This window comes from Streptomyces griseoaurantiacus, from assembly GCF_036189845.1.
Lineage (GTDB): Bacteria > Actinomycetota > Actinomycetes > Streptomycetales > Streptomycetaceae > Streptomyces > Streptomyces griseoaurantiacus.
In genome coordinates, this window is the sequence record NZ_CP108326.1 from 1,927,075 (window position 1) to 2,841,977 (window position 914,903).

The 914,903-nt window shown below is 73.1% G+C and carries 750 protein-coding genes, 15 tRNA genes, 2 other RNA genes, 9 pseudogenes and 1 riboswitch (2 of these 777 only partly in view); of the genes and pseudogenes, 361 read left to right on the forward strand and 415 right to left on the reverse strand.

Annotated elements, in window-relative coordinates:
* Both OHB09_RS08700 and OHB09_RS08705 read left to right on the forward strand, forming a co-directional pair.
* Positions 1 to 579, forward strand: partial view of a class I SAM-dependent methyltransferase gene (locus OHB09_RS08700; RefSeq protein WP_328922998.1) — the 3' portion only. 132 nt of this gene lie to the left of the window's left edge; the window shows 579 of its 711 coding nt (coding positions 133-711); its start codon lies beyond the left edge, outside the window; the stop codon is at positions 577 to 579.
* 125 nt (positions 580 to 704) lie between these two features.
* Entirely contained in the window at positions 705 to 1,778 is a 1,074-nt protein-coding gene (locus OHB09_RS08705; RefSeq protein WP_191890270.1) for a S1C family serine protease, read from the forward strand.
* A gap of 42 nt (positions 1,779 to 1,820) precedes the next feature.
* On the opposite strand, the gene OHB09_RS08710 is transcribed toward OHB09_RS08705, so the two are convergent.
* A complete protein-coding gene (locus OHB09_RS08710) occupies positions 1,821 to 2,087 on the reverse strand; it encodes a hypothetical protein (RefSeq protein ID WP_006143674.1) in 267 nt (88 codons plus the stop codon).
* A gap of 125 nt (positions 2,088 to 2,212) precedes the next feature.
* Here OHB09_RS08710 and OHB09_RS08715 point away from each other — a divergent pair, with 125 nt between their 5' ends.
* Positions 2,213 to 3,415 carry a bifunctional adenosylcobinamide kinase/adenosylcobinamide-phosphate guanylyltransferase gene (locus tag OHB09_RS08715; RefSeq protein WP_191890271.1) on the forward strand — a complete coding sequence of 401 codons (1,203 nt, stop codon included), beginning with the start codon at positions 2,213 to 2,215 and terminating at the stop codon, positions 3,413 to 3,415.
* Positions 3,416 to 3,491: 76 nt separating this feature from the next.
* On the opposite strand, the gene cobT is transcribed toward OHB09_RS08715, so the two are convergent.
* A complete protein-coding gene (gene cobT, locus OHB09_RS08720; RefSeq protein ID WP_328921802.1) occupies positions 3,492 to 4,613 on the reverse strand; it encodes a nicotinate-nucleotide--dimethylbenzimidazole phosphoribosyltransferase in 1,122 nt (373 codons plus the stop codon).
* A 150-nt stretch (positions 4,614 to 4,763) separates the two neighbouring features.
* Between cobT and OHB09_RS08725 the strand changes: the two genes are divergently transcribed.
* A complete protein-coding gene (locus OHB09_RS08725) occupies positions 4,764 to 5,846 on the forward strand; it encodes a class I SAM-dependent methyltransferase (protein WP_006143677.1) in 1,083 nt (360 codons plus the stop codon).
* A gap of 60 nt (positions 5,847 to 5,906) precedes the next feature.
* On the forward strand, positions 5,907 to 7,799 hold the full coding sequence (locus OHB09_RS08730; RefSeq protein ID WP_328921803.1) for a phosphatidylglycerol lysyltransferase domain-containing protein: 1,893 nt from the start codon (positions 5,907 to 5,909) through the stop codon (positions 7,797 to 7,799).
* Between the two features lie 56 nt (positions 7,800 to 7,855).
* Here OHB09_RS08730 and OHB09_RS08735 read toward each other — a convergent pair whose 3' ends face one another.
* The gene (locus OHB09_RS08735; RefSeq protein WP_093595975.1) at positions 7,856 to 8,626 is read right to left on the reverse strand and encodes a hypothetical protein; all 771 of its coding nucleotides are present in this window, start codon (positions 8,624 to 8,626) and stop codon (positions 7,856 to 7,858) included.
* Between the two features lie 176 nt (positions 8,627 to 8,802).
* On the opposite strand from OHB09_RS08735, the gene OHB09_RS08740 reads away from it, so the two are divergent.
* The 8 genes from OHB09_RS08740 (at position 8,803) to OHB09_RS08775 (ending at position 20,417) form a co-directional block, all read left to right on the forward strand.
* A complete protein-coding gene (locus OHB09_RS08740; RefSeq protein ID WP_093595978.1) occupies positions 8,803 to 9,588 on the forward strand; it encodes an adenosylcobinamide-GDP ribazoletransferase in 786 nt (261 codons plus the stop codon).
* Between the two features lie 219 nt (positions 9,589 to 9,807).
* Positions 9,808 to 11,346 (forward strand): leucyl aminopeptidase, encoded by a 1,539-nt coding sequence (locus OHB09_RS08745; protein ID WP_234528861.1) that lies wholly within the window; start codon positions 9,808 to 9,810, stop codon positions 11,344 to 11,346.
* Between the two features lie 218 nt (positions 11,347 to 11,564).
* Positions 11,565 to 12,953 (forward strand): dihydrolipoyl dehydrogenase, encoded by a 1,389-nt coding sequence (gene lpdA, locus OHB09_RS08750; protein ID WP_006143682.1) that lies wholly within the window; start codon positions 11,565 to 11,567, stop codon positions 12,951 to 12,953.
* A gap of 57 nt (positions 12,954 to 13,010) precedes the next feature.
* Positions 13,011 to 14,831 (forward strand): 2-oxoglutarate dehydrogenase, E2 component, dihydrolipoamide succinyltransferase, encoded by a 1,821-nt coding sequence (gene sucB, locus OHB09_RS08755; RefSeq protein ID WP_328921804.1) that lies wholly within the window; start codon positions 13,011 to 13,013, stop codon positions 14,829 to 14,831.
* A gap of 245 nt (positions 14,832 to 15,076) precedes the next feature.
* On the forward strand, positions 15,077 to 15,700 hold the full coding sequence (locus OHB09_RS08760; protein ID WP_006143684.1) for a GntR family transcriptional regulator: 624 nt from the start codon (positions 15,077 to 15,079) through the stop codon (positions 15,698 to 15,700).
* Between the two features lie 313 nt (positions 15,701 to 16,013).
* Positions 16,014 to 18,716 carry a pyruvate dehydrogenase (acetyl-transferring), homodimeric type gene (gene aceE, locus OHB09_RS08765; protein ID WP_093595988.1) on the forward strand — a complete coding sequence of 901 codons (2,703 nt, stop codon included), beginning with the start codon at positions 16,014 to 16,016 and terminating at the stop codon, positions 18,714 to 18,716.
* A gap of 136 nt (positions 18,717 to 18,852) precedes the next feature.
* Positions 18,853 to 19,851, forward strand: a complete 999-nt coding sequence (locus tag OHB09_RS08770; protein ID WP_006143687.1) for a helix-turn-helix transcriptional regulator — start codon at positions 18,853 to 18,855, stop codon at positions 19,849 to 19,851.
* Positions 19,852 to 19,898: 47 nt separating this feature from the next.
* Positions 19,899 to 20,417, forward strand: coding sequence for a DUF4240 domain-containing protein (locus OHB09_RS08775; RefSeq protein ID WP_191853217.1), 519 nt, complete (start codon positions 19,899 to 19,901; stop codon positions 20,415 to 20,417).
* Positions 20,418 to 20,436: 19 nt separating this feature from the next.
* Here OHB09_RS08775 and OHB09_RS08780 read toward each other — a convergent pair whose 3' ends face one another.
* A complete protein-coding gene (locus tag OHB09_RS08780) occupies positions 20,437 to 21,180 on the reverse strand; it encodes a peptidoglycan recognition protein family protein (protein ID WP_107405903.1) in 744 nt (247 codons plus the stop codon).
* A 705-nt stretch (positions 21,181 to 21,885) separates the two neighbouring features.
* On the opposite strand from OHB09_RS08780, the gene OHB09_RS08785 reads away from it, so the two are divergent.
* A complete protein-coding gene (locus OHB09_RS08785; RefSeq protein WP_328921805.1) occupies positions 21,886 to 23,070 on the forward strand; it encodes a MarP family serine protease in 1,185 nt (394 codons plus the stop codon).
* A gap of 84 nt (positions 23,071 to 23,154) precedes the next feature.
* Here the strand turns inward: OHB09_RS08785 and OHB09_RS08790 are convergent, their stop codons facing one another.
* A complete protein-coding gene (locus tag OHB09_RS08790; protein WP_040893590.1) occupies positions 23,155 to 23,652 on the reverse strand; it encodes a GNAT family N-acetyltransferase in 498 nt (165 codons plus the stop codon).
* Between the two features lie 95 nt (positions 23,653 to 23,747).
* Here OHB09_RS08790 and OHB09_RS08795 point away from each other — a divergent pair, with 95 nt between their 5' ends.
* Together OHB09_RS08795 and OHB09_RS08800 are read left to right on the forward strand one after the other, a co-directional pair.
* Positions 23,748 to 24,704, forward strand: a complete 957-nt coding sequence (locus OHB09_RS08795; protein WP_167793399.1) for a TIGR01777 family oxidoreductase — start codon at positions 23,748 to 23,750, stop codon at positions 24,702 to 24,704.
* A gap of 428 nt (positions 24,705 to 25,132) precedes the next feature.
* A complete protein-coding gene (locus OHB09_RS08800) occupies positions 25,133 to 26,578 on the forward strand; it encodes an FAD-dependent oxidoreductase (protein WP_328921806.1) in 1,446 nt (481 codons plus the stop codon).
* A 123-nt stretch (positions 26,579 to 26,701) separates the two neighbouring features.
* Here OHB09_RS08800 and OHB09_RS08805 read toward each other — a convergent pair whose 3' ends face one another.
* Positions 26,702 to 28,141, reverse strand: a complete 1,440-nt coding sequence (locus tag OHB09_RS08805) for a hypothetical protein (protein WP_006137891.1) — start codon at positions 28,139 to 28,141, stop codon at positions 26,702 to 26,704.
* A gap of 453 nt (positions 28,142 to 28,594) precedes the next feature.
* Here OHB09_RS08805 and lipB point away from each other — a divergent pair, with 453 nt between their 5' ends.
* The 5 genes and pseudogenes from lipB (at position 28,595) to OHB09_RS08830 (ending at position 32,713) form a co-directional block, all read left to right on the forward strand.
* On the forward strand, positions 28,595 to 29,392 hold the full coding sequence (lipB, locus tag OHB09_RS08810) for a lipoyl(octanoyl) transferase LipB (protein ID WP_319350833.1): 798 nt from the start codon (positions 28,595 to 28,597) through the stop codon (positions 29,390 to 29,392).
* Between the two features lie 130 nt (positions 29,393 to 29,522).
* A complete protein-coding gene (gene lipA, locus OHB09_RS08815; RefSeq protein ID WP_006137889.1) occupies positions 29,523 to 30,488 on the forward strand; it encodes a lipoyl synthase in 966 nt (321 codons plus the stop codon).
* Positions 30,489 to 30,798: 310 nt separating this feature from the next.
* Positions 30,799 to 30,981, forward strand: a pseudogene (locus tag OHB09_RS08820) (SCO2195 family GlnR-regulated protein); the annotation flags it as partial.
* 182 nt (positions 30,982 to 31,163) lie between these two features.
* On the forward strand, positions 31,164 to 31,862 hold the full coding sequence (locus OHB09_RS08825; protein ID WP_093596003.1) for a DUF4191 domain-containing protein: 699 nt from the start codon (positions 31,164 to 31,166) through the stop codon (positions 31,860 to 31,862).
* Between the two features lie 179 nt (positions 31,863 to 32,041).
* Positions 32,042 to 32,713, forward strand: a complete 672-nt coding sequence (locus OHB09_RS08830; RefSeq protein ID WP_319350834.1) for an eCIS core domain-containing protein — start codon at positions 32,042 to 32,044, stop codon at positions 32,711 to 32,713.
* A gap of 46 nt (positions 32,714 to 32,759) precedes the next feature.
* Here OHB09_RS08830 and OHB09_RS08835 read toward each other — a convergent pair whose 3' ends face one another.
* Positions 32,760 to 33,227: an RDD family protein gene (locus OHB09_RS08835; RefSeq protein ID WP_006137885.1), complete on the reverse strand. Its 468-nt coding sequence runs from the start codon at positions 33,225 to 33,227 to the stop codon at positions 32,760 to 32,762.
* A gap of 229 nt (positions 33,228 to 33,456) precedes the next feature.
* Between OHB09_RS08835 and glnA (OHB09_RS08840) the strand changes: the two genes are divergently transcribed.
* The 3 genes from glnA (OHB09_RS08840) to pspAB all read left to right on the forward strand — a co-directional run bounded on the left by glnA (OHB09_RS08840) (position 33,457) and on the right by pspAB (position 36,595).
* Positions 33,457 to 34,866: a type I glutamate--ammonia ligase gene (gene glnA, locus OHB09_RS08840; RefSeq protein WP_006137884.1), complete on the forward strand. Its 1,410-nt coding sequence runs from the start codon at positions 33,457 to 33,459 to the stop codon at positions 34,864 to 34,866.
* Between the two features lie 193 nt (positions 34,867 to 35,059).
* On the forward strand, positions 35,060 to 35,989 hold the full coding sequence (gene htpX, locus OHB09_RS08845; RefSeq protein WP_006137883.1) for a zinc metalloprotease HtpX: 930 nt from the start codon (positions 35,060 to 35,062) through the stop codon (positions 35,987 to 35,989).
* A gap of 6 nt (positions 35,990 to 35,995) precedes the next feature.
* Positions 35,996 to 36,595: a PspA-associated protein PspAB gene (pspAB, locus tag OHB09_RS08850; RefSeq protein ID WP_319350835.1), complete on the forward strand. Its 600-nt coding sequence runs from the start codon at positions 35,996 to 35,998 to the stop codon at positions 36,593 to 36,595.
* Positions 36,596 to 36,665: 70 nt separating this feature from the next.
* Here the strand turns inward: pspAB and OHB09_RS08855 are convergent, their stop codons facing one another.
* Complete coding sequence (locus OHB09_RS08855; RefSeq protein ID WP_006137879.1) at positions 36,666 to 36,980, reverse strand: hypothetical protein; 315 nt, start codon at positions 36,978 to 36,980, stop codon at positions 36,666 to 36,668.
* Between the two features lie 216 nt (positions 36,981 to 37,196).
* Here OHB09_RS08855 and OHB09_RS08860 point away from each other — a divergent pair, with 216 nt between their 5' ends.
* From OHB09_RS08860 to OHB09_RS08885, 6 genes are all read left to right on the forward strand, one after another.
* Positions 37,197 to 37,556 carry an ArsC/Spx/MgsR family protein gene (locus OHB09_RS08860; RefSeq protein WP_040893587.1) on the forward strand — a complete coding sequence of 120 codons (360 nt, stop codon included), beginning with the start codon at positions 37,197 to 37,199 and terminating at the stop codon, positions 37,554 to 37,556.
* 127 nt (positions 37,557 to 37,683) lie between these two features.
* The gene (locus OHB09_RS08865; RefSeq protein ID WP_191852913.1) at positions 37,684 to 38,382 is read left to right on the forward strand and encodes an RlpA-like double-psi beta-barrel domain-containing protein; all 699 of its coding nucleotides are present in this window, start codon (positions 37,684 to 37,686) and stop codon (positions 38,380 to 38,382) included.
* Between the two features lie 228 nt (positions 38,383 to 38,610).
* Positions 38,611 to 39,648: a glutamine synthetase gene (glnII, locus tag OHB09_RS08870; RefSeq protein ID WP_319119552.1), complete on the forward strand. Its 1,038-nt coding sequence runs from the start codon at positions 38,611 to 38,613 to the stop codon at positions 39,646 to 39,648.
* Between the two features lie 402 nt (positions 39,649 to 40,050).
* Positions 40,051 to 40,686: a winged helix-turn-helix domain-containing protein gene (locus tag OHB09_RS08875; protein WP_093596009.1), complete on the forward strand. Its 636-nt coding sequence runs from the start codon at positions 40,051 to 40,053 to the stop codon at positions 40,684 to 40,686.
* 80 nt (positions 40,687 to 40,766) lie between these two features.
* Positions 40,767 to 41,780, forward strand: a complete 1,014-nt coding sequence (locus tag OHB09_RS08880) for an NAD-dependent epimerase/dehydratase family protein (protein ID WP_252306823.1) — start codon at positions 40,767 to 40,769, stop codon at positions 41,778 to 41,780.
* Between the two features lie 185 nt (positions 41,781 to 41,965).
* On the forward strand, positions 41,966 to 43,540 hold the full coding sequence (locus tag OHB09_RS08885) for a DUF1996 domain-containing protein (RefSeq protein WP_191852915.1): 1,575 nt from the start codon (positions 41,966 to 41,968) through the stop codon (positions 43,538 to 43,540).
* A 119-nt stretch (positions 43,541 to 43,659) separates the two neighbouring features.
* Here the strand turns inward: OHB09_RS08885 and OHB09_RS08890 are convergent, their stop codons facing one another.
* Positions 43,660 to 44,079 carry a hypothetical protein gene (locus OHB09_RS08890; RefSeq protein ID WP_006137865.1) on the reverse strand — a complete coding sequence of 140 codons (420 nt, stop codon included), beginning with the start codon at positions 44,077 to 44,079 and terminating at the stop codon, positions 43,660 to 43,662.
* Positions 44,080 to 44,191: 112 nt separating this feature from the next.
* On the opposite strand from OHB09_RS08890, the gene OHB09_RS08895 reads away from it, so the two are divergent.
* A complete protein-coding gene (locus tag OHB09_RS08895; protein WP_328921807.1) occupies positions 44,192 to 47,317 on the forward strand; it encodes an alpha-N-acetylglucosaminidase in 3,126 nt (1,041 codons plus the stop codon).
* Positions 47,318 to 47,460: 143 nt separating this feature from the next.
* Positions 47,461 to 49,374 (forward strand): hypothetical protein, encoded by a 1,914-nt coding sequence (locus OHB09_RS08900; RefSeq protein ID WP_328921808.1) that lies wholly within the window; start codon positions 47,461 to 47,463, stop codon positions 49,372 to 49,374.
* A gap of 90 nt (positions 49,375 to 49,464) precedes the next feature.
* Here the strand turns inward: OHB09_RS08900 and OHB09_RS08905 are convergent, their stop codons facing one another.
* On the reverse strand, positions 49,465 to 49,737 hold the full coding sequence (locus OHB09_RS08905) for a helix-turn-helix transcriptional regulator (protein WP_006137860.1): 273 nt from the start codon (positions 49,735 to 49,737) through the stop codon (positions 49,465 to 49,467).
* 104 nt (positions 49,738 to 49,841) lie between these two features.
* Here OHB09_RS08905 and map (OHB09_RS08910) point away from each other — a divergent pair, with 104 nt between their 5' ends.
* Together map (OHB09_RS08910) and OHB09_RS08915 are read left to right on the forward strand one after the other, a co-directional pair.
* On the forward strand, positions 49,842 to 50,663 hold the full coding sequence (gene map / locus OHB09_RS08910; RefSeq protein WP_319350840.1) for a type I methionyl aminopeptidase: 822 nt from the start codon (positions 49,842 to 49,844) through the stop codon (positions 50,661 to 50,663).
* A gap of 70 nt (positions 50,664 to 50,733) precedes the next feature.
* Positions 50,734 to 51,450 (forward strand): TetR/AcrR family transcriptional regulator, encoded by a 717-nt coding sequence (locus OHB09_RS08915; protein ID WP_191852917.1) that lies wholly within the window; start codon positions 50,734 to 50,736, stop codon positions 51,448 to 51,450.
* A gap of 16 nt (positions 51,451 to 51,466) precedes the next feature.
* Here the strand turns inward: OHB09_RS08915 and OHB09_RS08920 are convergent, their stop codons facing one another.
* The gene (locus OHB09_RS08920) at positions 51,467 to 51,808 is read right to left on the reverse strand and encodes a 5-carboxymethyl-2-hydroxymuconate Delta-isomerase (protein ID WP_006137855.1); all 342 of its coding nucleotides are present in this window, start codon (positions 51,806 to 51,808) and stop codon (positions 51,467 to 51,469) included.
* Positions 51,809 to 51,873: 65 nt separating this feature from the next.
* Positions 51,874 to 57,297, reverse strand: coding sequence for a pullulanase-type alpha-1,6-glucosidase (pulA, locus tag OHB09_RS08925; RefSeq protein ID WP_328921809.1), 5,424 nt, complete (start codon positions 57,295 to 57,297; stop codon positions 51,874 to 51,876).
* Between the two features lie 248 nt (positions 57,298 to 57,545).
* Here pulA and OHB09_RS08930 point away from each other — a divergent pair, with 248 nt between their 5' ends.
* Positions 57,546 to 59,645 carry a carbohydrate-binding module family 20 domain-containing protein gene (locus OHB09_RS08930; protein ID WP_328921810.1) on the forward strand — a complete coding sequence of 700 codons (2,100 nt, stop codon included), beginning with the start codon at positions 57,546 to 57,548 and terminating at the stop codon, positions 59,643 to 59,645.
* 33 nt (positions 59,646 to 59,678) lie between these two features.
* Here OHB09_RS08930 and OHB09_RS08935 read toward each other — a convergent pair whose 3' ends face one another.
* Entirely contained in the window at positions 59,679 to 60,596 is a 918-nt protein-coding gene (locus OHB09_RS08935) for an AraC family transcriptional regulator (RefSeq protein ID WP_006137849.1), read from the reverse strand.
* A 90-nt stretch (positions 60,597 to 60,686) separates the two neighbouring features.
* On the opposite strand from OHB09_RS08935, the gene OHB09_RS08940 reads away from it, so the two are divergent.
* A complete protein-coding gene (locus OHB09_RS08940) occupies positions 60,687 to 61,619 on the forward strand; it encodes an NAD(P)/FAD-dependent oxidoreductase (RefSeq protein ID WP_328729488.1) in 933 nt (310 codons plus the stop codon).
* A gap of 94 nt (positions 61,620 to 61,713) precedes the next feature.
* Here the strand turns inward: OHB09_RS08940 and OHB09_RS08945 are convergent, their stop codons facing one another.
* The 4 genes from OHB09_RS08945 to OHB09_RS08960 all read right to left on the reverse strand — a co-directional run bounded on the left by OHB09_RS08945 (position 61,714) and on the right by OHB09_RS08960 (position 66,890).
* The gene (locus OHB09_RS08945) at positions 61,714 to 63,435 is read right to left on the reverse strand and encodes a glycoside hydrolase family 13 protein (RefSeq protein ID WP_328921811.1); all 1,722 of its coding nucleotides are present in this window, start codon (positions 63,433 to 63,435) and stop codon (positions 61,714 to 61,716) included.
* Between the two features lie 107 nt (positions 63,436 to 63,542).
* Positions 63,543 to 64,454: a sugar ABC transporter permease gene (locus tag OHB09_RS08950; RefSeq protein ID WP_191891139.1), complete on the reverse strand. Its 912-nt coding sequence runs from the start codon at positions 64,452 to 64,454 to the stop codon at positions 63,543 to 63,545.
* A gap of 13 nt (positions 64,455 to 64,467) precedes the next feature.
* The gene (locus OHB09_RS08955) at positions 64,468 to 65,472 is read right to left on the reverse strand and encodes a carbohydrate ABC transporter permease (protein WP_167793731.1); all 1,005 of its coding nucleotides are present in this window, start codon (positions 65,470 to 65,472) and stop codon (positions 64,468 to 64,470) included.
* Between the two features lie 143 nt (positions 65,473 to 65,615).
* A complete protein-coding gene (locus OHB09_RS08960) occupies positions 65,616 to 66,890 on the reverse strand; it encodes an extracellular solute-binding protein (RefSeq protein ID WP_191852924.1) in 1,275 nt (424 codons plus the stop codon).
* Between the two features lie 571 nt (positions 66,891 to 67,461).
* On the opposite strand from OHB09_RS08960, the gene OHB09_RS08965 reads away from it, so the two are divergent.
* Together OHB09_RS08965 and OHB09_RS08970 are read left to right on the forward strand one after the other, a co-directional pair.
* A complete protein-coding gene (locus OHB09_RS08965; RefSeq protein ID WP_328921812.1) occupies positions 67,462 to 68,496 on the forward strand; it encodes a LacI family DNA-binding transcriptional regulator in 1,035 nt (344 codons plus the stop codon).
* Positions 68,497 to 68,621: 125 nt separating this feature from the next.
* Entirely contained in the window at positions 68,622 to 69,563 is a 942-nt protein-coding gene (locus OHB09_RS08970; RefSeq protein WP_191852925.1) for a phosphatase PAP2 family protein, read from the forward strand.
* 45 nt (positions 69,564 to 69,608) lie between these two features.
* Here the strand turns inward: OHB09_RS08970 and OHB09_RS08975 are convergent, their stop codons facing one another.
* From OHB09_RS08975 to OHB09_RS08985, 3 genes are all read right to left on the reverse strand, one after another.
* Positions 69,609 to 72,626 carry a bifunctional [glutamine synthetase] adenylyltransferase/[glutamine synthetase]-adenylyl-L-tyrosine phosphorylase gene (locus tag OHB09_RS08975; RefSeq protein ID WP_093589818.1) on the reverse strand — a complete coding sequence of 1,006 codons (3,018 nt, stop codon included), beginning with the start codon at positions 72,624 to 72,626 and terminating at the stop codon, positions 69,609 to 69,611.
* A 221-nt stretch (positions 72,627 to 72,847) separates the two neighbouring features.
* Positions 72,848 to 73,168 carry a hypothetical protein gene (locus tag OHB09_RS08980; RefSeq protein ID WP_006137834.1) on the reverse strand — a complete coding sequence of 107 codons (321 nt, stop codon included), beginning with the start codon at positions 73,166 to 73,168 and terminating at the stop codon, positions 72,848 to 72,850.
* A gap of 138 nt (positions 73,169 to 73,306) precedes the next feature.
* The gene (locus OHB09_RS08985; protein WP_040893574.1) at positions 73,307 to 73,927 is read right to left on the reverse strand and encodes a TetR/AcrR family transcriptional regulator; all 621 of its coding nucleotides are present in this window, start codon (positions 73,925 to 73,927) and stop codon (positions 73,307 to 73,309) included.
* A 135-nt stretch (positions 73,928 to 74,062) separates the two neighbouring features.
* On the opposite strand from OHB09_RS08985, the gene OHB09_RS08990 reads away from it, so the two are divergent.
* A complete protein-coding gene (locus OHB09_RS08990; protein ID WP_006137832.1) occupies positions 74,063 to 75,211 on the forward strand; it encodes an FAD-dependent oxidoreductase in 1,149 nt (382 codons plus the stop codon).
* Positions 75,212 to 75,250: 39 nt separating this feature from the next.
* Here the strand turns inward: OHB09_RS08990 and OHB09_RS08995 are convergent, their stop codons facing one another.
* Together OHB09_RS08995 and glnA (OHB09_RS09000) are read right to left on the reverse strand one after the other, a co-directional pair.
* Positions 75,251 to 75,889, reverse strand: a complete 639-nt coding sequence (locus tag OHB09_RS08995; RefSeq protein ID WP_328919038.1) for a hypothetical protein — start codon at positions 75,887 to 75,889, stop codon at positions 75,251 to 75,253.
* 302 nt (positions 75,890 to 76,191) lie between these two features.
* Positions 76,192 to 77,553, reverse strand: coding sequence for a type I glutamate--ammonia ligase (glnA, locus tag OHB09_RS09000; protein WP_030379691.1), 1,362 nt, complete (start codon positions 77,551 to 77,553; stop codon positions 76,192 to 76,194).
* Between the two features lie 453 nt (positions 77,554 to 78,006).
* On the opposite strand from glnA (OHB09_RS09000), the gene OHB09_RS09005 reads away from it, so the two are divergent.
* Positions 78,007 to 79,200, forward strand: a complete 1,194-nt coding sequence (locus OHB09_RS09005; protein ID WP_167793347.1) for a globin domain-containing protein — start codon at positions 78,007 to 78,009, stop codon at positions 79,198 to 79,200.
* Positions 79,201 to 79,254: 54 nt separating this feature from the next.
* Here OHB09_RS09005 and OHB09_RS09010 read toward each other — a convergent pair whose 3' ends face one another.
* Positions 79,255 to 79,725 carry an RrF2 family transcriptional regulator gene (locus OHB09_RS09010; protein ID WP_328921813.1) on the reverse strand — a complete coding sequence of 157 codons (471 nt, stop codon included), beginning with the start codon at positions 79,723 to 79,725 and terminating at the stop codon, positions 79,255 to 79,257.
* Positions 79,726 to 80,009: 284 nt separating this feature from the next.
* On the opposite strand from OHB09_RS09010, the gene OHB09_RS09015 reads away from it, so the two are divergent.
* The 3 genes from OHB09_RS09015 (at position 80,010) to OHB09_RS09025 (ending at position 85,549) form a co-directional block, all read left to right on the forward strand.
* Complete coding sequence (locus tag OHB09_RS09015) at positions 80,010 to 81,953, forward strand: S53 family peptidase (RefSeq protein ID WP_328921814.1); 1,944 nt, start codon at positions 80,010 to 80,012, stop codon at positions 81,951 to 81,953.
* A gap of 159 nt (positions 81,954 to 82,112) precedes the next feature.
* Positions 82,113 to 83,696, forward strand: coding sequence for a multicopper oxidase family protein (locus tag OHB09_RS09020; RefSeq protein ID WP_319117759.1), 1,584 nt, complete (start codon positions 82,113 to 82,115; stop codon positions 83,694 to 83,696).
* Between the two features lie 92 nt (positions 83,697 to 83,788).
* Complete coding sequence (locus tag OHB09_RS09025) at positions 83,789 to 85,549, forward strand: NAD+ synthase (RefSeq protein ID WP_328921815.1); 1,761 nt, start codon at positions 83,789 to 83,791, stop codon at positions 85,547 to 85,549.
* 65 nt (positions 85,550 to 85,614) lie between these two features.
* On the opposite strand, the gene OHB09_RS09030 is transcribed toward OHB09_RS09025, so the two are convergent.
* From OHB09_RS09030 to OHB09_RS09040, 3 genes are all read right to left on the reverse strand, one after another.
* Complete coding sequence (locus OHB09_RS09030) at positions 85,615 to 86,655, reverse strand: endonuclease/exonuclease/phosphatase family protein (RefSeq protein ID WP_319117764.1); 1,041 nt, start codon at positions 86,653 to 86,655, stop codon at positions 85,615 to 85,617.
* Between the two features lie 245 nt (positions 86,656 to 86,900).
* On the reverse strand, positions 86,901 to 87,566 hold the full coding sequence (locus tag OHB09_RS09035; RefSeq protein WP_006137790.1) for a TetR/AcrR family transcriptional regulator: 666 nt from the start codon (positions 87,564 to 87,566) through the stop codon (positions 86,901 to 86,903).
* Between the two features lie 83 nt (positions 87,567 to 87,649).
* On the reverse strand, positions 87,650 to 89,245 hold the full coding sequence (locus OHB09_RS09040; RefSeq protein ID WP_093589794.1) for an MFS transporter: 1,596 nt from the start codon (positions 89,243 to 89,245) through the stop codon (positions 87,650 to 87,652).
* Between the two features lie 242 nt (positions 89,246 to 89,487).
* Here OHB09_RS09040 and panB point away from each other — a divergent pair, with 242 nt between their 5' ends.
* The 6 genes from panB (at position 89,488) to OHB09_RS09070 (ending at position 95,482) form a co-directional block, all read left to right on the forward strand.
* Positions 89,488 to 90,387, forward strand: a complete 900-nt coding sequence (panB, locus tag OHB09_RS09045) for a 3-methyl-2-oxobutanoate hydroxymethyltransferase (RefSeq protein WP_191852931.1) — start codon at positions 89,488 to 89,490, stop codon at positions 90,385 to 90,387.
* A gap of 393 nt (positions 90,388 to 90,780) precedes the next feature.
* A complete protein-coding gene (locus OHB09_RS09050; protein WP_006137787.1) occupies positions 90,781 to 92,325 on the forward strand; it encodes a zinc ribbon domain-containing protein in 1,545 nt (514 codons plus the stop codon).
* A gap of 63 nt (positions 92,326 to 92,388) precedes the next feature.
* Positions 92,389 to 92,769: a hypothetical protein gene (locus tag OHB09_RS09055; protein ID WP_006137786.1), complete on the forward strand. Its 381-nt coding sequence runs from the start codon at positions 92,389 to 92,391 to the stop codon at positions 92,767 to 92,769.
* Positions 92,770 to 92,781: 12 nt separating this feature from the next.
* Positions 92,782 to 93,525 carry an RING finger protein gene (locus OHB09_RS09060; protein WP_139062930.1) on the forward strand — a complete coding sequence of 248 codons (744 nt, stop codon included), beginning with the start codon at positions 92,782 to 92,784 and terminating at the stop codon, positions 93,523 to 93,525.
* A 116-nt stretch (positions 93,526 to 93,641) separates the two neighbouring features.
* Entirely contained in the window at positions 93,642 to 94,664 is a 1,023-nt protein-coding gene (locus tag OHB09_RS09065) for an ATP-binding cassette domain-containing protein (protein WP_040893556.1), read from the forward strand.
* Positions 94,661 to 95,482: an ABC transporter permease gene (locus tag OHB09_RS09070; RefSeq protein WP_006137782.1), complete on the forward strand. Its 822-nt coding sequence runs from the start codon at positions 94,661 to 94,663 to the stop codon at positions 95,480 to 95,482. Before OHB09_RS09065 ends, OHB09_RS09070 begins: the two co-directional genes overlap by 4 nt.
* A 13-nt stretch (positions 95,483 to 95,495) precedes the next feature.
* On the opposite strand, the gene OHB09_RS09075 is transcribed toward OHB09_RS09070, so the two are convergent.
* Positions 95,496 to 99,299, reverse strand: a complete 3,804-nt coding sequence (locus tag OHB09_RS09075; protein WP_328921816.1) for an AfsR/SARP family transcriptional regulator — start codon at positions 99,297 to 99,299, stop codon at positions 95,496 to 95,498.
* Positions 99,300 to 99,605: 306 nt separating this feature from the next.
* On the opposite strand from OHB09_RS09075, the gene OHB09_RS09080 reads away from it, so the two are divergent.
* The gene (locus tag OHB09_RS09080; protein WP_006137777.1) at positions 99,606 to 100,403 is read left to right on the forward strand and encodes a site-2 protease family protein; all 798 of its coding nucleotides are present in this window, start codon (positions 99,606 to 99,608) and stop codon (positions 100,401 to 100,403) included.
* Here the strand turns inward: OHB09_RS09080 and OHB09_RS09085 are convergent.
* Positions 100,396 to 100,605, reverse strand: coding sequence for a hypothetical protein (locus OHB09_RS09085; RefSeq protein WP_006137776.1), 210 nt, complete (start codon positions 100,603 to 100,605; stop codon positions 100,396 to 100,398). The two genes, OHB09_RS09080 and OHB09_RS09085, sit on opposite strands and share 8 nt — an antisense overlap.
* Positions 100,606 to 100,761: 156 nt before the next feature.
* Positions 100,762 to 101,523, reverse strand: a complete 762-nt coding sequence (npdG, locus tag OHB09_RS09090) for an NADPH-dependent F420 reductase (protein WP_328921817.1) — start codon at positions 101,521 to 101,523, stop codon at positions 100,762 to 100,764.
* A 66-nt stretch (positions 101,524 to 101,589) separates the two neighbouring features.
* Between npdG and OHB09_RS09095 the strand changes: the two genes are divergently transcribed.
* On the forward strand, positions 101,590 to 102,933 hold the full coding sequence (locus OHB09_RS09095) for an MFS transporter (RefSeq protein WP_397890863.1): 1,344 nt from the start codon (positions 101,590 to 101,592) through the stop codon (positions 102,931 to 102,933).
* A gap of 368 nt (positions 102,934 to 103,301) precedes the next feature.
* Here the strand turns inward: OHB09_RS09095 and OHB09_RS09100 are convergent, their stop codons facing one another.
* Positions 103,302 to 103,550, reverse strand: a complete 249-nt coding sequence (locus OHB09_RS09100; protein WP_006137770.1) for a hypothetical protein — start codon at positions 103,548 to 103,550, stop codon at positions 103,302 to 103,304.
* Between the two features lie 61 nt (positions 103,551 to 103,611).
* Between OHB09_RS09100 and map (OHB09_RS09105) the strand changes: the two genes are divergently transcribed.
* Positions 103,612 to 104,469, forward strand: a complete 858-nt coding sequence (gene map / locus OHB09_RS09105; protein WP_167794735.1) for a type I methionyl aminopeptidase — start codon at positions 103,612 to 103,614, stop codon at positions 104,467 to 104,469.
* A 97-nt stretch (positions 104,470 to 104,566) separates the two neighbouring features.
* Here the strand turns inward: map (OHB09_RS09105) and OHB09_RS09110 are convergent, their stop codons facing one another.
* Complete coding sequence (locus OHB09_RS09110; RefSeq protein ID WP_328921818.1) at positions 104,567 to 105,295, reverse strand: PhzF family phenazine biosynthesis protein; 729 nt, start codon at positions 105,293 to 105,295, stop codon at positions 104,567 to 104,569.
* Positions 105,296 to 105,627: 332 nt separating this feature from the next.
* Between OHB09_RS09110 and efeO the strand changes: the two genes are divergently transcribed.
* From efeO to OHB09_RS09130, 4 genes are all read left to right on the forward strand, one after another.
* The gene (gene efeO, locus OHB09_RS09115; protein WP_234528430.1) at positions 105,628 to 106,767 is read left to right on the forward strand and encodes an iron uptake system protein EfeO; all 1,140 of its coding nucleotides are present in this window, start codon (positions 105,628 to 105,630) and stop codon (positions 106,765 to 106,767) included.
* Between the two features lie 61 nt (positions 106,768 to 106,828).
* Complete coding sequence (gene efeB / locus OHB09_RS09120; RefSeq protein ID WP_328921819.1) at positions 106,829 to 108,202, forward strand: iron uptake transporter deferrochelatase/peroxidase subunit; 1,374 nt, start codon at positions 106,829 to 106,831, stop codon at positions 108,200 to 108,202.
* Between the two features lie 4 nt (positions 108,203 to 108,206).
* Positions 108,207 to 109,079, forward strand: a complete 873-nt coding sequence (efeU, locus tag OHB09_RS09125; RefSeq protein WP_006137763.1) for an iron uptake transporter permease EfeU — start codon at positions 108,207 to 108,209, stop codon at positions 109,077 to 109,079.
* A gap of 25 nt (positions 109,080 to 109,104) precedes the next feature.
* The gene (locus OHB09_RS09130; RefSeq protein WP_319350855.1) at positions 109,105 to 110,034 is read left to right on the forward strand and encodes a hypothetical protein; all 930 of its coding nucleotides are present in this window, start codon (positions 109,105 to 109,107) and stop codon (positions 110,032 to 110,034) included.
* Here the strand turns inward: OHB09_RS09130 and OHB09_RS09135 are convergent.
* The 3 genes from OHB09_RS09135 to OHB09_RS09145 all read right to left on the reverse strand — a co-directional run bounded on the left by OHB09_RS09135 (position 110,012) and on the right by OHB09_RS09145 (position 113,234).
* Positions 110,012 to 110,818 (reverse strand): bifunctional DNA primase/polymerase, encoded by an 807-nt coding sequence (locus tag OHB09_RS09135; RefSeq protein ID WP_093589762.1) that lies wholly within the window; start codon positions 110,816 to 110,818, stop codon positions 110,012 to 110,014. The genes OHB09_RS09130 and OHB09_RS09135 overlap by 23 nt on opposite strands.
* A gap of 127 nt (positions 110,819 to 110,945) precedes the next feature.
* Positions 110,946 to 111,956 (reverse strand): small ribosomal subunit Rsm22 family protein, encoded by a 1,011-nt coding sequence (locus tag OHB09_RS09140; protein ID WP_319117774.1) that lies wholly within the window; start codon positions 111,954 to 111,956, stop codon positions 110,946 to 110,948.
* Positions 111,957 to 112,049: 93 nt separating this feature from the next.
* Positions 112,050 to 113,234: a serine hydrolase domain-containing protein gene (locus OHB09_RS09145; RefSeq protein ID WP_234528432.1), complete on the reverse strand. Its 1,185-nt coding sequence runs from the start codon at positions 113,232 to 113,234 to the stop codon at positions 112,050 to 112,052.
* Positions 113,235 to 113,462: 228 nt separating this feature from the next.
* Here OHB09_RS09145 and OHB09_RS09150 point away from each other — a divergent pair, with 228 nt between their 5' ends.
* A complete protein-coding gene (locus OHB09_RS09150; protein ID WP_006137754.1) occupies positions 113,463 to 114,464 on the forward strand; it encodes a Gfo/Idh/MocA family protein in 1,002 nt (333 codons plus the stop codon).
* A 22-nt stretch (positions 114,465 to 114,486) separates the two neighbouring features.
* Here the strand turns inward: OHB09_RS09150 and OHB09_RS09155 are convergent, their stop codons facing one another.
* Together OHB09_RS09155 and OHB09_RS09160 are read right to left on the reverse strand one after the other, a co-directional pair.
* Entirely contained in the window at positions 114,487 to 116,139 is a 1,653-nt protein-coding gene (locus OHB09_RS09155) for an alkaline phosphatase D family protein (RefSeq protein WP_191852939.1), read from the reverse strand.
* Positions 116,140 to 116,254: 115 nt separating this feature from the next.
* Positions 116,255 to 117,643, reverse strand: coding sequence for a D-alanyl-D-alanine carboxypeptidase family protein (locus OHB09_RS09160; RefSeq protein WP_328921820.1), 1,389 nt, complete (start codon positions 117,641 to 117,643; stop codon positions 116,255 to 116,257).
* 434 nt (positions 117,644 to 118,077) lie between these two features.
* Here OHB09_RS09160 and OHB09_RS09165 point away from each other — a divergent pair, with 434 nt between their 5' ends.
* Positions 118,078 to 118,635, forward strand: coding sequence for a DoxX family membrane protein (locus OHB09_RS09165; RefSeq protein ID WP_040893732.1), 558 nt, complete (start codon positions 118,078 to 118,080; stop codon positions 118,633 to 118,635).
* Between the two features lie 100 nt (positions 118,636 to 118,735).
* Here OHB09_RS09165 and OHB09_RS09170 read toward each other — a convergent pair whose 3' ends face one another.
* Positions 118,736 to 119,143, reverse strand: a complete 408-nt coding sequence (locus OHB09_RS09170) for an ATP-binding protein (RefSeq protein WP_371788974.1) — start codon at positions 119,141 to 119,143, stop codon at positions 118,736 to 118,738.
* Between the two features lie 337 nt (positions 119,144 to 119,480).
* Here OHB09_RS09170 and OHB09_RS09175 point away from each other — a divergent pair, with 337 nt between their 5' ends.
* The 4 genes from OHB09_RS09175 to OHB09_RS09190 all read left to right on the forward strand — a co-directional run bounded on the left by OHB09_RS09175 (position 119,481) and on the right by OHB09_RS09190 (position 122,014).
* Positions 119,481 to 120,362: a helix-turn-helix domain-containing protein gene (locus tag OHB09_RS09175; protein WP_006137747.1), complete on the forward strand. Its 882-nt coding sequence runs from the start codon at positions 119,481 to 119,483 to the stop codon at positions 120,360 to 120,362.
* A 92-nt stretch (positions 120,363 to 120,454) separates the two neighbouring features.
* Positions 120,455 to 120,673, forward strand: coding sequence for a DUF397 domain-containing protein (locus OHB09_RS09180; RefSeq protein ID WP_040893728.1), 219 nt, complete (start codon positions 120,455 to 120,457; stop codon positions 120,671 to 120,673).
* Positions 120,674 to 120,809: 136 nt separating this feature from the next.
* Positions 120,810 to 121,637 (forward strand): SAM-dependent methyltransferase, encoded by an 828-nt coding sequence (locus OHB09_RS09185; protein WP_191852941.1) that lies wholly within the window; start codon positions 120,810 to 120,812, stop codon positions 121,635 to 121,637.
* Positions 121,634 to 122,014 (forward strand): MazG-like family protein, encoded by a 381-nt coding sequence (locus OHB09_RS09190; protein WP_328921821.1) that lies wholly within the window; start codon positions 121,634 to 121,636, stop codon positions 122,012 to 122,014. Before OHB09_RS09185 ends, OHB09_RS09190 begins: the two co-directional genes overlap by 4 nt.
* 98 nt (positions 122,015 to 122,112) lie before the next feature.
* On the opposite strand, the gene OHB09_RS09195 is transcribed toward OHB09_RS09190, so the two are convergent.
* From OHB09_RS09195 to OHB09_RS09205, 3 genes are all read right to left on the reverse strand, one after another.
* On the reverse strand, positions 122,113 to 124,092 hold the full coding sequence (locus OHB09_RS09195; protein ID WP_330437065.1) for an FHA domain-containing protein: 1,980 nt from the start codon (positions 124,090 to 124,092) through the stop codon (positions 122,113 to 122,115).
* A 63-nt stretch (positions 124,093 to 124,155) separates the two neighbouring features.
* Entirely contained in the window at positions 124,156 to 126,381 is a 2,226-nt protein-coding gene (locus tag OHB09_RS33290; protein WP_407077313.1) for a serine/threonine-protein kinase, read from the reverse strand.
* A 256-nt stretch (positions 126,382 to 126,637) separates the two neighbouring features.
* Positions 126,638 to 127,480, reverse strand: coding sequence for a glycosyltransferase family protein (locus tag OHB09_RS09205; RefSeq protein ID WP_319117780.1), 843 nt, complete (start codon positions 127,478 to 127,480; stop codon positions 126,638 to 126,640).
* 257 nt (positions 127,481 to 127,737) lie between these two features.
* On the opposite strand from OHB09_RS09205, the gene OHB09_RS09210 reads away from it, so the two are divergent.
* Together OHB09_RS09210 and OHB09_RS09215 are read left to right on the forward strand one after the other, a co-directional pair.
* A complete protein-coding gene (locus OHB09_RS09210; protein WP_328921822.1) occupies positions 127,738 to 128,943 on the forward strand; it encodes a glycosyltransferase in 1,206 nt (401 codons plus the stop codon).
* A 31-nt stretch (positions 128,944 to 128,974) separates the two neighbouring features.
* Entirely contained in the window at positions 128,975 to 129,421 is a 447-nt protein-coding gene (locus tag OHB09_RS09215) for a cupin domain-containing protein (protein ID WP_328922999.1), read from the forward strand.
* A 135-nt stretch (positions 129,422 to 129,556) separates the two neighbouring features.
* On the opposite strand, the pseudogene OHB09_RS09220 reads toward OHB09_RS09215, so the two are convergent.
* Positions 129,557 to 129,754, reverse strand: a pseudogene (locus tag OHB09_RS09220) (DUF1918 domain-containing protein); the annotation flags it as partial.
* Between the two features lie 231 nt (positions 129,755 to 129,985).
* Here OHB09_RS09220 and OHB09_RS09225 point away from each other — a divergent pair.
* Positions 129,986 to 130,870, forward strand: a complete 885-nt coding sequence (locus OHB09_RS09225; RefSeq protein ID WP_328921823.1) for a universal stress protein — start codon at positions 129,986 to 129,988, stop codon at positions 130,868 to 130,870.
* A gap of 175 nt (positions 130,871 to 131,045) precedes the next feature.
* On the forward strand, positions 131,046 to 132,233 hold the full coding sequence (locus tag OHB09_RS09230; protein ID WP_191852947.1) for a phospholipase D-like domain-containing protein: 1,188 nt from the start codon (positions 131,046 to 131,048) through the stop codon (positions 132,231 to 132,233).
* 227 nt (positions 132,234 to 132,460) lie between these two features.
* On the opposite strand, the gene OHB09_RS09235 is transcribed toward OHB09_RS09230, so the two are convergent.
* Positions 132,461 to 133,480: an aldo/keto reductase gene (locus OHB09_RS09235; RefSeq protein WP_328921824.1), complete on the reverse strand. Its 1,020-nt coding sequence runs from the start codon at positions 133,478 to 133,480 to the stop codon at positions 132,461 to 132,463.
* A gap of 165 nt (positions 133,481 to 133,645) precedes the next feature.
* Between OHB09_RS09235 and OHB09_RS09240 the strand changes: the two genes are divergently transcribed.
* Together OHB09_RS09240 and OHB09_RS09245 are read left to right on the forward strand one after the other, a co-directional pair.
* Positions 133,646 to 134,503, forward strand: coding sequence for a helix-turn-helix domain-containing protein (locus OHB09_RS09240; protein ID WP_191852949.1), 858 nt, complete (start codon positions 133,646 to 133,648; stop codon positions 134,501 to 134,503).
* A gap of 464 nt (positions 134,504 to 134,967) precedes the next feature.
* Complete coding sequence (locus OHB09_RS09245) at positions 134,968 to 136,161, forward strand: serpin family protein (protein ID WP_093589732.1); 1,194 nt, start codon at positions 134,968 to 134,970, stop codon at positions 136,159 to 136,161.
* 66 nt (positions 136,162 to 136,227) lie between these two features.
* On the opposite strand, the gene OHB09_RS09250 is transcribed toward OHB09_RS09245, so the two are convergent.
* On the reverse strand, positions 136,228 to 137,097 hold the full coding sequence (locus tag OHB09_RS09250) for a helix-turn-helix transcriptional regulator (RefSeq protein WP_006137725.1): 870 nt from the start codon (positions 137,095 to 137,097) through the stop codon (positions 136,228 to 136,230).
* A gap of 207 nt (positions 137,098 to 137,304) precedes the next feature.
* Between OHB09_RS09250 and OHB09_RS09255 the strand changes: the two genes are divergently transcribed.
* The 3 genes from OHB09_RS09255 to OHB09_RS09265 all read left to right on the forward strand — a co-directional run bounded on the left by OHB09_RS09255 (position 137,305) and on the right by OHB09_RS09265 (position 141,173).
* Positions 137,305 to 138,003, forward strand: a complete 699-nt coding sequence (locus tag OHB09_RS09255; protein WP_167792957.1) for a type 1 glutamine amidotransferase domain-containing protein — start codon at positions 137,305 to 137,307, stop codon at positions 138,001 to 138,003.
* 258 nt (positions 138,004 to 138,261) lie between these two features.
* Positions 138,262 to 139,767 carry an NAD-dependent succinate-semialdehyde dehydrogenase gene (locus OHB09_RS09260; protein WP_319117784.1) on the forward strand — a complete coding sequence of 502 codons (1,506 nt, stop codon included), beginning with the start codon at positions 138,262 to 138,264 and terminating at the stop codon, positions 139,765 to 139,767.
* A complete protein-coding gene (locus OHB09_RS09265; protein ID WP_328921825.1) occupies positions 139,764 to 141,173 on the forward strand; it encodes a lyase family protein in 1,410 nt (469 codons plus the stop codon). The genes OHB09_RS09260 and OHB09_RS09265 overlap by 4 nt, the downstream gene beginning before the upstream one ends.
* A 98-nt stretch (positions 141,174 to 141,271) precedes the next feature.
* On the opposite strand, the gene OHB09_RS09270 is transcribed toward OHB09_RS09265, so the two are convergent.
* Positions 141,272 to 142,345, reverse strand: a complete 1,074-nt coding sequence (locus tag OHB09_RS09270) for a hypothetical protein (protein WP_328921826.1) — start codon at positions 142,343 to 142,345, stop codon at positions 141,272 to 141,274.
* A gap of 113 nt (positions 142,346 to 142,458) precedes the next feature.
* On the opposite strand from OHB09_RS09270, the gene OHB09_RS09275 reads away from it, so the two are divergent.
* Positions 142,459 to 142,761, forward strand: a complete 303-nt coding sequence (locus OHB09_RS09275) for an ATP-binding protein (protein ID WP_318295095.1) — start codon at positions 142,459 to 142,461, stop codon at positions 142,759 to 142,761.
* A 444-nt stretch (positions 142,762 to 143,205) separates the two neighbouring features.
* Positions 143,206 to 144,426 (forward strand): DMT family transporter, encoded by a 1,221-nt coding sequence (locus OHB09_RS09280; protein WP_234527715.1) that lies wholly within the window; start codon positions 143,206 to 143,208, stop codon positions 144,424 to 144,426.
* A gap of 160 nt (positions 144,427 to 144,586) precedes the next feature.
* Here OHB09_RS09280 and rnpB read toward each other — a convergent pair.
* From rnpB to OHB09_RS09295, 3 genes and pseudogenes are all read right to left on the reverse strand, one after another.
* Positions 144,587 to 144,990, reverse strand: an RNA gene (gene rnpB, locus OHB09_RS09285) — RNase P RNA component class A.
* Between the two features lie 181 nt (positions 144,991 to 145,171).
* Positions 145,172 to 146,024 (reverse strand): annotated as a pseudogene (locus tag OHB09_RS09290) (DMT family transporter); the annotation flags it as partial.
* A 19-nt stretch (positions 146,025 to 146,043) separates the two neighbouring features.
* Complete coding sequence (locus tag OHB09_RS09295; protein ID WP_191852954.1) at positions 146,044 to 146,919, reverse strand: helix-turn-helix domain-containing protein; 876 nt, start codon at positions 146,917 to 146,919, stop codon at positions 146,044 to 146,046.
* Between the two features lie 239 nt (positions 146,920 to 147,158).
* Between OHB09_RS09295 and yaaA the strand changes: the two genes are divergently transcribed.
* Both yaaA and eda read left to right on the forward strand, forming a co-directional pair.
* Positions 147,159 to 147,971, forward strand: coding sequence for a peroxide stress protein YaaA (gene yaaA, locus OHB09_RS09300; RefSeq protein ID WP_006137701.1), 813 nt, complete (start codon positions 147,159 to 147,161; stop codon positions 147,969 to 147,971).
* Positions 147,972 to 148,095: 124 nt separating this feature from the next.
* Complete coding sequence (gene eda, locus OHB09_RS09305; protein ID WP_167793579.1) at positions 148,096 to 148,749, forward strand: bifunctional 4-hydroxy-2-oxoglutarate aldolase/2-dehydro-3-deoxy-phosphogluconate aldolase; 654 nt, start codon at positions 148,096 to 148,098, stop codon at positions 148,747 to 148,749.
* A gap of 25 nt (positions 148,750 to 148,774) precedes the next feature.
* Here the strand turns inward: eda and OHB09_RS09310 are convergent.
* The 3 genes and pseudogenes from OHB09_RS09310 to OHB09_RS09320 all read right to left on the reverse strand — a co-directional run.
* Positions 148,775 to 149,449, reverse strand: a pseudogene (locus OHB09_RS09310) (histidine phosphatase family protein); the annotation flags it as partial.
* Between the two features lie 116 nt (positions 149,450 to 149,565).
* Positions 149,566 to 150,309 carry a zinc ribbon domain-containing protein gene (locus OHB09_RS09315; protein ID WP_078630752.1) on the reverse strand — a complete coding sequence of 248 codons (744 nt, stop codon included), beginning with the start codon at positions 150,307 to 150,309 and terminating at the stop codon, positions 149,566 to 149,568.
* A complete protein-coding gene (locus tag OHB09_RS09320) occupies positions 150,306 to 151,169 on the reverse strand; it encodes a Nif3-like dinuclear metal center hexameric protein (RefSeq protein ID WP_006137694.1) in 864 nt (287 codons plus the stop codon). The genes OHB09_RS09315 and OHB09_RS09320 overlap by 4 nt, the downstream gene beginning before the upstream one ends.
* A 382-nt stretch (positions 151,170 to 151,551) precedes the next feature.
* Between OHB09_RS09320 and OHB09_RS09325 the strand changes: the two genes are divergently transcribed.
* From OHB09_RS09325 to OHB09_RS09335, 3 genes are all read left to right on the forward strand, one after another.
* Complete coding sequence (locus OHB09_RS09325) at positions 151,552 to 152,628, forward strand: ABC transporter permease (RefSeq protein WP_391032457.1); 1,077 nt, start codon at positions 151,552 to 151,554, stop codon at positions 152,626 to 152,628.
* Positions 152,629 to 152,916: 288 nt separating this feature from the next.
* Positions 152,917 to 154,191, forward strand: a complete 1,275-nt coding sequence (locus OHB09_RS09330; protein WP_407077314.1) for a hypothetical protein — start codon at positions 152,917 to 152,919, stop codon at positions 154,189 to 154,191.
* A gap of 47 nt (positions 154,192 to 154,238) precedes the next feature.
* The gene (locus OHB09_RS09335; RefSeq protein WP_006137691.1) at positions 154,239 to 154,403 is read left to right on the forward strand and encodes a hypothetical protein; all 165 of its coding nucleotides are present in this window, start codon (positions 154,239 to 154,241) and stop codon (positions 154,401 to 154,403) included.
* 198 nt (positions 154,404 to 154,601) lie between these two features.
* On the opposite strand, the gene OHB09_RS09340 is transcribed toward OHB09_RS09335, so the two are convergent.
* The gene (locus tag OHB09_RS09340) at positions 154,602 to 155,459 is read right to left on the reverse strand and encodes a MaoC/PaaZ C-terminal domain-containing protein (RefSeq protein WP_328921828.1); all 858 of its coding nucleotides are present in this window, start codon (positions 155,457 to 155,459) and stop codon (positions 154,602 to 154,604) included.
* Positions 155,460 to 155,547: 88 nt separating this feature from the next.
* Here OHB09_RS09340 and OHB09_RS09345 point away from each other — a divergent pair, with 88 nt between their 5' ends.
* Complete coding sequence (locus OHB09_RS09345; RefSeq protein ID WP_234527719.1) at positions 155,548 to 156,972, forward strand: sensor histidine kinase; 1,425 nt, start codon at positions 155,548 to 155,550, stop codon at positions 156,970 to 156,972.
* A 40-nt stretch (positions 156,973 to 157,012) separates the two neighbouring features.
* The gene (locus tag OHB09_RS09350) at positions 157,013 to 157,642 is read left to right on the forward strand and encodes a response regulator transcription factor (RefSeq protein ID WP_093589694.1); all 630 of its coding nucleotides are present in this window, start codon (positions 157,013 to 157,015) and stop codon (positions 157,640 to 157,642) included.
* Positions 157,643 to 157,825: 183 nt separating this feature from the next.
* Here OHB09_RS09350 and OHB09_RS09355 read toward each other — a convergent pair whose 3' ends face one another.
* Positions 157,826 to 159,250 carry an MFS transporter gene (locus OHB09_RS09355; protein WP_319117799.1) on the reverse strand — a complete coding sequence of 475 codons (1,425 nt, stop codon included), beginning with the start codon at positions 159,248 to 159,250 and terminating at the stop codon, positions 157,826 to 157,828.
* 317 nt (positions 159,251 to 159,567) lie between these two features.
* Between OHB09_RS09355 and OHB09_RS09360 the strand changes: the two genes are divergently transcribed.
* The 4 genes from OHB09_RS09360 (at position 159,568) to OHB09_RS09375 (ending at position 164,139) form a co-directional block, all read left to right on the forward strand.
* Complete coding sequence (locus OHB09_RS09360) at positions 159,568 to 161,349, forward strand: MFS transporter (protein ID WP_167793574.1); 1,782 nt, start codon at positions 159,568 to 159,570, stop codon at positions 161,347 to 161,349.
* A 110-nt stretch (positions 161,350 to 161,459) separates the two neighbouring features.
* Positions 161,460 to 162,179, forward strand: a complete 720-nt coding sequence (locus tag OHB09_RS09365; protein WP_006137681.1) for a class I SAM-dependent methyltransferase — start codon at positions 161,460 to 161,462, stop codon at positions 162,177 to 162,179.
* A 10-nt stretch (positions 162,180 to 162,189) separates the two neighbouring features.
* On the forward strand, positions 162,190 to 163,134 hold the full coding sequence (locus OHB09_RS09370) for an N-acetylmuramoyl-L-alanine amidase (RefSeq protein ID WP_328921829.1): 945 nt from the start codon (positions 162,190 to 162,192) through the stop codon (positions 163,132 to 163,134).
* Positions 163,135 to 163,305: 171 nt separating this feature from the next.
* The gene (locus OHB09_RS09375; RefSeq protein ID WP_040893540.1) at positions 163,306 to 164,139 is read left to right on the forward strand and encodes a membrane protein; all 834 of its coding nucleotides are present in this window, start codon (positions 163,306 to 163,308) and stop codon (positions 164,137 to 164,139) included.
* 107 nt (positions 164,140 to 164,246) lie between these two features.
* Here OHB09_RS09375 and OHB09_RS09380 read toward each other — a convergent pair whose 3' ends face one another.
* From OHB09_RS09380 to OHB09_RS09390, 3 genes are all read right to left on the reverse strand, one after another.
* Positions 164,247 to 165,614, reverse strand: a complete 1,368-nt coding sequence (locus tag OHB09_RS09380; protein WP_328921830.1) for a S41 family peptidase — start codon at positions 165,612 to 165,614, stop codon at positions 164,247 to 164,249.
* Positions 165,615 to 165,815: 201 nt separating this feature from the next.
* Positions 165,816 to 166,784, reverse strand: coding sequence for an alpha/beta hydrolase (locus tag OHB09_RS09385; RefSeq protein WP_328921831.1), 969 nt, complete (start codon positions 166,782 to 166,784; stop codon positions 165,816 to 165,818).
* A 108-nt stretch (positions 166,785 to 166,892) separates the two neighbouring features.
* The gene (locus OHB09_RS09390; protein ID WP_328921832.1) at positions 166,893 to 167,210 is read right to left on the reverse strand and encodes a putative quinol monooxygenase; all 318 of its coding nucleotides are present in this window, start codon (positions 167,208 to 167,210) and stop codon (positions 166,893 to 166,895) included.
* Between the two features lie 149 nt (positions 167,211 to 167,359).
* Here OHB09_RS09390 and OHB09_RS09395 point away from each other — a divergent pair, with 149 nt between their 5' ends.
* Entirely contained in the window at positions 167,360 to 168,265 is a 906-nt protein-coding gene (locus tag OHB09_RS09395) for an AraC family transcriptional regulator (protein WP_167794803.1), read from the forward strand.
* Positions 168,266 to 168,374: 109 nt separating this feature from the next.
* Positions 168,375 to 168,668, forward strand: coding sequence for a hypothetical protein (locus tag OHB09_RS09400; protein ID WP_006137678.1), 294 nt, complete (start codon positions 168,375 to 168,377; stop codon positions 168,666 to 168,668).
* A 36-nt stretch (positions 168,669 to 168,704) separates the two neighbouring features.
* Here OHB09_RS09400 and OHB09_RS09405 read toward each other — a convergent pair whose 3' ends face one another.
* Genes OHB09_RS09405 through OHB09_RS09415 form a run of 3 tightly spaced genes read right to left on the reverse strand, consistent with a single transcriptional unit; the run spans position 168,705 to position 171,990 of the window.
* Entirely contained in the window at positions 168,705 to 169,778 is a 1,074-nt protein-coding gene (locus tag OHB09_RS09405; protein ID WP_191852962.1) for a prenyltransferase/squalene oxidase repeat-containing protein, read from the reverse strand.
* Entirely contained in the window at positions 169,775 to 170,566 is a 792-nt protein-coding gene (locus tag OHB09_RS09410; protein WP_191852963.1) for a class I SAM-dependent methyltransferase, read from the reverse strand. Before OHB09_RS09410 ends, OHB09_RS09405 begins: the two co-directional genes overlap by 4 nt.
* Complete coding sequence (locus tag OHB09_RS09415; protein WP_191889987.1) at positions 170,560 to 171,990, reverse strand: glycosyltransferase family 4 protein; 1,431 nt, start codon at positions 171,988 to 171,990, stop codon at positions 170,560 to 170,562. Before OHB09_RS09415 ends, OHB09_RS09410 begins: the two co-directional genes overlap by 7 nt.
* Before the next feature lie 454 nt (positions 171,991 to 172,444).
* Here OHB09_RS09415 and OHB09_RS09420 point away from each other — a divergent pair, with 454 nt between their 5' ends.
* The 6 genes from OHB09_RS09420 (at position 172,445) to OHB09_RS09445 (ending at position 178,775) form a co-directional block, all read left to right on the forward strand.
* Positions 172,445 to 173,659 carry a prenyltransferase/squalene oxidase repeat-containing protein gene (locus OHB09_RS09420; protein ID WP_328921833.1) on the forward strand — a complete coding sequence of 405 codons (1,215 nt, stop codon included), beginning with the start codon at positions 172,445 to 172,447 and terminating at the stop codon, positions 173,657 to 173,659.
* On the forward strand, positions 173,656 to 174,321 hold the full coding sequence (locus OHB09_RS09425) for an SCO2322 family protein (protein ID WP_191852966.1): 666 nt from the start codon (positions 173,656 to 173,658) through the stop codon (positions 174,319 to 174,321). Before OHB09_RS09420 ends, OHB09_RS09425 begins: the two co-directional genes overlap by 4 nt.
* The gene (locus tag OHB09_RS09430) at positions 174,311 to 175,444 is read left to right on the forward strand and encodes an energy-coupling factor transporter transmembrane component T (protein ID WP_328921834.1); all 1,134 of its coding nucleotides are present in this window, start codon (positions 174,311 to 174,313) and stop codon (positions 175,442 to 175,444) included. The genes OHB09_RS09425 and OHB09_RS09430 overlap by 11 nt, the downstream gene beginning before the upstream one ends.
* Positions 175,441 to 177,126, forward strand: a complete 1,686-nt coding sequence (locus OHB09_RS09435) for an ABC transporter ATP-binding protein (RefSeq protein ID WP_191889986.1) — start codon at positions 175,441 to 175,443, stop codon at positions 177,124 to 177,126. Before OHB09_RS09430 ends, OHB09_RS09435 begins: the two co-directional genes overlap by 4 nt.
* Positions 177,123 to 178,058, forward strand: a complete 936-nt coding sequence (locus OHB09_RS09440) for an ECF transporter S component (RefSeq protein ID WP_319117814.1) — start codon at positions 177,123 to 177,125, stop codon at positions 178,056 to 178,058. The genes OHB09_RS09435 and OHB09_RS09440 overlap by 4 nt, the downstream gene beginning before the upstream one ends.
* 309 nt (positions 178,059 to 178,367) lie before the next feature.
* Positions 178,368 to 178,775 (forward strand): aggregation-promoting factor C-terminal-like domain-containing protein, encoded by a 408-nt coding sequence (locus OHB09_RS09445; protein WP_006137668.1) that lies wholly within the window; start codon positions 178,368 to 178,370, stop codon positions 178,773 to 178,775.
* A gap of 39 nt (positions 178,776 to 178,814) precedes the next feature.
* On the opposite strand, the gene OHB09_RS09450 is transcribed toward OHB09_RS09445, so the two are convergent.
* Both OHB09_RS09450 and OHB09_RS09455 read right to left on the reverse strand, forming a co-directional pair.
* On the reverse strand, positions 178,815 to 180,512 hold the full coding sequence (locus tag OHB09_RS09450; RefSeq protein WP_328921835.1) for a glycosyltransferase family 39 protein: 1,698 nt from the start codon (positions 180,510 to 180,512) through the stop codon (positions 178,815 to 178,817).
* 151 nt (positions 180,513 to 180,663) lie between these two features.
* Positions 180,664 to 182,721, reverse strand: a complete 2,058-nt coding sequence (locus OHB09_RS09455; RefSeq protein WP_040893535.1) for a bifunctional glycosyltransferase 87/phosphatase PAP2 family protein — start codon at positions 182,719 to 182,721, stop codon at positions 180,664 to 180,666.
* A gap of 358 nt (positions 182,722 to 183,079) precedes the next feature.
* On the opposite strand from OHB09_RS09455, the gene proP reads away from it, so the two are divergent.
* Complete coding sequence (proP, locus tag OHB09_RS09460; RefSeq protein ID WP_371788972.1) at positions 183,080 to 184,456, forward strand: glycine betaine/L-proline transporter ProP; 1,377 nt, start codon at positions 183,080 to 183,082, stop codon at positions 184,454 to 184,456.
* A gap of 73 nt (positions 184,457 to 184,529) precedes the next feature.
* Here proP and OHB09_RS09465 read toward each other — a convergent pair whose 3' ends face one another.
* A complete protein-coding gene (locus OHB09_RS09465) occupies positions 184,530 to 184,928 on the reverse strand; it encodes an FHA domain-containing protein (protein ID WP_167794009.1) in 399 nt (132 codons plus the stop codon).
* A 134-nt stretch (positions 184,929 to 185,062) separates the two neighbouring features.
* Here OHB09_RS09465 and OHB09_RS09470 point away from each other — a divergent pair, with 134 nt between their 5' ends.
* Positions 185,063 to 185,455, forward strand: coding sequence for a DnaJ family domain-containing protein (locus OHB09_RS09470; RefSeq protein ID WP_234528811.1), 393 nt, complete (start codon positions 185,063 to 185,065; stop codon positions 185,453 to 185,455).
* A gap of 90 nt (positions 185,456 to 185,545) precedes the next feature.
* Here OHB09_RS09470 and OHB09_RS09475 read toward each other — a convergent pair whose 3' ends face one another.
* From OHB09_RS09475 to OHB09_RS09485, 3 genes are all read right to left on the reverse strand, one after another.
* Positions 185,546 to 186,484 (reverse strand): hypothetical protein, encoded by a 939-nt coding sequence (locus tag OHB09_RS09475; protein WP_328921836.1) that lies wholly within the window; start codon positions 186,482 to 186,484, stop codon positions 185,546 to 185,548.
* A 6-nt stretch (positions 186,485 to 186,490) separates the two neighbouring features.
* Positions 186,491 to 187,150, reverse strand: coding sequence for a hypothetical protein (locus OHB09_RS09480; protein ID WP_167794011.1), 660 nt, complete (start codon positions 187,148 to 187,150; stop codon positions 186,491 to 186,493).
* A 178-nt stretch (positions 187,151 to 187,328) separates the two neighbouring features.
* On the reverse strand, positions 187,329 to 189,458 hold the full coding sequence (locus tag OHB09_RS09485; protein ID WP_234528183.1) for an MDR family MFS transporter: 2,130 nt from the start codon (positions 189,456 to 189,458) through the stop codon (positions 187,329 to 187,331).
* 180 nt (positions 189,459 to 189,638) lie between these two features.
* Between OHB09_RS09485 and OHB09_RS09490 the strand changes: the two genes are divergently transcribed.
* Positions 189,639 to 190,790 (forward strand): peptidoglycan-binding domain-containing protein, encoded by a 1,152-nt coding sequence (locus OHB09_RS09490; RefSeq protein ID WP_328921837.1) that lies wholly within the window; start codon positions 189,639 to 189,641, stop codon positions 190,788 to 190,790.
* A gap of 31 nt (positions 190,791 to 190,821) precedes the next feature.
* Here OHB09_RS09490 and OHB09_RS09495 read toward each other — a convergent pair whose 3' ends face one another.
* Together OHB09_RS09495 and OHB09_RS09500 are read right to left on the reverse strand one after the other, a co-directional pair.
* Entirely contained in the window at positions 190,822 to 191,487 is a 666-nt protein-coding gene (locus OHB09_RS09495) for an HAD-IA family hydrolase (protein WP_040893527.1), read from the reverse strand.
* 265 nt (positions 191,488 to 191,752) lie between these two features.
* The gene (locus tag OHB09_RS09500; protein ID WP_006137652.1) at positions 191,753 to 192,334 is read right to left on the reverse strand and encodes a TMEM165/GDT1 family protein; all 582 of its coding nucleotides are present in this window, start codon (positions 192,332 to 192,334) and stop codon (positions 191,753 to 191,755) included.
* Between the two features lie 512 nt (positions 192,335 to 192,846).
* Here OHB09_RS09500 and OHB09_RS09505 point away from each other — a divergent pair.
* The 3 genes from OHB09_RS09505 (at position 192,847) to OHB09_RS09515 (ending at position 195,878) form a co-directional block, all read left to right on the forward strand.
* Complete coding sequence (locus OHB09_RS09505; protein WP_006137651.1) at positions 192,847 to 193,374, forward strand: DUF4232 domain-containing protein; 528 nt, start codon at positions 192,847 to 192,849, stop codon at positions 193,372 to 193,374.
* A 91-nt stretch (positions 193,375 to 193,465) separates the two neighbouring features.
* Positions 193,466 to 195,142 (forward strand): alkaline phosphatase D family protein, encoded by a 1,677-nt coding sequence (locus OHB09_RS09510; RefSeq protein ID WP_328921838.1) that lies wholly within the window; start codon positions 193,466 to 193,468, stop codon positions 195,140 to 195,142.
* A gap of 271 nt (positions 195,143 to 195,413) precedes the next feature.
* Positions 195,414 to 195,878: a DoxX family protein gene (locus tag OHB09_RS09515; protein WP_234528164.1), complete on the forward strand. Its 465-nt coding sequence runs from the start codon at positions 195,414 to 195,416 to the stop codon at positions 195,876 to 195,878.
* A gap of 120 nt (positions 195,879 to 195,998) precedes the next feature.
* Here OHB09_RS09515 and OHB09_RS09520 read toward each other — a convergent pair whose 3' ends face one another.
* Positions 195,999 to 196,442, reverse strand: coding sequence for a hypothetical protein (locus OHB09_RS09520; RefSeq protein ID WP_328921839.1), 444 nt, complete (start codon positions 196,440 to 196,442; stop codon positions 195,999 to 196,001).
* Positions 196,443 to 196,569: 127 nt separating this feature from the next.
* Between OHB09_RS09520 and OHB09_RS09525 the strand changes: the two genes are divergently transcribed.
* The 5 genes from OHB09_RS09525 (at position 196,570) to OHB09_RS09545 (ending at position 200,788) form a co-directional block, all read left to right on the forward strand.
* Complete coding sequence (locus tag OHB09_RS09525; RefSeq protein WP_006137647.1) at positions 196,570 to 197,019, forward strand: MarR family winged helix-turn-helix transcriptional regulator; 450 nt, start codon at positions 196,570 to 196,572, stop codon at positions 197,017 to 197,019.
* Positions 197,016 to 198,473: an MFS transporter gene (locus OHB09_RS09530; RefSeq protein ID WP_328921840.1), complete on the forward strand. Its 1,458-nt coding sequence runs from the start codon at positions 197,016 to 197,018 to the stop codon at positions 198,471 to 198,473. Before OHB09_RS09525 ends, OHB09_RS09530 begins: the two co-directional genes overlap by 4 nt.
* A 79-nt stretch (positions 198,474 to 198,552) precedes the next feature.
* Positions 198,553 to 199,137 (forward strand): hydrolase, encoded by a 585-nt coding sequence (locus OHB09_RS09535; protein ID WP_006137645.1) that lies wholly within the window; start codon positions 198,553 to 198,555, stop codon positions 199,135 to 199,137.
* Between the two features lie 100 nt (positions 199,138 to 199,237).
* Positions 199,238 to 199,477 (forward strand): DUF2277 domain-containing protein, encoded by a 240-nt coding sequence (locus OHB09_RS09540; RefSeq protein ID WP_006137644.1) that lies wholly within the window; start codon positions 199,238 to 199,240, stop codon positions 199,475 to 199,477.
* A 219-nt stretch (positions 199,478 to 199,696) separates the two neighbouring features.
* Positions 199,697 to 200,788 carry an IS630 family transposase gene (locus tag OHB09_RS09545; protein ID WP_191892432.1) on the forward strand — a complete coding sequence of 364 codons (1,092 nt, stop codon included), beginning with the start codon at positions 199,697 to 199,699 and terminating at the stop codon, positions 200,786 to 200,788.
* On the opposite strand, the gene OHB09_RS09550 is transcribed toward OHB09_RS09545, so the two are convergent.
* Entirely contained in the window at positions 200,785 to 201,429 is a 645-nt protein-coding gene (locus tag OHB09_RS09550) for a DedA family protein (protein WP_006137643.1), read from the reverse strand. The two genes, OHB09_RS09545 and OHB09_RS09550, sit on opposite strands and share 4 nt — an antisense overlap.
* 151 nt (positions 201,430 to 201,580) lie before the next feature.
* Positions 201,581 to 202,576 carry a GlxA family transcriptional regulator gene (locus tag OHB09_RS09555; protein ID WP_167794018.1) on the reverse strand — a complete coding sequence of 332 codons (996 nt, stop codon included), beginning with the start codon at positions 202,574 to 202,576 and terminating at the stop codon, positions 201,581 to 201,583.
* Positions 202,577 to 202,693: 117 nt separating this feature from the next.
* On the opposite strand from OHB09_RS09555, the gene OHB09_RS09560 reads away from it, so the two are divergent.
* Positions 202,694 to 203,011 carry a putative quinol monooxygenase gene (locus OHB09_RS09560; protein WP_006137641.1) on the forward strand — a complete coding sequence of 106 codons (318 nt, stop codon included), beginning with the start codon at positions 202,694 to 202,696 and terminating at the stop codon, positions 203,009 to 203,011.
* A gap of 192 nt (positions 203,012 to 203,203) precedes the next feature.
* On the opposite strand, the gene OHB09_RS09565 is transcribed toward OHB09_RS09560, so the two are convergent.
* Positions 203,204 to 203,275 (reverse strand) — tRNA-Val (locus OHB09_RS09565).
* 181 nt (positions 203,276 to 203,456) lie between these two features.
* Here OHB09_RS09565 and OHB09_RS09570 point away from each other — a divergent pair.
* Positions 203,457 to 204,227, forward strand: a complete 771-nt coding sequence (locus OHB09_RS09570; protein ID WP_167795827.1) for a DUF4097 family beta strand repeat-containing protein — start codon at positions 203,457 to 203,459, stop codon at positions 204,225 to 204,227.
* A 183-nt stretch (positions 204,228 to 204,410) separates the two neighbouring features.
* Entirely contained in the window at positions 204,411 to 205,751 is a 1,341-nt protein-coding gene (locus OHB09_RS09575) for a coiled-coil domain-containing protein (protein ID WP_328729414.1), read from the forward strand.
* 69 nt (positions 205,752 to 205,820) lie between these two features.
* Here OHB09_RS09575 and OHB09_RS09580 read toward each other — a convergent pair whose 3' ends face one another.
* The 6 genes from OHB09_RS09580 to OHB09_RS09605 form a co-directional block, all read right to left on the reverse strand.
* Complete coding sequence (locus OHB09_RS09580; RefSeq protein WP_050811046.1) at positions 205,821 to 206,987, reverse strand: amidase domain-containing protein; 1,167 nt, start codon at positions 206,985 to 206,987, stop codon at positions 205,821 to 205,823.
* A 232-nt stretch (positions 206,988 to 207,219) separates the two neighbouring features.
* On the reverse strand, positions 207,220 to 208,497 hold the full coding sequence (locus OHB09_RS09585) for a polysaccharide deacetylase family protein (RefSeq protein ID WP_006137637.1): 1,278 nt from the start codon (positions 208,495 to 208,497) through the stop codon (positions 207,220 to 207,222).
* A 45-nt stretch (positions 208,498 to 208,542) separates the two neighbouring features.
* Entirely contained in the window at positions 208,543 to 210,702 is a 2,160-nt protein-coding gene (locus OHB09_RS09590) for a transglycosylase domain-containing protein (RefSeq protein WP_234528186.1), read from the reverse strand.
* A gap of 877 nt (positions 210,703 to 211,579) precedes the next feature.
* Positions 211,580 to 212,467 carry an HAD family hydrolase gene (locus tag OHB09_RS09595; protein ID WP_319350878.1) on the reverse strand — a complete coding sequence of 296 codons (888 nt, stop codon included), beginning with the start codon at positions 212,465 to 212,467 and terminating at the stop codon, positions 211,580 to 211,582.
* Positions 212,464 to 214,944 carry a phosphoribosyltransferase gene (locus OHB09_RS09600; protein ID WP_319350879.1) on the reverse strand — a complete coding sequence of 827 codons (2,481 nt, stop codon included), beginning with the start codon at positions 214,942 to 214,944 and terminating at the stop codon, positions 212,464 to 212,466. The genes OHB09_RS09595 and OHB09_RS09600 overlap by 4 nt, the downstream gene beginning before the upstream one ends.
* 127 nt (positions 214,945 to 215,071) lie before the next feature.
* Positions 215,072 to 216,238 carry an HpcH/HpaI aldolase/citrate lyase family protein gene (locus OHB09_RS09605; protein ID WP_006137632.1) on the reverse strand — a complete coding sequence of 389 codons (1,167 nt, stop codon included), beginning with the start codon at positions 216,236 to 216,238 and terminating at the stop codon, positions 215,072 to 215,074.
* 220 nt (positions 216,239 to 216,458) lie between these two features.
* Between OHB09_RS09605 and OHB09_RS09610 the strand changes: the two genes are divergently transcribed.
* Positions 216,459 to 217,286 (forward strand): TerD family protein, encoded by an 828-nt coding sequence (locus OHB09_RS09610; protein WP_191852978.1) that lies wholly within the window; start codon positions 216,459 to 216,461, stop codon positions 217,284 to 217,286.
* A gap of 64 nt (positions 217,287 to 217,350) precedes the next feature.
* Here the strand turns inward: OHB09_RS09610 and OHB09_RS09615 are convergent, their stop codons facing one another.
* The 6 genes from OHB09_RS09615 to OHB09_RS09640 all read right to left on the reverse strand — a co-directional run bounded on the left by OHB09_RS09615 (position 217,351) and on the right by OHB09_RS09640 (position 222,014).
* On the reverse strand, positions 217,351 to 218,097 hold the full coding sequence (locus OHB09_RS09615) for a TerD family protein (protein WP_006137629.1): 747 nt from the start codon (positions 218,095 to 218,097) through the stop codon (positions 217,351 to 217,353).
* Between the two features lie 148 nt (positions 218,098 to 218,245).
* Positions 218,246 to 219,385, reverse strand: a complete 1,140-nt coding sequence (locus tag OHB09_RS09620; RefSeq protein ID WP_006137628.1) for a DUF475 domain-containing protein — start codon at positions 219,383 to 219,385, stop codon at positions 218,246 to 218,248.
* A 184-nt stretch (positions 219,386 to 219,569) separates the two neighbouring features.
* Positions 219,570 to 220,148: a TerD family protein gene (locus tag OHB09_RS09625; RefSeq protein WP_006137627.1), complete on the reverse strand. Its 579-nt coding sequence runs from the start codon at positions 220,146 to 220,148 to the stop codon at positions 219,570 to 219,572.
* 116 nt (positions 220,149 to 220,264) lie between these two features.
* Positions 220,265 to 220,840 (reverse strand): TerD family protein, encoded by a 576-nt coding sequence (locus tag OHB09_RS09630; protein ID WP_006137626.1) that lies wholly within the window; start codon positions 220,838 to 220,840, stop codon positions 220,265 to 220,267.
* Positions 220,841 to 220,964: 124 nt separating this feature from the next.
* On the reverse strand, positions 220,965 to 221,423 hold the full coding sequence (locus tag OHB09_RS09635; RefSeq protein ID WP_040893520.1) for a peroxiredoxin: 459 nt from the start codon (positions 221,421 to 221,423) through the stop codon (positions 220,965 to 220,967).
* Between the two features lie 153 nt (positions 221,424 to 221,576).
* A complete protein-coding gene (locus OHB09_RS09640; RefSeq protein ID WP_006137624.1) occupies positions 221,577 to 222,014 on the reverse strand; it encodes a DUF3052 domain-containing protein in 438 nt (145 codons plus the stop codon).
* 449 nt (positions 222,015 to 222,463) lie between these two features.
* On the opposite strand from OHB09_RS09640, the gene aceE (OHB09_RS09645) reads away from it, so the two are divergent.
* Positions 222,464 to 225,247, forward strand: a complete 2,784-nt coding sequence (aceE, locus tag OHB09_RS09645; protein ID WP_191889972.1) for a pyruvate dehydrogenase (acetyl-transferring), homodimeric type — start codon at positions 222,464 to 222,466, stop codon at positions 225,245 to 225,247.
* A gap of 211 nt (positions 225,248 to 225,458) precedes the next feature.
* Positions 225,459 to 227,837, forward strand: a complete 2,379-nt coding sequence (locus OHB09_RS09650; RefSeq protein WP_328921841.1) for an Orn/Lys/Arg family decarboxylase — start codon at positions 225,459 to 225,461, stop codon at positions 227,835 to 227,837.
* 70 nt (positions 227,838 to 227,907) lie between these two features.
* On the opposite strand, the gene OHB09_RS09655 is transcribed toward OHB09_RS09650, so the two are convergent.
* Both OHB09_RS09655 and OHB09_RS09660 read right to left on the reverse strand, forming a co-directional pair.
* The gene (locus OHB09_RS09655; RefSeq protein WP_191852981.1) at positions 227,908 to 228,252 is read right to left on the reverse strand and encodes a small hydrophobic protein; all 345 of its coding nucleotides are present in this window, start codon (positions 228,250 to 228,252) and stop codon (positions 227,908 to 227,910) included.
* Between the two features lie 317 nt (positions 228,253 to 228,569).
* Positions 228,570 to 230,192 (reverse strand): MFS transporter, encoded by a 1,623-nt coding sequence (locus OHB09_RS09660; protein WP_040893515.1) that lies wholly within the window; start codon positions 230,190 to 230,192, stop codon positions 228,570 to 228,572.
* A gap of 116 nt (positions 230,193 to 230,308) precedes the next feature.
* On the opposite strand from OHB09_RS09660, the gene OHB09_RS09665 reads away from it, so the two are divergent.
* The 3 genes from OHB09_RS09665 (at position 230,309) to OHB09_RS09675 (ending at position 233,257) form a co-directional block, all read left to right on the forward strand.
* Complete coding sequence (locus tag OHB09_RS09665) at positions 230,309 to 230,941, forward strand: TetR family transcriptional regulator (RefSeq protein WP_006137617.1); 633 nt, start codon at positions 230,309 to 230,311, stop codon at positions 230,939 to 230,941.
* 159 nt (positions 230,942 to 231,100) lie between these two features.
* Positions 231,101 to 232,321 carry an alpha/beta hydrolase gene (locus OHB09_RS09670; protein WP_006137616.1) on the forward strand — a complete coding sequence of 407 codons (1,221 nt, stop codon included), beginning with the start codon at positions 231,101 to 231,103 and terminating at the stop codon, positions 232,319 to 232,321.
* 66 nt (positions 232,322 to 232,387) lie between these two features.
* On the forward strand, positions 232,388 to 233,257 hold the full coding sequence (locus tag OHB09_RS09675) for a DUF4429 domain-containing protein (RefSeq protein ID WP_245765854.1): 870 nt from the start codon (positions 232,388 to 232,390) through the stop codon (positions 233,255 to 233,257).
* On the opposite strand, the gene OHB09_RS09680 is transcribed toward OHB09_RS09675, so the two are convergent.
* Positions 233,205 to 233,759, reverse strand: coding sequence for a MerR family transcriptional regulator (locus OHB09_RS09680; RefSeq protein ID WP_191852983.1), 555 nt, complete (start codon positions 233,757 to 233,759; stop codon positions 233,205 to 233,207). The genes OHB09_RS09675 and OHB09_RS09680 overlap by 53 nt on opposite strands.
* Positions 233,760 to 233,875: 116 nt before the next feature.
* Here OHB09_RS09680 and OHB09_RS09685 point away from each other — a divergent pair, with 116 nt between their 5' ends.
* The gene (locus OHB09_RS09685) at positions 233,876 to 234,370 is read left to right on the forward strand and encodes a GNAT family N-acetyltransferase (protein ID WP_093589592.1); all 495 of its coding nucleotides are present in this window, start codon (positions 233,876 to 233,878) and stop codon (positions 234,368 to 234,370) included.
* A gap of 87 nt (positions 234,371 to 234,457) precedes the next feature.
* Complete coding sequence (locus OHB09_RS09690; protein WP_328921842.1) at positions 234,458 to 235,303, forward strand: serine hydrolase domain-containing protein; 846 nt, start codon at positions 234,458 to 234,460, stop codon at positions 235,301 to 235,303.
* Positions 235,304 to 235,330: 27 nt separating this feature from the next.
* On the opposite strand, the gene OHB09_RS09695 is transcribed toward OHB09_RS09690, so the two are convergent.
* Positions 235,331 to 235,645: a DMT family transporter gene (locus OHB09_RS09695; protein ID WP_040893675.1), complete on the reverse strand. Its 315-nt coding sequence runs from the start codon at positions 235,643 to 235,645 to the stop codon at positions 235,331 to 235,333.
* Between the two features lie 14 nt (positions 235,646 to 235,659).
* Positions 235,660 to 235,722: riboswitch (guanidine-III (ykkC-III) riboswitch) on the reverse strand.
* Positions 235,723 to 235,760: 38 nt separating this feature from the next.
* Entirely contained in the window at positions 235,761 to 236,783 is a 1,023-nt protein-coding gene (locus OHB09_RS09700) for a DMT family transporter (protein ID WP_328921843.1), read from the reverse strand.
* A gap of 155 nt (positions 236,784 to 236,938) precedes the next feature.
* Here OHB09_RS09700 and OHB09_RS09705 point away from each other — a divergent pair, with 155 nt between their 5' ends.
* Entirely contained in the window at positions 236,939 to 237,391 is a 453-nt protein-coding gene (locus OHB09_RS09705) for an Lrp/AsnC family transcriptional regulator (RefSeq protein WP_167793072.1), read from the forward strand.
* A gap of 27 nt (positions 237,392 to 237,418) precedes the next feature.
* On the opposite strand, the gene OHB09_RS09710 is transcribed toward OHB09_RS09705, so the two are convergent.
* The 10 genes from OHB09_RS09710 to OHB09_RS09755 all read right to left on the reverse strand — a co-directional run bounded on the left by OHB09_RS09710 (position 237,419) and on the right by OHB09_RS09755 (position 246,095).
* Positions 237,419 to 238,531 (reverse strand): histidinol-phosphate transaminase, encoded by a 1,113-nt coding sequence (locus OHB09_RS09710; protein ID WP_006137609.1) that lies wholly within the window; start codon positions 238,529 to 238,531, stop codon positions 237,419 to 237,421.
* A 27-nt stretch (positions 238,532 to 238,558) separates the two neighbouring features.
* On the reverse strand, positions 238,559 to 239,545 hold the full coding sequence (locus tag OHB09_RS09715; RefSeq protein WP_319119214.1) for an ornithine cyclodeaminase family protein: 987 nt from the start codon (positions 239,543 to 239,545) through the stop codon (positions 238,559 to 238,561).
* A gap of 142 nt (positions 239,546 to 239,687) precedes the next feature.
* Positions 239,688 to 240,281, reverse strand: coding sequence for a prephenate dehydratase domain-containing protein (locus OHB09_RS09720; protein ID WP_093589580.1), 594 nt, complete (start codon positions 240,279 to 240,281; stop codon positions 239,688 to 239,690).
* A 50-nt stretch (positions 240,282 to 240,331) separates the two neighbouring features.
* Complete coding sequence (locus OHB09_RS09725; RefSeq protein WP_093589577.1) at positions 240,332 to 241,333, reverse strand: branched-chain amino acid transaminase; 1,002 nt, start codon at positions 241,331 to 241,333, stop codon at positions 240,332 to 240,334.
* On the reverse strand, positions 241,330 to 242,754 hold the full coding sequence (locus tag OHB09_RS09730) for a phenylacetate--CoA ligase family protein (RefSeq protein ID WP_006137605.1): 1,425 nt from the start codon (positions 242,752 to 242,754) through the stop codon (positions 241,330 to 241,332). The genes OHB09_RS09725 and OHB09_RS09730 overlap by 4 nt, the downstream gene beginning before the upstream one ends.
* Before the next feature lie 308 nt (positions 242,755 to 243,062).
* Positions 243,063 to 243,479 (reverse strand): DUF2000 domain-containing protein, encoded by a 417-nt coding sequence (locus tag OHB09_RS09735; protein ID WP_006137604.1) that lies wholly within the window; start codon positions 243,477 to 243,479, stop codon positions 243,063 to 243,065.
* Positions 243,480 to 243,633: 154 nt separating this feature from the next.
* Complete coding sequence (locus OHB09_RS09740; protein WP_006137603.1) at positions 243,634 to 243,927, reverse strand: Dabb family protein; 294 nt, start codon at positions 243,925 to 243,927, stop codon at positions 243,634 to 243,636.
* Positions 243,924 to 244,856 carry a menaquinone biosynthesis protein gene (locus tag OHB09_RS09745; protein ID WP_319119215.1) on the reverse strand — a complete coding sequence of 311 codons (933 nt, stop codon included), beginning with the start codon at positions 244,854 to 244,856 and terminating at the stop codon, positions 243,924 to 243,926. Before OHB09_RS09745 ends, OHB09_RS09740 begins: the two co-directional genes overlap by 4 nt.
* Complete coding sequence (locus tag OHB09_RS09750; RefSeq protein WP_328921844.1) at positions 244,853 to 245,230, reverse strand: chorismate mutase; 378 nt, start codon at positions 245,228 to 245,230, stop codon at positions 244,853 to 244,855. Before OHB09_RS09750 ends, OHB09_RS09745 begins: the two co-directional genes overlap by 4 nt.
* 187 nt (positions 245,231 to 245,417) lie before the next feature.
* On the reverse strand, positions 245,418 to 246,095 hold the full coding sequence (locus OHB09_RS09755) for a pirin family protein (protein WP_319350888.1): 678 nt from the start codon (positions 246,093 to 246,095) through the stop codon (positions 245,418 to 245,420).
* Between the two features lie 135 nt (positions 246,096 to 246,230).
* Between OHB09_RS09755 and OHB09_RS09760 the strand changes: the two genes are divergently transcribed.
* The 5 genes from OHB09_RS09760 (at position 246,231) to fabF (ending at position 251,270) form a co-directional block, all read left to right on the forward strand.
* Positions 246,231 to 247,436: a PucR family transcriptional regulator gene (locus tag OHB09_RS09760; protein ID WP_167793068.1), complete on the forward strand. Its 1,206-nt coding sequence runs from the start codon at positions 246,231 to 246,233 to the stop codon at positions 247,434 to 247,436.
* A gap of 90 nt (positions 247,437 to 247,526) precedes the next feature.
* Complete coding sequence (locus OHB09_RS09765; RefSeq protein WP_006137598.1) at positions 247,527 to 248,474, forward strand: ACP S-malonyltransferase; 948 nt, start codon at positions 247,527 to 247,529, stop codon at positions 248,472 to 248,474.
* Positions 248,475 to 248,485: 11 nt separating this feature from the next.
* Complete coding sequence (locus OHB09_RS09770; protein WP_328921845.1) at positions 248,486 to 249,517, forward strand: ketoacyl-ACP synthase III; 1,032 nt, start codon at positions 248,486 to 248,488, stop codon at positions 249,515 to 249,517.
* 64 nt (positions 249,518 to 249,581) lie between these two features.
* Positions 249,582 to 249,830, forward strand: a complete 249-nt coding sequence (locus tag OHB09_RS09775) for an acyl carrier protein (protein ID WP_006137596.1) — start codon at positions 249,582 to 249,584, stop codon at positions 249,828 to 249,830.
* A 159-nt stretch (positions 249,831 to 249,989) separates the two neighbouring features.
* On the forward strand, positions 249,990 to 251,270 hold the full coding sequence (gene fabF / locus OHB09_RS09780; protein WP_040893501.1) for a beta-ketoacyl-ACP synthase II: 1,281 nt from the start codon (positions 249,990 to 249,992) through the stop codon (positions 251,268 to 251,270).
* Between the two features lie 88 nt (positions 251,271 to 251,358).
* Here fabF and OHB09_RS09785 read toward each other — a convergent pair whose 3' ends face one another.
* Positions 251,359 to 251,853 carry a DUF3145 domain-containing protein gene (locus OHB09_RS09785; RefSeq protein WP_234527284.1) on the reverse strand — a complete coding sequence of 165 codons (495 nt, stop codon included), beginning with the start codon at positions 251,851 to 251,853 and terminating at the stop codon, positions 251,359 to 251,361.
* Between the two features lie 276 nt (positions 251,854 to 252,129).
* Here OHB09_RS09785 and OHB09_RS09790 point away from each other — a divergent pair, with 276 nt between their 5' ends.
* The gene (locus OHB09_RS09790; RefSeq protein WP_006137593.1) at positions 252,130 to 253,044 is read left to right on the forward strand and encodes an SGNH/GDSL hydrolase family protein; all 915 of its coding nucleotides are present in this window, start codon (positions 252,130 to 252,132) and stop codon (positions 253,042 to 253,044) included.
* A gap of 10 nt (positions 253,045 to 253,054) precedes the next feature.
* Positions 253,055 to 254,038, forward strand: a complete 984-nt coding sequence (locus OHB09_RS09795) for an aldose epimerase family protein (RefSeq protein WP_328921846.1) — start codon at positions 253,055 to 253,057, stop codon at positions 254,036 to 254,038.
* Positions 254,039 to 254,145: 107 nt separating this feature from the next.
* Here the strand turns inward: OHB09_RS09795 and OHB09_RS09800 are convergent, their stop codons facing one another.
* On the reverse strand, positions 254,146 to 256,698 hold the full coding sequence (locus tag OHB09_RS09800) for a beta-glucosidase family protein (RefSeq protein ID WP_328923000.1): 2,553 nt from the start codon (positions 256,696 to 256,698) through the stop codon (positions 254,146 to 254,148).
* Positions 256,699 to 256,847: 149 nt separating this feature from the next.
* Between OHB09_RS09800 and OHB09_RS09805 the strand changes: the two are divergent.
* A pseudogene (locus OHB09_RS09805) lies at positions 256,848 to 257,447 on the forward strand (TetR/AcrR family transcriptional regulator); the annotation flags it as partial.
* Positions 257,448 to 257,631: 184 nt separating this feature from the next.
* Here the strand turns inward: OHB09_RS09805 and OHB09_RS09810 are convergent.
* Positions 257,632 to 258,438 (reverse strand): EI24 domain-containing protein, encoded by an 807-nt coding sequence (locus OHB09_RS09810; protein WP_191852993.1) that lies wholly within the window; start codon positions 258,436 to 258,438, stop codon positions 257,632 to 257,634.
* A 79-nt stretch (positions 258,439 to 258,517) separates the two neighbouring features.
* Positions 258,518 to 259,540: an NADP-dependent oxidoreductase gene (locus tag OHB09_RS09815; RefSeq protein ID WP_006137587.1), complete on the reverse strand. Its 1,023-nt coding sequence runs from the start codon at positions 259,538 to 259,540 to the stop codon at positions 258,518 to 258,520.
* A 202-nt stretch (positions 259,541 to 259,742) separates the two neighbouring features.
* On the opposite strand from OHB09_RS09815, the gene OHB09_RS09820 reads away from it, so the two are divergent.
* Positions 259,743 to 260,192 carry a MarR family winged helix-turn-helix transcriptional regulator gene (locus tag OHB09_RS09820; protein ID WP_040893498.1) on the forward strand — a complete coding sequence of 150 codons (450 nt, stop codon included), beginning with the start codon at positions 259,743 to 259,745 and terminating at the stop codon, positions 260,190 to 260,192.
* A gap of 43 nt (positions 260,193 to 260,235) precedes the next feature.
* On the opposite strand, the gene OHB09_RS09825 is transcribed toward OHB09_RS09820, so the two are convergent.
* Positions 260,236 to 261,228 (reverse strand): SCO2400 family protein, encoded by a 993-nt coding sequence (locus OHB09_RS09825; protein ID WP_435843183.1) that lies wholly within the window; start codon positions 261,226 to 261,228, stop codon positions 260,236 to 260,238.
* A 273-nt stretch (positions 261,229 to 261,501) separates the two neighbouring features.
* On the opposite strand from OHB09_RS09825, the gene OHB09_RS09830 reads away from it, so the two are divergent.
* From OHB09_RS09830 to OHB09_RS09865, 8 genes are all read left to right on the forward strand, one after another.
* The gene (locus OHB09_RS09830; RefSeq protein WP_328921847.1) at positions 261,502 to 262,668 is read left to right on the forward strand and encodes a mandelate racemase/muconate lactonizing enzyme family protein; all 1,167 of its coding nucleotides are present in this window, start codon (positions 261,502 to 261,504) and stop codon (positions 262,666 to 262,668) included.
* Positions 262,665 to 263,717: a zinc-dependent alcohol dehydrogenase gene (locus OHB09_RS09835; protein WP_191889961.1), complete on the forward strand. Its 1,053-nt coding sequence runs from the start codon at positions 262,665 to 262,667 to the stop codon at positions 263,715 to 263,717. Before OHB09_RS09830 ends, OHB09_RS09835 begins: the two co-directional genes overlap by 4 nt.
* Before the next feature lie 298 nt (positions 263,718 to 264,015).
* A complete protein-coding gene (locus OHB09_RS09840) occupies positions 264,016 to 264,984 on the forward strand; it encodes a hypothetical protein (protein WP_006137582.1) in 969 nt (322 codons plus the stop codon).
* 149 nt (positions 264,985 to 265,133) lie between these two features.
* Positions 265,134 to 266,246, forward strand: coding sequence for a multiple monosaccharide ABC transporter substrate-binding protein (chvE, locus tag OHB09_RS09845; protein WP_176944904.1), 1,113 nt, complete (start codon positions 265,134 to 265,136; stop codon positions 266,244 to 266,246).
* Between the two features lie 43 nt (positions 266,247 to 266,289).
* Positions 266,290 to 267,849, forward strand: coding sequence for a multiple monosaccharide ABC transporter ATP-binding protein (gene mmsA, locus OHB09_RS09850; RefSeq protein WP_006137580.1), 1,560 nt, complete (start codon positions 266,290 to 266,292; stop codon positions 267,847 to 267,849).
* Positions 267,846 to 269,090 (forward strand): multiple monosaccharide ABC transporter permease, encoded by a 1,245-nt coding sequence (gene mmsB / locus OHB09_RS09855; protein WP_006137579.1) that lies wholly within the window; start codon positions 267,846 to 267,848, stop codon positions 269,088 to 269,090. The genes mmsA and mmsB overlap by 4 nt, the downstream gene beginning before the upstream one ends.
* Before the next feature lie 58 nt (positions 269,091 to 269,148).
* Positions 269,149 to 270,318, forward strand: a complete 1,170-nt coding sequence (locus OHB09_RS09860; RefSeq protein WP_006137578.1) for an aldose epimerase family protein — start codon at positions 269,149 to 269,151, stop codon at positions 270,316 to 270,318.
* A 144-nt stretch (positions 270,319 to 270,462) separates the two neighbouring features.
* Complete coding sequence (locus OHB09_RS09865) at positions 270,463 to 272,208, forward strand: pyridoxal phosphate-dependent aminotransferase (protein ID WP_328921848.1); 1,746 nt, start codon at positions 270,463 to 270,465, stop codon at positions 272,206 to 272,208.
* A gap of 126 nt (positions 272,209 to 272,334) precedes the next feature.
* On the opposite strand, the gene OHB09_RS09870 is transcribed toward OHB09_RS09865, so the two are convergent.
* The 5 genes from OHB09_RS09870 to OHB09_RS09890 all read right to left on the reverse strand — a co-directional run bounded on the left by OHB09_RS09870 (position 272,335) and on the right by OHB09_RS09890 (position 276,215).
* On the reverse strand, positions 272,335 to 273,318 hold the full coding sequence (locus OHB09_RS09870; protein ID WP_093589558.1) for an NADPH:quinone reductase: 984 nt from the start codon (positions 273,316 to 273,318) through the stop codon (positions 272,335 to 272,337).
* A gap of 26 nt (positions 273,319 to 273,344) precedes the next feature.
* A complete protein-coding gene (locus OHB09_RS09875; protein ID WP_328921849.1) occupies positions 273,345 to 273,923 on the reverse strand; it encodes a PadR family transcriptional regulator in 579 nt (192 codons plus the stop codon).
* A 93-nt stretch (positions 273,924 to 274,016) separates the two neighbouring features.
* A complete protein-coding gene (locus tag OHB09_RS09880; protein ID WP_006137574.1) occupies positions 274,017 to 274,475 on the reverse strand; it encodes an RrF2 family transcriptional regulator in 459 nt (152 codons plus the stop codon).
* Between the two features lie 115 nt (positions 274,476 to 274,590).
* A complete protein-coding gene (locus OHB09_RS09885) occupies positions 274,591 to 275,445 on the reverse strand; it encodes an SMP-30/gluconolactonase/LRE family protein (protein ID WP_328921850.1) in 855 nt (284 codons plus the stop codon).
* Positions 275,442 to 276,215, reverse strand: coding sequence for an IclR family transcriptional regulator (locus OHB09_RS09890; RefSeq protein WP_006137571.1), 774 nt, complete (start codon positions 276,213 to 276,215; stop codon positions 275,442 to 275,444). Before OHB09_RS09890 ends, OHB09_RS09885 begins: the two co-directional genes overlap by 4 nt.
* Positions 276,216 to 276,373: 158 nt before the next feature.
* Here OHB09_RS09890 and OHB09_RS09895 point away from each other — a divergent pair, with 158 nt between their 5' ends.
* Positions 276,374 to 276,964: a hypothetical protein gene (locus tag OHB09_RS09895; protein WP_167792763.1), complete on the forward strand. Its 591-nt coding sequence runs from the start codon at positions 276,374 to 276,376 to the stop codon at positions 276,962 to 276,964.
* Positions 276,965 to 277,099: 135 nt separating this feature from the next.
* On the opposite strand, the gene OHB09_RS09900 is transcribed toward OHB09_RS09895, so the two are convergent.
* Positions 277,100 to 277,975 carry an ATP-grasp domain-containing protein gene (locus OHB09_RS09900; RefSeq protein ID WP_191853001.1) on the reverse strand — a complete coding sequence of 292 codons (876 nt, stop codon included), beginning with the start codon at positions 277,973 to 277,975 and terminating at the stop codon, positions 277,100 to 277,102.
* Between the two features lie 275 nt (positions 277,976 to 278,250).
* Here OHB09_RS09900 and OHB09_RS09905 point away from each other — a divergent pair, with 275 nt between their 5' ends.
* From OHB09_RS09905 to OHB09_RS09915, 3 genes are all read left to right on the forward strand, one after another.
* Positions 278,251 to 279,762 (forward strand): acyl-CoA synthetase, encoded by a 1,512-nt coding sequence (locus OHB09_RS09905; protein ID WP_328923001.1) that lies wholly within the window; start codon positions 278,251 to 278,253, stop codon positions 279,760 to 279,762.
* A 152-nt stretch (positions 279,763 to 279,914) separates the two neighbouring features.
* Positions 279,915 to 280,952: a rod shape-determining protein gene (locus OHB09_RS09910; protein WP_006137567.1), complete on the forward strand. Its 1,038-nt coding sequence runs from the start codon at positions 279,915 to 279,917 to the stop codon at positions 280,950 to 280,952.
* Between the two features lie 186 nt (positions 280,953 to 281,138).
* Positions 281,139 to 281,645 carry a hypothetical protein gene (locus OHB09_RS09915; protein ID WP_407077315.1) on the forward strand — a complete coding sequence of 169 codons (507 nt, stop codon included), beginning with the start codon at positions 281,139 to 281,141 and terminating at the stop codon, positions 281,643 to 281,645.
* 23 nt (positions 281,646 to 281,668) lie between these two features.
* Here the strand turns inward: OHB09_RS09915 and OHB09_RS09920 are convergent, their stop codons facing one another.
* From OHB09_RS09920 to OHB09_RS09960, 9 genes are all read right to left on the reverse strand, one after another.
* Complete coding sequence (locus OHB09_RS09920; RefSeq protein WP_006137565.1) at positions 281,669 to 282,562, reverse strand: DUF4231 domain-containing protein; 894 nt, start codon at positions 282,560 to 282,562, stop codon at positions 281,669 to 281,671.
* Between the two features lie 131 nt (positions 282,563 to 282,693).
* The gene (locus tag OHB09_RS09925) at positions 282,694 to 284,580 is read right to left on the reverse strand and encodes an AAC(3) family N-acetyltransferase (RefSeq protein WP_328921852.1); all 1,887 of its coding nucleotides are present in this window, start codon (positions 284,578 to 284,580) and stop codon (positions 282,694 to 282,696) included.
* Complete coding sequence (locus OHB09_RS09930) at positions 284,577 to 285,860, reverse strand: FxsB family cyclophane-forming radical SAM/SPASM peptide maturase (protein ID WP_319351856.1); 1,284 nt, start codon at positions 285,858 to 285,860, stop codon at positions 284,577 to 284,579. Before OHB09_RS09930 ends, OHB09_RS09925 begins: the two co-directional genes overlap by 4 nt.
* A gap of 104 nt (positions 285,861 to 285,964) precedes the next feature.
* Positions 285,965 to 289,984, reverse strand: coding sequence for an FxSxx-COOH system tetratricopeptide repeat protein (fxsT, locus tag OHB09_RS09935; protein WP_328921853.1), 4,020 nt, complete (start codon positions 289,982 to 289,984; stop codon positions 285,965 to 285,967).
* Entirely contained in the window at positions 289,974 to 291,269 is a 1,296-nt protein-coding gene (gene fsxC / locus OHB09_RS09940) for an FxsC protein (RefSeq protein WP_191853004.1), read from the reverse strand. Before fsxC ends, fxsT begins: the two co-directional genes overlap by 11 nt.
* A 176-nt stretch (positions 291,270 to 291,445) precedes the next feature.
* Positions 291,446 to 291,613, reverse strand: a complete 168-nt coding sequence (gene fxsA / locus OHB09_RS09945; RefSeq protein WP_234527654.1) for an FxSxx-COOH cyclophane-containing RiPP peptide — start codon at positions 291,611 to 291,613, stop codon at positions 291,446 to 291,448.
* A 339-nt stretch (positions 291,614 to 291,952) separates the two neighbouring features.
* Positions 291,953 to 292,026 (reverse strand) — tRNA-Ile (locus tag OHB09_RS09950).
* Between the two features lie 280 nt (positions 292,027 to 292,306).
* Positions 292,307 to 292,379 (reverse strand) — tRNA-Asn (locus OHB09_RS09955).
* A 5-nt stretch (positions 292,380 to 292,384) separates the two neighbouring features.
* A tRNA-Asn gene (locus OHB09_RS09960) sits at positions 292,385 to 292,457 on the reverse strand.
* 167 nt (positions 292,458 to 292,624) lie between these two features.
* On the opposite strand from OHB09_RS09960, the gene OHB09_RS09965 reads away from it, so the two are divergent.
* The 4 genes from OHB09_RS09965 to OHB09_RS09980 all read left to right on the forward strand — a co-directional run bounded on the left by OHB09_RS09965 (position 292,625) and on the right by OHB09_RS09980 (position 298,438).
* Entirely contained in the window at positions 292,625 to 292,930 is a 306-nt protein-coding gene (locus OHB09_RS09965) for a YtxH domain-containing protein (protein WP_006137558.1), read from the forward strand.
* 183 nt (positions 292,931 to 293,113) lie between these two features.
* Positions 293,114 to 294,568: a xylulokinase gene (locus tag OHB09_RS09970; protein WP_234527653.1), complete on the forward strand. Its 1,455-nt coding sequence runs from the start codon at positions 293,114 to 293,116 to the stop codon at positions 294,566 to 294,568.
* Between the two features lie 205 nt (positions 294,569 to 294,773).
* Positions 294,774 to 296,507 carry an ABC transporter ATP-binding protein gene (locus OHB09_RS09975; RefSeq protein ID WP_006137556.1) on the forward strand — a complete coding sequence of 578 codons (1,734 nt, stop codon included), beginning with the start codon at positions 294,774 to 294,776 and terminating at the stop codon, positions 296,505 to 296,507.
* Positions 296,507 to 298,438 (forward strand): ABC transporter ATP-binding protein, encoded by a 1,932-nt coding sequence (locus OHB09_RS09980; RefSeq protein ID WP_040893493.1) that lies wholly within the window; start codon positions 296,507 to 296,509, stop codon positions 298,436 to 298,438. The genes OHB09_RS09975 and OHB09_RS09980 overlap by 1 nt, the downstream gene beginning before the upstream one ends.
* A 71-nt stretch (positions 298,439 to 298,509) precedes the next feature.
* On the opposite strand, the gene OHB09_RS09985 is transcribed toward OHB09_RS09980, so the two are convergent.
* Positions 298,510 to 299,763: an RNA polymerase sigma factor gene (locus OHB09_RS09985; RefSeq protein ID WP_309486385.1), complete on the reverse strand. Its 1,254-nt coding sequence runs from the start codon at positions 299,761 to 299,763 to the stop codon at positions 298,510 to 298,512.
* A gap of 166 nt (positions 299,764 to 299,929) precedes the next feature.
* Positions 299,930 to 301,837 carry a DNA primase gene (gene dnaG / locus OHB09_RS09990; RefSeq protein WP_006137552.1) on the reverse strand — a complete coding sequence of 636 codons (1,908 nt, stop codon included), beginning with the start codon at positions 301,835 to 301,837 and terminating at the stop codon, positions 299,930 to 299,932.
* A 257-nt stretch (positions 301,838 to 302,094) separates the two neighbouring features.
* On the opposite strand from dnaG, the gene ctaD reads away from it, so the two are divergent.
* Positions 302,095 to 303,798 carry an aa3-type cytochrome oxidase subunit I gene (gene ctaD / locus OHB09_RS09995; protein WP_167792755.1) on the forward strand — a complete coding sequence of 568 codons (1,704 nt, stop codon included), beginning with the start codon at positions 302,095 to 302,097 and terminating at the stop codon, positions 303,796 to 303,798.
* A gap of 82 nt (positions 303,799 to 303,880) precedes the next feature.
* Here the strand turns inward: ctaD and OHB09_RS10000 are convergent, their stop codons facing one another.
* From OHB09_RS10000 to OHB09_RS10020, 5 genes are all read right to left on the reverse strand, one after another.
* On the reverse strand, positions 303,881 to 305,152 hold the full coding sequence (locus tag OHB09_RS10000) for an NAD(P)/FAD-dependent oxidoreductase (RefSeq protein ID WP_191853006.1): 1,272 nt from the start codon (positions 305,150 to 305,152) through the stop codon (positions 303,881 to 303,883).
* 144 nt (positions 305,153 to 305,296) lie between these two features.
* Positions 305,297 to 306,643, reverse strand: a complete 1,347-nt coding sequence (locus OHB09_RS10005) for a deoxyguanosinetriphosphate triphosphohydrolase (RefSeq protein ID WP_234527649.1) — start codon at positions 306,641 to 306,643, stop codon at positions 305,297 to 305,299.
* A 293-nt stretch (positions 306,644 to 306,936) separates the two neighbouring features.
* On the reverse strand, positions 306,937 to 307,089 hold the full coding sequence (locus OHB09_RS10010) for a hypothetical protein (protein ID WP_328921854.1): 153 nt from the start codon (positions 307,087 to 307,089) through the stop codon (positions 306,937 to 306,939).
* Positions 307,086 to 308,234 (reverse strand): FAD-dependent oxidoreductase, encoded by a 1,149-nt coding sequence (locus OHB09_RS10015; protein ID WP_328921855.1) that lies wholly within the window; start codon positions 308,232 to 308,234, stop codon positions 307,086 to 307,088. Before OHB09_RS10015 ends, OHB09_RS10010 begins: the two co-directional genes overlap by 4 nt.
* 147 nt (positions 308,235 to 308,381) lie before the next feature.
* Entirely contained in the window at positions 308,382 to 309,203 is an 822-nt protein-coding gene (locus tag OHB09_RS10020; protein ID WP_328921856.1) for a sirohydrochlorin chelatase, read from the reverse strand.
* Between the two features lie 565 nt (positions 309,204 to 309,768).
* Between OHB09_RS10020 and OHB09_RS10025 the strand changes: the two genes are divergently transcribed.
* Together OHB09_RS10025 and OHB09_RS10030 are read left to right on the forward strand one after the other, a co-directional pair.
* Positions 309,769 to 310,533 carry a SanA/YdcF family protein gene (locus OHB09_RS10025; protein WP_407077316.1) on the forward strand — a complete coding sequence of 255 codons (765 nt, stop codon included), beginning with the start codon at positions 309,769 to 309,771 and terminating at the stop codon, positions 310,531 to 310,533.
* Positions 310,534 to 310,708: 175 nt separating this feature from the next.
* A complete protein-coding gene (locus tag OHB09_RS10030; protein WP_191853009.1) occupies positions 310,709 to 312,808 on the forward strand; it encodes a molybdopterin oxidoreductase family protein in 2,100 nt (699 codons plus the stop codon).
* Positions 312,809 to 312,875: 67 nt separating this feature from the next.
* Here the strand turns inward: OHB09_RS10030 and OHB09_RS10035 are convergent, their stop codons facing one another.
* Together OHB09_RS10035 and cutA are read right to left on the reverse strand one after the other, a co-directional pair.
* Positions 312,876 to 313,199, reverse strand: a complete 324-nt coding sequence (locus tag OHB09_RS10035) for a hypothetical protein (RefSeq protein WP_191891237.1) — start codon at positions 313,197 to 313,199, stop codon at positions 312,876 to 312,878.
* 71 nt (positions 313,200 to 313,270) lie between these two features.
* On the reverse strand, positions 313,271 to 313,591 hold the full coding sequence (gene cutA, locus OHB09_RS10040; RefSeq protein WP_167792767.1) for a divalent-cation tolerance protein CutA: 321 nt from the start codon (positions 313,589 to 313,591) through the stop codon (positions 313,271 to 313,273).
* A 274-nt stretch (positions 313,592 to 313,865) separates the two neighbouring features.
* Between cutA and OHB09_RS10045 the strand changes: the two genes are divergently transcribed.
* From OHB09_RS10045 to OHB09_RS10055, 3 genes are all read left to right on the forward strand, one after another.
* A complete protein-coding gene (locus OHB09_RS10045; protein WP_328921858.1) occupies positions 313,866 to 315,545 on the forward strand; it encodes a M4 family metallopeptidase in 1,680 nt (559 codons plus the stop codon).
* Between the two features lie 261 nt (positions 315,546 to 315,806).
* Entirely contained in the window at positions 315,807 to 316,331 is a 525-nt protein-coding gene (locus OHB09_RS10050; protein WP_006137538.1) for a hypothetical protein, read from the forward strand.
* A 150-nt stretch (positions 316,332 to 316,481) separates the two neighbouring features.
* Positions 316,482 to 317,105 (forward strand): class F sortase, encoded by a 624-nt coding sequence (locus tag OHB09_RS10055; RefSeq protein ID WP_006137537.1) that lies wholly within the window; start codon positions 316,482 to 316,484, stop codon positions 317,103 to 317,105.
* Positions 317,106 to 317,130: 25 nt separating this feature from the next.
* Here the strand turns inward: OHB09_RS10055 and nirD are convergent, their stop codons facing one another.
* The 5 genes from nirD to OHB09_RS10080 all read right to left on the reverse strand — a co-directional run bounded on the left by nirD (position 317,131) and on the right by OHB09_RS10080 (position 323,545).
* Positions 317,131 to 317,484 carry a nitrite reductase small subunit NirD gene (gene nirD / locus OHB09_RS10060; protein ID WP_006137536.1) on the reverse strand — a complete coding sequence of 118 codons (354 nt, stop codon included), beginning with the start codon at positions 317,482 to 317,484 and terminating at the stop codon, positions 317,131 to 317,133.
* The gene (gene nirB, locus OHB09_RS10065) at positions 317,481 to 320,123 is read right to left on the reverse strand and encodes a nitrite reductase large subunit NirB (RefSeq protein ID WP_328921859.1); all 2,643 of its coding nucleotides are present in this window, start codon (positions 320,121 to 320,123) and stop codon (positions 317,481 to 317,483) included. Before nirB ends, nirD begins: the two co-directional genes overlap by 4 nt.
* Positions 320,123 to 321,439, reverse strand: a complete 1,317-nt coding sequence (locus OHB09_RS10070; RefSeq protein WP_328921860.1) for an NAD(P)/FAD-dependent oxidoreductase — start codon at positions 321,437 to 321,439, stop codon at positions 320,123 to 320,125. Before OHB09_RS10070 ends, nirB begins: the two co-directional genes overlap by 1 nt.
* A gap of 156 nt (positions 321,440 to 321,595) precedes the next feature.
* Complete coding sequence (locus OHB09_RS10075; RefSeq protein ID WP_328921861.1) at positions 321,596 to 322,465, reverse strand: alpha/beta hydrolase; 870 nt, start codon at positions 322,463 to 322,465, stop codon at positions 321,596 to 321,598.
* A 156-nt stretch (positions 322,466 to 322,621) separates the two neighbouring features.
* The gene (locus OHB09_RS10080) at positions 322,622 to 323,545 is read right to left on the reverse strand and encodes an AraC family transcriptional regulator (protein WP_040893482.1); all 924 of its coding nucleotides are present in this window, start codon (positions 323,543 to 323,545) and stop codon (positions 322,622 to 322,624) included.
* A 74-nt stretch (positions 323,546 to 323,619) separates the two neighbouring features.
* Between OHB09_RS10080 and OHB09_RS10085 the strand changes: the two genes are divergently transcribed.
* Positions 323,620 to 324,627, forward strand: a complete 1,008-nt coding sequence (locus tag OHB09_RS10085) for an SDR family NAD(P)-dependent oxidoreductase (protein WP_328921862.1) — start codon at positions 323,620 to 323,622, stop codon at positions 324,625 to 324,627.
* A 256-nt stretch (positions 324,628 to 324,883) separates the two neighbouring features.
* Here OHB09_RS10085 and ppdK read toward each other — a convergent pair whose 3' ends face one another.
* Positions 324,884 to 327,625, reverse strand: a complete 2,742-nt coding sequence (gene ppdK, locus OHB09_RS10090) for a pyruvate, phosphate dikinase (protein ID WP_319351871.1) — start codon at positions 327,623 to 327,625, stop codon at positions 324,884 to 324,886.
* A 947-nt stretch (positions 327,626 to 328,572) separates the two neighbouring features.
* Here ppdK and OHB09_RS10095 point away from each other — a divergent pair.
* Positions 328,573 to 330,321, forward strand: coding sequence for an alkaline phosphatase family protein (locus OHB09_RS10095; protein WP_328921863.1), 1,749 nt, complete (start codon positions 328,573 to 328,575; stop codon positions 330,319 to 330,321).
* Positions 330,322 to 330,477: 156 nt separating this feature from the next.
* Positions 330,478 to 331,011 carry an AAA family ATPase gene (locus OHB09_RS10100; protein WP_328918999.1) on the forward strand — a complete coding sequence of 178 codons (534 nt, stop codon included), beginning with the start codon at positions 330,478 to 330,480 and terminating at the stop codon, positions 331,009 to 331,011.
* A gap of 42 nt (positions 331,012 to 331,053) precedes the next feature.
* On the opposite strand, the gene OHB09_RS10105 is transcribed toward OHB09_RS10100, so the two are convergent.
* Entirely contained in the window at positions 331,054 to 332,508 is a 1,455-nt protein-coding gene (locus OHB09_RS10105; RefSeq protein WP_234527901.1) for an MFS transporter, read from the reverse strand.
* Between the two features lie 122 nt (positions 332,509 to 332,630).
* On the opposite strand from OHB09_RS10105, the gene dusB reads away from it, so the two are divergent.
* Complete coding sequence (gene dusB / locus OHB09_RS10110) at positions 332,631 to 333,773, forward strand: tRNA dihydrouridine synthase DusB (protein ID WP_328921864.1); 1,143 nt, start codon at positions 332,631 to 332,633, stop codon at positions 333,771 to 333,773.
* 60 nt (positions 333,774 to 333,833) lie between these two features.
* Here the strand turns inward: dusB and OHB09_RS10115 are convergent, their stop codons facing one another.
* The 5 genes from OHB09_RS10115 to OHB09_RS10135 form a co-directional block, all read right to left on the reverse strand.
* On the reverse strand, positions 333,834 to 338,528 hold the full coding sequence (locus OHB09_RS10115) for a cation-translocating P-type ATPase (protein WP_328921865.1): 4,695 nt from the start codon (positions 338,526 to 338,528) through the stop codon (positions 333,834 to 333,836).
* A gap of 16 nt (positions 338,529 to 338,544) precedes the next feature.
* Entirely contained in the window at positions 338,545 to 339,198 is a 654-nt protein-coding gene (locus OHB09_RS10120; RefSeq protein ID WP_328729381.1) for a hypothetical protein, read from the reverse strand.
* A gap of 109 nt (positions 339,199 to 339,307) precedes the next feature.
* Complete coding sequence (locus OHB09_RS10125; RefSeq protein WP_167792610.1) at positions 339,308 to 339,754, reverse strand: GlcG/HbpS family heme-binding protein; 447 nt, start codon at positions 339,752 to 339,754, stop codon at positions 339,308 to 339,310.
* Positions 339,755 to 339,816: 62 nt separating this feature from the next.
* Positions 339,817 to 340,137, reverse strand: a complete 321-nt coding sequence (locus tag OHB09_RS10130) for an NIPSNAP family protein (RefSeq protein ID WP_006137522.1) — start codon at positions 340,135 to 340,137, stop codon at positions 339,817 to 339,819.
* A gap of 35 nt (positions 340,138 to 340,172) precedes the next feature.
* Entirely contained in the window at positions 340,173 to 341,138 is a 966-nt protein-coding gene (locus tag OHB09_RS10135; protein WP_328921866.1) for an NADP-dependent oxidoreductase, read from the reverse strand.
* A 130-nt stretch (positions 341,139 to 341,268) separates the two neighbouring features.
* On the opposite strand from OHB09_RS10135, the gene OHB09_RS10140 reads away from it, so the two are divergent.
* Complete coding sequence (locus tag OHB09_RS10140) at positions 341,269 to 342,249, forward strand: GlxA family transcriptional regulator (protein ID WP_191853023.1); 981 nt, start codon at positions 341,269 to 341,271, stop codon at positions 342,247 to 342,249.
* 32 nt (positions 342,250 to 342,281) lie between these two features.
* Positions 342,282 to 342,878, forward strand: a complete 597-nt coding sequence (locus tag OHB09_RS10145) for a TetR/AcrR family transcriptional regulator (RefSeq protein ID WP_328729379.1) — start codon at positions 342,282 to 342,284, stop codon at positions 342,876 to 342,878.
* A 21-nt stretch (positions 342,879 to 342,899) separates the two neighbouring features.
* Here OHB09_RS10145 and OHB09_RS10150 read toward each other — a convergent pair whose 3' ends face one another.
* The gene (locus tag OHB09_RS10150) at positions 342,900 to 343,352 is read right to left on the reverse strand and encodes a VOC family protein (protein ID WP_234527399.1); all 453 of its coding nucleotides are present in this window, start codon (positions 343,350 to 343,352) and stop codon (positions 342,900 to 342,902) included.
* 64 nt (positions 343,353 to 343,416) lie between these two features.
* On the reverse strand, positions 343,417 to 344,859 hold the full coding sequence (locus tag OHB09_RS10155) for an MFS transporter (protein WP_234527400.1): 1,443 nt from the start codon (positions 344,857 to 344,859) through the stop codon (positions 343,417 to 343,419).
* A gap of 101 nt (positions 344,860 to 344,960) precedes the next feature.
* On the opposite strand from OHB09_RS10155, the gene OHB09_RS10160 reads away from it, so the two are divergent.
* The gene (locus tag OHB09_RS10160) at positions 344,961 to 345,857 is read left to right on the forward strand and encodes a helix-turn-helix transcriptional regulator (RefSeq protein ID WP_093589476.1); all 897 of its coding nucleotides are present in this window, start codon (positions 344,961 to 344,963) and stop codon (positions 345,855 to 345,857) included.
* Positions 345,858 to 345,938: 81 nt separating this feature from the next.
* Here the strand turns inward: OHB09_RS10160 and OHB09_RS10165 are convergent, their stop codons facing one another.
* Positions 345,939 to 347,321, reverse strand: coding sequence for a glycine--tRNA ligase (locus OHB09_RS10165; RefSeq protein WP_006137515.1), 1,383 nt, complete (start codon positions 347,319 to 347,321; stop codon positions 345,939 to 345,941).
* A 183-nt stretch (positions 347,322 to 347,504) separates the two neighbouring features.
* Here OHB09_RS10165 and OHB09_RS10170 point away from each other — a divergent pair, with 183 nt between their 5' ends.
* From OHB09_RS10170 to OHB09_RS10185, 4 genes are read left to right on the forward strand one after another with little or no spacing between them, the layout of a single operon-like run.
* The gene (locus OHB09_RS10170) at positions 347,505 to 348,488 is read left to right on the forward strand and encodes a metal ABC transporter substrate-binding protein (protein ID WP_191853024.1); all 984 of its coding nucleotides are present in this window, start codon (positions 347,505 to 347,507) and stop codon (positions 348,486 to 348,488) included.
* A 19-nt stretch (positions 348,489 to 348,507) separates the two neighbouring features.
* A complete protein-coding gene (locus tag OHB09_RS10175) occupies positions 348,508 to 349,371 on the forward strand; it encodes a metal ABC transporter ATP-binding protein (protein WP_234527402.1) in 864 nt (287 codons plus the stop codon).
* Positions 349,371 to 350,357, forward strand: a complete 987-nt coding sequence (locus tag OHB09_RS10180) for a metal ABC transporter permease (protein WP_191891035.1) — start codon at positions 349,371 to 349,373, stop codon at positions 350,355 to 350,357. The genes OHB09_RS10175 and OHB09_RS10180 overlap by 1 nt, the downstream gene beginning before the upstream one ends.
* Positions 350,358 to 350,367: 10 nt before the next feature.
* A complete protein-coding gene (locus tag OHB09_RS10185) occupies positions 350,368 to 350,775 on the forward strand; it encodes a Fur family transcriptional regulator (protein WP_006137511.1) in 408 nt (135 codons plus the stop codon).
* 39 nt (positions 350,776 to 350,814) lie between these two features.
* On the opposite strand, the gene OHB09_RS10190 is transcribed toward OHB09_RS10185, so the two are convergent.
* The 4 genes from OHB09_RS10190 to OHB09_RS10205 form a co-directional block, all read right to left on the reverse strand.
* Positions 350,815 to 351,669: an isoprenyl transferase gene (locus OHB09_RS10190; RefSeq protein ID WP_093589470.1), complete on the reverse strand. Its 855-nt coding sequence runs from the start codon at positions 351,667 to 351,669 to the stop codon at positions 350,815 to 350,817.
* Positions 351,670 to 351,724: 55 nt separating this feature from the next.
* A complete protein-coding gene (gene recO / locus OHB09_RS10195) occupies positions 351,725 to 352,471 on the reverse strand; it encodes a DNA repair protein RecO (protein WP_006137509.1) in 747 nt (248 codons plus the stop codon).
* Between the two features lie 66 nt (positions 352,472 to 352,537).
* Entirely contained in the window at positions 352,538 to 352,753 is a 216-nt protein-coding gene (locus tag OHB09_RS10200) for a hypothetical protein (RefSeq protein ID WP_093589467.1), read from the reverse strand.
* Positions 352,750 to 352,956 (reverse strand): hypothetical protein, encoded by a 207-nt coding sequence (locus OHB09_RS10205; RefSeq protein WP_167792604.1) that lies wholly within the window; start codon positions 352,954 to 352,956, stop codon positions 352,750 to 352,752. Before OHB09_RS10205 ends, OHB09_RS10200 begins: the two co-directional genes overlap by 4 nt.
* A gap of 116 nt (positions 352,957 to 353,072) precedes the next feature.
* On the opposite strand from OHB09_RS10205, the gene OHB09_RS10210 reads away from it, so the two are divergent.
* The 4 genes from OHB09_RS10210 to OHB09_RS10225 all read left to right on the forward strand — a co-directional run bounded on the left by OHB09_RS10210 (position 353,073) and on the right by OHB09_RS10225 (position 354,685).
* Complete coding sequence (locus OHB09_RS10210) at positions 353,073 to 353,537, forward strand: helix-turn-helix domain-containing protein (RefSeq protein WP_328921867.1); 465 nt, start codon at positions 353,073 to 353,075, stop codon at positions 353,535 to 353,537.
* Positions 353,519 to 353,728: a DUF397 domain-containing protein gene (locus tag OHB09_RS10215; RefSeq protein WP_328921868.1), complete on the forward strand. Its 210-nt coding sequence runs from the start codon at positions 353,519 to 353,521 to the stop codon at positions 353,726 to 353,728. Before OHB09_RS10210 ends, OHB09_RS10215 begins: the two co-directional genes overlap by 19 nt.
* 236 nt (positions 353,729 to 353,964) lie before the next feature.
* Positions 353,965 to 354,324 carry a type II toxin-antitoxin system RelE/ParE family toxin gene (locus tag OHB09_RS10220; protein WP_191853028.1) on the forward strand — a complete coding sequence of 120 codons (360 nt, stop codon included), beginning with the start codon at positions 353,965 to 353,967 and terminating at the stop codon, positions 354,322 to 354,324.
* Between the two features lie 10 nt (positions 354,325 to 354,334).
* Positions 354,335 to 354,685, forward strand: coding sequence for a helix-turn-helix domain-containing protein (locus OHB09_RS10225; RefSeq protein WP_191853029.1), 351 nt, complete (start codon positions 354,335 to 354,337; stop codon positions 354,683 to 354,685).
* A gap of 41 nt (positions 354,686 to 354,726) precedes the next feature.
* Here the strand turns inward: OHB09_RS10225 and OHB09_RS10230 are convergent, their stop codons facing one another.
* The 3 genes from OHB09_RS10230 to OHB09_RS10240 all read right to left on the reverse strand — a co-directional run bounded on the left by OHB09_RS10230 (position 354,727) and on the right by OHB09_RS10240 (position 357,951).
* The gene (locus OHB09_RS10230) at positions 354,727 to 355,455 is read right to left on the reverse strand and encodes a TerB family tellurite resistance protein (RefSeq protein WP_374192288.1); all 729 of its coding nucleotides are present in this window, start codon (positions 355,453 to 355,455) and stop codon (positions 354,727 to 354,729) included.
* Between the two features lie 237 nt (positions 355,456 to 355,692).
* Complete coding sequence (leuA, locus tag OHB09_RS10235) at positions 355,693 to 357,414, reverse strand: 2-isopropylmalate synthase (protein WP_167792600.1); 1,722 nt, start codon at positions 357,412 to 357,414, stop codon at positions 355,693 to 355,695.
* Positions 357,415 to 357,705: 291 nt separating this feature from the next.
* The gene (locus tag OHB09_RS10240; RefSeq protein WP_006137497.1) at positions 357,706 to 357,951 is read right to left on the reverse strand and encodes a hypothetical protein; all 246 of its coding nucleotides are present in this window, start codon (positions 357,949 to 357,951) and stop codon (positions 357,706 to 357,708) included.
* Between the two features lie 224 nt (positions 357,952 to 358,175).
* Here OHB09_RS10240 and OHB09_RS10245 point away from each other — a divergent pair, with 224 nt between their 5' ends.
* The 9 genes from OHB09_RS10245 to era all read left to right on the forward strand — a co-directional run bounded on the left by OHB09_RS10245 (position 358,176) and on the right by era (position 365,812).
* A complete protein-coding gene (locus OHB09_RS10245; protein WP_167792599.1) occupies positions 358,176 to 359,246 on the forward strand; it encodes a M4 family metallopeptidase in 1,071 nt (356 codons plus the stop codon).
* Positions 359,247 to 359,267: 21 nt separating this feature from the next.
* Entirely contained in the window at positions 359,268 to 359,534 is a 267-nt protein-coding gene (locus OHB09_RS10250; protein WP_006137494.1) for a protealysin inhibitor emfourin, read from the forward strand.
* On the forward strand, positions 359,531 to 360,925 hold the full coding sequence (locus OHB09_RS10255; RefSeq protein ID WP_309486386.1) for a GH1 family beta-glucosidase: 1,395 nt from the start codon (positions 359,531 to 359,533) through the stop codon (positions 360,923 to 360,925). Before OHB09_RS10250 ends, OHB09_RS10255 begins: the two co-directional genes overlap by 4 nt.
* Positions 360,926 to 361,096: 171 nt before the next feature.
* Positions 361,097 to 362,191: a PhoH family protein gene (locus tag OHB09_RS10260; protein ID WP_328921869.1), complete on the forward strand. Its 1,095-nt coding sequence runs from the start codon at positions 361,097 to 361,099 to the stop codon at positions 362,189 to 362,191.
* Positions 362,192 to 362,206: 15 nt separating this feature from the next.
* Entirely contained in the window at positions 362,207 to 362,704 is a 498-nt protein-coding gene (gene ybeY / locus OHB09_RS10265) for an rRNA maturation RNase YbeY (RefSeq protein ID WP_006137491.1), read from the forward strand.
* Entirely contained in the window at positions 362,701 to 364,008 is a 1,308-nt protein-coding gene (locus OHB09_RS10270) for a hemolysin family protein (protein ID WP_328921870.1), read from the forward strand. The genes ybeY and OHB09_RS10270 overlap by 4 nt, the downstream gene beginning before the upstream one ends.
* Entirely contained in the window at positions 364,005 to 364,364 is a 360-nt protein-coding gene (locus tag OHB09_RS10275) for an MmcQ/YjbR family DNA-binding protein (RefSeq protein ID WP_006137488.1), read from the forward strand. The genes OHB09_RS10270 and OHB09_RS10275 overlap by 4 nt, the downstream gene beginning before the upstream one ends.
* Positions 364,365 to 364,401: 37 nt before the next feature.
* Positions 364,402 to 364,755 (forward strand): cytidine/deoxycytidylate deaminase family protein, encoded by a 354-nt coding sequence (locus OHB09_RS10280; RefSeq protein ID WP_006137486.1) that lies wholly within the window; start codon positions 364,402 to 364,404, stop codon positions 364,753 to 364,755.
* 103 nt (positions 364,756 to 364,858) lie between these two features.
* Entirely contained in the window at positions 364,859 to 365,812 is a 954-nt protein-coding gene (gene era / locus OHB09_RS10285) for a GTPase Era (RefSeq protein WP_006137484.1), read from the forward strand.
* Between the two features lie 87 nt (positions 365,813 to 365,899).
* Here era and OHB09_RS10290 read toward each other — a convergent pair whose 3' ends face one another.
* The 13 genes from OHB09_RS10290 to hrcA all read right to left on the reverse strand — a co-directional run bounded on the left by OHB09_RS10290 (position 365,900) and on the right by hrcA (position 380,874).
* Positions 365,900 to 367,027: a carbohydrate kinase family protein gene (locus tag OHB09_RS10290; RefSeq protein ID WP_006137483.1), complete on the reverse strand. Its 1,128-nt coding sequence runs from the start codon at positions 367,025 to 367,027 to the stop codon at positions 365,900 to 365,902.
* Positions 367,028 to 367,141: 114 nt separating this feature from the next.
* The gene (locus OHB09_RS10295) at positions 367,142 to 368,437 is read right to left on the reverse strand and encodes a glucarate dehydratase family protein (RefSeq protein WP_191853032.1); all 1,296 of its coding nucleotides are present in this window, start codon (positions 368,435 to 368,437) and stop codon (positions 367,142 to 367,144) included.
* The gene (locus OHB09_RS10300) at positions 368,434 to 369,330 is read right to left on the reverse strand and encodes a 5-dehydro-4-deoxyglucarate dehydratase (RefSeq protein WP_252306860.1); all 897 of its coding nucleotides are present in this window, start codon (positions 369,328 to 369,330) and stop codon (positions 368,434 to 368,436) included. Before OHB09_RS10300 ends, OHB09_RS10295 begins: the two co-directional genes overlap by 4 nt.
* 99 nt (positions 369,331 to 369,429) lie before the next feature.
* Entirely contained in the window at positions 369,430 to 370,317 is an 888-nt protein-coding gene (locus tag OHB09_RS10305; RefSeq protein ID WP_319351697.1) for a methyltransferase domain-containing protein, read from the reverse strand.
* A 229-nt stretch (positions 370,318 to 370,546) separates the two neighbouring features.
* Positions 370,547 to 371,251, reverse strand: coding sequence for an NADP-dependent oxidoreductase (locus tag OHB09_RS10310; RefSeq protein WP_328923002.1), 705 nt, complete (start codon positions 371,249 to 371,251; stop codon positions 370,547 to 370,549).
* Between the two features lie 261 nt (positions 371,252 to 371,512).
* Entirely contained in the window at positions 371,513 to 372,418 is a 906-nt protein-coding gene (locus OHB09_RS10315; protein WP_319351699.1) for a ribonuclease Z, read from the reverse strand.
* A gap of 15 nt (positions 372,419 to 372,433) precedes the next feature.
* Complete coding sequence (locus tag OHB09_RS10320; protein WP_006137472.1) at positions 372,434 to 372,787, reverse strand: histidine triad nucleotide-binding protein; 354 nt, start codon at positions 372,785 to 372,787, stop codon at positions 372,434 to 372,436.
* Between the two features lie 92 nt (positions 372,788 to 372,879).
* Entirely contained in the window at positions 372,880 to 376,077 is a 3,198-nt protein-coding gene (locus OHB09_RS10325; RefSeq protein ID WP_191891047.1) for a S41 family peptidase, read from the reverse strand.
* Positions 376,078 to 376,123: 46 nt separating this feature from the next.
* Positions 376,124 to 376,678 (reverse strand): hypothetical protein, encoded by a 555-nt coding sequence (locus tag OHB09_RS10330; protein ID WP_319119260.1) that lies wholly within the window; start codon positions 376,676 to 376,678, stop codon positions 376,124 to 376,126.
* 107 nt (positions 376,679 to 376,785) lie between these two features.
* A complete protein-coding gene (locus OHB09_RS10335) occupies positions 376,786 to 377,535 on the reverse strand; it encodes a 16S rRNA (uracil(1498)-N(3))-methyltransferase (RefSeq protein WP_093589427.1) in 750 nt (249 codons plus the stop codon).
* Complete coding sequence (locus OHB09_RS10340; RefSeq protein WP_191853036.1) at positions 377,532 to 378,614, reverse strand: nitronate monooxygenase; 1,083 nt, start codon at positions 378,612 to 378,614, stop codon at positions 377,532 to 377,534. Before OHB09_RS10340 ends, OHB09_RS10335 begins: the two co-directional genes overlap by 4 nt.
* A gap of 102 nt (positions 378,615 to 378,716) precedes the next feature.
* Complete coding sequence (dnaJ, locus tag OHB09_RS10345; protein ID WP_006137464.1) at positions 378,717 to 379,853, reverse strand: molecular chaperone DnaJ; 1,137 nt, start codon at positions 379,851 to 379,853, stop codon at positions 378,717 to 378,719.
* 1 nt (position 379,854) lies between these two features.
* Positions 379,855 to 380,874: a heat-inducible transcriptional repressor HrcA gene (gene hrcA / locus OHB09_RS10350; RefSeq protein WP_006137463.1), complete on the reverse strand. Its 1,020-nt coding sequence runs from the start codon at positions 380,872 to 380,874 to the stop codon at positions 379,855 to 379,857.
* A 163-nt stretch (positions 380,875 to 381,037) separates the two neighbouring features.
* Between hrcA and OHB09_RS10355 the strand changes: the two genes are divergently transcribed.
* Positions 381,038 to 381,868: an MBL fold metallo-hydrolase gene (locus tag OHB09_RS10355; RefSeq protein WP_328921871.1), complete on the forward strand. Its 831-nt coding sequence runs from the start codon at positions 381,038 to 381,040 to the stop codon at positions 381,866 to 381,868.
* 31 nt (positions 381,869 to 381,899) lie between these two features.
* Entirely contained in the window at positions 381,900 to 382,706 is an 807-nt protein-coding gene (locus OHB09_RS10360) for a DUF3097 domain-containing protein (RefSeq protein ID WP_167792593.1), read from the forward strand.
* A 124-nt stretch (positions 382,707 to 382,830) separates the two neighbouring features.
* Here OHB09_RS10360 and hemW read toward each other — a convergent pair whose 3' ends face one another.
* Both hemW and OHB09_RS10370 read right to left on the reverse strand, forming a co-directional pair.
* A complete protein-coding gene (gene hemW, locus OHB09_RS10365; protein WP_191853037.1) occupies positions 382,831 to 384,063 on the reverse strand; it encodes a radical SAM family heme chaperone HemW in 1,233 nt (410 codons plus the stop codon).
* A 233-nt stretch (positions 384,064 to 384,296) separates the two neighbouring features.
* Positions 384,297 to 387,332, reverse strand: coding sequence for a SpoIIE family protein phosphatase (locus tag OHB09_RS10370; RefSeq protein ID WP_407077358.1), 3,036 nt, complete (start codon positions 387,330 to 387,332; stop codon positions 384,297 to 384,299).
* 338 nt (positions 387,333 to 387,670) lie between these two features.
* Between OHB09_RS10370 and OHB09_RS10375 the strand changes: the two are divergent.
* Positions 387,671 to 391,326: pseudogene (locus OHB09_RS10375) on the forward strand (HAMP domain-containing protein).
* Positions 391,327 to 391,353: 27 nt separating this feature from the next.
* The gene (locus OHB09_RS10380) at positions 391,354 to 391,941 is read left to right on the forward strand and encodes a response regulator (RefSeq protein ID WP_006137450.1); all 588 of its coding nucleotides are present in this window, start codon (positions 391,354 to 391,356) and stop codon (positions 391,939 to 391,941) included.
* Between the two features lie 224 nt (positions 391,942 to 392,165).
* Here the strand turns inward: OHB09_RS10380 and OHB09_RS10385 are convergent, their stop codons facing one another.
* A complete protein-coding gene (locus tag OHB09_RS10385; RefSeq protein WP_191853039.1) occupies positions 392,166 to 394,052 on the reverse strand; it encodes an AMP-dependent synthetase/ligase in 1,887 nt (628 codons plus the stop codon).
* 267 nt (positions 394,053 to 394,319) lie between these two features.
* Positions 394,320 to 396,188, reverse strand: coding sequence for a translation elongation factor 4 (lepA, locus tag OHB09_RS10390; RefSeq protein ID WP_006137446.1), 1,869 nt, complete (start codon positions 396,186 to 396,188; stop codon positions 394,320 to 394,322).
* Between the two features lie 246 nt (positions 396,189 to 396,434).
* On the opposite strand from lepA, the gene rpsT reads away from it, so the two are divergent.
* Positions 396,435 to 396,701 (forward strand): 30S ribosomal protein S20, encoded by a 267-nt coding sequence (rpsT, locus tag OHB09_RS10395; RefSeq protein ID WP_006137445.1) that lies wholly within the window; start codon positions 396,435 to 396,437, stop codon positions 396,699 to 396,701.
* A 409-nt stretch (positions 396,702 to 397,110) separates the two neighbouring features.
* On the opposite strand, the gene holA is transcribed toward rpsT, so the two are convergent.
* The 3 genes from holA to OHB09_RS10410 all read right to left on the reverse strand — a co-directional run bounded on the left by holA (position 397,111) and on the right by OHB09_RS10410 (position 399,474).
* Complete coding sequence (gene holA / locus OHB09_RS10400; protein ID WP_191853040.1) at positions 397,111 to 398,103, reverse strand: DNA polymerase III subunit delta; 993 nt, start codon at positions 398,101 to 398,103, stop codon at positions 397,111 to 397,113.
* 73 nt (positions 398,104 to 398,176) lie between these two features.
* The gene (locus tag OHB09_RS10405; protein ID WP_006137442.1) at positions 398,177 to 398,422 is read right to left on the reverse strand and encodes a hypothetical protein; all 246 of its coding nucleotides are present in this window, start codon (positions 398,420 to 398,422) and stop codon (positions 398,177 to 398,179) included.
* Positions 398,419 to 399,474: a GlxA family transcriptional regulator gene (locus tag OHB09_RS10410; RefSeq protein ID WP_328923003.1), complete on the reverse strand. Its 1,056-nt coding sequence runs from the start codon at positions 399,472 to 399,474 to the stop codon at positions 398,419 to 398,421. The genes OHB09_RS10405 and OHB09_RS10410 overlap by 4 nt, the downstream gene beginning before the upstream one ends.
* 223 nt (positions 399,475 to 399,697) lie before the next feature.
* Here OHB09_RS10410 and OHB09_RS10415 point away from each other — a divergent pair, with 223 nt between their 5' ends.
* Positions 399,698 to 400,717 carry an NADP-dependent oxidoreductase gene (locus OHB09_RS10415; protein WP_328921873.1) on the forward strand — a complete coding sequence of 340 codons (1,020 nt, stop codon included), beginning with the start codon at positions 399,698 to 399,700 and terminating at the stop codon, positions 400,715 to 400,717.
* A gap of 71 nt (positions 400,718 to 400,788) precedes the next feature.
* Here OHB09_RS10415 and OHB09_RS10420 read toward each other — a convergent pair whose 3' ends face one another.
* The 5 genes from OHB09_RS10420 to leuS form a co-directional block, all read right to left on the reverse strand.
* The gene (locus OHB09_RS10420) at positions 400,789 to 403,338 is read right to left on the reverse strand and encodes a ComEC/Rec2 family competence protein (RefSeq protein WP_407077317.1); all 2,550 of its coding nucleotides are present in this window, start codon (positions 403,336 to 403,338) and stop codon (positions 400,789 to 400,791) included.
* A gap of 128 nt (positions 403,339 to 403,466) precedes the next feature.
* Positions 403,467 to 404,396, reverse strand: coding sequence for a ComEA family DNA-binding protein (locus OHB09_RS10425; protein WP_328921874.1), 930 nt, complete (start codon positions 404,394 to 404,396; stop codon positions 403,467 to 403,469).
* Positions 404,397 to 404,996: 600 nt separating this feature from the next.
* On the reverse strand, positions 404,997 to 405,842 hold the full coding sequence (locus OHB09_RS10430; protein ID WP_006137434.1) for a DegV family protein: 846 nt from the start codon (positions 405,840 to 405,842) through the stop codon (positions 404,997 to 404,999).
* Between the two features lie 96 nt (positions 405,843 to 405,938).
* Complete coding sequence (locus tag OHB09_RS10435; RefSeq protein WP_006137433.1) at positions 405,939 to 406,661, reverse strand: hypothetical protein; 723 nt, start codon at positions 406,659 to 406,661, stop codon at positions 405,939 to 405,941.
* 163 nt (positions 406,662 to 406,824) lie between these two features.
* The gene (gene leuS / locus OHB09_RS10440; protein WP_328921875.1) at positions 406,825 to 409,719 is read right to left on the reverse strand and encodes a leucine--tRNA ligase; all 2,895 of its coding nucleotides are present in this window, start codon (positions 409,717 to 409,719) and stop codon (positions 406,825 to 406,827) included.
* Between the two features lie 417 nt (positions 409,720 to 410,136).
* On the opposite strand from leuS, the gene OHB09_RS10445 reads away from it, so the two are divergent.
* Together OHB09_RS10445 and OHB09_RS10450 are read left to right on the forward strand one after the other, a co-directional pair.
* Positions 410,137 to 411,453 carry a cytochrome b/b6 domain-containing protein gene (locus OHB09_RS10445; RefSeq protein ID WP_319351706.1) on the forward strand — a complete coding sequence of 439 codons (1,317 nt, stop codon included), beginning with the start codon at positions 410,137 to 410,139 and terminating at the stop codon, positions 411,451 to 411,453.
* A complete protein-coding gene (locus tag OHB09_RS10450) occupies positions 411,450 to 413,081 on the forward strand; it encodes an NADH-ubiquinone oxidoreductase-F iron-sulfur binding region domain-containing protein (protein ID WP_328921876.1) in 1,632 nt (543 codons plus the stop codon). The genes OHB09_RS10445 and OHB09_RS10450 overlap by 4 nt, the downstream gene beginning before the upstream one ends.
* Before the next feature lie 132 nt (positions 413,082 to 413,213).
* Here the strand turns inward: OHB09_RS10450 and OHB09_RS10455 are convergent.
* The 3 genes from OHB09_RS10455 to OHB09_RS10465 form a co-directional block, all read right to left on the reverse strand.
* A tRNA-Ala gene (locus tag OHB09_RS10455) sits at positions 413,214 to 413,286 on the reverse strand.
* Between the two features lie 136 nt (positions 413,287 to 413,422).
* Positions 413,423 to 413,656 carry a hypothetical protein gene (locus tag OHB09_RS10460; RefSeq protein WP_006137425.1) on the reverse strand — a complete coding sequence of 78 codons (234 nt, stop codon included), beginning with the start codon at positions 413,654 to 413,656 and terminating at the stop codon, positions 413,423 to 413,425.
* A 3-nt stretch (positions 413,657 to 413,659) separates the two neighbouring features.
* Entirely contained in the window at positions 413,660 to 413,833 is a 174-nt protein-coding gene (locus OHB09_RS10465; protein WP_006137422.1) for a hypothetical protein, read from the reverse strand.
* A 296-nt stretch (positions 413,834 to 414,129) separates the two neighbouring features.
* Here OHB09_RS10465 and OHB09_RS10470 point away from each other — a divergent pair, with 296 nt between their 5' ends.
* Positions 414,130 to 415,164 carry a hypothetical protein gene (locus OHB09_RS10470; protein ID WP_328921877.1) on the forward strand — a complete coding sequence of 345 codons (1,035 nt, stop codon included), beginning with the start codon at positions 414,130 to 414,132 and terminating at the stop codon, positions 415,162 to 415,164.
* A gap of 72 nt (positions 415,165 to 415,236) precedes the next feature.
* Here the strand turns inward: OHB09_RS10470 and OHB09_RS10475 are convergent.
* The 7 genes from OHB09_RS10475 to OHB09_RS10505 form a co-directional block, all read right to left on the reverse strand.
* Positions 415,237 to 415,309: transfer RNA gene (locus tag OHB09_RS10475), tRNA-Ala, on the reverse strand.
* 77 nt (positions 415,310 to 415,386) lie between these two features.
* On the reverse strand, positions 415,387 to 416,067 hold the full coding sequence (locus tag OHB09_RS10480; RefSeq protein ID WP_319119484.1) for a histidine phosphatase family protein: 681 nt from the start codon (positions 416,065 to 416,067) through the stop codon (positions 415,387 to 415,389).
* The gene (rsfS, locus tag OHB09_RS10485) at positions 416,064 to 416,510 is read right to left on the reverse strand and encodes a ribosome silencing factor (RefSeq protein WP_319119483.1); all 447 of its coding nucleotides are present in this window, start codon (positions 416,508 to 416,510) and stop codon (positions 416,064 to 416,066) included. Before rsfS ends, OHB09_RS10480 begins: the two co-directional genes overlap by 4 nt.
* A gap of 192 nt (positions 416,511 to 416,702) precedes the next feature.
* Positions 416,703 to 418,520, reverse strand: coding sequence for an LCP family protein (locus tag OHB09_RS10490; RefSeq protein WP_328921878.1), 1,818 nt, complete (start codon positions 418,518 to 418,520; stop codon positions 416,703 to 416,705).
* A 16-nt stretch (positions 418,521 to 418,536) separates the two neighbouring features.
* Positions 418,537 to 419,211 carry a nicotinate-nucleotide adenylyltransferase gene (nadD, locus tag OHB09_RS10495; RefSeq protein WP_006137416.1) on the reverse strand — a complete coding sequence of 225 codons (675 nt, stop codon included), beginning with the start codon at positions 419,209 to 419,211 and terminating at the stop codon, positions 418,537 to 418,539.
* A gap of 91 nt (positions 419,212 to 419,302) precedes the next feature.
* Positions 419,303 to 419,467: a hypothetical protein gene (locus OHB09_RS10500; protein ID WP_006137415.1), complete on the reverse strand. Its 165-nt coding sequence runs from the start codon at positions 419,465 to 419,467 to the stop codon at positions 419,303 to 419,305.
* A gap of 159 nt (positions 419,468 to 419,626) precedes the next feature.
* Positions 419,627 to 419,785, reverse strand: a complete 159-nt coding sequence (locus OHB09_RS10505) for a hypothetical protein (RefSeq protein WP_006137413.1) — start codon at positions 419,783 to 419,785, stop codon at positions 419,627 to 419,629.
* Positions 419,786 to 419,997: 212 nt separating this feature from the next.
* Here OHB09_RS10505 and OHB09_RS10510 point away from each other — a divergent pair, with 212 nt between their 5' ends.
* Positions 419,998 to 421,128: a M48 family metallopeptidase gene (locus OHB09_RS10510; protein ID WP_093589894.1), complete on the forward strand. Its 1,131-nt coding sequence runs from the start codon at positions 419,998 to 420,000 to the stop codon at positions 421,126 to 421,128.
* Between the two features lie 23 nt (positions 421,129 to 421,151).
* Here the strand turns inward: OHB09_RS10510 and OHB09_RS10515 are convergent, their stop codons facing one another.
* The 5 genes from OHB09_RS10515 to proB all read right to left on the reverse strand — a co-directional run bounded on the left by OHB09_RS10515 (position 421,152) and on the right by proB (position 426,405).
* Positions 421,152 to 422,216, reverse strand: coding sequence for an SCO2583 family membrane protein (locus OHB09_RS10515; protein ID WP_328921879.1), 1,065 nt, complete (start codon positions 422,214 to 422,216; stop codon positions 421,152 to 421,154).
* 100 nt (positions 422,217 to 422,316) lie between these two features.
* Entirely contained in the window at positions 422,317 to 422,931 is a 615-nt protein-coding gene (locus OHB09_RS10520) for an SCO2584 family spore wall biosynthesis protein (protein WP_319351709.1), read from the reverse strand.
* 83 nt (positions 422,932 to 423,014) lie between these two features.
* Positions 423,015 to 424,301, reverse strand: coding sequence for a glutamate-5-semialdehyde dehydrogenase (locus OHB09_RS10525; protein WP_040893447.1), 1,287 nt, complete (start codon positions 424,299 to 424,301; stop codon positions 423,015 to 423,017).
* Positions 424,302 to 424,425: 124 nt separating this feature from the next.
* On the reverse strand, positions 424,426 to 424,905 hold the full coding sequence (locus OHB09_RS10530; RefSeq protein ID WP_374111933.1) for a hypothetical protein: 480 nt from the start codon (positions 424,903 to 424,905) through the stop codon (positions 424,426 to 424,428).
* A 360-nt stretch (positions 424,906 to 425,265) separates the two neighbouring features.
* Entirely contained in the window at positions 425,266 to 426,405 is a 1,140-nt protein-coding gene (gene proB / locus OHB09_RS10535) for a glutamate 5-kinase (protein WP_093589382.1), read from the reverse strand.
* A 416-nt stretch (positions 426,406 to 426,821) separates the two neighbouring features.
* On the opposite strand from proB, the gene OHB09_RS10540 reads away from it, so the two are divergent.
* Positions 426,822 to 428,912, forward strand: a complete 2,091-nt coding sequence (locus OHB09_RS10540; RefSeq protein ID WP_006137400.1) for a hypothetical protein — start codon at positions 426,822 to 426,824, stop codon at positions 428,910 to 428,912.
* Between the two features lie 127 nt (positions 428,913 to 429,039).
* Here OHB09_RS10540 and obgE read toward each other — a convergent pair whose 3' ends face one another.
* From obgE to OHB09_RS10575, 7 genes are all read right to left on the reverse strand, one after another.
* On the reverse strand, positions 429,040 to 430,485 hold the full coding sequence (obgE, locus tag OHB09_RS10545) for a GTPase ObgE (protein ID WP_234528556.1): 1,446 nt from the start codon (positions 430,483 to 430,485) through the stop codon (positions 429,040 to 429,042).
* A gap of 178 nt (positions 430,486 to 430,663) precedes the next feature.
* Entirely contained in the window at positions 430,664 to 430,918 is a 255-nt protein-coding gene (gene rpmA / locus OHB09_RS10550; RefSeq protein WP_006137396.1) for a 50S ribosomal protein L27, read from the reverse strand.
* Between the two features lie 14 nt (positions 430,919 to 430,932).
* Positions 430,933 to 431,253 carry a 50S ribosomal protein L21 gene (gene rplU, locus OHB09_RS10555; RefSeq protein WP_004931419.1) on the reverse strand — a complete coding sequence of 107 codons (321 nt, stop codon included), beginning with the start codon at positions 431,251 to 431,253 and terminating at the stop codon, positions 430,933 to 430,935.
* Between the two features lie 250 nt (positions 431,254 to 431,503).
* Positions 431,504 to 435,844 (reverse strand): Rne/Rng family ribonuclease, encoded by a 4,341-nt coding sequence (locus tag OHB09_RS10560; protein WP_328921880.1) that lies wholly within the window; start codon positions 435,842 to 435,844, stop codon positions 431,504 to 431,506.
* Between the two features lie 245 nt (positions 435,845 to 436,089).
* Entirely contained in the window at positions 436,090 to 436,878 is a 789-nt protein-coding gene (locus tag OHB09_RS10565; RefSeq protein WP_006137392.1) for a TIGR03936 family radical SAM-associated protein, read from the reverse strand.
* Positions 436,879 to 436,924: 46 nt separating this feature from the next.
* Positions 436,925 to 438,148, reverse strand: coding sequence for a hypothetical protein (locus tag OHB09_RS10570; RefSeq protein WP_328921881.1), 1,224 nt, complete (start codon positions 438,146 to 438,148; stop codon positions 436,925 to 436,927).
* A gap of 117 nt (positions 438,149 to 438,265) precedes the next feature.
* The gene (locus OHB09_RS10575; protein ID WP_328921882.1) at positions 438,266 to 440,380 is read right to left on the reverse strand and encodes a restriction endonuclease; all 2,115 of its coding nucleotides are present in this window, start codon (positions 440,378 to 440,380) and stop codon (positions 438,266 to 438,268) included.
* Between the two features lie 215 nt (positions 440,381 to 440,595).
* Between OHB09_RS10575 and OHB09_RS10580 the strand changes: the two genes are divergently transcribed.
* On the forward strand, positions 440,596 to 441,339 hold the full coding sequence (locus tag OHB09_RS10580) for a hypothetical protein (RefSeq protein WP_234527291.1): 744 nt from the start codon (positions 440,596 to 440,598) through the stop codon (positions 441,337 to 441,339).
* Between the two features lie 24 nt (positions 441,340 to 441,363).
* Here OHB09_RS10580 and OHB09_RS10585 read toward each other — a convergent pair whose 3' ends face one another.
* The 10 genes from OHB09_RS10585 to OHB09_RS10630 all read right to left on the reverse strand — a co-directional run bounded on the left by OHB09_RS10585 (position 441,364) and on the right by OHB09_RS10630 (position 455,620).
* Positions 441,364 to 443,313, reverse strand: a complete 1,950-nt coding sequence (locus tag OHB09_RS10585) for a TIGR03960 family B12-binding radical SAM protein (RefSeq protein ID WP_093589371.1) — start codon at positions 443,311 to 443,313, stop codon at positions 441,364 to 441,366.
* 156 nt (positions 443,314 to 443,469) lie between these two features.
* Entirely contained in the window at positions 443,470 to 444,669 is a 1,200-nt protein-coding gene (gene rodA / locus OHB09_RS10590; protein WP_006137369.1) for a rod shape-determining protein RodA, read from the reverse strand.
* The gene (mrdA, locus tag OHB09_RS10595) at positions 444,666 to 446,915 is read right to left on the reverse strand and encodes a penicillin-binding protein 2 (protein ID WP_093589368.1); all 2,250 of its coding nucleotides are present in this window, start codon (positions 446,913 to 446,915) and stop codon (positions 444,666 to 444,668) included. The genes rodA and mrdA overlap by 4 nt, the downstream gene beginning before the upstream one ends.
* Positions 446,916 to 447,004: 89 nt before the next feature.
* Positions 447,005 to 447,676, reverse strand: coding sequence for a rod shape-determining protein MreD (mreD, locus tag OHB09_RS10600; RefSeq protein ID WP_006137366.1), 672 nt, complete (start codon positions 447,674 to 447,676; stop codon positions 447,005 to 447,007).
* Between the two features lie 12 nt (positions 447,677 to 447,688).
* Complete coding sequence (gene mreC, locus OHB09_RS10605) at positions 447,689 to 448,747, reverse strand: rod shape-determining protein MreC (protein ID WP_234527306.1); 1,059 nt, start codon at positions 448,745 to 448,747, stop codon at positions 447,689 to 447,691.
* A gap of 222 nt (positions 448,748 to 448,969) precedes the next feature.
* On the reverse strand, positions 448,970 to 449,989 hold the full coding sequence (locus OHB09_RS10610) for a rod shape-determining protein (protein WP_006137364.1): 1,020 nt from the start codon (positions 449,987 to 449,989) through the stop codon (positions 448,970 to 448,972).
* Positions 449,990 to 450,379: 390 nt separating this feature from the next.
* Positions 450,380 to 450,793, reverse strand: coding sequence for a nucleoside-diphosphate kinase (ndk, locus tag OHB09_RS10615; protein ID WP_191853056.1), 414 nt, complete (start codon positions 450,791 to 450,793; stop codon positions 450,380 to 450,382).
* Between the two features lie 213 nt (positions 450,794 to 451,006).
* Positions 451,007 to 451,348, reverse strand: coding sequence for a DUF4233 domain-containing protein (locus OHB09_RS10620; RefSeq protein WP_191853057.1), 342 nt, complete (start codon positions 451,346 to 451,348; stop codon positions 451,007 to 451,009).
* A gap of 5 nt (positions 451,349 to 451,353) precedes the next feature.
* Positions 451,354 to 452,892, reverse strand: a complete 1,539-nt coding sequence (gene folC / locus OHB09_RS10625; RefSeq protein WP_328921883.1) for a bifunctional tetrahydrofolate synthase/dihydrofolate synthase — start codon at positions 452,890 to 452,892, stop codon at positions 451,354 to 451,356.
* A 103-nt stretch (positions 452,893 to 452,995) separates the two neighbouring features.
* Complete coding sequence (locus OHB09_RS10630; RefSeq protein WP_006137358.1) at positions 452,996 to 455,620, reverse strand: valine--tRNA ligase; 2,625 nt, start codon at positions 455,618 to 455,620, stop codon at positions 452,996 to 452,998.
* Positions 455,621 to 455,756: 136 nt separating this feature from the next.
* Between OHB09_RS10630 and OHB09_RS10635 the strand changes: the two genes are divergently transcribed.
* Positions 455,757 to 456,746, forward strand: coding sequence for a hypothetical protein (locus OHB09_RS10635; RefSeq protein WP_234527307.1), 990 nt, complete (start codon positions 455,757 to 455,759; stop codon positions 456,744 to 456,746).
* A 104-nt stretch (positions 456,747 to 456,850) separates the two neighbouring features.
* Here OHB09_RS10635 and clpX read toward each other — a convergent pair whose 3' ends face one another.
* The 5 genes from clpX to OHB09_RS10660 form a co-directional block, all read right to left on the reverse strand.
* Complete coding sequence (clpX, locus tag OHB09_RS10640) at positions 456,851 to 458,137, reverse strand: ATP-dependent Clp protease ATP-binding subunit ClpX (protein ID WP_006137353.1); 1,287 nt, start codon at positions 458,135 to 458,137, stop codon at positions 456,851 to 456,853.
* Positions 458,138 to 458,327: 190 nt separating this feature from the next.
* Complete coding sequence (locus OHB09_RS10645; RefSeq protein ID WP_093589359.1) at positions 458,328 to 459,035, reverse strand: ATP-dependent Clp protease proteolytic subunit; 708 nt, start codon at positions 459,033 to 459,035, stop codon at positions 458,328 to 458,330.
* 104 nt (positions 459,036 to 459,139) lie between these two features.
* Complete coding sequence (locus OHB09_RS10650) at positions 459,140 to 459,760, reverse strand: ATP-dependent Clp protease proteolytic subunit (protein ID WP_006137351.1); 621 nt, start codon at positions 459,758 to 459,760, stop codon at positions 459,140 to 459,142.
* 425 nt (positions 459,761 to 460,185) lie between these two features.
* Positions 460,186 to 461,595: a trigger factor gene (gene tig / locus OHB09_RS10655; RefSeq protein ID WP_328918979.1), complete on the reverse strand. Its 1,410-nt coding sequence runs from the start codon at positions 461,593 to 461,595 to the stop codon at positions 460,186 to 460,188.
* A gap of 232 nt (positions 461,596 to 461,827) precedes the next feature.
* A tRNA-Pro gene (locus tag OHB09_RS10660) sits at positions 461,828 to 461,904 on the reverse strand.
* A gap of 172 nt (positions 461,905 to 462,076) precedes the next feature.
* Between OHB09_RS10660 and OHB09_RS10665 the strand changes: the two genes are divergently transcribed.
* Positions 462,077 to 462,150: transfer RNA gene (locus OHB09_RS10665), tRNA-Gly, on the forward strand.
* Between the two features lie 85 nt (positions 462,151 to 462,235).
* Here the strand turns inward: OHB09_RS10665 and OHB09_RS10670 are convergent.
* Positions 462,236 to 462,430, reverse strand: a complete 195-nt coding sequence (locus tag OHB09_RS10670) for a hypothetical protein (protein ID WP_006137348.1) — start codon at positions 462,428 to 462,430, stop codon at positions 462,236 to 462,238.
* A gap of 680 nt (positions 462,431 to 463,110) precedes the next feature.
* Between OHB09_RS10670 and OHB09_RS10675 the strand changes: the two genes are divergently transcribed.
* Complete coding sequence (locus tag OHB09_RS10675; RefSeq protein ID WP_006137346.1) at positions 463,111 to 464,334, forward strand: acyltransferase family protein; 1,224 nt, start codon at positions 463,111 to 463,113, stop codon at positions 464,332 to 464,334.
* Between the two features lie 73 nt (positions 464,335 to 464,407).
* Here the strand turns inward: OHB09_RS10675 and OHB09_RS10680 are convergent, their stop codons facing one another.
* From OHB09_RS10680 to OHB09_RS10730, 11 genes are all read right to left on the reverse strand, one after another.
* Positions 464,408 to 465,829 carry a DUF6177 family protein gene (locus OHB09_RS10680; protein WP_006137344.1) on the reverse strand — a complete coding sequence of 474 codons (1,422 nt, stop codon included), beginning with the start codon at positions 465,827 to 465,829 and terminating at the stop codon, positions 464,408 to 464,410.
* An 89-nt stretch (positions 465,830 to 465,918) separates the two neighbouring features.
* Positions 465,919 to 469,905 carry a type VII secretion protein EccCa gene (gene eccCa, locus OHB09_RS10685; protein WP_167793697.1) on the reverse strand — a complete coding sequence of 1,329 codons (3,987 nt, stop codon included), beginning with the start codon at positions 469,903 to 469,905 and terminating at the stop codon, positions 465,919 to 465,921.
* 25 nt (positions 469,906 to 469,930) lie between these two features.
* On the reverse strand, positions 469,931 to 471,139 hold the full coding sequence (locus OHB09_RS10690; RefSeq protein WP_093589347.1) for a MinD/ParA family ATP-binding protein: 1,209 nt from the start codon (positions 471,137 to 471,139) through the stop codon (positions 469,931 to 469,933).
* 82 nt (positions 471,140 to 471,221) lie between these two features.
* The gene (gene eccD / locus OHB09_RS10695; RefSeq protein WP_006137340.1) at positions 471,222 to 472,577 is read right to left on the reverse strand and encodes a type VII secretion integral membrane protein EccD; all 1,356 of its coding nucleotides are present in this window, start codon (positions 472,575 to 472,577) and stop codon (positions 471,222 to 471,224) included.
* Positions 472,578 to 472,763: 186 nt separating this feature from the next.
* A complete protein-coding gene (locus OHB09_RS10700; protein WP_006137338.1) occupies positions 472,764 to 473,099 on the reverse strand; it encodes a hypothetical protein in 336 nt (111 codons plus the stop codon).
* A 119-nt stretch (positions 473,100 to 473,218) separates the two neighbouring features.
* A complete protein-coding gene (locus tag OHB09_RS10705; protein WP_328921884.1) occupies positions 473,219 to 473,713 on the reverse strand; it encodes an HD domain-containing protein in 495 nt (164 codons plus the stop codon).
* Between the two features lie 90 nt (positions 473,714 to 473,803).
* Positions 473,804 to 474,205 carry a hypothetical protein gene (locus OHB09_RS10710; protein WP_006137336.1) on the reverse strand — a complete coding sequence of 134 codons (402 nt, stop codon included), beginning with the start codon at positions 474,203 to 474,205 and terminating at the stop codon, positions 473,804 to 473,806.
* A 46-nt stretch (positions 474,206 to 474,251) separates the two neighbouring features.
* Positions 474,252 to 476,657 (reverse strand): ADP-ribosyltransferase, encoded by a 2,406-nt coding sequence (locus tag OHB09_RS10715; protein ID WP_328921885.1) that lies wholly within the window; start codon positions 476,655 to 476,657, stop codon positions 474,252 to 474,254.
* A 60-nt stretch (positions 476,658 to 476,717) separates the two neighbouring features.
* Complete coding sequence (locus tag OHB09_RS10720; protein WP_006137334.1) at positions 476,718 to 477,893, reverse strand: PP2C family protein-serine/threonine phosphatase; 1,176 nt, start codon at positions 477,891 to 477,893, stop codon at positions 476,718 to 476,720.
* A 234-nt stretch (positions 477,894 to 478,127) separates the two neighbouring features.
* Positions 478,128 to 478,940: an Fpg/Nei family DNA glycosylase gene (locus tag OHB09_RS10725; protein WP_234527563.1), complete on the reverse strand. Its 813-nt coding sequence runs from the start codon at positions 478,938 to 478,940 to the stop codon at positions 478,128 to 478,130.
* Between the two features lie 219 nt (positions 478,941 to 479,159).
* On the reverse strand, positions 479,160 to 479,645 hold the full coding sequence (locus tag OHB09_RS10730; protein ID WP_006137329.1) for a ribose-5-phosphate isomerase: 486 nt from the start codon (positions 479,643 to 479,645) through the stop codon (positions 479,160 to 479,162).
* Between the two features lie 321 nt (positions 479,646 to 479,966).
* On the opposite strand from OHB09_RS10730, the gene OHB09_RS10735 reads away from it, so the two are divergent.
* Positions 479,967 to 481,409, forward strand: coding sequence for an amino acid permease (locus OHB09_RS10735; RefSeq protein ID WP_191853066.1), 1,443 nt, complete (start codon positions 479,967 to 479,969; stop codon positions 481,407 to 481,409).
* Between the two features lie 95 nt (positions 481,410 to 481,504).
* Here the strand turns inward: OHB09_RS10735 and OHB09_RS10740 are convergent, their stop codons facing one another.
* The gene (locus tag OHB09_RS10740) at positions 481,505 to 482,080 is read right to left on the reverse strand and encodes a biotin transporter BioY (protein ID WP_006137327.1); all 576 of its coding nucleotides are present in this window, start codon (positions 482,078 to 482,080) and stop codon (positions 481,505 to 481,507) included.
* Positions 482,081 to 482,426: 346 nt separating this feature from the next.
* On the opposite strand from OHB09_RS10740, the gene OHB09_RS10745 reads away from it, so the two are divergent.
* The gene (locus OHB09_RS10745) at positions 482,427 to 483,068 is read left to right on the forward strand and encodes a superoxide dismutase (RefSeq protein WP_234527561.1); all 642 of its coding nucleotides are present in this window, start codon (positions 482,427 to 482,429) and stop codon (positions 483,066 to 483,068) included.
* 276 nt (positions 483,069 to 483,344) lie between these two features.
* Positions 483,345 to 483,569, forward strand: a complete 225-nt coding sequence (locus tag OHB09_RS10750) for a hypothetical protein (protein WP_006137323.1) — start codon at positions 483,345 to 483,347, stop codon at positions 483,567 to 483,569.
* Positions 483,570 to 483,627: 58 nt separating this feature from the next.
* Here the strand turns inward: OHB09_RS10750 and OHB09_RS10755 are convergent, their stop codons facing one another.
* Positions 483,628 to 484,368: a mycothiol-dependent nitroreductase Rv2466c family protein gene (locus OHB09_RS10755; protein WP_213088166.1), complete on the reverse strand. Its 741-nt coding sequence runs from the start codon at positions 484,366 to 484,368 to the stop codon at positions 483,628 to 483,630.
* A 236-nt stretch (positions 484,369 to 484,604) separates the two neighbouring features.
* On the opposite strand from OHB09_RS10755, the gene pepN (OHB09_RS10760) reads away from it, so the two are divergent.
* Both pepN (OHB09_RS10760) and OHB09_RS10765 read left to right on the forward strand, forming a co-directional pair.
* Complete coding sequence (pepN, locus tag OHB09_RS10760) at positions 484,605 to 487,181, forward strand: aminopeptidase N (protein ID WP_328921886.1); 2,577 nt, start codon at positions 484,605 to 484,607, stop codon at positions 487,179 to 487,181.
* Positions 487,182 to 487,443: 262 nt separating this feature from the next.
* A complete protein-coding gene (locus OHB09_RS10765; RefSeq protein ID WP_328921887.1) occupies positions 487,444 to 488,547 on the forward strand; it encodes a hypothetical protein in 1,104 nt (367 codons plus the stop codon).
* Positions 488,548 to 488,645: 98 nt separating this feature from the next.
* Here OHB09_RS10765 and OHB09_RS10770 read toward each other — a convergent pair whose 3' ends face one another.
* Complete coding sequence (locus OHB09_RS10770) at positions 488,646 to 489,104, reverse strand: NUDIX hydrolase (RefSeq protein ID WP_328921888.1); 459 nt, start codon at positions 489,102 to 489,104, stop codon at positions 488,646 to 488,648.
* Positions 489,105 to 489,304: 200 nt separating this feature from the next.
* Between OHB09_RS10770 and OHB09_RS10775 the strand changes: the two genes are divergently transcribed.
* The gene (locus OHB09_RS10775) at positions 489,305 to 492,643 is read left to right on the forward strand and encodes a S8 family serine peptidase (RefSeq protein WP_328921889.1); all 3,339 of its coding nucleotides are present in this window, start codon (positions 489,305 to 489,307) and stop codon (positions 492,641 to 492,643) included.
* 39 nt (positions 492,644 to 492,682) lie between these two features.
* Here the strand turns inward: OHB09_RS10775 and OHB09_RS10780 are convergent, their stop codons facing one another.
* Both OHB09_RS10780 and OHB09_RS10785 read right to left on the reverse strand, forming a co-directional pair.
* Positions 492,683 to 493,246 (reverse strand): TetR/AcrR family transcriptional regulator, encoded by a 564-nt coding sequence (locus OHB09_RS10780; RefSeq protein ID WP_006137314.1) that lies wholly within the window; start codon positions 493,244 to 493,246, stop codon positions 492,683 to 492,685.
* Complete coding sequence (locus OHB09_RS10785; RefSeq protein ID WP_328921890.1) at positions 493,239 to 494,078, reverse strand: alpha/beta fold hydrolase; 840 nt, start codon at positions 494,076 to 494,078, stop codon at positions 493,239 to 493,241. Before OHB09_RS10785 ends, OHB09_RS10780 begins: the two co-directional genes overlap by 8 nt.
* Before the next feature lie 371 nt (positions 494,079 to 494,449).
* Between OHB09_RS10785 and OHB09_RS10790 the strand changes: the two genes are divergently transcribed.
* Both OHB09_RS10790 and pepN (OHB09_RS10795) read left to right on the forward strand, forming a co-directional pair.
* Positions 494,450 to 495,481, forward strand: a complete 1,032-nt coding sequence (locus OHB09_RS10790) for an aspartate-semialdehyde dehydrogenase (protein WP_328921891.1) — start codon at positions 494,450 to 494,452, stop codon at positions 495,479 to 495,481.
* Between the two features lie 232 nt (positions 495,482 to 495,713).
* Positions 495,714 to 498,344, forward strand: coding sequence for an aminopeptidase N (gene pepN, locus OHB09_RS10795; RefSeq protein WP_191891768.1), 2,631 nt, complete (start codon positions 495,714 to 495,716; stop codon positions 498,342 to 498,344).
* On the opposite strand, the gene OHB09_RS10800 is transcribed toward pepN (OHB09_RS10795), so the two are convergent.
* The 5 genes from OHB09_RS10800 to OHB09_RS10820 form a co-directional block, all read right to left on the reverse strand.
* A complete protein-coding gene (locus tag OHB09_RS10800) occupies positions 498,341 to 499,858 on the reverse strand; it encodes an FAD-dependent monooxygenase (protein WP_093589314.1) in 1,518 nt (505 codons plus the stop codon). The genes pepN (OHB09_RS10795) and OHB09_RS10800 overlap by 4 nt on opposite strands.
* Positions 499,859 to 500,108: 250 nt before the next feature.
* A complete protein-coding gene (locus tag OHB09_RS10805) occupies positions 500,109 to 500,339 on the reverse strand; it encodes a hypothetical protein (protein ID WP_006137306.1) in 231 nt (76 codons plus the stop codon).
* An 86-nt stretch (positions 500,340 to 500,425) separates the two neighbouring features.
* Positions 500,426 to 502,549: a 4-alpha-glucanotransferase gene (malQ, locus tag OHB09_RS10810; RefSeq protein WP_328923005.1), complete on the reverse strand. Its 2,124-nt coding sequence runs from the start codon at positions 502,547 to 502,549 to the stop codon at positions 500,426 to 500,428.
* 75 nt (positions 502,550 to 502,624) lie between these two features.
* Positions 502,625 to 502,906 carry a hypothetical protein gene (locus OHB09_RS10815; protein WP_167795060.1) on the reverse strand — a complete coding sequence of 94 codons (282 nt, stop codon included), beginning with the start codon at positions 502,904 to 502,906 and terminating at the stop codon, positions 502,625 to 502,627.
* A gap of 237 nt (positions 502,907 to 503,143) precedes the next feature.
* A complete protein-coding gene (locus OHB09_RS10820) occupies positions 503,144 to 503,680 on the reverse strand; it encodes an HNH endonuclease (protein WP_006137298.1) in 537 nt (178 codons plus the stop codon).
* 369 nt (positions 503,681 to 504,049) lie between these two features.
* Between OHB09_RS10820 and OHB09_RS10825 the strand changes: the two genes are divergently transcribed.
* The 10 genes from OHB09_RS10825 to OHB09_RS10870 all read left to right on the forward strand — a co-directional run bounded on the left by OHB09_RS10825 (position 504,050) and on the right by OHB09_RS10870 (position 519,784).
* On the forward strand, positions 504,050 to 505,138 hold the full coding sequence (locus OHB09_RS10825; protein WP_191853242.1) for a mechanosensitive ion channel family protein: 1,089 nt from the start codon (positions 504,050 to 504,052) through the stop codon (positions 505,136 to 505,138).
* A gap of 93 nt (positions 505,139 to 505,231) precedes the next feature.
* Positions 505,232 to 506,497 (forward strand): 6-phospho-beta-glucosidase, encoded by a 1,266-nt coding sequence (locus OHB09_RS10830; RefSeq protein ID WP_040893413.1) that lies wholly within the window; start codon positions 505,232 to 505,234, stop codon positions 506,495 to 506,497.
* Positions 506,488 to 507,594, forward strand: a complete 1,107-nt coding sequence (locus OHB09_RS10835; protein ID WP_407077318.1) for an N-acetylglucosamine kinase — start codon at positions 506,488 to 506,490, stop codon at positions 507,592 to 507,594. The genes OHB09_RS10830 and OHB09_RS10835 overlap by 10 nt, the downstream gene beginning before the upstream one ends.
* A 148-nt stretch (positions 507,595 to 507,742) precedes the next feature.
* A complete protein-coding gene (locus OHB09_RS10840) occupies positions 507,743 to 509,170 on the forward strand; it encodes a hypothetical protein (RefSeq protein ID WP_407077319.1) in 1,428 nt (475 codons plus the stop codon).
* A 76-nt stretch (positions 509,171 to 509,246) separates the two neighbouring features.
* Entirely contained in the window at positions 509,247 to 510,260 is a 1,014-nt protein-coding gene (locus OHB09_RS10845; protein WP_234527555.1) for a glutamate ABC transporter substrate-binding protein, read from the forward strand.
* A 287-nt stretch (positions 510,261 to 510,547) separates the two neighbouring features.
* A complete protein-coding gene (locus OHB09_RS10850) occupies positions 510,548 to 511,858 on the forward strand; it encodes a hypothetical protein (protein WP_191853078.1) in 1,311 nt (436 codons plus the stop codon).
* On the forward strand, positions 511,855 to 514,803 hold the full coding sequence (locus OHB09_RS10855) for a serine/threonine-protein kinase (protein WP_328921892.1): 2,949 nt from the start codon (positions 511,855 to 511,857) through the stop codon (positions 514,801 to 514,803). Before OHB09_RS10850 ends, OHB09_RS10855 begins: the two co-directional genes overlap by 4 nt.
* A 4-nt stretch (positions 514,804 to 514,807) precedes the next feature.
* Positions 514,808 to 516,244 carry a PP2C family serine/threonine-protein phosphatase gene (locus OHB09_RS10860; protein WP_328921893.1) on the forward strand — a complete coding sequence of 479 codons (1,437 nt, stop codon included), beginning with the start codon at positions 514,808 to 514,810 and terminating at the stop codon, positions 516,242 to 516,244.
* 163 nt (positions 516,245 to 516,407) lie between these two features.
* Positions 516,408 to 517,757: a vWA domain-containing protein gene (locus OHB09_RS10865; RefSeq protein WP_093589302.1), complete on the forward strand. Its 1,350-nt coding sequence runs from the start codon at positions 516,408 to 516,410 to the stop codon at positions 517,755 to 517,757.
* A gap of 134 nt (positions 517,758 to 517,891) precedes the next feature.
* Positions 517,892 to 519,784 carry an FHA domain-containing protein gene (locus tag OHB09_RS10870; RefSeq protein WP_328921894.1) on the forward strand — a complete coding sequence of 631 codons (1,893 nt, stop codon included), beginning with the start codon at positions 517,892 to 517,894 and terminating at the stop codon, positions 519,782 to 519,784.
* Positions 519,785 to 519,860: 76 nt separating this feature from the next.
* Here OHB09_RS10870 and OHB09_RS10875 read toward each other — a convergent pair whose 3' ends face one another.
* Positions 519,861 to 520,823 (reverse strand): methyltransferase domain-containing protein, encoded by a 963-nt coding sequence (locus OHB09_RS10875; protein WP_328921895.1) that lies wholly within the window; start codon positions 520,821 to 520,823, stop codon positions 519,861 to 519,863.
* 125 nt (positions 520,824 to 520,948) lie between these two features.
* Here OHB09_RS10875 and OHB09_RS10880 point away from each other — a divergent pair, with 125 nt between their 5' ends.
* The 4 genes from OHB09_RS10880 to OHB09_RS10895 all read left to right on the forward strand — a co-directional run bounded on the left by OHB09_RS10880 (position 520,949) and on the right by OHB09_RS10895 (position 528,905).
* A complete protein-coding gene (locus OHB09_RS10880; RefSeq protein WP_328921896.1) occupies positions 520,949 to 521,353 on the forward strand; it encodes a globin in 405 nt (134 codons plus the stop codon).
* A 212-nt stretch (positions 521,354 to 521,565) separates the two neighbouring features.
* The gene (locus tag OHB09_RS10885; protein WP_328921897.1) at positions 521,566 to 524,964 is read left to right on the forward strand and encodes an FtsX-like permease family protein; all 3,399 of its coding nucleotides are present in this window, start codon (positions 521,566 to 521,568) and stop codon (positions 524,962 to 524,964) included.
* Between the two features lies 1 nt (position 524,965).
* Positions 524,966 to 527,890: an FtsX-like permease family protein gene (locus OHB09_RS10890; protein ID WP_328921898.1), complete on the forward strand. Its 2,925-nt coding sequence runs from the start codon at positions 524,966 to 524,968 to the stop codon at positions 527,888 to 527,890.
* A 22-nt stretch (positions 527,891 to 527,912) separates the two neighbouring features.
* Positions 527,913 to 528,905 carry an ABC transporter ATP-binding protein gene (locus OHB09_RS10895; protein WP_328921899.1) on the forward strand — a complete coding sequence of 331 codons (993 nt, stop codon included), beginning with the start codon at positions 527,913 to 527,915 and terminating at the stop codon, positions 528,903 to 528,905.
* Positions 528,906 to 529,022: 117 nt separating this feature from the next.
* On the opposite strand, the gene OHB09_RS10900 is transcribed toward OHB09_RS10895, so the two are convergent.
* From OHB09_RS10900 to OHB09_RS10930, 7 genes are all read right to left on the reverse strand, one after another.
* Positions 529,023 to 529,736, reverse strand: coding sequence for a hypothetical protein (locus OHB09_RS10900; RefSeq protein ID WP_191853084.1), 714 nt, complete (start codon positions 529,734 to 529,736; stop codon positions 529,023 to 529,025).
* Complete coding sequence (locus OHB09_RS10905) at positions 529,733 to 530,179, reverse strand: acyl-CoA thioesterase (protein ID WP_093589287.1); 447 nt, start codon at positions 530,177 to 530,179, stop codon at positions 529,733 to 529,735. The genes OHB09_RS10900 and OHB09_RS10905 overlap by 4 nt, the downstream gene beginning before the upstream one ends.
* 6 nt (positions 530,180 to 530,185) lie before the next feature.
* Positions 530,186 to 531,850, reverse strand: coding sequence for an energy-dependent translational throttle protein EttA (gene ettA, locus OHB09_RS10910; RefSeq protein WP_040894122.1), 1,665 nt, complete (start codon positions 531,848 to 531,850; stop codon positions 530,186 to 530,188).
* 185 nt (positions 531,851 to 532,035) lie between these two features.
* Complete coding sequence (locus OHB09_RS10915) at positions 532,036 to 533,514, reverse strand: Cys-Gln thioester bond-forming surface protein (RefSeq protein ID WP_374192295.1); 1,479 nt, start codon at positions 533,512 to 533,514, stop codon at positions 532,036 to 532,038.
* Between the two features lie 251 nt (positions 533,515 to 533,765).
* Positions 533,766 to 534,263: a single-stranded DNA-binding protein gene (locus OHB09_RS10920; RefSeq protein ID WP_093589868.1), complete on the reverse strand. Its 498-nt coding sequence runs from the start codon at positions 534,261 to 534,263 to the stop codon at positions 533,766 to 533,768.
* Between the two features lie 258 nt (positions 534,264 to 534,521).
* Entirely contained in the window at positions 534,522 to 536,969 is a 2,448-nt protein-coding gene (locus OHB09_RS10925; RefSeq protein WP_328921900.1) for a YfjP family GTPase, read from the reverse strand.
* A 5-nt stretch (positions 536,970 to 536,974) separates the two neighbouring features.
* The gene (locus OHB09_RS10930; RefSeq protein ID WP_167794628.1) at positions 536,975 to 538,585 is read right to left on the reverse strand and encodes a dynamin family protein; all 1,611 of its coding nucleotides are present in this window, start codon (positions 538,583 to 538,585) and stop codon (positions 536,975 to 536,977) included.
* Positions 538,586 to 538,904: 319 nt separating this feature from the next.
* Here OHB09_RS10930 and OHB09_RS10935 point away from each other — a divergent pair.
* The 3 genes from OHB09_RS10935 to OHB09_RS10945 all read left to right on the forward strand — a co-directional run bounded on the left by OHB09_RS10935 (position 538,905) and on the right by OHB09_RS10945 (position 540,753).
* Positions 538,905 to 538,980, forward strand: a tRNA-Arg gene (locus OHB09_RS10935).
* A 261-nt stretch (positions 538,981 to 539,241) separates the two neighbouring features.
* The gene (locus tag OHB09_RS10940) at positions 539,242 to 540,207 is read left to right on the forward strand and encodes a D-2-hydroxyacid dehydrogenase family protein (RefSeq protein WP_328921901.1); all 966 of its coding nucleotides are present in this window, start codon (positions 539,242 to 539,244) and stop codon (positions 540,205 to 540,207) included.
* Positions 540,208 to 540,432: 225 nt separating this feature from the next.
* The gene (locus OHB09_RS10945) at positions 540,433 to 540,753 is read left to right on the forward strand and encodes a chaplin (RefSeq protein WP_040895425.1); all 321 of its coding nucleotides are present in this window, start codon (positions 540,433 to 540,435) and stop codon (positions 540,751 to 540,753) included.
* A gap of 111 nt (positions 540,754 to 540,864) precedes the next feature.
* On the opposite strand, the gene OHB09_RS10950 is transcribed toward OHB09_RS10945, so the two are convergent.
* The 6 genes from OHB09_RS10950 to OHB09_RS10975 all read right to left on the reverse strand — a co-directional run bounded on the left by OHB09_RS10950 (position 540,865) and on the right by OHB09_RS10975 (position 545,317).
* Positions 540,865 to 541,734, reverse strand: a complete 870-nt coding sequence (locus tag OHB09_RS10950; RefSeq protein WP_328921902.1) for a tyrosinase family protein — start codon at positions 541,732 to 541,734, stop codon at positions 540,865 to 540,867.
* 182 nt (positions 541,735 to 541,916) lie between these two features.
* Positions 541,917 to 542,528: a tyrosinase family oxidase copper chaperone gene (locus tag OHB09_RS10955; protein WP_328921903.1), complete on the reverse strand. Its 612-nt coding sequence runs from the start codon at positions 542,526 to 542,528 to the stop codon at positions 541,917 to 541,919.
* Between the two features lie 43 nt (positions 542,529 to 542,571).
* Positions 542,572 to 543,093 carry a hypothetical protein gene (locus OHB09_RS10960; RefSeq protein WP_191853088.1) on the reverse strand — a complete coding sequence of 174 codons (522 nt, stop codon included), beginning with the start codon at positions 543,091 to 543,093 and terminating at the stop codon, positions 542,572 to 542,574.
* A gap of 113 nt (positions 543,094 to 543,206) precedes the next feature.
* Positions 543,207 to 543,506 carry a hypothetical protein gene (locus OHB09_RS10965; RefSeq protein WP_006140536.1) on the reverse strand — a complete coding sequence of 100 codons (300 nt, stop codon included), beginning with the start codon at positions 543,504 to 543,506 and terminating at the stop codon, positions 543,207 to 543,209.
* A 411-nt stretch (positions 543,507 to 543,917) separates the two neighbouring features.
* Positions 543,918 to 544,811 carry a hypothetical protein gene (locus OHB09_RS10970; RefSeq protein WP_328921904.1) on the reverse strand — a complete coding sequence of 298 codons (894 nt, stop codon included), beginning with the start codon at positions 544,809 to 544,811 and terminating at the stop codon, positions 543,918 to 543,920.
* 266 nt (positions 544,812 to 545,077) lie between these two features.
* Entirely contained in the window at positions 545,078 to 545,317 is a 240-nt protein-coding gene (locus OHB09_RS10975) for a chaplin (protein WP_006140538.1), read from the reverse strand.
* A 222-nt stretch (positions 545,318 to 545,539) separates the two neighbouring features.
* Here OHB09_RS10975 and OHB09_RS10980 point away from each other — a divergent pair, with 222 nt between their 5' ends.
* The 9 genes from OHB09_RS10980 to OHB09_RS11020 all read left to right on the forward strand — a co-directional run bounded on the left by OHB09_RS10980 (position 545,540) and on the right by OHB09_RS11020 (position 557,076).
* Complete coding sequence (locus tag OHB09_RS10980) at positions 545,540 to 546,793, forward strand: DUF3344 domain-containing protein (RefSeq protein WP_328921905.1); 1,254 nt, start codon at positions 545,540 to 545,542, stop codon at positions 546,791 to 546,793.
* Between the two features lie 40 nt (positions 546,794 to 546,833).
* A complete protein-coding gene (locus OHB09_RS10985) occupies positions 546,834 to 548,315 on the forward strand; it encodes a glycosyltransferase (RefSeq protein WP_405465754.1) in 1,482 nt (493 codons plus the stop codon).
* Positions 548,312 to 549,922 (forward strand): sugar transferase, encoded by a 1,611-nt coding sequence (locus tag OHB09_RS10990; protein ID WP_191891696.1) that lies wholly within the window; start codon positions 548,312 to 548,314, stop codon positions 549,920 to 549,922. The genes OHB09_RS10985 and OHB09_RS10990 overlap by 4 nt, the downstream gene beginning before the upstream one ends.
* 105 nt (positions 549,923 to 550,027) lie before the next feature.
* Positions 550,028 to 551,392 carry an O-antigen ligase family protein gene (locus OHB09_RS10995; protein WP_318295357.1) on the forward strand — a complete coding sequence of 455 codons (1,365 nt, stop codon included), beginning with the start codon at positions 550,028 to 550,030 and terminating at the stop codon, positions 551,390 to 551,392.
* Positions 551,389 to 553,179, forward strand: a complete 1,791-nt coding sequence (locus tag OHB09_RS11000) for a lipid II flippase MurJ (RefSeq protein WP_328921906.1) — start codon at positions 551,389 to 551,391, stop codon at positions 553,177 to 553,179. The genes OHB09_RS10995 and OHB09_RS11000 overlap by 4 nt, the downstream gene beginning before the upstream one ends.
* Positions 553,180 to 553,294: 115 nt before the next feature.
* On the forward strand, positions 553,295 to 553,984 hold the full coding sequence (locus OHB09_RS11005; protein WP_191891704.1) for a polysaccharide deacetylase family protein: 690 nt from the start codon (positions 553,295 to 553,297) through the stop codon (positions 553,982 to 553,984).
* A gap of 4 nt (positions 553,985 to 553,988) precedes the next feature.
* Positions 553,989 to 555,131 carry a glycosyltransferase gene (locus OHB09_RS11010; protein ID WP_328921907.1) on the forward strand — a complete coding sequence of 381 codons (1,143 nt, stop codon included), beginning with the start codon at positions 553,989 to 553,991 and terminating at the stop codon, positions 555,129 to 555,131.
* A complete protein-coding gene (locus OHB09_RS11015) occupies positions 555,128 to 555,787 on the forward strand; it encodes a YveK family protein (protein WP_006140546.1) in 660 nt (219 codons plus the stop codon). Before OHB09_RS11010 ends, OHB09_RS11015 begins: the two co-directional genes overlap by 4 nt.
* A gap of 176 nt (positions 555,788 to 555,963) precedes the next feature.
* Positions 555,964 to 557,076 (forward strand): GNAT family N-acetyltransferase, encoded by a 1,113-nt coding sequence (locus tag OHB09_RS11020; protein ID WP_319351375.1) that lies wholly within the window; start codon positions 555,964 to 555,966, stop codon positions 557,074 to 557,076.
* Between the two features lie 34 nt (positions 557,077 to 557,110).
* On the opposite strand, the gene OHB09_RS11025 is transcribed toward OHB09_RS11020, so the two are convergent.
* Entirely contained in the window at positions 557,111 to 558,454 is a 1,344-nt protein-coding gene (locus OHB09_RS11025) for a glycoside hydrolase family 26 protein (RefSeq protein WP_328921908.1), read from the reverse strand.
* 360 nt (positions 558,455 to 558,814) lie between these two features.
* On the opposite strand from OHB09_RS11025, the gene OHB09_RS11030 reads away from it, so the two are divergent.
* Both OHB09_RS11030 and OHB09_RS11035 read left to right on the forward strand, forming a co-directional pair.
* Positions 558,815 to 560,311: a carboxylate--amine ligase gene (locus OHB09_RS11030; RefSeq protein WP_328921909.1), complete on the forward strand. Its 1,497-nt coding sequence runs from the start codon at positions 558,815 to 558,817 to the stop codon at positions 560,309 to 560,311.
* Positions 560,311 to 561,636: an NAD(P)-binding domain-containing protein gene (locus OHB09_RS11035; RefSeq protein ID WP_191853249.1), complete on the forward strand. Its 1,326-nt coding sequence runs from the start codon at positions 560,311 to 560,313 to the stop codon at positions 561,634 to 561,636. The genes OHB09_RS11030 and OHB09_RS11035 overlap by 1 nt, the downstream gene beginning before the upstream one ends.
* Before the next feature lie 284 nt (positions 561,637 to 561,920).
* On the opposite strand, the gene OHB09_RS11040 is transcribed toward OHB09_RS11035, so the two are convergent.
* The 3 genes from OHB09_RS11040 to OHB09_RS11050 all read right to left on the reverse strand — a co-directional run bounded on the left by OHB09_RS11040 (position 561,921) and on the right by OHB09_RS11050 (position 563,577).
* On the reverse strand, positions 561,921 to 562,472 hold the full coding sequence (locus OHB09_RS11040) for a chaplin (protein WP_040895432.1): 552 nt from the start codon (positions 562,470 to 562,472) through the stop codon (positions 561,921 to 561,923).
* Between the two features lie 107 nt (positions 562,473 to 562,579).
* Complete coding sequence (locus tag OHB09_RS11045; protein WP_006140553.1) at positions 562,580 to 562,837, reverse strand: chaplin; 258 nt, start codon at positions 562,835 to 562,837, stop codon at positions 562,580 to 562,582.
* A 290-nt stretch (positions 562,838 to 563,127) separates the two neighbouring features.
* Positions 563,128 to 563,577 (reverse strand): rodlin, encoded by a 450-nt coding sequence (locus OHB09_RS11050; protein ID WP_006140554.1) that lies wholly within the window; start codon positions 563,575 to 563,577, stop codon positions 563,128 to 563,130.
* Positions 563,578 to 563,827: 250 nt separating this feature from the next.
* Between OHB09_RS11050 and OHB09_RS11055 the strand changes: the two genes are divergently transcribed.
* The gene (locus OHB09_RS11055; RefSeq protein ID WP_006140555.1) at positions 563,828 to 564,223 is read left to right on the forward strand and encodes a rodlin; all 396 of its coding nucleotides are present in this window, start codon (positions 563,828 to 563,830) and stop codon (positions 564,221 to 564,223) included.
* A gap of 67 nt (positions 564,224 to 564,290) precedes the next feature.
* Here the strand turns inward: OHB09_RS11055 and OHB09_RS11060 are convergent, their stop codons facing one another.
* From OHB09_RS11060 to iolB, 4 genes are all read right to left on the reverse strand, one after another.
* Positions 564,291 to 566,222, reverse strand: coding sequence for an AMP-dependent synthetase/ligase (locus tag OHB09_RS11060; RefSeq protein ID WP_328921910.1), 1,932 nt, complete (start codon positions 566,220 to 566,222; stop codon positions 564,291 to 564,293).
* A gap of 130 nt (positions 566,223 to 566,352) precedes the next feature.
* Entirely contained in the window at positions 566,353 to 567,240 is an 888-nt protein-coding gene (locus OHB09_RS11065) for an ABC transporter permease (protein WP_006140557.1), read from the reverse strand.
* On the reverse strand, positions 567,237 to 569,930 hold the full coding sequence (locus OHB09_RS11070) for an alpha/beta fold hydrolase (RefSeq protein WP_328921911.1): 2,694 nt from the start codon (positions 569,928 to 569,930) through the stop codon (positions 567,237 to 567,239). Before OHB09_RS11070 ends, OHB09_RS11065 begins: the two co-directional genes overlap by 4 nt.
* 168 nt (positions 569,931 to 570,098) lie before the next feature.
* The gene (gene iolB / locus OHB09_RS11075; protein WP_319117195.1) at positions 570,099 to 570,935 is read right to left on the reverse strand and encodes a 5-deoxy-glucuronate isomerase; all 837 of its coding nucleotides are present in this window, start codon (positions 570,933 to 570,935) and stop codon (positions 570,099 to 570,101) included.
* A gap of 500 nt (positions 570,936 to 571,435) precedes the next feature.
* On the opposite strand from iolB, the gene OHB09_RS11080 reads away from it, so the two are divergent.
* The 3 genes from OHB09_RS11080 to OHB09_RS11090 all read left to right on the forward strand — a co-directional run bounded on the left by OHB09_RS11080 (position 571,436) and on the right by OHB09_RS11090 (position 574,410).
* Complete coding sequence (locus OHB09_RS11080; protein ID WP_040895516.1) at positions 571,436 to 571,636, forward strand: helix-turn-helix transcriptional regulator; 201 nt, start codon at positions 571,436 to 571,438, stop codon at positions 571,634 to 571,636.
* A 150-nt stretch (positions 571,637 to 571,786) separates the two neighbouring features.
* The gene (locus tag OHB09_RS11085) at positions 571,787 to 572,026 is read left to right on the forward strand and encodes a heavy-metal-associated domain-containing protein (RefSeq protein WP_006140561.1); all 240 of its coding nucleotides are present in this window, start codon (positions 571,787 to 571,789) and stop codon (positions 572,024 to 572,026) included.
* Between the two features lie 20 nt (positions 572,027 to 572,046).
* On the forward strand, positions 572,047 to 574,410 hold the full coding sequence (locus OHB09_RS11090) for a heavy metal translocating P-type ATPase (protein ID WP_319351097.1): 2,364 nt from the start codon (positions 572,047 to 572,049) through the stop codon (positions 574,408 to 574,410).
* Between the two features lie 730 nt (positions 574,411 to 575,140).
* Here the strand turns inward: OHB09_RS11090 and OHB09_RS11095 are convergent.
* The 3 genes from OHB09_RS11095 to OHB09_RS11105 form a co-directional block, all read right to left on the reverse strand.
* A complete protein-coding gene (locus OHB09_RS11095; RefSeq protein ID WP_040895435.1) occupies positions 575,141 to 576,430 on the reverse strand; it encodes a citrate synthase in 1,290 nt (429 codons plus the stop codon).
* A gap of 262 nt (positions 576,431 to 576,692) precedes the next feature.
* A complete protein-coding gene (gene recD2, locus OHB09_RS11100; RefSeq protein WP_328921912.1) occupies positions 576,693 to 578,966 on the reverse strand; it encodes an SF1B family DNA helicase RecD2 in 2,274 nt (757 codons plus the stop codon).
* A 138-nt stretch (positions 578,967 to 579,104) separates the two neighbouring features.
* Positions 579,105 to 579,884, reverse strand: coding sequence for an NAD(P)H-dependent oxidoreductase (locus OHB09_RS11105; protein WP_328921913.1), 780 nt, complete (start codon positions 579,882 to 579,884; stop codon positions 579,105 to 579,107).
* 158 nt (positions 579,885 to 580,042) lie between these two features.
* On the opposite strand from OHB09_RS11105, the gene OHB09_RS11110 reads away from it, so the two are divergent.
* From OHB09_RS11110 to rbsD, 6 genes are all read left to right on the forward strand, one after another.
* Complete coding sequence (locus OHB09_RS11110) at positions 580,043 to 580,891, forward strand: helix-turn-helix transcriptional regulator (protein WP_328921914.1); 849 nt, start codon at positions 580,043 to 580,045, stop codon at positions 580,889 to 580,891.
* 315 nt (positions 580,892 to 581,206) lie between these two features.
* Positions 581,207 to 582,265 carry a LacI family DNA-binding transcriptional regulator gene (locus OHB09_RS11115; protein WP_006140569.1) on the forward strand — a complete coding sequence of 353 codons (1,059 nt, stop codon included), beginning with the start codon at positions 581,207 to 581,209 and terminating at the stop codon, positions 582,263 to 582,265.
* Positions 582,262 to 583,806 carry a sugar ABC transporter ATP-binding protein gene (locus OHB09_RS11120; RefSeq protein WP_319351095.1) on the forward strand — a complete coding sequence of 515 codons (1,545 nt, stop codon included), beginning with the start codon at positions 582,262 to 582,264 and terminating at the stop codon, positions 583,804 to 583,806. The genes OHB09_RS11115 and OHB09_RS11120 overlap by 4 nt, the downstream gene beginning before the upstream one ends.
* Complete coding sequence (locus OHB09_RS11125; protein WP_093589233.1) at positions 583,796 to 585,751, forward strand: ABC transporter permease/substrate-binding protein; 1,956 nt, start codon at positions 583,796 to 583,798, stop codon at positions 585,749 to 585,751. Before OHB09_RS11120 ends, OHB09_RS11125 begins: the two co-directional genes overlap by 11 nt.
* Before the next feature lie 63 nt (positions 585,752 to 585,814).
* On the forward strand, positions 585,815 to 586,720 hold the full coding sequence (locus OHB09_RS11130; RefSeq protein WP_234551738.1) for a ribokinase: 906 nt from the start codon (positions 585,815 to 585,817) through the stop codon (positions 586,718 to 586,720).
* Complete coding sequence (rbsD, locus tag OHB09_RS11135; RefSeq protein WP_093589230.1) at positions 586,717 to 587,118, forward strand: D-ribose pyranase; 402 nt, start codon at positions 586,717 to 586,719, stop codon at positions 587,116 to 587,118. The genes OHB09_RS11130 and rbsD overlap by 4 nt, the downstream gene beginning before the upstream one ends.
* Positions 587,119 to 587,430: 312 nt before the next feature.
* On the opposite strand, the gene OHB09_RS11140 is transcribed toward rbsD, so the two are convergent.
* Positions 587,431 to 588,861 (reverse strand): alkaline phosphatase family protein, encoded by a 1,431-nt coding sequence (locus tag OHB09_RS11140; protein ID WP_006140574.1) that lies wholly within the window; start codon positions 588,859 to 588,861, stop codon positions 587,431 to 587,433.
* Between the two features lie 412 nt (positions 588,862 to 589,273).
* Between OHB09_RS11140 and OHB09_RS11145 the strand changes: the two genes are divergently transcribed.
* Positions 589,274 to 591,145: a glycoside hydrolase family 3 protein gene (locus tag OHB09_RS11145; protein ID WP_234525558.1), complete on the forward strand. Its 1,872-nt coding sequence runs from the start codon at positions 589,274 to 589,276 to the stop codon at positions 591,143 to 591,145.
* Between the two features lie 140 nt (positions 591,146 to 591,285).
* Here the strand turns inward: OHB09_RS11145 and OHB09_RS11150 are convergent, their stop codons facing one another.
* On the reverse strand, positions 591,286 to 592,731 hold the full coding sequence (locus OHB09_RS11150; RefSeq protein ID WP_191890129.1) for a S28 family serine protease: 1,446 nt from the start codon (positions 592,729 to 592,731) through the stop codon (positions 591,286 to 591,288).
* Between the two features lie 84 nt (positions 592,732 to 592,815).
* On the reverse strand, positions 592,816 to 593,205 hold the full coding sequence (locus OHB09_RS11155; RefSeq protein ID WP_006140577.1) for a hypothetical protein: 390 nt from the start codon (positions 593,203 to 593,205) through the stop codon (positions 592,816 to 592,818).
* A 248-nt stretch (positions 593,206 to 593,453) separates the two neighbouring features.
* Between OHB09_RS11155 and OHB09_RS11160 the strand changes: the two genes are divergently transcribed.
* The 5 genes from OHB09_RS11160 to OHB09_RS11180 all read left to right on the forward strand — a co-directional run bounded on the left by OHB09_RS11160 (position 593,454) and on the right by OHB09_RS11180 (position 599,183).
* Entirely contained in the window at positions 593,454 to 594,380 is a 927-nt protein-coding gene (locus tag OHB09_RS11160; protein WP_191890128.1) for a LysR family transcriptional regulator, read from the forward strand.
* 203 nt (positions 594,381 to 594,583) lie between these two features.
* Positions 594,584 to 595,516, forward strand: a complete 933-nt coding sequence (locus OHB09_RS11165; RefSeq protein ID WP_006140580.1) for an NAD-dependent epimerase/dehydratase family protein — start codon at positions 594,584 to 594,586, stop codon at positions 595,514 to 595,516.
* 74 nt (positions 595,517 to 595,590) lie between these two features.
* Positions 595,591 to 596,298 carry a hypothetical protein gene (locus tag OHB09_RS11170; RefSeq protein WP_191890127.1) on the forward strand — a complete coding sequence of 236 codons (708 nt, stop codon included), beginning with the start codon at positions 595,591 to 595,593 and terminating at the stop codon, positions 596,296 to 596,298.
* Between the two features lie 153 nt (positions 596,299 to 596,451).
* A complete protein-coding gene (locus OHB09_RS11175; protein ID WP_319351094.1) occupies positions 596,452 to 598,314 on the forward strand; it encodes a nuclear transport factor 2 family protein in 1,863 nt (620 codons plus the stop codon).
* 239 nt (positions 598,315 to 598,553) lie between these two features.
* Positions 598,554 to 599,183, forward strand: coding sequence for a TetR/AcrR family transcriptional regulator (locus OHB09_RS11180; protein WP_319351104.1), 630 nt, complete (start codon positions 598,554 to 598,556; stop codon positions 599,181 to 599,183).
* A 12-nt stretch (positions 599,184 to 599,195) separates the two neighbouring features.
* Here the strand turns inward: OHB09_RS11180 and OHB09_RS11185 are convergent, their stop codons facing one another.
* Both OHB09_RS11185 and OHB09_RS11190 read right to left on the reverse strand, forming a co-directional pair.
* Entirely contained in the window at positions 599,196 to 602,945 is a 3,750-nt protein-coding gene (locus OHB09_RS11185) for an ABC transporter ATP-binding protein (protein ID WP_328921915.1), read from the reverse strand.
* 114 nt (positions 602,946 to 603,059) lie between these two features.
* Entirely contained in the window at positions 603,060 to 604,016 is a 957-nt protein-coding gene (locus OHB09_RS11190; RefSeq protein WP_191853111.1) for an MBL fold metallo-hydrolase, read from the reverse strand.
* Positions 604,017 to 604,133: 117 nt separating this feature from the next.
* Here OHB09_RS11190 and OHB09_RS11195 point away from each other — a divergent pair, with 117 nt between their 5' ends.
* The gene (locus OHB09_RS11195; RefSeq protein ID WP_328921916.1) at positions 604,134 to 605,120 is read left to right on the forward strand and encodes an AraC family transcriptional regulator; all 987 of its coding nucleotides are present in this window, start codon (positions 604,134 to 604,136) and stop codon (positions 605,118 to 605,120) included.
* A gap of 18 nt (positions 605,121 to 605,138) precedes the next feature.
* Here OHB09_RS11195 and OHB09_RS11200 read toward each other — a convergent pair whose 3' ends face one another.
* Positions 605,139 to 606,200, reverse strand: coding sequence for an esterase-like activity of phytase family protein (locus OHB09_RS11200; RefSeq protein WP_328921917.1), 1,062 nt, complete (start codon positions 606,198 to 606,200; stop codon positions 605,139 to 605,141).
* Positions 606,201 to 606,398: 198 nt separating this feature from the next.
* Between OHB09_RS11200 and OHB09_RS11205 the strand changes: the two genes are divergently transcribed.
* Positions 606,399 to 613,592: a non-ribosomal peptide synthetase gene (locus OHB09_RS11205; RefSeq protein WP_328921918.1), complete on the forward strand. Its 7,194-nt coding sequence runs from the start codon at positions 606,399 to 606,401 to the stop codon at positions 613,590 to 613,592.
* Positions 613,593 to 613,626: 34 nt separating this feature from the next.
* Here OHB09_RS11205 and OHB09_RS11210 read toward each other — a convergent pair whose 3' ends face one another.
* From OHB09_RS11210 to OHB09_RS11220, 3 genes are all read right to left on the reverse strand, one after another.
* Entirely contained in the window at positions 613,627 to 614,679 is a 1,053-nt protein-coding gene (locus OHB09_RS11210) for a hypothetical protein (RefSeq protein ID WP_006140591.1), read from the reverse strand.
* A gap of 66 nt (positions 614,680 to 614,745) precedes the next feature.
* A complete protein-coding gene (locus OHB09_RS11215) occupies positions 614,746 to 615,060 on the reverse strand; it encodes a hypothetical protein (RefSeq protein ID WP_191890119.1) in 315 nt (104 codons plus the stop codon).
* A complete protein-coding gene (locus OHB09_RS11220) occupies positions 615,057 to 615,344 on the reverse strand; it encodes a hypothetical protein (RefSeq protein ID WP_191890143.1) in 288 nt (95 codons plus the stop codon). Before OHB09_RS11220 ends, OHB09_RS11215 begins: the two co-directional genes overlap by 4 nt.
* 170 nt (positions 615,345 to 615,514) lie before the next feature.
* On the opposite strand from OHB09_RS11220, the gene OHB09_RS11225 reads away from it, so the two are divergent.
* Positions 615,515 to 616,309 carry a helix-turn-helix domain-containing protein gene (locus OHB09_RS11225; RefSeq protein ID WP_191853252.1) on the forward strand — a complete coding sequence of 265 codons (795 nt, stop codon included), beginning with the start codon at positions 615,515 to 615,517 and terminating at the stop codon, positions 616,307 to 616,309.
* Complete coding sequence (locus OHB09_RS11230) at positions 616,302 to 616,523, forward strand: DUF397 domain-containing protein (protein WP_191853116.1); 222 nt, start codon at positions 616,302 to 616,304, stop codon at positions 616,521 to 616,523. The genes OHB09_RS11225 and OHB09_RS11230 overlap by 8 nt, the downstream gene beginning before the upstream one ends.
* Before the next feature lie 57 nt (positions 616,524 to 616,580).
* Here the strand turns inward: OHB09_RS11230 and OHB09_RS11235 are convergent, their stop codons facing one another.
* From OHB09_RS11235 to OHB09_RS11260, 6 genes are all read right to left on the reverse strand, one after another.
* Positions 616,581 to 617,279 (reverse strand): Crp/Fnr family transcriptional regulator, encoded by a 699-nt coding sequence (locus OHB09_RS11235; protein ID WP_191853117.1) that lies wholly within the window; start codon positions 617,277 to 617,279, stop codon positions 616,581 to 616,583.
* A 251-nt stretch (positions 617,280 to 617,530) separates the two neighbouring features.
* On the reverse strand, positions 617,531 to 618,235 hold the full coding sequence (locus tag OHB09_RS11240) for an alpha/beta fold hydrolase (RefSeq protein ID WP_191853118.1): 705 nt from the start codon (positions 618,233 to 618,235) through the stop codon (positions 617,531 to 617,533).
* Positions 618,232 to 619,086, reverse strand: coding sequence for a class III extradiol dioxygenase subunit beta (locus OHB09_RS11245; RefSeq protein WP_191853119.1), 855 nt, complete (start codon positions 619,084 to 619,086; stop codon positions 618,232 to 618,234). Before OHB09_RS11245 ends, OHB09_RS11240 begins: the two co-directional genes overlap by 4 nt.
* Positions 619,079 to 619,432 (reverse strand): protocatechuate 3,4-dioxygenase, encoded by a 354-nt coding sequence (locus tag OHB09_RS11250; protein ID WP_191853120.1) that lies wholly within the window; start codon positions 619,430 to 619,432, stop codon positions 619,079 to 619,081. Before OHB09_RS11250 ends, OHB09_RS11245 begins: the two co-directional genes overlap by 8 nt.
* Positions 619,429 to 619,707, reverse strand: a complete 279-nt coding sequence (locus OHB09_RS11255) for a muconolactone Delta-isomerase family protein (RefSeq protein WP_191853121.1) — start codon at positions 619,705 to 619,707, stop codon at positions 619,429 to 619,431. Before OHB09_RS11255 ends, OHB09_RS11250 begins: the two co-directional genes overlap by 4 nt.
* Positions 619,708 to 619,775: 68 nt before the next feature.
* On the reverse strand, positions 619,776 to 621,263 hold the full coding sequence (locus OHB09_RS11260) for an aldehyde dehydrogenase family protein (RefSeq protein WP_191853122.1): 1,488 nt from the start codon (positions 621,261 to 621,263) through the stop codon (positions 619,776 to 619,778).
* Between the two features lie 219 nt (positions 621,264 to 621,482).
* Here OHB09_RS11260 and OHB09_RS11265 point away from each other — a divergent pair, with 219 nt between their 5' ends.
* Both OHB09_RS11265 and OHB09_RS11270 read left to right on the forward strand, forming a co-directional pair.
* A complete protein-coding gene (locus OHB09_RS11265; protein ID WP_191853123.1) occupies positions 621,483 to 622,823 on the forward strand; it encodes an amidohydrolase family protein in 1,341 nt (446 codons plus the stop codon).
* A 58-nt stretch (positions 622,824 to 622,881) separates the two neighbouring features.
* Positions 622,882 to 624,576 (forward strand): CocE/NonD family hydrolase, encoded by a 1,695-nt coding sequence (locus tag OHB09_RS11270; RefSeq protein ID WP_191853124.1) that lies wholly within the window; start codon positions 622,882 to 622,884, stop codon positions 624,574 to 624,576.
* Between the two features lie 80 nt (positions 624,577 to 624,656).
* On the opposite strand, the gene OHB09_RS11275 is transcribed toward OHB09_RS11270, so the two are convergent.
* Together OHB09_RS11275 and OHB09_RS11280 are read right to left on the reverse strand one after the other, a co-directional pair.
* A complete protein-coding gene (locus tag OHB09_RS11275; protein WP_191853125.1) occupies positions 624,657 to 625,226 on the reverse strand; it encodes a dihydrofolate reductase family protein in 570 nt (189 codons plus the stop codon).
* 55 nt (positions 625,227 to 625,281) lie between these two features.
* Positions 625,282 to 626,022 carry an AraC family transcriptional regulator gene (locus tag OHB09_RS11280; RefSeq protein WP_191853126.1) on the reverse strand — a complete coding sequence of 247 codons (741 nt, stop codon included), beginning with the start codon at positions 626,020 to 626,022 and terminating at the stop codon, positions 625,282 to 625,284.
* Between the two features lie 55 nt (positions 626,023 to 626,077).
* Here OHB09_RS11280 and OHB09_RS11285 point away from each other — a divergent pair, with 55 nt between their 5' ends.
* Positions 626,078 to 627,460, forward strand: a complete 1,383-nt coding sequence (locus OHB09_RS11285) for an MFS transporter (protein ID WP_328921919.1) — start codon at positions 626,078 to 626,080, stop codon at positions 627,458 to 627,460.
* Between the two features lie 146 nt (positions 627,461 to 627,606).
* Complete coding sequence (locus OHB09_RS11290; protein ID WP_191853128.1) at positions 627,607 to 628,467, forward strand: endonuclease I family protein; 861 nt, start codon at positions 627,607 to 627,609, stop codon at positions 628,465 to 628,467.
* A gap of 45 nt (positions 628,468 to 628,512) precedes the next feature.
* On the opposite strand, the gene OHB09_RS11295 is transcribed toward OHB09_RS11290, so the two are convergent.
* The 4 genes from OHB09_RS11295 to OHB09_RS11310 form a co-directional block, all read right to left on the reverse strand.
* Positions 628,513 to 629,292, reverse strand: coding sequence for a M48 family metallopeptidase (locus OHB09_RS11295; RefSeq protein WP_328921920.1), 780 nt, complete (start codon positions 629,290 to 629,292; stop codon positions 628,513 to 628,515).
* A gap of 4 nt (positions 629,293 to 629,296) precedes the next feature.
* The gene (locus tag OHB09_RS11300; protein ID WP_328921921.1) at positions 629,297 to 632,893 is read right to left on the reverse strand and encodes a type I restriction endonuclease; all 3,597 of its coding nucleotides are present in this window, start codon (positions 632,891 to 632,893) and stop codon (positions 629,297 to 629,299) included.
* A gap of 154 nt (positions 632,894 to 633,047) precedes the next feature.
* Positions 633,048 to 633,416 carry a hypothetical protein gene (locus OHB09_RS11305; RefSeq protein WP_328921922.1) on the reverse strand — a complete coding sequence of 123 codons (369 nt, stop codon included), beginning with the start codon at positions 633,414 to 633,416 and terminating at the stop codon, positions 633,048 to 633,050.
* The gene (locus tag OHB09_RS11310; RefSeq protein WP_328921923.1) at positions 633,413 to 633,778 is read right to left on the reverse strand and encodes a hypothetical protein; all 366 of its coding nucleotides are present in this window, start codon (positions 633,776 to 633,778) and stop codon (positions 633,413 to 633,415) included. The genes OHB09_RS11305 and OHB09_RS11310 overlap by 4 nt, the downstream gene beginning before the upstream one ends.
* A 194-nt stretch (positions 633,779 to 633,972) precedes the next feature.
* On the opposite strand from OHB09_RS11310, the gene OHB09_RS11315 reads away from it, so the two are divergent.
* On the forward strand, positions 633,973 to 634,767 hold the full coding sequence (locus OHB09_RS11315) for a helix-turn-helix domain-containing protein (protein ID WP_328921924.1): 795 nt from the start codon (positions 633,973 to 633,975) through the stop codon (positions 634,765 to 634,767).
* Entirely contained in the window at positions 634,760 to 634,981 is a 222-nt protein-coding gene (locus tag OHB09_RS11320; RefSeq protein ID WP_328921925.1) for a DUF397 domain-containing protein, read from the forward strand. Before OHB09_RS11315 ends, OHB09_RS11320 begins: the two co-directional genes overlap by 8 nt.
* A 58-nt stretch (positions 634,982 to 635,039) precedes the next feature.
* On the opposite strand, the gene OHB09_RS11325 is transcribed toward OHB09_RS11320, so the two are convergent.
* The 5 genes from OHB09_RS11325 to speB all read right to left on the reverse strand — a co-directional run bounded on the left by OHB09_RS11325 (position 635,040) and on the right by speB (position 641,948).
* On the reverse strand, positions 635,040 to 636,125 hold the full coding sequence (locus OHB09_RS11325) for a restriction endonuclease subunit S (protein WP_328921926.1): 1,086 nt from the start codon (positions 636,123 to 636,125) through the stop codon (positions 635,040 to 635,042).
* Between the two features lie 85 nt (positions 636,126 to 636,210).
* Positions 636,211 to 638,835: a class I SAM-dependent DNA methyltransferase gene (locus OHB09_RS11330; RefSeq protein WP_328921927.1), complete on the reverse strand. Its 2,625-nt coding sequence runs from the start codon at positions 638,833 to 638,835 to the stop codon at positions 636,211 to 636,213.
* A 96-nt stretch (positions 638,836 to 638,931) separates the two neighbouring features.
* Positions 638,932 to 639,612 carry an RloB family protein gene (locus OHB09_RS11335; RefSeq protein WP_328921928.1) on the reverse strand — a complete coding sequence of 227 codons (681 nt, stop codon included), beginning with the start codon at positions 639,610 to 639,612 and terminating at the stop codon, positions 638,932 to 638,934.
* Entirely contained in the window at positions 639,612 to 640,889 is a 1,278-nt protein-coding gene (locus OHB09_RS11340) for an AAA family ATPase (RefSeq protein WP_328921929.1), read from the reverse strand. Before OHB09_RS11340 ends, OHB09_RS11335 begins: the two co-directional genes overlap by 1 nt.
* 90 nt (positions 640,890 to 640,979) lie before the next feature.
* A complete protein-coding gene (speB, locus tag OHB09_RS11345; RefSeq protein WP_006140608.1) occupies positions 640,980 to 641,948 on the reverse strand; it encodes an agmatinase in 969 nt (322 codons plus the stop codon).
* A gap of 337 nt (positions 641,949 to 642,285) precedes the next feature.
* Here speB and OHB09_RS11350 point away from each other — a divergent pair, with 337 nt between their 5' ends.
* Genes OHB09_RS11350 through OHB09_RS11360 form a run of 3 tightly spaced genes read left to right on the forward strand, consistent with a single transcriptional unit; the run spans position 642,286 to position 645,381 of the window.
* Positions 642,286 to 643,443, forward strand: a complete 1,158-nt coding sequence (locus tag OHB09_RS11350) for an acyl-CoA dehydrogenase family protein (protein WP_006140609.1) — start codon at positions 642,286 to 642,288, stop codon at positions 643,441 to 643,443.
* Between the two features lie 52 nt (positions 643,444 to 643,495).
* A complete protein-coding gene (locus OHB09_RS11355) occupies positions 643,496 to 644,377 on the forward strand; it encodes an acyl-CoA thioesterase (protein ID WP_006140610.1) in 882 nt (293 codons plus the stop codon).
* Between the two features lie 5 nt (positions 644,378 to 644,382).
* Positions 644,383 to 645,381, forward strand: coding sequence for a cation diffusion facilitator family transporter (locus tag OHB09_RS11360; protein WP_006140612.1), 999 nt, complete (start codon positions 644,383 to 644,385; stop codon positions 645,379 to 645,381).
* Between the two features lie 55 nt (positions 645,382 to 645,436).
* Here the strand turns inward: OHB09_RS11360 and OHB09_RS11365 are convergent, their stop codons facing one another.
* Both OHB09_RS11365 and OHB09_RS11370 read right to left on the reverse strand, forming a co-directional pair.
* Positions 645,437 to 646,228 (reverse strand): phosphatase, encoded by a 792-nt coding sequence (locus OHB09_RS11365; RefSeq protein WP_093589181.1) that lies wholly within the window; start codon positions 646,226 to 646,228, stop codon positions 645,437 to 645,439.
* Between the two features lie 664 nt (positions 646,229 to 646,892).
* On the reverse strand, positions 646,893 to 647,492 hold the full coding sequence (locus OHB09_RS11370; RefSeq protein ID WP_167795931.1) for an SACE_7040 family transcriptional regulator: 600 nt from the start codon (positions 647,490 to 647,492) through the stop codon (positions 646,893 to 646,895).
* 85 nt (positions 647,493 to 647,577) lie between these two features.
* Here OHB09_RS11370 and OHB09_RS11375 point away from each other — a divergent pair, with 85 nt between their 5' ends.
* The 9 genes from OHB09_RS11375 to OHB09_RS11415 all read left to right on the forward strand — a co-directional run bounded on the left by OHB09_RS11375 (position 647,578) and on the right by OHB09_RS11415 (position 659,775).
* Entirely contained in the window at positions 647,578 to 649,200 is a 1,623-nt protein-coding gene (locus OHB09_RS11375) for a carboxyl transferase domain-containing protein (protein WP_191853129.1), read from the forward strand.
* Between the two features lie 14 nt (positions 649,201 to 649,214).
* The gene (locus OHB09_RS11380; protein WP_191853253.1) at positions 649,215 to 651,164 is read left to right on the forward strand and encodes an acetyl-CoA carboxylase biotin carboxylase subunit; all 1,950 of its coding nucleotides are present in this window, start codon (positions 649,215 to 649,217) and stop codon (positions 651,162 to 651,164) included.
* Positions 651,161 to 652,150 (forward strand): hydroxymethylglutaryl-CoA lyase, encoded by a 990-nt coding sequence (locus OHB09_RS11385; protein ID WP_006140619.1) that lies wholly within the window; start codon positions 651,161 to 651,163, stop codon positions 652,148 to 652,150. Before OHB09_RS11380 ends, OHB09_RS11385 begins: the two co-directional genes overlap by 4 nt.
* A gap of 4 nt (positions 652,151 to 652,154) precedes the next feature.
* On the forward strand, positions 652,155 to 653,315 hold the full coding sequence (locus OHB09_RS11390) for an acyl-CoA dehydrogenase family protein (protein WP_006140620.1): 1,161 nt from the start codon (positions 652,155 to 652,157) through the stop codon (positions 653,313 to 653,315).
* A gap of 202 nt (positions 653,316 to 653,517) precedes the next feature.
* Positions 653,518 to 654,567: an ABC transporter substrate-binding protein gene (locus tag OHB09_RS11395; RefSeq protein WP_093589170.1), complete on the forward strand. Its 1,050-nt coding sequence runs from the start codon at positions 653,518 to 653,520 to the stop codon at positions 654,565 to 654,567.
* A 181-nt stretch (positions 654,568 to 654,748) separates the two neighbouring features.
* Positions 654,749 to 656,191 (forward strand): pyridoxal phosphate-dependent decarboxylase family protein, encoded by a 1,443-nt coding sequence (locus OHB09_RS11400; protein ID WP_191853130.1) that lies wholly within the window; start codon positions 654,749 to 654,751, stop codon positions 656,189 to 656,191.
* A complete protein-coding gene (locus OHB09_RS11405; protein WP_328921930.1) occupies positions 656,175 to 657,458 on the forward strand; it encodes a lysine N(6)-hydroxylase/L-ornithine N(5)-oxygenase family protein in 1,284 nt (427 codons plus the stop codon). The genes OHB09_RS11400 and OHB09_RS11405 overlap by 17 nt, the downstream gene beginning before the upstream one ends.
* On the forward strand, positions 657,455 to 658,009 hold the full coding sequence (locus OHB09_RS11410; RefSeq protein ID WP_006140625.1) for a GNAT family N-acetyltransferase: 555 nt from the start codon (positions 657,455 to 657,457) through the stop codon (positions 658,007 to 658,009). Before OHB09_RS11405 ends, OHB09_RS11410 begins: the two co-directional genes overlap by 4 nt.
* On the forward strand, positions 658,006 to 659,775 hold the full coding sequence (locus OHB09_RS11415) for an IucA/IucC family protein (RefSeq protein WP_328921931.1): 1,770 nt from the start codon (positions 658,006 to 658,008) through the stop codon (positions 659,773 to 659,775). Before OHB09_RS11410 ends, OHB09_RS11415 begins: the two co-directional genes overlap by 4 nt.
* A gap of 94 nt (positions 659,776 to 659,869) precedes the next feature.
* Here OHB09_RS11415 and OHB09_RS11420 read toward each other — a convergent pair whose 3' ends face one another.
* On the reverse strand, positions 659,870 to 660,796 hold the full coding sequence (locus tag OHB09_RS11420) for an amidohydrolase family protein (RefSeq protein ID WP_407077359.1): 927 nt from the start codon (positions 660,794 to 660,796) through the stop codon (positions 659,870 to 659,872).
* A 168-nt stretch (positions 660,797 to 660,964) separates the two neighbouring features.
* Between OHB09_RS11420 and OHB09_RS11425 the strand changes: the two genes are divergently transcribed.
* From OHB09_RS11425 to OHB09_RS11435, 3 genes are all read left to right on the forward strand, one after another.
* Complete coding sequence (locus OHB09_RS11425; protein ID WP_006140629.1) at positions 660,965 to 661,222, forward strand: hypothetical protein; 258 nt, start codon at positions 660,965 to 660,967, stop codon at positions 661,220 to 661,222.
* Between the two features lie 74 nt (positions 661,223 to 661,296).
* Positions 661,297 to 663,114: a glutamine--fructose-6-phosphate transaminase (isomerizing) gene (gene glmS, locus OHB09_RS11430; protein WP_006140630.1), complete on the forward strand. Its 1,818-nt coding sequence runs from the start codon at positions 661,297 to 661,299 to the stop codon at positions 663,112 to 663,114.
* A 113-nt stretch (positions 663,115 to 663,227) separates the two neighbouring features.
* Entirely contained in the window at positions 663,228 to 663,929 is a 702-nt protein-coding gene (locus tag OHB09_RS11435; RefSeq protein WP_234525527.1) for a hypothetical protein, read from the forward strand.
* A 104-nt stretch (positions 663,930 to 664,033) separates the two neighbouring features.
* Here OHB09_RS11435 and OHB09_RS11440 read toward each other — a convergent pair whose 3' ends face one another.
* Together OHB09_RS11440 and OHB09_RS11445 are read right to left on the reverse strand one after the other, a co-directional pair.
* Entirely contained in the window at positions 664,034 to 664,603 is a 570-nt protein-coding gene (locus tag OHB09_RS11440) for a GPR1/FUN34/YaaH family transporter (protein WP_167794864.1), read from the reverse strand.
* Between the two features lie 130 nt (positions 664,604 to 664,733).
* Positions 664,734 to 665,261, reverse strand: a complete 528-nt coding sequence (locus OHB09_RS11445) for a universal stress protein (protein WP_006140632.1) — start codon at positions 665,259 to 665,261, stop codon at positions 664,734 to 664,736.
* A 382-nt stretch (positions 665,262 to 665,643) separates the two neighbouring features.
* Here OHB09_RS11445 and OHB09_RS11450 point away from each other — a divergent pair, with 382 nt between their 5' ends.
* The 4 genes from OHB09_RS11450 (at position 665,644) to OHB09_RS11465 (ending at position 668,715) form a co-directional block, all read left to right on the forward strand.
* Positions 665,644 to 666,099: a hypothetical protein gene (locus OHB09_RS11450; protein ID WP_407077320.1), complete on the forward strand. Its 456-nt coding sequence runs from the start codon at positions 665,644 to 665,646 to the stop codon at positions 666,097 to 666,099.
* Positions 666,100 to 666,486: 387 nt separating this feature from the next.
* Positions 666,487 to 667,770 (forward strand): GlxA family transcriptional regulator, encoded by a 1,284-nt coding sequence (locus OHB09_RS11455; protein WP_093589153.1) that lies wholly within the window; start codon positions 666,487 to 666,489, stop codon positions 667,768 to 667,770.
* Positions 667,771 to 667,912: 142 nt separating this feature from the next.
* On the forward strand, positions 667,913 to 668,515 hold the full coding sequence (gene orn / locus OHB09_RS11460; protein ID WP_006140638.1) for an oligoribonuclease: 603 nt from the start codon (positions 667,913 to 667,915) through the stop codon (positions 668,513 to 668,515).
* A gap of 127 nt (positions 668,516 to 668,642) precedes the next feature.
* Positions 668,643 to 668,715: transfer RNA gene (locus tag OHB09_RS11465), tRNA-His, on the forward strand.
* Positions 668,716 to 668,827: 112 nt separating this feature from the next.
* Here OHB09_RS11465 and OHB09_RS11470 read toward each other — a convergent pair.
* The 5 genes from OHB09_RS11470 to OHB09_RS11490 all read right to left on the reverse strand — a co-directional run bounded on the left by OHB09_RS11470 (position 668,828) and on the right by OHB09_RS11490 (position 675,464).
* Complete coding sequence (locus tag OHB09_RS11470) at positions 668,828 to 669,883, reverse strand: LacI family DNA-binding transcriptional regulator (RefSeq protein ID WP_328921932.1); 1,056 nt, start codon at positions 669,881 to 669,883, stop codon at positions 668,828 to 668,830.
* A gap of 191 nt (positions 669,884 to 670,074) precedes the next feature.
* Positions 670,075 to 671,538, reverse strand: a complete 1,464-nt coding sequence (locus OHB09_RS11475) for a GH1 family beta-glucosidase (RefSeq protein WP_328921933.1) — start codon at positions 671,536 to 671,538, stop codon at positions 670,075 to 670,077.
* A gap of 219 nt (positions 671,539 to 671,757) precedes the next feature.
* Entirely contained in the window at positions 671,758 to 672,681 is a 924-nt protein-coding gene (locus OHB09_RS11480) for a carbohydrate ABC transporter permease (RefSeq protein ID WP_006140642.1), read from the reverse strand.
* A gap of 14 nt (positions 672,682 to 672,695) precedes the next feature.
* Positions 672,696 to 673,694, reverse strand: a complete 999-nt coding sequence (locus OHB09_RS11485; RefSeq protein WP_191890108.1) for a carbohydrate ABC transporter permease — start codon at positions 673,692 to 673,694, stop codon at positions 672,696 to 672,698.
* Between the two features lie 453 nt (positions 673,695 to 674,147).
* On the reverse strand, positions 674,148 to 675,464 hold the full coding sequence (locus tag OHB09_RS11490) for an ABC transporter substrate-binding protein (RefSeq protein ID WP_167793355.1): 1,317 nt from the start codon (positions 675,462 to 675,464) through the stop codon (positions 674,148 to 674,150).
* A gap of 495 nt (positions 675,465 to 675,959) precedes the next feature.
* Here OHB09_RS11490 and OHB09_RS11495 point away from each other — a divergent pair, with 495 nt between their 5' ends.
* Both OHB09_RS11495 and OHB09_RS11500 read left to right on the forward strand, forming a co-directional pair.
* Positions 675,960 to 677,003 (forward strand): LacI family DNA-binding transcriptional regulator, encoded by a 1,044-nt coding sequence (locus OHB09_RS11495; protein ID WP_006140645.1) that lies wholly within the window; start codon positions 675,960 to 675,962, stop codon positions 677,001 to 677,003.
* A gap of 463 nt (positions 677,004 to 677,466) precedes the next feature.
* Positions 677,467 to 678,885, forward strand: a complete 1,419-nt coding sequence (locus OHB09_RS11500; RefSeq protein ID WP_191853137.1) for a GH1 family beta-glucosidase — start codon at positions 677,467 to 677,469, stop codon at positions 678,883 to 678,885.
* Between the two features lie 364 nt (positions 678,886 to 679,249).
* Here OHB09_RS11500 and OHB09_RS11505 read toward each other — a convergent pair whose 3' ends face one another.
* From OHB09_RS11505 to OHB09_RS11515, 3 genes are all read right to left on the reverse strand, one after another.
* Complete coding sequence (locus OHB09_RS11505) at positions 679,250 to 680,725, reverse strand: glycoside hydrolase family 18 protein (protein WP_167793358.1); 1,476 nt, start codon at positions 680,723 to 680,725, stop codon at positions 679,250 to 679,252.
* Positions 680,726 to 681,046: 321 nt separating this feature from the next.
* Positions 681,047 to 682,477 carry a sensor histidine kinase gene (locus OHB09_RS11510; protein ID WP_328921934.1) on the reverse strand — a complete coding sequence of 477 codons (1,431 nt, stop codon included), beginning with the start codon at positions 682,475 to 682,477 and terminating at the stop codon, positions 681,047 to 681,049.
* Positions 682,474 to 683,178 (reverse strand): response regulator transcription factor, encoded by a 705-nt coding sequence (locus tag OHB09_RS11515; protein ID WP_006140649.1) that lies wholly within the window; start codon positions 683,176 to 683,178, stop codon positions 682,474 to 682,476. Before OHB09_RS11515 ends, OHB09_RS11510 begins: the two co-directional genes overlap by 4 nt.
* Before the next feature lie 130 nt (positions 683,179 to 683,308).
* Between OHB09_RS11515 and OHB09_RS11520 the strand changes: the two genes are divergently transcribed.
* The gene (locus tag OHB09_RS11520; RefSeq protein ID WP_167793359.1) at positions 683,309 to 683,881 is read left to right on the forward strand and encodes a hypothetical protein; all 573 of its coding nucleotides are present in this window, start codon (positions 683,309 to 683,311) and stop codon (positions 683,879 to 683,881) included.
* Between the two features lie 48 nt (positions 683,882 to 683,929).
* On the opposite strand, the gene OHB09_RS11525 is transcribed toward OHB09_RS11520, so the two are convergent.
* Positions 683,930 to 684,874: a spermidine synthase gene (locus OHB09_RS11525; protein ID WP_328921935.1), complete on the reverse strand. Its 945-nt coding sequence runs from the start codon at positions 684,872 to 684,874 to the stop codon at positions 683,930 to 683,932.
* Between the two features lie 74 nt (positions 684,875 to 684,948).
* Positions 684,949 to 685,329 carry a hypothetical protein gene (locus tag OHB09_RS11530; RefSeq protein WP_006140653.1) on the reverse strand — a complete coding sequence of 127 codons (381 nt, stop codon included), beginning with the start codon at positions 685,327 to 685,329 and terminating at the stop codon, positions 684,949 to 684,951.
* 353 nt (positions 685,330 to 685,682) lie between these two features.
* On the opposite strand from OHB09_RS11530, the gene OHB09_RS11535 reads away from it, so the two are divergent.
* Positions 685,683 to 687,092, forward strand: coding sequence for a tetratricopeptide repeat protein (locus OHB09_RS11535; RefSeq protein ID WP_328921936.1), 1,410 nt, complete (start codon positions 685,683 to 685,685; stop codon positions 687,090 to 687,092).
* 34 nt (positions 687,093 to 687,126) lie between these two features.
* Here OHB09_RS11535 and OHB09_RS11540 read toward each other — a convergent pair whose 3' ends face one another.
* Positions 687,127 to 687,723 (reverse strand): histidine phosphatase family protein, encoded by a 597-nt coding sequence (locus OHB09_RS11540; protein WP_328918922.1) that lies wholly within the window; start codon positions 687,721 to 687,723, stop codon positions 687,127 to 687,129.
* 249 nt (positions 687,724 to 687,972) lie between these two features.
* Between OHB09_RS11540 and OHB09_RS11545 the strand changes: the two genes are divergently transcribed.
* The 7 genes from OHB09_RS11545 (at position 687,973) to OHB09_RS11575 (ending at position 694,599) form a co-directional block, all read left to right on the forward strand.
* Positions 687,973 to 688,986: a phosphatase PAP2 family protein gene (locus OHB09_RS11545; protein ID WP_167793368.1), complete on the forward strand. Its 1,014-nt coding sequence runs from the start codon at positions 687,973 to 687,975 to the stop codon at positions 688,984 to 688,986.
* The gene (locus tag OHB09_RS11550) at positions 688,937 to 690,100 is read left to right on the forward strand and encodes a hypothetical protein (RefSeq protein WP_191853257.1); all 1,164 of its coding nucleotides are present in this window, start codon (positions 688,937 to 688,939) and stop codon (positions 690,098 to 690,100) included. Before OHB09_RS11545 ends, OHB09_RS11550 begins: the two co-directional genes overlap by 50 nt.
* Before the next feature lie 70 nt (positions 690,101 to 690,170).
* Positions 690,171 to 691,841: a hypothetical protein gene (locus tag OHB09_RS11555; RefSeq protein WP_328921937.1), complete on the forward strand. Its 1,671-nt coding sequence runs from the start codon at positions 690,171 to 690,173 to the stop codon at positions 691,839 to 691,841.
* Positions 691,838 to 693,211, forward strand: coding sequence for an AAA family ATPase (locus OHB09_RS11560; RefSeq protein ID WP_191853140.1), 1,374 nt, complete (start codon positions 691,838 to 691,840; stop codon positions 693,209 to 693,211). Before OHB09_RS11555 ends, OHB09_RS11560 begins: the two co-directional genes overlap by 4 nt.
* A 154-nt stretch (positions 693,212 to 693,365) precedes the next feature.
* Positions 693,366 to 693,731: a hypothetical protein gene (locus OHB09_RS11565; RefSeq protein WP_006140661.1), complete on the forward strand. Its 366-nt coding sequence runs from the start codon at positions 693,366 to 693,368 to the stop codon at positions 693,729 to 693,731.
* Positions 693,732 to 693,896: 165 nt separating this feature from the next.
* Positions 693,897 to 694,535, forward strand: coding sequence for a bifunctional DNA primase/polymerase (locus OHB09_RS11570; RefSeq protein ID WP_371788565.1), 639 nt, complete (start codon positions 693,897 to 693,899; stop codon positions 694,533 to 694,535).
* Positions 694,526 to 694,599 (forward strand) — tRNA-Lys (locus OHB09_RS11575). Before OHB09_RS11570 ends, OHB09_RS11575 begins: the two co-directional genes overlap by 10 nt.
* A 75-nt stretch (positions 694,600 to 694,674) precedes the next feature.
* Here OHB09_RS11575 and OHB09_RS11580 read toward each other — a convergent pair.
* The gene (locus tag OHB09_RS11580) at positions 694,675 to 696,096 is read right to left on the reverse strand and encodes a M6 family metalloprotease domain-containing protein (RefSeq protein ID WP_407077321.1); all 1,422 of its coding nucleotides are present in this window, start codon (positions 696,094 to 696,096) and stop codon (positions 694,675 to 694,677) included.
* Between the two features lie 388 nt (positions 696,097 to 696,484).
* Between OHB09_RS11580 and OHB09_RS11585 the strand changes: the two genes are divergently transcribed.
* Positions 696,485 to 698,488, forward strand: a complete 2,004-nt coding sequence (locus OHB09_RS11585) for a putative bifunctional diguanylate cyclase/phosphodiesterase (RefSeq protein ID WP_328921938.1) — start codon at positions 696,485 to 696,487, stop codon at positions 698,486 to 698,488.
* Between the two features lie 61 nt (positions 698,489 to 698,549).
* Here OHB09_RS11585 and OHB09_RS11590 read toward each other — a convergent pair whose 3' ends face one another.
* Entirely contained in the window at positions 698,550 to 699,686 is a 1,137-nt protein-coding gene (locus OHB09_RS11590) for an LLM class flavin-dependent oxidoreductase (protein ID WP_191890100.1), read from the reverse strand.
* 207 nt (positions 699,687 to 699,893) lie between these two features.
* Positions 699,894 to 700,625, reverse strand: a complete 732-nt coding sequence (locus OHB09_RS11595) for a maleate cis-trans isomerase family protein (RefSeq protein WP_006140666.1) — start codon at positions 700,623 to 700,625, stop codon at positions 699,894 to 699,896.
* 160 nt (positions 700,626 to 700,785) lie between these two features.
* Here OHB09_RS11595 and ehuB point away from each other — a divergent pair, with 160 nt between their 5' ends.
* From ehuB to OHB09_RS11625, 6 genes are all read left to right on the forward strand, one after another.
* Positions 700,786 to 701,691 carry an ectoine/hydroxyectoine ABC transporter substrate-binding protein EhuB gene (gene ehuB, locus OHB09_RS11600; protein ID WP_040895462.1) on the forward strand — a complete coding sequence of 302 codons (906 nt, stop codon included), beginning with the start codon at positions 700,786 to 700,788 and terminating at the stop codon, positions 701,689 to 701,691.
* Positions 701,688 to 702,443 (forward strand): ectoine/hydroxyectoine ABC transporter permease subunit EhuC, encoded by a 756-nt coding sequence (ehuC, locus tag OHB09_RS11605; protein ID WP_191853144.1) that lies wholly within the window; start codon positions 701,688 to 701,690, stop codon positions 702,441 to 702,443. Before ehuB ends, ehuC begins: the two co-directional genes overlap by 4 nt.
* Entirely contained in the window at positions 702,440 to 703,090 is a 651-nt protein-coding gene (gene ehuD / locus OHB09_RS11610; protein ID WP_328921939.1) for an ectoine/hydroxyectoine ABC transporter permease subunit EhuD, read from the forward strand. Before ehuC ends, ehuD begins: the two co-directional genes overlap by 4 nt.
* Positions 703,091 to 703,100: 10 nt before the next feature.
* On the forward strand, positions 703,101 to 703,904 hold the full coding sequence (gene ehuA, locus OHB09_RS11615) for an ectoine/hydroxyectoine ABC transporter ATP-binding protein EhuA (protein WP_006140672.1): 804 nt from the start codon (positions 703,101 to 703,103) through the stop codon (positions 703,902 to 703,904).
* A gap of 258 nt (positions 703,905 to 704,162) precedes the next feature.
* Positions 704,163 to 704,921 carry an IclR family transcriptional regulator gene (locus OHB09_RS11620; RefSeq protein WP_234525504.1) on the forward strand — a complete coding sequence of 253 codons (759 nt, stop codon included), beginning with the start codon at positions 704,163 to 704,165 and terminating at the stop codon, positions 704,919 to 704,921.
* 97 nt (positions 704,922 to 705,018) lie between these two features.
* Positions 705,019 to 705,092, forward strand: a tRNA-Lys gene (locus tag OHB09_RS11625).
* A gap of 54 nt (positions 705,093 to 705,146) precedes the next feature.
* Here the strand turns inward: OHB09_RS11625 and OHB09_RS11630 are convergent.
* Both OHB09_RS11630 and OHB09_RS11635 read right to left on the reverse strand, forming a co-directional pair.
* On the reverse strand, positions 705,147 to 705,572 hold the full coding sequence (locus tag OHB09_RS11630) for a DUF3592 domain-containing protein (RefSeq protein ID WP_191890099.1): 426 nt from the start codon (positions 705,570 to 705,572) through the stop codon (positions 705,147 to 705,149).
* Between the two features lie 120 nt (positions 705,573 to 705,692).
* The gene (locus OHB09_RS11635) at positions 705,693 to 706,571 is read right to left on the reverse strand and encodes an SPFH domain-containing protein (protein ID WP_328921940.1); all 879 of its coding nucleotides are present in this window, start codon (positions 706,569 to 706,571) and stop codon (positions 705,693 to 705,695) included.
* A gap of 266 nt (positions 706,572 to 706,837) precedes the next feature.
* Here OHB09_RS11635 and OHB09_RS11640 point away from each other — a divergent pair.
* Positions 706,838 to 706,911 (forward strand) — tRNA-Lys (locus OHB09_RS11640).
* Positions 706,912 to 707,020: 109 nt separating this feature from the next.
* Here OHB09_RS11640 and OHB09_RS11645 read toward each other — a convergent pair.
* Positions 707,021 to 707,965, reverse strand: coding sequence for an NAD-dependent epimerase/dehydratase family protein (locus OHB09_RS11645; protein ID WP_006140676.1), 945 nt, complete (start codon positions 707,963 to 707,965; stop codon positions 707,021 to 707,023).
* A 184-nt stretch (positions 707,966 to 708,149) separates the two neighbouring features.
* Positions 708,150 to 709,046, reverse strand: coding sequence for an NADP-dependent oxidoreductase (locus tag OHB09_RS11650; protein ID WP_191890097.1), 897 nt, complete (start codon positions 709,044 to 709,046; stop codon positions 708,150 to 708,152).
* Between the two features lie 96 nt (positions 709,047 to 709,142).
* On the opposite strand from OHB09_RS11650, the gene OHB09_RS11655 reads away from it, so the two are divergent.
* The gene (locus OHB09_RS11655) at positions 709,143 to 709,727 is read left to right on the forward strand and encodes a TetR/AcrR family transcriptional regulator (protein WP_328923009.1); all 585 of its coding nucleotides are present in this window, start codon (positions 709,143 to 709,145) and stop codon (positions 709,725 to 709,727) included.
* Positions 709,728 to 709,830: 103 nt separating this feature from the next.
* Here the strand turns inward: OHB09_RS11655 and OHB09_RS11660 are convergent, their stop codons facing one another.
* Entirely contained in the window at positions 709,831 to 710,850 is a 1,020-nt protein-coding gene (locus tag OHB09_RS11660) for an aldo/keto reductase (RefSeq protein ID WP_319351073.1), read from the reverse strand.
* Positions 710,851 to 710,952: 102 nt separating this feature from the next.
* On the opposite strand from OHB09_RS11660, the gene OHB09_RS11665 reads away from it, so the two are divergent.
* Complete coding sequence (locus OHB09_RS11665) at positions 710,953 to 711,939, forward strand: helix-turn-helix domain-containing protein (RefSeq protein WP_328918919.1); 987 nt, start codon at positions 710,953 to 710,955, stop codon at positions 711,937 to 711,939.
* A gap of 207 nt (positions 711,940 to 712,146) precedes the next feature.
* On the opposite strand, the gene OHB09_RS11670 is transcribed toward OHB09_RS11665, so the two are convergent.
* The 3 genes from OHB09_RS11670 to OHB09_RS11680 form a co-directional block, all read right to left on the reverse strand.
* Complete coding sequence (locus OHB09_RS11670) at positions 712,147 to 712,815, reverse strand: class F sortase (protein ID WP_319351071.1); 669 nt, start codon at positions 712,813 to 712,815, stop codon at positions 712,147 to 712,149.
* A 5-nt stretch (positions 712,816 to 712,820) separates the two neighbouring features.
* The gene (locus OHB09_RS11675; protein ID WP_319351070.1) at positions 712,821 to 713,213 is read right to left on the reverse strand and encodes a hypothetical protein; all 393 of its coding nucleotides are present in this window, start codon (positions 713,211 to 713,213) and stop codon (positions 712,821 to 712,823) included.
* Between the two features lie 284 nt (positions 713,214 to 713,497).
* On the reverse strand, positions 713,498 to 714,277 hold the full coding sequence (locus OHB09_RS11680) for an HAD-IIA family hydrolase (RefSeq protein ID WP_006140683.1): 780 nt from the start codon (positions 714,275 to 714,277) through the stop codon (positions 713,498 to 713,500).
* A 146-nt stretch (positions 714,278 to 714,423) separates the two neighbouring features.
* Here OHB09_RS11680 and OHB09_RS11685 point away from each other — a divergent pair, with 146 nt between their 5' ends.
* A complete protein-coding gene (locus tag OHB09_RS11685; RefSeq protein WP_167795884.1) occupies positions 714,424 to 715,521 on the forward strand; it encodes a Gfo/Idh/MocA family oxidoreductase in 1,098 nt (365 codons plus the stop codon).
* On the opposite strand, the gene OHB09_RS11690 is transcribed toward OHB09_RS11685, so the two are convergent.
* From OHB09_RS11690 to OHB09_RS11705, 4 genes are all read right to left on the reverse strand, one after another.
* A complete protein-coding gene (locus OHB09_RS11690; protein WP_191890093.1) occupies positions 715,511 to 716,125 on the reverse strand; it encodes a Uma2 family endonuclease in 615 nt (204 codons plus the stop codon). The genes OHB09_RS11685 and OHB09_RS11690 overlap by 11 nt on opposite strands.
* Positions 716,126 to 716,243: 118 nt before the next feature.
* The gene (locus OHB09_RS11695) at positions 716,244 to 716,990 is read right to left on the reverse strand and encodes a YidC/Oxa1 family membrane protein insertase (RefSeq protein ID WP_191890137.1); all 747 of its coding nucleotides are present in this window, start codon (positions 716,988 to 716,990) and stop codon (positions 716,244 to 716,246) included.
* A 211-nt stretch (positions 716,991 to 717,201) separates the two neighbouring features.
* On the reverse strand, positions 717,202 to 717,519 hold the full coding sequence (locus OHB09_RS11700; protein WP_191890092.1) for a DUF6412 domain-containing protein: 318 nt from the start codon (positions 717,517 to 717,519) through the stop codon (positions 717,202 to 717,204).
* A 43-nt stretch (positions 717,520 to 717,562) separates the two neighbouring features.
* Positions 717,563 to 718,114, reverse strand: a complete 552-nt coding sequence (locus tag OHB09_RS11705) for a winged helix-turn-helix transcriptional regulator (protein ID WP_191890091.1) — start codon at positions 718,112 to 718,114, stop codon at positions 717,563 to 717,565.
* 151 nt (positions 718,115 to 718,265) lie between these two features.
* Here OHB09_RS11705 and OHB09_RS11710 point away from each other — a divergent pair, with 151 nt between their 5' ends.
* A complete protein-coding gene (locus OHB09_RS11710) occupies positions 718,266 to 719,675 on the forward strand; it encodes an MFS transporter (protein WP_093589077.1) in 1,410 nt (469 codons plus the stop codon).
* A gap of 111 nt (positions 719,676 to 719,786) precedes the next feature.
* A complete protein-coding gene (locus OHB09_RS11715) occupies positions 719,787 to 720,803 on the forward strand; it encodes a hypothetical protein (RefSeq protein WP_191853154.1) in 1,017 nt (338 codons plus the stop codon).
* Positions 720,804 to 720,912: 109 nt separating this feature from the next.
* On the opposite strand, the gene OHB09_RS11720 is transcribed toward OHB09_RS11715, so the two are convergent.
* The 3 genes from OHB09_RS11720 to OHB09_RS11730 all read right to left on the reverse strand — a co-directional run bounded on the left by OHB09_RS11720 (position 720,913) and on the right by OHB09_RS11730 (position 722,873).
* Positions 720,913 to 721,404 carry a cupin domain-containing protein gene (locus OHB09_RS11720; RefSeq protein WP_319351068.1) on the reverse strand — a complete coding sequence of 164 codons (492 nt, stop codon included), beginning with the start codon at positions 721,402 to 721,404 and terminating at the stop codon, positions 720,913 to 720,915.
* A gap of 116 nt (positions 721,405 to 721,520) precedes the next feature.
* Positions 721,521 to 722,153, reverse strand: coding sequence for a LysE family transporter (locus OHB09_RS11725; RefSeq protein WP_328729295.1), 633 nt, complete (start codon positions 722,151 to 722,153; stop codon positions 721,521 to 721,523).
* A 171-nt stretch (positions 722,154 to 722,324) separates the two neighbouring features.
* A complete protein-coding gene (locus OHB09_RS11730) occupies positions 722,325 to 722,873 on the reverse strand; it encodes a DUF3291 domain-containing protein (protein ID WP_328921941.1) in 549 nt (182 codons plus the stop codon).
* Positions 722,874 to 723,458: 585 nt separating this feature from the next.
* On the opposite strand from OHB09_RS11730, the gene OHB09_RS11735 reads away from it, so the two are divergent.
* The 3 genes from OHB09_RS11735 to OHB09_RS11745 are packed head-to-tail and all read left to right on the forward strand — an operon-like array spanning position 723,459 to position 726,152.
* A complete protein-coding gene (locus OHB09_RS11735; protein ID WP_328921942.1) occupies positions 723,459 to 723,851 on the forward strand; it encodes a very short patch repair endonuclease in 393 nt (130 codons plus the stop codon).
* A gap of 10 nt (positions 723,852 to 723,861) precedes the next feature.
* Positions 723,862 to 724,860, forward strand: coding sequence for a DNA cytosine methyltransferase (locus OHB09_RS11740; RefSeq protein WP_328921943.1), 999 nt, complete (start codon positions 723,862 to 723,864; stop codon positions 724,858 to 724,860).
* Positions 724,861 to 724,871: 11 nt separating this feature from the next.
* Positions 724,872 to 726,152, forward strand: coding sequence for a DNA cytosine methyltransferase (locus OHB09_RS11745; RefSeq protein ID WP_319117237.1), 1,281 nt, complete (start codon positions 724,872 to 724,874; stop codon positions 726,150 to 726,152).
* Between the two features lie 15 nt (positions 726,153 to 726,167).
* Here the strand turns inward: OHB09_RS11745 and OHB09_RS11750 are convergent, their stop codons facing one another.
* From OHB09_RS11750 to OHB09_RS11760, 3 genes are read right to left on the reverse strand one after another with little or no spacing between them, the layout of a single operon-like run.
* A complete protein-coding gene (locus OHB09_RS11750) occupies positions 726,168 to 727,031 on the reverse strand; it encodes a DUF6339 family protein (protein WP_006140697.1) in 864 nt (287 codons plus the stop codon).
* Positions 727,028 to 728,023, reverse strand: coding sequence for a hypothetical protein (locus OHB09_RS11755; RefSeq protein WP_234527075.1), 996 nt, complete (start codon positions 728,021 to 728,023; stop codon positions 727,028 to 727,030). Before OHB09_RS11755 ends, OHB09_RS11750 begins: the two co-directional genes overlap by 4 nt.
* Before the next feature lie 3 nt (positions 728,024 to 728,026).
* On the reverse strand, positions 728,027 to 730,174 hold the full coding sequence (locus OHB09_RS11760) for a helix-turn-helix transcriptional regulator (protein ID WP_328923010.1): 2,148 nt from the start codon (positions 730,172 to 730,174) through the stop codon (positions 728,027 to 728,029).
* 475 nt (positions 730,175 to 730,649) lie between these two features.
* On the opposite strand from OHB09_RS11760, the gene OHB09_RS11765 reads away from it, so the two are divergent.
* The 5 genes from OHB09_RS11765 (at position 730,650) to drmB (ending at position 742,785) form a co-directional block, all read left to right on the forward strand.
* A complete protein-coding gene (locus tag OHB09_RS11765; protein WP_191853163.1) occupies positions 730,650 to 730,856 on the forward strand; it encodes a hypothetical protein in 207 nt (68 codons plus the stop codon).
* Positions 730,857 to 731,016: 160 nt separating this feature from the next.
* Positions 731,017 to 735,786, forward strand: coding sequence for a DEAD/DEAH box helicase (locus OHB09_RS11775; RefSeq protein WP_406307935.1), 4,770 nt, complete (start codon positions 731,017 to 731,019; stop codon positions 735,784 to 735,786).
* Positions 735,783 to 737,678 carry a UvrD-helicase domain-containing protein gene (locus OHB09_RS11780; protein ID WP_328918913.1) on the forward strand — a complete coding sequence of 632 codons (1,896 nt, stop codon included), beginning with the start codon at positions 735,783 to 735,785 and terminating at the stop codon, positions 737,676 to 737,678. Before OHB09_RS11775 ends, OHB09_RS11780 begins: the two co-directional genes overlap by 4 nt.
* A complete protein-coding gene (locus OHB09_RS11785) occupies positions 737,675 to 740,920 on the forward strand; it encodes a helicase-related protein (protein ID WP_328918912.1) in 3,246 nt (1,081 codons plus the stop codon). The genes OHB09_RS11780 and OHB09_RS11785 overlap by 4 nt, the downstream gene beginning before the upstream one ends.
* Positions 740,917 to 742,785 (forward strand): DUF1998 domain-containing protein, encoded by a 1,869-nt coding sequence (drmB, locus tag OHB09_RS11790; RefSeq protein WP_234527087.1) that lies wholly within the window; start codon positions 740,917 to 740,919, stop codon positions 742,783 to 742,785. The genes OHB09_RS11785 and drmB overlap by 4 nt, the downstream gene beginning before the upstream one ends.
* A 19-nt stretch (positions 742,786 to 742,804) precedes the next feature.
* Here drmB and OHB09_RS11795 read toward each other — a convergent pair whose 3' ends face one another.
* Positions 742,805 to 743,440 carry an ATP-binding protein gene (locus tag OHB09_RS11795; RefSeq protein WP_040895482.1) on the reverse strand — a complete coding sequence of 212 codons (636 nt, stop codon included), beginning with the start codon at positions 743,438 to 743,440 and terminating at the stop codon, positions 742,805 to 742,807.
* Between the two features lie 225 nt (positions 743,441 to 743,665).
* Here OHB09_RS11795 and OHB09_RS11800 point away from each other — a divergent pair, with 225 nt between their 5' ends.
* The 3 genes from OHB09_RS11800 to OHB09_RS11810 are packed head-to-tail and all read left to right on the forward strand — an operon-like array spanning position 743,666 to position 745,076.
* Complete coding sequence (locus OHB09_RS11800) at positions 743,666 to 744,514, forward strand: helix-turn-helix domain-containing protein (protein WP_191853169.1); 849 nt, start codon at positions 743,666 to 743,668, stop codon at positions 744,512 to 744,514.
* On the forward strand, positions 744,511 to 744,726 hold the full coding sequence (locus tag OHB09_RS11805; protein ID WP_191853170.1) for a DUF397 domain-containing protein: 216 nt from the start codon (positions 744,511 to 744,513) through the stop codon (positions 744,724 to 744,726). Before OHB09_RS11800 ends, OHB09_RS11805 begins: the two co-directional genes overlap by 4 nt.
* Positions 744,723 to 745,076 carry a hypothetical protein gene (locus tag OHB09_RS11810; RefSeq protein ID WP_328921944.1) on the forward strand — a complete coding sequence of 118 codons (354 nt, stop codon included), beginning with the start codon at positions 744,723 to 744,725 and terminating at the stop codon, positions 745,074 to 745,076. Before OHB09_RS11805 ends, OHB09_RS11810 begins: the two co-directional genes overlap by 4 nt.
* Before the next feature lie 272 nt (positions 745,077 to 745,348).
* On the opposite strand, the pseudogene OHB09_RS11815 reads toward OHB09_RS11810, so the two are convergent.
* Positions 745,349 to 745,680: pseudogene (locus tag OHB09_RS11815) on the reverse strand (hypothetical protein).
* Between the two features lie 84 nt (positions 745,681 to 745,764).
* On the opposite strand from OHB09_RS11815, the pseudogene OHB09_RS11820 reads away from it, so the two are divergent.
* The 5 genes and pseudogenes from OHB09_RS11820 to OHB09_RS11840 form a co-directional block, all read left to right on the forward strand.
* A pseudogene (locus OHB09_RS11820) lies at positions 745,765 to 745,944 on the forward strand (hypothetical protein); the annotation flags it as partial.
* A 139-nt stretch (positions 745,945 to 746,083) separates the two neighbouring features.
* Positions 746,084 to 746,647, forward strand: a complete 564-nt coding sequence (locus OHB09_RS11825) for an SMI1/KNR4 family protein (RefSeq protein ID WP_191853172.1) — start codon at positions 746,084 to 746,086, stop codon at positions 746,645 to 746,647.
* Positions 746,648 to 746,765: 118 nt separating this feature from the next.
* Positions 746,766 to 747,956, forward strand: coding sequence for a 4-hydroxybenzoate 3-monooxygenase (locus OHB09_RS11830; RefSeq protein ID WP_191853173.1), 1,191 nt, complete (start codon positions 746,766 to 746,768; stop codon positions 747,954 to 747,956).
* A 142-nt stretch (positions 747,957 to 748,098) separates the two neighbouring features.
* Positions 748,099 to 748,956: an NAD-dependent epimerase/dehydratase family protein gene (locus OHB09_RS11835; RefSeq protein WP_191853174.1), complete on the forward strand. Its 858-nt coding sequence runs from the start codon at positions 748,099 to 748,101 to the stop codon at positions 748,954 to 748,956.
* Positions 748,957 to 749,041: 85 nt separating this feature from the next.
* The gene (locus OHB09_RS11840) at positions 749,042 to 749,905 is read left to right on the forward strand and encodes a LysR family transcriptional regulator (RefSeq protein WP_328921945.1); all 864 of its coding nucleotides are present in this window, start codon (positions 749,042 to 749,044) and stop codon (positions 749,903 to 749,905) included.
* A gap of 55 nt (positions 749,906 to 749,960) precedes the next feature.
* On the opposite strand, the gene OHB09_RS11845 is transcribed toward OHB09_RS11840, so the two are convergent.
* Positions 749,961 to 750,731 carry a dienelactone hydrolase family protein gene (locus OHB09_RS11845; protein WP_191891446.1) on the reverse strand — a complete coding sequence of 257 codons (771 nt, stop codon included), beginning with the start codon at positions 750,729 to 750,731 and terminating at the stop codon, positions 749,961 to 749,963.
* A gap of 342 nt (positions 750,732 to 751,073) precedes the next feature.
* Between OHB09_RS11845 and OHB09_RS11850 the strand changes: the two genes are divergently transcribed.
* Positions 751,074 to 751,472, forward strand: coding sequence for a VOC family protein (locus tag OHB09_RS11850; protein WP_006140716.1), 399 nt, complete (start codon positions 751,074 to 751,076; stop codon positions 751,470 to 751,472).
* A 119-nt stretch (positions 751,473 to 751,591) separates the two neighbouring features.
* Here the strand turns inward: OHB09_RS11850 and OHB09_RS11855 are convergent, their stop codons facing one another.
* The gene (locus OHB09_RS11855) at positions 751,592 to 751,987 is read right to left on the reverse strand and encodes a hypothetical protein (protein ID WP_328918908.1); all 396 of its coding nucleotides are present in this window, start codon (positions 751,985 to 751,987) and stop codon (positions 751,592 to 751,594) included.
* A gap of 176 nt (positions 751,988 to 752,163) precedes the next feature.
* Between OHB09_RS11855 and OHB09_RS11860 the strand changes: the two genes are divergently transcribed.
* Positions 752,164 to 753,060, forward strand: coding sequence for a PhzF family phenazine biosynthesis protein (locus OHB09_RS11860; RefSeq protein ID WP_328921946.1), 897 nt, complete (start codon positions 752,164 to 752,166; stop codon positions 753,058 to 753,060).
* 143 nt (positions 753,061 to 753,203) lie between these two features.
* Here the strand turns inward: OHB09_RS11860 and OHB09_RS11865 are convergent, their stop codons facing one another.
* The 4 genes from OHB09_RS11865 to OHB09_RS11880 form a co-directional block, all read right to left on the reverse strand.
* Positions 753,204 to 754,163 (reverse strand): CPBP family intramembrane glutamic endopeptidase, encoded by a 960-nt coding sequence (locus OHB09_RS11865; protein WP_093596545.1) that lies wholly within the window; start codon positions 754,161 to 754,163, stop codon positions 753,204 to 753,206.
* A 160-nt stretch (positions 754,164 to 754,323) separates the two neighbouring features.
* Complete coding sequence (locus OHB09_RS11870; protein WP_318295308.1) at positions 754,324 to 754,788, reverse strand: hypothetical protein; 465 nt, start codon at positions 754,786 to 754,788, stop codon at positions 754,324 to 754,326.
* A 124-nt stretch (positions 754,789 to 754,912) separates the two neighbouring features.
* Positions 754,913 to 755,407: a DUF2267 domain-containing protein gene (locus OHB09_RS11875; protein WP_093596548.1), complete on the reverse strand. Its 495-nt coding sequence runs from the start codon at positions 755,405 to 755,407 to the stop codon at positions 754,913 to 754,915.
* Between the two features lie 139 nt (positions 755,408 to 755,546).
* Positions 755,547 to 755,966: an Hsp20/alpha crystallin family protein gene (locus OHB09_RS11880; RefSeq protein ID WP_006140722.1), complete on the reverse strand. Its 420-nt coding sequence runs from the start codon at positions 755,964 to 755,966 to the stop codon at positions 755,547 to 755,549.
* 216 nt (positions 755,967 to 756,182) lie between these two features.
* Here OHB09_RS11880 and OHB09_RS11885 point away from each other — a divergent pair, with 216 nt between their 5' ends.
* Positions 756,183 to 756,485, forward strand: coding sequence for a hypothetical protein (locus OHB09_RS11885; protein ID WP_006140723.1), 303 nt, complete (start codon positions 756,183 to 756,185; stop codon positions 756,483 to 756,485).
* A 208-nt stretch (positions 756,486 to 756,693) separates the two neighbouring features.
* Here OHB09_RS11885 and OHB09_RS11890 read toward each other — a convergent pair whose 3' ends face one another.
* From OHB09_RS11890 to OHB09_RS11910, 5 genes are all read right to left on the reverse strand, one after another.
* Entirely contained in the window at positions 756,694 to 757,005 is a 312-nt protein-coding gene (locus OHB09_RS11890; protein WP_191891443.1) for an STAS domain-containing protein, read from the reverse strand.
* Between the two features lie 93 nt (positions 757,006 to 757,098).
* A complete protein-coding gene (locus tag OHB09_RS11895) occupies positions 757,099 to 757,347 on the reverse strand; it encodes a hypothetical protein (protein WP_328918907.1) in 249 nt (82 codons plus the stop codon).
* Between the two features lie 710 nt (positions 757,348 to 758,057).
* Positions 758,058 to 759,242: a N(5)-(carboxyethyl)ornithine synthase gene (locus tag OHB09_RS11900; protein ID WP_006140726.1), complete on the reverse strand. Its 1,185-nt coding sequence runs from the start codon at positions 759,240 to 759,242 to the stop codon at positions 758,058 to 758,060.
* 436 nt (positions 759,243 to 759,678) lie between these two features.
* Positions 759,679 to 759,885: a hypothetical protein gene (locus OHB09_RS11905; protein WP_006140727.1), complete on the reverse strand. Its 207-nt coding sequence runs from the start codon at positions 759,883 to 759,885 to the stop codon at positions 759,679 to 759,681.
* Positions 759,886 to 760,481: 596 nt separating this feature from the next.
* A complete protein-coding gene (locus tag OHB09_RS11910; protein WP_006140728.1) occupies positions 760,482 to 761,480 on the reverse strand; it encodes a GlxA family transcriptional regulator in 999 nt (332 codons plus the stop codon).
* 250 nt (positions 761,481 to 761,730) lie between these two features.
* Between OHB09_RS11910 and OHB09_RS11915 the strand changes: the two genes are divergently transcribed.
* A complete protein-coding gene (locus tag OHB09_RS11915) occupies positions 761,731 to 762,387 on the forward strand; it encodes a protease (RefSeq protein WP_328921947.1) in 657 nt (218 codons plus the stop codon).
* A 17-nt stretch (positions 762,388 to 762,404) separates the two neighbouring features.
* On the opposite strand, the gene OHB09_RS11920 is transcribed toward OHB09_RS11915, so the two are convergent.
* From OHB09_RS11920 to OHB09_RS11930, 3 genes are all read right to left on the reverse strand, one after another.
* Positions 762,405 to 762,854 carry a hypothetical protein gene (locus OHB09_RS11920; protein WP_328921948.1) on the reverse strand — a complete coding sequence of 150 codons (450 nt, stop codon included), beginning with the start codon at positions 762,852 to 762,854 and terminating at the stop codon, positions 762,405 to 762,407.
* Positions 762,855 to 762,933: 79 nt separating this feature from the next.
* The gene (locus OHB09_RS11925) at positions 762,934 to 764,430 is read right to left on the reverse strand and encodes an MFS transporter (protein WP_006140731.1); all 1,497 of its coding nucleotides are present in this window, start codon (positions 764,428 to 764,430) and stop codon (positions 762,934 to 762,936) included.
* A gap of 949 nt (positions 764,431 to 765,379) precedes the next feature.
* Entirely contained in the window at positions 765,380 to 766,642 is a 1,263-nt protein-coding gene (locus tag OHB09_RS11930; protein ID WP_371788550.1) for a DUF445 domain-containing protein, read from the reverse strand.
* Positions 766,643 to 767,067: 425 nt separating this feature from the next.
* Between OHB09_RS11930 and OHB09_RS11935 the strand changes: the two genes are divergently transcribed.
* Positions 767,068 to 768,408, forward strand: coding sequence for an SGNH/GDSL hydrolase family protein (locus tag OHB09_RS11935; protein WP_328918901.1), 1,341 nt, complete (start codon positions 767,068 to 767,070; stop codon positions 768,406 to 768,408).
* 99 nt (positions 768,409 to 768,507) lie between these two features.
* On the opposite strand, the gene OHB09_RS11940 is transcribed toward OHB09_RS11935, so the two are convergent.
* The gene (locus OHB09_RS11940) at positions 768,508 to 769,209 is read right to left on the reverse strand and encodes a DUF1707 SHOCT-like domain-containing protein (protein WP_319117257.1); all 702 of its coding nucleotides are present in this window, start codon (positions 769,207 to 769,209) and stop codon (positions 768,508 to 768,510) included.
* Between OHB09_RS11940 and OHB09_RS33295 the strand changes: the two are divergent.
* The 3 genes and pseudogenes from OHB09_RS33295 to OHB09_RS11950 all read left to right on the forward strand — a co-directional run.
* Positions 769,208 to 769,804 (forward strand): annotated as a pseudogene (locus OHB09_RS33295) (hypothetical protein); the annotation flags it as partial. The gene OHB09_RS11940 and the pseudogene OHB09_RS33295 overlap by 2 nt on opposite strands.
* A gap of 118 nt (positions 769,805 to 769,922) precedes the next feature.
* Positions 769,923 to 770,180, forward strand: a complete 258-nt coding sequence (locus OHB09_RS33300) for a DUF5701 family protein (RefSeq protein ID WP_407077322.1) — start codon at positions 769,923 to 769,925, stop codon at positions 770,178 to 770,180.
* Between the two features lie 359 nt (positions 770,181 to 770,539).
* The gene (locus OHB09_RS11950) at positions 770,540 to 774,193 is read left to right on the forward strand and encodes a transglycosylase domain-containing protein (protein WP_328921949.1); all 3,654 of its coding nucleotides are present in this window, start codon (positions 770,540 to 770,542) and stop codon (positions 774,191 to 774,193) included.
* Positions 774,194 to 774,294: 101 nt separating this feature from the next.
* Here OHB09_RS11950 and bcp read toward each other — a convergent pair whose 3' ends face one another.
* Positions 774,295 to 774,762 (reverse strand): thioredoxin-dependent thiol peroxidase, encoded by a 468-nt coding sequence (bcp, locus tag OHB09_RS11955; protein WP_006139439.1) that lies wholly within the window; start codon positions 774,760 to 774,762, stop codon positions 774,295 to 774,297.
* A gap of 196 nt (positions 774,763 to 774,958) precedes the next feature.
* Here bcp and OHB09_RS11960 point away from each other — a divergent pair, with 196 nt between their 5' ends.
* From OHB09_RS11960 to OHB09_RS11980, 5 genes are all read left to right on the forward strand, one after another.
* Positions 774,959 to 775,315, forward strand: coding sequence for a DUF3618 domain-containing protein (locus OHB09_RS11960; protein WP_093596579.1), 357 nt, complete (start codon positions 774,959 to 774,961; stop codon positions 775,313 to 775,315).
* Positions 775,316 to 775,358: 43 nt separating this feature from the next.
* Positions 775,359 to 775,706 (forward strand): GroES family chaperonin, encoded by a 348-nt coding sequence (locus tag OHB09_RS11965; protein WP_167793590.1) that lies wholly within the window; start codon positions 775,359 to 775,361, stop codon positions 775,704 to 775,706.
* A 190-nt stretch (positions 775,707 to 775,896) separates the two neighbouring features.
* Positions 775,897 to 776,541 carry an HNH endonuclease signature motif containing protein gene (locus OHB09_RS11970; RefSeq protein WP_328921950.1) on the forward strand — a complete coding sequence of 215 codons (645 nt, stop codon included), beginning with the start codon at positions 775,897 to 775,899 and terminating at the stop codon, positions 776,539 to 776,541.
* Complete coding sequence (locus OHB09_RS11975) at positions 776,538 to 777,032, forward strand: HNH endonuclease signature motif containing protein (RefSeq protein WP_328921951.1); 495 nt, start codon at positions 776,538 to 776,540, stop codon at positions 777,030 to 777,032. The genes OHB09_RS11970 and OHB09_RS11975 overlap by 4 nt, the downstream gene beginning before the upstream one ends.
* 53 nt (positions 777,033 to 777,085) lie before the next feature.
* Positions 777,086 to 777,160: transfer RNA gene (locus tag OHB09_RS11980), tRNA-Leu, on the forward strand.
* A gap of 52 nt (positions 777,161 to 777,212) precedes the next feature.
* Here OHB09_RS11980 and rdgB read toward each other — a convergent pair.
* Together rdgB and OHB09_RS11990 are read right to left on the reverse strand one after the other, a co-directional pair.
* Positions 777,213 to 777,815 (reverse strand): RdgB/HAM1 family non-canonical purine NTP pyrophosphatase, encoded by a 603-nt coding sequence (gene rdgB, locus OHB09_RS11985; RefSeq protein ID WP_328921952.1) that lies wholly within the window; start codon positions 777,813 to 777,815, stop codon positions 777,213 to 777,215.
* Between the two features lie 34 nt (positions 777,816 to 777,849).
* Positions 777,850 to 778,317 (reverse strand): type II toxin-antitoxin system PemK/MazF family toxin, encoded by a 468-nt coding sequence (locus OHB09_RS11990; RefSeq protein WP_191891434.1) that lies wholly within the window; start codon positions 778,315 to 778,317, stop codon positions 777,850 to 777,852.
* 213 nt (positions 778,318 to 778,530) lie between these two features.
* Between OHB09_RS11990 and OHB09_RS11995 the strand changes: the two genes are divergently transcribed.
* Positions 778,531 to 779,283, forward strand: coding sequence for an MBL fold metallo-hydrolase (locus OHB09_RS11995; protein WP_328921953.1), 753 nt, complete (start codon positions 778,531 to 778,533; stop codon positions 779,281 to 779,283).
* Positions 779,284 to 779,364: 81 nt separating this feature from the next.
* Here OHB09_RS11995 and OHB09_RS12000 read toward each other — a convergent pair whose 3' ends face one another.
* Positions 779,365 to 780,615 (reverse strand): PTS transporter subunit EIIC, encoded by a 1,251-nt coding sequence (locus tag OHB09_RS12000; protein WP_328921954.1) that lies wholly within the window; start codon positions 780,613 to 780,615, stop codon positions 779,365 to 779,367.
* 239 nt (positions 780,616 to 780,854) lie between these two features.
* On the opposite strand from OHB09_RS12000, the gene OHB09_RS12005 reads away from it, so the two are divergent.
* The 3 genes from OHB09_RS12005 (at position 780,855) to OHB09_RS12015 (ending at position 782,391) form a co-directional block, all read left to right on the forward strand.
* The gene (locus tag OHB09_RS12005) at positions 780,855 to 781,109 is read left to right on the forward strand and encodes a PTS glucose/sucrose transporter subunit IIB (RefSeq protein WP_328921955.1); all 255 of its coding nucleotides are present in this window, start codon (positions 780,855 to 780,857) and stop codon (positions 781,107 to 781,109) included.
* Between the two features lie 53 nt (positions 781,110 to 781,162).
* The gene (gene rph, locus OHB09_RS12010; RefSeq protein WP_006139427.1) at positions 781,163 to 781,897 is read left to right on the forward strand and encodes a ribonuclease PH; all 735 of its coding nucleotides are present in this window, start codon (positions 781,163 to 781,165) and stop codon (positions 781,895 to 781,897) included.
* Between the two features lie 101 nt (positions 781,898 to 781,998).
* A complete protein-coding gene (locus OHB09_RS12015) occupies positions 781,999 to 782,391 on the forward strand; it encodes a hypothetical protein (RefSeq protein WP_006139426.1) in 393 nt (130 codons plus the stop codon).
* 87 nt (positions 782,392 to 782,478) lie between these two features.
* Here the strand turns inward: OHB09_RS12015 and OHB09_RS12020 are convergent, their stop codons facing one another.
* From OHB09_RS12020 to clpS, 7 genes are all read right to left on the reverse strand, one after another.
* A complete protein-coding gene (locus OHB09_RS12020; protein ID WP_006139425.1) occupies positions 782,479 to 783,429 on the reverse strand; it encodes a PLP-dependent cysteine synthase family protein in 951 nt (316 codons plus the stop codon).
* Positions 783,430 to 783,445: 16 nt separating this feature from the next.
* Positions 783,446 to 783,724, reverse strand: a complete 279-nt coding sequence (locus OHB09_RS12025; protein ID WP_006139424.1) for a MoaD/ThiS family protein — start codon at positions 783,722 to 783,724, stop codon at positions 783,446 to 783,448.
* A gap of 85 nt (positions 783,725 to 783,809) precedes the next feature.
* Positions 783,810 to 783,905, reverse strand: a complete 96-nt coding sequence (locus tag OHB09_RS12030) for a putative leader peptide (RefSeq protein WP_309486395.1) — start codon at positions 783,903 to 783,905, stop codon at positions 783,810 to 783,812.
* Between the two features lie 167 nt (positions 783,906 to 784,072).
* Positions 784,073 to 784,495, reverse strand: coding sequence for a Mov34/MPN/PAD-1 family protein (locus OHB09_RS12035; protein WP_191853187.1), 423 nt, complete (start codon positions 784,493 to 784,495; stop codon positions 784,073 to 784,075).
* 101 nt (positions 784,496 to 784,596) lie between these two features.
* The gene (locus OHB09_RS12040) at positions 784,597 to 786,075 is read right to left on the reverse strand and encodes an amino acid permease (RefSeq protein WP_006139421.1); all 1,479 of its coding nucleotides are present in this window, start codon (positions 786,073 to 786,075) and stop codon (positions 784,597 to 784,599) included.
* A 319-nt stretch (positions 786,076 to 786,394) separates the two neighbouring features.
* Positions 786,395 to 786,997, reverse strand: coding sequence for a DUF2017 domain-containing protein (locus OHB09_RS12045; RefSeq protein WP_006139420.1), 603 nt, complete (start codon positions 786,995 to 786,997; stop codon positions 786,395 to 786,397).
* 85 nt (positions 786,998 to 787,082) lie between these two features.
* The gene (clpS, locus tag OHB09_RS12050; RefSeq protein ID WP_006139419.1) at positions 787,083 to 787,400 is read right to left on the reverse strand and encodes an ATP-dependent Clp protease adapter ClpS; all 318 of its coding nucleotides are present in this window, start codon (positions 787,398 to 787,400) and stop codon (positions 787,083 to 787,085) included.
* A 122-nt stretch (positions 787,401 to 787,522) separates the two neighbouring features.
* Between clpS and OHB09_RS12055 the strand changes: the two genes are divergently transcribed.
* Complete coding sequence (locus OHB09_RS12055) at positions 787,523 to 788,851, forward strand: nicotinate phosphoribosyltransferase (RefSeq protein WP_040894620.1); 1,329 nt, start codon at positions 787,523 to 787,525, stop codon at positions 788,849 to 788,851.
* 107 nt (positions 788,852 to 788,958) lie between these two features.
* Positions 788,959 to 789,546 carry an isochorismatase family protein gene (locus OHB09_RS12060; RefSeq protein ID WP_167793593.1) on the forward strand — a complete coding sequence of 196 codons (588 nt, stop codon included), beginning with the start codon at positions 788,959 to 788,961 and terminating at the stop codon, positions 789,544 to 789,546.
* A 60-nt stretch (positions 789,547 to 789,606) separates the two neighbouring features.
* On the opposite strand, the gene OHB09_RS12065 is transcribed toward OHB09_RS12060, so the two are convergent.
* Positions 789,607 to 789,945: a hypothetical protein gene (locus tag OHB09_RS12065; RefSeq protein ID WP_006139415.1), complete on the reverse strand. Its 339-nt coding sequence runs from the start codon at positions 789,943 to 789,945 to the stop codon at positions 789,607 to 789,609.
* Positions 789,946 to 790,067: 122 nt separating this feature from the next.
* Complete coding sequence (locus tag OHB09_RS12070; protein ID WP_006139414.1) at positions 790,068 to 792,407, reverse strand: immune inhibitor A domain-containing protein; 2,340 nt, start codon at positions 792,405 to 792,407, stop codon at positions 790,068 to 790,070.
* Between the two features lie 609 nt (positions 792,408 to 793,016).
* Between OHB09_RS12070 and OHB09_RS12075 the strand changes: the two genes are divergently transcribed.
* The gene (locus OHB09_RS12075; protein ID WP_191853190.1) at positions 793,017 to 793,298 is read left to right on the forward strand and encodes a hypothetical protein; all 282 of its coding nucleotides are present in this window, start codon (positions 793,017 to 793,019) and stop codon (positions 793,296 to 793,298) included.
* 51 nt (positions 793,299 to 793,349) lie between these two features.
* On the opposite strand, the gene OHB09_RS12080 is transcribed toward OHB09_RS12075, so the two are convergent.
* A complete protein-coding gene (locus OHB09_RS12080) occupies positions 793,350 to 794,195 on the reverse strand; it encodes an RDD family protein (protein ID WP_191853191.1) in 846 nt (281 codons plus the stop codon).
* A gap of 478 nt (positions 794,196 to 794,673) precedes the next feature.
* Between OHB09_RS12080 and OHB09_RS12085 the strand changes: the two genes are divergently transcribed.
* Positions 794,674 to 795,207 carry a hypothetical protein gene (locus OHB09_RS12085; RefSeq protein WP_143041071.1) on the forward strand — a complete coding sequence of 178 codons (534 nt, stop codon included), beginning with the start codon at positions 794,674 to 794,676 and terminating at the stop codon, positions 795,205 to 795,207.
* 96 nt (positions 795,208 to 795,303) lie between these two features.
* On the opposite strand, the gene OHB09_RS12090 is transcribed toward OHB09_RS12085, so the two are convergent.
* Positions 795,304 to 796,842: an RDD family protein gene (locus OHB09_RS12090; RefSeq protein WP_191853192.1), complete on the reverse strand. Its 1,539-nt coding sequence runs from the start codon at positions 796,840 to 796,842 to the stop codon at positions 795,304 to 795,306.
* A 271-nt stretch (positions 796,843 to 797,113) separates the two neighbouring features.
* Here OHB09_RS12090 and OHB09_RS12095 point away from each other — a divergent pair, with 271 nt between their 5' ends.
* Positions 797,114 to 797,551 carry an SsgA family sporulation/cell division regulator gene (locus tag OHB09_RS12095; RefSeq protein ID WP_006139406.1) on the forward strand — a complete coding sequence of 146 codons (438 nt, stop codon included), beginning with the start codon at positions 797,114 to 797,116 and terminating at the stop codon, positions 797,549 to 797,551.
* A 34-nt stretch (positions 797,552 to 797,585) separates the two neighbouring features.
* Here the strand turns inward: OHB09_RS12095 and OHB09_RS12100 are convergent, their stop codons facing one another.
* Both OHB09_RS12100 and OHB09_RS12105 read right to left on the reverse strand, forming a co-directional pair.
* The gene (locus OHB09_RS12100) at positions 797,586 to 799,007 is read right to left on the reverse strand and encodes an FAD-binding oxidoreductase (protein WP_006139405.1); all 1,422 of its coding nucleotides are present in this window, start codon (positions 799,005 to 799,007) and stop codon (positions 797,586 to 797,588) included.
* A gap of 184 nt (positions 799,008 to 799,191) precedes the next feature.
* Positions 799,192 to 799,665: an Lrp/AsnC family transcriptional regulator gene (locus OHB09_RS12105; protein WP_167795947.1), complete on the reverse strand. Its 474-nt coding sequence runs from the start codon at positions 799,663 to 799,665 to the stop codon at positions 799,192 to 799,194.
* A gap of 124 nt (positions 799,666 to 799,789) precedes the next feature.
* Between OHB09_RS12105 and hppD the strand changes: the two genes are divergently transcribed.
* Positions 799,790 to 800,935 (forward strand): 4-hydroxyphenylpyruvate dioxygenase, encoded by a 1,146-nt coding sequence (gene hppD / locus OHB09_RS12110; protein WP_006139403.1) that lies wholly within the window; start codon positions 799,790 to 799,792, stop codon positions 800,933 to 800,935.
* Positions 800,936 to 800,977: 42 nt separating this feature from the next.
* Here hppD and OHB09_RS12115 read toward each other — a convergent pair whose 3' ends face one another.
* The 6 genes from OHB09_RS12115 to OHB09_RS12140 all read right to left on the reverse strand — a co-directional run bounded on the left by OHB09_RS12115 (position 800,978) and on the right by OHB09_RS12140 (position 806,826).
* Positions 800,978 to 801,769, reverse strand: coding sequence for a S16 family serine protease (locus OHB09_RS12115; RefSeq protein WP_006139402.1), 792 nt, complete (start codon positions 801,767 to 801,769; stop codon positions 800,978 to 800,980).
* Positions 801,770 to 801,857: 88 nt separating this feature from the next.
* Positions 801,858 to 802,499 (reverse strand): IclR family transcriptional regulator, encoded by a 642-nt coding sequence (locus OHB09_RS12120; protein ID WP_006139401.1) that lies wholly within the window; start codon positions 802,497 to 802,499, stop codon positions 801,858 to 801,860.
* 313 nt (positions 802,500 to 802,812) lie between these two features.
* Positions 802,813 to 804,618, reverse strand: a complete 1,806-nt coding sequence (locus OHB09_RS12125; protein ID WP_040894639.1) for a DEAD/DEAH box helicase — start codon at positions 804,616 to 804,618, stop codon at positions 802,813 to 802,815.
* 117 nt (positions 804,619 to 804,735) lie between these two features.
* A complete protein-coding gene (locus OHB09_RS12130) occupies positions 804,736 to 805,116 on the reverse strand; it encodes a type II toxin-antitoxin system death-on-curing family toxin (protein ID WP_006139397.1) in 381 nt (126 codons plus the stop codon).
* Positions 805,113 to 805,313: a ribbon-helix-helix protein, CopG family gene (locus OHB09_RS12135; RefSeq protein ID WP_006139396.1), complete on the reverse strand. Its 201-nt coding sequence runs from the start codon at positions 805,311 to 805,313 to the stop codon at positions 805,113 to 805,115. Before OHB09_RS12135 ends, OHB09_RS12130 begins: the two co-directional genes overlap by 4 nt.
* Before the next feature lie 40 nt (positions 805,314 to 805,353).
* Complete coding sequence (locus OHB09_RS12140) at positions 805,354 to 806,826, reverse strand: MFS transporter (protein WP_328921956.1); 1,473 nt, start codon at positions 806,824 to 806,826, stop codon at positions 805,354 to 805,356.
* 228 nt (positions 806,827 to 807,054) lie between these two features.
* Here OHB09_RS12140 and OHB09_RS12145 point away from each other — a divergent pair.
* Both OHB09_RS12145 and OHB09_RS12150 read left to right on the forward strand, forming a co-directional pair.
* Positions 807,055 to 807,126, forward strand: a tRNA-Cys gene (locus OHB09_RS12145).
* A gap of 324 nt (positions 807,127 to 807,450) precedes the next feature.
* Positions 807,451 to 807,786 (forward strand): hypothetical protein, encoded by a 336-nt coding sequence (locus OHB09_RS12150; RefSeq protein WP_139062964.1) that lies wholly within the window; start codon positions 807,451 to 807,453, stop codon positions 807,784 to 807,786.
* Positions 807,787 to 807,839: 53 nt separating this feature from the next.
* Here the strand turns inward: OHB09_RS12150 and OHB09_RS12155 are convergent, their stop codons facing one another.
* From OHB09_RS12155 to OHB09_RS12185, 7 genes are all read right to left on the reverse strand, one after another.
* Positions 807,840 to 808,406: an SUKH-4 family immunity protein gene (locus tag OHB09_RS12155; protein WP_328921957.1), complete on the reverse strand. Its 567-nt coding sequence runs from the start codon at positions 808,404 to 808,406 to the stop codon at positions 807,840 to 807,842.
* A gap of 197 nt (positions 808,407 to 808,603) precedes the next feature.
* On the reverse strand, positions 808,604 to 810,907 hold the full coding sequence (locus tag OHB09_RS12160) for a xanthine dehydrogenase family protein molybdopterin-binding subunit (protein WP_328921958.1): 2,304 nt from the start codon (positions 810,905 to 810,907) through the stop codon (positions 808,604 to 808,606).
* Positions 810,904 to 812,703 (reverse strand): 2Fe-2S iron-sulfur cluster-binding protein, encoded by a 1,800-nt coding sequence (locus OHB09_RS12165; RefSeq protein ID WP_328921959.1) that lies wholly within the window; start codon positions 812,701 to 812,703, stop codon positions 810,904 to 810,906. The genes OHB09_RS12160 and OHB09_RS12165 overlap by 4 nt, the downstream gene beginning before the upstream one ends.
* On the reverse strand, positions 812,700 to 813,593 hold the full coding sequence (locus OHB09_RS12170; protein WP_040894617.1) for an FAD binding domain-containing protein: 894 nt from the start codon (positions 813,591 to 813,593) through the stop codon (positions 812,700 to 812,702). The genes OHB09_RS12165 and OHB09_RS12170 overlap by 4 nt, the downstream gene beginning before the upstream one ends.
* A gap of 318 nt (positions 813,594 to 813,911) precedes the next feature.
* Positions 813,912 to 815,579 carry a beta-N-acetylhexosaminidase gene (locus tag OHB09_RS12175; protein ID WP_328921960.1) on the reverse strand — a complete coding sequence of 556 codons (1,668 nt, stop codon included), beginning with the start codon at positions 815,577 to 815,579 and terminating at the stop codon, positions 813,912 to 813,914.
* Between the two features lie 122 nt (positions 815,580 to 815,701).
* Entirely contained in the window at positions 815,702 to 815,977 is a 276-nt protein-coding gene (locus OHB09_RS12180) for a DUF3039 domain-containing protein (RefSeq protein WP_040894616.1), read from the reverse strand.
* A gap of 29 nt (positions 815,978 to 816,006) precedes the next feature.
* Positions 816,007 to 816,579, reverse strand: coding sequence for a YqgE/AlgH family protein (locus OHB09_RS12185; protein ID WP_006139385.1), 573 nt, complete (start codon positions 816,577 to 816,579; stop codon positions 816,007 to 816,009).
* Positions 816,580 to 816,882: 303 nt separating this feature from the next.
* Between OHB09_RS12185 and murA the strand changes: the two genes are divergently transcribed.
* Entirely contained in the window at positions 816,883 to 818,229 is a 1,347-nt protein-coding gene (gene murA / locus OHB09_RS12190; RefSeq protein ID WP_191890801.1) for a UDP-N-acetylglucosamine 1-carboxyvinyltransferase, read from the forward strand.
* Between the two features lie 122 nt (positions 818,230 to 818,351).
* On the opposite strand, the gene OHB09_RS12195 is transcribed toward murA, so the two are convergent.
* The 9 genes from OHB09_RS12195 to OHB09_RS12235 all read right to left on the reverse strand — a co-directional run bounded on the left by OHB09_RS12195 (position 818,352) and on the right by OHB09_RS12235 (position 829,393).
* Positions 818,352 to 818,633, reverse strand: coding sequence for an HU family DNA-binding protein (locus OHB09_RS12195; protein WP_006139383.1), 282 nt, complete (start codon positions 818,631 to 818,633; stop codon positions 818,352 to 818,354).
* A gap of 414 nt (positions 818,634 to 819,047) precedes the next feature.
* Positions 819,048 to 820,463 (reverse strand): NAD-dependent malic enzyme, encoded by a 1,416-nt coding sequence (locus OHB09_RS12200; RefSeq protein WP_006139382.1) that lies wholly within the window; start codon positions 820,461 to 820,463, stop codon positions 819,048 to 819,050.
* Between the two features lie 507 nt (positions 820,464 to 820,970).
* Positions 820,971 to 823,271, reverse strand: a complete 2,301-nt coding sequence (locus OHB09_RS12205; protein WP_328921961.1) for a HelD family protein — start codon at positions 823,269 to 823,271, stop codon at positions 820,971 to 820,973.
* Between the two features lie 187 nt (positions 823,272 to 823,458).
* Positions 823,459 to 824,280, reverse strand: a complete 822-nt coding sequence (locus tag OHB09_RS12210; RefSeq protein ID WP_006139380.1) for an anti-sigma factor family protein — start codon at positions 824,278 to 824,280, stop codon at positions 823,459 to 823,461.
* Positions 824,277 to 824,873 carry a sigma-70 family RNA polymerase sigma factor gene (locus tag OHB09_RS12215; protein ID WP_078630833.1) on the reverse strand — a complete coding sequence of 199 codons (597 nt, stop codon included), beginning with the start codon at positions 824,871 to 824,873 and terminating at the stop codon, positions 824,277 to 824,279. Before OHB09_RS12215 ends, OHB09_RS12210 begins: the two co-directional genes overlap by 4 nt.
* A 429-nt stretch (positions 824,874 to 825,302) precedes the next feature.
* A complete protein-coding gene (locus OHB09_RS12220; protein WP_319118819.1) occupies positions 825,303 to 825,905 on the reverse strand; it encodes a CGNR zinc finger domain-containing protein in 603 nt (200 codons plus the stop codon).
* Between the two features lie 148 nt (positions 825,906 to 826,053).
* Positions 826,054 to 827,235 carry a uroporphyrinogen-III synthase gene (locus tag OHB09_RS12225; protein WP_167795100.1) on the reverse strand — a complete coding sequence of 394 codons (1,182 nt, stop codon included), beginning with the start codon at positions 827,233 to 827,235 and terminating at the stop codon, positions 826,054 to 826,056.
* A 126-nt stretch (positions 827,236 to 827,361) separates the two neighbouring features.
* On the reverse strand, positions 827,362 to 828,726 hold the full coding sequence (locus OHB09_RS12230; RefSeq protein ID WP_328729263.1) for an MFS transporter: 1,365 nt from the start codon (positions 828,724 to 828,726) through the stop codon (positions 827,362 to 827,364).
* A 202-nt stretch (positions 828,727 to 828,928) separates the two neighbouring features.
* Positions 828,929 to 829,393 carry an ATP-binding protein gene (locus tag OHB09_RS12235; RefSeq protein ID WP_319118820.1) on the reverse strand — a complete coding sequence of 155 codons (465 nt, stop codon included), beginning with the start codon at positions 829,391 to 829,393 and terminating at the stop codon, positions 828,929 to 828,931.
* A 224-nt stretch (positions 829,394 to 829,617) separates the two neighbouring features.
* Between OHB09_RS12235 and OHB09_RS12240 the strand changes: the two genes are divergently transcribed.
* The 3 genes from OHB09_RS12240 (at position 829,618) to OHB09_RS12250 (ending at position 830,947) form a co-directional block, all read left to right on the forward strand.
* A complete protein-coding gene (locus OHB09_RS12240) occupies positions 829,618 to 830,472 on the forward strand; it encodes a helix-turn-helix domain-containing protein (protein ID WP_040894615.1) in 855 nt (284 codons plus the stop codon).
* 11 nt (positions 830,473 to 830,483) lie between these two features.
* The gene (locus OHB09_RS12245) at positions 830,484 to 830,657 is read left to right on the forward strand and encodes a DUF397 domain-containing protein (RefSeq protein ID WP_167795942.1); all 174 of its coding nucleotides are present in this window, start codon (positions 830,484 to 830,486) and stop codon (positions 830,655 to 830,657) included.
* Positions 830,658 to 830,773: 116 nt separating this feature from the next.
* On the forward strand, positions 830,774 to 830,947 hold the full coding sequence (locus OHB09_RS12250) for a DUF397 domain-containing protein (protein WP_093596638.1): 174 nt from the start codon (positions 830,774 to 830,776) through the stop codon (positions 830,945 to 830,947).
* Here the strand turns inward: OHB09_RS12250 and OHB09_RS12255 are convergent.
* The 5 genes from OHB09_RS12255 to OHB09_RS12275 all read right to left on the reverse strand — a co-directional run bounded on the left by OHB09_RS12255 (position 830,928) and on the right by OHB09_RS12275 (position 839,157).
* The gene (locus tag OHB09_RS12255) at positions 830,928 to 832,103 is read right to left on the reverse strand and encodes a saccharopine dehydrogenase family protein (protein ID WP_328921962.1); all 1,176 of its coding nucleotides are present in this window, start codon (positions 832,101 to 832,103) and stop codon (positions 830,928 to 830,930) included. The genes OHB09_RS12250 and OHB09_RS12255 overlap by 20 nt on opposite strands.
* A 200-nt stretch (positions 832,104 to 832,303) precedes the next feature.
* Positions 832,304 to 833,632, reverse strand: a complete 1,329-nt coding sequence (locus OHB09_RS12260; protein WP_328923012.1) for an acyltransferase family protein — start codon at positions 833,630 to 833,632, stop codon at positions 832,304 to 832,306.
* Positions 833,633 to 833,952: 320 nt separating this feature from the next.
* Positions 833,953 to 836,220 (reverse strand): bifunctional polysaccharide deacetylase/glycosyltransferase family 2 protein, encoded by a 2,268-nt coding sequence (locus OHB09_RS12265; protein WP_328921963.1) that lies wholly within the window; start codon positions 836,218 to 836,220, stop codon positions 833,953 to 833,955.
* On the reverse strand, positions 836,220 to 837,107 hold the full coding sequence (locus OHB09_RS12270; protein ID WP_050811143.1) for a hypothetical protein: 888 nt from the start codon (positions 837,105 to 837,107) through the stop codon (positions 836,220 to 836,222). The genes OHB09_RS12265 and OHB09_RS12270 overlap by 1 nt, the downstream gene beginning before the upstream one ends.
* A 946-nt stretch (positions 837,108 to 838,053) precedes the next feature.
* Complete coding sequence (locus OHB09_RS12275) at positions 838,054 to 839,157, reverse strand: LysR family transcriptional regulator (protein ID WP_328921964.1); 1,104 nt, start codon at positions 839,155 to 839,157, stop codon at positions 838,054 to 838,056.
* Positions 839,158 to 839,276: 119 nt separating this feature from the next.
* Between OHB09_RS12275 and OHB09_RS12280 the strand changes: the two genes are divergently transcribed.
* The gene (locus OHB09_RS12280; RefSeq protein ID WP_328921965.1) at positions 839,277 to 840,719 is read left to right on the forward strand and encodes an MFS transporter; all 1,443 of its coding nucleotides are present in this window, start codon (positions 839,277 to 839,279) and stop codon (positions 840,717 to 840,719) included.
* Between the two features lie 523 nt (positions 840,720 to 841,242).
* Here the strand turns inward: OHB09_RS12280 and OHB09_RS12285 are convergent.
* Positions 841,243 to 842,241: a TIGR01777 family oxidoreductase gene (locus OHB09_RS12285; RefSeq protein ID WP_328921966.1), complete on the reverse strand. Its 999-nt coding sequence runs from the start codon at positions 842,239 to 842,241 to the stop codon at positions 841,243 to 841,245.
* A gap of 256 nt (positions 842,242 to 842,497) precedes the next feature.
* Here OHB09_RS12285 and OHB09_RS12290 point away from each other — a divergent pair, with 256 nt between their 5' ends.
* The 4 genes from OHB09_RS12290 (at position 842,498) to yicI (ending at position 847,930) form a co-directional block, all read left to right on the forward strand.
* Positions 842,498 to 843,805: an ABC transporter substrate-binding protein gene (locus OHB09_RS12290; protein WP_328921967.1), complete on the forward strand. Its 1,308-nt coding sequence runs from the start codon at positions 842,498 to 842,500 to the stop codon at positions 843,803 to 843,805.
* Positions 843,802 to 844,770 carry a carbohydrate ABC transporter permease gene (locus OHB09_RS12295; RefSeq protein WP_328921968.1) on the forward strand — a complete coding sequence of 323 codons (969 nt, stop codon included), beginning with the start codon at positions 843,802 to 843,804 and terminating at the stop codon, positions 844,768 to 844,770. Before OHB09_RS12290 ends, OHB09_RS12295 begins: the two co-directional genes overlap by 4 nt.
* A gap of 125 nt (positions 844,771 to 844,895) precedes the next feature.
* Positions 844,896 to 845,660: a carbohydrate ABC transporter permease gene (locus tag OHB09_RS12300; RefSeq protein ID WP_050811144.1), complete on the forward strand. Its 765-nt coding sequence runs from the start codon at positions 844,896 to 844,898 to the stop codon at positions 845,658 to 845,660.
* Positions 845,661 to 845,671: 11 nt separating this feature from the next.
* Positions 845,672 to 847,930, forward strand: coding sequence for an alpha-xylosidase (gene yicI / locus OHB09_RS12305; RefSeq protein ID WP_328921969.1), 2,259 nt, complete (start codon positions 845,672 to 845,674; stop codon positions 847,928 to 847,930).
* 24 nt (positions 847,931 to 847,954) lie between these two features.
* Here the strand turns inward: yicI and OHB09_RS12310 are convergent, their stop codons facing one another.
* Positions 847,955 to 848,989, reverse strand: coding sequence for a helix-turn-helix transcriptional regulator (locus tag OHB09_RS12310; RefSeq protein WP_328921970.1), 1,035 nt, complete (start codon positions 848,987 to 848,989; stop codon positions 847,955 to 847,957).
* 197 nt (positions 848,990 to 849,186) lie between these two features.
* On the opposite strand from OHB09_RS12310, the gene OHB09_RS12315 reads away from it, so the two are divergent.
* Both OHB09_RS12315 and OHB09_RS12320 read left to right on the forward strand, forming a co-directional pair.
* Positions 849,187 to 850,602, forward strand: coding sequence for an FAD-dependent oxidoreductase (locus OHB09_RS12315; protein ID WP_328921971.1), 1,416 nt, complete (start codon positions 849,187 to 849,189; stop codon positions 850,600 to 850,602).
* Positions 850,599 to 850,973, forward strand: a complete 375-nt coding sequence (locus tag OHB09_RS12320; protein WP_328921972.1) for a nuclear transport factor 2 family protein — start codon at positions 850,599 to 850,601, stop codon at positions 850,971 to 850,973. The genes OHB09_RS12315 and OHB09_RS12320 overlap by 4 nt, the downstream gene beginning before the upstream one ends.
* Before the next feature lie 89 nt (positions 850,974 to 851,062).
* On the opposite strand, the gene OHB09_RS12325 is transcribed toward OHB09_RS12320, so the two are convergent.
* A complete protein-coding gene (locus tag OHB09_RS12325) occupies positions 851,063 to 851,272 on the reverse strand; it encodes a DUF397 domain-containing protein (protein WP_191890814.1) in 210 nt (69 codons plus the stop codon).
* Positions 851,269 to 852,093, reverse strand: coding sequence for a helix-turn-helix domain-containing protein (locus OHB09_RS12330; RefSeq protein ID WP_319351892.1), 825 nt, complete (start codon positions 852,091 to 852,093; stop codon positions 851,269 to 851,271). The genes OHB09_RS12325 and OHB09_RS12330 overlap by 4 nt, the downstream gene beginning before the upstream one ends.
* Before the next feature lie 306 nt (positions 852,094 to 852,399).
* On the opposite strand from OHB09_RS12330, the gene OHB09_RS12335 reads away from it, so the two are divergent.
* Complete coding sequence (locus OHB09_RS12335) at positions 852,400 to 852,675, forward strand: ATP-binding protein (protein WP_328921973.1); 276 nt, start codon at positions 852,400 to 852,402, stop codon at positions 852,673 to 852,675.
* On the opposite strand, the gene OHB09_RS12340 is transcribed toward OHB09_RS12335, so the two are convergent.
* From OHB09_RS12340 to OHB09_RS12350, 3 genes are all read right to left on the reverse strand, one after another.
* Entirely contained in the window at positions 852,672 to 853,085 is a 414-nt protein-coding gene (locus OHB09_RS12340; RefSeq protein WP_191853460.1) for a DUF3592 domain-containing protein, read from the reverse strand. The genes OHB09_RS12335 and OHB09_RS12340 overlap by 4 nt on opposite strands.
* A gap of 179 nt (positions 853,086 to 853,264) precedes the next feature.
* Positions 853,265 to 853,639, reverse strand: a complete 375-nt coding sequence (locus OHB09_RS12345) for a peptidase inhibitor family I36 protein (RefSeq protein WP_006139350.1) — start codon at positions 853,637 to 853,639, stop codon at positions 853,265 to 853,267.
* A gap of 190 nt (positions 853,640 to 853,829) precedes the next feature.
* On the reverse strand, positions 853,830 to 854,198 hold the full coding sequence (locus OHB09_RS12350) for a VOC family protein (protein ID WP_191853462.1): 369 nt from the start codon (positions 854,196 to 854,198) through the stop codon (positions 853,830 to 853,832).
* A 63-nt stretch (positions 854,199 to 854,261) separates the two neighbouring features.
* Between OHB09_RS12350 and OHB09_RS12355 the strand changes: the two genes are divergently transcribed.
* A complete protein-coding gene (locus OHB09_RS12355; RefSeq protein WP_006139348.1) occupies positions 854,262 to 854,720 on the forward strand; it encodes a MarR family winged helix-turn-helix transcriptional regulator in 459 nt (152 codons plus the stop codon).
* A gap of 107 nt (positions 854,721 to 854,827) precedes the next feature.
* On the opposite strand, the gene ssrA is transcribed toward OHB09_RS12355, so the two are convergent.
* The 4 genes from ssrA to OHB09_RS12375 all read right to left on the reverse strand — a co-directional run bounded on the left by ssrA (position 854,828) and on the right by OHB09_RS12375 (position 857,534).
* Positions 854,828 to 855,214: a transfer-messenger RNA gene (gene ssrA / locus OHB09_RS12360) on the reverse strand.
* Between the two features lie 112 nt (positions 855,215 to 855,326).
* The gene (smpB, locus tag OHB09_RS12365; protein WP_176945123.1) at positions 855,327 to 855,875 is read right to left on the reverse strand and encodes an SsrA-binding protein SmpB; all 549 of its coding nucleotides are present in this window, start codon (positions 855,873 to 855,875) and stop codon (positions 855,327 to 855,329) included.
* A gap of 87 nt (positions 855,876 to 855,962) precedes the next feature.
* Positions 855,963 to 857,168, reverse strand: a complete 1,206-nt coding sequence (locus tag OHB09_RS12370) for a S41 family peptidase (protein ID WP_328921974.1) — start codon at positions 857,166 to 857,168, stop codon at positions 855,963 to 855,965.
* Positions 857,169 to 857,372: 204 nt separating this feature from the next.
* Positions 857,373 to 857,534 (reverse strand): Arc family DNA-binding protein, encoded by a 162-nt coding sequence (locus tag OHB09_RS12375; protein ID WP_191853465.1) that lies wholly within the window; start codon positions 857,532 to 857,534, stop codon positions 857,373 to 857,375.
* A 50-nt stretch (positions 857,535 to 857,584) separates the two neighbouring features.
* Here OHB09_RS12375 and OHB09_RS12380 point away from each other — a divergent pair, with 50 nt between their 5' ends.
* On the forward strand, positions 857,585 to 858,802 hold the full coding sequence (locus OHB09_RS12380; RefSeq protein WP_328921975.1) for an RNA-guided endonuclease InsQ/TnpB family protein: 1,218 nt from the start codon (positions 857,585 to 857,587) through the stop codon (positions 858,800 to 858,802).
* A 35-nt stretch (positions 858,803 to 858,837) separates the two neighbouring features.
* Here OHB09_RS12380 and ftsX read toward each other — a convergent pair whose 3' ends face one another.
* Positions 858,838 to 859,755, reverse strand: coding sequence for a permease-like cell division protein FtsX (gene ftsX / locus OHB09_RS12385; RefSeq protein WP_006139345.1), 918 nt, complete (start codon positions 859,753 to 859,755; stop codon positions 858,838 to 858,840).
* 32 nt (positions 859,756 to 859,787) lie between these two features.
* Complete coding sequence (ftsE, locus tag OHB09_RS12390) at positions 859,788 to 860,477, reverse strand: cell division ATP-binding protein FtsE (protein ID WP_006139344.1); 690 nt, start codon at positions 860,475 to 860,477, stop codon at positions 859,788 to 859,790.
* 250 nt (positions 860,478 to 860,727) lie between these two features.
* On the opposite strand from ftsE, the gene OHB09_RS12395 reads away from it, so the two are divergent.
* Positions 860,728 to 860,922 (forward strand): hypothetical protein, encoded by a 195-nt coding sequence (locus tag OHB09_RS12395; protein ID WP_006139343.1) that lies wholly within the window; start codon positions 860,728 to 860,730, stop codon positions 860,920 to 860,922.
* A gap of 140 nt (positions 860,923 to 861,062) precedes the next feature.
* Here OHB09_RS12395 and OHB09_RS12400 read toward each other — a convergent pair whose 3' ends face one another.
* The 4 genes from OHB09_RS12400 to OHB09_RS12415 all read right to left on the reverse strand — a co-directional run bounded on the left by OHB09_RS12400 (position 861,063) and on the right by OHB09_RS12415 (position 866,777).
* Entirely contained in the window at positions 861,063 to 861,920 is an 858-nt protein-coding gene (locus tag OHB09_RS12400) for a hypothetical protein (RefSeq protein WP_328921976.1), read from the reverse strand.
* A gap of 300 nt (positions 861,921 to 862,220) precedes the next feature.
* Positions 862,221 to 863,327, reverse strand: coding sequence for a peptide chain release factor 2 (prfB, locus tag OHB09_RS12405; protein ID WP_006139341.1), 1,107 nt, complete (start codon positions 863,325 to 863,327; stop codon positions 862,221 to 862,223).
* A gap of 117 nt (positions 863,328 to 863,444) precedes the next feature.
* Positions 863,445 to 864,707 (reverse strand): serine/threonine-protein kinase, encoded by a 1,263-nt coding sequence (locus tag OHB09_RS12410; protein WP_006139340.1) that lies wholly within the window; start codon positions 864,705 to 864,707, stop codon positions 863,445 to 863,447.
* 345 nt (positions 864,708 to 865,052) lie between these two features.
* On the reverse strand, positions 865,053 to 866,777 hold the full coding sequence (locus tag OHB09_RS12415; protein WP_328921977.1) for a serine/threonine-protein kinase: 1,725 nt from the start codon (positions 866,775 to 866,777) through the stop codon (positions 865,053 to 865,055).
* 609 nt (positions 866,778 to 867,386) lie between these two features.
* Between OHB09_RS12415 and OHB09_RS12420 the strand changes: the two genes are divergently transcribed.
* The 5 genes from OHB09_RS12420 (at position 867,387) to OHB09_RS12440 (ending at position 878,019) form a co-directional block, all read left to right on the forward strand.
* The gene (locus tag OHB09_RS12420) at positions 867,387 to 871,295 is read left to right on the forward strand and encodes an FHA domain-containing protein (protein ID WP_328923013.1); all 3,909 of its coding nucleotides are present in this window, start codon (positions 867,387 to 867,389) and stop codon (positions 871,293 to 871,295) included.
* Between the two features lie 278 nt (positions 871,296 to 871,573).
* Positions 871,574 to 873,100 (forward strand): ABC transporter substrate-binding protein, encoded by a 1,527-nt coding sequence (locus tag OHB09_RS12425; protein ID WP_328921978.1) that lies wholly within the window; start codon positions 871,574 to 871,576, stop codon positions 873,098 to 873,100.
* A gap of 34 nt (positions 873,101 to 873,134) precedes the next feature.
* Positions 873,135 to 874,490 carry a carbohydrate ABC transporter permease gene (locus OHB09_RS12430; RefSeq protein ID WP_093596716.1) on the forward strand — a complete coding sequence of 452 codons (1,356 nt, stop codon included), beginning with the start codon at positions 873,135 to 873,137 and terminating at the stop codon, positions 874,488 to 874,490.
* An 88-nt stretch (positions 874,491 to 874,578) separates the two neighbouring features.
* The gene (locus OHB09_RS12435) at positions 874,579 to 875,505 is read left to right on the forward strand and encodes a carbohydrate ABC transporter permease (protein WP_191853471.1); all 927 of its coding nucleotides are present in this window, start codon (positions 874,579 to 874,581) and stop codon (positions 875,503 to 875,505) included.
* A 177-nt stretch (positions 875,506 to 875,682) separates the two neighbouring features.
* Positions 875,683 to 878,019: a bifunctional glycosyltransferase/CDP-glycerol:glycerophosphate glycerophosphotransferase gene (locus tag OHB09_RS12440; protein WP_328921979.1), complete on the forward strand. Its 2,337-nt coding sequence runs from the start codon at positions 875,683 to 875,685 to the stop codon at positions 878,017 to 878,019.
* Between the two features lie 76 nt (positions 878,020 to 878,095).
* Here the strand turns inward: OHB09_RS12440 and OHB09_RS12445 are convergent, their stop codons facing one another.
* A complete protein-coding gene (locus OHB09_RS12445) occupies positions 878,096 to 878,509 on the reverse strand; it encodes an organic hydroperoxide resistance protein (RefSeq protein ID WP_006138874.1) in 414 nt (137 codons plus the stop codon).
* Positions 878,510 to 878,624: 115 nt separating this feature from the next.
* On the opposite strand from OHB09_RS12445, the gene OHB09_RS12450 reads away from it, so the two are divergent.
* From OHB09_RS12450 to OHB09_RS12470, 5 genes are all read left to right on the forward strand, one after another.
* The gene (locus OHB09_RS12450; RefSeq protein WP_191853473.1) at positions 878,625 to 879,128 is read left to right on the forward strand and encodes a MarR family winged helix-turn-helix transcriptional regulator; all 504 of its coding nucleotides are present in this window, start codon (positions 878,625 to 878,627) and stop codon (positions 879,126 to 879,128) included.
* Positions 879,129 to 879,336: 208 nt separating this feature from the next.
* Positions 879,337 to 880,623, forward strand: coding sequence for a glycosyltransferase family 87 protein (locus OHB09_RS12455; RefSeq protein WP_006138872.1), 1,287 nt, complete (start codon positions 879,337 to 879,339; stop codon positions 880,621 to 880,623).
* Positions 880,624 to 880,675: 52 nt separating this feature from the next.
* On the forward strand, positions 880,676 to 882,373 hold the full coding sequence (locus tag OHB09_RS12460) for a glycosyltransferase family 2 protein (protein WP_328921980.1): 1,698 nt from the start codon (positions 880,676 to 880,678) through the stop codon (positions 882,371 to 882,373).
* A gap of 113 nt (positions 882,374 to 882,486) precedes the next feature.
* Positions 882,487 to 883,050: an ester cyclase gene (locus OHB09_RS12465; protein ID WP_006138870.1), complete on the forward strand. Its 564-nt coding sequence runs from the start codon at positions 882,487 to 882,489 to the stop codon at positions 883,048 to 883,050.
* A 13-nt stretch (positions 883,051 to 883,063) separates the two neighbouring features.
* Positions 883,064 to 883,861 (forward strand): MBL fold metallo-hydrolase, encoded by a 798-nt coding sequence (locus OHB09_RS12470; RefSeq protein ID WP_191853475.1) that lies wholly within the window; start codon positions 883,064 to 883,066, stop codon positions 883,859 to 883,861.
* 16 nt (positions 883,862 to 883,877) lie between these two features.
* On the opposite strand, the gene OHB09_RS12475 is transcribed toward OHB09_RS12470, so the two are convergent.
* The 4 genes from OHB09_RS12475 to OHB09_RS12490 all read right to left on the reverse strand — a co-directional run bounded on the left by OHB09_RS12475 (position 883,878) and on the right by OHB09_RS12490 (position 889,814).
* Positions 883,878 to 885,572, reverse strand: coding sequence for a glycosyltransferase family 2 protein (locus OHB09_RS12475; RefSeq protein WP_328921981.1), 1,695 nt, complete (start codon positions 885,570 to 885,572; stop codon positions 883,878 to 883,880).
* The gene (locus OHB09_RS12480; protein ID WP_328921982.1) at positions 885,569 to 887,815 is read right to left on the reverse strand and encodes a bifunctional glycosyltransferase/CDP-glycerol:glycerophosphate glycerophosphotransferase; all 2,247 of its coding nucleotides are present in this window, start codon (positions 887,813 to 887,815) and stop codon (positions 885,569 to 885,571) included. The genes OHB09_RS12475 and OHB09_RS12480 overlap by 4 nt, the downstream gene beginning before the upstream one ends.
* Before the next feature lie 108 nt (positions 887,816 to 887,923).
* Entirely contained in the window at positions 887,924 to 888,886 is a 963-nt protein-coding gene (locus OHB09_RS12485; RefSeq protein ID WP_328921983.1) for an ABC transporter ATP-binding protein, read from the reverse strand.
* Positions 888,879 to 889,814: an ABC transporter permease gene (locus OHB09_RS12490; protein ID WP_006138865.1), complete on the reverse strand. Its 936-nt coding sequence runs from the start codon at positions 889,812 to 889,814 to the stop codon at positions 888,879 to 888,881. Before OHB09_RS12490 ends, OHB09_RS12485 begins: the two co-directional genes overlap by 8 nt.
* Before the next feature lie 161 nt (positions 889,815 to 889,975).
* On the opposite strand from OHB09_RS12490, the gene OHB09_RS12495 reads away from it, so the two are divergent.
* Positions 889,976 to 890,698: a TetR/AcrR family transcriptional regulator gene (locus OHB09_RS12495; RefSeq protein WP_407077323.1), complete on the forward strand. Its 723-nt coding sequence runs from the start codon at positions 889,976 to 889,978 to the stop codon at positions 890,696 to 890,698.
* Positions 890,699 to 890,722: 24 nt separating this feature from the next.
* Here OHB09_RS12495 and OHB09_RS12500 read toward each other — a convergent pair whose 3' ends face one another.
* Entirely contained in the window at positions 890,723 to 891,670 is a 948-nt protein-coding gene (locus tag OHB09_RS12500; RefSeq protein WP_328919524.1) for an AraC family transcriptional regulator, read from the reverse strand.
* A gap of 109 nt (positions 891,671 to 891,779) precedes the next feature.
* Between OHB09_RS12500 and OHB09_RS12505 the strand changes: the two genes are divergently transcribed.
* Positions 891,780 to 892,628, forward strand: coding sequence for an alpha/beta fold hydrolase (locus OHB09_RS12505; protein ID WP_234527824.1), 849 nt, complete (start codon positions 891,780 to 891,782; stop codon positions 892,626 to 892,628).
* On the opposite strand, the gene OHB09_RS12510 is transcribed toward OHB09_RS12505, so the two are convergent.
* The 4 genes from OHB09_RS12510 to OHB09_RS12525 form a co-directional block, all read right to left on the reverse strand.
* Positions 892,585 to 894,165, reverse strand: coding sequence for a hypothetical protein (locus OHB09_RS12510; protein ID WP_407077324.1), 1,581 nt, complete (start codon positions 894,163 to 894,165; stop codon positions 892,585 to 892,587). The genes OHB09_RS12505 and OHB09_RS12510 overlap by 44 nt on opposite strands.
* A gap of 198 nt (positions 894,166 to 894,363) precedes the next feature.
* Positions 894,364 to 899,442, reverse strand: coding sequence for an NAD-glutamate dehydrogenase (locus OHB09_RS12515; RefSeq protein WP_006138860.1), 5,079 nt, complete (start codon positions 899,440 to 899,442; stop codon positions 894,364 to 894,366).
* A gap of 730 nt (positions 899,443 to 900,172) precedes the next feature.
* A complete protein-coding gene (locus tag OHB09_RS12520; RefSeq protein ID WP_040894347.1) occupies positions 900,173 to 900,844 on the reverse strand; it encodes an HAD family hydrolase in 672 nt (223 codons plus the stop codon).
* Positions 900,845 to 900,882: 38 nt separating this feature from the next.
* Complete coding sequence (locus tag OHB09_RS12525) at positions 900,883 to 901,398, reverse strand: DUF6912 family protein (RefSeq protein WP_006138858.1); 516 nt, start codon at positions 901,396 to 901,398, stop codon at positions 900,883 to 900,885.
* 311 nt (positions 901,399 to 901,709) lie between these two features.
* Here OHB09_RS12525 and OHB09_RS12530 point away from each other — a divergent pair, with 311 nt between their 5' ends.
* Positions 901,710 to 902,153, forward strand: a complete 444-nt coding sequence (locus OHB09_RS12530; RefSeq protein WP_006138857.1) for an Rv3235 family protein — start codon at positions 901,710 to 901,712, stop codon at positions 902,151 to 902,153.
* Positions 902,154 to 902,357: 204 nt separating this feature from the next.
* On the opposite strand, the gene secA is transcribed toward OHB09_RS12530, so the two are convergent.
* The gene (secA, locus tag OHB09_RS12535; protein WP_093596752.1) at positions 902,358 to 905,225 is read right to left on the reverse strand and encodes a preprotein translocase subunit SecA; all 2,868 of its coding nucleotides are present in this window, start codon (positions 905,223 to 905,225) and stop codon (positions 902,358 to 902,360) included.
* 358 nt (positions 905,226 to 905,583) lie between these two features.
* On the opposite strand from secA, the gene OHB09_RS12540 reads away from it, so the two are divergent.
* Together OHB09_RS12540 and OHB09_RS12545 are read left to right on the forward strand one after the other, a co-directional pair.
* The gene (locus tag OHB09_RS12540; protein WP_328921985.1) at positions 905,584 to 906,177 is read left to right on the forward strand and encodes a GNAT family N-acetyltransferase; all 594 of its coding nucleotides are present in this window, start codon (positions 905,584 to 905,586) and stop codon (positions 906,175 to 906,177) included.
* 45 nt (positions 906,178 to 906,222) lie between these two features.
* The gene (locus OHB09_RS12545) at positions 906,223 to 907,425 is read left to right on the forward strand and encodes a winged helix-turn-helix domain-containing protein (protein ID WP_191853478.1); all 1,203 of its coding nucleotides are present in this window, start codon (positions 906,223 to 906,225) and stop codon (positions 907,423 to 907,425) included.
* A gap of 12 nt (positions 907,426 to 907,437) precedes the next feature.
* Here OHB09_RS12545 and OHB09_RS12550 read toward each other — a convergent pair whose 3' ends face one another.
* The 6 genes from OHB09_RS12550 to mtrA all read right to left on the reverse strand — a co-directional run.
* Positions 907,438 to 908,202, reverse strand: a complete 765-nt coding sequence (locus OHB09_RS12550; protein ID WP_006138852.1) for a response regulator — start codon at positions 908,200 to 908,202, stop codon at positions 907,438 to 907,440.
* Positions 908,203 to 908,442: 240 nt separating this feature from the next.
* Positions 908,443 to 909,135 (reverse strand): ribosome hibernation-promoting factor, HPF/YfiA family, encoded by a 693-nt coding sequence (gene hpf, locus OHB09_RS12555; protein WP_040894345.1) that lies wholly within the window; start codon positions 909,133 to 909,135, stop codon positions 908,443 to 908,445.
* Between the two features lie 312 nt (positions 909,136 to 909,447).
* Positions 909,448 to 910,209 carry a ComF family protein gene (locus OHB09_RS12560; protein WP_328921986.1) on the reverse strand — a complete coding sequence of 254 codons (762 nt, stop codon included), beginning with the start codon at positions 910,207 to 910,209 and terminating at the stop codon, positions 909,448 to 909,450.
* A gap of 342 nt (positions 910,210 to 910,551) precedes the next feature.
* Entirely contained in the window at positions 910,552 to 912,456 is a 1,905-nt protein-coding gene (locus OHB09_RS12565; protein ID WP_381123727.1) for an LpqB family beta-propeller domain-containing protein, read from the reverse strand.
* Between the two features lie 67 nt (positions 912,457 to 912,523).
* A complete protein-coding gene (gene mtrB / locus OHB09_RS12570) occupies positions 912,524 to 914,854 on the reverse strand; it encodes an MtrAB system histidine kinase MtrB (RefSeq protein WP_328918878.1) in 2,331 nt (776 codons plus the stop codon).
* A 1-nt stretch (position 914,855) separates the two neighbouring features.
* A protein-coding gene (gene mtrA, locus OHB09_RS12575; RefSeq protein ID WP_191853481.1) for a two-component system response regulator MtrA crosses the window boundary here: on the reverse strand, positions 914,856 to 914,903 show its 3' portion. The gene runs 642 nt beyond the window's last position; only the last 48 of its 690 coding nucleotides appear in the window; its start codon lies beyond the right edge, outside the window; it ends in the stop codon at positions 914,856 to 914,858.

A 914,903-nucleotide genomic window follows, 5' to 3' on the forward strand; every position in this document is an offset into this window, starting at 1 on the left:
CTCGAGCGTGACGCGCGGATGCTCTCGGCGGCGCACGAGGCGCTGGCCGCCGAGCCGGAGGGCGTCCGCGAGCGGATGCGGATCATCGAGGGCGACGGCCGCGACACCGGGGTGCACTTCCTGCCGGGCAGCTTCGACGTGGTGCTGTGCCACGGGGTGCTGATGTACGTGGAGGAGCCGGATCCGCTGGTGGCGGGGCTGGCCCGGATGCTGGCCCCCGGCGGTCTGCTGTCCCTGCTGGTGCGCAACGGCGACGCGCTCGCGATGCGGCCGGGCCTGTCCGGCGACTGGCGGTCGGCACTGGCCGCCTTCGACACGACGGCTTACACCAACCGCCTCGGTCTGGAGGTGCGCGCCGACCGCCTGGAGGCCCTGACGGCGACGCTCGCCGGGATCGGGGCGCCCTTGTACGCCTGGTACGGCGTGCGGGTTTTCACGGACACCGTGCCGGACGGCACACCGCCCCCGGCGGCCGAGGACGAGCTGTCCGCGCTGCTGGCGGCGGAGGAGCGGGCGGGGCGCACGGACCCCTACCGGCGGGTGGCGGCGCTGCTGCACCTGTGCGGCGTGCGCGGCTGAGCGTGCGCCTGGGCGGCGTGCGCGGCTGAGCGAGGGCGTCGCCTGCTGGGGCGGACGGCCCGGAGCGGGCCCGTTCGGGCGTCCACCGCGGGACGGCACGGGCGGCGGCCCCCAGACTCGGTCCCATGCACGCTTCCCGCAGCCGCGCGCTCGCGGCCGTCACCCTGGTTTCCGCCGTCCTCGGTTCCGCCGTCCTCCTGGGCGGCTGCTCCGGGAACGGCGGCTCGGGCGGGGCGCCCCGTGCCACCGCCTCCCCGGCCGCGCGGCCCATGGCGGCGAACGACCTGCAGAGCGACTACCAGAAGGTCATCAAGGACGTCCTGCCCTCGGTGGTGCAGATCCGGGCGAGCCAGGACCTGGGCTCCGGGGTCGTGTACGACGACAAGGGGCACATCGTCACCAACGCGCACGTGGTCGGCGACGAGAAGACGTTCACCGTGACGACCGCCAACAGCGAGGGCACGTACACCGCGCGGCTCGTGTACGCCTACCCCGAGCAGGACCTCGCCGTCATCAAGCTGGACGAGCTGCCGCAGGGGCTGCGGCCGGCCCGTCTCGGGGACTCCTCGAAGGTCGCCGTCGGGCAGATCGTGCTGGCGATGGGCTCCCCGCTCGGCCTCTCCTCGAGCGTGACCCAGGGCATCGTGTCCGCGACCGGCCGCACCGTCAGCGAGGGCCGCTCGGACGGCGGCACGGGCGCGACCCTGCCGAACATGCTGCAGACCTCGGCGGCGATCAACCCCGGCAACAGCGGGGGCGCGCTCGTCGACCTCGACGGGCGGGTGATCGGCATCCCCACGCTCGCCGCGACCGACCCCGCCCTGGGCGGCAGCGCGGCGCCCGGCATCGGGTTCGCGATCCCCTCGTCCATGGTGAGGACCGTCGCCGGCCAGATCGTGAAGAACGGCAAGGTGACCGACTCCGGCCGGGCGGCGCTCGGCATCACGGCCAGGACCGTGGTCGGCGAGGACTACCGGCCGGCCGGGGTCGCGGTCGTGGACGTCACCGAGGGCGGACCGGCCGACCGGGCGGGGCTCAGGCCCGGCGACGTCATCACCGCCCTGGGCGGCACCCGGGTCACCACCCTCACCTCGCTCGCCGAGGCCCTGGCCGGCAAGGAGCCCGGCGACCGCACCGAGGTGACGTACACCAGGGACGGCGACCGCAGGACGGCCCGGGTGACTTTGGGCGAGCAGTGACGCCGCCGGGGCGGCGGCGCCACCGTCCGGCGCCGGTGCCCCCTACTCCGCGGAGTCCTGCGGCTCCTCCGGGGAGTCCCCGGGCTCCTCGGCCGGCTGCGCCTCCTCGGCGTGCAGGCTCATCGGCCCGTAGATCTGTGTGCCGTCCTCGAAGAGCCGCACCTGGTCGGCGCCGCCCTCGCGCAGCTCCTTGAAGTACTCCCCGATCCAGGACTCGGCATCCCCCTGCGTGGTGAACTCCTCCGGCACGACAGCGGGCTCGACCTCCGCCCCGTCGGCCTTCTCGAACCGCCACGTCCATGCCGCCATGTACGCCTCCAAGGTGTGAGCACACTGCACAGCGGGAGCCGGATCTTGCTCCGGCTCCCGCGGTGAAGCCTAGTCGGGCGCGCAAGATCTGCGGGGACCGGTGGAGACAAGTGAAAATCGGGTGCGTGGAACTGACTCTGCTCGGCACCGGCGCCCCCGCGGGCCTGCCCCGCCCCGACTGCCCCTGCGCGGCCTGCGCGACCTCACTCGGCGCGGAGGCGCGCGCGGCGACCGCGCTGCTCCTCGACGACACGCTGCTCCTCGACCTGACGCCGGGCGCGGCCTTCGCGGCGGCCCGCGCGGGACGCTCCCTGGGCGGCGTGCGGCAGGTGCTGCTCTCGCATCCGCACGACGGGCCGGCGGTGGAGGTCCCGGCGGGGCTGCCGCAGCCGGGGCGGGTGCCGGACGGGCGGGAGCTGGCGCTGCTGACCGGGCACCGGGTGCGGGCGGTGGCGCTGGACGCGCCGGGCACCGGGTACGCGGTGACGGGGCCGGACGGCACCCGGCTGCTGTACCTGCCGCCGGGGGGCGCGCCGGCCGGACTGGAGAACGGGGCTCGCGAGCCGTACGACATGGTCGTCGCCGACGTGCTGGGGCGGCCCGACGCGCTGGCGCGGCTGCGTGCGGTGGGCGCGGTGGGCGCGGCGACGGACGTGCTCGCCGCGCATCTCGACCACGACGTGCCGCCCGGCGCCGAGACCCGGCGGCGGCTCGCGGCGGCGGGCGCGCGGGCGGTGCCGGACGGAACGACGCTGACGGTGGGCGTCTACGAGGACGTGCCCGACGTGCCCCGCCGCACGCTGGTGCTCGGCGGCGCCCGGTCGGGGAAGTCGGTGGAGGCGGAACGGCGCCTGGAGTCCTTCCCCGACGTGCTGTACGTGGCGACCGGTGGCACGCGGGGCGGGGACACCGAGTGGGCGGAGCGGGTCGCCGCGCACCGGGAGCGGCGGCCGGGGTCCTGGCGAACGGTGGAGACGTGCGACCTGGTGCCGCTGCTCGGCGAGCGCGGTGCCCCGCTGCTGATCGACTGCCTGTCGTTGTGGCTGACCGACGCGATGGACGCGGTGGGCGCGTGGGACGACGCGGAATGGTCCGGCGGGGGCGAGAAGGCACTGCGCGCGCGGGTGGGTGAACTCGCGGAGGCGGTGCGGACCACCCGGCGCACGGTGGTCGCCGTGTCCAACGAGGTCGGCTCCGGCATCGTCCCGGCGACGGCCTCGGGCCGCCGCTACCGCGACGAACTGGGCCGTCTGAACGCGGCGGTGGCCGCGGAGTGCGAGACGGTCCTGCTGACCGTCGCCGGCCAGGCACTGACGCTGCGCGGCTGAACGGCGGACCCGCCCCCCTCGGTCGAGGGCGGGCGGGGCCGTGAAGGGGGGCGGGGGAACGGCCCGCCCCCTTCCGTCACTCCGGGTCCGCCGGAGCGGCCGGCTCCAGGGAGTCCGTGGCGTTCGCGGCCTCCGTGACGTCGGTGACGTCCGCCGGGCGTTCCGGGAGTTCGGCCGCCAGGGACGCGGCGGCGCGGACGAGGGGGAGGGCGAGGAGGGCGCCGGTGCCCTCGCCGACCGTCACGCCGTGGTCGAGCAGCGGTTCCAGCGCCATCCGGTCCAGGGCCTTGGCCTGTCCCGGCTCCCCGCTGTTCTGTCCGGCCAGCCACCAGTCGGGGGCCCGGAAGGCGATCCGCTGGCCCACCAGCGCGCACGCGGCCGAGACCATGCCGTCCAGGATGACCGGGGTCTTGCGCACGGCGCACTGGAGCAGGAAGCCCGTCATCGCGGTGAGGTCGGCCCCGCCGACGGTCGCGAGGAGCCGGAGCTGGTCGCCCAGGACCGGCCGGGCCCGCCGCAGTGCGTCCCGGATCGCCGCGCATTTGCGCATCCACGCCAGGTCGTCGATGGCCTGCCCGCCCCGCCCGGTCACGACGGACGCGTCGGTCCCGCACAGCGCGGCGACGAGCACGGCCGCCGCGGTCGTCCCGCCGACGCTGAGGTCGCCGAGGACGATCAGGTCGGTGCCGGCGTCGGCCTCCTCGTCGGCGACCGCCATCCCGGCCCGGAACGCCGCCTCGGCCTCCTCCTCGGTGAGCGCGTCCTCGATGTCGATGCGCCCGCTGCCGCGCCGCACCCGGTGCCGTACGACCTCGGCCGGCAGGGACCCGGGATCGCAGTCCAGGGCCATGTCGATCACGCGGACGGGCACCCCGGCCCCGCGGGCGAGGATCGCCACCGGGCCCGCCCCGTCCAGTACGTCCCGCACCAGCCGCGCGGCGCCGCCCGCGGGGCGGGCCGAGACGCCGAGCGCGGCGATCCCGTGGTCGCCGGCGAACAGCACCGCGCGCGGCCGCTCGATCGCCCGCACCGGCACCGAGGACTGCGCGGCCGCGAGCCACTCGCCCAGCTCGTCGAGGCGGCCCAGGGCCCCGGGGGGCACGAGCCTGCTCTCCCGGTGCGCCTCCGCGTCGCGCCGCACCCCGCCGTCGGGGCGCTCGATCAGGTCGGTGAAGTCGTCGAGATTCAGCGAGCTCATTCGCCGAACAGTACCGGCAGCGGCGGGACCGGCCCGCGCCACGTCGGGGCCACGTCGTTGCACGGGTGATCACGATCCCATACGTTCCGTTTCGCCCGATTGTTCCGCTGTACGGCCTCCCCCGCCCCCACCGCCTCCCCGGAGCCGCCCATGTCCCGCAGCACCTCGCAGGCGATCACCGCGCGGCGGACCGTGTGCCTGGGCGAACTCGCCCGGGGCACCGAGCGGTTCCTCGGCCCCCCGCGAGAGACCTGCCCCTGGTGCGGTTCGGGCCGGCTGCGCACCCGGGTGCGCACACCCGACCTGCCGCGGCACCGCCCCGGCCGCTTCGCCGTCGACGGCTGCCGGGACTGCGGGCACGCCTTCCAGAACCCCCCGCTGTCCCCCGAGGGGCTCGCCTTCCACCACCGCGACCTCGCCGAGAGCCCCCTGGAGGCCGGGGAGTCGACGCCCTGGCCGGGGCTCGCACGGGCGGCGCGGCTGCGGCACCGGGCGGCCGCGCGGGCGATGCTGGCGTACGGCGAACCGGAGAGCTGGCTGGACGTCGGCACCGGATACGGCCACTTCCCGGCGGCGGCGCGGGAGTTCTTCCCGTACACCTCCTTCGACGGGCTGGACGCCACGGAGCGCGTGACCCGGGCGCGGGAGGCGGGCCGGGTGGAGGAGGCGTACCGCGGGCACCTCACCGACCCGCACGTCCTCGCCCGGCTGCGGGGCCGCTACGACGTGGTGAGCATGCTGCACCACCTGCCGCGGGTGCCGGGGCCCCGTGCCGAGCTGCGCGCCGCGCTCGCGGTGCTGCGGCCCGGCGGCCTGCTGCTGCTCGAACTCCCCGATCCCGGCTGCCTGTTCGCCATGCTGCTGGGGCGCTGGTGGGCACCGTACGACCAGCCGCGGCACCTGCATCTGCCGCCGGTGCGCAATCTGACGGCGGAGCTCCGGGCGCGTGGCTGCGAGGTCCTCGCGGTGGACCGGACGCGGCCGCACACCCCCGGCGACCTGGCCGCGGCGCTGGCCCTGGCGGTGTCCCGGGCGGCCCCCGCGCCGGACACGCCGTGGCGTCCGGCCCCGCCCTCGCCCCCGGCGCGCACGGTCCGCGAGGTGCTGCTCGGGGCCGGGGCCCCGCTGATCGCGGCGGGTGCGGCGGTCGAGCACGCGCTGGCGCCCGCGCTGCGCCGCACACGTTTTGCCAACGCATACCGCGTCGTGGCGCAACGCCCCCGGGGAGCGTGACCTCTAGAAGAGAGGGGCACGGGGAATTACCGCCGGGAGAGGCGGATATGATCCGGTTTCATGGCAGATGCCCGAGTCACAGTGGGACCCGATGACCGTCCGGCGCCCCCGCCCCTCCCGGTCTCCCGGCCCGGCCGTCCGGTTCCCCGGCTCCGGTTCCGTCCCGTCTCCCGGCTCCGCACGGCCTGGGGGCGCGGGGGGCCCTGGCGCGGCACCTCGGAGCGGCGGGCGGCACTCGCGCGGCGGGCCGCCGCGTTCGTCGTCTGGTACGTGCGGGCCGTCGCCTGCGTCAACCTGCTGAGCGCCGTCTGGGTCTCCCTCGGCCAGGACGTGCGGCGGCACAACCACGCCGATCTGTTCACCCCGTACCTGCTGACCGCCGGTTTCGCCTCCGGGGTCTTCACCCTGTTCCTCGCGGTGACGCTGCGCCGCCGCAAGCGGGCCGCGTGGATCCTCAACCTGGCGCTCGCCGGGCCCTTCCTGGTGCTGCTCGGCCTCGCCATGACGCTGCCGGAGGTCCGCCGCTCCCCGCAGAACTGGGCCTCCCTGGTGCTCACCGCCGCCTTCGTCGGCGCGCTGCTGGCCGGACGCCGCGAGTTCTACGCCGTGGGGGACCGCGCCAACCCCCGGCTCGCCGCCGCCCTCGCGGCCGGCGGGCTGCTGTGCTGCTCGCTGCTGGCCGCGCTGCTGGTGACGGTCACCAACCAGGCGCCGGACGCGGCCCGTTCGACCTTCCTCGAACGCTGGCAGTACGGCGCCCTGCGGCTGATCTCGGTCGCCGCCGACAACGCCCGCTTCCCCGGGATCGCCACCCCGAACGGGGTGGATGTCGCGATCAACGTGCTCAGCACGGTGCTGCTGCTGGCCGTGGTGCACGCCGCGTTCCGGTCCCGCCGGGCCGTGGACCCGCTCACCGCCGAGGACGAGAAGCGGCTGCGGGAACTGCTGGCGCGGCACGGCGAGCGGGACTCGCTCGGGTACTTCGCGCTGCGCCGGGAGAAGAGCGTGGTGTGGTCGCCGACCGGGAAGGCGGCGGTGGCCTACCGGGTCGTCGGCGGGGTCTCGCTGGCCTCGGGCGATCCGCTCGGGGACCCGGAGGCGTGGCCGGGCGCGATCGTGCCGTGGCTCGCCGAGGCCCGCACGCACGGCTGGATCCCCGCGGTGGTGGGCGCCGGCGAGGAGGCCGGCACCGTGTACGCGCGGCACGGTCTGGACGCGCTGGAGCTGGGCGACGAGGCACTGGTGGAGACCGCCGAGTTCACCCTGGAGGGCCGGGCCATGCGTACCGTCCGCCAGGCGCACAACCGGGTGCGGCGGGCGGGCCACCGGGTGCGGATCCGGCGCCACGAGGAGATCCCGGCCGAGGAGATGGCGTATCTGCTGGAGCGCGCCGACGACTGGCGCGACGGTGCCACCGAGCGCGGTTTCAGCATGGCGCTCGGGCGGCTCGGCGACCCGGCGGACGGGCGGTGCGTGATGGTGGAGTGCGCCGACGCCGAGGGGCGGCTGCGGGCACTGCTGTCGTTCGTGCCCTGGGGGCCGCGCGGGCTCTCCCTGGATCTGATGCGGCGGGCGCGGGACTGCGACAACGGGCTGATCGAGTTCATGGTGATCGAGCTGCTGCGGGCCGCGCCGGGGCTGGGGATCGCGCAGGTCTCCCTCAACTTCGCGATGTTCCGCTCGGTCTTCGAACGCGGGGCGCGCCTCGGCGCGGGGCCGGTGCTGCGGCTGTGGCGTTCGCTGCTGAGCTTCTTCTCCCGCTGGTGGCAGATCGAGTCGCTGTACCGGGCGAACGCGAAGTACCGGCCCATCTGGGAGCCGCGTTTCGTGCTCTTCGAGAAGAGCGCGGACCTGCCCCGGATCGCGGTCGCGGCGGCCCGTGCCGAGGGCTTCCTGGAGGCCCCCGGGCTGCCGAAGTGGCTGCACCGGCGGCATCTGGCCTCCCGCCGCTGAGGCGGGCCCCGCTCCCTGGTGGCCGGGGCGGCTCGCCCCGCCCGGCGGGCGGCGGCTCAGTGGCGGCCGAGGCGCGGGGGCGGCGGGTCCGGCGGGGTGGGGGCGCCGGCGATCCAGTCCTGGAACCGGCGGCGCGGGCCGCTCCACCGCCGGTCGTGCCGGTAGGCGCGCAGCCGGGCGCGGGCCCGGGCGCGCGGGCGGCGGCGGTAGAAGCGGGTGGCCCAGAACGAGCCGGGGCGGGCGAGCCGGACCGCCCCGACGAGCGCGATCAGCGGCACGATCACCCCGAACAGCGCGAGCCGCGTCTTGCCCTTGCTCAGGGCGAGCAGCGAGAACAGGAAGTTGACGGCGACGCTGACGATGACGCCGCCCCGGTCCCGCAGTTCCTGGCCGGTCATGTCGTTGACGCCGAACGGCAGGAACCCGGCGAGGACCAGCCCGACCAGGGCCGCCGTGACGACCACGGCCTCCGTGCTCTTGCGCCCGGCCTCGGTCCAGTAGACGTCGTCCAGGTGCAGGATCAGCGCGAACTCGTCGAGCACCAGGCCCGCGCCGAGGCCGAACATCACCGCGAACGCGCCGGCGCCGAAGCCGTACCGGCCGCTGGCGACGGCGCCGAAGCCACCGAGGACCGTGAGGACCACGCCGGGCACCACGTGGTGGATGTGCACCCCGCCCGCGCTGACGTTGCCGAAGGGCCCCTTGCCGGCCCGGATCATGCGCGTGACGAGGCGGGTGATCAGGAAGGTGAGGACGAAGGCGGCGAGCGCGAGCAGCAGGGGGAGCTTCCCCGGCTCGACGATGTTGCGGTACCACCAGTGCCCCATATGCGTACTTTATGCGTGGGGTGGGTGGCGGCGCCCGGTGCGGGAACCCCGCGCGGACCGGGGCGGGAAGCGCCGCCGTCCCCCGGACGGGTGGCGGCGGGCTCCGGGGCCGTCCCGCGGACGGGTGGCGGTACAGCGGCTGCCGGCCCCGGCCGACCGCCCGGTAACCTGCGCCGGTGTCCACGACCCCGCGCTCGGCCGGCCTCCGCTTCGCCTTCGGCACCCTCACGGTGTTCCCCGTCCGCGTCACCCGGTGGGACCGGGAGGCGGCGCGCGCCGGGATGCTGGCCGCGCCGGTCGCCGGGCTGGCGGTGGGAGCGGCGGCCGGGTTCCTCGGGGCGCTGCTGACCCGGCTCGGTGCCGGCGCACCGCTCGCCGCGGTGGCCGCCGTCGCCGTGACGGCGGCGCTGACCCGGGGCCTGCACCTGGACGGGCTCGCCGACACCGCGGACGGACTCGGCAGCGGCAAGCCCGCCGCCGAGGCCCTGGACATCATGAAGCGCTCGGACATCGGCCCGTTCGGCGTGATCACCCTGCTGCTGGTCCTGCTCGGGCAGGTCGCCGCGCTCGCCCAGGCCTACGGCGCCTCCTGGCAGCGCGGGCTGCTCGCGGCGGCGGTGTCGGCGGCGGCGGCCCGGCTCGCCCTCACCCTGGCCGCGCGGCGGGGTGTGCCGGCGGCCCGCCCGGAGGGTCTCGGCGCGGCGGTCGCCGGGACCGTGCCGCGGAACGCGGCGCTGCTGGTCGCCGCCGCCGTGACCGTCCTGGCCGCGGTGGCCGGGGGCGCGGTGGGCGGGGTGTACGAGGCCGTCCGCGCGGGGCTCGCCGTGCCGCTCGCCCTCGGGGCCGCCGAACCCCTGCTGCGGCACTGCGTGCGCCGCTTCGGCGGGGTGACGGGGGACGTCTTCGGGGCGCTCGCCGAGACGGCGGGGACGGCGGCGCTGGTGGTGCTCTCGCTCGGCTGAGGCGCGTGGCGGGTGCGCGGAAAGTCCTGCCGCAGCACGCGGGAACGGGGCCCCAGGGGTGCGGCCGGTTCCGGCCACGGGTGGCGCGTAGGCTCGGGGGTGGCACATGACCGGGCCGGTCGGGGCCAGTGCGCACCGCGGATTCAGGGTCTGCTCCGGGCGGCAGACCCCCTCCGTTCGGCCACAGGAACACATAGACGGAAGCGAGAATTCACCACCGTGACTGCTCTCACTCTCAGCACCGCCGCCGCGTCCGGCCTCCGCGCCGACGCGCTCGTGGTCGGTGTCGCGAAGGGCGCCGGGGGCCCGGTCGTCGCACCGGGCGCCGAAGCCGTCGACACGGCGTACGACGGCACACTCGCCACCGTGCTCGAAACCCTCGGCGCCTCCGGGGCCGAGGGCGAGGTGACGAAGCTGCCGGCCCCCGCCGGCTTCAAGGCCCCCGTGGTCGTGGCCGTCGGCCTGGGCGCCGAGCCCGAGGAGGACGGCGCGTACTCCGGTGAGGCCCTGCGCCGCGCCGCCGGTACGGCCGCCCGCACGCTGGCCGGCTCCCGCAAGGCCGCCTTCGCGCTGCCGATCGCCGACGCCGCCGACCTGGGCGCCGTCGCCGAGGGCGTGCTGCTCGGCGCGTACGCCTTCGACGCGTACAAGGAGAACGGCCGCGCGGGCAGGAACGCCAAGAACGGCAAGGCCCCCCTCGCCGAGGCCGCCCTGCTCGGCGCCAAGCCCCGCGACAAGGCCCACAAGGCCGCGCTCGCCCGGGCCACCGCCGTCGCCGAGGAGCTCAACCGCGCCCGCGACCTCGTCAACACCCCGCCGAACGACCTCTCGCCGCAGGCGTTCGCCGCGTTCGCGCAGACCGCTGCCAAGGAGCACGGCCTCAAGATCCAGGTGCTCGACGAGAAGGCGCTCGCCAAGGGCGGCTACGGCGGCATCCTCGGCGTCGGCGCCGGCTCCGCGACCCCGCCGCGCCTGGTGAAGCTGTCGTACACCCCCGCCAAGGGCGCCCGGTCGGCCAAACACCTCGCCTTCGTCGGCAAGGGCATCACCTACGACTCGGGCGGCATCTCCCTGAAGCCGGCCGGTCACAACGAGACGATGAAGTGCGACATGGCCGGTGCCGCCGCCGTGTTCGCCGCGGTCGTCGCCGCCGCCCGGCTCGAACTGGAGGTCAACGTCACCGGCTGGCTGGCGCTGGCCGAGAACATGCCCTCCGGCTCCGCCACCCGGCCGGGCGACGTGCTGCGCATGTTCAGCGGCAAGACGGTCGAGGTCCTCAACACCGACGCCGAGGGCCGGCTGGTGCTCGCCGACGCGCTGTGGGCCGCCTCCCAGGAGGAGCCGGACGCGATCGTCGACGTGGCCACGCTGACCGGCGCGATGATGCTGGCGCTCGGCAGCCGCACCTTCGGCGTCATGGGCAACGACGAGGCCTTCCGCACGGCGCTGCACGTGGCGGCCGAGGAGGTCGGCGAGCCGGCCTGGCCGATGCCGCTGCCGGAGCACCTGCGCAAGGGGCTCGACTCCCCCACCGCCGACCTCGCCAACATGGGCGAGCGGATGGGCGGCGGCCTGGTGGCCGGTCTCTTCCTGCGCGAGTTCGTGGGCGAGGGCATCACCTGGGCCCACCTGGACATCGCGGGCCCGGCGTTCAACGAGGGCGCGCCCTTCGGCTACACCCCCAAGGGCGGCACCGGCACCGCGGTGCGCACTCTGGTGCGGCTCGCGGAGCTGACGGCGGCCGGCGACCTCGGCTGAGTCACCCCGGTGGAAGGGGGCCCGCGGTGCGCGGGCCCCCTTCTCAGGTGAGCGTGGGGCGTCTCACTCCCGGCCCCGCGTCTCACCCGGCGGTGACAAGTGCGAAGATGGGGCCTGGCAGGACAGGGCCCCATCCGAGGGCCGAAGAACGAGCGGCCGGACACCAGCCGTCAGCCGGTCACCGACGACCGGTGGCGCACATGCATGGAGGACGTGACGTGGCGAACGACGCCAGCACCGTTTTCGACCTAGTGATCCTCGGCGGTGGTAGCGGTGGGTACGCCGCGGCCCTGCGCGGGGCGCAGCTGGGCCTGGACGTCGCCCTGATCGAGAAGGACAAGGTCGGCGGTACCTGCCTGCACCGGGGTTGCATCCCCACCAAGGCCCTGCTGCACGCGGGCGAGATCGCCGACCAGGCCCGCGAGAGCGAGTCCGTCGGCGTCAAGGCGACCTTCGAGGGCATCGACATCGCGGGTGTCCACAAGTACAAGGACGGGGTCGTCTCCGGTCTGTACAAGGGCCTGCAGGGCCTGGTCGCCTCCCGCAAGGTGACGTACATCGAGGGTGAGGGCCGACTGTCCTCGCCCACCTCGGTGGACGTCGGCGGGCAGCGCATCCAGGGCCGGCACATCCTGCTGGCGACCGGCTCCGTGCCGAAGTCGCTGCCGGGCCTGAACATCGACGGCGACCGGATCATCTCCTCCGACCACGCCCTCGTGCTGGACCGCGTGCCGAAGTCCGCGGTCATCCTGGGCGGCGGCGTCATCGGCGTCGAGTTCGCCTCCGCGTGGAAGTCCTTCGGCGTCGACGTCACGATCGTCGAGGGCCTCAAGCACCTCGTCCCGGTCGAGGACGAGAACTCCTCCAAGCTCCTGGAGCGCGCCTTCCGCAAGCGCGGCATCAAGTTCAACCTGGGCACCTTCTTCCAGAAGGCGGAGTACACCCAGGACGGTGTGAAGGTCACCCTCGCCGACGGCAAGGAGTTCGAGGCGGAGGTCCTCCTCGTCGCCATCGGCCGCGGCCCGGTCTCGCAGGGCCTGGGCTACGAGGAGGCCGGTGTCGCGATGGACCGCGGCTACGTCCTCGTCGACGAGTACATGCGCACCAACGTGCCCACCGTCTCCGCGGTCGGCGACCTGGTCCCGACCCTCCAGCTCGCGCACGTCGGCTTCGCCGAGGGCATCCTGGTGGCGGAGCGGCTGGCCGGCCTGAAGACCGTGCCGATCGACTACGACGGTGTCCCCCGGGTGACGTACTGCCACCCCGAGGTCGCCTCCGTGGGCATCACCGAGGCCAAGGCCAAGGAGATCTACGGTGCGGACAAGGTCGTCGCGCTGAAGTACAACCTGGCCGGCAACGGCCGGAGCAAGATCCTCCAGACCTCGGGCGAGATCAAGCTCGTCCAGGTCAAGGACGGTGCGGTGGTCGGCGTGCACATGGTGGGCGACCGCATGGGTGAGCAGGTCGGCGAGGCGCAGCTGATCTACAACTGGGAGGCGCTGCCGGCCGAGGTCGCCCAGCTCATCCACGCCCACCCGACGCAGAGCGAGGCGCTCGGCGAGGCCCACCTGGCCCTGGCCGGCAAGCCGCTGCACGCCCACGACTGATCCCCCTCGGTCGACGACAACAGACTTCCGCACTTCCGTTAAGGAGCAACCGAAACCATGGCGGTTTCCGTAACCCTTCCGGCGCTCGGTGAGAGCGTCACCGAGGGCACTGTCACCCGCTGGCTGAAGGCCGAGGGCGAGCGCGTCGAGGCCGACGAGCCGCTGCTCGAGGTGTCGACCGACAAGGTCGACACCGAGATCCCCTCGCCCGCCGCGGGTGTGCTGTCCTCCATCAAGGTCGCCGAGGACGAGACGGTCGAGGTCGGCGCCGAGCTGGCCGTCATCGACGACGGCTCCGGCGCCCCGGCGGAGGCCCCGGCGCCCGCCGCCGAGCCCGAGCCGCAGCCTGCCGCGGCCGAGACGGCCGCCCCGGCCGCCCAGACCCCGGCCGCCCCCTCCACCGAGCAGGCCGCGCCCGCCCCGGCGCCGACCCCGGAGGCCACCTCCGGCGGCGGTTCCGCCGAGGGCACCGACGTGGTGCTCCCGGCGCTCGGCGAGTCGGTCACCGAGGGCACGGTGACCCGCTGGCTGAAGGAGGTCGGCGAGTCCGTCGAGGCCGACGAGCCGCTGCTCGAGGTCTCCACCGACAAGGTCGACACCGAGATCCCGGCGCCCGCCTCCGGCGTGCTGCTGGAGATCGTGGTCGGCGAGGACGAGACGGCCGAGGTCGGCGCGAAGCTGGCCGTCATCGGACAGCCGGGTGCCGCCCCGGCGGCGGCTCCGGCCGCCCCCGCCGCACCGGCCCAGCCCGAGCCCACCCCGGCGCCCGAGCCCGTCCCGGCGCAGCCCGCCCCGCAGGCCGCCGCCCCGGCTCCGGCCCCGCAGGCGCCGAGCACCCCGGCTCCGCAGACCCAGGAGACCCCGGCGCCCGCGCCGGCCCCGGCCGCTCCGGCGCCGGCTCCCGCCCCGGCCCCGGCTCCGGCCGCGACCGCCGGTGGCGAGGGCGCCTACGTGACCCCGCTGGTGCGCAAGCTCGCCGCCGAGAACGGCGTCGACCTGGGCTCCGTCAAGGGCACCGGCGTCGGCGGCCGGATCCGCAAGCAGGACGTGCTCGCCGCCGCCGAGGCCGCGAAGGCCGCCGCCGCTGCCCCGGCTCCGGCCGCCGCCGCGTCCGCACCGTCGTCGGCGAAGAAGGCCCCGAAGCTCGAGGTCTCCCCGCTGCGCGGCCAGACCGTGAAGATGCCGCGGATCCGCAAGGTCATCGGCGACAACATGGTCAAGGCCCTGCACGAGCAGGCCCAGCTGTCCTCGGTGGTCGAGGTCGACGTCACCCGGCTGATGCGGCTGCGCGCCCAGGCGAAGGACTCCTTCGCCGCGCGCGAGGGCGTCAAGCTCTCCCCGATGCCGTTCTTCGTCAAGGCGGCGGCCCAGGCGCTGAAGGCCCACCCGGTCATCAACGCCAAGATCAACGAGGCCGAGGGGACCATCACCTACTTCGACTCCGAGAACCTCGGAATCGCGGTGGACTCCGAGAAGGGCCTGATGACCCCGGTCATCAAGCACGCGGGCGACCTCAACATCGCCGGTATCGCCAAGGCCACCGCCGAGCTCGCGGGCAAGGTCCGGGCCAACAAGATCACCCCGGACGAGCTGTCCGGCGCGACCTTCACCATCTCCAACACCGGCTCGCGCGGCGCGCTGTTCGACACGATCATCGTGCCGCCGGGTCAGGTCGCCATCCTCGGCATCGGCGCCACCGTCAAGCGCCCCGCCGTCATCGAGACGGAGGAGGGTACGGTCATCGGCGTCCGCGACATGACGTACCTGACGCTGTCCTACGACCACCGTCTGGTGGACGGCGCCGACGCGGCCCGTTACCTGACCGCGGTCAAGGCGATCCTGGAGGCGGGCGAGTTCGAGGTCGAGCTCGGCCTCTGAGCCCCACGCCAGAAGCGGTGCGCACGGTGCCCCCGTCCGGAACACTCCGGGCGGGGGCACCGTCGTTCCCGGGGCGGCCGCCCGTCCGGGCGGGTCCGGCGACGGCGTGTGCGTCTCGTCTCACCTGCGGGTGAGCGCCCTCGTGCGCCCTTCCGTGCGGCGCGGACGGCCTTATTGTCTAAACGTCAAACGCCCCGGGGGCCGAAGGGCCAGTTCCGGGCCGTCCAGCAACCTACGGAGCCCTCATGACCGCGCCCGTCGTCCACTCGCTGCGCGAACAGATCCGCGAGCACATCGTGGAGGGGATCGTCAGCGGGCGCTGGCAGCCGGGCGAGCGGATCGTGGAGCGGCGCATCGCCACCGAGCTGGAGGTCAGCCAGACCCCGGTGCGGGAGGCGCTGCGGGAGCTGGAGTCGCTGCGGCTGATCGAGTCGGCGCCGAACAAGGGCGTCCGGGTGCGGAACCTGACGGCCGCCGACCTGGAGGAGAGCTACCCCGTGCGGGCCGGCCTGGAGGCGATCGCGGCGGAACTGGCGGCGGAGCGGCTGGCGCTGGACTGCTCGGCGCTGGAGCCGCACGTGTCCGCGCTCTACGAGGCGGACCGGCTGGCGGACGGCACGGCGCAGGTCCGGCACACGGTCGGCTTCCACCGGGAGCTGGTGCGGGCGGCCGGCAACGCGGTGCTGCTGCACACCTGGGAGGGGCTGGGCATCGAGGTGTTCACGGCCCTGTCGATCCGGTGGCTGGGGACGGTGCAGCAGTCCTACGCGGAGGAGCACGAGGAACTGGTCGCCGCGTTCCGCCGCCGCGACCCGAGGATCGCCGACCTGGTCAAGTCCCACGTCCTGGGCTGCGCCCCGCGCGCGTAGGGCGCCTCGGCGGCAGCGGGGCAGCCGTACGCGGGCCGAGCGCACCCCCGCTCACCTGCGTAAACCCCGCCGGAAACCGTCACCCCGTGCCACCCCCGAAGGCACCCCGTGCCGACTTTCTCGGAATCAAGATATTTTGCCCTCAACCCTTTGATCGATCATCGATCAGGGGGTTACAGTCCTCGTTGGGCCACGCGGCGAGACCGCATGGTGTCACAGCACCGAAGCCCACCGCCCTGTCCTGCCAAAGACCAAGGGCACACCCGAACCCTTACCGATGAGGGAACCCCCTTCGACTGAGGAAGGCGGCGACATGACCGACCCCAACGCCATCCAGCCGAGCGCGCTCGACCAGCTCCCCGACCGGGACCCGGAGGAGACCGCCGAGTGGCAGGCCTCCCTGGACGCCGTGGCCGAGGCGGCGGGCCCGCACCGCGCGGCCTATCTGATGCGTCGCACGCTGGAGCGCGCCGAGGGAGCCGGCGTCCCGCTGCCGCAGCTCCTCGAGACGGACTACGTCAACACCATCCCCACCGCCGCCGAGCCCGCGATCGCGGGCGACGAGGCGATGGAGTCCCGCATCACCGCGTGGAACCGCTGGAACGCGGCCGCGATGGTGACCCGGGGCAGCAAGTACGGCGTCGGCGGCCACATCGCCACCTTCGCCTCGGCCGCCTGGCTGTACGAGACCGGCTTCAACCACTTCTTCCACGGCAAGCAGGGTGACGGCTCCGGCGACCAGCTCTACATCCAGGGCCACGCCTCCCCCGGCATCTACGCCCGCGCCTTCCTCGACGGCCGGCTGAGCGAGACGCAGCTCGACAACTTCCGCCGCGAGGCCGGCGGCAACGGCCTGCCCTCCTACCCGCACCCGCGCCGGCTGCCCTGGCTGTGGGAGTTCCCCACCGTCTCCATGGGCCTCGGCCCGATCTCCGCGATCTACCAGGCGCGGTTCAACCGCTACCTGACCAGCCGCGGCATCAAGGACCTGAACGACTCCCACGTCTGGGCCTTCCTCGGCGACGGCGAGATGGACGAGCCGGAGTCCACCACCGCGCTCACTCTCGCCTCCCGCGAGGGCCTGGACAACCTGACCTTCGTCATCAACTGCAACCTGCAGCGGCTCGACGGTCCGGTACGCGCCAACTTCAAGATCGTGCAGGAGCTGGAGGCCCTCTTCCGGGGCGCCGGCTGGAACGTGATCAAGACCCTGTGGGGCACCGCCTGGGACGAGCTGTTCCGGCTGGACACCACGGGCGCGCTGGTCCGCCGGCTGCGCGAGGTACCGGACGCGCAGGTGCAGACGTACCAGACGCGCGACGCGGCCTACATCCGCGAGGACTTCTTCGGCAAGGACCCGGCGCTCGTCGAGATGGCGAAGCTGCTCAGCGACGACAAGATCCTCGAGTGCTTCCATCTCTCGCGCGGCGGCCACGAGGCCCGCAAGGTCTACGCCGCGTACCGGGCGGCCCTCGCCCACAAGGGCGCCCCGACCGTGATCCTGGCCCAGACCGTCAAGGGCCACACCCTCGGCGACGGCTTCGCCTCGAAGAACGCCAACCACCAGATGAAGAAGCTGACGGTGGAGCAGTTCAAGGACATGCGGGACCGTCTTGACCTGCCGATCTCGGACGCGCAGTTCGTCGACGGCGTGGTCCCCTACGGCCACCCCGGCGCCGACTCCCCCGAGGTCCGCTACCTCCAGGAGCGCCGCGCGTCCCTCGGCGGCCCGGCCCCCGCCCGCCGGGCGCACCCGGTCGCGCCGCTGCCGATGCCGGCCGACAAGGCGTTCACCGCGTTCGACAAGGGCTCCGGCTCGCAGTCCGTCGCCACGACGATGGCCTTCGTCCGCCTGGTCAAGGACCTCGTCCGCGACAAGGAGACCGGCAGGCGCTGGGTGCCGATCGTCCCCGACGAGGCCCGCACCTTCGGCATGGAGAGCCTCTTCCCGTCCCTGGGCATCTACTCGCCCAAGGGGCAGACGTACGAGCCGGTCGACCGCGACCAGCTCATGTACTACAAGGAAGCGACGAACGGCCAGATCTTCAACGAGGGGATCACCGAGGCCGGCGCCATGGCCGAGTTCATCGCCGCCTCGACGTCGTACGCGACGCACGGCGAGACGATGATCCCGTTCTACATCTACTACTCGATGTTCGGCTGGCAGCGCACCGGCGACCAGATGTGGCAGCTCGGCGACCAGCTCGGCCGCGGCTTCCTCGTCGGCGCCACCGCCGGCCGGACGACGCTGACGGGCGAGGGCCTGCAGCACGCCGACGGCCACTCGCCGGCGATCGCCGCGACCAACCCGGCGGCCCTGACGTACGACCCGGCCTTCGCCTACGAGCTCGGCGTCATCGTCAAGGACGGTCTGCGCCGCATGTTCGGCGAGGCCGCGCCGGACGAGGACCCGAACGTCTTCTACTACCTGACCGTCTACAACGAGCCGCTGCCGCAGCCCGCGAAGCCCGCCGTGCCGGGGCTCGACGAGGGCATCGTCAAGGGCCTGTACCGCTTCAACACGGCGGAGTCGGCCGGGCTGACCACGGTGGCGAACGCCCCGCGCATCCAGCTCCTCGGCTCGGGCACGGCGATCCACTGGGCGCTGAAGGCGCAGCGGCTGCTCGCCGAGGAGTGGGGCGTCGCGGCGGACGTGTGGTCCGCGACGTCCTGGACGGAGCTGCGGCGCGACGCGATGGACGCGGACGCGGCACTGCTGCGGGGCGAGGAGCGGGTGCCGTACGTGCGGCGGGCGCTGCAGGGGGCGCAGGGTCCCGTGCTGGCGGTCTCCGACTACATGCGGCAGGTCCCCGACCAGATCGCGCAGTGGGTCGAGCAGGACTGGGCCTCGCTGGGCGCGGACGGCTTCGGTCTGTCCGACACCCGTGAGGCGGCCCGCCGTCACTTCGGCGTCGACGCGGAGTCGATCGTCGTCGCGGCGCTGGCGCAGCTCGCCCGCCGGGGCGAGGTCAAGGCCACGGCGGTGAAGGAGGCGCGCGAGCGCTACGGCCTGTAGTCCGGGCGCGGACACCCTCCGCGTTCCGTATACGACCGGGACGGTCCCGCGCCCCCTCATCGAGGGGGCGCGGGACCGTCGTGCTTTCCCGGGGCCGCCATGCCCCCGGGGCGCGTCCGCGCGCCATCATGAAGCCATGCGTGCCGCCAGGCTCATCAGAATGGTGCTGCTTCTGCAGGGCCGCCCCGTCATGACCGCCGCCGAACTCGCCCGCGAGCTGGAGGTGTCCGAGCGCACCGTCGCCCGGGACGCCCAGGCGCTCTCCGAGGCCGGCATCCCCGTGTACGCGGACCGGGGCCGCGCCGGCGGCTACCGTCTCGTGGCCGGCTACCGCACCAGCCTCACCGGGCTCGCCCGCACCGAGGCGGAGGCTCTGTTCCTCTCCGGTCTGCCCGGCGCGCTGCGCGACATGGGCCTCGCCGACGCCGCCTCCGCCGCCCGGCTGAAGGCCTCCGCCGCCCTCCTGCCCTCGCTGAGGGACGCCCCGCGCACGGCGGCCCAGCGCTTCCACCTCGACGCGCCCGCCTGGTTCCACGAACCCCGCACCCCCGCGCTGCTGCCCGCGATCGCCGAGGCGGTCTGGGAGGACCGCCGGATCACCGCCCGCTACCGCAGGGGCCGCGACGACGAGGTCCAGCGGGAGCTGGAGCCGTACGGTCTCGTCCTCAAGGCGGGCGTCTGGTACCTGTGCGCCCGCGTGGCCGCCCCGGACGGCGGGGCGTTCCGCGTGTACCGCCTCGACCGGTTCACGGCCGTGGAGCCCGCCGGGACGAGCGGCGCCGACGAGGGGCGCTTCGTCCGCGAGGAGGGCTTCGACCTGCCGGCCTTCTGGGCCGAGCACGCCGAGGAGTTCGCGCGCTCGATCCTGCGCACCGAGGTCGTGGTGCGCGTCTCCCCCGAGGGCGCCCGGCTGCTGCCCGGCGTCGTGGACCCCGCCTCCGCCCGCCGTGCGCTGGGTGACCCCGCCGGGACGGACCGGGAGGGCCGGGTCACCGTGACCCTGCCGGTGGAGTCGGAGGAGGTCGCCCACGCCCAGCTCAGGGCGCTGGGCCCGGAGGCGGAGGTGCTGGCGCCGGCCTCCCTGCGCCGCCGTATGGCCGCCGACGCCCGCCGGCTCGCGGCGCTCTACGCCTGAGGACCGAGGTGCGCCGAGCCTCCCGAGGGCCGATCCTGGTGGGCGTGATGGACGAGACGGAGTTCTGGGAGCTGGTGGACGTCACCCGCGAGGCCGCGGAGGGTGATCCGGAGGAACAGGCGGATCTGCTGGTGGAGCGGCTCCTCCGGCTCGACCCGGAGGCGGTGCTGGACTTCGCCCGCCATTTCGAGGCCCGCTACAACCGCGCCTACCGCTGGGACCTGTGGGGCGCCGCCTGGCTGCTCCTGGGCGGGGCGAGCGACGACGCGTTCGACTACTTCCGCTGCTGGCTGATCGGCCAGGGTCGCGAGGTCTTCGAGGGCGCCCTGCACGACCCGGACTCGCTCGCCGAGCTCCTGGACGACTTCGACGAGAGCATCGACGGCGACGGGGAGGAGCTCGGCTACGCGGCCGACGAGGCGTACGAGCAGCTCACCGGCACCGTGGCTCCGGACCTCGGGCTGCCGGCCGCGCCCGAGGAGCCGGAGGGCACACCGCTGGACTTCGAGGACGAGGCCGCCCTGGCCCGGCGCTACCCCTCGCTGTGGACCCGCTTCGGGGACTGACGCGGGTGCCGGCGAGGGCTCAGGTGCGGCCCTGGAGGCGCGCCGCGCGTGCCCTTATGGCCTCCAGGCGGGCGGAGAGCGCGGCGCCGGGGCAGCTCGTCTGGTAGCCCGCGTCGTGTCCGGCGACCGCCGGGAGCACCGCGGTGGCACCGGCGGCGTAGCGGCTGCCCCCGTTGCTGGAGACGAGGGCGACCCGGGAGCGCGGGTCGACGTCGGAGAGGCCGAGCTTCCAGGCGGCGAGCGCGGCGATGGCCTCGGTCATCTCCGGCGGCACGGGCGTGCCCGCGGTGAAGGTGCCGATCGCGGCGATGCCGGCGGTGCGGTGGTTGAAGCCCTGGGTGTGGGCGCCGGTGACGGGGCGGTCGACGCCGCCGGCCCGGCCCTCGTAGATGGTGCCGCAGCGGTCGACGAGGAAGTTGTAGCCGATGTCGTCCCACTGCCGGGCCGAGGTCTGGCCCTGGTAGAGGGCGCGGATGATGCGGGGGGCGTCGGCGCAGTCGTAGCCGTTGGGCGAGTCGGTGTGGTGGACGAAGACCGCGACGACCCGGTCGTCGTAGCGCGGCGGCGGCTGGGCGGGCAGGCCCTCCCCGGCCCAGCGGGCGCGCGGCACGATGACCGGGCGGGCGGCGGCGTGCGCGGGGGCGGTCGCCGGGTGCCGGGTGGGGGCGGGGTGCGCGGACCGGGCGCCGGTGGGGGCCGCGCCGACCGCGCAGAAGGCCAGCACCAGCGCGACGGCGGCGCCGGGCAGGCAGCCGAGCAGCAGGACCAGGGCCCGGCGGGTGCGGTGGCGTCCGGTTCCGTTCCGGCGCCGGGCCCGGCGGCGGGGCGTCCAGTGCCCCGGACGGCGCCGCTCGTACCGGCCGTCGAACCCGGCCGCGTGGGAGCCGCCCAGCCGGGTGCCGGGCGCGGGGACGCGCGAACCACCCCGCACGGCGCCGGGTGCGGTGCCCGGGGGGCGGCCCCGCACGGTGCCGGGACCGGTGCCGCCGCCGTGTACCGCGGCGCCCGGTTCGGCGTCGGCCTCGCCGGAGCTCTCCTGCCCCGCACCCGCGGAGCCGGTCCCGCGGGAGCCGCCCCGCGCGGTGCCGCCGCGGCCGGTGTCCCGCACGGCGCCGGGTGTGGCGTCGTGGAGGCCGGACACGGCGTGTCCGGCGCGATGTCTGTGCCTGCCGCGCATCCTCGCCCACAGGCGCCCGCGCGTTCCTCGGACCACACGCATGTTCCTCACCCTGACCCGCCCCCGCCGCCTCCGCGACGCGTGCGCTGCCAGATGTGTGCCGCGCCACCCGGTGGAACCATCGCCCCGTCCCGGAGCGTTTTCCGAGGCGTGCGGGTACCGGTGCCGTTCACAGGGCACTGGTCCTGATCAACGGGCGCGCCCGGCGCGTATGCACCACAGTGCGCCCGGCGCGTACGCACCGGTGCGCCCGGCGCGTGCCGAGCGGCGGCCCGAGAGAAAGGCGGCCCTGTGGACCTGCTCGACGTACTCCTGCTGCTGGTGATCGTGGTCTACGCGGCGTCCGGCTACCGGCGCGGTCTGGTCGCGGGCTGCGTCTCGCTGGCGGGCTTCGCGGCCGGTGCCGTGCTCGGCGTGTGGGTGCTGCCCTGGATCATGGAGCTGGTCACCCGGGGCACCCCCGCGGCCACGCTGACGGCGGTGCTGACGCTGCTCGCGCCGGCCGCGGTGGGGCACGAGCTGGCGGGCCGGCTGGCCCTGCGGCTGCGCGGCGAGCTGGACCGGGGTCCGCTGCGGGTGGCGGACGGCGTCGGCGGGGCGGCCGCCAACACGGTGTCCGTCCTGCTCGTGGCGTGGGTCGCGGCGAGCGTGGTGGGTGCCTCCTCGTCCACGGTGGTCTCCTCCTCGATCCGCGACTCGGCGCTGCTGGGCGCGGTGCAGGACGTCATGCCGGAGACGACCCCCTCGTGGTTCTCCCGGGCCACGACGGCGCTCACCGAGGCGGGCTTCCCGCAGGTGTTCAACCCCTTCGAGAACGAGCCGACGGCGGGCGTCGCCGAGCCCACCGGGGACAACGTGACGCCGCGCGCGAGCGAGGCGGCGAGGCTGAGCACGGTCAAGGTCGAGGGCATCGCGGGCGACCAGGGCCGCGAGGGCAGCGGCTTCGTCTACGCGCCCCGGCACGTGATGACCAACGCCCACGTCGTGGCCGGCATCGACGATCCCTCGGTCCGGGTGGGCGGGGTCGGCACGATGTACGCGGCGCACGTGGTGCTCTTCGACCCGGACCGGGACGTGGCGGTGCTCTACGTGCCGGAGCTGACCGCCCCGGCGCTCCGCTTCGACGACACGGCGGGGCGCGGCGACCCGTCGGTGGTGGCCGGCTATCCGCAGGACGGCGGGCTGAACCTGCGGGCGGCCACGGTCGCGAGCACGATCGAGGCGACGGGCCGGAACATCTACAACACCGGCACGGTCACCCGGCAGGTCTACTCGATCCGCTCCACGGTGCTGCCGGGCAACTCGGGCGGCCCGCTGCTGAGCACCGACGGCCGGGTGTACGGGGTGGTGTTCGCCCGCTCCACCTCCGACGCGCGCACCGGCTACGTGCTCACCGCGAAGGAGGTCGCGGGGGACGCCCGCGAGGCGGCGGACAGGACGGCTCCGGTGGACACGGGCGATCCGGTGGAGTCGTAGCCGACGGCGCCGAACGGCCGCGAAGGGTCCCGAACGGTCGCGAACGGCGTGGGCGGCGTGGGCGGCGTGGGCGGCGCGCGGCCGCTACAGCGTGCGTCCCATGAGGACGTCGTCCACGTACGCGCCGTCGAGCAGGAACTCCTCCGGGAGCACCCCCTCGACCACGAACCCCTCCGACTCGTACAGCCGCCGGGCGGGGGTGTTGTGCCCGAGGACGCGCAGGGTGAGGCGGCGGGCGCCCTGCCGCCTGGCCTCCTCCGCCGCGGCCCGCAGCAGCGCCCGTCCGACCCCGGCGCCGCGCGCCTCCTCGGCGACGACGAACCCGAGGATCTGCCGTACATGCGCGTTGGCCGCCAGCGAGGTCGGGAAGCCGAGCCTGAGGTAGCCGAGCACCCGCCCCTCCCGCTCGGCCACGAGGTGGTCGCCCGGCCCGAACCGCTCGGTGAAGAACGGCTCGTACGGCGGCCGCGGCGGGGGCTGGACGGCGTGCAGCGTGGACCAGGTGGCGCGGTCGAGCCGCCCGAGCGCGTCCTCGTCGGCGGCGGTGGCCCGGCGTATGCGCGGCGGGTGCGGGACTGACATGCCGATCACTGTACGTCGAGGGCGCCGGGGGCCGGTCGGGCGCACGGTCGGCGGTCCCCACGGGCACATGCGCGGATGCGGGGCAGGATGGACGTATGACAGCCGACTCCTCCCCTCCCCCGCCGTCCCCCGGGTCCGCGCTCCCCGCCGGTTCCCGGGTGGCGCTCGCCGGTGCCTCCGGGCTGATCGGATCGGCCCTGGCCCGCTCGCTGGAACGGGACGGCCACACCGTCGTACGACTCGTGCGGCGCCCGCCGCGCGGCCCCGGCGAGGTGCGCTGGGACCCCGCCGGGGGCAGTGTCGACACGGCGGGCCTGGCCGGCTGCGCGGCGGTGGTGAACCTCGCCGCCGCCGGGGTGGGCTCACGGCGCTGGACGGAGAGCTACAAGCGGCTGATCCGGGACAGCAGGGTGCGGGGCACCACGACGCTCGCGCGGGCGGCGGCCGCGCTCGACGAGCCGCCGCGGGTGTTCGTCAACGGCAGCGCGATGGGCTACTACGGCGACACGGGCGACCGCGCGGTGGACGAGACGGCGCCGCCCGGGGAGGGCTTCCTGCCCTCGGTGTGCGTGGAGTGGGAGGCGGCGGCGGACCCGGCGCGGGAGGCCGGCATCCGTACGGTGCTGGCCCGCACCGGACTCGTGGTGGCGCGCGGCGGCGGTGCGTGGGGGCGCCTGTTCCCGCTGTTCCGCGCAGGGCTCGGCGGCCGGATGGGCAGCGGACGGCAGTACTGGAGCTACATCTCCCTGCACGACGAGGTGGCCGCGCTGCGGTTCGCGCTGGACACGGGGTCGCTGTCGGGGCCGGTCAACCTGACCGCGCCGAACCCCCTGACCAACGCGGAGATCACCCGGGCGATGGGGCGGGTGCTGCACCGCCCGGCGCTGGTGCCGACGCCCGAGGCGCTGCTGCGGGTGGCGCTCGGCGAGATGGCGGGCGACATCCTCGTCAGCCAGCGGGTGCTGCCGGCGAAGCTGCTGGACGCGGGTTTCCACTTCGCGTTCCCGGGCATCGAGGAGGCGTTGCGGGCGGCCCTGCGCCCGGCCGACTGATCGGGGACGGTTGACCGGCGGTCGACGGGGGGCCGACGGGCGATCGACGGGTGACGGGCTCCGGGCGACCGACGCGTGGCCGACTCGGGCGGCGAGGGGGCGCGCCGAGGGGGGCGTCCCGCTCCACCGGGGAGCGCCCCCGTGCACCCGTACGAGGTCCCCGTGCCCCCTGACGTGCTTCTTGCCGCCGCCTACCCTCGTGCCGAACTCGCGTATTCCGGGAGCCTGTTGGGGGCATCACGTCCCCAGCAGTCGCGCGACCTCGAGGAGGGCACGTGCTTGAGCCGGTGCACCAGGCGGATGCGCACATCGTCAGCACAGCGAATCCCCCGCACACCCCGTACATCCCGCACACCGCGGATCCCGGGGGTCCCACGGACACCGGAGGTCTCACGAACACCGTGGGTCCCTCCGATCCCGTGCGCCTCATGGATACCGGGGGCAGCACGGACACCGTGGACGTCGTCGTCGTGGGGGCCGGGGTCGCCGGGCTCGCGGCGGCCCGGCATCTGACCGGGGCGGGACTGAGCGTCCTGGTCCTGGAGGCGGCCGGCACCGTCGGCGGCCGCATGACCAGCGAGAAGGTCGACGGCTTCCGCCTCGACCGCAGTGGCCGGCTCCTGTGCACCTCGTATCCGGAGCTGGCCCGCACCCCGGGCCTGGAGACGCTGTCACTGCGCACCTTCTCCCCCGGGGTGCTGCTGCACAGCGAGGGCCGTCACCACCGGGCCGGGGAGTCCTTCCAGCCCACGGCGGGCCGGCGGGGAGCACGCCGGGGCGCCGCCCTGAGCGCGGTACGGGGCACGCGGGGCGCACTCACGGCAGTACGCGCCCTCGCAAGCGCCCCCAGGTCCGCGCGTCCGCAGGCGTCCCACCGCGGCCGTCCGCATCCGGCCGCGCCCGGACCTCTGGGCGGGCCGGCGGACCGGGCCCGGCTGGCCACGGTGCTGGCCCGGCTCGCCGCCACCCCGCCCGAACGGCTGCTCTCGCGGCCGCAGGTGTCCGCCGCGCAGGCTCTGTCGGGCTACGGGGTGCCGCCGGGCGCGGTCGAGGGGTTCCTGCGGCCGCTCCTCGCCGCACTGCTCGGCGACCCGGCGCTGACCTCGTCCAGCCGCTGCGCCGACCTCGCGCTGCACGCCTTCGCGACGGGGCGGCTGTGTCTGCCCGAGGGCGGCGCGGACGCCCTGCCGGAGCTGCTCGCCGCCGGGCTGCCGCCGGGTTCGGTGCGCACGGGGGTACGGGTGACGGCCGTGTCCACGACCTCGGTGACCACGCGGGAGGCGGGCGAGATCGGCTGCCGGGCGGTCGTGCTGGCGACCGGGGCGCGGTCCGCCGCCGCGCTGCTGCCCGGGCTGCGGGTGCCGGCCCATCACGCGGCGACGGTGCTGCACCACACCACCGACGAACCGCCGCTCACCGAACCGGTCCTGCTGCTCGACGCCGACCGGGGCGGGCCGGTGGCACACACGGCGGTGCTCAGCCAGGTGGACCCCGGACGGGCTCCGGCGGGGCGGGCGCTGGTGACCTCGGTGGTGCTGGGGCGTCCCGCGGGCCCGGACGGACCCGGCGGGACCACCGCGCTGGACGCGGAGGTGCGGGCGCATCTCGCCCGGCTGTACCGGACCTCGACGAGCCGGTGGGAGCTGCTGGCGGTGCACCACGACGCGGAGGCGGTGCCGGCGATGAACGTGCCGCACGACGCGCGGCGGCCGGTGCGGGTGCTGTCGGGGCTGTACGTGTGCGGCGACCACCGCGGGGTGAGCGGGCTCCAGGGGGAGCTGCTCTCGGCGCGCAGGGCGGCGCGGGCGGTGCTCGCCGACGCGGGGGTGCGGCGGCCCCTGGCGGCGGGCCGCTCGCTGGAGACGGCGGCGTAGGTCCGGGGCGGTGCCGACGGCGTTCACTCGCCCCCGGCGCCGCCCCTGGGTGCCGTCCCTGGGTGCCGTCCCCGGGTGCCGTCCCCCGGCGGGGCCGGGCCGGGGAGCCGCGCGCCGACCGCGCTACTGCAGGACCCCCACCCGGTCGCGGTAGCCGCGCACGGGGGCCGCGTCCCGGTAGGGCTCCAGGCGGCGTTCGAAGTCGCGGACGTACTCCACCGCCCGCGTGGACCGCATCTCCGAGGCCTGTGCGGCCGCCTCGGCGCCCAGTTGGCAGGCCTGGTCAAGCTCGCCGAGGCCGAGCCGGGCCGAGGCCAGCACCACCCGGCAGAACAGCCTGCTGCGCGCGAAGGCCACGGGCCGCAGTTGCAGCGAGCGCTCCGCGTGCTGCACCGCCGCCCGGTACTGCTGGAGGTCCCGGTGGCAGTGTCCGAACTCGTCGGCGAGCTGGGCCTCGTCGAAGAAGCGGGCCCAGGGCGGGAGTTCGTCCCCCGGCCGGCTCGCCTCCAGGGCCCGCTCGGCCCGCACCAGCGAGGCCGTGCACGCCCGCACCTCCCCCAGCACCCCGTGCCCGCGCGCCTCGACGGCGTGCAGCAGCGCCTGCACGGCGGGCGGCGCGCCGGCGACCGCGCCCTGCTGGGCGACCCGGGCGAGCTGCACGGCCTCCCTGCCGTGCCCGAGGTAGACGGCCTGCCTGCTCATCGAGACCAGGACGTACGCCCCGTACACCCGGTCACCGGCCGCCTGCGCCAGCCGCAGCGCCTGGACGAAGTAGCGCTGGGCGAGGCCGTGCGCGCCGATGTCGTAGGAGGTCCAGCCGGCCAGCCGGGTCAGATCGGCCGCGGCGCCGAACAGGCGGCGCCCGGTCTGCTCCCCGTAGGTGCCGCGCAGCATCGGCTCGACCTCGTGCTCCAGGTAGCGGACGAGGGCCTGGCGGGCGTGGCCGCCGCCGTAGGCGTGGTCGAGGGTGCGGAACAGCTCGCCGACCGAGCGCAGCGCGGCGATGTCGCCGCCGGTGACCCGCTGGCCGGGGCCCCGCTCGGAGTGCCCGCGCTGGCGCGGGACGGCGGGGCGGCCCTGGGCGGGCAGCCGGACGGGGCCGGGCTCGCCGTGGGCGACGCGGTCGTCGGCGCGCCCGATCAGCCAGTCGCGGCTGGGGACGACGAGGCCGGCCGGGGTGAAGGCGATCTTGCGGAGTTCGGCGTGGCTGCCGGAGTCCTTGCGCCACAGCCCGCCGACGATGTCGACGGCCTCCTCCGGCGTCGCGGCGAACTCCAGTCCCGCGTAGACGGGGGCGCAGGCGTCGAGGCCGAGGTCCTGGGCGCTGAGCCTGCGGCCGAGCCGCCGGGTGAAGACCTCGGCGATCAGCGCGGGCGTCGTGCCGCGGGGCTGCTGGCCGCGCAGCCACCGCGTGACGGAGGTCTTGTCGTATCTGAGGTCGAGTCCGTGTTCGAGGCCGAGCTGGTCCACACGACGGGCCAGACCTGCGTTGGAGAACCCCGCTTCTGCGATGAGTGCGGCGAGCTGGCGGTTGGGGGTGCGCTGCGCGGGTCGTTCCGTCATCTGCGGTGCGGTCTCCTGCCTTCCGGTGCCGTCCGGGCCCGCACGTCGTCCGCCGGTCCCCCGTGCACGGGGCACGGGGCGCGGGGGCGGACTGAACGAGCTGCCCGGATCGCCTCTGAGCAGCCGTTTTTGGTGCTCACTTGCTTCGTGCGTCTACTGCCGTCGGCGCGAATGTAGCGGAGAGTGAACGACCGATCGCACACGTCGGCGTCCATTCATCCGATCGTGTGAGGATGCGCCCGACCGGCTGACGGAGCTGGAGCGGGCGGCCGCGCGACAACCCACGTACGCGCCGCATCCGTCTCCGGCGCGCTCCCCGCACGCCCCCCGTCCGGACCCGGCTGGCCCCCGTCGACCCCGTCGACCCCGTCGGCGGGGGTTCCTTTCGCACGGACGTACAGTGGCTTGGGCGCGGCGCACGCGTCCGAGAGCTCACTGAGGGAGGCGCTCGCCGTGGGTGAGGTGCGGTTCGTCCATATGGGGTTCGGCCCGGATGCCGTGGAGTACCAGGAGGCGTGGGACGAGCAGCGCCGGGTGCACGCGGCCCGGTTCGCCGACGAGGTCCCCGACACCGTGCTGCTCCTGGAGCACCCGCCCGTCTACACCGCCGGCCGGCGCACGGAGGAGAGCGAGCGACCGCTCGACGGCACCCCGGTCATCGACGTGGACCGCGGCGGCAAGATCACCTGGCACGGCCCCGGCCAGCTCGTCGGCTACCCGATCCAGAAGCTGCCGCGCCCGGTGGACGTCGTGGCGCACGTGCGGCGTCTGGAGGAGGCGCTGATCCGTACCTGCGCGGAGTTCGGCCTGGAGACGAGCCGGGTCGAGGGGCGCAGCGGGGTGTGGGTGCTCGGCGACCCCGTCGAGCGGCGGCCCGCGCTCGGCGGGCTGTCCCTGGACTTCGATCCGCGGCTGACGGACGAGGAGTTCGACCCGCGGCTCGACGGGCCCGAGTACGCGCCCTCGAACGCGGGGCAGCGCCGGGAGGACCGCAAGGTCGCGGCCATCGGGATCCGGGTCGCCAAGGGCGTCACCATGCACGGCTTCGCACTCAACGTGAATCCCGACGCCACCTGGTTCGACCGGATCATCCCGTGCGGCATCCGTGACGCGGGCGTCGCCTCCCTCGCGGGCGAGCTGGGCCGGGACGTGACCATCGCGGAGGTGCTGCCGGTCGTGGAGCGGCACCTGCGGGAGGTACTGGAGAACGCGGAGTTGAAGCCGCGCGAGATCGAGCGGGCGGCCGTGTGAGCCGTCCCCGCGGAAGCCGCCGTCCCGGGGAATGATCCCCGCAGCCCTGAGGTTTGTCTCAGCGACTGGGCGCAGTAACCACGGGCGTACCCTGGTGTACGCCGAAGAATCGAAGCTACAGGGAGCCGATGTGTCCGCAGTCGCACCCGACGGACGCAAGATGCTGCGCCTGGAGGTCCGCAACAGCCAGACCCCCATCGAGCGCAAGCCCGAGTGGATCAAGACCCGGGCGAAAATGGGCCCCGAGTACACCAAGATGCAGAGCCTCGTGAAGAGCGAGGGGCTGCACACGGTCTGCCAGGAGGCCGGCTGTCCGAACATCTACGAATGCTGGGAGGACCGGGAGGCGACCTTCCTCATCGGTGGCGACCAGTGCACCCGGCGTTGCGACTTCTGCCAGATCGACACCGGCAGGCCCGAGGCGCTGGACCGTGACGAGCCCCGCCGCGTCGGCGAGTCCGTGGTCACCATGGACCTGAACTACGCCACCATCACCGGCGTCGCCCGCGACGACCTGGCGGACGGCGGAGCCTGGCTCTACGCGGAGACGGTCCGTCAGATCCACGCGCAGACCGCCGAGCGGGCCGAGGGCCGCACCAAGGTCGAACTGCTGGCCCCGGACTTCAACGCGGTCCCCGAGCAGCTCGAGGAGGTCTTCTCCTCGCGCCCCGAGGTCTTCGCCCACAACGTCGAGACGGTGCCCCGGATCTTCAAGCGGATCCGCCCCGGCTTCCGTTACGACCGTTCCCTCCAGGTCATCACCGCGGCCCGGGACTACGGCCTGGTGACCAAGTCGAACCTCATCCTCGGCATGGGCGAGACCCGCGAGGAGGTCGTCGACGCGCTGCGGCAGCTCCACGACGCCGGCTGCGAGCTGATCACCATCACGCAGTACCTGCGGCCGAGCGTCCGTCACCACCCGGTGGAGCGCTGGGTCAAGCCGCAGGAGTTCGTGGAGCTGAAGGAGGAGGCCGAGCGCATCGGCTTCTCCGGTGTGATGTCCGGCCCGCTGGTCCGGTCCTCGTACCGCGCCGGCCGGCTGTACCGGATGGCCGTCGAGAAGCGCGGCAGCTACGTCGCCTCGCAGGCGGTCTGACCCGGACCGGCCTTCACCCGAGCGGCGGCACTGGCACCCAGTGCCGCCGCTCGGCGGTTCCCGGGACCGTCCGTCGTGTGAATCGGCGCACAGGGCGCTACCTGCGAGTAGTGGCCGGTTCCGCGCAGACCCCGCGTCCCCGCAGCTAGCGGCCGCGCCGGGGCGGAGAGGGCCGTTTCCGGCGCCGTGTCCAGGCTTCATGTGCGTTTGACCGGTCGGTCACGCCCTGGTAACACCGAAGCGTGACCCTGGGCTCACCACTTGTAGGGCCCCGCCCTGGCCGCCGTTTTCCCGAGGGGGAACCTCCGTCATGCAGGCCGCACCCGTCCGCGCCACCGCCCTTCCGAAGTTCACCGATGCACTCCGTGCCGTCGAGTCGCTGTTGATGAGCGGCGGCCAGCGCACGGCCCGCCGCAACGCCTGGAACTCGGTCCTGGAGGACCGCCGCCGCGCCAAGGACCGCGTCGAGGCGGAGCGCTTCCTCGACGTCACCACCGTCACCACCGTCACCACTGTCACCGCGGTCACTGCCGCCACCGCCGCCCCGCTGCTGACCGGGCTCCGCGCCGACGGGTGACCGCGGCGCCGTAACGATTCGGCGTACGGGGCCGCCCTCCCGCACCACGGTGGAGACTGCCGTCGTGGGCGCCTCCCGGGGCACGTAGACTTCGTGCCATGGCGAGGAAGGAATCCGCGGCGGAGACTGCGAACCCCGGGCGACTGAAGCAGATCGCCCTGACCTACAAGATGACCCGCAGGGCCGACAAGAAGATCGGTCTTGTACTCGCGGCTGTCGGAATCGTCACCCTTGGTGTCTTCCTCGCGATCGGTTTCCTGATCGGTCACCCCATCTATGTCGGCATCTTCGGTCTGCTGATCGCCCTGCTGGCGATGGCGATCGTCTTCGGCCGAAGGGCCGAACGCGCGGCGTTCGGGCAGATGGAGGGCCAGCCGGGAGCGGCGGCGGCCGTGCTCGACAACGTCGGGCGCGGATGGACGACGACACCCGCGGTGGCGATGAACCGCAACCAGGACGTGGTGCACCGCGCGGTCGGCAAGGCCGGCATCGTGCTGGTCGCGGAGGGCAACCCGAACCGGCTGAAGACGCTGCTGGCGGCCGAGAAGAAGAGGATGGCCCGCATCGTGGCGGACGTGCCGGTGCACGACATCATCGTCGGCACGGGCGAGGACCAGGTCGACCTGAAGAAGCTGCGGACGACGATGCTGAAGTACCCGCGGGTCCTCACCGGCCCCCAGGTCACGGCGACGAACGACCGGCTGCGGGCACTGGGCGACCTGATGAGCAACATGCCGCTGCCGAAGGGCCCGATGCCCAAGGGCATGCGCATGCCTCGGGGCGGCCGCATGCGCTGACCGGCGCCCCCGGTCCGGAACCGCAGGGCCCCCGGCGATCCACGGATCGCCGGGGGCCCTTCCGCTGTGCCGCGGCGGCCGGTCTGCCCCCGGAGGTGCCCCCGCGGCCCTGTCGTGAGGAGGCCCGCCGGAGCAGACTGTCCTCCCGACGAGTGGCCACGGTCGAGGTGGGGGCGGTCATGCACACGCAGGACAGCGGCAGGGAGCAGAGCCGCGGGAACGGGCCGGCGGCCCGCCGGCCGGTGCCGCCGCAGCGTCCCGGGTGGGCGGACGACGTCCTCGCCCTCCAGCGCCGGGCCGGCAACGCGGCCGTCTCGCGCGCCCTCGCCGAGGGCAGGCACCGCGAGGGCTCCGGAGGTGGGCGGACCGACGCCTCCGTGCAGCGCGCCGAGGACCTCGAGGACGGCGCGGCGCACCGGCACGGTCCCGACTGCGCGCACGAGGAGGCGCCGGTGCAGCGCCGGGTCTCGCCCGCCGACGCGATCGCGACCCCCGGCAGGCCGCTGCCTCCCCGTATCGTCGCGCGGATGGAGCAGGAGTATCCGATGTCCTTCGGCCACGTCCGCCTCCACGACGGGCCCGTCGCGCAGCGCTCGGCGGCCGACCACGGCGCCGTGGCGTACACCACCGGCTCGCACATCGTCAGCGCCCGGTCGCAGCTCGACGACGAGACCCTCTACCACGAGGGCGGGCACATCTGGCAGCAGGCCATGGGCGAGGTGGCCGGCACCGACGACGGCAGCGGCACGAGGGTCTCCAGCCCGCACGACGCCTTCGAGCTCCAGGCGGCCGAGAACGGCCGCCGCATGGCCCGCGGCGAGCGCCCCGACCTGGAACTCCCCGGCCTCTAGGCCGTACCTCGCCGAGGGCTGCCCGCGATCCCTGGCGGGACGGCCCTCAGGCGCGGACCTCGACCGTGCCGGCCAGGCGGTCGTGGAGGCCGCGGCCGTCGCGGTCCCAGACCAGGGCGGGGATCGCCAGGCACAGCAGGACGGTCCGCAGCGCGGCGCGCCACGGGCTGACCCGTCCGGTCGCCAGCGCGAGCACGCGCAGCCCGAACAGCCGCTTGCCCGGGGTGAAGCCGAGGGTTCCCACGGTCAGCACACCGAGGAGCAGGAAGACGAGCAGCGTCCAGTTGCTCGTGGCCTGCTCGTAGCCGTCGGTGATGAGGCCGTATGCGATCAGCAGGCACAGCGCCCAGTCGACGACGAGGGCGCCGAGGCGCCGTCCGGGCCGGGCGATCGAGCCCGGTCCCTCCTCCGGCAGCCCCAGCTGTTCCCCGCGGTAACCGAAGTCCGCCCCGGCCTCTTCGGCGGCGGCACGGGGCCCGGACAGCCATGATCCGATTGCTTGCCTGTTGTCCACGCGTCCACGGTACTGCGGCCCCTCGGGCGGGCGGACGGCCCCCGTCGCACCGCACGCGAACGCCCGGCACACGTCACAATGGGGGACGAGCTGGTTAACCTCGACGAAACAAATGGGTCACGCCAGAGAAATCACCCCTCCCTAGGGTCGAAACCGGTTGTGCCACCGCACCGGCCGCACGAACGAACTACCACCCCGGCAAGGAACGGCCGGGAGTAGGAGGAGCTGGATGTTCCAGAACGCCGACGAGGCCAAGAAGTTCATCGCGGACGAGGACGTCAAGTTCGTCGATGTCCGCTTCTGCGACCTGCCGGGTGTGATGCAGCACTTCACGATCCCGGCCGAGGCCTTCGACCCGGCCGAGGAGCTCGCGTTCGACGGCTCCTCGATCCGCGGCTTCCAGGCCATCCACGAGTCGGACATGGCACTCCGCGCCGACCTGTCCACCGCGCGCGTCGACCCGTTCCGCCGCGACAAGACGGTCAACATCAACTTCTTCATCCACGACCCGATCACGGGCGAGCAGTACTCCCGCGACCCGCGGAACGTGGCCAAGAAGGCCGAGGCGTACCTCGCCTCCACCGGCATCGCCGACACCGCGTACTTCGGCCCCGAGGCCGAGTTCTACGTGTTCGACAGCGTCCGTTTCCGGACCGCCGAGAACGAGTCCTTCTACCACATCGACTCCGAGGCCGGCGCCTGGAACACCGGTGCGGTCGAGGACAACCGCGGTTACAAGGTGCGTTACAAGGGCGGCTACTTCCCGGTCCCGCCGGTCGACCACTTCGCCGACCTGCGCGCCGAGATCTCCCTCGAGCTGGAGCGCTCCGGTCTGAAGGTGGAGCGCCAGCACCACGAGGTGGGCACCGCCGGCCAGGCCGAGATCAACTACAAGTTCAACACGCTGCTCGCCGCCGCGGACGACCTCCAGCTCTTCAAGTACATCGTGAAGAACGTGGCCTGGCGCAACGGCAAGACCGCGACCTTCATGCCGAAGCCGATCTTCGGCGACAACGGCTCGGGCATGCACATCCACTCCTCGCTCTGGGCCGGCGGCTCCCCGCTGTTCTACGACGAGGCCGGTTACGCGGGCCTGTCGGACACCGCCCGCTACTACATCGGCGGCATCCTCAAGCACGCCCCCTCGCTGCTGGCCTTCACCAACCCCACGGTGAACTCGTACCACCGCCTGGTGCCGGGCTTCGAGGCCCCGGTCAACCTGGTGTACTCGCAGCGCAACCGCTCCGCGGCCATGCGTATCCCGATCACCGGTTCCAACGCCAAGGCCAAGCGCGTCGAGTTCCGCGCCCCGGACTCCTCCGGCAACCCCTACCTCGCCTTCTCGGCGCTGCTCCTCGCGGGCCTGGACGGCATCAAGAACAAGATCGAGCCGGCCGAGCCGATCGACAAGGACCTCTACGAGCTGGCCCCCGAGGAGCACGCGGGCGTCGCGCAGGTCCCGACCTCCCTCGGCGCCGTCCTCGACCGCCTCGAGGCCGACCACGAGTTCCTCCTCCAGGGCGACGTCTTCACGTCCGACCTGATCGAGACGTGGATCGACTTCAAGCGCACCAACGAGATCGCCCCGCTGCAGCTCCGCCCGCACCCGCACGAGTTCGAGCTCTACTTCGACGTGTGAGCACCCCCGGGCGGGTGCGCGCACCCGTTCCGCGGCCTCCGGGGCCGTCGTCCCTCGTGGACGGCGGCCCCGGAGGCCTTTTGCCGTCCCTGGGGGCGTTCGGGGGCCGTGCATGGGCCGCGCGGGCGGGGCCGGGCGCACAATGGAGACCGGGACGAGTCCCCGAGGACGAGGTACCGCGAGGTGATGCGGAATGCGGAGCCGGTTCCAGAGCGATCGGCGGCTGACCGTGCGGATGACGGTCACCATGTTCCTGCTCGGGCTGCTGTACGTGGGCTTCGTGGCGGCGCTCGTCGTCCTGCTGAAGTCGTTGGTGCTGGTCGTCGTGATCGCGGCGGCGGTGCTCGGGGCGCAGTACTGGTTCTCCGACCGGATCGCGCTGTACGCGATGCACGGGAAGATCGTGGAGCGCGAGGAGTATCCGGAGCTGCACGGGGTCGTGGACCGGCTGTGCGCGGTCGCCGACATGCCGAAGCCGCTCGTCGCCGTCTCCAACATGGACATGCCGAACGCCTTCGCGACCGGGCGGAACGCCGATCACGCGGTGGTGTGCGTGACCACCGGGCTGCTGCGCAGGCTGGAACCGGCGGAGCTGGAGGGCGTCCTCGCACACGAGCTCTCGCACGTGGCGCACAGGGACGTCGCCGTGATCACCGTCGCCTCCTTCCTCGGGGTCCTCGCCGGGCTCGTCGTACGGTTCGCCTTCTACTCGCAGTTGTTCGGGGGGCGGGGCCGCCGGGACCAGAACACGCTGGCCGTGCTCGGCATCGTGATGGGCGTCTCGATGGCCGTGTACGCGCTGAGCTTCGTCCTCATCCGCGCGCTCTCCCGCTACCGGGAGCTGGCCGCGGACCGGGCCGCCGCGCTGCTCACCGGGCGGCCCTCGGAGCTGGCCGCCGCGCTGACGAAGGTCGACGGCGACATCGCGCGCATCCCCAGCCAGGACCTGCGCACCGCGCAGGCGTTCAACGCGTTCTACTTCACCCCCGCGTTCGGCAAGGGCGCGGGGCTCGCCCGGCTGTTCTCCACCCATCCGAGTCTGGAGCAGCGGCTGGAGCAGCTGGGGCGGATCTCGGCGGAGCTGGGCGAGGCCGGGACCGGCGGGACCGGAAGGGCGGACTGAGGCGGCGTGGGGCTCTGGGACATCCTGCTCGGGCGGACGAAACCGGTGGCGCCGGACCTCGATCAGCTCTTCGGGCTGCCCTCGGCGGCGGTGACGCTGGAGGCGGGCGCCGGGTTCACTCCGACGGGCGAAGGGGCCGTGTGTTTCGCGACGGTCGAGGGGGCGGCGTTCGAACAGACGCACAGGGAGGTGCGGGCGCTGCTGGACGCGGACGCGGAACGGAGGGACGTGGGGGTGGAGCTGCGGCGGGACGAGTACGGCTACTCCTGGCTGGTCTCGCGGCGTGGGCCGGGTGAGCTGGTCTCGCTGGTCAACGATCTGCACGCGGTCAACAGCGCGATGGAGGCCAACGGCTTCGGGCCGCAGTTGCTGTGCTCGGTGGCCGGGTTCCGTGAGGCGGGGGACGGGGCCGCCGGGACCGCGGGGCGGCGGCTGGGGCTGGTGTACCTGTTCAAGCGGGGGACGTTCTACCCGTTCGCGCCCCTGGGGGGCGGGAGGCGGGACACGGCGCTGGAACTGCGGGTGAAGTCACTGCTGGCGGGGGAGCTGCGGATGGAGGACGACCTGGGACGGTGGTTCCCGGTGTGGGGGGCGCCAGGGCTGTGAGCGGGGTGTGCGGGGGCCTCCCCGGGCCCCTTGCGGAGCGCGGGGAGACCGTTCGGCGCGGGCAGACCGATCAGCGCGTGTAGCGCAGCAGCGCTCGGACCATGTGGCAGGTGCGGGCCGACGGGGCGTGGACGCCGATCAGGTCCGCCGTGCGGCGGATGACCTCGTCGCGCGCCTGGTTCGGGACGTAGATCCCGGAGTCGAGCAGGGCGATCGCCAGACGCATCGCCTTCAGCCGGCGGTTGTGGGTGACGTACCACTCGCGGGGCCGGCCCGCCGGGAGCGGGCGCTTGGTGACGGGGGCGTACGGCAGGTCCAGCGGGATCTGCCGGGCGGCGGTCGACTGGGTGGGCAACGGCGTGGACGTGAGGGTGGCAGCGGGCACGGGCATCCTCCTGTCGCGGTCGGGACACCGTCCGGAACCTCCGGCGACGGCCTCGAACACTGCTTCTATTCTACTGCGCGGCACTGACAGCGCGGGGCGTGAGAGGGCGTCAAAACTGCTGGTCAGAACGGGGGTTGGGGGGTACGGGGGTGGCTCGGGGCCTCCGGGGCGCGTGGGGCCTCCGGGGCGCGCGTGGGCCCCGCTACCGTGGGCCGCATGGAGATCTGGATCAATCCCGCGTGTTCCAAGTGCCGCAGCGCGCTCAGCCTGCTCGACGCCGAGGGCGCCGACTACACCGTCCGCCGCTACCTGGAGGACGTGCCGAGCGAGGACGAGATCCGCGGGGTGCTCGGGCGTCTCGGGCTCGAACCGTGGGACATCACGCGGACCGGTGAGGCGGAGGCCCGGGAACTCGGCGTCAAGGACTGGCCCCGGGAGGCGGGGTCCCGGGACCGCTGGGTGCGGGCCCTGGCGGAGCACCCGAAGCTGATCCAGCGGCCGATCATCACCGCCGAGGACGGCACCGCCGTGGTGGCCCGCGACGAGGACGCCGTGCGCGAGGCGCTCTCCCGCTGATCCGGGCCCCGTACCGCCGGAGCAGTGTGGCGCAGGTCACTCACGTGACGGACGCGACCGGTGAGTAGCTCCTGTTCGGGATCTCGTACATAGCGGCGTACGCTCCCCTACCTCCCAGGAGGCGCGCATGTCGCGCAGGAGAAAGCTCGGCACGAAGAAGAAGATCGCGCTGCTGGCCGGTGCCGCGACGCTGGCCGGCGGCGGGGCCTTCGCCCTCGCGGCCACGTCGAACGCCGCGTCCGTGCAGAACGCGTCGACCTCGACCGTCTGCCAGGGCCTGGCCACCGCACTCGGCAACAACGAGAAGTTCATCGCCGATCAGCGGGCCGCCCCCGACGCCCTGTCGGAGGCGCGGATCGCGAACCGCGAGGCGGTCCTCGCCGAGATCAGGCGCAAGCAGGAGGCGTCCGGCTGCGAGGTCGGGGAGTCGGCTCAGGGCTCCCCGGCCGCTCCCGCCGACCCCCCGGCGCAGTCGCGGCCACCTGCTCAGTCCCAGCCCCCTGCCCAGTCCCAGCCCCCTGCCCAGGGTGGGGGCGCAACCGCCGGGGCCGCCGGCGGCGGGGACGCGGCCGCCGCCGGTGAGCAGGTCTGCAAGGGCTCGACCGTCACGCTGTCCGGCGAGGACGGCGCCCCCGCGGCCTCCAGCAACCAGTTCCCGGCCGGTACGAAGCTGCGGGTGACCAACCTGGACAACGACAAGTCCACCACCGTCGAGGTCACCTCGGTCTCCGGGAGTTGCGCCCTGCTGAACAACGCGGCCTTCGAACAGGTGCGGGAGCCCGGCAAGTTCCTCATCCGCCGGGCGCTCATCGAGAAGGTGGGCTGACCGCACGGGGCCCGGGCCCGATACGCCCGCGGCGGCCGTGACTCCGCACACGGCCGCCGCGGGTAACACGGGGTTCACACATGGGCAATGGACGGGAAACCGCCTGTTGACAGGCTGGAAGCACCACGCGGCGCCCCAGTGCCGCAGCGCCGCGTGACGCACCCGCACCCGCACCGGCCGCGCGGCACCCTCAAAGCCCCGGCCGGGACTTCGTAAGGACGTGGCCCCGTGACCTTCAAGGCTGAGTACATCTGGATCGACGGCACCGAGCCGACCGCCAAGCTCCGTTCCAAGACCAAGATCATGGCTTCCTCGGACACGCGGGACACGGCCGCCGACCTCCCGTACTGGGGCTTCGACGGGTCCTCCACCAACCAGGCCGAGGGCCACGCCTCGGACCGCGTGCTCAAGCCGGTCTTCGTCTGTCCCGACCCGATCCGCGGCGGTGACAACGTCCTGGTGCTGTGCGAGGTGCTCGACACCGACATGACGCCGCACGAGTCCAACACCCGTGCCGCGCTGGCCGAGGTCGCCGAGCGGTTCGCCGCGCAGGAGCCGATCTTCGGCATCGAGCAGGAGTACACCTTCTTCAAGGGCTCCCGCCCGCTCGGCTTCCCCGAGGGCGGTTTCCCGGCCGCGCAGGGCGGCTACTACTGCGGCGTCGGCTCGGACGAGATCTTCGGCCGTGACGTCGTCGAGGCGCACCTGGAGAACTGCCTGAAGGCCGGCCTCGGCATCTCCGGCATCAACGCCGAGGTCATGCCCGGCCAGTGGGAGTTCCAGGTCGGCCCGCTGGCCCCGCTGGAGGTCTCCGACCAGCTCTGGGTGGCCCGCTGGCTGCTCTACCGCACCGCCGAGGACTTCGAGGTCTCCGCCACCCTCGACCCCAAGCCGGTCAAGGGCGACTGGAACGGCGCGGGCGCGCACACCAACTTCTCGACGAAGGCCATGCGCGAGGGGTACGACGCCATCATCACGGCGTGCGAGTCGCTCGGCGAGGGCTCCAAGCCGATGGACCACGTGAAGAACTACGGCGCCGGGATCGACGACCGCCTCACCGGTCTGCACGAGACGGCCCCGTGGAACGAGTACTCCTACGGTGTCTCCGACCGCGGTGCCTCGGTCCGCATCCCCTGGCAGGTCGAGAAGGACCGCAAGGGGTACATCGAGGACCGTCGCCCGAACGCCAACGTCGACCCGTACACGGTGACGCGACTGCTGGTCGACACGTGCTGCACCGCGCTGGAGAAGGCCGGCCAGGTCTGACCGGCCCCCGCCGAACGCGAAGGGGCGCCCGCCGTGACGGCGGGCGCCCCTTCCGCGTGCCCCACCGCCCGTTCCGGGTCCGCACCGGGCGTCCACGCTGTGAGAGGAGGCTCCCCCGGGTGACGGGCATCTGCTTCAATGTGAGCATGGCCGGCATTCAGCAGCGCACCGCGACGGGTCGCCACGACCTGGAGCCGTTCTGGCCTTCCCGTCAGCACCACGACTTCGACCGGGTGTGTTGCCGCGCGACGAACGCGCCGGCCCTCTAACGCCGTACCCCGGTCTTCGGCCGGCGCGACAAGACGCGTTTCCTCGACGCCCCGGCAGCCGGGCCACCCGCCTCCACGCTCCGCGGCCGTCGAGCCTTCCGTCGAACCCCTCGCGCGAAAGAGCTGACGTCTCATGGCGACCACCCGTTCCCTGTCCACCGCCTCCACCGCCTCCGCCTCTCCCGTCACCGGCCCGGCCGCCCGCGGCGCGCGCCACCGGCTGCGTGCCGTCGACCGGGACGAGGTGGTCGAGATCGCCGACTTCCTGCCGCCGGGCGCCACCTGGCTGCCCGCTCCCCCGCACGCCCTCCCGGCGCTGCCTGGCCGGCCGCCGATGGTCGGCTACCTGGTCCTCGTACCGGCCGGGCAGCAGCCGCCGTTCGCGCCCGCCGCGGTGCCCGCCGGGCCGGAGCGCCCGGCCCCCGCCGAGGTCACCGCCGAGGCGCCCGCCCCGGAGCGGGGAGCCGAGTCCGGCGATCCGCTGGTCCGCATCGACCCGGTGCGCCGCACCGCCGAGGTGGACGGACGCCGGCTGGACCTGACCTACCTGGAGTTCGAACTGCTGGCGCACCTCGTCGCGCATCCGCACCGGGTGCACACGCGGGACCAGCTCGTCACCACCGTGTGGGGCTACGGGCACGTGGGCGACGGCCGCACCGTCGACGTCCACGTCGCCAGGCTGCGGCGCAAGCTGGGCGCCGAGCACCGCGCGGCGATCCAGACGGTCCGCCGGGTCGGGTACAAGTACACCCCGCCGACCGGGGCCTGACCGTCCGCGCACCGAAGCGCCGCTCTTCTGTCAGCAGAGCGGCGTTCCCTCCCCCGGCCCCGGCGGGCAGAGTCCTCGGCATGAGACTGCTGATGCTGGGCGGAACGGATTTCGTGGGCAGGGCCGTGGTGGAGGACGCCGTGCGCCGGGGCTGGGAGGTGACCGTCTTCCACCGGGGCCGCAACGCCGTCCCGCGCGGCGCCCGTTCGCTGCTCGGTGACCGCACGGCTCCCGATGGGCTCGCCGCGCTGGCCGAGGGCACCTGGGACGCGGTCGTCGACACCTGGTCGGCGGCGCCGCGCGCCGTGCGGGAGTCGGCGAGGCTGCTGGCCGGGCGGGCCGGCCGCTACGCGTACGTGTCGAGCGTCTCGGTGTACGACCGGCCGCGCCAGGACGGCTTCACCGAGGAGGCCCCGGTCGTGGCGGGCGCCGACCCGGGCGCCGGGCGGACGGACTACGCCCGGGACAAGCGCGGCGGCGAGCTGGCGGCCGTCGAGTCCTTCGGCCCGGACGGGGCGCTGCTGGTGCGGGCCGGGCTGATCCTCGGCCCTCACGAGAACATCGGCCGGCTGCCCTGGTGGCTGCACCGCGTCGCCCGGGGCGGGGACGTACTCGCTCCCGGACCGCGGGAGCTGGCGGTGCGGTACGTGGACGCCCGGGACCTCGCCGCATGGGTGCTCTCGGCCGTCGAGCGGGGGTCGAGCGGCCCGTACAACGTCGCGGGGACGCCCGGCCGGGCCACGATGGGCGAACTGCTGGACGCCTGCGTCCGGGTGACCGGCGGCGCGGCCCGGCTGCGCTGGACCCCGCCCGCCACCATCCTGGCCGCCGGGATCGAACCCTGGACGCAGCTCCCCGTGTGGGTGCCCCGGGGCACCGAACTGGAGACCGCCGTCTACGGCATGGACGTCTCCCGCGCGGTGCGCGAGGGGCTGCGGCACCGGCCGGCGGAGGAGACGGTCGCCGACACCTGGGCGTGGCTGCGCACCCTGGACGGCCCCGCGCCCCTGCGGGCCGACCGGCCGGGAGTGGGGGTGGATCCGGCGGTCGAGGCGAAGGTGCTGGGCACCGCCCCGGGCACCGCCGGAAACTGACCGGTGACCAGGCCGGACGGAATTCCCGGCAATCCCCGACCGGCCCTTCTTTGAACGCCCTTCAAGAATGTGCGGCAAGTTTTTTCCCGTGCCTCTGAACGCCCCACGAGTCCCTCGCGTATGGAATGGAGCCGCTTCACTCCTGTCGGGCGCCTCCGCCCCGCCAAGGAAGTCAGAGGAGTTCCATGGGACGCAACACAAGAAAACGCCGCTCGTCGCTGGCCACCAAGGCCATAGCCGCATCGGCGGCCCTAGCGCTCGGTGGGGGCGGGCTGATCTGGGCGAACTTCTATGCTTCTGCGCACGAGGAGAACTCGGGCCAGAACCGGACCAAGGCCGCCGGAGCACAGATGGCCACGATCTCCTGCCCGGACGTCGGCCAGAAGCTGACCGACGTGCCGGGCGGGGCGAAGGCCAACGTCGACAAGGAGCTGGCGAACCTCGACAAGCAGATCACCGAGGCGTACGCACGCCTGGCCGCCACGCGCCGGGCACAGCAGAACGACGCCAACTTCGCGCAGAACGCGATCTTCGGCCCGCTGAAGGAGAAGCGGTCCGCGGCGCTCGAGCGCATCAGGATCGACTTCAAGCGGGTCGGCGCCACCGCGCCCGACGGACTGGACGCCCTGGCCCCCTGCACCGGAACGCCCGCCGGCCAGACCAACGCGGGCGGCAACGGGGGCGGCCAGAACGGCGGTCAGAACGGCGACCAGAACCAGAACGGCGGTCAGGGCCAGAACGGCGGCCAGGCCGGCGGCGGTCAGGACCAGAACGGCGGCGGTCAGCAGGGCGGCAACGGCGGCCAGGCCGGCAACGGCCCCGTGGCCGCGGACTTCGTCGACATCACCAAGGTCCGGCCGAACGTCTCGAAGAAGGCGAACACCCGCAAGGCCGGCCGGTTCGGCAAGGGCCGGAACAGCACCAAGGGCGCCTCGACCGGCACGTTCTCCGTCAACTGCGGGGTGAACCAGAACAAGAACTACAACACCGACAACGTGATCGTGGCGCCCGGCGTGACCAACGGCGCGCACCACACCCACGACTACGTCGGCAACCAGGACGTCAACGCCTTCTCGAACAACGACACGTTCGCCGCGGCCGGCACGTCCTGCGACAAGAAGGGCGACAAGTCCTCGTACTACTGGCCGGTGATGCGTGTGCAGGACGGCACGCAGGAGTTCGACCAGAACAACGACGGCGGCGGCAAGGAGGGCAACGTCGGCAAGATCCTCACCGCCAAGCAGGCCGAGATCAAGTACGTCGGCAGCCCCACCTCCAAGGTCGTCGGGATGCCGAAGTTCCTGCGCATCATCACCGGTGACGCCAAGGCCTTCACCAACGGCACGGCGAACGCCAACGCGCACTTCTCCTGCACCGGCTTCGAGGACAAGGTCCAGCTGACCGACAAGTACCCGATCTGCCCCAAGGGCAGTGACGTGGTCCGCTCGTTCGCCTTCCAGAGCTGCTGGGACGGCCAGAACACCGACAGCGCCAACCACCGCTCGCACGTCGCCTTCGCGGACGCGAACGGCAACTGCGCGGGCGGGTTCAAGGCCATCCCCCAGCTCACGATGCGCCTCGTCTACAGCGTCCCGACCCCGGTCATCGCGAACGGCCAGGTGAAGAACGCCTACGCGGTCGACGGATTCCCCGAGCAGCTGCACAAGCCGATCAACGACCACGACGACTTCATCAGCGTCATGGACCAGAACCTGATGAACCAGGTCGTGAGTTGCGTCAACACCGGGCGGAAGTGCTAGTGATCCGCTGATTCACCCCCCCCACGGGAAAGCCGGCGGTGGAATTCCACCGCCGGCTTTTCGCCTGTATTCCGAGCGGGACACCCCGGCCCGGCCGGCACCCCGGCCGGGCCGTTCGCTCAGCCCTCGTGGTCCGCGTGCGCCGCGTGGCTGGTGCCCACCTCCAGGGAGCCGCCGAGCGTGCCGCGGAGCGTCCGCACCAGCTTCTGGTCGCCGATGGCGATCCACTTCGCCCCGACGAGGTAGAAGCCGCCGTAGTCCTTGGCCTCGTTGATCCACTCGCGCTGTCCGCGGTCGGTGGCGAAGGTGGCCAGGATGAACTTGCCGTCCTCGTTCTTGCAGACGGCCTGGCGGATCTCGTCCGCGTCGGTCTGGATGTCCGGCGTGCAGTGCGCGTCGGCGGCGATCTCCTCCAGGCTTCCGGTCTTCGTGGCGGGTATCTTCGCCGCCGCGGTCCCGTCCTTGCCCGCCCCGCAGGCGGTCAGCGCCAGCAGGGCCACGGCCGCGCCCGTCGCGAGTCTCGCTGTTGTCAACCTCATGCGTACCTCCGGTCTCTTCGGCCGACGTGAACTCGCCAGCTCCGTGCGCACCGTTGAGCCCGGACGGCCGTCCCATTAGCGTGCCGCACCTGTCGACACAGGGGGCACCCGGATGGACTCATCGAACCTTCCGTCGCGACGTACGGTGCTGGGCACGGCCGGTGCCATCGGCCTCGGAACCGCTGTGGGTACGACGGTTCCGGCCCACGCCGCCGGGAGCCCCGGCGAGGGCCCCGCCTTCGATACGGCTCCCGCGCGCTCCGCGCTCAATCGGCTGCTGCCCGATCACGCCGGACAGTTCCGTCTGACCCCCCTGCGCCCCTCGGGCGGCCGCGAGCGCTTCCGGGTCACCGGCACCACCGGGCGCGTGGAGGTGGCCGGAACCTCCCCCGCGGTGCTGCTCCACGGGGCGCACTGGTACCTGAAGTACGTCTGCGGGGCCCATCTGGCCTGGAACGGCGGCACCCTCGACCTGCCGCGCCGGCTGCCCGCGCCCGCCCGGCCGCTGGAGCGGTCCACCGCGCTCCCCCACCGGTTCGCGCTCAACGACACCAACGACGGCTACACCGCCCCCTACGCCGATTGGCCGTACTGGCAGCACGAGATCGACCTGCTCGCCGCGCACGGCTGCAACCAGGTCATGGTGATCGCCGGGATGGAGGCCGTCTACCACCGGGTCCTGCAGGACTTCGGCTACAGCGACACCGAGGCCCGCGCCTGGCTCCCGGCCCCCTCCCACCAGCCCTGGTGGCTGCTGCAGAACCTGTACGGCTACGGCGGCCCCCTGTCCGCCGAACTCATCGCCCGGCGAGCCGCGCTGGGCCGCCGGATCGCCGACCGGCTGCGCGCGCTGGGCATGCGCCCGGTGCTGCCCGGCTACTACGGGCACGTCCCGAAGGACTTCGCGGACCGCCGCGGCGGCGACGCGCACGTCGTCCCGCAGGGCACGTGGCACGGCTTCGACCGCCCCTCCTGGCTCGACCCCCGCACGGATGCCTTCGCCGAGGTCGCCGCCTCCTTCTACCGCCACCAGGAGGACGTCTTCGGCCCGGCCGACCACTTCAAGATGGACCTGCTGCACGAGGGCGGCACCGCCGGCGACGTCCCCGTGCCGGACGCGGCCCGCGGCGTCGAGAAGGCGCTGCGCGCCGCCCGCCCGGGTGCCACCTGGGTGATCCTCGGCTGGGAGGCCAACCCGCTGCCCGAACTCCTCGACGCCGTCGACAAGAAGCGCATGCTGATCGTCGACGGCGTCTCGGACCGCTACACGAGCGTCACCGACCGGGAGGAGGACTGGGGCGGCACCCCCTACGCCTTCGGCACCATCCCCAACTTCGGCGGCCGCACCACGCTCGGCGCCCGCACCCACATCTGGCGGGAGAAGTTCTTCGCCTGGCGCGACAAGCCCGGCAGCGCGCTGGCCGGCACCGCCTACCTCCCGGAGGCCGCCGACCGCGACCCGGCCGCCTTCGAGCTCTTCTCCGAACTCGCCTGGACGGACGAACCGGTCGACCGCGCACGGTGGTTCACCGGCTACGCCGACTTCCGCTACGGCGGCCGGGACGCCGGGGCCCGCCGCGCCTGGCGGGCGCTCCACGACACCGCCTACCAGCAGCACGCCAACGAGCGCAGCGACCCGCACGACTCCCTGTTCTGCGCCCGCCCCGACCTGGCCGCCACCCGCGCCGCCCGGTACGCGCCCGCCGCCCTCACCTACGACCCGGCCCGGTTCGACGCCGCCCTCTCCGGCCTCCTCGCGGTGGCCGCGCACCGACGGGGCGGCGCGGCCTACCGCTACGACCTGGTCGACGTGGCCCGGCAGGCCCTCGCGCACCGCAGCCGCCAGTACCTGACGCAGCTCAGGGCCGCCTTCGACCGTGAGGACGCCGCCACGTTCAAGGCGCTCGCCACGCAGTGGCTCACGCTGATGCGGCTGTCCGAGGACATCACCGGCACGCACCCCGCCTTCCTGCTCGGCCCCTGGATCGAGGACGCGCGCCGCATGGCGACGAACCCGCGGGAGCGGGCCGAGTTCGAGCGCACCGCCAAGGCACTGGTGACGGTCTGGGGCGACCGGGCCACCTCCGACGCGGGCAACCTGCACGAGTACGGCAACCGCGAATGGCACGGCCTGCTCTCCGACTTCTACCTGCCGCGCTGGCAGAAGTGGCTGGACGCCTGCGAGGACGCGCTGGCCACCGGGACCGCGCCCGCGGCGGTGGACTGGTTCGCGTTCGAGGAACCCTGGACCCGGGAGCGCAAGGACTACCCCCTGCGGCCGGTGGGCGACGCCTACCGGACCGCCGTCCGGGTCCGGGACGCGCTGGCCCGGGCCCCGTACCAGGGGGCACTGGAGGTGAGCGCCGACCCGGTGGCCTTCCCGCCCGGCGGCCACGCCCGCGTCACGGCCGTCTTCCGCAACGTCAACGGGCTGCGCGGCACCGGACGCGTCGACTTCGCGCTCACCGGCCTCGACGCGGCACCCGAGGGCGCCGGATCGCTCCCCGGCGTCCCGGCGGCCGGGAGCGGCACCGTGCGGTGGCGGGCGAACGCCCCCGGCACACCGCTGGAGGAACCCCTGCGGCCGCTGCCGTACTCCCTCGCCGTGACCTACGGACCGCGCGGGGAACGCCGGGTGACCTCCCGCTTCGAGGGCACGCTCTTCGAGGCGGGGCCGCTGGAACAGGGATGGCGTACGTACACGAACAACGGCGCCGTCCTCGGGCAGCTCGACGGGCGGTTCGCGATCGACGGGGGCGGGGCGGACCTCTGGAAAGGCACGGCCGAGTTCGGCACGGCCTACCGCGAGGGCGTGCTGCGGGACGGGGTGGCGGTGACGGTGCGCGTGGACGCGCAGGCGCCCACGGGGGCATGGGCGCGGGCCGGCATCATCGCCCGCGACGCCCTCGCGCGGCCGGGCGCGGGCGGCTTCGTCAACCTGGCGGTGACGCCATCGAACGGGGTCGTGCTGTCCTACGACTCCGACGGGGACGGCACGCTCGACACCTACAAGCGGGTGACGGGGGTGACGGCGCCGGTGCTGCTGCGGCTGACCCGGGCCGGGGGCGCCTTCCGCGGGGAGTTCTCGGTGGACGGGGGGTCCTCCTGGCGGACGGTGGCGACGGTGACCGTGCCGGGTGCCGGGTCCGTGCAGGACGCCGGCCTCTTCATGTCGGCCACCGACGGAGGGAGCGGGGCACGCGGGACGGTGACCTTCTCCGGCTGGCGGCTCACGTAGCCTCTGCCGCCCCCGCGCCCCTGACAGGGGCGCGGGGCTGTGCCGACATGCGGCTCCGCCGCGTGGGCGCGTGTGAGCACCCGCCCGCACGTCCGGGGCCGCGAGCCCGGTGACCTCGCCGCCGTTCGCTCGTTCTGCTGAACGTGCAGTCACAGGATGTCGCCCCCCGCCCCGCCGCCATCGACGTCACCACCGCCGAGGCCGCCCTCGTCGAGCACTACCCCCGCCTCGCCCGCCTCGCGTACCTCACCCTCCCGGCCACCCTCGGCCGCAACCGCCGTGTCCTGACCGCACATTCGCTCGTCCAGCGCGCGCTCCCCCACGGCCGCACCCCCACCCCGCCCGCCGTGATCCCGGCCCAGTCGAAGGGCCGCGAGGGCGACCCCGGTTACGCGCTCGTCCGCACCCGGGTGATCCGCACCGCGCTGGACGCCGCCCGTCCCCTGACCTTCCGTGCCTGGCCCCGGCGGGCCCAGCTCCCGGCGCTGCTCCCCCAGGTCCGCGGCCTGCGGCTGTTCCCGCGCTCCGGCGGCGGTGACGAGGCCGCCCTGGACCAGGCGCTGTCCACGCTGTCCGCCCCGGCCCGCGCGGCGTACGTCCTGCGCGGCCTGGAGCGGCTGCCCGACGAGGTCCTCCGCGAGGTCCTGGCCGCGGCGGGCGTCGCGGACCCGGACGGGGCACTGCGCGAGGCGGCCGCCGTCCCCGCGCAGGAACTGCTGCTCGGCTCCCGCGAGTTCGACCCCTGCACGCTGCACGCCCGTCCCACCGACCTGATGCGCCGCCGCCAGCACACCCGTGCCGCGCTCGCCGCGGCGGCCGCCGCCCTCGTCTGCGGGGCGCTGCTGGTGCTGCCGGGCGGCGGCTGGGGCCCGGACGGCGCCGCCGCCCCGGCGTACGCGCAGAATCCCTCCGCCCGGGCCGCCCTCGATCCCGGGAAGCTGACGAGGGTCGCGCCCACGGCGTGGAGGACCTCGCCGCGCACCGACTTCTCCGTGTGGCCGGCGCGCGGTGACAGGGCCGGGGACACCGCGCTGCTGCGGCGGGCCCTGGCGGTGTGGGCGCGGCCGGGCGAGTCGGTGCAGGTGTCGGCGACGCCGGGGACGCCCTCGGGCGGCCCGGCCGGTCCGCCGCAGTTGCTGTACGCCGGTGAGGTCGACGCCGCCCGGGTGGTCCTGCTGTACGACGGGCTGCGCATCGTGCGCTACGCGGAGCCGGTGTCCGGCACGGAGGGCGCCGCCCTGGACTTCGCCCGGGTCGACGGTGCCGGTCGCGCGGAGGCCGCCGCGGTGGTGCTGGGCCGGGCCGACGGCAACGTCCGCTATCTGACGGCCCCCTGGATCGGGCGGGCCGGGGAGCGGGACCTGCTGAAGCCGACGGCCGGCGTGATGGACCTGCACCGCACGGCGGACGGGACCGTCTCGCCGCTGGCCAGTCCCGCCACCCGGCCCGGGTCCTGCACCTCCTGGAACGTCCTGCAGCTCACCGACCGCTCGGGCGGGACCCGGCTGTTGACGGACCTCGGGGAACTCACCCCCGCGCACCTGACCGTCGGCCGTCCGGCGGCCCCGCGCGAGGCGGCCGGGGCGGCGGCGCTGCGCACCTGGGCCCCGTTCGCCTGCTCGCTGGCCTCGCAGCGCGGGCAGGGCGTGCGGACGGTGAACGCCTGGCAGTACGCGCGCCAGCCACTGCCCGGCGGCAGCGGCGAGGGGGCGTGGGTGTGCACGCGGGCGGAGACCTGGCGGGGCGGGGGTGCCGGAGCGCTGGCACAGTTCCGGGCGCCCTCCTCCGCGTACGGGGCGGTGACCGCGAAGGGGCAGGACAGCCCGGCCTGCGGTCCGAAGGATCCGCACGTACTGGCGGGCGTGCTGTGGAAGTCGGACGCCGGCGCCTGGTACCTGCTGGCGGCCGCGGACCGCGGGGCCGTCTCGATGCGGGCCACCGGTGCGGTGACGGGTGAGGTGGAGGGCCACACCCTGGCGCTGCCCGCGAAGCCGGACGCGAAGCCCGAACTCACGGCGACGCTGGGCGACGGGAGGACGCTGGACCACCTGCGCTGAGACCCTCGTCCCGAACACACCCGTGCGGCCCGTCGACCACTCGACGGGCCGCACGGTCGTACCGACGGGACCCGCCGCGCGGCGGGAGCGTCAGGAGGCTTCGCTGAGCGCGGCGGCCGGGTCGGTGCGCCAGACCTCGGCGAGGTCGGACAGGGGCACGCCGAGCACCTCGCTGAGCCGTACGACGGTCCCGAAGGCGGGGGTCGGCAGCCGGCCGGTCTCGATCTTGCGGAGGGTCTCCGGCGAGATGCCCGCCTCGAGGGCGACTTCGCCCGGGTTGCGTCCCGCCCGGGCGCGGCGCAGCGCGGCTCCGAGGCGTCGGCCCGCCTCGATCTGTTCGGGGGCGAGCGGGTGGCGAACCATGCGCCCATGCTACCCGTCCGGCACCCCGCGCGGTGGGCCGAGCACCACCCTCCGACTGGTATAAATATACCTGTCGGCAGCCGCCCCGGGAATCGAGGAACGCAGTGATCGAGCACAAGACGCCCGCAGACATCGAACGCATGCACGTCACCGGGAGGTTCCTCGGCGAGGTGCTGGCCGAACTGGGCGAGCTCGCCGCGGTGGGGGTCGACCTGCTGGACCTGGAGCACCACGCCCGCCGCCGGATCAAGGAGCGCGGCGCGGAGTCCTGCTACTGGGACTACGCCCCCTCGTTCGGCAAGGGCCCGTTCCGCAACGTGGTGTGCCTCTCGGTCAACGACGCCGTGCTGCACGGGCTGCCGCACCCGTACAAGCTGCGTGACGGTGATCTGCTGACCATGGACATGGCCGTGACGATCGACGGCTGGTCCGCCGACTCGGCGCTCTCCGTCGTCGTCGGCACTCCGGCGCCCGAGGACCTGCGGCTCATCGAGGCCACCGAGGTCGCCCTGGAGGCCGCGATCGAGGTGGCCCGGCCCGGCAACCGGCTCGGGGACGTCTCGGCGGCCATCGGCGCGGTCGCCGCCGAGTACGGCTACCCGGTGAACCTGGAGTTCGGCGGGCACGGCATCGGCCGCACGATGCACGAGGACCCGCACATCCCCAACCAGGGCCGTCCCGGCCGCGGATGGAAGCTGCGCCCCGGGCTCACCCTCGCGATCGAGCCCTGGTTCACCGCCGGCACCGACAAGATCCGCTTCGACGCGGACGGCTGGACGATCCGCTCGGCGGACGGCTCGCGCGCCGCCCATTCCGAGCACACGGTCGCCATCACCGAGTCCGAGCCGCTCGTCCTCACCCGGCGCCCCCGCGAGGACAAGGGGGCGGCGAAGCCCCGGACGTCCTCCTCGGGCACCGGCCACTGAGCCGCGCTCCTACTACCGGCCCACGCGACCGGCCGGATCCGATCGACCACGTGATCGGTAAAGTGTTCGTATGACAACCGGGGCTCGCCGCAGGATGGGTGTAGAGGAGCGGCGGCAGCAGTTGATCGGCGTCGCCCTCGAACTGTTCAGCCGACGCTCCCCCGACGAGGTCTCCATCGACGAGATAGCCTCCGCCGCCGGTATCTCACGACCACTCGTCTATCACTACTTCCCCGGCAAACTCAGCCTGTACGAGGCCGCGTTGACGCGGGCCTCGGCGGATCTGGCCGGGCGTTTCACCGAACCGCACGAGGGCCCGCTGGGCGCCCGGCTGCTGCGCGTGATGCGCCGCTTCTTCGATTTCGTCGAGGACCACGGCCCCGGTTTCTCCGCGCTGATGCGCGGCGGCCCGGCCGTGGGCTCCTCCCGCACGAACGCGCTCGTCGACTCCGTGCGCCAGGCCGCGTATGTCCAGATCCTGTCGCACCTGGGCTTCGACGCGCGCACCGAGAGCCCGCCGGCCCGGCTGGAACTCGTCGTCCGGTCCTGGATCTCGCTGGTCGAGTCGACGGCGCTGATCTGGCTGGAGGGTCGCCGCATCCCGCGCGGTGAGCTGGAGGTGCAGCTCGTGCACGACTTCGCCGCGCTGGCGGCCGTCGGCGCGGCGCACGACGAGGAGATGGGCGACGTGCTGCGCGCCATGGTGAAGGAGGAGCCGGCCGACAGCCCGTTCACCGAGCTCGTCGCCCGGCTGGTCGCCCTGGCCGCGCCGCCGCCCGTCCACTGACCGCCGGGGAGCGCGGTCAGATCTGGAACTGCCGGTAGGAGGCGTCGAGTTCACGGACCTCGGCGGAGGCGTGCAGCGGTTCCGCGCCGCTTCCCAGGTGCGTGCGCAGCAGGTCCAGCACGTTCTCGGTGAGCTTCGCCTTCGTCTCCTCGGTCCGGCCGGGCAGCAGCGCGATCGAGACGTGGAGCACGGCCGGCTCCCCGCCCCCGGCGCTCTCGGTGCGCACGTACCGGGTCTTGCACGCCTCCGGCCGCGCGGCCGCCGTCGCGACGAGTTCCGCCCTCAGCGCCTTGGCCAGGCCCTCCCGGTCGAGGCTGTCCTTCAGTCGGTCCGAGTAGTCGACGGTGACGAGCGGCATGAGGGGCTCCTGGGCGGATGTGGGGCGGGACAGGGGCCCGCGCACGTGGGCGCGGGCCCCTCACCCTAGCGGCGGGTGAACACGGCGACCGTGCGGGCCGGGACGGTGAAGGTGCCGGCCGCCCTGTCGTAGGAGGCGCCCTTCACCACCGCGTCCGCGCCCTTCGCCTGCACCGGGTGCAGCGCGTACCGCGTGCCGGCCGCCGCCCTCACCGTCTGCTCCTGCCGCTGCGGCGTGGCGTTGAAGACCACGACCAGGTCGCCGAGGCGCATGGTGAGCACGCCCGGCGTCTCCCCCTCCCCCGAGAGCGGGAAGGAGAGCCGGTCCTGCACGCGGGCCGCCGTGGACAGGGAGAAGTCCTTCTCCGTCGTGCGGATGCGCAGCAGGTCCCGGTAGGCCGCCGAGGCGCCCTCGATCTGGGCGCAGCCGACCTTCACGGAGGCCAGCAGCGGCTTGGCGTAGGGCCACTTGGACTCGTTGTCGGCGGCCGGGGGCAGCCCCCGCCCGAAGCCGTTGCCCTCGGCGCAGTCCCAGTGGATCGCGTTGAACCAGTCGCCGCTGTCGAAGGAGTTGCGGTCCAGCGACTTGGACCGCAGGCGGTCGGTGCCGGCCTGGGAGAGCGCCGGGCCCTGCGAGAGGGCGGCCGTCGCCATCGCCAGGACCTGCATGCGGGCCCGCTCGGAGGCGGAGGTGTCCTTCGGCAGCTTGTAGGTGAGCGCGTCGAACAGCGACTCGTTGTCGTGCGCGTCGACGTAGGCGAGTGCGTCGCCGGGCGCCTTCGCGTAGCCGGCGGGGGCGCCGTTGTAGTCGACCTGCGCGCCGGTGACCTCCTTGCCGCCGCTGTCGGTGAAGCGGTAGTCCGCCAGGTCGCCGGTGAGGCCGACCTTGAGCAGATCCTGGTAGTGCAGCAGCCGGGCCTTCTGCTCGGCCCGGGTGCCGCCCGCGGCGGAGGAGTTGGGGTCGGTGTACAGGCCGCTGGCGAAGCCCTGCACGCCGGGGTCCTCGTCGAAGGGACCGCCGCCGCGGACGGCGTCCCGGGCGCGGTCGGAGAAGGTGGCGACGCCGGTGCCCGCCATGTTCTTCTGCGTGGCCTGGACGAACCGGGCGTCGTCGGCGACCTCGCCGAAGTTCCAGCCCTCCCCGTAGAGGACGATCTTCTTCCCGTCGACGCCGTCCTTCTCGGGCGTGAGCGCGTCGAGGGCCTTGCGGACGGCGAGGATGTCGGCCTTCGGGTGGTGGCCCATGAGGTCGAAGCGGAACCCGTCGACCTTGTACTGCCTGGCCCAGGTGACGATCGAGTCGACGACCAGCTTGCCCATCATGGCGTTCTCGGGTGCGGTGCCCGCGCAGCAGGTGGAGGTCGCGACCGAGCCGTCGGCGAGCAGCCGCTGGTAGTAGCCGGGGACGATCCGGTCGAGGACGGAGGTGCCGGCCTGTCCGGAGGCGGCGGTGTGGTTGTAGACCACGTCCATGACGACCCGCAGCCCGTCCTGGTTGAGGGCCTGCACCATCCGCCGGAACTGGACGGTCCTGGCCGTGCCCTCCGGGTCGGTGGCGTAGGAGCCCTCGGGGACCGTGTAGTGGTACGGGTCGTAGCCCCAGTTGAAGGCGTCCTTCGCGGCGGTCCTCGCCACGCAGGCCTGCTGCTTGTCGGAGTCGGGCGGGTAGGAGGCGAGGTCGCAGCCGGGTGCGGCCCGGTCGGACTTCCGCTCGGGGACGGTGGCGAGGTCGAAGGCGGGCAGCAGGTGCACGTAGGAGGTGCCGGCCGCGGCGAGGGCACGCAGGTGCCTGGAGCCGGCGCCGCTCTTGTCGGTGAAGGCGAGGTAGGTGCCCCGGTCCTCGGCCGGGACGGTCCGGTCGGCGACGGAGAAGTCGCGGACGTGCAGCTCCTGGATCTGCGCGTCCCGCAGCGGCACCGCCTTCGGCTTCTTCAGCGAGGTCCAGCCGGAGGGGGCGAGCTTCGCGTCGTCGAGGTCGACGACGAGGCTGCGGGCGGAGTCGGTGGTGAGGGCGACGGAGTAGGGGTCGGTGACCTTGTTGGTCACCAGCTGTCCGGACTTCCCGGCGCCGGGCGCCCACACCGTCACGACGTACCGGTACGGCTTGTTCTTCCAGGACGCCGGCCCGGTGACGGACCAGACGCCGGTGGTGTCGTCGCGGTGCATCCGCACGGTACGGCCGTCCAGCTCCAGTGCGACGCTCCGCGCGGTGGGCGCCCACACGGCCAGGGTGGGCCGGCCGTGGTGGAACGTGGGCCCGAGGTCGGCCCCGGTGGCGGCCGGGTAGAGGTCGTCGAGGACACCGGCGGTCTGTACGCCGGTCGCCGCGAGGACCGCGCCGTTCGCGGCCCGCTGGGTGGCGACGAGTTGCCCGCGCAGCGCGCTGCGCACCCGGTCGCGGTCGCGCGGGTCGACGGACCAGGCGGTGTAGTCCCTCAGATGCGGGAACCTCGCCTTCTGGGCGTCGGTGAACGTGGTCTTCGTCAGCCGCAGCCGGCGCTCGTCGTCACTGGTCAGGGCCCCGTCCTGGACGGCGATCGAGCCGTCGTGGGAGGAGAGGAGCTGGGTGGAGGCGGCGCCGTCCGTCCCGTTCCAGGCGACGGTGTTCCGGTCGATCCAGACCGCCTTGGACGTGCTGAGGTCGAGCGCGGCCGCGCCGCCCGCGGGCTGCGGCAACAGGTGTTCCTCCTGGCCGCTCACCAGCCACACCTCGTGGCCGTCGGCGGCGGTGAGGTCGAGCGACTGGTCGGCGGAGAGGTCCTTCTCGTCGCCGTTGTGGAGGATGTAGCCGAGACTGGTGGCACCCGTGGTGAGCGGCACCTCGAAGACAGCGCCATAGCTGTCGGTCTTCACCGGCTTCAGGGGGGTCGACCAGTCGGTGGGGTTCGCGGCGCCGGTCCAGACGTGCAGCCCCCAGCCGTCGTAGTCGCCGTCGGCGCGGTGGTAGTGCAGGACGGCCTTGCTCGTGTCCTGCGCCGGGTGGTCGGGCTTCTGCGTGACGACCTCCGGGTCGCCCTGCTCGATCCAGACCTCGCCCGTCCTGGTGACGTCGATGGAGCGGTCGGCGGCGACGTCCTTGGTGCCGTCCTTGTCGACGACGAGGAAGCCGACGTCCGACGCGCCCGGCTTGAGCTTCACCCAGGCGAAGGCCCCGTACGCGTCGCGCCCGGTGAAGGGGTGCCCGGCGGGCCAGGTGGTCGCCTCGCCGTCGGCCAGGTCGCCCCAGGCGTACAGGTTCCAGTCGGCGTAGTCGCCGTCGGCGCGCTTGTAGTGGACGATCGCGTAGTCGCGGGTGGAGGCGGTGGGGGGCTCCTCGACGGGCGGGGTGCCGGAGGTGGAGGAGGCGGTGGCGCTCGCGGTGCGGCCGGCGGAGTCGACGACGACCGCCTTGTAGCGCAGGGCGGTGCCGGGCTTCACGTCCCTGCCGAGGGTCTGGGTGACCTTGTAGGGGGCGTGGTCGGCGGTCCCGAGGACCCGCCACTTCCCGGTGCCGGTCTGGGCGGCGAAGACGACGCGGTTCAGCTGTCCGCCGTCGACGTCGGCGGTGAGTTCCACGGTGCCGGTGGCTCCGGCCTCCGGGGCCTTGAGGGTGACCTCCGGCCTGGTGGCGGGTTTCCCGAGCGGTGCGGTCGCCTTGAGGACGATCGCGGAGCCGGCCGGGACGGTGACGGTGACCCTGCGGCCGGCATCGGAGGTGGTGCTCGCCCTGGTGCCGTAGATGCCCCGGTAGGTCATGCCGGCGGACCCGGTGGCGAAGGCGGCCTTCCTGTCCTCCCCGGTGTTGTTGAGGGCGACGACGTACTCCTGGCCCGTGCGCGCGTCCGTGCGGGTGAAGGCGTAGACACCGGCCCCGTCGGCCGCGTACCGCTCGGTCTGGACGCCGTCGGTGAGGGCGGGCTCGGCCCTGCGGAGCCTGGAGAGGGCCGCGATCTGCTCGTACAGCGGTGCCTTGGTGTCGTAGGCGTCGCGCGCGTGGGTGCGGGTGGTGCCGATCTCGTCGTCGTCGAGGTAGTCGGCGACCTTCGAGGCGAACATGGTCTGGCGGGCGTCCTTGTCGCCGCCGCTGCCGGTGAAACCCTGCTCGTCGCCGTAGTAGACGACGGGGTTGCCGCGGCTGAGGAACATCAGCTCGTTGGCGAGCCGGTCCTTGGCGAGGAGTTGGGCGTCGGTGGCCTTGGGGTCGTCCTGGTTCAGGAAGTACCCGATGCGCCCCATGTCGTGGTTGCCGAGGAAGGTGACCTGCTCGTAGGCGTTGGCCTTGTCGGTCGTGTACTTGTGGTCCTCGGCGAAGACCTGGGCGAGCTTCCGTGCGCTGCCGCCCTGGGAGGCGTAGGCGCGGGCCGCGTCCTGGAAGGGGAAGTCGAGGGTGGCGTCGAGGCGGCCCTCGGTGACGTAGGGGGCGGTGACGGAGGTGTCGGCGGAGTAGACCTCGCCGAACATGAAGAAGTCCTTGCGGCCGTGGCGGGCCGCGTACGCGTCGAGGGCGGTGGCCCACTGCGTCCAGAACTCCATGTTCACGTGCTTGACGGTGTCGATGCGGAAGCCGTCGACGTCGAAGTCGCGCACCCAGCGTTCGTAGATCCTCTCCATGCCGCTGACGACCTCGGGGCGCTCGGTCCACAGGTCGTCGAGGCCGGAGAAGTCGCCGTAGGTGGCGGACTCGCCGGCGTAGGTGGAGTCACCGCGGTTGTGGTACATCGACGGGTCGTTGAGCCAGGCGGGGACCTTGGCGTGCCGGTCGGCGGGGGCGACGGTGGGGGTGCGCGGGAAGGAACCGGCGTCGACGGCGGGGAACTTCTTCTTCCCGTTCGCGTAGTCGGCGTCGTCGAAGGGCTCGCCGTCCTTGGTGAGGTACGGGAAGGCTCCCTTGGAGAGGTAGTCGTAGGACTTCCCCTCGTGGTCGACGACGTCGGCGGTGTGGTTGGTGATGACGTCGAAGAAGACCTTCATGCCCTTGGCGTGGGCCTTGTCGATGAGGGTCCCGAGGTCCTTGTTGGTGCCGAAGTGCGGGTCGACCGTGGTGAAGTCGGTGATCCAGTACCCGTGGTAGCCGGCCGAGGCGTCCTTGCCGGTGCCCTGCACGGGCCGGTTCTCGAAGATCGGGGCCAGCCAGAGGGCGGTGGTGCCCAGGCCCTTGATGTAGTCGAGCCGCTCGGTCAGGCCCTTGAGGTCGCCGCCCTGGTAGAAGCCCTTGTCGGTGGGGTCGTAGCCGGTGGCGAGCCGGGAACCGGTCAGGCCACCCCGGTCGTTGGCGGTGTCGCCGTTGGCGAAACGGTCCGGCATGACGAAGTAGAACTGCTCGCGGGTCGCGTCGTGGCGCGTGGGCTCGGCGGCGAGCTCGGCGTCGGAGGGCGGCGGGGGCGGGGTCTGGGCCCGTGCGGCGACCGGGCTGAGCAGCGCGGCGGCGAGCGCGGCCGCGGTGAGGGCGGCGATACGGCCGCCCCGTGGGGTGCGGCGCCGGGTCGCCGGCGCCTGCCATCTCGGTCTCACAGGGTGAACTCCTCGCGGGTGCGGCTCGGTTCCTTGGCCCCGCCACGGCGCGGCGACGCTGCCGGGCGCGGCGTGACCGTACCGCCGCCGCAAGGGTTGCAGCAAGAGTCTTGAAACTCGTAGCAAGAATTTTCAACCACAGCCTTGACGTGACCCTCTCAACTCCCGCACGCTCGGCTCGCGTTGAAAAGGCGGACTCCGCGGCTCCCCACCGCAGGAGCCGCCCTCCCCCTTCGACGGAGCCGCACATGACGACCCCACACCGACCCCCCGGCGGGCTGATACGACGCCTGTCCACCGCCGCTGCCGCCGGCGCGCTCGCCCTGGCGGGCGCCGTCGCTCTCCCGGCCGCGCCCGCGCAGGCGGACACCACCGCGAAGAAGGACGTGATCGCCAACCTCTGGGAGTGGAACTGGAAGTCGATCGCCAAGGAGTGCACGGACGTCCTCGGCCCGGCGGGTTACGGCGCGGTGCAGGTGGCCCCGCCCGCCGAGTCCCTGAAACAGCCGGACTCCTACTGGTGGGACGTCTACCAGCCCTATTCCTACAACCTGAACAGCCGCTTCGGGACGGCGGCCGCGTTCTCCTCGATGGTGTCCACCTGTCACACGGCGGGCGTGAAGGTGTACGTGGACGCGGTCGTCAACCACACCGCCGCGCAGACCGGCACCGGCTACAACGGCACGACGATCACCAGCAAGTACGACACCCCCGACTTCGACCCCGGCGACTACCACCACGCCGGCGACGGCTACTGCGACGACGAGGACGGAACGATCGACGACTGGAACAACTTGGCGGAGGTGCAGAACTGCGAACTGCTCGGCCTGCCCGACCTGAAGACCGGCGAGGACGCGGTCCGCACGAAGATCGCGGGCTATCTGAACAAGCTGCTCGCGGCCGGGGTGGACGGCTTCCGCGTGGACGCGGCCAAGCACATCGCAAAGGCCGACCTGGCCGCGATCGAGGCGAAGCTGAACGGCACGTCCTCGGGCGCCGCCCCGTACGTCTTCCAGGAGGTCTACCCCGGCACGACCCCGCAGCCGGCGGACTACTACGCCTCCGGTGACGTCCTGGACTTCACCTATGCGAGCAGGCTGAAGTCGGCGTTCCAGGGCAACGTCTCCGACCTGTCCTCCCTCGGCTCCGGCGGCATCCTGCCCGCCGCGAACGCCGTCGCCTTCGTCACCAACCACGACACCGAGCGCAACGGCCTGCACCTGTCCTACAAGGACGGCGACACCTACCGGCTGGCCAACCTGTTCCAGCTGGCGTGGAAGGGCGCGACGCCGACGGTCTACGCGAGCTGGAAGTGGAACGTCTCCGACGAGGCCCCGCCGAACTCGGGCGGCTTCGTCACCGACACCGACTGCTCGGGCGGCTCCTGGTACTGCCTGGACCGCGATCCGGCCGTCCTCGGCATGGTCGCCTGGCACAACGCCACGGACACGGCCGCCGTCTCGAACTGGCAGAGCAAGTCCTCGGACGTCATCGGCTTCGGCCGCTCCGGGAAGGGCTTCTTCGCCCTCAACAACGGCTCCTCATCGGCGAGTCACACGTTCACCACCGGCATGGCCGACGGCACCTACACCGACGTCGTGAGCGGCGGCTCGACGAAGGTCACGGTCTCCGGCGGCAGCGCCTCGCTGACGATCCCGGCGAAGGGGGCCGTCGCGTTCTACGACGGCTCGTACACCTGCCCGACGACGAGCTGCGAGGGAGGCGGGGACGACGGGGGCGGCGGCAGCTCGGGAACGACGGTCACGGCGACGTTCAATGAGTACGCCTCCACGACGAGCGGCACGAACGTCTACGTCACCGGCTCGACGGACGCGCTGGGCGCCTGGGACCCGTCGAAGGCGGTGAAGCTGTCCTCGTCCGGCTACCCGGTCTGGTCGGCACGGGCCGCGGTCCCCGCGCACACGTCCTTCACGTACAAGTACCTCAAGAAGGACGCCTCGGGGAACGTCACCTGGGAGTCGAACGCCAACCGCTCCGCATCGGCCGGGAGTTCGGCGCTGACCCTGGACAACTCCTGGAACGTGGCGAGCGCGGACGCCACGGACGTGACGTTCAGGGTGACCGCGACGACGAGCCCGGGCACGAACGTCTACGTCGTCGGCTCGCTCCCCTCCCTCGGCAACTGGAACCCGGCGGACGCGATCCCTCTGTCGTCCGCCTCCTACCCGGCCTGGAGCAAGCTGGTCATCGTCCCCAGGAGCACGGCGTTCACGTACAAGTACCTGAAGAAGGACACGTCGGGGAACGTGACGTGGGAGTCCGGCACGAACCGCGCGTTCACGACGGGCTCGTCGAGCGGCTACACGGTCGCGGACACCTGGAAGTAGCGGACGCCGGGGGACCTCTCAGGCCCCCCGGCATCACGCCGGCCGTGTCCCCCCGGCCCGTTCCGCCTGCCGGAAACGCCCCGGTGAGAGGCCGTAGCGGCGGCGGAAGGCGGTGGCGAAGGCGTACTCCGTCGCGTAGCCGGTGCGCCGGGCCGTCGCGGCCAGGGAGGCGTCGCTCTCCCGCAGCAGCCGGGCCGCGCAGCCCAGCCGCCACTCCCTCAGATAGGTCATGGGCGGTGTGCCGACCGCCGCCGTGAAGCGCCGGGTGAACGCCGTGCGGGACATGCCCGCCGTCGCGCCGAGCCGGGAGACGGTCCACTGCTCCCCGGGCCGCTCGTGCATCGCGCGCAGCGCGGCGGCGATCGCCGGGTCGAGGGCGGGATGCCACCCCCGGCGGTCCTCCTCCCCCATGTCCTCCAGCCACTGGCGCAGCACCTGCGTCAGCATCAGGTCGAGGAGTGCCGCCCGGGTCGCGTCCGCGCCCGCCTGGTCCGGTGACGTCTCGTCGAGCAGAGCGACGACCGAAGCCACCGCCGGGAAGCGTGCGGGGTCGGGGGTGAGGACGAGCGGGTCCGGCAGGGCCGCCAGGTACGGGTGCACCTGCCCCCGGTCGAGTCGGTAGGCGCCGCACAGGAACTCGCAGTCGGCGGGGGCGGCGGCCTCGTCCGGCGGGTCCGATCCCAGCACCACCGGAGGGAGTTCACGCAGCTCGCAGGGCGCGTGACCGAGTCCGTGGTCCGCCCCGGCGGTGATGAGGACGACGTCGCCGGGGCGCAGCGCGACGGGGGGCGCGTCCTCGGTGACGAGCCAGGCGCCGCCGCGCAGGATCACATGGAAGCCGCTGCCGGTCAGGCCGGCGTACCGCAGGCCCCAGGGCCCGGACCGCCGGAAGCGGCGGACGGTGCCCCGTCCGACGCGAAGACCCGCGAGGGCCTGGCTGATGACGTCCACCCTTTCGAGTCTAGGCCGGGGCACACACGCGTATCCCCCGCGCACGGCAGGACATGTGCGCGCGCCCCGGCCGCTGGTTCGGTGGAGGGCATGAACGCACGTGACAACACCACGAGGGACTGTGTCGTGATCGGCGCGGGGGCGGCCGGGCTGAGCGCCGCGCTCACCCTGGGGCGGGCCCGGCGCGGCACCCTCGTCGTCGACGCGGGGAGGCAGAGCGACCTCGCGGCCCCGGGCATCGGCGGGCTCCTCGGGCAGGACGGGCGCCCGCCCGCGGAGTTCTACGCCAGGGGGCGCGCGGAGCTGGCGTCCTACCCCTCCGTCGAGCTGTGCCGGGGGGAGGTGGTCTCCGGCGTGCGCGAGGCGGACGGGAGTTTCACGCTGGACCTCGGGGACGGCCGCCGCGAGCGGGCCCGGAGCGTGGTCCTGGCGCCCGGCACGGACTACCGGTACCCCCGGGTGCCCGGCATGGACGAGCGCTGGGGCCGGACGGTCTTCCACTGCCCGTTCTGCCGCGGCTGGGAGGTCCGCGGCCGCACCCTGGGCGTCCTGGCGAGCGGTGCCGTGGGCGTGCACGGGGCGCTGAACCTGCGCGCCTGGAGCGAGCGGGTCACCCTCCTCACCCATGGGCGGGAGTTGTCCGCCCAGGAGCACGAACGGCTGGCGGCCGGCGGCGTCGCGGTGGACGAGCGGCCGCTCGCCGCCCTCGACGGACCGGGCACCGCACTGCGGTCCCTGACCTTCGCCGACGGTGGGGAACTGCCCCTGGACGCACTGCTGGTCAAGACGGTCCTGCACCAGCGCTCCCCGCTGGCCCGCGACCTCGGGGCCTCCCTGACCGAGCCGGACGAGATGCTCAGCGTCGAGGCGATCACCGTGGACCCCATGGGCCGGACCGGGGTCCCGCGCCTGTACGCCGCCGGCGACGCGGCGGCCTCGACCCCGCCCTCGGTGGCGGCCGCCCTGGCCTCCGGTCACCTCGCCGGCGCGACGGCCTCGGTGGAACTCGTCGCGGGCCGCTGACCGTTCACCCGCCCCCCCACTGCTCCACGCGGGCCCGGCGCCCGGCGCCCGCCGAAGCGGGGGCCGGGCGCCGGGGGCGGTGGGTGGGCGGGGGTCAGGCCCGGGTCCACCACACCGTCGTGTCGGCCGGTACCTCGGCCTGCTCGCCGGTGACGCTCACCTCGCCGGTGGCCAGCAGGACGCGGCCGTACGCCGGGACCTTCACCGGCTTGCCCGTCGTGTTGGCCACGCACACGAAGTCGCCGCGGCGGAAGGCGAGGACGCCCTCGGGGGCGTCGAGCCACTCCACCGCGTCGCCGGCGCCGAGGTCCGGCCGGGCGCGGCGTACGGCGAGGGCGGTGCGGTAGAGCTCCAGGGTGGAGCCGGGGGCGCCGGTCTGGGCCTCCACGCTCAGCTCGGCCCAGTCGGAGGGCTGCGGGAGCCAGCTTCCGCCCTCGCCGAAGCCGTAGGACGAGCCCGTGCGGGTCCACGGGATGGGGACCCGGCAGCCGTCGCGGAAGCCGTCCTGGCCGGCGCCGCGGAAGTAGGCCGGGTCCTGGCGGACCTCGTCGGGCAGGTCGGTGACGTCGGGCAGGCCCAGTTCCTCGCCCTGGTAGACGTAGGCGGAGCCGGGGAGCGCCAGCATCAGCAGGGTGGCGGCACGGGCGCGGCGCAGGCCCAGCGCGCGGTCGCCGGGGAGGCGGAGCTGGGTGCCGAGGCCGGGCGGGTTGCCGAAGCGGGTGGTGTGCCGGGTGACGTCGTGGTTGGAGAGCACCCAGGTGGCGGGGGCGCCGACGGGGCGCATGGCGTCCAGCGTGCGGTCGATGACCTCGCGCAGCTCGGCGGCGTCCCAGTGGGTGCTCAGGTACTGGAAGTTGAACGCCTGGTGCAGCTCGTCGGGGCGCACGTAGTGGGCGGTGCGCTCGATGGTGGGGGTCCACGCCTCGGCGACGAAGATGCGGTGGCCCGCGTACTCGTCGAGGACGGTGCGCCACTGTCGGTAGATGGCGTGCACGCCCTCCTGGTCGAAGAAGGGCATGACGTCGTTGCCCAGCAGTTTCACCTGGTCGTGGCTGCCGAGGTCGGGCAGCCCCGGCGCCTTGACCAGGCCGTGGGCGACGTCGATGCGGAAGCCGTCGACGCCCATGTCGAGCCAGAAGCGGAGGATCGAGCGGAACTCGTCGGCGACCGCCGGGTGGTCCCAGTCGAAGTCGGGCTGCTCGGGCGCGAACAGGTGCAGGTACCACTCGCCGGGGCGGCCGTCGGGTTCGGTGACCCGGGTCCAGGCGGGTCCGCCGAAGATGGACTCCCAGTCGTTGGGCGGGAGTTCGCCGTGCTTCCCCTTGCCGGGGCGGAAGTGGTAGCGCTCGCGCAGCGCGGAGCCGGGGCCCTCGGCGAGCGCCCGCTTGAACCACTCGTGCTGGTCGGAGGAGTGGTTGGGGACGATGTCGACGATGACCCGCAGGCCCAGTTCGTGGGCGTCGCGGATCAGCGCGTCGGCGTCGAGGAGGTTGCCGAACATCGGGTCGACTGCGCGGTAGTCGGCCACGTCGTAGCCGGCGTCGGCCTGCGGGGAGGCGTAGAACGGGCTGAGCCACACGGCGTCCACGCCGAGGTCGCGCAGGTACGGCAGCCGGGTGCGGATGCCCTCCAGGTCGCCCATGCCGTCGCCGTCGCTGTCGGCGAAGCTGCGCGGGTACACCTGGTAGATCACCGCGTCCCGCCACCAGTCGGGGCGCTCGGCGGCGGCGCTGGTGACGGCCTCGGGGACGGTGGCCGGGGCGAGGGGGGCCGGGCGCGCGGCCTGGGCGGTTTCGGCGGAGTGCTGCTGGGTCATGGCGTCCTTGGTGCGTCGTGGAGTTCGAGGTGCGGGGCGGGCGTGGCGCGGGAAAGGGTGCCCGGCGGCGGATGGGCCGGGCACCCCTCGTCCTCGCCGGGAGGGCGTCAGCCCTTGGTGCCGCCCGCCGTGAGCCCGGTGACCAGGTTCTTCTGGACCAGGTAGAAGAAGGCCGAGACGGGTATCGCGATCAGCACCGCGGTGGCGGCCATGAGGTTGCGCTGCGCGTCGTGCTCGCTGACGAAGCTCTGCAGGCCGACGGCGAAGGTGTACTTGTCGTCGCTCAGCATGAACGTGGAGGCGAAGGCGACCTCGCCGAAGGCGGTGAGGAAGGAGTAGAACGCGGCGACCGCGAGCCCGGGCCTGGCCAGCGGCAGGATCAGCCGCAGGAAGGTGCCGAAGGGGTTGAGCCCGTCCACGCGGCCGGCCTCGTCGATCTCGAAGGGGATCGTGTCGAAGTAGCCCTTGAGCAGCCAGGCGCAGTACGGGACGGTCGTGGTGCTGTAGATCAGGATGAGCCCGAGGTAGGTGTCGATGAGGCCCAGGTCCGACATGATCTGGTACATCGGCACGATGAGCACGGCGATCGGGAACATCTGGGTCAGGAGCAGCAGCCACATGAACTTCTTGTAGCCGGGGAAGCGCATGCGGGACACCGCGTAGCCGGTGGTGGCGGCGATGACCACTCCGATGACGGTGGTGCCGAGCACCACGACGAGCGTGCTCCTCAGCCAGTCGAAGAAGCCCGTGTGCTGCAGGACGAACGTGTAGTTGTCCAGCGTCATCGTGTGCCAGATGCGGCCCGGGTGCAGGTAGTCGTCCTTGCCGGGGCCGAGCGAGAGGAAGATCAGCCAGGCGACGGGGAAGAACGCGACGAGGCTCGCGGTGATCAGGACGCCGTGGGAGGCGAGGCTCGCCAGCGGCCCGCGTTCGCCGCGCCGGCGGACCCGGCGGCGGGGGGTCTCGGCGGCGGCCCGGCCCGCTACCGGGGCGGAGGTCTCGGCGGTGGTCGTACTCATGGGAGCTCCTGCCTCAGATCGCGAGCTGCTGCTCGTTGCGGTTCAGCCAGCGGCGGTAGAAGGAGGTGAAGACGACGAGGATGGCCAGCAGCAGCATGCCGTAGGAGGCGGACTGCGCGAAGTCGCGCGGCTGCTGTCCGAAGCCCAGCCGGTAGGCCCAGGTGACGAGGATCTGCGCGTCCGGCGCGGTGTTGCCGAACAGCAGGAAGATGATCGCGAACTGGTTGAAGGTCCAGATGATGCCGAGCAGGACGACCGTGGAGCTGACCGACCGCAGCCCGGGCAGGGTGACGTACCGGAACCGCTGCCAGGCGCTCGCGCCGTCCATCTCGGCGGCCTCGTACAGGGTGGTGTCGATGGACTGCAGTCCGCCGAGCAGCGAGAGCATCATGAAGGGCACGCCGCACCAGGTGTTGACCATGATGGCGGCGAACCGCTGCCAGAAGGTGTCCTCCAGCCACAGCGGGGTGGGCAGGTGCACGGCGTCGAGGGCGGCGTTGATGATGCCGCCGTCGGCGAGCATGAAGCGCCAGCCGAACACGGTGACGAAGGTGGGCACGGCCCAGGGCAGCACCAGGACGAGCCGGTAGAAGGTGCGGCCGCGCAGCCTCTGGTTGAGCAGCAGCGCGAGGCCGAGGCCGATGCCGTAGTGCAGGGCGACGCACACGGCCGTCCAGACGACCGTCCACAGGAAGTGCGACCAGAAGCGGTCGTAGGCGGTCGGGCCGAACAGGATGTCCCGGTAGTTGTCGAGGCCGACGAACTTGTAGGTGGCGTCGATGTGGTTGACGCCGATCGTGCGCGCGGTGTTGAGGCTGTTGGCGTCGGTGAGGGTGAGGTAGAGGCCGTACACCAGCGGGTACAGCACGAGCACGCCGAGCACGACCGCCACGGGGGCGATCATCGCGTAGGCGTACCAGTGCTTCTGGTACGCCCGCCGCAGGCGCCCGGTGCGGCCGGGCCGGGGCGCGCGGTCACCGTGGCGCTTGCCGGTCGCGCGGTCGATGGCGACTGTCATGGGTTCGACACCTTCTGGAAGTTCGGCGGTACGACGACGGAGCCGGGCGGCCCGGCGGCCGCCGGGCCGGGGCGAGGGGGCCGGGCGGGCCCGCGGCCGCCGGGTCCCTCACGCGGTGTGCGGGGCCCGGCGGCCGGCGGGACTCACTCGGCGAAGTCGGGAACCAGCTTGGTGAAGGCGAGTTCGGTGTTGCTCAGCCCCTTGTCCAGGGATTCCTTGCCGCCGGCGATCTTGGGCAGTTCGGTGTCGAGCGGCGTCCACAGGGAGCTGTACTCCGGCAGCGCGGGGCGCGGCTGGGCGGCGGACAGCACCTGCTGGTAGCCGGCGATGCCGGGGTCGGCCTTGACCTTGTCGGTGTAGGCGTCCTCGCGGGTGGGCAGCGTGGAGTTCTTCAGGGCGATGGTCTCCTGGGACTTCGCCGAGGTCATGAACTTCACGAACTTCAGCGCGGCCGACTGATGTGCCTTGTCGGAGCCGGCGTAGACGGAGAGGTTGTGGCCGCCGGTCGGGGCGCCCGCCTTGCCGGTGGAGCCGGCCGGGACGGTGGCGATGCCCAGGTTCTCCTTGTCCTTGAAGGCGCTGCCCTTGTAGAAGTTGGTGATCTCCCAGGGGCCCTGGATGATCGCGGCGACCTTGCCGCTGACGAACGCGTCCTGGATGTGGGCGTAGGCGTCGGCGGTGGTGTCGGCCTTGTGCAGGCCCTTGCCGGAGAACAGGCCGAGCCAGGTGCCGTAGCCCTTCTTGGCCGCGGCGGAGTTGACGGTGATCTTCTTGGCGTCGGCGTCGACGGTGTCGGTGCCCTCGCCGTAGAGGAAGGGCTGGCCGTAGTAGCCGGCGGTGGAGCCCCAGTAGCCGTCGACGCCGGCCTTGTCCTTGACCTTGGCCGCGTCGGCCCGCAGCTCGTCCCAGGTGGTGGGGGCCTTGGTGATGCCGGCCTTCTTGAACAGGGCCTTGTTGTAGACGAGCGCGAGGGTGTCGGTGACCAGCGGGACACCGTAGGTCTTGCCCTCGTACTGGGCCTGCTTGATCAGGCTGGACCGGAACTCGGACCTGTCGGCGAGGGCCTCGGTGCCGTCCAGCGGCAGGAGGTAGCTCTTCTTGGCGAAGGCGGGGGTCCAGCCGACCTCGGAGCGCAGGACGTCGGGGGCGCCCTTGGAACCGGCGGCGGTGTCGAACTTGTTCTGCGCCTGGTCGAAGGGGACGTTGACGTACTTGACCTTGATGTTCTTGTTGGCCGCCTCGAACTCCTCGACGAGGGCCTTGTACGTCGGTGCCTCGTTGGTGGCGTTGGAGGTGTCCCACCAGGTCAGGGTGACCGGACCGTCGGCCTTGCCGCTGTCGCTGTCGCTTCCGCCGCAGGCCGTCGCCGCGAGGGCGAGGGACGCCACCAGCGCGGTGGCCGCTATGCCACGCCGCATGAGTTCTCCTTGAGGGTGAGTGCCCGTGTGGGCCGGGGAGACGGTCCCGTCCGCCGTCCCCGTCGCCGACTTGCCGGTGCCGGCCGCGCCGACGGGGGTGTCCCCGCCTCCGGGTCCGTGGCCGGAAGTGGCCTGGCCGAATGCGGTGAGGGCCGCCGGGCGACGTGAACGTAACAGCGATGTAAGCGATGCGAAAGACCTTGCAGCAAAAAAGTGCAAGAACTGATGACAGTTACCCGTCCGTGATGTGTGCCCGGCAGCCGTGCGATAGAGCGCCACCACGGGCGGAGCGGGGCGGAAACCGGGTGGTGGCGCATTGTGCAAGACTCTGCAAGCCCTTGCCGCGAAGGGGTGGGACGGGGGATCATCCCTTGCAGGCGTCCCCTGAAGGCCGCTGAAAGCGTGTCACCCGGCGGGGTGACCCCGGCCCACTCACTCACCCACGCGGACACCTACCCAGAACTCACGAGGGAGCGCGATGACGCAACAGCCCGCCGCGGGCCGGACGCCCGCCCGCACCCGGCGTGCGCCCGGTGCGCGAGGGGCGAGGGGGCCGGTACAGTCGCATCCCGTGACCACACGGCTTTCCGACATCGCAGCGCAGGCGGGAGTCAGCGAGGCGACCGTCAGCCGGGTCCTCAACGGGAAGCCGGGCGTCGCCGCGACCACCCGCCAGTCCGTCCTCGCCGCCCTCGACGTGCTCGGCTACGAGCGTCCGGTCCGGCTGCGGCAGCGCAGCGAGGGCCTGGTGGGGCTGATCACCCCCGAGCTGGAGAACCCCATCTTCCCGGCGCTCGCGCAGGTCATCGGCCAGGCGCTGACCCGGCAGGGCTACACCCCGGTGCTCGCCACGCAGACCCCCGGCGGCTCCACGGAGGACGAGCTGACGGAGATGCTGGTGGACCGCGGGGTCGCCGGCATCATCTACGTCTCAGGACTGCACGCCGACACCACCGCCGACATGCAGCGCTACGAGCGGCTGCGCGCCCAGGGCGTGCCCTTCGTCCTGGTGGACGGCTTCTCCCCGAAGGTGCAGGCGCCCTTCATCTCCCCCGACGACCGGGCGGCCACGGCGCTGGCCGTGACCCACCTGGTCTCCCTCGGCCACACGCGGATCGGACTGGCCCTCGGGCCCAAGCGGTTCGTGCCGGTGCAGCGCAAGATCGAGGGCTTCGTCCGGACGGTGCAGGAGCTGCTCGGTCTGGCCCCGGACGTGATCGAGAAGGAGCTGGTCCAGCACTCCCTCTACACGCTGGAGGGCGGCCAGGCGGCGACCAGCGCGCTGATCGACCGGAACTGCACGGCGGTCGTGTGCGCGAGCGACATGATGGCCCTGGGCGCGATACGGGCGGCCCGGCAGCGGGGGCTGCGGGTCCCGACGGACGTGTCGGTGGTCGGCTTCGACGACTCCCCGCTCATCGCCTTCACCGACCCGCCGCTGACGACGGTCCGCAAGCCGGTCCCCGCGATGGGCCAGGCGGCGGTGCGCACGCTGCTCGAGGAGATCGGCGGCACGCCGGCCCCGCACAGCGAGTTCGTGTTCATGCCGGAGCTGGTGGTGCGCGGGTCCACGGCGTCCGCACCCGGGGACCGCAACCGGGCGTAGTCCATTCGGGTGCTGAGTCCTCCCCGGGGTGGAGAAGCACCCCGGCTCTCCACCCGTGAACGTGCGGGACGGGCCCACCCGGAGGAGGATCCGAGGGAGGACCTCCTCTGACAGACTCTGTGCCCATGGGTGAGACGACCGCGTCCCTGCAGGAAGGCCGCGCGGAGCAGGGCTTCCCGCGCCGGCCTCGGGCCCCGCGTGCGCCTCGTCTGTGGTTCGAGGTGCTGCTGACAGCGGTGAGCTACTGGACCTACTCCCTGATCCGCAACGCGGTGCCGGAGCGTCGCGGGGAGGCGCTGCGGAACACGGACTGGGTGTGGGGGCTGGAGCGGCACCTGGGAATCGCCGTCGAGGACTCGGTCAACCACACGGTCAACTCGGTGACGTGGCTGATCGTCGGCATGAACTACTACTACGCCACGCTGCACTTCCTCGTGACGGTGGGCGTCCTGGCCTGGCTGTACAAGAGCCATCCGGGCCGCTACGGGGCCGCGAGAACGGCCCTGTTCGCGACGACGGGGGTGGCGCTGCTGGGCTACTACCTGTTCCCCCTCGCCCCGCCGCGCCTGATGCCGGGGGGCGGCTTCGTCGACACGGTGGTGGTGCACCGGACGTGGGGGTCGATGGCCTCGGGGGACCTGAAGGACATGTCCAACCAGTACGCGGCCATGCCCTCGATGCACATCGGCTGGGCGCTGTGGTGCGGGCTGACGATCTTCGCCCTGGCGAGACTGCCGTGGGTGCGGATACTGGGCCTGCTGTACCCGGCGGCGACGCTGGTGGTCATCGTCGCCACGGCCAACCACTTCTGGCTGGACGCGGTGGGGGGCGTGCTGTGCCTGGCGCTGGGCTTCGGCGTGGCGGCGGTCTGGTACGGGGCGCGGCCCTACGCGCTGCCGCGCCTGCCGGCGGTCTCCTCCTCCCGCACGGTGCGCTCCGGGCGGGACGCGCCCACGGGGGCACCCGCGGACCCGGAGGCCCCGGTCACGGCGGCCCAGGAGGCGGCGGCCCCGGTCACGGCGGCCGGGACCGAGGAGAGCCATGTGCGCAGCCCCCCGCGCCCCTAGCCCTCGGCCCCCGGCCCCCGGCCCTTGGCCCCTGACCCTCGGGGTTCACGCGTCGTAGAAGAGGCTCTCCGCCACCGCGCGGGCCAGGCGGGTGGTGCGGCGGTAGTCGTCGAGCATGTCGCCGACGTGGCCGGGGCCGTAGCCCAGGTACCGGCCGACCGCCGCCAGCTCCCGGGCGTCGGAGGGGAAGGTGTCCCCGGCCCGGCCCCGCACCAGCATGACCGCGTTGCGCACGCGGGTGGCCAGCACCCATGCCTCGTCCAGCGTCGCCGCGTCCTCCGCCGACAGCAGCCCCGCCTCCCGTGCCGCCTCGAGACCGGCCCGCGTCCGGGTGGTGCGCAGCTCGGGCACCTCGTGGCCGTGCCGCATCTGCATGAGCTGCACCGTCCACTCCACGTCGGACAGCCCGCCCCGGCCCAGCTTGGTGTGCAGGGTCGGATCGGCGCCCCGGGGGAGCCGCTCCACCTCCATCCGCGCCTTGAGCCGCCGGATCTCCCGGATCGCGTCCTCCCCCAGGCCGCCCCGCGGGTAGCGCAGCGGGTCGATCAGCTCCACGAACCGCGCTCCCAGCCCGGTGTCCCCCGCCACCGGCTCGGCCCGCAGCAGCGCCTGCGCCTCCCAGCCCAGCGACCACCGGCGGTAGTAGGCGGCGTACGAGGTCAGCGTGCGCACCAGCGGTCCGGACTTGCCCTCGGGGCGCAGATCCGCGTCGATGAGCAGCGGCGGGTCGGTGCTCGGGAACTGCAGCAGCCGCCGCATCTCGGTGACGACGGCGTTGGCGGCCCGTCCCGCCTCCGTCTCGTCGACGCCCTCGCGCGGCTCGTGCACGAAGAGGACGTCGGCGTCGGAGCCGTAGCCGAGTTCGTGGCCGCCGAAGCGGCCCATGCCGATGATGGCGAACCGGGTGGGCAGGGTGTCGCCCCAGTGTTCGCGGACCACGGCCCGCAGGGTCCCGGCGAGGGTGGCGGCGGTGATGTCGGAGATCGCCCCGCCGACGAGGTCGACCAGTGCGCCCTGGTCGGCCTCGACGGGCGTCTCCTCGGTGCCGTAGGAGCCGACGATGTCGGCGGCGGCGGTGCGGAACAGCTCGCGGCGGCGGACCCCGCGGGCGGCGGTGACCGCCTGTTCGGCGTTCTCGGCGCGCCCCACGGCGGCGATGATCTCCTGTTCGAGCCGCTCGCGGGAGCGCGGGGCGAGCCCGACGCCGTGCCTTCGTCCGCCCCCGTCGCCGAGCAGCGCGACCGCCTCCGGGGCCCGCATCAGCAGGTCGGGGGTCATGCGCCCGGCGGACAGGACGCGGGCGAGGTTCTCCGCGGCGGCGCCCTCGTCGCGCAGCAGCCGCAGGTACCAGGGGGTCTGGCCGAGCGCGTCGGAGACCTTGCGGAAGTTGAGCAGTCCGGCGTCGGGGTCGGCGGAGTCGGCGAACCAGCCGAGGAGCACGGGCAGCAGAGTGCGCTGGATGGCGGCCTTGCGGCTGACGCCGGAGGCGAGCGCCTCCAGGTGGCGCAGGGCGGCGGCGGGGTCGGCGTAGCCGAGGGCGACGAGGCGTTCGCGGGCGGCGCCGGGGCTAAGCCGGGCCTCGCCGGGGGCGAGCTGGGCGACGGCGTCGAGCAGCGGCCGGTAGAACAGCTTCTCGTGCAGCCGCCGTACGACGCCGGCGTGCCGCTTCCACTCGCGGGTGAGGGCGGCGACGGGGTCGGTACGCAGACCGAGCGAGCGGCCCAGGCGCCGCAGGTCGGCCTCGTCCTCGGGGACGAGGTGGGTGCGGCGCAGCCGGTGGAGCTGGATGCGGTGCTCCATGGTGCGCAGGAAGCGGTAGGCGGCGTCGAGCTGCTCGGCGTCGGTGCGGCCGACGTAACCGCCCGCGGCGAGGGCGGCCAGCGCGTCGAGGGTGGTGCGGCTGCGCAGGCTCATGTCGGAGCGGCCGTGCACGAGCTGGAGGAGCTGCACGGCGAACTCGACGTCCCGCAGTCCGCCGGGGGCGAGTTTGAGTTCGCGTTCGAGCTCGGCGGCGGGGATGTTGTCGATCACCCGGCGGCGCATCTTCTGCACGTCGGCGACGAAGTTCTCGCGCTCGGCGGCCTCCCAGACCAGCGGCGAGACGGCGTCCAGGTAGGCCGCGCCGAGTTCGGCGTCGCCGGCGACCGGGCGGGCCTTGAGCAGTGCCTGGAACTCCCAGGTCTTGGCCCACCGCTGGTAGTAGGCGAGGTGGCTGCTCAGGGTGCGGACGAGGGGGCCGTTGCGGCCCTCGGGGCGGAGGTTGGCGTCGACGGGCCAGATGCTGCCCTCGACGGTGGTCTCGGAGCAGATCCGCATCAGGTGCGAGGCGAGCCGGGTGGCGGCCTGCAGTGCCCGGGTCTCCTCGGTGCCCTCGGCGGGGCCGGCCGGTTCGGCGACGAAGATGACGTCGACGTCGGAGACGTAGTTCAGCTCGTGGCCGCCGCACTTTCCCATCGCGATGACGGCGAGCCGGCACAGGGCGGCGTCCTCGGGCGCGGCGGCCTCTGCGAGGGCGAGGGCGGCGCGCAGGGTGGCGGTGGCGAGGTCGGCGAGTTCGGCGGCGGTCTGGGCGAGGTCGGTGGTGCCGCACACGTCGCGCGCGGCGAGCGAGAGCAGGCAGCGGCGGTAGGCGACGCGCAGGGCGACGGGGTCGTCGGCCTCGGCGAGGGCGCGCGCGAACTCGGGGACCCCGGGGTGCAGGTCCCGCGGTTCGTAGGTGACCAGGGCCTGCCAGTCGCCGGGATGCCGGGCGAGGTGGTCGGCGAGGGCGGTGGAGGCGCCGAGGACTCCGAGCAGCCGGTCGCGCAGCGGCTTGGCCGCTATCAGGGTGTCCAGCAGTTCGTGCCGCGCGGTCTCGCCGGGCTGGGCCTCCAGCAGGCGGACGAGTCCGAGCAGGGCGGAGTCGGGGTCGGCGGTGGCGCCGAGGGCCTCCAGGAGGACGGGGTCGGCGCGGACGGCGGCGAGTTCGGGGGCGTCGAGCAGGCGCTCGGAGGCGGACGGATCGGTGAACCCGTGCCGCAGCAGTCGCGTGTAGGTACTGCTCCTGCGCCCCGGCATCGTCATTCCGGCCTCCGGTCGCGTGATCGGGTTCGTCCGGAGGTGAGCCTATCCGCACAGGCCCGGGGCGGCTCCGCGTGATCCCCCGGTGCTCGGGGCGGCCTGCGGTACGGGTGCGCGCGGCGAGGGGCGGCGCGGTCCGTCTCCCGGACCGCGCCGCCCCCGGGGCGTGTCGCGGAAGTCCCGCCCGTCCGGCGACGCCTGGCCCGCACGCTCGCCGTGTCCGCTCAGATGTCGGCGATCTCCCCGGCCCTGCGGCCCATGGACTTGAGCCTCTTCAGCACCCCGTTCTGCCGCCGGTCCCGCTCCGCCCGCTCCGGCGGCACCAGCCGCGCGGCCGCCTTCACGGCGTGGTCGTCCGGGTCGCCGAAGGCGGCGCGCGGGCTCTCCCCCGTCTCCGCGCAGTGCGCCGTGACCTCCTTGACGGCCCGCAGGACGACCTCCCGGTCCACGCCCGGCTGTGTGACCAGCCGCAGCTGGAACCGCGCGAGCCACCTCTCGCGGTCCTTGTCCTCCGGTGTCTCCTTCGACCGGTCCTTCTTCGTCACGTGCTCTCCCGGGTGTTCGGCGGCCGTCCCTCGTGTAGGACGCGGGAGCGGGGAGGCGGGTTGCGGTTCCCGCCTCCGGGCGGACGGCACCGTGCCCGAGGATCGATCCCGCGAAGGGCCGCCCGGGATGGCGCGGGGTCAGCCCGGGGCCTCCTCCGACTCCCAGCCGTGCAGCAGCAGGTCGAAGACCTTCTCCACGCTCGCCCCGGGGTCCTCGCGGCCGCGCGTGAGAGCGGGGACCTCCAGGACGAAGCGGGCGAGGGCCGCGCACGCGAGGTCGTCGGGCTCGCGGCCCAGTTCCCGGGCGAGGGCTCCGCCGAGGGTCTTCGCATGGCGCATCCACATGCGTTCGCCGTACTCCCGCAGCGCCGGCGTGCCGTCGACCAGGGCGAGGTACCGCTCGCCGAGCGGGTCCGTCGCGACCGGGATCCAGGAGCGCAGGGCGTGCGCGCGCAGCGCCTCCATCACGCTCTGCCCCTCGGGCCGGTCCCGGACGCAGTCGCGCAGCCGGGCGTCGATGTCCTCCTCGCGGTCGAAGACCAGCGATTCCTTGCTGGGGAAGTGCGCGAAGAGGGTCGTCGTCGACACGTCCGCCCGCTCGGCGACGTCGCGGACGCTCACGCGCTCGAAGCCGTGCTCCAGGAAGAGTGCGAGGGCCGCGTCGGCGATGGCCCGCCGTGTCGCGGCCTTCTTGCGTTCACGGCGGCCGACGGGGGGCCGTGCCTCGGAGGGTCCGGGGGGTGGGGAGGTGTCCGGCATGCCCTCACCGTAACCCAGACTGAACCAAAGCAGAAACTGAACTGGTTGCACTTTCGTACTCACTTCTGCTTTGGTGGTGGCACCGGCCGGCGCCGAGGGCGCCGAGGCCACCGTGACGACCCCTGGAGCCCCGCCATGACCTCACCCACCCCTGCCCGCGCCCGGATCAGCGTCGTCGGAGCGGGCCCCGGCGGCCTGACCTGCGCCCGCATCCTGCAGCGGCACGGCCTCGACGTGACCGTGTACGACCGCGCCCCGGAGGCGGACTCCCGCAACCAGGGCGGCTCCCTCGACCTGCACGAGGACGACGGCCAGATCGCCCTGCGCGAGGCCGGCCTGCTGGAGGAGTTCTTCGCCCTGGCCCGGCCCGAGAGCCAGGAGATGCGCCAACTCGACTCCTCGGGGCGGCTGCTGGGCCACCACGTGCCCGCCGAGGGCGAGACCGCCGCCCCCGAGATCGACCGCGGCCAGCTCACCGGCCTCCTGCTCCGCTCGCTCACCCCCGGCACGGTCCGGTGGGGCCAGGCGCTCACCGCGGTCGGCGGACCGGCCGAGGGCCCGCGCACCCTGACGTTCGCCGACGGCACGTCCGTCGAGACGGACCTCGTGATCGGCGCGGACGGCGCCTTCTCCCGGGTCCGCGCCGCGGTCTCCCCCGCTGCCCCCGTCCACACCGGCGTCCACTTCCTCGAAGCCTGGTTCGACGACCTGGACACCCGGCACCCCGAACTGTCCGAGCTGGTCGGCAAGGGCAACGCGCACGCCGCCGACGGCGAGCGCTGCCTCTTCGCCCAGCGCAACAGCGGCGGCCACATGCGGGTCTACCTCATCCGCAGGACCCCCGCGGACTGGCTCGCCCGCGCCGGGCTGCGCCCGGAGGACACCGAGGGCATCCGCGCCCACCTGCTGCGCGACTACGACGGCTGGTCTCCGGAGCTGCTGCGGTTGATCACCGACAACGACGGCCCCTACGTCGACCGCCCGATCCTCGCCCTCCCCGTGCCGCACACCTGGGAGCACTCCCCCACCGTGGCCCTCCTCGGGGACGCCGCGCACCTCATGCCGCCGCTCGGCGTCGGCGTCAACCTCGCCATGCTCGACGCCTGTGAGCTGGCCCTCGCCCTCTCCCGCTGCGCCACGGTCGACGACGCGGTGCGCGACTACGAGAAGACGATGCTCCCCCGCTCCACGGAGACGGCCCGCATGCTCGACGGCGGCGCCGAGTCCCTCCTGGAGGCCCCCTCCCCCGAGGACCTGGCCCGCTTCGGCGGCGACCGGAACTGAGGACCGGGAGTCACCGAGGCCGTTTCCCGGCCCGGCGGTTCACGGCCGGCCGGAACCGCCGCCGGGGGCCACGACCGGCTCCGCGGGACGGCCCGCCCCGGAGCCCGGGCGTGCGGCGGACAGTCGCCGGCGATGCCCCCTGCGGCGGAGGCCGGTGACCAGGGCGAGGACGAGGCCGGCGAACAGGCCGACCACCGGGAGGAGCAGGGCCGGGAACAGCCGCCCGCCGAGCGTGAGGAGCCCCCCGGCCTCGCCCAGGGCGTACTGGGACGGCCCTCCGCGCGAGGAGCAGGTGACGCGGTATTCACCCGCCTGCGACACGTCGATCCCGAAGAGCGGGTTCCAGGTCTCCTTGCGGGTGAGGAACACGTCGATCCCGGGATCGGTGAGGGCGGACTCGCCCGGACCGCTGATGTCGCAGGACTGGCGGGACGACGGCCCCCGGTCCCTGATCCAGATCGACTTCCCGTGCGCCGGATCGAGCCGCAGGGTGACGGTGTCGCCCCCGGCGAACCGGTGCCCCGTGTCCACCGCGTCGACGGCGTCCCTGAGTGCGTGCACACCGAGGACCACGCCCAGCGCGGTCGTCACGACGGGGAGCACGGCTGCCGCCACGTACCAGCGGCGGCCGGGCCGCGGTGCGTTCGCCGGTGTCCGCGGCGCCGAAGCAGGCTGCATCGCCACACCGTAGATCACCCACGCCGTCGCCCACCAGGGCCTTTCACCCCTCGACGAAAGCGCCCCGCCCGGCCCCGGCGGTCCCGGGCCGTCCGCGGGGGCACGTCGCACTCGGCGAACCAGAGCCGGCGTTCCGCCGCCTCGACACTGTCCCCGCCGCTGCTGTCGAAGGCGATGGCGGCCTGGGGCGCATGGCGGGGACGGCCCGTGGACGGCCCCGGCGATCATCACGGCGACGGGCCGGGTACGGGGTGATCCCCGTACCCGGCCCGTCGTCGTGTTCCGACCGCCCCGACCGGCGGCTACAGCACCGGCAGGCTCTTCCGCAGCTCGAACGCCGTGACCTCGCTGCGGTACTCCTCCCACTCCTGCTTCTTGTTGCGCAGGAAGAAGTCGAAGACGTGCTCGCCGAGGGTCTCGGCGACGAGGTCGCTGCGCTCCATCAGGTCGAGCGCCTCACCGAGGTTCTGCGGGAGCGGTTCGATGCCGAGGGCGCGGCGTTCGCCGTCGGTGAGGGCCCAGACGTCGTCCTCGGCGCCGGCCGGGAGCTCGTAGCCCTCCTCGATGCCCTTGAGGCCGGCGGCCAGCAGGACGGCGTAGGAGAGGTAGGGGTTGGCGCCGGAGTCCAGGGAGCGGATCTCGACGCGGGCCGAGCCCGTCTTGCCGGGCTTGTACATGGGGACGCGGACCAGGGCGGAGCGGTTGTTGTGGCCCCAGCAGATGTACGAGGGGGCCTCGCCGCCGGCGCCGGCCGTGCGGGCGGCGCCGCCCCAGATGCGCTTGTAGGAGTTGACCCACTGGTTGGAGACGGCCGAGATCTCCGCCGCGTGCCGCAGCAGGCCCGCGATGAAGGAGCGGCCCACCTTGGAGAGCTGGTACTCCGCGCCGGACTCGTAGAACGCGTTCCGGTCGCCCTCGAAGAGGGAGAGGTGGGAGTGCATGCCCGAGCCGGGGTACTCCGAGAACGGCTTCGGCATGAAGGTGGCCTGGAGCCCCTGCTCCAGCGCGACCTGCTTCATGACCAGGCGGAAGGTCATGATGTTGTCGGCCGTGGAGAGCGCGTCGGCGTAGCGCAGGTCGATCTCCTGCTGGCCGGGGGCGCCCTCGTGGTGGGAGAACTCGACCGAGATGCCCATCGACTCCAGCATGGTGATCGCCTGGCGGCGGAAGTCCATGCCGATGGCCTGCGGGGTGTGGTCGAAGTACCCGGAGTTGTCGGCGGGGGTGGGCCGGGTGCCGTCCACCGGCTTGTGCTTGAGCAGGTAGAACTCGATCTCCGGGTGGGTGTAGAAGGTGAAGCCCAGGTCGGAGGCGCGGTTCAGGGCCCGCTTGAGGACGAAGCGCGGGTCGGCGAAGGACGGGGAGCCGTCGGGCATCAGGATGTCGCAGAACATCCGGGCCGTGCCGGGGGCCTCCGCGCGCCAGGGGAGGATCTGGAACGTGGACGGGTCCGGCTTGGCGATCATGTCGGACTCGTAGACCCGGGCGAAGCCCTCGATCGCCGAGCCGTCGAAGCCGATGCCCTCGTCAAAGGCCTGTTCGAGCTCGGCCGGGGCCACGGCGACGGACTTGAGGAAGCCCAGCACGTCCGTGAACCACAGGCGTACGAACCGGATGTCGCGCTCCTCCAAGGTCCGGAGCACGAACTCCTGCTGCTTGTCCATCTTCCGCTTCCCCATCCTTGCTGGTCACGCCGCCGTTCCCGGTGGTGGCGGGACGGGCGGTCGGGCACGTGAGCATCCCACCACACCAGCATTTCATCCGCGTTGCGGACCCCCGGCGGCCCGGCGGCCCTGTTCCGAACGTCACACGTACGGCAGGTGTCCTCACGGGTGCCCTGCTTCGGGGCCATCTTGCCCGCTGAACTGCACTTTCCGTAATGGCCGATCCTCGCCCGTCCCCCATCCTTTTAATTTGCATCTCAGATGCAAGTTTTATTACGGTGCCGGAGGAATACGGCGGAGCCACCACGCTCCACCGCTGCGCCGGTGTTCCACCAGGGCCGCACGGCCCTGAAGGCCGCGCGGCCCTCCCCCGGGCCGTGCGGCTCCCTCCCTCGGGTCCACGGGTCCCCTCCGGGTCCGCGGACCGTCACTCCGTTCCACAGAGGAGTCCCGATGCTCTCCGAGCAGTCCGCAGCCACCGTCCGCGCCACCCTCCCCGCCGTCGGCGCGGCCATCGGCGACATCACCGAGCGCTTCTACGCACGGCTCTTCGCCGCCCACCCGGAGCTGCTGCGCGATCTGTTCAACCGCGGCAACCAGGCCGCCGGCACCCAGAAGCAGGCGCTGGCCGGCTCGATCGCCGCCTTCGCCACGCACCTGGTCGACCACCCCGAGCGGCGCCCCGACCTGATGCTGCGCCGGATAGCCCACAAGCACGCCTCGCTCGGCATCCGCCCGGAGCAGTACCCGGTCGTCCACGAGCACCTGTTCGCCGCGATCGCCGAGGTGCTCGGCGAGGCCGTCACCGAGGAGGTCGCCGCCGCCTGGACCGAGGTCTACTGGCTCATGGCCAACGCCCTCATCGACATCGAGCGGACGCTGTACGCGCGGAGCGAGGAGAGCGCGCTGCGCGAGTGGACCGTCGTCGAGCGGATCGACGAGACCGCGGACGTCGCCACCTTCCGGCTGCGCCCCGCCGACGGCGGACCCGTGCCGCCCTACCGCGCCGGGCAGTACGTCTCGGTCGGCGTGCGGCTCGCGGACGGGGCCCGGCAGATCCGGCAGTACAGCCTGACGGCGGCGCCCGGTTCCCCGGTGCGGCAGTTCGCGGTCAAGCGGGTGCCGGGGGACGCCGCCACGCCGGAGGGCGAGGTCTCGAACCACCTGCACGCGCACGTGCGCGCGGGTGACGTGCTGGAGCTGTCGGCGCCGTACGGCGACCTCGTCCTGGAGGACACCGACGCGCCGCTGCTGCTGGCCTCCGCGGGCATCGGGGTGACCCCGATGATCGCGATGCTGGAGCAGCTCTCGCTCGAGGAGCACACCGGGCGGGTGACCGTGGTGCACGCGGACCGCTCGCCCGCGGCACACGCGCTGCGGGGGGACCACACGGCGTACGCGGCGAAGCTGGCGGACGGGGAGGCCGTGTTCTTCTACGAGGAGGACGCGGAGGGGGCGGGGCGGCCCGGACTGGTCGACCTCGGCGCGGTCGAGGTGGCCCCGGGAACGGTCGCCTACCTGTGCGGGCCGCTGCCGTTCATGCGGGTGGTGCGGGAGCAGCTGCTGGCCAGGGGGGTCGCGCCGGCCGACATCCACTACGAGGTGTTCGGGCCCGACCTGTGGCTCGCCAAGGACGCGGCGGCCTGACACACCCCGGTACGCGCACGAGCCCGCGCCCCTCCGCGGGGTGCGGGCCCCGCTCTACGTCGGGCTCGGCGCGCCCACGCCCGGGAGGCCGAGGAGGAGGGGTCCGGTCGGGGACCCGATCATGTCCTGCACCGTCAGCGGGTCCAGGGAGGCGTAGAACGCCTCCTGGGCGCGTCGCAGGGCGCCCCTCAGCAGGCAGTCGGAGCGCAGCGGGCAGGGCGGGGTGCCGGTGCCGCCGCCCCCGCAGTCGACCACGTCGCTCCCGCCGTCCGCGCCCTCGAAGGCCCGTACGACCCTGCCGACGGAGGCCGTCCGCCCGGCCTCGGTGACCGAGAGCCCGCCGCCCCTGCCCCGGCGGGCCGCGAGCAGTCCCCGGTGCTGGAGTTCGGCGACGACCTTCGCGGCATGCGTGTAGGGCACGTCCATGTCCGCCGCGACCTCGCGGGTCGTGGGGCTGGACTCGCCCGCGACGGCGAGTCTCATCAGGACGCGCAGCGCCAGGTCGGTGGAGCGCAGGAGCCGCATCCCACCAGCGTAAATAATGCGCATCCGGCATTCAACTTTTCCGTCGCCCCGGGCGGCTTCCGGACATCTCCCTCACTCCCCCCGCCCCGCACCTCCACAGGACCCCGCCCGCCAACTCCCCCCAACTCCCGCAAATCCCCTTGTATCACCGGCACTTGGGCTCTTCTTGGCCATTCCATTCCCCTGACATGAACCGATCATCGAAAGAGTGGCCGGGATCGTGCGCTCGCCATGCGACGAGCCACGCGCGACGACATGCGACGAACCGCATCGCAGGGGGTTTTATGAGATCCACTCGCGCCACCGCGCGCGCCGGGCTGAGCCTGGCAGCGACACTGCCGCTGCTCGCCGGGGCCCTGGCACTCGGCACACCCGCGGCCCACGCCGCGGACGGCTCCGGCCGGCACTCACTCGCGGGCACCAAGCCGGTCTGGGCCAAGAGCTCGGCCGACAAGGGCGCCGCCGGCGACAGCTCCAAGGTCTCCGTCCGCGTCTACCTCGCCGGGCGCGACGCCGCCGGCCTCCAGGCGTACGCGCGGGCCGTGTCCGACCCGGATTCCGCCTCGTACGGCAAGTACCTCTCGGCGAAGGAGGCCGACGCCCGCTACGGCGCCACCAAGGCCCAGGTCGAGTCCGTCACCCACTGGCTGAAGTCCGCCGGTCTGACGGTCACCGGCACCACCCGGCACTACCTCTCCGTCACCGGTGACGTGGCCGCCGTCGAGAAGGCCTTCGGCACCCAGCTCCACAACTATGCCAAGGCCGGCAAGACCTACCGCGCCCCGGCCGCCGACGCCACCGTGCCCGCCGCGCTGGACGGCGCCGTCCTCACCGTCACCGGCCTGGACAACGCCCCGCACAAGGCGAGCCACAGCGACACCCTGCCCCCGCCGGACGCGGTGTTCCGCAACTCCGGGCCGTTCTCCTCCTACTACGGCTCGAACACGGCCACCTCGCTGCCGAAGGCGTACGGCCAGAAGATCCCGTACGCGGTCAAGGGCTACACCGGCAAGCAGCTCCGCGCGGCGTACGGGGCGGGCAAGGCGACCGGCAAGGGCGTGACCGTCGCCATCACCGACGCCTACGCCTCCCCGACCATCGCCGCCGACGCGGCCACCTACGCCGGCAAGCACGGCGACGCCTCCTACAAGCGCGGCCAGTTGAACCAGGTGCTGCCGAGCGAGTACACCCGCACCGAGGAGTGCGGGGCGGCCGGCTGGTACGGCGAGGAGACCCTCGACGTCGAGGCCGTGCACGCGGTCGCGCCGAAGGCGGACATCGTCTACGTCGGCGCCGCCTCCTGCTACGACAACGATCTGCTCGACTCGCTCGGCAAGATCGTCGACGGTCACCTGGCCGACATCGTCTCCAACTCCTGGGGCGACATCGAGGCCAACCAGACCCCGGCCCTGGCCGCCGCCTACGACCAGGTCTTCCAGCTCGGAGCCATCGAGGGCATCGGCTTCTACTTCTCCTCCGGCGACAACGGCGACGAGGTCGACAACACCGGGACGAAGCAGGTCGACACCCCGGCCAACTCCGCCTGGGTGACGGCCGTCGGCGGCACCTCGCTGGCCGTCGGCAAGCACGACAAGTACCTGTGGGAGACCGGCTGGGGCACCCGGCGGGCCGCCCTGTCGGACGACGGCCGCAGCTGGGCCGACTTCCCCGGCGCGTTCACCTCGGGCGCGGGCGGCGGCACCAGCCGTACCGTGGCGCAGCCGTACTACCAGCGCGGTGTGGTCCCGAAGTCGCTCGCCAAGGCGAACGGAACGGCCGCTCCGATGCGCACGGTTCCGGACATATCGGCGGTGGGCGATCCCAACACCGGCTTCAAGGTGGGCCAGACCCAGGCCTTCCCCGACGGCTCCTACCGGTACTCCGAGTACCGCATCGGCGGCACCTCGCTGGCCGCTCCGGTGATCGCGGGCGTCCAGGCGCTCGCGCAGCAGGAGCGCGGCGGGCGGGCGATCGGCTTCGCCAACCCGGCGATCTACGACCGCTACGGCTCGAAGGTCTACCACGACGTGGTGGACAGGCCGACCGGCAAGGACCTCGCGGTCGCCCGCGTGGACTTCGCCAACTCCCTCGACGCCTCCGAGGGCCTGATCACCTCGGTGCGCAGCCTCGGCAAGGACAGTTCGCTGAAGGCGGTGCGCGGCTACGACCCGGTGACGGGCGTCGGTTCACCCGCGGGCGGCTACGTGTCCTCGTTCAAGCGGCGCTGAGTCCCCGAAGCCCGCGTCACCAACGGCACAGTCGCCGAGTCACTGACGGCCCCCGTGTCCGCGCCGGTCCGGCGCGGACACGGGGGCCGTGCTCACCCGGCCGGCGCAACCGGCGTTTCGTGCGCCCTCGCACACCTTCGCAAGTAGTGCAATTCGGGCATGCGTATTTCTGCCCCCTCCCGCCGTGCCCTGCTGCGCACCGGTGCCCTCGCGGTCGCCGGGGCCGGTGCCCTCGCCGCCGCCCGCCCGCTGCCCGAGCCGTCCTGCCCCACGCCGGCGGGCGCCCCCGGCACGGCCGCCACCCCGCCCGCCCCGGCCGGGGACGCGAAGTCCCGCGCGGCCACCCGTGCCGTCCGCCTCACCGCCGTCTCCGGCAGGGCCGACCTCGGCGGACGCACCGTCAGCACCTGGACGTACGGCGGCGGTCTGCCCGGGCGGGAGATCCGGGTCACCGCGGGCGAGACGCTCGCCGTCACCCTCGCCAACCACCTGCCGCAGCCGACCACCCTGCACTGGCACGGCCTCGCCGTGCCCAACGCCATGGACGGCGTCCCCGACCTCACCCAGCGCGCGGTCCGGGCGGGCGGCGACTTCGTCTACCGGTTCCCGCTGCCCACCCCGGGCACGTACTGGTACCACTCGCACGCGGGGGTGCAGGCGGACCGCGGCCTGTACGGGGCGCTGATCGTGGAGGACCCGCACGAGCCTCTCGGCTACGACACCGAGTGGGTCGTGGTGCTCGACGACTGGCTGGACGGGGTGGGCGGCCGGAGTCCCGAGGCGACGCTGAGGACCCTGCTCGGCAGCCGGGGCAGCGGCATGAACATGTCCGAGGACGCCGAGGGCGGGGGCGGCACCAGGAACGCCGGCCGCGACACGCCCGGCGCCGCACCCGGTTCCGCCCACCCCGGCGACCGCCCCCACACGGGCCGGAGCGCACTGCTCGACGGGGCGGGCGGCAATGTGACCTACCCCTACCACCTGGTCAACGGGCGCACGGCGGACGCCCCCCGGGTGTTCGCCGCGCGGCCCGGGCAGCGGATCCGGATCCGGCTGATCAACGCGAGCGGCGACACCGCCTTCCGGGTCGCGCTCGGCGGCCACCGGATGACGGTGACGCACACCGACGGCCACCCCGTGCGGCACACCGGGACCGACGCGCTGCTGCTGGCCATGGGTGAGCGCTACGACGTCCTGGTGACCGCGGGGGACGGCGTCTTCCCGCTGACCGCCCTCGCCGAGGGCAAGGGCGGCGCGGCGGCGCGGGCACTGCTGCGCACCGCGAGCGGCGCGGCGCCGAAGGCCTCGGCGCGGCCGAGGGAGCTGGACGGACGGCTGGTGGGCGCCGAGGAGCTGCTGGCCGAGGACGCGGTGGCGCTGGACGACCGGCGGCCGGACCGGACGCTGCGGCTGCGGCTCACCGGGAGCATGAAGAAGTACGACTGGGCCTTCGACGGCAAGCCGTACGACCCCCGGCAGGCCCACGCACTGCGGGCCGGTGAGCGGGTGCGGCTCGAGCTGACCAACGCGACGAAGATGTGGCACCCGGTCCATCTGCACGGCCACGTGTTCGCGCTGACCGGGACGCAGGACGGGCCGGGGGCGCGCAAGGACACGGCGATCGTGCTGCCGGGGCGGACGGTGAGGGCGGACTTCGACGCGGAGAACCCGGGGGTGTGGATGCTGCACTGCCACAACGCGTACCACCAGGAGGCGGGGATGATGACGCTGCTGCGGTACTGAGGCCCCCGCGCGGCGCCTCGCGCGGCTGCCGCGCGGCTCGCGCGCTCCGGGGGCGCGGGCATCGCGTCGGTGTGACGATTACACTGGAGGGCGTGCCTCAACTACGTCTCGCCCTGAATCAGATCGACTCGACCGTCGGCGACCTCTCCGGGAACGTGGAGGCCGTCCTTCGCAGGACCCGGGACTGCGCCGAGCAGGGAGCGCACCTCGTGGCGTTCCCGGAGATGGTGCTCACCGGGTATCCCGTGGAGGATCTCGCCCTGCGTTCCTCCTTCGTCGAGGCCAGCCGTGCCGCCGTGCGCGAGCTGGCCGTCCGGCTGGCCGCCGAGGGCCTGGGCGAGCTGCCCGTCCTCGTCGGCTACCTCGACCGTTCCGAGTCCGCGCAGCCGAAGTACGGCCAGCCGGCCGGTACCCCGCGCAACGCCGCCGCCGTGCTGTACCGCGGAAGGATCGCGCTCCGCTTCGCCAAGCACCACCTGCCGAACTACGGCGTCTTCGACGAGTTCCGCTACTTCGTGCCCGGCGACACCATGCCGGTCCTGCGGCTGCACGGCGTGGACATCGCCCTCGCCATCTGCGAGGACCTGTGGCAGGACGGCGGCCGGGTGCCCGCGGCCCGCTCCGCGAGGGCGGGGCTGCTGCTCTCCGTCAACGCCTCGCCGTACGAGCGCGACAAGGACGACACCCGGCTCGAACTGGTGCGCAAGCGCGCCCAGGAGGCCGGCTGCACCACCGCGTACCTGGCGATGACGGGCGGCCAGGACGAGCTGGTCTTCGACGGCGACACCATCGTCGTGGACCGCGAGGGCGAGGTCGTCTCGCGGGCGCCGCAGTTCCAGGAGTGCGCGGTGCTGCTCGACCTCGACCTGCCCGGCGTCTCCGCGGAGGCGCCGGACGACGGGGCGGTCCTCGACGACGGGCTGCGCGTCGAGCGCCTGGTCGTCTCCGAGGAGCCCCTGCCGGCCTACGAGCCCGAGCTGACCGGCGGGTACGCGGACCGGCTGGAGGACGACGAGGAGATCTACTCCGCGCTCGTCACCGGTCTGCGCGCCTACGCGCGGAAGAACGGTTTCCGCTCGGTGCTGATCGGTCTGTCCGGCGGCATCGACTCGGCCCTGGTGGCCGCGATCGCCTGCGACGCGGTGGGGCCGGAGAACGTCTACGGCGTGTCCATGCCGTCGAAGTACTCCTCGGAGCACTCCAGGGGCGACGCGGCGGAACTCGCGCGGCGCACGGGTCTGAACTTCCGGACGATCTCCATCGCGCCGATGTTCGACGCCTACATGGCGTCCACCGAGCTGACCGGTCTCGCCGAGGAGAACCTCCAGTCGCGGCTGCGCGGCACGCTGCTGATGGCGATCTCCAACCAGGAGGGCCACATCGTGCTGGCCCCGGGCAACAAGTCCGAGCTGGCGGTGGGCTACTCGACGCTGTACGGGGACTCGGTGGGCGCGTACGGGCCGATCAAGGACGTGTACAAGACGACGGTCTTCGAGCTGGCGCGCTGGCGCAACCGGGCGGCGGCGGAGCGCGGCGAGACGCCGCCCATCCCGGAGAACTCGATCTCCAAGCCGCCGAGCGCGGAGCTGCGCCCCGGGCAGGTCGACACGGACTCGCTGCCGGACTACCCCGTCCTGGACGCGATCCTCGCCCGCTACGTGGACCGCGACCAGGGCGCCGACGAGATCGTCGAGGCCGGGTTCGAGCGGGAGCTGGTGGTCAAGACGCTGCGGATGGTGGACACCGCGGAGTACAAGCGGCGGCAGTACCCGCCGGGCACGAAAATCTCGGCGAAGGGCTTCGGCAAGGACCGGCGCCTGCCCATCACCAACGCGTGGCGGGAACGGGGCTGAGGCACCCGGAGGCCGGGAGTCCGCGGCCGGGAGTGCGGCTGAGGGCTCCCGGCCCCGGGCTCCCGCTACTCCCCGGCGAGCTGGAGGCGGGCGGCGATGGGCAGGTGGTCGCTGCCCGTCTTCGGCAGTGTCCAGGACGACACCGGCTTGACGCCCTTGACCATGATCTGGTCGATCCGGGCCATCGGGAACGAGGCCGGCCAGCTGAAGCCGAACCCGCTGCCGACCGCGCCCTGCGTCGAGCGCATCTGCGAGGTGACCGCGGTGAGCGCCCGGTCGTTCATCGTGCCGTTGGCGTCGGCGAGCAGCACGACACGGCTCTGCTTCTCGTGCGCGATGGCCGCGCCCAGCGCGTCCGCGCTGCGGTCGCGCTCGCGGGCGGTGAACCCGGCCCGCAGCTTCACCCGCACCGAGGGCAGGTGGGCGACGTAGACGGCGAGCGGCCCGTCGGGCGTGGTGACGGTGGCCCGCATCGCGCGCTTCCAGCCCAGCCGGATGTCCACCGTCCGTACTCCGCTCATCGGGAACTTGCTCCACAGGCCGACCGTGCCGACCACCGCGTGGTACTTGTACGTCGGTTCCAGCAGGCGTTCGTAGGTGGGCACCGCGGAGGCCTTGAGCTCCTGCAGCGCGAGCACGTCGGCGCCGGCGACGGCGATCTCCCGGGCGGTGCCGGAGGGGTCCGCGTTACTGGCGTTGACGTTGTGCGTGGCGACGGTCAGGTCGGCCTCACCGGCGGCCGCGGTCTTGTCGGAGAGCAGGCCGCCGAAGAGGTTCACCCAGACGACGAGGGGCACGAGCAGGGCGATCAGGGCCGTCGCCGAGCGGCGGACCAGTGCGAGGACGAGCAGCAGGACCGCGGGGACGCCGAGCCAGGGCAGGAAGGTCTCCAGCAGGCTGCCGAGGTTCCCGATCCGGTTGGGGACGCTCTCGTGCAGAGCCATCAGCAGGCCGAGGAGCACCGCGAGGACGGCCAGCACGATGCCCCTGCGCCAGATCCCGCGGTCGGTGCGCAGGTGGTCCCACAGCCGCCGGATCCGGGTGCCCTGACGGCCGTCCCCGTTCCCGTCGTCGCTGCCGGTCTCCGTCATCTGCGCCTGCGCCATACCGTCGCCTCACACCTTGCCCGTGCACTCGTCGTCCCCGTGGAGGAAAACCCTAGGGGATGATCGCTTCCGCACGGCGCCCGCCCGGGCTGCCGTACCTGCACAAGGACGACGAAGGCGGCGTTCGGGGTTCCGAACGTAAGCGGAACGGCCGGGTCTTGTGACGAAATGAGCACATGGGCCCTGCGGGGACCGCGCTCTGACGGTGTGTCGACGCGTGGGCGTGGGGCGAACCGGAAGGACGGTCAGCCGGCGCCGCCCGCGGCGGGGGGCTCCGGCGCGGGCGGGCGCAGGCCCTCCAGGACCGTGTCGACGATGCGTTCCGCGAGGTCCTCGGGGAGGTCGCCGTTCGGGCGCAGGACGGTCCGCAGGAGCATGGGGCCGGTGAGCAGGTCGTTGACGAGCCGCACGTCGATGTCGGCGCGGACCTCGCCCCGCCGCTGGGCCCGCCGGAGCACCTCGAACAGCGCGTCGCGGCGGGGTTCGATGACGGAGGTCTCGTAGGCCGCCCAGATCCGGGGGCTGGACTTCATCTGCGCGTAGACGTTGTGCAGCACCGCCGAGGACCGGCTGGCCAGTCCGCGGCGGCGCATCCACTCCAGCATGACCACCAGGTCGTCCCGGAGGGAGGTGCCGGGCAGTCCCGGCTCGGAGGGCTCCGCGGCGCGCACGACGTCGACGAAGAGCTCCTCCTTCCCGCTCCAGCGGCGGTAGATCGTCGCCTTGCCGACGCCGGCCGTGCGGGCGATCCGCTCGATGGACAGCTCGGCGAGCGGCACCCCGTCCTCCAGGAGCGCGAGGACGCCCTCGATGATGGCGTGCTCCACCGCCTCGCTGCGCGGGCGCCCCCGCGCGGGTGTCACCCGCGCGGGGGTCTCCCGCTGTCCGGCGGTGCTGTCGGCACGGGTCACGTGGTACTCCTTCGTCTCCTGTGCTGCCAGGATCCCCCACTGCCCCCGTCGGCCTTCGCGCCGCCCCCGCGGCCCGGGTCCGGTCAGGACGGCTCGGTGCCGACCAGTTCCGGTTCCTTCTCGCCCTCGGGTTCCTCGCGGGCCTTCCCGGGCAGGAAGAGGCCCGCGACGACGGCGCCGAGCACCGCGACGCCGGCGCCCCACAGGGCGGTGACGTGCATGGCGTGCAGATAGGCGTCGCTGGCCGGGCCGACGAGGGCCTCGCCGCGCGGGCCGAGCGTGCGCGCGACGCCGAGGGTGGCCTCGATGGACTCGCCCGCGGTGTGCCGCAGGGCGGCCGGGACCCCGGTCAGGTGTCCCTCGATGCCGTTGCGGTAGGACGTGGAGAGCACCGAGCCGAGGACCGCGATGCCGAGCGCGCCGCCGACCTGGCGGAAGGTGTTGCTGAGCGCGGAGGCGGAGCCGGCCTTCTCGCGCGGCAGGGCCTGCATGATGACCACGCTGGTGGGGGTCATGATGTGGGCCATGCCGGTGCCCATCAGGAAGAAGATCACTTCGAGGAGCCAGATGGGGGTGTCCGCGTCGAGCAGGGAGAACGCGGCGAGCATCGCGGCCAGGAGCACCAGGCCGCCGGTGGTGGTCACCCTGTTGCCGAAGCGGTCCACCAGCAGCCGGGCCCGCGGGGCGAAGACCATCTGCGCGGCGGCCAGCGGCAGCATCAGCAGGCCCGTCTCCAGCGGCGAGTAGCCGCGCACGCTCTGGGTGTAGAAGACGGAGAAGAAGGTCACCCCCATCAGGGCGAAGAAGACCAGGGTGATGGCCGCCATGGCGGCGGAGAAGACCTTGTTCCTGAAGTAGGTGACGTCGATGGACGGGTGGTCGCTGCGCTTCTCGTACACCACGAAGACGACCAGCACGGCGAGTCCGCCGAGGCTGCTGGCCAGGACCTTCGGGTCGCCGAAGTCGGCGAGCTGGCCGCCCTTGATGATGCCGTAGACGAGCAGCACCAGGCCGACGACGGACAGGACGACGCCGACCGGGTCGAGGCGGCCGGGGCGCGGGTCGCGCGAGTCCGGGACCAGCCAGACCATCAGTCCGATGGCCACGACGACGATCGGCACGTTGACCAGGAAGACCGAGCCCCACCAGAAGTGGTCCAGGAGGAGTCCGCCGGTGATCGGGCCTATGGCGATGGCGAGGCCGACGCCGCCGGCCCAGATGCCGATGGCCTTGGGCTGCTCCTCGCGCTCGAAGACGTTCATGAGCACGGCGAGGGTGGCCGGCATGACGAACGCGGCGCCGAAACCCATGACCGCGCGGAAGACGATGAGCTGGACGGGTGAGCCGGACTCGGCGGCGAGTGCCGAGCCGATGCCGAAGACGGCGAGGCCGGCCAGCAGCACCTTCTTGCGGCCCAGCCGGTCGCCGAGCAGTCCGGCGGTGAAGAGCAGTCCGGCGAAGACGAGGGTGTAGGCGTTGATCGCCCACTCCAGCTCGCTCTGGGTGGCGCCGAGGCCGGTGGGGGCGGGTGTGGAGATGGTCTTGATGGCCACGTTGAGGATCGAGTTGTCGAGCACCACGATCAGCAGGCTCAGCATGAGCACGCCGAGGATGGCCCACCGTCGCCGGTGCACCGACTCCGGGATCCGGCGCTCGACCGGGGCAGTGGGAGTTGTCATGGGTCGAGCGTAGGACGAATTCCGATACGGCACCGTCTCGTATCGAAATTCTTTACGGAGGCATTACGCGGCTCTCGCGGCGGCCGGGGCCCGGACCGGGCCGGCGCGGGACGGACCGGGCCCGGCCCACGTGAGGCGGATCGCCTCGCCGCGCTCTGGTCCGCCGCACCGCGAGGTGCCACCATGGGAATGGTCCGGGGACGCCGTCAGGGCGCCTCGAGATGACAGAAGGAGCCGTTGCGATGACGCAGTTCTCGGCTGCCCAGGAGCAGTCTCCCGCGCCCGGGGCGCGGGGCGCGCTGAAACCTTCCGCCGACAGCAAGGCACTGTACGGGGGGAAGAACACCCGCCGGATCACCGTGCGCGACGTCACCGCCGCCAAGGAGCGCGGCGAGAAGTGGCCCATGCTCACCGCCTACGACGCGATGACCGCGTCCGTGTTCGACGAGGCCGGCATCCCGGTCATGCTCGTCGGCGACTCGGCGGGCAACTGCCACCTCGGGTACGACACCACCGTCCCGGTCACCCTCGACGAGATGACCATGCTCTCGGCCGCCGTCGTGCGCGGCACCCGGCGGGCGCTGATCGTGGCCGACCTGCCCTTCGGCTCCTACCAGGAAGGGCCGGTGCAGGCGCTGCGCTCGGCGACCCGGCTGGTGAAGGAGGCCGGGGTCGGCGCGGTGAAGCTGGAGGGCGGCGAGCGCTCCCACCGCCAGATCGAACTGCTGGTGGAGTCCGGCATCCCGGTGATGGCCCACATCGGCCTGACCCCGCAGTCCGTGAACGCGATGGGCTACCGGGTGCAGGGCCGCGGCGAGGAGGCCGCGCAGCAGTTGCTGCGGGACGCCAAGGCGGTGCAGGACGCGGGGGCCTTCGCGGTGGTCCTCGAACTGGTCCCGGCGGAGCTGGCGGCCGAGGTCACCCGGGTGCTGCACATCCCGACCGTCGGCATCGGGGCGGGCCCCGAGACCGACGCCCAGGTCCTGGTGTGGACGGACATGATGGGCCTGACCTCCGGCCGGGTGCCGAAGTTCGTGAAGCAGTACGCGGAGCTGCGCCGGGTGATGGGTGACGCGGCGAAGGCGTTCGCGGAGGACGTGGTGGGCGGCACCTTCCCCACCGAGGAGCACTCCGTGCACTGAGCCACCGCGCCACCGGGCCCCCGGAACACCGGACCCCCCGCAACACCGCAACACCGGAACACCGGAACACCGGAACACCGGAACACCGGAACACCGGAACACCGAGCCACAGTGGCACCACCGGGCAGCCCGCCGATCTTCCCCCGTCGGCGGGCTGCCCCTTTCGCGCGTTCCGCACGTCTCGTACGTCCGGCCGCCTCCGTCCCGCCTCCCTCACCGGCCCCTCCCGCCCCGTGACACTCCGTCAGGCCGTGGCCTCGACTTGCCCGGTTAACAACCGATTCGGAACGCTCTGACAACGGAGTGGCCTCGATGGCGCCCCGGGCCCACCGCACTCTCCCGTACCGGTGGTGCACTGAGTGCTACGGGACATCCACATTCGGGGGAGCGGCGATGACCCAGACCACGCGGACCACGTGTCACCACTGTTCGGCCGCCACGGTGCCGGGGGCGGACTTCTGCGGGGAGTGCGGGACCGCGCTGACCGCCGGCGCGGGGGCGGCCGGCCCGCGCCCGGCGCGCCCGGCGCGCGGCCTGGCGGTACCCCGCTGGACCGGCGGCCGGGACCTGACCCGGTACATGTGCGCCGCCGTCTTCCTCGACCGGCAGTACGCCACCTCCCTCATCAGGGACGTCGCCGCCGAACCGCACCTCGGCGTGGCCCCGTCCCCGGGCTGCGACGTGCCGGTGGTGCTGCGGTACGCCTACGAGGCCAACGCGCGCCGGCACGCCAGGGACCTGGTGCTGGCCGTCGAGTTCCTGATGCTGTTCGCCGGGCTGCTGTTCGGCAGCGGCCTGACCATCCTGCTCATGTTCCTGCTCGCCTGGCTGACCACGCTGGTGTTCGCCTGCACCACCCACTACGGCGAGCGCCTCCAGCGCTTGCGGCCGGACCGCTTCGACCCCGCGCGGGCCCCCTCGGCTCCCAACAGCTCCGTGGAGCGGCGCCTGCACCGGATCGACGAGTACGCGCACGGCAACCTCACCGTCTACAGCGGCTTCTCCCCGTTCACCGGGTACGGGAGGGAGCTCGACTCCTGGTCGCTGACCTTCGACGTGACCACCTCGGGGCGCGAGGGCGCGACCCCCCGGGAGTTCGACGTCGCGGACCTGTACGCGCACATCGCCCGGCGGGTCGGCGAACTGTCGCTGCCCTGCCTGGAACTGGAGGAGCGGGTCTTCGTGGAGGGGTCCGCGCTGCTGGGCGACTCCCGCTTCCTCCCCGATCCGCTGGACCGTCCCCTGGCCCGGGTCGACGCCGGTCTGCTGGACACGCTGAAGCGGCACCCGGAGGAGACCGCCCGCGCCTATCTCGTCACGCACTCCTCCGGCTGGGGCGGGGAGCTGGTGACCTCGGTGTTCCTGCGCCTCGTGCGCTCGGACTCCAATCTCCTCGTGGAGGCCCAGCCCACCGTGCTGTGCCCGCTCCAGGAGCGGTACCGGACCATCGACACCCTCATGCCGTACCCCTCGCCCCGGGAGTTCTGCGCGATGGTGGCGCAGAACCTCCTCGGCACGCCCTTCGTGCTGCTCGCCTCGCCGGCCCGGGCCGTCAGGGGCTTCTTCCCGGACTTCGGCATCCGGCGCCGCGTGAAGCGCCAGGAGCGGCAGATCACCCGGCTCAAGATGTTCGACTACGGCGCCCGGCAGAGCGTGCGGCAGCTCGCCTCCGCGGTCGACCACCAGCGGTACTTCCAGAAGACCGACTCCGGGATGGCGCTGAAGGCCGTGGAGCGGCGGATCCTGGACGCCCTCGTGGAGTTCGCCGTGGCCCACGACATCGACGCGGGCGATCTGATCAAGCGTCAGGAAACCATCATCAACAACGGCATCATCGCGACCGCCGGGGCGCGGGTCGACTCCAGCGCGGTCGCCTCGGGCGAGAAGTCCCGCATCTCGGCCGTCATGCGGCACATCCCGCGGCCCAGCGTGGACTGACCCGGCGGCGGCGCACGGGGCCGAGGACGACAACGACAACGGACACCAGGGACGGGAAGCGGCATGGACACACACGGCAACAACGGCATCAGCGCCTCGGGCGGCGCCCGGGTCTCCCACGCGGTGGTGGCGAGCGGCAGCAACGCGCGCGTCGACTTCCGCGTCACGGAGGAGAGGGCGCCGGCTGCCGAGGAGCGCCCCCTGACCCCGCGGGAGATCAGCGAGCTGCTGGCCCGGTTCATCGAGGACCTGCGCGCCTCGGAGCACCCCGACCGGGAGGACCTGGCGGAGTTCGCGCAGGACGCGCGCGAGGAACTGGCGGCGCCGGAGCCCCGTACGGGGAAGCTGCGCCGGGTCGCGAGGGCGCTCACCGAGGCGGTGCCCGGCTTCGCGGCGCTCGCCTCGCTGGCGGTCACCATCGAAGAAGCCGTCCGGGGACTGTAGGCGGAGGCGGCCATGCACTTCTGCGTTCGATGCGGCGTGCGCGTCGAGGACCCGACCCGGCCGGACTGCCCGCACTGCGGCGCCCCCCGCACCACCGTGGGACCGGCCCGGGCGGAGGCCCGGGGCTCCCACGTGCGCATCGGCGGCGCCCTGCTGCCGCGCTGGCTGCCCTGGACCCTGGCGGCCGTCCTCGCGGGCGGCGGGGTGGTGCTCGGCGTGTCCGTCGCCCACCAGGACGACACCGCGGTGGCGGGCGGCTCCCCCGGCATGCCGTACCTGCCGGGCTACGACTCGGACGGCACCGCGTCCCCCTCCACCGACGGATACGGCACGCCGGACACGTACGGCGGCGAGGAGTACACCTCCGGGGAGGGCGGCTACGGGACCCCCACTCCGGAGGACACGGAGACGGCCTACGGCACCGATGACACCGACAGCACCGACGAGGGCACCCGGGCGGCGAGCACGGTCGTCACGGACTACTACGACTACCTGAACGCGGGGAACTACTCCGCGGCCTGGAACATGGGCGGCTCGCGCCTCTACAACGGTCCCTACTCCGACTGGGTGGCGGGCTTCGCCTCGACGGCCCACGTCGACGTCACCACCTCCGACGACGGTTCGGGCTCGGGCTCGGGGGTGGTGGCCGTCCAGCTCCGGGCCTCGCAGACCGACGGCACGGTGAAGTCGTTCACGGGCACGTACACCGTCCAGGACGGGCAGATCACCGGCGCCGACATCCAGCAGGTCCCGTAGGGCCTGCCCGAGGAATCCCGTCGTCCACCCGGGTCAGGCGGGGTCCGCGGGCTCTGTCGGCGGCATGTCGGCGCTCTGTCGGCAGGCTGTCGGCGGGGGCTGGCAGCTTGTTCGGCATGACGCGAATCGACAAGAACCCCGACGCCGCCCGGGACGCGGCCGTCACCGTACGGGGGCTGGTGAAGCACTACGGGGAGACGAAGGCCCTCGACGGTGTCGACCTCGACGTGCGCGAGGGCACCGTCCTCGGGGTGCTCGGTCCCAACGGGGCCGGCAAGACCACCCTGGTCCGCTGCCTGTCCACCCTGATCGTGCCGGACTCCGGGCACGCCACCGTCGCCGGCTACGACGTGCTGCGCCAGCCGCGTCAGACGCGGCGGGTGATCGGCCTCACCGGCCAGTACGCCTCGGTCGACGAGAAGCTGTCCGGCTTCGAGAACCTGTACCTGATCGGCCGGCTGCTCGACCTGTCCCGCCGGGAGGCCCGCGCTCGGGCCGACGGTCTGCTGGAGCGGTTCTCCCTCACCGAGGCCGCCAAGCGCCCGGTGGGCACCTACTCCGGCGGCATGCGCCGCCGGCTCGACCTGGCCGCCTCCATGATCGGCAGCCCGGCGGTGCTGTTCCTGGACGAGCCGACCACCGGCCTGGACCCGCGCACCCGCAACGAGGTGTGGACGGAGGTGCGCCGCATGGTCGCCGAGGGTGCGACCGTGCTGCTCACCACCCAGTACATGGAGGAGGCCGAGTACCTGGCCTCCGAGCTGACGGTCGTGGACCGCGGCAAGGTCGTCGCCGGCGGCCGGATCGCCGAGCTGAAGGCGCGGGTCGGTGGCCGCACCCTGCGGATCACCCCGGCGGACCCGCTGGAGCTGCGTCCCACCGCCGCCGCGCTCGACGAGTTCGGGCTCACCGGCCCCGGGAACGCCACCGTCGACGTCGGTTCCGCCAGCGTCCTGGTGCCGGTCCTCAGCGACGAGCAGCTGACCGCCGTGGTCGGCGCGCTCACCGCGCGGGGCATCACGCTCTCCTCCCTCACCACCGAACTGCCCAGTCTGGACGAGGTGTTCCTGTCGCTCACCGGCCACAAGGCCAGTGCCGCGCAGGACGACGTCCCCGCCCGCGAGGAGGTCGCCGTATGAGCGCCGCCATTGCCACCCCGCACGCCGGCGCCCCCGCGAGCGACGCCCGGATCGGGTTGCGCGGGCATCTGCGCCACACCGGCGCGCTGATCCGCCGCAACCTGCTGTGGATCCGGCAGGACCCCGAGTCGATGTTCGACGCGGTGCTGTTCCCGATCGTCTTCTGCCTGCTGTTCGTGTTCGTCTTCGGCGGCGCGATCAGCGGGGCCGACAACCGCCAGGAGTACGTCAACTACCTGGTGCCGGGCCTGATGGCGATGATGGGCATGAACATCGCGCAGGGTGTGGGCACCGGCTTCAACCAGGACTTCCAGACCGGGGTGATGGACCGCTTCCGGTCGCTGCCGATCGGCCGGGCCTCCGTGCTGATCGCCAAGATCGTGGTGGAGATCGGCCGGATGCTCGTGGCCACCGCGATCCTGCTCGCGGTGGGCTTCGCGCTCGGCCTGACCGTGTCCGACGTCCCGGGTCTGTTCGCGGCCGTCGGCCTGTCGATGGTCTTCGGCTTCGGGGTGATGTGGATCTTCCTGACCCTGGGTGTGGTGATGAAGAGCGCCCAGGCCGTCCAAGCGATGGGGTTCCTCGTGCTGATGCCGCTGCAGTTCGGTTCGTCCATCTTCGCCCCGACCAGCACGATGCCGGGCTGGCTCCAGGCGTTCACCGACTACAACCCGCTGTCCTCGCTGGCGGACGCCGCGCGCGGACTGATGAACGGCGGGCCGGTGGCCCACGACATCCTGATCACCGTCGCCTGGTCGGCGGTGCTGACGGCGGTCATGATGCCGATCGCCGTCCGCAAGTACTCCACCAAGGCCTGAGCCGGCGCCGGCGTCACCGGCTCCCCCGGTCCTCCGGTTCTCCCGGTCCCGCCGGTTCTCCCGGTCCCGCCGGTTCTCCCGGTCCGCGTCGTACGAGGGCGGTGGCCTCCTCCAGGGTGAGGCCGCCGCCCTCGGCGTACGCGGCCTCGTACGTGCGCGCGTCGAGCAGTTCCCGCAGCCGCGCCTCGGCCCTCTCCCGGGTCGCGCGTTCCGCGAAGTTGAGCCGGTACCCGGGCGGCTCCTGAGCGTCCGCCGCACCCAGGCAGCGGGCGGCGTCCGCGGTGTCCCCGCCCTCGAGCCCGATCAGCGTGAGCGCGGCCACGACCAGGTACGTCGAGCGCATCTGGGGCGCCATCACCTGGGTGAGCCGGTCCGTGGCGTGCCGGAGGGCCTCGCGCACCTGTGTCCGCGCCTCCTCGTACCGCCCCTCCGTGGTGTCCAGCCAGGCGTACAGGCCGTGGATGAGCCCGCCGAACACCGGGAAGCCCGCGGCCGGGAACTCCTCGCGCAGGCGGTCGAGCTGGGTGCGGGCCTCGACGGTGCGGTCGGTGTGGCCGAGCCAGGTCGCGAGGAACAGCCGGGCGGCGGGCAGCCCCTCGGTCGTCGCGCCGGCGTTCTCCTCGATCACCCGCCGCAGCAGCCGCTCACCCCGTTCGCCCTCGCCGGCCTCCAGCAGGGCGTTGCCGAGCCGGGCCCGCAGGACACCGCCCTGGGCGTGGGCGCCGAGCCGTTCGGCGTACTCGATCGCCGTCCCGTAGTCGGCTGCGGCGCGCGGGTAGTCGCCCATGCGCTCCAGGGACTCGGCGCGGGCGGAGAGCGCCTCGGCGGCGCCCCAGTCGTCCCCGAGGCGGGTGAAGATCCTCAGCGCCTCCTCCGCGTCCCGGGCGGCGTCCCCGGCCCAGTCGGGGCGGTTGGCGAGGATGTTGGCGCGGTTCTCCAGGGCCCGGGCCAGCTCCCACTCCTCGCCCAGCGCACGGCAGGTGTCCACGGCCGCGTCGGTCACCTCGCGGATGCGTTCCACCTCGCCGGTGAGCATCACGGCGAAGAACCACAGGTTGCCCGGCACCCGGCAGACCTGCGGCTGGCCGGGCCGGTAGGTGGCGGCGATGGTGCGCAGCTTGCGCTGGGCCCGTTCGTCCTGCCATGCCTCCATGTCGATGTCCATGCAGGCGAGATGGGCGAGGTGCACCCCGCGCCGGGCCTCCTCCAGGATCCGCGGGGGGAAGGGCGGCGGGGAGCCGACGCAGCGCTCCACGAGGTCGGGGACGGGCCGGGCGGAGCCCTCGAAGGGGTCGGGGAAGAGCTCCATGACGGCGGTGGTCCAGGTCCGCGCCTCGATCCGCAGGTCGCGCATCTGCCAGTACCAGACGAGCGACAGCACCAGGCAGACGGCCTCCTGCTCCTGCCCCGCGTCGACCGCCCGGCGCAGCGCGGCCCGGATGTTCTCGTACTCCTGCTGGAGCCGCCGGGTGGCCGCCCGCTGCTCGCGGCCGCGCAGCAGCGGTTCGGCGGTGCGGGCGAGTTCGCGGTAGTGGACGAGGTGGGCGCGCTCGGTGGCGGCGCGTTCGCCGGACTCGTCGAGCCGTTCGCCCGCGTACTCGGCGACGGTCTCCAGGAGCCGGTAGCGCATCTCGCCGTCACCCGATGCGGAGGGGGCGGCGACGACGAGGGACTTGTCGACGAGGGAGCCGAGCGCGTCGAGCGCGGCCGGGCCGCAGACGGCCTCGGCGGCGGTGAGGTCGCAGCCGCCGGCGAACACGGAAAGCCGGCGCAGGACGCCGCGTTCCTCCTCGTCGAGCAGGTCCCAGGACCAGTCGACGACGGCCCGCAGGGTCTGCTGGCGGGGCAGCACCGTGCGGCTGCCGGAGGTGAGCAGCCGGAAGCGGTCGTCGAGCCGGTCGGCGATCTGGCGCAGCGTCATCATGCGCAGCCGGGCGGCGGCCAGTTCGATGGCGAGGGGAAGCCCGTCGAGCCGCCGGCAGATCTCGGCGGCGGCCTCCGGGTCGTCCTCGGGACGGAAGCCGGGGCGGGCGGCGGCGCCCCGGTCGGCGAGGAGTTCGAGGGCGTACGGCTGCGGCAGGGGCTCCAGGGGGCGCAGTGACTCGCCCGGCACGCCGAGGGGTTCGCGGCTGGTGGCGAGGACGGTCAGGTGCGGGCAGCGGGCGAGGAGTTCCTCGGCGAGGCGGGCGGCGGCGTCGACGACGTGCTCGCAGTTGTCGAGGATGAGCAGCATGCGGCGGCGGGCGCAGTGCTCCACGAGCCGGGTGACGGGGTCGTCGCGGTGCGGGTCGGAGGCGGCGCGCATCTCCTCGGCGCCGGCGCCGCGCAGCACGGTCTCGCGCGCGCCGAGCGCGCTGAGCACGGCCTCGGGCACGGCGTCCGGGTCGCGGACGGGGGCGAGTTCGGCGAGCCACACGCCGTCGGGGAGCGCGTCGGCGACGGCCTCCCCCGCCTCCTGCGACAGCCGCGTCTTGCCGGCCCCACCGGGCCCGAGCAGCGTCACGAGCCGCGCGGCGCCGAGGTCCCGCCGCAGCGCGGCGATGTCCCCCTCACGCCCGACGAACGAGGTGAGCCGCACCCGGAGGTTCCCGGCCGGAGGCGTACGGGCCTCCCGCACGGCGAGACCCCCGCCCGCCGGGGCGGCCGCGCGGGCGGGACTCGCGGGGTCCTCCCGTTGCCCGGGGGCGGCCGCACCGGCGTCGGGGGCCGGGTCGCCCTGCTCGGGGCGGGCCGCCGCACCGTCCTGGCCGACGGACCCCGCAGGGCCGACGGACCCCACAGGGCCGTCCGAACCCGCCGGGCCGAGGCCGGCGAAGTCTTCCCGGCCCCCAGGGGCTGTCCTGCCGCCGGGGCCGGGGCCCGCGGCATCCTCCGCGCGCACGGGACCCGCCGGACCACCGCTGCCCCCCGGGCCGCCGGGCCGGGTCCCGTCCGCCGGGCGGGCCGGGTTCGTGCGGCCGGCCGTGGTGGACGTCCCGGGGAGCCCGGGGCCGGTGGTGCCCCCGGTGCGCGGGGCGGGGCCGGGGGCCGAGGGGTGCACCTCGCGGGTGGGGGCGTCGGCGGGCGCGGGGCCGGGGCCCGTGTCCGGCGGTGGGGACAGGAGTTCCGCGTGCAGGGCGCGGAGTTCGGGGCCCGGGTCGGAGCCGAGGCGGTCGGCGAGGAGGCGGCGGACGGTCTCGTACGCCGCGAGCGCCTCCGCCGGGCGGCCCGCCTCCCGCAGGGCGCGCAGCCGCAGCGCCTGCAGGGGCTCGTCCAGCGGGTGCTCCGCGCTCAGCGCGGTCAGCTCCGGCAGGACGTGCGCCGCCTCGCCGAGCGCGACCGCCGCGGTGAGCCGCGCACGCCGCGCGTCGAGCCGGCGGGCCTCCCAGCGGGCGGACTCCCCCGTGCGGTCCGGCAGGTCGGCGAGGGCCGGGCCCTGCCACAGGGCGAGCGCGTCGTCGAGGACGGCGGCGGCCTTGGCCGCGTCCCCGTCGGCCAGCGCCCGCAGCCCCTCCCCCGTGAGCCTTTCGAAACGGTGCAGGTCGACGTCGTCGGCACCCGCCGCGAGCCGGTAGCCGCCGGCCGCCGACTCCACCGCGTCCGCGCCCAGCGCCCGCCGCAGCCGTCCCACCAGGGCCTGCAGCGCGCCCGGCGCGTCGGCGGGCGGGGCTCCGGTCCACACCTCCTCGACGAGGAACCCTGCGGGCACGGTCCGGCCCGGCCGCAGGGCGAGCACGGTCAGCAGGGCGCGCAGCCGCGCTCCGCCGACCGGGACGGGCGAGCCGTCGGGGCGGAGTGCCTGGGTGGTGCCGAGGATGCGGTAGCGCACGAGGTCCATTGTCCCCGGGGACGCGCTCCGGCCGCCGCCGGGTGCGCGGGCCGCGTCCCCGCCGCCGTCCCCGGCCGGCTCCGCCGTCCTCGTCCGCCCCCGTGCCGTTCCTCGGCCCACCGCGTCCCGCCCCCGTTCTCTGCCCCGCTCGTTTCCCTGCCCGATCCCCCGGCCGTCCCCCGGCCGTTCCCCCCGGGAACCGCCCCCGCCTCCCGGAACGTTCTCCCCACATCGCGGCATCACCTGTACGGTCGTTCCGCCCCCGCACGTTCTCACGCACGAACGTCCCACGACGAGCCCCAGGAGCCCTTGCCCATGAGCACCGCCGCCGCCCGCCGCAGCGAACGGAGGATCAGCCCGGTCTTCCTGGGCATCCTGGCCGTCAGCGCGGTCACCGGATGGGCCACCTGGACCGGGTTCGCCGAGCAGCCGGGCGTGGCCGTCTTCCTGTTCGTGACCTCGGCCTGGATCGTGTCCCTGTGCCTGCACGAGTACGCGCACGCCCGCACCGCCCTGCACAGCGGCGACTTCACCATAGGCGCCAAGGGCTATCTCACGCTCAACCCGCTGAAGTACACGCACGCCCTGCTCAGCATCGTCCTCCCGGTGCTCTTCGTGATCATGGGCGGCATCGGTCTGCCGGGCGGTGCCGTCTTCGTGGAGCGCGGCCACATACGCGGCCGCTGGAAGCACAGCGCGGTCTCGGCGGCGGGACCGCTGGCCAACGTCCTGTTCGCCGTCCTGTGCACGGCCCCGTTCTGGCTGGACGCGCTGGACGGCGTGCCCCGGCCGTTCCGCTACGCGCTGGGGTTCCTCGCGCTGCTGCAGATCACGGCGGCGATCCTCAACCTGCTGCCGGTGCCGGGGCTGGACGGCTACGGCGTGATCGAGCCGTGGCTCTCGTACAACGCCCGGCGCCAGATGGAGCCCTTCGCCCCGTTCGGCCTGCTGTTCGTGTTCGCGGTGCTGTGGATCCCGTCGGTGAACGAAACGTTCTTCGACATGGTGTACGGGCTGCTGAACAGCCTCGGCATCGACAACAACACGACGGCCTGCGGATACGAGCTGTTCCGCTTCTGGCGCGAGAGCGACCCGATCTGCTCCGTCAGCTGACCGAGGGCTGCTCGCGGGCCTCGCGGGCGGCAGCGGCGGCGGCCCGGTCGCGGCGGACGTAGTACCACGTCATGTTCGAGGACAGGCCCACGAGCAGCACCCACACGATCCCGATCAGCACGCTGCCCCGCGCGAACGAGACGACGGCCGCGGCCACGGCGAGGACGCAGACGGCGAGGGTGTAGAGGGCCAGGCGGGGCATGAGGGGCTCCTGTCGGGGGACACGGCGACACTGCGGTACTGCTCGATCGCTGTTCTTCTGGTGGCGGCGGCGGCACGGGTGCCGTCGCCGCCACCAGTGTCCCCCATGCCGCCGGGCCCCCTTCCGCCCCGCCCCTCGCGGCCCGCGCCCGGCCGGTCACACGTCGGTGAGCCGGACCCCCGCGTGCGCCTTGTACCGGCGGTTGACGGAGATCAGGTTGGCGACCAGGGACTCCACCTGGTGCGCGTTGCGCAGCCGCCCGGCGAAGACGCCCCGCATGCCGGGGATGCGGCAGGCCAGCGCCTGGACGGTCTCCACGTCCGCCCGCTCCTCGCCGAGCACCATCACGTCGGTGTCGATCTCCTCGACCTCGGGGTCCGCCAGCAGGACCGCCGAGAGGTGGTGGAAGGCGGCGGTGACGCGCGCCTCGGGCAGCAGGGCGGCGGCCTGCTCGGCGGCGCTGCCCTCCTCGGGCCTGATCGCGTACGCGCCCTTCTTGTCGAAGCCGAGCGGGTTGACGCAGTCGACGACGAGCTTGCCCGCGAGTTCCCCGCGCAGCGAGGCCAGGGTGTCGCCGTGGCCCTCCCACGGCACGGCGACGATCACGAGGTCGCTGCGCCGCGCGCACTCGGCGTTGTCGGCGCCCTCGACGCCGTGGCCGAGTTCCTCGGCGGCGGCCCGGGCCCGGTCGGCGGCGCGGGAGCCGAGGATCACCTTCTGCCCGGCGCGGGCGAGCCGGTAGGCCAGGCCGCGTCCCTGGGGTCCGGTGCCGCCGAGGACGCCGACGACCAGCCCGGAGACGTCGGGCAGGTCCCAGGGGTCCTTGGCGGGAGCCTTCGCGGGGGCCTTCGCGGGGGCCTTCGCGGGGGCCTTCGTCGCGGCGTCGGAAGCGGGGGGTGCGCTGTCGTTGGAGGTCATGAGCCGACTCTATGTGCGCGGTAATTCGGTTGTCGCCCGGCCGCCCCCGGTCGACGATGGCACGTCGTGACCGACGACACCGCCACCGACCCGCCCGCCGCCGCGCCGTCTCCCGACGCGCCCCGGGAAGCGGGGGCTCCGACGCGGGAGGCGTCCCGGTGGCGGGCGCTGCTGCCGGACCTGGCGCCCTGGCGGACCTCCGCGGACTACCGCCGGATGTGGCTGGCGGGCCTGGTCACCAGCTTCGGCAGCTTCCTGACCCTCGTGGCGCTTCCGGTGCAGCTCAAGGAGCTGACCGGTTCGGCCGCGGCCGTCGGCGCGATCGGCGCCGTCGAACTCGTTCCGATGCTGGTGTGCGGGCTGTACGGCGGCGCGCTCGCGGACGCCCTCGACAAGCGGCGGCTGATCCTCGGCACCGAGGCGGGCCTCGGCCTGCTGAGCGCCGTCCTGCTGGTCAACGCGCTGCTCCCGGAGCCGCTGGTGTGGCCGCTGTACGTCGTGGCCGCGCTGTCCTCCGCGCTCGCCGCCGTGCAGCGGCCGGCGCTGGACGCGATCCTGCCGCGGGTCGTGGCGCACGAGCACCTCACGGCGGCCGTCGCGCTGAACAGTCTGCGCTGGACGGTCGGCGGGGTGGCGGCCCCGGCGGTCGCGGGGCTCGTCGTGGCGTACGCGGGGCTCGGCTGGGCGTACACCGCCGACGTGCTGACCTTCGCGGCGTCGGTGGCCCTGGGGTGGGGGCTGGCGGCCGCGCCCGCCGCCCGGGAAGCGGCCCGGCCCTCGCTGCGGGCGATCGCGGAGGGCGCGCGGTACGCCTGGAGCCGCAAGGAGCTGCTGGGCACGTACGCCGTGGACCTCGCGGCCATGTTCCTCGCGATGCCGCTCGCGGTGCTGCCGTTCCTCGCGGACGAGCTGGACGCCCCGTGGTCGCTCGGCCTGCTCTACGCGAGCATGCCGGCCGGTTCGCTGCTCGTGTCGCTGACCAGCGGCTGGACCTCACGGGTGCACCGGCACGGGCGGATGGTGGTGCTCTCGGCGGCCGGCTGGGGACTCGCGGTCGCGGCGGCGGGCGCGAGTCGCGAGGTGTGGCTGGTGCTGCTGTGCCTGACCGTGGCCGGGGCCTGCGACATGATCAGCGGCATCTTCCGCGGCGCCCTGTGGAACCAGACGATCCCGGACGCGCTGCGCGGCCGGCTCGCCGGCATCGAACTGCTCTCGTACTCGGCGGGCCCACAGCTCGGCCAGGTGCGGGCGGGCGGCACGGCGGCGCTGCTCGGGGTGCGGACCGCGGTCTGGTCGGGCGGTCTGGCGTGCGTGGCGGCGGTGGGGGCGCTGGCCCTGTGCCTGCCGGGCCTGCTGCGGTACGACGCCCGCACGAACGAGCACGCGCTGCGACGCCGGGAGGGCGGCTGAGTCCCCGCGCGGTCTCGTGGGGCGCCGGAACCGCACGGCCCGGGGCGCGGGAAACAGCAGGGCCCCGGGCACGTGCGGCGCCGCAACCGCCCGGCTCTCGTGGCCACGGGGAACGGTCCGGCCTCGTGGGGCATGGGAAACCACCTGGTCCCCGTGGGGGCACGGGAAACCGTCCAGCACTCGTACGGCAAGGGACACTGCCCGGCACTCGTACGGCACGGGGAGCCACCCGGCCCCCGCGGGGCACGGGAAACCGCCCAGCACTCGTGGGGCACGGGAAACCGCCCGGCCCTCGTACGGCACGGGGACACCGCCCGGCCCTCGTACGGCACGGGCGCGAGGAGCCGCGCGCCGGCCCGGCGCCGGGTTCAGCCCGCGGCCGCCGGGCCGCCCGGCTCCCCGCCGGAGCCCTCCCCGTCGTGCCACTTGGGGTCCGTCTCCCATTCGAGGTCGCGCTCGCGCGCCCGGTCCATCGCCCCCCGCGCCTCCTCTGGCGTGGCGTAGGGACCGAACCGGTCCTTCGCCGGGCACTCGGGCCCTTCCTCCACCTTCTTGTGCTCCAGGCAGTAGAACCACTCGCCGGGCTTCCCGGCGGTCCGCTTCTTGAACAGGGCCATCGTGTCCGCTCCTTTCCCCACCGCCATCGTCCCCCCAACCTCGCTGGATACACTCCCCGGCATGTCTGGTCAGTCGCTGCTCGTCCCCGGAGAGCTCTCCCCCGCCCGTTCCGTGCCCGGCAACATCCGCCGTCCCGAGTACGTCGGCAAGCCGGCGCCGACGCCGTACACGGGCCCGGAGGTGCAGACCCCCGAGACCGTCGAGGCGATGCGCCGGGCCGGCCGGATCGCGGCCCGCGCGATGGAGGAGGCGGCGAAGCACATCGCGCCCGGGGTGACCACGGACCGGCTCGACGAGGTCGCGCACGCGTACATGTGCGACCACGGGGCCTACCCGTCCACCCTCGGCTACCGCGGATTCCCCAAGTCGCTGTGCACCTCGGTCAACGAGGTCATCTGCCACGGCATCCCCGACTCGACGGTGCTGCGGGACGGCGACATCGTGAACCTGGACGTGACCGCGTACATCGGCGGGGTGCACGGCGACAACAACGCCACCTATCTCGTCGGCGAGGTCGACGAGGAGTCACGGCTGCTGGTGGAGCGGACCCGGGAGTCGCTGAACCGCGCGATCAAGGCGGTCCGGCCGGGACGGCAGCTCAACATCGTCGGCCGGGTCATCGAGTCGTACGCCAGGCGCTTCGGCTACGGCGTCGTACGGGACTTCACGGGCCACGGCATCAACACCTCGTTCCACTCCGGCCTGATCGTCCCGCACTACGACGACCCGCGGGCGACGACGGTGATGCGGCCGGGGATGACGTTCACGATCGAGCCGATGCTGACGCTGGGCACGCACGAGTACGAGATGTGGGACGACGGCTGGACGGTCGTCACCCGGGACCGCAGGCGCACCGCCCAGTTCGAGCACACGCTGGTGGTCACGGAGACGGGCGCGGACATCCTGACCCTGCCCTGACCCGCCGCCCTTCGGCGCACTGCGGCGAAGCACCGCCGCCCTTCGGCGCCCTTCGGCGAAGCAGAGGTCGGGGCCGACGGGGGACCGCGCCGGCCGCTCAGCGTTCCAGGACCACCCGGCCGCCGACCTCGACCCAGCCCTCGGGCTGGGGAGCGGTGAGCAGTTGGGAGCCCCTGCCCTGGGTGATGTTCAGGGCGCGGCCCAGCCGGGCGGTGAGGAGGAGGGCCGCGGCGCCCGTCGCCTCGTCCTCCTCGATCCCCCCGGTGCGGGCACCGGCTCCACCGGAGCGGCCGGCGCCGCGCTCATCGGTACGGCCGCGGAAGGCGCGGGCCCGGACGCGGCCCGCCGCCTCGTCCTCCCAGGCCCAGGCGTAGATCCTCCCCCAGACTCCGTCCGGGGGGACCCCCGTCTCGCTTCGCTCGCCGGGGGACGGAACGGCCAGCGCCTCGACCTCGGCGGCACTCGCGTACTGGCGCAGGGTGCGGGGCGGGACCCACTCGGGGCGGGCCTCGATCCAGGTGAACTCGCCGTCCAGACGGGTGCCGACGACTCCCGCGGGGGTGACCAGTTCGGGGACGTCCAGGAGCCAGGCGGTGCCGACACAGGGGTGGCCGGCGAAGGGAAGGCGCAGGGTGGGGGTGTGGATGTCGATGATCCCGCGCTCGGGGTCGTCGACGAACACGGTCTCGCTGAAGCCGAGTTCGGCCGCGAGGGCCTGGCGCTCCTCGGGTTCGGGGACGGTGGAGCCCTTGCGGACGACGGCGAGTTCGTTGCCGTAGCCGGTGTTCGCTCCGCAGAAGACACGGAGGACGTCGTAGTCGGTCACGGGGGGATTCAACCATCGGGCGGCCCGGTGGGGCGTCCCCGGTTCCCGGCTCCTCGCGGGGCGGCGACCCGGTGCGGCCCGCGTGTGAGGTGCGTCACGGGTGTTTGGCCGACACCAGGGCGTTTGACCCCTGCTTGACCTCTGCTTGGTGGCTCTTTTTGGTTGGCGAGATCTGACCGTGTCCGTACACCCCGTGTGAGAGGTGAATCACGAATCCCCCGGGTATGACTGAGGTAATCCTCAGTTAAGTTAGGGCAGCCTCACCTGGTTGAATCCACGTGGGTGTGCGGCCCCCCCGCTGCCACCCTCTCGTCCTGGAGCCTGGAGCCCTGATGCGAGCCGTCCGCCTCTCCGTCGTCACCGCCGCCGCGACCGCGGCGGCCCTGGCCGCCGTCACGGGCTGCACCCAGAAGAGCGACGCCGATGCCGGCGACGCGATCCAGGTGACCGCCGCCGACTCCACCTGCGACACCTCCGCGACGTCCGTGCCCGCCGGGCAGGTCACCCTGAAGATAGAGAACAAGGGCTCCCGGGCGACCGAGGTCGAGATCCTCTTCCCGGACGACCGGATCGTGTCCGAGAAGGAGAACATCGGGCCGGGCACGAAGTACACGCTGACCGCCGAGGTCAAGGCGGGTTCCTACGAGATCGCCTGCCGGCCCGGCATGAAGGGCCACGGCGTCCGGCAGAAGCTCACCGTGACCGGCGGCGGCAAGGCCGCCGAGCGCGACCCGAAGCTGGACAAGGCCGTCGCCGCCTACCGGGAGTACGCGCAGGAGCAGGCCGACGCCACCCTTCCCGCCGTGAGGACCTTTGTGAAGGCGGTCAAGGACGGCGACCTCGAGGCGGCCAGGAAGGCCTACGCGCCCTCCCGCATCGGCTGGGAGCGCACCGAGCCGGTGGCCGAGTCCTTCGGCGACATCGACCCCAAGGTCGACGTCCGCGCCGACGGCCTGGAGGAGGGCCAGAAGTGGACCGGCTGGCACCGGCTGGAGAAGGCCCTCTGGCAGGACAAGAAGATCGGGGCGACGGAGAAGAGCCTCGCCGACCGGCTCGTCACCGACCTGACCGACTGGCAGAAGCGGGTCGGCAAGGCCGAGATCACCCCGACCTCGATGGCCAACGGCGCCAAGGAACTCCTCGACGAGGTCGCCACCGGCAAGGTCACCGGCGAGGAGGAGCGCTACTCGCACACCGACCTCGTCGACTTCAAGGCCAACGTCGAGGGCGCCCAGAAGTCCTACGAGCTGCTCAAGCCGGTCGCCGAGAAGAACGACGCCGCGCTCACCGCCGAACTGGACAAGCAGTTCGGCGCGCTGGACAAGCTGCTCGACAAGTACCGCCCGAGCAAGGACTCCTACGAGTTCACCTCCTACGACAAGGTCGGCAAGGACGACCGCAAGGAGCTGTCGGACGCGGTCAACGCGCTCGCCGAGCCGCTGTCCAAGCTGGCCGCCGCCGTCGTCAAGTAGGGGCCGTCGAGCGGAGCAGAGCGAACCGGCAGCAGGATCACGGCAGTAGGGACGTACGGGCATGACGGACAGCCCCCGGGACCGCGGGACGGACCCCCGCACACGGACGGACGCGGAGACGGACACCGGGACCGGCGCCGAGACGGACGCGGGGACGGACACCGGGACCGGCGCGGACGCGCGGGCCTCGGCCGCCCCGGGCGCCGCGCCCTCCCGGCGTGCCCTCCTCGGCTGGGGCGGGGCCGGGCTCGCGCTCGGGGCCGCCGTGACCGGCGGTGCCGTGGCCGTGGCCCGTTCCGGGGACGACATGGGCCCGGCGGGTGCCGCGACCGGCGGCGCGGTCGCCTTCCACGGCGCGCACCAGGCGGGCATCGCCACCGCCGTGCAGGACCGGCTGCACTTCGCCGCCTTCGACGTGAAGACCACTGACCGGGCCGCGTTCGTCCAGCTCCTGAAGGACTGGACGGCCGCCGCCCGGCGGATGACGGCCGGCCGGGCGGTCGGCGAGGGCGCCTACGGCGGGCCCGCCGAGGCCCCGCCCGACGACACCGGCGAGGCACTCGGCCTCGATCCGTCCCGGCTGACGCTGACGATCGGCTTCGGCCCCTCCCTCTTCGAGAAGTTCGACCTCGCGGGCCGGCGGCCCGAGGCCCTGGTCGACCTGCCGAAGTTCCCCGGCGACAACCTGGAGAAGTCCCGCACGGGCGGCGACCTGTGCGTGCAGGCCTGCGCGGACGACCCCCAGGTCGCCGTGCACGCGATCCGCAACCTCGCCCGCATCGGCTTCGGCAAGGTCGCCGTCCGCTGGTCCCAGCTCGGCTTCGGCAAGACCTCCTCCACCACCCCGCACGCCCAGACGCCCCGCAACCTCTTCGGGTTCAAGGACGGCACCCGCAACATCGCGGGCACCGAGACCGACCGGCTGAAGAAGCACGTGTGGGTCGGCGAGGGCGACGAGCCCGCGTGGATGAAGGGCGGCTCCTACCTCGTCGCCCGGCGCATCCGCATGAACATCGAGGTCTGGGACCGGACCGCGCTGCAGGAGCAGGAGGACGTCTTCGGCCGCGACAAGGGCGAGGGCGCCCCCGTCGGCAAGGCCAAGGAGCACGACGCGCCGTTCCTGAAGGCGATGAAGCCCGACGCGCACGTCCGCCTCGCGCACCCCGACGCCAACGACGGCATCACCATCCTGCGCCGGGGCTACTCCTTCACCGACGGCACCGACGGCCTCGGCCGGCTCGACGCCGGCCTGTTCTTCCTGGCCTACCAGCGCGACCCCCGCAAGGGTTTCATCCCGCTCCAGCGCAAGCTGTCCGCGTCCGACGCGCTCAACGAGTACATCCAGCACGTGGGTTCGGCGGTCTTCGCGATCCCGCCCGGCGTCCGTGACGCGGACGACTGGTGGGGCCGGGCGCTGTTCTCCGAGGAGGCGTAAGCCCGTGTTCTCCAACTACCTGATCGGTCTGCGCGAAGGGCTGGAGGCCAGCCTCGTCGTCTGCATCCTGATCGCCTACCTGGTCAAGACCGGCCGCCGGGAGGCCCTCAGGCCGATCTGGAGCGGTATCGCCCTCGCGATCGCCCTGGCGCTCGGCTTCGGCTGCGTGCTGGAGTTCGGCTCCCAGGAGCTGACGTTCCAGGCGCAGGAGGCGCTCGGCGGCTCGCTGTCGATCGTCGCGGTGGGCCTGGTGACGTGGATGGTCTTCTGGATGCGGCGCACCGCCCGCCATCTGAAGGCCGAGCTGCACGGCAAGCTGGACGCCGCCCTGGCGATGGGCACCGGCGCGCTGGTCGCCACCGCGTTCCTCGCGGTGGGCCGGGAGGGCCTGGAGACCGCGCTGTTCGTGTGGGCCTCGGTGCACGCGGCCGGGGACGGCAGCCCGCGCCCGCTGATCGGTGTGGCCCTGGGCCTGGCCAGCGCGGTGCTGCTCGGCTGGCTGTTCTACCGGGGCGCGGTACGGATCAACCTCGCCAAGTTCTTCACCTGGACCGGCGGGATGCTCGTCGTGGTCGCCGCGGGCGTCCTCGCGTACGGCGTCCACGACCTGCAGGAGGCCGACCTCCTGCCCGGCCTGACCAGTCTCGCCTTCGACATCAGCGGCACGATCCCGCCGGACAGCTGGTACGGCACCCTGCTCAAGGGCGTGTTCAACTTCCAGCCCGACCCGACGGTGCTGCAGTCGGTGGTGTGGCTGCTGTATCTGGTCCCGGCGCTCGCGCTGTTCCTCGCCCCGGTAGGGTTCGCCTCCGGGAAGGGGAAGGTGAAGGCACCTGATGACCAGGGATCGCGGACCTCGAAGGCTTCGCAGGTTTGACCGGAGCGCGCTGCTCGCGGCGTCGGTGACCGCGCTGTCGTTGACGGCGAGCGGCTGTGTGGTGGTGCACGGGGAGCGCGAGGTGCTCCCGGCCGCCACGAAGGGCGAGGCGGCGAAGGCGCTGACGTCCTTCCTGACCGCCTACAACGCGGCGCAGCGGGCCAACGACCGCGAGCGGGACGCCGGCCGGGTCGACGGTGCGCTGGCCGACATCGACGGCGCCAAGCTGAGGGCGAACCACGAGAACGCCCCGGAGGGCGACCCCTCGTACAAGGCGCTGGAGTTGAGCGACACCACGTACACGGTGCCGAAGAAGGCGGGCTGGCCGCGCTGGTTCCTCGCCGACTCCGCCTCCAACCGCGGCACCAGCCGCTGGCTGCTGGTCTTCACCCGCACCGGTAGGGACGAGCCCTGGCGGGTCTCCTACCTGACGGTCGTCCGCCCCGAGGACGTGCCCGTCCTCAAGAAGGACGGCGAGGGCTTCGCGGAGCCCGTCACGGCCGGTGACCCGGCGCTCTCGGTCGCGCCCGGGAAGCTCGCGCAGGAGTACACGGACTATCTGCGGGACGGCGGCGAGGCGTTCGCGGCCGGTCCCTACACCAACGCGCTGCGGAGCACCCGGAAGAAGAACGCGGCCCGGCCGGGGCTGGCCCGCCAGTACCGGGACGAGGCGCTGTCCGGCGGCGCGTACACCCCGCTGGGGCTGCGCACGAAGGACGGGGCGGCACTGGTGTTCTTCGCGAGCCGGCACTACGAGAAGCAGACGGCCGCCAAGGGGGTCGACCTCACGGTGACGGACCCGGCCATCAAGGCGCTGATGAAGGGCGAGCCGAAGCAGTCCGTGACGCTGGCCTACGTCTCGAACCAGGCCGTCCTCGACCCGGCGAAGTCCGGGGGCGGGGGCGTCAGGTTCCTCGGCCGGGTGGCGGGGCTCACCGGGGCGAAGGGCGAGTAGCCCTCCCGTCGAGGGCGTCGCCGGCCTCGACGGCGGCATCGGCGGCGGTCCCCACGTGGCGGGCGCAGGCGTCGGTGAGCGCCTCCAGCAGGCTCAGCGGGTCCGGCAGCGGGTGCTCGGGGCCGCGCACCCATTCCACGCGTTCCTCCCCCGGCAGCACGGCCGGGGGCACGAGGACGTAGGAGCCGCGGCAGTGCCAGCGCAGTCCGGGGTGTTCGTCCATGGTCTCGGGATGGCAGTCCAGCGCACAGGGCCACCATTCGTCCTCGTCCTCGGGGGTGCCGCGGGTGAGGGTGAAGAACATCATCCGCCCCTCCCCGGTCAGCGGCCCGCCGTCGGTGACGGTCACCGGGCCGACCTCGGCACCGGCCGCGAGCAGCCGCTCCAGCGCCTCCTGCCCGGCCTCGCGCGGCACGTCGAGCACGTCGTGGGTCATGCCGGTGGCGGTGATGAAGTTGGCCTCGGGCTGGTGCCGGGCCCAGCGCTCGACCTGTGCGCGGTCGGTGGTGGACTGGGTCTGCCAGGCCCAGGAGACGGGGTGCCGGGCGGGCGTGGGGCAGCCGACGCGGTCGCAGGAGCAGCCGTAGCCGAGGGGATGCGCGGCGGGGGCCAGCGGGAGTCCGGCGGCGGCCGTGGCGAGCAGCAGGTCCTCCCGCCCGTCGGCAGCGGCGGCGGCCGTGGCGGCCTCGGCGGCCCTGTCACGGGGGCGGCGGCCGGGCAGCCACCGGGACAGCCGGGGGAACCTGCCCTGCCCGCCCGTGCGGCGGTCGAACCCTGCGTTCATCCATCTCCTCACCCGCGGCGGAATGCTCCGGCTTGCTCCATGGTCCCACCATCCGCCGCCTTCGGTGACCGGCGTCCGTTCCGGGCACTTCGTCCGGGGCGGCCGGCGGGGTTCCGCGCGCCGGGTCTCAGTCCTCCGGCGGTGCGGGCGGCCAGGCATCGCCCCAGGCCGCGTCGCGGGCCGCCCGGTACAGCGGGCCGTGGCGCTTGGTGACCGTCTCCCGGCGCAGTTCCTCCCCGGGGTCGCACAGGTCGAGCAGCACCTGGCCTTTTCGGATCTGGGGGCGGCGGACGACGCGGTGCGGGGCCGGGGTCGCCTCCGAGGGCGGAAGGCGGGTGGCGGCGACGTAGGCGAACTTCTCGTCCTCGTAGGGCAGCGAGCCGCCCTTGACCTGGCGGTGCAGCGAGGAGCGGCTGACCCGGGCGGCGAAGTGGCACCAGTCCTGACCTGCCACGATGGGGCAGCGGGCGCTGTGCGGGCAGGGGGCCGCGATGCGCAGTCCGGCGGCGATCAGCCGGTCGCGGGCCTCGAGGATCCGGCCGTAGCCGTCCGGGGTTCCGGGCTCGACGATCACCACGGCGCTCCGCGCGGCGGCCGCCGCGGCGTCGACGACGTGGCCGCGGTCCGCCTCGGTCAGCTCGCCGAGGACGTAGGAGACGGTGACGAGGTCGGTGGCGTCGAGGGCGAGCGCCCGGCCGATCCGCTCGCGCCGCCACTCGGCCCCCTTCAGCGCGGGGTGGGCGGCGGCGATCTCGCGGCCGAGCGCGAGGGCCGGTTCGGCCCAGTCGAGGACGGTGACGGGGCGTTCCCCCGGCCAGGTGGCGGCGGTGGCCCAGGTGGCGGCGCCGGTGCCGCCGCCGAGGTCGGTGTGGGCGGCGGGGGTCCAGTCCGGGGCGGCCTCGGCCAGGGCGCCGAGGGCGGCGCGGACGGCCTCGAAGGTGGCCGGCATCCGGTAGGCGGCGTACGCGACGACGTCGGCGCGGTCTCGGAGGACGGGGGTGTGGGTGGGGGTGCGGCCGCGGTAGCTGGCGATGAGCCGGTCGACGGCGGTGGCGGCGTGCCGGGGCGGGAGCCCGTCGAGGAGGTGCGCGAGGGTGTCGCGGAGGGTCTCTTCGACGGGGGCGGGGGCGGGGTTCACATGCGGAATTGTAGGAAGCGGCCGGGGCTCGGCGGACGGCCGCCCGGGCCCGGGGCGGCGGGGCGGGGCCCGCGGGTTTTACGGGGCTCTCGGTCACAGGGGGCGGAGCGCGCGGTGCAGATGGGTCGCGGCCGTGGCCCGGACGGTGTTGTCGGCGGGGCGCCGGCGCGGGTGCACGGTGTTGGCCAGCAGCACCAGGAACGCCCCCGTGGCCGGGTCCAGCACCAGCGAGGTCCCCGTGAACCCGGTGTGGCCGGCCGCTCCCCGCCCCGCCAGTTCCCCCATGAACCAGGGCTGGTCCACCGCGAAGCCCAGTCCGGGCGCGGCGAGCATCAGTTCCACGAAGTCGGGGCCGAGGATGCGGGCGGGCCCGTAGGAGCCCCCGGCCAGCAGCGTGCGGCAGAAGACCGCGAGGTCCCGCCCGGTCGAGAACATCCCGGCGTGCCCGGCGACGCCCCCGAGCGCCCACGCGTTCTCGTCGTGGACCTCCCCGCGCAGCATCCCCCGGTCGGCCTTCGCCCACGGTCTGCGCTGGTCCTCCGTGGCCGCCGCCCCGGGGCACGGGCCGAAGCCGGTGGCGGTCATGCCGAGCGGGCGGGTGACGCCCTCGTGGATCAGCACGTCGAGCGGACGGCCGGTGAGCCGTTGCAGGAGGTGCTGCAGCAGGAGCATGTTGAGGTCGGAGTAGCGGTGGGTGCCGGGTGGCGCGGAGGGTTCCTCGGCGCGCAGCAGCGCCAGCCGCCCGGCCTCGTCGGCGGCGTCGTACAGCGGGAGTTCGGGGCGCAGCCCGGAGGTGTGGGTGAGGAGCTGCCGCACGGTCAGGCCGTGCGCGGCGGCCCCGGTGAAGTCCGGGAGGTAGGCGCCGACGCGGGCGTCGATGCCGAGGGTGCCGCGTTCGAGCTGCTGGACCGCGGCGACGGCCGTGAACAGCTTGGTGAGCGAGGCGAGGTCGAAGGGGGTGCCGGGGGTGACCGGGACGCGGGCTTCGGGCGGGAGTTCCACGCCGGTGCCGCTCTCCTCCTCGTACCGGGCGTGGCGGACCGCCCAGCCGAGGGCCTCCTCGACGGCGAGGACGGGGCCGCGCCCGGCGACCACCACCGCCCCGGCGGCCCAGCCGCGTTCCACCGCCGCGCGCACGTCACGCACCAGCAGGCGCAGTTCCCCGGGGTCGAGTCCGGCCCGCTCGGGGCTGTCGACACGCAGTCTCGGTGCGCTCAGTGCTCTGTCCCTTCCGCGCCGGCCGGTCCGTTCCCGGGACGGCACAGTGCCACGAAGCACGCCACCGGCACCAGTGCCGCGCCCGCCCGGACGGGGGTGAGGGGCGCCGCCGCCGGGCCGGGCGGTGTGCGCGGGTACCCCCGCGTCCCGGCGTGGGAGCCCTCCCACCTCTCTCGTACCGCCACCCCGCCGCCTATGCTCTCAGCTCGAACGACTGATCGAGGGCGGCGACCGGTGAGTGGACGACCGGGTGGACCGCCCGCTGGGTGGACGGGACGAGGAACGGACATGACGGACGAACGCGTGCGGTGGGGCATTCTGGCGACGGGCGGGATCGCCGCGGCGTTCACGGCGGATCTGGTCGATCTGCCCGACGCCGAGGTCGTCGCGGTGGCCTCGCGCAGGGCGGAGTCGGCGGAGGCGTTCGCGGACCGCTTCGGGATCGGGCGGGCCTACGGCGACTGGGAGTCCCTGGCGCGCGACGAGGACGTGGACGTCGTGTACGTCGCGACCCCGCACGCGGCGCACCGGGCGGCGGCGGGCCTGTGCCTGGAGGCCGGGCGGAACGTGCTGTGCGAGAAGGCGTTCACCCTGAACCTGGGCGAGGCCGAGGAACTGGTCGCGCTGGCCAAGGAGCACGACAGCTTCCTGATGGAGGCCATGTGGATGTACTGCAACCCGCTGGTCCGGCGCATGAAGGCACTGATCGACGACGGCGCGATCGGTGAGGTGCGCACCGTCCAGGCGGACTTCGGTCTCGCCGGGCCCTTCCCGCCCGCGCACCGGCTGCGGGACCCCGCGCAGGGCGGCGGCGCGCTGCTGGACCTCGGCGTCTACCCGGTGTCCTTCGCCCAGCTCCTGCTCGGGGAGCCGTCCGGGATCACCTCGCGGGCGGTGCTCTCCGAGGAGGGCGTCGACCTCCAGACCGGCGCCCTGTTCACCTGGGACAGCGGCGCGCTCGCCTCCGTGCACTGCTCGATCAACGGCGGTACGGCGGTGGTGGCCTCGGTGACCGGCTCCAGGGGCCGCATCGACATCCCCAGCGGCTTCTTCCACCCGGACCGCTTCGTGCTGCACCGGGACGGCCAGGAGCCCGAGGAGTTCACGGCCGACCCGGCCGACGGGCCCCGCAGCAGCTTCCGCCACGAGGCCAGGGAGGTCATGCGGGCCCTGCGCGCCGGGGAGAAGGAGTCCTCCCTGGTCCCGCTGGACGGCACCCTCGCGATCATGCGGACGCTGGACACCATCCGCGAGCAGATCGGCGTGCGGTACCCGGGCGAGGCGGCCTGACGGGGCACAGGGAGCGGGCCCGTCACACCTCTCGGAGTCCCTGGTCCCCCACTTCCGTGACGAAGGAGGCGGCGGTCCTGATCGCCGCCCCCGGCGTGGTCACCGCCGAAACCGTCCTGAAGTCGGCCCGCGCCTGCGACCGCCCCAACTCCACGGTCACGTAACCCCGTCGCCCGTCGTAGAACTTCAGGTGCGGGTTGGCCTGGGTGTACGTCGCCCAGTTGGACGGCTTCTCGGAGCCGTCCTTGCCGCTGGTGACGGAGGTCGCCACGATCTCCGTGCCCAGTGTTTTCGACGAGGGGTCGTCGAAGTCGGCCTTGATGTCGAACGCGTATCCCACGTGCACGTCGCCGGTGAGCACCATCAGGTTGTCGATACCGGCCGCCCCGGCCCCGTCGAGCACCCGCCGCCGGGAGGCCCGGTAGCCGTCCCAGGCGTCCATGGACAGCTTGGCGACGGGGTTGAGGTCGAGCCTGCGCTGGGAGAACGTGACCTGCTGCGGGACCACGTTCCACAGCGCCCGGGAGTTCCGCCAGCCGTCGATCAGCCAGCGTTCCTGGGTGGCGCCGGTGATCGTGCGCGCCGGGTCGTCGGACTCGGGGCCCGGCACGTGCGCGCCGTCGCCGTAGGCCTGGTCGGAGCGGTACTGGCGGGTGTCCAGCACGTCGAACTGGGCGAGCCGGCCCCAGTGCAGGCGGCGGTAGAGCTGGGCGTCGGGGCCGTGCGGGCGCTGGGTGCGGCGCAGCGGTTGGTGCTCCCAGTACGCGCGGTACGCGGCGGCGCGGCGGAGCAGGAACTCCTCCGGCGGGTCCTCGTTCTCGGAGACGCCGTCGGCGTAGTTGTTCTCGGTCTCGTGGTCGTCCCAGGTGACGACGAAGGGGTGCGCGGCGTGTACGGCGCGCAGGTCGGGATCGCTCTTGTAGAGGGCGTACCGCAGCCGGTAGTCCTCCAGGGTGACCGTCTCGCGGTTGAAGAGGTCGGGCAGCACGCGGTCGGTGTACTTCCGGGCTCCGCCGGCGGAGTCGACGGCGTACTCGTAGAGGTAGTCCCCGAGGTGGAAGACCACGTCGACGTCCTCCCGCGCGAGGTGGCCGAGCGCCGTGTAGTAGCCGTCGTGGTAGGCCTGGCAGGAGACGGCGGCGAGCCTCAGCCGGGAGGTCGCGGCGCCGGTGGCGGGCGCGGTGCGGGTGCGGCCGGTGCCGCTGGTCCAGCCCCCGGCGCGGAAGCGGTAGTGGTACTCGCGGCCGGGGTCGAGGTGGGGGACCTCGACGTGCACGGCGTGCCGGAACTCCGGGTGCGCGAGGGCCGTGCCGCGTCTGACGATCCGCCGGAACCGCGCGTCGTGGGCGAGTTCCCAGTGCACGGTGACGCGGGCGAGGGGCAGCCCGCCGTCCGCCTCGAACGGCCTCGGGGCGAGCCGGGTCCACAGCAGGACGGAGGTGGGCAGCGGGTCGCCCGAGGCGACGCCCAGGGTGAACGGATCGTGCGGGATCCTGCGGGCGTCGAGCTCGGTGGCGCTCGCGGCGCCGGTGGCGGGCAGCCCGACCGTGAAGGCGAGCGCGGCCGCCGCCCCGGTCGTGGTGAGGAAGCGTCGGCGCCCCACGTGGCGGGCGGCGGCGCGGAGTTCGGGGGCGTGCTGCGAGGGCTGCGACGACTGCGGGTGTGCGGATGACATCCGGGGCCTCCCCTGACGGTTGCTGACCCCGTCATTGGAGCGGCCCCGGACGGCCTCCGACTGTCATGGACTCAACAGTCACATGACGGGCGGATGAGTTCCGGTCGTCGTCGCGTCAGTTCCCCGGCCGTCCGGAGGCGCCCGGCGTCCGCCCCTCCCCGCCCGCGTCGGCCGGGGACGCCCGGTCGGCGGGACCCGGCTGCGCGGGCAGTGTGGGCGTCATGGGACCGGCGTGCGGGCCGGCCGGTGACCCCGCGGGTGCCGGGGCTGCCGGAGGCGCCGGGACTGCCGCGGGCGCCGGAGGCCCCGGAGGCGTCACGGGACTCGCGGCGGCCGGTGTTCCGGTGAGGGCGGTGCGTCGCCGCCGCCCCCGCAGGGCCAGCGCGCCGCCCGCCAGCAGGGCCATCGCCGCGCCGGCGCCGCCGATCAGGCCCCAGGACGGGCCGTCGCCGGAGGCCGAGGCCGTCCGGGCGCCGGCCGCGCCCTTCGCCCCGGCCGCCTTGTCGGCGGGGACGCGCTTCGCGCCCCCCTCGCTCAGCGGGTCGACCAGCATGCCGACCGGCTTCATCTTGTCCGCGTGGGCGAAGCCCCAGTCGAGCAGCTTGGCGGTCTCCTTGTAGACGCCGTTGCCGCCGGACTCGGGGTGCAGCACGCTGACCAGCAGGGTGCGCCCGTTCCGGGTGGCCGCGCCGGTGAAGGTGTTGCCGGCGTGACTGGTGTAACCGTTCTTGACGCCGATGAGGCCCTCGTACCTCTCCAGGCCCCATGCCCCGGTCAGCAGGCGGTCGGTGTTCTGGATCTGGAAGGTCTTCTTGCCGCCCGCCGGGAAGTCGGCGGTCCTCGTCCCGCAGTAGCGGCGGAAGTCGTCGTTCTTCAGCCCGTGCCGGGCGAACAGGGTCAGGTCGTAGGCGGAGGAGACCTGCCCCTTGTGGTCGAAGCCGTCGGGGCTGCGCACCTGGGTGTCCAGGGCCTGGAGGTCGGCGGCCCTGGCCTGCATCTCCGCCACGGTCTTCGCGATGCCGCCGTTCATGTGGGAGAGCACGTGCACCGCGTCGTTGCCGGAGCGCAGGAAGACGCCGAGCCACAACTGCTCGACGGTGTAGGTGATGTTCTCCTTGATGCCGACGAGGCTGGAGCCCGCCGGCACGTCCGCGATCTCCTCCCGGGTCACCTTGTGCCGGTCGGTGCGGTCGAACTTGCCCAGCACGGTGTCCGCGAACAGCATCTTCAGCGTGGACGCCGGGGCCAGGTGCTTGTGCGCGTTGAAGGCCGCGAGGACCTCTCCGCTCTCGTGGTCGGCGACCAGCCAGGCGCGGGCGGTGAGCTTGGCGGGCACGTCGACACCGCCCCGCACCTGGAGGCCGGGAAGGCCGAGCCGCTCCCCGCCGATGGCGGTGGCGGCGTGTGCGGGAGTGGCGGTGGCCGCGGGTACGGCGGCGGCCAGGGGAACGGCGGCGGCGAGGCCGAGCACCGCACGACGGGTGAGCGGGGAAGTGTCACGCATTCCGGGACCGTACAAAGCCCCGCCCCCCAGGCCCACATCGGGGTCACCAAGCCTCGGCAAAGTCGGCCCCCGGCCGCCTGCCCGCGCCTTCTCCGCCGGCTTCCCCTTCGACGTTCCCATACCCCTCAGGTCCTTCCCCACAGCATGTCTCGCCCCCGGCCGACCGGCCGGGCGAGCGGGCCCCCGGACGATGCCCGGGAGGGAAGACGGCGAGGCGGGCGAAGTCGTTCATCAGGGACGCCGGGGGAATTCCGGCGCGGCCCGCGACGGCTCGGCCCGCACCGGCGTGCGGCACCCGCACGTGCGGCACCGGGGCGGGCCCGGGGCGGGCGTCCGCGCCCCTCACCCGTCCGGCCGCGCGGGACGGGCCGGGCCGGTGCGGGGCGTGGAACGGTGGAGGCGCAAGAGGGACCCTCGCCGTTCCGGGAGTGATCGTGACGCTGTGCGACCGACGTGATGTGGGACTGCTGCTGCTCCGCCTGGGCACCGGAGGGGTGCTCGCGGCGCACGGCGCGCAGAAGCTGTTCGGCTGGTTCGGCGGCCACGGGCTCGAGGGCACCGGGCAGTTCATGGAGTCCGTCGGCTACGCGCCCGGCCGGGCCAGCGCGACGGCGGCCGGGCTCGCCGAGACGGGCGGCGGCACCCTGCTGGCGCTGGGCCTCGCGACCCCGGCGGCGGGTTCGGCCGCGGCCGGGGCGATGGCGGGCGCGGCGGCGGTGCACGCGCCCAACGGCTTCTTCGCCCAGAGCGGCGGCTACGAGTACGCGGCCGCGCTCGGGCTGACGGCGGCGGGGCTCGCGGTGGCGGGCCCCGGCCGGCTCTCCCTGGACCATGTGCTGCGGCACGCGGTGAACCGCAACTGGATGGTGCCGGCCGCGCTCGGCGTGACGGCGGCGGTCACCTGCGCGGTGGTCGGCGCCCGCACCCGGCGGATCCGGGAGCGGGAGCGGGCCGAACGGCTGGGGGACCAGGCACCGCTGTTCGAGGAGTGACCGCGGCGACCGGACCGACCGACGAAGTCGGACCGATCAGCCTGATCGGCTGGTCGGCGCGGCCGGACCCCGTGCGAGGGCTCCGCCCGCGCCCTGCGCCTCACGCCCTGAGGTTCGCCCAGACCGCGTTGCCGCCGGTCAGCCGCGAGCGGCAGATCCCCCACGTCTCGGCGATCTGCTCGACGAGGAACAGCCCCCGGCCGCCCTCGGCCTCGCCGCCCGGCCGGGAGCCCGTCATGTCGCCGCTGCCGCCCCCGTAGCCGTGGTCGTGCACCTCCAGCCGTACGCGGCCCTCCCCCATGAGCCCGACCCCGCACAGGATCCGCGCGCTCAGCGTGTGCCGTACGGCGTTGGTCGCCAGCTCGGAGACGAGCAGTACGGCGTCCTCGCACAGCTCCTGCGGCAGCCGCCATCCGGTCAGCCGCGCGTCCACCGTGCGACGGGCGACTCTGACGCTGGAGCGGTGGGCCGGGAGTTCGAGCCAGTGCGTGCGGTCGGGGTTCGCGATGTCTAAGAGCTCGGGGGACGTGGTCGCGGGGGAGGTGGTCGCGTGGGGGGACACGAGGGTCGCCTTCCGTCGGGCCGGCGGACGCAGTCGGAGCAGGGTGGTCCGGAGGGGCGGGTCGAGCGTCGGGGCGTGAGCGAGTGCGTGACGGAACACCGCCGGGCGGGCGATGCCCGTCGGGCGGCGTCACGCAAGTAACTATGCGCGCGGGTGAGTTCACCCTGCAACCGACTCGCTGATAATTTCACCCAGTCGATGTCGGACAGTCGTTTTCGGTCTGGCGCAATCAGCCAAGTCACTGTCATGCTCGTCCTGTTGACGGCTCCTCAGGAGGTTGGTCGTGAGTGAAACCCGTTCGGGTACGGGCGGTTCGGGCGCGAGCGCGCCCACCGTGCTCCGGATGATCCTCGGCCGGCGGTTGCAGGAGCGACGGCAGGACGCGAACGTCTCCCTGGACACGGCGGCCAAGGCGCTACGCGTGACGTCCCTGACGATCCGCCGGCTGGAGAAGGCGGAGGTCGCGCTCAAGCCGCTGTACGTGGAGAAGCTGCTCGAGACGTACGGGGCCGACCGCCAGGAGATCGACGAGTTCGTCGGCATGGCCGACAAGGCCAACGAACCGGGCTGGTGGCACCCGTACCGGGACGTGCTGCCGAACTGGTTCAGCGCGTACGTGAGCCTGGAGAGCGGGGCGAAGACCCTGCGCACCTACGAGCCGCAGTACGTCACCGGCCTGCTCCAGACCCACGACTACGCCAAGGCCATCCTGCGCGGCGGCTTCCCCAACGACAGCGAGGAGGACCTCGACCGGCGCATAAACCTGCGGCTGCGCCGGCAGAGCCTGCTCGAACGGCCCGACGCCCCCACCCTGTGGGTGGTGCTGGAGGAGGCCGTGCTGCACCGGGTGGTGGGCGGCCCGGAGGTCATGCGGGCCCAGATCGAACGGCTGCTGGAGGTCTCCGAACTGGAGCACGTCAGCGTCGACGTCGTGCCCTTCGCCGCGGGCGCCCACACCGGGGCGTGCGCGCCCTTCACCTACTTCCGGTTCGAGGAACCGGAACTCCCCGACATCGTCTACAGCGAGATCCTGTCCGCCGCCGTGTATTTGGACCAGCGCTCCGACGTGGTGACACACCTCGAGGCGCACAACCGGATGTCCCTTCTGACCTCGTCCGCGGAGAGCAGAGCGCTCCTGAACCAGATGCGCAAGGAATACTCATGAGCACCAGCAAGAGCAGTGCCCGCAGCGTCCGCGGCACGCACGCCGCGCACGGCGCCCACAGCGGTGTCCACACCGGTGCCGTCTACAACGGCATGCCCGCGCTCGACCTCGGCGAACACGGCTGGGAGTCCCCGTGGAGCGGCCCCAACGGCGGCCAGTGCGTGCAGACCAAGCAGCTCTCCGACGGCAGGGTCGCGGTGCGGCAGTCGACCGACCCGGCCGGGCCCGCCCTGATCTACACCCCGCAGGAGATGGCCGCGTTCGTCGCGGGCGTCAAGCGGGGTCTCGCCGACCACCTGGCGGCCGGCTGAGGAACGAATCGCGCGAGCCCCGCACAGGCCGGCCCGCACGACGAGCCCGAGCGCCGCACCACCGAACCACCGCGTCACGGCACCACCGAACCACCGAACCACCGAACCATCGAAAGGGACAGAGGAAAGGGACAGGATGAACACCTCGCACACGGCCCGGGAGATAGACACCAGCCGGCCCCACTCGGCCCGGATGTACGACTACTACCTCGGCGGCAAGGACCACTTCGAGGTCGACAAGAAGGCCGCCGAGGCCGTCGCGGAGGCCTATCCCGGCATCTTCGTGTGCGCCCGCGAGAACCGTGCCTTCATGCACCGCGCCACCCGGGTGCTCGCCCGGGAGCACGGCATCCGCCAGTGGCTGGACATCGGCACCGGCATCCCCACCGAGCCGAACCTGCACCAGGTCGCCCAGTCGGAGATCCCGGAGGCCAGGGTCGTCTACGCCGACAACGACCCGCTGGTGCTGAAGTACGCCGAGCGCCTGATGCGCAGCAGCCCGCAGGGGCGGACCACGTACATCGAGGCGGACGTCAACGACCCCGGGGCGCTCATCGAGTCCGAGGAGCTGGCCGCCGTCCTGGACATGAGCCGGCCGGTCGCGCTGTCGCTCAACGCCCTCATGCACTTCGTGACCGACGCGCAGGACCCGTACGGCATCGTGGAGGGCCTGCTGGCGATACTCCCGGCGGGCAGCGCGCTGGCCCTGAGCCACTGCACCCCGGACTTCGACCCGGAGACGTGGGAGAAGGTCACCGCGATCTACACCGACGCCGGGACGCCGGTGCAGTTCCGTTCCCAGAAGGACGTGGCCCGCTTCTTCGACGGGCTCGACCTCCTCGACCCGGGCATCACCGTCGGCCACCGCTGGCGCCCCGACGCGGGCTCGGGCACCGAACAGGACTCCGAGCCCCCCACCGACGCCCAGGTCAGCCTGTGGACCGGGGTCGGCATCAAGCGATGAGCGGGGAGGGCGCGGCGGACGGCCTCTGGAGGTCCGTCGACGACCTGTGGACGTGGCTGGAGGCCGAGAGCCCGGCCGTGGGCCGCGAGGCCCTGCTCCTGCGGATGCTGAAGCTGTCGGAGGAGGTGGGCGAGGTCGCCGAGGCGGTGATCGGGGCGATCGGCCAGAACCCCCGCAAGGGCGTGACCCACACCTGGGACGACGTCCGCGCGGAGCTGTGCGACGTCGCTCTCACGGCCCTGGTCGCGCTGCGCACGTTGACCCCGGACGCGCGCGGCGCCTTCGAGTCCCACGTCACGGGGGTGGCCCGCCGTTCACTCGGCGGGCCCCCGGCGTCCCGCCCCGAGGCCGTCCGGCCCCGCGAGCGGGATGCCTGACCGCGCGGCCGGACGGGTCCGGGGCCGCGCGGTCCGGGGTCCGGGGCCGTGCGGTCCGGGGTCCTGAGTCCGGGGTCCGGGGTCCTGGGTCCGGCCGTTCAGCCGCGAGGGCCCGCCACCGCTTCCGGCGGGCCCGGCTCGTGGCCGAGCACGCGGGGATCACGGGGGTCGCGGGGCTCGCGGGGCTCGTCGCGCGGGCCGCTGGGGCGGGGGACGTACACCGGGGCGTCGGACTGGTAGAAGAGGTCGATGTCGACCTCCTCGCCGCCGACGATCAGGGTGTCCCAGGCGCCGCTCTCCCGGAGCGTGCGCAGGGTCGAGGGGGCGAGCGCAGAGAGGTGGGCGCGCAGTTCCTCGTCGCCGGGCAGGCCGGGCATCCGGGGCGCGAGCCGCTCGCGGATCGCGGCGATGCGCTCCAGCAGCCCTTCCAGGTCGGACCCGCCCTCCCCCGCACCGGCACGGGCGTCCGGGAGCGGCTCGGTGCTGCGGGCGATGATGTCCTTGATGGCGCGGGTGACGCCCTTGTCGTCGGTGGCGACCATCGCGTTCCAGGCGCGGCTCTTGTGCCGGTACTGGAGCATCGACATCGCGGCCTCGTGCCGGATGAAGTCGGCATCGCGCAGCGGCCGGCCCCGCCAGGCACGGCTGAGCGAGCGGGCCAGTGAAGTGGCGGAGGCGAGACCGCTGTTGAGGCCGCGGCCGGGCCAGAAGTGGATCGCGTTGGCCGCGTCGCCCAGCAGGAAGCCGTAGGTTCCCGGGCCGCTCGCGGTGGCCCGGCGCAGCTGTGCGGTGAACCGGGGGCGCTGCACCATGTCCAGGCGGAAGGAGGTGATGGCGCTCAGGTCCTCCTCCGGCACGCCGAACATCCTCAGCCCCTCCTGGATGCGCTTCCACAGCACGGAGCCGCGCAGCAGCGCGGGCAGGAAGAGGGTGCCGTGAGTGGGGCAGACGAACTCGTTGTCCTCCTGCCGGCTCATCACGCAGGGGCGTGCGGCGACGCAGTCGGCGAACACCTGGCGTTCGGGGTCGATGCCGACGACCGCCTTGGCCTCCTCGCGGGTCAGCCGCATGTTGAGGAAGCCCTCGCCGCGCAGCGAGTTGAGCAGGAAACGGTTCTGGGAGACGGTCAGCAGGACGCTCGTCGGGTCCGGCAGCGGGGACTTGACCCGCAGGCCGAGCACCAGGTCGTGCAGGTGCTCGCCGTCGAGGGAGTAGACGGAGGAGTCGGCGCGGCCGAAGCGGTCGATGTAGTGCTCGCGGGTGCGGGAGCGGCCGCCGTCGCTGATCACCAGGACGTGCTCCTGGGCGGTCCGGGCCTCGTGCTCCTCGACGTCGAGCCGGCGCGGCACCAGCCGGATCGCGGGCTTGCGCGCGGCCAGTTCGAGCAGCCGGTCCTCGATGTAGGCGATCCGGATGTTGCGGGGCGGCCGGCCGGCCACGGAGTCCGGCCCGACGGGCCACATCTCGGAGAACTGTCCCGCCCCGAACAGCGCCTCGCGCATCTCCTCGGTCAGCGCCAGGTACTGCCGGCTCTGGATGGTCACCACCTGCTGGCGGCGGACGTTGCCCTGCGTCTCGTCCTTCCAGACCACCTCGGAGCCCCGGCGGGTCCAGCGGCCGTCGTAGACGGTGAGGGCGACGTTGCCCTCCAGCGCGTCCTCGAGAAGCAGCGCGAAGGCGAGTCCGACCGGTCCCCCGCCGACGACGGTGACCCGCAGCAGGCCGGGGTCGGCCGCGGGGGCGGGCGGCAGGTCGGCCTGGGAGAGGTCCATGACCGTCTCCATCGCCTCCTGCGTCTCGAACCGGAAGGTCTCGTCGCCGATCCGGATCACGTCGCCTGAGGCCAGCACGTGCCGGGTGACGCGCTGCTCGTTGACGTGGGTGCCGTTCCTGCTGTCACGGTCGTGGAGGACGTAGGAGCCGTCCTCCACGACGATCTCGGCGTGCAGCCGGGAGGCCTTGGTGCTGACGATGACCACGTCGTTGTCGCTCTTGCGCCCGAACCGCAGCGGAGCGGTGCCGAGCAGCACGCTCTGCCCGGTGAAGGGACCGGTACGTCCCACGATGACCGACGACACTCAAGACTCCCGGGGAGGCGAAGGGGTGGGGGTGGGGGCCGGGGCGCTCGGGGCGCCCGGCCGTCACTGGCACGTCAGGGTGAACGGCACCGTGTCGGACACCGTCTGCTGCTCCGACTTGATCTCGACACCCATCGCGCTCGACAGCGTCCCCGCCCGCGCGTAAGACGTCACGCTGATCGACTCCTGGTGGGTGCGGGGGCCGCCCGCGGCGAAGGACAGCTTGCGCCAGGCCCGGTCGACCACCGTGCCGCCCGAGGAGACCCAGCGGTAGGTGAACGTCGTGGGCAGCTTCGTGACCTCGAAGGTGGCCGTGAAGGTGGGCGCCTGGCCCTGCGGGGGCGGGCAGCTCCCGGCGTACGTGGTGTGGGCGCCGGTGACGGAGACGGTCGCCGGGGGCGGTGCGGCGGCGCCGTCGTTCTCGACGGCCGCCCCGTCCTGGTCCCCCCCGGCGGCGGTACCGGCCGTGCTCGTGCCCGCCTTGGTGTCCGTGCCTCCCTTGTCGCCCTCGTCGCCGTTGTTGGCCAGGGCGTACCCGAGGCCGCCCGCGAGCACGACGAACGCGGCCGCCGCCGCACCCCACAGGGTCGCCTTCCGCCGCCCGGGCCGCCGCGGAGGGGCCGCGGCGGGCGCCGGGGGCCCACCCTGCGGGCCGTGCGGGGCGGGCAGGGCGTCGGCGGTGACGGTGGGAGCGGCGGACGAGGGCGCCCCGTGCGGGGCGACCGGGGTGGGAGCGGCCGTGGGTGGGGCGGGCGAAGGCGCCTCGTGCGGGGCGGCGGGGGTCTGGGCGCCGGGGGCGGTCGTTGCCGGGGTGTGCGCCGTGGGCGCGGAGGCGGTCGTTGCCGGGGTGTGCGTCGTGGGCGCGGGGGTGACGGCGGACGCGGCGGACGAGGGCGCCTCGTACGGGGCGGCGGGGGCGGCCGGCGCGTCGGTCGTCCCCGGGACGGCGGGACGCGCGAGTGCGGTGCGCGGGTCGGCGGCCCGGGAGGTGCCGGAGGCCGGTCGGCCGGGGGCGGTTTCCGCCGTGCCCCGCGTCCCCGCACCCGTCCCGCCGACGGCCGTGGCCCCGGCGTCCGTCGCGGTGGCGGCAGACGTCAGCCCGGCGTCCGTCGCGGTGGCGGCCGACGTCAGCCCGGCGTCCGTCGCGGTGGCAGCCGAGGTCAGCTCCGCGTCCGTCGCGGTGGCGGCCGACGTCAACCCGGCGTCCGTCGCGGCGGTGGTCTCCGACGTGTCCGTGTGCGCGACGGCGCCACCTGCCTCCGTGCCGCCGACGGTCGCCCCCGGGTCCGTCGCCACGGCGGTCACCCCGGCCTCCGTCGCCGCGGCGGTCATCCCCGTGTCCGCCGCCGCGACGGCGGTCGGGGTCGCGTCCGCCGACGTGTCCCGGCGGGCGGTGACCGGCCGTGTCTCCGGGTCCGTGTCCTCCGTGTCCGCGCCGACCGTGCTCCCGGCCGCCACGAGCCGCAGTTGCTCGGCCACCCGCTCGGCGGTGGTCCGCTCGGCGGGGTCCTTGCGCAGCAGTCCCTCGATGACGGGGGCGAGGGGCCCGGCCCGGTGCGGGGCGGGCGGCTCCTCGTCGACGACGGCCCGCAGCGTGCCGAGGGTGTTCTCGCGCCGGAAGGGCGAGCGGCCCTGGACGGCGGTGTGCAGCAGCACGCCGAGCGACCACAGGTCCGTGGCCGGCCCCGGCGTGCGGCCCAGTGCCTGTTCCGGGGCCAGGTACTCGGGCGAGCCGACGACCTCACCGGTGAGGGTCAGCGCGGTGTCGCCCTGGACCATGGCGATGCCGAAGTCGGTGAGGATCACCCGCTCGTCCTGGCTGAGGAGGACGTTGGCGGGCTTCACGTCCCGGTGCAGCACCCCGGCCTCGTGCGCGGAACGCAGCGCGGCCAGTACCTCCGCGCCGATGCGGGCGGCCTCCCGGGGCGTCAACGCACCTTCGGAGGCGATGAGTTCGCCGAGCGAGCGGCCCCGGACGAACTCCATCACGATCCACGGGCGGCCGGCGTCGGTGACCACGTCGTGCACGGTGATCACGTTGCGGCCGGTGATGCGGGCCGCCGCCCACGCCTCCCGCTCCAGCCGGGTGTACATGCGTTCGACCTTGGCGGCGGGCAGCCCGGCGGGCGCGCGCACCTCCTTGACGGCGACCTCGCGGCGCAGCATCTCGTCGCGGGCGCGCCACACGGTTCCCATGCCGCCCGCGCCGAGCGGGGACAGCAGACGGTAGCGGCCGGCCACCACGCGCTCGTCACTCGCGTCCGGGGACACCGCGTCCTGGTCCTGCATGGGGCGACTCTCCTCGTCTGTCGGGCGTGGACGGGTTCACCGAGCCAGGAGGACCCATCCCGCCCCCACCGCCGAAACGTTCGCCCGCCCTCTCAAGTACACGCAGAACAGGGGCAGTTCGGTTGGCAGCAGTGTAACAACGCGGACACACCTCATACGAACATCTGAGCGGGCGGTACTGCACGGAACGGGCCGGTGACGGAGGGCGCACCCCTCGCCCTCCTCCGCCGGCCCGTTCCGCGGTCCGGTCGGCGCCTCAGCCCGCGACGGTGTTGTAGTTGACGATCTCCTTCACCACGACGGCGGCCGCACCGGCCAGCGGGCTGTCCGCCCCCTTGCGCACCACGTCGGGCAGCCGGTGGGCCTCCTCCTCGGCGACGGCCACCATCCCCCACAGCCCGTTGAAGCCCGCGGGGTCCGAGGGCTTCTCGGCGGCCGCGCCCACCGTCAGGACCTCGTCCCCGCCCTCGCCCTCACCCTCGGGGGGAGCGTCCGACTCCCGGAGGGTCAGCGCGCCCATCTGCCGCAGTGTGTCGGGGTCCCGCTCCCGGGCGGCGACGACGCTCCAGCCCGAGTTCCCCGGCGCCCGCGTCCGCCGCAGCGCGGCGAGGAGGCTGCCGGCGCTGTTCACCCCGTCGACAACGATGTCCGGGAGCACGAGGGCGACCGGCCCCCGGGTGAGCGGAAGGGCGGAGCGGATGGCCCCGTCGAGCCCCGCGTCGAGGGACTCGTCCTGGTAGACGAAGACCATCTGGAAGGTCTCGGCGTAGCGCGCGAGGTACCCGACCGTGTCGAGCTTGTGCGCGCGGAACACGACGACCAGGCGGACGGTGAGTCCGCTCTTGGCGAGTTCGACGGCGGCCTCCAGGCTGCGGTCGAGGACGGTGACCCCGGGGGCCAGGCAGTGCAGTTCCTTGGCGTAGGGGGCGCCGAAACGGGTGGCGTATCCGGCGCAGGGCAGGATGACCGAGACGTCGGGCTCGGGGGCCCGGAAGGCGTCGGGAGCGGGGATCGTCGAGGCGTCGGAGGTAGGGGTCGGCAGGGCGTCGGGGGTCTGGATCGTCGAGGCGTCGGAGGTGGGGACGGACGGACTCTGCATGGAGTGGCCCCTCGGATGGTGTCGACGGTCGGGAACCGTGCGCGCCTCGCCGGGGCAGCGGCGGACCCGGGCCGGTCGGCGCCGCGCCGCCGCACCGACCGCCCCGGAAGGTACGCCGAGGCTCACGGTAGCCACTGGTCGCGGTCCCCGCGAGAGGGCCTCCGCCCCACCCCGGTCATGCAACTCCGGTTGCCCGGCGATCACTTGGGTATCCATGTGCCCCGAGACGACCGGACCCGACCGGAAGAGGGCGCGGAATGCGGGTGCTGCTGTCCACGTACGGAACGCGCGGCGATGTCGAACCGCTGGTGGCACTCGCGGTGCGGCTGCGCGCGCTCGGCGCCGAGGTGCGCATGTGCACCCCGCCGGACGAGGAGTTCGCGCGCCGGCTGAAGGAGCTCGGCATCGAGCAGGTCGCGGTCGGCCCCCCGGTGCGCACCCTGATGCGGGACTCGTCCGTCCCGACGGCGGAGGAACTCTCCCAGGCCCGCGACCGGTTGGTGGACGAGCAGTTCGCCGTTCTACCGGCGGCGGCCGAGGGCTGCGGGATCCTGGTGGCGGCCGGCCTCGGTCAGGTCGCCGCGCGGTCCGTGGCCGAGGCCGCGGGCATCCGCTACGTCCACGTGACCTACGCGGCGGTCAACCTGCCCTCGCCGCACCACGCGCCGCCCCCGCGCCCGGGCTGGCCGGAGCCGGCGGCGGCCGACAACCGGACGTTGTGGGAGCGCGACGCCCGTCTGGTGACCGCGCAGTTCGGCGAGGCGCTGAACCGGCACCGGGTGGCGCTCGGACTGGGCCCGGTGGACAACGTGCGCGACCACGTCCTCACCGCCCGGCCGTGGCTGGCGGCCGACCCGGCCCTCGGACCGTGGCCCGCGGCACCCGGCCTGGAGGTCACGCAGACGGGCCCGTGGATGCTGCCGGACGACCGGCCTCTCCCGCCCGACCTGGTCTCCTTCCTGCGGGCGGGCGCGCCCCCGGTCTACGTCGGCTTCGGCAGCCTGCGCCCGGCGGAGGGTATCGGCGGCAAGGTCATCGAGGCGGTCCGCGCCCGGGGCCACCGTGTCCTCGTCTCGCGCGGCTGGGCCGATCTGGAGCCGATCGACGACGGGGAGGACTGCTTCGCCCTCGGCGAGGTCAGCCACCAGAGCCTGTTTCCGGAGCTGGCCGCCGTCGTCCACCACGGCGGGGCGGGCACGACGCAGACGGCCGCCCGGGCGGGCGTGCCGCAACTGGTGGTGCCGCTCCACCTCTCGGACAACCTGTACTGGGCCGGGCGGGTCGCGGACCTGGGACTCGGCACGACGCTCGACGGCCCGAGCGCGAGCGCGGACTCCCTGTACGCCGCGTTCGGCACGGTGCTGGACCCCGCGACCCGGGCCCGCGCGAGGTCCCTCGCCGAACGGATACGCACCGACGGGGCGGAGACGGCCGCCCGCCTGCTGCTAGCGTCCCGGCATTGAGAACGGCGTGTACGGAGAAGAGGGCAGGCGCGTGGGCGGCGGCACGGGCACGGACGGCGGCACGGGCGACGGCACGGGCACGAACACGGACGACGGCGTGTACGTGGGCAGCGCGGGCAAGGACGCGGCACTGGACCGGGGGTGGCTGCTCGGGCACTTCAGGGAGCCGGGCGACCCCCGCCACAGCGACGCCGTCGAGGTCAAGTGGGGCATCCACCCGCGCGGCGAGCGCCGCGCCCGGTGGGTGGAGGGCGAGGTCCGCACGGCCGTACTGGTCCTGATCAGCGGCCGCTTCCGCATGGAGTTCCCCGGCCGCCACGTGCTCCTGGAGGAGCAGGGCGACTACGTCGTCTGGTGCCGGGGAGTGGACCATTCCTGGGAGGCGGAGGAGGACTCGGTGGTGCTGACGGTGCGGTGGCCCTCCGTACCGGGGTACGCGGTGCCGCCGGAGGTGCCGGAGGCCCCGAGGACGCCGTGAGCGGGCCGGCGCGGGCCCCCTCCCCGGGGCCGCGCCGGTGGTGAGCCCGGCGGGAGGGACCCGCGCGGGCGGCTACACCTCGCGGAGGCGTGGTGCGGCGGGCACCTGGGTCGCCCCGGAGGCCCCCCGCCCGCTCCGTTCCGTGTGCGGGGCGTGCTGGACGTGCGCGTCGGGTCCGGGGAACACGAACGCGACCTCGTCCGTGTCCGACCAGCGCACGTCGTACGGCGGTGTCCCGTCGACGTGGTGGAGCCCCACGATCTCCCCCTCGCGACGGGTCGCCTCGGACCTGTTGCTTTCGACGACGAGCTGGTCACCGAGGTGTGCTCGCATGGTCGTCACCCTCTCTCGCGGATAGTGCGCGGATGAAGCGCGCATGGTGCCGTGTACGGGTGGGCGGGGCGGTCCGGATGCGAGCCGGAGGGGAGCGGGTGATCCTCGAAGGGGGCGACCCGAAGGGGGCGACCCCACGACTCCGGCAGGCCGGCGACATCGGCACCGCACGGGACACCGGACCGTCCATCACCGTCCTCTCCAGCTTCGTACAGGATGGAGGCCGCCGCCATGCAACCTGTCGTCACCGTGGGCCTGGACGGCTCACCCGAGAGTCTCGCCGCCGCCCGCTGGGCCGCCGACGAGGCCGGCCGGCGGGGACTCGCCCTGCGGCTGCTGCACGCGTGGCCCCTGCTGGCACCGGAGCCGGACCCGGCCGCCGCCTCCCCCCACGCGGCCGACCGGAACTACTGGTCGCAGCGCCTGGTGCACACCGCGGAGGCGGAACTGCGGGCCCGCCGTCCCGGTCTGAGCGTCGAGGTGGCCCTGGTGGCGCGGGACGCCCGGGACGCCCTGCTCGACGCCGCCGCGGAGGCCGAGATGCTGGTGCTCGGCTCCCGGGGGCTCGAGGCCGTCGAGAGCTACTTCCTGGGTGAGGTCAGCCTGCCGGTGGTGGCGCGCGCCGTCCGGCCGGTCGTCCTGGTCCGCGCGGCGCCGGGCGGCGGCGAACCCGCCCCGGCCTCCCCCGGAGGCCCCGTGGTCGTGGCCCTGGACCCGCGCACGCCCCGGGACGAGGTGCTCGACTTCGCCTTCCACAGCGCGGCCGCCCGGAGCGTCCCCCTCCTGGCCGTCCACGGCCGCAGCGTGCCGCTCCACGCCCACACGCCCTGGGGCGCGGACCACGGCGTCACCGAGGAGATGACGACGGACGCCCGCACCCGGCTGAACGCGGCCCTGCGCCCCTGGCGCGAGAAGTACCCGCAGGTGGAGGTGGCCGACAGCATCCGCACGACGAGTCCGGCCAAGGTCGTGGTGGAGGCCGCCACGGGCGCGGCGCTCCTGGTCGTCGGCCGCCGCGCGCACCCGCACTCGCTGGGCCCCCGCCTGGGCCACGTGGTCCACGCCGCCCTCCACCACGCCCGCTGCCCGGTCGCCGTCGTCCCGCACCCGGCGTGAGCCGTCCCCGGTTCCGCCTGCTCCCCACGACGGGCCACGGGGCCTCGTCCCGGGCCGGCCGCCGCTTGATGTCCTCCTCGGTGGGCAGGTGAGGAATGCACTCCCCCGCGCCCGAGGACGCGGGGAAGGGGTGCCCCGGACGGACACGACCCTCTCTCGCAGCTAAGGACCCCGCATGACCCTCGCCGAACAGCGTCCCGACGTCGAACGGGACGGTATCCAGCGGCTGCGCCGTCGCCTGGAGCGGCTGATCGGCGTCGCCGCCACCGAAGGGAACGAGCTGGTGGCACTGCGCAATGGCGACGAGATCTTCCCCGCCATGCTGGAGGCGATACGCGGGGCCGAGTACACGATCGACATGATGACCTTCGTGTACTGGCGGGGGCAGATAGCCCGCGACTTCGCCGCCGCCCTCGCGGAGCGGGCCCGCGCCGGGGTGCGGGTGCGGCTGCTGCTGGACGGCTTCGGCGCCAAGGAGATCGAACAGGATCTCCTGGACGAGATGGACGCCGCCGGTGTGCAGGTCGCCTGGTTCCGCAAGCCGCTGCGGCTGTCGCCGCTGAAGCAGAACCACCGCTGCCACCGCAAGGCCCTCATCATCGACGAGCGCACGGCCTTCACCGGGGGCGTCGGCATCGCCGAGGAGTGGTGCGGCGACGCCCGCGACCCGGGCGAGTGGCGCGACACCCATGTGCAGGTGCGCGGCCCGGCCCTGGACGGCATCGCGGCCGCCTTCGCCCAGAACTGGGCCGAGTGCCACGAGGAGCTGTACGACGACCGGGACCGTTTCACCGAGCACGCCCAGCCCGGCACGTCCGTCGTGCAGGTGGTGCGCGGCTCGGCCAGCTTCGGCTGGCAGGACATGCAGACCCTCATCCGCGTCATGCTCACCTCCGCCGAGCACCGCTTCCGCCTGACCACCGCCTACTTCGCCCCGGACACGTACTTCATCGACCTGCTCTGCGCCACGGCCCGGCGCGGAGTGCGGGTGGAGATCCTGCTGCCCGGCCCGCACACCGACCAGCGCGCCTGCCAGTTGGCCGGTCAGCACCACTACGGACGCCTGCTCGACGCGGGCGTCGAGATCAACGAGTACCAGCCGACCATGATGCACGCGAAGATCATCACGGTGGACGGCCTGGCCGCCCTGATCGGCTCCACCAACTTCAACCGGCGTTCCATGGACCACGACGAGGAGGTCATGCTCGCCGTCCTGGACGAGGAGTTCACGGCGGGCCTCGACCGGGACTTCGACGCCGACCTCAAGCGCAGCGCCCCCATCGCCCCGGCCCGCTGGAACCGCCGCGCGATCGGGCAGCGCCTGCGGGAGGCGGCGGTGCGACCGGTGCGGCGGTTCCTGTGAGCGCCGCCGGGCTCTCGCTCGCTCAGCGCTTGGAAGCGAACCGTACGAACCGGCCCCAGCCCTCACGGCCGACGGCGAAGGACGGGCGGGTCGAGCCAGGAGCGCGCCCGGCCCCCGGCCGGGCGGCGGTGAACACCAGGGCACGCCGACCCGCACCCCCCCTGGGCCCGGTCTGAGCCGAGCCCCAGGGAGAGCCCGCTCCGTCGCGCTGCCGCCGCCCCCGCCCCTCAGGCCGCCGACCGGTGCCCGGCGGGACGGCGCCGGAGGGCGGCTTCGAGGAGGGCCGGGGGCCGGTACTCCTGGTCGAGCGGGGTGACGTCGGTGCCGGGCGGGACGATCTCGTCGATGCGGTCGAGGAGGTCCTCGGACAGCTCGACCTCGGCCCCGGCGAGGAGGTCGTCGAGGTGGTCCATGGTGCGCGGGCCGAGGAGCGCGGCGGTGACACCGGGGTGGGCGATGGTGAAGGCCATGGCCAGGTGGGTCAGGGGCAGGCCGGCCTCCTTCGCGAGCGGGACGAGCCGCTCGACGACGTCGATACGGCGCTCGTCGGACAGATGGCGGGAGAACTGGGCGCGCTTGAGGTCGTTCTCGCCGCCCTTGCGTACCCGGCCGGTCAGCAGGCCCTGGCCGAACGGGCCCCACACCATGACGCCCATGCCGTACTCCTGCGCGAGCGGCAGGACTTCGCGCTCGATGCCACGGTTGAGGATCGAGTACGGGGGCTGCTCGGTGCGGAAGCGCTGGAGTCCGGCGCGTTCGGCGGTCCACTGGGCCTGGACGATCATCGAGGCGGGGGTGGTGGAGGAGCCGATGGCGCGCACCTTTCCGGCCCGGACGAGGTCGGTCAGGACGGACAGGGTCTCCTCCAGGTCGGTGTCCGGGTCGGGCCGCTGGAGCTGGTAGACGTCGAGGTGGTCGGTGCCGAGCCGGCGCAGGGAGTTCTCCACGGCCTTGGTGATCCAGCGGCGGGAGGCGCCCTTCTGGTTGGGGCCCTCGCCCATCGGCAGGCCGACCTTGGTGGCGAGGACCACCTCGTCGCGGCGGCCCTTCAGGGCCCTGCCGACGATGTCCTCCGAGTCGGCGTAGCGGTCGGCGGTGTCGATGAGGTTGATCCCGGCGTCGATCGCCTTGTGCATGATCCTGACCGACTCGTCCGGGTCGTTGCCCATCTGGCTGGCGAACATCAGCGTGCCGAGCCCGTAGGGGCTGACCTCGATCCCGGTCCGCCCGAGGGTGCGGTACTTCATGAGTGTGCTCCTTCGGCGCAGGGCGGCGGGTGGGTCCCCGCCGTCACCGGCCCTGGGCCGGTACCTCCACCGTCCACGGAGCCGCGGGCACCAGGCCAGTACCCCCCGCAGCCGGTGGACCCGCAGTACCAGGACGGGACGCGGCCGGTCGGCGATACTCGGGAGATGAGCCGAAGCACGGATCTCGGCCGGGCTCTGCACGCCTGGCGGGACCGCACGAGACCGGCCGAGGTCGGCCTGCCGGACGACGGGGCCCGGCGTGCGCCGGGCCTGCGGCGCGAGGAGCTGGCCCAGCTCGCCGGCCTGTCCGTCGACTACGTCGTGCGGCTCGAACAGGGCAGATCGACGAACCCCTCCCCGCAGGTCCTGTCCGCGCTGACCCGGGCGCTGCGGCTGTCGACGGCGGAGCGCGAGCACCTCTTCGTGCTCGCCGGTCAGGCACCGCCGAGCGCCGGGCAGATCTCCGACCATGTCCCGGCGGGCGTGCAGCGGCTGCTCGACCGGCTGTCCGGGACGCCGCTGAGCGTGTACGACGCCGCCTGGAACCTCATCACGTGGAACCCGCTGTGGGCGGCGCTGTTCGGCGACCCGCCCCCGGCGCGCGGCTTCGGGAGGAACGCGGTGTGGTGGTCCTTCGTGGCGCCGCCCGCCGGATACCCCGAGGCGGTGAGCCGGAGGACGGGCCACCGCGCGGCCTTCGTGTCCGACCTGCGCGCGGCCTCGGCCCGCTATCCGAAGGACGCCGGACTGGCCGCGCTGATCACCGAACTCCGCACCCGGAGCGACGACTTCACGAAGCTGTGGGATTCCGGCGTGGTCGGCGTCCACGAGACCCTCACCAAGACGGTCCGGCATGCGAGCGTCGGCGAACTCACCCTCGACTGCGACATCCTCGCCGCTCTCGGCACCGACCTGCGGATCATGGCCTTCAGCGCGGCCGAGGGCAGCGAGACCGCCGAACGGCTGCGCCTGCTGGACGTCGTCGGCGTCCAGGAATTGACGGGCGCCGGAAAGGACACCTGAGCGGGGCGCCGGTCGCGCGACTCACGGCGCGCGGCCCCGGCCCGGCGCGGGACGGGGCGGGACGGGACGGGACGCGGACCCGGCCCGCCGCGGACCGCGAGGAACCTCGTCGGCCCATGAGGAACCTCGTGAGCGCGGCCGGCCTCCGCCCTCGACCCGGCCCCCTCACCATTCCGGCCCCGCCCGGTAGCAGGGAAACGGCGCGGCGGAGCGGCCGCGATCGACGACGGGGCCAGGGCCGAACCCCCGGACCTCCCGTGCCCTACCGCCCACCGCCGTCGGCGCCCGCACGAACGCCACTGCCCTGTACCGGAGTTCCACCCGGACGAACGGTCCCGCGACACGGCCCGTCAGGACCCGGACGCGCTCCGCCGACGGGCAGGACCACGGCGTCCAATCCTCTCGCCGGTCGGGCGCCTCCGGCTCTACCCTTCGCGAGGACCGGAAGCGACGGAAGGGTGGGCATGGCCAGTCACGACACGGTCAGGGCCGTCAACGGGCTGACCGCGCGGTGGGCCGCGGCCCTGCCCGAGGACGGCACGGTACTCGCCCCTGCCGGGGTGTGGCCGTTGCTCGGCCTTCTCGCCGACGGTGCCGCCGGTCCCGCCCGGCGGGAACTCTCGGACGCACTCGGCATCCCCGCGCAAGACGCCGCGCCGACGGCCCAGAACCTGCTCTCCGTACTCGGGGCGACGCGCGGCCTGAGCACGGCCCTGGGACTGTGGACCCGCGACACCCTGCCCGTCGAACCGGCCTGGCGGGACCGACTGCCCACCGGCGTGCACGGGCGGCTCACCGGCGACCTCGCCGACGACCGGTCACGCCTCGACAGCTGGGCGGCCGAGCGCACCCAGGGGCAGATCGACGGGATGCCGATCGCCGTGAACGGCGAGACGCTGCTGGTGCTCGCCAGTGCCCTGACCCTCCGCACCGACTGGATCCGGCCCTTCACCCCGGGCGGAATGGAGGCCGAGACAGGGCCCTGGTACGGCAGGACCCTGGCCGGGCTGCACCGAACGACCAGTCTGCTGAACCGGGTCGGCGTCGCCGACACGACGGCCGGCCCCCTCACCGAGCTCCAGGTCGTCGGCACCCACGGCGTCGACGTCCACCTGTACCTCGGCACACCCGAGGCAACCCCGGGGCAGGTACTGCCCTCTGCCGTGGGCGTGCTCCACAACCGCCGGGCAGTGGTCCCCGGGGACCGCCTCCCCCTCGGCACTCCGGGCCCCGGGCTGTCCGTGACCCACGTCCCCAGTGTCGACGGCGAACCCGCGCTCCACGTGTCCACCGTGCCGTTCACCGTCGAAGCCCGCCACGACCTGCTCGACCGTCCCGACCTGTTCGGCCTGCGCACGGCGGCCGACGCCTCGCAAGGGCACTTCCCCGGTATCAGCGCCGCACCGCTTGCCGTCCAGGCCGCCGCACAGGTGATGACGGCGACGTTCGGCGCACGCGGCTTCCGCTCCGCGGCCGTCACCGCCTTCGACATGGAGGCCGGCGGCATCCCCCGCCACCCCTACCGGGCCCGCGAGATCAGCGTCTGCTTCGACCGCCCCTTCGGGTTCCTCGCCCTGCACCGCACGTCCCGGCTCGTCCTCAACGCGGGCTGGGTCACCGCCCCCGACCCCTTCGAGGAAACCTCCTGGGACGACTGACCGCACCCCACCACGTGAGCACACCACCGGGAGTGCACACCCCCGGGTGACCCGGGCCCGCGGAGTTCAGGACTCGCTGCGAGGAGTGGTGGGGGTGAGCGTCCAGGAGGTGAGGAGGTCGAGTGCGTGACGGGACGGGGAGCCCGCTTCGGTGCTGTAGAGGAAGACGGCCGCTTCGCTGTCCCCGGGGAGGGTGAAGGTCTCGTACTGCACGGTGAGCTCACCGACGAGCGGGTGGAGCAGTCGCTTGGATCCGTGAGTGCGCTGGTGGACGCGGTGCTGCTGCCACCAGCGGTCGAACTCCGTGCTCTTCTCCCTCAGCTCGGTGACGAGGTCCTGGGTGGCCTGGTCGTCCGGGGTACGGCCGACGTCGAGGCGGAGGTTCTCCACGGCCGAGCGGGCCTGGAGCTCCCAGTCGACGAAGAGGGTGCGGGCCTCCGGAGCGAGGAGGAGCCACCGTGTGTAGTTGCGTCGGGCCGGCGGCATGGCGTCGAAGTCGGTGAACAGCGCCTTGGCCAGCCGGTTGACGCCCAGGACGTCCCCTCGGCGTCCCAGGGCCAGGGCGGGGGTCCCCTCCATCGAGTCCAGCAGTTGGTGGAGGCCGGGGCGCAGGCGTGGGACGGTCGGCGGACGTCGGCGTCGGGGAGCCGCGGTGGTGGCGCCGATGAGGTCGTTGAGGTGGGCACGGCCGGCGGCGTCGAGTTCCAGTGCCTGGGCCAGCGCTTCGACCACCGCGGGTGAGGGCGTGATGTTGCGTCCCTGTTCGAGGCGCGCGTAGTAGTCGGCGGAGACTCCGGCCAGTCGCGCCACCTCCTCGCGTCGCAGACCGGGTACGCGGCGTACGCGGGCGTCCGGCGGCAGTCCGGCGCGCGCCGGGTCGCACTGGGCCCGGGCCCGTCGCAGGAAGTCGGCGAGTTCGCGGTTCGAGGAGGCCATGGATCCAGTGTGGCCGAATCGCCGCGGCCACGGCCGTCTCAACAAGGACTGTCAGTCCTAGGCAGCGCGGAGCCAGGAAGGCCAGGGCCGATGATGGCCGCCTTCGGGCGCCCGGGGCGGCCGACAGTGGAAGGGCCGACGGATCAGCCGATCCGGGAGCCCGGTCCCACGAGTGACCGGCCGACGACGAGAAGCCGAGGAAAAGTCATGAGTCGCATTCTGATCGTCATGTCCGCAGCCGACGTGTGGGAGCGCACCGACGGCTCGAAGTACCCCACGGGCTACTGGGCGGAGGAGCTCGCCGCGCCGCACGAGGCGTTCGTCCGCGCCGGCCACACCGTCGACTTCGCGTCCCCCGGGGGTGTGCTGCAGCCGCTGGACCAGCACAGCGCCGACCCGGCGATCGCCGGTGAGGACTGTGCCCGGCACGTGGCCCACGCGCAGAAGGCGCTCAGCGACTTCGGGCCGCTGCTGAAGCTGGAGGAGGTCTCGGCCTCCGACTACGACGCCGTGGTGCTGCCGGGCGGGCACGGCCCCGTGGTCGACCTCTTCCAGGACGCGCACCTGGGACGACTGCTGATCGAGGCCGACCGCGCCGGGAAGATCGTCGGCGCGGTCTGCCACGGTCCGGCCGCGCTGCTGTCCGCGGTCGACGAGCAGGGCGAGTGGATCTTCGCCGGCCGGCGGATGGCCGCGTTCACCGACGAGGAGGAACGCATGTTCGGCACCGCCGACAACGCTCCGTGGCTGCTGGCGAGCCGCCTGCGCGAGAGGGGCGCCCGGCACGAGCAGGGCGACCCCTACCAGGCCTTCACCGTCCAGGACGCCAACCTCTTCACCGGCCAGAACCCGGCTTCCAGTGCCCCGATGGCCGAAGCCATCAACACCGCGCTGGCAGCGGGCTGACCCACCCCGCCCTCTCGCCCCGGGCCGCCGCCGCACACCCCTCCGGGGCAGCGGCGGCCCGGGGGGCACCTCCTGCCCCACGGGCGGCACCTCCCGTTCTCCGGGCGGCACCTCCTGCTCTCCGGGCGGCACCTCCCGCTCTCCTCCTTCGACGCGATTCCCCCGGCATGCCCCACCACCCCCGGCATGCCCCCTCCTTCGGCATGCCCCACCTCCCCGGGCATGCCTCCCTCCTTCGACGACGGGTGAGTAACCACCATGACGGACCACACGCCACGCCCCTTCGACGTCGATGCCCTGCCGCAGGGGTTGTTGATCGGCGGAAGGTGGCTGCCCGCGACCGGCGGCGCCACGTTCCCCGTGGAGAACCCCGCGACGGGCGAACCGGTGGCCCGGGTCGCCGATGCCGGCACCACGGACGCACTCGACGCCCTCGGCGCGGCTGCCGGAGCGCAGTCGCGGTGGGCCGCGACCTCGCCGGGACGGCGCAGCCGCATCCTGCGCCGCACCCACGACCTGCTTCTGGAGCGCCGTGAGAACTTCGCGGGGCTCATCACCCTGGAGATGGGCAAGTCCCTCGCCGAGGCCCGTGCGGAAGTCGACTACGCGGCCGGATATCTGCGCTGGTTCGCCGAGGAGGCCGTCCGTGTCGACGGGACCTGGAAAGTCAACGAGGACGCCACGGCGCGGGTCCTGGTCATGCGCCAGCCCGTCGGACCGTGCCTGCTGATCACGCCCTGGAACGCGCCTCTGGCGATGCCGGCCCGCAAGATCGCCCCCGCGGTGGCCGCCGGCTGCACAATGGTCCTCAAGCCCGCCCCGCAGACCCCGCTCACCAGCATCGCACTGGCCGCGGTCCTGATCGAGGCCGGTCTGCCCGCCGGCGTCCTGAACCTCGTTCCCACCACCGACGCCGCCGCGGTCTCCGAGGCACTGATGAAGGATTCGCGGCTGCGCAAGATCTCCTTCACCGGCTCCACCGCGGTCGGCCGGCTGCTGCTGGCCCAGGCGTCCGCCAACGTCTTGCGCACCTCGATGGAGCTGGGTGGCAACGCCCCGTTCATCGTGTGCGCCGACGCCGATGTGGAAGCGGCGGTGGACGGCGCCATGACCGCGAAGCTGCGCAACATCGGCGAAGCGTGCATCGCGGCCAACCGCTTCCTCGTTCATGCCGATGTGGCGCGGGAATTCACCGAGCGTCTCGTGGACCGGATGCGCGGCCTGACCCTCGGCGACGGAACGGAACCCGGTACCGACCTCGGCCCGCTGATCGACCGCACCCAGCGCGACCGTGTCGCCCGGCTGGTGGAGGAGACCGTCGCCGGCGGCGCGCGGCTGCACACCGGCGGCAGCACTCCCGACCTGCCCGGCTACTTCTATCCGCCCACGGTGCTCACCGACATCCCCGACGGCGCCCGTATCAGCCGCGAGGAGATCTTCGGCCCCGTCGCCGCCATCCGGACCTTCACCGGCGACGAGGAGGCACTCGCGCTGGCCAACGCCACCGAGTTCGGCCTGGTCGCCTACCTCTACACCCGCGACCTCGGCCGAGCGCTGCGGATGAGCGAAGGGATCGAGAGCGGAATGGTCGGCCTCAACCGCGGCTACGTCTCCGACCCCGGGGCACCCTTCGGCGGCATCAAGCATTCGGGGGCCGGCCGCGAGGGCGGCAACTCCGGCATCGACGAATACCTGGAGCAGAAGTACGTCGCCATCGACACTCCCGCAGACGCCGGTACCCGCGACCCCCAGGACCCGTCATGAACGCGCCTGTCCCGCCGTCGGAACCCTTCTCCCTGACCGGCCGACTCGCGAAGGACCCCGAACAGTGCGCCCTCTTCGGCGAGGACGCGGCCCTCGACGGCTGGCTCGCCGCCGAACGCGCCCTCGCCCGGGCCCAGGCCGAAGCCGGAGTGCTCACCCGCGCGGAGGCGGACGCCATCCGCGACGCGGCACAGTCGCACCACATCGACCGCGAGGAGCTGTGGCGCACTGCCCGCACCGTCGGCTACCCCGTCCTGGGCCTGGTCCGGCAGATCAGCCGCCGGCTCCCGCCGGGACCCGACGGCCGGGTGCACTACGGCGCCACCACGCAGGACATCATGGACACCGGTCTCGCCCTGCAGATGGTCCGCTCCCTGGCCGCGCTCGAACGCCGGATCGCCGAACTCGGTGATGTCCTCGCCGATCGTGTCACCGAGCACGCCTCCACCGTGATGGCGGCCCGCACCCACGGCCAACAGGCCGTCCCCACGACGTTCGGGGCCACCCTGGCCACCCTCCTTGCCCAGTTCGCCCGCCACCGGCAGCGCCTGGCCGAGGCCGCACCGCGCATCGGCGTGATCTCCCTGTCCGGAGCCGGTGGCACCGCGGCCGCGTTCGGCCCCCACGCGGCAGCCGTCAGAAGCGGCATGGCCCGTCTGCTCGGCCTGCGCGACACCGCGACCCCCTGGCACGTGGCCCGCGACGGAGTCGCCGAGTTCGGCTGGCTGTGCTCCTTGCTCACCGCGACCTGCGCGCGCCTGGCCCGCAACATCGTCGATCTCTCCCGGACCGAGATCGCCGAGGTGTTCGAGCCCTACAGCGACCACCGCGGCGCCTCCTCGACCATGCCGCAGAAGGTCAACCCGATCACCTCCGAAAGCATCATCGGGCTGAGCGGCACCACCGGCGCCCTCACCTCCGCGCTGCTCCGCGCCCAGGAAGCGGGCCATGAGCGGGCCGCCGGCGAATGGCACACCGAATGGCGCGTCCTGCCCGAACTCGCCGCGTCCGCCGGAACCGCCCTCACGGAAACGATCGTCCTCCTGCGCGGCCTCCGGGTCGACGCCCGCCGCATGCGCGCCAATCTCGACAGCGACGGCGGCCTCGTCATGGCGGAGTCCCACATGATCACGCTGGCCGGGCCCGTCGGGCGGGAACGCGCCCACGACCTCGTCCACGAGGCCGCGACCCGGACCCGTACCACCGGCACACACCTCACGCTGACACTGCGCGACGTCCTGACCGAACACCACCTCGACACACTCCTGCCCGGCCTTCGCACCCAGCCGGAGGACTACCTCGGGCAGGCGCACCGGACCGCCGAGACCACCGCCCGCCTCTGGCACACCCACACCGCACCGCTCCCCGAACCGCCGACCCCCCTCGCCCGCCTCGCCACCGACTGACCACCCGTCGCCCAACTCACCACCGAATGACCACCCGTCGGGAGGCGACTCCGGCACACCGCGGAGCCGGAGCCGGGCGCTCGCTGGATCAGGCCGGCTCACTGGATCAGGTCGGCGTGCGGATGCTCGGGGGAGGCGGGGCAGACGTAGAGCTGCATGTTGTCGGCGCTGCCCACTTCCACCCTCGTCGGCTGCGCGGGGGACAGACCGGCGCGGTGGGCGGCGGCGTGGGCGGCGGCCCGGTCCTCCCGCGGCGCCCAGCCGCGCGTGCCGCCGTCCCATTCGAAGGAGGCGATGGTCAGCAGCGGGGCCATCCGGGCCTCGCAGACCTGGCAGTACAGGCGGTACGGGTCGGTCCGGCCCCACGGCGGCCGGCCGCCGACCTTCCAGCCGGGGGCCTCGGCCAGGCCGGCGTCGTAGAACTCCGCCGGATACTCCGCGTACGAGTCGTCCAGATCGACACCGGCGGCCTGCCATCTGCTCCGGTCGCCCACCGCCTCCCTCGACTCCGGGCTCAGATCGAGGCTGCCGGGGTACTCGGTGACCACTTCCGGTGCCAGCAGGCACGGTTCGGGCACGTAGCCCGGGTAGTTGGCCTCGGACGGTTCCGGTGGCGTGGCGAGGACGTCGCCGACCGAGGCGGCGGACCGCCAGAACACCGCGGTGGCGGGCTTCCAGTCCGGCTCGTGGTCGTAGGGGCACCAGAGGACCTGGAGCAGATCGGCCCCCGCGGGTGGCCGCAGCAGGGGCACGTCGCGCAGATACAGCTGGGCCACGGGCAGCAGGGGGACCGGGCAGTCCGCGGGCCAGGGCGGGCCGGCGTCGAGTCGCTCCGCGAGCCCGGCGGCCTTCCGCTCCAGGGCCGCTTCCTCCTCGGGCGTGAACGAGGGGCCGTAGGGGTCCTCGTGCCGCCGGGCCCGGGCGTGCCGGTCGAGCCGCACCTCCGCCGGCGACTGGCGGAAGCCGCTGTCGCCGTGCAGGTGCGCTTCCTCGCAGTGCGGCCAGGGCTCCCCGGCCGGCCACAGCAACGGGCCCCCGACCGAGCTGTCCCCGACCGAGGGCGATCCCGGGCGCGGGTGCAGCCGGACGGCGGGGCGCGCCAGCGGAGCCAGTTCGGGGAAGACCGCGGCCACCTCGACGGGCCGCGGCGGAGTCGTCCGTACGTGAACCATGCCGATGATCCTGACACCCGCCACTGACAGTCCCCCGTCGCCCGAGCCGACCCCCTCCTCCGCGCAGGACGGCGTTGGCGGCGAGCTCCGCGACGACGAGTTCGGCGCGTTCCGTGAGGGTCCGCGCCGGAACTCGGCGTACCACCCTCACGGCCCTGCCCCTACGCGGCCTCGTACCCGGACGCTGCTTCCGGCTGACGCTCGCCCTCGACGCCTCCGCCCGCCGGCTCCGCGTCGAGGTCAGCGACGCCCGCGGCGACCTCCGCCCACACCGCCTCCCGGCGGACGCGGACCCGCTCCCCACCGGCGGCCGCGGCCCGACCCTGGTCACCGCCCTGGCCGACCACTGGGACTGCGTCCCCTACCCGCCCCACGGGAAGACCGTCCGGGCGGAACTGCTCGACACCGGTGCGTGAGCACGCCGCCCGGAGAGCGCCTCCGGGGCCCCCTCTCCACCGTCATGACCTCAAGTCCCCTTCCAGAGGCTGCACTTGAGGTTGCAAGGATCTTCCCCGCCGAGTGAACCACGGGCCTGCTTCTCGCATCTGGAGGGGCAACACGGAGGGCCCGCCCTCTCGTCCCGTCGCCACAGGTTCGCTCCGCCGCCCGCCGGCGGCCCGACCGGCGCGGGAGTGCACGAACCTTCGAGAGTCCCTTCCCTGTCCCCCACCCCCTCGTTCCAAGGGCACAGAAAAGACGCACGCAATGGTCGTTATCGCATATATGACCGCCGGCTTCATCTCGACAGGCGACGCAGCCGACCCCGCCCTCCTCGCGCCCCTGCCCTCGGGCAGGGTCGGCGGCCGGGGAGCCCCGTCACCCTCCGCGCGCCGTTCGATCCCGGACGGCGGTACGCGCACGTGAGATCCGCAATCGATCCGCGGACCGCCGCGGTGATGGCGGTCGCCGTGCTCTCCATCTCGGCCACCGCCCCTCTCACCGCCGCCGCCTCCGCCCCGGCCCTCGCCATGGCCTTCTGGCGCAATGCCCTGGGCTTCACCACACTCGGACCGTTCCTGCTGGTACTGCGCCGCCGCGAGGCGGTGCGTGTCGCGCGCGGTGAGCGTGGTCTTCTGCGCCGGGAGCAGTGGCGGCCGCTGGCCTTCGGCTTCCTCGCGGCCACGTCGCTCGCCCTCCATTTCGCGGCCTTCATGACGAGCACGCGGATGACCTCGGTCGCCATGTCCACGGCGCTCGTGGCCACCCAGCCGGTCTGGCAGGCCCTCATCGCCGCGGGCCAGGGCGTCCGGGTCTCCCGCCGCACCTGGGCGGGTCTGACGCTCGCCGTGGTGGGAGCGGTCGCGGCGGCCGGTCTCGACATCAAGTCCGGCGGCACGGCGCTGATGGGCGACCTGCTCGCCCTCGCCGGGGCCGTCGCCCAGGCCGCGTACACCGCTCTGAGCCAGAAGGCGCGCGCGGATGTGAGTACCCCTTTGTTCTCGACGTTCAGCTCGCTGGTCTGCGGGCTGGAACTCCTCGCCATCTGCCTGCTGTCCGGCACACCGCTCACAGGTCTCGACAGATCCACCCAGCTGTCGCTGCTCGGCCTGCTCCTCCTGCCCCAGCTCCTGGGACTCGGCTCGATGAACTTCGCCCTCGGCAGGACATCGGCGACGACGATGAGCGTTCTGCTCCTGCTGGAGACACCGGTGGCCGCGCTCGCCGCGTGGTGGCTGATGGGACAGAGCATCGAGGCTGCGGCCATGCCGGGGCTGCTGCTGATCATCGTCGGTGTCACGGTCGTGGTGACGAGCGGCAACCAGGAGCAGGGCGCGCCACGGCGGAGCAGACACCGCGAGGAGAGCTCGCCGTACCCGGGGTACGCCCCCTACCCACCGCACCTGCCGTCCACGAACGGCGCTCCCACCGCCGGTGAGTGGGAATACAGCCTGCCGGCCCGAGCCCTCGTGGACGACTGGCCGACGCCACCACGACCCCAGCCACCCCGGAACCGTGCCGGCTGGGACCCCAGAGTGGACTGGGCGGGCCTCGACGAGTACGACAGCCCGACGATCACGCTCACCTACCACGGTGCCGGGGCCTTCACCACCATGAGCCTGCGCCGGCCGGGGGCCGGGTGAGGTGACGGCCAGGGCCCGCACAAGGTCCGTTCAGGGCCGGCCGGGCACCGTGGGGTGCGTACGGGGATGCGGGGGTGCGGGACCGTTACGGGGGCGCGGTTCCGTCACCCGCACCCGACCCTGGCTCTGCCCTCGTCAAAGGGACGGGAGCGAGGAGCGGCAGACGAGTCGGGCTGTACGCCGGGTTCTGTTCCGGCGGGTCCTCGCGGGCCCGCCGGCGACGGCCATCCATCTAGGACCGGCGTTGCCGCCGGCCTCGTGCGGTCCACCCGCGGACTCGGGCGGGCAGCCCTCGAACGTCCGCGCAGAGCACTTTTCACAGTGCTCCTTTTGACCTTGCTCCGGGTGGGGTTTACCTAGCTGCCCAGGTCACCCTGGGCACTGGTGGTCTCTTACACCACCGTTTCACCCTTACCGGGGACCGAAATCCCCGGCGGTCTGTTTTCTGTGGCACTGTCCCGCGGGTCACCCCGGGTGGCTGTTGGCCATCACCCTGCCCTGTGGAGCCCGGACGTTCCTCGGGAAGGCCCCGAAGGGTCTTCACGCGGCCGCCCGCCCGGCTCGTCTGCCGTGTGGACCATGGTACCGGGCGATCCGGGGCCTCCGGTCCGTGCCGGACGGCCCCTTCCCGGGAAGCCTCTGGGCAGTTTCGGGAAGCCTCAGGACACCGGGCGGCGGCCGCGTTCCTCCTCCGGTACGAGGCCCCCCGCCGGCAGTGGTTCCGACGTCCCCGGCCGGGCGGCGCGGGGGCCCGCCGTCGCCAGGACCGAGCCGGTGAGGATCAGGGCGAAGGCGGCGAGGACGCCGGCGGTGAGGCGCTCGTCCAGGAAGAGGGCGCCCGCGGCGACGGCGACGGCCGGGTTGACGTAGGTGAAGACCGTGGCGCGGGTGGGCCCGGCCTCCTTGATCAGTTCCAGGAAGACGACGAAGGCCAGTGCCGTGCAGATCGCGCCGAGCCCGGCGAGGGCGGTCAGGACCTGGGCGGACGGCATCGCGTCGGGCCGGCCGGCCACCGCCGCCGGGGCGTACACCACCGCGGCCAGCGCCAGGCAGGGGGCCGTGAGCTGCAGTGTCGGCACGTCCTTGAGGTGGCGGGTGACGATGAGCGGGGCCGTCGCGTAGCCGAGGACCGTGACCGCCACCTCGGCCAGCGAGCGGGTGTCGCCGCCGGTCAGGTGCGGGAGCGTGAGGACGGTGACGCCCGCGAGGCCCAGCAGCAGTCCCGCCAGCCGTCGTGGGCCGAGGTGCTCGGCGCTGCCGAAGAACCTGGCCAGGACGAGGCCGACGATCGGCACGCCCGCGATCAGCAACCCCGCGGTGGAGCTGGAGAGGTGGCGTTCGGCGTCGGTCAGGGTCCACCAGGGGCCGATGATCTCGATGCACGCGAAGGCAAGCATCGGACGCCAGTGGGTGCGGACGACCCGGGGCAGGCCGCCCTGCCGTATCGCGAAGGGGAGCAGGAGCAGGGCGCCGAGCGCGCACCGCGCGCACACCACGAAGGACGGGGACAGGGCGTCCACCGCCACCTTGATCATCAGGTAGGGGATGCCCCAGATCACTCCCATCAGGGAGAAGAGGAACCAGCCGCGTGCAGTCATGCGGCCACTGTGGCCCGGCTCAGCGGCCCGCGTCTTGAACGCTGTTGCGGTACGCCGCCGGGGTCACCCCCAGCACCCTGCGGAACCAGCGGGTGAGGTGGGCCTGGTCGGCGAAACCCACGAGGGAGGCCACCTCGGCGGGTCGCAGCCCGTCCTCCAGCAGGCCCCGGGCCCGCGTCACCCGGTACTGGGCGAGCCAGGCGTAGGGCGGGATGCCGGTGGCGGTGCGGAAGGCGCGCAGGAGCTGGTAGCGGGAGAGGCCGAGTTCGGCGGCGAGGCCGGCCAGAGTGGGCGGGGCGGTGAGCTCGTCGGCCAGCCGGTCCCGCACGGCGCGGGCGAGGCGTTCGGCGCCGGGGACGGTGTCGGCCACCGGGCGGGCCGTGGAGTGCCGGCGGGCCAGCGCGGTGAGCAGCCAGGGCAGCCGGGACTCGACCTCCAGCGGGTCGGGGCAGACGCTCAGCTCGGCGTGGGCGGCGCGCAGCGCCTCGGCCAGCTCGGGGTCGTCGACGAGTCCCTCGCGGAAGTGCGGCGGGTCGGCGCCGACGGTGCCGTCGGCGAGGAGGTCCGGTGCGGCGTACAGGGCCCGGTAGGCGTAGCCGCCGGTCGGGGCGGACGGGCCGCCGGTGTGCATCTCGCCCGGCGCGAGGACGATGACGGAGCCGGGGCCGGTGCGGAGCCGGCCGCCCCGGTAGCCGATGCTCTCCGAGCCGCCGGTGCTGACGCCGATGGTGAACTCCTCGTGCGTGTGCGGGGCGTACTCGTGCCGCTCGAACCGTGCGGTCAGCAGGTCGAGCGCGGGCCCGCCCGGCCCGAGCCGCGCCCGCGTCCACCGCGCCTGCTCCCGCGCGCCCCTCGGTTCCCGCGCGGTGCTCCCGCTCGCTTCCCTTGCGCCCATCGCCCGGCCCTCCCCCGTTCTCCCCCGCTTCCGCCACCAGGATGCAACGCGGGACGGGCGGGTGTGCATCCCCGTCGCCCGGAAGACGGGCGGGAAGGGAGCGGGAACGGTTCCCCTCGATCGTGGCACGGCGGCAGGGTCCCCGTACGCTGGCACGGAGCCGCGGTGCCGTGTGTGCGCTCGGGCGCGCCCGTGCGGGGGCTCAGGTGTGTGCCCGTGTGTGTGAAGGAGAACGATCCGTGCTCGTCCTGTTGCCGCCCTCCGAGGGCAAGGCCGATGCGGGGCGCGGCGCCCCGCTGAAGCCCGAGTCCCTGTCGCTGCCGGGGCTCGCCGAGGCGCGGGCGGCCGTGCTCGACGCGTTGGTGGAGCTGTGCGCCGGGGACGGCGGGGACGCCGCCGGATCCGCCGGGGACACGGAGAAGGCGCGCGAGGTGCTCGGGCTGAGCGAGGGGCTGCGGGGCGAGGTCGTCAAGAACGCCGGGCTGCGTACGGCGGGGACGCGCCCCGCCGGGGAGATCTACACCGGTGTCCTGTACGACGCCCTCGGCCTCGACTCCCTCGACACGGCCGCCAAGCGGCGCGCGGGCCGGTCGCTGCTGATCTTCTCCGGGCTGTGGGGCGCGGTGCGGGTGACCGACCGGATTCCCTCCTACCGCTGCTCGATGGGGGTACGGCTGCCGGGGATCGGGGCGCTGGGCGCGTACTGGCGCGATCCGATGGCCTCGGTGCTGCCCGAGGTGGCCGGGGAGGGTCTCGTGCTCGATCTGCGGTCCTCGGCGTACGCGGCGGCGTGGAAGCCGAAGGGCGCGGTCGCGGAGCGGACGGCGTCCGTGCGGGTGTTGCACGCGCCCACGCGGAAGGTGGTCAGCCATTTCAACAAGGCGACCAAGGGCCGCATCGTGCGGAGTCTGCTGACCGACGGCGCCGCGCCGAAGGACCCCGCCGAGCTGGTGACGGCCCTGCGGGACCTCGGGTACGAGGTGGAGGCGACGGCGCCGGAAAGGAAGGGACGGGGCTGGTCCCTGGACGTGCTGGTGGACCAGGTGCACTGATCGGCCACGACCGGCCGCACCCTGGGGCGGGTCCGCCTCGGGGCCGGGTCCGCCTCAAACGGCACCCATTGCGCTCTGCGCAATGGCCTTTGCGCAGGATGCTCGTGCTGGGCAGGATGAGCGCATGTCCTCCGCCGTGCCGCCGCCCGCCGCCGCCCTGCCCGCCTCCGTTCTCGACCTCGCGCCCGTGCTGCCCGTGGTCGTCGTGGACGACGCCGCCGATGCCGTACCGCTCGCGCGGGCGCTGGTCGCCGGGGGGCTGCCCGCGATCGAGGTGACCCTGCGGACACCGGCCGCGCTCGACGCGATCCGCGCGGTGGCCGAGGCGGTGCCGGACGCGGTGGTCGGCGCCGGGACCGTCCTGACTCCCGCGCAGGTGACGCGGTGTGTGGAGGCGGGGGCGCGGTTCCTGGTCAGCCCGGGCTGGACGGAGACTCTGCTGGCGGCCATGACGGCCTCGGGGGTGCCCTTCCTGCCGGGGGTGTCGACCGCCTCGGAGGTCGTGGCGCTGCTGGAGCGGGGGGTGACGGAGATGAAGTTCTTCCCCGCCGAGGCCGCGGGCGGCACCGCCTATCTGAAGTCTCTCGCCGGACCGCTCCCCGGCGTCCGGTTCTGCCCCACCGGCGGCATCGGCCCCGGCACCGCGCCCGCATACCTCGCCCTCCCCAACGTCGGCTGCGTGGGCGGCAGTTGGATGGTTCCGGCGGATGCGGTGGCGGCCGGTGACTGGGCCCGCGTCGAGCGGCTGGCGCGGGAGGCGGCGGCGCTGCGGCGGTGAGGGCGTCCCGCCCGGGCCGCGCTTCTCAGCGCGTGTCCGGCACGCCCAGGTGCGACGTGTCGTTGAGGAGGCGGACGGAGGCGTTGCCGTCGGCGTAGTACGCCACCTCCGAGAGTGAGGCCGCCGACACTTCCATGCGGAACAGCGCCTCGGGCGGGGCGCCCAGGGCGAGCCGTACGAGGGTCTTGATCGGCGTGACGTGGGAGACCAGCAGCACCGTGCGGCCCGCGTACGCGGCGACGAGCCGGCGCCGGGCCGCGTCCACCCGGCGGGCGACCTCCGCGAAGCTCTCGCCGCCGCCCGAGGGACGGGCCGCGGGGTCGGCGAGCCAGGCCGCCATGTCCTCGGGGTGCCGTGCGCGCACCTCGCCGAACGTGAGCCCCTCCCAGGCACCGAAGTCGGTCTCGCGCAGGCCGGGTTCGACGGTGACGTCCAGGCCGAGCCGCGCGGCCGCCGCGGCGGCGGTCTCGCGGCAGCGGGCCAGCGGGGAGGAGACCACGGCGTCCACCGTGCCGGGGCGGGCGGCCAGCGCGGCCGCCGCCCGCCCGGCCTGCGCGCGGCCGACCGCGGAGAGCGCGGGGTCCTCGCCGCCGCTGCCGGAGAACCGCTTGAGCGGGGTGAGCGGCGTCTCCCCGTGCCGGAGCAGGAGGAGGGCACAGGGGGCGCCGAGGTCGGGGGGCGGCGGGGCCGCGTCGGTCGCCTTGCTCTCCCCCACCGCCGTCGCTCTCCCCCCGGCCGTCCGACGCTCCTACGGGCCGACCACCGGCCGATTACAGGCCGACTGCAGGCCGACTGCAGACTGGACTACGGACCGGCCTACAGACCCGACTCCGCCGTGCGCACCAGGATGCGGCGGCAGTTCTCGCAGCGGACGACCGTGTCGGGCGCCGCCGAGCGGATCTCGTTCAGCTCGGTGATCGCCAGCTCCTGACGGCAGCCCTGGCAGGAGCGCTGGTACAGCTTGGCCGCGCCGATGCCGCCCTGCTGCTCACGCAGCTTCTCGTACAGCTTGAGCAGATCGGCCGGAACGGCGCCGGCGACGACCCCGCGCTCCTTGGTCACCGAGTCCACCTCGGCGTCGATCTCCCCGAACGCGGCGTCACGGCGCGCGGTCGCGTCGTCGATCTTCGACTGGACGGAGGAGACCCGCCCGGTCAGCTCGCCGACCCGCTCCTGTGCGGACTCCCGGCGCTCCATGACCTCCAGGACGACGTCCTCCAGGTCGCCCTGGCGCTTGGCGAGGGAGGTGATCTCGCGCTGGAGGTTCTCCAGGTCCTTGGGCGAGGTGACGGCGCCGGAGTCCAGGCGCTGCTGGTCGCGGGCGGCGCGGGTGCGCACCTGGTCCACGTCCTGCTCGGCCTTGGTCTGCTCGCGGGCGCAGTCGCTCTCCTCGGTCTGCGCGGCGACGAGCAGGTCGCGGAGCTGGGCGAGGTCCTTCGTCAGCGCCTCGATCTCGGCGTGCTCGGGCAGCGACTTCCGCTTGTGCGCCAGTTGCTGGAGACGGACGTCCAGGCCCTGGACGTCGAGGAGGCGGATCTGGTCGGCGGGCGCGGCGTTCAGTTGGGGGCTCCTGCGGTGGTGGTAGGGGTGTGCGAGGTGGATGCCGCGTGGGCGGTCCAGGGGTCGGTGACCGTCTGGGAGACATGGACGCGGAGGTCCCAGCCGTTGCGGTCGGAGACCTCGTCGAGCTGACCGGCGGCCAGCTCGCACCAGGGCCACTCGGTGGCCCAGTGCGCCGCGTCGAGCAGCGCGAGGGGACTGTGGGCGCGGGCCTCGCTCACCGGGTGGTGGCGCAGGTCCGCGGTGAGGAACGCGTCGACGCCGGCCGCCCGGACGTCGTCGAACAGGCTGTCGCCGGAGCCACCGCTGACGGCGACCGTGCGGATGCTCGCCTCCGGGTCGCCGGCGACGCGGATGCCCTGCGCGGTCGCGGGCAGCCGGGCGGCGGCGTGGGCGGCGAACTCGCGGAGGGTGAGCGGGTGGTCGAGCGCGCACACGCGGCCCAGGCCGCGACGGCCGGCGGGGTCGGACGGGTCCGGCACGAGGGGGCGCACGACGCGCAGATCGAGCGCGCCGGCGAGGGCGTCGCTCACACCGGGGTCGGCGGTGTCGGCGTTGGTGTGGGCGACGTGCAGGGCGACGTCGTTCTTGATCAGGGTGTGCACGACGCGGCCCTTGAAGGTGGACGCCGCGACGGTCGTCGTGCCGCGCAGGTAGAGGGGGTGGTGGGTGACGAGAAGGTCGGCGCCGAGGCGGACGGCCTCGTCGGCGATCTCCTGGACCGGGTCCACGGCGAACAGGACGCGGGTGACCTCGCGGTCCGGGTCGCCCACGACCGTGCCGACCGCGTCCCAGGACTCCGCGCGGGCGGCGGGCCAGAGCGCGTCCAGCGCGGCGATGACTTGTGAGAGACGGGGCACGGGCACAGGCTACCTGGGCGCCGGGGCCGAGGCTGTGGGGAGTGGGCTCGCCCGGGGCGGGGAGGGCCCCAGGGTGCGGGGCGGGGAGGTGCGGGGGTGGGGGGGCTCGTGCGTCGGCGGGTGCGGTGGTGTGGGTGGCCGGGCGCGCGCCGTTCCCCGCGCCCCTGAGAGAGGAGCGGCGGCCGCGGGAGGCCCGGACGTCGCGCCCGAGGGCCTTCCCGGACGGGGGTGCTCACGCTGCGGACCTGTCGTGCGTCGGCCATGCTGGACCTCGCCGGCGCGGGCCGGGCGCGGTACGCGGACCGGGACGGCGCATGGCCCGGGACGTGGCGTGGCCCCGGCCGGCGCGGTACGCCGCCGGGAAGCACGAGGCGAGGTTGCCATGGAGAACGGGACCAGCGGTCGGCCGAGTCCTGAGGCGCCGCGGGGGTTCGCGCCGGGCGGGCCGTCCTTCCTGAGGGAGCTGCGGGACGCGGTCACTCCCCGGGCCATGACCCTGCTCCTGGGGGTGCTGGTCCTCGCGCTGGCGTTCGTGGTGTCCTTCGTCGGGGCCTTCCACTCGCCGACCCCCAGGGACATCCCCCTCGCCGTGGTGGCGCCCGAGCCGGCCAGGGCGAAGGTGCTCGCCGAGCTCAACGGCCTGCCGGACAGACCCCTGTCGGCCCGCCCGGCCGCGAGCGAGGCCGAGGCGAGGGCCATGGTCCTGGACCGCCGTGCGGACGGCGCACTGCTGCTGGGCGCTCCTTCGGGCCGGACCGAACTGCTGGTCGCCTCGGCCGGGGGCCCCTCGGCCGTGCAGGCACTTCAGGCGATCTTCGAGAAGGTGGACGGGCGGGAGGCCGTCGAGTTGCGGGACCTGCGGCCGCCGAACCCGGCGGACGGCCGGGGCCTGAGCACCTTCTACCTGGTCCTCGGCGTGATCATCGGCGGTTATCTCGCCTCCGCCGCGCTCGCCGCCTCGTACGGGGCGCGGCCGGCCAACCTGCGCCGGACCCTCGTCCGCCTCGTCGCGCTCGCCGCGCTCTCCGTGGTCGCCGGGCTGGGCGGCACACTCGTCGTCGACACGGTGTTCGACGCCCTGCCCGGGCACTTCGCGGCCCTGTGGGGGATCACCACTCTCGCCACCTTCACCGCGGCCGCCGTGGGGATGGCCTTCCAGGTGCTGTTCGGTCCGGCCGGCGTCGCCGCCTCCGTGCTGGTCTTCGTCATCATCGGGAACCCGAGCGCGGGCGGTGTGTACCCGGCGTCCCTGCTGCCGCCGTTCTGGGCGGCCGTCGGCCAGGCGCTGCCCAACGGGGCGGGCGTGACCCTGGTGCGCAACTACGCGTACTTCGACGGCCATCACACCGCCACCGCCTGGTGGGTGATGTGCGCGTGGGCCGCGGGCGGCGTGCTGGTGAGCTGCCTGGCCTCCTGGGTGCGCGGGAGGCGGACGACGCCCCCTCCCCCACCTCGATAGCCGTCCCCCACGGCCCGCCCCACGGCCGCCCCCACCCCACGCACGACGCACAGCACAAGATCATGACGTTCTCTGGAGAAACCGTTCTTCAGTACCCGTATGTGTGAAAGCGGGGATTCGCCGGGCCATCGAGGAAGCGGGAAAACTAGCGTCGTCGCCGGAGGTGACCGAATGATGACGGCCAGTGCCTCCCCCGGAGTCCGCCCACGCCGGTCCGGGGGATCTTCTTCGCCCACCCCGGAGGCGCCCTCTCCCCCACCACCCCCGGCCGCGACGCCCAGCCCCTGCGTGCTCGCCGCCGACGGTTCCTACGCCGCCCGGCTGACCCTGCGCGGCGGTGCCCGGCACGCCGAGCGCTGGACGCTGGACGGCCCGGAGCCGTACGCCGTCCCGCTCCCCACCGACCGCCCGGAGGAGCCCGGCACGGAGGTGCTGCCGCTGACCGACGGCCGGGTGCTGGTGCACCGGGTCGAGCCCGCGGCCCCCGGCGCCCGGCACCTGTTCTCCCTGCTGTACCCGACCGGCCCCGGCACCGGTGAACTCGCCCTCGGCTCGGTCGAGTGCGCGGACCCGGGCACCGTCCTGCGGCTGCTGCCGCCCTCCCCGGCCGGCACCCGGGCCTACGCCCTCGCCGCAGGTCCTGACTCCACCGCGGTCTGGCTGATCGCGGGCGGCGACTTCGGCCCCGAGCATCTCGCCGAGGTGCCGGGTCACTGCTCGGGCGGGGTGTGGCTGGACACGACCGGCCGCATGCTGGCCCTGGACCGCACCCGGGACGGCCGCACGAAGACCGTGGTCGTGGACCTGGAGCGGGGCGGCGAGATGTCGCCGCTGCTGCAGATCGCGGAGGACAGCGACGACCGGCTGCTGCTCGCCGACGCCGACAGCGGCCTGCTGCTGATCCGCTCCGACGCGCCCTCCCCCGGCCGGGAGCGGCTCGGCTGGGGGGTGCTGGGCAGCACGCTGCCGGTCAGGTTCCCCCAGTGCCTGCGGGTGGAGGGGTGCACGGTGACGCCGTTCGCGATCCAGCCGGGGCAGATCCTGACGCCCGAGGCGTGCGCGGTGGCCCTGCGGGTCGACGGCGCCGGCGGCTCCTGGCTCGGCCTGTGGCGCCCCGCCGAGCGACGGCTCGAGCACGTTCCGGCGCCCGAGGGCTGGCTGCCGGGCACCGGCCGCTGGACCCGCGAGGGAGAGCTGCACCTGCCGTGCGCGACGCCGGCGGCACCCTGCTCGGTGGCCCGTCTGACGGCACCGGTGGCGCGGCCCGCGCCGCCCGTCGCGGAAGCGTCACAGCGCCGTAACTCTTCGTCCTCGGCCGAGGGCGGCGAAGGGCCCTCGCACGACCCGGAATCCGAGGCGCGCGAGGGGGCCGGAACACCCCCGGAGACGACCGCCCCGGCCCCCCGCCCGGTGCCGTTGCAGCAGGCCCCGCTGGGTGTGAAGCGGCCCCCCGAGGCACCTCGACAACCGCCGCGGGAAGGGGAGTCGGCGCCTTCCTCGACAGGCTTGCTGAGGGCTGCCCGCCATGTGGTCCTCGCTGCGGCCGTCACCGACGCCCGATAGGATCACCCGGCTGTAAAAGGATCTTTTCTACGGGGTGAAGACTTCCCATGAACGACATCAGCACCAGCACGCAGCCGCCCGGCGCCGAGAGCGACGAGGCGACGGGACACGGCCGGCACCGGGGTCCGGTCTCCGCGCAGGAGGCGGAGACGCAGCCGCGCGGCCGGCACCGCCGGGAGGGCGCGGAGTCCTCCGGCCGGACGGCCGCCTGACACCGCCCGGCCCCACGCCGGCCGCCGGACACCGGTGACCGGCGGGTGACCGCCTCGGCCCCGCCCGTACGCGCGCAAGCGCTGCGGGCGGGGCCGAGGCGTTTCAGGACGGGGAGTGGAGCGGGTCGGGGATCGGAGTGGGTGACGGGTGACGGGTGACGAGGATCGAAGTGGGTGACGGGTGAAGGGCCGCCGGGATCAGCCGCAGGTGACCGTCGTGTCCGCGAGGACGGGCGCCTCCGCCCGTTCCACCGCGCCCACCGTCACCCGTACCGCGCCCGGCGCGCGCCACATCCGCACGCGCAGGTTCTCGCCCGGGTACGCCACCCCCGCGAACCGTGTCGTGTACGCGCGGACCCGGCTCGTCTCGCCGTCGAGCAGGGTGTCGACGACCGCCTTGAGGACCATGCCGTAGGTGCACAGGCCGTGCAGGACGGGCCGGTCGAACCCGGCGCGCGCGGCGAACCCGGGGTCGGCGTGGAGCGGGTTGAGGTCGCCGGTGAGGCGGTACAGCAACGCCGCGTCCTCGCGCACCGGCCGGTCGACGACCACGTCCGGAGGGCCGGACGGTGGCGCGGGGCGGAGCGAGGGGCCGCGCTCGCCGCCCCAGCCGCCCTCGCCCCGTACGTGGATCAACGCCTCCTCGGTCCACAACGGGCCCCCGGCGTCGGCCACGTCGGTGCGCAGCACGAGCAGGGCGGCACTCCCCTTGTCGTACGCCGCGGTGATCCGCGAGGTGGCGAACGCGCGGCCCTCGGCGGGGAGCGGACGGTGGACGGTGAGGCCCTGGCCGGCGTGCAGGACGTGGGCGAGGTCGACGTCGACGCCGGGGACGGACAGGCCGGCGATCACTCCGGGCTCGCCGCCGCCCGCGACGGTGGCGAAGGCGGGCAGGACGCGCAGCCGGGTCTCCAGGGTGTAGCGCAGCTCGCCGGGGTCGGTGGCGGGGACGCCGGCACCCAGGGCGAGGTGGTAGAGCTGCACGTCCCGGGCGCTCCAGGCGATCTCCCGGGTGCGGGGCGCGGCGGCGAGGGCCCGGGCGGCGTCGAGGGGCATGGGGGCGGCTCCTGGCGTGGGTGCGCGGCGCGGGGCGGGACGCATGTCACGGGCTCACGGGCCACCCGTGAATCTCTCACGGGGACCCGTGACATTTGTCCCGCTCAAGAGCGTACGTCCGACACTGTCGGCGACGGTCCGCCGCCCCTACCGTCGAATCATGACCACTTCCGAGGGCACGAGGACGACAGCGGAGACCGGTGCGGCCCGGCCCGCGTCCGCACCGGTCCGGGGCGGTGCCCCGGGGTGGACGCGGAGCATCTCCTGCCAATGGCGGGCATGGCGGTCGGCCCGCGCGGCCTGGCGGTCGGAGTGGAAGCACACGCGCGCCGTGTACCGGGCCGCCCGCAGGAGCGGACGGCTGCCCGACAACCCCGGGCCGCCGCCCACCGGATTCACCCTGCTGCCCTGGCTGCTGATGGGGATGGGCGCCTTCTCCAACCTGTTCCAGGGGGAGACGCCGAACCCCTGGGTCGGCGCCCTCGGACTGCTGGCCTTCAACTCCTGCTACGTCTACGTGGTCTTCCGCGCCTTCCACACGAAGACGCGCGAGGCGCTCTCCACCCGGCTGGCGCTGGTCGTGATGGGCCTGGTCACCTGCGGTCTGGCCCTCGCCTACGGCGGCACCTGGCTGTCGTTCTTCCCGCTGCTCGGGCTGGCGACGGGAGCGGTGGTGCGGGGTCCGTGGCTCGGGCGCTACGGGCTCGGGCTGACGGCCCTCGCGGGAGTCGTCGCCGGGCTGCGCGGCGGCTGGGACGCCATCGGCGTCGTCTACGGCACGTTCCTGTCGACGATGGTGACGGCCGCGATCCTCTCCCTGTCCGAGGCGGTGCGGCAGTTGCGGGCGGCCCGCGAGGAGCTGGCCCGGCGCGCGGTCGAGGAGGAGCGGCTGCGGTTCTCCCGCGACCTGCACGATCTGCTCGGGCACACGCTGTCGGTGATCGTCGTCAAGTCGGAGGCCGCGCGCCGGCTGGCGGCGCGGGACATGGACGCGGCGCTGGCCCAGGTCACCGACATCGAGGCGGTCGGCAGACAGGCGCTGACCGAGATCCGGGAGGCGGTGACCGGGTATCGCGAGGGAAGTCTCGCCACCGAGCTGGACCGGGCGTCCTCCGCGCTGACCGCGGCCGGCATCGAGCCCGTCGTACGCCGCACGGGGCCGCCGCTGGCACCGGCGAGTGAGGCACTGCTGGGCTGGGTGGTGCGCGAGGCGGTCACCAACGCCGTGCGGCACAGCGGGGCGCGGCGGTGCGAGATCGGCGTCGACGGGTCCTCCTCGGCCGAGCGGATCCGACTGACGGTCACCGACGACGGGAACGGCGGCGAGGGGACGGAGACGTCCTCGACGAGCGGCACCGGTCTGAAGGGGCTGACCGAGCGCCTCGCGCGGGCGGGCGGCTCGCTGCGGGCCGGCCCCTCGCCGCGCGGCGGCTTCACGGTCACCGCCGAACTCCCCCGGGAGACGGAGGACTCGACGGCCCCGGCCGCCGCCACCGCGTCCGGAGGGAGGTGACCGTGCCCCGGCGGGGCGGGCGCTTCCCTATCCTTGAGCCGTGACCGAGACGCCCCGCACCGAGCCCGTCCGTGTGCTGCTCGCCGAGGACCAGGGGATGATGCGCGGCGCGCTCGCCCTGCTGCTCGGCATGGAGGACGACCTCGAGGTGGTCGCCCAGGTCTCGGCGGGGGACGCGATCGTGGAGGCCGCGCTGGCCCACCGGCCCGACGTGGCGCTGCTCGACATCGAACTGCCGGGCATGAGCGGTCTGGACGCGGCGGCGGAGCTGCGGGTGCGGGTCCCCGGGTGCCGGGTGCTGATCCTGACGACGTTCGGGCGGCCGGGCTATCTGCGCCGGGCGATGGAGGCGGGGGCGGCGGGTTTCCTGGTCAAGGACGGGCCGGTGGAGGAACTGGCCGCCGCGGTCCGCCGGGTGCTGGCGGGCGAGCAGGTCGTGGACCCGGCCCTGGCGATGGCGGCGCTGAGCGCGGGGCCCAATCCGCTGACACCGCGCGAGTGCGACGTACTGCGCAGCGCGGCGGACGGCGCGACGGTCGCCGACATCGCCGCCGAGCTGCATCTCTCGGAGTCGACGGTGCGCAACTACCTGTCCTCGGTCATTGGCAAGACGGGCACCCGCAACCGCACGGAAGCCCTCCGGGAGGCCCGCCACCAGGGCTGGCTCTGACCGGTCGCCTGCCGGCCCCGCCGCACCGGTCCCACCGGACCGGTCCCACCGGACCGGCCCCACCGGACCGGCCCCACCGGACCGGCCCCACCGGACCGGCCCCACCGGACAGCCGGTGAAGGGCGGCACAGCGGCCCCCGCCCTCACACGGGTGCCGGTGCCCTCACACGGGTGCCGGTGCCCTCACGCGCTCGCTCCCGCCCGCTTTCTCGGCAGCCACACCGCCATCACCGCCGCCCCGACGAGCAGCACCGCCGCGCTCACCCGGAAGGACAGCGCGTAGCCCTCGGTCAGGGCGGCGCCCGTGGTCCGGTCGCCCGTGCGGCTCGCCGCGATCGTCGACATGACCGCGAGGCCCAGGGAACCGCCCATCGTGCGGGAGGTGTTGACCAGCCCGGAGACCAGGCCGGCGTCCTGCGGAGCGGCGCCCGAGGTGGCCAGGGAGGCCAGCGGGGTGGCCGCCAGGCCCGCGCCCAGCATCATCAGGATCCCCGGCAGCAGGATGGCGGTGACGTACCCGCCGTCCGCCGTCATCGTCGACTGCCAGCCGAAGCCGGCCGCCGCCAGCAGCGCGCCGAGCACCGCCACGTTGCGCGCCCCCAGGGACGGCATCAGCCAGGGCGCCCCCTTCGATCCCAGCAGGACCGCGAGCGAGCTGGGTATGAGAGCGGCCCCGGCCTCCAGCGGGGTGTAGCCGAGCACGTTCTGCGCGTAGAGGGTCATGAAGAACCACATGCAGAACATGGCCGAGCCGCACACGAACATCGCCGCGTTCGCCGAGGCCACCGAGCGCACCCGGAGCAGCGTGAGCGGCATCAGCGGCGCCGTCGTCCGTGCCTCGACCGCCACGAACAGCGCGAGCAGCGCGAGGCCGGCGCCGAGGGCGGTCAGCGCCCCGGGTGCCGTCCAGCCGTCGGCCTCGGTGCGCACGATGCCGTAGGCCAGGGTCGCGAGGCCGGCCGTGGCCAGGAGGGCGCCCGCCACGTCCAGCCGGCGGCCGGCCCCGGCGCGGCTCTCCCGCAGTCCGCGGGCCGCGCAGGCCAGGACGACCGCGCCGACGGGCACGTTGATCAGCAGCACCCAGCGCCAGGACAGCAGGTCCACGAGCACGCCGCCGACGAGCCCGCCGGCCGCGCCGCCGCCCGCCCCGACCGCGGACCAGGTGGCGATCGCCCGCGCCCGGGCGGCGCCCTCCGGGACCGCCGAGGTGACCAGGGTGAGCGTCGAGGGCGCGAGGACCGCCGCGCCCAGGCCCTGCACCGCCCGGGCCAGCAGGAGTTGCCAGCCCTCCTGGGCGAGGCCCCCGGCGAGCGAGGCCAGCGTGAACAGGCCGAGCCCGAGCACGAACATCCGCTTGCGCCCGTAGAGGTCCCCGGCCCGCCCGCCGAGCAGCATGAACCCGGCGAAGGCGATGGCGTAGGCGTTGACCACCCACTGCAGTCCCGGGGCGCTCAGCCCGAGGTCGGCGCGCATGGACGGCAGCGCCACGTTGACCACGGACACGTCCAGGACGACGAGGAACTGCCCGGCGCAGGCGAGCGCGACCACCACCCAGGCGGGCGGGGCGGTCGTGGAGGGGGCACGGGTCTCTGACGCTGCTCGGAGCATGCGGCCATGCTCGCAGCGCGCACTGACAGTCGCATCGGCATTTCGACCGGCGGACAGCCCACTGCTCCACCACCCCACCGGCCCACCTGCCCACCGGCCCACCGCTCCACCTGCCGCACCACCCCACCACCCCACCACCTCTGACGGACGCCGCGATCCTGACGCACCATCAGATCGTCATGGGAACGCAAAGTCGGTCAAGATTTCGTTAGTGGCCCGAAGCATCGGAATAGTTGCCCATGCATACAAGGTTCATTCTGCACGCAAGCACTCTTCCTGATCTTCTCCTGATCTTCCTGGCCTGGAGGCCCCCTTCCATGACGCACTCGTCGACCGACCGGCCCGACCGGCCTTCCGGGGCAGCGACCGGAGGCGCGGTGGTGCCGGTGCTCGCCTTCGCGGGCATCGTCGTCGCGGTGATGCAGACGCTGCTGGTCCCCGTCATCAAGGACCTGCCCGTCCTGCTGGACACCTCCCCCGGCAACGCGACCTGGGTCCTGACCTCCACCCTCCTGTCCGGTGCCGTGGCCACGCCGATCATGGGCCGGCTCGGCGACCTCTACGGCAAGCGCAGGATGCTGCTGTTCAGCCTCGCCGTGATGGTCCTCGGCGCGCTGGTCAGCGGTTTCACCAGCGCCCTCGTGCCGATGATCGTCGGCCGCACCCTCCAGGGCTTCGCGATGGGCGCGATACCGCTGGGCATCGGACTGATGCGCGACATGCTGCCCCGTGAGCGGCTCGGCTCGGCGATGGCCCTGATGAGCTCCTCGATCGGCGTCGGCGGCGGACTCGCGCTGCCCGCCGCCGCGCTCGTCGCCCAGCACGCCGACTGGCACGCCCTGTACTTCGGCTCCGCCGCGCTCGGCGTCCTCTGCATCGTGCTCACCCTCGTCGCCGTGCCGGAGTCCCCGATGCGCGCCAAGGGCACCTTCGACGTGGCGGGCGCGCTCGGCCTGTCCGTGGGCCTCGTGCTGCTCCTGCTGCCGATCACCAAGGGCAGCGACTGGGGCTGGACCGCGGGCCGCACCCTCGGCCTGTTCGCCGCCGCGCTCCTCGTCCTGCTGCTGTGGGGCCTGATGGAGCTGCGGCTGAAGGCGCCGCTGGTCGACCTGCGCACCACGGCCCGCCGCGAGGTGCTGCTCACCAACCTCGTCTCGGTCATGGTCGGTGTGGCCTTCTACGCCGTCTCCCTGGTCCTGCCGCAGTTGCTCCAGCTCCCGAAGTCGACCGGGTACGGCCTCGGGCAGTCCATGGTCGTCGCCGGTCTGTGCGTGGCGCCGCTGGGCCTGACCATGATGCTCACCGCCCCCGTCTACGCCCGGCTGTCCGCCCGCTTCGGCCCGAAGGTCACCCTGATCCTCGGCATGCTGGTCATCGCGGTCGGCTACGGCGCCGGTCTCGGCCTGATGAGCGCGCCCTGGCAGACGGTTCTCACCTCCGTCGTCCTGGGCGCCGGCATCGGTCTGGCCTACTCCTCGCTGCCCGCGCTCATCGTGGGCGCGGTCCCGGCCTCCGAGACGGGTGCCGCCAACGGCCTCAACACGCTGGCGCGCTCCATCGGCACCTCGACCTCCAGCGCGGTCATCGGCATGGTGCTGGCCAACAGCGCCACCCACACCGACGGCGTCGCGCTGCCGACGATGCACGGTTTCCGGGTCTCGTTCCTGATCGCGACCGGCGCGGTCCTGCTCGGCATGGTGCTGGCCCTGTTCCTGCCCGGCCGCCGGCCGGCCACCGCGCCGGTGCTGCTCGCGGACAGCGAGGAGGACGCGGCCCTCAGGCGGGCGCGGGAGCTGCTCGGCGGCGGTTTCCGCGGCCGGGTCCTGGACGCCGCCGGCCTCCCGGTCCCGCGGGCCCGGGTCACCCTGATCGACCGCCACGGCCGCCGGGCGGGCGCGACCCTCACCGGGGCCGACGGCAGCTACGCGCTCGCGGTGCCGGCCGAGGGCCCCTACGTGCTGGCCGCCGGGGCCGCCGGGCACGGCCCGCACGCCTCCCGTGCCACGCACGCGGGCGACGACCGCGCGGTCGACCTCGACCTGGCGCTGCCGCTGCCCGGGGAGGACCGGTCCCTGCCGGGCGAGACCGTCACCGCCTGAGCGACGCCCCCGCACCGCGCCCGCACCCGCGGCACCCCGCACCCCCCGTCGGTCCCCGGCGGGGGGTGCGGCAGCATGGGGCACCCGTGCACCGTCCGAGGGAGGCCCCCATGCCGCCGGCACCGTCGTCCGAGATCCTTGCCGCCTTCGAGGCGGCGAAGGGATTCATGCCCGCCGACGAGGGCCTCGCGCTGTACGCGGCGGCCGTCGAGGCCGGGCGGCTCGGGCTGCCGCTGCTGGAGGTCGGCACCTACTGCGGCCGCTCGACGATCCTCCTCGCCGAGGCCGCCCGTGCCGCCGGGGTCACCGCGCTCACCGTGGACCACCACCGGGGCAGCGAGGAGCAGCAGCCCGGCTGGGAGTACCACGACCCGGAGACGGTCGACCCGGAGGTCGGCCTGATGGACACCCTGCCGACGTTCCGCCGCACCCTGCACCGGGCGGGTCTTGAGGACCACGTCGTCGCCCTCGTCGGCCGCTCCCCGCGGATCGCCGCGCTGTGGAACACCCCGCTCGGCCTGGTCTTCGTCGACGGCGGCCACACCGACGAGCACGCGGGCGCCGACTACGAGGGCTGGGCGCCGCACGTCGCCGAGGGCGGCCTCCTCGTCCTGCACGACGTGTTCCCGGTGGTGGAGGACGAGTTCACCGGGCAGGCCCCGTACCGGGTCTACCTCCGGGCGCTGGACTCGGGGGAGTTCACGGAGGTCTCGGCGACGGGCTCGCTGCGCGTCCTGCGGCGGACCGCCCGGGCGGAAGGGGCGGAGCAGGCCGGGCCGGCCGCGGCCGCGCACCCCGGTTCCCACGACGCCGCCGCCGCGCGCCGATAGGCTCGCCGTCGTGTCGTACCTCGGTCCAGAGTTCGAGCCCGTTCCGCAACGCCGCTCCCGGCGCGGCCCGTTCACCGTGGCGCTCGCCGCGCTGGTGCCGGCCGTGCTGGCGGGCTGGCTGGTCTACGAGGTGGTGGGCGACTCCGGCGGCTCCGGGCCCTCCGCGCAGGCGGCCGGCGCCTCGGGGCACTCCGCCGCCCCGTCCTCACCCCGGGCGAAGGGCGGTGCGGAGGGCGCGGGTTCCCCCTCCGCGAGCGGCCGCACGGACGGCAAGGACCCGGATTCCCTCAGGGGCAAGGTCGTCGTCATCGACCCCGGCCACAACCAGGGCAACTTCAAGCACCCCACCGAGATCAACCGCAGGGTGGACATCGGCACCAACAGCAAGGAGTGCGACACCACCGGCACCGCCACGAACGCCGGTTATCCCGAGGCGCGCTTCACCCTCGACGTCTCCCGCCGGCTGCGGACGCTGCTGGAGGAGCGGGGCGCCACCGTGAAGCTGACCCACGACGGCGACCGGCCCTGGGGGCCGTGTGTGACCGAGCGTGCCGAGATCGGCAACAAGGCGCACGCGGACGCCGCGCTCTCCATCCACGCCGACGGTTCGGCCGTGGGCAACCGCGGCTTCCACGTCATCCTGCCGGACGCGGTGCACTCGGGGACCGCGGACACCCGTGCGATCACCGGTCCCTCGCGCGACCTGGGCGTCGACATCAAGGACGGCTTCGCCCGCGCCACCGGCACGGCTCCCTCGAACTACATAGGCGGCGGTACCGGACTGGACGTACGGAAGGATCTCGGGGGTCTCAATCTGTCAACGGTTCCGAAGGTGTTCATCGAATGCGGCAACATGCGCGATAGCAAGGACGCGGCGTTGCTGACCAGCGCGGCCTGGCGGCAGAAGGCGGCGGAGGGAATGTCTGAGGGAATCGTGAGTTTCCTGCGCGGGTAGCGGCGGTCGCACGGCACCGGGCGGACACACATGTCAGACGGACGATAGTGTCCTCCTACGATGAGGGGCCACCCCCCGCGCTTCACACCGCGGCCGAGAGGCCCTGGGCGACACGGTGACAGCGACGCCTCCCACGATGCCGGTGACGAGACGACTGACGAAGGACCTGAAGTGAATATCCGCTCCCTCACTAGAGGCGACGGCGTGGTGATCGGAGCAGCGGTGTTGCTGTTCATCGCGTCGTTCCTCAACAACTACTCGATCGACGACGCCCCGGACAGCCTCGACATCCCCAGCGCCTGGGGCAACGGGCCGCTCCTGCTGAGCGTCTTCCTCGCCGGCATCATCGGCGCCGCGCTCATCGTCGTCGCCCGGGGGCTGCCGCAGATGCCGAAGGTGCTCGGCCTGGACCTCGGGCAGTTCGGCGTCGGGCTGACGGTGTTCGCCGCGTGGAGCGCGATCGGCAACATCTTCGACCCGGTGGGCGGTCTGGACAACTTCGAGGGGTCCAGGAGCAGCTTCGACGCCGGTGTCGGTCTGATCCTCGGTCTCATCGCCACCCTGGTGATGGCCGCCGCCGCGGTCGCCACCCCGCTGGTTCCGGCGCTGAAGGCCTCCCTGGTCGGCGCCCCGCGTCCGGCCGCCCCGCAGCCCTACGGCGCCCAGCCGCCGGCCGGTTACGGCTACCCGGGCGCCCAGCAGCCCTCCTTCGGCGGGCAGCCGCAGCCGGGGCAGCCGTACGGGCAGCAGCCCCCGGCGCCCCAGCCGGCGCAGGCCTCCCAGCCGCAGGCGCCGCAGCAGGGCGGGGACTTCTCCCCGTTCTGGTTCGCGGTTCCGGTGACGCGCCCGCTGTTCGCGGAGGACAACTCCGGCGGTCAGATCGCCGAACTCGCGCCGGGCACCTGGTACCTGGCGGTCGAGCAGCGCGGTGCCGCGCTGGTGGCGCAGACGCAGGACGGCCGGCGCGGTGTCCTGCAGGACACCAGCGGCATCCAGCGCGGCTGAGGCGGGCTCCCCCGCCCCACCACACGCACCACCCCCGCACCACCGCACGGCCCCTCGCCCTCCGGGCGGGGGGCCGTCGCCGTTCGCCCGCAACTGCCGGGCGCGCGTCAACGGCGAGCTTTCCGCAGGACGTTCAGCGCCCTGTCGAAGGCCGAGTCACTCCTCTCGGCGAACTCCTCCTCGGTGAAGACCGGCTCCTCGAGGTGCGGCGGGATGCCCGTGCCGTCGAAGGTCCTGCCCGACCGGGTCAGGAACTCCTCGTTCGGGAGCCAGGCCGACATGCCGTTGGGGAGCTCGCGCGACATGACGTCCGAGAAGACGCCCTGTGTGGGCTTCCCGATGCGCACCGTCCTGCCGGGCCGGTTCATGAGGGCCTGGGTGAAGGTCTCCCCGGCGCTGAAGGTCGAGCCGCCGGTCAGCACGGCGACCGGCCCGGTGTACCGGGGTCCCCGGGCGGGAGTGACGTACACGGGCCAGGGTCGGGTGTGCCGGGTGGGGTCGGCGGGATCGTTGCGGGCCCGCTTGGAGTAGGCGAGGTAGGAGGTGTCGGTGAGGCGCTCGGCGAGGTGGATCCCCAGGGCGTCGGAGCCGCCGCCGTTGATCCGCAGGTCGATGATCAGGCCCTTCGTGCGCGGGGTGCGCTCCCGGCCGAGGACCGTGTCCAGGGCCCTGTCGAGTTCGGCCGGCTGGGCGGCGTAGGGGGCGGGCTCGTCCGTGTACCCGCCGAAGCCGGAGATCCGCAGGTAGCCCTGCCCGCCGGGGAGGTCCGCGTAGGTGATCCGCCCGTGGGCGAAGTCCTGGACGCTCCGGGCGTGCGCGAGGTCGCGCGCCACGACGAACTTCTTGGCCTCGGCGTCCAGTTCCTCGGTGGGTACTACGGTGCCGGGGCGGACCCGCGCGAAGACGCGATCGCCGTCCTGGACGGCGACGTGGGCGTCGTGGAGCGGTTCGACCATCCCGCCGAGGACGGCGTAGAGCTCGTCCCTCGTCGTCCCGGCGTGAATCCGGGGGCGGTACCGCTCGCGTACGGCGTGCCAGTCGATGCCCTTGGCGGAGAAGAAGGGGTAGTTCTCCTCGAAGGACTGCCAGAAGACGTCGAAGGCGGCGAGCGAACCCGGGGGAGCCGGCCTCGTGCATGCCTCGGGCAGTGCCGGGATCCGGCGCAGTCCCCGGTCGCCGACGGAGCCGTCCGCCCGCAGGGACGCGTGGTCGCGGTTCCCCCGGATGCGCACGGTGAGGACAGTGCCGTCGGGCATGGTGTAGGTGCCGGGGCCGGTCCGCTGTGCGGAATCGCCCTCGAGACAGCTGACGGTGGTGGTCTGGTACTCCCGCAGGGTTCCGTCGCGGAGGGAGAGGACTGTGCCGTAGCCGTCCATACGCCAAATTCCGTCGGTGGTCGGCTGGTGGGCGGAGACGGCCGGCGCGGTCTGGCCGACGAGGGCCAGGGCGGCGGCGGTGGCCATGACGAAGCGCACGCATCCTGCCTTCTGTGTGGGCGACTTGCTCGGGACAGCTCCACGGTCACCGACATGGCGTTGCCCCGGCCATCCGGCTGCCCGGTTGATCCGGGGTGGGGCCGGCCCCCGCTGCCGGCGGCGCCCGGAGCCGATCACGTTCGGGGCACCGGCCGTCGCAGGCCGAGGCCGAGGCGTACGACCGGAACCCGTCCGCTTCACCTATGCGGCGGGGTGGGTGGACAGGAGCCGGGCGAGCCAGTCGGTGCGGGTCCGGCGGGCCGTGGCCGAGAGGTGTGCCTGCGGGTACAGGGCGTCGAATCCGTGGAAGCCGCCTGCCCAGACGTGGAGTTCGGCCTGGCCGCCGGCCGCCCAGATGCGGCTGGCGTAGTCGGTGTCCTCGTCGCGGAAGACTTCGGCGGAGCCGGTGTCGATGTAGGTGGTCGGCAGGCTCGCGAGGTCGTCGGCCAGGGCGGGTGAGACGTACGCGGACACCTCGTCGTCGGTGAGGTCGCCGAGGAGGCAGCGCCATCCGAATTCGTTCATCTCGCGGGTCCAGACGCCGGGCCCGTTCGCGTACTGGAGGCTGGAGGTGGTGGTGTTGCGGTGGTCGAGCATGGGGCCTATCAGGACTTGGGCGGCGATCTCCGGGGTGCCGTGGTCGCGGGCCAGCAGCGTGACGCCGGCGGCGAGGCCGCCGCCCGCGCTGGCGCCCGCCACGATGATCCGGGAGGGGTCGATGCCCAGTTCGGCGGCGTGCTCGGCGATCCAGAGCAGTCCTTGGTAGCAGTCGTCGACCGGGATGGTGCCGGTGGACTCGGGCGCGAGCCGGTAGTCGACGGAGACCACGACGGCGCCGAACTCGTCGAGCCACTCCAGCGGGATGTCGATCTGTGAGAAGCGGTCGCCCATGACCATCCCGCCGCCGTGCATCCAGTAGACGCAGGGTGCGGCAGCGGTGCGGTCGCTGTTCGCGGGGCTGAGGACGGACAAGGGGATGGGGGTGCCGTCCGGGCTCGCGGCGGTGACCTCGCGCCGGTCGACGGCCCGGCCTTCGAGGAGGGGTTCGACGGGCATCGAGGAGAAGGGGCGTACCCGCGCCAGCACTTCCGGGGTGAGCTGGGACATCAGCGGCATGTCGGCCAGCAGTTCACGCAGTTCGGGGTCGAGGGAGGGCCGTTCTGTGGTCATGGTCGTTGCCTCTCGTGGGTGGTGGTGACGGGGCGGGCGGACGAGACGGGGGCCGCCTCGGTGGGCACCGGGGCGGCGGAGGCCCGGGGGCGGGGTGTTGGGCGCGGGTCAGAGGGCGGACTTGCCGCGGACCGGAACGAAGTCCGTGTACTCGGACTCCTTGGCGAGCAGCGGGTCGATCCGCGCCACGATGGCCTGGGCGGCCCTGCCGGCGAAGACGCGGTGGTGGTCCTCCTCGCTGGTCCAGCCTTCGATGACGTGGACGACGTCGGGGTCGGACGCGGAACGGGAGACGAGGTACAGGAGGCAGTACTCGCTCGCGCCGGGGCTGCCCTCGTCCAGTCCGGTCAGCAGCAGGTCGACGAGCCGGTCCCCCATACCGGGCCTGGCGGTCAGGGTGGCTGCGAAGCCGTGGGCGGCAATCATGGATTTCTCCTCTTCCTCTTCGGTATTGGAGTGCGGTGGTTCCATTGAAGCGCGCTGACCCGCGGAAACGTTAGACCGATACTCGCTCGCACTTGCACAATCCTCGCGACTTCGGGAACCCGTGCGCGCAGTGGTGCTGCAATGGACGCATGTACCTCGAAGAACTCCGCACCCTGTTGGCCCGCCATGCGCGGCCCGACTGGACCACCGCCGTCGACGGCGTCCTCATCTCGAAGGTCGACCGCCCCGATCGGCCGGAGCCTTCGATGTCCGGCACGCTCCTGGCGGTCATCGCGCAGGGCGCCAAACGGCTCGCCCTGGGTGAGCGGGTGTTCGAGTACGGGCCCGGGCAGTACTTGGTCGCATCCGTCGATCTGCCTGTCACCGGGCAGTTCACCCAGGCCGGCCCCGGGGAGCCGGCGCTGGGGTTCGGTCTCGTCCTGGAACCGTCCGCCGTCGCCGAGTTGCTGCTCGAGGCCGGGCCCCGGCAAGCCCCCCGGAGCGGCGGGGGCGCACCGTCGGGGATCGCCGTCGCTGACGCTCCGGCCGCGCTGCTGGACGCGGTGGTCCGGCTGCTGCGCCTTCTCGACGAGCCCCGCGACCGGGCCGTACTGGCCCCACTGGTCAAGCGCGAGATCCTGTGGCGTCTGATCACCGGCGAGCAGGGTGCGACGGTGCGCCAGCTCGGCCTGGCCGACAGCAGCCTCAGCCACATCTCACGCGCCGTGCGCTGGATCCGCGAGCACTACGCGCAGCCCTTCCGGGTGGAGGACGTGGCGCGGCAGTCCGGCATGGGCGTCTCCGCCTTCTACCGCAACTTTCAGGCGGTGACCGCCATGAGCCCCATCCAGTTCCAGAAGCAGATCCGGCTCCAGGAGGCCCGACTGCTGCTCGCCACCCACCCCGGAGACGTCACCGGAGTCGGCCACCGCGTCGGCTACGACAACCCCTCGCAGTTCAGCCGGGAGTACCGCCGCCGGTTCGGCGTGCCCCCCAGCCAGGACGCCGCGCGCCTGCGCCGGGGCGTGCGTGCGCCGGGGGCTCTCCTGCCCTGAGCCGGGCGGCCTTCAGCTCCCGGTCCGCTTCTTCGCAACTGCCGGGAGCGCGCGGACGGTTGGGGGGGTGGCCGGGTTTCATACGGCGGGCGGCGGCAATCCGCAAGGTATGTCCCCTCGATATCACCGCAGTGCGAACGGGGCCGGGACGGTCGTCGCGGTCGTCGCCGATGTCATGGCCCTGATACTGGGTCTCTGGATCCTGATGTACCTGTTGGACGCGAATCCGGGCAACGCCCTGGTGCAGTTCGTCCATGACGTGGCCCGCTGGCTGGCCGGCTGGTCGCGTGACCTGTTCACCTTCGACGAGGCGTGGGCGCGGGTCGTGGCCGGATACGGCCTGGCCGCGGTCGTCTACCTGTTCATCGGGCACGCCATCGCCCGCCGCATGCAGCGGCACTGAACCCACCGGGCCCGGACGGCCGTCCGGGCCCGGTGCTCACACCGCGCAGCAGTCGGGGTCGAGCCCCGTCGGCAGGTGCGTGCCGGAGAACACCGTGCACGTCGCCTCGTGGCCGCCCAGCGCGGCGACCGCGAGGAGCAGCGAGCCGGCGGTCCAGGTCGTCAGTTCGCGGGGCCAGATCGTGGCGTCCTCGAACACGTACCCCGTCCAGTACAGGCCGGACTCGGCGTCCCGCAGGTGCTGGATGGACTTCAGGACGTCCAGGGCGCGGTCGGACTCGCCCATCGCCCACAGGGTGAGGGCGAGTTCGGCGGACTCCCCGCCCGTGACCCACGGGTTGGGGACGACGCAGCGCACGCCGAGGCCGGGCACGACGAAGCGGTCCCAGTCCTCCTCGATGCGGTCGGCGGCCTCCGTGCCGGTCAGCGCGCCGCCCAGCACCGGGTAGTACCAGTCCATCGAGTAGCGGGACTTGTCCAGGAACCGCTCCGGGTGCCGGCGGATCGCGTGGCGCAGCGCGCCCACCGCGAGCTCCCAGTCCGGCTGCGGCTCCTCGCGCTGTTCGGCGAGGGCCAGCGCGCAGCGCAGCGCCTGGTGGATGGAGGAGGAGCCGGTGAGCAGCGCGTCGGTGGTGCGGCCGCCGCTGTCCTCGCCCTTCCAGCCGATCTGGCCGCCGGGCTGCTGCAGCGCGAGCACGTACTCGACCGCCGCGAACACCATCGGCCACATGCGGTCCAGGAACGTGTCGTCGCCCGTGGAGAGGTAGTGGTGCCACACGCCGACTGCCGGATAGGCGACGAAGTTGGTCTCCCGGCCGCGGTCGGTGACCCGTGTGCAGTCGCCGTCGGCGTAGGCGGCGTACCAGGAGCCGTCGGGGTTCTGGTGGCGGGCGAGCCACTCGTAGGCGCGCGCGGCGGCCTCGTGCTCGCCCGCGGCGTCCAGCGCCATCGCGGCCTCGGTGTGGTCCCAGGGGTCGAGGTGGTGCCCGCGGAACCAGGGGATCGCGCCGTCCTCGCGCTGGACGGCGAGGATGCCGGCGACGGTCCCGGCGGCCTGCTCGGCGGTGAGGACCCCGGGCAGGACGAGGTGTTCTGTCCGGGGGGTGGTCACGAAGCGCCCGCCGGTTCGTTCGTGTCGAAGCCGGAGCCGGAGCCGGAGCCGGAGCCGGTGGCGGCCTCGGCCGGGAGGTGCGGCTTGGTCGCGTAGGCCACGAAGCTCTTGCCGATGAGCGGGTTGAGCGCGTTCTCGGCGAGCCGGGTGGCGAGCGGCTTCTTCATGATGTCCCACACCAGGAGCTTGTGGTACGCCCGCACCGGCAGCGCCTTGTCGTTGTCGACGCCGAAGGCGCACTTGAGCCACCAGTACGGCGAGTGCAGGGCGTGGGCGTGGTGGCTGCCGTAGGGGCGCAGTCCGGCCTCCCGCATCCTGGCGAGGAGTTCCCCGGCGCGGTAGATGCGGATGTGGCCGCCCTCGACCTCGTGGTAGGCGTCGGACAGCGCCCAGCACACCTTCTCCGGGCCGTAGCGCGGGACGGTGACGGCGATACGGCCGCCGGGCTTGAGCACCCGGACCATCTCGGCGAGGACGCCCTTGTCGTCGGGGATGTGTTCCATCACCTCGGAGATGATGACGACGTCGAAGGACTCGTCGGGGAAGGGCAGCGCCAGCGCGTCGCCCTCCATGGCCGTCGCGGTGGCGCCGGCCGGGGCCTCGCCCTCCTGTTCCATCGCCGCGAACCACTTGGCGACCTCGCGGATCTCCTCGCCGTTGCGGTCCAGCGCGACGACCCGGGCCCCGCGCCGGTAGCACTCGAACGCGTGCCGGCCGGCGCCGCAGCCGAGGTCCAGTACGCGGTCGCCCGGGGCGAGCGGGAACCGGGAGAAGTCGACGGTCAGCACGTGGCCCTGCTTTCGCGGTCGGGGTCGTCGTCGGATGCGGGAACGGTCGCGGGCACCGAGAGCGCCGCGGGCGCCGGGCGGACGGCGACCGGGCGGGCCGCGGGCCGGGCGCCGTGCGCGGCGCGGGCCATCGCCTCGCGGTAGTGGGCCACCGTGCCCTCGGCCGCGCGGGCCCAGGTGAAGTGCCGCAGCACGCGGTCGCGGCCGGCCGCGCCGAGCCTGGCCCGCAGGCTCGCGTCACCGAGGAGGCGGGCCAGCGCGGTGGCGAGGGCGCCGGCGTCGCCGGGCGGTACGGCCAGGCAGGTCTCGCCGTCGGGTCCGGCGACCTCGGGGATCGCCCCTCCGGTGGTGGCCACCAGTGGGGTGCCCGCGGCCATGGCCTCCGCGGCGGGCAGCGAGAACCCCTCGTAGAGCGAGGGCACGCAGGCCACCTCGGCCGAGCGCACCAGGTCGACGAGTTCGGCGTCGGAGATGCCCTTGACGAACTCGACGGCACCCTCGACGCCGTACCGTTCCATCGCCTGCGCCACCGGTCCTTCGGCGGGCCGCTTGCCGACGACGACGAGGTGGGCGCCGGGGTGTTCGGTGCGGACCTTCGCCAGCGCCTCGACGAGGAAGACCAGTCCCTTGAGCGGCACGTCCGCGCTGGAGGTGGTGACGATCCGGCCGGGCACCTCGGCGACGGAGGCGTCGGGGGCGAACAGGTCGGTGTCGGCGCCGATGTGCACGACGTGCACCCGCTCCCGCCGCACGCCGAGGTGGTCGACGATCTCCTGCTGGGAGGAGCCGGAGACGGTCAGTACGGACGGCAGCCGGCGCGCGACCCTCTTCTGCATGCGGGTGAAGCCGTACCAGCGCCGCACCGAGGCCCGGCGCTGCCATCCCTCGGCGGCGTCCAGCTCCAACTGCCGGTCGACGGTGATGGGGTGGTGGATGGTGGTGACCAGCGGGGCGCCGACATCGCCCAGGAGGCCGTAGCCGAGCGTCTGGTTGTCGTGCACGACGTCGAAGTCGCCCCGGCGGGCGCGCAGATGGCGGCGGGCGCGCAGGGAGAAGGTGAGCGGTTCGGGGAAGCCCCCGGTCCACATCGTGCCGACCTCGAGCGCGTCGATCCAGTCCCGGTACTCCCCGCGCTTCGGGGTGCGGAAGGGGTCGGGCTGGCGGTAGAGGTCGAGGCTCGGCAGTTCGGTGAGCGTCGGCCCCCCGCCGCCCTCGACGGGGTCGAGCACGGGGTAGGGCTGGGCGCCGATGACCTCCACGCGGTGGCCCAGGCGGGCGAGTTCGCGCGAGAGGTGGCGGACGTAGACGCCCTGGCCCCCGCAGAACGGGTTGCCCTTGTAGGTGAGGAGCGCGATCCTGAGCGGTCGCCCGGCGTCGGCGGCGGAACCCGGACGGGAACCCGCCTGACTGGCCTCAGCGGTCACTCCGGGCCCCTTCCTGCCTGCTGATCCCGCGACCCTATGCCGGGACGACAATCCGGAACAAGTGCGGGCTTGATCGTTCAACAGCCTCCGAATCTACCGGCAGGTAGCCCCGCTGTGAGCGGTGGAGCAGGTGATTCGCGCCACGGCGGACCGGTGCCGCCGGGCCCCCGCCGAGGGCTCGTCACGGCCCCGTTCGAACGGGCCGGTACAGTGGCCGGGTCGTCATCACGCCCGTACGGGGGAAAGCCGGTGCGAATCCGGCGCTGACCCGCAGCCGTGTACCGGTCCTCCTGGGCCGGTGAGCCGGATTGCCCCGCACCCGCCGTGACCGGCTCAGGTGCGTCGGCCGCTCGCCGTCGCGCGACACCGTCGAGGTCTACGGAGTCGAGCCGCCCGGGAGGCCCCGTCCGCCCCGTGCTGCCCGTCTCCCCACAGGGAGAGGCACCCGCCGATCATGATTGTCCGCCGCTGTGCCGCGGTGCTCGCCGCCGCCGTGATCGGTGCCGGCGCCGCGCCCGCCGTCGCCGCCTCCCCCTCCCCTTCCCCCTCGAAGGCCCTGCCCGCCGGGCTGTTCGGCACCACCGACCCCACCTACGACGGGGTCTGGCGGCAGTCCCTCGCCCTGCTCGCGCAGCACACGGTCGGCGTGGAACCCGCCGCGAAGGCGGTGGACTGGCTGACCGGGCAGCAGTGCGCGAACGGCGCCTTCGCCGCGTTCCGCGCCGAACCGGCGAAGTCCTGCGACGCCAGGACGCAGGTGGACACCAACAGCACCGCCGCCGCCGTGCAGGCGCTCGCCGCCCTCGGCGGGCACCGGGCCGAGGTCGGCAAGGCGGTGGACTGGCTGAAGGACAACCGGAACAAGGACGGCGGCTGGGGCTACTCCCCCGGCGGCGCGAGCGACGCCAACTCGACCTCCGTCGTGATCGGAGCGCTGACCGCGGCAGGCGAGAAGGACCTCGGCCCCTCCTACGACGCCCTGCTCACCTTCTCCCTGCCCTGCGACGGCGAGGGCGCCGGCGCCTTCGCCTTCCAGCCGGACAAGAAGGGGAAGCTCACGGCCAACGCGGACGCGACCGCCGCCGGTGTCCTCGGCGCGCTCGGCCAGGGCCTGGCCGCCGAGGCCGGCCGCAAGAAGTTCAACTCCTGCTCCGACGGCGGCGAACCCACCCCCTCGCGGGCCGCCGCCCACGGCGCCTCCTACCTCGCGGGCGCGATGGCGAAGGACGGCCACCTCGTCTCCGCCCTGCCCGGCTCCACCGACCAGCCGGACTACGGCAACACCGCCGACGCCGTCGTCGCGCTCGCCGCGCAGGGCGGCGCCGCACGGGCCGCGAAGCCGCTGGCCTGGCTGAAGGAGAACTCCGCCGCCTGGGCGAAGCAGAACGGCCCCGGCGCCTACGCCCAGCTCGTCTTCGCCGCCCACGCCACCGGCACCGACCCGCGCCACTTCGGCGGCCAGGACCTCGTCTCCCTCCTCAACGCCACCGGCCCCGCCCCGCAGAAGGCGAACACCGAGAACACCCAGAACACAGGGAAGGCCGACAAGGACGAGAAGAAGGACGAGGGCGGCTTCGGCCTCTACTGGTTCATCGGGGTCTGCCTCGTCGCGGGCATCGGCGCGGGCTTCCTGCTCAGCGGCCGCCGCAAGGCGGGGCAGCGGTCGTGAACCGCCGCCGTCGCGCCGCCGTCCTGCTGCTGTCGGCCTTCCTGCTGCTCACGGCCACCGGGCAGGCCCACGCCGCCGGTTACCGCTACTGGTCCTTCTGGGAGCGCGAGGGCGGCGACTGGACGTACGCCACCCAGGGCCCCTCCCTCGCCCGCCCTTCCGACGGCGACGTGCAGGGCTTCCGCTTCGCGGTGAGCGAGGACTCCGCCCACGCCGTCCGGCCGCGCGGCCGGGCCGACTTCGCGGACATCTGCGCGGACACGCCCGCGCGGAAGGGCACCAAGCGGGTCGCCCTCGTCCTCGACTTCGGCACGGCGGCCGACGCGCCCTCCGGCGAGCGGCCCCCGGACCGGCGCACGGCCTGCGCCCGGGTGGCACCGGACGCGACGGCCTCGGAGGCACTGGCCTCGGTGGCCAAGCCCCTGCGGTACGACAGCAACGCCCTGCTGTGCGCGATCTCCGGCTACCCGGAGAAGGGCTGCGGGGAGCAGATCGCGGCGGGGGGAGAGCGGTCCGCGAAGGGGGCCGGCACCTCCTCCGCCGCCCGTGACGAGGGGGACGGCGACGGGGGCGGCCCCTCGGTGGGGCTGCTGGCCGGCGGCGCACTGGTCCTCGTGCTGGCCGCGGCGGGGGTCTGGCAGGCCAGGCGCCGTGCCCGGTGAACCCGCCGCACGCGGGGCGGAGGGCGGCCTGCATCCCGGCGCGTGGTGGCTGTGGGCGCTCTGTCTGGGCACCGCCGCCACCCGCACCACCAACCCCCTCCTCCTCGGCCTCCTCCTGACGGTCACCGGGTACGTCGTCGCCAGCCACCGCACCTCCTCCCCCTGGTCCCGGTCCTACGCCGTCTTCCTGCGGCTCGGCCTGGCCGTGCTGGTGCTGCGGCTGGCGTTCGCCGTCGTCCTCGGCTCGCCCATCCCCGGCACCCACACCCTTCTCACGCTTCCCGAGGTGCCGCTGCCGCACTGGGCGCAGGGCATCCGGCTGGGCGGCCGGGTGACCGCCGAGGGCGTGCTGTTCGCGCTGTACGACGGGCTGAGGCTGGCCGCGCTCCTGGTGTGCGTCGGTGCCGCCAACGCCCTCGCCAACCCGGCCCGCCTGCTGAAGTCGCTGCCCGGCGCGCTGTACGAGGCCGGGGTCGCGGTCGTCGTGGCGCTCACCTTCGCGCCGCACCTCATCGCGGACGCCCGGCGGCTGCGTGCGGCCCGGCGGCTGCGCGGCCGTCCGGACCAGGGACTGCGCGGGCTGCTGCAGGTCGCGCTGCCGGTCCTGGAGGGCGCCCTGGAGCGTTCGGTGGCGCTGGCCGCCGCGATGGACGCGCGCGGCTACGGCCGCACCGCCGACGTGCCCGCCCCGGTGCGCCGGACGACCGCCGCGCTCACCCTCGGCGGTCTGCTCGGCGTGTGCGCGGGCACGTACGGGCTGCTCACCGCGGAGGGCGGCACCTACGGCCTGCCGGTGCTGCTCGCCGGGGCGGCCGCCGCGCTGGCCGGGTTGTGGCTGGGCGGCAGGCGCTCCCCGCGCACCCGCTACCGCCCCGACACCTGGGGTCCGCGCGCCCTGCTGGTCGCCGGTTCCGGTGCCGCCGTCGCCGTGGCCATGACGCTCGCCGCCTCCGCCGACCCGGCCGCGCTGCACCCCGGTGTGGTCCCGCTCGTCGCGCCCGCGCTCCCGCTGTGGCCGGCGGCGGCCGTCCTCCTCGGCCTGCTGCCGGCCTTCCTCGTACCCGCCGGGTCCGCGGGGCCCGCCGCGCACCCCCTGGACACCGCCAAGGAGCAGCCCTCGTGATCCGCTTCGAGAACGTCTCCGTGACGTACGACGGCGCCGCCGAACCCGCCGTCCGGGGAGTGGACCTCGAGGTCCCCGAGGGCGAACTCGTCCTGTTGGTGGGCCCGTCCGGCGTGGGCAAGTCGACCGTGCTCGGCGCGGTGAGCGGGCTCGTGCCGCACTTCACCGGCGGCACCCTGCGCGGCCGGGTCACGGTCGCCGGGCGCGACACCCGCACCCACAAGCCTCGTGAACTCGCCGACGTCGTCGGCACGGTGGGCCAGGATCCGCTCGCGCACTTCGTCACCGACACCGTCGAGGACGAACTCGCCTACGGCATGGAGTCGCTGGGACTCGCCCCCGAGGTGATGCGACGGCGCGTCGAGGAGACCCTCGACCTGCTCGGTCTCGCCGCGCTGCGGGACCGCCCGATCGCGACGCTGTCCGGCGGGCAGCGGCAGCGGGTCGCGATCGGCTCCGTCCTCACCCCGCACCCGAAGGTGCTGGTCCTGGACGAGCCGACCTCCGCGCTCGACCCGGCCGCCGCCGAGGAGGTTCTCGCCGTCCTCCAGCGGCTGGTGCACGACCTCGGCACGACGGTGCTGCTGGCCGAGCACCGTCTGGAGCGGGTGGTGCAGTACGCCGACCGGGTCGCGCTGCTGCCGTCCCCGGGGGCCGCGCCGGTGCTCGGCACCCCGGCGGAGGTGATGGCGCTGTCCCCGGTGTTCCCGCCGGTGGTGGACTTGGGCAGGCTGGCGGGCTGGTCCCCGCTGCCGCTCACCGTGCGCGACGCGCGGCGCCGGGCCGGAGAGTTGCGCGAGCGGCTCGCCGGGCGGGAACCCGCGCCCGGCGGGCCCCCGCACGCCCCCGTCGAGGCTCCCGCTCCCCGGCCGCGGGTGCCCGTGCGCCGCTTCCTGCGCCGGCGCGGTCCCGCCGTCGCGGAGGCGGGTGGGCCCGCCGCCGAGGTCCGTGGCCTCGGCGTCCGCCGGGACCGGGTGCGGGCGCTGCACGGCGTCGACCTGACCGTCGCGGCCGGCGAGACGATCGCCCTGATGGGCCGCAACGGTGCCGGGAAGTCCACCCTCCTCGGCACGCTCGTGGGGCTCGTCGAGCCGTCCGCGGGCGAGGTGCGGGTCGGCGGGGCGGTCCCGCGCCGCACCCCGCCCCGCGAGCTGGTCCGCCGGGTCGGCCTGGTGCCGCAGGAACCGCGCGACCTGCTGTACGCGGACACGGTCGCCGCCGAGTGCGCCGCCGCCGACCACGACGCCGCCGCCCCGGCCGGCACCTGCCGGGCCCTGGTCTCCGAGCTGCTGCCCGGGGTCACCGACGCCACCCACCCCCGCGACCTCTCCGAGGGGCAGCGGCTCGCGCTCGCGCTCGCCGTGGTGCTGACCGCCCGCCCGCCGCTGCTCCTGCTCGACGAGCCGACCCGGGGCCTGGACTACGCGGCCAAGGCCCGGCTGGTCGCCCTGCTGCGCTCGCTGGCTGCCGAGGGGCACGCGATCGTGCTGGCCACGCACGACGTGGAGCTCGCCGCCGAGCTGGCCCACCGGGTGGTGCTGCTCGCCGAGGGCGAGGTGATCGCCGACGGCGCCACGGCCGAGGTCGTGGTCTCCTCGCCGTCCTTCGCCCCCCAGGTCACCAAGATCCTCGCCCCGCGGCCGTGGCTCACGGTCGCCCAGGTCCGGGAGGCCCTGCGATGAGCGCGGACCCGCGTGCCGGGGGCCGCGCCCGCCGCCCCCGCGCCGTCCGGCTCGGCCCCCGCTCCGTCGCCGCGCTGGTGCTGGTCGGCGCGGTGGGCGTGGCCGCCTTCGGCTGGCCCTTCCTCGCGCCGCCCGAGTCGCAGATCAGCGCCCACGCGCAGGACGCCCCCTGGTTGTTCGCGGGGCTGCTGGTGCTGCTGGTCGCGGTGGTGTCGGCGACGATCTCGGAGTCGGGGCTCGGGCCGAAGGCGGTGGCGATGCTCGGCGTGCTGGCGGCCACCGGCGCCGCGCTGCGCCCGGTCGGCGCGGGCACCGCCGGGATCGAGCCCATGTTCTTCCTGCTGGTGCTGAGCGGCCGGGTTCTCGGCCCCGGCTTCGGCTTCGTCCTCGGCTCGGTCACGATGTTCGCCTCCGCGCTGCTCACCGGCGGGGTCGGCCCCTGGATGCCCTTCCAGATGCTGGCGATGGGCTGGTTCACGATGGGCGCGGGACTGCTGCCGGGGGCGGCGCGGGTTCCCGCGGCGCGCCTCCCTGGGGCCGCCGGGAGACTGCGCGAGCTGGGCGAACCGCTGCTGCTCGCGGTGTACGGCTTCCTCGCGGCCTTCGCCTACGGCACGATCATGAACTTGGCCGGCTGGCCCTTCATGGGCGGTCTCGCCTCGGGCATCGCCTTCAACCCGCACGCGGCGGTCCCGGCCAACCTGGCCCGGTTCCTCGCGTACTGCGTGGCCACCTCGCTCGGCTGGGACCTGGGCCGGGCCGTGGTCACCGCCCTCCTCACCCTCACCCTCGGCCCGGCGGTGCTGCGCGCGCTGCGCCGGGCCACCCGGCGGGCCGCCTTCGAGACGCCCGTCACGTTCGAGGGCCCCGGATCGGTGCCGGAGGGTGGTGCGGCGGACGCCCGGCGTCACGACGAGACGGTTGAGCGGTGAAGCACCCCACATGACCCACGTCACCTACGACCCTGCCTCGTAGCCATCAGGACGTGGCATGGGCACGACATTACAGGCGCTGACCTGCGGTTTGAGAGCCAGGTCACACGACGACCTCTCCACCGGAATGCGACCACCACTAGTAAAAGGGGTGTTTGCGGACGAGTCGCCCGGCCTGTTTCTCTGGAGCAGTCGTCAGGCACCGCCGGGCCCCACCGGCCCCGGCACCCGGCACACACCTGCGCTCCACATCCCACGTGGTGCACCCGTGCCGCCGACGGCCCCACGTCCCCGAAGAAAAGGTTCCTTGTGTCCGTCACCCTGCTCCGCCGCATCGCCTCCCCGAAGAAGGCCCTCACCGGTGTCGCCCTGGCCGCCGCCACCGCCGGCATGGCGATGACCGCCGCCCCGGCCCACGCCGCGACCGGCTCCAGCGCGCAGACGATCGCCCACCAGATGATCCCGGACGCCGCCCAGTACGCCGCGTTCAGCAACATCGTCTCGCACGAGAGCGGCTGGAACGTGACCGCGACCAACGCCTCCTCCGGCGCGTACGGCCTGGTCCAGGCGCTGCCCGGCTCGAAGATGGCGTCCGCCGGTCCCGACTGGAAGACCAACCCGGCCACCCAGATCAAGTGGGGTCTGGACTACATGAACTCCCGCTACGGCAGCCCGGTCGGCGCCTGGAACTTCTGGCAGACCCACCACTGGTACTGACAGGCGGTTCGACGCCCCCGCCGCACCGCGGCACCGGCGTCACCACAGTCCGAAGGCGGCGGCCCCATGATCCCCGGGGCCGCCGCCTTCGCCATGCCCGCGCGCCTCCCGCGTCCCCTCCCCCGCGTCCCCCACGTCCCCCGCTCCCGCCGCTCCCGTCCCCGCGCCCCGGCCGCAGTGCCCCGGTCGCGCGTACACGGTGATCCGGGCACCCCACACCTCGGTGCGCGCGCAGACCCTGAACCGCGCCCCGAGCACCTCGCGCTTGACCGCCTCCACCGGGTAGGGGTCGAGCGGTTCGCCGGGCGGGTCGCCGAGCGCGAGGACCCGGTCGACGGCGTCCAGTCGGCGGCGGACGGTGCCGGCGGGCAGTTCGGTGCCCTGGAGGGTGTGCGAGGCGCGCGGCCCCTGGTCGAGCGCCAGGTCGTCCAGCCGCCGGTGCACCGAGGGCGCCCAGAGCAGCCACTCCCGGCGCCTGCCCGGCAGGAACAGCACGGCGTCGCCGGGACGGGCGGTGCGCTCGACGGCCCGGGCGACCGCGACCACGTCGTCCTTGCGGCTCTCCGGCGCCCGTACGTGCAGCGACCAGGGCACCAGCACGGCCAGGACGACCGCCGCACCCCCCAGCCACCGCGCGGCCGCCCACCCGACGGGTCCCGTCCCCCGCCGGGCGCGGGCCAGCGCCCGGTCGAGGGCCGCCCCGGCGGGCAGCGCCAGCCCGGCCAGCCCGTGCAGCACGTACCGGTCGACGTAGTACGGCCGCACCAGGGAGACCAGGAGCAGGACACCCCCGGGCACGAGGAGCGGCGGCAGTGCCCACGCGCCGAGCACGGAAGGGGGGTACCCCGGCCCGCGTGTCCACCGGACGAGCAGGGCCCCCGCACCGCCCACCAGCCAGAACCCGAGCCACACCTCGGGTCCCGGCCGGCCGAGCCAGCCCAGTTGCTCCGCCGACTGCCCGAGGCTGAGCAGCACCAGCGGCGACACGGCGAGCACCACCGTGCCGGCGGTGAGCCCCCACCGCAGGGCCACCCACCGGGGGACGCGCAGCCACCGCAGGGTGACGGCGTGGGCGAGCAGGACCAGGACGGCGAACTCGTGCAGCCAGCAGGCCAGGGCCAGGACGGCGCCGTAGGCGCACCACCGACGGGCGGCGGCCGGCCGGTCCAGGGCGCGCAGCAGGAAGTGGCCGGACCAGATGACGGCGGCGCAGACCAGGGCGTAGGAGCGGCCCTCCTGCGCGTACTGCTGGACGGCGGGCAGGAGGGCGAACACCGCCCCGGCGAGCGTGCCCGCGCGCCCGCCGGCGAGCCGCGCCCCCGTCGCGCCGACGCCGGCGGCGGCCAGTGCCGCCCCGGCCACGGAGGGCAGCCGGAGGGCCGTGAGGCCGCCGTCCCAGAGCGCGAAGACGGCGTGCAGGAGCAGGTAGTACAGGCCGTGCACGGCGTCGATGCGGCCGAGCAGTTCCCCGAGTGCGCCGAGCGGGCGGTGGGCGACCTCGTAGGTGACCGCCTCGTCGCGCCACATGCTGTGCCGGCGGTCGAGCCCCCACAGTCCGAGCGCCGTCGCGAGCAGGGCCGGCGCGAGGAGCGGTACGAGGGCCGTGCCACGGCGGGGCGCGCGGGCGGGGGCCGGGGCGGGCGCCTGGACCGGCGGGCGCGCGAGGAGGAGGGCACGGGGCCGCGCGAGGTCGGGGTGCGTGGTGATGGTCTCCTCCTGGGCTGCCTCGGGGCGCACGGCCGCTGCTCAGGAGAACGGCAGGTGCGCCCCGCGGCTTGACCGCGCCCGGGCGGTGCGGCCCCGGTCACGGGGCCAGGAGGGGAACCAAAGCGCAGGTCGGAGGGGGTGCGGGCGGCCGGGCGCGGGCCCAGGCGCCCGCGCCGCCGCGTCAACCCCGTGCGGACTCGGGTTCCGGCGCCCGCGGGGGCGAGGGCCGCCCGGCGGCGACGGCGGCCGCCCGCGCGGTGCGGGCGCGCGGCCCCTGGAGCACGTAGGACAGGCCGAGTCCCGCCACGACGACGGCCGCCCCGCCCACCGCGTCCAGCACCCAGTGGTTGCCGGTCCCGATGATCGCGGAGACGGTGAACAGCGGGTGCAGCAGGCCGAGCGCCTTCATCCACCACCGGGGCGCGAGGACCGCGATGACGAGGCCGCACCACAGGGCCCAGCCGAAGTGCAGGGAGGGCATCGCCGCGTACTGGTTGGTGAGGTGGGTGAGCGTGCCGTAGTCCGGCTTGGCGAAGTCCTGTGCGCCGTGCACGGTGTCGATGATGCCGAGGCCCGGCATCAGCCGCGGCGGGGCCAGCGGGTAGAGCCAGAAGCCGACGAGGGCGAGCAGTGTGGCGAAGCCGAGGGAGGTGCGGGCCCAGCGGTAGTCGACCGGGCGGCGCCAGTAGAGGACCCCGAGGACGGCGAGCGGCACCACGAAGTGGAAGGACTCGTAGTAGTAGTCGAAGAAGTGCCGCAGCCAGTCCACCTTGACCACGGCGTGGTTGGCCCAGTGCTCGATGTCGAGGTGCAGGAACCGCTCGGCGGAGAGGATCTGCTCGCCGTGGTGCTCGGCGGTGGCCCGCCCGGCGGAGTTGGAGCCGCCGGTCGCGGCGAGCCGGACCTGGGAGTAGCCGGCGTAGGTGACGCGGATCAGGAGGAGTTCGAGCAGCAGGTTGGGCCGGGTGAGGACCCGGCCGGGGAGCCGCAGCAGCGGCACGTGCCGGAAGCGGGCCGGGACGGGGTCCGCGTACTCGGTGGGCACCGGGTGCGCGTAGTGGGGTGAGGAGCGCGGCAGGAAGGGGACGACGGTGGCGGCGGCGAGCGCGGCGAGCAGCACGAGGTTGTCGCGCAGCGGCAGGAGGGCCGCGATGCTGGGCAGCATCGCCTTCGCGGGCAGCGACATCACCAGGACGACGGCGACGGGCCACATGTACCGGTCGGAGGCGCGCCGCCCGACCCGGCCGACGGCCGCGAGCAGCACCCACAGGAGCTGGTGCTGCCAGGCGGTGGGGGACACGACGACCGCGACGCATCCGGTGACGGCGATCGCGAGCAGGAACTGCCCGTCGCGGGCGTACCGCACGGCGCGGCGCAGTCCGAGGACGGCGACGGCGGCGCCGAGCGCCAGGTAGAGGGCGATCTCCGGCGGGCCGCTCAGGCCGAGGCGGAGCAGAGCGCCGTGCAGGGACTGGTTGGCGATGCCGTCGGCGGCGCCGCCCAGGCCGGCGCCGGCCATGTGGTGCACCCAGTAGGTGGCCGAGTCGTGCGGCATCGCCGCCCAGGCGAGGGCCGTGCACGCGGCGAAGGCGCCGCCGGTCCAGGCGGCGGCGCGGCGGCGGCCGGTCCACCACAGCAGCGGGACGAAGAGCAGCACGGTGGGCTGGAGGGCGGCGGCGAGGCCGATGAGCGCGCCGGCGGCCCGCTGGTCGCGCACGGTGAGGCAGCCGAGCAGGACGAGCAGCACCGGGATGATGCTGGTCTGCCCGAGGTGCAGGGTGTTGCGCACCGGCAGCGAGAGCATGAGCAGGCTGATCGCCACGGGAGCGGCGAGCAGCGAGGTGCGGCGGGACACGGGGCCGGGCAGGGCCCGGGCGGCGCTCACGCCGAGGGCGACGAGGAGCAGCAGGGTGCCGAAGGTCCAGCCCCAGCCGAGCGCCTGTTCGGCGGCGCGGGTGAGCGGTTTGAGGACGAGTCCGGCGAACGGGGTGCCCGTGAACCGCGTGGAGTCGTAGAGGGAGCCGGTGACGTGCAGGACGCCGTCCGGTCCGACCCAGGTCTCCAGGGCGGTCAGCCGGTCCGCCTCGGGGGTGCCGAGGACGGCGAGGACCTGTCGCAGGGCGAGCAGGGCGGCGAGGCCCCACAGCGCGACGCGGGCGATTCTCATTCCGGCTCTGGCCGACTCCTCCGGGTCGCCGAACGCCTCTCCCGCCCGCCCGCCGTGTTCCACGTTCGCCACGCCTCGTCGGCCTCCCGCCCGGTCATCCATGGGTCCGCTCCGCATCACGTTCATGCCCTGCTCTGTACTGAGATGCGGAGAACCCCCTCTTTACCTGACAACCGCTCGCCTTTTGTCCGGATGACGATAGTCCGTGAGGCTCCCTCCGGCCCTCCGGGGCGCGAGAAGGCTCACACCGGGGAACCGGGCGGACGGGTCGAAGCGTCACGGAATCCCCTGGCCGGACGGCATATAGGTGCACTTTGCACCTATTCTGTCACGCCACGTGACCGCGCCCTCACCTCGTACGGTCGATTTTCGGCCTGCTCGACGGAGCGCGGGTCACGTCCCTGTTCCCGTCGAAAGGCAGGCGAGCGGAATCTTGACCGCGATCGCTCCCCCCGTCGTTCCCCGCACCCGTCCGACTCCCCACGACGTCACCGTCACGGACCCGGCGCTCGTCAGGCGCGCGGTCAAGGCCGCCGCCCTGGGCAACGCGATGGAGTGGTTCGACTTCGGCGTCTACAGCTACATCGCGGTGACCCTCGGCAAGGTCTTCTTCCCCGGCGGCAGCGCCACCGCGCAGCTGCTGTCCACCTTCGGCGCCTTCGCGGCGGCGTTCCTGGTCCGCCCGCTGGGCGGCATGGTCTTCGGTCCGCTCGGCGACCGCGTCGGCCGCCAGAAGATCCTCGCCGTCACGATGATCATGATGGCCGCGGGCACCTTCGCCATCGGCCTGATCCCCTCCTACGCCACCCTCGGCGTGGGCGCCCCGCTGCTCCTGCTGGCCGCCCGCCTCGTGCAGGGCTTCTCCACCGGCGGCGAGTACGCGGGCGCCTCCACCTTCATCGCCGAGTACGCGCCCGACCGGCGGCGCGGCTTCTTCGGGAGCTGGCTGGAGTTCGGCACGCTCGCCGGGTACATCGGCGGCGCGGGCCTGGTCACCGTGCTCACCGCGCTCCTCTCCGAGCAGGACCTGCTCTCCTGGGGCTGGCGCGTGCCCTTCCTGATCGCCGGCCCGATGGGCCTGATCGGCCTCTACCTGCGGCTGCGCCTGGAGGAGACCCCGGCGTTCGCGGCGGAGGTCACCAAGGCCGAGCGGAACCGCCCGCGGGTGCCGCTGCGCGAGATGGTCACCGGGCAGTGGCGGACGCTGCTGCTGTGCATGGGCCTGGTGCTGGTCTTCAACGTCACCGACTACATGCTGCTGTCGTACATGCCGAGCTATCTGACCAGCGAGCTGAAGTACGACGAGACGCACGGTCTGCTGGTCGTGCTCGGCGTGATGGCGCTCATGATGATCGTCCAGCCCTTCGCCGGCGCCCTGAGCGACCGCGTCGGCCGCCGCCCCGTCATCGCGGCCGGCTGCGCGGGCTTCCTGTTCCTGTCCGTCCCCGCGCTGCTCCTGATCCGTGAGGGCAGCCTGTTCGCCATCGCGCTCGGCATGGGCGCGCTGGGCCTGCTCCTGGTCTGCTTCACGGCGGCGATGCCGGCGGCGCTGCCCGCGCTGTTCCCGACCCGGGTGCGGTACGGCTCGCTGTCCATCGGGTTCAACGTCTCGGTGTCCCTGTTCGGCGGGACGACCCCGCTGGTGGTGACCGCGCTGATCGGCGCCACCGGCAACGTGATGATGCCCGCCTACTACATGATGGCGGCGGCGGTCGTGGGCGGGGCGGCCGTCTGGTTCATGCGGGAGTCGGCGGGCAGGCCGCTGCCGGGTTCACGCCCCTCGCTGGAACCGCACGAGCTGGGCTGACCCGGCTCCGAAGGGGCGGGCGGGGGGAGCCGCGCGGCACGCCCCGGCACTCCCCCGCGTCCTCCCCGACGGCTCACCGGACCTCGTGGAAGAACCCCACGTTCACGCTCCGCGGGGCGGTCCGGTCCAGCACCACCAGTTCCCCCGAGCCACCGGTCGGCAGCACCGCCGTCCCGCCGTAGGGCAGCGGCTGGGACTGGCCCCCGGCCAGCGTCAGCAGCACCTGGGAGGACGGATCGGGCTGCGAGCCGCGCAGCCAGGTCACCCGCCACGCCCCGTCCTCCCCGTAGAGGAACTCCAGGTGCACACGGGAGATGAACAGCCAGTCGTCGGGCGTCACGAGCCGGCACACGGTCCGGTCGCGCCCCACGCGCAGCACGGATTCGGGACGGCTGGGCGCATCGGCCATGAGCATGCCGGCCGTCGCCCCGGCGTCCGCCCCGGAGACCAGGGCCATGGTGAGTTCGAGCACGTGGTGCGCTCCTTCTGGAGGCGACGGTCGTCGCGTCGGGCACGGAACCGGCACGGGAACCGGGCCCCCGCACCGCCGCCGCATGATAGATCGCGCCATGGTCCGGCTGGGCGGTCTCCCGCACAATGGGCGATATGACTGAGCGCAAACCTCCCGGTATGGGCTTCGAGTCCTTTGTCGAACGGCAGATCCGCGCGGCCGAGGCGCGTGGGGAGTTCGACGACCTGCCCGGCGCGGGCCGGCCCTCCCGCGCGGTCGCCGACACCGCCTACGACGAGATGTGGTGGATCCGGCAGAAGCTCGCCCGGGAGGGCGTGTCCGTGCTGCCGCCGACGCTCGCCCTGCGCAAGGAGGCCGAGGACACCCTGGCGGCGGCGTACGCGGCGCCGACGGAGGCGGTCGTGCGGCGGCTGATCGACGGGGTCAACGTGAGGATCCGCGAGGTCATGTTCAAGCCGCCGCTGGGGCTGAAGCCCTACGACACGGACGCGGTCGTCGCCGAGTGGCGGGCCCGCCGCACGGGTTGAGGACGGCGGGGACCACGCACGGGGCGCGCACGGCGGCGGCCCGGGAGCGCGAGGGCGTCCCGGGCCGCGGAGCACGACCGCCGGTCGTGCTCAGACGTGCAGCAGGCGTTCCGCGAACTCGCGGTAGTCCCGCAGGGCGACGCGGAGCCGCTCGGTGTCGGAGTCGTTGCCGTCACCGGACTGCCAGGCGGCGCGCAGGTCCCGGCGGCGCCGGTTGAGCGCGTCGGCGACCAGGTCGGCCACCTCCTCCAGGACGTGGTCGGCCTCCTCGACGGCGGCCCGGGGCGCGTCGACGAAGCCGCCGACGGCGTGGTGCAGTTGGGCCGAGAACTTCTCGGTGGCCTCGTGCGCCAGCAACGGGCTCCGGGCGCCGTGGGGTCGGCCGCCCTGCTCGTGCGCCGCGTGGTGGGCGCCTGCGCCCCCGGTGAGCGCCTCGTCGCTCGCGCTCCCCGCGCGCCCCCCGATCAGCGAGGAACCGGAGACGGGGCCGTGCGCGGCACCGGGCGTTCCGGTACCGGGACCCGGGGTGCCCGTGCCGGCGGATTCCGTGCCGGTGGCTCCCGGGCCGGCGGAAGCGGGTCCCGCGGTGCCCGCACCCGCGCCACCCGTCTCACGACCGACGCCCGCCTCGCGACCGGCACCCGTCTCACGACCGACGCCCGCCTCCCGACCGAAGGCGGCCGAACCGCCGGGCGCACCGGTGCCGGTACCGGTACCGGTGCTCTCCCCCGCGCCCACCGGCGTGCCCGCACCGGTCGCCGTGCGCGTACCGGCCTCCGTGACCCGGCCCGTACCGGCGCCCGCACCGGTGCCGACGCCCTCGCCCGCGCCCGTCGGCGTGCCGGCGTGCGCACCCGCGCCCGTGCGGCCGACCGTGCCCTCACCGGTCGCCGTGCCCGTGGCCTCGGTCCTGTGCATCGGCGCCGCGGCCGGACCGGCGTCCGGGTCGCCCGCCGCCTCGTGGGCGGCGCGTGCCTCGCGTGCCTCGCGCACGTCGCGGTCCTCGTTGGACGGTGTCACCTCTGCCATCACCCCTCAACTCCCCTTCACATGACGTCGGCCGAGCGCCCAGGCGGGCTGCGTGCCACGCGCCTCGCCGGCGGCGCCGGTCCGCTCCGGTTCGGTACGCGCCGTCCCGTGGCCGTCCTCACCCGTCAACTGCTCGAAGAGGCCACGCGCCTCGACCATGGCCGCGCGCAGTTCCTCCGTGTCGGGACGGCTCTCCGGCGTGCCGTCCGCCGGGGTCCGCGCGGCCTCGTGCAGACGGCGGTAGCCGTGCACGTGGTGCGCGTGGTGGACGGAGAGCGCGTCGATACGGTCCTCGTGGCGGCCCTCGGGGAAGCCGCGCTCGGTGGACAGTTCGGCGATCAGCCGGTCCGCCTCGGCGACCGCCTCGCGCGGCGAGTCGACGAACCGCTCCTGGGCGGCGGCCCAGCGGGCCTCGTAGCCCGCGCGGGCCTCGGGCGCGAGCGGACGCCTCGTCAGCGACCCGTGACGCTCGACGCGTTGGGCCAGCTCGGCCTCGGCCGCCTTGGTGTCCCCGTGGTGACGGGCCACGGTCCGCTCGTACTCGGGGCCGAAGCGCCGCTTCAGCCCGGGACCGCCCTGCGCGCCGCGGGCCCGCAGCAGGAACACGACCGCGGCAAGGACCACGGCCGCCACGATCACGATTGCGATGATCACGCCTGTGGACATGAATGCCTTCCGGTAGACCCGAGGGCCCCGGAACCGGCCGGCTCCGGCGAAACCCTTACTCCCACCGGGTTGCCCGCAACCCCGCCCGCAAACGGCGCACGCTCACGGAGAGGCACGGACGGGGGCATCCCGTACACGCGAACGCCGGTGCCACGCCGAGGGGTTGAGGGCCGCGCGGCTACGCCCGGCCGGCGCGGCGGGCCGCCGTCACGCGTGTCCCCTCATGCGGCCGTTCCGCGTCCGATCCGCACAGTTCCGCGGTCAGGTCCGCCACGAGCCGGTCCAGGTCCGTCGGGCGGTCCGGCCCCCACCAGTCCCCCAGCAGCTCCGCCAGCGACTCCTGCCGTGCGGCGGCCAGCCGCTCCGCGACCGCCGCGCCCCGCTCGGTGAGCACCAGGTCCGGCCCCCGGCGCGCGGCCAGCCCCCGCTCCTCCACCTGCCGCGCCGCGGCCATGATCACGTCCAGCGGGACGGCGCTGCGCTCGGTCAGCACGGCAGGTTCCGTCCAGCCGTACTTCCGGGTGCGCAGCAGCAGCCAGCTCGCCGCGGGCAGCAGGTCGTACCCGGCGCGCGCGGTGATCCGCTCGTAGATCTCCCGCCGCCCGTTGCGGGAGCCGAGCAGCGAGAGCGCGCGGCACACCTCGTCGTAGGAGGAGCGCTGCACCGGGTTGCTGGCGAAGGTCTCGGAGCCGTCGGGCGCGGTCACCGACGCGCGCAGCCGGTCCTCGCGCAGGAACCAGGCGAGGACGAAGGCGACCGCGGCGACGGGTGCCGCGTACAGGAAGACGTCGGTGATGGCGGAGGCGTAGGCGTGCAGGACGGCGGGCCGCAGCGAGGGCGGCAGCCCGCCGATGCCGCGCGGGTCGGCCTGGAGGGCGCCGACGTCCACGCCGCCGGGCAGCCGGCGCCCGGCGAGGACGTCGGCGAGCTTGTCGGCGAGCCCGCTCGCGAAGATCGAGCCGAAGACGGCGACGCCGAAGGAGGCGCCGATGGACCGGAAGAAGGTCGCCCCGGAGGTGGCGACGCCCAGGTCCTCGTAGGCCACCGCGTTCTGCACGATCAGCACGAGGACCTGCATGACGAGGCCGAGGCCCAGGCCGAAGACGAAGAAGAAGGCGCTGGTCGTCGCGGTGGAGGTGTGCTCGTCGAGCTGGTGCAGCAGGAGCAGGCCGAGGGTGGTGACGGCGGTGCCGGCGACGGGGAAGACCTTCCACCGGCCGGTGCGGCTGACGATCTGCCCGGAGACCGTCGAGGACAGCAGCAGTCCGAACACCAGGGGCAGCATGTGCACGCCGGACATGGTCGGGGAGATGCCGCGCACGACCTGGAGGAACGTCGGCAGATAGGTCAGGGCACCGAACATGGCGAAGCCGACGACGAAGCTGATGACGGCGGAGAGGCTGAAGGTGCGGATGCGGAAGAGCCCCATCGGGAGAACGGGTTCGGCGGCCCGGCGTTCGACGGCGACGAACAGGGCGGCCAGCACCACGCCGACCACGAGGAGCCCGATGATCTGCGGGGAGGTCCAGCCCCAGGTGGTGCCGCCGAGCGAGGCGACGAGGACGAGGCAGGTGGCGACGGTGGCGATCAGGAACGTGCCGAGGTAGTCGATGACGTGCTTGGTCGAGCGGCGCGGGATGCGCAGGACGGTGGCGATCACGGCGAGGGCGACGACACCGAGGGGCAGGTTGACGTAGAACACCCAGCGCCAGCTCAGGTGCTGGGTGAACAGTCCGCCGAGCAGCGGCCCGAGCACGCTGGTGGCGCCGAAGACGGCGCCGAACAGTCCCTGGTAGCGACCGCGTTCCCGGGGCGGCACGAGGTCGCCGACGATCGCCATGGACAGCACGATCAGTCCGCCGCCGCCGAGTCCCTGGAGCGCGCGGAAGGCGATGAGCTGGCCCATGTCCTGCGCGGCGCCGCACAGCGCCGAGCCGACGAGGAAGATCACGATGGCCGTCTGGAACAGCCTCTTGCGCCCGTACTGGTCGCCCAGCTTGCCCCACAGCGGGGTCGCGGCGGTGGAGGCGAGGAGGTAGGCGGTGACCACCCAGGAGAGGTGTTCCAGGCCCCCGAGGTCGCTGACGATGGTCGGCAGGGCGGTGGAGACGATCGTCTGGTCGAGGGCGGCGAGGAGCAGGCCGAGCAGCAGCGCGCCGATGGGGACGAGGACGCTCCCACCGGTCCGGGCGGTGCCGCCCTCGGGGCCTGGGCCGGTGCCGCCGGGCGGGGTGAGGGCGCCGCGCGCGCGGTGCCCGTCCTCGTCGTCCGCCGCACCGCCGCCCTTCGGGAGCGCGTCCTCTGCCATGGAGACCTCCCCGGGAGCCTTGGCCCTCGCCGGGCCGGCCTGCCGTCTGCCTTCCTGTTCGGTGTGACCAGTTATGGCATGTTCAGTCCTGCCGGACGGCCGCGGCTTAGGGGGGATCGCCGGAGAAGGTGTGCGGGAGGTCTGCATAATTCCTGGAGTTCGCAGGGAGGGAACCCAGCCGTGAGCGGAACGAACGAACAGGCGTGCCCGGAGTGCGCGGCGCCGCGCGACCCCGAGGGGTCGCCGACGTGCGCGTGCACCCAGCGCACGGCCGAGGCGCTCCGCGACACCCGCACGGCGGAGGCCGCGGCGGCGGAGGACTTCGATCCGCTGCGCATCAGGCCCTACGTGGGCCTGACCCCGAAGAGCGGGACCACCCCCGGCGCGGAGGGCGGGACCGCCGCCGGGCCGGAGGTCGGGACCCCCGCGGGGACGCCGGAGCAGGCCCCCGGCTCCCCCGGGACCGGGACTCCGGAGGGCGGGGCCGCCGAGGGCACCCGGGCGCGGGGGCCCCGTACTGCCGGGAACGGCGTACGGGAGCCGCACGCCGCGCAGGAGGTACCGGAAGGCCCGCGAGACCCTCAGCGCCCCCCGCGGACCCCCGAGGACCCGCAGGCCCCTGAGACGCCTGAGAGCCCTGAGGACGCCGCCTTCGCGGAGACGCGGCCCCTGGACCTCGGTACGACCGTCGGGGGCGGCGACCGGGGCGAGGCTCCCCGTGCCCGCGCGCCCCGCCGCACGGTCGTCCTCGCCGCGGGCGGCGCCGTCGTCGCGGTCCTGACGGCGACCGCGCTCGCCACCGGCCTCTTCAGCTACGGCAAGCCCGAACGCAACGACGCCCTTCCGGACGAGGTCCGCCCGAGCGTCCCGGCAGGCTCGGCCACTCCCACCGCGACCGGACCGGCGGACACCTCCTCCGCGTCGACGACCGGCACGGGCAGCGCCTCCCCGAGCGACACCGCCTCCGCCACGGCGACCGCCTCCGGCGGCCCCACGGCCTCCTCCTCGGCCACCCCCAGCGCCACCCGCACCGCGCGGGACGCGCAGGCGACCTCCGAGGCGACCCGCTCCAAGAAGCCCGCCACCGGCGAGGACCAGCACCAGGACCCGCCGGTGCTGCGGCGGGGCGACGACGGCCCCGAGGTCGAGGAACTCCAGCGCCGGCTCCGGCAGCGGCTGTTCTACCTGGGCACGGTGGACGGCACGTACGACGGCGACGTCGAGACGGCCGTGGCCGCCTACCAGAGCGCGCGGGGCATCACGGACGACCCCCGCGGCGTCTACGGCGAGGCCACCCGCGCCCGCCTGGAGTCGGAGACCGACGAGCCGTAGGGGCGAACCCTTCCGTTCCGGCTGCCCGCCCTCAGCCCAGGTGCAGCCGGACGGTCCCGTCCGCCGTCTTCTCGACCCGGACCTGCCGCAGGTCCCGCACCACCGCGTCGGGCCGGTGCAGTCCCGCCCGCGGGCCGACTCCCACGACCCGCATCCCGGCGGCGCGTCCCGCCGCGACGCCCGCGCCGGAGTCCTCGAAGACCACGCAGTCCTCGGGCGCGACGCCCAGTTCCGCGGCGCCCTTCAGGAAGCCCTCGGGGTCCGGCTTGCTCGCGCCCACGGACTCCGCGGTGATCCGCACCGAGGGCAGCGCGAGGCCCGCCGCCTTCATCCGGGCGGTGGACAGCGGCACGTCCGCCGAGGTCACGAGCGCGTGCGGGACGCCGTTCAGGGCGGCGAGGAAGCCGGTCGCACCGGGCACCTCGACGACGCCCTCGGTGTCGGCGGTCTCCTCGGCCAGCATCCGCGCGTTCTCGGCGAGGTTCTGCTCCATCGGCCGGCCGGGCAGCAGCAGTGCCATGGAGGCGTAGCCCTGGCGGCCGTGCACGACCTTCAGCACCTCGTCGCCGTCCAGTCCGTGCCGGTCGGCCCAGCGCCGCCAGACCCGCTCGACGGCGGCGTCCGAGTTGACGAGGGTGCCGTCCATGTCCAGGAGGAGGGCCCGTGCGGTGAGAACGGTGGTGGCCGTCATCGGCATGCTCCAAATACGGAAGGGGGTGCCCCGGGGAAACAAGGCGGCCCCGCCCGCAGGTCAGGGGGCGCGGGCGGGAACCACTTTGTTTCCTTACGATACAAAAAGGCACCGCTCCTGTGCCACCCACCGTGACCAGCCACAACACGCACGGCGAGCACGTGTCACACGGGGTCACGGCCACCAGGGGCACGGGGCGCGCGGATGCCCCGTACCCCGCGAACTCCCGGTCCATTCCGGCCGGGACCCGTCCGCGCTTCGCGAGGGCCGCTCAGCCCGCGATCGCCTCGTACAGGCTCCACACGCCGAGCCCCAGCATCAGCAGGGCCGCGATCCGCGTGATCAGCGTCAGCGGCACCCTCTTCATCAGCGCCCTGCCGCCCACGATGCCGAGGCCGGCCACCGCCCACAGCGCGAGCACCGCGCCGAGGCCGACGGAGAGCGGGTCGTCGTAGCGGGCCGCGAGGTTGGCGGTCATGATCTGGGTCAGATCGCCGAACTCGGCGACCAGGATGAGCATGAAACCGGCCCCGGCGACCTTCCAGAAGCTCTGGTCCTCGGGCCGGCGGACCTCCTCCTCGCCGTCGTCCTTCTTGAACAGCAGGACGGCCGCACCGCCCAGGAAGAGCACGCCGGTGATCGCCTGCACGAGCTGGTGCGGCAGCAGCGTCAGCACGCTGCCCGCCGCGACCGCGAGCACGACGTGCAGGGTGAAGGCCGCGGCGACGCCCGCGAAGACGTACGAGGCGCGGTAGCGGGTGCCGAGGACGAGGCCGGCCAGGGCGGTCTTGTCCGGCAGCTCGGCCAGGAAGACGACGCCGAAGACGAGCGCCGTCACGGTCAGGCTGATCACAGTTCCTCAATCGGTCGGGGCGCCGCCCACCGAGAGTCCGCACTGCTCACGACACCCCGGCACGGCAGCGCGCATACGCACCCGCGCCGGGCGGCACGGGTGGTGCACTGCTTTGCCGAAGGTCTCGCCGGCCGATCCGCGCCCCCAGGGGGCCGCGGTATCCGCCTCCGGGCGCCGGCTCAGGCTGGCTGAGCAGTATGTCGACGGTCCGGCGAAGGGCTACTCCCCTCCAACGCCGCCCATCGTACGCGACCCCCTGCGCGCCCCGCACACGCCGCGGGGCCGTCCCTGGTGTCCCGGTGCGACCGTCCTCCCGCCCTACCCGTCCCGCCACGCCGTCCCAGGACACGAGCGTTCCCGCAGGTCACGAACCGTTTCACCGTTCCAGCGTCCCGCGATGACCTTGATCGATGGCGAGTGGGACGGATCACGGCACAAGCTTCGTCCTGTCGCCGACGGAGCCCGCCGGACGACGCAGTCCTCACCTTCCTCACGGAGATACGGAGACCACCATGCGTTCCCTGCTCGGCACCCGCGCCGCCCGCCTCACCGTCACCGCACTCGCGGCCCTCGCCCTCACCGGCACCGCCGCCGCCACGGCCGAGGCCGGCACCGCGAAGCAGTCCGCCACCCCCCGGGCCTGCGTCACCAAGGACCTGAAGCTCACCACCAACTTCGAGAGCCAGGCGGGCGGTTACATCCGCGTCGTCGCCAAGGCCCGCGAGGGCGTGACCTGCCGTCTGGACGGCGTGTACCCCTCCGCCTCCTTCGGCTCCAGCGCCTCGACCGCGGTCCACCCCGCCGAGCAGGCCGTCAGCGAGGGCATCACCCTCTCCGGCAACAAGGCCGCCTACGCCGGCATCAACCCCAAGAGCACCGGCGACAACGGCGGCATCGAGTTCGACCGCCTGCACCTCTCGGTCTACGGCGACGAGCTCAACAGCGTCACCCTCAAGCTCTCGGAGAGCGTCACCGTCGACCGGCCCATCGCCACCAACTGGCACGCCCGCTCCGCCGACGCCGTGCCGTTCGCGAACTGACCGCACGCCGCAGCGCGCCGCCACGCCGCGGAACCCGCCCCGGTCCCTCCGTCGTTCCGTACCGTACGGGGCGACGGAGGAGGCTGATCCCATGGTGGAACTGCGGCTGGGGCCGCTGCTGAGGTACGTCGACGGCTCGTCCGCGACCGTCTGGGTCGAGGCGGGCCGTCCCTGCACCGCCGAGGTGCGCTGCGCGGAGGGCGGCGGCGGGAGCGCCGGCACCTTCGAGATCCACGGCCACCACTACGCGCTGGTGCCGGTCACCGGGCTCACCCCGGGCACGTCGACGTCCTACGAGGTGCTGCTCGACGGGGAGCGGGTGTGGCCGCTGCCCGACTCGCCGTTCCCGCCGTCCGTGATCCGTTCCCCGGCCGCGGACGAGACCCTGCGCGTGGCCTTCGGCTCCTGCCGCTGGGCCGCGCCCGCGCTCGGGCAGAAGGACCCCGCCGGCCCGGACGCCCTGGACGCGCTCGCCACCCGCGTCGCCTCCGCCCCCGAGGCCGAACGCCCGGACGTGCTCCTGCTCCTCGGCGACCAGGTGTACGCCGACGAGACCTCCGAGGCGACCCGCGACTGGCTGGCCGGCCGCCGCGACCTCGACGAGGCACCCGGCGCCCAGGTGGCGGACTACGAGGAGTACACCCACCTCTACTACGAGTCCTGGCTCGACCCCGAGGTGCGCTGGCTGCTGTCCACCGTGCCGAGCTGCATGATCTTCGACGACCACGACGTCATCGACGACTGGAACACCAGCGCCTCCTGGCTCACGGAGATGCGCGCCACCGCGTGGTGGCGCGACCGGGTCCTCGGCGGCCTGATGTCGTACTGGGTCCACCAGCACCTGGGCAACCTCTCGCCCGCCGAGCTCGCGAAGGACGAGGTGTACGCGGCCGTCCGGTCCGCCGCGGACGGCACGAAGGTGCTGCGCGAGCACTGCGCCCGCGCCGACGCCGATGCCGCTCACGCCCGCTGGAGCTACCGCCGCGACTTCGGCCGGACCCGGCTGCTGATGGTGGACAGCAGGGCCGCGCGGGTCCTGACCGAGGGCGAGCGGGACATGCTGGGCGCCGGCGAGTGGGAATGGCTGCGCGCCCAGGCACTGGACGCACCGGGCTCCTACGACCACCTGCTGATCGGCACCTCGCTGCCCTGGCTGCTCCCGCACATGATCCACGACCTGGAGTCCTGGGACGCCGCGCTGGCCGACGGCGTGCGGGGCGCGCGCTGGGCGCGGTTCGGGGAGTGGCTGCGCCGGGCGCTGGACCTGGAGCACTGGGCGGCGTTCCCGCCCTCGTTCGACGCGCTGGCCGACCTGATCGCCGAGGCGGGCTCGGGCCCGGACGCGCCCGCGACGATCTGCGTGCTGTCCGGGGACGTCCACCACGCCTACGTCGCCGAGCCGGGCTGGCCGGGGGGCGAGGCGGCTCCCGACGCGCACGTGGTGCAGCTCACCTGCTCGCCCGTCCACAACTCCGTGCCGCTCTCCATCAAGGTCGTCTTCCGGTTCGGCTGGACCCCGCCGGGCCGGGCGATCGGCCGGCTGCTGGCCCGGCACGGCCGCCGCGCCCGGCCCGCCGTCGACTGGCGCCGCACGGGCGGCCCCTGGTTCGGCAACCAGCTGATGACCCTGACGCTCCGGGGCCGCGAGGCCCGCCTGCGGCTCGAACAGGCGGGGCCGCCGCGGAACGCGGAGGGCGAGGGGCAGGGCGGCCGGGGCGGCCTGCTGACGACTGTCGAGGAGACCCGGCTCAGCGGTCCCGGCTCCTGAACCCGCCGAGAGCGGCGAGCCGCACAGAACCGCGCCCCGCACAGCACCGAGAACCGCCGAACCGCGCCAACCGCGCCAACCGCGCCAACCGCGCCAACCGCCGAAATCAAGCCCGAAAAGGCGCCGACAGCAGATGAACATTGGCTGAATGACGATCTGGCAACCGGAATGCGCCACCCCTAATCTGACGTGGCCCGGCCGCTTCCGGGAGACGAAACCGGTGTTTTGAGGAAACCGAAACTTTCGGAACAGCCGAAGGAGTTCTCCCACCATGTCAGGACGTCTCAACAGCGCCCAGCCCTATGTCGTCGGGCTCTTCCGCATCGTGCTCGGCCTGCTCTTCACCTGCCACGGCGCCGCCTCGCTGTTCGGCGTGCTCGGCGGCGCCCAGGGCACCGACGGCGGCACGATCGAGGCCGGCACCTGGCCGGGCTGGTACGCCGCCGTCATCCAGCTCGTGTGCGGCTCGCTGGTACTGCTCGGCCTCGCCACCCGCCCGGCCGCGTTCCTCGCCTCGGGCTCGATGGCCTTCGCCTACTTCCACGTCCACCAGTCGCACGCCCTGTGGCCGATCCAGAACGGCGGCGAGCAGGCGGCCCTGTTCTGCTGGACCTTCCTCCTCCTGGTCTTCACCGGCCCCGGCGCCCTCGCCCTGGACAACGTCCTGCGCCCGAGCCGCACCGTCCGCACGGAAACGGAGGAGGAGGACCGCACGACGGAGCCCGTCACCGTCTGACACCCAGGGCGGCCGCCCGGGAGGCAGGCGTGGCCGCCGGCCGAAGCCACTCCCCCGCACCTCCTCGTCAGGGGTGCGGGGGAGTTCGTGCGTGCGTGCGGCCCGCGTGGACGCGCGCGGCTAGGTCCTCTCCTCGGAACCGGAACCGGAACCGGAACCGGGGCCGGGCTCTGGGTCTGAGTCTGGGCCGGGCTCTGAGCCTGGGTCTGGGCCTGGGCCGGTACCCGGCCCGGACGCCTCGGCCCTGCCGGTGTGCTTGAGCCGCATCCGCGCGTCGACGCGCTCGGCGGCCGCCACCTCCCTCCAGTACCGGTGCGCGGAGACGAACACCGCCAGCTCCCGTTCGCGGCGCCGCAGCTTCTCCACCTCCGCCTGCTCGTTCTCCGTCCACCCGGGTGAGGCCGCGCGTTCGACCCTGCGCCAGCCGTTGTCGTCACGAAAGCCGTCCAGCGGCTCGACCGACCAGGGGAGCCGCTTCAGCAGGGCCAGCAGTTCGGCCCGGATCTGATCCAGCTCCTCCTGACCGGCGAGCAGGTCACTCGGGAAGTCAGGAGTCTCAGCCACCCCGTAATGGTACGCCTGTTCGAATTTACGAAGCGAGCGTTCGAGGTCTCGCGTCGCGGGCGAGCGCGCTCCGAAATTAATCAGCCTGGACTGGACAGTTTCGACTGACGAGTTCTACGGTGGCCGCATGGAGCAGAACCCCGACGGCGTCTCCGACACGGCGGCCCGCGCCGCGCGTGACCTGACCGTCGTCTTCAACCGCTTGCGCCGGCGGCTGCGTTCGGTCGCGGAGGACGAGGACCTCACCCCGCCGCAGGTCTCGGCGCTCACCCTGGTCGGCAAGCACGGCGCGGCCACGGCCAGCGCCCTGGCCTCCGCCGAGGGAGTGCGCCCGCAGTCGATGGCGACCACGCTGGCCGCGCTCGACCGGGCGGGGCTGATCCACCGCAACCCCGACCCCGAGGACGGCCGCCGACAGCTCATCACGCTCACCCCCGCGGGCCGCGAGCGCATCGAGGGCGACCGGCGGGCCCGGCACAGATGGCTTGCCCGCACGCTGGAGGAGCGGTACGACGAGGAGGAACGGCGGACCCTCCTCGACGCCCTCACCCTGCTGGAACGGCTCACCGAGTCATGAGCCCGGCACTCGCCCGCGCACTCAGGGTCCTCCGTCCGGGCGGCGGCGCCGAGGGCGGCGGTGAAGCGCCCTCCGGGCCTGGCGGCAGCCGGGGCGGCGACCCCACCGCCTTCGACCGGCGGCTGATCGCCCCGATGCTCCTCGGCTCGGTCTGCAACCCGATCAACTCCTCGATGATCGCCGTCGCGCTGGTGCCGATCGGTGCCGCCTTCGGCGCCACCCCCTCGCACACCGCCTGGCTGGTCACCGGCCTGTACCTGGCCACCGCCCTGGGCCAGCCCGTGATCGGCCGACTGGTCGACACCTACGGCCCCCGCCGCCTCTACCTCCTCGGCACCGGCACCGTGGGCGCCGCCGGACTGCTAGGCGCCCTCTCCCCCTCCCTCGGGGTGCTGATCGCCGCCCGGGTCCTGCTGGGCTTCGGGACCTCCGCCGCGTATCCGGCCTCCATGCAGCTCATACGGCGGGAGTCGGAGCGCACGGGCAGCGACAGCCCGGCGGGAATCCTCACCGCCCTCTCCGTCGCCAACCAGACCGTGTCCGTGATCGGCCCCGCCCTCGGCGGGCTGCTCATCGGCCTGGGCGGCTGGCGGGCCGTCTTCACCGTCAACGTGCCGCTGTCCGCTGCCTGTCTGGTCCTGGGCGCGCTGTACCTGCCGGCCACCGCGCCCGGCGCGCGCTCCCGGCGGCCCGTCGACCTGCCCGGCATGCTGCTGTTCGCCGCGCTGCTGCTGTCCGCCATGCTGTTCCTGATGAGCCCGCGGGCGGCCCTGTGGTACCTGCCGGTGCTCGCCGCCCTCGCGGCCGCCGGCTTCGCGGCCCGGGAACTGCGGGCGGGCGAGCCGTTCATCGACCTGCGGGTACTCGGCGGCAACCTGCCGCTGCTCGCCACGTACCTCCGCCAGTTCCTCGGCTATCTCACCTCGTACGCCTTCCTCTACGGCTTCACGCAGTGGCTGGAGGAGGGGCGCGGACTGCGCGCCTCCACCGCCGGACTCGTGCTGCTCCCCCTGTCACTGGCCGCGCTCACCGTCTCCGGGCTCACCGGGCGACGCGAGGCGGTGCGGGCCAAGCTCGTGGCCGGCTCAGTGGCGCAGATCGCGGGCTGCCTCGTCCTGCTGGCGTGCGACGCCGGCAGCCCGGTGTGGCTGCTGCTGCTCGGCGGCGTCGTGATGGGCGTGCCGCAGGGCCTGATCGGTCTGGCCAACCAGAGTGCGCTCTACCGGCAGTCCGATGCCGCGCGGATCGGCACCACCGCGGGGCTGCTGCGCACCTGCACCTACCTCGGCGCGCTGGGCTCCTCCGCCGCCGACTCGGCGTTCTTCTCCCACGGCGCCGACACGGCCGGGATGCACGACCTCGCCCTGTTCATGCTCGCGGGGTCGGCCGCGCTCCTCGCGGTGTCCCTGCTCGACCGTTCCCTGCGGACGGTCACCCCCGACAGCCGGAGATGACCGGCGAAGCCGCGGCCCGCCCGGGCCCCGGCGCACACCGAACGATGTATCCACCATGTATCAGGAAGGCCCCTCCCCCATGGCGCTCACCGCCCTCGACCCCGCCACCGCCCTCGTCGTGATCGACCTCCAGGCCGGCATCGTCGGCATGGACACCCGGCCCCACCCCGCCGCCGAGGTCGTCTCCCGCTCCGCACGGCTCGCGGACGCCTTCCGCGCCCGCGACCTGCCGGTCGTCCTGGTCCGCGTCTCCTTCGCGGCCGACGGCGCCGACGCCGTGCCCGGCCGCACCGAGGCGCCCGCACGCGGCGGCGCGCTCCCGGAGGGCTGGGACGTCCTCGTCGACGAAGTCTCCGGCCACCCCGGCGACATCCACATCACCAAGCGCAACTGGGGCGCTTTCCACGGCACCGGCCTCGACGTGCAGCTCCGCCGCCGGGGCGTCACGCAGATCGTGCTGACCGGCATCGCCACCAGCATCGGCGTGGAGTCCACCGCCCGCGCCGCGCACGAGCACGGCTACCACGTCACCCTGGCCACCGACGCCATGGCCGACGCCCACGAGGAGGCCCACCGGAGCAGCGTGGAGCGCATCTTCCCGCGCCTCGGGGAGACGGGCACCACGCAGGAGATCCTGGACCTGCTGGAGAAGACGCACGCCTGACGACGCCGATCGCCGGTACGGGCGGGGAGGGGACGGAGACGGGACCGGCGGACGCCGGAACAGCCGCCCCTCCCCGCCCGTTCGGTGCCAGACTGAACGCATGTGCCGAAGCATCAAGACCCTCCGCCCGCCCGCGCTCCCCGAGCAGGCCACCGAGGAGGAGATCCGGGCGGCCGCGCTCCAGTACGTCCGCAAGGTGTCGGGCTTCCGCGCCCCCGCCGCGCACAACCGCGAGGTCTTCGACCGGGCGGTGGAGACCGTCGCCGCCGCCACGGCGGAACTCCTGTCCGGCCTGGAGGTCCGGGGAGCGCCCCGCGCGGAAGCGGCAACCGGCGTCTAGGGCCTCGTTCGGATCGTTCCGGCGTCGCGGGGTCCGGCACGCGCCTCCGCGGCGTTGTCGTCGGTTGCCGGGGCTCCGCCCTGGCGCCCTCCTCCGCTGTGCGGCCGCACGCACCGGACCCCGCTCGGGTCGGTGCGAAGACGCACCGCGCCTCCCAGCCGGCCTGATCCGGGCGAAAGACCCTAGTGACCTGAGTCGGAGATTCGTCGTTGGTTGAGTATGAGTCGTCCGGGTCCGAAGATTCCACCGTTGTCCGTCACTGATGCCCAGCGGGCTGTGCTGGAGGGCTGGCTGCGTCGTCGTTCGACGGCCCAGGCTCTGGCTCAGCGGTCGCGGATCGTGCTGGAGTGCGCCGAGGGGCACTCGATCATGGAGGTGTCGCGCCGGCTGCGGATCACTCCGGACACGGTCCGCACCTGGCGGCGGCGTTTCCTCGAACGGGGCCTGGACGGCTTGTGCGACGACCCGAGGCCCGGCGTCCCGAGGAAGATCACGGACGCGGACGTCGAACGGGTCATCGTCAAGACACTCGAGGAGACGCCGAAGAACGCGACTCACTGGTCGACGAGATCGATGGCCGCGGCTACGGGCATGTCGCAGTCGACCATCTCGCGGATCTGGCGGGCTTTCGCTCTCGCGCCGCACCGGTCGCAGACGTTCAAGCTCTCCACTGATCCGTTGTTCATCGACAAGGTCCGCGACGTCGTCGGCCTCTACCTCGACCCGCCGGAGAAGGCCCTGGTGCTCTGCGTGGACGAGAAGTCGCAGATCCAGGCCCTGGACCGGTCCCAGCCGGTTCTGCCGATGGTGCCAGGCGTTCCCGAACGCCGCAGCCACGACTACGTCCGCGCGGGCACCACCACCCTCTTCGCCGCACTTGAGGTCGCCACCGGCAAGGTCATCGGCTCCCTGCACCGCCGCCACCGGGCATCGGAGTTCAAGAAATTCCTGACCAAGCTCGACAAGGAAGTCCCTGCCGGTCTCCAGGTCCACTTGATTCTCGACAACTACGCGACCCACAAGACACCCGACATCAAGCGGTGGCTGCTGACCCATCCGCGGTTCCACCTGCACTTCACGCCGACCAGCGCGTCCTGGCTGAACCTGGTCGAGCGGTGGTTCGCCGAACTCACGCAGAAGAAGCTCAAGCGCGGCGTCCACCGCTCGGTTCAGGCCCTTGAACGCGACATCCGAGGCTGGCTCGCCGACTGGAACGAGCACCCAAGACCGTTCGTCTGGACGAAGACCGCCGACGAGATCCTCGACAAAGTCGCCGCATACTGCCGACGAATCTCCGACTCAGGTCACTAGGCGGCGCCGTCCTCCCGGGCCACCGGGCGGCGTACGAGGTAGCCGGCGCCGGCGCCCGCGATGAAGAGTGCCCCGAGGGAGACGCCGGTGGCCAGCCACGTCGTGCCGAGCCACTGCCCGCCGAAGTAGCCGAGCGCCACGCTGTAGGCGGCCCAGGCCACGCCCGCCAGCACCGACCAGGGCAGGAAGTCGCGCACCCGGCGCTGTGCGGCGCCCGCGGCGAGCGAGACCACCGAGCGGCCGGCCGGGGCGAACCGCGCCAGCACCACCAGCGCACCGCCGCCCCGCGCGAGGGCCGCGCCAAGACGTTCCTGCGCACTGGTCAGCTTCCGGGACCGGGCGATCGCCCGGTCCAGCCGCTCACCCCCGCGCCGGCCGACGCGGTACGCGAACAGGTCGCCCACGACCGAGGCGGTGGCCGCGCACAGGGCGAGCACGAGGATGTCCGGCACGTGCTCCACGACGACGTCCCCGGCGACGGCGGTCGCATTGCCCGCGGACCCCGCGGCGGCGGCCGTCGCGGCGGTGATCACCAGGACCCCGCTCGGCAGCAGCGGCACGAACACGTCGAGCAGCACGGACAAGGCCACGGCGGCATAGATCCACGGGCTGCCGACCAGCGGCCCCACACTCTCCAGCACCGAGACTCCCCGTCTACTCCCCCGTGGACACGACCAGCCGCTACGTCGCGGGGGAGCGGCAGGGCGGCCTGTGACAGCCATACAGCGTACGCGGCGGGGGTGACAGCCGGGTCACGGGGGGCACACGGCGTGAACACGGGGCGCGTGGACCCTACCGTGCGGGCCGGCCGTGGGCCGGGGGCCTGCGGAGCAGACCGGGGCTGGTGTCCCGGCGGCTGCGCAGCAGCGTGGTCAGCGTGGTGGCGTTGTGGTAACCGACGCGGCGGGCCACGGCCTCGGTGGACAACTCGGTGGTCCGCAGCAGGTGCACCGCCTGCTCCAGACGGATCTGCTGCGCGAACTGCACGGGCGAGATGCCGAGCGTCCGGTCGCAGGCGCGTTGCAGCGTGCGTTCGCTGCTGCCCAGGGCGCGCGCGGTGTCGGCGATGCTCAGCGGCTGGTCGAGGTGGGCGCGCAGCCGGCGTTCGAAGGCGTCGACCAGTGGGTCCGCGCGCGCCAGATGACTGGGGACGGCGTAGGCGGACTGGGCGGGCCTGGCGTCGATCACCAGGTAGCGGGCGGTGAGTTCCGCCAGGGCCGGGCTGCGCTGCCGGACCAGGGCGAGCGCGAGGTCGAGGTGCGCGAACGCGGCCCCGGCGGTGAGGACGCCCTCGGCCTGCAGGAGCATGTGCGTCTCGTCCAGACGCACCCGCGGGTAGCGGCGCCGGAAGTGGGGTGCCAGCCACCAACTGGTCGTCGCCTCCAGGCCGTCGAGGACGCCGCTCTCGGCGAGCAGGAAGGTCGCGGTGCAGGCGGCGGCCACGGGTACGCCCGCGGCGCGGTGGTGGCGCAGCAGTTCGCGCGCGGGTCGCTGCGCCTCGGCCGCCACCCACTCCAGCAGCGGTCCCGGCTGTTTGTACGTGACGCCGGGCACGACCAGCACGTCCGGCATCCGCCCGGTGCCGGACAGGTCGGCGGGCGTCGTCCGGACGACGAGTCCGCTGCCGGTGCGCACGGAGGCGGCGCGGACACCGACGAGGTCGACCTCCCAGGGCGGTGGCGGCTGCGGCAGTTCGGCCCGCAGTTCGTTGGCCGACTGCAGCACGTCCAGTACGGACGTCAGCCCCGAGTCGAACACGTCGTCGACGACCAGCACCGCTACCTTCATGGCGGGAACGGTAGTGGATCTGTCGTATCTGCCACTGGGGGCCCCGGTCGGTGATCCCTAGGTTGGGAGCACGTCCGGACGACACCACCGCGAACGACACCGAGGAGTCCCTCTCCCATGCACCTCCCGCTCGGCCTGCTGGCCCGCATCGAAGCGAAGCCCGACCACGTCGGGGAAGTTCACGACCTGCTCACCGGCGCCCTGTCCCTGGCGCAGGCGGAGGAGGGGACCGTGGCCTGGTTCGCCTTCCGGCTGGGCCCCACCACGTTCGGCGTCTTCGACGCCTTCGGCACCGACGACGCCCGGCGGGCGCATCTCGAGGGCAGGATCGCCCAGGCCCTCCTCGGTCAGGGGGCCCGCCTCCTGGCCGAGACCCCGGACATCCGCCCGGTGGACATCCTCGCCACCAAGCTCCCGGCCCCCACCCCCGCCTGACCCCCGCCCCGAACCGGTGGGCGGGGACACTCCGTCAGCCGCGCGCTGCGCTGCCCGCAGCGGATCGCGGTCGACGCAGGAGGAACTGGCACGTGGCCGGCACGGCGTCCCCACTCCCGCCGGAAAAGATCAAGGCCCAGGTCCCCGGTCTCATGCCGGTCGACCTGGGCCTTCGTCGTGCTCTCGGGCCGGTGGGCGCGGACGGTTTCGAACCGCCGACATCTGCCTTGTAAGGGCAGCGCTCTACCGCTGAGCTACGCGCCCGGGGTGAGTGGACAGCCTACCCTGCCGCGGGGCCGGGGCGGCAAACCCGTCGTGGGCGGGGGTTATCCCCACCTCGGGGAGGGCAGCGGGCCGGATCGTCGGGGCGGCCGCGGGTCCGTACGGTCGTGGAGCAGTGGAGGAGCGGCCGTACCGTGCGGGCGCCGGCGCTATGGGGGTTGCGGTGGGCAGGACGGCGAATCGGCGGCGTGGGCTGTGGGCGACGGCGGTACTGGGCGGGATCGTGGCGGTGGCGGCGGGGTGCGGTGCGGACGCGGGGGACGACACCTCGCCCGACCACCGGTCCTTCGCGCTGCACGGGCGGACGCTCACCGTGGACTCGGACGACTCCACGCTGGTGCTCGTCCCCGGCGACGGTGACAAGGTGCGCGTGACCCGGTGGTTCAAGGGCAAGGTCGTGCTGGGCGGCGACCCGAAGGTCTCGTGGAAGGTCGACGGCGACCGGCTGGTGCTGCGCACGCACTGCTCGGGTTTCGTCGCGGACTGTTCCGCCAAGCACCGCATCGAGGTGCCGCGGGGCGTGGCGGTCAAGGTGCGCGAGGACGACGGCGGCGTCACCGCGCGTGGTTTCCGCTCGGCGGTCGACATCCGCACGGCCGACGGGACGGTGCGCGTCAGCGATGTCACGGGGCCGCTGTCCCTGCACTCGGACGACGGGTCGGTGCACGCGAGCGGTGTGGGATCGCGCAGGGTGCGCGTGGGCACGAAGGACGGCTCCGTGCACCTGGACATGCGCGCCGTTCCCGACCGGGTCGAGGCCGAGAGCGACGACGGCTCCCTCACGCTGACGCTGCCGCACGCCGCGTACCGGGTGACGGCCACGTCGAAGGACGGCTCCGTGCACGTGTCCGTGCCCCGGGACAAGGGGAGCGCCCACGTGATCGGCGCCCGCACCCAGGACGGCTCGGTGACCGTGCGCCCCGCTGGGGACTGACCGGCACTCCCCCGCCCGCGGGCGGGGTGGTCGTCACGGCGAACCGGATCACCCGTGTGTTCGTCCTCAACCGGTGGGAGAATGAACACCGGGCAGCGGACGACAGTACGGGAGAGGGATGTGCCGGCGACACCGCCAGAGCCGTACACACAGTCGAGACACCATCGGCAGACGTTCGCGCACATGCCCGTCGCGCCCCTTCTCCGCGCTGCCCGCGACACGCTCGCCCTGTTCGCGCTGCCGATGCTCGCCGCACCTCTGCTCGCGGCGGCGTTCACCGGGGGCGGGACCCGCAGGTGGTTCGGCGGGCGCTCGGAGGACGCGCGGGCCGAGGCGCAGGCCGCCAAGGACGCGGCGGCGTCCGCGTTCTACGAGCTGGACACCGCCCAGCGGGACATGCGCATCTCCATCGAGACCATCGCCGCCGTCGACGACTCCCCCGCAGCCCGGCGGGCGCTCTCCGGCTTCGAGGAGTTCGGGCACCGCATAGACGAGGTCAGCGGCCGCTACATCGCCGCCGTCGACGCCTTCGACCTGGACCGGGACGACCTCGAGGCCTCCGCCGCCTCCCGCGCCCGGCGCGACCTCACCGCCGCCAAGGACGAGTTGCAGCGGGTCAAGCAGGAGCTGGATCGTTTCGCCGAGGGCCTCGGCCCGCTGCTCGGCAAGGCGGAGACGCAGCTCGCCCGGCTCGCCCCCGCCGTCGAGCGCGCCCGGCAGGCCCTGCGCGCCGCCGGTCAGGCGCTGGACGCGGTGCGGGGCACGGGGCTGAACGCCGACGATCTCGCCGCCCGGCTGGCCGCTCTCGGCCCCGAGCTGACGAGGCTCAACGAGGGGGCGGGCCGGCACGGTGTCGGGGACACGCTGCAGCGCGCGGAGCGGGTGTCCCGGGAGGCCGGGGCGGTGCGCGCGGAGGCCGAGCGGCTGCCGGAGCGGGCCGCCGAGATCGACAAGCGGCTGGTGTCGCTGCGCACCCGCGCGCAGGCGCTGACCACGCGCGCGAGCCAGGTCGAGCCGGTCCTCAGCGAGCTGCGACGGCGGTTCGTGGCGGCCTGCTGGCAGGACCTGCAGCCGGTGCCGGACATGGCCGCCGAGAACGTGCGGCAGGCGGAGCGGAAGCTGGCGGAGGCGCGGGCGGCCCGGCAGGAGCAGCGCTGGGCGGACGCGACCTCGCGGCTGGCGACGGTGCGGGCGCTGCTGAACGACACGGACGAGGCGGTGTCCGCGGCCGGTGACCGGCTGCGGCGGCTCAACGCCGTGCAGAAGGATCCGCAGGCGGAGATCGAACGGACGCGGTTCGCCGTGCGGGACGCGCAGCGGCTGGCGATGGCGGGCCGGACGACTCCGGAGCCGCGGCACGCGAGGCCGCTGGACGCCGCGGTGGAGCGGCTGGAGCGGGCGGTCGCCGGCCTCGAGGGGCGGCACCCGGACTACTGGCACTTCCTGGTGGAGACGGACGCCGTGCGGCGGGCCGCCGCGGCGGTCGTCGCGGACATCCGCGGGGAGCGGGCCGGCGGGAGCTGAGCCCCGGACGAGCGCCCGCGCGCTTCCCCCGCGCCCTCATGACGAGCGGGGCGCGGGGGAAACGGCCGCTCAGGTGCGGTACGCGTAGTACGCCGCGTTCGGGTACGAGGCGAGGACGCTCGCCACCGAACGGTTGTACGTGTTGGTGGAGTGGTAGGTCAGGTACGGCACACCGTTGACACGCGAGGTGACGATCATGGTGTGGTCCTTGGACCCGTCCTTGTCGAAGTCCACCTGCAGCACGTCGCCGACGTCCATCTGGTAGACGTTGGCGAGGCCCGTGACCCGCTTCGAGGAGAGGGCGAACCACGAGAACTCGTTGACGCCGACGAACGAGTCCGACTGGATGTCGGCGTTGCCGAACCACTTGTGGAAGTCGTACGTGTAGCCCGGCTCGTGCTTCCAGCCGCCGGCCTTGAGGGCCTGGCTGACGAAGTTGGTGCAGTCACCGCCCGCGCCCGCCCCGTTGAAGTTGGGGTAGTCGGGGTTGTAGTTGCTCCAGTACTTCGTGGCGTAGTCCGCCATGGCCTTGTAGTTGTACGTGCCCGAGGTGAGGTTCTTCGGGTTGGCGGCCGGGTTCCGCGTGGTGGCGGAGCGGGTCGCCTCCGGCGGGTTGTCGTCGGTGGCCGTGGTCGGCTCGGGGACGGTCGGCGCGGTGGGCTGGTTGACGGCGACGCCGTCGTCCGTGTCCCGCACCTCGGTCAGCCGCCAGTTGCCGTTCCCGTCGGCCGCGAACGACAGCCTGTGGTGGGCCTGGAAGCCGGTGGTCTTCGGCTCCTTGCCCTTGGCCTCGGCGTACGTCAGCGTCGTGGTCTCGGTGACCTCGGCGGTGGCGCGGTCGCCGTTGACACGAGTCTTGCCCAGCGTGACGCTGGTCTTGCCGCCGCTGTACTGCTCGCCGAGCGAGGCGAGGCGCTTCTTGCGGTCCCGCAGCTGGGAGACCGCGGTGTTCTCGTTGCGCGTGAGCGACTTGGACAGCCGGACGTCGCCGTGGAAGCGGTTCGACAGGGACTTGCGGCCCCGGTACTGCTGCTTGTCACTGGCGACCAGCGCGTCCGTGCGGCCGGTGAAGACCGCGTCGGCCAGGCGCTGGAAGGTCGCCTTCGTCTGCTTGTCCACGGTGGGCTGGTCCACCGTCGAAGCGCCCGCGCTCCAGTTGGGCACCAGGGCGACGCCCGCGACGACCGAGGCGGCCGCCGCGGTGAATATGGTCGCGCGTCGCCGCTTGTGGCTCAATTTCCTTGACTTCACTGAGTTTCCCCTCTGCCCGGCACTGGGACGCCGGGGGCTGGAATGATGCCACGTCCCCTGTATCGCCTGTGAAGGGGGATGCACAAGAGACGTCAGGAAACTTCACAGAACCGATCTGTTCCGGAGATGTCCGAAGCGGCAGAATGATCACCGATCAGCTGATCCTCCGTCACCCCCACCCGGGCGTCCGGCGGGCGGTCGGCTCCGCGGGCGGACGTCACTGCACCACCGTCGACCAGTCCGGCGACTGCCCCGGGTCGAGGCTGCGCAGCCGTTGGAGCGTGGCCGGCTTCTGCACGTCCATCCAGTCGGCGAGCTCCTTGAAGGACACGCACTTGACGCCCTTCTTGGTGCACACGTTCTTGACGACCTGGTCGATGGCCTTCATGTAGATGCCGCCGTTCCAGTCCTCGAAGTGGTTGCCGACGAACAGGGGCGCCCGGCTGCCGTAGTAGACCCGGTTGAAGCCGTCCATGTAGGACTCGACCGTCTGCTGCTGCCACTGGGGGAACTTGGCGGGGTCGCCCTGTGTCTCCCCCTCGGACTGGTTGTAGAGGAAGTTGAAGTCCATGGACAGGCCCTGGAACTTGCCGCTCTCGTACGGGAGCATCTGCAGCGGGAAGTCCCAGATGCCGTTCTTCTTCGTCGGCCAGATCTGGAAGTCGCCCGGGGAGCTGGCATCGTAGCGCCAGCCGTAGTCCTTCATGGCCTTGAGCAGATTGGGCTGGCCCTCCAGGCAGGGGGCGCGGCCGCCGGTGACCTCCTTGCGGAAGTCGAAGGGCAGCGGATCGATGTCCTTGTAACCGGTGTTGGTCTTCCATTTCTCGGCGAACTCGAAGAACTGGTCGATCTCGCTCTTCCACTGCGCCACGCTCCAGTCACCGCCGCCCTTGGCGCCGCAGAAGTGGCCGTTGAAGTGGGTGCCGATCTCGTTGCCGTCCTCGTACGCCTTGCGGAGCTGCTCCAGCGTGGTGCGTATGTGCTCGTCGGTGGGATAGCTGATCTCCGCGCCGCCCCGGTCGTGCATCGGCGGGTCGTACAGGTCCTTCTTGTCCTTCGGCAGCAGGTAGATGCCGGTGAGGAAGAAGGTCATGTGGGCGTTGTACTCCTTGGCCAGCTCCCGGTAGTGCGAGAACAGGTGGTCGCTGCCCTCCAGCGCGCCGTCCCAGGAGAAGACCACGAACTGCGGCGGCTTCTCCCCCTTCTTCAGCGGCACGGCCTTCAACTGGCCCGTCTGCGGGCCGGTGTACGAGGTGGAACCGTCCCCGAGCACCTTCGTCTTCCCGTCCCACTCCGGCTCCTTGGACGCCTTGGCGGAGTTCGCCCCCGTGCCCTCCCTGGCGGAGGCGGCCGGGGCGGCGTCGTCGGAGCGGCTGAGCGTCAGGAAGGCGACGGACAGCGACGCCACGACGAGGAGGAGCGCCATGACCAGGAACCCGGGGCGGGTGTTGCGGCGGGGACGGGCGCGGCGGCGGTGGCCGGAGGTCTGTTTCATACGGTGCACCATCTGGGAGGAGGGGGTGGCGGGTTGACGCGGTCGTCAGCCGAGCGGGGCCATGGCGCGCGACCAGATGCCGTACGGGACGCCGTCGGCGGCGGTGCCGGCGAGCCCCTTCAGCGGCAGTGGTTCGAGGCTCTTGGCCAGGTCCATGCGGTAGACGACCACGGCGGTCGAGATCTCCTTGTCCGTTCCGACGTACCAGGAGGCGGTGTCGTCCTCGGTGGTGCCGGCCTTGCCCGACACCTTGGCCGAGGCGGCGGCCGCGGTGGGATGTGCGAGGTGGAAGGAGTCGGTGAGCGCCTCGGTGACCTGGCCGGCCACGTCGGCGCCCATCGCGCGCCGGACGGCCGGGCGGTCCATCGGCACCGTCGACCCGTTGTGGGTGACACGGCGCACCGAGTACGGCTCGGTGTGCCGGCCCCCGGCGTCGAAGGTGGCGTAGGCGCTGGCCATCCGGATGGCGCTGGGCCGGGAGCTGCCCAGGGACAGGTCGGGCACCTGGGCGCCCATGCTGGAGGAGAGCAGCCCGGCGGCGACCGCGGTGTCCCGCACGTTGTCCAGCCCGGTGTCCATGCCGAGCTGCATGAACGGGGTGTTGACGGAGTGGGCCAGCGCCTTGCCCAGGCTGATCCGCCCCCAGTCCTTCTTCCCGTCGTTGTGCGCGGCCACCTTCTTGCCGCTGCGGTCCCAGTAGGGCCCCTCGGGCGTGGTCACGGGCACCCCGTCGTCGCCGTCGTAGACCGACTCGGGGGTGACGGGGGTGCGCGGTGCGTCGCGCTTCCTGGTGACGCCGTGCTCGAGTCCGGCGGCGTACACGAAGGGCAGGAAGGCGGTGCCCGCAGGGACGGTGGTCGCGTTGGACTCGTTGTAGCCCTGCGTGCGGTGGTCGGGACCGCCGTAGACGGCGATGACGCGTCCGTCGGAGGCGATCGAGGCGGCTCCGTAGTGGGCGGTCCTCTTCGCCTTCGGGTCCTCGTCGAGCGCCTTCTTGCGGGCCTTGGTGACGGTGTCGGTGAGCACCTTCTCCCGCTTCTTGTCGAAGGTGGTGTAGATCTGGAAGCCGCCGAGGTCGAACTCCTTGTCCGTCAGGTGCGCGGACTTCTTGACGTACTGGGCGGCGAGCTGGACGAGGTAGTCGCTCTGCTCACCGGTGTCGTAGAGCGGGTTGCTCTTGAGGGGCTCGGGGAACGTCTTGTACGTGGCGCGCTCGGAGGCCGAGAGCTTGCCGATCTTGACCATGCGGTCGAGGATCCAGTTCCAGCGGTCCACGGCCCGCGCGTGGTTGGTCTGGTTCAGCGTCGGGTCGTACAGGCCGGCGCCCTTGAGCAGACAGGCGAGGAAGGCGGCCTCGCTCGCGTTCAGCTTGCTGACATCCTTGCCGTAGTACGCCTGGGCGGCGCGCTGGATGCCGTAGGTGCCCCGGCCGAACCAGCTCGTGTTCAGGTAACCCTCGAGGATCTTGTCCTTGCTCATCTGGTTGTCGAGCTTGAGGGAGATCATCGCCTCGGTGAACTTGCGGCTCACCGTCTGGTTCTGGTTCAGGTAGACGTTCTTGACGTACTGCTGGGTGATGGTGGAGCCGCCCTCGGTGTCCCCCTTGCCGACGGTGCGCCACAGGGCGCGGGAGATGCCCTTGAGGGAGATGCCGGGGTCGGAGTAGAAGCTCTGGTTCTCGGCGGCGAGGACCGCCCAGCGGACGTCGGCGGGGATGTCGTCCAGCGGCATCGCCTGGCGCTGCACCCAGCCGGTGCGGGCCATCGGCGTGCCGTCGGCCCAGAAGTACACGTTGTCCTGCTGCGTGGCGTACGTGTTGAGGTTCTCCGGTATGTCCGTCGCGGCGTAGGCCACGGCCAGGGTGCCGGTGCCCAGGCCGAAGGCTATGAGGAAGGCGCCGAGCCACTGCCGCCAGGAGGGCAGCCAGCGGCGCCAGTCCGCGCGGCCGGGGCGCGGGTAGACCGGCTTGAAGTGACGCGCGTACGGGGCGAGTCGGGCGCCGAGGGGCGCGAGGGGCGCCAGGAGCCGGGCGACGGCGGAGGGCACCGTGGCACTGGCCTTGGGCTTCGCCTTGCGGCGGGACCCGCGCTGCCGGGGCGCGTCCGGGGACTCCTCGTCGGCCCCGGACCCGGCCTCGGGCTCGGGGGGAGTGAAGACGCGCAGCGCCATCGTCTCGTCCGGCGGCGGGGGCACGCGGAGCGCCATCGTCTCCTCCGGCGAGGGAGGACGGCGCAGGGCCATCGTCTCCTCCGGCGGCGGAGGCACCCGCAGGGCCATGGTCTCGTCGGGCCGCCGGGTGTCGGCGGCGTCCTCGCCCGATTCGCGGTCGGGTTCCTCGCCCTCCTCGCCCCCGTCCCGGTCACGCGCGCGGGAGTCGCGGGCGTTCCCGGTGTTCCCGGCGTTGCGGGCTCCCGGGGAGTCCTCGCGCGAGGCGGCAGGTATCGGGCGCCGCGGACCGACAGGACGGTGAGGACGATCAGGATGTTCGGGGCCTTCGGGGCGTTCCGGGCGCTCGGGGCGTTCCACGTCTTCCGCGCGTTCCAACTCTTCGGTACGTTCCGACCGTTCGGGATGGTTCGGCCACTCGGGTGTGCCGGGGGCCGGGTCTTCGGCCGGGCCCTGTCCGAATCGTTTCGGCGGGGTCGCACGGCGGCCGGGGCGCTCCTCGCCCTCCCCGCTATCCATGGTCGGCTCCGGAACGGGGACGGCCCAGGGGCTGCGGGGCATCGGTTCGATGCCGGGCATGGGTCACGACTGCGTCTCCCTCCGCACTCGGTGTTGCGCGCGCGGGTAGATGCAGCTGCCGCACACAGCGGCTGCGAGCCCCCCTCCCACGACATGCGGCTCATCGCGGCACGCATAAATTATCAGTGACCACTGCGCACTCTTCGTTCAGCGACGAATGAGAAATGGTCAAGAACAGGCGGTGTACGGAGAGTACGCGTCAGGGTGGGGTCTGTGCGACAGGGTTGACCAGGGATTTTCCGGCGGGCGGCCGAGGGACGGCGGTTCACACACGCCCGTGCCCCCAGTGAACGCCGCCCGGCCGCTTCGACGGCGGCGCCCACGGGGCGGGCGGCCCTTACGCCGGGGCCGGCCCTCCGGCGCCGGGCTCCGCCGCCGGCACCGCGCCCAGGAACTCCCGCAGAATGCGCTCGCCCGCGGCCACGCCGCGCTCCGGCAGCGCGGTGACCCCCGGGGCCGTCCAGCCCGCCTCGGCGAGTTCGCCGTGGCCCGGGCGCCAGGCCAGGTCCGCCGCGAGGAGCAGGTCCGCGTCGAGCAGGGAGTCGCCCGCCGCGAGCGTCCGGCCCGCCCCCGCCCGCCGGGCGACCTCCCGCACCGCCGCGCTCTTGGTCAGCGGCTTCGGCACCGCGTACACCTTGCGGCCCTGCAGCGAGACCGTCCAGCCCCGGGGCTCCGCCCACACCGCGAGCTCCTTCACCCAGTCACCGGGCAGGAGTGCACGCTCGACGACCAGGTAGGCGAACAGCTCGTCCGCCGTCCGGTGCTTGAGCAGCCACGCGGGGTCGGCCGCGGCGGCCAGGTGCGCCTGCACCTCGGCGAGCGGCGCGCACTCCTCGTCGAGCCGGGCCCGCACGGCGGCGTGCCACTCCGGGTCGGACACACCGTCGACCAGCAGATGCCCGCCGTTGGCGCACACGGCGAACCGGGGCGCGGGCCCGGGCAGCCGGATGCGCAGGTACTGCTCCCGCGTGCGCGTCGTGGTCGGCACGAAGACCGCCGCCGAGCCCAGCGCGGCGAGCAGCCCGGCCGCCGTCTCCGTGACGTACGACAGGGGGCGGCCCTGATAGACCTCGACGCACAGCAGCCGGGGGGCCTCCCGGTCGGGCACGGTGAGGCCGAGGGCGGCGGCGGAGTAGATGAGGGTGCGGTCGAGGTCGCTGGCGACCACGACGGGGGCGGTGCCTTCCGCCGGGGCGGTCCCTTCCGCGGGGGCGGGGTGCGTCACCGGGTCACCGCCCTGCCGTCGGCGCCGGTCGCACCCCGGGTGTAGCGGGGGTGGATCAGGCCCACGCACGAGTACGGCAGGTCGCCGGCCTCCTCCACCGGCACCCCGCGCTGCGCGGCCAGCAGCCGCACGTGGTCGAGGTCGGCGCCCGCCCCGGCCCGGGCGAGGATCTTCCACGGCACCCGGCGCAGCAGCACCCGGGTGGTCTCGCCGACGCCGGGCTTGACGAGGTTGACGTCGTGGATGCCGTACTCCTCGCTGATGCGTTCCACGGCCGCCCAGCCCTCCCAGGTGGGGGTGCGGTCGGCGGCGAGGAGTTCCTTGGCGCGGGCGCCGGCCTCCTCGGCCACCTCGGCGAACCGGGCGGAGACGGCGTCGAGGAAGGCGGCGGAGACGTCGGCGCCGGCCAGCTCGCGGTAGAACTTGGCGCCGTGGAAGTCGTCCGGACCGACGAGGTCGGCGCGCAGCACCGTGCGCGAGATCAGCCCGGAGACGGTGGAGTTGAGACAGGCGGAGGGGATGAGGAAGTCGTCCCGGGTGCCGTACGTGCGCACGCAGGAGCCGGGGTCGGCCAGCACGGCGATCTCGGGGTCGAAGCCTGCGGCGCCGCCCGCGGCCTCGAAGTCGCGCACGGCGGCGGCGAGTTCGCGGGTGATGGCGCCCTTGCCGGTCCAGCCGTCGACGAAGACGACGTCGGCGGGGTCGTGGTGGGCGGCCAGCCAGCGCAGCGCGTTGGCGTCGATGCCGCGCCCGCGGACGATGGAGACGGCGTAGTGCGGCAGGTCGAGGCCGTGCCGGAACAGGCCCCAGCGGCGCATCAGGACGCCGACGGGCGTTCCGGCCCGGGCGAGCGAGACGAGGACGGGCCGGGGGGAGCGCTCGGCGAGCACCGTCTCGGTGACGACGCCGACGGCGCGGGCGATCCGGGCGGCCGAGGTCGTGAGCGCGGCGTGGAAGAGGGCCTGGTACTCCTCGCTCGGCTGGTACTCCACCGGCAGCGACTCGGCGTAGTGGGCGCCGCCGCTCTGGATGGCCTCCTCGCGCTCCTCGGTGGGGGCCTCCAGCGTCACCTCGGAGAGGTCCTGCAGCAGCCAGCCGACCTCCTCGGGGGCGTACGAGGAGAAGGCGGGGCCGCGCAGCGGCTCGGGCAGCATGGAGGGCCTTTCGACGGGGGGTGCGGGCGGGGGCGTGTACGAGGGGACGACCGCCAGCAGGACGTGCGGGACGTGCGCGGCGAGCCGGGAGGTCAGCCCCCCGGGCGCGTGCAGCGCGGGGGTGTCGCCGGCCGAGTCGACGACGGCGAGGACGGCGTCGAACCCGGCGCCGGCGACGTTGTAGGCGTACCGCTCACCGGGGCCGTCGGCGGGTTCGTCGTGGGCGGGGAAGACGAGGCGGCTGCGTATCGCGTACCCGGGGTCGTCCACGGCGAGCACGGGTGAGCGGGTGGTGGTGGAGTACCGCACCTCGTAGTCCTCGCCGAGCGCCTCCTCCAGCCCGAGCGCGAGCCGCAGCGGTGCGTACATCAGCTCCTCGTTGCCGAGCACGAGCACGCGACGGGCGGCGGCGGGCAGGGCCTCGGCGAGCCGCGCGACCATCCCGGGCAGCGCGGCCTCGAGCCGTTCCCGGTCCCCGGCGGCGAACCCGTGCCGTCCGCCGTCGGGCACCCCCGCCGGCCAGCCGAGCTCGACCCGCGGTACCTCACCGAGGGCGGCCGGACCGGGGCCGGGGGGCTCCGCCCGCGTGGTCCCCTCGTACCGCTCGACCAGGGCCCGGCCCTTCTCCAGCACCCCGTCCGGCAGCAGGACCCTCCCCGAGGCCCCCGCGACGAGGTCGACCCGCGCCCCGATCTCCGCCGCGAACTCCGCGAGACGTCCCGCGTCCTCCTCGGACCGCATGTCCACGAGCGCCACCACCACGTACCGCCGGCGTGGGAACCGCCCGTGCAGCGCGCGCACGGTGTTGAGGACCGTGTTGCCGGTGGAGAACTCGTCGTCGACCAGCACGAGCGGCCCCTCGCCCGCCAGCAGTCCCGGATCGGCGGGCAGCAGCAGATGGGAGGTGGCGTGCGAGTGGGACTCCTCGAAACCCCCCGCCGGCGCGACCCCGGCGACCGGCCGGCGCGTGGAGTGCAGGTACGGGGCGCCCCCGAGCCCGTCCGCGACGCAGTGCCCGAGGCCGGTGGCGGTCTCGGCGTAGCCGAGCACGACGGCCGTCCGCGCCTCCTCCCCCAGCAGCTCCCGCACCCGCCGGCCCAGCGCGTGCCCGTGCCCGTGCACGACGGAGGGGCGCTGGGGCACGTGCTTGCCGAGGACCTGGGACACCAGCAGATGCGCCCGCTTGGGGTTGCGGCGCAGCGCGAGCCCGAGCAGTTCGCCCAGGTTCTCCTCGCCGGCGAGCTCGACCCCGAGCCGCTCGGCCACCCACGCCCCGGACCACACCACGTCGCCCTCGCCGCCTCTGCCGCTGTCGTTACTCATCGTTCCCTTGTCGGTCGTGGGTCGTGGGTGGTCGTGGGTCGTGGGTGGTCGTGGGTCGTGGGCGGTCGTGGGCGGTCCGGGGGGCCGTCGGCTCCGGGGACGTCCTTCCCGGGGGGCCGGCCTCTCCTCAGCCGTGCAGCCCCGCCGCCAGCAGCTCGACGAAGCCCACGTCCTCGCCCGCCACCCCGAAGGCCTCCGCCCGCAGCAGGGTCCGCTCCGCCCAGGCCCGGTGCGGCTTCACCTCGTTCATCTTGTTCGTGTACGCGGACCTGAGCACACCCCCACCGCCGCGTTCCGGCCGCAGGATGTCCTGGGCGTCGCAGTACTCCTCGTGGCTGACGACCGACAAAGCGTGCACGGGCGTCACGTGGGAGGGGTGGATGCAGGTCTTGCCGAGCAGGCCGTTGGCCTGGTCGAGGGAGATCTCGCGCAGCAGTCCGTCCATCCGGTGCTCGAGCAGCGCCTGGCGCAGTTCCACCGCCCGGCCCTCCTGGAAGGGGCTCTGGCGCAGCAGCGGCTTGAACATCCGCTCCTGCACCCGGAAGTACTCCCACACCGGCCCGGTCACGGTGAACCCGGTGCCGTCGGACCGGCCCAGCACGTTGACGACGTCGGCGATGACGGAGGCGACGACCTGGACGTCGTACGCGGTCATGTCGGGGGCGCGGCGCAGCCCGTAGGCGGAGCAGAAGTCGGTCACGCCGAGGCGCAGCGCGAGGACCCGGTCGCGGTACTTGTCGACGGTGCGGAAGATGCCGTCCAGTGCGGCGGCCCGCGTCTCCAGGTGGAGCAGTTCGGGGGACTCCAGCACCGGCATGGCGAACAGCCGCCGTCCACTCGCCGCCTCGGCCTCGGAGAGCCCCTCCAGGAAGGGGATGCCGCGCTCCTCGGTGAACTTGGGCAGGACGAAACCGGACAGCAGCCGGACGGCCGGGCCGAGGCGCCGCGCCAGGTCCGGTATCTGCCCGGGGGTGCGGACCCGGATGAACAGCAGCGGCAGGGCGGCCTCGTCGAGCGCGGCCAGCTCGGCGAACTGGCGGACGAGGTTGGCCTCGGCGTCCACGACCTCGGCGTCGTCGATGGAGTCCTCCAGGCACAGCACCATGGAGACGACCCCGCGCGCGGCCTGCTTGACGACGTCCTCGGCCAGCCGCGGGCGGGTCGCGGGGCTGTAGAGGGTGGCGCCCAGGGCCGCGGAGAGCAGCCGGGCCGGGGAGTCGGCGGTGAACTCGGCGGGCTCCCGGTGGAACAGGTGACGCCGCTGCTCCGGAGCGATGTGCCCGAAATGACGCATAAGACTCCCCCGTGGTGCCGATCGGCCGGAAAACAGGTGGCCGGTAATAGTACGTACGGACGTGTGTCCGCAGTTCCCTCAGGGTGTGAAGTCCCGGTGACCCGGACGTGTCGTGCGTGTCCACACCACCCTGCCGGGTATCCCGTGAACCGGGTGGGCAACCCTCGCCGACCCCTGCCCCGCGTTGTCGTGAGCAGGACCGAGAAGGCAGGATGACCGCATGACGCACGCGATGCTGAAGGGGTCGAACGTCCCGCTGGAGGCCACGGCGGTACGGGCCGTACTGCGCTGGGCGCCCGGGCAGGGCTCCCCCGAGGTGGACGCCTCCGCGCTGCTGCTCGGCCCCGAGGGACGGGTGCGCTCGGACGAGGACTTCGTCTTCTACAACCAGCCCCGGCACCCCTCGGGGGCGGTCCGGCTGCTGGGCAAGAAGCGCGAGCCCGAGGGGATGACCGACTCGATCCAGACGGACCTCGCCGGCGTCGAGGGCGACGTGGGGCGCGTGCTGCTGGTGGCGTCCGCGGACGACGTCCCGTTCGAACAGGTGCAGGCCCTGTGCATCGTGCTGTACGACGCGGGCGCGGCGGGCGCGGAGCCCCTGACGTACTTCGAGATCAAGCCGGAGACCGGACAGGAGACGGCGCTGATCTGCGGGGAGCTGTACCGGCGGGGGGACGCCTGGAAGTTCCGGGCGCTCGGTGAGGGCTACTCGAACGGCCTGAAGGGCCTGGCGAACGACTTCGGCATCTCGGTGGACGATTCCGAGCAGCCGTCCCGGCCGGAGCCGGCCTCGGCGCCGCTGCCGCCCGAGCAACCGCCGGTGGCCGCGCAGCAGACGGCGGGAATGGCGCAGCAGCAGCCGGCCTACGGATATCCGCCGGCGGCACCCACGGAGCCGGTGGCGCAGCCCGCGTACGGCTATCCGCAGCCGCAGACGGCGGGCATGCCGGCGCCCGCCCACGGCCACCCGGTGGCCCCGGCCGCGTCGGCCGCGCCGGATCCCGACTTCCAGTTGCCGCCGCAGGGACCGCAGTTCCTCGGCCGCTGAGGCGCCGGGAGGGCCCCGGGGGGCGCCGGGGGCACCTCCCTGCACGGCCCTGCACTGCCCTGCCCTACATGGCCCCCCGGTCCGCCCGGGACTTGTAGCCGCGGCCCCATTGGAGGCCCCAGCCGAAGAGCCGGTCCAGTTCCGCCTGGAAGCCGTAGACGAACTTCACCTCGCGGCGGACCATCAGCTCGCCCTTCACGTTCTCGATGAGCACCACCGCGCAGGACCGGGCCTGCGGGGCGCGTTCGTCGAGGCCGATCTCGACCCTCGGCCCGTTGCTCGGGTACAGGGTCACCACGGCGTGCGTACGGTCGAACGCCGGCGTCTGGTCGTAGATGTAGACGAAGATCAGCAGTCGTTTGATGTCGTCCCGGTGGTCGAGGTTGACGTAGATGTCCTCGCCGGAGCCCGAGCCGAAGCGGTCGTCCCCGCTCAGCTTCACGTACGGCGGGGCGTTGAGTTCTCCGAAGAAGCCGCCCAGCGGCTGCACCACGCCCTTGGAGCCGTCCGCGAGCTCGTACAGGCAGCCCAGGTCGAGGTCGACGTTCACCATGCTCATGGTGTGCGCCTGCACCACCTCGGGGGTGAACATCCGCAGCGGGTGCCGCAGCAGGCTGCCGCGCTGGGGCGCGCCGATGTCGGAGGTGCGCATCCGCCAGGACAGGTTGACCCGCAGGTGCCCGGTGGCCGCGCCCTGCTTGGTCAGGGAGATCGTGTGGTGCCGCTTGGTCAGTTCGATGGCGTTGCTGGCCGCGCTGCCGGAGTCGAACTGGGCCGCCCGGGCGCCCAGCAGACCGTCGAAGAACCCCATTACCCGCCCCCACGCGTGACACGTTCACCGGACATACAGACGAAGCGTTCCTCACGGGGCGCCGCGTCACACCCCCGCCGCCGTACCGGCGGAAGCACTGGGGGCGGGCCCGGCGCACGGCCGGACCCGCCCCGTGAAGAGCCGCCGGTCAGACGCCGGAGGACACCTCGTCCCTCGTCCCGCTGCCACCGCCCTCGGCGGCGAGGGCCCGGTTGCGGCGGACCGAGGACCAGAAGGACCAGGCGATCAGCACGACGCCGACGAGGCCGGTGATGACCTCGTTGATCTCGTACTGGATGGTGACCAGGAGGATCACGGCCAGGGCGCCGATCGCGTAGTGGGCGCCGTGCTCCAGGTAGACGTAGTCGTCGAGGGTGCCCTGGCGGACCAGGTAGACCGTGAGCGAACGGACGTACATCGCGCCGATGCCCAGGCCCAGCGCCATCATCACGATGTCGTTGGTGATGGCGAAGGCGCCGATCACGCCGTCGAAGGAGAAGGAGGCGTCCAGGACCTCGAGGTAGAGGAACATGAAGAACGCGGCCTGGCCGGCCAGCAGCACCGGCGATTTCTTCCTGCCGGACCGCTCGGCCGCTTCCTCCTCCTCGTGCTCGCGTTCCTCTTGCTCCTCCAGGCGGTCCTCGAAATACCCGGAGAGACCGCCGACGATCATGTAGGTGATCAGACCCGCGATACCGGAGAGCAGGACCGTCTGCCCCTTGTCGACGTGGACACCGCCGTGCTGGTGGGCGTGGGCGGCGACCGTCATGGAGGAGATGAGCAGGGCGATCAGCGCGATGCAGACCGAGAGCATGTCGACCTTGCCGAGCTTGGCCAGCGGCCGCTCCAGCCAGGCGAGCCACTTGATGTCACGGTCCTCGAAGATGAAGTCGAGGAAGATCATCAACAGGAACATGCCACCGAACGCGGCGATCGCCGGGTGCGCGTCCGTGACCAGTTGCTGGTAGCGCTCCTTGTCGGAGAACGCGAGGTCGACCGCGTCCCACGGATTGAGTTTCGCGGTGATCGCGACGATCACGACGGGAAAGACCAGCCGCATGCCGAAGACGGCGATCAGCACGCCGATCGTGAGGAAGATCTTCTGCCAGAAGGCATTCATCTTCTTCAGCACGCCGGCGTTGACGACCGCGTTGTCGAAGGAGAGCGAGATCTCCAGAACGGCCAGGATGGCGACGATCCCGAACCCGGTCCATCCGTCGTAGAAAACGGCCGCCACCAGGCCGAGTGCGGTGATCGCGAACGACCAGCCGAAGGTTTTCAGAAGCACTGGCTACCCAATCGTGACTCGTGATGTGTACGGGTCTCCCCCGCGCCGTACTCGGCTTTACTGAACGTTGACCACGGAGTCTAGAGTGCTCGCCCTCCAGCCGGCCGTGCGGGCTTCGATACGCCCCCGGTGACTCCGGTGTTCCTTGTGCCCTCCGGGAACGGCATCAGGCCCCGCGAACCCCTCAGGAGACGTTGACGCCGAAGTCCAGCGCGATCCCGCGCAGGCCCGAGGCGTAGCCCTGGCCGACGGCGCGGAACTTCCACTCGCCGCCGTACCGGTAGACCTCACCGAAGATCATGGCGGTCTCCGTGGAGGCGTCCTCGCTGAGGTCGTAGCGGGCCAGTTCCTGGCCGTCGGCCTGGTTGACGACCCGGATGAAGGCGTTGCTGACCTGCCCGAAGGTCTGGCCGCGCTCGTCGGCCATGTGGATCGAGACCGGGAAGACGATCTTCTCGCACCGGGCCGGCACCTTGGAGAGGTCGATCAGCAGCGACTCGTCGTCACCCTCGCCCTCACCGGTGAGGTTGTCGCCGGTGTGCTCGACCGAGCCGTCCGGGCTCTTGAGCTGGTTGTAGAACACGAACCACTCGTCGCCCATGACCCGGTTGTCGGCGCCGCACAGCAGGGCGCTGGCGTCCAGGTCGAAGGGGGCCCCGGTGGTCGAGCGCGCGTCCCAGCCGAGCCCGATCATCACCTGGGTGAGGTTCGGTGCCGCCTTGGAGAGGGAGACATTGCCTCCCTTGGCGAGTGTGACGCCCATGATGCTCCTCCCCGATGTGTTGCTTCCTGGATGTACTGCGCGTCCGGCGCCGCACGCAAACGGTGCGACGCCGGACGGTTGTCACTTCGTGCCCCGGGCGTTGACGCCCGTCGGGGTCAGACGTTGACGCCGAAGTCCTGGGCGATGCCGCGCAGGCCCGAGGCGTAGCCCTGGCCGATGGCGCGGAACTTCCACTCCGCCCCGTTGCGGTACAGCTCGCCGAAGACCATCGCGGTCTCGGTGGAGGCGTCCTCGCTCAGGTCGTAGCGGGCGATCTCCTGCTCGCCGGCCTGGTTCACGACGCGGATGAAGGCGTTGCGGACCTGACCGAAGGACTGCTGGCGGTTCTCGGCGTCGTAGATCGAGACCGGGAAGACGATCTTGTCCACGTCGGCGGGGACGGCGGCGAGGTTGATCTTGATCTGCTCGTCGTCACCCTCGCCCTCACCGGTGATGTTGTCACCGGTGTGCTCCACCGAGCCGTCCGGGCTCTTGAGGTTGTTGAAGAAGACGAAGTTCTGGTCGTTGGCGACCTTGCCCTCCGCGTTCAGCAGCAGCGCGCTGGCGTCGAGGTCGAAGTCGGTGCCGGTGGTGGTGCGCACGTCCCACCCCAGACCGACGATGACCGCGGTCAGGCCGGGGGCCTCCTTGGTCAGCGAAACGTTGCCGCCCTTGCTGAGGCTGACTCCCACGGGTCCTCCCATTGTCTTCAGGGGCGGGGAGCCCCGTCATGCGTCGGATGTTTCGGATGTACCGGATCAACGCTTGGATCCTAGTGACGGGTTCCCGCCCCTCGTAGAGGCTGAACCCGATCGGTCACAGGGTGTCGAGCGCCTTGACGTACTCGTCGAGGTCCCGGGCGTCGGGCAGTGCGTTGACCACGGTCCAGCGCACGACGCCCTCCTTGTCGATGACGAAGGTCCCCCGGACGGCGCAGCCCTTGTCCTCGGCGAAGACGCCGTAGGCGCGCGAGGTCTCGCCGTGCGGCCAGAAGTCGGAGAGCAGGGGGTACTCGAAGCCCTCCTGCTCGGCGAAGACCCGCAGGGTGTGGATGGAGTCGTTGGAGACGGCGAGGAGCTGGGTGTCCTCGTTCACGAACTTGGGCAGGTTGTCGCGCAGGGCGCACAGCTCGCCGGTGCAGACGCCGGTGAAGGCGAAGGGGTAGAAGAGCAGCACGACGTTCTTCTCGCCGCGGAAGTCCGAGAGACGGACGGTGGCGCCGTGGTTGTCCTGGAGCGCGAAGTCGGGGGCCTTGTCGCCGACCTGGAGGGCCATGATGTCGCTGCGTCCCTTCGTAGGGCTGTTCGGGGTGTTCTCCACCCTACGCAGCGATCTTCGGGCGGGACCGGGCCCCCCGACACGTGTGCCCCCGGACGCCCTGGGCGTCCGGGGGCACACGCACTGCTCAGTGCGGTGACGACGGCGTGGTCACCTCTTGGACTTGGCCGCCTTCGGCGTCACCAGCCGGCTGCCGCTCCAGTCCTTGCCGACGCTGACGCTCTTGGAGGCCGACAGTCCGGCGGTCGTCGACGCCTCGGAGATCTCGCTGGGCTCGACGTAGCCGTCGCGCCCCGTCTTCGGCGTCAGCAGCAGGATCGAGCCGCCCTCTTCGATGTACGTGGTGGCATCCACCAGCGCATCCGTCAGGTCGCCGTCGTCGTCTCGGAACCACAGCACCACGGCGTCGGCCACGTCGTCGTATTCCTCATCGACGAGGTCCTGGCCGATCACTTCCTGAATGGCCTCGCGGAGCTCCTGGTCGACGTCGTCGTCGAAGCCCAGTTCCTGGACCACCTGCTCGGGCTGGAACCCCAGCCTCGCGGCAGGGTTCGTCCGCTCCTCCGCGTGGTCCGCGGTCGCGCTCACGGGTTGCCTCCTGATCATGTTGCGAAAGATGTCTCGGGGCCTCGCGCGTGCGCGAGGCATTGGCGGTAGTCCACACGGGCGGGACGGATCGCGCAAGTACCCGGCCGTCCGGACCGCCGAAACGGTGACGATCCCGGCGGTGTCGCCGCAACCCCAGCCGCGGAAGAGCGGCCCGGAGTGATGTGCGCCACACCGTTTTGCCCCGTTCACCCGTTTCGGATTCCTTCGAGCCTACGGGACTCGAACGGTTTTGCGTAACGCGTAACACCCCGGGCGTATCGTTGCGATTGGGGTGGTCTCGCCCCGGACCAGGCCCAACAGGGCCGCGCCCGCGCGCCGGTTACCAGTCGGTAAAGATGAAGTTTCCGGATCCGAGGTACACGATGGGGAACGGTGCCCAAGGCGCAGTTGTGCAGCTTCCCACAGCCCCCAGAGAGCGAAGGAACAGCGTGGCTTCCGCATCCGATCGCAATCCGATCATCATTGGCGGCCTTCCCAGTCAGGTTCCCGACTTCGATCCCGAAGAGACCCAGGAGTGGCTCGACTCGCTGGACGCCGCGGTCGACGAGCGCGGCCGTGAGCGCGCCCGCTACCTGATGCTCCGGCTGATCGAGCGCGCCCGCGCCAAGCGTGTGGCCGTGCCCGAGATGCGCAGTACGGACTACGTCAACACCATCCCCACCAAGAGCGAGCCGTTCTTCCCCGGCAACGAGGAGATCGAGCGCAAGATCCTCAACGCCACCCGGTGGAACGCCGCGGTCATGGTCTCCCGGGCCCAGCGCCCCGGCATCGGGGTCGGCGGCCACATCGCCACCTTCGCCTCCTCCGCGTCCCTGTACGACGTGGGCTTCAACCACTTCTTCCGCGGCAAGGATGGGGGCACCTCCCGCTCGAGCGGAGCCGAGAGTGGGGGAGGCAGGGGCGGCGACCAGATCTTCTTCCAGGGGCACGCCTCCCCCGGCATCTACGCCCGCGCCTTCCTGCTGGACCGGCTCAGCGAGGCGCAGCTCGACGGGTTCCGGCAGGAGAAGTCGAAGTACCCCGACGGCCTCTCCTCCTACCCGCACCCGCGGTCCATGCCGGACTTCTGGGAGTTCCCGACCGTGTCGATGGGCCTCGGCCCGCTCGGCGCGATCTTCCAGGCGCGGATGAACCGCTACATGGAGGCGCGCGGCATCGCGGACACCTCCGACTCGCACGTGTGGGCCTTCCTCGGCGACGGCGAGATGGACGAGCCGGAGTCGCTCGGCCAGCTCTCCATCGCCGCCCGCGAGAACCTGGACAACCTGACCTTCGTCGTCAACTGCAACCTCCAGCGGCTCGACGGCCCGGTGCGCGGCAACGGCAAGATCATCCAGGAGCTGGAGTCGGTCTTCCGGGGCGCGGGCTGGAACGTCATCAAGCTGGTCTGGGACCGCTCCTGGGACCCGCTGCTGGCCCAGGACCGCGACGGCGTGCTGGTCAACCGGATGAACACGACACCGGACGGCCAGTTCCAGACGTACGCCACGGAGTCCGGCGCCTACATCCGCGAGCACTTCTTCGGCGACGACCACCGGCTGCGCGCGATGGTCGAGAACATGACCGACGACCAGATCCTGCACCTGGGGCGCGGTGGTCACGACCACCGCAAGATCTACGCGGCCTTCAAGGCGGCCAAGGAGCACAAGGGCCAGCCCACGGTGATCCTCGCCAAGACGATCAAGGGCTGGACGCTGGGCCCGAACTTCGAGGGCCGCAACGCCACGCACCAGATGAAGAAGCTGACGGTCGACGACCTCAAGCGCTTCCGCGACCGCCTGCACCTGCCGATCTCCGACAAGGAGCTGGAGTCCGGCGCGCCGCCGTACTACCACCCGGGCCGGAACTCGGAGGAGATCCAGTACATGCACGACCGCCGCCGGAGCTGCGGCGGCTACGTGCCCACCCGGATCGTGCGCTCCAAGCCGCTCCCGCTGCCCGAGGACAAGACGTACGCGACGGTCAAGAAGGGTTCGGGGCAGCAGTCCATCGCGACGACGATGGCCTTCGTGCGGCTCCTGAAGGACCTCATGCGGGACAAGGAGATCGGCAGGCGGTTCGTGCTGATCGCGCCGGACGAGTACCGCACCTTCGGCATGGACTCGTTCTTCCCGAGCGCAAAGATCTACAACCCGCTCGGTCAGCAGTACGAGTCGGTGGACCGTGAGCTGCTGCTCGCCTACAAGGAGTCGCCCACCGGCCAGATGCTGCACGACGGCATCTCGGAGGCCGGCTGCACGGCCTCGCTGATCGCGGCCGGCTCGGCCTACGCCACCCACGGCGAGCCGCTGATCCCGGTCTACGTCTTCTATTCGATGTTCGGTTTCCAGCGCACCGGCGACCAGTTCTGGCAGATGGCCGACCAGCTCGCGCGCGGTTTCGTCCTGGGCGCGACCGCCGGCCGCACGACCCTGACCGGTGAGGGGCTGCAGCACGCGGACGGCCACTCCCAGCTCCTCGCCTCGGCCAACCCGGCCTGCGTGGCCTACGACCCGGCGTACGGGTACGAGATCGCGCACATCGTGCAGGACGGGCTGCGCCGGATGTACGGCGCCGGTGAGGAGCACCCGCACGGCGAGGACGTCTTCTACTACCTCACCGTCTACAACGAGCCCATCCAGCACCCGGCCGAGCCGGCGGACGTGGACGTCGAGGGCATCCTCAAGGGCGTGCACCGGATCGCGGCGGGCTCGGCGGGCGAGATCCCGGCGCAGATCATGGCCTCGGGCGTCGCGGTGCCGTGGGCGCTGGAGGCGCAGCGGATCCTCGCCGAGGAGTGGAACGTACGGGCGGACGTGTGGTCGGCGACCTCCTGGAACGAGCTGCGGCGCGAGGCGGTGGCGGCCGAGGAGCACAACCTGCTGCATCCGGAGGAGGAGCAGCGGATGCCGTGGGTGACGCGGAGGCTGAGCGGGGCGGAGGGGCCGTTCGTGGCCGTCTCCGACTGGATGCGGTCGGTTCCGGACCAGATCGCGCGCTGGGTGCCGGGGCCGTACACCTCCCTGGGCGCGGACGGCTTCGGCTTCGCGGACACGCGGGGCGCGGCGCGGCGGTTCTTCCACATCGACGCGCAGTCGATCGTCCTGGCGGTCCTGACGGAACTGGCCAAGCAGGGGCGGGTGGACCGTTCGGCGCTGAAGCAGGCCATCGACCGCTACCGGCTCCTCGACGCCTCCGCGGCCGACCCGGGCGTCGCCGGGGGCGACGCGTAGCCCCACCACCGGTCACCGGGCACACCACCGGGCCGCCCGCGCTTCCCGCGCGGGCGGCCCGGCGCGTGTCCGGCGCCGTCCGCCGCGTCAACGGCCGGTCCCCCACCGCCCTTCGAAGGGGTGGTTACGCCGGCCTCCGGCCGCGTGCGCGGGCGGGCCCCGCGAACACTGGCCGGGGGGCGGCGCGGGCCGCCGGAGGGAAGGGGGCGGGATGGCCGACGGCACGGTACTGATGGCGGTGGCGGAGCGTCCGGACGACGGGGGCGCCACCGCCGGGCAGCTCGCGCGCATCGCGGAGGAGCTCCGGGAACGCGGCCTGCGGGTCCGGTGGGCGGCGAGCGCCCCGGACGCCGAGGCGGTGCTCAGGACGGAGGCGGGGCTGGCCGCCGCGATGGTCGCCTGGGACCTCCCGCCCGGCGGCACGGAGGAACCGGGCGGCGCCGCGGTGCTGCGCGGGATCGGCCGCCGCCTCCAGGACCTGCCGGTGTTCCTGGTCATGGCGGACGAGGGGCTGCGCGAGCTGCCGCTGTGGGTCTCGCAGTCCGTGGTGGGCTACGTGTGGCCGCTGGAGGACACCCCGGCCTTCCTCGCGGGGCGGGTCGCCACCGCCGCGCGGGCCTACCAGGAAGCCCTGCTCCCGCCGTTCTTCAAGGCGCTGCGGCGCTTCCAGGACGCGCACGAGTACTCCTGGCACACCCCGGCGCACTCCGGAGGCGTCGCCTTCCTGAAGTCACCGGTGGGCCGGGCCTTCCACGACTACTTCGGGGAACGACTGCTGCGCAGCGACCTGTCGATCTCGGTGGAGGAACTCGGTTCGCTGTTCGAGCACACCGGGCCGATCGGCGAGGCGGAGCGCAACGCCGCGCGGGTCTTCGGCTCCGAGCGCAGCTATTTCGTCCTGCACGGCGACTCCACCTGCAACCGCCTGGTCGGCCACTTCAGCGCGACCCGCGACGAGATCGCCCTGGTGGACCGCAACTGCCACAAGTCGGTCCTGCACGGTCTCGTCGTCTCGGGCGCCCGTCCGGTCTACCTCGTCCCCACCCGCAACGGCTACGGCCTCGCCGGACCGCTGCCGCCCGCCGGCATCGCGGCCGGGGCGGTCGCGGAGCGGATCGCCGCCGGCTCCCTCACGGCGGGCGCGGTGTCCCCGCGCGCCCAGTACGCGGTGTTCACCAACTCCACGTACGACGGCCTGTGTTACGACGCGGTGGCGGTCGCCCGGGCGTTCGCGCCCAGCACGCCCCGGCTCCACTTCGACGAGGCGTGGTTCGCCTACGCCCGCTTCCATCCGCTCTACGCCGGCCGCTACGGCATGTCGGTCGACGAGGAGACCTTCCCCGGGCCCGACCGGCCGACGGTGTTCGCGACCCAGTCCACGCACAAACTGCTTGCGGCGCTGTCGCAGGGCGCCATGGTGCACGTCCGGTCCGCGCCGCGGGCGCCGGTGGGACACGAGCGGTTCAACGAGGCGCTGATGATGCACGGCACGACCTCCCCGCTGTATCCGATGATCGCCTCCCTGGACGTGGCCACGGCCATGATGGACGGCCCCCGGGGACGGTGGCTCCTCGACGAGGCGGTGGCGGAGGCGGTCCGCTTCCGCCAGGAGATGGTGCGGATCGGGCGGCGGATCGAGGCCGCCGGGGACCGGCCGCCCTGGTTCTTCGGGGTGTGGCAGCCGGACGAGGTGACCGATCCGGTGAGCGGGGCACTCCTGCGCTTCGACGAGGCCCCCGCGGAGCTGCTGACGACCGAGCCGTCCTGCTGGCACCTGGCGCCCGGCGCGGACTGGCACGGCTTCCCCGGACTGACGGACGGTTACTGCATGCTCGACCCGATCAAGGTCACCCTGACCTGCCCGGGGCTCGACGCGAGGGGCGCCGTGTCCGAGTGGGGCGTCCCGGCGCGGGTGCTCACCGCCTATCTGGCCACCCGCGGCATCGTCGTGGAGAAGACCGACAGCTACACCACGCTGGTGCTGTTCTCCATGGGCATCACCAAGGGCAAGTGGGGCACGCTGCTGGACGCGCTGATGGACTTCAAGCAGCTGTACGACGAGGGCGCGCCGCTGGACCGGGTGCTTCCCGCGCTGGTCGCCGGGAACCCCGCGCGGTACGCGGGGCTCGGTCTTCGGGACCTGTGCCGGGAGATGCACGAGCATCTGCGCGAGGCACGTCTGGTCGACCTGCTGGACGCGGCCTTCCACCGGCTCCCCGAGCAGGTCGCCCCGCCCCAGCACTGCTACCAGCGCCTCGTGCGGGGCGGCACGGAACGGATCCGGCTGCGGGACGCCTCCGGCAGGGTGGCCGCGGCGATGGTCACGGTCACTCCGCCCGGCATCCCGGTCCTCATGCCGGGCGAGGGCGTCGGGACGCAGGACGGCCCCCTGCTGCGCTATCTGGGCGCGCTGGAGGCCTTCGACCGCCGCTTCCCCGGCTTCGGCAGCGAGACCCACGGGGTCACCCGCGAGGACGGCACCGGGGACTACCTGATCGAGTGTCTGCTCCCGGACGGGCCGCGGGAGTCCGCCGGCCCGGTGGCACCGGCGCAACGGCGGGACGAGGAGGACGCCAGGCCGGTGGGGTGAGCGCCCTGGGCACAGGGCAGGGCCCCCGGCGCGCCGTCGCCGGGGGCCCTCTTTCCCTCTCGCCCGGGGGTCAGAACAGCCCGCCCCCCGGTCCCGCCGCTCCCGCGACCCATACGAGCGCGAGAAGCGTGTCAATGGCGCCCAGTACCAGGGCGACGAGCGCCGGCACCGGACGGGAGCCCGCCCAGCTGCGCCCCATGCCGAGCCAGCCGCAGATCACCGCCACCGGGCCGAGCACGATGCCCAGCACGAAGAATCCGGCGATCGCGCAGACCAGTCCGACGATCCCGAGGGTCGCGCGGTCCGGCCCTCCCCCAAGTTCTCGGCTTCGCTCGAACAGGGGGGACCCCCAGCGGGACCCCATCCGGCCTCGTGAGCGGGGGTGTGCGCGCGAACCGTTTCCGAAGCCCGCCATATCAACTCCCAGAACTTGTCGGTCAGTTCGGGCCTGACATGCGGGTACCCCCGATTCGGCGCACAATCCTCCGCCGCACCGCGGATTCCGGGGCCCGTGCCGCGCGGTCCCCCTCCGACCGCGCGGCACGGGCCCCGGAAGAGCCGCCGCGCGCCCCCCGTTCCACCGGCCGCGCATAGGCCGTACGGAGGACGTGACCCACTGTGACCTGCGGTGTGCCGCGCCGGGAAGGAAACCTCGCCCTCCTCACCCGGACGGGCGAACCGCATGCCGCGGCGGCCGGTCGCACCCTCCCGACCGGCCGCCGTGACCTCACGTCAGATGTGCGCCGCTCCCGCGCCCGCCTCCGCGTTGTCCCCCCGCTTGGTGAGCAGGGCGACCAGCACCGCGACCGCCGCGACACCGGCGGCGACCAGGCAGGCCAGGCTCATGCCGGAGATGAACGTGTCGTGCGCGACCTCGGTGATCCTCGCGGTGACGCCGGCCGGGGTGCCCGGCTGCACGGGCGCGATGCCCTGCTGCACGGCCCCGGAGGCCTGGTCGAGCTGCTCGGGCGTGAGCGGCGGCAACTCGGCCTCGGCCCAGTTGTCGGCGAAGGTGTTGTCGACCTTGGAGGCCATCACGGCCCCCAGGACGGCCGTGCCGAGGCTGCCGCCGATCTGCATCGCGGCCTGCTGGAGTCCGCCGGCCACACCGGACAGCTCCAGCGGGGCGTTGCCGACGATGACCTCGGTGGCGCCGACCATGACCGGCGCGAGCCCGAGGCCGAGCAGCGCGAACCACAGCGACATGACGCCGCTGCCGCTGCCCTCGTCGAGCCGCGACATGCCGAACATGGCGACCGCGGTGCACACCATGCCGCCGGCCAGCGGGATGCGCGGACCGACCTTGGTGATCATCACGCCGGCCAGCGGCGAGCCGACGATCATCATGCCGGTGAGCGGCAGCAGGTGCAGGCCGGCGTCCACCGGGCTCATCCCGTGCACGTTCTGCAGGTAGAAGGTGACGAAGAACAGGCCGCCGAGGAACGCGATGGCCATGAGCACCATCAGCACCACACCCGCCGACAGCGGCACCGAACGGAACATCGCCAGCGGGATCAGCGGCTCGGAGACCTTGGTCTCCCAGAAGGCGAACACGGCGAAGCCGACCACCGAGACGGCGATGAACGTCCAGGTCATGCCGTCGCCCCAGCCCCAGGCCGGGGCCTTGATGAGCGCCCAGACCAGGCAGAACATCGCGGCGGAGAGCAGCACGATGCCGAGGACGTCGAAGGAGCGCGGCGCGTTCTTCGCGCGGTGGTCGGTGAGGATCAGCAGGCCGAGGACGAGCGCGACGGCGCCGACCGGCACGTTGATGAAGAAGACCGACTGCCAGCTCACGTGCTCGACGAGCACACCGCCGAGGATCGGGCCGCCCGCGGTGGAGGCGCCGATGACCATGCCCCAGATGCCGATGGCCATGTTGAGCTTCTCGGCCGGGAAGGTGGCGCGCAGCAGGCCCAGCGCGGCCGGCATCAGCAGCGCGCCGAACAGGCCCTGCAGGACGCGGAAGACGATGACGAAGGCGATGCTGTCGGACAGCCCGATCGCGCCCGAGGCGGCGGCGAAGCCGACCACGCCGATCAGGAACGTCTGCCGGTGCCCGAACCGGTCGCCGAGCTTGCCGGCGGTGATCAGGGAGACCGCCAGGGCGAGGAAGTAGGCGTTGGTGATCCACTGGACGTCGGCCAGGCTGGCGTCGAGGTCCTTGGCGATCGCGGGATTGGCGATGGCCACGATGGTGCCGTCGAGGGCGACCATCATCACGCCGATCGCGACGGATATCAGGGTGAGCCACGGGTGGCCGCGCAGGCCGGTGGTGGCGGGAGCGGAGTCGGACGGCGAGTCCGGGCCGTTGTCGCCGGGCCCCTTCGCGTCGACGGTGGACTGACTGGTCATGACGGCCAGACTAGTGACAGCTACTGACAAACGACAAACCCTTTGAGATGCCGGTCACTGACAAAGCAGTGCCGGATACCCTGGTTCCGGGGGGCGAGGAAAGGACGACGACCGCCATGGACACGGCTACCCGACCCGGGCTGCGCGAACGGAAGAAGCAGCGCACACGGGACGCGCTGCTGCGCCGGGGGCTGGAGCTGTTCACCACCCGGGGGTACGAGCGGACGACCGTGGACGAGATCGCCGAGGCGGTCGACGTCTCCCAGCGGACCTTCTTCCGCTACTTCGCGGGCAAGGAGGACATCGTCTTCTTCGTCCAGGAGATGGTCGAGTCGCAGTACGTCACGGAGATCGCCCGGCGTCCGGCCGAGGAGGCCCCCGTGGAGGTGATGCGGCAGGCGGTGATGTCCTGCTGGGACCGCATCGGGGCCTCGATCGAGCAGCTCGTGCCCGTGGAACTGCACCTGCGGACCTACCAGTTGATCTGGGAGACCCCGGCCCTGCTCGCCATCCACCTGCGCCGGTCGATCGAGTGGGAGGAGAAGATCGCCCGTATCCTCGCCGCCCGCGAGGGCGTCGACCCGGAGACCGACCCCCGCCCCCGGGTCGCGGTCGGACTCTTCGGCGGTGTGATGCGCGTCACCGAACGGACCTGGTCCGCCGGGGGCGACCTCACCGTGGCCGCGATGCGGGACCTCACCACCCGGCACCTGGACGCGATCGCCCCGGCCCTCGCCCGCGGTTGGTGACGGGCGGCGGCGCCACCCCCGCGGGGGGCCACCGCCGGACCGCACGGGAGCTGATACGCGGTCACCGAACGCGTGTATGCCACAGTTTCCCGACAGGAAACGTGAGACGCGTCACTCGGTCGACGCGAGACCGTCCCGTTCTCCTAGTGTGTCCTCCCAGTGACTTCCTTCGACACCTCCCCCCAACTCAACGTCTGGCGTGCGACCCTCGCGCTGGCCGTGGTGTTCGTGATGCTGGCGACCACCGGCTGGACCGCCGTGCGCGGCCACCGGGGCACCACGGCACTGCAGTCCTCGCGCTCCGCCTGGGAGCACGGCCATCTCGCCGGCCACCGGCTGCCGGAGCACGACGCGGCGCCCGCCCGGCTCGCCCGGTTCTTCGCCTCCCTCGACGCCCGCCAGCGCTCCGGACTCGTCCACCGCTATCCGCTCGCCGTGGGCAACATGAACGGGGCGCCGGTCGACCTGCGCTACGCGGCGAACCGGATCGCGCTCACCCGGCAGCGCGCGCTGGAGAAGAGACGGACGCACGACGTCCGGCTCTCGGCCGTGGGCCATCAGGAGGCGCGCCGGCTCATGCACCGCTTCGACGAGCTGCTGCGCCCCGGCCGGCAGATCCTCGCCTTCGACCCCGCGGGCTCGGGCCGGATCGCCGAGGTCTTCGGCGACCTGCGCCGCGCCGACCGGATCTCGCTCGTCGTGCCCGGCGTCGACACCGACCTGCTCACCTTCCAGCGCGAGGACGACCGCGCCTACTCCGCCCCCGTCGGCATGGCGAAGGCGCTGTACTCGGCGGAACGGGCGGCGGACAGCCGGACGCGGACGGCGGTCATCGCCTGGGCCGACTACACCGCGCCCGCCGGCCTCGGCATCGAGGCGGCCACGGCGATGCGCGCGGCGGCCGGCTCACTCCGGCTCACCGCCCTGCTGCGGGCGCTGCCCGGGAACGCGCCCGTCGCGCTGTACTGCCACAGCTACGGCTCGGTGGTGTGCGGGGTGGCCGCCCCCCACCTGCCCGCGCGGGTCTCCGACCTCGCGGTGGCCGGCAGCCCCGGCATGCGTGCCGGGAGCGCCGCGAAGCTGGGCACCTCGGCCCGCGTCTGGGCGATGCGGGACGCCGACGACTGGATCCAGGACGTGCCGAACCTGGAGTTCGGCGGCTTCGGCCACGGCGCCGACCCGGTCTCCGGCGGCTTCGGCGCCCGGGTGCTCTCGGCACGGGGCGCGCGGGGACACGCCGGGTACTTCGTGCCGGGCACCGACAGCCTGCGGAACTTCGCGGGCATCGGCGTAGGGGCGTACGACACGGTGGCGTGCGCCCACGACAACGACGGATGCCGGGCGGGTTTGTCCGGTGCGACGACGGCCGGACGCGCGTAGAGAAGCAGGAATTGCGGTCTGCCCGGGGAGGCGACGGAGGGACGCATGCCGCATACGATGAGCCGCATGGGTGACGTACTGACCGGATTTCACGCCGCTTGGGAATTCGAGTCCGAATCCGTGCGCATCCGCTTCGAACGGGGGATTCGTACGCCGAAGCTGTTCCAGGCGCTCGGCACGCGCGAGGTCCCCGTGGAAGCGATCGCGGGGGTGACACTGACACCGGGCCGGCGCGGCACCGTGGTGCTGAGCGTGGAGCCCAGGCCCGGCGCCGATCCACTGATGGACGCGGCCGCGGGCCAGCTCAAGGAGGGGTGCGACCCCTACCGCCTGGTGCTCCCCGCCGAGCGCGAGACGCTCGCCGAGTACTACGCGGAGGAGATACGGGCCCTGCTCCCGGACGACCCCGGGCAGCGGGCGGCACCGGCCGAGGAGTACCTCGTGGCACCGCCGGAGGGCCCCCGGCACTTCAAGGCGTACGACGGGAAGGCCTCCTTCGACGGCACGACCGTGTCCTTCCGCTGGTCCTGGACGGGCGCCTCCTCCGCGAAGTGGAAGGCGGGCGACCAGCGCTATCCGGTGGGCTCGCTGAGCGGGGTGGAATGGCGCTCCCCGGAGATCCTGGAGGGCCATCTGCGGCTGCTGCCGCGCGGCGAGGCCGGACAGTCGGCCGCCCAGCCGGACCAGGACCCGGCGGCCGTCGTCTTCGGCCTGGGCTACGGCCCGGTGCACGAGTCGCTGCCCTTCGCGGCGGCGGTGCTGGCGGCGGTCCGCAAGGCCGGTCCGGCGCCGGAGCCGGTCCTGGCGGGCGCCGCCCGCCGCGATCCGGCGGACATCGCCGACCGCATCCGCCACCTGGGCGAACTCCACGAGGCGGGCCTCGTCACGGACGAGGAGTTCTCGGCGAAGAAGGCGCAACTGCTGGCGGAGCTGTAGGGGAGGCGCACGGCGTGGCCGCGGGGAGCGGGAGCCCCTGCCCGCTTCCGTTCCGCTCCCCGTAGAACGCCAGCTTGTGGTCGAGGACGGCGAGGGCGTCCCGCAGTTCGTCGACGCGCGCCAGCACGTCCCGCCGCCTCGACTCCAGCAGCGCGTACCGCTCCCCGTAGGTGTGCGCCCCCTCGCGCACCAGTTCGGCGTACCGCACCATGTCGGCCACCGGCATCCCGGTGAGCCGGAGCTTGCCGACGAACCCGAGCCATTCCAGGTCCTTGTTGCTGTACCGCCGCTGCCCGGTGTGGGACCGGTCCACGTGGGGCATCAGCCCGATCCGCTCGTACCAGCGCAGGGTGTGCGCCGAGAGGCCGGTGACGGCGGCGACCTCGCTGATCGTGTACTGGTCCTGCCCGTCGGGCCGCCGGTGCGGAGGAGGCGCCGCGGCACGGCTGTCGGTCGCGGGACCGCCGGGGCGGGTAACACGCGTGGTCTGCGTCACCGTCATGACGCCCACGCTAGAACGTTGGAGTGCGCTCCAGGCAAGTCACCCACGCGGGCCGTGGCGGAACGGCGCGGAAAATCCGGCGACGCGCTCCCACCCGCCCCACTACCGTGCGGCCCATGAGCCTCGTACGCCGTGCCGAACCGGAGGACGCGGAGGAAGTGCTGCGCCTGCGTCAGATCATGCTCGACTCCGTCTTCCCCGCGGGCCCCGCCGGCCCCGGGAAGCCGCCCGCCGACTGGCACGCGGAGTCCCTGCCGACACTGCGCGCCCGGCTGGCCGCCCCCGGCGAGGGCTTCGCCGCGTTCGTCGTGGACCATCCCGTGCCCGAGCGGCCGGGGACACTGGCCGCCCTCGCCGCCGGGACGATGGAGTACCGGATCGGCAGGGCGGGCAATCCGCACGGCCGGGTCGGGCACGTCTTCAGCGTGGCCACCGACCCCGCCGTGCGCCGGCGCGGCTACGCGCGGGCGTGCATGGAGGCGCTGCTGGACTGGTTCCGGGAGACGGGCGCCGCGCAGGTCGACCTGAACGCCTCGGCGGCGGCCGAGCCGCTCTACGCCTCCCTCGGCTTCGTCCGCAAGCCGGACCCGAGCATGCGACTGCACCTCTGAGGCATCGCTCCGGGCGAACCCCCTCCTCTCCGGGGGGGGCGGCCCCTGAGGAACGCCCGGGTGGACGTTCCGCATAACCTCGTACGCATGTCTTCGCACAGCTCTCCGCACAGCTCCTTGCGCAGCCTGACGCTGATCGACACCTGGCCGGTGCCGACGGCCGCGGCGGCCGTCGTCCGCGCGGACGGCACCGTGCTCGGCACGCACGGCCCGGTCGGCCACCGTTTCCCGCTGGCCTCGGTGACCAAGCCGCTCGCGGCGTACGCGGTGCTCGTCGCCTACGAGGAGGGCGCGATCGAGCTGGACGAACCCGCCGGGCCGCCCGGGGCGACCGTCCGCCACCTGCTCGCCCACACCTCCGGCCTGGCCTTCGACGAGCCCCGGACGACCTCCGCGCCCGGGGAGCGCCGGCTCTACTCCAACGCGGGCTTCGAGGCGCTGGGCGACCACGTGGCGAAGGCGGCGGACATGCCGTTCGCCGAGTACGCGCGCCAGGCGGTGCTCGAACCGCTGGGCATGACCTCGACGACGCTGGCCGGCTCCCCCGCCAAGGACGGCGTCTCCACCGTCGCCGATCTCACCCGCTTCGCGGCGGAGCTGCAGTCCCCCCGTCTCCTCGACCCGCGCACGGTGGCGGAGGCGACGACCGTCCAGTACCCCGGCACGAAGGGCGTCCTGCCGGGCTACGGCCATCAGAACCCCAACGACTGGGGCCTGGGCTTCGAGATCCGCGACGGCAAGTCCCCGCACTGGACGGGCGCCTCCTCCTCGCCCCGTACCTTCGGTCACTTCGGCCAGTCCGGCACGTTCCTGTGGGTCGACCCGGCGGCGGGCGCGGCCTGCGTGGCCCTGAGTGACCGCGCCTTCGGGCCGTGGGCCGTCGAGGCGTGGCCCCCGTTCACGGAGGCGGTCGTCACCGAACTGCGCGGCTGACCCCCGCCCGGGGTCCGTCAACGGAGGTCAATGGAGGATCTTCAACCCCGCCACGCATCCCACGATGCCGGCCAGGAGCAGGAGTTTGACCGGGGTGGCGGACTCACCGCCGAAGACCATCGCGTAGCCCGCGGTGAGCACCGCCCCGATCCCCACCCAGACCGCGTACCCGGTGCCCACGGGCACGGTCCGCAGGGCGTAGGCGAGCCCCGTCATGCTCAGCCCGAGCCCGGCGAAGAACACGAGGCTCGGCACCAGTCGGCCGAGCCCCTGCGACTTGTCCAGCGCGGTGGCCCACACCGCCTCCAGCACCCCGGACACCACGAGCACGACCCATGCCACGACGACCACACCCTCCGGCGTCGTCTTGTCCTGACTGGGTACGGCGCGTCTCGTCCAGGAGCCGGTGGGGGCTCTGCCCCCACTGTGGCACACCGCCGCCCCGGGCCGCCGCGGGCTACTCGGCGCCGTCGGCGGGCCGCCGGTCCCCCGGTGCCGCGGTCGCGTGGGCGGGCGGCGCCGGTGCCGCGGCGGGCTCCGGGGACGCCACCGGGGACGAGGGCGCGGCGAGGGGTTCCGGACCCGGCGGGGTGCGGTGGCCGCGTTCCAGCATGCCCAGGGCGACCCCGAGGATGATGACGACGCCGCCCGCCGCCTGGACCAGGCGGATCGACTCATCGTTGATGATCACCGCGCCGGCGACGCCGAAGACCGGGACCAGGTTCAGGATGTTGACGGCGACGCTCGAGGCCATCCTGCGCAGGCCGTAGTTGTAGAGCAGGAAGCCGCCGACCGAGCAGGCCACGGCCAGGTAGACGACGAGCGCGGAGGCGGTCGCGTCCGGCACCCGCCAGTCGCCCGCCTCCAGCAGGGAGGCGAGGAGGAAGCCGGCCGCTCCGGCCAGGGTCTGGTAGTAGGTGACGCTCATCGCGTTCTGGCCGGCGCTCGCCCGCTTGCCGAGCACGTTGTAGCCGGCCCAGGCCAGTCCGCCGAGCAGCAGCAGGATGTCGCCCACCCAGCGTGAGTCGCCGCCGGTCTCGGCGCCGCTGCGGACCACGAGGACGGCGCCGACCGTGGCCAGCAGCACGCCCGTCACCCGCGTCCACGGCATCCGGGCGCGCAGGGCGACCAGTTCGAGCAGCATCGTCATCAGCGGGTAGGTGGCCACGATGAGCGAGGCGTCGGACGCCGTGGACATGTCGACGCCGACGTTCTCCAGGATGAAGTAGACGGTGATGCCGAGGAATCCGCTGACGTAGAGCTGCCGTCGCTGACGGGTGTCGGGCCGGGCCGGGCGCTTGCGGTTCACCCGTATCACCAGGCCCAGGAGTAACGCGGCCAGGGAGAAGCGCAGCGCGCCTATGGTCAGCGGGCCGATGTCGTCCAGCGCCCGTTTGGTCACCGCGTACGAACTGCTCCAGAACAGCGCGGCCGCCACCACCGCGGACACCGCCCCGACGCCGCCGCCTCGCTCACGCATCCGAAGTCGCCCCTCTTCCCCGCCGTCACGCACGCCACCCTCATCCAGGGTCCGCCCGAATGAACATCAGTCGATACCCGAAAAGGCTAACAAGGTAATCGTGATGCTCGGCTACACTCCGAATTATCTTCGGTACCGGGCAGAGTGAGGCGTGCATGGACGAACTAGATTCGGCACTGGTGCGGATGCTGCAGGAGGACGGTCGGCGCACCAACCGGGACATGGCCCAGGCCCTCGGCATCGCCCCCTCGACCTGTCTGGAGCGGATCCGGTCGCTGCGCGAGCGCGGCATCCTGACCGGGTTCCACGCGGAGGCGGACCTCGCCGCGATCGGCCGCGGGCTGCAGGCCGTGATCGCGGTCCGGGTCCGCCCTCCGACGCGCGCGGTGATCGAGGCGTTCCAGACCTTCCTGGAGGGGATGCCCGAGGTGATCTCGCTCTTCGTGCTCACCGGCAACGACGACTTCCTGATCCACGTCGCCGTGCGCGACACCGACCATCTGCACGCGGTGGTCCTGGACAAGCTGACCAAGCGTCCGGAACTGGCCGACGTGCGCACCTCGGTGGTCTACGGGCACATGCGCAAGAAGGTCGTCGGGCCGGCCTGAGACGGCCGGCCCGGGAGCGGGCCGCGGTCACCGGGCCGGCGGCACCGTCTCCTTGGCCGCCGTGAGCAGCAGGTCGTTCGCCTCCGGGGTGCCCACGGTCACCCGCAGGCCCTCGTCCGGGAAGGCCCGCACCAGCAGGCCGCGCCGCTCCCACCCGGCCGCCACCCGCTCCGCGTCCCGACCGGCCGGCAGCCACAGGAAGTTGGTCTCGCTGGGCAGCACCTCCCAGCCCAGTCCGAGCAGCGCCTCGCGGGTGCGCTCCCGCTCCGCGACGATCCGCTCCACCCGCTCCAGGAGTTCGCCCTCCACCTCCAGCGCGGTGAGCGCCGCCTCCTCGGCGAGGCGTCCCACCCCGCACGGCACGGCGCACTTGCGCAGTGCCTCGGCGATCGGGGCCTGGGCGACGGCGTACCCCACGCGCATCCCGGCCAGCCCGTACGCCTTGGAGAAGGTGCGCAGCGTCACGAGGTTGGGCCGCTCGCGGTACAGCGCGACGCCGTCGGCGGCGTCCGGAGACCGGTGGAACTCGAAGTAGGCCTCGTCGAGCACGACCAGGACGTCGCCGGGCACCCGGTCGAGGAAGCGCTCCAGCCGGGCGGCGCCGACGGCGGTGCCGGTGGGGTTGTTGGGCTCGCAGAGCAGGACGGCCCTGGTCCGGGGGCCGATGGCGGCCGCCATGGCGTCCAGGTCGTGCACGCCCCCGGCGAGCGGCACCTCGACCGGGACGGCCCCCGCCATCCGCGTCACGATCGGATACGCCTCGAAGGAGGTCCAGGCGTAGACGACCTCGTCGCCCGGCTCCAGCAGGGCCTGTCCGATCTGCTGGTAGATGCCGACCGAGCCGGGGCCGGTGACGAGGTGGGCGGGCGGCACGTCCAGCCGCCGGGCGAGGGCGTGGGTGAGCCGCTCGGGCTGGATGGTCGGGTAGAGGTGGGCCTCCGTCGCCGCCCGGGCGAGGGTCTCCGCCACGGAGGGCAGCGGCGGGTAGGGGTTCTCGTTGAGGAACAGCCGGTGGGAGGGGCCCTCGGCGGGCGGGGCCGGCGGCTTGGGCACATAGGCCGGGATGCCGGCGAGGACCGGCCGGGGCGCCGGGGCGGCGCCGGGGCCGGTGGGGGTCTGCGCGGTGGTCGTCGGGCTCATGACGAGTCTGCTTCCTTCCGGATCTCTTCAGTCCTGGTTCCAGGCGAGACCGAGGCCCTGGGCGGCGGCCGCCTCGGCGATCGCGAAACCGGACATGATGTCCTGCACCCCGAGTCCGAGCGACTTGTAGACGGTGATCTCCCGCTCCTCGCGACGGCCGGGATGGCGGCCGAGGAGCACCTCTCCCAGCTCGGCCAGGATGTGCTCGGGGCCGACCATCCCGGCGTCCAGGGGTGCCTTCAGGTCGCCGGACTCCGCGAGCGCCGACTGGCGGCTGTCCACGAAGAACGCCGCCCGCGCCACCGCCTCGGCCGACAGCTCGCGGTGGTCGACGAAGGAGGCGCCGGCGGCGTTGACATGGGCGCCCGGGGCGAGGGCCTCGGCCTCGACGAGGGGCTCCCTGGCGGCGGTCGTGGTGCACACGAGGTCGGCCCCGGCCAGGGCGGCGGCGGGCGTGTCCACGACCTCCACCTCGATGCCGGGCTCCTTCGCGGCCCATTCGCGGTAGCTCTCGGCGTGGGCCGGGGTGCGGCTCCACACCCGAACCCGGCGCAGCTCGCGGACCACGGCCATGGCCTCCAGGTGGCTGCGGGCCTGCGCCCCCGAGCCGAGGATCGCCAGGTCGCCGGCCCCGGGCAGGGCCAGCGCGTCGGTGGCCACCGCGGAGACGGCGGCGGTCCGTACGGCGGTCACGGCGCCCGCGTCCATCAGGGCGAGCGGGGCGCCGGTCTCCGGGTCGAAGACCATGACGACCCCGATGTGCAGGTCCAGTCCGCGCGCCGGGTTCTCCGGCTTGAGGACCATGGCCTTGAGCCCGTAGCCGCTGAGTTCCTCACCGGCCACGAAGCCCGGCATGGTGCCGAGCAGCCCGCTGTCGCGCTCCGGTCGCAGGATGGTGCGCAGCGGCTGGTCGACCAGGCCCGAGCTGTAGCGGCGCATGGCCTCGGCCATGACCTCGGTGGCGCGTTCCATGGGGTAGACCAGACGCACCGTGGCGCGGTCGATCAGAAGCATGGCGGGGCTCTTCCTTCCTCGGCGTACGGAATCCCGGCGTGCGGAATCCCGGCGGGCGGAATCCCGGCCGGCGGGGACGTGCGGGGGACGGCCGGGACGGGGAGCGCGGAGGGCGGCCCGCCCCGTCCCGGCCGGGTACGCGTCAGGCCGCCGGGTCGGCCCGGGTGAAGACCGACCACAGCATGCGGATCGGACGCGTCCGGGAGATGAACCGCAGTTCGTGCAGCTTGGCCGCGGGCTGGGTGGTCAGGGCCAGGTCCGTCTCCCGGCGGCGGGCCTGGTCGGCGGCGGCGCTGGTGGAGTTCGCGAAGCGGATCTCCTCCACCGTGTATCCCTCGGGCAGGAGTTCGCCGACGAGGGCGACCGGCGCCGGGTGGGTGGCCACCACCGGCCGCCGCGGAACGGTGTGCCCCGGGGCGGCCGCGAGGCCGTAGTGCGGGGTGTCGAAGAGGAAGGCGCCGACGAGGCGGAGCCCTGGGTCCATGTAGAAGCTGTGCACGCCCGCGTAGGCGTTGGCCACCACGAGATGGCTGACGGCGTCTTCGCGCAGGGCTTCCCCCGCCTGCTCGTAGGTCTCGTACAGCCGGATGTCCGGGGTGGTGTCCCCGCCCCGGGCCCACAGGTATAACGCGGCCTGCTCGCTGCTGGTGCCGGTGGGCCCGAGCGTGCCGACGGACGTGACGGCCGGTCCGTTGGTGAGTGCGGTGTCTATCCAGCCAGGTGCCTCGGTGGTCATGCGATCCTCCCTGGGTACGGTGCCGCTTCGTGCGCGACCGGGGTGGCCGGTCAGGCGTTCAAGGGGTGGAGCCAGTGGGCGTAGCGGGGTTCCCCGCCGCGCACCACGTCCTGGTAGGCGCCCCGCAGGGCGGTGCTGAGCGGGCCGGGCACGCCCTCCCCTACGGGGCGGCCGGCGATCTCGGTGACCGGGACGATCTCGGTGCCGGTGCCGGTCAGGAAGACCTCGTCGGCGCCCATGAGTTCGTCCCGGCCCAGGTCGCGGAAGTCGGTCGGGGTGTCCAGCAGGTCGGCCGCGAGCGTCACCGCGGTGTCGCGGGTGATGCCCTCCAGCAGGTCGGCGGTGACCGGCGGGGTCACCAGCCGTCCGCGGAGGACGGCGAACACGTTGGAGGTGCTGGCCTCGGCGACCTGCCCCCGGCTGTTGAGCAGGATGGCGTCCTCGCACCCGGCCGCACGGGCCTCGTCCACGGCGAGCGCGTTGTTGACGTAGCCGCCGGTGACCTTGGCGCGCACCGGCAGCGCGTCGGAGGAGGGCCTGCGCCAGGAGCTGATGGTGCAGCGGATGCCGGCCGGGTCGGTGTACGAGCCCATCCGGAAGGCGTTCACGGACAGCGCGTCGGAGACACCGGTGAGGCCGACGCCCGGCTTCTGTCCGGGCAGCAGGGCCCGCTTGTAGGCCAGCGGCCGGATGTAGGTGTCCTCCTGCGTGCCGATCCGCCGCAGCAGTTCGGCCGTGAGCGCGCACAGCTCCTCGACGGTGTGCCCGGGGTCGATGCGCAGGGTGCGGCAACTGCGCAGCAGCCGCCGGTAGTGGTCCTCGGCGCGGAAGACCGCGAGACCGCCGCCCCGCTGGGCGTAGGCCCGGATGCCCTCGAAGACGCCCGTGCCGTACTGCAGGGCCTGGGTGGTCACGGGCAGCAGGGCCCGCTCCAGGGGCACGAACTCGCCGTCGTGGTAGGCGAGCGGGGAGACGGCGGGTGAGCCCGCCGCCGGTGTGGCCTGCGGCGCCTTGGTGTCCCGTGCCGGGACGCCGTCCTGGGTGACGGTCACTGGGCCCTCCCGCCGGCGACGGCGAGCGCGGCCGCCCGCTCCTCGTCGGGGGCCGCCAGCCGGCGGTCCTCCACCCGGGCGGCCTTCCAGCTGACCATCGCGCCGGTGGTGGTGACGCTGCCGAGGGGGCCGTACTCGAAGCGCAGCGGCACCCCGAGCCGCTCGTCCACGGCGCGGGCGATCTCCTCCTCGTCGAGGCGCAGGCCGGTTCGGTCCTCGGGGAGTTCCAGCCGCAGGGTCAGCTCGTCGCGGCCGTCCACGGCGTCGATGACGACCTGGTAGTCCAGGTAGCCGCGCGGGTGGGTGAGCACCAGCTCCTCGAGGTCGTAGCCGCTGATGCTCCGGCCGCCGATGGTCAGGGTGTCGCGGGTGCGGCCGAGCACTTCCAGGGTGGGCGCGGGCAGCACCCGGCCCTCGGCGGGCGGGGTGAGCCGGACCAGGTCGCCGGTGCGGTAGCGCACGAGGGGCTTGCTGCCCTGGTAGAGGGAGGTGACGACCAGCTCGCCGGTGCGCACGCCGTCCGCCCCCGGCTCGACGGCCGCCCCGGTGTCGGGGTCGATGACCTCGTACAGGTTGAGCAGCGGGGCCGTGTAGAGGGCTCCGTCGCGGCCTGCCGCCCCCATCACGGAGGCCTCCTGGGAGGCGTACAGCGCGTTGTACACACGGGCGCCCCAGACCTCGCCGATGTTCTCCAGCAGGCTGGGCGAGGCGAGTTCACCGGTGCACATGATGACGTCGAGGCGGAAGTCGCGCCTCGGGTCCAGGCCGGCGGCGCGGGCCTTCTTGGCGAGGGTGAGGGCCATGCCGGGGGTGCTGAACAGTCCGGTGGCACGCAGCTCGCGCAGGGTCTCCAGGGCGCGGTCGAAACCGACCATCGGGGAGTGCGGCCACATCTTGGCCACGGCGTGCCCGAGGTTGCGGCACACCTCGCCGAAGGTGTCGCCGAAGGCGTGCAGCTCGGTCGGGCCGGAGACGCCGATGATCTGCTCGTCGCCGTACTGCCGGAAGATCGTGTCGTAGTACACGGTCAGGGCCGTGTTGTTGTGCAGGGAGTCGGTGTTGTCGCGCGGGCAGGGCGTGCTGCGGCCGGTGGTGCCGGTGGTCTCGTAGAAGATCCACGCCTTGTGCATCGGCAGCGACAGGACGTCGGCGAACTCCTGCCGCAGGTGGTCCTTGGTGGTGAACGGGACGGTGGCGAGCTGCTCGGGCCTCGTCGAGGTGATCGACGCGGGGTCCACGTCCGCCAGGTGGCGGCCGTAGAAGACGGAGTGCTTCTTGACGTACTCCAGCGTGGCGCGGAACGCGTCGAGCTGGTGGGACTCCAGGTCCTGCCCCGTCCACCGGCCGGCCGCGAAGGAACGGTGGCGGTCGCGTATCTCGCGGGCGGTGCGGTCGAGTTCGTCGTCGAAGACTGTGAACATGCCTTCCTCCGGTGATCGTTCGCGTGCGGGTGTGCGGTGGTGCCGCGGGGGCCCGCGAAAGCGGGTGCCGGCCCGTTCGCGGGCAGGGGGTACCGGCCGGCCCGGCCGGCGCCGGTCGTGGTGAGGGTGCGGGGTCACGGGCGGGCCGGAGGGGCCCTCGGGCCGGCGTCCGGGCAGGGGTCACCGGCCCGGACGGGGCGCGGTGGGGCGGGCCCCGGTCGGGCGGTGGCGGGTGTCAGCGGGATGTCAGGGGCGGTGGCGGGGGGGGCGGGCCCCGGTCGTCGGAGGGACGGACGGGGCCCTCCGCGTCAGCGGTACAGCGGCAGGCTTCCGGTGATCTTGTCCACCGCCTTCCTGCTGCCGCAGACCGCCATGCCGATGTAGGGGAGTTCACCGGTGGGGATCTCGGCGGTGCGGCGCGTGTACTCCTCGTACGAGCGCGAGGACTGTGCCACCGAGGTGAAGTCGACGACGAAGACGTCGCTCGCGCCCACCGCCCTCAGCGCCACGCCGCGCAGTTCCTCGGCGTCCGCCTTGAGCACGGGCAGCGGGATCGAGGTGATCCCGGTGTGCAGCCGGCCGTCGGCGTCCTTGACGTCGTCGCCGACGATGCCGTCGGTGAACTTGCCGACGGACAGGGCGAGCGCCGCCACGGTGTTCATCGCCAGTCCCGCGGGAAGGTCCTTGTCGACGACAATGGCACACTTCTCGAATTGGTACCCCACGGGTTCCCCATTCCTTGATCTCAGTTACATGTACCGAAACGCGGACTTATCTCACGGAAAGGCCGCACGTGGGTAACGCGGAACGATTGTCGAGGTAATCAGGGGGACCGACCGGAAGTTCGTCCGGAAGTTCACCCGATGGTCACCCCGGAGGTCATTCCTCGACATCGGCGATCACCCAGTCGCTGATCTCCCGCCAGGCGCTGATGGCCTGCTGGTGGAACGGATGCACCAAATAGCGCTCCACGGCGTCCATGTCGTCCAGCAGGCCGACGACGACGAAATCGTATGCGATCGGCCGGGTGGATTTGTTGCGGCCGACGGTCCATTCCCTGAGTTCCGGCACCTCGCCGCCCACCTTGGCGGCGGTCCGCTCCGCCTCCTGGGCCCTCGGGTCGTCCCAGGAGACACCGGGCTTGAACTTGAACAGCACGTAGTGGCGGATCACGGATGTCCTCCTGGTGCGGTGGGTGGGGGCGGGTCCGCGAGGGGGACCTCGCCGCGGACGGCGGCACGGTGTGCGAACTCGCGCACGGCGGCGAGCTGCCGCGCGCCCAGGGAGTAGTCGAGTACGCGGTAGTAGTCGAGGAGCACGTCCTCGGACAGCGGGCCGCCCGAACCCCGGGCGGACTCGGCTGCCGCGGCACGGGCCACCGCCGCCGGGTGCGCCCGGGCCAGCGCGGCCGCCTCGGCGAGGGCCGCGGAGATCGCCCGCACCCGCTCGGGCCGCTCGCGCGCGACCTCGCGGCGCACCACCCAGACGGCGAAGACCATGGGCAGTCCGGTCCATTCGCGCCAGAGCGCGCCGGTGTCCTGGACGCGCAGCCCGGCCGGCGGCCGGGCGTGCAGCCGCAGCGCCTCGTCGCCTATCAGGACCGCCGCGTCCGCGGTGGCCAGCATCGAGTCGAGGTGCTGCGGCGCCGGGCGGTACTCCGGCCGGACGCCGAGGGCGTCCTCGAGCAGGATGCGGGCCAGCAGCGTCGTGGTCCGGCTGGTCCGCGACAGGGCGACGACGGCCCCGTCGAGTTCCCCGAGCGGGGCCCGGGAGACGAGGTGGCAGGAGCGCACCGGGCCGTCACTGCCGACGGCGAGGCCGCCGGGCAGCAGTTCCCAGGCGTCCGGGTGCCGCAGATAGCGGACGAGGCTGACGGGGCCGGCGTCGAGCCGTCCCGCCAGGAGTTCCTCGGCCAGCCACTCCGGCGGTCCGGAGGCCAGGGCGAACTGTTCGCGGGCGCCGCCGTGCCGCAGTCCCCAGCGCAGCGGGGCACAGTTCAGGAAGGAGATGTCCCCCAGGCGGAACGGGGCGGCAGGGGCGGGGTGGGTGGTGCGGCGGCGGGACGGGGCCGAGCGGCGGGACGCGGCGTGCACCTCTGTCACGTGCCCGGCTCACCGCGCTCGGCGTTCGCGGCCCCGGGGGCCGGCCCGCGACACAGTCTCAGGATGGCGGTCGCCAGCGCGGTGCCCTCGGGACCGAGGCCCTGGCGGTAGCGGTCGATGACGACCATCTCGCGCTTCAGCACGGTGCGCGGGCCGCCCTCGCGGCGGCGGCGCTGCTGGATGCGGGAGGACACGTGGTGACGTTCGTGGATCAGCTGGACGATGCGGGAATCGAGGGAATCGATTTCCCTCCGGTCGAGTTCCTGTCTGTCGACTCCCGCAGGGCCTGTTGCTTGCCTTTCGGCTTCAGTGGCGCTCACCGAACCGGTACCGACGGCTTTCGCCGCTAAGTCTCCGATGCTTTGCTGCGTCACGTACACCCACTCCTTCGATCACCCCGGAAAGGGGGCAACGACGGGCATCAGGTCTCAATAACGCTGCGATTCTATTCACGAGGCCACTCGCGTACACAAGGGACTCAAGGGTGCGTCTTAGAACATGAGACGCAGGCGATCCCCAGCCATGGGAATCCGGCCAACACGCGCATCTTTGCGGCCGCTTTCACGCCATCTCCCAGACCAGGAGTTCCGCCGCCGTCTCCGCCACCGTCTCCCGGTGGATGGGGTCCTCAGGGTTCCCGAGGTCCCCGGCACCGGTGAGGCGGGCCGCGTCGCCCGGGTGCAGGTGCGCGCCGCGCAGGCGGACGTCCCCGCGTACGACGTGGACGTAGACGTGGGGGGCCTCGGGCAGGGCCGTGCGGGCGCCGGGGGCGAGGCGGCGGACGTGGAGCATCGCGCCGGCGGCCGGGAGGGCGTACGGGGTGGAGTCGGCGATGCCGGGGATCACCTCGTAGGAGGGAGTGCCGCCGGGGGTGCGGGGGGCCAGCCACATCTGGACGAAGGTCAGGGGGACGGCGCCGTCGTTGCGTTCGACGTGGCGGACTCCGGCGGCGGCGCTGAGGTGCTGGACGTCCCCGGGGCGGATGACGGTGGCGTGGCCCGCCGAGTCGCGGTGGGTCAGTTCGCCCTCGACGACCCAGGTGACGATCTCGGTGTGGCTGTGCGGGTGCTCGTCGAACCCGGCGCCGGGGGCGAGGCGTTCCTCGTTGCAGGCGATGAGCGGGCCGAAGCGGAGGTTGCCGGGGTCGTAGTGGGGGCCGAAGGAGAAGGCGTGCCGGCTGCTGATCCCGGCGGACGCGTCTCCCCCGGGGTAGCGGGTGCCGGCACGGCGTACGTCCATCACGGTTCAACGGTAGCCCGGCCGGGGGCGGCGGGTGCGGGCCGGGCGCGGCCGGGCCCGCTCCGGGGGCGGCTCCCGCGCGGTGGCGCCACCCCGGCGCCGCGTGCACCCGTCCCGATGAGGCAGTCTTGTTCCGTGCCCGAACCAGAAGCCGGCCCCGCCGGACCCTCCGCCTCCGTCGACCTTTCGCATGCCGCGACGCTGCGGCGGCTGGAGAAGTCCTCCGGGCGGCTCGCCGCGCAGGCGATCGCGCGGATGGACGAGACGCTGCCCTGGTACCGGGCGATGCCCGCCGAGAACCGGTCGTGGATCGGGCTGGTCGCGCAGGCCGGTATCGCCGCGTTCACCGAGTGGTTCCGGCACCCGGAGACCCCGCAGGCGATCTCCACCGACGTGTTCGGCACCGCGCCCCGGGAGCTGACCCGGGCGATCACGCTGCGGCAGACCGTGGAGATGGTGCGGACCACCATCGAGGTCATGGAGTCCGCCATCGACGAGGTGGCGGCCCCCGGTGACGAATCCGTTCTGCGGGAGGCGTTGCTCGTCTACGCCCGCGAGATCGCCTTCGCCACCGCCCAGGTCTACGCCCAGGCCGCGGAGGCGCGCGGCGCCTGGGACGCCCGGCTCGAATCCCTCGTCGTCAACGCCGTGCTGAGCGGGGAGGCCGACGAGGGCGCCGTCAGCCGGGCCGCCGCCCTCGGCTGGAACTCCCCCGACCATGTGTGCGTGGTGCTCGGGACCGCGCCCGACGGGGACTCGGAGCTGACGGTGGAGGCGATCCGGCGGGCCGCCCGGCACGCCAAGGTGCAGGTGCTCACCGGGGTGCTCGGGGACCGGCTGGTGGTGATCGCCGGGGGCAACAACGACCCGCTGCAGGTCGCCAAGTCGCTGATCGGGCCGTTCGCCGCGGGTCCCGTGGTGGCCGGGCCGATCGTGCCCGACCTCCAGGCCGCGACCCGGTCCGCGCAGGCCGCCGCCGCCGGGCTGAAGGCGTGCTCGGCCTGGCAGGACGCCCCGCGTCCGGTGCTCGCCGACGATCTGCTCCCCGAGCGCGCGATGGCCGGAGACCCCTCCGCGCGCGAGCAGTTGGTGGAGGAGATCTACAGACCGCTGGAGCAGGCGGGCTCCGCGCTGCTGGAAACGCTCAGTGTCTATCTGGAACAGGCGTCCAGTCTCGAAGGCGCCGCCCGGATGCTCTTCGTTCACCCCAACACCGTGCGCTACCGGCTCCGACGTGTGACAGACGTCACCGGTTGGTCACCCTCTGATGTACGCTCCGCTTTCACCTTGCGGATCGCGCTGATCCTGGGGCGTCTGGTCGATGGAGATCCCCAGATCTAGGCTTTTTGTCGGGGACCCACAAATCCCCCTGCTGTTCTTCGTCCCTGTCCCCACGGGCGGCCGTGCCCGTCCACAAGAGAGAGTGTGAGAGTGCTCGTACTCGTCGCTCCCGGCCAGGGCGCCCAGACGCCCGGCTTCCTGACCCCCTGGCTCGAACTCCCCGGTGCCGCCGACCGTGTTGCCGCCTGGTCGGACGCCATCGGGCTCGACCTCGTCCACTACGGCACCGAGGCCGACGCGGACGCGATCCGTGACACCGCCGTGGCGCAGCCGCTGCTGGTGGCCGCCGGGCTGCTGTCCGCCTCGGCCCTCGGCGACGTCGCCGTCCTCGCGCCCGGCGCGGTCGCGGGGCACAGCGTCGGTGAGATCACGGCGGCCGTGCTCGCCGGCGTCCTCGACGACACCGCCGCCCTGAAGCTCGTGCGCACCCGGGGTCTGGCCATGGCCGAGGCCGCGGCCGTCACCCCCACCGGGATGTCGGCGCTGCTCGGCGGCGACCCGGAGAGCACGATCCCGCACCTGGAGAAGCTGGGGCTGACCCCGGCCAACGTCAACGGCGCGGGCCAGATCGTCGCCGCCGGAACGTCGGAGCAGTTGGAGGCGCTGGCCGGGGACAAGCCGGAGGGGGTGCGCCGGGTGGTCCCGCTGAAGGTCGCGGGCGCCTTCCACACCCACCACATGGCTCCCGCGGTGGACACGCTGGCCGAGGCCGCGGACGCGCTGACGCCGGCGGACCCGGCCGTCCCGTACGTGTCCAACAAGGACGGCCGTACGGTCGACACCGGTGCCGAGGTGCTGCGGCGGCTGGTCGGCCAGGTGGCCAACCCGGTGCGCTGGGACCTGTGCATGGAGACCTTCCAGGCACTGGGCGCGACCGCGCTCCTCGAGGTGTGCCCCGGCGGCACCCTCACCGGTCTGGCCAAGCGCGCGCTGCCCGGCGTGCGCACGCTGGCGCTGAAGACCCCCGACGACCTCGCCGCCGCCCGTGAGCTCGTCGCCGAGGCGGCGACCCCTGCCGCCGACGCGGCGGGTGCCTGACAAGGAGCCTCATGTCGAAGATCAAGCCCGCCAAGGGTGCCCCGCACGCCCGCATTCTCGGTGTCGGCGGCTACCGCCCCGTCCGCGTGGTGCCCAACGAGGTCATCCTGGAGAAGATCGACTCCTCCGACGAGTGGATCCGCTCCCGGTCCGGCATCGAGACCCGGCACTGGGCGAACGACGAGGAGACCGTCGCCGCCATGTCGATCGAGGCGGCCGGCAAGGCGATCGCGGACGCGGGGATCGCCGCGGAGCAGATCGGCGCGGTCGTCGTCTCCACCGTCTCGCACTTCAGCCAGACCCCGGCCATCGCCACGGAGATCGCGGACAAGCTGGGCACGAACAAGGCCGCCGCGTTCGACATCTCGGCGGGCTGCGCCGGCTTCGGTTACGGGCTCACCCTGGCCAAGGGCATGATCGTGGACGGCTCGGCGGAGTACGCGCTGGTCATCGGCGTGGAGCGGCTGAGTGACCTGACCGACCTGGAGGACCGCTCGACGGCCTTCCTGTTCGGTGACGGTGCCGGCGCGGTCGTCGTCGGTCCCGCGCAGGAGCCGGGCATCGGCCCGACCGTGTGGGGCTCGGAGGGCGACAAGGCCGAGACGATCCGGCAGACCGTACCGTGGAACGAGTTCCACGTCGGCGACGTCTCCCGGCTTCCGCTGGACAGCGCGGGGAACATCAAGTTCCCGGCGATCACCCAGGAGGGCCAGGCGGTGTTCCGCTGGGCCGTGTTCGAGATGGCGAAGGTCGCTCAGCAGGCGCTGGACGCGGCCGGGATCAGCCCGGACGAACTGGACGTCTTCATCCCGCACCAGGCCAATGTGCGGATCATCGACTCGATGGTGAAGACCCTCAAACTGCCGGAGCACGTCACGGTCGCCCGGGACATCCGCACCACCGGCAACACCTCGGCCGCCTCGATCCCGCTCGCGATGGAGCGGCTCCTGGCGGCCGGCGAGGCGAAGAGCGGCGACACCGCGCTCGTCATCGGATTCGGGGCGGGTCTGGTCTACGCCGCCACGGTCGTTACCCTCCCCTAGTGCACCGGCCGGGATCTTCCGGCCCACGCCACACCCTCTGGAAACACACCGAAGGAGCGCCAACATGGCCGCCACGCAGGAAGAGATCGTCGCGGGTCTCGCGGAGATCGTGAACGAGATCGCCGGCATCCCGGTCGAGGACGTCGAGCTGGACAAGTCCTTCACCGACGACCTGGACGTCGACTCGCTGTCCATGGTCGAGGTCGTCGTCGCCGCCGAGGAGCGCTTCGACGTCAAGATCCCCGACGACGACGTCAAGAACCTGAAGACGGTTCGCGACGCCGCCGACTACATCCTCAAGCACCAGGCCTGATCTCGATCCGCCTGGGCCGGGGCCGTCCGGCGGACCGTGCCGGCACCGCCGGCGCCGGCCGTCGCACGAGGTGCGGCACGCCGCCGCACACGGCCCCAGCTGCCCCGCCACCCGGCGGTGGCGCCGCTTCATCCTCGTAACGTTGGAGAAAGAATTCCCGTGAGCTCGACCAATCGCACTGTGGTCGTCACCGGTATCGGCGCAACCACACCGCTGGGTGGCGACGCGACTTCCACCTGGGAGGGCCTGATCGCCGGACGCTCCGGCGTCGGTCCCCTCGAGCAGGACTGGGCCGCCGACCAGGCGGTCCGCATCGCGGCACAGATCGCCGTGGAGCCCTCCGAGATCATCCCGCGGCCGCAGGCCCGCCGTCTGGACCGCTCGGCGCAGTTCGCGCTGATCGCGGCCAAGGAGGCGTGGGCGGACGCCGGGTTCAACGGCAAGGCGGGCGAGCCGGACGGCGAATCGGCCGTCGACCCCGACCGGCTGGGCGCGGTCATCGCCTCCGGCATCGGCGGCGTGACCACCCTGCTCGACCAGTACGACGTGCTGAAGGAGAAGGGCGTACGCCGCGTCTCCCCGCACACCGTGCCGATGCTGATGCCGAACGGCCCCTCCGCCAACGTCGGTCTCACCGTGGGCGCCCGCGCGGGTGTGCACACCCCCGTGTCGGCCTGCGCCTCGGGCGCGGAGGCCATCGGCTACGCCATCGAGATGATCCGCACCGGACGCGCCGACGTGGTCGTCGCCGGGGGTACGGAGGCCGCCGTCCACCCGCTGCCGATCGCCGCGTTCGGCAACATGATGGCGATGTCCAAGAACAACGAGGACCCGCAGGGCGCCTCGCGCCCCTTCGACACCGGCCGGGACGGATTCGTCCTCGGCGAGGGTGCGGGCGTCGTCGTCCTGGAGTCCGCCGAGCACGCCGCCGCGCGCGGTGCCCGCGTCTACGCGGAGGCGGTGGGCCAGGGCATCTCGGCCGACGCCCACGACATCGTGCAGCCCGAGCCGGAGGGGCGGGGCATCTCGCACGCCCTGCAGAACCTGCTGGACCGCACCGACCTGGACCCGGCGGAGATCGTGCACGTCAACGCGCACGCGACCTCGACGCCCGCCGGTGACATCGCGGAACTCAAGGCGCTGCGCAAGGTCTTCGGCGACCACGCCGACCACTTCGCGGTGTCCGGCACCAAGTCGATGACCGGGCACCTGCTGGGCGGTGCCGGCGGTGTCGAGTCGGTCGCGACCGTGCTCGCGCTGTACCACCGGGTGGCGCCGCCCACGATCAACGTGGAGAACCTGGACCCGGAGGCGGAGGCCAACGCGGACATCGTCCGCGGCGAGGCCCGCAAGCTGCCGGTGGACGGCCGTATCGCGGCCCTCAACGACTCCTTCGGCTTCGGCGGCCACAACGTGGTGCTGGCCTTCCGGTCGGTCTGAGCCGAGCACGCGTGACGCGCGGGTCCCCGCGCCCCCTGTGGGGGGTGCGGGGACCCGCGCGTCGTTCGTCGTGCCGGAAGGGCGGGCCTCAGACGACCTGGTGGAGCCAGCGGACGGGGGCGCCCTCCCCGGCGTGGCGGAAGGGCTCCAGCTCGTCGTCCCACGGCTTGCCGAGCAGCTTCGCCACCTCCCCCTCCAGCTCCGTCTCCCCCTGCCGGGCCCGCACCAGGGCCGCGCGCAGCCGGTCCTCGGGGATCAGGATGTCGCCGTGCATGCCGGTGACCGCGTGGAAGATGCCGAGTTCCGGGGTGCAGCTGTAGCGCTCACCCTCCGCGGCCGCGCACGGCTCCGCCGTGACCTCGAAGCGCAGCAACTGCCATCCCCGCAGCGCCGAGGCGAGCTGGGAGGCGGTGCCCGCCTCGCCGCGCCAGGAGAACTCCGAGCGCCAGGTGCCCGGCGAGGCCGGCTGGCGGATCCAGTCCAGGCTCACCCGGGTGCCGAGCACACCCGCGATCGCCCACTCGACGTGCGGGCACAGTGCGCGGGGCGCGGAGTGCACGTACAGGACTCCACGTGTCGTCACCTGAACCTCCGGGCAGAGCGGCGCATCGTGCAACTTGACGGAACGGCCGTGGCAGGGGCAGCCACGTGGCGAGGCTACCGTGCGAGGACGCCGGGAGTGTGACGTACCGTCGGTCCCGGTGCCCGCGAAACCCGAGGTTTCACCCATCGGGACGCGGTACCGACGCAACGTCGGCGCCGTTGTACCCGTCTTCTGCATACGGATCACCGGACGCTCACGTTCACCACACAGGCCACAAATTCGCGATCGGCTTTCGATCAGGAGGGAAACCAGGGGATGGGGAACCAGGGTCCGCGCGACCGGAACCGCCGCGACCGCCGGAGCCGCCGCCTGCTCGCCGCGGGCGCGGTCGCCGCGGCCCTCGCGCTGGGCGTGGCCGGCTGCGACTCCGGCGACGGCACCACCGCGCCGCGCCCCTCCGCCACCAGCCGCGCCCCCCTCTGGGACCGCAGCCCCGACTCGATCGCGGCCGTCGGCGACTCCATCACCCGCGGCTTCGACGCCTGCAACGTGCTCTCCGACTGCCCCACCGTCTCCTGGGCCACCGGCAGCGACACCTCCGTCGACAGCCTCGCCGTGCGCCTCCTCGGCAGGGCCGACGCCGCCGAGCACAGCTGGAACTACGCGGTGACCGGCGCCCGGATGGCCGACGTGCCCGCGCAGATGGCCAGGGCCGCGCGGCGCCGCCCCGAGCTGGTGACGGTGATGGCGGGGGCCAATGACGCCTGCCGGCGCACCGAGAAGCAGATGACGCCGGTGGACGACTTCCGCGCCGAGTTCAAGGACGCGCTGGCCACGCTGCGCACGAAGCTGCCGAGGAGCCAGGTGTACGTGGCGAGCGTGCCCAACCTGAAGCGGCTGTGGGCGCAGGGCCGCACCAGCGCGCTCGGCAAGCAGATCTGGAAGCTGGGGATCTGCCCCTCGATGCTGGGCGACGCCGAATCGCTCGACCCGGCGGCCACCCGGCGCCGCGACACGGTGCAGCGGCGGGTGGAGGCGTACAACAAGGTGCTGAGGGAGGTGTGCGCGAAGGACGCCCGCTGCCGGTTCGACGGCGGCGCGGTGCACGACTACCGCTTCGGGCAGGCCCAGCTCAGCCACTGGGACTGGTTCCACCCCAGCCGCGACGGCCAGGCCCGGCTGGCCGAGATCGCCTACCGCACCATCACGGCGGAGAAGCCCGTGACCTAGCCTTTGTTCCATGACTGAACTTTTCGGCACGCTTCCGGACGGCACCGAGGTGCACCGCTTCACGCTCGAACGGGCCGGGGTACGGGTGCGGGTGCTGTCGTACGGCGGGATCGTGCAGTCCGTCGAGGTCCCGGACCGCGAGGGGCGCACGGCCGACGTGGTGCTGGGCTTCGACTCGCTGGAGGGCTACCTCGACTGCCCCGCGCCGTACTTCGGGGCGCTGGTCGGGCGGTACGCCAACCGCATCGCGGGCGCCCGCTTCACCCTCGACGGGCGGACGTACCGGCTCGCCGCCAACAACGCGCCCAATTCCCTGCACGGGGGCGAGCGCGGCTTCGACAAGCGCGTGTGGGCGGTCGCGGAGCAGGCCGACGGCACCCGGCTCTCGCGGGTCTCGCCGGACGGCGAGGAGGGCTTCCCGGGCCGTCTGGAGGTGTCCGTGACGTACACGCTGGACGCGGACGGCACCCTGCGGATCGGCTACGAGGCGGTGACGGACGCGCCGACCGTGGTGAACCTGACCAACCACACCTACTGGAACCTGGGCGGCGCCGCCCCCGGCACCGGGAGCGCGGCGGGGCACGAGCTGTCCCTCGCCGCCGGGGCGTACACGCCCGTCGACGGGGACCTGATCCCCACGGGGGTGGAGGAGTCCGTCGAGGGGACGCGCTTCGACTTCCGGGCGGCGCGGAAGGTGGGGACCGGGTACGACCACAACCTGGTGCTCGACAAGGGGGTCACGGCCGGGGCGGAGCCGGTGGCCGAGCTGCACGACCCGGCGTCCGGGCGGGTGCTCACGGTGGCCACGACGGAGCCGGGGATGCAGCTCTACACCGGCGATCACCTGCCGGCACCGTTCACGGCCGGGGACGCGGTCGCGCTGGAGACCCAGCACTACCCCGACTCCCCGAACCGCCCGGCCTTCCCCAGCACGCGGCTGGAGCCGGGGCGGACGTACCGCTCGGAGACGGCGTACGGGTTCGCGCTGCGGTAGAGGTCCCGTGCGCACGGCGGATGCGCGACAGGGGGGCGCGGTGAAAGGCGTGAGCCCCGGTCCGGAGGTCAGGTCCCGGACCGGGGCTGCTCGGGGTGGGCCCCGGGTCAGACGGTAATCGCCGTCGCCACGCGGCGGTCCGCGATCGAGCGCCCGGCGGCAATCTCGTACGAACCCTTCACACGCGCCCAGGCGCCCGCCGTCTCGTCCCACACCTCGAAGGCGCGTCCGGGCAGGGTCACCACGGCCTCCGCCGTCTCCCCCGGGCCCGCCTCCACCCCGGCGAACCCGGCCAGCCACCGCAGCGGCCGCTCGGGTCCGGCGGCGGCGTCCGGACCGGCCGGGGAGACGTAGACCTGGACGACCTCGTGTCCCGCCCGCTCGCCGGTGTTGCGCAGGCGTACCCGCACGGTCCTGCCCTCCGTGCCGCGCTCCCCCTCGGCGGGTTCGACGGCTTCGACGGACTCGTACGACCACGTGGTGTAGCCGAGCCCGTGCCCGAAGGGGTACGCGGGCGTCCGACCCGCCTTCTCCCAGGCACGGTATCCGATGAACACCCCTTCAGAATAAGCGAGTTGGCCGTCCACCGGGACCACTTCGGTGACCGGTGCGTCGGCCAGCGCGCCCCAGGTCGTGGGGAGCCTGCCGCCCGGCTCGGCCGCGCCGGTGAGCACCTCGGCCAGCGCGGCGCCGCCCTCCTGGCCGGGGAACCAGCTCAGCAGGACCGCGGCGACCTCGTTCCGCCAGGGCAGTTCCACCGGGGAGCCGGAGTTGACGACGACGACGGTGTTCGGGTTGGCGGCGGCCACCGCGCGGACCAGGTCGTCCTGTCGGCCGGGCAGCCGCAGGTCGGCGCGGTCGAAGCCCTCGGACTCGACGCGGTCGGTGGTGGCGACCACGACGACCGCGGTGTCGGCCTCCCGCGCCGCCGCCGCGGCCTCGGCGATCAGTTCCTCGGGTTCGCGCCGCGGCTCCTGGTGGGCGAGGGCGAAGAGGACCGAGGTGGCGGTCGTGCCCTCGGAGGTCTCGACGGTGTGCGCGAGGGAGACCTCGACGCGCTCGCCGGCCTCCAGCTCCACCCGGGCGTGCGGCTCGGGGGCGCCGAAGAAGGCGGCGAAGGGGTCCTCCTTCGCGGGCCGCTGGACGCCGTCGAAGTACGTCGTGCCGCCGACGGTGAGCGTGAAGGCGCCCAGGCCCTTGATGCCGAAGGTGTGCGTGCCGGACTCGCGGGCGAGGAAGGTGCCGGTCAGTTCGACGCCGCGCAGGTTGGCGTGGGTGACGCCCTCGGGCAGGTCCACGTCCGTCCACTTGACGTCGCCGTTGGGTACGACGGTGCTGCCGAGGACGGTGCCGGCGGCGTCGCGGCAGACCGCGCGCAGGGTGAACCCGCGGTCGGCGATCGAGAGTTCCTCGTTGGGGTCGGCGCCCACGGCGTACGTCACGCTTCCCTCGGGCAGGGCGGCGGTCAGGCCGTCGAGCGGGGAGACGATCCGGTCGGGGAAGACGGTGGCGGAGCCGCCGCCGAGGACGCGGGCGTCGCGGGCGGCGGCGCCGAGGAGGGCGACGGTGGTGCCGGGGCGCAGCGGCAGGGCGGGACCGCTTCCGGCGGTCCCGGTCGTTCCGGTGCCCTCGGTGCTCCCGGTGCTCCCGGTGCTCCCGGCGGGCTCGTTGCGGACGAGGACGAAGGAGCGGCGGGCGATCTCGCGGGCCAGGGCGCGGCCGTCGACGTCCGCGGGCGGTGCGGCGACGACGGGCGCGGCGCCCTCCAGGATGCCGAGGCGGGCGGCGAGGCGCAGCACGTTGCGCACGGCCGAGTCGACCGTGGCCTCCTCCACCCGGCCCTCGCGCACCGCACGGGCGAGGGCCTCGCCGTACACGGTGTCGGGTCCCGGCATGGCGATGTCGAGGCCTCCCCGGACGGCGCGGACGGTGTCACGGGCGGCGCTCCAGTCGGAGACGTTGATGCCGTCGAAGCCCCACTCGCCGCGCAGGACGCCGTTCACGAGCGGGCCGTGCTCGGTCATCGTGGAGCCGTTGACGCTGTTGTAGGCGGTCATGACGCCCCACGGGCGGGCGCCCGCGACGATGGCCTCGAAGGGGGCCAGATACAGCTCGCGCAGGGCACGTTCGCTCACCAGGTTGTCGACGGTGAAGCGCTCGGTCTCGGCGTCGTTGGCCACGAAGTGCTTGACGGTGGTGCCGACGCCGCCGGACTGCACCCCGGCCACGTACCCGGTGCCGATGCGGCCGGTGAGGTACGGGTCCTCGCTGTACGCCTCGAAGTGGCGGCCGCCGAGCGGGGAGCGGTGCAGGTTGACGGTGGGCGCGAGCAGGACGTGGACGCCCTTGCGGCGGGCCTCCTGGGCGAGCAGCACACCGGCGCGGTGGGCGAGTTCCGGGTCCCAGGTGGCGGCGAGGGCGGTCGGGGAGGGCAGGGCCGCGGACGGGTCGTCGGCGGTCCAGCGCACGCCGCGGACGCCGACGGGGCCGTCGGACATCACCAGGGAGGCCAGGCCGATCCCCGGGAGCGCGGGCAGTGTCCAGCGGTCCTGGCCGGCGAGCAGCCGTGCCTTGTCGTCGAGGCCGAGCCGGGCGAGGGCCGCCTCGACGACCCGCTCGCGGGCCAGGTCGCCCGCCTCGTCCGTTACGCCGTCCGGCACCCCGCCCGCCGACCTGTCCGACGCCTCGTCCGTTGTTCCGGCCACGGCCGCACCTCCTCGTTGAAAGCCGCTTCGACGCTCCCATGCTGCACCTGTAACCAGTAGGGCGGTAGTTTTCGTTACCTTCTCGTGATAGTTCGGGGATACCCATACCGTACGGTGGCGCCATGACGAGCAGGGCCGGGAGGACCGGGTCGAGGACCGCCAGGGTCAGGACCGCGGGGCGGCGCGCGGAGATCGTCCGGGCGGCCCTCGAAGTGATCGCCGAACGCGGCTACCGGGGCGCGAGCATGGCCGCGGTGGCGGAGCGGGTGGGGCTGACCCAGCAGGGAGTGCTGCACTACTTCCCGACGAAGGACGCGCTGCTCCTCGCCGTGCTCAAGGAGCGCGACCAGTGGGACGCGGTGCCCGGGGAGCGGTGGCGGCTGGACCTGCTCGGCTCGCTGGTCGAGTACAACGCGACCCGGCCCGGGATCGTCCAGACCTTCTCGGCGCTGCTCGGCGAGAGCGTCACCGAGGGGCATCCCGCGCGGGACTTCTTCACCGGGCGGTACGAGGAGGTCCGCGCGAGCATGGCCTCCGTCCTGCGCGCGGAGTTCGGCGACCGGCTGCCCGGCGGACTGCCCCCGGAGCGGGTGGCACCGCTGCTGGTCGCGGTGATGGACGGGCTGCAGTTCCAGTGGCTGCTCGACCCGGGGGCGGTGGACATGCCGGGGGCGTTCCGGGACTTCGTGGCCCTGCTGGGCGAGCGGCCGGAACCGGCTGAGGCCGTCGCGCACGCCACCCCGGAGGACGTCCCGCGGAACCCGGCGGGGCACGCCAGAGAGGGCACGGGGCCGACGGAGACCGGGGCGGAGGCGGGGGCGCCGGAGACGGGGGCGGCAGAACCAGGGGGACCCGGGGCGGCGGACACCGGGGAGCGCTGAGGCGGGCTCAGAACGCCTGCGTGGCCGCCGCCTCGTGCTCGCCGCCGGTGTCCTCCTCGGGGTCCCGCGTCTCCTCGCCGAGGAGTTCGCGGGCCAGCAGGGTGGCGCCCGCGACCGCGCCCGGCATCAGGAACACCGCGACGAGCGGCACCAGGAAGGCCAGACCCAGCGGGGTTCCGAAGCCCCACACCAGCCTCTTCCGGGAGCGCAGGAGGGCGAGCCGCTCGCGCAGCTGGACGCCCCGGCGCTGGAGGGCCACCGCGGTGAGCTCCTCGGTGAGGAAGAACCCGGTGACGAAGAAGCCGATCACCGGGACGAGGGTCTGCCCGACGAACGGCAGAAACCCGCAGGCGAACAGCAGCACGCCCCACACACCGGCGCGCACGACGATGCGCAGGCCGTCCCGGGCCGAGATCCACAGGTCGCGCGCGAGCGACAGACCGGACTCGGGGGCGGTGCCGTCCGGGGAGACGTCGCGGTCGACCCGCTCGGAGAGGTTCTCGTAGAAGGGCTGGCCGACCAGCAGCGTCACGGCGGTGAAGGTGACGACCGCGAGCAGCAGCGCGAGGGCGAACAGCACGGCGGTCAGGAACCCGCGGAACAGGCCCTGCCAGGGGCTCGACCAGTCGTCCGCGAACGGGGTCGCCCAGGCGACGAAGTCGTCGCCCCACATGGCCAGGGCGACGAGGGCGGCGAGGTAGAGCACCAGGGTGATCAGGCCGGGCAGCAGCCCGAGACCGTACGCCCTGCCGTGCCGGGCCACCCAGCGGTGGCCGCGCAGCAAGTGCCTGAATCCTGCGGTCAGATCGCGCATGGGCTGCACTGTAGTGGGCGGGGGGTGAGGGGGCCGCGCCCCCTCACCCCCTCCGCCCCGGTCCACGCCGGTCCGCGACTCAGAGCTTGACGATCATCTTGCCGGTGTTGGCGCCCTGGAGGACGCCGAGGAAGGCGTCGAGGGTGTTCTCGACGCCCTCGACGACCGTCTCGCGGTACTTGAGCCGGCCCTCGCGGATCCACGCCCCGACCTCCTCCACGAACTGCGGCTGGAGGTCGTAGTGGTCGCCGACGAGGAAGCCCTCGATGCGGCCGCGGGTCTGGATGAGACGGGAGAGGTTGCGCGGGCCGGGGGCGGGCTCGGTGTTGTTGTAGACCGAGATCATGCCGCAGACCGCGATGCGGCCGTCGCGGTTGAGGCGGCCCAGGGCGGCCTCCAGATGGTCGCCGCCGACGTTGTCGAAGTAGACGTCGATGCCGTCGGGGGCGGCCGCGCGGAGCTGCTCGGCCACCGGGGCGCTCTTGTAGTTGAAGGCGGCGTCGAAGCCGTACTCCTCGGTGAGCAGCTTCACCTTCTCGTCGGTGCCGGCGGAGCCGATGACGCGGGAGGCGCCCTTGAGCTTCGCGATCTGGCCCACCTGGCTGCCGACCGCGCCCGCCGCGCCGGACACGAAGACGGCGTCGCCCTCCTTGAAGGAGGCGGTGCGCAGCAGGCCGGCGTAGGCGGTGAGCCCCGTCATGCCGAGCACGCCGAGGTAGGCGGAGAGCGGGGCGGCCTCCGGGTCGACCTTGACGACGTGCTTGGCGTCCGTGACGGCGTACTCGCGCCAGCCGAAGAAGTGCAGCACGTGGTCGCCGACGGCGATGCCCTCGGCGTCGGAGGCGAGCACCTCGCCCACGGCGCCGCCCTGCATGGCCTTGCCGAGCTCGAAGGGGGCGACGTAGGACTTGGCGGCGCTCATGCGGCCCCGCATGTACGGGTCCACCGAGAGGTAGCGGTTGCGGACCAGGACCTGGCCCTCGCCGGGCCGGCCGACCTCCGCCTCGACGAAGGCGAAGTCCTCGGGCTTCGGCCAGCCGACGGGGCGGCTGAGCAGCTGCCATTCGCGGCCGGTGGCGGGGAGCGATGCGTGGTCGGTCATGGGGGTGGCGGCCTCTCCTGGGGTTGCGTGTGCGGTCTTCGCCGGTGATGGTGCTCGGTGACGGGTGACCTCTGACGGGTGACACGTGGCACGCGCCGGCACGCGCCCTCGGCACGGGGTCCGGCCCGATGTGCTTCAGCACCTGAAACAACAATGGTCCTGAATATTTCAGGGTGTCAAGTAACCGGGTACCCTGCTGTCCATGGCTGCACACAAGAGCCCCCGTGTGGACCCGCTGACGCTGGAGGTCGTCGACCTGATCGGCACGGTGGTCGCGCGGTACCACGAGGAGTACGAGGAGGCGGCGGCGGAGCACGCCCTCACCGGGGCCCAGGCACGGCTGCTGAGCCTGCTGTCGCTGGAGCCGCTGCCGATGCGGCGGCTGGCGCGGAAGCTGAAGTGCGAGCCCTCGAACGTGACGGGCATCGTGGACCGGCTGGAGAGCCGGGGTCTGGTGGAACGCCGCCCGGACCCCGCCGACCGCCGGGTGAAGCTCGCGGCGGCCACGGAGGAGGGCCGCCGGGTGGCCCGCGGCCTCCGCGAGTCCCTCCACTTCGCCCGCGCGCCCCTGGCCGCCCTCCCCGAGGAGGACCGCGTCCGCCTGCGCGACCTCCTGCGCCGCATGCTCCCGGAGGAACTCGAGGAGGAGTGAGGGGGGCGACGCGAGGGGCGCGGGCCTCCCGCTGAGCGGTCCCCTACGTGCACCACCACAGGAAGCGGTCACAGGTGTCCGAGGGGGAGGGTTCCTCGGAGGACGGGGGCGGGGGTTCCGGGTTCTCGGACTCGGGGGTGCCCTCCTCGCCGCCGCCGGGGCTGTCCCCGCCCGACGGGTCCGGGGACTCGGCGTGGCCGGTGGCGGACGGTGCGGCGCCGGAGGTCTCGGAGGCGCTCGCCGTCGCGCCCTCCTCGTCCGCCTTCGCGGAGCGCGAGGCGGAGGCGGAGGTGGACCCGGAGGCGCCCGGTGACGCACTCGCCGTGCCCTCGCCGGACGCCGTGGAGCCGGGGGCGCCGGAGTCCTCGTCCCCGTGACCGGGCGAGGAATCGGAGCCGTCGGACTGTTCCTCGCCCGTGGCGGCCGTCTTCGGGGTCGAACCCGGGGATTCGGTGCCGAGTTCGGCGAGGCTCAGGCCGCCGGCCGCGAGGAGGAGGCCGGCGGCGACGAAGAGGACGCGGCGGCGGCGCCTGCGGTGGGAGGCGGCGCGGCGGTCGCGACGGCCGAGGGGCGCTTCGGAGGAGTCCTCGTCGCCCTCGTGTTCCTCGGGGTCCTCCGGGTTCTCGGGGTCCTGGGGATCCTCGGGGCCGCCCTCGTCCCCGCCGCCCCTGCCGTTCCCTCCGCCGCCCCCGGGGGGCTCCGCTCCCTCGCCCCCGCCGGGTTCCCGCGCCGGTTCCGAGGGGAGGGGCGCGCCCGCGCCGTCGTGTGCGCCGCCGGGGGCGTGGTCCTCGCCCGCCGCGCCGGCCGCCGCGAGCGGCGTCCCGCCGTGGGGGCCGGGCTCCCGGCCCGGCGCCGTGTTCGCGGCCGCTTCCCGGTCGTGCGCCGGCGCCGCCGCGGGGCCCGACGGCCCCGTCGGGCCTCCCGGTGCCGCGTGCGGCGCCGGGGCCTCCCCCTCCAGCCACCCCACCGGCGTTCCGCACCCCGGGCATGCCAGGGCTCCATTGAGGTGTCTTCGGCAGGGGGTGCAGTAATTCATGTCGCCGGAAGACTAGGTTCCCCCCACCGCGCTTGCCCAGGGACTGCTGTGAAAGTTGTGTAGGGAAGGGCCGGTCCGCGACCGGTTCGTGACCTGACGCCCCGTCTGCCGCGCCCGTTTCCCGGCCCCTTGGGCGGCGAGCGCGGCATACCGGCGAAATTCCCCCGTCTCTCTCGTGCGCGACCCATTGACACTCCCCCCGCCGCGTCCTTACTGTCACGCCAACATTTCGAACGTGTGACGAGATATCGAACAAACCGAGAGGCAAGAGCCGTGCGCATCACCGGAATCAGCACACACGTGGTCGGGACGCCCTGGCGCAACCTGACCTACGTCCAGGTGCACACCGACGAGGGGATCACCGGCGTCGGCGAGACCCGGATGCTGGGCCACACCGACGCGCTGATCGGATACCTCCGCGAGGCCGAGGCGAACCACATTCTCGGCTCGGACCCGTTCGCTGTCGAGGACCTCGTGCGCCGCATGAAGTACGGCGACTACGGGCGCGCGGGCGAGATCGTGATGTCCGGTATCGCCGTCGTCGAGATGGCCTGCTGGGACATCAAGGGCAAGGCCCTCGGCGTCCCCGTCTGGCAGCTCCTGGGCGGCAGGATGACCGACAGGGTCAAGGCCTACGCCAACGGCTGGTACACCACCGAGCGCACGCCGGAGGCGTACCACAAGGCCGCGCGCGGGGTCATGGAGCGCGGGTACCGGGCGCTGAAGATCGACCCCTTCGGCACCGGCCACTTCGAGCTGGACCAGCGGCAGACGAACTACGCCGTCTCCCTCATCGAGGCCGTGCGGGACGCCATCGGGCCGGACGCCGAGCTGATGCTGGAGATGCACGGCCGCTTCTCCCCCGCCACCGCCGTCCGGCTCGCCAAGGAGATGGCCCCCTTCAAGCCGGCCTGGCTGGAGGAGCCGGTGCCGCCGGAGAACCTGAAGGCGCTGGAGAAGGTCGCCGCCAAGGTGGACCTCCCGGTCGCCACCGGTGAGCGCATCCACGACCGGATCGAGTTCCGCGAGCTGTTCGAGAGCCAGGCCGTCGACATCCTCCAGCCCGACGTCGGCCACATCGGCGGCATCTGGGAGACCCGCAAGCTCGCCGCCACCGCCGAGACCCACTACATGCTCGTGGCCCCGCACAACGTGGGCGGCCCGGTGCTCACCGCGGCCTCCCTCCAGGTCGGCTTCACCTCCCCGAACTTCAAGATCCTTGAGCACTTCAACGACTTCGCGGACGCGGAGATCAAGAAGGTCGTCAAGGGTGCCCCGCAGGTGGACCCGGAGGACGGCTGCTTCCACCTCTCCGACGCCCCCGGCCTCGGCGTCGAGCTGGACGTGGACGCGGCGGCCGAGTTCCCGCAGCAGCAGGCCCGGTTCGACCTGTGGGCCGAGGGCTGGGAGAAGCGCGCGCCGAAGGCGGCCGGTCGATGACTGCCGCCGGCCCGCACGGCACCGCCGCCGGGAGCACCGGCGGCACCGGCAGCGCCGTCGTCGTGGAGGCGCCCGGCGCCCACCGGCTCGTCCCGCACGAGCCGCGGGACCCCGGGCCCGGCGAGGCCCTGGTCGCGGTGCACGCCGTAGGCATCTGCGGCAGCGACCGCGAGGTCTACCAGGGCAACCGGCCCGAGGGGTACGTCCGTTACCCGCTCACCCCGGGCCACGAGTGGTCCGGCACCGTGGCCGCCGTCGGCGCCGGGGTGCCTCGGTCCCTGGTGGGCCGCAAGGTCGTCGGCGAGGGGTTCCGCAACTGCCAGGTCTGCGACCGCTGCCACGCGGGCGAGACCACGCTGTGCACGGCCGGGTACGAGGAGACCGGGTTCACCGAGCCCGGCGCGATGGCCGCCACCCTGACCCTGCCGGCCCGGCTGCTGCACGTCCTGCCCGAGGACGCGGACCTGACGGCCGCCGCCCTGCTCGAACCCGCCGCCTGCGTGGCCGCCGCCGCGCTCAAGGCGGGGGCGCGGCCGGGCGAGCGGGTCGCGGTGGTCGGCACCGGCACGCTCGGCATGTTCGCGGCGCAGTTCCTGCGGGCGGGCTCGCCCGGGGAGCTGCTCGTGGTGGGCACCCGCCGCGACCGCGAGTCCCTGTCCCGGGAGTTCGGCGCCACCGATTTCCGCACCAAGGACGAAGCACTCCCGGACGACTTCGACGTCGTGATCGAGACCGCCGGCTCCGCCGACGCCGCGCGCACCGCCGCCGCCCTGCTGCGGCGCGGCGGGCGGCTGGTGCTGACCGGCATCCCGGCACCCGGCGCCGAGGGGCTCGACCCGACCGACCTCGTCGTACGGCAACTGGAGGTGCACACCGTGTTCGGGGCGCCCCCGGAGGCGTGGGCCCACACGGTCCGGGTCTTCGGAGCGGGCCTGCTGGATCCGCTGCCCCTGGTCAGCCACGAACTGCCGCTGGAGGAATTCCCCCGCGCCATCGAACTGGTGGGGTCCGGGGACCCGAAGGTGGGCAAGGTGCTGTTGCGACCGTAGCTCCCTGAGCCGGCCGCCACCCGTGCGCCGGTACGCGGCGGCCTGACGGCTCCGTACCGGCGCACGGCCCGCAGCCCCGCAGTCCCGCAGTCCCGCAGTCCCGCCCGTGACCCGCCATCCGTCGACCCACCACCCGCCCCGCCCCCGTCGCCCAGCCGTCCCCTCCCTCGCGAACCGCGTCCGACATACCGAACAAGGGCCCGCCCGCACCGGGCCCGCCGCGGTCCCCGGACCTCCGAAGCCCCAGACGCACGCACGTGACGCACATGACGCACATGACGCACATGAAGGACACCTCGTGACCGACGCTTCCCCCACGGCGGCCCGTCGACCCGCCGAGCAGGCACTCGCCGCGCTCGGCCTGGACGCTCCCGCCCTGTCCCCCGCCGACGCCTCGCCGCACGCCTTCCCCGACGGCGGCCGGTGGCGCACCGAGGTGCCCTCCTGCGAGGGCCCGGAGGCGCTCGCCGTGGTCCTGAAGGAGGCGTCCCGGCTCGACGTGCCGATCCACCGGATCAGCCAGGGCAGCGGCGTGTGGATGCTGACGGACGCCGAGATCACCGAGATGGTCGAGGCCACCGCCGAACGTGACATCGAGCTGTGCCTGTTCACCGGGCCGCGCGGCACCTGGGACATCGGGGCCTCGGTGCGCACCGACTCCAACGGCGGCGGCCTGCGGGCCCGGGGGCACGACGCGGTGGCCGGCTGCCTGGAGGACGCCGTACGCGCCACCGAACTCGGCGTGAAGTGCCTCCTGGTGGCCGACGAGGGGGTGCTGTGGACGCTGCACCGGGCACGCGCGCAGGGCATCATCCCGGCCGACACCACGCTCAAGGTCTCCGCGTTGATCGGCCCCGTCAACCCGGCCTCGTTCGCCGTGTACGAGCGCCTCGGCGCGGACTCGGTCAACGTGCCCAGCGATCTGACCCTGGACCACCTCACGGAGATCCGCCGGGTCTCGGGCGCCCCGATGGACATGTACATCGAGGCACCGGACGATCTGGGCGGCTATGTGCGGATGTACGAGGTGGCCGAGCTGATCCGCCGGGGCGCCCCGATCTACCTGAAGTTCGGGCTGTCCAAGGCGCCCGGAATCTACCCCTACGGACACCAGTTGCGGGAGGTCACCCTGGCCACTGCCAAGGAGCGGGTGCGCCGCGGCCGGCTCGCGCTGGACCTGCTCGCCCGGCACGGCGCGGACACCGGCATGGCGGCCCTCGGGTCCCGGATGCCGGGTTCGCTCCGACGCTTCGACACCGGCGCATAACATTCCCGAAAAATCTCTTCTCACAAGGCGACACAGTCGCGCAGAATCCCACACACTCGCCTGGATCCTCCCTCGTACCGTCCTCCGCACAAGTCCCATCGGAGAGCCGGACGGCGCCCCAACTGAGCCTGACGCCAAGGATGTTCATCATGACCACTCGCAGAGCCGCAGTAGCCGCGATCGCCTCGGTCGCCACCCTCGCCCTGACCCTGACCGCCTGCGGCCAGGACAGTGACGGTGGCAGCAAGGAAGGCAAGGACGACGCCAAGGGCGGGACCATCGGCATCGCGATGCCGACCAAGTCCTCCGAGCGCTGGATCTACGACGGCAAGTACGTCGTCAAGGAGATGCAGGCCAAGGGGTACAAGACCAAGCTCGTCTACGGCGAGGACGACCCGGACCAGCAGGTCTCCCAGATCGAGAACCTCATCACCCAGGGCGTCAAGGCCCTGGTGATCGCGGCGATCGACAACAAGTCGCTCAACAACGTGCTCCAGCAGGCCGCCGACGCGGACATCCCGGTCATCTCCTACGACCGCCTGATCCTCGGCACCAAGAACGTCGACTACTACGCCTCCTTCGACAACGAGAAGGTCGGCCGCCTCCAGGGCACCTACATCCTGGACAAGCTGGGCCTCAAGGACGGATCGAAGAAGGGCCCCTTCAACATCGAGCTGTTCGCCGGCTCCAACGACGACAACAACACCCGCTACTTCTTCAAGGGCGCGATGAGCGTGCTCCAGCCGTACATCGACAAGAAGCAGCTCGTCGTCCAGTCCAAGCAGACCGCGCTCAACCAGGTCACCACCCTGCGCTGGGACGGTGGCACCGCGCAGAAGCGCATGGACGACATCCTGACCTCCGCGTACAAGCACCGCCGGGTCGACGCGGTGCTCTCCCCGTACGACGGCATCTCCATCGGCATCCTGTCCGCGCTCAAGTCGGACGACTACGGCTCGAAGGACAAGCCGCTGCCGGTCGTCACCGGCCAGGACGCCGAGGTCGCCTCGGTGAAGTCGATCATCTCCGGCCAGCAGTCCATGTCCATCTACAAGGACTCGCGCAAGCTCGCCAAGGTCACCGCGAACATGGTGGACGACTCGCTGCACGGCAAGAAGGCCGAGGTCAACGACACCAAGTCGTACGACAACGGCGTCAAGGTCGTCCCCGCCTACCTGCTCCAGCCGGTGAGCGTGGACAAGACCAACTACGAGAAGGTCCTGATCGGCGGCGGCTACTACACCGAGGGCGACCTGAACTGACCCGCTCGTCCCCACTGATCCCTACGGATTGAAAGGCACGACCATGGCGGGACCCGTCCTGGAAATGCGCTCGATCGTCAAGACCTTTCCCGGTGTGAAGGCGCTCTCTGACGTCACTCTGACGGTGCGTCAGGGCGAGGTCCACGCCATCTGCGGGGAGAACGGCGCCGGGAAGTCCACCCTCATGAAGGTGCTCTCCGGCGTCCACCCGCACGGAAGCTACGAGGGCGAGATCCTCTTCGAAGGAGAGGTCTGCCACTTCAAGGACATCCGGGCGAGCGAGCAGCGCGGCATCGTCATCATCCACCAGGAACTGGCGCTGGTGCCCTACCTCTCCCTCGCGGAGAACATCTTCCTCGGCAACGAGCACGCCACCCGCGGGCTCATCAGCTGGGGCGAGACGCTCAAGCACGGCACCGAACTGCTGCGCCGCGTCGGTCTGTCGGACCACCCGGACACCCGGGTCGCCGACATCGGCGTGGGCAAGCAGCAGCTCGTGGAGATCGCCAAGGCGCTCTCCAAGAAGGTGAAACTGCTCATCCTGGACGAGCCGACGGCGGCGCTGAACGACGAGGACAGCGGCAAGCTGCTCGACCTCATCCTGGAGCTGAAGAAGCAGGGCATCACCTCGATCATCATCTCCCACAAGCTCAACGAGATCCGCCGGGTCGCCGACTCGGTGACCATCCTGCGCGACGGACGCTCGATCGAGACGCTCGACGTGAAGGCCCCGGAGACCACCGAGGACCGGATCATCAGCGGCATGGTCGGCCGCGACCTCGACCACCGCTTCCCCCCGCGCAGCCCGCACGAGCCGGAGGAGGGCGCCGCGCCGGCCTTCGAGATCCGCGGCTGGACCGTGCACCACCCGATCGACCAGCAGCGCAAGGTCGTCGACGACGTGTCCCTGCACGTGCGCCGCGGGGAGATCGTCGGCATCGCGGGGCTGATGGGCGCCGGCCGCACCGAACTCGCGATGAGCGTCTTCGGCCGCACCTACGGCCGGTACGCGGCGGGTTCGGTGTTCAAGGACGGCAAGGAGATCCGCACCAAGAGCGTCCCCGAGGCGGTCAAGCACGGCATCGCCTACGTCACCGAGGACCGCAAGCACTACGGCCTGAACCTCATCGACACCATCAACCGCAACATCTCCCTCAGCGCCCTGGGGAAGGTCTCCAAGCGCGGTGTGGTGGACGAGCACGAGGAGCGCCAGGTCTCCGAGGGCTTCCGGACGTCGATGAACATCAAGGCACCGACCGTCTTCGAGCCGGTGGGCAAGCTGTCCGGCGGCAACCAGCAGAAGGTCGTCCTCAGCAAGTGGATCTTCGCGGGTCCGGACGTGCTGATCCTGGACGAGCCCACGCGTGGCATCGACGTCGGCGCGAAGTACGAGATCTACACGGTCATCGACCAGTTGGCGGCCCAGGGCAAGGCGGTCGTCTTCATCTCCTCCGAGCTGCCCGAGCTGCTCGGCATGTGCGACCGCATCTACACCATGGCCGCCGGGCGGCTGACCGGCGAGGTCCCGCGCGCGGAGGCCACCCAGGAGGAGCTGATGCGCCGGATGACGAAGGACGAGAAGGACAAAGAGGTAACCCGATGAGCACGGATGTCACCGAGAAGACCCCGGCGCCCGCGCCGCCGGGCAAGGGCGGCGCGGCCGCGGGCGACAGCCTGCTGAAGCTGCTCGTGGACGGCATGCGGCGCAACATGCGCCAGTACGGCATGCTGATCGCGCTCGGCCTGATCGTCGTCCTCTTCGAGGTGTGGACCGACGGCGACCTGCTGCTGCCGCGCAACGTCTCCAACCTGGTGCTGCAGAACAGCTACATCCTGATCCTCGCGATCGGCATGATGCTGGTGATCATCGCCGGTCACATCGACCTGTCGGTCGGTTCGCTGACGGCGTTCGTGGGCGCGGCGGCGGCCGTGCTCATGGTCAGGCACGACGTGCCCTGGCCGCTGGCCGTGGTGCTGTGCCTGCTCCTGGGTGCCGCCGCGGGCTCGCTGCAGGGGTTCTTCATCGCCTATCTCGGCATACCGTCGTTCATCGTCACCCTCGCCGGGATGCTGCTGTTCCGCGGTCTGACCGAGATCGTCCTCAAGGGGCAGACCCTCGGCCCGTTCCCCGAGGGACTGCAGAAGGCCTCCAACGGCTTCCTGCCGGAGGTCGGCCCGGACACCAACTACCACAACCTGACCGTCCTGCTGGGTCTCGTGGTCATCGCCTTCGTGGTGTACCAGGAGGTCCGTGACCGCAGGCGCCAGCTGGAGTTCGACCTCGACGTCCTGCCCACCAAGATGTTCCTGACGAAGCTGGTGGCGCTGATCGCCGCCGTCCTCGTCGTGACGCTGCTGCTCGCCAGCTACAAGGGCGCCCCGGTGGTGTTGATCATCCTCGGTGTGCTGGTGGTGGGCTTCGGCTACCTGATGCGCAACGCGATCATCGGCCGGCACGTCTACGCGATCGGCGGCAACCTGCCGGCGGCGAAGCTGTCGGGCGTGAAGGACAAGAAGGTCGTCTTCCTGGTCTTCCTGAACATGGGCATGCTCGCGGCCCTGGCGGGTCTGGTCTTCGCCGCCCGCTTCAACGCGGCCTCGCCCAAGGCCGGCCTCAACTTCGAGCTGGAGGCCATCGCGGCCTCGTTCATCGGCGGCGCGTCGATGAGCGGCGGCGTGGGCACGGTCCTCGGCGCGATCATCGGTGGTCTCGTCCTGGGCGTGCTGAACAACGGTATGAACCTCGTCGGCATCGGCACCGACTGGCAGCAGGTCATCAAGGGCCTGGTGCTCCTGGCGGCGGTCGGCTTCGACGTGTGGAACAAGCGCAAGTCCGGTTCGTAATCCTCGACTCGGGCCCCGCCACCGCGGCGGGGCCCGCTCTTTTGGCAGGAGCCGCACCATGGACATGAGCAGACGCACCGTCCTGTCGACCGCCGCCGCCGCGGGCCTCACCGCGGCGGCCGCCGGAACCGCCCGCGCCTCGGCCTCGCCGTCGTCCTCGAGAGGCAGGAAGCCCGTGAAGGAGCTCTTCGGCAGGCTCGCCGACGGCACCAAGGTCCACCGCTGGTCGCTGGAGAACGGCACGACCCGGCTGAAGGTCCTCGACTACGGCGGCATCGTCCAGTCCCTGGAGATCCCCGACCGGCACGGCCGGTACACGAACGTCTCCCTGGGCTTCGACAACGTCGCCGACTACGTCGCGGGCAGCCCGTACTTCGGCGCCACCATCGGCCGCTACGGCAACCGCATCGCCAAGGGCCGCTTCACCCTCGACGGCAGGACGTACCAGCTCTCCGTCAACGACGGCGAGAACACCCTGCACGGCGGCGCGAACGGCTTCGACAAGCGGGTGTGGGACGTCGAGCCGTTCACCCGGGGCGCGGACGTGGGTCTGCACATGTACTACACCAGCGTGGACGGCGAGGAGGGCTTCCCGGGCACGCTCAAGGTCCAGGTCACCTACACCCTGAACCGGCACGGCGAGTGGCGTGTCGACTACCTCGCCACCACCGACAGGGCCACCGTCGTCAACCTCACCAACCACACCTACTTCAACCTCGCCGGCGAGGGCAGCGGCTCCGTCTACGACCACGAGCTGACCCTGGCCGCGAGCCGGTACACCCCCACCGACGCGGGTCTCATCCCCACCGGTGAACTCGCGCGCGTGGCCGGCACGCCCTTCGACTTCCGGCGGGCCAAGACGATCGGCCGCGATCTGCGCGAGGGCCACCCCCAGCAGGTCACCGCCAAGGGCTACGACCACAACTGGGTCCTGGACAAGGGCATCACCCGCGAGCCCGAGCACGTGGCCACCCTGCGCGACCCCTCCTCCGGGCGCTTCCTGAAGATCGCCACCGACCAGCCGGGACTGCAGTTCTACTCCGGCAACTTCCTCGACGGCACGCTCGTCGGCACCTCCGGGCGCACCTACCGGCAGGGCGACGCGCTCGCCCTGGAGACCCAGCACTTCCCGGACTCCCCGAACCGGCCCTCGTTCCCCTCGACCGTGCTGCGGCCGGGGCAGACGTACCGCACGACGACGATCCACTCCTTCGGCGCGGGGCGCTGAACGGGGCGAGGTCGACCCTCTACGGGCGTTGAACGTGGACGCCGCCGCATCCGTATGACTGGGCGGCCCGTGCTCCCCCGCACGGGCCGCCCACAACGTGACGGGCCCGCCCGGCCCGCCCCCATACGGAGGTTCGAAGGCTCCATGGCCGACAACGTCACCTCGTTGTTCCGCGGCTCCGCGGCACACAGCCCCTCGATGGCCGCGCTGACGCGCGAGGGCGGCGACGGCGCCAAGCCGGTGGACTTCTGCATCCCCTGCAATCCGTACTTCCCCACCCCCGCCATGTTCGAGGAACTGGCGGGCCGACTGCGGGACATCCTCACGTACTACCCGAGCGGCGCCGACACCATCACCGCCGAGCTGTGCGAGCTGCTCCAACTGCCCCCCGCCTGCGTGGCGATGGGCAACGGTTCCACGGAACTGATCACCTGGATCGACCATCTGCTGGTCTCCGAGTCGCTCGCCGTGCCCGTGCCCACCTTCGGGCGGTGGACCGACCAGCCGATGGAGACGGGCAAGCGGGTCGACATGTTCCCGCTGCAGGAGTCCGGCGGTTTCGCCCTCGACCTCGGCCAGTACTCCGCGTTCCTGCGCAAGCGCGGCTCGCGGGTCGCCGTGATCTGCAATCCGAACAACCCCGACGGCGGGTTCCTGCCCCGGCAGGCGCTGGTGGACTTCATGGACACGATGGCCGACCTCGACCTCATCGTGATCGACGAGTCCTTCCTGGAGTTCGCCGACGTGGAGGGCGACCCGAGCACCGTCCAGGACGCGATACTGCGGCCCAACGTGATCGTGCTGCGCAGCCTCGGCAAGAACTTCGGGCTGCACGGCATCCGCTTCGGCTACCTCGTGGCCAACCCCGCGCTCGCGGGCCGGATCCGCTCGATGCTGCCGAAGTGGAACCTCAACTCCTTCGCCGAGCACGTGGTGTTCATGCTGCGGAAGCACGGCGCCGAGTACGAGGCGAGCCTGCGGCAGGTGCGGCAGGACCGCGTCGACATGGGCCGGCAGCTCGAGCGGCTCCCCGGCCTGACGGTGTACCCCTCGCAGGGCAACTTCCTGTTCGTCCGGCTTCCGCTGGGCGCGGAGGGCACCGTCGTGCGTGACCGGCTGCTCACCGGCCACCACGTCCTTGTGCGCGAGTGCGGCAACAAGATCGGCTCCTCCAGCCGCTTCCTGCGCCTGGTGGTGCGCCCCGAGGTGGACGTGCGCCGGCTGGTGACCGGGATGGAGCAGGTCCTCTACGGCACCGGCACGGACGCGGCGGCTCCGAGGAGCGCGGGCTACAGCTCGGGGACGGCGGCGGTGGACCGCCTGGTGAGCGAGACGAACGGGGCGGGGACACGGGGGCTGGCGGCGCAGGCCTCCGCGATGCCCGCCCCGGCCCCGGCTCCCGCGCCCGCGCCTGCTCCCGCGCCGGCGGCCGCCGCCGTGCCCGGGCTGGGGGCGATGGTGGCCGCGGCGGGGCTGGGCACGCCCCCGGCGCCGGCGCCCGCGGTGCCGGGAGTGGTCTACGGCGGGGCGCCCCCCTCCGTCTCGCCGCCGCCCGCCCCCGCCGCCGTCTCGCCGCCGCCCGCCCCCGCCGCCGTACCGGGACCGCCGCAGGCGCCCGCCCCGCTGCCGGGGCCCGCGCCCGTCGGCGCGCCGCTCGTCGCGCAGGGCTGGGGGCCGGGAACCGGGCTGCCGGGCATGCCCGCCCAGCCGGGCGTCCCCGGGCTCCAGTCCCTCCCCGGCAACGCGGTACCGCCGGTGGAGACCCGCCGGGGCATGCCCGCGGCGGGCGGCCTCACCGCCGCGCAGGTGCGCGGCCGCACCCAGCCCGATCCGCCGCCCGACGCGGCGGCGGCCTGGCCCGTAGCCGGGGCGATGTACCAGGCGGGCTGAGCCCGCCGCCCCACCCGTCCGAGTACGCGGACGCCCGCCCCCGGGACGTGACGGCGAGGCCGCGGGGAGCGCATCCGGCACTCGCGCCCCCGGCGCACGGACACCCCGCCCGAGTGCCCCCTGCCGTCAGGGCCGGGGCAGGTCGACCAGTACCCGTACGCCGCCGCCCGCGTCGACGCGTTCGTGGGCCCGCGCGAGGTCGTGCAGGGCGTAGCGCGCGACGGGGCCGGTGGTGAGGACGCCCGCCGCCGCGGCGGCCGTCAGGTCCCGGGCCGCCTGCCGCCTGGCCTGTTCGGGGAAGTCGTCGCTGCCGAGGAGCCGCAGGGTGACGTTGCCGAACAGCAGGGGCCAGAACGGGATCCCGGTGCGGTCGGCCTCGGTGGCGTAGGCCGCGATCACGGCCCCGTTCGCGAGGACCGCGTTGTCGAGGTCGGCGTTGGCGGACAGCGAGACCTCGACGATCCGGTGGACGCCGCCGGGCGCGAGGGCGCGGATCGCCGCGGCCGGGTCCTCCTCGTCGAGGGCCACGGTGTGGTGAACGACGTCCGGGTCGACGCGGTCCAGATCCGTGCCGCGCCGCACGGTGCCGAGCACCCTCGCGCCGCCCCAGCGGGCGAGCCGCGCGGCCAGGGAGCCGACGCCGCCGAGGACGCCGTGCACCAGGACGGTCCGCCCGTCGACCGGGCCGTCACCGAAGACCGCCCGGTGCGCGGTGATCCCGGGGATGCCGAGGCACGCGCCGAGATCGTCGCCGACGTGGTCCGGCAGCGGCACGGCCTTCCCGGCGGGGACGACGGTGTACTGGGCGGCGGTCCCGAAGGGCCGGTAGGACTGGGCGCCGTACACCCACACCCGCTGCCCGGTCCTCCGGGCGTCCACGCCCTCCCCCACGGCGTCGACGACCCCGGCGGCGTCGCTGTGCGGGACGACGCGGGGGTAGGGCATCGCCGAGCCGAGCCAGCCGCGCCGCTTCTTGGTGTCGCCGGGGTTCACCCCGGACACGCTCACCCGGACCCGCACCTCGCCGGGACCGGGCCGCGGGTCGGGCAGCTCGCCGAGGCGCAGCACGTCGGCGGCGGGTCCCTGTCGGTCGTACCAGGACGCGCGCATGGGTTTCCTCCAGGGGGTTCGGGGGGTCAGTCCGCCGGGCCGTCGGCGCGGTGCTCGGCCGCTGCGGCGCCCGCCCCGTCGAGCACCTCGCGGAGCCAGGCGCGTTCGGCGCGGCTGGTGGCGCGGGCGGTCAGGAGCATGCCGCGCCGGTAGGGGTCGTCGGCCTCCTCGGCGCGCAGCGGACGCCCGCCGGTCCCCTCCTCGTCCTCGTCGGTGGCGAAGAAGCTCGCCGGCTCCTCCAGGAAGGCGAGCCTGCGGCGCAGGACGGCGTGCTGTTCGGCGGTGTCGGGGAGCTGGGAGAGGAAGGCGAGGACGACGAGGAAGCGGGTGAAGTCGGTGATCTCGTGGTCCGCGGGGGTGCGCAGCCGCCGCAGCATCTCCTCCCGCCCGGCCGGGGTCAGGCTCAGCACGTACCGTCCGGCGCCCGCGCCGGGTTCGGGGTGCCGTTCCAGGAGTCCGGCCCTGGCGAGGCGGTTGATCGCCGGGTAGAGGGTCCCGTCGCTGACCGGCCGGACGTACCCGGTGAGCCGGGCGACCCGGCGCCGCAGGGCGTGCCCGCGCAGGGGGCCTTCGGCGAGGAAGCCGAGGAGGGCGAGTTCGAGCATGCTGTCAGCCTGCCAGACGTCACATCGAATCGATGCATACATCGATTCGATGTGACGGGGCACACGTCTCCGGCCCGGCGCACCGCGCGCGGCTCAGGGGTTCTGCCAGGCCGCCGGGTCCTCGGCCAGCCGGCGCACGGGAGCGGGCAGGGCGCCGGCGGCGAGGTCGGCCACCGTGACGCCCTCCAGCACCTCCCGGACGTTGGCCCGCAGCGCGATCCACAGCGGGAGCAGCGGCTCGGCGGGGCCGGTGTACTTGAGCTGGGTCGGGCGCTCCCCGCGGACGGAGACGATGGGGCCGTCCACCGCGCGGATGATGTCGGCGACGGTGATCGCCTCCGCCTCCCGCGCCAGCCGGTAGCCCCCGTTGCCGCCGCGCCTGCTGGCCACGAGGCCGCCCCGGCGCAGATCGCCGAGGATGCCCTCCAGGAACTTGTGCGAGATGTCCTGCACCTCGGCCACGGCCTCGGCCTTCACCGGCCCCCCGCCCTGCCGCACCGCCAGCTCCACCACAGCCCGTACCGCGTAGTCCGCCCGCGCCGAGATCCTCATCCCCCCATTGTGGTCCCGAACGCGCCGCACGAGGACCACCGGCTCCGGAAGGGCGGCCCCGCACCACCCCGCGCCACCCCGCACCGAGGCGGGCGCGGCGGGGAGAGGCCCGGGGTCAGCCCGCGAAGGGTGGGAGGGTCTGGCCCTTGCCCGCGCCCGGGAGGACCATCAGGGAGCCGGCCAGGGGCGGGGCGGGGGACAGTCCGACCCGGGCGGTGGTGATGTACAGGTCCGTCAGCTCCGGGCCGCCGAAGGCGCAGGCGGTGACGCGGGGCACGGGGAGCGGGACCATGCGGTCCAGCTCGCCCGAGGGCGTGTACCGGCGCACCGCCGCCCCGTCCCACAGGGCCACCCACACGCAGCCGTCCGCGTCCACCGTCAGGCCGTCGGGGTAGCCCGCGCCGTCCTCGACGGTCGCCAGCGGGCGCCGGCCCGAGACCCGGCCGGTCGCGGGGTCGTGGTCGAAGACGTCGATGCGGCGGGTCGGGGTGTCGATGTAGTACATGAGCCGTCCGTCGGGGCTCCACCCGGTGCCGTTGCTCACCGTCACGTCGTCCAGGACGACCTCGGCCGCCCCGTCCCCGGTGATCCGGGACAGCGTGCCGCCGCCCGTGGCCTCGTCGTAGCGCATGGTGCCGGCCCACAGCGAGCCGTCGGGGGCGACGGCGGCGTCGTTGCCGCGGCGCCCCGGCACCGGCTCGTGCCGCAGCCACCGGAAGTCCCCGGCGGTGTCCACCAGGCCGATCCCGTCGCGCAGGTTGAGCACGAGCCCGCCGCCGGCGCGCGGCTTGACGGCGCCGACGTGCTGTTCGGTGGTGCGGACCGTGCGGTGCCCGGAGACCGGGTCCAAGGTGTGCACCCGGGAGCGCAGGATGTCGAGCCACAGCAGCCGCCCGGCCGCCGCGTCCCAGGTCGGGCCCTCGCCCAGTTCCGCCTCCGCCCGTACGGCGACTTCCACTTCGTACGTCATGCCACGCTCCGATGACCCAGGTGTTCGGACAGTTCGGCGGCGCCCTTCACGGCGAGCTGTTCCAGCTCGGCGCGGCGCTCCTCGCTCCATCGGATCATGGGCACCGAGATGGAGAGCGCGGCGACCACCCTTCCGGTGCGGTCACGCACCGGGGCGGCCACGCAGGAGACGTCCTCGTTGGACTCCCGGGTCTCCACGGCGATGCCCCGGGTACGGATCTCGTCCAGGGCCTCGCGCAGCGCGGCCGGGTCGGTGATGCTGTTCGCGGTCATCGCGGGCAGCTCGGCCCCGGCCGGGACACGGGCGTCCAGTTCCTCCCGCGGGAGCGAGGCCAGCAGCATCTTGCCGACGGAGGTGCAGTGGGCGGGCAGCCGGCGTCCGGCGGCGGACACCATGCGCACGGCGTGGGTGGAGTCGACCTTGGCGATGTAGATGACGTCGGCACCCTCCAGGATGGCCACGTGCACCGTCTCGTCGCAGGTCTCGGCGACCGCGCGGGCCACCTGCTGGCCCTCGGCGGCGAGATCGAGGTTCTCGGCGTAGCGGCTGCCGAGCTGGTAGGGGCGGACGCCGAGGCGGTAACGTCCCGGCTGCCCGGGGACCGGGACGATGTACTGGCGCGCTGCCAGGGTGGTGACCAGCTCGTGCACGGTGGTGCGCGGGAGCTGGAGCCTGCGCACGATGTCGGGGGCGGAGAGCGAACCGTCGCCGTCCAGGAAGAGCTCCAGTATGTCGAGAGCCCGGGTGACGGCGGGTACGAGGCGTCCCACGGTCCGGCCCCCTCTCTGTAGTGGTGTGCGACCCGGCCGACCCGGCGGTCGCGTTCGAAATCTCAACAGACGATCGGGATGACGAACACAGGCTAGTCAAGGGTCCGGGCCAGCGGCAATGGGCGCGGGGAAGGGGAGCCGCGCGGCACGATGGACGCATGCCGCCCGCGAAGCCCCACCCGCCGACCCCCTTCACTCCCCTGGACTTCCAGCTCGTCCTGCTGCGCCGCATGGCCGATCACAATCCCGACCTCGTCGAGCGCGCCCGGCACGAACTGGGCGTCTCCGTGGCCGAGATGCGGGAGGCCAACCGGCGCTGGCAGGCCTGGACACGGGCGCCGCGCTCGCGCGGGACGGCTGCCCGCTACCGGTCCGTGCTCGGGGCGCCCGAGTCGGTGACCGCGCGCCGGGTCGGTGAGTTGGCCTGCGAGGCGCTGCGCTGGCCGGTGCCGCTCTGGCCCGGCCTGCGCTTCGAGGCGCTGCTCGGGCCGGACGGGGCGGTGTGGAACGCGTGGCTGGTGCGGGCGCCGGGGGCGGCGGCACCGGAGCTGCGGACGCTGGAGGACCTGGTGCCGTGGTCGTGCACGGTCGACGAGGTGGCGCGGGCCTTCACCCCGGCCCGCCCGCTGGAGGGGACGGCCCCGACCCGCTGGGGCCTGGCGTTCACCGCGCCGGACGCGGCGGGAACGCCACGGGAGTGCGCGGCGGAGTTCACCTGGGGGCTGCTGCAGCGGGTCGCGGTGCGGTGAGACGGGGCCGGCGGGAGCGCGGTGCGGGGCCGACTGCGGGGGCGGCTGCGGGGACGGTCCGCCCCACCCTGCCGGCTCCGCGTCCTCAGGCGTCCGGGGCCGCGGGGCCCTCGGACGTCCGGGGCCGCGGGCTACTCAGGCGCCTGCGGCCGCGCGCAGGATCCGCTCGGTCACCACCGGCATCGAATCCGGGTGCAGCCACAGGAACAGGTTCGGTTCCACCAGTTCCAGTTCCATCACGCGCGGCTCCCCCTCGTCCCCGTCGACGAGGTCCACGCGTGCGTACAGCAGCGCGGGATCCCCCGGCACCGCCGCCAGCGCGGCCCGTGCCACCGCCAGCTCCGCCTCCGTCGGCTCCCACCCTTCGAGCCCGGGGTGCGCCACCTTGCGGGCGTCGTAGGGCGTACCCGGGGTGAGCACCGCGCCCTTGCGGCTCGCGTGCACGAATTCTCCGTCGAGGAACAGCAGCGGCCGTTCGCCGGTGACGTCGATGGCCTTCAGGTACGGCTGCACCATCGCGGTCAGCCCCTCCGCGTGCATCCGCTCCAGGTGCCCCACGGCCCGCTCCCGCGCCTCGGGCGTGTAGCGGGCGGCGTACCGGGAGCCCGCCCCGGAGGTCGGCTTGATCACGTACTCCCGGTCCTCGGGCAGCTCCACGGGGTCGCCGGGGGCGAGGTAGCGGGTGGGGACCGTCGGGACGCCGGCGGCGGCCAGCTCCCCCAGGTACCGCTTGTCCGTGTTCCACCGGACGACCGGGGCGGGATTGGCCAGCCGGGTCAGGCGCGCGCACCGCTCGGCCCAGGCGGTGAACTCCGCCACCCGCAGGGTGTAGTCCCAGGTGGAGCGGATGAGGACGAGGTCGAAGGAGGCCCAGTCCACCTCCGGGTCGTCCCAGTGGACCGCCTCGGCCCGCGCCCCGGCCGCGCCGAGCGCCGACAGCAGGAGGGGGAGGTCGCGGTCCTCGGGGTCCTCCGGACCGCGCCGGTAGGTGGCGAGAGCTATGTGGGGCACGGGAGGGACTCCTGACCTCGACGACGGTGGCACGGACGGGCCCCGGCGAGGCTAACAAGCGCCCCGGCCCCGTCTCACCCCCATATAGGGGGCGGCCGGAGGGGCGCACCCGCACGGCGGGGACGACGAGGGCGGAAGTGAACGGAGAAGGGCGGGGAGGGGCGGGCGCGTGCTGGCGGACCCGCGGAGGGCCGCGTAGGTTCCCGTGTCGGGTGGTCGTCCCCGAGCGAGGAGTGTCCCGCGTGTCCCTGTTCCCGATGCTCTCGACGGTCCCGATGCTCACGGCGGTCCCGGCGGTCCCGGCGGTCCCGGCGGTCCCGGAACCGGCCCCGGCCGACCGGCGGCCCGCCCTGCGCTTCGGTGCGCGTGCCCTCTCGTACGGCGAACTGGCCGTCGCCGCACGGTCCCTGGCGGGGCGCCTCCGGGAGGCCGCCGACGGTGGACGGGTGGCGGTGTGGGCGACCCCCGTCCTGGAGACGGCGGTGGCCGTGGTGGCCGCGCTGGAGGCGGGCCTCCCCGTCGTCCCGCTCAACCCCCGCTCGGGGCGCGCAGAACTGGGGCACATCCTGGCGGACAGCGCCCCGGAGCTGATCCTCGCGGCACCGGGGGACGAACTCCCGGAGGCGGTAAGGGGGTTGCGCCGGCTGGACGTCGACCTCGACGACGCCCCGGACGAGAGCCCCGACGAAACCGCGGGTGCCCGTGCCGTACCGGCCGCGGACGTCGGCCCCGAGGACCCCGCCTTCGTCGTCTACACCTCCGGGACCACGGGGCCGCCCAAGGGCGCCGTCCTGCCCCGGCGGGCCGTCACCACCACGCTGGACGCGCTGGCCGAGGCCTGGCAGTGGACCGGGGACGACGTCCTCGTGCACGGCCTGCCGCTCTTCCACGTGCACGGGCTGATCCTCGGCGTCCTCGGCCCGCTGCGGCGCGGCGGCTCCGTGCGCCACCTGGGCCGGTTCTCCCCCGAGGGCGTGGCCCGGGAACTGAACGCCGGGGCCACGATGCTGTTCGGGGTGCCCACGATGTACCACCGCCTCGCCGAGGCACTCCCCGGCGACCCCGGGCTGGCGAAGGCGCTCACCGGAGCCCGGCTGCTGGTCTCCGGGTCCGCCGCGCTGCCCGTGCACGACCACGAGCGGATCGCGGCGGCGACCGGACGGCGGGTCCTGGAGCGGTACGGCATGACCGAGACGCTGATGAACACCGCCGTCCGCGCCGACGGCGAGGCCAGGCCCGGCACCGTCGGACTGCCGCTGCCGGGGGTGGAGCTGCGGCTGGTGGAGGAGGACGGGACGCCGATCGCCGCGTACGACGGGGAGAGCGTCGGCGAGATCCAGGTGCGCGGGCCCAACCTGTTCACCGGCTATCTGCACCGGCCGGACGCCACCGCCGGCGCGTTCACCGCCGACGGCTGGTTCCGCACCGGCGACATGGCGGTCCGGGAGCCGGACGGCTACGTCCGCATCGTGGGCCGCAGGGCCACGGACCTGATCAAGAGCGGCGGCTACAAGATCGGGGCCGGCGAGATCGAGAACGCGCTCCTCGAACACCCGGGAGTGGGCGAGGCGGCGGTCACCGGGGAGCCGGACGAGGACCTCGGCGAGCGGGTGGTCGCCTGGGTGGTGCCGGCGGACCCGGCCTCCCCGCCGGCCGCCGAGGAGCTGTCCGCGCACGTCGCCGAGCGGCTCGCCCCGCACAAGCGGCCCCGAGTCGTCCGCTACCTGACCGCCCTCCCCCGCAACGACATGGGGAAGCTGCTCAAGCGGGAGCTGCGGGTGCCGTAGCCGCGGGCGGGCGGGGGCGGCGTGAAATCACCCGTCCGGGTGCGCCCCGCTCGGCGCAGCTCCGCGCGCGCGGTCGCGGAACCGGTCCCACGATGCGAAGGAGGGGCCGCCGGCCGGAGGCCCCACGGTCCGTGCCTCGGGAGGATGTCGCCGTGACCGCGAGTCTGGAGCAGTTGCGCCGTTGCCACTTCGCCGTCGATCTGGGGGCGGCGAGGACCCGTGTCTATGTGAAGGGGGTCGGGCTGGTCGTCGACCAGCCCAGTGCCGCCGCCGTCAACACGCAGACCGGGGCACTGATCGCGGTCGGGGAGTTCGCCGAGAAGATGACCGGCCGCACGCCCTCGTACATCAGGGTGGTGCGGCCCGTCTCCGGCGGCACGGTCGTCGACATCGAGATGGCCCAGCGGATGCTGCGGCAACTGCTCGGCGAGAAGCTGCGCCGCACCCTGCGCCGCAAGCCCCGGCTGCGGGCGGCAGCCTGCACCCCGCACGACGCCGATCCGCTGGCCCAGCGCGCCACCGTGGAGACGATGGTCGGGCTCGGGGCCCGGCGGGTGGAGCTGGTGGACACCCTCGTCGCGGCGGCCGTCGGCTGCGGGCTGCCCGTGGAGCGCCCCGAGGCGTCCATGATCATGGTGTGCGGGGCGGCCGCCACGCAGATCGCCGTGCTCTCGCTGGGCAACATCGTGACCGCCGAGCGGATCCCGGTGGGCGGCGAGGCCGTGGACCACGCGATCGTGCAGCACCTGCGCCACCAGCACGAGCTGATGCTGCCCAGCCAGTCGGTGCGGCCGCTGCAGGTCGCCCTGTCCGGCAACGGGCTCACCCCGGGCGGCCCCGAGGTCACCGAGATCCACGGCCGGGACGTGGCCACCGGGCTGCCCCGCTCGGTGAAGGTCGACACCGCCGCCGTGCGCAACGCCATCCAGACCCCGCTCACCGCCGTCCTGGACGGCATCGGCAAGGTGCTGCGGGACTGCCCGCCCGACCTGGTCGCCGATCTCGCCGACCGGGGCATCATGATGGTCGGCGGCAGCGCTCTGCTGCCGGGCCTCGACCAGATGCTGCGGCAGGCGACCGGGATGCCGGTGCACATCGCCGAGCGGCCCGACGTGTGCGCGGTGCAGGGCCTGGGCGAGATGCTGGAGGGCCGCATCGAACCCCTGGTCCTCGACCCGCTGGCCGCCTGACCCGCCCCTCCCGCCGCGCCCGGCCCCGCCCGCCGCGTTCCGCCGCCGCTCCCGCCGTCCGCCCCGGCTCCCCGCCTCCCGTCCGCCGTCAACGCGCGGGGGGCGTACGACAGTTGCGGCCGTCGGCGCCGGGGGGTGAGCGATAGGTTCCGGGGGCGGGTGACCGCTAGGGTGAACGTGACAACCATGCCCGCGGAGGTGGTGTCCGTGCCCCGGATCGGAATCACCGGGCACCGCTGCGTACCCACCGAGGTACTGCCCTCGGTGCGCTCGGGCATCCTCGCCGAACTCGCGGAGCTGAGCCTGGAACCGGCCGCGGAGGCGCTCAGCGCGCTGGCCGCCGGGAGCGACCAGCTCTTCGCCCAGCTCGCCCTCGACCACGGCGTCCCGGTGACCGCCGTCATCCCCGGCATGGACTACGAGGCCCACCTCGGCGACGAGGGGGTGCGCGGCAGCTACCGGCGGCTGCTCGCCGCCTGCGCCGACCGGGTCCGGCTGCCGCTGGAGCCCACGCACGAGGAGGCGTACTACGCGGCGGGCCGCTGGATCGTCGACCACGCCGACCGGCTGATCGCGGTGTGGGACGGGCACCCGGCCCGGGGCCTGGGCGGCACCGCCGACGTGGTGGCGTACGCGCGCCGCACCGGCGTGCCCGTGCGGGTGCTGTGGCGGCCGGGCGTCAGCCGCGCCTGAGGGGGCCCGGCGCCGGGCGTGCCTCAGGACCCGAACCGCACCAGCCAGTCCGTGTGCTGCGGACTGCACAGCCGCTCCACGTCCTCGACCGCGTCGGCCCAGCCCTCCTCCGTGACGGTGGTGCCCATCGCCAGGCGCGCGGTGTCCAGATCCTGCTCGATGAGGGCGTGCGCGTACTCCAGCGGGCGGTGTCTGCGCACCTCCTGCCAGGCCACCCCGGCCGCCGCGGCGGCGGAGAACAGGCCGTTGAGGTCCCAGTTGCCGAGCAGCCCGTAGGCCCGCAGTGCCGCCGTGACGAGGGCGAGCAGGGTGAGCGCGGCGGTGGCGGCGGACCAGCGCGAGGAGGCGCGGTGCGCCTGCGCGGACCGCTTGCCGTACCAGACGAGCTGTTCCAGGACCCGTTCGCGGACGTAGTAGTCGCGCCGGGCCTCGAACGGTTTGGCGCGCACGGCGCGCATCTGCGGGGTGATCTGCATGGCGATGCTGACGAGGGCGAGACCGCCGGTGGCGCCCCCGTGGTCCTCCCAGCCGACCTTGCGCAGCTCCCGCAGCCGGTCCGCGAGCCGCTCGGCGAACAGCCCGTCGGGATCGACGACGCCGGTGCGGAAGGCCCCGCCGTGCACCATGTACTGCCAGGCCAGGGACTTGACGACCTCGGCGGCCGCGCGGTGCGCCTGCCAGTGGGCGCGGGCCCGGCGGCGCGCGGTGTACAGGCCGAGGACCGCCGCCAGCGCGTAGCACAGGGCGGCGAGCGTCGCCCAGAACCGGCCCAGCCAGTGCTCGGTGAGCGTGGCGGCGGCGGTGCCCGACAGCAGCACGGTGAGCTGTGTGCGGGTGGCCCGGAGGGCCTCGCTCTGGCGGCTGAGCGCCAGGCGGTCGTTCTCGATGAAGAGCGGCGGCAGCGCCCTCTCGTCCACGTCGACCAACTCCGTTGTCCGGGCCCCCCGTTGCGGCCTCCGTCATCGGACCCACCATGGTCGCTCCCCGGCCGGGACAACACCAGACGTGGTTCGGCCTCAGCGGCCCCGGACGCCCCCGGATCATCCGATCAGGGGACCCCGGCCCCGTGATCGGCCAGCCACACCGCGGCGTGGGCGACGGCCGGGCCGAGGCCGAACAGCCGGCAGTCCGCGGCGCCGACCCGCCCCCGTACGAGGTCGCCGCCGCCCTCCCGGACCGCGTCGGCCTCGTATGCGGCGCCGATGCGGGCGAAGGGCGAGGAGTCGAGGCGGACGTCGGTGTACGTGTACCAGGCACGGCCCCCGGCCCCGTCGCCGACCACGCAGGAGTACGTCTGCCGGGGCCGGCCGGGCAGCCGGTACTCGGCGAGGTGGAAGGCCGTGCACACCTCCCAGCCGACCCCCAGCAGCAGCACCCGCCCGCCGGCCTCCTCCAGACGGGCCAGCGGGGAACGTTCGCCGAGGTGGCAGTCGGGGGCGTGGTGCGCGGTCAGCTCACGGGCGCGGGCGCCGAGGGCGGTGAAGGAGCTCTGCGGGTGGGTGCTCCGCAGCGCGCCGGGCCGCGCCCGCACGGTCTCGGGGAGCACGCCGACCCCGAAGGCCGGGGTGGTGTCCGGGTCGAAGGCGGGGAGCCGCTCCCGCAGCCGGTCCCACTGCTCCTCGGGCACGGCGTAGCCGCGGGTGCCCGGCCAGCGGGAGGGGTCGGAATTGTCGGGGGTCTGGGTGTAGACGACGAGGGTGCCCGCCGGGCCGAGCACGTCGAGGAAGGCGTCCACGACCGTCTCGGCGCCGCCCTCGACGGGTCCCAGGGCGCGCAGCGAGGAGTGCACCAGCACGGTGTCGCCCGCACCGAGCCCGAGGGCCCGCAGCTCGGCGGCGAGCCGGCCCCGGGTGAGCGGGGCGGTCCCGGCCGGCGCCCCGGGGTGCGGGCGGCGCACCGCGCGGCGCAGCTCGGTCACGAACCGCTCGCCCGCGGGGGTGAGTTCCCCGCTGCCGAGCAGGGTGCCGGCGGCCGCGTCGGTGTGGCCGTGCCAGGTCTCGTACTCCCGGCGGGCCCGGGGACCGCCGGTGCCCGCGGCGAGTTCGGCGCGCCAGAAGTCGGTGACGCCCAGGTGCGCGTAGGTGCCCTGGAGGAGTGCGCCGGCCGGGCGGGGGTCGGGGCGCCAGGGGGCGTGGTGGCGGGCGGCGGTGGGCGGGCCGTGCAGTGGCACCAGGTCGAGGAGCGCGCCGAGCTGGACGTGCAGGAACTCGTGGACCAGGCCGAGGGCGAGCAGGACGGGGTCCTCGGGCAGGGAGGCGGCGACGGCCCCGTGGGCGCGCCGGGCGGCGGAACTGACGCCGCCGCCGTCGGGTCCCGGCTCCAGCGGGACGAGGGTCGTCAGGCAGGCGGCGACGGCCTCGGCGTGCCAGGGGTGCCGCCGGACGAGGACGCGCCACGCCTCCTCCAGCGTCCGCGCCCAGCGCTCTCGTTCGGGGCCGGTGAGGGGCGGGGCGAGGGGGTGGCCGTGGGCGTCGCGGAAGGGCCCCCGGTCGGCGAGCCGTACGTCCAGGACCCGGCCCTCGCACACGGTGCGCACCCGGGGCCAGGGGGCGCCCTCGGGGGCGTACGGGGCGCGCACCAGCCGGTCGAACCACGAGGTGTCGACGTCCTCGCCGCGCTCCAGCGCCACGAGGGTGCGGGCGGCGCCCTCGTCGAGGTAGGGCTGGAGCATGACCTCCCGCCAGGCGTCCGGGTCCTCGCGGTTGAGCGCGACGAGCCCGCGGTAGGCCTCCTCGACCCGCTCCCCCGCGGCCTCCCGCAGGGCCCGCACCAGCAGCATCCGCTTGCTGAGCTGCCCGGCGCGCAGCAGGGCGACCCGACGGGCGCCGCCGCGGGCGCGGGCCAGTGCGAGGAAGTCCTCGCGCCCCACGACATGGCGCCCCGGGGCGCTCCCGGGGGCGCCGGTGGCACCGGTGCCGGTTCCCCTGACGCTCATCGGGCGGCCTCCTCCGGCCGGCCCCGGGCACCGAGGAGACCGGCGACGTCCCGTCGCACCCGCTCGGCGATGTGGTCGACGAGCAGTGCGAGGTCCTGGCAGTACACGGACGGCGCCGAGAACGTCGGCTCCTCGCCCGGCCGGTAGCGGTGCGCGTACAGGCCGCCGCCGCAGACCCGGGCGCGGGGGCAGACCCGGCAGACCGGGCCGAGCCCGGCCGTGCCGCGCTGCCGGGCCCGGAACGCGGGGTGCAGGGCGGCCTCGGCGAAGCTGTTCCGGAACACGTCGAGCCCGGTCTCCGGGGCGCCGGGATAGCTGACCTTGAGCGAATCGGCCTGTTCGATCGCCCCGTCGGTCTCGACGACGACGAGGTCGACGGGTGTCAGCCCCACCGCCTCGCTGCGTGCCGTGCCGCCGAGCAGCAGCACCATGATCTCCTCGAACAGCCGGATCCCGGTCTCCCGCCGGGGGGCGCCGTACCAGCGGTCGAACACGGCGCACAGCCAGTCCCCGTAGGGGGTGGGCCCGTACGGGGCCTCCGGCGGCCGGTCGGGCGGCGTCGTCCGCCGCGGGAGCCCCGGCGGCGGGGCCGCCCACGTGGCGTGCGGCAGCAGCAGGTCGAGCCGGGGCGGGGTGTGCGCGAGCAGTGCCTCGTACGTCCCCACGGGGTCGGCCGCCAGGTCGACGACGCACAGCACCCCGGCGTACAGATGCCGGTGCGGGCCGGCCGCGAGCAGGTCAAGGGCGCGGACGGTGGCGGCGTGGCTGCCGCCGCCGTCGGGCCTTCTGCGGTGCCGGTCGTGATCGGCGGCGGTGCCGTCCAGACTCACCCCGACCCGGACGCCGTACCGGTCCAGCACCTCCAGGAGCGCGGGCTCCCGCCCCAGCCGCACCCCGTTGGTCTGCAGCACGAAACGGGGCACGGTGACACCCTCCAGGGCGCCGGTGAGAACGCCGAGCAGCTCCTCGAGGTGCCGGGCCCCGACGAGCAGCGGCTCCCCGCCGTGCAGCACGATCCGCACCTCGGCCGGCCGGTGCTCGCGGGCGTGCGCGGCGATCAGGGCGGCGGTGCGGCGGACGGTCTCCAGCTCCATCCGCCGGGGCCGGCCGCGCCAGCTCTGGTCGGCGGCCTCGTACATGTAGCAGTAGTCGCAGGCCAGGTCGCAGCGGCTGTGGATCTTCAGCAGGAACTGGCGGAAGGGCACGAGGGGCTCGGGGCCGGCGGCGGGGTCGTCGTCCGGGCCGCCGGGCCCGGGGCTCGGGGAGCGGGTGGCGTGCATGGGCATCCGTCGCTCTGGTGGGGCGTCAGTGACGGCGTCACCATACGGGGTCGAACGGCTCCACGGCGCACGGGACTTGCCGCCCGCGGCGCCGGCCGCCCCGCTCAGGTGGTCGGCGGCTCGATGTCCGAGTCCAGCCGGGAGCCGGCGAGCACCGCGCGCGTCGTGGGATGGTCCTCCCCCAGCGTCTCCCGAGCCCGCCGCAGCGCCTCCTCCGCCAGCACGTCCGCCTCCTCGACCCGGCCGACGGCGCGCAGACCGAGCGCGAGGTTGGCGGTGACCCCGATCGTGTCGTAGTGATCGACCCCGAGCACCTCGACGAAGAACTCCCTGGCCCGCGAGTCCAGTTCGACGGCTTCCGCGAGCAACGCACCGTCCCGCGCACCGGCCAGCGCGAGATCGTTGGCATGGTTGACCATGCAGCACAAGGTGTAGGGATGCTTCTCCCCCAGCACCCCCGCCATCCGCTCCCACACCCGCCCCGACATCTCCCGCGCCCGCTCGGTGTGCCCCTCCAGGCGGAGGTAGACGGACAGGTTGTTGGCACAGGCGAGGGAGACGGGGTGCTCGGGCCCGAGATAGGTCTCGTATCGGGACATGGCCCGCTCGACCAGCTCCAGCGCCCGCCCGGTGTCCCCGAGCGCGGCGAGATCCCCGGCGAGATTGCAGGCGGCGGCGAGGGTGTCGGCGTGCTCGGGGCCGTGGGCGGTGACGTAGCGGTTGTGGAGATCCTCGTCCATCTCCTTGGCCTGCTCGTACTGCCCGTCCCTGCGCAGGGCCACGGCGAGGTTCTTGCGGACCCTCAGGGTGTCGCTGTGGTTGTCGCCGAGGGTCTGCGCACACAGTTGCACGGTGGTCTCCAGCAACTCCAGGGCCACCCTCAGGTTGCCGGTCTCCCGCAGGTCACGGGCATAGTTGTCGGCGCGGGACAAGGTGTAGAGGTTTTCGGGTCCATAGGTCTCCAGTTGCTGCCGGTATACCCCGCGGTGCAACCGCAGTGCCTCCTGCCGGTCGCCCGCCAGGTACTCGGACATGCCGAGGTTGTTGGTGTACATGAGCGTGCGGGGGTGGTCGTCGCCGAGAACCCGCCGGGCCGCGGCCAGCGTCTCCCGGTCCAGTTCGCGCGCCTCCTGATAGCGGCCGAGGGCACGCAGGTCGGCACCGAGGTTGCCGGCCACGGCCAGGGTGTGGGCGTACTCGGCGCCGCGGGTGCGCCGGAACCTTTCGAAGGTGTCCTGGTCTATCTCGTAGGACTCCAGCAGCCTGCCCTGCGAGCGCAGCAGATTGCCCTGCTGGGTACGGAGCATGAGGGTCTGGGGATCATCGGCGTGGCCGATGCCACGCGCTCCCCAGGTCTCGAGAGTGGAGGCTGCGAGGTCGAGTCCGGCCGTGAGCAGACTGCGCTTCCAGAGATAACGCACCGAGTCGGTGATCCACTTGCGGACCTCCCGGTCGGGGTTCTTGGCGGCCCGGCACGGCTGCAGATGCGGCAGGAGTTCCGCATACCGCTCCCAGTTTTCCTGTGCGTCCGGGTCGCCGGGAGCGGCCTCGACCAGAGCCGCGTGCACCACGGCACGGATCTGGAATCGGTCCTCCTTGGGGATCTGGTCCCGGATGACCGCCTGCACGAGCCGGTGCACGGTGAGGGTGGCACTCGTCTGGTCGCTCCTGGCCAGGCCGAACCGGTTGATGGCACGCAAGAGCAGCGCGATGGTCATCTCGTCGCGCGGCTCGCCCTCGCCCAGGGTGAGGGCCTCGGTGACGGCCCGCCCGTACAGCACCCGCATGGGGATGGGATCGGGGCCGAAGAAGGCGCAGATCTCCAGCATCTCGGCCGCGGCCGGGTTGATCCGGCGCAGTTCTTCCACGGCGAGGAGCCAGGTGGCCGCGGCGGAACGCGGGTAGTCCCGCTCGGGCAGCCGGGTGTCGTTCAGGACCTTGGTGAGACGGTCGTCGAGCAGGGAGAGGTAGGTGGCCACCGGCATGCTGCCGTCGCTCAGCCAGACGGCGGCCTGGCCGACGGCCAGCGGCATGTCGCCCAGCCGGTCGGCGACCAGCTCGGCCTCGGCGGCCGGCAGCCGGGGGTTGAGCAGGTGGAGCAGTTCCAGACTCTCCCGGCGCCGGAAGACGTCGACGTCGACCAGTCCGGCGCTGTTGACCCAGGTCCGGTCGCGGGAGGTGATCAGAACGTGCCCGCCGGACGGTCCGCCGGGCAGGAACTCCTCCAGCATCTCGGGGCGTCCGGCGTTGTCGAGGATGAGCAGCCATCGCTTGTACGGCCGGCCCTCCCGCAGTGCGCGCAGCACGGCCTCCGCCGTGCCGGCCGTGTCCTCCCCGCCCTCGATCCCCAGCTGGGGAGCGAGGTCGGCGAGCGCGGGGCGTATCAGGTGGGGCTGAGCGGCGGGCACCCACCACACCACGTCGTAGGCCGCCCTGAAGCGGTGGGCGTACTCCTGGGCGATCTGTGTCTTGCCCATCCCGCCCAGTCCGTAGAGGACCTGGGGCACCTGCCGGGATCCGGCGGAGAAGCGGTCGCGCAGTTCCTCGAGGAGCGGTCCGCGCCCGGTGAAGGCCACGTTGCGTGCGGGAACGCGCCACACGGCGGGCGTGGCGGTCGGGAACGGGGGAGGGACAATGCCGGTGACGGCACCGCCGTCAGGAGTACGCGGCGTCGAGGCCGAACCGACGGCCTCCAGCAGCCTGCGCGCCGCGTCCTGCGGGCTCCGGCGGGTCAGATCGGTGCTGAGGCGCTCGTCGAAGAGTCCGTCCCCGGAGCGGGAGCCGTCCATCTCCTGGACCCGGACGGCCACCAGCGCCGGCACCCCGGCCGACTCCCGGCCTGTCACCCGGGCCCACACGTCGGCGGCGCGCGGCTGCTGGACGTAGTCCGGCGAGAGCAGCGCGAGGAGCCGGCCCCGCCGTTCCAGCACTGCGGTCGCCTCGGCCGGGACGCCGTTCATCGGCTCGGCCGTGCCGTGCAGGGACACCTGGTATCCGGCCGCCTGGAGCTGGCCGGCCGCCCACTCCGCCCACATCCGGTCGTTGGGGGCGTAACTGACGTAGAAGCGGGGCGGCACCGCGCGCGGGTCGCGCCGGTACTCGGCGTTGAGCAACCGCCGTTCCTCCGCCGGCTGCGGACGCAGGCCACGCACCCGCCCGTCGGTGATCCATCCGGTGAGCCGTTCGAACGCGGCCAGCAGGGAGCCGGCCTGCAGCGGACGGTCGCCCACGGTGGCCGGTATCTCGGCGTAGGCGTAGTAGGTCTTGTAGGGGATCTCCACCTCTCCCCAGTACTTGTCCCGCTTGCCCTTGTGCAGCCACGAGAGGTAGGGGGCGAACGCGGCCCGCGCGGAGTCCCTGCCCTGCTGGAGGAGCTCCTGCTCGGCGTCCTCGACCCGCATGGGCACCGGCAGGATGCGCACCGGGTGCGGGGCGGACGTCGTCACCGAGGCGGCGACCTCGGCGCAGCCGCCGATGCTCTGCAGGTTCAGCGCGAAGCCGTTCACGAGCATGTCGGGCAGCAGCATGGTGCAGATGCCGGAGGTGTCGCTGACGCCGGTACGGCTGTCGATGAGGACGTAGTCGTACTCGGCCTTCATCTCCTCGCGCAGCGCCTGGAGGAAGGACCCGCCGCCGAGCCGGTTGTAGAAACGGTGCCAGTCGAAGGTGGTGACGGCGGCGGAGTAGGAGGCGCTCTGCCGGCCGGCCGGAAGGAAGTCCAGGCGCCCGCCGGGCGGCAGGGTCAGGTCGAGTCCGGTGGTGTACGGGCGGAGGCGGGCGCACGAGCGCAGCCACTCCTCGCTCTCGATCACCGTGTCCCGACCGGCATCGGGGTCACCGGTGGGCGGGAGCGGGTCTCCCGACCCCATGACCTGCCCCACGTAGGAGGTCATCATGTTCATCAGCCCGTTGCTGCGCCGCAATTCGGAATCGACGAACAACGGCCGCAAGTACCGGTGCAGTCCGGGGGCTTCGAGGTCCCAGTCGACGAGCAGCACCCGCAGGCCGTTACTCGCGAGGATCCAGCCGACGTTGACCAGCGCCATGGTCCGCCCCGTTCCACCCTTGTACGAGTAGAACGTCACTATCCGGCCATTGCGTCGGGTACCGGCCTCAGTCGTCATCGTAGGGATCCTCTACGGAGGGAGGGCGGCCGGGCGGATCGTCCCGGTCGCCGGGCGGGGGCTGGGCGGGAACGTTGAGTCCGGGCATCGGCGGTGCGGGCGGTCCGGAGGGCAGCCGGCGGGGAACGGCGTTCTCCATCAGCCGGCTCTGCGCCACGGTCACCATCTCGGCGAGCCGGTCGTCGAAGTGCTCCTTGTCCACCAGAACCCGGAAGAGCCGGTCGTAGGGATCGTTGCGCCGCATCCAGTTGCGCCGGAAGACCTGGCGCACGTCGTCCCACAGCCCGCCGTCCCCGGACTCGTCGTCCGACGGGTGGAACGGCATCAGGACCCCGGTGACCGGGTGGTTCTGCCGGTCGTAGTCGGACAGCGGCGCGCGGTACGGCGCTTCGCGGGCGGCCCAGGGGTCGACGAGCAGCACGCTGGGCTGGTTCTCCCGCATCGCCTCGTCGAGCTTGCTGGCGAGTGTGTCGTCGACGACCTCGATGCTGGAGGTGTACTCCTCCTCCAGGATCACCCGCTGGGCCCGGTGTGCGACGGTGGGATGGACCGGCGGATGGTAGGGCGTCCAGTCGAGCGGCGAGCGGCCGTAGTACTCGTGCCGCAGTCTGCCGGCGGGGAGGGCGTCGGCGGCCCCCGCCGCCACGAAGAGCCGCACATGACCGGTGCTGCGTCCGGTCGGGGCCATGATCCCCTGGGCCGGAAAGGGACTGCGCACGGCGCCCAGGTCGAGTTCCTTGACCGTGGGCAGCCGGAAGAGTCCGGCGGCGTACTGCACGCGTTTGGCGATGAGCCGGAGCGCCCTGCGGTAGGCGGTGGGGTCACCGCGCATCAGGCTCATGAGCCCCTGCTCCACGTACTCGCGACCCATCTCCGGCTCGAAGAACTGGTAGCGACTGATCACCTCCGGGACCGGGCCGCGCAGTGGGGCCCAGACGAGCGGGATCAGCGCGCGTACGTCGATGTCGGTGCGCTCCCGGTAGTCCTCGACACGAGCCTGGAAGGCCGCCCACTCCTTGCCGCAGTAGAGGCTGTGCACATACGCGGGGGAGCACAGGGCGACCATGGCACGGCAGTGCCCCACCTCCCGGCCGAGCATGCGTTCCCAGTCCGCGCCAAGGGCCAGCCGCTCCACGTCCCGGAAGGGCTTCTGCCTGCTGCAGTCCTCGCCGAGACGGTCCAGCTCGGCCACCAGGTCCTCGTAGAAACGGCTCACGAAGACGTCATCGCGGTCGTCCTGGCGCGCATAGCTGAGAAAGAAGTACGACTCCCTCTCCAAGGGCACCCCCCAACCCCCACCGCCGCCCGCTCGGCCTCCGACGGCTCGCCGGGCCGGGGAAACGTACGCGGCACCTTCATACCCATGCCGCTCACCGCTCTACCCTCACCAGGCGTGCGCCGAAAGGCATTTGAGGACAGAACAGGTGGTGTTCGGTGGGCGTGGGACCGTCGCGGAAGAGTCTAGAGGGACGACTCGAAGGCTGCGTAGGGTTCCGCCGACGGCTCCCGCAACTCCCGTAGCACCGCCGCCAACGCCGTCTCCGGCAGGTCGTCCAGCGCGTCCATGGGCACGTCCGCGACATCCACCAGAACCGAGGCGTACTCGGGTTCGCTCGTGTCCCTCAGCACGTGCGTGCCCTCCCTGCTGACGTGCGCGCACGCGCGTCGTACGGTGCCGCGCCCGGGTCCGGGCAACGGCAGAACTATAGAGGAACGCGACGCACCCTCCGTGCCACTGGATGCGGCTTCTGACGCCATTGTCACAGCGGAGGCGCGTCCCGCACGCCGGGGGCTCCGTCCCCGGGCGAGCGGGGGGCAGGGAGGGGTACGGGGGTGATCGACTCGGTCTGCCGGTCGACGGTGCCGGCCCGCCCGCCGGCCCCGCGGAAGGGACGCTCCCCGAACCTCCACGTACCGGGTCCGGGCGTCCCCTGACGGGGCGCCTCCCCCGTCAGGGACCCGCGTAGGTGGGGCGGGTGGGACTCGAACCCACGGCCGGCGGATTATGAGTCCGCTGCTCTAACCGGCTGAGCTACCGCCCCGTTGCGGCGCGTCGCGTACATGTGTGCGCGCCGTCTGCCGCAGCATAGCCGCTCATACGATCTCCTGCTCCAGGTGGGGCGGGTGCTCGGCGACCTTGCCGCCTTGGGAGACTCCGCGGCGGCCCGGGCGGTTCCCGGAACCGGAACCGGACGTCGGAACGGGCGCGGGAGCGGGTGCCGGGCCGGGGTCCGGGGCGGACATCCGGTCGAGCGGCGGCCCCGGTCGCGCCGGGTCGGGCGGACATGAAAAAGGACCCCTGAAGGGTCCTCGTTCAGCATGCTCCCCCGACTGGACTCGAACCAGTAACCTGCCGGTTAACAGCCGGCTGCTCTGCCAATTGAGCTACGGAGGACCGAGCTCCCCCGACTGGACTCGAACCAGTAACCTGCCGGTTAACAGCCGGCTGCTCTGCCAATTGAGCTACGGAGGAATGCCTCGTCGCATCGAACGTGGCTACCCGGGTAGCCGCCCCGAAGGGCGCGCGCTCGCTGCGACACATACATTAGCGCAAGCAGGGGGGTGCTTCGCCAATCGGTGTCCCCCGCGACCGGCGCCCGCGCAAGGACCGGGACGCAAGAGCAAGGGAAGGTGGCCGTCATGCGCTATCGGCTGACGTTCGTGGTCGGAGTGGCCGTGGGCTACGTACTGGGTACACGGGCCGGACGCGAGCGTTATGAGCAGTTGAGGAAGTCGGCACGGCGAGTGGCGGAGAACCCCGCCGTGCGCAACACCGCCGAGACCGCGGCCCAGCAGGGCCGGGAGTTCGCGGGCAAGGCCTACGACGCGGTGAGCGACCGGGTGGGCGACCGCATGCCCGACTCGGTCAGCCGGCGCGTGCGGACGCTGCGCGAGCACAGCTCGGCCGGATCCGGCCGGGACGACTGGGGTACGAGCAACACATAAGAGGCGCCGCGAGGCGCTTTGGCGGCTCCGGACCTTTCGGGCCCGGGGTGCGTGCGGGAGGGGTGGCCGACGTCACCCCGCCCGCCCGTACCCCGGGCCCGGCCGCGTCCGGGGCGGGGTGCGGGTGCCTCCGGGGGCCGGGGAGCCGCGCGGTGCGCGCCGCGCGTGCGGCACAATTCCGCCATGGGGATAGTCGCCGGGTTGGACAGTTCGCCCGATTTCACTCGCATCGTCGTGTGTGACACGGACACGGGGGCCGTGCTCAGGCAGGGGTACGCGCCGCATCCGCTGGAGCCGCGCGAGGGTGGCGGCCGCCCCTCCGACGTCGATCCGCAGGCCTGGCTGCTCTCCCTCGGCGACGCGGCGAGCGGCGGCCTCCTCGAGGGCGTGCAGGCCATCGGCGTCTCCGCGCAGGCGGGGGCGGTGGTTCCGCTCGACACCCAGGGCGGCACCGTGCGCCCGGCGCTGGTCGGCGGCGACAAGCGGGCGCAGGTGGCGGCCGCCGATCTGATCGACGCGCTCGGCGGACGGCAGGCGTGGGCGCAGTCGGTGGGCTGTGTTCCGGGCGCCGCGCAGCCGGTGACGAAGCTGCGTTGGCTGGCGAAGAGCGAGCCGGAGAACGCGGCGCGCACCGCCGTGCTGCTGCAGGCGCACGACTGGCTGGTGTGGCAGTTGCTGGGCCGGCCGGTGCGCAGGACCACGGACCGGGGTGCCGCCTCGGGCACCGGCTACTGGTCGGCGGCGACCGGCTCGTACCGGCCGGACCTGGTGGAACTCGCGCTGGGCCACCACGCGATGCTGCCCGAGGTGCTCGGCCCCTCGGACGCGGCCGGCCGCACCCCGGAGGGGCTGCTGATCTCGGCGGGGACCGGCGAGACGATGGCCGCCGCCTTCGGTCTGGGCATCGGCCTCGGGGACGCGGTGGTCTCGCTCGGAGCCTCCGGGTCGGTGATGGCCGTGCACCCCGAGGCGCTGGTGGACCCCTCGGGGATGATCACCTCGCTCGCGGACGCCACCGGGATGCATCTGCCGGTGGTCACCACGGCCAACGCCGTGCGGGCGCTGCGGGGCGCCGCCGACCTGCTCGGGGTGCCCGATCTGGAGGCGCTCTCGGAGCTGGCGATGAAGTCGACCCCCGGCTCGCACGGCCTGGTGCTGCTGCCGTACCTGGAGGGCGAGCGCACGCCGAGCCTGCCGCACACGGCGGGCACGCTGGCGGGGCTGCGGCGCGAGTCGATGAAGCCGGAGCACCTGGCGCGGGCGGCCTTCGAGGGGATGCTGTGCGCGCTCGCGGACGCGCTGGACGTGCTGCGCGGGCGGGGGGTGGACGTGCGCCGGGTGTTCCTGCTCGGGGCGGCCGCGGAGCTGCCGGCCGTGCAGGCGGCGGCGCCCTCGCTGTTCGCCGCGCAGGTCGTCGTCCCCCAGCCGGCCGACTACGCGGCGATCGGTTCCGCCCGGCAGGCGGCGTGGGCGCTCGGCGCCTCCCAGGGCACCCTCGACCCCCGTACCCCGCCGGTGTGGCAGGGCGCGGCGGCGCAGGTGCTGGAGGCGGGCGAGGACCTGGCGGTGGGTCAGGCGGTGCGCCAGCAGTACGTGGCGGTGCGCGAACAGACCCATCCCGGGGCGTTCCGGGCATAGTCGAGCGGCGGGACCCGCGACGTTCAGGGGCGTGGAAGCGCTTTTTCCACGGGCGCGGGAGCGCGGGGCGTGCGCCCCGGGGCTGAATCCGTGCACCTACCCGTGCCGCGGTCGGATTAATCGGTTGAGGTAACACGGGTGGAGTGTTCGACGATAGGGGGTGGTGCACCACCGAACCCCGCCGTCGACGAACCGAGAGTCCCGCGTGCTCATACGACTCCTCCGGGCCCATCTCAGGCCCTACCGGAAACCCCTCGCGCTGCTGGTCCTGCTGCAACTGCTGCAGACCTCCGCGACCCTCTACCTGCCCACCCTGAACGCGGACATCATCGACAACGGTGTCGTCAAGGGCGACACCGGCTACATCCTGTCCTTCGGCGCACTCATGATCGGCATCTCGCTGGTCCAGGTCGTCTGCAACGTGGGGGCCGTGTACCTCGGCGCCCGGACGGCCTCCGCGCTCGGCCGGGACGTGCGTGCCGCGATCTTCGACCGGGTGCAGTCGTACTCCGCCCGTGAGCTCGGGCAGTTCGGGGCGCCCTCCCTGATCACCCGCACCACCAACGACGTCCAGCAGGTGCAGATGCTGACGCTGATGACGTTCACGCTGGTGGCCTCGGCGCCGATCATGTGTGTGGGCGGCATCGTGCTGGCGCTCGGGCTGGACGTGCCGCTGTCCGGGGTGCTGGTCGCGGTGGTCCCGCTGCTCGCCATCTGCGTCACGTTCCTGGTACGGCGGCTGCGGCCGCTGTTCCGCAGCATGCAGGTCCGGCTGGACACCGTGAACCGGGTGCTGCGCGAGCAGATCAGCGGCAACCGCGTGATCCGCGCCTTCGTCCGCGACGAGTACGAGAAGGACCGGTTCGCCGGGGCCAACCGCGAGCTGACCGAGGTCGCGCTGGGCACCGGGCGGATCCTGGCGCTGATGTTCCCCATGGTGATGACCGTGGTGAACCTGTCCTCGATCGCCGTGCTCTGGTTCGGCGCGCACCGCATCGACAGCGGCGGCATGCAGATCGGCGACCTGACCGCGTTCCTGGCCTATCTGATGCAGATCGTCATGTCCGTGATGATGGCCACCTTCATGTTCATGATGATGCCGCGCGCGGAGGTCTGCGCCGAGCGCATCCAGGAGGTGCTGGACACCTCCAGCAGCGTGGTGCCGCCCACGGCCCCGGTCCTCGAACTGCGCCGGCACGGCCATCTCGAGCTGCGCGGGGCGGGCTTCCGCTACCCGGGCGCCGAGGAGCCGGTGCTGCGTCACATCGACCTGGTGGCCCGGCCGGGCGAGACCACCGCCGTCATCGGTTCCACCGGCAGCGGCAAGTCGACGCTGCTCGGGCTGGTCCCCCGGCTGTTCGACGCCACCGACGGCGAGGTGCTGGTCAACGGCGTCGACGTGCGGGAGCTCGCGCCGGAGCTGATCGCCAGGACCGTCGGGATGGTGCCGCAGAAGCCGTACCTGTTCGCGGGAACGGTCGCCACCAACCTGCGCTACGGCAACCCGGAGGCGAGCGACGAGGAGCTGTGGCACGCGCTGGAGGTGGCGCAGGCCAAGGAGTTCGTGAGCGCGTTGGAGGGCGGCCTCGACGCTCCGATCGCGCAGGGCGGCACCAATGTGTCGGGCGGTCAGCGCCAGCGCCTGGCGATCGCCCGGACGCTCGTGCAGCGCCCGGAGATCTATCTGTTCGACGACTCCTTCTCGGCGCTCGACTACGCCACCGACGCGGCCCTGCGGGCGGCGCTCGCCCGCGAGACCGCCGAGGCGACCGTGGTGATCGTCGCCCAGCGGGTGGCGACCATTCGCGAGGCGGACCGGATCCTGGTCCTGGACGAGGGCCGGGTCGTCGGCTCCGGACGCCACGGGGAACTGATGGCGGACAACGAGACCTACCGGGAGATCGTGCTCTCCCAGCTCACGGAAGCGGAGGCTGCCTGATGGCGGGGCCCATGGGGCGGATGGCGGCCGGCCGGGGCGCTCCCGACCAGCGATCGATGGACTTCAAGGGGTCCGGCAAACGGCTCCTCGCCCAGTTCCGTCCGGAACGGGGGACGCTGCTGGTGATGCTGGTGTGCGGCGTGCTGAGCGTGGCCCTGTCGGTGCTCGGGCCGAAGATCCTCGGCCGGGCGACGGACCTGGTGTTCGCCGGCATCGTCGGGCGGGAGCTGCCCGCGGGCGCCACCCGGGAGGAGGTGCTGGAGTCGATGCGCGAGCGCGGCGACGGTGCCGTCGCCGACATGCTGTCCGGCACCCGCTTCACACCGGGTGAGGGCATAGACTTCGGCGCGGTGGGCGACGTCCTGCTGCTCGCGCTGGGCACGTTCCTCGTGGCGGGGCTGCTGATGGCGGTGTCGACGCGGCTGTCCAACCGGGCCATCAACCTGACGGTCTCCCGGCTGCGCAGGGACGTGCAGGAGAAGCTGTCGCGGCTGCCGTTGTCGTACTTCGACAAGCGGCAGCGCGGCGAGGTGCTCAGCCGGGCCACCAACGACCTCGACAACATCGGGCAGACGCTGCAGCAGTCGATGGGGCAGCTCGTCAACTCGCTGCTGACCATCGTCGGCGTGCTGGTGATGATGTTCTACGTCTCCTGGATCCTGGCCCTGGTGGCGCTGGTCACCGTGCCGCTGTCGTTCTTCGTCGCGACCCGGGTCGGGAAGCGCTCGCAGCCGCACTTCGTGCAGCAGTGGCGCACGACGGGCAAGCTCAACGCGCACATCGAGGAGATGTACACCGGGCACAACCTCGTGAAGGTCTTCGGCCGGCAGGAGGAATCGGCCCGGGCCTTCGCCGAGCAGAACGAGGAGCTGTACGAGGCCGGGTTCAAGGCGCAGTTCAACAGCGGCATCATGCAGCCGCTGATGATGTTCGTCTCGAACCTGAACTACGTGCTGGTCGCCGTCGTGGGCGGGCTGCGGGTCGCCACGGGCTCGCTGTCCATCGGTGACGTGCAGGCGTTCATCCAGTACTCGCGGCAGTTCTCGATGCCGCTGACGCAGGTCGCCTCGATGGCCAACCTGGTGCAGTCCGGGGTGGCCTCAGCGGAGCGGGTCTTCGAGCTGCTCGACGCGGAGGAGCAGAGCGCGGACGCGCTGCCGGGCGAGAGGCCGAAGGAGCTGCGGGGGCGGGTCGCGCTGGAGCACGTCTCCTTCCGCTACGAGCCCGACAAGCCGCTCATCGAGGACCTCTCGCTGACGGTCGAGCCGGGTCACACGGTCGCCATCGTCGGCCCCACGGGCGCCGGCAAGACCACGCTGGTGAACCTGCTGATGCGGTTCTACGAGGTCACCGGCGGGCGGATCACGCTCGACGGGGTGGACATCGCGCGGATGTCCCGTGAGGACCTGCGCGCGGGCATAGGGATGGTGCTGCAGGACACCTGGCTGTTCGGCGGCACGATCGCGGAGAACATCGCCTACGGCGCCTCCCGCGAAGTGACGCGCGGGGAGATCGAGGAGGCGGCGCGGGCGGCGCACGCGGACCGTTTCGTGCGGACGCTGCCGGACGGGTACGACACGGTCATCGACGACGAGGGCTCGGGGGTGAGCGCGGGCGAGAAGCAGCTCATCACGATCGCGCGGGCCTTCCTCTCCGACCCGGTGATCCTCGTCCTGGACGAGGCCACCTCGTCCGTGGACACCCGCACGGAGGTGCTGATCCAGAAGGCGATGGCGAAGCTCGCCGCCGGGCGGACCTCCTTCGTGATCGCCCACCGGCTGTCCACGATCAGGGACGCGGACACGATCCTGGTGATGGAGAACGGCGCGATCGTCGAGCAGGGCTCCCACGAGGTGCTGCTGGCCACGGGCGGCGCGTACGCCCGTCTGTACCGGGCGCAGTTCGCCCAGGCGGTGGCGGAGGTCGACTGAGGGTCCGAGCCGGGGCCGGCGGGGTGCGGGGGGTTCCCTCGCCCCGCCGGCCCCTTCGCGGTGCGGGCGGGTCACTCCAGATAGCCGCGGAGCTGGTCCGCGTAGGCGTGGTCGCGGAGCTTGTTCAGCGTCTTGGACTCGATCTGGCGGATGCGTTCGCGCGTCACGCCGAAGATGCGGCCTATCTCCTCCAGGGTGCGTGGGCGGCCGTCCGCCAGCCCGTACCGCAGCTGCACCACCTTGCGCTCCCGCTCGCCGAGCGTCGAGAGGACCGCGTCCAGATGCTCCCGCAGCAGCAGGAACGCCGCCGACTCCACGGGGCTGGTCGCGTCGCCGTCCTCGATGAGGTCACCGAGCGCGACGTCCTCCTCCTCGCCCACCGGCGCGTGCAGCGACACCGGCTCCTGGGCCAGCCGCAGCACCTCGCCCACCCGCTCCGGGGACAGGTCGAGCTGGGCGGCGACCTCCTCCGCCGTCGGCTCGTAGCCGCGCTCCTGGAGCATCCGCCGCTGCACCCGCACGACCCGGTTGATCAGCTCGACGACGTGGACCGGCACCCGGATCGTGCGGGCCTGGTCGGCCAGGGCGCGGGACATGGCCTGGCGGATCCACCAGGTCGCGTAGGTGGAGAACTTGTAGCCGCGCGCGTAGTCGAACTTCTCCACGGCCCGGATGAGCCCGAGGTTGCCCTCCTGCACCAGGTCGAGCATGGTCAGCCCGCGGCCGACGTACCGCTTGGCGACGGAGACGACCAGCCGCAGGTTGGCCTCGATCAACCGCCGTTTGGCCATCCGGCCCCGCACGACCAGGGTGTCGAGGTCGAGGGCGAGGCGGCTGTCCAGGTCGGGGGTCGAGCCGAGTTTCTCCTCGGCGAACAGGCCGGCCTCGACGCGGCGGGCGAGTTCGACCTCCTCGGCGGCGGTGAGCAGCGGGATGCGGCCGATCTCGCGCAGGTACTGGCGGAACAGGTCGGAGGAGGGCGAGGAGCCCGAGGCGCCGGAGGCGGCGCGGACCGGCGGCGGCTCCTCGGTGGCCACCGCCTCGGCCGGCTCGACCGCCTCCCCCGGCCCGGGGGGCTCGGCCCCGGCCGCCGGGAGAGGCGGGCCGGGGTCCACCGCGCCGTCCGTGGCGCCGTCTGTCTGCGTGAGGGTCTGCGTCTGCACGGGGGCGACCTCCGGATGAGTCGCTGCGGGGGCGTGCGGCAGCGGTGTGTGCGGGACGGGGTCGACGGCCTCGCCGGCGGCCCTCCCGCGGTCGTGGGGCGGAGGCGCGGGCGTGCGGGATTCCTGGCGTGCGGGCCGGCCGCGCTCCGGGGACTCGGGCACCGCCCCCAGTGTGGGGTACGACACATCCCCGCCACGAGGGGCGTGCGGTGACTTTTTGCGTCCGTCCGGTGACCCGGCGGTTACCCGGCGGGCCGGGCGTGACGGGCGGGGCCTCGCGGACCGGGACGGGCGGGCCCGCGGACGGCGGCCTACGGGCGGGGCGGGCTCACAGGGCCGCCGCGCCGCCCGCGCGCAGGGCCTGGTCGTACTGCTGGAGCACCCACAGTTCGTTCTGCACGGCGCTGAGCTGCGCCGGGTCGCCGTGCGCGGCGAGGCGGGTGAGCTGGCTCTGGATGTCGCGCACCCGCCGCTCGACCGCGCGCCGACGCACGGTGACGAGCTGCTCGCCCGCGTAGTGCTCGTCCACCGTGCGGCGCAGGATCGCCTCGACGGCCAGCTCGGTGACCATCGAGCGGACCGTGTCGTCGGGGGCCGCCTCACGCACCCGGAGCAGGTACTCCTGCGGGTCCCGCACCCCCTGTTCGGCGCCGCCCGCCTCCTGGATCGCCTCGCGGACGGCCGCGTAGGGGGCGGCGGTGAACTCGTCGGTGCCGTACGCGTCGAACGCCGGGGAGACCAGTTCGGGCCGCTGCAGCGCCAGTTTGAGCAGCTCGCGCTCGGTGGCGTAGACGGGATTGCGCAGGTTGAGGGCGGGGCCGCGCGGGACCGGGCGGGAGGGGCCGGGCTCGTGACTCTGCCGCGGGCCCGAACCGGCGGGTGCCGGTCCCCGGCCGCCGCGTTCGCGGGCCCAGCGGGCGATCTGGCCGACGCGGCGGACGACGAACTGGGTGTCGAGGATGCCGAGCAGTCCGGCGAGCTGCACGGCGACCTCGTGCTGGGCGCCGCTGTTCTTGATCCGGGCCACGACGGGGGCGGCCTCGTCCAGGGCGGCGGCCCGGCCGGCCGGGGTGTCCAGGTCGTAGCGGGAGACGATCTGGCGCAGCGCGAACTCGAACAGCGGGGTGCGCGGCTCGGCCAGCTCGGCGACCGCCTCGTCGCCCTTGACCAGGCGCAGGTCGCAGGGGTCCATGCCGTCGGGCGCGATGGCGATGTACGTCTCGGCGGCGAACTTCTGGTCGTCCTCGAAGGCGCGCAGGGCGGCCTTCTGGCCGGCCGCGTCGCCGTCGAAGGTGAAGATCACGCGGGCCGAGCCGTTGTCCATCAGCAGCCGGCGAAGGATCTTGATGTGCTCGGTGCCGAAGGCGGTGCCGCAGGTGGCGATGGCGGTGGTCACCCCGGCGAGGTGGCAGGCCATGACGTCGGTGTAGCCCTCGACGACGACCGCGCGGGAGGACTTGGCGATGTCCTTCTTGGCCAGGTCGATGCCGTAGAGGACCTGGGACTTGCGGTAGAGCGCGGTGTCGGGGGTGTTGAGGTACTTCGGGCCGTTGTCGGCCTCGTAGAGCTTGCGGGCGCCGAAGCCGACGACCTCGCCGCCGATGTCGCGGATCGGCCACATGAGCCGGCCCCGGAAGCGGTCGATGGGGCCCCGGCGGCCCTCCTGGGCGAGCCCGGAGAGGAGGAGTTCCTTGTCGGTGAAGCCCTTGCCGCGCAGGAAGCGGGTGAGGTGGTCCCAGCCCTGGGGGCTGTAGCCGACGCCGAAGTGGACGGCGGCCGTCTGGTCGAAGCCGCGTGCGGCGAGGAAGGCGCGGCCGGTGTCGGCCTCGGGGTGGGTGGCGAGTTGTTCGGCGTACCACTGGGCGGCCAGTTTGTGCGCCTCGACCAGGCGGATGCGTTCGCCGCGCTGGTGGGAGGGGTTGTACCCGCCCTCCTCGTAGCGCAGGGTGATGCCGGCCTGTGCCGCGAGCCGTTCGACCGCCTCGGAGAACGAGAGGTGGTCGATCTTCATCACGAAGGTGAGGGTGTCGCCGCCCTCCTGGCAGCCGAAGCAGTGGAAGAGGCCCTTGCTGGGGCTGACCTGGAACGACGGCGATTTCTCGTCGTGGAAGGGGCACAGTCCCTTGAGGTTGCCGCCGCCGGCGTTGCGCAGCTGGAGGTACTCGGACACCACGGCGTCGATGGGAACCGCGTCCCTGACCGCCTTCACGTCCTCGTCGTTGATCCGTCCTGCCACGCGTGAATTCTACGGTGACCCACCGACACCCGGAGGCCACCCGGGTCGCCGGCCCTCCCGGGAGGTTCCGTGCCCGTCCCCCTTCCGGCGGTAGTGCGGTGCGGTGAAGTCGGGGGCGACGGCACGCCCCGGACCAGCCGGTTCGGCGGGATCACGAACCCGGGGCGGCGTGGCCCGTGCGGGCTCGCGGCCGCCGCGTGCGGCAGTGTGGGCGGGATGCCCCACTCGTGCTGTACGTCCCTGGATGAGGCGGTCCGATGGCAGTAGTGACAGAGCCGGTGACGGGGATCGCTCCCGTGCCCCCGGGGCGGAACCGGGGCCGGGTGATCGTTTCCTGGGTGACGACGACGGACCACAAGAAGATCGGTCACCTGTACCTGATCACCTCGTTCGTGTTCTTCCTGGTCGGCGGGATTCTGGCGCTCGCGGTCCGGGCCGAACTGGCCCGTCCCGGCCTGCAGTTCCTCTCCGACGAGCAGTACAACCAGGCGTTCACGATGCACGGCACGGTCATGCTGCTGCTGTTCGCCACGCCCACGTTCGCCGGTTTCGCCAACGCGATCATGCCCCTGCAGATCGGCTCCCCGGACGTGGCCTTCCCCCGGCTGAACATGTTCTCCTACTGGCTGTTCCTCTTCGGGGCGCTGATCGTCCTGGGCAGTTTCCTGACGCCCGACGGTGCCGCGGACTTCGGCTGGACCGCCTACACCCCCCTCAGCGGCCCCGTCCGGATCAGCCATGTCGGCGCCGACATGTGGATCATGGGTCTTGCGCTGACCGGCTTCGGGACGATCCTGGGCGCGGTCAACTTCATCACGACGATCATCTGCATGCGCGCGCCCGGGATGACGATGTTCCGGATGCCGATCTTCACCTGGAACATCCTGCTGACCAGCGTGCTGGTGCTGCTCGCCTTCCCCGTCCTGGCCGCCGCGTTGCTCGCGCTGGAGGCCGACCGGCGGTTCGGGGCGCGGGTCTTCGCCGCCGAGAACGGCGGGCCGCTGCTGTGGCAGCACCTGTTCTGGTTCTTCGGCCATCCCGAGGTGTACATCCTCGCGCTGCCGTTCTTCGGGGTGATCACCGAGATCCTGCCGGTCTTCTCCCGCAAACCGATCTTCGGCTACATGGGCCTGGTCGGCGCCACGATCGCGATCACCGGACTGTCCGCGACGGTGTGGGCGCACCACATGTTCGCGACGGGGGCGGTGCTGCTGCCGTTCTTCTCCTTCATGACGTATCTGATCGCGGTGCCGACGGGGGTGAAGTTCTTCAACTGGATCGGCACGGTCCTCAAGGGCTCGATCAGCTTCGAGACGCCGATGCTGTGGTCCTTCGGCTTCCTGGTCACCTTCCTGTTCGGCGGGCTGACCGGTGTCATCCTCGGCTCCCCGCCGCTGGACTGGCACGTCACCGACAGCTACTTCGTCGTCGCGCACTTCCACTACGTGCTCTTCGGCACGATCGTGTTCGCGATGTTCGCCGGCTTCCACTTCTGGTGGCCGAAGATGACCGGCACGATGCTCGACGAACGCCTCGGGAAGATCCACTTCTGGACCCTCTTCGTCGGCTTCCACCTCACCTTCCTCATCCAGCACTGGCTGGGCGCCGAGGGCATGCCCCGCCGCTACGCCGACTACCTCGCCGCGGACGGCTTCACCACCCTCAACACCCTGTCCTCGATCGGCGCCTTCCTGCTGGGCCTGTCGACCCTGCCCTTCCTCTACAACGTCTGGAAGACCGCCAAGTACGCCCGCCGCGTCGAGGTCGACGACCCCTGGGGCTTCGGCCGCAGCCTGGAATGGGCCACCTCCTGCCCGCCGCCCCGCCACAACTTCGTCTGCCTGCCGCGCGTCCGCAGCGAGAGCCCCGCGTTCGACCTGCACCACCCCGATGTGTCCCGGCTCGACCAGAAGGAGGTCACCGGGCAGCGGGACGTGCTGGACTCCTCCGGCGAGGGCTGACGGTCCCGGACACGCGAAGAGGGGCACGCCGCGGACGGCGTGCCCCTGTTCCGTACCCGTCCTTCATGCCCGGGGGCGGGTCTCAGTCCCGGCCGGCCAGTTCCCCGAGCGGCACGCGCGGGTCGGCCAGCGCCTCCGTGTCCACGGGGGTGCCGCGCCGGATGAGGTCCTGGATCGGGCCGGTGACGTCCCACACGTTGACGTTCATCCCGGCGAGCACCCTGCCCTCCTTGAGCCAGAAGGCGATGAACTGCCGCTTCCCGGCGTCCCCGCGCAGCACGACCTGGTCGTAGGAGCCGGGCGGGGCCCAGCCGGAGTACTCCATGCCGACGTCGTACTGGTCGGAGAAGAAGTACGGCACCCGGTCGTAGAGGACCTCCTTGCCGAGCATGGCGCGGGCGGCGGCCGGGCCGCCGTTGAGCGCGTTCGCCCAGTGCTCCACGCGCAGCCGGGTGCCGAACAGGGCGTGCGGGAAGGAGGCGACGTCGCCGGCGGCGTGGATGTCGGGGTCGGAGGTGCGCAGCCGTTCGTCGACGGCGATGCCCCCGCCGTGCGCGCGGTCGGCGATCTCCAGGCCGGCCGCCTCGGCGAGCGAGGTGCGGGGCGCGGCGCCGATCGCGGCGAGCACGTCGTGCGCCGGGTGCTCCTCGCCGTCGTCGGTGCGGGCGGCGAGGACCATGCCGTCCTGGCCGACGATCTCGGTGAGCCGGGCCCCGAAGTGGAAGCGGACGCCGTGCTCGCGGTGGAGTTCGGCGTAGACGTTGCCGAGTTCGGGGCCGAGCACGCCGTGCAGCGGGCTCTCGGCGGGTTCGACGACGGTGACCTCGGCGCCGTACTCGCGGGCGGCCGCGGCGACCTCCAGGCCGATCCAGCCGGCCCCGGCGATCACCAGGTGGCCGTTGTCCCGGCCGAGCGCGGTGAGCATGCCCTTGAGCCGTTCGGCGTGGGCGAGCCGGCGCAGGTGGTGCACGCCGGCGAGACCGGTGCCGGGGATGTCCAGGCGGCGCGGTTCGGCGCCGGTGGCCAGGAGCAGCTTGTCGTAGTGGACGACGGTGCCGTCGTCGCCGTAGCGGACGGACTTGGCGGCGCGGTCGATCGCGACGACCGTCTGGCCGAGGTGGAGTTCGACGTCGTTGCGCGCGTACCAGGCGGGCTCGTGGACGAAGACGCTCTCGCGTTCCTCCTTGCCGAGCAGGTAGCCCTTGGACAGCGCGGGGCGCGCGTAGGGGTGGTCGCGCTCGTCACAGATCAGTATCACCCGCCCGGTGAATCCCTCCGCGCGGAGCGCCTCGGCCGCCTTGGCCCCGGCCAGGCCCCCTCCCACGATGACGAACGTCTGATCCGCGTCGACCACTTGATGCCTCCTCGTAAGGATGTCGCCACATGCGAGCCTCCCGCACGTGGCCCGGTGCGGGAAGAGGGGGTGGCGCGATCGGCGCACGCCGGGGCGCCCCGGCGGGACCTTCCCGCCACCTCCTTCCCGTCCGTCGGTGCATGCTCACACCCGCCCGGTGAGCCGCGCGTGCAGGGAGCGCGCGGCGGCGTCGGTGAGCGAGGCGATCTGGTCGACGACGGTCCGCTTGCGGGCCCGGTCGTCGGCCGCCTCCTCGAACAGTGCCCGGAACTGGGGGTCCAGTCCCTCGGGGGCGCGGGTGGTGAGGGCCTCGGCCGTCTCGGCGACGACGATCCGCTGATCGGCGCGGAGCCGCTCCTGCTCGGCGCGCTGCATGACGTACCGGTCCGCGAGCGCCTTGAGGACGGCGCACTCCAGGCGGGTGCCGCGCGGCACGACGAGTTCGGCGGCGTAGCGGGTGAGCCGCCCGGAGCCGTACGCCGCCCTGGTGGCGCCCTCGGCGGCCAGGCAGAAGCGGCCGATGAGCTGGCTGGTGGCGTCCTTGAGGCGGGCCTGGGCGAGCGCGGAGCCGTCGTAGGCGTGCGGCCACCAGTCCTGGGCGAGGAGCCGGTCGAGGGCCTCGGCGAGTTCGGCGGGGTCGGTGTCCGCCGGGACGTACCGGTCGCGGGCGACGGCGAAGATCTCCTGCCGTTCGGGGCCGTCGCTCAGGGCGCGGGGGTCGACGTGCCCCGCGTGCAGGCCGTCCTCGACGTCGTGCACCGAGTAGGCCACGTCGTCGGACCAGTCCATGACCTGGGCCTCGAAGCAGGCGCGGGGGCCGGGAGCGCCCTCGCGGACCCAGTCGAAGACGGGCCGGTCGTCCTCGTACGCCCCGAACTTGGGCGAGGCGGGATCGCCGGGGCGGGCGCCGCGCGGCCAGGGGTACTTGGTGGCGGCGTCCAGGGCGGCGCGGGTGAGGTTCAGGCCAACGGCGACGAGGCCGCCGAGGGCGCCGGTGCCGGGGTCGGGGACGAAGCGCTTGGGTTCGAGACGGGTGAGCAGGCGCAGCGACTGGGCGTTGCCCTCGAAGCCGCCGCAGTCCTCGGCGAACTCGTTGAGCGCCTGTTCGCCGTTGTGCCCGAAGGGCGGGTGCCCCAGGTCGTGGGAGAGGCAGGCGGCCTCGACCAGGTCGGGATCGCAGCCGAGGGCGGCGCCCAGTTCGCGGCCGACCTGGGCGCACTCCAGGGAGTGGGTGAGCCGGGTGCGGGGGCTGGCGTCCCAGACGGAGCCGGTGCTGCCGGGGGTGACGACCTGGGTCTTGCCGGCGAGCCGGCGCAGCGCCGCGGAGTGCAGCACGCGTGCCCGGTCGCGCTGGAAGGCGGTGCGCCCGGGCCGTTTGTCGGGCTCGGGGGCCCAGCGCTCCGCGGCCGCCGCGTCGTACCCGTGGAGCGGGGCGTGCTGCTCGTACGGGCGGCCCGGGACGCCGCCCGGGCCGGGTGCGGTTCCTTCCATGGGTACGACAGTAGACGCCCGTGCCGACAGTCCCCGTGCGGGACGGGGCGGGACGGGGGTGATTCCCGGTCAGGGTGCCGTCGCGGGGACGGCGTTGTCCGGCCGGAGGTGCGCAGGGCCACGTGCGGCAGGACCGTGCGGACGCCGTAGTGGGCGCTCGCCACCTGGTCGACCCGCAGGTCGACGACCCCGCCGGCCAGGGCCAGGGCCCTCCCGCGGTCCGTGCCGAACAGGAGGGACATCCACGACAGCATGGCGTTCAGCGCCTCGGAGGTTGTGGCCTCGTCCTCGCCTCAGGGGGTGCGCGGCAGGAGCGCGGGGAGGGGACCGGAGCCCTCGGGCCGCCACACGTCGGTGGCGAGCGCGGCGCCGTCGCACATCGGCACCGGCACGTCCACGTCCACGTCCACGTCCACGTCCACGTCCACGTCCACGGTGAGCGTCATGCCCCCCGCCCCTCGGAACCGGCGCCCTGCGGCCGCCGGCTGAGCATCCAGTGGCTGAAGGCGGCGTAGTTCCGGGCGAACTCCCGCGGGGTGGGCGCGTGTTCCACCGCCTCGGACAGCCGGGCCACGTGCGTGTACCGCGGGATGCGGTCGGCCTGGTAGGCGGCGAGCGCGGCGGGCACGTCCTGGTCCGCGCCGAGCAGCCGGCCGAGGAGGGCGGCGTCCTCGATGCCCAGCGTCGCACCGGCGGTGATGTGCGGGGACATGGCGTGGGCGGCGTCCCCGGCCAGCGCGACCCGCGCGGAGACCCAGTGGGGCAGCGGCGGCACCAGCATGATCCGGTTGTGCAGGATGCGGTCCTCGGGCGTCGCCGCGATCAGCGCGGACAGCACGCCGGGGCTGCCCGGCTCCTCCAGGTGGACGGCCCGGGTGGCGGCCTGCTCCTTGCGGGTGCCGGTGAGCGGGGGCGAGTCGAACTGGTTGACCAGCCAGTAGACGCTGCCGTCGTACGTGCGGACGTAGCCGCCCCGGCAGCGCTCGCCGCCGAGGATCAGCCGGTCGCCGGGCACGGTGACCTCACCGGGCGGGAGCACCGCGCGCCAGGCGTGGTGGCCGGCGTGCTCCCGGGCCGAGGTGCCCGGCACCAGACGCTCGCGCACGGCCGAGTGGGCGCCGTCCGCGCCGATCAGCAGGTCGGCGTCCACGGTGCCGCCCTCGGACAGCCGGACCGTCACCCGGTCCTCGTGCTCCTCGTAGTCCTCGAAGGCGGTGGCCAGGCGGATGTTCCCGTGCCCGACGGCGTCGGCGAGCAGGTCGTTCAGTTTCGCCCGGTGCACCAGCAGGTACCGGCGGTCCTCGGGGCCGAACTCCGGGCTCTGGAGCAGTTCTCCGGCCGGGTCGTGGAAGCGCATCTCGGTGGGGGCGCCGATCGCGCGGACCTGTTCGCCGAGGCCGAGGTCGTCGAGGACCGCCAGCGCGTTCGCCCACAGCCCGAGGGAGGCGCCGGCGGCGCGGATCTCCGGGGCCCGCTCGCACACCACCACCTCGAAGCCCGCCCGGCGCAGCGCGAGCCCGGTCGTCAGGCCCACGATCCCGGCGCCGATCACCACGGCCCGCCGCGTCGTCGTACGTGTACGGATGTCCATGCGCGCGCTCCCTCTGTCGTTCTCGCGGTCTCGTGATCGACGGTAGGAACGGCGGCCGATTGACACCAGTGCAACGTTGACAGGGAGTCTTTGCGGATGGCGGAATCGGTGGCGGGCGGAATCCGGGGACGGGCGTGACGGCGCAGGTCAGACGGGGAGCAGGGGGCGGGCGCCGGACCCGGCCGGGGTCGCGGTGCGCGCGCGGGCCTCCTCGTGCTCGCGGGCCTCCTCGTAGCGGTGCAGGACGAGGCGGGCCATCGCCGGGTGGGCGCCCAGTGGGGCGGCGGCGATCCAGGGGGCGGCCCCGGCGCTCTCGGCGTGAAAGCGGCCGGGCGCGGTGAAGTACGAGGCGAGGGCGATCCGCCGGCGGCCCCGGGCGGCCAGCGCGCGGACGGCCTCCGGGACGGTGGGCGCGGCGGCGGAGGCGTACGCGGGGACCACGGGCACCCCGAGCCGCTCGGCGAGCAGGGCGGCGGTGCGGCCGGTGTCGGCGGCGGAGTCCGGGTCGCGCGATCCGGCGGCGGCCAGGACGACACCGGCGCGGGCGCGGGCGGCGGCCCCGGGGGCGGGCGGCCAGCCGGCCTCGAGGAGGCGGGCGTGCAGGGCGTCCACGAGGAGGGGGTGCGGGCCGAGGGCGGCGGCCACGAGGGTGCGGGCGGGGGCGGCCGCGGCGGCGGGCGGGATGTCGTGCTTGACGTGGTGGCCGCGGCCGAGGAGGAGCGGTACGAGGACGGCGCTGCCGCCGTCGGCGCTGCCGGGGCTCCCGGCGGTGCCGAGGGCGGCGAGGGTGTCGGGGAGGAGGGGGGCGTTCAACTCGATGTGGCCGAGGCGGACCGGGAGGCCGGGGCGCAGCGCCCGCACCCGGTCGAGGAGGGCGTGGACGGTGGTGAGGGTGCGGGGGTCGCGGCTGCCGTGCGCCACGAGGACGAGGGTGGGCGGGGGCTCGGGCGGGGTGCGGTGCGAGGTCACGTCCGCCAGCGTGACCGGGCCAGGTTTCGCGGCCGTTGCGCGAGGGTCACGGGGGGTGGGGGGAGGACTCACCGGCGGATGCGGGCGGCGGTGAGATCGCCGCCCCGGCCGGGGGCCCCGGTCGCGGGGCGCGGGACCCAACCACGATGCCACCGCCACCCCGCCGGGGGCCCGGCCGCGCGGGCGCGGGGCGCGGGGCGCAGGGCGCGGGACCGAACCGCGAGACCACCGCCACCCCCGCCGAAAGCCCCGGGCGCCGGGCGCGGGGCGCAGGACCGAACCGCGAAACCACCGCCACCCCGCCGGCGCCCCGGCCGCAGGGCGCGGAACCCAACCACGACACCACCGCCACCCCACCGCGGCCCCGGCCGCAGGGCGCGGAACCCAACCACGACACCACCGCCACCCCACCGCGGCCCCGGCCGCAGGGCGCGGAACCCAACCACGACACCACCGCCACCCCACCGCGGCCCCGGCCGCAGGGCCCGGGACCGAACCGCGATGGCGACTTCCGCGTCCTCCCTCACGCACACCCGTACGCGGCCCACCCCGGGAGATCCCGCCCATGCGCCTGCCCCGTCCGCGCGGACGCCGGTTCCTCCGGCCGCCCCGGCCCCTCCGGTCACCGCGCCGGGTTCGGCCGCCCCGGTGGCTCCGGCTGCCCCGCAGCCGCCGCGGCCGGCGCCGCGCGCTCCAGGCGGTCATGGGGCTCTGCGTGCTCGCGCTCTCCCCCGCCGCCTGGCTGTTCACCACCACCGGCGGGCAGTTGCACACCCCGGACACCGTGCCCCGCACCGACGTCGCCGTGGTCTTCGGCGCCGGGCTGTGGGACGGCGAGCCCTCCCCCTACCTCGCCCACCGGCTGGACACCGCCGCCGGGTTGTACCACGCCGGCCGCGTCCGGGTCGTCCTCGTCACCGGGGACAACAGCCGGGACGACTACGACGAGCCCGATGCCATGCGCGCCTACCTGACCGAGCACGGCGTGCCCGGCGACCGCGTCGTCGAGGACTACGCCGGCTTCGACACCTGGGACTCCTGCGTCCGCGCGAGGAAGATCTTCGGCGTGGACCGGGCCGTCCTGATCAGCCAGGGCTTCCACATCCGCCGGGCGGTGGCCCTGTGCCGGGCGGCCGGGGTCGAGTCCTACGGCGTCGCGGCCACGGGCGACGCGCACGACGTGACCTGGTACTACGGCGCCGGCCGCGAGGTGTTCGCGGCGGGCAAGGCGGCGCTGGACGCCCTCTTCGAACCGGACCCGCACTTCCTCGGCCCGCGCGAGCCGGGGGTGGCCCGGGCACTGGCGGCGACGGGGCCGGAGCCCGGCTGACCGGGGTGACGGGGCCGGCCGGGGGCGCTCGCGCGGCCCGCGCCGGTCACCCGGCACACCCCCGCGCCCCGCCCGTGTCCCTCACGCCGCCCCGCGCCCCGCCGGGAGGCCCCCGTGCCGCCGGTGTAACGGCGCACGTCCCGGTGCGTAACACGTGCCGCGCAGGCTGGGCGGCATGCAGACCACCGTCACCCCCACCCACTGCCCCTACTGCGCCCTGCAGTGCGGGATGAACCTGGTCCCGGCGGCCGGCGGCGGCGTCGAGGTGGCCGAGCGCGCCGACTTCCCGGTGAACAGGGGCGCGCTGTGCGGCAAGGGGCGCACGGCACCGGAGGTGCTGTCCTCCGCCGTCCGGCTCACCTCCCCGCTGGTGCGGCGCGAGGGCGAGCTGGTACCCGCCTCCTGGGACGAGGCGCTCGACCGGATCGCGGAGGCGCTCACCCGGGCGCGCACGGCGCACGGGGTGGACTCCGTCGGGGTGTTCGGCGGGGGCGGGCTGACCAACGAGAAGGCGTACGCGCTCGGCAAGTTCGCCCGCGTGGTCCTCGGCACCTCGCAGATCGACTACAACGGACGGTTCTGCATGTCCTCCGCGGCCGCGGCCGGGACCGCCGCCTTCGGGCTCGACCGGGGGCTGCCGTTCCCGCTGGAGGACATCCCGCGGACCGGGTGTGTCATCCTCGTCGGCTCCAACCCGGCCGAGACGATGCCGCCGGCCCTGCGCTACTTCACCGAACTGCGCGAGAACGGCGGCACGCTGATCGTCGTCGACCCTCGCCGCACCCGCACCGCCGAGCAGGCCGACCTGCACCTGGCACCCCGTCCCGGCACCGATCTCGCCCTCGCCCTCGGGCTGCTGCACCTGATCGTCGCCGAGGGCCGCACCGACGAGGAGTACCTGAGGGAGCGGACGAGCGGCTGGGCGGAGGCGCGGGCCGCGGCGATGGCGCACTGGCCGGAGTACGTCGAGCGGATCACCGGCGTGCCCGTGCCCCTGCTGCGGGAGGCGGTGGAGCTGTTCTGCGCCCCCGAGGCCGCGATGGTGCTCACCGCGCGGGGGCCCGAGCAGCAGTCCAAGGGCACGGACACCGTGGGCGCCTGGATCAACCTGTGCCTCGCGACGGGGCGGGCGGGCCGGCCGCTGTCCGGGTACGGCTGCCTGACCGGGCAGGGCAACGGGCAGGGCGGGCGCGAACACGGCCAGAAGGCCGACCAGTTGCCCGGCTACCGCAAGCTGACCGACCCCGCGGCCCGGGAGCACGTGGCACGGGTCTGGGGCGTGGACCCCGACGCGCTGCCGGGTCCCGGGCGCAGCGCCTACGAGCTCCTCGACGCGCTCGGCGGCGACATCCGGGCGCTGCTCCTCATGGGCTCCAACCCGGTCGTCTCGGCACCGCGCGCCGCGCACGTGGAGGAGCGGCTGCGGTCGCTGGACTTCCTCGCGGTGGCGGACGTCGTGCTGTCGGAGACCGCCCGGCTGGCGGACGTGGTGCTCCCGGTGACGCAGTGGGCGGAGGAGACGGGGACGACGACCAACCTGGAGGGCCGGGTCCTGCTGCGCCGGCGCGCGCTGCCCCCGCCCGAGGGGGTCCGCAGCGACCTGGAGGTGCTGCACGGACTGGCCGGACGGCTCGGCGTGGAGAAGGGCTTCCCGACGGACCCGGAGGAGGTGTTCGAGGAACTGCGGCGGGCGAGCGCGGGCGGCCCCGCCGACTACTCCGGGATCAGCTACCGGCGGCTCGCCGAGGAGGGCGGGGTCTTCTGGCCCTGCCCGGCCGAGGGGGCCGAGGGGGAGACTGCGGGCGGGGGCGCGCACCCCGGGACGCCCCGGCTGTTCCTGGACCGGTTCGCCACCGGGGACGGGCGGGCGCGGTTCGCGGCCGTGTCGCACCGGGCGGCAGGGGAGGACACCGACGAGGAGTACCCGGTGCTGCTCACCACCGGACGGGTGCTGGCGCAGTACCAGTCCGGGGCGCAGACCCGCCGGGTGGCGGAGCTGAACGCGGCGGCGCCGGGCCCGTTCGTGGAGATGCACCCGCGGCTGGCGGAGCGGCTCGGGGTGGCGGACGGGCAGGAGGTGGCGGTGGTCTCACGGCGGGGACGGGCGGTGGCGCCCGCGCGGGTGACCTCGGGCATCCGGGTGGACACCGTGTTCATGCCCTTCCACTGGGCGGGCGCGGGCCGGGCCAACGTGCTGACGAATCCGGTGCTCGATCCGGTGTCGCGGATGCCGGAGTTCAAGGTGTGCGCGGTACGGCTGGAGGCCGTGCGCTGAGAGCCCCGCCCCGCCCGCCCCCGCTGCTTCCGACCTCCCCCGTCCCTCTCTTTCGGTCCGCGCGGCCCTAGTTGGGCGTGTTCGGCGTGTTCGCCGGTGTGTGGGTCAGGAAGGACGCGCTCGCCGCGCTGTCCGCGGGCGGGGTGAAGGTGGGCGTGGGGGTGCCGGTCCGCTCGGGGGTGGGGGTCGTGGCCGGACTCGGGGTCGTCGCCGCGGCCGAGGGGGTCGGTGACGTCTGTGCGGCCGAGGGGTCCCGCGAGGTGTCGCCGGCCGGGGCGCCGGGTGCCGGGGGCGCGTCCGGGGCGTCCGGGGAGCAGGCGGCGGTGCCCAGGAGCAGGGCCGCGCCCAGCGCCGCGGCGGCCAGGGCGCGCGGAAGGTGTCGGTGCGTCATGGCCGGGACCCTAGGCGCGGGGGTGCCGGGGAGTGCGGGGGCGCACGGCTCGGTCCCCCGCACGGCGGACCTCACTCCGTCCGGGCGCCGCCGGGTGCCGTCTCCTCCGCGACCCAGCGGAGGTAGTCCGCGCTCCCCCGCACCACCGGGGTCGCGATGATCTCCGGGGTCTCGTAGGGGTGGACGGCGCGCAGGTGGTCCTCCAGTGCCGCGTAGCGTGGCGGGGTCGTCTTGAACAGCACCTGCCATTCAGGGGCGGTCTCCACCGCGTCCTTCCACCGGTAGACGGAGGTCACCGGACCGGAGATCTGGGCGCAGGCCGCCAGTCGCGCCTCCACCGCGCCCCGGGCCAGCTCCCGCGCCCCGGCCTCGCTGTCCGTGGTCGTGAGCACGGTGAGCGCTTCCGGGCCGTCGGCGAAGTCGGCCGCACCCGCCGCCTCCGCCGCCTTCGCCGCTTCCGCGTCAGCCGTTTCCGCCGTTTCCGCCGTTCCCGCCGTCTCGGCATCGGTCATGTCGGGCTCCCTCGGCCGTGCGTGTCCCTGGCGTGCGTCCTCCCCATCATCCCCTCACCTCCCGTCACCTCCTCCCCCCGCGGGCGGTATGGACATGACATGTCATGCGCGCGTAAATCTGAGAGGTCCCCCCTCCCAGCGACCGAGGAGTCCGATGAGCCGTACGAGAGGTACGCGCCCCACGCGCCCCACGCGCCCCACGCGTGCCAGAGGTTCCCGTCCCGCCGCGCTCGGCACCGCCCTCGCCGCCGCGCTGCTCGCCGCCGCCCTCGCCCCCACGACGTCCGCCGCCGCGGACACCCGCCCGAGCAGGGCCACCGCGCTCGAGAACGCCGCCCACGCCCTGGCCGACGGGGCCGCCGGTCTCGGCCCGACCTCGGCCCAGGACACCCGCGTCCGGGACGTCCTCGTCGACCCGGACGGCACCCAGCACGTCCGCTACGACCGCACCTACCGTCACCTCCCCGTCCTCGGCGGCGACTTCGTCGTCCACCTGGACCGGACCGGCGCCTACGAGGGCGCCGACCGGGCCACCGCCCGCACGCCCTCCGTGCCGAGCACCACCCCCGCCGTCGCAGCCCCCAGGGCCGCCGACCTCGCCACCGCCGACCTGCGCGCCGCCCACCGCGGTACCCCGCTCAGCACGGTCAAGGCCCGGCCCGAGCTGGTCGTCGACGCCCTGCACGGCGCGGCCCGGCTGGCCTGGCGCACCCAGGCCGTGGGCCTGGACTCCCTCGGCAACCCGGTCGCCCGCACGGTGCTCACCGACGCCCGCAGCGGAAAGGAGATCGACGCCTGGGACGCCCTGGAGACGGCGGCCGGCGACGGACGCTCGCTCTACAGCGGGACGGTGCCGCTGCAGACCACCCAGTCCGGGTCCTCGTACCAGCTCAAGGACGCGAGCCGCGGCAACACCTACACCGGCGACGCCGAGAACAAGACCGACCTGTGCATCCTCGGCATCTGCCTCAGCCGCGCCCCCGCCACGCTCTTCACCGACACCGACAACCACTGGGGCACCGGCACGGCCGCGGACCGCTCCTCGGCGGCGGTCGACGCGCAGTACGGCACCGACGAGACCTGGGACTACTACAAGGAGGTGCACGGCCGCACCGGTATCGCCGGGGACGGCAAGGGTTCGTACAACCGCGTGCACTACGGCAACAAGTACAACAACGCCTTCTGGGACGACAGCTGCTTCTGCATGACGTACGGCGACGGCGACGGGACGACCTTCGGGCCGCTGGTGGCGCTGGACGTGGCCGGGCACGAGATGTCGCACGGTGTGACCTCGACGACGGCCGGGCTGGCCTACTCCGGCGAGTCGGGCGGGCTGAACGAGGCGACCTCGGACATCTTCGGCACGCTGGTCGAGTGGCACGCCGCCAACTCCTCGGACGGCGGTGACTATCTGATCGGGGAGAAGGTGGTCCGCTCCGGCTTCGGCGAGCCGGCCCTGCGGTACATGGACAGGCCGTCCCGGGACGGCGCCTCCGCCGACTGCTGGAGCTCCTCGGTCGGCAACCTCGACGTCCACTACTCCTCCGGCGTCGCCAACCACTTCGCCTACCTGCTCGCCGAGGGCAGCGGCGCGAAGACCCTGAACGGCGTCTCGTACGCCTCCCCCACCTGCGACGACTCGACGGTGAAGGGCATCGGCCGGGACAAGCTCGGCGCCATCTGGTACCGGGCGCTGACGGTGTACATGACGTCCTCGACGAACTACGCCCGGGCGCGGACCGCGACGCTGAGCGCGGCGGCCGACCTCTACGGCTCGGGCAGCGCCGAGTACGCCGCCGTGGGCGCGGCCTGGCACGCGGTGGCCGTCGGCTGACCGCCGCCGTCACCCGTCTCGCCCCGTCTCCTACGCCCTCCGGGTGGTCCTTCCCGGCGGGTCGGGGGCGGGGCGTTGACCTGCTGGAACGAGGTCGCACCGGTCGCGTGTGCGAGGTACGGAACACCCGTTCTCCGTATTTCTGACGCCACCTCAGGAAGCGGGAGCGGGCGCGGGCCCTTTTGCTCGGAAGGGCAGGGGCACGGCCTACGCAGTGGCACATGAGGGGTGTCGCGGGCCGGGCCCTCACGGAGGAGCACCATGCGCCGCACGGCCCGTCTGCTGACCGGTACCGCGCTCGCCGTCACCGCCGCCGGTCTCGCCGCCGCGCCCGCGTACGGCGGCGAGGGCGCGGGGCGCCTGGAGGTGTACCCCTCCACGGTGATCCCCGGCGACAACGTCTCGGTGAACACCGGCGCGTGCGGCGCGGACGGCGCGGCCACGGGTGACGCGAGCGCCGTGGGCGCCGGGCGCTTCGCGCTCGCGCCGAGCGCCCACGAACACGACGCCATCGGCCAGTTCGAGGTGCCGCCGAGCGCGCAGCCCGGGACGTACGAGATCGTCGCCCGCTGCGAGGAGAACGGCGAGCGGGTCACGGGCGACCTGGTGGTGGCGCTGACCGCCACCCGGGACCACACGGTGCCCCGGGGAAGTGTGAAGACGGGGGTCGGCGGCGGGCTCGGCGCCGACCCCGTACGGACCGCGGCCGGCGTGGCGGCCCTCGCCGTCGCCGCCGCGGGCGGTACCTGGCTCCTGCATCGCCGGGCGAGAGGCGAGGGGATCTGACGGACACCCTCCGCTGTCCGTCCGCCGGTACCGCACGGTCCCCTCCCCCTCCGGCCCCGCCCGCCCCTCGCGGGTCCGGCGGGGGGAGGCGGGCCGCACGGGTCCACGCTCCGCCGTACACGAAGAGGGGGCCGACGGAAGGGGCGCCCCGTGCGCAGAATAGGAAACTCCGCGATAGCGGCCGTGACCCTGCTCGCCCTCGGTTCCGGCACCTGGCTGCTGCACGGCGCCGCCGGAACCCCCGCGCCGCCCCCGCAGCCCTCGGCCGCGCAGGCCGCCACCGGGACCGACCGGCCGGGCGCCGCGGCCCCGGCCCTGCCGCCCTCGCCGCCCGACCGCGTCCGCATCCCGTCGATCCGCGTGAACGCCCCGCTGATGGGGCTGGGCCTGACGAAGTCCGGCAGCCTCGACGTGCCGCCCGCGGACCGGAAGAACCTGGCCGGCTGGTACGAGGCCGGCACCACCCCGGGCGAGCGGGGCACCGCGATCGTCGCCGGGCACGTCGACAACGCCGAGGGGCCCGCCGTCTTCTACGACCTGGGCGCCCTGAAGAAGGGCAGCTCCGTCGAGGTGGACCGGCGCGACGGCACCGTCGCCGAGTTCACGGTGGACGCGGTCGAGGTGTACGAGGCGAAGAACTTCCCCGACGAGAAGGTGTACGGTGCCGCCGCCCGCCCCGAGCTGCGGGTGATCACCTGCGGCGGCGGCTACTCGCGGGCGACCGGCTACCGGGGCAACGTGGTCGTCTTCGCCCACCTGACCGGCAGCCGGTGAGGGCCGGCGGCGCCGGCCCCGCCCGTCAGACCGCCGCCCGCACCTCGTACGCCGGGACGCGCACGCTCTCGTCGTCCAGGCACTGCCCCGATTCCAGGTCGAAGCGCTGCTTGAGGAGCGGGGAGGCGACGTAGGGGCGGCCGGCGTGGGTGCCGGTCAGGCCCCGGGAGAGGACCGCGGCGCCGGTGAACGGGTCGCGGTTGCCGATCGCGTACAGGCGTCCGGACCGGTCCCGGAAGAGGGCGGCCTGGCGGCCGTCGGGGAGCAGGGCGGCCACTCCGCGCCCGGGGGTGAGCGTGCCCAGGTCGCAGACGGTGAGCCAGTCCTCCGCCAGTCTGAGCTGGATCTTCAGGTCGGTCGTCTCGGGGGCCAGGGTCATCGCTGGGCTCCTTCCAGGAACGGGGTCTCCCCTGCTCGGGCGGGGCCGAGGGCTCGGGGAGGGAGGCCGAGGGTGAGCAGGGGCAGGTCGGGCTTGATCTGGTCGCGCTCGGGGACGAAGGCGACGACCGGGTCGGGGGTGTCGGGGGCGTTGACGAAGGACACGAACCGGGCGAGCTTCTCCGGGTCGTCGATGGTGTCGGCCCACTCGTCGCGGTAGTGCGCGACGTGCGCCGCCATCAGGGACTCCAGCTCCGCGCAGATGCCGAGGGAGTCGTGCACGACGACGTCCCGCACGTGGTCGAGGCCGCCGGGGATCCGGTCCAGCCAGACGCTGGTGCGCTCCAGCCGGTCGGCGGTGCGGATGTAGAACATCAGGAACCGGTCGATCAGGCGGATCAGTTCGGCGTCCGAGAGGTCCTGGGCGAGGAGGTCGGCGTGGCGCGGGGTGGCGCCGCCGTTGCCGCCAACGTACAGGTTCCAGCCGTTCGCGGTGGCGATGACGCCGAAGTCCTTGGACTGGGCCTCGGCGCACTCGCGGGCGCAGCCGGAGACGGCGGACTTCAGCTTGTGCGGGGCGCGCAGGCCCCGGTAGCGCAGCTCCAGGTCGATCGCCATGCGGACGGAGTCCTGGACACCGTAGCGGCACCAGGTCTGCCCCACGCAGGACTTCACGGTGCGCAGCGCCTTGCCGTAGGCGTGTCCGGACTCGAAGCCGGCGTCGACCAGGCGGGTCCAGATGAGCGGGAGCTGTTCGACGCGGGCACCGAACAGGTCGATGCGCTGGCCGCCGGTGATCTTCGTGTAGAGGCCGAAGTCGCGGGCGATCTCGCCGATCACGATGAGCTTCTCGGGGCTGATCTCGCCGCCGGGGATGCGCGGGACGACCGAGTAGGAGCCGTTCTTCTGCAGGTTGGCGAGGAAGTGGTCGTTGGTCTCCTGCAGCGCGGCCTGCTCCCCGTCGAGGATGTGGCCGCCGGCGCCTATGGCCGGGGCGAGGGAGGCGATGATCGAGGCGACGGCGGGCTTGCAGATGTCGCAGCCCTCGCCGCCGCGGGCCTCCTCGCGGCCGTACCGGTCCAGCAGATCCTGGTAGGAGTCGATGCGCAGGGCGAGGACGGTCTCGTAGAGCTCCTCGCGGGTCTGCGCGAAGCAGCCGCACAGGCCCTTGTCGACCTCGACGCCGCTCGCCTCCAGCTCGGCCTCGACGATCTGGCCGAGCACCTTGACGCAGCTTCCGCAGCCGGTGCCGGCCCTGGTGCACTTCTTCACCTCGGGCACGGAGGTGCAGGAGTGTGCGGTGACGGCGCCGCGGATGGTGCCCTTGGTGACGTTGTGGCAGGAGCAGATGACGGCCTCGTCGGGCAGCGCGGAGGGCCCGAGCTGGGCGGGGGCTCCCGTGCCGGCCGGCAGGACGAGGGTCTCGGGGGCGAGCGGGGGCACCGAGCCGGTCAGGGCGCGCAGGGTGCCGTAGGCCTCGGCGTCGCCGACGAGGATGCCGCCGAGGAGGGTGCCGTCGCGGCCGATGACGAGCTTCTTGTACAGGCCGGCGCGGGAGTCGGAGTAGACGACGTCGAGGCAGTCCTCGGCGGTGCCGTGGGCGTCGCCGAAGGAGGCGACGTCCACGCCGAGCAGTTTGAGCTTGGTGGAGAGGTCGGCGCCGGTGAACGCGCGCTCCTCGGTCTCGTCGGCGGCGAGGGCCGCGGCGGCCGTCTCGGCCTGCTCGTAGCCGGGCGCGACCAGCCCGTACACCCGTCCGTCGACGGCGAGCGCGCACTCGCCGATGGCGAAGACGTGCGGGTCGGTGACGGTGCGGCACTGGGCGTCGACGCTGATCCCGCCGCGTTCGCCGACGGCCAGTCCGGCCTCGCGGGCGAGCTGGTCGCGGGGGCGGACGCCGGCGCTGAACACGACGAGGTCGGTGTCGAGCGTGGAGCCGTCGGACAGCTTCATGCCGGTGACGGCGCCCGAGTCGCCGGTGAGGACCTCCTGGGTGCCGACACCCGTGTGGACGGACAGCCCCATCTCCTCGATGGTGCGCAGCAGGGCGGCGCCGCCGCCGTCGTCGACCTGGACGGGCATGAGGCGGGGCGCGAACTCCACGACGTGGGTGCTCAGTCCGAGCCCCTTGAGCGCGCCGGCCGCCTCCAGGCCGAGGAGCCCGCCGCCGACGACGGCGCCGGTGGTGGCGTGCCGCTTCGCGTACTCCTCGATGGCGAGCAGGTCCTCGATCGTGCGGTAGACGAAGCAGCCCTCGGCGTCCTTGCCGGGCACCGGCGGGACGAAGGGGTAGGAGCCGGTGGCCAGGACGAGCGTGTCGTAGGCGAGGGTCAGTCCGGAGCGGGCGGTGACGGTGCGGGCCTCGCGGTCGACGCGCTCGGCGGGGTCGCCGAGGTGCATCTCGATGCCGTGCTCGGCGAGGAAGGCCGTGTCGGTGAGGGACAGCTCCTCGGGGGTGCGGCCGGAGAAGTAGGAGGTGAGCTGGACCCGGTCGTAGGCGGGGCGGGGTTCCTCGCACAGCACGACCACGCGGTGCGTGGCGGTGAGCCCGCGTGCGGCGAGCGCCTCGAGGAAGCGCTGGCCGACCATGCCGTGGCCGACGAGCACGAGCGTGGGGCCGGCCTCGGGTGTGGTGGTCATCAGGAGCCTCCGTCGTTGGTGAGCAGGTGGAGCAGGGGGGTGCCGTCGGGGAGCGGCTCCGCTCCCTCCCAGGCGCGGGCGAGCGCGCCGACGGTGCCGAGTTCGCCGACGAGGACCCCGCCGACGACGCGGTCCTCGCGGACGACGACCTTGCGGTAGGTGCCGCGGGTGGCGTCGGCGAGCTGGACGACGTCGTCGCCGGGGCGGGTCTCGGGGTCGCCGAAGGCGGCGAGGTCGAGGGTGGCGCGGTGCCCGGCCGTCTCCCCGGGCCCGGCCGGGGGGCCGGTGCCGATGAGGGAGCCGGCCGCGGGCGGGGTGCCGGCGCCCGTGCCCGTGCCCGTGCCCGTGCCGGCCAGGGTGAGCCGGGTCAGGGAGCGGGTGCCGGTGTAGCGGGCGGTGGCGTCGGCGCCCGAGAGCAGGCCGGCGAGGACCTCGGCCTGTTCGAGGGCGGGCGCGGCCAGGCCGTACACCGTTCCGTCGTGCTCGGCGCAGTCGCCGATCGCGTGGACGCGCGGGTCGCTGGTGCGCAGTTCCTCGTCGACGAGGACGCCCGTGCGGACGTCGAGTCCGGCGTCCTCGGCGAGTCCGGTGCGGGGGCGGACCCCGCAGGCCAGGACGACGAGGTCGGTGTCGAGCCGGTAGCCGTCGGCGAGTTCCACCGAGCGGACCGCGCCCTCGGGGCAGCGCACGTCGCGTACCCGGGTCTCGGTGTGGATCTCCACGCCGAGTCCGGCGAGGTGGCGCCGGACCAGTCCGGAGGAGAGCGGGTCGAGCTGGCGTTCCATCAGCCGCTCGGACTGCTGGGCGAGGACGACCTGGGCGCCGCGCGCGGCCAGGGCGCGGGCGGCGGACACCCCGAGCAGTCCCCCGCCGATCACGACGGCGCGCACGCCGGGGCGCACGGCACGGGCGAGCCCGAGGCAGTCGTCCATGGTGCGGAAGGCGTGCACGCCCTCGGGGAGCCGGTCGCGGGTGGTGAACAGCCCGCGCAGGGGCGGCAGTACGGGGTTGGAGCCGGTGGCGAGGACGAGCGTGCCGTAGCCGATCCCGCCGCCGTCGGCGCACCGCAGGCGCCGCGCGTCCCGGTCGATCCCGGTGACCCGGGCGCGCACCGTCTCCACGCCCGTGCCGGGCAGTGCGATCACCTCGGGCGCGTACCGCCCGGCCAGCACCTCGGCGAGCAGCACCCGGTTGTACGGGGGGTGCTCCTCCTCCCCCACGACCAGCGCGGACACGCCGAGTTCGCCGAGTCGCCGGGCGAGCGCGATTCCCGCGAGCCCGGCCCCGATCACCACCACACGCGCATCCGAGGTCATGCCCGAGAGCGTGCGTCGCGGGTGTTACCCGACCGCATCCCCTCTGTTTCCCCGGAGGAACGCTGCCCTCAGTGAGGGGGCGGGGCGGGTGTGAGGGGGCCGCTCAGGCGGACGGGGCGGGTGTGAGGCGGTGCGGGGCGGGCGTGCGGGGACCGTTCACCCGGTCGGGGCGGCGAAGAACTCCGAGAGGGAGGCCGCGAGGGCCTCGGGGGCCTCCTCGGCGACGTGGTGCCCGGAGTCGATGCCGTGGCCGCGCAGGTCGGGGGCCCAGCGCCGCCAGATCTCCCGCGGGTCCCCGTACAGGTCCTCCAGGTCGTCGCGGAGCGACCAGAGGACGAGGGCCGGGCACCTCAGGAGCTTCCCGGCGGCCCGGTCCTCCTCCTCGTGCCGTCTGTCGACGGTGAGTCCGGCCCGGTAGTCCTCCAGCATGGCCCGCACCACGTCCGGGTTCCTGGTGGCCGCCCGCCACTCTTCGTGGTTCTCCCGTCCCATGAGGTCCGGGTCGCCGCGGTACCAGGCGTCCGGGTCGGCGTTGATGACGCGTTCGGGAATGTCCGGCTGGGCGAAGAAGAACCAGTGCCACCACTGCGTGGCGAACTCGGCCGTGACACGGGCGAGGTGTTCGGAGAGCGGCAGGCAGTCGAGCAGCGCCACGCGCGAGACGGCCTCGGGGTGGTCGAGCGCGAGGCGCAGCGCGACGGCGCCGCCCCGGTCGTGGCCCGCGAGCGCGAACCGGGTGTGGCCGAGCGCGCGTACGCCGGCGAGCACGTCGCCGGCGGCGGCCCGCTTGGAGTGCCCGAAGTGGTCGGCGGTGGGCGCCGGCCCGGTGGAGCGTCCGTATCCCCGCAGGTCCGGGCAGATGACGGTGAACCCTTGGCGCACGAGCAGCGGGGCGACCCGGTGCCAGGTCGCCGAGGTCCGCGGATGCCCGTGCAGCAGCACCACCGGCGGTCCCTCCCCGCCGTACCGCACGAACACCGAGGCGTCCCCGACGTCGAACCGCCCGGTCTCGAACCCCTCGAACACCCGTCCTCCTCCCCTGCGCCGGCCGCCCTCGCCGACCGGGCCCGGCCTCGCGGGTGCCCGGGGGACGGCGGCGCATGCGTGGCCGACCCCGACCGGCCGGGCCCGTGCGGGGCCGGGGCAGCGGGGCCGGGGCAGCGGGGCCCGCGGCGCCCGCGGTCAGACCGCCGTGCGGTACCGGCGCCGGTAGCGCACGGGTGCCTCGCCGACCTCCCGCTTGAAGGCGGTGCTGAAGGCGCTCTCCGAGGTGTAGCCGAGCCGGGCGGCGAGTGCGCCGATCCGGACGTCCTCCTCGCGCAGGGCCCGCCGGGCCAGCAGCATCCGCCAGGAGTTGAGGTAGGTCAGCGGGGGGACTCCCGCCACCGCGCGGAAGCGCACGGCGAACGAGGTCCGTGACATCGCCGCCGCGCGGGCCAGCTCCGCCAGGCCCCAGGGACGTCCGGGGTCCTCGTGCAGGAGCGTCAGCGCGGGACGCAGCCGCTCGTCGGTCAGTGCCCGCAGCCATCCCGGCGGCGGCTCGGCCCGGTCGAGGTAGGCCCGGAGCACTTCCAGGAGCAGCAGTTGGGCGTGCTGGCGCACGGCGAAGGCGGCACCGGGCCGGTCGCCGGTGACCTCCTCGACCAGCCGGTCGACGCAGGCGCGCAGGGCCGGGGCGGCGGCGTCGGCGGCGCGGACGTGCGCCACCGGCGGCAGTGCCTGCGTCACCAGTGCCGCACCGGCCGGGTCGAGCTCGACGTGACCGCCGAGGACGACGTCGTCGACGGCGAAGTCCGCGCCGTCGACGCGCAGGGCGTAGTCGCCGGGCCGGGGCAGGAACTCGCGCGGGGGTTCGTCGCCGGTGCCGCCCTCGGCGCGCAGCCAGGAGCGGCCGGTCAGGATGGCCACGTCGCCCGCCTCCATCGTGAGCGGGGCGGCGAGTCCGTCGGTCGACAGCAGGCAGCGGCCGCGGACCATCACCGACAGCTTGAGCGGGCTGGTGACGGCCGCCTGCGTGACCCAGCGCCCGCGCACCGCGAACGCGCCGGAGAGCTGTCCGCGGACCTCGAGGACGTCGAAGATCTCGGACAGGTGATCGATGGCCATGCCTGAACTCTCGCGAAGAAAATGTGTCCGGTCAAGCATTCTCCGTTCAGTCCCGCGGGTGCAGGCTGGGTGACATGACCAGCATCCTGGAACTCCAGCGGCCCCTCGGTTCGGGCTTCACCGCGTTCTCCACCGCCGAGGAGGTCCTCGCGGGCCTCGACCTGACCGGCCGGAACGTCCTCATTACCGGCGGCCACCGCGGGCTGGGCCTGGCGAGCACCGAGGCGCTCAGCAGGGCCGGCGCCCTCGTCACCGTGGCGGCCCGCGACACCGGCGCCGCGGCACGTGCGGTGGCCGGTCTGGACGGCGTCCGCGTCGAGCAGCTGGACCTGCTCGACCCGCGGTCGGTCGACGCCCTCGCGGCCCGCTGGACGCGCTCCGGCCGACCGCTGCACGTCCTGATCAACAACGCGACCGTCTTCCACCGGGAGCGCGTCGTGGACGCGCGCGGTTACGAGACCACCTTCGCCGTCGCCTTCCTCGGCCACTTCCAGCTCACCCTCGGCCTGCTGCCCGCCCTGCGGGCCGCGCACGGCGCCCGGGTCGTCAACGTGGCCTCCGGCAGCCACCGCCTGAGCGACATCCGCTGGGACGATCCGCACTTCGCCCGCGGCTACGACAGCGACCTCGCCTACGGCCAGTCCAAGACGGCCCTGGTCCTCTTCGCGGGCGAACTGGACCGCCGCTGGGCCGCCGACGGCATCCGCGGCTACAGCCTGCACCCGGGCATCTCCGTCATCACGTCCCTGCGCAAGGGGTCCGAAGCCCTCCACGACCTGACGCAGCTGCGTGCCATGGGGCTGATCGGCGAGGACGGTGAGCCGGTCATCGATCCCGAGCGTGAGAAGAAGACCCCGGAGCAGGCCGCGGCCACCATCGTGTTCGCGGCGGCGAGCCCCGTGCTCGACGGCGTCGGCGGCGTCTACCTGAAGAACGCCGACATCGCCCCGGTCGACGCCCGCCCCCTCACCGCGGAGATGCTCGCCGTCGGCGACGTCACCTCCGACCTGGCACCGCACGCCGCCGATCCCGCCTCGGCCCGCCGCCTGTGGGACCTCGGTGAGCGGCTCCTGGCCGGGTGACCCGTCTCGCGCACGTGAAGGAGGCGGCACCCCTCCGCACAAGGGGTGCCGCCTCCCGGGGGCGGAACCGCCGCCGCGCCGGTGAGGGGCGGGGCGCGGGTGGTGGCGGTTCCGGGACGGTGGGTCCGGTGGGGACCCGGGGCCGGGACCCGGCGGTTCGGTCAGGGAACCCGGGCCCCGGCGTTCGGGGTGGGGGGAAGGACCGGGGCCCGGGTCGGTTCGGTCGGGGACCCGGGCCCCGGGGTCGGCGGCGGGGTCAGCGGTGGTCGCTGCCCCGCGAGGAGGAGGCCGCGCGGCCGGCCTCAAGACGGGCGACGGGGATGCGGAACGGGGAGCAGGAGACGTAGTCGAGGCCCACCTCGTGGAAGAAGTGGACGGACTCCGGGTCACCGCCGTGCTCGCCGCACACGCCGAGCTTCAGATCGGGCCGGGTCTCGCGGCCCGCCTTCACCGCCGACCTGACCAGGGAGCCGACGCCGTCCTGGTCGATCGTCTCGAAGGGCGACACCCCGAAGATGCCCTTCTCCAGGTAGGCGGTGAAGAAGCTCGCCTCGACGTCGTCGCGGCTGAAGCCCCACACCGTCTGGGTCAGGTCGTTGGTGCCGAAGGAGAAGAACTCGGCGGCCTCCGCGATCTGCCCGGCGGTCAGCGCGGCGCGCGGCAGCTCGATCATGGTGCCGATCGCGAGCCTCAGTTCGGTGCCGGTGGCGGCCTGTACCTCCGCGATGACCTGGTCGGCCTCCTCGCGGACGATCTCCAGCTCCTGCACCGTGCCGACGAGCGGGATCATGATCTCGGCGCGCGGGTCACCCTTGGCGGCCCGGCGTTCGGCCGCCGCCTCGGCGATGGCCCGCACCTGCATGGTGAACAGGCCGGGGATGACCAGGCCGAGCCGTACGCCGCGCAGGCCGAGCATCGGGTTCTGCTCGTGCAGCCGGTGCACGGCCTGGAGCAGCCGCAGATCGTTCTCGTGCGGGTCCTTGCGGGACTCGGCGAGGGCGACCCGCACCGAGAGTTCGGTGATGTCGGGCAGGAACTCGTGCAGCGGCGGGTCGAGGAGACGGACCGTCACCGGGAGGCCGTCCATCGCCTCGAACAGCTCGACGAAGTCGCGCTTCTGCAGGGGCAGGAGCTGCGCCAGGGACTCCTCGCGCTCGGCCTGGGAGTCGGCGAGGATCAGACGCTCGACCAGCTCCCGGCGGTCGCCGAGGAACATGTGCTCGGTGCGGCACAGGCCGATGCCCTGGGCGCCGAAGCGGCGGGCGCGCAGGGCGTCCTCGGCGTTGTCCGCGTTGGCCCGCACGCGCAGCCGGCGCTTGCGGTCGGCGAAGGCCATGATCCGGTGGACGGCCTCCACGAGTTCGTCGGCGTCGTCGGCACCCGCGTGCATCCGGCCCTCGAAGTACTCCACGACCGGCGAGGGCACGACCGGCACCTCGCCGAGGTAGACCTTGCCGGAGGAGCCGTCGATGGAGACCAGGTCGCCCTCCTCCACGACCACCCCGCCGGGCGCCGTCAGACAGCGCCGCTTGGTGTCGACCTCCAGTTCCTCGGCGCCGCACACGCACGTCTTGCCCATGCCGCGGGCGACGACGGCGGCGTGCGAGGTCTTGCCGCCGCGCGAGGTGAGGATGCCCTCGGCGGCGATCATGCCGTCCAGGTCGTCGGGGTTGGTCTCGCGGCGGATGAGGATGACCTTCTCGCCCGAGCGGGACCACTTGATCGCGGTGTACGAGTCGAAGACCGCCTTGCCGACCGCCGCGCCGGGTGAGGCCGCGATGCCCCGGCCGAGCTGCCGCACCTTCGCGTCCTCGTCGAAGCGCGGGAACATGAGCTGGGCGAGCTGGGCGCCGGTGACCCGCTGCAGGGCCTCCGCCTCGTCGATCAGGCCCTGGTCCACGAGCTGGGTGGCGATCCGGAAGGCGGCGCCGGCGGTGCGCTTGCCGACGCGGGTCTGCAGCATCCACAGGGTGCCGCGCTCGATGGTGAACTCGATGTCGCAGAGGTCCAGGTAGTGGTTCTCCAGCGTCTCCATGATCTGCATGAGCTGGTCGTAGGACTTCTTGTCGATCCGCTCCAGCTCGGCGAGCGGGACGGTGTTGCGGATGCCCGCGACGACGTCCTCGCCCTGCGCGTTCTGCAGGTAGTCGCCGTAGACGCCCTGCTGTCCCGAGGCGGGGTCGCGGGTGAAGGCGACGCCGGTGCCGGAGTCGGGGCCGAGGTTGCCGAAGACCATCGAGCAGATGTTGACGGCGGTGCCGAGGTCGTGCGGGATGCGCTCCTGGCGCCGGTAGAGCTTGGCGCGCTCGGTGTTCCAGGAGTCGAAGACCGCCCTGATGGCGAGGTCCATCTGCGCGCGCGGGTCCTGCGGGAAGTCCCGGCCGGCCTCCTTCTTGACGATCTTCTTGAAGGTGGTGACCAGCTTCTTGAGGTCGGCGGCCTCCAGCTCGGTGTCGACCTCGACCTTCTTGGCCGCCTTCGCCGCCTCCAGCGCGTCCTCGAAGAGGTCGCCGTCGACGTCGAGGACCGTCTTGCCGAACATCTGGATGAGCCGGCGGTAGGAGTCCCAGGCGAAGCGCTCGTCGCCGGCCTGCTTGGCGAGCCCCTTCACGGAGGCGTCGGACAGGCCGATGTTGAGGACGGTGTCCATCATGCCGGGCATGGAGAACTTGGCCCCGGAGCGTACGGAGACGAGGAGGGGGTCGTCCGCCTGGCCGAGCTTCTTGCCCATCCGGCGCTCCAGCGCGTCGAGGTGCGCACTCACCTCGTCACGCAGTGCCGCGGGTGCCTCGCCGCTGTCGAGGTAGACCTTGCAGGCCTCGGTGGTGATGGTGAACCCGGGCGGGACGGGGAGACCGAGGTTGGTCATCTCGGCGAGGTTCGCGCCCTTGCCGCCGAGAAGGTCCTTGAGGTCCTTGTTGCCTTCGGTGAAGTCATAAACGAACTTCACGTCCTCGACGGCGTTCCCGGTGAGGTGAGGATCTTTGTTTTCCGACACGGTCTCGACTCCTCGAGGACGCGGTGGGCTGCCCTGACGGCGAGGAACATACCCAGATCGAAGGTGCGTGGGTACGTCCACTCGCGCGTCATGCGCCCGTAACCAGTCGTCCGCCGCTGGATCGAAAGCAGGTACGGGAGGGAGGCGGGAGGGCACATGCGTTCACTTCTTGAAGAGAAGCTAGCCCGAAAGGGCGACTGAACGCTCACATGAGCGCCGAGAGTCGTCTCCATGTAAAGCTGCTGAAGGGAGGGGTGGTGGCACTGAGTGTCACGCTTCCGAGACTTACAGGCACTCAAGATCCGCTCACCTGAGCGTCACCCCTATCAAGCGTGGCGAGAATCACGCCGTTCGAGGGGCCCGGATTTCATCATGCGGACGTGTGGACGGACTGCCCGCGGCACGCCCGAAGGAGCGCCCCGAGACCGTCCGGAGACCATCCGGAGACCGTCCGGGGAGAAGGATTGACGCGGCGTTTGCCGGGTGTTTGCCCGGTGCGGGGGTGCCGGCTTGAACGCGGGCCGACGGGGGCGCGTACGGGAGGACGGCGGGCCCGGCCTCCCCGAGCGGCCCGCCACTCACACGGCTGCGCACGGAAGGACCCGCGGGTGCCTCTCAATACGGACACGCGACGAACGGCGGACGAGAAGGAACCGGCGGCGACACCGGCGGAACCCGCGGCACCCGAGACGTCGCAGGAGGCAGCCTCGTCCGAGGCTCCGGCCGAGACGTCGCCGGAGACACCCTCGTCCGGGACGCCGACCGAGACATCACCGAAGACACCCGCGTCCGGGACGCCGGACACCCCGGGCGCCGCCGAACCCGTCGCGGGCGCCGCCGAACCCGTCGCGGACGCCACCGGACCCGTCGCGGAAGGGACCCGGACGGACGCGGCGGACGGCGCGGAGCGGGCAGACCGAACGGACCAGGCCGGGGACACGGCCCCAGTGCCCGGCGCCCCGGACGCCACCCCCGCCCCGGACGCGACCCCGGACCCCGCCCCCGCTCCGTCCGGCCCTCTCTCCCGCCTCCGCGCCGCCCGGCGGACCTGGCGGGAGGGGCACCCCACCGCCGCCCGCGTCCTGCGCGACGGCGTCACCGTGCTCGCCGCCGTGCTCGTGCTCGCGGCGCTGCTGCTGCCCAACCGCATGCACATGCGGCCCGCCCAGTTCGTCCGTATCCCGGTGGAGGCGCTGTTCGGCGCGGCCCTCCTCGTGACGCTGCCCCGGCGGTGGCGGCTGCTCGCGGCCTGGGTGTGCGGGCTCGGGCTCGGCGCGCTGACGGTCCTGAACTTCTTCGACATGGGGTTCTACGAGTTCCTGGGCCGCCGCTTCGACATCGTGATCGACTGGGCGCTGCTCGGCGACGCCAAGTCGTACCTGAACGACACCCTGGGCAAGGGCGGCACGACGGCCGTGCTGCTCGGGGCCCTGGTGCTGGTCCTCGTCCTGATCGTCCTGATCGCGCTCGCGGTGGTGCGGCTGGGCGAGCTGCTCGCCCGGCACCGTCACACCACGGGCCGCACGCTGCTGATCCTCAGCATGGTGTGGATGGTCTGCGCGGTCCTGGGCCTGCGGATCGACGGCGTGCCGCTCGCCTCCCAGCACTCGATCGCGCTGGCCCGCAGCCGCGCCGAGGCGGTGCGGGACACCCTGCGGGACGAACGCGAGTTCGCGAAGACGGCGAAGGCGGACGCGTTCGGCAACACCCCGCCCGCCCAGCTCGTGCCGGACCTGCGCGGCAAGGACATGATGTTCACGTTCATCGAGAGCTACGGCCGCAGCGCGATCGAGGACCCGGTGATGGCACCGGGTGTCAACAAGACCCTGGCCGCGAGCACCGAGGCGCTGGCGAAGTCGGGCTTCCACGCGAGGAGCGGCTGGCTGACGTCGGCGACGTACGGCGGCAGCAGCTGGCTCGGGCACTCGACGTTCCTGTCGGGCCTGTGGATCGACAACCAGAACCGCTACCGGACGGTGACCAACAGCGACCACCTGAGCCTGACGAAGGCTTTCCGGAAGACCGGCGACTGGGACACCGTCGGCATCATGCCCGGGGTCCAGAAGGGCTGGCCGGAGGCGAAGTTCTACGGGCTGGACAAGGTCTACAACGCCTTCCAGATGGGCTACGAGGGGCCGAAGTTCAGCTGGTCGACCATGCCGGACCAGTACGCGCTGGAGGCGTTCCAGCGCCTGGAGCACGGCAAGAAGCGGGACAAGCCGCTGATGTCGGAGATCATCCTGACCTCGAGCCACCAGCCGTGGGCGCCGGTGCCGAAGATGGTCGACTGGGGCGAGGTGGGCGACGGCTCGGTGTACGACTCCATCGAGAAGGCGGGGAAGAGGCCGGGAGACGTCTTCTACGACTCCACGAAGGTGAAGCAGGAGTACGGCAGGTCGATCCAGTACTCGGTGACGGCGCTGACCCAGTTCCTCCAGCGGTACGGCGACAAGGACACGGTGCTGGTGTTCCTCGGCGACCACCAGCCGGTGGCGAAGGTGAGCGGCGACGGCGCCGACCACCAGGTGCCGGTGTCGATCGTGGCGAAGGACCCGAAGGTCCTGGACAAGATCGCCGACTGGCACTTCACGGAGGGCCTGCGCCCGGCGAAGGACGCCCCGGTGTGGCGGATGAGCTCCTTCCGCGACCGCTTCCTGACGGCGTACGGATCCACGCCGCACCCGTCCAAGGGCTGAGGGCGTACGGGTCCCGACCGGATCGCACCCGGCGAAGGGCTGAGCGGCCCCCCGGCGGGACCGCCGGACGTGCTGTCGGCGGGACCGCCGGACGTGCTGTCGGCGGGACCGCCGGACGTGCTGTCGGCGGGACCGCCGGTGTGGGACAGTGCGCGCATGCTGATCGCCATGGCCGGTCTCCCCGCGGCGGGCAAGAGCTCGGTCGCCGAGGCGCTCGGCCGGGTGCTGCCGGCCCCGGTCGTGTCGGTCGATCCCGTCGAGGCGGCGATGTGGCGGGCCGGCGTGGAGCACGGTCAGCCCACGGGCCTGGCGGCCTATCTCGTCGCCGAGGCGGTGGCCGACGGGGTGCTGGCGCTCGGCCAGAGCGTGATCGTCGACGCGGTCAACGCGGTCGAGGCGGCCCGTCGGCAGTGGCGGACCCTGGCCGGACGCCACGGGGTGCCGGTGGTGTTCCTCGAGGTGGTGTGCTCGGACCCGGCGGTGCACCGACGGCGGCTCGAGGGCCGTTCCCGGGACATCCCGGGCTTCGAGGAACCGACCTGGGAGGCGGTGGAGGAGGCACGGGCCGCGTTCGATCCCTGGACCGATCGCCGGCTCGTGCTCGATGCGCTCGCGGACCCGGCCTCGAACCTCGCCGAGGCGTGGGCGTACGTGGCCGCGGCGGCACAGCCGCCCCGGCCCGCCCCCTGAGGCGCCGCATCGCGGGGGCGCCTCAACACCCCGCGGCGCCCCTCAGGCCCGCACCCGCTCCCCCGCGTCCGTGTCCCGCGCCCCGGGTTCCGCCAGCCGACGGGCCGTGCGCTCGGCGGTGCCCCGGGCCCAGCGGCCCGTGGTCAGCACGCCCAGCACCAGCACCAGCGCCCCGCAGGCCAGGAGGATCCACCAGCCCGGCCGGGCCGCCGACACGAAGGCCTCGCGGTAGGGCGAGGCCCCCACACCGGAGGCCAGCACCGCTCCGACCACCGCGACGCCGAGGGTCTGTCCGAGCTGGCGGCTGGTGGAGGCGACCGCCGCCGCCACCCCGGCCTGCTCCCTCGGCATCCCCGACACCGCGGTGTTGGTGATCGGCGAATTGACGAAGCCGAAGCCGATGCCGAACAGCACGTAGCCGAGGAACAGGGCCACGTTCGAGGTCTCCGCCTCGAAGACGGCGAACAGGGCGCAGCACGCGGTCATCGCGCAGCCCGCGAGGATGAGCGGCAGCCGGGGGCCCCGGCTGCCGACCAGCCGCCCGGAGAGCGGTGCGCACAGGCAGGTCGGGACGGCCATCGGAAGCATCCACAGGCCCGCGTGCAGGGCGTCGAGTCCGCGGACGTTCTGCAGGTAGAGCGTGGTCAGGAAGAGGAAGCCGCCCAGCGAGGCGAAGGCGCTGATCGCGATGACGGTCGCCCCGCTGAACGGCGCGGAGCGGAAGAATCGCAGGTCGATGAGGGGTTCGGCGCGCCGGGGCTCGTAGAGCAGGAGTCCGGCGAGGGCGGCCGCTGCGAGGACGGCGTAGGGCAGTACCGCGCGGAACCCGGCGTCCGGCACCTCGATGATCGCGTAGGTCAGCGCGCCGAAGAGGGCGATGACCATGAGTTGTCCGAGCGGGTCGAGGCGGCGCGGCTTCGGCGCCCGCGACTCGGGCACGAACCGCAGGGTGAGCAGCAGCGCGGCGAAACCGACCGGGATGTTGAGCCAGAAGATCGACCGCCAGCCCACCGACTCCACGAGCAGCCCGCCGACGAGGGGTCCGGCGGCCATGGAGACGCCCATGACGGCGCCCCAGGCGCCGATGGCGCGGGCGCGTTCCCGGGGGTCGGTGAAGGTGTTGGTGATGATCGACATCGCGACCGGGTTGAGCATCGAGCCGCCGACGGCCTGCACCATGCGGAAGACGACGAGCGTCTGGAGGTTCGGGGCGAGGGAGCACAGGGCGGAGCCGGCGGTGAACACGGCGAGGCCGGTGAGGAAGACCCGTTTGCGGCCGATCCGGTCGGCGGTGGAGCCGGCCAGCATGAGCAGTGAGGCGAGGACGAGGGTGTAGGCGTCGATCGCCCACTGCAGCCCCGAGGTGCTGGTGTCCAGGTCCTCCTGCAGCGAGGGCAGGGCGACGTTGAGGACGGTGTTGTCCAGTCCCACGATCAGCAGGCTCATGCAGCAGATCGCGAGCACCAGCATGCGGCGGCGGTGACTGAGCTCGGGCATTGCCGCATCGTACGACAGTATGAATAGCGAGTCTAACTAATGACTTTCCTAACTAATGACCTATGCATCTTCCTGTGGACGGCCCCGCGCCGGGGCCCCGCGGTGTGCGGGACAATGGAGCAATGTCCACGCCCACCACCCCGCTGCAGATCGGCCCGCACACCGTCGGACCGCCCGTCGTCCTCGCTCCCATGGCCGGGATCACGAACGCACCCTTCCGTACGCTGTGCCGCGAGTTCAGCGCCGGCAAGGGCCTGTACGTCAGCGAGATGATCACCACCCGGGCCCTGGTCGAGCGCAACGACAAGACCATGCAGCTCATCCGCTTCGACGCGAGCGAGAAGCCCCGCTCGATACAGCTCTACGGCGTCGACCCGGCGACCGTCGGCAAGGCCGTCCGCATGATCGCGGAGGAGGGCCTCGCCGACCACATCGACCTCAACTTCGGCTGTCCCGTGCCGAAGGTGACCCGCAAGGGCGGCGGCTCCGCGCTCCCGTACAAGCGGAACCTGCTGCGGTCGATCCTGCGCGAGGCGGTGAGCGGCGCCGGGGACCTCCCGGTGACGATGAAGATGCGCAAGGGCATCGACGAGGACCACCTCACCTACCTCGACGCCGGGCGGATCGCGCTCGAGGAGGGCGTCACCGCGATCGCGCTGCACGGCCGCACCGCCGCCCAGCACTACGGCGGCACGGCGGACTGGGACGCGATCGCCCGCCTCAAGGAGCACGTCCCGGAGATCCCCGTCCTCGGCAACGGCGACATATGGTCCGCCGAGGACGCCCTGCGGATGGTGCGCGAGACCGGGTGCGACGGAGTCGTCGTGGGCCGGGGCTGCCTCGGCCGTCCGTGGCTGTTCGCGGACCTGGTCGCCGCCTTCGAGGGGCGCCCGGACGACCTCGTGCGCCCGACGCTGCGCCAGGTCGCCGACGTCATGGTCCGGCACGCCACGCTGCTCGGCGAATGGCTCGGGGACGAGGCGCGCGGAGTGGTGGACTTCCGCAAGCACGTGGCCTGGTACCTCAAGGGCTTCGCGGTCGGTTCCGAGATGCGCAAGCGCCTGGCGATCACGTCCTCGCTCGCGGAGCTGCGCGGCGGCCTGGACGAGCTGGACCTCGACCAGGAGTGGCCGGCCGGGGCGGACGGCCCGCGCGGGCGGACCTCCGGCAACAACCGGGTCGTCCTGCCGGACGGCTGGCTGAAGGATCCCTACGACCTGGCGGGCGTCGGCGAGGAGGCCGAGCTGGACACCTCCGGGGGCTGACACCTCAGGGGCCGGCCCCCCCTGGGTCCCCCGGCCCGTGCCCGAGGTCCCGGGGTCTCCTCAGGCGGTCCCGGAGCGCCCCGCGGTCCCGGGCATCCCGTGCCGCTCGGCCAGCGCGAGTACCGCCCGCTCCAGGGCCGGCAGCCGGCGGTGCGCCAGGACCGCCACGGCGAGGGCGGCGGCGACTCCCGCCCAGGCCACCGGGCCCAGCGGGGTGCAGCCGAAGAGCCGGCTGACCCCCGGGGTCTGGATGAGGGCCACCAGCGCCGCCGCCGAACCGAAGACGGTGAGGCGGACCAGGGGGCTGGTGCGGCGGTCGGCCAGGGTCTGGGCGAGCTGGGTGCCCACGACGCCGCACAGCGCCATGGTCGTGGAGCGGCGTGCCGTGCCCGGGGTGAAGCGGCCCGCCAGCCAGGCGACGGTCGCGCCCAGACAGGTCGTCGCCGCGCGGTGCCGGATCTGGCGCAGGAGCGGTTCGCCGAGCAGGGCGGTGACCAGCGGTTCGGCCGTCTCCGGGGCGGTGCCGGGGTCCTCGCCGGGGATCTGCTCCTTCGGGGTGACCGCGACCGCCATCGCCGGGAACAGGTCCGTGAACAGGTTCACCAGCAGCATCTGACGGGTGGACAGCGGGGCCGAGCCGGACAGCAGCGTGCCGAGGATGCCGAAGCTCACCTCGCCCGCGTTGCCGCCGATCAGGATGGCGATCGCGTCCGCGACGCTGCGCCACAGGGCCCGCCCCTCGGCGACCGCCTCCACGAGGACGGTCATGTCCTCGTCGGTGAGGACGATGTCGGCCGCGTTGCGCGCGGCGGCCGAGCCGCGGGCGCTGATGCCCACGCCGATGTCGGCGGCGCGGATCGCGGCGGCGTCGTTGGCGCCGTCGCCGACCATCGCCACCACCCGGCCCGCGTCCCGCAACGACTCGACGACCTGGAGCTTCTGCTCGGGCGCGACCCGGGCGACGACGCCGACGTCGCGCAGCATGCGGGCGCGTCCGGAGCGGTCGGCGGCGGCCAGTTCCTCACCGGTGACGACGGCGGTGTCCTCGGGCCAGCCGAGTTCGGCGGCGATGGCGCGGGCGGTCCCCGGGTGGTCGCCGGTGAGCATCACGGGCCGCACCCCCGCCTCGCGCAGCCCCCGCACGAGGGCGGTGGAGCTCTTGCGGGGCGTGTCCGCGAGCGCGAGCAGGCCGAGGAACTCCAGGTTCTCCAGCGGCCGTTCGAGGGCGTCCGCGGCCGACTCGCCCTCCGCCAGCGGGCGGTGGGCCACCGCGAGCACGCGCAGCCCGTCCTCGGCCAGCCGGTGCGCCGTCTCCGAGGCGTGCGCGGTGCGGCCCCGGACGGCGGGCAGGACGGTCTCGGGGGCACCCTTCACGACGAGCACCCGCCCGCCGCCGTGGTGACCCCCGGCCCCGTCCTCCCGGCCGACGGCGGCGGCGTAGCCGCGGGCGGCCTCGAAGGGCAGGTACTCCTCCTGCCGCCAGTCCGGGTCGGGCCGGGCCGCGTCGAGGACCGCCTCGTCGGTGGCGTGGTCCGCGCGGGCGCCGTCCCCGTTCGGGCGGGGGCAGGCACGGGCGGCGGCCCGCAGGGTCACCGCCCCGGCCCCCTCCGCCCCGTCCGCCTCGTCGGGCCTGTGCACGGTGCCCTCGGCGTCGGTCAGCCGGACGAGCCGCAGCCTGTTCTCGGTGAGCGTGCCGGTCTTGTCGAAGCAGACGGTGTCCATCCGGCCCAGCGCCTCCAGCGTGCGCGGGGCGCGCACCAGGACCCCGCGGCGGCTGAGCCGGCGGGCGGCGGCGAGCTGCGCCACCGTCGCCACCAGCGGCAGCCCCTCGGGCACGGCGGCCACGGCGACCGCGACCCCTCCGCCGACCGCCCGGCGCAGCGGGGTGCCCCGCAGCAGCGCGAGACCGGTCACCGCGGCGCCGCCCGCCATGGTGAGGGGCAGCGCCTTGCGGGTCAGTTCCTGCAGCCTGGCCTGGACTCCGGCGGCGGGGGGCGTGCGGGCGGCGAGGTGGACGGCGCGCGCGGACTCGGTGTGGTCGCCGGTGTCGACGACGACCGCGCGGGCCTGTCCGGCGACCACGGTGGTGCCCTCGAACACCATGCAGCTCCGGTCGGCGACGGCCGCGCTCGGGGTGGGCGCGGTCTGCTTGTCGACCGGCAGCGACTCCCCCGTCAGCGCGGACTCGTCGACCTCGAGGCCGTCCTCCCACAGCAGCCGGGCGTCGGCGGGCACGACGTCGTCGGCCTTGAGCGCGATGACGTCGCCGGGGTGCAGCCGCGCGGCGTCCACGGTGTGGGGCTCGTTCGCGGGGTCGTCCTCGTCGCTCACCCGGGCCTTGCGCTTCTGCTCGTCGAGCAGCCCGGACAGCGCCCGCTCGGCGCGCAGCCGCTGGACGCCGCCCACCAGCGCGTTCAGGTCCAGGGCGCCGAGGACGAGGAGGGCGTCGACGGCGGAGCCGAGGATCGCGGAGGCGGCCGAGCCGACCGCGAGGACGGGGGTGAGCGGGTCGTCGAGTTCGCCCCGTACGGCTCGGCCGAGCTGCCAGGTCCAGCGGGCCGGGGCCAGCGCGGTGACCTTCCCCGCGCGGTCGGCCAGCGCCCGGGAGCGGAGCACCGCCCGCTCGACGGGGCCCGGCCGGACCTCGGGCTCCCTGTGCAGCCGGCGCCGCACGTCCCCGGGTTCGAGCGCGTGCCAGGCCACCCGGGGCCGGGGGTGCGGGGCGCGCGTCACCGCGACGCCGAGCGCCGCGCGCACCCCGCTGTAGAGGGCCACCGCCGCACTCGCGTCGACGGGGGCGTGTCGCAGTCCGGGCCAGGGCGAGGGGCGTCCGCGCCGGGACTCGCCGACGGCGACGAGCAGTCCGGACAGCGCGGCCCCGGACCGTGCCAGCGTCTGCGACCTGCGCCCCACCGCGCGGGCGGCGGGCACGGCGGTGAGCAGCCGCCACACGTCGGCCGGGCCCTGCCGGGCGAGCACGTCGGCGCCCCAGACGAGGGCGGCGTCCTCGGTGTCGGTGAGGGCGAGGGCCACGTCCCCGGCGAGGAGCCCTTCGAGCACGTCGGTACCGGCACCGGCCCCGGCTGCGGGTGTGCCGGGTGTGCCGCCGGACACCGCGTGCCGTGCCGCCGCGGCCGTCACCCGGGCCACCGTGACCACCGTGCCGCCGTGGCGTTCCCGCTGCCGGGCGACCACCTCCGCCAGCGGGCGCTCCCGGTGCGCGACATGGTCGGCGAGGCCGGTGAAGTCGGCGAGCGCCGGATGGTCGACGAGCACCACGCGCAACCCGGCCCGGCGGGCCGCCTCCAGGATCTCCTCCGCCCAGGGGTCGGCGCCCCCGGAGGACGCGAGCAGCGCGCTGTGGTGCAGGACGAGTGTGTCGGCGGTCTCCAGTTGCGCGAGCCGCTCGGTGTCGCGGACGAGGACGCCGGCGCGGGAGAGGGCGGCGGCGAGGACGGCGTGGAAGGCGGCGGGCCCGTAGCGGGCGGCCTTCGGGGACCCGGCGAGCACCGCCTCGGCCGCCTCGCCGAGGTCGTGCTTGACCAGCAGGGTCGCGAGGGCGCCCACCACGCTGCCGGTGGCGGCCGTCGCGGCGTACTCCTGCGCCGGGGAGCTGCGCAGCGGCGGGCGGGGGTGGCGGCCCGCGGGCACTCCGGTCCGTTCGGGCCGGCACACCTCGTCGTGCACGGCGTCGAAGGCGGCGGCACGCGCCACCGTCTCGCCCACCTGGCAGGCGCGCAGGGCCCCGTCGAGCACCAGGGCGGTCGGGGTGCGTCCGGCGCCGTGCACGACGGCGTTGGCGACGGCGAGGACCAGGTCCGTGCGCGCGCGGCCGATCCGGGCGCGCAGCAGACCGCGGAAGCGGGGGTTCTCGCGCAGCATCGTCGTGACGGCGGTGACCGCGCGCGGCGAGACCGGCAGCCGCAGGGCCGAGCCGGCGAAGGCGAGGGCGATGCCGGCCGCGTCGGCGGCGAGGGCCGCGGCGGCGAAGCGGATGCCGGCGGGGTCGCCGGGGTGGGCGAACTCCTCCACCTCCTCGTCCTCCTCGTCCCCCGCGCTCTCCCCGAGCCCGTGCCGGGCGGCGAGCGTGGAGGCGTGGTCGAGGACGCGGTCGAGGGCGGTGTCCTCGGTGGCGGCGACGACCAGCCGGGACAGTCCGCCGTCCCAGTAGGCGAAGGCCACGTCGGGGTGTTCGGCGAGGGCGGCGGCGACCCGGCGCGCGCGGTGCTCCGTGGCGGCGGCGCGGGAGACGCCCGGGGCAGGGGACCCGGGCGCGGCAGCTCCCGGACGCGCGCCGTGCGCGCCCCCGCCGACGGCGCCCGCACCGTCGGCGCCCTCACCCTCAGCGCCCGCGCTTCCGGCGCCCGCACCCTCCGCCTCCCTCGCGGGCGGACCCGCGAGAACGGCACCGTCGACATCCCCGGCACCACCGGCACCACCGGCATCACCGGCATCACCCGCGAAGTCGTCCCGCGCGCGCAGCGCCAGATGGGCGCGGGCGCCGGACCGCCACGTGCGCGGCCGGCCCGGCAGGGCCTCGCGGACCACCCGGCCCACCCGGGCCGCGCCGCTCACACCCCGGGCTCCCGCCCGGGCCGCGCCGTCCGCGCCGCGGACGCCCGCGCGTGCGGTGCCCGCCGCCGCGCCGGCCAGCGCGCCGACCGCGGGCGCGGCCGAGCGGGCCAGCAACCGGGGCCCGGCGAGGGCGAGTTCGGCGGCGTTGGCCGCGGGGCGGGTGAGCAGTGCCGGTGCCATGTCCTCGCCGCCCCGTTCAGCCGGCGCTGCGGCCGCGCCCGGCCGTGGCCCGGCCCGCCGACTTCGCGGACCGGGCGGCGGCCCTGGCACTGGCGGTGTCCCTGGTGCCCCTCGCTCCGGCGGCTGCGGCCGCCCTGCCCGCCTTGCCCGTACCGGCCGCCTTGCCCGTACCGGCCGCCTTGCCCGTACCGGCCGTCTTGCCCGCCCCGGCCGCCTTGCTCTTCCTGACCGTCGGAGTGGCCGCGCCCTTCGTGGCCGCCTTGGTGGTGGCCCGGGCTGCCCGCGCCGCCGTGCCGCCCGCGGCGGCCGTCCTGCCCTTGGGCGCGGGCGTGGTGGCCGCGGCGGCGGGCCGGGGCCGGGCGGACGGGGTGGCCGCGGCGGCGCGCCCGTCGGCGGAGGTGTCACCCGCGCCGTCGCGGGAGCGGGGCCGGGTGAGCCAGGCGACGGCCGCCCCCGTGGCGGCGACGGGCCACTCGACGACGCCCGCGAGGCCGAGCACCCCCGCCCCGGTGTAGACGAGGAGCCGCCGTCCGCGCGGCGACACGGCGCCGACCTTGTCCAGCGCTCCCCCGGCGACCCGGTTCACGGTTCCGCCCCCCGGCACCTTCCGCAGCACCGAGGCCGCGGTGCGCAGGGGCAGGGGGAGACTCGACGACGTGTCCTCGGCCATGGTTCACCTCGCGTACGGGACAAACAGTGTGAACCGGGCGAGTGCCCCCGAGTCGGGCGGCGAACCGGGCCGTTCGGGCGAACGTCGACGCGTCCCGTGCCCCGGCCGGTCAGGCGGCGGGCACCGCGAACCCGAGCGCGGCGAGGGCCTCCTCGGCGGCCTGCCGGTCCTGCTCGTGGCTGCCGCCGGAGACGCCCAGCCCTCCGACGCACCGACCGTCCTCGAGCAGCGGGTGACCGCCACCGACGGCCATCAGCCGCGGGTGGCCGGCCAGCGGCGCGACCTTCGGATCGGCGAGGTAGTCGTTCCACGTGTGGGTGGGGATCTGGAAGGAGGCCGCAGTCCAGGCCTTGTCGACAGCGATCTCGGCGGCCAGGAAGGGCGTGCCGTCGGGCCGGTCGAAGGCCTTGAGGTGGCCTCCCTGGTCGGTGACGGCGACGGCCGCCGTGAAGCCGATCCGCTCGGCGGCGGCGTGGACCGCCGCGATGAGCGCGCCGGCGGCGGCCTGGGTGACGGACGGGGCGGGGGCCGACTTCGGCGGTGTGCCGGTGGTCATCGAGGGTTCCTCTGTCGCTGGGCCGTACGGGGTGAGGGGGGACGCCGGGGGCGGGGGTCGCCTCATCGCAGGGGCGAGGCCGGGGTGGGGGTCACGCGGGTGACGACGGACTCCTCCACGAGCAGCAGACCGTGCACGGCCGGGCCGATCTCGTTCTTCCACCTGTCGTGCTCGTAGACGGCCTCGTACAGGGCCTTGCCGTGCGCCTCGTCCTCGAAGCGGCGGATCCAGACGTAGCCGTCCTCGTCCTCCTCGTCGGTGAAGGAGGCGGTCACGTCCATGCCGAGCGAGGTCTGGAAGGGGAGGACCACGTCCTCCATGTACCGCACCCATTCCTCGCGGCGGCCGGGCCGGGTCCGGTAGCGGCGGATCTCGTAGTACATCGTGGTTGCTCCGTTCTCGGTGTGCGGGCGGACCGTCAGCCGGCGACCGTCAGGACGAGCTTGCCGCGCGTGCGGCCCGTCTCGCCCTGGGCGTGGGCCTCGGCGGCGCGCTCCAGCGGGAAGGTGTCCGCCACCTCCACGGAGACCTCGCCCGCGTCGATCAGTCCGGCGATCGTGGTCAGCGCCGGGCCGTCCGGTTCGACCAGGTATCCGGTGGCCCGCACACCCGCCGCCCGCGCGGCCTTGGCGAGTTCCGGGGAGACGCCGCCGGGGACGGCCACGAGCAGTCCGTCGGGGCGCAGCACCTTCAGCGCGCGGGTGCTGGTGTCGTCGTGCGTGTCGCCCACCAGGTCGACGACGACGTCGACGTCGGAGGCGGCCTCCTCGAAGCGGGTGGTGGTGTAGTCGATGGTCTCCTGGGCGCCGAGTTCCTTGAGCCAGGCGTGGCGGCCTGCGCCGGCGGTGCCGATCACATGGGCCCTCAGGTGCCGGGCGAACTGCACGGCGAAGTGGCCCACCCCGCCCGCGGCGGCGGTGATCAGGACGCGCTGTCCGGCCCGCACCCGGGCGGTGTCGGTCAGGATCTGCCAGGCGGTCAGCGCCGCCAGCGGCACGGCGGCCGCGTGCACGTGGTCGAGGGAGGCGGGCTTGCGGGCCCACTGGCGGGCGGGCGCGGTGGCGTACTCGGCGTAGCCGCCCGCGGCGCGCGGGAACCACGGCATGCCGTAGACCTCGTCGCCGGGCGCGAGCGTGGTGACGCCGAAGCCGACCTCCTCGACGACGCCGGAGACGTCCCAGCCGAGGGTCAGCGGGAGGGACTGGAGCCCGGCCATGCCCTGGCCCTCGCGGGTCTTCCAGTCCACCGGGTTGACGCCCGCGGCGTGCACCCGCACCAGCACCTCGGTGGGCAGCGGCTCGGGGCGCGCGACCTCCTCGACGCTCAGCACCTCCCGGCCGCCGAACTCCTTCTGGGTCACGGCCCGCATGACGTGCTCGCTCATGGTTCTTCCTCGTTCCGTACGTCCGACGTTCTCTTCCGAGGCCGGGACCGTGTCCCGGCCAGAGAAGAGTGCCCCGCTGCCGGAGGCACACGTGAGTGGCCGGAAGGCCATCGGTAGTACCATTCGGGCCATGCCGCATCGTGTCGTCGTCCTCGCTCTCGACCGGGTCATTCCGCTGGACCTGGGCATCCCGGCCCGGGTGTTCAACGAGGCCCGGGCGCCGGACGGGACCCGGCTGTACTCCGTCACGACCTGCTCCCTCGGCGGCCGGCCGGTCCGCACCCACGAGGACTACCGGATCCTCGTCGACCACGACGAGTCGGCGCTGGAGGGCGCGGACACCGTCGTCCTCGCCACCCAGGAGCCCGGCGCGACGCTGCTGTCGACCGGCGCGATCCCTCCGGACGTCGCGGCGGCCCTCGCCCGGATCGGGCCGCACACCCGCATCGTCAGCCTGTGCACCTCGGCCTTCCTGCTCGCGGCGGCCGGTCTGCTGGACGGCGGGCGGGCGACCACCCACTGGGCGCTGTGCGAGGCGCTGGCGCGGACCTTCCCGCGGGTGGAGGTCGATCCGGACGTGCTGTTCGTCGACAACGGGCGCGTCCTGACGTCCGCGGGCGGGGCGGCCGGCATCGACCTGTGCCTGCATCTGGTCCGCCGGGACCACGGGGCGGCGGTGGCCTCGGCCGCCGCGCGGCGCTGCGTGGTGGCCCCGTGGCGGGAGGGCGGGCAGGCGCAGTTCATCGAACACCCGGTGCCGCAGGAGACCGACCGCTCCACCTCGCCGACCCGGCAGTGGGCACTGGACCGGCTGGCGGAGCCGCTCACCCTGGAGGACCTGGCCCGGCACGCGCACATGAGTGTGCGCACCTTCACCCGGAAGTTCCGCGCGGAGGTGGGCAGCAGCCCGCTGAAGTGGCTGGCGCAGCGGCGGATCGCGCACGCGCGTCTGCTGCTGGAGTCCACCGACCTGCCCGTCGCGCGGATCGCCACCGTCTGCGGCTTCGGCGATCCCGTGGCCCTGCGCAAGCACTTCCACGCCCACGTGGGGCTGCCCCCGCTGGCCTACCGCCGGGCCCACAGCGCCCCGGAGCCGGCGGTCGCGCGATGACCGCTCTCCCCCGCGCGGGTACCGTCTCCCGCATGGCACCGACCAGCGACGTCCTCACCGCCGACCGCATCCTCGAGGCGACCGAGGAGGTGCTGCGCCGGCACGGTCCGGCCAAGGCGACCGTGGTGGACGTGGCGCGAGCGCTCGGGGTGAGTCACGGCAGCGTGTACCGGCACTTCCGTACGAAGACGGCGCTGCGGGAGGCGGTGGCGCAGCGCTGGCTGGACCGCACGCACCAGGGGCTGGCGGGGATCGTCGCCGACGGGGACCTCGCGCCGGCCGAGCGGCTGCGGACCTGGTGCCGGGCCCTGTTCGAGACCAAGCGGCGCAGGTCCGTGGGCGATCCGGAGCTGTTCGCGACGTTCGGGGTGCTGGCCGAGGAGAACAGCGCGATCGTCGACCGGCACGTCGCCGACCTCACCGGCCAGCTCACCGAGATCGTGCGGGCCGGGGTGGCCGGGGGCGGCTTCCGGCCGTCCCTCGACCCGGAGGCCACCGCGGCTGCCCTGCTCGACGCGACCTCCCGCTTCCACGCCCCGTACCACGCCCGCGAATGGCAGCGGCCGGGCACCGGGGAGCGGCTGGAGACGCTCCTCGACCTGCTGGTGGCGGGGCTGCGGGCGTCCTGAGGGGCCGGGCCGCGGGCGGTGTCAGGCGACGCAGAACTCGTTGCCCTCGGGGTCGCGCATGACCCACCAGTGCCCGGCCGGGCCCCGGTCGACCTCCTCGACCCGCCGCGCGCCCAGCCCTTCCAGGCGGGCGACGGTCTCCTCCCGTCCCTCCTCCCCCGCGTGCACGTCGAGGTGCAGCCGGTTCTTCACGGTCTTCGGCTCCGGGACGTCCTGGAAGAGGATGCGCCGGCCGGTGCCGATGCCGGTGGTCTCCTCGTAGGGGTCCTCGGGGTGCCGGATCGCGGCGAGGCCGCGGAAGACGCGGCGTCCTCCGTGCTCCGCCGTCGCGGCCGGCGGCAACCGCCCGGCGGCGAGCAGCGAGTCGATCAGGGCGCTGTTGTCCTCGACGACGTATCCGAGCGCGGCGGCCCAGAAGTCCGCGAGCGCGGGTGCGTCGGCGGTGTCGACGACGAGTTTGACGTGCAGGGTCATGGCACCGTTCCTACGGGGGGACGGGCGCCGTGTCCAGCGTCGCCGCCCCGGGGCGGCCGGTACCTCAGCCGATCCGGCGCGGCAGCCGCAGGCTCAGCGCCACCGTGAGGAGGACCAGGGCGAGCTGGGTGAGCAGGGTCGTCACCAGGGCGTCGCGCATGCCGAGGCCCGGGACGAGCGCCAGGAACAGCGAGCCGAGCGTCGCCACGCCGAGCGCCAGCGCCGACTGCTGGGTGGTGATCATGACACCGCCGCCGACACCCGCGCGGGCCGCCGGGACCTCGGAGAGGATGGTCCGCATCAGGATCGGCATCTGCAGCGCCTGCCCCGCCCCGGCCACCGCCGCGCCGGGCGCCAGCGTCACGAGGTCCAGGTCGGGCCAGCTGCGCCGGGCGGCCAGGGCGAGGAGCAGCAGACCGGCCGCCTGCAGCAGCCCGCCCGCGGGCACCACCCGGGTGCCGAACCGGGTCACCAGGCGGGGGCCGCACAGCGAGACGAGGAAGAACGAGGCCGCGAGGGGCACCAGCGCCAGACCGGCCTCGACCGGCCCGAGCCGCGCGCCCTGCTGGAGCGCCACCGCGAGGACGAACATGAAGCCGCTGAAGCCGACGGAGAACGGCACCAGCACGAGCAGTCCCCGGCGCAGCGAGGGCAGCGCGAACAGGCTCGGCGGCACCAGCGGGGTGCGGCCGGCGCGGTCGGCCCCGCGCTCCACGCGGTAGAAGCCCCAGGCGGCGAAGGGGAAGGCGGCCAGTGCCACCCAGGTCCACAGCGGCCAGCCGGCGGCGCGGCCCTCGGTCAGCGGCACCAGCAGGGTCAGCAGGGAGGCGGCGAGGAGCACGGTGCCGGGGCCGTCGACCGGTTCCGGGCGGGGCGAGCGGGTGTCGGGGACGGCCCGTACGGCCAGGACCAGGCCGAGGAGGACGGCAGGCACGTTCACCAGGAACACCGCGCGCCAGCCGCTGCCCGCGATGTCGGCGGCCACGAGGACGCCGCCGAGGATCTGCCCGGCGACCATGGAGAGTCCGGCCGTCGCCCCGTACAGGCCCATGGCGCGGGCCCGGCGGGCTCCGGCGGTGCCGGCCTGGATGGTGGCGAGCACCTGCGGCAGCATCGCGGCGGCCGCCGCGCCCTGTGCCGCGCGGGCGGCGACCAGCGTCCAGGCGTCCGGGGCGAGGCCGCAGGCGAGCGAGGTCAGGCCGAAGGCGGCCAGTCCGCCGAGGAAGAGGCGGCGGCGGCCGAAGAGGTCGCCGAGGCGTCCGCCGAGGACGAGCAGGACGGCGTACGCCACCCCGTACCCGGCGACGACGAGTTCCAGGACGGCCTCGCCCGCGTGCAGGTCCTCGCCGATCGTCGGGAGGGCCACGTTGACGATGAAGAAGTCGATGAGGGGAAGTGCCGCACCCAGCAGCACGGTGAACAGTCCCAGTCCGCCGAGCACGGGCGGGGACGTCGGACCGGGGGCCGCCGAGGGCGCGGAGGTCGGGGATGCGAGAGTCTTCGTCACGTCACCGAGACTCCGCCGCTCCCCAGACGGGTACCAGAGTGTCTTCATCCTGGTAGCGGGAGCACCTGGCAACAGGATCGGGCGGCGGGCACCCTGGAGGCATGACGACGACCGTGCAGGAGACGAGGCCCGCCCGAGCGACCCGGCCCGAAGGCGCGGGTTCCGCCTCGGCGGTGCGGCGCCACGAACTGGCCGCCTTCCTGCGGCACCGCCGCGAGCACGTGGCCCCCGAGCAGGTCGGACTGCCCCGGGGTGTGCGCCGGCGCACTCCCGGGCTGCGCCGCGAGGAGGTCGCCCAGCTCTCCTCGGTCGGCGTCACCTGGTACACGTGGCTGGAGCAGGCGCGTGACATCCAGGTGTCGGTGCAGGTGCTGGACTCCCTGGCCCGGGCGCTGCTGCTCGACTCCAGCGAGCGGGCGCACCTGTTCGCGCTCGCCGGGGCGGTCGACCCCTCGCCGAGCGGCGGTTGCTCCGCCGTCGCCCCGGCGCACCGCGTCCTGCTGGAGCAGTTGGAGCCGCTGCCCGCCTGTGTGCAGAACAGCCGGTACGACATCCTCGCGTACAACCGCACCTACGGCAGGCTGCTGTGCGATCTGGACGCGGTGCCCCCGGAGGACCGCAACTGCATGCTGCTCGCCTACACCCACGCGGAGTGGCGCACCTCGCTGGCGGACCGCGAGGAGATGCTGCGGCTGATGGCCGCGAAGTTCCGCGCGACGATGGCCGAGCACCTGGGCGAGCCCGCGTGGAAGATGCTCCTGAACCGGCTGCTGTCCGAGTCGGAGGAGTTCGTCGAGCACTGGGAGCGGCACGAGGTGGTGGGCCCGAGCGTCAGGCGCAAGCAGTTCCGCAACTCCCGGGTCGGGCTGCTCACGCTGGACCACACCTACCTGTGGCTGGGCCCGCACAACGGGCCCCGCCTGATCACCTACACCCCGGCCGACGAGGAGACCCGCGCCCGGCTGGAGCGGCTGCGGGCGATCGCCACCGGGGCCTGAGGACGTTCCGGGACCCGGGAGACGCACGGTCCCCGCGCCCTTCGCGGGACGCGGGGACCGGGACGGAAGACCGCGGACGGGTCAGCAGCCGAGGAGCCGGCTGCCCAGGTAGCCCTCGATCTGGTCGAGGGACACCCGCTCCTGCTTCATCGAGTCGCGCTCGCGCACGGTCACCGCGTTGTCCTCGAGGGTGTCGAAGTCGACGGTGACGCAGAACGGCGTGCCGATCTCGTCCTGGCGGCGGTAGCGGCGGCCGATCGCACCGGCGTCGTCGAACTCGATGTTCCAGTTCTGGCGCAGCGCCTGGGCGAGCCCCTTCGCCTTCGGCGAGAGCTCGGGGTTGCGGGACAGCGGGAGGACGGCGACCTTCACCGGAGCCAGGCGCGGGTCGAGCCGCAGCACCGTGCGCTTCTCCATCTTGCCCTTGGCGTTGGGCGCCTCGTCCTCGACGTAGGCGTCCAGCAGGAAGGCGAGCATGGTGCGGCCGACGCCGGCCGCGGGCTCGATGACGTACGGCGTCCAGCGCTCGCCGGCCTCCTGGTCGAAGTACGACAGGTCCTGGCCGGAGGCCTTGGAGTGGGCGCTGAGGTCGTAGTCGGTGCGGTTGGCGACGCCCTCGAGCTCGCCCCACTCCGAGCCGCCGAACTGGAAGCGGTACTCGATGTCGGCGGTGCGCTTGGAGTAGTGGGAGAGCTTCTCCTTCGGGTGCTCGTACCAGCGCATGTTCTCCTCACTCAGGCCGAGACCCCGGTACCAGTTCCAGCGCTGCTCCATCCAGTACTCCTGCCACTTCTCGTCCTCGCCCGGCTTGACGAAGAACTCCATCTCCATCTGCTCGAACTCGCGGGTGCGGAAGATGAAGTTGCCGGGCGTGATCTCGTTGCGGAAGGACTTGCCCATCTGGGCGATGCCGAACGGGGGCTTGCGGCGGGAGGTCTGCTGGACCTGGCCGAAGTTGGTGAAGATGCCCTGGGCGGTCTCGGGGCGCAGGTAGGCGACCGAGCCGGAGTCCTGGGTGGGGCCGAGGTGCGTGGAGAGCAGGCCCGAGAACTGCTTGGGCTCGGTGAAGGTGCCCTTGTTGCCGCAGTTGGGGCAGTTGAGGTCGGCCAGGCCGTTGGCCGGGGCGTGCCCCTTCTTCTCCTCGTACGCCTCTTCCAGGTGGTCGGCGCGGAAGCGCTTGTGGCAGGAGGTGCACTCGGTCAGCGGGTCGGTGAAGGTGGCGACGTGACCGGAGGCCACCCAGACCTCGGTGGCCAGGATCACCGACGAGTCCAGACCGACGACGTCCTCGCGGGAGGTGACCATGTAACGCCACCACTGGCGCTTGATGTTCTCCTTGAGCTCGACGCCGAGCGGGCCGTAGTCCCAGGCGGCGCGCTGCCCGCCGTAGATCTCACTACAGGGGTACACGAAGCCACGGCGCTTGCTCAGGCTGACGATGGTGTCGATCTTGTCGGCGGCCACGATGCTCTCTTCATACGACGGAACGGCGCGAATGCTTCAGGTTACCGGCGTGGCCCGGGCTCGCATCAAATCGGTGGGGCCGGTGCACGGACACCGCTGACAAAAGGGGCCGACCGACCTGCCGCGGAGGCCTCCGTGGACGTTAGTTGACAATCATTTCCATTGTCATTGAAAATGACTGTCATGAACGTACGGCGCCGACTCATACCCACGGCCGCGCTGACCGCGGTCTCCGCGCTCACCCTCGCGGCCACCTCCGCCTGTTCCGCCTCCGACACGGCGGGCGGCAACACCGCCAAGTTCGACGTCGTCACGTCGTTCTATCCGCTCACCTTCCTCGCCGAGTCGATCGGCGGGAAGCACGCGCACGTGACCAGCCTGACCGAGCCCGGCCAGGAGCCGCACGACCTGGAGATCAGCGCCCGGCAGACCGCGCTGCTCCAGGAGTCCGACGCGGTGCTGTACCTGAAGAACCTCCAGCCCTCCGTGGACGACGCCGTCGCCCAGTCCGAGGTCGCCACCAAGATCGACGCCGCCTCCCTGACCACCCTCGAGGAGCACGGCACCGAGGCCGGCGGACACGAGGAGGAAGCGGACGGGGACGGCCACGGACACGAGGAGGGGGAGGGGGAGGACGGCAAGGACCCCCACATCTGGCTCGACCCGGTGCGCTACGCCGAGGTCGCCGAGGGCGTCGGCAAGGCCTTCGAGAAGGCCGACCCCGACCACGCCGCCGTCTACCGGAAGAACACCGCCGCCCTGGTCAAGCGGCTCGACGGGCTCGACGACCGCTTCGAGACCGGTCTGCGGGACACCCGCTCCAAGGTCTTCCTCACCACGCACGCCGCCTTCGGCTACCTCGCCGAGCGCTACGGCCTCACCCAGGAGGCCATCAACGGCCTCGACCCGGAGTCGGAGCCGAGCGCGGCCCGGATCAAGGAGCTGGGGGAGACGGCGAAGACCGAGGGCGTCACCACCGTGTTCTACGAGACGCTCGTCAGCGACAGGACGGCGAGGACGCTCGCCTCGGACAGCGGTCTGCGCACCGACGTCCTCGACCCGCTCGAGGGCATCACCGGCAAGTCCCGCGGCAAGGACTACTTCCAGGTCATGGACTCCAACCTGAAGGCGCTGCGGAAGGCACTCGGAGCCCCGGGAAGCAAGTGACAGGCCGAAACGGTTCCTCATGTGTCCGCGACACCTGAGCACCCGTGGGACGCGGGCGCACGCGGTGGCGGAGACGACGGAGACCGAACGAGATCTTGAGGAGACGACCGTGACCGAGCCCACCGAGCCCGTCCTCGCGCTGCGGGGTGTGACCGCCGAGCTGGGCTCGGTGACCGTGCTGCGCGGCATCGACCTGACCGTGCGGCGCGGCGAGGTCGTCGCCCTGCTCGGCGTCAACGGCTCCGGGAAGTCCACCACCGTCCGCACCCTCATAGGCCAGGTCCCCGTCACCGCCGGTGAGATCGAACTGTTCGGCACGCCCCGGCGGCGGTTCCGCGACTGGCGGCGCGTCGGCTACGTGCCGCAGCGCACGACGGCCGCGGGCGGCGTGCCCGCCACGGTGGCCGAGGTGGTCTCCTCCGGCCGGCTCTCCCGCACCCGCTTCCGCCCGCCGCGCCGGGCCGACCGCGAGGCCGTGCGGCACGCGCTGGAGCTGGTCGGCATGGCGGACCGCGCCGGGGACTGCGTCGACGCGCTCTCCGGCGGCCAGCACCAGCGGGTGCTGATCGCCCGCGCGCTGGCCGCCGAACCCGAGCTGCTGCTCATGGACGAGCCGATGGCGGGCGTGGACCTGGCGAGCCAGGAGGCGCTCGCCGAGACCCTGCGCGCGCAGGTCGAGCGGGGCGTCACCGTCCTGCTCGTCCTGCACGAACTGGGCCCGCTGGCACCGCTGATCGACCGCGCGGTCGTCCTGCGCGAGGGCCGCGTCCTCCACGAGGGCCCACCGGGGACCGCGCCCGTCCAGGGCCTCGACCACGACCACGACCACGTCCACCCGCACGCGCCCGTCGGCGCCGAGATCCGCACGGGACTGCTGAGCTGATGGAAATCCTCGACTACGCCTTCATGCAGCGGGCGCTGCTCGCCGCCGTCCTGGTCGGGATCACCGCCCCCGCCGTCGGCATCTACCTCGTGCAGCGCCGCCAGTCCCTGATGGGCGACGGCATCGGGCACGTCGCCATGACCGGCGTCGGCCTGGGCTTCCTGCTGTCCTGGTCCCCGGTGTGGATGGCGACCGCGGTCTCCGTCCTCGGCGCGGTCCTCATGGAGCTGATCCGCTGGTACGGCCGCACGCGCGGCGACCTCGCCCTCGCGATGCTCTTCTACGGCGGCATGGCGGGCGGCGTCATGTTCATCAACCTCGCCCCCGGCGGCTCCAACGCCAACCTGACCTCGTACCTGTTCGGCTCGCTGTCGACGGTGTCGCCCTCGGACGTCACCGCCATCTGCGTGCTCGCCGGGTTCGTCGTCCTGGTCACCGTGGGGCTGCGCCGGCAGCTCTTCGCGGTCAGCCAGGACGAGGAGTTCGCCCGGGTCACGGGTCTGCCGGTGCGCGCGCTGAACCTGCTCACCGCCGTCACCGCGGCGGTCACGGTGACCGTGGCGATGCGGGTGGTGGGCCTGCTGCTGGTCTCGGCGCTGATGGTGGTGCCGGTGGCGGCCGCGCAGCAGCTCGGCCGCAGCTTCGCCGCGACCTTCGCGCTCGCGGTCGTGATCGGCGTGAGCGTCACGATCGGCGGCACGGTGACCTCGTACTACCAGGACGTGCCCCCCGGCGCGACGATCGTGCTGCTGACCATCGCCGCGTTCCTGCTGCTCACCGCACTGGCGGCACCCCTGGCCAGGCGCCGGGCCCGGCGGGCGGAGGCGGCCGCCGAGGCCCCGGCGGCATGGGCCGCACCGGACGGGGCAGGGTCCCCCGAGCGGCCGGAAGCATCGATTCCGGCCATGCGTGGTCCCGCCGGGGAATCGGCGACTGACCCCGCACCGCCGGGGCTGGCACAATGGCCCCGCGAGACGCAGACGTGAGGAGGCAACGGTGACCACCGCCGGCCCGCCCGTACGGGGACGATCCACGCGCCAGCGTGCCGCCGTGGCGGCGGCCCTGGACGAGGTGGAGGAGTTCCGCAGCGCCCAGGACCTGCACGACATGCTCAAGCACAAGGGCGACTCGGTCGGTCTGACCACGGTCTACCGCACGCTGCAGTCCCTCGCCGACGCCGGCGAGGTGGACGTCCTGCGCACCTCGGAGGGCGAATCGGTCTACCGCCGCTGCTCCACCGGCGCACACCACCACCACCTGGTCTGCCGCGTCTGCGGCAAGGCGGTCGAGGTCGAGGGCCCCGCGGTCGAGAAGTGGGCCGAGTCCATCGCCGCGACCCACGGCTACGTCAACGTGGACCACACCCTGGAGATCTTCGGCACCTGCGCGGACTGCGCGGCGTAGGGACGCGCCCGAAGGGGCGCCCCCACGCCACCGAGGGGCCTACTCCCCCTGCTCGCCCCGCTCCTCCTGCCGCCCCTCCATCGCCAGCAGCTCCTCGTTCGGGATCGCGCCCCCGAACCTCCGGTCCCGCGAGGCGAACTCCAGGCACGCCCGCCACAGGTCCCGCCGGTCGAAGTCCGGCCACAGCACGTCCTGGAAGACCATCTCCGCGTACGCGCTCTGCCAGATCAGGTAGTTCGACGTCCGCTGCTCCCCGCTCGGCCGCAGGAACAGGTCCACGTCCGGCATGTCCGGGTAGTACAGGTACTTCGCCAGCGTCTTCTCGTTGACCTTCGACGGCTCCAGCCGCCCCGCCCGCACGTCCTCGGCCATCGCCTGCGCCGCGTCCGCGATCTCGGCCCGCCCGCCGTAGTTCATGCAGAAGTACAGCGTGAGCCGGTCGTTGTCCTTGGTCTGCTCCTGCGCGACCTGGAGCTCCTTGGCGACCGAACGCCACAGCTTCGGCATCCGGCCCACCCACCGCACCCGCACCCCGAGCGCGTCGAGCTGGTCGCGGGACTTGCGGATGAAGTCGCGGTTGAAGTTCATGAGGAAGCGCACCTCCTCGGGCGAACGCTTCCAGTTCTCGGTGGAGAAGGCGTACAGCGAGATCGCCCCGACGCCCATCTCGATCCCGCCCTGGAGCACGTCGAGGACGCGCTCGGCGCCCACCTTGTGCCCCTCGGTGCGCGGCAGCCCCCGCCCCTTCGCCCAGCGGCCGTTGCCGTCCATGACGATCGCGACATGCTTGGGGATCAGCTCGCCCGGGAGCTTCGGCGGACGGGCACCGGACGGATGCGGCTCCGGTGTGCTGTACTCCCGGCGCCGGCCCCCCAGGATCCCACGTACGGCCATGTGCTGCTCGTCTCCTTCGCTGGTCAGGTTCCGCTGGTCAGGTTCGCTGCTCAGATCATTTCTCGACGTACCGCAGGGACCGCAGCCCCCGCTCCAGGTGCCAGTGCAGATACGCCGACACCAGCCCGCTGCCCTCCCGCACGTGCCGCGCCTCGCACGCGTCCGCGGTCGCCCAGTCCCCCGTCAGCAGCGCGCCGAGCAGTTCCAGGGCCTGCGGCGAGGGTACGACGCTGCCGGGCACCCGGCAGTCGGCGCAGACCACACCGCCGGACGCCACCGAGAAGAAGCGGTTCGGCCCCGGCATGCCGCACTTCGCGCAGTCGCCGAAGCTGGGCGCGTAGCCGTTGACGGCGAGGGAGCGCAGCAGGAAGGCGTCCAGCACGAGGTGCGGGGCGTGCTCGTCGCGGGAGAGCGTGCGCAGCCCGCCGACCAGCAGCAGGTACTGCTGCACGGCCGGCTCCCCCTCGTGGTCGGTGAACCGCTCGGCGGTCTCCAGCATGGCCGTCCCGGCGGTGTACCGGGCGTAGTCGGTGACGATGCCGCCGCCGTACGGGGCGATCGTCTCGCTCTGCGTGCACAGCGGCAGACCGCGCCCGATCAGCTCGCTCCCCTTCGAGAAGAACTGCACGTCCACGTGGGAGAAGGGCTCGAGGCGGGCCCCGAACTTCGACTTCGTGCGCCGCACCCCGCGGGCCACGGCCCGTACCCGGCCGTGACCGCGCGTGAGGAGCGTGATGATGCGGTCCGCCTCACCCAGCTTCTGGGTGCGCAGCACGATGCCGTCGTCGCGGAACAGGCTCATGGACCCATTCTCGCCTACGCCGGACGTGCGGCGGCCGGGCACCGGGCGATCGGCGCCCCCGCCCCTTCACAACACCTCGCCGCGACTGCGGGCGTTGACGTACGCCGTCGCCGCGCTGAGCCGCTCGGCCGGGGTGGCTCCGCGCACGGCCCCCGGCTCGACGTCCCACTCCCGCCCGCCGCCCAGCGGCCTGAGCTGCACGTACGGCCCCTCGTGCCCCATGACGACACCCAGCAGGCCCCTCCGGGTGTCCACGGCGCAGGCGCCGATCGGCAGCCTCACCGCAGGACCTTCGCGAGCCGGCCGGCCGTCTCGACGGAACAGCGCCCCGGTTCCACGAGCGGACACGGCGCCTCCCGGACGACGCTCACGGGGTCCAGCCCCAGGGACGGCAGGACGATTCCCGCCTTCGCGAGCGCACTGCGCAATTCCTCCACGGTCTCCTCCGCCTCCTCGACGCACGACGCCGAATGCTGTGCCGTCACGGTGCTCCCCTTCTCTGACGGATTTCACTCTTCGCATCCTCATCGTGACGCTCCGCGCCTACACTTCGGCAGGGGTCCGCGCACTACACGTGCGGCGCAGCACAGGGAGGGTGTCGATGGCCAACGGTTCCCGGCAGGCCGCATGGGAGTTCTTCGGCACGGAACTGAAGCGGCGCAGAGAGGACGCGGGCCTCACCCAGGCGGAGCCGGGACTGCGGGTGTTCGTCTCCGGCGGCTACATCGGCCAGTTCGAACAGGCCATTCGCAAACCGCAACTGGACGTGGCCCAGCGCATCGACGGGGTACTGCGATCCGACGGTATTTTCGAGCGGCTGTGCAGGAAGCTGATCGACGATCCCCGGTACGCGGAGTACTTCGCGAGGGCGGCGGAAGACGATGCCCCGCCAACTGCCTATACCGAGGCGGTGTATTCGGGAAATTTGCTGGACGATCCGGCCGTGGTCAAGCGTTCTCGCGCCGCATACGATCAGATTCGGGCCGCCGCACTGTCGCCGGAGGCGTCCCTGACCCTCATCGAGTCGGCAGCGGAGGACTACAGACGATGCGCAGGTACGACCTGACCAACGCCCGCTGGCGCAAGAGCAGCTACAGCGACGGCAACGGCGGTAGCTGCGTCGAGGTCGCCGACGGGGTCCCCGGCCTCGTCCCCGTCCGGGACAGCAAGGTCCCGGACGGCCCCGTGTTGGTCATCGGGGCAGCGGCATGGGCGGAGTTCGTGGGCGGCGTAACCATCGCGCCCCTCTCCGCCTGAGTCGTAAGCCCAAGAGGGCCGATCGGGCCGACGCCTGGCTGCTCTCCGTTCAGCCGATGAGCACCACGGCGATCCACACGCAGCCGGTGGCGCTGTGGCTCCGACTCGGCGCGTCGGTACCGGCGAGCGCCACGGCCATGTACAACACAGAGCCTCGCGGATCCGTCCACCCCCTCACGATCAGCGCTTGCCGATACTTAAGGAAATCCTTAAGTTAGGTGTCGAAAGGAGTCGTCTTGAGCTGGGCGATCAAAGTCACCGATGAGTACGCGGAATGGTTCAGACTCCTGATCAAGGAGGATCTGAGTTCGGCCTCCCAGGTCGCGCAGGCTGTGGCCGCTCTGCGCGAGGCTGGGCCGACGCTGGGCCGCCCCCTCGTCGATCGGTTGAAGGGCTCGGAGTTGCACCACTTGAAGGAGCTGAGGCCCGGGTCCGGTGGGCGCTCCGAAATCCGTATCGTCTTCGCCTTCGACCCGACTCGCTCGGCCCTGCTACTCATAGGCGGTGACAAGGCCGGAAACTGGGATCGCTGGTATCGGGACAACATTCCGCTGGCCGAGCGGCTCTACCACGACTACACCGGCGACGAGGACTGAGGGAGTAGCCATGCCCAAGAAGGCCGCGCAGGACTGGGAGCTTCTGGAGCAGGAGTTGTACTCAGCCGGCGTGAAGCCGGCTGAGGTCGAGGCAGGGTCTCGCCGGCTTCTCGCCGAGGCACGAGGCCACCAGCTTGCCGAGGCGCGCAAACAGTCGGGGCTGACCCAGCCGGACGTGGCGGCCCGGATGGGAGTCAGCATCGCCCGGGTCTCGCAGATCGAACACGGCGAGGGGGCCACCTTGGACGTCATCGCCCGCTATGTGGAGGCGCTCGGCGGGCGGCTGGATCTGGTCGCGGACTTCGGCGATCACACCCTCCGCATGCCGGCCAGCGGCAATCAGGGCAGCGCGGCGGCGTAGTCGTCGGGTGGTGGCTCCGGCGGCAGGGGCCCGGCGTCACGTCACGACGGTGTGCGGGCCGACTCCAGGAGGCGGGTGACCTCGTCCGCCGGGAGGGTCAGGGCCGCGCCGACCGTGGCCAGGACGTCCCGTTCCGCGGGGGTGTCGGGGCCGTCGGCGAGGGCGATGCGGGCGCCCTGGAGGAAGATGGACTCGCGGCCGGCGGGTGCGAGATGGGGCGCCAGGGGGTCCAGGGCCTCGTGCAGCTCTATGGCGAGGCCGGGGCCGCAGGCACGGCCGTAGACCCGCCCGGTGTCCGCCTCCAGCGCCTCGACGAGCGCGGCGAGCTGGCCCTCCGTGCAGTCGTCGAAGCCGGCCGCGCGCACGGCGACGGCGGCGGTCTCCAGGGACGAGCGGGAGGAGCTGCCGCCCGCCGCGAGGACGGCGAGGGCGACCGTGTGCACGGCGTCCCGCAGCATCGCGGCGAACCGCACGGTGGTGGGGTGGTCCAGGACGTCCGTGCCGTAGTGGTGGCGGCAGGCGGCGCACTCCACGACGGGCCCGGTCTCGCCGCGGGGCAGCACGGGCACGCCCGCGAGGGCGAGCCGGCGCCGCCCGGTGAGCCGCTGGTAGTTGCGGTCGCCGCCGCAGCCGGGGCAGAAGAACTCGCCGTCGCCGACGGCGGTCCACGCGGTGCGGGTGCCGATGAGCCGGGTCACGGGGATGGCGAGCGCGCGCGGCACGCGTCGGTGGCCGGCTTTGTGGCCGCTTCGTCCCCGTCCTGGCAGCACGTCGCACCTCCGTAACTCCCCCGCGGCCCTTTGCGGGGCGCGGGTGGTGCCGCGACGACGTCGTCGCGTCTGCGTGATGTTAGCCACATCGTGGACGCGGAGTCAGTACCTTGGACGAGACCTATGTATGACCCTTACACGGATTGGCCTGTACCCGACGGTGGTACGACGGACCCCCGTCCGCCGGGTGGGGCGGACGGGGGCCGGAAAAGCCGAGGTCAGTGCGGGACGGCCGGTTCAGCGCGCGGCTCGGTTGACCGCGGAGACGACCGCCTTCAGGGAGGCGCGTGTCGTATTCGCGTCGATCCCGATCCCCCACAGGACCTTCCCGTCGATCGCACATTCGATGTAGGAGGCTGCCTGCGCGGAGGCGCCCTCGCTCATCGTGTGCTCCTGGTAGTCCAGCAGGCGTACGTCGATGCCGATGGACTGCAGGGCGTCGAAGAACGCGGAGATCGGACCGTTGCCGGAACCGGTCAGGACGGTGTCCTCGCCGTCGACGGTGGCTTCGACGGTGAGCGCGTCCACGCCGTCGGTTCCCGTGGTCGACTGACCCGTCCGCACCTGTACGCGGCCCCAGGGGTTCTCCGGGTTGGGCAGGTACTCGTCCTGGAAGGTCGCCCAGATGTCGGCGGGGGTGATCTCGCCGCCCTCGGCGTCCGTCTTCGCCTGGATGATCTTCGAGAACTCGATCTGCATCCGGCGCGGCAGGTCCAGCTTGTGGTCGTTCTTCAGGACGTAGGCGATGCCGCCCTTGCCGGACTGCGAGTTGACGCGGATGACGGCCTCGTAGGAGCGGCCCACGTCCTTGGGGTCGATCGGCAGGTACGGGACCGCCCACTCGATGTCGTCGACGGTGACGCCCCGGGCCTTCGCGTCGGCCTCCATCGCGTCGAAGCCCTTCTTGATGGCGTCCTGGTGGGAGCCGGAGAAGGACGTGTAGACCAGGTCGCCCACGTACGGGTGGCGCGGGTGGACCTCCATCTGGTTGCAGTACTCCCAGGTGCGGCGGATCTCGTCGATCTGGGAGAAGTCGATCTGCGGGTCGACGCCCTGGGAGAACAGGTTCATGCCCAGGGTGACCAGGTCGACGTTGCCGGTGCGCTCGCCCTGCCCGAACAGGCAGCCCTCGACACGGTCGGCGCCCGCCATGACGGCCAGCTCCGCCGCCGCCACGGCCGTGCCGCGGTCGTTGTGCGGGTGCACCGACAGGCAGACGTACTCGCGGCGGGAGAGGTTACGGTGCATCCACTCGAAGCGGTCCGCGTGCGTGGAGGGGGTGGAGCGCTCGACCGTGGCGGGCAGGTTCAGGATGATCTCGCGGCCCGGACCCGGCTGGTAGACGTCCATCACCGCCTCGCAGACCTCCAGCGCGAAGTCCAGCTCGGTGTCGGTGAAGATCTCGGGGCTGTACTGGTAGCCGAACTCCGTTTCCGGGTCCAGCAGCTTCTCGGCGTACTCCATCACCAGGCGGGTGCCGTCGACGGCGATCTGCTTGATGTCGTCCTTGGAGCCGCGGAAGACCACGCGGCGGAAGACGGGCGCGGTCGCGTTGTACAGGTGGACGGTGGCCCGCTTGGCGCCCTTCAGGGACTCCACGGTCCGCTCGATCAGGTCCTCACGGGCCTGGGTCAGTACGGAGATCGTGACGTCGTCCGGGATCGCGCCCTCTTCCTCGATGATCGAGCGCACGAAGTCGAAGTCGGTCTGGCCGGAGGCGGGGAAGCCGACCTCGATCTCCTTGTAGCCCATCTTCACCAGCAGGTCGAACATCGCGCGCTTGCGCGCGGGCGACATGGGGTCGATCAGGGCCTGGTTGCCGTCACGCAGGTCGGTGGAGAGCCAGCGGGGGGCGGTGGTGATCCGCTTCTCGGGCCAGGTGCGGTCGGGGATGTCGACCTGGTCGTAGCGGCCGTACTTGTGGACGGGCATGGTGCTGGGCTGCTGGCGGTTTGCCATGGTGGCGTGAGCTCCTCGAAATGTCCGCGGTCAGCGGGTCCGGTAGGACGGCCGACGGCGCAACGCCGAACTCCGCGGGGAGGGGGTCGGCCTCGACTACAGGCCCTCGCCGCGGCAGCTAAGGAGAAGCAGCCCGATACGCATGATGCTCCGCATGCTAGCGGAGCCGGTGCGGTGGGCGGGGCCCTGTATCAGTATGCGGGACCGCGCGCCCGACACCCGTACCCGCCGCTGCCGCGGCCCCGGGCGGTCGGCGACCGGTCCAACGGTCGCCGACCGGGTGGGTTCCGCTCAGCGGACCCACTCCTCCCAGAATCCCGAGGCCGCGTCCCAGCGGCACTGGAACTCGTGGTAGCCGTTGAACTCGAGGTCGTACCGACCCTCCTCCTGGCACTGTTCGTGCGTCCGGCTGCCACTGGCCAGATGGAAGCCGTCGGGGTCGGTCACGGCGGAGGCGGAACCGGCTGTCAGCGGAATGGTGACCGCCGCGGCGCCGATCACGGCGGCGACGGCGATACGGGAACGCCAGGACTTCACGTACGTCTCCTCACGATGGGGAACCGGGCCGGCCGGGGCCGGTCAGCGGCTCTCTGCGCCTTGCACCCTGTACGACGGGCCGCACCCGGACCCGGGTTCACGGCAGGGGTGGGGAGGTCCGGTGAACGTCTCCCGAGGGTCTCGCGTCACCTTCCGACCCCCCTCGTTCACCAATACCGGTTGCGTCTAGTGACAATCAGGTGACGCAATGCAATCGTGGCCGTATGACTCGACACGGGGGCCCCGCGCCTGTCTTCTGTTCCATCGTTCCGCCGCACGTCCTCGACCGGCTCGCCCGGCACGGGGATCCGGCGCTCGCCCGTCCCGCCCGGCGCACCCTGGAGCGCGACGCGCTGGAGCGCACCCGTCGCCGGCTGACCACCGTCGTCGGCGCGACCCCCCTGGCCGCGCGCCCCGGCGCCGAGGCCGGGAAGCCGCACCGCACGATCTACGACGCCCGGCACGGCACGGAACTGCCCGGGCACAAGGTCCGCGGCGAGAGCGACGAGCCCACCGCGGACGCCACCGTCAACCGAGCCCACGCGGGCCTCGGCGCCACCTTCGACCTCTACCTGAAGGCGTACGGACGCGACTCCATCGACGGCTCCGGACTGCCGCTCGACGCGACCGTGCACTACGACGAGGACTACAACAACGCCTTCTGGAACGGCGAGCAGATGGTGTTCGGCGACGGGGACGGGGAGATCTTCCTCGACTTCACCCTCCCCGTCGACGTCATCGGCCACGAGCTGACCCACGGCGTCACCCAGCACACCGCGAACCTCGCCTACTTCGGCCAGTCCGGCGCGCTCAACGAGTCGCTCTCGGACGTCTTCGGCTCGCTGATCAAGCAGTACACGCTCGGCCAGACCGCCGCCGAGGCGGACTGGCTGATCGGCGCCGGACTCCTCGCGCCCCGCGTCACCGGCACGGCGCTGCGCTCGATGAAGGACCCCGGCACGGCGTACGACGACGACGTCCTCGGGAAGGACCCGCAGCCGGGCACGATGGAGGACTACGTGCACACCGGCAGCGACAACGGCGGCGTGCACATCAACTCCGGCATCCCCAACCACGCCTTCTACCTGGCCGCCACCGCGCTCGGCGGGCACGCCTGGGAGCGGGCCGGGCAGATCTGGTACGACGTGCTCACCGGCGGCGAGCTCCACGAGGACGCCCTGTTCGCCGACTTCGCCACCCTCACCGTGTCCGCCGCGCGGGAGCGGTACGGCGCGGGCAAGGAACTCCAGGCCGTCTCCAAGGCGTGGGAGCAGGTGGGGGTGCGCACGCTGTAGATCCGTACTACACAGAACGTCATGCGAATTCAGGTGAGGCGCACAGGGGGTTTCGCGGGCATCGAGCGGCGGGCCGAGGTGGACACCTCGGGGCGGCCCGACGCCGGGGAGTGGCGGGCCCTGGCCGAGCGGGCGCTGGCCGGCGGCCGGGACCGGCCCCCCTCCGGCGTCCCGGACGGCTTCGGCTACCGGATCACGGTGGACGGGACGACGGTGTACTGCGCCGACCCCCGGCTGACCGAGGCCCAGCGCGAGCTGGTCTCCCGGGTGCTGAAGGAGGGCGCGTGACGACCCCGGGGGCGTCCGCGAGCGGGGCGTCCACGGACCCCGCGCCCGCCGCTCGGGCGGCCTCTCCCCCGCCTCCCCTCCCCCGGTTCCCGGCCGGGTTCCTGTGGGGGGTGTCCACCTCGGCCCACCAGATCGAGGGCGCGGCGGACACGCGCGAGCCCTCCGTGTGGGACGCCTTCACCGCCGGGCCCGGCCACGTGAAGGACGGGACGACGGCGGCGGTGGCCTGCGACCACTACCACCGGCACGGCGAGGACGTGGCACTGCTGCGCGGCCTCGGCGTGAACGCCTACCGCTTCTCGGTGTCCTGGCCGCGCGTGAACAGCCCCGGCGGCCTGGACTTCTACGACCGCCTGGTGGACGAGGTGTGCGCGGCCGGCGTGCGGCCCGTGCCGACGCTCTTCCACTGGGACCTGCCGCTCTCGGTGGAGGAGGCCGGGGGCTGGCGCGCGCGGGAGACGGCGGAGCGCTTCGCGCAGTACGTGGCGCGGGTCGCGGGGCGGCTCGGCGACCGCGTCCCCACCTGGCTCACGCTCAACGAGCCCGCCGAGCACACCCTGCTGGGCCACGCCCTCGGCGTGCACGCCCCCGGCCACCGGCTGCTCTTCGAGGCGCTGCCCGTCGCCCACCACCAGCTCCTCGCGCACGGCCTGGCGGTACGGGCGCTGCGCGCGGCCGGGGCCCGGGACGTCGGGATCGCCAATTCCCACGGCCCGACCTGGGCCGCGTCCGAGGAGCCGGCGGACGTGGAGGCGGCCGGCTTCTACGACCTGCTCCTGAACCGCCTGTTCGCCGACCCGCTGCTGCTCGGCCGCTACCCCGACGGCCTCGGCGAGCTGATGCCCGGCACGGAGGCCGAGGTCGAGGCGGACCTGAAGGTGATCGCCGAGCCGCTGGACCGGTACGGGATCAACTACTACGCGCCGACCCGGGTGGGCGCCCCGCAGGGCTCCGCCATCGAGTTCGGGGGCGTGTCGATGCCGGCCGAGCTGCCCTTCTCGGTGCGCCCGGTCGAGGGCCGCCCGGTGACGGACTTCGGCTGGCCGGTGGTCCCGGAGGGGCTCACCGAGCTGCTCACCGCCTTCCGCGACCGCTACGGCGAGCGGCTGCCCCCGGTGACGATCACCGAGAACGGCTGCGCCTACGAGGGCCTGGACGACCGGGAGCGCATCGCCTACCTCGACGGCCACCTGCGCGCGCTGCACGCGGCGATGGAGGCGGGCGTGGACGTGCGGGGCTACTTCGTGTGGTCGCTGCTGGACAACTTCGAGTGGGCGGAGGGGTACGCCCGGCGCTTCGGCCTGGTGCACGTCGACTTCGCGACGCTGGAGCGCACCCCGAAGGCCTCGTACCACTGGCTGCGGGAGGCGCTGCGGGCACAGCGCGGCTGAGGGAGGCCGCCCCCGTGCCCGCCGCGTCCCGCGGCTCCCCCGTGTCACACGGAAAACTCCTACGGCGCTGTCGGTCCCGCGACGTACCCTTGAACCACTGGAATCACCAGGGCGCCCGAGTGGCGGGCGAGACGTTCCGAGGAGGACGAGCAAGGCCTACAGAGCCGGCCCATGACTCAGACATCCACAGCGCACGACCCCTCGAAGGGGCAGGCACGCGCGCAGATCACCGTGCCCGCCCAGCACCCCATGGTGACCGTGCTGGGTTCCGGAGACTCCCTGCTCCGCGTGATCGAGAAGGCGTTCCCCGAGACGGACATCCATGTCCGGGGCAACGAAATCAGCGCGGTGGGCGACACCCGCGAGGTGGCCCTCGTCCAGCGCGTGTTCGACGAGATGATGCTGGTGCTCCGCACCGGACAGCCGATGACGGAGGACGCCGTGGAACGGTCGATCGCCATGCTCAAGGCCAGCGAGAACGGCGAGGGCGACGGCCAGGAGACCCCCGCGCAGGTGCTCACGCAGAACATCCTGTCCTCGCGCGGCCGCACCATCCGTCCCAAGACGCTCAACCAGAAGCGGTACGTCGACGCGATAGACCGGCACACGATCGTCTTCGGCATCGGCCCCGCCGGTACCGGCAAGACCTATCTCGCCATGGCCAAGGCGGTCCAGGCCCTGCAGTCCAAGCAGGTCAACAGGATCATCCTGACCCGTCCCGCGGTCGAGGCCGGCGAGCGCCTGGGCTTCCTGCCCGGCACGCTCTACGAGAAGATCGACCCGTACCTGCGCCCGCTGTACGACGCGCTGCACGACATGCTGGACCCCGACTCGATCCCGCGGCTGATGGCGGCGGGCACGATCGAGGTGGCCCCGCTGGCGTACATGCGCGGCCGGACGCTGAACGACGCCTTCATCATCCTCGACGAGGCGCAGAACACCTCGCCCGAGCAGATGAAGATGTTCCTCACCCGCCTCGGTTTCGACTCCAAGATCGTGATCACCGGTGACGTGACGCAGGTGGACCTGCCCAGCGGCACCAAGTCCGGTCTGCGGCAGGTGCAGGACATCCTGGAGGGTGTCGAGGACGTGCACTTCTCCCGGCTGTCCTCGCAGGATGTCGTCCGGCACAAGCTGGTCGGCCGTATCGTCGACGCCTACGAGAAGTACGACAGCATGCACGGCACCGAGAACGGCACCCACAAGAGCCCCGAGCGGGGCGACAAGGGCGGCCGGGGCAGGTCGTCCGGGCACAAGGGGAAGTAGAGACACGGCACGACCATGTCGATCGACGTCAACAACGAATCCGGAACCGAGGTCGACGAGCAGGCGATCCTCGACATCGCCCGCCACGCGCTCGCGCGGATGCGCATCCACCCGCTCTCCGAGCTCTCGGTGATCGTCGTGGACGCCGACGCCATGGAGCAGCTCCACCGGCAGTGGATGGACCTGCCGGGGCCCACGGACGTCATGTCCTTCCCGATGGACGAGCTGCGTCCGCCGGGCAAGGACGACGACGAGCCCCCGCAGGGCCTCCTCGGGGACATCGTGCTGTGTCCCGAGGTCGCGGCCAAGCAGGGCGCCGAGGCGGCCACGCGGCACTCCATGGACGAGGAACTGCAACTGCTCACCGTGCACGGGGTGCTGCACCTGCTCGGCTACGACCACGAGGAGCCGGACGAGAAGGCCGAGATGTTCGGTCTGCAGGCCGCGATCGTGGACGGCTGGCGTGCCGAGAAGGGCATGACCGGTCCCTCCCCTGCCCCGACGGTCTCATGACGCAGCTCCTCACCGGGGCCGTCGCCCTGGTCGTCGTCGCCTGGCTCGCCGCCTGCGCGGAGGCGGCCCTGGCGCGGATCTCCAGCTTCCGCGCCGAGGAGGCCGTACGGTCCGGGCGGCGCGGCGGCGCCATGCTGGTGCAGGTCGCCGCCGATCCGACGCGCTACCTCAACCTGGCGCTGCTGCTGCGGGTGGCCTGCGAGATGGCCGCCGCGGCGGTGGTGACGTACACCTGCCTGAAGGAGTTCGACGGCACGGGTGAGGCGCTGGCCGTCGCCATCGCGGTGATGGTGCTGGTCTCGTACGTGGCCGTCGGCGTCTCGCCGCGCACCATCGGCCGCCAGCACCCGCTGAACACGGCGACGGTGGCCGCGTACGTGCTGGTGCCGCTCGCCAGGGTGCTCGGCCCGATCCCCTCGCTGCTCATCCTCATCGGCAACGCGCTCACCCCCGGCAAGGGCTTCCGCCGGGGCCCCTTCGCCTCCGAGGCGGAGCTGCGGGCGTTGGTGGACCTCGCCGAGGCGGAGTCGCTGATCGAGGACGACGAGCGCCGCATGGTGCACTCGGTCTTCGAGCTGGGCGACACCCTGGTGCGCGAGGTCATGGTGCCGCGCACGGACCTCGTGGTCATCGAGCGGTACAAGACGATCCGGCAGGCGCTCACGCTGGCGCTGCGCTCCGGCTTCTCGCGCATCCCGGTCACCGGGGACAGCGAGGACGACATCGTCGGGATCGTCTACCTCAAGGACCTGGCCCGCAAGACGCACATCAGCCGGGACGCGGAGAACGACCTGGTGTCCACGGCGATGCGGCCGGCCACGTTCGTGCCCGACACGAAGAACGCGGGCGATCTGCTGCGCGAGATGCAGCAGGAGCGCAACCACGTGGCGGTCGTGATCGACGAGTACGGCGGCACGGCGGGCATCGTCACCATCGAGGACATCCTCGAGGAGATCGTCGGCGAGATCACCGACGAGTACGACCGCGAGCTGCCCCCGGTGGAGGAGTTGGGCGAGGACCGCTTCCGGGTCACCGCCCGCCTGGACATCGGCGACCTCGGCGAGCTGTACGGCGTCGAGGAGTACGACGACGAGGACGTGGAGACGGTGGGCGGCCTGCTCGCCAAGGCGCTCGGGCGGGTCCCGATCGCGGGCGCGTCCTCGGTGGTCGAACTGCCCGACGAGCGGAGGCTGCGGCTCACGGCGGAGGCGGCGGCCGGACGGCGCAACAAGATCGTGACGGTGCTGGTGGAGCCGATGACCCCGGTGCCGGTGGCGGGCGCGGAGGAGGCGAGGTCCGAGTGACCCCGCAGCGGTTGCGCGCCCTGTGCCTCTCCTTCAACGCGACGGTCGAGGAGTTCCCGTTCAACCCGGACACCTCGGTCTTCAAGGTGCTGGGGAAGATGTTCGCGCTGACCGATCTGGGCGGGCGGCCGCTGAAGGTCAACCTGAAGTGCGATCCGGAGGACGCGGTGCGGCTTCGGGAGGAGCACGAGGGACTGATCGTCCCCGGGTACCACATGAACAAGCGGCACTGGAACACCGTCACCGTCGACGGCGGACTCCCGGACCGGCTGGTCCGAGAGCTCGTGGAGGACTCGTACGACCTGGTCGTGGCGGGTCTGCCGCGCGCCGAGCGGCTCCGCCTCGACCGCCCCTGAGGGGCGCGCCGGGCGGCCGGGTTCGTATGCTCGGCTCATGACCGACAGCAACGCGCTCGACGCCGAGGACCGCAAGATCGTCACCCTGGCCCGTTCGGCCCGGGCCCGCAACGGGGTGCCCGAGGGGGCCGCCGTGCGGGACGAGACGGGCCGCACGTACGTGGCCGGAAGCGTGGAGCTGCCCTCGCTCCGGCTGAGCGCGCTGCGGACGGCGGTGGCGATGGCGGTGGCCTCCGGGGCGAAGTCGCTGGAGGCGGCGGCGGTCGTCTCCGAGGCGGAGGGTCTGTCCGCGGAGGACCTGGCGGCGGTGCGGGACCTCGGCGGTGCCGGCACCCCGGTGTTCCTCGCGGGGCCGGACGCGGTGGTGCGGGAGTCGGCCACGGCGGGCTGAGTCCCGCGGCCCGTGCCGTCGGCGCCGCCCGCGCGAAGGGGGCGGCGGGGGCCTGTGCGCGGCCGGTGCGGCGGGGCTCCGTGGATCAGGGACAATGGGCGCCATGAGCGTTGCTACCCAGTCATCCGAAGAGCCGGCCGAGGCCGTCCACCGTGCCGGTTTCGCCTGCTTCGTGGGCCGCCCCAACGCGGGCAAGTCCACCCTGACGAACGCTCTGGTCGGCCAGAAGGTGGCGATCACCTCCAACCGGCCGCAGACCACGCGGCACACGGTCCGGGGCATCGTGCACCGGCCCGAGGCGCAGCTCATCCTGGTGGACACCCCGGGGCTGCACAAGCCGCGCACGCTGCTCGGCGAACGGCTCAACGACGTCGTCCGGGCGACCTGGGCGGAGGTCGACGTGATCGGCTTCTGCCTGCCGGCCGACCAGAAGCTCGGCCCGGGCGACCGTTTCATCGCCAAGGAGCTGGCCGGGATCAAGCGGACGCCCAAGGTCGCCATCGTCACCAAGACGGACCTCGTGGACTCCAAGGCGCTGGCCGAGCAGCTCATCGCGATCGACCAGCTCGGCAGGGAGCTGGGGATCACCTGGGCGGAGATCGTGCCGGTGTCGGCGACGGCCGGCCAGCAGGTGGACCTGCTGGCCGATCTGCTGATCCCGCTGCTGCCCGAGGGCCCGGCCCTCTACCCCGAGGGCGATCTGACCGACGAGCCCGAGCAGGTCATGGTGGCCGAGCTGATCCGTGAGGCGGCGCTGGAGGGGGTGCGGGACGAGCTGCCGCACTCGATCGCGGTCGTGGTGGAGGAGATGCTGCCGCGCGAGGACCGGCCCGCCGACAAGCCCCTGCTCGACATCCACGCCAACGTGTTCATCGAGCGGCCCAGCCAGAAGGGCATCATCATCGGCCCGAAGGGCAAGCGGCTGAAGGACGTCGGCATCAAGTCGCGCAAGCAGATCGAGGCGCTGCTCGGGACGCCGGTCTTCCTCGACCTGCACGTGAAGGTCGCCAAGGACTGGCAGCGGGACCCGAAGCAGCTGCGGCGTCTGGGGTTCTGACCGGGGCGCCCCGCCTCCGTCGCCCTTCGCGCCCTCGGCGTCCCCGGCGCCACTCGGGCCCCCGGCGTCCCTCGCTCCCCGGCGTCCTCACGCCGAGCGGCCGAAGCCGATCGTCGGGACCGCGCGGCGCAGCGGCCAGGGCCGTACGTGGTCCCCGGGGAGCAGTTCGGCCAGGAAGGCGTAGCGGCGCAGGGCCGCCGGGTCCTGGTCCTCGTAGGACTGCACCCGGCGCCACCAGGCGGCGACCTCCGACCAGCCCGGCGCGGAGAGCGAGCCGCCGAACTCCTGCACGGAGAGCGCGGCGGTGAGCCCGGCGAAGGCGAGGCGGTCGGCGAGCGGCCAGCCGGCCAGGGAGCCGGTGACGAAACCGGCCACGAAGACGTCGCCCGCGCCGGTCGGGTCGAGTGCCTCGACCTCGATGGCCGGGACCTCGGCGGTCTCGCCGGTGCGGGCGTCCACCGCGTAGGCGCCCTCCGCGCCGAGGGTGACCACGGCGACCGGGACGTGCGCGGTGAGCGCGTGGGCGGCGGCGCGCGGGGTGGCGGCGCCGGTGTACCGCATGGCCTCCTCGGCGTTGGGCAGGAAGGCCTCGCAGTGCGCGAGGTCGGTGAGTCCGGCCAGGTCCCAGGCGCCGGTGTCGTCCCAGCCGACGTCGGCGAAGATACGGGTGCCGCGGGCGGCGGCCTCCGCGACCCAGGGGGCGGGGCGGCCCGGGGTGAGCGAGGCGATGGCGGCGCGGGCGCGCGGGGGGTGGTCGGGGGAGGCCTCCTGGGCGAGCGCGGCCTCGGTGGGCGGCTCGTGCCCGTGGGAGACCATGGTGCGCTCCCCCTCGTAGGCCATCGACACGGTGACCGGCGAGTGCCAGCCGGGCACCGTGCGGGAGGGGCCGAGGTCGATGCCTTCGCCCCGTGCGAGGGCGTCCCAGCAGTACTCGCCGTAGTGGTCGTCGCCGAAGGCGGCGGCGAGGGAGGTCCGCAGGCCGAGGCGGGCCAGCGCGGTCGCCATGTTGGCGACGCCGCCGGGGCTGGAGCCCATGCCCCGCGCCCAGGACTCGGTGCCGCGCACGGGGGCGGAGTCGAGTCCGGTGAAGACGATGTCCAGGAAGACGGTGCCGGTCAGGTACACGTCCCAGGGCGGATCGCCCGGGGCGCGCAGGGCGGCCAGCGGGTCGACGTGTGCGGGGCTGTGCGGTCCCTCTCCGGTGGACGGGGTCACGGTGGGCTCCCTGAGGTGGTGCGGTTCCGGCCAGTGTGCACCACCGCGCCCGTCCGACGGGCGTTCGCGCCACCCGTGCGCCCCCGCCCGTACGCCCTGTCGGTCCCCGCAGGGTCACCAGCGGGGTACCGCCGGAGTGGCCCAGGAGGGGTCGGCGCGCCGCATGGCGGCCGCGTCGTCCCGGTCGCGCAGGGCGCCGTCGTCGTCCAGCCAGCGGCGGTGCAGGAACGCGAGCCGGTCACGGTCGAGTTCGACGCCGAGGCCGGGGGCGTCGGAGACCGCGACGCGGCCGCCCTCGAAGGTGAGCCGCTGGGTGAGGACGTCCTCGGACTGCCAGGGGTAGTGGGAGTCGCAGGCGTGGTGGAGGTTCGGCACGGTGGCAGCGACGTGGGTCATCGCGGCGAGGCTGATGCCGAGGTGGGTGTTGGAGTGCATGGACACGCCGACACCGAAGGTCCGGCAGAGCGCGGCGAGTTGCTGGGTGTTGCGCAGTCCGCCCCAGTAGTGGTGGTCGGAGAGGACGACCTGGACGGCGTCCCGGGTGAACGCCTCCTTGACCTCGGCGAACGTCGTGACGCACATGTTGGTCGCGAGCGGGACCCGGGTGCGGGCGGCGACCTCGGCCATGGCGGGTGTGCCGAGGGCGGGGTCCTCCAGGTATTCGAGGACGTCGCCGAGTTCGGCCGCCACCTTCAGCGAGGTCTCCACCGACCAGGCGCCGTTCGGGTCGAGGCGCAGGGGGTGGCCGGGGAAGGCCTCGGCGAGCGCGCGGATGGCGGCGCACTCCTCCTCGGGCGGGAGGACGCCGCCCTTGAGCTTGAAGGAGGTGAAGCCGTACCGCTCGGTGAACTTCCGTGCCTGGGCGACGATTCCGGCCGGGTCGAGGGCGGCCCCCCAGTCGTCCCGCTCGGCGGTGACGCCCTCGGGGTGGCCGGCCCACTTGTAGAAGAGGTAGGCGCTGTACTCGACGGCCTCGCGCACCTTGCCGCCGAGCAGGGCGTGCACGGGCAGGCCGAGGGATTTGCCGAGGGCGTCGAGGCAGGCCACCTCGAATCCGGAGACGACGGACAGCCGCAGCTTGTCGGCGGTCTGCACGCCGCGCAGTCCGCCGACGTCGACCTGTCCGGAGACGTGGGAGGAGTCGACGGCGACCTCGTCCACGAGTGTGAACAGTGCGTTGAGGTCGGTGATCCGGTGCCCGATCAGCTTCTCGGCGAAGGGGCGGGCGAGGTCGAGGTACTTGGTGTCGCCGTAGGTCTCGCCGACGCCGGTGACTCCCTCGGCGGTGGTGACCTCGATGATCAGCCGGGGGGTGTACGGCTGGTGGACGCCCTGGGTGTTGAGCAGCGGCGGGTCGGCGACCAGGATCGGCGTCAGCCGGACGTCCGTGAGGGTGAGGCCGGGTGTCACAGCGCGGCTCCTACGAGGTCGAGTCCGGTGGTCAGCAGGGTGGTGAGTTCGGCCAGGTCGGCGGCCGAGGGGTCGGTGAGCGGGGCGCGCACGGGTCCGACCGGGAGGCCGCGCAGCCGGGCCGCCGCCTTCACCAGGGACACGGCGTATCCGGGCACCCGGTCGCGGAGTTCGACGAGCGGCACGTAGAAGTCGCGCAGCAGCTTGTCCACGGTGGTGTCCTCGCCCTCGCGCAGGGCGGTGAAGAAGGCGCCCGCGATCTCGGGCGCGAAGGCGTGCACGGCGGAGGAGTAGGCGGGGACGCCGACGGTGGCGTAGGCGCGGGCCTGCATCTCGGCGGTGGAGGCGCCGTTGAAGAAGAGGAAGCCGTCGGGCGCGGTGAGGGTGAGGCGCTGGAGCCGGTCGAGGTCGCTGTGGCCGTCCTTGAGGCCGATGACGCCGGGGAGGGCGGCGATCCGGCGGAAGGCGTCGAGGCCGTAGGCGACCTGGCCGCGCTGGTAGGCGATCAGGGGCAGGCGGGTGCGGGCGGCGAGCTGTTCGAGCTGGGCGGCCAGGCCGTCCTGCGGGGCGGCGGTGAGGTAGTGCGGCAGGACGAGCAGCGCGTCGGCGCCGGCCTCCTCCGCGATCCGGGCGAACCGGGCTGCCTGCGCCCAGCCGTAGCCGGTGCCGGCGACGACGGGCACGCGGCCCGCCGCGGCCTCGACGGTCGCCGTGACGACCTGCCGGTACTCCTCCTCGTCGAGCGAGAAGAACTCGCCGGTCCCGCAGGCGGGGAAGACGGCGCCGGGCGCGGTGGCGAGCCGCCCGGCGACGTAGGCGCGGTACCCGTCCAGGTCGAGCGAGCCGTCCTCGTGGAAGGAGGTCAGCGGAAAGGACAGCACCCCCTTCCCCATCCCGTCCCGCAACCGCTGCGCCACCCCGGTGGTACCGGTGTCGAGGCTCACCCGCGTTCATCTCCCCACATGGACGTCATTCACGTATGCAGATGAAGGTTAGATACTCGAACCGTCTCCCGTCAATCGGGCCCGGTAGGCGGTGGCCAGCACGGAGACGGTGACCCGCCCGGGCAGCGGGCCGGCGGTCCCCTGCTCCCCTCGGTCGAGAGGGCGTGCGCCGGGGGTCATGAGCACCAGATCCCGCGCGGCCGCCCCGTCCAGGCTCGCGCGGTACTCCACCCGTTCGGTGCCGACGGCCTCGAAGAAGGGATCGAGCGCCCGGTGCAGCCGCCGCTCCTTGACCGGGTCGACGGCCACCATCGCGGGCACCCGGTCGCGCAGTTCGGCCAGGTGCCGCCCCGTGGGCCGGACCACCACGAGCCGTCCGGCCGGACGCAGGACCCGGTGGAACTCGGCCGGATTGCGCGGGGCGAACACGTCCAGGACGAGGTCCGCCACCCGGTCGGCCAGGGGGAGGGGACGGAAGACGTCCCAGGACACCGCGGCGGCCCGTACATGGGCCCGGGCCGCCGCGCGCAGCGCGCGCGTGGAGGTGTCCAGTCCGAGGCCGCGGGCGCCGGGCAGCCGGTCGAGCACCCCGGCCAGGTAGTGGCCCGTGCCGCACCCGGAGTCGACCACCGTGGCGGCCGCCTCCCCGGTCACGGACGCGACCGCGAGGCGTGCCACGGCCGAACGGACGGGCGCGTAGGCCCCGGTGGCGAGGAACCGCTCCCGGGCCCGGACCATGGCCGCGTCGTCACCGCTGGTGGCGCGGGCTCCGGTCAGCAGGCCCGCATAGCCGTGGCGGGCGACGTCGAAGGCGTGCCGCGCCGGGCAGCGCAGCGCGCCCCGGTCCCGGTCGGGGCGGAGCCCGGGCATACGGCACACCGGGCAGCGCAGCAGGTCGAGGGAGCGTACGAGGGCAGGGGGGAACGACACGGGCACGGGGCACTCCTGAGGGGCGGCAAGGGGGAAGGACCGTGCCGGCACGCGCGCGGGAGGCGCCGGCCCCGAAGGGACGGGGCGGCGGGCGCGCGGCGGGCACACCGAGGAGGGCGACGCCGTGGGGCGCCGCCCTCAGTGCCGTCCGGTCAGTGGAAGCAGCGGTGCGGAGTGCTCGTGAATGCCACGTCGGAAGTCTACGGCGGTGGCCGGGCCGCCCAGCGGCGCCCGCTCAGGGCCGCAGGACGATCTTGCCGTGGGTGTGGCGGCGTTCGAGTGCGCGGAAGGCTTCCTGGACCGCCTCCAGCGGGTGGGTGCGGGCGATCGGGACCTCCAGGCGGCCGCGGGCGGCGAGGCGGGCCAGTTCGCCGAGGACGACCGCGCTCGCCGCCGCGCCCTCGCCGTAGGTGTGCGCGCCGATCTCGGTCGCGGCCTTCCAGTCACGGATGGTGTTGATGCGTGCGGGCCGCACGCCCAGCTCGACCGCGAGCGCCACGTAGCCCTCGCCGATGGTGTCGATGAACGCGTCGACCCTGCCGCCCGAGGCCTCGCGGATGCGCTCGGCCGTACCGGGACCGTAGGTGACCGGGAGGACGCCGTGCTTCTCGAGCCACGCGTGGTGGGGTTCGCTCGCCAGCCCGATCACCGTGGCACCGCGCAGCCGGGCGAGCTGCACCGCGAGCGAGCCGACCCCGCCCGCCGCACCGGAGACGACGACCGTGTCCTCGGGGCCGGGATCCACCGCGAACACACCGGCGTAGGCGGTCGTGCCCGCCACGTACAGCGCCCCGGCGACCTCCCAGGGCAGCCCCGCCGGGCGGGAGACCAGGTGCACGTCGTCGACGAGGACGTACTGGGCGTGGCCGGCCCGCCGGTGCGTGAAGCCCAGCACCTCGTCGCCCACCCGGAAACCCCGCACGTGAGGGCCGCACTCCACGACGACACCGGCCAAACGCTGCCCTGCCCGGAGGGGAACGTGGCGGGCCGGCGTGCGTGCAGCGCGCCCTCGCGGATGTGCGCCTCGCCGGGCTGGATGCCCCCGCGCGGACCTCGACGAGCACCTGCGCCGGCCCTGGCACGGGCCGCGGCACCTCCTCGACCCGCAGCACCTCGATCCCGCCGTACTCGTGGAACCGCATCGCTCGCGCCGCGTGATCCCGCATTCTCTCGTCGGGGAAGGAAGGGAACGAGAGGGGTCCTACCGCCGCTTCGGCACGGGTACGCGCTGCAGGTCGTGGGCGACGGTGAGTTCGCCCTCGAAGCCGGCGGCGCGGGCCCGGCGCCCGAACTCCTCGGGGTCGGAGTAGCGCTGGCTGAAGTGGGTGAGGACGAGGTGCCGCACCCCCGCGTCCCGGGCGACGCGGGCGGCCTGCCCGGCCGTCAGATGGCCGTGCTCGGTGGCCAGGTGCTCGTCCTCGTCGAGGAAGGTGGACTCGATGACGAGCAGGTCGCAGCCCTCGGCGAGGACGTGCACGCCCTCGCACAGCCGGGTGTCCATGACGAACGCGAACCGCTGCCCGCGCCGCTCCTCGCTCACCGCCTCCAGCGGGACGCCGCCGAGGGAGCCCTCGCGCTGGATCCGGCCGATGTCGGGCCCGGCGATGCCGTGCGAGGCGAGCCGCTCGGGCAGCATGCGGCGCCCGTCGGGCTCGACGAGGCGGTAGCCGTAGGACTCGACGGGGTGGTCGAGCCGGTGGGCCTCCAGGGTGTACGCGGGGGTCCGCGCGAGGACGCCGTCGGTGCCGACCGGGGCCTCGGTGAGCGCGACCGTCTCGCGGTACGCCGTGGCATACCGCAGCCGGTCGAAGAAGTGCTGCCCCGAGGCCGGGTAGTGGGCGGTGATCTCGTGCGGGACGCGGTCGAGGTTGACGCGCTGGACGACACCGGCGAGGCCGAGGCTGTGGTCGCCGTGGAAGTGGGTGACGCAGATCCGGTTCAGGTCGTGCGCGGCGACACCGGCCCGCAGCATCTGCCGCTGGGTGCCCTCCCCGGGGTCGAACAGGATGCCCTCGGCGTCCCAGCGGAGCAGATAGCCGTTGTGGTTGCGGTGCCGGGTCGGGACCTGGCTCGCGGTGCCGAGGACGACCAGTTCGCGGACGGACATGGGACGGTCCCCGTTCTAGCCGGGGGGCCACTGGAGGCCGCGGCCGCCCAGGACGTGGGCGTGGACGTGGAAGACGGTCTGTCCGGCGCCGCTGCCGGTGTTGAAGACGGTGCGGTAGCTGTCGAGGTTCTCCTCGGCGGCGACGGCCTCGGTCTCGCGCAGGACGTCCGCGGTGAGCGCGGGGTCGGCGGCGGCGAGGGCGGCCGCGTCGCGGTGGTGCGCCTTGGGGATGACGAGGACGTGAGTGGGGGCCTGGGGGTTTATGTCGCGGAACGCGAGGGTGGTGTCGGTCTCGCGGACGACGGTGGCGGGAATCCGACCCGCGACGATCTTGCAGAACAGGCAGTCGTCCTGCGGCTCTCCGGCCATGGGGTTCCTCCCGACACAGTGGATCACTTCCGGGGCATGCTATCGGCCGGGGCGGCGGCGGGAGCCTTCCCGCCCCCGCCGCCCGCCTCGTCCTACGGGAGCGCCGGGGGCTGCTTGGCCGGGGTCTCCTCCAGGGCCGCGAGGGCCAGCCGGATCGCCTCGTCCAGCTGGGGGTCGCGGCCGGCCGCGTGGTCCTGGGGGGCCATCACGACCTCGACGTCCGGGTCGACGCCGTGGTTCTCCACGCCCCACTCGTAACCCTCCAGCCAGAAGGCGTACTTCGGCTGGGTCACCGCCGTGCCGTCGACGAGCTGGTACCTGTTGTCGATGCCGACGACGCCGCCCCAGGTCCGGGTGCCCACCACCGGGCCGATCCCCAGCGCCTTGATGGCCGCGTTGACGATGTCCCCGTCGGAGCCGGAGAACTCGTTGGCGACGGCGACCACCGGGCCCCGGGGCGCGTCCTCGGGGTAGCTGGAGGGCCGCATCCCGCGCGGCAGGTCCCAGCCGACGATCCGCCGCGCCAGCTTCTCCACCACGAGCTGGGAGGTGTGCCCGCCGCGGTTCTCCCGCACGTCGACGACCAGGCCCTCGCGGGCGACCTCCACCCGCAGGTCGCGGTGGAGCTGCGCCCAGCCGGAGCCGACCATGTCGGGCACGTGCAGATAGCCGAGCCGGCCGCCGGACTTCTCGTGGACGTAGGCCCGCCGGTCGGCGACCCAGGCGTGGTAGCGCAGCGGCTCCTCGTTCTCCAGCGGGAGGACGACCGCGTGCCGCAGGTCGCCGCCGCCCGCCGGGGACACCGTCAGCTCGACGGGCTTGCCCGCCGTGCCGACAAGGAGCGGCCCGGGTCCGGTGACCGGGTCGACGGGCCGGCCGCCGACGGCGACGATCGCGTCCCCCACGCGCACGGCCACGCCGGGCGCGGCCAGCGGGGCCTGCGCCTCGGGGTCGGAGGTCTCCGAGGGCAGCACCCGGTCGATGCGCCAACTGCCGTCCTCGTGACGGGAGATGTCCGCGCCGAGCAGCCCCTGCCGCCGCTCGGACCAGCCGCCCCCGCCGCCGGGGGTGACATAGGCGTGCGAGGTGCCCAGTTCGCCCTGGACCTCCCAGAGCAGGTCGACGAGGTCGTCGTGGGTGGCGACGCGCTCCAGGACCGGCCGGTAGCGGTCGAGGACGGCATCCCAGTCGACGCCGCCGAGGTCGGGCCGCCAGAAGTTGTCCCGCATGAGGCGGCCGACCTCGTCGTACATCTGCCGCCACTCGGCGGCCGGGTCGACGGTCTGCCGGATCCGGGTGAGGTCGACGGGGATGTTGCTGTCGCTGTCCTCGTCGGAGGAGGCACGGCGGTCGCTGGGCACCACCTTGAGCCGGCTGTCGGTCCACAGCAGGACCCGCTTGCCGTCACCGGTGACGGCGTAGTGGTCGGCGTCGCCCGCGAGGTGCTCGACGCGCTGCTGGACCAGGTCGTAGCGCTCCAGGTCGGTCTTGGGACCGGGGTCCTCGGAGGTGGCGCGCGAGGCGCCGAGGACACCCTGGAGGGGGTGGCGCAGCCACAGGACGCCGTCCTTCGCGGCCCGCAGGGTGGAGTAGCGGGCCGCCTCGACGGGGAAGGGCACGATCCGGTCGGCGAGTCCGTCGAGGTCGATCCGGGTGGTGGGGGTGCCCTCGCTGTCGGGGGTCTCGTCCTTGTCGGGCGCGTCGAAGGGGCGGCCGTGCCGCTGCGGTCCGAAGGGGGACGGGGTGGTCGCCGCGAGCGTGATGAGGTGCGGGCGCACCCCGCCGACGAAGGCCAGGTCGAAGACGTGCTCGTCGTAGACCGGGTCGAAGGAGCGGGCGGAGAGGAACGCGAGGTGCTTGCCGTCGAGGGTGAAGGCGGGCGAGAAGTCGCGGAAGCGCAGCGGGGTCGCCTCGGTCACCGACAGGTCGGCGGTGTTGGCGAGCTTGAGCTGGCGCAGCGGGCCGGGTCCGGGGTGGGACCAGGCGAGCCAGGTGGAGTCGGGGGAGAAGACGAGCCCGCTCGCCTCGCCGTTCTCGCTGCGGTCGACCTCGCGGACCTCGCCGCTCTCCCGTTCGACGAGGAGGACCCGCCCGTCGTGGGAGGCGACCGCGGCCCTGCTGCCGTCGGGCGCCATGGCGAGCCCGAGGACCCGGCCGAGCCGGCCAGCGGCGAGCCGGCGCGGGCCGGTTCCGGGGGTGCCGCCGGTGGCGGGCGCGAACTCCAGCGCGTCCTCGCCCTCGGCGTCGGTCACCCACACCACCCATTCCTCGCCCTCGGAGCGGAAGGTGCGGGGCAGCCGGGTGCGTACGCCGTGCTCGTCGGCGAGCGCCCTGGCGGGACCCGAGCGGTGGGTGACCCAGTGCACGGATCCGCGCACGGCGACCGCGCTGCCGCGGCCGGTGTGGTCGGGGGCGGCGGCGCCGAACCAGCGGGCCGCGTTGACGGGCTGGGGCTGGAGGTCGACGCGCTGCCCGCCGAGCCGGATGTCCGGGCGGCGCGGCTCGGCCCCGTCGAGGTCGTCGAGGATCCACAGCTCACCGGCGCAGGAGTAGACGACACGGGTGCCGTCGGTGGCCGCGTGGCGGGCGTAGAAGCCCCCTAGGGCGGTGTGCCGGCGCAGGTCGGAGCCGTCGGCGAGGGAGGAGTAGAGGGCGCCGGTGCCCTCGTGGTCGGAGAGGAACGCAACGCGGTCGCCGACCCACAGCGGGTACTCCAGGTTCCCGTCGAGGTCCTCGTGCAGGCGGACGAACTCGCCCTCGCCCTCGCGGTCGATCCACAACTTGCCTGCGGTGCCGCCGCGGTACCGCTTCCACCAGGCGGCCTCCCGGCCCATGGTCGCGGAGAGCAGCACCGTGTGCGGTCCGTGGGCGACGTGGCCGACGGGGCCGTAGGGCAGGGTGGTGGCGGGACCGCCGTCGAGCGGGACCGCGCGAGCCCAGGTGCGCCGCAGCGAGGTCTGGCCGTGGGTGCTGAGCGCGAGCACCTCGCCCTCGGCGGTCCAGCCGCGGACCTGGGTCCTGGTCCCCCAGTGGGTGAGACGGGTCGCGGGCCCGCCGTCCAGGGGCGCGACATGCACCTCGGGGGCGCCGTCACGGGTGGAGGTCCAGGCGAGCCGGGTGCCGTCCGGGGAGATGCGGGGATGGTTCACCGGGACGTTGTCGGCGCTCACGCGCCAGGCGCGGCCGCCGTCCAGCGGCGCGACCCAGACGTCGTCCTCGGCGGTGAAGGCGACCGTGTCGCCGTGCAGATGCGGGAACCGGAGATACGCGGGCGATGCGGGCTGTGTCACCGGCTCACCCTACGCACCGACCGGGCCGCGAGGACAGGGTTCCGGATCACTTGCCCTCCACGGGCCAGCAGGTGGGATCGCCGTGGCACCAGATGGTGCGGGTGGCGGTGACCGTGACGGTGGCGTCGGGGCGGCCGGGGGCGGAGGGCCGGTGGACGGCCGGCGGGACGGGGGTGGCGCGTGTCCCGCAGTCGCCGAGGCCCTTGACGCGGAAGACCTGTCTGCCGCCGACGGTGGCCCGCAGGGAGCCCCGTACGCACGCGCCGTTCACGGCACGGGTGACGCGGCCCTTGACGGTGATGTCCTCGCCCTTGTCGGTCTTGCCCCGGCAGTCGACGGAGGCGACGGTTTCGCGGCTCGGCGTGGGGGACCTGCCGGACGTCCTCGTCCCGTCGCCGTTGACGTCGGCGGTGCAGCTCAGCCAGCTGACGTCCACGTGCCGCCGTTCCAGCTCGTGGGTGGCCGTCAGGTCGGTGGTGTATCCGACGGACACCCCGCTCAGGGCGCCGGCTTCGCAGGCCGCGGCGGCACCGACCGCGAGCACGACGAGACCGGCTGCGGCCGTCACCCGCCCGGCCCTCGTGCGCCTCAATGCCCTCATGCGCGGCAGCCTGCCACCGTCCCCGACGCGGGGGTAGGGCGCATACGGCCACCCCGTGGCGGGCCGCACGCCCCGTGCGCCCCCGGGCGCACCAGGGTGCCCCGGGGCTACGACCAGCGGCCGGTGCGGCCGAGGAGCAGGGCGGCGGCCGCCGTACCCGCGGTCGAGGTGCGCAGCACGCTGCGGCCCAGGACGTACGCCTTCGCGCCCGCCTCCCGGAACAGCGCCAGTTCGTCGGCGGCGACGCCGCCCTCGGGGCCGACGACCAGCACGATCTCGCCCTCGGCGGGGAGTTCGGCGGTGGCCAGCGGGGTGCTGCCGTACTCGAAGTCGGAGTGCAGCACGGCCGCGAGGTCGGCTTTGGCCAGAAGTGCGGCAACCTGTTTGCTCGTCGCCGCGTCCGCGACCTCCGGGAAGCGCACCCGGCGGGACTGCTTGCCGGCCTCGCGCGCGGTGGAGCGCCACTTGGCGAGCGCCTTCTGCCCCCGCTCGCCCTTCCACTGGGTGATGCAGCGGGCCGCCTGCCAGGGCACGATCGTGTCGACGCCGACCTCGGTCATGGTCTCCACGGCGAGTTCGCCCCGGTCGCCCTTGGGCAGCGCCTGCACCACGGTGATCCGGGGCTGCTCCGGCGGCTCCTCCCGCACCCGCGCGAGGCCGCCGACGAGGAGGCGGTCCTTGCCCTCGGCCGCCGTGACGACGCCCTCGGCCCAGCGTCCCCGTCCGTCGGTCAGGACGACGTCCTCGCCGGGCCGCAGCCGCTTCACCGAGACGGCGTGCCGCCCCTCGGGGCCGTCCAGCACGAAGTCGGGGCCCGCCCCGCGCAGTTCCTCCACGAGGAACACCGGTGCCGTCATCGGTTCGTGCCTCCCGTGCGGCGGGCGGGCACGCCGGCCGCCGCCTCGTCGAGTTCCTCCGCCAGCAGTTCCACGAGGTCCGCGGCGGGCAGCGCGCGGGCCAGCCGGTGGCCCTGGCCCGCCCACAGCGCCATGCCCTGCGCGTCCTGGGCCGCCGCGGCGGCCCGGCGCAGCGGCGCGGTGAGGTGGTGGACCTCCGGGTAGGCGGCGGGCGCGTAGCGGCCGTGCTCCCGCAGGAACCGGTTGGCCAGGGCCCGCGCGGGTCGCCCGGAGAAGGCGCGGGTCAACTCGGTGCGGACGAAGAGGGGGCTGGTCAGCGCCTGCTTGTGCAGGGGGTGGGCGCCGGACTCGTCGGTGGCGAGGAAGGCGGTGCCGAGCTGGGCGGCGCTGGCGCCGGCGGCGAGCACGGCGGCGATCTGGCTGCCGCGCATCAGCCCTCCGGCGGCGAGGACGGGCAGCGGGACGGTCTCGCGGATCCGGGCGAGCAGGGCGAGCAGTCCGATGCCGGTGCCGTCGTTCTCCGGGGAGTCGCGGTGGGTGCCCTGGTGGCCGCCTGCCTCGACGCCCTGCACGATGACCGCGTCCGCGCCGCACTCCCGCACCGCGAGGGCCTCCTCGGCGGTGGTGGCGGTGGCGAGGACGAAGCTGCCGACGCCGTGCAGGGCGTCGACGGTGTCCCGGCCGGGGGCGCCGAAGTGGAAGGAGACGACGGGGACGGGGTTGTCGAGGAGGACGGCGAGCTTGGCCTCGTAGCCGTCGTCGCGCCCGCTGTCCCTGTCGCCCAACTCGGTCTCGTACCAGGCGCCCTCGCCGGCGAGCTGGTGGGCGTAGACCTCGACGGCGGCGGGGTCGCCGTACTCGGGCTGCGGGAGGAACAGGTTGACCCCGAACGGGCGGGCCGTGAGGCCGCGGATCTGCTTGATCTCCTGGTACAGGCCGTCGGCGGTCTTGTATCCGGCGGCGAGGAAACCCAGGCCGCCGGCATCGCTGACGGCGGCGGCCAGCCGCGGCACCGACACGCCCCCGGCCATGGGGGCCTGCACGATCGGGTGCGGGAACAGATCGGTCAGCGAGGACATGCCCGCATGGTGCCACGTCCCCCCGAAGAGTCCGAATCGACGGTTCCGCTGGGTTTTCCCCGCCCCCGGGCGCACCCGGGGGCGAGAGGGGAACCGGCCGGCTCAGCGGCCGTTGAACGCGTCCTTGAGCCGGGAGAACAGGCCCTGCTGGCCCGGCTGGAACTGCCCCGTGGGCCGCTCCTCGCCGCGCAGCTTCGCCAGCTCCCGCACCAGCCGCTCCTGCTCGGGGTCGAGCTTGACGGGGGTCTGCACCTCGACGTGCACCACGAGGTCGCCGCGGCCGCCGCCCCGCAGGTGCGTGACACCGCGCCCGTGCAGCGGGATCGACTGCCCGGACTGGGTGCCGGGCCGGATGTCGACCTCCTCCAGGCCGTCCAGCGTCTCCAGTGGCACCTTGGTGCCCAGCGTCGCCGCCGTCATCGGGATGGTGACCGTGCAGTGCAGGTCGTCGCCGCGCCGCTGGAACATCGAGTGCGCGGTCTCGTGGATCTCCACGTAGAGGTCGCCTGCGGGGCCGCCGCCGGGGCCGACCTCGCCCTCCCCGGCGAGCTGGATGCGCGTGCCGTTGTCGACACCGGCGGGGATCTTCACCGTCAGCGTCCGGCGGGAGCGGATCCGGCCGTCGCCCGCGCACTCGGGGCACGGGGTGGGCACGACCGTGCCGAAGCCCTGGCACTGGGGGCAGGGCCGGGAGGTCATGACCTGGCCCAGGAAGGACCGGGTGACCTGCGAGACCTCGCCGCGGCCGCGGCACATGTCGCAGGTCTGCGCGGTGGTGCCGGGCGCGGCGCCCTCGCCGCTGCAGGTCGTGCAGACGATCGCCGTGTCGACCTGGATGTCCTTCGTGGTGCCGAAGGCCGCCTCGTCGAGCTCGACGTCGATCCGGATCATGGCGTCCTGGCCGCGGCGGGTCCGCGAGCGCGGTCCGCGCTGCGAGGCCGTGCCGAAGAACGCGTCCATGATGTCGGAGAAGTTGCCGAAGCCACCGGCTCCGAAGCCGCCCGCACCGCCTCCGCCGCTCTGCGACAGGGGGTCGCCGCCGAGGTCGTAGACCTGCTTCTTCTGCGGGTCCGACAACACCTCGTAGGCGGCGTTGATCTCCTTGAAGCGCTCCTGCGTCTTCGGATCGGGGTTGACGTCCGGATGCAGCTCGCGGGCGAGCCGCCGGAAGGCCTTCTTGATCTCATCCTGCGACGCGTCGCGGCGCACGCCGAGCACGGCGTAGTAGTCCGTGGCCACCTCAGGACTCCGCCAGGATCTGTCCGACGTACCGTGCCACCGCTCGTACCGCTCCCATCGTTCCCGGGTAATCCATGCGGGTCGGTCCGACCACGCCGAGTTTGGCTACTGCCTCGCCGCCCGAACCGTAGCCGACGGAGACGACGGACGTGGAGTTGAGTCCCTCGTGGGCGATCTCGTGACCGATACGCACGGTCATGGCCGAATCCTTCGCCTCGCCCAGCAACTTGAGGAGCACGACCTGCTCCTCCAGCGCCTCCAGGACGGGCCGGATGGTGAGAGGGAAGTCATGTCCGAAGCGGGTCAGATTGGCGGTGCCGCCGATCATCAGCCGCTCCTCGGTCTCCTCGACCAGGGTCTCCAGCAGCGTCGAGAGCACCGTGGCGACCGTCGCGCGGTCCTCCGGTTCCTCGAACGCCTCCGGAAGGTCCTGCACGAGCTGGGGCACGTCCGCGAAGCGGCGTCCCGCGACCCGGCTGTTCAGCCGCGCCCGCAGGTCCGCGAGGGACGCCTCGCCGAACGGCACCGGGCAGTCGATCACCCGCTGCTCCACCCGTCCGGTGTCCGTGATCAGCACCAGCATCACCCGCGCGGGGGCGAGCGCGAGCAGTTCCACGTGCCGCACGGTCGAACGGGTCAGCGAGGGGTACTGCACGACCGCGACCTGCCGGGTGAGCTGCGCGAGCAGCCGCACCGTGCGGGCGACGACGTCGTCGAGGTCGACGGCGCCGTCGAGGAAGTTCTGGATCGCCCGCCGCTCGGGGGCCGTCATCGGCTTGACGCCGGCCAGCTTGTCGACGAAGAGGCGGTAGCCCTTGTCCGTGGGGATGCGCCCGGCGCTGGTGTGCGGCTGCGCGATGAAGCCCTCGTCCTCGAGGGCCGCCATGTCGTTGCGCACGGTGGCCGGGGAGACGCCGAGGTTGTGCCGCTCGGTGAGCGCCTTGGAACCCACCGGCTCCTCGGTGCCCACGTAGTCCTGGACGATGGCGCGCAGCACCTCGAGCCTGCGTTCACTGAGCACCGCGCACCTCCAGAAGGCCGTCCCCTTGGCGACTTCGTCTGGCACTCCAGGTGTGCGAGTGCCAGCATCCCCGGTCCAGTGTACGGCCGGGGGGTACGGCGCGGGCAAGGGCGGGGCCTGCGAGGCCGTGCCCGGGGACCGTCCTGAGGACTAGCGTCCCGGTATGAGCGTGCGGTGGCGGGACGGTGACGGGGGCGACGGGGGCGGAGTGGCCTGGGAGGGGGTGACGGCCCGGGTCGGGCGGTGCCGGCTGCCCCGCTGGGACTGCACGGCCGGGCTCGTCGTGGGCGGGGAGGCGGCACTGCTGGTGGATGCCGGGGCGAGCCTCGCCGAGGGCGCCCGGCTGCGCGCGGACGTGGCACGGCTGCTGGGCGGGCACGCCGGCCCCGCCGGCGAGGCCGCGCACGCCGGAGCAGGTACCGGTGCCGGCGCCTCGGGGCCGGGGGGTGTGACACATCTCGCGCTGACCCACCCCCACTTCGACCACGTCTTCGGTGCCCCGGCGTTCCCGGAGGCGGAGGTGTTCGGCGCGGTCGGCGTCGACGCGGCGTACACGCCGCGCGGACGCGGGGAACTGCGCGCGGACGCCGTGCGCAACGGCCTCGCCCCCCAGGCGGCGGCCGGGGCGGCGGGCTGCCTGGTCCCGCCCCGGCACCACGTCACCGGCGAGTGGACCCTCGACCTGGGCGGGGGGACGACGGTGCTGCTGGCCGACGTGGGCCCCGGCCACACCGCGCACGACCTCGCGGTGCTCGTCCCCGCCACGCCCTCCTCCCCCGGGGTCGTCTTCTGCGGCGACCTCGTCGAGGAGTCCGGCGAGCCCCAGGCGGGACCCGACGCGGTGCCCGCACGCTGGCCGGCCGCGCTGGACCGGCTGCTCGGCCTCGGCGGGGAGGACGCGGTGTACGTGCCCGGCCACGGAGCGCTCGTCGACGCGCGGTTCGTCCGTGCCCAACGGGACGCGCTGGCACGCCGCTTCGGCGTGTCGCCGTGACGGGCGGGGAGCTTTCCCTATCGTCGGTCGAATGCGCCAGTACTCTCCGGACCTCACCCCGCCGTGGAAGAAGCCCGCGCCCGTGCCGGAGGTTCCGGCGGACCCGGGACTGGTGGTGGAGGAGCCGGCCACCGGCTTCTGCGGGGCGGTGATCCGCTGCGAGGCCGGCACGGTGACCCTGGAGGACCGCTTCGGCAAGCACCGCGTGTTCCCGCTGGAGCCGCGCGGGTTCCTGCTGGAGGGGCGCCCGGTGACGCTGGTGCGGCCGGCCGCCGGACGGGCGCCGGCCCGCCCCGCGCGGACGGCCTCGGGTTCCCTCGCGGTGCCGGAGGCGCGGGCGCGGGTGGCCCGGGCGGGCCGGATCTACGTCGAGGGACGGCACGACGCGGAACTCGTCGAGAAGGTGTGGGGCGACGACCTCCGGGTGGAGGGCGTCGTCGTCGAGTACCTCTCGGGGATCGACGATCTGCCCGCCGTGGTCGAGGAGTTCGCGCCGGGCCCGGACGCCCGGCTCGGCGTCCTGGTCGACCACCTGGTCCCCGGCTCCAAGGAGTCCCGGATCGCGGAGTCCGTCACCAGCGCGCACGCGCTCGTGGTCGGGCACCCGTTCATCGACGTGTGGGAGGCCGTGAAGCCGGCCGCGCTGGGGATCGGCGGGTGGCCGCGGGTCCCGCGGGGCGAGGACTGGAAGACCGGGGTGTGCCGGCGGCTCGGCTGGGAGGAGAACACCGGCGCGGCCTGGCAGCGGATCCTGTCCGCGGTCCACTCGTACAAGGACCTGGAACCGGCGCTGCTGGGGTGCGTCGAACGCCTCATCGACCACGTGACCGTGCCCTGACTCCCGTCGAGTCGTTGACACACCGGGCCTGGCGGGCTGCTCTCCGCCGATGCGGAGGTGGTCCGTCGATCAGCTCGTCCACACGGCCGAGCAGCACCTGCTCCCCGCCGCTGCGGGGGTCCTGTCAGTCCACCAGGTCCCGCACCACCGCGTCCGCCAGCAGCCGCCCCCGCAGGGTCAGCGCCGCCCGCCCCGCCTCGTACGGCCCGGGGTCGAGCAGACCGTCCGCCAGCGCGCGCCGGGACGCCGCGAGCCCCTCCGTCCGCAGCAGGTCCAGGGGCACGCCCTCCCGCAGCCGCAGCTCCAGCAGGATCCGCTCGACCCGCCGGTCCTCCTCCGTCAGGATCTCCCGTCCCGCCCCCGGCGAGCGCCCCTCCGCCAGTGCTCCCGCGTACGCGCCCGGGTGCTTGACGTTCCACCACCGCACGCCCCCCACGTGGGAGTGCGCCCCCGGGCCCGCTCCCCACCAGTCGGCGCCCCGCCAGTACAGCTCGTTGTGCAGGCACCGCGCCTTGTCCGAGGTCGCCCAGTTGGAGACCTCGTACCAGTCGTAGCCGGCCGAGGAGAGCACCTCCTCCGCGATCAGGTACCGGTCCGCGTGCACGTCGTCATCCGTCATCGGCACCTCGCCCCGCCGGATCCGCGCCGCGAGCCGCGTGCCCTCCTCGACGATGAGCGCGTACGCCGAGACGTGGTCGGGGCCGGCGCCCAGCGCCGCGTCCAGCGAGGCCCGCCAGTCCTCGTCGGACTCCCCCGGTGTGCCGTAGATCAGGTCGAGGTTGACATGCTCGAAGTCGGCCGCGCGGGCCTCGGCGACGCAACGTTCGGGCCGCCCGGGGGTGTGGGTGCGGTCGAGGACCTTGAGCACGTGCTGCCGGGCGCTCTGCATGCCGAAGGAGATGCGGTTGAAGCCGCCCTCGCGCAGCGCGGCCAGATACGCCGGGTCGACGGACTCGGGGTTCGCCTCCGTGGTGATCTCCGCGTCGGCCGCGAGACCGAACTCCTCGCGCACCGCGCCCAGCATCCGTACGAGGTCGGCGGCGTCCAGCAGCGTCGGCGTGCCGCCGCCCACGAAGACGGTGCGGACCTCGCGGGGATCGTCGCCGAGGACCTTGCGGGCGAGGCGGACCTCGTCGATCAGCGTGTCGGCGTAGTTGTCGCGGGAGGCCAGCACACCGCCGGTGCCGCGCAGCTCGGTGGCGGTGTAGGTGTTGAAGTCGCAGTAGCCGCAGCGGGTCGCGCAGTAGGGAACGTGCAGGTAGAACCCGAGGGGGCGGGCGGCGGCGCCGGCCAGGGCGGAGGCGGGCAGGGCACCGTCGTGGGGCACGGGCTCGCCGTCGGGGAGAGCGGAAGGCATGCGTTCCATTGTCCCGCACGCCGGAGGGGACCGGTTCCGGCCGCCTTCAGCCCGGCTTCCGGCCGTCTTCCGTCCGGCTTCCGCCCGGCTTCCGCCCGGCTTCCGGACACCGTCCGGCCGTCTTCCGGCGGATGTCCGAAGGGCGTCCGCCCGTCGGCCCGGCCGCCGTCACGACCTGTTCGGCGGCCGGTTCGGTGGCCGAGGGGCGACCGGGCCGGCCGGGGGGCGGACCGTCACTCCGCCTGGAGGACCAGGAGGGCCAGGTCGTCCTCCGGCGGTCCGTCGCCGAAGTCGTGCACGAGCCGGCGGATCCGGTCCGCGACGAGTTCCGCGGTCAGGCCGGTGCAGCCGGCCAGCGCCTCGGCCAGCCCGTCGCCGTCGTCGAACTGGTGCGATCCGTGCCGTCGCTCGGTCACCCCGTCGGTGACGCACAGCAGCGTGTCGCCGGAGCGGAGTTCGAACGTTTCACAGTCGTACGTCGCGTCCTCCACCACCCCGAGCAGGGTCTGCGGCTGGGCCGCCGTCCGTACGCTCCCGTCGGGCCCCAGGACCAGCGGCAGCGGGTGCCCGGCGGAGGCGAGCGTGCAGCGCACCCCGCCCTCGACGGGCGCCAGCTCGCCGTAGAGCAGGGACAGGAACCGGTTCTGCGGGCCGTCGTCGGCGCCCAGGTCGGGGACGCCGGCGGCGACCAGGGCCCGCGCGGCGGCGTCCGAGGCCTCGGTCGCGTCGTCGAGGAGGAGCTGGTTGAGGCGGTCGAGGACCTCCGGGACGGCGTACCCCTCGCGGGCCAGCAGCCGCAGCCACGGCCGGGCGAGACCGATGACCACGGCGGCCTCGGGCCCCTTGCCCTGGACGTCGCCGATCGCGAAGGACCAGCGGCCGTGACCGGCCGGGAACAGGTCGTAGAAGTCGCCGCTCGGACCGCCCTTGTCGCGCGGTTCGTAGACGAGGGCGCTGCGCATGCCCGGTATCTCGGCGACCGCGCCGGGCAGCAGTCCACGCTGGAGGACACGGCTGATGGTGGCCTGGCGGGTGTACTGGCGGGCCGCGCCGACGGCCTGGGCGACCCGGCGGCACAGGTCCTCGACCAGCCCGGTCGCCCCGTCGGGGAAGCGCGGCACGCCGGACCGGCCGATGACGACGGTGCCGAGGGGGCGGCCCCCGGCGATCAGACGGTAGGCGAGCGCGGCACCGGAGGGGACGGCCTCGCCGGGGCCGCCCTCCTCTCCCGCCTCCCCCTCCGCTCCCGGGTCAAGTCCCGGGTCCGCTCCCGGGTCCGTCCCGGTGATGTCCCCCGGCGAGGGGCCCAGGGCCTCGGCGGGCCAGGGGATCGGCACGGGACGGGTGCGGGCGGCCTCGGGGAGGCGGGGCGGGTCCTTCTCCAGGACGCGGCGCAGTTCCTCCAACCGGTCCTCGTCGCTGTGCCAGACGCGGGCGAGCCGGGAGCCGTGCGCGGCCCCGGTCCCGGTGGCGCGCGGATCGGTGCTCTCGTCGTCCAGCCAGACGGCGCACCACTCGGCGAGCCGGGGCACGAGAAGCTGACCGGCGAGGGCGGCGACCAGGTCCTCGTCGAGCTGCCCGGCCAGCAGGTCGGAGGCCTCGGCGAGGAAGGAGAGGGCGCCCCGGTCGAGCCAGTCCTGCTCCGGCCCCTCGGCCGGCTCCGGCCTGGTGGACGGAACGGGCGGACGGGACGGGGCGGTTGCGTCGGACGTGCGGGGCGGGCCGGGTGTGCCGGACGCGTCCGAGGAGTCGGGCGGGCCGGAGGGGTCGGACGTGCCGGACGTGCCCGGGGAGTCGGACGTGCCCGAGGGGTCGGACGTGCTCCGGGAGTCGGACGGGCTCCGGGAGTCGGACGGGCCCGAGGGGCAGGACGGGCCCGAGGGGCAGGACGGGCCCGAGGGGCAGGACGGGCCCGAGGGGCAGGACGGGCCCGAGGGGCAGGACGGGCCCGGTGCGCCGGATGTGTCCGACGAGCCCGGTGTGTCCGACGAGCCGGGTGTGCCGGGCGAGCCGGGCGGGCCGCCCACGACCGGCGGTTCGTCCGGCCGGGAGGCCGGTGGGGGGCCGTCCGCGGAGGGCGGTTCCGCCGGTCCGGGACGGGCGCCGGCCGTGGCCGCCGGGGCCGGCTCCGCGGCGGCAGGCGCACCGGGCACGGCCTCCGTGTCCGCCGTGTCCGCCATGTCCGCCTTGCTTGCCTGGCCCGCCCCGCTCGCCCGGCCCGCCGTTCCTGCCTGTTCTGCCGTGTCTGCTGTGACGGCCCCCGCCGTGCCTGCCGTCCCTGGCGCGTCTGCCGCGCCCGGCGCGCCTGCCGCCACCGTGGAGGCCGAGGTGCCCGCCGTCACCGCGGCGGGCGGCGTGACCGCTCCCGCGACGGGGGCCGGGGCCTCCGCCATGCGCCCGCCCGCCGCGTCCCGCGTCCCGGGCGGCCCCTCACCGGCGATCCCGAGGCCCCCGGGCAGCCTGGCCCATACGCACTTGCTGCCCCGACGGTAGGTGATGCCCCATTCCTGGGTCAGCGCGGCGACGAGCCGGAGCCCCCGGCCGTACTCCGGAGTGCCGTGGGTCCGGGAGCCCTCGTCCCGTACGGACCGGGAGGGGTGGCGGTCCGAGACCTCCACGACGAGCGCCGCGTACCCGGTCGCCCCGCAGCCACCGGTGGCCGTCTCCGCGTCCGCCCCGTCGCCGTACGGCCCGCGCGTTCCGGCCTCCGGCCGGTCACCCACGCCCTCGGCGTTCCCGGGATCGCCGGGGTCCGGAGGCACCCCCGCCCGGAGGGACCCGGCCTCCGACAGCGGACCGGTGTCCCGCGGCGGACCGCCGTCCGCGAGCGGATCCAGGCACTCGATCACCTCGAGCGGCCCGACCGCCTCCACCGTGCCCCCGGCACGCTCCCCGGCCCCGGTCCCGGCCGAGGTCCCGAAGTCCCCGGCGTCCCCGTGGTTCCCCGGCATCCCGAGGTTCTCCGACTTCCCGAGATTCCCGAACGTCCCGAACTCCTCGGCGCCGGCGCACTCGGCGTACTCGAGGCGGCACTCCACGCCCACGTCCGTGCCCGCGTGCACCACGGCGTTGGTGACCAGTTCGCTCACCACCACCTCGGCGTCGTCGCACAGCCGGTCCGTCAGCGACCCGGCGCCGGGCAGCGCGCGGGCCGTCCACGCGGCGAGGGTCTCGCGGACGAAGCGGCGCGCGGCGCCCGGCGCGAGCGCCCCGCCGGGCAGCGAGGTGCGCGCCACCGTGCGCCACCCGGCGCTCCCGTACGCGCCCACGACGGACACACCGTCATCCGTGGGGAAGGTTCCCTCGGATGCGGCCGACGCGGCGGACGGACGGGCCCAGGTGTCCCGTTGTGTGGGAATGGCCCCCATGGACAGCTCCCGGAGCAGTCGGTCGAATTCGCCTGTACCGATGCGGACAGAGTGACAGACTGGCCCCGGCCATAAGCGCCGAGTTACCGAAGTGGGCCGCCATGAGTGAGAACAGTGCTACGGATGCGCTCCAAAACGGGCTGAAAAACGATCAATTTCGAGCAGTCGATCAGGAATCGGTCCCGGCATCCCCGCAGACGCCGATCACCCCCGCCGCCCTGCGGCCCCTTCTCTCCGCTCTGACGGCCGTCCGGGACGGTGATTTCCACCGGGCCGCGCAGGACGTGGCCCCCGGTCACGGGCATGTCGCTCTCGCCGAGCTCAGCGCGGTCCTCCGCCAGATCGTGGACCGGGAGGCGCACTTCGGGCGCGAGCTCCGGCGCGTACGCCGGGAACTGGTCCGCCACGGACGGCTCGACGAACGACTTTCGGCCAGTCCGGGCCTCGGCGACTGGGCCTCCCGGGTCGACGAGGTCAACGAGGTGCTGGACGCCCTGGCGGCCCCCGTGGCGAACGCCACCCGCGTGCTGGACGCGGTGGCGGGCGGCGATCTCGGCGGGCGGGTCGACCTGCACGACGGGACCCGCCCCCTGCGCGGCGATCTGCACCGACTCGGCCGCGCCGTCAACAGGATGGCCGACCAGCTCTCGCTGTTCACCGGTGAGGTGACCCGGGTGGCCCGCGAGGTCGGCACCGAGGGCAAGCTCGGCGGCCGGGCGAGGGTGCGGGGCCTGTCCGGCAGCTGGCGGGACGCGGCGGAGGCGGTCGACGCGATGGCCTCGCGGCTGACCGCGCAGGTCCGTGACATCGCGCTGGTCACCACCGCGGTGGCGCGCGGCGACCTGACCCGCACGGTGACGGTCGAGGCGACCGGCGAACTGCTGGAGCTGAAGCTCACCGTCAACACGATGGTGGAGCAACTGTCCGCCTTCGCCGAGGAGGTGACGCGTGTGGTCCGCGAGGTCGGCACCGAGGGCAAGCTCGGCGGTCGCGCGCAGGTGCGGGGCGTGTCGGGGGTCTGGAAGGACCTCACCGACAACGTCAACTTCATGGCCGCGAACCTCACCGATCAGGTGCGCAACATCGCCCAGGTGACCACGGCCGTCGCCAACGGCGATCTGTCGAAGAAGATCACCGTCGACGCGCGCGGGGAGATCCTGGAGCTGAAGGGCACCGTCAACACGATGGTGGAGCAGCTGAGGGCCTTCGCGGACGAGGTGACTCGGGTGGCGCGCGAGGTCGGCACGGACGGGCGGCTGGGCGGCCTGGCCCAGGCACAGGGTGTGTCGGGGGTGTGGCGGGACCTCACCGACAGCGTCAACTACATGGCCGACAACCTCACCTCCCAGGTGCGCAACATCGCCCAGGTCGCCACCGCGGTGGCCTCCGGCGATCTGTCGAAGAAGATCGATGTGGACGCGTGTGGCGAGATCCTCGAACTGAAGAACACCATCAACACGATGGTGGACACCCTCTCCTCCTTCTCCTCCGAGGTGACCCGGGTCGCCCGCGAGGTGGGCAGCGAGGGGCAGCTCGGCGGCCAGGCCCGGGTCGAGGGCGTGTACGGCACCTGGAAGCGGCTCACGACGAGCGTGAACGAACTGGCCTCGAATCTGACCACTCAGGTACGGGCGATCGCCGAGGTCGCCTCGGCGGTGGCGCAGGGCGACCTGTCACGTTCCATCACGGTGGAGACGCGCGGCGAGGTCTCCGAACTCAAGAACAACATCAACCTGATGGTGGCCAACCTGCGGGAGACCACGCGTGCCAAGGACTGGCTGGAGTCCAACCTGGCCCGGCTCGCGGCGCTGATGCAGGGCCACCGGGACCTGATGGAGGTCGCCGACCTCATCCTCCGCGAGCTGACCCCGCTGGTGAACGCCCAGTACGGGGCCTTCTTCCTGGCGGACCCGGCCGAGAACGGGGCGGCGCGGGACACCGCCGTACCCGCCAAGGGGCTCGCCTTCATCGCGGGCTACGGGGCGGCGCAGGAGGCCACCATGGAGACCGGCGGGCTCCCGGTGCACGGGCTGGTGCGGCAGGCGGCGCGGGAGAAGAAGCGGATCCTGGTGGAGGAGGCGCCGCCCGGCTACATCAAGATCGGCAGCGGGCTGGGCGAGGCGGCCCCGGCCGGCGTCGTCATCATCCCGATCCTGTTCGAGGACAAGCTCCTCGGCGTGATCGAACTGGCCTCGTTCTCGCGCTTCTCGGATGTGCATCTGGCCTTCTTCGACCAGTTCGTGCACACGATCGGCGTCGCCATCAACACCATCATCGCCAATTCACGCACCGAGTCGCTGCTCGGCGAGTCCCAGCGGCTCGCGACGCAGTTGCAGGAGCGCTCCGACGAACTGCAGCGCCAGCAGGCCGAGCTGCGGCGCTCGAACGCCGCGCTGGAGGAGAAGGCGTCGCTGCTCGCGACGAGTTCGCAGTACAAGTCGGAGTTCCTCGCCAACATGTCGCACGAGCTGCGCACCCCGTTGAACTCCCTGCTCATCCTGGCCCGGCTGCTCGCCGACAACACCCCGACGGCCATCTGACCGACCAGGAAGTGCACTTCGCGCAGACCATCCACCGCTCCGGCTCCGACCTGCTCCAGCTCATCAACGACATCCTGGACCTGTCGAAGATCGAGGCCGGCCGGATGGACGTCCGCCCCAAGCGGCTGCCGCTGATGAAGCTGCTCGACTACGTCCACGCCGTCTTCCGTCCCCTCACCCTGGACCGGGGCCTCGCCTTCGAGATCGCGGTCGGCGAGGACGTTCCGCGGGAGATGTTCTCCGACGAGCAGCGGCTCCAGCAGATCCTGCGCAACCTGCTGTCCAACGCGATCAAGTTCACCGCCTCGGGTCGGGTCGAGCTGCGCGTCAACCGGGTGCACGACCCCGAACACCGCCCCGCGGACGGCGACGAGACAGGATCCGCGTCCGGCTCCGGGTCCGCGTCCGCGTCCGGCGAGGGCGTGATCGCCTTCGCGGTCTCCGACACCGGCATCGGCATCGCCCCGGAGAAACTCCCGGTGATCTTCGAGGCCTTCCAGCAGGCGGACGGCACCACCCACCGCAAGTACGGCGGCACGGGCCTCGGCCTGTCCATCAGCCGGGAGATCGCGGGTCTGCTGGGCGGCCGCATCACCGCGGCCAGCCGGCCGGGCAAGGGCTCGACCTTCACGCTGTACGTGCCCGTAACCTGCCCCGGCCACGCGGCGGGCCGCGCCGCGCCGGAAGCGTCCGCGGACCCCGGCCCTCCGTCGGCCAGGCACCCGGCCCCGCTGCCGCACCCCGCCCCCGCCCTCGCGCCCGCCCCCGACCGGGACGGTGTCCGCAAGGACGCCCGCCGCCTCGAGGAATGGGCCTCGGGCCGGGCCGGCCGGGTGCTGCGGGGCCGACCGGTGCTGATGGTGGACGACGACATCCGCAACGTCTTCGCGCTCACCCATGTCCTCGGCCGGGTCGGCATGCCGGTGCTCTACGCGGAGAACGGCCGGGAGGCCCTCGAGACGCTCGAACGTCACCCGGACGTCGAGCTGATCCTGATGGACATCATGATGCCGGAGATGGACGGCTACGAGACGATCGCCGCCCTCCGCGACATCCCGCGCTGGGCGGAGGTGCCCGTCCTCGCGCTCACCGCCAAGGCGATGCACGGCGACCGCGAGGAGTCCCTCGCCCACGGCGCCGACGAGTACGTCCCCAAACCGGTGGATGTCGACAGGCTGTTGACGGTGATGTGCGCCCTGCTCGACCGGCGGAGCGACGAGGGCGACGGCCACGGCGACGAGGGCACGGGCACGGACGCGGGCACGGACCAGGAGGGGCGCGGTGACGGACGCGGAGACGCGAAGGAGGCGGCCTGCGCCGGACCGGGGGCCGGCCGGGAGGCGAGCGAGGGATGAGGGACACGGCGAGCGGGAGCACCGGCGATGAACGCTGAGACGAGGGCCGGCACCGCGGCCGAGGACCGGGCGGGCATCCTCATGGTCGACGACATGGAGGACAACCTGATCGCGCTGGAGGCCGTGCTCGGCTCCTTCAACGAGCCCCTGGTCCGCGCGCGCTCCGGCGAGGAGGCGCTGAAGGCCCTGCTGAGACAGCGCTTCGCGGTGGTCCTCCTGGACATCCGCATGCCGGGTATGGACGGCTTCGAGACGGCCGCGCACATCAAACGGGTCGACCAGACCAAGGACGTCCCGATCATCTTCCTGACCGGTTCGGACACGGACGCGGGCTACGCCTTCCGGGGCTACGCCACCGGGGCCGCCGACTACCTCACCAAGCCCTTCGACCCCTGGGTGCTACGGGCGAAGGTCAGCGTCTTCCTGGACCTGCACCGCAAGAACCGGCAGCTCGAACGGATGGTGGCCCGGGAGCGGCGGCAGTTCGAGCAGCTCTCGGCCCACCTCGACGAGCTCGACTCGGAGCTGTCCACGCACCCGGCCCAGGAGATCTTCGCGCTGCGCCACCACGTACGGCGCATGGAGGAGACCCTGCGCCGGATGCGGAACGCGTAGATCCTCGGACGCGGAATCACGGACGTGGATTCACGGACGTAGATCCTCGGACGTGGATTCACGGACGTGGGTTCACGGACGTGGGTTCACGGACGTGCATCCGTGGACGCGGACCCGCGTCCGTCGATTCGCGGACGCGGCACTCGTGCGTCCGTCCCCGGACCGTGCGCACCGCCGGGTCCCCGGGCGACCCCGGCGGCGCTGCACGGACACGGCCGCCGCCGTCACGCCTCGCGCGTCCCGGCGTACATCTCGTCGATGAGGTGGCCGAACTCGCGCTCCACCACCGGGCGCTTGAGCTTGAGGCTCGGCGTCATCTCGCCGTGCTCCACGTCGAGGTCGCGGGGCAGCAGGCGGAACTTCTTGATGGTCTGCCAGCGCTGCAGGCCCTGATTGAGCTCCGTGACGTACAGCTCGATGAGGGCGACCGTGGCCGGCGCCGCCACGACCTCCGCGTACGACTTGCCCTCCAGCCCGTTCTCCTTCGCCCAGCCGAGGATGGCCTCCTCGTCGAGGGCGATGAGCGCGGTGCAGAAGTTCCGGTCGGCACCGTGCACCAGGATGTTGGAGACGTAGGGGCACACCGCCTTGAACTGGCCCTCGACCTCGGCCGGCGCCACGTACTTGCCGCCGGAGGTCTTGATCAGGTCCTTCTTGCGGTCGGTGATGCGCAGGTAGCCGTCGGGCGACAGCTCGCCGATGTCGCCGGTGTGGAACCAGCCGTCCGGCTCCAGCACCTCGGCGGTCTTCTCCGGCAGCCCGTGGTAGCCCTGCATGATGCCGGGGCCGCGCAGCAGGACCTCGCCGTCGTCGGCGATGCGCACCTCGGTGCCGGGCAGCGGCTTGCCGACGGTGCCGGTGCGGTAGGCCTCGCCGGGGTTGACGAAGGAGGCCGCCGAGGACTCGGTGAGCCCGTAGCCCTCCAGGATGTGGATGCCGGCGCCGGCGAAGAAGTAGCCGATGTCGGGCGCGAGCGCGGCCGAGCCGGAGACGCAGGCGCGCAGCCGCCCGCCGAAGGCCTCGCGGATCTTGGCGAAGACGAGCCGGTCGGCGGCCTTGTGCTTCGTGGTGAGCCCGAACGGGGCGGAGGCCGTCCCGGTGCGCCGGAAGTTGTCCTGGGTGACCTTGGCGTACTCGCGGGCGATGCCGGCCGCCCACTGGAAGATCTTGTACTTGGCCGCGCCGCCCGCCCGGGCCTTGGCGGCGACGCCGTTGTAGACCTTCTCGAAGATGCGCGGCACGGCGGCCATGTACGTCGGCTGCACGACCGGCAGATTCTCGATGATCTTGTCGACGCGGCCGTCGACGGCGGTGACGTGTCCCACCTCGATCTGCCCGGAGGTGAGCACCTTGCCGAACACGTGGGCGAGCGGCAGCCACAGGTACTGCACGTCGTCGCCGTGGATCAGCCCCGTCGCGGCGGTGGCCTTCGCCATGTACGACCAGTTGTCGTGCGGCAGACGCACACCCTTGGGGCGGCCGGTGGTGCCGGAGGTGTAGATGAGGGTGGCGAGCTGGTCCTTGGTGATCGCCCCCACCCGCTCCTTGATCAGCTCGGGGTGCTTCTGCAGATGGGCGGCGCCCCGGCTCTCCAGCTCGTCCAGGGTGAGAAGCCAGTCGCCCTCCTCGGCGGTCCGCTCGACGCCTGCCGCGTCGACGACCACCACGTGGGCCAGCTCGGGCAGCTCGGCGCGCTTCTCGCGGGCCTTGGCGAGCTGTGCGGCGTCCTCCGCGATCAGCACCCGGCTCTCGGAGTCGGCGAGGATGAACGCCGACTCCTCCGCGTTGGTCTGCGGGTAGACGGTGGTCGTCGCCGCGCCCGCGCACATGATGCCGAGGTCGGCGAGGATCCACTCGATGCGGGTGGAGGAGGCGAGTGCGACCCGCTCCTCGGGGCGCACGCCGAGCTGGATGAGCCCCGCCGCGATGGCGTGCACGCGTTCGGCGGCCTGTCCCCAGCTCAGGGTCTTCCAGTCGTCCGGCCCCTCCCCGGAGGGGGACGGCACGGGGTAGCGGTATGCCTCGGCGTCCGGTGTGGCCGCCACGCGCTCCAGGAAGAGGGCCGCCACGGAGGGCGGACGGTTCTCGATCAGTGTCTGTGTGTCGCTCACGACATCCTCCGGGCCCGCGACGGTGCGGCTGACTCAGGTGCGGCTGGTTTCACTCTCAGTGTTGTTCCACTCACGGGCAACGACTCTTGTTTAACTCGCGAGTAACTACCGAGCACAGCGTAAGGGCCGACCGGCCGGTTGGTAAGGGGCCATGTGCGCTCACTTCCTCCGGAGGCCGACCGTACGCACGCCGGAGGCCCGCCGCACTTTCGCACGACGGGCCCCTTCATATCCGCTTCGTCCCCCCGTTCACGGCGAGGCGGAGGACTACTTCTTGCCCTTGGCGGCACCGCCGCCGTCGTCGCTGGACAGGACGGCGATGAAGGCCTCCTGCGGAACCTCCACCGAACCCACCATCTTCATCCGCTTCTTGCCTTCCTTCTGCTTCTCCAGCAGCTTCCGCTTGCGGGAGATGTCACCGCCGTAGCACTTGGCGAGGACGTCCTTGCGGATGGCGCGGATGGTCTCGCGGGCGATCACCCGGGAGCCGATGGCCGCCTGGACCGGCACCTCGAAGTTCTGCCGCGGGATGAGTTCCCGCAGCTTGGCGACCAGGCGTACGCCGTACGCGTACGCCTGGTCCTTGTGGGTGATGGCGGAGAAGGCGTCGACCTTGTCCCCGTGCAGCAGGATGTCGACCTTGACGAGGCTGGAGGACTGCTCGCCGGTGGGCTCGTAGTCGAGCGAGGCGTACCCGCGCGTCTTGGACTTGAGCTGGTCGAAGAAGTCGAACACGATCTCGGCGAGCGGGAGCGTGTAGCGGATCTCGACACGGTCCTCGGAGAGGTAGTCCATGCCGAGCAGGGTGCCCCGGCGGGTCTGGCACAGCTCCATGATCGCGCCGATGAACTCGGTCGGCGCCAGGATGGTGGCCCGCACGACCGGCTCGTAGACCTCGTCGATCTTGCCCTCGGGGAACTCGCTCGGGTTGGTGACGGTGTGCTCGGTGCCGTCCTCCATGATCACGCGGTAGACCACGTTGGGCGCCGTGGCGATCAGGTCGAGCCCGAACTCGCGTTCCAGCCGCTCGCGGATCACGTCCAGGTGCAGCAGCCCGAGGAAGCCGACGCGGAAACCGAAGCCCAGCGCGGCCGAGGTCTCCGGCTCGTAGACCAGCGCGGCGTCGTTGAGCTGGAGCTTGTCCAGCGCCTCGCGCAGATCGGGGTAGTCCGAGCCGTCCAGCGGATACAGCCCGGAGAACACCATGGGCTTGGGGTCCTTGTAGCCGCCCAGCGCCTCCTCGGCGCCCTTGACCTGGCTGGTGATCGTGTCACCGACCTTGGACTGCCGCACGTCCTTCACGCCGGTGATGAGGTAGCCCACCTCGCCGACGCCCAGGCCGTCGGCCGGCAGCATCTCCGGCGAGTTCGTACCGATCTCCAGCAGCTCGTGCGTGGCGCCGGTGGACATCATCCGGATCCGCTCGCGCTTGTTGAGCTGTCCGTCGATGACACGGACGTAGGTGACGACGCCCCGGTAGGAGTCGTACACCGAGTCGAAGATCATCGCGCGGGCGGGCGCGTCGGCGACCCCGACCGGGGCCGGGACCTGCTGGACCACCTTGTCCAGCAGCGCCTCGACGCCGAGCCCGGTCTTGGCGGACACCTTCAGGACGTCACCGGGGTCGCAGCCGATGAGGTTGGCGAGTTCCTCGGCGAACTTCTCCGGCTGCGCGGCGGGCAGGTCGATCTTGTTGAGCACCGGGATGATCGTGAGGTCGTTCTCCATCGCCAGGTAGAGGTTGGCGAGGGTCTGCGCCTCGATGCCCTGGGCGGCGTCGACGAGGAGGACCGTGCCCTCGCAGGCGGCGAGCGAACGCGAGACCTCGTAGGTGAAGTCGACGTGCCCCGGGGTGTCGATCATGTTGAGGATGTGCGTGGCGCTCTTGTCGTGGGTGGGGGCCCACGGCAGGCGCACCGCCTGGGACTTGATCGTGATGCCGCGCTCGCGCTCGATGTCCATGCGGTCGAGGTACTGGGCGCGCATCTGCCGCTGCTCGACCACACCGGTCAACTGGAGCATCCGGTCGGCGAGCGTGGACTTGCCGTGGTCGATGTGCGCGATGATGCAGAAATTGCGGATCAGCGCCGGGTCGGTACGGCTCGGCTCGGGCACGTGGCTGGGGATCGCGGGCACGCAGGGTCCTGATTCTTGAGGCGTCCGCAGCGTCTGCGGTCTCGGGTCGGATCGTTACGCAGCCTCCATGGTCCCACGGGCCGGGGGCGCCGGGTGGTTTGGGCGGCCCGCCGGGCGACTGGTAGCCTGGGCAGCTGTGTCTTCTGTCCTCTCACAGAAGGCGCGACTCCAAGAAATCACCGGCGCGCGAGGCGGTCCCCGTCCGCGGTTGCTCCCTCGTGTGCCAGAACCTGAAAAGGCTCCTTCGTGGCGAACATCAAGTCCCAGATCAAGCGGAACAAGACGAACGAGAAGGCTCGGCTGCGCAACAAGGCCGTGAAGTCCTCGCTCAAGACCGCGATCCGCAAGGCTCGCGAGGCCGCCGCCGCGGGCGACGCCGAGAAGGCCACCGAGTTCCAGCGCGTTGCCGCGCGTGAGCTCGACAAGGCCGTCTCGAAGGGCGTCATCCACAAGAACCAGGCCGCCAACAAGAAGTCGGCCCTGGCCACCAAGGTGGCAGCGCTGAAGGGCTGAGGCCCTTCGCCCGTGATCTGAGCCGGACCCGTAGGGGTCCGTCCGGATCCGCGGTCACGGACTCGTCCGTGCCCACGGGTCCACACGCCGGAGGGACACGAGCGGGCCCTCTCTCATCCGCTCCCTTCCGGCCCCCGGGTTCGCACGCGGCCTGCGTTCGCCACGCGGGTGCGAACCCTTCGCTTCACCAGGGCCCGCGTTTCCCCCTTCCCCAGGGCGGAGCGTGGGCCTTCGGTGTGCCCGGGGACGGTTTCGAGGGGTCGGTCCTTGAGGAGTCGGCCCTGAGGGGGGGCGGCCCTTGAGAAGTCGGTCCGTAAGAGGTCGGGTCCTGAGGAGTCGGTCTCTGAGGGGCCGGTCTCTGAGGGGCCGGTCTCTGAGGGATCGTCCCTGAGGGGTCGGTCCTCCCGGGTCAGGATCCGCCGCGGGAGCGAGCCGCGCGGGCGATGGCCACCACCGCCTTCTCCAGGGCGTACCCCACGTCCTCCCCGCCGCCCTTCACCCCGGCGTCCGCCTCCGCGACCGCCCGCATCGCCGTCGCCACCCCGTCCGGCGTCCACCCGCGCATCTGCTGCCGCACCCGGTCGATCTTCCACGGCGGCATGCCGAGCTCCCGGGCCAGATCGGCCGGCCGACCGCCCCGGTTGCCGAGCAGCTTCCCGATACCCCGCACGCCCTGGGCCAGCGCGCTGGTGATCAGCACCGGCGCCACCCCCGTCGACAGCGACCAGCGCAGCGCCTCCAGCGCCTCCGCCGCCCGCCCCTCGACCGCGCGGTCCGCGACCGTGAAGCTCGACGCCTCGGCCCGGCCCGTGTAATAGCGGCCGACGACGGCCTCGTCGATCGTCCCCTCCACGTCCGCGACGAGCTGCGAGACCGCGGAGGCCAGCTCCCGCAGGTCGCTGCCGATCGCGTCGACCAGGGCCTGGCAGGCCTCGGGCGTGGCCGAGCGCCCCTGTGTGCGGAACTCCCCGCGCACGAAGGCCAGCCGGTCCGCCGGCTTCGTCATCTTCGGGCAGGCCACCTCGCGCGCCAGCCCCGACTTGCGGGCCGCGTCGAGCAATCCCTTGCCCTTGGCACCGCCCGCGTGCGCCAGGACGAGGGTGATCTCCTCGGCGGGCGAGGCGAAGTACGCCTTGAACTCCTTGACCGTGTCGGCGGGAAGATCCTGCGCGTTGCGTACGACGACGACCTTGCGCTCGGCGAAGAGCGAGGGACTGGTCAGCTCGGCGAGCGTGCCGGGCGGAAGCTGGTCCGGGTTCAGGTCACGTACGTCCGTGTCGGCGTCGGCGGCCTTGGCGGCGGCCACCACCTCCCGTACGGCACGGTCGAGCAGGAGGTCCTCCTGGCCCACGGCGAGGGTGACGGGGGCGAGAGGGTCGTCTGGTGCGGTCTTCCTGGCCATCGCCCACAGCATCGCACGAGCCACCGACAACGCGGCCCCGAGGCGGTCCCCGCCGGACGTATGCGGGCGCGGGCTACGGCTCCTCGCGCCACCCCTCCCACTCCCCCGCGAACGCGTCCAGCTCCGCCGGGTCGAGCCGGCCCGCCTCGTCCCGCAGCACGAGGAGCCACTGCGCGTCCTCGGCGTCGTCCTCACCGGCCAGCGCGTCACGGACGAGCTGCGGCTCCTCGTCCAGCCGGAACCGCTCCCCCAGCGCCTCCGCCGCCTCCTCCGCGGCCTCGCGGTCCGGCAGCACGAGCACGTGTCTCACATCGCTCACGCGCCCATTCTCCGTGACGACCGCGACGGAGAGGTGCCCGGCGTCGCGCCCGAGGCCGGGGCCGGGGTCGAGGCCGGGGCCGGGGCCGGGGCCGAGGCCGGGGCCGAGGCGCGGAAAGTGCGCCGGTAGGCCGACGGCGACACCCCGGCCTCCGCCGCCAGGTGCCGCCGGAGCGAGGTGGCGGTGGCGAAGCCGACCTCGTGGGCGACCCGCTCGACCGGCAGGTCGCTGGACTCCAGCAGGTTCCGCGCCCGCCGCAGCCGCTGCTGGGTCAGCCAGCGGCCGGGGCTCAGCCCGGTCTCCTCGCGGAAGCGCCGGGCGAAGGTGCGGGTGCTCATCGCCGCGTGCGCGGCCATCTCGTCCAGCGACACGGGCCCCTCCAGCCGCCGCAGCGCCCAGTCACGGGTCGGCCCGGTGCCGGTCTCGCTCGCCGGCGGCAGCGGCCGCTCGATGTACTGGGCCTGCCCGCCGTCCCGGTACGGCGGCACGACGCAGCGACGGGCGACCTCGTTGGCGACCTCGCTGCCGTGGTCCTGGCGCACCAGGTGCAGGCAGACGTCGACGCCGCTCGCCGCTCCCGCCGAGGTCAGCACGTCGCCGTGGTCGACGAAGAGCACGCCGGCGTCGAGTTCGACCCGGGGGAACAACTCCTGGAAGAAATCGGTGAGCGCCCAGTGGGTGGCGGCCCGGCGCCCCTCCAGGAACCCGCCCACGGCCAGCAGGAAGGCGCCGGTGCAGATGGACACCAGCCGGGTGCCGGGGCGGACGCGGGACAGGGCGGCGAGGGCCCGCGGGTCGGGGACCGGGGAGACCGCGTACGGGGGGATGACCACGGTGTCCGCCTCGGCCAGCACCTCGGGGCCGTGCCCGGGGACGACGGTCAGGTCCGCGTCGGTGCGCACGGGCTGCCCGTCCACGCTCGCGGACAGCACCTCGTAGCGGCCACCGGCGGAACCCAGAACCCGGTGGGGGATGCCGAGTTCGAAGGGATAGACGCCGTCGAGGGCGAGCACGACGACTTTGTGGGCGCCGGGTCGCGGGGGCGGGCTCATCCGGCGGCTCAGCTCGGCCGCGCGCTCGACGAGGTCGCGGGCCGGTGGCGGGTAGGCGGAAGGGCGGTCGGTGGAGCGGAGGCCCGGAGCGCCGGGGGCACCGGGAGCACCGGAAACACCGCGACCGGCGGAGAGGGCAGGCACGGGGGGCATGGCAGGAATGTATCGGAGGCTGACCATTGCGCCATCGCCCCGGCCCGGTCCCCACGTCCAGGATCGAGACATGACTTCGACGGACACCCCTGAGAACCCCGGCTCCCCGGACCCCGCGCTTCCCGCCGCCCCCGGTGCCGCCCCCGGTGCCGCCCCCACGATGCTCGCCCTGCGCCAGACGGCCCTCGGCGGCCCCGAGGTCCTGCGCCCGACCAGGCTCCCCCGGCCCGCGCCAGGCCCCGGGGAGATCCTCGTCGCCGTGCACGCGGCAGGGCTCAACCCCACGGACGTCAAACACCGCGCCCTGAGCATTTTCCTGCCGCCCCCGCCGCTGACCCTCGGCTGGGACGTCTCCGGCACCGTGGTGGAAACCGGCTTCGGCGTCACCCTCTTCGAGCCCGGTGACGAGGTGTTCGGCATGCTGCCCTACCCGCATGGGGCCGGCTCCCACGCCGAGTACGTGACCGGCCCCACCCGCGCCTTCGTCGCCAAGCCCGCCGAGATCGACCACGTCCAGGCGGCCGCCCTGCCGTTGGCCGCGCTCACCGCCTGGCAGGCACTCGTCGAGACCGCGGGGCTGGAGGCCGGGCAGCGGGTGCTGATCCACGCCGCGGCCGGCGGGGTCGGCCACCTCGCCGTGCAGATCGCCAAGGCCCGCGGCGCGCACGTCACCGGGACCGCCACGGCCGCCAAGCACGACTTCCTGCGCGCGCTCGGCGCGGACGCCTGCGTCGACTACCGCTCCGAGGACTTCACCGACACCGCGGAGCGCTACGACATCGTCCTCGACTCCCTCGGCGGCGAGAACGCCACCCGCTCGGTGGGCGTGCTCCGCCCGGGCGGAGTCCTCGTCTCCCTGCTGCCGGGCGCCGAGGACACCGCGGCCGCGGCGGAGAAGGCCCGGGTCCGCGCCGTCACCCTGATCGTCGAGCACGACCAGGCCGGTATGCGCGCCCTTGCCGACCTCGTCCGCCGGGGCAGCCTCCGCGCCCACGTCTCCGACACCGTCCCCCTCGCCGAAGGCGCCCGCGCCCACGCTCTGTCCGAGACGAACCGCACCGTGGGGAAGCTGGTCCTCACCGTACGCTGAGGCCGAAATGGCCGTACGGCCATCACGTGGGCCTCGGGACTGCTCCGTGGCCGCGCCGCGTGGCGCGGGGCTCAGTTCCGCACCACCCCCAACCGCGCCCCCTCGCCCGTCACCGCGATCGCCCCGTCCCTGTCCGTACGGAGCACCCTCGCGCCCTCCGCCTCCAGTGCCGCCACCGTGCCGGGGGCGGGGTGGCCGTAGGGGTTGTCCTCGCCGCAGGAGATGAGGGCGAGGCGGGGTGCGACCCGGTGCAGGAGGCCCGCGTCCTGGTAGGCGCTGCCGTGGTGGGCCACCTTGAGGACGTCCACTTTGTCGAGTTGCCCAGCGGTGGGGGAGGTCAGCAGGGCTTGCTGGGAAGGGGGTTCGAGGTCGCCGAGCAGGAGCAGCCGCAGTCCGCCGGACCGCACGAGCAGGGTGACGCTGGCGTCGTTGGGTCCCTCGGGGTGGGGCACGGGGTCGGGCGGGGGCCAGAGGACCTGCCAGGTGAGTGTTCCGGTGCGGCGCCGCTCGCCCGCGACCGCGCGGATCACGGGGATGTGCCGGGCCGCCGCCCGGGCGCGGACGGACCGCGCCTGTTCGGCGGGATCCTCGAGGCCGGTCGTCTCGATGGCCCCCACCGCGCGCCCCCGCAGGACGCCGGGCAGCCCTGCGACGTGGTCGGCGTGGAAGTGGGTGAGCACCACCAGCGGGACGCGGCTGATGCCGAGCGCGCGCAGGCACCGGTCCACCAGCGCCGGATCGGGTCCGGCGTCGATCACGATGCCGGCGCCCTCGCCCGCCGCGAGGACGGTCGCGTCACCCTGGCCGACGTCGCACATCGCGTAGCGCCACCCCGGGGGCGGCCATCCGGTGATGACCCTGGTCAGCGGAGGTGGCCGAAGCACCACCAGCACCAGGAGCAGCGCGGTCGCGGCCGCGAGCCACGGACGTCGCAGGATGCGCCGTCCGACGAGCACGGCCCCGGCCGTGGCCAGTGCCAGCAGCGCGGCTCCGGTCCAACTGCCCGGCCAGTCCACGCCCGCGCCCGGCAGGGAGGCCCCGGTGCGGGCGATGCCCGCGATCCACCCCGCGGGCCACCCCGCGCACCGGGCGAGGAGTTCGGCGAGCGGCATCGACACGGGTGCCGCCGCCAGGGCCGCGAAGCCCTGCACGGTGGCCGGGGCGACCGCGAACTCCGCGAGCAGGTTGCACGGCACCGCCACCAGGCTGACCCGGGCGGACAGCACCGCGACCACCGGGGCGCACAGTGCCTGCGCGGCGGCCGCCGCCGCCAGCGCCTCGGCCGGCCGCGCCGGAACCCCCCGTCGGCGCAGCGCGGCACTCCACCGGGGAGCCAGGGTGAGGAGCGCGCCGGTGGCCAGGACGGAGAGCAGGAAGCCGTATCCACGGGCCAGCCACGGGTCGTACAGCACGAGCAGCAGCACCGCCGCGGCGAGCGCGGGCAGCAGGGATCTGCGCCGTCCGGTCGCGAGGGCGAGGAGCGCGATCCCGCCGCAGGCCGCCGCCCGCAGCACGCTCGGGTCCGGCCGGCACACCACGACGAACCCCAGCGTGAGCACCGCGCCGAGCAGCGCGGTCCCGCGCAGGGAGATCCCGAGCCGCGGAGCCAGTCCGCGCCGTTCCGCGCGCTGGGCGAGTCCCGGAGGGCCGAGGAACAGGGCGAGGAGCAGCGTGAAGTTGCCTCCGCTGACGGCGAGGAGGTGGGTCAGGTCGGTGGCCTTGAACGCCTCGTCCAGTTCGGGGGTGACCCGTGCCGTGTCCCCGACGACCAGTCCGGGCAGCAGCGCCCGCGGGTCCGGACCGAGGCCGGCGGTCGCCTCCCTGAGCCCGGCCCGCAGGTGCCCCGCCCAGCGCTGCGGGGCCGAGGGCGCTCCCACCGTCTCGGGCGGTCCCTTGCCCCGTACCCGGAGCACGGCCGCGACCCGGTCCCCGCCGGACAGGGGTGGCGCGAGCCGCGCGACCACCTTCAGGCGGGTGGAGGGCAGCAGCTCCAGCCAGGGCGAGCGCCGGTCCCCGTCCGTACCCGGGCCGGCACCTGTTCCGGCCGGGGCGGGGGCGATGCGGTGGCTGCGGGCGTCGACCAGGAGCAGTACCGGAGTCCGGGTCGCCGCCGTCGTGCCGTCCGGTCTCGTCAGGCGCCGCACGTCCGCGTGCAGCAGCACCGTGGCCGGTGCCGCGTGGTCGCCGACGACCTTCGGGCGGACCAGCCGTGGATCCGAGGTGATGTCGACCTCCGCGGTCGCCGTGGCGAAGTGGCGGGCGAGCTCGGGCACCGGTCCCCGTCGCAGGTCCGCGCCGTGCAGTCCCGCCGAGGTGGCGGCCGCGGCGACACACAGCAGTACGGCGGCGAGGGGCACCGCCGGCCAGGCGGTCCGGCGTGACAGCAGCAGCCCTCCGGCGGCCAGCGCGCAGCCGAGGGCGACACCGGTCACCCACCCCGGCGGCGCGTCCAGTGCCCAGGCGGCCGCCGCCCACGCGCCGAGCGCCGGTGGCACGAGCCGCAGGTCGCTCGGGTTCCGCTGCCGCGGATGCGCCTCCCCCAGCCGTCCGCCGCCCACCGGGGACCCGGCGGCCCGCCCGTCGCGGAGACCGGAGCCGGGATCCGGCCCGCCGGGTCCCACCGGCTCCGCCGGCTCCGCCGACCCCGGCGACCCCGGCGGCCCACCCGGGGGCCCGCCGCTCGGCTGCCGGGAGCGACGGCCGTGCCAAGGCACGCGCACCGGCACCGGCACCGCCGTCCGTGGGGTGCTCATGGCCGCACCAGGTCGCGGAGGTCCGCGAAGCGCCGGTCACCGATGCCCGTCACCTCGCGCAGTTGGTCGACCGAGGTGAAACCCCCGTGCTGGGTGCGGTAGTCGAGGATGTGCCCGGCCAGGACGGGTCCCACCCCCGGCAGGGTGTCCAACTGGTCGGCGGTGGCGGAGTTCAGGGACAGCGGGCTCGCCGGCCCGGCGGCCGCACCGCCGAGTCCCGCACCGGTGCCTCCCGCTCCCGGCGCGGGGACGGTGCCGGGAGCCGGGGCGAGTGCGTCGCCCCCGACCACGACCTGCTCGCCGTCCACCAGCACCCGGGCCCGGTTCAGGGTGCCGAGGTCCGTACCGGAGCGCACTCCCCCGGCCGCGCGCAGGGCGTCCGCGACCCGGGACCCCGCGGGCAGCCGCCGGATGCCGGGATGCCGCACCTTGCCGCTCACGTCGACGACGACCGTCGCCTCGCCGCTCCCCGGCCCCGGCGTCGGGGAGGACCCCGGCACACTCGCGCCCCGCAGGTCCGGCGACGGCCTCGGCACCGGTTCCGTGCCGTCGGCGCGTCCGCCGCGGGGGAGTTCCGCCCCCACCGCGCGTGGTGCCTCGACCTCCTCGGTACGGCCGGACCAGAAGTGACCGCCGGCGAGGACCGCGGCCGCCAGGAGCAGGACGGCCAGTGCCGCCACGCTCCTGCCCTCCAGTCCGCACCGGGTCTGCAGCCACAGCGGGGTGCGCTCACGCACCGCGAGCGCCACCCGCTCCCGCCATGTCGGCACGGACACGCCCTCCGCGCCGACTGCCGGCTCCTCCGCCTCCGGCGGCCCCTCCGCCTCCCCGGGTTCCTCCGCCTCCGGCGGCGCCCCCGGCACCGCCCGGTACGGCGCCCGCGCGGTCGTGTGCGCGTGCTCGCCCATCCCGTACGTCGGAGACACCGGCCGCTCACCCCGTCCCGGCGGACCGTTGCCCGCCGCCTCGCGTTCAGGTCGCGGTTCCCAGTCCTGTCCGGTGAAGAAGGGATGAGTCCGCGGCGACGGCAGCCGGTCCTCGGCCAGTGGGTCCGGCTCGGGGGGCGCGGGCCGGCCCGTGTCCGGTCCCGGCGGGAAGAGGGCTTCCGCGCGGACCCGCAGCGCCTCGGCCGAAGCGTGCCGCCGGGGACCGTGCCGTCCGCGTCCGCGCCGATCGGGACCGTGTCGCCGCGCGGCGCCGTACCGGGCGGAGCCGTTCCGTGCGGAGCGGTGCCGGGAGCGGCCCTCGGAAGCCGGGCCCCGGCCCGGACCACTGGTGGGATTCGCCGTGCGTGAAGGTGATCGAAGTGCCATGCGGGCAGGATGGGGCACCCCACGGAAACCGCGATGATCTTGCTCGGAACCCGTGGACTACCGGCCGGTTGTGGATATCTCCGTCACCCCCGGGGGTGAAGCATCTCGGTGAGATGAGGAACGTCAGCCACTTGAGGCACCTCAGCGACTTGAGGCCTCTCAATGAGTTGAGGCGCCTCAGCCGGTTGCGGCGCCTCAACAATCGCAGGCGCCTCAGCGGGGTGAGACCACCGCGCCGAGCAGCCCCGGCCCCGTGTGCGCCCCGATCACCGCGCCGACCTCGCTGACATGGAGGTCCTCGAGCCCCGGGACCCTGGTCCGCAGCCGCTCAGCGAGCGCCGACGCCCGCTCGGGGGCGGCGAGATGGTGCACCGCGATGTCCACCTGGGCGCCGGCCGCCCGTTCGGCCACGATCTCCTCGAGGCGGGCGATCGCCCGGGACGCCGTGCGGACCTTCTCGAGGAGGTCGATGCGGCCGTCGTTCAGGCGCAGCAGCGGTTTGACGGCCAGCGCGGAGCCGAACAGTGCCTGGGCCGCGCCGATCCGGCCGCCGCGCCGCAGGTAGTCGAGGGTGTCGACGTAGAAGAACGCGGACGTCCCGGCGGCCCGCTTCTCCGCGGCCGTGACCGCGTCGTCGACCGTGCCGCCCGCCTCCGCCGTCTCCGCCGCGGCCAGGGCGCAGAAGCCGAGCGCCATGGCGACCATGCCGGTGTCCACGACGCGCACCGGCACGGGTGCCTCTCGCGCGGCCAGCGCCGCGGCGTCGTACGTACCGGAGAACTCGGAGGAGAGGTGGAGGGAGACGATCTCCTTGGCGCCCGCCCCGGCGACCCTGCGGTAGGTCTCCGCGAAGAGCTGGGGGCTGGGCCGGGAGGTGGTGACGGAGCGGCGCTTCTGCAGTGCCTCCGCCAGGGAGCGGGCCGAGATCTCGGTGCCCTCTTCGAATGCCCGGTCGCCCAGCACCACGGTCAGCGGCACCGAGGTGATGCCGTGGCGCTCCATCGTCCGCGGCGGCAGGTAGGCCGTTGAATCGGTGACGATCGCGACATGGCGGGACATGAGCTGGAGGTTACCTGCCGTGGCGAAGCGGAGGCAGCCCGACCCCTTCCGCTTGTGGTGACACCGGCGGGATCACGTCATCCACCGGGGCACCCTTCATGTCGTCGTCTCGGGACGGGGCTTCTTGTCCCACGGGTACGTGGCCCGCGGCGCGGGCGGCGCGACGGCGGGACGCACCGGCGGGTCCGTCTGCGCCGCGGACTTCCCCGTTGCCCGCTCCCCCCGTTCCGGCGGCGCCGGCTCCGCCGCTGCCGTGTCCCGCCCCGGCGCCGGTTCCGTCGTCCAGTGCCTGAGCGCGCCCGCCTCGATGTCTATCTGCCCGCTCAGCGTGGACAGGTCGTCCTCCGTGAAGCGGCGGGCGCGCTCGTGGGCCGCCCAGCGCAGGGAGTCGGCGGACTTGGTGATCCGCTCCGTGCGCTCACGCAGTTCGGGCAGGCGGCGGGCGAGGCCGGAGCGGTCCGGTTCGCCCTCCAGGCGCCTGAGTTCCTCGTCCAGTTGCCGGCCGTGCGCGCCGAGCCGCTCGAAGAGGCCCAGCGACTCCTTCAGCGAGGCGTCCTCGGTCGCGCCCGCCTCCAGCGCCTCCCGCGTGGCCCGCAGGGAGGTGCGCAGTCTCAGCCGGAGCTGTGCCAGCTCGCCCGCGGGACCCGGCAGCGCGAGGGTCCGCGCGCGCAGCGTGGTGTCCTCGACGGTGCGCCGTGCCTGGGTGAGCGTGCGGTCCACCCCGCGCTTCGCGGCGCCGACCGCCTTGACGGTGGCGTACGCGCCGAGGGCGAGGAACAGCACGAAGAGCAGTGCGAGTACCGCGATCACGGTTTCCACGGCGCTTCTCCCTCCACCCGGGTGTGCGCGGCTGCCCCGCCGCTCTTCCACGGTAAACGCACCGGGCAGGCCCCGGGTTCCCCCGGAACCCCGAACCTGCCCGTAGGGGATGACCCCAGCGCGCCGGAAGAACTACGAAAGACGACGCAGGACTGCGTAAGGACTACGCCGGAACGATGTTCACCAGCTTCGGCGCCCGCACGATCACCTTGCGGATGCCGGCCCCGCCCAGCGCCGCCACGACCTTCTCGTCGGCCAGCGCGACCTTCTCCAGCTCCTCGTCCGAGATCTCCGGGGAGACCTCGATGCGGGCCTTGACCTTGCCCTTGATCTGCACCACGCAGGTGACGGTCTCGTCGACGACGTAGGCCGGGTCGGCGACCGGGAAGTCCCGGTGGACCACCGAGTCGGTGTGGCCCAGCCGGCGCCACAGCTCCTCGGCGATGTGCGGGGCCAGCGGCGCCGTCATCAGCACCAGCGCCTCGGCCACCGGGCGCGGCAGCGGCCCGCCGGTCTTCGTCAGGTGGTTGTTCAGCTCGGTGACCTTGGCGATGGCGGTGTTGAACCGCAGGCCCTCCAGGTCCTGGCGCACCCCGTCGATCGCCTTGTGCAGCGCGCGCAGGGTGTCCACGTCGACGTCGGCCTCCGGGACGTCGACGACGGTGACCTCGCCGGTCGCCTCGTCGACGACGTTGCGCCACAGCCGCTGCAGCAGCCGGAACTGGCCGACCACGGCACGGGTGTCCCAGGGCCGGGAGACGTCCAGGGGGCCCATCGCCATCTCGTACAGACGCAGGGTGTCGGCGCCGTACTCGGCGCAGATCTCGTCCGGGGTGACCGCGTTCTTCAGGGACTTGCCCATCTTGCCCAGCAGCCGGGAGACCTTCTCGCCCTGGTGGTAGTACGCGCCGTCGCGCTCCTCCACCTCGGCGGCCGGCACGGCGATGCCGCGGCTGTCGCGGTAGACGTAGGCCTGGATCATGCCCTGGTTGAACAGCTTGTGGAACGGCTCGGCGGAGGAGACGTACCCCAGGTCGTACAGCACCTTGGACCAGAAGCGGGCGTACAGCAGGTGCAGCACGGCGTGCTCGGCACCGCCGACGTACAGGTCGACACCGCCGTGCGGCATGCCCTCGCGCGGGCCCATCCAGTACTGCTCGATCTCCGGGTCGACCGGCCGCTCGCTGTTGTGCGGGTCCAGGTAGCGCAGCTCGTACCAGCAGGAACCGGCCCAGTTGGGCATGGTGTTGGTCTCGCGGCGGAACTTCCTCGGCCCGCGCCCGTCGCCCAGGTCCAGGGTGACGTTCACCCAGTCCTCGTTGCGCGACAGCGGCGTCTCGGGCCGGGTGTCGGCGTCGTCCGGGTCGAAGGTGCGCGGCGAGTAGTCCTCGACCTCGGGCAGTTCCAGGGGCAGCATCGACTCGGGCAGCGGGTGGGCGATGCCGTCCTCGTCGTAGACGATCGGGAAGGGCTCGCCCCAGTAGCGCTGGCGGCTGAACAGCCAGTCGCGCAGCCGGAAGTTGACGGTGCCCTCGCCGAGGCCCTCGCCGCGCAGGTACTCGGTGATGCGCGCCTTGGCCTCGACGACGCCCAGGCCGTCCAGGGTGACGGAGTCGTTCGCGGAGTTGACGATCCGCGCGTCGTAGGAGGCGAAGGCGTCCTTCCACTCCGTCGTGTCGGTGCCGCGGCCGTCGGTGGGCTCCACGACGCAGCGGATCGGCAGCTCGAAGGCGCGCGCGAACGCGAAGTCGCGGGTGTCGTGGGCCGGGACGGCCATGATCGCGCCGGTGCCGTAGCCCATCAGGACGTAGTCGGCGATGAAGACCGGGACCCGCTCGCCGTTGACCGGGTTGGTCGCGTAGGCACCGATGAAGACGCCGGTCTTGTCCTTGGCCTCGGCCTGGCGCTCGACGTCGGACTTGGACGCGGCCTGCGCGCGGTAGGCGGCGACGGCCTCGGCCGGGGTGGCGTGACCGCCGGTCCACACCTCGTGGGTGCCCTCGGGCCAGGCGGCCGGGGTGAACTTCTCCACCAGGGGGTGCTCGGGCGCCAGCACCATGTAGGTGGCGCCGAACAGGGTGTCGGGGCGGGTGGTGAAGACGGTGATCCGCTCGCCGTCGATCGGGAAGTCGACGCGGGCGCCCTCGGAGCGGCCGATCCAGTTGCGCTGCTGCAGCTTGATGGCCTCGGGCCAGTCCAGCTCGTCCAGGTCGTCCAGCAGGCGGTCGGCGTAGGCCGTGATCCGCATGTTCCACTGGCGCAGCTTGGACTTGAAGACGGGGAAGTTCCCGCGCTCGGAGCGGCCTTCGGCGGTGACCTCCTCGTTGGCCAGTACGGTGCCCAGGCCGGGGCACCAGTTGACGGGCGCGTCGGAGGCGTAGGCCAGGCGGTACCGGCCCAGGACGTCGGCGCGCTCGGTCTCGCCCAGCGCGCTCCACGCGCGGGTGGTGCCGGGCACCGGCCGCTCACCGGACTCGAACTGTGCGACCAGTTCGGAGATCGGGCGGGCCTTGTTCGCCTCCTCGTCGTACCAGGAGTTGAAGATCTGCAGGAAGATCCACTGGGTCCACTTGTAGTAGTCCGGGTCGATCGTGGCGAAGGACCGGCGTTTGTCGTGGCCCAGGCCCAGCCGGCGCAGCTGGGAGGTCATGTTCTCGATGTTGGCCTCGGTGGAGACCCGCGGGTGCGTGCCGGTCTGCACGGCGTACTGCTCGGCGGGCAGGCCGAAGGCGTCGAAGCCCAGGGTGTGCAGGACGTTGTGGCCGGTCATCCGCTGGAAGCGGGCGTACACGTCGGTGGCGATGTAGCCCAGCGGGTGGCCCACGTGCAGGCCCGCCCCGGACGGATACGGGAACATGTCCATGATGAACTTCTTGGGCCGGGCCGCCAGGGCCGGGTCACCGGCCAGGTCACCCTTCGGGTTGGGCGCCTCGTACGTGCCCTCGACGGCCCAGAAGTCCTGCCAGCGTGCCTCGATGTCGGCCGCCATGGCGGCCGTGTAGCGGTGCGGCGCTGCCTCCGCCTGCGGGGCGGCGGCAGCGGGGTTCGTCTCGCTCATGATCCTCAAAGCTCCATCGATCGTCTGCGCCCACGGCTGCGACTTCCGGACGCCGGCGTCCGGAAACGAAAAAACCCCTCGCACAGGAGGGGACGCCGCGCCGATTCCGACCGTCTTGCTTCCGGCGGTCGGGACTGATCAGCGCGGCTCGCTAAGCAGAAGGCGTACGGCACGCATGGCGACAGGGTACCGCAGCGGCCGAGCGCCCCGCGACGCGCTTCCCCGTCGGGCGGCACGGATCAAGAAACGTGAACAATCTTCATTGGTTACTTCGCGTAACGACCCGTACAGGACAGCGAACGCCCCGGAAGCCACTTAGATAACAAGGCAATAACTCAAACCTCGTACCGCTCGGTACGGAGCCGCCTTAGAGTGCAGCAGCGGGACCGCTTTCCCGAACCGCTCGGAGTCGCCCCCATGAATCCTCGTCGTAGTGCCAGCTCGCTGCCCAGGCCAGGCCGTTCGGCCTACGGGCCGGCGAGCGCAGTCGTCCTGCTCCTGATACCCGTCGTCGTGCTGGCCGGCGGGAACACGGTGCGAGACTTCCTCAACTTCGGCGCCGGCGTGCTGTCGCTGGTCGCCCTGTCCTGCTCGGTGATCTGGGGCCTGGTCGCGACCGACCGCATCTTCCTCAACACGCGCCAGCGCATCGTCGCGCAGGCCGTGCACCGGACGACGGCCATCTCCTCGGTGGCCTTCCTGCTCCTGCACGTGACGGTCAAGCTGGCGCTGGACCACACGCAGTTCATCGCCGCGGTGATCCCCTTCAGCCTCGGCGTCACCGGCATCGGCATGCTCATCGGGCTCGGCTCGGTGGCCGGCCTCCTCATGGTCTTCACCGCCATCACCGGCGCCCTGCGCAGCGCCTTCGCCTCCCCCGCGCCGGTCGCCGCCCGCTGGCGCGCGATGCACATGCTGGCCTACCCCGCCTGGTGCTGCGCCCTGGTCCACGGCCTGTACGCGGGCCGCGCGGTGAAGTCCCCCCTCTTCACCGTCCTGTACGAGCTGTGCCTGCTCGGGGTCATGGCGGCGCTCGCCCTGCGCAGCGCCCCGCGCCCCTTCAAGCGCAAGGTCGCCGACCGGATCGTCGCCTTCATCGGCACCGACAACCGGGTCGGCCGCGAGGGCCTGGAGGCCAGTCGCGCCCGCAACGCGGAGACCGCCTCCATGGCGGGCGTCGGGGGCCGCTCCGGCGGCGGGCGCCGCTCCCCCGGCGCACCGGACGCCGGGCTGGGGGGCGTCGGCCCGGCGGGCGCGGCCGGATCCGCGCCGCTCTACGACACCTCCGGCACCCGCACGATGACCCCGGAACCCGGCAACGGCTTCGCGGCCGCGTACCGGACCGTCTCGACCCCTCGGGCGCAGGACCCCTTCGCCGGGACCGGCGGGCGGATGGACCCCGCCGGCGCGCAGGGCACCGGACCGCTGCCGCGCATGGACGGCGCCCCGGCGGGCCCACGCTGGCCCGCCCCGTCCCCGCCGCCGGTGGGCGAGGCGCCGCCCTCCGCGTACGACCCGATGACCGACACCTTCGCGGGCGGGATGACGTACCAGGCGGGCTACGGCGACTCCACCGGAACTTTCCCGGCCGCGGGTGAGTCGAACGCCCCCTTCGGCACGTACAACCCCAATGACACGTACAACAGCGGTCCCGCCAGCGAAACCCTGCCCGGTGCCTTCGACGCCCCGGGCTCCGGAGAATCATGGAACGCGCCTTCCGGAGGCTTTAAGTGAACGAGGCCCTGCCCGACGTCCCCGAGGTCCGCGTCGTCGGACTTCCCCAGCTCACGTCGGGCTTCGACCTTGTCGAACGGCTCGATCTGCCCATGCACCTCAAGGTGCACGGGCCGCTCGAGCCGATGGGAGGCGAGCAGCTCGCGCAGCTCGCCGAACAGATATCCCTGAAGGGAAGGGGCGGCGCCGGCTTCCCCTTCCACAAGAAGCTGCGGTCGGTCGCCGAGCAGGCGATCCGCCGCGGCACCCGGCCGGTGGTCGTGATCAACGGAAGCGAGGACGAACCCGCCTGCCGCAAGGACACGGTGCTGATCAACCGGGCACCGCACCTCATCCTGGACGGTGCCCTGCTGGTCGCCGAGGCGCTCGGCGCGCGCACCCTGGTGATCGGTGTGACCAGGGAGTCCACCGAGCGGTCGATGGAGCAGGCGCTCGCCGAGCGCGGGCTCAGCGACCGGCGCGGCTCGGCCATCCGGGCCCGTGTGCAGCGCAACCCGGTGCGGATGGTGACGGGCGCCGCCGCCTCCCTGATCCGTTCGATCGACGGCGGCCCGGCCATCCCGCCGGGCCGCAAGATCAGCGCCTCGCAGAGCGGTGTGGGCGGCCTGCCCACCCTGCTGTCGAACGCGGAGACGTTCGCCCAGCTCGCGATCGCCGCGCGCATCGGCCCGGACCGCTACCGCAACACCGGCCTGTACGACGAGCCGGGCACCGTGATGCTCACGGTCTCCGGCGCCGTCGCCCGGCCCATGGTGATCGAGGTCCCCACCGGCGTGCCCCTGCGGTACGTCCTGCAACTGGCCGGCGCCCCGCCGGTCCCGCAGGGCGTGCTGACGGGCGGTTACCACGGCAAGTGGATCGACGCGGCCACGGTCGACGAGGCGATCGTCTCCCGCAATTCCCTGGATGCCGTCGGAGGTTCACTGGGCGCCGGGGCGATCCTGCCGATCCGTCAGGAGACCTGCCCGCTCGGCGAATCGCTCCAGGTGGCCAAGTGGCTGGCGGAGGAGAGCGCGGGGCAGTGCGGCCCCTGCTACCTCGGCCTGCCGGCCGCCGCGCGCGGCATGGAGGACATCCTCAATGGCGGCGGCCCCGCCGCCCTGGAGGCACTCAAGCAGGTCGCCAAGGCCGTGAAGCGGCGCGGCGCCTGCTCACACCCGGACGGCTCCGCGATGTTCCTGGAGTCGACCATCAAGGCGTTCACGGACGACCTGGCCGCCCATGTCCTGGGCAACGGCTGCGGGCGGCCCGTGGAGGGCGTCCTCCCGCTCTTCGAGGGCGGCAGGGCACCGACCGGCATCCCGGGCGGCGGCCAGGCCGAGCCCGAGTCCGGCGAGAGCCGGCAGAAGATCTTCGTCGACTGGACGCTGTGCCGAGGGCACGGCCTGTGCGCGGACATCCTCCCCGAGGTCTTCGAACTGGGCGCCGACGGCTTCCCGACCGTGGCGCAGGCCCCGGTGCCCCGCTACGCCGAGGCGAAGGCCGTGCGGGCGGTGCGCCGGTGCCCGGCGCTGGCGCTGCGCCTGGAGGAGGACACGCGCTCCTCGGCGCCCTCGCGCAACCTGCCCGTCCTCTCCCAGGGGCGCGGCGGGGGCCGCGGCCGGCGAGCGCTGGGCAGCGGCCGCTGAGGCGGTGGGGCGGTCCTCGGTGACGACCGGGAACCGCCCCCGACGTGCGGCCCTTCCGGTCCCTTCCCGGGCACACGAAAGGCGGGCCATCCGTACTCGGACGACCCGCCTTCACGCTTGTCTTTCCTGCTGTGGAGCTAAGGAGAATTGAACTCCTGACCTCCTGCATGCCATGCAGGCGCTCTACCAACTGAGCTATAGCCCCGTACGGTCACGCGGTGCACCCGCGTTCCGACCGGGCCGCCGGTCTCCCTGGCGGCGACGCCAACATTACACGGTCCGGGGGGTCGACCACCAAATCGATTCCGGTGCGGACCGGGACGGGGCCGCGGACCGGCGCCTCACGCCGTCGCGAACGAGTAGAAGCGCTTGAGCGTGCAGTGCTCGTCGAGCAGCCGGCCGTAGATCGGTTCGCCCTCGAGTTCGCGGTACGTCTCGATGGGGTCGCCTTTTATGATCAGCGCCCGCGCGCACTCCTCGCACCAGTACTGGTAGTCCTGGTTCACCGGCTCCATGTCGCGGACGATGGGCGTGCCGCTCCCGCACCAGTCGCACTTCCGCCTGTGGGCACCCATCGATCAGCTCCAGATGTGGCCGCAGGCCGTGCACACGTAGGAAACGCCGCCGTTGTCGCCGAGCACCTGGGCCACGTGGGAGGAACCGCAGGAGGGGCAGTCGAGCGAGGTGGCCTTCCTTCTCGGCGCTCCCACTGCGCGGAGGTGGTGGACCTCCCCGCGGGTGCTCGCAGGCATCGCTACTCCCTCCCGTCGGGCCGCGCCCCCTTCCGGCCGTTTGATTCTGCCACGGCCGGGCCGGGCCGGTCAGCGACGCAGTCGTACCAGTCCGGACACGGCACCCGCCCCACCCGCTACGACCGGCGCGTTCAGGTACGGGAGGGGCGCATGCGTAGAGATATACGCCCGTAGGGGCCCGAGTGACTCACACGATCCCTCGGTGACTGCCCCGAAGGCTGCCTCTGCCGCCGTTCCGGACCGCGGGCCGCGTGCCTACCGTGGAGCTTTCCAGCCGTCTCCGGGGAGGTGCACACATGCGCGCCAACGAGTCGTGGGAGAACGCGTCCGTCACGGTCCGCGTCCTGTCGCCCGGCATCGCCGCGCGGGACCGGGGCACCGGCCGGGCCGGGCCCGTGGACCACGAGTCGCCGCACACGCTCCTCGCCCTGCAGCACGCCGCGGGCAATTCCGCCGTGACACGGATGCTGCGGGGGCAGGACCCGCCGCATCCCGTCGGGGGTCGGTGGGTGCAGCGCGCCCCCGCGCGGGCGGACGCCGATGACTGGATCGAGATGCAGGACATGACGACGGGCACCGCGCGCCCCGCATCCGCCGGGACCACCGCGCCCGCCGTGTCCTCCCCCGTTCCTCCCATGGACCTGAGCCCCGAAGTCGTCTCCCGGATGCTGCGGGAGTACGAGGAACGAACGGGGGATCACGTGCTCCGTCAGCTGCTCGGCGAGCTCATACCGCAGGTGCGGGGGGTGGACTTCGTCGGCTCCGGGGCGAAGGCCGCGCAGCCGCGCGGTCGCGGGACCGCCCCCGGTGACAGCCCGGCACAGGGCGGGAACACCGTCCCCGTCTCCGGGCCCGACGCCAGGTACCGCATCACCCTGTCGGCCGCCGGCTCGCGGGAGGACCAGATCGCCACACTCGTCCACGAGATGACCCATGTCCTCAACTACGAGGCGTACGGCCAGGACGCGATACCTGTCGGGCCCGACCGGCGGGACGAGGAGAAGTACTCGGCCTACGTGATGCAGAAGGCGGGCGACCTCATCGGCCTGCTGCCCGGGTCGGGGCTGCCGCCCGGCTGGCAGCGGGCGGTCAAGGAGAAACTGCGCTCGCACTCCGCGGCCAGCCCGACCAGGGAGTACGACACGGTGCTCAGTCATCTGCTGGTCTGGTCCGAGCAGTACGGGGACCCGGACTCGCAGTTCCACACGCGGCTGACCCGGCTGGTGCAGGAGACCCGCTACTGGCGGACCCAGGGCACCGCCCACCGGAACTTCGTCCCGGAGCCCGGGGTCACCTTCGACTCCGCCCTCGACCGGCTCATGAAGGCCTGAGGCCGGAGCACGGGCGGAAAACGCGATATCCCGCCGGGCCTGAGCGGCCCTGCGGGATATCGTCGATATGTGTGGAGCTAAGGAGAATTGAACTCCTGACCTCCTGCATGCCATGCAGGCGCTCTACCAACTGAGCTATAGCCCCTTGTCGTTCTTCCCGCTCGGCGGGGCGAACAAGAAGAACTTTAGCCTGCGACCAGCCGGAAAGTGAAATCCGGTGGGTCAGACGTCGTCGCCCAGGACCGGCTCGGGAAGCGTGCCCGCGTTGTGCTCCAGCAGCCGCCAGCCGCGGCTGCCCTCGCCGAGCACCGACCAGCAGCAGTTCGACAGTCCGCCGAAGCTCTCCCAGTGGTGCGACTCCAGGCCCAGCAGGCGCCCGATGGTGGTGCGGATGGTCCCGCCGTGGCTGACCACGACGAGGGTGCCGTCGACCGGGAGCTTCTCGGTGTGCCGCAGGACGACGGGGGCGGCCCGGTCGGCGACCTCGGACTCCAGTTCGCCCCCGCCGCGGCGGACCGGTTCGCCGCGCTTCCACGCGGCGTACTCCTCGCCGTGGCGGGCGATGATCTCCTCGTGCGTCAGCCCCTGCCAGACGCCCGCGTAGGTCTCCCGCAGGCCCTCGTCGTACGTCACCTCCAGGCCGGTGAGCGCGGCGAGCTCGCCGGCGGTGGCGGCTGCCCGCTTGAGGTCGGAGGCCACGACGGCGTCCGGCCGCAGGGAGGCGAGCAGCCGGGCGGCCCGGCGGGCCTGGCCGAGGCCGACCTCGGTCAGCTCGACGTCCGTGGAGCCCTGGAAGCGCCGCTCGACGTTCCAGCGGGTCTGGCCGTGCCGCCACAGGATGATGCGGCGGCCGCGGCTCTGCCTGCGGCCGCCGCTCGCGCCGCCGTCGACGGCGGTGCTCATCGCGGGTCCCTGTCGAACTCGGCCGCCTCCTCCGCCGCCCGCAGCTTGGCGTGCTCCTCGGCCTTGCCGCGGGTCGCCCGGGCGTCCTCGGGGAGGTCGAGTTCGGGGCAGTCCTTCCACAGCCGCTCCAGGGCGTAGAAGACGCGCTCCTCGCTGTGCTGGACGTGGACCACGATGTCGACGTAGTCGAGGAGCACCCAGCGGGCCTCGCGGTCGCCCTCGCGGCGCACCGGCTTGGCGCCGAGTTCCTTGCTCAGTCGTTCCTCGATCTCGTCGACGATCGACTTGACCTGACGGTCGTTGGGGGCGGACGCCAGCAGGAAGGCGTCCGTGATCGACAGCACGTCGCTGACGTCGTAGGCGATGACGTCGTGCGCGAGCTTGTCGGCCGCCGCCTGGGCGGCGGTGTTGATGAGTTGGAGGGAGCGGTCGGTAGCGGTCACTGCGCGGCTTTCCGTGTCGACGGTCGGGGCGGTGCGGGGGCCCGGGGCCGCACCAGGCGGCGACCGCCCGCACGGGGTATCACTCCCCCAGGGTCTCACGGTCCGCGGGGCGGCCCGGGCGAACGACCGCCCGCACCTCCGCGCCGGCGGACCCCGGCCGGGCGGCGGCCCGCCGGGGTCCCGCTTCCGGGCTCAGGACGAGGGGTGGAAGTCCTGCCCCAGCACGACCGACACGTCGGCGCCGGAGGTGACCGTGCCCTTCGTCACGGCGCCGGCGGGCAGGCCGAGGGTCTTGGCGACCTCGACGGCGTCGTCCTTGTCGGCGGCGTCCTTGTAGGTGACGGCGGAGGCCGCCGCGGGCGTTCCGGTGCCGGCGTCGAGGAAGGTGTAGCCGCCGTTGACGAGGGTCACGCGGGCCTTCTCGGTGTCGTCCTTGTCGCCGGTGGCGTTCCTGATGCCCACGCGTACGGCGTCCCCGGCCTCGGGGTTCTTCACGGTGCCGCCGAGCAGCTTCTTCACCACACCGCCGGCGGCCGTGTCGTCGACGCTGCCGTCGGGCCGGACCGGCACCAGGTCGGTGGTGTAGTCGCCCTCCTTGGCGTGCGCGGCGAGCTTGGCGAGGAAGGCGCCGAGGTCCTTGTCGCTCAGAGAGGGGTCGAGGATCTGGGCCAGGGTCTGCACCGTGGTGGTCGCGGCGCCCGCGTCGGAGGACAGCTTGCGCAGCACTCCCTGCATGACCTGCCCGAACCGCTTGAGCTGGGCGTCCTGGGACTCGCCGGAGGCGCGGTAGGTGGCGTAGGCGACGGCCATCTTGCCGCTGAGGGTCTGGGCGCTCCCCTTGTGGACGAGGAGTTCGGCGTCCTTCTTCTTGGCGGCCGGGTCCGGCACGTCCGTGTCCGTGTCGATCTCGATGGTGCCGACCAGCTCGACGAGGTTGTTCAGGTAGGGGGTGTCCAGCCGCCAGGTGCCCTCGATGTCGGTGCCGAGGACGGTGTCGAGTTCCTCGCGGGTGCCGCTGGAGCCGTCCTCGTCGACGGACTTGGCGAGGGTCGTGGTGGAGCCGTCCTCGTCCGTCAGGGCGAGGGAGTTGGGCAGCAGGACGGTGGCGCCCCGCTTGGTGGTGGTGTTGTCGACGAGGAGCGCCGTGGAGGTGCCGCCGCCCTTGGTGTTGTGCAGGTGGACGACCACGACGTCGCGGCTCTGGGCGCCGGCGGCCGTCGTCGTGCCGGTGGTGCCGCCGCCGGAGGAGCCGCCGGGCAGCTTGCCCGCGTACCAGAGGTAGCCGACCCCGCCGACGGCCACGACGGCGAGCGCGACGACGAGGGCGACGACGCGGCTGCGGGCCCTGCGCTTGGCCTCCTCGCGGCGCTCGGTGCGGTTCTCGGTGAACTTGAGCCAGTCGATGACGTCCTCGGAGTCGCCGTCGGGCTCCTCGACGAAGGCGAACTGCTCGGTGCGGTACTCGCCCTCGGCGCCGCCCGCGGCCTCCGCCTCGGGTGCCGGAGCGGCCGGCGTCTCCCGCGCGGGCGGCTCGGCCGGGCCCGGCTGCCGGGGGACGCGGGCGGCCCGCCCGGTGCCCGGGGAGCGCCGTGCGTCCGCCGCCTGCCCGTAGGGGTCCTCGGGGGCGGCCGGGGCGCCCGGGCCGGCCCCGCACGGGTCGTGTGCGCCGTAGGGGGAGGCGCCCGCGCCGGTGTCGTACGGCGGGGCGGGCTGCTGGGGCGCGGCCGCGTAGGGGTCGTAGCCGTAGCCCCCGTACCCGGAGGGGTCCGAGGGAGTGGAGGGGGCCGAGGGGTCGGCGTAGTCGGACCGCGCGGGGTACTCCGGCGGGGCGGAGTACTGCGAGGGGCCGCCGTACCCCTGTGACTGCTGTTGCGGGCCGGCCCCGTAGGGGTCGTGGCCCTCGGGTGCCCGGGGCGCGGGCACCTGCCGGTACACGGGCTGTCCGTACTCGTCGTAGCCGACGAGTTCGTAACTGTCGCCGGCCGGGTATCCGTCGTATCGGTCGTTCACCGGTGCCCCTCTCGGCTCACTCGCCGCGGTACAGCTGGCGCTTGTCGATGTAGCGCACCACGCCGTCCGGGACCAGGTACCAGACCGGCTGGCCGCTCGCGACCCGCGCGCGGCAGTCGGTGGAGGAGATCGCCAGGGCCGGGACCTCGATCAGCGAGACACCGCCCTCGGGCAGGCCCGGGTCGGTCAGCGTGTGGCCGGGGCGGGTGACGCCGATGAAGTGGGCCAGGGAGAACAGTTCCTCGGCGTACCGCCAGGTGAGGATCTGCCCCAGGGCGTCGGCACCGGTGATGAAGAACAGGTCGGTGTCCGGGTTGAGGGCGCGCAGGTCGCGCAGGGTGTCCGTGGTGTACGTGGGGCCGCCTCGGTCGATGTCGATGCGGCTGACCGAGAACTGCGGGTTCTCGGCGGTGGCGATGACCGTCATCAGATAGCGGTCCTCGGCCGGCGTGACATGGCGGTCGGCCTTCTGCCAGGGCTGGCCGGTGGGGACGAACACCACCTCGTCCAGGTGGAACTGCGCGGCGACCTCGCTGGCCGCCACGAGGTGTCCGTGGTGGATCGGGTCAAACGTTCCGCCCATGACGCCGAGACGGCGTTTGCCCGGATTCGACGGCGCGTTGCCGGGGCCGCGCCGGATCCCGGGGGCCGTGCCGCTCGCCGGACCGGTAGGCATGTCCTGCTCTCCCATGCGTGCAGACCCTACCGGCCCGTCCTGCGGGCTCCGTCCGACGGGCGCCCCTCGTACCGTGTCATGGCCGGGACACGACCGCGCCCGGGCTTCAGCGGTCGCGGTTGAAGCGGGTGGTGATCCACAGCAGCAGGAGCAGGATGAGGAGGGCGGCGCCGCCGGTCACGGCGGGGTCGAGGCTTTCGTGGTTGCCACCGTGCTCCCCGCCCTCGGCGGCGAGAGTGACCAACTGGGCTGCGGTGCTGGGAAGGCTCATCTTCGGCAGGACCTATCCGGTGTGGGCGGGATAAACGTCGCCTCATCGTATGCGGGGGCCCGTGCGCGCCTCACGCCGACTCCACCGTTGGGACGGACGCGCGGGCCCGCGGGCCCCTTCCGCACACCCGTTCGGGCAACCGTTCGGGGCCGGGAGACGTCAGTCGTCGTGACGGCCGTAGCCGCGCAGGACGAACCAGGCGGTGAGGACGCAGCCCACGACCATGACGATCAGGACGACGCGGAGGAGGTTTCCGGAGCCCTGCCGAGCGGCGGCATCGGCCGCCCCGGTGAGCCAGGCGGCGGGGACGTGCTCCATGGATCGCTCCTTACGGGTGTGCTGACCCGCCACGGTAACTCCGCCTAGGCTGGGTGCCGCTCCGGGGGCGCGGGGGTGGGCGGCTTTCTTGTACGGCTCCCACCGGATTCACACCTTCGCCCCGCCTCCGCCGGCCTCCGCCGTCCTCACCATCACGACGACAACCACACAGCAGGCACCGACAGGGCAGCCATCGACGCATGGGGGACCACATGTCCGACGACAGCCGACCGAACGGCAACGGCCACGAGCACGTGCCGAGCAGGCAGCGCAGGCGTTTCCCGGGGATCTCCTCGCGCGCGTACGAACACCCGGCGGACCGTTCGGCCCTGGTGGCCCTGCGCAAGCTCAGCGGCTTCGACACCGTGTTCAAGGCACTCAGCGGCCTGCTGCCCGAGCGCAGCCTGCGGTTGCTGTTCCTGTCCGACTCGGTGCGGGTCTCGGACGCCCAGTTCGCCCACCTCAACGACATGCTGCGGGACGCCTGTTACATCCTGGACCTGGAGAAGGTCCCCCCGATGTACGTCACCCAGAACCCGCAGCCCAACGCGATGTGCATCGGCATGGACGAGCCGATCATCGTGGTGACCACGGGTCTCGTCGAGCTCCTCGACGAGGAGGAGATGCGGGCCGTCGTCGGGCACGAGGTGGGGCACGCGCTCTCGGGCCACTCCGTGTACCGGACGATCCTGCTGTTCCTGACCAGCCTCGCGCTGCGAGTGGCCTGGATCCCGCTGGGCAACCTGGCGATCATGGCGATCGTGACCGCGCTGCGGGAGTGGTTCCGCAAGTCGGAGCTGTCTGCGGACCGGGCGGGGCTGCTGGTGGGGCAGGACCTCAGGGCGTCGATGCGCGGGCTGATGAAGATAGCGGGCGGCAACCACCTGCACGAGATGAACGTGGACGCCTTCCTGGAGCAGGCGGAGGAGTACGAGGCGGGCGGCGACCTGCGGGACTCCGTGCTGAAGATCCTCAACGTGCTGCCGCGCTCGCACCCCTTCACCACGGTCCGGGCGGCGGAGCTGAAGAAGTGGGCGGAGTCGCGGGAGTACCAGCGGCTGATGGACGGGCACTACCCGCGGCGGGCGGAGGACAAGGACGCCTCCGTGTCCGACTCCTTCCGGGAGTCGGCGGCGCACTACGCCAACAACGTGAAGAGCTCGAAGGACCCGCTGATGAAGCTGGTCAGCGACCTCGCGGGCAGCGCGGGCGGGATCGGGGACCGGGTCCGGCGCGGATTCGACGGGTTCACCTCCGGCCCGCAGAACGGCAACTCCAAGGACGCCCCCGAGGGCACGCCGAAGGACGCACCGGGACCCGAGGGCGACGGTGACGAGAACTGAGCCGCTGAGCCGCCGTTGACCCGCTAGCGCGGCGCCGCCGTGGCCAGGGTGCCGCACAGGGCGGTGGCCGCGCCGGTGGCGTAGGGGTTGGTGCCGGCGGGGCCGCCGGGCTTGGGCGACTCGCCGGCCAGGAGCGGGAGCAAGTGGCCGGCCTGGTCCTCGGCGCAGGAGAGCGGGCCGGCCTGCACGGTGGCGAGGGCCAGCACCGTGCGGTGCGCGCGCAGGTCGCCCCGGTCGAAGTGGAACGTCAGTTCGCGCCGCACGGTGAACAGTGAGGCCTTGGCGCCGGCGCCCGCTCCGCTCGGCCGCAGCGCGTACACGAGGGTGTGCTCGGCGACGACCTCCAGCGTGTCGGAGGTGGTTTCGCCGGCCCGTAGGGTGCCCCGCACCCGGACGCCGCGGTCGGCGAGTTCGGCGCGGGAGGGGTCGAAGCGGACGAGCCAGCCGGTGACCGCGTGCCGCCCGTCCGCGGCGGGGTGGGCGAGGCCGCGGTCGAACTGGGTGAGCTGCCGTGGGTCGAGGAGCAGCCGAACGGGGCGGACGGTGGCGCCGCTGAGCACCTCGGGGTCGAGCGCGGAGTCGACGAGGTAGTCCTTGGCCGTGGTCAGCGCGGTGAGGACCTGGCCCTCGGCGAAGTGGGCGGTGCGCCGTACGGCCGGCAGGGTGAAACCCTCGGCCCCGTGGCGGAACCCGGCGGCGGGGCTGTGGGCCCACAGTGCCTCGATGTCGGCGGAGCCGGGGACGGCCGCGTGCGGGGCCAGCGGGACGACCGTGGTCCGCAGCGGCTGGACGGGCCGTGCCGCGGACTTCTGGTACGGGTGGCGGAAGCCCATGTAGATCGCGGTGCTGAAGGCGAACGCGATGAGCAGGGCGAGGAACAGCACCTGGCGGGAGAGTCCGCGCCGCAGGGCGGCGGGACGGCGGCGGACGGCGGGCGCGTGATCGGAGATCCGCTCGCGCGCGGAGAACTCCTGGAGACGGGCAGCACGGACGAACGACTCGTCGAAGACGACGGATCGGTATTCGTCCTCGCCACCGCCGGGAGCGCCCTCGGGGGTCCCCTCCGGCGGCTCTCCGGGCACGCCCATACCTTCAGGGTAGGTCGCGCGGAGCCCCGGTAAACGCCGCGCTACCGGACAAGTTCTGTCAGGTCCCGGCCAGGTTCGGGGGTGCGCGCCGCCGCCCGGTTCAGGGCGCGGGCGGTGCCGCCGAGACGGCGGGCGGGAGGAGTTCGGCGGGGCCGTCGGGGTCCGCGCCGACGCCCGCGCCCAGGCCCTGCTCCAGTCCCGTGGAGGCGGGGGGCGGCACCTGGTCGCGGCGGTCCGGGGAGGAGGAGCCCCGGTAGACCGCGGCGAAGGCCAGCGCGACCATGCCGACGCCCATCACGAGGGCGAGCATCCAGGCCACCGGGCGGTGCCAGCGGGCGTGCTTGCCGTAGAGCCGGCCGCGGGGGCCGTGCGGGCCCCGGCGGCCGAGGAGGTCGCTCTCGTCGAGGTCGTCGAAGTCGGGGCCGTACCCGGCGCCGGGACCGCCGTCCCGGCCGAAGTCGTCCTCGTAGGGGTCGTCCTCACCGAGGGCGCCGCGGGCGTGCGCCCGGCGGGCCTCGGCCTCCTGGGCCTCGGCGCGGGCCTGGGCGGCGGCGAGGAGGCGTTCCACGGCCGTCGGTTCGTGGACCACCGCGGCCCGTACGAAGGTCTCGTCGAAGACCACGGAGGCGAACTCTTCGTCCGTCGCTCCGCGGTCGTGGTCGTCGTCGGGCTCCCAGCCGTCAGGGAACGGCGTGCCCCCCACGTCCTCCGGCACGGATCCAGAGTAGTCCCGGGGGGTCAATTTGGGCAGACCGCACGGAAATTCGTCGGCCCGCCGCCCGTCGTCCCCCCGCCGCCTCAGCGGCGCACGTGGCCGTCGCCCGTGACGATGTACTTGGTGCTGGTCAGTTCCGGCAGGCCCATCGGGCCGCGGGCGTGCAGCTTCTGCGTGGAGATGCCGATCTCGGCGCCGAAGCCGAACTGGCCCCCGTCGGTGAACCGGGTGGAGGCGTTCACGGCGACCGCGGCGGCGTCCACCAACTGGGTGAACCGGCGGGCGGCCTGCTGCGAATTGGTGACGATCGCCTCGGTGTGCCGGGAGCTCCACAGCCGGATGTGGGCGACGGCCTTGTCCAGCGAGTCGACGACGCCGGCGGCGATGTCGTAGGACAGGTACTCGGTGTCCCAGTCCTCGGCCGTGGCCTCCACGACGGTGGCCGCCGAGTCCTTCGCGTAGGCCAGCACGCGCGCGTCGCCGTGCACGGTGACCCCGGCCTCGGCCAGCGCGTCCAGGGCGCGGGGCAGGAACGCGGGGGCGATGTCCTGGTGGACCAGGAGGGTCTCGGCGGCGTTGCAGACGCTGGGCCGCTGGGCCTTGGAGTTGACCAGGATCTCGACGGCCATGTCGATGTCGGCGTCCGCGTCGACGTAGACGTGGCAGTTGCCGGTGCCGGTCTCGATGACCGGGACGGTGGACTCCTCCACGACCGTGCGGATCAGCGAGGCGCCGCCGCGCGGGATGAGCACGTCGACCAGGCCGCGGGCGCGCATCAGCTCGCGGACGGCGTCACGGCCCTCGCCGGGCACGAGCTGGACGGCGTCGGCGGGCAGCCCGGCCCCGCCGACCGCGTCCCGCAGCACCCGGACCAGCGCGGTGTTCGACTCGTACGCCGAGGAGGAGCCGCGCAGCAGCACCGCGTTGCCGGACTTCAGGCACAGGGCGGCGGCGTCGACCGTCACGTTCGGGCGGGCCTCGTAGATGATGCCGACGACGCCGAGCGGCACCCGGACCTGGCGCAGGTCGATGCCGTTGGGAAGGGTGGAGCCGCGGACGACCTCGCCGACCGGGTCGGGCAGCGCGGCCACGTCCCGCACGTCGGAGGCGATGGCCCGCACTCGTTCCGGGGTGAGGGTGAGCCGGTCGACGATGGCCTCGCTGGTGCCGGCCTCGCGGGCGCGCGCGACGTCCTTGGCGTTGGCGGCGACGATCTCGCTCGTCCGGACCTCCAGCGCGTCCGCCACGGCGAGCAGCGTGTCGTCCTTCACGGCCCGGGGCAGCGGGGCGATCTCGGCGGCCGCTGCCTGAGACCGGTAGGCGGCCCGGGCGACCGGGGACATCGAGTCGTACGGCGAGAGCGTGGTCATGGGAAAAGCGTAGTGCGCCGAAGGGGCCGAATCCTCGGCCGTTCCACGCAACGAGACGGTGTGAACCACGGAAAGCGCGCGCTCGTCCCTCGAACGCGGACCGGCACGCGGACCGGCACGCGGATCAGAAGGGGTGCACCCCGACCGGGGTGGCGGGGGCCGGGCCGTAGCCCGCGGCGACCCGCTGCCGGTAGGTCTCCCGGCCGATGACCTCCAGGCCGACGATCTCCCAGGCCGGCAGCCGGGCGGTGCGCCGGTGCTCGCCCCACAGGCGGAGGGCGACCGCGGCGGCGTCGTGCAGGTCGCGGGCCTCCTCCCAGTAGCGGATCTCGGCGTGGTCACCGGCGTAACGGCTGGTCAGCAGGAAGGGATGGTCGTGCGCGAGTTGCTCGAGCCCCCGCCTGACCTCGTCGAGCGGGGCCTCGCCGCCGGACACGCTGAGGGTGACGTGCCACAGCCGGGCGGCAGGACGGGCGGAGCGCCCCGGCCCCTCGGCCGCGCCCGGCTCGACCTGCGTGCCGGACTCCTCGTGGCCGTCCCCGCCGCTCACACCGGCGGCTCCGGCGGGCGGCCGTGCCTCGCCGACGCTGCGGAGCCCGCGCACCCGGCGCAGGGCCTGCGAGCCGCGGACGCCGGACGTGCCGCGCGCCTCGCGTCCCCCGGCCGGGTCCCGGGGCTCGCGGGCGCCGGACGCGCCCCGCGGTTCGCGGGCAGCGGCTCGGGGCTCGGGTGCGGTGCCCTCGGGGCGGGACGTCGGCGTCCCAGGGCGCACTCGTGTCACGGCGGCCTCCTTCAGCGCACGGTCGTGCCGTGTCCAGCGGTCGTGCGGAACGTGTCCCCGGAAGACAGTTGAGCAGGCGGGGGACGGTCGTGTGGCGGTTTTGCGGAACGTCCTCCGTCGGAGGCGGGCGAATAGGCGTTCGGGGCGGGACGGGGGCGGCGGGGCTCCGGGGAGCCTCGCCCGTCATCCCTCCAGCAGGACGAGGTCGTCGCGGTGCACGACCTCGCGCTCGTACGCCGGCCCCAGCTCGCGTGCCAGCTCCCGGGTCGAGCGGCCGATCAGACGGGGGATCTCCTTGGCGTCGAAGTTGACGAGCCCGCGTGCGACGGCCCGGCCCGCGCCGTCGCGCAGTTCCACCGGGTCGCCCGCCGTGAAGTGGCCCTCGGCGCCCGCGATGCCGGCGGGCAGCAGCGATTTGCGGCCCTCGACGACCGCCCGCACGGCCCCGTCGTCCAGGATCAGCGCCCCCTGCGGGGCGGAGGCGTGCTGCAACCAGAGCAGGCGGTCGGCGGAGCGCTTGCCGGTGGGGTGGAAGTAGGTGCCGGTGTCCCCGCCGGCCAGCGCCTCGGCGGCGTGCACCGCGCTGGTCAGCACGACGGGGATGCCGGCCGCCGCCGCGATCCGGGCCGCCTCCACCTTGGTGACCATGCCGCCCGTGCCCACGCCGGCCCGGCCCGCGCTGCCGATCTCGATGCCGTCGAGGTCGGCCGGGCCCGTCACCTCGGAGATGCGGGAGGTGCCGGGCCTGCCGGGATCGCCGTCGTAGACGCCGTCCACGTCGGAGAGCAGGACCAGCAGGTCGGCGTGGACGAGGTGGGCGACGAGGGCCGCGAGGCGGTCGTTGTCGCCGAAGCGGATCTCGTCCGTGGCGACCGTGTCGTTCTCGTTGACGACCGGCAGCGCGCCCATCGCGAGGAGCTTGTCCAGGGTGCGGGAGGCATTGCGGTGGTGGGCGCGGCGGCTGGTGTCGTCCGAGGTGAGCAGCACCTGCCCGACGCGGACGCCGTAGCGGGCGAAGGAGGCGGTGTAGCGGGCCACGAGGAGCCCCTGGCCGACGCTGGCGGCGGCCTGTTGCCGGGCCAGGTCACGGGGACGGCGGCGCAGCCCGAGGGGGGCGAGCCCGGCGGCAATGGCACCGGAGGAGACAAGCACCACTTCCTTCCCGGCGCTCTCCCTCCCGCCGCCGTGGTGCTTGGCGAGGACGTCGACCAGGGCGTCGACACGGTCGGCGTCCAGGCCACCGGCGGCGGTCGTGAGGGAGGAGGAGCCGACCTTCACGACGATCCGGCGTGCTGCTTCGACGTCCTGCCTGTGCGCTGACACGTGCGCCTCTCGCTTTCCCGACATCTGCTTCCCGGCATCCGCGGACGGCCGCCCCGAGGGGGGCGGTCCCCGTCCGCAATCTACGGGACCGGGGGTTTCGGGTGCGCGGCAGTTTCGCGGGGTGGACGGGGACCCGGTCCCCGTCCTGGCCGCCTCACCCCGGTGCTGCCCGTCTCACCCGGTCCGGCCGGCACCCCTGACGGGGCACACCGCTCACAAGAGCGCACACCTGACCGATATGCCCCTTTCGCAGGCGCGGCCGGTGGCGGAGATTGCTTGCCGGGCACCGGAAGTCATACCGTCAGCCTCGGCTCTCCCCGAAGGTGCACCCGTGTTCGGGTGCTCGCGAGGGGCTGGCCGTCACCCCCCATGCCTTCCCCCCATCCGCCGCATTTCCCTCCGCAGGAGCCCAGCCCGTGCCCTCCGCAGGTCCTGCCACCCGCCGTCTCGTGCAGGTGGCCACACTGTGCGCGATGTTCGCGCTCTTCACGGCCCAGATCATCACCGCGCTGCTCCCGAACGTCCCGGTCCTCGTCGCCGTGAGCGCGGCCGGACTCGCCCTGGACCTGTACTTCCAGTACCGCGACCCCGGCCTCCTCGCGCTGCTCGGCAAGGTGCGCTTCGACGTCACCGTCCGCCAGCTGCTGCGCGACATGCTCGTCCTGGTGGGGCTCCTGCGGATCGACGGCATCGAGCCGCTCCACGAGCAGGCGCCCCTGACGGTCGCCCTGTGCGCCTGCTACGCGCTGCACTTCTGCTGCCAGGCGGTCGCCGTCCTGGTCCGCCGCACCCGCACGCTGCCGATCGTCACCCGCAACATCGACGCCTCCGCGCTGCGCCTGACCAAGGCCCCGCCGCGCATCCTGGCCCGCCGCCCCGGTCACCGCCTGCTCGCCCTCTCCGTCCCGGCCACCGCCGGACTGCTGGCCACCGCGGCCACCAAGGACGGCCTGTGGGGCGGCATCGGCGTCGGCGCCGCCCTCGCGCTGGCCCTCGGCGGCACCGCGTACCTGGGCACCTGGCTGCTCAAGGGCAAGCGCGCGAAGACGGAGCAGCAGGTCATGGAGTGGCTGGACGGCTGGCTGGCCGAGTACCGGCCCACCGTCGCGATGTACTTCTCCGGCGGTACGACCTCGGCCTACCAGGCGAACATGTGGCTCTCCACGCTCTCGCAGCTCGACGGCCGGCCGCTGATCGTGCTGCGCGAGCGCTTCATGGTGCAGAAGATCGACGCCACCGACGTGCCGGTGATCTGCTTCCCGAAGGTCTCCACGATGTTCTCGCTGGAGAACTCGACGCTGAAGATGATGCTGCACCCCGCCAACGCGGCGAAGACCTCCCAGGTGCTGCGCATCCCCACGATCAAGCACGCCTTCATCAACCACGGCGAGAGCGACAAGCTCTCCTCCTGCAACCCCTACGCCAAGGCCTACGACGAGGTCTGGGTCGCCGGTCCCGCCGCCCGCGAGCGGTACGCGCTGGCCGAGGTCGGCGTGGAGGACAAGGACATCGTGGAGGTCGGCCGGCCTCAGCTCGCGCCGATCCGCCCCTACGCCGGTCCGCCGACCGGCACGTACACCACCGTGCTGTACGCCCCCACCTGGGAGGGCTGGGACGGCAACCCCGGCAACACCTCCGTGGTCCTGGCCGGGGAGAACGTCGTCCGCAAGCTCCTCGCCGACGACAGCGTGCGCCTGCTGTACAAGCCGCACCCGATGACCGGTTCCGTCGACCCGCGGGCCGGCCGGGCGAACGAGCGCATCAAGGCCATGATCACCGAAGCGAACGCGAAGCGGTCGGGGGCCCGGCCGGGTCCCGAGGCCGCCGCCGAGCTGGCCCGCCGCACCGCCGAACTGGACCGGCTGACCTCCACGGACTTCCGCGTGAGCGCCGACGAGATGGAGCGGATGCTGATCCAGGGCCGGCCGGACGGGCGGCGCGAGGCGCTCATCGCCGAGGCGACGGCGGCCTGGGAGCGGGCCTACTGGGCCTCCTTCCCGCAGTGGGAGCACCAGATCATCACCGACGCCCGGCCGGGCATCTTCGCCTGCTTCAACGAGGCGGACCTGCTCATCAGCGACGTGTCCTCGGTGGTCTCGGACTGGCTGTCCAGCGAGAAGCCGTACGCGGTCGCGAACACCTCGGGGCTCTCCGAGGAGGCCTTCCGTGAGGCGTTCCCGACCGTGTCCGCGGGTGTGGTGCTCACGCCGAAGGCGGGCGGTGTCAAGGGGCTCCTCGAGTCGGTGCGGCACCCGGAGAAGGACGCGTTCACGGCGGCCCGCGCGGAGCTGAAGGTGCAGCTCCTCGGCCCCTCGGAGCCGCCCTCGCTGGTCCGCTTCAACGAGGCGGTGCGGGCGCTGTGCGAGCGCGCCGACGAGCGGCGGGCGCGGATGGAGTCCCGCACGGGCTCCGAGATCCCGGCCCCGCGCGGTGCCGCCGAGGAGGCTCCGGAGGAGCTGGCGATCGAGGCGGACGCGGCGGGCACGGAGGACTCCGTCACCGCCTGAGCACGGAGAAGGACACGAGGAAGGGCCCCGGGAGATCCCGGGGCCCTTCCTCGTGTACTCGGTGCTTCTCGGTCACTCGGTACTTCTCGGTCACCCGGTGCTTCTGCTCACCCGGTGCTTCTCGGTCCTAGAACGGCTCGAAGTCGTCGTACTCGCGCAGCGACTCGTCCCGCTCCGCGTCACGGTCCCGCCTGCGCTGCGCCGCCGGGCGGGGCGCCTCGAAGCGGTGGTCCTCGCCGCGCCGGCCCAGCATCTCCGCGCCGGCCATCACGGTCGGCTCCCAGTCGAAGACGACCGCGTTGTCCTCGGGGCCGATGGCGACGCCGTCGCCCGTGCGGGCGCCCGCCTTCATCAGCGCCTCCTCCACACCGAGCCGGTTCAGCCGGTCGGCGAGGTAGCCGACGGCCTCGTCGTTGCTGAAGTCGGTCTGCCGCACCCAGCGCTCGGGCTTCTCGCCCCGCACCCGGAACAGCGGCTCGCCCTCGGCCTCCTCCTGGGTGACGGTGAAGCCCGAGTCGTCGACGGCCTTGGGCCGGATGACGATGCGGGTCGCCTCCTCCTTCGGCCTGGCCGCCCGCGCCTGCGCGACCAGCTCCGCCAGCGCGAAGGACAGCTCCCTCAGGCCGATGTGGGCGACCGCGGACACCTCGAAGACGCGGTAACCACGCGCCTCGAGGTCCGGCCGCACCATCTCGGCGAGGTCCCTGCCGTCGGGCACGTCGATCTTGTTGAGGACGACGATCCGGGGCCGGTCGTCCAGGCCGCCGTACTCGCGCAGCTCCGCCTCGATGATGTCCAGGTCGGAGATCGGGTCGCGCTCGGACTCCAGCGTCGCGGTGTCCAGCACGTGGACCAGCACACTGCACCGCTCCACGTGGCGCAGGAACTCCAGGCCGAGCCCCTTGCCCTGGCTGGCGCCCGGGATGAGCCCCGGCACGTCGGCGACGGTGTAGACGGTGGAGCCCGCCGTGACCACGCCCAGGTTCGGGACGAGGGTGGTGAAGGGATAGTCCGCGATCTTCGGCTTGGCCGCGCTCATCACCGAGATCAGCGAGGACTTGCCGGCACTCGGGTAGCCGACCAGCGCCACGTCGGCGACGGTCTTCAGCTCCAGGACGATGTCCTGGAGGTCGCCCGGGACGCCGAGCAGCGCGAAGCCGGGCGCCTTGCGGCGGGCGGAGGCGAGCGCCGCGTTGCCGAGGCCGCCCCGGCCGCCCTGGGCGGCCACGTAGGAGGTGCCGTGGCCGACGAGGTCGGCGAGGACGTTGCCCGCCCGGTCGAGCACCACGGTGCCGTCGGGGACCGGCAGGACGAGGTCCTGGCCGTCCTTGCCGCTGCGGTTGCCGCCCTCGCCGGGCTTGCCGTTGGTCGCCTTGCGGTGCGGGGAGTGGTGGTAGTCGAGCAGCGTGGTCACGGACTGGTCGACGGTGAGGATCACATCGCCGCCCCGGCCGCCGTTGCCGCCGTCCGGGCCGCCGAGCGGCTTGAACTTCTCACGGTGGACGGAGGCACAGCCGTGGCCCCCGTTACCCGCGGCGACGTGCAGCTCGACGCGGTCCACGAAGGTGGTCATGGTTCGGTGCCTCCAGTGAGCGGCGGGAGCGCCGCGGTCATACGTACAAATGCCGGTGCATGCCTGTGCATGCCGTGGTGCGCCCGGTCATGGTGCACCCGCTGTGCTCTTCAACACGCGAAAGGCGGACCCGCCTTCCCGACCGGGAAGTGAGGTCCGCCTCTCGGAAGACGTCCGGTCAGCCGACCGGGACGATGTTCACGACCTTGCGGCCACGGCTGGTGCCGAACTCCACCGCACCGGCCTGCAGCGCGAACAGCGTGTCGTCGCCGCCGCGGCCGACGCCGGAGCCCGGGTGGAAGTGGGTGCCGCGCTGGCGGACGATGATCTCACCGGCGTTCACGACCTGGCCGCCGAAGCGCTTCACGCCGAGCCGCTGGGCGTTGGAGTCGCGACCGTTCCGGGTGGACGATGCGCCCTTCTTGTGTGCCATCTGTTCTCAGTCCCTTACTTCGCAGCCGCGGGGATCTCAGTGACCTTGATCGCCGTGTACTGCTGGCGGTGGCCCTGACGACGGCGGTAGCCGGTCTTGTTCTTGTAGCGCAGAATGTCGATCTTCTGGCCCTTGTGGTGGTCCACGACCTCGGCCTGGACCTTGATGCCGGCCAGCACCCACGGGTCGCTGGTCACAGCGTCGCCGTCGACGACGAGCAGGGTCGAGAGCTCGACCGTGTCGCCCACCTTGGCAGTGGAAATCTTGTCAACCTCAACGATGTCGCCGACAGCAACCTTGTGCTGGCGACCACCGCTGCGCACGATGGCGTACACGCGGATCTCACTCTCTACGCTCGGGAACGGCACCCCCGCAGTCCAGCCGCCCGGCAACACGGGCCGCCTCTCCGGCACACGCGGTGTCCCGGAGGAAAAGGGTTTACGGGGATGTGGCGTGTCACTCGACACGCCGACGGTCAAGGTTACGGGGCGCTTCCGACAGGGTCAAACCGAGCCCCTCGGGCCCCGTACGGCGGTGGCCCACCCGCGCGCCGCGGGTGGGCCACCGTCCTGCTGCCTGCTCGGGTCAGTCGTCCGTGGACGCCGTCACCGTCGGCCGGCCCGGCTCGGTCGCCGCGGCCGTCTTCTTCGCCGTCGCCTTCTTGGCCGTCGCCTTCTTCGTCGTCGTCTTCTTGGCGGCGGTCTTCTTCGCGGCGGTCTTCTTGGCCGTCGTCTTCTTCGTGGCGGCCTTCTTCGCCGTGGCCTTCTTGGCGGTCTTGCGGGCCGCCTTCTTGGCCGGGGCCGACTCCTCGGCCCCCTCCGCGGCCTCCACCGCCTCGCCGGACGGCTCCGGCACCGTGACGGGCGCCGGCTCCGCCGGGGTCTCGGCGGAGGGCACGACCACGACGGCCGCGTCCTCGGACGAGGTCGGCGCGGTGGCCTTGCGGACGGCACGGCGGCGCGGACGGGCCGGGGCGGCGCTCTCGGCGGCCGGCTCCGGCTGTTCGGCCGGCTGGGCCGCCGTCTCCTCGGGCGCCGCCTGCTCGGGCGCCTCCGTCGGCGCGGGCGCCGGCTCGGCGACCGTCACCACGGCCTCCTCGGGGGCGGTCACCGGCGCCGAGACCTTGCGCACCGCCCGGCGGCGGGTACGGCCCTTGGGCGCGGCCGGTGCGGCCTCCTCGGGGGCTTCGACCACCGGATCCTCGGCGGCGGCGGGCTCGGCCTGCGCGGCCTCGGCCGGCTCCGGGCGCACCGGACGCGCGGTCTCCTCCTCGACGGTGACCTCCTGCGCCGTGGGCACCTCGGCCTCGGCCCGCTTCGGGGCGCCCGCGGGGGCGGAGGACCGGCGGGTCGCCCGGCGCCGGGAACGACCCCGGGTGGCCGCGGCCTCCGCCTCGGCGACGCTGCTGTACAGCTCCTCGTCGGGCGCGAAGGCCTCCGGGACCTCGGCGGCCGGCTGCCGGCGCTCCGGCTCGGCCTCCTCGACGGCGGTGGCCACCGCCGCCGCGTGCGTCTCGTGCTCGTGCTCGTGCGTGTCGTGCGTCTCGTGCTCGTGCGGCTGGTCGGCACCGCCGCGGCCGCGCTTGCGGCGCTTGCCGCCGCCACCGCCGGAGGCGCTCGGCTGGTCGAGGTGCACGATGACCCCGCGCCCGTTGCAGTGCACACAGGTCTCGGAGAAGGACTCCAGCAGACCCTGGCCGACCCGCTTGCGGGTCATCTGCACCAGGCCCAGCGAGGTCACCTCGGCGACCTGGTGCTTGGTCCGGTCCCGGCCCAGGCACTCCAGCAGGCGCCGCAGCACCAGGTCCCGGTTGGACTCCAGCACCATGTCGATGAAGTCGATGACGATGATGCCGCCGAGGTCGCGCAGCCGGAGCTGGCGCACGATCTCCTCGGCCGCCTCCAGGTTGTTCCTGGTGACGGTCTCCTCGAGGTTGCCGCCCTGACCGGTGAACTTGCCGGTGTTGACGTCGATGACGACCATCGCCTCGGTCCGGTCGATCACCAGCGAACCGCCGCTGGGCAGCCAGACCTTGCGGTCCAGCGCCTTGGCGAGCTGCTCGTCGATCCGGTACGTGGCGAAGACGTCGGTCTCGCTGGTCCAGCGCGACAGGCGCGGCGCGAGGTCCGGCGCGACGTGGGAGACGTAGCCGTGGATGGTCGACCAGGCCTCGTCACCGCTGACGACGACCTTGGAGAAGTCCTCGTTGAAGATGTCCCGCACGACGCGGACGGTCATGTCCGGCTCGCCGTACAGCAGCGTCGGCGCGGTGCCGCCGTTCTTGGACTTCTTCTTGATCTCCTCCCACTGCGCCTGGAGCCGCTCGACGTCGCGGCGCAGCTCGTCCTCGCTGGCGCCCTCGGCGGCGGTGCGCACGATGACGCCCGCGTCCTCGGGGACGACCTTCTTCAGGATGCTCTTCAGCCGGGCCCGCTCGGTGTCGGGCAGCTTGCGGCTGATGCCGGTCATCGAGCCCTCGGGCACGTAGACCAGGTAGCGGCCGGGCAGGGAGACCTGGCTGGTGAGCCGGGCGCCCTTGTGGCCGATCGGGTCCTTGGTGACCTGGACCAGCACGGACTGCCCGGACTTCAGCGCGGACTCGATGCGGCGCGGCCCGCCCGACATGCCGAGCGCGCCGAAGTTGACCTCACCGGCGTAGAGCACGGCGTTGCGGCCCTTGCCGATGTCGATGAAGGCGGCCTCCATCGACGGCAGCACGTTCTGCACCTTGCCGAGGTAGACGTTGCCGACGTACGAGACGGCCTGTTCCTTGTTGACGTAGTGCTCCACGAGCACGTTGTCCTCGAGGACGCCGATCTGCGTGCGCTCGCCGCTCTGCCGGACCACCATCACGCGCTCGACGGCCTCGCGGCGGGCCAGGAACTCGGCCTCGGTGATGATCGGGACGCGCCGGCGGCCCTGCTCGCGGCCCTCGCGGCGGCGCTGCTTCTTGGCCTCCAGCCGGGTGGAGCCCTTGATGGACTGCACCTCGTCGACGGCCTCGCTGGCCTTGCGGGGCTCGCGGACCTTGACGACCGTGCGCTCGGGGTCGTCGGCGGACGGCTCGCCCTCGCCGGTGCCGTCGCCCGCGCGGCGGCGGCGACGGCGGCGACGGCGGGTACCGCTGGAGCTGCCGCCCTGGTCGCCGCGGGAGTCGTCCTCGCCGTCCTCCGAGTCCTCGTCCTCGGTGTCCGCGGTGTCCTCGGCGGTCTGCTCGGCGGTGTCCTCGGCGTCCTCCGCGGCCTGCTCGGCGGCGACGTCCTCGGCCTCGTCGCCCTCGTGGGCGTCCGTGTCGCCCTCGGCGGCCTCGCCCCGGCGACGGCGCCGGCCACCCCGGCGGCGGCGCCGGCGGGAACCGGTCTCCTCGTTGTCGTACGCGTCCTCGCCGTCGGCGGAGTCCTCGGCCGGCTCGGCGGCCTCTTCGGGCTCCTCCGGCTCCTCGGGCTTCTCGGAGCGCCTGGCGGGCTGCGGCGTGTCGTCGCCCTCGGCACCGCCACGACGGCGACGGCGGCGGCGCGGACCGCCGGTCTCCTCCTCGGCGACGGGCTCGGCGGCCTGCGCGGGCTGCTCCTGCTCCTGGCGTGCCTCGGCGGCCGCCGCGGCGGCCGCGCGCTCGGGGGTCTGGAACATCGGCTCGGTGAACACGGGCGCCTGGAAGACGGCGACGGCGGGCCGCCGGGGACGCCGGGAGCCTTCCTCCGGCTCCTCGCCCGTTCCCGTCCTGCGGCCGGCGGGCTGCGCGGGGGCGGCGAAGCCACCGGCGGCCTTGCGCACGGCACGGCGCCGGCGGCGGGGCCCGTTCTCCTCTGCGGCGAGGGCGTCGCCGACCTCGGGGGGCGCGGGCAGCGTGCCCGGCTCGGGCTCGGCGGCCTCCGCCGCGGCGGCGCGGCGCCTGCCACGCCCGGCCCGGGCGGTCTCGGCCGGTGCCTCGGTGGGCGTCCCGCCGGTCTCCTCGGCGCTCGCGGCGGAGCCCTGCGCGTCCTCGGCGGTCACAGGCGCCTCCACGCGCTCGTCGGGGGTACCGGCGGGCGCGGCGACCCGGCGGGTGGCGCGGCGGCGGCCACGACGGGGAGCGGCGTCGGCGTTCTCGGCGTTCTCGGCGTTCTCGGTGTTCTGGGCGTTGCCGGTGTTCTCGGCCGGCTGCAGAGCGGGGGCGGCCTCGACGGGGACCTCGACGGCGATGGGCGTCTCCGCGGTGACCGGGGTCCCGGCGGAGGCGTTCTCGTCGGCGGCGTTCTCGTCCGCGGCGGGTGTCTGCGGGGCACCGGCGGGCGCGGACGCCCGGCGGGTCGCGCGACGGCGCGCACGCGGCGGAGCGGCCTCGGCGGGGGCGTCGTCCCCGGCGTCGGCAACGGCCGCCGCGGGGGCGGCGGTCTCCTCGGTGTCGGCGGGCACCTCGGCGGCGGGCTGCGAGGCGGCCGCGGGCGCGGTCACCCGGCGGGTCGCACGGCGGCGCGGACGCGGCGGAGCGACCTCGGCGGAGGCGTCGGCATCGGCCTTCGCCCCGGACTCGGCGGCCTCGGCGGCCTGCGGTGTCACCACCGTCTCGGCGGCGGCCTCGGCCCCTTCCGGGGCCCCGGAGGGTGCGGACACCCTGCGGGTCGCACGGCGGCGCGCACGCGGCGGAGCGGCTTCGGCGGGCGCCTCGGGCGCGGCGGTCTCCTCCGCGGCGGCGTCGCTCACCGCGGGTGTCTCCGTGCCGGCGAGGTCCGCGGCCTCCTCGGCCTCGTCCTCCGCACCGTTGGGCGCGGCGGCCGGCGTGGCCTCGGTGACCTCGGCGGCCGTCTCCGTACCCGCGGCCGGCGGTCCCGCGGGGCGGGAGGCGGCGCGGCGCCGGCGGCGCGGCGGCAGTGTGTCGCTGGGGCTGCCGGAATCGCCGGAGGTGGTGGTTGCGGAACCCTCGGTGGGTTCGGTCGGTTCGAGCATGCGGGCGTATCTCCCGTCAGGCTTCCGGGCGCCCCGCCTGGTCCGGCAGTGCCGGTGACGTCCGCGGCTCGCGCGATGCGCGCCTGCCGCCGTCCGGGGCGCGGGCGCCGCTCGGAAGCTGTCTGTGTCCTGTCTCGCCGGTTCCGTACCCCTTTTTGTGCACGGCCTGGCGAAAGTCTTGTGGTCGGTGCGCTGCCCGACCCAGGTGGCTCCCGAGTACGAGGGCGGCGCTACGACGTCCGTCCCTACGCGGAACCTTCCGGCACCGGCGCCGGCGCGGCGGCTTCGGCGGCCCCCGCTGAAGCGGCCGGGGCGGCCGTGATCGCCTCGCGATCGGGCGCGAGCGGGTCGGTCACCGTGCCGGTCTCTTCATCGAGCAGCCCCTGCGCCAGCCTGGTCACCGCTGCGGGGACCGGCGGCGCCAGGTCGGCCACGGCGCGGAGACCGGACAGGACGTCGTCGGGTCGTACGGCAGGCGTCACGTGCCGAACAACCAGCCGCAGTATCGCACAGGGCCGGTCGTTCGGCCTATCGGCCTGCGGAGGACACGTCTCGAGCCGCAGGACGGCCGGACGTGCGTCGAAGGTGCGCAGGCCGTTCTTCGTACGGCGCTGGACCTCGACGCTCGCGGCCGCGGTGAAGGCCGCGACCGCGCGCTCGGCGTCCCCGGGCGCCACGCCGTCCAGGCGCAGCTCCCACACGGAGGCCGTGAGCCGGTCGGCGAGGCCCGGGGTGCGGGCCTCCACCGCCTCGAGCACGTCGAGCCCGGTGGGCAGCGACACGTCGAGGAGCGCGCGCAGGGTCTCCGGGTCGCGCGGCTCGGTGAGCGCGATCTCCAGGTACTCCGCCTCACTGCCCGTGCCGGTGGGTGCGGCATTGGCGTACGACACCTTCGGGTGCGGCGTGAACCCCGCGGAGTACGCCATGGGTACCTCGGCGCGGCGCAGGGCACGCTCGAAGGCGCGCTGGAAGTCACGGTGGCTGGTGAACCGGAGGCGGCCGCGCTTGGTGTAACGCAGTCGGATGCGCTGCACCGCGGGTGCGGGCGGCGGGCCTTCGGGCTGTCGCTTGCCCAGTGTCCTAGTCCTTCGTGAGAGCGGTCGTACTTCTCTCCAGGGTACGTGCCTCGCCGGCCCCGGGTTCCCGGCGGACCGCCTCCGGCCGCTTCCCGGGCCCGCCGAACAGGGCCCGGCGCAGGTCGGCGCGGGCCTGCCGGGCGGTGTCACGGGCCGTGGCGAGGGCGTGCCGCACCACGCGGCCCGCCCCGCGCGCGGCCTCGGCGGCGGGCCGCAGCACCCCGTCGCGCACCAGGTGTCCGAGGGGGGTGAGGACGCGCCGGTAGGTCCAGCGCGCCGGTTCGGCGACCGTCCATCGCAGGAGGGCGCGCAGGAACCGGCCCACGGCGAGCGAGACGTGTCCCGCGACGCGCCAGGCGTGACCGAACGCGGCGGCGAGTTCACGCCCGACGATGACGAGGGCGCGCCCCACCGGCAGCACCAGCCACCGCCACACGGCGGCGGCGGTGGCCGCGAGGGCCCGGCCCGCCGGCACCAGCACCCGGCGCCACACCGCGCGGGCGGGCAGGACGAACAGGAGCCGCCCGGTCCAGTACAGGAGGAACCCGATCCCGGCGAGAGCCTTCCTCAGCAGCCACCCCGTCCCCCGGACCCCCAGGACGAGACCGCGCCCGGCGGGCAGCAGGAGGTACCGGCCCACCCACCGTGCCGGGACGACCACCAGCCACCGCACGAGCCACGCCACCGCGTGCCCGCACGGGGTCAGCGCCCGCGCGTACACCCACACGAGCCCGGCACCGACCCCGCGCAGCACCCACGCGACCCCCGCGCCGACGCCCCGCAGCACCCACGCGACCCCCGCGCCGATGCCCTCCAGCACCCACAGCAGCCCGGTCCCGGCACCCCGCAGCACCCATGCCGTACCCGCGCCGAGGGCGCGCAGCGCGCGGGCCGTCCCGCGCCCGGCCGGCGCGAGGACACGGCCGTACAGCCACCGGGCCGGCAGGACCAGCAGCGTCCTCGCCAACCACGCCAGCCCCGCCCCGACCGGCACCAGCACGTACCGCCACAGGGCGAGGAACGGCCACACGAACACCGCCCGCCCCACCCACGACAGGGCCCGCCCCAACGGACGCAGCACACTGCGGTGCAGCAGCCGGCCACCCGCGGCGAGCGCGTCCCACGCCAGGCGCAGCGGCACCACCAGCACGAACACCACGATCCGCACCGGCAGCCGCACGGCCACGACGAGACATCCCTCACCGCCCGGCGCCACCGGCTCGCGCACCGCGGGTCCGCGTCCCTCGGGCTCCCCCTCCACCGCCCGGTGCCCACCCGGTCCCCAGGCCCCTCCACCGCTCAACGCCCACTCCCCCGTTTCCCCGCCGGACCACTCATCCGCACGTCACTCCACGTCGATCCCGTAGTCCCGCAGCAGATCCTCCAGGCCGCCCTCGTAGCCCTTGCCGCCCAGGACGAAGTCCCAGTCGCCGCCCGGGCGGCGGCGGAAGGAGCCGAGGGTGAGGGCCGTCTCGCCGGGCCGGCCGCCGGAGACCTCCAGGCGGGCCAGTTCGCTGCGGTCCGGGTCCAGCAGGCGGATGCCGGCGTCCTGGAAGCCGGACAGGTCCGCGTGCGGGTCCGCCCCCGGGTCGACCGCGGCGACCAGCACGAGCCGGTCGGCCGGCTCCGGCAGCGCGTCGAAGGCGACCCGCAGCGCGGCCCGGTCCGGGGTGCCGGCGGGCAGCGCGCGGACGGTGCCGTCCGGGGTGCGCGGGTTGTTGAAGAAGACGAAGTGGTCGTCGCTCAGCACCCGGTTGCCGTGGCAGACGAGCGCGCACACGTCCACGGCGACACGCCCCGACCAGGTCATGCCGAGCACGTTGTAGTCCTCGGCCTCGGGCGCGGATGCCGGGGGCTCGTCACGGGGCGCGGGCACCCGGCCGACCGCCCCGGCGGACCGCGCTCCCCCGCCGCCCCCGCCGTCGCCCAGCCGGCCCCGCAGACCGTGCCGGTGCAGCAGGTCCACCAGTTCGGGACCGGAGACCAGCTCCAGCGGCTTGCCCTGGGCGAAGGTGTGCGAACCCGGGCCGAAGCCGGACGTCGTCACCAGGACGCCCTTGTTGGCGCCGAGCGACTGCACGGTGCCGTACAGGTCGCGGACGGCCGTCGGCGGGACCGTGTTCCGGTACCGCTTGACCTGCACCACCAGTGAGCCGCCGCGGATGGGTGTGGGGTCCAGCGCGTCGACGTCCACGCCGCCGTCGTTCGAGCGCTGTGTCGTGACCGCCTGCATGCCCATCGCCCGGAACAGCTCCGCGACCAGGGCCTCGAAGTCCAGCGGGTCCATCGCGAAGAGGTCCGGCTCCTCCTCCCCGCCGTGCGTGACGACCCCGCCGGCCACCTCCTCCGGGCGCCGGCCCGGCCGTACGGCGGTGTACTGGTCGGGGCGGGCCGAGAGCTGCCCCCGCAGCGCCTCCGTCAGGCAGTCCACCGGGCTGACCTGCTCCAGACGCAGACCGGCGAAGAGGGAACGGGGAGCCATCACCGTGACGAGGAAGAACTCCGTGCGCCGGCCCGTCGCTGGATCGTGGTCGTCGACGAACCCGTTGAACGCCACCGACTCCAGCGCGCCGAACTCGTCCGCCGCGAACAGCTCGTGCAGCACCAGCAGCGCGCTCCGCGCGAGCACCTCCCGGTACAGTGCCCGGCGCTGGGTGACCGGCCGGGGCGTCTCCTTGTCCTGGTCGGAGCCGGGCAGGTACCGGACCAGCTTCGTCCCGGGGACGACGTCGTACCGCGGCAGCTCCCAGTCGAGCACCAGTTGCCGGGCCGCCGGGTCGTACGCCGCCGCGATCCGGCGCGGGAACCCCTCCGGCCAGACGGCGGAGGCGTAGAGGGCGGCCGAGAAGTACTCCACAGCGGCCTCCGGGTCCGCGGCCCGCAGGGCCTGGCCCATCCGCGCGATCCCCGCGTTGTGCGCGCGGATCTCGGCGAGCCGGGCCGCCGCCCACGCGTCGTACTGCCGCCGGTACTCCGCCAGTTGGCGCTGCCGCTGGGCCTCGGCCGCCTGCGCGGCATGCCAGTCGTGCTCGAACCGGGCCCGCGCCTCGGCCTGCGCCTGCGCCCGGCGCCCCGCGCCCCAGCCGGCCCCCGCCTGGTACTGGTTCGGATCGGGCATCGCGACCGGTCGGGCCAACGGCCCCGGCGCGAACGGCTCCAGCTCCTCCGGGCGGGCCAGCGCCGCCGCGCGGAACGCCGGTGCCCGGCAGCCGGCCACCAGCAGCCCGCTCAGTTCCTCGACCCGCGCGTCCAGTTCCTCCGTACGGCGCCGCGCCTCCGCCTCACGCTGCTGCCGGTACGCCGCCTGCTGCTCGCGCCGGCTGCGGTTCACCTCACGCTCGTACGCCCGCCGCCTGCGCTCCTCCTCCCGCTGCTGCCTGAGCTGCGCCTCCAGCCCCCGCTGCTGCTGACGCTGCGCCTCGGCCCAGATCCCCGCCAATCCGCCTGAGCGACGACTCATCCCCTACCGGCCCCTCCCCCAGGGCCGGCACACCCCACCGACCCCGTCCCCGCAACCCGTACCAATGGGGACGACTGTAGCGCTCCCCACCGACTACCGACCCGCCCCGTGAGCCGCCCCGACCAGCCGCTTACGCTGCCCTCCTCGTACGACGACGATCAAGGGGTGGGGCAGTGCGTGGAGCGACGATCCGAAGAGGGGCAAGAGGCACGGCCGTGCTGACGCTCGCTCTCGCGACGGCCGCGTGCGGCGGCGGGGCCGGGTCCACCGGCTCCGCCCACGCCACGGCCCCCGCACGGCACCCGGCGGCGAAACCCGCGCCGAGCCCGGAGACCGGCCCGGTGCTGAGCCGGCATCAACTGCAGGCCGCCGTCATCGACAAGGGCGACCTGCCGGGGCTGTGGATCGAGGAACTCGGGAACGGCGAGGACGGCACGGAGGGCGTCGGCAACGGCGTGACCCGGCCGATCGTGGCCGACCTCACCGACCCGGCGGCCTGCGCCCCCGTGGACGGCGCGCTGTACGGCGCCGGCCGGCACACGCCGGTGGGCAGCGTGCGGCGCACCGCCGAGGCCGGCAAAGGCCCGGCCACCTTCTCCCTGGTGTCCTACCGGCACGGCGACGCCACCCGCACCCTCGGCGACCTCCGAGCCGCCCTGCGCGTCTGCACCGCGTTCCGCGAGAAGGGCGTGAAGGACGCGCGCCTCACGGGCGTACGCCCGGCGGACACCCCGCGCGTCTGCGACGACACGGTCTCGTTCCGCTACACCAAGGTCCTCACCGGGTCCGACGGCAAGGACATGCGGATCCCGTCCCGCCTCACCATGTTCCGCTGCGGCTCCACCGTCGCCGCGTTCCACGCCATGACGGTGGACGGCGGCACCGCCTCCCCGGAGGTACCCGAGGATTTGCTGCGCGCTCAGGCCGGGACGCTGAAGGCGGCGGACGGCGGCTCCTAGCCACCGACCGCCCGCGCACCCGCCTCAGTGGCTGTGCGCGCTGCCCGCCGGCTGCTTGACCGTCAGGGGCAGGAGCTTCTTGCCCGTCGGTCCGATCTGAATACTGGTGTCCATCTGGGGGCACACCCCGCAGTCGAAGCACGGCGTCCACCGGCAGTCGTCGACCTCGGTCTCGTCGAGGGCGTCCTGCCAGTCCTCCCAGAGCCAGTCCTTGTCGAGGCCGGAGTCCAGGTGGTCCCAGGGGAGGACCTCCTCGTAGGTGCGCTCGCGGGTGGTGTACCAGTCGACGTCCACGCCGACGGCGGGCAGCGTCTTCTCGGCGCAGGCCATCCAGCGGTCGTAGGAGAAGTGCTCGCGCCAGCCGTCGAAGCGGCCGCCGTCCTCGTAGACCGCGCGGATCACCGCGCCGAGGCGGCGGTCGCCGCGGGAGAGGAGTCCCTCGACGATGCCGGGCTTGCCGTCGTGGTAGCGGAAGCCGATGGAGCGGCCGTACTTCTTGTCGCCGCGGATCTTGTCGCGCAGCTTCGCCAGGCGGGCGTCCGTCTCCTCGGCGCTGAGCTGCGGCGCCCACTGGAAGGGGGTGTGCGGCTTGGGGACGAAGCCGCCGATCGAGACGGTGCAGCGGATGTCGTTGGAGCCGGAGACCTCGCGGCCCTTGGCGATGACGCGGGTGGCCATGTCGGCGATCTGCAGGACGTCCTCGTCGGTCTCGGTCGGCAGGCCGCACATGAAGTACAGCTTCACCTGCCGCCAGCCGTTGCCGTAGGCCGTGGCGACGGTCCGGATGAGGTCCTCCTCCGAGACCATCTTGTTGATGACCTTGCGGATGCGTTCCGAGCCGCCCTCGGGGGCGAAGGTCAGGCCCGAGCGGCGGCCGTTGCGGGTCAGCTCGTTGGCCAGGTCGATGTTGAACGCGTCCACGCGGGTGGAGGGCAGCGACAGGCCGACCTTGTCCTCCTCGTAGCGGTCGGCCAGGCCCTTGGCGATGTCGCCGATCTCCGTGTGGTCGGCGGAGGACAGGGAGAGCAGGCCGACCTCCTCGAAGCCGGTGGCCTGCAGGCCCTTCTCCACCATCTCGCCGATGCCGGTGATCGAACGCTCGCGCACCGGGCGGGTGATCATGCCGGCCTGGCAGAAGCGGCAGCCGCGCGTGCAGCCGCGGAAGATCTCCACCGACATGCGCTCGTGGACCGTCTCCGCGAGCGGGACCAGCGGCTGCTTGGGGTAGGGCCACTCGTCGAGGTCCATCACGGTGTGCTTGGACACCCGCCACGGAACGCCCGAGCGGTTGGGGACGACGCGGGCGATGCGGCCGTCGGGGAGGTACTCGACGTCGTAGAACGCCGGGATGTACACCCCGCCGGTCCGTGCCAGGCGGTACAGGACCTCCTCGCGACCGCCGGGGCGGCCCTCCGCCTTCCACTCGCGGATGACGGCGGTCATGTCGAGGACGGCCTGTTCGCCGTCGCCGATGACGGCCGCGTCGATGAAGTCGGCGATCGGCTCGGGGTTGAAGGCGGCATGGCCGCCGGCCAGGACGATCGGGTCGTCGATCGTGCGGTCCTTCGCCTCCAGCGGGATGCCCGCCAGGTCGAGGGCCGTGAGCATGTTGGTGTAGCCGAGCTCCGTGGAGAAGGAGAGGCCGAAGACGTCGAACGCCTTCACCGGGCGGTGGCTGTCGACGGTGAACTGCGGGACGGAATGCTCCCGCATCAGGGCCTCCAGGTCCGGCCACACGCTGTACGTGCGCTCGGCGAGGACACCGTCCTGCTCGTTGAGCACCTCGTAGAGGATCATGACGCCCTGGTTGGGCAGGCCGACCTCGTAGGCGTCGGGGTACATCAGGGCCCAGTGGACGTCGCAGTCGTCCCAGTTCTTGACGGTGGAGTTGAGTTCGCCGCCGACGTACTGGATCGGCTTCTGCACATGCGGGAGCAAGGCTTCGAGCTGTGGGAAGACCGACTCGACTGGCATCGCGCGATTACCTTCGGAGAGAGGGAGATGGTGTGCCCCGGCGGAGCCGGGTGGTCGTCCAGCGTAACGCGGGGGCGGGGGTGCGGGAATTCGTGCCCCCGCCCCCCCGCCTCGCCCGCCACCGGGCGCGGCCCCCGGCCCCGCCCGGACGCTCCGCTACGCCGACAGCGGCCGCTGCACCCTGATCGACTGCAGCAGCCCCACCGCGATCCACACCGCGAACATCGACGAGCCCCCGTAGGACACGAACGGCAGCGGGAGTCCGGCGACCGGCATGATGCCCAGGGTCATGCCCACGTTCTCGAAGGCCTGGAAGGCGAACCAGGCGATGATGCCGGCGGCGACGATCGTGCCGTAGAGCTCCGTCGTCTCGCGGGCGATGCGGCAGGCGCGCCACAGGACCACGCCGAGCAGCAGCAGTATGGCGCCGGCGCCCATGAAGCCGAGTTCCTCACCGGCCACCGTGAAGACGAAGTCGGTCTGCTGTTCGGGGACGAACTGGCCGGTGGTCTGCGAGCCGTGGAACAGGCCCGAGCCGGTCAGTCCGCCGGAGCCGATGGCGATGCGGGCCTGGTTGGTGTTGTAGCCGACGCCGGCCGGGTCGAGGTCGGGGTTGGCGAAGGCCGCGAAGCGGTTGATCTGGTACTCGTCGAGGATGTGGAGCTGCCACACCGCGAGGGCGCCGAGCGCGCCGACGCCCATCAGGCCGAAGATCCAGCGGTTGGAGGCGCCGGAGGCGAGCAGCACGCCCAGCACGATGATGACCATGACCATGACCGAGCCGAGGTCGGGCATGAGCAGCACGATCGCGATCGGGACGGCGGCCAGGCCGAGGGACTGCAGGACCGTGCGGTGGTCGGGGTACGGCTTGTCGCCCGCGTCGACGCGGGCGGCGAGCAGCATCGCCATGCCCAGGATGATCGTGATCTTGGTGAACTCGGAGGGCTGGAGCGAGAAGCCCCCGCCGATCACGATCCACGCGTGGGCGCCGTTGACGGTGGCGCCGAGCGGGGTGAGCACCATGAGGATCAGGAAGACCGAAATGCCGTAGAGGATCGGCACGGCGGTGCGCAGGGTGCGGTGGCCCAGCCAGACCGTGCCGATCATCAGGGCGATGCCGATGCCGGTGTTGAGCAGGTGGCGCAGGAGGAAGTAGTAGGGGTCGCCCTGGTTGATCTCGGTGCGGTTGCGGGTCGCGGAGTAGACGAGCAGCGAGCCGATCATCGAGAGCGCGACGGCGCACAGCAGTATCGGCCAGTCGAGGCGGCGGGCGAGGGAGTCGCGGGCGAAGACCCGCGTCCAGCCGGCCCGCGCGGGCCCGTATCCGGAGACGGAGAAGCTGTTGGCCCCTGTCATGCCGTCCTCCCGCGTGCGCCCCGGCGGCCCGGGCGCCGCCGTGTCTGTCGGTTGCCGGCGGTGGGCGACGGGGTGGTCGCCACCGGCGTCTCGGAGGCGCCCCCCTGCGGGGTCTCCTGGTTGGCCTCGTCCGCCTCGGGGTCGTACTTCTGGACCTTGGGGGCCTTGATCGTGCCGTCGCGCTGGACCTTGGGCAGGCTCTTCTGCGGGGTGGGCAGCAGCGCCTTGCGCTTGTCGATCTTGCCCTCGGCGTCGACGCCGTACAGCGAGTTGTAGATCTTGCGGACGGCCTCACCGGAGGCACCGGAACCGGTACCGGCCTGCGAGATGGTCATGATGACCGTGTAGTCCTTGCTGTACGTGGCCAGCCAGGAGGTCGTCTGCTTGCCGTAGACCTCCGCGGTACCGGTCTTGGCGTGCAGCGGGATCTTGTCCTGCGGCCAGCCCTGGAACTTCCAGGCCGCGGTGCCGCGGGTGGCCACGCCGGCGAGCGCCTCGTCCATCTTGGCGAGGGTGGCCCTGTTGACGGGCAGCCGGCCCGAGGGCTTGGGCTTGATCTCGGTGACTTCCTTGCCGTCGGCGCTGACGATCGCCTTGCCGATGGTCGGGGTGTACATGGTGCCGCCGTTGGCGAGGGCCCCGTAGATCACGGCCTCCTGGACCGGGGTGAGCAGCGTGTCGCCCTGGCCGATGGAGTAGTTGATGGAGTCGCCCTCGCGCATCTTGTTGCCCTCGAGGCAGTTCTCGTACGCGATCTTCTGGACGTAACTGCCGTCCTTCTTGCCGGTCTTGCACCAGGCGGCCTTGTTGGCCTCCCAGTACTTCCGCTTCCACTCGCGGTCGGGCACCCGGCCGGTGACCTCGTTGGGCAGGTCGATGCCGGTCTTCTTGCCGAGGCCGAACTGGTGGGCGGCCTTGTAGAAGTAGTCCTTGGGCTGGCCCTTCTTGGGGTTGATGCCGCCGTCCCTCTTCCACTCCCGGTCGGCGAGACCGTAGAAGACGGTGTCGCAGGAGACCTCCAGGGCGCGGCCGAGGGTGATGTTGCCGAAGTTCTCGCCCTCGAAGTTCTTGAAGACCTGGCCGCCGACGGAGTAGGAGCTGGTGCAGGGGTAGTCGCCGTCGAAGTCGTAGCCGGCCTCGACGGCGGCGGCGGTGGAGACCACCTTGAAGGTGGAGCCGGGGGCCGACTGGCCCTGGGTCGCCCTGTTCAGCAGCGGGTAGTCGGAGTTCTTCCCGGTGAGGGCCCTGTAGTCCTTGGCGGAGATGCCGCCGACCCACACGTTGGGGTCGTAGGTCGGTGCGGAGGCCATGGCGACGACACGGCCGGTCTTGGCCTCCATGACGACGACGGCGCCGGAGTCCGCCTTGTAGTTCTCGCCGGTGATCTTGTCGAACTGCTTGCGGGCGACCTTCATCGCCGCGTCCAGTTCGTACTCGGCGACCCGCTGGACCCGGGCGTCGATGCTGGTGACCAGGTTGGAGCCGGCCTGGGCCTTGTCGGACTCGGCCTTGCCGATGACGCGGCCGAGGTTGTCGACCTCGTAGCGGGTGACGCCGGCCTTGCCACGCAGCTGCTTGTCGTACTGGCGCTCGATGCCGGAGCGGCCGACCTGGTCGGAGCGCAGATAGGGCGAGTCGGTGTCCTGCGCCTTGGTGATCTCCTCGTCGGTGACCGGGGAGAGGTAGCCGAGGACCTGGGCGGTGTTGGCGTCGCCCGGGGCGGCGTACCGGCGCACGGCCTCCGGCTCCGCGGTGATGCCGGGGAAGTCCTCGGCGCGCTCGCGGATCTGCAGGGCCTGCTTGGCGGTGGCCTCGTCGGTGATGGGGATGGGCTGGTAGGGCGAGCCGTTCCAGCAGGGCTGCGGCGTCTTGGCGTCGCACAGCCGCACCTTGTCCATGACCTCCTGCGGCTTCATGCCGAGGACACCGGCGAGCTTGGTGAGGACGGCCTTGCCGTCGTCCTCCATCTTCATCAGGTCGGTGCGGGAGGCGGAGACCACGAGCCGGGTCTCGTTGTCGGCGAGGGCCACTCCGCGGGCGTCCAGGATGGACCCGCGGACCGCGGGCTGGACGACCTGCTGGACGTGGTTGCCGGACGCCTCCTTGGCGTAGGCGGAGCCCTCGCGGATCTGGAGGTACCAGAGCCTGCCGCCGAGGGTGCCGAGCAGGGAGAGGACGAGGATCTGGATGACGACGAGCCGGATCTGGACGCGTGGGGTCCGCCCGGTCTCGGGGATGTTTGTCACTGGTGCTGCCGCCCCCTCTCAGTGCGTGTACGAGTCATACCGTGCGGACCTGTGACCGCGGGTCCCGGCGGTGGCGGACTGGTCGGTGCTCACAGTCGCTTGACCCCCTTGATGCGTCCGGCGCGGGCCACCCGGGCCTTGGCGGCGCGGGCCTTGAGGCCGCCGCGCTGGCCGCCGATGCGCAGTCCGGTGCCGGAGGAGAGCCAGCCGGCGGAGACGTCTGCGGCCTTGACGCCCGAACCGGTCTCGGCGAGCGGGTCGTTGTCGGCGCGGCGGGCCAGCGCCATCAGTCCGGGGACCACGAACGGCGCGAGCAGCAGGTCGTAGACGGTGGCGCTGACCAGCAGGCCGGTCAGGCCCACGTGGCGGGCGGCGGTGTCGCCCACGAGGGCGCCGACGCCCGCGTACAGCAGGGTGGAGCCGATCGCGGCGACGGCGACCACGGCCATGGGCCCGGTGGCGGACTTCAGGCGGCCGTTCTCCGGTCTGGCGAGCCCGGCGAGGTAGCCGACCACGCACAGCACGAGGGCGTACCGGCCGGCCGCGTGGTCGGCGGGGGGCGCGAGGTCGGACAGCAGTCCGGCGCCGAAGCCGACGAGGGCGCCGCCGACGTGGCCGTAGACCAGGGCGAGGGCGAGCACGGTGAGCAGGACGAGGTCCGGGACGGCGCCGGGCAGGTGCAGGCGGGCGAGGACGCTCACCTGGATCACCAGGGCGACGACCACGAGGGCGACGGAGAGCAGCGTCCGGTTGAGGCGCATCAGGTTCGGCTCCTACGGGGTCGGCTGCGCACCGGCGGTGGCGTTGGCGTCGGTGTTGCCGCCGGTGTCGTCGTCTGTGGTGTCGGCGTTGCCGGTGTCGTCAGTGCGGTCGGTGTTGTCGGTGGTGTCGGCGTTGCCCGTCTCCTCGTCCCCGCGCGCCGCGCCCGAGGGGGTCACGGTCACGGTGACGGTCGGCGTGGGCTTCGGCTTGGACTTCGGCGGCAGCACGGTGTCGCGCGGGTCCTTGCCGGGTGCCTCGACGACGACGCCGACGATGTCGAGCTTGGTGAAGGACACGAACGGCTCGACGTAGAGCGTGCGGGTCAGGTCACCGCCCGAGGGGTCGACGCGGGAGACCTTGCCGACGGGGACGCCGGGCACGAACGGCTTGTCGGCCTGCGAGCCGAAGGTGACGAGCCGGTCGCCCTTCTTCACGTCGGCCTTGGCGTTGAGGAGCTGCACCCGGAAGGGGCGGTCGCCCTGCCCGGAGGCGAAGCCGAGCTCGTCGCTGCCCTCCATACGTGTGCCGACGGTGAAGTCGGGGTCGTTCGCGAGCAGCACGGTGGCGGTGTGCGGCCCGGCGGTGGTGACGCGGCCGACGAGGCCGTCACCGTTGAGGACGGTCATGTCGCGCTTGATGCCGTCGTTGGCTCCCACGTCGATGGTGACGGTCCAGGAGAAGCCCTGGGCCGCTCCTATGGCGATGACCTGGGCGCCCTTGATGCCGTACTGGCCCTCGCCGGCGACGCTCAGCATCTTGTCGAGCTGGGCGAGGCGGCTGCGGTTGCGGGCGTCGCTGCCGAGCTTCGCCTTCAACGCGGCGTTGTCGCGCTCGAGTCGGGCGACGCGATCGTGTCTGTCACCGGAGTCGCGGACCGCGGCGATCGCGTTGCCTACGGGGTCGACGGCGGTCGACACCCCGTTCTCGATCGGCCCGAACACCGTGGCGGCGGCCTGCCGGGCACCGTCGACCGGGGAGTCCTCACCGCCCCGGATGTCCACCGTGATCAGTGCGAACGCGATGGCGATCAGCAGCACCAGGAGCAGCCGGCTCTCCTTTGTGTCCCTCACGTGCGGCGGCCGTGCCTTCCTCGTCGGAATGGGAGCTGGGGGTGGGGGGATGGGGCGGGGGGTCGTGCGGGGGGGGTGAAGCGAAGGGGGTACGGGTCGTGCTGTCTCACGGAGCGGGGGAACGCGCGGTGTCGCGGGCGTTATGGGGGAGCTTATGCCCCGCTAGCACCGATCCGCCGTACGAGAGGGGCGCTTCTCGTACGGCGGAATCGAAGCGTTACGTCATCTGCGCGGCTGGGCGTCGAGGACCTGCTGCAGGGCCTCGAACTCCTCCACGCACTTGCCCGATCCGAGGGCGACGCTGTCCAGCGGGTCCTCGGCGATGTGGATCGGCATGCCCGTCTCGCGGCGCAGCCGTTCGTCGAGGCCGCGCAGCAGGGCGCCGCCGCCGGTGAGGACGATCCCGCGGTCCATGATGTCGCCGGACAGTTCCGGCGGGCACTTGTCGAGGGTCGTCTTGACCGCGTCGACGATCGCGTTGACCGGTTCCTCGATGGCCTTGCGCACCTCGGCCGCGGAGATGACCACGGTCTTGGGCAGCCCGGAGACCAGGTCGCGGCCACGGATTTCGGTGTGCTCGTCGGAGTCGAGGTCGTACGCCGAACCGATGGTGATCTTGATCTGCTCAGCCGTCCGCTCGCCGAGGAGGAGGGAGTACTCCTTCTTGACGTACTGGATGATGGCGTTGTCCAGTTCGTCACCCGCGACGCGGATGGACTGGGCGGTGACGATGCCGCCGAGCGAGATGACCGCGACCTCCGTGGTGCCGCCGCCGATGTCCACCACCATGTTGCCCGTGGCCTCGTGGACCGGCAGGCCGGAGCCGATGGCGGCGGCCATGGGCTCCTCGATGATGTGCACCTGGCGCGCGCCGGCCTGCGAGGAGGCCTCGATGACCGCGCGGCGCTCCACGCCGGTGATCCCCGAGGGCACGCAGACGACGACGCGCGGGCGGGCGAGGTAGCGCCGCTTGTGGATCTTCAGGATGAAGTAGCGGAGCATGCGCTCGGTGATCTCGAAGTCGGCGATCACGCCGTCCTTCAGCGGACGCACGGCGACGATGTTGCCCGGCGTGCGGCCGATCATCTTCTTGGCTTCGGCACCGACCGCGAGGATGCCACCGGTGTTGGTGTTGATCGCGACGACGGAAGGTTCGTTGAGTACGATTCCGCGACCCCTGACGTACACCAGCGTGTTGGCGGTCCCGAGGTCGACAGCCATGTCACGGCCGATGAACGACATTGAGTTCCCCATCAGATTTCGTCTGGCCTTCCCAAGTGAAGCGTGTGAGGGCTCGTGTTGGGGCGGCGAAGTGGGTGCGGTGACGTGAAGGCTTACATCGTAGTCTCGCCTGCACGAACACCGTGCGAGGGTCTTCGCCATTGTCAGCAGATCACGCCCCGCCCCGCTTGTGGAGAGGGGCGTTCGGGGGTGCGCGTTCCCCCGATCGGCACGCATATGCGGACGGACGGCCGCTTCGGCGGCGGCCGCCCCGCGTCATGTGGGCCGTTCGGCTGACATGGCGTCAGGTGTCGTGTCGTGCGGCGAGTCGGGGCCGGGTGAGGGGCCGGGCCCGTACCGGGACCGCCGCACGGCGGGTCGGGCGGAGTGGGGGGCGGCGGGACTCTTCGCTCAGAAGCGGCCGGGGAAGAAGATCTTCAGCTCGCGCTCGGCGGAGTCCTCCGAGTCCGAGGCGTGGATCAGGTTCTCGCGGACGATGACGCCGTAGTCGCCGCGGATGGAGCCGGGGGCGGCGGCGATCGGGTCGGTGGGACCGGCCAGCGCCCGGACCCCCTCGATGACCCGCTCGCCCTCGACGACCAGGGCGACGACGGGGCCGGAGGCCATGAACTCGACGAGGGGCTCGTAGAAGGGACGACCGACGTGTTCGGCGTAGTGCTGCTCCAGAATGGCACGGTCCAGAGTCCGCTGTTCCAGCGCCGTGATACGCCAGCCGGCCTTGCGCTCGATACGGCTGATGATCTCGCCAACCAGAGAGCGGCGGACGGCGTCCGGCTTCAGGAGGACGAGGGTGCGCTGGGTCATGATGAGCGGCTCCTTGCAGGCCAGGAAGTTCGATGGCCAGAGGCTACCGGGTCGAACAGAGAGGTTGGCACCCGGACCACTCCCGAGAGCCCCGCAGCGGCGGGGAACATGATCAGCAGTAGGCCGAGCACAAGGGAAAGCCGGGATCACCTCCGCGTCGGCGGAGAAGGCCCGGGCGCCGAACGTATTCAAGCACCCGCCACCGACAATGCCCTACCGCACTGCCTCCTGGGCCGCGAAGCGGGCCTTCGCCTCGTCGATCTTCCGTCCGTAGTGCACGGACGCCCACCACAGGGCGGCGAACACCGCGCCCATGAAGAACATCGTCGGGACGAAGAACCCGGAGGCGATCAGCGCGATCTGCAGCGCCCAGCCGAGCTGGACGCCGCCGGGGCGGGTGAGCACCCCGCACAGCAGCAGGCAGAGCACCATGGCGGTGCCGCTGACCGTCCAGACCGTCCCCGTGGACAGGTCGGGCTCCTTCATCGCGACCAGTCCGGCGAAGCCGATCACGAAGAACTCGCCCAGCAGGGTCGAGGAACACAGGGTGCGCACGTCGGTCAGCCCCTCTTCAGCAGCAGTCGGGCCTCGCCGACGGTGTACACGGAACCGGTGACCAGGACGCCGCCGCCGGCGAACTCGCTCTCCTCCTCGGCGAGCGTGATGGCCGCCTCCAGGGCGTCCGGCAGACGCGGCTCCACCTGGACCCGGTCCTCGCCGAAGACCTCGACGGCGAGCGCGGCCAGGTCGTCGGCGGGCATCGCGCGGTGGGTGGAGTTCTGCGTGACCACGACCTCCGCGAAGATCGGCTCGAACGCCTCCAACATCTCGCGGACGTTCTTGCCGGCACTCGCCCCGACCACGCCGATGAGCCTGCTGAACTCGAAGGCCTCGTCCACCGCCTCGGCGGTGACGCGGGCGCCGGCCGGGTTGTGGGCGGCGTCCAGGACGACCGTCGGGGAGCGGCGGACGACCTCCATGCGGCCCGGGGAGGAGACCGCGGCGAAGGCCTTGCGGACGGTGTCGATGTCCAGGGGCTGCGGGCGCTCGGCGCCGACGCCGAAGAACGCCTCCACCGCGGCGAGCGCCACGGCGGCGTTGTGCGCCTGATGGGCGCCGTGCAGCGGGAGGTACACCTCGCCGTACTCGCCGCCGAGGCCGCGCAGGGTGAGGAGCTGTCCGCCGACGGCGACCTGCCGGGCGACGACGCCGAACTCCAGTCCCTCGCGGGCCACGGTGGCGTCCGCCTCGACCGCCTTCTTCAGCAGCACCTGGGCCGCGTCCACCGGCTGCTGGGCCATGATCACCGAGGCGCCCGCCTTGATGATCCCGGACTTCTCGCCGGCGATCTCGCCGGGTGTGGAGCCGAGGCGGTCGGTGTGGTCCAGGTCGATGGGGGTGACGACCGCGACGTCGCCGTCGATGACGTTGGTGGCGTCCCAGGTGCCGCCCATGCCGACCTCGACGACGGCGACGTCGACGGGGGCGTCGGCGAAGGCGGCGTAGGCCATGCCGGTGAGCACCTCGAAGAAGGACAGCCGGTACTCCTGCGCGGCGTCGACCATCTCGACGTACGGCTTGAGGTCCCGGTACGTCTCCACGAAGCGCTCGGCGGAAATCGGGGCGCCGTCCAGGCTGATGCGTTCGGTGACCGACTGCACGTGGGGGCTGGTGTACCGGCCGGTGCGCAGGTCGAAGGCGCCGAGGAGGGCCTCGATCATGCGGGCGGTGGTGGTCTTGCCGTTGGTGCCGGTGAGGTGGATCGAGGGGTAGGTGCGCTGGGGCTCGCCCAGGATGTCCATCAGCGCGGCGATCCTGCTGACGGAGGGCTCGAGTTTGGTCTCGCCCCAGCGGGTGGCGAGCTCCGTCTCCACCTCGCGCAGCGCCTTGTCGGTCTCGGGGTCGGCGGGACGGGTGGGGACGTCGGGCTCCGGGGGGCCGCCCTGGGTGCGAAGGGTGCGGCTGCCGGCCTCGATGACGGCGAGGTCGGGGTCGCGGTCCGTCTCGGCGGCGACGATGTCCTCGAAGTCGCCGAGGTCGCCGAAGTCGCCTTCGGAGCCGTCGGGGGTGTTGCCGTTGTCGGGCGGGAGCTCACTCACGCCGCCCAGTCTACGGAGGTCCGGGAGACCGGGGACCGCACCCCTGACGGAGCGCGGCCCCGGAGCCGTGATGACTCCGGGGCCGCGTCCCTCGTTCGGCGGGTCAGGCCTGGGGCAGCTTGTCCAGCTGGGCCCGCAGGCGGGTGATGTCCTCCTCCGCCTTGGCCAGGCGGCCGCGGATCTTGTCGACCACCGGCTCGGGGGCCTTGGCGAGGAAGGCTTCGTTGCCCAGCTTGGCCGTCGCCTGCGCCTTCTCCTTCTCGGCGCCCGCGAGGTCCTTGGCGAGCCGCTTGCGCTCGGCCGCCACGTCGATCGTCCCGGAGAGGTCGAGGGCGACCTCGGCGCCGGAGACCGGGAGCGTCGCCGTCGCGGTGAAGGACTCGCCCTGCGGGGTCAGCCGCAGGAGCTGGCGGATGGCGGCCTCGTGCGGGGCGAGGGCCGTGCCGTCGAGGGTGAGCCGGGCGGGGACCCGCTGTCCGGGCTGCAGGCCCTGGTCGGCGCGGAAGCGGCGGACCTCGGTGATGACCTGCTGGAGCGTCTCGATCTCGCGCTCGGCCGCCGCGTCCCGGAAGCCACTGTCCTCGGGCCACTGGGCGATGACGACCGACTCGCCGCCGGTGAGGGTGGTCCAGAGCGTCTCGGTGACGAACGGGACGATCGGGTGCAGCAGGCGGAGGGTGACGTCGAGGACCTCGCCGAGGACCCGCCCGGAGACCTTCGCGGCCTCGCCGCCGGCCTGGAAGGTGGTCTTGGACAGTTCCACGTACCAGTCGAAGACCTCGTCCCAGGCGAAGTGGAAGAGGGCGTCGGAGACCTTGGCGAACTGGTAGTCCTCGTAGTGCGCGTCGACCTCGGCGACGACCGAGTTCAGGCGGGAGAGGATCCACCGGTCGGTCGAGGACATCTCCGAGGCGTCGGGCAGCGGGCCCTGGACCGTCGCGCCGTTCATCAGCGCGAAGCGGGTGGCGTTCCAGATCTTGTTGGCGAAGTTCCGGGAGCCCTGGACCCAGTCCTCGCCGATCGGGACGTCGACGCCCGGGTTGGCGCCGCGCGCGAGGGTGAAGCGGAGCGCGTCGGAGCCGTACTTGTCCATCCAGTCCAGCGGGTTGATGACGTTGCCGAAGGACTTGGACATCTTCTTGCCGTTCTGGTCACGGACCATGCCGTGCAGGGCGATGGTGCGGAACGGCGGGGCGCCGTCCATCGCGTAGAGACCGAACATCATCATCCGGGCGATCCAGAAGAACAGCAGGTCGTAGCCGGTGACCAGGACGGAGTTCGGGTAGAACTTCGCGAGCGACCCGGTCTGCTCGGGCCAGCCGAGGGTGGAGAAGGGCCACAGGCCGGAGGAGAACCAGGTGTCCAGGACGTCGGAGTCCTGCCGCCAGCCCTCGCCGCTCGGCGGCTCCTCGTCCGGTCCGACGCAGACGACCTCGCCGTTCGGCCCGTACCAGACGGGGATGCGGTGGCCCCACCACAACTGCCGCGAGATGCACCAGTCGTGGAGGTTGTCGACCCAGTCGAAGTAGCGCTTCTCCATCTCCTGCGGGTGGATCTTGACGCGGCCGTCGCGGACCGCGTCACCGGCGGCCTTGGCGAGCGGGCCGACCTTGACCCACCACTGCATGGACAGGCGCGGCTCGATGGTGGTCCTGCAGCGCGAGCAGTGACCGACGGAGTGGACGTAGGGGCGCTTCTCGGCGACGATCCGGCCCTCGGCGCGCAGCGCGGCGACGATGGCGGAGCGGGCCTCGAGCCGGTCCAGGCCCTGGAAGGGGCCGTGGGCGGTGATGACGGCGTGCTCGTCCATCACGGTGAGGGACGGCAGGTCGTGGCGCCGGCCGATCTCGAAGTCGTTCGGGTCGTGGGCCGGGGTCACCTTGACGGCGCCGGTGCCGAACTCCGGGTCGACGTGCTCGTCGGCGACGACCGGGATGGAGCGGTCGGTCAGCGGCAGCTTGATCCGCTTGCCGACGAGGTGCTTGTAGCGCTCGTCCTCGGGGTGCACGGCGACGGCGGTGTCGCCGAGCATCGTCTCCGCGCGGGTGGTGGCGACGACGATCGTCTCCTCCCCCTCCCCGTACTTCATGGAGACCAGCTCGCCGTCGTCGTCCTGGTAGTCGACCTCGATGTCGGAGATCGCGGTCAGGCAGCGCGGGCACCAGTTGATGATGCGTTCGGCGCGGTAGATCAGCTCGTCGTCGTAGAGCCGCTTGAAGATCGTCTGGACGGCCTGGGACAGGCCCTCGTCCATGGTGAAGCGCTCACGGGACCAGGCGACGCCGTCGCCGAGGCGGCGCATCTGGCCGCTGATCTGGCCGCCGGACTCGGCCTTCCACTGCCAGACCCGCTCGACGAAGGCCTCACGGCCCAGGTCGTGGCGGGACTTGCCCTCCTTGGCGAGCTCGCGCTCGACCACGTTCTGCGTGGCGATGCCGGCGTGGTCCATGCCCGGCTGCCACAGCGTCTCGTAGCCCTGCATGCGCTTGCGGCGCGTGAGGGCGTCGATGAGCGTGTGCTCGAAGGCGTGGCCCAGGTGCAGGCTGCCGGTGACGTTCGGCGGGGGGATGACGACGGTGTACGGCGGCTTCTCGCTCGTGGCGTCGGCCTCGAAGTAACCCCTCTCGACCCAGCGCTCGTACAGCTTCCCCTCTACCTCGGCCGGCGCGTACTGGGTCGGCAGTTCGGTGCTGGGCGCTGTGGGCTGCTGCTGAGCGTTCTCGGTCACGCGCTCAGTTTAGGGGTGCCACCGCCGCGTTCCGAAACGCGTTTGTTCTGTAACGGTGCGGACTCCGCCGTGCCTCCGGCGGGCCGCTTCCGCCAGGATGACAGAGCCACACAGGAAATCGAGGGGGAACCCAGAGATGAGCCACAACCAGCCGGGCCCGTACGGCGGGCAGCCGCAGCAGCCCGGGCCGTACGGTCAGCCGGGACCCTACGGTCAGCCGCCGCAGGCCCCGCAGCCCGGCTACGGGCAGCAGCCCCAGGCGCCCCAGTCCCCGCCCCAGCCCGGTTACGGCTACCCGCAGCAGGCCCCGCAGGGCGTGCCGCAGCAGCAGCCGAACCCCTACGGCCAGCAGCAGGCTCCGCAGCAGCCGGGGTACGGGCAGCAGGGGTACGGCCAGCAGGGTTACGGTCAGCAGCAGTACCCGCCGCAGCCGCCGGCGCCGGCCGGCGGCAAGAAGCGGACGGGGCTGATCGTCGGCGCGGTGGCCGTGGTCGCCGCGATCGCGGTCGGCGCGTACGTCCTCGCCAACGGGGACGACGGCGGCAGCGGTGGCGGCGGTGCCTCGGTCGCCGACGACGGCGCGCACAAACTGGTGGCGCCGGCCAAGGTCGGCGACTACGCCAAGGCGGACGGTCTGAACACCGACAGCGACGGGGGCCCGACCGGTACCGGCGACCCGGAGAAGCTGAAGACGATCGGCATCCGCAACGGCCATGTGGTCAAGGCCACGTACACCGCCGGTCCGGGCACCAGCGGCAAGATCATGTCGTTCAACGGCGCCTACGGGGACATCAAGGACCCGGAGGCCACGATCGACGCGGGCTTCGACAACGCCCACAAGTCCTCGAGCACGGGCGACGACAAGGAGAAGGTCTCCTGGAAGGGCAGCCCGGTATCCGTCAAGCCGAGCGGCCTGGACGGTGCCCTGATGAAGTGTCAGACGGCGCACATCACGGAGGGCGCGCAGAGCCTGGACATGCCGATCTGTGTATGGGCCGACCACAGCACCTACGGCGTGGTCAACGGTTTCGACCTGACCTCCTCCAAGACGGGGAAGGGCATCGGGCAGGACGAGATCTCCGCGTTCGGCGTCGATCTGCGCGACAAGGCGCGCGTCAAGGCCTGACGCGCGGCAGGGCCTGACGGAGGCGCGGTACGCGAAAGGGGCGCCCGGCGGATTCGCCGGGCGCCCCTTTCGCGTGCGCTGCGCGCTGCTCAACGGGGGTGCGGTTACGCCGACTTCTGCTCCCCCGGGCCCCGCCCGCGGGCGTCCCGCGGGATGAGCGTCGGGTTGACGTTGGAGTGGACGACGTCGGCGGTGATGACGACGCGGGCCACGTCCTTGCGGGACGGGATCTCGTACATCACGCCCTGGAGGACCTCCTCCATGATGGCGCGCAGACCGCGCGCGCCGGTCTGGCGCAGGATCGCCTGGTCGGCGATGGCCTCCAGCGCCTCGCGCTCGAAGTCCAGCTCCACACCGTCGAGTTCGAACAGCCGCTGGTACTGCTTCACCAGCGCGTTGCGCGGCTCGACGAGGATCTGCAGCAGGGCCTCGCGGTCCAGGTTGTGCACCGAGGTGATGACCGGGAGCCGGCCGATGAACTCCGGGATCATGCCGAACTTCACGAGGTCCTCGGGCATGACGTCCTGGAACTGGTCCTTGGACTCCAGCTCCCGCTTGGAGCGGATGGTGGCGCCGAAGCCGATGCCCTTGGCGCCCGCCCGGGACTCGATGATCTTCTCCAGGCCGGCGAAGGCGCCGCCCACGATGAACAGGACGTTCGTCGTGTCGATCTGGATGAACTCCTGGTGCGGGTGCTTGCGTCCGCCCTGCGGCGGGACGGAGGCGGTCGTGCCCTCCAGGATCTTCAGCAGGGCCTGCTGCACGCCCTCGCCGGAGACGTCCCGGGTGATCGACGGGTTCTCGCTCTTGCGGGCGACCTTGTCGATCTCGTCGATGTAGATGATCCCGGTCTCGGCCTTCTTGACGTCGTAGTCGGCCGCCTGGATCAGCTTGAGCAGGATGTTCTCGACGTCCTCGCCGACGTAGCCGGCCTCCGTCAGCGCCGTCGCGTCGGCGATGGCGAAGGGGACGTTGAGCATGCGGGCCAGCGTCTGGGCCAGCAGGGTCTTGCCGGAGCCGGTGGGGCCCAGCAGGAGGATGTTCGACTTGGCGAGTTCGATCGCGTCGTCACGGCCCTGCGCGCCGCCGTTCTCGCCGGCCTGGACGCGCTTGTAGTGGTTGTACACCGCGACCGAGAGGGCCTTCTTCGCCGGCTCCTGGCCGACGACGTAGCCCTCGAGGAACTCGTAGATCTCGCGGGGCTTGGGGAGCTCCTCCCAGCGCACCTCGCTGGTCTCGGCGAGCTCCTCCTCGATGATCTCGTTGCAGAGATCGATGCACTCGTCGCAGATGTACACACCGGGGCCTGCGATGAGCTTCTTGACCTGCTTCTGGCTCTTGCCGCAGAACGAGCACTTGAGCAGATCGCCGCCGTCACCGATGCGTGCCACGGTGTGCTTCCCCTTCGCCTGGGAGCCGCCTGGACGTCAACGTCCAGCGACTCCTGGTGCTGCCTTATGTCCGACGGTACCTTGCCGCGGCCCCCGTTCGGGCCCCCCTTGGCACGGTTCACTTTGACGTGCAGCGTGTCAAACCGAACCAAGGGGCGGCGAACTCTACAGCTCCGATGGAGGTCCGGGTTCAGCGGACCGAGTCGTTGTTCATCTTCCGGGTGGAGATGATCTGGTCGATCAGGCCGTAGGAGAGGGCCTCCTCGGCCGTGAGGATCTTGTCGCGCTCGATGTCCTCGCGGATCTTCTCGATCGGCGTGGTCGAGTGCTTGGCCAGCAGGTCCTCGAGCTGGGCGCGCATCCGGAGGATCTCGTTGGCGGCGATCTCGAGGTCCGAGACCTGACCGCGGCCGGTCTCGCTGTAGGGCTGGTGGATCAGCACGCGGGCGTTCGGCAGCGCCATCCGCTTGCCGGGGGTTCCGGCGGCCAGCAGGATGGCGGCGGCCGAGGCGGCCTGGCCCATGCAGACCGTCTGGATGTCCGGCTTCACGAACTGCATCGTGTCGTAGATGGCCGTGAGGGCGGTGAAGGAGCCGCCGGGGCTGTTGATGTAGACCGAGATGTCCCGGTCGGGGTCCATCGACTCCAGGCACAGCAGCTGCGCCATGACGTCGTTGGCGGAGGCGTCGTCGATCTGCACGCCGAGGAAGATCACGCGCTCCTCGAACAGCTTCGCGTACGGGTCGTACTCGCGCACGCCCTGGGAGGTGCGCTCGACGAAGCGGGGGATGACGTAACGGGACTCGGCGCGGGGGCCGGTGTACTCGGCCTGAGCGACCTGCGGGGCCTGGGTGGCCTGCAGGCGGTCGTAGATGCCGCGGCCGGGGAAGTCGTTCACGGGTTGTCTCCTGGGGCCTGAGAAGGGCTGTGGCGGTCGGCTGGGGCGGTGACGCGAAGGGCTCCGTCGCGCTCACGCACGGCGTGCGCGCGGACGGGGCCGTTTCACGCCGCTCCGGTGCCTCCGCCGCCCGGCAAGCTGGCTGCGTGGGTGATGACGTCGTCGATGAGGCCGTACTCCTTGGCCTCGTACGCGTCGAACCAGCGGTCGCGGTCCGAGTCGCGGGTGATCTGCTCCACCGTCTGGCCGGTGTGGTGCGAGGTGAGCTCGGCCATGCGCTTCTTGGTGTGCAGCAGCCGCTCGGCGTGGATCTTGATGTCCGAGGCCGAGCCGGCCAGGCCGGCGGAGGGCTGGTGGATCAGGATCTCCGCGTTCGGCAGGGCGAAGCGCTTGCCCGGCGTACCCGCGCTGAGCAGGAACTGACCCATCGAGGCCGCGAGGCCCATGGCGATGGTGACCACGTCGTTCTTGATGAACTGCATGGTGTCGTAGATCGCCATGCCGGCCGTGATCGAGCCGCCGGGGCTGTTGATGTACAGGTTGATGTCCTTCTCCGGGTCGGCGGCGAGGAGCAGCAACTGTGCGGTGATCTTGTTGGCAATGTCGTCGTCGACCGGCTGGCCGAGGAAGATGATCCGCTCGCCGAGCAGCCGGTTGTAGACCTGGTCACCGAGGCCACCACCGATGGAGGGCTCGCCGGCGGCGGAGGGCATCAGATTCGTCACGTATCCACCTGCTCGTCTTACGACGGCGCCGGGCCGTCTCACGTGTTCTGCCGGGGCACGGGGCCGTCCGGCCGTATTCGGGGACTCCCCTGCCCTCGTACTCATGGACCCTAACGCGCGGGTCCCTCCGGGGAATCCCGCGTAAGGGGGTGTTCGCTGTGAGCGCATGCGCTCCGCCGGGGAGGCGGATTTTGCGGTGGGCCCACGGCAGGGACGGCCCCGGCGGTGCGGGCCCCGCCACGGGGCTCCGCCCCCGGCCCCGGGTGCTTCGGGGCCGCGCCCTCCAGGGACGCGGGGAACCGCGCGAGGAGGCCCGCCGGCCCGCGGCCGCACAGGTACGGGACCACCCACGGCGCTCCCCCCGGAACGGGAACGGGCCCCGCGCTCGCGCGCGGGGCCCGTTCCGGACGTACGGAGGGAGGAGGTCAGGACTCCTTGGAGTCCTCGGCCTTCTCGTCGCCGTCGGCGGCGGCCTCGACGGCCTCGGCGCCCTCGGCGGCCTCAGCGGCCTCGTCGTCGTCCTCGTCGTCGCTCAGGTCGACGACCTCACCGTTGGTGTCCTTGACCGTCGCCGCCTCGACGACGACCGCCAGGGCCTTGCCGCGGGCGACCTCGCCGACCAGCATCGGGACCTGGCCGCCCTCGACGACCGCCTGGGCGAACTGGTCGGGGGACATGCCGGAGCCGGCCGCGCGCCGCACCAGGTGCTCGGTGAGCTCCTCCTGGTTGACGTTGAGCTTCTCCTTGTTGACCAGCTCGTCGAGGACGAACTGGGTCTTGATGCCCTTGACCGCGGCCTCGCGGGTCTCGGTCTCGAACTCCTCGGCGGTCTTCTCCTGGAGCTCCAGGTACTTGTCGAGGGTGAGGCCCATCTGGCCGAGCTGGTGGTGCTCCAGGTTGTGCTTGCGGGTGTTGATCTCGTCCTCGAGCAGCTTCTCGGGGACGGGCACCTCGACGAGCTCCAGGAGCTTGTCGAGCACGCGCTCCTGGGCCTGGGTGGCCTGGTCGTACTCCTTCATGTTCACCAGGCGCTTGCGGCTGTCGGCGCGCAGCTCCTCCAGCGTGTCGAACTCGGAGGCGAGCTGGGCGAACTCGTCGTCCAGCTCCGGCAGCTCGCGCGCGGCGACCTGGGACACCTTGACGGTGACCTCGGCCTCCTTGCCGGCCGCCGAGCCGCCCTTGAGCTCGGAGGTGAAGGTGGCCTCCTCGCCGGCGGACTTGCCCTTCACCGCCTCGTCGATGCCGTCGAGCAGCTCGCCCGAGCCGATGGTGTAGGAGACGTCCTTGGCGACGCCGTCCTCGAGGACCTCACCGTCGACCTTGGCCTCGAGGTCCAGGGTGACGACGTCACCCTCCTCGGCGGCGCGCTCGACCGGGGAGGTGGAGGCGAAGCGCTCGCGCAGCTCCTCCACCGCCTTGTCGACGTCCTCGTCGGCCACCTCGATGGCGTCCACCTCGACCTCGATGCCGGAGTAGTCCGGGATCTCGAGGGCCGGGCGGATGTCCACCTCGGCGGTGAAGGACAGCAGCTCGTTGTCCTTGAGCTCCTTGATGTCCACCTCGGGCTGGCCCAGCGGGTTCAGCTCGGCCTCGTTGACGGCGTCGGTGTAGAACTTGGGAAGCGCGTCGTTGACGGCCTCCTCCAGGACCGCACCGCGGCCGAACCGCTGGTCGATGACCCGGGCGGGGATCTTGCCCTTGCGGAAGCCCTTCACCGTGACCTGCTGGTTGATCTTCTTGTACGCCGCGTCGAGGCTGTCCTTGAGCTCCTCGAAGGGCACCTCAACAGTGAGCCGAACCCGGGTCGGGTTCAGGGTCTCCACGGCGCTCTTCACGGTTCGGTCTCCTTGTGGCTGACTTCTTCGGGTTCTGCTGTACACGCCTGCCGGAGATTCGGAAACGACCGGGCAGGGCCTCAGCGGATTTGCGCCCTTGAGACAGCCGAGCCGTCCGTCCGGTGAGACGTGACTGTGCGGACACACGGGCGCGCAGCTTGCATAGTAACCGCAGGCTGCGCACGCCCCCAAAGGCGATCTTGCCGGAGAGGTGACGGGCGGGCCGGGCCGGTGGTCGGGGTGGCGGGATTTGAACCCACGGCCTTCCGCTCCCAAAGCGGACGCGCTACCAAGCTGCGCCACACCCCGTCTGGTGCGACACGTAGGGTACATGCCCGGGCGCGGTGCGCCGACCGCATTGTCCGCCGGGCCTCTCGGGGCCCTTCCGAGGGGCGCGCGGAGGCGTACGGGTTGGCCTAGTCGGTGGGCCACCCGCTACGATGCGTGCGGTGCCGCGGTCACTGACCTGCGGCCCGGCTGTGCGGGCGTAGCTCAATGGTAGAGCCCTAGTCTTCCAAACTAGCTACGCGGGTTCGATTCCCGTCGCCCGCTCCAGTGCGGCCCTCGGTCCGGTTCCGTATCCCTTCGGGGTGCGGGGCGGGGCCGGGGGCCGTCGTCGTGCGTGGGAGCCGGCGCGGGGTCAGAAGGTGATCGAGTTGATCATGTCGGCCACCGAGTTCATGAAGCGGTTGATCGACGGGGCCATGCCGGTCGAGGCGAGGAAGAAGCCGAAGAGGACGGCGACGATGGCCGGGCCCGCCTTGATGGAGCCTCCTCGCACCATCACCACAAGGATGATCGCCAACAGCAGCACCACTGACAGCGAAATGGCCACAACAGATCACACCCTCGGTCGGTCCCGCACTACCGGCCCGGGACGCCAACCCGGTGCGCCCCCGCCAGAACCATCGTGCCACCAACAGGCCCTCCGTATGCGGCGCGTGAGGCATCGTCGTGCACTCGCGTCCGTCGGGGCGCGTGCGGAACGGGTGCGCGCGCGTGTGTGCGCCGCTCAACGGGCTTGTTTCGCACGTGAATTCGAGCCGTCGCCGGTGAGGTAATTCCCGCGGATCGTTTCCATGTCCACACATCTCGTGCGCGGGCAATTCGAATTGCACGGGGGTGCGGTGACGAATGCGAAGGAAGCATGCGGGCACCGAGAGCGCACACCGGGACACACCTCGGGAACCGGGCACCCTTCGCGCGCCCCCTTTGAGGCTCTTTCGTCCTGATTCATCATGCTGAATCAGGACACAACGCCCGCATACGGTATGGCAATTGATGAGGGTCGGACATACGACTCGGCTACCCCGGATGTGGCTCAGAACACGCGCTCCGCGCGGGCACGTTCCCGTGAATCGGGGGTACTCGGGGGTGATAACCAGGATTGGCCTCAGGGGTTTTACGAAGCCCCGCAGACAGCGCTAGGGTGCCTCAAATGTTCTCCGCTGCCTCGTCCCCCGTATGCGCAGCGAGGTCCCGGTTGCTCCCGCCGCCCGCTCGGTGGGGGGTCCGGTGACCAACTCGCTGCGACCGCACGGTTCCGACTCCCGCGCCCCGCTCCCCCCGGCCCGGCCGACCGCGGACGGGGTGCCCTCGCCCCCCGGCCCGCGAGGGCGGTCCGGCTCCTCCCCCGCGGAGGAGTCCTCCGGGTCCCCCGCCCCCCGCCCGGCCAAACAGCGTGACGCGTTCTTCGACAACGCGAAGTACCTGGCGATCGTCCTCGTCGCCATGGGCCACGCCTGGGAGCCGCTGACCGACCACAGCCGCGCCGCCGAGGCGCTCTACATGGTCGTCTACACCTTCCACATGCCGGCCTTCATCCTCATCTCCGGCTACTTCTCCCGCAGCTTCGACATGCGGCCCGACCGGCTCAAGCGCCTGATCACCGGCGTGGCCGTGCCGTACGCCGTCTTCGAGGTGGCCTACTCCCTGTTCAAGAGGTGGGCCGACGACGATCCCGGGCATCCGATCAGTCTGCTGGACCCCTGGTACCTGACCTGGTTCCTCATCGCGCTCTTCGTGTGGCGGCTGACCACTCCGCTGTGGAAGGTCGTCCGCCATCCGGTGCCCCTGGCGCTGGTCATCGCCTGCCTCGCCGCCGTCTCCCCCGACATCGGCGACGACCTCGACCTGCAGCGGGTGCTGCAGTTCCTGCCGTTCTTCGTCGTCGGCCTGTTCATGAAGCCCGAGCACTTCCGGCGGCTGCGCGGCCGCACCGCGCGGGTGCTGTCCCTGCCGGTGTTCGCGGCCGCGCTCGCGCTCGCCTACTGGGCCGGGCCGCGCATGAACTCGGCCTGGTTCTACCACCGGGACAGCGCGCAGGAGCTGGGCGCCCCCTGGTGGGCCGGGGTGGTCATGACGCTCGCCCTGTTCGGCTGCTCGATGGTGCTCACCGGGTGCTTCTTCGCCTGGGTGCCGGGCCGGAGGATGTGGTTCACGGTGCTGGGCGCCGGGACCCTGTACGGGTACCTGCTGCACGGGTTCCTCGCGAAGGGCTCGCGCTTCTGGGGCTGGTACGACCACGCGTGGGCCCAGCAGGTGTGGGGCGAGATGGCGGCCACGGCGGTGGCGGCGGCCGTGATCACCGTGCTGTGCACCCCGCCGGTGCGGCGGGTCTTCCGCTCCGTCATGGAACCCGAGCTGGCCTGGGCCTTCCGCAAGGACCCGGCGAGCGAGGCGCGCCGCCGTGCCTCCTCCCCGGCGGAACCGCGGGAGAAGGCACCGCAGAACGCGTAGGCGGCACGCGCGGAGCGATGGCCGGGCGCCTCACGGACGTGGGGCGCCCGTTGTCGTCGCTGCTCCCGCCCCCCTACGCCCCCTTCAGGTGCCGCATCAGGCGTTCGAAGTCCTGCCAGGCGGAGAGGTCCGAGGGGTCGCCCGGGAGGGGGTAGTAGAGGGAGGGGCGGGTCCTCGGGCCCAGTTCCACGGGCTTCTCGCGCAGCGGGGTGTTGCGGGCGCGGTCTCCCGGCATCGTGCGGACCTCCTCCGCGCCCAGGGCGAAGGCCAGGGGGACGCCGGGGCCCTCGAAGCGGGGCGGGACCGAGAGGTCGCGGCGGGCGCGGCGGATCTGGGCCAGCATCGACTGCAGGTCGTGCCGGGTGGCCAGCACCTCGGCCGCCTTCGGCACGGCGTCCACCGGGACCTCCTCCCCCGGTCCGTAGCCGAAGGCCAGGGTGACGTCCTCCTCCACACCGCCGGTCGTCCGGCTGATCCGCACCGTGGCCAGCGCCGGACGCTCGGGGGTGCCGACGACGACCAGCCAGGTCGGGGCGGGCGAGCGCTCGTGGGCCACGTCGGTCAACTGGCGCAGGCTCCAGGGCAGGTTGGCCGGTTCCTCGGTGCCCCAGCCGGCCGGGGACTCGCCGGTGATCGCCTGCCAGACGGACTCCACGGCGCCGCCGAGGACGAGGCGGTCGTCGGCGGGGTGGATCGCCCGGAAGGAGATGGCCAGTTGGCGTTCGCCGGTGTCGGCGGTGTCCGCCGCGAAGGTGCCGGCGACCGGGGTGCGCGGGTCGCGCGGGGTGGCCTCCGGGGACTCCACGGTGACGAACAGGCCGTTCTTCCACTCCAGTACGGCACCGGAGAGGCCGTCGTAGTAGCCGTCCTTCTCGTCCTGAACGACCCACCGCGAGGGCCAGCCGGGCAGGTTGTTGCGGACGGCGGGCGAGAGCCGGGTGCCGGCCGGGGTGACGATCTGCAGGCCGAGTTCGGCGGCGGCCGCCGCGCGCAGGGCGTCGGAGAGCCAGGCCGTCATGGCGACGACGGGGCGGTCCTGGATGACGACGGCGACCTTGTCGGTGAGCACGTCGACGGCCGGCTGGGCGGCGGCCGGGGTGGGCACGGCGCTGACCCCCTCGGTCTTCACCACGGCCAGCGAGGTGGCCGCCTCGCGCGGCCAGGCGGTGCCGCCGACCACACTGGCCAGGCGCGCGGCGAAGGTGCCCGCGAGCTGTTCGGCCTCCCGCACGCCGGTGGTGGCGCGGGCCTCCGTCCACCAGTAGGGGACCTCGGGCTCGGTCGCGTCGAGCAGCCGCTGGGCCTCGCCCCGGACCTGGACGAGGAGCGGGGCCTCGACGGAGACCAGCGGGCGGCCCTGCTCGTCGCAGAGCTGCACGACCGCGCCGTCGCCCTCGGCGCCGACCAGTTTGTCCGGGCCACCGGAGAGCAGCCCGGCCAGGACGCTCAGCGGGTCGGGCATCTTCCGGGTGAGGGCGATGACGTCCTTGGTCATGAGGTGGGCAGGCCCTTCGTCGCGTCGGCGGTGGGCACCCGGGTCGCGGGTGCCGTGCGGCTGTGGTGTCGTCCCGTCGTGGACACCGGTCAGTCCGTTCCGGTGTAGACCGTCTGGATGAGTCGGTTGGGCTGTCCGCGGCGGATCAGGGTGCCGCGGCCGGAGGGCTGCTGGGAGGCGTAGACCCCGGAGAAGAGCTGGCCCTCGCCGCGGTCGCCCGCCATCACCAGCGCGCTCGCGCCGGACTCCCGCAGCCCCTGGAGCAGCGGCTCGTACAGCCCGCGCGAGGCGCCGGCGACCCGTCGGGTGAGCACGAAGTGCAGGCCGATGTCGACGGCGGAGGGGATGTAGGGCAGGAACGGGGCGAGCGGCTGCTGTCCGGCGGTGGTGAGGACGTCGTAGTCGTCGACGAGGATGACGATGCGGGGGCCCGCGCCCCAGCTCCCGGGTTCCAGGTCCTCGGTGTCGGCGCTCTCGTCGGGCAGCCGCTTCTCCAGTTCGCCGGCGATCCCGGCGGCGAGGCCCCCGGCGAGCTTGGCGTTGTAGGCGTAGCCGCCCCGGTACTCCTCGGGGATCGCGCCGCGCAGTCCGCGCCGGGGGTCGAAGACGCCGAAGACGAGTTCCTCGTCGCTGTGGCGCTCGATGAGGCCCTGGGCGATCACCTTGAGCAGGTTGGTCTTGCCGCACTCGCTGTCGCCCATGACGATCAGGTGCTGATCGCGTGCGAACAGGTCGAGCATGACGGGGGCGAGCCTGTTCTGGTCCAGGCCGATGGGCACCCGGTGCGGTTCGGCGGCGGGGCCGGGCAGTTGCCGCGGCTCCAGGACGTGCGGCAGGACGCGGACGGGCTGGGCGACCTCGCCCGTCCAGGTGGCGCGGATGCCGCGGGCGGTGCGTTCCAGGACGGCGCCGAGGTCGCCGGTGTCGGCGAGGCCGTCGGTGCGGGGCAGCGCGACCTGGGCGAACAGCTTGCCGTCGGTGAGGACGCGGCCCTTCTCACCGGGGGCGAGGGTCTCGGCGAGCTTGCGGTCGACACTGGACTCGCTCGGGTCGTTCAGGCGCAGTTCGATGCGGGTGCCGAACTGGGACTGGGTGGCGATGCGGACGTCGTTCCAGCGGAGCATGCCGGCGACGACGTGGATGCCGTAGCCGCCGCCGCGCTTGAGGATGTCGACGACGGCGTCGTCGAGCTGCTCGAAGTCGTCGCGCAGGGCGCCGAAGCCGTCGATGAGCAGCACGATCTCGGTGGAGGCGAGTTCGGGCAGCCGGCCGGCGGCGCGCAGGTCGCGGAGCTGTTCGAGGGAGTCGATGTTGTGGACGCGGAAGAGTTCCTCGCGCTGGTCGAGCATGGCGCGCACCGAGTCGATGGTGCGGGCGGCGCGTTCGCGGTCGGCGCGGCCGGCGACGCCGCCCACGTGCGGCAGTCCGGCCAGGGCCTGGAGGCCGCCGCCGACGAGGTCGAGTCCGTAGACGCCGACCTCCTGCGGGGTGTGGGTGAGCGCGAGGGACAGGGCGAGGGTGCGCAGCAGGGTGGTCTTGCCGGACTGGGGGCCGCCGATGACGGCGGCGTGGCCGCCGGCGACGGTGAGGTCGAAGTACCACTGGCCCTGCCACTGCTTGGTGGGGTCGTCCAGGAGGCCCATGGGGACCCGGAGCGGGCCGCGCCGCTTGGCGAGCTGCATCCCACGGGCGCCGACCTCGACGGGTCCGGCGACCTTGTCGAGGGCGATCGCCTCGGGCAGCGGGGGGAGCCAGATCTGGCGGACGGGGGCGCTGCCGGACTCCTCGATCTGTCCGACGAGGACGCCCATCTCGGTCGGGCCGGTCTCCCGGCGCCGCATCTGCGGTTCCTCGGGCCCGCCGGTCTCGTCCTGGCCGAGCGTGTTGTACGCCTCGTAGGCGAGGGCGAGCGGCCCGGTGTCCTCCTCGGCCTCGCGCTGCACGGGGCCCCGGTAGGCGCCGGAGACGTAGCTGGCCTTGAACCGCTCGTAGTGGCTGGTGTCGACCTTGAGGTAGCCGAAGCCGGGCAGCGGGGGCAGGTTGTGGAAGGCGTCGGTGGTGTCCAGGACCGTGCGCGACTCGTCGGCGGAGAAGGTGCGCAGGCCGAGGCGGTAGGACAGGTAGGTGTCCAGGCCCTTGAGCTTGCCGCCCTCGATGCGCTGGCTGGACAGCAGCAGGTGGACGCCGATGGAGCGGCCGATGCGGCCGATGGAGAGGAAGAGGTCGATGAAGTCGGGCTTGGCGGTGAGGAGTTCGCCGAACTCGTCGATGACGACGAACAGGTGGGGCAGCGGGTCGAGATCGGGCCGCTTCTCGGCGCGCAGGGCGGCGTAGTGGCCGATGTCGGCGACGTTCCCGGCGTCCTTGAGGACCTGCTGACGGCGCTTGACCTCGCCGGCCAGGGAGGCGTGGACCCGCTCCACGAGGCCGGCCTGGTTCTCCAGGTTGGTGATGACGCCGGCGACGTGCGGGAGTTCGGCGAAGGGCGCGAAGGTGGCGCCGCCCTTGTAGTCGACGAGGACGAGGGCGAGGTCCTCCGGCGGGTGGGTGGCGACCAGCGCGAGGACGAGTGTGCGCAGGAGTTCGGACTTGCCGGAGCCGGTGGCGCCGACGCACAGGCCGTGCGGGCCCATGCCGAGTTCGGAGGACTCCTTCAGGTCGAGCAGGACCGGTTCGCGGGAGTCGTTGACGCCGATCGGGACGCGCAGGAAGGCGCGTTCGCCGCGCGGCGCCCACAGCCGGTCGAGGTCGAGGCGGGCCACGTCGTCGATGCCGAGCAGGTCGGCGAAGTCGACGGGTCCGGACAGGGGGGCGTCGGCGCCCATGGAGTCGGCGGAGAGCCGCATCGGGGCGAGCATCCGGGCGAGGCCCTCGGCGAAGGGCACGCCGACCTCGTCGACGGTGCCGTGGGCGCCGATCGGTTCGGTCTCGCGCAGGTCCTCGATGACCACGCGTTCGCCCTCGACGGTGATCCGCACGCCGACGTGGCCGGGCTCCTGCACCCGGCGGTCGAGCAGGTGCAGCACGGTGACGCCCATGTCGCGCAGGCCGACGGCCTCGTCGGGGCGGGGCAGGTCGACGGCGTCCTCGCCGTGCCCGTCGGCGACGACGAGCAGCCGGGAGGACATGGCGAGCGCGTCCTTGCCGGACAGCCCGCGGCGCACCTCGGCCGCGTAGGAGGCGCGGCGGGCGAGTTCGGGGCGGATCTGCCGGGCGAGCTGGGGCAGGGAGGGGGCGATGCGGCGGGCGGCGACGGGGCCGTCGAACTGCTCGGGGTCCAGCAGGTGCGGGAGCCACTTGGCCCACTCCCACTCCGCGAGCCGGTCCCCGGGCACGGCGAGCGCCATGGCGACGTCGTCGGGGGCGTGGGTGGCGGCGGCCTGCACCAGCAGGGCGCGGGCGACCCGCAGGGTGTCCTCGCGGGCGCCGATGACGCTGATGTCGCCGACCCGGTCGAGCGGGACGGTGAGCGGGAGTTCCGTGCCGGTGCTGAAACGGGACATCAGCGCGGAGGCCTCGTTCAGCATGAACTCGTCGGGCGGGGTGAGCACGGAGGAGCCCTGCTGGGCGACCTTGAGGTCCCGTACGGGCATCTCGCCGGTGCCGACGCGCACCCGCAGGAAGTCGGGGTCGAGGCGGCGGCGCTCCCAGAGCCGGGCCGGGTCGCGCACGATGTCGTAGAGGGCGTCCGGCGGCGGGTTGAGCACCTGGGCCCGCTCGCGCCGCTCCCGCTCCTCCCTGGACAGTTCCTCGCGCAGGTCCTCCAGATAGGCCAGGTACGCCTCGCGCTGGGTGCGGCGGGTGCGCTGGGCCTTGCCGCGCTGGGAGAACACCAGGGCCATCGAGCCGGTGAGGGTGACGACCAGGATGATGGCGCCGAGGCCCGCGAACTGGCTGTTGCGGACGACGGTCATCATCACCACGGACGACATGACGCCGGCCACCGGCAGCAGCGAGGTGGCGATCGAACCCGCCTTGCCCTCGGGCAGGTTGGGCGGTGCCTCTATGGCGCGCGGATCGGGCGCGGGGGCGGGTCGGGTGGTCCGGGCGGGACGGTGGATCAGTCGGGTGCTCATGTGCCGTGGCCTCCCCCTTCTTCGGTCAGCGGCGCTTCTGGGAGAGCTGGAAGACGTCGGCGGCCAGCTGGGTGGCGGACTGCCGGGTCGCGTGCGCGAGGAGTTCGGTGCGGATGGTGCCGCCGGCCGCGAGGTGGCGGTCGTAGGGCAGGACGTGGACGCCCGCGCCGGTGGCGGTCAGCTTGGCGGTGGCCGCGTCGAGGTCGAGGCCGGTGTGCGGGGCGGTCTCGGTGAGGACGACGATGGTGCCCGCGATGACGTGCCGGGGCAGCCCGCGCACCCACTCCAGGACGGCGTAGGTGCTGGCGACGCCCTCCAGCGTGGCGGGCGCGACGAGCACCCGGGCCTGGGCGGCGGACAGCGCGACGCGGGCCACCTCGGCGGGCAGCGTCTCGCAGTCGACGACGGTGACGCCGAAGTAGCGGCGCAGCGAGACCATGACCTTCTCGTAGGAGCGCAGGTCGAGCATCGCGCCGATCTGGCCCTGGCTGCCGGGCAGCAGCCAGGCGTTGTCGGGCAGTTGGACGAGGTAGCCGGTGACGTCGAGCAGCGACATCTGCGGTTCGACGATGCCGGCGACGTCCCCGGTGGTCCAGCGCAGCGACTGGGCGCCGAGCCGCAGCGGCAGGGAGCCGAGCGCCGGGTCGGCCTCGATGAGCAGGGTGGGGTCGTGCCGGTAGTGCGCGTAGGTGGTGCCGAGCAGCGCGGCGACCGTGGTCTTGCCGGCGCCGCCGCGGATGGAGGTGACCGCGATCTGCCGTCCGGTGGTGACCGCCTGCTGGAGCACCTCGGCGGTGGCCGTGCTGCGGGCCACCTCGCGGGCGGCGGAGGAGGAGACGGTGCGGCGGACGGCGCGCAGGGCGCGGGCGGTGAGGGACTCGCCGTGCCGGGGCTTGAGACCGGCGGCGACGAGGTCCTTCTCCACGACGGGACGGGAGTCGGGGGTGCGGGGGCGGGCGGCCCCGGCGGGTCCGCCCGGCCCGGCGGAGGGGCGGGCCTGTGCCTGCGGGGGCTGGGGGGTGTGCGGGTACGGCGTGTTCTGCGGATGCGGGGGGTTCTGCGGGGGGACGTGGGCCTGCTGCGGGTGGGGCGCCGGTCCGGGCGTGCCGGGGGCGGGCGCGCCGGCACCCGCCGGGGGCTGCGCGCCCGCGCCGGGCTGCGCGCCCTGCGCGGACGCGGCGCCGCCGTTCAGGTCGCGCAGCACGTCGCTCTGCCAGTTGTCGCCGTTCGGCATGTCGCCCTTCTCCCCTGTACCTCTGCCTCCGCCTCCGCCCCGCGCGCCCCGTGTCCTGCCCGGGGGCGCGCGGCGGTCCGCGTCAGAACTTGTCGAGCAGTTGCCCGTAGATGCCGAACACGCCCACGGCGAGCGGGAAGAGCCCGATCACGCCGATGGACTCGATCAGGTCGGCCGTGCGCCGCAGCCGCACCCGCACGTGCTCCGGCGGCTGCACCGCGAGGACGAGCAGCGGCAGCACGGCGGCCGCGCACAGCACGACGAGCGGTCCGGCACCGCCCGCGTGGTCCGTCCACACCACGGTGAGCCGTACGACCAGCAGCGCGGCCGCCGCGAACAGCGCGACCACCTCGGCGACCAGCGGGAAGGCCCGGGCCCGCGAGAGCAGGACGACGGCGGTGAGCGAGGCGAGCGCCACGCTCCACGGCGTCGGCTTCCCCGCGGTGGTCAGCAGCCAGCCGCCGGCCGCGGCCGAGGCGGCCGTCACGACGGTGGCGAGGGCGAGGCCGCGGTGGGTGGCGGCGAGCGCGTTGGCCACCTGGTGGCGGCTGATGGAGACGCCGCCGGAGCGCTTGTCGTCGAGCCCGGTGAGCCCGGAGGCCATCAGGGCGAACCGGGGCAGCAGTCCGAGCAGGATCACGGAGAAGACCGCCATCACCGCGCCGAGCCGGTCGGAGCGGTCCTGCACGGCGGCGACGGCCTCCCACACGGCGGCCATGACGGCGACCGCGCCCGCGCCGATGAGCCCGCCGCGGCCCAGCGGCGAGAAGAAGGCGAGCAGCAGGAGCATCAGCACCAGCGCCGCCCCGACGGCGGCCAGCCGTGCGGTCGCCTCCCAGTGGTGGGCGTCGGCGAGGGTCCAGGCGGCCAGCAGGCCGAGCCCGCCGGAGGTGAGCACGAGCGCGGTGGCCAGGCCCTGGTTCCCCTTGCCGATCTTCGCGACGGCGGCGCCGGCGAGCAGGAAGACGGCGGTGGCGGCGAGGAGGACGCCGGCCAGGGTGGTCAGCGCGAACTCGCGGCGCGCGAGGACGGCGGTGACCACCGCGAAGGCGACCGTGGCCGTGCCCGCGGTGGCCCGGCGGGCGGCGGGGCGCCAGCGCCAGGCGCGCAGATCGAGGTCGTCGGCGACCTGGTCGGTGACGTCGTGCACGACGGGCGCGGGCGGTGCGGCGTGCGCGCGCACGAGCTGGAGCACGGCGCCGTCGGGCACGCCCTCGGAGGAGAGCGTGGCGTCGTGCGGCAGGACCGAGCCGTCGGAGGTGATCAGTTGCCGGGTCATGGGCCGCGAGGCGGCCCGGTCGTCCAGCAACTGCAGGATGTCGGGCAGCAGTTGGCCGATCGGTGTGTCCGAGGGCAGGACGATGTCGGCTCGCCGTCGCTCGCCGACCAGGGTGACCCTGCTGAGCTGGGCCCGGGACGTCGTTGCTGTGCTCACCACGTGCGGGAACCTATCATCGTGTAGTTTCGGCCACGGTGCGCCGATGGCGTGAACATGTCGCTTGCGGAACCGGTGGTACGGACGTCGGGTGCGCGTGCCGCCGCCCCGGCCGCGGGCCTCACCACTGACGTGCGCATGCCCATCCCCATGATGACCCCCGTGTGCCCTTTCCGTCGCCGGCCCGGTTCACCGCTGCCCGTCCCCGTCCTTGCCGGCGCCCTTCTTCGCGCCGCCGGAGGGCGTGGGCGACTCGCTCGCCCCGGACGGGTTGTAGAGCTGCTCCTGCTGCTGTTCCTGCTTCTTCTTCTCGGCCTTCTGCTTGTCCAGCGTGGCCTGGAGGAAGGACCAGCCGACGCACCCGGCGCACAGGACGGCCGCGATCGCGATGCCCGCGAAGACCTTGCCGAGCCGCTCGTCCACCGTGCGCCGGCCGCGCTGCGCGCCGAACAGCAGCGCGTCGCGCATCCGGCGCCGGCGCACCGCCACCGACTCCAGCAACTGGCTGTCGTAGTCCCGTGCCATCAGTCGTCGTGTCCCGTGTAGTCCGTGTGGTCCGGTGTCGTCCGTCTGGTGCGTGTGGTCCGTCCGGTGCGTGCCGTCCGGCGTGCTCTCGTCAGTTCTCGGCGGTCAGTTCTCGGCCGTCAGTCCTCGGCCGTCAAGCCGAGATACCCGCGCATCGCGGCGTACTTGGCGGTCAGCCGGCGGGCGGTCGGCTCGTCGAGGACGGCGAGCCGGGCGGGGTCGGCGTTGTGCGCGAGGTCCGCGGCCTTGACCAGACGGGCGCCCGGGGTGGCGAGGATGCGTCGCGCGTACGCCTCCGGGGCCTCGCCGGGCCGCTTGGTGACGGCCCGTACGACGTCCTTGGTCCGCTGCGGCAGTGCGGCCGCCTCCAGCCAGGACTCGTCGAGGACGCCGTCCTCGAGCGCGTCGTGCAGCCAGCCGGCGGCGACGAGGTCGTCCGCCCCTCCCCTGGCCCGTACGCCCTCCGCCACGGCTTGCAGGTGCTCGGCGTACGGCCGCCCGGCCTTGTCGCGCTGCGCGGCGTGCGCGGCCCGCGCCACGGCCTCGACCTCGGCGAGCGCCGACCCGCCCTCACACGCCTCCGCGCGCCCCTGCCGGTGCCCCTCGTACGGCATACGGCTCCCCCCTCGCTTTGCCCCTGCAACATAAGGCATGGGTAAGCGAGAGGTACAGCCCGGGGCGAAAGCGGTGGGGGGAACGGGGGGTCAGGCGTGGGCGGCCAATGCCTTCACGGCATCGGCGCTGGGCGCGTCGGTCAGTGAGCCCGGAAGGACGCGTCCACGGTTGCCCTCGGGGCTGGAGAACATCTCCGAGAGGGCCTGGGAGGGGGGGATGCCCCGCCCCTTGGCTTCCTTGAGCCGGGCGTACCAGTGACCGCCCTCGGCGAGGGCGCGTCCTCCCGCGTCCCCGCGCGGTACCCATGCGGCCGCATCGTCCTCGTCGCTCGCCCAGAGATACCCGAGGACCGCTCCGCCTTCCTTGTCGACCACGGTGAGATACCGCACCGGTTTGTCGGTCCAGCTCTCGTACCGCGCCGAGGACCGCGTCACGAGGTCGAAGTGCACGTCCTCGGCGAAGCGCGGATTGATCGGTCGTTCGCTGCTCATGAGACTCACGATCCCCTGACTGTGCTCGATTCTCAACGCGGGGCGCCTACGGCTTCGGCCGCGGAAGGACCTCGCCGTAGAGGTGCCACTTGTTCTGCGCCTCGTCGAAGAAGACGCGCGTCACCTTGTACTCGGAGCCCCTGGCCAGCAACAGCTCACGCTCCCCGGGGTACTTGGACAGGTGATCGATCCAGAGGGCGGGAGTGCCCTTCGGTACTCGGAGGTGCATCCACACCGGTTTTCCGTCGAATGGCGGGGGCGGTGTCCGACCCAATGCGGTGGAGGTGAAGGCCTTGTCGCCGAAGACACCGTCGACCATGTCGAACGGCGTGTCGATCGGACGGCCGTTGACCTTGACGTAATCGACGGCCGTGCCGCGGACGATCATCACGTCCTCGGGCACGGGACGAGTGTCCATGACCTCGTCCATCTCAGCGATGGTGTTCTTGAGTTCGGCACTCAGCGGATCGCCGGCGCGCAGGTGCCCGTTGATCAGGTCGTAGTCGTTGCCGCTGTAGGTCCTCAACGCCTGGCGCGACTCGTCCGGCAGGTCGTCCAGGAAATCGTTCCAGTACGCGTTGCCGTACGCCAGCCCGGCCTCGTCGCTGACGCTGGGCGCGGGATTGGTACCACGGGCCAGCTCCGCCTCGGCGACCGCGTGCTTCTCGGCGTTGCTGAGGGCGTCGAAATCCGCGTCGGACATGGCAGGCCGGTACTCGAACGGCTCGCCGGGGGCGCCGTGGCCCGGGGTGTCCGGGGCCGTGTGGCCCGGGGGCGGGGGGTTCTCCGGGCCGTGGTGGGCCACCGCGTCCGGCATCTGGTGGGTGTCGACCGCCTGGCCGGCGTCGTCCCCGTGACCCGCCACATCGTGATCACCCCCGTGAGGATGGTCACCCCCGTGAGGATGGTCACCCCCGTGAGGATGGTCACCGCCGTGCTGGTGTTCGCCCCCGTGGCCGCCGGCGGGCGTTTCGTGGGTGGGGTGCGGGGGGCCCGCCGGGGGCTCGTGGGGGGTGTGCGGGGCCGGGGGTTCGGGGGCGTAGTGGGTGGGGCCGTACGTGCCGGCCGTGTCGGCGGCGTGGAGGGCGGGCGCGCCCGGTACGTGGGCGGACTGGGCCGGGACGGTCCAGTGGGCCGGGAGGCCCGGGGCGGCCTCGTGGGGGACGGGGGTCGTGTCGACGACGCCGTCGGGGGTGGTGAGGTGTCCCTGGGGGTCGAGGATGCGGCCGTCGGGCAGGTGCACCGAGCCGTCGGGGAGGCTCGGCACGTCGATCTTGCCGACGCCCTTCAGCGCGCTCGTGACGTCGCCGATCTTCGACAGGCCGGCGCCCGCGCCCTTCATGACGTACGTCATCGGGTCGATGACCTTGCCCGCCTTGCCCGCCACGGACAGCGCCCTGGCGACCGCGCCCGCCTTGCCCGCGCCCGAGGCCGCCGCCCCCGCGCCGCCGGTGAAGACGGTCGTGACGACGTTGAAGGTGACCGCGCCGGCCGCCCGCGCGGGGTTCTTGCCCCACTCGTCCCACGCGACCAGCGCCTTGCCGGTCTGTTTGACGGCGGTGCGGGAGTCCCGCAGCCAGGAGGGAAGCTTCTCGTCGGGCAGGGTCCAGAACGCGTTGCCGACGCCCGGGATGGAGGAGATCGCCAGCCCGGTGGCGAGCTGGGCGAGGCCCTTCCATGCCTGACCCATCGCCTCCCAGCCGCCGAAGCCGACCAGGGTGCCGAGGCCCTTGATGGTGCCCCAGACGCCGTCCACGATCAGGCCGTCCCAGACGAAGGACTTGACCCAGTGGCCGACCTCCCAGAGGTGGTGCTTCTCCTCGACCGGGTCGCCCCACGGCAGCTTCGCGTTCTTCATGTCGTCCGCGGCGAACCCGTACTGGTCCTTGCGGTCCGAGCCGTCGCCCGCGACCATCTGCGTGCCGCCGAAGATCGCGGTGATCTTGTTGTGGCAGGTCCGTTCGGCCGCCCAGAAGGCCGCCACCGTCTCGGTGATCTCGTCGCGGATGCCGTTGTGTTCCTCGACCTTGTCCTCGTCGTACTGCCAGTCCTCGTCGTCCTTCACGGAGTTGACGAAGGTCGTCGCCCGGACCTTCAGGTCGGCCAGCTTCTTCGCCAGGGGCCGGACCTCCGTGGTGTAGGAGGAGAGGGCGGAGGAGACCGTCTCCAGGTCGGTCGCGAAGTCGTCCGCACGGTCCTTCACCGGCTTCGTCGACGCGAACAACTGCTCCGCCTCGGGAGCCTCGTAGTACGCGGACAGGCCCTGGAACCGCGAGTGGACGTCCGCGCCCGTCGAGCGCAGGTGCGAGGCGTCCGTCCGCAGGTCGCCGTAGTCCTTCTCCAGCTGTGCCAGATCACCGGTGAACTGCGGAATCTTCTCCGGACTGATCACCGCGTACCTCGCCCCCGTGCCGGTTCCCTCGTCCTTGCTCCGTGCCGTGCGCGGAGCCATCTCTATCAACTCCGCGATTGCTCATGCAATCCGGGCGGAGGAGGCCGAGGCGGAGGACGGTCAGTGGGACGGTGCCGTCGGGCCCTCACGGCAGATCAGCAGCAGCGCCCGGTCGTCGTTGACGTCCTTGGCGACCGCCTCGATGAGGTGCCAGGCGGCCCCGCGGAAGCCGCCCGCGACATAGCGGTCGGCCTCGCCGGTGAGACGGTCCATACCCTCGGCGATGTCGCGTTCCGCGGTCTCCACGAGGCCGTCGGTGAACAGCATCAGCACGTCCCCGGGGCGCAACGTGCCCTTCACGGAGTCGAACTGGGCGCCGTCGTACACGCCGAGCAGCGGGCCCTCCGCGGACTTCTCCTCCCAGCGGCCGCTGCCGGCGCTGAGCTGGAGGCCCGGCGGGTGGCCCGCGGAGTAGAGCTCGTAGTCGCCGGAGTCCAGGTCGAGGACGAGGTGGATGGAGGTGGCGAAGCCCTCCTCCCAGTCCTGGCGCAGGAGGTAGCCGTTGGCGGCGGGGAGGAAGGCGTGCGGCGGGAGGGAGCCGAGGAGGCCGCCGAAGGCGCCGGACAGCAGCAGGGCGCGGGAGCCCGCGTCCATGCCCTTGCCGGAGACGTCGGTGAGGACGACCTCCAGTGTGCGGCCCCCGTTGGTGCGGGCGGCGACCACGAAGTCGCCGGAGAAGGACTGCCCGCCGGCCGGGCGCAGCGCCATCTCGCGGTGCCAGCCCATCGGCAGTTTGGGCAGCTTGCTCTGCACCCGGATGCGTTCGCGCAGGTCGAAGAGCATGGTGCCGCCGCGCCGCCAGGGCACGCCGACGCGGCTGCGGAACTGTGCGATGAGCAGCCCGAAGAAGCCGCAGGCGGCGACGACCAGCACGACGCCGGGGGTGACCCGGGAGGGGCCCTGGGTGTAGGGGCCGAGCTGGACGGATTCGACGATCAGCGCGGTGGCGGCGGCCGCGTACAGGGCGAGGAGGCTGGAGGGCCGCAGCAGCAGTCCTCCGGCGACGATGGGCAGGACGAGGACGGCCGGGGAGCACCAGACCGAGTTGGCCATCGTGGTCGCCGCGATGACGGGGACGGTCAGCATCAGTCCGATGAGGGCGATCCAGTCGGAGCCGTCCCCGCGGAAGTAGTCCACGGCGGAGCGGCGCAGCCCGACGCGGGCCCGGTGCCACTGCTTCTTCACCCGGGCCGGGAACGTATCGGCGGCCGCTCGCCGCTCTCGTCCTGCTGCCATTGCTCGGGACCCTATCCATCGGACCAGGTGCTTGGCACGGGAGGTACCACTTGTCCCTCGTCCGAGCGCCCAACTTCACAGGGCGCGGGGCCCTGTTCGGTGAGGGAAATGACCTCTCCCGTACGGGATTGCCCCGATAGATGGTGCGGGGGCGGTCGATCACGTGCTGTACGTACGGGAGTTGGGGCGGCGTGCGTGGACCGGCCCCGGGTGTCGAAGGCGTCCGGACGGACGTTACGGGACGCTCTGGCAGGTGGGGCACCAGAAGAGGTTGCGGCCCGCGAGCGCGGCGGTGCGGACGGGGGTGCCGCACAGGTGGCAGGCCTGGCCGGCGCGGCGGTAGACGTACACCTCGCCGCCGTGGTCGTCGACGCGCGGGGGGCGGCCCATGGCCTCGGGGGTGTGGGCGGGGCGCACGGTGTCGATGCGGTTGTGGCGGACGCCCTCGCGCATCAGGTCGACGAGGTCGGCCCACAGGGCGTCCCATGCGGCGGGGGTGAGGTCCCGGCCGGGGCGGTAGGGGTCGATGCCGTGCCGGAAGAGGACCTCGGCGCGGTAGACGTTGCCGACGCCGGCGACGACCTTCTGGTCCATGAGGAGGGCGGCGATCGTGGTGCGGCTGCGGGAGATGCGGCGGTAGGCGACGGCGGGGTCGGCGTCCGCGCGCAGCGGGTCGGGGCCGAGGCGGGCGTGTATCGCCCGCTTCTCGGGTTCGGTGATCAGGGCGCAGGTGGTGGGGCCGCGGAGGTCGACGTAGGCGGTCTCGTCGGCGAGGCGGAGGCGCACGGTGTCGGTGGGCGGGGGTGCGGGGGCGTCGCCGAAGGCGACCTTGCCGAAGAGGCCGAGGTGGATGTGGACCCAGCCGGTGGCGGCGAAGCCGAGGAACAGGTGTTTGCCGTGAGCCTCGGTGGCGGTCAGCTCCGTGCGGTCCAGGAGGGCGGCGGCGTCGGCGAACTTTCCCTGGGGGCTGGTGACGCGGAGGGCCGTGCGGGCGGTGAAGCGGGCGTAGTCCTGGGCCAGGCGGTGGATGGTGTGCCCTTCCGGCACGGGGGCCTCCGGCGGGGTGGGGGTGTCCTGCGGACAGCTCGGGGGGGGGCGGGTGTGTGGATGACTGTGGGGCCGTCATGGCCGGTCGCGCAGTTCCCGCGCCCCTGACGGGGGTGGCGGGTGTGTGGATCACTGCGGCGCCGTCGTGGCCGGGCGCGCAGTTCCCCGCGTCCCTTGCGGGGCGCCCCGGTGGGAGAGGGGCCGGGGCGCGCGCCGGCGTCAGGGCTGGGGGTGGTGCGGGGGGACGGGGGGGAGGTCGCCGGTGGTCTCGTAGGCGGAGAGCATGTCGATGCGGCGGATGTGCCGCTCGTCGCCCGAGAACGGGGTCGCGAGGAAGGTCTCGACGAACTTCGTCGCCTCCTCGCGGGAGTGCATCCGCGCGCCCACGGCGATCACGTTCGCGTCGTTGTGCTGCCGCCCCAGGGCGGCCGTCTCCTCGCTCCAGGCGAGGGCCGCGCGCACGCCCTTCACCTTGTTCGCCGCGATCTGCTCCCCGTTGCCGGAGCCGCCGATCACCACGCCGAGCGAGCCGGGCTCGCCCGCGGTGCGCTCCGCCGCGCGGAGGCAGAAGGGCGGGTAGTCGTCCTGGGCGTCGTAGACGTGCGGCCCGCAGTCGACGGGCTCGTGTCCCGCCGCCCTGAGCCATTCGACGAGGTGGTTCTTCAGTTCGTAACCGGCGTGATCGGAGCCGAGATAGACGCGCATGCCTCCGAGTGTGGCACGGGCCCGCGCACCCCGGTCTGCCGGGTACCGCACACCCAAACTGTGAGACGCGCCACGGAAGCGCAGGTAAGACGCTTGTAAAATGTCCAAAACGCAGGTTCCACCGAGCACCGACCTGGGATTCACTGGTCCGGCTCGTGCGCCGCTCGCACGGCGGGCCGCTCCCCGCACCCCTCGCACGTGTCCCGGCAGTGCGGCGTTCGTGCACCCCTGGTGAAGCGCGGGATGATCTCCGCGCCCCGGGGGAAGTCGACAGCCCTACTCCCCGGCCCCACCCCGGCCCCGGCGCAAAGGAAGACGCGCATGACCTCGCAGCCGACCCTGGAGACCTCCGGAAGCGATCCGGCACCCAAAGGCCCCGGCACCGGCACCGGGCTCCAGGCGGGACTCAAGAACCGCCACCTCACCATGATCGCCATCGGCGGCGTGATCGGCGCCGGCCTCTTCGTGGGCTCCGGCACCGGCATCGCCGCGACCGGCCCCGGCATCCTGCTGTCGTACGCGCTCGTCGGCGTGCTCGTGGTGCTGGTGATGCGGATGCTCGGTGAGATGTCCGCCGCCAATCCCACCTCGGGTTCGTTCTCGGCCCACGCCGACCGGGCGCTGGGCCGCTGGGCCGGCTTCTCCATCGGCTGGCTGTACTGGTTCTTCTGGGTGGTCGTCCTGGCCGTCGAGGCGACCGCGGGGGCGACGATCCTGGCGGGCTGGATCCCGGCGGTGCCGCAGTGGGGCTGGGCCCTGATCGTCATGCTGATCCTCACCGCGACCAACCTGGCCTCGGTCGGCTCCTACGGCGAGTTCGAGTTCTGGTTCGCCGGGATCAAGGTCGTCGCGATCGCCGCGTTCATCGTCGTCGGCGGGCTGGCCGTGTTCGGGGTGCTGCCCGGCGTCCACACCGACCGGGCGGGTCTGGGCAACCTCACCGAGCACGGCGGCTTCCTGCCGCACGGGCCCGGCGCGATCCTCACCGGTGTGCTGCTGGTCGTCTTCTCGTTCATGGGCAGCGAGATCCCGACCCTGGCGGCCGGCGAGTCCGAGGACCCGCAGCGGGCGGTGACCAAGGCGACCAACAGCATCATCTGGCGGATCGCCGTGTTCTACCTCGGCTCCATCGCCGTCGTCGTCTGCCTGGTGCCGTGGAACGACACGTCGATCACCGACGACGGCAGCTACGTCGCCGCGCTGGACTCGCTCGGCATCGCGCACGCCGGGCAGCTCATGAACGTGGTCGTGCTGACCTCGGTGCTCTCCTGCCTGAACTCGGGCCTCTACACCGCCTCCCGCATGGCGTTCTCGCTGGGCGAGCGGGGCGACGCGCCGAAGGCCTTCGCCCGGACCACGGGGCGGGGGGTGCCGCGGACGGCGATCATCGCCTCGGTGGTCTTCGGGTTCGTGGCGGTGTTCTTCAACTACGAGTTCCCGGACTCGGTCTTCCTGTTCCTGGTCAACTCCTCCGGGGCGGTCGCGCTCTTCGTGTGGCTGGTGATCTGCTTCTCGCAGCTGCGGCTGCGGCGGATCATCCAGCGCGAGGCGCCGGAGCGGCTGGTCGTGCGGATGTGGCTGTACCCGTACCTGACGTGGGCGACGGCCGCGCTGATCGTCTTCGTCCTGGGCTACATGCTGACCGACACCGAGCACGACGGGCGCGAGACGGTGCTGCTGTCGCTCGCGGTGGCGGCGGGGGTGCTGATCGTCGCGGTGGTCAAGGAGCGGCTGCGCGGCCGGCGCGAGGCCGTGGACGCCTGACCGGGCGCAGAGACACGCGGAGGGGCGGGAGCCGTGCGCGGCTCCCGCCCCTCCTGTCGTCCTTCGCCGTACGGATCGGCCGTACGGCGTACGGCTCAGCGCCGGGCCAGCCGCCAGGCCGCCGGCAGCGCGCCCATCGCGAGCGCGGCCTTGAGCGCGTCGCCGATCAGGAACGGGGTCAGTCCGGCCGCGATCGCGGCGGAGGCGGACATGCCGGTCGCCAGGGCCAGGTAGGGCACGCCGACGGCGTAGATGATCGCCTCGCCCACCAGCATCGTGCCGGCGGTGCGCAGCACCGAGCGGTCGCCCCCGCGGCGGGCGAGGGCGCCGACCGCGAGGGAGGCGAGCAGCATGCCGAGGACGTAGCCGAAGGAGGGCGCGCCCGCTCCGGAGCCGCCGCCCGCGAACCACGGCACGCCGACGACGCCGGCCAGCGCGTACAGCGCGAGGGAGAGGAAGCCGCGGCGGGCGCCGAGCGAGGTGCCGACCAGGAGGGCGGCGAAGGTCTGGCCGGTCACCGGCACCGGGGAGCCGGGGACGGGGACGGCGATCTGGGCGGCGAGCCCGGTGAGCACGGCGCCGCCGGTCACGAGGACGGCGTCCCGGACGCGGGTGGAGGGGAGCAGGTCGGCGAGGACCTGGCCGGGGCGAACGAGAGCGGCGGTGCTCATGGGGGACTCCGCGGGTGAGGACGGTTCGGGACACCGTGACGCTATCCGGTGGATGCCCGGACCTACACCGTCACCGTCGACAAAGCGGGGAACACGGAGTTGATGGACACCGCACAAAGACAGTGCCTCACACCTCGCCGGGCGTGACCCTGATCACGGAGGCGAGGGCGATGGGGACGTGCCGGGCGCACACCGGCGGACTGTGGGGATCTTCCAAGGCCCGCCCCGGCGCCCGCCCGCGCGCCGCTCCTCCCGCCCACGGCCGGGGGCCCACCGCACCCACTTGTTGCTGCTAGCGTGCAGTTGCAAGTAATGTGCAATAAAGGCCCGAGGGGATCGATCGCCCATGCCCGTCTACACGCTGCCCGAACTGCCGTACGACTACGCGGCCCTCGCGCCCGTGATCAGCCCCGAGATCGTCGAACTGCACCACGACAAGCACCACGCGGCCTACGTCAAGGGCGCCAACGACACGCTGGAGCAGCTCGCCGAGGCGCGGGAGACGGAGCGGTGGGGCTCGGTCAACGGGCTCGAGAAGAGCCTGGCCTTCCACCTGTCCGGCCACATCCTGCACTCGATCTACTGGCAGAACATGACGGGCGAGGGCGGCGGGGAGCCGCTGGCGGCGGACGGCGTGGGCGAGCTGGCCGAGGCGATCGCCGAGTCGTTCGGCTCCTTCGTCTCCTTCAAGGCTCAGCTCTCCAAGGCGGCGGCCACGACGCAGGGCTCCGGCTGGGGCGTCCTCGCGTACGAGCCGCTGAGCGGGCGGCTGATCGTCGAACAGGTCTACGACCACCAGGGCAACGTGGGCCAGGGCGCGACGCCCCTGCTGGTCTTCGACGCCTGGGAGCACGCCTTCTACCTGCAGTACCGCAACCAGAAGGTCGACTTCGTCGAGGCGATGTGGCGGGTGGTGAACTGGCAGGACGTCGCCCGGCGGTACGCGGCGGCGAAGTCGCGCACGGACGTTCTCCTGCTCGCGCCCTGAGGGCACACTGAGGCGGCCTGCTCGTGATCGTCTTCTCACCGTTCACCGGGCAGGCGCGGAGAGGAAACCCCCCGGGAGGACGTGACTCCCGGGGGGTTTCCGGTCTCGACGGCCCTCATGGCCCCCCACGGCGCCGGCGGTCCGGCGGCCCCGGCGGTCCCGGATGCCGGATCGCGTCCCCGGTCGGACCGATTCCGGGCTCCTGGCGGGTGTCCCGCGACCGTACGCTTCCGGACAGGCGGCGCGCCGACGCCGCCCGGAGCGGGGGGAGACGCCATGCCGTGGGTGCGCTGTCCGACATGTCCCGGGAGCGACCTGAAGTGGTTCAGGGACCTGGAGGAGAAGGAGTACGGCCCCGCCGAGCTCGCGGTGCTCGCGCTCTTCCCCGAGGAGACGCCCTTCCGTCCGGCCGCCTACCAGCGCTGCACCCGGGGCAGCTGCCGACGGGTGCAGCGCAAGGACCGCTGGAAGACCGGGGCGAGCCTGCCCGAGGGCCTCTGAGCGCGCCGGCGGGGGCACCGCGGGGCACCACCGCCCGGGCGGTGCCCCCGCCGTCCCGTCAGAGGTTGCTGAAGTCGGGGCCCTTGGTGCGGGTGCGCTTGATCTCGTAGAAGCCGGGGACCGAGGCGACAGCGAGCGTGCCGTCCCAGAGGCGGGCGGCCTCCTCGCCCTGGGGGGCGGGGGTGACGACCGGGCCGAAGAAGGCGATCTCCTCGCCGTCCGGGCCGGGGACCGCGATCACCGGGGTGCCCACCTCCTGGCCGACCTTGTCGATGCCCTCCTTGTGCGAGGCGCGGAGCTGCGCCTCGAACTCGAAGTCCTCCTGGTCGGCGTAGTCGATCAGGTCGGCCGGGAGTCCGGCGTCGGCGAGCGCGGCGGTGAGCGCCTCGCGGGTGGTGCCCTCGCCGCGGTTGTGGATACGGGTGCCGAGCGCGGTGTAGAGCGGGCCGAGCACCTCGGCGCCGTGCTTCTGCCAGGCGGCGGTGACGACCCGGACCGGCCCCCAGGCGCGGGTGGTCATCGTCTCGCGGTAGCCCTCGTCCAGGGTGTCGAGCTTGTTCTCGTTGAGGACCGCCAGGCTCATGATGTGCCAGCGGACCTCGATGTCGCGGACCTTCTCGACCTCCAGGACCCAGCGGGAGGTCATCCAGGCCCAGGGGCACAGCGGATCGAACCAGAAGTCGACCGGGGTCCTGTCCGAGGGACCGCCGGCGGCCGTCCCGGCAGTCACCGCGGTCACCTCCGTCCCGGGAGCCTGACTCGTGTCAGTGGCCTCGTGCACATCGTGCGTCTCGGACATGGGTCTCCTCGAAAAGCGGTCGTACGGCGGTGTCGCCGCACACGGGGTGCCGAACGGGCCGCGAGCGGCCCGGTGGGGAGTCGGCGGTCTTCCCTGGCGCAACATGACGGGACGTGCCGGACATTCCCCGGTGCCCGATGTCAGGGGCGCATGGCAGGATCGCTCCTGTACTTGTGTGTCCGGCATCCGAGACGACCCGCCGGACCATGCCGTGACATACCGAGGGAGTGCCGCCCGTGCCCGGTGAGAACCTGTCCCGCGACGAGGCCCGGGAGCGGGCCGCACTGCTGTCCGTCGACGGGTACGACGTGTCGCTCGACCTGCGCTCCGCGCTCGGCGAGGCACCCGCCGAAGGGCCGCGCACCTTCCGCTCCGTGACCACGCTCCGCTTCCGCTGCGCCGAGCCGGGCGCGTCGAGCTTCGCGGACCTGATCGCCCCGAGCGTCACCGCGCTCTCCCTCAACGGCCGCGACCTGGACCCCGGCGAGGTCTTCGACGGCAGCCGCATCCGCCTCGACGACCTGGCCGCCGAGAACGAGCTGGTGGTGGACGCGCGGTGCGCCTACTCCCGCACCGGTGAGGGCATGCACCGCTTCGTCGACCCCGAGGACGGCGAGGTCTACCTCTACACGCAGTACGAGCCCGCCGACTCCCGCCGGGTCTTCGCCAACTTCGAACAGCCCGACCTCAAGGCCCCGTTCCGCTTCGAGGTGCGGGCGCCCGAGGGCTGGACGGTGTGGAGCAACGGCGCCGGGGACCTGCGGGACGGGGTGTGGCGCTTCGCCGAGACCAAGCCGATCTCCACGTACATCACCTGCGTCGTCGCCGGCCCCTACCACTATGTGACGGACCGCTACGAGCGGACGTTCGAGGACGGCACGCGGCTGGAGATCCCGCTCGGCGCGCTGTGCCGCAAGGGGCTCGCCAAGCACTTCGACGCGGACGACGTCTTCCTGATCACCAAGCAGGGCCTGGACTTCTTCCACGACCGCTTCGACCACCCGTACCCCTTCGGCAAGTACGACCAGGCGTTCGTGCCCGAGTACAACCTCGGCGCGATGGAGAACCCGGGTCTGGTGACCTTCCGCGAGGAGTACATCTTCCGCGGCAAGGTGACGCGGGCCTCCTACGAGGGCCGCGCCAACACGATCCTGCACGAGATGGCGCACATGTGGTTCGGCGACCTCGTGACCATGGAGTGGTGGGACGACCTGTGGCTCAAGGAGTCCTTCGCCGACTTCATGGGCGCCTTCGCCAACGTCGGCGCGACCCGGTTCGAGGACGCCTGGATCACCTTCGCCAACCGCCGCAAGGCCTGGGCCTACCGCGCCGACCAGCTCCCCTCCACCCACCCGATCACGGCCGACATCCGCGACCTGGAGGACGCCAAGCTCAACTTCGACGGGATCACGTACGCCAAGGGCGCCTCCGTGCTCAAGCAGCTCGTCGCCTACGTGGGGCAGGACGCCTTCCTGGAGGGCGCCCGGCGCTACTTCAAGCGGCACGCGTACGGCAACACCCGGCTCGGCGACCTGCTGGCCGTCCTGGAGGAGACCAGCGGGCGCGACATGACCGAGTGGTCGCGCGCCTGGCTGCAGACCGCCGGCGTCAACTCCCTCACCCCGCAAGTGCTGCTGAGCACCGACGGGCGGGTGGAGGAGCTCGCGGTGGTGCAGGAGGCGGCCGAGTCGCACCCGACGATCCGCCCGCACCGCGTGGCGATCGGCCTGTACCGGGCCGAGGGCGGGGCGCTCGTGCGGTACGCGCGCGCCGAGGCGGACGTCGCAGGGCCGCGCACGGTGGTCGCCGAACTCGCCGGGGAACAGGCGCCCGAGCTGGTGCTGGTCAACGACAAGGACCTGACCTACTGCAAGATCCGCTTCGACGAGACCTCGCTGGCCACCCTGCGCGCACGCCTCGGCGACCTCACCGATCCCCTCGCGCGGGCGCTGTGCTGGTCGGCGCTGTGGAACCTCACCCGGGACGCGCTGCTGCCCGCGCGGGACTTCGTCGACCTGGTGCTGCGCTTCGCGGGCCGCGAGTCGGACATCGGCGTGCTGCAGATGCTGCACGCGTGGGCGGAGTCGGCGCTCACGCACTACGTGGCGCCCGAGTGGCGCGCGACGGGCGCCCGGCTGCTCTCGGAAGGCGCGCTGCGCGAACTGCGGGCGGCCGAGCCGGGCAGCCAGCACCAGCTCACCTGGGCGCGGTTCTTCGCGGCGGCCGCCGAGGGGGAGGCCGACCTCGCCGTGCTGCGCGGGCTGCTCGACGGCACGGAGAAGATCGACGGCCTGGAGGTGGACCAGGAGCTGCGCTGGACGTTCCTGGAGCCGCTGACCGCGCACGGCGTCGTGGACGAGGCGGCGCTCGCGGCGGAACTCGCCCGCGACGACACCGCGTCCGGCAAGCGGCACGAGGTGCGGTGCCTGGCGGCGCGTCCCTCCGCGGAGGTGAAGGCGCGGGCCTGGGAGCAGGTGGTGGAGTCGGAGACGCTGTCCAACGCCCTGGTGGAGGCGACGATCGCGGGCTTCGCGCAGCCCTCCCAGCGCGAACTGCTCGCGCCGTACGCCGGGCGGTACTTCGAGGTGATCGAGCGGGTGTGGGCCGAGCGCTCGATCCAGATCGGGATGGACGTGGTCCGGGGCCTGTACCCCTCGCTGCAGGCCTCGCAGGAGACGCTGGCGGCGACGGACGCGTGGCTCGGCGCCCACGAGGACGCCGCCCCCGCGCTGCGCCGCCTGGTCCTGGAGGCGCGGGACGACCTGGCCCGCGGCCTGCGCGGCCAGGCCCGCGACGCGGCCGCCGCGGGCTGACCGGAGGGCGGCACCGCCCCGGCCACCGTGCTCCGCGCGGCCCGGGGCGGCCGCCGCCCGGACCCCTGTCCCGGCGTCAACCCGCCGTGGACGGCGGGGTGTTACGCAACCCTGACGCCGGGGCCGTGACCCGGGCGGCCGCCCGGTGGGACCAGCGCCTTCGGACCTCGAACATCTGTCCTTTAGTGCGGGCTTGTCCTGGTTCGTCGACGGACGCGTAACAGCGGTTATCGGAGGGATCCGGGCCGGGAAACTCCCCGGCATGACGCACAACACCCCCCTCTCCCCCCGCCCGCTCCAGCACCTCTCCGCCACCCGCCCCCGCGTGCTGTCCACGGCCCAGCTCCGCGCCCACGGCGTCGGGGCCGCCGAGACCGACGGGCACTGCCGGCCCGGTGGCTCCTGGCAGCAGCTCCTGCCGGGTGTCGTCCTGCTGCACCCCGGTCCGCCCACCTCGGAGGAGCGGCTGCACGCCGTCCTGCTCTACGCCCACCGCACGCGGACCGGCGAGGCCGAGCGGACCGTGCCCGGCATCCCGCAGCAGCCGGGCGCCGAGGAGGCCGAGGAGTCCGGCGGCCCGCGCCCGGTGCCGGAGGCCGAGGTGATGGTCACCGGACTCGCCGCGCTCACCCTGCACGGCTTCACCGCCTCCCCGCCGCTGTCCTCCCTGGACCGCATCGACGTCCTGGTCCCCCGCACCCGCCGGCTGCGCAGCGTCGGCTGCGCCCGCATCCTGCGCACCTCGGTGCTGCCGCTCGCCGAGCGGGTCACCGGCGTGCCCGTCGCCCCGGTGCCGCGCGCGCTGGCCGACGCGGTGGCGCACCTCTCGGACGCCACCACCGTGCGCCGGCTGCTGACCGAGGCGGTGCGCGGCGGGCACTGCGAACCGGCCGCCGCCGTGCGGGAGCTGACGCAGGCGCGGCTGCTGACCCGGCCGCACGTGGTGGACGCCGTGGACGCGCTGCTCGCCGAGGGCCGGACCCTCGCCGAGGAGCGGCTGTACCGGATGGTCGCGGAGTACGGGCTGCCGGACCCGGTGTGGAACGTGGACCTGCGGCTGCCCGGCGGCCCGCAGCTCGGCGGGGTGGACGCCTACTGGCCGCAGGCCGCGGTCGCCGTGGAGCTGGACACCCGGGCCCCACGCCACGGGGATGCGCAGGGCGCCGCCCGCCCGGAGGAGGAGACCGCCTGGTCGGAGTACGCCCGCAAGCGGGAGGACCTGGAGCGGCTCGGCGTCACCGTCGTCCACCTCACCCCGAAGAAGCTGCGGGACGCGCCGGAGCAGCAGGCGACGGTGGTCCGCACGGCGCTGATGGCCGCGACGGACCGGCAGCCGCCCGCGTACATCGTGGTGCTGCCCAGGTGAGTCCCCCGGCGGTCACACGAGGGGGCGGCGGGAGCGACCAAGGCGACGAAAATGACGGGGTGACGGGGTGACGGGGTGACGGGCCGACGGACGTCCCGTCACCGCCGGTCCCCCGCGCGGCCCGTCGGGGGGCGCTCGCGCCACAGGCGCAGGGCGGTGTCCACGTAGGGGACGCGGGGCAGGGGCTCCACCGCCGTCAGGTCGTGCCAGGCGGCCAGGTCGGTCGAGCCGTCGGGTTCCGGGCGCAGTGCGCCACCGGTGATCCGCACCTCGTACAGCAGCCGCACCGCCATGTGGTCGACGGGCCGCCGCAGGCCCCGCCGGGGGAACGTCCGCCGGGCCGACTCGACACCCAGCAGGGCCACCGGCTCCACCCGGTACCCCGTCTCCTCCTCGACCTCCCGCACCACGGTGTCGTACGGGTCCTCCCCGTGCTCCGTCCCGCCGCCCGGCAGCGTCCACTGCGGCGGGGCGCCCGCGATGTTCAGCCGGGCCAGCAGAACCCGCCCGTCCCGGACGCACACGCCGTACGCCGCCACCCTCACGTTCCTCCGCATGCGGTGACGGTACGGTCCGGCGGCCGAAAGCACGCCGCCGGACGGGCGGTACCGCCCGCTTCGCCCGGTAACTCCCCGATGGCGTATGGCGGAAGTACGCCATGAACGCGTCATCGTCCGGTCGACTCTCCCCAAACAACCCGTGCTCGGGTAGATCTGAGCGGCCCACTTCGGTTCATTTGACCTACAAGGGATGCCGAATGACCTCCGACCCTCAGCGCGCCCCCATATCGGGCGCGAGACGCGCGGTCCGTATCGCCGTGGCCGCCGGTCTGGTGGCCGCGCTCTCCGCGGCGGGGCCCATACCCCTGGCCGTCGCGGCCGGCCACACCACCACAGCCGCCCCCGACCCGGCCGACCCGGCCGGGACCCCCGTCAAGTCCGGTCCCGCCAAGCTGGGTTCCGAGGACGCCGACCTGCTGGCGCGGGCCAAGGCGAAGGGCGACAAGACCGTCACCATGATGGTCGCCACCACCCCCGGGAAGACCGAGCAGGTCGCCGGGGAACTCGACGCGGTCAAGGGCGGCTCCGTGGGCCGCGCCTACGACAAGCTCGGGTACGTGCGCGCCACCGTCCCCACCGCGAAGGCGGACGCGGCGATCGCCGCCGCCACCGAGCTGTCCTCGGTGCACGCGATCGACCTGCGGCAGGAGATCGCCCTCGACGACCCGACGCCGGGCGCGGACACCGCGAAGGCCGCCAAGGGCGCCAACCGAAGGACCACCGGCCGCAGTTACCCCGCGCCGGACCGGAAGACCCCCGCCGTCAACCCGTACAACCCGTCCTTCGAGACCGGTGCCGTCGACTTCGTCCGGCAGAACCCGAAGGCGGACGGACGCGGTGTCACCATCGGCATCCTCGACTCCGGCGTGGACCTCGGCCACCCGGCGCTGCAGCGGACCACCACCGGCGAGCGGAAGATCGTCGACTGGGTGACCGCGACCGACCCGATCGTGGACAGCGACCAGACCTGGCGCCCCATGGTCAACGCGGTCTCCGGGCCCACCTTCACCTACGGGGGGCGCACCTACACCGCGCCGGCCGGCTCGTACCAGGTGAGCACCTTCAAGGAGTCCTCCACCGCGGGCGGCGACGCCAAGGGCGACGCGAACCGCGACGGCGACACCACCGACTCCTGGGGCGTGCTGTACGACCCGGCGGCCGGCACGGTCCGCGTCGACCTGAACGACAACGGGAACTTCTCCGACGACACCCCGATGCGGCCGTACAAGGACGGCCACCAGGTCGGGTACTTCGGCACCGACGACCCGAAGACCGACGTGGCCGAGCGGCAGCCGTTCGTCGTGCAGGTCCGCAAGGACGTGCCGATGGACCCCTACGGCGGGACCTGGGTCGGCAAGAAGGCGGACTTCGTCAACATCGGCGTCATCGAGTCCGAGCACGGCACCCACGTCGCCGGCATCACCGCCGCCAACGGGCTGTTCGGCGGGCGCATGAACGGCGCCGCGCCGGGCGCGCGGATCGTCTCCTCGCGCGCCTGCACCTGGACCGGCGGCTGCACCAACGTGGCGCTCACCGAGGGCATGATCGACCTCGTCGCCAACCGGGGCGTCGACATCGTGAACATGTCCATCGGCGGTCTGCCCGCGCTCAACGACGGCAGCAACGCGCGCGCCACGATGTACACGCGGCTCATCGACACCTACGGCGTCCAGCTCGTGATCTCCGCGGGCAACTCCGGTCCCGGCGCCAACACGATCGGCGACCCGGGCCTGGCCGACAAGGTGATCTCCGTCGGCGCCTCCGTCTCGCGCGAGACCTGGGCGGCCAACTACGGCTCCGCGGTGACCACCAGGTACGCGATGATGCCCTTCTCCTCGCGCGGCCCGCGCGAGGACGGCGGCTTCACGCCGACGCTGACCGCGCCGGGCGCGGCCATCAACACCACCCAGACCTGGCTGCCGGGCTCCCCGGTGCCCGAGGCCGGGTACTCCCTGCCGGCCGGCTACTCGATGCTCCAGGGCACCTCGATGGCCTCCCCGCAGGCCGCCGGCGCCTCCGCGCTGCTGCTCAGCGCGGCGAAGCGGAAGCACCTCGCCCTGACGCCGGCCACCCTGCGCACCGCCCTGACCTCCACCGCCCGCCACATCAGCGGCGTCCAGGCGTACGAGGAGGGCGCGGGCCTGATGGACGTCGTCGCCGCCTGGCGGTCGATCCGCAAGGGGGCGAGCACCCACACGTACACGGTGAAGGCGCCGGTCGACACCGCGATCGACTACGCGTTGCAGACCCCGGGCTTCGGCACCGGCCTGTACGACCGCGAGGGCGGGCTCGAGGCCGGGCAGAGCCGGACCTACGACGTCACCGTCACCCGCACCTCCGGGCCCTCGGGCGCGGTCACGCACCGGCTGCGGTTCGCCAACGACGCCACGCACACCTTCCGCCTCCCCGGCTCCCCGCAGGTGCGGCTGCCGCTGAACCGGCCGGTCACCGTGAAGGTGCGGGCGACGCCGAGGTCGGCGGGCCTGAAGAGCGCGATCCTCGAGGTCGACGACCCGCGCACGGAGGGCACCGACCAGCAGATCATGACCACCGTCGTGGTCTCCTCGCCGGTGAAGTACACCTACTCCGCCTCCGGTTCGGTGCAGCGCAACGCCACCCGCTCCTACTTCCTCACCGTGCCCGAGGGCGCCACCTCGCTGGAGGTCGCCATCGGCGGGCTGCGGGACAAGAGCCAGACCCGGTTCATCAGCATCCACCCCTACGGCGTCCCGCAGGACGAGACGTCCACGCCGTACTGCTACAACAACTACCTCGACGGCAACGGCTGCCGGCCCGACGCGCGGTCCTACCCCGCCCCCCAGGCCGGGGTGTGGGAGATCGAGGTCGAGGCGCGGCGCACCTCGCCGCTCCTGGACAACCCCTACAAGCTGGACGTCACCGTGCTCGGCGCGGTGTTCGACCCGGCGACGGTGACCGTGCCCGAGGCGAAGGTCGGCACGCCGGCCACCGCCTCGTGGAAGGTCACCAACAGGTTCGCGGCGCTGCAGGGCACTCTGACGGGCGGGCCGCTCGGCTCCTCCCTCTCGGACCGGCCCTCGATCGCGCAGGGCGAGACCCGGACCACCACCGTGGTGGTGCCCGAGGGCGCCGCCTCGCTCGACGTGGCGATCGGCTCCACCTCGGACACCGGGGCCGACCTGGACCTCGCGGTGTACGACGCCGCGGGCACGCGGGTCGCGCAGTCGGCCGACGGTGACTCGGAGGAGTCGGTGTCGATGCCGAAGCCGGCCGCCGGGACCTACACGATCGAGGTCGAGGGCTACTCGGTGCCGGCCGGGACGACCGCGTACGACTACCGGGACGTGTTCTTCTCGTCCTCGCTCGGCACGGTGACGGTGGACTCCGCCGCCCCCGTGAAGCTCGGCACCGGCGCGTCGGCGACGGTGAAGGCACAGGTCACGGCGGCTGCCGCGGCACCCGAGGGCCGGGAGTTCTTCGGCCGGGTGCAGTTGGTGAACGCCCGGGGCACGGTCGCCGGGTCCGGCAGCGTCAGCATCGTGAAGGTGGTTCCGTAAGCACGCGGCGGGGGCGGGGCTCTCCCCGCTCCCGCCCGCTCATCCGGAGCGCAGCCCCCGGTCGACGAAGTCGATGAGCCACTCGAAGCTCTCGTCGATGTCGGTGCTCCACTGGAAGCCGCCCGCCGATTCCAGGGTGGCGAAGCCGTGGAACAGGCTGCGCAGCATCCGCAGCGCGTGGGTCTCGTCGGTCTCGGGGAGGTCGTAGCCGCGCAGCACCGCGAGGAGCGGTTCGAGCACCCGCCGGGATCCCGCGGCCAGCGGGTCCTCGGGCCCTGTGGGTTCCATGCCGATCGTGGTGCCGTACCGGCCGGGATGGTCGACGACGTAGGTCCGGAAGGCGCGGGCCGCGGCGGCCAGGGCGTCCCGGCCGGCCCGGCCCTGGACGGCGGTGCCGACCGCCTCGCCGGCCTCGCTCATGGCCAGGGCGGCGATGCGCCGGTTGAGGTCCTCCTGCCCGGCCACGTGCTTGTACAGGGAGGGTGTGCGCACCCCCAGCCGCTCGGCCAGCATGGCCATCGTGGGGCGGCCCGCCCCGACCTCGTCGGCCAGGTCGGCGCCGGCCGCGACGACGGCCGCCGTGTCCAGGCCCGCCCTAGGCACGGGCGTTCTCCGCGAGGAAGGGCAGCAGCAGCGAGATCACCCGGTCAGGGTACTGGTCGTGGGCGTAGTGCCCGGCTCCCTCGATCATCTCCAGACGGCCGAGGCCGTCCGGCAGCGCCGCGAGGATCGCCTCGCCCTCGGCCCGCGGGTCGGCCCAGTCCGGGTCGAGCGTGCCCATGACGACCAGCGCCGGGCAGCGGACGTCGCCGAGCCGCGCCCCGGCGTCGGTCGGGGCGCTGCGACCCATGGCCTTGAAGGCCTTCATCCGGGCCGGCTCGCCCATGAGCGCGTCCATGCGTGCCGTCCGCCGCTCCCAGTCGGCCGGACGGACGCCGCCGGGGTAGGACACCTCCAGGTAGGCGCGCCACAGCCGCACGCTGCCGAACATGCCGGCCCCGAGCAGCCGCAGCATGCCCTTGCGGTACCGCCCGACCGTGAAGAAGGCGCCGAGGCTCACCGACAGCCCGCGCGTGAACGGCGCCAGCTCGACGACGCCGGTGAACAGCTCAGGCTCCTGTGCGGCGGCGATGGTGGCCGAGCCGCCGGAGAAGGAGTGCCCGACGAGGACGGCGGGTCCGCCGAGGTGCCGGACGAGGGCGATCAGGTCGCCGGCGACGTCGGTGCGGGTGTAGGACGGCCAGTCGACGCTGGACTCGCCGCAGCCCCGCAGGTCGACGGCGGCCACCCGGTAGCCGGCCGCCACCAGCCGGGGGACGACGGCCCGGTAGGCGAAGCGGCTGTCCGCCACCCCGTGCGCCAGTACGACGAGCGGCCCCTCCCCCGCGACCTCGTACGCCAGGGTGCCGCCGTCCACGGAAAGAAACTCGGTCATGACCTGTCCTCCAGCCGTTTGGCTAATGCGATTAACTAAAAGCTAAGCCCATTAGCCAACCGTGTCAACTGCCCTGGCGCTCCTGAGCGCCGGGCGGTGGGCCGCGGCCGAGGCGTCCGTCACAGTTCCGCGTGCGGCGGGGGTCGCCGGGTAGGCACGCCGCGGGATTCCCGGCCCGTCCGGGAGGGGGCCTCGTCCCACTCCCCGGGCAGGACGGTAAAGAAACTGGACATACGGCCCGGGCAGCACCGCATGATGGGGTGGCCGGGCCGCGTGTCACCCCACGTGGCGCGGCCGGGAAGCGCCGTCGGAACGCCCAGCGAGCTGAGCAGTCCGAGTCAGCCGAGTCAGCCGAGTAGCAGGGAGACACCGTGAGGGTCGGAATCGTCGGAGCCACCGGACAGGTCGGCACGGTCATGCGCAGGATCCTCGTGGAGCGCGCTTTCCCGGTCACCGAGCTGCGGCTGTTCGCCTCGGCCCGTTCGGCCGGCTCGGTCGTCGACGGCGTCACGGTGGAGGACGCCGCGCAGGCCGACTACAGCGGCCTGGACATCGTGCTGTTCTCCGCGGGCGGGGCCACCTCCAAGGCGCTCGCCGAGAAGGTGGCGGGACAGGGCGCCGTCGTGATCGACAACTCCTCCGCCTGGCGCCGCGACCCGGACGTGCCCCTGGTGGTGTCCGAGGTGAACCCGCACGCGGCGCTGAACCGCCCGAAGGGGATCATCGCCAACCCGAACTGCACCACGATGGCCGCGATGCCCGTCCTCAAGCCGCTCCACGAGGAGGCGGGCCTCGAGGCACTGGTGGTCGCCACCTACCAGGCGGTGTCCGGTTCCGGTCTCGCGGGCGTGGCGGAGCTGCACGGGCAGACGCAGAAGGTGGTCGCCGAGGCGGACCGGCTCACCCACGACGGCGCGGCCGTGGACTTCCCCGAGCCGAACGTCTACAAGCGGCCGATCGCCTTCAACGTGCTGCCCTTCGCCGGCAACCTGGTCGACGACGGACTCAACGAGACCGACGAGGAGCAGAAGCTCCGCAACGAGTCCCGCAAGATCCTGGAGATCCCCGAGCTGAAGGTGTCGGGCACCTGTGTGCGCGTGCCGGTCTTCTCCGGCCACTCCCTCCAGGTCAACGCCCGCTTCGCCCGCCCGATCAGCCCCGAGCGCGCCACCGAACTGCTGGGCGGCGCCCCCGGTGTGGCCCTCTCCGACATCCCGACCCCGCTGCAGGCGGCCGGCCAGGACCCCTCGTACGTGGGCCGCATCCGCGCGGACGAGACGGTGGACAACGGCCTCGCCCTGTTCATCTCCAACGACAACCTCCGCAAGGGCGCGGCGCTGAACGCCGTGCAGATCGCGGAGCTGGTCGCGGCGGAGCTGAACGAGAAGGCCGCTCAGCAGTAGGAGCGCGCCCCACGGGTGAACGGGGTCCCGCCGCCGTACGGGCGAACGGGGCCCCGTCCTCGTGCGCGGCCTCCGTGCCGCCCCGGGGGGTTTCCCCCGCCCGGGCCGCGGCCGCCGCAGGGCTTTCCCTCGACGTGTCCGGTCGGTCGACCCTTCCGCGAAATCTCGGCAGCCATCGCCGTACCGATCGTGGAAGGATGACCGAACCGACACATATGGAGGAGATGACCGCGTGCCTGGCACCAACCTGACCCGCGAAGAGGCACGGACGCGGGCGAAGCTGCTCACCGTCGACTCCTACGAGATCGACCTGGACCTCTCGGGCGCCCAGGGTGGGGGCACCTCCCGCTCGAGCGAGGCCGAGAGCGGGGGAGGCACCTACCGGTCCGTGACCACGGTGCGCTTCGACGTGGCCGCGTCCGGCACCGAGTCGTTCATCGACCTGATCGCCCCGGCCGTGCACGAGGTGACCCTCAACGGTGACGCGCTGGATCCCGCCGAGGTCTTCGCGGACTCCAGGATCGCGCTGCCCGGACTGCTGGAGGGCCGCAACGTCCTGCGGGTCGTGGCCGACTGCGCCTACACCAACACCGGCGAGGGCCTGCACCGCTTCGTCGACCCGGTCGACGACCAGGCGTACCTCTACACCCAGTTCGAGGTGCCCGACGCCCGCCGGGTGTTCGCCAACTTCGAGCAGCCGGACCTCAAGGCGACCTTCCAGTTCACCGTCAGGGCGCCGGAGGGCTGGACCGTCATCTCCAACTCGCCGACGCCCGAACCCGGTGCCGTCACCGACAACGTGTGGGTGTTCGAGCCGACGCCGCGGATCTCGACGTACATCACCGCGCTGATCGCCGGCCCGTACCACAGCGTGCACAGCGTCTACGAGAAGGACGGGCAGACCGTCCCGCTCGGCATCTACTGCCGGCCCTCGCTCGCCGAGTTCCTCGACGCGGACGCCATCTTCGACGTCACCCGGCAGGGCTTCGACTGGTTCCAGGAGAAGTTCGACTACGCGTACCCCTTCAAGAAGTACGACCAGCTCTTCGTGCCGGAGTTCAACGCGGGCGCGATGGAGAACGCGGGCGCGGTCACCTTCCGCGACCAGTACGTCTTCCGGTCCAAGGTGACGGACGCCTCCTACGAGGCCCGGGCCGCGACGATCCTGCACGAGCTGGCCCACATGTGGTTCGGCGACCTGGTCACCATGGAGTGGTGGAACGACCTGTGGCTGAACGAGTCGTTCGCCACCTACGCCGAGGCCGCCTGCCTCGCGCACGCGCCCGGCACCCGGTGGCCGCAGTCGTGGACCACCTTCGCCAACCAGATGAAGACCTGGGCCTACCGGCAGGACCAGCTCCCCTCCACGCACCCGATCATGGCCGAGATCAACGATCTCGAGGACGTGCTCGTCAACTTCGACGGCATCACCTACGCCAAGGGCGCCAGCGTGCTCAAGCAGCTCGTGGCGTACGTGGGCATGGACGAGTTCTTCCGGGGCGTGCAGGCGTACTTCAAGCGCCACGCCTACGGCAACACCCGCCTCTCGGACCTGCTGGGCGCGCTGGAGGAGACCTCCGGGCGCGATCTGAAGACCTGGTCGGAGAAGTGGCTGCAGACGGCCGGCATCAACGTCCTGCGCCCGGAGATCGAGACGGACCAGGAGGACGGGAGCGGCCTCATCACCTCCTTCGCCGTCCGCCAGGAGGCCCCGGCGCTGCCCGCCGGCGCGAAGGGCGAGGCCGTGCTGCGGCCGCACCGCATCGCGATCGGCCTCTACGACGTCGACGAGGCCACCGGCAAGCTGGTGCGCGCCGAGGACGGCCGCATCGAGCTGGACGTCGACGGCGAACTCACCGCCGTGCCGCAGCTCGTCGGCCGGCGCCGCCCGGCGGTCGTCCTGCTCAACGACGACGACCTGTCGTACGCCAAGGTCCGCCTCGACGAGAAGTCGCTCGCGTTCGTCACCGAGCACCTGGGCGACTTCGAGTGGTCGCTGCCGCGCGCCCTGTGCTGGGCCTCGGCCTGGGACATGACCCGCGACGGCGAGCTGGCCGCCCGCGACTACCTGTCCCTGGTGCTCTCCGGCATCGGCAAGGAGTCCGACATCGGCGTCGTGCAGTCGCTGCACCGCCAGGTCAAGCTCGCCGTCGACCTGTACGCCGACCCTGCCGCCCGCGAGGCGCTGCTGACCCGGTGGACCGACGCCACGCTGGCCCACGTGCGCTCGGCCGAGGCGGGCAGCGACCACCAGCTCGCCTGGGCACGCGCCTTCGCCGCGACCGCCCGCACGCCGGAGCAGCTCGACCTGCTGGAGGCGCTGCTCGACGGCTCGCACACCGTGGAGGGCCTGGCCGTCGACACCGAGCTGCGCTGGGCCTTCGTGCAGCGGCTGGCGGCGGTCGGGCGGTTCGACGAGAACGAGATCGCCGCCGAGTACGAGCGCGACCGGACGGCGGCCGGTGAACGGCACGCGGCCGGCGCGCGGGCGGCCCGGCCGACGGAGGAGGCCAAGGCGGAGGCCTGGGCCTCGGTCGTGGAGTCGGACAAGCTGCCGAACGCGATCCAGGAGGCGGTGATCGCGGGCTTCGTCCAGACGGACCAGCGCGAGCTGCTCGCCCCGTACGTGGACCGCTACTTCGCGGCCGTCAAGGACGTGTGGGACTCGCGGTCCTACGAGATGGCGCAGCAGGTGGTCGTGGGCCTGTACCCCTCGGTGCACGTCTCGGCGGACACGCTGGAGAAGACGGACGCCTGGCTCGCCTCGGCGGAGCCGGTCGCCGCGCTGCGGAGGCTGATCTCCGAGGCGCGGGCGGGCGTCGACCGGGCGCTGCGGGCGCAGGCGGTGGACGCCGCAGGCTAGGCGCTCCTCTCAGCGATCTCAGCGCCTTCACCGCCCGTGCCGGCCGGGCCGACGTGGGTGGTGAGGACGGTTTCCCACTGGGCCGCGGACGCGGGTGCGTCCGCGGCCCAGGCCGTGTAGCCGTCGGGGCGGACCAGGAGGGCGGTGCGGCGGGCGCTCGCCCAGTGCCGTACGGCGAGACGGTCCGCGCGGCCCGCGGTGCCGGGCGCCTCCTCGCCGCGCGGCAGGACCAGCACGAAGCGGCCCCCGCGCAGGGCGGCGTAGAGCCGGGTGCCGCCCGCCAGGGCGAGGTCCGGGACCCTCGTGCCGGTCAGCCGGTGGGCGCCGCGCGGGGCGGCGTAGGCGTAGTTGATGCCGGTGACCTGGCCGGCCAGGCGGCGGCGGGCGGGACCGCAGTGGTCGAGGAAGGTGGTCAGACCGGCGCGCAGCGCGCGGGTCCAGGGCCGGCGGGCCATGGCGAGCCGCACGATGCCGCCGCTGCTGCGCAGCACGGACCGGCCGACCGGGTGCCGTTCGGCGTGGTAGGTGTCGAGCAGGGCGGGTCCGGCGTGGCCGTGCAGCACCGCGGCCAGTTTCCAGCCGAGGTTGGCCGCGTCCTGCAGCCCGGTGTTCATGCCCTGCCCGCCGGCCGGGCTGTGCACGTGCGCGGCGTCCCCGGCGAGGAGGACCCGGCCGACCCGGTACCGCGGCGCCTGCCGTTCGTCGCTGTGGAAGCGGGACATCCAGCGGGCCTCGCGCATGTCGTAGTCGCGGCCGAGGGCGAGCCGGGTGATCTCCTTCACCTCGTCCAGGCCGAGCGGCGCGGTGTCCGGGACGTCGCGGTCCCGGTGCCAGCCGATCATGCGGTGGTAGCCGTCGCCGAAGGGGGCCAGGAAGGCGAAGGCCTCGCCGTTCGCGCGGACGGTGAGGAGTTGCTCCGGTTCCTCGCCGAGCCGTACGTCGGCCAGGACGACCGAGCGGATGACCGACCGGCCCGGGAAGGGCAGCCCCACCGCCCGGCGCACGGCGCTGCGCATCCCGTCCGTCCCGACGGCGTACTCGGCGCGCAGCGGCTCGCTCTCCTCCCCGCCGGGCCCGCGCACCGTGAGGGTGACGCCCTCGCCGTCCTGCGCGAGTCCGGTCACCTCGGTGTCGTACCGCAGGGTGACCCCGGCCTCCTCGGCGCGCCGCAGCAGCAGCTTCTCGACCTCGTACTGCGGGACGACGAGCAGGTGGTTGAAGCGGGAGGGGAGTTCGCCGAGGCGGACGGAGAGGCGGCCGAAGAGGCCGATGTCGGCGAGCCGCCGTCCGGTCGCCTCGATGTCCTCGGCGATCCCGCGGGCGTCGAACTGCTCCAGTGTGCGGGCGTGCAGGACGAAGGCGCGGGAGAGGTTGCTGATCTTTCGCGGGCGCTTCTCGACGAGGGTGACGGGGACTCCGGCGAGGGCGAGGTCACCGGCGAGCAGGAGCCCGGTCGGCCCGGCGCCGACGACGAGCACGCGGGGGGCGGGGGTGGTGCGGGACTGGTCCGTCATGACTGCCTCACCAAGGTCTACGTCTGTTGGCCAACGCGTGTGGGCCAACGCCTGTTCGCCAACCTAGAAGGCGAACACGCTGACGTCAACAGGCGTTGGCAAACTTGCGTGGACAGGTGAGTGCCCGGCCTGCGCCCCAGGGCGTGGTCGTGCCCGCACCGGACGGCGCCGTGAAAACACGTCGAGGGAGCCCGCACACCGTACGGTGCGCGGACTCCCTCGACGGAGGAATCGCGTCGGGCCTGCTGTGTCAGCCCTGCTTGTGGGACTTGTCCAGGACCATCACCAGACCGGTGATGACCAGGAACAGCACGAGCGGCGCGGCCACGTAGAGGCCCAGCGTCTCGCCGACGTTGAGGCCCGAGCCGGGGTCGTCGCCGTCGTCGCGGGCCAGCGCGAGCGCGGGGGACGACATGAGCAGCATCATCAGCGTCGTACCGGCGGCCAGGGCGCCGGCGCGCAGGGCGTTCTTCTTGTCCACGGTGCCAACGTAGCGAACGGCCGGACGCCCCGCGCGCCCGGGGTGCCGTAGGACCGCCCGGGCCCCCCGGTCCACAGGACCCGGGCTCACCGCTCCACCCGCTCGCGCAGCACGTCCATCAGCGCGCGGACGCGCGGGGAGGCGGCCAGTTCCTCCAGGGTGACGGGGCGGCCCTCGGCGTCGGCGACGGGCAGCCGCCAGTTGGGGTACTGGTCCCAGGTGCCGGGCAGGTTCTGCGGGCGCCGGTCGCCGACCCCGTCGGGGAGCCAGACGCCGACCATGCGGGCCGGGGTGCGCAGCAGGAACCGGTGCAGCGCCTGGATCTCGGCCTCCTCCCGCAGTCCCGGCAGCCCGCCGCCGGCGCCCTCCAGCAGGCCGAGCCGGTCGAGCAGGGCCAGCCACTCGCCGACGTCCGCCGAGGCCTCGGCGCGCTCCTCCTCCACCGGGCGGGTCAGCAGCCCGAGGCGCTCGCGGAGGTCGACGTGGTCGCCGGTGAGGCGGGAGGCGGTGGAGGGCAGGTCGTGGGTGGTGGCGGTGGCCAGGCAGTCTGCACGCCAGCGTTCTGGAGGCAACGGCCTGCCGTCGCCGGTCCAGTCCCGCTCGAACCACAGGACCGAGGTGCCGAGCACCCCGCGCCTCTGCAGCGCCTCGCGGACACCCGGCTCGACGGTGCCGAGGTCCTCGCCGATCACCAGGGCCCCGGCCCGCGAGGCCTCCAGGACGAGGATCGCGAGCATGGCCTCGGCGTCGTAGCGGACGTAGGTGCCCTCGGTGGGCGGCTGCCCCTGGGGCACCCACCAGAGCCGGAACAGGCCCATGACGTGGTCGATGCGCAGCGCGCCGGCGTGCCGCAGCAGGGCCCGCAGCAGCCGGCGGTAGGGCGCGTAGCCGGAGGCGGCGAGCCGGTCGGGGCGCCAGGGCGGCAGCCCCCAGTCCTGGCCGCGGGCGTTGAAGGCGTCGGGCGGGGCGCCGACGGACATCCCGGCGGCGAAGTGCTCGGCCTGCGCCCAGGCGTCGGCGCCGCCGGGGTGGACCCCGACGGCCAGGTCGTGCACCAGTCCGATCGCCATGCCGGCATCGCGCGCGGAGCGCTGGGCGGCGGCGAGCTGGGCGTCGGTGAGCCAGGCGAGCCGGCTGTGGAAGTCGACCCGGTCGACGAGTTCGCCGCGCGCCCGGGCGGTCTCGGCGGAGCGGGGGTCGCGCAGCCCCTCGGGCCAGCGGTGCCAGTCGGAGCCGTGCAGCTCGGCCAGCGCGCACCAGGTGGCGTGGTCCTCCAGCGCCTGGCCCTCCCGGGCGAGGAAGTCGGCGTAGGCGGCGCGGCGGCCGGGTCCGAGGGGGGCGGTGCGGATCTCCTCCAGCGCCTGCCGCTTGAGGTCCCAGACGGCGTCACGGTCGATGAGCGCGCCCTCGCGCAGCACGGCCCCGCGCAGCCGGGCGCCCTCGGCGCGCAGCGCGGCGAGCCGCCCGGAGCCGTCGGCGTAGGGGTACTCGGGCACGTCCTCCACCCGCAGGTGGACCGGGTCGGGGTAGCGGCGGGAGGAGGGCCGGTAGGGGGAGGGGTCCGTGGGCGCGCCGGGCACGGCCGCGTGCAGCGGGTTGACCTGCACGAATCCGCAGCCGAGGGTGCGGCCGGCCCAGGCGGTGAGCTCGGCGAGGTCACCGAGGTCGCCCATGCCCCAGGAGCGCTCGGAGAGCAGCGAGTAGAGCTGCACGAGGAGCCCGTGGGTGCGGCCGGGCGGAGCGGGCAGCCGGGGCGGGGCGACCACGAGGTGCGCGCTCGCGGTGCGGCCGTCGGGGGCGGTGGCGTGCAGGGTGTGCACACCGGGCGGCAGGTCCTCGATCCCCTCGCGGGACTCGCCCTGCTCGGTCTCGACGCGCAGCCGGGTGCCGGGGGGCAGCCCGGCGAGGGCGTCCGGCCCCGCCGGCTCCTCCCCCGGGGCCGACAGCCACCGGACGACGGTCGGCGGCAGCAGCCGTTCGCGCAGCTCCGCCTCGCGCGCGTCGAGGGCGCGGCGCACGGCCTCGGGCCCGCCCGCGTCGACGCCGAGGGCGGCCAGGGCGGCGGTCACGGCACGTTCGGAGGCGGCGACCGTACGGTCCGGGGAGGGGCGGTAGGAAGTGGCGACGCCATGCAGCTCGGCCAGCCTGGCCAGGGGCGTGCTCCCGTCCGCCGCCGCGTCCGGCGTCCCGTCCGCCGCCCCGGTCGGCATCCCGCCCGGCGTCCCGTCCGGAGCCCCGCCGGGTTCGTCCCCCGCCGGCGTCTCGTCCCGCTCGGCCGCCGGCATCTACAGTCCCGAGGGGTCCGCGCACACCCCGGCCGGGTCGGCGCCCACGACGGAGGGCTCGCTGGTCAGGGGGGCCGCGTCGAACAGCGGCGGTTCACTGGTGAGGGGTTCGAAGTCGGGCAGCGGGGGCTCGCTGGTCAGGGGCGCCTCGGCGCAGCTCCCCTCGGCGCTGAGCATGCACAGGTCGAGCACGGTGGGCTCCGTGGGCTCCATGGGGTCGGCGGACTGCTCCGCCGGGCGTTTGGACTGGGCGGGGAAGAGAAGGCGAGCCGGTGCGGCCACGAGGGCCTCCCTGTCGTCGGAGTGCTCGGACGGTCCCGGTGACGTGGCCCGTCGCGCGTGCGGGTTGGCAGATGGGACATAGCCCTACCCCGAGCGCCGACGCGCAGACGTAACTCACCGCCCAACGTGCTCCGCGTCACACTTCCGGGTGTGCGGAAGGGGGGAGACGAGCCGCCTTCGCGGGCGTCGGAGTACGTACGCGCCCTCGTGCCAGGGCCCGGTCACCCGGCCGGTGCCCTACGCCGAGATCCCGTCGATGCGGGCCAGCGCGTCGTCCGCCCCGTACGGCTGGAGGTAGGGCAGCCAGCGGGGGTCGCGGTGGCCGGTGCCGATGATGCGCCAGGCCAGGCCGGTCGGCGGGGCGGGCTTGTGCCGCAGGCGCCAGCCCAGTTCGACGAGGTGCCGGTCGGCCTTGACGTGGTTGCAGCGGCGGCAGGAGGCGACCACGTTGTCCCAGGCGTGCTGTCCCCCGCGGCTGCGCGGCACGACGTGGTCGACGCTGGTGGCGACGCCCCCGCAGTACATGCACCGCCCCCCGTCGCGGGCGAACAGCGCCCGCCGGGTCAGCGGGACGGGGCCCCGGTAGGGGACCCGGACGAACCTCTTCAGCCGGACCACGCTGGGTGCGGGGACTGTAACGGTCGCACTGTGCAGGAAGGCGCCGGACTCCTCGAGGCTCACGGCCTTGTTCTCCAGGACGAGGACGAGTGCGCGGCGGAGCGGTACGACGCCGAGGGGCTCGTACGACGCGTTGAGGACCAGGACATGCGGCACGGATGGCCTCCTTGGTACGCCGGCGGCGCGTGGCTCGCGCCGGGACGACAGGTAGTCAGTCTCCCCTCATGGCCGCGGGGAGCGCCACCATGTGCCGGTAACGGGCTGGGAGTGTTTTCGACCACACCGGAAGCGATTCCCGCGCCGCGCTCCCCGCATACGCAGGTGAGCGCCGTCTCTTCTCCCCACATCGGAGGGAATCCGCTCAACATGCCCCGTTAGTGTGGTGCTCCCTGCCCGTCCGGTGACCTTCCCGTGATCCGATCGACACCGGCCGGCCGACCGCTGCGGCCGTCCGGCGCCGGCGGCAGGCCGTAGCAGGAGGTAGCCGTCGTGTCCCCGTCCGTCCTCTGGGCATCCGCCCCCGGCGTGTCCGCCGCCGAAGCGTCCGCCACCGGAGCGTCCCCCTCACCGTCCCCGACGGGGAACCCGGCCGCCGTCACGCTCCAGGACGCCCAGGAACACGCGACCAACGCGGCCGGCTGGGTCGAGGAGAACTGGTCCACCTGGCTCGCCATCGGGCTGCGGGTGCTGCTGATCCTGGCGATAGCCGTCGTCCTGCGGGCGGTGGTGCGGCGGGCGGTCACCCGGCTCATCGAGCGGATGAACCGCACCGGTCAGGCCATGGACGGCAGCGGCCTCGGCGGTCTGCTGGTCAACGCGGAGCGGCGCCGCCAGCGCTCGGCCGCCATCGCCTCGGTGCTGCGCTCGGTGGCCTCCTTCCTGATCCTCGGCACGGCCGCGCTGATGGTGCTCGGCGCCTTCCAGATCAACCTCGCCCCGCTGCTGGCCTCCGCCGGTGTCGCCGGTGTCGCCATCGGTTTCGGCGCCCGCAACCTGGTCACGGACTTCCTCTCCGGCGTCTTCATGATCCTGGAGGACCAGTACGGCGTCGGCGACACCATCGACGCGGGCGTCGCCTCCGGCGAGGTCATCGAGGTCGGGCTGCGGGTGACCAAGCTGCGCGGCGAGAACGGCGCGATCTGGTACGTCCGCAACGGCGAGATCAAGCGGATCGGCAACCTCTCCCAGGGCTGGGCCACCGCCAACGTCGACGTCACCGTCAAGGCGGACGAGGACCTGGACCGGGTCAAGGCCACCCTGGACGCGGTCGCCGAGAAGCTGAGCAAGGAGGAGCCCTGGAACGAGCTCCTGTGGGGGCCCGTCGAGGTGCTCGGCCTGGACAGCGTGCTGCTCGACTCGATGGTGGTGCGCGTCTCGGCGAAGACGATGCCCGGGAAGTCCGTGACGGTCGAGCGGGAGCTGCGCTGGCGCGTCAAGCGGGCGTTCGACGCGGCGGACATCCGCATCGTCGGCGGGGCGACGGCCACGACGGAGGAGGATCCCGTCGACCCCGCGGCGGGAGTGGCGACGCCGTCCACCTACGCGAACCCCGAATCGCCGCAGGCACAGGCCGCGGAGCCGATCCCGCGGGCCAGAACCGCCCCGCCGAAGTAGGGGCGGGGGCCGCCACCGCCCGGGCCCCGTTCCCGCCGCCGCGCCGCTCGTGACACCGTGACCCCCGTCACCGGAGCGAAGGGCTGCGTACGCATGAAACTCACCGTGGTCGGCGGCGGATCGACCTACACCCCCGAACTGATCGACGGCTTCGCCCGGCTGCGGGACACGCTGCCCGTGGAGGAGCTGGTGCTGGTCGACCCGGCCGCGGACCGGCTGGAGCTGGTCGGCGGCCTGGCCCGCCGCATCTTCGCGAAGCAGGGGCACGGCGGCCGGATCGTCACCACCTCCGACCTGGACGCGGCCGTGGACGGCGCCGACGCGGTCCTCCTGCAGCTCCGCGTCGGCGGGCAGGCGGCCCGGCAGCAGGACGAGACCTGGCCGCTGGAGTGCGGCTGCGTCGGCCAGGAGACCACCGGCGCGGGCGGCCTGGCCAAGGCGCTGCGCACGGTCCCGGTGGTCCTGGACATCGCCGAGCGGGTCCGCCGCCGCAACCCGCGGGCCTGGATCATCGACTTCACCAACCCCGTCGGCATCGTCACCCGCGCCCTCCTCAAGGAGGGCCACCGGGCCGTCGGCCTGTGCAACGTGGCGATCGGGCTGCAGCGCAAGTTCGCCGCCCTGCTGGGCGTGGAACCGGCCGGCGTCCACCTGGACCACGTGGGCCTCAACCACCTCACCTGGGAGACCGGCGTGCGCCTGGGCGGCCCCGGGGGCGAGGACGTCCTGCCCAAACTGCTCACCGAGCACGGCGACACGATCGCCGCCGATCTGAGGCTGCCCCGCCCCCTCCTGGAGCGCCTCGGCACCGTCCCCTCGTACTACCTGCGCTACTACTACGCCCACGACGAGGTCGTCCGCGAGCTGGGCACCAAGCCCTCGCGGGCCGCCGAGGTCGCCGCGATGGAGAGCGAACTGCTGCGGATGTACGGCGACCCGGCACTGGACGAGAAGCCGGAACTGCTGGCCAGGCGCGGGGGCGCCTACTACTCGGAGGCCGCCGTGGACCTCGCCGCCGCGCTGCTGGCCGGCGCGGGCTCGCCCCACCAGGTGGTGAACACCTTCAACCGGGGCACGCTGCCCTTCCTCCCCGACGACGCCGTGATCGAGACGCAGGCCGCGATCGGCGCGCAGGGCCCGCGGCCGCTCCCGGTCGCCCCCGTGGACCCGCTGTACGCGGGCCTGATGGCGAACGTGACCGCGTACGAGGACCTGGCGCTGGAGGCCGCCCTGCACGGCGGCCGGGACCGGGTCTTCCGCGCGCTGCTGGCCCACCCGCTGATCGGCCAGTACGCCTACGCCGAGACGCTCACCGACAGCCTGCTCGCGCACAACGGGGAGCACCTGCCGTGGGCATGAGGACCGCCGGGGGCGCGGACACCGCGGGGGGCGCTAGGGCAGGGGGCGCGGACGCCCCTACCGTCCTCGCCGTCGACGCCGGGAACAGCAAGACCGACGTGGCCGTGGTGACCGCCGGCGGGCGGGTCCTCGGCACCGCCCGGGGGGAGGGCTTCCGGCCGCCCGCCGTGGGCGTCGGGCCGGCGATGGACGCCCTCGCCCTGCCCGTGAAGGAGGCGCTGGCCGCCGCCGGGCTCTCCTCGGTCACGCATGTCTCGGCCTGCCTGGCCAACGCGGACTTCCCCGTCGAGGAGGAGCGGCTCGGCGCCGCCCTGCACGCCCGCGGCTGGGGCGCCGGCACCGAGGTCCGCAACGACACCTTCGCGATCCTGCGTTCGGGGATCGCCGAGCCGTACGGGGTCGCCGTCGTGTGCGGCGCCGGCATCAACTGCGTGGGCATGCGGCCCGACGGCCGCACCGCCCGCTTCCCGGCGCTCGGCCGGCTCTCCGGCGACTGGGGCGGCGGATGGGGGCTCGCGGAGGAGGCGCTGTGGCACGCCGCGCGCGCCGAGGACGGACGGGGCGAGGACACCGCCCTGGCCCGGACGCTCCCCGCGCACTTCGGGCTGGCCACGATGTACGACCTGCTCCAGGCCCTGCACCTCGGGGAGATCCCCGGGCGCCGCCGCCACGAGCTGTCCCCGGTGCTGTTCGCCACCGCCGAGGCGGGCGACCGGGTGGCCCGCTCGCTGGTGGACCGGCTGGCCGAGGAGGTGGTGACGATGGCGACGGTCGCCCTGACCCGCCTGGAGCTGCTGGACGCGGAGGTCCCGGTCCTCCTCGGCGGCAGTGTCCTCGCGGCCCGCCACCGGCAGCTCGACGAGGCGGTCCGCACCCTGCTCGCCGCGCGGGCCCCCCGGGCCACCGCCCGCGTCGTGACCTCCCCGCCGGTCCTGGGCGCGGCCCTGCTGGGCCTGGACCACGTGGGGGCACCGGTGGAGGCGAAGGAACGGGTGCGGGCGTTCTTCAACGAGTCCGACGGGATCGAGGGGACCGACGGGTCCGAGGGGTCCGACGGGTCCGAGCGGTCCGCGAGCGGGAACGGGGCAGCGGGCTGACGAACCGGCCGGGCCGGGGAACCGCGCCCGGCCCGCACGCGTATTCCTCCCCGAGGGGCAGTGGGCCCGTCCTGACGCCGGGCCCTGTCGGCCGGGGCCCGGGGCGGCGATACTTGCGCCGGGACGGGATGGCCACGGGGGAGGTCGTGTGACGACGAGTTCGAGACAGCGGGGCACGGCACCACCGGGCCCCCCGACCCCGCTGTCCGCCCCCGCGTCCGCCACCGCCGCCCCGACCGCTCCCCGCCGCACCGCCTTCGCGGAGGGCTTCGACCGCCTGCGGCACGCGGCCGGCACCGAACCGGGGCGGCTGCGCCTCATCGGGGCCCTCCTCGCCCTGCTGGTCCTGGCGTTCGGCGCGGCCGGCGCCTGGCAGATGAGTGACCGTGCGACCGCCGCCGACGACGTCCTGCACCGCAGCCAGCCGCTGAGCGCGGGCGCCGCCGAGATCTACCGCTCCCTCGCCGACGCCAACACCGCCGCCGCGGGCGGCTTCCTGGCGGGCGGTCAGGAACCGGCCGCCGTGCGCGAGCGCTACGAGAACGACCTGGAGACGGCCGCCACCAAGCTGGTGACCGCCGCGGCCGCCGCCGACCCCGGCTCGCCCGCCGCCGCGACGATCGCGGGGCTCAACCGGCTGCTGCCGCAGTACGAGGGCCTCATCGAGCGGGCCCGCGCCAACAACCGGCTCGGCTACCCGGTGGGCGGCGCCTACCTGCGCGCGGCGAACGCGATGATGCAGGACCGCATGCTGCCGGCCGCCCAGGACCTGTACACCAAGGAGAACCAGCGGCTGCGCGCCGACTACGCGGACGCCACCCCCTACCCGTGGCTCGCGCTCGCCCTGGGCGTCGCCGCGCTGGCCGCGCTGGCCTGGGCCCAGCGGCGCCACTACCGGCGCACCAACCGGGTGCTCAACCGGGGCCTGGTCGCGGCGACGGCGGCCTCGGCGGCGGTGCTGCTGTGGATGACCGTCGGCCACACCGTGGCCCGGGCGGGCCTGGACTCCTCCTACGAGCACGGCATCCGCTCCCTGAGCGTGCTGCACGACGCGCGCATCGCCTCGCTGAACGCGCGCGGCAACGAGAACCTGACGCTGGTCAGCCGGGGCGCGGAGACCAAGAAGCTGGCCGACGGCGACGTCGTCGACCTCTACGACTACGACTTCGGCCAGGAGATGAAGGCACTCGCCGCGGGCCTCGCGCACGCCGAGACACTGGCCGACGACAGCGCGGGCCGGGAGCCGGTCCGGGCGGCCACCGGGAACATGAAGGTGTGGCGGGAGCGGCACACGGTGGCCCGCGAGGCGGACGACGCCGGGGACTACCAGGGTGCGCTGGACAAGGTGATCGGCGGCGACGGAGACAAGGGGGCCGAGCCGACGGGCGAGTGCTTCGACAGCGTCGACAAGAACCTGGGCCTGGCCGTCGACCACGAGGAGAGCGAGTTCCACCGGGCCGCGGCCGACGGGCGGGACGCGCTGGGCGGGTTGCCCGCGGGCGCGGCGGTGCTGGCCGTGCTGGGCGCGGCGGGCGCGGTGCTGGGCATAGGCCGGCGGCTCTCGGAGTACCGGTGAGGGGCGCCCGCGCGGTGGGGTGCCGCCGTGTACCGGCCGCGCCGGCGAGGGAGGAGCGGTGAGAGGAGGACCGGGGATGCGTGTACGGCGCCTGCGGGCGGGTCTGAAGGGCTGGGGCGGCGTCGGGGCGATGGCCGTCGTCCTCGTGCTGACCGCCGTCTTCGTCCTGCTGCCGCTCGCCCGCGCGGGCGGCACCGACCAGGCCACCGGGGGCGTGGGCGGACTCGCCGAGGGCGTGCGGGCGAGCGCGCACGCCTGCCAGGACCCGGAGAAGCGGAGCCTGTCCCCCTCGGGAGCCGACGGGGCCACCGTCAAGGCCATCAAGAGCCGCGCCCACCCCAGGCTGGTGATCGGCGTCGACCAGAACAGCTACCGCTGGGGCTACCGCGACCCGAACCGCAGCGGCAGCAGCGAACTGGAGGGCTTCGACATCGACCTGGCCCGGCGCATCGCGCGCGAGATCCTCGGCGACCCGGACGCCGTCGTGTTCCGCGCGATCCCCACGAACCAGCGCACCGAGGCGATCCGTTCGGGCCGCGTCGACATGGTGGTGCGCACGATGACGATCACCTGCGACCGGCTGAGGCAGGTCGCCTTCTCCGCGCCCTACTTCCGCACCGGGCAGCAGGTGCTGGCCCCGAGGAAGTCGGACATCACGGGGTACGACGACACGCTCGCGCACAAGAGGGTGTGCTCGGCGACCGGGTCCACCGCGCTGACCCAGCTGACCGCGGACCGCGGCAGCGGGCGGATACCGCCCTCCACCGACATCTCCGTGACCGTGCCGAACCAGCTCGACTGCCTGGTGCGGCTGCAGTTGGGGCAGGTCGACGCGGTCGTGACCGACGGGGCGCTCGCGGCGAGCCAGGCCGCGCAGGACCCGACGGTGGAGCTCAAGGGGCGGCCCTTCACGACCGAGTACTACGGGGTGGCCATGAAGAAGGGCGCCGACGACCTGGTCCGCCGGGTCAACCGGGTCCTGGAGGACTACCGCGGGGACGGCTGGCGGGCCTCCTACGACACGTGGCTCTCCGCCACGCTGGGCGAGGACCCGGAGCCGTCCAGGCCGCCCTCGCCGACGTACCGGTGAGCGGCGGGGCCGGCGGCGGGCACGTCCCGCGGACGGCGCGCGGAGAGGGCCGGAAACCCATTGATCACGATTGCCGGCGCGGGATACGAATACCGCCACCGGATACGGACCACAGATACAGACAACGGCCGGACGGCGGGGGCGGCACGAACGGACGGACGGACGAACGGGAGTCGAGTACCGAAGCGGACAACCGGACTGATACGACTGGACAGTTGGACAGTTGAACCGTTGCCCGGGCGCATCGGACACGCGCGCGGGAACGACGCGAGAGCGAGAGGTGATCGATGGGCGTCGCTGGACCCGCCGGGCCGGTGATGGACCGGGACGAGGTGGACCGTGCGCTGGCGCGACTCGGCGCCGAGCACGAGGCCATCGAGACCTCGCTGCTCGCCCTGCAGGACCACGCGGGCCGCAGACTCCTGGAGGGCGCCGAACTGACCGGCGTCACCAAGGAGCGCTGGGCGGCCACCGAGGCGTCGATCACGCTGCTGTGGGCGTACTTCGACGCGTACTCCGACGCCCTGCACCACGCCCGCCGGGTGCGCTCCCGTCGCCGCTGGTCCAGCAGGGAGGACCTGGTGGAGCTGACCGAACTGCTGAACGGCGCGGGGGTCACCGTCGCGGGCAGTGCGCGTGCCACCGCCAACGCCCCGGCCCTGGCCGGTTCGGCCAAGCTCAGCGAACGGTTCACGCTGGCCGAGCTGGTGGACCGGATGAACGACCTGTACGCCTCCGCCCTCGACCTGGTGGTGGCCGCCGACGCCGTGTGGTCGGCGCTGCCCGCGCGGATCGACCTGCTCTCCGCGGAGCTCCAGCGCACCCGGCGCCTCGCGCACTCGGTGGGGGTGCGGCCGGGCGAGCACCCGGCGGGGGACGACCTGGAGCGGATCACGCGGGCGCTGACCGCCCTGCGCGCCGAGGTGATCTCCGACCCGCTGGCCCACTGGGTGCCGGCGCCGGGGAGTTCGGCGCCGGGCGGGGGCCGACCGGACACCACGACGTACGACCGGCAGGCGCGGGCGCTGGAGGAGGTGCGCCGCGAGATCGACGCGGTGCTGACGGTGCGCCAGGACGCCGAGCAGCGGCTCGTGCGGCTGCGGGACCTGCTCTCCCGCGCCGACCGCACCCTCGCGGAGGCGCGCAACGCGCGCGGCGAGGTGCTGGCGAAGATCGCGGCCTCGGAGGTGCCCGCGGTGAGCGGTCCGCCGACGGCGCTGCAGGAGCAGTTGGCGGCCGCGGCGGAGTACCGGCGGCACGCGCAGTGGCACCGGCTCTCGCCGCTGCTGGAGTCGCTGGAGGAGAAGGCGGAGGACGAACTGCTGCGCGCGCGTGAGTCGCTGACGGCGGTCACCGCGCCGCTCGCGGTCCGCGCGGAGCTGCGCGGCCGGCTGGACGCCTACCGTGCGAAGGTCGCCCGGCACGGGCTCGCGGAGGACCCGCTGCTGGTGGAGCGGTACGACGCGGCCCGCCGCATGCTGTGGAGCGCCCCCTGCGACCTGCGCGTGGCGGAGCAGGCGGTGCTGCGCTACCAGCACGCGGCGACGGACCTGCTGACCCCGCGCGTCCCCGACGACGAACGAGGGGGAACACCATGACCGAGCCGCCCGCCCCGTGCCTCCGCCCCGGCTGCGAGGGCACCTACGAGGACATGGGCGGGGCCCAGCCGTACTGCGACACCTGCGGCCTGGCCGCGCCGGCGCCGGCCGGAGCGGAGAGCGCTCCCACGCCGGCACCGGCGCACCCGCCGACCGAACCGGACACACACGTGGCCGCCCGGCGGCCGGCGGCCGGGCTCGCGGTGGAGGCCGGGGTCACGGTGGAGGCGGCCCCGGTGATCCCGGCGATTCCCGCGCAGTCCTCGGGCCCGGACGGCCCCGCCCCCGGCGGGGCGTGCGGGCGGGAGGGGTGCGCGGGGGCCTACGAGGACGTCGGCGGGGGCGAGTGGTACTGCGACACCTGCGGTCTCGCCCCGGCCGCCCCGGGGGCACCGGCGCGCGCCGCCGGGCCCTCGGGGACGGGCCCGGCGGGCAGCGGCCGAGGCTCCGCGCGCGGCGGGTCCCTGCCCAGCGGGCGTGCCTCCGCACGGTCCTCCGCGCGTTCCGCGCCCTCCCGGCGCTCCGTGTCCGGACGGCTGTCCTCGGCCGGCTCCGGCCGCGGTTCCGTCTCGGTCTCCGTGCGCAGCGCCGGTACCTCGGGCTCCTCGGGCCGCAGCCGGCTCGGCATCGGCCTCGTCGAGGTGCCCGGCGTCCCCCGCCCCGACCCGCGCGCGATGGTCCTGGACGATCCCGAGGTGCCCGAGCGCAAGCGGTTCTGCTCCCGCTCGGACTGCGGGGCGCCCGTGGGCCGCTCGCGTGGCGAACACCGGGGCCGCACCGAGGGGTTCTGCACCAAGTGCGGCCACCCCTACTCCTTCGTGCCCAAGCTCCGCTCCGGCGACGTCGTGCACGGCCAGTACGAGGTGGTCGGCTGTCTCGCGCACGGCGGTCTGGGCTGGATCTACCTCGCCGTGGACCGTGCCGTCTCCGACCGCTGGGTCGTGCTCAAGGGCCTGCTGGACACCGGCGACCAGGACGCGATGGCCGCCGCGATCTCCGAACGCCGCTTCCTCGCCGAGATCGAGCACGCCAACATCGTGCGGATCTACAACTTCGTCGAGCACCTCGACCAGCGCACCGGTTCGCTGGACGGCTACATCGTCATGGAGTACGTCGGCGGCAAGTCCCTCAAGGAGATCGCCAACGACCGCCGCACCGCCTCGGGCGCCCGCGACCCGCTGCCCGTCGAACAGGCCTGCGCCTACGGCATCGAGGCACTGGAGGCGCTCGGCCACCTGCACAGCCGCAACCTGCTGTACTGCGACTTCAAGGTCGACAACGCGATACAGACCGAGGACCAGCTCAAGCTGATCGACATGGGCGCGGTGCGCCGCATGGACGACGAGGAGTCGGCCATCTACGGCACCGTCGGCTACCAGGCCCCGGAGGTCGCCGAGGCCGGTCCGTCCGTCGCCTCCGACCTGTACACGGTGGCCCGCACCCTCGCCGTCCTCACGTTCGACTTCCAGGGCTACACCACCGTCTACGCCGACTGTCTGCCGGACCCGGACACCGTCGAGGTCCTCGGCCGGTACGAGTCCTTCTACCGGCTCCTCGTACGGGCCACCGACCCCGACCCGGCGCGGCGGTTCGCCTCCGCGCAGGAGATGGCGGAGCAGCTCACGGGGGTGCTGCGGGAGGTGGTGGCCCTGCGGACGGGCCGTCCGCGTCCGGCGCTGTCGACGCTGTTCGGACCCGAGGTCAAGGTCACGGACACGAAGTTGTTCGCCGCGCCGACGCGGGAGGTGTCGCGGCTCGGGGCGCGGGCGACGGCGGCGCCCGCGCGGGCGGGACGGCGCCGGCTCCTGGGCCGCGCCCCGGCACGGACCGCCCTGCCCGCGCCGGACGCCGCCGCCGGGGGTGTGCCGGCCGCCGGTGCCCCCTCCGCCGGTACGCGGCCCGCCGGTGTCCCGGACGGCGGCGTCCCGGGCACCGGTGCGGATGCCGGTGCCGCGTCCGGGGCCGTGACGAAGCCGCTGGACGCCCGCGCCGCCGCGCTCGCGCTGCCCGTGCCGAGGGTCGACCCCGAGGACCCCCACGCCGGTTTCCTGGCGGGCCTGCTGACCTCCGCCCCGGCGGAGCTGATCGCCGCGCTGGACAACCTCCCCTCCGCGTCCACGGAGACGCGGCTCCGCCGGATCCGGGCGTGGCTGGAGAGCGCGCGGGACGGGAGCGCCGCGGGCACCGGTGGCGCGGAGGCCGCCCTGGAGTCCCTGCGGAGCCTCGCGGACGAGCATCCCGAGGACTGGCGCGTCGTCTGGTACCGCGGCCTCACCGCGCTCGTCACCGGCGACCACGAGGACGCCGCCCTGGCCTTCGACGCGGTCTACGACGCCTTCCCGGGCGAGCCCGCCCCCAAGCTGGCCCTCGGCCTGTGCGCGGAGGTCCTCGGCCAACTGGACAACGCCGCCGAGTACTACCGCCTCGTCTGGACGACCGACCCGAGCTACGTCGGCTCCGCCTTCGGCCTGGCCCGCGTCCAACTGGCCACGGGCGACGGGCCCGGAGCCGTCCGCACCCTGGAGTCCGTGCCGGAGTCGTCCATCCACTACACCGCGGCCCGCGTGGCCGCCGTACGGGCGCGGCTGCGACCCCGTACGAACGAAACGCCGGACGCCCCGTCCCCGCACGTGTTCCTCGACGAACTCACCGCCGCCGCGCGGCAGGTGGAGGCCCTCGACGGATACGGTCTGGACGCCGTCCGGCGCGAGCGGCTCGCCACGGAGGTCCTCGGGTCCGCCCTGGACTGGGTACTCTCCGGTAGCCGGAAGTCCGCTCCGGCGCCGGCCGGCTCCGCGCTGCTCGGCAGCCGACTGGACGAGCGGGGACTCCGGTTCGGCCTGGAACGCTCGTACCGCACGCTGGCCCGGCTGGCGAGCGGCGGCGAGGAGAGGATCGACCTGGTGGAACGTGCCAACCGTTACCGCCCCCGGACATGGGTGTGAAGTGATGTCGCAGATGCCCCAGCAGACGGCACCGGCCAGGTGCCCCAGTTGCGACGAGCCGCTGGAATCCGGTGACCGCTTCTGCGGTGCGTGCGGACACGACCTGTCGGTGGCGCCGGCCGGGCCGGACGCGTCCGGGGACACCCCGACGCTCACGATGGAGGGCGCTGCGCGCCCGGAGCCCGGCCCTGGTGCCGGGGACACCGTGCACCTGGCGGTCGGCGCGGAACCGGGCGGCGGCTCGCCCTCGGTGCCGCGCCCGGCGCCCGCGGAGGCGCACGGCGAGGTCCACGCCCGCGGCACGGGCGGCGTGCGGCTGGACCGGCCGCGTCCCACCGACCGGCCGGAGCACGCGGAGGCCGCCATGCACGAACGTCACGACGGACCCACGGACCGGGCGGACGACGCCGCCGGTGAGCCCGACGAGTACCCGCTCGCCCCGCCGGAGCCGCGCGCCGCGACGGCGCCGCCCGCGGGCGACCCCTGGGCCCGCGGCCCGCAGCCCGGCACCCCGGCGGCCGGGAGCGGGGTGTGCGTGGCCTGCCGGGCCGGCACCGTCGACAGCGACGGCTACTGCGAGAACTGCGGCCACGCCCAGCCCCGCGAGCGCGACCACATGGAGCGGGACCTGGGCCCGGTGGCCGCCGTCACCGACCGCGGACTGCGCCACCACCGCAACGAGGACGCGTTCGCGGTGCTCACCGCCCCGCTCCCCGACGGCGCCCCACCGGCCGTGCTGGCACTGGTCTGTGACGGCGTGTCCTCCGCGACCCGGCCCGACGACGCCTCCCTCGCCGCCGCCGAGACGGCGGGCACCTCGCTGTCGGGGGCGCTGCTGCGCGGCACGCACCCGCAGGCGGCGATGCACGACGCCATCCTCACCGCCGCGCGGGCGGTCACCGCGCTGGCCGAGGAGCCGGAGACGGCGCAGGAGCACACCCCGCACCAGAACGCGCCGGCGTGCACCTTCGTCGGCGCGGTCGTCACCCAGGGGCTGCTGGTCATCGGCTGGGTCGGCGACAGCCGCGCCTACTGGATCCCGGCCGACCGCTCCGTGCCCCCCGTCCGGCTGACCGAGGACGACTCGTGGGCGGCGCAGATGGTCGCCGCGGGCCTGATGAGCGAGGCGGAGGCGTACGCCGACGAGCGGGCCCACGCCATCACCGGCTGGCTCGGCGCCGACGCCTACGAACTGGAGCCGCACACCGCCGCGTTCAAGCCGGACCGGCCGGGCGTGGTCGTGGTGTGCACCGACGGGCTGTGGAACTACGCCGAGTCCGCCGAGGAGTTGGCCGCCCTGCTGCCGCCCGACGCCGCCGCCCGGCCGCTGCACGCCGCGCAGGTGCTGGTGGGTCACGCCCTGGACGGTGGGGGCCACGACAACGTAACAGTGGCCGTCGTGCCGTTCCCCGTGCCGCCGGAGGGGGCAGGATCCGCCTGAGGGCCACGGGCGCCCCGGCGCGGGTGCCCGGCGAGCGCTGCCCGCTGGGCGCTCCCCGGGCGCGGCACGGGGCGTGTGCGGCGGCCCGCGGACCGGAGGGGACCGGTCCGCATCCAGTCATCGCCCCACCCCGGTGGGGCGCACGAGGGGGACGTGGAACGGCATGGCCATTTTCTCGAAACCGACGGTGCCCCGGTTCGCGGTGGATGTCTACCAGAACGAGTACCTGCCCGAGGGCGGCCGTGAGGTGAACGCGGTCGTGACGGTGAGCGCGACCGGCGGCGGAACGATCGGCGGCGCGGTGGGCGCGCCGCACCTGTACTCCCCGGGCCGGGGGCCCGCCGCCGCGGTGGCCCTCATGGTCGACTGCTCGGGTTCGATGGACTACCCGCCGACGAAGATGCGCAACGCGCGCGAGGCGACGGCCGCGGCGGTCGACACCCTGCGCGACGGCGTCCACTTCGCGGTGATCGGCGGCACGCACGTCGCCAAGGAGGTCTATCCGGGCGGCGGGCGGCTCGCGGTCGCGAGCGAGGCCACGCGGGCCGCGGCCACGTACGCGCTGCGGCGGCTGAGCGCGGGCGGCGGCACGGCCATCGGCACCTGGCTGCGGCTGGCCGACCGGTTGCTGTCCTCGGCGGACGTCACCATCCGGCACGGCATCCTGCTCACCGACGGCCGCAACGAGCACGAGACGCCCGAGGCCCTGCGGTCGGCCCTGGACGGCTGCGCCGGGCGCTTCACCTGTGACGCGCGTGGCGTGGGCACCGACTGGGAGGTCAAGGAGGTCACCCAGATCGCCTCCGCGCTGCTCGGGACGGCTGACATCGTCGCCGATCCGGCGGGCCTGGCCGCCGACTTCACGGCGATGATGGAGACGGCGATGGGCAAGGAGGTCGCCGACGTGGCGCTGCGGCTGTGGACGCCGGTGGGCACCACCGTGCGTTTCGTCAAGCAGGTCGCGCCGAGTGTGGAAGATCTCACCGACCGCCGCTCCGAGGCGGGCCCGCGCACCGGCGACTACCCCACCGGCTCCTGGGGCGACGAGTCCCGCGACTACCACGTGTGCCTGGAGGTCCCGCCCGCCGGCATCGGCCAGGAGATGCTCGCCGCCCGGGTCTCGCTCGTCGTGCCGCCGCCTGGGGGAGGTTCGGCCGAGAACCTGGGCGCCCAGGGCCTCGTACGGGCGGTGTGGACGGACGACGTGGCGGCCTCCACCCGGATCAACCCCCAAGTCGCCCACTACACGGGCCAGGCCGAACTCGCCCATGTCATCCAGGAGGGGCTCGACCTTCGCAAAGCGGGCGATCTGGACGGAGCCACCGCGAAATTGGGGCGGGCGGTGCAGCTCGCCGGCGTCTCGGGGAACGCGGATACTGCGAAACTGCTTGCGAAGGTGGTGGACGTGGTCGACGCGGCGGCAGGTACTGTGCGACTCAAGGCGAAGGTCGAGGAGGCGGACGAAATGACCCTCGAGACCAGGTCCACAAAGACAGTTCGTGTAAAGAAGTGACCTGAAGAGGTCACAGCCAGCACCGAGCCCGACCCCCAGGGGTGGGAGCACACGGCCACCGCGGCCCCCGTCCGGTCCCTTCCGGCCGTACGGGGCGGTCACGGGGCCGGAGAAGGAGAGGGGGAAGCGCCGACATGCCGACCTGCCCGAACGGACATCAGTCGGGTTCCGACGACTGGTGCGAGGTCTGCGGTCACCGCATGGCCGGTGCCGTGCCTCCGCCACCACCGCCGCCGCCCGCGGCGGGCTACGGCTATCCGCCCCCGGGTTCGCCCCCGCCGCCCTCCGGGGCCGCGGGCGGACGGGGCCCCTTCGGCGGCGGCCGCGACTCCGAGCCGGAACTCTGCCCGCAGTGCCGCACGCCCCGTGAGGGGGGTGCGCCCTTCTGCGAGGAGTGCCGGTGGAACTTCCTGACGAACACGGCGACGACGTACACCCCGGCCGCGCCGCGCCCCACGGGCTCCGCCGGACCGCCGCCGCGGTTCCCCGGGCAGGGACCCGGGGCAGGACAGGGGCAGGGACAGGGCCCGCGGACCCAGCCGGGTCCGGGTCCCGACTCCTACGACTACCAGGGCTCCCGCCCCTCGCAGATGAACCGCCCGGCGGAACCGATCCCGCCCGGGCCGCCGTTCGGCGGCGAGCCCTCGGGCCGGCCGGGCGGACCCGGCGGGCCGGGCGGCCCGCCGGCCTTCGGTGGCGCCCCGGAACGACCGCCGTTCGGCGGCGACCCGGCACGCCCCGGCGGCCCCGGTGGTCCCTCGGGGTACGGGGACGGCTCGCGTCCGGGAGGTCCGGGCGGACCCGGCGGCTTCGGCGGTGACCCCGCGCGTCCCGGCGGCCCCGGGCACCCGGGCGGGCCGGACGCCTTCGGCAACGACCCCTCCCGCCAGGGCGGACCCGGCGCCTTCGGCGGCGACCCGTCCCGCCGCGGCGGCCCCGACGGACCGGGCGGACCCGGAGGACCCGGAGGTCCCGGCGGCTACGGGGGCGACCAGGCGCGCCCCGGCGGACCGAACGGGCCGGACGCCTTCGGCAACGACCCCTCCCGCCAGGGCGGACCCGGCGCCTTCGGCGGCGACCCGTCCCGCCGCGGCGGCCCCGACGGACCGGGCGGACCCGGAGGACCCGGCGGCTTCGGCGGTGACCCCGCACGTCCCGGAGGGCCGAACGGTCCGGGCGCCTTCGGCAACGACCCCTCCCGTCAGGGCGGCGGCCAGGGCGGACCCGGGGGCTTCGGCGGCGGCGAGCTGCCCCGCCGGGGCGGCCCGCAGGGTCCCGGCGGCTACGGGGGCGACCAGGCGCGCCCCGGTGAGCGCCCCGGCGGTCCGGACGGCGGCGCGCCCGGTGCCGCCGCCTTCGGCGCCGGTGCGCCGTCCGCCTTCCAGCGGCCGGGCGGCCCGGCCTCGCCTCCCGGCTACCCGCAGCAGGGCGGCGCCCCGCCCTTCGGCGGTGGCGAGGACGACTGGGTCCTCAACCCGCCCTCCTCCTCCGCGCCCGGCGGCGGGCAGCAGGGTCCCGGTGGCGGGCAGGGTCCCGGCGGCGGGCAGGGTCCCGGCGGCGGCTACGGCTTCCCGCAGCCCGGCTCCGGCCAGGGCGCCCCGCCCTCGTACGACCAGGGCCCGGCGACCTGGACGGCCACCATCGGTCCGGACCGCGAGTACTTCCTGGCGATGATGCACCGTTCGGGTCCGGAGGCGGCGGGGCTGAACCTGCCCGCCTACTCGCCCGAGCAGCAGCGGACGCTGACCGGCAACCAGATCACGATCGGGCGCCGCCGGCACTCCACCGGTGACACGCCCGACATCGATCTGGCCGTGCCGCCGGAGGACCCGGGCGTCTCGCACCAGCACGCCATGCTGGTGCAGCAGCAGGACGGCACCTGGGCGGTCGTCGACCAGAACTCGACGAACGGGACCACGGTCAACGGCGGCGAGGAGCCGATCCAGCCCTTCGTGCCGGTGCCGCTGCAGGACGGCGACCGGGTCCACGTGGGCGCCTGGACGACCATCACCATCCACCGCGGCTGAGTCGCGGCGCCCGCACGGCCGTACGCGCCCCTTCAGGGGGAGCGTGCGGCCGTTGGCGCGTGCCCGCGCGCACGCCTCAGGGCAGCGGCCAGGCGTACGGGCCCCCGGGGTCGTCGAGCCAGCTCCAGGCGCGCTCGCCCTCGACCGTGATCCCGAACCGCTCGCGCGGCGGCCGGCCCTCGCGCTCCCACACGGCGTACGCCTCGTGGGGGTCGATCCCGCCGGCGGTCAGCGTCAGCAGGAAGCGGAAGCGGTCGTCGCCGCGGACCCGGCGCGGCAGCCCCTCCAGTCGTGGGAGCGGTGGTTCGGGCGGGGTGTCACCGCGCAGCGGAACGAAGTAGGCGGGCGTGTCCAGGAAGCGTCCTTCGACGCGCCCGGCGCCGGTGACGTGCAGGAGCACGAGCCCGGTGGCGAGCGGAATGAGGATCCGGGCGCCGGGAGCGCACTGGGTGAGCCAGGCGCGCGGCACCGAGGGCAGCTCGCAGGTCGCGATGATCCGGTCGAAGGGGGCGCGCTCGGGCACCCCGCGCGCCCCGTCGCCGGTGACGACGGCGGGGTGGTAGCCGGCGGCCTCGAGGTGCCGGCGGGCCGATTCGGTGATCTCCGGGTCGAGATCGACGGTGGTGACGTGCTCCTCGCCGAGCCGGTGGGCGAGGAGCGCGGCGTTGTAGCCGGTGCCGGCGCCGATCTCGAGGACGTCGTCGCCGTCCCGCACGCCGAGGGCGAGGAGCATCGACGCCATCAGGGAGGGCTGGCTGCTGGAGGAGACCAGTTCCCCGTCCCGCAGCCGGGTGGCCAGCGGGACGTCCTCATAGGCCCCCCGCAGCCAGCGCTCGCGGTGCCGGGGGTCGGGATGCTCGCCCCACCACCGCTCGTGACCCCCCATGACGCCGACGTAGTAGTACGGCACGAACAGGTGCCGGGGCACCTCGGCGAACGCCTCCCGCCACCGCGGCTCGCCCTCCCACGTCCCCCGCGCCCCGATCGCCCGCACGAGGTCCCCGCGTGCCTCCCGCTCGACTTCCGCGAAACCGCCCATACCCCCACTGTTCCACCCCGGCCGCCGCACGGTGCCCCGCACGGCACGGACGGCCGCGCACGGCTGCGCCGTCCGGCCCCTCCCACTCCCCGCGGAACCGTTACGCCGTCTGAGACCATGGAACGGTGAATGAGATCCCGCGCGGCACGCTTCAGGAGCAGACCTTCTACGAGCAGGTCGGCGGGGAGGACACCTTCCGCCGCCTCGTCCACCGCTTCTACGAGGGTGTGGCCGGCGACCCGGTGCTCCGCCCCATGTACCCCGAGGAGGACCTCGGCCCCGCCGAGGAGCGCCTCGCCCTCTTCCTGATGCAGTACTGGGGTGGTCCCACCACCTACGGCGAGCGCCGCGGCCATCCCCGCCTGCGCATGCGGCACGTCCCCTTCACCGTCGACCGCGCCGCTCACGACGCCTGGCTGAAGCACATGCGCGACGCCCTGGACGAGCTCGCCCTCCCCGAGGAGCACGACCGCACGATGTGGAAGTACCTGACGTACGCCGCCGCCACGATGATCAACACCCCGGACTGAGCCCGGCACTCTCATCGAGGCCGTCTCCCCGACCTCGGTGAGGCGCGCATTCCGGTCACCGGTCCCCGCATTCCGATCACAATCTGATCAAAGCCGTACCCCACGGCCTTACCCGCGCCCGTTCCCCTCTGCGAGCATCACCCGGAACGCGCACGCGCCGACACATGGGCGCGCGACCGGGACGAGCGGCGGGGGGCCGGGTGGCGGGGCTGGTGCTACTGCGCGCTCGCGCGCACCGCCTGCTGCTCGCGGCCGCACTCCTCACCGTCGTGCTGACCACGGCTGTCCTGGCCACCCTCACCGCCTATTCGGGCGCCCTCGGCGACGCCTCCGTGCGCCACGCCCTCGCCGAGGCCCCCACGGCCGGCGAGGCCGCGCTGGTCGTCAAGGCGGAGGTCCCGGCTCAGGGGCGCGCGGCGGCGGACAAGGCGGTGCGAGCGGGCGCCCGGCGCACTTTCGACGGGCTCCCCGTGACCGTACGCACCCTCGTGCGCTCCGGCCCGTACGCCCTCCCCCGCTCCCTGCGCCCGGCTGCCGGGGCTGACGGCAAGGGCGGCGGCGAAGGCGACGGGAAAACCGGCGAGAACAGCGAGAACAGCGACAGCGGCAGTGGCAGCGGCGAGGGGGACAACCCGGACCTCACCTTCTTCGCCGCGCTGGACCGCGGCCAGATCCGCTTCACCGCCGGCCGTGCCCCCGCCGCCCCGGCCGCCTCCGGCACCGTCGAGGTCGCCCTCCCCGAGGCCGCCGCCAAGCGCCTGCGGCTCGCCCCCGGCGACCGGTTCACCGTCACCGACCGCCTGGACGGCCCCTCCGTGAAGGTCCGGGTGAGCGGGCTGTACCGTCCGGCGCGCCCCGACGCCCCCTACTGGCGCCTCGACGACCTCGGCGGCCGCGGCGTCGGCACCCTCTCCTTCACCACCTACGGCCCCCTCCTCACCGACCCCGGCGCGCTCACCTCCGGCCGGGTGGGCATGGGCAGCACCGCCTGGCTGGCCACCGCCGACCACTCCCGCCTGCGCACCGGCGACCTCGACCGGCTGCGGGACGCGGCCGTCGCGGGCTCCCGGTCGCTGCGCCACTCCCCCGCCCTGGGCGGCTCCACCGCGGTGAGCACCTCGCTGCCCGCCGTCCTGGACCGGGTGGAACGCGCGCTGCTCGTGGCGCGCTCGACACTGCTGATCGTCGCCCTGCAACTCGTCCTCCTGGCCGGGTACGCGCTGCTGCTCGTCGCCGGGCTGCTGAGCGCCGAGCGGGCCGCCGAGACCCGGCTGCTGCGCGCCCGCGGCGCCTCCCGGCCCCGGGTGGCGGGGCTCGCGGGCCTGGAGGCGCTGCTGCTCGCGCTGCCGGCCGCTGTCTGCGCCCCCCTGCTCGCGGGCCCGCTCACCGGGCTGCTCTCCGGGCTCGGCCCGCCGGCCCGGATCGGACTGCGCCCAGACGCCTCGGCGGACGAGCCCGGGGTGTGGCTGGTGGCGGTCGCGGTGGCGCTGGGCTGCGCGCTCGCGGTGGCCGCTCCGGCGCTCACCGCGGCGTCCGACGCGCCGACGGGGCGCGCACGTGCGCTGCCCGCTCCCGTGCGCGCCGGGGCGGACCTCGGCCTGCTGGCCGTGGCGGGAGTGGCGTACTGGCAGCTCGACCGCCGGGCCGGCGGTGCCGTGAGCGGTGACGGGTCGGGCGGCCTCGGCATCGACCCGCTGCTCGTGGCGGCCCCCGCGCTCGCGCTGCTCGCCGGGACCGTGCTGACACTGCGGTTGCTGCCGCCGGTGGCCCGGCTCGCGGAACGCCGGGCGGCCGCCGGCCGCGGACTGACGGCCGCTCTCGCCGGCTGGCAGTTCAGCCGCCGCCCGGGACGTACCGGCGGCCCGGTGCTGCTGCTGGTGCTCGCCGTCGCGCTCGGCCTGCTCGGCATCGGCCAGGCCGCCTCCTGGAGCCGCTCGCAGGACGACCAGGCGGACTTCCGCGCGGGCGCCCCGGTGCGCGTGACGCTCACCGGCGAGGGCACGCTCGGGGAGGCCGAGGCCTTCGCCGAGCTCCCCGGGGTGCGCGAGGCCGCCCCCGCCGCGCGCACCACCGCGCCGCTCTCGGGCGACCGCACGGCGACCGTGCTGGCCCTGGACACCGCGCACGCTGCCGAAACGGTCCTGCTCCGCTCCGACCTGGCGCCCACCGGCACCCCCCTCACCGGACTCGCGCCGAAGCGGTCCGCCGCCGCCACGGCGGGCACCCGGCTGCCGAAGGACGCGGCCGCGCTGCGCGTGGCGCTGCGGCTGCGCAGCGATCCGCCCGCCGAATCCGGCACCACCGCCGACGTCCGGGCCACCGTGGTCGACCGCTACGGCGTCCCGTACCCGCTGACGGCCGGTGCGCTCCCGGCCGACGGGCGCCGCCACGAGGTCACCCTGGACCTGTCCGGGGCGGCCGGTCCGCTCACCCTGACCGGTCTGGAGCTGACGGTGCCGCAGCCGGTCTCCACCGCACGGCGGCAGACCTTCGCCGTCGAGCGGCTGACCGCCGTCGCCGCCGACGGCGGCACGAGCCGCCCGCGCGCCGCCACCGCCTGGACGGCGACCTCGCGCACGGACGGCGCCGAAGCCACCGTCGACGGCCGCGACCGGCCCACCGCGCCCCGCGTGCGCCGCGCCCCGGACGGCACGGTCTCGGTGCGGTACGGCACCGGGTTCGTGCCGCGTCAGCTCAGCTGGGCGTCCAGCACGCTGACGGTCCGGCTGCGGGCGGGCGGGACGGAGGCGCCGGAGGTGACCGGCATCGCCACCGACCGTTTCCTGCGCGCCTCGGGCGCCCGCCGCGGCGAACGCGTCGACGTGCAGTTCGGGGGCGCGACGGTGCCGGTGCGGATCACGGGGACGACGAAGGCCCTCCCGACGACCACCCCCGAGGACAACGCCGCCGGCGCCACCGGCACTTCCACCACCGGCACTTCCGCAGCCGGCCGGGGCGAGGAGGCCGACGGCGGCGCCCTCCTCGTCGACCTGCGTGCCGTGAACGACGTGCTGCGCACCCGTTACGGGCAGAGCGCGCCGCCCACCGAGTGGTGGCTGCGGCCCGACCCGGGTGCCACCGCCCGCGTGGCCGCCGCGCTGCGGGAGCGCCCGGAGCTGACGCCCTCGCAGGTCCTCGTCCGCGACGAGATCGCCGCCCGGCTGCGCGACGACCCGTTCGGCGTGGGCCCGCAGACGGCGTTCGCCGCGGCCGCCGTCGTCGCGGCGGCGCTGGCCGCCGTGGGCTTCGCGGTGAGCACGGCGGGGGCGCTGCGGGAGCGGGCCACGGAGTTCGCGGTGCTGCGTGCCCTGGGCGCCCCACGCCGGCAACTCGCCCGGCTCGTCGCCGTCGAACAGGGACTGCTGGTGGCGCTGGGACTGCTGGTCGGCACGGCCCTGGGCACGGTCCTCACCCGGGCCGTGGTGCCGCTGATCGTCATGACCTCGGGCGCCGCCCGCCCGGTGCCCGACGTCCTGGTGCGGCTCCCCCTCCCCCAGTCCCTCCTGCTCCTCGCCGTGGTCGCCGCGACGCCCCTCGCCCTCACCGTCCACCTGTCCCTGCGCCGCCGTCCGCACCCGGCGTCCTCCCTGCGCCGCCAAGGGGGCGAGTGACATGCGCCCGCACCGACGTACCCCCCTCGGCACCCGGGTCCCCGCCCCCTGGGTGCGGACCCGGCTGCGCGTGGCTCCCGGGGTCGCGGTGGGGCTCGCCCTGCTCGTGGCCGTCACCGCCTTCCTGGCCGCCGTGTGCCCGCGGGTCGTGGACCGGGCCGAGGACGCCGGGCTGCGGCGGGCCGTCGCCGACGCCGAGGCCCGCCGCACCACCGTGCAGGTCGCGGCCCCGCAGCTCAACCCCGGGTTCTCGCCTGAGCGGCGCGAAGCCGCACTGCGGCCCGGCACCCTGCGCCGGCAGTACGCCGCCGTGCTCGGCGAGGTCCGCCGGCCGCTGGCCGCCGACCGCGCGCAGTCCTCCTACGGGGTCCGCACCGCGACGCCGTTGGCGGTGCCCGACGCCGGTCTGGCCCGGCCCGACAACGTCCCGCCGCGTGTGGTGCTCGCCGCCCAGAACGGCCTCGCCGGCCACGCCCGGCCGCGCTCCGGCCGACTGCCCCGCGCCACCGGCACGGTGACCGCGACGACCCGCGCCGTCGAGGCCGCCGTCACCACCGAGACCGCCGAGCACCTGCGCATCGAGGTGGGCTCGGTGATCCACGTGCCCGGCGCGGACCGCGCCCCGCTGGCCGTGCGCGTCACCGGCATCCTCGCGCCCCGGCAGCCCGAGGGCGCCTACTGGGAGGCCCAGCCCCTGCTGCGCTCCCCCTCCCTCGTCCGGGACGGCAACTCGCCCGCCGCGCCCACCTACTGGCTCGGCGCCCTGCTGCTGCCACCACAGGCCGCGCCCGCGATGCTCGGCACCTCGGGCAACCCCGTGCGCTACTGGCAGGTGGCGCCCGACACCACCCGCACGCCCGCGCACGCGCTGCCGGAGCTGCGTTCCGCCGTCGCCACCCTGGAGAGCGGCCCCGGCCACGGCCGGATACGGGACGCCGTCGACCCGGACGCGGTGACCGAGACCGACCTCGACACCGTCCTCGACGACTACGAGGACCTGCGCTCCCGCATCGCCCCGCTGGTCTCCGTCGCCGCCCTCGGCACCGGCGCGGTCGCCCTCGTCGTCCTGCTGATGGCGGGCGGACTCGCCGCCGACCGCCGCCGCGCCGAACTGGGACTGCTGCGCGCCCGCGGCGCCTCGCTGCCGGGTCTCGCCGGACGGCTGCTCGCCGAGACGGCGGTGGTGGCGGTGCCCGCCGGCGCGCTGGGCCTGGCCGCGGCGCTGTGGGCCGTCCCGCACGGCCGCTCGGCGTACGCGGTGGCGGCGGCCGGCACCGTCACCCTGCTCGCCTGCCTCGCGCTCCCGGTGCGCGCGGCGGCCCGGCACCGCACGGCCCACCTCCACACGGGCCGCGAGGACGTCGTCTCCGCACGTCCCTCCCGGCGCCGCACCGTCGCCGAACTCACCCTGCTGGTGCTGGCCGCCGGTGCGGTGGAGGCACTGCGGCGGCGGGGCACGTCGGAGGGGGCGGGCACCCGCGGGGACGCGCTGGTCTCCCTGGCGCCCGTGCTGGTCGCGGTGATCGCCGCCCTGGTGCTGGTGCGACTGCACCCGCTGCCCCTGCGCCTGCTGACCCGGGCGACGGACCGGCTGCGGGGCGCGGTCGTCTCCCTGGCGCTCGCCCGGACGAGCCGCACCTCCGTCTCCGCCGTCCTGCCCCTGCTCGCCCTGCTGACCGCGCTGACCACGGCCGCCTTCGGCGGCTCGGTGACCGCCGGGATCGGGGCCGCCCGGGACCACGCCGCCCTCCTCACCACGGGCGCGGACGCCCGTGTGGAGTCGACGTCCGGGCTGCGGGCCGGCGCGGCGGAACGGGTGCGCGGGGTGCCGGGGGTGGAGGAGGTCACCACGGCGGCACTGACCTTGGAGGCGAAGCCGCACGACGGCCCGGAGTCGGTGCCCCTGGCCGCGGTCTCCCCGGACGCCTACGCCCGGCTGGCCGACCGTGTGCACCTGGGCGCCTTCCCGGCCCGCACCCTGACCGCCGCCACGACCACGCCGGACGGCTCCGCCCGTCCGGACGGGTCAAGCGGCTCGGGCCGGTCCAGCGGCTCGGGCCGGTCCAGCGGTCCGGGCCGGTCCAGCGGTCCGGACGGGTCCAGCGGTTCGGGCGGCTCCGCCGGTCCGGACGGGGCAAGCGGCTCGGGCGGGTCCGCCGGCTCGGGGGCGGCACCGCTGCCCGCGCTGGCCTCGTCCGCCGTCGCCCACCGCTACGGCACGGCCCCCTTCCCGGTGCGGCTGGCGGACGGCGCTCACGTCACCGTTCGGATCGCGCTGGTACGGGAGTCGACCCCCGCCGTGACCGGCACGGAGTTCCTCGTCGTCGACCGTTCCGGGCTCCCCTCGGCCGCCACCCACCCGACCACCCTCCTCGTCACCGGCTCGGACCTCGACGCCGCCGCACTGCGCCGGGCCGCGGGCGGCTCCCCTGGCGTCACGGTCCGCGCCCAGGAACGCGCCGCCTACGCCCACTCGCCCCTGCAGACGGGTGCCGAGCACCTCTACACCGCGGCGGTCGCCGCCGGCGCCGGCTACGCCCTTCTCGCCCTGCTGCTCGCCCTGGTCCGCGCCGCCCCCGAACGCGTCGCGCTGCTGGCCCGGCTGCGCACCATGGGCCTCACCCGTGCCCAGGGCCGCCGTCTGCTCATCCTGGAATCGCTGCCGCAGGCCCTGCTCGCCGCGGCGGGCGGCACGCTGACGGGCTGGGCGGCGGTACGGCTGCTGTCCCCCGGCATCGACCTCACCACGCTCGCCCTGGCCACCCCGGGCGCGGCCGGTGTCGGCCACCTGCGCACCGATCCGGTGTCCCTGCTGCTGCCGGCCCTGGCCGTGCTGCTGCTCACGGTCGCGGTCGCGGCGGTGCAGGCGTGGGTGACGGGGCGGCGCGGCTCGGTGCGGGAGCTACGGGTGGGAGAGCGCACATGATCACCACCGGCGGGAGGCCACGATGACTACCGATCCCACGCTCGCCGACCTGGCGGACCGCGCCCGCGCGGACCGCTCGCGGCCCGCCTACGGTCACGACGCACTGATCACCTGCGACCGTCTGGTTCGGGTCTTCTCCGCCGACGGCGTCGAGGTGCAGGCCCTGCAGGGGCTCGATCTCCTCGTCCGGAAGGGCGAGTTGATGGCGCTGGTCGGCGCCTCCGGCAGCGGCAAGTCCACACTGATGAACATCCTCGCCGGGCTCGACACCCCCACCGCGGGCGCGGCCCGCGTGGCCGGTCAGGATCTGCTGGCCATGACCGCCGGTGACCGGCTGCGCTACCGCCGGGACACCGTGGGCTTCGTGTGGCAGCAGACCTCCCGCAATCTGCTCCCCTACCTCACGGCCGCGCAGAACGTCGCGCTCCCGCTGCGGCTGACGGGCCGCCCGGCCGACGTCCGCGGCATCCGGGCCCGCCGCCGCGCCCGCACGGAACGTGTGGGGGAACTCCTCGACCTGCTCGGTGTCGCCGACTGCCGGGACCGACGCCCGCACCAGATGTCCGGCGGCCAGCAGCAGCGGGTCGCGATCGCTGTCGCCCTGGTCAACGCCCCCGACCTGCTCCTCGCCGACGAGCCCACCGGAGAACTCGACTCCGGCACCGCCGAGCAGATCTTCGCCGCGTTCCGCACCGCCAACGAGTCCCTCGGCACGACCGTCGTCATCGTCACCCATGACCAAGCGGTGGCGAGCGAGGTCCGCCGCACGGTCGCCATCCGCGACGGCCGCACCTCCACGGAGGTGCTGCGCCGCACGGAGGTGGACGCGGCCACCGGGCGGGAGGCGGTGGTGGCCCGCGAGTACGCGATGCTGGACCGGGCCGGCCGGCTCCAACTGCCCGCCGACTACACGCAGGCCCTCGGCATGCGCGACCGGGTCGCCCTGGAGCTGGAACCCGACCACATCGCCGTCCGCCCCGACGACACGGACCGGAACACGAGCCTGGACCGGTGACCGGTGACCGGTGACCGGTGACCGGTGGCCGGTGGCCGGTGACCGGGAACCGGCCGTGATCGTGATCGCGCCCCGACCCCGGAACCGGACCCGGAGCAGGCCGGTTCCCTGCCCGGCTCAGCGGACGCTGACGCCCAGTCCGCCCACGCCGAGGCCCGTGCGGCGCACCGCGACCGAGCCGTAAGGGGTACGCAGCCTGAGCCAGGAGCCCGAGGAGAACAGTCCCGGCCGGGCCGCCTCCGGCGGGGCTCCCCCGGGTCCTCCGACTCCCCCGGCCGGTCGCAGGAAGCCGAGGGTCTGCGCCGCGTGCACCACCCGCACGGGCAGCGCGGTGCCGGCGACCGGGCGGGACCAGATCTCCCGTCCTATGCCGTCGAGTTCGGCGCGGGTCCGCTGTTCCTCGGGCAGCGCGTCCGTACGGGTGCGGAACTCGGCGACCGCCTCGGCCACCGTCGCCCGCAGCACGTCCGGCGCCGGCAGCCCCGGCTCGGGCCGCCAGCCGCCGCGCGGTGGCAGCACCCCGGCCCACGGCGGGCCGGTCACCGCGGCCGGAACGGCGGCCGTGGCCGCCTTCTCGTCCACGGACTCCAGCAGGTCACCGGCGGACACGGTCACGTCGAGCGAGGCCTCGAGACCGTGCTCGTAGGGCTTGGCGAGCCGCACCGCGCGCACGGCCAGCACCTCGAAGGAGGGCGGCCGGCCGAACACGGCGAGCGCCGTCCCGGCCGCCTGGAGCCGCACCGCCGCCGCCCGGTCGTAGTGCAGCAGCCGGGAGAGGAAGCCAGCCAGGTCGGCCGCCTCCCCCTCGTCGGCGAGGTGCAGCACGCTCATGCGGCGACGGCCTCGCCCTCGTCCTGGGGTGCGCCCGTGGCTCCGTCCGCCGCGTCCTCGTCCCGGTAGCCCTCGAGGAACTCGCGCTCCTCGGCGGTTATCCGACGCGGCCGCTGCGCCTCGAAGTCGAAGGGCACGATCACCGTCGACGCGCGGACGTAGACCTGGCCGGGGTCCTTCACCTCGTAGGCGAGGGTGAAGGACGCCGCCCTGATCTCCGTGACCCACAGCTCGATGTCCACGGGCGCGTGCCGGTGGACGAGCTGCCGCTTGTAGTCGATCTCATGGCGTGCCACCACGGACCCCTGCCGGAAGTCCTTGTCCGGGCGGAACAGGAAGTCGATACGGGCTTCCTCCAGGTAGCGGAGGAACACCACGTTGTTGACGTGGCCGTACGCGTCCATGTCCGCCCAGCGCAGTGGGCAGCGGTAGAGATGCCGCAAGATCGATCAGCCCCGGGTCAGCTTCTTGTAGGTGGCGCGGTGCGGGCGCGCGGCGTCCGCACCGAGACGCTCGATCTTGTTCTTCTCGTAGGACTCGAAGTTGCCCTCGAACCAGAACCACCTGGACTCGCCCTCGTAGGCGAGGATGTGCGTGGCCACGCGGTCGAGGAACCACCGGTCGTGGGAGACGACCACGGCGCAGCCGGGGAACTCCAGCAGCGCGTTCTCCAGGCTGGAGAGGGTCTCGACGTCGAGGTCGTTGGTCGGCTCGTCCAGGAGCAGCAGGTTGCCGCCCTGCTTGAGGGTGAGCGCCAGGTTGAGGCGGTTGCGCTCGCCGCCGGAGAGCACACCGGCCGGCTTCTGCTGGTCCGGGCCCTTGAAGCCGAAGGCGGAGACGTACGCCCGGGAGGGCATTTCCACCTGGCCGACGTTGATGTAGTCCAGCTCGTCGGAGACGACGGCCCACAGCGTCTTCTTCGGGTCGATGTTCTCGCGGCTCTGGTCGACGTAGGAGATCTTGACGGTCTCGCCGACCTTGATGGAACCGGAGTCCGGCTGCTCCAGGCCCTGGATCATCTTGAACAGCGTGGTCTTGCCCGCGCCGTTGGGGCCGATGACGCCGACGATGCCGTTGCGCGGGAGGGTGAAGCTCAGGTCCTCGATGAGGACCTTGTCGCCGAAGGCCTTGTTGAGCTTGTCCACCTCGACGACCACGCTGCCGAGCCGCGGCCCCGGCGGGATCTGGATCTCCTCGAAGTCCAGCTTCCGCATCTTGTCGGCCTCGGCGGCCATCTCCTCGTAGCGGGCGAGGCGGGCCTTGGACTTGGCCTGACGTCCCTTGGCGTTGGAGCGGACCCACTCCAGCTCGTCCTTGAGGCGCTTCTGCCGCTTGGCGTCCTTCTGGCCCTCGACCTTGAGGCGGGCGGCCTTGGTCTCCAGGTACTTGGAGTAGTTGCCCTCGTAGCCGTGCAGGCGGCCGCGGTCGACCTCGCAGATCCACCCGGCGACGTTGTCCAGGAAGTACCGGTCGTGGGTGACGGCCACGACGGTGCCCTCGTACTTGGCGAGGTGCTGCTCCAGCCAGTTCACCGACTCGGCGTCGAGGTGGTTGGTGGGCTCGTCGAGGAGCAGCAGGTCGGGCGCCTCGAGGAGCAGCTTGCACAGCGCCACCCGGCGCTTCTCGCCGCCGGAGAGGTTGACCACGGGCCAGTCGCCGGGCGGGCAGCCCAGCGCGTCCATGGCCTGCTCGAGCTGGGCGTCGAGATCCCAGGCGTTCGCGTGGTCGAGCTGCTCCTGCAGCTTGCCCATCTCGTCCATGAGCTCGTCGGTGTACTCGGTCGCCATCTGCTCGGCGATCTCGTTGAACCGGTCGAGCTTGCCCTTGACCTCGGCGACGCCCTCCTGGACGTTCTCGAGGACCGTCTTCTCCTCGTTCAGCGGGGGCTCCTGGAGCAGGATGCCCACGGTGTAACCGGGCGAGAGGTAGGCGTCACCGTTCGACGGCTGCTCGAGGCCCGCCATGATCTTGAGGACGGTGGACTTACCGGCGCCGTTCGGGCCGACGACGCCGATCTTCGCCCCCGGCAGGAAGTTCAGGGTGACGTCGTCGAGGATCACCTTGTCGCCGTGCGCTTTGCGCGCCTTGCGCATGGTGTAAATGAACTCAGCCAAGAGAAACCGTCCGGCAGCTTGAAATCTGGGAGTGGGCAGACACACCCATCTTGCCGCACCGCCGCCCCTGGGCGAAAACGCATTGGCCGGATGGGCTCTGACCTGGCCCTTCGGCAAGGGGCTCGGCGACCGTGAAGTCGTCGACCGTGGAGCCGTTCACTGTGGAGTTGCCAAGGTGCCGCCGGTCAGTGCCGGGTGGTGGGGTTCTTCCTGCGGCCGAGGAGAAGCAGGACCGCGCCGCCGATCACGACCAGGCCGATCGCCGTGCCCGCGATCAGCGGGGTGGCGCCCGACCCGCCGGTCTCCGCGAGGTTGGTGGTATCGGTGCCGCCGCCGACGGTCAGCGGGCTGGGTTCGCTCAGCGTCTGCACCGACTCGCCGCCCACGGCCTTGCTCTCGGCGGTCTCGGTCGCGCAGTCGAGGACGCCCTCGAAGCGGCTGCCGGCCCCGTGCGGCCCCTTGATGGTGAAGTCGTACGCCTGGTCCTCCTGCAGGGGGACCAGCACCGTCTGCCTCCCGCCGGCCGCGACGCTGTGCTCGGTGCCCATCAGGGAGAAGACGAAGGGCTCGTCCCCCTGGTTGGCGGCGGTGATGTCGAGCCCGCCCTTCGCGCAGTTCCTGCGGGCCGACAGCGCGGGTATCGCCCCCTGCTCCGCCCAGTCCGCCGTGGCCGTCGCGGACACCGTCGACTCGCTGGAGCCGGCGAGGATCTGCGTCTGACTGCGACTGTCGGAGACGAAGGCCCGGCCGACGGGCACGCTGGTGGACGCCTGGACGGTCAGCGAGGCCGAGCCTGCCGTCGCGTCGCCGGGAACGTCGAAGTAGATCCGGCTGCCGTCGGCGGCCGAGGTGATCGGCTTCCCGTCCGTGCCGACCACCGTGACCCCGTTCGCGGTGGCGGCGGCCGGCGGTGTCACGGTGACGCTGTCGGCCGTGGTGTGCACGGTGACCGGTCCGAGCCGTTCGCCGGGGCGCCCGGAGACGGCGGGCGGGTCCAGGCTCAGTGAGGCCTGCGGCTCGGCGGTGTCGCGGGCGCTGCGCTCCAGGTAGTCCGCGAGCCGCTCCGCCCGCGGGGCCAGGGCCTCGACGTCGGCCCCGTCCGAGTACCGCCAGATGGCGACCTGGGTGCCGGCCGCGGCGTCCTGTTCGGTGAGTCCCGGGACCCCTGCCTCGGCGGCGAGTGCCGCGAGGTCGTTGACCTGGGGATAGGAATTGCGCAGGATCCAGTGGATGCGGCCGGCGGCCGCGTTGGCGCCCAGCGAGGTGCCGCTCCAGGGAGTCTCCTGGTACCGGGCTCCCTTCTGGGTGGGGTTGTCGATGTCGACGCAGTACGTCTGCAGTGTGCCGCCGCCCTCGACGGACATCGCGAACAGTCCCGCGGAGACCTGCCGGTCCCCGTCCGCGCCGTGGACGACCGCGTCCCCGTAGGTCTTGAGGCCGCCGATGGTCGCCGTGGCGCCGCCCCCGCTCCGGGGCGCCTCCTCCGCGACGGCGGAGGTCGCGCCGGCCAGGGTCCCGGCGGTCACCAGTCCGGACACCAGGGTCACGGCGGCGAGACGCGCGGGCCTCCGCGGCAGTACCGCCCGCACGGCCCGTCGGCCGCGCGCGGACAGCGTGCCGGTCCATGCGGACAGCCCCGACAGGGCGGACAACGCGGACTTCACAACCAATCCCCCTTAGAACAGGGCTCCTTGACCGTGGCGGGGAGCGGTCCCGCCGGCACACTCACGAGCCCCGTGAGTCATGCCCGGCATCCTAAGGACGCGAAGACGCCACTTTTCCCGGTCGCCTCCCCGCGCGACTGATCCGAATCGGAATCGTTATCCCGTCCACAGCTTGTGTGTGAGCTGCGCTTTTCGGGGACTTGTCGACACTTGTCGAGGGGGTTCCGTGCCCCGGCGGGCGTCTGCCGGCCTCATGTCACCCCGGCCGCGACCGGCTGCGGTCCGGTCCGCGGTCCGTGGTCCGCCGCCGGTTCGCCGGGCGGTTCCGTCTCCCACACGGGCTCCGGCCGCGCGTCCGCCCGCGGTACCGGCGCGCTCCCCGGCGTCTCGGGCCTCGGGGCCCGCCGGAAGGCCGACGTGCCCCGTGCCAGATCGTGACCGATCGCGGAGGCGTCCAGGTCGGCCGAGGCCCAGTTCTGTCCGTCACGCTGCTCGGTGCGCACCTTCAACCGGCCCTGCACCAGCACCGGATCGCCCACGGCCAAAGAGGCCCCGACGTGCGTGGCCAGTGCCCGACGGGCCCACACCGTGAAGAAGTTGGTGTGCCCGTCCACCCACGCGTTCTTCTCGCGGTCCCAGTACCGCGACGTCACCGCCAGCCGGAAGCGCGCCGACGGGCCGCTCGCGGACTCGCGGAACACCGGCTGCGTCGCGACGTTGCCGACCACGCACACGGTCGTCTCGTTCATGCCGTACCCCTCCCTCACCGCCCCCGGCCGGTCAGGGCCGACGGAACGGCGGATCCACGCGCGGGTACCTCCCGCGCGGTGGCGTCTGCCGCGGCCACTCGCTTCCTCTCGCGAGCGCCGCGGGCACCAGACTGCCTCCGCCGGCCCGTTCCCGCTGAGGGCTGTGGACGGCCGCCGAGCTGTGGATATCTCCGTCACTCGAAGGAGGGAACCCGCCTCGGTAGTTGCCCCTCCGCCGGCTCGTCCGGCCCCGTCCGTTCACCTCCCTCGGCCACCCGCCCCCGCCGGCCCCGCGGCACCGGCACCGCCCCCGGCCACCGCTCCCGTGACCCTCGCGTACTGCTCCCGCACCTCCCGGTACCGCAGCAGTTCGGACGCCACCGGGTCCAGCACCCGGGCGCGTCCGCACCCGGCGGCCGCCTCCCGCAGCCTGCGTTCCGCCTCCAGCCCGTACCGTCGCGCCGGCCCCCGCGCGGCCATCCGGCAGCTCCACTCCACCACCGGTCCGCCGACGATCCCGAGTGCCATCAGCAGCACCGGTACGCCCAGGTTCGGCGACATGAATCCGATGATCTGCCCGAGCAGCCACAGGCCGCCGACCACCTGCAGCAGAGTCATCGAAGCCTGGGCCAGCACCGCCGCCGGCCACCAGCCCGGACGCGGCGGGCGACCGGGGGGCGCACCGGCGTGCACGGCCAGCGCGTCCAGCGCCTCCGGCAGCCCGTTCGCGCCGCGCACGGCGGCCTCGCGCACCGCCTGCGCCCAAGCGGCGGGCAGGCCCGTCGCCGCGCGGTCGGCCACCGTCCGCACCGCCTGCTCGACCCGCTGCCGCGCCGTCGCCTCCTCGTCCGCGGGGGCGCGCAGCGGAAGCCGTCCGGTCGGGGGTTCGCGCCGGTCCTGGTACCAGCGCCACAGCCGCAACCAGGGCGTGCCGCAGGCCCGGTTGGCGTTGCGCAGCCAGGCCCGTTCGGCCGCCTCGCCCGCCGCCGTGGCGCCGACGGCGTCCGCGAGCCGCGCGGCGAACTCGTCGCGCGCGTTCTCGCTGAGCCCGGCGCGCAGACCCGTGGTGTACACCGGCCGCAGCCGTGCGGCGGCCGCGTCCACGTCCGCCGAGACCCGGCGGCCGGGCGCCCCGCGTTCGGACACGAACTGGCCGAGCGCCTCGCGCAGTTCCCCGATGCCGTCACCCGTGAGCGCCGACACCGGAAGCACGGTGGCGCCCGGTTCGCCGTACTCGCCGAGGGCGACGCCGTCCTCGTCGAGCAGCCGCCGCAGATCGTCGAGCACCTGTTCGGCGGCCTCCCCGGGGAGCCGGTCCACCTGGTTGAGCACGAGGAACATGACTTCCGCGTGGCCCGCCATGGGCCGCAGATAGCGCTCGTGCAGGACGGCGTCGGCGTACTTCTCCGGATCGACCACCCAGATGACGGCGTCGACGAGGGCGAGGACCCGGTCGACCTGCTCGCGGTGTTCCACGGCCGCCGAATCGTGGTCGGGCAGGTCCACCAGGACCAGCCCGCGCAACTGGGGGTCGCCGTCGGGCCCTTGGACGGGACGTCTGCGCAGCCGTCCGGGAATGCCCAGCCGGTCGATGAGCGGCGCCGCGCCGTCGCTCCAACTGCACACGAGAGGCGCGGCGGTGGTGGGGCGGCGCACCCCGGTCTCCGAGATCGCGACCCCGGCGAGCGCGTTGAACAGCGCCGACTTGCCACTGCCGGTCGCCCCGGCCAGGGCGACGACCGTGTGCTGCCCGGAGAGCCTGCGGCGCGCCGCCGCCTCCTCCAGGACCCGGCTCGCCTCGGTCAGCGTGCGGCTGTCCAGCCGGGTGCGCGACAGTCCGACGAGTTCCCGGAGCGCGTCGAGACGCGAGCGCAGGCGGCCGTCGTAGGCGAGGGGCGCGGGCCGCCGTGCGGCGCTGCTCCTGGTCTCCACGGCGGGCGGCGCCTCCTGGGCGGCGTTCTTCTCGTTCACCCGCCGCGCGATCAGCCCGTCGTCCCAGGCGTCGTCGCCCTCGCCGTCCTCCGGCGGGGCGGCCGCGCGCCCTTTCCCGACAGCGTCCTCAGGCGTTGGACGGCGCCCCTCGCGAACGCCGTAAACACCGTGCGGGTCGTGAGGGTCGTGAGCCTCGCGTGCACGGGCGCCGGGCGCCGGCGCGGGTGCGGGCGCGCGCCCCTCGGGTGCCGCCGTACGGCCACCCGCCCGGGCGGCCTCCGACGGCCTGCGGACGTCGGGCTGGGCACGCTGGAGCGCCATGTGCGCGCGCGGGTCCCCGGCGGCCTCTCTCCTCCCACCGTTCCCGCCCGTGACGGCATCGCCGTCCACACCGCTCTCCTTGCCGTCCTCGACGGGACCCTCCTCGATGCGTTCACCGCGGCGCCATTCGTCCCGGCCGACGCCGCCGTCCCCGCCGCTGTCGCCTTCCCGGTCACGCGACACGCCGGGTCCCCGCTCTTCCCGCGCCCGTCGCGCTCCCCCTTCTGTCTCCTGCGCCCCCTCCGCTTCCCCCGCTCCCGCCGGCTCCGGCATGTCCGACGGTGCCCCGGCGTCGTTCCCCGCGACGTGCGGCGCGGCCTCCCGCCCCGTCCAGCCCTCGCGGGCCCCGCCCTCCGGGCTGTGCGGACCCCCGGGCCCGCCGGGCCGGCCGGGCTCCCCCTGCCCTCCGGGCCGCTCGGGGGCGTGGTCCGTGCGGTCAGTGACGGCGGTCACCCCGGTCACCTCTCCTTCTGCAGTAGGGACAGCGCGGCGATGAGTTCCGCCTGGGGCTCGGCATGGACCTCCAGGCCGTCGAGCGGGGCGAGCCGGCGCTCCCGCTCGGTGTGCAGCACCCGGTCGACGTAGTCGGAGAGCAGCCGTGCGGCCCGGTCGCGCAGCCGCAGGGCACCGTGGGCGCCGATCCGTTCGGCGAGCCGCTCGCCCGCGGAACGCGCCCGCCGTCCGCCCAGCAGCGCGGTGGCGACGAGCGCGGCCACCACCTCGGCGTCCGGCGCCACGCTCCGGTCGAGGTCGCGCGCCTCCTCCTCGGCGTACTCCTCCAGCACGCGCCGCCAGCGCCGCACGGCCAGGCCGATCCGGTGCTCGGTGTGGTCGGCCGCCGGATCGTGGCCGGCGAGTTCCGGGGCCTCGGCGGCGGGTTCGAGGCGCCAGGCCTCGTCGATCCGTTCGTCGGCGGCGGTGACGGCACACAGCAGGAGCGCGCCGAGGCTCTCCACCAGGGCGTCGAGCAGTTCCCGGGCGGTGCAGTCCAGCGGGAAGCTGCGCCAGCGCTTCAGCGCGTCGCCGGCGAGCACGGCACCGGCCTGCAAACGGCCGCGCACCCGCGCGTACTCGCTGTCGTACGCGCTGTCGACTGCGGCGGTGAGCCGGAGCGCCGCGGCGTACTGCGCGGCGGCGGCCCCGGCCAGTTCGGGCAGCCGGGAGTCGAGGGAACCCAGGACCCCGTGGGCGGTACGGGCCATGGCGGCCGTCCGAGCGGCCGGGTCCTGCACGAGATGGGTGAGCCAGGTCCGCAGGGGCGCGACGGCGGTGGCGGGCAGCAGCCCGCCGCCCCAGGCCGACTCGGGCAGCTCCGGCACGGTGAAGCGGGGCACGTCGCCGAGACCGGCCTTGGTGAGCAGCGCGGCGTACTGCCGCGAGACCTCGGAGACGACCTGGTGGGGAACCCGGTCCAGGACGGTCACCAGCGTCGCCCGCTGCTCCTTGGCGGTGCGCAGCAGGTGCCAGGGGACGGCGTCGGCGTACCGCGCGGCGGTGGTGACCATCACCCAGATGTCGGCGGCGCAGATCAGTTCGGCGGCGAGTGTGCGGTTGTCGGCGATGAGGGAATCGATGTCGGGGGCGTCGAGGAGGGCGAGGCCCGGCGGCAGCGTCTCGGCGGTCTCGATGCGCAGCACGCGCTGCCCCTGGTCACCGAGGGAGGGCAGGTCGTCCTCGCCGGTCTCCCCGTGGGGCAGCCATTCGCGGCCGAGTTCGGGCAGGACCCGCATGCTGCTGAACCAGTGGTGGTCCTCGGGGTGACAGACCAGCACGGGAGTGCGGGTCGTGGGCCGCAGGACTCCGGCCTCGCTGACCTTGCGGCCCACCAGGGAGTTGACGAGTGTCGACTTGCCGGCGCCGGTCGAACCACCCACCACGGCAAGCAGCGGCGCCTCTGGTTGACGGAGTCTGGGCACAAGGTAGTCGTCGAGTTGCGCGAGGAGTTCGTCCCGGTTCGCACGCGCACGTGGCGCTCCCACGAGGGGGAGCGGGAAGCGTGCGGCGGCCACACGGTCGCGCAGGGCGGAGAGTGCGTCGAGCAGCTGGGGCCGTACGTCCAAGGTCACCACATGTGAAGAATGCCCAATTTTGCAGTCTTTCTGAAGCATATAACTGGTTCTGCGCGCCGATTGGACACACGGGACGGAAAGGACGACCGGGACAAGGGCACAGTCCAGGCATAACGAGTGCACAACACCCGCTGCGCGAGCGGCCAAAAGCGATGCAGGATTCGTACCTGCCTGCGATTATCGGACCCGCTTCACCGAACCTCCACATCGAGCCACGGAGGCGAAGCAACAGGGACAAGGGCTCGGGAGCCCTATCCTTGTCCCCGGCGAGTCACGGATCGCCCCACACCCGGGCACCACGACACAGGCCACCACATCGGCCCCCGTAGCTCAGTGGATAGAGCAGGCGCCTTCTAAGCGCTTGGCCGCAGGTTCGAGTCCTGCCGGGGGCGCCACGTCTGAACAGCGGAAACGCCCCGGAAGGAGTAGCCCTTCCGGGGCGTTTCGCGTCTCTGACGGCAACGGCTCCGTCTCACCGCCTCGAAGGCACCGGGGTCGGACGTCGTCCGGCGGCGCTCGCGAGGCCGCTCGATCGCGCTCGCGGCTCGCGGATCGCTTCCTGGCACGTACGACGGGTGTTCTCGCAGGTCGGCGGGGATGTCGGTGGGGGTCGTTAGGGTGTGAGGCGTGGTCGAGGCGTAGGGGAAGGGGGCCGGATGCGGCTCAAGTGTGCGGTGGTGGACGACTACCAGGGGGTGGCGACCTCCGTCGCCGACTGGTCGGCGCTCGACGGTGAACTCGAGGTCGTGTCCTTCGGGGAGCACTACGCCGACGAGGACGCCCTCGTGGAGGCGCTGGCCGGCTTCGACATCGTCGTCACGCTGCGCGAGCGCGTCGCGTTCCCCGCCTCCGTGCTGGGCCGGTTGCCGCGGCTGCGGCTGCTCGTCGCCTCCGGGATGCGGAACAGCGTCATCGACTACGCCGCCGCCGAGAAGCACGGGGTGACCGTCTGCGGTACGGCGAGCTCCCCCACCCCGCCCGTCGAGCTGACCTGGGCGCTGCTGCTCGGGCTGGCCCGCGGCATCGTCACCGAGAGCACCGCGCTGCGCTCCGGCGGCCCCTGGCAGAGCACCCTCGGCGCCGATCTGCACGGGCAGCGGCTCGGGCTGCTCGGGCTCGGGAAGATCGGTGGCCGGGTCGCCCGGGTCGGGCTCGCGTTCGGGATGCGGGTGAGCGCCTGGAGCCAGAACCTGACGCAGGAACGCGCCGAGGAGGTCGGGGTCGAACGCGCGGAGTCGAAGGAGGAGTTGCTCCGTACGAGCGACTTCGTCTCGCTGCACCTCGTGCTCGGCGAGCGCACCCGGGGACTGCTCGGCGCCCCCGAACTCGCCCTCCTCAAGCCGACCGCCTACCTGGTCAACACCTCACGGGCCGGCCTCGTCGACCAGGAGGCCCTGCTCACCGCCCTCCGCGAGGGAAGTTTCGCGGGCGCCGCCGTCGACGTGTTCGACAGCGAGCCGCTGCCCGCCGACCACCCCCTGCGTTCCGCCCCGCGCCTGCTGGCCACCCCGCATCTCGGGTACGTCAGCCGGGCCAACTACGCGCGCTACTACGGGCAGGCCGTGGAGGACATCCGCGCCTATCTGGCCGGGGAGCCGATACGCGTCCTGGGACCGGCGTAGGGCGCGGGCCCGCGGCTACCGTCCCGCCGGGGCGCGGTCGTGGGTTTCCGGCGTCCCCATAACCCGGCATCGGCGTGAGCGCATCCGCTGTGGACCCACCGGCGCAGCGTCCTGTTCGGAACGGGTGATCCGCCGGGGTACGCCGTGACCGGTACCGCGCGGGCGCGTTGAAGGGGGAGCACGGTGACGATCACCGTGCTCCCCCTTTCACCGAAGGAGTATGTGATGTCTCGCATCGCGAAGGCGGCCGCGGTCGCTCTCGGCACGGGTGCCGTGGTGCTCAGCGGCGCCGGCCTGTCCATGGCGGACGCGGGTGCCCAGGGCGCGGCTGTCGGTTCGCCCGGCGTCCTGTCCGGCAACGTCATCCAGATCCCCGTCAACATCCCCGTCAACCTGTGCGGGAACACGATCGACGTGGTCGGCATCCTGAACCCGGCCTTCGGCAACACCTGCGTCAACGCCGGTGGCGAAGAGCACAAGTCCGACTCCAAGGACGACGGCAAGTCGGGCCACAAGCACCACGAGAACGGCGGCTACGGCGGCTGAACCCGCCCCGGCCTCAGCGCCGGACGCATGAGCGAGCCCCCAGCGGTCCGACCGCCGGGGGCTTCGCCGTAGCCGGTCCGGGACGCGCCCGGGCTCCGGGAGTCCGCACCACTACACGTACCGGTACAGCCGGCTCACGTCCTCCACGTCCGCCGGTGTCACGTTCCACGGCGGCATCCGCTCCTCGCGGGCCACGATCCGTCCGTGCTGCGCGTCCCCGCGCCCCGGCTGCCGCGCGGGCAGATAGCGCGCCCCCCGGTGCCGCTGCTGCCACCGCGTCCACTGCAGGTCGACGAAGGCGTGATGCATCCAGAAGACGGGATCGTTGACGGAGGCGCCGCCGAGCATGTGCCCGCCGACCCAGCGGTGGACGCGGTTGTGGGTGTGCCAGGCCGCACTTCCCGTACCCCGGCCCCAGCCCTCCAGCTTGTTGCGGAACCCCTTCGCCGACGTCGAGTTCCAGGGCGCGACGTCGTACAGGGGTTCGGCCAGGGCCCGGTCCAGCTCCGCGCGCGTGGGAAGCCCGATCGGGTCCCGGTGGCGGCCGAGGTCGCGCATCAGGTACTCCGCGTCCGTCACGCTCTCCTTGATCGTCCAGGCGCCCCCGGCGTACGCGAAGGGGCCGGTCGTGACCTGACCGTCGGAGCGGCGCCCGTTCCCGCCGAGCAGGTCCTCGGTCCAGGGCGCGGCGGACGCGCCGCGCGTGCGGGTCCAGTCCCAGTACGGCACCGTCACCGCCGCGTCGACGCGTTGCAGCGCCCGCTCCAGTTGCAGGAGGAACTGCCGGTGCCAGGGCAGGAAGGACGGTGTCATGTGGGCCGTGCGCAGTCCGCCCTCCCCGTCGGACACGTAGTGCTCGATGTGCGTGCGGACGAACTCGTCGTACTCCCCGCGCCGTTTGACGGCGAGCAGCGCCTCGACGAGGCGGCGCCGCTCGCTCCGGGACAGCGCGGTGACGTTCTTCCGTGTGTGGACCGCCATCCGGTCCTCCCCCTCCCCGGCGCGCCACGGCCCCCTCGGCACCGGGCGGCCGCGATGTGCCGTGGCTGTGCTGTGGCTGTGCTGTGTGTTCTTGTTCGACGCGCTGTTGTGCCGCTGTGCCGACGCATTGTCGTGCCGTCGTGCAGTTGCGCCGTCGCGCGGTTGCGCCGTGCCCGGAGCTGTCACATGTCGTGGCTCGTGCCGCGGGTCATGTCCTCGCTCGTGGTGTGGCGTGGACGGCGGGCGGGCGGCCCCGCGGTGACGTGCTCCCCGTCGTGCGCCGGTTCGGGCGCGCGCAGGTGGTCGCCGGGGCCGAGGACGTCGACGGCGCCGCGGGCGGCGGCCAGCGGGGTGGGATAGGACGCGTAGTGGTCGACCATGCTGACCCACGTGCCGTCCGCGCGGCGCATCAGGTGCAGCGGACGGCCGTCCACGGTGATGTGCCAGCGCCCGGCCCCCTCGTCCCCTCCGCCCGGGTCGCGGCCGGCCCCGTCCCGGGCGGTCCGGCTCGGCGCGGCCCAGGTGCCCTCGATCCGGCGGCCCCGGTACGTCTGGGAGAACCGGCGCCGCTGTCCGGCCGCCCCCGCCGGGCCGCCGGGCCGGCCGGCGGAGGAGTCGGGGGCGGTCGGGTCGTCGGCCGGGGCGCCCCCACCGCCTCCCCGCGTGGCGTGCGGGCCGGCGGCGAGGTCCTCCGTGCGCCCGCAGCGGGAGGCGGTGACGGCGGGTGCCAGGGCCAGGGCACCCGCCGTCACCGCCAGGGCGCGCAGGGCGTCTCTGCGAGTTCTCTCGGCCAACGCTCTTTCTCCTCCGCCTGGTTGGGGGTGGCTTCCGGCGCGGTTACGCGCCCGGGCCGGTGACGATCTCGGCGCCCGGCACCGTCCGCAGCAGCGGGGTGTCGAGCGCGGCACGGGGTTCCCCGCCGAGCGAGGGCAGGCCCCCGTTCTCCGCGTCCGGCCTGCCCAGGGGGGTGTCGAGGGCGAGCCCCGGGACCGCGGTGCGCAGGTCGGCGGCGGGGGCGCTGACGCCGAGGTGGTCGAAGCCCTCACCCAGGACGTGCGGCAGCGGGGCGCGCACGTCCCCACCGGGCAGCCCTCCGCTGACCGGCAGCCGGGGCAGGGTGCGCTCGGGCAGCAGGTGCCCCTCGGCGAACCGGGTGCCCTCGGGGGCGCCCGGCACGGGCACCGGCAGTTCTCCGGCGACGTGGGGCATCTCCATGTGGAGGGACCTCTCGACACCGTCCAGCGGCAGGGGCACGGGGACCGTGCTCGCCGCGGCGGGCGTGGCGGCGGTGGCCGCCGCCGCGGCGGCGGCCACACAGGTGACGACGGCGGCGAGCGTTCCTCGGGTGGTCGGCTTCATGACGGGTGCGGTCCCTTTCGGACGGGGCGTGGGGCTGTTCGCGTATCGGGTAACGACCGGGAGACGGCGCCAGTACGGGATTCCCCCGCGTGACGCAGTAGTAGGACCAGCCGTCAGTGCGTCAGCGGGAGCCCGCCGAGGAGTCCGGCGGCACCGGCGCCGCGGTTGAGGGTCTCGGTCACGCCGTTCACCGTGCTGAGCACGGAGTCCTCGTTCTCGGTGTCGAGGGCGTCCGACTGGTGCTGCAGCGGGCGCAGGTCGAGGGTCCGGGTGCTGAGGGCCTTCTCCACCCCGCCGTTGATGCTGGTGGGCGTCTCGAAGTCGGCGGGCTGCGTGGCGGCGAGAGCGGGAGCGGCGGCTCCCGCCACGGCGAGGGACCCGGCGACGACGGCGAGGGCCTTGAGCGACTTCATCGTGTTCCTTCCTTCTTCGGCGACGCGCGTACGTCGCCGGAGGGCGTGTGCGCACGGCTTAACGAGCCCCACGGGGCACGGAAACGGGCAGGTCCAGGTGGTCCACCGGTCGCCGGACACTCCACCGCCCGAGGGCCGCGCGGCCCCGTGCTCGCACCACCTCACGACCGCGCGGAATCCGTGCTCGCACCGCCCCAAGACCGCCCGCAACCCGTGCTCGCACCGCCCCAAGACCGCGCGCAACCCGTGACCGCGCGCCCCGCGCATGTGCCGCGTCCCGTGCACCGCGCGCCGCGCACTGTGCGCCGTGCGCACACACGTGAGCGCGCCGCCCCCGGGAAGGGGAGGCGCGCTCAGGGGTGGTGCGGACCGGCGCTCGGGCGGTTCGCGGACCCGCCGACCGGTGGCGGCTCAGCTCGTCGGGAGGATCAGGTCGCTGGGCAGCGGCGGCAGGTCCGGGGCGGAGGGAAGCGTGACCGCGTCGGCGGCGCCGGTCGACGGGATGAGACCGGCCAGGTCGGGGTCGGTCAGGGCCGGGTCGGCCAGGCTGCTGCCGGTGAGCGTGGCGATCAGCACGTCGACGAGGTTGTTGACCACCTCGGAGATGGCCGGCACCACCTGGCCGACGTCACCGGAGGTGGACGCCTTCACCAGGGCGTCGACCGCCTTCTGCAGAGCCGTCAGCGCGTCCTGCGTGGCGTCCCTGGGCGTCGCGGCGCGGCCGTGCGCCCGGGTCTTCGCGAGGGCGGCGGTCTTCGACAGCGGCGGGGCGGCCGGCGTCACCGGCCGCCGGGACGCGTCGGCGGAGGCGTCCGGCGCGGCCGCGACCACGCCGGGAACCGCCGGCTTCGCCGGGTCGGCGGGCTTCGAGGCGTGCGCGGATCCGGCGGCCGAGGGGGATGTGACGGCGGGCTTCTCCGCGGGCTTCGCGGGGAGCGCGACCGTCGACGGGGCCGCCGCCGCCTTCTTGATGGCGTCCTTGGCCGCCTTGCCGAGCTCGTCCGCACGGTCGGCGGGCAGCTGGCCGTTGTCGGCCTTGAGGGTGCTGTCGAGCAGGTCGGTGACGGGAGTGAGGACACCTCCGGCGGTGGACAGCGACCTGACCTGGCCGAGCAGTGCGTCCGCGCCGGGGACGGGCACCTGCGCCTGGCCGGAGGCGGACGAGCCGGACTCGGACTGACCGGTCGCCGCCTGCCCGGTCACCGACTGGCCGTCGGCCGCCACGGCGGCGGGTGCGGCGATCCCGAGCAGGAGCACGGCGCAGAATGCCGGGGAGGCGAGGTGCCGTGCGGGCAGAGCACGCATGGGTGTTCCTTTCAGCGGGGCATCGATCCTCTGCCCACCGTGAAAGGGGTGGTGACTTATTGCAACTTTTCAAACACGGAGAGCGATCAGCCGGGTGGCCGGAACACGGCGTCACCCCTGGTGGGAGCCCTGGCGGCACCCCCGGCCGCACGCCGCCGTTCGGGGCCGGGCAGCACGAAGGGCCACCCCTGGCAAGGGAGCGGCCGCGCAGCACGGACCGGCCGCCCCCGCCAAGGGGGCGGCCGGTCCGCGGGTCCGTCGACGCGTCAGTCGTTGACGCAGGTGTTGCCGAACGCCGGGTTCAGCAGACCGATGACGTTGATCGTGTTGCCGCAGACGTTGACCGGAATGTGGACCGGGACCTGAATGGCGTTGCCCGACACGACACCCGGCGAGTGGGCGGCGACGGCCCCGGCGTCGGCGTCGGCAGCGGCGATGCCGGCGGTGCCCGCCACGGCCGCGGCGGCAACGGTGGTGAGGGCCAGGCCCTTCGCGATACGCGACATGGAGAAGTGCTCCTTGGGTTGTCACAACAGCCGGGCGGCTTGCCCGACGTTGAATCAACGCGTGGCCCCGGCCCGGGTTGTGCCGCCGAAGGAGTGAACTCCGACGGTACGGAGATTGACCGGCCCGACACAGTTGCCGCTTTTATCCGATACATCCCCCTTGTGGCTACAGTGACGGCCGTTCGAAACCACCCACAAGCCGCGAAGGGTGCGAAGCCGGTCATGCGTGCTACCTCCGGTCATCCCCTGGGCCGCGCTCTCGCGTGTGTCTGCGCCCTCACCGCCCTCTGGGCCCCCGCGGCCACCGCGGCCCCGGGGCCCGCCCCCACCCCCTCGGCCGCACCCGGCACCTCCGCCACACCCCCCGCCCCGGCCTCGCCCACGGCCGCCGCTCCGGCCGCGGCGCCCCGCCCGGAGCGGAAACGCATCCCGTTCACCGAGCGCTACCGCGCCCTGCGCCACGGCGGCATCGTCCGGGCGGCCGGCACCGCCGTGACCTGTTCCGGCGGACCCACCCGCACCCCGGGGGGCGACCGCGCCTGTCTCGCCGCCCGCGCGGGCGGCCCTGGGGCGAACGGGGACTTCGACATGACGTACGTCGATGTCGACGACGACCCGAACACCTACAACTCCAGCCGCGCCGAACTCCGTCTGCCACCGGGCGCCTCCGTCCGCTACGCGCGCCTCTACTGGGGCGGGAACCTGCGCGTCGGCGAGCAGAAGCCGCCCGCGGACAACGGACGGGTACTGATCGCCGAACCGGGCGGCGCCTACAAGGCGCTGCTCGCGGACACCGTCGTCGGCCACCGCGCCGCGCACGGCGCGGACGCCTACCAGGCCTCCGCGGACGTCACCGGGCTGGTCCGGTCGAGCGGTTCGGGCGCGTACACGGTGGCGCAGATCAACGTGGCCAAGGGCCGCTCGGCCGCCGGTTCCTGGGGTGGCTGGACGCTGGTGGTGGCCTACGACAAGGCCTCGGAGCCACTGCGGCACCTGGCGCTGTGGGACGGCTTCGAGGCGCTCGCGCCCGGCACCCGCACGCTGGCCCGGATGCGCCGGATGCCGTTCGCGCCTGGTGCGCACGGCCTCGTGGGGCTGGTCGCCTACAACGGCGACCGGGGGCGTACGGGCGACTCGCTGAGCGCGTCCGCGCACCAGGGGGCGCGCACGGTCCTGAGTGATTCCGCCAATCCGCGTAACGACGTACTGAACTCGACCCTCGCGGGACCGGCCGGATCGTCGGAGGAAAGGGCCGATTCCTTCGGATTTGCCGGGCCTTCTCGGCCCGCTCTGTCCCCCAGAAGCCCGGGGCCGCGCCGGTCCGGCCCGGTGAACACCCTCGGATACGACTCCGACGTGCTCGCCCTCGGCGACGCGACCAGGAACGGGGGTGACCGGTTGGACTTTCTGATCGTTTCACAACACGACGCGGCCTGGACCGGGGCGCTCTTCGTCGCCGTCGATGCCCAGCAGTGACGCGCGCCCCCTGACGCCGTCCGTGACCGAGGAAGCGTGCATGCACCTGCCAGCAACCGGCCGTCGGCCACTCGTCCTGCACGTCACCCAGCCGGTCGACGGCGGGGTGGCCCGTGTGGTGGCCGATCTGGTGCGCGCCCAGCGGGCCGCCGGTCTGCGCGTGGCGGTCGCCTGCCCGGACGGCTCCCGGCTCGCCGGCACACTCCGGGCGCTCGGCGCGGAGGTGCACGACTGGCCTGCGACCCGCTCCCCGGGACGCGCGCTCCCCGGGGAGCTACGGCAACTCCGGCGCGTGCTCGCCGCGACGCGGCCGGACCTGGTGCACGCGCACAGCGCGAAGGCCGGGCTCGTCGCCCGGCTCGCCCTGCGGGGCCGGGTACCGACCGTGTTCCAGCCGCACGCCTGGTCCTTCGAGGCGGTGGACGGGACGCTGGCGGCGCTGTCGGTGCGCTGGGAACGCTGGAGCGCCCGCTGGACCTCCCGCGTGGTGTGCGTCAGCGAGGCGGAGCGCGAGACCGGCGTACGCGCCGGGGTGCACGCCTCGTGGAGCGTCGTGCCGAACGGGGTGGACACCGCGCACCACCGGCCCGCACCGCCCGCCGAGGCGCGCTCCGGGCTCCCCCTTCTCTCCGCTCTTCCCGCCTCCGGATCCGACGCCTCCGAGGGCCCGCTCGTCGTCTGTGTCGGACGGCTGTGCCGCCAGAAGGGGCAGGACGTGCTGCTGCGCGCCTGGCCCGCGGTGGTCCGGCGGGTACCGGGGGCCCGCCTCGTGCTGGTCGGGGACGGTCCGGAGGAGGCACGCCTGCGGGCCGAGGCACCCGCCTCGGTGCTGTTCGCCGGTGCCGTGGACCAGGTCGTGCCCTGGTACCGCGCGGCCGATCTGGTCGTGCTGCCCTCCCGCTGGGAGGGCATGGCGCTGGCGCCCCTGGAGGCGATGGCGTGCGGGCGGCCGGTCGTGCTGACCGAGGTCGCCGGGGCCCGGGAGTGCCTGCCGCCCGGTCAGGAACCGGTGCCCGTCGAACAGCCGGGCCCGCTGGCCGACCGGATCACCGCCCTGCTGCTCGACCCCGCACTGCGCGCCCGCCTCGGCACGGAGGCCCGCGCGCACGTGCTGGCCACGCACGACGTGCGGCGGGCGACGGAGGCGGTCATGGAGATCTACCGCGAACTGCTCGCCCCCGAAGCGGCGTCAGGACCGCGCGCGGTGCCGGTACCGGGCGCGGGGGCGGATGCTCCTCGGCGTGCGGGCAGCACCGGGCGCTCGCGGAGCGCTGAGGACGCGCGGAGCGTGACGGGCGTACGGGCCCTGTGGGGCGCGACGGACGTACGGGGGGCGTGGGGCGCCTGCGTCGCCGCGCCTCGCGCCGCCGTCTGCGCCGCGCACCTCCCGGAGACCGTGCGCACCAGACGCACCGATCACGCCCCGGGCGGCGGGTCCGCCCCGTGCGCCTCGTGCGCCGTGCGCGCCGCGCACACCACCGGCGCGGAAGCCACCGAGTGCAGGGAGTCCAGCCACACGTGACTGCGGAAAGCACCGTTCCCTCCCCCGGCGGACAGCCGCGGGAGTACGGACACTCGCCCGTCTCGGTCATCCCTCCCCGTGAGGCCGCCGACGGTCACCGGCTGCCCGCCGGCCGGCCGTCCCTCGTCCCGCGCCCGCCTGCGGCACCGCTGCTCGCCGTGGACGCCGGGGCCGCGCTGCTCGCCGCCCTCGCGGTGGACGGGACCCGCGGCCACCCGCTGGCCGCGGGGGCGCTGCTGCTCGGCGTGCTCGCGCTCAACGTGCGGGCGGGGCTGCACCGCCCGCCCGCCATGCCCGTCCTGCTCGAGGAACTGCCCGCGCTGTGCGGGCGGATCGTGGTGGGCTGGTGCGCGCTCGCGGCGCTCACCGCGGCGTTCACCCCGGCCCACGCGCTCTCCGCGCACGCCCTCGTTCTCGGGTGCGTCCTCCAGGCCGCCGCGAGCGGCGCGGGGCGCGGCACCGTGCACTGGGCGCGCCGCCGGGCGCTGGTCCGCCGTCCCGGTGCGGCGCTGGTGGCCGGGGACGCCGCCACCGCCCAGCGGGTCGCCGCGGCCTTCCTGCGCCACCCGGGCTGCGGGCTGCGTCCCGTCGGTGTCGTCGCGCCCGCTCCCTCCCAGGACGAAGAAGGACTCCCTGTGCTGACCACGGGCGAGGAGGTGCGGCGGGCGTTCATCCAGAACGGCGTCCGCGCGGTCCTGCTCGTCAGAGGCACGGGCAGTACGTCCGCGCACCCCCACGCGGGCGCACACCCCGGCACGGAGACGGGAGGCGGCGCCGCCGGCGGTCCCACCGACGCCCCGGCCGAGCCCGAACACCTCGTGCTCGCGGGTGAACTGGCCGCGGCCGGCTGCGCCCTGTGGGAGGTCGAGGCGAGGCCACCCGCGCACGGCGCGGAGCACGCGCCCTTCACCCCCTACGCCGCGGGCGCCCCGTTCGCCGGCGCCGCCTCCCTTCGGAGCGCTCCGGGCGTACGGCTCGCGGGCTTCGTCTGCCGACGGCTCGACGGCGCCGGGCGCCCGGGCCCGCGCCTCGCCACCGCCGTGAAGCGGGCACTGGACGTCCTGGTCTCGGGCGCCCTGCTGCTGCTCATCTCCCCGTTGCTGCTGGGCTGTGCCCTCGTGCTGCGGTTGTCCGACGGGCCCGGCGTGGTGTTCCGGCAGGAGCGCATCGGCAAGGGCGGCCTGCCGTTCACCCTGCTGAAGTTCCGTACCCACCGCCCCGCCGACGCCCACGAGGCCGCCACCCGGTGGAGCGTGGCGGGCGAGGCGGAGATGAGCCGCTTCTGCCGCTTCCTGCGCCGCTCCTCGCTGGACGAGCTGCTGCAGTTGTGGAACGTCTTCCGGGGCGACATGAGCCTGGTCGGACCGCGCCCCGAACGGCCCTACTTCGTCGAGACGTTCAGCCGGTCGTACCCGGGTTACGCGGCCCGGCACCGGATGCCGGTCGGCATCACCGGGCTCGCCCAGGTCAGCGGGTTGCGCGGGGACACCTCCATCGAGGACCGGGCGCGCTACGACAACGCCTACATCGACGACTGGTCGCTGTGGCAGGACGTCTGCATCCTGCTGCGCACGGCGGCGGCGCTGGTCCGCCCGACGGGGAGCTGACCGGTGAGCCACCTCGCCCCGCCGCTCCCCCACCCCGGGGGCCCCTCCGGGCCTCCTCCCCCCGCCGTCCCCTCCCCGGCCGCCTCGACGTCGTTCGGCCGCCGGCTGGCGGCCGTGGCGCCGGTGCTGCCGGTGCTCGCGGTCGTCGCCCTGCTCGCGCTGCCCGTCGCGCCCGGCGGCGAGGGCGGAGCGACCCCGGCGGACGTGGCCTCCGGCGCGCTGGTGGCGTACTGCGCGCTCCGGCTCGTACGCGGGCGGCGTCGCCCGCTGTCGGTCACCGCCGCAGTGGTGCTGGGCCTCCCCGTCCTCGGTTTCGCCGCGGCGGCCCTCGGGGCGCCCTCGCCGGCCGAGGGGCTCCTCGGCTTCGGCCGGTATCTGCAGGTCTTCGTACTGGTCCCGGCCGCCGTCGTCCTGCTGCTGAGGGACCGGGCGGATCTGCGGCTGCTCGCCTGGTCGCTGGTGGGGCTCGCGCTGTGGCAGGGGGCGCTCGGCGTGCACCAGTACGCCACCGGGACCGGTGCCTCGTACCGGGGCGAGAACATCCGGGCCGTGGGCACCTTCGGGGCGACCGACGTCATGGGCATGGCGGCGGTGGTGTCCTTCGGCGTGGTGTGCGCGGTCGGACTCGCGCTCGGCGCCGGGAGCGTACGGCAGCGCGCGGGCGCGCTGGTGTGCGCGCTGGTGCTGCTCGCGCCGCTCGCGCTCTCGTTCAGCCGGGGGGCGTGGATCGCGACGGCCGTGGCCTGCGGCGCCCAGCTGCTGCTCGCCGGGGTACGGCGGGCGCTGCGGGTGCTGGCGGTCGCGCTCGCGGCGGGTCTTGTGCTGGTGGGCGGCTTCGGACTCGGCTCGGCGGTGCTGCAGGAACGGCTGAGCAGCATCGGGCAGGTCACGGACGCCCCGGACCAGTCCGTCACCGACCGGTACACGATGTGGACGGCGGCGGTCGACATGTGGAGCGACCACCCGCTGACCGGCGTCGGTCTCAAGGGCTTCCCCGAGCACCGGGACGGCTACGCCTCGCTGGCCCTCTCCTCGGGCAGCGACACGGAGGGGGCGGGCGCCGCCTTCCGCAAGCAGCCGCTGCTCTCGCCGCACAACATGTACCTGCTGGTCCTCAGCGAGCAGGGGCTGCTCGGCGCGACGGCCCTCGTCGGCGGCTGGCTCGCGCTGCTGGTGTGCGGGGTGCGAGGGCTGTGGCGCGTGCGCCGGGGCACGCCGGGCGCCCGCGAGGGCCACGGCACGCCCGTCCCGCGCGGGCTCGACTGCGCGCTCCTCGCGTGCGGACTGCTGCTCTGGCAGCTCGTCGACTTCGCGTACGGCGACATCGGCGGGCCCTCGACCGCGCTGACCGCCGTCTGCCTCGGGCTGGTGGCGCGCTGGGCGCTGGCCGATCCCGCCTGCGCCGCGGCCCTGCCCCACCGGCTCCGTACGCCCGCCCCGACCTACCCGAAGGAGGCCGCGGCACGATGACGGTGACCCCGCCCCCCACCCACACCGCCTCCGCCACCGACGCCGAGGCCATCAGCGACCTCGCCCCCGGGACCGGCGGCGACACCGGCACCCCCGACCCCACCCCCAGCAGCGCCCGCCCCGCGGTCGCCGGTCCGGCACGCCCCGGGCTCGCCCCCGCCACCGGCCGGTTCCTCGCCAGGGCGGCCCTCGTCACCATCGGGCTGTCGATCGCGGGAGCGGTGCTGGGGCTCGGCCGCGACCAGGCGCTCGCCCGGCTGTTCGGCGCCGGCCCGGAGACCGACGCGTTCCTGGTGGCCTGGACGGTGCCGGAATTCGCGGCGACGCTGCTCATCGAGGACGGGCTCGCCTTCGTCCTCGTCCCGGCGTTCAGCCGCGCGCTGGCGCGCAGGGCGCAGGGCGGCGCGGACGACCCGGTGCGCGCGCTGGTCCGCACGACCCTGCCGCGCCTCGTGCCGGCGTTCCTCGCCGTGTCCGCGCTGCTGATCCTCGGAGCGCCCTACCTGGTCGCCGCCCTCGCGCCCGGGCTGCCCGACCCGGAACTCGCGGTGGACTGCACCCGGCTGACGGCCACCTGCGTCCTGAGCTTCGGGCTGGCCGGGTACTGCAGTGCGGCGCTGCGGGCCCACCGGCGGTTCGTGGCCCCGGCCGCGATCTACGTCGCCTACAACGCCGTCATCATCGCGTCGATGTTCCTCTTCGGGGCCGCCTGGGGCGTCCGCTCCGCGGCGGCCGGGGTGGCGGTCGGCGGCCTCCTCATGGCGGCAGTGCAACTGCCCTCGCTGTGGCGCCGGCTGCGGGCGGGAGGCGCGGCGGAACGGACGACGGCGGCCGAACCCACCGCGTCGGTCGAATCCGCCGCGTCGGCCGAGCCCTCCGCACCCGCCTCTTCCCCCGACTCCCTCCGCTCCTCCGTCGACCTCGCCGCCATCGCCACCGTGCTGATGTTCGCGCTGGCCCGGCAGTCCCAGGTGCTCGTCGAGCGGTTCCTCGGGGCCTCGCTCCCGGCCGGGGCCATCTCGCACCTCAACTACGCCCAGAAGGTCGCGCAGATGCCGATGGTGATCGCGCTGATGCTCTGCACGGTGACCTTCCCCGTGGTGGCGCAGGCGCTCGCCGAGGGCGACACCGAGCGCGCGCGGGGGCGCGTCGAGCGGGATCTGGCGCTGGTGTCGTGCACGGTGCTCGTGGGCGCGGCCGCCGTGGTCGCCTGCGCCCCGCAGATCGTCGAACTCCTCTTCCAGCGCGGCGCCTTCACCGCACGGGACACCGGGGCCACCGCCGCCGTGATGCGGGTGTACGCGCTCGGTCTGCTCGGCCACACGCTGGTCGGCGCGCTGGCCCGCTCGTACTTCTCCGGCGGCCGGCCCACCTGGTACCCGATGTTCGCGATGGCCGCGGGCGTCGCGCTCACCTCCTGGCTCGGCGTGCTGAGCGTCGGCACGTGGGGGGTGTGCGGGATCGCCGCCGCCAACGCGGCCGGGGTCACGCTCAGCGCCGTCGTACTGCTGTACGGGATGGGCGCGCGCAGCGTGCCGGTGCGGATCCGCGCGGTGCTCGCCGAGCTCGGCAGGCCGGTACGGGCGGCGCTGGTGGCCGCCGCGCTCGGCACGTTCTGCGCGAGCCGCCCGGACTCCCCCGTGCTGGGCCTCGCCCTCGGCTCGGTGGTCGTGGCCGTCGTGTTCGTCCTCGTCGCCTGGGCGCTCGGTGCCCAGCCGATCGCCCCCGCCGTCCACTCCGTCACCCGCTCCGTCTCCCGGAGGCTCGCCCATGTCCGTTCCCGCTGACGCCACGCGCTCCGCCGCGCCCGCCGCGCCGGCCCCCCGCGCCGTGCCCGCCGTCCCCCTCTCCCGCAGGAGCCCCGCCTTCCGTGCGGCCGTGCCGGCCGTGCCGTGGATCGCCATGTACCACTCGGTGGGCGACTGCTCCGAGGACCCGTACCGCGTCACCGTCTCCCCCGCACGCCTGGACCAGCAGCTCGGCGCGCTGCGTCGCCGGGGTCTGCGCGGGGTGGGCGTGGCGGAGCTGCTGGCCGCGCGGGCGCGCGGCGAGGGCGCGGGGCTGGTGGGCCTCACCTTCGACGACGGGTACGCCGACTTCCTCTCCGCCGCGCTGCCGCTGCTGCGCCGGCACGGCTGCGGCGCCACCCTCTACGTCCTGCCGGGCAGGCTCGGCGGCGACAACGCGTGGGACCCGCTGGGCCCGCGCAAGCCGCTCCTGGACGCCGACGGCATCCGGGAGGCCGCCGCCGAGGGCATCGAGATCGGCTCGCACGGACTGACCCATCTGGACCTCACCCGGGTCGACGGGGCGACACTGCGCGCCGAGGTCGCGGACAGCCGGGCCGTGCTCTCGGAGCTGGTCGGCGCGCCCGTGCCGGGCTTCTGCTACCCCTACGGGACGGTGGACCGCCGGGCCGCGGACGCCGTGCGGGACGCGGGCTACGCGTACGGGTGCGCCATCGACCCGGGCCCGCTCACCGGGCCGTTCGCCCTGCCCCGGCTGCACGTGGGCGAGCGGGACACGCCGCTGCGGCTCTCCCTCAAGCGCCGGCTGCACCGGTGGCGCCGCCGCCCGGCAGAGGGGGTGTGAGCGCATGCGCGTCCTGCACGTCATCACCGGTCTCGGGGTCGGCGGCGCCGAGCAGCAACTGCGGTTGCTGCTCCGCCACCTGCCGGTGACCTGCGAGGTCGTCACGCTCACCAACCCGGGTCCGGTCGCCGCCGGGCTCGCCGCCGACGGCGTCCGGGTGCACCACCTGGGGATGACCGGCAACCGCGACCTGTCCGCGCTGCCGCGCCTGGTCCGGCTGGTCCGGCGCGGCGGCTACGACGTGGTCCACACCCATCTGTACCGGGCCTGCCTGTACGGCCGGATCGCCGCGCGGCTGGCGGGGGTGCGGGCGGTCGTCGCCACCGAGCACTCGCTCGGCGATTCGCAGATGGAGGGCCGCGCGCTGGGCACCGGCGTGCGCGCCCTGTACCTGGCGGGCGAGCGCCTGGGGCGGACCACGGTCGCCGTCTCCCCCACCGTCGCCGACCGGCTCAAGCGGTGGGGCGTGCCCGCGCCGCGCATCGAGGTCGTGCCCAACGGCATCGACGCCGCCCGCTTCCGCTTCGACGCGGAGCGCCGGGCGCGTACCCGTCGGGAGCTGGGGCTGCCGGCCGAGGCGTTCGTCGTGGGCGGCGTCGGGCGGCTCGCGCCGGGCAAGCGCTTCGACGTCCTCGTCGGGGCGCTCGCGCTGCTGCCCGGCGACGTACGGCTGCTGCTGGTCGGCGCCGGGCCGGAGGAGGGCGCGCTGCGCGCCGCCGCGCGGCGGGCCGGGGTCGCCGGGCGGGTGCTGTTCGCCGGGGAGCGGCCCGCGGTGCCGGACGGCACGCCCGGTCCCGCCCTGCCCTCGCTGCTGGCCGCGATGGACCTGTTCGCCTCGCCGTCCCCGGAGGAGGCGTTCGGGCTCGCCGCGGTCGAGGCGCTCGCGGCCGGGCTGCCCGTGCGCTACGTGTCCTGCCCGGCGATCGAGGACCTCCCGCCGGGCGCGGCGAAGGGCGCGGAGCGTGTGGAGTGCGCCCCCGAGTCCTTCGCCCGCGCCGTCACCGATGTCCGCGCCCGGGGTGCGCTCCCGCGCGAGCCCGCGGACGCGGCCCACCACTACTGCGTCACGCGCAGCGCCGCCCGCCTGATGGGCGTGTACGCGGCCGCCGTCGCCCGTCCCACACCAGCAGGAGCGAGTTCCCGATGACCGAGAATCCCACCCGAAGGCGCCGCTTCGCCGGCGCGCTGCCGAGCCGTGTCAAGGCACTCCCGCCGTGGACGCTGGTCGCGGCCGGTGTCCTGTGCGGCGGGCTCGCCGGCGGGGCGTACGGGGAGCTGCGGACCCCGGAGTACTCCGCGTCCAGCTATGTCGTGGCCGTGCCGACCGAGAAGTCGGACCCGGCCTCGGCGACCGGGTTCGCCCAGGCGTACGGGCGGGTCGCCACGCAGCTCGCCGTACTCGGGGACGCCCAGGTGTGGGCGGGGGTGCCGGTGTCGACGCTGCGGAACAGCGTGCGGGCCGCGACCTCGCCGGACGCGCCGATGATCTCGGTGACGGCCACGTCCGCGCGGCCCGACCTGGCCGCGGACATCGCCAACGCGGTGGCCCGCTCGCTGACCCGGCACGCCAACGACACCCAGTCCAGCACGCACGTGAAGCTGGTGAACTTCTCGCGCGCGGTCGAACCGGCCTCGCCCTCCTCCCCCTCCGCGCCGCTCACCGGGCTGGTCGGAGCGGGCGCGGGCGGCCTCCTCGGCGGTCTCGCCCTGCTGGTGCGGCCCCGCCGCGCCCCCGAGGAACCGCCCCGCCCGGCCTCGGTGCCCAGCCCGGCCCAGGCCGCCGACGTCCACGGCCAGCGGTGAACCACACGGTGCGCGCGGAAGGAACCCGGCGGCCCCCGGCCCTCGCGCCCGACGGCGCGGCTGCCGCCCCCGACGGCGTGGCGTCCGCTTCGGAGGGCCCGGCACCCGACGTCCGCGGTGGTGACACCCCCGGTGGCGACAGGGCCCCCGCCGCCCGGCGCCCCGCCGGCGCCCCGGTGCGCGACCGGACCGGGCTCGTCGTCGAGATCGTCGAGGACGAGCGGGAGTTCGCCGCGCTCGCCCCGGCCTGGGGGCGGCTGCACCGGCGGTGCGCGGCGGCCACGCCGTTCCAGAGCCACGCCTGGTCGCACTCCTGGTGGCGCTCGTACGGCCGGCGCGGCCGGCTGCGTCTGGTCCTGGTGCGTGACGGGGCCGAGTTGCGCGCTCTCGCCCCGCTGACGCGGGTGCGCGGCCCTGTGCCCGCCCTCGTTCCGCTCGGCGGCGCGATCTCGGACTACGCCGACGTCCTGCTCGACGACGAGTACGCCGGCCCCGCCGCCGCCGCGCTCGCCGAGGGTCTGACGGCCGCCGCCCGCACCGCGGTGATCGACTTCCGCGAGGTGCGGCCCGGCGCCGCCGTCGAACAGGTCTACGACCTCTGGCGCGGCCCTCGCCGGCGTCTGGAGGACTCGCTCTGCCTGGAGCTGCCCGCCGCGCCCATGGACGAGCTGATCGGCCGCCTGCCCTCCGGCAAGGCCCAGCGGGTCCGCGCCAAGCTGCGCAAGCTGGACGCGCTCGGCGTGGAGCGGACCGTCGTGCCGCCGGAGGGGGTGGAGGCCGCGCTGCACCGGCTGCTTGAGCTGCACCGGCTGCAGTGGCGGGGCCGGAAGGTGACGGCGGAGCACCTCACGGAGCGGTTCGCCGCGCACCTCGTGCGGGCGGTCGGGCCGATGGTGCGCGAGGGGGACGCGGTGGTGACCGAGTTCCGTCTCGACGGATCCGTGGCCGCCGTCGACCTCACCCTGCTCTCCCGGGGCCTCGCGGGCGGCTATCTGTACGGCGCCCATCCGCGGCTGCGCGAGCGCAAGGCGGACGTCGCGGTGATGCTGCTGGACGCGTGCAGCCGCCACACAGGCCCGGAGGCCGGCCGCACCGTGCTGAGCCTGTTGCGCGGCGACGAACCGTACAAGCACCACTGGCGCCCCGACCCGGTCGCCAACCGGCGGCTGCTGCTGGCCCGTCGGCACACCGCCCCGCTGATCGGCGCGGTCCTCGCCGACGTGGCCGCACGCCGGCGCGGCAAGGAACTGCTGCGGCGCCGGCGCGAGCGCGGGGGCGACAGTGGCTGAACACGCCGCTCGCGCCCCCGCGCGCGCCCTCCGCTCAGCGGCTGCGCGACCACCAGTCGAACTTCACGCAGAGTTTGCCGCCGAGCCAGTACTCCACCCAGTCCCCGAGGTTGAGCGGGGAACAGCCCGCCGGGTGCGTGGGGGCCGGAGGGACCGGGGTGGGTGCGGGTGCCGGCGTGACGTGCGGCAGGTGCGAGAGCAGCGAGCGGTAGACCTCGGCCGCCTTGGGATTCTTCTCGCAGGTCCACACGCCGTGCGGGCAGTAGTCGGTCAGCGTGTTGTACACCGGCTCGTGCCGGGCCATCCAGTCCAGCATGCCCCGCATGTACTCCGGATTGTCGCCGTTGCGGAACAGCCCCCATTCCGGATACGACACCGGCTTGTGGTGCGCCTTCGCGAAATCGACGTGCGCCTGCAGTCCGTACGGCTCCTTCACCTGTTCCTCGAATGAGAGGCCGCGCGGCTGGTCGTAGGCGTCCATGCCGAGGATGTCGACCGTGTCGTCCCCGGGATAGCACTGTGTCCAGGGCACGGCGTCACGGCCCCGGCTCGGCGCGAAATCGAACCGGAATTCCTGCCCCGGCACCGCGCGCATGGTCGACACGATTCTGTTCCAGTACTTCTTCCAGTTCTCCGGGTCGGGCCCGCAGCGATGGGTGTACGTGGTGCCGTTCATTTCCCAGCCGAGCACGATCACGGTGTCCGGCACTTTCAGCGCGACCAGGCGTTCGGCGAGCGCCTTGAAGTGCCGGTCGAACTCGCCGGCCGCGCCCCGGCGCAGCAGCGCGCGCACCTCCTCGTCGGGGACGTGCGCCTCGTTGCGCTCCATCATCGGCACGTTGAGGACGAGCATCCGGTCGTCCCTCTGCCGCCGCCAGCGCGCCCACACGTCGAGGAAGCCTTCCGGGCCCTCGATGTTGGCCCACCGGTCGCCGGGCAGGTACGTGTGACCGACGCGCAGCTCGGTGCCGCCGAGCCACTTGCTGAGCTCGTCGATGCGGGCGACGCCGAGGGCCCCGTAGTCGAGGTAGGCGCCGAAGGCGGGCCAGGAGGCGGGTGTGCCGGTGGGTGTGGCCTCGCCGCTTCCGGGGGTCGGCGTACCGGCGGTCGGCGTGCCGGGGCCCGGTGCGCCGAGCGAGGGGCCGGCGGCGGGCGGCACGGGCGCCGGCGCCGCGACGGGGGCGGGTACGCCGGCGGCGGCCGACGGCGGAGTGGCGGCCGCCTGGGGCGGCGGGTCGGTCGTGTCCACGGCGTGGCAGGGCACCGCGGCGAGGGTGACCGACGCGGCCACCGCCACCCCGAGCAGCACCGGCCTCCGGAGGCGGGGCCCTCGCCGCTGTCCGCCCGTGCACGCCCGTCCCTGTCGTCGTACGCCCATGCACGCTCCTGTTTCCGATGCGTCGTTCCCGCCCCGGCCCGAAGGCCGGCCGCGCCCCGCCGGTGTCCATTCGGCGGATTTCGCTTACTGACACTCAGTCATATGAATACCCGTCTCACCAACTGTGGTTCCGGCCTTCGGGTGGCGTTGTCGCTCGCACGGGTGAACCGGCCCGAAAGAAGTCCGCGCGACACGTTGAGAGAACGACCGGGGCAACGACCGGGAGAAGCACCGGGAGAGGCGCCGAAAGATCGCGTCGGACGTACCGCCGAGGAATTCCACCGACGCCGGCACCGACGCGGGCGCCGATGTCCCCGCTCCTGCCCGTGCTCGAGCCGACGAATCCGAAGGAAAGTCACCGTGCCGCTGCTCGACATCCGGGTCCCCGCAGTTCTGCTGCGGATCGACCGGAATCCCTTCCACCACGGAACGCTGGGCGCGGTGCGCTCGCTCGGCCGGGCGGGAGTGGAGGTGCACCTGGTCGCCGACTGCGCCGCCAGTCCGGTGCGCGGCTCCCGGTTCCTCGGCCGGCTGCATCCGCCGCCGGCGCCCGGCGCCCGTCCCGCCGACGTCGCCGCCGTGCTGCACCGGGTCGCCGCGCGGATCGGCCGGCCCGCCGTGCTGATCGCGATGGACGACGCGGGGGCGATCGCGGTGAGCCGGCTACGGGAACGGCTCGCCCCCGCCTTCCTGCTGCCCCCGGGGTCCGGGGCGCTCGCCGAAGAGGTCGCGGACAAGGCCGAACTGGCCGGACTGTGCGCCCGGGTGGGCGTGCCGCACCCGCTCACCCTCGTCCCCGACAGCGCCGCCGAGGCGGTCGCCGGGGCGGAGCGGCTGGGGCTCCCGGTGGTGGCCAAGTGGAGCCGTCCCTGGCTGCTGCCGCCCGGGTCCGGGCTGCGGAGCACGGTGGTGCTGCGCTCGGCGCGGGAGGCGCGGGAGCTGTACGCGCGCGCGGCGGAGGCGGGCAGCAGGCTGCTGCTCCAGGCGTTCCTGCCGCCGGGGCCCGACCGCGACTGGTTCTTCCACGGCTACGCCGACCGGCAGGGCACGCTGCGCGCGGGCGGCCCCGGGCGCAAGCACCGCTCCTGGCCGCGCGGGGCGGGGCTGACCGCGGCCGGGGAGTGGACGGTCAACCCGCCGGTGACGGCGCTGGCGGAGCGGCTGGTCGGTGCCCTGGGCTACCGGGGCATCCTCGACCTGGACTTCCGCCGTGAGGCCCGCACGGGCGCCTACCACCTGCTCGACTTCAATCCCCGCCCCGGGGCGCAGTTCCGGTTGTTCACGGACGCCTCCGGGCTGGACGTCGTCCGCGCGCTGCACCTGGACCTGACGGACCGTGCGCTGCCCGCGCCCGCGCCCCGCCCCGGGAGGGGCTTCGTCGTGGAGAACTACGCCCCGCTGACCGCGCTGCGGCGCCCGCCGCAGGGCCGCGAGCTGGCCTGGCACGCGGCCGACGACCCGGGGCCCGGTCTCGCGATGTGGGCACTGTGGTCCCGCCATGTGGGTGGGCGCGTGGCGGAGCGCCTCGCGCCCCGTGCGATGGCCCGCGCCCGCGCCGCCGTCCGCCGGGGCCGGGCATCGGCCGCGCGGGCGGCCCGGCGCGGCACCCGCGGCACCCCGGCCGCGATGCCCCGCCCCGGGAGCCCGGCGGAACCGGCGGACCCGGCCCCGGCCGGCCCCGCACCGGACGGCCCCGGCCCCGTGCCCGCCGTGCCCGCGCCCGTGTCCCTGTCCGTGCCCCCGGCGCCCACGGCGCCCGCGCCGACGCGCCCCTGCTTCCCCGCCCCCACGGCCCCCGTCTCCCCCACCGCCCCTGCTTCCCCGAACGACCACGACGAGAAAGCGAGCAGTTGCTGATGTACGACCTGCTGGTGGTGGGCTCCGGCCCCTACGGCCTGTCCATCGCGGCCCATGCCGCGGCCGCCGGGCTCTCCCTGCGCGTGCAGGGCCGCCCGATGGCCTCCTGGCGCGACCACATGCCGTCCGGGATGTTCCTGAAGTCGGAGCCGTGGGCCTCCAACCTCTCCGACCCGGAGGGGCGCTGGCGACTCGACCGGTACTGCGCCGGGCAGGGCGTGGACGCGCGGCACGGGGAGCCGATCCCGGTCGGGACGTTCGCCTCGTACGGGCTGTGGTTCGCCCGCAACGCCCTGCCCTGCGAGGTCGACGAACGCCCGGTGACCCGGCTGCGCGCCCGCCCCGGCGGCTTCGAGGCGGTGCTCGCGGACGGGGAGGTGCTGTACGCCCGTACGGTCGCGCTGGCCGTCGGCGTCCTGCCCTTCGTGCGGTTCCCCGAGGCGCTGCGGGGCATGGACCCCGAGTACGTCACGCACAGCAGCCACCACGCCGAGCTGAGCCGGTTCCTGGACCGGGACGTGACGGTGGTGGGCGGCGGGCAGGCGGCCCTGGAGACGGCGGCGCTCCTCGCCGAGCAGGGCACCCGGGTCCGGGTGCTGGCGCGCGCGGACCGGCTGTGCTGGAACGACGTGCCGCCGCCGCTGGAGCGGCCGTGGTGGCGGGCGGCGCGCTCGCCGCACAGCGGTCTCGGGGCCGGCTGGCGCAACTGGTTCTATGCCGAACGGCCGGGGCTGTACCGGCGGCTGCCCACGGGCGTACGCGCGCGGGTCGCCGCGACCGCGCTGGGGCCCGCGGGCGCGTGGTGGGTGCGCGAGCGGGTGGAGAGGGCGGTGGAGCTGCGGCTCGACCAGGAGATCGTGCGGGCCCGGGAGGTGGCGGGGGCGGTGCACCTGGACACGGTGACCCGGTCCGGCGTGCCGGGCGTCCTGCGCACCGGGCACGTCATCGCCGCCACGGGGTTCACGGCGGCGGCGGATCGCCTGGACCTGCTCGACGAGGGGACACGGGCCCGGCTGACGTCCGGCGCGGCGGAGGCCGCGGGGGTGGGCCCGCTGTTCGAGTCGGCGGTGCCGGGGCTGTTCCTCGCGGGCCTGATCACGGCACCCGCCTTCGGCCCCGCCATGCGGTTCGTGCAGGGCGCCGACTACACCGCGCGCACGCTGGTGCGGGGCGTACGGCACCGGCTGCGCGGCCCGGCCCCGCGGCCGAGGGCGCCGTACGCCCGGCTCGCGGCGACGGTGCCGCCGCCGGCCGCTCCCTCTTCCGGGGTGTCCGAGGACTCGACGCCCCCGGCGCCGACGAGCGGCACGGGCACCGGCGGCTGAGACCGCCGCGGGTACGGCGCCGGACGCGGCCCGGAGGGCTGGCGAGGGGGCGCTGACGGGGGCGCGGGCGCCGGTCCCGCGCCCCCGGTGGACCTTGCGGGGACACCGCGCGGAGCCCGCCCGCCCGTCGGGGGAACGGCCGGGCTCCTGTGAATGAACCGCACGAACCGCACGGACCCCGGCCGGACCGCGGGCGCCCTCGCACGGGTCCGGCACGGGGCTCGCCGGCGCGGTGTTGTCATGCCGCCCCAGGTCCACAGGGTGCGCGCGGTGGTGGGCCGCGGTCAGCGGCCGGCCGTGCGGCCCCTGCGGTAGAGGACCATGCCGCCGGTCAGCAGGCCCGCGCTCACCAGGGAGGCGGCCACGAGGCCACCGGCACCGGTCTCGGCGAGTGCCGGGGGCTCGGCGTGCGGGCGCTCGGTGTGCGAGATCACCGGGGGCGTGGCCGGGGTGCTGTGCTCCGGCTCGGGCTCCGGCGGCACGTCGCCGTAACCCGGGGGCTCCTCCTCGTGCGCCGGCGGCTTGGACGGGTGGTGCTTCTTCGGCGGGATGTGCTTCTCCGGCGGGGCGGGCGGCACGTCCGCCCGCGCGTGCCCCTCGTTGGCGCACGAGTTGCCGAAGGCCGGGTTCAGCGCGGCCACCACGTCCACGGTGTTGCCGCACACGTTGACCGGGACGTTCACCGGGGCCTGCACGGTGTTGCCCGAGGCGACACCGGGCGAGTTCGCGGACACGCCGTCAGCGGTCGAGTCGGCGAGGGCGGGAGCGGCGCACAGGGACAGAATGCCCGTCGCGGCCGCCGCCGCGGCCATTCCCCTGCTCAGGGTCTGTCGCAATTTCAGCTTGTCTTCCTGCTGGTAGAGATGGGAAAGGCCGGCCCTGGAGCTGTACGGGACAGTCCAGGGCCGGCCACGAGCAGCCGTACGGCTGCTACGTCGTCGACTCAGTCGTTGACGCAGGCGTTGCCGGCCGCGGGGTTCAGCAGGCCAATGACATTGATGGAGTTGCCGCACACGTTGATCGGAACGTGCACCGGAACCTGGATGACATTGCCGGAGAGAACACCCGGGGAGTTCGCCGCGACACCCGAGGCGCCGGCGTCGGCGACCGCCGGAGCGGCCATACCGAGGGCCATGACGACGCCCGCAACGGCAGCAGCGCTCTTCTTGTGCTTCACGTACTTTCCCTTCTTCGCGGTCATGCCCCCTGTGCCGGTCGAAACCGAGCGAGCACGACGTGAACGACTCGCAGCACGACCTGCAAGCTCTAAATGAGGAATAGACCCCGGAGGGAACCGCGGAACGTGAGTCGGCCGGCATTACGCCCGAATGCTCCACGCCTGGTCGGCGCGGTACCCCGGAAGGAGCAGCGAAGCCTTCGCCGGGCCGGTCAGGAATTCATCCGAAAATCCTGCCGTACGACGGTGAGGCGGCGCCGCGGCTCCTTCCATTCCGGCCGCGCGGACCACTGGAGAGGCCCGCCGCCGACGGATCAGTCGTCCTCGTGGCCGCCGTTCTTGCCCTCGCCGGCCGCGTCGTGCGCCACGCCCTGGGTCTCGCCGTTGGCCGACAGGACCGAGAGGTCCTCCAGGATGTGCGACAGCGCACCGTCGCGCTTGGCCTGGGTGGAGTTGTCGGCGCACTGCTGGTCCATCTCGTCACCGAGGACGTTGATGTCCTGGACCGGGACCAGGTTGACGATCGGGACGTTGAGGTCGTCCAGGCCGACGCACGGCTTGTTCAGCGTTCCCTCGATCAGGGACAGCTGCGGGCTCATGTCGCCCTTGGTCGCCGAGTTGCCGAACGACGACACGGCACCGTTGCCGTTGGCCGAGTTCGGCCCGGAGTCGTCACCGATGGCAAGCGCCTGGGGAGCGGCTGCCGCCGACATACCGATGACGGAAACGGCGGCCGCCGCGGCGACCATTGCCTTCTTGAGCACTTCGCGTTCCTTTCCTCGTAGCGACGCATGTCCTACGGCCTCATCAACCCGGTCCCGGATGATTGGTTGCGGGGCTTCACCCGGTTGGCCGCGCGCATGCCGAAGAAATGCCTGGCCGGTGCGCTTTCCGCGGACGGCGGTCATTTCTTCGGTATAGGCCGTAGGGGTGAACGGGAGAAACCACTCCGCTGCCGCACAGTTGACCAGGGGGCCCCGGTGCACGGGGTTTTCCACTGAAAGGACTGACCCAATGATCAAGAAGGCTCTTGCCGCTGCGGCGATCGCCGCCTCCGTCGTGGGCGTCGGCGCTGCCACGGCCCCGCAGGCGATGGCCATCGGCGACGACGGCGGTCCGACCTCCCTCAACGGCAACAACGCGATGCAGATGTACGGCAACTCGGCCACGTACGGGAACATGAGCCCGCAGATGGCGCTGATCCAGGGCTCCTTCAACAAGCCGTGTGTCGGTCTGCAGGACGTCAACCTGCCGATCGTCAACCTCGTTCCGGTGCAGGACCTCAACGTGCTGGGCGACGACCTCAGCCAGCAGTGCACCGAGAACTCCACGCAGGTCAAGCGGGACGGCGCGCTGGCGCACCTGCTGGAGGACGTGTCGATCCTGTCGGCCAACTCCGAGGACGACTGAGCGCGGTCACGCACGACGGGAGGCGGGGCGCCGGACTCATCCGGCGCCCCGCCTCCCGCGTGTGCGCTCAGCTCCCGTACAGGGCCTCGATCTCCTTCGCGTACGCCGCCGCCACCGCGTGCCGCCTGATCTTCAGGGAGGGGGTGAGCAGCCCGTTGTCCTCCGTGAACTCGCCCTCCACCAGCGTGAACCGGCGGATGGACTCGGCGCGGGAGACGGCCGCGTTGGCGTGGTCCACCGCCTTCTGCACGTACTCCCGCATGCGCGGGTCGGCGAGCACGTCGGACAGGGGGGTGTCGGCGGGCAGTCCGCGAACGGCGAGCCAGTGGGCGACCGCCTCGGGCTCCAGGGTGATCAGCGCGGCGACGTAGCGGCGGTTGTCGCCGACGACCATGCACTGGCCGACCGGCGGTCGGCTGCGCAGCCGGTCCTCCAGTACGGCGGGCGAGACGTTCTTGCCGCCCTGGGTGACGAGGATGTCCTTCTTGCGCCCCGTGATGGTCAGATAGCCCTCGTCGTCCAGGGCGCCGAGGTCGCCGGTGGCGAACCAGCCCTCGCTCAGCGCGGCGGCGCTCGCCTCCGGGTCCTTCCAATAGGAGCCGAAGACGATGCCGCCCCGGACGAGGATTTCGCCGTCGTCGGCGATGCGGACCGAGGTGCCGGGGACGGGGGTGCCGACGGTGCCGGGGCGGGGCCGCAGGGGCGGGACGACGGTGGCCGCGGCGGTGGTCTCGGTCAGCCCGTAGCCCTCGTAGACGACGATTCCGGCGGTGTAGAAGAACAGGTTCAGCTCGCGGTCGAGCGGAGAGCCGCCGCTGATGGCGTAGCGCAGCCGGCCGCCGAGTTCCTTGCGCACCCTGCGGTAGACGAGCAGGTCGTACAGCGCCCAGGCCGCGTACAGCCCGGGTCCCGGGCCCTTGCCGGTGCCGAGGAAGCGGGCGAGGTGGGCCTCGGCGAAGCGGACCGCGATCCGGTGGGCGCGGTCGAAGGAGGCGCCGCGGCCGATCTTCTCGGCGGTGGCCCGTCCGGTGTCGTGGATCTTCTCGAACAGGTAGGGCACCCCGACGAGGAAGGTGGGCCGGAACCGGCGCAGCGCGGGCCGCAGTTCCTCGGGGCGGATGCTCGGGAAGTGGCCGAGTTCGATGCGGGCGAGCTGGCAGGCGATCTGGATGGTGCGGCCGAGTATGTGGGCGAGCGGGAGGAAGAGCAGGGTGGCGGCGGTCTGTCCGCTGACGGCCTTGAAGACGGGGTGCAGCAGTTCGACGGTGCCCGCGGCCTCGGCGTGCAGATTGGCGTGGGTGAGCACGCAGCCCTTGGGGCGGCCGGTGGTGCCGGAGGTGTAGCAGAGGGTGGCCACGGTGTCGGGGCCGAGCGCGGCGCGGCGTTCGGCGACCCGGGCGTCGGGTATCTCCCGGCCGAGCGCGGCGAGTTGGGTGAGGGCGTTCTCGTGCCCGGGGGCGTCCAGGCGCCAGACGCGCGGCGGATGGGTGTGCCCGGCGGTGCCCTCGGCGAGGGTGGCGGCGTTCTCCCCGGTCTCCACGACGGCGAGGCGGGCCCCGGAGTCGCGGACGATCCACTCGACCTGCTCGGCGGAGGAGGTGGGGTAGACGGGGACGGGGCAGCCGCCGGCCGACCAGATCGCGAAGTCCAGGACGGTCCACTCGTAGCGGGTGCGGGACATCACGACCACCCGGCCGCCGGGTTCGAGTCCCGCCGCCATCAGGCCCTTGGCGGTGGTGGTGACCTCGCGGGCGAAGTCCCGGGCGGTGACGGGCCGCCAGTCCTCGCCGTGCGGCCGGCGCAGGACGACGGCGTCGGGAGCCTCGGTCGCGTTGGTGAAGGGCAGGTCGGCGATGCTGCCGGTGGTGAGCGGTGGCGCGAGGGGGGCGGTGTGCGCCTCGCGGACCGTGCCGCGCGCGTCGCGCACCACCTCGGTCGCGCCGCGCGCGGCGAGGTCGGCACGGCGGCCGGCCCGTCGGAGATCCCTGCGTACGCCCATGGAACGGCTCCCGGTCGCGGCTGTCGGGTGTGCTCGGGTGCTGTGCTGCGTTACTTACCGCGAAGTAAACTTACTCGCGCGTAAGAAAGCAATGGGCGGTACCGCGAGGACCCTCCGCGAACGCACTCTCCTAGGACACGATGTCCTTCCGCGTGAAGCCCCGGAACGCCGCCGCGAACAGGACGAGCGCGTAGGCGAGCGACACGGCGGTGCCCTGCACCATCCCGGACCACTCGGGCCGGGGCTGGACGGCGTCGACCCAGGCGAACTGCCAGTGCGCGGGCAGGAAGTCGCGCCAGTCGCCGAGCGCGGTGACCGCGTCCAGCACATTGCCCACGATCGTCAGGCCCACGGCGCCGCCGACCGCGCCGAGCGGCGCGTCGGTCTTCGTGGACAGCCAGAACGCGAGCCCGGCGGTGACCAGTTGGGAGGCGAAGACGTAGGCCACCACGATCACCAGCCGCTCGGCCGCCGTGCCGGAGGACAGGGTGCCCCCGGTGGGGATGTGCAGCGGCCCCCAGCCGTAGGCGACCGAACCGACCGCGAGGGCGATCAGCGGCAGCAGCACCATCGCGGCCAGGCTCAGCGCCAGCGCGACGGCGAGCTTGGACCACAGCAGCCGGGCCCGGGGCACGGGCGCCGCCAGCAGGTACCGCAGGGAGGACCAGCTCGCCTCGGAGGCGACGGTGTCCCCACAGAACAGGGCGACCGGGACGACCAGCAGGAACCCGGCGGAGACGAACAGGTTGACCGCGGCGAAGTTGGCGCCGGACGCCGTCGCCGTGTCCATCAGGGTGATCCGGTCGCCCCCCGCGCCGGGGTCCCCGACGGCGAAGGCGATCGCCAGCACGAAGGGCAGCAGTGCGAGGACCGCGCCCATGACGAGCGTGCGGCGCCGCTTGAGCTGACGGACCAGCTCGACCCGCAGCGGCAGCGCGCGCCCGGCCCGGTACCCGTCGGCGACCTCGGGGGGCGGGGACGGGCGGCCGGGCGGGGCGGTGTCGGCGAGGCTGCTCATGCCGAGCCTCCGATCAGGGTCAGGAAGGCGTCCTCCAGGCGTCGGTGGGGACCCACCGACGCCACCGGGACCTCCAGGCGGACGAGTTCGGCGACCAGGTGGGGCGCGCTGCCGTCCGCGTCGAGCCGGACCAGCAGCCCGCCCTCGACGGCCTCGGCCGAGGCGATCCCGGGCAGGGCGGCGACCTTCTCCGCGAGGGGCTCGCCGACGGGCGTCTGCGTGCCCACGAGGAGGGTGTCCCCGGCGCCGGTGATCTCACCGACCGGGCCCGCCTGGACCAGCCGGCCGCGGTCCATGACGACCAGGTGCGTGCAGGACTGCTCGACCTCGGCCAGCAGATGGCTGGAGACGATCACCGTGCGGCCGGCGGCCGCGTACCGGATCATCACCTCGCGCATCTCGCGGATCTGCGGCGGGTCGAGGCCGTTGGTGGGCTCGTCGAGGATGAGCAGGTCCGGCAGGCCGAGCATGGCCTGGGCGATGGCCAGGCGCTGGCGCATGCCCTGCGAGTAGGTGCGGACCGCGCGGGCCAGCGCCTCCTCGCTCAGCCCGGCGATCTCCAGCGCCTCCTCCAGGTGTGCGTCCTCGGGCGGGCGGCCGGTGGCCCGCCAGTACAGCCGCAGGTTGTCCCGGCCGGTCAGGTGGGGCAGGAAGCCGGCGCCCTCGACGAAGGCGCCCACCCGGGACAGCACGGACGCGCCGGGCCGCACGGCGTGGCCGAAGACGCGGATCTCGCCCTCGTCGGGGGTGATCAGGCCCATCAGCATGCGCAGGGTGGTGGTCTTGCCGGCGCCGTTGGGTCCGAGCAGGCCGAGCACCTGGCCCTTCTCGACCCGGAAGGAGACGTCCTTGACGGCGAAGGGGGTCCCCCCTGCTCGAACGGAGTTGAGAGCTTGGGGGAGGTCGGCCGACTTGGCGTACCGCTTGCTCAGGCCGGTGATCTCCAGCGGCACCTCGGCGAGCGCCGGGTCGGGTGCCGGGGCGGAGGTGCGGCGGCGGGCGGTGAGCAGCAGCGCCGCCGCGAGTGCGGCCCCGGCGAGCGGCAGCCACCACACCCAGGAGGGCAGCGGGGCGCTCGCGGTCGACACCCCGGGGGCGGTGGGCACGGTCAGTGCGCCCTCCAGGGAGGCGGTGTACGTGGCGGGGCGGGTCGGGGAGGCGTAGGCGAGGTCGGTGGAGGACAGCACCAGCCGCATCCGGTGGCCCTTGCGCCACTCGTGGTCGACCGCGGGCAGGGTGAGCGTGACGTCCTTGCCCTCGCGGGCGCCCTCGACCCGTACCGGGGTGACGAGCTGGGCGGGCAGTCCCGGCCGGGAGTCGCCGGGGCCGACGTCGTACACCTTGGCGAACAGGACGGCGTCCTCGCTGGTGGAGCGCACGTGCACGGTCGCGGTGGGCGAGCCGGTGACCTGCGTGTCGCGGGTGAGCGGCGCGGACTCGAAGGAGGCGAACTGGCCGGGGAAGTCGAGGGAGAGGCCCACGCCGAGCGAGGAGAGCTGGGACAGTCCGCCGGAGTCGCCGAGGCCGGGCAGGGCGGAGAGGGCGGGCGGGCTGGCCCCGGCCGGGTTGACGAAGCGCTGGGTGTCACCGGCGAGGGGGATCGTGCGCCGTCCGCTCAACAGGCCCGGGTACCGCTCCGCGCTCGCCCCGCGCAGCAGGGTCTCGCCGTCGGTGGAGTCGATGCCGCCGGTACGGGTGACGCGGAAGGCCGGGCCGGTGTCGGCGCTCTCGTCGCCCTTGAGGTAGCGGTCGAACCAGGACCTGACGCGGCCCTCGACACGGGAGGTCTCCATGTTCCCGCCGTCGTGGCCGCCGCTGATCCAGTCGACGTCGACGGGGGCGCCGTTGGCCTTGATCGCCTTCGCCGCGGCGTCGGCCTGGCCGAGCGGGAAGAGGGAGTCCGTCTGCCCCTGGGTCAGCAGGGTGGGGACCTTGACGCGCGCGCCGACGGCCTCGGGAGAACGCGCGGTGAGCAGGGCGCGGGCCTCGGCGTCGGGCTTCCCGGACTCGGCGACGCGCTGGTACATCCGGCACAGGGCGGGCTCGAACCGGGCGCAGCCGCCGCCGGAGTTGAGGAACAGGCTCGTCCACAGCTTCTTGAAGACGCCGTTCGGGAAGAGGGCGTCGGAGAGGTTCCAGTAGGTGATGGACGGGGCGAGGGCGTCGACCCGGTCGTCGTGCCCGGCGGCGAGCAGGGAGACCGCGCCGCCGTAGGAGCCGCCGGCCATGCCGACGCGGGGGTCGCCCGCCTTGTCGAGCCGCACCTCGGGGCGTGCGGCGAGCCAGTCGAGGAGGCGGGAGACGTCCGCGACCTCGCCCTCGGGGTCGTTGAGGCCGATCCTGCCGGTGGACCGGCCGAAGCCGCGGGCGGACCAGGTGAGCACGGCGTAGCCCTCGCGGGCGAGGTCCTCGGCCTGGCCGCGCACGTCCTCCTTGCTGCCGCCGAAGCCGTGCGCCAGCAGGACGGCGGGGCGGCGGCCGCCGGAACCGGCGGTGAAGTAGGAGGTGTCGAGGCGGACTCCGCCGCCCATGGGCAGCGCCCGGTCGCTCACGTGGACGGCCGGTGCCTCCTCGGAGGCGAGGGCCGTCCATGTCCCCGCACCGGCGAGCACGAGGACGGCGGCCGCGGTGGCGAGCACCCGCCGCGGTCCCCGCAGCAGCCCTCGGACGCGGGGCAGTCGAAGATCCATGGCACAACGGTACGGGCAGCCACCGGCACCGGAGCGGTCCCGGAGGTGGATCCGGCGACCTCCCACGGACGTACACGGACCCGGCGGCCTACCACGGGCGCGGTACGCGGAGGGCCGCGCGGGGCCCGGCGGCGGAACCGGCGGCGCCGGGCCGGGTTCCGGCCGGGGTCAGTGGTAGCCCTGTGCGTGGTCGGGGTGGAAGCTGATGCGCCACTCGCGCGCGCCCGGGCCCGCCATGACGTTGAGGTAGTACATGTCGTGGCCCGGCTGGGCGACGGACGGGCCGTGCCAGCCGTCCGGGACGAGCACGGTGTCGCCCGTGCGGACCTCGGCCAGCAGGTCGGCGCCGCCCTCCCGCGAGGGTGAGACGCGCTGGTAGCCGAAGCCGTTCGGGCCGGCGATCTCGAAGTAGTAGATCTCCTCGAGCCGCGTCTCCTCGCCCGGCCGGTCCTCGTCGTGCTTGTGCGGCGGGTAGGAGGACCAGTTGCCGCCAGGGGTGAGAACCTCCACCGCGATGAGCCGGTCGCAGGCGAAGGCCTCGGCGGAGGCGAAGTTGCGGACGTGGCGGGCGCAGTCGCCGCTGCCCCGGTCCTCGACGGGTACCTCCGGCGCGGGGCCGTAGCGGGCGGGGAGTCGGCGCTCGCACTTCGCTCCTGCCAGGGCGAAGCGGCCTCCCGCGCCGGAGGCGATCTGGGTGTGGGTGTCGCGGGGGACGTACGCGAAGTCGGTGGCGGAGGCGAACACGTCCACGCGTCCCGCCAGGGCGAAGGCCTCGTCCCCGGCGGTGACCGTGCAGCCGCCGTTCAGGGGGACGACGAGCCACTCGGTCTCGCCGGAGTCGAAGGTGTGCGTGCCGCCGGGCGGCAGTTCGAGGACGCGCAGCGCGCTGTACGTCCAGCCGGCCCGCCCCGGGTCGATGTCCAGGGCGTAGGGGCCGTGGGCGGTGCTGCCGTGCGGGAGGTGCAGTCGGCCGGCGTGGCCGGCGTCGCTCGTCGTGCGGCTCATGGGTCCTCGCAGCGGTTCGCCCCGGCGGCCCCCTCGCCCCCGGCTGCACACAGGTCTAGCCGTGGCGCGGGAGCCCTGTCAATCCTTTGTCCGGACATTCGGACGACGTGTCGGGCCACGGGGGACCGCGCGGGCCGAATGCGTCGATTCCGTCACGTCCGTCACCGGGGCGCGATCCGTTCGTCCCAGCACGGTGACAGCGCCTTGCCCGTCGTCACCCTGTGTCGTTCACCCCGCACAGGCTGGGGCCTGTCTGCCAATTCCCGTCGTCCGCCCGGAGGGCGGGCCGGGCGGCGTCAGGTGCGTGCTGTCGGCGTGCCGGCTCCTGCCCCTCGTACTGGTTGTACGTGGGGCAGGGGCCGGCGCGACGAGAGTGCGTGCATGGCGTCGCCCGGCAGACGGGAATTGGCAGACAGGCCCTAGTGATCGCCGAGCGCAGCGCCCGGCTCCCCCGCCGGCCCGTCCGGGCCGCCGCCGGGCGCTCGCGGGGAGGTGCACCGATGACCGAGAACCGCCTCTGGTCGTACAAGGAGATCGCCGCGCACATCAAGGTGCAGCCGGACACCGTGCGTTCCTACCGCAAGCACGGGTTGCTGCCACCGCCCGACCATGTGGAGGGCGGGAAGCCGTACTGGTACGCGGAGACCGTCCGCGCGTGGGTCGCGGCCCGCCCGGGCAACCGGGGGCGGCGGAACCAGTAGGGCACGCGGGCCGACCAGTACCTCGGGAACCGCCCGGGGTACCGGTCGGCCCGTACCGGTGCGGCGGGAGCTTGGCTTCATACCCCCTAGGGGTATATTCTGCGTACCGTAGACCCCATACGTACCGAGTACAGCGACGAGGAGCACCCCATGACTTCCACCGGCGACACCCGTGACGGCGTCACCACCGTCTACAAGGTGAGCGGCATGAGCTGCGGGCACTGCGAAGGTGCCGTCGGCAGCGAGATCTCGGAACTGGACGGGGTCAGCTCGGTCAAGGCCGTCGCCTCCACCGGCGAGGTCACCGTCGTCTCCGCCGCCCCGCTCGAGGAGGCCGCCGTCCGCGCCGCGGTGGACGAGGCCGGATTCGAGCTCGTCGGCACCCTCTGAACGACGGAAGCCGGTACCCCATGACCAGCACCACGACCACCGGACCCGCCACGGGCACCCCGGCGCCGGACGAGGCGTCCCGCGCCGAGGTCGAGCTGCTCATCGGCGGGATGACCTGCGCCTCCTGCGCGGCCCGCGTCGAGAAGAAGCTCAACCGCATGGAGGGCGTCACCGCCACGGTCAACTACGCGACCGAGAAGGCCAAGGTGGCGTACCCGCCCGAGGTCGCCGTCGACGACCTGATCGCGACGGTGGTGAAGACGGGGTACACGGCTGAGGAGAAGCTCCCGCCGCCACCGGAGCCGCTGCCCCGCCCCGGGGCGGCCCCGGAACCCGGCGCAAGGACGGGACCGGACGGCCCCGGCGACGCGCTCGGCTCCCTGCGGCAGCGGCTGCTCACCTCCGCGCTGCTCTCCCTGCCCGTCGTCCTGCTCGCCATGGTTCCCGCGCTGCAGTTCGACAATTGGCAGTGGCTCTCGCTGACGCTCGCCGCGCCCGTCGTCGTCTGGGGCGGACTGCCCTTCCACCGGGCCGCCTACACCAACGTCAGGCACGGCGCGGCCACCATGGACACCCTGGTCTCCCTGGGCACGCTCGCCGCCTTCGGCTGGTCGCTGTGGGCGCTGTTCTGGGGCGACGCCGGGATGCCCGGCATGCGGCACGGCTTCGAGTGGACGGTCTCCCGCACGGACGGGGCGTCGACGATCTACCTGGAGGTCGCCGCCGGGGTGATCACCCTCATCCTGCTCGGCCGTTATCTGGAGGCCCGTTCCAAGCGGCGGGCCGGCGCCGCCCTGCGCGCCCTGCTCGAACTCGGCGCCAAGGACGTGGCCGTGCTGCGGGACGGCCGTGAGGTGCGGATACCGGTGGACGCGCTCGGCGTCGGCGACCGGTTCCTCGTACGGCCGGGCGAGAAGATCGCCACCGACGGGACCGTGGTGGAGGGCTCCTCCGCCGTCGACGCCGCCCTGCTGACCGGCGAGTCGGTGCCTGTGGACGTGACGGTGGGCGACTCGGTCACCGGTGCCACCGTGAACGCCGGGGGGCGGCTCGTGGTCGAGGCCACCCGGGTCGGCGCGGACACCCAGCTCGCGCGGATGGCGCGGCTGGTGGAGGAGGCGCAGAACGGCAAGGCCGAGGTCCAGCGGCTGGCCGACCGGGTCTCCGCGGTGTTCGTGCCCGTGGTGCTGCTGCTCGCGGCCGGCACCTTCGGCGTCTGGCTCGGCGTCACCGGCGACACGGTGGCCGCGTTCACCGCGGCCGTCGCCGTGCTGATCATCGCCTGCCCCTGCGCGCTGGGCCTGGCCACGCCGACCGCGCTGATGGTGGGCACCGGCCGGGGCGCCCAGCTCGGCATCCTGATCAAGGGCCCCGAGGTGCTGGAGTCCACCCGCCGCGTGGACACCGTCGTCCTGGACAAGACCGGCACCGTGACCACCGGACGGATGACCCTCCAGGACGTGTACGTGTCCGGAGGAACGCCCGGAGCAACGGGCGGGGGAACGGACGAGCGGGAGCTGCTGCGGCTCGCGGGCGCCCTGGAGGACGCGTCGGAGCATCCGGTGGCGCGCGCGATCGCCGCGGGCGCCCGGGAACGCCTCCGCACGGCGCACGCCGCCGGCGCGCGGGAGGACGAGGGCGCCCTGCCGCCGGTCGAGCACTTCGAGAACGTTCCCGGGCGCGGGGTGCGCGGCCGGGTGGCGGGCCGCGAGGTGGCGGTGGGCCGTCTCGCCGAGCCGGCGGCCGCGCTGCCGGAGGACCTGGCACGAGCGCGCGCGGCGGCGGAGGCCGAGGGCCGCACGGCCGTGGTGGTCGCCCTCGACGGCAGGCCGGCGGGTGTGCTGGCGGTGGCCGACGCGGTCAAGGAGACCAGCGCCGAGGCCGTCCGGCGGCTGCGCGCGCTGGGCCTGACCCCGGTGCTGCTCACCGGGGACAACCGGGCCGTGGCCGAGGCCGTGGCACGGACCGTCGGCATCGACGAGGTGATCGCCGAGGTGCTCCCCGAGGACAAGGTCGCCGAGGTCCGGCGGCTGCGGGCGGAGGGCCGCACGGTCGCCATGGTCGGTGACGGCGTCAACGACGCGGCGGCGCTGGCCACCGCCGATCTGGGGCTGGCCATGGGCACCGGCACGGACGCCGCGATCGAGGCCGGCGACCTCACCCTGGTCCGCGGCGATCTGCGGGCGGCGGCGGACGCCATCCGGCTGTCCCGGCGGACGCTCGCCACGATCAAGGGCAACCTGGTCTGGGCCTTCGGCTACAACGTGGCGGCGCTGCCGCTGGCGGCGGCCGGGCTGCTGAACCCGATGATCGCGGGGGCGGCGATGGCCTTCTCCTCGGTGTTCGTGGTGACCAACAGCCTCCGGCTGCGCTCCTTCTCCTGAGCCGGGGCCCTCGGCCCCGCGCCACCGCCGCCACGCCCGTGACCTCGGACCTCACCCCGCACTCAGTGATTATTACGATGAGCATTCTTCTGATGACGGGGTAAGAGACCCCCTAGAGTCCGGAGCGCGCCTCACATAAGCTCTTCACAAGGCTCGCGCATCTTCCTTACGCTGGGCCTCGATCGCCATATCGAGGCACTTGCGCACCTTCGGGGGATATGCAAGAGACGCAGATCACAGTGATGCGGATGTAACCATCGAAGGGGTTCGTGGGTCTAAGTTGGCGATGTCAGAAGCGTCTTGGGGGGCGCGACTGACATCTGGGGATGTCTTGGGGGACGTTCCCGGAAAGAGGTGCCTTCTGCTCGAGACGGGCCCGTGGCCGGTCGAGGGCCGGAGGAAGCGTTGCCGGGGCACGTACACCGGGGAGCTTTGAGCGGCCCTCCCGCGCGTGCGCGTCCCGGCAGGCGATGAACAACACGCGGCGCGAGCCGCGGACACAGTGGCACGGCGGGTTCTGCTCGTTGTGCTCACAGCGATTCAGGCGCTGTCCTCAAGGCGCCCGGCCGGATCCCGTGGGGGGAATCCGTACCGGGACACGGGAAGGCGCCCTGGTCGCCGGCCCGTGGGGGGACCGGTGCACCAGGGCGCCTTCTGTCTTGTCCGCGTGCGCGCGAAAGGCCGCGCGCGGTTCCCCGCGCCCCCGTACGAGGGCGCGGGGAACCGGAGATCAGCGCTCCTCGACCGGAACGAAGTCGCGCTCGACGACGCCCGTGTAGATCTGGCGCGGGCGGCCGATGCGGGAGCCGGGCTCCTTGATCATCTCGGTCCACTGGGCGATCCAGCCCGGGAGCCGGCCGAGGGCGAACAGGACCGTGAACATCTCGGTCGGGAAGCCCATCGCCCGGTAGATGAGACCGGTGTAGAAGTCGACGTTCGGGTACAGCTTGCGCTCGGTGAAGTAGTCGTCGGAGAGCGCGTGCTCCTCCAGCTTGAGCGCGATGTCCAGCAGCTCGTCGGACTTGCCGAGCGCGGAGAGCACGTCGTGCGCGGCGGCCTTGATGATCTTGGCGCGCGGGTCGAAGTTCTTGTAGACCCGGTGGCCGAAGCCCATCAGGCGGACGCCGTCCTCCTTGTTCTTCACCTTGCGGATGAAGGTGTCGACGTCGCCGCCGGACTCCTGGATGCCCGTGAGCATCTCCAGGACGGACTGGTTGGCGCCGCCGTGCAGCGGGCCCCACAGGGCGGAGATGCCGGCGGAGATCGAGGCGAACATGTTCGCCTGCGAGGAGCCGACCAGACGCACGGTGGAGGTGGAGCAGTTCTGCTCGTGGTCCGCGTGCAGGATGAGCAGCTTGTCCAGCGCGGAGACGACGACCGGGTCGAGGTCGTACTCCTGGGCCGGCACGGAGAACGTCATGCGCAGGAAGTTCTCGACGTAGCCGAGATCGTTGCGCGGGTAGACGAACGGGTGACCGATCGACTTCTTGTACGCGTAGGCCGCGATCGTCGGAAGCTTGGCGAGCAGGCGGATCGTGGAGAGGTCGCGCTGCTTCTCGTCGAAGGGGTTGTGGCTGTCCTGGTAGAACGTGGACAGCGCGGAGACCACCGAGGACAGCATGGCCATCGGGTGGGCGTCGCGCGGGAAGCCCTTGTAGAAGTTCTTGACGTCCTCGTGCAGCAGCGTGTGCTGGGTGATCTCGTTCTTGAACGTGGAGAGCTCGTCCACGGTAGGCAGCTCACCGTTGATGAGCAGGTAGGCGACCTCCAGGAAGGTCGACCGCTCGGCGAGCTGCTCGATCGGGTAGCCGCGGTACCGGAGGATGCCCTGCTCGCCGTCGAGATAGGTGACGGCGGATTTGTAGGCGGCGGTGTTGCCGTAACCGCTGTCCAGGGTCACCAGCCCGGTCTGGGCGCGGAGCTTGCCGATGTCGAAGCCCTTGTCGCCGACGGTGCTGTCGACCACCGGGTAGGTGTATTCGCCGTCGCCGAACCGCAGTACTACAGAGTTGTCGCTCACGTCTTCCCTCACCCGACGTAGTGCCTCATCTTCGAGGTGCCCTGACTGTCTCTACCATCCCCCATTCGGCGCAGAAGCGTGCACTCGGGGTCGGCCGTTGGGCTCATCGACGGCACTGAGTGCCGCCAACCTGCTCATCCTGCCCCCTTCGCTTCGGTTGCGGAAGTGCTCTGTGACCTTCGTGACTCATTTGATCGATCATTTGTGAGGACGATGTGCCCGGAGGGCCTCCGTGACGTCCCTAGGCCGTCTCAGGGCCGCGTCACCCCGTGCCACCCGGGAGGCGGGAACCGGCGAGGCGGAAGTCCAGCGCGGTGCACCGGCGGCCCGCCGAGACCGTGCGCACCGCCTGGCCGATCGCCTTGCGGGAGCCGACGAGGACGACGAGCCGCTTGGCCCGGGTGACCGCCGTGTAGAGCAGGTTGCGCTGGAGCATCATCCAGGCGCCGGTGGTCACCGGGATGACGACCGCCGGGTACTCGCTGCCCTGGGAGCGGTGGATGGTCACGGCGTAGGCGTGCGCCAGCTCGTCCAGCTCGTCGAAGTCGTAGGGCACCTCCTCGTCCTCGTCGGTGAGCACCGTCAGACGCTGCTCGACCGGGTCGAGGGAGGTGACCACGCCGACGGTGCCGTTGAAGACGCCGTTCTCGCCCTTGTCGTAGTTGTTGCGGATCTGGGTGACCTTGTCGCCGACGCGGAACACCCGGCCGCCGAACCGCTTCTCGGGCACGTCGGGGCGCCCCGGGGTGACGGCCTGCTGGAGCAGCCCGTTGAGCGTGCCCGCGCCGGCCGGGCCCCGGTGCATGGGCGCGAGCACCTGCACGTCCCGCCGGGGGTCGAGGCCGAACTTCGCCGGGATGCGGCGGGCGGCGACGTCGACGGTGAGCCGCCCGGTCTCCTCGGTGTCGTCCTCGACGAAGAGGAAGAAGTCCTTCATGCCGTCCGTGACGGGGTGCTGTCCGGCGTTGATGCGGTGCGCGTTGGTGACGACGCCGGACTGCTGGGCCTGGCGGAAGACCCGGGTGAGCCGCACGGCGGGGACCGGGCCGCCCTCGGCCAGCAGGTCCCTGAGCACCTCCCCGGCGCCCACGCTGGGAAGCTGGTCGACGTCCCCGACGAAGAGCAGGTGGGCGCCCGGGGGCACGGCCTTGACCAGCTTGTTGGCGAGCAGCAGGTCCAGCATCGACGCCTCGTCGACGACGACCAGGTCGGCGTCGAGCGGGCGCTCCCGGTCGTAGGCCGCGTCACCGCCGGGCTTGAGCTCCAGCAGCCGGTGCACGGTGGACGCCTCGGCGCCGGTCAGCTCGGCGAGCCGCTTGGCGGCCCGTCCGGTGGGCGCGGCGAGCACGACCTTCGCCTTCTTGGCGCGCGCCAGCTCCACGATCGAGCGGACGGTGAAGGACTTGCCGCAGCCGGGTCCGCCGGTGAGCACGGCGACCTTCCGCGTCAGCGCGAGCTTGACGGCGGCCTCCTGCTCGGGCGCGAGTTCGACCCCCGTGCGCGCTCTCAGCCAGCCGAGCGCCTTGTCCCAGGCGACGTCCGCGAAGCCGGGCATCCGGTCCTCCTCGGCGCGCATCAGCCGCAGGGTCTGCCCGGCGAGGGAGAGTTCGGCGCGGTGGAACGGCACGAGGTAGACGGCGGTGGCGTCTTGGCCGTCGGGTCCCGGGACCTTCTCGCGGACGACGCCGGGGTCGCCGTCCGGGTCCTCCGGCTCGGCGGCCAGTTCGCCGAGGCACTCGATGACGAGTCCGGTGTCCACCTGGAGCAGCTTCACCGCGTCGGCGATCAGCCGTTCCTCGGGGAGGTAGCAGTGCCCCTGGTCGGTGGCCTGCGAGAGGGCGTACTGCAGTCCGGCCTTCACCCGCTCCGGGCTGTCGTGCGGGATGCCGACGGACTGGGCGATCTTGTCGGCGGTGAGGAAGCCGATGCCCCACACGTCGGCGGCGAGCCGGTAGGGCTGGTTCTTCACCACGGAGATGGAGGCGTCGCCGTACTTCTTGTAGATGCGCACGGCGATGGAGGTGGACACCTCCACGGTCTGCAGGAAGAGCATGACCTCCTTGATCGCCTTCTGCTCCTCCCAGGCGTCGGCGATCTTTTTCGTCCGCTTGGGGCCGAGCCCCGGCACCTCGATGAGCCGCTTGGGCTCCTCCTCGATGATCGTCAGGGTGTCGATGCCGAAGTGCTGGGTGATCCGGTCGGCGAAGACCGGTCCGATGCCCTTGACCAGTCCGGAACCCAGATAGCGCCGGATGCCCTGGACGGTGGCGGGCAGGACGGTCGTGTAGTTCTCCACGAGGAACTGCTTGCCGTACTGCGGGTGCGAGCCCCAGCGCCCCTCCATCCGCAGGGACTCCCCCACCTGGGCACCGAGCAGCGCGCCGACGACGGTCAGCAGGTCGCCGGCGCCTCTGCCGGTGTCGACGCGGGCGACCGTGTAGCCGTTCTCCTCGTTGGCGTACGTGATCCGCTCCAGGACGCCTTCGAGGACGGCGAGCCGCCGCTCACCGGGGGCCGCGGGGGGCTGCGAGGACATGATCCGACGGTACCGGTGGGGTGTGACAGGACGGCCGGAGGGACGGTGAAGACGGCCGGGACTTTGCCGGGGGAACGGCGGGACGCCCCGGCCCCCGCCCGGGACGTCCGACTGCCCGCGGGTCGGGGGAGGTTCCGGTCAGCCGCGCACATGCAGCCCGAATCCGGTGCGGCCCGCGGGTTCCAACCCTTCCTTCAGCTGCAGCGACGGGATCTCGTAGTCGCCGAAGTTCTGCGGGCGGAACGGGATCGGTTCGGTCGACTCCAGGGTGAGCAGCCGCCGCTCCCACGCCTTGGCGGCGTCCGCGTACTCCTCGTCGGTCATCCGGTCGGTGCCGTGCAGCACGAACGGCGGCAGTGGCTCGATGCCCGGGTAGTAGAGGATGCCGTGATGGATCGGGAACAGCAGGTCGTCGATGGGTCCGTTGATCCCGCGTGCGGCGTAGTGCGCCTCCGGGCCGCCGACGGTCACCGACAGCAGGGCCTTCCTGCCCGCCAGCGTGCCTTCCCCGTAGCGCTCCCCGTACCTGGTGTCACTGTGCTCCCCGACGCCGTACGCGAAGCGGTAGGTGAAGACGCGGTCGACCCAGCCCTTGAGGATCGCGGGCATCGAGTACCACCACAGCGGGAACTGGAAGATGACCGTGTCGGACCACAGGAGCTTCTCCTGCTCGGCGCGGACGTCCTGGGTGAGCGTCCCGGCCTCGAAGGCCCGGCCCGAGTCCCGGGCGACCAGGAGCCGGTCCGAGACCTCGGGGCCGTAGTCCGCGGCGTCCACCACCGCCTTCCAGTGCATCGCGTACAGGTCGCTCACCCCCACCTCGTGACCGGCGGCCTCGAGGGTGGACACGGCGAGGTCCTTCAGTGAGCCGTTGAGCGACTTCGGCTCGGGGTGGGCATGGACGATCAGCGTTTTCACGGGAACTCCTCCGCATCGGACGCGCCCTCGGATCGGGACGCCTCGGATTCTGGGCGCCACGACGGCCGACTTTCAGGGGCGCAGCCACCGTCGGACGGGACTTCCTGGTATCGGCAGGACCACTGTCCCGGGCACGGTCCGCGCCCATACTGGGCGTCATGGACGATCTCGCGGGCTTCCTGCGGACCCGGCGTTCCCGGGTCGATCCGGCGGCCGTCGGCATCGCCACCGACAGCCGCCGCCGGGTCGACGGACTGCGCCGCGAAGAGGTCGCGCACCTGTCCGGTGTCAGCGTCGACTACTACGTGCGCCTGGAGCAGGGGCGCGCGACCCAGCCCTCCGAGCAGGTCCTCGACGCGCTCGCCCGCGTCCTCGGCCTCGACGGGATCGAACGCGAGCACCTCGGCCGGCTCGCCCGCCGGCGCCGGCGCCGGGCGAAGGCGCCGAGCGGGCGGATGCGGCCCGAAGTGCTGCGCGTCCTCGATCTGGTCGCCGACGCGCCCGCGCTGATCATGGATCACCGCCTGGACGTGCTCGCCGGCAATCACCTCGCCGCACTCCTCTACGGACGGCCGTTGCGTGGTCTGAACACGGCGCGGCACATCTTCCTCGAGGAGGCGGAGCGCGGCCTCTACGCCGACTGGGAGAAGTGCACCCTCGACGTGGTCGGCCACCTGCGCCTGGCCGCCGGCCAGTACCCGGAGGATCGCCGGCTGGCCTCGCTCATCGGCGAGCTGGCGATGGGCAGCGAGCGCTTCCGCCGCCTCTGGGCCCGCGCGGACGTGCGCGCCCGCACCCATGGGCGCAAGGCGTACCGGCACCCGCTGGTCGGTCTGCTGGAGCTGCACCAGGAGAACTTCGCCCTGCCCGACGACTCGGGCATGGAGCTGCTGGTGCTGTCGGCCGCTCCCGGCAGTCCCACCGAGGACGGGCTGCGCCTGCTCGCGGGGCTGGGCAGGGACAGCGCCGCGGCGCATCCCCCGGCGCAGGTCCGGGTGCGCGACTGACGCAGCGGCGCGGCGTGGACCCACCGCGCGTACGGGGCGGCTCCCCGGGGTCGCGCACCGCGTGCGGCCCGGTGCCCCGGCCGCGGCGCCCGGCGCGGGCCCGTGGGGGCTGACCGGCGTTCACCCGCCCGGGGCCGCTCGTACCCCGCCGACGCGCTCGCTGGCGCACGCGGGCGACTCCTCGCGGCCCCCTTGGCCACCCTCAGCGGTCACGGCGGTCACGATTGCGCATCGGGCCCGGCCCATGCCTTGATTCCGCTCGTGTAATCGTTTCCAATCCTCCGTGTAATCGATTCCACGAGGAGGTGGAACGCGATGGCGAGCATCAAGGACGTCGCCGCGCGGGCCGGGGTGTCCGTCGCCACGGTGTCCCGCGTCCTGAACGGGCACCCTTCCGTCAGCACGGACGCGCGGGCCCGGGTCCTGGGCGCCGTCGAGACGCTGGGCTACCGTCCCAACGCCGTCGCCCGGTCGCTGCGCACCGACCAGACCCGCACGCTCGGCCTGGTCATCAGCGACGTGATGAACCCCTACTTCACCGAACTGGCCCGCTCCGTCGAGGAGGAGGCCCGCGCGCTCGGGTACAGCGTGATCATCGGGAACGCCGACGAACGGCCGGACCTCCAGGACCACCATGTGCGGACCCTGCTGGACCGGCGCATCGACGGCCTGCTCGTCTCACCGACCGACGGCGGCTCCCCGCTGATGGTCGACGCCGTGCGGGCCGGCACCCCGATGGTCTTCGTCGACCGCTGGATCAAGGGCCTCGACGTGCCCGTGGTGCGCTCCGACGGACGGGCCGCCGTGCGCGCGCTCGTCGCCCACCTGCACGGGCTGGGGCACCGGCGGCTCGCGATCATCGCGGGCCCCGCGGCCACCACCACCGGCCGGGAGCGCGTGACGGCCTTTCAGGAGGCGCTCGCCGAGTACGGACTCCCACTGCCCGCGGAGTACGTCGGGCAGGGCGACTTCCAGGCCGCCAGCGGCCGCCGGGCCACCGAGCGCTTCCTCGACCTGGCCGAACCGCCCGAGGTCGTGTTCGCCGCCGACAACCTGATGGCGCTCGGCGCGCTGGACGCGGTCCGCGCGCGCGGGCTGCGGGTCCCCGAGGACCTCGCGCTCGCCGCCTTCGACGACATCCCCTGGTTCGTGCACACCGATCCGCCGGTCACGGCGGTCGCCCAGCCGACGGGTGAGCTGGGGCGGGCCGCCGTGCGCGCGCTCGTCGACCGGATCGGCGGCGGGCCCGGCGAGTCCGTCACCCTCCCCGCCCGGCTGGTCGTGCGCCGCTCCTGCGGCGAACCGGCGCCCCCGCCTGCCCCGGCCCCCACCCCCACAGCTTCCCCGTCCCCCGTACGAAGGAGTACGCCGTGAGCAGCCCGGACGAGTTGCTGCGCATCGAGGGCATCCGCAAGACCTTCCCCGGCGTGGTCGCGCTCGACGGCGTCGACTTCGACCTGCGCCGGGGAGAGGTGCACGTGCTCCTCGGTGAGAACGGCGCCGGCAAGAGCACGCTGATCAAGATGCTCTCCGGTGCCTACACGCCCGACGCCGGCCGGATCGTGGTCGACGGCGAGGAGGTGCGCATCAACGGTGCGCAGGACTCCGAGCGGCTCGGGATCGCCACCATCTACCAGGAGTTCAACCTTGTCCCCGATCTGACGGTGGCCGAGAACGTCTTCCTGGGGCGGCAGCCGCGCCGCTTCGGGATGATCGACCGCAAACGGATGGAGGCGGACGCCGAGGTCCTGCTCAAGCGGGTCGGGCTGGACGTCCCGCCCGGGGCGCGGGTGCGCGAACTCGGCGTCGCCCGGCTGCAGATGGTCGAGATCGCCAAGGCGCTCAGTCTGGACGCGCGGGTCCTCGTCATGGACGAGCCGACCGCCGTGCTGACCTCCGAGGAGGTCGAGCGGCTCTTCGCCATCGTGCGGCGGCTGCGCGAGGACGGCGTCGGCATCGTGTTCATCACCCACCACCTGGAGGAGATCGCCGCCCTCGGCGACCGGGTCACCGTCATCCGGGACGGCCGGAGCGTGGGCCGGGTGCCCGCGCGCACGCCCGAGGACGAGCTGGTCCGGCTCATGGTCGGACGCTCCATCGAGCAGCAGTACCCCCGGGCACGCCCCGAGACCGGCGAGGCGCTCCTCACCGTGGAGGGGCTCACCCGCGAGGGTGTCTTCCACGACGTCGGGTTCGAGGTGCGGGCCGGTGAGGTCGTCGGCATCGCGGGGCTCGTCGGGGCCGGGCGGACCGAGGTCGCCCGTGCCGTGTTCGGGGCCGACCCGTACGACGCCGGCGCCGTCCGCGTCGAGGGCGCGCCGCTGCGGCGGCACGACGTGAACGCCGCGATGGCGGCCGGGATCGGGCTGGTCCCGGAGGACCGCAAGGGCCAGGGGCTCGTGCTGGACGCCTCGGTGGAGGAGAACCTCGGCCTGGTCACCATGCGGTCCGCGACCCACGCCGGGCTGGTCGACCGCAAGGGGCAGCGGGCCGCCGCCGCCCGCGTCGCCGGGCAGCTCGGGGTGCGGATGGCCGGGCTCGGCCAGCACGTGCGCACGCTGTCCGGCGGCAACCAGCAGAAGGTCGTCATCGGCAAGTGGCTGCTCGCCGACACCAAGGTGCTCATCCTCGACGAGCCGACGCGCGGTATCGACGTCGGCGCCAAGGTCGAGATCTACCAGCTCGTCAACGAACTGACGGCCGCCGGTGCCGCCGTGCTGATGATCTCCAGCGATCTGCCGGAGGTGCTCGGCATGAGCGACCGGGTGGTGGTCATGGCGCAGGGGCGGGTCGCCGGTGAACTCACCGCCGCCGAGGCCACCCAGGACACGGTGATGGCCCTCGCCGTCAGCACCCCCCACGACTCCGGCGACACCCGCCGCGACAACGGAACGGAGGCCACCGGTGGCCACTGACACGCTCAAGAGCAAGCCGGGCGCGCAGGGCGGCGCCACGGCCGGCCTGCGCAGGCTGCTCCTCGACAACGGCGCGCTGACCGCGCTGATCGTCCTGGTCATCGCCATGTCGGCGCTGTCCGGGGACTTCCTGACCACGGACAACCTGCTCAACGTCGGCGTCCAGGCCGCCGTGACCGCGATCCTCGCCTTCGGCGTCACCTTCGTGATCGTCTCGGCGGGCATCGACCTGTCGGTCGGCTCGGTGGCCGCGCTCTCGGCGACCGTGCTCGCCTGGTCCGCGACCTCCCACGGCGTGCCGGTGGTGCTCGCCGTGGTCCTGGCGGTGGCCACCGGTGTGGCGGCCGGGCTGGTGAACGGTTTCCTCATCGCCTACGGCAAGCTCCCGCCGTTCATCGCGACCCTCGCGATGCTGTCGGTGGGCCGCGGTCTGTCGCTGGTCGTCTCCGGCGGCTCCCCGATCCCCTTCCCCGACTCGGTCTCGCACCTCGGCGACACCCTCGGCGGATGGCTGCCGGTGCCGGTGCTGGTCATGGTGGTCCTCGGCCTCGTCGCCGCGCTGATCCTCGGCCGCACCTACATCGGCCGCTCGATGTACGCCATCGGCGGCAACGAGGAGGCGGCCCGGCTGTCCGGGCTGCGGGTGAAGAAGCAGAAGCTCGCCATCTACGCCCTCTCGGGCCTGTTCGCGGCCGCCGCGGGCATCGTGCTGGCCGCCCGGCTGTCCTCGGCGCAGCCGCAGGCCGCCGACGGCTACGAGCTGGACGCGATCGCCGCGGTCGTCATCGGCGGCGCCTCCCTCGCCGGCGGCACCGGCAAGGCCTCGGGCACGCTCATCGGCGCGCTGATCCTCGCGGTGCTGCGCAACGGCCTCAACCTGCTGTCGGTGTCCGCGTTCTGGCAGCAGGTCGTCATCGGTGTCGTCATCGCGCTGGCCGTGCTGCTGGACACCGTGCGGCGCAAGGCGGGGGCGAGCACGCCGGCGGCGGGCGCCGGGAGCCCGGGCGGCCGGCGGAAGCAGGCGGCGACGTACGTCCTGGCGGCCGTGGTCACCGTGGCGGTCGTGGGCGCGACCTCCTTCCTGCACGGCGGGTCCGGTTCCGCGAACCCGAAGGTCGGGCTGTCGCTGTCCACGCTCAACAACCCGTTCTTCGTGCAAATCCGGTCCGGCGCGCAGGCGGAGGCGAAGAAGCGGGGCGTGGACCTCACCGTCACCGACGCGCAGAACGACGCCTCCCAGCAGGCCAACCAACTGCAGAACTTCACCAGTTCGAGCTACGGGGCGGTCATCGTCAACCCGGTCGACTCGGATGCGGCGGGACCGGCCGTGCGCGCCGCCGACAAGGCGGACATCCCCGTCGTCGCCGTCGACCGCGGCGTCAACAAGGCGAAGACCGAGACCCTGGTGGCCTCCGACAACGTGGCCGGCGGCGAGCTGGCCGCGAAGACGGTCGCCGAGAAGCTCGGCGGCAGCGGGAAGATCGTGATCCTCCAGGGGCAGGCGGGCACCTCCGCCGCCCGGGAGCGCGCCGAGGGCTTCGCCGAGGGGCTGAAGGCGTACCCCGGCATCAAGGTGCTCGCCGAGCAGCCCGCGGACTTCGACCGCACCAAGGGGCTCGACGTGATGTCCAACCTGCTCCAGGCCCACCCCGACGTGGAGGGCGTCGTCGCGGCCAACGACGAGATGGCGCTCGGCGCGATCAAGGCGCTGGGCTCGAAGGCGGGCCGGTCGGTGGCCGTGGTCGGCTTCGACGGCACGCCGGACGGCCTGAAGGCGGTGAAGGACGGCACGCTGTACGCGTCCGTGGCGCAGCAGCCCTCGCAGCTCGGGCGGATCGCGGTGGACAACGCGCTGCGGGCGCTCGACGGCAAGAAGGTCGACGCGACGGTGAAGGTGCCGGTGAAGGTGGTCACGAGGAAGAACGTCGCCGGGTTCGCCGGCTGACGTTCCGGCTGACGGACCACCGTGCGCGGAGCGGGCGACCGTTCCCCTACAGGGAGACGATGCATGTACGACTACGACCTGCTGGTCGTGGGCTCGGCCAACGCCGATCTGGTGATCGGGGTCGAGCGGCGGCCCGGGGCCGGGGAGACGGTCCTCGGCTCGGACCTCGCCGTCCACCCGGGCGGCAAGGGCGCCAACCAGGCCGTCGCCGCCGCCCGCCTCGGGGCCCGTACGGCCCTGCTGGCCCGGGTCGGCGAGGACGGGCACGGGCGGCTGCTGCTGGACTCGCAGGCCGAGTCCGGGGTCGACACGGCGGGGGTGCTGGTCGGCGGGGCGCCCACCGGGGTCGCGCTGATCACGGTGGACCCCTCCGGGGACAACAGCATCGTGGTCTCCCCCGGCGCCAACGCGCGGCTGACCCCGGCCGACGTCCGCGCGGCCGAGGGTCTGCTGCACGCCTCCCGGGTCGTCTCGGCGCAGTTGGAGATCCCGCTGGAGACGGTCGTGGAGGTGGTGCGGAACCTGCCGGAGGACACCAGGTTCGTGCTGAACCCCTCGCCGCCGCGGGCGCTGCCGCCGGAGGTCCTCGCGGCCTGCGATCCGCTGATCGTCAACGAGCACGAGGCGCGGGTCGTCGCGGGCGGGGCCGGGCTGGGCGGCACGCCCGAGGACTGGGCGCGGGCGCTGCTGGCGCTGGGGCCGCGCTCGGTCGTGGTGACGCTCGGCGCGGCGGGCGCGGTGGTCGCCGAGGGCACGGGAGCCCCGGTGCGGGTGCCCTCGGTGAAGGTCGAGGCGGTGGACACCACGGGCGCGGGCGACGCGTTCACCGCCGCGCTGGCCTGGCGGCTCGGGGCGGGCGAGTCCCTGGCCCGGGCGGCGGCGTACGCGGCGCGGGTGGGCGCGGCGGCGGTCACCCGGGCCGGGGCGCAGGTCTCGTTCCCGACGGCGCGGGAGGTGGCGGCGCTGTGAAGCGCGCCGGGATACTCAACCGCCACCTCGCCGGCGCCCTCGCGGAGCTGGGGCACGGGGACGGGGTGCTGGTGTGCGACGTCGGGATGCCGATCCCGCCCGGACCCCGCGTGGTCGACCTGGCCTTCCGGGCCGGGGTCCCGGCCTTCGCCGAGGTGCTGGACGGGCTCCTGGAGGAACTGGTGGTGGAGGGGGCGCTCGCTGCGGAGGAGGTCGACGCGGCGAACCCGGCCGCGGCCGCCCTGCTCCGGCACCGCCTCGCGGACCTGGGCCCGGGCCTGCAACTGGTGCCGCACGCCCGGCTGAAGGAGCTGTCGGCGGGGGCCCGCCTGGTGGTGCGCACGGGCGAGGCCCGCCCGTACGCGAACGTGCTGCTGCGGTGCGGGGTGTTCTTCTAGGGCCTGTCTGCCGGACGAGAGGGGCCGGCGGCGCGCGCACGTTGAGGGGCCCGGTCGTCGACCGGGCCCCTCGTGCCTCCCCGTGTCAGAACCCCCGCGGATCCCCCCAGATCCTCCCCCCAGTGGTCCTGATGCCAAGTACGACCCGTCACGGGCGCCGACGGTTGCACGGACGTCCAAGATTTTTTTCGGGGCGTCCGGCCGGGGTCCGTCGTTCGGATCAGGCCGGCTGGGAGGCGCCGTGCGCATGCGACCCGACCCGTGCCGGACCCCGCGACGCCGGAATGATCCGAGCGAGGGGCCCTGGCTCGTTCACACGTGCGGGCGGCGGCCGTGTTCCTGGGGCGGGTAGGACTGGTCGGCGCCCGGGAGCGTCGGTTCCGGCAGGGTGGCCACCTCCTCCTTGGCCTTCTCCAGCTGCTCGGCGGTGTCCTCGGGCAGCCGGGGCGGGCGCCGGTGGGCGGAGCGGAAGCGGAAGGCGGAGGTGAGGTCGCCGAAGGTCTCGCGGCGCCAGTCGCTGATGTTGGGCTCGGCCACTCCGGTGAACTTTTCCAGGAACTGGAGCACGGAGGTGTGGTCGAAGGGCTCCGAGGCGACCCAGCCGCCCACGGTCCACGGTGAGATGACGACGGCGGGCACCCGGAAGCCGCCGCCGATGGGCAGCCCCTGCACGAACTCGTCCTTGGTGCCCTCGGGCGGGGTGGGCGGCGGGACGTGGTCGAACAGCCCGTCGTTCTCGTCGTAGTTGAGGATGAAGGCGGTCTTGCGCCACACCTTCGGGTTGGACGCGATCGCCTCGATCTTGGAGGCGACGAAGTCGGCGCCGGCGGCGGGCAGGTAGTCCGGGTGCTCGGACTGGTGGCTGGTCGGGATGATCCAGGAGACGGCGGGGAGGCGGTCGTTGCGGGCGTCCTCCTCGAAGGTGCCCTCGGGCTGCGGGCGCATCCCGCGCTCGTAGAGGTCGGAGCCGGGCTGGGCCTCGCGGAAGGCGGCGAACTGCTCCAGCAGGTTGCAGCCGTAGTCGTCGTCCTGCTGGTAGACCTTCCAGCTCACCCCGGCCGCCTGGAGCCGCTCGGCGTACGTGGTCCAGCGGTAGGGCGTGGGCGCCTTGTTGGTGAGGATCGGGCCGCCCCGCGTGCCGCCGGGGTCGAGGGTGCCGGTCATCCAGTACAGCCGGTTGGGCCAGGTGGGGCCGAAGACCGAGCAGAAGTAGGCGTCGCAGACGGTGAACGTCTCGGCGAGGGCGAACTGGAAGGGGATGTCCTCGCGGGTGTAGTAGCCCATGACGTAGGGGCCGTTGACGCCGTCGGCCTTGCGGTGGGCCGGCAGCCACCGGTCCATCTTCCCGCCGTTCCACGCCTCGTGCTGCACGGTCCAGGCGTGGCTGGTGGAGGGGATGGCCTGGGCGCTGGAGGCGTGGGTGTCGAGGTGGAAGGGGAGCAGGTAGCCGCGCGGGTTCTGGGTGTCGGGCTGGAAGAAGACGGAGCGGCCGGTGTCGAGCTTCAGCGCGCGCGGGTCGTGGAAGCCGCGGACGCCGGAGAGGGTGCCGAAGTAGTGGTCGAAGGAGCGGTTCTCCTGCATCAGCAGGACGACGTGCTCGATGTCGCGCAGGGAGCCGTGCTTCGGGGGGCCGGCGGCGACGGCCTTCTGGACGCTCGGGGGCAGGAGGGTGAGGGCGGCGGCGCCGCCGAGGCCGGCGGCGGCGGAGCCGAGGAGTCTGCGGCGGGTGAGCGGCGGGGTCATGCGGTGCCCTTTCGTGTCGTCGGGCGGTGCGGTGACGGGGGCGCGCCCCGCCGTTCACTGTGCGCGCGGACGGCGATCGTTGTCAGGGTCATGAGGTGAACTTGGCGCCAACGTTCCGTAGCCGCGGGGGCGCCGGACCGTGCCCGCCGCGCCCGCGCGCCCCGTCCCGCAAGGGCTCGCGTCCCTTCGGGCCCCGCGCGCCCCTCACCGGGGAGCGAAGTGGCGCGGTGGCGCACGCGGGCTTGATGTGGCCGCTCCCGTCCCACGGCGGAACCGCGCACCCGTCCGGACCCGCCGTCCCGCGAGGCGCGCCCTTCCCGTGTGCGCCACATCTTGACTGGAAGTTAGTTTCCGGTTATTCGTGGGCCCACGGAAGTTTCCTTCAGTGGATCGCTCTCCGGAAGGAGCGCACGTGCCCGACTTCAGTACGGCCCGGACGGACGCCGCCGATCCGCTCAGACCCGGCGAGCCCGTCGAGCCCCCCGCACGGCGTACCGTCCTCGCCGCCACCGCGGGACTCACCGCCACCCTCGCCCTCGGCTCCCTCGGCAGCGGGCGCGCCCACGCCGACGTCCCGCACGAGGACCGGCTGCGCGCCCTGATCTCCCGGATGACCCTGGAGGAGAAGGTCGGCCAGCTCTTCGTGATGCGGGCCTACGGCCACTCGGCCACCGACCCCGACCAGGCCGACATCGACGCCAACCTCGAGGAACTCGGCGTCCGCACCGCCGCCGAGCTGGTGGAGAAGTACCACGTCGGCGGGATCATCTACTTCACCTGGGCGCACAACACCCGCGACCCTCGGCAGATCGCCGCGCTCTCCAACGGCATCCAGAAGGCCTCCCTCGCCCGGCCCCGCGGCCTGCCGGTGCTCATCGCCACCGACCAGGAGCACGGCATCGTCGCCCGCGTGGGCAGACCCGCCACCCTGCTGCCCGGCGCGATGGCCCTCGGCGCGGGCGGCTCCCGCGCCGACGCCCGCACGCTCGGGCGGATCTCCGGCACCGAGCTGCGCGCGCTCGGCATCCGCCAGGACTACTCCCCCGTCGCCGACGTGAACGTCAACCCGGCCAACCCGGTGATCGGCGTACGGTCCTTCGGCGCCGACCCGGAGGCGGTGGCCGGGATGGTCGCCGCCGAGGTGAAGGGCTATCAGTCGGCGGGGGTCGCGGCGACCGCCAAGCACTTCCCCGGGCACGGCGACACGGCCGTCGACAGCCACACCGGTTTCCCCGTCATCACCCACAGCCGCGAGGAGTGGGAGGCGCTGGACGCCGTGCCGTTCCGGGCGGCGATCCGGGCCGGCATCGACTCGATCATGACCGCGCACCTGATGTTCCCCGCGCTCGACGACGCCGGCGACCCCGCCACCCTCTCCCGCCCGATCCTCACCGGCATCCTGCGCGGACAGCTCGGCTACGACGGCGTGGTCGTGACCGACTCCCTCGGCATGGAGGGCGTGCGGACCAAGTACGGCGACGACCGCGTCCCCGTCCTCGCGCTCAAGGCGGGCGTCGACCAGCTCCTCAACCCGCCCTCCATCGACGTCGCCTTCCACGGCGTCCTCGACGCGATCCACACGGGCGAGCTGACCGAGGAACGCCTCGACGCCTCGCTGCTGCGCATCCTCCGGCTGAAGGCGAAGCTGGGCCTGTTCGGCGAGCCGTACGTCACCGGCCCGGGCGTGGACCGCGCGGTGGGCACCGAGGCCCATCTGCGCACCGCCGACCGCCTCGCGGACCGGACGACCACGCTGCTGGTCAACGAGCGGGGTCTGCTGCCGCTGTCCCGCCGCACCCACCGCCGGGTGCTGGTGGTGGGCGCGGACCCGGCCTCCCCCTCGGGCACCGACGGCCCTCCCACCGGCGTCCTCGCCGGCGCCCTGGCCGAACTCGGCTTCTCCGCCGCCGCGCTGTCCACGGGCACCGCGCCCTCGGCGGCGACGATCGACAGGGCCGTGACGGCGGCCGAGGGCGTGGACGCGGTCGTCGTCACGACGTACAACGTGACGGCGGGCAGCGCCCAGGCCACCCTGGTGCGGCGGCTGGCCGCGACCGGGGTGCCGGTGATCGCGGTCGCCGTCCGCAACCCCTACGACGTCGCCCACCTCCCCGAAGCCGACGCCGTCCTGGCCTCGTACGCCTGGACGGACGTCGAGGTCCGCGCGGCGGCCCGGGTCCTGGCGGGCCGGGTCCGTCCGCGCGGACGCCTGCCGGTGGCCGTGGCGCGGGCGGACGACCCCGACCGGACCCTCTACCCGATCGGGTACGGCCTGGGGTACTGAAGAGCCCGCGCCCGGGGGCGGCGGGGCGGGGTACGGGCGCGCCACGGGGGACGCGCCCGCACCCCGCGCACGGCCCAGGGTCTGTCTGACAATTCCGTCGTCCGGCCGACGCGCGGCAGGCGCGAATTGTCGGACAGACCCTAAGGCCGCAGTCCTCGCTCCTGGCCTCGGCGGTCAAGCCGCGCGTCGAACGGTGCCAGCGGCCTCGCCGTCGTCTCGCCGCTCGCCACCTTCGCCGGGGCGACGCCCGCCCAGCTCAGGATGCGGGCGGTCGCCAGGTCCTTCTGCCCGGCGGGCAGCCCGGCCACGTTGGCGCCGTGGTTCATCCCGGGCGCCGTGAAGACGTAGGAGTCCGCGGCCCCCGCGCCGACCCGGAACCGCTCCGCGCCCCAGGGGTCGTTCTCCCCGTAGACGAACAGCATGTGCCGCGCGTGATGCCGCACCCACCGGTCCACGTCCGGCATGGCGCCCCGGTCGAAGCGCATCGGGATGGAGCGCGGGACGAAGTTCCGGGGCGGCTGGTACCCGTACCGGATCAGGCTCTTCTCGATGTACGGGAAGTGGATCGTGGGCGCCCCGAGCTGGGTGCCCGCCTGGTAGTAGTACGGCGTGTACGGCTCGAGGCCCTGGTCGGCGTAGGCGGAGAAGCCGGAGATGTCGTCGACGGAGTCCCAGATCTCCTCGTCCGTCGCGGACGAGGCGCGGGCCGGGATGCTGTCGCAGTCCGACAGCGAGCTGTACTGCCAGAAGCCCCACGCGTAGTCGAGGACGACCGCCTCGTAGGCGCGGTCGAGGCCGCCTATGGTCTCGAAGGTGTAGCCGTTGTCCGCGGCGTGGTCGGCGTACCTCTTCTCCAGCGCGGTGCGCCGCACCAGGGCCTCCCGCTGGACGCCCTCCAGGCGCGCGCGGCAGTCGGCCGTGCCGACGGACCGGAAGAAGCGGTCGTAGGCGGAGTCCTCGTCGTTGACGACGTCGTTGGGCGCGACGTACGCGACGACGCCGTCCATGTCGTGCGGGAAGAACCGCTCGTAGTAGGTGGCGGTCATGCCGCCCTTCGAGCCGCCCGTGGCGATCCAGCGCTGGGTGTATATGCGCTTCAGGGCGGTGAAGACGCGGTGCTGGTCGGTGGCCGCCTGCCGGATGTCCAGCTTGGACCAGTCGGCGGGCGCGGGCCGCGAGGGGGTGAAGTAGCGGTATTCCAGGGAGACCTGGTTGCCGTCCACGATGCGGGTCGGCTCGCTGCGGCTCGGGGTGGTGGAGACGTTGTAGCCGCCGGTGAAGAAGACCGTCGGCCGGGAGACGTCCTTGTGCAGCACGGTGATCCGCTGCCGGAACGTGCCTCGCCGGGGATGCCGGTGGTCGACCGGCTGGGTGTAGTCGAGGACGAAGAAGCGGTACCCGGTGTACGGCTTCTCCTCGATGAGGCTCATGCCGGGGATGGCGAGCAGCCGGTCCTTGATGTCCGTTCCGGCGGCCCGGTCGGCGGTGGTGCCGGCGGCCGGTGGGGCGGCGGTGGCCGTGCCCGCCGCACCCAGCGTGCCGATCAGCACGGTGAGCGCCAGCAGCCATCTGAGCGCCTTGCGCATGCATCCTCCTGTGGGGTTCAGATGTCCGCCGGAACCTAGCGGAGCAACTGACCGCGCACCAGAGGTGCTTGCCTCACGGCGGGTTCAGCAGAGGATCCAGCCGGAGCTGACGGACCCGGAGTTCACCGCGCCCCGGATCCGGACGCAGCGGTGGCCCGCGTGCACGTTGACGGGGCCCGCGTGATGGGTGAAGCGGCCCTTGTCGACGACCGCGCGGCTGCCGCGCGCCTGGACGCTCACCGACATCGTCTTCTTGCCGCTCTTCTTCTTGGGATAGGTCAGGGCGCAGACGTATTTGCCGCTGCGGAACACCTGGACGGAGCCGGTGCTGAAGGACAGGGTGCGCACCTTGTGGCCGGGGCAGAGGGCGGTGGCGGCGCCGGCCGGGGTGGGAGCGGCCAGGGCGAGGAGTCCGGTCGCGGTCAGGACGGTCAGGCCGAGTGCGGCGGTTCGGCGTATGGCGCCGCGGTCCACGGGGAACGTCCTTTCGAGGCCAGGGGGATGCGTCCGTACAGGTGTACGGACGCACGGCGGGTGGAAGTGGTTGCGTTCGGGTCGGGCCGGTGCGCCCGGGGAGCTCCCGCCCCGCCGCGCCTTCTCCCATCAGGGGCGCCCCGACGGGGCCCCTCTGGTGACGCTTCCCGCTCGAGAACGCACGGGCCGCTCGTACCTCTTTCCCGTCGGAGCATTGATACCTCAAGGACGCGACATAGAGTCTCTGGATGCCTTCTCTGCGCGCACTGGAATGCCTCATCGCTGTCGCGGACACCGGTTCGATCACGCAGGCCGCATTGCTGCTGCACTCCTCGCAACCGGCCGTGTCCCACCAGATCGCCTCACTGGAGCGCGAGGCCCGCACGGCCCTGCTGCGCCGCGAGGCGCGGGGGGTCAGGCTCACCGCCGCGGGGCGGGTCGCCGTCGCCGACGCCCGGCGGGCGGTCGAGGCGGCCACCGCCGCCGTTCGGTCGGCCAGGGCGACGGGAGAAGCCGGGGGCGGGCTGCTGCGGATCGCCTGCGCGCAGAGCCTCACCGTTCCCCTGCTCGCCCCGGTGCTCCGCGACTGGCGCCGGCATCACCCGAACGTGGCCATCACCCTGCATGAACTCGCCGTCATGGACGAGGCACTGAGGCTGGTCGAGTCCGACGACGTCGACGTCGCGGTGCTGCCGGACCCCCCGTCCGACCGTTTCCAGGTCACCGCCGTCGCCGAGGAGGAGATCGTCCTGGCCGCGCCCACCGGCCACCCACTGGCCCAGCGGGCCTCCGTGCGGATCCAGGACCTCGATGGTGCGCCGCTCGTGCACTACACGGCGCACAACCGCCTCGGCGCGTGGCTCGACCGATCCCTCGCCCGGGCCGGGGTCCGGCCGGAGACGGTCGTGCGGACCTCCGTCACCGCTACGGCACCTCAGCTCGCCGCCGTCGGACTGGGGGTCGCGGTCTGTCCGGTGAGTGCGATCAGTGCGGGCTTCCCGGGCGTGGTCCGGCCGTTCTCGCCGCGGTGGACCAGACAGCTGATGGCGGTGACCTCTGCCGACACCGATCCGCTCGTCGCACGGTTCGTCGCGGGACTGCGCCGTCACGGAGTGCGGGTTCCCCGCAGCGTAAGGACGCAGCTCGACGAAGGCGCCGCGGTCGCGGGCGAGTGACCACGGACGCTCCAGGACCTTCACAGGATCCGGGGCCCGAGGGCAGGCGCGGGCGCGGGCGGAGGCATCCAAGATTTCTTGGTCACGCCGTCCATCTATGAATGGTTTCGAGGGAACAGCGGGCAGGGCCTGATCGCTGCACCTCACATGGCCTCCCGCCCGCCTCGAGTGGGAAGCGTCCCGCACCGGACAAGAAGGTTCCCATGGCACAGGCATTCCTCACGGGTGGCTCCGGTTTCATCGGACGGGCCCTGATCCGCCGGCTCGTCGGAGACGGACACACCGTCCGCGCACTGGTCCGCAGCCAGGCGTCGGCCGACAGGGTCGCGGCCCTCGGCGCGCAGCCGGTGCGGGGCCGGTTGACCGAACCGGCCGACTGGCAGGACGCGGTGGCGGGCAGCGACGTGCTGTTCCACCTGGCCGCCGAGACAGACATCACCGCCGACCGCGAGCGCCAGGAGCGGGTGACGGTCGGCGGCACCCGGGCGGCCGTGGAAGCAGCCCGCGCCGCGGGGGTCGCCACCTTCGTCAACTGTGGCAGCGAGGCCGCGCTCCTGGCCGGCGAACCGCTGCTGGACGTGGACGAGACCGCGCCGCTGCGGCCTGACTCCGAAGCCGCCTACTGCGCGGTCAAGGCCCTCGCCGAGCAGGTCGTGCTGGACGCCGGCGCGCCGGGCTTCACCACCGTCTCCGTACGGCCGCGGTTCGTCTGGGGCCCCGGGAGCAGCCTGACCGAGGGCTTGGCCGCCGCGGCCACGGCCGGGGAGTTCGCCTGGATCGACGGCGGCCGGCACACCACCGATGTGACGTACGTGGACAACGCCGTCGAAGGCCTGGTACTCGGCTGGCGGCACGGCCGGTCGGGTCAGGCCTACTTCGTCACCGACCGGCATCCAGTCGTCCTGCGGGACTTCCTGGAGAAGCTGTTCTCGCTCTACGGCGTCGACGCGTCCATCCCCGACCTGGACGCCGACACCGCCGCCCGGGTGGTGCCGGTGCCCGACCGGTGGTTCGTCGGACAGCCGTGCACGCTGCGCACCGACAAGGCCGTGGCCGAACTGGGATACCGGCCCCTCGTCCCGCACGCCGCCGGTTTCGCCGCCGTGAAGGAAGCGCTCGCCTCCGACGCCGCGTGACGGCCCGCGGGGTCACACCGGCCGTGGTGTCCGCCCCGGGCGTGCTACCGGCCGCCCCGGGCTGTGCCGTCATCATGACCGGTTCGCGCCGCATCGTCGACCTGCCCGGCATCCCCTGGCTGCGTCTCGGCGTCCTGCGGCCCGAGGACGCGCTGCGACTGCTCGCCGCGATCTCCGGGACCCGGCGGGTGTTCGCGGAGGAGGAAGCGGCCGGTCGCCTGGTGGGGGCCTGCTCCTACCAGCCGCTCTCGGTCCATGTGGCGGCCGCCCGGTTGGATGCCCGGCCGTCGTGGACGATCGACCAGATCCTGGCCCAACTCGAGGACGATCTGCGCCGACCGGTCGTCATGCACGAGGACTGCAAAATCGTCGACAGACCGTTCCGTGAGGCCCAGGCGCGCATGGACAGCTTCCACCGCGACGCCTTCCACCTGGCCGCCGTTCCCGACTGCGGCCGGCTGGACGCCGCCATGGCCGCAGCCGTGCTCGACCTGCCCGTCAACGAGGCCACTGCCGTCATGGAGGCCCTCGTCGACGCTCATCTGGTGGAGATCGACGAGAACGGCGACTACCACTTCCTCGGGCTCGTCAAGGCGTTCGCGCGGCGCCAGGCCCTCAACGGGCTGGGGCACGAACGCTGCCAGCAAGCGCTTCACCGGCTGCTGCGCCACTGCCTGACCGTCGAGCACACGGTCGGCGAGGAGGACCTGCGCGCGGTACTGGACCAGATCGTCGAACTTCCGGACGCTCTCGCGGAGATGGTCTCGCTCTCGTTGCCCTGATTCCCGCGCCGGCCGCGCGAGGCGGGGCACCCGTACGGCCCCGCGTCACGCGCCGTGGGGGATCGCGCGGAGGACGACCCGCGTCGCCCGGGCGAAACGCCCCGTCGACACGCCATCGACGCCCCGTCGACACGCGCTCGGTGGAATGCACGCATGCTCGATTCACTCACGCGCGCCGGTCTGGCCGCGCAGATCACCGGTCCCGTGCTCGGACCGGAGGACGAAGGGTTCGCCGATGAGTGCGCGCCCTTCAACCTCTCCGTGACCCACCACCCTTACGTCGTCGTCGGCGCCGCGAACAGCACCGACGTGCAAGTCGCCGTCCGTTTCGCCGCCCAACGGCAATTGCCGGTCGCCGTCCTGGCCACCGGCCACCAGGCGACCGTCCCGGCCGACGACGCGGTCCTCATCACCACGCACCGCATGGCGCGGGTGGACATCGACCCCGCAGCCCGCACCGCCCACGTGACGGCGGGAGTCCGCTGGCAGCAAGTGATCGACGCGGCGGTCCCGTTCGGGCTTGCCCCGCTCAACGGCTCCTCCCCGCTCGTCGGAGTCGTCGGCTACACCCTCGGCGGGGGCCTGAGCCCCACCATGGGCCGCGCGCACGGATGGGCGGCCGACCACGTCACCTCCCTGGAGGCAGTCACGGCCGACGGCGCGTTGCGCCATGTCGACGCCGCGTCGGAACCCGACTTGTTCTGGGCGCTGCGTGGAGGCAAGAGCAACTTCGGAGTCGTCACCGCCATGGAGTTCGCGCTCTTCCCGGTGGCACGACTGTGGGCGGGCGGCCTCTTCTTCGACGGTGCCGACGCGGCAGCCGTCCTGCACGCCTACGCCCGGGTCACTGCCGACGCCCCGGACGAGTTGAGCTCATCGATCGCCCTGCTGCGCCTGCCGGCCCTGCCCGGTGTGCCCGCCTTCCTCGCCGACCGCTTCGCCGTGCACGTCCGGATCTCCTACCTGGGCCCGGCGGCCGAGGCCGCCGAGCTGGTCGCGCCGTTGCGGGCGGCCGCGCCTGTCCTCGTCGACACTCTGGGTCCGATGCCGTACGCGTCCTTCGCCCAGATCCACAACGATCCGGCGGATCCGGCACCGTTCATGGAACGTACCGCGATGCTGCGCTCGCTGACGGCCGAAGCCGTGGAGGAGCTCCTGGCCGGCGCGGGCCCGACGGCCGACTGCCCGGCGCACTTCGTCGAGCTGCGTCACCTCGGCGGCGCCCTGGCCCGGAGCGCGGACAACGCGGTCGGCCACCGGGACGCCGCATTCGCGCTCTGGGTCGTGGGGGTCGGGGCACCGGATGCCTTCACCGCGATGAACGCCTACGCCGACACGCTTCTGCAACGGATGCGCCCCTGGTCCACCGGCGGACGCTACCTGAACTTCATGGCCGCCCAGGACACCGGCGTGTCCGACGTGAGCGCAGCCTACGACGAGGCCGACCACCACCGGCTCCGCAGCATCAAGAGGCGCTTCGACCCGCACAACCTCTTCCGCCTGAACCACAACATCCCGCCCGAGGAGCACCCGATGAACGACGACCGGCTGCAGCTCCTGACCGACCACGCCGCGATCGCCGACGCGCTGCACCGCTACGCGGCAGGGCTCGACCACGGCGACGCCGATCTGCTCGCCTCGGCACTGACCGAGGACGCCGTGGTCGACCTGACACCGGCCACGGGCAGGATCGGTCTCGAGTTCCCCGTGCTCAAGCCGCGCGAGGCCGTCGTGGGAGCGCTCATCCCGGCGGTCGGCCCGCTCGACACCAGTCACGTGATCAGCAACATCCGCGCCACCGTGGACGGCGACACCGCCCGTGTGCGCTGCTACGCGATGGCTCAGCACTACCTGCCGCAGGAAGGCCCCGGGCCCGACCGGACCCGGCACGCGCTGATGATGAACCGCTACGACGCGGACCTGACCCGCGACGGACGTACCTGGCGCATCAGCCGGCTGACGATCGACAACGCCTGGTTCGAGGGCGACGAGACCGTCCTGCTTCCCGGCGACTGACCTCAGGACGGGACGGTCCCACCGCGGTGGCGCCCTCCACCGTCCCTCTGCGGGGCGCCACCCCGGCGCGGCGGGCCCCGCCCACACTGCCGCGGACGCGGACCGTGCCCGCCCGACCCAGGGAAAACCGTCACTGGCGGGCCGGCCGCGCCCCAACCCTTCGAAGCCCTCACTCCACGATCCGCCCGGGAGCGTTTCGCGTGTCCAGCACCCCCGATGAACCCCACTCTCCGCAGCGGATGCCGCCCGTGCCCCGGTCACCGTGTTCTCGCGAGGACGGCAGACGGCTGCGCGCGGACGCGGTACGCAATCACGCCCGCCTGCTCGACGCCGCGGCAGCGATAGTGCGGGAGCACGGGCTGAAGCACCTCACCATGGAAGCGGTGGCCACCGCGGCAGGTGTCGGCAAGGGCACCCTCTTTCGGCGGTTCGGCGACCGCGTGGGTCTGTTGCAGGCCCTGCTGCAGCATTCCGAGGACAGCTTCCAGGCCGCCCACCTCGGCGGCGTGGACCAGGCACACGGCCGGGACGAGGCCGTCGAGCGGCTTCGCGCGTTCGGGGTGGCCGCCATACGGCGCTCTGCCCGGGAAGTGGAGCTGCAGATGGCCGCCGAGCCCTCCCCCGACGAGCGCTACCGGCGCGCACCTCGCCGCGCGTATCACGAGCGGGTCAGCGTCCTGCTCGCACTGGCCGCACCGGAAGCGGACGCGGAGCTGCTCGGCCACGCGCTGCTGGGCTATCTGGAGCCCGCCCTGCTCTGGCATCTGGGCGACCAGTGCGGCCTACCGCCGCATCGGCTGGAAAGCGGCTGGCTCGAACTGGTCTCCCGCCTCACCCAGCAGGGCACGGTTCCCCACGACGCGGCCTGAGGACCGGCACGGCTAGCGGGGCGCGCCCACCGGTTCGCCGACGAACGTGCGCCAGAGCCTCGCGTACCGGCCGTCCCGGGCCAGCAGCGTCTCGTGCGTGCCGTCCTCCACCACCCGGCCGTGGTCCATGACCACGACCCGGTCGGCACGGGCCGCCGTGGTGAGGCGGTGGGCGACGACCAGGGTGGTGCGGCGGCCGGCGAGGCGGTCCGTGGCCTGGTTGACCTGGGCCTCCGTGGCGAGGTCGAGCGCGGCGGTCGCCTCGTCGAGGAGCAGCACGTCGGGGTCGACCAGCTCGGCGCGGGCCAGCGCGATGAGCTGGCGCTGGCCGGCGGACAGGTTGCGGCCGCGCTCGGCGACCTCGTGCAGGTAGCCGCCCTCCAGCGTCGCGATCATCTCGTGCGCGCCGACCGCCCGCGCCGCCGCCTCCACCTCCGCGTCGGTGGCCTCGGGGCGGCCGTAGGCGATGGCGTCCCGGACGGTCCCGGGGAAGAGGTAGGCCTCCTGCGGGACGACGCCGAGCCGGTGCCGGTAGGAGGTGAGGTCGAGTGCGCGTACGTCGGTGCCGTCGGCCAGGACCCGGCCGCGGGTCGGGTCGTAGAACCGGGCGACCAGCTTGACCAGGGTGGACTTGCCCGCGCCGGTCTCGCCGACGAACGCGACGGTCTGTCCGGCGGGGACGGTCAGGGAGATGCCGGTGAGGGCCTCCTCCTCGTCGCCGTAGGAGAAGTGGACGTCCTCGAAGGTGATCTCGCCGCGCAGCCGGCCCACCTCGGCGGGGGCGGGGGCGTTCTTCGTGGAGGCGGGCTCCTGGAGCAGTTCCTGGATGCGGCCGAGGGACACCGTGGCCTGCTGGTAGCCGTCGAAGACCTGGGAGAGCTGCTGCACGGGGGCGAAGAACAGGTCGATGTACAGCAGGTACGCCACCAGGGCGCCGGTGGAGAGGGTGCCCGCGCCGATCCGGTGGGCGCCGACGATCAGTACGGCCGCGGCGGCCACGGAGGACAGGAGCTGCACGAAGGGGAAGTAGATCGAGATGAGCCACTGTCCGCGGATGCGCGCCTGGCGGTAGCTCTCGCTGCCGGCCGCGAAGTGCTCCCGCCCGTCGCGCGCGCGCCCGAAGGCCTGCACGATCCGCAGCCCGGACACCGACTCCTGGAGGTCGGCGTTGACGGCCGAGACGCGCTCGCGGGCCAGCTCGTACGCCTTCACGCTCGCCCGGCGGAAGAAGACGGTGCCGATGATGAGCGGGGGCAGGGTCGCGAAGACGACGAGGGCGAGCTGGAGGTCGAGGACCAGCAGCGCCACCATGATGCCGAAGAAGGTGACGACCGAGACGAACGCCGTGACCAGGCCCGTCTGGAGGAAGGAGGAGAGCGCGTCGACGTCCGTGGTCATCCGCGTCATGATGCGGCCGGTCAGTTCGCGCTCGTAGTAGTCGAGGCCGAGCCGTTGGAGCTGGGCGAAGATCTTCAGGCGCAGCGCGTAGAGGACCCGTTCGCCGGTGCGGCCGGTCATCCGGGTCTCGGCGACCTGTGCCGCCCACTGGGCGGCGACGGCGAGCAGCGCGAGCGTGGCGGCGGCCCAGACCGCGCCGAGGGCGAGCTTGTTGACGCCCTGGTCGATGCCGTGCCGGATCAGCACGGGCAGCAGCAGGCCCATCCCTGCGTCGAGGGCGACCAGCAGGAGGCTGACCAGCAGCGGCCGGCCGAAGCCGCGCAGCAGGCGGCGCAGCCCGTAGGACTCCTCGGGCCGTACCGCCGCCGCCTCGTCGATCCGGGGGGTGTCGGTGGCCGGGGGCAGCGCCTCGACCTGGGCGAGGAGTTCGGGGGTCGCGGGCATCCCGGACAGCGCGGTGTCCTTGGGTTCGCGGTCGCCGCTCCACAGCCGGGGGGTCACCCCGCGTTCGGCGTCGAACTCGGCGTCCAGTTCGTCCCGTACCGAGTCGCGTCCGGGGGTCTCCTCCTGCTGGGCCGGCGGGGTGTGGCCCGGGGAGACGCCGCCGAGTTCGTCGGGGTCGGTGAGGAGCCGGCGGTAGAGGGGGCTGCGGGCCTGGAGTTCCTCGTGGGTGCCGAGGTCGGCGAGGCGGCCGCCGTCGAGGACGGCGATGCGGTCGGCGAGGTTCAGGGTGGAGCGCCGGTGGGCGATGAGCAGCGTGGTGCGGCCGCGCATGACCTCGCGGAGCGCCTCGTGGATCTCGTGCTCGACGCGGGCGTCGACGGCGGAGGTGGCGTCGTCCAGGACGAGCAGGCGGGGGTCGGTGAGGATCGCGCGGGCCAGGGCGAGGCGCTGGCGCTGGCCGCCGGAGAGGGTCAGTCCGTGCTCGCCGACCTTGGTGTCGTAGCCCTGTGGCAGCTCGGCGATGAACCGGTCGGCCTGGGCGGCGCGGGCGGCGGCCTCGATCTGCTCCCGGGTGGCCTCGGGGCGGCCGTAGGCGAGGTTGGCGCGGACGGTGTCGGAGAAGAGGAACGAGTCCTCGGGGACGAGGCCGATCGCCGCGCGCAGCGAGTCGAAGGTCAGCTCGCGCACGTCGTGGCCGCCGACGAGGACGGCGCCGTGGGTGACGTCGTAGAAGCGCGGGAGGAGGAGGGAGACGGTGGACTTGCCGGAGCCGGAGGAGCCCACGACGGCGAGGGTCTCGCCGGAGCGGATCTCGAAGCTGAGCCCCTGGAGGACGGGGCGGCCGTCCTCGTAGCCGAAGGAGACGTCGTCGAACTCGACGGTGGCGGGGGCGTCGGCGGGCAGTTCCCTGGTGCCCTCCTCGATCGAGGGCTCGGTGTCGATGAGCTCCAGGACGCGTTCGGCGCCCGCGCGGGCCTGCTGCCCGACGGTGAGGACGACGGCGAGCATGCGGACCGGGCCGACGAGCTGGGCGAGGTAGGCGGAGAAGGCGACGAAGGTGCCGAGGGTGATGTGCCCGCGCACCGCGAGCCAGCCGCCGAGCGCGAGCATCGCGACCTGCCCGAGCGCGGGCACGGCCTGGAGCGCCGGGGTGTACCGGGAGTTCATGCGGATGGTGCGCAGCCGGCCCGCGAACAGCCGCCGGCCGACCTCGCGCAGCTTGCCGGTCTCCTGGTCCTCCTGTCCGAAGCCCTTGACCACGCGTACGCCGCTGACGGCGCCGTCCACCACACCGGCGACGGCGGCGGCCTGGGCCTGCGCGTACCAGGTGGCGGGGTGGAGCCGGGAGCGGCTGCGCTTGGCGATGAACCAGACGGCGGGGGCGACGGCGAGGGCGACGAAGGTGAGCGGCAGCGAGAGCCAGGCCATGATCACCAGGGAGATCACGAAGAGCAGGACGTTCCCGATGGTCATCGGGAGCATGAAGAGCAGGCCCTGGATGAGCTGGAGGTCGCTGGTGGCGCGGCCGACGACCTGCCCGGTGGACAGCTCGTCCTGGCGGCGGCCGTCGAGCCGGGTGATCGTGTCGTACATCCCGGTGCGCAGGTCGTGCTGCACGTCGAGGGCGAGCCGTCCGCCGTAGTAGCGGCGGATGTAGGTGAGCGCGTAGACGAGGACGGCGGAGCCGACGAGGAGGCCGGCCCAGGTGCCCATGGAGCGGCTGTGGTCGCCGATCACGTCGTCGATGATCACCTTGGTGATCAGCGGGACGAGGGCGAGCAGGCCCATGCCCGCGAGGGAGGACCCGAGCGCGAGGACGACGTCCTTGGGGTGCTGCCAGGCGTAGCCGGCGAGCCGCCGGGCCCAGCCGGGTCCCGGTCCTCCTTGTCGTCGCGGTTGTTGCGCCTGCTGCGCTGCCACACGGGTGCCTTCCGTCGCTCCTGCTCGTCCGGAAGGCACCAACGTCGGTGACGTGGCATTTCATCCCGCCGCAACAATCCCCGGTCCTGCGGCGGAGGGCGTGGGGCGGAAGTCCTACGCCTCGCGGTCCCGATCGGCGGCGGCCGCGTTCCCGTTCGTGGTGAGCGCCGCCCACGGGCCGAGGGCGAAGCCCGCGCCGTTCCCGCGGACCTCCAGGGCTCCGGCGCCGCCGAAGTGGGCGGGGACGAGCAGCTCGCGTTCCTCGGCCGCCCGCCCGAGGATCCGGCGGCGGCTCGCCGCCGCCTGCTCGGGGTCCAGGCAGGCGGCGCTGTTGTGGCAGGGGTCGAGGATCTGGACCGGGCTGTGCAGCAGGTCCCCGACGAAGACGGCCCGGTCGGCGCCGGAGGACAGGCGCAGCACGGAGGAACCGGGGGTGTGGCCGGGCGCGGACTCCAGGGTGAGGTGTGCGTCGATGCGGTGGTGGCCCTCCCAGAGCACGGCCTGCCCGGCCCGGTGCACGGGGGCGACGCTGTCCTCGTAGACCAGGCGGTCGACCTCCTGCACACCGCCCCCGTAGGCGTTGTCCGGGCCGTAGTGGAAGTCGTCGGCGGCCGGGACGAGGTACTGGGCCCGCGGGAAGGCCGGCACCCACTGTCCGTCCTCCTCGACGGTGTTCCAGCCGACGTGGTCGAGGTGCAGGTGGGTGTTGACGACGACGTCGACGTCCTCCGGACGGATGCCGGCCCGCTCCAGCAGGCCGGGGAAGTCGCTGCGCGCGTCGTGGAAGGGGCCCATGCCCGGCCGCTCGCGCCCCGCGCCCGCCCCGGTGTCGACGAGGACGGTCAGGCCCGCGCTGCGCAGCACCCAGCTCTGCAGGGCCGTCACCACCAGCCCGGTCTCAGGTTGCCAGTGGTCGGGGGCCAGCCGGTCCTCGTTGTCCTTCCACACCTCGCCGGGGACCGTGGGCAGGAAGGCGGAGGGGGGCAGGAACGGCTCGTGCCACTCGACGATCCGGGTGACCTCGACATCGCCCAGCGTCATGGTCTGCACACGTGCGTCTTCAGCGATCATGCACTCGACCCTAGGAAGCCGGGATCGAGCCGCTCAATGCTCACCGCCCTCGATAAGATACGCGTCCGTCTCACATCTTGTGCGACACCCGGCACCGACCGGAGGAAGGGGCGAGCGATGGACGTGGTGAGCGACGCGATCTTCGCCGCGCACCTCGGGCATCCCCGGTTCCACCGGGTGCGGACGCGGGGAAACTGGTGCGCGCGGCAGGACGCGTACGAGGGCGCGGGCTTCCACGTCGTCCTGAAGGGCGGCTGCTCGCTGCTGACCGACGGCGGCACCGCGGTGTCCCTCGGCGTGGGCGACGCGGTGCTGCTCCCGCACGGCACCGGTCATGTGCTCGCCGACTCCCCGGTCGACGCGGCGGTCGCGGCGCGGACGGCGGTGCCGTTCACGCGGTGGCTCGCGGAGTCGGAGGCGGAGGCGGAGGCGGAGTCGGAGGCGGCGGCGGAGTCGGAGGCGGCGGCCGGGCCGCCGGACCGTGAGGGGACGGAGCTGCTCAGCGGCACGTACTGGCTGGACTGCAGCCGCACGCACCCGCTGATGGCGGAGCTGCCGGAGGTCGTCCGCCTTCCCGCCCGGGTGGGCGGTCACCGTGAGCTCCGCGCCGCGATCGACCTGCTCGCCGGGGAGCTGGACCAGGTGCGGCCCGGCTCGTGCATGGCGCTCCCGAACCTGCTCGACCTCCTCCTCGTCTACATGATCCGTGCGTGGATGGAGAAGAGCGAGGGCGGGAGGTGGCCGGGCGCGCTGGGCGATCCGGTGACGGCCGCCGCCCTGCGGGCGATGCACTCGCACCCGGCCGCGCGGTGGAGCAACGACCTCCTGGCCGCGGAGGCGGGCGTCTCCCGTCCCACCCTGGCCCGCCGGTTCACGGCCCGGGTCGGCCGCCCGCCGATGGCGTACCTCACCTGGTGGCGCGTGGTCCTCGCCGCCGGGATGCTCCGCGACACCACTCAGACACTGGCCGCCATCGCCGGCCGGGTCGGCTACGGCAGCCCGTACGCCCTCTCCCACGCCTTCACCAGGGAGTTCGGCGTGACGCCGGGACGGTACCGGGCACGGGCGGCGGAGCGGTCCGCCTCCGCCGCGGGCTCCCGGTAGCGTCGGCGCCGGGCCTCGTCACCGCCCGGGGCGGCCGCCGGTGCGCACCTCGAGCCGGTACAGGCGGGTGGTCTGGACGGCGTTCTCGTTGTCGTCGCTGACGAGCAGGACGTCGAGTCCGGCGCGGTGGCCGCCGTGCCCCGCCCCGGTGACGGCCATGCCCTCGATGTTGTCCAGGAGCGGGTTGGGCTGGGGTTGCTCGGCGGTGGCGCCGAGGGAGGGGCAGTCGGCGAGGTCGGCGAGCGGGGTCTTCCGCGCCGGGCGGACGGGCCCGCCCTCGGTGAGGTGCTCGACGCCGCTGGTGTCGGTGGCGTGCCGCAGGTCGGCGAGGGCGAGCCGGATCGTGTTGCCGACGTCCGGGGTGAAGCCGCGCTCCAGGACGAGCAGCCGGCCGTCGGGGGTGGCGGTGATCTCGGGGACGCCGAGCCCGTCCTCGGCGCGGTAGGCGTACTGCGGGCCGAGCCGGAACGCGGAGCCGTGCCGCCGCCAGGTCTGCAGCCGGACGAGGCCGGGGGCGTCGCCGTCGAGCGCGTACTCCATGGAGGCGAGGAGGGTACGGCCGTCGGGGAGCAGGGTGAGCCCCTCGAAGGTGCCGTTGGCGGTGGCGCGGCCGGCCGGGGCGACCCGCAGGGAGGCGGGCACGGGCAGCAGGCCGAGGAGGCGCCCGTCCGGGGCGTAGTGCCGTACGGAGGGCTCGGTCTCGGAGGTGACGAACCGGCTGCCGTCCCGGTCGACGGCGAGGCCCTCGGAGTCCAGGGCTGCCCCGCTCTCGTCGGCGAGCGCGACGGCCCCCTTCGGCCGGTAGGTCCGGGCGTCCAGCCGGAACAGCGAGGAACGGTCGGACAGCGCGAGCAGCGCACCGTCACGGTCCCGGGCGAGGGCGGAGAGGTTGCCGACGTAGGTGCCCTCGTACGAGGTCTTGTCGAGTACGTCGGAGAAGCCGGCGAGGGAGACGGAGGGCGAACATGCCCTGTCCGTCGGTGTGCGGGTGGTACCGGCGGGCGCGGGTGCGGCGGCACTGAGGCAGGCGGCGGCCGCGAGGCACGCGGCGAGGGCGGCACGTACGGTCTTCGGACGCATGCCCGCCACGGTAGGGCGACCGGGGGACGCGCGGGACCCCGACACGTGCACGGACCCGTGCGGGTCCTCATCTGCCGCGCGCGACAAGGCAGTTGTGCGAGGGGGCGCTCATCCGCGCACAGAACACTGGTAGAATGATCATGCGTTCGCGTCGCACGGGGGGTTCCTCGACCGTCCGATGATGCGGAGACAACTGGTATGCACGGCAAGGGTGTCGATTCGCCCGCGGAGATTCGTCCGACGGAGTCCCATCCGACGCGGCGCCTCCCGCTGCTCACCGGACAGTCGGGCGTATGGCTCGCCCAGCAGATGGACCCGTCGAGTCACGCGTACCAGATCGCCGAGTACGTCGAGATCCACGGTCCGGTCGACGAGGCCCTGTTCGAGACCGCCTTACGCCGGGTGATCGCCGAGTGCGAGGCCTACCGTCTGCGGCTGACGGCGGCCGAGGACGGGACGAGCCAGACCGTCGAGCCCTTCGAGGACTGGCCGCTGCACCTCCTCGACCTGAGCGAGGAATCCGACCCGGCCGAGGTGGCACGCCGGTGGATGCGCTCCGACCTGGCCCGGGTCCACGACCTGACGCGGGGCCCCAACTTCACCCAGGCGCTCCTCCGCATCGCCCCGGACCGGTACTACTGGTACCAGCAGTCCCATCACGCCCTGGTGGACGGCTACACCGCGCACCTCGTCGCCTCTCGGGTGGCGCACGTCTACACCGCCCTGACCGAGGGCCGCGCGCCCGAGGCCGAGAGTGCCTTTCCCCGCTTCCGGAGCCTCGTCGAGGAGGAGGCGGAGTACCGCGCCTCCGGCCAGTACGCCGAGGACCGCGCCTACTGGGCCGCGAAGCTGGCGGACCGCCCCGATCCGGTGAGCCCGGCCGGCCGGTTCGCCCCCGCCTCCGCCGGCCATCTGCGCCACTCCTTCGACCTCCCGCCCGAACAGGCGGCGGCCCTGCGCGCCACGGCCCGCGGCCTGCGGGTCAGTTGGTCGGTCCTGGTCCTGGCCGCCACCGCGGCCCTCACCCACCGGCTCACCGGGGCGGAGGACCTCCTCATCGGCATGCCCGTCACCGGACGGGTGGGCCGCACGGCCCGCGCCACCCCCGGCATGATGGCGAACGTCCTGCCACTGCGGCTCTCCGTCCACCCCGGTCTCGGCCTGGACGCGCTCGTCCGGCAGACGGGCGCCACGGCCCGCGAGGCACTGCGGCACCAGCGCTTCCGCCAGGAGGACATGCGGCCCCTGGCCGGCGCGGTCGGCGAGACCCGGGGCCTGGCCGAACCGCAGGCCAACATCATGGCCTTCGACTACGACCTGCGGTTCGGCGGACATCCCTCCTCCACGCACAACCTGAGCAACGGCCCCATCGAGGACCTCTCGTTCATCGTGTACGAGCGGCGGGCCGGGGAGGGCATGCGTCTGGACGTCGTCGCCAACCCGGCCCTCTACGAGCCGCGCGACCTCCTGGCGCACGGGGCGCGGTTCCTGCGCCTGCTCACGGCCATGACGCGGGATGTGACGCGACCGGTGGGCTTGGTGGACCTGCTGGACCCGGACGAGCGCGAGCGGCTGCTGGTGGAGTGGAACGACACCGCCGCCCCGTACCCCTCCGAGCGGGCCGTGCACACCCTGTTCGAGGAGCAGGCCGCCCGCACCCCCGGAGCCCTCGCGGTGGTCGAGGGCGACACCCGGCTGACCTACCGGGAGCTGGACGAGCGGGCCGAGCGGCTGGCGCACCGGCTGCTGCGGCTGGGGGTGCGGCCGGAGTCCCGGGTCGCCGTCCTGCAGGAACGTTCTGCCGCACTGGTGGTGTCCACGCTCGCGGTGCTGAAGGCCGGGGGCACGTACGTGCCGCTCGACCCCCACCAGCCGGCGGCCCGCGCGGAGTTCGTCCTCCGGGACACCGGGGCGCGCCTGCTGCTGACCGACCGGGACCCGCGCGCCCTCGGCTTCGCCACGGACGTGCGGGTACTGCGCCTCGGGGACGGCACGGACGGTCCCGAGGAGGCCCCCGGCGAGGTCTCCGACGGAGTCACCGGCGAGGCCACCGACGGGGCGGACCTCCCCGGCGGCGCCCGGGTGCCGGTCGACGCACGGCAGTCGGTCTACGTGATGTACACCTCCGGCTCGACCGGCACGCCGAAGGGCGTGACCGTCACCCACCGCAACGTGGTGCGGCTGGTGTCCGACCGCCACTGGCGCGAGGGACGGCACGAGCGGGTGCTGATGCACGCCCCGTACGCCTTCGACGCCTCCACCTTCGAGATCTGGACGCCGCTGCTGACCGGGGGCCGGATCGTCATCGCCCCGCCCGGCCGGCTGGACGCGGCCGACCTGGCCCGGCTCCTCACCGTCCACGGGGTGACCGGCCTGTTCGTCACGGCCGGCCTCTTCCGGGTGCTGGCCGAGGAGAACCCGGCCTGTTTCCGGGGGGTCCGCGAGGTCACGGCCGGCGGTGACGTCGTCGCCCCCGACGCGGTCCGCCGTGTCCTCGACGCCTGCCCCGGCATCGTCGTGTCCAACGGGTACGGCCCCACCGAGACCACCGTCTTCGCCACCGTCGGCCCGCTGCGGGAGACGGGCGAGGTCCCCGCGACGGTGGTGCCCCTCGGCCGCCCCCTGTCGAACACCCGGCTCTACGTCCTCGACGACGCCCTGCAGCCCGTCCCCACCGGGGTGCCCGGTCAGCTGTACCTCGCCGGGGACGGCCTCGCCCGCGGGTACCTGGGGCGCCCCGGGCTGACGGCGGAACGATTCCTCGCCTGCCCCTTCGGGGCCCCGGGCGAGCGGATGTACCGGACCGGGGACCTCGTGCGGTGGAACCACGAGGGACTGCTCGAATACCTCGGCCGCGCCGACGACCAGGTCAAGGTGCGCGGCTTCCGCATCGAGCCCGGCGAGATCGAGGCGGCCCTGGCCGCCCGTCCCTCCGTCGGCCAGGCGGCGGTGCTCGTCCGCGAGGACAGGCCCGGCGACAAACGCCTGGTCGCCTACGCCGTCCCGGCACGGGGCGCCGACCCCGACGCGGAGGCGCTGCGCGCCCACCTGCGGGCGGTACTGCCCGACTACATGGTGCCCTCCGCCCTCGTCCTCCTCGACGCGCTGCCGCTGACCGCCAACGGCAAGCTGGACCGGCGCGCGCTGCCCGCGCCCGGACCCGCCGCCATGGCGACCGGACGCGCGCCCGCCACCGCGCGGGAGAGGGCCCTCGCCGCCCTGTTCGCCGAGGTCCTCGGCCTCGAACACGTCGGCGCCGAGGACAACTTCTTCCAGCTCGGCGGGCACTCCCTGCTCGCCACCCGCCTCGTCTCCCGCATCCGCCGCGAACTGGGCGCCGGCATCGGCATCCGGACGCTGTTCGCCCGCCCCACGGTGGCCGGTGTCGCCGCCGCGCTGGGGGACGCGGAGGCGGCGCGGCCCGCCCTGACGGCGGGCCCGCGGCCACCGGCCCCGCCCCTGTCCTTCGCGCAGCGCCGGCTGTGGTTCCTGGGCGAGCTGGAAGGCCCGAACGCCACCTACAACATCCCGGTGGCGATACGGCTGACCGGCGCGGTGGACCCGGTGGCCCTGGAGGGGGCACTGCACGACGTCCTCGTGCGTCACGAGGTGCTGCGGACCGTGTTCCCCGCCACCGACGGCCGGCCCCGGCAGCACGTCCTGGAGCCCGGCTCCTTCACGTTCCGGCTGCCCGTGACGGCGGTCGTGGAGCCGGACCTGGAGGCGGCACTGCGCCGGGAGGCGGCCCGCCCCTTCGACCTCGGCCGTGAACTCCCGGTGCGCGCCACGTTGTTCGAGACCGGCGCCGAGGACCGCGTGCTGCTGCTCCTCGTGCACCACATCGCCGCCGACGGATGGTCGCTCGGCCCGCTGAGCCGGGACCTGTCCACCGCCTACGCCGCCCGGCGGGAGGGGCGCGCGCCCGGGTGGCGGGCGCTCTCGGTCCAGTACGCCGACTACGCCCTGTGGCAGCGGGAGCTGCTGGGCTCCGAGGAGGACCCCGGCAGCCTGGTCTCCCGGCAGCTCGCCCACTGGCGGGAGGTCCTGGCCGGTCTCCCCGAGGAACTGGCGCTGCCCACCGACCGGCCGCGTCCGGCGGTGGCCGGCCACGGGGGCGGTCAGGTCCCGCTGCGGGTTCCCGCCGCCGTCCACCGGCGGCTGCTGGAGGTGGCGCGGGCGGAGGGCGCGACCCTGTTCATGGTGGTCCAGTCCGCGGTGGCCCTGCTGCTGTCCAGACTCGGCGCCGGGCAGGACATCCCGATCGGCACGCCGGTGGCGGGCCGCACCGACGACGCCCTCGACGAACTCGTCGGCTTCTTCGTCAACACCCTGGTGATCCGCAACGACCTTTCCGGGAACCCCTCGTTCACCGATCTGCTGCGCCGCGCCCGGGAACGCGGCCTGGCCGCGTACGCGCACCAGGACCTGCCCTTCGAGCGGCTCGTCGAGGACCTCGCCCCGGCCAGGTCCCTCGCCCGCCACCCCCTGTTCCAGGTGATGGTCGCCCTGCAGAACAACGCCGGGGTCGGCCTCGACCTGCCCGGCGTCCGGGCCGAACCGCTCCTCCTGGAGGACACCCGCGCCAAGTTCGACCTCGACATCCACGTCACGGAACTCACCGGTGCCGACGGCGGCCCCGGCGGCCTGCACGTCCTCCTCGGTCACGCCACCGACCTGTTCGACCGGGAGACGGCCGAGACGATGGCCGGGCGGCTGCTGCGGGTCCTGGAGGCGGTCGCCGCCGAGCCGGACCTGCCGCTCGCCCGGATCGACGTCCTCGGCAGGGCCGAGCGCGCCCGGCTGCTGACGGAGTGGAACGGGCCGACCGTCGCCCGTCCCGCGCGCACGCTGCCCGCGCTCTTCGAGGCGCAGGTGGCGCGGACCCCCGACGCGGTCGCACTCAGGTGCCGAGGCGTCGGCCTGACGTACCGGGAACTCAACGCGCGGGCCAACCGGCTGGCCCGGTACCTGGCCGGACGGGGCGTGGGGCCGGAAGCGGCCGTGGCACTGCTCATGGAGCGCTCGGCAGAGCTGCTGGTGGCGGTCCTTGCGGTGCTGAAGGCCGGCGGGGCCTACGTGCCGGTGGACCCGGCGTACCCGGCCGAACGGACCGCTTTCCTGCTCGCTGACGTCCGCCCCGCCCTGGTGCTGACCTCACGGGCCGCCTCCGCCCGCCTGCCCGGCGGGTGCGCGGACGGGTCCGTGGTGGTCGTGGACGAGCTGCCCGGTCTCCCGGAGCACCCGGCGCACGACCTCACGGACGCCGAGCGTCGCGCGCCCCTGCTGCCCGGGCACCCGGCGTACGTCATCCACACCTCCGGCTCCACCGGGCGCCCCAAGGGCGTGGTGGTCGCGCACCGCGGCGTGTGCGACCTGCTGGCGTGGGCGCACGACCAGATCGGCGAGGGACCCCTGTCCCGGGTCCTGGCCTCGACCTCGCTCAGCTTCGACGTCTCGGTCTTCGAACTGTTCGCCCCGCTGACCCGCGGCGGCAGCGTGGACCTGCTCGCGGACGCACTGGCCCTGCTCGACGAGGGCGGCCGGCGCGGCGGTCTGCTCAGCGCCGTGCCCTCGGCCCTGGAGACCGTCCTCGCCCAGCGCGAGGGCGCGCCCCTGGAGCCGGACCTGGTCGTCCTGGCCGGGGAACGGCTGACCGCCCACACGGCCGGGGCGATCCGCACCGCGATGCCGCACAGCCGGCTGGCCAACCTCTACGGCCCCACCGAGGCCACCGTCTACGCCACCGCCTGGCACGACACCCCGGACGCCCCGTGGGACACCCCCGGCGCCGGGCAGCGGGCCGCCCCGCCCATCGGCCGCCCCCTCCCCCACACCCGCGCCTACGTCCTCGACCGGCACCTGAACCCCGTGCCCGCCGGGGTCCCCGGGGAGCTGTACCTCGCCGGGGACGGCCTCGCCCGCGGGTACCTGGGCCGCCCCGGACTGACGGCGGAACGGTTCCTCGCCTGCCCCTTCGGGGCCCCGGGCGAGCGGATGTACCGGACCGGGGACCTCGTGCGGTGGAACCCGGACGGTCAACTCGCCTACGTGGGGCGGACGGACGACCAGGTGAAGGTCCGCGGCTTCCGCATCGAGCCCGGCGAGATAGAGACCGCCCTCGGCGCGCACCCGGCCGTCGCCCGGTCCGCCGTGCTCGTCCGCGAGGACCGTCCCGGCGACCCGCAGCTCACCGCCTACCTGGTCCCCGCCCCGGGCGCCGCACCCGGCACCGACGAACTGCGCGCGCACCTGGCCGCGGCCCTGCCCGCCCACATGGTGCCCTCCGCGTTCGTGGTCCTGGACGCCCTGCCGCTGACCTCCAACGGCAAGCTGGACCGGCGCGCCCTGCCCGCCCCCTCGTACACGGCCGCCGCCTCGGGCCGGGAGCCCGCCACCGCGCGGGAGAAGGAGCTGGCCCGCCTGTTCGCCGAGGTCCTCGGCATCGAACACGTCGGCGCCGAGGACAACTTCTTCCAGCTCGGCGGGCACTCCCTGCTCGCCACCCGGCTGGTGGCCCGCATCCGCCGCGAACTGGGCGCCGGCATCGGCATCCGGACGCTGTTCGAGAATCCCACGGTGGCCGGTCTGGCCGCCCGCGCCGTCCTGCCCGACGGACCGGACCGGAGGGACGTCCTGCTCCCGATCCGGGAGGGCGGCCCGGGCACTCCCGTCTTCTGCGTCCACCCCGGCACCGGCCTGGGCTGGGGCTTCCTCGGCTTCGCCCACCACCTGCCGGAGGAGCACCCGCTGTACGCCCTGCAGGCCCGGGGGCTGGACGGCGGGGGCCCGCTGCCCGCCGACGTCCCGGAGATCGCGGCGGACTACCTCGCGCGCATCCGCCGGGTGCGGCCCGAGGGCCCCTACTGCCTGCTCGGCTGGTCCTTCGGCGGCCTGGTGGCCCACGAGATGGCGGTACGGCTGCGGGAGGCGGGCGAGGAGGTGGCGGTGCTCGCCCTCATGGACTCCTACCCCGTGGCCGGGACGGACCCGGCACCGGCCGGGGCGCGCCGGCCCGGGGAGGACGCCCTGCGGGCGTACCTCGAAGCGGGTCCGCCGCGCCACGGGCGCCCGCCCGGCACCGGCACGGCGGCCGTCCTGGACGGCCTGGACGCGCACGCCACCGAGGCGGTGGTCCGGGTGTTCCGCAACAACATGGACCTCATGGAGAAGTTCACCCCCGGCAGGTTCGACGGCGATCTGCTCCTCTTCACCGCGACGCTCGGGAAGACGGAGGAGGAGCGGGCCCGGCTCACCCCCCAGGCATGGCGGCCGCACGTCGGCGGCTCGGTGGAGAACCACGACATCGCCGTCGCGCACGACGACATGAACACACCGGAGAGCGCGGCCGTGATCTGCCGGGCGCTCGGCGGGAAGCTGCGGGGCGGGGAGTGAGCGGTCCGGTGGCCCCCTGCCGCCCCGGACCGGCTCACCCCCCGTTCGGCGGGCCCGCCGGTGGGCCCGGCGGCGGGGGCAGCGGCGGCTCCGCCTGTTTGAGGCGGCCGTAGACGGCGTCGAAGGTGAACCCGGAGACGAAGCCGACGGTCAGCACGAAGAAGAGGAGGCGGCGGGCGCCCTCCCCGCTCAGGATGTCCGGGGAGGCCGCCAGTTGGGCCGAGACGAACAGCAGGAAGGCGACGGCGCCCGCCGACATGCCGAGCGCCGCCGTCCGCGCCCAGTGCTCCCCCCGGTCGAAGGCGTTGCGGGTGATGGCGCCCGAGGTGCCGGTGGCGAGGGCGCCGACGATCAGCCCGGTGAGGTTGACGGCGGCGCTCGCGTCCAGGGCGTAGGTCAGCGGGATCATGCCCAGGCCCAGGCAGAGCAGCAGCAGCCCCACCGTGATGCCGAAGGCACTGCGCCAGGCCGCCCGGCGCACGGCACGGGCGTCCAGACGGCGCCGCTCGTCCTTGCGCTCCCGCTGCGCGGCCAGTATCCGCACGAGCCGGGCCGCCGTGTCCCGCCCCCATTCCGCGCCCATCGCCGACACCTCCTCGGGGGTGAGGTGCCGCTCGACCCTGTTCATCACGTCCCACACCTTGCGCCCGGCCCCGCCGAAGCAGGCCGCCGCGTACACGGGGATGCCGAAGGCGAGGCACACCATGCCGGTGATCAGCGTCGAGCGGCCGCCGCCGATCAGCACGACGCCGTGCACCTCGGCGAGCGAACGGTAGTAGCCGCTCTCCCACTCGGAGCCCGACTCGTAGCGCACGTCGTACAGTTCGGGCCGCTCGTCGAGCAGCGGGAAGTCCGTGTCGACGTCCCCGTACGGCGGCCGCACATGGATGGACCCCGGCTCGGGCTCACCGTGCGCGAGGTAACCCGTGATGACCCAGTCCTCCACGAACTGCGCCTCGCTGGAGTAGACGACGAGATCACACCCGGCCTCGGCGAGCGCCGCGCCGATCTGCCCGCACGCCCCCTCCACCCGGTGCCCGGCCACGAGCGGCGGCTCGTACTCCCGCCCCGGATCGGCACTTCCCACGACAGCGATCAACGGCCTCAACCCGTAACCCCCCGTAAGCGTCGGGTAACTCCCCTGCGCCCCAGGCTACTTGTCCCCACTGACACTGCCGTCCGCATCGACGAGCCGCGCACCCCGGCTCTCGGCGACCCGGTGCACGTCACGCAGCGACTCGGACATCCGGGCGAGCAGAAACCGGAGCTGGACGGCGGACGCCCGCTCGTATCCCAGCAGGTCGTCGGCGTGCCGGAGCAGTCCGACGGCCATCGACAGCTGTACGGCTTCGACCGCGTCGGCCGCGCGGGACAGCGGCCCGTCCCCGTCCGTGACCAGACAGCAGGGCTTGCCGTCCTCCCCGGCCCACGGCAGCAACCGGGTCTCACCCGGTCCGGCCGCCCTCATCGGCGTACTCCCGCCGCGAGTTCGGCCGCGAGTCCGGTCGCCGCGCAGTGCGCCGCGAGTTCGGCGGCGTACTCCGCGCGCCACAGCTCGCGCCGCCGCTCCAGCGCGCGCCGCCGCGCCCCGGGGCAGGGCCCGTCGGCGAAGTAGCACGGACGGAACGGGTGTTCGGCCGCGACGGGGGCCGGTACCGGAGCCGGCGGTGGCGGCTCGACCCGGTGCCTGCCCTCCGGCGGATACAGCAGACGCAGCAACGGCTCGACGAGCCGGGCGATACGGTGAAGCACGTCGTCAACTCCTGGGAGCTCAGCGGGTTGATGGCCATGCCCCCGGACCGGTCGCGCGGTCGCGGGGGTTCTCGCTTTCTGTAGCGATCCGCTCACAGAGTGGAGCGTCCGCGGTTAGGCTCGCCAGAGGTCGGAGCGTGACGAATGATCTGTCACACGAGGAGGCCCGATTGGGCAGCATCTACGGCGACTGGCTCAAACAGCAGCGCGAGAAGGCGGGACTGACACAGCAGCAGTTGGCGGAGGCGGCGGTGATGACGCGTTCGCACATCGCCCACATCGAGGCGGGCCGCCGCACCCCGTCCAAGGAGGACGCCCGCCGCTTGGACAGGGCGCTGAACACGGGAAACGTGCTCAGCAGCTTCCTCCCACCGGAGGACGCGGCCGTCGCCGACTACTTCGAGTCGGCCCGCCTGCTCGAACAACAGGCGGTGATGATCCGGGAGTTCGCGTACGCCTTCGTCCCGGGCATCCTGCAGACGGCGGCGTACGCACGTGCGGTACTCAGCGCGGCGTTCCCTCCTGTGAGTGAAGAGGAATGTGACAGGCTCCTTGTCACACGCCTCGAACGAGCGCAGCTGCTCGCCGATCCGGCACGGCCGGTGGTGTGGGCACTGCTCGACGAAGGCGTTCTCCGCCGCCCGGTAGGAGGGGCAGAGATCATGGCGGAACAGGTGACCCACCTCGTCGACCTGGCAGTACGGGGCAGAGTGCGCGTCCACGTCGTGCCGTACGGCACCGGCGCGTACCCCCTGCTGCAAAGCATGCTCACGCTGATGCAGTTCGAGGACCAACCACCGGTGGCGTACTCGGAGGGGCACTACATGGGCAAGTTGCACGACTCCCCACACGTGGTCAGCCGACTCCACGACATCTACCATCTGGCCCTGAGCGACGCACTTCCGTTGAAGGACTCGGTCGCCCTGATGAGGGTGATAGCGAAGGAGTACGTAGGCGATGACTGACCGCAGGCTGCACTGCCCTTCCGCGAAGGACGGCTGGCGCAAGTCCTCCTACAGCAATACCGAGGGCGGCAGCTGCCTGGAAGTCCTGGACGACCAGGCCGTCGGCATCCCCGTCCGCGACTCGAAGACCCCGCACGGCCCGGCGGTGGTCTTCCCGCGTACGGGCTGGGCCCTGTTCGTCACGGCGGTGAAGGCCGACGTACTGCGCCCGTGACCGGCGTTCGCTTTCGGCGCCGCCGTCGTGGCACGGGAGGGTGGGCGGACGGGGCACTCAACGCGGCTGGGTGGCCGCGATCCGGTGCAGGCCCGCGGGGTCCAGCAGGCGGATGACGCGGTGCTCCCGCTCGATGAGGGCGCGGGAGGCGAAGTCCCCGAGGGTTCTGGCGACGACCTCGCGCACGGATCCCACCGCGCGCGCGAGCTCGTCCTGCGTGGCGTGCACGACCAGACCGCCGGCCTCCCGCGTGCACAGCTCCAACAGGTGAAAGGCCACGCGGGGCGGCACCGGTTGGAACACGTTGTTGCTCCACAGCTGCTCGGAGAGGTGCAGCGTCTCCGCGACGTACCGCGCGACGGGCCACGCCACCCCGACCTCGGTCGCCGCGAGGCGGGACAGGCTGCTCGCCGACAACGACACGCAATCGGTGTCGATCATGGCCTTGACCGCGACGTCCGGGTTGTGGCGGCCGGCCGCCAGGGCGGGCAGGCCGACCAGCTCACCTCGTGCCGCGTACCGCACCGTCACCTCGCGGCCTGTGGTCGAGCTGACGAAGACACGGGCCAGCCCCTCGACGATCAGGTACACCACCCCCGACGGCTCCCCCGCACCGCGGATGGCGTCGCCGCTGGCGAAGTGCCTCAGCATGGCCCGCTCAGCCAGGATCCCGGCGGCGTGTTCCGGGAACTGGGCGAGCAGACTGTCGTTCCACGCGGCCCGTGCCGCTGCGGGGAAGGACTCCGGAGCATTCATGCACCGCGCTCGCTCTCTCTCGCACGGCGCCGCACACCGCGGAGACACGCCCGTCCGGGTGATCGCCACCGCTGGTACGGGGACACCATGCCGCCGCCCGAGGATCCTCAGCGGCCCCACCGATCCTCCCACATGACGTGGTCGACGCCCTGATCGGCGAAGGGGTGTCCCGGATCCCCGGCGGGCATGCGACCGTGACGGCGGCGCGCCCGACGAAGTCGAGACATCACCGCCGCGTGCCGGCCCTTCTCTCAGCCGGCCAGTCGGTCGAGGAGCAGCGCCAGTGGTTCCGGCGCGGTCACCATCGCCTCGTGTCCGGTGTCGAGTTCGTATCCGGGCCACCCGAGCTCGCGCGCCCGTTCGGCCGACGGAGCGAAGACGCGCATCCAGGACGTGCACTCGATGTAGGCCGCCGGTACGTCTCGTTCCCGCGCGGTCAGCGTGAGCGGCGCCGTATAGGTGGCCCACGGCTGCGGCGTGAGCCGGGGAGTCAGCCAGTCGAGGTCCTCGGTGGCCGTGACGCCCAGCACCTCGAGCGACCGCGGCGGGATGAGCCAGCCGAATCCCGGGCCGCTGACGGATTCGCGGTAGTGACGGGCGATGTGGTCGGGCAGCAGATCGATCGCGGACTCGCCGTCGCGCGGGAGGAAGGCGTCCAGGTAGACCCGGGTCCGGATCCGGTCGGGGCGCTGCTCGGTGACGCCGGCGACCACCATTCCCGCATAGCTGTGGCCGACGAGGACCACGTCGTGCAGATTCTCGGCGTCCATCAGCCGCACGATGTCGTCGACGTGCGTGTGCAGGTCGATCTGCGGGGACAGCAGGTGCGCGCGGTCGCTCACGCCGGTGAACGTCGGGCTGAACACCGAGTGCCCGGCGTCGCGGAGGCGGGCGGCCACCCTCGTCCAGCACCAGCCTCCGTGCCACGCTCCGTGCAGGAGCACAAAGGTGGTCACCGTCCCGGGGCCCTGTTCTCGAAGAGCGCCAGCGCCGCGGCGGTGTTGGACGCCGGCACGTGATAGGTGTCCGAGATCCTCGTGATGTCCTCGTCCATCGCACCACGCATGACCAGCCACATGATCATCTCGATCCCTTCGGAGCCGGCCTCCCTGATGTACGTCTCGCGGCTGAGGGACGCAAGTGCCTGCGGATCGCTCTGGATCTTGCTCATGAACATCGCGTCGAAGACCGGATTGATCAGGCCGGCGCGTTCCCCGGCGAGCTGGTGCGACATCCCGCCGGTCCCGAACACGGCGACCTTCAGGTCCTCGGGGTAGGCGCGGATGGCTCTGCCCAGGGCCTTGCCGAGGTCGTAGCACCGGGCCGCGGTGGGCTGCGGGTACTGGATGACGTTGACCAGCAGCGGGATCACCGGACACGGCCAGGCGTCACCGGGGTCGGGGTGGTACACCGAGAGCGGGACCGTGAAGCCGTGATCCACCGCGAGCCGGTGGGCGACCGTGATGTCGAACGCGTCGTCGACAAGGCACTCGACGAGGTGCTGCGCGAGCTCGGGATGGCCGTACACGGTCGGGACCGGACGGGGTCCCCAGCCCTCGTCGGCGACCGGGAAGCTGGCCGCCGTGGCCAACGCGAAGGTCGGGACGAGATCCAGGCCGATCGCGTTGGCGTGATCGTTGTACACCAGGACGATGACGTCGGGCGTGTGGTCGGCCATCCAGTCACGGGCCTGCCGGTAGCCGTCGAACAGCGGCTTCCAGTACGGCTCCTGCGTCCTGCGGTTGTCCATGGCGGCGCCGATGGACGGGACGTGGCTCGTCGCCAGCCCCCATGTCACCTCAGCCACAGCGGCGTCCTCCTGCCCTCATCGCCGCGATGAAGTCCTCGGTCGTCATGCCGGTGAAGACGCCCCCGAGGTGCTGCATCGACAGCTTGTCCACCGTCGCCAGCTTGAGGACGTGGAAGATCGAGCCCCCGAGGTCCAGCAGCGACCGCCAGTCACGCTGCAGCACCGCAGTGCGTTGCGCGGGCGTCATGTCGAAGTGATCGCAGTAGTCCGCCTCGTCGGCGAGGAAGCGGGCGCGGTGCGCCGGCGTCGTCAGCGTGGAGCACAGCTCGTTGATCGCATGGCCGTGACGACTGTCCGCGATGTCGAAGACGTACGTCCCCGGCACGTCCGGCTTGGTGGTCATCGCTGCTCCTGAGGATGGGTGGCGAGCGCCTCGACCGTGACGTCCATCCAGGGGAAGGCGGGCAGGGACACCAGCGCGTCGTGCAGGTGGGTGGCGTCCGTGGTGTTCCAGAGACCGATCACCGCTTGCCTCCCGGGGACCCGCCACAGGCACAGAAGCGTTCCCTCACTCCGCAGCTGCTGAGCGCGGTCGCGTTCGAGAGCTTTCAACCGGTTCCGTTCGGCGGCGGGCATCGTGTCGGGGAGGTTGGTCTCGAACCTGACCAAGAACTCCATTGCTGCTCCTTCCGGGCGCCGTGCGGTGTCGGCCGTGGCGCCCCGGCGGGTGGTGGGCATGACCTCGGTCACTCCGAGATCGGGTAGTGCGGGGTGTCCGGGCCCTCGATGGTGATCCACTGGACCTCGGTGAACTCGGCGAGGCCGGTGCGGCCACCGGACTTCCCGTAGCCGCTGTTCTTCACGCCGCCGAAGGGCATCTGCGCCTCGTCGTCCAGCGTCGCGCCGTTGATGTGGCACATGCCGACGTCCAGCCGCTTGGCCAGATCGAGCGCGAGAGTCACATCCCGGCTGAAGATGGCCGAGCTGAGTCCGTACTCGTTGTCGTTGGCGACGGCCAGGGCTTCCTCGGGGCCGTCGACCGGAATGACCGTCACCATGGGCCCGAACGACTCCTCCCGGTAGGCGCGCATGGCCGGGGTGACTCCGGCGAGCACGGTCGGCGCGAAACACGGCCCGTCGGCGACTCCGCCCGCGAGCAGGTCGGCTCCTCCCGCGACCGCGTCGGTGACGAGCTCCTGGACGTGCCGCACGGAGTTCGCGTTGATCAGCGGGCCGTACATCGACTCCTTGCGGCGGGGGTCGCCGTAGACGATCGAATTCGCGACCTTGACCAGGCGGCGGCTGAACTCGTCGGCGATGCTGCGGTCCACCACGATCCGGCCGGTGGACAGGCAGCCCTGTCCGGTGTTGGCGAACGAGCCGAAGGCGGCCGCGCTGACCGCGACGTCCAGATCGGCGTCGGCGAGGACGATGAAGGGAGAGTTGCCGCCGAGCTCCAGCACGACCGGCGTGAGCGTCTTGCTGGCCAGCTCGGCGATGACCCGCCCGATCCGCGTCGATCCGGTGAAGTGAACACGTCGCACGGCCTCGTGGGAGACAAGCGCGTCGACGACCTCGGCCGCGTTCTCGGGGGCGTTCGTGATCAGGTTGATCACGCCGTCCGGCAGGCCGCCCTCGGCGAAGCAGGAGGCGACCAGTCCGTGCGTGCGGGGGGTCTGCTCGGAAGCCTTCATCACCACGGTGTTGCCGAGGACGAGAGCCGCCGGCACCGACGCGCCCACGAGCAGGACCGGGGCGTTCCAGGGCACGATGCTCGCCACGACGCCGACCGGCTTGCGGACGGCCAGCGCGGTGCGACGGGGATCGTCCGACGGAATGACCTCGCCCGTCAGCCCCTCATAGGCGGACATCGCGGCGTACCGGACCTTGTCGACCAGGATCTTGATGTTGAAGTGACCCCACCCGGACGGCCCGCCCATCTCCGCGGTCACCGCCTCGGAGATCTCCGCGGAGCGCGCCTCGATCGCGTCCGCGCAGGCGAGCAGGGTCCGTGACCGCTCGGCGGGTGAACGGCCGGCCCAGTCCGGGAAGGCCGCGCTCGCGGCATCCACCGCACGGTTGACGTCCGCCGCCGAGGCAGCGGCCGCCCGGCAGGCGACCTCGCCCGTGTACGGGTCCAGCGACTCGTACACGGCGCCGTCGGCCGCCGCCGTCCAGCCGCCCCCGATGAACAGCTCCTGCCGCTGTGTGCCCGTGTCGAAGCCGGTCGGCATGACTTTCTCCTTTTTCGGTCCAGAATTCTCGCCGCCCGGTACGCCTCGCGCACCGGGACCGTGGCCTTCTGAACGGGTTGGCATCGATGAATGACACTAACGAGGCCGTCGGCCGACGTCCGTAACCTGAGTCACGGCGCCCGCGCCGTGAGTCCGTACAGTTCTCGTCGAAATCCCACCCGTACCGGCACCACAGCCCTGCACGATAGGTACGACACCATGTCGACATCACAACAGCCCGAAAAGCTGGACAAGATAACCGCCACCGCGGGTGACGGGAACCGGCGCATTCTGCTCACCGGCGCGCACGTCATCACCATGGACGATCAGGCTGGATTCCTCGGCGACATCCTCATCTCGGGTGACACCATCGAGGCGGTCGGACCGGGTCTGGCGGCACGTGTGGGGGGAAACGCCATCGTCGTCGACCTCACCGGGTCGATCGTCATTCCCGGACTGGTGGATTCGCACATCCACGCCTGGGAGGGCCAACTGCGTGGCATCGCTCCCGACGCGACCTTCGCGGAATACATGGCCCTGACCCACGGAAAGCTGGGAAAGGCCTACCGGCCCGAGGACATGGCCATCGCCCAGCGGCTGACCGCGGCGCGGGCCCTGAACGCCGGCACGACGACGATCGTCGACAACAGCCACAACTCGCGCAGTGCGGAGCACTCGGACGCGGCGATCGAGGCCCTGCGCGGATCGGGGATCCGGGCCGTGTACGCGGCGGGGCCGGCCATGGAGGGCGACCACGACCACCAGCTCCCCGCCGACATCCTGCGCCTGCGTGACGCGCACGCATCGGCCGACGGACTCCTCACCATCCGGATGATGGACAGCTGGCCGACGCTCGAGTCCTGGCGGTTCGCGGCCGAACACGGCATCGACGTGTCCTCGGAGATGGGCGGGTGGGTCACCGATTCCGAACAGCTCCTCACCTCCGGCCTCCTGCACCCGGGACACACCCTCAACCACTGCTCGGGGCTGACGGACAGGTCGTGGGACGCCATCGCCGAGAGCGGCGCCGCGGTGAACGTCGTCCCCCGGTCGGATCCGCACCTCGGGCTCGGGCCCTTCATCCCGATCCTCGAGGCGAATCGGCGCAATATTCAAGAGGGAATCAGTTCGGACAACGAGCTGGCCTACGGGCACGACCTCTTCACCGAGATGCGCGTTCTGCAGACGGTACAGCGAGGCCTGAGCCTCAGTGAACAGCAGTCCGGCGCGACGGACACCCCGGCCCCTTATGGGCCCCTGGACGCGCTCAGGGCGGCGACGATCGGTGGTGCGCTGAATGCCGCACTGCCACATCGCATCGGGACGCTCACAAGCGGCAAGAAAGCCGACCTGGTCGTCCTCTCGCTGGGCCGGGTGAATACGCGCGGCGCCGGATCCGTCATGGGCACGGTCGTGAACTTCGCCGCCATCGAGAATGTCGACGCCGTCTTCGTCAACGGCGTCGTGGCGAAATGGGGCGGCCGCCTCGTGGGCCAGGACTTCGAGAAGCTCGCAGAAGCGGGTGAGGCCTCGAAGGAATATCTGCTCGCGAATTCGTAGCACCGTTCCGCACCATTCTGCACGGCCCCCGGAGCACCAGTCAGGCGAAAGGCTCGTCATGCCCGAGAACGAGAACGAAAGCTTCGAAATGCTCTACCGACTGCCGATCCCGCCGGAAGAGGGGAGGTACCCCGGCCTGGCTCCTTCCCGCCGCGTCGAGCACGGTCTGATCGTCGAACGCGATGTGGCCGTCCCGATGCGGGACGGCGTCGTGCTCCGCGTGGACGTCTTCCGCCCGGAGGGGCAGTCGGACCTGCCGGTGCTGTTCACCTACAGCCCGTACGGAAAACACGCCCGCAAGGGGTTCCACATGCTGTACCCGCAGGCCGGGCAGGAGGACCACGGGTTCGTCGACCCGGGGACGACGGATGTCTCGGTGTCGCACTACACCGTGTGGGAGGGCCCCGACCCGCTGTACTGGTGCCGTCAGGGCTTCGCGGTCGTCAACGCGGATTCCCGAGGATCGTGGGGATCGGAGGGGTCCTTGACGTTCCATTCCCCGCAGGAGGCCGCCGACGGCTACGACGTCATCGAGTGGGCGGCCGGCCGGCCGTGGAGCAACGGACGGGTCGGCATGACCGGTGTGTCCTACCTGGCGTGGAGCCAGTGGAACGTGGCGGCGACCCGGCCGCCGCACCTGTTCGCCATCAACCCGTGGGAGGGCTACTCCGACCCCTACCGCGACATCGCCATGCAGGGCGGGATCCGCGAGACCCGTTTCCGCGGGTGGTGGATCGAGTCCACGGCCTACTCCCGCAACCGGGTGGAGGACGTCGTCGAACTGTGCAGGCAGCACCCGCACTTCGACGCGTACTGGAAGGCGAGAACGCCCGACCTGTCGAAGATCGAGGTGCCGCTGTACGCAGTCGTGGACTGGGGCGACCACGGCATCCACACACGGGGCACGATCGAGGGTTTCAAGCAGGCCGGCTCCCGTGAGAAGTGGCTCGAGGTGCACGGCCGCATGAAGTGGCCCTACTACTACCGTCCCGAGAGCCTGGCCCGGCAACTGGAGTTCTTCACGACGTTCCTGAAAGAGGCACCCGGCGCCACGTTGTCCTGGCCGCGGGTGAACATCGAGGTCCGCGAGTCGCACTTCGTGGGCGAGGTACGAGCCGAGAAGACCTGGCCGCTCGAGGGCACCGTCTCGACGCCGCTGTTCCTCGACGCCGCGGCGGGCGCGCTCGCGAAGGACCTCCCGGCGGCGTCCAGCCTCAGCTACGACTCCGAGGACCCGCAGGACTTCGTCGAGTTCTCGGTCGCCTTCGACGAGGACACCGAAGTCACGGGCACCATGTCCCTGCAGCTGTGGGTGGAGAGCGAGACGGACGAGGCCGATCTCTTCGTGGCCGTGGAGAAGTTCGACCGCGACGGCGTGCGGGTGCCGTTCCCGTTCCAGTCCATGTTCCACGACGGGCCGGTCGCTCTCGGATGGCTCCGTGCCAGCCACCGCGACCTCGATGCCGAGCGTTCGACCCCGCAGCAGCCGTGGCACACCCACGCCCGGTCCGTGCCGCTCGAGCCCGGCCGTCCCACCCTCGTCGACATCGAGATCTGGCCGTCCTCGACCCTGTTCCGGGCCGGGGAGCGCCTGGCGGTGCGGGTGAAGGGCAGCGACCACAACACGTATCCAGGAGTTCCGGCGGTCATCCACCACCAGGAACCGCACAACACCGGCCGGCACACCGTCCACACCGGCGGGGACCACCCCTCCCGGCTCCTCCTGCCCGTAATCGACCGCTCGGCCCGCTGACCTCCGGCGGACCGCCCGAAAGCGGCGGCGACAGAACAAGGCACCGTTCCCCTCCTGCGGCTTGATCCGCCGGAAAGGCTCTAACGCCGCACCTGATAGCGGAGGTAGACGACCCCCGAGTCGAACGTGCGGGTCTCGGCGAGGGCGAGGTCGGCCCGGCGTTCGTCGCGGGGGAAGAACGGTGTGCCGCCGCCGACCAGCACCGGGTAGACCCTGATCCGGTACTCGTCGATCAAACCGTGCGCCGCCGCCTCGGCGGCGAGCGTCGCCCCGCCGATCCCGATGTCGCCCTCCCCCGGCTCAGCACGCAGCCGTCGGATCTCCTCCGCCGGGCCGCCGGAGGCCAGGCGGGCGTTGCCCCGCACCTGCGCGCCCTGCAGCGTGGTGGAGAACACCACCTTGGGGAGCGCGTTCCAGATCGCGGCGAACTCGCGTTCCTGGTCGTCGAGTTCGGGCTTCTCGTCGGCGTCCTCCCAGTACACCATCGTCTCGTACAGCCGCCGCCCCAGCAGGTGGACGTCGAGTCCGCGCACCTCGTCCATGGCGAGGCGGAAGACCTCCGCGTCGGGCACCGACCAGTCGAAGCGGCCGTCGGGACCGACGATGTAGCCGTCGAGCGAGACGCTCATGGAACAGGTCACCTTGCGCATCGGAGGTCCTCCTCGGGATCGGGGTCGGTCCTCTGACCGTCCGGCGCCCCGGAACTCATCGTGCCGCCTCCGGGGGGCGGGCGCCCGCCGACCGGTAGGCGCCCGGGGTCTGGCCCAGGGTGCGGGTGAAGGTCGCGACGAAGGCGCTGGGGGTGGACCAGCCGCAGCGGTGGGCCGTCTCGGTGACCGTGGCGCCGTCGGTGAGTTCGATCATCGCCTGGAAGAGGCGGGCCGTGGTCCGCCACTGGGGGTACGTCGTGCCGAACTCGGTGTGGAACAGCCTGCTCAGGTGCCGTTCGCTGAGGCCGACCTCGCGGGCGAGGCGGGCGATGGTGAGCGGCCGGGCGAGGTCGTCCGTGACGATGCGGCAGGCCTGGTGGAGGCGGGGGTCGCGGGCGCAGGGGAGCTGGAGCGGGGCGATGTCGGCGCGGCACAGCCGGTCCTCGATGACCGCGCGCAGCCGGTCGCTCTCGCCGGGGGTGAGACCGGGCTCGGTGCTGGCGACGAGGAGTTCGCGCAGCAGCGCGGGAACGGCGATGACGGTCGGGGTGCCGGTGGGCAGCGGGGTGCAGCCGAGGGGGAAGTGGAGGGTGTGCACCTCGGTGTGCCCGTGGACCCTGTGTTCGTGCCAGGTGCCGGCCGGGACCCAGACGGCCCGCCGGGCGCCCGCCACCCATGCCCCGTGGTCGGTCCGCACGGCCAGAACTCCCCTGGCGACGTAGACGAGTTGGTGGTCCTCGTGCCGGTGCCGGGCGATGAGTTCGCCGGGGTGATGGTCTTGGCGGTTCTGCGACACAAGTGGACAGGTTATCGAAAGCCGACGGGGGTGGGTGTGGACAAGGGTGGTGCCCATGAGCCACACCCCTTCGACGGCCACCCCTGAGACACCCGAGCCCGAACCGGGGCGGCACGGACCGGAGTCCGCACAGGAAGCCGCGGAAGCGGCGGAGGCGCCGAACGGCACCCCCCGCACCGGGCTGGGCGGGCTGCTGCGGCGGGCCGTCGCCGACACCCGGCCGCTCGCCCTGCCCGCCTTCCGGCGGACCTTCCTCGGGCAGGGCGCCGCTCTCGTCGGCGTCATGCTCACCTCCGTCGCCGTCCCGGTGCAGCTCTACGCGCTCACCGGGTCCTCACTGATCGTCGGCCTCGGCGGGCTGGTCGGGCTGCTGCCGATCGTCGTGTTCGGGCTGTACGGGGGCGCCGTCGCCGACGCGGTCGACCGGCGCCGGCTCTACCTCGGCTCCTGCCTGCTCACCTGGGCGGTGACCCTCGCACTGCTGCTGCAGAGCGTGCTGGAGGTGCGCTCCCCGGCGCTGATCCTCGCCCTGGTCGCCGTGCAGTCCGGCGGCTTCGCGGTCTCCTCCTCGGTGCGCGGGGCGATCGTGCCGCTGCTGGTCCCGGCGGAGCAGATCCCGGGCGCCAACGCACTGCTGTACACCGCCGGCGACCTGGGGCAGGTGCTCGGTCCGCTGCTCGCCGGCCTGCTGCTCTCGCTGCCCGGCGGTTTCTCCCTCGCCTACGGGGCGGACGCCCTGCTGTTCACGGCGGCCCTGTACGCGGCCCTCCGGCTGCCCCCGCTCCCGCCCGCGGAGGGGGCCACCGGGCGCCCCGGGCTGCGCTCGGTCCTCGACGGGCTGCGGTTCCTGGGCGGGAGCCCGGTGCTGGTGATGTCCTTCGCGGTGGACATCGCGGCGATGGTGCTCGCCATGCCGCAGGCCCTGTTCCCGCAGGCGGCCGCCGAGCGGTTCCACGGCGGGGTGGGCCCGCTGTACGCGGCGATCGCGGCCGGCTCGCTCGCGGCCGGGCTGTTCAGCGGGTGGATCGGGCGGGTGCGGCGCCAGGGGGTGGCGCTGACCCTCGCGGTCGTCGTCTGGGCGGCGGCCGTCGCGGCGGCCGGGTTCGCCCGCAGTCTGTGGGCCGCGGTGGCGCTGCTGGTCCTCGCCGGGGCCGCGGACCTCGTCAGCGCCGTCTACCGGCAGACGATCCTCCAGACCTACGCGCCGGACCGGCTGCGCGGCCGGCTCCAGGGCGTGTTCACGGTGGTGGTGTCCGGCGGTCCCCGCCTGGGCGACCTGCGCGCCGGGACGACGGCCGCCGTGGCCTCCCTCACGGTCGCGTGGTCCGGCGCGGCGTTGGTGTGCGTGGTGCTCGTCCTGGGGGCCGCCCTGCTGGTCCGGCCGTTCTGGGAGTACGACGCCCGGGCGGCCAAACCCGCACCCGGGGCCGGAGCCTGACGTGCAGTGACCGGCGGACGGAGCGGCACCGCGACGACGCCCCCGCTTCGCCCGACGGCTCCCCCGCACCCTTTACACGTTCACATGTTCATGTCACGCTCCCGTCTGCCGCCCCCGTTCAACCCGCGTAGAAGGGGACCCCCCACATGACGGCAGCACGTATCCACCGCAAGGCGGTGGCCTGGGCCACCGCCACCGTTCTGGCCGGGCTCACCGCCCCGGCCCTGAGCGCGGCCCCGGCCTCCGCGACACCGGCCTCCCCCACCCCGGTGTCCGCGAGGACGACGGCCGTCACGGCCGCGACGGCCACCACGAGCCCGTACGACTCGACGTACTACAAGAACGCCGTCGGCAAGACCGGCAGCAGCCTGAAGTCGGCCCTCCACACGATCATCAGCAGCCAGACCAAGATCTCCTACTCCGCGGTCTGGAACGCCCTGAAGGTCACCGACCAGGACCCGAACAACAGCAGCAACGTGATCCTGCTGTACAGCGGCGTCTCCCGCAGCAAGTCCCTGAACGGGGGCGACGTCGGCGACTGGAACCGCGAGCACACCTGGGCCAAGTCCCACGGCGACTTCGGCACGGCGACCGGCCCCGGCACCGACCTGCACCACCTGCGCCCCACGGACGTCAAGGTCAACAGCGTCCGCGGCAACCTGGACTTCGACAACGGCGGCAGCGCGGTCGCGAACGGCGGCGGCAGCCGCGTGGACTCCGACTCCTTCGAACCGCGCGACGCGGTCAAGGGCGACGTGGCCCGCATGATCCTCTACATGGCCGTGCGCTACGAGGGCGACGACGGCTTCGCCGACCTGGAGCCCAACGAGCAGGTCGGCAACGGCAGCAAGCCGAACATCGGCAAGCTCTCCGTCCTCAAGGCGTGGAACGAGCAGGACCCGCCGAGCGCCTTCGAGGAGAAGCGCAACGACGTCATCTACGACACCTACCAGCACAACCGCAACCCGTTCATCGACCACCCGGAGTGGGTCGAGTCGATCTGGTAGGCGACGCCGGGTCCGGCCTCCCTCGTACAGGGAGGTCGGACCGTCCTACCGGATGTCACCCATCCAGAGCCGCCGCCCCAGCTCGTCGAGGTCCGCCCGCCGTTCCTCGTACTCGGGCAGCGCGGTCCGCAGCAGTCTCCAGAAGTCCGCACGGTGCCCGGAGACCTTCACATGGGCCAGTTCATGGGCGATGACGTAGTCGATCAGGTGCATGGGCAGTTGGAAGAGCGGCCATCCAAGACTCATCACACCCTTGGTACCCGCCCCGGCCCGAGGGGGCCGGTACGAGCCCCACCGGTCCCCCAGGTCCCGCACCTCGAGTTCCGGTTCGGCCACCCCCATGCGGGCCGCCCAGGGTTGCAGTCGGTGTCCCGTCCAGTTCCGGCCGGCCCGGCAGTACCAGTCGACGAGCGCGGCCCGCCCCGCGCGCGGCTCCGCCGCCGGCTCCCGGCCCATGACGAGGCGCCCCGCGATCAGCCGGACTCCTCCGCCCGCCCCTTCCTCGCCTGCCACGGCCAGCCGGTACGTCCGCCCCAGATAACGGAAGACCTCTCCGTCGACGAGCTGCTTGACGGGGCTGAGCGGACGCATGCGTTCCCGCTCCCGCCGCTTGCTCACCAGCCAGTCCCGATGCGCACGGACGAACTGCTCCGCCTCGGCCGTCGAGCGCCCGGCCGGGGTGTGGAGGGTGAGTGTCGCGTCGCTCTCGACGGTCAGGGCGAACCGTTTCCTGCGGGTGCTGGCACGCACCCGCAGAGACAGCCCTTCCACGGTGAGGAGCCCACCAGGGGTGGGGGACGTCGAGGGATCGGCCGGCGCGGTCACGCGCCTATTCTCCCCTCGCCCTGTTCCGGAACTCCCGCCGGTTGTCCTGCGCGAAGGACGCCAGGCGCTGGACGGCGTTCTCCAACGACGCCCAGTCACCGCCCACGGGCCGGACGCTGTTCCTGAGCAGGGCATCCTGGAGGTTTCCGGCCAGCATGCTGATGTCCTGGTGCTGCCCCTGGTACGAGGCCCTGGCCATGACGCCGGTGGCCACGTCGCACACCGTGCCCGTGAGCCGCCCGATGTCGCCGCCGTCGGCGAGGCTGATCCCGGGTGTGTCCTCCAGGATCTGTTCCACGAGCCGGTACGCCCGCTGTTCGAGCGGCGTGAGACCGGCGAGTTCCGGGGACTCCTCCTGCTCCTGCCTGGCCTCCTCGATCAGCGGGCCGAACTCCTCGATCTGCTCCTCGAAGCGACCCGGCATCGTGCGCAGGATCTCTTCCAGGCGCGTGGACAGCCGCTCGTACTTCGCGGGGTCCTCCCGCTTCGTCCGCTCCTCCAGGTGGAAGCGGAGCGCGTGGCCCATCTCCGCCGCCGCCTCCTGCGGCGGCAGCCGCCGCACGGCGTCGTCGAAGGTGAGGGCGGTGAGCGAGACCGGCGGGATGACCTGGTCGATCTCCGGCCCTTCGAGGTGGTCGGCGATCATCGCCCGGACCTTGCGCCCGTGGCGGCGCAGGGTGAACGTGCCGCCCTCGGCGTCCCGGTACAGCCGCCGCACCCGCTTCTGGAGCAGGCTCCAGCGCCGGGCGTCCGCCACGTAGGCCAAGGCGTCCTCGTGCGGGAGGACGCGTTCGAGGGTGGCGAGGAACTCGTGCAGTACCTCGTCGAAGCCGAACCGCAGGTCCTTGGATTCCAGGGCGCGGGCTGCGGGACCCAGCGTGGCGAGCTGGTCGAGCCGCGCGTCGTCGATGCCGTTGCGCCCCAGGAAGTCGCGGACCTTCCGGGCGGCGGGACCGAGTTCGTCCACCTCGTGGGACAGCTCGCGCATGGTGTCGGTGACGTCGGTGTTCCGGTATCCGGCGAGGGCGCTGGAGAGGTGTTCGAAGACGCCGTAGTAGTCGACGACGTAGCCGACCTCCTTGCCGGGCGAGGTGCGGTTGACGCGCGCGACGGCCTGGAGCAGCTCGGCGTCCCGGATCGGCCGGTCCAGGTAGAGCACCTGCTCGCGCGGGGCGTCGAACCCCGTGAGCAGCATGGACTTCACGATCAGGAACGCGACGGGGCTGTCGGGGTGCACGGGGTCGGGCACCGAGGTGGGGAGGGGCGGTGGCCCGCTGTGCGCGGCCTCGGACCAGGGAGCGTTCGTACCGCCGGCGGGACCGGCGGGCGGAGTCGGGGCCTGCGGCGGGTTGAAGGGGGCCACGGCGCCCCACTCCGGATCCGGTGCCAGCTCGGGGAACGCCTTCTGGAACCGCTCGGTGTACGCCTCCTGACGGCCGGCGTCGGTCCACTCCCGCCACTCCCCGCGCTTGTGCCCGGCACCCGGGGAGATGACGGGAACGAAGTCGATCCGCCGCAGCAGCGCCCGGAACCGGTGGGCCTGGTGGAGATAGCGCTGTCGGACGGACAGCTTCTCCAGCGGTGTCCCCGTCACGGACTCCGGGTCGAACTCCGCCAACTGCGCCAGCAGTTCGTCGCGCGCCCTGCGCAGGGCGTGGTGGTACCGCACGGCCGCCTTCCGGCTGACGGCCGCGACCTGTGCCTTGAAGCCGCCGGGCAGCACGGTGGTCACCCAGTGCTCCAGCATGTCGGCGGCCTTCGCCTCGATCATGGGAACGGACTCGGCGACGTCCCGCTCGGTGGGCCACCGCTTGAGCAGCGCGGCCCGTTCCTCGGGGGTACGGTCCCGGACGAGGTCGTCGAACCCCCGGTCGAGGACCTCCCCGTCACGGACCTCGCCCTCCCCCGTCCGCCCCTCGTAGCGGATGCGCACGACGACACCGTCGTGCTCGGCGTCCTCCATCCGGTACTCGTCCAGGAAGCCCCGCGGCGAGTCGCCCCGCCCGAAGATGCGGCGCGTGTCCTCCTCGCGCCCGGTGGTGATCGGCGTGCCCGTGAACCCGATCTTGGCGGCGTTCGGGATCGCCTTGCGCAGGGCGGCGTGCAGGACGCTGGTGTGGGAACGGTGCGCCTCGTCGACGAGGACGAGGATGTCCGGCGAGGTGTTGCACTCGGGGAAGTCCGGTACGGGTCCGGGGCCTTCGTCCTCCTCGCTCCGGCCGGTTCCCGCTCCCGTCAGCTCCCGGTCGTCCCCGCTCCCTTCCGCCTCCCCGGCGAAGGTGAAGCCCGTCCCGTACTTCTGGATCATCCCGAAGACGACGCGCCGCCCGCCGTCGCGCAGCAGCCCCTCCATCTGCGTCCGGGTGTTCGCCGTCTCGACGTCGGACTCGCTGAGCCTCAGCGTCCGTGAGAGCTGGGTCTGCAACTGGGTGCGGTCGGTGACCACGACCACCATGAACTCGCTGAGCCGAGGGTGCAGATGCACCCGCCGCACCAGGAACGTCATGGTCAGCGACTTGCCGGAGCCCTGCGTGTGCCAGATGACACCGCCGCGCCCGTCCTCGGTGTCCCGCCCGGTGCGGGCCCGTCCGGTCAGCAGCCTGCGGACGGCCTTCTCGGCGGCCCGGTACTGCTGGTGCCGGGCGACGGCCTTCACGGTCCGCACGGCCCCGCCGTCCGCCCCCGACTCGACGGCCATCGGGATCACGTAGTGCCGTACGACGTTGAGCAGGGCGGCCGGCCGCAGGACCACACCGACGAGCTTCTGCTGCTCGCCCAGCGGCGGAGGCGCGGCCGGGTCGGCGCCGTCCACGAGCAGCCCGGCGGCACGCAGTTCGCGCCGCAGCGTGCTCTCCTCCTCCGGCTCGACGCTGCGCCACGGATGGAAGTGCTCGGGCTCGGAGGTGACGGTCCCCAGGTGGGCGGTCTCGCCGGTCGCGGCGACGAGGAGCTGCACCGTCCGGAACAGTTCCGGCACACCGGCGGGGACCGGGGTGCCGGTGGAATCGAGGTCCAGTACGGGATTCCCGGCGTAGTGCCGCAGATCGAGCACGGCGCTGCGGACGGGCTCGGCGAGATCGGGGCTCTTGCACTCGACGGCGACGAGCGGGATGCCGTTCACGAAGAGGACGAGATCGAGTATGGACAGCTCACCGGAGCGGCTGCGCACGCGGAGCTGGTCGACGACGGTGAAGGTGTTGCGCGTGACGAGATCCGGGTGCCACTCGACGTACTGGACGGTGGCGGACGGACCGCCGTGCGCGGCGGAGGGCGAGGGCAGCGTCCAGCCGTGGAGCAGCATGTCGGTGGCGGCGAGGTTCGCCTGGACGACACCCTTGCCGAGGGAGAGGGAGGCGAGCTCACCGACCGCCCGCCGGACGTCGTCCTCGCCCATCCAGGGCCGGCCGTCACCGCCCCGGAGGTTGATCCGCCGCAGCGCGGGGCCGAGCTGGTCGACGAGCAGCGGCTTCGCCGCGTCGAGCGTGTCCAGTTCCACGCCCGGGACGTGCATCCACCCCATGGCCTCCAACTGCGCGACTAACGGCCGCTCCACCTCGTCCCGCTCCACGTGCACCACCACAGCCCGCGCCTCTCCGTACATCCATCGTCACCCGGAGATCCATTCTGTGCCCCGGAGGTGGGGTGAAGGAAAGGGATGCAGGGGTGGGAGATGCCCGCTCGTGCGGACGTACGGGGGTTTCAAGCCAGTACCTCCGCACGCTCGGCGGCGGAGGCGGGCGGGAAGGCGGTCGGGTTCAGCCGCCGGGGCTCTCCTTGGGGACGGAGTCGAGGGTCTCCCCGTTGCCGTGGGGCACGGGGAGACGCGCGCCCCTGCTGCGGGCGATGCGGTGCACGTCGTGGAGGGCCTCGGTCAAGCGGGCCGCGAGGTAACGGAGTTGGGGCGCGGTGACCTTGGTGTCGCCCAGCAGATCGACGGCGTGGCCGAGAAGGTCGTCGGCCATGCCGAGCTGGACGGTCTCGATGTCGTCGGCGAGGCGCGAGAGGCGGCCGGTGCCGGTGTCGTCGGTGACGAGGTAGCAGGGGTTGCCGTCGAGATTTGACCAGGGGAGGAGTCGGGGCCGGTTGGCCGTGGGAGCGGCGGTGTCGTGGCTCTCGTACATCATGCGGCGGCCACCTCGGCGCCCCGGGCTCGGCGCGAGCCGACATCGACACCGTGGATGCGCCGCGGCCCTACGTCGATGCCGTGCACGGCAAGCCAGAGGGTTCGGCGCCGGGCGCGCTGCCGCCTGGCCTGCACGCGTTGTTCATGGGCGAGGAGATAGGGGCGGACGAGCCGGGAGTCCTCGCCGTGGAGGAGGGCCTCGCATGGGGAGGGGCGGCGGTCGGGTGTGACGGGCGTGGTCGGCGCGGGGGTGTTCCGCGCCCTTCCCTCGGCACGGTGCCGGTTCTGGTGCCGGTGGCGCCCGGAGGCGGGCCACAGGAGCCGGAGCAGCGGCTCAAGGAGGTAGGCGATACGGTGCAACACGTCTTCAACTCCAGTGTGGTTGAGGGCCATGCCCCCGGGCCGTCGGTAGCGGTCGCGGGGGTCTTCCGTGCCCGAGGGCAGGTCGACGTGCATGGACGTCGCTGTGTAGCGATCCACTCACAGAGTGAGACGGGCCGGGCTAGGCTCGCCAGAGGGTCGGATGTGACAACGCATCTGTCACACGGGAGTTGACGATGAGCAACATCTATGGGGAGTGGTTGAAGGCGCAGCGCGAGGCCGCCGGACTGACGCAGCAGGAGCTGGCGACGGCCGCCGTGATGACGCGTTCGCACATCGCGCACATCGAGGCGGGCCGGCGCACCCCGTCCAAGGAGGACGCACGACGCCTCGACAGGGCGCTGAACACGGGCGATGTACTCAGCAGCTTCCTACCGGACGACGACACCGCTGTCGCGGGGTACTTCGAGGCGGCCCTTGCACTCGAACAGCAGGCAACGATGATCCGGGAGTTCGCCCTGTCGTTCGTCCCCGGCATCCTCCAGACGGAAAGGTACGCACGTGCGGTTCTGAGCACGTCGTTCCCTCCGGTGGGTGAACAGGAACGTGACAGACGCCTCGTCACACGCCTTGAACGCGCACAGGTCCTTGCCGATCCAGTGACACCCGTAGTGTGGGCGCTCCTGGATGAAGCGGTGCTGCGACGCCGGATCGGCGGACCGGAAGTCATGGCGGAGCAGATCGACCACCTCGTCAGACTCGCCGAAGCCGGACGGATCCAACTGCACCTTCTGCCGTTCACGTTGGGCATGCATCCCCTCATGAGCAACATGCTCACGCTGATGTGGTTCGAGGATCAGCCGCCCGTGGCCTACGGTGAAGGTCTGTACATGGGGAAGATTCATGACAGCCCATCAGTGGTCCAGGAGCTTCAGCATCGCTACGATTTCGCACTGGGCAACGCTCTGCCGCTCAAGGAGTCGCTGGCTCTGCTCAGGGCAACAGCAAGGGACTACGAACATCATGGCTGACCGAGCGATACCGAACGCAGGGGTACTGAAGGGCTGGCGGAAGTCCTCCTACAGCAACGACCAGGGCGGCAGCTGCCTGGAGGTCCTGGCCGACTACCCCACGGGCGTCCCCGTCCGTGACTCCAAAGCCCCTGAGGGACCCGCGCTGGTCTTCCCATCGGCTGGGTGGGCGTCGTTCGTTGGAGGGGTCAAGAACGGACACCTTTCCCTCTGACTACTCACCGCCACAACTCGTCCGGCCCGCCTTATGGCTCGGGCCGGACGTCGCCCGCTCAGGCCGCCGCAAGAGGTACCGCAACCCGCCCCGACAGCAAGTCGTCTACAAGCCCCTGCTTGAGTTGACGCAGTTTCGCAAGCTCGACTTCCTCTGCCAGCCGCTGATCATCCACCGCATTGAGCCGCTCTAGAAACGCCAACTGTCCCGGGACATCCAATTTTGGAAACGGACAGTTACGCACGTCATCGCCGTTGATGCTGGCCTGCGAGATGGCACTCTTGGCGCGCGCCCGAAAGTACCGCTTGGCCGTCGAGCTCTCCAGCCACGTCTCAGTGAACACCGGGTCTGCCAGAGAGCGACGCAGCTTGCATCGCATCATGTTCGACTCAAAGACCGTGGACTCAATCAAGCGCCGCACGGATGTCGATTTACCAACGAGGTCAGGCGTATTTACGCGATTGATTACGATATCCCCCACGTCTAGCCCGTATCGCGAAACCTCGCCGTCATTCACGGCGACCCGCAATAGGCCCCGAGTAAGGTCCGACTTCCCCCGAGAGAAACTATCGATGCGCACGATGGGCGTGCCTTGCAGGCCGTACGAGTTTGCAGGCTTGTAGATCCCGTTCTGCGGCCCTTGCTTGAGCACCTCACCGAACTGTCCACATTCCAGCCCGGACAGTTCCTCCATCAGGCCAGAGCGCAGCGCCTCAAACTTAGCGATCGACGCCTCGACGCCCCGCTCTAGTTCAGTGAAACTGTCGATTACCTCAACAATCCGCCGCTGTTCACTGAGCGGCGGAACTGGGAACCAGAACCCCTGCAAGTCTCCCCTGTTGACCTTCGGAATTCCAGTGCGCCCCGAGAGACTCTCCACATATCGCGAAAACTGATCACCTAGAAGAACAGCCTTAACGAACCCCCCACTCACCTCCTCCCCTGGCCGCAATGGATACATATCGGCAGAGCAGATCCCCGTAAAATTGGCAAGAGCTACTTTTCTTAGCGCAGGCCTGATCTTGCTGAATACAACATCTCCAGGGAGAACGACGTATTTGCCACTGAGAGCCCCTTGCGATTCAGCAGTCTCCAGCCTGAGGATCTCGCCTGTGCCGGGCTCCACGTGATCCGGCGCGAGCAAGATCTGGCTTCTATATGGAGGGTCCAGGGGACTCACTTGCCCTTTGGGGAGGCGCACGACATCGGTCAGCCGCCGAAGTGGCCAATTAACCGACATATCCCAGCTCCTTCAGGAACCCGTCCAACTTCTCCGCCGCAGCTTCCCGCCCCACCCGGATCTCCCGCAGCGAAACGGCGTACTTCTGCTCCCACGTCTCATAAGACGCCGCCAACTCCCGCTGCCACCGCACCACATGCCCGTCCAGCTTTGCCGCCAGGTCGTCCCTCAGCAGGTCGAGCACCACCCGGCGCTCCCCCTCCGCGTCCAGTTCCGCCCGCGCCCGGAACAGGCGCGGCGGCTCCTCCCCCAGCGTGGGCGAGTCACCTGGATACGGGTACCGATGGAAGCCAGCCTCAAGGCGTTTGATGTCCGCGCCCGCCTTCGTGCGCGCCTTCTTCACCCGCGTCAGCTCAGCCGTGAGCTCGGCCAGCTCCTCAACTGTCAGAGCGGCGGCTTCCTCCGAGTCGGCCTCACCGTCACCCGCCTCACCGTCGGCCTCGGTCGCCTCCCCGCTCCCGGAGAGCCGCGCGTTCAGCTCCTTGAACCGGGCATCCGCCTCCGCCTTGCGCGCGTCCGCCTCCGCCAGTTCCTCCAGGAACCGCGGAGCGATCGCGGCGACCACCTTGTGGTCGTACGCCTGCCGCCGCTCCGCCGCCGTCCGCGTCCGCAGCTTCTTCGTCCGTGCGTCCTGTTCGGGCGAGAGCAGTGTGTCGACGTTCTCGACCCACCCCTCGACGACACCCCCGAACCCGTTCTCCGACAGCGCGAGCAGGTCGTACTTGGCGTCCCACCACCACCCCGCGACCGCCCCCGCCAACGCGTACCGGTCCAGCAGCCCGACCCGTCCCAGCCGTTCCCCGAACGACGTCATCAACTGTCCCCGCACCGCCATCAGCGCGGCCTTGCGCTCGGAGGACGTGGACGAGGCAAGGGATTCAGGCGTGGCCGCCACCGCCTCCAGTCGACGGGCCGCCTCCTCCTCCCACCACGTGCCGAACTCCGCCCGCAGCGCCTCCTCGCGGGGCCGGGCCAGCTCGCCCAGCTCGGGACGACCGCCCGCCGCCTCGTCCCGGAAGTCGACGTACGCCGGGTCCGCCGGCTCCCGCTCCACGAACAGATCGGTCACCCCGATGCCGTACGAGTCGAGCAGCGGCTTCTTCGCTTCGATCTCCGCGCGCGGCACCCCGCCCACCAGGTGGGCCCGCACGTCCTGCGGCTCGGGCGGCGGCGTGTTGTCGACGTACCGGCGGATGTTGAGGTTGTCGTCGTTGGCGGCGAGTTCCTCGCGGGTCACGATCCGCGAGAAGCCGGGTACCTCCTCGTACGCGTGGAACGTGGAGACGATCTTCTCGGCGTGCTCGGGCAGCAGGATGTTCTGCGCCCGCTCCGCGTGGAACTCGCGGTCGGCGTTGATGAACAGCACCTTGCCCTCCCGCGCTCGGTCCTTCCGGCCGGGCGGGCGGAGCACCAGGATGCAGGCGGGGATGCCGGTCCCGTAGAAGAGGTTCGGCGCGAGGCCGATGACCGCCTCGATGGCGTCCTTCTCCAGCAGCTCCGTACGGATGGCCTGTTCTCCGCCGCCACGGAACAGCACCCCGTGCGGCATGACCGTGATGACCATGCCGCCGCGGGGGCCTTCCCGCTTGGCCTCCCACAGCATGTGCTGGAGGAACATCAGGTCGGCCTTGCCGCGCTCGCTCGTCGCCCCGTATTTGGCGCGCTCCGCCGGGTGGGCCAGGTCCGCGAGGCTGTAGTCCAGGGAGAACGGGGGATTGCTGAGTACCCCGTCGAACCGGTCCTCGTCCGAGCGCGGAACATGCGCCGGCTGCGAAAGCGTGTCCCCGGTACGCAAGTCGAAGCGGCGCACCCCGTGCAGGACCATGTTCATCGTCGACATGATCCAGGAGCCGGAGTTGGCGTCCTGACCGGCGAAGAACATCGACGACGTGACGCCGCCGTGCTCCTCCACGTACTCCGCCGCGTGGATGAGCATGCCGCCCGAGCCGACACACGGATCGTAGATCTTCATGTCCTCGGTGGGGGCGAGGAGCTCGACCATCATGCGGACCACGGCGCGCGGGGTGTAGAACTCGCCGCCCTTGCGCCCGGCCGAGTCCGCGAACTCCTTGATCAGGTACTCGTACGCGGCACCGATCAGGTCGGGGAACTCGAAGTCCTCCGTGCGCAGCCTGAGCCGGCCGAAGTGCGCGATCAGGAGTTGCAGGCGCTGGTCGGCGAGCTTGGCCGCGCCGGACGCGGCGCCGGACCCGCCGATGCGGTTGAAGTCGAGGTGGTCGAAAAGGCCCTTGAGCTTGCTGTTCTGTCCCTCGAGCGCTTGGAGGGCGGGCCGCAGGGCCATCTCGTTGATGTTGTGGGTGGCGGCGGAGACCTTGGCCCATCGAGCCTCCTCCGGCACGTACAGCACATCGCGCTTGCGGTAGGGGCCCGGCTGCTCCAGGTAGCCGGGAAGGTCGTCGTCGTCGAGCTTCAGCACGTCCACGGCGTACTGCCCGACCTCTGCCCTCGCCGCCTCGAACTCGTCGTTGGCCCGCTTCAGGAAGAGGAGTCCGAAGATGTAGTCCTTGTACTCGGAGGCGTCCATCGTGCCCCGCAGGATGTCCGCGGCGGCCCACAGATGCCGTTCCAACTGGGCGAGCGTCAGCTTGGCCACGTACGACTCCCTACGACCCGACCTGTGATGACGGAGAGACCCTATGGCTCCGCCGGGGCCACATCGAAATCAGCGCGTGACGATGGCGAGAATGAGTCAGTAGCTGTCGATGTGCAGCGCCTTCTCCACGAACTCGTGCACGTCCGTGTAGGGGTCCCTGTCCCACTTCGCCACATGCGCCGCGTGCCGGCCGTTCATCTGCTCGGCGTTCTTGCGCGCCGTCTTGTAGCGGCCCAGGATCTGATGCGGCAGGACGATCTTCGGGGTCTTGGCGTCCTGGGAGCCCCGCGGGAACGGGAGCCGCCCGGCCGCACCGCCGCACACCCCGGCGAACGAGCCGCTGACCGGCTTGTAGTGCGCGAGGCGCCACACCTCGAAGCACGGATGCGAGAAGGCGACGCCGATGCCCGCCGCCTTCGCCTGGTCCAGTGCGTCGCGGACGTGCGCGTAGTTGTCGTGGTCGAAGAGGCACCAGACCTGAGGCAGGTACTTGGCCTCCAGCTTGGCGCGCTTCGCCTTGCGGTCCTCCTCGCGCTTCAGCCTGATCGCCTGCTCGACGAGGTCGAGCGGCTTGCGCCCGCTGTCCGCCCTGCGGTTGGCGATGTGCATCTCCACCGGGACCTCGCCTGCGAGGGGGACGCCCTGGTCCTTGAGAATGTCGAGATACGAGGGCTCGGTCACCTTGCCCTCGGTGAAGAGGAAGACCTGGCGCTTGCGCTGCCCGCCCCGCCGGGCCGGACGCTCCCACGAGTCCCTGCCCCTCTGCGCCCGCCCCATCAGTCGCGCCCCGCCCCGTCCGCTCGCTCGCTCGTCCCGTCGTACGCGCCGGCCTCGCGCGCCACCATCAGCCGCCTCGCGATCTGCCCCTCCAGGAGGGCCGGCACCCCGCCGAAGGCTCCCGCGAGGTAGGACTGCGTGAGGTCCTCGTCCTCGCCCGGCTCCGCGTCGGTGAGCGGATACAGCGCGGTCGCCCCGTCCTTGTCCTTCTCCGTCAGCCACACCTGCGCCGGGTCGAGGAGCCGCTCGCCGCTCGGGGTGGTGAGCACCGTCGCGTCGTGCGACGTGAAGACCAGCTGGGCGCCCTTGGGGTTCGCGTACGGGTCGTGGAAGAGCCGGACGACCTCGGCCGCGAAGCGGGAGTGCAGGCTGGCGTCGAGTTCGTCGACGAGCAGGACCGCGCCCTCGTCGAGGGCGAGGAGCAGGGGGCCCAGGAGGGCGAACCAGGAGCGGGTGCCGTAGGACTCCTCCTGCCAGTCGAAGGACACGTCCCCGGCGGCCGAGTGGTGCGTCAGCTTCACCGTGTCCTGGCCCGGCCCTTCCTGGACGACCGTCGCTCCCGTGATGCCGAGGTCGGCGACCTTCAGCAGTTCCTGGATCCTGGCGGCTCTCGGGCCGGACAGTTCCCTCGTGGTGTACCGCGCGCGCTCGTCCCGTTCGACCTCGGGACTGATCATCCAGAAGTTGCGGCGGAACCAGTGGAACAGCGGGGAGAGCTGCGGGTGGTTGTCCGTGCCGGCCGTGGAGAGGAGCAGGGCGTTCGGCCGCGTTCGCCGGACAAGCTGGGCGCGGTCCTTGACCCGCGCGCCCGGCCACCTGAAGACGTCCGACCGGGAGGCATCGCGGTCGAGCCATTCCTGACGGCGACCGCGCGGGTAGCTGTGCAGCCACTCGGACTCGACGCGCTCGGCGCCGAGTTCGAAGCCGTACGTCCAGCGAATCCCGTCGATGACGACGTCGACCTCGAAGAAGGAGGGTTCGCTCCCGCTCTTGGGGGCGAGGGAGAAGACCTGGCGCGGGATGCCGTCGTAGGACGCCCAGTGCGCGTAGGAGTTGAGGACCACGTTGCGCATGTCCGTCATCGCGATCAGCACGTTGGACTTGCCGGAGGCGTTGGCCCCGAAGATGCCGACCAGCGGGAGCACGTAGAGGGAGCCACCGCCCGCGAGATCCACCGGGTTCGCTGATGCGCCCTGCCCGTCGCCGGGCGCGACGAAGGACAGTTCCTGCTCGTCTCGCAGGGACCGTACGTTCGCGACGCGGAACCGCAGCAGCACACCGGCCTCCTCTCCGCGCTCAGACTAGTGGCCGCCCATGACATCGGCCCTTCCGGGAGGTCCGGAACCTCCCGGAACAGTTCCGTCGGATCACTCCGCGCGTTCCGCCGCGATCCGCCGCGTCATCAGCGTCGTCAGCTCGTAGGCCGTGTGGGAGGCGGCGACCGAGGTGATCTCGGCGTGGTCGTAGGCGGGGGCGACCTCGACGACGTCCGCGGAGACCACGTCGCAGGCGGCCAGGCCGCGCAGGATCTCCAGGAGTTCGCGGGAGGTCATGCCGCCCGCCTCCGGGGTGCCGGTGCCCGGGGCGTGGGCGGGGTCGAGGCAGTCGATGTCGATGGAGATGTAGAGGGGGCGGTCGCCGATGCGCTGCCGGAGCTGGTCGGCGACCTCGTCGGCGCCGCGCCGGTAGACGTCCGCCGAGGTGACGATGCCGAAGCCCATCTTCTCGTCGTCGGTGAGGTCCTGCTTGCCGTAGAGGGGGCCGCGGGTGCCGACGTGGGAGAGGGCGGAGGTGTCGAGGATGCCCTCCTCCACCGCCCGCCGGAACGGGGTGCCGTGGGTGTACGCGGCGCCGAAGTAGGTGTCCCAGGTGTCGAGGTGGGCGTCGAAGTGGAGCAGGGCCACCGGGCCGTGCTTCTTGGCCACCGCGCGCAGCAGCGGCAGCGCGATGGTGTGGTCGCCGCCGAGGGTCATCAGGCGGGCCCCGGTGCCGAGGAGGTCGTCGGCGGCCGCCTCGATCGTCTCCACGGCCTCCTCGATGCGGAAGGGGTTGGCGGCGATGTCGCCCGCGTCGGCGACCTGGGCGAGGGCGAAGGGGGAGGCGTCCTGCGCGGGGTTGTAGGGGCGCAGCAGCCGGGAGGCCTCACGGATCGCGTTGCCGCCGAAGCGGGCGCCGGGCCGGTAGGAGACGCCGGAGTCGAAGGGCACGCCCACGACGGCGACGTCGGCGCGGCCGCCGACCTCGTCGAGCCGGGGCAGCCGGGCGAAGGTGGCGGGGCCCGCGTACCGGGGGACGCGGGAGGAGTCGACGGGGCCTCGGGGCGTCTCGCTGCTCATGGGGCGCTGCCTCTTTCTGCGTGCGGTGAGCTGCCCGGCCGGGCGGGGGTTCGGGGTGCCGAGGAGGACCGCGGGCCGGGGCGCGCACGCGGTGGCGTGCGCGCCCCCGACGATAAGGCCTGACCGGCGGAACTCCCCCGGCCGCGCGGCCCCGCGTGACGAGCGTTACGGCCCCGCCCGCGCACCCGCCCTGGACGGCGGTCCCTACCCGTCGGTACCTTGGTGTCTGAGCAAGCGCTTAGACAAACACCGCGCCGGACGTCCGTCACCTCGGACACCGCCGCACCGAAGGACCGTCGGCGCTTGGAGACCACTCAGGGGATCGAGGGAGGCGGCAGTGCGCCGTACGGTGTTCAACGAGGATCACGAGGCGTTCCGGGAGACCCTCCGCGCCTTCATCGAGGCCGAGGTCGTACCGGCGTACGACGAGTGGTTCACGCAGGGCATCGTGCCCCGCGAGTTCTACTACAAGCTCGCCGAGCTGGGCCTCTTCGGCATCAACGTGCCCGAGGAGTACGGCGGCGCCGGCCTGGAGAGCCACAAGTTCGAGGCCGTCCAGTACGAGGAGACCGCCCGCGCGGGCGTCACCTTCGGCGGCTCCGGCGTGCACGTGCTGCTCGCGCTCCCCTACATCAAGATGCTCGCCACCGACGAGCAGAAGAAGCGCTACCTGCCCAAGTTCGTCTCCGCCGAGGAGATGTGGGCGATCGCGATGACCGAGCCGGGCACCGGCTCCGACCTCGCCGGCATGAAGACCACCGCGAAGCTCAGCGAGGACGGCACGCACTACGTCCTCAACGGCGCCAAGACCTTCATCACCGGCGGCGTCCACGCCGACCGCGTCATCGTCTGCGCCCGCACCGCCGCGCCGACCGCCGAGGACCGCCGCTTCGGCATCTCCCTCTTCGCCGTCGACACGAAGTCCGAGGGCTACTCGGTCGGCCGCAAGCTGGACAAGCTGGGCCTGAAGACCTCCGACACCGCCGAGCTGGCCTTCGTCGACGTCAAGGTCCCCACCGAGGACCTCCTCGGCGAGGAGAACAAGGGCTTCCACTACCTCGGCGCCAACCTCCCCTCCGAGCGCTGGGGCATCGCCTTCGGCGCGTACGCGCAGGCCAAGGCCGCGGTCCGGTTCGCCAAGGAGTACGTGCAGGACCGCACGGTCTTCGGCAAGACCGTCGCCAGCTTCCAGAACACCAAGTTCGAGCTGGCCGCCTGCCAGGCCGAGGTGGACGCCGCCGAGGCGGTCGCCGACCGCGCCCTGGAGGCCCTGGACGCCGGTGAGCTGACGGCCGCCGAGGCCGCCTCCGCCAAGCTGTTCTGCACCGAGGTCGCCCACCGCGTCATCGACCGCTGCCTCCAGCTCCACGGCGGCTACGGCTACATGAACGAGTACCCCATCGCCCGTCTGTACGCCGACAACCGGGTCAACCGGATCTACGGCGGCACGAGCGAGATCATGAAGTCGATCATCGCCAAGAACATGGGGCTGTGACCGGCTCCGGCCCGGCCCCAGGCACGAAGAACACGCAGGATAGAACTGACATATGAGTCAGGCACTTCAGTCGCTGCTCGATCTGCTCGACCTCGAGCGGATCGAGCGGGACATCTTCCGCGGCCACTCCCGGCCCGCCGTCGTCCCCCGGGTCTTCGGCGGGCAGGTCGCCGCGCAGGCGCTGGTCGCCGCCGGCCGCACGGTCCCCGAGGACCGGCACGCGCACTCCCTGCACGCGTACTTCCTGCGGCCCGGCGACCCCGGCGCGCCGATCGTCTACACCGTCGACCGCATCCGCGACGGCCGGTCCTTCACCACCCGGCGCGTGGTCGCGGTCCAGCACGGGCAGCCGATCTTCCACCTCTCGGCCTCCTTCCAGCTCTTCGAGGAGGGGCTGGACCACCAGGCCCCGATGCCCCCCGCCCCGGACCCGGCGACCCTGCCCACCTCCGGCGAGCGGCTGCGCGGCTACGACCACCTGCACCCGATGGTCGTCGAACGGTTCCTGGAGGCCCGGGAGGCCGTCGACCTGCGCTACGTCGACGAGCCGCCCTACGGCCGCTTCGGCGAGCCGCGCGAACCCCACTCCCAGGTGTGGTTCCGCGCCAACGGCAAGCTGGAGGGGGCCATCGACACGCCCCTGCTGCACGTCGTCCTCGCCACCTACGTCTCCGACATGACCCTCCTCGACTCCGTGCTGCTCGCGCACGGGCGGGGCGGCTGGGCGGTCGGCGACGTCGTCGGCGCCTCGCTGGACCACGCCATGTGGTTCCACCGGCCGTTCCGGGCCGACGAGTGGCTGCTGTACGACCAGGAGTCCCCCTCCGCCTCCGGCGGGCGCGGCCTCGGCCAGGCCCGCATCTACACCCGGGACGGCGCGCTGGCGATCTCGGTGATCCAGGAAGGCGTGGTCCGCGTTCCGCGGGAACACTGACATGCATGGCGCACACGGACACGAGCAAGGGCACGGGTACCGGCACCCCTGAGGACGGCGGCGGCGAGAGCACCTTCACGGTGCTCGTCGCCGCCTTCGCCAATCTCGGGATCGCGGTGGCCAAGGCCGTCGCGGGACTGATCAGCGGCTCCAGCGCGATGCTGTCGGAGGCCGCGCACTCGGTGGCCGACACCGTCACCGAGGTACTGCTGCTCACCGCGCTCAAACGCAGCACGAAACCCGCCGACGAGGACCACCCGCTCGGCTACGGCCCCGAGCGCTACGTCTGGGCCCTGCTCGCCGCCGTCGCCACGTTCGTCGGCGGCGCGGTCTTCTCCCTCTACGACGGCATCCACACCCTGGCCGAGGGCGAGGAACTGGGCGACCCGCTCGTCTCCTACCTCGTGCTCGCCGTCGCCTTCCTCCTGGAGGGCTTCTCTCTGCGCACGGCGGTGCGCCAGGCACGCGGGGAGGCGGCCCGGCTGAAGGTGCCCTTCGGGCGCTATCTGCGGCGCACCAGCGACACCGCCGTCAAGGCGGTCGTCATGGAGGACTCGGCGGCCCTGGTCGGCCTGCTGCTCGCGGCCGGCGGCCTGCTCGGCGGGCAGCTCACCGGCTCCGGGGTGTGGGACGGCGCCGCCTCCCTGTGCATCGGCGTGCTGCTGCTGTACGTCGCCTGGGTGCTCGGCCGGTCCAACATCGAGCTGCTCGTCGGGCGCCCGCTGCCCCGGTCGGTGCGCGCGGGCATCCGCGAGGAGCTGGTGGCCGGGGAGCACATCGAGGCGGTGCTGGAGCTGACGACGCTGGTGCAGGGGCCGACGGAGGCGCTGGTGGCGGCGAAGGTCGACTTCCGGGACGTGTCCACGGCCGCCCAGATCGAATGGGCGTGCGAGGAGGCGGAGCGGCGGCTGCGGGAACGGTTCCCCTCGGTGCGCCGGGTCTACCTGGACCCGACGCCGGGGTTCGCGCAGCGGCGGGCCGAGGGACTGAACCCCTGGCCGTGAGGCCCCCGGGCCGCCCACCCCTCGCCTGCGCCCTCCCCCGCGCCGTCGCCGCCGGTCAGAGCAGCCCCGCCTGGCCCAGGAGGTAGGCCGTCATCGGGTCGTAGTGGCGGGGGCTCTTGACATGGTCGTCGAGGGGGACGGCGACCTGGAGGGTGCCCTCGGACTCGGCGAGGAAGAGGGCCGGGTCGTTGCAGTCGGCGTACCCGACGGCGTCGACCCCGTCCTGGGCGGCGCGGCCGGCCCAGCCGTGGTCGGCGACGACCAGGTCCGGCGCCGGATCGCCGTCGCGCTCGAGGCCCTGGAGGATCGCCCGCATGGGGTCGCCCGAGTGGGTGTGCCACAGGCTCGCGCCGTGCTCGAGGACGGCGACGTCGGCGAGCTGCCAGACGTAGCCCTCGTCCGTCTGCAGGCCCTCGGGGATCACGACGATGTCGCAGCCGGCGGCCCGCAGGGCGGCGGCGGTCGCGCGGTGCACGTCCAGGAGGCCGCCGGGGTGGCCGGTGGCGAACAGGACGCGCTGACGGCCGTCGGCGGCCTTGCGCAGCCGGGCGGCCATGCGGTCCAGGGCGTCGACGGTCAGCTCGGGGTCGATGGTGTCCTGGCCGTAGCGGTACTCGGGGTCGTCGTTGACGCCGACGCGTTCCGCCATGACCGCGAGGACGTCCTGCTCGTCGGTCCAGCGGTCGCCGAGCTCCAGGCCGAGCCAGAAGTTGCGGTCGCCGTTGGCCAGCTTGCGGTAGTGGGAGAGGTTGTTCTCGCGGGGGGTGGCGACGTCGCCCGCGATGCGGGTGCGGACGAGGTGGGTGACGAGGTCGGCGCGGCTGGGGGGCGTCCCGGGTATCGGCATGCCCCCATTGTGCCGGGGCGCTCCGCCGGGGGAAGCCGGACCTGGGGGTTCGCCCGGGGGCGGGCGACCGGCCCGAGGGCCCTGCGGCGGGTTCGCCCGGGGGCGGCCGACCGGCCCGAGGGCCCTGCGGGCGGCTCGGTGGGTGGGGGTACTTCGCCGTCCCCGGCTGCCGCGGGACTTCCCTCGCCCCCGCCGCCCCTACCCTTCCCGTCCCCGAGGGGCCCCGCCCCTCGCACCCCGGCACGGGGCTCCGCCCCGTCTCGCGCAGTTCCCCGCGCCCCTGAAAAACCACGCGACCGGCACAGTCAACGCCACCGCCAAGGTCACCCCCCCCAGGGGCGCGGGGAACTGCGCGACCAGCCACAACGCACCCGCACCCGCCAGACACACCGAACCCGCCGACGCAACCGACCCGCCACAAGCAACGCCACCCCGAGCGCAACCTCCCCAGGGGCGCGGGGAACTGCGCGACCGGCCACGACGCACCCGCGCCCGCCAGACACACCGCACCCCCCGAGCCCCGCCGCGCCCCCATCCAACCGCCCCAAACAACGCCACCGCCCAGTCCACCCCACCCAGGGGCGCGGGGAACTGCGCGACCGGCCACAACGCACCCGCACCCGCACCCGCGCCCACGAGCCGCACCGCACCCCGCCGCCCCCGTTCAGCCCGCCGCAGGCGCCGCCGCGGCGAACGCGCCGTGCGCCATCGCGCGCAGGAGCGCCGCGGTCGCGGCCCGGCCCGGGAGGGCCCCCCGCCGGCCGAGGTGGGGTGTGCTGTTGAGCAGCCCGAACACCGCGTGGACCGCCGCCCGCGCGGCCGGTTCCAGCAGCGTGGGATAAACCTCCCGCAGCACCTCCACCCACAGCTCGACGTACTGCCGCTGGAGCTGCCGCACGAGCTTGCGGTCGCTGTCCCGCAGGCGGTCCAGCTCGCGGTCGTGCAGGGTGATGAGCGGACGGTCGTCGAGCGCGAAGTCGATGTGGCCCTCGATGAGCGAGTCCAGGACCGCCTCGGGGTCGCCGGCCGCCTCGGCGGCCCGCCGCCGGCCGCCGGTCAGGAGCTGCCCGCTGATCCCGACCAGCAGCTCCGCCAGCATCGCGTCCTTGCCGGCGAAGTGCCGGTAGAGCCCGGGTCCGCTGATGCCGACCGCGGCGCCTATCTCGTCGACGCCCACGCCGTGGAACCCGCGTTCGGCGAAGAGGCGGGCGGCCTCCTTGAGGATCTGCTCGCGGCGGGTGGGCGCGTCGGTTCTCGTGGCCATGCGAGCGATTCTAGACATTGACGTTAGCGCTCGTTAACCTGAGACCCGTGCGTTAACGCTCATTAACACGTGAGGGGACCGCAGGATGCAAGAGGCACCGGAGCTGACCAGCGCGGCGGATCCCGCGTCGGCGGCCTGGCGGGCCAACGAGTCGGGGCACCGCGCGCTCGTCGAGGAGCTGCGCGGCAGGCTCGCCGCGGCCCGCGCGGGCGGCGGCGAGCGGGCCCGCGCCCGGCACACCGCGCGCGGCAAGCTGCTGCCGAGGGACAGGGTGGACACCCTGCTCGACCCCGGCTCGCCCTTCCTGGAGCTGGCCCCGCTGGCCGCCGAGGGGATGTACGAGGGGCAGGCACCGGCGGCGGGGGTGATCGCCGGGATCGGCAGGGTCAGCGGGCGCGCGTGCGTGATCGTGGCGAACGACGCCACGGTCAAGGGCGGCACGTACTACCCGATGACGGTGAAGAAGCACCTGCGCGCCCAGGAGGTCGCGCTGGAGAACCACCTGCCGTGCGTCTACCTGGTGGATTCCGGCGGTGCCTTCCTGCCGATGCAGGACGAGGTCTTCCCCGACCGCGAGCACTTCGGGCGGATCTTCTACAACCAGGCCCGCATGTCCGGCGCCGGCATCCCCCAGATCGCGGCGGTGCTCGGTTCCTGCACGGCGGGCGGGGCGTACGTCCCGGCGATGAGCGACGAGGCGGTGATCGTCCGCAACCAGGGGACGATCTTCCTGGGCGGCCCGCCGCTGGTGAAGGCGGCCACCGGCGAGGTCGTCACCGCCGAGGAGCTGGGCGGCGGCGAGGTCCACTCGCGCACCTCCGGCGTCACCGACCACCTCGCGGAGGACGACGCGCACGCGCTGCGCATCGTCCGGAACATCGTGTCGACGCTCCCGCCGCGCCGGGAGCTGCCGTGGGAGGTCACCGCGCCCGTCGAACCGAAGGTGGACCCCTACGGGCTGTACGGGGCGGTGCCGGTCGACCCGCGCACCCCGTACGACGTGCGGGAGGTCATCGCCCGGGTGGTGGACGGCTCGCGGTTCGCGGAGTTCAAGGCGGAGTACGGCCAGACCCTGGTCACCGGCTTCGCCCGGATCCACGGCCACCCGGTCGGCATCGTCGCCAACAACGGCATCCTGTTCTCCGAGTCCGCCCAGAAGGGCGCGCACTTCATCGAGCTGTGCGACCAGCGCGGCATCCCCCTGGTGTTCCTGCAGAACATCTCCGGGTTCATGGTCGGCAAGGACTACGAGGCGGGCGGCATCGCCAAGCACGGCGCCAAGATGGTCACGGCGGTCGCCTGCACCCGCGTCCCCAAGCTCACGGTCGTGATCGGCGGCTCGTACGGCGCGGGGAACTACTCGATGTGCGGCAGGGCGTACTCGCCGCGCTTCCTGTGGATGTGGCCGGGCGCCAAGATCTCGGTGATGGGCGGCGAGCAGGCCGCCTCCGTCCTCGCCACGGTCAAGCGCGACCAGTTGGAGGGGCGCGGCGAGGAGTGGCCGGCCGAGGAGGAGGAGTCCTTCAAGGCCCCGATCCGCGCCCAGTACGAGCAGCAGGGCAACGCCTACTACGCCACGGCCCGCCTGTGGGACGACGGCGTGATCGACCCCCTGGAGACCCGCCAGGTGCTCGGCCTGGCCCTGACCGCGTGCGCCCACGCCCCGCTGCCCTCCGCGGCCGGCGGCTTCGGCGTCTTCCGGATGTGAGGGGGAGGATGACCATGTTCGACACGGTGCTGGTGGCCAACCGGGGTGAGATCGCCGTCCGCGTGATCCGCACCCTGCGGGCGCTGGGCGTGCGCTCGGTGGCCGTCTTCTCCGAGGCCGACGCCGACGCCCGGCACGTCCGCGAGGCCGACACCGCGGTCCGGCTGGGCCCGGCGCCGGCGGCCGAGAGCTATCTGTCGGTGGAGCGGCTCCTGGAGGCCGCCGCCCGCACGGGCGCCCAGGCGGTGCATCCGGGGTACGGCTTCCTCGCGGAGAACGCCGCCTTCGCGCGTGCCTGCGCCGAGGCGGGGCTGGTCTTCATCGGCCCGCCCGCCGAGGCGATCGCCCTGATGGGCGACAAGATCCGCGCGAAGGAGACGGTGCGGGCGGCGGGGGTGCCGGTGGTGCCCGGCTCCAGCGGCTCCGGGCTCACCGACGAGGAGCTGGCGGCGGCCGCCCGGGAGATCGGCGCCCCGGTGCTGCTCAAGCCGAGCGCGGGCGGCGGCGGCAAGGGCATGCGGCTGGTGCGGGACACGGCGACGCTCGCGGAGGAGATCGCCGCGGCCCGCCGTGAGGCCCGCGCCTCCTTCGGCGACGACACCCTGCTGGTCGAACGCTGGATCGACCGCCCCCGGCACATCGAGATCCAGGTCCTGGCCGACGCGCACGGCAACGTGGTGCACCTGGGCGAGCGAGAGTGCTCCCTCCAGCGCCGCCACCAGAAGATCGTCGAGGAGGCGCCCAGCGTCCTGCTCGACGAGGCCACGCGGGCGGCGATGGGCGAGGCGGCGGTCCAGGCGGCCCGCTCCTGCGGCTACACGGGCGCGGGCACGGTCGAGTTCATCGTCCCCGGCCGCGACCCGTCCGCGTACTACTTCATGGAGATGAACACCCGCCTCCAGGTGGAGCACCCGGTGACCGAGTTCGTCACGGGCCTCGACCTCGTCGAGTGGCAGCTGCGGGTCGCCTCCGGCGAGGCACTGCCGTACGCCCAGGAGGACGTCCGGCTCACCGGCCACGCGGTGGAGGCGCGGCTCTGCGCCGAGGACCCGACGCGCGGGTTCCTGCCCTCCGGCGGCCGGGTGCTGACGCTGCGCGAGCCGGAGGGCGAGGGGGTGCGCACCGACTCGGGGCTCAGCGAGGGCGCGGAGGTCGGCAGCCTGTACGACCCGATGCTGTCCAAGGTGATCGCGTACGGCCCCGACCGGGCGACGGCGCTGCGCAGGCTGCGGGCGGCCCTGGCGGACACGGTGACGCTGGGCGTGCCGACCAACGCGGGCTTCCTGCGCCGGCTGCTGGCCCACCCCGCCGTGGTGGCGGGCGAGTTGGACACGGGCCTGGTGGAGCGGGAGGCCGAGGGCCTCGTGCCGGACGGGGTCCCGGAGGAGGTGTACGAGGCCGCCGCGGCCGTCCGCCTGGACGCGCTCGCGCCCCGGACGGAGGGCTGGACCGACCCGTTCTCGGTGCCGAGCGGCTGGCGCATGGGCGGCCGGCCCGCCCCGGTCTCCTTCGACCTGCGCGTGGCGGGCTCCGAACCGGTCCGGCACACCCCGCGCGGCACGCACCACGTCACCCCCGGCCGCGTGACGGTCACGCTGGACGGCGTGACGCACGCCTTCCACCACGCGGGCGACTGGCTCGGCCGGGACGGTGACGCCTGGCAGGTGCGGGACTACGACCCGGTCGCCGCCTCCCTCACCCGCGCCGCGCACGCCGGGGCGGACGCCCTGACCGCGCCCATGCCCGGCACGGTCACGGTGGTGAAGGTGGCCCTCGGCGAGGAGGTGGCGGCCGGGCAGAGCCTGCTGGTGGTGGAGGCGATGAAGATGGAGCACGTCATCTCCGCCCCGCACGCCGGCACGGTCGCCGAGCTGGACGTCACCCCGGGCACGGCGGTCGCGATGGACCAGGTGCTCGTCGTACTCGCACCACTGGACGGGACAGAAGAGGAGGGCGGGGAATGACCGTGCCGGGACTTCCCATGACCGTGCCGGCGCCGGACCTGCCGGCCCGGGTCCGCATCCACGAGGTCGGCGCCCGCGACGGCCTGCAGAACGAGTCGGCGACGGTGCCGACGGCGGTGAAGGCCGATTTCGTCCGGCGCCTGGCCGGCGCGGGTCTGACCACGATCGAGGCGACGAGCTTCGTGCACCCGAAGTGGGTGCCCCAACTCGCCGACGCCGAGGAACTGTTCCCGCTGGTGCGCGAACTGCCGGTGGACCTGCCGGTGCTCGTGCCCAATGCCCGCGGCCTCGAGCGGGCGCTCGCGCTCGGGGCCACCCGGGTCGCCGTGTTCGCCAGCGCCACGGAGTCCTTCGCCAAGGCCAACCTCAACCGCACGGTGGACGAGGCGCTGGCCATGTTCGACCCGGTGGTCTCCCGGGCCAGGGCGGAGGGCGGGCACGTCCGCGGCTACCTCTCGATGTGCTTCGGCGACCCCTGGGAGGGTCCCGTGCCGGTGGAGCAGGTGGTCCGCGTCTGCCGCGCCCTGCTGGACATGGGCTGCCAGGAGCTGAGCCTCGGCGACACGATCGGCGTGGCCACCCCCGGCCATGTCACCGCCCTGCTCACCGCGCTGAACGAGGCGGGCGTGCCCACCGAGACGCTCGGCGTCCACTTCCACGACACCTACGGCCAGGCGCTCGCCAACACCCTGGCCGCCCTCCGGCACGGCGTCACCACCGTGGACGCCTCCGCGGGCGGCCTCGGCGGCTGCCCGTTCGCCAAGTCCGCCACCGGCAACCTCGCCACGGAGGACCTGGTGTGGATGCTCCGGGGCCTCGGCATCGAGACCGGGGTCGACCTCGACGCTCTCGTCGCCACGAGCGTGTGGATGGCCGCGCACCTGGGCCGGCCCAGCCCGTCCCGCACCGTCAGGGCCCTCACCCCCCGGCCCGACGAACCCGCCCGGACCAACCGGTCCTCCCCGACCTCCCACAAGGAGCAGTGACCCCATGGACCACAAGCTCTCCCCCGAGCTGGAGGAACTCCGCCGCACGGTCGAGGAGTTCGCCCACGACGTCGTCGCCCCCAAGATCGGCGACTTCTACGAGCGGCACGAGTTCCCCTACGAGATCGTCCGCGAGATGGGCCGGATGGGCCTGTTCGGGCTGCCGTTCCCCGAGGAGTACGGCGGCATGGGCGGCGACTACTTCGCGCTCGGCATCGCCCTGGAGGAGCTGGCCCGGGTCGACTCCTCCGTCGCCATCACGCTGGAGGCCGGGGTCTCGCTCGGCGCGATGCCGCTCCATCTGTTCGGCACCGAGGAGCAGAAGCGCGAGTGGCTCCCCCGGCTCTGCGCCGGCGAGATCCTGGGCGCGTTCGGCCTCACCGAACCCGAGGGCGGCTCGGACGCGGGCGCGACGCGCACCACGGCCCGCCTGGACGAGAAGACGAACGAGTGGGTGATCAACGGCACCAAGTGCTTCATCACCAACTCGGGCACGGACATCACCGGCCTGGTCACGGTCACGGCGGTGACGGACCGCAAGCCGGACGGCAGGCCGGTCATCTCCTCGATCATCGTCCCCTCCGGCACCCCGGGCTTCACGGTCGCGGCGCCCTACTCGAAGGTCGGCTGGAACGCCTCGGACACCCGGGAGCTGTCCTTCGCCGACGTCCGCGTCCCGGCGGCGAACCTGCTGGGCGAACGGGGCCGGGGCTACGCCCAGTTCCTGCGCATCCTGGACGAGGGCCGTATCGCGATCGCCGCGCTGGCCACCGGTCTCGCACAGGGCTGTGTGGACGAGTCGGTGAAGTACGCCAAGGAGCGCAAGGCCTTCGGCCGGCACATCGGCGAGTACCAGGCAATCCAGTTCAAGATCGCCGACATGGAGACCAAGGCGCACACCTCCCGCCTCGCCTGGCGCGACGCGGCCTCCCGGCTGGTCTCCGGCGACCCCTTCAAGAAGGAGGCCGCCCTGGCGAAGCTGTACTCCTCCACGATCGCGGTCGACAACGCCCGCGAGGCCACCCAGATCCACGGCGGCTACGGCTTCATGAACGAGTATCCGGTGGCGCGGATGTGGCGCGACGCCAAGATCCTGGAGATCGGCGAGGGCACGAGCGAGGTCCAGCGCATGCTGATCGCACGGGAGTTGGGCCTGCCGAGCTGAGCCCGGCAGCCAAGGGCTCCCCACCGCCGCCTTCCGGCCCGGGCGCCCCCGCACCGCGGGATTCGTCGTCCCGTGGCGGGGTGCCCCTCCCTGGCGGGCGGCGCCCGACAACCCCGCCCCCTGGACAGGGCATGAGGTTAGGCTAACCTACCTTCGAACTCCTCCGGCGGTGAACCCCGCCCCGTTCGAAAGTAGCCACGCCATGCCCAACGCCCGTGCCCTCCGCCCCTCCCGCCGCGGCATCCTCGCCGCCGGCGGCGCCCTCGGCCTCAGTGCCGTGCTCGCGGCCTGCGGTGACGAGGACGGGTCGAGCGGCGGCTCGGGCGACTCCGCCGGGGCGGGCAAGAAGGGCCCCTGGAGCTTCAAGGACGACCGCGGCAAGACCGCCTCGGCCGACAAGACCCCCTCGAGCATCGTCGCCTTCGTCGGCGCGGCCGCCGCGCTGCACGACTACGGCGTCCCCGTGAAGGGCGTCTTCGGACCGACGAAGACCAAGGACGGCAAGGCGGACGTCCAGGCCGGCGACCTGGACGTCGCCAAGCTGACCGTCCTCGGCAACGAGTGGGGCCAGTTCAGCATCGAGAAGTACGCGGCGCTCGCCCCGGACCTCCTCGTCTCCACGATGTTCGACGACTCGGGCACGCTCTGGTACGTCCCCGAGGAGTCCACGAAGAAGATCGAGGCCGTCGGCGCGCCGAGCGTCGGCATCTCCGTCTACGACCGGCAGATGCCCGAGTCGCTCCAGCGGATGCTGGCGCTCGCGGAGTCACTCGGCGCGGACACCGGGGCGAAGGAGATCTCCGCCGCGAAGAAGCGCTTCGAGGACGCCGCCGCCCGGCTGCGCGCCGCCGCCAAGGCCCATCCCGACATCAAGGTCATGGCGGGTTCCGCGAGCCAGGACATCTTCTACGTCTCGGGCACGAACCTCTCCATCGACCTGGAGTACTTCAAGTCGCTCGGGGTCGACTTCGTCGAGCCCAGCGAGGCCGCCAAGAAGGAGAGCGGCGGCTGGTTCGAGAACCTGAGCTGGGAGAACGTCGACAAGCACCCGGCCGACATCATCATGATGGACAACCGGACGTCCGCGATCCAGCCGGCGGACATCACCGAGGCCACGTGGAAGAAGCTGCCGGCCGTGAAGGCGGGTCAGGTCATCCCGCGCAACCCGGAGCCGATCCTGTCGTACGACAAGTGCGCGCCGCTGCTGGAGGACCTCGCCAAGGCCATCGAGGGCGCGAAGAAGGTGAGCTGAGCGCTCCGCCGGGCAAGGGGGGCGGGCGGGGTGGCCCTTGCGCGCGAGGGCCGGGCGGCTCCCGCCGCGCCTCGCCCCCTCTCCCTCCCGGCGACGTGATCGTCCTCACTTCCGCCGGACAACGAGACGTCAAACTTAGGTTAGGCTAACCTAAGTTGAAGCCGTCTCGGAGGGCCCCCACATGCGCTCGCAGCTGCTCACCCACACGACCGCGGAGCGGTACCGCCGCTCGGTCACCGAGGGAGTCGAACGGGTGGCGACCCGCATCGCCGCCGCCGACCGTCCGTTCACCGGAGTCACCGTCGACGCCCTCTCCGCCGTCGTCGACGCCGTCGACCTCGACCGCCCGCTGGGCGACACCGCCGCCGCACTGGACGAGTTGGAGGAGGTCTACCTGCGGGACGCGGTCTACTTCCACCACCCCCGGTACCTCGCCCACCTCAACTGCCCGGTCGTGCTGCCGGCCCTGGTCGGCGAGGCCGTGCTGTCCGCCGTCAACTCCTCGCTGGACACCTGGGACCAGTCGGCCGGCGGCACCCTCATCGAGCGCAGGCTCATCGACTGGACCGCCGAGCGGATCGGCCTCGGCCCCGCCGCCGACGGGGTGTTCACCTCCGGCGGCACCCAGTCCAACCTCCAGGCCCTGCTGCTGGCCCGCGAGGAGGCCAAGACCGAGGACCTCGCGAGACTGCGCGTCTTCGCCTCCGAGGTGAGCCACTTCAGCGTGCGGAAATCGGCGAAACTGCTCGGTCTCGCCCCGGAGGCCGTCGTCTCCGTGCCCGTCGACCGCGACAAGCGGATGCGCACCGCGGCCCTCTCCCGGGAGCTGGAGGAGTGCCGGAACGCCGGACTCGTCCCGATGGCCGTGGTCGCCACCGCGGGCACCACCGACTTCGGCTCCATCGACCCGCTCCCCGGGATCGCCGAACTGTGCGCCCGGTACGCGACCTGGCTGCACGTGGACGCCGCCTACGGCTGCGGACTGCTGGTCTCGCGCCGCAGGCGGGACCGGCTGGCCGGCATCGAGCACGCCGACTCCGTCACCGTCGACTACCACAAGTCCTTCTTCCAGCCGGTGAGTTCCTCCGCCGTCCTGGTCCGCGACGGCGACACCCTGCGGCACGCCACCTACCACGCGGAGTACCTCAACCCGCGCCGGATGGTCGCCGAGCGCATCCCCAACCAGGTCGACAAGTCCCTGCAGACCACCCGCCGCTTCGACGCGCTCAAGCTCTGGCTCACCCTGCGCGTGATGGGCGCCGACGGCATCGGCGAGCTCTTCGACGAGGTGTGCGACCTGGCCGCCGAGGGCTGGCGGATGCTCGCCGCCGACCCGCGCTACGACGTCGTCGTGGCCCCCAGCCTGTCCACCCTCGTCTTCCGCTACATCCCGGCCGCCGTCACCGACCCCGCCGCCGTCGACCGCGCCAACCTGTACGCCCGCAAGGCCCTGTTCGCCTCCGGCGACGCCGTGGTCGCCGGCACCAAGGTGAACGGCCGCCACTACCTGAAGTTCACCCTCCTCAACCCCGAGACGCGCACCGACGACATCGCCGCCGTCCTCGACCTGATCGCCGGCCACGCCGAGCAGTACCTGGGAGACTCCCTTGACCGCGCCTGCTGACCACCCGGACACCGTGCACGACTTCATCGGCATAGGACTCGGCCCCTTCAACCTCGGCCTGGCCTGCCTCACCGAGCCGATCGCCGAGCTGAACGGCCTCTTCCTGGAGTCGAAGCCCGCCTTCTCCTGGCACTCCGGGATGTTCCTCGACGGGGCCCACCTCCAGACCCCGTTCATGTCGGACCTGGTCACCCTGGCCGACCCCACCTCCCCGTACTCCTTCCTCAACTACCTCAAGGAGTCCGGGCGGCTGTACTCCTTCTACATCCGGGAGAACTTCTACCCGCTGCGCGTCGAGTACGACGACTACTGCCGCTGGGCCGCGGCGCAGCTCAGCAGCGTCCGCTACGGCACCACCGTCACCGAGGTGACGTACGAGGAGGCGGACGCGCTCTACCGGGTGCGCACCGGCACCGGCGACGTCCACCTCGCCCGCCGGCTGGTCCTCGGCACCGGCACCCCGCCCCACGTCCCCGAGCCGTGCCGCGACCTGCCGGGCGACTGGATCCACAACTCCCGCTACCTGGAGCACCGTTCCGAGCTGGTGCGCAAGAAGTCGATCACGCTGGTCGGCAGCGGCCAGTCCGCCGCCGAGATCTACCACGACCTGCTCGGCGAGATCGACGTGCACGGCTACCGGCTCAACTGGGTCACCCGCTCCCCGCGCTTCTTCCCGCTGGAGTACACCAAGCTCACCCTGGAGATGACCTCACCGGAGTACGTCGACTACTTCCACGCGCTGCCCGAGGACACCCGCTACCGCCTCACCGAGCGGCAGAAGGGCCTGTTCAAGGGCATCGACGGGGCCCTGATCGACGAGATCTTCGACACGCTGTACCGGAAGAACCTCGGCGGCGCCGTCCCCACCCGGCTGCTCACCAACTCCTCCCTCACCAGCGCCCGGCACGAGGAGGGCGGCTACGTCCTCGGCTTCCGGCAGGAGGAGCAGGGCAAGGACTTCGAGCTGCGCTCCGAGGGCCTGGTCCTCGCCACCGGCTACCGCTACCGCGCACCGGACTTCCTCGCCCCGGTCGCCGACCGGCTGCGCCAGGACTCGCGGGGCAACTTCGACGTCTCGCGCACCTACGCGATCGACGTCACCGGCAACGGCGTCTTCCTGCAGAACGCCGGCGTCCACGCCCACTCGGTCACCTCCCCCGACCTGGGCATGGGCCCCTACCGCAACAGCGTCATCATCCGGGAGCTGCTCGGCCGGGAGTACTACCCCGTGGAGAAGTCGATCGCGTTCCAGGAGTTCGCCGTATGAGCACGCACACCGCCGGTGCCGTGGGCACCCTCACCCTGCGCCCCCTCGACCCGCTGCGCGAGGCCGAACTGCTGCACGGCTGGGTCACCCACCCCAAGTCCGCGTTCTGGATGATGCAGGACGCCCGCCTGGAGGACGTCGAGCGCGCGTACATGGAGATCGCCGCCGACCCGTACCACGAGGCCTTCCTCGGCCTGCACGAGGACGTCCCGGCGTTCCTGATGGAGCGGTACGACCCCGCCCACCGCGAGCTGGCCGGCCTCTACGAGCCCGAACCGGGCGACGTCGGCATGCACTTCCTGGTCGCCCCGACCGACCGGCCCGTGCACGGCTTCACCCGCGCGGTCCTCACCGCCGTCATGCGGCACCTCTTCGAGGACCCGGCCACCACCCGGGTCGTGGTCGAGCCCGACGTGCGCAACACGGCCGTCCAGGCCCTCAACGCGGCCGTCGGCTTCGTGCCCGAGCGGGAGATCGAGAAGCCCGAGAAGCGGGCGCTGCTCAGCTTCTGCACCCGGGAGCGCTTCGAGCAGGCGGTGGCCGTCCGATGAGCCTCTCCGACGCCGTGTCCCACCTGACCCCCGCGCACTGGGAGCGGGCCAACCGGCTGCTGCTCCGCAAGGCGCTCGCCGAGTTCGCCCACGAGCGGCTGCTCACCCCCGAGGCGGACGGCGAGGGCTACCTCGTCCGCAGCGACGACGGCCGCACGGCCTACCGCTTCACCGCCCGCCGCCACGCCCTCGACCACTGGACGGTGGACGCCGACTCCGTCACCCGCCACCGCGAGGGCGCCGAACTCCCACTCGACGCGCTCGACTTCTTCATCGAGATGCGCGGCACGCTGGGGCTGAGCGAGGCGATCCTGCCGGTCTACCTGGAGGAGATCTCCTCCACCCTCTCCAGCACCTGCTACAAGCTCGCCAAACCACCGGTCACCGCCGCCGAGCTGGCCCGCGCCTCCTTCCAGGAGGTGGAGACCGGCATGACCGAGGGCCACCCCTGCTTCGTCGCGAACAACGGGCGGCTCGGCTTCGGCGTCCACGAGTACCTGTCCTACGCGCCGGAGACCGCGAGCCCGGTCCGCCTGGTGTGGCTCGCGGCGCACCGCTCCCGGGCGGCGTTCACGGCCGGCGAGGGCATCGCCTACGAGTCCTTCGTGCGCGGGGAACTGGGCGCGGCGACGCTCGCCCGCTTCGAGGACACCCTGCGCGCCCAGGGCCTCGACCCGGCCGACTACCTCCTCCTGCCCGTCCACCCCTGGCAGTGGTGGAACAAGCTCTCCGTCACCTTCGCCGCCGAGGTCGCCCGCCGGAACCTGGTGTGCCTGGGCGAGAGCGAGGACGAGTACCTGGCCCAGCAGTCCATCCGGACCTTCTTCAACACGAGCCACCCCCGCAAGCACTACGTCAAGACCGCGCTGTCGGTCCTGAACATGGGCTTCATGCGGGGTCTGTCGGCGGCGTACATGGAGGCGACCCCGGCGATCAACGACTGGCTGGCCCGGCTCGTCGAGGGCGACCCCGTGCTGAAGGCCACCGGCGTCTCGGTCATCCGCGAGCGGGCGGCCGTCGGCTACCGGCACCTGGAGTACGAGGCGGCCACCGACCGGTACTCCCCGTACCGCAAGATGCTCGCCGCGCTGTGGCGGGAGAGCCCGGTCCCCTCGCTGGAGGAGGGCGAGACCACCGCCACGATGGCCTCCCTGCTGCACGTGGACCACGAGGGCGGCTCCTTCGCCGCCGCCCTGGTCGACCGCTCGGGGCTGCCCGCGCGGGAGTGGCTGCGCGGCTATCTGCGCGCCTACCTCACCCCGCTGCTGCACTCCTTCTACGCCTACGACCTCGCGTTCATGCCGCACGGCGAGAACGTCATCCTGGTGCTGAAGGACGGGGCGGTCCGCCGCGCGATCCACAAGGACATCGCGGAGGAGATCGTGGTCATGGACCCGGGCGCGGTGCTCCCGCCCGGGGTGGACCGCATCCGCGTCGACGTGCCCGAGGACCAGAAGGCGCTGTGCCTCTTCACGGACGTCTTCGACTGCTTCTTCCGCTTCCTCGCCCCGATCCTCGCCGACGCGGCGGTCCTGACGGAGGACGACTTCTGGCGGACGGTGGCCGAGGTGGTGCGCGCGTATCAGGAGAGCGTGCCGGAACTGGCGGAGAAGTTCCGCCGGTACGACATGTTCGCCCCCGAGTTCGCCCTGTCCTGCCTCAACCGCCTCCAGCTCCGCGACAACCGCCAGATGGTGGACCTCTCGGACCCTTCGGCGGCCCTGCAACTGGTGGGCACGCTCGCCAACCCGCTCGCCGGCCGCTGAGCCGGAACCGCGACCGCGTCCCGGGACGGTCCCCCGGGACGCGGTCGCGGTCGCGGTTCCGGGCGGGTCCGGGACGCGGTTCCGGGCGGACGCCTCAGCCGGGGAGGCCGAAGAGCCGGGCCGCGTTGTCGTGGCACACCGCGCGCAGCCAGTCGGGTCCGAGGCCCAGGCGCTCCAGGGCCTGGAGCTGGTGCAGATAGGGATAGGGGATGTTGGGGAAGTCGGTGCCGAGCAGTATCCGGTCGCCGAGGTCCGCGAGGCGGGGCAGGGCCCGCGCCGGGAACGGCATGAAGTCCTCGGTGAAGTCGGTGAACGCCATCGTGGTGTCGAGCCGCACCTGCGGATACCGCTCGGCCAGGCCGAGGAACTCCTCGTACTCGGGCATCCCCAGATGCGCGACGACCAGCCGCAGCCGCGGGTGCCGGGCGAGCACCCGGGCCACGGGTTCGGGTCCGGTGTGCTTGCCGGGCGCGGGCCCGGAGCCGCAGTGGACCACCACCGGTACCCCGGCCTCCGCGAGCAGCCCCCACACCGGCGTCAGCCGTGGGTCGGCGGGATCGTACGCCCCGACCTGCACATGGGCCTTGAACACCCGGGCACCCGCCTCGACGGCCTCGCGGACGTAGGTCTCGACGCCGGGTTCGGGGTGGAAGGTGGCGGTGTGCAGGCAGTCGGGGGTGCGGCGGGCGAACCCGGCCGCCCAGCCGTTCAGCCACTCGGCCATGCCCGGTTTGTGCGGGTAGAGCATCGAGGTGAAGGCCCGTACGCCGAACTCCCGCAGCCGGGCGGTGCGTTCGGCCTCCTCGGCGCGGTAGGTGATCGGCCAGGCCCGGCCGCCGACCAGCGGGCCGTTGGCGTCGAAGTAGTCCCACACCTTGCGCAGGACGCGCTCGGGCATGAAGTGGGTGTGCACGTCGATCAGCCCGGGCAGCCCGAGGCCGCCCCAGAAGCGGCACACCTCGGCGCTCTCCCCGCTCACGCCCGGCCCGCCCCTCTCACCCCTCTCGCCCATCCCACCCATCCCGACCGCACGGGGCGCACCCACCTGGCGTCACACACCTCTCCACCGACCCAGCACTGCCGCCCCATTGTCGGTGCCATACCAGTACCGACGTGAAGAGGGCGGCACTCTGCCCGAAATCGGGCAGGATTCTTGCGGATCTCCCGGGCTTACCCCAGGATCTACCGGGTGCACGAGGAACTTGTCGACCATCTGACGCGGTCCACGCCCCTGAGCCGGGGCGAGGCGCTGCGCGTGGTCCAGGACGTGCTCGCCTACTTCGACGAGACGACCGAGATGTACGTCCGCCGCCGGCACCGCGAACTCCAGGCGCAGGGGCTGGTCAACGCGTCCATCTTCGAGCGGATAGAGGCGGACCTGAAGTACCGCGCGGTGTCACCGCCGGACCTCACACTGCGCCAGCTGCGCCGCATCGTCTACGGCTGACCGGCCCGGCGGCACACGAGCACACGAGCACACGGCAACCGAACCGACCGACAGCAAGGGACATAAGGCCACATATGTGCGGAATCGTCGGATACATCGGAAGGCGCGACGTGGCGCCCCTGCTCCTGGAAGGTCTGCAGCGCCTGGAGTACCGGGGCTACGACTCGGCGGGCATCGTCGTCACCAGCCCCAAGGCCAGCGGCCTGAAGATGGTCAAGGCCAAGGGCCGGGTGCGTGACCTGGAGGCCAAGGTCCCCGCGCGCTTCAAGGGCACCGTCGGCATCGCCCACACCCGCTGGGCCACCCACGGCGCCCCCTCCGACGAGAACGCGCACCCGCACCTGTCGGCCGACAGCAAGGTCGCCGTCGTCCACAACGGCATCATCGACAATGCCGCCGACCTGCGGAAGAAGCTCGAGGCGGACGGCGTCGAGTTCCTCTCCGAGACCGACACCGAGGTCCTCACCCACCTCGTCGCCCGCTCCGAGGCGGCGGAGCTGGAGGACAAGGTGCGCGAGGCGCTGCGCCTCGTCGAGGGCACCTACGGCATCGCCGTCATGCACGCCGACTTCCCCGACCGCATCGTGGTCGCCCGCAACGGCTCCCCGGTCGTGCTCGGCATCGGCGAGAAGGAGATGTTCGTCGCCTCCGACGTGGCCGCGCTCGTCACCCACACCCGTCAGATAGTCACGCTGGACGACGGCGAGATGGCCACCCTCAAGGCGGACGACTTCCGCACCTACACCACCGAGGGCACCCGCACCACGGCCGAGCCGACCACGGTGGAGTGGGAGGCCGAGTCCTACGACATGGGCGGCCACGACACCTACATGCACAAGGAGATCCACGAGCAGGCCGAGGCGGTCGACCGCGTGCTGCGCGGCCGCATCGACGACCGGTTCTCCACCGTGCACCTGGGCGGCCTCAACCTCGGCGCCCGCGAGGCGCGCGCGGTGCGCCGGGTGAAGATCCTGGGCTGCGGCACCTCCTACCACGCCGGCATGATCGGCGCCCAGATGATCGAGGAGCTGGCCCGCATCCCCGCCGACGCCGAGCCGGCCTCCGAGTTCCGCTACCGCAACGCGGTCGTGGACCCGGACACGCTCTACGTGGCCGTCTCCCAGTCCGGTGAGACCTACGACGTGCTGGCGGCCGTGCAGGAGCTGAAGCGCAAGGGCGCGCGGGTGCTCGGCGTGGTCAACGTCGTGGGCTCGGCCATCGCCCGCGAGGCCGACGGCGGCATCTACGTGCACGCCGGGCCCGAGGTGTGCGTGGTGTCCACGAAGTGCTTCACCAACACCACCGTGGCCTTCGCGCTGCTCGCGCTGCACCTGGGCCGCACCCGGGACCTCTCGGTGCGCGACGGCAGGCGGATCATCGAGGGACTGCGGCGGCTGCCGGGGCAGATCAACGAGATCATGAAGCAGGAGGAGGAGATCAAGCGGCTGGCCGAGAGTTACGCCGAGGCCCGCTCGATGCTCTTCATCGGCCGCGTCCGGGGCTACCCGGTGGCCCGCGAGGCCTCGCTGAAGCTCAAGGAGGTCTCCTACATCCACGCGGAGGCGTACCCGGCCTCCGAGCTGAAGCACGGGCCGCTGGCGCTGATCGAGCCGGCGCTGCCCACCGTCGCGATCGTGCCGGACGACGACCTGCTCGAGAAGAACCGGGCGGCGCTGGAGGAGATCAAGGCCCGCAGCGGCAGGATCCTCGCCGTGGCGCACCAGGAGCAGCCGAAGGCCGACCAGACGCTCCTCGTGCCGAAGAACGAGGACGAGCTGGACCCGATCCTGATGGGCATCCCGCTGCAACTCCTCGCCTACCACACCGCGTTGGCGCTGGGCCGGGACATCGACAAGCCGCGCAACCTGGCGAAGTCGGTGACCGTGGAGTAGACGACGCGCCCGCTTTTCCTCGTCCTTGATCGCTTACCGTGGTGCTCACCGCGGGGGGACCGGCCTCCACGTCCGTGGGGGCCGGCTGGACGAGGACGCGAGGGAGCGTGGCGATGACGAGTCACACAGGGGCCTTTGGGCCCGGGGGCTGGGTGCCGGCCCCCGGCACGGGGGACGGCACGGAGCCGGCCTGGACGAAGGAACTGCTCGGTTCCGCCGGGAGCGGTGACTCCTTCGCACTGCTGCGGCTGCCCGCGGGCGGCGCCTCGCGGCTCGCCGGTTCCGCGGAGGACCGGATACTCGTGCTGGACGGCGCCCTCTCGTTCCCGGAGGCCGACGGGGAGGAGCCCCGGCTCCGGCGCAAGGGCGCCTACGCCGCACTGCCCCCGGCCGACGGGGCGGACGTGACCAGCGCCGAGGGCGCGCTCGCCCTCGTGCTGTCCGGCAGCCGGCTGGGGGCGCCCGCCGAGGACGTGTTCGGTCCGCGGGGGTGGCAGTCGACGGGGCCTGGGCAGTGGTCCCGGCTCCTCCTCGACGTGGTGCCGGACGAGAACTTCGACGAACGGGTCCTGGGACTGGCCCACTTCGAGCCGGGATCCTTCGCACCCCGGCATCCGCACCGCACGGCGCACCGGTTCCTCTTCCTCGACGGCGAGGCCGACGACGAATGGGTCCTGCCCGACGGGAGCCGGCACACCGCGCGCCGGGCCGCGGGCGACTTCGTCGACTATCCCTTCCCCGTGGAGCACCAGACCTTCAGCAGGACCGGCTGCACGCTCCTCTTCGTGCACGAGGCGCTGCCCACCGGGTCCTGACCCCGGGCCCTGCCCTCGGGGACGGGGCCCGCACGACGCGACCGCCGCGCGGGCCCCGTCCTCGGCGGTCCCGGGAACCGCCCCGGCCCGGGACCGGGCGGCGGTCAGCCCGTCGCCGTCACACGACGGCCGGCCACCCCGCGCCGCACGTCCGTCGGCCAGTGCGCGAGCACCGCCGTCGCCGCGTACCAGGCGACCGCGCCGGCCGCCACGGCGAACCAGCCGCCGACCTTGCCGAGGGCGTCGCTGCCGGCGAGGACGGATATCGCGAGCAGCACCAGGGAGACGAAGAACAGACCATAGGTGCCCTGGCCGAGCGCGTCGCCGGCCGCGCCGAGGGTCAGGGTCAGGGTCACGAGGGCGAAGAGCAGCAGGAACAGTCCGGCCGCGTTGTCGGAGACCTGGTTTCCGGCCGAGACGGCCCAGGTGAACCACAGGGCGCCGAGCGCCGCGAAGGCGGTGCCGTTGCCGGTGTCGTGCTCGCGGAAGGCCAGCAGGCCGACGAGGAAGAGGGCGACCCCTCCCACATAGTGGGCGAGTGTGACGGCGTTGGCCGCCGTGACGCCGTCGATCACATCGGTGTGGCCGAGGCCGAAGGCCAACAGGGTGATCCCCAGGGCGAGTCGGCCGGCGACGGTGGTCGTGCTGCTTCCCGCGGAGACGTCATTGTCCACGACGGGCTCCCTTCATGCGCGCTTGTGAAGTCGTGCGTGCCCGGTATATGCCCTTCACATGCGCACAAACACCTCTACGTGCGGGTAACTTCACCACGCGTCAGGGGTGTCCTCGCGGGCCCGGCCCCGCTCAGGGAATGACGACCACCGGGCGCCGGGCACGCTTGGCCAGACGGCCCGCGACCGAGCCGAACAGCCGGCCCACGAGGCCGTGCGTGGAGCCGACGACGATCGCGTCCGCCGCGTACTCCTGCCCGACCTCCTCGAGTTCGTGGCAGATGTCGCCCCCGCGCTCGACGAGGATCCAGGGCACCTCGGCCAGGTAGTCCGCGCAGGCCAGTTCGAGGCCCAGCACCTCGGTGCGGTGGTCGGGGACGTCGACGAAGACCGGCGGCTCGCAGCCCGCCCACACCGTGGTGGGCAGCCGGTTGGCGACGTGGACGATGATCAGGCCCGAGCGGATGCGCTGGGCCATGCCGATCGCGTAGGAGAGGGCGCGCTCACTGGAGGTGGAGCCGTCGAAGCCGACGACCACCCCGTGCTGGAACGCGGGGTCGCAGGGCGTGCGGCTCTCGTCCGACGCCAAGGGGTCGACCGAGGCGGGCTCGGCGACCGACCGCTTGCGGTCCGCGGGTTCGAAGAATTCGTGACCGGCCATGAGTGTCTCGGCGTTGTGATCCTCGTCGGGGACGGCGGTGTGCGGGAAGACGACGGTGCACGGCGGAGCTGTCCGGGAAACATCTTCCCCGGCCCATACCCCAAAGAGTACGGCGGCACGCCTTCCCGGCCCAGGGAACGGGCCCGGCTCCCGCACTGGCCGCGCGGGGTTCCCCGGAGCATGCACGAGCCACCGCCCCCGGCGCAACGGTCCCTGCCCCTTACAGGCGTCACCACGAGCGCTTCACACCGGCTCCACAGCACCTTCCCGGACATCGAGCGCGTTTCGGACGCCTCCACCGGAAGCGGAACCCGATCATCGCAGTGACCGCTGCCGCCGCCCCGCGTTGAACCCCGTGAGCCATCGCCCCAGGGAGCCCTTGTTGCCCGCACCCCGCCCGTCCCACGGCCGCCGCCCGCGCGCCCGCACCCGGCCCCGCTCCCCCGTGGCCGGCCCCCCTCAGGACACCGTCGGCGATCTCGTCCGCTGGGCCGCCTTCAGTTGCGTCCTGGTCCCCCTCGTCCTCGTCTGGTACGGCACCTCGCTGGCCGGCGCCACCGGCGCCGCCCTGGGGCTCGCGGCCGTCACCGCCGCCTGCCGCGCCCTGCTGCGCCGCTCCGAGCGGCACGCCGCACAGGCCGCCCTGGAGGCACTGCGGGCCCACCGGCCCCGTCCCGCGCACGCGTCCGAGGAACCCCGCGGATCCCTCGGGCCCCGGACCGGCCCGGCGGGGCGCCAGGCCGCCCACGCGCGCACCCGCCGGCCGGCTCACGCCGGAGCGTCCCAGGGGGCGCACAGGGGCGGTCGCCGGAACCGCCGAAATACGCCGGTCGACTGACCGGTTTCCGCGCACGCGCCCGCATGTTTTCGGCCAACTTCCCGGCCATGCGCACACACCCCTCACAGACCCCCCCACAGCCCGTTCGACCTGCACCGAAAGGGTCTGGGGAGGCGCGCGCACCCTATGGGGACCGGCCACCGGGACGAGGCGCACTTCCCTGCACGGCCCACGAGTGCAACGCTTCGTGATCGAATGCTTTACGCCAAGTTGCCATGTCGACAATTCGCCGGATGGTGAACCGGTCACGCCGGCACCACCCGAAGCAGTAGATTCGATCATGACTGTCTTACGGCGGGGGACTCGTGCTGGACCGAGGGGAAACGTGTTGGAGCGACAGACCCGAAGCATGGAGGGCGCCGCGACCACCGAGGGGGGCTTAGCAGTATGAGCCACGACTCCACTGCCGCGCCGGAAGCCGCGGTCCGGAAACTCTCCGGACGCCGCCGCAAGGAGATCGTCGCTGTGCTGCTGTTCAGCGGCGGCCCCATCTTCGAGAGTTCCATACCGCTGTCGGTGTTCGGGATCGACCGTCAGGACGCCGGCGTGCCGCGCTACCGCCTGCTGGTGTGCGGTGGCGAGGAGGGCCCGCTGCGGACCACGGGGGGCCTCGAACTCACCGCACCACATGGGCTGGAGGCGATATCACGGGCCGGCACGGTCGTCGTACCGGCCTGGCGTTCGATCACTTCTCCGCCGCCGGAGGAGGCGCTCGACGCACTGCGCCGGGCGCACGAGGAAGGCGCGCGGATCGTCGGACTGTGCACCGGCGCCTTCGTGCTGGCCGCGGCCGGCCTGCTCGACGGCCGCCCGGCCACCACGCACTGGATGTACGCGCCGACGCTGGCCAAGCGCTACCCGTCGGTGCACGTCGATCCCCGTGAGCTCTTCGTGGACGACGGCGACGTCCTGACCAGCGCGGGCACGGCCGCCGGCATCGACCTGTGCCTGCACATCGTGCGCTCCGACCACGGCAACGAGGCGGCCGGCGCGCTGGCCCGCCGGCTGGTGGTGCCACCGCGCCGCAGCGGCGGGCAGGAGCGCTACCTGGACCGCTCTTTACCGGAGGAGATCGGCGCCGACCCGCTCGCCGAGGTCGTCGCCTGGGCCCTGGAGCACCTCCACGAGCAGTTCGACGTGGAGACGCTGGCTGCCCGCGCGTACATGAGCCGGCGCACGTTCGACCGCCGGTTCCGTTCGCTCACGGGCAGCGCGCCGCTGCAGTGGCTGATCACGCAGCGGGTGCTGCAGGCACAGCGGCTGCTGGAGACCTCCGACTACTCGGTCGACGAGGTCGCGGGCCGCTGCGGCTTCCGCTCGCCGGTGGCGCTGCGCGGGCACTTCCGGCGGCAGCTCGGCTCGTCCCCGGCCGCGTACCGGGCGGCCTACCGGGCGCGCCGGCCGCAGGGTGAGCGTCCGGCCGAGGCCGAGGGCGTCCCGAGTCCGGTCGCGGGCCCCGGCGGTCCGCAGCCGATGGCACCGGATCAGCCTCCGCAGCTGCCGATGCAGTCGCGGCGTGCCGCGGCGGCGAACGCCCTGGGCGCGGCGGCCTCCGTCTCGGCCCCGGCGCCCGAGCACGGCCACGGGCCGGGAGCCGGCCGGCACGCGCAGGAGATGTACTACGCGGGCAGCGGCCGCGCGGGCGTACCGGGCTCGCGGGGCGCACCGTAGGAGGCGCTCCCCGGGCGGGGCGGGGCAGGCCGTACGGACCCGGTCCGGCACGGTCCGCCCCGCCCCGCCCGCGCGTGCCGTGCGCACGTCCCTCGTGCACGGGCGGTCCGCCGTGCCGCCGCGGGGTCATAAGGTAAGGCTCATGAACGATCGCATGGTGTGGATCGACTGCGAGATGACGGGTCTCTCGCTGTCCTCCGACGCGCTCATCGAGGTGGCCGCGCTGGTCACCGACTCCGAGCTGAACGTGCTGGGCGAGGGGGTGGACATCGTCATCCGGCCGCCGGACGAGGCGCTGGAGACGATGCCCGAGGTGGTGCGCGAGATGCACACCTCCTCCGGCCTGCTGTCCGAACTGGCGTCCGGCACGACGATGGCCGACGCCGAGGAGCGGGTGCTCGCCTACGTCCGCGAACACGTCAAGGAGCCCCGCAAGGCCCCCCTGTGCGGCAACTCCGTCGGCACCGACCGGGGTTTCCTCGCCCGGGACATGCCCTCGCTGGAGGAATACCTCCACTACCGCATCGTGGACGTCAGTTCGGTCAAGGAGCTGGCCCGGCGCTGGTACCCGCGGGCCTACTTCAACAGCCCCGAGAAGAACGGCAACCACCGGGCGCTGGCGGACATCCGGGAATCCATCGCGGAGCTGCGCTACTACCGGGAGGCGATCTTCGTACCGCAGCCCGGACCGGATTCCGACACGGCCCGCACCATCGCCGCGAAGCACGTGGTCACCGGCCACTGACCTGGGCGTCCGGCCCCCGCGGTGGCCCCGGACACCCCCCGCGAAAAGGCGTGCGCGAGCACCCCCGCGGACCCTGTACACTTTTTCTCGGCCGGTCGGTGGAACACCAGGGAAACCGTCGGTCATGGTGGGTGTAGCTCAGATGGTAGAGCACCTGGTTGTGGTCCAGGATGTCGCGGGTTCGAGTCCCGTCACTCACCCTTTCTCGAAAAGGCCGGTCACCCGAAGCGCTGGGTGACCGGCCTTTCGCATACCCCGTTCCCTCCCCCGGCGGGAACCGCCGGGGTTCCCCGCGTACCGCCCCGGGGCCCTCTACGACGACGCCCGGACGACCAGTTCCGTCGGCAGGACCTCGTGGCGGCGTTCCGCGGGGACGGCGCCCGGGAGGCGGTGGGCGGCGATCTCGTGCAGCAGGAGGTCGATCATCGCCCGGCCCATCTCCTCGATCGGCTGGCGGACGCTGGTCAGCGGCGGATCCATGTGGCGGGCGATCGCGGAGTCGTCGTAGCCGATCAGGGCGACGTCCTCCGGTATGCGGCGGCCCGCCTCGCGCAGTACCTGGCGGGCACCGGCGGCCATGACGTCGGAGCCGGCGAAGACCGCGTCGAGGTGCGGGGTGCGCTCCAGCAGCCGCGACATCGCCCGGCGGCCGCCCTCCTCGGTGAAGTCGCCCGGCTCCACAAGGTGTTCGTGGACGGGGAGTCCCGCGTCCCGCAGGGCCTCCCGGTAGCCGTCCAGACGCCGCTGGGCGCCGTAGACGGCGAGCAGTCCGGTGATGTGGGCGATCGTGCGGCGGCCGCCCGCCAGGAGGTGCTCCACGGCCGAGCGGGCGCCCGCGTAGTTGTCCGAGTCGACCGAGGCGAGCGTCTCCGCGCCGGAGCGCGGGCCGCTGATCACGGCGGGGATCTCGAGCTGGGCGATCAGGTCGGGCAGCGGATCGTCGGCGTGCACGGAGACCAGCAGCACCCCGTCCACCCGGTGCGCGGCCAGGTACTGGGCGAGCCGGCGGCGCTCACGGTCCCCGCCCGCGAAGATGAGCAGCAACTGCATCTCCGTGTCGGACAGTTCGGCGCCCACACCGCGCAGCATGTCGGAGAAGTACGGCTCGGCGAAGAACCGGGTCTCGGGCTCGGGGACGACCAGCGCGATGGCGTCGGTGCGGTTGGCGGCGAGTGCGCGGGCGGCGGTGTTGGGGACGAAGCCCAGCTCGGCGACGGCCGCCTCGACGGCGGCGCGGGTGGCGGCGCTGACCCGGGGGGACCCGTTGATCACCCGGGAGACCGTGCCGCGGCCCACGCCGGCCCGGGCGGCGACCTCCTCCAGGGTGGGCCGTCGACCGCCCCGGCTCCGCCCACCGTTGACCGCCATAGTCGCCGCCTCCTGTTTTGCCGCTTTCAGGCCAGGAATGTAACAGCCCGGGACGGCACGGCGTACGGGCCCGTCGTCTTCCGCCGAGGACCATCGTCCCTCGTCGGACGGACTCCGTGCCCTCTCCGGCGGCACAAAAGACGGGAGGGGCGCGGCCGGTGTCCGGCCGCGCCCCTCCCGGGCGGTGTGGATCAGCCCTGCGAGCCGGTGGCCGGCAGCGCGTTCTCGCGGATCACGCCCGCGTACCAGTGGGCGCTGTCCTTGGGGATGCGGCGCTGGGTGGAGTAGTCGACGTAGACGGCGCCGAAGCGCTTGGAGTAGCCGTAGGACCACTCGAAGTTGTCAAGCAGCGACCACAGGAAGTAGCCCCGCACGTCGGCGCCGTCGGCGACGGCCCGGCGGACGGCGTCCAGGTGGGCGTGGAGGTAGGCCACCCGCTGCGGGTCGTTGACCTTGCCCTCGGGCGAGATGTAGTCGTCGAAGGCGGCACCGTTCTCGGTGACCATCAGCGGCAGTTCGGGGTGCGACTTGGCCAGGTCGGTCAGCAGGGTGTGCAGGCCGCTGGCGTCGATGGCCCAGTTCATCGCCGTGAGGTTGTCGTTGGCGAGGTGGAAGGCGACGTGGTCGGAGCCCGTCCACGGGGAGTGGGCGCTGGCGCCGTGACCGTCGTTCTTCGTGGTGCCGGCACCGTCGACCGGGTGCGAGACCACGGTCGGCGAGTAGTAGTTGACGCCGAGGACGTCGATCGGGCGGGAGATCTCCGCCAGGTCGCCGTCCTGGACCAGCTCGTTCCAGTCCACCAGGTGGGAGGTGTCGGCGATCAGGTCCTGGGGGTAGGCGCCGTCCAGGATCGGGCCGGTGAAGACGCGGTTGCCGACGGCGTCGATGCGGCGGGCCGCCTCGGCGTCCTCGGGGCTGTCGGTCAGCGGGCGGACCTGGTGCAGGTTGAGGGTGATGGAGGTCTGCGCGGTCGACGGCAGGAGGTCGCGCAGCACCCCGACCGCCTTGCCGTGGGCCAGGTTCAGGTGGTGGGCGGCGCGCAGGGTGGCGGCCGAGTCGGTGCGGCCCGGGGCGTGCACACCGGAGCCGTAGCCGAGGAAGGCCGAGCACCAGGGCTCGTTGAGGGTGGTCCACACGCCGACGCGGTCGCCGAGGGCGCGGGCCATGATCTCGGCGTAGTCGGCGAAGCGGTAGGCGGTGTCGCGCTGCGGCCAGCCGCCCGCGTCCTCCAGCTCCTGGGGCAGGTCCCAGTGGTAAAGGGTGGCGACCGGGGTGATGCCCGCCTCGAGCAGCTCGTCGGTGAGACGGCGGTAGAAGTCCAGGCCGCGCTCGACGGCGGGGCCGCGGCCGGTGGGCTGGACACGGGACCAGGAGACCGAGAAGCGGTACGCCTTCAGGCCGAGGTCCTTCATCAGCGCCACGTCGTCGCGGTACCGGTGGTAGTGGTCGGCGGCGATGTCGCCGGTGTCACCGTTGCGCACCTTGCCGGGGGTGTGGCTGAAGGTGTCCCAGATGGAAGGGGTGCGACCGTCCTCGGCGGCGGCGCCCTCCACCTGGTAGGCGGCGGTGGCGGCACCCCAGACGAAGTCGGTCGGGAAGGAGAGAGAGGTGTCCGTTACCGGCCGGGCAGTGGTCTCGGGTCGTACGGCGGTCATGGTGAGAACGCTCCCAAAGTGGCGTGAGGCGGTCCGGACGGTGGTCAGTCCGGCGGTGGGGGGGGGGGGAAGGCAGGAGAGGCCCGGGTGCGGGCCCGGCGGGGCGGGGTTTCGGTGCGGAGCGGACCCCGCGGGCGGCGGGTGACTCGGGGAGGCGGGCGGTGCCGCCTCCCCCGCCGGTACGGCCCGTGTGCGGGACGGGCCGTACCCGGGTGGACGTCAGCCCTTGACCGCGCCCGCCATGATGCCGCCGACGATCTGCTTGCCGAAGACGATGAACACGAGCAGCAGCGGGAGCGTGCTGATCAGCGCGCCCGCCATGACGATGCTCTGGTCCGGCGTGTACGAGGCGCTGAGCAGGCCGAGCGCCACCTGGATGGTGGGGTTCTCCTGGTTCAGCGCGAGGAAGGGCCAGAAGAAGTCGTTCCATGCCTGGACGAAGGTCAGCATGCCGAGCACCATCATCGCGGGCCGGGCGGCGGGCAGGACCACGTTCCAGACGATGCGGATGTTGCTCGCGCCGTCGACCTTGGCCGCCTCGATGAGCTCGTAGGGCAGCGCCTCGATCAGATACTGCCGCATGAAGAACACGCCGAAGGCGCCGACCAGGGTCGGGAAGATGACCGACTCCAGCTGACCGTTCCAGCCGATGTCCGACATCATCATGAACAGCGGCACGACGCTGAGCTGCGGCGGGACCGTCAGAGTGGCGATGACCGCGGTCATCAGCACGTTGCGGCCGCGGAAGCGCATCTTGGCGAAGGCGTAGCCGGCCAGGGTGCAGAAGAACAGGGTGGCGGCGGTGATGCAGCCGGCCACGATCGCGGTGTTGACGATCGCCTTGCCGAGGTTGGCCTGCTCCCAGGCCGTCTGCAGGTTGCTGAACAGCCTGCCGCCCGGGATGAACGGCGGCGGGGTGTCGAGGACCCGCTGCTGGTCGTGCGAGGCGGCGACCAGCGTCCAGTACAGCGGGAAGACGGAACCCAGGCCGACGATGATCAGGAAGACGTACGTCAGCGGGCCGCCCTTGAGCTGCTGGCCGGCGCCGATCTTGAAGCGGTTGCGGCCCTTGCCCGGCTCGGCGGGCAGCGGCGCCGGGGCGGGCCCCGGCACGGCGGTCTTGGTGGGACTTGTCGTGGTCATCGATTTCGCTCCCGTCAGACCGCGGCGCTCTTGCGCACGAACCGGCTGATGATCCAGTTGATCAGGGCGATCAGCAGCAGCAGGACGAGCATGGCCCAGGCCACGGCCGCGGCCGGACCGAGGTGTCCGAGCTTCCAGCCGTAGTTGTAGAGGTAGATGCTCAGCGTCTCGTACTGGTGGTCGCTGCCGCCGACGGCGCCGAGGGTGCCGCCCTGCAGGAGCAGCGGCTCACCGAAGAGCTGCATCGAGCCGATCGTCGAGATGACGATGGTGAACAGGATCGTGGGCCGCAGCGAGGGGATGGTCACCTTGCGGAACTGCTGCCAGCGCGTGGCTCCGTCGATCGAGGCGGCCTCGTAGAGGTCCGTCGGCACGGCCTGCATGGCGGCCAGGTAGATGAGGGCGTTGTAGCCGGTCCAGCGCCAGATCACGATGATCGAGATGGCGATCTTGGACGTCCAGTGCCCGTTGCCCCAGTCGGTGTCGCTCGGGGCGCCGAAGAAGTGCAGCACCCAGTTGAGCATGCCGCCGTCGGCCCGGAAGACCAGGGCGAACACGAGGGCGGCGGTGGCGACCGAGGTGGCGTACGGGGTCAGGATGAGCGTCCGCCAGAAAGTGCTGGCGCGCAGCTTGTAGTTGAGCAGATGGGCGAGGCCCAGCGCGACCAGGAGCTGCGGGACGGTCGAGATGACGCCGATGACGAACGTGTTGGAGACGGCCGTCCAGAACTCGGAGTCCTGGAGGATCCTCGTGAAGTTCTCGAAGCCGACCCACTCGGACTGGTCGAGGCTCGTCATCTCCACCCGGTGCAGTGCTATCCAGCCGGTGTAGAGGAGCGGGTACAGACCGAAGGCGCCGAAGATGAGGAAGAAGGGCGCGATGTAGGCGTACGGCGACGCCTTGTCGTCGAAGCGCCACAGGCGGGAGCGCCACGCGCTGCGTTCCTTCGACGCGGTGCCGGAGCCGCCGGGCGGCGGGCTGTAGGCACCCTGTGTGGGGGTTGTCGTTGCCACGGAGGGAGTCCTTCCCTGGGAGGTTGCGGCCGGGTAGGGGGCGGGGGGCGCGTGCACGGGCCGGGCGCCCATCCCGCCGCTCCCTGCGCTGTTCGGTACGGTAGCGAGCCGCCCGCGCCGCGGCCTGACGTACGTGTGTGCGGAACCCTGGGGTTCCGCTGAGGGACCGGATCCGGCGGACGGGACCGGATCGGGCATCGGTCCCGGCTCCGCTCGGCGGATCCGGCCCGACCACCGGGGGCCTTCCCGTCGTACCGGCACCGTTCCCCCGTGCCGGTCCGGTACGACGAGCCGGCACCCGGTGGCGTCCGGGCACGAACCCGGTGCGCCCCGTCACCGGGGCGCGCACCCGGCCGGCGGGTGAACGCCGGCCCGGTGACGCGGATGCCGTCGGCGGCCGAAGCCGCCGGTGCGGTGCGGGCAGCCCCTGGGGACCACCCGCACCGCCGGGGTTCAGCCGATCGCCTTGTCGATGGTGTCGACCGCGTCGCTCCAGGCCTTGTCGGGCTTGGTGCCACGCTGCGCCATGTTGTTGATCTGGCGGGAGATCGTGTCCTTGATCACGCCGTCCTTCGGGCCGAGCACCGCCGCGGGGATGACCTTGGCCTCTTCCGCGTAGATCTCACCGATCGGGGCGTTGTTGAAGTACGGGAGCTTGGCGTTCTTCACGTCGGGAAGGTCGTAGGCCTTCGTGTTCGACGGGAAGACACCGATGGCCTTGAAGACCTTCGCCTGCTGCTCGGGCGCGGTCAGCCACTTGACGAGCTCCTGCGCCTCCTTCACGTGCTTGCCGGCCTTCGGCACCGCGAGGAAGGAACCGCCCCAGTTGGCGGCGGCGTCGCCGGGCGCACGGGCGATGTCCCACTTGCCCTTGAAGTCGTCACCGGAGTTGACGGAGATCTGGCCGGCCATCCACGCCGGGCAGGCCACGGTCGCGATGGAGCCCTTGCGGAGCGCGGCGGTCCACGGGTCGTCGAACTGGGCGAGACCCTGCGAGAGGCCCTTGTCCGTGGCCTCGACGGCCAGGTCCCAGCCCTTCTTGACGGAAGCGCTGTCCTTGTAGATCGGCTTGCCGTCGGAGCTGTAGTACTGCTCCGGGGAGGAGGAGACGACCGCGTTGTACATCGCGCTCGCGGAGTCCATGAAGTAGGTCTTGTCGGGAGCCTTCTTCTTGAACTTCTCGCCGAGCTTGATGTAGTCCTCCCAGCCGCCGGCGACGGCCTTCGTGACGTCCTCGCGGTCGGTCGGCAGACCCGCCTTCTCGAACAGGTCGCGGCGGTAGCAGAGCGACATCGGGCCGATGTCCGTGCCGGCGCCGATCACCTTGCCGTCGTCGGTGGTGACCTGCTTTTCCTTCCAGTCCACCCAGTCCGCGACGTTGATCGTCTTGCTCAGGTCGACGAACTTGTCCGCCTGAGTGGTGACGACCTCCTTGGTGCGGCCGACCTCGATGCCGGTGACATCACCCAGACCACTGCCCGCGTTCAGCTGCTGAAGCAGCTTCGGGTAGTAGTCCTCCTCCTTGGTGGAGGTCTCTTCCTTCACCGTGATGTTCGGGTGCAGCTTGTGGTACTCGTCGAACAGCTTGGCTTCCTTGTAGCCGAACTGCCCGAAGTCCGCGAGCTTGAGGGTGATGTTCCCGTTGGAGTCCGAGCTGTCCGAGTCGTCGCTGCTGCAGCCGGTCAGCAGCAGCGCCGAGGCCGTGAGGACCGTGGTGGTCACGGCCGCTGCTCTGCGGCCTCGACCGCCGCCGGTACGGGTGATGCGCATTCCACTACTCCTTGTTCCAGTGGGGAACGGGACCTCAGGAATCGGGCTGCCGGGGAACCGGCAGTCCGGACCTGCCCTCTCGGTTCGAGCAGCGGCCAGTTCACAACACGAGGTGTGTGGTGAAAAGATGCTGGTCAACAGTGGGTGTTGCGAGGTGGAGGGAAGGGCCTTCGGTGTTCTGGTCCACACGGGAGTAACCCCCCGAGGACCCGTGGGACCGCTCCCACGCGGCATGCCGGAAGACTCGTTCCTGCGAGCCCCAGTGTCAAGACTTGAAAACGGCGTCGTTGCGCAAGCGTGTTGTAGGCGTCACGTTTACGTGTCGTGACGTCACGTGTAACCAGCCCGACACACTGCCGTCACACCCCGGATTCCCGCAGGTCAACGACGTCTTCGCGGAGCCCCCGATGAGCCGGGTACGGTCCACGGAGGCGGTTTGGGAAATTTCTGGGTCAGAATGAGGCCCGCCCCCCACTGATCGCCGAGAGGTGAACGATGAGACCTGCCGACCCGCCGGCCAGGAACGCGGACGTCCGGCGCCCCACCCTCAACGCCGTGGCCGCGCTCGCCGGTGTCGGGCGCGGCACCGTCTCCCGGGTGATCAACGGCTCCCCCAAGGTGAGCGACCGCTCCCGGGCCGCCGTCCAGCGGGCCATCGACGAACTCGGCTACATCCCCAACCGCGCCGCCCGTTCCCTGGTCACCCAGCGCACCGACTCGGTGGCGCTGGTCGTCCCCGAGGCGCAGAACCGGCTCTTCTCCGAGCCCTACTTCTCCGGGATCATCCGCGGGGTGTCCGCCGGACTCGCCGGTGCGGGCATGCAGTTGCTGCTGGTGCTGGTCCGCGACGAGAAGGAGTACGCGCGCCTCGCCACGTACCTGTCCGCGCAGCGGGTGGACGGCGTGCTGATGATGGCCGTGCACAGCGACGACACGCTGCCCGACCGGCTCGAGGAACTGGCCGTGCCGACCGTGCTGGCGGGCCGGCGCGGCGACGGCGAACCGCTGGGGCACGTCCGCGCGGACAACGGGGGCGGGGCCCGCAGCGCGGTCGAACACCTGCTGGCCGGCGGTCGCCGGACCATCGGCACGATCACCGGGCCGCTGGACATGGATGTGGCGCAGGCCCGGCTCGAGGGGTACCGGGAGGCGCTGGAGAAGGCGGGGCTCGAAGTCCAGGACGACCTGATCGTCCAGGGCGACTTCACGGAGGACGGCGGCCGCTGGGCCATGCGGGAACTGCTGCGGCGGCGCCCGGAGGTGGACGCGGTGTTCGCCGCCTCGGACGTCACGGCCTCGGGAGCCGTGCTGGAACTGCGGGCCTCGGGGCGGCGGGTGCCGGACGACGTGGCGGTGATCGGCTTCGACGACTCCATCGTGGCGCGGCACATCGACCCGCCGCTCACGAGTGTGCGGCAGCCGCTGGAAGAGATGGGGCGGACGATGGCGCGGTTGCTGCTCGACGAGATCGAGCAGCGGGGGGCGGGGCATCGGGGGGTCGTCCTGCCGACGGAGCTGGTCGTACGGGAGTCGGCGTGAGGGGGGTCCCCTCGCCGACGTAGGGGGCTTCCGGCCTCCGGCGGTGGGCCTCCGGCCGGGGCGGCGGGGGACAGTGGCGTGCTGCTCGCCGTGCGGGGGTGGGGGTTCGGTGGGGGGCTCGGCCTTCGGGGGCGGGGGTCCGGTGGGAGTGCCCCGCCTACGGGGGGGGTTCGTGTACGTGGGCCCCTTCGGGGGGGGTGACCTCGCCTACGGGGGGGTGGGGGGTTCGTGTGCGTGGGCGGGTGCGGGTTCGTGGGTCGGGCGCGCAGTTCCCCGCGCCCCTCGTTCGGTGGGCCGGGGGTCTTGTGAAGACGCAGTTCCCCGGGCCCCTGAGGGGTGGGGTCGGGGGCTTCGTCGTGAGGCGGTTTGTTGCGGCGCTGAGGGGTTCGGGACTCCCGGGGGTTTTTCGTGGGAGCGCTCCCATGCATAATGGGCGGCGCAACCGACCCGTGGGAGCGATTCCATGACCGAGCCGATGTCCGTGTCCTTCCCTCCCGCCTTCGTCTGGGGAGCGGCCACCTCCGCGTACCAGATCGAGGGAGCGGCGGCGGAGGACGGCCGAACGCCGTCCATCTGGGACACCTTCAGCCACACGCCGGGAAGGACGGCCGGCGGCGACCACGGTGACGTGGCCATCGACCACTACCACCGCTACCGCGACGACGTCGCGATGATGGCCGAGCTCGGTCTGGCCTCCTACCGCTTCTCCGTCTCGTGGTCCCGGGTGCAGCCCACCGGGCGGGGCCCGGCGGTCCAGCGCGGGCTGGACTTCTACCGGCGTCTGGTCGACGAGCTGCTCTCCCACGGCATCAAGCCGGCCCTGACGCTCTACCACTGGGACCTGCCGCAGGAGCTGGAGGACGCCGGCGGCTGGCCGGAGCGGGAGACCGCCTACCGGTTCGCCGAGTACGCGGCACTCCTCGGGCAGGCGCTCGGCGACCGCGTCGAGCAGTGGATCACCCTGAACGAGCCCTGGTGCAGCGCCTTCCTCGGCTACTGCTCCGGCGTGCACGCCCCTGGCCGCACCGACCCGGAGGCCTCGCTGCGGGCCGCGCACCACCTGAACCTCGCGCACGGCCTGGGCACGACCGCCCTGCGGGCCACCCTGCCGGCCGGCGCCTCGGTCGCCGTGAGCCTCAACTCCCAGGTGATCCGCCCGCTTTCGCAGGACCCCGCGGACCTGGAGGCGGCGCAGCGGATCGACGACCTCGCCAACGGTGTCTTCCACGGCCCGATACTGCACGGGGCCTACCCGGAGACGCTGATCAAGGCGACCCGGTCGGTCACCGACTGGGCCTTCGTCCAGCAGGGCGACCTGGTGCTGACCCACCAGCCGCTGGACGCGCTCGGCCTGAACTACTACACGCCCGCCCTGGTGAGCGCGGCGGAGAACGCGCCGTCCGGTCCGCTCGCGGACAATCACGGCTCCGGCGCGCGGGCACCGTGGCCGGGCGCCGACGACGTGACCTTCCACCAGCCGCCGGGCGAGCGGACGTCGATGGGCTGGGCGGTCGACCCGACCGGGCTGCACGACCTGGTCATGCGCTACACCCGCGAGGCGCCCGGGCTGCCGCTGTACATCACCGAGAACGGTGCCGCCTACGACGACGAGCCGGACGCCGAGGGCCGGGTGCACGACCCGGAGCGCATCGCCTACCTGCACGGCCACCTGACGGCGCTGCGCCGCGCCGTCGACGACGGCGCCGAGGTGCGGGGCTACTACCTGTGGTCCCTGATGGACAACTTCGAGTGGGCCTACGGCTACGAGAAGCGGTTCGGGGCGGTCCACGTGGACTACGAGACGCTGGCCCGCACTCCGAAGTCGAGCGCCCACTGGTACAGCCGTGTCGCCCGCACCGGCACGCTGCCGCCCCTCCCCTAGGGGCCGGCTCCACAGACCACCGTGCCCGCGCCACTACCCGCCCCGCCCGGCGCGGGCACGGTCGCAAGTCCCGGCCCGGCCGGCGTAAGCGGACGCCGGCCGGGCCGGTCAGAGGGGACGGGGCGCGGTCCTGGTGGGGGCTTTGCGGGGAAGCGGACCGCGCCCCGCGCTGAGCGGGAGCTGCCCGGCGGAGGGCGCCGGGCAGCTCCTTTCCCTCGGCTCTCTCTGGCTGCCTCGGCTGCCTCGGCTGCCTTGGCTACCTTGGCTGCCTTGGCTGCCTTGGCTGCCTTGGCTACCCTGGCTACCTTGGCTCCCTTGGCTGCCTTGGCTGCCTTGGCTGCCTTGGCTGCCTTGGCTGCCTTGGCTACTTGTAGGCCGCGAACGCCTTGGAGAAGTCGAACGCCCCCTGCGTGATCGAGCTGCACGTGGCGTCCGCCGTGTTCTTCGGCCCGCCCGCACAGCTCTTGTCGCGCGTCGCGGACCACATCGACAGCCACGCGAGCCCCTTGGACTTCGCGAAGTCCACGAGCTGCTTGGCGTCGTCGACCTTGAAGACCTCCGAGGACACGTCGTTGACGCCGATCATCGGGGTGACCGCGACCGCCTTCCACGCCGCGCCGTCCGAGAGTCCGAGCACGCCCTTGATCTGCGCCTGGGTCGCGGTGGCCGCCTGGACGGCGTACTCGCCCATGTCGCCGTCGTACGAGGCCCCGTAGTCCATCGCCATGATGTTGACGGCGGAGATCTTCACGCCGTTGGACTTGGCGTTGGACAGCAGGTTGACGCCGTCCTGGGTCAGCCCCTCCGGCATGACGGGCAGGGTGAAGGAGACGTCCAGGCCGGAGTGGGCCTGCTGGAGCTTGGCGATGGCCTGGGCACGCCGGGTGTTGGCCGCCGCGTTCGGCAGCGCGCCGCCCTCGATGTCGAAGTCGACCTTGGTCAGCTTGTACGTGTCCACGACCTTGCCGTAGGCCGCCGCCAGTGCGTCGGCGGAGCTGCAGGTGGTGCCGAGTTCGGAACCGGAGGCGCCGCCGAAGGAGACGCGGACGTCGCCGCCCTTGTCCCGCAGCTTGCCGATCTGCGCGGCGACCGCGTCACTGCCCAGATCGCTGACGCCGCCCCACTTCGGGGTGCAGCCGCCGCCGTCGGTGACGAAGGCCAGGTTGAAGTCCTTGACGCCGGCGGCCTCGGAGGCGGCGAGCAGGTCGAAGGCGGGGTAGAGCGAGGTGTCGACGTAGGGGGAGAAGCCGGCGCCGCCCGCGCTGCCGTTGCCGGTGTCCGGCGGGGTCGAGGGGCTGGAGCTCGGCTTCGGCGGGGTGCTCTGCGAGGGCGTGGCGCTCTTGCTGGGCTCGGCGCTCGGCTTCGAGGTGGCGGTCTCGGAGGGGCGCCCGCTCGGCTCGGGGGTGCTGCCCTCGTCCGCGGAGCAGCTCGCGCCGTCGATGCGGCAGCCGGTGGGGTCGCCCTTGCCGTTCACGACGAAGCCGACGGTGACGGACTCGTTCGCGGCGAGCCCGTCCTTGTCCCAGGAGGGGGCCGTCACGGTGACGTGCTGTCCGCTGACCTTCGAGGTGGCGTTCCACAGCGAGCTGATTCTCGCCCCCGCGGGCAGGTCGAACTCCAGCGTCCAGTCGTCCTCCTTGGCACCGCTGTCGTTGGTGACGACGTACTGGGCGGTGTAACCGGTCTCCCACGTGCTGGACTTGGTGTAGACGGCACCGACGCCGGCCGCGTGGGCGGTTCCGGTGAGCGCGAAGGCGCCGCCGCCCGCCACGGCCGCGGCGACGACGCCACCGATCACCTTGTTCCTGCCGCTGACCCTGCGCCGGTGCGTCACGCTCATCTGGTGCCTGCTTTCACTGCTCACGGAAGTGTGGGGTGCGGCGACAAGCTAGCGGGCGGGATTCGGGCGCATCGGCCCAATCCGGGCCGGGGTCACGGTTCTTAGGGTGCGCTTAAGGAAGGGATGGGCGGGGGTTAAAGGTAGAGACCAATCCGGGGGCGACGCGCCCGCCCGGGCCGGTGTCCGACGGGCGGCGCGCGTCCGCGCGTTCCCCGTTGGGGGACGGGAACGGCACCCTCCCGGTTGCCCCCGCCACCCGCGCCACACGGCCGAGCCGCACGGGCGCGGGCGGCCCCGTCACACCCCCGCGGAGCGTCGCCCCTACCTCGCCGCGGCCGCCCGCTTGCGGCCGCGCACCCTCCCCCGGTGACCGCGGCGGCCCTTCGGCTCGGTGCCGCGGCCGTCGAGCTGTATCCAGATGCGGACCTCCGTGCCGCCGAGGACGGAGGACCCGATCCGCACGTCGCCGCCGGTCGACTCGGCCAGCCGCCGCACGATGTCCAGCCCGAGCCCCGTCGACCCGTCGTTGCCCGAGCCGCGCCCCCGGGCCATCGCGGCGCCGGGGTCCTTGATGCCGGGCCCCGCGTCGGAGACCAGCACGATGACGGCGTCCTCGGCGTGGTGCACGTCGACCGCGAAGGCGGTCCCCTCCGGGGTGTGCCGGAAGACGTTGCCGAGCAGGGCGTCGAGCGCGGCGGCCAGATCGGCACGGGCCACGGGTATGCGCACCGGGCGGTCGATGCCGGCCGTGCGCACCTTGCGTCCCTCGTCCTCGGCCAGCGCGGACCAGAACTCCATGCGTTCACGTACCACTTCGGCCGCGTCGCACCCGGCCCCGGGGCTCGGGGCGGTCGTCTGCGGCTTGGCCTCCCGGGCGGTGCGGATGATGGTGTCGACCTCGCGTTCGAGCTGGGCGACGGCGGCCCGGGTCTGGTCGGCCGCCGGGCCCTCGCCGAGCGAGGCGGCGTTGAGCCGCAGCACGGTCAGCGGGGTGCGCAGCCGGTGCGAGAGATCGGCGGCCAGTTCCCGTTCGTTGGCGAGCAGTTGGACGACCTGGTCGGCCATGGAGTTGAACGCGACCGCCGCGAGCCGCAGTTCGGTCGGCCCCTCCTCGGGCACCCGGGCGCCCAGTTGCCCCTCCCCCAGTTCGTGCGCGCCCTCGACGAGGCGCTGCGCGGGCTGCACCATGCGCACGCCGAGCCGGTCTGCGACGGCGACCGAGCCGACGACGAGCGCGGCGCCGACGGCGGCGAGCACCGCCCAGGCCGTGCCGACGCCATTGCTGACCTCGGCCTCCGGCACGTACACCTCGACCACGGCGATGGCCCCGGAGCCGATGGCGACGGGCTGGAGCAGGGTGAACCCGCCCGGCACCTCGCTGGTGGAGGCCCGGCCCAGCTTGCGGGTGGCCTCGATGTCCTTCTCGGCGGCACGCCGCCGGCCGAGGTCGAGGGCCTTCGTGGCGCCCTCGCCGTCGCTGAGGACCCTGCCTTCGCTGTCGGTGCCCGCGGCCGCCGGGATGTGCACCGCGATGCCCTCGTCGTCGGAGCCGGCCGAGGCGACGACGCGTTCGAGCTGTTCGCGCTCGGTGGTGATGGACAGCGCGGGCGCCACGGCCGCCGCCTCGCGCTCGGCGTTGGAGAAGGCGCGGTCGCGTGCCATCTCCTTGATGACGAGGCCGAGCGGCACCGCGAAGGCGACCACGACCATGGTGGTCACCGCCACGCACACCTTGACCAGTGCCCACCTCATGACAGCGGCTCCGCTCCCGGCGGCTCCAGCTTCACGCCGACGCCACGCAGGGTGTGCAGATAGCGGGGCCTGGCCGCCGTCTCCCCCAGCTTGCGCCGCAGCCAGGAGAGGTGGACGTCGATGGTCTGGTCGTCGCCGTAGGACTGCTGCCACACCTCGGCGAGCAGTTCCCTGCGGGGGACGACCACTCCGGGGCGTCCGGCGAGGAAGGCGAGCAGGTCGAACTCGCGGCGGGTCAGGTCCAGGGGTGTGCCGTCGAGTTCGGCCTGGCGGCGCAGCGGGTCGATGGCGAGGCCGCCGACGCGGATCACCGCGGAGGCCGGGGCCCCGCCCGCGCCGGAGCGGGCCCGGCGCAGCACGGCGGCCATCCGGGCGGAGAGGTGCTCCACGGAGAACGGCTTGGTGAGGTAGTCGTCGGCGCCCGCGTTGAGCAGCCGGACGACCTCCGTCTCGTCGTCCCGCGCGGTGGCCACGATCACCGGTACGTCGGTGATGCCGCGCAGCATCTTCAGCGCCTCGGAGCCGTCCAGATCGGGCAGTCCGAGGTCGAGTATCACGACGTCGAACGAGAAGTGGGCGACCTCGCGCAGTGCCTCGAGCGCGGTGCCGACACTGCGCACGAGGTGCGTGGCCTCGGTCAGATGCCGGATGAGCGCGGAGCGTACGAACTGGTCGTCCTCGACCACGAGCACACTTGCCATGCGCCGCACCGTACGCCATGCGCGCGGGTGGCTCCGGAGCCTGTGGACAACTCCACGACGCACAAAGGACATTCGAGACTGTGTGCGACTGGCGGGACGCGCGTGGGGCGGGTGAGGCAGTATGACAGCGATGTACAGAGGACTCGTTCACGTATCGGCGTGGTCGCTCGCCACCGGCGCGGCGGTCACCCTGTCGTGGTGGGGTGTCCACACGGTCATGGCGGGAACCGCCTACGACCCGCCGCGCGCCCTGCCCATCACGGCGGCCGGCTCGACGCAGGAGGCCAGGGCGCTGGCCCGGCCGACCAGCCGCCCGCCGAAGCCGGCGCACAGTCCGTCCCCGTCCCGGACGTCGAAGGCGCCCGCGCCGTCCGGCACCCCGGGGGCCGCCTCCTCCCCGCCCTCCTCGTCCTCGGGGGACTCCGGGAACTCCTCGGGCTCCTCCGCGCACTCGTCGAAGGGTTCTCCTCCGGCCTCCTCCGGGGAGGTCAAGGGCTACGACACCGACGGCGGCCGGGTGGTGTTCGACATCGGCGACGCCTCCGCGACGCTGGTGTCCGCGACGCCGGGGGCCGGCTGGTCGATGCAGGTGTGGAAGACGGAGTCGTGGATCCGCGTGGAGTTCACCTCGGGCGCGGACAAGGTGTCGGTGTTCTGCACCTGGCACGACGGGCCGCCGCACGTGGACATCGGCACCTACTGAGCCGTCCGCGCACGGGGTACGGCACGGCGCACGACGGCACGGCCCCGCTCAGTCGAACACCGAGGGCGGCGGCGCCGGCGAGGCCACCGCGTCGGCGTCGGTGACCGGGCGGGCGCCGCCGGTGAAGTCGGCCAGCGCCCTGCCGTGTTCGACCCGGGCGGAGTGCGGGTCCGAGGCCGCGCGCCGGGTGAGTTCGGCGAGGGGCAGCGGCGCGTCGGAGGCGAGGAGTATCGCGTTGCCGAAGCGCCGGCCGCGCAGCACGGCCGGTTCGGCGACCAGCGCCAGTTCCGGGAAGACCTCCGCCGCCGTGGCGATCTGTCCGCGCAGATGGGCCAGCGGCGGACCGTCCGTCAGGTTCGCCGCGTACAGCCCGCCGGGGCGCACCACCCGGCGGGCGTCGGCGAGGAACTCCACCGAGGTGAGGTGGGCCGGTGTGCGGGCCCCGTCGAACACGTCGGCGAGGACGAGGTCGGCCCAGTCCTCCGGCAGCTTGGCGAGGCCCTCGCGGGCGTCGAGGGTGCGGACGCGGATCCGCGCGCGCGGGTCGAGCGGCAGCGTCTCGCGGACGAACCGCACGAGGGCGCCGTCGCGCTCGACGACCTGCTGGGTGGAGCGGGGGCGGGTGGCGGCGGTGTACCGGGCGAGGGTGAAGGCCCCGCCGCCGAGGTGCGCGATCCGCAGCGGCCGGCCGGGCGGGGCGGCGAGGTCGATCACATGGCCGAGGCGGCGCTGGTAGTCGAAGGCGAGACGTGTGGGGTCGTCCAGGTCGACGTGCGACTGCGGGGCGCCGTCGAGGAACAGGCTCCAGGAGTGGGGGCGGTCGCGGTCGGGCGTCAGCCGGGCCAGTCCGCCCTCGACGGTCTCCTCGACCTCGGCGGCCGCCCGTCGGCCGCCGCCCCGGCCACTCGCCTCCCCCTCGTCCGTCACGGCCCTGCCGGCCTTCGGGGCCCTGCCGGCCTTCGGGGTCTTCGCCGCCCTCGCGCTCCTCGCCATCCGCCCATTATCGGCCGGGCGCCTGCGGCCCCGGGCGGGACCACGGCCTCACCGGCGGGACCCGGTCCCCGGTCTCACCTGCAGCTGTCCGCCGCCCGGAGCAGTCGCGCGGCCTCGCCGAGCGCGTCCCGCAGCACCGCGGGGTCCGTGGCCGGCTCGGCGCCGCCGGGCGGCAGCAGCCAGCCGCCGCCCTCGCCGGCCGGCTCGGGGGCGGCCGGTGCCGTCGCCGAACCGTCGGTCTGGGTACAGGTGCTGCCCGGCACGTCCCAGGCGTCCGCCGTCCCGGCCGGCACCAGGAAGCCGAGGGTGTCGCAGTCGTCGTCGTGCAGGACGGGTCCGACCCGGTCCCCCGTGCCGCGGCGCAGGATGTCCACGGCCTCGAGTCCCTGCCGGGCGGGCACGGTCACCACGTCGGGAAGGCCGGGCGACGACAGCGCCCCGCGTGCGCCGTGCACCCCGTGAGCTCCCTGCGCCCCATGGGCTCCATGTGCTCCATGTACTCCATGGGCTCCACGCGACCTTCGGGGATCGATCCTCGTCATCCCGGCCTCCCACACGGCGTACCCCTCCTGACGGCTGAGTGGTCGGGAGTTCCGGCGGCTCCCGGTCCACGGGGTACAACGCACGAGCCCGCCGACGGCTACGGCGCACACACCTTCCCGAGGATGGCAGTTCATGGCAGATCCCGGATGAGATATCCGGTTTGTAGCCAAACCTCGCATCACGGCATCTGACGGACGGGTACGTTCATGCACCGTCGGACGGATCGACCCGGTGGGGTCGACGGAGTGCGAGAGAGGGCCCGGCCATGGCGTCGTCAGCGGTGACCTCGTCCCAGTCCCCCCTGCCCGCGAGGCCGAACCTGGCCTTCCGGGAGCTGCGCGGGCAGCGCTCGCCGGGCGAGTTCGCGGCGGCGGTGCGGCGGGCTGCCCGGGAGATCGGCGAGCGTGTGAGCTGCGACGCCCGGTACATCGGCCGGGTGGAGGCGGGGGAGATCCGCTGCCCCAACTACGCCTACGAACGGGTGTTCCTGCACATGTTCCCCGGCCGGGAGCTGACCGACCTGGGATTCGCCCCCCGCTCGTCCGTGCGCGGCCGCTCCCCGCGCCCGGCCGGGGAGAATCCCCCGCACCGACAGCACCTTGGAACGGACCACGAGGAGAGCGACGTGCGGCGTCGCGCATTCATGACCGGCGGCACCGCCACCGTGGCGGCAGTCTCCTTGACACCCTTGACACCCTTGACGGCCCTGGCCGCCCAGACGGCCCTCGGCCCCGACGCCGCGGCCGCCGCCGGACGCCCGAGCCGCCGCGCGGGCACCGCCGAGGCGGACCTGCTGGAGGAGGCCGTGCGGCGGATCCGGCTGCTCGACGACCGGCACGGCGCCGACGGCCTGTACCGGTACGCCGCCGCCCCGCTGCAGACCGCGTACGCCCTGCTCGACTCCGGCGCCGCGCACCCCTCGGCGGCCGGCCGGCTGTACGCGGCGGCGGGCGAACTGGCCCTCTCGGTGGGCTGGCTGGCACACGACTCGGGCCGCCTCGACGACGCGCGCTCGCACTACGCGGAGGCCCTCGCGACGGCCCGGACGGCCGGGGACCCGGCCCTGGAGGCACACGCCTTCTGCAACACCTCGTTCCTGGCCCGGGACGCGGGCCGGCCCCACGAGGCGCTGCGGGCGGCCCAGGCGGGCCTGCGGGCGGCCGGGCCGCTGGGTTCGCCCCGGCTGCTGTCGCTGCTGGCGCTGCGCGAGGCGGGCGGCCGGGCCGGACTCGGCGACCGCGCGGCCTGCGAACGGGCGCTGGCCCGGGCCCGCTCGCTGTTCGCCCACGGTCCGGCGGCCGCGGACCCCGAGTGGATGTCCTTCTACGGCGAGGCCGAACTGGAGGGCCTGGAGGCGCAGTGCTGGTCGGTGCTGGGCGACTGGGCGCGGGCGGCCCGGCACGCGCGCCGTGCGGCGCGGCTGCAGGACCCGCACTTCGCCCGGAACACCGTCCTCTACACGGCGGAGCTGGCGGACGACCTGGCCCGCGACGGCCGCCCCGAGGAGGCCGCGGCGGCGGGCCACCGGGTGCTCGACCTGCTGGACGAGGTCCGGTCCGCCCGCGTGCACACCATGCTGTCCACGACGAGGCGGCTGCTGCTCCCCCACCGCAGGACGGCGCGGGTCGCGGCGTTCCTCGACCGCCACGCCTCCCTGCCCCGCCCGGCACGCTGAGCCGGGTCGCGCCCGGGCCGCCGGGAGGCCGTCCTCACCCCGCGAGGTGCCCGACGTCGTTCCACGACTCGATCGCGGCCTCCCCGTACGCCCAGCCCAGGACGCACAGCGAGGCGGGGCTCAGCCGCACGCGCGCCCCGAACGACAGCGGCAGCCCCAGCCACCGCGCCCCGATCGCGCGCAGCACGTGCCCGTGGGCGAACAGCAGGACGTCCCGCTCCTGCCCCCGCGCCCAGGAGACGACCTCGTCGGCCCGCGCGGTGACCTCCGCCGCCGTCTCGCCCCGGGGGGCGCCCTCGCGCCAGAGCAGCCAGCCCGGCCGCGCTTCCTGGATCTCGTCCGGCGTCATGCCCTCGTACTCCCCGTAGTCCCACTCCAGGAGCGCGTCCCAGGGCTCGGCGCGATCGCCGAAGCCGGCCAGTTCGCACGTCTCCCGCGCGCGCCGGAGCGGGCTCGTGCGCACCAGGGCCCCGGGCAGACCGTCCAGGGGCGCCCGGTGCAGCCGTTCGCCCAGGAGTTTGGCCCCCTGCCGGCCCTCCTCGAGGAGCGGTACGTCCGTGCGTCCCGTGTGCTTTCCGAGCAGGGACCATTCCGTCTGTCCGTGCCGGGCCAGCAGGATGCGCGGTGCCATGAGAGGGACCTTCCGAGACAAAGAATCCGGGGCGGGATTCCGAGACAAAAGAAGAGGCGGCTTCTTCCATCATCGCGCACCCTGTCGAAGGGCCTCCGCCCGCCTCCGGGCGGCCCTTACGGGCAACCCGGAACGCGATCTCCGCGTCTTGCAGTGCCGGGGGCACCCACGGCGACGTGTTCAGGCACCGTAAGGTGGGCCGTCATGCCATCGGGCACCCGCAGCGACGAGAAGGGGGAGGGCGATCGGATGGCGCAGACCGAATCGCCGGGCATCGAGGCGGGTCCGCGGCCCGGGCCGGAGCGCGAGGAGCGCCCGCGGGTCCGGCCGCAAGAGGCGAAGACCTCGAGGTCCCGTGCCCGTTGGTGGACGGAACTGCCGCTGATCGTCGTGGTGTACGCCGCGTACTCGGCGGGACGGCTCATCGTGCGCGGGGACGTGTCCGGTGCCGTCGACCACGGGCTGGCGATCCTGCGCGTCGAGAAGCTCCTCCACATCAACGCCGAGCACCCGCTCAACCGGCTGTTCACGGACCATGCCTGGCTGGGCGTCCCGGCCGACTTCTGGTACGCCTCGCTGCACTACATCGTCACCCCCGCGATCCTCGTGTGGATGTTCCGCGCGCACGCGGAGCAGTACCGCATGGTCCGCACCTGGCTGATGACGTCCACGTTCCTCGGTCTGATCGGCTTCACGCTGCTGCCGACCTGCCCGCCCCGGCTGCTGCACCCCGCCCACGGCTTCGTGGACACGATGGCGCAGTACAGCTCCTACGGCTGGTGGGGCGGGGAGGCGAGCGCGCCGCGCGGCATGGGCGGCATGACGAACCAGTACGCGGCGATGCCGAGCCTGCACGTGGGCTGGGCGCTGTGGTGCGGGGTCATGCTGTGGCGCCACGGCCGCTCGCCGCTGATGAAGGTCGCGGGTGTCGTCTATCCGCTGTTCACCACGATCGTGGTGATGGGCACCGCGAACCACTATCTGCTCGACGCGGTCGCCGGGGCGGCGGTGATGGGTGTCGGTCTGCTGCTGGCCGGACCCGTGATGCGGCTCGCGGTGGTGCTGCGGACGGCGTCGGCGGCGCGGCTGGCCCCGGTGGTGGCGGCCGTGCGCGGCGGCGGTTCCCCGATTGTCAGTGGCGGATGCCAGACTTCGGCGGGTGAGCGAATTCCCCGACAGCGCGAAACCCGCCACGGGCCGGGAGCCGAACCGGGTGCCGCCCCCGCGGACGCGGGGGACGGCGCTGCGGCACCTGCTCGCTGAGCTGCGGGGCCCGGCCGTCCCCGTGCCGGGCGAGCCCCCGCCGCAGCCCAAGGCGCTGGACGCCCGCGCGCTCGCCGCGCTGGCCGCCAACCCCGGCTGCGACCGGCGGGCACTGCTCGACGGCGCGGGGGTGGACAAGGCGGCGCTCGCGGACGCGCTGGGCGCCCCCTCCTCCTTCGGGCAGTCGCAGTTCGCCCTCACGCGGGGCAACGCCTTCGAGAAGCGCGTCAAGGCGGACGGCGGCGCGGAACTGCTCCGGCTGGTGCACGAGAAGCTGGACCCGGCCGCCCCGCCCCCGGAGACCTCCTCCGTGCCGGACCTGACGGCGGTGGGCCCGGCCGGGCGCACGGCCCGGACGGCGCTGGCGCTGCGGGAGGCCGTCGAGGCGGGCGGCTGGACACTGCTCGACCACCCCATGCTCGCGCTCGACGTGGCCGGCTCCCCCGCGTTCCTGGAGCCCGACGCGGTGGTCGTCCACCCCGACGGGTCCTGGACGGTCGTCGAGATCAAGTCCTTCCCGATGCTGGACGGCTCGGCCGACCCGGCGAAGGTGGGCGCCGCCGCCCGGCAGTCCGCGGTGTACGTCCTCGCGCTGGAGGAGGTCGCGGCGCGGCTGGACCCCGCGCCCGCGGTCCGGCACCGGATCCTGCTCGTCTGCCCCAAGGACTTCTCCAACCTGGCCACGGCCTCCGCGGTCGACGTGCGCAAGCAGCGCTCGGTGACCCGGCGGCAGCTCGCCCGGCTCACCCGCATCGAGGAGATCGCCGAGGCGCTCCCCGAGGGCACCTGCTTCGGCCTCGACCTGCCGCCGGAGCGGCTGACCGCCGCCGTGGAGTCGGTGCCGGCCACGTACGCCCCGGAGTGCCTGTCCACGTGCGAGCTGGCCTTCCACTGCCGGGAGCGCGCGCGTGCGGCGGGCGCCGTGACCGCGCTGGGCCGGGCCGCCCGGGCGGAGCTGGGCGGTCTCACGACGGTCGACGAGGTGCTCGCGGCGGCGCACGGCGAGGCGGGGGACCCGGCGGACCCGGCGGTCGCCGCGCTGCGCCGTGCGGCGGGTCTGCGGGCGGAGGCGCTGGCCTCGGCCTCGGCGGGACAGGGGGGAACGGCATGCTGACCGCCCCGCACGGCGGCCCCCGCGAGGTCGTCGCGGAGGTCGCGGAAGAGGTCGCCCAGGAGGTCCCCCCATGTCCCTGATGTCCACGCTGGCCCGGCTGGAGGCCGTGCGGAGCGGGCGGGCCCAGGTGGTGGCGACCGTGCGGCACCGGCACGTGTCCGCGCGGCCGCTGGTGTTCGTGCCGCTGACCACCGCCGGTGAGGCCGGTGCCCCGCTCGGGGCGCTCGTCGGCACCGAGCGGGACGCGCCGCGGCTGCTCGTCGTGCCCCAGCCCCGCGACCGCGACCTGCGCTTCGCCTTCCTCACCGAGCTGGCCGACGTCGTCCTGCCGTACATCGACTCCTTCGCGGCCGACGTGGAGCCCGCCGAGCGCACCGAGACCGACCCGGAGACCGGCAAGCGGGTCAAGGTCGAGGTCGAGCTGTGCGCGGACGCGCCGCAGCTCCTGGTGCCGAGCCGGGCGGGCATCGAGTTCGTACGGCTGCTGGGCCGCTCCATGCGGTTCCGCCGCACCGCCGAGCAGGAACCCGAGACCCCGCACCCCGCGCCGCCCCACGTGCCGCTGCTCGGCCGGTGGCTCACGCACTTCGGGGAGCGGGCCCGCGTCCCCGGCTCCTCCTTGCTGCAGGCCCTCACCGAACTCCTGTCCCGGCACTGGGCGACGGGCCAGAGCAATCTGGAGGACCAGCACCTGGGCGCGCTGCTCGCCTGGATCGACCCGCCGGAGGGCACGCGCGGCGCCGAGGAGGCCCTGCGCGCGGAGCTGGCCCGGGGCGCCGACGGGCAGTTGCTGCACCCGCCCGCCGGCCCGGCCACCGACCCCGCCTTCGACAACCGGCTGCTCGCCCCCGCCATCGAGCGCTACGACCGCGCCCGCACCCGGCTGGCCGCCGCCGAGGACGGCCTGGAGGCGGACGACCGGCTCGGCGAACTCACCGCCGCCGAGCGGGACGTCCGCGCCCTGGTGGAGAGCCGTACGCGGCCCACCTGGGACGCGGTGTGGCACGGCCTCGACCTGCTGCGCGCGCTGCCGGAGGGCGCGCACGTCGCCGACCGGTGGACCCGGGACCGCTGGTCGTTCACCGGCCACCGCGACCGCGTCCTGGCCGGGGAGCCCCCGCAGCCGCGCCTGGACGACGCGGTCACCGCGGCCAACAAGCTCGCCACGCGCGAGCGCGAGCAGGCCCGGCTCGACGCCCAGGAGGCGCTGGACGACCCGCTGGTCATGGCCGGGCGACGGCTGGCCGGGGAGGCCTTCGCGGGCGAGGTCGTGGAGGTGGTGCGGGCCTACAGCGAGAGCAGGCGGCCGAGCCCGCGCCCGCTGGTGACCGTCCGCACGGACGACCGGCCGCACCTCGGGGAGCGCGCCAAGGTGTACCGCTCACTGGGCGGCAGACCGCAGTCCGCCGAGTTCGTCGAGGCGGTGGAGGAGAACACGGGGGCCGCGCACGAGAACGGGGCGGACGGGGAGGACGTCCACGGCGGGACCGGGGCCGGCGCGGGCCTGCTGGTGACCGTGCGCGTCCTGGACAAGATGGGCCGCGGGCGGGAGCCCGAGGAGGGCTCGGTCCCCGAGAAGGGCGACCGGATCTGCTTCACCCTGTTCGAGCACGAGCAGCGCGGCGGGGCGAAGCTGCCCGACCCGGAGGACACCCCGTGGACGCACGGCGGCCCGCCGGGCGAGGCCGCGGCCACGACGGCGCAGCGACCGGACGCGGTGACCGAGGAGGACGTCCTGTGACGACGGTGCACGACACGGCCGACGCCGCCGGCGGCCCGGCCCCCGCCTTCGACCCCGGTGCCGAGGCCGCGCGGGCCACCGACGCGATCCTGCGCGACACGCTGCACGGCGGCCACCGCGGCGTCGTCGTCGACTCGCCGCCCGGCGCCGGGAAGTCCACGCTCGTCGTGCGCGCCGCCCTCGAACTGGCCGCCGCCGGGCGCCCGCTCATGGTCATCGCCCAGACCAACGCCCAGGTCGACGACCTCGTGGTGCGGCTCGCCGAGAAGAACCCGGACGCGGCGGTGGGCCGGCTGCACAGCAACGACGCCGACCCCTACGACAAGGCGCTCGACGAGCTGCCCGGCGTCCGCAAGTCCGCGAAGGCGGGCGACCTCGCGGGCATGGACATCGTGCTGTCCACGGCCGCCAAGTGGGCCCACGTCAAAGGCGTGGAGCCGTGGCGGCACGCGATCGTCGACGAGGCGTACCAGATGCGCTCCGACGCGCTGCTGGCCGTGGCCGGACTGTTCGAGCGGGCCCTGTTCGTCGGCGACCCGGGACAGCTCGACCCGTTCGCGATCGTCGGGGCGGAGCAGTGGGCCGGACTGTCGTACGACCCCTCGGCCTCGGCGGTGAGCACGCTGCTCGCGCACAACCCCGAGCTGCCGCAGCACCGGCTCCCGGTGTCCTGGCGGCTGCCGGCCTCGGCGGCGCCGCTGGTCTCGGAGGCGTTCTACCCGTACACGCCCTTCCGCAGCGGCACCGGCCCCGGCGACCGGCGGCTCGCGTTCGGCGTGCCCTCCGACGGTTCGGGCCCGGACGCGGTGATCGACGAGGCCGCGCACGCGGGCTGGGGCCTGCTGGAGCTGCCGGCCCGGCACACCCCGCGCACGGACCCGGAGGCGGTGGCGGCGCTCGCGAAGGTCGTCCGCCGGCTGCTCGACCGCGAGGGGGCCTCGGTCTCGGAGCGGGCGGCGCAGCCGGTGCCGCTGACCGCCGACCGGATCGCGGTCGGCACCGCCCACCGCGACCAGGCGGCGGCCGTGCGGGCGGCGCTCGCGGAGCTGGGGGTCACCGACGTCACGGTGGACACGGCGAACCGTCTCCAGGGCCGCGAGTTCGACGTGACGGTCGTGCTGCACCCGCTGTCGGGCCGCCCCGACGCGACGGCCTTCCACCTGGAGACGGGCCGCCTGTGCGTCCTCGCCTCCCGCCACCGGCACGCCTGCATCGTGGTCAGCCGCGCCGGCGTCCCCGACCTCCTCGACGCCCACCCCTCCACGGAACCGGTCCAGCTCGGCGTCACGGTCAAGTTCCCCGACGGCTGGGACGCCATGATGACCACCTGGGACCATCTCGCCGCCCACCGCGTACGGGACGCGCGATGACCGGGGCACGGGAACACCCGGCGCCGTCCCCGCATTGAACCTCGGGTGGGCGGGGTCCTCCCTGACGGTCCCCGCCCTCTTGCGCGCCCACGAGACAATGGACGGTGGCCCTCTCCCGACCGGGTGGGGATCGGACGTACGAGGAGGAGACGTCATGGCGGAGCACGCGCCGCGCCGGAACGAATCGCGGCTACGCCCCGCGCCCCTGCTCTTCGAGCCCGCGGAGGCCACGGCCGATCCCGAACACTTCTTCGACCTGGAGTCGATGGACGATCCACGCGCCCTGCTGTCCCGGGCCACCGAGCTGACGCAGGCGTTCCGCGCCGCAGCCGACCGGGCGCTGGAGTACCAGGCGATTGCGGCGGCACAGCTCGCGGACCCGCGCCGGTTCGACCGGCTGACAGCGGCGGCGATCGCCGAGCGGGCGGAGTGGACGGAGGACTACGCCAAGAAGATGGTGGAGTTCGGCCAGAACCTGATGCGGGGCGTGGAGGCCAAGGGCCCGTCCGAACTGGGCTGAGGAACGGACACGGCGCGGCGCCGTCCCCGTACGGATCCCGCCGCTCGCGGGCGGGCCCCCGACCGGTCCGGTGCCGGGCGCACGGTACCCCCGGCCCGCCCGCCTCGCACACGATTTCGGCAACTGTGCGGATCGGGGGCGTCACGCGGGGTACAGATGGACGCCATGAACATCCACCCGTACCCGGACCGGTCCGACGTGGCGGGGGTCACCACGGAGGGCGCCGCCTGGCTGGCCTCGGCCGACCCGTACCCCCGCAGCACGCTCGCGCTCTGGCGGGAGCGGCCCGAGGCGCCCCTCGTCCTTCCCTGCGGCACCGCCTTCGACATCGTGAACGTGCCCGCCGTCTTCGGCCGCGGACTGCTCGACCGGTTGTGGGAGGAGGGTCCGGGCTCCGGCCCGGTCGCCGTCCACCGGGGGCGGACGCTGCTGTTCACCGCCCCCGGGACCGCCCGCCTCCTGCCCCGGCTCCTCGCCGAGGAGAAGGCCCTGGAGGCGGTCGGCGGGACGGCGGGGAAGACGGCCGGGGAGTGCGGCGACGGCGCCGTGCCGCCGCTGCTCTGCCACGGCAGGGGCGACGCCGTGACCGTGCCCGCCCTTCGTCCCGTGCCGGGCGCCGGGCGGCCGGCCTCGCGCTGGCTGGTCGCCCCGGACACCCTCCGCCCGTGGCTCCCGGGGGCCGAGGCCGTGCGGTGGGCGGCGGTGCGGGCGGCCCGTGCCGGGGCCTCCCCGGCGGTGCGGATTTCGATTTTTCCTCCCGCCGATCAGGGTGCTAAGGTCTACGACGTCAGCAGGCGCCGCTAGCTCAGTTGGTTAGAGCAGCTGACTCTTAATCAGCGGGTCCGGGGTTCGAGTCCCTGGCGGCGCACACGACGGAAAGAGGCTCCTCGCCCAGCGAGGGGCCTCTTTCGTATGCCCGCACACCCCTCGCCGGGGCGGCGACTCACTCCACGCCCGGCGTGACGTCGACCGTCCACTGCCCGGAGGCCGTGCGGCCCTCCACCGTGATCCGCACGCCCTCCCCCGGCACCGTGAAGGTCTCCCCGGAGGCGATCGGGGCGTCGGCGAGCGGCGGGTAGACCGACTCGTTCGGGCAGGCCTCCGTGTGCGGGTGGGCGTCGACGACCTGGACGGGCCCCTCGCCCGACTCGGCCCCGTTGCGGACCCGGTAGACGAGGATGCCCCGGGTGCAGGAGGCGGCGTCGTTGCCCGCCGGATCGCGCGCCTCGATGGCCAGCACGCGGTCGCGGCCGGTGCGCACCACGGCGAGCTTCGTCCCGCCCCCCGTCGCGGCGAGCGGCCGCACCCCGAGCCCGGGCACCGTCGCGGGCGCCCCGGCGGCCCCGGTCGCGCCGGAGGCAGGGGAGGCCGAGGAGGCCGGCGAGGCAGGGGAGGCCGCGGAGCCCGCCGCCACGGCGGCACCCCCGGTCACGGACGCGTCCCCCGGCGCCGGTCCCGTGTCCACCGGCTCCAGACTCAGCCGGGTGCTGCCCGCCCCCTTCACGCAGACCACCTGGCGCGGGTCGAGCCAGCCCAGCTTCCACTTGTGCCAGGCGAAGAGGTCCGGCGCGAGACCGAACTGGCTGCCCATCAGGTCCCAGTCGCCGACGTACGTGTCCCAGTCGCCCTTGCCGTCGACCGGCCGGTGGTAGAGGTCGGGCAGGTCGAAGACGTGCCCCGTCTCGTGGGCGAGGACCAGCCGGTCCGGCGGGTGCTGCTCGAACACGGTGACGACCCGGCGGATGGCCTTGCCGTCGGCCCGCAGCGGCCGGTCGAGGTTGACCACCTTCGTGGCGTCGGAGTCGACGCCGGGCGCGTCGGGGTCGGCCACGAAGTAGACGATGTCGTAGCGCGAGAAGTCCACGTGCCGGTCCGCCGCGGAGAGCGCGTCGCGCAGATAGGCGGCCCGGCGGCCGGGGCTCCAGTCCCGTCGTATGGCGTAGGCGGTGGAGGGGTGCGGCATCTGGATCCACTGCCGCAGCGGGTGCGTGCGCAGGGAGAAGCGGCCGTAGGAGGCCCGGGCGAAGAAGCGGTCGGTGGCGGGGAAGTAGTCCTCGGCCAGTTCGGCGGGGGTCGTCTCGGGGCCCGCTTCGGGGAAGGAGAGGAACACCATGACCGCGTCGAGGGGGCGGGTGGGCCGGGGGTAGGAGGTGTTCCAGGAGTCGAGCCCCTCGGAGTGGTGCGCCTCGGTGCGCCGCAGCGCGCAGGGAACGGCGCCGGCCTCGGCGAGCGCGGGTCCGGTGACCAGGGAGGTCGCCGCGAGCGCGGTCATCGAGGTGAGGACGGCCGCGGTGCTGCGCAGTCGGGGCGCGCCGTCACGGACGAGTCCCTTCAGGGGCCCCACGAGGGGGAGCAGGCGCGGCAAGGCGACCTCCGGGTGCGAGGGGGGAAGACGCACCCAGCCTGTGATGATTAGTCGTATTTCTGCCTGTTTGCCTGCACCGGACGGGTGAGGTCCGCCACGGTGTCCTCGGCGTGCGCCCGCTCACCCTCCCGGCGCGCGGGGTGACGGTTCGGGCGCCCTTTCCCACGCACACCCGGCGCGCGCTTCCACGCACCGAACACTCACGGAACGTCACATGCGGTCGGCATGTGAACGAACCGGGCCAACGACGAGCAGAAACGATCCCCCAGGCGCGGCGGGCCCCAGGGAACACCGGACGGCGGCTGGAAGGGAGGGGGGACAGCCTCTATGATCGGCACACTTTCCTGCGAGATCCGTACGATGAACGAATGCACTGCGGGAGCGAGCGGTGAGCGGAACGTCCGAAGTACCGGCACCCTCGGCAGACACCGACCGGGCCGGCGTCACGGAGTGTGACGGCGGCGGACCCGTCGCCGCGTTCGCCGAGGCGCCGCTGGCGATGGCGGTCGTCGACCGTGAGGGACGCGTGGTCACCGCCAACAGGGCGCTGGTGGCCCTGCTGGGCAGGACCCCCTCCGAGGCACGCGCGGGCGGCACCGGTTCCGACGCCGACCGTGCCTCCGAAACCGGGCGCGCGACCGAGGCTGCCGACGCCGCCGACGACGGCCTCACCGGCCGGGCCGCCGCGGACCTGGTCGACCTCGCCTCCGACCCCCGCACCTGGCACGCCTACCGCGAGGTACTGCGCGGCCGCCGGTCCCGGCTGCGGTGCACGCGCCGCCTCAAGCACCCCGACGGCCACTCCCTCTGGGTCCAGGTGACCGTCAGCCCACTGCCGCCCGCCCGGCAGGCGGTCCTGCTCTCGGTCACGGACATCAGCGCCCGCCGCGAACTGCAGGCCCGGCTGCGGCACTTGCAGATGCACGACCCGGTGACCCGGCTGCCCAACCGCACCCTCTTCTTCGAACGCCTGACGGCCGCGCTGGAGGCGGAGGACGCCGGGGCGGCGGGCGCCGACGGTGCAGGAGGCACCGGCCGGATCGGCCTGTGCTACCTGGACCTCGACGGCTTCAAGGCGGTCAACGACACCCTCGGCCACCGCCTCGGCGACCGCCTCCTCGCGGCGGTGGCCGAACGTCTGACCCGCTGCGCCGCGGAGGCCGGCCGCGGCCGGTCCGGCGCCGACCACGGAGGTGACGGCACCGACGCCGGCACATGGCCCGCGGCGGACCGCGCCCTCGGCGCACCGCTCGTCGCACGGCTCGGCGGCGACGAGTTCGCGCTGCTCGTGGAGGACTCGACCGGCACCGACCAGCTCGCCGAACTCGCCGAGTCGGCGCTGGAGGCCCTGCGCGCGCCCTTCGAACTGGCGGACCGCCGGGTGTCCGTGTCCGCCTCGATCGGCGTCGTCGAACGACGCGTCGCCGGCACCACCGCCACCGCCCTGATGCAGGACGCCGACACGACGCTGTACTGGGCGAAGGCCGACGGCAGGGCCCGCTGGACCCTGTTCGACCCGGAGCGCAACGCGCACCGGATGACCCGTCAGGCCCTCGCCTCCACCCTGCGACCGGGCATCGAGCAGGGCGAGTTCGCGCTGGAGTACCAGCCGCTCGTCAGCATGACGGACGGCCGGGTGCGCGGGGTCGAGGCGCTGGTGCGCTGGCACCACCCGCAGTTCGGCGCGCTGGCGCCGAATCGGTTCATCTCACTGGCGGAGGAGGACGGTTCGATCGTCCCGCTCGGCCGCTGGGTGCTGACCACGGCCTGCCGGCAGGCCCGCCGCTGGCAGCTCGACCACCCGGACGCTCCCCCGCTGTTCGTCAGCGTCAACGTGGCGGTGCGCCAGATCTGGGACTCGGACCTGGTGGCCGACGTGGCCAGGACGCTCGCCGAGACCGGGCTGCCCCCGCACCTGCTCCAGCTCGAACTGACCGAGTCGGCGCTGACGGGCTCGGCCGGCCGGCCGCTCCAGGCACTCGAAGCCCTCAGCGACATGGGCGTGCGCATCGCCATCGACGACTTCGGCACCGGCTACTCCAACCTCGCCTACCTCAGCCGGCTCCCGGTCAACGTCCTGAAGCTGGACGGTTCCTTCGTCCGCGGCTTCCAGTACGAGGCGCCGGCGGCGGGCGGCGCCGCGCCCGAGCCCGGGGCGGAGGGGGCACCGGCCAGTCCCGCCGACGAGGTGATCGTGGAGGCGATGGTGCAGCTCGCCCACCGGCTCGGTCTGACGGTGATCGCCGAGTGCGTGGAGACCTCGGCGCAGGCGGCCCGGCTGCGCGCCATCGGCTGCGACACCGGACAGGGCTGGCTCTACTCCCGCCCGGTGTCCCCGGACCGCATCTCGGACCTGCTGACGGCCGCGACGGCGACGGCGGGCAACGCCTGACGCCCGAGCGCGTCGCCCGCCGGAACCCGCCGCGACCCCGTGACGCCCGGCCGCGCCCGGCTCAGGCGGCGGGGGCCTTCGGGAGGCCGTAGGCGTCGGCGATCAGCTCGTAGGAGCGCACCCGCACGTCGCCGCCGTGGGCGTTGGCGGTGAGCATCAGCTCGTCGGCGCCGGTGCGCTTCTGGAGGTCGTCGAGGCCGGAGACGACCTCGTCGGCGGTGCCGTGGATGACGTTGGCGTTCCAGGAGTCGACGAACTCCCGCTCCATGGGGCTGAACTCGTAGGCCTCCGCCTCCTCGGGCGTGGGTACGAGGCCGGGGCGGCCGGTGCGCAGCCGGACCATGTTGAGGGCGGCGGCCAGCACCTGGCGGCGGGCCTCCTTCTCCTCGTCCGTGGCGAGCGCGGCGACGCCGATCAGTGCGTACGGCTCCGCCAGGACCTCGCTGGGCCGGAACGTCTCGCGGTACAGGTCGAGCGCGGGGACGGTGTTCTGGGCCGAGAAGTGGTGGGCGAACGCGAACGGCAGGCCGAGCGTGCCGGCGAGCCGGGCGCTGAAGCCGGAGGAGCCGAGCAGCCAGAGCGGCGGCCGGTGCGGAGACTGCACGCCGCCGGGCGAGGTGGCCTGCACGGGGCCGGGCACGGCGTGGATGCGCCGGTAGGGGTGGCCGTCGGGGAAGTCGTCGTCGAGGAAGCGGGTCAGCTCCATGAGCTGCTGCGGGAAGTCGTCGGCGCCCTCGTGGAGCCGCTCGGTGCGGCGCAGCGCGGCGGCGGTGGCGCCGTCGGTGCCGGGGGCGCGGCCGAGGCCGAGGTCGACGCGTCCCGGGGCGAGCGCCTCCAGGGTGCCGAACTGCTCCGCGATGACGAGCGGGGCGTGGTTGGGCAGCATGACGCCGCCGGAGCCGAGGCGGATGCGCTCGGTGTGGGCGGCGAGGTGGGCGAGGATCACGGCGGGCGAGGAGGAGGCCACGCCGGGCATGGAGTGGTGCTCGGCGACCCAGTAGCGGTGGTAGCCGCGGGACTCCGCGAGCTGGGACAGCTCCACGCCGGTGCGCAGCGCGTCGGTGGCGGTACGCCCGGCGCCGACGGTGACCAGGTCGAGTACCGAGAGGGGCACGGGGGCCGTGCCGTGTGCGGTGCCGCGAATCCCGTCCGCCGCCGTTCCGTCTGTCACCGGGTACCTCCTGCTGCTCGTACGCATGCTTTCTCACGCTGTGGCCGTGTGCGTAACAGGAGGGGGTCCCCGGTTATTCCGTCGCCGCGCACAGGAGCGGGCCGTCGCCGCGCACAGGTGCGGGCCGGCCCGTCCCGCGCCGGCCCGCACCCTTCGCGTCCCTTCACACCCCTTCGCGCCCGTCCGCGTCTCTTCGCACCCGCCCGCGCTCCTGAGCCCCGGCGTGGGTCCGCCTCACGCCTGGACGATCGGTTCCCGTGTGAAGAGAGCGCCGAGGCGGGGCGCGTTCACCCGGCGGTCGGCCAGGCGCAGCCCCTCCCACACGGTGACCTGGTTCGCCGTGAGCACCGGCTTGCCGAGGGCCGCCTCCAGCTCCTCCACGCACGCCGCCGTGTGCAGTGCGGTGTTCGGCAGCAGGACCGCCTGCGCCTGGGGGTGGTCGCTCTCGCGCGCCAGGCGCAGCACGTCCTCCGCGCCCCACCGGGCGGCCTCCGCCGCCGTCTCGACCCCCGCGCCCCGTACCGCGACGACCTCGACGCCCGCCGCGCCCAGGAACTCCGCGAACAGCGCGGCCACGTCCTCGGGGTAGGTGGCCGCGAGGGCGACGCGCTGCGCGCCGATCTCCTGGACGGCGCGGACGAAGGCGAAGGAGGTCGCGGAGGCGGGCATGCCCGCCGCGAGGGCGAGGTCGCGGACCTGGTCGCGGGCGCCCTCCCAGCCGTGGACGAAGCTCGCGCTGGTGGAGGCGAGGACGACGGCCTCGGCGCCGGAGAGGCGGAGGCGTTCGATGCCGGCGGCGAGGTGCTCGGGCGAACCGAGCGCGCGGAGGGCGTCCACGTGGTGGGTGTCCTCGCCGATCTCCGTGTGCACGAGGTCGACTCGGATGTCGCTGCCCAGCAGCTGCTCGATGCGGGGGTAGTCGTCCTCGGCGGAGTGACCCGGGTAGAGGAGTCCGAGTGCGGTCATGCCCAGCCCTTCTGTCGTTCGGGCTCTTCGAGTACCCCGCGGAGTGGGGCGCACCCGGGGCGGGCGCCGGGTTTTCCGATGCCGTCCGTGCCGGGCGATCGGCCTGCGCCAAAAAAAATTGGTACGCATGACTTGGATGGACCTGGGTAGCGGCGCGCCCATGGCTTCACCACCCGTGCACGGTGCACACATACCTCGACCCAGTCGTCGGGCGCTGCTCGCCGGTGCCGCCGGGCTGCTCGTGCCGGTCGCCGCCGGTTGCAGCCGGGTAGCGACGGCCTCGACCAGTGACGGAGGCGATCTGCTGGACCGGCTGAGAGCCCAGGGGGTCGCCCGGCTGGGAATCGCCGGTGAGATCCCCTTCGGCTACATCGACAAGAACGGCGACCTGACCGGGGAGGCGCCGGAACTCGCCAAAGTCATCTTCAAGCGCCTCGGTGTCGACCGCGTCCAGGCCGTGCCGACGGAGTTCGGCTCGCTGATCCCGGGACTGAACTCGCAGCAGTTCGACATCGTCTCCGCGGGGATGTACATCAACCCCGACCGCTGCGAGCAGGTCATCTTCTCCGATCCCGACTACCAGATGCTCGACTCCTTCGTCGTCCGCAAGGGCAACCCGCTGGGGCTGCACAACTACCAGGACGTCGTGAAGAAGAAGGCGAAGTTCGCCACCGGCACCGGCTACGCGGAGATCGCCTACGCCGTCGAGGCCGGTTACGAGGAGAGCGACATCCTCATCGTCCCGGACCAGGTCGCCGGGATGAACGCCGTGGAGGCCGGCCGGGCCGACGTGTTCGCCGCGACCGCGGTCACCGCGCGCCAGGTGGTGCTGAAGTCCCGCAAGGCCGAGGCGACCGAGGCCTTCAAGCCGCTCGTCGACGGCAAGCCGCACGTGGACGGCGGCGGCTTCGCCTTCCGGCCCACCGAGACGAAGCTGCGCGACGCCTTCAACGCGGAACTGCGCAAGCTGCGCGAGAGCGGCGAACTGCTCCGGATCATCAAGCCGTTCGGCTTCACGCAGGACGAGGTGACCGACATGACGGCGAAGGAGCTCTGCGGCCAATGACATCCGGTCTGTGGGAACTCGTCCTGAAGGGCGTCTGGGTCACGGTCCAGCTCCTCTTCCTCAGCGCGCTGCTCGCCACCGGCGTCTCCTTCGTCGTCGGCATCGCCCGCACGCACCGGCTGTGGATCGTCCGCTTCCTCGCGGGCTTCTACACCGAGGTGTTCCGCGGGACCTCCGCGCTCATCATGATCTTCTGGGTGTTCTTCGTGCTGCCGCCCGCGTTCGGCTGGCAGCTCGTGCCCCTGTGGGCGGGCACGCTCGCGCTCGGTCTGACGTACGGGGCGTACGGCGCCGAGATCGTGCGCGGCGCCCTGGGAGCCGTCGACCCGGCGCAGCGCGAGGGCGGTGTGGCGCTGAACTTCACGCCCTGGCAGCGGATGCGCAAGATCCTGCTGCCGCAGGCCGTGCCCGAGATGATTCCGCCCTTCTCCAACCTGCTGATCGAGCTGCTCAAGGGCACCGCGCTGGTGTCCGTCATGGGCATGGGCGATCTGACGTTCAGCGCCAGCCTGGTGCGGCTCGCGCTGCAGGAGAGCGCGGAGATCTTCACGTACGTCCTGCTGATCTACTTCGTGATCGCCTTCCTGCTCACCCGCGGCATGCGCCGGCTGGAACGCGATCTGAAGGCCGGCCTCGGACAGGGTCCGACGCGGCCCTCGCGGTTCTCGCTCAAGCGCGACACCGCGGGCCTGTCGGCGTCGACGACTACAGGTACCGCCGGCGTGGGCGCCGGGGTCGGAGGTGACTCGTGAAGTGGGACTGGGGCGCCGTCGCCGACTTCATGCCGCATTTCTGGGACGGGCTGCTGGTCACCCTGCAGGCCCTCGCCCTCGGTTCGCTGATCTCCTTCGCCCTCGGGCTGGTGTGGGCGCTGCTGATGCGCACGCCGACCCGCTGGGTGCGCTGGCCGGTCGGAGTGGTCACGGAGTTCATCCGCAACACCCCGCTGCTGGTGCAGCTCTTCTTCCTGTTCTACGTACTGCCCGAGTGGAACATCACCTTCTCCGCGCTGACCACCGGTGTCTTCGCGATCGGTCTGCACTACTCGACGTACACGATGCAGGTGTACCGGGCCGGCATCGAGGCCGTCCCCGTCGGGCAGTGGGAGGCGGCCACCGCGCTGACCCTGCCGCTGCGCCGCACCTGGACCGCGGTGATCCTGCCGCAGGCGATCCGCCGCGTGGTGCCGGCGCTCGGCAACTACGTGATCTCGATGCTCAAGGACACGCCGCTGCTCATGGCGATCACCGTGCTGGAGATGCTGGGCCAGGCACGGCTGTTCTCCCAGGAGCACTTCCAGTTCACCGAGCCGCTGACGGTGATCGGTGTGGCCTTCATCCTGATCTCCTACCCCGCCTCCCTCCTCCTGCGAGCCCTGGAGCGACGTCTTGTCCGCTGACACTCCCCTGATGAAGGATCCCGACGCCCACGCCAACCCGCCGGTGGACGGGGGCGAGCTGATCCGCTTCGACAAGGTCACCAAGCGGTTCGGCGACAACACCGTGCTGGACCGGCTCGACTTCTCCGTCGAGTCCGGCCGGCACGTGACGCTGATCGGCCCGTCCGGCTCCGGCAAGACGACGATCCTGCGCCTGCTGATGACCCTGACCCGGCCCGACGAGGGCACGATCAAGGTCAACGGTGACTACCTCACCCACGAGGAGCGGGGCGGCAAGCTGGTCCCGGCCCGCGAGAAGCACGTGCGCGAGGTCCGCAAGAACATCGGCATGGTGTTCCAGCACTTCAACCTGTTCCCCAACATGAGCGTGCTGCGCAACATCACCGAGGCCCCGGTGACGGTGCTCGGCATGTCCAAGGACGAGGCCGAGGCCCGGGCCCGGGAGCTGCTGGAGCTGGTGGGCCTCTCCGACAAGGCGGACGCCTACCCGACCCGGCTGTCCGGCGGTCAGCAGCAGCGGGTCGCGATCGCGCGGGCGCTGGCCATGCGGCCGCAGGTGCTGCTCCTCGACGAGGTGACCTCGGCGCTCGACCCGGAGCTGGTCGCGGGCGTGCTGGACGTGCTGCGGGACATCGCGCGTTCCACGGACATCACGATGCTCTGCGTGACCCACGAGATGGGCTTCGCGCGGGACATCTCCGACCAGGTACTGATGTTCGACTCCGGTCGGGTCATCGAGTCGGGCTCGCCGGACAAGATGTTCGGCGAGCCGGAGCACGCACGCACGAGGGAATTCCTCAGCGCGGTGCTGTGACCGCGGACGGTGAGAAACCGCTGATCGGGGCGCCGCCGGGTGACGGGGGCCCGGCGCACCCCGAGGTCGGCGCCCCGCGGCCGTGCCCCCGGCATGTGCCGCCGTGATACGTCGCTGCTGGGGGGCTCGTACGGGGGCCGCCCGGCGTCCGTACGCCCTCGCGAACTTCGGCGTCGGCCGCTCTCCGGTCCCCCGTTCGGCCCTATCGTGGACGGCAGCCGACCGCCCGGAGAACGGCCCGAAGCGCAGGGGGAGACCGTGGCGCTGACCCAGGAACCGACCGCCCCGTACCGTTCGGCCCAGGACGCGCTGCGTGTCCTGGAGTCCGTCTCCCGGCGCCCCGCCGGGGTCACCGCCACCGAGCTGGCCCGCCGCACGGGCCTGACCGCCGGCCGGCTGAGCGCGCTGCTGCGCATGCTCAGCGAGGAGACCTATGTCGTCCGGACGGCCGACGGCGCTTATGTCACCGGGGCCGCCCTCTGCCGTCTGGGCGCCGCGCACGGCCGTGACCGGGCGGTGCGCGAGCGGCTCCAGCACACCCTGGACCGGCTGCGCGACTCCGTCGGCGCGGCGGTCTACGTCAGCCGCTACATCGACGGCGAGGTCAGCCTCACCCAGTGCGCGCAGAGCCCGGCCGCGCCGGCGGTGCACGAGTGGGTCGACTTCCGCTCCGCCGCCCACGCCAGCGCGATAGGCAAGAGCCTGCTCGGCCAGCTCGACGTGGGCGCCCGCCGCGACCACCTCTCCCGGCACCGGCCGGCCCGGCTCACCTCGCGGACCATCACCAGCGAGCGGGCACTGCTGTCCCGGCTCGCCGCCCAGCCGCCGACGGTCCCGGTCCTCGACCTCCAGGAGTACGCCGTCGGCACGGTGTGCGCGGCGGTGCCGATCACGGCGGGCTCCGCCGTGGGCTGCCTGGCCCTCTCCCTCCCGGCCCGCCAGGCGCACCGGCTGCGGCAGGCGGCGGAACGTCTGAACCGGGGAGCGGCACCGGTCCTGCTCTCCCTGACGCTCTGAGGGGCCCCGCCCGCCGGACCGTGGTCGGCAGCACCCCCGCGGACCAGGTACTATTTTCTCCGTCGCCGGAACGCGAGAGCGTGAAGGCGGGAGTCATGCGCCGCTAGCTCAGTTGGTTAGAGCAGCTGACTCTTAATCAGCGGGTCCGGGGTTCGAGTCCCTGGCGGCGCACCGAAGAGAGGCCCCTCGCGGACGCGGGGGGCCTCTTTTTTCGCGCGCCTGCCCTCACCAGTACGTGACGCCCGCCCAGAGGGTGACGAGGAACCCGGCGCCCAGGATGATCAGGACGTAGGTCAGGACCGCCGAGTCCCGCCCCGGGGTCGGCTCCCCGGCGGTGGCCCGTTCGGGGTTCTCGCGCGTGTAGTGGACGAGGACCCGCTCGCCCTCGGCCCGGTCCCTGGGGCCGCCGGACTCACTGAAGCGGACCGCCCGGTCGTCGACGGTGGTGAAGTCGTACTCGTGCCAGTGCGTGTACCGCGGGACGTTGTTGACGATCCGCGTGGTCACCCAGGCCCGCACCACCCGCCCCTGCGCCGTCAGGCCGCTCGCCCAGGCCGCCCGCCGCTCCTGGACCCGGACGACGGAGCGCCAACCGGCGTAGACGAGGAAGAGCAGAAGGCACGGTATGAAAAAGTGGAACAGGAAGCCCATGGACGATCCCCCGTATCGGTCCGGCGGGCGGGCGGCCACCGGCGGTCCCCCGCCGACGCCCTCGGCCGGAGCACGTCAGAAACCGCCGCAGGATACCGTCCGCCGCCCGCTCCCCCGGGTCTACCCCTCCAGCTCCGCCATCCGCCGCCCGCGCAGCCACTCGGCGACCTCCGTGACATAGGCGACCCGCGTCACCCGCACCGCGCACACCTCGAGACCCACCGCCTCCACGTCCTGTGCCACCCACCTGGTCAGCGCGTCCCCCAGCGCCCCGGCGTCCCGCAGCGTCACCCCTCCCCGCGCGGCCGAACCGCCCACCGGGACCTGCGGCACCAGCCGCGCGAGCGCCGCCTCGACGCACTCCGCGAGGTACCGCCGGTGCCTCCCCACCCCGCGCAGCGCCCGCGCGGTCTCCCGGAACCGCCAGGTCACCAGGACCGTCACGGACAGCTCCAGCCCGTTCGCGTCGCACACCGGCACCGGTTCGCTGCGCCAGTGCCGCGGCCGTGCCCGGGTCCGGCCCCGCTCCCCGGCCTGCCGCGCGCGCCCGCGCGCGAGCCCCACGAAGCCGGCGAGGCCGAGCGCTCCCGCTCCCGCGTACGCCGCCCACTGCACGGGGCCGAGCCCCGTCCCCGAGGGCCAGACCGGCCCGGCGAGGGGCGGCAGCACCCCGGCCCACCAGGATGTGAGCAGGCACCCCGTCGCCCCGCAGACCCCCGCCAGCACACCGAGCGCACCGGGCAGCATCCGGGCGGACCGCACCCCGGGCCCGTCCCCGCCGGACGAGGGCACCGAAGCCGCCGCGGGGACCGGGGGCGCCGAGGGCGCGGCCGGCATCGTCGGCACCGGCCGGAGCCGCACCTCGGGCGCCCCGGGGGCGGGGGCCGCGCCCCCGGGGTCGTCCCGGAAGAGCAGATGGACGGGGATCTCCAGGGTGGACTCGCCGTGGATGACCCGTCCGTGCCGTGACCCCTCCGTCCGGGAAGTCGTCGTACTCATCGATGCCCTCCAAGCCTCCGCGCCGGAAGTTGCGCCGTACGGGGTGCGGTCCGCGTCCGCGCGGTCGCCCGGCCGCCGGAAGGACGAGTTCCGGTGCCGCGGCGTGCCCTCTCCGCACGACGGCAAGTGTTCCGGCGCTCCGGAGGAACCGCACGCCCACCGGGCGAACGGCGTACGCGCACCGGCCTCCCCGCCCGGTCCGCCGACCGGCCCCCGCGTGGTCGGGAGCATCCTCCGGCGTCCGGTAAAGTTTCCCGGGTCAGCAGGCGCCGCTAGCTCAGTTGGTTAGAGCAGCTGACTCTTAATCAGCGGGTCCGGGGTTCGAGTCCCTGGCGGCGCACGACCGGAAAGGCCCCCCGTGGGAGCGGGGGGCCTTTCCGTATGCCCGCGAGCCACATGACCGCGGGTGGACCGGCGCGGTCGGTGCCGTCCCGGCCGGGCCGGCGTCCTCAGCGCGCGTTGCCGGCGCGCAGCCAGGCCACGTAGTCGGCGGCGGCCCGCTCGGTGTCGTACTCGGGGCGGTAGCCGGTGTCCTGCCGCAGCCGGTCGATGTCGAAGACCATGTGCGGCCCGCCGCCCCCGGCGGGGAGGTCGATCCGGGCGTCCGGGACGGCCTTCTTGAGCGCCTCGGCGACCTCGGCGTTGGTCGTGGCCCGCCCCGCGCCCACGTTGTACGTGCGGTGGTTCAGCCGGTCGGCGAGCTGGAGCAGGGCGAGGGCGCGCCCGGTGTCCTTGACGTAGTTCAGGTCGAGCCCGTCACCGGCGAAGGCCGGCCCGATGAGCCCGGACAGGTCCGGCTCCGTGCCCCGGGCGGCGGCGTGGACGAGGGCGGGCGCGGCGAAGAAGGGGTCGGCGTGGCCGAGCGGTCCCCAGGTCCCGGAGATCCGGTAGTTGACGAGTTCGACGGCCGAGTGCTCGTCGAGGAACCCGCTGAGCAGTTCGCCGACCTTCTTGAAGGTGGGGATGGAGACGGGCGCGGTCATGGTCAGCGGGGCGTCCTCGCGCAGCGGGCGGCCGTGGTCGATGCCGCCGTAGACGCCGATGGTGCTGGCGAGCCCGAGCCGGCGCACGCCCCACTCCTCGGCCGCCTGCACCATGTTCAGCAGCCCGTCGAGCGAGCGCCGGGTGGCCGCGACCGCCCCCTCGGGCATGGGGGGCCAGGGGTAGGAGCCGGCCAGGTGCACGATGCCCGTGACGGTGTGCCGCCGCCCGAGGGCGAGCAGGGAGTCCAGGTCGGTGACGTCGGCCTGCTCCAGGGTCACCCCCTTCCCGTCGAGGAAGGAGGGCAGCGGGCGTGCGTTGCGCTGGACGAGGAGGCATTCCTCGCCCAGATCGAGGAGCGCGCGCACGGTGTGGGATCCGATGAAGCCGAGGCCTCCGGTGACGAGGATCATGGTGCCCCCTTGGGCGAAACAAAGCGGAACTTGGTTCCACTAACGTTACGGAACATTGTTCCGCTTGGCAATCGCAGGGGTGCGCCCGCGCCCCGTCCGCGCCCCTCGCCGGGGCGCGGACGGGCGGGCCGACGGGCCGGCCGGAAGGTGGGAACGGGGGCCGACGGGCCGACGAACGGGCAGGTCAGACGCGGACGACCCGGCGGCCGCGGGTGTGGCCGGCCCTGCTGTCGGCCTGGGCGGCCGCCGCCTCGTCGAGCGTGTAGACCTTCTCGACCGGGATGCGAAGCCGCCCCCGCGCGACGAGGTCGGCGGCCTCGGCCAGCGCCTGGCGCGGGTTCTCCTCCTCGCCGGAGAACCGCACCCCCGCCTCCGCCGCCCCGAGGTCGGAGATGGTGATCACCTTGTCCGGATCCCCGGTCAGGGCGACGAGTTCGCGCAGCACGCCGGAGCCCGCCAGGTCGAGCGCCGCGTCGACCTCGCCGAGCCGCCGCACCCGCTCGACCCACCCCTCTCCGTACGTCGTCGCCAGGGCGCCCAGCCCTCGCAGATACTCCTGGTTGGCGGCCGAGGCCGTGCCGATCACCGCGACGCCCCGGTCGCGGGCGATCTGCACCACGGCCGACCCGACTCCCCCGGCCGCGCCGCTGACCAGCAGCGTCTGCCCGGACCGCACGCCCACCTGCCGGAGGATGCGCAGGGCGGTCTCCGTCACGGAGGGGTACCCGGCGGCCTCCTCGAACGTCAGCCCCTCGGGCATGCGGGCCCAGTGCGAGAGCACCGCGAACTCCGCGTACGTCTCCGTTCCGAGGCCGAACACGCGGTCGCCCACCGCCACCTCGCCCTCGAGCCCCTCTCCGACCTCGTCCACCACGCCCGCGGCGTCGAACCCGGTCCCGGCGGGCAGGTCGAGCGGACGCCGGTCACGGAACTGCCCTTCCCTGATCCGCCAGTCGACGGGGTTGACCCCCGCCGCGCGCACCGCGACACGTATCCGCCCCGGCCCCGCGTGGGGCTCCTCGGCGTCCACGAGCCGCAGGACCTCCGGACCGCCGTACTCACTGAAGCTCACTTTTCTCATGCGGCCGAAGCTAACACTAACGGTTAGTGTTTTGAAACCGTTGTTGAGACAGAACGGTTAGCCTTTCGTAGCTGATAGCATCTCGTCATGACCGCAGTGCCGACCCCGACCGGACGCCGGGAGCGCAAGAAGGCCGCGACCCGCCAGAAGATCGCGGACACCGCGCTGCGCCTCTTCATGGAGCACGGGTACGACGCGGTGGGAATCCGGGACGTGGCCGCCGAGGCCGACGTGGCCGTGACCACGCTCTTCTCCCACTTCGCCTCGAAGGAGGCGCTGGTCTTCGAACAGGAGGAGGACTTCGAACGGCGCCTCACCCGGGCGGTCACCGAGCGCACGCCCGGCGAGCCGGCGCTCCCGGCGCTGCGCCGGGAGGTGCACGCGCTGGTGCGGCACTGCACCGGGGCCGGAGCCGCGCCCGTGTGGCGCATGATCGACGACTCGCCCGCCCTGCGCGCGTACGAGCAGGCGATGAAGCTGCGTTACGCCCGGTCGCTGACGGCGGCCCTCCTCGCCGATCCCGGCCTGTCCCACTCGGAGACGTCCCTCCGGGCGCTCGCGTGGTTCGTGGTCGACGCGCAGTCGCTGGCGCGGGAGGCGGAGGATCCGGAGGCCGCGGTGGACGAGGTCTTCACGCTGATCGAGGCGGCCTGGCGGGCCGGGGCGGAGCGGCCGGCCTGAAGGGGCCGGCCGCTCCGCCGGGGCGGCGCCCCACCGGGGCGGGGGCCGTCCGAGGCGGGGGGGCGTCCGGGGCGAGGGCCGTCCGAGGCGGGGGCCGTCCGGGTCAGAAGCCCGGGGCGCTCACGTGGGTGACCTCCTCCAGCTCCGCGAGGTCCGTGGCGTCCAGCCGGATGCCGTCGACCGCGAGGTTCTCCTCCAGGTGGGCCACCGAGCCGGTGCCGGGGATGAGCAGCATGCGGTCGTAGTGGGCGAGCAGCCAGGCGAGCGCGACCTGCGAGGGCGTGACCCCGTGCCGGGTGGCCACCCCCGCGACCGCCGGGTCGGCGGCGAGCGCCTGCGGGCCGCCCGTGAACGCCGAACCGAGCGGGTAGTAGGGCACGAAGGCGATGCCGTGCGCGCGGCACAGGTCGAGGACGGCCTCGTCGGTGCGGTTGGCGATGCCGTACGCGTTCTGCACCTCGGCGATCGGGGTGATCGCGAGCGCGGTCTCGAGGTCACCGGCGGAGACGGTGGAGAGGCCGATGAGGTCGAGCTTGCCCTCCTCGCGCAGCTCGGTCAGGGTGCCGAGCTGTTCGGCGAGCGGCACGGGTTCCGGTCCGCCGCCGACGCCGAGCCGCAGGTTCACCAGGTCGAGCCGCTCGGCCCGCAGGGTGCGCAGGTCCTGCTCGACGGTCCACCGGAGCTGCTCCGGGCGGGATGCCTTCACCCAGCCGCCCTCCGCGTCCCGGGCCCCGCCGACCTTCGTGGCGATGACGAGGTCCTCGGGGTAGGGGCGCAGCACCTCGGCGAGGAGTTCGTTGACGACGTCGGGGCCGTAGACCTGCGCGGTGTCGATGTGGTTGACGCCGAGCTCGACTGCGCGGCGCAGCACGGCGCGGGCCGCCTCGGGGTCCTTGGGCGGGCCGAAGACCCAGGGGCCCGCGAGCTGCATCGCACCGAAGCCGATGCGCCGCACGGTGCGGTCGCCGAGGGGGGCGGTCTGACTGATCGGGCCGACCGGGCCGGTCGGGGTGACCGGCCCGGTCGGGGTGACCGGGCCGGTCGGGTCGTTCTGCCTGCTCTGTGCACGCTGGTTGCTCTCGCTGCTCTCGCTGCTCTGGCTGCTCTGGCTGCTCTGGTTCATGCCTCGACCCTCGGTCGCGGTCGCCGCCGGGACCAGTGGCGGCCGCAACCTCGGTCTGACAGACCCACCCTTCCCGCCGCGCCCGGACCGTACCGTGGGGGCATGGCGAACAACGGTGAGCTGCGGGAGTTCCTGCGTACCCGGCGGGCAAGGGTGCGGCCCGAGGACGTGGGCATCGAGACGGGCGGGCGGCGCCGGGTGCCGGGGCTGCGGCGCGAGGAGGTCGCGATGCTGGCCGGGGTGAGCGTCGACTACTACTCCCGTCTGGAGCAGGGGCGCCGCCGGCTGCAGCCCTCCGAGCAGGTGCTCGACGCGCTGGCCCGGGCGCTGCGGCTGACCGAGGTCGAGCGGCTGCACCTGCACCATCTCGTACGGTCGGCCGTCGCCCCGCCCGCGCCGGAGGCGCCCCGGCTGCCGCCCCTGGACGAGGGCATGCGGCTGGTGCTGGACGGCATGCCGACGCCCGCGATGGTCGTCGACTCCTTCGGGGACGTGCACGCCATGAACCGCATGGGGCGGGCGCTGCTGGTGGGGCTCGAACCGATGCCCTCGGCGACGTCCAGCCATCTGCGCTGGCTGTTCCTGGACCCGTCGGCGCGGGAGCTGCTCGTCGAGTGGGAGATGGTCGCGCGGGTGAGCGTGGGGGTACTGCGGGAGGCCGCGGGCCGTTATCCGCGCGATCCGAGGATGCACCACCTGGTCGGCGAACTGTCCGTCGCGAGCGCGGAGTTCCGCGGCTGGTGGGCCGGGCACGAGGTGGACGTGCGCTGCCGGGGCACCAAGCGGCTGCGGCACCCCGTCGTGGGCGAGCTGGTCCTGCACGTGGAGGCCATGCGGCTGCAGGACGGGGAGCGCTGGCTGTACGCCTACGCGGCGGAGCCGGACTCGCCCTCGGCGCAGGCGCTGCGGCTGCTCGGTACGTGGGCGGCGACGCAGGACGCGGAGCAGACGGACCGCGGGACCGTCGGCGGGCACGGCACCGGGGCCGGGACCGGGACCGGGACCGGGACCGGGGCCCAGGTGGACGGTGCGGCGGTCGGCCCGGGCGGCGACGAGACGGCGCTCCACCGCGAGCACCCGGCCGGCTGACGCCCCGCCGGAGAGGGTGTTCCGGCCGAGGGGGTGTCCGCCGGAGAGGTGCCCCGGCCGAGGGGGGTGTCCCGGCCGAGAGGGCGCCCCGCCGGAGAGGGTGTTCCGGCCGAGAAGGCGCCCCGGCCGAGAAAGCGTCCCGCAGGAGAGGTGCCCCGGTGGAAAGGTGTCCCGGCCGAGGGGGTGTCCCGTCGGCCGGTGGGCTCCTCAGGTGACGATTCCCGTGAGGTACGCCGACACCACCACGTTGGCCGTGTACGTGCGGCTCGCCTCGTCGTACGTGCCGCCGCAGGTGATCAGCCGCAGCTCGGCGCGGCCCGCCCTGCGCGGCCCGTACGCCGCGCGGGCGTCGAAGTGGTCGCGGGCCAGCACCTGGACGCCCTCGACGGTGAACTCGGCGACCCGGTCGTCCTCCCGCACGACCCGGATCCGCTGCCCGGGCCGCAGGGTGCTCAGCCGGTAGAAGACGGCCGGCCGCGTCTCGGTGTCGACGTGGCCCACGATCAGCGCGGTCCCGACGGCGCCGGGCCGCACCCCGTCCTCGTACCAGCCGACCTCGCCGGGCCGGGTGAAGGGCGGCGGCTCGATGGCCCCCTGCCCGTCCAGCCCGCGCGGCACGACCGGGGCGGTGACGTCCAGCGCGGGGATGTCCAGCCGCCGGGGGGCCGCCCCGGTCAGCGGGCGGGCGGGGGACGGCAGGCGGACGTCGGCAGGCCGGCCGACCGCGGCGACGTCACCGGTGGTCGGCGCCGACACGCCGAGCCGGAGGTCGGTCAGGGTCTGCCCCCACAGCCACAGCCCGAGGAGCGCGAGCGCCCAGGTCACCCCGGTGACGACCCGCCCGGCGCCCGGGGAACGTCCACGGCGTGCGCGCACGGCACTCAGTCCCTGCCGGGCCGGCGGACCCGCGCCGCCAGCACCGCCGAGACCAGGGCGACCCCGGCGAGGAGCAGTCCGGCCAGGAGCTGCCGGCCGGTGGGTCCGGTCTCGCCGGTCCGGGGCGCGGACCGGGAGTCGGCGACGTGCGCCGCGTAGCCGCCACCGGCGGGCACGGGGGCGACGGGCGAGGCCGGAGCGGGGGCGAAACCGGGAGCCGCGGGACCGGGAGCCGCGGCACCGGCGGCAGGATCGGCGGGGCGGGCGGCGGGGGCGAGGGAACGGGCGCCCCCGCCGACCGCGGCACCGTACGCGGCCGGGGCCACCGGCCCCGCCACGAGGGCGACCGTGCCGGCCACCAGCACCCCGGCACGCACAGCGACCGAAACCGAACTCATCGTGAACCTCCAGACACACCTGGAGATTCCCCCGCCGCCTCCCGCCCCGCATCCGGAGACCGGTACCTCTACGCCGAACGAGTGAGGCGAGGTTTACCGCCTCGGAACCACCGGCCGCAGTGCCCGGCGCGCTCCGTCACGGTCCGGCAGTCCGGCGCGGTCCGACAGTCTGACGCGGACCATCGCGGTCCGGACGGTCCATCACGGTCCGGACGGTCCGGCGCGGTCCGTACGGTCCGGCGCGGTCCGTACGGTCCGGCGCGGTCCGTACGGTCCGGCGCGCGTCAGATCCAGTCGACCAGGTCCGCGATCGAGTCGACGATCTGCGAGGGCCGGTACGGGTAGTCCTCGACCTGGTGCGGCCGGGTCAGCCCGGTGAGCACCAGGAACGTCCGCATCCCGGCCTCGATGCCGGCGAGCACGTCGGTGTCCATCCGGTCGCCGATCATGGCGCTGGACTCGGAGTGCGCGCCGATGGCGTTCAGCCCGGTGCGCATCATGAGCGGGTTGGGCTTGCCCGCGAAGTACGGGCTCTTCCCGGTGGCCTTGGTGATCAGCGCGGCCACGGCTCCGGTCGCGGGCAGCGGGCCCTCGGCGGAGGGGCCGGTCTCGTCGGGGTTGGTGCAGATGAAGCGGGCGCCGTCGTTGATGAGGCGGACCGCCTTGGTCATGGCCTCGAAGGAGTACGTGCGGGTCTCGCCGAGGACGACGTAGTCGGGCTCGTGGTCGGTGAGGACGTATCCGATGTCGTGCAGTGCGGTGGTCAGGCCCGCCTCGCCGACGACGTACGCCGTGCCGCCCGGCCGCTGGTCGTCGAGGAACTTGGCGGTGGCCAGGGCGGAGGTCCAGATGTTCTCCAGCGGGACGTCCAGCCCCATGCGCCGCAGGCGGGCGTGCAGGTCGCGGGGGGTGTAGATGGAGTTGTTGGTGAGCACGAGGAAGGGCCGCCCGGACTCCCGCAGCTTCTTCACGAAGGCGTCGGCCCCGGGGATCGGCACTCCCTCGTGGATGAGCACCCCGTCCATGTCGGTGAGCCACGACTCGATGGGCTTGCGCTCTGCCATGTCCGAATCTCCCGCTTTCCGGCCGTCTCGCCCCGACCACGTACCCCCAGCGTATCGATCGCGTTCTCCCGGGGGCCCGGGGCCCGCCCCGGACCCCCGGACCCCCGGGCCCCCGGTCCGGCGTTCCCGTCTGCCAAGGTGACCCCATGACCCGCACGACCGACGCATCCCCGCGCCCCCTGCGCACCGCCCTCATCGGCTACGGCCTGGCCGGCTCCGTCTTCCACGCCCCCCTCGTCGCCGCCACCCCCGGCCTCGTCCTGGACACGGTGGTCACCCGCGACCCCGAGCGCCGGGAGCAGGCCCGCGCCGAGCACGGCGACTCCCTGCGCTTCGCCGACACCCCCGACGCGCTGTGGTCCCGCGCCGGGGAGCTCGATCTCGTCGTGATCGCCTCCCCCAACCGCACCCACGTCCCGCTGGCGACCGCCGCCCTGAACGCCGGTCTCCCCGTGGTCGTCGACAAGCCGGTCGCGGGCACGGCCGCCGAGGCCCGCGCCCTGGCGGCGCTCGCGGAGGAGCGCGGTCTGCTGCTCTCCGTCTTCCAGAACCGCCGCTGGGACAACGACTTCCTCACCCTTGCCAAGCTCCTCGCCGAGGGCACCCTCGGCGAGATCACCCGCTTCGAGTCCCGCTTCGAACGCTGGCGCCCCGGCCTCAAGGGCGGCTGGCGCGAGTCCGGCGACCCGGCGGAGATCGGCGGCCTGCTCTACGACCTCGGCAGCCACGTCGTCGACCAGGCCCTGCGGCTGTTCGGCCCCGCCGCCACGGTCTACGCCGAGTCGGACGTCCGCCGCGAGGGCGCGCAGGCCGACGACGACACGTTCATCGCGCTCACGCACACCGGCGGCGTCCGCTCCCACCTCTACGTCTCCGCCACCACCCCGCAGCTCGGCCCCCGCTTCCGCGTCCTCGGCTCGAAGGCCGGCTACGTCAAGTACGGCCTGGACCCCCAGGAGGCGGCCCTGCGCGAGGGCGCCCGCCCCGGCGCGACGGACGAGCCCTGGGGCACGGAACCCGAGGAGGCGTGGGGCCGCGTCGGCAGCGGGGAGTCCCCGGCGACCGGCGGCGGCCGTCCCGAACCGACGCTCCCGGGCGACTACCCGGCCTACTACGCGGCGGTCGCCGCCGCCCTCACCGGTACCGGCGACAACCCGGTCACCGCCCTGGAGGCCGCCGCCGCCCTGGACGTCCTCGAAGCCGCCCGCCGCTCGGCCCGCGAGGGCGTCACGGTCACGCTGTAGGCGCGGCTTCCCCGCCCTCCCCGCCTTCGCGGAGGAAGTCGTCCGTCGTGAGTTTGATGCCGACCGGTGTCCGGGTCAGGTCGACCGGGTCGCCGAAGTCGGAGGTCAGGCTCGCGCGGTACTCGCCGTCCTTGGGCAGCGTATGCAGGTGCCACTCGCCGGTGTACGGATCGACGATCAGGTACACCGGCACGCCGGCCACCGCGTACGTCTCCCGCTTGGGGCCGTAGTCATTGGCCGCCGTGTCCTTGGAGATGACCTCTGCCACGAACTCGACGTCCTGGTGGCGCCAGCGCCCCTTGCCGTCCTTGACCGCACCGTCCTTGAGGGCGACGACGTCGGAGGCGAAGCCGTTGAGACGGCCGGGATAGTCGATCCGGACGTCGGACTTCACGCGCTGCCGCGGATACCGCGCCCGCAACTGCTCGACGATGTCCAGGATGATGTCCCAGTGGTTGTCCCGCTGCGGCGACATGTGGACGGCCCCCCGGACGATCTCGACCTTGTATCCCTCGGGGGTCGGCTCGAGCCACTCGAACATCATGTCCAGCGTGCGCTCGTCGCTCTGCTCGGCCATCGCAGTCCTGTCATCGAGAACAGTCACTGTGGCGCTCCTCCCCGCTCCCGCGGGAACGCGGGCAGTCGCGCGGTACAACGATACGCTCGGCGCCCAGGTCACGCCGGGCCGCGTCCCACGACCCGACGTCCCGCTCCTCGTCCGCTCAGACCCGGGACGGCTCCCCCGACGCCTCCCGGTACAGCACCGCCCGTTCCGCCGCCGTCCAGGCCGCGCTGGTCACCACGTACAGCGCGGCGGCCAGCGGGACGAGGGCGACGGTGACGAGGGTGAAGTAGGGCAGGAAGGGCGTCACCCGGGTCACCGCGCCGAGCGCGCCGGCCGCCGGTCCGGCGCCGGGGCCGGCCCCGGCGGGCGCGGCCGCCGCCATGCCGCGCCTGGTGCGTCGGCAGCTGAACGTGGCGACCACGCCGACGAGGGCGAACAGCGCGAGGTACACGAGTCCCTGCGCCCCGAAGGGCCCGCCGTGTCCGAGGGCGTCGGCCCAGCGTCCGCCGAGCGGGGCGGCCAGCAGCCGGTGGTGCAGCAGTCCGTTCGGGCCGTCGCCGAGGGAGGAGCTGGAGAACAGGTGGTAGAGGAGGAGGAAGGCGGGCGCCTGGAGCAGGCTGGGCAGGCAGCCGCCGAGCGGTGAGACCCGTTCGCGGGCGTGCAGTTCGAGCACCGCCTCCTGCAACTTCCTCGGGTCGTCGCGGTGCCGCTCGCGCAGTTCGGCGATGCGCGGCCGCAGCGCGGCCCCGGCCTTCTGCCCGCGTGCGGCGGCCCGGGACAGCGGGTGGACGAGGAGTCGTACGAGCGCGGTGAAAAGGACGACGGCGGCGGCCGCGGCCGACCCGTGGAACAGCGGCTGGAGCAGGTCGGCGAAGTTCTCGACGACCTCCGCGACGACGGACAGGGGGCCGGACAGGGGGCCCGCCAGGACGGCGGACCCGGAACCGGACGGGACAGGGACGGGGGATGCGGCAGGGGCCAGGGATGTGACCGCGGACATGGGGGAACCCTCCGGGGCTCTCGTCGTGCCGGATGTGACGTGCGTGTCGGCATGACGACCCGCGTGGGGGCACGGCGGACCCGGGCACCAGGTGCCGGGGCGGGCTCGGGACTCCCTACACGGTCGCCGGGAGGGCGTGTCCGGGGGCCCGGGGCCGGGTGCGCCCGGCGGCGTCGGGGTCCCGTTGCGGCAGGAACGCCGTGCGGCGCGCGCGGTCGCGCAGCGCGGTGCGCACCCGGGTGGGCGGCACGGCGGGCGCGCAGCGCGCGGTGAGGACCGCGCAGGCGAGGAGGGCGGCGCCGACCGCGGTGGCGGTGGCGGCGAAAGCGATGCCGGCGGACAGACCGCCGGCGTCGAGCACGGCGATCTGGAGGAGCACGAGGAACAGCAGCACGGTGGAGGGCCGCGGACGCGCCGGGGTGCGAGTCACCACGAGGCCCCTCCCTCTCCCGTTCGCTCACGTGTTCCGGTTGCCGTTATACCCGATCGCCGGCCGTCGCGGGCTCCGTGATGAGGGGTTCCAGGAGCCGCCGGGGGGCGAGCAGGGCGCGGCTGACCGGATTGTCGGGGTTCGGGTCCAGGCCGGGTCCGGGGAGCATCACGACGTCCCCGACCGGGACGACGATCCCGCAGGCGGGGCACTCGCCGTAGGGGCCGAGCTCCTGGTCGGTGCCGCACACGGCGTGCCGCATGATCCGCCGCTGGCTCAGCGTGACGTGCTGCCGTCCCCACAGGCCGAGCGACCGCACCACGGGCCACAGCGCGAGGCCGGCTTCGGTGAGCACGTACTCCTCGCGCGGCGGCGACTGCTGGTAGCGCCGCTTCTCGAGGATGCCGTGGGCGGTGAGTGTCTGCAGTCGCGTGGCGAGGACGGCCCGCGGGATGCCGAGGTGGACGAGGAAGTCGTTGTACCGCCGCACGCCGTAGAACGCGTCGCGCACGAGCAGCAGCGTCCACCGCTCGCCGACGACCTCGAGCGCCCCGGCGATGGAGCAGTCCTGCGTCGCGTAGTCCTTGCCCAGTGCCATGACTCCACTGTAACCACTTTTCCCTTCCTTGGTTCGATGAACGAACCAACCCGTGTTAGGGTCGCGGACATCGAAGGTTCGGTCATCGAACTCACCCATCGCCGCGTGAGTGCGCCGAGCCCACGACCCTCGCAACGAAGGACAGGCCGTCATGCCACAGTTGGACCACTCCGCGTCCGGCGCGGTGGAATCGGCGCCCACCGCCGTCCGTCACACCCCCTCGGCTCCCCCGGCTCCCGCGCCCCCGCGTCCGGCCGCCACGCTGGCCGTGACCAGCGCGGCCACCGCCGTCGCGTTGATGACCTACACCGTGCCGATGGTGACGCTGCCCGGCACCGCCGCCGCCCTGCACACCCCCCTGTCGGCACAGGCGTGGCTGCTCAACGGCACCCCGCTCGGCCTCGCCGCGCTGCTGCTGGTCGCGGGCAGCCTGGCCGACGACTACGGCCGCCGCCGGGTCTTCCTGGCCGGCACCTTGGCCCTCGGCATCACCACCGTGCTCGGCGCGCTCGCCGGTTCCACCTGGCTGTTCACGCTGGCCCGGGTGGCCCAGGGCGCGGCCAGCGCCGCCCTCCTCGCCAGCAGCCTCGGCCTCCTCGTGCACGCCTTCCCGACCGCGCGCGAACGGCTGCACGCGACGGGCGTGTGGGGCGCGTTCGTCAGCGGCGGCATCGCGCTCGGCCCGCTGCTCGCCGGCGCGCTGCCCGGCTGGCGGCTCGTCTACGGCGTCCTCGGCGCCGTCGCGCTGCTGATCGCCGCCCTCGGCACCCGCATCCTCACCGAGTCCCGGGCCCCGCGCGGCGGCCGCCCGGACCTTGCCGGCGCCGCCGTCTTCAGCCTCGCCCTGGTCGCCCTGGTCGCCGCCCTCACCCTGGGCCGCGAAGGCTGGCTGCGCGCGCCGGTGTGGCTGCTGCTGGCCGCGACCGTCGTACTGCTCGCCGGCTTCGCGCTGATCGAACACCGCTCCCGCAAGCCGATGATCGACCTGTCGCTGCTGCGCCGGCCGCGCTTCCTCGGCTCGTCGGCGGCCGGGCTGTTCACGGGCCTGTCGGTGATCGGCATGTTCAGCTACCTGCCCGCGTTGCTCCAGGGCGGCATGGGCCTGTCGGTGCTGGACTCGGCGTGGCTGGTCCTGCTCTGGTCAGGGCTGTCCTTCGCGGTGGCGCTCCAGGCGAAGCGGCTCGCGGGCCGGGTCGCAGCCCGCCACCAGCTCGCCCTCGGCTTCCTTCTGCACGCGATCGGCGTCCTGACGATGCTGGGCGCGTTCGGCGCGGGTTCCTGGCACCGTCTGCTGCCCGGCCTCGTGGTGAGCGGCGTGGGCAGCGGCCTCCTCAACGCCGCGCTCCCCCTGGTCTCGGTCGACTCCGTCCCCCCGGAGCGCGCGGCCATGGGTTCCGGCGCCCAGCAGACCTTCCGCTACATAGGTTCCTGCGCGGGCGTCGCCCTGACCATCGCCCTGGTCACCTCCTCCGGCTCGCTGTCCCATGGGGCGAACGTGGCGATGCTGGTCTCGATCGCCCTGGCGGGCGCGGGCGCGGTGACGGTGGCGGCGCTGAAGTAGACCGCCCGGCAGTGGACCGCCCGGTGCGAGCCCGAAAGGGTCCCGGGGCGGCGGGGACGAACCCCCACCGCCCCTCTCCCAATGTCGGCGACCGGCAGTACCGTGTTCCGCATGCGCCCCGACACGCCTGCCGAAAACGTCGACCACCCCACGGAGGCGGCCCGCCTGGAGCGGACCGCCGGCCTGTACCCCGAGGACGCCGAGGCCCTGCTGCTGCAGGCCGCGGCCCACCGGGAGTTGTCCGGCGACCGCCCCGCCGCCACCGCGCTCTACGACCGCCTGCTCGCCTCCTCCCACCCCCTGGAGAACCCCCACCTCGTGCGCGCCCTGAAGGCGTCGAACCTGTGGGAGTACGGCCACGAGGCCGAGGCCCGCGCCATCATCGACGGCGTCCGCGCGGCCGGCCCGCGCGACCCCGCCGCCTGGGTGATCGTCGCGGAGGCCCTGGAGCAGCACGACGAACTTCAGGCGGCCCAGGAGACGTTCAGCGAGGGCGCCACACTGCTGATCGCGGGCGAGGCGCAGCCGCCGCAGTCCACGCACGCCCTCCTCTTCGGCCGCCACCGGGTGCGCCGCATGCTGGGCGCGGCGCACGACGACTGGGACCTGCTGGCGGACACCCTGCACAACCTCCCCGTCTCCCTCGACGAGTTGCACGACCCCAAGCGGGTCTGGTCCCTCGGCTCGGACAACCCGGCGGAGCTGCAGGCGGAGATCTCCCGGCTGCGCGCGGAGCTGGGCGCGTTCCGCCAGGCGCTGTCCCGCCCGTTCCCGGTGGCGGTGCTGCACTGGCCGAAGGAGGAACTGACCGAACTCCTCGCGGCCTACCCGACGCTGGAGACGGAGTACCCCTCGCACGAGGAGCACCTGGCGACGACCGAGCGCTCGCTGCGCGAACTCGCCGCCTCCGGCACCCCCAACCTGGGCATCGTCACCGGCACGGTCCCCTCCTACGAGGCCTTCGCCGCCTCCGAGGCGTCCTCCCCCTCGGACCCGGCCCTGCTCCCCCAGTACGCGACGACCCTGGCGGCGCGCGGCCGGGCGCGGCAGTGGCCCCCGCAGCACGGCACGGCCTGCTGGTGCGGCTCGGACGCGCCGTACGAGACGTGCCACGGGGGCGAGGCGTAGCGGCAGCGGGCGGGCGGCGGGCCGGCCGGTCACCGATCGCCGCTCACCAGTTGGCGCACCGGTCCCCGATTGCCGGTCACCGATTGCCGGTCACCGCTCCGGGTGCCGGTCACCGCTCCGGGTGCCGGGGGTCGCCCTTCGGCACGGGCGGCGGGCCGAACAGCGTCAGCCCGTACCGGGTCAGCACGTCCACGTGGTCCTCGTCGTGGCGCCCGTCGGCGGCACCGACGGACCGGAAGTACTCCTCGACGGCGCCGGGGTTGTTGATGACCAGCACCTGCGCCGTCTCGGTGATCGGCTGGAAGGTGTGGGGCACGAACCGGGGCCCGAAGACGTAGGCCCCCTCCTCGGCCTCGTGGACCTCGCACTCGTCGAGCGAGGTCGAGCCGACCCAGAACCGCACCCGGCCGGCGAGGACGACCCAGCTCTCGTCCTCCCGGCTGTGGCTGTGCAGGGGCGGCGCGTCCTGCTGCCGCATCACCAGCCGCGCCACGGTCACGGCGCCACCCGTCTCGGTGTGCGACACGACCTGTTCCTGCACGGTGTCGTAGTACGTGTAGGTGGTGCCCTCGCCCGGATTGCGCACCAGAGGCATGCTCATGCGGGTCTCCCTGCTCGTCGGCGGCCGCCCCGACCTCTTATGGTTGACCGTTCAATCATCACTCGGGGAACCGCGCGGCGGCAGACCGAGGGACCGCAACCGGCCATGATCACCCCTCACGGCGCGGGAAGCACCGAACGGACCGCCAGCCCCAGGACGACGGCGCTGGAGACCAGGGCGGTGCACAGGCGTCCGCGCGGCCCGGTGAGCGCCCGCCCCAGCAGCGCACCCCCGCCGACGAGCAGCAACTGCCAGCTCGCGGACGCCACGAAGGCCGCGAGGACGAACCCGGCCTTCTCCCACCCTCGCGACACGGCACCGCCGGGCGCGGCGAGCACCAGCGCCGTGAAGTAGACGACGGTCACCGGGTTCAGGAGCGTGACCCCGAGGAACCCGACGTACGCCCGCCCGGAAGTCGCCGGTTCCCGCTGACTTCCGCCCCCGGTGAGCCCCTTGCGGTACCCGGCGAGGGCCGCGGCGGCGCCCCGGCACGCCAGCACGAGGAGCACGGCGGCCGAAACCCAGCGCAAGGGGGTCGCGATCGGGGCGATCAGGGGCGCGAGCGAGGCGCCTCCCACCACCGAGACCAGCGCGTAGAGCCCGTCGGCCGTCGCCACCCCCAGCGCGGCGAAGACGCCGACCCGCGGGGAGGTGCGCGCGGTGAGCCCGACCAGCCAGGTCGCCACCGCTCCCACCGGCATGGCGATGCCATAACCGGCGAGGAGCCCCGCGACCAGGGCCGCGCTCACGCGCGCGACGGCATCGACCTCCGCCGGGGACGGCCCTGCTGCTGACCGCGCCCCGCGACGGCGGAGGTGGTCATGGGCAGCGGGCGAACGCCAGTCGAGGTCATGCCCGGATACTCCAGCGGGCCACCCCACCCCGGCAACGGAATTTCGGAGCCGCGCCACCCCGAACCCTCACCGGCGATGCCCCGACGTCGACACACCCTCGACCGCGGTGCCGTCCGGAGCGAAGGAGTCGTGGAAGGTGAAGGCGTGCGGCGCGGGACCGTGCTCGTGCAGGTGCTCCAGCCTCGTGACCCCGTCCCGCCAGACGGGTATCGCCCCCTCCGGCACCCACCAGCACGCGTGGCCCGGATGTCCCGTCCTCTCGAACCAGTCGTACCGCCTGCCGAGCGCCCCACGGTGCACCCCGGTGTAGACCGCCTCGAAGGCCGGCCCCGGACCGGTCCAGAGCGAGAGGGTCGCGGCCAGCGCGGTGGTCTCCGCCGTTCGCCCCTTGCCGTACCACCCCGGCACGACGAACTCCCCCCACACCCCCCAGTCCGCCCCGAACAACCCGCCCCGCCCGGCATCCTCCGCCACGGCATCCCCGAGATACCCGGGAGCCCCCCGCACCTCCCGATATACGGCCTCCCCCGCCTCGTAGAACTCCCGCGTGAGCCCCCCGGAATCGGCAAGGGGCGCCTTGAGCACGCCGAAGGTGTAGAGCGCGAGGTGAGGCATGGGTGTCTCCCTGGTCGGGGGCCGAGGGCACCCCTTCTTCGGTGGAGCGTGCATGGGGGCGGGCGTCCGCGCAGCGCGCCCTCGTCCTCCCCTCACGACTGACTGTTCGACGCGACTCCGCAGGACTGCGGGCAACGCCGAGGGCCAGGTGAGGCTAGTTGTCGGTGCGGACCCTGTCCAAGTTGCGTTTCGACCGTCCAAATGGCCTTTCGCCGTGGGGCAGCGGCGGATGCCCGCATGGTGATCTCGCAGTTCCTCCCACCACGCCCCATGCCCTGATGCGAAGGATGAGCGAGAAGAGGCGCCTGATCACTGCGCGCGCCGAAACCGTCGTCGATTCCACGACCGCCCCCTCTCCCGGGGCGATCGGTCCATTCGCTGCCTCTACGAAGGGCGTACCGCCCACCACGATGGACGTCTGCCGCCGCGAACCGGTACACGACGACGGTTTCGTCGACGGACGAATGTGTCAGTCGACGCAGGTAGCCGGCAGGATCAGCCTTCACCGACCGAGACGACTTACGTTCCGGAGACGCGACAGCATTGGACGATGTGAGGCCCTCCTCCCCCGGCGTTTCGGCACGCATGTCACGCCAGGCCAGCAAGAACACGAGCGCCGAGCTGGCCGTTCGACGCCTGCTGCACGAGGCCGGACTGCGCTACCGCGTGGAGTACCCGGTGCCGGGGATGGCGCGACGGCGCATCGACGTGGCGTTCACTCGCGCCCGGGTGGCAGTTCTGATCGACGGGTGCTTCTGGCACGGGTGCCCCCAGCACGCCACGCACCCGAAGGCCAACGCCGAGTGGTGGCGCAACAAGCTGGATCGAAACATGGCTCGTGACCGAGAGACGACGGAGCATCTGACCGCTATCGGGTGGACGGTGCTGCGGTTCTGGGAGCATGAGGATCCGAAAGACGTGGCAACTCGGGTGAAAGCGGTCGTGCGACAACGCCTGGCGGAGCGGGCGGGAAAGTAGGGCAGGAAGCGTGGGGGGACGGCCGACATTCGTGGACGTGTGCTCAGGGGCGGGCGGACTCGCACTCGGCTTGGAGCAGGCGGGGTTCGAACCCCGCCTGCTCCTGGACGACGACGAGGACGCCGTCACGACCCTGCGGGCCAACCGACCGCAGTGGAACGTGCTCCACACGGACCTGATCGACTTCAACCCGATCGATCACCCTGAGAGCTATGACGTGGATCTCCTCTCGGCAGGTCTGCCGCGGGTGAAATCGAGTGCGACCGCCAAGCGGGCGGAGTCCGGGGAGGAGGAACGCCTCTTGAGGGCTGCGGTCCACTTGGTACACGCCATCAGACCACGGGCGGTGATCATCGAAAACGTTCCCGACCTCGCCCACTCGGACAGGTATCAGTCCTTCCGTGACTTCGCCCGTGCCGAACTTGCCCACCTGGGTTATGAGTTCAGCTGGTTCGTCGTGAACGCCGTGGCCTTCGGGGTGCCGCAGAACCGGAAGCAGGGTGTCCTGGTTGCCGTCGAACGGAGTTGTGCCGGGGCCTACCGACCGCCGGCCCCCACGGTGACGCGGCCACAGACGGTCGGTGCCGCCCTGGAGGTGTCCATGGCGGCACGCGGTTGGCCGGACGCCGCCCGGTGGGCCGCCCAGGCGGACCAGCCGGCTCCGACACTGGTCGGAGGCTCGAAGAACCGAGGTGGTGCCGACCTCGGGCCGACCGGCGCCAAACGGAAGTGGGCGTCCATGGGCGTCAACGGCCACACGGTGGGCGACGCGGTTCCCGGCCCCGACTTCGTGTGGGACCCCCTGCTGGGCAGGGAGAACATGGTGAAGATCACAGTCGAGCAGGCGGCGCTCATCCAAGGGTTTCCCGAGTCCTGGGAGGTCACGGGCCGGAAGACGGCCCGGTACCGCCAGATCGGCCACGCGACACCGCCACCCGTCGGCCAGGCGCTGGGTCGGACCGTCGCCAGAGCTCTGCTCGGGGATCCGGTGGCTCCCGCTGCCGGCTAGACTTCCGCGACATGACCAGCACGCCACCCCACCAGTCCATCCTCGACAAACCCTTTGTCCTGGACCTCTTCGCCGGTCCCGGTGGGTTGGACTCCGCCTGTCACAGGCTGGGGATCCCGAGTCTGGGGATCGAGTGGGACAAGAGCGCGTGCCTGACGCGTTACGCGGCCGGCCTGGACACCCTGCACGCCGACGTGAGCGCGGTCCGCAGGGAGTCCTTCGAGTCGCTTCCGCCGGAGATCAACGTGCTCGCCGGCGGTCCGCCGTGCCAGACGTACTCGGTGGCCGGGAAGGGCGCGGGACGCAAGGCTCTGGAAGAGGTCAAGGAGTTCATCAACCGACTCATGGCGGGTGACTCCGACGAGGAGATCGACAAGAGATTGGGGAACCTCAGCGATCCGCGCACGGCGTTGGTGCTCGAACCGCTCCGCTACGCGATCCAGGCCACCCGGAGCCCGAACCGAGGGCGCCGACCGTACGACGTCATAGTCCTGGAACAGGTCCCCGCTGTGAGGGCGCTCTGGGACCGCTACGCCGAAGTCCTGCAAGAGATCGGCCTCCCCGACGGAACCAAGTACGAGGTCGTCGTCGACGTCCTCAATACCGAGACCTACGGAGTGCCGCAGACCCGGTCCCGAGCCGTGCTGATCGCCCGTCGGGCGGGGCTCGGCGCGCCCTCGCTGCCCGAAGCGAGCCACCGTGCCTACGAGACCAAGGGATGGAACCGGACGAACGTCGGCAACCCGGTGCAGGCCACCCTTGACGAGGCCGACAGCACAGAAACCCCCTCACAGCGCACGGAGGGGGACGAGCCGGCCCCTTGGGTGTCGATGGGGGATGTCCTCACCGAGCGCAGGACGCCGTTCCTGGTCCGGTCGAACTACGGCAGCTCCGGAGTTCCTGGACGACGCGGCGTACGGACCGACCGCCAGCCCGCTACCACGGTCACCGGTCGCATCTCGCGCTTCGTGGTCTTCGAACCTGTCGGCGACCACCACCTCGACACCGTCTGCGAAGGTCCGAGGTTCAGCATGAACGAGGCGGGGATGCTGCAGAGCTTTCCGCCGGACTACCCGTGGTCGGGCACCGCACAGGCCCAACAGGTGGGCAACGCCGTGCCGCCCCTCTTCGGGGCACATCTCCTGAGCGCGGCGCTCGGCCTGCCCGCGCCGCACCCGGAGACGATGCGGGAGCCGTGGATACCGGCCACGGAGGAGCAACGGGCCAAGCTTCGGAGCCAGGGCTGCGGGGCGGCGGACGACTGCACCGCCCGCTGCCCACGGCCCGAGTAGTTCGACGCCGCCGTATCAGTCCTCCTTGTTCCGGCCCCTGACCGGGGCCGTCTCGAACAGCTCCGTGAAGTAGTCGGTGAGGGCTGTCACGGACTCCTCCGGAACGGGGTCTTCGTCGGGCCCGTCGGGAAGGACGTGCCGCGACACCGGTGGCGCCGTCTGCGCCTCCTCGATCCAGTCCCGCAAGCAGGCGGGGTCCCGGGACCCGTCGGGTGCGAAGGCATCGTAGATCACGGTCGCTCCGGCCGCGTTGATGGCGACGCTCAGCCCGTTGATCTCCCGTCCCGTGGTGACCTTCCCGTTCTTCAGGAGACGGACCAACGCCTGGGCCGTGGGGCGGTGGTCGATCAGGTCCTTCCGGAGCACGGTGTGGATCAGATCCTGATTGCCGCAGGCGACTTCGACCGGCTGGTAGTCCGGTCCGTCCCGGAACAGTTCGGCCGCCCACCACAGGCGGGAGAAGCACTGTCGGTCCGCGGGCCCCTGGAAGCGCGCCGCAGCTACACCCCGGGACGGCTCCGCCAGGTGTCGCCACACGACATAGTCAGGGGCGACCGCCAGCGCCAAGTGGTTCCACAGCCGCCTGTCCGCCGCTTCCTGCCGCGTGAGACGCAGCGTGGCGTGGAGTCGGGGCGCGAGCCAGGCATCGGCTCGGGTGCGCTCCTCGTCGAAGGCGAACATGGCGTCGTCCACCAGACTGCGGATCGGCTCGACCGACCATCTGGCGTCGTCCTCGGGCAGAGGCTCGACGACCTTGGCGAGGTCGATGCCGCTGTGGACCTCATCCCCCCTGAGCAGACCCTCGGTGAGGAAAGGATCCGCAGCCGAGTTGGAGAGCAATGCCAGACGCTCCGGCATGTGGTGAGGCTGGGTGATCACGTCTCGCTCTCCCTCTTCGTCCGTTCCAGGCTGCGGATCATGAAGCCCACCGCCTTGGCGGCATCGGCACGCCGGACCGCCGCGTAATGGATGCGCGTCTGCAGCTCGCCCCAGCCCGAGTCACCGGTACGCCGGTGGTGGACCTGGCGCAGGGCCTCCTCCACATGCACGCCGGGGACGACGTCCGGGAGCATCTCCCGCAGCACCTCGCCCTGCCAGTCGGTCGGGAAGACCGGGCCCCCGCCGGGTTCCACCTCCAGATCGCCGATGGCGCCGTGGAACACCGCCGTCCACACGTCCGTGGACATCTGGGCGACGAGGAGGTCACGCACCTTGCTCTCCACGCCGGACCCATTGCTGTCCAACAGGCCGACGATGCCGTCGATATCGGTGTTGACGTACACGGTGGGGACTCGTGCCGTGGTGTCCACGAGCCAGGGCGCATCGGCGTAGGCGCGCAACCATTCCCTGGAGCTCTTGCTGAACGAGGCCTTCAGGACGTCCAGTCGCAGGCCCCTGACGGGCTCGTCGGACACGGTGTCGACGACCCAGCTCCGATCGGTCTCGGTGATCGACCGTCCCGGGACCCCATCGACCTTCCCGACGGCGTAGGCGCTGACGGAGGCACGACTCAGGTGGTCGTCGCGCAGCACGTCCAGGGAGCCCGACCAGTCACGGCCGTTCTCCGTGTCCCTCGTGAGAACCGTCGAGGTGCGGACGTTGGTCTCCCCGTCGGTCAGCACGGCGAGGACACGCAGGTCCGTCCAGGCGGCGTCCGGCGCGTCGGCGCCGGGGGGCAGCGTGGCCGAGAGGCCGATCGTGGCACTCACCCATTCCGCGTGGCCCGCGACACCGAGAGCGACGGCCTGTTCCTGAGTGGAGTAGGCGCTGGTGTCGAGCGGTTCGCGGGTGCGATCGGGCAGCGTGAGCGAGACCGACGTCACCCTGAGTGCGATCGGGCGGCTGAGTCGCTTGTACGGGTAGATCTTCACGCCTCACGCCTCCTTGCCGGCACGCAGTTCGACGACGAGACGAGTGAGTGTGGTCCTCACGGGGTGGCTGGAGACGTCGGTGGCTCCTCGGAACTTGGCACGGCGGGTGCCAGGTGGGAAGCGCAGGACTCCGTTCTCCACCTCGCAACCGTCCACGGCGACGAGTTCCGCCCAGTCGAGACGCGGGCGCCCCCCGGAGCGGACGTCCAGTTGGGCGACCGGCACCATCGGCACGATCTCGTCACCGCGCCCGATCCTCACCTCCGCGGTGATCAGCCACTCCCCCTGGTCACCGATCGTCGCGTCGAGCGCGTCCAGTTCCGGGACAACCGGCCCGGAGGGCACCTTGGCCTTGGGCCGGCTCTTGACCGTCAGCGCCTTGCTCAGGACCTCACCGCCCTCGTTCCTGCCGCGCCGGGGGCGCGCGACGAGTTCCCTGACGGCGTTGTTGACCTCGGTGGTCAGATTCTGGATCCGTCGATATGCGGAAGGAGACCAGCGCAGGGTCAGTTCCTCCGTCTGTCCCCAGCGGTCGTGCTCGGGCGGTTCCGCCGCTCGCAGGAAGTCCTCGGCCTCCTTCGCGAAGGGTGCCGACGCGCCGGCGGCCTCGCCGACCAGGACGACGGCCTGGAAGGGGTTGGTGCCGAGCGGCAGGTTCGGGACCGTGGCCTTCCTGACCGTCATGCGATTCCCTCGCAGGGAGTGCACCTGGTTGATAGGGGTGTCCCGGTCGCCGTCAGCCTCGGTGACCAGCAGGACCGCTTGGTGAGTGCCGAGCGTCGCCCCTCTGGCGCCGCCGGTCAGTGGCAGTTTCAACGGAACGTTCCTGGACGCCACCTGACCCGATTCGGTGAGCCGGTCCACCGTTGTGCCCTCGTAGTGGGCCCGCAGGGCGCGGGTGCGGGAGGGTTGCTCGACGGACGGGTCCACCTTCGTCTCAGCCACGACCACCTCGTCGTTGCGCATGGCGCGGACGGAGGCTTCCAGCAAGGGGAGTCGGCCGCCGCCGCCGACCATGGCCGCCCAGAAATCACGGCCCAGTGCCTCCACCAGGCGGTGATGCATCCTCTCGATACCGCGTGAGTCCTCGGGGCCTTCTTCGTCGCGCTGCCTGCCGTCCTCGTACGACGCCTTCCCTTCGAGGCTGGCCACGTCATGTGCGCCCACGATGAGGAAGGAGGTACCGGGTTCGCCGTTCTCGCGGTTCAGGTGGAGGCGCTTCACGGTCTCGTCGTCCGCCCACCAGGAACGGGCGACATCGGCGCCCTGTGTGTCGGGGTCGGGGCGCCCGAACCACGCGGGTCCCGCATAGGCGCGTCCGTCGACCTCCCGCCAGGGCAGTTCGAGCCGGCCGATCAACCGCCGCTCGGTACGCCCCTCGTGCGGCACGGACAGCGTGGAGTTGATGAGTACAAGGCCGAGAGCGCTGGTGGCCCACAATGTCGCCTTGCCCAGGCCGTACGAACCACCGGCGGCGGGACCCGACTTCAGGCTCTCGAGCTGGCGCCTGACGACGGCCGCGAACTTGCCGTCCGCGTAGTCGTCGCCGGTGAGTCCGGACGCGTTGTAGTCGTCGACCCGAAGCAGGACCAGACGGCCCCGCTCGTACATGTCGCGCACACCGGCATCGACGACCCGTCCGACCTTCTGGTTGCCGGCGGTCTCCGAGACGGCGGAGTAGTGCGGGAAGAGGTCGCTCCATAGAATCGCCTCACGGAAGGCGTCCAGATGTTCACCGGTCAGTTCGTGCAGGGTGTAGCGGACCCGAACCGGACGACCGTTCTCCGTCAGGCGCTCGTCGAGGCTGTTCTGACATGTCTCGCGCGCGAGGACCTGTACGTCGGCGTCGAAGGCGAACGCGGCGGCATTGCCCAGGTCTCGACCACCGTCGAGATAGCCGGGGCGGTGGTACCAGGTGACCGGAAGGCCGGCCTGGGTGTCGGTGGTGCGGGTGTGCACCGTGCCGACGTCCGTACCGAGTGCGTCGGCGATCTCTGTCATGACAGTCGGTCGTGGGGTCGACCGACCGGCGATCCACGCGGACACGGCGGCTCGGGTCAACCCGAGCTCTTTGGCCAGTTCGGCCTGTGTCTTCCCCGCGAGCTTGAGCTGCCGGGCCAGCCACGGCCCGAACTCCTCACCTGTCTCCACGTGCCACCTGCTCTTCCTCGGGTCGTACGGGGAGGCTAATTTGACGATCACGATCACGTCAACTGACAGTTAACAACACGACACTCCATGAGCAGGTCCACTCGACTGCCCGACTTGCCCGATTGGTGAGGTTCGGTGCTCTTTGTGCAGCCCGCACGCTCAACTCCCGTCAGGGGAGCACTCGTTGGGGTTGCCAGCGCCCCAAAACCTCGATATGTTCGACAGGTTGGAAAAGCCGACTCGTTCGCGAACCCAGTTCCGGGGAAACGGGCGACAGGGGGAGAAGTGTGTCCAGAGGCATTGAATTCCCGTACAGAAAAACGTTTTTGACGGAACGCTGGTGGACACCGGGATCCTTCCGCTAGCGTGGTCGGCGGAAGTAGTTACGCAACAACGACCTTCCACTTCATGGGGCGTGTCCCGCTTACACCCCTGTGCGGTCAGAAGAGAAATCACTGAACAGGGGTGGGGCGCTTTGAACGAGGACGATTGCTTTCCCTTAATGCTCTCGCAGCGGGAATGCGGCGCGCTTTACATGGACATTCGGACGGCGGCGAGCAGGGCAGAAGTGGCGGACATCTTGCCCCGGCACCACCTGTCCGAAGACGACTTCGTCGCGGGCTTCCCGCAACTCGCGAAGTGGGTTCAGGACCTGCCGGACGACATCCCTCCGACCGGCTGACCCTCCGCAAGCGCCCTTGCCCGCATGAGCTCGGCGTTCCCGGCTGCCCGCCGGACGCGCCGACCATCGGGGTCCAGTGAACCGCGGGCCGGCTCGCCCACAACCGGCGAGCCGGCCCGCGGCCCGGATCTTCATCCACTTCACGGCATCAGGAGCAAGTATGTCGTCCTCTTCCTCAGCGGTGATCGCCACCGTTCTCGAACAGTCCTCCCGTGTCCTGCAGACCTATTCCGTGGACCCTGGCCTCGTGGCCGAGCACGCCAATGGCGAGCGCCGGATCACGCAGGGCGGGTATGGCGATCGTCAGCTTTTCGAGCTGGTACAGAATGCTGCCGATGAGATCGCGAACGAACCCGGCGGACGCGTCCATGTGGTTCTTACGGAGTCGCGCCTGTACTGCGCCAACGAAGGAAGTCCGGTCACCCCGGAAGGGGCGGAAACCATTCTTCGAATGAGTATGTCCAAGAAGCGCGGCGGGCAGATCGGACGATTCGGGGTGGGGGTCAAGTCGGTTCTCGTGGTGACCGACGCACCGGAATTCTTCAGCCGCACCGGAAGCTTCGGATTCGACCGCGCATGGTCCTACCAGCAGATCAAAGCCGTGCCCGGCGTGACGGAACGCTACGGCCCGGAGTTCGACGCCCCCGTCCTGCGGATGGCCCGCCCGCTCGACATGCGAGCCGAACGCGCCGCGGACCCCGTCCTCGACAAGCTGCTGACCTGGGCGACCACGGTCGTCCGGCTCCCGCTGCTCAAGAAGGCCGACGATCGGCTGGGGAAGGACATGCACGGCAATCGGGGCAAGGACCACGGCGAGCCGCGTGAGGAGTTCCCGGTCGGGTTCCAGCTCTTCTCGCCGCACGTGGCCGAGGTCGTGCTGGAGGATCATCGCCCCCGGCCCATGGCACGCCGGACGCTGACCGTCCAGCAGTCCGGAGATCTGCACACCGTGACCGAGGAGCGTACGGGGAAAGCACTCTCCACGGAGCGTTGGCGAGTGTTCACCACCGCGCACGAACCGGGTCCCGCGGCCCGAGCGGACGCCGGCGAGCTGCACGACCGGGTCACGCTCGATCTGTCCTGGGCCGTCCCTGTGCTGGAGAAGGATGCCGAGAGCGGCATGTACGTGAGGTCGGCCCGCTCACGGCGACGTGGCAAGTTCTGGTCCTTCTTCCCCACCAAGTACGAGATGTCCCTGGACGGCATCCTCAACGGGGCGTGGAAGACCAACGAGGACCGACAGAACCTGCTCGACTCCTCTCCGTTCAATCAGGAGATGATCAGGGTGTCGGCCAAGCTGGTCGTCGATTCCCTCCCCGCTCTGGTCCCCGACGAGGATCCCGCCGCCTACCTCCCCCTGCTGCCCGGCCGGGTCAGGGAGTCGATCAGCTGGGCCGACGAGTTCCTGACCCGGGAGATCTGGGCCCGCACCGCCACGAGCCCTTCACTGCCCGACCAGGACGGTGTTCTGCGCACTCCCAAGCAGTTGCGCATCCACCCGCGGTTGGACAAGGACTTGAAGCAACTGTCGCGGTGGTTGCGGATGTGGCACGAGTGCCCTGGACGTCCCTCGGACTGGCTGCACCCGAGCGTGGAGGCCGATACCTTGCGCTCGGGCAAGGTCGAACACATCCTCGGCGCCGCCGGCCACCAGCGGGCAGGGGTCCGCGACTGGCTGGAGGCCCTCGTCGCGAACGGCACCGCCGAGGCGTCGGCTGTGGCCGTCCGCATCCTGGCCGACATGATCGAAAGCAACTCCCCCTTCGCCGACGAGGCCCGCAAGGCGCACGTCGTGCTGACCGAGGAGCACGGGCTGGTTCCCCCGGTCCACGGCAAGGTGTTCCGTCGGGCAGAGCACCAGGACGGGCTGCGCGAGTCCACGGTGTACGTCGTCGACGAGATCGCCCAGGACCCCTCTCTGGCACACGCGCTCAACGTCCTCGGCATCCGCGAGGCCGACGTCGAGGGTCGATTCGCCAGCGTCCTGGACCAGGGCTTCGACCACTACGGGGAGTCCGACTGGCAGCGCTTCTGGGAGCTGTTCCGCCAGGCCGGCGTCCATCGGCTGGCACACAAGGTCATGGAGCGCGTGCCCGAGCCGCGCACGACGCTCCGGGTGCGGACGGCCGACAGGCGCTTCCGACCGGTCACGGACTGCATGCTGCCCGGTGTCGTGGTCGATGCCGAGCGCGACCCGAACGTCGCGGTCGACATGAAGTTCCACTCCGACGACGCATTCTTCTTCTCGCTGATCGGCCTTCGGGAGCGCCCGACCGGCGGCGTGCAGCCGCAGGCCGACGAAGCTTGGTTCGAGGAGTACCGAGCGGTCGTCCACGCTTCCTACTTGAAGTCACTGGACAGTCATGCACCCCGTCCCGCGCTGAACCGGATGAAGGTCGAGGGCGCCGCCATCGGTGGCCCTCTCCATCTCTTCCGCGGCCTGTCCGAGGAGTCCCGCGCCGCTTTCCTGAAGGTGCTGCCCGACGACGCCGTGGTGGACAACTGGACGCGTCAGTACGGCGCCCAGACCGGCACCCGACAGGCGGTGATGTCCCCGATCCGATGGATGCTGCGCAAGCACGGCAGGGTCGCCACCTCCCAAGGGATCAAGCCGCTGACGGAGGCCGTCGGCCCCCAGCTCGCTGCCTACCGCGATGTGCTGCCGGTCGCCGACATCTCTCCGGAGAAGGCTCGCAAGTTGCGTCTGCCGATCACGGTCGACGAGGTTCCCGCAGACCGCTGGGACGCGCTGTTGGCCGAGGTGTCCCGCAGCGAGGACGACGCCTTCGTCGGCTCCACCTACGTGATGCTGACCCGGTTCGGGGCGGACTTCCCCGCGGACTCGTTGACCCGCTGCCGGATCGGTGACGCATGGGGCACCCGCCCCGACGACGAGATCACCCTCGCCGTCGGCGCCGCCGAATACCGGGCCCTGCGCGCCGAACAGCTCCCCGCCCTGCTCGTGTCGACCGCGGACGACGCCGAGCTGATGGTCGAGAAGTGGGGCATGCTCCGCTACGCCGACGTGATCAGTCGGGAGACCCGCGAGGTACCCGAGGGCGACCCCGTGCCCCTCGTCGAGCTGTTCCCGGCCCTGCGCCAGCGTCTCAACAGCGGCAACCGGAACAGCATGGTGCAGCGGTGCACCGAGCTGGAGGAGGTCACGCGTACCCCCAACGGTACGCAGACCTCTCCCTTGGACGCCGTGCGCCAGGACAGCACGGTCAAGATCCGCGTGCCGCGAGAGCCGGAACCCATGTTGCGGCTGATCGACCGCGAACTCGGTCTCGGTCTGGGCGCGGCCGGCTGCCGCGCGGTGCTGGAGCACCAGGACCGCATGGCCAAGGACAGCGCTCTGAAGGCGGCACAGAAGGCCGTGCGCGACACCGAGGACGTCGTGACCAAACTCGAGCTGCTGATCGGCGCGGAGGCGCTCAGGGCGGGACTGCCCGAAGGGCTGATGGATGCCGAGCTGCAGGCCACTGGGGGTGCGCAGCCGTCCGGGCGCCGTATCGCGCAGATGGCGTTCAACGCGCACGGCGACGGGGTGCTCCAGCAGCATGCCCGGGACATTCAGGCTCGCTTCCCGAGCGCCCCGGTGGCGTACGGGGGTTCGTCGGCTGCCATCGCGTTCGTGTCCGACCTGCGGTTGCCCGTGACGTTCGCCGGTTCCAGGACTCCCTCGCCCCCTCCCTTCGAGACGATCGAGGGGCCCCGGGATTTCCCCCGGCTCCACGGCTACCAGGAGGAGCTGGTCCGGAACATCTCCACCCTGCTCGACCGGCTGGCCCCGCAGCGCGGCATGCTGTCCCTGCCCACCGGTGCCGGCAAGACGCGGGTCACCGCCGAGGCCGTGATCCGCTGGGTGAAGCGGGTCGGCGACCTCAAGGGTCCCCTGCTGTGGATCGCCCAGACCGAGGAACTGTGCGAACAGGCCGTGCAGAGTTGGAAGTTCGTCTGGAACAAGGTCGGTGCCGAGCGGCCGCTGACCATCAGCCGACTGTGGAGCAGCAACGAGGTCGGCAACGTCGTGGATCATCCCCATCTGGTGGTCGCCACCGACGCGAAGCTGCAGCGGTGCCTGGGCACCGACCAGTACGCGTGGTTGCGGGAGCCCGCGCTCGTGATCGTGGACGAGGCGCACACCGCCATCTCCAAGCGGTACACGGAGATCCTCGGCCTGTTGGGCCTGACCCAGTACGAGACCCACCGGCACCTGCTCGGTCTGACCGCCACCCCGTTCCGCAACACCAACGAGGACGAGACCCGCCGGCTGATCACGCGCTTCGGCAACCGGCGCCTCGACGAGGGGGTGTTCCCGTCCGGAGACCCGTACCGGGACCTGCAGGAGTGGGGCATGCTCGCCCAGGTCGAGCACCACACCCTGGAGGGCGGTCGGATCGTTCTCGACCAGGACGAGAAGACGCACGCCGATCGGATGGCCGTGTTGTCCCGTGCCGCCGAGCAACGACTCGCCGACGACCACGCGCGCAGCCTGCGCATCGTCGAATCGGTGGCCGCGCTGCCGGCGGACTGGCCGACGCTGCTGTTCGCCACCTCGGTCGACCATGCCAAGTATCTGGCGGCCATGCTCAACGATCTGGGCGTCCGGTCGGCCGCCGTGGACTCGACGACGAGTACGCAGGACCGTCGGACGCGGATCGAGGACTTCAGGAACGGTCGCATCCGTGTGCTCACCAACTACGGTGTCCTCACCCAGGGATTCGACGCTCCGGCGACCCGGGCGGTGGTCGTGGCCCGGCCGGTCTACAGCACCAACGTGTACCAGCAGATGATCGGACGCGGCCTGCGCGGCCCCAAGAACGGCGGCAAGGACACCTGCCTGATCCTCAACGTCGACGACAACATCGCCAACTTCGACACCGCGCTGGCCTTCACCCAGTTCGAGCACCTCTGGAGCCGTAAGTGACCGACGCCTATCTCGACAGTCCGCCGCTCACCGAGGAGCAGCTGGCCGTCGTCGAGCAGTCCTGGGACGCGCGGGTCCTGGTCACGGCCGGAGCCGGCGCGGGAAAGACGCACACGCTGGTGCGTCGGCTCGACGCGTTGTGCGGTCACGAGGACCCGGAGGAGGCGTTGGACGCCGCCGACATCCTCGTGCTCACGTTCTCCCGTGCGGCAGCCCGCGAGTTGCGGGAGCGGATCACCCGCCACGGCGACCGGGCCCGCCGGGTGCGGGCCCAGACCTTCGACGCCTGGGCGTACGGGGTGCTCGTCCAGGCATATCCGGACCGGGACTGGGCGACGACCCCGTTCGACGAACGGATCCGGGCCGCGACGGTGGCCGTCGAGGAGCGCGCGCTGGAGTCCGGCGACTCGGTCCCTCCGTCCCATGTGGTGATCGACGAGGTGCAGGACCTGCTGGGCGATCGTCGGGAACTGGTGGAGGCACTGCTCGACCGGTACCGGGACAGTTGCGGGTTCACCGTGGTCGGTGACGCCGCCCAGTCCGTGTACGGCTTCCAGATCGAGGACCCGGCCGAGCGCAACGACGAGACCGGCCGGTTCTTCGAGTGGCTGCGCAGTTCGTACTCCGATGACCTGGTGGAGCTGCGTCTCACGGAGAACTTCCGGGCCGTCACCCCGGAGGCGCGCATCGCGCTGTCGCACGGCCCCCGGCTCCAGCAGGTCCGGAACGCCGACGAGGCCGCCGTGCTGTACGAGGAACTGCGCGACCTCCTGCTGGACCCGGTGAACTCGCTGGGCGATCTCACCGACGAGTACACGCTCCAGGGTCTGCGGGACCTCGAAGACACCTGTGCCGTCCTCACTCGCGACAACCGGCAGGCCTTGGTGGTCTCCCGGCTGCTCCACGAGAACGGCATCGAGCACCGGCTGCGCCGCCCCCTGGAAGAGCGGCCGGTGCCCTGGTGGGTGGCCGAGCTGCTGCGCCGTACCGAGGCGACCGGGCTGTCCGAGGAGCGCTTCCGTTCTCTGCTGGAGCAGATCCCGCTGCCCCACGAACCGAACGCGGGTGCCCTGTGGACGGTGCTGCGACGCGCGACGCGCTCGCCCGGGCGCGCCGCTCTCGATCTGGACCGGTTGCGTCGCCTCGTCGCCGACGGCCGGTTCCCCGACGAGGCGGCCGATCCGGAGACGGGCCGGATCGTCGTCTCCACCGTGCACCGTGCCAAGGGGCTGGAGTTCGACCGGGTGATCGTCCTGACTCCACCGACCGTCGCCGAACTTCACAAGCAGTACGGCCGCGAGGCGGACCTCCCCGCGGAGGCCCGCGCCCTGTACGTGGCGATGACCCGCGCCCGACAGGACCTCTACCACGTCCGTTCCCCCGAGTTGCCGATCATCAAGAGGGCGGGGAACCGCAAGAACGGCCGGCGGTTCGTCGGCGGATGGCGGTCGTACGACCGGTTCGGCGTCGTGGCCGAGGCCGGTGACGTGTGTCGGGACAATCCGCCCGGCCACACGACCGACGCCGTGGCGACCCAGGCCTACCTCCTGCGGGAGGTGGGCCCCGGCCAGGAGGTACTGCTGCGCAAGCGCCACGATCTGCCGGCGGGCGAGACCCAGAGCCCCCCGTACGCCCTGCTGCACCGGGGACGGGAGATGGGCGAGGCGTCGGAGCGGTTCCGCCAGGAGCTGTTCCGGGTGCAGAAGGTGAACCGTACCTGGGACCCGTGGTGGCCGGACGAGATCCACGGCCTGCGGATCGACACCCTGGAGACGGTGGCGGGCGGCGTCGCGGCCGGGGCCAACGCCGGTCTCGGCGACCGAGGTGTGTGGATCGTGCCGCGGATCACCGGACTCGGCATGTTCCGAAGAGCTGAAGGGCAGGACGCATGACCCACGTGACGGATCGGCACTCCGAGCATTACCGGGTGCGGGACGAGGAGCTCCTCGTGGGGCTGCGGAGGGAACTCTTCGGTCCCCCGGAGGACGCGGCACCGGAGGATCGGGACGAGGTCCTCACCCAGGACGCACCGATCGACCGCTACCTGACCGGCGTGCTGTACCCGCGTGCCTCGCGTGAGCGGAGGGTCGAGAACGCCGCCGAGCAGGATGGCCCGGACGCCGCGCCCGTACTCGCCCGGGAGGACGCCGAGGAGGCAGGCGCCGCGCAGGAATCCGGTGTCTCGGGCGACAAGCGCCCGTCCTCCATGGGGCTGACCTTCGCGGTCTCCCCAGCCATAAGTGACACGATCGTGGTCTCGACGCGCGCGGCGGTCTACGAACCCACCGATGCGGACGGCAACCCGGTCCCGGCCCGCCGCGCCGAGGCCCGGACCGTCGCGGAGCAGCGGGAGCGGTGGCAGCGCAAGGAACTCTCGCTGCCCGAAGAAACCATCGACGTGACCGCTCCCACGCCGGGCAGGCTGGTCGACCTTCTCCCGGACAGGGTCGCCCTGCACATCATCGTCCGGCGGCCTGACCCGGTCACCGGCACGGTCACCGTCACGGTCACACTGATCAACAGGCAGAAAGTCGGTGATCGGGACCTACAGGACGCCTTCGCCCTGTTCCAGTGCGGCCTGGTGGTCTGGGCCGCCGACGGCTCCAGCGCCTTCGTCGAGCGTCCCGCCCCGGACGCCTCGCACGACCCGGAGATCGCCACCAGTCGCCTGCTGCACCGCCATGCCCCGACCTTCGCCATCGGTCACGGATGCGCCGCCGCCTGGGACTGGGTCCCGTCACCGATCGGGGTGAGCGACAGCGTCCAGGCCGCCGTCCCCGAGGTGCGCAGCGATTTCGTCCCCAGCGTGGAGGTGCTGCTGACCGACTCCAATCCGGAGATCGACAGTTCGTCGCTGTCGATGCTGGGGCTGGCCGAGAAGTCCGACACCGAGGTTCTGTCCGCCTTGGGGGCACTGGCTGCGGGATACGAGGACTGGATCGCCCGCAAGTCGGCCGAGGTCGACTCCCTGGTGGGCGGCCCCCACGAGCAGCCCGGGCGGGACCAGGTGGACGCCTGTCGCGAGGCTCTCGGCCGGATCCGCGAGGGCATCGAGCTGCTGCGGTCCGAGCCCGACCTCATGCGGGCGTTCCGGCTCGCCAACCGGGCCATGGCCGACCAGCGTGCCCGCAGCGCCTGGGTGAAGGGCGGACGCATCGGCGATCCCGATCCGTCCGCCGGCCGTTGGCGTCCCTTCCAGATCGCCTTCCTGCTGCTCTGTCTCGCCGGCATCGACGACCCCGAGCACGCCGATCGGAAGATCTCGGATCTGCTCTGGTTCCCGACCGGTGGTGGCAAGACCGAGGCCTACCTCGGTCTGATCGCACTGACGTCCTTCCTGCGCCGCATCCGCAAGGGCGCGAGCGGCGGCGGTGTCACCGTCCTCATGCGTTACACGCTGCGGTTGCTCACCCTGCAGCAGTTCGAACGTGCGGCGATCCTGCTCTGCGCCATGGAGCACATGCGTCGCCGCACGCCCGAGCTGGGCGACGAGCCGTTCTCCGTCGGCATGTGGGTGGGACGCTCCGCCACCCCCAACACGCTGGCCGAGGCCGCGACCAGGCTCGCCGAGCTGCGGGCCGATCTCGGCAGGCGGCTCGCCACCGAGAACCCCGTCCAGTTGCACGCCTGCCCGTGGTGCGGCACCCGTCTCGACGCTCGGGACTACGAGACCGACGAGGTCGCCAAGCGGATGTACGTCCGCTGCCCCGGCGAGGACTGCGAATTCGCCGGCGGCCTACCCGTCCATCTGATCGACGAGGCGGTGTACGACGCGCGCCCGACGCTGGTGATCGCCACCGTCGACAAGTTCGCCTCGATGCCGTGGCGCCCGGCGACCTCCGCGCTGTTCAACCGGGACGACCCGGCCGATGCCACTCCTCCCCCGGAGCTGATCGTCCAGGACGAACTCCACCTGATCTCCGGGCCTCTGGGGACTCTGACCGGCCTCTACGAGACCGCTGTCGACGCGCTGGCCGACCGGCCGAAGGTGATCGCCTCCACCGCGACCATCCGACGCGCCGCCGACCAGGGCCGCCACCTCTTCGCCCGCGAGGTGCGGCAGTTCCCGCCTGCCGGACTGGACTCCCGCGATTCGTGGTTCGCCGTCGAGACACCGCGTGAGGAGAAGGCCAGCCGTCGCTACGTCGGCCTCCTGGCCCCCGGCACGAGCCAGTCCACGTTGTTGATCCGTACCTACGCCACATTGCTCCATCGCGCTATGCGGGCGGACACCGACGACAAGGTGCGTGACGCGTACTGGAGCCTCATCGGTTACTTCAACAGCCTGCGACTGCTCTCCGCGGCCGAACTCCAGGTCCACGACGACGTGGTGGCGTACCTGGAACTGCTCGCCGAACGCGAGGGTGTGGCGGTGCGCCCGACGGCCAACTACTCGGAGCTGACCAGCCGCATCGACGCCAGCGAGATCCCCACACGTCTCAAGGGCATCGAGAAGAGGCTCCCGGACGAGGACACCGTGGACGTCCTGCTGGCCACGAACATGATCGCGGTGGGCGTGGACGTGGACCGGCTCGGGTTGATGGCCGTGATGGGCCAACCGCAGACGACCGCCGAGTACATCCAGGCCACGAGCCGTGTCGGTCGTGCCCACCCCGGCCTGGTCGCCGTCATGCTCAACGCGGCCCGTGCTCGGGACCGTTCGCACTACGAGAACTTCCAGCACTATCACGCGGCTCTCTACCGCGAGGTCGAGTCCACCTCCGTGACCCCGTTCTCCGCCCGCGCGCGCGAGCGGGGACTGCATGCGGTGATCGTCGCTCTGGCCCGCACCCTGATTCCGGCCGCCCGCCCGAACGAGAGCGCCGGACAGGTGGAGTCCTACGAGCACATCCTCCGGACCCGCATCAAGTCCCTGCTCCTGGACCGTGTCCGCGCGGTCACTCCCTCGGAGGCCGAAGCCGTGGAGCAGGGCTTCGAGGATTTCGTCGGCTGGTGGTGTCAGGAGGCCGACATCCACAGCGGGTTGCTCTTCGAACCGAAGCGGGGCAGCCGTGCCCCGTCGATCCTGAAGTCCTACGACGACGAGACCGAGGACCGCGAGGCGTGGCCCACCCTGTGGAGCCTGCGCGACGTCGATGCCGAGTCGGCCCTTTTCATGGAGGGAACCCGATGACTCCACCCCCCGCACGTCGTCGCCGCGCCGCGGCGAACGGCGCCGTCCCGTCCCACAACCTGCCTCGCCGCGGCACGGTCCGCCGCGCCCAGGTGATCACCACGTACGGTGTCGGATCGCTCATCGCCGTCGACCACGAGTCCTTCGTCGTCTCGGGGCTGGACGACGCGGACCGGAGCTGGAACAGGGACGAGGCACCGATCGTCCACGAGCGGAGGCTGGAACGCCTGCTCGGCGTCCACCACTTCCGACTGCCGCCGGCGTCCGAGGACGCCAGCAGGGACGGCCTTCGGGTCCGTCGCTTCCCGTCGATGCACTCGTGCCCCGAGTGCAACGAGCTGCAGCCCCACCGCGACTTCTCCCCACCAGCCGGACGGAGCGTCTGCGGCACGTGCGAGGTGGACCTCGTCCCCTCCCGCTTCGTCGTCGCCTGCGAGGCCGGCCACCTCGACGAGTTCCCCTACTGGCAGTGGGTGCACCGCTCGTCCGACCGGGACGCCACGAGGATCGGGAAGTGCGGCGGGAAACTCAGGATGCGTACCTCCGGACGCACCTCCTCGCTCCGCTCCATCGTCATCTCCTGCACCTGCGGTCAGGTGCCCGAGGTCTCGATGGAGGGCTCCTTCCGCAGGAACGCGCTGAAGGACCTGCGGCTCACCTGTCGAGGCGCTCGTCCGTGGCTCGGCTTCTCCGCCACGGACCCTGCGGGATGCGGGCTTCCCCTGCGCACCCTGCAGCGTGGCTCCTCGTCCGTGTGGCAGCCGGTGTTGAAGTCGGCGCTCTCCATCCCCCCGTGGAGCAACGGTCGTGCCGATCCGCTGGCGGAGCACTGGGACGCTCTCCGGCATCTCGAGAGCCGCGAGCACATCGAGATCTATCTCAAGGGGGCGTTCAAGGGCGCGTGTCCGGTGCCTCTGGACGAGGTCATGGTGCTGCTCGACGCGGAGCGCGAGGAGGACCCGGAGGGTGAGACGGCACCCACCTTCGACGATCGGTACCGTGCTCTGCGCAACAAGGAGTACGACAGCCTGCGCACCGGCAACGACGAGAGCGAGCACTCCCACGACGAGCGGTTCGTCTGCGAGACGCCTCTCGGCGACCCGGGTGTCCTCCGGCCGCTCGGGATCACCGGCCCGATGCTGGTGAAGAAGCTCCGCGAGGTGCGCGCCGTGAAGGGGTTCACCCGGCTCGTCGACGCCGAGGCGACGACGGAACCGAAGGAGATGCCGCTCTCCCAGAAGCCGTTGGCGTGGTTGCCGGCCATGGAGGTCCAGGGCGAGGGTGTCTTCCTGCGCCTCGATGGGGACCGACTGGCCGCTTGGGAGACGACACCGACGGTGGTGGCACGGGTCGAGCTCATGCGTGCCGCTCACCAGCGGGTGCTCGACCAGCGTGCCGACGATCCGAGCAAGGCCGTGCTGTCTCCCGCGACTCCTCGCATGGTGTTGCTGCACACCCTGGCCCACGTCCTCATCAATGAATGGAGCCTGGAGGCGGGCTACCCGGCCGCTTCTCTGCGTGAGCGCCTGTACGCCGCCGACGACATGGCCGGGGTGCTCATCTATACGGCGACGAGCGACTCGGCGGGCAGTCTCGGCGGTCTGGTCGCGCAGGGAGAACCGGAGTCCCTCGACCGTACGACGCGTTCGGCGATCCGCCGGGCCGAGTGGTGCTCCTCCGACCCCCTCTGCATGGAGGCCGAGGCGGCCGGCTCGGCCGGGACGAATCTCGCTGCGTGTCACGCCTGCGTGATGCTCCCCGAGACGAGTTGCGAGCACAACAACATCCTTTTGGACCGTGCACTGTTGGTGGGTACTCCGGAGGATCCGGTGCTGGGTTTCTTCGAGCCCGTTCTCGGCAGTTAGCGCTTGCCGGTTCAGGTCGTCAGGGCAGTTCCAGGACCTCTCCCTCGAACCGCGTCTGCGCCCGGTCCAGCACGTCGTCCGCGTCGCGGCCGTGTGCCCGGAGCCAGTGGAGGAGGTCGGTGATGATGAAGATCGCCGCCTCCTCCCCCTCGGCGATGCCCAACCTGCCGGTACGCATCCGGACCTGCGGACCCGTGGCGTCGTAGAGATCGATCATCGCCTCGGCCCGCATCATGCGGGGGCCTCCGTCTCGGCCGCCCGACGGCAGCGATCCCGTCGCCAGTTCGCACCAGGTCACCTTCCGATCCGCGAGGAGTTGGACTCCCCACCGGTCCGTGACCGCTTCGACGAGGGCCATGCCGCGGCCTCCCTCCGCGTCGACGCTCGCGGCCATCAGCGTCGGCAGCGCGCGGGTGTCGGGGTCGTGCACCTCGATGCGCAGGAACGGGCCGCGCATCAGGACAACCAGGGTGGTCGGCGTGCCCGTGCCGACGTGGGTGATGACGTTGGCCACCAGCTCGCTCACGCAGAGCTGGGCCTCGTCCACGACTTCCTTCAGGCCCCACGCTCCGAGATGCGTCCGCACGTTGTGCCGCAGGGCCGCCACCTCCTCCTCCAGTGCCGTGAACTCCACGACCCACGGCGTTCGTGTCATGCATGCGCTTGGGATCACGTCCGAGCCTTCCGTCGCCTGCGTGGTCCGGATGCGGGCACCGAAGTCCCGTACCGCCCCGCCCCGGTTGTTCCGTTTGCCAGAATGGTGGTCGGTGCACATCCTGCCGTGCAATGTGCACGAAGAGAATCCCACCATCGAGTGATTGGCGGACGGGCCTCTCGGCACGGAGACTGAGCGCTGTTCGACACGAAGGGGTCCAGACAGATGGCCGGATCACCGACGGCACGCCGCCGTCGCCTCTCCATCGAGCTGAAGAAGCTCCGGGAGAACAACTCGTTGACGTGCGCGCAGGTGGGCGCAGCTCTGGACTGGAGCGGTTCCAAGGTCAATCGCATGGAGACCGGCAGCGGACGGGTCCAGCCCTCCGACGTCGACGCGCTGTGTCGCTTCTACGCCACCACCGACGAACTGCGTGAGTTCCTCAAGTCATTGGCCCGGCAGGCCAAGACGCGCGGGTGGTGGCAGGTCCACGGGTCCGGGGTGCCCGAGTGGTTCTCCATCTACATCGGCCTCGAACAGGACGCATCGACGCTTCGCCAGTACCAGTGCGAGGTGCTGCCCGGACTCGTACAGGCCGAGGCGTACGTCCGTGAACTCCACACCTCCGGTTCGTACATGTCCCGCGAGGACATCGACCGTGCCGTACGGGTGCGGCTGGAGCGTCAGGCGATGCTCAGCGGTCCGGAGGCTCCCGACGCCTGGTTCATCGTGAACGAGGGAGCCGTGCGCAGGATCGTCGGCGACCGGGAGTTGATGCGGACCCAGCTCGAACATGTGCTGGAGATCGTGGAACAGCCGAACGTGACGTTGCAGGTCCTCCCCTTCGATGCGGGTACCTGCCCGACGACCGGCTCGTTCACCATGCTGGGCTTCCCCGATCCCGAGGATCCGGACATCGTGTACCGGGACGGCATCACGGACGCGATGTACCTGGAGGGCGAACCCCACGTACGCCAGTACACGCGGGCCTTCGACGAGCTGAGGGCGGCGGCCCTGAGCCCCCGACGGACGGCCCAGTTGATCAGGAACGTCGTGAAGGAGTACACGCAGTGAATGGCACCCCGAATGCCACCGAGCCCCGCCTCGCATGGGTCAAGTCGTCCTACAGCAATGGCGCGGGGGGCGAGTGCGTCGAGTGCGCGCGCGCCGGTGAGCACGTGCTCCTGCGAGACACGAAGACCGGTGACGGGCTCGTCGGCGCTGTGCGGTTCTCGGCGTGGCTCGCTTTCACGGACGCCGTGCGCCGGGGTTGGCCGGCCCCGTGAGCGGTCCTGCAGGACACTCCAGCCAGGACAGCGGAACCGAGGAGCAGACGATCACGATCGCACAGCGTGCGGAGACCGCCGTTCCCGCCTCCCTGCCGTTGAGGACCATCGGCGACCCAAGAGCCGCCCTGCGGTCCGGGCACGGGCTCCCCGGGGACCGGGAGTCGTTCGAGGCCGACATGCAGCACGCTCTGGAGACGTCGTCGGAGACCGATCTCGAGGCCGTCGCAGCGGTGATCGTCGACTACCGCGGCAGGATCCGCCTCTACCAGGACCGCGATTTCGACACCGCCGTCCAAGAGGGCATCGAGCTCGCGGTACGACTGAAGCAGGAGGACGGGAGGCAGTGAGCGGTGTCGTGGCGGCCGTGACGGTGCGAGCCGCCTAACCGGCGAAGGAACTCGGCGCCGAGCAGGCGCTGGAAGGACTGCGGCTCGTCCACGAGCGCAGCAACAGAAGGCTGCTGCTTGCCGACATCCTCGTGCCCGAGGGTGGCAGTGCTCATGAAGCCGGGTGGGTGGGGTGCCGAGGATTACGGGATGCCTGGTGCTCGCCGGCGCCGGGGCGGTTGGCCGGTTTGTCGGGGGCCGGCCCCGGCCGGGGCCACCCGGCCGTGCCGTGGTCAGCCGGGCGCTGCCGTGCCGTCCTGCTCGTCCAGCAGGCGTAGCAGTACCGCCGCCTCCGCGCGGAGGCGGGTGGCGTGGGCGGTGTGGGCGGGGAGGTGAGGTGGGCCGCGGCTTCCAGGCGTTCCTCGGCTTCGGCGCGGACGATGCCGGCCACGGTGTGCTCGCTCAGTTCGCGGCGGGCGGCCTCGGTGGCTCCGGCGCCGGTCGGGGTCTGCTCGATGGCCGGACCGGGCGTCGCGGACTCGTCCAGCGGCACCGCCTCCGCGTTGTCCAGGGCGGCGAGTGTGGAGCGCAGGGCGCTGACGGCGGCCTTGTCGCGGGCGCGCATCGCTTCGGGGAGGGCCTGGCGCATGCGGGGACGTAGGGACATGGGTGGACCCTACGGTCGGGGGTCCGGGCCCTACAACGGAGTTCGCCCGGGGTGATCATCGCCGGCACGTTCCACCAGGGTGGCGAGAAGGTCTTCCGGGAGGTCAGGGGCCCGTCGAAGGTCATCGTGGTCGAACTCGCCGACGAGCGGTACGCGCGCCTCGTGCTCCGGGTCGACGGCCCCCGCGCGGCCGTCGCCCTCGTCGAGGGCGCCCTCGCGTGACGAGGGCGGCCGTCCGGACACGCTCGCGCCGCCCGTGAGCGTCGCCCTGCGGCGGTCGGCCGGACGATCCCTCGTTGTCAGTGGGGCGTGTGAGTCTGTGCGGGACTTCAATTGTGCGAGCGACCGACGGAGTTCAGCCATGGCAACCCCCTCTCCCCTGACCGTCGAGGAATGGCGCGCGTTCCTCGACGAGCACAACACGAACATCTTCGAGTCGGCCTACGTCCGTGCGGCGGTCGAGGAGGGCACGCCGGCCATGAGCCCGGAGCGGTGGGAGGCCGGCTGGGCCGGTGCCCAGCCGGCGAGCGAGGAGGCGATCGTGGCCGTCGAGGAGCGGCTCGGGGTGCGGCTTCCTCCCTCGTACCGGAACTTCCTCAAGGTCAGCAACGGTTGGGAGTACGTCGGGCCTGTCGATCTGTTCCCGCTCGAGAGCATCGGCTGGTTCACCGACCTCGATGAGGGGCTCATCGAGGCGTGGGCGGGGCCCGAGTACTTCGAGGAGTACCTCGCCGTCCTCAAGCGGTGCGTGCTGATAGGCCAGGACGACGGCGGCAGCGGCTGCTGGTGGCTGCTGCACGTGGACGGTGCCGGGGAGGACGGGGAGTGCACCGCGTACGACTGGTGGGCCGGCTCGGGTGAGGTTCCCGAGCGGTACGACGACTTCGCCGCCCTGGTGCGTCAGGAGGCGAAGACCTTTCTGTAGGCCCGCAGGGGCCGTCCGGCCCATGTGCCCGGCCCTTTACCCGACCCCTTACCCGACCCTCACGGGGGCCGCGGCTACGCTGGCGAGTCAATTGGTATGACAATTGGGGGAGTTCACGGTGCCACTGACCCAGCGGACTCAGGTAGTGATCGTCGGAGCCGGGCCCGCCGGTCTGGTGCTCGGGAACATGCTGCGGGCCGCGGGCATCGACTGCGTGATCGTGGAGCGGCAGGCCCGCGCCTACGTGGAGCAGCGCGGCCGGGCGGGCTTCCTCGCACCGGCCAGTGTCCGCGTCCTGGAGGAGCACGGGCTGGCGAGCGGGCTGCTCGCGAAGGGGCAGAGCCATGGGACCTGCGCGTTCCGCGGTGAGCACGGGCAGTTCGAGCTGAACTACGGCGAGCTGGGGCAGCGGCAGGTCCTCACCGTGTATCCGCAGCAGTTCCTGGTGACGGACCTGATCGCCGAGTTCCTGCAGCGGGGCGGGGACATCCGGTTCGGCACGACGGTCACCGGGATGCACGGCATCGACGGCGACAGCCCCTCCGTCGACTGCGCGGGCCCCGACGGGGACACGTACCGCCTCACCGGGGAGTACGTGGCCGGGTGCGACGGGCAGCGGGGGGCCGCGCTGCGGGCCCTGCCCGCCGGGGCGGCCACGTCCTTCCGCCGCCATCACGGCGTGACATGGCTGGCGCTCCTCGCGCAGGCGCCGCCGAGCATGGAGGCGGTGACCTACGCGGTGCACGAGCGCGGGTTCGCCGGGCACATGGCGCGCACCGCCACGGTCACCCGGTTCTACCTCCAGGTGCCTCGCGGAGAGGACCCCGAGGCCTGGACCGACGCGCGGGTCTGGGAGGAGCTGCGGACGAGGATGCGCACCGAGGAGTTCGGTCCGCTGCGCGAGGGACCGATCCTCGAACGGACGACCGTGGACCTGAATTCGGCGGTCAGCGTCCCCATGCGGTACGGGCGGCTGTTCCTGGCGGGCGACGCCGCGAGCCTGATCAGCCCGTCGGCCGCCAAGGGGGCCAACCTCGCCGTCATGACCGCGCGGACGCTGGCCGCGGCACTGACCGACGCACTGGTCGGGGGCGACGAGCGCGGGCTCGCCGGGTACTCCGAGGCGTGCCTGCCGCGCATCTGGCACGCGCAGGAGTTCTCGCACTGGATGATCAACCTCCTGCACGGGCCCGTGGGGGACGGCGAGGACGCCGTCTTCCTGCGCCGCCTGCAGCACGCGCGGCTGATGAGCCTGCGGGACATGCGCAGCCACCAGGACCACTTCGCCGAGAACTACGTGGGGATCTGAGGCTCCCGCGGTCTCGCGGCTGGTACCTGCGGCTCATACCTTCGGGGCATCACAGACGCCGGGACAGGTCTTGGACCGCGTGCGGGGGCGGGGCGCAGTGTGGAAGCACGACGAAGTTCCACACCGAAGAGGTGCAAGACCGATGAAGGTATTCGTTACGGGCGGTTCCGGCTATATCGGCAGGGCGACGATCGCCGCCCTGGTCCGCCACGGGCACGTGGTGGAGGCGGTGGCGCGCAGCGAGCGCTCGGCCGGGGTGGTGGCCGCGGCGGGGGCGACTCCGGTGCGGGGCGACCTCGGTGACCTGGGCGTGCTCAACGCGGCCGCCGCGCGGGCCGAGGCCGTGGTGCACCTGGCGCAGGCCGACAGTGGTGAGGCGGACCTCGCCGCCGCCACGGCCATGCAGGACGGGGTCGGCTCCGGCACGTACATCCACACGGGCGGCACCTGGGTCTACGGCGACACCGACGGCGTCGTCGACGAGACGGCGCCGTGGAACCCGCCCGCCGTCGTCGCCTGGCGCCGGCCCGTGGAGGAGGCGGTCCTGCGGCGGGCACAGCGGGGCGGCCGCCCCGTCGTGGTCCGGCCGGGCCTGCTCTACGGGGGCGAGAACCGTCTGATCGACCAGTTCTACGCCGCCCCGGGCAAGCGGGACGGGGCCGTCCCCTGCATCGGCGACGGTGGCAACCACTGGGCGCTGATCCACATCGACGACGCCGCCGAACTCTACGTCGCCGCGCTCGGGGCGAGGGCGGGCTCGGTCTACGCCGGTGTCGGCGGCGTCAACCCGACGGCCAAGGACGCGGCCCTGGCCGTGAGCCGGGCGGTGGGCCTCGACGGAAAGACCGTCTCGATCACCCTGGAGCAGGCCCGGGAGCGGATGGGCCCGATCGCCGACGCCTTCGCCCTCGACCAGCGGCTGACACCGGCGCGCGCACGCGCCGAGCTGGGATGGGCCCCTCGGCACACCGATCCCCTCGCCGTCCTCGCCCGCGGCTGAGCGAGAGGCGACGCGGACCGGGCGCGCCTCCTTGCGGGGGCGCGCCCGGTCCGCGCAGGGTCGGGGGAGCGAACGGACGGTCACCATGGATCTCGACTTGCGGAAGCTCCGGTACTTCGTGGCGGTGGCGGAGGAGCTGCACTACGGGCGCGCCGCCGAACGGCTGCACATCGCCCAGCCGGTGCTGTCACGGCAGATCCGGGCGCTGGAGGAGGAACTGAGGGTGACCCTGTTCCTCCGCGACCGCCGCGGCACCGCCCGCACGGCCGCGGGCCGGCAGTTGCTGGAGGACGCCTCCTCCCTGCTCGCCGGGTCCGAGGCGTTGCTCCGGCGGGTGCGGTCCGCGGCCGAGGGGAGGCGGACGTTCACGGTCGGGTTCATGCCCGGTATCACCGTGACGCCGGCCGTCCTCGCCCTCACCGCGCGCCACCCCGGGGTCGACGTCCGGCTCCTGCGCACGAGCTGGGACGACCAGGCCGAGGTGCTGCGCGACGGGCGTGCCGACGTGGGCCTGGTCCGCCTGCCCGTCGACCAGCGAGGTCTGCGGGTGCGGCCGCTGTTCCAGGAGCCCAGGGTCGTCGTGCTCCCCGCCGGGCACCGTCTGGCGGGGAGGGAGTCGGTGGCGATCGCGGACCTGGCCGCCGAACACCTGCTGCAGGACCCGGACGCGGTGCCCGAGTGGCGTGACGTGGCGGTGGAGATGCGCGAGGGGAACCGCACCGGGGTTCCCCCCATGTACCAGGTCGAGGAGAAGCTCGAACTCGTCGCCGCGTCGGCCGGGGTGTGCGTCCTCCCGCTCTCCACCGCCCGCTTCTACACCCGGCCGGACGTGATCCCGGTCCCGATCGACGACATCGGGCCCACCCACGTGTGTCTGGCCTGGGTGGCCGCGCGCCGCTCCCCCCTCGTCCGGGACTTCGTCGGGGTCGCCGCGGACACGCTCGCCTGACGGAATGCCGGATGCCCGGCGCCCACGCCGGTTCTCGGTGGGCGCCGGGCCGGGCTCACCTCAGGTGGCGGGTGAAGAAACGGGCCGCCGCGTCCCCCGCGTGCGGCGGGACGCCCGTGTGGCCGCCCATGTGGGCGTGCAGGGACTTCTCCTTCGAGCCGAAGGCGTCGAACAGGTCGAGGGAGGCCTGCCGGTCGTTGCCCTCGTCGTCCCATTGCAGGAGGACGTGCAGCGGGAGGGTGAGCCGGCGGGCCTCCTCGAACGTGGCGCGCGGCACGAGGCTGCCCGCGAAGAGCACGGCGGCCTCGATGCGCGGTTCGAGCGACGCCAGCCGGACGGCGAGGGAGATCACTCCTCCCGAGTAGCCGACCGGGCCTCCGATCCCGGGCAGTGCCAGCAGGGCGTCCAGGGCGGTACGCCATTCCGGGACGGCCTCCTCGACGAGCGGGAGGACGAGCGCGTCGACGAGGTCCTCGCCGACCGGTTCACCGGCCGTCATGGCCCGGCGCAGTGCGGTGCGGGCCTCGTCGAGGGCGGGACGGCGGGGCCGGTCGCCGCAGCCGGGGAGTTCGATGGTGGCGGTGGCGAAGCCGTCCGCCGCGGCATGCCGGGCCCGGGCCACCAGGCGGGGGTACATCCGCCGCAGGCCGAGCGTGGGGTGGCCGAGCAGGATCAGCGGGAACGGTGCGGCGGACGGGGCGGGCGCGGGCGTCCAGAGGTAGCCGGGGATCCCGCCGAGGGTGAACTCGCGCTCCAGGACGCCGCCGACGTCGCTACCGGCGTCGGTTCCGTCCTCGGCGAGGCGGTGTTCGGTGGTGAACTGCATGGTCGTGCCCTTTCGGGAGTGCGCTGGAACGGCGCTCCCGGACGACGACCTGTCGTCCGACCGTGGCTTCGGAGGAGAGCACCCACGTCGAAACGTTCACGGGTACCACCTCCTCTTCTCCGGCACGGTCACCGGGAAAGTAGCAGGGCCGCCGGCGGGTCCACCACCTGTTTTCGGGCGGCGGCCTCCGTGGCCCCCGGACCGGCCGCCGGGCCGGCTCCGGGGCGCGTCACGGGGGCGGGGCCGGAGCGGGGCGGTGTCTAGCATGGGTGGCGGCATCGCGTGTCGGTCACCGGTCGGGTGAGGCATGGAGGTGCCGGGAGATGCCCACGGAGGCATTCTTTGTCCGTCGAGTTGAATCACACGATCGTCCATGCCCGGAACAACCGGGAGTCCGCCGAGTTCTTCGCGGAGCTGCTGGGGCTCGAGATCAGCGGTGAGTGGGGGCCGTTCGTCGCGGTGGAGCTGAGCAACGGCGTCACGCTGGACTTCGCGACCACACCCGAGGAGCACATCGCGTCCCAGCACTACGCCTTCCTCGTCTCCGAGGAGGAGTTCGACGCGGCGTACGAGCGGATCGGGAGGCGCGGCATCGAGCACTACGCCGATCCGTACCGCAGGCAGCCGGGCGCGATCAACCACAACGACGGTGGTCGTGGCGTCTACTTCATGGATCCGGCGGGGCACGCGATGGAGCTGATCACCGTGCCCTACGGCGGTTGGCCCGCCGCGAAGGCGTAGGGGTTCGTGACGGGGGCCGGGCTCCGCCGGTGAGCGGTGTGGAGCGCGGCCCCCGTGTCCTGCGACGGCCGGTCGTCAGCCGACGGCTGGGGCGGGGAGGTGCGGGGAAGGCTCCGGGGTCAGCACTTGGGCAGCCAGAGGATGTCGTTGCGGAAGCCCGTCTCGTCGAGGTAGACGTCGCTCACCCACACGTTGTGGTTGCCGAAGTCGTCGTCCGTCTTGAGCCAGACCGAGCTCTGACGACCGAGGTCCGAGTAGGTGAGGCTGTACTTGTAGCAGAAGAAATAGTTCCTGCCCGCGAACAGGGTGCCCGCGTGGGAGGAGTCGTGCCAGTCGGGCGTCCAGTGTGTCCACTGGTCGACCACGGTGTTCATGTAGACCAGCGACGCGGACTGCGGCGCCGCGGCCGTCCTCGCCGTCCCGCCGTGGGCCGGGGCCGCGTGGGCGGCGCCGGCGAGCGGTGCGGCCGCGAGCACCGCGGCGAGGATGCCGCTGCTCAGGATGTGGGTGTGCATGGAGGGTCCCCCTGGGTTCCGGCTTCTCCGGTGTCATCTGTCCGTTCACCGTAGGTTCGGCCGGGGACGCCCGCGAACATTTCGAACACGCTCGAAACGTACATGTCTGTCCGCGCCTTCCGCGCGGGTGCGCGGCGGGCGGAATAGCCGCGCCACGCACCCGTGTTGGCGCTCGCATGACGACGAGTGCGAAGGAACACGAGGTCCTGCGCTACACCGCCTTCTCCGGTGACCCCGGGGGCGGGAACCGGGCCGGCATCGTGCTGGACGCCAACGGCATGTCGGACGACGCGATGCTCGCCGTGGCCGCCGGACTCGGCTACTCGGAGTCCGCGTTCCTGACCGCGCCGCCGGAGGGGCTGGGCGGCCGGGAGGGGCGGGCGTTCCGGATCCGGTTCTTCAGCCCGAAGGCCGAGGTGTCCTTCTGCGGGCACGCGACCGTCGCGGCGGCGGTCGCGCTCGCCGAGCGGATCGGCCCCGGGGAGCTGCTGTTCGCGACGTCCGCCGGAACCGTCCCGGTGGAGGTGTCCGAGGCGGACGGGGAACTGCGGGCCACGCTCACCAGCGTCGAGCCGTACGTCGAGGAGGTCACCGAGGCCGATCTCGGTGAGGCGCTGGCCGCCCTGGACTGGCCGGCCGCCGACCTCGACCCGGCCTTCCCGCCCCGTATCGCCTTCGCGGGCGCCCGCCACCTGGTGCTCGCGGCGGCGACCCGGGAGCGCCTCGCGGACCTCGCTTACGACTTCGCGCGCCTGGAGGCGCTGATGCACCGACTGGACCTGACCACCGTCCAGTTGGTGTGGCGGGAGTCGGACACGGTCTTCGCCGTGCGCGATCCGTTCCCCGTGGGCGGCGTCGTCGAGGACCCGGCGACGGGGGCCGCGGCCGCCGCGTTCGGGGCGTACGTACGGGAGTTCGGCCTGGTGCCCGACAACCCCGGTGCCCCCGACGCCACGGTCCTCACCCTGCGGCAGGGCGAGGACCTGGGGCGGCCCGGCACACTCACGGTGACGCTGCGGCCGGGGGACCCGCGGGTCCGGGTCACCGGGACGGGGACCCGAGTGGAGGAGTGAGGAGTCGGGAGTTCGGAGCGGGCCGTGAGCCTGCGGGCGGTGAGCCCGCGGGCGGGGCCGCGTTCCGTCGGGCCTCCCCGCCGACGCCGCCCGCCGCACCGGCGTCGCGGGTGGCCTGTCCGGCCGGTTCGAGGGCGGCGCGCTCATCCCCGCGGCGTGCCGGCTTCGGCCCTCTCGGGCTCGTATCCCAGCCGGCCCCGTGTCGCGACCAGCAGGACGACGGCCGCCACGGTGGAGGCGATCAGGAACACGTGCGTGGTCGAGCGCAGCCACGGGAACATGTCCGACCAGGCCAGCGAGAAGTAGTTGTTGACGCCGGTGTGCAGCAGCATCACCAGCGGCAGGCTCTCGCGGGTGCGGTTGAAGAACCAGGCCATCACGAAGCTGAAGGCGAGCGTGGTGAGCAGGAACTCCACCGGCTCGGTCCAGGTCACGTCCGGCCAGCCGCCCCAGTCGCTCAGGAACAGCGGCAGGTGCCAGGCGCCCCACAGCGGGCCGAGGATCAGGGTGCCGAGGAGCGGGCCGTAGCGGCGCTGCAGGCGCGGGGTCGCGAAGTCGCGCCAGCCCGGCTCCTCGGCGAGTCCCGTGGTGAGCATCTGCAGGATCAGGCCGGGAAGGTAGGCGACGAGGAGCGCGGCGGACGGCAGGACGGGGCCCCGGCCGCCGAGGGCGGCGGAGGTGACGGTCAGCGCGGCGGGCACGGTGAGGATGATCGCCGCGTACCAGCGCCAGCTGATCCGCCACTTGGTGAACCGGCCGAACCAGACCCGCAGTCCCTCCCGGCCGTCCGCCGCGGCGGTGACGAGGAAGGCCGACAGGATCGGGCCGAGGTACGCGCCGGGCAGCACACCCAGGAGCTGGGTGGTGCCGAGGGCGGACGGGAAGGAGAAGTGCCAGACGCCGAGGCCGTTCTCGGAGAGGACGTACGGCGTCCAGGCGACCCAGCTCAGGGCGAACGCGAGGGTGAAGAACCAGAGCAGGGGGCGGCGGCGGAGATGACCGCGCAGACCGCCGGGCCCGTCGTCCGGGGCGGTCCCCGCGGGGGTGGCGCCGGTCATGGGCGCCGGGGCGCCGATGCTGCTCGGGAGGGTGGAGGTGCTCACCGCTGGTCCCTTCGGGAGGTGGCTGCTGCGATGCCTCCAGCACACCAGCGGCGCCCTCCCGGATCACTCCCGCGCGGGGCCGGAGTGCGGGTACAGCAGGCCGTACCCCGCCCGCCCGGCAGGCCCCCGGGGCGGTTCGCCGTCCGGGGGCGTGGGTTCGTCAGTCGGGGTGCGTGAAGGGGGCCACCCTGAGGTCCAGCCAGGCCGTGGCGGCCCAGGTGAGCAGTGCCAGGACGACCGTCGCGGCGAGGGCCGGGACCGTCGTACGGGTGGCCGGCGTTGTACGGCGGTCGCGGCGCAGCACGGCGTCCGTGAGGCTCCAGGCGGCGAGCGCCAGCAGCGGGAAGCCGAACAGCAGGAGCGGCAGCTCCAGGTAGAGCAGGGTGAGGTCCCGCTCGCCCTCGAAGGCGCCGCGCACGCCGGGCGTGGCCCCGCGCAGCCAGGTCACGAAGCCGGTGACGCCGGCGACCGGGGCCGTCAGACAGCCGAGGGCGGTATGGAGGCGGCCCGGATCTGGGCGGGGCGCGGGCCCCGGGCGGGAGCCCGTCCGGGGCTGTTCCGTGGTGCCCGTGGGCTGGCCGGTGCCGGTGGTGACGTCGTCGGCGGGGTCGGTCCGCTCTTCCATGTCCGTACGGACGCCCCCGGCCGCCGACCGGTTCGACTTTCCGGTGACTTGTACCGGGGCCCGTCGTGCGGGACCCGGCGTCGGCGGCCGGGCGGGCGGTGCGGTCGGTGCGGGACCGGCCGGTTCAGGCCGCCGGCATCAGTTCGGGGCGGCCGAACAGCAGGGCGTAGCCGGAGGGGAGAGCGGCGAGGACGCGGTCGACGACGTCGTCGCCCGTGACCTGCGGCAGCACGCCGAGGACGGAGCTGACGTCCCAGCGGGCGGTGGCCGGGGTGGCGCCCTCGATGCGCGCGGCGACGTAGTCCACGAACTCGGCGGCCGTCAGCGGGCTGGTCACCGGGATCTGCGCGGCGACCAGGCGGGCCGCCCGCTCGGGAAGGCTGCGGGCGAGGGCGACGCGTTCCTCGCCGGTCACATGGCCGCCGAGCGCGGAGAGCACGATGCGGGTGACGCGTTCCGCCTCCTTCGCCGTGGCGTACTGGCCGGACTCCCGTACCGCGTCGATCAGTTGCTCCCAGGTGCGGTGCTCCGTCGTCCGGGCGGAGGCCGGCGCGGGGGGCTCCGGACGGGCGGCGGCGGGCTGCGCGGGGACAGTGGTCAGCGTGGTCGGCGTGGTCATGCTGCGGGTTCTCCTCCGTGTTCGGTTGTCGGTGCGCGTCTTCCCGGGTTTCGCTGGGACATGGGTGGGGGCGGCCCCGATGTGAGGCGGGCCACGGTGCGGGGGCGGGGCCGGAGCCCCGCCCCCGTGGCACGTGTGCTCAGGAGTCGAGCTGCTTGCGCGGGCCGCCGGAGATCTCGATGCGGCGCGGCTTGGCCTGCTCGGCGACCGGGATGCGGAGCGTCAGGACGCCGCTGTCGTAGGAGGCGTCGATGCGCTCGGTGTCGAGGGTGTCGCCGAGGAAGAGCTGCCGGGTGAAGGTGCCGGTGGGCCGCTCGGCGGCGAGGATCTCGGCGTCCTCCGGGGCGGGTGAACGACGCTCGACGCGGACGCTCAGGACGTTGCGTTCGATGTCCAGTTCGACGGTCTCGGGGTCGATGCCCGGCAGGTCGAAGTGGACGATCACGTCGTTGCCGGTTCGGTAGGCGTCCATCTGCATTCCGGCGGGACGGCTCCCGTTGCCGAAGACCTGCTGTGTCAGACGGTCGATCTCACGGAAGGGATCGGTGCGCATGAGCATCACTGGTCACTCCTTCTTTCGGTTCCTGGGTGCGATGCCCTACGACTTCTTATATAGCGGAAGAGAGGAACATTGACAACCCAAGACTCAACTTGCGTCATGGCCAGGTGCTCATCTTCGGGTCTCACCTGCTCCGGGGCGCTCGGCGGCGCGGTCGGGGCGCGCGTTAGCCTCGGACTCGTTCAGGCATGCGAGGACGGCACGAGGAGGCACAGGGTGGCGAGGATTCCCAGCGCGGCGGTGGCGGCGACCGGACTGGTCGGCGGGTACGGCGTGGCACGGTGGACCGGAAAGCGTCAGCTCGGCGGGGCGGTGCTCGCGGCCGCGGGCACGGCTGCCGCGGTGCAGTGGCGCCGGGCGGCCGGCGGGAGGGCGGCGGGGGCGCTGGGCGCCGCGTACGTCGCCGCGTTCGCCGGCTCGCATCCGCTCGCCAAGAAGGTGGGCGCGTGGCCGTCCGTGCTCGGCGTCGCCGGTGCCGTCGCGCTGGCCTCCTGGGCGGTGGCCGACCGCAGGAGCTGAGCCGCGCCCAGCGGCCCCGGAGCCGCACTGCGGTGGGCCGCTTCATCGTTGACCACGCACCCTGCCCGTCCTTTTGGTCCGGCCCGAGCACGCGTCCGGCAGCGCCACCATTTCGCCCCCACCGCACACCGATGACAGCAGGCACCGGGTGCCCATCCGCCGCGTCGAAGCGGCATCTGCGCACTGCCGGCCCGGCCGGCCCGGTTCATCAGAGGAGGACTCGATCGGAGCCGGTGTCCACGAGGAGTCGTGCGGTCTGCGGGGACGGGTAGTGCAGTCGCAGGGACGCGTGAGTCTCGGCGGCGTGCCGCGCCGCGTCGAGGAAGACGCGCAGGCCGCTGGTGTCGCAGAGGCCGACGGTGGTCAGGTCGACGTCGATGGTGGTGATGCCGTCATACAGGCACCGCTCCAGGGCGGTCCGCACCTGGGGCGCGGTGACCGGGTCGATCTCGCCGGCCAGGGTGATCAGTGCTCGTGTGCCCCGGTCGTGCCGGTAGATGTTCAGCTGCGGAAGGGTCATGATGCCTCGGTTCACGGGCCCCGGCCGCCACTCGCGGATTCGGGCCCGGTGACGAGAACCGGCTGGTCACCTGTGGTGAGCGGTAGGGCTGCGTCAGCGGCGCGGCGGGAAGCGGCCACGGCCCCCGTCGCGGTGGTCCCGTCGCTCGCCGGAGGTCGGCGACTCGGACCGGCCGGGTTCCACCGGGGGTAGCGGCGTGCCGCGTCCGCGCCGGCCGGGCAGGGCAGCGCTGTAGCGGTGCACGGCGATCCTGTCGGCGTGCTCGATGTTGAGCCGGTGGATGACGTATGCCGCTGCTGCGATGAGGACGATGAAGGCAGCGGCCGTCAGGAAGGTGTCCATGGCGGCCGCCTCACATACCGACGATCACGCGAGCCGAACAGATCCTCGTCGGCACCTGTACCGACCGGGTAGCGCCGAAGACTTGACGCCGGTCAGCCGAGGCGGCCGTCGTGCCAGTTCGGTGCTGGCGCCGGGATGAACGTGCTGTCGAAGGCGCCGGAGATGATCTGTGCCGCGAACGGGTCCGTACAGCATCGGCCTCTCTGTACGCGCTGGGCGGCGCAGTCCGCGCCGGACTGCTCGCCGCAAATGGGAGTGAAGCGGGGGTTGTAGTGCGGCGGCCATGAGATCTCCCACCGACTGCCGTACATGGACGGATGGTTGATGTCAGGCTCGGCAGGCGGCGACACGGGCCGGACTCGGCCGACGGGTCGAGCCGGCCGCGGTCGACGCCGTGGCGGGCGCCGGCGGGGTCAGCCGCACGGCTGAGGGCCATGCCGCTACGCACATCCGGCCCGACGCGCAGGAAAGCGGCACTTGATGAGGTACGAGCAGACGCGCGCCCCACGGTCAGCGGACCAGCCCTGCGGCGTCACAGGATCCCGCGCCCCGGATCCGGGACCGCTGTTCCCGTCGGACGCGCGGGACAAGATCGTCGAGTGTCTCGGAGCTCTACGGACGAGCCGGATCGGCACTTCTCCGCGAGGCGCCCGCCTCGCGACGGCTCGGGACAGTGGTCGGAGGACGGCTGAGCACCGGATGCCCTGCCGCTACGGCCGCGACGCCGCCCGGGTCTGGGTCTCCTCGTGGGCGTGTGGGTACTTTGCGGTGCGGTGCTGGAAAGCGAGCACCTTGGGGTTTTGAACGACGCCACGGCGGATCTCGATGGCCTGCCGGATCGTGTCGTCGGCGTCCCAGCCGTCGGGGCCCTGGAGCACGACGTCCAGATAGGGCAGGAGGGCCTCGCTGTTCTCCCAGGTCGCGGAGTTCCACAGGTATGAGGGGCTGTGGTCCACCGCGTAGTACCCGACGTGGTCGCCGACGGTGAACATCGGGTCATCGAAGGTGGTGGGCCGGGCCCAGTCGAAGCCCATGCCCTCGTCGCAGGAGACGTCGATGACCAGGGTGCCCGGGGCCAGCTTGGGCAGGTCCTCGTCTATCAGGAACATCAGCGGCGCGGCGGGATCCTGCAGCACGCAGTTGACGATGATGTCGTGCCCGGCGAGGAACTCGGCCAGCGGCAGCGGGCCATCCTCGGTGAGGGCGATGCTGCGTCGCGGGTCGAGGGTGTCGTCGGCCTTGTCGTGGTCGAAGTGGACGATCCGGGCGGAGTGGATGGGGGAGCTGACGGCGGTGACGCCACGCGCGGTGAGCACGTCGACGTCGTGCACGCCCAGGGCGCTGAGCGCGGTCACCGCGCCCCGGGCGGTCGCGCCGAAGCCGATGACGACGGCACGCTGCCGCCGCCCGTAGTCGCCTGTCACGCCGATCAGCTGCATGGCGTGCAGGACCGAGGAGTACCCGGCCAGCTCGTTGTTCTTGTGGAAGACGTGCAAGTTGAAGGCACCGCTGCGGGTCCAGTGGTTCATCGCTTCGAAGGCGATCAAAGTCAGCCGCCGGTCGATGGCGGTCTGCGTGAGCCTCTCGTCCTGGACACAGTGCGGCCAGCCCCACAGGACCTGACCCTCGCGTAGTTCCGCCAGGTCCTCGTGGAGCGGTTTGGCCAGCAGGATGACATCGCAGTCGGCGATGAGTTCCTCGCGCGTGCGGATGCCCGCGACGAGCGGGGCGAGTCGGCTGTCCGGGACGCCGAAATGCTCTCCGTAGTTTTCCTGGAGGTAGATGCGCTCGCGGAGACCGGCGTCGATGCGGTCGAAATGAGCGGGGTGAACGGGCAGACGATGCTCGTTTTCCTTACGGGTCTGCGACATGATTCCGAGCGTGAGCTGCTGCAAAATTCCCCTTTGGTTGCTCCCTGTCTAGCACACCGGGGCAATCCGGCAGCCGGTCGCGACGGGCGGGGCCGGGGAAAAGCCGGGTCCCGGCGACAGACGCGTGACCCCGTGCGCTTCCGGGCGGCGGTATCCGTCTCTGCGGCGATCGGGTCGCGACGTCGACCCCCGCCAGCAACCCGACAACGTCGAGAAGAACGTCGAGGTACTGGGCAAGCCCGGCGACCTAGCCGCGACCAAGGGAGTCACCGTCTCGCAGCTGGCCCTGGTCAGGCCGCTCACCCGGGGCGATCACAGTCGTGCCGATCCCCGGCGCCCCCAGCCTCCAGCGCATCGAGAAGAACGCCGCCGCCCTTCCTTACGAACACCACCCGGGGCCTCGGCCCGAGGGCCCCGGCAGCCCAGCGCACCTGCCACCCGGAGTCGACAGGCGAATTCGTCACCGCGCGAAACCACAGGCCAGGACAATGACCAGACCCGGAACAATGTCCTGCTCCACTGCCTGACCCTGCGGGGCGGCCCTTATCGCCAAGTATTCGGACCAGTTCCCGCCGGCGAGGGTGGCCCAGCGTTCGGCTGTCTTGGGGTGGATTCCGATCAGGTCGGCGAAGGCCATGGGCGGCAGGTCTACCAGGGCGTCCATCATGGCGGTGTTCCGTGCTGCGCGGGCGGGCAGACCGTGGTGTCTCAGGGTGTCGGCGAGGCCGAGGGGGTTGCGCGGGCGCCCAGGTCTGTGACCAGGCAAGAGGTATCTCTTCCCGGCCGTGTTGCTGTGCCGGGGGCTGTGCTGGGCGTAGAGGCGGACAAGCGCAGCCGCGACGCGGACCTCCAGGGGCAACGCCGTGTCGTTGAAGTAGCGCAGCAGCTCTGTTCGGTGCTCCTCCTCGGCTTGGAAGTGGCCTGGGAGTTCGGCGGCCGAGTGCTCGATGACCAGATCGGGCGGGCAGAGGCGTCGTGCAGTGCCCCAGCGGAGGAAGGGGATGGAACGGGAGCGCAGAGGTTGGCCGCTCGATCGCCCAGACGTCCGGATGCGGCTGCTGGAGTCGACGGCGGCTCAGGTGCTGGGAGTCGAGCCGGTTCAGGAAGTCGACAGCGGCGAGCACGTTGCCGCAGTCGCCTTTGTGCGCGGCGTAGGTGTGAAGCCCGCGGGCCGAGCGCCGGCGGGCGTCGCGGATGAGGTGAGCCGTACCGCGCCGCACGGGGCCCGGCGCGTACGCCACCCGGCGCGGGCGGCGGCGGGCCTCAGTGCCCCGTGCCGCCGGCCGGGACCGGCGCCCGGCGGGCGGTGTCCTTCCCCGGGCCGCCCCGGAACGCCCTGCGGTAGGCGTGCGGGCTCGTGCCGACGACCCGTTTGAAGCGGTCGCGGAAGGCCGTGGGGCTGCCGAAGCCCGCCTGGTGGGCGATGCGTTCGACCGGGTGCGTGGTGTGCTCCAGCAGGTACTGGGCCCGGCGGATGCGCGCCCGGTGCAGCCACTGCAGCGGCGTCGTGCCCGTCTGCTCCCGGAAGCGCCGGTTGAGCGTACGGGTGCTGGTGCCGGCCCTGGCCGCGATGTCGTCCAGGGTGAGGTCCTGGTCGGCGTGCTCCTCCAGCCAGGCGAGCAGGGGCTCCATGGTGGCCCCGGCCGGAACCGGGGGACGCGGGTGGACGATGAACTGGGCCTGGCCGCCCTCCCGTTCGAGCGGCATGACGGAGAGGCGGGCCGCGTCGGCGGCGACGGCCGAGCCGTAGTCCTTGCGGATCATGTGCAGGCACAGGTCGAGTGCGGCGGCGGCCCCCGCGGAGGTCAGGAACTGACCCTCGTCGACGTAGAGGACGTCCGGGTCGACGACGACCTCCGGGTGGAGTTCGGCGAGGGCGGCGGTGGCCACCCAGTGCGTGGTGGCACGGCGGCCGTCGAGCAGGCCGGTGGCGGCGAGGACGAAGGCGCCGGCGCACACGGAGGCGATACGGGTACCCCGGGCGGCGGCGGCGCGCAGGGCGTCCCCCACGGCGGGCGGGAGCGGGAGGGTGATGTCCGCCCGGCCGGGGAGCAGGATCGTGTCGGCCTCGGCGAGGGCCTCCAGGCCGTGGTGGACGCGCATCGTGAACGCGCCGGCGTCCACCTCCTCGGTGGGGGCGCAGACCTTGAGGCGGTAGCCGGGGCGGCCGTCGGGGAGACGGGTGCGGGTGAAGACCTCCATCGGAGAGGCGAGGTCGAAGGGGATCACCTGGTCCAGCGCGAGGACGGCGACGGTGTGCATGGGGGGAGGGTAGCGGGGATCCCTCGCCGTGGCGGGAAGCGGGTGGGCATCGGGTTCGGGCCAGGGGTCGCGGCCCCTTCACCTCGCCCCGGCCTCACCGCTGCCGGACGTCGAGGAGGGGACCGCGGGTGCCGCTGGTCAGGGCGTTCACCTTTCTGCCCTCCCTCTCCCTCCCCCGTGGCCAGAACCCGTTGGAGTATGGCAGTCCTGCCGCTGTCGCATGATCGAACGGGCGGCTTAGCGTCGGCGGGTGACCAAGTTCCTTCTCGCCGTGCACGTCATCGCCGCGATCGTGGCCATCGGGCCCGTCACCGTCGCCGCGAGCATGTTCCCGCCCTTCGCCCGCCGCGCGCTCGCCGAATCCGGAGGCACCGAATCCGGAGGCACCGGGTCCGGCAGTCACGGATACGGGACCGCCGCGTCCGGGGGTCCCGTATCCGTGACTGCCGGACCCGAACTCGCCGAGTCCGGGGGCGGGCTGCACACCCTGCGGCTGCTGCACCGTATCTGCCGGATCTACGCGGTGGTCGCCGCCGCCGTCCCGGTCTTCGGCTTCGCCACGGCCGGCAACATGGGGGTGCTCGGGGACACCTGGCTGATCGTCTCCATCGTGCTCACGGGCATCGCCGCGGTCGTCCTCGGCGCGCTCGTGCTCCCCCGGCAGGAAGCACTCCTCGCCGGGTTCGAGGAGGCCGGCGCCATCGAGGCCGGCGCAACCGAGGCCGACTCCCCCGAGGCGGGCGCCGCCCCGACGGCCGCCGCGGGGGCCGGGGTCGCCGTCACCGGGGTGACCGTCACCGAAAGGGCCACCGTCCGGCTCGCGATGGTCACAGGGATCTTCAACCTGCTGTGGGCCACCGTGACCGTCCTGATGATCGTGCGCCCCGGTTCCACCACGGGTGCCTGAGCAGGCGGCCCGCGGGTTCAGCGGGCGGTCAGCAGCCACTCCTCCGGCTGCTCCGGGCGCAGGCTGCGCGCCACCGCTCCCGCGACGAGGACGCCCACCGCGCCGACCACCGTGAAGAACGCCCAGGCCAGCGGCCAGGCCGACGCGTCGGGCTCGGGGTGGGAGCGGAAGGACAGGAGCATCAGGACGGCGGGCGGCGCCGCCACCACCGGCACGATCCAGCCCAGGCCGTCGCGGCGGCCGAAGTAGGCGGCGAGCGCGGCCAGGACGAGGATCAGGGAGACGACCCCGATGGCCGTCACCGGAGTCGTCTCCGACAGCGTGTCCGGGGACTGCGCGCGGTTGCGCAGGTCCCAGGGCAGGCACAGCAGATAGGCCGCCGCGGCGACGCCGGCTCCCAGCAGCCGGGTCAGCAGGCGCTCGGGCACGGGGCGGTTCCGTAGCGGGGACAGCAGCTTCTCGGTCATGCGTACGAGAATGGCCGGGGGCCCGCGGAAGCCGACAGAGTACGGGTACTCAGGTACGCGGGCCCGCCCCCGTGGGTACTCAGCCGGCGTCCTGGGTGACCGCCGACAGCGGGGTGGCGATGTCCTCCAGGGAGCGGCCCTCGGCCTTGACCGCCAGGAACGCCGCGACCAGGCCCGCCGCGCACATCAGGGCCGCGCCGATCTGGAAGGCGAGGACCGTGTCGCCGACGTGGCCGGACTCGGTGAGGTCGGCGAAGACGAGCGGTCCGGTGATACCGCCCGCGGCCGTTCCGACGGCGTAGAAGAAGGCGATCGCCATCGCACGGGTCTCCATCGGGAAGATCTCCGAGACCGTCAGATACGCGCTGGACGCGCCCGCGGAGGCGAAGAACAGCACGACGCACCAGCAGGCCGTCAGGGTCTTCGCGCTGAGCGAGCCGTTGTCGAACAGCCAGGCCGTACCGAACAGCAGGAGGCCGGAGAGGATGTACGTCGAGGAGATCATGATGCGCCGGCCGACCGTGTCGAACAGCTTGCCGAGCAGCAGCGGGCCGAGGAAGTTGCCGGCCGCGATGACGGCGAAGTAGTAGCCGGTGCTGCCGGAGGGCACGTCGAAGAAGGTGGTGAGGATGGCGCCGAAGCCGAAGGTGATGGCGTTGTAGAGGAACGCCTGGCCGATGAAGAGGGAGAGCCCGAGGGTCGCGCGGCGCGGGTAGCGGCCGAAGACGGTCTTGGCGATGGTGCCGAAGCCGATGCTCTTGCGCTGGTGGATGGTGATCTCGGAACCGGGCGGCGGGAGTTGCTCGCCCTTCTCCTCCTCCACCTGGCGCTCGACATCGCCGACGAGTTCCTCGGCCTCCTCGCCCCGGCCGTGGATGAACTGCCACCGGGGGCTCTCCGGGACGTGCCGGCGCACCAGCAGGATGACCAGGCCGAGGACGACACCGAGGGCGAAGGTGAGCCGCCAGCCGACGTCCTTGGCGAAGATCGACGTGTCCAGCGCGACGATCGACAGCAGGGCGCCGCCGATCGCGCCGACCCAGTAGCTGCCGTTGATGATGAGGTCCACACGCCCGCGGTACTTGGACGGGATCAGCTCGTCGATCGCGCTGTTGATCGCCGCGTACTCGCCGCCGATGCCGAAGCCGGTGAGGAAGCGGAAGGTGAAGAACCACCACGAGTCGAACGAGATCGCGGTCAGGGCGGTGGCGGCGAGGTAGACGAGCAGCGTCACCATGAACAGCTTCTTGCGCCCGTAGCGGTCGGTGAGCCAGCCGAAGACGAGCGCGCCGACGCAGGCGCCGGCCACGTAGAGCGCGGCCGCGACGCCGGTGATCTGGCCGGAGGTGATGTCGAGACCGCTGCCCTCCTCGGAGAGGCGGCTCGCGATGTTGCCGACGATGGTGACCTCGAGGCCGTCGAGGATCCACACGGTGCCCAGGCCGATCACGATCATCCAGTGCCAGCGGGACCAGGGGAGCCGGTCCAGGCGGGAGGGCACGGACGTGGTGAGGGTGCCGGTGGTGGCGGGCACGGAGGACGGCGACGACGCGGACGGCTCTTCTCTTCCGGACATGGCTCCCTCTTCTGCTGGGCGACGCTTTCCCGTGTGCCCTGAAGGGGGGCCACCACGCGTGGCCCCTCCGGGGAGGACAACGTGGGGGGCCACGGGTACGTCACGGTGCGCACCGTCAGGGACGCGGGGTCCGGCCGCCACCTCTCGCGAGATGGCGGCCGGACCCCGCGGTCATCCCAATCCGGGCGGACTCGGAAGAGGACTACTGGGCCGCGCCCGAGAACTGCGGGAAGGGGTACGCGGACTCATTGGAGCTCGAGGGCTGCGGCTCAGGCTGGGCAGGCCTCCGAGCGGTGCAGGGAGCCTGGGACCCGCCGGACTCTTCCTGGGTGGGGTAGGCAGGCTCCGCCTGGGACGCGCCCGAAGGCTGCGAAAGAGGCTGGGCCGCCATCTCCCCCGTGGGGTACGAGGGATCCTGGGACGCGCCCGAAGGCTGCGGGACCGGCTGGGAACCCCCCTCCCCCGTGGGGTACGAGGGATCCTGGGACGCGCCCGAAGGCTGCGGGACCGGCTGGGAACCCCCCTCCCCCGTGGGGTACGAAGGATCCTGGGACGCGCCCGAAGGCTGCGGGACCGGCTGGGAACCCCCCTCCCCCGTGGGGTACGAAGGATCCTGGGACGGGCAGGGCTGCTGAAGGGGGAGTTCCGGCAGCTTCAGCTGCGGAAACAACACACTCCCGTCGCTCAGCGTCTCCGCGGCCGAGAGGTTGGCCCCGAAGGAAGCCCCGTCGCTCGAGCAGGCCGCGAGGGACACCCCTGTGGCCAGCATCAACGCCGCAATCACACCGGCCCGCCGGGCCTTGCGATTCGGTTTCACGTGTGCAACAACTTTCTGTTGGCGAGTGAGCACGTCCTGATCTTGGAGACGTGCAATCACCAGGACGGTACTGACCGCGTCGGCGTTCAAGCGGCGCCAGCACGAAATAATCACAACGCCGTCGGTTCTGCGTCACGCCCCCAACGCCCGGGAGACCATGTAGATGAGGAGCCCCGCCAGGGAGCCCACCACGGTGCCGTTGATCCGGATGAACTGCAGGTCGCGGCCGATGTTGGCCTCGATCTTCCGCGTCGTGTGCTCCGCGTCCCAGCCGGCCACGGTGTCCGTGATCAGCGAGGTGATCTCGCGACGGTAGGTCGTGACGACGTAGACCGCCGCGCCCTCGACCCACCCGTCGACCTTCTCCCGCACCTTCGCCTCGCCCGCCATCCGCTCCCCCAGCGACAGCAGCGAGGCCCGCACCCGCAGCCGCAGCTCGCTGCGCTCGTCCTCCGCCGCCGAGACGATCATCGCGCGGACCGCGGACCACGCGGACGCGATCAGGTCCTGCACCTCCCCGCGGCCCAGCACCTCGCCCTTCAGCCGCTCGACCCGCGCCCGCGTCTCGGTGTCCGACTGCAGGTCGGAGGCGAAGTCGGTGAGGAACCGGTCCAGGGCGCCGCGCGCCGGGTGCGCCGGCATGTCCCGCATCTCGGTGACGAAGCGCAGCAGCTCCTTGTAGACGCGCTCGCCGACCTTGCGGTCCACGAAGCGCGGCGTCCACCCCGGCGCCCCGCCCTGCACCGCGTCCATCACGGAGTCGCCGTGCAGCACGAGCCAGTCGTGCGCGCGGGAGACGATCACGTCGACGCTGCGCCGGTGCCCCCCGTCGGCGACGATCCGCTCCAGCATCTTCCCCATCCCCGGCGCGATCTCCTGCGCGTTCGCCCGCCGGGTGATCGCCTCCCCCACCACCGCCTGCACATCGGAGTCGCGCAGCACGGTCAGCGCCCCGCGCAGGGCCGTGGCGAGCTCGGCGGTGACCCGGTCGGCGTGCTCGGGCACGGCCAGCCAGGCGCCCAGCCGGCTGCCGATGCCGACGGCCCGCAGCCGGCCCCGTACGACGTCCTCGGAGAGGAAGTTCTCGCCCACGAACTCGCCCAGCGAGACGCCGAGCTGGTCCTTCTTGGTGGGGATGATCGCCGTGTGCGGGATGGGCAGACCGAGCGGATGGCGGAAGAGGGCGGTGACGGCGAACCAGTCGGCGAGCGCGCCGACCATCCCGGCCTCGGCGGCGGCGGCCACGTACCCCGTCCAGGCGCCCGCGCCGGCGTGCTCCGCCCAGGTGGTCAGGACGTACACCACCGCGACCAGCAGCAGCAGCGCGGTCGCGCCGGCCTTCATCCGGCGCACGCCGCGCCGCTTCTCCTCGTCGGCGGCGCTGAAGACGTTCATGGACCGGACGGGGGACGCGCCCGTCGTACGACCGGGCGGCGCGCCCGCCGACCGCGCCCCTTTCGCCTTCTCCCCGGCCTTCCCCTCGTCCCGCTCCACCCGTTCCACCCGCTCCACCACTTCCACCCGTCTCCCGGCCGTGGCCCTCGTCCTCCGCCGCCCTCTGCCGCTGTCTGCTGCTCTCTGGTGCTCTCTGGTGCTCTCTGCCCTCAAGAGTGCGGCCCTCCGGTCACCACCCTCCGGTGATTCCTCACACAATTGTCCCTTCCTGACCGGCTCGGGGAACGGAACGGCGGTTCCCGGCGTCTGTCTGTCCGGGAGACGGATGCGCGAAGGGGCCACCGGACGCCCCTCGCCCCATGACGCATCATGGAGTCACCACATCGGAGCCTCGGGCTCCCGCTGCCCGAGGAGACCCGCACCGCATGACCAGGCGTCACGGTTATGCCCTGCCCGCCGCGATCACCGCGATCGTCGCGGTGGTCGTCCTCGTGTCGGCGGCCATATACGCGGGCACCGGCTCGGACGAGGGCCGGCCCAGGGCCACCGTCGCCGACGGCCCCGCCCCGCACAACTCCGCCGCCCCCGCCTCCGCCGGCATCTGGGTAGGAGCCTGGACCGCCGCCCCGGCCGGGGGCGAGCCCGGCACCGAGGCCACGGGGCTCGCCGGACGCTCGCTGCGCAACGTCATCCACACCTCCGTCGGGGGGACCAGCGCCCGCATCACCCTGTCCAACCTCTACGGCCAGCAGGCGCTGACCCTCACCCACGCCACACTCGCCCTCGCCGACTCCCCCGACAGCGCCGCCGCCCGGCCCGGCACCATGCGCCGGCTCACCTTCAACGGCGCCCCCACCGTCGTCGTCCCGCCCGGCCGGCAGACGGTCAGCGACGCCGTACGGCTCACCGTCCCGCGCGGCGCCGACCTCCTCGTCACCACCTACTCCCCGCTCCCCTCCGGTCCTGTCACCTACCACCCGAGGGCCCGGCAGATCTCCTACGCGGCCCGGGGCGACCGCGCGGAGGACCCGACAGCGAGCGCGTACACCGAGCGGACGCCGTACTGGCGCTACGTCACCGCGCTGGACGTGATGAGCAACGAGTCCGACGGCACCGTCGTCGCGTTCGGGGACTCGCTCACCGACGGGCTGACCTCCACCGTCGGCGCCGACCGGCGCTGGACCGACGTGCTCGCCGAGCGGCTGCGCACGGCGGTCGCGGCCGGACGGGACGTGCCGCGCTACAGCGTCGTCAACGAGGGCATCAGCGGCAACCGGGTCCTCACCGACGGACGGGGGCGGCCCGCCGAGAACCCCAGCGCCCTGAACCGGTTCGGGCGGGACGTGCTGAACCGCACGGACGTGAAGGCCGTCGTGATCGACCTCGGCGTCAACGACATCCTGCACGCCCCGGAACCCACGACCGCCCCGCAGATCGTCGCGGGCCTGCGCAGGCTCGTCGCGCAGGCGCACGCACGCGGGCTGAGGGTGGTCGGGGCGACGCTGATGCCGTTCGGCGGCCACTACGGGGACTCGCCGGCCCGGGAGGCGATCCGGCAGTCGGTCAACGCGCAGATCCGGGCCGGACGGGTGTACGACGCCTACGCCGACTTCGACGCCGCGCTGCGCGACCCCTACGCCCCGCGCCGGCTGCGGCCCGCCTACGACTCGGGCGACCACCTGCACCCCAGCGACGCGGGCTACCGCCGGATGGCCGAGGCCTTCGACCTCACCCTGCTGAAGGGCGCGGCACGAGCCTCGCTGTAGGGGGCCGGCACGGCGCCGGGGCAGGGGGCGGCACGGGCGCCGCGGCAGCGGGCGGCACCCGAGAGGCCCGCTCGGGGGCCGACGGAGGGCGCCCGGGGGCTACTCCCCCCGCCGCAGCTCCTTACGGTTCTCCCGGCGCTCCAGACGTTCCCTGCGCCGCTCCTCCCGCACCCGCTGACGCTCCGCCTTGGTCAGCTTGCGCTCCACCCCGACCCCGCCCCAGAACGCGAAGCCCGTCACGACCACGCGGGGGGCACCGGGCTGCGCCGGGGTGCCCTCCTCGCGGTGGTCGAAGCCGCCCATGATCCCGATGCCGCGCACGACGACCTCGATGCCGGGCGGTACGACGACGTTGACGCCGCCCATGATCGCCACGCAGTTGATGACGACCTCGCGGTCGGCGAAATAGGCCTCGCGCAGGTCGATCTCCCCGCCGCCCCAGAAGGCGAAGGAGTGGAACCGCCGGGGTACGGTCCAGCGCCCCTTGCGCTGGAACCCGGACAGGACGGCGACGCCCCACTGCGAGGTGCCCTCCGCGCCGCCGACGATCCGCTCGTCCCAACTGCCGTCCCTTCGCGGACGCTTGGCCATGTCGACGGTGGCGGCCGGACCGCCCGGCGCGGGCAGGTCGACGGTGAGCGGCGTCAACTCCCCGTACGTACGCGCCCGGTAGGCGGCGTCCAGCCGCTCCTCGAACTCGGCCATGTCGAGCCGGCCCTCGGCGACGGCGTCCCGCAGGCGCTCGGCGACCTGCTCTCGATCGGCGTCGGAGGCGCGCAGTTCCGGGAGTTCCTCGGTCATGCGAGCAGCCTACGCACGCCGCGGGAACTCCGCGAGGGCCGCACCGGCGGACCTGGCCCCGCCCCTATCGGCCTGCGCGCGAGCGCTCCGGCCGGTACCCTCCGACCCCCGACGCACGCGGCAGGCCGGCACGAACGCACGAAGGCACGCACCAGTTCACGGAGCTACGGACTCACGGACTCACTCTTCACGGACTCACGGACTCACGGAAGGAAGCATTCGCTTGACCGACTCCTCGCTCTCCCACGGTCCCGGCACCACGACCGACACCGACACCGCGCTCGAAGTCACGCCCGACGCCGCCGCCGCCGAATTCGACCGGCAGGTCCGGACCCTCCTCGCGCTCGGCTATCCGGCACTGTCCGGCCGCTCCCCCGAGCAGTTCGCCGCGCTCGTGGCGCCGCTGCGCGCCGAGGCCGTGGCCCGCGCCGGCTCCGCGGCGTACCCGGCAGGACCGGCAGGCCCGGAAACCGCGCCCACCGTGACCGGTCGGGTGCCCTTCGTCCTGGTCGTCGGCCGCGCGCTCGCCCCCGTCGAGCGAACCATGCCGCTCACCACGCTCCACGGCGGCCGGCTGCCCGGGTTCGTCGACCGCAGCTTCGAGCCGGGCTCCCTCGAACGGTTCCTCGCCACCGAGGAGGCCCGACCGCCCGGGGCGGGACGGCGTCCACCTGCTGTGCGAGGTCGAGCGCGGGGAGGAGTTCTGCGGCGTCGTGCCCGGGGACGCGATGGCCACCGTCGCCGAGCGCGGGCGCACGCCCCTGACCCTCGAGGAGGGCATCGCGCTGCTGACCCTCTTCCCGGAGATCCTCGTCAAGAACAAGTGCTTCTCGCTGGGCGGCTCCCGGTGCGGGGACCGCCGGGTCCCGGCACTCTGGATCAGCAAGCGGGCACCGAAGCTGGGCTGGTGCTGGGAGGGCAACCCGCACACCTGGCTCGGCATGGCCTCGGCCGGCGCGCGCCACGCCTGAGCGGCCTCACGGCCGAGCGCCGTTTCCCGGCCACCCGGATGCCGGTGCTCGGACCGCGGGGCCCCGCCGGTCTGTGCCAAGATCAATGCGGCGACCGTGTCGGTGACCACACCCGTCACGGACACGGGACACTCGAGAAACTCGGAGATACTCCCTCGGGCGACGCACACCTGACCGAAGGCGGCAGCCCGGTCCGGTGACGCGCGGCGCCCCGCCTCCCCCGTGAGGGAACGCACTCCCGGAGACGGGAACGGAACACCCGGTACGAGAGTCTTCACCGGGTGGGGGCGCAGAAGGCGTTAGTGGGCGATAGAGGGCGTACGGCAACGTACGACGCGAAACAGGAGTCCGGCACACAGATGAGCGACGAGTCGCAGCGGCAGCAGAGCGCCCAGGGCGGACCGCCCGGGAAGCCGGAGCCGCCTGCTCCGGGCCCCGCTTCACAGCGGCCCGACCGGGGCGCAGCCCCGTCGGCGGACCGGCCGAAGGCCGCCGGGAAGCCCGCGGGCGCGGGCACGGGCTCCGGCGAGGCCGCCCCCGGCGCCGGCGAGGCCCCGGCCTCCGGCTCCGCCGCGGGAGCCGACCGCACGAAGGCCCCGGGTGCCCGCCCGGCGACCGGCACGCCGAAGCCCACGGGCCGGGGCAGGGCCTCCGGTGAGGGTTCCGGCCCCGGGGCGAAGGGCGGCCGGGGTTCCGGCGCGCCCGGCGGGACGGGTGCGCCCGCCGCCGGACCGCGCGAGCAGGCCTCCCGGGAAGCGATTTCCAGCCGAAAAACGGGCCCGACGGGCCCGTCGGCCTCGACGGCTCCGACAGGCGGGAAGAAGCCCGGACCCGCCGGTGGCGGTCCCACCGGCGGCAGCCCGGCTGCCCCCACCGCCGGCGAGGGAACCGGCGGCAAGGCGCCGGAGGCCAAGGGCGCCGAGCCCGAGAGCAGCGCCGCGAAGGCGGCCCCCTCGGCCTCCGCCCCCGGCGCGGGCGCCAGGCCCGGCCGGGGCGCGAGCGCCGCTCCCCGCTCCGGCGCCGCACCCACCGGCACCGCAGGTCCTGGCAAGCCCACCGGTCCCGGCAAGCCCGCCGGCACCACCGGCACTGGCGCCACCGGTCAGGCCGGAGGCCCCGGAGGCCCCGGAGCCCCCGGCGAGACCATGCAGCTCCGCGCGGTCGACGCCGCGGGCAAGGCGGACGACACCTCCCCGTCCCGCCCCCCGCGCGGCACCGGCGGCAAGCCGCCGCGTCCCGCCGCACCCGGCGCGGGCACCGCCGCAGCGGCGGCCGGAACGCCCGGCGCCACCGACGGACCCGCCCCCGACGACCGTCCCGCACCCCCCGGCGCCCCCGGCACCCCTGACGCCTCCGGCGGACCCGGCGCACCGGCCCCCGGCCGCACCCCCCGGCGCCGTCGTCCCGGTGCCCCGACCCTCAAGGCCTCCGCGGCGGCCATGGGCGCGACAGCCGCCGCCGGTGCGCCCGGCACCCCCGCGCCCGCCGGGGAGACCATGCAGCTCCGCACCGTCGCGGGCACCGGACCCCGCCCCGGGCGCGGAACCGGCACCCAGAGCGACGGCGAGCTCACCACCGCCTTCCCCGAGGGCACCGCCGGCAGCGCCGAGGACGCCGCCCCGCCCGCGAACCGCAAGGAGCGCCGCGCCGCCAAGAAGGCCGCGCGCAAGGCCAAGCGCACCGGATGGCGGCGGCTGCTGCCCACCTGGCGCATGGTGCTCGGCGGGTTCCTCTTCGTCTGCGCCGCCGTGATCGGCGCCTTCTTCTACGGCTACCACGTCGTCCAGATCCCGGCGGCGAACACCGCCGCCGTCAAGCAGAGCAACGTCTACCTCTACGCCGACGGCAGCCGGCTCGCCCGCGACGGCAAGGTGAACCGGGAGAACGTCAAGCTCTCCCAGATCTCCGAGGAGGCCCAGCACGCCGCCCTCGCCGCCGAGGACCGCGACTTCTACACCGAGGCCGCGATCGACCCCAAGGCGACCGTCCGCGCCGCCTGGAACACCGCGACCGGCAAGGGCAAGCAGTCCGGCTCCACGATCACCCAGCAGTACGTGAAGAACTACTACCTGGCGCAGGAGCAGACGGTCACCCGCAAGGCCAAGGAGTTCTTCATCTCGATCAAGCTGGACCGGGAGAAGAGCAAGCAGGAGATCCTCGAGGGCTACCTCAACACCAGCTTCTTCGGCCGCAACTCCTACGGCATCCAGGCCGCCGCGCAGGCCTACTACGGCGTCGACGCCAAGGACCTGACCGCCGAGCAGGGCGCCTACCTGGCCGCCCTCCTCAACGCGCCCAGCGAGTACGACGTCGTCGCGCACCCGGAGAACAAGGCGGCCGCGAAGGCCCGCTGGAACTACGTCCTGGACGGCATGGTCGACAAGGGCTGGCTGAGCAAGTCCGAGCGTGCCGGGGCGAAGTTCCCCCAGCCGAAGCAGACCGTGATCGCCGCCGGCATGTCAGGGCAGCGCGGCTACCTCGTCAAGGCCGTCAACGACTACCTGGTCGGGCACCACATCCTCGACGAGGACGACCTCGCCGCCGGCGGCTACCGCATCACCACCACCCTGCAGAAGCCCAAGCAGGACGCGTTCGTCAAGGCCGTCGACGACCAGGTGACCGACAAGCTGGACAAGAAGAACCGCAAGGTCGACAGGTACGTGCGGGCCGGCGGCGTCTCCATCGACCCCGCCACCGGCAAGGTGCTCGCGATGTACGGCGGCATCGACTACACGAAGCAGTACTACAACAACGCCACCCGCCGGGACTACCAGGTCGGCTCCACCTTCAAGCCCTTCGTGTTCACCTCGGCCGTGGAGAACGGCGCCCGCACCCAGGGCGGCGCCACGATCACCCCGAACACCGTGTACGACGGCACGGACAAGCGGTCCGTGCAGGGCTGGAGCGGCGGGGCGTACGCGCCGGAGAACGAGGACAACGTCTCCTACGGCAAGATCTCCGTGCGCCAGGCCACCGACAAGTCGGTGAACTCGGTGTACGCGCAGATGGCGGTCGACGTCGGCCCCTCCGCCGTGAAGAAGACGGCGGTCGCCCTCGGCCTGCCCGCGAACACGCCCGACCTCCAGCCCTACCCCTCGATCGCGCTCGGCACCGCCACCGCCAGCGTCCTCGACATGGCCGAGGCGTACGCCACGCTCGCCAACCACGGCAAGCACGGCACGTACACGCTCGTCGAGAAGATCACCAGGGAGGGCTCGGAGGAGGTGAAGCTGCCGGACACGGCACCCAAGCAGGCCGTCGGCCGGACCTCGGCCGACACCACCACGCAGGTGCTGCGCAGCGTCGTCCAGTCCGGTACGGCGACCGCGGCGCAGCAGGCCGGCCGGCCCGCGGCGGGCAAGACCGGTACGGCCGAGGAGGACCAGGCCGCCTGGTTCGCGGGCTACACCCCCGACCTCGCCACGGTCGTCGCGGTGATGGGCCAGGACCCGGACACCGGCGCGCACAAGTCGCTGTACGGCGCGATGGGCATGCCCCGCATCAACGGCGGCGGCCCGCCCGCGCAGATCTGGGCGCAGTTCACCAAGGCGGCGCTGAAGGGCAAGCCCGTCAAGGACTTCGACCTCAAGCTGCAGCGCGGGGCCGAGCGGACCGTCGACCCGGACGAGGAGACGAGCGGTGACCCCTCGTCCTCCAGCAGCCCGGAGACGACCGGAGGCACGGGCGGCGACGGCGGCACGGGCGGGAACGAGAGCCCGGGCGGCGACGCGGGCGGCACCCCGGCGGACGGCGGTGCCGGGAACGGCGGCGCGGACGCGGGCGGCGGCGACGCGGCGAACGGCGGCAACGGCGCGCAGACGGCGGGTGCCGGGAACGGCGGCGTCGGCGGGGGCGACGCCGGGAACGGCGGCGCGGACGCGGGCGGCACCGGGGCGAACGCGGGTGCCGGAGGCGCCGGTGGCGCGGGCGGTGACGGCGGGGCCGGCGGCGGCGACGCGGGGCAGGGCGGCGGGGGACTCATCCCGCAGCTCGGCAGCGGTCGGCGTGAGTAGGAACGGCCGGTCCGGGGCGGGCGGCCGGGAGGACACCCTCCCGGCCGCCCGCCCCTTTTCCACGCCCCGGGCGCCACGCCCCGGGCCTCACACCGCAGGTCTCACACCCCGAGATCCTTGATGATCTTCGCCACGTGACCCGTCGCCTTGACGTTGTACAGGGCGCGCTCGACCTTGCCCTCCTCGTCCACGACGACCGTGGAGCGGATGACGCCGACCACCGTCTTGCCGTACAGCTTCTTCTCGCCGAAGGCCCCGTACGCCTCCAGGACCCGCTTGTCCGTGTCGGCCAGCAGGGTCACCTTCAGGGACTCCTTCTCGCGGAACTTCGCGAGCTTCTCCGGCTTGTCCGGCGAGATGCCGATCACGTCGTAGCCGGCGCCCGCGAGGAGCTCCAGGTTGTCCGTGAAGTCGCAGGCCTGCTTGGTGCAGCCGGGGGTCAGCGCGGCCGGGTAGAAGTACACGATGACCTTGCGCCCCTTGTGGTCGGCGAGGGACACCTCCTTGCCGTCGGCGTCCGGCAGGGTGAAGGCGGGGGCGGTGTCGCCGGGCTGGAGTCGCTCGCTCATGGGGTACCTCACGGAGGGCGGGGCAGATGGGGTGACGGATGGTGCGGCTCCGAGCCTAATCCTCCCGGCGGCCCGCTTACCGGGGGTGCCGTGGGGTGCGTACGCCCGGAAGCTGACAGACTGTCGATCAGCACACATCAGGCCCATCAGACCCAGCGGAGCCGGCGGGCGCCGCGAGGACCACGGAGGAAGCGCGGTGGCGGACACGCCGAGCACGCCGGACACCAGGACTCCGGCACAGATCGAGGCGGACATCAGGCGCCGCCGCGAAACCCTGGCCGAGACGCTCGACGAGATCGGCGTCCGGGTCCACCCCAAGACGCTCGTCGGCGACGCGAAGGCGAAGGTCGCCGCGCAGGTCGACCACACCCTCGGCCGCGCCTACGTCGGCGTGAACCGGGCCGTCGAGGGCGTCAAGGCCCAGTTCGTCGGCGAGGACGGCTCCCCGCGCCTGGAGCGCATCGTGCCGGCCGCGCTGGTGGTCGTGGGCGTCGCCGGCCTCGTCACGCTCGGGCTGCGCCGCGACCCGGCGCCCCGGCGACGCAAGCGCTGACCCGGCTGCGGACGCCGGCGCGCGGGACGGGTAGGTTCGGGGCGTGAGCGAGAAGACCCACGACAACGACGACAAGCTGCCCATCCGGATGCTGCACGACCGGGTGCTGGTACGGCAGGACACCGCCGAGGGCGAGCGCCGCTCGGGCGGCGGCATCCTGATCCCCGCGACGGCGGCCGTCGGCCGGCGCCTCGCCTGGGCCGAGGTCGTCGCGGTCGGCCAGAACGTACGCACCGTCGAACCGGGCGACCGCGTCCTCTACGACCCCGAGGACCGCGCCGAGGTCGAGGTCCGCGGCACCGCCTACGTCCTCATGCGCGAACGCGACCTCCACGCGGTCGCCGCCGACCGCTTCGAGGGCTCGGAGGACTCCACGGGCCTCTACCTCTGACCCCCCAGCACAAGGGGCCGGCGACACCTGTCACCGGCCCCTTCGTCGTGTCGCCCGCCTTGTCTCGCGGGTTGGCCGACCGCCGTCGCCGCGCCCGCTCCGCGTAACCACCCGACGCGCGGATCGTTACTCCGTACGAGTCGCCATTCCGTGCGAGGGCCGCACGAGCGGGCGAGAGCGGGGGAGCATGATGCCGGCCGCCCGATACACCCGGGAAGTCCTGGCCGACGCCGCGGCGTCCTCCGGGACGCTGTCCGAGGCACTGGTGACGTTGGGAGTCGACCCCAGGGGCAGGTCGCGTCGCTATCTGCACGATCGGATGCGCGCACTCGGAGTGGACACCTCCCATTTCGCGGCCGAGACGGGAGCCCGGTGGACCAGGGAGATCCTCGAAGCCGCCGTGGCGGCGTCCACGAGTGTCAACGGTGTGCTGCGGCACCTGGGCATCGACGTGGTGGGCGGTCATCACACGCACATCAGCCGCCGCATCCGGGCCCTCGGAATCGACACCTCGCATTTCCGTGCGGAAGCCCCGGCCGGTATTCCGGAGCAGCGCCGGACCCCCGACCGGCTTCTGGTCGAGCAGACCTCCCCCCACGCCCGCCGCGTGCCCGGTCAACGGCTCAAGCGGGCCCTGCTCGCGCTCGGCACGGTCGAACGCTGCGCCTCGTGCGGTACGGAGCCGGTGTGGCGCGGTCGCCCGCTGCCGCTGGAGGTGGATCACATGGACGGCAACTGGCGCAACAACCGTCCGGAGAATCTGCGTCTGCTCTGCCCCAACTGTCATGCGGCCACGGACACGTACCGGGGCAGGAACAGGAGGTCTGCGGCATGAACAGGGTGGCAGGCGCGTTCTCGAAGCCGTCGCGCGGTGAACTCGTCACGGCCGTGACGGGCTCCTCGTCGATCGCGGGCACGCTGCGGAAGCTCGGGCTGCCCGACACCTCCACGGTGCGCAGGCACTACCGCGCGTGGATCGTGGAGTTCGACATCGACACCTCGCACTTCCTGGGACAGGCCCACCAGCGCGGAAAGCCCGGACCGAATCCCCGCAGGAAAGCGGTCGACGTGCTCGTGCGGGGCGACGGCCGGGGGCGGACCAGAACCGTCCTGCTGCGCCGGGCCCTCCTCGAGGCGGGAGTGCCCGAGCGGTGCGAGGAGTGCGGAACACCGCCCGAGTGGCACGGACGGCCGATGACGCTGGAGATCGACCACGTCAACGGGGACTGGAGCGACAACCGGCGTGCGAACCTGCGCCTGCTGTGTCCCAACTGCCATGCGATCACGCGGACATGGTGTCGGGGTCGCGGCCGCAGCGGTGAGTAGCAGCCCTTCGCCCGACCTCGGTGGACCCAGCCAGTAAAGTGTGCACGGTACGGGCGCCCGTACTCCAATGGGCAAGAGAGGCTGGTCTTAGACACCAGATGTTGTCGGTTCGAATCCGACCGGGCGCACCGAGGAGGGGACGGACATCACCCGTGATGTCCGTCCCCTCCTGCGAGGGCCTCAGCCCAGCAGTTCCCGCACCACCGGTACCAGGGCGCGGAAGGCCTGGCCGCGGTGGCTGATGGTGTTCTTCTCTGCCGGGGTCAGTTCGGCGCAGGTGCGGGTGTCGCCCTCGGGCTGGAGGATCGGGTCGTAGCCGAAGCCGTTCGTGCCGGCGGGGGTGTGGCGGAGGGTGCCGGGGAGCCGGCCCTCGACCACGCGTTCGGTGCCGTCGGGGAGCGCGAGGGCCGCGGCGCAGGCGAAGTGGGCGCCGCGGTGGGGGGCGTCGATGTCGCCGAGCTGCGCGAGGAGCAGGTCGAGGTTGGCCTTGTCGTCGCCGTGCCGGCCGGCCCAGCGGGCGGAGAAGATGCCGGGGGCGCCGCCGAGGACGTCCACGCACAGGCCGGAGTCGTCGGCGACCGCGGGGAGCCCGGTGGCGCGGGCCAGGGCGTGCGCCTTGAGCAGCGCGTTCTCGGCGAAGGTGACGCCGGTCTCCTTGACGTCGGGAATCTCGGGGAAGTCGTCGGCGCCGACCAGTTCGTGCGGCAGTCCGGCCTCCGCGAGGATCGCGCGCAGTTCGGTGATCTTCCCGGTGTTGCGGGTGGCGAGGATCAGGCGGGTCATGGGCCCAGTATCTCCGGCGGGCGGTGCGGCGGGCTCAGCCGGCCAGGTAGCGGACCTGGTCCCACAGGGCGGGGTCGGCGACTCCGACGCGGCGCCGGAAGTCCCACAGCGGTACGTCCCGCAGTTCGTCGGTGTCCAGGAAGCGCGGGGGCTCGTGGGCGTCGCGGGCGTCGCCCACCGTGCCCGGCGGCAGCGGGATGAGCCCGGTGCGTTCCTCCTGGTAGCGGCTCGTGATCCGGGCCACGACCGCCCGGTCCCCGCGTACCGCCAGCACCAGGCAGGGCCGGTCGCCTCCGCCCCGGCCGTCGCCGTCCTCGTCGCGGGGCATGTCGGTCCACCAGATCTCGGCCGGGCGCGGTCGTTCCCCGCCCGCCCCGCGGCTGCCGGGCCGCGCGCTCCTCGGGGGGCGGCGCCGGCCCCGGCGCCCCCACCCGTCCACCAGTGCCGCGACGAAGGCCAGCAGCACCACCGCGACGAGTGCCAGCCACCAGGACGTGTCCATGGGTCCGACGGTACGGCGTCGGGGCCGCCCCCGCCCGGACGTCAGCCCCGCGCCGCGGTTCCAGCCGAACGCGTGACACCACAGGTGAGTTCGCCCACAACGGCCCCTGGCGGAGGAGCGACCCGCCCTTTCGCGCCTTACGCTCGACGGACCGCACGACCCCCGTACCGTCCCCCTGCCCGCACGCCACGCCAGCGCGGAGGTTCCAGCTCCATGAAGCTCACCGTCGTCGGCTGCTCGGGGTCGTTCCCTTCCGCGGAATCGGCCTGCTCGAGCTACCTCGTAGAGGCCGACGGCTTCCGGCTGCTCCTCGACATGGGCAACGGCGCCCTGGGCGAGCTGCAGCGCCACTGCGGTCTCTACGACCTCGACGCGATCTTCCTCAGTCATCTGCACGCCGACCACTGCATCGACATGTGCGCGTACTTCGTCGCGCGCTACTACCGGCACGACGGTGGCCGCTGCGCCCCGCTGCCGGTGTACGGCCCCGAGGGCACCGAGCAGCGGCTGACCACGGCCTACGCGGACACCCCGTCCGCCTCCTCGATGAGCGAGGTGTTCGACTTCCACACGGTCAAGCCGGGCACGTTCGAGGTGGGCCCCTTCACCGTGCACACGGAGCGGGTGCGGCATCCCGTGGAGGCGTACGGGATCCGGGTCGAGCACGGGGGGCGTTCGCTGACGTACTCCGGGGACACCGGGGTCAGTGAGGCGCTGGACGAACTCGCCCGCGACACGGACCTGTTCCTGTGCGAGGCCGCGTTCACCCACGGCAAGGAGAACATCCCGGACCTGCACCTCAACGGCCGCGAGGCCGGCGAGAGCGCGGCCCGGGCGGGCGCCCGCCGCCTGGTCCTCACCCACATCCCCCCGTGGACCGACCCCCGCGTCAACCTCGCCGACGCCCGCGAGGCCTACTCCGGCCCGACGGACCTGGCGGCGGCGGGGGCGACGTACGAGATCTGACGGGTGGGAAGCCGCCCACGCGCGCGGGCCCCGGATCCCTCGAAGGGTTCCGGGGCCCGCGTCATGGTGTTCGGCCGGGGCTCACGCCTTGGTGAGGTCCTCGACCTCCTCCTCGGGTTCGCGGCCCGGGGTCTTGAGGTCGAACCTGATGATGGCCCAGCGGAAGGTGACGTAGTAGATCGCCGCGAAGACCAGGCCGATGGGGATGATCAGCCATGGCTTGGTCGCCAGGTGCCAGTTGAGTACGTAGTCGATGGCTCCGGCCGAGAAGTTGAACCCGGCGTGCACACCCAGGCCCCATGTGACCGCCATCGAGACGGCGGTCAGCAGCGCGTGCAGCACGTACAGGAGCGGCGCGATGAACATGAACGAGAACTCGATGGGTTCCGTGACGCCGGTGACGAACGAGGTCAGGGCGAGCGAGACCATCATGCCGAGGACGGCCTTGCGGCGCTCGGGTCGGGCGGCGTGCGCCATGGCGAGCGCGGCGGCCGGCAGGCCGAACATCATGATCGGGAAGAAGCCGGACATGAACATCCCGGCGGTGGGGTCGCCGTGGAGGAACCGGTTGTAGTCGCCGTTGAAGACCTCGCCGGCGGAGTCCGTGAAGTCGCCGAGCTGGAACCACGCCACCGTGTTGACGAACTGGTGCATGCCGATCGGGATCAGTCCTCGGTTGACCGCGCCGAAGAGGGCCGCTCCGCCGGAGCCGAGGCCGGTCATCCACTCGCCGAAGTTCGAGATGCCGTCGCCGATGGGCTCCCAGATGAGTCCGAAGAAGACGCCCATGACGAGGCCGACGAAGGCCATGATGATCGGCACCAGGCGGCGGCCGTTGAAGAAGCCGAGCCAGTCCACCAGCTTCGTGCGGTGGAAGCGCTGCCAGAGCACGGCCGACAGCAGGCCCATGATGATGCCGCCGAGGACTCCGGGGTCGTTGTAGGACGCGGGGATGTCCGCGCCCTTCTGCACCACCGCTTCGGTGACCGGGAAGGCCTGGAGTACCTTGCTGTAGACGAGGAAGCCGACCACGGCGGCGAGGGCGGTGGACCCGTCGGACTTCTTGGCGAAGCCGATGGCGACACCCACGCAGAACAGCAGCGGCAGGGCTCCGGTGAGGGCGCTGCCGGCGTTGTTGAAGACGGCGGCCACCTTGTCCCAGCCGAGGCCGTCCTTGCCGAAGATGTCGTCCTGGCCCAGCCGGACCATGATGCCCGCCGCGGGCAGTACGGCGATGGGCAGCTGTAGGCTTCGGCCGACCTTCTGCAAGCCTTGGAACAGGCCCGATCCCCGCTTCTTCGCGGGGGCCGCCGTTGCGGTGGCGGTGGTCATACGTTCCTCCATCGGTGGTGGTCTACACCACTGAGTGGTGTAGACCTGTTGTAGCAGATGCGCGCGGAGGACGGAACCCGCGATTTCCACCGGCGGAACGTGACGCTCCGCACGGTCCGCGGGGGCGCGCGGGGGGGGGGCGGGGCGCGCGAGCGCCGCAGGGTGCGCGTCCGTGGCCGTGCGGGGCGCCCGGGGTCGGCTACGGTGTTCGACGTGGTGTAGACCAGTACGCCACATCGGTGCCAGCGCAGGGAGTGGACATGGCCAGCAAGGCTGAGAAGATCGTCGCCGGGCTCGGCGGGATCGAGAACATCGAGGAGATCGAGGGCTGCATCACGCGGCTGCGGACCGAGGTGGTCGACCCCTCGCTGGTGAACGAGGCGGCGCTGAAGGCGGCCGGGGCGCACGGGGTCGTGAAGATGGGGACGGCGATCCAGGTCGTCATCGGCACGGACGCGGACCCGATCGCGGCGGAGATCGAAGACCTCATGTGAGCGGGGGCGGGACGGGCGGGGGCCTCCCCCGCCGCTGCCGCTAGGCTCCTCCCATGTCTCGTATCGACGGCCGTGCGCCCGAGCAGCTTCGTCCCGTCTCCCTCGCGCGCGGCTGGAGCAAGCACGCCGAGGGGTCCGTACTCGTCGCCTTCGGCGACACCAGAGTGCTGTGCACCGCTTCCTTCACGGAGGGCGTGCCGCGCTGGCGCAAGGGCAGTGGCGAGGGCTGGGTGACCGCCGAGTACTCGATGCTCCCGCGCGCGACGAACACCCGCGGCGACCGCGAGTCGGTCCGCGGCCGGATCGGCGGCCGGACGCACGAGATCTCCCGGCTCATCGGCCGTTCCCTGCGCGCGGTCATCGACTACAAGGCGCTGGGCGAGAACACGATCGTCCTGGACTGTGACGTCCTGCAGGCCGACGGCGGCACCCGCACCGCCGCGATCACCGGCGCGTACGTGGCGCTGGCCGACGCGGTGTCCTGGGCCCAGGGCAGGAAGCTGATCAAGGCCGGCCGCCGGCCCCTGACGGACACCGTGTCCGCCGTCTCGGTCGGCATCGTGGGCGGCGCTCCGCTCCTGGACCTCTGCTACGAGGAGGACGTCCGCGCCGACACCGACATGAACGTGGTGTGCACGGGTGACGGCCGCTTCGTCGAGGTGCAGGGCACGGCGGAGGCCGAGCCCTTCGACCGCAAGGAGCTCAACGCGCTGCTCGACCTCGCGGTCGCGGGGTGCGGGGACCTCGCCGCCGCGCAGCGCGCCGCCCTGGAGGCAACCGCCGACTGACCGGCTGCGTTCTTAACGGTACGGGCGTACGGTCACCGGCCGTGCGCCCGTCCGCACATGTGCGGGCATGTGCGTATCCACGTTCACGGGGAGGACCTTCCATGGCCGCGCGCCACCGCCGTCGTACCGCAGCGTTCGCCGTTGCCGCCGTACTCGTCGCCGTTCCGGCGGTGGTCGGCTGCGACGCGGTGAACAAGGCACTGGACTGCGTCCAGACCGCGGACGCCATCGCCGACAGTGTCACCGACCTCCAGCAGGCCGTGGAGAACGCCGCGAACGACCCGGGGCAGACCGACGACTCGCTCGACGCGATAGAGAAGAACCTGGACAAGATCGGCGACAAGACGGACGACGCCGACGTCAACAAGGCGGTCGACGATCTGCGGGACGCGGTGTCGAACGTGCGCGAGGCCGTCCGGGACGGCGACAGCACGCCCGATGTCAGCCCGGTGACGGACGCGGCGGGCGAGCTGACGAAGGTGTGCACGCCCTGAAACGGTCCTACGCCTGAGACACACCGCGCGGTCCCCCGCGCCCCGGGGGGCGCACGAGAACCGCGCGGTGTGAGGGTGGAGACGGGGCTATGCCCAGAGCTGCCCGTGCAGCGTCTCGATGGCGGCTTCCGTCGTCTCGGCCGTGTAGACGCCCGTGGACAGGTACTTCCAGCCGCCGTCGGCGACGACGAAGACGATGTCGGCGGACTCGCCCGCGGCGACCGCCTTGCGGCCGACGCCGATCGCGGCGTGCAGGGCCGCCCCGGTGGAGACGCCGGCGAAGATGCCCTCCTGCTGGAGCAGCTCCCGGGTGCGGGTCACCGCGTCGGCGGAGCCGACCGAGTAGCGGGTGGTGAGCACCGAGGCGTCGTACAGCTCGGGGACGAAGCCCTCGTCGAGGTTGCGCAGGCCGTAGACGAGGTCGTCGTAGCGCGGTTCGGCGGCGACGATCCGCACGTCCGGCTTGTGCTCGCGCAGGTAGCGGCCGACGCCCATGAGGGTGCCGGTGGTGCCGAGCCCGGCGACGAAGTGCGTGACGGAGGGCAGGTCCGCCAGGATCTCGGGGCCGGTGGTGGCGTAGTGGGCGCCCGCGTTGTCGGGGTTGCCGTACTGGTAGAGCATGACCCAGTCGGGGTGCTCGGCGGAGAGTTCCTTGGCGACGCGGACCGCCGTGTTGGAGCCGCCGGCCGCCGGGGAGGGGATGATCTCCGCGCCCCACATGCCGAGCAGGTCCCGGCGTTCCTGGGAGGTGTTCTCCGGCATCACGCACACCATGCGGTAGCCCTTGAGCTTGGCCGCCATGGCGAGCGAGATGCCGGTGTTGCCGGAGGTCGGCTCCAGGATGGTGCAGCCGGGGGTGAGCCGGCCGTCCTTCTCGGCCTGCTCGATCATGTGCAGGGCGGGGCGGTCCTTGACCGAGCCGGTCGGGTTGCGGTCCTCGAGCTTGGCCCAGACGCGGACCTCGGCGGACGGCGAGAGCCGCGGCAGGCGCACCAGGGGGGTGTTGCCGACCGCGGCCAGCGGGGAGTCGTAGCGCATGGGGATCGGCGGCCGATCAGCGCATGCCGCCGGCCACGGCCGGCAGGATCGTCACGTTGTCGCCGTCGGTGACCTTGGTGTTGATGCCGTCGAGGAAGCGGACGTCCTCGTCGTTGAGGTAGACGTTGACGAAGCGGCGGAGCTGCTCGCCGTCCACGATGCGGGCCTGGATGCCGGGGTGGCGGGCGTCGAGGTCGGCGAAGAGTGCGGCGAGGGTGTCCCCGGTGGCCTCCACGGCCTTCTGGCCGTCGGTGTACGTGCGGAGGATGGTCGGGATGCGGACCTCGATGGCCATGATGCGGCTCCTGTCGGATGAGTGGGGTCGGTGGGCGCGCGGCGGTGCCGCGCCGCGGCTCACGGCCGTACGGCGGCAGGGAACGTCAACAGATGGCGCTGTTCAGCCTGCACAGGTCGACGTGCAGCCGCGCCACGAGCAGCACGCTCGGCGTCTTGTCGCACACGTCGTTCAGAACCATGCGGTCATCGTATCGATTCCCGCCCAGGTGCCCGGAGTGTGATCCCGGCATGCGGACGATATGCGACCGAGGCATGAGATCCGGGACGGAACCGGCACGGATCCGAGGCCGGTTGCGGGGCGGGATCCGAGGGTGCGGGCCCCGGCCGCGGCGGTCGGCGCTCGGTCTCAGTACGCCTCGACGACCTGGACCTCCTCCTCGGTGACCTCGCCCTCCACGATGCGGAAGGAGCGGAACTGGAACTCGCCGGCGTCGTCGGTGTCCGCGGTGGAGACCAGCACGTAGTGCGCGTGCGGCTCGTTGGCGTAGGAGATGTCGGTGCGCGAGGGGTAGGCCTCGGTGGCGGTGTGCGAGTGGTAGACGATCACCGGCTCCTCGTCGCGGTCGTCCATCTCGCGGTAGAGCCCCAGCAGGTCGCCGGAGTCGAACTCGTAGAAGGTGGGCGAGCGGGCCGCGTTCAGCATGGGGACGAACCGCTCGGGGCGGCCGGAACCGGCGGGTCCCGCGACCACGCCGCACGCCTCGTCGGGGTGGTCCTGGCGGGCGTGGGCCACGATCCGGTCGTAGAGCTCCTGGGTGAGGGTCAGCATGCGGCCAGCATAAGCAAGGGGCCGCCGCGTACCGAGGGGTGGTACGCGGCGGCCCACATGCCGGACGGATCGGGGTCCGGACCCGGCGGGGGGATCCCGGCTCAGCCGATCTCGTCCAGAGCCGGTTCGCGGCGGGCGGTGACCTCGGGGCGGCGGGCCTTGAGCACGGCCCAGCCGATGCCGAGGGCGACGGCCCAGACGGCCATCACATACAGACAGATCCTGGCGTCCTTGTCGTAGGCGATCAGACCGGTGACGAAGAGCAGGAACACGATGGCGACGTAGGAGAAGACCGCGCCGCCCGGTGCCGGGAAGGAGGAGGCGGGCAGCCGCCCGGCGTCCACGGCCCGGCGGTAGCGGACGTGGCTGACGAGGATCATCAGCCAGGTCCAGATGCCGGCGGCGGTGGCGACGGAGGTCACGTAGCCGAAGGCCTTCTCCGGGACGACGTAGTTGAGGACCACGCCGATGGCCATGAAGGCGGTGGAGACGGTGATGCCGAGGGCGGGGGTGCGGGTGGCGGACAGCTTCGTGAAGAAGCCGGGGGCCTCCCCGTTGTCCGCGAGGGTGCGCAGCATCCGGCCGGTGGAGTACATGCCGGAATTGCAGGAGGACAGCGCGGCGGTGAGGACGACGAAGTTGACGATGCCCGCGCCCGCCGGGATGCCGATGACCGCGAAGGCCTTCACGAAGGGGCTGACGTCGGCCCCGAACTCGGTCCACTTCACCACGGAGAGGATCACCGCGAGGGCGCCGACGTAGAACAGGGCGATGCGCCAGGGCAGGGTGTTGATCGCCTTGGGGAGCGTCTTCTCCGGGTTCTCCGACTCGCCCGCGGTGACGCCGACCAGCTCGACGGCGAGGTAGGCGAACATCACGCCCTGGAGGGTCATCAGGGAGGAGCCGATGCCCTTGGGGAAGAAGCCGTCGAACTCCCAGAGGTTGGAGACGGCGGCGGTGTCGCCCGCGGAGCTGAAGCCGAAGGTGAGCACGCCCACACCGATGACGATCATGCCGATGAGCGCGGTGACCTTCACCATCGAGAACCAGAACTCGATCTCGCCGAACAGTTTGACCGAGATCAGGTTGGCCACGAACAGGACGACGAGGAAGACCAGGGCCGTCACCCACTGGGGGATCTGGGGCCACCAGTAGTTGACGTAGATGGCGGCGGCGGTCAGTTCGGCCATGCCGGTGACCACCCACATCAGCCAGTAGGTCCAGCCGGTGAAGTAGCCGAAGAAGGGGCCGAGGAATTCGCGGGCGTAATCGGCGAAGGAGCCGGAGACGGGGCGGTAGAGGAGCAGCTCGCCCAGGGCCCGCATGATGAAGAAGATGACCGTGCCCGCGAGGGCGTACATCAGGATGAGGCTGGGGCCGGCCTTCTCGATGTTGGCCCCGGCCTTGAGGAAGAGACCGACGCCGATCGCTCCGCCGATGGCGATCATCTGGACCTGGCGGCTGCCGAGCCCGCGCTCGTAGCCCTCCTCGGGGGCGCCGTCGGGCGCCGTCCCGTTCGCTGTCGCGTCGCTGCCGCGATCACTTCCGCCGTGGCTCTTGTCGACCTGCGCAGAGGTCATGCGTGGTGCGCCCTTTCTCCATGTCGATCACGGCCTGGCGTCGGCCGTGGATCGGATTTCGATCCCCCCGGATGCGATGGAGCGGTGCCGCTGCGGCGGTCGGCCGGGCGGCTGCGCCCCGGCGGGCGTGGGTGTGCCCGCCGGGCGGTCGTGAAGATCTATCACGGTTGCGATTGTGATCGAGACGGCCGGATGTGGCGCGGCACACAGGGAGAACGGGCGTAAGAGGAGTGGGGCGGGCGAAACGGGCGACCGCGTTGACGTGATCGTTATCCGGATTTGAGGCACCGCTGAGCGAACGGAAGAGCCTCGCAGGCCCTTACGGGAGCAGCGTGTTGACCAGGGTCTCCTGGAGGCCGCCGAGCCACAGGTAGGCCATGACCATCGGCTTGCGGGGGTCCTCGTCGGAGAGGTGGTAGAGGAGGTCCGCGTCCTCCTCGTCGGCGATCTCCAGGCGGGCGCCGATGGCCAGCCGGAGGTCGTTCAGCGCGGTGAGCCACTGCCGCGACTCCTCCGGCGTGAGCTCCAGCACCGCGCTGCCCCGTACCGCCTTCAGCCGGTCGAGGGTGCGCACGACGGCCAGGGCGTTGTCCCGCTTGCCCGCGCGCAGGTCGTTCTCGGTGAACCGGCGGAACTCCGAGGAGTACGCCCGTCGCTCTTCGGCCTCGGCGGCGGAGGAGGGCTCGCCCTCGGGGTCGGAGTAGGCGTCCGGGAAGAGCCGCTTGAGCACGGGGTCGGACGGGGGCTCGCTCGGCCCCTCGGCGAAGAGCTCGGCCAGCGGGTCCGCCGCCTCGTCCTCGGCCGGACCGGGCCCGATCAGTTCCAGGAGCTGGACGGCCAGCGACCGGATGATGGAGATCTCGACCTCGTCGAGCGCGACGGTCGCGCCGCCGCCGGGAAGCGGTTGGAAGTGTCCGGGCATGAAGTCCGTCAGGGTCCGTTCACTGGAGCGTGTCGTCGGGGGCGAGGGGTGCGGGAGGGGCCGGTGGGCCGAGCGGGACGCGCGGTTATTTGCGGTCCTGTTGCAGCGTGGCCCACAGACCGTAGCCGTGCATGGCCTGCACGTCGCGCTCCATCTCCTCGCGGGACCCGCTGGAGACCACCGCCCGGCCCTTGTGGTGGACGTCGAGCATGAGTTTGGTGGCCTTGTCCTTGGAGTAACCGAAGTACGACTGGAAGACGTACGTCACGTAGCTCATGAGGTTGACCGGGTCGTTGTGGACGATCGTCACCCAGGGCAGGTCGGGCTCGGGTACGGCGAACGTCTCCTCCGCCGACTCGGTCTTTTCGATCTCTAGGGGTGCGGCAGCCGTCACACGCCCCATGCTGCCACCACAGGGGGGCACTCGCACAAACGGGCCCGGTCCGGGGCCTGCGCGCGGGGGTGAATCCACGGGGGGGCACCCCAAATCGTCAGACTGACGAAATGAAGGTACGATCACCTCTCATGAACACAGCGGACCTAGGGCTGCCGGTGGACGTTCCCTCGACGGCGCTCTTCACGGATCACTACGAGCTGACGATGCTGCAGGCCGCACTGCAGGCCGGCACCGCGGAGCGGCGGTCGGTGTTCGAGGTCTTCACCCGGCGGCTTCCCGAGGGGCGCCGCTACGGCGTCGTGGCGGGCACCGGACGCGTGCTGGACGCGGTGGAGAACTTCCGTTTCGACGCGGACGTCCTGCGCTTCCTGCGCGAACGCCGGATCGTGGACGAGAAGACCCTGCAATGGCTGGCCGGCTACCGCTTCTCCGGCGACGTCTGGGGCTACCCCGAGGGCGAGGTGTACTTCCCCGGCTCGCCGATCATGCGGGTCGAGGGCTCCTTCGCCGAGTGCGTCCTGCTGGAGACCGTGATCCTCTCGATCCTCAACCACGACTCCGCGATCGCCGCCGCCGCCTCCCGGATGGCCTCGGCCGCCGGGGACCGGCCGCTGATCGAGATGGGCGCCCGGCGCACCCACGAACTCGCCGCCGTCGCCGCCTCCCGCGCCGCCTACGTCGGCGGCTTCGCCACCACCTCCGACCTCGCGGCCGGCTTCCGGTACGACATCCCGACCGTCGGCACCTCCGCGCACGCCTTCACCCTGCTCCACGACCACGAGCGCGACGCCTTCCGCGCCCAGGTCGACTCCCTCGGCCGGGGCACCACGCTGCTCGTGGACACCTACGACGTCGCCGAGGCCGTACGGCTCGCCGTCGAGGTCGCCGGGCCCGAGCTGGGCGCGGTGCGCATCGACTCCGGCGACCTGCTCCTCGTCGCGCACCGGGTGCGGCAGCAGCTCGACGAGCTGGGCGCCCACGACACCCGGATCATCGTCACCTCGGACCTCGACGAGTACGCGATCGCCTCGCTGGCCGCCGCCCCCGTGGACGGGTACGGCGTCGGCACGCAGCTCGTGACCGGCTCGGGGCACCCGACGGCCTCGATGGTCTACAAGCTGGTCGCACGTGCCGGGTCCGAGGACCCGAAGGCTCCGCTGGTGCCGGTGGCCAAGAAGTCCAGCGGCGGCAAGACCTCCATCGGCGGCCGCAAGTGGGCCGCGCGGCGCCTGGACGCCCACGGGGTGGCCGAGGCCGAGGTGATCGGGACCGGGCCGGTGCCCGCCGAGCTGGCCGACCGGCAGCTCCTGGTGGAGCTGGTCAGGGGCGGGCAGGTCCTCGGACGCGAGCCGCTGGACGCCGTGCGGGACCGGCACGCGGCCGCCCGCGCGGGGCTGCCGCTCTCGGCGACCCAGCTCTCGCGCGGGGAGCCCGTCCTCCCCACCGAGTACGTGTGACGGGTGCCGGGGCGCGAGGGGGCGAGCGAGATGGCCGCGCCCCCTCCCCCCGTGGCCCCGGAGTCTCTACGCTCGGAACCATCCCGTCGACCCGAAGGACACCGACCATGCGCCGCGCGCTGATCGTCGTAGACGTGCAGAACGACTTCTGTGAGGGCGGCAGCCTCGCGGTGGCCGGCGGCGCCGACGTGGCCGCCGCGATCACCGAGCTGATCGCCCAGGCCCCCGCCGGGTACCGGCACGTGGTGGCCACCCGCGACCACCACATCGCACCCGGCGGCCACTTCGCCGACAACCCCGACTACGTCCACTCCTGGCCCGCGCACTGCGTGGCGGGCACGGAGGGCGTGGGCTTCCACCCGAACTTCGCGCCGGCCGTCGCCTCGGGCGCCGTCGAGGCCGTCTTCGACAAGGGCGCGTACGCGGCGGCGTACAGCGGCTTCGAGGGGGCGGACGAGAACGGGACGGGGCTCGGCGACTGGCTGCGCGAGCGGGAGATCGAGGAGGTGGACGTGGTGGGGATCGCCACGGACCACTGCGTGCGGGCCACCGCGCTGGACGCCGCCCGGGAGGGCTTCCGCACCCAGGTGCTGCTGGACCTGACGGCGGGGGTCGCGGCGGAGACGACGGAGCGCGCGCTGGACGAGCTGCGCGCGGCCGGGATCGCCCTCACGGGCAAGCCGGTGGTGGCGTGACGGGGGCACGCCCCCTGGGCGCCCGGTCCCTGGACACCCGGTCCCTGGGCGCCCGCTCCCTCACCTGTGTGCCGCGGGGCGGCGCAGCAGGGCGCGGATGGGGTGCCAGAGTTCCGGGGCGCCCGGGCCCGTCGCCGGCGTCGTGCGCCAGACGAGGCCGTCGGGGTGGTGCAGCACGGCGGTGATCTCGTCGGGCGTCGGCGGTGCCGCGTTGCCCCGCAGGTACACCGCCCGCATGCCGAGGTTCCGCAGCCGCGTCAGCGCCCGCGCCCGGTTCACGGCGTGCACGAGGACCCGCACCCCGCCCGGCAGGGTGCCCACCGGGTCGCCCGGACTGGGCAGGTTCAGGGCCACGACCACATGGCCGTTCGGCAGCTTGCAGAAACCTCCTGCGGCCATGCAGTCACACCTCCACGGGACCCGGCGTCAATAAGGGGTTCACAGCACGCACCTAAACACGATCGGCCGCGACCCGCCAGGGGGTCGCGGCCGATCATGCTCTGACCTGCACTAACGCTCGTTCACTTGGTGGAGCGACCCACCTCGACCGTGATCGTCGAGCCGTCGTGCGGCGCCTTGACGATGCGGATCCTGGTGTGGGTGTCAGTGATCTTGACGCCGCCGGTGGGGTTGGCGGTGTCGTAGTACGTGCTCGCCCCGTCGTCGAACACGCGCACACCCTTCTGGGAGGCGATCTTCGTCGCCTTGTCCGCGGAGTGCAGCGTGATCGCGTCGGTACGGGCGGTGGTGAAGGTGGAGTCGTACGCCTGGACGCGGTTGCGCATCAGGGTGCCGTCGTTCCACTTGAGCGCCTTCGGGTGGGCGTCGATCGGGAGGATCAGGCCGGTGCCCGGGTGCTGGGTGGTGTTGTTGTCCGGCTGGGAGGTGTCCCACTTCCAGATCAGCAGGCCGTTCTGGTACGGGTAGTGCTCGACCCAGTCCGGACGGGTGCGCGAGAAGCCGAAGTTGTACGGGCCGGTCTTCAGCGTGGTGTCGTACGAGACGTACTGGCGGTTCTCGGCGACGTAGTACTGCGCGTAGTCCTTGGTGAAGGACGCGCCGATGCGGGAGAAGCCGTTGGCCGTCCAGGCGGAGTCCGCGGACTCGGCGTCGTCGGAGAAGACGGTCGCGCCGTCCGCCGTGACCGTGATCCCGTCGGCCGCGAAGCCCTTCTGGGCCACCCCTCCGTCGGTCTGGTAGCGGAAGCGGAGCTGGATCTTCTGGCCGGCGTAGGCGTCCAGCGGGAAGGTCAGCTTCTGGTAGGCGTCGACCGAACCGGTGAGGGCCGGCTTGTCGCTGGCGTCACGCGGGATGGCGGTGCCGTCGGCCAGGGTGCCGTCGATCGGCGTCCACTTGGAGCCGTCGGTGGAGACCTCCGTGTACAGGTAGTCGTAGCCGTTCTCGATGTCCCACCAGCCGTCGAGGGTGAGGGAGGCGGCGGACTTGCCGGTGAGGTCGACGCTGCGGGTCAGCGAGTTGCGCAGGTCGTTGCCCTGGCCGCTCCACCACTGGGTCGAGCCCTGCGCGGGCGTGACCACCTGGGTCGTGACCGCCTTGTCGGGCAGCGAGACCACCAGCGCCTGCTTGTTCTTGGTGTTGTACTCCGCGAGGCCCAGGGTGTGCCGGGACTTGGTGGCCGCCTTGGCGGTCGCGTAGTCCAGCCAGCCGAGCTGCAGCTTGTCCCAGGCGTTCATGTCGCCGGGCAGATCGCCGATGGCCTCCTTGCCGGTGCCCAGCCAGGAGCCGGAGGACATCAGGGTCCAGAAACCGGTGGAGTTGTCGCCGCCGTTGGTGTCGTACTCGTCCGGCAGGCCGAGGTCGTGGCCGTACTCGTGGGCGAAGACGCCGAGTCCGCCGTTCTCCGGCTGGATGGTGTAGTCGCCGACCCAGATGCCGGTGTCGCCGATCTGGGTGCCGCCGAGCTGGTTGTCGGCCGGGCCGGTCGCGCCGGCGTCGGTGCCGAAGGCGTACCAGCGGTGGGCCCAGATGGCGTCCTCGCCCTGCGCGCCGCCGCCCGCCGACTCGTCCTCACCGGCGTGCACCAGCTGGAAGTGGTCGATGTAGCCGTCGGGCTCGTTGAAGTCGCCGTCGCCGTCGTAGTCGTAACGGTCCCACTTGTCGTACTGGGCGAGGTCCGTCTTGATGGCGGCGGCGCTGCGGCCCTGCGCCTCCTGGTCGGCGACCCAGGCGTTGACACCGTCCTGGACCGCGTTCCACGCGCACTCGTCGCAGGAGTTGGAGCCGTAACGGGCCTCGTTGTAGGGCACCTTGACCCAGTCGGTGACCTCACCGTCGACCGAGTAGCGGCCCGAGGACTGCTTCTCGTAGTACTTCTTCAGCGACTCGGTGTTCTTGCCGGTGCCGAAGTACAGGTCCTGGTAGTGCTGCTGGTTGTAGTCCGCCTGCCAGTCGGTGCTGTTGTCCTTGCGGCGGTCCGGCGCCTCGATCTTGTTGTGCAGCGGGCCGGGCGTGCCGCCGTAGCGGCTGTCGACCTTGTCGCCGAACTCGACCAGGATGGTGAAGATCTTGTCGGTCTTCTCCCGGCCCAGCTCGACGTACTTGGTGTCGCCCTTGCGGCCGGGCAGCCCCACGACGCGGGAGCCGTTGCGGTCCTTGACCTTGGCGTCGCCGGATATGACCTGGTCGAGCGCCTCGGCACGCTGCGCCTTCTGGGTCTTGCTCATCGGCCCGTCGAAGTCGTGCGCGCGGGCGTTCACCGGCTGCGGGTCGTGACGCTCGACCTTCGCGGCCGGCGCCGAGTCCGCGGCCTGGGCGACCGCGAACGTGGAGTACGTCGCGGACGCGGTCACGAGCGCGACGAAGGTCGCCGCCGCCCGGTACGTCCAGGGTCTGCTTGTCACTTGATGTCCTCCCCTGACGCGTCCGGCGCGCGGAAGGGGGGCCTGTGGGGACGGGGGTTCCCGTCGAGGGGTCCGCGCGCGGTTTACGCGTGTAGTCAAGTGACGAACATTTGACCGGACGATGGCCGGAAAAAACAGACCTTGACTTGCACAGGTCAATTGCATTATGCGTAGACGGGATCCGCTATCCGGACGGGCCGTCCGGGTGGGTCCACGGGTTGTCCGGCAGCCGTCCGGGACTCGTGGGCGACCGTGGGGGACCTGTGGGAGACCCGCGGGAGACCCGTCCGCCGGGCCACCGCAACCCGCCGACGGGCGCGTGGCATCGGCAGGTTGGCATAGTCCATGACTCCGTGCGCCCCCCGTGCACCGACCCCCGGGGTGAGGTGACGCTTACCGCACGTTCCCCCGGGGCATGCCAGCGGAAGAGAGTCGATGGGCGGAGCACCTTGCTCGTGACCGATCGTCAGGCCGACAGCGTTGTCGCCCTGCGATTCCCAGACGACCGGCGGCGCGTCTCGTCCGCTCCGCCTTCTCACCACATCGTTGTCCGCCATCTCCCCCAGCGCGAGAGGCACCGGGGGGAGAACCCCACCCCGAGGACTGACCATGCCTCGTCCGACCGCAGCACAGCTCGTCTACGGATTCTGCACGGTGCTCTTCTCCACGCTCGCCATGTTGCTTCTCTCGCAGGCGAGTTCGGTGCCCGGGATCGCCGTGATCGCTGTCGCGGCGCTGGCGCTCGGGCTGCTCGTGGCGCTGACGGTCCCGGCACCGAGGGCGACGCGGTCACCGCGGCCGGCGGAGCCGGTGAGGGCGGCCTCCCGGCCCACGGCGGGGACTTCGGCGCGGGCGTCCTCGGGCGCGGTGCGCGAGCCGGCCAAGCCCTGACGTCCGCGACGCTTGCCTCCCACTCCCGCGACGTGACCGGTATCACTGCCGTCAGCGGGTGCTGACCACCACCGTCTTGGCCGGTTTGTCGTGCAGGCCCTGTTTGTAGGGGCGGTCGAAGAAGCTGTAGCCGCCGCAGATCGCCGTCCACACACAGGCGCAGCAGAACGCGAACGGCAGCCACAGCACCGCCGCCCGGATGAGGTTGGCGGACACCGACGGGGTCGACCCGTTGCCCAGGTCCGCCACCCTGAGGTGCAGCCACCTCTTGCCGAGGGTCTGACCGGTGCGGCTGGTCATCACGGTGTCGTAGGCGATGTAGAGCACGGCGGCGATGGCGGACTGCCCCAGCGACCTGCCGTAGGCGACCTCCCCGCCGTCCATCGCGTAGTCGAACTCGGTGGTGTGGAAGGCCCAGGAGAGCAGCCAGACGACGAGGCCGACGAGGACGAGGTCGATGAGGCGGGCGAGCACGCGCCGGCCGCTGTCGGCGAGGGGCGGCATACCGGCGAGCGGGTCGGGGGTGGGGCCGTAGGGGCCGCCCCCGTACGACCCGAAGGGGTCACCGGAGCCGTAGGGACCGCCCGAGCCGCCTGGGTACCCCGGCCCACCGGGACCGGGACCCGGCCCCTGACCGGGGGTGCCGTACGGGTTCCCGTAGGGCCCGCCGCCGGAACCGCCACCGGGACCACCGGGTCCCCCCGTGCCCCCCTCACCCCCCGAGCCGGGGTACTTCGGGTAGCCCTCGCCTCCCCCCTGACCGGGGGTGTCGTACGGGTTCCCGGACCGCCCCGGGCCGGGGGTGTCCTGGGGGCCGCCGCCGGGTGGGGGTGGGTTGCCGTAGGGGGGTTTCCGGAGCGGGTCGTCGTCGGGGGGCGGCGGCGGTTCGGTGCTCATGGCCACGAGTCGACCGCGCGGGGCGGGCAGGCGCATCCGGCGGGGGCCCGTCCGGGGTACGGGACGGGGTTCCCCCGCCCCCGCCGCCCCTGCGCTCCCCCAAGCTCTCGGCTCCGCTCGAGCAGGGGACCCCCATCGTCGCGCGCGGACGGCGTCCGCGTCCGGGGGGGGGCGACGGGCCGCGGTCACTGATCGTGCCGTTACGGGGAGCCGATTACAGTTCCGCCAGACATCTCGGGCTCGCTCGGTGGACAGTGGGCTCCTCGAACGTCGCACCTGCGCACCACACGGAAGAGGACGTATGCGGAGACAGGACGAGAATGTGCGGGAGAAGGAAACCCACGGAAAGTCGGCGCGGCGGCCAGGTCACGGCGTCCCGCGGTCCGGGACCGCCACCGTCGCGGATGCGGCGGCGACCCTGTCGAATCCCACCGCGGCTTCCTTACTGACTCTTCAGCGCTCCGCGGGGAACGCCGCGGTGGCCACCGCGATGAGGAACAGTCGACAGAACGCCGCGAACGCCGCCCACGCGAGCGGTGCCCGGTCGGTGGTTCAGCGGTCCCCCGGCTCCTCGCGCGAACGCAGCACGCTGACTCTCAGGGGGTCATACGTGCGGCAAGGAAACAAAAAGGGAAAGAAGACCACGAGTCGCGACAAGGTCCTCTACACCTCCGACCTCGGGCCTTGCGTCGCCGTGTGCGGTTTCGACGGCAATACGGCCTTCATGATTCACAGCGACTCCACCGGCACCTCGGGAATCGGTCGCACCAGCCTCAAGGACGGCATCAACTCGCTCGTGGCGATGGGCACCGGATCAGGATGGACGATCTCCCTCATCGGAGGTTCCGTGCCGGGATGCATGAGTTACCTTCAGCAGCGCTATCCCGATGCCTCGTACGTCCCTCTCGGAGAATCGGAAGGCGCCTACATCACAGGGGACGGAGTGGTGGCGAAGTCGAAGCGCCGGCTTGCCGGGCGTTACGGGGTCGACTCGATCACCATCGACGAGTGACACGGCGGGGAAAAGGGGGCTGCGTCCGTCCTCCGGCCCCCGGGTGACCGGAGTCCCCCGGGGGCACGGGGGCGGCGGAGCCCCTGGCGAGGTTGCTCACGCCGCCACGAAGGTGTGGGCGGCCTTGTCGTGCCAGCACTGGCGCCAGGGGCGGTCGAACAGGCCCCACAGGACGCCGACGACGCCGACGGCCAGCAGGCCCAGCACGCTGTAGACGAGCCAGCGGCGCAGGGCGGCACCGAAGGTCGGGGGCTCGTGCTCCTCGATGTCGCGGACCTGGAGTCCGCACAGCTTCTTGCCGAGGGTGCGGCCCCATTTCGCGGTCGGCAGCGCCTCGTAGAGCGCGCCGAACACGAGGAGGACCGCGAGCACGATCCCGGCGTAGACCGAGGTCGTGCCGTCGAGCAGCCAGACGGTGACGGTCTCGCCGGACTGCTTGGCCGCGTCGATCTTGTCGTTGACGTGGTCGATCGCCTTCGTGCCCAGCGGGATCGCCGCCGCGCCCGTGACCGCGCCGACGACCAGGGTGTCGACGAGCCGGGCCAGCAGCCGTTTGCCGAGCGACGCCGGGCGCGACTGGGTGCGGTCGCGGACGAGGGCCTGGAAGGGGTCCTCGACCACCGGCTTCCAGGGGGCCACCCGCTCGCCCTCGGCGGCGGCCGGAGCGCCCGGGGCGCCCGCGCCGCCGGCGAGTTGGTGCACCTGCTGAGCCCAGGAGGGCTGTCCGCCTCCGGGGCCCGTGGTCAGGGGGGAGGCGGGCGGCGCCGCGCTCTGGCCCTGCGCGGGAACGACGGGGGCGGGGGGCCGCGCGGCGGGCGGGGTCGCGGCGACGGGCGGAGTGGCCGCCGGTGCGGGCGGTGCCGGGGCGGGTGTCGGCGCGGACACCGGGCCCTGCTGCGGTACCCGCCCCGCGGGGGCGTTCGGGTCCAGGCCGAGGGCCTGGCGCGCGGCGGCCGAGCGGGCCCCGGCGTCCTCGCCCGCCTTCGGGGCGGGCGCCCCGGGCCGCGCGGTTCCCGGCGATCCCGCCGAGGGCCCCTCGCCGCCGGTCTGCCGACGGAACACCATCGTGCCCTCGGCCCGCGCGCCCGCGCCCTGCTCGGCCCGCGGCTCCGGTTCGGCGGGCGGGATCGTCGCGGTGCCGTCCGTGCGCGCGGACCGGCCGCCGGGCTGGGCCGGGGGCGTGGCCGCGAGCGGGAGGCGGGGGTCGGCGGCCGCCGGAGCGCCCCAGGAGACCTGGCGGTCGCGGTCACCGCCGAAGCCGGTCTGCTGGGCCCGGTCGGCCCCCCACGCCGAGGCGGGTTCGGGCCGGCGCCCGTGCTGTGCGTCGGCGGGACCGGCCGGTGCCGCCGCCGGGCCCGCGGCACCCGCGGCGGGTGCCTCCTCCTCGTCGAAGAAGTGCGGGCCCGTCTCCTCCACCGAGGCGGGGGGCGCGGACGGGGACGGAGACGCGGCCGGCGCCGCGGGTGCGACGCCCGGCGGCGGGGCGAGTGGGCCGCCGTCGGCCGGGGCCGGGCGGCTGGTGCCCGGCACCCACGTCGCACCGTTCCAGTACCGGACGTAGCCGGGGATGGAGGGGTCCGGGTAGTACCCCTCGCGGGGCCTGTCGTCGCCGGGTGCCGGGGTTGGGGCGCTCATGTCCGTGATCCGGTATCTGCTCGGGGGGTCATCGGGGCCTCCACATCTCTATCAGAATCGGCGCACGTGACACCCCGGTCCGGGAGGACCCGGCCCTTTACGGGCGACACCGCGCACGCCCTTTTCACACCTGGTCCACATCGGTCGGATTTTTCTCCGCGGACTCGCGTAATGCGCGCCACCCCCGGGTGCTCTCCCCGTACGCGGGCCCGCTCAGGGCAGGCGTACGGCAGTCGCACGCCGGACGCGAAGGGAAGAAGGGAAGCGCCGCATGGGGCAGTACGAGCACATCACCGAGATCGAGCGGGAGCTGGAGCTGAGGCTGGTCCTCTCCCCCGAGCGGAGCGTCCCCGTGGCCGCGCTGCTCGCGTACCGCACCGCGGACCCGTACGCCGTCCACCTCACCTTCCACATCGACTCCGTCCGTCCGATCCGCTGGAGCTTCGCCCGGGACATCCTCATCGACGGCGTCTTCCGCCCCTCCGGCCACGGTGACGTGCGGGTGTGGCCCGTGCGGGCGGAGGCCGGCGGCGGCCCCGCGTCCCGCTCCCTGATGCTCGCGCTCACCTCCCCCGACGGCGACGCCCTGCTCCAGGCCCCGGCGGATCCGGTGGCCGCGTGGCTGGAGCGGACGCTGCGGGTGGTGCCGCCGGGCTCGGAGGGCGAGCGGCTGGGGCTCGACGACGACCTGTCCCAGCTGCTCGCGTGAGGGGCGGCCCGCGAGAAGCGGGCGCGGCGGGTGGTCAGAACAGCTTGCCGGGGTTGAGGATGCCCAGCGGGTCGAACACCTGCTTGATCCCGCGCTGCATCTCCAGGCCGACCGGGCCGAGCTCCCGCGCGAGCCACTCCTTCTTCAGGACGCCCACCCCGTGCTCCCCGGTGATCGTGCCGCCGAGCTCCAGGCCGAGCGCCATGATCTCCTCGAAGGAGGCGCGGGCCCGCCGCGTCTCCTCGGGGTCGCGGGCGTCGAAGCAGACCACGGGGTGGGTGTTGCCGTCGCCCGCGTGGGCGCACACGCCGATGGTCAGCCGGTGGCGTTCCGCGATCCGTTCGACGCCCTCGATCATGTCGCCGAGCCGGGAGCGGGGCACGCACACGTCGTCGATCATCGTCGTGCCGGTGGCCGCCTCCAGCGCGGGGAGCGCGGAACGCCGTGCCTGGAGGAGGAGTTCGGACTCGGCGGCGTCCTCCGCCGGGACGACGGCGGTGGCGCCCGCCGCCTCGCACAGCGCGCCGAGGGCGGCGAGGTCGGCCGCCGGGTCGGGGGTGTCGAAGGCGGCGAGCAGCAGGGCGCGGGTCGTCTCGGGCAGCCCCATGCGGGTCAGTGCGTTGACCGCCCGCACGGTCGTGGCGTCCATCAGTTCGAGCAGGGAGGGGACGTGGCCGCTCTCCATGATCCGGCACACCGCCTCGCTCGCGGCGGCCGAGGAGGGGAACTCGGCGGCGAGCGCGAGCTGCTCGGGCGGCTTCGGCCTGAGCGCCAGCACGGCACGGACGACGACGCCGAGGGAGCCCTCGGAGCCGACGAAGAGGCGGGTGAGGTCGTAGCCGGCGACGCCCTTGGCGGTGCGGCGGCCGGTGCGCAGTAGGCGGCCGTCGGCGAGGACGACGTCCAGGCCGAGGACGTACTCGGCGGTCACCCCGTACTTGACGCAGCACAGGCCGCCGGAGGCGGTGCCGATGTTGCCGCCGATCGTGCAGGTCTCCCAGCTGGAGGGGTCCGGCGGGTAGTGCAGGCCGTGGGCGCCGACCGCGCGGGAGAGGGCAGCGTTGACGACGCCGGGTTCGACGACGGCGATGCGGTCGACGGGGTCGATCTCCAGGATGCGGTCCATCCGGACGAGTGACAGCACGAGGCAGCCGTCGGTGGCGTTGGCGGCGCCCGACAGGCCGGTGCGGGCGCCCTGGGGGACGACGGGGACGCGGAACTCGGTGGCGGTGCGCAGGACGTGCTGGACGTGTTCGACGGTGCGGGGGAGGACGACGGCGGCGGGGGTGCCGGAGGGGCAGAAGCTCGCCATGTCGTGGGCGTAGGAGGCGGTGACGTCGGGGTCGGTGAGGATCGCCTCCGGCGGGAGGGCGGTGCGGAGACGGTCCAGGAGGGGGGTGGCGGGGGGCGTCGCTGCGTCGGGGGTGTCCTCGGGGGGTGTGTGGGTGCGGCTCATGATCCGAGGGTGACACCGGGGGGTGGGCGGTGGGAACCCCGGCGGGGCGGGGCGGGGTGCGGGTAGGTGGTTCGGGGGTGCGGGTAGGTGGTTCGGGGGTTCGGGTGGGGTCCGGGCAGGGGTTTCCTCGCCCCGCCGCGCCACGCGGCGAAGCCGCGGAACGGACACAGCCCCGCGCCCGTCATCACTCCACGTCCTTCGCCGCCTGTTCCACCAGCGGGATGATCCGTAGGGGGACGGGGTTCTCCATGACGATGGCGGTGGAGGCGCGGACGATGCCGTCGAGGGCGACGACGCGGTCGATGACGCGTTGCAGGTCGGCGTTGGAGCGGGCGACCAGGCGGCACAGCATGTCGCCGCTGCCCGTGGTGGTGTGCAGTTCCAGGACCTCGGGGACGCCGGCCAGGTGGGCGCGGACGTCCGCGCCCTGGCCCTGCCGGATCTCCAGCGTGGCGAAGGCGGTCACCGGATAGCCGAGCGCGGCCGGGTCGACCTCGGGGCCGAAGCCGCGTATCACCCCGCGCTCGCGGAGCCGGTCGAGGCGGGCCTGGGCGGTGCCGCGGGCCACGCCGAGGCGGCGGGACATCTCCAGCACCCCGATCCGCGGTTCGCGCGCCAGCAGCACGAGGAGCCGGGCGTCCAGCCGGTCGATCGTCACATCCGCCTCCCGGGCCTGGGCATCCTGTACAGAACGACGGTCCTCGTGGGTCCCCCACTGGGCAGAATGCCCAGCCGAAACGCAAACTATTGCGCACCTTGCGGATGCGGGAGAGCCTGCGACTATGACGCAGACCACACACCACACTCCCGACACCGCACGGCAGGCAGACCCCTTCCCGGTCAAGGGAATGGACGCGGTCGTCTTCGCCGTGGGCAACGCCAAGCAGGCCGCGCACTACTACTCGACCGCCTTCGGCATGCGGCTGGTCGCCTACTCCGGACCGGAGAACGGCAGCCGTGAGACCGCTGCTTACGTGCTGGAGAACGGCTCCGCCCGGTTCGTCTTCACCTCCGTCGTCAAGCCGTCCTCCGAGTGGGGCCGCTTCCTCACCCAGCACGTGGACGAGCACGGCGACGGCGTCGTCGACCTCGCGCTGACCGTGCCGGACGCGCGTGCCGCGCACGCCTACGCCGTCGAGCACGGCGCCACCTCGGTCGCCGAGCCGTACGAGCTGAAGGACGAGCACGGCACGGTGGTGATCGCGGCGATCGCCACGTACGGCGAGACGCGCCACACCCTGGTCGAGCGGACCGGCTACGACGGCCCCTACCTGCCCGGGTACGTGGCCGCCGACCCGATCGTCGAGCCGCCGGCCCACCGCACCTTCCAGGCGGTCGACCACTGCGTCGGCAACGTGGAGCTCGGCCGGATGAACGAGTGGGTCGAGTTCTACAACAAGGTCATGGGCTTCACGAACATGAAGGAGTTCGTGGGCGACGACATCGCGACCGAGTACAGCGCGCTGATGTCCAAGGTGGTGGCCGACGGGACGCTGAAGGTCAAGTTCCCGATCAACGAGCCCGCGGTGGGCAAGAAGAAGTCGCAGATCGACGAGTACCTGGAGTTCTACGGCGGTCCCGGCGTCCAGCACATCGCGCTGGCCACCAACGACATCGTGCGGACCGTGCGCACGATGTCCGCGGCCGGGGTGGAGTTCCTCAACACGCCGGACTCGTACTACGACACGCTCGGCGAGTGGGCGGGCGAGACCCGGGTGCCGGTGGAGACCCTGCGCGAGCTGAAGATCCTGGTGGACCGGGACGAGGACGGCTACCTGCTGCAGATCTTCACCAAGCCGGTGCAGGACCGGCCGACGGTCTTCTTCGAACTCATCGAGCGGCACGGCTCGATGGGCTTCGGCAAGGGCAACTTCAAGGCCCTGTTCGAGGCGATCGAGCGGGAGCAGGCCAAGCGCGGCAACCTGTAGGCGCCGGGCTTCTCGGGGCCCGGTTCCGGCGGCTGACAGCGCTCAGCAGCTCGGGACCGGGCCCTTGCCCTTCTCCAGGGCGACGAGAGCGGAGACCGCGCCCTTGAGGGTCGTGACCGGGACCAGCCGCAGCCCCTCGGGGAGTTCGGCGGTGGCGTCGGAGCACTCGTCCTTGGGCACGAGGAAGACGGTGGCGCCGTCGCGCCGGGCGGCCTGCGTCTTGAGGCCCACCCCGCCGACCGCGCCGACCCTGCCGCGCGCGTCGATCGTGCCGGTGCCGGCGACGGTGCGGCCGCCGGTGAGGTCGCCGCCGCTGCCGTCGCCGTCGAGCTTGTCGATGATCCCGAGGGTGAACAGCAGACCGGCGCTGGGCCCGCCGACGTCGGCCAGCCTGAGCGTGACGTGGACGTCCGAGGCGGACCTGCCCAGGTAGGCGAGGGCCGCCTTGGTGGCCTCGTCCTGGGACTCCTTCATCTCGTCGGCGTTGTGCCGCTCGATCTCCTTGACGTTGTCGCCGCTCGGGTAGACCGAGTCGCGCGGCATGACGGCCTGGTCGGTGCGGAACCAGCCGTCGAGCACGTCGCCGAGCGAGACGTGCGCGTCGGGTCCGGTCGCCTCGATGGTCGTCATGCGCAGCTGGCCGGTGGTGCGGCGGGTGGGGGCGCCGGTGACGGTGATGACCGCCTCGCCCTTGTTCTCGCCGAGGACGTTCGCCGTCATCCCGGGCTGCGCCAGGGAGAACGGCAGCGGCGCGAGGACCGCCGTGGCGAGCAGGGCCACGACGGGCAGGGCGCAGACGGCGAGGGCCCGGGGGCGCGTGAGGCGAGAGAGCACGGGGTTCAATCTAACGTGAGGCCGCCGGCGGGCCGCGCCCCCGGTGCCGGGCGGGGCGGGCGGGCGCCCCGTCGTTCCCGGGCTCCGGTCAGCGGAGGGCTTCCGCGACCTCCCGAGCGGCGTCGACGACCCGGGCGCCGACCCGTTCGGGCACCGCGTCCGCGAGCATGACCACCCCGACGCTGCCCTCGACGCCGGTGACGCCGAGCAGGGGGGCCGCGGCGCCGCTCGCCCCGGCCTCCAGTTCGCCGTGGGTGAGGGTGTAGCCGAGGTCGTCCGGCGGGGTGCGGCGGGCCGAGAGGATGGCCCGGCCGGCCGCCCCGCGGTCGAGGGGGTGGCGGAAGCCGGCCCGGTAGGCCACGTGGTAGTCGGTCCAGGTCGGCTCGACGACGGCGACGGCCAGTGCCTCCGTCCCGTCGACGAGGGTGAGATGGGCGGTGGCCCCTATGTCCTCGGCGAGGGCGCGGAGCGCGGGCAGTGCCGCCTCCCGTACCAGCGGGTGCACCTGGCGGCCCAGGCGCAGCACGCCGAGCCCGACGCGGGCGCGGCCGCCGAGGTCGCGGCGGACGAGGGAGTGCTGTTCGAGGGTGGCGAGCAAGCGGTACACCACGGTCCGGTTGACGCCCAGTTTGGTGGACAGTTCGGTGACGGTCAGCCCGTGGTCGGTGTCGGCGAGCAGCTTCAGGACCTTCAGGCCCCGATCGAGCGTCTGGGATGTCTCCGCGGTCACGACGCCCACTCCTTCAGTGGTGAGGTCGGCGGACCTTCGCGTCGGCGGATGCGTCACCGAGTCCCGTCAGTGGCGCGCGTGAAGGCCGCCGATCGGCCTGCGGCCCGGGGTGTTCCCGGACTCGAGTCGCTTCACGGCTGCGCTCCGCGGCGGCACTGCCACGGGGCGTGTGCGTTGCCGGGACAGTAGCGAAGCGGGTTCGCTCAGCGGAAGCCTCCGTCCAGAATCCGGGCAGGGGCGCGTGCGGGACGGCGGGGTTTGCCCGCGTATGCCCGTCCGGTGCGCGGGCCGCCGAACGGGACGGCCGGACGCGCTACTTCATGCGGGTCGCCCATTCGCGGACCTTGGCGATGCGCTGGCCGAGCTGCCCCGCCGTGCACTCGGCGCTCGGCGGACCGCCGCAGACCCGGCGCAGCTCGGTGTGGATGACGCCGTGCGGCTTGCCGCTCTGGTGGGCGTAGGCGCCGACCAGGCCGTTGAGCTGCTTGCGCAGCTCCAGCAGCTCCTTGTGCGTCACCACCGGCCGCCGCTCGGCGGGCATCTCCAGGAGGTCGGCCTCCTCGGCGGGCTTCTTCCGGCTGTGCGCGATCTGCCGCGCCTGGCGCTTCTGCAGCAGCAGTTGCACCTGGTCCGGTTCGAGCAGCCCGGGGATGCCGAGGTAGTCCTGCTCCTCCTCGCTGCCGGGGTGCGCCTGCATCCCGAACTCCGCGCCGTTGTACATGACGCGGTCGAACACCGCGTCGGACTCCAGCGCCTCGAAGGGCAGCATGTCCTGCTCGCCGGTGTCCTCGTCCTGCTCCCGGTTGGCCTCGTCCATCTCCTTCTCGGACTCGGCGTACGGGTCCTCCTCGCCCTGCTTCTTGGGCTTGTCGAGGACGTGGTCGCGTTCGCGCTCCATCTCGCCTGCGAAGGAGAGCAGGTCGGGCACCGTCGGCAGGAAGACGGAGGCGGTCTCGCCGCGCCGCCGGGAGCGGACGAAACGGCCGACGGCCTGGGCGAAGAACAGCGGCGTCGAGATCGTCGTCGCGTAGACGCCGACCGCGAGGCGGGGCACGTCGACGCCCTCGGACACCATGCGGACGGCGACCATCCAGCGGTCGTCGCCCTGGCTGAACTCGTCGATGCGGTCGGAGGCCCCGCCGTCGTCGGAGAGGACGAGGGTGGGCCTGTGCCCGGTGATCTCGCGGATGAGTTTCGCGTAGGCGCGCGCGGAGTCCTGGTCGGAGGCGATGACGAGGGCGCCGGCGTCCGGGATGCCCTTGCGGACCTCGGTGAGCCGCTGGTCGGCGGCGCGCAGCACGCTCGGCATCCACTCGCCGCGCGGGTCGAGCGCGGTGCGCCAGGCCTGGCTGATGGCGTCCTTGGTCATCGGCTCGCCGAGCCGGGCCTCGATCTCGTCGCCCGCCTTGGTGCGCCAGCGCATGTTGCCGCTGTAGTTGAGGAAGATGACGGGGCGGACGACACCGTCGGCGAGCGCGTTGCCGTAGCCGTAGGTGTAGTCGGCGGACGAGCGGCGGATGCCGTCCTGACCCTCCTCGTAGGCGACGAAGGGGATCGGGTTGGTGTCCGAGCGGAACGGCGTACCGGTGAGCGCGAGGCGCCGCGTGGCCGGTTCGAATGCCTCCAGGCATGCCTCGCCCCAGGACTTGGAGTCGCCGGCGTGGTGGATCTCGTCGAGGATGACGAGCGTCTTGCGCTGCTCGACGCGGTTGCGGTGCAGCATCGGCCGCACGCCGACGCCCGCGTAGGTGACGGCGACGCCGTCGTACTCCCGGCCGAGCGGGCCGGCGCTGTACTCGGGGTCCAGCTTGATGCCTATGCGCGCGGCCGCCTCGGCCCACTGCTTCTTCAGGTGCTCGGTGGGCGCGACGACGGTGACCTGCTGCACGACGTGGTGGTGCAGCAGCCAGGAGGCGAGGGTGAGCGCGAAGGTCGTCTTGCCGGCGCCGGGGGTGGCGACGGCGAGGAAGTCGCGCGGCTGCTGCTGGAGGTACCGGTCCATCGCCCCCTGCTGCCAGGCCCGCAGCTTGCCGGCGGTGCCCCAGGGGGCGCGGCCGGGGAAGGCGGGCGACAGGTGGTGCGAGGAGGAGCCTGCGGGGGCGGCCGGGGTAGTAGTCACGGTCTCCGGGTCGGGGTAGCGCACGGTCACGGCAACCGGGCCACCCTACCGGGGGCCGGGGCGCGCGGACGGCTGATGCCGCGGGCTCATCCACGGGTGGGATTCACGTCACACCCGTCACTCGGCCAGCTCCCGCAGCGCCTCGGAGATGGCCTTGACCTCGTCCATGGCGCCGGTCGCCACGGCGATGACCAGGCGTTCGGCCGCGTCGATGTCGGGCCGCAGCTGCAGCCCGTTCATCGCCAGGAAGACCATGCAGGAGACCCATGCCGTGCGCTTGTTGCCGTCGACGAAGGGATGGTTGATCACCAGGGACTGCAGGAGCGCGGCCGCCTTGCCCAGAAGGTCGCCGTACGCCTCCTGCCCGAACATCGTGGCGGAGGGCCGGTGCACCACCGACTCGAGCAGGCCCACGTCACGGACGACGACGTCCTGGTCGTCGACGGCATGCTCGGCGATGGCCAGAACGTCCTCGGCCGAGAGGTAGACGCACGTCACTTGAGGCGCTCCAGCAGTTCGGCCCACTTGGCGGTCTGCTCCTTCGCCGCCTCGCGGACGAGCCCCTCGTGCGCGGTTCTGGCCAGGTAGTCGTCCACGGCCCTCAGCACTATGGCGTGCATGCTGACGCCCTCCTGCTCGGCGCGCAGCTTCAGGGCCTCGGTCTGTTCGTCGCGGAGACGCACGTTCATCGCCATGTTGGAAGGGTACGCCGGAGTGGGGTCAAAGTGGTACCACTCAGGAGGGAGCCGTGCGCAGCCGCGTCGCCACCCACGCCCCCGCCAGGGCCACCGTCGCCATCGGGAGGAAGACCGCGGCGAAGGCGGCGGGGTGGGCGGTGGTGGCGGCGTTGGCGGTGGTGTGGGCGACCGTGCCGCCGCCCAGGGCGGCGAAGGCCGCGCCTCCGGCGGCGAGGAGGAGGACGCTGCTGAGGCCGTCGGAGATCTGCAGGGCCGCGCTGTTCGCGCCCGCCTCCCGCGGCGCCGACAGCTTGAGCAGCAGCACGCTGGTGGAGGAGATCACCAGGCCCATGCCGAAGCAGCCGAAGGCCCAGGCCACGGCGACCGTACAGGCGGGCACGGCGTCGATCAGGACGCTGGGGGCGGCCGCGACGGACGCGGCGACGAGCACCATCCCCACCGTGACCAGCCGCTCCCGGTGGCGCTCCAGGCGCGGCCGGGACTGCACCCACGAGCCGATCGCCCACGTGCCGCCGCCCGCCGCGAGCGAGAACCCGGCGAGCGTCGGGGACAGGCCCCGCTGGGTGACCAGCATCAGCGGCACGAAGGACTCGGCCGCCATGAACGAGCCGGCCGCGACCCCGCGCAGCAGGACGACGGCGGGCAGTCCGCGCGCGGCCCGCCAGGTGCCGTGGGGCAGCAGTCCGCGCGCCGCCGGCACCAGCAGCGCGACCCCGGCGAGGGCGGGCAGCAGGGAGAGCCACCGCAGGTCCTGGGCCGCGTACTGCAGCAGCCCGGCGCCCAAGGAGATGGCGAGGGCCAGCCGCAGCCGGCGCCGGCCGGAGTCGCCCGGACCGTCCTCCGCCGTCCCGGCCGGGCCGCCCGCCCGGCGGCGGATCTGCGGCAGGGCGAGCGCGAGGGGGAAGACGACCAGCACGGGTATCCCCAGGAACACCCAGCGCCAGCCGAGGTGTTCGGTGACCGCGCCGGCGGCCAGCGGGCCGACGATCGAGGGCACCACCCATCCCGCCGCGAACGCCGCCATGATGGCCGGGCGCAGCGGCTCCGGATAGGCCCGTCCCACGACCACGTACAGCGCGACGATCACCAGCCCGCCGCCGAGTCCCTGCACGGCCCGGCCGAGGATGAACAGCCACATCGTCCCGGCGGTCCCCGACAGCAGCAGCCCGGCCGCGAAGCCGGCGATGCCGGTGGTCAGCGGGCCGAGCGGGCCCCGCCGGTCGGCCCACTGCCCGGCGAGCACCATGCCGAACAGGCTCGTCGTGAAGTACCCGGAGAACGCGAACGCGTACAGCGACACCCCGTGCAGCTCCCGCGCCGCGACCGGCATCGCCGTTCCCACCGCCGTCGCCTCGAAGGCGATCAGCAGGACCACGGAGACGATGCCGATGCTCAGCGCCCGGTACGGGCCGCTGAGCACGCCCTCGGCGGCGGCGGACGGAAGCGGAGGGACCGGCGGGGGCGGGGTGGCGTCGGCGACGTCGGTGTCGCGCGGGTCGAGGGCACTCATGCAGGCCAGCGTAAGGGGCGTCACCGACATTGACCCCTGTCGGAGGTCCCACCTCCCCTACGACCATGGTCCTGGGCCCTGACCCGGCGCGCTCCCCGCCCGAGGCTCCTTTGTGAACGGCACATGGCAGTCCCGTTGCACGCCTCCCGGTTCCCTTGAGCCGCCCCGGCACGCCCCGTACGGTCGAGGACATCAGGGCGGAACGGTTCGACCGCGCCGCCACTGCCCGGCCGTGTGCCCGAGTGGCTCAGGGATTCGCCTGCAAAGCGAATTACGCGGGTTCGATTCCCGCCACGGCCTCCCGTGCCTGCGTCAGGCAGCGCGTCAGGCGACGAAAAAGGGTGGCACCCCTCCGAGGGCGCCACCCTTTTCGGTTGCCCCGTCAGGGTCCCGGAGTTTCACTGGAGGTAGGAGCTTTCGCGTGTGATCCGCCTCGCGTCGCAGAGGTCGCGAAGGTCACAGAGGTCACGGCATCGCCCGTCGCCGGCACGCCCCTCGAGTCACCCGCCACGCGAAGCCGCTTCGAGGCTCACTCCGCGCTCACTCCGCGACATCCGCGACATCCGCGAGAACAAGGTGCACAGAGAGCACAAACACGACCGAATCCGAGGAAAGGTGAGGGCGATGACTTCTGTCCTGAGGATGGAGAGGCTGCGCTGCGAGGACCCGCAGGACTCGCTGACGGACGAGATCATGATCCAGGCCAACGGCAGGCAGGTCTGGCCGCCCAGCGGGTCCTTCTCACTGAGCACGGGCACGGAGGTGCCCATGCGCGTCGACGTCCCGTTCGAGGGCGAGGTCAACGTGCAGCTCTTCGACGAGGAGGACATCGGCCCGGACGACCGGCTCAACGGAGTCGTCATCTCCGAGGGCGACACGAACGGCCCGGAGACGTTCGACATCACGGGACCCGACTGGCACTACGTCCTCACGTTCCGGGTGAAGAGCCTCGAGTTCTGACCGTCCCCACGGGCACGTCCCCCACCGGCATGCCCCCCGCCCGGGAGCAGCGGCTAACCGCGCAGCGCGGCCGTGCGCCGTTCGCGGTGCAGGAGCCACAGGGTGACCGTGAGGGTGGACAGGTCGGCGGTCAGCGGGTGGGGCGTGGGGTCGGGGGCGCGCCAGCACAGCACCTCGCCCGTGGGCCCGTCGAGGAGCAGGTCCGTGCCGGGCAGGACGGAGCCCAGGCGTATCAGGCGGTCGGCCGCACGCGGCAGCGGACGGGGCTCGCAGGCCTGGCCCGCGAGCAGTTCCTCGTACTCGGCGTGCTCGGTGAGCGTCGGCAGCGGGATCTCCGTGTCGAGTTCGAAGCCGTACTCGCGCTCGGGCAGGCCGATCTCGCGCAGGAAGCGCCGGGTGGGTTCGTGGCTGAGGACGGACGGGAAGTCCACGTCCTCGAAGCGGACGACGGCGCCCGGGGCGAACGCGTCGTCCAGGAAGCGGTCGGGCAGGTCGAGGGCGAGTCCGCCCGGCCGGCCGGGGCGGCCCGTCGGCCACCGGCGCGCCTGCGCGCGCGCCCCCGTCCGCGGCAGGCGTTCCGCCGCCGCTTCCGCCGTTCCCCGCGGGCAGATCGTGTTCATTCGCTTCCCCCGTGCGCCGTGGCCCGTGTTCCGTGCACCTCGACGCGCCTGGTCACCGCGGCGAGGCGGCCCACGTCCCCCGCAGGCCTCCCGTACACGAAAAACCATACGCCGCCCCACTGACAACGGCCCGCGCAACGCACCGCCCGAAGGCCCCAACAGGCCTTTCCGGGGCGTGAGTTGGGGCACACCCGGGGTCAGGAGGTGACGACCGCCGCCTGGGGCCGGATCGGGAGGCGGTTGACCGGGCGGCCCGTGGCCGCGCGCACCGCGGAGGCGACGGCCGCCGGGGAGGTCACCACGGGCACCGCGCTCACCGACTTGGCGCCGAAGGGCGCCACCACGTCCCGTTCCTCGACAAGCTTGACGATCCTGATGTCGGGCACGTCCAGCGCGGTGGGCAGTGCGTACCCGGTGAGGTCGGGGTGGCGGACGACGCCCCGCGCGGTGCGCAGGTTCTCCGTGAGCGCCACGCCCACGCCCTGCGTCACGCCCGCCTCGATGCGCGCGGCGAGCTGCGCGGGGTTGAGGACGCGGCCCACGTCCTGGGCGAGCGCCAGCTCGACCACGCGGACCGAGCCGAGCTCGATGTCGACGTCCACCACCGCGCGGATCGCGCAGAACGCGAGCCCCACGAAGGCGTCGCCCTGACCGAAGGCGTCCAGCGGTTCGGTGGGGTGGGGGCGGCACTGGGCGGTGGCCCACAGTTCCTTGCCGTCCAGGGCCTCGGCGACGGTGGTCGACAGGACCCCGTCGTAGGAGGTGATCTTGCCGTCGGTGATCTGGAGCAGCTCGGTGGACATGCCGAACTTGTGCGCGAGCGGCTGGAGGAGCTGGGTGCGGACCATCTTCGCGGCCCGTTCCACCGCCCCGCCCGAGACCCAGGTGTGGCGGCTCCGGCTGCCGGCGCCCGCGGGCGGCTGGTCGGTGTCGACGGGGGCCACGTGGACCTCCTCGACGCCGAGCGTCTCCTGGACGATCTGCCGGGCCAGCGTGCTGAAGCCCTGGCCGGTCTCGACGGCCGCGCACAGCACCGTCGCGACGCCGTCCTGGACCTTGACCGTGGCCGTGGAGACCTCGTCGGCGCCCTCCGCGCCGAGCATGTGCACCATGCCCAGGCCGTAGCCGACGCCCCGGCGGATCGCGCCGGGCTCGCCCGCGCCCTCGGGGCCGCCCGGGAGGAGCCACTCGTCGGCGGGGGTGTCCTTGGGCAGCGGCGGCAGCGGGAAGTCCCGTACCGCCTGGAGGAGTTCGGCGACCGGCGCCGGGCAGGTCACGGTCTGGCCGGTGGGCAGCACGTCGCCGGTGGCCAGGACGTTGCGCAGTCGCAGCTCGGCCGGGTCCACGCCGAGCTTCTTGGCCAGCTTGTCCATCTGGGCCTCGTACGCGGCGCACACCTGCATGGCGCCCTCGCCGCGCACGTGCCCGGAGGGCGGGTTGTTGGTGCGCACCGCCCAGCCCTCGATGAACGCGTGCGGGACGACGTAGGGGCCGCAGGCGAAGGAGACGGCGGCGGCCAGTGCCTCGGCGGAGGTGTCGGCGTAGGCGCCCGCGTCGAGCAGGATCTGCGCCTCGACCTTGACGAGTCTGCCCTCGGCGTCCGCGTGGTGGCGGTAGCGCAGCAGGGTGGGGTGGCGGTGGACGTGCCCGAGGAAGGACTCCTCGCGGGTGGCGGCGAGCTTGACCGGGCAGCCCGTCCGGAGCGCGAGCAGGCCGAGCGGGAGCTGGAAGCCCTGGTCCTCGCGGTCGGCGGTGGCGCCGGGCACCCCGGTGACGACGATTTTCACCTGATCGGGGGGCAGGCCGTAGCAGGCGGCGGCCGCGTCGCGGTCGGCGTGCGGGTCGGTGGAGGCCAGGTACAGCTCGACGCCGCCGTCGGGGCGGGGCACGGCGAGGCCGGCCTCGGCGCCGATGGGGGCGGGGTCCTGGCGGCCGATGCGGTAGAGGCCCTCGACGACGACCTCGCCGGCCGCGTCCGGGTCGCCGTGGCGCAGCGGGATGTGCCGGATCAGATTGCCGTCCGGGTGCAGCGGTTCGGCCTCGAAGGCCTGTTCGGGGTCGGTGACCGGGTCGAGCACCTCGTACTCGACGATGACGGCGGCGGCGGCCATCCGCGCGGTGTCCGGGTGGTCGGCGGCGACGGCCGCGAGGGGCTCCCCGTGGTGGCGCACGACCTCGGAGGCGAACACCGGCCGGTCGGCCCGGCCCCGGCCGTGCAGCGGGGTGCCGGGCACGTCCTCGTGGGTGAGGACGGCCCGCACGCCGGGCATCTCGCGGGCGTGGCTGGTGTCGATGGACAGCACGCGGGCGTGCGGGTGCGGGGAGCGCAGCACGGCCGCCCACAGCAGTCCCTCGGCCCACAGGTCGGCGGCGTAGGGGAAGGTGCCCTCCGTCTTGGCGCGGGCGTCCTCGCTCGGCAGCGAGACGCCGATGCCGTGCGGCAGCGGCTCGGGGGCGGGTGCGGCCGCCGCGGTGGGGGCGGTGGCGGCTTCGTTGCTCAACGCTGGCCTCCGTCCTGGCCGTACGACTGGTCGTGGTGGACGCCTCCCGCGCCGGGGCCCGCCTGGTGCGGGATGAGCGGCTCGCCGGACGGTGACCCGGCCTCCTCGCCCGTCCCGTCGCCGGAGTCCTCCTCGGCCGCGCCGAGGGCCTCGCGCTCGGCGACGACCTCCCGCACGGCGTCGAGCACGCCCCGGTAGCCCGAACAGCGGCACAGGTTGCCGCAGAGCGCCTGGCGGGCCTCGAGGTCGGTGGGGTCCGGGTTGCCCTCCAGGAGGTCGTGCACGGTCATCGCCATGCCCGGCACGCAGAAGCCGCACTGCACGGCCCCGCAGCGGGCGAGGGCGCGCTGCACGTCGGAGGGCTGGCCGTCGACGGCGAGGCCCTCGACGGTGCGCACCTCGGTGCCCGCGGCGGTGACCGAGGGCACCAGGCAGGAGGCGACGAGGCGGCCGTCCACCTGGACGTTGCAGGCCCCGCACTCGCCTTCCGAGCAGCCGTCCTTGGCGCCCGCGAGGCCGAGCCGTTCGCGCAGCACGTAGAGGAGCGATTCGCCGATCCAGGCGTCGGTGACGGGGCGGTCGGCGCCGTTCACCCGCAGGACGTACGAGACGAGGGGGTGCTCCTCGGGGAAGGGCACCGCGGCGGGCATCGGGTCCTGCGGGGCCGGGTCCTGGGGGGCCGGGTCCTCGGGCGCGGGTTCCGCCGTGTCCGCCGGGGCCTCGGGGCGCGCCCCGGGATCCGGTCCGGCGGCCTCCGCGCGCGGGGCGCCGTCCTCGGCGGCGGGCTCCTCCGCCGGCGCGGGCGGCTCCTGGCGCCGTTCGGCCTCCGGGGCCGCCTCGGCCGCCGGCGCCTCGGCCTCGGGGGACGGGTCCGGGGCGGCGGCCGGACCGGCCTCGGCCCCGGGGTCCTGGTGCGGCCGGGGGGCGGCCCGGTCCGGGGCGGCGTAGGGCTCCGGGTGGGCGGGGCCGTCCTGCGCGGCGTAGGGGTCCGCGCCCGCGGGGTCCCCGGCGTAGGCGGAGTCGGGCCGCTCCTCGGGGTGGACCGGTGCGGCGGTCCTGGACGGGTCCTGGAGGGCCTGAGGGGGCTCCGGCGCACTCGCGGGACCCTCCGGCGCGTACGACCCGTCGAACGGGCCTCCAGGGGCCTCGGCGGGCCGCTCCCCGGACTCCGGGGGCGCCCAGGGCGCGGCCGCGCCGCCGGGCAGGGTCGGGGGCGGGGTGCCGCCCCACTGCTCGACCAGGGACGACGTGGTGAACTCGCCCGATTCGTCCGGCAGATCGCCCCCGGCGACGGGGATCGACCACTCGCCGGTGACGTCGTGCCCCGGGCCGGGGCCGCCCTGGGCGGCGCCCTGGTGCGCGGGGTCCTCGAAGGCCCACTGCCCGGTGGACTGCGGGTGGTAGGCGAAGCCGTGCCCGCTCGTGTCGCCGCCGCCCTGCTGCCCCCGCGGGTCGTGCCCGGGGTCCCCGTACGGCTGCCCCTGCTGCGGGTGCCGCGCGTACCGGGGGTCCGCGCCCGGGGCCGCCTCGGGCCAGCCCGCGCCCTCGGCGGGCGCGCCCCATTCGCCGTGCGGTCCCGCCTCGCCCTGCTGCGGGGCCGGCGTGATGGACGGCGGCACGTAGCCGTGGCCGGGCGCGGCGAGCGGGGTGTGCGAGGCGAGCAGGGCGTCGATGCCGCCCTCGGGGAGCTGGACGAAGGTGGTGGCACCGTCGTCGTAGTCGCCCTGGGGCAGCGGCTCCCAGGAGCCCTGGGGGGCCTCCCGGCGCCGCTCCTCCCCGTGCTGTTCCTCGGTCACGACAGTGCCCTCCCCAGTGCTCGCCGGGCCAGCGCGGCCACGGTGCGCCGCAGGTGCAGTACGGCGGGCGGCAACTGCTCCACGGTGCCGTCCTCGGCCGGGACGGCGTCGGGGATGCAGGCCGCGGCGACGTAGTCCCCGAAGGCGCTCAGCGCCTCGGGGACGAGCGCGCGGTTGTTGTCCCAGTCGATGAGCTGGGCGACCCAGTGCTCGGCGTCCAGGGGGCGCAGCGGCATCGGGGCGATGGCGCCCACCGCGCAGCGCACCCCGCGCCGGGCGGGGTCGAGGACCAGGGCGACGGAGGCGACGGCGCGGCCGGGGCCGGTGCGCCCGGTGGCCTTGAGGAAGACCTGGGGTGCGTGCAGCAGCGGTACGCGCACGTAGCCGATGAGTTCGCCCGCGCCGAGCATCTCCATCCCGGCCAGCAGGTGCGAGACCGGGATCTCGCGGCGGGCGCCGCCCTGGCCCGCGATGACGAGCGTCGCCTCCAGCGCGGCGAGGACGGGCAGCGCGTCCCCGGTGGGGGCGGCGGAGGCGATGTTGCCGCCGAGTGTGCCCGCGTTGCGGATGTGCGGGGGGCCGGCCGCGCGGGCCGCCGCGGCGAGGGCGGGGATGAGCGCGGCGAAGTCGGGGCGGCCCATGCGGGCGTGGGTGAGTCCGGCGCCGAGGAGGGCGTGGCCGTCCTGGTACTGCCAGCCCCGGATCTCGCTGATGCGGCCGAGTCCGACGAGGGCGGCGGGGCGCAACTGCCCGGAGTTGACCGCCGCCATGAGGTCCGTACCGCCCGCCACGGGCACTGCGGCGGGCGTGGCGGAGAGTGCCGCCACGGCCTCGTCCAGCGACCCGGGCAGCGTCACGGCCTGCGCCGCCTGCGGTGCGTGCGTGGTCAAACCGGCTGCCCCTTCCCGCTGCCCCACCTGGTCCTGCCTGTGCTGCCGTACGGTACGTGCTGACAGGGCGGACGTGGCAACTCTGGCACATTCTCGCGGGGGCCGGATGCGGGGGTCCGCTAGGGGGCGTTCGCCCCTCCGGTGGGCAGTTGGGTGGATTTGGCCGGTCATTACGGGTCGGTGCGGATTGGGGTCGTTCGGCGGCCTTGGGCGGGTGTGGGAGGCGGGCGCGGGGCGCGCGGGGGTACGGGTTTCGGCCGCGGGGAGCCGGGGACTCCGTCCCGCCCGGCCGGACAGGCGGGACTTTCGGAACACGCCCTAGCGCGGCCGGCCCCTGACGCCCGGCCGGCGCTGCCAGGGGCGGGGGCCGCCGGGCGGGCGGTAGGCGACGCCCAGGGCGTCGAGGCGGGCGTAGTGGACGGCCATCCGGCTCTCGAACTCGGCGAAGTCCCGTTCGGCGGGCGGCGGGAGCGCGGACCACAGGGCCTCGGCGAACGCGGCGAGGCGGGGGAACGCCTGGTAGTCGACGCGCCCCTGGTCCTCCATCACCTCGGTCCAGACGTTGGCCTGGGCGCCGAGCACGTGCGCCGCCTGTTCCTCGGTCAGTTCCGGGGGAACGGGGGCGAAGCGGTGGACGTCCTCCAGGGTGCGCACGAACCCGATGGGCACGGGCTCCTCGGGGCCGGGGTCCTGACGGTGGTCCAGGTACACCGCCCGCTCGGGGCACATGACGACGTCGTGGCCGGCCCGCGCGGCCGTGATGCCGCCCTCGTAGCCGCGCCAGGAGGAGACCGCCGCGCCGGGCGCGAGGCCGCCCTCCAGGATCTCGTCCCAGCCGATGAGGCGGCGGCCGCGCGCGGTGAGCCAGTCGTCGAAGTGCCGGACGAACCAGGCCTGGAGCCCGTCCTCGCCGTCCAGCCCGAGGTCCCGGATGCGGGCCTGGGCGGCGGGTGAGCGCCGCCACTCGTCCTTGGGGCACTCGTCGCCGCCGATGTGGACGAACCTGGAGAAACCGGTGAACGGGGCGGCGTCCGGCGGGAACAGCTCCAGGACCTCCTCGAGGACCTCCTCGTAGAAGCGCAGGGTGGTGTCCGTGGGGGCCAGCACGTGGGGAGAGATGCCCCAGTCGTCCCAGACGCCGAGGGCGGAGGTGTCGACGACGTCGGTGTTGCCGAGTTCCGGGTAGGCGGCGATGGCGGCCTGGGAGTGCCCCGGGATGTCGATCTCGGGGACGACGGCGATGTGCCGGGCGGCGGCGTACGCGACGATCTCGCGGAGGTCGTCCCGCGTGTAGAACCCGCCGTGCGGTTTCTCCTCCCACAGGGCGGAGGCGCGGTGGCCGATTTTCGTACGGGGCCGCCAGGAGCCGACCTCGGTGAGGCGGGGGTGGCTCCGGATCTCGATGCGCCAGCCCTGGTCGTCGGTGAGGTGGAGGTGGAGGACGTTGAGCTTGTGCGCGGCCATCAGGTCGAGGTACCGCAGCACGCCGTCCTTCGGCAGGAAGTGCCGGGCCACGTCGAGCATGAGGCCGCGCCAGCGGAAGCGGGGGCCGTCCTCGAGGGTGACGGCCGGGACCGGCCAGTGGCGGCGCGCGGTGACGGGGGCGCGGCGGAAGGCCTCGGGGCCGAGGAGCTGACGCAGGGTCTGGGCGGCGTGCAGGAGTCCCGGTTCGGCGGCGGCGGTCAGGGTGACCGAATGGGCGGTCGTGTCCAGGCGGTAGCCCTCCGGGCCGCCGAGCTCCCCGGTCAGGGCGGGCACGAGGGCGAGACGGACACGGGTGCGGGAGGGACTGCCGGGGTGGTGGGGCGGCAGCGGCAGGCCGAGGGCCGGGCCGAGGGTGCCGCGCAGCCACCGGGCGGCGGCGGTGGTACCCGGGGGCTCCTCGATCGTGGTGTCCGCGTCGAGGACGGGCGCCCGGCCGGGCGCCGTGGGGAGCGCGCGGCGGGGAGCGGGGACGAGGGCGGGGGGTGGTGCGGGGTGGCTCATGCGGTCGCCTCCGGGCGGGGGCGACGGCCCTGCGGGGGAAGGCCGTGGCGGGGAACGCCCCCGCCCTGCCTACCCCTCCCCCGCACTCCCGACTCCCGGGAGGTCACGAGGACCGGACGGCGCTACTTCTCGCCGTTGTCGTCGCCGCCGTTCTCCATGGACTCGTAGATCTCCTTGCACATGGGACACACCGGGTACTTCTTCGGGTCCCGGCCCGGGACCCACACCTTGCCGCACAGCGCCACGACGGGCGTGCCGTCGAGGGCGCTCGCCATGATCTTGTCCTTCTGGACGTAGTGCGCGAAGCGCTCGTGATCGCCGTCGCCGTGCGACACCTGCGGCGTCGGCTCGACGAGGGTCCCCGTACCGGTCCCGCGCTCGGGCTCGAGAGTGCTCATGGGGCCAAGGGTACTGAAACGCGCCGGGTTCAGTTGAGCGACGGGTCGTCCGGGTAGGTGGCCACCATCGCCAGCTCGCTGCGCTGCCTGCGCAGCACCTCGCGCCACAGCGTCTCCGGGGAGGGCGAGGAGACGTCCCCCGGCTCCGACTCCACGACGTACCAGGCGCCCTCGGAGAGTTCGTCCTCGAGCTGCCCCGGGCCCCAGCCCGCGTACCCGGCGAAGATCCGCAGGGAGCCGAGCGCCGAGGCCAGCAGCTCCGGCGGCGCCTCCAGGTCGACGAGGCCGATGGCGCCGTGCACCCGCCGCCAGCCCAGGGGGGTCCGCTCGCCGGAGCCGCCGCCGGGGATGACCGCGACGCCGAGCGCCGAGTCGAGGGAGACGGGGCCGCCCTGGAAGACGACCCCGGGGTCGCCGGCGAGGCCGGCCCAGTTCGCCAGGATGTCGCCCACGTCGACCGGGGTCGGACGGTTGAGGACGACGCCGAGCGAGCCCTCCTCGTCGTGGTCGAGGAGGAGCACCACCGCGCGCTCGAAGTTCGGGTCCGACAGGGCGGGTGTGGCCACGAGCAGCCGCCCCGTGAGCGAGGACACCTCGGTCATGCCAGACATGATCCCGCATCTTCCCCCGGTGTGGGGAGGCAATCCGGGTAGGCGGGTGAGGGCCGGCCGGGGCGCAGGGAAGCGGCCGGTGGGCGCACGGGCCGGGGCGGGTACGGTTCCGGCCACCCGGAGGGACTGCTTCCGGGTGGCGGGCGGTCACCCCAAGTGGCCGCGCACGCACGGCTCGTGTTGTGGCGAAGCCATGACCTCCCGGGCGGCCTCCGGGCTTACTGCAGGGGGGTCCCCGGCCATTACGCTTGCCTCTTCGGCCCTGCCTCCCTCACTCACCGGAACGCGAGATACATGACCGTCAACGGCAATGACGACGTACTGCTTGTCCACGGCGGAACCCCGCTGGAGGGCGAGATCCGTGTCCGCGGTGCGAAGAACCTCGTACCGAAGGCCATGGTGGCGGCCCTGCTCGGCAGTGCGCCGAGCCGGCTGCGCAACGTCCCCGACATCCGCGACGTCCGCGTGGTGCGCGGGCTGCTGCAGCTGCACGGTGTGACGGTGCGGCCCGGCGAGGAGCCCGGCGAACTGGTGCTCGACCCGACGCGGGTGGAGAGCGCGAACGTCGCCGACATCGACGCCCACGCGGGGTCCTCCCGCATTCCGATCCTGTTCTGCGGCCCGCTGCTGCACCGCCTCGGCCACGCGTTCATCCCGGGTCTGGGCGGCTGCGACATCGGCGGCCGGCCCATCGACTTCCACTTCGACGTGCTGCGGCAGTTCGGCGCGAAGATCGAGAAGCGGGCGGACGGGCAGTACCTGGAGGCGCCGCAGCGGCTGCGCGGCACGAAGATCGCGCTGCCCTACCCCTCGGTGGGCGCCACCGAGCAGGTGCTGCTGACGGCCGTGCTCGCGGAGGGCGTCACCGAGCTGTCCAACGCGGCGGTGGAGCCGGAGATCGAGGACCTGATCTGCGTCCTGCAGAAAATGGGCGCGATCATCGCGATGGACACCGACCGGACGATCCGCATCACCGGTGTCGACTCGCTCGGCGGCTACACCCACAAGGCGCTGCCGGACCGTCTGGAGGCGGCCTCCTGGGCGTCCGCCGCGCTCGCCACCGAGGGCGACATCTACGTCCACGGGGCGCAGCAGCGGTCGATGATGACCTTCCTCAACACCTACCGCAAGGTGGGCGGGGCCTTCGAGATCGACGACAAGGGCATCCGGTTCTGGCACCCGGGCGGGCAGCTGAAGTCCATCGCGCTGGAGACGGACGTGCACCCCGGCTTCCAGACGGACTGGCAGCAGCCGCTGGTCGTCGCGCTGACGCAGGCGACGGGGCTGTCGATCATCCACGAGACGGTGTACGAGTCCCGGCTCGGGTTCACCTCGGCGCTCAACCAGATGGGCGCGCACATACAGCTGTACCGCGAGTGCCTCGGCGGCTCGCACTGCCGGTTCGGGCAGCGCAACTTCCTGCACTCGGCGGTCGTGTCCGGGCCGACGAAGCTGCAGGGCGCCGATCTGGTCATCCCCGACCTGCGGGGCGGGTTCTCCTACCTGATCGCCGCGCTGGCCGCGCAGGGCACCTCGCGGGTCCACGGCATCGACCTCATCAACCGCGGCTACGAGAACTTCATGGAGAAGCTGGTGGAGCTCGGCGCCAAGGTGGAGCTCCCGGCCAGGTCCCTGGCCTGATTCCCCGCCCCTCCACGGCGGGGAGCGCGCACGTCGCTGGGGCGGCCCCGGATCTCCGGGGCCGCCCCAGCGGTGTCTGTCAGGGTGCCGCGCGCCGTTTCCGGCGTGCGGGGAGGGCTACGTCAGTTGCCCTTCGCGGCTTCCTTGAGCTTGCTGCCCGCCGACACCTTCACGCTGTAGCCGGCCGGGATCTGGATGGGGTCGCCGGTCTGCGGGTTGCGCGCGGTGCGAGCGGCACGGTGGGTGCGCTCGAAGGTCAGGAAGCCGGGGATGGTGACCTTCTCGTCGCCCTTGGCGACGATCTCGCCGACCGTCTCGGCGAAGGCGGCCAGAACGGCGTCGGCGTCCTTGCGGGTCACCTCGGCGCGGTCGGCCAGCGCGGCCACCAGCTCACTGCGGTTCATGTTCTTACTCCCGTGTTCTTCTTGCCATGGAGGCGTGCCACGCGGCCAGGCCGCATGTCGGGCACGGCGAAGCCGATGCTGCCAGGGTCCCCGGTGAGGTCCCGGACCCGGGTCCGTCGCCAGACCCTCGCGCCCAGGGAGGCATCCTGCCCCTACCTGCGGCGGTAAAGCCAATCCGGCACCCGCAGGAGCGGTGAGAACACCCCCGCGTGTCACACGAAGAGCGGCCACCGTCACCGGACGGTGACCCTGTGTTCCCGAGGGAACGGGCGGGCCCGGGATCGGCCGCCCACCCTAGGCGGCCGTCGGGGGGCGCCTGCCCAGCGACGCGCCGGGTACGCCCCCGCCGTGGCCGGAGTCACAGCGGGGGCACGGCATGTGCCGTCACCTGCGGGGAGCCCTGGGCAGGGGTTTTCAGGCGGTGACGCCGGCCGCCTTGGCCGCGTCGCGGACGGCCCCGGCCACCGCGCCGGCGACCTTGTCGTTGAAGACGGAGGGGATGATGTAGTTCGCGTTGAGCTCGTCCTCGCTCACCACGTCCGCCAGGGCCTTGGCCGCGGCCAGCATCATCTCGGTGTTGACGGTGGTGGACTGGGCGTCCAGCAGGCCGCGGAAGACGCCCGGGAAGACCAGCACGTTGTTGATCTGGTTGGGGAAGTCCGAGCGTCCGGTGGCCACCACCGCGGCCGTCTGACGTGCGACGGCGGGGTCGACCTCGGGGTCGGGGTTCGCGAGCGCGAAGACGATCGCGCCCTCGGCCATCGCGGCCACGTCCTCGCCGTCCAGGACGTTGGGCGCCGAGACGCCGATGAAGACGTCGGCGCCGCGCACGGCCTCCTTCAGGGTGCCGGAGAGGTTCTCGGGGTTGGTGTTGTCCGCGATCCAGCGCAGCGCCGAGTCGGGGGCGGCGTCCACGAGGTCCTCGCGTCCGGCGTGCACGACACCGTGGATGTCGGCGACGACCGCGTTCTTGACCCCGGCCGCCAGCAGCAGCTTCAGGATGGCCGTGCCGGCCGCGCCCGCGCCGGACATCACGACCCGCACGCCCTCCATCGGCTTGCCGACCACGCGCAGCGCGTTGGTGAGGCTGGCCAGCACCACGATCGCGGTGCCGTGCTGGTCGTCGTGGAAGACGGGGATGTCCAGGGCCTCCCGCAGCCGTGCCTCGATCTCGAAGCAGCGCGGGGCGGAGATGTCCTCCAGGTTGATGCCGGCGAAGCCCGGGGCGATCGCCTTGACGATCTCCACGATCGCGTCGGTGTCCTGGGTGTCCAGGCAGAGCGGCCAGGCGTCGATGCCCGCGAACCGCTTGAACAGGGCCGCCTTGCCCTCCATCACCGGCAGCGCGGCCTTGGGGCCGATGTTGCCGAGGCCCAGCACCGCGGAGCCGTCGGTGACGACGGCCACGGAGTTGCGCTTGATGGTGAGCCGGCGGGCGTCCTCGGGGTTCTGCGCGATCGCCATGCAGACCCGGGCCACGCCGGGGGTGTAGACCATGGAGAGGTCGTCACGGTTGCGGATGGGGTGCTTGGAGGCCATCTCGATCTTGCCGCCGAGGTGCATCAGGAAGGTGCGGTCGGAGACCTTGCCCAGCGTGACGCCCTCGATGTCGCGCACCCGCTGCACGATCTGGTCGGCGTGCGAGGTGGAGCTCGCCGCGATGGTGACGTCGATCCGGAGCTTCTCGTGACCGGAGGCGGTCACGTCGAGGCCGGTCACCGAGCCTCCGGAGGACTCCACCGCGCCTGTGAGCTGCGAGACGGCCGTTCCGCTCGCGGGCACCTCCAGCCGGATGGTCATCGAGTAGGAGACGCTGGGCGCCGTTGCCATGGCCGACTTCCTCTGCTTTCACCGTGAATAGGCGTAGTGCTGTGGCCGCGGCCGTCCGAACGACCCCCTTCCGGGGTCTCGCGCGGCCGCGTCCGCGCGTGGTATGCGCGTGCTGTGCCGTCCGATCGTCGCACCTACCGCGGAGTACGCGGTAGCCGCCCTCGATTGCGAACGTTGTGTTCGTCGACACGTTCACGGGAAACCTGGCGGCCGGGGCCCGCACGGCCGGGAGAACGTCGCGAGATACGGGTTTCGGCAAGGAAGTCGCGAGCGGGGAATTGCCCTGCGGGGATCGTTTGTTACCTTGGACGTGGCACCGGCTCGATCCAAGCCCCCGGGCCCAACCTTAGTCGCTTCGAGCGACCACTTGCCGCGAGGCGAGCATGGCGGGCCGGTGTCACAGACGTACGGGAAGGGCCCGTACCGGCGGACGTCCGGTACGGGCCCTTCCTCCGTCTCACGGGGGCGCCGCGGCGCCCCCGTTCCCTTCGGGCCCCCTCGGACCCCTCAGTCCCTGAGCAGGTCCGGCACCCCGTGCTCGTCCGGCAGGTCCCGTTCGCCGGAGAGGACCGTGAGCTCCTGGGTGGCCCGGGTCAGCGCCACGTACAGCACGCGCAGCCCGGCGGGCGACTCGTCGGCGATCTCCGCGGGCAGCACGACGACCGTGGCGTCGTACTCCAGCCCCTTGGCCTCCAGGCTGCCCAGCGCGACCACGCGGTCGCCGAGCCCGGCCAGCCAGCGGGCCGCCTCTTCGCGCCGCCGCATCGGGACGACGACGCCCACCGTGCCGTCGACCCGCTCCAGCAGCCGGGCGGCCTCCTCCCGCACGCTCCCCGCGAACGTCTCCCCCATGAGCGCGAACCGGGGTTCCACGCCGGTGGAGCGGACCGCGGAGGGGGACGCCGAGCCCGGCATGGCCAGGGCCAGCACGCGGGCGGCCAGCTCGGCGATCTCGGCGGGGTTGCGGTAGTTGACGGTGAGGGTGAAGCGGCGCCGGGGACGGCTGCCGAGGGCCTCGTCGCGGGCGGCGGCGGCCTCGTCCGGGTCGGACCAGGAGGACTGGGCGGGGTCGCCTACGACGGTCCAGGTGGCGTGCCGGCCCCGGCGGCCCAGCATCCGCCACTGCATCGGCGTGACGTCCTGCGCCTCGTCCACGATGACGTGCGCGTACTCGGTGCGCTCCTGCGCCAGCCTCTCCGCCCGCTCGCGCTGGGACTCCTCGCGCACCGGCATCAGCTCCTCCAGGCCGGTGAGCTGGTCCAGCGGGTCCGCCTCGCGCCTGCGGCGGGGACGGGCGGGCACGCCGAGGATCGCCTGGAGTTCGTCGAGCAGGGCCACGTCGTGCACGGTGAGCCCCTCGCGGCGCAGGGACTTCGCGATCCGACGGACCTCGCCGGGGTTGAGGACCCGCCGCGCCCAGCGCCCCAGCCGCCGTTCGTCGGCCATGGCCCGAAGCACCCCGCGCGGGGTCAGCTCGGGCCACCAGGCGTCGAGGAAGTCGGTGAAGGGGTCCTCGGTGGAGACGTCCTCGTCGAAGGAGGAGCGCAGCTCGGCGGCGAGCTCGGGGTCGGTGTGCCGGGACCCGGCGCCGGACTTCGCCCACAGCGCGTCCAGCAGCAGCTTGCGGGCGCGCGGGCGCAGCAGGTTGACGGGGGCGGTGCCGCCGAGCGCGGTGCGGCGGATCTCCTCCAGTTCGGCCGCCTCCAGTTCGAGGCGGCGGTTGAAGGCGACCACCCGCAGCCGGTCGGGGGCGCCGCCGCCCTCCAGGGCGCCGCGGGCCGCCTTGCGCAGCACCTTCAGCATGCGCAGGGAGCCCTTGACGCGGGCGGTGGCCGGGGAGTCGTACAGGGCGGCCTCGGCTCCGTCGACGAGGGAGCCCAGGGCCCGGATGGCGACCTGGCCCTCCTCGCCGAGGGAGGGCAGCACGCCCTCGGTGTAGGCGACGAGGAGCGGTGTGGGCGAGACGATGAGGATGCCGCCCGCGTAGCGGCGCCGGTCCTGGTAGAGCAGGTAGGCGGCCCGGTGCAGGGCGACGGCCGTCTTGCCGGTGCCGGGCCCGCCCTCGACGTAGGTCACGGAGGCGGCGGGGGCGCGGATCACCAGGTCCTGCTCGGCCTGGATGGAGGAGACGATGTCCCGCATGGAGTGCGTACGGGCCCGGCCGAGCGCGGCCATCAGGGCGCCGTCGCCGATGACGGGCAGTTCGCGGCCGTCGAGGTGGGCGGTCAGTTCGGGGCGCATCAGGTCGTCCTCGACGCCGAGGACGCGGCGGCCCTTGGAGCGGATGACCCGGCGGCGCACGACCCGGCCGGGGTCCACCGGGGTGGCCCGGTAGAAGGGGGCCGCGGCGGGCGCCCGCCAGTCGATGACCAGCGGGGAGTAGTCGGCGTCGAGCACGCCGATGCGGCCGATGTGCAGGGTTTCCGCGATGTCGGCGGTGTGGTCGGGGCGGACGGCCCCGTCGGCGGGTTCGACGGCGGTGTAGGCGCCGTCGGGGCCCTTCTTGCCGTCCTTGCCGAGGAGCAGGTCGACGCGGCCGAAGAGGAAGTCCTCGAACTCGTTGTTGAGCCGGTTGAGGTGGATGCCGGCCCGGAAGACCAGCGCGTCGCGCTCGGCCAGGGCGCCGGGCGTGCCGACCTGGCCGCGGCGGGCCGCGTCGTGCATCAGGAACTCGGCCTCGTGGATCTTCTCCTCGAGGCGTCGGTACACGCGGTCGAGGTGCCGCTGCTCGACGAGGATCTCCTCGTCGCGCGCGGAGTCCGCGACGGCCTGGCCGAGCGTGGTCTTCTGTCCAACCTGAGCGGCCACCGGCTCCCCTTCTGACGTGCTGAGCAGCCGTCCACCGTACGCGAAGGGGGGTGCGTGCGGCTACGCGCGCCACTGACGGAAGTGGGGCGCCCCGGAACGCGCGGGTCCCGGGGCGCCGTGCGCGAGATGCGGCCGGTCGCGTGCTAAGGGCTGTCCCGTAATCCCCGGCGGGCGTGCGGGACAGCCCTTAGGCGTCGACCGCGACCAGTCGCTTGCCGTCGAAGGTCATGACCTCGAAGTGATCGATGTCGTTCGGCTTGAAGGCCGCTCCGCCGCGGACGTACAGGGGCTGCTTGGCCTGGTCCGACTTCGCGTTCGCGATGCCGTAGCCCCAGTTCGGGACCGACCACGAGCTCACCGTCTCGCGCTCGCCGTTCTTGCCGACGGCGATCAGCGAGCACTTCTGCGGGCCCTTGACGTTCTTCAGCTCCAGGACGGCGTCGGTGCCCCAGTCCTTCTCCTGCATCGCGACGACCGCGCTGACGGCCGTGCCGGCGTCGGTGTGCGAGACCTTGTCGTCGATGCTGCGGAAGGCTTCCTTCGCGGCGGCCGGTGCCGCCTGCGTCGTCGAACCGCCGCCGTCGTCACCGCCGTTGACGGCCATCACGGCGAGGGGCCCGCCGATGACGAGGGCCGCCGCGGCGGCCACCAGGTAGAAGCCGCGGCGCCGCTTGAGCGCGCGCTTCTCCGAGACCTCGTCGACCAGGCGTTCCACGAGTCGCGGGCTGGGCTTGGCGGACAGGGACTCGCCGATCGCGGGTGTCCCGGCGCCGGGCAGGTCCGCGAGCGCGGCCAGCATCGGCTCCATCCCGGAGAGGCTGTCGAGCTGCTGTCCGCACCATTCGCAGGTGGCGAGGTGGGCCTCGAACTCGGTCGCCTCGGCGTCGTCGAGGATGCCGAGGGCGTAGGCGCCGACGGTCTCGTGGATGTTGTCGTCCCCGGAACCGCCGCGTGGACCCTGCACGGAGCCGGGGGAACCGGATCCGAATCCCCCGTAGATGTTGCTCATGCCGTCACCCCGCGCTCCTCGAGAGCCAGCTTCATCGACCGCAGGGCGTAGAACACCCGGGAGCGCACCGTGCCGCTGGGTATTCCGAGCGTCTGGGCCGCCTCATTGACCGTACGCCCTTTGAAGTAGGTTTCAACCAGGACCTCCCTGTGAGCAGGGGTCAGGTCGTCCAGCGCGTCCGACAGTGTCATCAGCCACAACGCCTTGTCGATCTCGTCCTCCGCGGGGATGACCTCCAGCGGCGACGGGTCCACCTCCTGCGGCCGGGCCTGCCGGCTGCGGTGACCGTCGATGACGATGCGCCGGGCGACCGTCACCAGCCAGGGGCGTACCGAACCGGTCGCTCGATTCAGCTGACCGGCGTTCTTCCAGGCACGGATGAGCGTTTCCTGCACGACGTCCTCGGCACGCTGCCGGTCGCCCGCGACCAGACGCAGCACATAGGCGAGCAACGGTCCCGCGTGTTCCCGGTACAACGCACGCATCAGCTCCTCGTCCGGTTCGGTCGAAGAATTCGACGCGGACGGAGTCATGCGATGTCGGGCCCTTGGCCTTCGTTCATCAGCCACGGCGGAATCCTTGCGCACGCCCACCTCCGATGTCCGGGGGTTCCCCCAGTCGGTCGCTCGCATCCAGGTACGCGGCCCGGTGTCGTTGTGTTCAACGCGACAGCACGATTTTGTGACGGGAGGTGTGGGAGCTCACGCGGGTGGGCATCTATTTCACCCGCTACGGGACATTCGGCCGCCGCCGCCGGGAGACGCAGGTCACAAGTGCGTCTTAATCACTTCGTGATACACGCAGATGCGGACGTGAAAATTCGACTTGACCCGTGTGGAGAAAATGTCGAGACGCCCTGTCCGGCTCGTACGGTCTCGTACCGGCTCGCGGTGATTCGCACGTTTCGGGCGACGTGATGTCCGGACGTCCGGACATGCGGTGTTCCGACGTCCGGACATGCGGTGTTCCGACGTCCGGACATGGGGTGTTCGGACGTCAGGCGCGCGTGGAGCCTCGCGAGTTCAGGTGCGGGCCAGGGCGGCCGCGCGGCGGCGGTGGCGGGCCACGCGTTCGCGGTTGCCGCACATCTCGCTCGAACACCAGCGGCGGCGCCGGCCCCGCGAGGTGTCCAGGTACACCAGGGGGCAGGTGTCGCCCTCGCACCGGCGCAGCCCCGTGCGGGCGGCGGGGTCGGTCAGCAGGTCCACCGCGTCCCGGGCGAGGGCGGCGAGCAGCGCGGTGCAGGTCGGCGGTGTCCGCAGCGTGCGGACGAGGGTGCCGTCGGGGGCGCGGAGCGCGTGCGGAGCGGGGGGCGCCGGGCGCGCGTGGGCGTTGAGGTGGGCGAGGGCGGGGTCCTCGGCGGGGGTGCCGCCGGCGCGGAGGTGTGCCTCGATCAACAGGGCCGTGCAGTCGCGCAGTTCACGGAACGGGGTCAGCCAGGTGGCGTCGACGTGGGCGAGAGGCGTGCCGGGCGGGACGAGGGACGTGGTGGTGATCCAGTCGCGCAGGGCGGCGGGGGTGAGGAGGTGTTCGGCGGGGTGCGCGGTGGCGAGGAGGTCGAGGCAGGGGCGGCCGGCGTCGAAGCGGGGGGTCCCGGCGCCGGCGCCGGTGGTGGACGGGAGCATGTGGGGTCACCGCCTTGGAGGGCCGGAGTGCGCCGGTCCTTCTACAGTGCCCGCCCGGGGACGGCACGGGAACCCCTCGGGGGCGGGCGGGAATCCGCCTCCCGGCCGCCCCTGTCCCTCCCCGGTCCGTCTTGAGCCGTCCCGTTTCTTACGGGGCGCAGTCGTTGGGGGTGTCCAGGGACAGGCGGTAGCCCCGCTTCACCACCGTCTGGATCAGGTGCGGCGTGGCCAGCGCCGCCCGCAGCCGGGTCATCGCCGTCTCCACGGCGTGCTCGTCGCGGCCCGTGCCGGGCAGGGCCCGCAGCAGGGTTGCCCGGGGGACGACCCAGCCGGGACGGTGGGCCAGGGCGCGCAGCAGGGACATCCCGGCGGGCGGCACGGGCCGCAGCCGCCCGTCCACCAGCACCGCGTGCCCGCGGATCTCCAGCCGGTGGCCGGCGACCGGGAGGGTGCGGGTGCGGGCCGGCAGTTCGCGGCACAGGAGCTGGACCAGCGGGCCGAGCCGGAACCGTTCGGGCTGCACCGTCGGCACCCCGCGCGCCTGCAGCGGCACCGCGGTGACCGGTCCGACGCAGGCCGCCAGGACCTCGTGCCCGAGCACGGCGAGCAGGTCGTCGAGCATCCCGCGCTCCTGCGCGCGGGAGAACAGCGAGGCCGCCGCGGGGGCACTGGTGAACGTCAGGGCGTCGATGCCGCCCGCCACCGTCGTGTCGAGGAGCCGGTCGAGCGGTCCTATGTCCTCCGGCGGCATCCACCGGTACACCGGCACCCCGACCACCTCCGCCCCGCTCTCCCGCAGCGCCTCGACGAAGCCGGGCAGCGGTTCGCCGTGCAGTTGGACGGCGATGCGGCGGCCCTCGACGCCCTCCTCGAGGAGCCGGTCGAGCACCTCGGCCATCGACTCCGAGGAGGGCGACCACCGCTCCGTGAGCCCGGCGGCCCGGACCGCGCCCTTCACCTTGGGCCCGCGGGCGAGGAGTTCGACGTCGCGGAGCCGGGTCAGCAGTTCCTCACCGAGCCCCCAGCCGTCGGCGGCCTCGATCCAGCCCCGGAAGCCGATCGCCGTGGTCGCGACCACCACGTCCGGCGTCTGGTGCAGCAACTCCTTCGTGGCGGCGAGGAGTTCGCTGTCGTCGGAGAGCGGCACGATGCGCAGGGCCGGGGCGTGCTGGACCACGGCGCCGCGCCGTTCGAGCAGCGCGCCCAGCTCCTCGGCCCGGCGCGCGGCGGTCACGCCGACGGTGAACCCGGCGAGGGGCCCGTGCGCGTGGCCGGCCTCCCGCCCGTCGCCCGGCGGCTCCTGTTCCGGTGACTGCTGTTCCTCGTCCATGGCTCTCGTTCCGTGCTCGTCCCGTGCTCGGCCGGCGCGCCGGGACCCGTCCCCGCCCGCGCGCCGTTTCGAGCCTGCCAACGCCGCGTGACGGCCCCGGTTCGACTCCGTGTCGCCCGTGTTACGTCACACCTCAACGTAGCTGAGCTGGGCCTTCGTTTCCGGGGCCGCCGTTTCGCGGGGCGCGGACGCCGGGCGCCGAAGGTATACGGCCCAGGTGAGGCCGAAGCACACGGCGTAGAAGGCGAGGAAGGCGGCGAAGGCGCCGGTGCCGGAACCGTAGGAGAGGAAGGACTCGCGGAAGGCGAGGTTGATGCCGACGCCACCGAGCGCGCCCACCGCGCCGATGAGCCCCATCGACGCGCCGGAGAGCCGGCGCCCGTACGCGGCCGCCTCCTCCCCCACGAGGCCCTTGGCCAGGGCCTTGGCCTGGAAGATGCCGGGGATCATCTTGAACGTCGAGCCGTTGCCGAGCCCGCTCAGCACGAACAGCGCCACGAACACGGTCACGAACAGCGGCAGCGATCCGGCGCGGCCCGCCATCAGCAGGCCGGCGGTGGCGGCCGCCATCCCGACGTAGTTCCACAGCGTGATGCGCGCGCCGCCGAAGCGGTCGGCGAGCCTGCCGCCCAGCGGGCGCACCAGGGAGCCGAGCAGGGGGCCGATGAAGGTGAGGTAGGCGGCCTGCAGCGGGGTGCGCCCGAACGCGTTCTGCAGCACCATCCCGAAGGCGAAGCTGTACCCGATGAACGAGCCGAAGGTGCCGACGTAGAGGAAGGACATGATCCACGTGTGCGCGTCCCGCGCGGCGTCCTTCGCGGCGCCGGTGTCGTTCTTCACCGAGGCCAGGTTGTCCATGCGCAGCGCGGCGAGCACGGCGGCGAGCAGGATCAGCGGGATGTAGATGGCGAGCAGCAGCCGCGGACCGCCGCCCGCCCCGATGAGCGCGAGCGCCACGAGCTGGATCACGGGCACGCCGATGTTGCCGCCGCCCGCGTTGAGGCCGAGCGCCCACCCCTTCTCCCGCAGCGGGAAGAAGGCGTTGATGTTGGTCATCGAGGAGGCGAAGTTGCCGCCGCCGATGCCGGCCAGGAGGGCCACGACCAGGAAGGTCCCGAAGCCGGTGCCGGGCTCCATGACCACGAACGCGGCGACGGTCGGCACGAGCAGCAGGCTCGCGGAGATCACCGTCCAGTTCCGGCCGCCGAACACCGCCACGGCGAAGGTGTAGGGGACGCGGACGACCGCGCCGACGAGCGTGACCACCGACGTCAGCAGGAACTTGTCGGCGGGGGTGAGCCCGTACTCGGGCCCCATGAACAGCACGAGCACGGACCACAGGGTCCACACGGAGAACCCGATGTGCTCGGACAGCACGGAGAAGAAGAGGTTGCGGCGGGCGATCCGCTCCCCGCCCTGCTCCCAGAACACCCGGTCCTCGGGGTCCCAGCGTTCGATCCAACGGCCGGCGGGGCTGCTCGGACTGGTCATCGTGCCTCCACGGTGCGGTGCCGGCCTCCGACGCTAGGAACCCCGGGTTTCACCCCTGTGGCAACGCGTCACCGGGAGGGAACGTTGCGCTCACGCGCGGGGGTGCGCGCTTGAGAGGGGCGCGCGCGGCTCCGCCGACGACTAGCCAGAATCCCGTTAGCCCGAATGGAGTCAGGCCAAGCGAATCACCGTGACCGTCCGGCTACACAGAGTGCTCCATCGCACGTCGCCCCACCTCGAACCACAGCAGCTTTCCGGCACCCCGCCCCAGCAGGTCCCCACCGAGCGGCCAGCCGCCCCAGGCGTCGGCGTACTGCTGCACGAGGTACAGCCCGCGCCCGGTCTCGCTGTCCGGCGGAACGAGGGGCACGCGCTCACCGGTCGGCCGGTCGAAAGGGGGCGGGATACGGGGACACCCGTCCCACAGCCCCACCCGCAGCCGTCCGTCCCCCAGCGCGGTCAGCCGCAGGGAGGACGGCCCCTTGCCGTGCAGATACGCGTTGGTGACCAGCTCGGACGTCAACAGCTCGACGGTGTCCAGCACTTCGCGCATCCCGTGCCCGTGCAGCGCCGCCCGCACGGTCATACGTGCGACACGTGCGGCGCGCGGGTCATGCGGCAGCCGAAGGGCGTACACCCAGGTGTCGGGCAGGGCTACGGTGACCATGAACGACAACTCCTCCGTGCAGGGGACTCGGACCGCGTTCACCCACCCGCTCCCGGCGGTGGCTCTGCCTGTCGGTGCGCTTCCGGCTCGGGGAGGCGGGGGGTTGGCGGTACGGAGAACGGTAGGACAGATGGTTAGATGGCTCTAACCAAATCGACTGGAAGCATCGAACCTTCACTCGTGTGAGGGAGAAGAGCGGGCTGCCGCAGCCGGAAGGAGATGCCGTGCCGCCCACCAGCAATCCCACGCTGAGGCAGCGCAGATTCGGCGCCGAGCTGCGCAAACTCCGTGAGCGGGCGGGCCTCACCGCCACCGGTGCCGCCGCACTGCTGGGCGTCAACCAGGCACGCGTGAGCATGATCGAGACCGGACGCACCCCCATCAGCGCCGACAAGCTCCGCGCCATGGCACATGCCTACGACTGCTCCGACGAGTCGCTCGTCGAGTCGCTCGCCGCCATGACCGGCCGACGGACGCGCGGCTGGTGGGAGGAGTACCGCGACCACGTACCGGTGGCGCTGGTCGACCTCGCGGAACTGGAGCACCACGCCACCGGACTGCGCGTGGCGCTGACCATCAACATCCCGGCGCTTCTGCAAACCGCCGACCACGCCCGTGCCCTGTTCCGGGGCGTCGTGCCGCCGATGCGGCAGTACGAGATCGAGCACCGCCTGACCCACCGCATGAAGCGGCAGGCCATCCTGCACCGCGACGATCCGCCGCCCTACCGCGCGATCATCCACGAGGCCGCGCTGCGCATGGGCTTCGGAGGCCCAGAGGTCACCCGGGGCCAGCTCGAGCACCTTGCCGAGACGAGCGAACTGCCGCACGTCGACGTCCGCATCGTTCCCTTCGGCACGGACAGCTTCCCCACGACGGGGCAGTCCTTCGACTACCTCGAGGGACCCGTCCCGCAACTGGACACCGTCCAGCTCGACTCGTGCCACGGGGCCTGCGAGTTCCTCGACGCCGAGGCCCAACTGGCGAAGTACCGCGCGGTACTCGACCACCTGGAATCCTGTGCGCTCACCCAGCCGCAGTCGCGCGACTTCCTGCACCGCATGGCCCAAGACATCTGAGAGGACCGGACATGCACGACATCGAGTGGCAGAAGTCCACCTACAGCGGCGACGGATCCAACTGCGTCCACGTCGCCGCGATGGCTCCCGACACCATCCTCCTCCGCGAGAGCGACGAACCCGAGGACCACGTCCTCACCACCGCCCCGTCCGCCCTGCGGCAGCTCATACGGTCCTTGAAGTGAGGCCGTCCGCCAGGAACACAGCTCGACACGGGGTGCTTGGACGCCTACCAGCCGACTGCGTCGCCTCGCGCGACCTCATCCACCGCCTGACCCGAGAGACCTGAGAAGGGGCGACCGTGCACCAGCTCTCCTGGCAGAAGTCCACGTACAGCGGAGACAGCTCCAACTGCGTCCACGTCGCCGCGATGGCTCCCGACACCATCCTCCTCCGCGAGAGCGACGAACCCGAGGACCACGTCCTCACCACCGCCCCGTCCGCCCTGCGGCAGCTCATACGGTCCTTGAAGTAGCGCCGCCCTCCACGAACCGTCCCCCCACCGCCTCCGCGAGTCCCGGGCCGAAGAGGGTGGCCGGGGTGTGGGCGCCCGGGGGTGTGCCGCCCTGGGAGAGGCGGGCGGCGACCTCCGCCGCGATCGTGGTCGTGAAGTCCATGCCGTCGGCCGCGCGGAGCCAGACCTCGTGGGTGGTGCCGTCGGGCCAGGTGGCGTGGGCGCGGGCCCAGGAGTGGGCGCGGGCCGGGGGTTTCGGCTTGACCTCGACCCGGGCGAGCCGGCGCTTGGCCGCGTTGCCGATGGCGGGGCGGGCGAGGACGGCGGCCAGGAGGGGGAGCAGGGCGCGGATCGCGCGGCCGCTCGGCACCTCGCTGTTGCCCGCCGTCACGTACGGCGCCCCGGTGGCGTGGTGGGCGGCCTCGAGGTCGCCGGTCGGCACGGCCAGGGTCCGGGCGGTGCTGCCGTCCGGCAGGGTGAGCGTCTCGACGCCGCCGCCGAGCCGGACGCGGACCAGTCGCCCGGCCTCGTAGCGGCGGCCGCCGATCGCGAAGCCGTCGACCAGGCTCGCCGCGAGCGCCGGGCCCAGCAGGCCCGGCTCGCTCTCGACGCTGGGCAGGGCGTCCACCCGTACCCGTTCCGGCGTCGGCCGGCCCTCGCGCACCTTGCGTGCGGCGCTCTCGGTGGCGCAGACGCCGAAACCGGCGCCGGGGACCAGGGTGCTCCCCTGCGCGAGCGCCTCCTCGTGCAGGTCGAGGACCTGGCGGATCGAGGTGAGTTCGTTGGAGAGGTCGAGGTAGTGGGTGCCGGGCGGGCAGGCGCGGATCAGCGGCACCGCGGTGGAGGTGAAGGGGCCGATCGTGTTGACGACGACGGCGGGTGCGCCGGCGGCGGTGTCCTCCGCCAGTCGCCGCGCGGCCTCCTCGGGCGTGGCGGCCACGACGGTGCGCGCGTCGCCGTCCACTCCTCCCGCTTCTCCCGCCACTTCGCGCAGCCGGGTCGCGTCACGGCCCACCAGGACCGGCGGGAGGCCCCGCGCCGCGAGGAGCGCGGCGATCCGGCGGCCGGTGCGGCCGGTGGCGCCGAAGATCCAGATGCCGCCGTTCCCGGGGCGCGCACCCGCGTCCGCCGCGGTGTCCGGGCCCGCTTCCGCCCCGGTGCCTGTCTTCTCCGACATTCCCATCGCCGTCCCTCGCCGCTTCACCGCTGTCGCTGCCACTGTCGTCGCGATCCAGCTTCGGGAAGGCTGTCGGCGGCGTCCAAGGCTTGTTTCGCACGGGCCGATACGGGGCGGGCATCGCGGCAGGTCGGGACGGGAGCTGGGGGCTGCCGGGCCGACCTGCCGCGACGTGTGCGGGGGTCGCGCGCGCCGTGCGGTCAGGCGCGGTGACCGGAGGGCGGGGAGCCGGCGGCCCTCGCCCGCCCCCTCTTCGCACCGTTCGGCCACAGCCTCGGCCTGCGCTTCGCCGCGAGGTCCTCCACCCAGCCGAAGGCGACGATCGCCAGCCCGAGCATGGGCCAGACCAGGACGAACGGCCAGTAGTCGTAGGAGGAGTCGAGCATCGACACCGCGCTGTCGCTCTGCACGAACGGCAGCTCGTAGAACTTGTCGATGATCGGGAACGTGAACGCGATGAGCAGGTTGTGCCAGAGGTAGATCGTGACCGCGCGGTTGTTGGACAGCGTCACGAGCTTGTCCCACTTGGCCAGCCTGCCCGGCAGCTCCTGCCAGGAGGGCGAGTACTGGAGCAGGACGGCGACGAACCCGAGCGACCAGGCCGCCTGCACGAACGGCATCTCGTCCAGGTTCCAGCCCTCGTCGCCGAGGTGCCCGGAGGCCCACCACAGGGCGAAGGCCATCACGAGGGCGGAGACCGAGACGACGGCGTAGCGGGGGATCTTCTTCAGCATGCCGTCGTGGTGCGCGAAGCCGAGCACCCAGCAGCTCCCGTAGACCGCGAAGTCGGACACCGCGTTGCCGGTCTCACCGGGGATGCTGACGATCCCGCCGTCGAGGAGCACGGTCAGGGCCAGCGGCGCGAGCAGCGTCGGCCACGGGAAGCGGCGGAAGGCCCACAGCAGCAGCGGGGAGGCGAGCACGAACCAGACGTAGGCGCGCAGGTACCACAGGGGTCCGGCCGCGTCGTCGGGCCAGGTGATGCCGAGCAGGCCGGCGCCCTCGGTGCCGAGTTCGGCGGGGTAGGGCGGGGCGCCGATCGGGACGAGGTAGTTGAGCAGCCGCACCAGCCCGGCGAAGCCGCTGCCCAGATCGGGGTCCTTGGTGGGGTTCCAGCCGCCGCCGACGATCATCATCGTCAGCAGGACGGCACCGAACAGCCACATCGGGGGCAGCAGCCGGCGCAGCCGTCCCCGGATCACGCTGACCGGGGGCCGCTTGAGCGAGCGGGCCATCAGCGATCCGGCGAGGGCGAACATGACGCCCATGGAGGGGAACACGATCGTCAGCCACGTCCACCCGAAGATGTGGAAGGCGACGACGCGGACCAGGGCGACCGAGCGCAGCAGGTCGAGATAGCGGTCCCGGCCACCGGGCTTCTTCCCGGCGGACGAGACCGGCTCGGCCCCCGCCCGCCCCTTCGCCTGCGACGTCGCGGCCGTCCCCGGCCCCGTTTCCGGCCCCGCCGTCGCGGCCGAGCGCTGGGACGGGAAGCCGTCCGCGAGGGACGTGGGGGCGGTGGTGGGCAGTGGGTCCGTGGCGAGCGCGGGGTCCGTGGCCGGGTCGTACGTGGGTGGGTGCGGGTGCGTGGGTGGGGGCGGGGCCGGGGTGTCCGCCCACGTCTGCCGTTCGGCGGCCGAGGCACGCGTCCAGGAGTGCGGGCCGACGGCCGTGCCGGGAGCGGAGCCGAAGGCCGGAGCCGGACCCGGACCGGAGGCATGCCCCGGACCCGTACCGGATGCCGGGCCCGAGGCCCCGGAACCCCTCGGGCCCCAGTCCCCCGCGCCGTTCCCCGCGCCGCCCTGCCCGTACGCGCCCGCGCCGGACGCGCCCCTGCCGTCCTGTGCCGTCATCCGACGGGCCTCCGTTCGCTGCCGGCACCGCTGCCGCTGTAGTTGCCGCTGTCACTGCCGCCGCGTTCGCCCGCGCGCTGCTGCGGGATCACTCCCGGCGCCTCCACCACGCCCGTGCGCCGCAGCTTCTGCCAGCGGAGCCGGCCGCCGGTGAGGGCCGTGGCCCAGGAGCGGAGCAGCACCACGTACATCAGCTGCCGGTAGAGGAGCTGCTGCAGCGGGAGCGAGATCAGGTGCCGCATCTTCTCGCGGTCCAGCCGGAACGCGTACGCCGCGCAGACCGCCTGGATGCCGAGGACGCCGAGCCAGGCGAGGATCGTCTTCTGCGTGGGGCCGAAGAGCACCCCGTACAGCAGGAAGATGTCGATCAGCGGCGCGAGGAGCGGTGCCACCACCATGAACAGGGAGACGAACGGCAGGCCGACGCGGCCGAAGCGACCGGAGGGTCCCTTGTCGAGGACCGCCCCGCGGTGCTTCCAGATCGCCTGCATCGTGCCGTAGGACCAGCGGTAGCGCTGCGACCAGAGCTGCTGCACGGACTCCGGGGCCTCGGTCCAGGCGCGGGCGTTCTCCGCGTAGACCACGCGCCAGCCGTCGCGGTGCAGGGCCATGGTCACGTCGGTGTCCTCGGCGAGCGTGTCGTCGCTCATGCCGCCGACCCGCTCCAGCGCGCTGCGCCGGAAGGCGCCGACCGCGCCGGGGATGGTGGGCATGCAGCCGAGGAGGTCGTACATCCGGCGGTCGAGGTTGAAGCCCATCACGTACTCGATGTGCTGCCAGGCCCCGATCATCGAGTCCTTGTTGCCGACCTTGGCGTTGCCGGCGACCGCGCCGACCTTCGGGTCGGCGAAGGGCTGCACCAGTTCGCGCACGGTGGACGGTTCGAAGACCGTGTCGCCGTCCATCATCACGATGATGTCGTACCGGGCGTTCGCCAGGCCCCGGTTGAGCGCGGCCGGCTTGCCCGCGTTGAGCTGCCGCACGACCCTCACACCGGGCAGGTCGAGGTCCTCGACGATGCGGGCGGTGCCGTCGCTGGAGCCGTCGTCGATGACGAGCACCTCGATGGGGTGGTCACTGGCGACGAGCGAACGCACCGTGTTCTCGATGCACTTGGCCTCGTTGTACGCGGGCACCAGCACGGTGACCGGTTCGGTGATGGGCCCGTCGGGGCCCCAGCGGAAGCCCTTGCGGCGCACCCGGCGGGCGTGCCTGCCGGAGAGCAGCAGCATCAGGGCGAAGCGGGCGAAGACCAGGAAGCCGACGACGGCGAGGCAGACGACCATCGCGCCGGTGATGCCGTCGGAGGCCTGGACGAGGAAGATCCACGCCCGGCCCTTCCACAGTTCGGTGCCGCCGACCGGGGTGTGCGCGCTGGGCGCGCCGAGGGCGGCGGTGAGGTTCTCGAACCGGTAGCCCTCGGCCTGCAGTTCGGGGAGGAAGCGGTCGAGGGCCTGCACGGTCTGGTGGCGGTCGCCGCCGGAGTCGTGCATGAGGACGATGGTGCCCTCGCCGTTCTTCGGGGTGGCGTTCTTGATGATCTGGTCGACGCCCGGCTTCTGCCAGTCCTCGCTGTCGGTGTTGTTGACGACGGTGAGGTAGCCGCGTGAGCCGATGTACCGCGTCACCGGCCAGGACTTGTCGTCCATGGCGTCGGCGAAGGAGGAGTACGGCGGCCGGAACAGCGAGGTGCGGATGCCGGCGGCGCCCTCCAGGGCGAGCTGGTTCTGGGAGAGCTGCCAGTCGATGCCGCTGTGGGACTTGTAGGAGAGGTCGGGGTGGTTGAAGGTGTGCAGCCCGATCTCGTGCCCCTCGGCGACGATGCGCCTGACCAGGTCGGGGTACTGCGAGGCCATGGTGCCGGTGATGAAGAAGACGCCGTGCGCGTGGTGCTTCTTCATGACGTCGAGCACCTTCGGGGTCCACGTGGGGTCGGGACCGTCGTCGAAGGTGAGGACGAGCTTGTGCCGGGGCACGCTCAGCGTCGTCGCCTTGCCGTTGCGGGTGTCGATGACCGGGCCGCCGTCGAGGATCTCCTCCGGCACCTTGTCGGTGGCGGCCTCGGGGCGGACGCGGTAGTCGGCCAGGATCTCGCTGTGCACATAGCCGCGCAGCAGCAGCATCGCCGTCATGGCGAGCAGCAGCGCGGCCGGCAGGAAGAAGCGCATCGGCAGCCGGACGCGGCGGGCGTCGATCTTCCTGGGGGCGGTCTGGGAGTGGGCGCCGCCCCCGGAGGAGCGGCGTCGGCTGGAGCGGCGGGCCATCAGAGCGTGGTCTCCGGGGACTGGGCGGGCGTGGCGGCGGAGCCGCCGGCCGCGACGGGGGTGTGAGCGGCGGGGGCGTCGGCCGCGTTGTTGGTGGTGCCGCCGGCTTCGCCGCCGCCGCCGGCGCCGCCCGACGGGCTGGGGTCCGGGGAGGTGCCGGCGGAGGTGTCCGCGGACGGGGAGGCGGGCGGGTTCTCGACGGCGCCCGTGTCACCGCCGCCTGTGCCCGGGTTGGTCTTGGTGCCGCCGGAGGACTTCTTCGTGGTGGACGCCGACGGCTCGGGCTTCTTGCCGGAGGTGCCCGGCTTCTTGCTGCTGTCGGCGGTGGCGCCGGGCGAGGCGGAGGCACCGGCGGACGGGACGGTGCCGCCGCTCGGGCCGCCGGGGGCGGCGCTGACGCCGGGGAGGACGCCGCCGGTGTCCGCGGACGGGGCGAGGGACTCCGTGGGCCGGACGGACTCCTCGACCTTGCTCGCCGGGGCGCCGTCGTCGGAGCCGGGGATGGGCACCGGCACCCAGGGCGCGGCGGAGTTGCCGGACAGCAGGGTGGCGACGATCACCAGGGCGTAGAGGCCGCAGGCGAGGCCGACGGCGATCCCGATGCGGCGGAAGCGGCGGCTGCGGCGGCCCGACTCGTCGACGAAGACGGGGCCGTCGGAGTCCTTGCCGCCCTCGGCGACGAGTCCGGCGGCTCCTCCCGGTCCGGCGGCGCCGGGAGCCGTGCCGGACGCGGACGTGCGGCCGCCGTCCAGCCGCCGGCCGATGCCGTCGAGCTGCACGGTGACCTCGTGCGGGTCGTGGTTGCGCCCGGGCTCGCCGGTGCGCTCCCAGGTGGGGCGTGGGCCGGTGCTTCCCGGAGGGCGGGGTGCGGGTGCGCCGCCGGTCATGGCAGAGGCTCCTGGGACTCGTGGGGTGCCGGAGGCGCCGAGGGCTGCGCCGGGGACCGGCTTGGGGAGGACGGCGGTTCCCGGCTCGGTGCTCGACTCGGTGCTCGGCGCGGTCCTCGACTCGGGGCTCGGTTCCGTCCTCGGTTCGACAGACCCAAACGTGTTCATGTCAGACGTCACACGTGTCATCGGTACGGACGACGCGACCTCGGCGTTTTCCGGCAGCAGGCGCGTCTCGGGCTCGGGGGACGCCGGGGGCCCGGGTCTCGCCGCCGCCCTTCCGAGAGCCCCTGCCGCTCCGACCGTGGAACGTGCCGAGGGACGTGCCGAGGGACGTGAGGTCGGGCGCGCGGAGTCGAAGGGCGCGAGCAGATCCGCGCCGACGGACACGGGCTCCGGCGTGGACCCCGGTACCGCGCCGGTGGTGGAGCCCGGGTCCTGCGGGGAGCCCCCGCCGGTCGTCCTCGAGGCCCCCGGCACGGCGGCCCCCTTGTCGAACCACGACCCCGGTGCGGCGGCGGGCTCGCCCGAGGGGCCCGGCCGTCCAGCCTCCGGTCCGCCGCCCTCGGCACGGGCGGCCGGCCAGGCGCCGGTAGGACCGGCCGCTTCCGGCCAGACGACCGGGCCGGAACCGCCGGAGGCGTCGTCGGCCTCGCCGGTCCCGCCCGGCTCCCGAGCGGCCGGGCGCTCGGCCGGTCCGTTCGAGGCACCGGCCGTCCCGCCCTGGCCGGTACGGGCTTTGCGGTCGTTCGGTTGGGCGCTATCTCGCCAGTTCTCCACGCGCACGTACATCCCCCCAGGGGCATTACACAGTCAGGTGGGCGTACGCGTCCGGGCTTACGTACTTTCGTCGGACCGAGCCCCCACCCGGCCCGAGCGCCCCCCTTATCACATTGCGCCCGGGGTGATGAATGTAGCGCATGTGCTCATGTGGTGGAGATCGATCTCAGAGAGAGGTCACCATCACGAGTGCATCCATGGCCGGAATCCATCCCTTCCCCGGCCGTTGAAGCCAGCCCTCCTCGGCCGCCAGTTCGGTAGCAGAACGCCTGAGTGCATCCAATCCCGGATGAACCAGACCTTTCCGCCACACGAGCGACACAGGAGACAGCGGAACAGGGTCAACAAGAGGTCGTATGACGGTATGAGGCATGGCCGGAAAGCCCTCTACGGCGAGGATCGGATTCCGGGTCTTCGCCATGATCCGCTGGAACTCCTCGACGCCCACGGCCAGGGGTGCAGGGGGCGCGAGTTCGATTCCGCGCCCCTCGAACAGGCGACGCGCGAGGTCGGTCCACTCCAGCGTGCGCGGGTTTCCCGCGCCCGCGTAGACGCTCTCGCCCGCCAGCGCGCGCACCGGCACCTCCGCCAGGTGCGCGAGCCGGTGGTCCTCGGGGAGGAGCACCGCCATCCGCTCGTACCGGACCGGCTGTTGGGTCAGCCGCTCGCGGACCACCGGATCGAGCCCGGCGAACCGGCCGAAGGAGGCGTCGAGGCGCCCGGCCAGGATCTCGCCGGCGGCCCAGGTGAGCCCGGACTCGAAGCGGGCCATCAGCTCCAGCTCCGGGGCGAGTTCCCGGGCACGGTCCAGCACCCGCAGCCCGAACAGCCCCGGACTGTTGACGTCGACGAGCAGCGGCCGCTCGGGCTCACCGCGTCCGAACGCCGCGAGCAGCGCACGCTGGGCGTCCAGCACCCGGCGGGCGTGGGGCAGCAGGCGGACGCCGTCGGCGGTGAGCGAGACCCGCCGGGTGCTGCGCGCGAACAGCGCGCAGCCCAACTCGCGTTCGAGCCGCCGGATGTCCCGGCTCAGCGCCTGCTGGGCGACGTACAGCCGGGCGGCCGCCCGCGTGAAGTGCAACTCCTCGGCGACGACGAGGAAGGCGAGCAGCAGACGGGGCTCCAGCGCACGCCCGGCGAGAGAACCGCCGGAGGCGACGGAGGAAGCCTCGGGGACGGCGACGGAGGAGACGTCGAGGGCGGCGGAGGCGGACGCGTCGACGGCAGGCGGGCCCGGGACAGGCGGTGGCGTCTCTGATATCGGGGGCATCGGCGGCATCGGCGGCATCGGCGGCATCGGCGGCATCGGGCGAACTTACAACGCAGATGCGTGAATGACGCCACAACAGGTGTTGGACCCCAGGTCAGGGCCACCGCGACGGTGAACGCATGCCGATACGACCGCACCCGAAAGCCCCGGACGTCCCGGACGTCCCGGAGTCCCTGGACGCCCATGACGCCCATGAAGCCCCGAACGCTCCCCCCGACCGAACCCGCCTCACGACCACCCCCTCTCCCTCTCCTCCCCTCACCCCGCCCCGGTCCTCCCCCGCCGCCCTGCTCGCCCCCTACCGCACCCTCTTCTCCCGCCCCGGCACCCGCGCCTTCACGCTGGGCAACCTCATGGCCCGGCTGCCCTCCGGGATGTTCGGCGTCAGCGCGGTGATCATGATCGCCGGGGCCCGGGGGTCGTACGCCCTGGCCGGCGCCGTCACCGCCACGGGACTCGCGGCGACCGCCGTTGCCGGGCCCTGGACCGCGCGGCTCGTGGACCGGTACGGGCAGGTCCGGGTCGCGGTGCCCGCCGCGCTGACCGCCGCGCTCGGCAGCCTCGCCCTGCTGCTCTGCGTCCGCTTCGACGCCCCCGACTGGACGCTGTTCGCCGCCTACGCCGCCACCGCGACCACCCCCAACACCGGCGGCATGTCCCGCGCCCGCTGGCGGCACCTCTTCCGCGAGGACCCCGCCGCCGTGCACACCGCGAACTCCTTCGAACAGGCCGCGGACGAGCTGTGCTTCATGCTCGGCCCGGTGCTCGCGGCCTTCCTGTGCGGCTCCCTGTTCCCCGAGGCGGGCACGCTGGTGGCGGCCGTCCTGCTGGCCGCGGGCGTCCTGGTCTTCGCCGCCCAGCGGGCGACGGAGCCGCCCCCGGCGGGGGCGGGGGCGCGCGGGCGCTCGCCGCTGCGCAGCCGCGGGATGCCGATGCTGCTGCTCACGCTCGCCGCGACGGGCGCGGTGTTCGGGGCGATGGAGGTCGTCACGCTCGCCTACGCCGACGCGCGGGGGCACCGTTCGGCGGCGGGCGTGATCCTCGCGCTGCAGGCGGCCGGGTCGTGCGCGGCGGGACTGGCGTACGGGGCGCTGCGCACGGCCGCCAAGGGCCCGGCGGAACGCCGACTGCCGTGGTGCCTGCTGACGATGACCGGTCTGATGACCCTGCCGGGTCTGTCCGCCTGGGCGTCCGGCTCCCTCGTCCTGCTCGCCGTCGCCCTGCTGTGCGCGGGGACGGGAACGGCCCCCACGATGGTGACGGCCATGACCCTGGTCCAGCGCCGGTCCCCCGAGGGACGCCTCAACGAGGGCATGAGCCTCGCCGTGACCGCCCTGCTGACGGGCATCGCGGCCGGCTCGGCGACGGGCGGCTCGGTGGTGGAACACCTGTCCCCCCGGGCCGGCTACGTCGTACCGGCGGGGGCGGCGGCCCTGGCGCTGCTGCTCGGGACGGCAGCGAGCCGGGGCCGCCGCTCCGAGTCAGGAAAGGTAGAAACTCTTACCGCTCGACGTGTCGATGGTATTGATGGTGAGGGTCCGGGAGATGTCCCACTGGAATGAGGCTATGTAACCTCCGCCGGCGCTGTCCACGTTGACTTGTTCCACACCGCTGTTGCCGATATTGGCGACGTTACGGCACTGTCCGGGCTGAACCAGGTCACTGATCCAGTGGCCTCGATTGGGGAACTCGATCTGGGAGGCGTAGGAGCCGCGGGAACACAGCGTGAGCGTTCCCCCCGCTACCGACGCCTGGGCCGTAGCAGGCAGAAGCGCGACCGCGGCACCTGCCGCCACCGGCACTGCGACCGCTGCGGCGATCCGTCGAAGAGTGCGCATGTATTCCTCCTGTACGAGACACGACCTGGATGCGGAGCTGGCTGTTCTGCCGAGCAGCACGCTAGGTATGCGCCGGAGAAGGAGGCAAGATTATCTTTTGGCCACCACCGCAGAATCGCCCGGAAGTTGTCCGGAACGGGGGTTTGGAAGTCCGAGGTGATACGGCGACCCCGAAAGGTTGCCCTTCAGGTCGGTCCGTGCGGGCACACTTCACGAGTTCATGGAACCGAAGAAATGGCTCCCGAATTCAGCGCCGTACCGGCGCACCCGTACCTCCCCCGACCCGCCCACGCGCCCGCCCGAGAACGCGCCCGCGCACCCGCCCCACCAACTCCTGCACCGCCCCGTCCCACTCCGGGTACCGGAACACGAAGCCCGCCCCGGTCAGCCGGCCCGGGACCACGCGACGGCTCTTGAGGAGCAGTTCGGTGTCCGAGCGCAGGGCGAACGCCCCCAGTTCGGCCATCCACCTGGTCGCCGGAAGGCCCACCGGCATCCCCCAGGCGGAGCGCAGCGCCCGCATGAACGCCCACTGCGGCAGCGGGCCCGGGGCCGCCAGGTTGACCGGCCCGGTGAGATCCTCCCGGTCGATCAGGAACTCCACCGCGCGCACGAAGTCGTGCTCGTGGATCCACGAGACGTACTGTCCTCCGCCCGCCACCGGGCCGCCGAGCCCGAGGCGGGTCAGGCCGAGCAGGACGGAGAAGACGCCGCCGGGGTCGGGGCTCATCACCATGGCCGCGCGCAGGGCGACCTTGCGCGTGGCCGGCGTGTCCGCCTCCTCCTGCGCCCGCTCCCAGTTCTTCGCGATCTCGACGCTGTACGCCCAGTAGTCCGGCACGCCCTGCTCCGTGCCGCCGATGACGCCGGTGGCCTCGTCATGGGGGGCGTCGAAGCGGTGGGCGTACACGGTGGCGGTGCTCATCTGGAGCCACAGCCGGGGCGGCCGGGCGGCCTTCGCGATCGCGGTGCCGACGACCCGGGCCGAGTCGACCCGGCTGTCCATCATCTCCCGCAGATTGGCCTCCGTGTACCGGCAACTGACACTGCGTCCGGCCAGGTTGATCACGACGTCGCTGCCGTCGACCGCCGCCGTCCACGGCCCCGGCGTCCGGCCGTCCCAGGCGATCTCGCCCTCGCCCCGGGGGTGCCGGGTGAGCACCACGACCTGATGTCCCGCCGCGCCGAGCGCGCGCCGCAGCATCGCGCCGACCTGTCCGGTCCCGCCGGGAATCACGATCTTCATCGCTCCCCCTCCTTCGCCTCGTGACGACCTTAGCCCAGATTCTTGAACGTGTTCAAAAAACACGGATTCACGCGCACCCCATTGACGCGCCCCCTCCCCCCGCCTACCGTCCCGTCGAAGCGCTTCGATGATCGACGTCGAAGCGGTTCGACGACGCGACCCCGCGCGCCCTGCCACACCTGCGCGCACCCCCGTACGGCCCGCACCCCCGCACGGCACCCACCCACCCCACTCCGACTCCCCCAGGAGGCAGAGGATGTTGACGGCACGAAGGCGTCCGGTCGCGATCGCGGCCGCCCTGCTCAGCGGAGCGCTGCTGCTCACCGCCTGCGGCGGCGACTCGGACGGCGGGTCCGGGGACGGCAGAACGCTCAAGCTGTGGCACTACGAGACCGCGGACAGCGCCATGGGCATCGCCTGGAACGAGGCGGTCAAGGAGTTCAAGGCCAAGCACCCCGGCGTGAAGGTGGAGTTCGAGGAGAAGGGCTTCGAACAGATCCAGAAGACCGCGCCCATGGTCCTCAACTCCTCCGACGCCCCCGACGTGATGGAGTACAACAAGGGCAACGCCACCGCCGGACTGCTCTCCAAGCAGGGGCTGCTCACCGACCTGTCCGGGGAGGTCACCAAGCGCGGCTGGGACAAGAAGCTGAGCGCCGGCGTCGCCACCACCGCCCGCTACGACACCAGCGGCGTCATGGGCTCCGGCGCGTGGTACGGCGTGCCCAACTACGCCGAGTACGCGATGGTCTACGTCAACAAGGACCTGTTCGAGAAGTACGGCGTCGCCGTGCCCGAGCCCTCTGCGACCATGGCCGAGCTGACCGCCGCGATGGACGCCTTCGCCCGCAAGGGCGTCACCCCGCTCGCCGACGGCGGCGCCGAGTACCCCGCCCAGCAGTACCTCTACCAGCTCGCCCTCTCGAAGGCCGACCGCTCCTGGGTCGACGGCTACCAGCTCTACAAGGGCAAGGTGGACTTCCACGACGCCGCCTGGACGTACGCCGCCGACACCTTCGCCGACTGGGTGAAGAAGGGCTACCTGAGCGACAAGTCGAGCAGCACCAAGGCCGAGGACGCCGGTCTCTCCTTCATCCAGGGCAAGTCGCCGCTCTTCTTCAGCGGGAGCTGGTGGTACGGCCGCTTCAAGTCGGAGAACAAGTTCGACTGGGACACCCTGCTGTGGCCCGGCTCGAAGCTGACCCTCGGCTCCAGCGGCAACCTGTGGGTGGTCCCCAAGGGCGCCAAGAACAAGGAACTCGCCTACGACTTCATCGACATCACCATGTCGAAGAAGGTGCAGAACCTGCTCGGCAACAGCGGCGGCATCCCCGTCGCCGCCGACGCCTCCGCCCTCACCGACCCGCGCGCCAAGCGCCTCATCGGCGACTTCACCACCGTCTCGGGCCGGGACGGCCTCGCCTTCTACCCCGACTGGCCGGTCCCCGGCTTCTACGACGTCCTCGTCTCCGAGACACAGAAGCTGATCACCGGCAGCGCGAAGCCGGACGCCGTACTGAGCGCCCTGCAGAGCGCCTACGACAAGGGCGCGCCGAAGAAATGACGCTCACCGCCGCCCGCGGCGGGCGCACCACCGCCGCGCCTCCGCACCGCACCCGGCACCCCCGCAATCCGTACGCCCTCTTCCTGCTCCCCGGTGTGCTGGCCTTCCTCCTCGTGATCGTCGGGCCGTTCCTGATGAACACCGGCGTGAGCTTCACCGAGTGGTCGGGGGTGGGCAGCCCGAAGTGGACCGGACTCGCCAACTACCGCGAGCTGCTCGACGACGCCGAGTTCTGGGCCTCGTTCCGGCACAGCCTGTTCATGGTGGTCGCGATGGCCGCCGTGCCGACCGCCCTCGGGCTCGTCCTGGCCGCCGCCCTGTTCGACTTCGTCGGCAAGCACTTCGGCCCCCGGCTCGCCGCCGTGCTGCGCGCCTGCTTCTATCTGCCGCAGGTGCTGCCGATCGCGGTGGCCGGCATCGTCTGGAGCTGGATCCTCGCCCCGGAGAACGGTTCGCTCAACGACCTGCTGTCGGCCCTCGGGCTCGGCTCCTGGCAGCAGGACTGGCTGGGCGACCCCGACCTCGCGCTCTACAGCGTGATGGGCGTGATGGTGTGGGTGCAGCTCGGCTTCCCGCTCGTCGTCTTCATGGCCGGACTGCAACGCGTGGACCCGCAGCTCTACGAGGCGGCCGAGCTGGACGGGGCCGGCTGGTGGCGCCGCTTCCGGCACATCACGCTGCCGCAGATCCGCCCGGAGATCTACGTCGTGCTGACCTGGTGCACGATCGCCGCGCTCAAGGTGTTCGGTGCGGTGTACGTGCTCACCAAGGGCGGCCCGGGCGGGGCGACCGACGTGCCCTCGTACTTCTCCTTCACCACCTTCTTCGAGAAGACCCAGGTGGGCTACGGCGCGGCCATCTCGACCGTGCTCACCGTGATCATCCTGCTGCTGTCCCTGGCCGGGCTGAAACTCCAGACCCGCGCCGAGGACGCCGAGGACGGAGCAGGAGGGAGCCGCGCATGACCACTCTCCCGGCCACCGGCACGGGCACCGGCACCGGCACGCGCCCCCGCGCCCCGCGCCGCCCCTCCCGCCCCGTCCTCGCCCGCTACCCGGTCCTCGTGGCCCTCTGCATCGGCGCGCTGTTCATGGTCGTGCCGTTCGCCGTCGTCACCCTCAACGCGCTGAAGTCGCCGACCGAGTACGCGCAGAACGGGCCGCTGAGCCTGCCGCACGGCCTCTACCTCGACGGCCTGAAGGACTTCTGGGAGCGCGTCGACTACGGCCAGAAGCTGTGGAACTCGGTTCTGATCAGCGGCTCGGTCGCCGTCCTCGCCGTCGTCCTGTCCGTCCTCAACGCCTACGCCATCGGCATCGGCCGCATCCGGGGCCGCACCTGGGTGCTGGCCTTCTTCGTGCTGGCCAACGTGCTGCCGCAGGAGGCGCTGGTCTACCCGGTGTACTACCTGAGCAAGGAGGCCGGGCTCTACGACACCCGGCTCAGCGTGATCATCGTCTTCACGGTGATCCAGTCGGCCTTCGGCACGTATCTGCTCTCCTCCGTCCTCGGCTCCTTCCCCCGCGAGGTCATCGAGGCCGCCCGCATCGACGGGGCGAACGCCTGGCAGGTGCTGTGGCGGATCGTGGTGCCGATGAGCCGGCCCACCCTCGGCGTGCTGCTGGTCTTCTTCTTCATCTGGACGTGGAACGAGTTCCTGCTCCCCCTGGTCATGCTGATCTCCAACGACAACCAGACGGTGTCGGTGGCCCTCGGCGTCCTCCAGGGCCAGCACCTGATGGACGCGACGATGACCAACGCGGCCGCCCTCCTCGGCGTGCTCCCCGCCCTCGTCTTCTTCCTCGTCTTCCAACGCACCCTCACCCGCGGCATCGCCGTGGGTGCCGTCAAGTAAGGGGATCGAGCGTGAAGTTCACCGACGGCTACTGGATGCTGCGCGAGGGCGTCACCGCCGCCCACCCGGTCCAGGCCCTCGATGTGACCACCGGACCCGGCACACTGGAGATCCACGCCCCGACCCACCCCGTCCGGCACCGCGGCGACCTGCTCAAGGGCCCGGTCGTGACGGTCACCGCGCACGCGCCGATGCCCGGCGTCATCGGCGTCACCTTCACCCACTTCCGGGGCGCACCCCCGCACGGCCCCGACTTCGCCCTCGCCCGCGAGGACTTCACCGCCGGGACCGCCTCCGACGAGGAGTACGCGACCCTCACCTCCGGCGCGCTCTCCCTCCGGGTGTCCCGCACCGCGCCCTGGCACCTGGACTTCCTCGCCGAAGGCCGGGTCCTGACCACGAGCGGCCCCAAGGGCATGGGCATCATGCGGGACGCCACCGGCGCCCACTACCTGCGCGAACAGCTCGACCTCGGCGTCGGCACGCACGTGTACGGGCTCGGCGAGCGCTTCGGGCCGCTGGTGAAGAACGGCCAGGTCGTCGACATGTGGAACGCGGACGGCGGCACCACCACCGAACAGGCCTACAAGAACGCCCCGTTCTACCTCACCGACGCCGGCTACGGCGTCTTCGTCGACCACCCCGGCCGGGTCTCCTTCGAGGTCGGCTCGGAGGCGGTCTCCCGCGTCCAGTTCAGCGCGGAGACGCAGGAGCTGACGTACTACGTCCTCCACGGCCCCACCCCGAAGGAGATCCTCCGCAAGTACACCGCCCTCACCGGCCGCCCCGCCCTCCCGCCCGACTGGTCCTTCGGTCTGTGGCTCTCCACCTCCTTCACCACCTCCTACGACGAGGCCACCGTCGCCTCCTTCATCGACGGCATGAAGGAGCGCGAACTCCCGCTCTCCGTGTTCCACTTCGACTGCTTCTGGATGCGCGAGCTCCAGTGGTGCGACTTCGAGTGGGATCCCCGTGTCTTCCCCGACCCGGAGGGGATGCTGGCCCGGCTCAAGGACAAGGGCCTGCGCATCTGCGTCTGGATCAACCCCTACATCGCCCAGCGCTCGCCCCTCTTCGCCGAGGGCCGGGAACTGGGCCACCTGCTGAAACGGCCCGACGGCGGCGTGTGGCAGTGGGACCTGTGGCAGCCGGGCATGGCCCTGGTCGACTTCACCAGCCCCGCCGCCCGCGACTGGTACGCCGCCAAGCTGGAGGCGCTGCTCGCCCAGGGCGTCGACTGCTTCAAGACCGACTTCGGCGAACGCGTCCCGGTGGACGTGGAATGGGCCGACGGCTCCGACCCCGAGCGCATGCACAACTACTACACGCACCTCTACAACCGGACCGTCTTCGACGTGCTGCGCAAGCACCGCGGCGAGGACGAGGCCGTCGTCTTCGCCCGCTCCGCCACCGCCGGCAGCCAGCAGTTCCCCGTGCACTGGGGCGGCGACTGCGAATCGACGTACGAGTCCATGGCCGAGTCGCTGCGCGGCGGCCTCTCCCTCGGCCTCACCGGCTTCGGCTACTGGAGCCACGACATCGGCGGCTTCGAGGGCACCCCCTCGCCCGCCCTGTTCAAACGGTGGATCGCCTTCGGCCTCCTCTCCTCCCACAGCCGTCTGCACGGCTCCTCCTCCTACCGGGTGCCGTGGCTCTTCGACGAGGAGTCCGTCGACGTCCTGCGCCACTTCACCCGGCAGAAACTGCGCCTCATGCCCTACCTGTCCGGGGTCGCCCGTGCCGCGCACGAGGAGGGGGTGCCGATGATGCGGGCGATGGTCCTGGAGTTCCCCGAGGACCCCGGCTGCGCCCACCTCGAACGCCAGTACATGCTGGGCCCCGACCTGCTGGTCGCACCCGTCTTCGACGACGAGGGCGAGGTCTCCTACTACGTCCCCGAAGGCACCTGGACCCACTACGCCACGGGCCGCACGGTCACGGGCCCCCGCTGGGTGCGCGAACGCCACGGCTTCCTGAGCGTCCCCCTCCTGGCCCGCCCGGGTTCCGTCATCCCGGTCGGCGCGGTGGCGGACCGCCCCGACTACGACCACGCCGACGGCGTCACCCTGCGCGCCCACGAACTCTCCCCCGGTGCGCGGGTGACGGTGCGGGTGGCCGACGTGACCTTCACCGTCGTCCGGGACGACGACACCCTGCACGCGTCCTGCGACACCCCGAGGGCCCCGTGGGCCCTGGCGGCCGGGGAGCGGGTGGTGTGGGCGGAGGCGGGGACCGGGGCGCTGTCGCTGGAGGTGCCGGAGCAGGGCTGAGGGGAGACGTCGAGGGCCCGGTCCTCAGCCGCGCGGGGGAGGACGGAGGATGCCTCCACCGTGGTCGGATTCGGTGCGCCGGGCGTCCCGGCGCCGCTCGGCGGGGGTCTCGCCGAATCTCTTCCTGTACGCCTTGACGAAATGGCTGCTGTCGGCGAAATGCCACCGGGCGGCTGTCTCGGACACGGACAGGTGCGTCGACATCAGCTCCGTCCTGGCACGTTCGAGACGCCGTTCGCGCACGTATCCCATGACCGACGGCGTGGCCCCCCGGCCGAACGCGCGGTAGAGGGTGCGGACGGAGACGTGCAGGGCCGCCGCGATGGACCGGGGACCGAGGTCGGGATCGAGGAGCAGGCGGTCCTCTATGTAGTCCATGGCCGCCCGGACCAACGCGGGGGTGAATTCCGCGTCGTCCATGACCCGGTCGTTCACCAGTCCGTGGAACAGCTCCAGGGTCGCGTTGCGGGCCGCCCCGGCAGCGGCGGGGCCGAGTCCGTCCGACAGTTCCGTCCAGAGCCGGAGCTGGGCGAGGAAGAGTGCCGCGGCCGGCGACGAGTGCTCGGCGAGAACCTCACGCCTGCGCGCCGGGAAGCGGATCTCACCGGCGGGCAGGCCCACCGTGACGGCCCGGGTCCCCCGTGCCACCTCGAAGTCCCACGGTGCGTCGTTCCTCCGCGCGCTCAGCAGGCCGGGCCCCACCGCGGACTGCCGGCCCCCTGCCGCGAAGCGCCACTCACCGCCGAACGTCACGTGCATCAGGATCCGGTCCTCGTGATGCCCGCCCGGTCCCCCGGTGCTTCCCCCCACCGCGTCGCTGTACTGGTCCTCGACGAAGAGATCGAGCAGGTCCTGCTTCACCACCCGGGCGCGGTACGTCCCCTCGCCGCGCCGCGGCAGCATCAGCGGCGGGGCCGGTAAGCCCTCTCCCCCCTGGCGCCGCCACTCGCTGAGCAGCAGGTGGTTCCGGTTCTCGTTCGCGTACGGCACGGCGATGTGGACCGCGGGGGTGGAGGGACCTCCCACCCGCCAAGGAGAGATACGGGTTCGAGTGCTCACCCGGAAGAGCGTACGGGTTCCCTCGGCCGCCGCCCCGGGAACGGCACGGTCCCGTGCACTGGCTGTGCGGGGGGGGACATCAACTGCCCCGGATGGCACGGAAGTACAAGACATGTGGCAGTGGCGCACACCTCCCCGGTCACGGACCCTGCGAGCGTGGTCGCGTCCGAGCCCCGACCCCACGACTGGAGCGGTCCATGCCCGAGTCCGAACCGGAAGTCTTCGAAAGCCTCGTCAAGACCGAACCCCCCTCCCCGTCCGTCCTGTTCGACACGGCGTGCGTGATGGGAGGGAGCATCGCGGGACTGTTCGCGGCACGGGTGCTCGCCGATCACGCGCGCGAGGTCGTCGTCCTCGAGCCCGACGAGATCACGGCGGAGGCCGGAGCGCGCGCGGGAGTGCCCCAGGACCAGCAGGTGCACACGCTGCTGCCGGCCGGCCATCACTGGGTCGAGCGGTGGATTCCCGGCGTGACGGAGGAGGCGCGGGAGCGGGGCGCCTCGCTCTGCGGCCCCGACAAGACGGTCACCGCCCTCAACGGCTTCCCGCAGGCCTCGTACGAGGGCGGCCACCACATGCTCGCGATCGGGCGCCCTCTGCTGGAGAGCCTGATCCGGGACCGGGTCACCGCCCTGCCCAACGTGTCACTCGTCCGCGCGCGGGCGACCGGACTGCGCTACGCCGACGGCGCCACCGACGGCGTCCGCTTCGTCCCGACCGGCGCGGACGGTCACGGGACGCAGGAGGAAGAGATCCTCGCGGCGGACTTCGTCGTGGACGCCATGGGACGGTCCAGCAGGCTGGCGCACTGGCTCGAGGAGGACGGCTACGACCAGCCGCGGCTCGAGCGGCTGGAAGCACCGGTCAACTACGCGACCGCCCTGTTCGAGAGGCCGACGCCGTTCGAGGACCTGGAGTCGGCGGCCGTACTGCAGTTGTTCACACCCGACCACCCCTCGGGCGGGGTGTCCGTGGCGGCGGCGAACGCGATCGAGGGCGGGCAGTGGCTCGTCATGCTGATGGGACACGGCGACAACCGGCCCGGCAGGACGGTCGAGGAGTTCCGGGCGGCCTGCGCGGAACTGCCCGGGGTCTTCGGTGAGGCCGCCGGCGGCACCCTCACCCGCCCGGTGGTCACCTACCACCAGGCCGACAGCAGGCGGCGCCACTTCACCGAGGCCGGGAGCCTTCCGGCACGGCTCGTTGCCGTGGGCGACGCCGTGGCCTCCTTCAACCCGGTCTACGGCCAGGGCATGAGTTCCGCCGCCCTGCACGCCTCGTGCCTGGCCTCCTACCTCGCGGGCGGCGCCGATCTCGACAAGGCGGCCACGGAGTTCTTCCGCCTGCAGCAAGTGGTCGTCGACGCGGCCTGGGCAGTCTCCGCGGGAGGAGACGCCGCCCGTCTCGACGCCGCGAACGGTACCGAGGTTCCGGAGGAGGTGAGGCGGCAGCGCTGGGCCATGGAGCAGATCCTCGAGGCGACACTCACCGACGGAGACGTCGCACGGGCCTTCCAGGAGGTCTCCTACATGCTGCGGCATCCCGCCGCGCTCGCCGACCCGGACATCCTGAAGAAGGCGATGGCCGCGAACGAGGGAGGGCGGCCCAGGTGACCACGAGGACACCGACCGTGCTCGACCGCTACATCGGCCTCGCGGACCGCGCGGTGCACGAGGAGGCGGCGCTCCAGGAACTGCTGGCGCTGTTCGCCCCCGGGGCGACGGTGCGGATCGGGCCCGAGCCGGTCCGGGGCCGTGAGGCCGTGGCCGCGTTCTACCGCGCGCACTTCGCCGCCCTCGCCGACTCCCGGCACTACTGGAACACGACGGTGATGGAGGACGGGACGCTGAGGGCCGAGTGGGCGGCGGCCGCGCGCACGGCGGACGGCGGCCTCATGACGGTGGCCGGCGTCGAGCACGCGCGGGTCGACGCGGACGGCCTCATCTCCGAACTCCGCAACACCTTCACCCGACCGCCCGGCTGAGGCACCCCGGCGCACACCCGGTCCCGACGCCGCCGACCGCGCCGGGACCGGATCGCCGATACCCGGTCGGGAAGAAGACGCCCGGCGACTCAAACGCCGTCGTGGGCGACGTACCCGAGAAACGCGGCCCAGGCACTCGCGGGCACACCGAAGCAGGGGCTGCGGACCCCCAGTTTGGAGTCCCGCAGGTGGACGGTCGCCTCGGCGTCGGTGTGGTGCGGGGAGTGGGCGACTTCGAGGCAGGCGCCGCCGGACGAATCACTGTGACTCGACTTGAACCAAGTCAGTTCCGCGCTCATAGTTCCTCCGCCAACTCCTTGATGAACCGGGCAGACTCCTCAACGCTAAGCGCCTGCGACCGGATCAGACCATAGCGTTGCGACAGCGCGCTGATCTTGCCGCCGTCAGCGTAGAGCGCTCCCGTTTCCTGTGCCTCGACGTGTGCGTAGACGTCGTGCTCGGTCGTCTCCACGAGAATGAGCGCACCGCTGAGCGCGACTGTGGGAGCACCCGCGAAGGGCAGCACCTGAAGAGTCAGGTTGCGCAACTCGGCGACGTGCAGCAGGTGTTCCAATTGCCTGCCCATCACCGACCTGTCGCCGACGACGGCTTTCAAAGCCGCCTCGTGCATGACGAAGGTGAACCGGGCCAGCGGCTTGCTCGTGAGCTTCACCTGCCGTTTCAGCCGTGCCGCGACCCGCTCCTCCACGGTCTCCTCGTCCAACGGAGGACAGTCGTTGCCGATCAGCTCCCTCGCGTACTCCTCGGTCTGCAGCAGGCCCGGAATCAGCATCGACTCATACCACTGCACAGTGATCGCCTCGGCCTCCACCGCCACGTACTGCTGCGTGCGCTGCGGGAACGGCTCCGGCTTGAGGAACTCGTGCGCGGCCGTGAGTTTGCCGCCCGCCCGGCACATCTGGTCCGCGATCTGCAGGAGCCGCAGGGTGGGGCGGCGGCGGCCGCACTCCATGGACTTGACGTACTCGTAGTCGTAGCCGGCCTCGTCCGCGAGGCCCTGCCGTGTGACGCCCGCGCTCTCGCGCCACAGCTTGATCTGGCCGCCGCAGTAACGCCAGTTCTGCTGCGCCTGCTGGGACTCCCCCGCCGCCACCCGCACCACCCGTTCCCTCAGGTCACCCCGGGTACAGCCACGCCGCGTACCCGGACCGCTACTCGCGAGCGTAAGCACGGGTCGGCACGCTGATCCCACCGAACGACGGGAAATCACACGCAAGGAACCCCACCCCATGGCGACCCCACCGACGACCCCCCGCAGCACCGCGCTCCCCCACGACATCGAGTGGCGGCTCCCCCGCCACCCCCGCAGCGTGGGCAGGGCCCGAACGCTGCTCCGCGAGCAGGCAAGGATGTGGAAGCTCCCGGACGACGTGACCGAGACGGCAGGGAGATCCGGGCGCGCTGCGTGGAGAGGGACGGCCGGCTGCGCCTCACCGTGACCGACGCGAGCGACGTCCTGCCCGTGGTGCGCGAGACCGGCCCGGAGGACGATTCCGGACGCGGCCTGCCGCTCGTGGCCGCACTGGCGGACGCCTGGGGCGCGGAACCCCGCCCCTGCGGCATCGGCAAGACGGTGTGGTGCGAACTGCGATGCACGCCGGCATCGCCCGGCGAGCAGTACCACCCCGACCGGAGCCGTGGACCGGCGCCCACCCGCCGCGAGGACCGGGCCGCCGGCTAACCTCCGATGATCCAGAACAGGATTCCGAGCCCGGGGAAAGCGAGCACCAGAGCCAGTGCCGACAGCATGTAGGGCATGCCGTAACCGATCGGCGGCACCTCGGCGTTCTTCGGCCGGCGTGGGTCGTAGACGACGTCGACCGGCTCCCCTATCCGCGCGCAGGCAACGGCCTGTGACCGGCTCAGGCATCTGAACTTCTCACCTGCCGCGGTCTCGTACCTCACGATCACGGCCACGCCGTCCTTGGCGAACGTGTGCTTGACACAGACTCCGGTAACTCGCACCCCCCTCATCCGCACAGCGAACGCCCGTTGGGCGAAGAAGGCCAGGATTCCGGAGCCACTCAACGCCAGCAGAGCGTGGGGGAGGAAGTAGGCCGAGCCCGAAGCAGCGAGGTACGCAGATGCCATACGCCCATCTAACCTCGCGCCCTCACGAGGGGGGTGTCCAATTCCTGTCCGGCATGGGCGGCACGCCGGGCGTGCGGGGGGGGCCGCGGCACGGGCGTGCCGTACGCCCTTCACGGGTGCGCCCCTGGCGTCCGCTCTCGGGGGTGAGGGGACGGCAGGGGCGCGGTCGGTGTGGCGGGTCAGCCGCCGCAGCCGAAGCCGTAGTGGACCTCGATGCTGGTCACCGCGTTGTCGTAGAGGTACAGGAGTTCCTGCTTCTGTCCGGGCTCGATGATCCAGTTGAGGCCGCGGTAGTCGGCGTCGGTCCAGACGCACACGTTCTTGTCGGTGCGGTTCCAGAGCGAACCGGCCCGGTCGTTCCACGCATGGCCGATGTTGGGGTTGTCCACTCCGTCGAGCTGGAGGACGTCACCCGTGCCGTCGTGGCCGTCGAAGAGGCAGACCTTGCCCGCCTGGCAGTAGTTCCAGTCGGCCGCCGCGGTTCCGGAGGCTGCCAGTACGGCGGTCGCCGCGAGGGCCGCGCCCGCCACCGCGGTCTTCACATTCAGCTTCATGAGCACCTTTCCCGTCACCGCCTGTGGAAGCGCGGTCGTGGTAGCCCCGTCCGTCCGTTGATCTCGAGGCCTTCCGCAGGTAAGACCGTCTCCGCGCACAGTCGGTTCACCGGGATGATGTTGCTCACAACTTCCTTGAGCGGCGCGGCTGCTGAACCTCCGTCAGCACGTACGAGCCGCGCTCCGCCCGTCAGGTGCGGTCGTGCAGGGTGATGTGGTAGCCGTCGGGGTCGGCGAAGGTGAAGGTGCGGCCGAAGGGGCCGTCGATCGGGGCGGAGACGATCGTGTGGCCGTCGGCGGCGAGGGCGTCGTGGATGGCCTGGGCGTCGGTGGCGTGGAGCCAGAGGGCGAGGCCGATGCCGGGCTGGGCGGCGGAGGCCAGGTCGGTGCCGGGGACGACGTCGCGGAGGGCGAACGCGATCGGCTTGGTCTCGAAGACGACGGCGTGCGGGGGCCCGGCCTGCGAGCGGACGAGGCCGAGGTACTGCTCGTAGAACGCCTGGGAGGCGTCGCGGTCGCGTACCTGGAGGGAGACGAAGTCGGGGCCGGTGACGGGCATGGTGATGCTCCTTCTCGTTGTGTCAGCTTCCTGACACACACCACGGTATGTCAGACTCCTGACATGAGTCAAAGGGAAGCGGGCATCGATCTGGACACCTCGCTGGGCTATCTCCTCAAGGAGGCGGCGAGCGCGCTGCGCACGGCCATGGAGGAGGTGCTGCGGCCGCTCGGGATGAACGTGACCCATTACTCGTGCCTGGAGCTGCTGGCCCAGCGGCCGGGGCTGTCGAACAGCGAGCTGGCGCGCGGGGCCTTCGTGACCCGGCAGTCGATGAACACGCTGCTCCAGGCCCTGGAACGGGACGGCTTCGTGACCAGGCCCGCCGCCCCGCCCGTCGGAAAGGCGCTCCCCGCCCGGCTCACGCCCCGCGGCAGGCAAAGCCTGGAGGCGGCCTCGGCCGCGGTGCGGTCCGTCGAGGAGCGGATGCTGTCCGGACTGACCGGGGAGGACCGGTCGGAGGCGTTCCGGATACTGCGGAGCATGACCCGGGCACTGCGCGAGGGCCCGGTCGACTCCTGAGGCCAGGATGCCTCCGCAGGGCACACGACAAAGGCCCCGCCGCTCGCGACGGGGCCTTTGCCCACATGGGGTACCGGGAAGGCCGGGGACGTACCCCGGGCTTCGGGTGGTGGAGATGGCGGGAATCGAACCCGCGTCCAACGGTGCGGAATCAGGGCTTCTCCGTGTGCAGTTCGCTACGATTTTCTCGGCCCCGGAGATCACGCGAACAAGTCTCCGACGGGCCCAGTCACTGTTTGGTTTCCCTCTTCACCCCGTGACCGGGATCAAGGTTTAGTCCCCTAGCTGATGCCAGGATCCGGGTCGGGAACAGCCCCGGGCTGACACTCCGCAGAGTCTTCGCTTGCTACCTGATCAGGCAGCGAGGGCGAAGGCGGAGGAATCGCGCTTGGTATTGGCGATTATTTTTTTCGGCCTGTGGTTTACGAGATCATGGCCGCTTCCTCGACACGCTTCCCCTGCTTCGACAGCCGCTGTCGAAACCGATCATCCCCATGTTGATTTTTCAAACGCTCGCACCGGCTGTGCGGTACGGGCCCATCGTACGTGAACAACGCGGGTCGGTGCCAGCGTATTCCGGGGCGCCCGGCGGGCGCACGGGCCCGCTCAGCCCAGCGTGCCCCGCTCGCGGCGCTTCGCCGCCGCGATCACGCGGTCGGACTCGCGACGGTCCTGGCGCTCGCGCAGGGTCTGCCGCTTGTCGTACTCCTTCTTGCCGCGCGCGAGGGCGATCTCCGCCTTTGCCCGGCCGTCCTTGAAGTAGAGGGCCAGCGGCACGATCGTGTGCCCGGTCTCCTGGGACTTCGACGCCAGCCGGTCGATCTCCTCGCGGTGCAGGAGCAGCTTGCGCTTGCGACGCACGGAGTGGTTGGTCCAGGTGCCCTGGCTGTACTCGGGGATGTGCGCGTTGTGCAGCCACGCCTCGTTCCCGTCGATCTGCACGAAGCCGTCGACCAGGGAGGCCCGTCCCTGGCGCAGCGACTTCACCTCGGTGCCGCTCAGGACGAGGCCGGCCTCGAAGACGTCGATGATCGCGTAGTCGTGGCGTGCCTTCTTGTTCTGCGCGACGATGCGCCGCTTGCCGCCCTTCTCGCCGTCCCGCGCCTTCGCGGTCGCCTTGCCCTGCTTCGGCTGGGCCTCTTTCGGTACGTACATTCCCTTGGCCATAGTGCTGGCCATTTTCGCACCTCGGAGGGGGTGGGGGGAAAGCCGTTTACGCGAGCGGCGCGAGGGGTTCGGGACTCAGGAGCGGCCGAGGCCCGACAGGACGTTCCCCGCGCGGGCGAGTGCGTCCCCCTCGGCCTCCAGGTCGGGGGTGATGCCGCGGCCGTCGACGCCGCGGCCGGAGGGGGTGCGGTAGTGGCCGACGGTCAGTTCGGCGACGGAGCCGTCGGGCAGCCGGCTCGGCATCTGCACCGAGCCCTTGCCGAAGGTGCGGGTGCCCACGACGATCGCCCGGCAGCGGTCCTGGAGGGCCCCGGTGAGGAGTTCGGCCGCGCTCATCGTGCCGCCGTCGACGAGCACGACCACGGGTCTGGTGGTGTCGCCGCCGCGTCCGGCGTGCAGTGCGCGCTGCTCGCCGCCGATGTCGTAGGTGGCGACGAGGCCGCCGTCGAGGAAGGCGGAGGCGGCGGTGACGGCCTCGGCGACCAGGCCGCCGGAGTTGCCGCGCAGGTCGAGGACGATCCCGTCGCGCGCGGGCGCCCCGGCGACGGCGGCGCGCACCTGGTCGCCGGTGCCCTTGGTGAAGGCGGCGACCCTGATCACGGTGGTCCGGCCGGCGACCCGGCGCGTGGTGACGTCCTCGGTGGACAGCCGGGCCCGGCGCAGGGTCTTCGTCCACACGCGGCCGTCGCGCTGGAGGCCGAGGGAGACGCGGGTGCCGGCGGTGGCCTCCCGGCCCCCGCCGTTCTCGGTGTCCCCGCGCAGTATGGAGACGACCTCGGTGACGGGGCGGTCGTCGACCCGCTTCCCGTCGACGCTGCGCAGCCGGTCCCCGGCGCGGATGCCGGCGGCGGCCGCGGGGGAGCCGGGGCGGACCCGGGTGACCTCGATGCGGCCGTCGCTCTCGCGCCCGGCGGAGAGCCCGACGCCGGTGTACTCGCCGTCCAGGGACTCCTGGAACTCCTCGTACTCGTCCGGGGAGTAGACGGCGCCCCAGCGGTCGCCGCTGCGGCTGACGGCCCGCTCGGCGGCCTCCAGGGGCGAGGTGCCCTCGGCCATCGCGCGGGCGGCGGCCCGGGTGACCTCCTGCTGCCGTGCGGCGACGGGACCGCCCGCGTCGTCCGTGGGGGTTCCCTGGGCCGCGGCTCGGCTCGCGCCGAGGCTCTCGTTGAACGAGCCGGTCGCGGCGCCGGCCACCAGCACGCTCGCGAAGACCAGCGTCAGCGCGGCCCCGCGGCCGGAGCGGCGGGGCGGTGGGAAGAGCGGGCCGTGGGGGGCTGGCATGGCGGTGAGTCTAGGGGAAGAGTGCCTGGGGAACGGGCGGTTGCCCCGCCCGCCCCGTTGGCGTGTGTCACCGGATTCCTTGGAGGGTGCCGCGGTCTTCGGGCCGGGAGGAACCGGACCGCGGATTCCTTGGAAGGTGCCGCGGTCTTCGGGCCGGGAGGAACCGGACCCCTGCGGAGCAGGGCAAGGGAGGAGCGGTCGCCCTCAGGGCGAGCGGTCCTCTGCTGCCACATCGGTGTCACGATCGACCTCCAGGCGGTAGACGATCTCGGAGTTGAGGGACCGGCGGGCGGACTTGGCCTGAGCGACCAGCCACTCGTGCAGGTCAGCGGGGAGACGGAGGGTGATGCGCTTCTCTTCGGCCATGACTTCAGAGTAGTGGCTTTCCGACTCTGGACCAGTAGTAGCGTGACACCATGACGACACAACGGAAGGCGACCGGGCATGCCCGGTACACCTACCGCCTGCGTGTGTCGTCGGCCGCCCGCACGCTCCTGCTCGCTGAGTGGGGCCGATGCCGGTGGATCTGGAACGAGTGCGTGGCCAAGTCCCGCGCCGTGCACGCCCACAACACGGCGAACCCCGGCGCCAAACTGACCTCCGGCCCGGCCCAGCTCGACAAAATGCTGACCGAAGCCCGCGCCCGCACGCCGTGGCTGCGTGAAGGTGCTTCGGTGCCGCAGCAGCAAATCATCCGGGACTTCGCCAAGTCCCGCTCCAAGGCGCTGAAGGACATCGAGAAGCGGCTGCCGATGCGGCAGCGTGCGGGCATGCCTCGGCACAAGAAGAAGCGCGAGGCGCTGCCTACGCTGAACTACACACAGCGTGGGTTCCGGCTGAAGGACGGACGCCTCCACCTCGCGGGCGGCATCGCCTTGACAGTGGTGTGGTCTCGCGGACTCCCGTCCGCGCCATCCAGTGTGCGCGTGTACCAGGACGCGGTCGGGCACTGGTACGCCTCGTTCGTCGTCGCCTCCGAGGCTCAGCCGCTCCCGGCCACGGGCCGTGTGCTCGGCGTCGACTGGGGCGTCAAGGAGACCGCGACCACCACATCCGACGCCCACGACCTCCCCCACCCGCAGTACGGGCGGAAGGCTCAGGCGAAGCTGACCCGGTACGACCGCATGATGGCCCGCCGCAGACCGAAGAAGGGGCAGGCCGCCTCGAAGGGCTACCGCGAGGCGAAGAAGTGGCGCGCCAATACCTACGCGAAGATCGCCCGGCAGCGGCAGGACACCGGCCGCAAGTGGGCGAAGAAGATCGTCCGCGACCATGACGCCATCGCTGTCGAGGACTTCCGGCCGAAGTTCCTCGCGAAGACCACCATGGCCCACAAAGCCGCTGACGCCGCGATCGGCGCCACCAAGACGGCCCTGATCGAGATGGGCCGCAAGCACGGGCGGGACATTCGCCTCGTGCATCCCGCGCACACCACCATGGACTGCGCGTCGTGCGGAGCGAGAACCAAGCACGCACTTCCTCTATCGGAACGTACCTACACCTGCACCACGTGCGGATCCGTCTCCCCTCGGGACAAGAACTCCGCCCGCGTGATGCTCGTCCGGGCTGGTCTCAACCCGGCTGGTGTCGAGGGCGTCAGACCTCCGGGAGCGCTGCTCCCGGAGGCAGCCTGAGCCAGAAATCCCCTCCCTTCAAGGAGGGGAGGACGTCAAACCTTCAGATACTTGCGCAGCGCGAAGAACGCGGCGAGGGAGGGCATCAGGACGCTCGCCGCGAGGATGAGCGGGAGCTTCGTCAGGACGGAGTCCCAGCCGACGAAGTTGATCAGGGTGAGCTTGCCGGACAGGGCCATGCCGTGGTCGACGGTGAAGTAGCGGCCGAAGACCAGGAAGACGCACGCCACGCCGCCGCCGATGAGGCCGGCGACCGCCGCCTCCATGATGAACGGGGCCTGGATGTAGAAGCCGGAGGCGCCCACGAGCCGCATGATGCCGGTCTCGCGGCGGCGGCTGAACGCCGAGACCCGCACCGTGTTGACGATCAGCAGGAGCGCGACGACCAGCATCAGCGTCATCACGCCGAGCGCCGCCCGGTTCATCAGGTTGAGCAGCTCGAACAGGTTGTCCAGGATGCCCTTCTGGTCCTGCACCGACTGCACACCGGCCCGCCCGTCGAAGGCGGTCGCGATGACCTGGTACTTCTGCGGGTCCTTGAGCTTGATGCGGTACGACTCCTGCATCTGGTCCGGGGTGAGGGAGCTGACCAGGGGCGAGTCGCCGAACTGCTCCTTGTAGTGCTTGTACGCCTCGTCCTGCGACTCGTAGGTGACCTTGTCGACCACCGACATCTTGCTCAGGTCGGCCTTGATCTGGTCCTTCTGCTCCGAAGTCACCGCACCCTTGGCGCAGTTGGGGTCGGAGTCGGCGTCGCTCTTGTTGCAGAGGAAGATCGAGACGTTGACCTTGTCGTACCAGTAGCCCTTCATCTGGGACACCTGGTCGCTCATCACGAGGGACGCGCCGAACAGGGCCAGGGACAGGGCTACCGAGACGATGACCGCGAAGGTCATCGTCAGGTTGCGGCGGAGACCGACGCCGATCTCCGAAAGCACGAACTGGGCGCGCATGGCGTCTGGTTAAGCCTTTCCGTTCCTCGTCGTCAGTGCTGGTAGCCGTAGACGCCGCGCACCTGGTCGCGGACGAGGCGGCCCTTCTCCAGCTCGATGACGCGCTTGCGCATCTGGTCAACGATGTTCTGGTCGTGGGTGGCCATCACCACGGTGGTGCCGGTGCGGTTGATGCGGTCCAGCAGCTTCATGATGCCGACGGAGGTCTGCGGGTCGAGGTTGCCTGTGGGCTCGTCGCAGATCAGCAGCTTGGGCCGGTTGACGAAGGCGCGTGCGATGGCGACGCGCTGCTGCTCACCGCCGGACAGCTCGCCCGGCATGCGGTCCTCCTTGCCGCCGAGCCCGACGAGGTCGAGCACCTGTGGCACGGACTTGCGGGTCTCGCCGCGGGACTTGCCGATCACCTCCTGGGCGAAGGCGACGTTCTCGGCGACCGTCTTGTTCGGCAGCAGCCGGAAGTCCTGGAACACGGTGCCGAGCTGGCGCCGGATCTGCGGAACCTTCCAGTTGGAGACGCGGGCGAGGTCCTTGCCGAGGACGTGGACCTGGCCGTGGCTGCACCGCTCCTCGCGCAGGATCAGGCGCAGGAAGGTGGACTTTCCGGAGCCGGACGATCCCACGAGGAACACGAACTCGCCCTTCTCCACCTCCAGGGAGACATCCCTGAGCGCGGGGCGGGTCTGCTTGGGGTAGACCTTGGAGACGTTGTCGAATCGGATCACGGGATGCACCACAAGTCGCCGGGGTTGGTGAGCGTGACCATACGCGAACCGGATGTGTGCGTGCAGTCGTCGGTGGGCATGCGCGAATGTTGTGCGTTTTGTCGGGGGTCCCGGGGCCGCCCGTCTTCCCGGCCGGCGCCGCGCGCGGCCGCGGAACCTGGCACAGTGGGAGGTGGTGGCCGCCGGCCGGGAACGGAACGGGCGTCCGGCACGTTGTACGGGGTGAAGGCGGGCGAGGAGGGCGAGGCGCATGACGTACGACCGATTGGTGTGCGCGAACTGTGCCGCACCCGTGAGCGAGGGCCGCTGCCCGGTGTGCCGGGCCAGCAGGGAGCGGCTTCAGCAGCAGCAGAACCCGTTCTCCCACGTCAATCCGGTGACGCTGATCGCACTGCTCGTGGTGCTGATCGCGGCGCTGGCACTGGTGGCACACCAGACGGTGTAGCCCCGCGAGACTTCCCCCCGGCCGCCGGACGTCGACGGGCCCGGGGGTACGCGAAAGGCCCGGAGCCGGCTGCTCCGGGCCTTTCCTCGTCACGTCATGCCTCGTGGGTCGCCTCCGGCGTCACGAGGTGCGCACGGCGTTCAGGCCGCGGCGCCGTCCCGGCCGCTCACCAGGCGGGGCAGGAAGCGGAAGCCGATGCCGCCCGCGATCATCGTGGCCGCGCCGACCAGCAGGAACATGGTCTGACCCGCACCGGTCTCGGCCAGCTCGCCGTCGTCGCCACCCTGGGCGGTGGTGTCCGGGGCGTCCACGCCGGTGTCGGTCAGGGCGGAGGAACCCTTGCCCTGCTCGACGGGCTTGTTGCCGCCGCCGTCGGTCTCGGTACCGCCGGAGCCGGAGCCACCGCCGTTGCCGCCACCGCCGTTGCCGGAGCCACCGTTGCCGGAGCCGCCGCCGTTGCCGTTGCCGTTGCCGCCGTTGTCACCGGTGCCGCCGTTGCCGTTGCCACCGGCATTGCCGTTGCCACCGTTGCCGTTGCCACCGGCGTTGCCGTTGCCCTCGGAGGAGCCGGCGGACGTGCCTTCCGACGCCCCGGTGGAGGTGCCCTCGGACCCGCCCTCGGAGGAGCCGACGGACGTCCCCTCGGAACCGCCCTCGGAGGTACCGGTGGAGGTGCCCTCGGAACCGCCCTCGGAAGTACCGGTGGAGGTGCCCTCGGAGCCTCCTTCGGAGGTGCCCGTCGAGGTCCCTTCGGAGGTGCCCTCGGAAGCGCCGAGGGACGAACCCTCCGTCGCACCGAGGGAGGCGCCCTCCGTCAGCCCCTCGTCGTCACCCGGCGCATCCTCGCCCGTCTTCACCTGGGCGTTGATCCCGTTGCTGTCCGCGTTCACGTTGAGCTCGAGCGCGGAGGCCGCGCCTGCGGCCGTCAGCGACGCACCCGCGGCGATCACGGCACCCGCGGCGACACGCGCCACGCGGATCCGCGTCTTCTTCGTCATATGACTGCTACCCCCAGTAGCTGATCGTCAGTGGAGCAGCGCCACGGGGCCGTGATCAACGGAGGCAGGTCGTGAATGGAGCTCCCCCGGTTCACATGCGCCCCGATAATGCGCATGCCACCCGACACCTTTCCGATTTTTTTAAGCAACGTCAAGGCCGTTGCGTACACGATGTCCGATAGTGCCGCTTTCGCCACGAGAGGTCGCAGACAAAAGGCAACTGTCGCCCCGGAGGCGGCAGTTGCCTTGTCGACAAAATGGTTGCTTCCGGGGCGGCCGGACCGCCCCGGGAACCGGGCCCTACTTCTCCTGCTGCTTGCGCCAGCGAATGCCGGCCTCGAGGAAGCCGTCGATCTCGCCGTTGAACACGGCCTCGGGGTTGCCGACCTCGAAGTCGGTGCGCAGGTCCTTGACCATCTGGTACGGGTGCAGGACGTACGAACGCATCTGGTTGCCCCAGGAGTTGCCGCCGTCGCCCTTGAGCGCGTCCATCTTGGCCTGCTCCTCCTGGCGGCGCCGCTCGAGCAGCTTGGCCTGGAGGACGTTCATCGCGGTCGCCTTGTTCTGGATCTGCGAGCGCTCGTTCTGGCAGGACACGACGATCCCGGTGGGGATGTGGGTCAGGCGCACCGCGGAGTCGGTCGTGTTGACGCCCTGGCCGCCGGGACCGGAGGACCGGTAGACGTCGACCCGCAGCTCGGACTCGTCGATCTCGACGTGGTCGGTCTGCTCGACGACGGGGAGGATCTCCACGCCCGCGAAGCTGGTCTGGCGCCGGCCCTGGTTGTCGTAGGGCGAGATGCGCACGAGGCGGTGGGTGCCCTGCTCGACGGAGAGGGTGCCGTAGGCGTACGGGGCCTGCACGGCGAAGGTGGTCGACTTGATGCCGGCCTCCTCCGCGTACGAGGTCTCGTAGACCTCGGTCTTGTAGCCGCGCTGCTCGGCCCAGCGCAGGTACATGCGCTGGAGCTTCTCGGCGAAGTCCGCGGCGTCGACGCCGCCGGCCTCGGCGCGGATGTTGACGAGGGCCTCGCGGGAGTCGTACTCGCCGGAGAGGAGGGTGCGGACCTCCATCTCGTCCAGCGCCTTGCGTACGGCCGTGAGCTCGGACTCGGCCTCGGCGCGGGTGTCCGGGTCGTCCTCCTCCTCGGCCATCTCGAACAGGACGCCGAGGTCGTCGATCCTGCCGCGCAGGGCCTCGGCCTTGCGGACCTCGGCCTGGAGGTGGGACAGCTTGCTGGTGATCTTCTGCGCCTCGTCCGGGTTGTCCCAGAGGGACGGCGCGGCCGCCTGCTCCTCGAGCACGGCGATGTCTGCCCTCAGCTTGTCGAGGTCCAGGACGGCCTCGATGGACTCCATGGTGGAGGAGAGGGACTTGAGCTCTTCGGATACGTCGACGACTGCCACGCTCCCCAGCGTAACGGTTCCGCCGGACGGGCAAGGGCGCAGGAGAGCCCCGGGGAGTGTGAGCGCGCGGTCACCCGCGCCCCTTCCCGGGGCTCCGGGGCGCGGGTGACGCGGACGCTACGGAACCGCCGGGGCGGAGTTGTTGGAGTCCTGCGGGGGGACGTCGCCCTCGTCGTCCGACAGGGCGGCCCAGGCGCCCAGTCCCGCCGCGGCGACGAGGACCAGGGCGGCCGCCCCGAGCGTCAGGCGCCGTCGGCGCGCCATCGCCCGGTTCCGCGCGGAGCCGGGCCGCGGGGCGCCCGCCGCCCGCGGCACCCGCGCGGTGCCTCGGGCGCCCCCGGCGAGCTCGTCCGGGCCCGGCACGCGCATCGACGTGTGCGTGTCCCGGTTGGAGTCCGGCTTCGCGCCGGGCACCAGGGGCACGGCGCCCCGCCGCACCCGCGGCTCGCCCCGGCTCCCAGCCGCCGTCCCGTCCTCGGCCCCCTCGGCGGGGTCCTCGGCGCCCTCGTCCTCCTCCGGCTCGGATCCCGGCTCGTCCACGTCCAGCGGGGGCATCCCCGCGAGCGAGGGGAGCTGCTCCCGCAGCCGCGCCGCCAGCTCGGAGGCCCGCAGCCGGGAGGCCGGCGCCTTGGCCAGGCACTGGACGAGGAGCTGCCACAGCTCGTCGGGGATGCCGGGCAGCGGCGCCACCGTCTCCGTGACGTGCCGGCGCAGCACCGCCCCGGGGTGTCCGCCGCCGAAGGGCGTGAACCCGGCGAGCAGCTCGTACAGGACCGTGGCCAGCGCGTAGATGTCGACGGCCGCGCGGGGCGGCAGTCCCTCGACGATCTCCGGGGCCAGGTAGTCCGGCGTGCCGATGATCTTCGTGGCGCGGGTCCTGCGCGGGGTGTCGATGAGTTTGGCCACACCGAAGTCGGTCAGCAGCGCGGGGTGGGCGCCGCCGGGTCCGAGGGGGCCCTGCATGTCGAGGAGGACGTTCTCCGGCTTGACGTCGCGGTGGACGACCCCGGCCGCGTGGGCCGCGGCCAGCGCGTCGGCGACGTCGGCGACGATCGCGACCGCCGCCTCGGGTGCCATGCGGCGCTCCCGGTCCAGGCGGGTGCGCAGGTCGGTGCCGCGCACGAGGTCCATGACGAGGGCCAGGTCGTTGCCGTCGACCACGAGGTCGTGCACCGAGACGATGTGGGGGTGGTCCAGGCCCAGCAGTGCCGTGCGCTCCTGGACGAACCGTCCCACCAGTTCCTGGTCGGAGGCGAGGTCCTCGCGCAGCAGCTTGACGGCCACGGGGCCGTCCGGCCCCTCGCCCAGCCACACCGTGCCGGCGCTTCCCCGTCCCAGGACCTGGTGCGCGGTGTACCGACTGCCGATCTTCCGTGCCAAGGCTGCTCCGCTCGCTCCAACGGTCCGCGTGTTGTCGCCAAAACTACGCGTCGCGGGAGCCGGCCTTCACCCGGGCGACGGAAATCACCCGGTGGGTGTCGACAAATCCCCAAGGTCGGGGTGCGGAGGTGCGCACCCCGAACCCCGCGGGAAGGGTCCTAGGGCCTCTCGTTTGGATCAGGCCGGCTGGGAGGCGCCGTACGTCCTCGGCCGACCCGAGCGGGGTCCGGTGCGTGCGGCTGCAAGGCGGAGGAGGGCGCCAGGGCGGAGCCCTGGCAACCGACGACAACGCCGCAGAGGCGCGTGCCGGACCCCGCGACGCCGGGATGATCCAAACGAGAGGCCCTAGTTGCCCAGCTTTCGCAGCAGGTCCCCGGCCCGCGAGAACCAGTGGCTGATCTCGCTCCAGTAGCCCCTGCCCGTGCCGATCCAGTCCCGCAGCGGGCTCAGTTCCCAGACCAGCCAGCTCGCGACGACCAGGATGACGAGCGTGAACAGGCAGCCCTTGAGGCAGCCGAGGCCCGGGATCTTCATCGGGTTGGCGCCGCGCTGCCGCGGCGCCCTCGGCTCACGCTCCGGGGCGGGCCGCCGGGGCTCCGGGGCGTAACGCTGCGGCTGGGGCGCCGGGGCGTACTGCTGCGGCTGCGGGGTCTCCCGGCGGCGCTGCGGGGCCCGCTGGGGGGCGTACCGCTGCTGTCCGGGCTGCTGCTGTTGCGGGTAGCCGTAGCCGTCCTGCGGGGGCTGCTGCCTGCGGGGCTGCTGCTGGGGGCGGGCGACCTGGCGCTGCGGGCGGCGGCGCAGCGGGTCCTCGTTCGGGTCGAGGTACTGCACCTGGGTCTGGTCGTTGCGGTCGCGGGCCGCGCGGAGCTGGCTCTGCCAGGGGTGCGGCTGGTCGGGGTCGCCCGCCTCGCCCTGGCCGGGTCCGCCCGGGGGCACCGGGGGCAGGACGGCGGTGGGGTCGGCCGCGCCGGTCTGCGGGAGGACGGCGGTGGGATCGGCGGCGCCGGGGGTGTGCGGGAGGACGCTGGTGGCGCCGTTGGGGTCGATGCCGTTGGGGAAGGTGGGGTCGTGCGGCGCGTTCTGGCCGTAGCCGCCCGCGGTGTGCGGCAGGACCTGGGTCGGGTCCGCGGCGCCCGGGGTGCCGGGCACGGGGGCCGGGTCGAGGTCGGGGCCGAGCAGGGCGCCGACGCCCTCGGCCGCGGCGATCGCGGCGGAGTTGGCGTGCACGCCGATGCCGTCGGCGACGACCCGCAGGGCGCGGGCCAGGTTCTCGGCGCTGGGGCGCTGGTCGGGGTTCTTGCGCAGGCAGCGCTCGATCACCGTCCACAGCGGGTCCGGCACGGTGGAGGGGCGGCGCGGCTCGGCGCTCAGGTGCTGGTGCAGCACCTCGAGGGCGCTGCCGCCGCCGAACGGGGGGCGGCCGGTGACCAGCTCGTACAGCATGATCCCGGCGCCGTAGATGTCCACTGCGGAGGTCTGCGGGCGGCCCTCGGCGGACTCCGGCGCGATGTACGCGGGGGTGCCGACGAACTCCTGGGTGCGGGTCAGACCCGGGGAGTCGGCGAGGCGGGCGATGCCGAAGTCGGTGAGCATCGGGTGCATCTCGCCGCCGTCCTGCCGGAGCAGGACGTTCGCGGGCTTGAGGTCGCGGTGCACCACGCCGTCGGCGTGGCTGGCGGCCAGCGCGTCGGCGACCTGGGCGGTCAGCAGGGAGGCCGCGACGGGGGTGAGGGGGCCGTTCTCCCGCAGGTAGCGGTGCAGGTCGGGGCCGTCGACGATGTCCATGACGAGGGCCAGCAGATCGCCCTCGACGACCAGGTCCCGCACCCGGACGATGTTCGGGTGGGTCAGCCGGAGCAGGACGGAGCGCTCCCGCAGGAAGCGCATCACGATGTCCGGGTCGCTCGCGAGCTCCTCCTTGAGGACCTTGATCGCGACAGTCTCGCCCGGGCGGCCGGCGACGGCCGCCTCGGAGCCCGCGGTCTCGCGCTGGCTCGCACGCCACACCGTGCCCGTGGCACCGCGTCCGAGCGGCTCCTCGAGCAGGTACTTGCTGCCTACCGGCCGCACGTCATGGGCTCCCTGCTGATCGGGGTGTCTGGTCCGTACACCGTTGTCCACCTCGCACGCCGTGCCGTTCCGGGCCTCGGAGCACGGGTTCCGGAGCACGGGTTCCGGGTGTTCCGACCCACTGTAGTGGGGTGCCGGAGCGCACCGGGTTGTCAAGCTCCCCGACCCGCGCGCGGGTCCTCGGGCGGTCCGGCGCGCTCCCCCGCAGGGGTACGTGCCGGCCGCCGCACATGTTCGACGGGAAGACGCGCGGTCCGGGGCGGTTGGTTGCCCCGCGCGGTGTCCGGGACCGGCGGGTGTGCTCGGCGACCGTCCCCGCCCCGGTCGCCGAGCACTCCCGGACCGATCACGGGCGGACCCCGAGTGGTCATCGGAGGATCGGAGCAGGTCATCGGGCGGGCACTTTTGCGGGCAGAGCCGACCAATCAAGATCACTTGCCCTCGCTGGGCGGGCGCGTTGTCAGCGGCAGGTGCGAGGATGCCTCCAGTTACTGGCCGATGTGCTCGTGAGCGGTGGGGGAAGTCCGGGGGAGGCCCGCGGTGGGGGACCGCGGGCGGCGCCTTCGTCCCCGCCCGCGGGTGCTTGCGCAGAAGGGACCGCTGACGGCGATGCAGATCCGGCTGACCGTCGTTGACCCGCTGGGCCCGCCCGCGGAGCCCGGAGCGCGGGCCGCGAGCCGCGACGTCCAGGTCACCGCTCCCGCCGGGACGGCGCTGGCCGCGGTGGTCGGTGACCTCGTCTCGGCGGTGGGCGGCGGGGACGGCCCGGCGGTGCTGTACGCGGGGGCGGAGCGGCTCGACCCGCAGCGCCGCACCCTCGGCGAGCCGCCCCTGACCGACGGCGCCGTGCTCTCGCTGGGCGCCACGGCGGAACCGGCACCGGAGACGGCGGACGAGGTCTCGGCGGAGCTGCACGTCGTGGCGGGCCCGGACGCGGGCGGGGTGCACCTGCTGCACGGCGGCCAGATCCGGGTGGGCCGCTCGGCCGAGGCCGATGTCCCGCTCGACGACCCGGACGTCTCCCGGCTGCACTGCGCGGTCACCGTCGCGCCCGACGGCCGGGTCACCGTCGCCGACCTGGGCTCCACCAACGGCACCACGCTGGACGGCGTCCGCGTCACCGGCCGCCCGGTGCGCCTGGCCCCGGGCGCGCTCCTGCGCCTCGGCGAGTCGACGCTGCGGCTGGCCCCTCCGGGAGACGTGCCGGCGGTGCCCACGACACCGGACGGCGAGGGGCACACCCGGGTCCGGGTCACCGGCGCGCCCCCGGTCGCGGGTACGGGTACGGCGCCGGTGGCGCCCGGAAGCGTCGCGTCCGCCGCCCCGCGGCCGGCCGGCCGCCAGGAGCACGGCCTCCCCGAGCACGGCCCCACGGCCGACGGGCAGGCCGCGCCGAGGGCGTACGGGACCGGGACGCCGGGCACGCACGGCCATCCGGCGGCCGAACCGTCCGGCACGTACGGCGGTGACGGTGCGGGGACCGGCTCCCGGGCGGGCGCCGCGCACCTCGCCGCCCACGTCGGCGACGGCGACCGCGCGAACGGTTCCGCCGGGCCGCAGGGACACGAGGGCCCTCACGGTTTCGGCCACGACGGCGGCCCCGGTCCGGCCGGAGCACCCGGGCGGGACGCCGGTGTGCCGAGGGGCGCCGACGGACGGGGCGCGGAGGCCCCGGGTCGCAAGGGCACACCCGTGCGCGGCACCGAGGAGCCCGACCTGCCCGCCCCCGGCGAACCCGGAGCCGGGGCCCGGCGGCGCGGCGGCCTCGCCGCGTGGGCCCGGCGGCTGGCCGGGGGCCGGGAGGACGCGCCGGCGGGCGGCGGGCCGACCGGGCACGCCGAGGGCGTCGCCCCCACCCTTCCGCACCGCCCGCAGGGGCCCGAGAAATGGCCGGATCCCGCCGCGCTGCTGCTGACGGCGCTGCGCCCGGGGCCCCGGCTGTGGGAGCGCGGGCCGCTGCACCCGGAGGCGCTCACCGTGCGCCTCGGCACCGCCGACCTGCCCGCCGCGCCCGACGGCTCGGGCCCGCTGCTGTCCGTGCCGGTGACCACCGGGCTGCGCGAGGTCGGTTCCCTGGGGCTGGCCGGGCCCCGCGCGCGCCTGGGCGGACTCGCCCGCGCCGTCCTCGCCCAGCTCGCCGCGCTGCACTCCCCCGACGCCCTCGAACTCGTCCTGATCAGCGCGGACCGCGCCCGCCCCGTCGAGGAGCGCACGGCGGAGTGGTCCTGGCTCGGCTGGCTGCCGCACCTCGTCCCGGCGCACGGCCAGGACTGCCGGCTCCTGCTCGCCCACGACCGCGAGCAGGCGGTGGCCCGGACGGCGGAGCTCCTGCGCCGCCTGGACGACCGGCTCGCGGAGCCCCCCTCCGGCGCGGCCGCCCGGGTGCCGCGCCAGGCCGGCCCCGGGGACGGGGCGGAGGAGGGGGCCCTGCGGCGCCCCTCCTGGGCCCGGGACGGGGCGGAGTCCACCGCACCGTACGCCGGTCCCCGCACGGTGCTCGTGGTGGACGGCGACCCCGGCGGCCCGGAGGTGCGCGAGGCCGTGGTGCGCCTGGTGCGCGAGGGGCCCCGGGCCGGCATCCATGTGATCTGTCTGGCCGAGACGGCGGCGGCCTCCCCCGCCGCGCCGGCCGCTCAGACGTACGAGGCGGTGTGCGCCGCGTCGCCGACGTTCCGGGAGTGCGGGGCGGTCGCCCTGATCGGCGGTGACGTGGCCACGGCGGTGCACGTCCTGCGGGTCGCCTCGCACCCGGAGCCCGCCACCGGCGCTCTCCGCCCCACCGGGCCCGAGGGGCACGGCTTCGCCGACGGTCCCGCCCCCTACGCCGGGGACGCCCTCGGCGAGGGCCCGGGCGCCCCGACCGCCCGCGCCCGGGGCGCACGGAGCGGCCCGTCCGCCCAGGGGCGCGCCGGGGCCCCCGGCGGCATCCCGCGCCCGCGCGGCACGCACGAAGCCCGCGAGGCCCACGAGGCCCACGAGGCCCACGAAGCCCACGGCACCCCCGGCACGCACGGCCCGGTGAGCGCCCCCGGCTTCCCGTACGACCCCCAGGCCACGCACCACGACCGCACCGCCCGGACGCCGCACGGCCCGGCCGCCGGCGGGCGGACGGGCCGGGGCCCGGTGAGCGAGGGCACCCTCGCCGCCGTGGACGCGGTGTCCCTGGCCTGGGCCGAGCGCTTCGCCCGGGCGCTCGCCCCGTTGCGCACGGACGGACCCGCCGCCGGTTCTCTCCCGCATCCGGCGATCTCCACGCCGCTGCCCCGCAAGGCCCGGCTGCTGGACGAGTTGGGGCTGGCCCGCGCCACCCCCGCCTCGCTGATGGCCCGTTGGGCGGCCGCGGCCGACGACACCGAGTCGCTGGGCGGCCGCGCCTGGGCGGTGCTCGGGGCGGGCCCGCGCGGCCCGGTCGTCGTGGACCTCGCCGCCGACGGCCCGCACCTGCTGGTGGAAGGGCCCTCGGGCAGCGGCCGTACGGAGCTGCTGCGGGCGGTCGCCGCCTCCCTCGCGGCGGCCGAACGCCCGGACCGCCTCGGCCTGGTGCTGATAGACGGCCGCGACTGCGGGCCGCACGCCTCCGGTGCGGACGACGGGCTGCGGCTGTGCACGGACCTCCCCCATGTCACCACCCACCTGGCCGCCAACGACCCCGTCCGCATGCGGGAGTTCGCGCAGGCGCTGAGCGCGGAGCTGAAGCGGCGCGCCGAACTGCTGGGCCGGCTCGACTTCACCCAGTGGCACGCGCAGCGGATGGTGTCGCGGCGGATGGTCCCCCAGCGGGCGGCGGGCGGCGGTCAGGGACGGCGGCCCGGGGCGGCGCCCGACGGACCCTCCGGCAGTGACACCAGGTCAGCGACCTCCGGAACCACCGGGCCCGGGGCGGGCGCCGCCGACCTCGAGTCGCCGCCGAGCGCGACCCTGCGGCTCCGGCCGCCCGCGGCCCGCCGGTCCGCCGAGCCGGGGCCGCCGCTGGCCCGGCTGGTGGTCCTCGTGGACGACCTGGACGCGCTGCTCTCCCCCGCCCTCGGCTCCCCCGGCCGGCCCTCCGCCGGTTCGGTCGTCCGGGCCCTGGAGGCGGTGGCACGGGACGGGGAGCGGCTCGGCGTACACCTGGTGGCCGCGACGGGCGTGGACGGCGCCCGCGCGTTCCGCGGCGAGCCCGGCGGGGCCGCCGGACTGCGGGTGCGCCTGCGGACTCCCGCCCAGGGGGCGGACGAACCCGCCCCCGGGCGCGGGCGGTTGACGTACGCCCACGGCACGGAGGGCACGCCCGGCGCGGAGGACCGCGACCTGCGGGCCACGGAGTTCCAGGGCGGCCGCGTCACCGGCCGCATCCCGCGTACGGCGACCGTGCGGCCCACCGTGGCCCTCGTGGAGTGGGAGCGCATGGGCGACCCGCCGGTCCGCCGCACGGTACGGGAACTGGGCAACGGGCCGACGGATCTCGCGCTGCTCGCCAGCGCGCTGGAACGCGCGGCCCGGTCGGTCTCCGCGACGGCGGTCCCCGCACTGCTCTGACAGGAGTCCCCCGTTCCCACGGGAGCCCCCTCGCCGCTCCGAGGGGGCTCCTCGGGCACCACACCGGTGCTCCACGGGCGCTCCGCCCCCGTCCCCGCGTCCCCCGGAACGCGCCCGGCCGCGCCCCGCCGGCCCACCGGCGAGACAACGACGTGGTCACGATGGCCCGCTTGACACGGTAGGCGCTCTTGCCGACCCGCGTGGCCCGGCGTACACCAGAGCGCACGGAACAGCGCCGGAACGACGTTCGACGAGGAACGACGAAGAACGGGGCAGTGATGCGCAGCACCAGGAGCAGCAAGTTCGGCACCGTCCATATCGACAGCACCGTCCATATCGACAACCACCGCACCGAGCACGCCGACACCACCGTCCGCAGCGACCGCACCCTCCGTACCGGAAAGACCTCACGCACGGCGAGACGCAGCGCCTTCGCCACCTCCGGCCGGCGGACGACCCGGGTCTCCGCCGTCCTCCTCGCCACCGCCCTCGCGCTCGCCGTCACCGGCTGCGGCGGGGACGACGACAACGACGGGGGAAGCACCAAACCCAGCGCCCGGGGTGACGGCGGGTCCACCGTCACCCTGCCCAAGCTGGACGGGGAGAGCCTGGAGGTCGCCGCCGTGTGGACCGGCGGCGAGCAGAAGAACTTCAAGAAGGTCCTCGCCGAGTTCGAGAAGCGCACCGGCGCCAAGGTCACGTTCGTGCCGGCCCAGGACCCGATCATCAACTTCCTCGGCTCCAAGGTCGCCGGTGGTCAGCCGCCGGACGTCGCGCTGCTGCCGCAGCCCGGCGCGATCAAGCAGGCCGTGGACAAGGGCTGGGCCAAGCCGCTGGGCGCGGAGGCGACGAAGGAGCTCGCCGAGAACTACTCGCAGGGCTGGCAGGACATCGGCAAGGTGGGCGGCAAGCAGTACGGCGCCTACTACAAGGCCGCGAACAAGTCGCTGATCTGGTACAACGCCAAGGTCTTCCAGAACGCGGGGGCGAGCGAGCCCAAGTCGTGGAAGGACCTGCTGAGCACGGCGCAGACCGTCTACGACTCCGGGGTCACCCCCTTCTCGGTGGGTGGCGCGGACGGCTGGACGCTCACCGACTGGTTCGAGAACGTCTATCTCTCCCAGGCCGGTCCGGAGAAGTACGACCAGCTCGCCCAGCACAAGATCAAGTGGACCGACCCCTCGGTCAAGCAGGCGCTGACCACGCTCGCGGAGATCTGGGGCAAGAAGGACTACGTCGCGGGCGGCGCGAAGGGCGCGCTGGGCACGGCGTTCCCGGAGTCGGTCACCCAGACCTTCACCGGAGGCGACCAGCCGAAGGCCGGCATGGTCTACGAGGGCGACTTCGCACAGGTCAACATCGCTGAGACCAAGGCGAAGATCGGCACGGACGCCAAGGTGTTCCCGTTCCCGGCCGTGGGCGACACCGCGCCCGTGGTCAGCGGCGGCGACGCGGCCGTCATCCTGGACGACTCCAAGGCCGCGCAGGCCCTGGTGACGTTCCTGGCCTCCCCGGACGCGGCGACCATCCAGGCCGAGCTGGGCGGTTACCTCTCCCCCAACAAGAACGTGCCGGACTCGGCGTACCCGAACGAGGTGCAGCGCACGATCGCCAAGTCGCTGGTCGCGGCCGGTGACGACTTCCGCTTCGACATGTCCGACCAGGCCCCGCAGGCCTTCGGCGGCACGCCCGGCAAGGGCGAGTGGAAGGAACTGCAGGACTTCCTGTCGAACCCGAAGGACGTGGCCCGCGCCCAGCAAAAGCTGGAGGCCGCCGCGGCCAAGGCGTACGGGGGCAAGGGTTGAGCCCGCGCGGGTCACGAGGGGACGGTGACCGGCGATGACGTCGGCCACCGCGGAGGGTGTCGCCGAGTCCCCGGCGACGCCCCCCGTCTCCCCGGGGCGCAAGAGCGTGACCGGCACCCGGCGCATGGTGGCAGCGCTGTTCCTGCTGCCCGCGCTGGTGCTGCTCGGCGCGCTCGTGGTCTACCCGATCGGGTACTCGGTCGTCCGCAGCTTCTACGACTCCTCCGGGAACGGCTTCGCGGGCTTCGACAACTACAAGGACCTCTTCACCGACGAGGGCATCCGCACGGCGCTGAAGAACAACATCATCTGGGTGGTGTTCGCGCCGACGGTCGCCACCGCGCTCGGCCTGGTGTTCGCGGTGCTGACCGAACGGGTGCGCTGGGGCACGGCGTTCAAGCTGGTCGTCTTCATGCCGATGGCGATCTCGATGCTCGCGGCCGGGATCATCTTCCGGCTGGTGTACGACCAGGACCCGGACAAGGGCGTCGCCAACGCGGTCTGGGTGGGCGTGCACGACACGTTCGCGCAGTCCTCCGCCTTCCCGAAGGCGCACCCCGGCCGCGAGTCGCCGCTCGTGGCCCGCGACGGCGGGTTCGTGACGAGGGCGGCGGTGCACACGGGCGACACGGTGAGCCTGCCGCTCGTGGGCGTGGCCCCCGACAAGATGCCCGAGGACGCGAAGCGGGCGGTCGCCCCGAAGGCCGACCCCGGGAAGATCTCGGGGACGACCTGGCAGGACTTCACGCGCGGCAAGGGCGTCGGCTCGCTCGGCGCGGTGGACGCCTCCGAGCAGGGCTACGCGGGGATGCGGATCGAGGCGGTCGACGGGGCCGGGAAGGTCGTCGAGTCCACGAAGGCCGCGGACGACGGCACGTTCACCCTCTCGGCGAAGGCGGACGGGGCGCGTCTGCGGCTCCCCGCGAGCAACTTCAAGGAGCCGTACAACGGCGTCGACTGGCTCGGCCCCTCCCTCGTCACCCCCGCGGTCATCGGCTCCTACGTGTGGATGTGGGCCGGCTTCGCGATGGTGCTGATCGCGGCGGGCCTGGCCGGCATGCCGCGCGAGTTGCTGGAGGCGGCACGCGTGGACGGGGCCAACGAGTGGCAGGTCTTCCGCCGGGTCACGGTGCCGCTGCTGGCGCCGGTGCTCGGGGTCGTCGTGGTCACACTGATGATCAACGTGCTGAAGGTCTTCGACCTGGTGTTCATCATTCCACCGGGCTCCTCCCAGGACGACGCCGACGTGCTCGCCCTGGAGCTGTACCGGAAGGGCTTCGCCGAGGACCAGCCGGGCGTCGCGAGCGCGATCGCGGTCTTCCTGCTGCTCCTCGTCATCCCGGTGATGCTCTTCAATATCCGGCGGCTGCGGCGGGAGGTGCGGCGATGAGGACTCGACCGCTTTCCGGCCGGGGATCCGGGGGGCGTCCCCCGGGAAGACACAGCAATATCCGGCGGCTGCGGCGGGAGGTGCGGCGATGACGGCCGAGGCCGAGGGAACAGCCACGGCGGCGCCCGCGCCCGCGCCGCCGCCCGCCGAGGCCGTCAAGGCCCGGCGGTCCTGGGCGGCGCGGCTCACCGAAGGGGTCAGCGGCGGTCTGCTGCGGGCCTTCCTGCTCCTCGTCGGCCTGTTCTGGCTGGTGCCGACGATCGGTCTGCTGCTCGCCTCGCTGCGCAAGCCGGAGGACATGAGCGCCTCCGGCTGGTGGAACGTGTTCAGCAAGCCCTCCCAACTCACCTTCGACAGCTACCAGAAGCTCCTGGAGAACGGTGACATCACCGACTCCCTGTGGAACACGGTGCTGATCACGGTTCCGGCGACGGTCCTGGTCGTGCTGATCGGTTCGCTGGCCGGGTACGCCTTCGCGTGGATGGACTTCCCGGGCCGCGACTGGTGGTTCCTGGGCGTGGTCGGGCTGCTCGTGGTGCCGGTGCAGGTGGCGCTCATCCCGATCGCCGAACTGTTCGGCAACATCGGGCTGTTCGGCTCGATCCTCGGCGTGGTGCTGTTCCACGTCGGGTTCGGGCTGCCGTTCGCGGTGTTCCTGCTGCGGAACTTCTTCGCGGAGATCCCGCGCGAACTGCTGGAGGCCGCCCGGCTGGACGGGGCGGGTGAACTCCGGCTGTTCCTGCGGGTGGTGATGCCGCTGGGCGGGCCGGCGATCGCGAGCCTGGGCATCTTCCAGTTCCTGTGGGTGTGGAACGACATGCTGGTCGCGCTGGTGTTCACCAAGGCGGGCACGCAGCCGATCACGGTCGCCCTGCAGACGCAGGTGCGGCAGTTCGGCAGCAACATCGACGTCCTGGCGCCCGGCGCCTTCATCTCGATGGTGATCCCGCTGGCCGTGTTCTTCGCGTTCCAGCGGCAGTTCGTGTCGGGCGTCATGGCGGGGGCGGTGAAGTAGCCGCCGCTTCCGGACGAGGTCCGCGCGAGCGCGCGGAAGGGGTGGGTCCGAGCACGGGTCCACCCCTTCCGTGTGCCGACACGCCGGGGTGTCCCCCATATGCCACAAACGGCGTAACCGGATCACTCCTTCGGCCGTTCCCGGGCATATGCCCGCGCCGACCATATGGATGTCTTCGTGCCCCGGTTCAGTGTCATCGTCCCCGCGTACAAGGTGCAGGCCCATCTGCACGCCTGCCTGCGGTCCGTGCTGGAGCAGTCCTACCCGGACCTCGAACTGCTCGCGGTCGACGACTGCTCACCGGACTCCTGCGGGGCGATCATCGACGAGTTCGCCGCCCGGGACGCCCGGGTCGTGCCGCTCCACCTCCCGCGCACGTCCGGTTCCGGCCCGGCGCGCAACGCCGGGCTGGCGCGGGCGTGTGGGGACTACGTCCTCCTGCTGGACGGGGACGACAGCCTGACGCCGGGCGCGCTGGAGGCCCTCGCGGTCCGGCTGAAGGAGACGGAGGAGCCGGACCTGCTGCTCTACGGGCACGCCTACGTCCTGTGGACGGGCGAGGAGGTGCCCGACCCGTTCGCCGACCGGCTCGCCGCCGGGGACGGGCCGGTGCCCTCCTTCCGTCCGGAGGACCGTCCCGGCCTGCTGGCGCTGCCGCCGGTGGTGTGGAACAAGGCGTACCGGCGGGACTTCCTCGAACGGGAGCTCCTGCTGTTCCCGCCGGGCGGGCACGGCGACCCGGCGTGGACGTACCCGGTGCTCCTGACGGCGAAGTCGATCGCCCCGCTGGACCGGGTGTGCGTGCACCGCAGGCGGGGACGCCACCACGGGACGGGGGCCGGGGCCTCGTACCCCGGTGCCGTCTTCCCCGGCACGGGAGGCGGCCGTCCCTTCGACGTGTTCGCGCAGTACGACCGGGTCTTCGCGCGGCTCGCCGACCGCCCCGATCTGGCGCGCTGGCGGCCGGTGGTGTTCCACCGCATGGTCGACCATCTGACGGCGCTGTTCGAGGGGTGCGGGCGGCAGCTCCCGCGCGGGGCACGCGCCGAGTTCCTGCGCCGGGCGCGCGCCCACTGCCGGCGCCACCGGGTGCGCCGCGGGGGGCTGCGGAGGGCGGGCGGCGGCTCGCTGCCCGGGCCCGCGAACGCCGGTCCCGTGAGCGCCGGGCCCGCAAGCGCCGGGCCCGCCCTGCCGGGCGCCACCCGGGCGGAGGCGGGGCCGGGGGCCGGTCACCGGATGCGGCGGCTGCTCGTGCGGCTCGGCAGCCGTCGGACGTACCGGCTGCTGTCCCTGGCCGTCCTCCAGGCCCGGCGGGCCCGGCGCGCGGCCGGTCCGGTGGGCCGCGGTCTCGGCGCCGCCGCGCTGCGGCTGCACTACCGCACCCAGCGGCTGCTGCCCGTGCGGGCCGACCGCGCGGTGTTCGCCAGCCACGGCGGGCAGCCTTACGGCTGCAACCCGGGGGCGCTGGAGGCCGCGTTCCGGGAGCTGGCGCCGCGCATCCGTACGACGTGGATCACGCGCCCGGAGCACCGGCACACCGTCCCGCCGTGCACGCGGGGCGTGCGCCCCGGCTCGTTCGCGTACTGGACGGCGCTCGCCCGTTCGCGCTACCTCGTGGGCAACGCGCCCTTCGACGCGCGGCTGCGCAAGCGGCCCGGCCAGATCGTCGTCCAGACCCAGGCCGGCACCCCCCTCAAGCGGGTGGGCCTGGACGTCCGGGACCGTCCGGCCGTCGTCCGGGAGGGCGAGGTGGAGCGGCTGCTGCGGGACGCGGACCGGTGGGACTACGTGCTCTCCGGCAACCGTCACTCCACCCTGGTGTGGGAGCGCGCCTTCCCCGCCGCCTTCACCATCCTGGAGTACGGGCTGCCGCGCACCGACCGCTTCCACCGGGCGGGCGCCGAGGAGACGGCCCGGCTGCGGGCCTCTCTGGGCATCCCCCCGCACGCGGTGGCGGTGCTGTACGCACCGACGTTCCGCGACTACCGGCGCACCCCCTACCGGCCGCTGGACCCGGAGCGGGTGCTGCGCCGGCTCGGCCCGGGCTTCGTGCTGCTGACCCGCGCGCACCCCGCGTACGGGGAGCCGATGGTCCGCGTCCGTGACGCGCCGGGCCTTCTCGACGTGTCCGGGTACCCGAGCGTGGAGTCCCTCTGCCTGGCCTCGGACGCGCTCCTCACGGACTACTCGTCGCTGATGTTCGACTACACGGGCCTCGACCGGCCCGTCGTGATCCACGCGGAGGACCGCGAGGCCTACGAGGCGGCCCGGGGTACCTACTTCGACCTGCGGACGTTCCCCCCGGGCGAGGTGACGCACAGTGAGGACGAGGTGGTCGACGTCTTCCTCTCCGGCCGCTACGGCGGGATGCGGGCGGCGCGGCGGCGGGCCGCCTTCCGTGAGCGCTTCTGCCCGTACGACGACGGGCGGGCGGCGGAGCGGGTCGTGCGGCACGTGGTGTTCGGCGAGCGGGGGCTCGCGGCGGGCCGCCCGCCGGGCGTGGTGGAGCCGTGAGGGGTGGAGCCGTGAGGGGTGGGGCCGTGCGGGCGGGGCGCCCCGGAGGGCGCCCCGTGCGCCGTACCGTGCCGCCTTATTCGACGACCAGCTCCACCGGCACGTTGCCGCGGGTGGCGTTGGAGTAGGGGCACACCTGGTGGGCCTGCTCGACGAGCTTGCGGCCGGTCTCCTGGTCGAGGCCGTCCGGGAGCTCGATGCGGAGGGTGACCGCCAGGGCGAATCCCTCGCCCTGCTTGCCGATGGAGACCTCGCCGGTCACGGCGGCCTCGCTGACGTCGACCTTGGCCTGCCGGCCGACGGCGCCGAGCGCGCTGGCGAAGCACGCGGCGTACCCGGCGGCGAAGAGCTGCTCGGGGTTGGTGCCCTTGCCGTCGCCGCCCATCTCCCGGGGGACGGAGAGGTCGAGGTCGAGCTTGCCGTCGGAGGTGACGGCACGTCCCTCACGGCCGTGGGTGGCGGTGGCGACGGCGGTGTAGAGCGCGTCCATGGAAAACCATCCGTTCCTGGGTTCGGAGTGCTGCCTTGCCTTGCGGTACAGCCATAAGTGAAGCACGCAATTCAATTGTGTGCAACTAAATGACGTCGAGGGCTACCCTGGTGGCATGACCAGGACGCAGCACTCCACGACGCGGGAGGCCGAGATCCTCCGCCTCGACCGCCAGATCTGCTTCTCCCTGCACGCCGCCACCCGGGCCTTCAACGGCGTCTACCGGCTGGTCCTCCAGGACCTCGGGCTGACCTACCCGCAGTACCTGGTGATGCTGGTGCTGTGGGAGCACGGCGAGCTGCCGGTGAAGCGGCTCGGCGAGCACCTCCGGCTCGACTCCGGCACCCTCTCGCCGCTGCTCAAGCGCCTGGAGACGGCGGGGCTCGTGCGCCGGGAGCGCAGCGCACGGGACGAGCGCTCGGTCCAGGTGGGCCTCACCGAGCAGGGCACGGCGCTGCGCGAACGGGCGCTGGAGGTGCCGCGCCGCATCGGCGCCGCGACCGGCTTCGACGCGGACGAGGTCAGGGACCTCCAGGAGCGCCTGGACACCCTCACGGCCGCCCTCGACGCGGCGATCGCCCGGCCCGACGCGCTGAACGGGAACACCGCGACCCCGTGACGCCCGCGCGGACTCCCGAGCGGGGACTCCCGGCGGGTGACACGGGCGGGTGAGGCGGCCGCGCGAGACAGGCGGGCACGCGGGCGAGGGCGAGTGAGGCAGGCGGGTGAGCGTATCGCCCGAACTTGTACTCATCACATCCGTTCCTACCCGTTTGACGGTGTATCACCCGACATGCGGCTCTTGCCCGGCCTACGATCCGAGCTTGATGAGCACCTCGATCACCGCCGCCGCCCGCCGCCGCCCGCGCCCGCTGCTCGGCCTCGCCGCCGCCTGGCTCCTCAGCCGCGCCCTGATGCTGTGGCTGCTCGTCCACGACGACGCCCGGCCGCTCGGCCTGGGCGGCGTCTCGCGCGAGGTGCACCATCTGTACTTCCACTGGTACGGGATCCTCGTCCACGGGGCCTTCCCGGTCGGCGACCCCATGTGGCAGTACCCGCCCGGCGCCGGTCTCGTCCTGCTGTCGCCCGCGCTGCTGCCGGGGGTGACCTACTTCCAGGGCTTCGTCGCGCTCACCCTCCTCACCGACCTGGCGGTGCTGCTCGCCCTGCTGCGCACGGGGCTGCGCACCGGCCGCAGCCTGCGCGGCGCCGCCCTGTGGATCGGCGGGCTGCCGCTGCTGCTGCACCTTCCGCTGGCCCGCTACGACGTGCAGGTCACCGCCTTCGCCGTGCTCTCCCTGCTGGCCCTCACCCGCTCCCCCCGCGTCTGTGGCGCACTCGCGGGTCTGGGCGCCCTGGTGAAGGTCTGGCCGGCACTGGTCCTCATCGGCACCCCGCGCGGCCGTGACTCCCGGCGGGCCTGGGCCTCGGCCGCCCTCGCCGCGGCCGCGCTGCTGACGCTCCTCGCCACGCTGTTCCGCACCCCCTTCGACTTCCTGCGCCAGCAGGGCGGGCGGGGCGTGCAGATCGAGTCGCTCGGCGGCACGGTCCTCGGCCTCGCCCGCCGCGCCGGCTGGCCCGGACGCACCCGGTACCAGTTCGGGGCGCGGGAGTTCGTGGGCCCGTACGTGCACCAGGTGGCCACGGTCTCGCTCGCGCTCACCGTCCTCGCCTTCGGCCTGCTGCTGGTGTGGCGGCTGCGGGCCCGGCACTGGACGACGGCCACGCCGTCCGACGCGGCGCTCGCGGCGGTGCTGCTGTTCACCGTGACCAGCCGGGTGATCAGCCCGCAGTACATGGTGTGGCTGGTGGGCCTGGCCGCCGTCTGCCTGACCTCCCGGCACACCACCCAGCGCCCGGTGGCCTGGCTGATCCTGGCGGCGACCGCGACCAGCACGGTGGTGTACCCGGCGCTCTACATCGAGGTCATGAGGTCGAGCTGGACGGGCTGCCTGCTGATGCTGACCCGCAACGGGCTGCTGGCCTGCGCGGCGGTGCTGTCGCTGGTGCGGCTGTGGCGGGCCACCGCGAAACGCCCCGAGGCGGTCGTCCCGCCCCGGGAGCCCCGGCCCGGTTCCTCCCGTCTCCCGGACGACAGGCTGAGCGTCTCCTGACGAAGGGGCGGTGCCTGTCACTCTCATTCAGACGAATCGGTGCGTGATTCCCATGGATCCAGCCTCCGCCGCGCGAGGGACACCGGACCGGCCCCCGCGTGAGGGTGACCGGGACGGTGCCGTCGCGGTCGTGGTCATCGGATACCGGGACGCCGCCCACGTCACCACCGCCGTGCGGTCCGCGCTGGCGCAGGGTCCCGCCGTGCGCGAGGTGATCGCGGTCGACGACTGCTCACCGGACGGCAGCGCCGGCCTGCTGGCGGCACTCGCCGCCGGGGAGCCGCGCCTGCGGGTGATCCGCCGCTCGGTCAACAGCGGGGGCTGCGGCACCCCGCGCAACGACGGCATCGACGCGGCGACCGCCCCCTACCTGATGTTCCTGGACAGCGACGACGTCCTGCCGCCAGGCGCCGTCGACGCCCTGCTGCGCGCGGCCGGGCGCCACCGGGCCGAGGTCGCCGCCGGGCTGTGCGTGCGCCGTGAAGTGCCCTCGGGGCGCGAGACCCCCTGGCAGCCGGAGCTGTACGCGCGCCCGGCGGTGGTCGAACGGCCCGCCGCCCGCCGCCGGCTGGTGCACGACACCCTGTGCGTCAACAAGCTGTACCGGACCGGCTTCCTGCGCGCGCACGGCATCCGCTTCCCCGAGGGCCGCTTCCCCTACGAGGACTTCGTCTTCACCGCGCGCGTCCTGGCGGCCGGACCGCGTCTCGCCCTCGTCCCCGACCGGGTCTACGTCTGGCACGTGCGCCGCACCGCCGACCGGCTGTCGATCTCGCTGGACCGGGCGGGCGTCGACAACTGGCGGGCCCGCACGGAGGCGGCCCGGCAGGCGTACGACATCCTGCTGGGCGCCGGGGAGAAACGGCTCGCGCGGGAGGCGCGCGCCAAGTTCCTGGAACACGAGGTGCGGATGTACGCGCGGGAGCTGGGCCTGCGGGACGCCGCCTACCGGCGCGCGTGGTGGGCGCTGACCCGGGCGCACCTGGCGGCGTACGACGAGGCGGACTTCGCGCGGGCGCCCGCGCCGGGGCGCGTCGTCGCCCGCGTGGTGCTGGCCTCCGGGGAGCCCCGGGACCTGCCCCGGCTGCGGGAACTGGCCGCCCGCCCCTCGCGGCTGTGCCCGCCGTACGCGGTGACCCCGGAGGGGGCGCCCGTCTGGTCGGCGGACCTCCCGCAGGTGGCGCTGGACCACGTCCTGACCCGCCCGCTGCGCGTGCTCCCGCTCGCCGTGGACGCCGCTTTGCGCCCCCGGGCGCGCGGCACCCGGCTGCGGCTGCGCCTGCACGAGCTGTACGGCAGGGTCGCCGGGGCCGGCCCCCGCACGGTGGAGGCCACGCTGGTGCACCGCGAGGACGGTCGGGCGTTCCCGGTCGGCACGGCCGCGCTGCGGCCGGCCCTCCCCGGGTCCGGCACCTGGACCGCCGCGCTGCCGCTGGACACGCGAGCCCTCGCCGCGGCCGGTGCGGCCACCTGGGACCTGCGGGTCCGCCTGCGCTTCGCCGACGGCGCGGTGCGCGAGACCACGGCCCACGCCACGGCGGGCCCCGGCCTGCTGACCCGCACGGCGCTCCCGAGCCTGCGTCACGGTCTGCTGCTGCTCCACCCCTACGCCACCCACTCGGGCTCGCTCGCCCTGCGCGTGGCTCCCGGACCGCGGGGCGCGGCGGCGGTGTTCCGGCGTCGCCTGTCCCGGCTGCCGCGCAAGGGGAATTCCCGCCTCCGCGCGAGGGGCCGCCCCGCCTTTCCATGATTGACAGCCCGCGAGGCCCCGCATAGCGTCCCGGTTGACGACTCGTTTGCCAACCACGGTCTATGGACGGGGAGTTGACACCCTCCCGTCCGTCCGGGACGGAGCCAGACCCTGTGATCACCGACGAAGTGCGCGCGGCCCGGCAGAAGCTGGTCCTCGACCACATCCACGACGAGGGCCGCCAGCAGTGGGACGACGTCCTGGCCACGTTCCCGCATCCGCGCTACGAACTCGTGCCGCTGATGACGGTCCACGACGGGGAGAGGGCGGTCCGCGGCTACTACGACTTCTCCCGGACCGCCTTCCCGGACCAGGACCACGAGCTCATCGCCCTGCGGCACAGCGAGGACGCGGTGATCGTCGAGTTCTGGCTGGTGGGCACCCACCTCGGCCCCCTCGGCGCGATCCCGCCGACCGGCAACCGGTTCCGTGTCCGGATGTCCGCCTACTTCCTGTTCGACGAGAACGAGAACCTGCTCTGCGAGCGCGTCTACTACGACTCCCTGTCGATGCTCAAGCAGCTCATCGGCGGGCTGAACATGCGCGATCCACGGAACTGGCTGCTCACCCTGCGCTGTCTGCGCGGGGTGCTGAAGATGTCCGGCGGGGAGCCCGATCCCTCCCTCGTCCACACCCCGAAGGCGGACCTGGACCTCCCGGAGCCGAAATCGTCCTGAGAAGGGACGCGCCGTGAAGGTGCATCACCTGAACTGCGGCACCATGCGCCCGCCGGGCGCCGCCCTCGTGTGCCATGTGCTGCTGGTCGAGACGGACCGGCGGGGCCTGGTCCTCGTCGACTCCGGGTACGGCCTGCGGGACGTCGCCGAGCCCGCGCGCCGGGTGGGCCCCCTCCGTCTGGCCATGCGGCCGCTCCTCGATCCCGAGGAGACCGCCGCCCGCCAGGTCGAGCGCCTCGGTTTCCGGCGCGAGGACGTGCGCCACGTCGTGCTCACCCACCTCGATCCCGACCACGTCGGGGGGATCGCGGACTTCCCCGGGGCGCGGGTGCACGTCACCGCGGCCGAGGCGCGGGGCGCGATCCACGCGCCCACCCGGCGGGAGCGGCTCCGTTTCCGGCCCGCCCAGTGGGACCACGGGCCCCTGCTCGTCGAGCACGGACCCGGCGGGGAGGCGTGGCACGGCTTCGCCGCGGCCCGGGAACTGGACGAGGTGGCCCCCGGCATCGTCCTCGTCCCGCTGCCGGGCCACACGCGCGGTCACGCCGGTGTCGCCGTGGAGGCCGAGGACGGCGTGCTGCTCCACGCGGGCGACGCCTTCTTCCACCGCACCACGCTGTCCGGCCGCACCCGCATGCCGCTCGCCCTGCGCGCCACGGAGACCCTCGTCGCCCACGACCTCGCCCGGGTCCGCGCCAACCACGACCGGCTGGCGGAGCTGCACGGCCGGGCGGACGGCCCGGCGATCCTGTGCGCCCACGACCCCGTGCTCCTGGCGCGGGCCCGGAACGGGGCCGGCCCCTCCTCGTAGCCGGGCGGACGGCGGGTCAGCGCAGGGCGCCGCGCACCAACCGGGCCGCCCGGCGGAGCCTCGGGGAGGACAGGCGGCGGGCCAGCGGGGGCAGCAGGCGCGCGGCCGGGCCCACCGGGGTCCAGCGCACTTGCAGCCGGCCCGCTCCCCTGCCCTCGGGTTCGACGGTCAGGGCGTGCGGCAGGGCCCCGCCGTGCGCCGTCGCCCGCAGCACCGGGAAGGTCAGCGGGGCCAGCAGCACTCCGGTGTTCGTGAGGTCCTGGTGGTGCAGGCGGAGCCGCGGGTGGCGGACCCCGCCGAAGCCGTGCACCGGCAGCCGCGCGGCCCCCAGGTCCAGGCGGACCCGGCCCTCGAACACCCCGGGGCGCACCGGGTCGAGGCGGAAGGCGGCGGTGAGCCGGCGCCGTCCGGGGGCGAGGACCACACTCGCCCGCTGGGGTCCCACGGGCAGCCGCAGCCCGGGGTCGTAGGTGCGCACCGCGAGGTCGAGGGTGAGGCCGGGGCCGGGGGCGACCGAGCGGATCTCGTGCCGGAACAGGGCACTGGGGAAGGGGCGGGAGTCCAGTTCGAGGTCGGTGACGTCGAGTTCGCGCCGGGCCGCGTCGGTCTCGGGGGCGACAGCGCCCCAGTACAGGCCGGTGCCGTCCGCGGTGGTCTCCCGGGGGGCCACCGCGTGGCCGAGACCGCGCGCCGCCCACCGGGCCTCGGCGAACCTGCCGTCCCGCACGAGCTGGAGCACCACCCGTTCCGGGCGCGGCAGCCGGGCGAACGCGCCCGGGGCCAGAGTGTCCAGGTAGGGCGTCACCTCGGCGGCGAAGGCGCTGAGCCACTCCTCGTCCCGATAGGGCAGGTCGCCCGCGTACATGCGGAAGTCGTGCTTGAGGAACTTGTAGTCCTTGTCCTCGCGCAGCGACTCGTGGCCGCTCTCGGCGAGGAAGGCGTCGATCAGCCGCTGCACGTGCACCCGGTCGCGCACGTTGCTCAGCCTGTGCCGCTGGTTGGAGATGGAGGCGGCGTCGGCGGCGGCGTACGGGGCGATGTACCAGCGGTAGACCGGCTCGGGGAGGATCGTGAACGACTTGGCCAGGCAGTACGCCTGCGCGGAGAAGAGCTGGTCCTCGTAGTGGATGCCCTCGGGGAAGCGCAGTGCGTGCCGGTCCAGGAAGGAGCGGGCGTACATCTTGCTGGTCGACAGGTGCTCGAACAGGAGCCCCGGTTCGGCCTCGATGCCCTCGACCGTGCGGCGTTCGGCGACGAGGTGGGCCATCCAGCGCGAGCGGCGCCCGGTGTCCACCCGGACCCGCTCCACGGCGCCCATCACGAAGTCGACCTCCCGCTCCCGGTGGGCGGCGAGCAGCAACTCGACGGCGTTCTCGGGGAGTTCGTCGTCGCTGTCGAGGAACATCAGGTAGGGGGCGCGGGCCACTTCCAGGGCGCGGTTGCGCGGGGCGCTGCAGCCGCCGCTGTTCTCCGGCAACCGCAGGTGGAGCACCCGGGGGTCCTGGGCGGCGAGGGCGCGGGCGACGGCCGGGGTGTCGTCGGTCGAGTGGTCGTCGCTGATGATCACCTCGATGTCGGCGTGGGTCTGGCGCAGCGCGGAGGCGACGGCGCGCGGCAGCCGTGCGGCGTCGTTGTAGACGATCACGGTGACGGTGACGTCCGGGCTGGTGAGCTCGGGGACGGTCAGGGGTACGGCGTCCGGGGCGGTCACAGTGCGGTCGCCTCCTCGGGGGTGGGGGCGGGGATGCGTTCCTCGACGGGGACGACCGGGGGCAGCGTGTCCTCGGCCGCGCCGAGGAAGACCCTGCGCACCACGCGTTCGGCGGCCTGCCCGTCGTCGTACTCGCAGAACCGGCGGCGGAAGGCGGACCGCGCCTTGCGGGCGCCCGCGTCGCGCCAGGCGTCGTCGGCGAGGATCTCGGTCAGTTCCTCCTGGCCGCGCGCGACCGGTCCCGGCGCCTCGGCCGTCAGGTCGAAGTAGACGCCGCGGGTGGAGGCGTAGGTCTCCCAGTCGTCGGCGTGGATCACGATCGGCCGGTCGAGGTTGGCGTAGTCGAACATGATCGACGAGTAGTCCGTGACCAGGGCGTCGGCGGCCAGGGCCAGTTCCTCCACCGGGTCGTAGGAGGAGACGTCGATCACCCGGCCGGTGCGGCGCAGCCCGGCGAGCGGGGAGGCGGCGTTGCCGTAGAAGTAGTGGCCGCGCACCAGGAGGACGGTGTCCTCGCCGAGCCGGTCGGCGAGCAGGGCGAGGTCCAGGCGGGGGTTCCAGCCGGCCTCGTAGTCGCGGTGGGTGGGGGCGTAGAGAATCGCGCGGCGGCCGGGGGCGATGCCGAGCCGTTCGCGGATCGCGCGGATGTCGGCGGCGGTGGCGCGGTAGTAGACGTCGTTGCGCGGATAGCCGTGGTCGAGGGGGGTGTAGCGGGAGGGGTAGGCGCGCTCCCACATGCGGGTGGAGTGGCTGTTGGCGGAGACGCTGTAGTCCCACTTGTCGACGCGGGCCAGCAGCGCCTCGAAGTCGAGGCCCTTGGCGGCGGCGGGGAAGTCGAGCTGGTCCAGGCCCATGCGTTTGAGCGGGGTGCCGTGGTGGGTCTGCAGGTGGACCGCGCCGGGCCGCTTGACCACCGCGTCGGGGAAGTTGACGTTGTTGACCAGGTACTTCGCGCGGGCCATGACCTCCCAGTAGCGGCGGGTGCCGGGCACCACGTGGTCCGTGCCCGGGGGCAGCAGTGCGGCCCGGTCGCGGGAGACCACCCAGACCTGGTGGATGTCCGGGGCGAGGGCGGCGAGCCGGCGGGCGATCGCGGCCGGGTTGCAGGCGACACCGCGGTCCCAGTAGGCGGAGAACACCGCGAGACGCGGGTCGACGGGGCCGCTCAGCGCCCTGCGGTAGCGCTGCTCGTGGAGCAGCGCGGCGGCGATCCGGCGGCCCCCGAGGACGGCCTTCCGGACCGTGCGGCGCCGCTGGTTGGCGGCCTGGAGGGCCCGGTACCTCGTGTACGCGTTCTCCTCCAGGAGGGAGCGGCGGATGCCCTCGAAGCCCCCGGGGCGGCGGTGGCCCTCGGGCCGCAGGGTGACGGCGGCGCGGGAGGCGCGCGCGAAGAACTCGCGCGCCACCGGTTCGGGCATGCCGCTGCGGGCGAAGGTGCGCAGGCAGTCGCGGACCATCACGTCGTACAGCACCGCCCGGGGCCGCCCGGGGACCTCTCGCTCGGCCATCAGCCGGTGCAGCCGTTCGTACCGTTCGATCAGCGCGTACCGGTCCTCGGGCGCGGGCGGCGGCAGACTCTCGGGGCGCGGTACGCGGCGCTCGTAGGCCGGCTGGTGCAGGAAGGCGATCCGGTCGGCGTGCAGCAGCAGGCTGTACGCCAGGTACGCCTCCTCGCCCGCGGCCTCCCGGGTGGCGGGCAGCGCCTCGTGCGCCCGCCAGAACTCGGCGCGGACCACGCGGGCGCCGAGCAGCGGGGTCAGCCGCAGCATGTTGGGGAAGTCGGCGAGGGCCGGGGTGCGGCGTCCGGTGCGGGCGAAGATCCAGCCGTCGCCGCTGCGGGCGCCGGGGGCGTCCCAGGTGGAGCGGACGTGGTCGACGGCCAGGACCTGCACCTCGGGCGGGAGTTCCGCGGTGCGCTCGGCGAGGACGCGGGGCGTGCCCGGGGGCAGTGCGTCCTCGGCGCGGACGAAGTGCAGCCAGGCGCCGGTGGCGTGCTCGGCGCCGGCCGTGCGGGCGGCGGCCTCGTCCGTGTCCGCGGGCAGTGGCAGCGCGCGTACCCGGCCGTCGCGCTGCGCCGCCCGCTCCGCCTCCCGCCGGGCCCGCTCGCCGACCGCCGCGAGGACGATCTCGACGCCGGTGAACGGCTGGGCGGCGAGCGAGTCGAGCAGTTCGGCGAGGTGTCCCCGCGCCTCGGGGCCGTACACGACGACGCTCAGACCCGGCTGCACATGACCTGATCGCACGCGGCCTCCTTCGCTCCGCCACGCCCCGCGCCCCTGGTGGACGCCGACGAGGACGACACCAGGCCATCGTTACACCAAAGGGGCAAAAGGGGTGGATGCGGTTGGGCCTCAGGAGGGAAGAGGGGGTCGGGGCGCGGCCCGGTCGGTCCGCGCCCCGGCGGCCCGTCCGGCTACTTCCGCTTCGCGGGGCGCCTTCCCCGCCCTGTCGGGGCCTCCGGTGAACTCCTCGTACGCCGCGAGGACCTCGTCCGTCGGTCCGTCCATGCGCAGTTCGCCGCGCTCCAGCCACAGCACGCGGTCGCAGGTGTCCCGGATCGACTTGTTGCTGTGGCTGACCAGGAAGACGGTGCCGGCGTGGGCGCGCAGCTCCCGGATGCGCCGCTCGGAGCGCTTCTGGAAGGAACGGTCGCCGGTGGCCAGGGCCTCGTCGACGAGGAGGACGTCGTGGTCCTTGGCGGCGGCGATGGAGAACCGCAGCCGGGCGGCCATGCCGGAGGAGTACGTGCGCATGGGGAGGGTGAGGAAGTCGCCCTTCTCGTTGATGCCGGAGAAGTCGACGATCTGCTGGTGGCGCTCCCTCACCTCTTCCCGGGACATGCCCATCGCGAGCCCGCCGAGGTGGACGTTGCGCTCGCCGGTGAGGTCCTTCATCAGAGCCGCGTTGACGCCGAGGAGGGAGGGCTGGCCGTCGGTGTAGATGCGGCCGCGCTCCACGGGGAGCAGTCCGGCGACCGCCTTGAGCAGGGTGGACTTGCCCGAGCCGTTGGTGCCGATGAGGCCGATGGCCTCGCCCCGGTGGGCGGTGAAGGACACGTTCCGCACGGCGTGCACCGTGCGCACACCGGCCGCCCGCTCGGTCTGCTTCCGGCGCAGCATGCGGTTGAGCGCGGCGGTGGCGGCGCCCCGGCCGGCGCCGGTTCCGTTGACGCGGTAGACGATGTCGACGGCGTCGCAGATGACGGTGGGGACGGGAGCCGGGGAAGCGGCTTTCGTCAGGTCGGTGGTCCTGCGGTCGGTGGTCCTGAGGTCGCTCGTCATGCGGTCGCTCGTCCTGTGATCGGTGTCAGCCACGGCCGTACGTCTCCTCGGCCTTCCAGAAGTAGACGAACCCGCCGACGCCGGCGAGCAGTGCCCAGCCGGTCGCGAGCGCCCACACGTGCGGCGGGAGCCCGCTCGCGTGGAAGCTGTCGATCAGCGCGAAACGCATCAGGTCGATGTAGACGGCGGCCGGGTTGCACCGCAGGGCGAGCAGCACGAGGTGCGGCAGGTCCCGGTCGCGGGTGACGTGGTCGATGCTCCACATCACGCCGGAGACGTACATCCAGGTCCGCAGCACGAAGGGCATGAGCTGCGCGATGTCCGGGGTCCTGGCGCCCCAGCGGGCCATCACCATGGCGACGCCGGCGTTGAAGCAGAACTGGAGCACCAGCGCGGGCACCGCCAGCAGCCAGGAGGCGGCGGGCGGCACGCCGAAGGCGAGCAGGATCACCACCAGCGCGCACATCGAGAAGAGCAGTTGCTGGAGCTGCTGGAGCGCGAAGGACACCGGCAGCGCGGCGCGCGGGAAGTGCAGCGCCCGGACGAGGCCGAGGTTGCCGGAGATCGCGCGGGTGCCGGCCATGATCGAGCTCTGCGTGAACGTCCACACGAACACGCCCGTGACCAGGAACGGGACGTAGTCCGGGACGCCCCTCTTGGTGCCGAGCAGGATGCCGAAGATCAGGAAGTAGACCGCCGCGTTGAGCAGCGGGTTGGCCACCTGCCAGAGCTGGCCGAGTTTGGCCTGGCTGTACTGGGCGGTGAGTTTGGCGGTGGCGAAGGCGCGGATGAAGTGCCGGCGGGCCCAGAGCTGCCGGCCGTACTCGGGCAGGGAGGGGCGGGCGCCGCTGACCGAGAGTCCGTAGCGCGCGGCGAGCTGCGCGGGCGTCTCGGCGGGGGGCGCGTCCGGCGCCGGGGAGGCGGTGGCCGCCGGGGGCGGGGGTTGCAGGACCTGGCTCACGTCCGCTGCTTTCGGTGGAGGGCGGGCCCGTCGGCGCCGTGCGTTCCCTCGGCCCGGCCCGCTCGGCCGGCAGGGATCGACGTCGGAACGGGACCGTATCGTCGCTTCGTCAGCGTAGGCCGTGGCGACGTCGCAACGCAACCGTTTCGTCGTCACGCCCTATGCTGGGCCGCATGACGAGCAGAGCCGACGCGGACAGCGGGCGCCCCGACGGGAACGCGGGGAAGGACGCGGCCGAGGGACGGCCGGCCGCACCCCCGCGGCCGTCCCGCCCCGCCGACCCGAAGCCCCGGTCGCGCCGGGCACCGGCCGGGGCCGCCGTGCTGCGGCCCGAGGTCACCGAGGCGATCCGCGCGGCCGTCTTCGAGGAGCTCGCGGCCGTCGGCTACGCGCGGATGTCCATCGAGGGCATCGCCCGCCGGGCCGGCGTCGGCAAGACAGCGGTGTACCGGCGCTGGCGCTCCAAGCTGCACCTCGTCCTCGACCTGGTCTCGGCCCTCGCGGTGCAGGGCCTGCCCGCCCCGGACACCGGCTCCCTGGAGGCGGACCTGCGACTGCTGTACGAGGTGACCTCGCGCGCCCTGCGCCACCCGGTGGCCGGCCAGATCCTGCCCGACCTCCAGGCCGAGGCGGCCCGCAACCCGGAGATCGCCGAGGCGCTGCAGAAGGCGCTGCGGGAGGGCCAGCAGTCGGTGACCCGGGGCATCGTGGCGGCGGCGAGGACCCGCGGTGAGATCCGTGCCTCCGCCGACGAGAGCCTGGCCCTGGACCTCATCTCCGGGCCGCTGTACTGGCGGGCGGTCGTGGCCCGCGAGCCGAAGCTGCCGAAGCACTACCTGCCGAGCCTGGCACGAGCGACGGCGGGGGCGCTGAAGGCGCTCTGAGCCCCCGGCCACGCGGGGGCGCGGCTACCGGGGTCCGCCGGGGAGGGCGCCGGCTCCCGCGCCCTCCCGCCCGGCTTCCGCGCCCTCCCGCCACGCCCCCGGCGGAATCCCCGTCTGCCTGCGGAAGAACGTCGTGAAGTTCCCGGCGTCGGCGAACCCGAGCCGCCGGGCGCAGCCCGCCACCGGCACGTCGGTGTGCGCGAGGATCCGCTTCGCCTCCAGCAGCACCCGCTGGTCGAGGAAGGCCTTGGCCCCCTCGCCCGTCACCGCCCGCGTCGCCCGGGTGAGCGTGCGCACGTCGTGGCCGAGGGCACGGGCGTAGTCGGTGACGTGGTGCCAGTCGGCGAAGTGCTCCTCGACGGCGGTCCGGTAGGCGCGGAAGACCTCCGCGTGCCGCCCGCCGGACGGTGCCGTGCCCCCGGCGCCGCGTCCGTCGCCGTCCGCCTCGCCCGGCCCGGCCCCGGTCCCGGCCGGCAGGACCCGCAGCAGCAGCGCCGCCAGCAGGTGGGAGAGCAGTTCCCCGGAGGCGCGGGCCGGCGTCACCGCCACCGCCCGGTGCTCGCGGCCGAGGTGCCCGGCGGCGAGCAGCGCGAGGTCCAGACGTGGTGCGTCCAGCTCCCAGCACACCGGGGCGGCGGCCTCGGCCGCGGTGAAGCCGGGCAGGAACGCGGGCCGGAAGAGCACCAGCGGACCGTCGACCGTCTCGACGTCGCTCCAGCGGTGCACCGTGCCGGGCCGGATCCACACGACGGAGCCCTCGCGGAGGCCGTGGGCGCGGAAATCGGCCTCGTGGCCGCCCGTCCCGGAGCCGACCAGGGCGAGGACGTGGAAGTCGGGGCGCTGCGGGAGCGTCCGGCGGCGCTGCGGGTCCATGGCCCGCAGCGCGGCGAAGTCCAGCACCTCCACCCCGTACGGCGAGCCGACGGCGGGCAGGTACCGCAACCGCCGGACGGCGAGGTGTCCGTTTTCCACAACCATCGTGTCCCTTTCCACCGGGAAGCGTACGACCGCGTGCGTAGCGTCGACAGTGCGCACGACGGCAGGGAAGCGTCGTGGAGGCATCACAGGAGGAGACGTCGTCATGACGGAATCGACAAGCCCGGCGGGCACGGCACACCTGACCGGGACGAGGAGGACCGTGCCCGTGCGGGGCGGCGCCCTGGAGGTGCGCCTTTGCGAGGGCGCCGGACCGGCGCTGGTCTTCGCCCACTACTGGGGCGGCACCGCCGGCACCTGGGACGGCGTGCTGCGCCGGCTCCCGCCCGGCCGGGCGACCGTCCGCTTCGACCAGCGGGGCTGGGGCGCCTCGCGCGCGCTGCCGGGACCGTACGGGCTCGAACAGAGCGCGGACGATCTGGCCGCGGTGGCCGAGACGTGCGTACCGGGACCGTACGTGCTCGTCGGCCACTCGATGGGCGGCAAGGCGAGCCTGCTCCTCGCGGGCCGCCGCCCGGCCGGGCTCGCCGGTCTCGTGCTCCTCGCCCCCGCCCCGCCCCGGCCGCCCGCCGGGGTCACCGAGGAGTACCGGCAGGGCCTGTCCCACGCCTACGACGCGCCCGCGACGGTCGAGCACGCCCTCGACCACGTCCTGACCGCCGCTCCCCTGGCCGCCGAGGCGCGTGCCGCCGCCGTGCGCGACAGCCTCTCCGCCGGGGAGGAGGCCCGCCGCGCGTGGCCGCTGCACGGCATCGCCGAGGACATCACCGGCGCGGTGGGCGGCATCGAGGTGCCGGTGACCGTCCTGGCGGCGGAGCACGACCTCGTCGAGCCGCCGGAGGTGCTGCGCGCGCACCTCCTGCCGTACGTCCCGCACGCCGAACTGGTCACGGTGCCCGCATCCGGGCACCTGCTGCCCCTGGAGGCCCCCGCCGCCGTCGCGGCCGCGCTCACGGACTTCCTGGCCCGGCTCCCCGGCCGCTCCGCGGGGTGACGACCGCGTACAGGACCGCGCCGTCCGGTCCGGCGACCGCCCGGCGCAGCCCGGCCGGCGGGGTCCCGTAGCCCCGGCCCCACACGACCCACCGCACGCCGTACCGCCGCAGGACGGCGCGCCGGGCGGCCGGGGAGGTGCCCGGCGCGTAGTACCGGCGCACCGCGGCGAGCCGCTCCGCCTCGTCGACCAGGAACACGTCCGGGTAGCCGGGTGCGACGGTGTACGCCCCGTACGCCGGGATGCGCCGGGCCGGTCCCGTGCGGGCCAGCACCACGTCCCCGTAGCGCACCGGAGGCGTGATCCAGCCGTAGCCCGGCCAGGGCTCGGGGCTCCGCGCGAGGACCGCGGCCGGCAGCGCCCGGCGCGGCACGGCGTACCCCAGGACCCCCACCTGCGCCCACGCGCCCGCGGCGAGCGCGGCCCCGAGCACCAGCGCGAGGGCCGCCCGCCCTCGCCTCCGCAGCCGGCCCCACGCCTCGCAGGTCTCCACCGCCACCGCGAGCTGCGCCGGGATCAGCACCCCGGGCAGCACCCGTCCCCAGGACCAGTGCCCGGTCAGTCCTCCCGCGGTGAAGACGAGCACGGCGAGCGCGCAGAAGACCACGAGCGCGTCCCACCGCGCGCGGCGGGCCCGTACGAGGAGGGCGGCGAGGCCGAGGAGCACCAGCCCGTAGCGGGGCAGCAGGTCCTCGTAGAGGGGCCGGTGGACCGCCTCCAGACCGCTGCCCGCGCGCAGCAGGGAGAAGAAGTCGTAGTAGGGCCAGAGCCACAGCAGCAGCGCCCCGAGCGCGGCGCCCGCCAGGGGCCGGACGCCGAGGGGACGCACGCCGAGGGGACGTCCGGGAGTGGCGGCGGCGCGGGCGGAGACCAGCACCCCCACCGCCCCCAGGGTGGCGACCACACCCGTGAACTGGTGCACCAGCAGGATCACCGCCCACAGACCGCCCAGTCCCAGGAACGCCCCCCACCCCGCCCGGTCCCGTGCCGCCCGCGTGAGCAGCGCCCAGAAATGGAAGGACAGCCCGAGGGCCAGGGTGCTCGGATAGGCGATCGTGAGCGCCAGCGAGACCAGCCCGGGGAACCCGCTCCACGCGAAGTCCCGCACCCCCCACAGCAGCACCACGCACAGCACCGCCAGCGGCCCGGCCGCCCGGTGCCCGCAGAGCGTCCTCGCGTACCGCCAGACCCCGGACACCAGCAGCGCGAGCGCGACCGCCGCCCCCGCCCGCAGCACGTTCCACACGGACAGCCCGGTCAGCCGGGCCAGGCAACCGAGCAGCACCGTCCAGGGCGAGTAGTAGGGGCTGGGCGCGTCCGCCCGGACCAGCGGATCGCCGGGACGCGGCAGGGCGTGCCGCAGCCGCTCCACGGTCGCCGCGTGCATCCCGAGGTCCCCGATCCACGGCAGCCGCAGGATCACCAGCGCCAGGAGCAGGACGAGCAGCACGACCGCCGCGCGCAGTGCCCCGAGGGCCCGGGAGGGGCGGGTCACCGGAGTGCCGCGGACTCTCCCGGCGAAGACGCTGACAGTCACGGGTCCGGAACCTCCAGCCGCCGCGGGGGCGATGAGGAGGACAGCGGTGAAGATATGTCCTCTTTGAGAGGAGATGGTAGATATCCCGCCGGGGTTCCCCAAGGACCCGGCGGGCGGGGCCCGGCGGAAAACGCCGAAGGGCGCCCTCCGAGGAGGGCGCCCCACGACGTGTCCCGCGTCAACGGGTCGACCGGTCGGTCAGCTGTGCGAGCGCAGCAGCGTCCGCATCGTCCGCATGGCCACCGACAGGTTCGCCAGGTCGAAGGAGTCCGAGCTCTGGATCTCCTCCAGCGTGGTGCGGGCCCGGCCGAGCAGCGCCGCGTTCTTCTCCTGCCATGTCTCGAACCGCTGCTCCGGCGTGGAGGTGCCGTTGCCGACGGTCAGGATGTCCGAGGTGAGCGCCGAGTGGGCCGCGTACAGGTCCTCGCGGATCGCCGCGCGGGCCATCGACTGCCAGCGGTCCGCACGCGGCAGTTCGATGATGCGGTCCATCAGCCGGGTGATGTTCAGCCGGTCGGCGAGGTCGTAGTACACCTCGGCGACTGCCATCGGCTCCTTGCCGGTGCGGTCGGCGACGGAGACGATGTCGAGCGTCGGGAAGGCCGAGGAGAACCCGGCCACCCGGGTGGCCAGCTCGTCCGGCACGCCGGCACCCGCCAGCTCGTCGTAGATCTTCTGGTACCACTCGGCGTCCACGCCGCGCAGCAGCTTGGGCAGCTGCGACCAGACCTGGTCGACGCGCTCCTGGAAGAACTCGATGGTCTCGCCGAGTTCGAGCGGCTGCGGCCGGTTGTTGAGCAGCCAGCGCGTGCCGCGCTCGACGAGGCGCCGGGAGTGCAGCCGGATCCGGGTCTGCACCTCGGCGTCGACCTTGTTGTCGAGCTCCTCGACCGCGTCCCACACCTCGGCGGAGCGGAAGATGGCGCGCGCGACGGTCTGCGCCCGCACGATCTCCTCCAGCGAGGCGCCCGTCTCCTCGCGCAGCCGGTGGAGATAGGTGGTACCGCCGGTGTTGACGGTGTCGTTGACCAGGACGGTCGTGATGATCTCGCGGCGCAGCGGGTGGCTCTCGATCGCCTCGGCGAACTTCTCGCGCAGGGCGCTCGGGAAGTAGGCGTGCAGCAGACCGCGCAGGTACGCGTCGTCCGGCAGCGTGGTGGCCAGCAGCTCCTCGGCGACCGTGATCTTCGTGTACGCCAGCAGGACGGCCGTCTCGGGGCCGGTGAGGCCGTTGCCGGCGCTCAGCCGCTCGCGGATCTGCCGGTCCGTGGGCAGGAACTCCAGGGCCCGGTCGAGGTGACCGGCCCGCACCAGGTGGCGGATGAACCGCTGCTGGGCGTGGAGCATGTCCTTGGACTGGGCGAGCGCGTTGGCCAGGGCCAGGTTCTGCGCGTAGTTGTTGCGCAGCACCAGCCGGCCGACCTCGTCGGTCATGCCCGCGAGGACCTTGTTGCGCTGCTTGACGGTGAGGTCGCCCTCGCGGACCAGGCCGTTGAGCAGGATCTTGATGTTCACCTCGTGGTCGGAGGTGTCCACGCCGGCGCTGTTGTCGATGGCGTCGGTGTTGATCCGGCCGCCCCGGTTGGCGAACTCGATCCGGCCGAGCTGGGTGCAGCCCAGGTTGCCGCCCTCGCCGACGACCTGGACGCGCAGGTCCCCGCCGTCGACGCGGATGGCGTCGTTGGCCTTGTCGCCGACGTCGGCGTGCGACTCGGTGGAGGCCTTGACGTAGGTGCCGATGCCGCCGTTCCACAGCAGGTCGACCGGCGCCTGGAGGATCGCCTTCATCAGCTCCGCCGGGGTCATCTTGCTGACCTTGCCCTCGATGCCGAGGGCCTCGCGGATCTGTGCGTTGACCGGGATCGACTTGGCGCTGCGCGGGAAGATCCCGCCGCCGGCCGACAGCAGCTCGGTGTTGTAGTCGGCCCAGGAGGAGCGGGGCAGCTCGAACATGCGGCGGCGCTCCGCGTAGGAGGTGGCCGCGTCCGGGTTCGGGTCGAGGAAGATGTGCCGGTGGTCGAAGGCGGCGACCAGGCGGATGTGCTCGCTGAGCAGCATGCCGTTGCCGAACACGTCGCCGGACATGTCGCCGACGCCGACGACCGTGAAGTCCTCGCTCTGGGTGTCCACCCCCAGCTCCCGGAAGTGCCGCTTGACGGACTCCCAGGCGCCGCGAGCGGTGATGCCCATGCCCTTGTGGTCGTAGCCGGCCGAACCGCCGGAGGCGAAGGCGTCGCCGAGCCAGAAGTTGTACGACTCGGCGACCTCGTTGGCGATGTCGGAGAAGGTCGCGGTGCCCTTGTCGGCGGCGACGACGAGGTAGGTGTCGTCCTCGTCGTGCCGGACGACGTCCGCGGGGTGCACGACCTCGCCGGTCACCATGTTGTCGGTGATGTCGAGCAGCGCCGAGATGAACGTCTTGTAGCTGGCGATGCCCTCGGCCAGCCAGGCGTCGCGGTCGACGGAGGGGTCGGGGAGCTGCTTGGCGACGAAGCCGCCCTTGGCGCCCACCGGCACGATCACCGTGTTCTTGACCATCTGCGCCTTGACCAGGCCGAGGATCTCGGTGCGGAAGTCCTCGCGCCGGTCGGACCAGCGCAGACCGCCGCGCGCGACCTTGCCGAAGCGCAGGTGCACGCCCTCGACGCGCGGCGAGTACACCCAGATCTCGTAGGCCGGGCGGGGCGCCGGGAGGTCCGGGATGGCCTGCGGGTCGAACTTCATGGACACGTAGTCGTGCGGCGTGCCGTCCGAGGCGTGCTGGAAGAAGTTGGTGCGCAGCGTCGCCTTGATGACGGTGAGGAAGGAGCGCAGGATGCGGTCCTCGTCGAGGGAGGCGACCTTGTCGAGCGCGGCGTCGAGCTCCTCCAGGAGGGCGTCGACGATCTCGTGCCCGGCGCGCTGCCGCTCGGGCGACATCCGCGCCTCGAACAGGGAGACGAGCAGCCGGGTGGTGTGGACGTTGTTGCGGAGAGTGGTCTCCATGTAGTCCTGGCTGAACGTGGACCCGGCCTGGCGCAGGTACTTGGCGTACGCGCGCAGCACCATCGCCTGCCGCCAGCTCAGCCCGGCGCTGAGGACGAGGGCGTTGAACCCGTCGTTCTCGGCACGGCCGGTCCAGGTGGCGGCGAAGGCGTCCTGGACGCGCTCGCGGGCGTCGTCGCCCAGGTGCTCGCCGCCGTTCTGCGCGGGCATGCGCAGCCCGAAGTCGTAGATCCAGGCGGTGGTGCGGTCGGCGCAGCGCAGCTCGTAGGGGCGTTCGTCGGTGACCTCGACGCCGAGCAGGCTCAGCACCGGCAGCACCCGGGAGAGGGAGACGGAGCCGCCCCGCCGGTAGATCTTGAAGCGGCGCTCGGCGGCGCCGGCGCCCACCGGCTCGTAGAGGCTGAGCGCGAAGTCCTTCTCGTCGTCGAGCTGCTCGAGGTGGACGAGGTCGGCGACGGCGGCCCGGGGGCTGTGGTCGGCCTTGTAGCCCTCGGGGAAGGCGCTTCCGTACCGGCGCAGCAGGGCGGCGGCGCGCTCCTCGCCGAGTTCGGCGTTGAGCGCCTCGGAGAAGCCGTCGGCCCAGGAGCGGGCGGCCTCGGCGAGCCGGGACTCGATGCGGTCCTTGTCGGCGTCGGACAGCTCGGGCAGTTCGGTGCCCTGCGGTACGCGGACCACGAAGTGCAGCCGGGACAGGATCGACTCGGTGTTCCAGGCGGTGAAGTCGACGCTGGTGCCGCCGAGCTCCTCCTTCAGGATGTCGATGATCCGCAGCCGCACGCCCGTGGTGTAGCGGTCGCGCGGGAGGTAGACGAGGGCGGAGTAGTAGCGCCCGTACTCGTCCTGCCGCAGGTAGAGCCGGAGCCGGCGGCGTTCCTGGAGGTAGAGCACCGAGGTGGCGATGGCCCGCAGCTCGTCCGGCGGCGTCTGGAACAGCTCGTCGCGCGGGTACGTCTCCAGGATCTGCGTCAGGTCGCGCCCGTCATGGCTGTTGGGCGAGAAGCCGGCGCCCCGCAGCACCTCCTCCACCTTGCGGCGGATCACCGGGACCCGGCGGACCGACTCGGTGTAGGCGGCGGAGGAGAACAGGCCGAGGAAGCGGCGCTCACCGGTGACGTTGCCCTCGGCGTCGAACTTCTTGACGCCGACGTAGTCCAGGTAGGACGGCCGGTGCACGGTGGCGCGGCTGTTGGCCTTGGTCAGGACGAGCAGCTTGTGCTCGCGGGCCTTGGCGCGGGCGTCGGCCGGCAGGCGCTCGAAGGAGGGGCTGACCGGGTGGCCCTCCTCGTCGGCGTGGTGCGGGTCCGCGCGCAGTATGCCGAGCCCGGTGCCGGGGACGGCGCTCAGCGCGTCCTCGCCGCGCAGCTCGTACTCCCGGTAGCCCAGGAAGGTGAAGTGGTCGTCGGCGAGCCAGTGCAGCAGCTCGCGGGCCTCCTCCACCTGCTGCTCCGGCAGGTCGGCCGGGAGCGGCTCGCCGGACAGCTCGTCGGCGAGGCGGGAGGCGGTGTTCCGCATCTTCTCCCAGTCCTCGACGGCCTCGCGGACGTCGGACAGGACGCGCAGCAGGTCGGCGGTGATCTGCTTGAGATCGGCGCGGTCGGTCTCGCGGTCGATCTCGACGTGGATCCACGACTCGACCGCCGCGTCCGGCGGCAGGTCCCCGGTGGGCGGGGTGGACAGCACCTCCAGCAGCTTGCCGGTGACGTCGCGCCGCACGACGAACTGCGGGTGGACGACCACGTGGATGCCGCGGCCCTGGCGGGAGAGGTCGTTGGTGACGGAGTCGACGAGGAAGGGCATGTCGTCGGTGACCACCTCGACGACGGAGTGGCTGCAGGTCCAGCCGTTCTCCTCGACGGTGGGCGTGTGCACCCGCACGTTCGCGGTGCCCTGCGGGCGGGTCTCGGCCAGCCGGTAGTGCGAGACGGCGGCGCCGAACACGTCCACGGGGTCGCGGTCGGCGAGATCCTCGGGGGCGGTGTGCAGGTAGTAGCGCTGCAGGAACGACAGCACGGACTCGCTGTCGGAGGTGTCCGGGGCGCCGGGCGCCGTGCGGGCGGCGGTCCTGGAGGTCTTGGCGGAGGCGGTCTTCTTGGCGGCGGTCTTCTTGGGGGCGGTGGTCCTGGCAGCGGTCTTCTTCGAGGTCGTCGCCGGGGTGCCCGGGCTCGACGGGCCGTCCGGGGAGTCCTCGCCCGCCGGCCCGGTCGGTAGGTGCCCCCCGACCGGGCTGTTCTCAGCTACGCGAGCGGCCCTCTCGAGCAGCTCGGCCTTGGCTTCGTCCAGCTTGGTCTGCATTGTCCTCTGGCTCCTGTCGCGCGCCATTGCGTGACGTAGAAGGAAGTACGGTCTCTGCTCCGCCGTAACCGCCACAACGCCACGACGCGGAATGTCCGGTCTGCTTCGACGCTATGCCGCACGGTGGGACGGGCGAGGGGTTATCGGCCAATGTCGGCACCTCGGAGGGGTGTGACGCTGCTCTCGGCGCCTCACGCGCCGCCTGCGTCCTTCGCGTCCTCCGCGCCCCGAAGTCTCCGGCGGGCGCCAGCGGCGCCCTCTCGACCGGGCCCCGCCCCGGGACCGCACGACGCGGTCCCGGCGAATCAGCGGCCGCCGCCCGGACTCGGCTCACGGCCGAGCTCACCGGGCGCGGAGCGGGGACGGCGAGGCCCCCGCGAACTATCGCGCTGATCACGACCACAAGGCTATCTCCCCCGCCGGGGCCCCCGTCATGAGCCGCTTGTGTACAAAACGGGGCCCGGAACTTTGACGTTCTGCACAGAGAGAGAAACGGTTTCTTCACGTAACGGGACGGGATGGGGCACGGGGGGACCCGGCGGGGCCGGGTGACGCGGGAGCCGTCGGGGCAGGCTCGGGAGTCCCCCTGGCCGGCTCGGAGGTCCCCGCCACAGGCCCGGAGTCCTCGTCGCCGGCCCGGAGTCGTCCGCCGGCCCGGAGTCGTCCGCCGGCCCGGCGTCCTCGTCGCGACTACGGAACCTCGTCGCGGGCTCGGAATCGCCCGGGCGCCTCAGTCCGTCATGCGTCCCGCCAGCGCGACCGCGTCCGTCAGCGAGTCCACGACCGGCACCCCGGCCTCTTCCAGACTCGCCCTCCCGTGCGAGCCCCCGGTGTACAGCACCGCCCGCGCGCCCGCGCCGCGTGCCGCCACCGCGTCGTCCACCGCGTCGCCGATCACCACGACCCGCGACGGATCCACCCCGCCGTCCCCCGCGAGCGCGGCCACGTGCCGCACCATGTGCTCCGCCTTGCTGCCGCCGGACGGCCCGGTCCGCCCGTCGACCCGCAGGAAGTGCTCCTCGATGCCGAACCTCCGCACGAGGGGGACCAGCTCCTCGTGCTCGTACATGCTCAGGATCGACTGGCTGTGCCCCGTCGCCCGCCAGCCGCCCAGCAGCTCCACCGCCCCGGAGGCCAACCCGCACGCCGCCCGGCGCTCCGCGTAGTGCCGGCGGAACAGCGCGTCCATGAGCTCCCACTCGGAGGCCGTCGGCAGCCGTCCCATCAGCCGTTCGTAGAACTTGGGCACCGGCACGCAGTACAGCGCCCGGTACCGCTCCAGAGTGATCGGCTCCAGCCCCAGCTCGGCGAAGGCCGCGTTCGTCGCTCCGATGATCGCGTCGTTGTCGTGGAACAGCGTGCCGTTCCAGTCCCAGACGATGTGCACCCCACGCATCCCCATGCGGGAAAAGGTACCCACTCCCGATGACAGGCCGGTGGTCAGTCGCCGGAGCCCACCAGGTGGGGGATCTCCTGCGTGGCGAACCAGAGCAGCTCGTGGTCCTCCGCCCCGTCGACGAGGAACTGCGCGTCCTCGTCCCCCCGGTCCGCCGCCGCGAGGGCCTCCGCGGCCGCCGTGACGTCCTTCTCGGCGTCCTCCGCGTCCACGTGCACCGCCGCCGCCCGCGCGAGCGGCACCGCCTGCGAGACCCGCACCTCGCCGAGCGCCGCCGGGTCGAGCCCCCGGTCGGGGTCCACGGAGGTCCAGGCGTCCGGCACCTCCGCCGCCACGACCACCCTGCGCGGGCTCGCCCCCGGCTCGGCCGCGAGCAGCCGCAGCGAGGCCAGCGCGGCCCGGCCGAGCGCCGCGTACTCCAGCTCCTCCAGGTCCTCCGAGAGGTACCACTCCCGCAGGGCGGGCGTGACCGCGTACGCGGTGAACGGTCCCGCCCCCAGCTCGCCCGCCCGGTGCGCCTCTGCGAGGCCGTGCAGGGTCAGGGGGACGTAGACGCGCATGACGTGCCGCTTTCTTAGTCGGACAGGGCGTCACCCCAGGATACGTGCGGGTGTCCCCCTTCGGGTCCGGTCCTCGCGCCCCGCGCCGTCCACCCGGCGACCCGTGTCTCACCCTGCGCACACCGCCGTTCCCGGCCTCGCCGGGCCCGTCGCTCACTCTGATGAGTGAATCTGCCGTGAGCCCGGCGGCCCCCTCGCCTCCGTTGCGGCGCGACCGTCCGGCCCCGTACAAGATCCCCAGCACGAAGTTACCGCCCGGTATGCCCGGCGCTCCGGCGCCGTCCGCACCCGGCACGAGACGGGGACCGCACATGAACAAGGTGATGACCAGGACGAGGCGGCTGCCCGGCGGCCGCCCGCCCGTGCGCCACGACACCCGCCGCCCGGGCAGCGCCCCGCGCCGCACGGCACCCCCGCCCCGCCCCACCGACGTCTTCGCCGACCGGCTCCTGGCGGTCCTCAGCGGCCACCGCCCGGTCCACTCGATACTGCGGCACACCGTGGGCCGCGCCTACGACGAGCTGGCCTGGCTCGCCGAGCGGGGCGCCCTGCGCACGGGCGGCGCCCGCCCCGTCGTCCACGACATCGGCTACTTCGTGCCGCGCCCCGGCGCCGTCGAGGCCTTCGTCCGCATCGCCACGGGTGACCGGCTGCGCGCCATGGCCTTCCGTCTGGAGCACGCGCCCGACCAGCGCTGGCGCTGCGCGGCGGTGGAACTGGAGGGCCCCCGGATGCCAGCACCTGACCCGGACTGACACCGAACCCGGCAGGCCCCGAGCCGGGCAGGCATCGAGCCCGGCAGGCATCGAGCCCGGCAGGCCCCGAGCCCGGCAGGCTTCGAGCCCGGCAGGGCTCCCAAGCCCCGGGCCCTCCCCGCCGCCGGGTGCCGGACAGCGCGGAGGGCCGGACCCCGAAAGCGGGGCCGGCCCTCCGTCGCGCTCACCCGGGGGTGCGCGCCGTCACTTCTTGCGGCGACGCCCGCCCTTGGCCTGCTTGCGGCGCTCGGCGCGCGTCAGGCCGTCCGCGGCCGACCGCACCGGCTCGCCGTCGCTGGCGAACTCGCCCTCGATGACACCGCCCTCGCCGTCCACCGTCGGCGCGGAGAAGTGCAGCTCGCGGCGCTGCGGCGCGTCGAGCCCCTTCGCCCGGATCTCGGGCCGGGCCGACCCGGCCAGGGCGCCCGCGCCGGACTGCGCCGGCACCGCGTCCTGCGGGGCCTTCTCCAGGGACGGCGCCGCGTCCTCGACCGGGACCTCCTCGACCTGCTGCTCGACCTGGACCTCCAGGTTGAACAGGTAGCCGACGGACTCCTCCTTGATGCCGTCCATCATGGCGGTGAACATGTCGAAGCCCTCGCGCTGGTACTCCACCAGCGGGTCCTTCTGCGCCATCGCGCGCAGGCCGATGCCCTCCTGGAGGTAGTCCATCTCGTAGAGGTGCTCGCGCCACTTGCGGTCCAGCACCGAGAGGACCACCCGGCGCTCCAGCTCACGCATGATCTCGGAGCCGAGCTGCGCCTCCCGCGTCTCGTACTGCTCGCGGATGTCGTCCTTGATGGACTCGGCGATGTACTCGGCGGTCAGCCCGGCCCGGTCGCCCGCCGCCTCCTCCAGCTCCTCGACGGTGACCCGCACCGGGTAGAGCTGCTTGAAGGCGCCCCACAGCCGGTCGAGGTCCCAGTCCTCGGGGAAGCCCTCGGCGGTCTCCGCGGAGACGTAGGCGTCGATCGTGTCGTCCATGAAGTGGTGGATCTGCTCCTGCAGGTCCTCGCCCTCCAGGACGCGGCGGCGCTCGCCGTAGATGACCTCGCGCTGCCGGTTGAGCACCTCGTCGTACTTCAGGACGTTCTTGCGGGTCTCGAAGTTCTGCGTCTCCACCTGCGACTGGGCGGAGGCGATCGCGCGGGTGACCATCTTGTTCTCGATCGGCACGTCGTCGGGGACGTTCGCCATCGACATCACGCGCTCGACCATCTGGGCCTTGAACAGCCGCATCAGGTCGTCGCCGAGGGAGAGGTAGAAGCGGGACTCGCCCGGGTCGCCCTGACGGCCGCTGCGGCCGCGGAGCTGGTTGTCGATGCGCCGCGACTCGTGTCGCTCGGTGCCCAGCACGTAGAGGCCGCCGACCGACTCGACCTCCTCCTTCTCCGCCTGGACGGCCTTCGCGGCGCGCTTCAGGGCGGCGGGCAGCGCCGCGGCCCACTCCTCGATGTGCTCCTCGGGGTCCAGGCCGCGCTGGCGCAGCTCGGCCTCCGCGAGGTCCTCGGGGTTGCCGCCGAGCTTGATGTCGGTACCACGGCCGGCCATGTTGGTGGCCACCGTCACGGCGCCCTTGCGGCCGGCCTGGGCGACGATCGAGGCCTCGCGCTCGTGGTGCTTGGCGTTCAGCACCTCGTGCTGGATGCCGCGCTTGCTGAGCTGCTGGGAGAGGTACTCCGACTTCTCCACGGAGGTCGTGCCGACGAGGATCGGCTGGCCCTTCTCGTGCTTCTCGGCGATATCGTCGACGACCGCCTCGAACTTGGCCACCTCGGTGCGGTAGATCAGGTCCGACTGGTCCTTGCGGACCATCGGCCGGTTGGTCGGGATGGGCACCACGCCGAGCTTGTAGATCTGGTGGAACTCGGCGGCCTCGGTCATCGCCGTACCGGTCATGCCGGACAGGCCCGGGAGTTCCTTGCCCTCGTGGTCGTGGCGCTTGTAGAGGCGGAAGAAGTTCTGCAGGGTGATCGTGGCGAGCGTCTGGTTCTCGTCCTTGATGTCCACCCCTTCCTTCGCCTCGATCGCCTGGTGCATGCCCTCGTTGTAGCGGCGGCCGGCGAGGATACGGCCGGTGTGCTCGTCGACGATCATGACCTCGCCGTCGAGGACGACGTAGTCCTTGTCCTTCTTGAACAGTTCCTTGGCCTTGATGGCGTTGTTCAGGTAACCGACGAGCGGGGTGTTCACCGACTCGTAGAGGTTGTCGATGCCCAGCCAGTCCTCGACCTTGGTCACGCCGGACTCGTGGATGGCGACCGTGCGCTTCTTCTCGTCGACCTCGTAGTCGCCGGTCTCCTCGATGCCCTTGAGGGGGTTGCCCGCCTCGCCGCGCTTGAGGCGCGTGACCAGCTTGGCGAAGTCGCCGTACCACTTGGTGGCCTGGTCGGCGGGGCCGGAGATGATCAGCGGCGTACGGGCCTCGTCGACGAGGATGGAGTCGACCTCGTCGACGATGGCGAAGTTGTGGCCGCGCTGGACGAGCTCGTCCTGGGACCACGCCATGTTGTCACGGAGGTAGTCGAAGCCGAACTCGTTGTTCGTGCCGTACGTGATGTCGCACAGGTACATCTCGCGGCGCTGGGCCGGCGTCTGGTTGGCGAGGATGCAGCCGACCTCGAGCCCGAGGAACTTGTGGACGCGGCCCATCATCTCGGAGTCGCGCTCGGCCAGGTAGTCGTTGACCGTGACGATGTGGACGCCCTCGCCGGACAGTGCGTTGAGATAGGCCGGCAGCGTGCCGACCAGGGTCTTGCCCTCGCCGGTCTTCATCTCCGCCACGTACCCCAGGTGCAGGGCGGCGCCGCCCATGATCTGCACGTCGTAGTGGCGCTGGCCCAGCACGCGCTTGGCGGCCTCGCGGACGGTGGCGAACGCCTCGGGGAGCAGGTCGTCGAGGCTCTCTCCGTCCGCGTACCGCTGCTTGTACTCGTCGGTGAGGGCACGCAGCTCGGCGTCGGAGAGGTCGATGAAGTCCTCTTCGATGGAGTTGACCTGGTCCGCGATGCGGTGCAGCTTGCGCAGGATCTTGCCTTCGCCTGCACGCATGATCTTCGAGAGGACGGACACGGGGGTTTGTCTCCTTAGCCGATCGGGCCTGGGACGGTCGGTCACCACATGACAGTTTGAGCAACGGCCATGGTAAGCGAGGACCCCGCCGTGCCGGGAGGTCTGTCACCGACAGCCACTAGGACAACGGACGGGCGCGGCGGAAGGTGCCGCCCCGGCACCACGAAAAGTGACGCCCCGGGCACGCTGTGGTCATCGCGGCCCCCGCGGGGGCGGGTGCATCGCGCTGCCCCGCAACGTCCCGCAACGCGCCGCAACGCGCCGCAACGCGCCGCAGAGGAATGGCGCCCCCCGCCCCCCTCCGAGCAGAATCGGCCGATCGGCCGGAAGCCGAGAGGCCGGAAAGGGAGGGGCCCCGATGGAACCCGTCACGCTCACCACCGAACGCCTCGTCCTGCGCCCGGTGGGCCCCGGGGACGCCGACGCGGTGTACGCGGCGGCCCAGGACCCGGACATCCAGCGCTGGACGACGATCCCCTCGCCGTATCTGCGGGAGCACGCCGAAGGTTTCGTCGGCGGCCTGGCACCCGGGGGCTGGGCGGACGACTCGATGTTCACCTTCGGCGTCTTCCTGCCCGCCGGCGACCTGGTCGGAATGCTCAGCCAGACCATGCGCGGCCCGGGCGTCGCGGAGATCGGCTTCTGGGCGGCCGAGGAGCACCGCGGCCACGGCTACCTGACCGAGGCGACGCTCGCCGCCTGCCGCTGGGCCTTCCTGCTCCTGTCCGTGGACCGCGTGGAATGGCGCGCGGAGGTGGGCAACGCGGCCTCGCTCGCGGTGGCGCGCAAGGCCGGCTTCACCCTGGAGGGCACCGCGCGCGCGGGCCTGCTCAACCAGGGCGTCCGCAGGGACTGCTGGACCGCCTCCCTGCTCCCCTCCGACCTGGGCCTGCCCCCGAAGACGCCCTACCTGCCGGCGCCCGACAGGAGCCGGGCCGTGCCCGAGGTGTGACGGGAAGCCCTCCCCACTGTCAGACCCACCCCCTACCGTGACCCCATGCCCACGCCGACACCGCCGCCCGTCGCCACCCTCACCGCCGCGGAAGCCCGCCGCATCGCCCTGCGGGCCCAGGGCTTCCTGGGCGCCCCCGACCGCCGCTCCGGTGTGCGCGGCGTGCTGCGCCACCTCGGCGCCGTCCAGCTCGACACGATCTCGGTCCTCGCCCGCTCCCACGAACTCGTGCCCTACGCCCGCCTGGGCGCGGTGGGCCGGACAACGGTCGAGGACGCCTACTGGACGAAGAGCGCCCCGGGCGTCCGCACGCCCCCGCACGCGTTCGAGTACTGGTCGCACGCCGCCTGCATCCTGCCCGTCGAGGAGTGGCCCCACTTCGCCTTCCGCCGCCGCGCCTACCGTGCGCGCCCGCACTGGAACCACGCGCTCCCCGAGGGCGCCTACGAGCAGGTGATCAAGCAGCTCCGCTCGGAGGGCCCGCTGACCGCCACGGACCTCGGCGGCGCGAAGCGGACCAGCGAGTGGTGGGACTGGTCGGAGACCAAGGTGGCCGTCGAACGCGCCCTGATGTACGGCGAGGTGGTCTGCGTCGAGCGCCGGGGCTGGAAGCGGGTCTACGACCTCGCCGAGCGCGCCGTCCCCGCCGCACTGCTGCACGACGAGCTGGACGACGCGGAGTGCGTGCGCCGCCTGGTCCGGCTGGCCGGCCAGTCCCTCGGCGTGGGCACGCGCGCGGACATCGCCGACTACCACCGGCTGAGGAACGAGCAGGTCGACGCGGTGATCGCCGACTCCGGGCTGGTCCCGGTGACCGTGGAGGGCTGGGGCCGCCCGGCCTGGGCCGATCCCGCCGCCCTGGCGACGCCCCCGCGCGGCCGTCACCGCACGACGCTGCTGTCGCCCTTCGACTCCCTCGTCTGGGAACGGGCCCGCACGGAACGGATCTTCGGCTTCGTCCACCGCCTGGAGGCGTACGTCCCCAAGCCGAAGCGCGTGCACGGCTACTTCGCGATGCCGGTGCTGGCGGGCGGGCGGCTGGTGGGCCGGGTGGACCCGGCGCGCGAGGGCCACACCCTGGTGGCCCGTCAGGTCACGCTGGACGGTCCCAAGGCGGTCCCGGCCGTGGCGGAGGCCCTGCTGGAGGCGGCGACCTGGGTGAACTGCACGAACGTGCGCGTAGAACGGGTGGCGGACCCCGCGCTGCGCGCGCCCCTCCTCACCGAACTGGCCCGCGCACTGGACTGATCGCCGGACCGGTCAGCGAATCTCGAGGATCTTCTCCCGCATCGCGTAGACCACGGCCTCCATCCTGGAATGCAGTTGGAGTTTCTCCAGGATGTTCCGCACGTGGTTCTTCACGGTGTTCTCGGAGATGAACAACTCCTTGGCGATGTCCCGGTTGTTCATTCCGGTGGCGACCAGCTTGAGCACTTCGAGTTCCCGGTCGGTGAGCCGCGGCGCCGGCACCAGCCGGCGTTCGTCCGTGCGCTGGATCATCGATTTGAACTCGGTGAGGAGTTTCGAGGCCATCGAGGGACTGATCTGCGACTGTCCGTCGGCGACGGCCCGAATGGCCGTGGCGACCTCGTCCGTGGAGATCTCCTTGAGGAGGTATCCGGTCGCGCCGGCCTTGATCGCCTCGTAGAGATCGGCCTCTTCGTCGCTGATCGTCAGCATGATGATCTTCGCGCTGGGGGCCACTTCCTTGATCGACGTGCACGCCTCGATGCCACCGCGCCGGGGCATCCGCACATCCATCAGCACGATGTCGGGCAGCAGATCGGCGGCCTTGTCCACGGCCTCCGCGCCGTCCCCTGCCTCTCCGACGACCTGGATGTCCTCCTCGGCCGCCAGCACGATCTCCAGGCCGCGGCGGAAGAGGGCGTGGTCGTCGACGACCAGGACGCGGATGGGCTCCTTGCGTGACGTGCCCGCCTCCGGGCCCGTACCGCTCGCCTCGCCGGCGCCCGTGGCGCGGTCGTCGGCGTCCTCGTCCCGCGCCGGTCCGAAGCTGTCCGCCATCGTTCCTCCCCCTGAAGGCTGTGGCCTGTGGTCCTGTGCCATCGCCAACCCAAGGCAACGGCCCACCGGTTGGGCCGGTGCGGCCATGATTCCATGCCGCGGCGGTCGTGCGGTGACGGAGCGCGGTACCAAGGGGTGGCACGCCGGTGCCCCTGGGGGGCGCAGAGGCTCACCAGGGGCACCGTTCCTTGCCCGCGAGGTCCGTCCGGCGGGGTGTGCCGGGGCGGTCGGCCGGGGTGGTCAGCCGCCGAGCGCGCTGCCCGCGTCACCGGCCCCCGACCGGGTGACCATGGGGTCGGTGTTCAGGTGGATGACGCCGTAGTCGTAGGCGTGCCGCCGGTAGACGACGCTGGGTTCCTTGCTCTCGGAATCGATGAACAGGTAGAAGTCGTGCCCGACCAGTTCCATCTCGTAGAGGGCCTGGTCGAGTGTCATCGGGGACGCGACGTGGGTCTTCTCCCGGACGACGAGCGGGCCGTCGCCCGTCACCTCCAGAGAACCGATCTTCTTCGTCGGCACCGCTTCCGGTTCCGTCGCGACGACTGTGCCGCCGTGGCCGTCCAGGGTGGCCGCGTCGGGGACGTGGTCGGGGACGTCGGCGGCCGAGAGGCGCCGGGTGCCGCGTCGTGCGCACCGCTTGTCGTGCTGCTTGCGCAGCCGCGCCTCGAGCTTGTCGGTGGCCAGGTCCAGTGCCGCGTAGGGGTCGCTGGCCGCCGCTTCCGCCCGGATCACCGGGCCGCGGGAGTGGAGGGTGATCTCCACCCGGTCGGAGCGGTCCGCCTGACGGGGGTTGGGCTCCTTGGACACCTCGACGTCCAGGCTGATCACCTTGCCGTCGAGCTTCTGGATCTTCTCCAGCTTCAGCTTCTCGGCCACGTGCTTCCGGAACCGCTCGGGCACCTCGGTCTTGCGGCCCTTGACGACGATGTCCACGCAGAACTCCGTTCCCGGATCACTCCGCATCACGGCGGAGCATCTCCCTCTTGCACCAGATTCCGGTGGGCACCGGAACCTCGGACTCGGTGACGTCCACCTCCTCCTCCCCCGTGGGCGGGAACTCCATCCCACCGCCGCGAGTGAATACGCATCACCGCAGCACGGCGTTCGGACCGGCGAGGTTCGGGCTGGGCCATTCCCTCACAACCGAACATATCTCGCTCGGACGGATGTCGTCACCCTCTACTGTGGGGTACCTCCGTTCGGGCGAATTACCCTTGTATTACCTGCAACGATGAGCGTTCTCAGTCAGTTCCGGTTGGTTGCGAAAGAATCGGACGGCGCGGCGACCACGGCCGCGCGAAGCGGCGGAACGCCGGGCCCGGAAACGCCCGCCGTCGGTCGTTCCTCCCTAGCTTCCCCGGCAGCAGTGCCGTACACCTGTGCGCCCGTGAAGGACGTGCGTACGGCCCGGGCGGCCTCCGCGAGTGTGGCGCCGGTGGTCAGCAGGTCGTCGACGAGCACGATCCGGCCGGCCGTCAACAGCCGTACCCCGCCCGGCACGACCTCCAGGGCCCCGGCGAGGTTCGCCCGCCGCCGTGCGGAACTCAGCCCCGCCTGGTCGGCCACGGGGCGTCGCTGCCGCAGCACGGCCGCGACGCGGGCGGCCGTCCCCGTCCGCCGCAGCTCGGCGGCGGCCGCCCGCGCGATCCGGCGCGTCGCGTCGTGGCCCCGCGCCCGCACGGCCCGGCGCGCCGAGGGCACCGGCACGAGCACCACCCCCCGCCCTTCCGCCGCGGCCCCCACCGCCCCGGCCAGCGCCGCCCCGAGCGGCCCGGCGAGCGCCAGCGCCCCACGCTCCTTGTGCGCGAGCAGCACCGCACGCACCACGTCCCGGTACCCCGCGGCCGCCCACACCGGCGGCACCCCCACCACCCCCGGCCGCACCCGCACTGCCCCACCCCCGCGGAGCACCGCCCGGCACCCCTCGCACAACACGACCCGCCCCCGCCCACACCCCCCGCACTCCCCCGACACCACCAGCCCCACCACTTCCCGCCACCACCACATACCCCCACACCCTGCCCGAAGCGGAAGGGGATCGGGACACCTGTGGACAACTGGAGGGCAGGGGGGCAGGAGGCGGGGAGGGGACTACGGGACGGGTCGGCGGCGGCCAGACAGTGCGCAGGGGCGGGCACAGCCCCGCACGGGGGCAAGGGCACAGCCCCGCACGGGGGCAGGGGCACAGCCCCGCACGGGGCTTTGGTCCGGGTCCGGGGGCGTGGCGCCCCCGGTGGGGTGGAAGGGGCGGAGCCCCTGGGGCCGGGAAGGCCAGGGGCGGCGGGGGCGAGGAAACTCCGGGGCACCCCCGGCCCTCCGGTACTCCCCCGCCCCGCAACGGGCCCCCGGCTAGCCCGGGTACACCGGCGCCGTACCCTTCTTGATCACCTTCTGCCACTGCGCCCCGGAGGACAACCGCACGATCCCGTCCTCCGAGTACGCCACCAACGGCAACCGCTCGTCCTCCGACGCCGTGATCTGCTTGACCCCCGTCAGGGACGCCGGCGCCGACCCCGCCGGCGTGGACCCGTCGACCTGCACGTACCGGATCTGCTGCACGCCGCCCGATTCGCGCCCGACCACCACGAGCCGGCTGTCCCCGGCCCACGACATCGCCGTCACCGCCTCGAACTGGGGCATGAGCGACCGCAGCTCCTGGATCGAGACGACGGCCCGGGCCCCGGTCTCACCACTCCCGGCGCCAGAGCCGGCAGCCGAGCCGGCCGACCCGGCCGCACCCCCACCGCCGCCGTCCCCCACCGCCGCCTTCTCCCGCTCGATCCGCCCGATCTGCAGCGACGTCTTGCCGTCCTTCTCCACGATCAGCGCGACCCGCACCCCGTCCCCCGCGACCCGCACCGCGTCGATCCGCCCGTCGAGTCCGGGCGTGGCGACCTCCACCGGCTCACCCGCGCCCTTCTCGAACAGCAGCAGCCGCGGGTCCTGCGGATTGCGGTCGGCGACCCACAGATCGCCCCGGCTGTCCCAGCTGGGCGTGGTCAGCCGGTCGTCCGGCGACGCGCCCTGGCTCCGCAGCAGCGCCTCCCCCAGCGGCGCGTCCGGCACGAGCGACCCGACGTACAGGGAACGGCCGTCGGCCGAGACCCCCGCCGCGCTCTTCTCGTCGCGCGAGACCGCGGCGGCCCGCAGCAACGCGGTGCCCTGGCCGAGCGCCCCCGGCACCTGCTCGGCCTCCGTCCCCCCGGCGGTCATCCGGACCAGCCGCTGCTTGTCGTCGATGAAGTACTCGAACTCGGGCCGCTTCGCGGTGCCGTGCGAGGCGATGTCCTGCGCACGGTCCTCGTTGAGCGTGCAGAGCTGCGAGCCGTCGGACTTCTGCAGCTCCACCGAGGTCACCCCGGTGGGCGTCAGGTCCTGCAGCGTGAACAGGAGCTGCGCCGCCATCCTGGCGCACTGCCGGGAGCCGACCCGGTCCGCCGCCTTGTTCAGCGGCACGGTGAGCCGGTTCTGGTCGTCGGGCGTCAGCGCACCGGCTCCCGGGCGCAGCGCGACCCCCGCGGGGAACCCGGACCGCGCGACCGGCGCCAGCCAGCGCGTGGGCCCCTTCAGCAGGGCCTGGATCACCTGGGTCACCGGGTCGACCTGCTTGCGCACGTACACCGGGTCGGCGACGGTGCTCAGCCGTCCGGCCGCCGTCGTCGGCCCGTTGGTGGCGAAGTAGTACTTGTTGACCGACTCGTAGTTGCGCTGGAAGTCGGAGGCGCCCATCACCACGCCCTGGGGCAGCGCGTCGATGCGCCACTGCTTGCTGCCCTTGTCCTGCACGAGGTGGATGGTCTTGGCGTACGACCCGGCGTCGGACGTGTACTTGTGCTGCGCGTCGATGCGGGCGACCCGCCGGCCGGTGAGGCCGTAGGCGTAGTCGTCGCCGCTCTCGCGGTTGCCGGTGCGCTCGGCCTCCGGATTCGGGCTGGCGTCGAGCACGGTGATCGACCGCTCCGGCCGCCACTGGTGCGAGGCCTTGCCGGTCAGGTACTTGCGCGCGGTCTCGTACTGCGGGTCGTCGCTGGTCAGCGCCTCGAGAAAGCCCTGCACGATCTCCGCGGGCGAGGCGTTCTCGCGCGGCGGCAGCGCGAAGACCCGGACCTGCGGGTCCTGCCGCGGCGTCGACTCGACCCCGCGCAGATCTCCGCTGTCCGGCATCGAGGCGCATCCCGCCAGCAGCGCGCCGGCGCACGCGAGGTACACCCCGGTCCGCACCCGCCGCGCCCGGCCCGGCCGGCGGCCGGCCACGTCGCTCACGCGGGGCGCCGCTGCCCCGGCCCCGCCGGACGTCCTCCGACGCCGTCGGCCGCCCCCCTCAGCCCCCACCGATGGCCTCCCCTGGCCCACTGCCGCCCTCGGACGGCCCCTGCCTCGTCCTGCCTGCCGCACTGCTCGCGCTCACCGCGCCCGCCGTACTCGCCGCGCTCCCCGTACTCGCCGTACTCGCCGTGCCCGCCGTACCCGCGACACCTGCCGCACCGGCCACACTCTCGGCGCCCGCCGTGCCCTCGGCGCCGGCCGCACCCGCCGCGCCGTCCCGTCCGCCCTGCGTCCCGGGCGCTCCCGCTCCGCCGGCTCCCGCCGGACCGTCCACCCGCCGTACGCCGCCCGAGGGGCGCGGTACGACGCGGGCGCCGCTGCCGGGGAACGCGGTCGGGTCGGCCGCCGGGCTCTCCGAGGCCAGCCGCGGGGTGCGCGGCGGCAGCGGACCCCGGTCACCGGACGTCGGCTGCAGGGGCACCGAGGAGACGTTGCTCGCGCCCGTTCCCGGGGCGAACCCGGAACCGTTGCGCCCGTCGGCCGCAGCCTGCGCACCCGTCCCGCCCTCGCGCCGCTCGGCGTCCTTGCGTCCGCGGTGGCGCCGCGAGTCCGCGGGCTCCAGCGGTATCGGGGACCCCCGCAGCGGCTCGTCGGCCGTCCGCGGCAGCGTGAGCCGGAACTGCGAGCCGCCGCCCGGTTCGCCCCAGGCCTGCAGCCAGCCCCCGTGCAGCCGGGCGTCCTCCAGGGCGATCGACAGCCCGAGACCGGTGCCGCCGGTGGTGCGCGCGCGTGCCGGGTCCGCCCGCCAGAAGCGGCTGAACACCCGGGTCGCCTCCCCCGGCTTGAGTCCCACCCCGTAGTCGCGCACCGCCACCGCCACCGCGCCGCCCGCGGCGGCCAGCTTCACGAGGACGTCGCGCCCCTCACCGTGTTCCACGGCGTTGACGACCAGGTTGCGCAGCACGCGCTCCACGCGCCGGGCGTCGGCCTCGGCCACGACGGGCTGCTGGTCGCCCACGACCCGTATTCGGGTTCCCTTGCGCTCGGCGAGCGGTTCGGCCCCGCTGACCACCCGCCGCACGACCTCGCGCAGGTCGATCGGCTCGGCCTCCAGCGCCGCCGCGCCCGCGTCGAACCGGCTGATCTCCAGCAGGTCGGCGAGCAGTGTCTCGAAGCGGTCGAGCTGGTCGGCGAGGAGTTCCGCCGACCGTGCGGTCACCGGGTCGAAGTCCACCCGGGCGTCGTGGATGACGTCGGCCGCCATCCGCACGGTGGTCAGCGGGGTGCGCAGCTCGTGCGAGACGTCCGAGACGAACCGCCGCTGCATCCGCGACAGGTCCTCGAGCTGCTGGATCTTGAGCTGCAGGTTCTGCGCCATCTTGTTGAAGGCCTCGCCCAGGCGGGCGATGTCGTCCTCGCCGGTGACCTTCATGCGTTCCTGCAGGCGTCCCGCGGACAGCCGCTCGGCGATCCCGGCCGCCATCCGCACCGGGGTGACGACCTGGCGCACGACGAGCCAGGCGATCGCCCCGAGCAGGACGACGACGAACAGTCCCGCCGTCGCCAGCGTGCCCTTGACCAGGCTGAGCGACTTCTCCTCCTGCGTGAGCGGGAAGAGGTAGTACAGCTGGTAGGGGTTGCCGTTGGGGTCGTTGACCTGCCTGCCGATGATCAGTCCTGGCTGCGGCTCGCTCTTGCCCTTGGTGTAGACGATGCGGGTGTAGCTCTGCACCGCCCCGGTGCCCGCGTCGACCCGCTCGCGCAGGCTCTCGGGCACGCTCAGGCTCCAGTCGACGCCGCCGGAGGCGCGCGGGCCGAAGCCGCGCCCCTCGTTGTCCGCGGCGGTGGTGCTCAGCGTGACGACGTCGAAGGCGCCCTGGCCGCCGCTGGAGAGCGACTCCACGAGGTCGCTGAGCCACCCGCTGATGTTCTGCACGGTGTCGCCGTCGCCGTTGCTCCCGCCGGTGGCGGCGGAGCTGTCGTCCCCACCGCCGCTCGCCGCGCTGTCGGCCCGCTGGCCGGCCACCGTGAACCCGCCGGTCGCCTGGCTCTGGGAGGCCTTCACCTTGGCGTCCAGGAGCCCGTTGCGCACCTGGCCGATGACGACGAAGCCGAGCAGCAGCACCACTCCGAGCGACATCAGCAGCGTCGTGGCGACGATCTTGAGCTGGATGTTGCGACGCCACAGGCGCATCACCGGCAGCAGCGGCCGCCGTACCCAGCGCATCAGGAGCCGCAGCACGGGACTGCCCTGCACACCGCCCTGCAGCAGGCCGCCCTCGAACAGGCGTGCCCAGCGGGATTCCTTCGCCCTCACGCCGTCGACAGTCCGCTCCGGGCGGACCCCGGACCGGCCGGGCGCCGAAGCGGCACTGTCCTCGGGCATGTCAGCTCGGTCCTGCCTTGTATCCGACACCACGGACCGTCACCACGAT

What these genes read in the sequence shown, in the direction of transcription:
- OHB09_RS08705 (WP_191890270.1), top strand. Translation starts at nt 705, where the DNA reads ATGCACGCTTCCCGCAGCCGCGCGCTCGCGGCCGTCACCCTGGTTTCC.
- OHB09_RS08710 (WP_006143674.1), bottom strand. Translation starts at nt 2,087, where the DNA reads ATGGCGGCATGGACGTGGCGGTTCGAGAAGGCCGACGGGGCGGAGGTC.
- cobT (WP_328921802.1), bottom strand. Translation starts at nt 4,613, where the DNA reads ATGAGCTCGCTGAATCTCGACGACTTCACCGACCTGATCGAGCGCCCC.
- OHB09_RS08725 (WP_006143677.1), top strand. Translation starts at nt 4,764, where the DNA reads ATGTCCCGCAGCACCTCGCAGGCGATCACCGCGCGGCGGACCGTGTGC.
- OHB09_RS08730 (WP_328921803.1), top strand. Translation starts at nt 5,907, where the DNA reads ATGGCAGATGCCCGAGTCACAGTGGGACCCGATGACCGTCCGGCGCCC.
- OHB09_RS08735 (WP_093595975.1), bottom strand. Translation starts at nt 8,626, where the DNA reads ATGGGGCACTGGTGGTACCGCAACATCGTCGAGCCGGGGAAGCTCCCC.
- sucB (WP_328921804.1), top strand. Translation starts at nt 13,011, where the DNA reads ATGGCGGTTTCCGTAACCCTTCCGGCGCTCGGTGAGAGCGTCACCGAG.
- OHB09_RS08760 (WP_006143684.1), top strand. Translation starts at nt 15,077, where the DNA reads ATGACCGCGCCCGTCGTCCACTCGCTGCGCGAACAGATCCGCGAGCAC.
- aceE (WP_093595988.1), top strand. Translation starts at nt 16,014, where the DNA reads ATGACCGACCCCAACGCCATCCAGCCGAGCGCGCTCGACCAGCTCCCC.
- OHB09_RS08770 (WP_006143687.1), top strand. Translation starts at nt 18,853, where the DNA reads ATGCGTGCCGCCAGGCTCATCAGAATGGTGCTGCTTCTGCAGGGCCGC.
- OHB09_RS08775 (WP_191853217.1), top strand. Translation starts at nt 19,899, where the DNA reads ATGGACGAGACGGAGTTCTGGGAGCTGGTGGACGTCACCCGCGAGGCC.
- OHB09_RS08790 (WP_040893590.1), bottom strand. Translation starts at nt 23,652, where the DNA reads ATGTCAGTCCCGCACCCGCCGCGCATACGCCGGGCCACCGCCGCCGAC.
- OHB09_RS08795 (WP_167793399.1), top strand. Translation starts at nt 23,748, where the DNA reads ATGACAGCCGACTCCTCCCCTCCCCCGCCGTCCCCCGGGTCCGCGCTC.
- OHB09_RS08800 (WP_328921806.1), top strand. Translation starts at nt 25,133, where the DNA reads ATGGATACCGGGGGCAGCACGGACACCGTGGACGTCGTCGTCGTGGGG.
- OHB09_RS08805 (WP_006137891.1), bottom strand. Translation starts at nt 28,141, where the DNA reads ATGACGGAACGACCCGCGCAGCGCACCCCCAACCGCCAGCTCGCCGCA.
- OHB09_RS08825 (WP_093596003.1), top strand. Translation starts at nt 31,164, where the DNA reads ATGGCGAGGAAGGAATCCGCGGCGGAGACTGCGAACCCCGGGCGACTG.
- OHB09_RS08830 (WP_319350834.1), top strand. Translation starts at nt 32,042, where the DNA reads ATGCACACGCAGGACAGCGGCAGGGAGCAGAGCCGCGGGAACGGGCCG.
- glnA (WP_006137884.1), top strand. Translation starts at nt 33,457, where the DNA reads ATGTTCCAGAACGCCGACGAGGCCAAGAAGTTCATCGCGGACGAGGAC.
- htpX (WP_006137883.1), top strand. Translation starts at nt 35,060, where the DNA reads ATGCGGAGCCGGTTCCAGAGCGATCGGCGGCTGACCGTGCGGATGACG.
- OHB09_RS08860 (WP_040893587.1), top strand. Translation starts at nt 37,197, where the DNA reads ATGGAGATCTGGATCAATCCCGCGTGTTCCAAGTGCCGCAGCGCGCTC.
- OHB09_RS08865 (WP_191852913.1), top strand. Translation starts at nt 37,684, where the DNA reads ATGTCGCGCAGGAGAAAGCTCGGCACGAAGAAGAAGATCGCGCTGCTG.
- OHB09_RS08875 (WP_093596009.1), top strand. Translation starts at nt 40,051, where the DNA reads ATGGCGACCACCCGTTCCCTGTCCACCGCCTCCACCGCCTCCGCCTCT.
- OHB09_RS08880 (WP_252306823.1), top strand. Translation starts at nt 40,767, where the DNA reads ATGAGACTGCTGATGCTGGGCGGAACGGATTTCGTGGGCAGGGCCGTG.
- OHB09_RS08885 (WP_191852915.1), top strand. Translation starts at nt 41,966, where the DNA reads ATGGGACGCAACACAAGAAAACGCCGCTCGTCGCTGGCCACCAAGGCC.
- OHB09_RS08890 (WP_006137865.1), bottom strand. Translation starts at nt 44,079, where the DNA reads ATGAGGTTGACAACAGCGAGACTCGCGACGGGCGCGGCCGTGGCCCTG.
- OHB09_RS08895 (WP_328921807.1), top strand. Translation starts at nt 44,192, where the DNA reads ATGGACTCATCGAACCTTCCGTCGCGACGTACGGTGCTGGGCACGGCC.
- OHB09_RS08905 (WP_006137860.1), bottom strand. Translation starts at nt 49,737, where the DNA reads ATGGTTCGCCACCCGCTCGCCCCCGAACAGATCGAGGCGGGCCGACGC.
- OHB09_RS08915 (WP_191852917.1), top strand. Translation starts at nt 50,734, where the DNA reads ATGACAACCGGGGCTCGCCGCAGGATGGGTGTAGAGGAGCGGCGGCAG.
- OHB09_RS08920 (WP_006137855.1), bottom strand. Translation starts at nt 51,808, where the DNA reads ATGCCGCTCGTCACCGTCGACTACTCGGACCGACTGAAGGACAGCCTC.
- OHB09_RS08930 (WP_328921810.1), top strand. Translation starts at nt 57,546, where the DNA reads ATGACGACCCCACACCGACCCCCCGGCGGGCTGATACGACGCCTGTCC.
- OHB09_RS08940 (WP_328729488.1), top strand. Translation starts at nt 60,687, where the DNA reads ATGAACGCACGTGACAACACCACGAGGGACTGTGTCGTGATCGGCGCG.
- OHB09_RS08945 (WP_328921811.1), bottom strand. Translation starts at nt 63,435, where the DNA reads ATGACCCAGCAGCACTCCGCCGAAACCGCCCAGGCCGCGCGCCCGGCC.
- OHB09_RS08950 (WP_191891139.1), bottom strand. Translation starts at nt 64,454, where the DNA reads ATGAGTACGACCACCGCCGAGACCTCCGCCCCGGTAGCGGGCCGGGCC.
- OHB09_RS08955 (WP_167793731.1), bottom strand. Translation starts at nt 65,472, where the DNA reads ATGACAGTCGCCATCGACCGCGCGACCGGCAAGCGCCACGGTGACCGC.
- OHB09_RS08960 (WP_191852924.1), bottom strand. Translation starts at nt 66,890, where the DNA reads ATGCGGCGTGGCATAGCGGCCACCGCGCTGGTGGCGTCCCTCGCCCTC.
- OHB09_RS08970 (WP_191852925.1), top strand. Translation starts at nt 68,622, where the DNA reads ATGGGTGAGACGACCGCGTCCCTGCAGGAAGGCCGCGCGGAGCAGGGC.
- OHB09_RS08975 (WP_093589818.1), bottom strand. Translation starts at nt 72,626, where the DNA reads ATGACGATGCCGGGGCGCAGGAGCAGTACCTACACGCGACTGCTGCGG.
- OHB09_RS08985 (WP_040893574.1), bottom strand. Translation starts at nt 73,927, where the DNA reads ATGCCGGACACCTCCCCACCCCCCGGACCCTCCGAGGCACGGCCCCCC.
- OHB09_RS08990 (WP_006137832.1), top strand. Translation starts at nt 74,063, where the DNA reads ATGACCTCACCCACCCCTGCCCGCGCCCGGATCAGCGTCGTCGGAGCG.
- OHB09_RS08995 (WP_328919038.1), bottom strand. Translation starts at nt 75,889, where the DNA reads ATGCAGCCTGCTTCGGCGCCGCGGACACCGGCGAACGCACCGCGGCCC.
- glnA (WP_030379691.1), bottom strand. Translation starts at nt 77,553, where the DNA reads ATGGACAAGCAGCAGGAGTTCGTGCTCCGGACCTTGGAGGAGCGCGAC.
- OHB09_RS09005 (WP_167793347.1), top strand. Translation starts at nt 78,007, where the DNA reads ATGCTCTCCGAGCAGTCCGCAGCCACCGTCCGCGCCACCCTCCCCGCC.
- OHB09_RS09010 (WP_328921813.1), bottom strand. Translation starts at nt 79,725, where the DNA reads ATGCGGCTCCTGCGCTCCACCGACCTGGCGCTGCGCGTCCTGATGAGA.
- OHB09_RS09015 (WP_328921814.1), top strand. Translation starts at nt 80,010, where the DNA reads ATGAGATCCACTCGCGCCACCGCGCGCGCCGGGCTGAGCCTGGCAGCG.
- OHB09_RS09020 (WP_319117759.1), top strand. Translation starts at nt 82,113, where the DNA reads ATGCGTATTTCTGCCCCCTCCCGCCGTGCCCTGCTGCGCACCGGTGCC.
- OHB09_RS09030 (WP_319117764.1), bottom strand. Translation starts at nt 86,655, where the DNA reads ATGGCGCAGGCGCAGATGACGGAGACCGGCAGCGACGACGGGAACGGG.
- OHB09_RS09040 (WP_093589794.1), bottom strand. Translation starts at nt 89,245, where the DNA reads ATGACAACTCCCACTGCCCCGGTCGAGCGCCGGATCCCGGAGTCGGTG.
- panB (WP_191852931.1), top strand. Translation starts at nt 89,488, where the DNA reads ATGACGCAGTTCTCGGCTGCCCAGGAGCAGTCTCCCGCGCCCGGGGCG.
- OHB09_RS09050 (WP_006137787.1), top strand. Translation starts at nt 90,781, where the DNA reads ATGACCCAGACCACGCGGACCACGTGTCACCACTGTTCGGCCGCCACG.
- OHB09_RS09055 (WP_006137786.1), top strand. Translation starts at nt 92,389, where the DNA reads ATGGACACACACGGCAACAACGGCATCAGCGCCTCGGGCGGCGCCCGG.
- OHB09_RS09060 (WP_139062930.1), top strand. Translation starts at nt 92,782, where the DNA reads ATGCACTTCTGCGTTCGATGCGGCGTGCGCGTCGAGGACCCGACCCGG.
- OHB09_RS09065 (WP_040893556.1), top strand. Translation starts at nt 93,642, where the DNA reads ATGACGCGAATCGACAAGAACCCCGACGCCGCCCGGGACGCGGCCGTC.
- OHB09_RS09070 (WP_006137782.1), top strand. Translation starts at nt 94,661, where the DNA reads ATGAGCGCCGCCATTGCCACCCCGCACGCCGGCGCCCCCGCGAGCGAC.
- OHB09_RS09075 (WP_328921816.1), bottom strand. Translation starts at nt 99,299, where the DNA reads ATGGACCTCGTGCGCTACCGCATCCTCGGCACCACCCAGGCACTCCGC.
- OHB09_RS09080 (WP_006137777.1), top strand. Translation starts at nt 99,606, where the DNA reads ATGAGCACCGCCGCCGCCCGCCGCAGCGAACGGAGGATCAGCCCGGTC.
- OHB09_RS09085 (WP_006137776.1), bottom strand. Translation starts at nt 100,605, where the DNA reads ATGCCCCGCCTGGCCCTCTACACCCTCGCCGTCTGCGTCCTCGCCGTG.
- npdG (WP_328921817.1), bottom strand. Translation starts at nt 101,523, where the DNA reads ATGACCTCCAACGACAGCGCACCCCCCGCTTCCGACGCCGCGACGAAG.
- OHB09_RS09100 (WP_006137770.1), bottom strand. Translation starts at nt 103,550, where the DNA reads ATGGCCCTGTTCAAGAAGCGGACCGCCGGGAAGCCCGGCGAGTGGTTC.
- map (WP_167794735.1), top strand. Translation starts at nt 103,612, where the DNA reads ATGTCTGGTCAGTCGCTGCTCGTCCCCGGAGAGCTCTCCCCCGCCCGT.
- efeO (WP_234528430.1), top strand. Translation starts at nt 105,628, where the DNA reads ATGCGAGCCGTCCGCCTCTCCGTCGTCACCGCCGCCGCGACCGCGGCG.
- efeB (WP_328921819.1), top strand. Translation starts at nt 106,829, where the DNA reads ATGACGGACAGCCCCCGGGACCGCGGGACGGACCCCCGCACACGGACG.
- OHB09_RS09135 (WP_093589762.1), bottom strand. Translation starts at nt 110,818, where the DNA reads ATGAACGCAGGGTTCGACCGCCGCACGGGCGGGCAGGGCAGGTTCCCC.
- OHB09_RS09150 (WP_006137754.1), top strand. Translation starts at nt 113,463, where the DNA reads ATGACGGACGAACGCGTGCGGTGGGGCATTCTGGCGACGGGCGGGATC.
- OHB09_RS09155 (WP_191852939.1), bottom strand. Translation starts at nt 116,139, where the DNA reads ATGTCATCCGCACACCCGCAGTCGTCGCAGCCCTCGCAGCACGCCCCC.
- OHB09_RS09160 (WP_328921820.1), bottom strand. Translation starts at nt 117,643, where the DNA reads ATGCGTGACACTTCCCCGCTCACCCGTCGTGCGGTGCTCGGCCTCGCC.
- OHB09_RS09180 (WP_040893728.1), top strand. Translation starts at nt 120,455, where the DNA reads ATGCCCGCGCTCGACCTCGGCGAACACGGCTGGGAGTCCCCGTGGAGC.
- OHB09_RS09185 (WP_191852941.1), top strand. Translation starts at nt 120,810, where the DNA reads ATGAACACCTCGCACACGGCCCGGGAGATAGACACCAGCCGGCCCCAC.
- OHB09_RS09190 (WP_328921821.1), top strand. Translation starts at nt 121,634, where the DNA reads ATGAGCGGGGAGGGCGCGGCGGACGGCCTCTGGAGGTCCGTCGACGAC.
- OHB09_RS33290 (WP_407077313.1), bottom strand. Translation starts at nt 126,381, where the DNA reads ATGCAGGACCAGGACGCGGTGTCCCCGGACGCGAGTGACGAGCGCGTG.
- OHB09_RS09205 (WP_319117780.1), bottom strand. Translation starts at nt 127,480, where the DNA reads ATGCAGAGTCCGTCCGTCCCCACCTCCGACGCCTCGACGATCCAGACC.
- OHB09_RS09210 (WP_328921822.1), top strand. Translation starts at nt 127,738, where the DNA reads ATGCGGGTGCTGCTGTCCACGTACGGAACGCGCGGCGATGTCGAACCG.
- OHB09_RS09225 (WP_328921823.1), top strand. Translation starts at nt 129,986, where the DNA reads ATGCAACCTGTCGTCACCGTGGGCCTGGACGGCTCACCCGAGAGTCTC.
- OHB09_RS09230 (WP_191852947.1), top strand. Translation starts at nt 131,046, where the DNA reads ATGACCCTCGCCGAACAGCGTCCCGACGTCGAACGGGACGGTATCCAG.
- OHB09_RS09235 (WP_328921824.1), bottom strand. Translation starts at nt 133,480, where the DNA reads ATGAAGTACCGCACCCTCGGGCGGACCGGGATCGAGGTCAGCCCCTAC.
- OHB09_RS09240 (WP_191852949.1), top strand. Translation starts at nt 133,646, where the DNA reads ATGAGCCGAAGCACGGATCTCGGCCGGGCTCTGCACGCCTGGCGGGAC.
- OHB09_RS09245 (WP_093589732.1), top strand. Translation starts at nt 134,968, where the DNA reads ATGGCCAGTCACGACACGGTCAGGGCCGTCAACGGGCTGACCGCGCGG.
- OHB09_RS09250 (WP_006137725.1), bottom strand. Translation starts at nt 137,097, where the DNA reads ATGGCCTCCTCGAACCGCGAACTCGCCGACTTCCTGCGACGGGCCCGG.
- OHB09_RS09255 (WP_167792957.1), top strand. Translation starts at nt 137,305, where the DNA reads ATGAGTCGCATTCTGATCGTCATGTCCGCAGCCGACGTGTGGGAGCGC.
- OHB09_RS09260 (WP_319117784.1), top strand. Translation starts at nt 138,262, where the DNA reads ATGACGGACCACACGCCACGCCCCTTCGACGTCGATGCCCTGCCGCAG.
- OHB09_RS09265 (WP_328921825.1), top strand. Translation starts at nt 139,764, where the DNA reads ATGAACGCGCCTGTCCCGCCGTCGGAACCCTTCTCCCTGACCGGCCGA.
- OHB09_RS09270 (WP_328921826.1), bottom strand. Translation starts at nt 142,345, where the DNA reads ATGGTTCACGTACGGACGACTCCGCCGCGGCCCGTCGAGGTGGCCGCG.
- OHB09_RS09295 (WP_191852954.1), bottom strand. Translation starts at nt 146,919, where the DNA reads ATGGGCGCAAGGGAAGCGAGCGGGAGCACCGCGCGGGAACCGAGGGGC.
- eda (WP_167793579.1), top strand. Translation starts at nt 148,096, where the DNA reads ATGTCCTCCGCCGTGCCGCCGCCCGCCGCCGCCCTGCCCGCCTCCGTT.
- OHB09_RS09325 (WP_391032457.1), top strand. Translation starts at nt 151,552, where the DNA reads ATGGAGAACGGGACCAGCGGTCGGCCGAGTCCTGAGGCGCCGCGGGGG.
- OHB09_RS09335 (WP_006137691.1), top strand. Translation starts at nt 154,239, where the DNA reads ATGAACGACATCAGCACCAGCACGCAGCCGCCCGGCGCCGAGAGCGAC.
- OHB09_RS09340 (WP_328921828.1), bottom strand. Translation starts at nt 155,459, where the DNA reads ATGCCCCTCGACGCCGCCCGGGCCCTCGCCGCCGCGCCCCGCACCCGG.
- OHB09_RS09355 (WP_319117799.1), bottom strand. Translation starts at nt 159,250, where the DNA reads ATGCTCCGAGCAGCGTCAGAGACCCGTGCCCCCTCCACGACCGCCCCG.
- OHB09_RS09360 (WP_167793574.1), top strand. Translation starts at nt 159,568, where the DNA reads ATGACGCACTCGTCGACCGACCGGCCCGACCGGCCTTCCGGGGCAGCG.
- OHB09_RS09365 (WP_006137681.1), top strand. Translation starts at nt 161,460, where the DNA reads ATGCCGCCGGCACCGTCGTCCGAGATCCTTGCCGCCTTCGAGGCGGCG.
- OHB09_RS09385 (WP_328921831.1), bottom strand. Translation starts at nt 166,784, where the DNA reads ATGACCACAGAACGGCCCTCCCTCGACCCCGAACTGCGTGAACTGCTG.
- OHB09_RS09390 (WP_328921832.1), bottom strand. Translation starts at nt 167,210, where the DNA reads ATGATTGCCGCCCACGGCTTCGCAGCCACCCTGACCGCCAGGCCCGGT.
- OHB09_RS09395 (WP_167794803.1), top strand. Translation starts at nt 167,360, where the DNA reads ATGTACCTCGAAGAACTCCGCACCCTGTTGGCCCGCCATGCGCGGCCC.
- OHB09_RS09400 (WP_006137678.1), top strand. Translation starts at nt 168,375, where the DNA reads ATGTCCCCTCGATATCACCGCAGTGCGAACGGGGCCGGGACGGTCGTC.
- OHB09_RS09420 (WP_328921833.1), top strand. Translation starts at nt 172,445, where the DNA reads ATGATTGTCCGCCGCTGTGCCGCGGTGCTCGCCGCCGCCGTGATCGGT.
- OHB09_RS09440 (WP_319117814.1), top strand. Translation starts at nt 177,123, where the DNA reads ATGAGCGCGGACCCGCGTGCCGGGGGCCGCGCCCGCCGCCCCCGCGCC.
- OHB09_RS09470 (WP_234528811.1), top strand. Translation starts at nt 185,063, where the DNA reads ATGACTGAGCGCAAACCTCCCGGTATGGGCTTCGAGTCCTTTGTCGAA.
- OHB09_RS09475 (WP_328921836.1), bottom strand. Translation starts at nt 186,484, where the DNA reads ATGGCAGAGGTGACACCGTCCAACGAGGACCGCGACGTGCGCGAGGCA.
- OHB09_RS09480 (WP_167794011.1), bottom strand. Translation starts at nt 187,150, where the DNA reads ATGTCCACAGGCGTGATCATCGCAATCGTGATCGTGGCGGCCGTGGTC.
- OHB09_RS09485 (WP_234528183.1), bottom strand. Translation starts at nt 189,458, where the DNA reads ATGGCAGAGGACGCGCTCCCGAAGGGCGGCGGTGCGGCGGACGACGAG.
- OHB09_RS09495 (WP_040893527.1), bottom strand. Translation starts at nt 191,487, where the DNA reads ATGCCGATGACGGCCACCACCGTTCTCACCGCACGGGCCCTCCTCCTG.
- OHB09_RS09505 (WP_006137651.1), top strand. Translation starts at nt 192,847, where the DNA reads ATGCGTTCCCTGCTCGGCACCCGCGCCGCCCGCCTCACCGTCACCGCA.
- OHB09_RS09510 (WP_328921838.1), top strand. Translation starts at nt 193,466, where the DNA reads ATGGTGGAACTGCGGCTGGGGCCGCTGCTGAGGTACGTCGACGGCTCG.
- OHB09_RS09515 (WP_234528164.1), top strand. Translation starts at nt 195,414, where the DNA reads ATGTCAGGACGTCTCAACAGCGCCCAGCCCTATGTCGTCGGGCTCTTC.
- OHB09_RS09525 (WP_006137647.1), top strand. Translation starts at nt 196,570, where the DNA reads ATGGAGCAGAACCCCGACGGCGTCTCCGACACGGCGGCCCGCGCCGCG.
- OHB09_RS09530 (WP_328921840.1), top strand. Translation starts at nt 197,016, where the DNA reads ATGAGCCCGGCACTCGCCCGCGCACTCAGGGTCCTCCGTCCGGGCGGC.
- OHB09_RS09535 (WP_006137645.1), top strand. Translation starts at nt 198,553, where the DNA reads ATGGCGCTCACCGCCCTCGACCCCGCCACCGCCCTCGTCGTGATCGAC.
- OHB09_RS09540 (WP_006137644.1), top strand. Translation starts at nt 199,238, where the DNA reads ATGTGCCGAAGCATCAAGACCCTCCGCCCGCCCGCGCTCCCCGAGCAG.
- OHB09_RS09545 (WP_191892432.1), top strand. Translation starts at nt 199,697, where the DNA reads ATGAGTCGTCCGGGTCCGAAGATTCCACCGTTGTCCGTCACTGATGCC.
- OHB09_RS09555 (WP_167794018.1), bottom strand. Translation starts at nt 202,576, where the DNA reads ATGAAGGTAGCGGTGCTGGTCGTCGACGACGTGTTCGACTCGGGGCTG.
- OHB09_RS09560 (WP_006137641.1), top strand. Translation starts at nt 202,694, where the DNA reads ATGCACCTCCCGCTCGGCCTGCTGGCCCGCATCGAAGCGAAGCCCGAC.
- OHB09_RS09575 (WP_328729414.1), top strand. Translation starts at nt 204,411, where the DNA reads ATGCCCGTCGCGCCCCTTCTCCGCGCTGCCCGCGACACGCTCGCCCTG.
- OHB09_RS09585 (WP_006137637.1), bottom strand. Translation starts at nt 208,497, where the DNA reads ATGAAACAGACCTCCGGCCACCGCCGCCGCGCCCGTCCCCGCCGCAAC.
- OHB09_RS09590 (WP_234528186.1), bottom strand. Translation starts at nt 210,702, where the DNA reads ATGGCGCTCCGCGTGCCCCCGCCGCCGGACGAGACGATGGCGCTGCGC.
- OHB09_RS09600 (WP_319350879.1), bottom strand. Translation starts at nt 214,944, where the DNA reads ATGAGTAACGACAGCGGCAGAGGCGGCGAGGGCGACGTGGTGTGGTCC.
- OHB09_RS09605 (WP_006137632.1), bottom strand. Translation starts at nt 216,238, where the DNA reads ATGCGTCATTTCGGGCACATCGCTCCGGAGCAGCGGCGTCACCTGTTC.
- OHB09_RS09610 (WP_191852978.1), top strand. Translation starts at nt 216,459, where the DNA reads ATGACGCACGCGATGCTGAAGGGGTCGAACGTCCCGCTGGAGGCCACG.
- OHB09_RS09615 (WP_006137629.1), bottom strand. Translation starts at nt 218,097, where the DNA reads ATGGGGTTCTTCGACGGTCTGCTGGGCGCCCGGGCGGCCCAGTTCGAC.
- OHB09_RS09625 (WP_006137627.1), bottom strand. Translation starts at nt 220,148, where the DNA reads ATGGGCGTCACACTCGCCAAGGGAGGCAATGTCTCCCTCTCCAAGGCG.
- OHB09_RS09635 (WP_040893520.1), bottom strand. Translation starts at nt 221,423, where the DNA reads ATGGCCCTCCAGGTCGGCGACAAGGCCCCCGACTTCGCGCTCCAGGAC.
- OHB09_RS09650 (WP_328921841.1), top strand. Translation starts at nt 225,459, where the DNA reads ATGGCCGACGGCACGGTACTGATGGCGGTGGCGGAGCGTCCGGACGAC.
- OHB09_RS09655 (WP_191852981.1), bottom strand. Translation starts at nt 228,252, where the DNA reads ATGGCGGGCTTCGGAAACGGTTCGCGCGCACACCCCCGCTCACGAGGC.
- OHB09_RS09660 (WP_040893515.1), bottom strand. Translation starts at nt 230,192, where the DNA reads ATGACCAGTCAGTCCACCGTCGACGCGAAGGGGCCCGGCGACAACGGC.
- OHB09_RS09665 (WP_006137617.1), top strand. Translation starts at nt 230,309, where the DNA reads ATGGACACGGCTACCCGACCCGGGCTGCGCGAACGGAAGAAGCAGCGC.
- OHB09_RS09675 (WP_245765854.1), top strand. Translation starts at nt 232,388, where the DNA reads ATGGGTGACGTACTGACCGGATTTCACGCCGCTTGGGAATTCGAGTCC.
- OHB09_RS09680 (WP_191852983.1), bottom strand. Translation starts at nt 233,759, where the DNA reads ATGACGGTGACGCAGACCACGCGTGTTACCCGCCCCGGCGGTCCCGCG.
- OHB09_RS09685 (WP_093589592.1), top strand. Translation starts at nt 233,876, where the DNA reads ATGAGCCTCGTACGCCGTGCCGAACCGGAGGACGCGGAGGAAGTGCTG.
- OHB09_RS09690 (WP_328921842.1), top strand. Translation starts at nt 234,458, where the DNA reads ATGTCTTCGCACAGCTCTCCGCACAGCTCCTTGCGCAGCCTGACGCTG.
- OHB09_RS09700 (WP_328921843.1), bottom strand. Translation starts at nt 236,783, where the DNA reads ATGCGTGAGCGAGGCGGCGGCGTCGGGGCGGTGTCCGCGGTGGTGGCG.
- OHB09_RS09705 (WP_167793072.1), top strand. Translation starts at nt 236,939, where the DNA reads ATGGACGAACTAGATTCGGCACTGGTGCGGATGCTGCAGGAGGACGGT.
- OHB09_RS09710 (WP_006137609.1), bottom strand. Translation starts at nt 238,531, where the DNA reads ATGAGCCCGACGACCACCGCGCAGACCCCCACCGGCCCCGGCGCCGCC.
- OHB09_RS09715 (WP_319119214.1), bottom strand. Translation starts at nt 239,545, where the DNA reads ATGCTTCTGATCGACCGCGCCACGGTGCGTCTGGTCTACCCCATGGAA.
- OHB09_RS09720 (WP_093589580.1), bottom strand. Translation starts at nt 240,281, where the DNA reads ATGACCACCGAGGCACCTGGCTGGATAGACACCGCACTCACCAACGGA.
- OHB09_RS09730 (WP_006137605.1), bottom strand. Translation starts at nt 242,754, where the DNA reads ATGTTCACAGTCTTCGACGACGAACTCGACCGCACCGCCCGCGAGATA.
- OHB09_RS09755 (WP_319350888.1), bottom strand. Translation starts at nt 246,095, where the DNA reads ATGGACGTACGCCGTGCCGGCACCCGCTACCCCGGGGGAGACGCGTCC.
- OHB09_RS09770 (WP_328921845.1), top strand. Translation starts at nt 248,486, where the DNA reads ATGTCGAAGATCAAGCCCGCCAAGGGTGCCCCGCACGCCCGCATTCTC.
- OHB09_RS09775 (WP_006137596.1), top strand. Translation starts at nt 249,582, where the DNA reads ATGGCCGCCACGCAGGAAGAGATCGTCGCGGGTCTCGCGGAGATCGTG.
- OHB09_RS09790 (WP_006137593.1), top strand. Translation starts at nt 252,130, where the DNA reads ATGGGGAACCAGGGTCCGCGCGACCGGAACCGCCGCGACCGCCGGAGC.
- OHB09_RS09795 (WP_328921846.1), top strand. Translation starts at nt 253,055, where the DNA reads ATGACTGAACTTTTCGGCACGCTTCCGGACGGCACCGAGGTGCACCGC.
- OHB09_RS09810 (WP_191852993.1), bottom strand. Translation starts at nt 258,438, where the DNA reads ATGCGCGATCTGACCGCAGGATTCAGGCACTTGCTGCGCGGCCACCGC.
- OHB09_RS09815 (WP_006137587.1), bottom strand. Translation starts at nt 259,540, where the DNA reads ATGACCGACCACGCATCGCTCCCCGCCACCGGCCGCGAATGGCAGCTG.
- OHB09_RS09820 (WP_040893498.1), top strand. Translation starts at nt 259,743, where the DNA reads ATGGCTGCACACAAGAGCCCCCGTGTGGACCCGCTGACGCTGGAGGTC.
- OHB09_RS09825 (WP_435843183.1), bottom strand. Translation starts at nt 261,228, where the DNA reads ATGAATTACTGCACCCCCTGCCGAAGACACCTCAATGGAGCCCTGGCA.
- OHB09_RS09835 (WP_191889961.1), top strand. Translation starts at nt 262,665, where the DNA reads ATGACTGCCGCCGGCCCGCACGGCACCGCCGCCGGGAGCACCGGCGGC.
- chvE (WP_176944904.1), top strand. Translation starts at nt 265,134, where the DNA reads ATGACCACTCGCAGAGCCGCAGTAGCCGCGATCGCCTCGGTCGCCACC.
- mmsA (WP_006137580.1), top strand. Translation starts at nt 266,290, where the DNA reads ATGGCGGGACCCGTCCTGGAAATGCGCTCGATCGTCAAGACCTTTCCC.
- mmsB (WP_006137579.1), top strand. Translation starts at nt 267,846, where the DNA reads ATGAGCACGGATGTCACCGAGAAGACCCCGGCGCCCGCGCCGCCGGGC.
- OHB09_RS09860 (WP_006137578.1), top strand. Translation starts at nt 269,149, where the DNA reads ATGGACATGAGCAGACGCACCGTCCTGTCGACCGCCGCCGCCGCGGGC.
- OHB09_RS09865 (WP_328921848.1), top strand. Translation starts at nt 270,463, where the DNA reads ATGGCCGACAACGTCACCTCGTTGTTCCGCGGCTCCGCGGCACACAGC.
- OHB09_RS09870 (WP_093589558.1), bottom strand. Translation starts at nt 273,318, where the DNA reads ATGCGCGCGTCCTGGTACGACCGACAGGGACCCGCCGCCGACGTGCTG.
- OHB09_RS09875 (WP_328921849.1), bottom strand. Translation starts at nt 273,923, where the DNA reads ATGCTCGAACTCGCCCTCCTCGGCTTCCTCGCCGAAGGCCCCCTGCGC.
- OHB09_RS09880 (WP_006137574.1), bottom strand. Translation starts at nt 274,475, where the DNA reads ATGAGGATCTCGGCGCGGGCGGACTACGCGGTACGGGCTGTGGTGGAG.
- OHB09_RS09885 (WP_328921850.1), bottom strand. Translation starts at nt 275,445, where the DNA reads ATGACGTACGAAGTGGAAGTCGCCGTACGGGCGGAGGCGGAACTGGGC.
- OHB09_RS09895 (WP_167792763.1), top strand. Translation starts at nt 276,374, where the DNA reads ATGCCGCCCGCGAAGCCCCACCCGCCGACCCCCTTCACTCCCCTGGAC.
- OHB09_RS09905 (WP_328923001.1), top strand. Translation starts at nt 278,251, where the DNA reads ATGCTCACGGCGGTCCCGGCGGTCCCGGCGGTCCCGGCGGTCCCGGAA.
- OHB09_RS09915 (WP_407077315.1), top strand. Translation starts at nt 281,139, where the DNA reads ATGCCCGCGGAGGTGGTGTCCGTGCCCCGGATCGGAATCACCGGGCAC.
- OHB09_RS09925 (WP_328921852.1), bottom strand. Translation starts at nt 284,580, where the DNA reads ATGAGCGTCAGGGGAACCGGCACCGGTGCCACCGGCGCCCCCGGGAGC.
- OHB09_RS09930 (WP_319351856.1), bottom strand. Translation starts at nt 285,860, where the DNA reads ATGCACGCCACCCGCTCCCCGAGCCCCGGGCCCGGCGGCCCGGACGAC.
- fxsT (WP_328921853.1), bottom strand. Translation starts at nt 289,984, where the DNA reads ATGACGACTGAGGCCGGTACCCGACGCAATGGCCGGATAGTGACGTTC.
- OHB09_RS09965 (WP_006137558.1), top strand. Translation starts at nt 292,625, where the DNA reads ATGCGCTATCGGCTGACGTTCGTGGTCGGAGTGGCCGTGGGCTACGTA.
- OHB09_RS09970 (WP_234527653.1), top strand. Translation starts at nt 293,114, where the DNA reads ATGGGGATAGTCGCCGGGTTGGACAGTTCGCCCGATTTCACTCGCATC.
- OHB09_RS09980 (WP_040893493.1), top strand. Translation starts at nt 296,507, where the DNA reads ATGGCGGGGCCCATGGGGCGGATGGCGGCCGGCCGGGGCGCTCCCGAC.
- ctaD (WP_167792755.1), top strand. Translation starts at nt 302,095, where the DNA reads ATGGCAGTAGTGACAGAGCCGGTGACGGGGATCGCTCCCGTGCCCCCG.
- OHB09_RS10005 (WP_234527649.1), bottom strand. Translation starts at nt 306,643, where the DNA reads ATGGAAGGAACCGCACCCGGCCCGGGCGGCGTCCCGGGCCGCCCGTAC.
- OHB09_RS10010 (WP_328921854.1), bottom strand. Translation starts at nt 307,089, where the DNA reads ATGACGCTCACCGTGGACGTGGACGTGGACGTGGACGTGGACGTGGAC.
- OHB09_RS10015 (WP_328921855.1), bottom strand. Translation starts at nt 308,234, where the DNA reads ATGGACATCCGTACACGTACGACGACGCGGCGGGCCGTGGTGATCGGC.
- OHB09_RS10025 (WP_407077316.1), top strand. Translation starts at nt 309,769, where the DNA reads ATGCGCCTGCCCCGTCCGCGCGGACGCCGGTTCCTCCGGCCGCCCCGG.
- OHB09_RS10030 (WP_191853009.1), top strand. Translation starts at nt 310,709, where the DNA reads ATGCAGACCACCGTCACCCCCACCCACTGCCCCTACTGCGCCCTGCAG.
- OHB09_RS10035 (WP_191891237.1), bottom strand. Translation starts at nt 313,199, where the DNA reads ATGACGCACCGACACCTTCCGCGCGCCCTGGCCGCCGCGGCGCTGGGC.
- OHB09_RS10045 (WP_328921858.1), top strand. Translation starts at nt 313,866, where the DNA reads ATGAGCCGTACGAGAGGTACGCGCCCCACGCGCCCCACGCGCCCCACG.
- OHB09_RS10050 (WP_006137538.1), top strand. Translation starts at nt 315,807, where the DNA reads ATGCGCCGCACGGCCCGTCTGCTGACCGGTACCGCGCTCGCCGTCACC.
- nirD (WP_006137536.1), bottom strand. Translation starts at nt 317,484, where the DNA reads ATGACCCTGGCCCCCGAGACGACCGACCTGAAGATCCAGCTCAGACTG.
- nirB (WP_328921859.1), bottom strand. Translation starts at nt 320,123, where the DNA reads ATGACCACCACACCCGAGGCCGGCCCCACGCTCGTGCTCGTCGGCCAC.
- OHB09_RS10070 (WP_328921860.1), bottom strand. Translation starts at nt 321,439, where the DNA reads ATGACCTCGGATGCGCGTGTGGTGGTGATCGGGGCCGGGCTCGCGGGA.
- OHB09_RS10080 (WP_040893482.1), bottom strand. Translation starts at nt 323,545, where the DNA reads ATGGCCATCGATCACCTGTCCGAGATCTTCGACGTCCTCGAGGTCCGC.
- OHB09_RS10085 (WP_328921862.1), top strand. Translation starts at nt 323,620, where the DNA reads ATGACCAGCATCCTGGAACTCCAGCGGCCCCTCGGTTCGGGCTTCACC.
- OHB09_RS10100 (WP_328918999.1), top strand. Translation starts at nt 330,478, where the DNA reads ATGCTGATCGCCATGGCCGGTCTCCCCGCGGCGGGCAAGAGCTCGGTC.
- OHB09_RS10105 (WP_234527901.1), bottom strand. Translation starts at nt 332,508, where the DNA reads ATGCCCGAGCTCAGTCACCGCCGCCGCATGCTGGTGCTCGCGATCTGC.
- dusB (WP_328921864.1), top strand. Translation starts at nt 332,631, where the DNA reads ATGTCCACGCCCACCACCCCGCTGCAGATCGGCCCGCACACCGTCGGA.
- OHB09_RS10115 (WP_328921865.1), bottom strand. Translation starts at nt 338,528, where the DNA reads ATGGCACCGGCACTGCTCACCCGCCCCGCGGCCAACGCCGCCGAACTC.
- OHB09_RS10120 (WP_328729381.1), bottom strand. Translation starts at nt 339,198, where the DNA reads ATGGCCGAGGACACGTCGTCGAGTCTCCCCCTGCCCCTGCGCACCGCG.
- OHB09_RS10125 (WP_167792610.1), bottom strand. Translation starts at nt 339,754, where the DNA reads ATGACCACCGGCACACCGCCGAAGTCGGCCCCCGCCCCGTCCGTCACC.
- OHB09_RS10130 (WP_006137522.1), bottom strand. Translation starts at nt 340,137, where the DNA reads ATGTACTACGAGATCCGCCGCTACCGGACCCGGCCCGGCCGCCGCGAG.
- OHB09_RS10135 (WP_328921866.1), bottom strand. Translation starts at nt 341,138, where the DNA reads ATGAGCGAGCACGTCATGCGGGCCGTGACCCAGAAGGAGTTCGGCGGC.
- OHB09_RS10140 (WP_191853023.1), top strand. Translation starts at nt 341,269, where the DNA reads ATGCCGCATCGTGTCGTCGTCCTCGCTCTCGACCGGGTCATTCCGCTG.
- OHB09_RS10145 (WP_328729379.1), top strand. Translation starts at nt 342,282, where the DNA reads ATGGCACCGACCAGCGACGTCCTCACCGCCGACCGCATCCTCGAGGCG.
- OHB09_RS10150 (WP_234527399.1), bottom strand. Translation starts at nt 343,352, where the DNA reads ATGACCCTGCACGTCAAACTCGTCGTCGACACCGCCGACGCACCCGCG.
- OHB09_RS10160 (WP_093589476.1), top strand. Translation starts at nt 344,961, where the DNA reads ATGACGACGACCGTGCAGGAGACGAGGCCCGCCCGAGCGACCCGGCCC.
- OHB09_RS10170 (WP_191853024.1), top strand. Translation starts at nt 347,505, where the DNA reads ATGAACGTACGGCGCCGACTCATACCCACGGCCGCGCTGACCGCGGTC.
- OHB09_RS10175 (WP_234527402.1), top strand. Translation starts at nt 348,508, where the DNA reads ATGTGTCCGCGACACCTGAGCACCCGTGGGACGCGGGCGCACGCGGTG.
- OHB09_RS10180 (WP_191891035.1), top strand. Translation starts at nt 349,371, where the DNA reads ATGGAAATCCTCGACTACGCCTTCATGCAGCGGGCGCTGCTCGCCGCC.
- OHB09_RS10190 (WP_093589470.1), bottom strand. Translation starts at nt 351,669, where the DNA reads ATGGCCGTACGTGGGATCCTGGGGGGCCGGCGCCGGGAGTACAGCACA.
- recO (WP_006137509.1), bottom strand. Translation starts at nt 352,471, where the DNA reads ATGAGCCTGTTCCGCGACGACGGCATCGTGCTGCGCACCCAGAAGCTG.
- OHB09_RS10210 (WP_328921867.1), top strand. Translation starts at nt 353,073, where the DNA reads ATGGCCAACGGTTCCCGGCAGGCCGCATGGGAGTTCTTCGGCACGGAA.
- OHB09_RS10215 (WP_328921868.1), top strand. Translation starts at nt 353,519, where the DNA reads ATGCGCAGGTACGACCTGACCAACGCCCGCTGGCGCAAGAGCAGCTAC.
- OHB09_RS10225 (WP_191853029.1), top strand. Translation starts at nt 354,335, where the DNA reads ATGCCCAAGAAGGCCGCGCAGGACTGGGAGCTTCTGGAGCAGGAGTTG.
- leuA (WP_167792600.1), bottom strand. Translation starts at nt 357,414, where the DNA reads ATGGCAAACCGCCAGCAGCCCAGCACCATGCCCGTCCACAAGTACGGC.
- OHB09_RS10245 (WP_167792599.1), top strand. Translation starts at nt 358,176, where the DNA reads ATGACTCGACACGGGGGCCCCGCGCCTGTCTTCTGTTCCATCGTTCCG.
- OHB09_RS10250 (WP_006137494.1), top strand. Translation starts at nt 359,268, where the DNA reads ATGCGAATTCAGGTGAGGCGCACAGGGGGTTTCGCGGGCATCGAGCGG.
- OHB09_RS10260 (WP_328921869.1), top strand. Translation starts at nt 361,097, where the DNA reads ATGACTCAGACATCCACAGCGCACGACCCCTCGAAGGGGCAGGCACGC.
- ybeY (WP_006137491.1), top strand. Translation starts at nt 362,207, where the DNA reads ATGTCGATCGACGTCAACAACGAATCCGGAACCGAGGTCGACGAGCAG.
- OHB09_RS10270 (WP_328921870.1), top strand. Translation starts at nt 362,701, where the DNA reads ATGACGCAGCTCCTCACCGGGGCCGTCGCCCTGGTCGTCGTCGCCTGG.
- OHB09_RS10280 (WP_006137486.1), top strand. Translation starts at nt 364,402, where the DNA reads ATGACCGACAGCAACGCGCTCGACGCCGAGGACCGCAAGATCGTCACC.
- era (WP_006137484.1), top strand. Translation starts at nt 364,859, where the DNA reads ATGAGCGTTGCTACCCAGTCATCCGAAGAGCCGGCCGAGGCCGTCCAC.
- OHB09_RS10300 (WP_252306860.1), bottom strand. Translation starts at nt 369,330, where the DNA reads ATGGGGAAGGGGGTGCTGTCCTTTCCGCTGACCTCCTTCCACGAGGAC.
- OHB09_RS10315 (WP_319351699.1), bottom strand. Translation starts at nt 372,418, where the DNA reads ATGTCCGTCCGCGAACTGGTCGTCCTCGGCACCGCGAGCCAGGTCCCG.
- OHB09_RS10320 (WP_006137472.1), bottom strand. Translation starts at nt 372,787, where the DNA reads ATGGCCGGAGAGCCGCAGGACGACTGCCTGTTCTGCAAGATCGTCGCG.
- OHB09_RS10330 (WP_319119260.1), bottom strand. Translation starts at nt 376,678, where the DNA reads ATGAGGGCATTGAGGCGCACGAGGGCCGGGCGGGTGACGGCCGCAGCC.
- OHB09_RS10335 (WP_093589427.1), bottom strand. Translation starts at nt 377,535, where the DNA reads ATGACGGCACCGGTGTTCCTCGTGGAGGAACTGCGCGGGGCGGGCCCC.
- OHB09_RS10340 (WP_191853036.1), bottom strand. Translation starts at nt 378,614, where the DNA reads ATGTCCTCGCTGACCGATCTGTTCCCGCACCCGATCGTGCAGGCCCCC.
- OHB09_RS10355 (WP_328921871.1), top strand. Translation starts at nt 381,038, where the DNA reads ATGAGCGTGCGGTGGCGGGACGGTGACGGGGGCGACGGGGGCGGAGTG.
- OHB09_RS10360 (WP_167792593.1), top strand. Translation starts at nt 381,900, where the DNA reads ATGCGCCAGTACTCTCCGGACCTCACCCCGCCGTGGAAGAAGCCCGCG.
- hemW (WP_191853037.1), bottom strand. Translation starts at nt 384,063, where the DNA reads ATGCCTTCCGCTCTCCCCGACGGCGAGCCCGTGCCCCACGACGGTGCC.
- OHB09_RS10380 (WP_006137450.1), top strand. Translation starts at nt 391,354, where the DNA reads ATGAACGCTGAGACGAGGGCCGGCACCGCGGCCGAGGACCGGGCGGGC.
- holA (WP_191853040.1), bottom strand. Translation starts at nt 398,103, where the DNA reads ATGGCCAGGAAGACCGCACCAGACGACCCTCTCGCCCCCGTCACCCTC.
- OHB09_RS10410 (WP_328923003.1), bottom strand. Translation starts at nt 399,474, where the DNA reads ATGAGCCCGCCCCCGCGACCCGGCGCCCACAAAGTCGTCGTGCTCGCC.
- OHB09_RS10415 (WP_328921873.1), top strand. Translation starts at nt 399,698, where the DNA reads ATGACTTCGACGGACACCCCTGAGAACCCCGGCTCCCCGGACCCCGCG.
- OHB09_RS10430 (WP_006137434.1), bottom strand. Translation starts at nt 405,842, where the DNA reads ATGTCCCGCCATGTCGCGATCGTCACCGATTCAACGGCCTACCTGCCG.
- leuS (WP_328921875.1), bottom strand. Translation starts at nt 409,719, where the DNA reads ATGAGCGAGACGAACCCCGCTGCCGCCGCCCCGCAGGCGGAGGCAGCG.
- OHB09_RS10445 (WP_319351706.1), top strand. Translation starts at nt 410,137, where the DNA reads ATGAATCCTCGTCGTAGTGCCAGCTCGCTGCCCAGGCCAGGCCGTTCG.
- OHB09_RS10460 (WP_006137425.1), bottom strand. Translation starts at nt 413,656, where the DNA reads ATGGGTGCCCACAGGCGGAAGTGCGACTGGTGCGGGAGCGGCACGCCC.
- OHB09_RS10465 (WP_006137422.1), bottom strand. Translation starts at nt 413,833, where the DNA reads ATGCCTGCGAGCACCCGCGGGGAGGTCCACCACCTCCGCGCAGTGGGA.
- OHB09_RS10470 (WP_328921877.1), top strand. Translation starts at nt 414,130, where the DNA reads ATGCGCGCCAACGAGTCGTGGGAGAACGCGTCCGTCACGGTCCGCGTC.
- OHB09_RS10480 (WP_319119484.1), bottom strand. Translation starts at nt 416,067, where the DNA reads ATGAGCACCGCCGTCGACGGCGGCGCGAGCGGCGGCCGCAGGCAGAGC.
- nadD (WP_006137416.1), bottom strand. Translation starts at nt 419,211, where the DNA reads ATGGGAGAGCAGGACATGCCTACCGGTCCGGCGAGCGGCACGGCCCCC.
- OHB09_RS10500 (WP_006137415.1), bottom strand. Translation starts at nt 419,467, where the DNA reads ATGAGCCTTCCCAGCACCGCAGCCCAGTTGGTCACTCTCGCCGCCGAG.
- OHB09_RS10505 (WP_006137413.1), bottom strand. Translation starts at nt 419,785, where the DNA reads ATGGAGCACGTCCCCGCCGCCTGGCTCACCGGGGCGGCCGATGCCGCC.
- OHB09_RS10510 (WP_093589894.1), top strand. Translation starts at nt 419,998, where the DNA reads ATGTCCGACGACAGCCGACCGAACGGCAACGGCCACGAGCACGTGCCG.
- OHB09_RS10515 (WP_328921879.1), bottom strand. Translation starts at nt 422,216, where the DNA reads ATGGGCGTGCCCGGAGAGCCGCCGGAGGGGACCCCCGAGGGCGCTCCC.
- OHB09_RS10525 (WP_040893447.1), bottom strand. Translation starts at nt 424,301, where the DNA reads ATGACCACGCTCTCGCCGTACGACTCGATGTCCCCGGTCGCCCGGGCC.
- obgE (WP_234528556.1), bottom strand. Translation starts at nt 430,485, where the DNA reads ATGACCACCTTCGTGGACCGCGTCGAGCTGCACGTCGCCGCGGGTAAC.
- rpmA (WP_006137396.1), bottom strand. Translation starts at nt 430,918, where the DNA reads ATGGCACACAAGAAGGGCGCATCGTCCACCCGGAACGGTCGCGACTCC.
- OHB09_RS10560 (WP_328921880.1), bottom strand. Translation starts at nt 435,844, where the DNA reads ATGCTCGAACCGACCGAACCCACCGAGGGTTCCGCAACCACCACCTCC.
- OHB09_RS10575 (WP_328921882.1), bottom strand. Translation starts at nt 440,380, where the DNA reads ATGAGTCGTCGCTCAGGCGGATTGGCGGGGATCTGGGCCGAGGCGCAG.
- OHB09_RS10585 (WP_093589371.1), bottom strand. Translation starts at nt 443,313, where the DNA reads ATGCCAGTCGAGTCGGTCTTCCCACAGCTCGAAGCCTTGCTCCCGCAT.
- rodA (WP_006137369.1), bottom strand. Translation starts at nt 444,669, where the DNA reads ATGACAGGGGCCAACAGCTTCTCCGTCTCCGGATACGGGCCCGCGCGG.
- mreD (WP_006137366.1), bottom strand. Translation starts at nt 447,676, where the DNA reads ATGCGCCTCAACCGGACGCTGCTCTCCGTCGCCCTCGTGGTCGTCGCC.
- OHB09_RS10610 (WP_006137364.1), bottom strand. Translation starts at nt 449,989, where the DNA reads ATGTCGTTCATCGGCCGTGACATGGCTGTCGACCTCGGGACCGCCAAC.
- ndk (WP_191853056.1), bottom strand. Translation starts at nt 450,793, where the DNA reads ATGACCCAGCGCACCCTCGTCCTCCTGAAGCCGGACGCCGTCCGCCGC.
- OHB09_RS10635 (WP_234527307.1), top strand. Translation starts at nt 455,757, where the DNA reads ATGAGCCACAACCAGCCGGGCCCGTACGGCGGGCAGCCGCAGCAGCCC.
- OHB09_RS10680 (WP_006137344.1), bottom strand. Translation starts at nt 465,829, where the DNA reads ATGACCAAGGACGTCATCGCCCTCACCCGGAAGATGCCCGACCCGCTG.
- eccCa (WP_167793697.1), bottom strand. Translation starts at nt 469,905, where the DNA reads ATGAGCACCCGACTGATCCACCGTCCCGCCCGGACCACCCGACCCGCC.
- OHB09_RS10690 (WP_093589347.1), bottom strand. Translation starts at nt 471,139, where the DNA reads ATGCCGAACGGCGACAACTGGCAGAGCGACGTGCTGCGCGACCTGAAC.
- OHB09_RS10700 (WP_006137338.1), bottom strand. Translation starts at nt 473,099, where the DNA reads ATGGCACGGGACTACGACAGCCAGTTGCTGGAGTCGGTGGCGGTGCGC.
- OHB09_RS10705 (WP_328921884.1), bottom strand. Translation starts at nt 473,713, where the DNA reads ATGCCGTACGAGGGGCACCGGCAGGGGCGCGCGGAGGCGTGTGAGGGC.
- OHB09_RS10710 (WP_006137336.1), bottom strand. Translation starts at nt 474,205, where the DNA reads ATGAGCAGCGAACGACCGATCAATCCGCGCTTCGCCGAGGACGTGCAC.
- OHB09_RS10715 (WP_328921885.1), bottom strand. Translation starts at nt 476,657, where the DNA reads ATGGCTCCGCGCACGGCACGGAGCAAGGACGAGGGAACCGGCACGGGG.
- OHB09_RS10720 (WP_006137334.1), bottom strand. Translation starts at nt 477,893, where the DNA reads ATGGCAGCAGGACGAGAGCGGCGAGCGGCCGCCGATACGTTCCCGGCC.
- OHB09_RS10730 (WP_006137329.1), bottom strand. Translation starts at nt 479,645, where the DNA reads ATGCGCGTCTATCTCGGCTCCGATCACGCCGGTTACGAACTGAAGAAC.
- OHB09_RS10735 (WP_191853066.1), top strand. Translation starts at nt 479,967, where the DNA reads ATGACCTCGCAGCCGACCCTGGAGACCTCCGGAAGCGATCCGGCACCC.
- OHB09_RS10740 (WP_006137327.1), bottom strand. Translation starts at nt 482,080, where the DNA reads ATGAGCACCGCCGCTCTCGTTCGCCCCGGCCAGGTCCTCGCCGACCTG.
- OHB09_RS10745 (WP_234527561.1), top strand. Translation starts at nt 482,427, where the DNA reads ATGCCCGTCTACACGCTGCCCGAACTGCCGTACGACTACGCGGCCCTC.
- OHB09_RS10750 (WP_006137323.1), top strand. Translation starts at nt 483,345, where the DNA reads ATGCCGTGGGTGCGCTGTCCGACATGTCCCGGGAGCGACCTGAAGTGG.
- OHB09_RS10755 (WP_213088166.1), bottom strand. Translation starts at nt 484,368, where the DNA reads ATGTCCGAGACGCACGATGTGCACGAGGCCACTGACACGAGTCAGGCT.
- OHB09_RS10765 (WP_328921887.1), top strand. Translation starts at nt 487,444, where the DNA reads ATGACGCACAACACCCCCCTCTCCCCCCGCCCGCTCCAGCACCTCTCC.
- OHB09_RS10770 (WP_328921888.1), bottom strand. Translation starts at nt 489,104, where the DNA reads ATGCGGAGGAACGTGAGGGTGGCGGCGTACGGCGTGTGCGTCCGGGAC.
- OHB09_RS10775 (WP_328921889.1), top strand. Translation starts at nt 489,305, where the DNA reads ATGACCTCCGACCCTCAGCGCGCCCCCATATCGGGCGCGAGACGCGCG.
- OHB09_RS10785 (WP_328921890.1), bottom strand. Translation starts at nt 494,078, where the DNA reads ATGACCGAGTTTCTTTCCGTGGACGGCGGCACCCTGGCGTACGAGGTC.
- OHB09_RS10800 (WP_093589314.1), bottom strand. Translation starts at nt 499,858, where the DNA reads ATGACGGACCAGTCCCGCACCACCCCCGCCCCCCGCGTGCTCGTCGTC.
- malQ (WP_328923005.1), bottom strand. Translation starts at nt 502,549, where the DNA reads ATGCCGACCGGGGCGGCGGACGGGACGCCGGACGCGGCGGCGGACGGG.
- OHB09_RS10830 (WP_040893413.1), top strand. Translation starts at nt 505,232, where the DNA reads ATGAAACTCACCGTGGTCGGCGGCGGATCGACCTACACCCCCGAACTG.
- OHB09_RS10845 (WP_234527555.1), top strand. Translation starts at nt 509,247, where the DNA reads ATGCGTGTACGGCGCCTGCGGGCGGGTCTGAAGGGCTGGGGCGGCGTC.
- OHB09_RS10850 (WP_191853078.1), top strand. Translation starts at nt 510,548, where the DNA reads ATGGGCGTCGCTGGACCCGCCGGGCCGGTGATGGACCGGGACGAGGTG.
- OHB09_RS10855 (WP_328921892.1), top strand. Translation starts at nt 511,855, where the DNA reads ATGACCGAGCCGCCCGCCCCGTGCCTCCGCCCCGGCTGCGAGGGCACC.
- OHB09_RS10860 (WP_328921893.1), top strand. Translation starts at nt 514,808, where the DNA reads ATGTCGCAGATGCCCCAGCAGACGGCACCGGCCAGGTGCCCCAGTTGC.
- OHB09_RS10865 (WP_093589302.1), top strand. Translation starts at nt 516,408, where the DNA reads ATGGCCATTTTCTCGAAACCGACGGTGCCCCGGTTCGCGGTGGATGTC.
- OHB09_RS10870 (WP_328921894.1), top strand. Translation starts at nt 517,892, where the DNA reads ATGCCGACCTGCCCGAACGGACATCAGTCGGGTTCCGACGACTGGTGC.
- OHB09_RS10875 (WP_328921895.1), bottom strand. Translation starts at nt 520,823, where the DNA reads ATGGGCGGTTTCGCGGAAGTCGAGCGGGAGGCACGCGGGGACCTCGTG.
- OHB09_RS10890 (WP_328921898.1), top strand. Translation starts at nt 524,966, where the DNA reads ATGCGCCCGCACCGACGTACCCCCCTCGGCACCCGGGTCCCCGCCCCC.
- OHB09_RS10895 (WP_328921899.1), top strand. Translation starts at nt 527,913, where the DNA reads ATGACTACCGATCCCACGCTCGCCGACCTGGCGGACCGCGCCCGCGCG.
- OHB09_RS10900 (WP_191853084.1), bottom strand. Translation starts at nt 529,736, where the DNA reads ATGAGCGTGCTGCACCTCGCCGACGAGGGGGAGGCGGCCGACCTGGCT.
- OHB09_RS10920 (WP_093589868.1), bottom strand. Translation starts at nt 534,263, where the DNA reads ATGAACGAGACGACCGTGTGCGTGGTCGGCAACGTCGCGACGCAGCCG.
- OHB09_RS10940 (WP_328921901.1), top strand. Translation starts at nt 539,242, where the DNA reads ATGCGGCTCAAGTGTGCGGTGGTGGACGACTACCAGGGGGTGGCGACC.
- OHB09_RS10945 (WP_040895425.1), top strand. Translation starts at nt 540,433, where the DNA reads ATGTCTCGCATCGCGAAGGCGGCCGCGGTCGCTCTCGGCACGGGTGCC.
- OHB09_RS10950 (WP_328921902.1), bottom strand. Translation starts at nt 541,734, where the DNA reads ATGGCGGTCCACACACGGAAGAACGTCACCGCGCTGTCCCGGAGCGAG.
- OHB09_RS10960 (WP_191853088.1), bottom strand. Translation starts at nt 543,093, where the DNA reads ATGAAGCCGACCACCCGAGGAACGCTCGCCGCCGTCGTCACCTGTGTG.
- OHB09_RS10965 (WP_006140536.1), bottom strand. Translation starts at nt 543,506, where the DNA reads ATGAAGTCGCTCAAGGCCCTCGCCGTCGTCGCCGGGTCCCTCGCCGTG.
- OHB09_RS10970 (WP_328921904.1), bottom strand. Translation starts at nt 544,811, where the DNA reads ATGCGTGCTCTGCCCGCACGGCACCTCGCCTCCCCGGCATTCTGCGCC.
- OHB09_RS10975 (WP_006140538.1), bottom strand. Translation starts at nt 545,317, where the DNA reads ATGTCGCGTATCGCGAAGGGCCTGGCCCTCACCACCGTTGCCGCCGCG.
- OHB09_RS10980 (WP_328921905.1), top strand. Translation starts at nt 545,540, where the DNA reads ATGCGTGCTACCTCCGGTCATCCCCTGGGCCGCGCTCTCGCGTGTGTC.
- OHB09_RS10985 (WP_405465754.1), top strand. Translation starts at nt 546,834, where the DNA reads ATGCACCTGCCAGCAACCGGCCGTCGGCCACTCGTCCTGCACGTCACC.
- OHB09_RS11000 (WP_328921906.1), top strand. Translation starts at nt 551,389, where the DNA reads ATGACGGTGACCCCGCCCCCCACCCACACCGCCTCCGCCACCGACGCC.
- OHB09_RS11005 (WP_191891704.1), top strand. Translation starts at nt 553,295, where the DNA reads ATGTACCACTCGGTGGGCGACTGCTCCGAGGACCCGTACCGCGTCACC.
- OHB09_RS11010 (WP_328921907.1), top strand. Translation starts at nt 553,989, where the DNA reads ATGCGCGTCCTGCACGTCATCACCGGTCTCGGGGTCGGCGGCGCCGAG.
- OHB09_RS11015 (WP_006140546.1), top strand. Translation starts at nt 555,128, where the DNA reads ATGACCGAGAATCCCACCCGAAGGCGCCGCTTCGCCGGCGCGCTGCCG.
- OHB09_RS11025 (WP_328921908.1), bottom strand. Translation starts at nt 558,454, where the DNA reads ATGGGCGTACGACGACAGGGACGGGCGTGCACGGGCGGACAGCGGCGA.
- OHB09_RS11035 (WP_191853249.1), top strand. Translation starts at nt 560,311, where the DNA reads ATGTACGACCTGCTGGTGGTGGGCTCCGGCCCCTACGGCCTGTCCATC.
- OHB09_RS11045 (WP_006140553.1), bottom strand. Translation starts at nt 562,837, where the DNA reads ATGACCGCGAAGAAGGGAAAGTACGTGAAGCACAAGAAGAGCGCTGCT.
- OHB09_RS11055 (WP_006140555.1), top strand. Translation starts at nt 563,828, where the DNA reads ATGATCAAGAAGGCTCTTGCCGCTGCGGCGATCGCCGCCTCCGTCGTG.
- OHB09_RS11060 (WP_328921910.1), bottom strand. Translation starts at nt 566,222, where the DNA reads ATGGGCGTACGCAGGGATCTCCGACGGGCCGGCCGCCGTGCCGACCTC.
- OHB09_RS11065 (WP_006140557.1), bottom strand. Translation starts at nt 567,240, where the DNA reads ATGAGCAGCCTCGCCGACACCGCCCCGCCCGGCCGCCCGTCCCCGCCC.
- OHB09_RS11070 (WP_328921911.1), bottom strand. Translation starts at nt 569,930, where the DNA reads ATGGATCTTCGACTGCCCCGCGTCCGAGGGCTGCTGCGGGGACCGCGG.
- iolB (WP_319117195.1), bottom strand. Translation starts at nt 570,935, where the DNA reads ATGAGCCGCACGACGAGCGACGCCGGCCACGCCGGCCGACTGCACCTC.
- OHB09_RS11080 (WP_040895516.1), top strand. Translation starts at nt 571,436, where the DNA reads ATGACCGAGAACCGCCTCTGGTCGTACAAGGAGATCGCCGCGCACATC.
- OHB09_RS11085 (WP_006140561.1), top strand. Translation starts at nt 571,787, where the DNA reads ATGACTTCCACCGGCGACACCCGTGACGGCGTCACCACCGTCTACAAG.
- OHB09_RS11090 (WP_319351097.1), top strand. Translation starts at nt 572,047, where the DNA reads ATGACCAGCACCACGACCACCGGACCCGCCACGGGCACCCCGGCGCCG.
- recD2 (WP_328921912.1), bottom strand. Translation starts at nt 578,966, where the DNA reads ATGTCCTCGCAGCCCCCCGCGGCCCCCGGTGAGCGGCGGCTCGCCGTC.
- OHB09_RS11110 (WP_328921914.1), top strand. Translation starts at nt 580,043, where the DNA reads ATGGACGATCTCGCGGGCTTCCTGCGGACCCGGCGTTCCCGGGTCGAT.
- OHB09_RS11115 (WP_006140569.1), top strand. Translation starts at nt 581,207, where the DNA reads ATGGCGAGCATCAAGGACGTCGCCGCGCGGGCCGGGGTGTCCGTCGCC.
- OHB09_RS11130 (WP_234551738.1), top strand. Translation starts at nt 585,815, where the DNA reads ATGTACGACTACGACCTGCTGGTCGTGGGCTCGGCCAACGCCGATCTG.
- OHB09_RS11140 (WP_006140574.1), bottom strand. Translation starts at nt 588,861, where the DNA reads ATGACCCCGCCGCTCACCCGCCGCAGACTCCTCGGCTCCGCCGCCGCC.
- OHB09_RS11150 (WP_191890129.1), bottom strand. Translation starts at nt 592,731, where the DNA reads ATGCGCAAGGCGCTCAGATGGCTGCTGGCGCTCACCGTGCTGATCGGC.
- OHB09_RS11160 (WP_191890128.1), top strand. Translation starts at nt 593,454, where the DNA reads ATGCCTTCTCTGCGCGCACTGGAATGCCTCATCGCTGTCGCGGACACC.
- OHB09_RS11165 (WP_006140580.1), top strand. Translation starts at nt 594,584, where the DNA reads ATGGCACAGGCATTCCTCACGGGTGGCTCCGGTTTCATCGGACGGGCC.
- OHB09_RS11170 (WP_191890127.1), top strand. Translation starts at nt 595,591, where the DNA reads ATGACCGGTTCGCGCCGCATCGTCGACCTGCCCGGCATCCCCTGGCTG.
- OHB09_RS11175 (WP_319351094.1), top strand. Translation starts at nt 596,452, where the DNA reads ATGCTCGATTCACTCACGCGCGCCGGTCTGGCCGCGCAGATCACCGGT.
- OHB09_RS11180 (WP_319351104.1), top strand. Translation starts at nt 598,554, where the DNA reads ATGCCGCCCGTGCCCCGGTCACCGTGTTCTCGCGAGGACGGCAGACGG.
- OHB09_RS11190 (WP_191853111.1), bottom strand. Translation starts at nt 604,016, where the DNA reads ATGATCGCTGAAGACGCACGTGTGCAGACCATGACGCTGGGCGATGTC.
- OHB09_RS11195 (WP_328921916.1), top strand. Translation starts at nt 604,134, where the DNA reads ATGGACGTGGTGAGCGACGCGATCTTCGCCGCGCACCTCGGGCATCCC.
- OHB09_RS11200 (WP_328921917.1), bottom strand. Translation starts at nt 606,200, where the DNA reads ATGCGTCCGAAGACCGTACGTGCCGCCCTCGCCGCGTGCCTCGCGGCC.
- OHB09_RS11205 (WP_328921918.1), top strand. Translation starts at nt 606,399, where the DNA reads ATGCACGGCAAGGGTGTCGATTCGCCCGCGGAGATTCGTCCGACGGAG.
- OHB09_RS11215 (WP_191890119.1), bottom strand. Translation starts at nt 615,060, where the DNA reads ATGAGGGCGGCCGGACCGGGTGAGACCCGGTTGCTGCCGTGGGCCGGG.
- OHB09_RS11230 (WP_191853116.1), top strand. Translation starts at nt 616,302, where the DNA reads ATGACTGACCGCAGGCTGCACTGCCCTTCCGCGAAGGACGGCTGGCGC.
- OHB09_RS11235 (WP_191853117.1), bottom strand. Translation starts at nt 617,279, where the DNA reads ATGAATGCTCCGGAGTCCTTCCCCGCAGCGGCACGGGCCGCGTGGAAC.
- OHB09_RS11250 (WP_191853120.1), bottom strand. Translation starts at nt 619,432, where the DNA reads ATGACCACCAAGCCGGACGTGCCGGGGACGTACGTCTTCGACATCGCG.
- OHB09_RS11255 (WP_191853121.1), bottom strand. Translation starts at nt 619,707, where the DNA reads ATGGAGTTCTTGGTCAGGTTCGAGACCAACCTCCCCGACACGATGCCC.
- OHB09_RS11260 (WP_191853122.1), bottom strand. Translation starts at nt 621,263, where the DNA reads ATGCCGACCGGCTTCGACACGGGCACACAGCGGCAGGAGCTGTTCATC.
- OHB09_RS11265 (WP_191853123.1), top strand. Translation starts at nt 621,483, where the DNA reads ATGTCGACATCACAACAGCCCGAAAAGCTGGACAAGATAACCGCCACC.
- OHB09_RS11270 (WP_191853124.1), top strand. Translation starts at nt 622,882, where the DNA reads ATGCCCGAGAACGAGAACGAAAGCTTCGAAATGCTCTACCGACTGCCG.
- OHB09_RS11275 (WP_191853125.1), bottom strand. Translation starts at nt 625,226, where the DNA reads ATGCGCAAGGTGACCTGTTCCATGAGCGTCTCGCTCGACGGCTACATC.
- OHB09_RS11285 (WP_328921919.1), top strand. Translation starts at nt 626,078, where the DNA reads ATGAGCCACACCCCTTCGACGGCCACCCCTGAGACACCCGAGCCCGAA.
- OHB09_RS11290 (WP_191853128.1), top strand. Translation starts at nt 627,607, where the DNA reads ATGACGGCAGCACGTATCCACCGCAAGGCGGTGGCCTGGGCCACCGCC.
- OHB09_RS11300 (WP_328921921.1), bottom strand. Translation starts at nt 632,893, where the DNA reads ATGTACGGAGAGGCGCGGGCTGTGGTGGTGCACGTGGAGCGGGACGAG.
- OHB09_RS11305 (WP_328921922.1), bottom strand. Translation starts at nt 633,416, where the DNA reads ATGATGTACGAGAGCCACGACACCGCCGCTCCCACGGCCAACCGGCCC.
- OHB09_RS11315 (WP_328921924.1), top strand. Translation starts at nt 633,973, where the DNA reads ATGAGCAACATCTATGGGGAGTGGTTGAAGGCGCAGCGCGAGGCCGCC.
- OHB09_RS11320 (WP_328921925.1), top strand. Translation starts at nt 634,760, where the DNA reads ATGGCTGACCGAGCGATACCGAACGCAGGGGTACTGAAGGGCTGGCGG.
- OHB09_RS11335 (WP_328921928.1), bottom strand. Translation starts at nt 639,612, where the DNA reads ATGGGGCGGGCGCAGAGGGGCAGGGACTCGTGGGAGCGTCCGGCCCGG.
- speB (WP_006140608.1), bottom strand. Translation starts at nt 641,948, where the DNA reads ATGAGCAGCGAGACGCCCCGAGGCCCCGTCGACTCCTCCCGCGTCCCC.
- OHB09_RS11355 (WP_006140610.1), top strand. Translation starts at nt 643,496, where the DNA reads ATGAGTCAGGCACTTCAGTCGCTGCTCGATCTGCTCGACCTCGAGCGG.
- OHB09_RS11360 (WP_006140612.1), top strand. Translation starts at nt 644,383, where the DNA reads ATGGCGCACACGGACACGAGCAAGGGCACGGGTACCGGCACCCCTGAG.
- OHB09_RS11365 (WP_093589181.1), bottom strand. Translation starts at nt 646,228, where the DNA reads ATGCCGATACCCGGGACGCCCCCCAGCCGCGCCGACCTCGTCACCCAC.
- OHB09_RS11370 (WP_167795931.1), bottom strand. Translation starts at nt 647,492, where the DNA reads ATGGCCACGAGAACCGACGCGCCCACCCGCCGCGAGCAGATCCTCAAG.
- OHB09_RS11375 (WP_191853129.1), top strand. Translation starts at nt 647,578, where the DNA reads ATGCAAGAGGCACCGGAGCTGACCAGCGCGGCGGATCCCGCGTCGGCG.
- OHB09_RS11380 (WP_191853253.1), top strand. Translation starts at nt 649,215, where the DNA reads ATGTTCGACACGGTGCTGGTGGCCAACCGGGGTGAGATCGCCGTCCGC.
- OHB09_RS11385 (WP_006140619.1), top strand. Translation starts at nt 651,161, where the DNA reads ATGACCGTGCCGGGACTTCCCATGACCGTGCCGGCGCCGGACCTGCCG.
- OHB09_RS11390 (WP_006140620.1), top strand. Translation starts at nt 652,155, where the DNA reads ATGGACCACAAGCTCTCCCCCGAGCTGGAGGAACTCCGCCGCACGGTC.
- OHB09_RS11395 (WP_093589170.1), top strand. Translation starts at nt 653,518, where the DNA reads ATGCCCAACGCCCGTGCCCTCCGCCCCTCCCGCCGCGGCATCCTCGCC.
- OHB09_RS11400 (WP_191853130.1), top strand. Translation starts at nt 654,749, where the DNA reads ATGCGCTCGCAGCTGCTCACCCACACGACCGCGGAGCGGTACCGCCGC.
- OHB09_RS11410 (WP_006140625.1), top strand. Translation starts at nt 657,455, where the DNA reads ATGAGCACGCACACCGCCGGTGCCGTGGGCACCCTCACCCTGCGCCCC.
- OHB09_RS11415 (WP_328921931.1), top strand. Translation starts at nt 658,006, where the DNA reads ATGAGCCTCTCCGACGCCGTGTCCCACCTGACCCCCGCGCACTGGGAG.
- OHB09_RS11420 (WP_407077359.1), bottom strand. Translation starts at nt 660,796, where the DNA reads ATGGGTGGGATGGGCGAGAGGGGTGAGAGGGGCGGGCCGGGCGTGAGC.
- glmS (WP_006140630.1), top strand. Translation starts at nt 661,297, where the DNA reads ATGTGCGGAATCGTCGGATACATCGGAAGGCGCGACGTGGCGCCCCTG.
- OHB09_RS11435 (WP_234525527.1), top strand. Translation starts at nt 663,228, where the DNA reads ATGACGAGTCACACAGGGGCCTTTGGGCCCGGGGGCTGGGTGCCGGCC.
- OHB09_RS11445 (WP_006140632.1), bottom strand. Translation starts at nt 665,261, where the DNA reads ATGGCCGGTCACGAATTCTTCGAACCCGCGGACCGCAAGCGGTCGGTC.
- OHB09_RS11455 (WP_093589153.1), top strand. Translation starts at nt 666,487, where the DNA reads ATGAGCCACGACTCCACTGCCGCGCCGGAAGCCGCGGTCCGGAAACTC.
- orn (WP_006140638.1), top strand. Translation starts at nt 667,913, where the DNA reads ATGAACGATCGCATGGTGTGGATCGACTGCGAGATGACGGGTCTCTCG.
- OHB09_RS11470 (WP_328921932.1), bottom strand. Translation starts at nt 669,883, where the DNA reads ATGGCGGTCAACGGTGGGCGGAGCCGGGGCGGTCGACGGCCCACCCTG.
- OHB09_RS11475 (WP_328921933.1), bottom strand. Translation starts at nt 671,538, where the DNA reads ATGACCGCCGTACGACCCGAGACCACTGCCCGGCCGGTAACGGACACC.
- OHB09_RS11480 (WP_006140642.1), bottom strand. Translation starts at nt 672,681, where the DNA reads ATGACCACGACAAGTCCCACCAAGACCGCCGTGCCGGGGCCCGCCCCG.
- OHB09_RS11490 (WP_167793355.1), bottom strand. Translation starts at nt 675,464, where the DNA reads ATGCGCATCACCCGTACCGGCGGCGGTCGAGGCCGCAGAGCAGCGGCC.
- OHB09_RS11495 (WP_006140645.1), top strand. Translation starts at nt 675,960, where the DNA reads ATGAGACCTGCCGACCCGCCGGCCAGGAACGCGGACGTCCGGCGCCCC.
- OHB09_RS11500 (WP_191853137.1), top strand. Translation starts at nt 677,467, where the DNA reads ATGACCGAGCCGATGTCCGTGTCCTTCCCTCCCGCCTTCGTCTGGGGA.
- OHB09_RS11505 (WP_167793358.1), bottom strand. Translation starts at nt 680,725, where the DNA reads ATGAGCGTGACGCACCGGCGCAGGGTCAGCGGCAGGAACAAGGTGATC.
- OHB09_RS11510 (WP_328921934.1), bottom strand. Translation starts at nt 682,477, where the DNA reads ATGAGGTGGGCACTGGTCAAGGTGTGCGTGGCGGTGACCACCATGGTC.
- OHB09_RS11515 (WP_006140649.1), bottom strand. Translation starts at nt 683,178, where the DNA reads ATGGCAAGTGTGCTCGTGGTCGAGGACGACCAGTTCGTACGCTCCGCG.
- OHB09_RS11520 (WP_167793359.1), top strand. Translation starts at nt 683,309, where the DNA reads ATGTACAGAGGACTCGTTCACGTATCGGCGTGGTCGCTCGCCACCGGC.
- OHB09_RS11525 (WP_328921935.1), bottom strand. Translation starts at nt 684,874, where the DNA reads ATGGCGAGGAGCGCGAGGGCGGCGAAGACCCCGAAGGCCGGCAGGGCC.
- OHB09_RS11535 (WP_328921936.1), top strand. Translation starts at nt 685,683, where the DNA reads ATGGCGTCGTCAGCGGTGACCTCGTCCCAGTCCCCCCTGCCCGCGAGG.
- OHB09_RS11540 (WP_328918922.1), bottom strand. Translation starts at nt 687,723, where the DNA reads ATGGCACCGCGCATCCTGCTGGCCCGGCACGGACAGACGGAATGGTCC.
- OHB09_RS11545 (WP_167793368.1), top strand. Translation starts at nt 687,973, where the DNA reads ATGGCGCAGACCGAATCGCCGGGCATCGAGGCGGGTCCGCGGCCCGGG.
- OHB09_RS11555 (WP_328921937.1), top strand. Translation starts at nt 690,171, where the DNA reads ATGTCCCTGATGTCCACGCTGGCCCGGCTGGAGGCCGTGCGGAGCGGG.
- OHB09_RS11565 (WP_006140661.1), top strand. Translation starts at nt 693,366, where the DNA reads ATGGCGGAGCACGCGCCGCGCCGGAACGAATCGCGGCTACGCCCCGCG.
- OHB09_RS11570 (WP_371788565.1), top strand. Translation starts at nt 693,897, where the DNA reads ATGAACATCCACCCGTACCCGGACCGGTCCGACGTGGCGGGGGTCACC.
- OHB09_RS11590 (WP_191890100.1), bottom strand. Translation starts at nt 699,686, where the DNA reads ATGCGTACGAGCAGCAGGAGGTACCCGGTGACAGACGGAACGGCGGCG.
- OHB09_RS11595 (WP_006140666.1), bottom strand. Translation starts at nt 700,625, where the DNA reads ATGACCGCACTCGGACTCCTCTACCCGGGTCACTCCGCCGAGGACGAC.
- ehuB (WP_040895462.1), top strand. Translation starts at nt 700,786, where the DNA reads ATGGCTTCACCACCCGTGCACGGTGCACACATACCTCGACCCAGTCGT.
- ehuC (WP_191853144.1), top strand. Translation starts at nt 701,688, where the DNA reads ATGACATCCGGTCTGTGGGAACTCGTCCTGAAGGGCGTCTGGGTCACG.
- ehuA (WP_006140672.1), top strand. Translation starts at nt 703,101, where the DNA reads ATGAAGGATCCCGACGCCCACGCCAACCCGCCGGTGGACGGGGGCGAG.
- OHB09_RS11630 (WP_191890099.1), bottom strand. Translation starts at nt 705,572, where the DNA reads ATGGGCTTCCTGTTCCACTTTTTCATACCGTGCCTTCTGCTCTTCCTC.
- OHB09_RS11635 (WP_328921940.1), bottom strand. Translation starts at nt 706,571, where the DNA reads ATGAGTACGACGACTTCCCGGACGGAGGGGTCACGGCACGGACGGGTC.
- OHB09_RS11645 (WP_006140676.1), bottom strand. Translation starts at nt 707,965, where the DNA reads ATGATCCTCGTCACCGGAGGCCTCGGCTTCATCGGATCCCACACCGTG.
- OHB09_RS11650 (WP_191890097.1), bottom strand. Translation starts at nt 709,046, where the DNA reads ATGAGAAAAGTGAGCTTCAGTGAGTACGGCGGTCCGGAGGTCCTGCGG.
- OHB09_RS11660 (WP_319351073.1), bottom strand. Translation starts at nt 710,850, where the DNA reads ATGAACCAGAGCAGCCAGAGCAGCCAGAGCAGCGAGAGCAGCGAGAGC.
- OHB09_RS11665 (WP_328918919.1), top strand. Translation starts at nt 710,953, where the DNA reads ATGGCGAACAACGGTGAGCTGCGGGAGTTCCTGCGTACCCGGCGGGCA.
- OHB09_RS11675 (WP_319351070.1), bottom strand. Translation starts at nt 713,213, where the DNA reads ATGAGTTCGGTTTCGGTCGCTGTGCGTGCCGGGGTGCTGGTGGCCGGC.
- OHB09_RS11680 (WP_006140683.1), bottom strand. Translation starts at nt 714,277, where the DNA reads ATGGCAGAGCGCAAGCCCATCGAGTCGTGGCTCACCGACATGGACGGG.
- OHB09_RS11685 (WP_167795884.1), top strand. Translation starts at nt 714,424, where the DNA reads ATGACCCGCACGACCGACGCATCCCCGCGCCCCCTGCGCACCGCCCTC.
- OHB09_RS11705 (WP_191890091.1), bottom strand. Translation starts at nt 718,114, where the DNA reads ATGGCACTGGGCAAGGACTACGCGACGCAGGACTGCTCCATCGCCGGG.
- OHB09_RS11710 (WP_093589077.1), top strand. Translation starts at nt 718,266, where the DNA reads ATGCCACAGTTGGACCACTCCGCGTCCGGCGCGGTGGAATCGGCGCCC.
- OHB09_RS11715 (WP_191853154.1), top strand. Translation starts at nt 719,787, where the DNA reads ATGCGCCCCGACACGCCTGCCGAAAACGTCGACCACCCCACGGAGGCG.
- OHB09_RS11720 (WP_319351068.1), bottom strand. Translation starts at nt 721,404, where the DNA reads ATGAGCATGCCTCTGGTGCGCAATCCGGGCGAGGGCACCACCTACACG.
- OHB09_RS11730 (WP_328921941.1), bottom strand. Translation starts at nt 722,873, where the DNA reads ATGCCTCACCTCGCGCTCTACACCTTCGGCGTGCTCAAGGCGCCCCTT.
- OHB09_RS11735 (WP_328921942.1), top strand. Translation starts at nt 723,459, where the DNA reads ATGTCACGCCAGGCCAGCAAGAACACGAGCGCCGAGCTGGCCGTTCGA.
- OHB09_RS11745 (WP_319117237.1), top strand. Translation starts at nt 724,872, where the DNA reads ATGACCAGCACGCCACCCCACCAGTCCATCCTCGACAAACCCTTTGTC.
- OHB09_RS11775 (WP_406307935.1), top strand. Translation starts at nt 731,017, where the DNA reads ATGTCGTCCTCTTCCTCAGCGGTGATCGCCACCGTTCTCGAACAGTCC.
- OHB09_RS11785 (WP_328918912.1), top strand. Translation starts at nt 737,675, where the DNA reads ATGACCCACGTGACGGATCGGCACTCCGAGCATTACCGGGTGCGGGAC.
- drmB (WP_234527087.1), top strand. Translation starts at nt 740,917, where the DNA reads ATGACTCCACCCCCCGCACGTCGTCGCCGCGCCGCGGCGAACGGCGCC.
- OHB09_RS11795 (WP_040895482.1), bottom strand. Translation starts at nt 743,440, where the DNA reads ATGACACGAACGCCGTGGGTCGTGGAGTTCACGGCACTGGAGGAGGAG.
- OHB09_RS11800 (WP_191853169.1), top strand. Translation starts at nt 743,666, where the DNA reads ATGGCCGGATCACCGACGGCACGCCGCCGTCGCCTCTCCATCGAGCTG.
- OHB09_RS11825 (WP_191853172.1), top strand. Translation starts at nt 746,084, where the DNA reads ATGGCAACCCCCTCTCCCCTGACCGTCGAGGAATGGCGCGCGTTCCTC.
- OHB09_RS11835 (WP_191853174.1), top strand. Translation starts at nt 748,099, where the DNA reads ATGAAGGTATTCGTTACGGGCGGTTCCGGCTATATCGGCAGGGCGACG.
- OHB09_RS11840 (WP_328921945.1), top strand. Translation starts at nt 749,042, where the DNA reads ATGGATCTCGACTTGCGGAAGCTCCGGTACTTCGTGGCGGTGGCGGAG.
- OHB09_RS11845 (WP_191891446.1), bottom strand. Translation starts at nt 750,731, where the DNA reads ATGCAGTTCACCACCGAACACCGCCTCGCCGAGGACGGAACCGACGCC.
- OHB09_RS11855 (WP_328918908.1), bottom strand. Translation starts at nt 751,987, where the DNA reads ATGCACACCCACATCCTGAGCAGCGGCATCCTCGCCGCGGTGCTCGCG.
- OHB09_RS11860 (WP_328921946.1), top strand. Translation starts at nt 752,164, where the DNA reads ATGACGACGAGTGCGAAGGAACACGAGGTCCTGCGCTACACCGCCTTC.
- OHB09_RS11870 (WP_318295308.1), bottom strand. Translation starts at nt 754,788, where the DNA reads ATGGAAGAGCGGACCGACCCCGCCGACGACGTCACCACCGGCACCGGC.
- OHB09_RS11875 (WP_093596548.1), bottom strand. Translation starts at nt 755,407, where the DNA reads ATGACCACGCCGACCACGCTGACCACTGTCCCCGCGCAGCCCGCCGCC.
- OHB09_RS11880 (WP_006140722.1), bottom strand. Translation starts at nt 755,966, where the DNA reads ATGCTCATGCGCACCGATCCCTTCCGTGAGATCGACCGTCTGACACAG.
- OHB09_RS11890 (WP_191891443.1), bottom strand. Translation starts at nt 757,005, where the DNA reads ATGACCCTTCCGCAGCTGAACATCTACCGGCACGACCGGGGCACACGA.
- OHB09_RS11895 (WP_328918907.1), bottom strand. Translation starts at nt 757,347, where the DNA reads ATGGACACCTTCCTGACGGCCGCTGCCTTCATCGTCCTCATCGCAGCA.
- OHB09_RS11905 (WP_006140727.1), bottom strand. Translation starts at nt 759,885, where the DNA reads ATGATGGACGCCCTGGTAGACCTGCCGCCCATGGCCTTCGCCGACCTG.
- OHB09_RS11910 (WP_006140728.1), bottom strand. Translation starts at nt 761,480, where the DNA reads ATGCACACCGTCGCCGTCCTCGCGCTGGACCAGGTGATCCCCTTCGAC.
- OHB09_RS11920 (WP_328921948.1), bottom strand. Translation starts at nt 762,854, where the DNA reads ATGACCGAGAAGCTGCTGTCCCCGCTACGGAACCGCCCCGTGCCCGAG.
- OHB09_RS11925 (WP_006140731.1), bottom strand. Translation starts at nt 764,430, where the DNA reads ATGTCCGGAAGAGAAGAGCCGTCCGCGTCGTCGCCGTCCTCCGTGCCC.
- OHB09_RS11930 (WP_371788550.1), bottom strand. Translation starts at nt 766,642, where the DNA reads ATGAACGTCTTCAGCGCCGCCGACGAGGAGAAGCGGCGCGGCGTGCGC.
- OHB09_RS11935 (WP_328918901.1), top strand. Translation starts at nt 767,068, where the DNA reads ATGACCAGGCGTCACGGTTATGCCCTGCCCGCCGCGATCACCGCGATC.
- OHB09_RS11940 (WP_319117257.1), bottom strand. Translation starts at nt 769,209, where the DNA reads ATGACCGAGGAACTCCCGGAACTGCGCGCCTCCGACGCCGATCGAGAG.
- OHB09_RS11950 (WP_328921949.1), top strand. Translation starts at nt 770,540, where the DNA reads ATGAGCGACGAGTCGCAGCGGCAGCAGAGCGCCCAGGGCGGACCGCCC.
- bcp (WP_006139439.1), bottom strand. Translation starts at nt 774,762, where the DNA reads ATGAGCGAGCGACTCCAGCCCGGCGACACCGCCCCCGCCTTCACCCTG.
- OHB09_RS11970 (WP_328921950.1), top strand. Translation starts at nt 775,897, where the DNA reads ATGCCGGCCGCCCGATACACCCGGGAAGTCCTGGCCGACGCCGCGGCG.
- OHB09_RS11975 (WP_328921951.1), top strand. Translation starts at nt 776,538, where the DNA reads ATGAACAGGGTGGCAGGCGCGTTCTCGAAGCCGTCGCGCGGTGAACTC.
- rdgB (WP_328921952.1), bottom strand. Translation starts at nt 777,815, where the DNA reads ATGACCCGCCTGATCCTCGCCACCCGCAACACCGGGAAGATCACCGAA.
- OHB09_RS11990 (WP_191891434.1), bottom strand. Translation starts at nt 778,317, where the DNA reads ATGGACACGTCCTGGTGGCTGGCACTCGTCGCGGTGGTGCTGCTGGCC.
- OHB09_RS11995 (WP_328921953.1), top strand. Translation starts at nt 778,531, where the DNA reads ATGAAGCTCACCGTCGTCGGCTGCTCGGGGTCGTTCCCTTCCGCGGAA.
- OHB09_RS12000 (WP_328921954.1), bottom strand. Translation starts at nt 780,615, where the DNA reads ATGACCACCGCCACCGCAACGGCGGCCCCCGCGAAGAAGCGGGGATCG.
- rph (WP_006139427.1), top strand. Translation starts at nt 781,163, where the DNA reads ATGTCTCGTATCGACGGCCGTGCGCCCGAGCAGCTTCGTCCCGTCTCC.
- OHB09_RS12015 (WP_006139426.1), top strand. Translation starts at nt 781,999, where the DNA reads ATGGCCGCGCGCCACCGCCGTCGTACCGCAGCGTTCGCCGTTGCCGCC.
- OHB09_RS12020 (WP_006139425.1), bottom strand. Translation starts at nt 783,429, where the DNA reads ATGCGCTACGACTCCCCGCTGGCCGCGGTCGGCAACACCCCCCTGGTG.
- OHB09_RS12025 (WP_006139424.1), bottom strand. Translation starts at nt 783,724, where the DNA reads ATGGCCATCGAGGTCCGCATCCCGACCATCCTCCGCACGTACACCGAC.
- OHB09_RS12030 (WP_309486395.1), bottom strand. Translation starts at nt 783,905, where the DNA reads ATGGTTCTGAACGACGTGTGCGACAAGACGCCGAGCGTGCTGCTCGTG.
- OHB09_RS12035 (WP_191853187.1), bottom strand. Translation starts at nt 784,495, where the DNA reads ATGCTGACCCTCACCCAGGAGCTCTACGACCGGATCGTGGCCCACGCC.
- OHB09_RS12040 (WP_006139421.1), bottom strand. Translation starts at nt 786,075, where the DNA reads ATGACCTCTGCGCAGGTCGACAAGAGCCACGGCGGAAGTGATCGCGGC.
- OHB09_RS12045 (WP_006139420.1), bottom strand. Translation starts at nt 786,997, where the DNA reads ATGCCCGGACACTTCCAACCGCTTCCCGGCGGCGGCGCGACCGTCGCG.
- clpS (WP_006139419.1), bottom strand. Translation starts at nt 787,400, where the DNA reads ATGGGGCGTGTGACGGCTGCCGCACCCCTAGAGATCGAAAAGACCGAG.
- OHB09_RS12055 (WP_040894620.1), top strand. Translation starts at nt 787,523, where the DNA reads ATGAACACAGCGGACCTAGGGCTGCCGGTGGACGTTCCCTCGACGGCG.
- OHB09_RS12060 (WP_167793593.1), top strand. Translation starts at nt 788,959, where the DNA reads ATGCGCCGCGCGCTGATCGTCGTAGACGTGCAGAACGACTTCTGTGAG.
- OHB09_RS12065 (WP_006139415.1), bottom strand. Translation starts at nt 789,945, where the DNA reads ATGGCCGCAGGAGGTTTCTGCAAGCTGCCGAACGGCCATGTGGTCGTG.
- OHB09_RS12075 (WP_191853190.1), top strand. Translation starts at nt 793,017, where the DNA reads ATGCCTCGTCCGACCGCAGCACAGCTCGTCTACGGATTCTGCACGGTG.
- OHB09_RS12080 (WP_191853191.1), bottom strand. Translation starts at nt 794,195, where the DNA reads ATGAGCACCGAACCGCCGCCGCCCCCCGACGACGACCCGCTCCGGAAA.
- OHB09_RS12090 (WP_191853192.1), bottom strand. Translation starts at nt 796,842, where the DNA reads ATGAGCGCCCCAACCCCGGCACCCGGCGACGACAGGCCCCGCGAGGGG.
- OHB09_RS12095 (WP_006139406.1), top strand. Translation starts at nt 797,114, where the DNA reads ATGGGGCAGTACGAGCACATCACCGAGATCGAGCGGGAGCTGGAGCTG.
- OHB09_RS12100 (WP_006139405.1), bottom strand. Translation starts at nt 799,007, where the DNA reads ATGAGCCGCACCCACACACCCCCCGAGGACACCCCCGACGCAGCGACG.
- hppD (WP_006139403.1), top strand. Translation starts at nt 799,790, where the DNA reads ATGACGCAGACCACACACCACACTCCCGACACCGCACGGCAGGCAGAC.
- OHB09_RS12135 (WP_006139396.1), bottom strand. Translation starts at nt 805,313, where the DNA reads ATGGCGATGAACGTGCGTCTCCGCGACGAACAGACCGAGGCCCTGAAG.
- OHB09_RS12140 (WP_328921956.1), bottom strand. Translation starts at nt 806,826, where the DNA reads ATGAGTGCCCTCGACCCGCGCGACACCGACGTCGCCGACGCCACCCCG.
- OHB09_RS12150 (WP_139062964.1), top strand. Translation starts at nt 807,451, where the DNA reads ATGACTTCTGTCCTGAGGATGGAGAGGCTGCGCTGCGAGGACCCGCAG.
- OHB09_RS12155 (WP_328921957.1), bottom strand. Translation starts at nt 808,406, where the DNA reads ATGAACACGATCTGCCCGCGGGGAACGGCGGAAGCGGCGGCGGAACGC.
- OHB09_RS12175 (WP_328921960.1), bottom strand. Translation starts at nt 815,579, where the DNA reads ATGAGCCACCCCGCACCACCCCCCGCCCTCGTCCCCGCTCCCCGCCGC.
- OHB09_RS12180 (WP_040894616.1), bottom strand. Translation starts at nt 815,977, where the DNA reads ATGAGCACTCTCGAGCCCGAGCGCGGGACCGGTACGGGGACCCTCGTC.
- OHB09_RS12185 (WP_006139385.1), bottom strand. Translation starts at nt 816,579, where the DNA reads ATGACCGAGGTGTCCTCGCTCACGGGGCGGCTGCTCGTGGCCACACCC.
- murA (WP_191890801.1), top strand. Translation starts at nt 816,883, where the DNA reads ATGACCGTCAACGGCAATGACGACGTACTGCTTGTCCACGGCGGAACC.
- OHB09_RS12195 (WP_006139383.1), bottom strand. Translation starts at nt 818,633, where the DNA reads ATGAACCGCAGTGAGCTGGTGGCCGCGCTGGCCGACCGCGCCGAGGTG.
- OHB09_RS12200 (WP_006139382.1), bottom strand. Translation starts at nt 820,463, where the DNA reads ATGGCAACGGCGCCCAGCGTCTCCTACTCGATGACCATCCGGCTGGAG.
- OHB09_RS12210 (WP_006139380.1), bottom strand. Translation starts at nt 824,280, where the DNA reads ATGAGCAACATCTACGGGGGATTCGGATCCGGTTCCCCCGGCTCCGTG.
- OHB09_RS12220 (WP_319118819.1), bottom strand. Translation starts at nt 825,905, where the DNA reads ATGCTCCCGTCCACCACCGGCGCCGGCGCCGGGACCCCCCGCTTCGAC.
- OHB09_RS12225 (WP_167795100.1), bottom strand. Translation starts at nt 827,235, where the DNA reads ATGGACGAGGAACAGCAGTCACCGGAACAGGAGCCGCCGGGCGACGGG.
- OHB09_RS12230 (WP_328729263.1), bottom strand. Translation starts at nt 828,726, where the DNA reads ATGACCAGTCCGAGCAGCCCCGCCGGCCGTTGGATCGAACGCTGGGAC.
- OHB09_RS12235 (WP_319118820.1), bottom strand. Translation starts at nt 829,393, where the DNA reads ATGGTCACCGTAGCCCTGCCCGACACCTGGGTGTACGCCCTTCGGCTG.
- OHB09_RS12245 (WP_167795942.1), top strand. Translation starts at nt 830,484, where the DNA reads ATGCACGACATCGAGTGGCAGAAGTCCACCTACAGCGGCGACGGATCC.
- OHB09_RS12255 (WP_328921962.1), bottom strand. Translation starts at nt 832,103, where the DNA reads ATGTCGGAGAAGACAGGCACCGGGGCGGAAGCGGGCCCGGACACCGCG.
- OHB09_RS12265 (WP_328921963.1), bottom strand. Translation starts at nt 836,220, where the DNA reads ATGGCCCGCCGCTCCAGCCGACGCCGCTCCTCCGGGGGCGGCGCCCAC.
- OHB09_RS12270 (WP_050811143.1), bottom strand. Translation starts at nt 837,107, where the DNA reads ATGACCGGCGGCGCACCCGCACCCCGCCCTCCGGGAAGCACCGGCCCA.
- OHB09_RS12275 (WP_328921964.1), bottom strand. Translation starts at nt 839,157, where the DNA reads ATGCCCCCGATATCAGAGACGCCACCGCCTGTCCCGGGCCCGCCTGCC.
- OHB09_RS12280 (WP_328921965.1), top strand. Translation starts at nt 839,277, where the DNA reads ATGCCGATACGACCGCACCCGAAAGCCCCGGACGTCCCGGACGTCCCG.
- OHB09_RS12285 (WP_328921966.1), bottom strand. Translation starts at nt 842,241, where the DNA reads ATGAAGATCGTGATTCCCGGCGGGACCGGACAGGTCGGCGCGATGCTG.
- OHB09_RS12290 (WP_328921967.1), top strand. Translation starts at nt 842,498, where the DNA reads ATGTTGACGGCACGAAGGCGTCCGGTCGCGATCGCGGCCGCCCTGCTC.
- OHB09_RS12295 (WP_328921968.1), top strand. Translation starts at nt 843,802, where the DNA reads ATGACGCTCACCGCCGCCCGCGGCGGGCGCACCACCGCCGCGCCTCCG.
- OHB09_RS12300 (WP_050811144.1), top strand. Translation starts at nt 844,896, where the DNA reads ATGGTCGTGCCGTTCGCCGTCGTCACCCTCAACGCGCTGAAGTCGCCG.
- OHB09_RS12315 (WP_328921971.1), top strand. Translation starts at nt 849,187, where the DNA reads ATGCCCGAGTCCGAACCGGAAGTCTTCGAAAGCCTCGTCAAGACCGAA.
- OHB09_RS12325 (WP_191890814.1), bottom strand. Translation starts at nt 851,272, where the DNA reads ATGAGCGCGGAACTGACTTGGTTCAAGTCGAGTCACAGTGATTCGTCC.
- OHB09_RS12340 (WP_191853460.1), bottom strand. Translation starts at nt 853,085, where the DNA reads ATGGCATCTGCGTACCTCGCTGCTTCGGGCTCGGCCTACTTCCTCCCC.
- OHB09_RS12345 (WP_006139350.1), bottom strand. Translation starts at nt 853,639, where the DNA reads ATGAAGCTGAATGTGAAGACCGCGGTGGCGGGCGCGGCCCTCGCGGCG.
- OHB09_RS12350 (WP_191853462.1), bottom strand. Translation starts at nt 854,198, where the DNA reads ATGCCCGTCACCGGCCCCGACTTCGTCTCCCTCCAGGTACGCGACCGC.
- OHB09_RS12355 (WP_006139348.1), top strand. Translation starts at nt 854,262, where the DNA reads ATGAGTCAAAGGGAAGCGGGCATCGATCTGGACACCTCGCTGGGCTAT.
- smpB (WP_176945123.1), bottom strand. Translation starts at nt 855,875, where the DNA reads ATGTACGTACCGAAAGAGGCCCAGCCGAAGCAGGGCAAGGCGACCGCG.
- OHB09_RS12370 (WP_328921974.1), bottom strand. Translation starts at nt 857,168, where the DNA reads ATGCCAGCCCCCCACGGCCCGCTCTTCCCACCGCCCCGCCGCTCCGGC.
- OHB09_RS12375 (WP_191853465.1), bottom strand. Translation starts at nt 857,534, where the DNA reads ATGGCCGAAGAGAAGCGCATCACCCTCCGTCTCCCCGCTGACCTGCAC.
- OHB09_RS12380 (WP_328921975.1), top strand. Translation starts at nt 857,585, where the DNA reads ATGACGACACAACGGAAGGCGACCGGGCATGCCCGGTACACCTACCGC.
- ftsX (WP_006139345.1), bottom strand. Translation starts at nt 859,755, where the DNA reads ATGCGCGCCCAGTTCGTGCTTTCGGAGATCGGCGTCGGTCTCCGCCGC.
- OHB09_RS12395 (WP_006139343.1), top strand. Translation starts at nt 860,728, where the DNA reads ATGACGTACGACCGATTGGTGTGCGCGAACTGTGCCGCACCCGTGAGC.
- OHB09_RS12400 (WP_328921976.1), bottom strand. Translation starts at nt 861,920, where the DNA reads ATGACGAAGAAGACGCGGATCCGCGTGGCGCGTGTCGCCGCGGGTGCC.
- OHB09_RS12420 (WP_328923013.1), top strand. Translation starts at nt 867,387, where the DNA reads ATGCAGATCCGGCTGACCGTCGTTGACCCGCTGGGCCCGCCCGCGGAG.
- OHB09_RS12425 (WP_328921978.1), top strand. Translation starts at nt 871,574, where the DNA reads ATGCGCAGCACCAGGAGCAGCAAGTTCGGCACCGTCCATATCGACAGC.
- OHB09_RS12430 (WP_093596716.1), top strand. Translation starts at nt 873,135, where the DNA reads ATGACGTCGGCCACCGCGGAGGGTGTCGCCGAGTCCCCGGCGACGCCC.
- OHB09_RS12435 (WP_191853471.1), top strand. Translation starts at nt 874,579, where the DNA reads ATGACGGCCGAGGCCGAGGGAACAGCCACGGCGGCGCCCGCGCCCGCG.
- OHB09_RS12445 (WP_006138874.1), bottom strand. Translation starts at nt 878,509, where the DNA reads ATGGACGCGCTCTACACCGCCGTCGCCACCGCCACCCACGGCCGTGAG.
- OHB09_RS12450 (WP_191853473.1), top strand. Translation starts at nt 878,625, where the DNA reads ATGACCAGGACGCAGCACTCCACGACGCGGGAGGCCGAGATCCTCCGC.
- OHB09_RS12455 (WP_006138872.1), top strand. Translation starts at nt 879,337, where the DNA reads ATGAGCACCTCGATCACCGCCGCCGCCCGCCGCCGCCCGCGCCCGCTG.
- OHB09_RS12460 (WP_328921980.1), top strand. Translation starts at nt 880,676, where the DNA reads ATGGATCCAGCCTCCGCCGCGCGAGGGACACCGGACCGGCCCCCGCGT.
- OHB09_RS12495 (WP_407077323.1), top strand. Translation starts at nt 889,976, where the DNA reads ATGCTGGGCCGCATGACGAGCAGAGCCGACGCGGACAGCGGGCGCCCC.
- OHB09_RS12505 (WP_234527824.1), top strand. Translation starts at nt 891,780, where the DNA reads ATGACGGAATCGACAAGCCCGGCGGGCACGGCACACCTGACCGGGACG.
- OHB09_RS12515 (WP_006138860.1), bottom strand. Translation starts at nt 899,442, where the DNA reads ATGCAGACCAAGCTGGACGAAGCCAAGGCCGAGCTGCTCGAGAGGGCC.
- OHB09_RS12520 (WP_040894347.1), bottom strand. Translation starts at nt 900,844, where the DNA reads ATGGGGATGCGTGGGGTGCACATCGTCTGGGACTGGAACGGCACGCTG.
- OHB09_RS12525 (WP_006138858.1), bottom strand. Translation starts at nt 901,398, where the DNA reads ATGCGCGTCTACGTCCCCCTGACCCTGCACGGCCTCGCAGAGGCGCAC.
- OHB09_RS12530 (WP_006138857.1), top strand. Translation starts at nt 901,710, where the DNA reads ATGAACAAGGTGATGACCAGGACGAGGCGGCTGCCCGGCGGCCGCCCG.
- OHB09_RS12540 (WP_328921985.1), top strand. Translation starts at nt 905,584, where the DNA reads ATGGAACCCGTCACGCTCACCACCGAACGCCTCGTCCTGCGCCCGGTG.
- OHB09_RS12545 (WP_191853478.1), top strand. Translation starts at nt 906,223, where the DNA reads ATGCCCACGCCGACACCGCCGCCCGTCGCCACCCTCACCGCCGCGGAA.
- OHB09_RS12550 (WP_006138852.1), bottom strand. Translation starts at nt 908,202, where the DNA reads ATGGCGGACAGCTTCGGACCGGCGCGGGACGAGGACGCCGACGACCGC.
- OHB09_RS12560 (WP_328921986.1), bottom strand. Translation starts at nt 910,209, where the DNA reads ATGTGGTGGTGGCGGGAAGTGGTGGGGCTGGTGGTGTCGGGGGAGTGC.
- mtrB (WP_328918878.1), bottom strand. Translation starts at nt 914,854, where the DNA reads ATGCCCGAGGACAGTGCCGCTTCGGCGCCCGGCCGGTCCGGGGTCCGC.